Below are 918,819 nucleotides of genomic sequence, written 5' to 3'. Positions count from 1 at the left end.
AAGTTCGTCCACGACTTCGTCGCCGCCTGGACCAAGGTGATGAATCTGGACCGTTTTGACCTGGCGTAAAAGGACCGCTGTGTTCTGCTGGTGAAATGTAAAAGCGCCCCGAGTTGCAAGGCCGACTCGGGGTGTTTTTGTCTGATCCGTATTTTTACACCACATCTGCATCTGTAATGAAAATCCCGACACTCCGACAATAAAGCCCCTACAGGGCACCTTTCGCTGCGTGCCTGAGCAGGCAGTTGCATCGTCTGCAACGCCTGTTGCCTCTTTCCTGTTCAATTCGGAGTTCATATGGGCAAGCTTGCACTTTTCGTGGTTGGCTTTCTGGTGCTGGCCATTGGTATCGGGGCGTTAGGGACGATTTCGCCGCTGTAACAAACTCTGTACCACGCAAGGAGCTGTCATCTTTGCGTCATCAATCGAGTGGAAGATCGTCGCCAACGCGTTAGAGCGTTGCCCGATGAACCTGCAAGGACCACTCGATGAAAGGCGATACCTCCCTGTTTGCGGCCATTGACCTGGGGTCAAATGCGTTTCGCATGATGATCGGCCAACCGGTCAAACGGAACCGCCAATGGCAGATCGAGGAAGTTAAATCCTTGCGTGAGCCGGTTCGGCTGGCAGAGGGCCTGCATGGAGGCGCCCTCGACGAACTGGCACTGGATCGAGGCTGGCAAGCGCTGGCACGCTTTGGCAAAAAACTGCGTGGTTTCGAGCCAGGACGAGTACGTGCCGTCGCCACCAGCGCCGTGCGCGAAGCTGCCAACGCCAAGCTGTTCTTGAGTGATGCCCAGCGTCACCTGGGCTTTCCAATCGACGTCATCTCCGGCGAGGAAGAAGCACAGCTGGTGTACGCCGGCGTCAGTCATCGGATCCCCGATGCGGCCACCATGCGTTTGGTGGTCGACATCGGCGGCGGCTCCACAGAGCTGATTCTGGGCCAAGGCGACAAGGCGCTGCTGACCGAAAGTCTGACCATTGGCAGTGGGATCTGGAGCACGCGCTTCTTCCCTGACGGCAGGGTTACCGCTCAGTCCCTGCTCGACGCCGAGCGCACCGCCACGCTGCAATTTGAAAAAGTCGCGCGCCGCTATCGCTACCTGGGCTGGCAACAGGCAATCGGGTCGTCAGGCACTGCACGCATGTTGGCTAAAGTGCTCAGGGCCAATGCCTTGAACGACTGTGGTGAAGGCGGAATCACTTACCGCGGTTTGTTGCGCCTGTCAGTGCTGCTGCTCGAACAGGGCAACGTCAACACTGCTCGGCTGGGTGGCCTGCAACCTCATCGCCAGAGCGCTCTGCCCGGAGGCCTGGCAATCATGATGGCTGCATTCAAAGCCTTCGGAATCACCGAGATGATGCCTTCCGAGCCCGGTTTAAGGTTCGGCGTGCTGCATGGTTTGATGAACAAAGACTGATCGTCACCTCGACAGGCAACGTGACTAATAGCCCGTCATTTCCAGATAACCCCTGCCGCTCGAACTGCCGCTGAAGCGCACCGGCCCCTCCCAGTACGCAAAGCTGTTGCCCATCCAGGCGTTGTCTTGCAACGCTTCGACCTGCACATCCACGCCGTGCACGGGCACCTGCACGCGCCACCGGGTGGGCACTGAGGCGCCGTGCTGCTGACGTGTCCAGGTCAACTCCGTTAGCTGTATCTGCTCACCTTGCAAAGCCTGTGGCTCGCCCTGAGGGCTGATCCAGGTGCCCGCCCGATAGGGTTGGCCGTCTTTTTCGCGCACCCGAAACAGCATCAGCTTGGCGCCGCTGTCCAGATGCAGGGAAAACCAGTCCCAGCCCGTTTGCCCGGCGGCCAATGGCTGGCTGCTCCATTCGCGATCAAGCCAGGCATTGCCGGTAACCGAGAAGCGTTGGCCGTCGCGTTCGACCTCACCGCTGACCCGGTAGAACGGCTGACTGTAATAGTAGGAAGCCTGCCCCTTGCCGGACTTTTCACTGTAGCCCTGGTCACCATGAAGGACCGGCGCAAGACTGCTGGTGAGGTTCAAGCGATAGCCAAAACCCTCGCCACTGGCAGTCATCTGCAACTGATCAATGCTGCCCGAGCCCTGCAACGACCAATCATTGATCCAGGCCCTGAATGGCTGAGCCACGACGCCGGCCTGGCCGATACCGCCGCGCGCCAGCGTTTCGCTGGACTGATGACCGCCCGGGCCGGTCAGGGCCGCATGCCCCATCCATAGATTCGGACTGTTCCAGCCAAGGGTTTCCGGGCCATTGCGCAGGGCTGAACGGAACAGCGTCCATTGCACGCCCCAGTCTCGGCCTTGACTGTCCTTGAGGTTGGCAGTGACATACCACCACTCGATCCGAAAGCCCTCATGGGCGACGTGGTCCCGCGGAAATACCAGCGGATGATCGCGCGTCACCTGCGCGAATTCAGCCGCGTCCAGCCCCAGCCCGGCATAGCTTTTGGGCCCGTGTGCAGGCTGATCACAGCCCGCCAGCAGCAGTAGCATCGCCCACAACCAGACTTCAGGTTTCATCGCCAAACTGCCTCAACAACTCGCTCGGCTGGCGCCGCGCCAATTCCCACAATGGCCAGGCACTGGCCAGCAGACTGGTCAATAAGCCCAAAAGCCCCAACTGCAACAGCTGCCCGGGAAACAGATGCAGCGGCAAACGCCAACCAAACGCCTGCACGTTCACTTCCGCCACCAGGCACCAAGTGAGCAGCAACCCCAACGGCATTGCCAGCAGCACAGTCAGGCTACTGAGCATCAAGGTCTGCCCGAGCGACAGCCACACCAACTGGCTACGCGCTACACCCAGCGCCCAGAGCGGCGCCAGTTGGCCCAGGCGGCTCTGGTTCAGCGTCAACAAACTGATGAACAACGCGATGCCCGCGACACCCAGGGTCAGGCTGTTGAGTGCCGTAGTCGCGGCGAAGGTGCGACTGAAAACATCAGTCGACCAGCCCTTCAATGTCGCTTGCTCGACCACGCGGCTATCGTCCAGGGCAAAGCGCTGCTGCAGTTGCGCTTTGAGTGCTATCACCGACGCAGATGCCACACTCAGGCTCAAGCCACTGAGTCGCGCCTCGGGCCAATGCCTTCGCAGCCACTGGGCATTGACCAGCAAATGCCCCTTGGGATTGCCGTAGTCCGCATACACCGCCACTACACGCATCACTGGCCCTGGCTCGCCAGGCAACTGCAGACTATCGCCCAGTTTTACACCCAGGCGTCGCGCCAATTGCTCGCTGAGCATGACCCCACCACCGCTCGCCAACTGCTCCCAGGCTTGTGCGCTGCGCTCCAGCAACGGCCAGCGCATTCGATAGGCATCGTGGGCGAGGATGCCTTGCACCTGCACCGGCCAGCCCTGCAAGCGCAGTTCAATGCGCCAGCTTGGCAGTACATCGGTGACTGCTGGCTGTTGCACCAGCCAGGTATTGATCAGCAGGCCTTGTGCGGTATCACGCGGAGTTACGTAGAGATCCGCTGATAAACGCTGGTCAAGCCAGCCGGTGAATGTTTTGCGAAAGCCTTCGGTCATGCTGCCTACCCCGACACTGGCGGCCAACGCCAGCAGCAAGGCCATCAGCGCCAGACTCAACGCAGGTAACTGCTGACGGCTGTCGGCTATGAACCACTGTGACAACGGCCCGGTGCTGCCTATACGCGCCAACCCGGTCAGCAGGCTATCGAGCAAAGCTGGCAACAGCAGTGCTGCTGCCAGCAACAGGGCTGCGAGAAGAACCAAAGCACTGGGCAGGCTGTTTCCCCACTGCCAACAGCCCAGCGCGATCAACAGCAGCAATCCTGCAGCCAGCGCTTGGCGACGCAACCAGAGGCCATGGGCCATGCGCCATGCCTGCGGCTGGGCCAGGGCCAACAATGGCAAACGGGCTGCGCGCAGCACACTGCTCGCCCCGGCCAGCACAGCACCGAACACACTCACCAACACCCCGCCCAGCCACCACCAGGCCGGCAGGCTCAGTTGGCCGGCGACTTGCGCACCATACAAACCACCCAAGCTGGCAGCCACATCGGGCAGCAACAAACCCGCCAGCAGATACCCACTGGCGACTCCGGCCAAACCACCCAACACTGCAAAAACACCCAACTCCAAGGCAAGGCTGAACAACAGGGTTTTCAAACTGACGCCGCACGAACGCAGGTTGCGAATCAGGCCTCGGCGCTGTTCAAGTGCCAGGCCAATGGCGGCATGCGCTATGAACAGACCGACGACAAAGGCCAGCAGACCGAGCGCAGTGAGATTGAGGTGAAAACTATCGGTAAGGCGTTGCAGGTCACCATCGTCGCTGGCCTGCTGCAGTGTCAACTGACTGGCAATCGCTGCGGGCAAGGTTGGCACATCACCGTTGAGCAGTAACCGAGACAACTGTGCCGGTGCTTGCAGCAACGTTTGCGCGTGGCCGATATCTACCACCACGACCCCGGGCGCCAACTGTGCTTTCAGCACAAACGGTGGCAAGCGTTGACCGTCGCTGCCAAGCGCTTGATCCCCTTCTTTCAGGCCCAGTTGGTGCAGCGTATCCGGTCCAACCCAGGCTTGCCCGGGGGTGCCGATAAACGCCTGTAGGTCAAAGCCCTGTGCCTGGATTCCGGCAATAGCTGCGCCGGCCGGCAGACTCAACGGCTCGATACCCATCAAGCGCACACTCAGCGCTGACTCGCCCGCAAGACGTAAACGGCCCTCCAACACAGGCGCTACCCGCCAGCCAGCCAGACGTAGTTGCAGGTAGATCGATTGAGCGAAGCGATCCCCCATTCGCGCTACCAACTGTGCTTGCCCCAGACCGCTCAGCACGGCACTGGCCCGTGCATAATCGGCCTGGGCCTGACTGTTGAGCGCCTGTACGCCGGTCCACAGCGCTGTTGCCAACCACAAGCCGGTGAGGATGCTGAAAAACTGCAAACGATGGCGCCACCAGTGACTCAATAGCGCCTGTAAGGCGATGATCAATGGGCCTTTACCTCCTACTGTTCCCGTTGCACGGGCCTCATCGCAGCGCAAGCCCGCTGCTGCCTGCGGTGTATCAGTGCTCGTCGACTTGCACGCGTCCGGCCGACAGAACGCATCGTTGCTCGAGCCGTGCGGCCAAGCGACGGCTATGGGTCACCATCAGCACGCTGCTGCCTGCCTCGCCAACCAACTGCAACATCAAGTTCAGCACTTCATCGCTGCTGAGTTCATCCAGGCTACCGGTCGGCTCATCGGCCAGCACCCACGCCGGTCGCCCCGCCAGCGCCCGACCGATTGCCACACGCTGCTGCTGGCCACCCGACAACTGCTCCGGATAACGTTGCAGTAATGCACCAAGACCAAGACGCTCGGCCAGGTAATCCACCCATTGCTGCTCGAACCGGCCAGCCAAACGCGCCTGAAATGCCAGATTGGCGGCGACATTCAGGCTGCTGATCAAATTGAATTGCTGAAATACCAAGCCGATGCCCTCCCTCCGCCAACGGGCCAACGCCGACTCCGAGCGGTCATCGAGAGGCTCGCCGTCGATCAGGATGCGACCGCTGTCGGCGCGATCAAGACCCGCCAGCAAGTGCAGCAGGGTGCTTTTTCCGCTACCCGACTCGCCCATCAACGCCAGACTGCTCCCCCTCGCCAAACTCAAATCGACGCCCTGCAACACCGGCAAGGGTCCCTGGGCGGTGATGAATGCCTTGCACAGTTGTTCGACGACCAGCATCAATAGCCTACCCTTGACTGCTTGAACCCTTAGGAATAGCAGCGTTCGCATGCTTTGCCCATTCGCTGCCGCCCGATAGCTATTTATCCTAACCTTCATCCCAGACAGCCATTGCGGACGCCACCATGCCCAACCCTGAATCTGCACTCCAGCAAAGCTGGAGCGACAATGCCCGAATGTGGATCGAAGCCATCCGCAGCGGCACGATCGAAAGCCGTCGCCAGGTTACCGACCAGGCGATTCTGCTAGCGATCCTCGGACGTCAACCCGAGCGCGTGCTCGACCTTGGCTGCGGCGAAGGCTGGCTCCTGCGAACACTGGCTGAACGGGGCATTGCGGCGGTGGGCGTGGACGGTGAGCCTGCCTTGGTCGAAGCCGCACGATTGAGCGGCGCTGCGCATGTGCATCTGGCTCGCTACGAGGCCTTGGTCGAAGGCTGTGTGGATGTCGGCAACGACTACGACCTGATCTGCGCCAACTTTGCCCTGCTGCATCAGGACATCATCCCCCTGCTCGGCGCGATGAATGCCCTGCTCGCCCCTGGCGGCGCGCTGGTGATCCAGACCCTGCACCCCTGGAGCTGTGCAGCCGGCGACTATCAGGATGGCTGGCGGCAGGAGACGTTCACCGCGCTCGAAGGCCAATGGCAACCCATGCCCTGGTATTTTCGTACCTTATCCAGTTGGCTCAATGCGTTGGACATCGCCGGCTGGCGCCTGACCGCCCTGCAAGAGCCACAGCATCCACAAAGCGCCGTGCCGCAATCACTGTTGCTGGTGGCCGAGCAACAGCGCTGAGCGCTGCCCGCGAGGCCGGCTAGAGCGTGGTGCGCTGGCCCTGGCGGTCCAACTCGAACACCTTGTTGCTTTGCAGGCGTTCTTGCAGCCAGCGCTGCGCCTTGCCCATAGGCCTTTGTCGCGCCCAGAGCAGATCCACGCCCACCTGCCAATCGGTGTGGGGATAAGCATTCAGTTGCAGCTCTACCAATTCGCCGCGCTCCAGTTCGCGTTGAATCAATTGGCGTGGCAAGGTGGTCCACCCCAACCCTGCGCGCACCATTTCCAGCAACGCCAAGTAGCTCTCCGCTTGCCACAGCTGCGTGGAGCGCAGGTATTCACTGCTGGGCAGTTTGCTGGCGTGGGCACTGAATGCCAGACGCCGATGCACATGCAGATCATCGAAGGTCACGGTGGACAGTTGCGCCAACGGATGCCCGGGGTGACAGACATGCAGCATGATCAACTTGCCCAATTGCTGGAACGCCAGTTCCTTGGCATAGCCCGGTTGTGAAAAGGCGATGCCCAATGCGGCCTCGCCTTGAACCACAAGCTCGCTGACATCGCCATGGACCGGGTGGCGGATGATCAGATCAACATACGGGAAAGCCAGCTCGAACGCCTTGAGCACCGGCAGAATCGGACCATAGGGCGTCTCGATCGCCAGCGTCAGGCTCGGCTCCACAGTCTCGGACAAACAATCGGCATGCGCCTCAAGCGCCAGGCACCGCTCCAGTACCGCTTCAGCTTGAATCAGCAGTTTTTGCCCGCTAGCGGTCAGCCCCGGAATACGGCTGGTTCTATCGAACAGTTCGACACCCAGGTCCGTTTCCAGGTTGGCAATCGCCGCGCTGATCGTCGACTGGGTTTTTCCCAGCTTGCGTCCTGCGGCAGAGAAAGAGCCGCTTTTCACCGCTTCCACGAACATCAGCAATTGATCCAGAGAAAAACGCAATGTCCCGCTCCTTGCTTAGTAGATGCCACAGCCTGCAACGCTGTGTGCCTTTGTGCAAGGGTGTAACCGTCGATGCGGTCGATGGTTATTAACTTGTTTCATCGCCCACAACACTGAAATATGACCACGTCGTCGGTAGTTCCTGCTTCGAAAAACAATAAGCGCTGCACCTTCAGGAGACATGCGCCATGAGCAAAACACCGGTTCATCCAGTGGACGAAGTCTTGCCTCTGCGTCAGTTATTCACATTCGGTTTGCAACATGTACTGGTGATGTACGCCGGGGCGGTGGCGGTACCGCTGATTCTCGGCAGCGCGCTGGGGCTGACATCGGCGCAGGTCATCATGCTGATCAACGCCAACCTGCTGACGTCGGGCGTGGCGACCTTGATCCAGACCATCGGCTTTTGGAAGTTCGGCGCTCGCTTGCCCATGATCCAAGGCTGCTCGTTCATTGCCCTGGCACCCATGATCATGATCGGCAAGGAGTTCGGGCTCAGTCAGATTTTCGGTGCCGTGATCGCGGCGGGCGCCATTACTATCGCGCTGGCCCCCGTATTCAGTCGCTTGCTGCGCTTCTTTCCGCCGGTGGTAATCGGCAGCCTGATCACCATTATCGGTGTCTCGCTGATGCCTGCCGCGGCTATCTGGCTGGGCGGCGGTAACCCCGCTGCCGAAGACTTCGGCAACCCTGCCAATCTATTGCTGGGTCTGGCGACAGTCACTGTAACCCTGGTGATCTATGCCAAGTTCTCCGGCTTCATCGGCAACCTCAGTGTGCTCATCGGCTTGTTTGTCGGCAGTTTGATCGCCGCGGCGTTCGGCATGACCAACTTCAGCCGAGTGGGCGAAGCCGCCTGGTTCGAACTGAGTCCACCCATGGCCTTCGGCGCGCCGCAGTTCTCGCTGGTGCCAATCATGGTCATGACCCTGGCCATGTTGGTGATCATGGCCGAGACCACGGGCAACTGCTTGGCCATCGGTAAATTGACCGGCAAACCGACCACGCAGCAAACCCTGGGCAACGCGTTTCGTGCGGACGGCCTATCAACCATGCTCGGCGGCCTCTTCAATAGCTTTCCGTACAACGCGTTCACGCAAAACACCGGACTGATTGCTCTTTCCAACATCAAGAGCCGCTTCGTGGTGGCCGCTGCTGGAGCAATCATGGTGTTGATGGGCTTGTTCCCCAAGCTCGGCGCCTTGATTGCTGCAGTGCCCACCCCGGTGCTGGGTGGCTGCGCCATCGTGATGTTCGGCATGACCACGGTCGCCGGTATCCAGGAGCTGTCGCGGGTGAAGTTCGAAGGTACCCGCAACGGCATCATCGTGGCTGTTTCGGTCAGCGTCGGGGTGCTGCCGATGTCCTTCCCAGCCCTGTTCGAACACGCTAACGGCGCGCTCAAGCTGGTACTGGAGAGTGGCATTTTCCTCGGCGCGATAACTGCCATCGTGCTCAACGTACTGCTCAATAACGAAAAGAAAACCAACGACAGCGTCGCCGCCGAGATGGCCGAGTGACCCGTCCACCCTTTACTGCCAAGGAGTAAACCATGACCAGCATCACTCAGCTCAGCCCTGCTGGCGTTACCGAGATGGACCTGCAACTGCTGCGCCGCGCCATCGATTTGTCCACTGCGTCCCGGCAGCGCGGCCGCCACCCCTTCGCCGCCCTGGTGGCCGATCGCGATGGCAATGTGATTGCCGAAGCTGGCAACAACTCCATGCCTCCGGAAGGTGATCCGACTCAACACGCCGAACTGGTCGCGGCCGCCAACGCGGCCAAGCGGCTCGACCCTCAAGCACTGGCCAGTTGCACCTTGTACACCAGCGCCGAGCCTTGCTGCATGTGCGCCGGCGCGGTGTATTGGACAGGTATCGGCCGAGTGGTGTACGCCTTGTCCGAGCATGCCTTGCTCGGCTTGACGGGCGATCACCCGGAAAACCCGACTTTCTCACTGCCGTGTCGCGAAGTGTTCGCCAAAGGCCAACGCAAGGTCAGCGTGTTCGGCCCAATGCTTGAAGATGAAGCTGCCGCGCCGCACAAGGGCTTTTGGTCATGAATGGCGGAATCTCCATCCATGTCGTGGATGTCGCCAGCGGTTGCGTGGCACAAGGGCTGGAAGTACGCCTGGAGCGATTGGATGCAGCACGGCGTGAGCTGATCTGTGCCGGCCGTATCGGCAGTAATGGGCTGCTGGCTGAGCTAGCTGATCTCAGTGAGTGTTGCCCTGCAGGGGTATACGAGGTCAGCTTGCAGGTTGCCGACTTCTACCGGGCCCAGGGGACTGCGCTACCAGCGCAGCCGTTTCTGGATGAGCTGGTGTACCGCTTCGGCGTTGGCGAACCAACCCAGCACTACCATTTACCGTTCAAATTGACCGCCTGGGGCGTTTCCTGTTTTCGCGGTGGCGCCTGACGCTCGGCTCGACGCACGTTCGTGCGTCGAGCCTCGGCCTTGATCTTCAGGCATTCAGTTGCTGCAACAGCACTTGCAGCGGATGGCGCAGGGTGCGATCAGCCTGGCGCTTGACCTGGCTGCGGCACGAATAGCCGGTCGCCAATGCTTCACCTTCCTTATCCAACTTGCTGGCCCAGGACTGTTCGAAGATGGTCTTCGACGTTTGCTGATTGCGTGCCTCATGGCCGTAAGTGCCCGACATGCCGCAGCAACCGGTGGCCTCGGTGGACAGTTTCAGGCCCACGCGCGCAAACACCTGCTCCCACTGGCGCGTGCTGGCCGGTACGTTGGTCTTCTCGGTGCAGTGAGCCATGAGTCGGAAAGTACCCGTCGTTCTGCCTGGTTGCTCAGGCAGCACCTCCATCAGCCACTCCTGTGGCAACAGAACTTTCGGACACTCACCCAGGCCAGGAACCTTCAGGTACTCCTGGCGATACACCAGGGTCATCGCCGGGTCCAGGCCAACCAGCGGCACACCGCAATCTGCCAAGGCACTGAGCTGACGGGCGTTACGAATAGCCGCCTTGTTGAACGCGCCGAGAAAGCCCTGCACGTGCAGCGGCTTGCCGTTGGCGCTGTACGGCGCCAGGTAGATACGTTGACCAAGGCGGTAAGCCAGGTCGATGAAGGCGGCCAACACCGGCGTTTCGAAGTAGCGGGTGAAGGCATCCTGAACCAGGACGATACTGCGCTCGCGCTGCGCTGGAGTGAGCTCGCGCAGGGTCGGGATGCTGGCCATGCGCACGTTGCAACGGGTCAGCGTCGCTTGCAGGTTGTAGCGGCTGATCAAGGGACTGTCGAGCATGCCGACCTGCTGTTCCAGCAGTTTGCTCACCCACTTGGAGCCCATCACCGCGTTATACAAACCGGGGGCGTGGGCCAGGTATGGAATGCTGAACTCCAGTGAGCCGATCAGATAATCACGCAGGGGTCGCTGGTAGCGCCCGTGGTACAGCTCAAGAAAGCGCGAGCGGAATTCCGGCACATTGACCTTGATAGGGCATTGGCCAGCACAGGATTTGCACGCCAGGCAACCGGCCATGGCGTCGTAGACTTCATGGGAAAAATCCGCCTCGCCTTTGCTGCGCGAAAAATTATTGCGCAAGCGTGCTGGCAGGCCCTTGACCCAATCGAGCTTGCCCTGCGCAGTCGCCAGCACATCGATGTTGGCAGCGCCCTGCAGGCGCAGCCATTCACGGATCAGCGAAGCGCGACCCTTAGGTGAATGCTGGCGCTCACGGGTGGCCTTCCATGACGGGCACATGGCGTCGTTGGGATCATAGTTGTAGCAGGCGCCGTTGCCGTTGCAGTGCACGGCACTGCCAAAGCTTTGCCATACGCGCTCGTCGATCTGGCGGTCGAAGTCCCCTCGCAGCGGCGCCTCGTTGACCTTGATCAGGCCCTGGGCGCTATCGGGGGGTGTGCAAATCTTGCCGGGGTTGAGCTGGTTGTGCGGGTCGAACGCACCCTTGAGCGCTTGCAGCGACGGGTACAGTTCGCCGAAGTATTCCGGCACGTATTCCGAGCGCAAGCCTTTGCCGTGTTCACCCCAGAGCAGGCCGCCATAGCGCAGGGTCAAGGCGGCCACCGCATCGGAAATCGGCTTGACCAGCGCCGCCTGCGCCGGGTCCTTCATGTCCAGGGCCGGACGCACGTGCAGCACGCCGGCATCGACGTGGCCGAACATGCCATAGGCCAGGCCGTAACCGTCAAGCAAAGCACGGAACTCGGCAATGTAGTCCGCCAGTTGCTCCGGCGGCACCGCCGTGTCTTCCACGAACGGCTGCGGCCGCACTTCACCCTCGACGTTGCCGAGCAGACCCACCGAGCGCTTTCGCATGGTGTAGACCCGCGTCACCGCCTCGGCGCCCTCGGCCAGGGTGTGGCCCAGGCGTTCGACACCGGTGTCGGCCTGCAGGTGAGCGACGAAAGCCTGTACCCGGGCATTCACTTCCTGCGGGTCATCACCACAGAACTCGACCAGGTTGATCCCCAGGGTCGGGCGTTCGGCGTCAGCGGGGAAGTACTCGGCAACGCTGTGCCAGACGATGTCTTTCATCGCCAGCATGAGCACCTTGGAGTCCACCGTCTCGATCGACAATGGCTTGTGCGCCATCAACGCATTGGCGTCTCGCAAGGCGTCCATGAAACTGCTATAGCGGACGTTGACCAACACGGCGTACTTGGGAATTGGCAGCACATTGAGCTTGGCCTCGACCACATACCCGAGCGAGCCTTCCGCACCGCACAACACACTGTTGAGGTTGAAACGGCCCTGCTCATCGCGCAGGTGCGCCAGGTCGTAACCGGTCAGGCAGCGGTTGAGCTTGGGGAAGATCTGCTCGATCAGCTCGGCCTTGGTTTCCTGAATGGTGCGAGCCGTGCGATACACCTCGCCGGCACGGCCAGTTTCAGCACATGCCTGATCCAGTTCAGCCTCGTTCAAAGGCCGGGTATGCAGACGTTGGCCACCGAGCAGGACACTGTGCAACTCCAGCACGTGGTCACGGGTTTTGCCGTAGGTACAACTGCCCTGTCCGCTGGCATCGGTATTGATCATGCCGCCGACGGTGGCACGGTTGGAAGTGGAAAGCTCCGGCGCGAAGAACAGCCCATACGGTTTGAGCGCGGCATTGAGCTGGTCCTTGACCACCCCGGCCTGCACCCGTACCCAGCGCTCCTCGACATTGATTTCAAGAATGCTGTTCATGTGGCGCGACAGGTCGACCACAATGCCATCGGTCAGCGACTGACCGTTGGTGCCGGTACCGCCACCGCGAGGCGTGAGCTTGACCGCCTGGAAGCGCGGTTCGGCCATCAGCGCGGCAATACGCGCGACGTCATCGGCGTCCACAGGGAACACCGCCGCCTGCGGCAAGCGCTGGTAGATAGAGTTGTCCGTGGCCAGCACCGTGCGGGTCGCGTAGTCAGCACTGAGCTGGCCACGGAAACCGGCACTGCGCAGGGCTTCGAGGAAATCAGGGTAAAGAGTGGCCGGTGCGGTGCCGGTCAGTCGGGCGATCATCGGTGGATGGCCTCATTTATGTCAGGCTAATCGAGAATACTTGCTGAAACGGTATGGTCAGTACACCGCCAGGTAGTGGATGATGCCAATGATCCCGCAGCCTTGAGCCAGGCACAAACGGATATTCCCGCAGCCTTTGATGACTTTTACGAATGAATTACCGCAACCTCACCCCATCCATGTCTTTACTGCTGGCGTTCGAGGCCGCGGCGCGCTATGAAAGCTACACCCGCGCCGCCGTGGAGCTATCGCTGACCCAAAGCGCAGTCAGCCGCCAGGTCCAGGCGCTTGAGCAACACTTGGGCGTAACACTGTTCCGGCGCGAAGGCCGCACGGTAAAGCTCACCGACGTCGGGCGGCTGTACCAGCGTGAAATCAGCGAGGCCCTGGGCCGCGTCCGCAGTGCCACCCTGCACGCTATCGCCCACCAGGCAGGGGGTGGCAACCTGCGCCTGGCAACCCTGCCGACTTTCGGCTCGAAATGGTTGCTGCCACGGCTGCACGCGTTCTACCGGAACCATCCAGAAGTACTGGTACACATCAATTCACGCATTGAACCGGTGGACTTCGCCACCAGTGGTATCGACGCAGCTATCGTCGTCGCGACCAGTGATCTGCCCGGGCTGATTTGTCATCGTTTGCATGCAGAAGAGTTGATGGTGATCCTCTCGCCCACCCTGGCCGCCTCGCGGCCGACCTGGAGCCCGCAGGACATCAGCCAGCAAGTCCTGCTCAGTGTGGCCAACAACGCCAATGCCTGGGGCGAGTGGTTTACCCATCACGGCCTGACCCACCACGCCATGCGCCTTGGGCCGAGCTTTGAATTGACGTCGCATCTGATCCAGGCGGTGCGTGCCGATATCGGCATCGGCCTGGTGCCACGCATCCTCATTACCGAGGAACTGGCCGGGGGTGAACTGAGCAGTCCCGCCCTGCCCTTTGCCAGCGCGCGCAGCTATTACCTGGTATACCCGCCGCGCAACCAGGCGCTGCCAGCACTGCAAGCGTTCCGTAGTTGGCTCCTGGAAAAAGCAGGCAGGGAACTTAGCGACTGAGATCGAGCGCGACGCCGCAACGTCGCGCTCGTTGGCCCTTAATGCGGGGCGCGGGGAATGGTCTTGAGCAAGTCTTCAGGACTGATGTGCCCGACCACTTGCTGACTGCCCGGTTGCGGCAAATCGAAGATGTGACCCTTCATCTTGCCGATCACATGCATTTCGCAAGGCTTGCAGTCGAACTTCAACGTCAGCACCTCGTCACCGTGGATCAACTGCATCGGTGCAACCTTGGTGCGCACACCCGTTACGCCCTTGGCCTGCTTGGGGCACAAGTTGAAAGAGAAACGCAGGCAGTGCTTGGTGATCATCACCGGCACTTCGCCTTTCTCTTCGTGGGCCTCGTAAGCGGCGTCAATCAGCTTGACCCCGTGACGGTGATAGAAGTCGCGAGCCTTCTGGTTGTAGACGTTGGCCAAAAATGACAGGTGCGACTCCGGGTACACCGGCGGCGGATTGCTCTCTGCTTTGCGCCCACCCCGTGGATGCGCGGCAATGCGCGCAGCCGTAAGGGATTCGATGACTTCACGACGCAAGGCTTTAAGCTGCGAGTTGGGAATGAAGTATGCCTGTGGCGCATCCAGGTCGATGGCGGTGGCATGGTATTGAGTGGTACCCAACTGACCAAGCAGATCGTGCAGTTGCTCCAACGCCTGCTCCGGCTTGTTGGCGACCCCGAACGGGCCGTCAAGCGTAATGCTGGCGCTGACGCCCTCCTCGCTGGTGGCAGTCAATTGCAGGCTGCTTTCGGTCAAGCGCGCCGCCCACGCCAGGCCGATGCGACGCTCGGCAGAGGTTTTCTGCAGGGCTTGCTGCCAGTTGTGGTCCAGGTTGCGGCTCAACGGATGATTTGGCCGTAGCTGGTACATGCCCTTAGGCATTTCGTTGGGTTCGACACGATAGCGGTAGCGCTTCTCGCCGTCTTCATCGAACTCGCCTTTCGGCTCGGCGATGTTGGCGCGAAAGCCAACCACTTCACGTTTGACCAGCACATTGAGGCCGTCACCGTTGGACAGTGGCTCATGGGTGACGACTTGCATGTCACGCTTGCCGACTTTCTCCACCACGCCGACCGCCAAACCAGTGAAGGTTGGCGAGTCGAAGGCGCCGATATCGATCTTGCGCTCACTGACGAAGTAGTCGGTACTGCCACGGTGAAAGGTTTTATCCGGGTCGGGCACGAAGAAGTGCGCGGTGCGACCACTGGAGGCGCGCGCCAGGTCCGGGCGATCTTCAAGGACTTCGTCCAGGCGCTGACGGTAGTAGGCGGTGATGTTCTTCACATAGCCCATGTCCTTGTAACGCCCTTCGATCTTGAACGAGCGAACACCCGCCTCGACCAGAGCGCGGATGTTGGCGCTCTGGTTGTTGTCCTTCATCGACAGCAGGTGCTTCTCATAGGCAATAACACCGCCTTTTTCGTCCTTGAGGGTGTACGGCAGACGGCAGGCCTGAGAGCAGTCGCCACGGTTGGCACTGCGACCGGTCTGAGCGTGGGAAATGTTGCATTGCCCCGAGAAAGCTACACACAACGCGCCGTGGATGAAAAACTCGATGGCCGCATCGGTCTCGTCGGCAATCGCGCGAATTTCCTTGAGGTTCAGCTCTCGGGCCAGTACCAGTTGCGAGAAACCGGCCTGATCGAGAAATTTGGCCCGCGCCAGGGTACGGATATCCGTCTGGGTACTGGCGTGCAGCTCGATCGGTGGGATATCCAGTTCCATCACGCCCAGGTCCTGGACGATCAGCGCATCGACACCGGCATCGTACAACTGGTGGATCAGCTTGCGCGCCGGCTCCAGCTCGTTGTCGTGAAGGATGGTGTTGATGGTGGTGAACACCCGCGCGTGATAGCGGTGGGCAAACTCCACCAACTGGGCGATATCGCTGACCTCGTTGCAGGCGTTGTGGCGGGCGCCGAAGCTTGGGCCACCGAGGTACACGGCGTCGGCGCCATGCAAGATGGCCTCACGAGCGATGGCCACATCGCGGGCAGGGCTGAGCAGTTCGAGGTGATGCTTGGGTAAGGACATGTTTTTTTAGTCAGGCTTGGCACGGTCAAGGCGCGCATTGTAGCGCGAAACGTACGATGGGACCCCCTACCCTGCCGGATGGCACGGTTGAGGAGTCTGCATACGTGCCACTGACCTGGCGCACAAGCCCGCCGCGGTTCAAGCCTTGGCAGCCATCGCCGTCACTTCCACGCGCATACCCTCAACCGCCAGCGATGCCACGCCAACAGCGGCGCGTACCGGCCACGGTTTGGCGAAGAAACGTTGGTAGACGTCGTTGAAAGCGCCGCGATCAGCCATGTCGGTCAGGTAGATGGTCAGGTGCAACACCCGATCCATCGAGCTGCCAGCTCGCTCCAGGGCAACCTTGAGTGCTTGCAGGGTGCACTCACTCTGCAAGGTGATATCGCCCAATTCCAGGCTGCCATCGGCGCGCGTCGGAATCTGGGTGGAAACCAGCATGCCGCCAAAACCGGCAACATCACTGGAAATGGATTCCGGATCGGGGTCAGGCGTGAAGGTGATGTCGTGGTTTGCCATGTGAGAATTTCCTGCTGAATAAGTAATCGCTACGATGATGCAACAGTAACCAGCTGTTTTAAAAACAAATTTTTTGCTTGAGGACTTCACAGACGGCGCAAAAGTTGTTAAATTCGCGGCCATTCCTGCTACAGCAGCGAATGCAGCAATCTCTTCAAATGAGTGCCAGACACTCATCGCAACATCTACAGGGGCGTCGCCAAGCGGTAAGGCAGCAGGTTTTGATCCTGCCATGCGTTGGTTCGAATCCAGCCGCCCCTGCCATTTCCTTCTTCAAATCCAAAGCTATCTCACGCCTACTCCCGTCGAAAGCAAGCGCGCCTGCAGCACAACACTCAGCAATAGGCCGGGATTGACGCTGTTCAGCGCCAACCCCAACCTGCCGGTTACTTGCCGACTACCAGTGGCGGCGTGCGCGGCGGCACCACGCGCCTGGAACCGGTGGACTCGAATGCCGAAGCCAGGCGCAGCAGCGACGAATCGTCATAGGCACGCCCGGCGAAGGTCAGCCCGACGGGCATACCAATGTCCGCCATCACCCCCATCGGCACTGTTACCGTCGGCACGCCCAGGTGTCGGATAGCCAGGTTGCCATTGGCAACCCACACGCCGTTGCTCCAGGCTATATCGGCCGATGCCGGGTCGACATCGGAATTGGCCGGGGCAACGTCGGCGACCGTCGGAAACAGCACGGCATCGAGCTGGAGGCGATCCATCCACTCTTCAAGGTCGATACGACGGGTTGTCTCCAAACCACGCAAGCCATCAGGCACGGTGCCGATCTTATCCCAAGGCGTGATGCCCCGCTCCGCCATGCGCACGTACTCATCCATACCTGCAGCAAGATCGCCCTCGCGATTTGGCAAAGTACCCGGATCGTGAGGGAAAATCTTTGCACCCTCGACGTCGACCAGGCGGTTCAACTTAGGGTCGCCATTGGCCTGGAGAAAATCGTCAAACGCCCAGGCAGTCAGATCCCACAGCTCATGGTGCAGGAACTCCTTGGAAACCAGGCCACGATTGAACACTGTCGGCGCGCCGGGACGATCCCCTTCGCAATTGGAGACCAACGGAAAATCCACCTCGATCACCTCGGCGCCCGCCGCTTCCAGCGCCTTGCGGGCCTCCTCCCACAGTGCGATTACCGTCGGCCGAGTATTGATACGTTGACCTGTTGGTCCGCCGATACCCGGCGCTTCGCTGGTGCCCGCGTCGGGATCGGCATTGATGTACATACGCGGAATGCCCAGGCGCTTGCCGTTGAGCGATGCAGCATCGACGGCCAACTCCAAATACGAAGCCGGTCGCACCGACGCCACACTCGGAATCGGTACCCAAGGCTGCATCCGCCACAGATCACCACGGGTATCGGGGTCTTCGGCGACCACCACATCGAGTACTTCGAGCAGGTCGGTCATGGTTCGGGCAAAGGGCACGACCACGTCCATGGTGGGCGTCAGCGGCCAGTTGCCGCGCACCGAAATTACCCCGCGTGAAGGGGTGTAGGCACACAGGCCGTTGTTCGATGCAGGTCCGCGACCGCTCGACCAGGTTTCCTCAGCCAGCCCGAACGCTGCAAAGCTGGCAGCAGTGGCAGTGCCTGCGCCATTGGATGAGCCCGATGCGAAAGGCGCAGTGAGGTAGTCGGCGTTGTACGGGCTTTCAGCCCGGCCATACACCCCACGCTGCATACCGCCGTTGGCCATGGGCGGCATGTTGGTCTTGCCCAGGCAGATCGCCCCTGCGGCACGCAGGCGCTCAATGGTGAAGGCATCGCGATAGGCAACCAGTTCGGCAAAAGCCGGGCTTCCCGAGGCAGCGGTGAGCCCCTTCACCAGATAACTGTCTTTGGCTGTGTAAGGAATGCCATCGAGTGGCCCGAGGGATTCGCCCTTGGCCCGTCGCGCATCGGCTGCCCGCGCTTCATTGAGCGCTTCGGGGTTGCGTACCACCACTGCATTGAGCGCAGTCGTGGTTGCAGGGCCGTCATAGGCATCGATTCGGGCGAGGTATGCCTCAACCAATTCCACCGAGGTCGTGCTGCCGGATTCGAGCGCGGCGCGCAATTGCGCGATGGATACTTCAGTGACCTCGATCATGGGTTCACCTCCGATGGCTGGAGGTTGACGCCAGGACGTTCGCCATCACACTGAATACTGGGCACAGACACATCAATTCTCTCAAAACGGGTTTTCATATCGAGTCTCGTTGCACGCCATTACGCGATTCCGCGCATTGGCCACCATGAAAACCCGGCGTTGCTTTTAAAGCAACAGAGCAGCCGAAGGAACAGCCGGAGCAAAATGTACCAACTTGTTAATTAGCTTGCTAAGGGTATAATTCCGCCACTCCCCTCTTCGAGTTTTTTTCGACATGAAGCAAGCATCGCGCCCTGCTGGCGCCTCAACATTCATCCTTGCCGGCCTTGGCACCATCATCGCTGTGCTCGGTCTGGCGCTGGCCGCAGGTGGCGTGAAACTGCTCAGCTTGGGTGGCTCCTGGTACTTTCTGATCGGCGGCTTGGCAATGACCGGCGCCGGCTTGCTGGTCGCGCGCCGCAAACCAGTCGGCGCCTGGCTGTATGCCACCTTCCTTGTCGGCACGGCCATTTGGGCTCTGGCCGATGTCGGGCTGGAGTTCTGGCCGCTGTTCTCGCGCCTGTTCATGTTCGGCGCAATCGGCCTGGCAGTGGCGCTGGTCTACCCCATGCTGGCCCGCTCTGCAGGCGCAACACCCGGCCGCGGCGCTTATGCCATGGCAGGCGTCATGGCCGTGGCACTGGTGGTTGCAGCCGGCAATATGTTCGTCGCCCACCCCAGCGTCAGCCCAAGCGGCGACGGCCCCGGCTTGACCCCGGTCGACCCGGCCAAGGCGCAGAAGGATTGGGCGCATTACGGCAACACCGAAGGTGGCAGCCGCTTTGCCGCCCTTGACCAGATCAATCGCGACAACGTCAATGACTTGAAAGTGGCCTGGACCTATCACACCGGAGATGTCGCCATCAGTGACGGCAATGGCGCCGAAGACCAGCTCACCCCGTTGCAGGTCGGCAACAAGGTTTTCATCTGCACCCCTCACAACAACCTGATTGCCCTGGATGCCGACACCGGCAAAGAGCTGTGGAAGAATCAGATCAATGCCCAATCGGCGGTCTGGCAACGCTGCCGCGGCATGGCCTATTTCGATGCCAGCACACCAATCGTGCAACCTACCCAAGCCAACAGCTCGGCGATCATTGCCGCCAGCGTGCCGGCGGGCGCCAACTGCCAGCGACGACTGCTGACCAACACCATCGACGCCCGCCTGATCGCCGTTGACGCTGACACCGGCGAGTTCTGCCAGGGCTTCGGCAGCAACGGTCAGGTCGACCTCAAGGCCGGTCTCGGCAATGTCCCCGACAGCTACTATCAATTGTCATCTGCACCGCTGATGGCCGGTACCACCGTAGTTGTCGGTGGACGCGTCGCAGACAACGTGCAAACCGATATGCCAGGCGGCGTGATCCGAGGTTTCGATGTCATCAGCGGGCAAATGCGCTGGGCATTCGACCCGGGCAATCCCGAAGACCGTAACGCGCCAGACGCTGACAATACCTATGTTCGCAGCACGCCCAACAGCTGGGCGCCGATGTCCTACGACCCGGCGATGAACACTCTGTTCCTGCCGATGGGCAGCTCGTCTACCGACATCTATGGGGTCGAGCGTAGCGAGCTGAACCACAAGTACGGCGCTTCAATACTGGCACTGGACGCTACCAGCGGTGAAGAAAAGTGGGTGTACCAGACCGTGCACAACGATCTCTGGGATTTTGACCTGCCCATGCAACCGAGCCTGATCGACTTCACCAAGGCCGATGGCCAAACCGTGCCAGCGGTGGTGATCGGCACCAAGGCCGGGCAGATTTTTGTACTCGATCGCGCTACCGGCAAGCCGCTGACCCAGGTCGAAGAAGTCGCCGTCAAGCCGAGCAACATCCCCAACGAACCCTACTCGCCAACCCAGCCAAAATCGGTTGGCATGCCACAGATCGGAGCCCAACAACTGACCGAGTCGGACATGTGGGGCGCCACGCCGTACGATCAATTGCTGTGTCGCATCGACTTCAAGAAAATGCGCTACGACGGCCTCTATACCGCGCCGGGCACCGACCTGTCACTGAGTTTCCCAGGCTCGCTTGGAGGCATGAACTGGGGCAGTATTTCTACCGACCCGGTGCATGGCTTTATCTTCGTCAACGACATGCGCCTGGGCCTATGGATTCAGATGATTCCATCGCAGAACAAGGCTCAGGCCAGTTCCGGCGGCGAAGCACTTAACACCGGCATGGGCGCCGTGCCGCTCAAGGGTACGCCCTACGCGGTGAACAAGAACCGCTTCCTGTCAGTGGCCGGCATTCCTTGCCAGGCGCCGCCGTTCGGCACTCTGACTGCCATCGACATGAAAACCCAGAAAGTTGCCTGGCAGGTACCCGTAGGCACGGTCGAAGACACCGGCCCCCTGGGTATCCGTATGCACTTGCCGATCAAAGTTGGCCTGCCGACCCTTGGCGGCACCCTGTCGACTCAGGGCGGGCTGATATTCATTGCCGGCACTCAAGACTTCTATCTGCGCGCTTTCAACAGCGGCAACGGTGAAGAAATCTGGAAAGCCCGCCTGCCCGTCGGCAGCCAGGGTGGCCCGATGACCTACGTGTCGCCGAAAACCGGCAAGCAGTACATCGTGATTACCGCAGGTGGTGCCCGCCAGTCGACCGATCGCGGCGACTACGTCATGGCCTACGCCCTGCCGTAACCACGCCACTGCTGTATGGCGCGGCGCCTGGGTGCCGCGCCCCTGCCCTTGTCTTTTCTCGCGATTCTTTCAGATAGGTTGTGCATGTCCCGCGCTTTTCGCTTCTCTCGCCCTCGCCTGCTTACCGGCCCGCTATTGACCCTAACGTGCATCACCTTCCAACCCGCGCTGGCCAACGAGGCGGACCTGATGACCCGCAGCAGCCTCAGCGGTGACTGGGGTGGCCTGCGTCACCAACTGGACAGCCAAGGCATCAAATTCACTGGCGACTACAGTGGCGAGACTGCCTACATCGCCGAGGGTGGCCTGCATCGCTCCGCCAGGTACTCGCAAAACATCAAACTTGGCGTGCAATTCGATCTGGGCAAGCTGTATGGCCTGGATAACGGCGGCAAGCTGCAACTGACCATCAATGATCGCCGCGGCAACAGTGCTTCTGAAGACTTGGTAGGCAACCGTCTGCCTATCCAGGAAAACTTCGGTGGTCTCTATACCCGCCTGACCGAATTGAGTTACGAGCGCACCCTGTTCACCCCCGAGCTGAACGTCAAGCTGGGTTACATGGCCATGGGCAACGATCTGGGTGGCCTGGACAGCGGCATTCTCTGCAACTTCATGAACGCAGGTTTCTGCGGCCATCCGTTGAACATGTCCGGCGGTAGCGGCTGGACCAATTACCCCAACGCTCACCTCGGCGTGCGCCTGAAGTACGACCTGTCATCGACCTGGCAAGTGCGGGTCGCCGCGTTCAACGTTGATCCACAGAGCAACGGCAACTCCAGCCGCGCGTGGCACTTGGGACCCAAGCACACCACCGGCACTGTGCTGCCCCTAGAGCTGGTATACAAGCTGCAGGGCGAGTTGCCCGGTGAGTATAAGCTGGGCTACTACTACGACAGCTCCGACGCCAAGCGCATCGGCAGTGACAAGGAAGTCTCCGGTCGTGACGGCCATTACCTGCTGATCGACCAGGCCGTGTGGCATTCGCATACCTCGCCAGGGCGCAGCGTGCATGCCTTTGGTCAGTACTCGGCAGCGAGCACCGCCGCGTCCCCGTTCAGCACGTGGTATGGCGTCGGCCTGGTCTTGTACAAGCCTTTCGAAGGTCGCGCGCGAGACACCCTCGCTATTGGCTACGGCCGCGCCGTGCCCAATCCGCGCAGCCGCGACGTCCAGCAAGATGCCGCCGCCGCCAATGGCGAAAGCTTTCCCAACCTCAACAGCGCCGAACAACTGATCGAACTCAGCTACGGCTATCAGGCTACCCCCTGGCTGACGCTGCGCCCGGATGTGCAATACATCATCGAGCCTGGGGCATTTTCCGCAGAGAAAATCGACAACGCCTTGGTGGTGGGACTCCAAGTCAAAGCGAGTTTCTAAGCCTGCCCAAGTCGATTATGGTTCGAAAAGACAAGGCCCCGTCCATTTCTGGCGGGGCCTTGTTTTACCTACTGCCTAAAGTTCAAGCGCCGGTACCGGACCCGCGATTGGCGGTAGTCGTGGTACGCATCGAGGTCAGCAGGCAAATCGTGTTGATTTCATACTGCGCCGGTGCTGGCGACCGGTCAACGTCAAACCCTCTACCGTTTGTCAGACGATTTTGAGTACTACCATGGTCCAATCTATGACTGGCCGTTTCCCATCTGCACGGGATGTATTATCGTGGCTGCGTGCGCAATAAGAGACGCCTGTTCGTCAGGCATATGCAAATCGATTCGAGGGTGCCATGAGTAACGAAAGCATTAACTGGGACAAGCTGGGCTTCGACTACATCAAGACCGACAAGCGCTACCTGTCCTATTTCCGTAACGGCGAGTGGGACCAGGGCACCCTGACCGAAGACAACGTGCTGCACATCAGCGAAGGCTCAACTGCGCTGCATTACGGCCAGCAATGTTTCGAGGGTATGAAGGCCTACCGCTGCAAGGACGGTTCGATCAACCTGTTCCGCCCTGACCAGAACGCCCTGCGCATGCAGCGCAGCTGCGACCGCCTGTTGATGCCACAGGTACCGACCGAGCAATTCATCGAAGCGTGCAAACAGGTGGTAAAAGCCAACGAACGCTTCGTCCCGCCGCACGGCAAAGGCGCCCTGTACCTGCGTCCGTTCGTAATCGGTGTAGGCGACAACATTGGCGTGCGTACCGCCCCGGAATTCATTTTCTCGATCTTCGCCATTCCGGTCGGCTCCTATTTCAAAGGCGGCATGACCCCGCACAAATTCCTGATTTCCGACTACGACCGTGCCGCACCGCAAGGCACTGGTGCTGCCAAGGTTGGCGGTAACTATGCCGCCAGCCTGCAGCCCGGCTACAAAGCCAAGCAGGCCGGTTTTGCCGACTGCATCTACCTGGACCCACTGACCCACACCAAAATTGAAGAAGTCGGCTCAGCCAACTTCTTCGGGATCACCCCGGACAATAAGTTCATCACCCCGAAATCGCCGTCGGTATTGCCAGGCATCACTCGCCTGTCGCTGATGGAACTGGCCAAATCGCGTCTGGGCCTGGAAGTGATAGAAGGTGATGTGCTGATCGACAAGATCGGCCAGTTCAGCGAGGCCGGTGCCTGCGGTACTGCTGCGGTGATCACCCCGATCGGCGGCATCCAGTACAACGGCGAGCTGCATGTGTTCTACAGCGAAACCGAAGTCGGCCCGGTTACCCGCAAGCTCTACGATGAGCTGACCGGCATCCAGAGCGGCGACGTCGAAGCGCCAGCTGGCTGGATCGTCAAAGTAGCGTGACCTACAAACCCCGCCGATGGCGGGGTTTGTTTTTCTGCAGGCATGAGTTTATTCACGCTTGCAGTGCCTGATCCTCGCAGATGAATTTTTCTTTAACCCGGGCACCGCCTATTCTTTGGCACAATCAAGTCTCTACTCGCCGCCCAGGTACTAGCATGCCCCGCGTACTGACTATCGAAGACGACGCCGTGACCGCCCAGGAGATCGTCGCCGAGCTCACCAGCCATGGCCTGGAAGTGGATTGGGCCGATAACGGCCGTGAAGGCTTGGCCAAAGCCATAGCCGGTGGCTACGACCTGATCACGCTCGACCGCATGCTCCCCGAGCTGGACGGCCTGACCATCGTCACCACCCTGCGCAACCTGAAAATCGCCACGCCGATTCTGATGATCAGCGCACTGTCCGATGTCGATGAACGGGTGCGCGGCCTGCGTGCCGGTGGCGATGATTATCTGACCAAACCCTTTGCCTCGGATGAAATGGCTGCCCGCGTTGAAGTGCTGCTGCGGCGCAACAGCGTGCCCCTGGCGCAGACCCGCCTGCAGGTGGCCGACCTGCAACTGGACCTGATCAGCCATGAGGCCCGACGCGGGGAGCAGGCGCTGAACTTGCTCCCCACCGAGTACAAGCTACTGGAATTTCTCATGCGCCATGCAGGCCAGGTCATCACCCGGATGATGATCTTCGAAGAAGTCTGGGGCTATCACTTCGATCCCGGCACCAACCTGATTGACGTACACATCGGACGCTTGCGCAAAAAAATCGACGCGGCCGGTCAGACGCCCCTGATTCGAACCGTACGGGGCTCGGGCTATGCCATTGCCGAACCCGTCTAAGGGTTGGAGTTCCTCCACCAGTCGTCTGCTGGCGCTCTACAGTTTTTTGTTCGTGGCCTGGAGCAGCATCCTCATGGGGGTGCTGTATTTTGAGGTTTCCGGCTACCTGAACAAGCTCACTCGGCACTCGTTACAACAGCGCCAGCATTTGTTCGCGCACATGAGTGGCAAGCAACTGGACGACGCCTTGATCGCAAGCCAAGCCTTCGAAGAACGCAGCTTCGACGCCTACGGTTTGTTCGACGCACAGTTCAACCCATTGGCCGGACAGATCCGCCAGGTGCCGACCGACCTGGGGCTGGACGGCAAAATCCACGAGCTGAGCCGTTGTCTGGACGCCGATGATCCGCACCTACCTCGCGACAGTTGTGACGCCGTGGCCATCAAAGTGCGTGATGGCCGCTGGCTGGTGCTGGTACGCGACAACGGCTCGTTGTTTGTCGTGACCCGCATCATTCTTCATGCCCTGCTCTGGGGACTGTCACTGACGATCATCCCCGGGATTGCCGGCTGGTACCTGCTGCGCCGGCGACCGCTCAAACGTATTCGCGCCATTCAGGCGACTGCCGAACAGATCGTCGCAGGTGATCTTACCCAGCGCCTGCCACTGTCTCAGCGACGCGACGAACTGGACATGCTCGCAGCCATTGTCAACGCCATGCTCGATCGCATCGAACGCCTGATGCACGAGGTCAAGGGCGTATGTGACAACATCGCTCATGACCTGCGCACCCCGCTGACGCGCCTGCGTGCCCAGCTCTACCGGATACGCCAGCAGGCCGGGGACAATTCCGCGCAAGCCGACGCACTGGAGCAGGCGATTGGAGAAACCGACACCCTGATGGCGCGCTTTCGTGGCTTGCTGCGCATCAGCGAACTGGAAGACCGCCAGCGCCGGGCGGGATTTGTCGAGCTTGATCCGCGCGCCCTGTTGGTGGAAATGCACGACTTCTACCTGCCATTGGCAGAGGACGGCGAGATTCAGTTGAAGCTGGAACTGCCCGCACAGCTACCGTCGCTCAATGGTGACCGCGAGCTGTTGTTCGAGGCGCTGGCCAATTTATTGGGCAATGCGATCAAATTTACCCCTGCCGGCGGCGCTGTACGCATGCGTGCCCGCAATGAGGCCGGCGTGGTGAGCATCGAGGTGGAGGACAGCGGCCCGGGAATTCCCGAGAGCGAGCGCGAAGCAGTGTTAAAGCGCTTTTATCGTAGCGAAGAAGGTCATCGTCACCCAGGCTTCGGGCTGGGGTTGTCGGTGGTTGCGGCGATTGTCGACCTGCATGGCTTTGCGCTTGAGGTCGGGTCGAGTGAATTGGGCGGCGCGAGATTGGTGTTGCATTGCCGGACCGGGGTAATTCGTTAGAGCCATCGCGGGGCAAGCCCTGCTCCCACCGTGGGAGCGGGCTTGCCCCGCGAGTGTTCAGTCAGCCAGACGCCAGGTGGTAGCCCCTTTACTGTCTTCCAGCACCACGCCCATGGCGGTGATCTGGTCACGGATGCGGTCCGATTCTGCCCAGTTCTTGTCGGCACGCGCCTGCAGGCGCGCCTGGATCAACGCTTCGACCTCGGCGGCATCGACCTTGCCTTCGGCACCCGCGCGCAGGAAGTCGTCGGCCTCCAGTTGCAGTACACCCAACAAGCCTGCCAGCTCGCGAAGACGCGCAGCCAGACCGGCAGCCGCCTCAGGCTCGCTCTCGCGCAAGCGGTTGATCTCGCGCACCAGATCGAACAGCACCGCACAGGCTTCAGGCGTACCGAAGTCGTCGTTCATCGCCGCGGTGAAACGCTCGACGTAGGCTTCGCCACCCTTGGCTTGCACTCGCGGCAAGCCGCGCAATGCGTGGTAGAAGCGCTCCAGGGCGCCCTTGGACTCGCGCAGGCTGTCTTCGGAGTAGTTGATCGAGCTACGGTAGTGGCTCGACACCAGCAGGTAGCGGACCACCTCCGGGTGATATTTGTCGAGCACATCACGAATGGTGAAGAAGTTGTTCAAGGACTTGGACATCTTCTCGCCATTGATGCGAATCATGCCGCAGTGCATCCACGAATTGGCGTACTGCTTGCCGGTTGCAGCCTCGCTCTGGGCGATTTCGTTTTCGTGGTGCGGGAACTCCAGGTCGTTGCCACCGCCATGGATGTCGAAACTTTCACCCAGGCAGCAGGTGGACATCACCGAGCATTCGATATGCCAGCCAGGACGGCCTGGGCCCCACGGCGACTCCCAACTTGGCTCGCCCGGCTTGACGGCTTTCCACAGGACGAAGTCGAGCGGATCCTGCTTGGCTTCGTCCACTTCGATACGAGCACCAATACGCAAGTCTTCGATCTTCTTGCGTGACAACTTGCCGTAACCGACGAACTTGCCGACCCGGTAATACACATCACCGTTCGCCGCGGCGTAGGCAAAACCCTTGTCGATCAGGGTCTGGATCATCGCGTGCATGCCGGCGATATGGTCGGTGGCACGCGGCTCCTGATCTGGCGGCAAGATATTCAGGCGGCGCTCATCTTCGTGCATCGCATCTATCATGCGCGCCGTCAGGGCGTCGAACGACTCGCCGTTTTCATTGGCCCGGTTGATGATCTTGTCATCGATGTCGGTGATGTTGCGCACGTAGGTCAGGTCGTAGCCGCTGTAACGCAGCCAGCGCGTGACCAGGTCGAAGGCTACCATGCTGCGACCGTGGCCCAGGTGGCAGTAGTCGTACACGGTCATGCCGCAGACATACATGCGCACCTTGTTGCCATCGAGCGGCTTGAAAACTTCCTTGGTCTTGCTAAGCGTGTTGTAGATGTTAAGCACGAGCGTTCCTCAGCTGCCCCACGAATCGCGCAGGGTCACAGTCCGGTTGAATACCGGGCGACCCGGCTGGGAGTCTTTCAGGTCGGCGCAGAAATAGCCTTCGCGCTCGAACTGGAAGCGGTCTTCTGGCTGGGCCTGGCCCAGTGAAGGTTCCGCACGACAACCGGTGAGTACCTGCAGCGAATCGGAGTTGATATTGTCGAGGAAGCTGCCGCCGTCTTCGGTTTTCTCGGGATTGGCCGAGCGGAACAGACGGTCGTAAAGGCGCACTTCGCATTCGACGCTGGCTGCAGCCGGCACCCAGTGAATCACGCCCTTGACCTTGCGGCCTTCAGGGTTTTTACCCAGGGTGTCCGGGTCATAGGAGCAACGCAGCTCGACGATATTGCCATCAGCGTCCTTGATCGCCTCGTCGGCGCGAATCACGTAGCTGCCGCGCAGACGCACTTCGCCGGCTGGCTCCAGACGCTTGTAGCCCTTTGGCGGCTCTTCCATGAAGTCGTCGCGGTCGATGTAGATCTCGCGAGCGAACGGCAGCGCACGCACACCCATGTCTTCTTTAGGGTGACGCGGCAGTTCGAGGTTCTCGACCTGGCCCTGCGGATAGTTGGTGATAACCACCTTCAAGGGACGCAGCACGCACATGGCGCGTGGCGCGGTGCGATCAAGGTCGTCACGGATGCTGAATTCGAGCATCGACATGTCGACCACACCGTCGGAACGGTTGGTGCCGATCATTTCGCAGAAGTTGCGGATCGATGCCGGGGTATAGCCGCGACGGCGAAAGCCCGACAGCGTCGACATGCGTGGGTCGTCCCAACCGTTGACGTGCTGCTCATCAACCAATTGCTTGAGCTTGCGCTTGCTGGTGATGGTGTAGTTAAGGTTCAGGCGGCTGAATTCGTACTGGCGCGGCTTGGCCGGCACCGGCAAGTGGTCAAGGAACCACTCGTACAGCGGGCGATGACCTTCGAACTCCAGGGTGCAGATGGAGTGCGTGATGCCCTCGATAGCGTCCGACTGGCCATGGGTGAAGTCGTAGTTCGGGTAGATACACCACTTGTCACCGGTCTGGTGGTGATGAGCATGACGAATGCGGTACAGGATCGGGTCCCGCAGGTTCATGTTCGGCGAGGCCATGTCGATCTTGGCCCGCAGCACACGTTCACCGTCCTTGAACTCGCCGGCTTTCATGCGGGCGAACAAGTCCAGGTTCTCTTCGACGCTGCGCTCACGGAACGGGCTGTTCTTGCCGGGCTCGGTCAGGTTGCCACGGTATTCCTTGGCCTGCTCCGGGGTCAGGTCGCAGACGTAGGCATTGCCCGACTTGATCAGGTCCACGGCCCAGTCGTGCAACTGGTCGAAGTACTCGGAGGCGTAACGCACCGGGCCGGTCCACTGGAAGCCCAGCCACTGCACATCGCTCTGGATGGCATCGATGTACTCCTGGTCCTCTTTGGCCGGGTTGGTGTCATCGAAACGCAGGTGACAAGCCCCACCGAATTCCTGGGCCAGGCCGAAGTTCACACAAATCGACTTGGCATGGCCGATGTGCAGGTATCCGTTGGGCTCTGGTGGAAAACGGGTGACGATGCTGCTGTGCTTGCCCGAATCCAGGTCGGCCTGCACGATCGGACGCAGGAAGTTCGCAGGGATGGCGGGTGCGCCTTTGGCAGCGGCGTTAGGAGCGGTGTCGGCAGTGGGCTTGCTCATAGGATCCTTGAATACGGGTACACGGCCTGGGTAGGCCGACTGAATCAAAGCGCTTATCATAGCCGAAGCGGTCGAGCTGCCGACAGCTTCGGTCCGACAAACTGGCCCGATATTCGGCAGGCAATGCGAAAAAACTCCCGCGAACCACGTATCGCGGGCTGTAGACTGTGCGTCAGGTTTGTATCGCGATCCTGCGTAACCCCAATTCGAATGCCTTGAAAGAGCGAATTCCAGCATGTCCAAAGTCAAACTGAGCACCAACCACGGCGACATCGTCATTGAACTGAATGCCGAAAAAGCCCCGATCACCGTGGCCAACTTCATCGAATACGTAAATGCCGGTCACTACAGCAACACCGTATTCCACCGCGTAATCGGCAACTTCATGATCCAGGGTGGCGGTTTCGAGCCAGGCATGAAAGAAAAGAAAGACAAGCGTCCGAGCATCCAGAACGAAGCCGACAACGGCCTGAGCAACGACAAGTACACCATCGCCATGGCTCGTACCATGGAGCCGCATTCGGCGTCAGCACAGTTCTTCATCAACGTGACCGACAACAGTTTCCTCAACCACAGCGGCAAGAACGTGCAGGGCTGGGGTTATGCGGTATTCGGTAAAGTTACCGAAGGTACCGACGTTGTCGACAAGATCAAGGCTGTTTCCACCGGTTCCAAGTCTGGCCACCAGGACGTACCGGTCGAAGACGTGATCATCGAGAAAGCCGAGATCATTGAGTGATACTGCTGATCTCTGATCTGCACTTGCAAGAAGAACGCCCGGATATAACCCGGGCGTTTCTTGATCTGCTCGACGGCCGTGCGCGCCATGCCCAGGCGCTGTACATCCTCGGCGACTTCTTCGAGGCCTGGATCGGCGATGACGCCATGACGCCCTTCCAGACCAGTATTTGCCAGGCCCTGCGCGCCTTGAGCGACAGTGGTACCCAAGTCTACCTAATGCATGGCAACCGCGATTTCCTGATCGGCGAGGCCTTCTGCAAGGCTGCCGGCTGCACCCTGCTGAGCGACCCAAGTGTCGTGCAACTGGGCGGCGAGCCGGTGTTGTTGATGCACGGCGACAGCCTGTGCACCCTTGATCTGGCCTACATGAAAATGCGCCGTTACCTGCGCAACCCGGTAAGCCTATGGATTCTTCGGCACCTGCCGCTGAGCACCCGCCAGAAGCTGGCGCGCAAGCTGCGCAGTGAAAGCCGGGCGCAGACGCGAATGAAAGCCAACGACATAGTCGACGTGACGCCGGAAGAAGTTCCGCGGATCATGGCGCACTATGGCGTACGCACCCTGGTGCACGGCCACACCCACCGTCCGGCGATTCACAAACTGATGGTCGATGATCAACCGGCTCGGCGAATCGTGCTGGGCGATTGGGACCGCCAGGGTTGGGCACTGGAAGTGGATGAGCAAGGGTTTCAGTTGCAGCCGTTTGCTTTTCCTTGAGACTTGATCGCAGGGCAAGCCCTCTCCCACCCCTACGGCAGGAGCAGGCTTGTCCGGCGATTACTCAATGCCCCGCCGACGCCGGCCCTGCCTTGGCCGCAAACGGCGGCTTGGCCAGCCACACCAGTAAGATCAGCCCAGCAAACACCCAACCCATCATGGTGAAGTAATCCACCGTCGACATCATGTAAGCCTGACTGCTGAGCATTCGCTCCAACTGCGCAAAAGACTGTCCATTCACACCCCCGAGTTGATTGAGCGCTTCACGGGTGGCCGGCTCGTAGGTGCTGATGCTTTCGCTCAGGTAGGCGTGATGCTGGTCCGCGCGGCGAATCCACAACCAGGTCGTCAAGGATGCGGCGAAGCTGCCACCCAGGGTGCGCAGGAAGGTGGCTAGCCCGGAGCCGTCGGCGATCTGGTGCGGTGGCAAGTCCGACAACAGGATGCTCAAGGTCGGCATGAAGAACAGCGCCACGCCGATACCCATGAATAGCTGCACCAGGGCGATGTGCTGAAAGTCGACCTCATTGGTAAAGCCTGCTCGCATGAAACAACTGGTGCCGATGGCCAGGAACGCCAGGCCTGCCAGCAGGCGCAAGTCGATTCTGTGTGCATATTTACCGACGAACGGCGACATCAGTACCGGCAGCAATCCGATGGGCGCCACCGCCAGGCCAGCCCAGGTAGCGGTGTAGCCCATTTGTGTCTGCAACCACTGCGGCAGAATCAGGTTGATACCGAAAAAGCCCGCATAGCCTCCTACTAATACGATGGTGCCGATGCGAAAGTTGCGATGGACGAACAAGCGCAGATTGACCACCGGATGCTTATCGGTCAGTTCCCAGATGATAAAGATCGCCAGGAATACCACCGATATCAGACTGCCAACAATAATGAAATTGGACTCGAACCAGTCCAGGTCATTGCCCTTGTCCAGCACCACCTGCAAGGCACCGACACCGACGATCAGGGTCAGTAGGCCGATGTAGTCCATCGGCTGGCGCTGGGTCGACACCGGACGCGTGCGCATCTGCTGGCGTACGACTGCCGCAGCGAACAAGCCGATCGGAACGTTGATGAAGAAGATCCACGGCCAACTGTAACTATCGGTTATCCAACCGCCGAGGATCGGACCGGCGATCGGCGCCACGACCGTGACCATCGCCAGCAAGGCCAGGGCCATGCCGCGCTTGGCCGGCGGATAGACAGCGATCAACAATGTCTGGGTCATCGGATACAAAGGACCGGCAACGATCCCCTGCAAAACCCGGAAGCCCACCAACTCCGGCATCGACCGGGCGACACCACAGAGAAACGACGCCAGCACGAACAGCAAGGTGGCCCAGATAAACAGCTTCACTTCGCCGAAACGCCGGCTCAGCCAGCCGGTCAACGGCAAGGCAATGGCGTTACTCACCGCAAACGAGGTGATGACCCAGGTACCCTGCTCGGTGCTCACCCCCAAATTGCCGGAAATGGTCGGCAAGGCGACGTTGGCAATGGTGGTATCGAGCACCTGCATGAACGTTGCCAGCGACAGCCCGATGGTGGTCAGCAGCAGGCTCGGCGGGGTGAATGAAGCGGTGTTGCTCATCGCACGGCCGTCTTGCTGGAGCCTTCACTGTTTTCATGGATCAGCCGCGTGATCATGGCATCGGCTTCAATCAACTGGCGGTCATACACCTGAGTGGTAAACGATGCCTTTTGCGCAGGCACCTGGGCCAACACAGGGCCGCTCTGGTCATGCAGATCAACGCTAACCTGGGTCGAAAGACCGATACGCAGTGGATGGGCGGCCAGTTGTTCAGCATTGATATGAATACGCACGGGCACCCGCTGGACGATCTTGATCCAGTTGCCAGTGGCGTTCTGCGCTGGCAGCAACGCGAAGGCACTGCCGGTGCCGGCGCCGAGACTGTCGATGGTGCCGCTATACTTGACCTCGCTACCATACAAGTCAGCAACAATGTCTACCGGCTGACCGATGCGCATGTTGCGCAACTGGGTTTCCTTGAAGTTGGCGTCGATCCATAGCTGGTCCAGGGGAATCACCGCCATGGTTGCGGTACCGGGTTCCAAGCGCTGGCCCAATTGCACGGTGCGCTTGGCCACATAACCTGTAACCGGCGCCACCAGAGTGGTGCGTGCGGCAGCCAGGTAGGCCTGGCGCAACTCGGCAGCCGCGGCCATCACCTGTGGATGGGACGAAACCACGGTGTCATCAACCAGCGCAGTGGTGGTATTGAGCTGCTGCTTGGCATTGATCAGCGAACTTTGTGCCGAGGCCAGATCATCGCGGGCGTGAGACAGCTCTTCCAGGGAAATTGCCCCGCCCGCAGCAAGGGTCTTGCGTCGGTTGTAGTTTTCCTGGGCTTTGGTCTGTTCAGCCTGACGCGCCGCGACCTGAGCCCGCATGCCATCGACATTGCTGTACAACCCGCGCACCTGACGCACAGCACGGGCCAACTGCGCCTGCGCAGCTTGTAAACCCACTTCGGCATCACTGGGATCGAACTCAATCAGTACTTGGCCGGCATGAACCAGATCACCATCGTCGGCGCCGATGCTGACGACGGTACCAGTGATCAACGGCGTGATCTCCACAACGTTGCCGTTGACATAAGCATCGTCGGTTTCTTCATTCCATCGCCCGTAAAGCTCATGCCAGGCCCATACCGTGCTCCCGCCAAGCACGACCAGCAAGGCAAGGCCGAACAACCAGGTTTTGCGTTTTCGGGTGTTGTGGAGATCTTGCGCGCTGTTGGCGCTATCAGGCATGTCGCTCATTTCGCACCTACCCGCAGAGCTGTCAGGGTGTCGCCGGCTGCAAGCAATACTCTTGTCAGCAAGCCTTCAAGGGTTGCCAGTTCCGTTGCATCGAGCACGCCTACCAACTCATTCATTGCTGCTGCACCGATCTGCGGCAATTGGTCCGCCAGATTCTGCCCTTCCTCGCTCAAACCAAGACGCACTTGACGCCGGTCATCCGGGCAACGCCGACGCTCGATCAATTGCTTTTGTTCGAGACGATCGAGCATGCGCGTCATCGAACCGCTATCCAGAGAGAGATAACGGCACAGCTCGGCAGGGGTATCGACACCGTATTGGGAAACGATGATCAACACCTTGAACTGCGCGGCAGTGACGCCGAAGTCTTGCAGGTGGCTGTCGAGAATGCGGTCCTTGACCAGCGCGGCGCGCCCCAGGAGCAAGCCAATGGTGCAGGTCTGGAAGTTTTCGGGGGAGAAATGCTGCATGAAGGCATTACCTGCTTAGGCAGTTAGTAACATAATGTTACTGCCTAGACAGCTAGCGTCAAGCCATTAATTAGCCTGCTTACTATTTGCCTATAAAAAATCGCGGGGCAACTCAATGGCCGCACCGCGATGGTTTAAGCAGGAATACCACTATGGAAACGAAATTCTTCATCCGGGGTGGTGATCAATTCGGCTTCAACCTCTCTGACCTTCAGTACTACGCGCTCGACATCCGCCGCTTCACCGTATTGATGCGCCAGCTTGAGGTAACCCTGGTAATGCCGGGCTTCGCTGTTGAGCAGGCCGTGATAGAACTTGCCCAATTCTTCGTCCAGATGCGGCACCAACGCGGCAAAGCGCTCGCAGCTGCGCGCCTCGATAAATGCACCGACCACCAGCGTGTCGACCAGTTTCACCGGTTCGTGCGTGCGCACCACGCGACGCAACCCGGATGCATAGCGCCCGGCCGAAAGTGGACGCAGACCGATCTTGCGGCGCTTCATCAGCCGCAGGACTTGTTCATGATGCACCAGCTCTTCACGTGCCAGGCGCGACATCATGTTGATCAGGTCCAGGTGCGTGTTGTACTTGGCCATCAGGCTCAACGCCGTACTGGCGGCCTTGAACTCGCAGTTCTTGTGGTCGATCAACAGGGTTTCCTGATCGGCAAGGGCGGCCTGGACCCAGGCATCGGGAGTACGGCAACCAAGGAACGCATCAATTTCGGGAATAAGGTGCATAGGCTCACAAACAGGCAGGGCAACGACAAGAGCGGCGATTATACCGGCGGTGGAGGCGATCACCAGTGGACTATGCTTGATACATATCAGGCCCATCGCATTGAGTGCCGTCTATAGTCAGACAGCGGTGACCAATTCTGAAGGGAGTTCACGCTCATGCTAGAAGTACGCAGCATCCTGGTGGTACTCGATCCCGAGCACGCCCACAGCCGGGCCCTGACCCGGGCGAAACTGATCGCAGGCGTCACGGGTGCTCGTCTGCACTTGTTGATGTGCGATAAAAAACACGACCACAGCGCCTTGTTGAGCCTGTTGTGCAGCCAACTGCACGACGACGGCTACAACAATGTGACTTACGAACAAGCGTGGCATGACACCCTGCATGAATCGATCATCAGCGTACAACAAGCTGAAGGTTGCGAGCTGGTCATCAAGGAGCACCGGCCAGACAACCCCCTGAAAAAAGCCCTGCTCACCCCTTCCGACTGGAAACTGTTGCGCCAATGCCCGTGCGCGGTGCTGATGGTCAAGACCGAGCGGCCGTGGACCGGCGGGGTAATCCTCGCCGCCGTGGATGTCGGCAATCACGACGAACCGCATCGTCTACTGCATACGAGCATCATCAATCATGGCTACGAGATCGCCAGCCTGGCCAAGGGCGACCTGCATGTGATCAGCGCCCATCCGTCGCCGATGCTCTCGGCGGCCGACCCGGTGTATCAATTGAAAGAAACCATCGAGCAGCGCTATCGCGAAGAATGCACCGCCTTCCAAGCCGAATTCGACATCAAGGATGATCGCTTACATGTTGCCGAGGGCCCAGCCGATGTGCTGATTCCTTACACCGCGAAGAAGTACGATGCGGTGGTGACCGTGATCGGCACCGTGGCCCGTACGGGCATCTCCGGCGCATTGATAGGCAACACTGCCGAGGTTGTGCTCGATTCGCTGGAATGCGACGTGTTGGTACTCAAGAGCGATGAAGCAAAAGTCCACCTGACCGAGCTGGCGCGGGGCTGAGGCCTGGATCGTAGGGTTTGCCCCGCGCTATACGGATCGCGGGGCAAACGAATTTAACCCAGGGCATCCTTGAGAAAGCCTGGCGCGATATAGCGCTGGTAATGCGCTTCGGACAGCAAGAAGAATTCCCGATCAATGGCATCACGCAGTTCGGGCAATTCCCAGCCACGAAACTCCGGCAACAACACCATGCCATAGGCCTCCAGCTCGCGAATTACCCGCGCGCCGCGGGCGATCAACTGATAGGCCCAGCAGTATTCGGATTGATGTGGCACAAAGCGGATTTTGCGCTGCACCAGTTGCTGGCGCAGGCGCTCGGCATCAAAGACCTCAAGTTTGGCCACCATGACCTGTACCAGCAATTGCTCAAGACGCAGCCAGACCGCGCGCTTTTCATCTTCGTTATAGCCGTTCCAATTGATCACTTCATGATGAAAACGCTTGCAGCCACGACACACCAGATCCCCGTAAACCGTGGAACACAGGCCGACACAAGGCGTTTTAATTGACTGATTGGACATGAAAAAACCGACAGCTATGCGGTGGAACAGGCTGTCATGTTAGCCCTTTGTCTAACGGGGGTCACCCGCTAAAGTGATGAAGCGCGCCTTACCTTTATCAACTTTTTCCAGTAGAATTGCCCGGCCTTTTTAAGGCGCCAAATGTCCGTTAGAAGCTGTTTTCAAAGCGTCACGAGCACAGTTGATCCGGTAGAACGGCGTTGGCCTGGGATATTCGCCTGTCGCATATCCCTCGCCAGCCCTCATCAGCCTCCGTTCTACAGGCGTAAAACTTTGAAAGCAGCTTCTGTAAGGATTTCCTGCAACCCTGGCTACGCGGCCCAAGAAGCCGTATTGCGCACGGGTGCCGGAATTTCTGGATGAGCGTCCCGGACACCCATTTGGGACCACTGATGAGGGTAATAACTGTGCTTGAAGCCTACCGCAAACACATCGAAGAGCGTGCCGCCCAGGGTATCGTGCCCCAGCCGCTTAACGCCGAACAAACCGCAGGCCTGGTCGAGCTGCTGAAGAACCCTCCTGCTGGCGAAGAAGCAGTCCTCGTCGACCTGATCACCAATCGCGTTCCACCAGGAGTGGACGAAGCTGCCTACGTAAAGGCCGGCTTCCTCTCCGCTATCGCCAAAGGCGAAGCCACTTCCCCACTGATCGACAAGAAGCGTGCTGTCGAACTGCTGGGCACCATGCAGGGCGGCTACAACATCGCCACCATGGTCGAGCTGCTGGATGACGCTGAACTGGCCGCTGTTGCTGCCGAACAGCTCAAGCACACCCTGCTGATGTTCGACGCCTTCCACGACGTCGCCGAAAAAGCCAAGGCCGGTAACGTTCACGCCAAGGCCGTCATGGAATCCTGGGCTGCAGGCGAGTGGTTCACTGCCCGTCCGGCCATCGAAGACAAATACACCTTGACCGTTTTCAAGGTCCCTGGTGAAACCAACACCGACGACCTGTCCCCTGCCCCGGACGCCTGGTCGCGCCCTGACATCCCGCTGCACGCCCTGGCCATGCTGAAAATGGCCCGTGACGGCATCGAGCCTGAGCAACCAGGCGTTGTCGGCCCCCTCAAGCAGATCGAACAAGTCAAGGCCAAGGGCTTCCCGGTCGCCTACGTCGGTGACGTAGTGGGTACCGGTTCCTCGCGTAAATCCGCCACCAACTCGGTGCTGTGGTTCTTCGGCGACGACATCCCTTACGTGCCGAACAAGCGCGGCGGTGGTTTCTGCTTCGGCACCAAGATCGCCCCGATCTTCTACAACACCATGGAAGACGCCGGCGCTCTGCCAATCGAGTTCGACTGCACCAACCTGGGCATGGGCGACGTCATCGACGTCTACCCGTACAAGGGCGAAGTGCGTCGTCACGGCAGCGACGAGCTGGTCACCAACTTCCAGCTGAAAACCGAAGTACTGCTCGACGAAGTCCGCGCTGGCGGCCGTATCCCGCTGATCGTCGGCCGTGGCCTGACCGAGAAGGCGCGTGCCGAACTGGGCCTGGGCCCAACCGATCTGTTCAAACTGCCTGAAACCCCAGCCGACACCGGCAAGGGCTACAGCCTGGCACAGAAAATGGTCGGCAAGGCTTGCGGCCTGGCAGAAGGCAAAGGCGTTCGTCCTGGCACCTACTGCGAACCGAAGATGACCACCGTCGGCTCCCAGGACACCACTGGCCCGATGACCCGCGACGAGCTCAAAGACCTCGCCTGCCTGGGCTTCTCTGCTGACCTGGTCATGCAGTCGTTCTGCCACACTGCGGCCTATCCGAAGCCAATCGACGTCAACACCCACCACACCCTGCCGGATTTCATCCGCACCCGTGGCGGCGTGTCCCTGCGTCCTGGCGACGGCATCATCCACAGCTGGCTGAACCGCATGCTGCTGCCGGATACCGTCGGTACCGGTGGTGACTCGCACACCCGCTTCCCGATCGGCATTTCCTTCCCGGCCGGTTCCGGCCTGGTCGCCTTCGCCGCAGCCACCGGCGTCATGCCGCTGGACATGCCGGAGTCGGTACTGGTGCGCTTCAAGGGCAAACTGCAACCCGGCATCACCCTGCGCGACCTGGTTCACGCCATCCCTTACTACGCCATCCAGAAAGGCCTGCTGACCGTCGAGAAGAAGGGCAAGATCAACGCCTTCTCCGGCCGCATCCTGGAAATCGAAGGCCTGGACGAACTGACCGTCGAGCAAGCGTTCGAACTGTCCGACGCCTCGGCTGAGCGTTCTGCTGCCGGTTGCTCGATCAAGCTGCCAGAAAAGGCCATTGCCGAGTACCTGCAGTCGAACGTTACCCTGCTGCGCTGGATGATCAGCGAAGGCTACGGCGATGCCCGTACCCTGGAGCGTCGTGCTCAAGCGATGGAAGCCTGGTTGGCCAACCCAGTCCTGCTGGAAGCCGACAAGGACGCCGAATACGCCGAGATCATCGAGATCGACCTGGCCGACGTCAAAGAGCCTGTGCTCTGCGCGCCGAACGACCCGGACGATGCTCGCCTGCTGTCGAGCGTACAAGGCGAGAAGATCGACGAAGTGTTCATCGGTTCGTGCATGACCAACATCGGTCACTTCCGCGCTGCCGGCAAGTTGCTGGAGAAGGTCAAGGGTGGCATCCCTACCCGTCTGTGGCTGGCTCCGCCAACCAAGATGGACGCCCACCAGTTGACCGAAGAAGGCTACTACGGCATCTACGGCAAAGCCGGTGCACGCATGGAAATGCCAGGTTGCTCGCTGTGCATGGGTAACCAGGCACGCGTACAGACCGGTTCGACTGTGGTTTCCACTTCGACCCGTAACTTCCCGAACCGCCTGGGCGACGCCACTAACGTCTACCTGGCCTCGGCCGAACTGGCTGCTGTTGCCTCGATTCTGGGCAAGCTGCCAACCGTCGAAGAGTACATGGAATATGCGAAGAACATCGACAGCATGGCTGCCGACGTTTACCGCTACCTGAGCTTCGACCAGATCGCCGAGTTCCGTGAAGCTGCTGCGAGCGCCAACATCCCGGTCGTTCAAGCCTAAGCTGACTTAGCGTAAAAGAGCCCCGCCAATCGGCGGGGCTCTTTGTTTTTGGCTGTCCAACCCATACAATCGCGGCGCAAGTCGAGTCGTCGCACCGCAGCTCCCACAGACGCCTAAATCACAAACAGATCCACAAATCGATGCACAGCCGTCGCCTCAAGCACTTGCTGATTCTTGCACAAAGCAAAAATCTCATTCACCCGCTGCCCGGCAAAACGCGTTGCCAAGCTGGCTTTGAACTTCTCCTCCAACAACGGGATACCTTCGGCACGGCGCCGACGATGGCCTATCGGGTATTCCACCAGCACCTGCTCAGTGCTTGACCCATCATTAAAAAATACCTGCACGGCATTGGCGATCGAGCGCTTGTCGGCCTCCAGGTACTCACGCGTGAACCGAGGGTCTTCGACGATATCCATCTTCTAGCGCAAGCGATCGATGATGGGGTGCGCAGCATGGAATTCATCCTCGTACTGTTCGGCCACCAGATTGCCGAAGATCAGCGGCACGGCGGTCATGTACTGGATGCAGTGGTCGCGATCAGCGGCATTGGCCAGCTTGCCAACCTTGGAAATGATCCGTATCGCCGACTCATGCGTGGTGATCACAATCCGTTCGATCTCATGCAGGCGATTGCGTACCTGCGGATGAAGCGCTACGGCTGCTTCACAAGCGGTCTGGGCATGGAACTCGGCAGGGAAACTGATCTTGAACAGTACGTTTTCCATCACGTAGCTGGAGAAGGGTTGAGAGAAGCTGAAGGTGCGTTTGTCTTCAGGCTTGAGCGCCAGATCCTTATTGGTATGGCTGAACAATACATCATAGAAGCCCCACTGCGGGGCACTCAGTACACCAGGCACCCCCATTTCGCCGCGCAGGGCGATGTCCGCCAAGCGTACACCGCGACTTGAAGCATCCCCCGCCGCCCAGGACTTACGCGAGCCTGCATTGGGCGCATGACGGTAGGTGCGCAGCGCCTGGCCATCGACAAACGCATGGGACAATGCCGACAACAACTGCTCGCGGTCGGCGCCCATCAGCTTGGCGCACACAGCAGTAGACGCGACCTTGACCAGTAGCACGTGGTCCAGACCAACGCGATTGAACGAGTTTTCCAAGGCTATCACCCCCTGGATCTCGTGGGCCATGACCATGGCCTCAAGCACTACCCGCATGCTCAATGGCGCTTCGCCATTAGCCACACGCTTTTGCGATAGATGGTCTGCCACCGCAAGGATGCCACCGAGGTTGTCCGAGGGATGCCCCCATTCGGCGGCCAGCCAGGTGTCGTTGTAGTCGAGCCAGCGGACGATACAACCAATGTCCCAGGCTGCCTTGACTGGGTCCAGACGGTAGCAGGTGCCCGGTACTCGCGCACCGTACGGCACCACCGTGCCCTCCACCAACGGTCCCAAGTGCTTGGTGCATTCGGGGAAGCGCAACGCCAACAGGCCGCATCCCAGCGTATCCATCAGGCAATTGCGCGCCGTATCCAGCGCCTGCGCGGACTCGACCTTGTAGTTCAGGACATAGTCAGCAATGTCCTGCAGCACCCGGTCGTAGTCAGGGCGGTTATTCAGATCAACGTTGGCACTCATTTCACTTCTCTCTGTTGTAGGCAAACAGGGAGCCAAGCGCCGCTACTGATTAGAAGGCATCACCGGGTACGCGCACCCAACCCTCCATCAGTACCCGAGCACTACGGCTCATGATCGCTTTGGTGACGGTCCATTCACCATTCACCTGACGGGCTTCGGCGCCAACGCGCAAAGTGCCCGACGGATGACCGAAACGTACTGCACTGCGCTCACCGCCGCCGGCCGCGAGGTTGACCAGGGTGCCGGGAACCGCCGCTGCGGTGCCGATGGCCACGGCTGCCGTACCCATCATGGCGTGGTGCAACTTGCCCATGGATAGCGCACGTACCACTAGATCAACGTCTGTGGCTGCCACAGCTTTACCACTGGACGACTGGTAAGCCGTTGCTGGCGCGACAAATGCCACTTTAGGCGTGTGCTGGCGCTTGACAGCTTCGTCGACGTGCTTGATCAAGCCCATGCGCACCGCGCCATGGGCACGGATGGATTCAAAACGGGCCAAGGCTTGCGGGTCGCTGTTGATCGCGTCCTGCAGCTCGGTACCGGTGTAGCCGATCGCTTGGGCCTGAACAAAAATGGTCGGGATACCGGCGTTGATCAAAGTAACCTTGAGCGTGCCGATACCCGGCACCTCCAAGTCATCGATCAGGTTGCCGGTAGGGAACATCGAACCACCCTCGCCGTCCTCGTCCGCTGCCGGGTCCATGAACTCTAGTTGCACTTCTGCGGCCGGAAAGGTCACGCCATCGAGCTCGAAGTCGCCGGTCTCCTGCACTTCACCGTTGGTGATCGGGACATGAGCGATGATGGTCTTACCGATGTTGGCTTGCCAGATCCGCACGGTGGCGATGCCGTTTTGCGGCACACGACTGCTGTCGACCAGGCCAGCGCTGATCGCAAAAGAGCCGACGGCAGCCGATAGGTTGCCGCAGTTACCGCTCCAGTCAACGAACGCCTTGTCGATCGACACTTGCCCGAACAGGTAGTCGACATCGTGCTCGGCCTTGATGCTGCGCGAGAGAATCACGGTCTTGCTGGTGCTGGAAGTAGCACCCCCCATGCCGTCGATTTGCTTGCCGTAAGGGTCCGGGCTGCCGATTACTCTCAGCAACAACGCATCGCGTGACTCACCGGGAATCTGCGCACTCTCGGGCAGATCCTGAAGACGGAAGAACACACCTTTGCTGGTGCCGCCACGAATGTAAGTGGCGGGGATTTTCACTTGAGGAACATGTGCCATAGCTGTTGTCCTGTTGATGCTTTTGGGGAGCTATCACGAGACAAGCCCACCCCCATTGGAGCAGGCTTGTCCCGCGATCAGGCCTTACCTCAGGCTGTCGCTGATTCGAGGAAGTCCTGGGCAAAGCGCTGCAACACGCCACCCGCTTCGTAGATCGACACTTCTTCGGCGGTATCCAGACGGCATGTCACAGGCACGTCGAGGCGCTCGCCATTGCGACGGGTGATCACCAAGGTCAAGGTTGCCCGCGGCGTACGCTCACCGATGACGTCATAGGTTTCAGTGCCGTCGATTTCCAGGGTCTTGCGATTGACCCCCGGCTTGAACTCCAGCGGCAGCACACCCATGCCCACCAGGTTGGTGCGGTGGATACGTTCGAAGCCTTCGGCAACGATGGCCTCGACGCCCGCCAGACGCACACCTTTGGCCGCCCAGTCACGAGATGAGCCCTGGCCGTAGTCGGCACCGGCAACGATGATCAGCGGCTGCTTGCGCTCCATGTAGGTTTCGATGGCTTCCCACATGCGAGTGACCTTGCCTTCCGGCTCGATCCGCGCCAGCGAACCCTGTTTGACCTTACCGCCTTCCTGGACCATTTCGTTGAACAGTTTCGGGTTGGCGAAGGTTGCACGTTGTGCGGTCAGGTGGTCACCACGGTGGGTCGCGTAGGAGTTGAAGTCTTCTTCCGGCAAGCCCATCTTCGCCAAGTATTCACCGGCTGCGCTGTCGAGCATGATGGCGTTGGACGGCGACAGGTGATCGGTAGTGATGTTGTCCGGCAACACCGCCAACGGACGCATACCCTTGAGCGTACGCTCACCGGCCAGCGCACCTTCCCAGTACGGCGGACGACGGATGTAGGTGCTCATTGGGCGCCAGTCGTACAGTGGCTCGACCTTCGGACCACGATCTTCCTCGATGGCAAACATCGGTATGTACACCTGACGGAACTGATCCGGCTTCACCGAGGCACGGACCACCGCGTCGATTTCCTCGTCGCTCGGCCAGATGTCCTTGAGACGGATTTCCTTGCCATCAACCACCGCCAGGACGTCTTTTTCGATGTCGAAGCGAATGGTACCGGCAATGGCATAGGCCACCACCAGCGGCGGAGAAGCCAGGAAGGCTTGCTTGGCATAAGGATGGATACGGCCGTCGAAGTTGCGGTTACCCGAAAGCACAGCGGTGGCGTACAGGTCGCGGTCGATGATTTCCTGCTGGATAACCGGGTCCAGAGCGCCGGACATGCCGTTGCACGTGGTGCAGGCAAACGCCACGATGCCGAAACCGAGTTCTTCCAACTCCTGGTCAAGACCGGCTTCCTTGAGGTACAGGGCCACAGTTTTCGAGCCCGGAGCCAGGGACGACTTGACCCATGGCTTGCGCACCAGACCAAGCTTGTTGGCATTGCGCGCCAAGAGGCCTGCCGCGATCACGTTGCGCGGGTTACTGGTATTGGTGCAACTGGTAATGGCGGCGATGATTACCGCACCGTCCGGCATCTGTCCCGGCACTTCCTGCCATTCACCGGCAATACCCTTGCTTGCCAGCTCGCTGGTGGCGACGCGGGCGTGCGGGTTGGACGGGCCCGCCATGTTACGCACGACGCTGGACAGGTCGAAGCGCAGCACGCGCTCGTATTCGGCGTTGACCAGGCTGTCGGACCACAGGCCGGCGACCTTGGCGTAGGTCTCGACCAGCTTGACCTGCTCGTCTTCGCGGCCGGTCAGTTTGAGATAGTCGATGGTTTGCTGATCGATGGAGAACATCGCAGCGGTGGCGCCGTATTCCGGTGCCATGTTGGAGATGGTCGCACGATCACCCAGGGTCAAGGCGCGAGCACCTTCGCCGTAGAATTCCAAGTAGGCGCCAACGACTTTTGCCTTGCGCAGGAACTCGGTCAAGGCCAGCACTACGTCGGTCGCGGTGATGCCTGGCTGGGGCTTGCCGGACAGCTCGACGCCGACGATTTCCGGCAGGCGCATCCACGAGGCTCGGCCGAGCATGACGTTCTCGGCCTCCAGACCGCCAACACCGATGGCAATCACGCCCAAGGCATCGACGTGCGGAGTGTGGCTGTCAGTGCCGACACAGGTATCAGGGTACGCCACGCCACGTTCGGCATGGATCACCGGCGACATCTTCTCCAGGTTGATCTGGTGCATGATGCCGTTGCCTGGCTGGATCACATCGACGTTCTTGAACGCCTTTTTGGTCCAGTTGATGAAATGGAAACGGTCTTCGTTTCGACGATCTTCGATAGCGCGGTTCTTCTCGAACGCCTGTGGGTCGAAGCCGCCACATTCCACTGCCAACGAGTGGTCGACGATCAGTTGCACCGGCACCACTGGGTTGACCTTGGCCGGATCACCGCCGCCATCGGCGATGGCATCACGCAGACCAGCAAGGTCGACCAGCGCGGTCTGACCAAGAATATCGTGACAGACAACACGCGCAGGAAACCAAGGGAAGTCCAGGTCACGCTTGCGCTCGATCAGTTGGCTCAGTGACGCATTGAGGCTGGCCGGATCACAGCGGCGCACCAGGTTTTCTGCCAATACGCGAGAGGTGTAGGGAAGTTGATCATAGGCGCCGGGCTTGATCGCATCGACAGCCGAGCGAGCATCGAAATAATCCAGGCCAGTGCCCGGCAGGTTTTTGCGAAATTCAGTATTCATGGCACAGGGACTCAATCACGGTAAATTCAGTGGCTGGCAGGCCGTCTGCATGCCCGTGGGTGAGAGCTTGCTTGCCCGGCGACTGCGACCTCTCGGATAAGTCGCAATCGTGGGGCAAGCCCGCTCCTACCCGGCGCTGACAGGCTTACTGCCTCAGGCTCAGCGTTGTTCGATTGGCACGAACTTGCGCTGATCGACGCCGGTGTACTCGGCGCTCGGACGGATGATGCGGTTGTTGGCGCGCTGCTCGAACACGTGCGCTGCCCAGCCGGTCAGGCGCGAGCAGACGAAGATCGGGGTGAACAGCTTGGTTGGAATGCCCATGAAGTGATAGGCCGAGGCATGGTAGAAGTCGGCGTTGGGGAACAGCTTCTTCTGCTCCCACATGGTCTTGTCGATCGCCTCGGACACCGGATACAGCACAGTGTCACCGACTTCGTCAGCGAGCTTCTTCGACCAGCCCTTGATCACTTCGTTACGTGGGTCGGACTCTTTGTAGATGGCATGGCCAAAGCCCATGATCTTGTCTTTGCGCTCGAGCATCTGCAGCAGTTCGGCCACAGCGTCCTGCGGACTCTGGAAACGCTCGATCAGTTCCATTGCCGCTTCGTTCGCGCCACCATGCAGCGGGCCGCGCAACGAGCCAATGGCCGCCGTGATGCACGAGTACAAGTCAGACAGGGTGGAGGCGCACACACGGGCAGTGAACGTCGATGCGTTGAATTCGTGCTCGGCGTAAAGAATCAGCGAGACGTTCATCACCTTGACGTGCAGTTCGCTCGGCTTCTTGTCATGCAGCAGGTGCAGGAAGTGGCCACCGATGGTGTCTTCGTCGCTGGTGCAGTTGATACGCACGCCGTCATGGCTGAAGCGGTACCAGTAGCACATTACTGCCGGGAACAGTGCCAGCAGACGGTCGGTCTTGTCGCGCTGCTGCTCAAAAGTCAGTTCAGGCTCCAGAGTACCGAGCATCGAGCAACCGGTACGCATCACATCCATCGGATGGGCGTCAGCCGGGATACGCTCGAGCACTTCTTTGAGTGCTTGCGGCAGATCGCGCAGGGTTTTGAGCTTGCCTTTGTACTCGGCCAACTGAACCTTGCTCGGCAGCTCACCATACAGGAGCAGGTAGGCGACTTCTTCGAATTCGGCACCCGCGGCCAGGTCACGTACGTCGTAACCACGATAGGTCAGGCCGGCACCAGCCTGGCCCACGGTAGACAGTGCGGTTTGCCCGGCCACTTGACCACGCAGGCCGGCACCACTGAGTACTTTTGCTTCGGCCATGTCTTTCTCCGTTCTTGAAATTTTTATGGAATCTTGGCTAATCGCGGGTCAGGCCCGCAGCTACGGTTCAGTTCTTTTTCTGGGCGAACAGAGCGTCGAGGCTTTGCTCGAACGCGTGGTAGTTGATGGCGTCGTACAGCTCCATGCGGGTCTGCATGGTGTCGATCACATTCTTTTGAGTGCCATCGCGGCGCAGCGCGGTGTAGACATTCTCGGCCGCCTTGTTCATGGCGCGGAATGCCGACAGCGGGTAGAGCACCAGCGATACGTCGACCGAAGCAAGCTCTTCGGTGGTGTACAGAGGGGTCGCACCGAATTCGGTGATGTTCGCCAGGATCGGCGCTTTCACTCGATCAGCGAAGGTCTTGTACATGGCAAGTTCAGTAATGGCTTCCGGGAAGACCATGTCGGCACCGGCTTCAATGCAGGCCGCGGCACGGTCCAACGCAGCTTCCAGGCCTTCGACGGCCAGGGCGTCAGTACGCGCCATGATCACGAAGCTGTCGTCGGTACGGGCATCGACGGCGGCCTTGATGCGGTCGACCATCTCTTGCTGAGAGACGATTTCCTTGTTTGGACGGTGGCCACAGCGCTTGGCGCCAACCTGGTCCTCGATGTGGATGGCCGCCGCGCCGAACTTGATCATCGACTTGACGGTGCGCGCCACGTTGAATGCCGAATAACCGAAGCCGGTGTCCACGTCTACCAGCAGCGGCAGATCACATACATCGGTGATCCGGCGCACGTCGGTGAGCACGTCATCCAACCCGGTAATACCAAGATCCGGCAGGCCCAGGGAGCCGGCCGCTACACCGCCACCCGACAGGTAAATCGCCTTGAAGCCGGCTCGCTTGGCCAGCAACGCATGGTTGGCGTTGATCGCACCGACGACCTGCAGCGGGTGCTCGGCGGCGACAGCATCACGAAAACGCTGGCCGGGACTGCTTTTCTGACTCATGACTCACCTCGTGGGCTGGTAGCGTCCAGGTAATGACGCTCGATATTGCGTTTGGAGGCGCCGATGTGACGACGCATCAAGAGCTCGGCCAGTTCACCGTCACGGTCGGCGATGGCATCGAGAATCCGGTGGTGTTCAGCGAACGCCTGGTGTGGTCGATTGGGCGTGGCGGAGAACTGGATGCGGTACATACGCACGAGTTGATACAGCTCGCCACAGAGCATCTGCACCAAGGTGCGGTTGCCACTGCCCTGAATGATCCGGTAATGAAAATCGTAATCGCCTTCCTGCTGGTAGTAGCCCAGCCCAGCCTGGAAGGTGGCATCCCGCTCATGGGTGTCGAGCACCCGGCGCAGCTCGTCGATCTCGGCTACGCTCATACGCTCGGCAGCCAGGCGACAGGCCATGCCTTCCAGCGACTCGCGAATCTCGTACAGCTCGATCAGCTCGGCATGGCTTAGCGAAACCACCCGCGCACCGACATGAGGCACCCGCACCAACAGGCGCTGGCCTTCGAGGCGATGGATGGCCTCGCGCAGCGGGCCGCGGCTAATGCCGTAGGTGCGCGCCAGCTCTGGCTCGGAGATTTTGCTGCCAGGGGCGATCTCACCCTTGACAATGGCCGCCTGGATACGCCGGAAGACGTTTTCCGAGAGTGTTTCGGAATCCTCGGCTATTGCGCCAGGCGCTTGGGCTGTATCCAGCATATTGTCGACACCTCGTAAATCAATGAGGCCAAAACTAGCCAAATCCAGCGGCATAGTCAAAGACAAAATCAATATTGTCGACAATCGTCTAAGAACGAAACTCACCGCCCCTGCTGTTGTCAGAGTCCAGCCGCTGGCGCCAGCACACCAGCGTGATAGAATGCCGCGCCCCCACACAGGGCATGAATAGTGTGCTTGCCATCATTTTGTGGTGATGGCAGATAAACGAGGAAGCTTGCGCAGAACTGCCAGTGGCCTTGACCCAAACATCGCACAGCACCGCGCCAGGATTTATGAGACTTACGCCCCTCCCACTGTTGCTCAGCCTGTTTTTGTTGCCTGCCCTCGGCCAGGCCGCGGAAAAGACCGTGTACGGTCTTAATGAATACGCCCGTCTTGCCGATATCGACCTGGAGGTTGCCGCCAAGCTCGATACCGGTGCCAAGACCGCCTCGCTCAGCGCCCGCGACATAAAGCGCTTCAAGCGCAATGGCGAATCCTGGGTACGCTTCTACCTGGCAATTGACGCAGCCCACGCGCATCCGATAGAACGGCCTCTGGCCCGTGTCAGCAAGATCAAGCGACGTGCCGGCGATTACAACCCGGATGAAGGCAAGGCCTACACTGCCCGCCCGGTTATCGAAATGAACATCTGCATGGGGACGGCCAAACGCGTGATCGAAGTGAACCTGACCGACCGTAGTGCTTTCCAGTACCCGCTGCTGATTGGCTCCGAGGCGCTGAAGCACTTTGATGCACTGGTCGACCCAAGCCTTAAATACGCGGCCGGCAAACCTGCCTGCGCCCCTGACGCTCAAACCGCAGAGTAATCCCGATGCGCTCTCTTACCCTTCATCTGAAAGTCCTGATCACCGTACTGGTGCTGCTGGGCATCATTGTCACGGCCTACCAGATCTTCTTTCTCGGGATCCCGGTGACCGAAGACGAGACCGACGATCTGTGGAACATCGACGCCAAGGTCGAGTTCGTCGCCAACCCCAAGGACCCGGTCAAGGTACAGATGTTCGTGCCCCCGTTGAGCCATGACTATGTCAGCCTCAATGAGAGCTTCATTTCCAACAACTATGGCGTCAGCGTCAACCGTGTCGACGGCAACCGCAAGGTAACCTGGTCGGCCCGCCGCGCCAGCGGCAATCAGACCCTGTACTACCGCCTGGTGCTGACCAAGCGCTACAGCACCGAAAAAGCCAAGATCAAGGGCCCGACTTTCCGCGACAGCCTGGCCGTGGAAGGCCCGGAAAAAATCGCCGCCGAAGCATTGATGGCCCCCATTCGCCAGCACTCTGCCGACGTCGAGACCTTTGTCAGCGAGACCATCAAGCGGGTCAACAACCTCAATGACGATAACGTCAAGTTGCTGCTGGCAGGCGACACCTCGTCCCTGAACAAAGCCAAGGTCATCGACCTGCTGCTGTCGATCGCGCACGTCCCGGTCGAAAAAGTCCACACCATTCGCCTGGTGGCCGACCAACCGCAAACCCCTGAACTGTGGTTGCGCAGCTTCAATGGCACCGACTGGCTGTACTTCAATCCGGATACCGGCGAGCAAGGCCTACCAACCGACCGCCTGCTGTGGTGGACCGGTGATGACAATCTGATCACCGTCGATGGCGGCAAAAAAGCCAATGTCAGCTTCAGCCTGAACAACAGCGAGATGAACGCCATCCGCCTGGCCAAGCTGACTGATGAGAACACCGACGCCGACTTCCTCGAATACTCGCTCTACGGCCTGCCGCTGCAAACCCAGCAGACCTTCATGATCATGGTCATGATCCCGATCGGCGTTCTGGTGATCCTGGTGCTGCGCAACCTGATCGGCCTGCAGACCCTGGGAACCTTTACCCCGGTGCTGATCGCCCTGGCTTTCCGTGAAACGCAGTTGGGCTTCGGCATCATCCTGTTCACAGTGATTACCGCGCTCGGGCTGTCGCTACGCTCCTATCTGGAACACCTCAAGCTGCAAATGCTGCCGCGCCTGTCGGTGGTGTTGACCTTCGTCGTGGTGCTGATCGCCGCCATCAGCCTGTTCAGCCACAAGCTGGGCCTGGAGCGCGGCCTGTCTGTGGCGCTGTTCCCGATGGTGATCCTGACCATGACCATCGAGCGCCTGTCGATCACCTGGGAAGAGCGTGGTGGTGGCCATGCCATGAAAGTTGCCATCGGCACCCTGTTCGCCGCCTCGATTGCCCACCTGCTGATGAGCGTGCCGGAGCTTGTGTACTTCGTCTTCACCTTCCCGGCCGTACTGCTGATTCTGGTTGGCTTCATGCTGGCAATGGGTCGCTACCGCGGCTACCGCCTGACGGAGCTGGTACGTTTCAAAGCTTTCGTGAAGGCTGACGCCTGATGTTCGGTCTCTGGAAAACCTGGAAAGCCCTGGAGGCCCGGGGCATCATGGGTATCAATCGGCGCAATGCGGACTATGTCCTCAAGTACAACAAGCGCCACTTGTACCCGATTGTCGATGACAAGATCATCACCAAGGAGCGTGCGATCCAGGCCGGCATCCATGTGCCGGAAATGTACGGCATCATCTCGACCGAGAAAGAGATCGACAAACTTGGCGAAATCATCGGTGGGCGCAGCGACTTCGTGGTCAAGCCCGCCCAGGGCGCCGGCGGTGACGGCATCCTGGTGGTAGCCGATCGCTTCGAGGACCGCTATCGCACGGTGTCGGGCAAGATCATCAGCCACGAGGAAATCGAGCACCAGATTTCCAGCATCCTCACCGGCCTGTACTCCCTGGGCGGTCATCGCGACCGCGCCCTGATCGAGTACCGGGTCACCCCCGACCAGATCTTCAAGAGCATCAGCTACGAAGGTGTACCGGACATCCGCATCATCGTGCTGATGGGCTACCCGGTCATGGCCATGTTACGCCTGCCGACCCGCCAGTCGGGCGGCAAGGCCAACCTGCACCAGGGTGCCATCGGCGTGGGTGTCGACCTGGCTACGGGCGTGACCCTGCGGGGTACTTGGCTGAACAACATCATCAGCAAGCACCCGGACACCACCAACGCGGTGGACGGCGTGCAACTGCCGAACTGGGACGGCTTCATGAAGCTGGCCGCCGGTTGCTACGAGCTTTGCGGCCTGGGCTATATCGGTGTCGACATGGTACTCGACCAGGAAAAGGGCCCGTTGATTCTCGAACTCAACGCCCGTCCTGGCCTGAACATCCAGATCGCCAACGACTGCGGCCTGACCACGCGCACCCACGCGGTAGAAGCGCACCTGGAACAACTGGCCAAAGACGGTCGCCAGGAGTCTCCCGAGGAGCGTGTACGCTTCGCCCAGGAGCTCTTTGGCCACATACCGTCGAACTGAGTGCATCCATCCGCCGTGCGCCAACCGGCCCTGGTTGACGCACGTCGGGCACTTAAGGGCGTTCAACGCTAGGCGCCATACCTGCACGGGACTACAATCGCTCCCCCGCATTCTTAGCTGTTCACTTGCATGCCGACCTGTACGCTTCACCCCCTGCCCTACCTGGCCGACCCTGCGGCCTACTTTGCGCGCATCCGCCAGGCACCTGGCGCGGTACTGCTCGACAGCGCTCGACCGAACGCCGAACGCGGGCGCTTTGACCTGCTCAGCGCCTGGCCCGTGCAAACCCTGGCGCCCGCGCCAGACGAAGGCGGCAAGGCTTACCTGCAACGCCTGCGCATCAGCCTTGAACAACTGGGCCGGGCAGAGTTGCCAGACAACAGCGAACTACCCTTTGCCGGTGGCCTGATCGGCTACCTGAGCTATGACTTCGGACGACGCTTGGAGCAGCTACCCAGCCTTGCAGCCGACGACCTGGGCCTGGCCGATGCCTGCCTTGGGCTCTATGCCTGGGCCCTTATCAGCGATCATCTGCATGGGCGTACGCAATTGCTGTTCCACCCGCAGTTGGCCGAGGACGAGCGCCAGCGTCTGATCAGCCTGTTTGAATCCCCGGCACCGGCCGCCGAAGCGCAGTTCTCGCTAATGGCACCGATGCGCGGCGATATCAGCGCCGAGGCCTATCGCCAGTCCTTTGACCGGGTACAGGCATACATCCATGCGGGCGACTGCTACCAGATCAACCTCACGCAACGATTCCGTGCGCCGTGCCAGGGCGACCCCTGGCATGCCTATCAGGCCGTGCGCCGCGCCTGCCCTACGCCTTTCTCCGGTTTCCAACTGCTGGCCGATGGCAGCGCCCTGCTGAGTTTCTCGCCTGAACGTTTTATCCAGGTCAGCAATGGCCGGGTCGAAACCCGACCCATCAAGGGCACCCGCCCGCGCAGTGCGGATGCCGAGCAAGATGCACGCAACGGGGCTGAGCTACTGGCCAGCACCAAGGACCGCGCCGAAAACCTGATGATTGTCGATTTGCTGCGCAACGATCTGGGACGCACTTGCAAGATTGGCTCGGTGAAGGTACCTGAACTGTTCAGCCTGGAAAGCTACCCCAACGTGCATCACCTGGTCAGCAGCGTCACCGGCCAACTGGCCAGCGGCAAGGATGCGCTGGACCTGATCGCCGACAGCTTTCCTGGAGGCTCGATCACCGGGGCGCCAAAAATTCGCGCCATGCAGATCATCGATGAGCTCGAACCCAGCCGCAGGGCACTGTATTGCGGGTCATTGCTGTATGTGGACGTGCGCGGCGAGATGGACAGCTCCATCGCCATTCGCAGCTTGCTGGTCAAGGATGGACAGGTGAGCTGCTGGGGCGGTGGCGCAGTGGTCGCCGATTCGCAATGGCAGGCGGAATACGAAGAATCGATTACCAAAGTGAAGGTACTGCTCGATACGCTGCAAAGCCTGTAGCGAGCATCGCGGGGCAAGCGTGCGTCCACTCAGACGGTGGGAGCGCGCTTGCACCGCGGTCAGGCCGCTACAGACTCAACGACCGATTGGAAGCCTTGATGAACTCTTTCTTCAACGCCTCGAAATCATGCACCGCCGGAAACTGCGGGAACTCGCGAATCACATTCTCCGGTGCGTGGAACAGAATTCCGGCATCGGCTTCGCCCAGCATGGTGGTGTCGTTGTACGAATCGCCCGCGGCGATCACACGATAGTAAAGGCTCTTGAAGGCCAGCACCGACTGGCGCTTGGGGTCCTTCTGACGCAACTGGTAGCCAGTCACCCGGTCGGTTTCGTCGGTAAGCAGACGATGGCACAGCAAGGTCGGAAAGCCCAGCTGACGCATCAGCGGCTGGGAGAACTCGTAGAAAGTGTCGGAAAGGATCACCACCTGGAAGCGCTCGCGCAGCCAGTCGACGAATTCGATAGCGCCATCCAAAGGCTTGAGTGTGGCGATTACCGCCTGGATATCGGAAAGCTTCAGGCCATGCTCATCAAGAATGCGCAGGCGCTGCTTCATCAGCACGTCGTAATCGGGAATATCACGGGTGGTAGCCCGCAACGATTCGATTCCGGTTTTTTCCGCAAAGGCGATCCAGATCTCCGGGACCAATACGCCTTCCAGGTCGAGACAGGCAATTTCCACAACACACTCCTCGAACAACAGCAAAAATGGGAAGCGGCACTCTACATGCGCGGCGTCTGCCCGGGCAATTTTTGTTAACATTGCCTGATTACGAGCGCCAAGCGCCATTCAATAACCGGAAGCCGCCTGATGAGCCAACCCTTCGACGTCGCCGCCCTGGCCGCGACCTATGCCAACAAGTCGCCCCAAGACATCCTCAAGCTCGCCTTCGAGCACTTTGGCGATGATCTGTGGATCTCCTTCAGCGGCGCCGAAGATGTGGTGCTGGTGGACATGGCCTGGAAGCTGAACAAGAACGTCAAGGTGTTCAGCCTCGACACCGGCCGCCTGCATCCGGAAACGTATCGCTTCATTGATCAGGTGCGCGAACACTACAACCTGCCAATCGAAATCCTCTCCCCCGATCGCAGCAAGCTTGACCCTTTCGTCAAGGACAAAGGCCTGTTCAGCTTCTACAAGGATGGCCATGGCGAATGCTGCGGGATCCGCAAGATCGAACCGCTGCGGCGCAAGTTGAGCACCGTCAGCGCCTGGGCCACCGGTCAGCGCCGCGATCAGAGCCCGGGCACCCGCAGCCAAGTGGCGGCGTTGGAAATCGACGGCGCGTTTTCCACCCCCGAGCGTACCTTGTACAAATTCAACCCACTGGCGCAGATGAGTAGTGAAGAAGTCTGGGGCTATATCCGCATGCTTGAACTGCCTTACAACAGCCTGCATGAGCGCGGTTTCATCAGCATCGGCTGCGAGCCTTGCACCCGGCCCGTGCTGCCCAATCAGCATGAACGCGAAGGTCGCTGGTGGTGGGAAGAGTCCACTCAGAAGGAATGCGGGCTGCATGCCGGCAACCTGATCAGCAAGGGCTGATCGCCCTGCGCCAAAACAACCGGCTTCGGCCGGTTTTTTCATGCCCGCGAAAAAGTGCTTGTGTCGGCATCATAGTGTATTGCTACACTAATACACATGGACGCCATGACGCTGCACATCGAACCCAGCTCCCCCGACCCGATCTACCGCCAGATCGTCGGCCAGATCACTCGTCTGATCAGTGCCGGAGCCTGCCCGCCGGGTACCCGCCTGCCCTCGGTGCGCGAGGTGGCCGCCGCCCACGCAATCAATCCGATGACCGTCTCCAAGGCCTATGCCTTGCTCGAAGCCCAAGGCTTGCTGGAGCGCCATCGCGGCAAGGGCATGCAGGTTGCTGCAGACCTTCAGACCGCTACCCCGACCGCCACCCGCCTGCAAGCATTGCTACCTGCGCTGCAGGAACTGGCCCGCCAGGCACGCCAACTGGACTTGAGCCTCGATCAACTGGTCGAGGCACTCACACCTCTCATGAATGAAGCAACGCTTTCGAAGGACCGTAATGAATAACCTGCCCCTCGTGGTTGAAGCCCATGCCCTGAGCAAACGCTACAAGGATCACATGGCACTGGACGGCGTCTCGCTAAGCATCGCGCCTGGTACCGTTCTTGGCTTGCTGGGGCGCAATGGGGCGGGCAAAAGCACCCTGATCGAGTGCCTGCTGGGCCTGCGCCAGGCAAACAGCGGTCAGGCACGACTGTTTGGAAAACCCGCCACGCAAATCGACGATCATGACAAGGCCGCCTTGGGCTACGTGCCACAACTCACCGATAGCCTGCAATGGATGAAGGTTGGCGATGCTCTGGCGTTTTTTGCCACCCTGTACCCAACTTGGGACAATCCGTTGGCCGAACGCCTGCTGCAGCGTTGGAACCTCGACAGCAAGCGTCTGTTGCAGGAACTATCGCCTGGGCAACGCCAGCAAGTGGCAATCATCCGCGCCTTGGCGCCCCGCCCACGGTTATTGGTGCTGGATGAGCCAGCGGCTGCCCTGGACCCACTGGCTCGCCGCGAGCTATTGCGAGAAATTGTCGAGTTGGCAGGTGAACATGGCAGCACTGTGGTGTTTTCGACGCATATCATTTCCGATCTGGAGCGAGTCGCCTCTCACGTCGCCCTCATGCATCAGGGCAGGCTGCGCCTTTATGCTGAAGTCGATCAGCTCAAGGATCAGCTGCGCCGGGTGCGCTGGCCACAAGATGTACCCCTGCCCGCACAGCCGCTGCCGGGAGAGTCAGTCCGGCGCGCACTCGCTGAGGGTGGCTGGAGTCTGGTGCTGAACCTGAGCGACAGCGATGCCCTGTCAGCCCTGCCCAAACAGGCCAGCGTTCACAGTCTCAGCCTGGAAGACTTGTTTGTGGAGCTGACGGCATGAAGTCCGAAGCGCTCAAACCTGTATTTTTCGGCCCCAGAATAATGACCCTAAGCTTGTTGAGCTACGTGGCAATACTGGCAGTCGGCATGGTTATTTCGCATTCAGCCAGTAGCGAATCCCTGGCCTGGCCCTTTACCGTGGCGATGACTGCCGCGCTGTGGTGGCTGCTGCTGGGCCCGCGACTCTGCAACCTGACCGTCAACATGATCGCGCTGCAAGTGCCGGGCGTTCACCTCACGTTGCTGCGCGGTGTCGCTCTACACATGGCACTGAGTATTGGGCCGACGCTGGCCTTCCTGCTGCTATGGCCCCCTACTAACCACAATACGCTGCAACTCGCTGCCGCTCTCTGGCTAGGCTCGTGCTATGGCCTGTGGTTCATCAGCATGCCGTGGGCGCTGAACATCATCCCGATGGCGCTGCTCGGCCTTTACTGGCCAGTAGTGGCTGATCCCGTGCTGTGTACCCTGCTTGGGCTTTTGTTACTGGCATTGAGCGCGGCACTTTGGCACTGGCAGATTGTACGACCTCGAACACGCTTTCTCAGCCCTCTGGGCGTGGCGCTGGACGAACATCTTCTGAGCCTGTCCGGTTCGGCACGGGAGCGCTTTGCGCCAGTGGCCGGCATGTCGAGCCGTTCGACGACAACACCCAACCGCTTGAGCCAGGATCGAGTCGCGGTAATTCTTGGCCTTCAGACCATCAGGCAGACCTACGGAAAACGCCGACAGTACTGGACCTACTTGGCTTTTGCCTGCGCGTTAGCGTCTTTGTATGCATTTCAGGCCAATTTCAGCGGGGTTTACCTGTCGATGTGGGTCGCCGTCATTTTGATCTGGGTTCCGCTTCGCACCCTTCGCAATCTGACCGGCCTGCATGGCCAACATAGCGCGCCGCTGGCCGATTTGCTGTTGACACCCGGCCTACCGCCCCGTGAGCACCTGCAGGCAAGCGTGATGCGCCAACTGCGCGATCGGCTGCTGGAACAATTGACGCTGCTGACACTTGTGCTCATGGCCATGGCGGCATCGAACAACGACCCGGGGCTCCACCAGCCATTGCCTGCAATTACCTTCAGTTGTTTGATGTTCGTGGTGACGCTGGGCCTGGCCAGGCTGGCCTGGCGCGGCGCGCTCAGCCGTCGTCAACTGACCCTGGGAACGATAGCCGCGATGGTTGCCGTTTACGTTGGCACAATCTGGGTGAATATTTCCTGAGCCCTGCCCAGGCATGAAAAAACCGGCACGAAGGCCGGTTTTTTCATGCCTGGGCAGGCGTCAGTGCACGGGTAATTCGACATCGGCAAACAGCTCTTCGAGCTCTTGTTTGTTGTGGCACTGAATTGCCTTGGCCATGACTTCACGTGTCAGGTGCGGAGCAAACTTCTCGATGAAGTCGCACATGAATCCACGCAGGAAGGTGCCGCGACGGAAACCGATCTTGGTCACGCTGGATTCGAACAACTCGCTGGCATCGAGCACGACCAAATCGTTATCGAGCTTGGTATCGACTGCCATCTTGGCCACGATACCCACGCCCAGGCCCAGGCGTACGTAAGTTTTGATGACGTCGGCGTCAGCAGCGGTGAACACCACTTTTGGCGTCAGGCCGCGATGGCTGAAGGCCTCATCGAGCTTGGAACGACCGGTGAAACCAAACACATAGGTAACGATCGGGTATTCGGCCAGGGCTTCCAAGGTCAGCTTTGGCAGCTTGGTCAGCGGGTGTCCCTGCGGCACCACCACACAACGATTCCAGCGATAGCACGGCATCATCACCAGGTCACCGAACAGTTCCAGCGCTTCGGTGGCAATGGCGAAATCCACGGTGCCGTCGGCAGCCATCTCGGCAATCTGCATCGGTGAGCCCTGATGCATGTGCAGGGCCACTTCCGGGTATTGCTTGATGAAACTGCTGATCACGGGCGGCAGTGCATAACGCGCCTGCGTGTGGGTGGTTGCGATCGACAGCGTGCCCTTTTTCTCGTTGGAGAATTCCTGGGCAATCTGCTTGATGCTCTCGACTTTGCGCAGGATTTCACCTGCGGTGGTGATAATCCGCTCACCTGCCGGCGTCACCCGGGTCAGGTGCTTGCCGCTGCGCGCGAACACTTCAACGCCCAATTCGTCCTCGAGCAGGCGGATCTGCTTGCTGATGCCCGGCTGGGACGTATACAGGCTCTGCGCTGTCGCGGAGACGTTGAGGTCGTGGTGCGCCACTTCCCAGATGTAGCGCAATTGTTGAAGCTTCATATGTATCCCTCAAATCAGCTGGGCGTCACCGGCAGCAGCGACGATTTATAACTATATTAGTGGTTTGAAGAATAAATCTAGAACTATTTTAACAGTCTAGTAGGAATCCACCGACAAGGCTGCGTTATGCCTTCCGACGCCCCAAGTGCTGGGCCAAGGGCACCATGTACACCGGTACCGGCGACAACTGCAGCAAGCGCACAGCGGTGCGCCCCAAGGGAATATCGACCCCCGCCCCCTGGCTATGACTGCCAAAGATCAGTAAATCAACGTTCAAACGCTGAGCTTGCTCCAGAATCACTTGAGCAGGATCGCCCTGACGCACACGCACTGCCTTGATCAAGGCCAGATCTGCTTCTTCGCCCAATTCATCGCGAAAATTTTCCAGTACCTGCTGCTCGATATTGGCCATGACCGTGTTCACCCCTTGGCTGTGCAACTGATCCAGGGTGCGCTCGTCCAGGTAGCTTTGTAGCAGCGATTCAGCAAACTGCCCCATCGGTTCGACAGCATGGATGACATAGAGCTCTGCATTGAATGTACGCGCCAACGCCAGCGCGTGTTGCATGACAAAAGGCGCGTATACACCGAGGTCAGTGGCATACAGCATGGAACGGATCATTCGACCTCCTCGACTGCCGCGGGGGCAGAGCAAGCTTCAGCTTAGCAGCGCGCCGCCCACGCGCTGCTCCGTCCGGCGCTCGGCCCAAACGGCCTAGCCCAAGCTCGGTTCGTTGCTGATGCCATGAGGCACATGACCTGTTGCCACCACACTGCGCGCCCGCTCGCAGTGACCGGCCTGATCATCGAAGAACACATCGGCGGCGAAGGCTTCAAGGAACGCCGACTTGTCCAGGCCACCCAAAAACAGCGACTCGTCCAGGCGGATATCCCACTCGCGCAATGTCCGAATCACCCGCTCGTGGGCCGGTGCCGAGCGTGCCGTGACCAAGGCGGTACGAATCGGGCATGCGCCTTCTGGGAACTCCTTCTGCAGCAGGTTGAGTGCGGCGAGAAATGGCTTGAATGGACCACCGCGCAGCGGCTCGCGGGCCGATTGCCGCTCGCTGGCCTGAAAGGCCTCCAACCCACCCAACTGATAGACACGCTCGGATTCGTCGGAGAACAGCACGGCATCTCCGTCGAAGGCGATGCGCAACTCATCGCTGGCGGCTCGACGCGCACCTCCTGACAGGATGGTCGCTGCAGCGAACCCGGCGTCGAGGGCGCTGCGAACATCATCGGCATCGGTGGAAAGAAACAGGTGGCAACCAAAAGCCGCCAGATACGGATAGGGACTGCGCCCTCCAACAAAGGCTGCACGGTAGATACCCAGACCGTGGTGTTCAATTGAGTTGAAAACGCGCAGGCCCGTGTCGGCACTGTTGCGCGACACCAGAACGACTTCGACGCGAGGCTGGCCAAGATGAGCATTGAGCCCCAACAACTTCTGCACCAACGGAAAAGCATCACCGGGTTCCAGCACTTCGTCTTCGTGCTCGATCTGATACTGGCGGTAAGCCTCCACTCCTTGCGCCAGGTACAAACGGTGGCTCTCACTGAGGTCGAACAGCGCCCGCGAGGAGATCGCCACCACCAGTTTGTCGCCAAGACTCTTGCCCATGTGCTGTCCTCTGAACGCGCTAGTGCGCCGGCAGATTATGTCGATCGATGAAAGCCAATGCCTGATACAGGCTCTCTATACGCGGCAGGCTGCAGCCGGCTGCGCGTGCCTGCCTCAACGGCTCGGCGTAGATAGCCGCAAGTTCCAGGGGCCGCTGATGGGAAAAATCGTGGTACATACTGGGCCAGTAATCAGGCATCTGTTCAGTCATTGCGAACAGATGCTCAGCATAGCCTTCGGGCAACGCGTGACCACAGCTATGCGCCCCCTGCACGACCTCCGCCATCAACGCACGAATCAATTCCCGGCCCTGCTCGTCGGCCATCAGTGCCGAGGTACTGGCCCTGAGCAACACGGACAAGCCGTTGTAAGGCACATTCCACACCAGCTTCTGCCAACGCGCCTGGGCCAGATTCGCCATCGCCTGAGCCTCGATACCCGCTGCACGGAACAGCTCGGCACACGCCTCGACAACACCCTGACGTTCAGCAGCATTGACCTGTGGGCCACTGTGATAGCCCAAGTGCACAGCGCCGAAAGCCTGGTGACGAACGACCCCCGGCGCCTCTCGATTGGCGCAAACAAAGCACAGGCCACCAAGCAGGTGCAGGTCGCCAGGCAATAGCGGACGCAGGGACTCTTCTACTGCCAGACCGTTCTGCAGCAGCACGACCTTGCAATCGCTGGCTGCGGCCTTGGCGATCAGTGGCGCAAGCTCGGCGTTGCTGGTGGCCTTGGCGCCCACCAGCAACCAGTCGCACGCAGGCATATCCGCGGCGTCGGCGTAGGCCTGCAGCGGCATCTGTATTACCCCGTGTACCGCGCTTTCAACGCGCATGCCGTGAGCGCTGACCGCTGCGAATTCGCTACGCAGGAGAAAATGCACATCGAACCCGGCCCGGGCCAACATCACGCCGTAGAAACCGCCAATGGCACCGGTACCGAGGATGCCAATACGCGGACTGCTGGTGTTCATCCTGCCTCCTTCAACCGTTCATATTCTGTTCAATTTTTTTACACACAAATCAAGCGCTTTACGATCCTTCACTATACTCAGGCGAACAAGGTCAAAAAATCGACATGGAGTCGATCATGCGCGGATTCCTACCCCACCCGGACGATGTACCGGTCGAACTGTCCCTGCGGCCCTCGCCCAGCCTGTTCCGCCAGCGCTTGCACACTATCAGCCTGGGCGGTATCGCCTGCAATCATCCTCGCGCCTACCGACGCGGCATGGCTATCGAAATGATCATTCCCTCCCTGGGTGACTCGGCACGCTTTCCCGGCTACGTGGCCTGGTGCCAGAAGCAGCAGGACGGTTACCGAGTCGGCATTGCCTTCATCGATGAACAAGCCTTGTTCGGCGCCAGAATGAGCGAACAGGTTTGCCAGATACAGCACCTTTACCAACAGCACACCCGCGAACAAACCACCCCGCCCGACCTCGAAGCACTCGCTCAACAATGGGTCAGCCTGCACGCTGGCGAGTTCTCCGAAGCCAATCTGGAAGCCACCTACACCCGGCAGATTCTTGTTTAACGCGAAAAACCCCGCCCCTACGGGCTTTTACACGCAGGAAAGCAGGCTCTGCCCATTGTCGAGCCACCGTGTAACGCGCTAAGGTTCTGCTCCCCGCTGCGTACAATCTTGCTGCTCCGCCGCACGGGGATCGCTGGCGGCCGGCACCCGTGACCTGACGAGTAACACGATGGCTGATTTACCGATCGATGACCTAAACGTTGCCTCCAACGAGACCTTGATCACCCCAGATCAGCTCAAGAAGGAAATTCCCCTGAGCGCTGCGGCGCTCAAGACCGTAACTGCGGGCCGCGAAGTGGTGCGCAATATCCTCGATGGCAAGGATCACCGCCTGTTCGTGGTTATCGGCCCTTGCTCGATCCACGACATCAAGGCGGCGCATGAGTACGCCGAGCGCCTCAAGGTTCTCGCTGCTGAGGTGTCCGACACCTTGTACCTGGTCATGCGTGTGTACTTCGAAAAACCACGCACAACGGTCGGCTGGAAAGGCTTGATCAACGATCCTTACCTGGACGACTCGTTCAAGATCCAGGATGGCCTGCACATTGGTCGCCAACTGTTGCTGGACCTGGCAGAGATGGGCCTGCCCACTGCTACCGAGGCCCTTGACCCGATCTCCCCGCAATATCTGCAAGACTTGATCAGTTGGTCGGCGATCGGCGCACGCACCACCGAATCCCAGACTCACCGCGAAATGGCTTCGGGCCTGTCTTCGGCCGTAGGCTTCAAGAATGGCACCGATGGCGGCCTTACCGTCGCGATCAACGCCCTGCAGTCGGTCTCCAGCCCACATCGTTTCCTGGGTATCAACCAGGAAGGTGGCGTATCCATTGTTACCACCAAGGGCAACGCCTATGGTCACGTGGTATTGCGCGGTGGCAATGGCAAGCCGAACTACGATTCGGTCAGCGTCGCTCTGTGCGAACAAGCACTGGCCAAAGCCAAGATCAAACCCAACATCATGGTCGACTGCAGCCACGCCAATTCCAACAAGGACCCGGCACTGCAACCGCTGGTGATGGAGAACGTTGCCAACCAGATCCTCGAAGGCAACCAGTCGATTATCGGCCTGATGGTCGAGAGTCATCTGAACTGGGGCTGCCAGGCAATTCCGAAGGACCTCAACGACCTGCAGTACGGTGTATCGATCACCGACGCCTGCATCGACTGGGATGCCACCGAGAAAACCCTACGCAGCATGCATGCCAAGCTCAAGGACGTCCTGCCCAAGCGCGACCGCGCCTGACAGACACACACAAAAACGCCGGGCATTGCCCGGCGTTTTTGTGTGTGTGCGTTAAATGACAGCTGCGGCTGCCCTTCGCGATTCTCAGGCCTTGGTGGAGTGGCGCTGCTGACGCTCCATGTAGCGCTCAACATACGAGCATGACGGAATCACGGTGTAACCCATGTCTTCGGCATACTGCAGCGCCTTTTCGGTCAGCGCAGCAGCAATACCCCTGCCCCGCAACGCATTGGGAACAAAGGTGCGGTAAATATCCAGGGTTTGCTTACCCAAGTCCATGTAGGTCAGGTAAGCACGATGACCGTCCACATTGGTCTCGAACTGATGACCAGCCTGGTCATGGTGGATGGACAACGCCTCGCTCATCATTACTCCTCGCGGGTCTTGTAATCTGACCCTACCTTACCGATGTTTGTCCGGCGAAGGAACCTCTACGCCACCCCGTGCCCGTTTGGACAGCAAGAACAGCCTGGTCGTTCTCTGGTAAAAGAGCACGTACAAATAGTAGGCGCCCAAGGCCCGTATGCTCAAGGCATCTGGTCATAAATTTCATGTACTTCTAGCCAGTGGACCAGGCAGCGGGCAGCGGCCTGAACAGTTGCCGGATGTTGTAATGCTAAGACGTTTGATGACACTTAAAGTCACCGCTAGTTCAACAAAAAAACACACTTGCTACACTTGAATACAGCCGCTACGGCGGCGCCTTCACGGTTTTTTTTCAAAAACTGGGTAGGCCCCAGGACAGGCGTATTTTTTTGCAGTTCTTGCGCTCTGTCAGTTTACTTACTACAAGTAATGGGTACTATGTACACCGGCTAGTTTCTCTTTTCTGAGAGATGGCTATTTAATAGAAAGTCCTTGAAGGGGAACACGATGAACAACGTTCTGAAATTTTCTGCTCTGGCTCTGGCCGCAGTTCTGGCTACCGGTTGCAGCAGCGTATCCAAAGAAACCGAAGCTCGTCTGACCGCTACCGAAGACGCAGCTGCTCGTGCACAAGCTCGCGCTGACGAAGCCTACCGCAAAGCTGACGACGCTCTGGCTGCTGCTCAAAAAGCACAACAGACCGCTGACGAAGCTAACGAGCGCGCTCTGCGTATGCTGGACAAAGCCAGCCGTAAGTAATTATCCCTCGGGATTTTTATTTGGAGCCGACCCACTTGTGGGTCGGCTTTTTTATTGCCGACAAGAAAGTAAGCCGATAGAAACGACGAGGCCTGCACAATGGCAGGCCTCGGGTGCAAACTCTTGCAGGTTATTGCATGTCCAGCGGGACGCTTGTAACCATAGGCTGCTGACCTGTAGCGGGCACGGCAATTTCTACCGGCATGCCGTCTTCAGCAGCAACCACGTCGCGCACCATGTCCCAGTTCATGCGCAAATTGTTAGCCAGGTCTTCACGCTTGAGCAATGCGTTGATGACCGCCGTGTGCTTGTCGACTACCGATGGGTCGCCCTTGTCATCCAGCGGTGTGTGCGCCTCCAGATAGACCTTGCCAGCGCTGACGCCGAACTTGTATGGCTCGTTGATGATGCGCACCGCAACACCAACCGGTGCCATCTTGGCCAACTCCAGCACGTTGTTGTTGAACATGCGGAAGCAACCATGGCTGGTGCGCATGCCAATACCGAACTTCTTGTTCGAACCATGGATCAGGTAACCCGGCACGCCCAACGTAAACTTGAACGGACCTAGCGGGTTATCCGGGCCTGCCGGTACTACCGTAGGCAGGATGTCACCGTCTTCGGCGTGCTCCTTGCGGATAGACGCCGGTGGTGTCCAGGTCGGGTTCGGCGTTTTGGCCGTGACCTTGGTGTTGGCAATCGGCGAACCCCAGCCCTCACGACCAATACCCAACGGATAGGTATGCACCACGTTCTGCCCTTTGGGGTAGTAGTACATACGGTATTCGGCCAGGTTGATGACGATTCCTTCGCGCGGGCCCGGCGGCAGGATGAAGCGGGTTGGCAGGATAATCTCGGTGCCAGCGCCTGGCAGCCAAGGATCGACACCGGGGTTGGCGGCGATCATTTCCAGGTAGCCCAGGTCGTTGGCAGTGCCGATATCGGCGAAGGTGTCTTCGTACTTGGCTTTTATCACCTGAACCTGGCCAATGACGTCCTCGCCTGGAGGAGGCAAGGGAAACTCCAGCGCAGCAACGGGACCTGCCGCCAGCAGGGCGGCCAGGGACAGGCAACGGGTGACGGCGGGAAAGCGCGGCAACATCCGGGAAATCCTTCGCAAATTCATTGAGGTCAAGAGGGCGATTGTACACCGCCCCCGGCACAATCGGGAGTCATCCGGGACGCAGAAGGCGATGCAGGGGATGAAAGGCTGTTTCGAGCTATTACAGCTGCGGCCAGATCGGCCGGGTTCCACGACGCTGGGCATCGAGAATCGCCCGACACAACGAGCACAGGCGCTGATCGCGGTAGATCGCCCGCTCGACCGCAGACCAGCGCGGCTGCGCCGGCAGCAAGGTGCCGCACAGGGTGCGGTCGGCCGAACCTCCCAGCTCGAGCTGACGGGCCACCAGGTGGACGCGGATCTCCTGGCAGGCGAACAGGTCAAGCTGTTCGTCAGGCTCGATCAATTGATAGGCAAACAGGGACCAGGCGGGACGCGGCATCGGGGGCTCCAAATCGGGGGCGCCACATTAGCCGAAAGCCGGTCAGTATAAAAGCGTCAAAGCAGCGGTTTTAGCTGCGGCCAGGCATTTTCCAACAAACGGGCCTGGGCACTCTGCCCTGGATGAATGCCATCCGCCTGCATCAGTTCGGGCACTCCGCCCACGCCTTCGAGGAAAAATGGCACCAGGGGCACCTTTTTTTCACTCTGCAAGTCGGTGAAGACCTGCGCAAAGGCCTCGGTGTAGCGTTTGCCGTAATTAGGCGGCAAACGCATACCCAACAAGAGTACCTTGGCACCTGATTGGCGAGCGCTGTCGATCATCGAGGCAAGATTTTGTTGCAATTGTTTAGGCAACTGTCCACGCAAGCCATCGTTGCCCCCCAGCTCCAATACCACCAGCGTCGGCTTGTGCTCTGCAAGCAGCGCCGGCAGCCGCGCCTGGCCGCCTGCGCTGGTATCCCCGCTGATCGAAGCGTTGATCACTTTTGCATCAAAACCCTCGGATTTCAGGCGTTGTTCCAGCAAAGCAACCCAACCTTGGCGGGTATCCAGGCCGAAAGCGGCACTGATACTATCGCCAACAATCAGCACGGTACCCGCTGCTGCGCCCTGCGCCATGCACATCAAGGCCAGGCCAGCACTCAATAACCACACTCGCATCGGATTCTCCATGGGCCCCAGCATTCTCACTGCGCGGAACCTTAGCAAAGTGGTTCCCAGCGCGGAAGGCGACCTGACCATCCTGCACGAACTTTCACTGGAATTGAAACAAGGCGACAGCCTCGCCATCGTCGGAGCCTCGGGTTCGGGAAAATCGACACTACTGGGCCTGCTGGCTGGCCTGGACTTGCCCAGTGCCGGTTCCGTCACCCTCGCAGGGCAAGACCTCGGCCAACTGGACGAAGACCAACGGGCCCGGGTACGGGCCGAACATGTAGGGTTTGTGTTCCAGTCGTTCCAACTGCTCGACAGCCTCAATGCCTTGGAAAACGTCATGCTACCCCTGGAACTCGACGGTCGCCGCGATGCACGTGAGCATGCTCGCAGCCTGCTCGAACGGGTCGGCCTGGGCCAGCGCCTGAGCCATTCGCCGCGCCAGCTGTCCGGTGGCGAGCAGCAACGCGTTGCCATTGCCCGGGCCTTTGCCGCCGAACCTGCAGTCCTGTTCGCCGATGAACCCACCGGTAACCTCGACAGCCACACCGGCGAACGAATCAGTGACCTGCTGTTCGAGCTGAACAAGGAGCGTGGTACCACCTTGGTACTGGTCACCCATGACGAGCGGCTGGCCCAGCGCTGCCGTCGCCTGATCCGCCTGGACGCCGGCCATCTGGTCGCGCCGTTGGAGCCCTGATGGCCCGCCTGCCGTTGTTCCGTTTATTTGCCCTGGCCTTGCGTCAGCTCCTGCGCGACGCCCGTGCAGGTGAACTGCGGGTATTGTTTTTCGCTCTGCTGGTAGCAGTCGCCGCCAGTACAGCCATCGGCTACTTCGGTGCGCGCCTCAACGGCGCCATGCTGCTACGCGCCACCGAGTTTCTTGGCGCCGACCTGGTACTGCAAGGTAGCTCGCCAGCCCAGGCCGAACAGATAACCAGCGGCAAATCCGTAGGCCTGTCGCATGCTCAGGTTGTCGAATTTTCCAGCGTGATTGCCACCGACAACGGCATCCAGTTATCCAGCGTCAAGGCCGCCGACAACGCCTACCCCCTGCGCGGCGAGTTACGCAGCGCCGCCGAGCCCTATGCCAGCGAAATCAGCGGCGGCGGTCCCGCCCCTGGTGAAGCCTGGGTGGAGCCGCGTCTGCTGGCCGCGCTGAACCTGAACATCGGCGACACTATCGATGTTGGCATGAAAACCCTGCGCATGAGCCGGGTGCTGACTTTTGAACCTGACCGTGCTGGCAACTTCTACAGCCTGACGCCGCGCGTGTTGATCAACCTTGCCGACCTCGATGCCACGGGCGTGGTGCAACCAGGCAGTCGTGTCACTTACCGTGAACTCTGGCGCGGCGAGTCCGAGGCCTTGGCCAGTTACCGGAACAGTGTCAGCAAAACCCTGGCACCCAACCAGCGACTGCAAGACGCTCGCGACGGCAACCGGCAGATCGGCGGCGCGCTGGGCAAGGCCGAGCGCTATCTGAACATGGCCAGTCTGGTCGCGGTGCTGCTGGCCGGGGTAGCGGTGGCCTTGTCGGCCAGTCGCTTTGCCGCTCGTCGATTTGATGCCAGTGCCCTACTGCGCTGCCTGGGGCTGTCACGACGCCAGGCCCTGAGCCTGTTCTGTCTGCAATTGGCAATACTCGGAAGCCTCGCGGCCCTGGGGGGCGCTGTGCTTGGCTGGCTGGCCCAACTGGGTCTATTCAAGCTACTGCAAGGCTTGATGCCCGCACAAATTCCGCCCGGAGGCCTGGCGCCGGCATTGGCCGGAGTCGCCACTGGACTGGTCGCCTTGGCAGGCTTTGCCTTACCGCCTCTGGCTGCACTGGGCCGGGTACCGCCGCTGCGGGTGCTGCGCCGCGATCTGCTACCGGTTCCGCCGAGCAGTTGGCTGGTTTACGGTGCAGCGCTGTTGGCACTGGCCCTGATTATGTGGCGCTTGAGCCTGGACCTTTTGCTGACCTTCGCCTTGCTCGGTGGTGGCCTGGTCGCCGCAGTGCTACTGGGTGGCTTGTTATTGCTTGGGCTGCGCAGCCTTCGACGCCTGCTTGCCGGCGCGCCCTTGGCCTGGCGCCTGGGCCTGGGTCAACTGTTGCGCCACCCACTGGCAGCCGCCGGACAATCCCTGGCCTTCGGCCTGATCCTGCTGGCCATGGCGCTGATCGCACTGCTGCGCGCCGAATTGCTCGACACCTGGCAAAACCAGCTTCCCAAGGACGCGCCGAATTATTTCGCACTGAATATCCTGCCCGACGACAAGAATACTTTCGCTCAGCGCTTGCATGAGTTCACTACCCAGGCTGCCCCTCTCTTTCCCGTAATTCCGGGGCGCCTGACCGAAATCAACGGCCAGGCCGTGCAGCAAATCGTCAGCAAGGAATCCACCGGTGACCGCGCAGTGCAACGCGACCTGAGCCTGACCTGGGCAGCCGAGCTGCCACAGGGCAACGCCCTGAGCGAAGGCCAGTGGTGGCAGGCCAGCCCCGCTATCGACAGTGACCTTCCTGGGGTGTCGGTGGAAGCCGAACTGGCCCAGAGCCTGAAGCTGAAAATGGGCGACCAGCTCACGTTCAGTATTGGCGGCCAGCAACGCCAGGCAGTGGTCAGCAGCTTGCGCACGGTCAACTGGGACAGCTTCCAGCCCAACTTCTACATGATCTTCCAACCCGGCACCCTGCAAGACCTGCCCACTACCTACCTGACCAGTTTCTTCCTCGCGCCGGGTCATGATCAGCAGGTGGTAGCCCTGTCGCGGGCGTTCCCGGCAGTCACAATCCTGCAGGTTGATGCATTGCTCGAACAATTACGCAGCATTCTCGCCCAGGTCACGCTGGCGGTTGAGTATGTGCTGTTGTTCGTGCTTGCCGCAGGGCTGGCCGTGTTGTTTGCCGGACTGCAAGCCACGCTGGACGAGCGCATTCGCCAAGGTGCACTGCTGCGCGCCCTCGGTGCTGGGCGCAGCCTGTTGATCAAGGCGCGGCGTATCGAGTTCGGTCTACTGGGCGCAGCCAGCGGATTGTTGGCGGCGATCGGCTGCGAATTGATTACCCTGCTGCTATATCGCTACGCCTTCGACCTGAGCTGGAGCCCGCATCCATGGCTACTGCTGTTGCCAGTGATCGGTGCGCTGCTGATTGGCGGCGCCGGGGTATACGGCACTCGTCGCGCGCTCAATGCCAGTCCGTTGGCCGTGTTGCGCGAAGGGTGATCACTTCTCGTAATCGATGGCGTTGATCCACCAACACATTTCTCCGGAAGGGGTCTGGACCACGACTTCGTCGCCGACCTCTTTCTTCAACAATGCCCGGGCCATGGGCGAGTCAATCGAGATGTAGTCCATGCGCCCGTAAATCTCGTCATAGCCGACGATTCGAAAACGCTTGGTCTGGCCTTCTTCGTTCTCGATCTCGACCCAGGCGCCAAAAAACACCCGCCCCTCCTGCTCTGGCGAATACTCCACCACTCGCATGTCTTCCAGGCGCTTGCGCAGGTAGCGCACACGCCGGTCGATTTCTCGCAACAGTTTTTTGTTGTACTGGTAATCGGCGTTTTCACTACGGTCGCCCAGCGATGCCGCCCAGGTCACTTTCTGGGTGATATCCGGGCGCTTGACCCGCCATAGATGGTCCAGCTCCTGCTTCAGGGCTTCATGACCTTCCTTTGTGATGATTTGGGTGCTCAACGATTCTCTCGCTTGTAGGTGAAGGATCGACCCCGCACCGATGCTGCGGCGAAGTTCGGATTCAACCGCGGGTGATCAAGCCTTGCCGCGCAACGCGGGTCAGGTGAGCGATCACCTCGGCGGCGTCTTCGGCACTTGGCGACTGAATTACAGCCAAGTCGAAGCGGTCGCTGGCAAACTGGTCGAGGGAAGCGCGGGTATCGGCGAACTGGATCAAAAATGCAGTGGCGCTGCCTTTGCGGCGCGGCCAACCATCGAGAAAGCGAAGAAGTGTAGGCTGATGGCTACCGCCCAGCAGGATGCGCGGCACGCGAGTGGCCTGGCTAGCAGGCAGAGGGGTCAAACAGACACTGGTACGTGGACAACTCATGGAGTATTTCTCCGCCTCGCAGATCCCGCTGGGCTGCGGTGGGAGGCGTCACCGAACCAGCGCTTTAGCGGTATTTGGTGAAACCTTTTTGGTTCCTCCTGCGCCCCGCAAGTAGCTGTTTAAATCGGCGCAAGTCAGCATCCTAGAGAAGCTGCGGGCAGAATGTCAACCCGGATAAAGCGTCCCCAGTGATCTGCACGCATACGGACAGACGCCAATCACTTGCGCCGTTGTTGCTCAAGCGACAGCCGCTCGCGATCAAATGCCAGGAAATATTTGTTCACGCTGTTCACATAACTGACCGGCCCCATCCCCACCTGCTCCATGGCGATACGCTCGGTCTGGAAAAACCACTGGTTGCCGTTGAGCCCACGCCTGCGAGCTTCGGCACGCATGGCTTGAACCCGCTCCGGCCCCAGGTTGTAGGCAGCCAGGGTGAATGCCATGCGCTCACGCTCGTTGAGCTGGTTGCTGGAAAAGAACTTGCGCCGAATCAGTGCCATGTACCGCGCGCTGGCCTGCACATTACCGTCGACATTGCTGATATTGCTCACACCCACCCGCTGGGCCGCACTCGAGGTAATCTGCATCAACCCATGGGTTCCCCCGGCACCTCGGGCCGCGGGGTTCAACGAGGACTCCTTGAAGGCTACGGCAGCCAGGTTCAACCAATCGATATTCTGCTCGCTGGCATGGCGTTGCAACACTGGACGCAACGCTTCCAGGCGTTTGCGATCCTTGCGCGCCAGCGGGTTGTGAACCCGGTACAGGCGCCGGTAGATACGCTCAAAAGCCGCGTCCTGGTTCGCCGGTGGTCGATAGCCTTGGAGGAAGCGGTCAACACTGGCGTGCAGCATTACCGCATCGCGTCGCACATACCAGCGCATGGCCTCGGGAGCGGCTACCTGCACTTTGCGATCGATACGCAGCTTGGGCATGACCCTGGCCCAGCGTTCGGCAATCGGCTGTTCGACCACCGTTAGATGAAAAATGCCGGCTTGAACCATCTCGAGTACATCTTCCACCGCCAACGTAGGATCGACCCATTCGATTTTGATCGGCGGCAACTTGCGTAAGGCCAGCTTCTGGTTGATCTCATGCAAGGTATCTCCGGCGGCGCTGGCACTGGTCAGGGCCAAGGTTCGGCCAGACAACTGTTCGACCCGCTGGAAACTGCGCTCCCCCTTGCGTCCGACCAACACCATCTGAACGTTATCCACCACCGGATCGCTGGCGACCAACCCGCGTGTGGAAGTCGGATCGAGCAACTCGCCCGGCGCCGCTAAGTCGGCCTCACCACGCTGCAATGCAGCCAACAACTGCTCCTTGGCTCGGGGGATGATTTTCAGGCGAATTTCCTGACCATCGCGTGCGCGAGCGTTAAGGTAATGCTCCAAGGCACGCAGGCGATGGTATTCAACCCCCACCGACTCGCCTTTGACTTCACCGGAACTATTGCGACTCTGATTGACCAGTACCTTGAGCACCCGGCTGCTGCGAATCTGTGCAAGGTCTCGAACCTGGGTCTTGACCGTCGACTGTTGTGGCCCGGGCAAACGCGCACTCGCAGGCCCTGCCTGCAGCAGCCCTAGGCTAAGCACAATCAACAGAAACAGCGCTCGGGTCATCCGATGCAAGGTCCGCGCGTGTGGGGTTGGCGCCATAGTGTGCGGTCGTTCCATGACAATTGACCGCAAAAGACCACGACAACTCATTGAAGTTCTTCGATTTATCGAAATCCTTCGAGCTTTGCTATGCTGGCCGGCCACCGGCCTGAGGTAGCACCATGCAACTCATCGACATCGGCGTCAATCTGACCAACCCAAGTTTTGCCGACAAGCACCAAGCGATTCTCGATCGTGCCCAAGCCGCCGGTGTGGTGCAAATGCTGGTCACAGGCACCAGCCTTGAGGGTAGCGAGCAAGCGTTGGAACTGTGCCTGGCGCTGGATGAAAGCGGCCAGCGCTTGTTCAGCACCGCCGGGGTACACCCCCATGACGCCAGTAGCTGGAACGCTGCTAGCGCGCGCAACTTGCGCGCTTTGCTGGTGCAACCGCGCGTGCGTGCAGTGGGTGAATGCGGGCTCGACTTCAACCGTGACTTTTCGCCGCGCCCTCAACAAGAAAAAGCCCTGGAGGAGCAACTGGCCCTGGCGGCCGAACTGCAGATGCCGGTGTTTCTCCATGAGCGCGATGCCAGCGAGCGGCTGTTGGCAATCCTCAAAGACTATCGCGACCGCCTGCCCGCCGCGGTCGTGCACTGTTTCACCGGCGAACGCAGCGCCCTGTTCGGCTACCTGGATCTTGATCTGCACATAGGCATCACTGGCTGGATCTGCGATGAACGTCGCGGCACCCACTTGCACCCGTTGGTCAGCAGTATCCCCGAAGGCCGTCTGATGCTGGAGAGTGATGCCCCCTACCTGCTGCCACGCAGCCTGCGACCAAAGCCCAAGAGCGGCCGCAACGAACCGGCATTCCTCACGGAAGTATTGCGCGAAGTTGCGCTGCATCGTGGCGAAAGCCCCGAGCGACTTGCCGCTCATACTAGTGCTTGCGCCCGCAGTTTCTTTGGCTTGCCCGTGATTATTTGACGCATATCAACACACAACCTGTGCGCTGCGGCACAATGATGGCACCTTGCCAATAATGTTTGTTTCCGCTCAATCAGAGAAGACCTTCCATGGGTGCCTGGCTTAGCAATATCTCCTTGAAATACAAGTTCTGGGCCGTCAACGCAGTGGCCTTCGTAACGACGTTGTTCGTGGTGCTGTATGCCGTACATCTTGAGCAGCAGGCCCGGGCACAGGAAGCCCAGGCCAGAGCCGAATCGCAGGCCCAATTGCTGGCTGCCTGGCCTGCAGGCCAAGCCCTGCCGCACAACCCCTTGTGGTTGCAGTACGCCCCTGGACAAGCGCCGTCCTTTGCCGATGAAAACCTTGAGGCCCTGGCCAATGCCCAGGGTTGGGTAGAGCTGCACGGCCTGGCACTGACTGGCACCAACCCAGTGAGCGGCGCCCAGGTCATCAGCCGCGAAGGCCAACAGATCGCGGTCCTTGCGCCCTCCCCCAGCCTGCTACAGGTGTTTACCGACCGTTTCACCAATTACGCGATCTGCGTCCTGATCCTGATGCTGGCCATGCTCTGCGCCTCGCAGTTGCTGATCCGTTTCTTGCTCAGCCAGCTCAACACCCTCAAGGATGTGATGCTGCATGTGGAAAAGACCGGCGACCTCTCGGCGCGGGTCCCCTTGTCCTGCGGCGATGAAGTCGGCCAGATGGCCAGCGCATTCAATGCCATGCAGACCACCTACCACCGCGTGGTCAACACCGTTGCGCGTACGGCTGCACAGCTCGATTCAGGTGCTGCGCGCCTGGCCTCGAGCATGAACGATGTACGCCACGGGATGCTCGGGCAGCAGAGCGAAACCGATCAGGCCGCCACTGCTATCAACGAAATGACCGCCACCGTTTACCACATCGCCCAACACGCCGGTGCTACCCGGGACTTGTCGCAGACTGCCGACACGCTGGCTGGCAGTGGCCAGGAAGTGGTCAGCCGGGTGCAGACTTCGATCTCAGGATTGTCCAGCGGTGTACAGCAAACAGCCGAGATGATTCGCCAACTGGCCGAGGATAGCCAGAAGATCAATGGTGTAGTCAGCGTCATCCACAGCATTGCCGAACAGACCAACCTGCTGGCCCTCAACGCGGCTATCGAAGCCGCCCGCGCCGGAGACCTGGGCCGCGGCTTTGCCGTTGTCGCCGACGAAGTGCGCAACCTGGCCAAGCGCGTGCAGGCCTCCACCGACGAAATCACCACCATGGTTTCAGCGCTGCAGGCAGGCACCCGCGATGCCGTGGACTTCATGCAGGAAAGCTCATTCAAGGCTGACGATTGCGTGCAACAGGCTCAGGAGGCAGGGGCCGCCCTGGCCGAGATCACCAGCGCCGTGGCGCAGATGCGTGAAAGCAATACCCAGATTGCAGTCGCCGCCGAGCAACAAAGTCAGGTAGCAGAAGAAATGAATCGCGCGGTGGTGAGCATTCGTGACGTCACCGAAGAGACCGTGCAACAGACGGTCGATTCGGCCACCACCAGCAGCGAGCTGGCCACCCTCGCTGGCGAGCTCAACAAGGCCATTGGCCAACTAAAGCTATAAGCCTCATAGCTGGCGCTCATTGGCCCCCTTGCGGGGGCCGCACTATTCTTCAGGCATAACCCTGAGGATTTGCCCATGAGCAAACGCTTACCCAATCTGCACGCCTGGCAATGGCGCGGCTATCACCACAACCACCGCAACCCGACCAACCTGGTGCTGCATTTGATCGCCGTGCCGTTGTTCATCCTGGGTGTGCTGCTGGTGCTGTCCGGATTGTTCTCCCTGGACCTCGCGCAACTGGCCGTCGGCATTATCGCCTTGATCGCGGCCCTTGGCCTGCAACGCCAGGGCCATCGCCTCGAGAAACAACAGCCGGAGCCCTTCAGCAGCCGTAAGGATGCCGTCGGGCGACTGCTGGTCGAGCAGTTCATTACTTTTCCGCGCTTCGTCCTTAGCGGTGCATGGTGGCGCGCCTGGCGGGACCGCCATCGCCACTGAAGGTTTGCATGCAAGGCTCAGGCAAAGACGGTCACTGTCTGCCGGCTGATGGCCAGTAATTCGCCCTTGTCGGTCCACAGGGCCGACGCTGCATGGCCGTAACCATCGCGGGCATGTTCTGTTTGCACGCAGTATTTGCACCAGTCCAGGGTGGTCAGGCTCGGCACTGGCTGAACGAACTCGATGGTCCATGTCAGGGTGCTGCCTGCCGCTGGCCGTTTCAGGTGCGAGAGCAAGGTCGGTGGCCAGGCATCTACCAATGCCAGCAGGTGCGCTTCACTCAAGGTTTCGTCACCACCTTCGTCGCGCAACCTCACCCATCCGCCCATGCTGCGCGAGTGGTTGTTGCTGAAAGGAATACCGCCAATCGCCCAGCGCAGCGATACATGCTGCATGAACTCGGGAGTTATTCCCTTGATGTAAGGGAGTTCGGTCGCGGACTCGTCCACACTGCGCATTTCCACAGCAGGCAATGCTGCAACGTCGACCACTGACTCACGCCCGCCACCAAAACTGCCCTGCATCAGGGTGACTACCTGACCGTTCTGCATGGCACGGCCGAGCAGCGAACTGACTGCCTTGCCTTCGCGCAGCAGTTCCACCTCGAAACTGATCGGCACATCCGGCTCGGCGGGCCCGACAAAGGTGATAGCCAGGGAGCGCACTGGACGTCCAGGTGATGTCTTGGCACGCATGGTTTCGTATAGCAGTGCCGCCATCAAACCGCCAAAACAGGCACGCCCCTGCGCCCAGCTGGCAGGAATGGAGACTGCCTGGGGATGCAGACGGACTGTCTTGAGTAATTGCGAGAAATTCATGCCGACTTCATCCGTGGGAAAAATCCGATCTTAACCAGCACAGCCGGCAGCGACAGCCCGCATTTCGGCCATATAAGCGGCTTATCGCTGCTTAAGCACCACGAGTAAGCGTTCCAGCGTCACATCAGCCCGTTGTTCGGCGTCGTGCAACTGTGCCTGCCAGTGATCGACACAAGGCCTGAGGTCATGCTGCTGGTCGGCTTGCAACAGCCATTGCAAATGGTCATGCCAACTGCCCAAATCGCTTTGCGCGGCTTTGAGCAAGCGCCGCAGGCGGCGCCCGGCGTGCTCCAGTTGCGGATAGGCTTGCGCGCCATAGCGCACGCGCTTGATCAGCAGACGCAGACGGTGTCGATCGTGGGCCGGGTCCTGCAACGCCTCGCGGAGCTTGTCCCACTGTTTCTCCAGGCGCTTGTCGATACGCCGGTGCAAGCGGCGGATCAAACCCTCGCGCTCAGCTGCCCGCAGAAAAATCGGAAAGGCGTCGATAATTGCCAGCAAACGCCCCAACTCGGCACTCTCGGCAACGCTGGCAAAAGTTGCCTGACGATGCACCAGGCGCGTCTGTGCCGCCACCATCTGCTCGCGTTCGAGCAACTGCGCCGCAAGTACCTCGCGATCACGCAACGGCGTCGTCAGATTGCCCAGCGCTTTTGCCGCCCCTTCAAGCTGCTCGACGCCGGGCAGCTCACGCAATGGTCGCAGCAAGCTGCGCAAACGCCGAGTGGCGATGCGCAGGTCGTGCAACGCTTCGCCGTCGGTGTCAGCCGCCAGACGCGCCTGACAGCTGAGCAAACGAATCTGCAAGGCCAGTACCTGGGCAATCACATGGTCGAGCATGACCGACATGGTGTTCTCCTTAGTCAGCGACCCGCGCGCGATTCACGAATATAGAAACGGGCCTTTTCCGCCTTGTTGCTGCATCCTTCAAAGGCTTCGAACTGCTGCTGGGTCTTGGCTCCGGTCAACAATGACAACGCCTTGGAATAGCTGACTGTTCCGGCGAAACCTTCAGCCTTGGCCAGGTCCAGTTCCTTCCAGGCCGAATCCAACTGATTGGCGCAACTATCGCGATAGGCAGTCTTGCCAGCGCAGCCGGTCAGGACCAGAGCAATCAGAGGCAGGCAAATCCAGGCTTTCATCGGTAATACCTCAAAATAAATACACAAAGTGGCGTGTTCGACGACCAGAAAGAACAAAAGTGCCCTGCAAAGCGTAGCGCAGCGCTAATGACGATTGAAGCACAGACACGAAAGGGCGCATTGTTAGACCATCGACGCAGTCAAGCCGGGAACCATCATGAGTAAACGCGTGGCATTGGTACTGGGCTCGGGCGGAGCCCGAGGGTATGCGCATATCGGCGTGATCGAGGAGTTGGAACGACGGGGCTATGACATCGCCTGCGTGGCCGGCTGTTCGATGGGCGCGGTGATTGGCGGCATTTATGCTGCCGGCAAGCTGGATGAGTATCGCAACTGGATCGAAAGCCTGGATTACCTGGATGTGCTGCGTTTGGTGGATGTGAGCTTTCGCCTGGGCGCCATTCGCGGGGAAAAGGTGTTTGGCCAGATTCGCAAAATTGTCGGTGAAATTAACATCGAAGAGCTGCGCATTCCTTACACAGCAGTAGCTGCAGACCTCACCAACCAGCAGGAAATCTGGTTTCAGGAAGGCTGCCTGCATCAGGCCATGCGTGCTTCGGCAGCAATCCCCAGCCTGTTCACCCCGGTGGTGCAAGGTAACCGTATGTTGGTCGACGGCGGAATTCTCAACCCCTTGCCAATCATTCCGGTGGTTTCCAGCCACTGCGACATGATCATTGCGGTGAACCTCAACTCGACCAACCAGAAACAGTATCAATTGCCGGTGATCGAACGGCCGGCCGCCTTCAAGTTGCGGTTTGATAACCTGATCAGCTCTCTGGGCTCACACCTGCCGTTCCGACGCAAACAAGCTGAACAACTGATGCGCATCCAACAAGAGTTCGAGCCCCAGGCGGTGCATGTTCCCAACCCCTGGCTCAGTGATGCAGCCGATCCTGAAGCCCAGCAACCGGCTGCAGCGCCGGAAACGGACGGTGCACCGAAATCAGCGACGGGATCGTTCATCATCGACAACGTCGGCCCTGCTTCACTGCTGGACTTGATCAACCAGAGCTTCGAGGTCATGCAAACTTCGTTGGCGCAATACAAGATTGCCGGTTATCCACCGGATGTGTTGATCAACGTGCCCAAGCGGGTATGTCGCTTCTTCGAGTTTTACAAGGCGCCGGAGTTGATCGCCCTGGGGCGGGAGATTGCTCGCGATACGTTGGATAACTATGAGGCGGAGCGGCGCTGAGCGTAATCCATCCAATTCACTCAGGCCCCACCAACCGATACCCCACACCCGGCTCGGTGATGATAAAGCGCGGCGCTGTCGGATCATCACCTAGCTTTTGCCGCACATGCGCCACGACAATGCGCAGGTAATGACTGTCATCTACATGGGTAGGTCCCCAGATATCCTTGAGCAGTTGCTGCTGGGTGATCACCCGCCCAGGGTGCGTAGCCAGTTGCGCCACCAGTGCGTATTCCTTGCGAGTCAGGGCAACTTCAACCCCATCCAGGGTCACCTTGCGAAAGGCCAGGTCGACCGTCAGCGGACCAAAACTCGGTGCCACATCGGTGGCCGTGGCCTGCGGCGCCTGGCGCAAGAGTGCACGCACCCGTGCCAAAAACTCCTGGATGCCGAACGGTTTGGTCACGTAGTCGTTGGCTCCGTTATCCAGTGCCTCGACTTTCTGCACCTCACTGGCACGTACCGACAACACCAGAACCGGCACCGCACTCCATTCACGCAATTCGCGCAGTACCTGCTGGCCATCCATGTCGGGCAGGCCCAGATCCAGCACCACCAGGTCCGGCCGGGTGAGTGCCGCCTGGGCCAGGCCTTCGGCGCCGGTGGCGGCCTCCAGCACTTTATAGCCTTGAGAATTCAGGCTGATGCGCAAGAACTTGCGAATCTGTGGTTCATCGTCGATGACCAGAAGGGTTGCTATCTGGCTCATAAGGCTTCGCTTTCAGGCTCGGGCTGCGCGGGGAGCGGCAAGCATAAAGTGATGCAGGTGCCGTGGCCATCGATGCCCTCGCCCACCAGAATTCGCCCACCGTGCGCCCCGATCATGCCCTGGCAAATCGCCAGACCAAGACCCGTGCCTTGCCCGCCGCGATCCCCCCGCGCGGCGGTATAGAACATGTCGAAAATTTTCTCGCGATCCGCTGGCGGAATACCGGGCCCTTCGTCACTGACGGCAAAACTCAACTGTTCATCGTCAGCCGATACGCGCAACTGCAAGCGCCCATTGGTGGGCGAGAAACGCGCCGCGTTCTCCAGCACATTGACCAGCGCCTGCTCGATCAGGGCAGCATGGACAAACAGCAACGGCAAGCCATCCGGCACTTCAGTGGAAACCTGCAACGGTGTCAGTAGCACTCGCAAGCGGTTAAGGGCACTGCCGACAATGTCGGTTGGCGCCACCCAGTCGCGGGCCAGTTTCAATCCGCCATGTCCCAGGCGTGTCATATCCAGCAGGTTCTGGATGTAACGGTCCAGGCGCTCGGCTTCGTTGCGCGTACCTTCAAGCAACTCCTGGCGGTCGGCTGCAGGGATCGCTTCGCCCAGGGCCAGCAGGCTGTCAATGCTGCCGCGCATGGCGGTGAGCGGCGTGCGCAGGTCATGGGAAACCGAGGCCAGCAATGCGCTGCGCAATTGCTCTGTTTCACCGTGCAGGCGCGCGGCCTCAAGTTGTTCAGCCAGGCGTGCGCGGGCCAGGGCCTGGGCCAGAGGCTGGCTGAGCGCCTTGAGCAGGCGCCGGCGTTGCGGGGTAAGGCTCTGGCCCTGACGCGGACGCACACCGATCAGCGCCAGCGGCTGCTCTTCGACAGAAAGCGGCCACCACCACCAACGCCCATTGGGCAAGGTATCGCTGCCAAGGCCCGCGGCCTGATCATGCTGCCAGGCCCAATCGGCGGCAGCCCGCTCGTTATCGTTGAATTGCACGTTGCTGGCCGTGGCAACCTGCAGGCGTCCTTCGACATCCCGTTCAAGCAGGCACACCTGCAAATCGTTCCAGCCATCGAGGTGTTGCCCGGCGGCGTTGAACACGGCCTGTCGGTCAGTGGCGGCAGTCAGTTTGCGCGTCAGGTCGAGCAGTTGGTTGGTCTGCTCCTGGGTTTCACGCAGCGCCTGCAATTGCCGGCGCTGACGTGCGGCCAGGTTACCGGTGAGTGCTGCCATCAACAGGAAAAACAGCGACGTCAGCACGTCCTCTTCACGCTGGATGCTGAAGGAGAAGTTCGGCGGAATGAACAGAAAGTCGTAAGTCAGAAACGACATGACCGCACAGGCCAGGGCCGGACCCAGGCTGCTGCGCACCGCCACCAGCAACACCGCGGCAAGAAACACCAAGGAGATGTTGGGCAGTGCCAAAACCGTGGACACACCCCAGGCGATGCCTGCTGCCAGCAAGGTTGCAATCAGCGCCAACAGGTAATGACGCCAGACCCAGACCTTCTTAACCGCCGCACTTTGCGGCTCAGGCCGGTCGTCACGGTCGAGTACGTTGATTTCCAGGCCATGGGCTTCACGCAACAAGCGCGTGGCCACACCGGCACCGAACAACCGCCGCCGCAGGCGATCACGGGACTGGCCGACCAGTACCAGATTGGCGCGCCGTTCGAGGGCATGCTGGATCAATGTCCTGGCCACTTCGCCCGCGCGCAGCAGCACCACTTCACCGCCCAGGCGCTCCGCCAATTGCTGGGCTGCCTGCAAACGCTGGCGGGCTGCTTCGTCGCGCAGTTTGCCATTGTCGACATGCACCATGCTCCAGGGCAGGTGGCGGCGCTGGGCCACCCGGCAGGCATGGCGCACCAGGCGCTCGGCCTGGACATTACCATCGACCCCGACCAGCAAGCGACCGCGCAAAGAGGGTGCATCCTGGCCGAGCTGGCGATAACCGTGGGCAAGGTCGGCATCCACCTGTGCCGCTGCGGTCTGCATCGCCAACTCACGCAACGCCGTAAGGTTGGTCTGGCTGAAAAACGCATCGATTGCCGCCCTCGCCTGTTCGGGCACGTACACCTTGCCCTCGCGCAAACGCTCAAGCAATTCCCGTGGTGGCAGATCGATCAGAACCAATTCAAAGGCTTCCTGCAACACCCAGTCCGGCAGGGTTTCACGGACCTGCACGCCGGTAATACCGCGCACTTGGTCGTTGAGACTTTCAAGGTGCTGGACGTTGACCGTGGTGTAGACGTCTATGCCCGCAGCCAACAGCTCCTGCACATCCTGCCAGCGCTTGGCGTGGCGGCTGCCGGGGGCGTTGCTGTGGGCCAACTCGTCGACCAGCGCCAGTTGTGGCGAGGCCTTGAGCAAGCCATCGAGGTCCATCTCTTCCAACTGCACGCCGCGATACTCGCAACGCAGCAGGGGCTGCTGCGCCAACCCGGCAAGCAAGGATTCGGTTTCAGCGCGGCCATGGGTTTCAACTACCCCCGCCAGCACCTGCACACCTTGGCGTACCTGGGCATGGGCGGCCTGGAGCATGGCGTAGGTCTTGCCCACTCCCGGCGCGGCACCGAGGAACACCTTGAGCCTGCCGCGCCCTTCGCGCGGCAGCCCGGCCAACAACGCATCAGCGCGTTCGGAGTTGCTATCGCTCACTGCCTATCCTTACTTTGACGTCGGGGCCAGCCGTTCTAAGCTGGCATTCAGAGCCAGTACATTGACCACCGGTGGTCCGATCAATGGCTGCAGGGTGGACTGCTCGGCCAACGCTTGCAAGGCCTCGACACTGAGTTGACGCGCCGCTGCTACCCGCGGCAGTTGATAAGCGATGGCGGCGGGCGACAAGTGCGGGTCCAGGCCGCTGCCGGAGGTCGTCAGCAGATCCAGCGGCACCGCACCCTGCGCCGCTACATACAGCTGCGCAGCACGTTGATTGATGCGCTCGGCCAGCGCTGGATTGCTCGGTGCCAGGTTACTGGCGCCACTGGCGACCGTTGCATAATCGGCAGCAGAAGGTCGTGAGTGAAACCAGGCATCGCCCTCGAACGCCTGGGCAATCAACAGCGAGCCGCGCACATTGCCCTGGTCATCACGCAGCAGGCTGCCATTGGCCTGCTCGGGAAAGGCAACTTGTGCCACCCCGGTGACCACCAGCGGATACACCACTCCGGTGATCAGGGTCATCAGCAGAATCAGGCTCAAGGCCGGACGTACGTAAGTTGTCATGGTCGTCTCCCTGGTATCAGACCAGATGCAAAGCAGTGAGCAGCATGTCGATCAACTTGATCCCGGCAAACGGCACGATCAGCCCGCCCAACCCGTAGATCAGCAGGTTGCGGCGCAGCAGGTGTGCGGCACTGGCGGCTTGCACCCGTACCCCACGCAAGGCCAGCGGAATCAGTACCACGATGATCAAGGCGTTGAAGACAATCGCCGAAACGATCGCACTTTGCGGGCTGCTCAGTTGCATGAGGTTGAGCACACCCAATTGCGGATAAAGTGCCGCAAACAGTGCCGGCAGAATGGCGAAGTACTTGGCCACGTCGTTGGCAATGGAAAAGGTCGTCAGGGCACCACGAGTCACCAGCAACTCCTTGCCAACCTGAACCACGTCCAGCAGCTTGGTCGGATCGCTGTCCAGGTCAACCATGTTGGCAGCTTCGCGGGCCGCCTGGGTGCCGTCGTTCATGGCCATGCCGACATCGGCCTGCGCAAGCGCGGGGGCGTCATTGGCGCCGTCACCGCACATGGCAACCAGCCGCCCGTCGTTCTGCTCCTGGCGAATGCGCGCCAGTTTTTTCTCGGGCGTAGCTTCGGCGAGGACGTCATCGACACCTGCCTCGGCAGCAATTGCAGCCGCCGTCAGCGGGTTGTCCCCGGTAACCATCACGGTACGAATGCCCAGTTTGCGCAGTTCGGCAAAACGTTCGCGAATTCCCGGCTTGACCACATCCTTGAGGTGAATCGCGCCCAGCAGGTGCTTGTCGACACATACCAGCAACGGGGTACCGCCACTCTGGGCGATCTTGTCCACTTCACGCGACAAGGACGCGGGCATTTCCAGACGCTGCATACCAACGAACGCCAGCACCGAATCGACTGCGCCCTTGCGAAACCGTCGCTGCTGATAATCCACACCCGACAACCGGGTTTCAGCGCTGAACGCCACTGGCGTCAGTTGATTTGCACATGGCTCGGCAAAATCATGCGCCTGGCGCAGGAACTCGACGATCGACTTGCCCTCGGCGGTATCGTCCGCCAGCGACGCCAGCAAGGCGCCCTCGCCCAACTCCCTGGAAGTCACACCGGGAGCGGCGTGCAAGGCACTGCAACGACGATTGCCGAAGGTGATGGTGCCGGTCTTGTCGAGCATCAGCACATGTACGTCTCCGGCCGCTTCCACGGCGCGGCCAGAACGGGCGATAACATTGAGACGCACCAGGCGATCCATGCCGGCGATACCAATGGCCGACAACAGGCCACCGATGGTGGTGGGGATCAAGGTGACCAACAGCGCCACCAGAAACACCAGGGGGATACTGCCGCCGGCAAAATGGGCGAAGGGTTGCAGCGTGACCACCACGACCAGGAAAATCATGCTCAAACCGATCAGCAGGATATCCAGGGCAATTTCGTTGGGCGTCTTCTGGCGCCTGGCGCCTTCGACCAGGGCGATCATGCGGTCCAGGGTCGACTCGCCGGGGTTGCTGGTGATGCGGATCAGCAGCCAGTCGGAAACCAGGCGCGTGTTACCGGTTACCGCCGAACGATCACCACCAGACTCTCGAATCACTGGCGCCGACTCACCCGTGATCGCCGCTTCGTTCACCGCAGCAATGCCTTCGAGTACTTCACCGTCGCCGGGAATCATCTCGCCTGCCAACACCTTGACCACATCATCCTTGCGCAGGCTGCTCGCCGGCACCACCTCGAAACTGCGCGAGGCATTGCGCCGCCTGGCATTGAGACCTTGGCTACCGGCTTTGAGACTGTCGGCGCGCGCCTTGCCACGTCCCTCTGCCAGGGCTTCGGCAAAATTGGCAAACAACACGGTGAACCACAGCCACACGGCGATTTGCACCGCCACCGCCACAGGCACCTGGCTGTAGGGAACCAGGCACAGCAAGGTGGTGAATATCGCAGTCAACTCCACCACCAGCATTACGGGTGAGCGCTTGAGCTGACGTGGGTCGAGCTTGACGAAAGCCTGTACCAACGCCGGACGCCACAGTGCCGCAAAGGTAGTCGGCGGCATGGCGGCCGGAGCGGCTTTCACTTCAGGAATGGGCATATTCATCATTCGTTCCTCAGAAACCCAGGCTCAGGTGTTCGGTGACAGGGCCAAGGGCCAGGGCCGGCAGGAATGTCAGGCCACCCACCAATACGATGGTGACCACCAGCAACGTGGCGAACAACGGGCCATGAGTCGGAAAGCTGTTCTCACCCTGCGGCGCGGCTTTCTTCATCGCCAGGCTGCCCGCCAGCGCCAGCACTGGGAGGATGTAGCCGAAGCGGCCAATCAGCATGCCCAGGCCCAACATCAGGTTGTGGAAGGTGGTGTTGGCACCGAAGCCGGCGAACGCTGACCCGTTGTTGGCACTGGCCGAGGTGTAGGCGTAAAGCAACTGACTGAAACCATGCGCACCAGGATTGCTGATCGCGGCGGCAGGACCTGGCAGGCTCGCCGCCAAGGCTCCCAGCACCAGCACACCGACCGGCATTACCAGCAAGGTTGCCACCAGCAGTTGCACTTCTCGGGCCTGGAGTTTCTTGCCCAGATACTCCGGTGTGCGACCAATCATCAAGCCTGCCAGGAACACCGCGATCAACACATTGAGCAACATGCCGTAGAGCCCGGCACCGACGCCACCGAAGATCACTTCACCGACCATCATGTTGACCAACGCGACCATGCCGCTGACCGGGTTGAGACTGTCGTGCATGTTGTTCACCGAGCCGTTGGAGGCTGCGGTTGTAGTCACCGTCCAGAGCACACTGGCGGTGGTAGCAAAGCGGCTTTCCTTGCCTTCAAGCGGAGCAGTCTGCTCTACCTGCGGGTTGTTCAAGCTCGGATTGACCTGGTACTCCGACCACAGTGCAGTACCGCCACCGATCAGAAACAATGCCAACATGCAGGCAATGATTGCCTGGCTCTGACGCAGATCCTTGACGTAATGACCGAATGTGAACACCAACGCCGCGGGAATCAGGATGATCGAGGCCATCTCGAACAAGTTGCTCCAGGCCGTCGGGTTCTCGAAGGGGTGCGCGGAGTTGACGCCGAAGAAACCACCGCCATTGGTACCCAATTGCTTGATTGCAATTTGACTGGCCGCAGGGCCGAGCGGAACTGTCTGGTCAGCGCCTTGCAGGGTCAGGGCCTGGATGTAGTGACCGAAGGTTTGCGGCACGCCCTGCCATACCAGCAGCAACGCCAACAGCAGGCACAGCGGCAGCAAGCCGTAGAGCGTGGCACGGGTCATGTCGACCCAGAAGTTGCCCAGTGTCAGGGCCGAGCGCCGCGCAATACCACGGCACAACGCGACCAGCACGGCCAACCCCGTGGCAGCACTGACAAAGTTCTGCACCGTCAGCCCCATCATCTGGCTCAGGTAGCTGACCGAGGCTTCGCCACTGTAGGCCTGCCAATTGGTGTTGGTGACAAAGCTCACTGCGGTGTTGAACGCCAGTGACCATTCCTGGCCTGGCAAGTGTTGCGGGTTGAGCGGCAGGTAGCCCTGGAGCAGCAACACCGAAAAAACCAGAACGAAACCGGCCAGGTTGAATGCAAGCAAGGCCAGGGTGTACTGCTTCCAGCTTTGCTCGACCTGCATGTCGACCCCGGCCAATCGATAACATCCCCGCTCAAGCGGCCCCAGTACCGGGGACAGCCAGGTGCGCTGACCTTCCATCACCTTGTAGTAAAAACGCCCGAGCCAGGGCGCCGGGACCAGCACCAGCGCGAAGAACGCCAGCAGCAACGCGTAATCGTAACTGTGCATGGCGGCTCCTATCCCCGGTCGGCGCGCAGCAGCGCGACCATCAGGTAGATCATCAACGCCACTGCCAACAGCAGGGCCACCCCATCCAGAATGCTCATCGCAACTCTCCGTCCTTACGGCACTTCGCCGCTGACGGTCATTCTCGGTAGCGCTGCTGTAAAGGTGCGAGACCAGAGCCCTGGCCAGATCATAAAGAATGCGTAAAGAACGCTATCAGTGCCCCGCCAATGCCAGCCACTGTGGCGGCTGCACGTAGCCGGCGGCCCAGTCGATAACGGCTTCTGCCGGCATGGGCCGGGCAATACCATAGCCTTGGGCGACATCACAGCCCAGTCCCATCAACAGTTGCCCGTGCTCGATGGTCTCCAGACCCTCAGCGACCACCTCGCGCCCGAACGCCCTGGCCAGACCAATCACTGCCCGCGTCAGAGCAAGATCGTCATGGTCGTTGAGGATGTCACGAACAAAGGATTTATCGATCTTGATAGTACGCGTCGGCAGGCGCTTGAGATAACTCAGGGACGAATAGCCAGTACCGAAATCATCCAGAGAGAACTGCACACCCAGTCGCTGACAGGCCTCAAGACACTGGCTCACACGCTGAATATTCTCGATCGCCACCGATTCGACAATTTCCAGATCGAGCATCTGCGGCGCTACGGTGGGGTGACGCCCCAGCAATATTGTCAGGCGCTCGACAAAATCGCTGCGCTGAACGTGCCGCGCCGCGATGTTGATGCTCACCGGCCAAACGTGCCCGGCCTGCTGCCAGCGCTGCATTTGCGCCATGGCCTGGGTGATTACCCATTCGCCGATGTCGACAATCAGGTCCGTCTGCTCTATCAGTGGCAAAAAATCGGCCGGCGCGACCAAACCCTTGATCGGATGCTGCCAGCGCAGCAAGGCCTCGAAACCGAGAACCTGGCCGCTGCGCATGTTGACCTTGGGTTGGTAATGCAGGCAAAGCTCGCCCTTGATCAAGGCCTGACGCACCCGAGCCACGGTCTGGTGGGTAGCCTTGACCTCACGATCCAGCGACACATCGAACAAGTGGTAGCGATTACGTCCACTCTGCTTGGCGACATACAGCGCCTGATCGGCATGCCGTACCAGAGTGTCAGCGTCTTCGTTGTCGAGGGGAAACAGCGTCACCCCGATGCTGGCGCTGACACTCACCTCACGATCCTTGATCGAATACGGCGCTGCAACCGCCTTGAGAACTCGCTGCAAGGCCAGGTGCAATTGCCCGGAGTCCTGCACAGCACGCAAAATAAGCACGAACTCGTCACCCGAAAGGCGCGCTACTTCGTCGCCACCGCGCAAGATGCCCTTCAGGCGGTTGGCGACCTCGACCAGCAACAAGTCGCCGCAGGCATGGCCATAGCCATCATTGACCGCCTTGAAACCATCCAGATCGAGCATGCACACAGCCAGGGCGATGTCCTTGCTTCGGGAGAACTCCAGCGCCTGATTCAGCAAGTCCGAAAGGTATGCACGATTGGGCAGCCCGGTCAGCACGTCATGCCCCACCCGCCACTGCAGCGTATGCAGCAACTGGCGTTTCTCGGTCACGTCGAAGCGGATGGACACGTACTTGCGCACCCGGCCACTGGCAGGATCGATCAGCGGCACCATGGTGCTGTCGACCCAGTACAGCGAACCATCCTTGGCGCGGTTGCAGATTTCGCCCTTCCACATCCTGCCGGCAACCAGCGCAGTCCACATACCCTCGAAAAAAGCCGGGTCGTGCAGGCCGGAGTTGAGGATGCGGTGATTGGCCCCCAGCAGTTCATCGCGACTGTAGCCCGAGATACTGCAGAACTGCTCGTTGACGTAAGTGATCCTGCCACTCAAGTCGGTTTCGGAAAAAATCGCGGCTGCATCAACAGCCGTGCGGTAATTATCGTCCATGAAAATCTCGTACCAGTGGGTAAGCGATTGCAGCGCTCGACCAGCACTGATTCTTTAGTTCGAAGCAGCCGTCTACGCCGGGTGGTTAACGTAGACGGTTGGTAATAACCACACGAATTACATCACATTTCATGAGCAAATGTGACGAAATCAGCTGCGACCAAATGCTTATGGATTTAAACAACCAATTGATTTTCAACAAAAATTTACTGACCAAACAGTCAAATAGATAACACACCCCGACATTTAGGCCTAGTAAGCGCTGACGACCCTACGCGCTGAAGCACTCGAACCGGTCTGACCAGTTGTTGCTACCTTTCATCCAAAGACCTCTTGCAAAGCCCGAAAACCCGCGCATACACTAACTACGCACTGGACATACCGGTAAGACCACAATAATTAAGTCCTCCGCTCTTTCGCCCCTTCCAGGCATCGAAGCAAGGACACCGATCAGAGATCCCTCCCATGCTCAAATGGTGCTCGCGTTCGATCTTCCTCCAAGTAGTGCTCGGCCTGGTGCTAGGCGTCGCCTGTGGCCTCAGCTTTCCCGAAGTGTCCCTACAGTTGAAACCCTTGGGCGACGGCTTTATCAAGCTGATAAAAATGCTCATTGGACTGATCGTGTTCTGCGTTGTAGTCAGCGGTATTTCCGGTGCAGGCGACCTGAAGAAGGTTGGCCGCATCGGGCTTAAATCGGTCATCTATTTCGAGATCCTCACCACCATTGCCCTGGTCATCGGCCTGGTGTTTGCCTTTACCTCCGGAATCGGCAGTGGCGCCAACATCCACCTCGATCAACTCTCCACCGCTGAGGCTGGCAACCTGGCTGATCGCGGCCAGCACATCCACGGCACCGCGGCGTTTCTCATGGACCTGATCCCGACGTCGGTGATCGGTGCCTTCGCAGACAACAACATCCTGCAAGTGCTGCTGTTCTCGGTACTGTTCGGCAGCGCCTTGAACCTGGTAGGTGAAGCCGCCTCGGGCATCTCGCGACTGATCAACGAGCTGAGCCATGTGATCTTTCGCATCATGGGCATGATCGTGCGCCTGGCGCCGATCGGCGTGTTCGGTGCCATCGCGTTCACCACCAGCAAATATGGCCTCGAATCGCTGCAGCACCTGGGTGGCCTGGTCGCTTTGTTCTACCTGACCTGCACAGGTTTTGTGCTGCTGATTCTGGGTACCGTGATGCGCCTGTCGGGCCTGCGTATCCTGCCGTTCATCAAGTACCTGCGCGAAGAGTTGACCATTGTCCTGGGCACCGCATCCTCGGACGCCGTACTGCCGCAAATCATGCGCAAGCTGGAGCATCTGGGGATTGGCAATTCCACTGTCGGCCTGGTGATCCCGACCGGTTACTCCTTCAACCTTGATGGCTTCTCGATCTACCTGACGTTGGCTATTGTCTTTATTGCCAACGCTACCGGCACACCGCTGGCAATGACCGACCTGCTGACCATTTTGCTGGTATCGCTGATCACCTCCAAAGGTGCCCACGGTATTCCGGGCTCGGCGCTGGTAATTCTGGCGGCAACGCTAACGGCCATTCCTGCGATTCCGGTGGTGGGTCTGGTGCTGGTGCTGGCCGTGGACTGGTTCATGGGGATCGGCCGGGCGCTGACCAACCTGATCGGCAACTGCGTGGCCACCGTAGCCATCGGCCGTTGGGAAGGTGATATCGACATGGAGCGGGCCAATAATGTGCTGGCCGGTAAACAGGGTTTTGGTTTTGCCCAACGCAAGACACCCCACGCCCACCAACAAGAGTTCTGAGTGAAGTGGCCGGCGCCAAGGGTGCCGGCCACAGGAGCAAACCATGCAAGTGTTCTCATGGAGTGAACAGTGATTACTTCATCGACTGTAGTGAATTCGGTAGTGGAAAAACTTCGCCAAGCCCTGGCCCGAGGTCAATGGCGCTCCGGCGACATGCTTCCGGGCCAGCGCGAGTTGGCCGAACAATTGGGTATCAGCCGACCCAGCCTGCGAGAAGCGGTAACCGTCCTGGAGACCCTCGGTCTGGTGCGTTCGATGCCTGGTAAAGGCGTATTGGTGCTGGACGCCGAGCTGGCCGAAAGTGCCACACCACAGTCCGCGGTGGCAGAAGCCAGCCTGGAGGATGTCCTGCAACTGCGCTACACCCTGGAGCCGTTCATCGTCGGCCTGGTGGCCCAGTCTGTGAGCAGCAAGGAAATCGGCCAGCTACGCCTGACCCTGATGGACATGCGCGAAGCCCTCGACGCGCAAGACAGCGAAGCTGGGGTCAATGCCTACATCGCCTTCCATGAAGAGCTGTTCACCCTCACTGCCAACCCGATTTTCCAGAGTGTGGTGCAACAGACCAGCAATGCCCTCAAGCAAAGTGCTGCGGTGTTGCGCAACTCTCCTGAGCACCTGGCGGCGCGCCTGGAGGAAAACGAAGCAGTGGTACGCGCCATTCGCAACAAGAACAGCGCCCAGGCCAGCGCGCAAATGCGCCACCACATACTCCAGGAAGGTCGGCGCATGGGTATCGAACTGAATATCCCGGACGAACATCCGGTCATCTGACCCCAGGAGAGCATTGATGAACACCAGCGCCCAAGCGTCTGTGACCGCCCTGCCTGTCCTGCTTGCCCACGGCGAAGTGCGCCTGTCAGCCGAGCAGATCTATCCGCGCCTGTTCGATGCGATTCTTGAACAGCGCCTGGCACCGGGCAGTGCCTTGCCTGAACAGGCACTGGGTGAAGCGTTCGGCGTCAGCCGCACGGTGATTCGCCGGGTGTTGGGCCGCTTGTGCGATCAACAGGTAATCGTCCAGCGCCCCAGCCATACCGCCCGTCTGGCCGCGCCTGACCCACAACAGGCGCGACAAATCCTCAGCGCCCGACGCCTGGCCGAAACCACGTTGATCACCCTGGCGGCACAACGCTCGCGACCGGCCAAGATCCGCCAATTGCGCGAACTGGTCGCCCGTGAACGCCAGCACCATGAGCAAGGCCAGCGCTGCACGGCCATTCGCCTGGGCGGTGAATTCCACCTGAAACTGGCGGAGATCGCCAACAATGCCCCACTGACCCGCTTTCTCAATGGCTTGGTACCACAGACCTCATTGATCATCGCCCAATACGAAACGCGTCCCTGCAGTCACTGCGCCTGGCAAGAACATGCGGCCATCATCGATGCTCTGGAGCAGGGTGATGCCAGTGCTGCCCTGACCCTCATGCACGAGCATCTGGACCATATCGAAGCCAAACTCGATCTGCAGTCTGTGGTTGGCGACTGAAATGCGCACGCTGTTCGTCTATCCCCGGCTGCGGCTCGCGCCTGCACCTCGGCAACTGCCTATACTGAAAAATATTGAGAGATAATCCTGTCGCAAGGGGGTAGCGCTTGTGACCCCCCGTGCCCTTCTCTTTCTGTTGGTGATTCTGCTTGCACTAAGCGGTTGCGCCTCGCGACAAAAGCCCGTCGAACCTCCCCCGGTGCAACTGAGCCCTGCCACCTGGGAGCAGATCGACCGGGAAATCATCCAGGCCTCCCTGGCCAGTACCAGTTCAGTCAACGACTATGCCCGACGCTCCATGCGCGTATGGAGGGATCGCGTGCAGCAGTTCACCGAAAGCGAGTTCATTCCCTGGTTCACTGGTTACTGGACCCAGCAGTGGCTGACCATGAAAGTCGCTTGGTACAAAATGAACAGTGGCGATGGTAAAGACCCGCCAGAGAAGCGCCTGGCGCTTTATCTGCAAGAGCAGTATCACCGCCAGGTGCTCGACCAGGTCGCCAAGGAAATCGACCCCGAAGGGATTCGTGATCGCGCCATGGAACTGTATATCCAGCTACTGGGCCAGCAATTGCAGCAAATTGCCCAGCGTTATCGCGCACCGGCGCAGCAGTTTAATCTACGCCTGACGCGAATCCAGGCGATTAACCTCGGGCCGCCGGCCGCGCGCAATGCCTCGCTCTACCAGTTGCTTTTCAGCAAACCGCTTGCCGAGCAACCCGCTTATGCCGCCTTGGTCGGGCATATGCACAGTACAGTGCGCGCTGGCACCCAACGCTCGGATGTCGGCCTATCCTCGGTGGCCCAACAGGCCAGTGAAAAACTCGGCGCAACCCTGGCGCCGCGCGGTATCGCCAGCGCAGTGGCAACGGCGGTTGGCCGCGTTGCCGGCTCACTGATCTCAGTGGCCGCGGCGGGCTATGGCGTCATCACCCACAATCAGGAACAGCCCGCCATGATCGAGCAACTGCGGGTGATCCTCAATGTTGCGCTCAATGAGGAATGGCGAGAGCTGATGGACAACCGCAAGACTGGCGCCATGGCCGGGGTGTATTACTTGTCCGGCGAGATCGAGGAAGGCCTGCTCGGCACCCGGCGTATGGGCATTGAACCCGACAGCGGTTCGCTACGTATTGTGCTGCCGGCGCCGTAACCGGCCTCAAGCGACAGCGCGATTGTCATTTACCGCCTGAGCAGAGGTCGGCAGGCCAAAAATGCGATCGAACAGCCAGTTGTACACAAAGGTGTAGCAAGGAATCAGAATGATGAAAGCCAGGTCCACCAGGAAGGCTTCGACCAGACTCATGTCCAGCCACCAGGCAATCAGCGGGATCAGGTAAACCACTAATGTCAGCTGAAAACCGATGGCATGCGCCACGCGCCGGGCAACGCTGCGCCCACGCTTTACCTGACTGCTTTCCCAATACTCGAACAGCGTGTTGTAGATGAAGTTCCAGGCCATGGCGATGGTGGTGATCATCACCGCCAGCGGGCCGGTATTGCTTGGCGCCGTATCCGACAAATAGGCCAGGCCCAAGGTCGACATGCACAGGCCAATTGCTTCATAAGCGCTCACATAGACCAGTTTGCGTTTCACCCCTTGCACGTTACCACCTCAATTTCGTCATCAAACGCAGCCCATCCGGGTTGCAGAGGCGCGCAAGAGTGCGTCAATATTTCTGATAGAAAAAGTCAGCAGCTATCAATTTTACTGACAACAGGAAGTACCCTTTGAATTTCTCCAGTGACAACATCGAGCTTTTCCTTGCCGTACTTGATCGTGGCTCGTTCTCTGCCGCTGCGCGTGCCTTGGGCCGGGTGCCCTCGGCCATAAGCATGGCGATTGGCAACCTGGAGGCGGAATTGGGCTATCCGCTGTTCGAACGCACGCATCGAGAAACCCGTCCGACCGCCCTGGCCCAAGCCCTCGAACCCCATGCACGCATGATCGCTGGGCAACTGGAGCTGCTGCAGGTACATGCCCTTGAGCTGTCTCTGGGATTGGAGAGCACGCTGGCAATCAGCGTGGTCCCGGACATCGATCACCGTCCACTACTGACCGCGATCAAAGCCGTCAGCGAACGCTACCCATTACTGGACATCGAAATCCTCAACGCCCCACAGGAGCAGGCCCTACAGTTGCTGCAGCAGGGGCGAGTCAGTTTGTGCCTGGCTTTTGCCGGATTGACCGTCGATCCGCAGCAACGCTTCCAGAATATCGGCATGGAGTCATTGGTGGCAGTTATCTCGCCGCAGCACCCTGCCCTTGCGCACCACCCCCGGCAAATTGCCTACCTCGAAGACTTGGTCAATGTCCGGCAAATCCTGATAGCCAGCCACGATCTGCCGATCACCGATACACGCGCACTGATCGGCAAAGCCCAGTGGCGCACCGATAGTTTGAGCATGGCCTTGGAGATGGTAGAGGCGGGCCTGGGCTGGGGCGATTTTCCGTTGTCACGGGTTGCTCCGCTCCTCAAGGCCGGACGCTTGCTGCGCCTGGATTTCAACAACACCCGCAACGAACTGCAACTGCCCGTGCATGCCTTTTGGCGGCAAAGCCACCCCCTGCAGAAAGCGGCGCAAGAACTGGTCAGGATGCTCGGCGCATAAGGGTTTACCCGGCACCACTGGCAGAATAAACCTGACGTTCCCCTGCGGCATTCTGACTTTCAATTTTTCCAGACTGCGGCCGATAGCCTCATCGACAGGTACGAGCAACGCCAAAAGCACCGCTCGGCACTCCTCCTTACTGGCTAAAGGTCTCGCAACATGAACCTGAAATTTCGCCACAAGATCCTGCTGTGCGCCTGCGGCGTCGTGGTTCTGGCATTTGCTTTGTTCACCCTCTACAACGACTACCTGCAACGCAACACCATCCGGCAGAACATCGAGTCATCGGTCAAACAGGCCGGTGCATTGACCGCCAGCAGCGTGCAGAACTGGATGAGCGGCCGCATTCTGGTGCTTGAGAACCTGGCCCAGAACGTTGCCCATCAGGGTGCCAACGCCGACTTCGCCGGCCTTGTCGACCAGCGTTCGCTCACCAGCAACTTCCAGTTCACCTACGTGGGCCAGGCCAACGGTGTATTCACCCAGCGTCCGGACGCAAAAATGCCTGATGGCTACGACCCACGCCAGCGCCCTTGGTACACCGCTGCCGTGGCCGCCAACCAGCCTATGCTGACGCCACCCTACATGGCCGCAGTCGGTGGTTTGGTCGTAACGATTGCCATGCCGGTGAAAAGCAACGCCAGCGGTGAACTGCTCGGCGTAGTCGGCGGCGACCTGAGCCTGGCGAGTCTGGTCGATATCATCAACGCGGTGGACTTCGGTGGCATCGGCCACGCGTTCCTGGCTGATCGCAATGGCCAGGTTATCGTCAGCCCGAACAAAGACCAGGTGATGAAAAACCTCAAGGACATCTACCCTGGTAGCAACCTGCAAGTGGCACCAGGTATTCACGACGTGAACCTGGGCGGCGAAGCGCGAATCATCTCGTTCGCGCCGGTCAGCGGCCTGCCTTCCGCCGACTGGTACATCGGCCTGTCTATCGACAAGGACAAAGCCTACGTCGCCCTCAGCCAGTTCCGCACCTCTGCCATCATTGCCATGCTCATTGCCGTTGCCGCTATTGCTGGCCTGCTGAGCCTGCTGATTCCGGTGCTGATGCGTCCGCTGACCACCATGGGCCGCGCCATGAAGGACATCGCCCAAGGAGAAGGTGACCTGACCCGCCGCCTGGTAGTGGAAAACAAGGACGAATTCGGCGAACTGGCGGGTGCGTTCAACCAGTTCGTCGAGCGTATTCATGCCTCGATTGCCGAAGTATCCTCGGCCACCCGCCAGGTGCATGACCTTTCGGAGCGCGTGATGAGTGCGTCCAACGCCTCGATTGTCGGTTCCGAAGAACAAAGCATGCGCACCAACAGCGTGGCCGCTGCCATCAACGAGCTCGGTGCCGCTACCCAGGAAATCGCGCGCAACGCCGCCGATGCCTCGCAACACGCCAGCGGTGCCAGCGAACAAGCCAACGACGGTCGCCAGGTGGTGCAGGAAACCATCGCCGCGATGACCTCACTGTCGCAGAAAATCAGCGAATCCTGCGAACAGATCGAAACCCTCAATGCCAGCACCGACGACATCGGGCAGATTCTCGATGTGATCAAGGGTATCTCCCAGCAGACCAACCTGCTGGCCCTCAACGCGGCGATCGAAGCTGCCCGCGCTGGCGAAGCCGGCCGCGGTTTTGCCGTGGTCGCCGATGAGGTTCGCAACCTGGCCCACCGCACCCAGGAGTCGGCCGAAGAGATTCACAAAATGATCACCACCCTGCAGGTCGGTTCCCGCGAGGCGGTGCATAACATGAACGCCAGCCAGGTCTCGAGCGAGGAAAGCGTATCGGTTGCCAACCAGGCCGGTGAACGCCTGAGCAGCGTTACCCAGCGTATTGGCGAAATCGACGGCATGAACCAGTCGGTGGCCGCCGCGACCGAAGAGCAGACTGCCGTGGTCGAAAGCCTTAACCTGGACATCACCCAAATCAACGTGTTGAACCAGCAAGGCGTGGCCAACCTCAATGACACCCTGCTTCACTGCGATGCCCTGGCCCAACAGGCAGGTCGCCTCAAGCAACTGGTCGACAGCTTCAAAATTTAAAGCCAGCACCTGGCGAGGGCTTGCACAGCCCTCGCCAGGTGTCTGTCGCTACACCGCTACGGCGCGCTTGACCCTGCCCAGGCGTATCCAACCGATCAACACCGCCAGCATGACCACAAAGCCCAGGTAACCGAAGAGCGGATAAACCTGGCCGACCAGGCTGATGAAGCCGATCAGGCTACAGACAAACGCAGCCGCCCCTGCACCCACTGCCCCCACTTGAAAACTGCGAGTGCCTGCGGGCAACAGCCGCGCCAGAAACGAATAGAGCATGCCTACAGCGGTATTGACGATCATGCCGAAGATGATCACGCACATGATCACGCCAAGCGTTGGGGACAGCTCGCTGGCGATCGACAGCATCGGCATTGGCAAGTCGGCTACGGTATCCAGGCGCGCAAGCAGCCCGGCGCTCATTACCAGCATCAGTGCGCCCAGCCCTGCACCGCCGAGAATGCCGCCCCAAATAGCGGTTTTCTCCATACGTGCCGAGCCGCCAAGAATCGCCAGCATTGGCGCCCCGGCGACTACGTTGTAAGACACATAAAGGAAAGCCCCCAACAACCAATGGCTGGCACCTGCCTCCTGCTTGCTGGCGATCTGGTCCAGCGCGGTGAAACTCAAGTCGCGAGTGAGCACCGCGTACAGCGCGATCGCAGTGGCAGCCAGAATCAGGAAAGGCGTAACCGCACCAATCAGCACGATGACTTTTTGTACATCCAGGCACACCACCGCTACCACCAGCAGGGTGACCAGCACGCTGCCGGTCAGCGCCGGAATCCCAAACTGCTGCTCGAGCAAGGCGCCGCCCCCGGCGAGCATCACCACGGTGACCCCGAACATGAAGAAAGTAATCAGCAGATCGACGAACAGCCCCAGATAGCGGCCACAGATGGCATACACCACATCCTTGTGCGACGTGGCTTGCAGGCGATTACCCAACCCGGCCAGGGCCATACCGAGGAACGTGAACAGCGCTGCACTGACCAGCGTGCCGACCAATCCCCAGAGACCGAAGTTGACGAAAAACAGCAACAGTTCCCGCCCGGAGGCGAAACCTGCACCCACGATAACGCCAATAAAGGCGCCTGCAATTTTCAGCTGATCTTTCATCTCGAACCCTCTGGCATCTATGGCCCTGGCCGGGCCTTGTTGTTTTTTCCCAGTACCACGCAGGCAGGTGTGATCTCAGTCGTGGCCGATCCAGGCCTGCACTTCAATCTCCACATCGACCCCCAGGGCAAGCCCGGCGCTGACCGTCGAGCGCACGGGATAGCCATTGGCAAAGAAGCTTTTGTACACCTCGTTGAAGCCGGCGAAATGTGCCATGTCCGACAGCCATACCGTGGCCTTGATCACCTGATCAAAACCGACACCGCATTCGGCCAGGGTTTCACCAATACGCTCCAGCGTGGCCTGGGTCTGGGTCTGGATATCACCCTTGACCACCTCGCCTTGAGCATTCATGGGAATCTGGCCGGAGAGAAACAGAAAGCCGCCGACCTTTACCGCTTTAGAGAACGGGAATGGCAAGTGGCTGGGGATACGCTGGATAGTCGAGCTCATGGAAATGTCCTTGGATGATTAACGAAAACGGGCTGGCGACAAGCGTTGTGGCTCGACGCCCTCGCGGTGCAAGGCCGCAGGCAGGGGCTGACCGAGCAACAACGCACAGGCCAATTGCGAAACGCCCGCCGCCGACTGAATGCCATAGCCGCCCTGGGCGGCCAGCCAGAAAAACGCAGGATTGTGCGGGTCGGCGCCGATCACCAGATCGCCATCGGCCACGAATGAGCGCAGCCCGGCCCAGGTGTGGCTGGGGCGCCGGATAGTCAGGGTGGTCAAGGCTTCGATGTTGTAGATGCCGATTGCCACATCCAGTTCTTCAGGCACCACGTCCTGGGGTTCGACCGGATCGGCATTGGCAGGAGAACCGAGCAATTGCCCGGCGTCGGGTTTGAAATAGAAGCTCTCGTCCACCCCGATAACAGCCGGCCATTGCGCAAACTCATGCGCCTGCGGTCCTTCAAAGGTGAAGGCGCTGCGCCGGCACGGTTGCAGGCCAACGGTTGGCACGTCGCACAGCGTGGCAACCTGATCGGCCCAGGCGCCCGCGGCGTTGACCAACTGCCGAGCCTGGATAACGCTGCCGTCAGCCAGGTGCACGTGCCACAGACCGTCGGCAAAGCAGCCTGCTACCAGTTCGGCGTTGCAGCGCAACTCACCACCGGCCTGACGAAAGCCACGCAAAAAACCCTGATGCAGGGCATGCACGTCAAGGTCCATCGCCCCCGGCTCATGAATCGCACCCGCCAACGCGTCGCTGCGCAGGCTTGGCACCATTGCCAAGGCGGCCTCAGGATCAAGCAAGCGCACCTCGGTGCCGTTGGCCAGGTTCTGCGCATAGCTGCTCGCCAGCAACTCCCGCTGTTCGAGGCTGGCGACATACAGACAGCCGCGCGGCTCAAGCAAATGATGTTCACAGAAGCCTTCCGGCGGCGACTCATAGAACGCCCGGCTGGCACGCGTCAAGGCCTGGATCTGCGGGGTGCCATAGGCTTCCATGAACATCGCCGCCGAACGCCCGGTGGAGTGATAGCCCGGCTGCGCTTCACGCTCCAGCAACAGCACCCGCTGCTGGCCAGCCAGCCGGTAGCCCAGGGAAGCACCCGCTATACCGGCACCAATGATCACGCTGTCGAATAGTTGCGTCATAACCTTGCCATTGCCTGGTAAAGAATCCGAAATTATCACTTATGAGAATTCTAATATATGAGAATTTAGAAATACGCAAGCGGCCACGGTAAGATGCCCATCCGCGATGCCTGACCGAGATACTTGATGAGTGACCGCTCCCCTGCTGCTAACCGCCCCGGTGCACAGCCGCCGATTGACCGTACCGAAGTTGGTGCGCGCCTGCGCACGGTACGCAAAAGCCAGCAACTGACCCTCAAGCAATTATCGCAACGCTCCGGGGTGCCAGTATCGACCCTGTCGAAAATGGAACTGGCCCAGGTTTCAGTGAGCTACGAGAAACTCGCCGCGGCGGCGCGGGCTCTTAACGTCGACATCGCCCAGTTGTTCCGCTCCTCCGAAGCGGGTGATGTGCCAACCTCCACCACCGTGGTGGTTCACTCGCTGCCTACCGCTCCGGGCTACAGCACCGGAACATACGATTACCACCTGATCGCCGGCGAATTTCCCGAACGTTTAATGACCCCGATGTACGCGCGCATCATTGCCCGCGAACTTCAGCAGTTCGATGAATTCATTCGCCACCCTGGGCAGGAATTTGCCCTGGTACTCAGCGGTCGGGTCAGAATCGTATTCGAAACCGGAGAAGCCGTGAGCATCGGCGCACAAGAGACTGCTTACTTCAACAGCAACGTAGGCCACATCTACCTTTCCGAGAGCGAAGATGGCGGCGATGCGCAGGTGATGGTGGTCATGACCGACCGATAGCCCTTTCATCCCTTCGTCGTGATTACGGCTTGAGCTCGCCCCCAGCGGTTATAACCTAATAACGAACTAGTCTATTTGGCTATAAAAAAACCTTTATGCTGGCTCACATCCGATCACGGGCATGTTGGGCGTTTAGATAAATGATGGATGTAGGTTCTTTCGGCTTTACCATTGCAGGCCTCGTCGTAGGATTCATCGTCGGCATGACCGGCGTCGGCGGCGGCTCACTCATGACCCCCATCCTCCTTTGGTTCGGCATCAGCCCAGCCACCGCCGTGGGCACCGACCTGCTCTATGCCGCCATCACCAAAGCCAGCGGCGTCTGGGTGCATAGCAAACACAAAAACATCGACTGGAAAATCACCGGCTGGCTGACCTTGGGCAGCGTCCCTGCTGCAGCCGCCACCCTGTGGTTTCTCAGCACGCTGAACACCGACACCCAAGCCGCAAACGCCGTGATCAAACAAGGCCTGGCCGTGGTCCTGGTCCTCACCGCGCTGGCCATCCTGTTCAAAAGCAAACTGCAAGCCTTTGCCAGCAAACATGCCGGCGACCGCTATCACCTCAGCGGCACCAGCCTCAACCTGCTTACGGTGATCACCGGCGTGATTCTCGGTGTGATGGTCTCGCTGACCTCCATCGGCGCTGGTGCGCTGGGTACCGTGGCGTTGTTCCTGCTCTATCCCTACCTGGTCACCCGCCGCCTGGTCGGCACCGAAATCGCCCATGCCGTGCCCCTGACCCTGGTTGCAGGCCTGGGCCATGCCAGCATGGGCAATATGGACTGGTCGCTGCTGGGCTACCTGCTGCTAGGCTCACTGCCGGGCATCTACCTGGGCAGCCACCTGACCGGACGCATTTCCGACAGCGTCCTGCGCCCTTGCCTGGCCGGTATGCTGCTGATGATCGGATATAAACTGGCGTTTTGAACCGACAAACCAGCGATGCCGGTCAAAAGTAGGCATCGCTGGCCCTGGCCTGTCTGATTCGTTGATCTCGCGTCGCCGCCACCTGCTCGACCGACTGCAGTGAGCACGCCTGCTCCTTATAGCGATAACCGTCCTCTACGGGTCGAGCGACCGCTACCCCTCCTTTGGCCAACAGCGCCAGCCGTGTGCCAACCGGCAACCCGGACATCGCGCAGTCTTCAGGCCCGAGGTGAAAGGATGCATACACCAATGACTCGTGCAAAACCGACCGCAGCTTGCTGTTCACCACGTCGGAAAACACCAGAAGGATCACGGCGGTATAGATCACTCCGATCACACACGCTGCATGCAACCACTGACGTCGGTGCCAACCTGAGCCAGGAACGAAGAGGTTCCAGCAAATAGCGGTGGCGCGATTACGCCTCACTTGCTGCCTGAACACCGGCGCCGTCATACCGAACACCAAGGCGCCGATAAACATCGCCACGGGCAGTAGCAAACTCGTAGCCAAGTACCAGATGTAAACCAGATAAATGAATGTCAGGGTTTTCTGTGCACCGGGAAACTGCCCAGGCTCGATGCGCGTCTGCCCGAGGATGAAGGCGTCCGCTTCTGCGCTGGCGACCAGCCCCGCCGCTACCGTCAGCAATGCGGCCAGCACCGTCAACCAGCCCTTGTGCCGAGCATAGCGCTCTACCAGCCGCAGCAAGCGCACAGCCAATACGATCGACCCCAGGCTGAGCAGCGCAAACAGCCATTTCGCCAACGTCTTGTCGACAGTGCTGCCCAGCCACTGAAACATCATCATGACCTGCAAGACAATCGCACAGGTCATGACCAGCGCGGCCAGGTACTCATCGACGCCCCAGTCTTGCACACTGAAGTTCAGCTTCCAGCGAAAGTGACGGTTCTGGGTACGGATGAACAACGCCCGATGAATACTCCGATCCAACCAATAGACGCCCGCTGCAAAGAGCACATAGAGCGCGACATATCCCCACATCAGCCTCGGTTCCCCTTCCTGCCAGCGCAACGCGCCATAGCACACGAAGGGGTCATCCTAGATCAAAGCTGACCCGCCGTCTGAACGCAGTGACACCAACCTCAGGGCAATTTCGTATCGACAGATGTGCTGAAAGCGACTATCGATTGAACCTGTCCACCAAGGCATACATTTCATGCGCAGTCTGTTGCAACGCTCGACCGAGGGTAGCGGAGCTGGCGGCGATACCAACGTTCTGCTCCGACACCTGGGCAATGGTGGTGATTTGTCGACTAATGTCTTCGGCAACGTGCGCCTGTTGTTCGGAAGCGGCTGCCATCTGTTCTGTCATCTGATGGATACGCTCCACCGCCGTGCCGATACCGTCCAGGGCGTTTTGCGTGGCAATCACTTGATCGACCCCGGCGTGGGCCTCGTCACTGCCTTGACGAGCAATGTCCACCGCCTGATTAGCCGCGCTGTGCAATGACTGAATAATGCTCTGGATCGTCTCGGTTGACTCCTGGGTCTTGAATGCCAGGGCCCGCACTTCGTCGGCGACAACGGCGAAACCACGCCCCTGCTCGCCGGCCCTGGCTGCCTCGATCGCAGCGTTGAGAGCCAAAAGGTTGGTCTGGTCGGCGATCTGTCGAATCATGTTCGAGGCGATCTGGATCGACTGGGTTTCCCCGGCGAAGTGCTCTACCGACTGGCTGATCTGATTAACCGTCTGCTGCAAGGTCTCGATGACCAGGCGCGTCTTGCCTGCCTCCTGTGAACCAACCTGAGTCAGCTGGTTGACGTCCTCGGCTTCGCGGGCCGTGTCGTGAATATGGGTCGACACCTCGGCAATCGAGGCGGCCATCTGAGTCATGGCGGTGGCAGCCATGTCTGTTTCGTCACGCTGACGTTGCAGCGACACCTCTGACGCCTGGGCCAACTGGCCACTTTCGGCGGCCATGGTTTCGGTCTGATTGGCGTAGTCCCCCGAGCGACTCAGCGCAGTGCGACCTTTGGCCTGCTCGCTGATCAGCGCCATCATCAATTGCGCCAAAGGGCCCTGCTGATCGGTGTAGGTGCGGGCGATCAACTCGCTGTCGAAACTCTCGGCGGTCAAACGCCGGGCTTGTGCGAACTTATGCTGCATGCGCCAATGAGCCGCTATCTGCATACCGATAAAACCACAGACCAGCACCGCAATAGCCGCCCAGCTGTCCAGATAAACCACGGCGGCAATGGCCGGCACGCCCAGCGCAATCGGCGCCAGGCCATGCTCCAGTGCAGTTGCAGCAAAGCGCTTGATGTTCCAACTGCGTTTACCTGTACGCATGCGTTCATACAGCGCAGAGGCACGTTCGATATCGGCTCGCCGCGGCTTGACTCGCACCGATTCGTAACCCACCACAATCGCGCCATCGAGGATCGGGGTGACGTAGGCACTGACCCAATAGTGATCGCCGTTGCGGCAGCGATTCTTGACAATGCCCATCCAGCTTTTACCGTCCTTCAAATACGACCACATGTGAGCGAAGACTGATTCTGGCATGTCCGGGTGACGCACAATGTTATGCGCACTGCCAATCAGCTCCTCGCGACTGAAGCCGCTGATGGCCACGAATTCGTCGTTGCAATAAGTAAGGTTGCCGTGCAGGTCGGTGGCGGATATCAGCCGCTGTTCGTTCTGGAAAATGACTTCCTGCTGGGTGACCGGCAGATTGGTTCTCATACGCTGGTATCCGTTTGTGCTTGGATCAATTCAGGTGCAATTACCCTCATTGTAGGTATGGCCATTAGCCATTCCTCATCAATAGAGAGGACACTGCTATAACGATAAGGAATAGCGGGTTAGACAGCCTGTGCTTCATTCGCAGCCATCTGATTGGTCAAGGTCAGGCACTCTTTGAACAGCCTGGCGGCGGGGTCGAGATTGCGATTGGCAGCATAAAAGCAGCCGATACTGCCAAAGCTCATCGGCTTGCCCAGATCAAACGCCTTGAGCTTGCCGCCATGGGCCAACTGCTGAGCGGTTTGCAGGGAAAAGAAGCTGATCGTCTGCTGATCCTGGATCAATTCGTAGTTAGTCAGGGCAGCAACCGACTCGATGACGTTGACCGGCGGGCCAAGGTCGAGCTCTTCGAACAGGCGATCGACCGTGCGCCGCAGCAGGCCACTTCGCGGGGGCAGAATCCAGGGAAAAGGATGCAAGTCAGCCAGGCTCAGCGGTTGGCTGCTGCGATGTAATGGATGCTCGGCGCCGGCCACCACACACAACCCTTCTTCGCCCAACACATCTACCTTCAACCGCGTCTCGTACTCATGCCGGTGCCAATCATCGGGAATTCGACCCACGACAATATCCAGTTCACCGGCCAGCAAACTGGAGAACAATTGATCCATATGCCCGACACGCACGGTCACCAGTACACCGGGCGCACTCTCCTTGAGCAGCCGCAGCGTATGAGGCACCAGCAAAGCAGAGGAAGAAGTCAACGAGCCGACCATGACCTGCCCCGTGGTTCCGCTGTGGTAAGCGTTGACCTCATCGGTCAGGCTGCGTAGCTCAGTGAGCATCGCATGGGCCCGACGCACCACCACCCCTCCCAATTCAGTGGCGCGCACACCGCGGTTGCCTCGCACCAGCAAGGCCGCGCCGAGAAAAGCTTCCAGTTCATGAATGATCTTGGTGACAGCCGGCTGGGTAAGATTCAATGCCTGGGCAGCGCCGACCAGCGAGCCACTGCGCAGCACCTGGTCGAAGACCACCAATTGATAAAGTTTGAGTTTTCGGGCGACAGAAACAACGGTTGACTTCATGGGTAAAACCTAATGACTATCGAGCGTTATCCGCGACTTGAAACGGTGCTCGATATACTGGGCGGCTCCCTATTATTTTATTAACCCCCACACCGAAAACATCAAGGCGGTGTGGGCATCAGCACTTCCTTTCATTTCAATATAGAGGGGGTGCGAATGTAGAAATTGACCCAGATCATCGCTTTGAACGCGAAAAATATATATGCAAAGTGCTTATAAAAAACACAAAAATCATACACAATGGAATTCTCTGCGAATTTTAAATTCTAAAGTTTAATCCTGGAAATCAATATAATCGACACAGATATAAATAAATGGAATATCTGCGCTGTGGTTATTCAAAAAAACCAGACTACCAGCGTGTCAGGCGGCCCTCTGCGTAGCTCCTTGGCTAATGAAGGCCCGCCGCCTTGCAGGCCTCGACAAAGGTTGCGCCTGCTCGGTAACCTCGGGCGCCCTACTCGATGCGCCAACTCGGCCAGCAGGTACGGTATTTTCCAGAACACCAGCACGCGGTGGATATACCAGAATCGCAAAGGCCATGGGGTCATTCAATGGAGTAGGAAAAAATTCAGGATAAAATAATAAACCGTATAAAACGATAAGAACCGGGGCTATAAAAACTCGGCTTTGTCTTTACCTTTGTGTAATCCGAAAATCTTCAACTTAGCCGCGACAACCATGCCCCCTTAATCATTGCGAACAGAGCGAATGAGCAGTTTGAAATGCGCGATATGGCCGCCGCAATCATAGGCTTGTCCTTAAGCGCCATAAAGAATAAACGTATGGATCAGCCTGACGCCGATCCATACGCTGATATCGCTACGCCTTAGCCTGCGACGGGTGCACGCCAGTCATCGGAGCCAGAAGTGCCAGACACTTCGTGGGTCCAGGTGATTTTGCGGTAGGTGAAATGCACGTCTTCCAGATGAGTGAAGTGTGCGTTGGAAGGATCTTGACAGTTGTGCATGTAGTCTTTGATATCGACGATGATCGCGTCTTCCAGGAGGGTGGTGTAATAGTGCTCCTGGGTGCCGGCTGCCGAGGTACGGAACCACTGGATTTCGATTTTGGTCAGTCGCTCGCCGGAAGTCAGTGCCGCCAGCAGCAAAGGCGAAGCCTTGTCGAATACCTTGGTGATGACCACCGGCTTGTGTACACGCTGACCGGTTGGCTGGCCGGACTGCGGATCACGCGGAATGATCACTTCGTGCTGGAAACCCTGGACCATGACCTGGTCTTCGTGACCTTCCTGGTAGGTGTTACCAACAGAATCTGCGGTGAAGGCACCGGCGGTGATCAGGCCTTGTTTGGTACCCGTTACGGACATGTAGGCAGGTGTTGCCATTGTTGCTCTCCTTGCTGAAAAATGAAATTCCCAAGGGTGTATTTTCCACTGGGGACATCATTTACTTGCCAAGGATCGTGCCAAATTAGCCAAGAAGCCCAGAGAGCGGGCGTTTCATTGATGAAGCTTATTTACCAGACCTCTTTTCACCCGTAATTTAGGTAAAAAGTGCGCAACTTCTTGCGCACCAATGCGCAAGAAGTTGCGCAGTCGACTGTACGCCACGCAACACAAGGCCTGGAGCAGTACAGTCGCCGTTTTGTTCACGTTTTGGTGTGCAAAAAGTTGCGCATAAAGGCTTAGCGCCATCGCCGGAAAAGAACGGATTCTCACACTGCAAAATGCAACTAGAAAAGCGACGCTATTGGGCGTAGCGCAGAGGCAGCGCTGCGCGCATGTGCCCGACCGCAGAAACCCTGATTCCTGATAAACTGCCCACCTCGTTGTACACGCTCCGACTCACGTCACAGTCGCATCAATACAGAAACCGCTAATGCCCCTAGATACTGCTTTCGACCCTCAGCCGACGTTCGCAAGGGGCTTAATTCGCCCAGACAGAGCTTGAAAGGTGTTTAGAGAAACCTCTGCGTCGGCACAGTATCACGGCGCAATTGCCATCACCTTAGCCATCCGAATACAATCGCGATTAATTCTTATCCGCATCGTTATTTTGTAAAAGGAAGATCCGGGTGTCTCGCGCCTCGCTGCACGATGAAATGCACTGCCTCTATCGCGATCACGCCGGCTGGCTGCAAGGCTGGCTACGCAAACGCTTGGGCGATCGGCAGCGTGCGGAGGACATTTCCCATGACACCTTCGTCCGCTTGATCGCCTCCACCGTGGCCCATCCATTACGCGAGCCACGCTGCTTTCTGGCGACCGTGGCCAAGCGGGTGATGGTTGATCATCTGCGTCGGCGTAGCCTGGAGCAGGCCTATCTGGAAGCCCTGGCGCAGGAACCGGAACTGCAGGAGTGCTCGCCGGAAAAGCGCCTGCTAATGCTGGAAACCCTGCTGCAACTTGACGCCATGCTCGACGGCCTCGGCCTCAAGGTGCGCCAGGCGTTTCTGTTCGCGCAACTGGAAGGCCTGAGCTATGCCGAGATCGCCCAGCGTCTGGATGTTTCCGTCAGTTCGGTGACCAAGTACATAGCCAAGGCCACCGAGCAGTGCCTGCTGTTCGCCCTGGATGCCGAAGGGTGAACAATCCCGCCGAACAACGCCTGGCGCTGCGTGATGCTGCCCAATGGCATGCGCGCCTCGGCGCCGCGCCGGATTGCCGGAGCACCCAGCAGCAATGGCAGCTCTGGCACCAACAGAACACCTTGCACCAATGGGCCTGGCAGCGCCTGGAAAATCTACAGGCTGAATTCCACGGTCTGCCGGGGCCGTTGGCGCGTCGCGCCATGGGCGGGAGTGTGCAGGCGACTCGGCGCACGCTGCTCAAGGGCCTTGTACTCGGCCTGGGCGTTTCCGGCCTGGCCTGGACGGGCTATCGGCAGACGCCGATCTGGCTCGCCGATCAACGCACCGCCACCGGCGAGCGACGCAGCCTGACCCTGCCGGACGGCACCCGGCTGACCCTCAATACCGCCAGCGCGGTGGATATCCGTTTCGACGCCGAACAGCGGCTGATCATCCTGCGTGCAGGTGAGATTCTCGTCCAGACGGCCAAGGATTCGCGCCCGTTCAAGGTGCGCAGCGCCCATGGCGAGATGCGCTCCTTGGGCACGCGTTTCAACGTGCGTCAGTATGAAGATCGCACCGCACTCAGTGTGCTGGAGCATGCCGTTGCCGTGCGCAACGCCCCGGGTCGTGAAGAAGTCCGTGTCGAGAGCGGCATGGGGCTCGACTTCGCCGCTGGCGCATTGGCCGCCCCGCACCCTATCGATACCAATCAGAGCGCCTGGAGCCAAGGGCGCCTGGTGATCGATGACTGGCGTCTGGATCGCACCCTGGCCGAATTGCAGCGCTACCGTCCTGGTGTTATCACGTGTGCCGATGAGGTCGCCGGCCTGCGTCTGTCCGGCACCTACCCGCTGGACGATACCGATCGCGCCTTGACCGTCATCGCCCAGGCGCTGCCGGTGCGCATCGAAACCCGTACGCGCTACTGGGTGAGCATCAAAGCGCGCAAGTGAAAATATTTTTCATTATCGATTGTCGGTTTTCCAACCTCGCTCGACCTCTCCTGCAAACCGCCTTACCGGTATTTGAAGGAGCCATTATGTCGCATATCCATCAGCACACCAGAAAGCCTCTGGCCATCGCTATCCTCGGCGCCACCCTGGCCCTGCACGCTGGCTTTATCCAGCCGCTGTTGAGCGACGCCAGCAAGGTCCATGCCGAAGAAGCTGTAAAGGCCTATGCCATTGCTGCTGGCACCCTGGGCTCGGTGCTCAGCCGTTTCGCCAACGAGGCGGGTGTAGTGTTGTCGTTCGATGCTGCGTTGACTAATGGCAAGAGCAGTCAGGGACTGCAGGGCAACTACAGCGTGGAGCAGGGGTTCGCGCAATTGCTCATGGGCAGTGGCTTGCAAGTGGTGCCAAGCGCAGGCGGCAACTACAGTCTTCAACCCGCTGGTGATGCGCTCACTCTCGCCCCCAGCACCGTTTCCGCTCCAGCGAACCTTGAAAGCGCCTGGGATCCGGTAGACGGCTACATTGCCCGCCGTACCGCCACGGGAACCAAGACAGACACCTCAATGCTGGAAGCCCCCCAGGCCATCTCGGTGGTGACCCGCGAGCAAATGGAGGATATGGGTGTACAGCGCCTTGACCAGGCGCTGCGCTACACCTCGGGTGTTCGCTCCGACGGCGGCGGCGCCAGCAACGCCGCCGACAACATCTTCCTGCGTGGCTACGCCATCTCGCTCACATACCGCGATGGTCTGCGTCTGCGGCCACTGGGCTTCTTCGGCATGTTCAGCGAAGAGCCGTACGGCATCGAGCGCATCGAGGTGCTCAAGGGCCCGAGCTCGATCCTCTACGGCCAGGCGGAGCCGGGCGGCATGATCAACTCGATTTCCAAGCGTCCCACCGACTATGACCGTGGCGAGACCGGTGTTTCCGTGGGTAATGGCCACCGTCGCCAGGCCAAGTTCGACGTGAGCGGCGCGCTGAACGACGAAAAGACCCTGATGTACCGCCTGGTCGGTCTAGGCCGTGAGGCCGATGGCCTGTACGACCACACCGATGACGATCGCGGTTACATCGCACCCAGCTTCACCTGGCGCCCCAACGACCAGACCCGCCTGACCGTATTGGCGTCGTACCAGAAGAACAAGGGGCTGGCCCCGACCACCATTCCCTGGGCCGCCGTCAACGGCTCCAGCCCCTACGGCAAGGTACCCATGGGCCGCTTCGTCGGCGAGCCGGACTTCGACTTCGAGGAAGTTGAAAGCACCTCGCTTGGCTATGAGTTCAGCCATGAGTTCAACGAAACGTGGACCGTGCGCCAGAACGTGCGCTGGGCCGATTTCGACAATCAGGAGAATTACCTGGCACGTTCCTTCGGTGCCAGTGCGACCGGTCTGATCACCGGCCCCGACGGGGTTCCCGGCGCCTCAATCAACCGCGAGTGGCAGATCCGCCACGCCTACGGCAGCCACTTGGCACTGGACAACCAGTTGCAGGCTAGCTTCGATACAGGCCCGATTGCTCACACCGCGCTGTTTGGTATCGATTACAGCTGGAGCAAGTCGGTGCGAAACGAGCGCTGGGGCCGTGCCACGCCGATCAACGTGTTCGATCCGTCCTACGGCAGCCCGGTTGACACCTCGGTTAACACCAGTTGGGTCAACAACCTGCAGCGCACCACCCAGATTGGCTACTACTTTCAGGATCAGCTCAAATGGGATCGCTGGGTGCTGACCGTGGGCGGTCGCGAGGATCGTGCACGTATCCGCACCGAAAATCGCTTCACCGACAGCGAAACGGCCGATCAGGACTGGCATGACTTCACTGGCCGTGCAGGCCTGGTTTACCTGTTCGACAGTGGCTTCGCGCCGTACGTCAGCTATAGCGAGTCGTTCAACCCGGTGGTCGGCTCCACCGGCCCAGCTCGTGGCAGCAAGCCTTTCGAGCCAGAAACCGCCAAGCAGTATGAGGTGGGCGTGCGCTACCAGCCGCCAGGCACGGATACCCAGATCACCTTGTCGGCGTACGACCTGACCAAACAAAACACGGTCACTACCGATCCGAACGACCTATTCAACAGCATCCAGACCGGCGAGATTCGCTCGAAGGGGATAGAGCTGGAAGCCATCACCACCGTAATGGACGACCTGAAACTGATCGGCTCGCTGTCCTATAGCGACGTAAAAGTGACCAAGAGCAACGACGGCAACGAAGACAAGCGCCCATACAAGGCTCCTGCCAAACTGGCCTCACTGTGGGCTGACTACGCCATCCCGTTCGACCCGCTGCAGGGCCTGAGCATCGGTCTTGGCGTGCGCTACACTGGCTGGACCTTTGGCGACAGCATGAACACCTTCAAGGTGCCGTCCTACACCCTGTATGACGCCGCCGTGCGTTACGACCTTGGCAAGCTCGACCCGAGCCTGCGAGGGGCCCAGGCCGCCGTCAACGTCAATAACCTGACCAACAAGTACTACGTCGCCACATGCTTCTTCTACCAGGCGTGCAACCTGGGCGAAGAACGCAGCGTAGTCGCCGAACTCTCATACAAGTGGTAACCCCCTGCGTCACCGATCCCCTGCCTGACGCAGGAGGCTCCTTGCCAGATGATCGTTCCCACGCTCCGCGTCACTAATGTCCGGGGAAAATTACTCATAGCCGAAGGCTTCCCGTAGCAATCCAGCATTGCACTTGGTTGCGCCTTCGCTCACCTGCTTTGATGATCGCTGCGGGCCGCTCGAATGGACTGTATGAATCGCCCTTGGTTTCGTAGATACCTACAAGCCTTAATAATGAGGCCCATTAGGAGGTTGTAGTAGTTTAATAATTAGGACACCCATTTAGGCGAGAATGCGTGCCATAGGGTGCCTCCTACGAAAGGCCACTATGGGTCGCCAACTGCCGCTCATGAATGGCTGTCTTCGGCCCAAAGCTGCCAGCTATTGATCAGCCCTCTGTGCATTGACCACGATTTCGACGCTTGGTCGTTATTTCGCAACGCCATCGAAGTGTTAGGCTGGCGCTACGCCGGCATCACCAAATCTAGGTGATCCAACAGGAGTTTTAAGATGATCTGCAATGAGTGCGGAAAGGAACACGCCAGCGATGACATTGAGCTTGTTTTCCTGCGCCCAGACCCGGTAGCAACCCTCTCTGCTGAAATTAGGGCTGCTGGAGTGCAAGAGAGCAGCGATCTGTGCATTCTCAAGGCCGAACGATTCTTTGTCCGAGCCACACTACCTCTGCCGGTTTTGCAGCGTGATGAGCCCTATAGCATTGGGGTATGGGTCGAACTCATTCAGCCAGATTTTGAACGTATCTACGAGCTGTGGGATAACCCCGATCAGTCATCTGAACCACCGTTTGCCGTATCCCTTGCCAACGCCATTCCGACTTTTGGAGACACCAACGGCCTCCATGCTCAGTTGCAACTGACAGGGCCGACTACCAGGACCAAGGTATACCTGACCCTAAGCGATCATCCACTGGCAGTTGAGCAGACATCCGGAATTTCGATTCACAGAGCACATGAGTACAGTGTCCTAGCAAACGGATGACTACAACGTCTCGGCGTTTACAGCAGCACTTACTGATCGACCGGTTGAATCCACAACCCATAGCTGTCCTTCACGAAGGGCAGGAATTGGCCAAAAGCGGTCAAAAGCAATCATCCAACAATGTCGTCCCGGTCAACAGCTTCGGAGTGCTTAGCTACGCTCTAGGGCGTATATGCCATGACCAGCGTTGAAGTCGTAGCGTATCCGTTGAAGATCGGATGCGTGCGCCGCGATCGCTGTATGGCGCGTTTTTATTCAATCTGTGTCTAACATTCTCCTATTGACCGCCCTACCATCGGCCGCTCCGTCCAGGTGCATACGATGAAAGATATTCCCGGCAACATCGATTTTTCAGGCTTGACGGCCCGTCGGCTAGGGCCAAATGACTGTGAGATCATTTGTGTGCACCGTGAAACGATGTTCCTTGAGGCGGGAGGAGACCCATCGGAGTTGCGGGTGATGACTGAGCACTTCCGGCCCTGGTTGCACCAGCGCCTATTCGATGGCCGCTACTACGGTTTTGCGCTGATGGACATGGGGCAGCCTGTGGCGGCGATAGGTCTGATGAGTATCGACTGGCCACCTCATCCGTCCCATCCGGCCTTAGACCAGCGCGGCTATGTGCTAAATGTTTTCGTCGAACCTGTTTACCGGCGCCGGGGCCTGGCTTCAACCCTGATGAAGTTGGCAGAAGCCGAATTTGCGCAACGCGGAATGAGTTTTGCCGTGCTACACGCGACCAAGGCCGGCAAGCCGGTGTATGAAGGACTGGGCTGGGCGAATACATCTGAGATGGCGAAAACCGTTTCGTGATTTGACTGCCTATCTCAGAAGCCTGGTCGTGGATTTTAGCTGTTGATGAAAGGCTGCTTCGGGTCGGAAGCGGCCCATCCCTCAAGCGGCCCCTACCTCGTCCCCTCACTCCAGAATGCAGAATGTCCAGTGGCCAAGCCCCATGTGATGGATCGGACAGACTAGTCAAAAGCCGCCCCAAAACAAAGGGTTACAGGTCAAGCCCCGCTCCCCCGTACCAATGTTGTACCACCCTACCTGTAAGCATCATGCTATAGCCGTCCCCTTTCGACCTGGAGTCGATGGACTAGGCAACCAAAAGATGAAACTCGAGGCAGCTATACGACCGCAAGCGTCACTAAGGGGCACAAATACGGAGGCCCATCCTTAGGACAATCATTTGTGAGTACTCCAATTTCACTTGACGAGAAAATTCTTTACTTCCTATCTCTGAAAACCCCCACCTGAGATAGGCATTTCTTGCATTCACTGCAGACGCCATCACATCTAACCACACGTGTGTAAGTCCTAATTCATTCGCATGTTCCACTGCTGCGGACAGAAGGCGAAATCCCAGTCCCGACTTCTGGCTGCCAGGCAAAAGATAGATCCTTGAAATTTCCGCGCCGCGGCCTTCGTGCGTGATCGGATTTCTGGATTCGACCGTCATTGTTAAGAATCCCACCACGACCCCAGAAACCTCCGCGACCCAAAGCCTTGTGTCAGTTCGTCGTAGCAATATCAAAAATGCTGATGTGCTGAAGGTATCGAGCTGCTGGGCTAAGGCTACACAGTCGCTCCATAAGTAGTGATAGGCTGCTGCATAGGCAGCAGGACCAATCACACCTAACGCCTTTGCATCGTCCACACGCGCTCTGCGAATTTTTACCACTCCGTCCACTCCGGGGCCTCGCACAATTCAGATGGGTCGCCCGAGAGTTTACCCGCACAGTCATGCGCCCGCTTTTCTCGACTGCTGCCCGGCGTGCTGTGATTCGTTCGCTCTTCGCGAAGATTGTAGGGCCTGCCACGGGCAGGGATTTGTGGCAGACGACTCAAGAGAACAAGGGTGCTTGGAAGACTAGTCAGTCTTAAGGCACCCACCGTTGTGTGAGTGCGATGATCGGTCCGAGTGGAGCGAACGTGCCGCCGCCGATCTGTGCTGGCTGCGATAGCCCCCCTAACCTGCCCTTGAAGACCGCCCCACTCTCGGTATCAGCGTCAAATTCTAACCTTCAGTTCCCAACCTGGGGATTAACTTAGCGATCAGCGTTAGTTTATGACTTTCAATTCCTAACTTCGGGTTTAAGTTAGCATTCAGCGCTAGTTTCTGACTTTCAATTCCCAACCTCGGATCTAAGTTAGCATTGAGCGTTAGTTTCTGACTTTCAATTCCTAACCTCGGATTTAACTTAACCTCAAATCTCAATATTGGAATTTAAGTTTTTCCGATGTTTTTTTCGCGTCACCCCCATTGCACAAAAAAGCCAAAACCCTTGCAGGATAAGGCCTGCATGGAAGACCATGAAAAACCAAAGGTGTCCACGCGCAAAAAAAACACAATAAGTCGATGTTTTACTTATTGACGAATTTACCGGTCAAGCACTAACGTATTAAACAGATTCACCACCACTCAACACAGCATCGTCAATTCAGACGGCGCCGAACCATTGCGAGAAAAAAAACATGCTCAGCAAACTAATCTTAATCGCCATCATCGACGCCATTGGTCTTGCCCATTACATACTTGAGCTATACGCAGCAGGGCTACTCTGGTAACTAAAACAGCCCACCTAGCGAAGACGGAATCCACTTCATGACGACCAACTCACTGGTCACCTCGGCCTTTCCTTGGCGCTGGTTGGTGTTGCTGTAACGAATGTCCAGGTACTCGAAATGAAAGCCTTCGAAAGCACGTCGGATATCCAGGTGGTCGTTGATGCTGACCATCACCTTGCCCTTGCAGCGCCGCATAAACTCAGCCATGCGCTCGTAGTTCTCGAAGGGAAAATCGCCTCCATACCCAGCGGTCTGCCAGTAGGGTGGGTCCATGTAGTGGAAGGTGTGCGCTCGATCATAGCGCTCGGCACACTCCAACTATGAGAGGTTTTCGACATAGGTCCCGGCGAGCAGTTGCCAAGCAGCCGAGAGGTTCCTCGATTCGCAGCAGGTTGATGGCCGGACCGGTTGTGGCGGTACCGACCGTCTGCCCGGTTACCTTGCCGCCGAACGCATGCTGCTGCAGGTAGAAAAACCGGGCAGCGCGCTGGATGTCAACCGGCGAAGACCATGGGCGTCACTCATTACGTGGGGTTCCACGTCATACCCCCAAGCGGCCGGACCTTGGCGCCCTCTACTAAGTACCTGTCAATCATTTCCCGTACGCTATGACCTTTTCTATTGGCCCGCTCAATCGCACCAGGCTCAGACAACTCGGTTTCCCGTCGCTTCGACCATGCCTGGGCAGCCTGCTTACGGGCGAATGTCCGGTTCTCTTGGTAAACTAGCTTATCGTCACGATTGATACGAATCTGGACGGTGTAGCTGGTTGTGCCATCGACCTTTTTGCGTGCTCTGATCGTTGCCAAGTGAAATTGGTACACGTCGATTTTAGATTGGTACATTGCACCAAGCACTTGGTAAAAACGCCCCCCCGAACATCGATACAAAACACGTTGGACGAAATGCCTTTAGAAACCGCTGCAACCTCCGTAAATACTCGCCCTGAGCCATCCCGCCGCTTCAGCGTGGCGCCGATGATGGATTGGACCGATCGCCACTGCCGGTTCTTCCTGCGTCTGCTCTCGAGCAATGCATTGTTCTACACCGAGATGGTCACCACCGGTGCCTTGTTGCACGGCGATGCCGAACGCTTCCTGCGCCACGACGAAGCCGAACATCCCCTGGCCCTGCAATTGGGTGGCAGTGTGCCGGCCGATCTGGCGGCCTGCGCCAAGCTGGCGGAGGGTGCGGGCTACGATGAGGTCAATCTGAACGTCGGCTGCCCAAGCGACCGGGTGCAGAACAATATGATCGGTGCCTGCCTGATGGCGCATCCGGCGTTGGTGGGCGATTGCGTCAAGGCGATGCAGGATGCAGTGCAGATTCCTGTGACGGTCAAACACCGTATTGGGATCAATGGTCGCGACAGCTACGCGCAGCTCTGCGATTTCGTCGGCCAGGTACGGGATGCCGGATGCCGCAGCTTTACCGTGCATGCACGAATCGCGATTCTCGAAGGGTTGTCACCGAAGGAGAACCGCGAGATTCCACCGTTGCGCTATGACGTTGCCGCACAACTGAAGACGGATTTCCCAGAGCTGGAGATCATCCTCAACGGCGGCATCAAGACGCTCGCCGAGTGCCAGGAGCATTTGCAGACCTTCGACGGCGTGATGCTCGGGCGCGAGGCTTATCACAATCCTTATGTGCTGGCGCAGGTCGACCAGCAGTTGTTCGCCAGTCAGGCACCCGTGATCAGCCGCAGTGAGGCACTGGCCAGGTTGCGCCCGTACATCGCCGCGCATCTCGCTGCAGGCGGCGCCATGCATCATGTCACTCGTCATATCCTCGGCCTTGGCCAGGGCTTCCCAGGGGCACGCAAGTTCCGTCAGTTGCTCTCGGTCGATATCCACAAGAGCAACGACCCTCTGGCGCTGCTGGACCAGGCAGGCGAGCTGCTGCAAGGGCGTTAGTTCCGGAACCTGTGGGCGGTTGCAGACTCGAAGTGTTATCCCCTCGCCCCTCCTGCCAGCCAGTGCTTGAGCCGCTGGCAGCGCTCGGGTAATGTCGATCCATTGCACAGGACAGAGCACGCCCATGACCTCCAAGCTGGAACAACTCAAGCAGTTCACCACTGTGGTTGCCGACACTGGTGATATCGATGCCATCAGCCGCCTGAAGCCGGTCGATGCCACCACCAATCCTTCGCTGCTGCTCAAAGCTGCAGCCATGCCCGGTTACGCCGATCTGCTGAAAGATTCGGTGGAGCACAGCAAGGGTGATGTCGCCCGTGCCTGTGACGCCTTTGCCGTGGCCGTGGGTGCTGGCATTCTCAAGGTGATCCCCGGGCGTATCTCCACCGAGGTCGATGCGCGCCTGTCCTTCGATCAACCGGCATTGCTGGCCAAGGCCCGGCAGTTGATCGAACTCTACGAGCAAGCCGGGATCGGCCGCGACCGCGTACTGATCAAGCTGGCCTCCACCTGGGAAGGTATTCGGGCTGCCGAAGTACTGGAAAAGGAAGGCATCCAGACCAACCTCACCCTGCTGTTTTCCTTCGCCCAGGCCCAGGCCTGCGCCGATGCCGGGGTGTTCCTGATTTCACCGTTCGTGGGTCGCATCTACGACTGGTACAAAAAATCCACCGGCACTGACTACGTCGGCGCTGAGGATCCAGGCGTGCAGTCGGTTACACGCATCTACAACTACTACAAGAGCAACGGCTATGACACCGTGGTCATGGGTGCAAGCTTTCGCAACATTGGCCAGATCGAACAACTGGCCGGCTGCGACCGCTTGACCATAAGCCCAGAGCTGCTGCAGCAGCTGAGCGACGATCAAGGCGAACTGCCACGTATTCTCAAGCCAGGCAACGCCGGTGAGCCGCGCCAGCAACTCAACGAAGTGCAATTTCGCTGGGCATCCAACGAAGATGCGATGGCCACCGAAAAGCTCGCCGAAGGTATTCGTCAGTTCGCACGCGATCAAGAGAAGCTTGAGGCGTTGATGGCGGCAAAGGTTTGATACAAAGCCGGGTTTGATACTGAGCTGAAGAATGCTGAGTATCCTTGCCTTTTTGCGGCCTTGACGGCCTCATCGCGGGTCACGCCCGCTCCTGCACTGGAGCGGGCGTGACCCGCGATGCTTTTGATTTGTGCCCTTAGAGATGTTGATGCCTGATCCCTCCCCCTTGCCAGCAGTATTGGCTGGCCCTTTACTGCGCCGCCTGGAACCCACCCGTATGGTGTTCTGGCTGGTCGGTTCGCAAGAACTGAATCCTCGTTTGTCATTGAGCTGTGCAAACATCACCTCCACCCTGGAGTGCCAAGTCATTGCCATCGGCCAGCACGCGTTCGTGCACCTGATCGATATCCATCTCGACAGCGCCCTGCCCTACGATGTGCAAATCGACTATGACCTGCTCCTGAGCACAGACGACGGCTGCCAAGGCATCGCACAGTGGGCGCCACACCTGCTTTACAAAGGTGCCAGCCAGCCCAATTTCGTACTGCGCTCGCGCATTGATCAACTGCTTCACGGGTCTTGCCGCAAACCCCACTTCGCCGCTGCAGATGGCCTGCTGTGTGCTGATCGCTTGCTGATGGACTGTGTCGACCCCAACGCTCGCCCAGCGCTACTGATGATGAACGGCGACCAGGTCTACGCCGACGACGTCGCCGGCCCCATGTTGCGGGCCATCCATGTTCTGATCGAACGCCTGGGACTGTTCAACGAAAAGCTGCAAGGCGCAGTGGTCGAAAACAGCGCTGCGCTCTACAGACACCCGGCAAGCTACTATCATCGCGCCGACCTGCTGCCGGCGTTGGAAAGCAACGAAACTCTGCGTGAACGCTTCTTCGGCGGCACGCGCAAACCGATTTTTACCAGCAGTAACGCCGATAACCACTTGGTGACCTTCGCCGAAGTCATGGCCATGTACCTGCTGGTCTGGTCGCCGGTGCCCTGGACATTGATCGACGTGCAAATGCCGCCTGGGCTTACCGAGCCGCGCCAAGTGCGCTACCGAGCCGAGCAGCAACTGATAGAAGACTTCGTCGCCGGACTTGGCGGCGTAGCACGTGTGCTGGCGCACCTGCCCAGCCTGATGATCTTCGACGACCATGACATCACCGATGATTGGAACCTGTCAGCGCAATGGGAAGAGACCGCTTATGGTCATCCCTTCTCCAAACGCATCATCGGCAATGCCCTGCTTGCCTACCTTTTGTGCCAGGGCTGGGGCAATGATCCCGACAGCTGCCGTGAGCTGGTGAGCAAATGCCAGACGCTGAGTAGCAGTGCCCAAGCGGACCTGGAATTGGATTCGCCGCTGCAAGATACCCTTATCGATGAGCTGCTGCGCTTTCAAGGCTGGCAATTCGTGCTGCCGAGCAATCCACCCTTGTTGGTGCTCGATACCCGCACGCGGCGCTGGCGCAGTGAAAGCAACTTGAAGAAGCCATCGGGCCTGCTCGATTGGGAAGCCCTGTGCGAACTGCAGCAAGCGCTGCTCGATCATCCCTCGGCGATCATCGTCTCCCCGGCTCCGATCTTCGGCGTCAAACTGATAGAGACGGTGCAGCGGGTGTTCAGTTGGTTGGGCTATCCGCTATTGGTCGATGCGGAAAACTGGATGGCCCATCGTGGTTCGGCGCAAGTCATTCTGAATATCTTCCGCCACTCGCGAACCCCGGGGCACTACGTGATTCTATCGGGCGATGTGCATTATTCGTTCGTCTACGAAGTACTGATTCGCCACCGTCAGCGCAGCCCGCACTTGTGGCAGATCACCAGCAGTGGCATCAAGAACGAGTTTCCGCGGCGGCTTCTGGACATTTTCGACCGCCTCAATCGCTGGCTCTACGCCCCGCATTCCCCTCTGAACTGGTTCACCAAGCGCCGCCAGATGGAAGTGATACCGCGCACGCCCAACCACAGCAAAGCGGGCGAACGGCTGTGGAACAGCGCAGGCCTGGGCCAGGTGTTTTTCAACGAACAGGGTCAACCCCAGCAGATTTTCCAACTCAATGCCGATGGCTCGGCAGCGACAGAGTTTCCACCCAGAGTAACGGATTAACCAGTAGAAGCAGGCGCCCTGCGGCGCCTGCAGGCCAGATCAAGTGCGCTCGAGTGCGTTGACCAGGTCGTGGAAGGCTTCACGATTGGAGTCGTTCAGGCCCATGAGGATTTTATGCGCCTCAAGCACCTTGGAGCGCACCACATCTTCGCTCTGGTCTTGGGAAGGGAGGTCGGTCAGGCACTCTGGGCAAGGGATTGGCCGATCAACGATGTTGAACACCTGATCGAAGCCCATGGATTGCAGCAACCGCGAGATATCCGGGTTGGTGGTAACCACCGTCGGCAAGAGGCCGACCTTCTGCCGCGACAGGATCGAGAGCTTGGCCAGCAGCCCCAAGGTGGTGCTGTCGATACTTTCTGCTTCAGTCAGATCAATGACAATCGCCGAGAAATCCAGCGCCGTAAAGATCTTTTCAATAGTCGCATCCAGCGCCGAACACAAGGTAAGGCGCACTTCGCCGACGAACTTCAGAACGAACGTGCCGCTCTGTTCAGCGAACTGGATTCTTCCCATACTCATTGAAGGTTCCTGCTCAACACCAATAGGGCGATATCATCCGGCATCTCCCCAAGCGTAGCCAATCCGAATCGTTGGCGCAGCCCATCCAGGCTGCCCCCCGCGGCCTTTATTATTTCAGGCAAGGCCGCCTCTTTATCTTTGAGCGTCTTTCCAGGCAAAAGATCCAGAATGCCATCAGAGAGCAAGGTCAAGCTGAATGTCGGTGGCAATTCCAGAACATGATCCTGGTAAGTCGCCTCGTCGAACAACCCGACCGGCAACCCGCGACCTTCCAGGTAGCGGCACTGCTCCGGGGTGTAAAGCACCGGCAACGGCAGATGGCCGCCGATGCTGTAGGTCATCAGCCCGGTATCTTCATCGATCACACCACCGACCATGGTCACGTGCTTGCCCAGCTTGCAGTTGATCAGGCCGCGGTTGATGTGCCCAAGTACTTCCGACGGTTTGAAGTCGCGCAACCTGGAATTGCGCTTGAATTCGAACAACAGCCGGGTAGTCATGAATTTTAACAATACAGTGACGAACGCCGAGGAAGCCCCGTGACCGGAAACGTCTGCCAGGTAGAACGCAATACGGCGCTCATCGACGCGGAAATAATCGACAAAGTCGCCCGACAGGTACAAGGATGGAATGATCTGGTGCTCGAACGACAGCGCGTCAGCCACCCACGGACTTTCCGGCAGCATATTCATCTGCACTTGGCGCCCAGCGGTCTGGTCTTCCTGCAACAGGTGCAGGCTGGCCTCCAGTTCACGGTTGGCGGTTTCGAGCTTCTCCCGGTAACGCTGGTTTTCCAGCACCAGGCGAGCTCTATCCAGCGCACGGCGTACCGAGAGCTCCAGTACTGCGAGGTCTTCGAGGGGCTTGATCAGGTAGTCGGCTGCACCCAGGCGCAACGCCTCCACCGCGTCGTTCATCACTCCGGCGCCAGAAACGACGATCACCGGCAATTCAGGTGCGCGCTCGGTAACCTGGCGAATCAGCTCCAGACCGCCCATTTGCGGCATGCGCAGATCGCAGATCACTAGATCAGGCTGTTCCTTTTCGAAGACCTGGAGGCCCTGCTGGCCATTACACGCTTGCAGGACACTGAAACCACTGTCTTCAAGGTAGGCGGCGAGACTCGCACGTACGACGTCGTCGTCATCGATTATCAGCAGCGTTGCACTGGTATTCTGCATGTGGGCAAACGGCGCCAGAATTAGGTTGGCGTAGGTGGCTCGACAAGGCATGAGCACACGTACTGGATTCGCTTCTAGCCACTCTTATATGAGTTGTAGGACAAGACAGGCTGTCCGGCAACTAGCAGAGGTGCCCTCTAAGGCGCAGACGGTACTCCCATCCGCCGGGGGTTTCAAGGGTACGCCGATGCTCGCAGCTGCTCTTTGCTGGGTAAATTACCGGGAGTTATAAAAACGCCTGCAGCTGCAACACAATGGAAAGGACGGTGGAAAGCCGATGTAGGAGAAAAAGGCTTGCATGGTAGGAGCAGTCTTGCCCGCAATTGCGATTTTTCAGCTGAATCGCAACGCGAGGCAAGCTCGCTCCCCTGCGCCGATGAACGGGCCCAGAATCAGAAATCGTCTACAACTTCGCCGTCCTTGACCTTGAACTCACGGTTTTGTAGGTAGGCATTACGAATAAACACGTATTTGTCACCGCTGATCAGCTTTTCCGCCGACAGCAAGCTTGCGCGGGTATCGACAACATCGACGGCGATGGCAGTGTTTCGGGTCGGCACATGATCAACATAGCGGTACGGTTCGGTGTAGGTGTCCGGGTACTTGCCGATCGCATCACGAACCGTACTAGGGCCAAGCAGCGGCAGCATCACGTAAGGCCCGCTGGAGACACCCCAGTAACCGAGGGTCTGGCCAAAGTCCTCATCGTTGCGTTGCAGGCCCATTTTGGTGCCGACATCGAAGAAACCGGCCAACCCGAAGGTGGTGTTGATGATCAAGCGAGCAGTGTCGACGCCAGCAGCGTGAGGCTTGAACTGCAGCACGTTGTTGGCCAGGTTGGTGACATCGCCCAGGTTGAGGAACATGTTGTGGATACCATCTTCCAGAAACTGGGGAGTGACGGCCTGGTACCCTTTTGCCAGCGGCTTGAGGGCGTAGGTATCGACGGTATCGTTGAAGGTGAAGATCGGCCGGTTGATGCTCTCCCACGGGTCTTCTTCAGTAGCTGCCTGGGCTGCGCCCAATGGCGCCAGCAACAGGCCGGCGCAGACACAGGCCCGGGTCATCCGATCGATCACACCTGTACCGATCCTACGCATAGAGTTACTCCTCGACAGTCACTGCGCTGGACGTTATACGCCCTGCGCTAAAAAAGGAAACAAGTATAAAGGGTCTTCCACTGATAAACAGCTTGGCACAATTGAGGTCACGATTTTGTGAACAACTGTGTACCTGGTCGCCAAGGTGTAACACGTCGAGTGTAGCCTGCAGGCTATTTACAGGGACGTTGCCATGTCAGACTTTCCCGCAATTAACGCATTGCTTTTCGGTCTGCGCGACTGCCTCGTCGACAGCACTACGGTGCAACTGACGCCAGGCGCGCTGCAAACTCTCGACGGGTTGAAGCAGCAACAAATCCCCTGTGCCTGGATCGACGAGCTGACTGAAGCCGACGCCCTGCAGTTGTCCTCACCCTTGCCATCATGGCTCAAGGCCCAGCACCAGGCACCCGCGCCATGGCCTGCACCCGATGCCTGCTGGCACGCACTGATGACCCTCAAGGCCCATACCCTCGACGGCTGCGTGCTGGTCAGTGGCGACCCACGGCTGTTGCAATCGGGCCTTAATGCAGGCCTGTGGACAATCGGCGTGGCAAGCTGCAACTCACGGTGCCGGGCAGACAGCCTGCAATGGCAGGCGCTAAGCATCCAGGAGCAAGAACGCGAGCGCGGCAAGGCGACGTTACAATTGTTCGCACTGGGGGTGCATTCGGTGATCGGCCACCTCGAAGCCTTGAACGATTGCCTGAACGACATCACCCAGCGCCGTATCAAGGGCGAAAAGCCCTGACACAGAGCTGTTGATCAGGGTCATGCAAAGCGTCGCCCAGTGGATTACTCTAGTAGGCAAGGTATGGACCTTTCACCCACTACCGGGGTCCATGACTGTGCCTATTCATAGAGGGAGATCACCCATGCCTGCCCGCGAACTGCAAGAGCAACTCAACGAGCTGCGCGAGCAATTGGAGCAAAATCCACCGCTTTCAGAAGAAGAGCGCGAACACCTGCATGAGCTTATGCGCCAGATCGAGGCCAAACTTGAACTGGAAGCCGCCAGTCCCGACAACGATCTGGTCGACAGCGTCAATCTGGCAGTGGAAACCTTTGAAGCCAATCACCCCAGCCTGACCGGCATCCTGCGCCGCCTGGCCGTAAGCCTGCACAGTATGGGTATCTGACCCCACTCCGAAAAAAAAGCCCCGTTATCAAACGGGGCTTTTTTGTTACTGGCGAACCAACCGCACGTTCGGCAGCGTCACAGTTTCGGTGCTGCGGTAAGGGTTGATGTCCAGCCCACCACGACGAACATACCGGGCATAAACGGTGAGGAATTCGGGGTTGAGCAGGCGTTTCAGGTCCAGATAGATACGCTCAACGCATTGCTCATGGAAGTCAGCGTGTTGACGGAAGCTGATCAGGTAGGTCAGCAAGCTTGCAGGGTCCAGCGCCGCGCCGCGGTAATGCACGGTAACGCTGCCCCAATCGGGCTGACCGGTGACCGGGCAGTTGGATTTGAGCAGGTGGCTGTGCAGGGTTTCTTCGACAACGCGGCTGTTGTCACAACGCAGCAATTCCGGTTGCGGCTGCTCGTAATTGGTGATGCTGACTTCCAACTCATCGATACACCGGCCAGGCAAAGCAACCACGCCCTGCCCTTCGACTTCGGCCAAGCTTCGAACCTGCACGGACACCGGCTTGCCAGCGGCCGCCGAAAGGTCCTTTGCCAGGCACGCCTGCAAGGCTTGCGGCGTTTCGAAGACGGTCTGGTTCAGCGAGTTCAAGTACAGCTTGAACGACTTGGACTCGATGATGTTGGGTGAATCGGCGGGAATGGCGAATTCGCCAATAGCGACCACCGGCTTGCCCGAGGGCAGCAACCAGGACAACTCGAAGCAGTTCCAGAAATCCACCCCCTGCCAAGGCAGGGTCTGGGCCGTGACGCCCAGCTCGGCCCATTTGGCTGCCCGTGGGATCGGGAACAACAGCGAGGGTGTGTAGGTGGCGATGTATTCGCTGGACTTGCCCAGCGGGGAGTGTTCGGCGGCGGGGTGCATGGCTCAAACCTGAAGGACGAAATACGCCTAGTTTATCGGGTTTGTGCCATACGTTGGGCATTCGGCTGTTATTGACCGATAGTCAGCTCGCCAACCATGCCGGCCTGATAGTGGCCTGGCACATTGCAGGCGAACTCGATGGGGGTTGCCTGGGTAAAGGTCCAGGTCAGTTCACCGCGCTTGCCCGGATCGACCATGACCGTGTTCGGATCCTCATGCTTCATGCCGCCACCATGCTGCATACCGCCATGACCCATGGACGAATGATCCATCTGCCCCTGCATGGCGATCATTTCTTTCTGGTGCTTGGCATGCATGACTGCATCGCCAAGGCTGAACTCGTGCGCCACCGCTCCCTTGTTGATCAGCACGAAGCGCACCGTCTCTCCAGGCTTGACCTGCAAGCTGCGCGGCTCGTAGAACATATCGCCCATGACAATCTCCACAGTACGATCGGCCTTGGCGGCAGGAGCTGGTGCGCCGAAAACGTACGAAGGCGCAGGCGATGCCAATGCAGGCAGGCTGAATAGCGCCAGGGCGCCAGCGAAGTAAAGGTGTTTCATGTCGGGCCTACTCCAGGGTTGCGACGAATCAGGCTTCACTGTAAAAAATCGGCGCTGGCAGCTACCTGACAGAAAGATTACAACTTTGTCAGCTTGGCCACCCACGTTGCCGGGCACGGTATAACCACCTGGCACTCCTTCTCCAAGAGCCTCACGATGAAACTATTGATCGTCGAAGACCAGACCAAAACCGGCCAGTATCTGTGCCAAGGCCTCAGTGAAGCAGGCTTTGCCACGGAACTTGCCGCCGACGGCAATACCGGCCAGCACTTGGCCCTCACTGGCGACTATGACCTGCTGATTCTCGATGTGATGCTGCCCGGCCGAAATGGCTGGCAGATTCTTCAGGCAGTGCGTGCATCCGGCAATGAGGTTCCCGTCCTGTTCCTTACCGCTCGCGACGCTGTGGAAGACCGCGTGCATGGCCTGGAGCTGGGTGCCGACGATTACCTGGTCAAACCTTTTGCCTTCTCGGAACTGCTGGCACGGGTGCGCAGCCTGCTACGTCGCGGCAGCAGCCCCGCACAAGAAACCACCCTTGGGCTGGCCGACCTGCGCCTTGACCTGATACGTCGCCGAGTCGAGCGTAGCGGTCAGCGCATCGACTTGACCGCCAAGGAGTTTGCCCTGCTGGAATTGATGCTGCGCCGCCAGGGCGAGGTGCTGCCCAAGTCATTGATCGCCTCTCAGGTCTGGGACATGAACTTCGACAGCGATACCAACGTGATTGAAGTGGCGATTCGCCGATTGCGCCTGAAGATTGACGACAGTCATGAGCACAAGCTCATTCATACCGTGCGCGGCATGGGCTACGTGCTGGAAGAGCGAGCGGGCTGATGCGTAGATTGTCCCTGGGTGGCCGTCTGGCCCTGCTCTTCGCCGCTTGCACCGCGGCAGTATCGCTGACGGCCGGCGTGCTGTTCAGCCGTGCCAGTGAGCGTCACTTCATCGAGCTCGATCAGCAATTGCTCGAAAGTCGCCTGTCAGTACTGCGCCAGTTGCTTGAAGGCGTTGCCGACCCTGCCAGCCTGGCCTTGCGCCTGCCTGCCCTTGAATCCGAACTAAGCCACCAGACTGACCTTGCCGTGCGCGTACGTGGCAGCGATGGCCAAGTCTGGTTCGACAGCCAGGAAAAGCTTCCCGACTCTCCACGGGTGCCCGGGGTCAGCACGGTGCACAGCCCAAGCAGCGATTACCGCAGCCTGTGCGTCAATCTGAACAATGCTGACCCGCAGTCAGCGCAACTGACGCTGTTTCTCGACATCACCCATCACCAACACTTTCTCCAGCGCATGCAGCAACTGATCTGGCTCACCGTCGGCCTCTCGGCGTTGGCTACGGCGCTGCTCGGTGCCTGGGCGGCGCGCAGCGGCCTGCGCCCCTTGCGCCAGATGGGTGAGGTGGCGTCAAAAGTGTCGGCACGCTCGTTGACCACACGCCTGCCGGCGGAGCAGATGCCGGTAGAACTTGCAGAACTGGCACAAACCGTTAATGCCATGCTCGAGCGCCTGGACAATGCCTTTCAGCGCCTGTCGGCCTTCTCCGCCGACATCGCGCATGAACTGCGCACGCCACTGTCGAACCTGTTGACGCACACCCAGGTCACCCTCACGCGCCCACGGGGCCTGGAAGAGTATCGCGAAGCCTTGCACAGCAATCTGGAGGAATTGCAGTGGATGGCGCAGTTGGTGAATGACATGCTTTACCTCGCCAAGGCTGACCATGGCCTGCTAATGCCGAGCCGTCAGTACCTGGACCTGCATGATGAAGCCGACGCCTTGATCGAATACTACGCACCCCTGGCCGAAGACGCTGGAGTCACCTTGAGTCGCGAGGGTATGGCAAGCCTGGAAGGCGACCGTCACATGTTGCGCCGGGCCCTGTCCAACCTGCTCGATAACGCCCTGCGCTTTACCCCGCCCGCAGGGGAAATCCGCGTGAATATCCAGGTGCACGACCATCAGGTGCAGTTGCAGGTGGCCAACACGGGCGAACCTATCGATCCGTCACTGTTGCCGCGCTTGTTCGACCGTTTTTATCGGGCCGACCCAGCGCGTCGCGAAGGCAGTAGTGAGCATGCAGGCTTGGGACTGGCGATAACCCGCTCGATCGTACAGGCCCATGGAGGGAATATTCGGGCAGAGTCGGTGGGGGGATGGACGCGGTTTGTTATCAGCTTGCCAGCAGTGTGAAATCGCCGGTCACGCCCGCTCCCACCAATGCGTAGTGGAGCAGGCTTGAGCGGCGCTGATTGTTACTCGTAACGCAAGGCGTACGCTGGCTCAACCTGCGAGGCGCGGTAGGCAGGGTACAAGGTCGCAAGGAAGCTCATGATCAGACCAGCGCTGCAAATCAGCGCCACATCACCCCATTGCAGTTGCGATGGCAAGCTGCTGATGAAGTACACGTCGGAGGTAAAAATGTGCTGCCCGCTGACCCGCTCCAGCCAGCCGACAATCTGACTGACATTAAGCGCAGCGATCACCCCAAGCACACCGCCGATAAGAGTGCCGACAACGCCGATCAACGAACCCTGGACCATGAAAGTGCCCATGATCTGCGCAGGGGTCGCGCCAATGGTGCGCAGGATGGCAATGTCCGCACCCTTGTCGTTGACCACCATGATCAACGTGGCAATGATGTTGAACGCGGCCACGGCGATGATCATCAGCAGCAGAAGGCCAATCATGGTCTTCTCCATTTTCATCGCACTGAACAGACTGCCCTGAGTATGCGACCAGTCATCGGCACGGTAGGCCTCACCCAGGCTTGCGGCAATGGCCTTGGATACCTGCGGCGCGCTGTAGAGATCCTTGAGCTTTAGGCGCACGCCCTGCACCTGCCCCGGTTGCCAACGTTGCATCTGCGCGGCATCAGCCATGTGAATGTAAGCCATGGAGCCATCGAGCTCGGCACCCACCTTGAACACCCCGACCACGTTCAGGCGTTGCATACGCGGGGTGATGCCACCCGGCGCGCTGCTCACTTCCGGCACGATCAAGGTCAGTTTGTCACCGACGTTCAAGCGAAAACGTCGGGCGCTGATTTCACCAATCACTACGCCATACTCGCCCGGCTCCAGGGCCGCAAGGCTGCCTTGGACAATGTGCTGGCCGACGATCGAGACGTTGCCCTCTTCGGCCGGATCAATACCGCTGACCTGGATCGGTTGCATCGCGCCCTTGTAGGACAGCATGCCTTCCATCTCGGTCAACGGCGCGGCGGCAATCACTTGCGGATTTTTCAAGGCAGCGTCCGCCGCCGCGCGCCAGTCATCCAGGGGCTTCACCCCAAGGATGCTGGCGTGCGGAACCATTCCGAGGATCCGCGCACTCATTTCGCGCTGGAAGCCGTTCATCACCGACAACACCACGATCATCGCCAGCACGCCCAACGACAGGCCGATCATCGAGGTCATGGAAATGAACGAGATGAAATGGTTGCGGCGCTTGGCGCGGGTGTAGCGCGCGCCGATGAAAATAGACAAGGGTCTGAACATGAACGAAAGCACCCAGGTAAAGAAAAGGAACAGAGCACCCGACAACATTTGCGGGCGCCGTGCACGGCCAGGTCAGATCGCTACCAGATGTCCGTCTTCCAGACGCAGCACTCGATCCATCTGCCGCGCCAGATTCAGGTCATGGGTTACAACCAGGAAGGCGGTCTGCGACGAACTGCTCAGTTCCTGCATCAGGTCCTGGATACCTTGAGCGGTGTGATGGTCAAGGTTGCCGGTGGGCTCATCGAGCATCACCAAGCCAGGGCGGTTGACCAGGGCCCGGGCAATCGCCACGCGCTGCCGTTCACCACCCGACAGCTCGGCAGGCTTGTGGCTCAACCGATGGCCGAGACCTACACGCTTGAGCAATGCCTCGGCGCGCTCGCGCGCTTCGGGAATGGCAGTGCGGCCTATCAGCAATGGCATGCACACGTTCTCCAGCGCAGTGAACTCCGGCAGCAAGTGGTGAAACTGATAGACAAAGCCCAACGCGCGGTTACGCAACAGTCCACGGGCACGCTCACCCAGGGCCGAGAGCTCTTCACCGGCCAACCAGACGCTGCCTTCAGTAGGGGTATCGAGGCCACCCAAAAGGTTGAGCAAAGTACTTTTGCCCGACCCAGAACTGCCGACGATGGCCACCCGCTCACCGGGTTGCAACTCCAATTGCAAGCCGGATAACACCTGTACCGACTCCGGGCCTTCCTCGTAGGACTTGCCCAGGTTGCGGCAACTCAGCACTGCTTTATCACTCATGCCCAACTCACTCATAACGTAGCGCCTCCGCAGGCTGGGTGCGCGCCGCACGCCAGGCCGGATACAAGGTGGCGAGGAAACTCAGGACCAATGCCGCACCGCAGACCATCCATACGTCCTCGGCCATCACCTGGGACGGCAGGTAGTCGATGAAATAGACGTCGGCATTGAGAAACTTGTGTCCGATCAGGGTTTCGAGTCCGGATATCGCCGCACTGACATTCAGCGCAGCGGCAATACCTACCACGCCTCCAATCAAGGTACCGACCACACCGATCACTGTGCCCTGGACCATGAAGATGGCCATGATCTGCCCCGGGGTCGCACCCAGGGTACGCAAGATGGCAATGTCGCCCTTCTTGTCGTTGACCACCATCACCAGGGTGGAAATGATGTTGAACGCCGCCACTGCCACGATCAGCAACAGCAGTAAACCGATCATGGCCTTCTCCATGCGAATCGCCTGGTACAGGTTGCCATGGGTACGGGTCCAGTCACGGGCATAGAACTCCCGGTCGCCGAGCTTCTGGGCAATATCCCAGGTGGTGCGCGGCGCCTGGAACAGGTCATCGAACTTCAAGCGAAGGCCCTGCACCTGGTCCGCTTTCCAGCGATGCAGACGCGACAGGTCCGACAGGTTGGTCAGCCCCATATAGCCATCGATTTCGCCTGCGCCGACATGAAAGATGCCAACCACGATAAAGCGTTTCATGCGCGGGAACATGCCGGCCGGCGTCACGGTGACTTCCGGGGCCACGAAGGTCAGCTTGTCGCCGATGCCTGCGCCCAGCTTGGCTGCCGCCTTGTCGCCGATCATGATGCCGAACTCACCCGGCGCCAGGGCGTCGAGCTTACCTTCACGAATGAAGTTATCGATGATCGAGACCTGGCGCTCCTGGGCTGGATCAATACCATTGAGCAGCACTTTCTGCACTTTGCCCTCATGGGTCAGCAGACCCTGCATCTGGGTAAAGGGCGCTACCGCTACAACCTGCGGGTTCTGCTTTACTTGATTGGCAAGTGCAGGCCAGTCGCTAATCGGCTGGCCGGTTTCCAGTGTGGCATGGGGCACCATGCCCAATACCCGGGTGCGCATCTCGTGATCGAAACCGTTCATGACCGACAACACCACGATCATCACAACCACGCCCAGGGCGAGGCCGATCATCGAGGTCAGCGAAATGAACGAGACGAAGTGGTTGCGGCGTTTGGCACGTGTGTAACGCGTACCGATAAATACGAAAAGAGGTCTGAACATGTCGGGGCTTGTTCGGAGGAAAGAGGAACGTCCTTGTGGCGGGGCTTGAATAGCGGCTTTACACTCAGACCACCGCCGCTACCATGGGTTCGCCATGTCGACATTAGATGAAGAAGATCGCCGCGAATACTACCGTATCGAGGATCAGATCGCACTGGAAATTAGCCCACTGAGTGCCGCCGAAGCCCTTGGCCCAGACTTGTTGCAAGATGATTCACCACTCTTCAACCTGCTCAGCGAACTGCACCTGAGCGAATTCGAGTCCCAACATCTGCTGCGCCAGCTCAGTGACAAGGACCGCACCCTTGCGGCCTTTCTCAAAGCCCAGAACAAACGCATCGATCTGCTCAGCGCCGTTGTCGCACAAACACTGCTGGGGCAGATCAGCGCGCCACAAGCTGTGGTGCTGTCCGAAGGCGGCATCGAATTCAAGCAGGCCCAGCCAATTGCCGCAGGCACCCGGGTCGCGGTAAAGATGATCCTCATGCCCCAGGCCCTGGGCCTACTGCTGCGGGGCAAGGTCACCCACTGCGACCAGCAAGCTGACGGCCAATACGAAATCGGTAGCGAATTCGTTGATATCACCGACGCCCAACGACAATTACTGGCCCGCTATATCCTGCAGCGACAGGCGCAACAGCGACGCCAGGCATTGGACCAAAACACCTCTAGCGCTTCTTGAGTCTTACCTTTTTTTGAAGGAACAACCGTGACCCAGATTTATGGCCACCGTGGCGCCAAGGGCGAAGCCCCCGAAAACACCCTGACCAGTTTCCAGCAATGCCTCAAGCACGGCGTCCGTCGCTGCGAGCTGGACCTGCACCTTTCAGCGGACAATGAACTGATGGTGATTCACGACCCGACGCTCAAGCGCACCACCGGTCGGCGTGGCAAAGTATTCGAGCACCAGGCTGCCGACCTGGTCACTTACGATGCGCGCAAGGGCGGCCCGGGCTGGGTATCGGCAAGTCCTATTCCCCGCCTGGAAGAACTGTTCGAGAAGTGCGATTTCGAACACTGGCAGCTTGAGGTCAAGAGCGCCTCTCGCACGCGCGCTGTCACCACCGTGCTGGCGATTCGCGAACTGGCCCAACAGTTCGGCCTGCTCGACAAAGTCACCATCACATCAAGCTCACGGGAAGTGCTGGGCGCGGCCGCGGAGTTCACTCCGGATATTTCGCGCGGACTGGTCGCCGAATACGCCTGGCTCGACCCACTGAAAGTCGCTCAGAACTATGGCTGCAATTTGCTGGCACTGAACTGGACACTGTGCACCCCTGAGCGCCTGATCAAGGCCCAGCGCCAGGGTTTGCACGTGTCAGTGTGGACAGTCAACGAGCCGGCGCTGATGCGCAGGCTCGCCGACTTCGGCGTAGACAGCCTAATTACAGACTTTCCCGGTTTGGCCAGCGCCACCCTCGAGAATCGCTGAAATCGGTCTCCCCGGCCGGCTCAGGCCACCGGCCGGAGCCACTCAAAAAAGCCGGTTGAGGCCGTCGTAGGCAGCTACCCGATAGGCTTCGGCCATGGTCGGGTAGTTGAAGGTGGTGTTGACGAAGTACTTCAGGGTATTGCGCTCGCCCGGCTGATCCATGATCGCCTGACCGATGTGGACAATTTCCGAAGCCTGGTAACCGAAGCAATGCACGCCAAGGATTTCCAGCGTCTCGCGATGGAACAGAATTTTCAGCATGCCTTGAGGCTCACCAGCGATTTGCGCCCGCGCCATACCCTTGAAGAACGCCTTGCCCACTTCGTAAGGTACCTTGGCCTGGGTCAGCTCCTGCTCGTTCTTGCCGATCGAGCTGATTTCCGGAATGGTGTAGATACCGGTCGGTACGTCGTTGACGAAGCGCCAGCTGCCGTTATCGACAATGCTGCCCGCCGCCGAACGACCTTGGTCATGGGCAGCACTGGCGAGGCTCGGCCAACCGATCACGTCACCGGCACCGTAGATATTCGGCACGTGAGTGCGGTAGGTCTCGTCCACTTCAATCTGGCCACGGCTGTTGACCTTGATGCCGATGTTTTCCAGACCTAGCTTGTCGGTGTTGCCGGTACGGCCGTTGCACCAGAGCAAGGCGTCTGCCTTGATCTTCTTGCCAGACTTCAAGTGCAGGATCACGCCGTTGTCGACGCCCTCGACACGGTCATACTCTTCGTTGTGGCGAACAGTGATGTTGTTGTTGCTGAAGTGGTAGCTCAATGCCTGGGAGATTTCCGAATCGAGGAAGCTCAGCAATTGACCGCGGTTGTCCACCAGCTCCACCAGCACACCCAGGCCACTGAAGATCGAGGCGTATTCGCAACCGATCACACCGGCACCATAGACAATCAGCTTGCGCGGTGTGTGACCGAGGCTGAGGATGGTGTCGCTATCGTAGATACGCGGGTGATGGAAATCGATATCGGCCGGACGGTACGGACGCGAACCGGTGGCGATGATGATGTGCTTGGCGACCAGCTTCTCGACCACGCCATTGGCGCAAACCACTTCGATGGTCTGCTCATCAGCAAAGCTGCCAGTGCCGAAGAACACGTCGACACGGTTGCGCGCGTAGTACCCCGTGCGCGAGGTGACTTGCTTGGCAATCACCTTCTCGGCGCTTTTCAGTACGTCGGGGAACGAGAACCAGCGCGGCTCACCAATGGCCCGGAACATCGGGTTGGTGTTGAACTGCATGATCTGGCGCACCGAGTGACGCAGGGCCTTGGACGGGATGGTGCCCAGGTGGGTGCAGTTACCGCCGACCTGGCGACGGCTATCGACCATCGCCACCTTGCGTCCTGCTTTGGCAGCATTCATTGCCGCCCCTTCTCCTGCGGGGCCGGAACCCAGCACCACTACGTCGTAGTTGTAGACAGCCATGCGTACTCCTTCAGAACAGGCCCGTTCGCCACGCCGGCGATCGGGGCTAGATCATGTCGCCAGCGGCGCCATGAAAATTTCGAATGCAGTCTAATCAAGCTTGAGCGTCGCGCACATTAACCCTTGGTCGCGTCGTAGGCTAATTTTCTCTGCACTACATGTATTCATCGCGGGGCAAGCCCACCCAAAATTTGTGGGAGCGGGCTTGCCCCGCGATGCCTTTCAATTCTTAACCACTTGAGCAAAGGCGGGCGTGCTCCGAGAGACGAAACCATCGCCAACCCGGGTCACGAATACCGCAGCAATTTCGTGCTTCAAGGCAAAGTCCCAGCCCTGTTGCGGCCCAAGGATCAACAACAAGGTCGAGTAACCGTCAGCCTTCAACGCTGAACGAGCAAAAACCGTCACCGCCGCCAACTCATGCTGCACCGGTTTGCCTTGGCGCGCATCGAAGGTGTGCGAATAGCGTTGGCCATTCTCCTCGAAATAGTTGCGATAGTCACCGGAGGTCGAAACGCCATAGCCATCCACCGCCACTATTTGTTGGGCAATCTGGCGATCATCGCGGGGGAGTTCCAGCGCTACTTTCCAGTGGCTGCCATCGGGCTTTCGCCCCACGGCTTTGAGCTCGCCGGTCACTTCGACCAGCAAATCCGCGACCCCCAGGGCATCAAGGCGTTCAACCAGCAGGTCCACCGCATGACCTGCCGCGATACTATTGAAGTCGATCTGCACCGCCGCATCCTTGCACAGCTGCTCGCCCACTATGCGCAAATGCCCATGCCCGACGCGCTGCCGCGTGCTGGCCAACGCCTGTGCGTCCGGCACTTTCTCTCGCCGTGATTGCGGACCAAACCCCCACAGATCGAGTAACGGCTCCACGGTCAGGTCAAATGCACCATCACTCTGCTGCGACAGCTGCTCGCCAACGCGCACCAGCCCCAACACCTCTGCCGGCATCACCTGGCAGCTGTTGGCGGGCAAGCGATTGAAGGTCTCGGTCAACGAGTCGCTACGATAGGTGGAAAAGCGCTTGTCGATCCCCTCGAGTACGCTCTGCACTTCCTGCCTGACCCGTTCCGGTGTCGGCCCCTGAGCCGTGCGCACATACTGCACGGTGTAACTGCTACCCATGGTTGGCCCGCTGACGCGCTCGAGCGTATCGCCTTGCGAGCAACCGGCCAGGTTGATCAGTGCACTCACCAGCGCGTTCGCCAGCAACAGCTTACGCATTCATCCTCCTGGAAAATCAGGCAAAAAAAACGGGAACCCTAAGGTTCCCGTCTTTCACGACCAAGACAAGCTTAGCGTGGGAAAGCTGGCGGGTTTACACCGGCCATGTCTTCCATTACACGCACGACCTGGCAGCTGTAACCGAATTCGTTGTCGTACCAGACGTACAGGACAACGCGATTATCGTTGCAGATGGTAGCTTCGGCATCGACCACACCGGCGTGACGCGAGCCAACGAAGTCAGTGGAAACCACTTCCTGCGAGCTGACGTAGTCGATCTGCTTGTGCAGATCCGAGTGCATGGCCATCTGGCGCAGGTACTCGTTGATTTCTTCGCGGCTGGTGGCCTTTTCCAGGTTCAGGTTCAGGATGGCCATCGACACGTTCGGCGTTGGAACACGAATCGCGTTACCGGTCAGCTTGCCCTTGAGCACAGGCAACGCCTTGGCAGCTGCAGTGGCTGCACCCGTCTCGGTGATAACCATGTTCAGCGGCGCGGCGCGGCCACGACGGCTGCCCTTGTGGAAGTTGTCGATCAGGTTCTGGTCGTTGGTGAACGAGTGAACGGTTTCGACGTGGCCGTTGACGATGCCGTACTTGTCATTGACAGCTTTCAGCACCGGCACGATAGCGTTGGTGGTGCAGGAAGCGGCCGAGATGATCTTGTCGTCAGCGTTGATTTCACCGTGGTTGATACCGTGCACGATGTTCTTCAGTGCGCCTTTGCCAGGGGCAGTGAGGATTACGCGAGCAGCGCCAGGGCAAGCCAGGTGCTGGCCCAGGCCGTCGGCATCACGCCATACACCGGTGTTGTCGACGATCAGAGCGTTTTCGATGCCGTACTGGGTGTAGTCGACTTCGCTCGGGCTCTTGGCGTAGATAACCTGGATCAGGTTGCCGTTGGCGGTGATGGTGTTGTGTTCTTCATCGATGGTGATGGTGCCATCGAACGGGCCGTGAACCGAGTCACGACGCAACAGGCTGGCACGCTTGACCAGATCGTTTTCGGCGCCTTTGCGCACGACGATGGCACGCAGACGCAGACCGTCGCCACCACCGGTTTTTTCGATCAGGATGCGCGCCAGCAGACGGCCGATACGACCGAAGCCGTACAGCACGACGTCGGTGCCTTTGCGCGCCGAAGCATTCTGCTGGCCAACCACATCGGCCATTTCTTCACGCACGAACTGCTCGGCGCTGCGGCCGTTGCCTTCTTGCTTGAATTTGTTGGCCAGCTTGCCCAGGTCGACCGAAGCGGCACCCAGTTTCAGCTCACTCATGGCCTTGAGCAGCGGGAATGTCTCGTGGACAGAGAGTTCGGTTTCGTCGGTTTGGCGATGACGAGCAAAGCGATGCGCTTTGAGGATCGAGATCACCGAGCGGTTGATCAGGCTGCGGCCATAGATCGAGCTCACCACATTGTTATTGCGGTAGAGCTGACCGATAAGCGGGATCATCGCTTCTGCAAGTGCTTCACGATCAATCCACTCACCAAGACACTGGTCGGGCTTCTGAGTCACGGGAACCTTCCACATGTAGGGACAGAAAAAAGGGGCTACATTATGACGCCCCGCAGCCCATCGAGCAATGAGCGCCTGTCGCCGATGCGTCACTACATGGATTTAGCCTGCGCAAACCTGACAGCACGGGCTCGTCACCGGTACAATTGTCGTCTTTGTCGTAACGCTTGGAGCTCGACCTCCCGTGCCTGTACTGCGTCTACCGCACCTGCCGGCCACTGCCGGCAAACAAACCTGGGGCAATCTGCCGGGCGCTGCCCTGAGCCTGGCCATTGCCGAAGCTGCCAGCGCCGCCAAGCGCTTTACCCTGCTTCTGACCGCCGACAGCCAAACAGCTGACCGGCTCGAGCAGGAGTTGCGCTTTTTTGCGCCGGATCTGCCGGTATTGCCGTTCCCCGACTGGGAAACCCTGCCCTACGACCTGTTCTCGCCGCACCAGGACATCATCTCTCAGCGGATTGCCAGCCTGTACCGGCTGCCGGAGCTTGACCACGGCATTCTCGTGGTGCCGATCACCACTGCCCTGCACCGCCTGGCACCGACCCGCTTCCTGCTGGGTAGCAGCCTGGTGCTGGACATCGGCCAGAAGCTCGATGTCGAGCAAATGCGTACACGTCTGGAAGCCAGCGGTTACCGCTGTGTCGATACGGTGTACGAACACGGTGAATTCGCCGTGCGCGGCGCACTGATCGATCTGTTCCCAATGGGCAGCAAGCTGCCGTACCGGATCGATCTGTTCGACGACGAGATCGAGACCCTGCGGACCTTCGACCCGGAGACCCAGCGCTCCATCGACAAAGTGGAGTCGGTGCGCTTGTTGCCGGCGCGCGAGTTTCCGCTGCAAAAAGATGCCGTGACTCGCTTCAAGGCTCGCTTTCGTGAGCGCTTCGACGTCGACTTCCGCCGCTGCTCGATCTTCCAGGACCTGTCCAGCGGCATTACCCCTGCCGGTATCGAGTATTACCTGCCGCTGTTTTTCGATGACACCTCGACACTGTTCGACTACCTGCCCCAGGACACCCAGGTATTTTCCCTGCCCGGCGTCGAGCAGGCAGCCGAGCATTTCTGGAGCGATGTGCGCAACCGCTACGAGGAGCGGCGTATCGATCCGTCGCGCCCCCTGTTGCCACCGGCCGAATTGTTCCTGCCGGTAGAGGATTGTTTCGCCCGCCTGAAAAACTGGCCACGCGTTGTCGCCAGCCAGGATGACATCGACAGCGGCGTCGGTCGCGAGCGCTTCCCGGCACAAGCGCTGCCCAATCTTGCCATCGAAGCCAAGGCCCACCAGCCGTTGGCAGCGTTATCAGCGTTCCTCGACCAGTTCGCTGGCCGCGTGTTGTTCACTGCCGAGTCGGCAGGCCGTCGCGAAGTGCTGCTCGAACTCCTCGAGCGCCTGAAGCTGCGCCCGCAAACCGTCGACAGTTGGAGTGCATTTGTTGCCGGCAAAGAGCGCCTGGCAATTACCATCGCCCCGCTCGATGAAGGCCTGCTGCTGGAAGATCCAGCCATTGCCCTGGTCGCCGAAAGCCCGCTGTTCGGGCAACGGGTCATGCAGCGTCGACGCCGGGAAAAACGCAGCGACGGCAGCAACGATGCCGTCATCAAGAACCTCACCGAACTGCGCGAAGGCGCGCCAGTGGTGCACATCGATCACGGTGTGGGTCGCTACCTGGGCCTGGCGACCCTGGAAATCGACAATCAGGTCGCCGAATTTCTCACCCTGGAGTACGCCGAGGGCGCCAAACTCTACGTGCCGGTGGCCAACCTGCACCTGATCGCTCGTTACACCGGTAGCGATGACGCGCTGGCGCCGCTGCATCGGCTTGGCTCCGAAACCTGGCAAAAAGCCAAGCGCAAAGCGGCCGAACAGGTGCGCGACGTGGCCGCCGAGCTGCTCGACATTTATGCCCGCCGCGCCGCGCGCAAAGGGTATGCCTTCGCCGATCCGTCTGCCGACTACGCCACGTTCAGCGCCGGCTTTCCTTTCGAGGAAACCCCCGACCAGCAAAGCGCGATCGAAGCTGTGCGCGAGGACATGCTCGCGCCCAAGCCGATGGATCGCCTGGTGTGCGGCGATGTGGGCTTCGGCAAGACAGAAGTTGCCATGCGTGCCGCCTTCATCGCCGTGCACGGCGGTCGCCAGGTAGCAATCCTGGTACCGACTACCCTGCTCGCCCAACAGCACTACAACAGCTTCCGCGACCGCTTTGCCGACTGGCCTGTCACCGTGGAAGTAATGAGCCGCTTCAAGTCACCTAAAGAAATCGCCAGCGCCGTCGCCGATCTCGCCGAAGGCAAGATCGACATCGTCATCGGCACCCACAAGTTGCTGCAAGACGACGTCAAGATCAAAGACCTGGGCCTGGTGATCATCGACGAAGAGCACCGTTTTGGCGTACGCCAGAAAGAACAGCTCAAGGCGCTGCGCAGCGAGGTCGACATCCTCACCCTGACGGCTACACCGATCCCGCGTACGCTGAACATGGCCGTGGCCGGCATGCGCGACCTGTCGATCATCGCCACCCCGCCAGCTCGGCGGTTGTCGGTGCGTACCTTTGTCATGGAGCAGAACAAGAGCACCGTCAAAGAAGCACTGCTGCGCGAGCTGCTGCGCGGCGGCCAGGTCTACTATCTGCACAACGATGTGAAAAGCATCGAGAAGTGCGCCGCCGACCTCGCTGAACTGGTACCCGAGGCGCGCATTGGCATCGGTCACGGGCAGATGCGCGAACGCGAACTCGAACAGGTGATGAGCGACTTCTACCATAAGCGCTTCAACGTGTTGATTGCCTCGACCATTATCGAGACCGGTATCGACGTACCGAGCGCCAACACCATCATCATCGAGCGTGCCGACAAGTTCGGCCTGGCCCAGTTGCACCAGTTGCGTGGCCGGGTCGGACGCAGTCACCACCAGGCATACGCTTACCTGCTGACCCCGCCACGCCAGCAAATCACGCCAGATGCCGAGAAGCGCCTGGAGGCTATCGCCAATACCCAGGATTTGGGCGCAGGCTTCGTCCTTGCCACCAACGACCTGGAGATCCGTGGCGCCGGCGAGCTACTTGGCGAAGGCCAGAGCGGGCAAATCCAGGCGGTCGGTTTTACCCTGTACATGGAAATGCTCGAGCGCGCGGTCAAGGCCATCCGCAAGGGTACCCAGCCTAACCTCGACCAGCCGTTGGGCGGTGGCCCGGAAATCAATCTACGCCTACCCGCGCTGATTCCTGAAGATTACCTCCCAGATGTGCATGCGCGCCTGATTCTGTACAAGCGAATTGCCTCGGCGGTGGATGAGGACGGCCTCAAAGACCTGCAAGTGGAGATGATCGACCGTTTCGGGCTGCTACCCGAGCCAACCAAAAACCTGGTACGCCTGACCTTGCTCAAGCTGCAGGCAGAAAAGCTTGGCATCAAGAAAGTCGACGCCGGCCCTAACGGCGGCAAGATCGAATTCGAAGCCGAGACGCCGGTCGACCCAATGGCATTGATCAAGCTGATCCAGAGCCAGCCCAAGCGCTACAAGTTCGAAGGTGCCACCCAGTTCAAGTTCATGGTGCCGATGGAGCGCCCGGAAGAACGCTTCAACAACCTTGAGGCGCTATTCGAGCGCCTGACCCCACAATCTGCGTGAAGGAAGATCCATGCGTGCCATTCGCTGCCTGACCCTGCTACTGGTGCTATTCGCCCCAGCCGCATTTGCTGAAGGGGAGTATCAGGTTGAAATGATTCTGGTACGGCAAAACGCCGTGCCAGCGATTACCAGCCAGTTTGCCCCAGAAGACTGGAGTAACGGCGCCCAGGCCCTTGCCGAAGGCGACCTGCGCAAACCCGCAATGACCGATGAAGCAGCGAAGCTGACCGCGGACAGTCAATACACGGTGCTTTTGCACAAAGCCTGGAAACAGGATACCGGCATTGTTGCCATCACCGACGGCAAGGAACAATTCGGCCACTTCCCGATCGAGGGCAACCTGAGCCTTAAGGAAGATCGCTTCATCGCCGTCGATGCCAACGTCTGGGTCAATCAGTTCGACGGCAATGGCGCCGTCGTCCAGAGCGAACAGCTCAAGCAGAGCAACAGCACGGTAAAAAATGCAGAACTGACTTTTCTCGATGGCGGCCACCTGGCCGTGCTGCTCAAGGTTACTGCCAACAGGCCGGTGAGGATGCCCAGCCCAGCGCCGGAGTTGATGGAGCAATAACCAGATGCGGAGAGAACTGCGGCAACTGGTTGAAAATGACGACTGGACGTCAGCGTTCCGCTCACAGGTGCTGGAAAGAGGCGCCGAATATGCGGGGCAAGGCCGCGTAAAGCTGCTATCGCTGAAAGACACGAGGCTCACTTCAACCTGTCGCGGTTCCGCTGGCAATGTCTACACCCAGAGGATTGAATTGGATGAGCTCGAGAATGGGCCATTCCTGAAGACATTCTGCAGTTGCCCAGTAGGTTTGAATTGCAAGCATTGCGCTGCCGTCCTCTATTACGTGATGGACCTGCAAGAACCGGACGAAGCACCACAGCCAGGCGAAGTGTCGGGACTGAGCCCGCAACTGGAACACTGGATCGACAGGCTGGCCAAGGTTGAAGCAGGCGCCGACAAATCCTCGAAAGAGGATGGGCACATACTAATCTATGCGCTGTACTTGCCAGAAAGTGGCAAGGCCTGCATCACCCCATACAAATGCAACCGCCTGAAGGATGGCAGCCTCACCGAGCTCAAGCCGCTCTTGCACCCCGAAGAGCCTTTGCGCCTGAAGCCGCGATACCTGCGGGAGTGTGATGCGAAGTTCCTGCGCCTGATCGTTGCCAGTGCGCAAAGCGCCACATTCAACGGCACCGTAACGCTTGAGGGCGCCGATGGCGCGGCCCTGCTTGAACTGGCCCTGTCTACCGAACGATTGGTCCTCGCGCCGCGTCTCTCCCCTGTTACACGGGGAGCGCCGCTTAGCTGCGAGTTTCGCTGGGTCAAGCTGGATAACGGTTACTACAAGGGCTGCTGGTACAACCACGGCACATTGATCGAGCACGTTCTGGCCCTGCAGCCACTGTATTACCTAAACCAAGCCCAGGACCAGATTGGCAGCCTGAACCACGACTACGACGAAATCACTGCTTCATATCTCGCCTCCGCGCCGGTCATACCGGAAAGCCAGGTAGTACAATTCAGCCATCGGATTCAGACCCTCAATCGTCAGATCCCCACCCCCAGAACATTGAGCGAAAAGATCATCGAAGGCATTGCACCCATACCCCACCTTACCCTGGGCAGTCACGAGTTCAGCGCCTACGTGCCGCAATCAGGTCGCATGCAGCGCCAGCACCAGCACCGAGCCGCCTTGTCTTTTGTCTACGACGGCGTGCGCACCAGCGGCCGCCAGGCCAAAGACGTAACCAAACTCGACGGCAGCACTTGTCACCGCATCCAGCGCCAGACCGAAGCCGAAGGCAACATCCGCCAAACGTTGACGAAGTTGGGATTCAAGGTGGCTACACGACAGAGCAAAGCGTTGCCCGAAAGCGCTGGCGACTTGCTTGAATTGGCGTCCGAGGGTGCTTGGCTGCGCTTCATCCTCAATGATTTGCCGCTGTTGCGCGAACAAGGATGGGAGATCGAGTACACCGACGACTTCGCCTTCAACCTCGCCCAGGTGGATGACTGGTACGCACATATTGATGAAGCCGGTGGGCGAGACTGGTTCGACCTGGAACTGGGTATCGAGGTCAATGGCGAGCGCCTGAGCCTGTTGCCGATTCTTCTCAACGTACTGCGCAGTCATCCGGAACTGCTCAATCCCGCGCACTTGCAAAAGCGCCGAGACGATGAACAATTGCTGGTGCAGTTACCTGGCCCGCCAGGCAACGTACGCCGCAACCTGCAAGTGGCACTGCCTTATGGCCGACTCAAACCCGTACTGGCGACCCTAGGCGACTTCTACCTACGCGAACCAGGCGACACCAGCTTGCGCCTGCCCACCCTGGATGCTACCCGCCTCAATGCGCTGGAAGACCTGCCGCTAAGCTGGCAAGGCGGCGCCCAGGTACGCAACCTCGCCGAGCGCCTGCGTGATATCCGCCTTCAACCGGCGCCGGCCCCGAGCGGCCTCAATGCAACGCTGCGTACATACCAGCTTGAAGGCCTGAGCTGGATGCAGGCACTGCGCGAACTGGAAGTCGGCGGCATCCTTGCCGATGACATGGGCCTGGGCAAGACCCTGCAAACCCTCGCCCACCTACTCACCGAGAAAAACGCCGGACGCCTGACCCGCCCCGCCATGGTGGTGATGCCCACCAGCCTGATTCCCAACTGGCAGGACGAAGCCGCACGCTTCGCTCCCGGCCTACGAGTGCTTGCACTGCAAGGCGTCGGCCGACGCAAACACTTTGCCAACTTGCACGACTATGATTTGTTGCTTACAACTTACGCGTTGCTGCCCAAGGACATGGAGCACTTCAAGGATCTGAAGCTGCATGTACTGATTCTCGATGAAGCGCAGTACATCAAAAGTCCGAACAGCAAGGCGGCCCAAGCTGCGCGTCAACTTGAAGCACGCCAACGTCTGTGCTTGAGCGGCACCCCCCTGGAGAATCACCTGGGTGAGCTGTGGTCGCTGTTCCACTTTCTGCTGCCTGGCTGGCTGGGTGACGCCAAAGCATTCAATCGCGACTATCGCGTACCGATCGAGCGCCAGGGCAATGAGGAGCGCTTGCAGCACCTCAACGCCCGGATCAAGCCTTTCCTGCTCCGGCGCACCAAGGAACAAGTTGCCACGGAGCTGCCCGCCAAGACCGAAATGATTCATTGGGTCGACCTTAGCGACGCTCAACGCGATGTCTACGAGACCATGCGCCTGGCCATGGATCAAAAGGTACGCAACGAAATCACGCGCAAGGGTGTTGCCCGTAGCCAGATCATCATCCTTGAGGCATTGCTCAAACTACGCCAGGTCTGCTGTGACTTGCGCCTGATCAACAGCGAGGCCACAACCGCGCGCGGCGCCCATTCGGGCAAACTGGCCAGCCTGATGGAAATGCTTGAGGAGCTGCGCGCCGAAGGCCGGCGAGTGCTGCTGTTCTCGCAATTCACCAGCATGCTCAGGTTGATCGAGCAAGAGTTGCAGCAACGCAACATCGCCTACGCACTCCTGACCGGTGAGACCCGTGACCGTCGGGCGCCCGTACAAGATTTCCAAAGTGGGCAATTGCAGATATTTCTGATCAGCCTCAAGGCGGGTGGCGTTGGCCTGAATCTCACGGCGGCCGATACCGTCATTCACTACGACCCATGGTGGAATCCGGCAGCCGAGAACCAGGCCACCGACCGTGCCTATCGCATCGGCCAGGAAAAACCGGTGTTCGTCTACAAACTGATCACCCGCGGCACGGTGGAAGAAAAAATCCAGCAACTGCAGCAGGAGAAGTCGGCGCTTGCGGCCGGCGTGCTGGATGGGCGAACGGCGGGTGACTGGCGTTTGGCCGCAGAGGATATCGATGCCTTGTTTGCCCCACTGCCTGGCAAGCACAAGGGGTCTAAAACGGGCTGAATCCCCGCCGGGGCTAACGCCCACTGGCAATGTGTTTCCAGTGGGGCCTGCCCGGCGAGGTCAATCGACCAACTGAGCCTCTTTCAACGCCCCGAGCGCTTCCAGCCAGCGCGGCTGCTGACGATAGTCAGTACGTGCAAAACCCTGCCCGCGCATCTGCGCAATACGTGGCGAGGGCTTGACCTTCAACCGCTGCGCAGCGGTTAGCGCCAATTCAGCAGCTGCCCGGTCGTTGCACACCAGCCCCATGTCACAACCGGCAGTCAACGCAGCCTCGATACGGCTGGCAGCATCGCCGACGACATGCGCGCCTGCCATCGACAGGTCATCACTGAAGATCACCCCGTCAAAGCCCAGTTCACCGCGCAGGATGTCCTGCAGCCAACGCCGCGAGAAACCTGCGGGCTGGCTGTCGACGTGTGGATAGATCACATGCGCAGGCATCACCGCAGCCAGTTGGCCACTGAGGCGGGCAAAAGGCACCAGGTCGACAGCACGGATCTCTTCCAGACTGCGCTCGTCGGTGGGAATCGCAACATGGGAGTCCGCTTCAGCCCAACCATGGCCGGGGAAGTGCTTCCCACATGCGGCCATGCCTGCGGCGTTCATACCCCGAATGAATGCGCCGGCCAGGGCGGTTGCACGCAGCGGATCAGCTTCGAACGCGCGGCTGCCGACTACAGCACTGCGCTGATGATCAAGATCCAAAACCGGGGCAAAGCTCAAGTCCAAGCCTACAGCCAGCACTTCAGTGGCCATCAACCAGCCGCATTGCTCGGCCAGGTACTCGGCATTGTCATTGTCGGCCAGCGCACGCATGGCTGGCAGCCTTACAAAGCCCTGGCGCAGGCGCTGGACCCGTCCACCCTCCTGATCCACTGCCAGAATCAGGTCCGGGCGAACGGCACGGATCGAAGCCGCCAATTCGCGTACCTGGCGAGGGCATTCAATGTTGCGGGCAAAAATGATCAAGCCCGCCACTTCGGGCTGGCGCAAAAGCTGGCGATCTTCGGCGGTCAGCCAGGTACCGGCGATGTCCACCATCAGGGAGCCTTGCAGGCTGGCACTCATATTAGATCCTTCAGTTCAGGGGCGCGTCGACCCATTGAGGGCACGCAGCTTCTTCGATCTGCACTGCACAATGCACCGGCACCCGGTCAAACAGATGCAACAGGTCGGCATTGCGCAGGCGGACACAGCCATGGGACAACGGCACGCCTAAAGGTTCGCTGTCAGGCGTGCCGTGCAAATATATGTAACGTCGAAACGTATCGACCGACCCCAGGCGATTGAATCCAGGCTCGCAACCGCTGAGCCAGAGGATACGACTGAGAACCCAGTCACGGCCCGGATACTGCGCATGGAGCTGCGGCGTCCAGACTTCACCGCTCCAGCGTCGACCACGCAGCACTGCCCCTTGGGGCAAACCCGTTCCGATCTTTGCTCGCACCTGATGGCGGCCGCGCGGCGTACAACCAGAGCCATTGGCTTCTCCGGCGCCCTTCAGTGCAGTGGAAACGGGCAGACGCACGCGCAAGTGCCCCTGGTAGAACCCATAGAGGCATTGATCGGCAAGGGAAATGTGCAGTAAATCGAGACTGGGCATGGGCGCTAGCTTAGCCGATGCGGCTCGCCGCGCCCAGCCATGGCTCAGGCCTTGGCGGTAACTGCCGGGCTCGATGACTTGCTGCGTGGACGCAACTGCGCGGCAGCCATGGCTTCATCGGTGACGCCACTGTCTGCGCGCATACCGGCCGCAAGAAACGGCACCATCAAGCGCATGACCTGCTCGATCGAGGTGTTGATACCGAAATCGGTTTCAGCGATGGCGCGCAATGCTTTGATGCCGGACATACTGAAGGCTGCAGCGCCCAGCATGAAGTGCACACGCCAGAACAACTCGATAGGCGGAATACGTGGAGCCGCTTCGTTGACCAGCAGCATATAGCGGCGGAACACCTTGCCGTACATGTCTTCCAGGTAACGCCGCAGGTGACCCTGGCTCTGACTGAAAGCCAGGCCCAGCAAACGCATGAAAATCGACAGGTCGTTACCGCTGCGCGGCTGCACCACCATGGCCTGCTCTACCAGCATTTCCAGCAATTCTTCAAGGCTTGGCTTGTGCTCGGGACGAGCCTGGCGGCGCTCCAGCTCACGCTCCAGACTTGCGCAGAAAGGACCAAGGAAACGTGAGAAGACCGCCTGGATCAGGGCCTTCTTCGAACCGAAATGATAGTTCACCGCCGCCAGGTTGACGCCAGCCTTGCTGGTGATCAGCCGCAATGAGGTTTCGGCAAAACCTTTTTCCGCGAACAACTGCTCGGCAGCATCGAGAATGCGTTCTACGGTTTCCGACTGGGCCATGACTACTCCGCCTGACAAACACTTGTTTGAAACATACGTTTCAAACCGGTAATTTGTCAAGTCCATCCGGCCGCTTTGCGTCTATACGGTCACGTATTAAATCACAGCTGCAGGCCCCAGACTGCAAGGCATAAGCGCCATATTCCGCTTTTTCTCAAAGGTTGATGCTTGCAGCTTGCCACTCACTGTATATAATTACAGTCACTGTATAAAAAGACAGAGCGATCGAAATGCTAAAACTGACGCCACGCCAAGCTGAGATTCTGGCTTTTATCAAGCGCTGCCTGGAAGACAACGGCTTTCCGCCGACCCGTGCAGAAATCGCCCAGGAGCTGGGGTTCAAATCGCCCAACGCTGCCGAGGAGCACCTCAAGGCGCTGGCCCGCAAGGGCGCAATCGAGATGACTCCAGGCGCCTCGCGCGGCATCCGCATTCCCGGCCTCGAAACCAAGACCGAAGACAGCAGCCTGCCGATCATCGGTCGCGTTGCTGCGGGCGCGCCAATACTGGCCCAGCAACACATCGAAGAGTCCTGCAACATCAACCCGGCTTTCTTCCATCCGCGGGCCGACTATTTGCTGCGCGTTCACGGCATGAGCATGAAGGATGTCGGCATCATTGATGGTGACCTGCTTGCCGTGCACACCTGCCGCGAAGCTCGCAATGGTCAGATCGTGGTCGCCCGCCTGGGCGACGAAGTGACCGTCAAGCGTTTCCAGCGCGAAGGCAGCAAAGTCTGGCTAATTGCGGAAAACCCCGAGTTCGCCCCCATCGAAGTCAACCTGAAAGAGCAGGAGCTGGTGATCGAGGGCTTGAGTGTCGGCGTAATTCGTCGATAAAGGAGGCGTCATGCAGTTCCCCCCAGCGTCACAGAACGTACCGCAGCAAGTGCAACTGCCCTTGTTCGAAGCATTTCTGGCCCAGCCAGTGCTGCCCGGACTGAAAGCCGCCAAGCCTGCGTCGCACCCTGGCACAGCTCAGGTATTCAGCGAACTGTCCTTCCGTGGCGCTCTGGGTAGCTGCCAGAACCTGCTCGCACCCATGCTTCGCGATTTGAGCGAGTTGAGCGAAGAGCACGACGCTCGCTGGCTAACCTTGATCGCCCCACCGGCCAGCCTGACCCAGGCCTGGCTACGCGAAGCCGGACTGAATCGCGAGCGCATTCTGCTGCTGCAACCACGCGGCAACCAAAGTGCCTTGCAACTGGCTTGTGACGCCCTGCGCCTGGGCCGCAGCCACACCGTGGTCAGCTGGCTGAGCACCGTCAGCAGCAGCGCACGCATGCAATTGAGCAATGCCGCCCGCGCCGGAGATGCACAAAGCCTGAATATCCGCCTTGGCTGATATTCAGGCTCGGTAGTCTGGATATTGTCCGGCTTCCTCAGAACAAGGAAGCCATACCGCTCGATCAGTGCAGAACGCGCGACCCATCGTCTCGTTCGACTTCACCTTCGACCAGCTTGCCAGCCATCTGCACGCCAACACTGAGCATGGCTTTGGCCACCTCCACGTGCTGACCTTGCAAGAAGGCCTTGGCGTCCTCGGAGAAATCCAGGGTCACCAGGGAGCCCTCGTCCTCGGCGCGGCGCAGCTCGATCCGGCCATCAGGCAACTCGACAATTTCTAGAAAGGACGTTGGCATAAAGGGCTGTTCTCCACGAAAGGCCAGTATTGTACCAGCGAGCGCTTAAATCAGCACTCACTCAGGCCCTCACGAAAGCGAACGGTCAGGCCCTTGAGATTTTGCCGCCAACCCTCCAACTCCTCCCGAGATAGCGGCGCTTGCTCAGGCTCATCAAGGCTTACGGCTTGTATCAGAGGCTGGGTGACATCGGTTTTCGGCGCTTTTTTCGCGACCGGCGGTCGAAACAAATCGGCATAAGCGCTCAACAGTTGCGCGAGCCAGGTTTCGCGTTGCTCCGCCAATTCAACCAGCTCGGCCATCTCCGGAATAGCCACCGCTTCCAGCACGTCGCGAGTCAGCAACAACTCCGCACGCGCAGCCGCGGCTTGCGGTAGACGGTAGTAGCCGGCAATTTCATGGCAAAGGCCCAGAAGCGCGCCGTAGAGGTGAAACAACGCAGATTCGCGCTCAGCCTGAATCAACGCTTGAGCGTTCATTGCCCGGCTGTCCTGTGCCTTGCCCATAGCCTCGAGAGCCAGGCCTGCGAAGTAAATTTTCTGGTTGGTGCGCGTGTAAAGTTCCTGGGCCATCTGGGTGCCCTCCGAAAGGCTGCAAGGCGATTACTGAATTTACACTAATGCAGCCCCGAAATGCATCGCGGGGCCCTGCCCCGCGATTGGATCAATGGCGATTGATCAGCGCTTGTCTTCGACCTTCCAGGCCTTGCCGTCATAGAACGCACGCCAGCCTGTAGGCTTACCTTCAACCTCGGTCTGCACGTACTGCTCCTTGGTCTTGCGGCTATAGCGAATTACCGCTGGGCGTCCGTCAGGATCTTTCTTTGGCGCATCGCAAAGGAAGTGATACTTCGGATCGATCTCATCCTTATGCGGAATGATCTCGATTACCAGCGGTGCACGGGTCTCACGGTTTTTCGGGAACTGGCTGGCGGCCAGGAACAGTCCCGAAGCACCGTCACGCAGCACGTAAGTGTCATTGACCTTTTCGCACTTGAGCTCCGGCATTTTCACCGCGTCCATCTTCGGCGGCGCCGCTTCACCACTCTTGAGCAGCTTGCGGGTGTTTTTGCATTCAGCGTTGGTGCAGCCGAAGAACTTGCCAAAGCGGCCGGTCTTGAGCTGCATTTCGCTCCCGCACTTGTCGCACTCAAGGCTCGGGCCTTCATAGCCTTTGATGCGGTAGCTACCCTCTTCGATCTCGTAGCCGGTGCAATCAGGGTTGTTACCGCAGATGTGCAGCTTGTGCTTCTCGTCGAGCAGGTATGCGTCCATCGCGGTGGAGCAGATCGGGCAGCGGTGCTTGTTGAGCAATACCCGCGACTCGGACTCACCCTCGTCATCAGCAGCGATCTCATCACCCGGGACCAGGTTGACGGTGGCCTTGCACCGTTCTTTAGGCGGCAGGCTATACCCCGAGCAACCCAAGAACACGCCAGTGGAGGCCGTGCGAATCATCATCGGACGACCGCAATCCTTGCAGGGGATATTGGTCAGCGTCGGCTGATTGGCACGCATGCCCTTCTCAGCATCTTCGGCAAGCTTGAGCTTGTTGCTGAAGTCGCCATAGAACTCATCCAGCACATTCTTCCAGTCGCGCTCACCTTGAGCCACGTCATCGAGGTTTTCTTCCATACCGGCGGTAAAGCCGTAGTCCATCAGGTTCGAGAAGCTTTCGGACAGGCGCTCGGTGACGATGTCGCCCATTTTCTCGGAATAGAACCGACGGTTATGCAGGGTGACGTAGCCACGATCCTGGATGGTCGAGATGATCGCCGCATAGGTGGAAGGACGGCCGATACCCCGCTTTTCCATTTCCTTGACCAGGCTGGCTTCGGAGAAACGCGCAGGCGGCTTGGTGAAGTGCTGGCTTGGATCAAGCTGAATAAGCTTGAGCACTTCACCCTGATTCATCTCAGGCAGTACGTCATCATCGCCCGGCTTGGTCTGCTGTGGCAGCACGCGGGTGTAACCGTCGAACTTGAGAATACGGCCCTTGGCGCGCAGCTCGAAATCGCCAGCCATCACGCTGACGGTAGTCGACAGGTACTGCGCCGGTGGCATTTGGCAAGCCAGGAACTGACGCCAGATCAGCTCGTAGAGGCGCTCGGCATCACGCTCCATCCCCGCGAGTTTGCTCGGGTGGGTGTTGACGTCGGAAGGGCGAATCGCCTCGTGCGCCTCCTGGGCACCCTCTTTGCTGCTGTAGACAATCGGCGCTTCTGGCAGGTACTTCTTGCCGAATTCGCTCTCGATGTAACTACGCGCCATTTCCACCGCGTCGGCCGAAAGGTTGGTCGAGTCGGTACGCATATAGGTGATGTAGCCGGCTTCGTACAGACGCTGGGCCATCATCATGGTCTTCTTCACCCCGAAGCCCAGGCGATTGCTCGCCGCCTGCTGCAGGGTGGAGGTGATGAAAGGAGCAGACGGTTTGCTGCTGGTAGGACGGTCTTCACGCTTGGCGACGCTGTAGCTGGAAGCCTTGAGCTTCTCCAATGCCGCCATAGCCTGGGCTTCGTTGAGCGGTTTGAAAGCCTCGCCCTTCTCGCGCGCAACTTCGAAACGCACCTTGGCATCTTTGGCGGTTCCCAGGTCGGCATGCACTTCCCAGTATTCTTCAGGAATGAAGGCACGGATCTCACGCTCACGCTCGACCACAAGCTTTACCGCGACCGACTGCACGCGACCGGCTGACAGACCACGGGCGATCTTCTGCCACAGCAGTGGCGAAACCATGTAGCCCACTACGCGATCGAGGAAACGACGAGCCTGCTGGGCGTTGACCCGATCGATATCCAGCTCACCCGGCTGCGAGAACGCTTCCTGAATGGCCTTTTTGGTAATTTCGTTGAACACCACGCGCTTGTAGCGGCTGTCGTCACCACCGATGGCTTCGCGCAGGTGCCAGGCAATGGCTTCCCCCTCGCGATCCAAGTCGGTTGCGAGATAGATGGTGTCGGCATCCTTGGCCAGGCGACGCAGCTCTTCGATGACCTTTTCCTTGCCTGGAAGGATCTCGTACTTGGCTTTCCAGCCGTGGTCCGGATCAACCCCCATGCGTGCAACCAGCTGCTTGCGCGCCTTTTCTTTCGGCGACAGAGCCGGAGCCTCGCCCGCTGCGGCCTTGCCACGCTTGGCGGCAGGCTCTTTGCTGGCGCTGGCCGAACCGCTGGTGGGCAGGTCTCGGATATGGCCGATACTCGACTTCACCACGTACTGGCTGCCCAGATACTTGTTGATGGTCTTGGCCTTAGCCGGGGATTCCACAATGACCAGCGATTTGCCCATGGATCGGAAAATTCCTGAATACTGAAAATAAAAACACGGCAGGTACCTGACGCGGCACCGCTATATATAGTGGCAACAGAGTGAGGTCAAGCGCGAGGCGCTAGCCACCCTCGGCATCGGAGCGAGAAAACAGATCCTTTTCAGCCGTGACCAAAGCAAAGCGCGGCACATGCTCGCCGTCAACCTCGACCGACTCCATGAACATGGAAAGTGGCCGAACCCAAAGGCCGAATTCGCCGTACAGAGCTTGGTAGAACACGACCCATTCCTCGGTTTCGGAATGGCGCGCTGTACCGAACACACGATACTCAGGCCCCTTGTAATGCCGGTATACGCCTGGTTGTATCTGCATGTTGCTCACCCTCTTGAAAAAAAACTGCAAAAAACAAAAACCGGGGCACCAGGCCCCGGTTTCCACCCGCGAAACGCTTAAACGCGTTCGAAGACGGTAGTGATGCCTTGACCCAGGCCGACGCACATGGTCGAAACGCCGAAGGTCCCGCCATTCTGCTTCATGACGTTGAGCAGAGTGCCGGAAATCCGCGCACCAGAGCAACCGAAAGGATGACCCAGAGCGATTGCGCCGCCGTGCAGGTTAACCTTCTCATCCATCTTGTCGAGCACTTTCAGATCTTTCAGTACCGGAAGTGCCTGTGCAGCGAAGGCTTCGTTGAGCTCGAAGAAGTCGATATCAGCGATGCTCAGGCCCGCACGCTTGAGCGCTTTCTTGGTCGCCGGAACCGGACCGTAGCCCATGATCGCAGGATCGACACCGGCCACGGCCATGGAACGGATAACAGCCAGCGGCTGAATTCCGAGGTCCTGGGCACGCTGGGCCGACATCACGATCATGCAAGAAGCACCGTCGGTGATCTGCGATGAAGTACCGGCAGTCACGGTACCGCCTTTTGGATTGAATGCCGGCTTCAGTGCCGCCAGACTTTCCAGCGTGGTATCCGGGCGAATGGTTTCATCGTAGTCGAAGACTTTGAGGAAGCCATTTTCGTCATAGCCCTGCATCGGGATGATTTCGTCCTTGAACTTGCCTTCGACCGTTGCCTTGTGGGCGAGCTGGTGCGAACGCAGGCCGAACAGGTCCTGCTGCTCACGGGTAATACCGTGCATCTTGCCGAGCATTTCCGCGGTCAGGCCCATCATGCCCGAGGCCTTGGCGGCGTACAGCGACATGTGTGGGTTCGGGTCGACACCATGCATCATGCTGACGTGGCCCATATGCTCGACGCCACCGACGACGAAAACGTCACCGTTACCGGTCATGATCGCCTGTGCTGCAGTGTGCAGGGCGCTCATCGACGAACCGCACAGACGACTGACAGTCTGGCCCGCGGCAGTGTGCGGGATCTGGGTCATCAACGAGGCCATGCGGGCGATGTTCCAGCCCTGCTCCAGGGTCTGGTTGACGCAGCCCCAGATCACATCTTCGACCTCGTTCGGATCAACCTTGGTGTTGCGCTCCAGCACCTTGCTGATCAGGTGCGCGGACATGTCCTCGGCGCGGGTGTTGCGGTGCATGCCACCCTTGGAGCGGCCCATTGGTGTGCGACCGAAGTCGACAATCACCACGTCTCTTGGATTCAAGCTCATATTTTCTCTCGCTCTCTATCGTTGGGCGCTTAACCGAAAAAGCTCTGACCATTCTTGGCCATTTCACGCAGCTTCGCGGTGGGGTGATACAGCGGACCCAGATCGGCGTACTTGTCTGCCAGGGCAACGAATTCTGCTACGCCGATCGAATCGATATAGCGCAGTGCACCGCCACGGAACGGAGGGAAACCAATGCCGTAGACCAGACCCATGTCGGCTTCGGCCGCCGTTTCGACAATTCCGTCTTCCAGGCAACGAACCGTTTCCAGGCACAACGGGATCATCATCCAGTTGATGATGTCTTCGTCGGTGACTTCACGCTGCTCGTAGACGATTGGCTTGAGCACTTCGAGTACAGCCGCGTCGGCAACTTTCTTCGGCTTGCCGCGCTTGTCGGTTTCGTAGGCGTAGAAGCCCTTGCCATTCTTCTGGCCCAGGCGGTTGGCTTCGTAAAGCGCATCGATCGCCGAGCGACGGTCGTCCTTCATGCGGTCTGGGAAGCCTTCGGCCATTACGTCACGGCCGTGGTGACCGGTGTCGATGCCGACTACGTCCATCAGGTAGGCAGGGCCCATCGGCCAGCCGAATTTCTCCATGATCTTGTCGATGCGTACGAAATCGACACCGGCGCTGACCAGGCGGGCGAAACCACCGAAGTACGGGAACAGCACGCGATTGACCAAAAAGCCTGGGCAGTCATTGACCACGATGGGGTTCTTGCCCATTTTCTTGGCGTAGGCAACGGTGGTGGCAACTGCCACGTCGCTGGACTTCTCGCCACGAATAACCTCAACCAGCGGCATCATGTGTACCGGGTTGAAGAAGTGCATGCCGACAAAGTTCTCTGGACGTTTGAGCGCCTTGGCCAGCAGGTTGATGGAGATGGTCGAGGTGTTGGACGCCAGGATGGCATCTTCCTTCACCTGGCCTTCCACTTCAGCCAATACTGCTTGCTTGACCTTTGGGTTCTCGACCACGGCCTCGACGACGATGTCGACGTTGGCGAAATCGCCATACGACAGGGTCGGACGGATCGCATTGAGCGCTTCGGCCATTTTCGCTGGGGTCAGACGGCCTTTTTCAACGCGTTTGCCGAGCAGCTTGGACGCTTCGTTCAAGCCCAACTGGATGGCAGCCTCGTTGATATCCTTCATCAGGATCGGCGTGCCTTTGACCGCGGACTGGTAGGCAATGCCGCCACCCATGATACCGGCGCCGAGTACGGCGGCCTGCTTCACGTCGTGAGCGATTTCGTCATGGGCCTTGGCTTTGCGCTTGAGCTCCTGGTCGTTGAGGAACAGGCCGATCAGGCTTTCTGCAACCGAGGTCTTGGCCAACTTGGCAAAACCTGCCGCTTCAACTTCCAACGCTTTGTCACGCCCGAAGTTGGCAGCCTTCTGGATGCTCTTGATCGCTTCGACCGGTGCTGGGTAGTTCGGGCCAGCCTGGCCAGCGACGAAACCTTTGGCGGTTTCGAAAGACATCATCTGCTCAATGGCGTTGAGCTTGATTTTCTCGAGCTTTGGCTGACGCTTGGCCTTGTAATCGAACTCGCCACTGATGACGCGCTTGATCAGGTCGAGGGCCGCAGCCTGCAGCAGCTCGGGCGCAACCACGGCATCGACGGCACCGACTTTCAGCGCGTCTTCAGCACGGTTTTCCTTGCCAGCGGCAATCCACTCGATGGCGTTGTCGGCACCGATGATGCGCGGCAGGCGAACCGTACCGCCAAAACCTGGGTAGATACCCAGTTTGACTTCCGGCAAGCCGATTTTGGCGTTGCTGGACATGACGCGGTAGTCGGCTGCCAGGCACATTTCCAGACCGCCACCCAAGGCAATGCCATTGATGGCGACAACGGTCGGTACGGCCAGGTCTTCGAAATCGCTGAAAATGCGGTTTGCTTCCAGGTTGCCGGCGACCAGTTCGGCCTCGGGCAGCTTGAAGTTATCGACAAACTCGGTGATATCCGCGCCGACGATGAAAACGTCCTTGCCACTGCTGACAATGACGCCCTTGATCGATGCATCGGCCTTGAGGGTGTCTACGGCCTGACGCAATTCGTTCAGGGTTAGACGGTTGAACTTGTTGACGGACTCACCCTTGAGGTCGAACTTCAGTTCGACGATGCCGCTTTCAAGAGCCTTAACCGTGATGGCTTTACCTTCGTAAATCATCAACTGATCTCCACGATATGGAAGCTGAACTGTACACGCCAATCGCTGGTGAAAGACTCGGCGGGCCGTTGGCCGGTGTTTGCCGAATCCTTGCGCCAGGCACACCCGTCAGCGCGATAGTCGGGATTCTGTAAGAGCCTTCTGACAATACAAACGCTCAATTCATACGCCCGTTTGATTTGGGTATGCACACATTCAACGAAAAGAACGCCGTTGTCAAATACCCAAAAGCGGCGTGAAAACGCGACTTTGCGGTCATTTTTCTTTCGGCGCATGCAAACACCGACCTCGGTGATCGAGCCGTATTCATACCAGCGATAGTGGTCAAAGGCTTACACGCACAAACGCGCTGTCCACGCATTCGGGTGCAATCAACAAGCACAGAGAAAAAGCAGAAAGCGGCAAGCCCGCTACACTAGGTGGGAATCAACACTTACAACCGGCCTGCCTGGCCCGCCCGCCCGATGCGTACATCGGGCTTTTTATTGCGCGCGGTCAGGCGAGCGCTTTCAATACTGCAGCAATATCCTGCAATACAGCCGTTTCGCCGTGTTCTCCCCAGTACAGGGAAATCATTTGCGGGCCGGCTTCGACCTTGTAGACGTTGTCAGGCAGGCGGGAAAAATGCTCATTCAGCACAACATCAGCGCACGGCTCTCGCCATTGATTGAGCCAGGTACCGGGCGCAGTTTGCCAGTAGCTCCAACTGTCTACCCTGCCCTGACGGCGCGGCCGTACGTACTGCGCACAGGGGCTAGGCGGTTCCTTGGGCAGCCAGTGCGGCCACTGTTGCGCCGTCAATTGCATATTCAATCCCATGCGCCGGGCTTCCATGCGCAGCGCCATCCGGCCGCTCTGATTGCGCGAAGGACGCAGCCAGGCCAATGGACTCAAAATCAGCGCAAGGATTGACACCACCACCCAGACCGTCATATCTGTTGTTCCCATAAAGCTTTGCAAATGAGCTGGTTAGCCGAGGTTCTAAGCGATCAGCCTGAAACCGACCATACTTGAACTATTGCGATTGTCAGGAGAGCCTCTCATGCCCTACGAACACATACTGGTTGCCGTCGATCTGACCGAAGAATGTGACCCGGTCATCAAGCGCGCCATGAAACTCGCCGAGCCGACAGGTGCCAAGGTCTCTCTGGTGCATATCGTGGAACCAATGGCCATGGCCTTTGGTGGCGATGTACCGATGGACCTGTCACAACTGCAACAACAACAGTTCGACCAGGCCAAAGAGCGCATGGACCGCCTGTTCAACAAGTATCCGGACATCAATCGCGGCGACTCGCACCTGACTTATGGCCAACCTCGCCAGGAAATCCATCAACTGGCCAAAGACCAGAATTGCGACCTGATCGTGGTGGGCAGCCATGGCCGTCACGGCCTGGCGCTGCTGCTCGGTTCCACTGCCAACGACGTACTGCACGGCGCACCTTGCGATGTGCTCGCGGTGCGCCTGCTGAAAACCTCGTAACGCGGGAAGCCTGGCGCAGGCTGCGCCAGGCCCTCCTACTTAGCTGTCGAGCTCTGCCCAGCGTTCTACCAACACATCCAGTTCTGCCTGTAACTGCTCCAATTGGGCCAGCACCGCAGTGGTCTGATCGATTGGACGCTGATAGAAGGCCGGGCTGGAAATCTCTTCCTGCACGGCTGCCATCTTCTGCTCCAGCGCGTCGATCTGGCCAGGCAAGGCCTCGAGCTCGCGCTGCAGTTTGTAGCTGAGCTTCTTTTTCGGTGCTTCGGCAGCGGCGGCTGGTGCCGGCTCCGGTGCCACCGCTTCAACCACCGCAGTATTGAGCTCCGATTTGCCCGACTTGCTTTCGCTGACACCCAGTAACTTCGGCGAACCGCCTTGGCGAATCCAGTCCTGATAGCCGCCGACGTATTCGCGCACCTTGCCCTCACCTTCGAAGACCAGCGTGCTGGTGACCACGTTATCGAGGAAGGCCCGGTCGTGGCTGACCATCAGCACGGTGCCCTTGAATGCCGACAACACTTCTTCGAGCAATTCGAGGGTTTCTACGTCCAGGTCGTTGGTCGGTTCGTCGAGCACCAGCAAGTTGGCTGGCTTACTGAACAACTTGGCCAGCAGCAAGCGCGCGCGCTCGCCACCAGAAAGCGCCTTGACCGGGGTACGGGCACGCTGTGGGCTGAACAGGAAATCGCCGAGATAACTCAGGACGTGACGGTTCTGGCCATCGATTTCGATAAAATCGCGACCTTCGGACAGGTTGTCGATGACAGTCTTTTCCAGGTCCAGTTGATGGCGCAACTGATCGAAATAAGCCACCTCAAGACGGGTGCCGGACTCAACCGTGCCGCTGGTAGGCTCAAGATCGCCGAGCATCAGCTTGAGCAAGGTGGTTTTACCGGTACCGTTGGCGCCGAGTAGACCGATCCGGTCTTCACGCTGCAAGACCATGGAGAAGTCCTTGACCAACTGCGGACCACCTGGGTGGGCGAAGCTGACGTTCTCCAGCACCATGACCTGCTTGCCGGACTTTTCCGCAACATCGAGCAGAATATTCGCCTTGCCCGTACGCTCACGACGTTCGCTGCGCTCTACACGCAATGCCTTCAGGGCACGAACGCGCCCCTCGTTACGGGTGCGACGAGCCTTGATACCCTGGCGAATCCACACTTCTTCCTGAGCAAGCTTCTTGTCGAACAGGGCGTTGGCCGTTTCTTCAGCGGCCAGTGCAGCTTCTTTGTGCACCAGGAAGCTGGCGTAGTCGCCGTTCCAATCAATCAAGCCACCGCGATCCAGTTCAAGAATGCGCGTAGCCAGGTTCTGCAGGAAAGAACGGTCGTGGGTAATGAACAGTACGGCGCCACCAAAGCCACTCAGTGCTTCTTCAAGCCAGGCAATTGCGCCGATGTCCAGATGGTTGGTTGGTTCGTCGAGCAGCAGCAGATCGGGCTCGGACACCAGGGCCTGGGCCAACAGTACGCGACGACGCCAGCCGCCGGACAGCTCGGCCAGCGTTTTGTCGGCCGGCAGTTGCAAGCGGCTCAGGGTGCTGTCCACCAACTGCTGCAAGCGCCAGCCATCACGCGCTTCCAGATCGTGCTGGACGTGCATGAGCTTTTCCAGATCGGCATCGCTGTGGATGTTCTGGCTCAGGTGGTGGTACTCAGCGAGCAATGCACCGACACCGTCGAGGCCTTCGGCCACTACGTCGAATACCGTACGGCCGTCTGCCAGCGGCAGCTCTTGCGGCAACTCGCCAATCTTGAGGCCAGGGGCACGCCAGACATCGCCGTCGTCAGGCTTCTGATCGCCCTTGACCAGGCGCAGCATGCTCGACTTGCCAGTGCCGTTGCGGCCGATAATGCACACCCGCTCACCACGGGCGATCTGCCACGACACCTTGTCCAACAACGGCATGGCGCCGAACGCAAGGGACACATCGCTTAATTTGAGCAGGGTCATGATCTTCTCCAAAAACCGGGCGCGTATTCTACCCGACTTGGGCCTGGTTCACATTAAGCAGGCACGTGCGCTTACAGATCCGACGACAGACCGCCTGATTACAACTCGATACAAGCACAATGCTTTCATCCGCCCACGGCAAACGGCTAAGCTTAGGCAACGTAACCCCAACAGTGCTGGCTTCGCCGTCACTTTTCATGGTCAAACTGCCCGGAAGTCTCATGCGCAGCCGCCTGTTAAATCTAGTTTCCTGCCTGCTCCTCTCGGCCTCCGCGGCCAGCGTCGCCCAGGCCACCGACATCACCGTGCAGCGCCAGTATTACGACGAGGCCAAGCGCGCCCTGGCCAAAGGCGACAAAGGGCCGTACCTGCGCTACGCCCAGGCCCTGAGCGATTACCCGCTGACGCCCTACTTGGCCTACGACGAGCTGACCGCGCGGCTGAAATCCGCCAGTAACGCCGAGATTGAAAAATTCCTCGCCGCCCATGGCGACCTGCCCCAGGCCAACTGGATGAAACTGCGCTGGTTGCGCTGGCTGGCTGAGCGTGGCGAATGGGAAACCTTCAGCCGTTACTATGACCCGAAACTCAATTTCACCGAACTCGACTGTCTCAATGGCCAGCGCCAATTGATCCAGGGCCAGCGCGCCGAGGGCTACGCCAGCGCAGAAAAACTCTGGCTGGTGGGCAAATCCCAGCCTGCCGCCTGCGATGCCCTGTTCGAGCGCTGGGCAGCCGAAGGCCAGCTCAGTGAGCAAAAACGCTGGGAGCGCACCAAGCTTGCAGCCCAGGCCCGCAACTATGCGCTGGCCAACAGCCTGACCAAGACCCTCCCTACCCTGGCACCGCAAGGCCGCCTTCTGGTTGAGGTGGCACAGAAACCACAACTGCTGAACCAACCGGGTCGCTTCGTACCTGTCAACGAGGCCATGTCGGATGTGGTCAGCCTTGGCTTGCGTCGCCTGGCCCGCCAGGACCCACAGCGCGCCATGAGCCTGCTGGATGACTACGCCAGCCGCATGCACTTCTCGCGCGACGAAAAAGTCGCCATCGCCCGGGAAATCGGTTTGACCCTGGCCCGACGCTACGACCCGCGGGCCCTGGACTTGATGACCCGCTACGACCCCGAGTTGCGCGACAACACCGTCACCGAGTGGCGCCTGCGCCTGCTGTTGCGCCTGGGACGCTGGGAAGATGCCTATGAGCTGACCAAGCGCCTGCCGCAGGATCTTGCCTCGAGCAACCGCTGGCGCTATTGGCAAGCGCGCAGCCTTGAACTGGCGCAGCCACAGAACACGCAGATTCCCATGCTGTACAAAACCGTTGCCCGGGAGCGTGATTTCTATGGCTTCCTGGCTGCCGATCGGGCGAAAACCCCTTACCAGCTCAACAACAAACCCCTGGTGCTGAGCAAGGCCTTGATGAACAAGGTTCGCAACACTCCGGGCATCCGTCGCGCCCTGGAGTTTCATGCACGCGGCCAGATCGTTGATGGTCGACGTGAGTGGTACCACGTCAGTCGCCACTTCAATCGCGACGAAATGGTGGCTCAAGCGCGCCTGGCCTACGATATGCGCTGGTACTTCCCGGCGATTCGCACTATCAGCCAGGCCAAGTACTGGGATGACCTGGACATTCGCTTCCCAATGGCCCACCGCGACACGCTAGTGCGTGAAGCCAAGGTGCGTGGCCTGCATTCAAGTTGGGTATTCGCCATCACTCGCCAGGAAAGTGCATTCATGGAGGACGCCCGCTCCAGCGTGGGCGCCAGTGGCCTGATGCAATTGATGCCCGCTACCGCCAAGGAAACCGCGCGCAAGTTCAGCATCCCACTGGCTTCGCCGGCCCAGGTGTTCAATCCGGACAAAAACATCCAGCTTGGCGCGGCGTACCTGAGTCAAGTGCACAGTCAATTCAACGGTAACCGGGTCCTGGCTTCAGCCGCCTACAACGCGGGACCAGGTCGGGTACGGCAATGGCTGCGTGGCGCCGATCACCTGAGCTTTGATGTGTGGGTGGAATCGATTCCGTTCGATGAGACTCGCCAATATGTGCAGAACGTTCTGTCCTACTCGGTCATCTATGGCCAGAAGCTCAATTCGCCACAGCCGCTGGTGGATTGGCATGAGCGGTATTTCGACGATCAGTAAACGCGGCCCTTACACAGCGCGCTGCCTTGTATAACGCCGGCCTGACAACTGGCGTTATACAAAGCCCCCTCTTGCGACGGCTATTCCAGAACCGTCACCGGCATCCCCACCTCAAGCGTACCGCTACCATCGGCCACCAGGTTCTGGCCGAACAGCACATCCCCTTCTTTTTGCCGATAGGTCTTGAGTGTCGTCAGGGGTTCGCGGTCGGCGCTGCGCTCGCCTGTCTGCGGGTCAATGGTGGTCATGATGCAGCGCTCACAGGGCTTGAGCACGCGAAACTCCATGTCACCAATACGGATGCGCTTCCAGCCATCCTCGGCAAAGGCCTGCGCCCCCTCAACGACCAGGTTGGGACGAAAACGCGACATTTCCAGCGGACGGCCGACCTTCTGGATCAGATCATCCAGTGATGATTGGCCGATAAGCAGCAAGGGAAAGCCATCGGCAAAAGCCACTCGGTCGCTGTTGTCACCATAACCGCCAGGCAAAAAACGAGCGCGCTCTTCAGGTACATGGACCAGACGGATGTCCTTGCCAATGAATTCGCTCAGCCATTGTGCTGCCTCGTCCCCGGCATCCGGCACACGGAAGGTGTCTCGCCAGATCGTTACGCCGCGCAGGTCGCTGTCAGCCTGCGGCACCGGCACGGACAGCGCTGATCGTCCGGGCGCCTCAAGAGTGAGATCGCCATCAACGCTGTACAGGGCTGTTAACTGACTCATCTGCGGATACGCGCGCTGCGTCAGGAATCGCCCATTGTCACGCTCTACAAGCATCCAGCGACGATCACCACTCAATCCCAACAGGCCCAGCGAAGAAGATTGCAGCGCCTGGCCGCGCGCGGATTTAAGTGGATAACGGTAAAGCGCACTCAATTGCATCGACGACCTTCCTTCTGCCGGTTCAAAGCCGTAGCTTATACCGACTCAGGCCGTGGCTTCATCCAGCATCAGGCGCTGACGCACCACATCGACCAATTTATCGGGCTGGAACTTGGACAGGAAGTTGTCGCAGCCGACCTTCTTCACCATCGATTCGTTGAAGCTACCTGAGAGCGAGGTATGCAACACCACATGTAGCGGGCGCAAGCGGGCGTCGTTACGAATCTCGGTGGTCAGGCGGTAGCCGTCCATTTCTGGCATCTCGGCATCGGTGAAAATCATCAACAGCTTTTCACAGACGTCCTCTCCTGCATCCGCCCAACCCTTGAGCATGCGCAACGCTTTCAGGCCATCAGTGGCAACGTGCATTTTCACTCCCAACTGCGACAACGTATCGCGCAACTGCGCCAGCGCTACCGTGGAGTCATCCACCAATAGCACCTCACGACCTCGGGCTCGAGCCAGCACGGGGTCCTGGAGTTTGTCGCGTGAAACCTTGGCACTGTAGGGCACGATTTCAGCCAGCACTTTTTCCACGTCGATGATTTCCACCAACTGCTCATCAACCTTGCTGATGGCCGTCAGGTAATGCTGGCGACCGGCGCTGCTGGGTGGCGGCATGATCGCCTCCCAGTTCATGTTGACGATTCGGTCGACCCCACCTACTAAAAATGCCTGAACCGAACGGTTGTATTCGGTGACGATAATTGTGCTGCCCGGCCCCGGCTCCAACGGTCGCATGCCGATGGCCTGAGACAGGTCGATAACCGGTAGCGTCTGTCCGCGCAGATTGACCACGCCACAAACATAGGCGTGGCGTTGGGGCATCAAGGTCAGCTTAGGCATTTGCAGCACTTCCTGAACCTTGAACACGTTGATCGCAAACAACTGCCGGCCAGCCAGGCGGAACATCAGAATTTCCAGGCGGTTCTCACCTACCAACTGCGTTCTTTGGTCTACAGTGTCGAGAATGCCAGCCATTACAGAACCCCCAGGCTTGTTTCAATAAATGAATCCAATGGCTCTGTATCGGCCAGATAGGACTCAGCTTGACCCCTTGGCGAAAATGCTTCGCCAACCATTGATGTCACTTTAACATCATGCTTTACTGCTGAACGCCCCTCTCGTCGCTAACCTTCGCAAAAGGTCGCAAACGAATCACACCATCAGGGATTCCCCTAGTAGCAATCGGGCGAGACCTGATGTTCGCGATATCCAATAGCCATTAATGTGACGCCATTCTCATTGCATGAACGGAGTCAGGCTTTTGTCAGCGATCGCCTCATTGTGGCCAGCCCCTGCTCCAGCCCTTTGCGCTGGAGCCAAATGATGGCCAACGAATCACTGAACAGCGGCGCGCTCCAGGAGTTCCTGGTGGATGCCCAAGTGCTGCTGACCCAAGCCCAGGAGTGCTTGCATCATCTGGAACTGATCGACAACGATCCGGATGCCTGTCATTGCCTGAACGATACTCTGGCCTCACTGGTCAATCGCGCCCAGCGCCTGGGGTTGGTCGAAGTGGCCAGCTACTGCAGACAGCTGCAGCATTTGCTGGAAACCGCCCAGAACCCAGCGCAACTACCAGGAACCGCACTACCCGCCCTGACCGAGTGCCTGACCTTGCTGGCCTGGCAATTGGAGTTGGTGGATCCTCGTACCGGCCGCCTGGGCCTGGATATCGATGAGCAAGTCCTATTGCTGGATAACCTCGCCGCCGCACTGAACCCAGTGCTGGCCTGCGAATCCTGCAGCGCCAGCCAAGCCCCTTGCGACCATCCGTCGCACCTGCTTCATCCGACAATTAGGCATCCAAGTACGGATAACTAAACAGCATGACAGCCCCTGGCCAGTCGACGCGCCCGGAGAGCATATTAGCTTTGAACTTTACGCACAGACCGCCCCATTGCCGCCGCCACTTTGACAAGTATGACTTTAGTTCTACGGGGCAAAATTTGCGGCTAATAAAGTAGTGGCCAAATGCTAGGCTCGCGCCCCTGATAAATCCGGGTATCAGCCCGTAAAACCTGACGATTGTGACAGTCCCGAGAGTTCGCGACCATTTACACTTGAAGTGATACCATGCGCGCCAAAGACGACCAGACACCCCTGGTCGGACACGCCTTAGATGACTAAGTCACTTGGCGCAAGTATTTATCCAGGCCGTTTGGCGCCGACATACAAAGATATTGAAGGCACGACCAAAACGTCTCTAGCTTGCTACTTGCACGGCTTTCTACCGCGATATTTCAATGGCTTCATTTTTCTATGCTCTCAAGCCTAAATAGATCCAAGTTCTGGCCCCCCGGAGCCGCCCTTCTGCGCGGACTCACCACTGTCTTGTGCCTCACCTCGATCACCGCCAACCTGGTCCTGTATATTTACGCGCTACCAATCCCGCTTGGCGTTATCCTGCTGCACCTTGCTGCCATGCTGAGCATCGGTTGGCACCTTCAGCACTGGGCACGTTCAATTGCCATGCGCCCTGCCGAACTTGCTGACCGCCTGCTCAAAGTTCAGGAGAGTGAGCGCCAGCGCCTAAGCCGAGAGCTGCATGATGATATCGGCCAACTGCTGACCGCCGCCAAGCTTCAGGCCGACTTGCTGCAGCGCCTCGCACCCGGCGCGCTGCAGGAGCACTGCAGCACCTTGCGCAGCACCCTGGATGACACCCTGGATAACGTTCGCGACGTCTGCGCCACCCTCAATCCTCGCCAGTTGTCCAGCCTTGGGCTGGAGGCCAGCTTGCGCGCACACCTGGTACGCACCCTGGAAAACACCAACCTGCATTGGAGCCTGGAGTGCCGCCAGCGTCTTGGCGGCATTCCCGAAGAGATAGCCATTGCCGCCTTCCGAATCACCCAGGAAGCCGTCACCAATATTCTTCGCCATGCTGACGCACGCAATCTGATCATTTGCATCGAACGCCAGCCGGCGGGCCTTGCGCTGTCGATCCGTGACGACGGGCACGGCTTTCTGCCAGCCAGCAACCCCGCAGATGAAGGGCAGCGCGGCATGGCCGGCATGTACGAACGCGCGGCGCTTCTTGACGGCACGCTGACTGTCAGCAGCCAGCCCGGTAAAGGTACCCGCATCGACGCCCTGTTCCCCTGGCCGCCCCGCACCCTCGAACGCGCCGACACAAGTAGTGCCCCATGACCTGTAAGTTGTTGCTGATAGATGACCACTCGCTGATCCGTGCAGGCGTTCGCGCCTTGGTGTCTTATCTCCCTGGTTATACGGTGGTGGGCGAAGGCAATGATGGCAACCAGGTGGCTGAGTTGGTACTGCACCTGGACCCAGACATCATCCTGCTGGATATTTCCATGCGCACCACCAATGGCCTCGATGCCTTGACCCAACTGCGCGCCAATGGCTGCCGCAGCAAGGTCCTGATTCTGTCGATGCACACAGACCCCGAACTGATCATGCAGGCCCTGGAAAGCGGCGCCCACGGCTATCTACTCAAAGACACCACCGCCACCGAACTCGAACAAGCCCTGGCAGCGCTGCGTAACAATGAGCGCTACTTGAGCCCGGCGATTGCCCATACGGTGATCAATCGGGCCTTGTCACGCACGCACAAACCCAAGCCGCAGATGTCGGAAAATCACAACCTCACGGCCCGTCAATTGGAAATTTTGCGCTTGATTGTGCGCGGCAAATCAACCCGGGAAATTGCCCACGGGCTGGGCTTGAGCATCAAGACCGTGGAAACCCATCGCTCGCAGATCATGAAACGCCTGCATATCTATGACGTTGCCGGCCTGGTTCTATTTGCGGTGCGCGAACGAATCATCAGCCTTGATGACTGAGTAATGGCGAGTCAGGCGGCAAGTGCACCCGCAACGCGCCTGCCAGCGCTTCAAAACGCAAGCTGTCTCCCTGGAGCGGCTCGCCATCGAGATTGATATCCAGGCCTTGCGAACTCTTTATTTCAACCCACGGCAAGCGCGCGCGCACGAACAGGTTATCCAATCCCAGCCCATCGCTGAGCAGACTGCGCAACGTACCTACCATTTCCTGCGGCGCGGGCAAAATGCTGATATCCAGCAGCCCGTCGTCAACCTGCGCCTGCGGACACAGCACATGCCCACCACCGGCTTGACGACCATTGCCGATACCCAGCGCCAACAACTCGCCCTGCCATTGAAAGTCCGGCCCATGCAGCTCCACCGAAGCGGCACTGAGCTCACTGAAGCGCGACAAGCCGGTAAACAGGTAGGCTGCCGCACCTAGCACCTTTTTCAGGTCTTCGGAGGTATTGGCGGTTACCTGACTACCAAAGCCGCCGGTGGCCATGTTGAGAAATATCTGCTGCCCTACCTGGCCAAGGTCAATCGCCTGCGCCGGGGCATCCAGCAGCGCTAACGCCGCCTCGGGTTCCAACGGTATTCCCGCGGCACGGGCAAAATCATTGGCCGTTCCCAATGGCAATAGCACAAGACCAGCCTTTCCCTGGGCCCGCGCCATGGCTTCGGCGACATCGCGTAGCGTACCATCGCCACCGCCGGCCACGATATGACTGTAGCCCGCGGCCAGCGCCTCCTCGACCCAGCGGGCGGCATCACCGGCTTCCCACGTCAAACGCACATCCAGCGGCCAACCGCGCTCGCGCATCACGCTGACGGCAGCGCGCACCTGCTCGTTCGTTGCCTGTTTGCCATGCAAAATCAATAACGCCTTTTTTTGCGCCATTTCGCCTAATCCCCACGAAAGAAAACCCACTATCTGGACCTTATAGCCAACCTGTTTACTGCAATTTCATCGCGCTTTTTCCGAGATATTTGCCGAGCATTCACACAAATATCATTGAAACAGCGCGCGCCTGGGTGCATCATTCGACAAATATTTGGCCTTCACGGAAGATGCCGATACTAAAAGTCATTTTATTGACAATTTAAGTGAGCGCCTGCCAGGTCCGGATTCCCTTTAATGCACTGTAGTCTCAGTGCTCTGACACAAGGCTGTGAAATGAGCGTTCTAATCCCTTGCATCATCGCCGGCGGCGCCGGCACTCGACTTTGGCCTGTTTCCCGCGAAACCATGCCCAAGCCCTTTATGCGCTTGCCCGACGGCCAGAGCCTGCTGCAAAAGACCTTCGCTCGCGCCAGCGCCCTGCCGGATGTCGAACGGGTTTTGACCGTGACCAACCGGGAAGTCTATTTCCGCACCCAGGATGAATACCGCCAGCTGAACCATAACGGCATCGCACTGGACTTCATCCTCGAGCCCTTCGGCCGCAACACCGCCCCTGCGATTGCCGCTGCAGCCCTGCATTGCGCCGAACTGTACGGTGACAGCGCCCAACTGCTGATACTGCCGGCTGACCACTTGATCGGTGATCTCCCAGCGTTTGAACGCGCTGTCGCCGAAGCCCGCAACCTGGCTCGCGAAGGCTGGCTGACCACATTCGGCCTGGTGCCAGGTCACGCCGAAACCGGCTTTGGCTACATCGAGAAAGGCCAGGCCTTGAATGGCCAAGGCTACAAAGTCGAATGCTTTGTCGAGAAGCCTGATGCGGTCACCGCCCAAGGCTACCTGGATGGCGGCCAGCACCTGTGGAACGCGGGCATGTTCTGCATGCGCGTGGACGCGATTCTGGCCGAACTTGACCGCCACGTTCCCGACCTGCTCGCCAGCGTCCACCAGTGCCTGCAACAAAGCCCGCGCAAACAGGGCAAAAACGAATTGCAGCTGGAACTTGACCCGCAATCTTTCGAAAAAGTACCGGACATTTCCATCGACTATGCAGTCATGGAAACCTCGAGCCAGGTTGCCGTGCTGCCTGCCGACCTTGGCTGGAGCGACATCGGTTGCTGGGAGGCGGTGCGCGGGCTCAAGGAAGCCGATCACAACGGCAATCACTGCAACGGCGAAACCGTGCTGCATGATGTGACCAACTGCTACATCGACTCGCCACGCCGACTGGTCGGTGCCGTCGGCCTGGACAATCTGATTGTCATCGATACACCTGATGCCCTGCTGATCGCCGACGCCTCACGCAGCCAGGAAGTCAAAGTGATCGCCCAGCAGCTCAAGCACCAAGGTCATGATGCGTATCGCCTGCATCGCACGGTGAATCGCCCGTGGGGCATGTATACCGTGCTGGAAGAAGGCCCGCGCTTCAAGATCAAGCGTATCGTGGTGCGCCCCCAAGAGTCGCTGTCATTGCAGATGCACCACCATCGCAGCGAACACTGGATCGTGGTCAGCGGCATGGCTTGCGTGACCAATGGTGAGGACGAGTTCCTCCTCGACACCAACGAGTCGACGTTCATCAAACCCGGCCGAGTTCACCGCCTGACCAACCCTGGCGTGATCGATCTGGTCATGATCGAAGTGCAGAGTGGCGAATATATGGGCGAAGACGACATCGTGCGCTTTACTGATATCTATGGACGCGCCCCGGAGTCTGCCAGCAACTGACACCCAAGGCGCGTCCATTCCTATCTGCATGCCGTCACCCGCCCGGGTATAGAGGAAAGGGGTCATGCGCGTACTTTGGACACTGCCTTATCTGCCCTGGCCTACCACCAGCGGTGGCAAAACCCGGCAATACCACCTGCTGCGCAGTCTCGCGCAGCGGGGCCACCAGATCACCTTACTGGTGCAGTCCAAGATCCCGCCCAGCGAGGCAGCACGTCAGGCGCTCGAGCCACTGCTCGAACGCCTGATCGTATTGCCCAGGCGGCCATTGCACAGCCCATTGAACCTGTTGGCTGCGGTCTATGCCGGCTATCCCGTGCGCGCCAGTGTGAATGGCCTGGCGCCGCACCTTCGGCATCGTTTCGAGCAACTGCTGGAAGAACACTGGGATGTGATCCACATTGAGCACAGCTACAGCTTCCAGCCATTTGAAAAAGCACTGCAAGCTCGGCAACTGCCCTTTCTACTCAGCGAACACACCATCGAATCGGTATCTGGTGCGGCCTGTCATGACCGCCTGCCTTTATGGTTGCGACCATTCAACGCCTTCGACCGCTGGCGCTACCGGCGCTGGGAAAGTCGCGTATTGAGCCAGGCGCATGAGGTCGTCGCCGTCAGCCCCAGGGATGTCGAACATATCAGTCGCCTGACCGGCTACCCCGCGTCTCTGGTGATCAATGGCGTCGATTGCGCGCATTACCAGGATATCTACCCGTCTCATCACAGCCAGCGACTTTTGTTTGTCGGTAACTTTGAATACAGCGCCAGCCTCGAAGCCGTGGAATGGGCGCTTGAAGACATCCTCCCGCAAGTGTGGCAAAGCAATCCTGCCGTGCGCCTGGCCATAGTAGGACATGCCTTGCCCGACAGCTGGAAATCGCGCTGGAACGATCCGCGTATCGAGTGGATTGGCTACTTGCCTGACTTACGCGAACTGCAACGCCATTCGGCGATCTTCTTCGCCCCCCTGCGCTATGGCGGCGGCTCGAAAATCAAGGTACTCGAGGCCATGGCCGCAGGCCTGCCAGTGGTCACCACCGCCAAAGGGGTTTCCGGGCTACAAGTGACTCAGGGCGAGCACTATCTAGGCAGCGACGACAGTGATCAACTGGCCTTGATCATTACCCAACTGCTCAACCAGCCCTGGCGCATGCGCCAACTTTCCGAGGCGGCCCGCCAGTTCGTCAACGACCGTCACGATTGGAGCATTGCCGCCGCCCAGTTGGAAAACGTGCATGCCCGCCTGAGTCAGCGGGCACCCGTGTTTTCTCAAGCCAGCGCACTCAGCCGAGCAACTCACTCAGGGGAATGAACTGAACGGTGTCACCCTTGGCAGGTGCAGTGCCTTCGCGAACTTCGACAAGGCCCTCGGCCCAAGCGGCGCTGCGTAGTACGCCAGAGCTCTGGTTCCTGTAGATCAGCGCTTGACCCTGATCCAGTCGCGCGCGCAGGTATTCGCGACGCGAGCCAGCCGTGGGCCAGTCGAAACCTGCGAGCACCGCGAACTGTAACGGCGTCACGTCCTGCACGCCCTGGCGGCGCAACAGGTAGGGTCGAGTCAGCAGGCCAAAAGTCACCAGCGTCGAGGCCGGATTGCCAGGCAAACCAATGACCGGTACACCTTTGTAGTGGCCGAAGGTCAGCGGCTTGCCGGGCTTGATCGCCAACTTCCACAGTGCCAGTTCGCCTGCCTCACGCAAGGCCAGGCCCAGGTAGTCCGCCTCTCCCACCGAGACACCGCCGGTGGAAAGTATCAAATCGACTTCGCTCAACCCGGCCAGGCAGTCACGGGTCTTTTGCAGGTCATCGGCAAGAATCCCAGCATCGGTCACTTCGCAACCCAGGCGCTGCAGCCAACTGACCAGCAGGCGTCGGTTGCTGTTGTAGATCTGTCCTGGCCCCAACGGCAAACCCGGCTCGACCAGCTCATCTCCTGTGGACAGCACGGCAACCTTGATCTTGCGCACCACATTGACAGTGGCATAGCCAAGCGTTGCCGCCAAGCCAAGCTCAATCGGTCCCAGGCGCGTACCCGCTGCCAGCACCGACTCTCCGGCACGGGTTTCCTGCCCTTGCGGACGAATATTCTGGCCCTCGCGCAGCGATGCCGTGAATCGCACCCGTTGATCCTCCAGGACCTCGGCGTTTTCCTGCATCTCGACGCAGTCAGCCCCAGGCGGCACCGGTGCGCCGGTGAAAATCCGTGCGCAGGTTCCTGGCTGCAACGGCTCTGGAGCGTGACCTGCGAAGATCCGCTGACTGACAGGCAACGGTTCTCCCTGCCAATCGGCCAGGCGCAGCGCGTAACCGTCCATGGCACTGTTTGGCCAAGGCGGCAGATCCAGGGTCGCAACCAATTCGTTGGCGAGCACGCGTCCCTCGGCCTGCGCCAGCGCAAGCACTTCGGTTTCGACAATAGGGGCGGCTTGCGCCAGTGCCAGCAAGCGTGCCAAAGCATCTTCGACCGGCATCAGTGGCTTGTTCACAGGCACCTCAACCACGACTGGCGCAGGGCGCGGCCTGCTTGAGATGAGGCACGAAATTGCAAGGGCGGTGGCGAGCATCGAGCTGCTCGGCAAGGATGCCGTCCCAACCAGTGCGCACGGCATTGGTGGAGCCCGGCAAGCAACAGACCAGCGTACCGTTGGCCAACCCGGCCAAGGCGCGAGACTGAACGGTTGATGTGCCGATATCTGCCAGGGAAATATGCCGGAACAACTCACCAAAGCCATCGACTTGCTTGTCCAGTAAGCAGGCAACCGCTTCCGGCGTACTGTCGCGGCCGGTAAAACCAGTGCCGCCGGTGATCAGCACCACCTGCACCTGCTCATCGGCGATCCAGCTCGCGACCTGCGCACGGATCTTGTACAAATCGTCTTTGAGCAGTACGCGCGCCGCCAGGCCATGGCCGGCTTCGGTCAGGCGATCGACAAACACCTGCCCGGAAGTGTCGGTTTCCAGGGTACGGGTGTCACTGACCGTCAACACTGCAATGTTCAGTGGCACGAAAGGTACATCAGCCTTGGCTTTCATGGGGCCTTGATCCATTGATAGAGAGAATGGCGGTGTTATATCACAGCCCTGCCCGGCTCGCGCCCGCCCTCGACACTCGATTGCCGTGAATCAAAAGTCCTGCGCAATGACTATGCTGCAATCAGCAAGGAACTTGCGTCGGCACCATGCGTCTCAAGAACATTACGCACCATCCTTTACTGGAGAAACACAATGATTCAACGGACCCTTCCTGCATTTCTGCTCGCCCTCGGCCTAGGTACTCTGGCAGGTTGCGCTTCGCCAACGGTCATCACCCTGAACGACGGTCGCGAGATCCAGGCAGTCGACACACCGCAATATGACGATGAGTCGGGCTTCTATGAATTCGAACAACTTGATGGCAAGCGTACGCGCATCAACAAAGATCAGGTTCGTACCGTAAAAGATCTTTGAAGCCATAGCGCACTACAACGAGCCCGCCTTGCGCGGGCTTTTTTGTGTCCCGATTGCAACAAACCACCCTGGCCAGCATTGCACCCTGCTGCCGCGCCCAGCAGAATGCGCGCCTTTCGAACTTAGAGGTTGAAACACATGCGTAAGACTCTTGCCGCCCTGACACTTGGCCTGCTGTGCACTCAAGGCGCCATGGCTGGCGATGGCCAGACTGCCGTAGGTGGCGGCCTGGGCGGTGTTCTGGGCAACGTGGTTGGCCAGCAACTGGGTGGCAGCACAGGCGCCGCGATCGGTGCCGGTGTCGGTGGCGCCGCAGGCAGCGCCATGGGCGCAAAAAGTGGCAACAAGACCAAGGCGGCCATTGGTGGCGGCCTGGGTTCTGCTGGCGGCTCGCTGGTAGGCGGCAAGCTGGGCGGCAGCACCGGTTCGGCAATCGGCGCAGGCCTCGGTGGTGCGGCTGGCGGCGCCCTGGGCAACAACCTGGCCAATGACCATCGTAAAAAGCGTCATTGATCTCAGGCTGAACAAACCCAGCGCCGAAACGAAACAGCCCCCTGAATAGGGGGCTGTTTTTTCTACCGATGCAAACGTTACAGCGCAGGCTCAGCCTGAACGGCAGCAGTTTCTTCAGGCAGCACCGGAACGTACAGCAACTGCAGGCGCGAGCTGCTCCATTCACGGGTCTTGTTGGTCAACTCAAGATTATTGTTGAGCTTCTGGCCATAGGTCGGAACGATCTCCTTCAGTTTGGCCTGCCACTCAGGGTTCTTGATTCGATCCTTGAAGGTCTTCTCCAGCACGCTGAGCATGATCGGCGCAGCAGTCGAGGCGCCAGGCGATGCGCCAAGCAAGGCTGCGATAGTGCCATCCTGGGCGGCAACCACTTCGGTACCGAATTGCAGGACACCGCCGTGCACAGGGTCTTTCTTGATGACCTGGACGCGCTGGCCAGCTTGCAGCAACTTCCAGTCTTCGTTCTTGGCGTTCGGGAAGTACTCGCGCAGCGCCTCCATACGGTCATCGAAGCTGAGCATCAGCTGTCCCATCAGGTAAGTGCTCAGGTCAATGTTGTCGATACCGGCGTGAGTCATCGGCATGATGTTGTGCGTAGTCAGCGCAGCAAACATATCGAGCAACGAACCGTTCTTGAGGAACTTGGTCGAGAAGGTCGCGAACGGGCCGAACAGCAACACTTCCTTGCCGTCGATAACCCGCGTGTCCAGGTGTGGAACGGACATCGGCGGTGCACCCACCGAAGCCTTGCCGTACAGCTTGGCTTTGTGACGAGCAACGATAGCCTGATTATCGGTCATCAGGAACTGACCACCTACCGGGAAGCCTGCATAACCGTCAGCTTCCGGAATAGCGGACTTCTGCAGCAACTTCAGGGCGCCACCACCGGCACCGATAAAGACGAACTTGGCTTTGACGCTACGCTCTACACCCTTGTTGGCCAGGTCAGCGACGACCACGGTCCAGGTGTTGTCGGCGTTGCGGACGATGTCACGCACTTCATGCTGCACATGCAGCTTGACGTTGTCATGCTTGGTCAGCGAAGCGATCAACTGACGGGTAATTTCGCCAAAGTTGACGTCGGTGCCGATCGGCATGCGGGTCGCGGCAATCTTCTGGTCGGCAGCACGGCCTTCCATCACGATCGGCACCCATTTCTGGATCTGGGCGTGGTCCTCGGAATACTCCATGCCACGGAACAACGAGCTGTGCTGCAGGGCTTCATGGCGCTTCTTGAGGAACTCGACGTTCTTGTCGCCCCAGACGAAGCTCATGTGCGGCACGTTGTTGATGAACGACTTGGGGTTGCTCAATACGTTCTGCTCGACCTGATAGGCCCAGAACTGCTTGGATATCTCGAACTGCTCGTTGACCCCTACCGCCTTGCTGATGTCGATTTTGCCGTCGGCGCCTTCACTGGTGTAGTTCAGTTCGCAGAACGCGGAGTGACCAGTACCTGCGTTGTTCCAGGCGTTGGAGCTTTCTTCGGCAACTTTGTCCAGACGCTCGTAGATGTCGATCGACCAGGTAGGCTCCAGCTCATTGAGGTAAGTACCCAGGCTCGCGCTCATGATGCCGCCGCCGATCAGCAGGACATCGACGGTTTTTTCTGGCTCGCTGGGTTTGGAGCAACCAATGACGCTCAGGCATAGGAGCGCCAGCAGGATTTTTTTCATAATTCAATCCAATGAAGGTGGAGTAATTGGCAATGACCGTTGATTCCGTTGCGCACGCCCACATTCTTGTTATCGCTCGCACATACCAAAGCTTAGCGAGGCCTGGCGCTCTGGCGAGCGGCCGGGACACGCGGCAATGTGTTGTCGGCTGGGATTATTCGATGGATCGGAACCGGTCGTCACTCGGACGAACTGACATTGAAGCTTGCTGCCGCCTTTAAGCACAAATCAGGCCAACTCATGCAAGACTAACGACTAATAGCTAGGACGAGTCGTCGCACCCCATCTTTAACGGTTTTTCTGGCGACAATCCGCCACATTGCCACGCCCTGAAGCAGCTATGTGGCGGATTTCCCCCTGCCAATCAGGCGCTCAAACGGGCGGTAACCTCGCCGAGCTGACCTGATAGTCCGTGCAGGCGATGCCCGGCCTGCTCGGTGTGCTGCACCGCCTGCTGGTTGGCAGTGGCGATGCGGGTAATCTCCACCAGATTGCGAGAGATGTCTTCTGCCACACTGGTCTGCTCTTCGGCGGCGGTGGCAATCTGCCGATTCATGTCGCGAATGGCCTCCACCGCCTGGGTGATACGCTGGAGCATCTGCCCGGCACGCTGAACTTGTTCAGCCCCCTCTTCACTGCGCTGCTGCCCGCTCTCGATCGCCTTGACCGCCTCCAGGGCTCCGTTCTGCACAGCACCGATAATCTGGTTGATCTCGGCGATCGAAGCCGCAGTACGCTGGGCCAGACTCCGTACCTCATCCGCGACTACGGCAAAACCACGACCGGCCTCCCCCGCGCGCGCCGCCTCGATGGCGGCATTGAGCGCCAATAGATTGGTCTGCTCGGCAATCGCGCGAATCACCTCCAGGACCTTGCCGATCCGGGCGCTGTCAGCTTCCAGATGGCGAATCACCGCCGCTGTTCCGGTGATTTCCTGGTTTACGGCAGCAATGGTGTCGATGGTGGCCTGCATCACCTGTTCGCCCGCCTGGGCACTGTGATCGGCATCATCAGCGGCGCGTGCCGCTTCTGCGGCGTGGCGGGCAACTTCCTGGGCTGTGGCTGACATTTCATGCATGGCCGTGGCAACCTGATCAGTACGCTGGAACTGATCATCGGTCCCTAGCGCCATGCTGCCGGCAAGGGAGCGCAAATCACCACTCGCAGCTTCCAGTTCGCCGGCATTGTTTTGCAGCCGAGCAATGGTCTCGGCGAGAAAGTCACGCAAGGTATTGGCAGCCACCGCCAGACGGCCCAGTTCATCCTGGCGGTCACTGGCTACACGTGCCTCGAAGCGCCCCTGACTCAGTTGCGCGACATACTCGATCAGCGCCCGGATCGGCTCGATCAGGCTACGATTGATCAGCCACAGGCTGAACACCCCCACCACAAGTGCAGAGCCGAACATCACCAGCAGCCCCAGCCACACGATACGTTCGGCAGACGCATTGATGGCCTGGGCACGACCCTGGGCATCGCTGCGCAACTGGCTGACCAACTCGCTCATTTGCTCACTGGTCGCTCGATCCACACCTTTGACCGCCTGATCCCCGACCGCAGGGTCGGCACCTGCGGCCAAAAATGCCTGGCGCCCCTGAGCGTAGGCCTGGCCCAGTTGTCGGTGGCTCTGCTTGAGTTGCTCGGCACGCGCTTTGAGCGTGGCGTCGCTACTGCGGATCAACTGATCGAGAATACCCTGCACCTGCTGTTCGCGGGCCAGAAACTGCTGCCAGTACTTATCCAGTTCCGCCGGCTGCTTGCCACGCAGTAACACGTTCTTCCACTCTTGAACCTGCACCTTGAATTGCAGATTGGCCTCATCGATCAACTGCGAGGCCTGCAACGGCCCATCAATCAGTTGTCCGTAGCCACGCACACTGGAGGACAGCAATTGAAAGCAGACCAGAGCGATCATCAGTATCGCCAACAGGCTGCCAGCGAGTAATGCGAGGATTTGCACTCGGAGGGATTTACGCAACATCGGCAGGGTTCCGGAACAAGGAAATAGGAAGCGAGGCATCGCTGCATCAACCAGATAAAGACGTCCTTGTCCTCGTTCACTGGCAGCTGCTGCAGGCGAAAAAAAAAGCTGCCATCATCCGATAGCAGCCAAGTTCGAGCGTTACGCAACAGCTGTGATAGATAGTCTCAGGGGATTGCTACAAAAATGTGACAGTCCGCGAAACGCTGTCACATTTCCGTAACGGTGTTGAATTGCAACGCCGCCAGTCGCGCGTACAACGGGCTTTCAGCGATCAACTGGCGATGTGTGCCGATCGCCACCAGGCGCCCCTGGTCAATCACAGCGATACGATCGGCATGCTGTACCGTGGCTAGCCGATGGGCGATAACCAACGTGGTGCGCCCACGCATCAGCGTCGGCAGCGCTTGCTGAATAAGGTGCTCGCTTTGGGCGTCCAAGGCACTGGTGGCCTCATCGAGCAGCAAAATCGGTGCATCTACCAGCAACGCTCGAGCAATAGCCAGGCGCTGACGCTGGCCGCCTGACAATCCCAGCCCCGCGTCTCCCAGGTGAGTCTGGTAACCGTGGGGGAGTTGGAGAATGAATTCATGGGCGTGAGCGCTTCGGGCCGCCGCCTCGACCTGCTCAGCACTGGCATCGGCACGCCCGTAACGGATGTTGTCCTCGACCGTACCGAAGAACAATGCCGGGTTCTGTGCAACCAGGGCAAAATGCCGACGCAGGTCCAGGGGATCAAGCCGGTTCAACGCCTGGCCATCCAGGAGTATCTGCCCTTGCTGAGGGTCGTAGAAACGCAGCAACAAGTCGAACAACGTCGACTTGCCAGCCCCCGAAGGCCCAACCAGCGCCAGCGTCTCTCCTGGTTCGACAGTCAGGCTCAAGCCGTCGATAGCAGCAGGTGTGGGTCGTGACGGATAGGCAAAGCGCACCTCGCGCAACTCAAGCCGGCCCCTGACCCGCAACGCACTATGCTCCAAGCCTTCGGCCGGCGCGCTGATTTCATTTCGGGCGGCCAACAATTCGGCAATACGCTCAGCCGCACCCGCGGCACGCTGCAGCTCACCGATTACCTCGCTGAGCGTACCGAAGGCGCTGCCGACGATCAGGCTATAGAACACGAACGCCGCCAACTCGCCCCCGGAAATCCGCCCGGCGATGACATCCATGCCGCCAACCCAGAGCATTACCCCCACGGCCCCGAGCACCAGCACGATTACCAGAGTAATCAGCCAGGCCCGCTGCATGATGCGCTTGCGCGCGATGGCGAAGGCAGCTTCCACGGTCTGGCCGAAGCGCTGCTGATCGCTTGCCTGGTGGTTGTAGGCCTGCACGGTCTTGATCTGTCCAAGGGTTTCGGCAACGTAGCTACCGACATCGGCTACCCGGTCCTGGCTCTGACGCGACAGGCTGCGTACCCGTCGTCCGAAGATCAAGATCGGTGCCAGCACCAGCGGCAAGGCGACCACCACGATGCTGGTCAACTTGGGGTTGGTCACGAACAACAGAACAATGCCACCCAGTACCATCAAGGCATTGCGCAGAAACAAGGAAAGTGACGAGCCGATCACCGACTGCAGCAGGGTCGTGTCGGCAGTAAGGCGCGACTGAATTTCCGAGCTGCGATTACTCTCGAAAAAGCCTGGATGCAAATAGATCAGGTGATCGAACACTTGCTGACGAATGTCGGCCACACACCGTTCGCCGATCCACGACACCAGATAGAAGCGACTGAACGTCCCGATCGCCAGTGCCAATACCAGCAACAGGAAGAAACCGATGGATTGGTTGAGCAACTGCGGTGAGCGGGTCATGAAGCCCTGATCGACCAGTAAGCGTATGCCCTGGCCCATCGACAGCGTGATACCTGCTGTCACGATCAAGGCGAGCAACGCCAGCAGAACTTGTTTGCGATAAGGGCGAACAAAACGCCAACCCAATTGCAGCGCCTGGCGCTGGCGGGGTGAGAAGCGGTTGAGCATGGAGAGACCAACGATCAATTGTTTCTGCCAGCCTACACCTGACCGCTCGTCCCATGCCAAGGAACTCACAGGAATAAACAGTCGTCATTTAACAAACCAGTCTCGGCGCCCCTCTAGATGTCGCCGCTTAAGTGGTTAGACCGTTTCGTTCTAAGGCACCACTGGAGGTTTGTCCAACTTTCTGTTGGACTGGAGGGAGTCGTAGCGTGAAAACCGACGCAGCTGTCATAGTTCGGTCACTGCGCGACTCTAGTCTGAGCTGGCAATCTGATGAGGAGACAAAAATGAGCTTGCAACACAGCACCAACCAGCCCAAAAGCGCTCCAAACCCGCAAGCGCCGGTGGGCGGTTCGATCATCGGCCCAGATGGCAAAGAGATCATCATCACCGAAGAGATGGTCCAGCAGGCGTGCGAAAAGCTGGAACAAAGCCGCAAGGCACCCGCCAAGAAAGACTGAATCACCGAATTGTTCAACCCGGCCCGAGCGCCGGGTTTTTATTACCTGAAATTCAGGCCAGCACAGCGCCCAGGGCTCGAACCATCTGCGCCAAATGGGGGGCTTCGCCATGCAGACGCACCACCAGGCCTTCGATTTCACGGCGCGGCGGGTAGTGCTTGCGCAAGGCATCGAACGCACTCTTTTGCTCAAGCACATCACTGCTCAAGCTGCGACGAAAATCAGCGTCGTCACGGCGTGGGTCATACACCGCACGGCACAGGGTTGCCAGCGCCCAGGCAGGATCGGTTTCAGCCTGCAGGCCCACTTCTGCCAACCAGGACTGAGGCAGCAAGTCGGCCAGTTGCACTGAAGCCGGCTCACCACGCCAGGCACAAAAAGCCTGATAAATCTGTGCAGTGCCGCGTTGCTTGCCGTCCAAGCTGTAACCGGCAATGTGCGGCGTGGCCAATACACAAAGGTCAGCCAGCTCCAGATCGACCTGCGGCTCGCCCTCCCAGACGTCCAGTACCGCCAGCACATCTTCTCGCTGCAGCAATAGCTCGCGCAGCGCCGAATTGTCGATAACCGGGCCACGGCTGGCATTGATCAGCCAGGATCCCGGACGCAATGCCTGGAGTTGCTGCTCGCCGAGCAAATGCCAAGTCGCGTTCTCGCCACAACGGGTCAGCGGCGTATGCAAACTGATCACATCGCAACGCGCCAGAATGGTTTCCAGGCTGACATAATCACCACCCTCTCGGGCCTGGCGTGGCGGGTCGCACACCAATACCTGCCAACCCAAACCACGTAGCACCTCAACCAGGCGCCCTCCCACCTCACCGGCACCGACGACACCATAAGTACGCCCAGCCAGCTCGGCACCATCGAGTTCAGCCAACGTCAGCAGACTACCCAGCACATAATCGACCACACCTCGGGCGTTACAGCCCGGTGCACTGGACCACTGGATGCCAGTCTGAGCGAAGTAGTCCAGCGCCAGGTGGTCGGTACCAATGGTGCAGGTGCCGACGAAGCGAACCTTGCTGCCCTCAAGCAGCGCCTGATCGACGCGAGTCACCGAGCGCACCAGCAGGACATCGGCATCTTTTACACAGGCAGCATCGATTGCACGTCCCGGATAACGGCGAATTTCGCCGAATCCTGCAAAAAAGGCATCGAGCAGCGGAATATTCTCGTCGGCAACAATCAGCATGGCGCTCTCCTATCGGGGTGCGCAGTGTAGGCCCTTGCAGGGGCGCTAATCCAGTTACCGAAAGATTCCGCCGATGGATTTCCTGACCGGAATGTCAACGGGTACACTGGTCGGCTTTGCATCCTATTTTGCAGGACACCTGCCTTGTGACGCCCATGATCAGCGACGCTCTATCTCCTTCCTTATCCCGCGCTGCCCGGGTGCGCGTAGAACTGCGCAGCCTGTTGTTGCTGGCAACGCCGATTATCATTGCGCAACTGGCGACCACGGCCATGGGCTTCGTCGATGCGGTGATGGCCGGACGGGTGAGTCCGCGCGATCTTGCAGCCGTAGCATTGGGCAACTCGATCTGGATTCCGGTGTTCCTGCTCATGACCGGTATTCTGCTCGCCACCACGCCTAAGGTAGCCCAGCGTTTTGGTGCCGGGCAGCATGCTGAAATCGGTCCGCTGGTGCGCCAGGCGCTGTGGTTGGCGGTCACCGTCGGCCTGATTGCCAGCGCTTTGCTGATCTGTGCCGAGCCGGTCCTGCAAGTGATGAAAGTCGACCCGCAGCTGATCGAACCGAGTCTGGGCTACCTGCAAGGCATCGCCTTTGGTTTTCCCGGTATCGCACTCTATTACGTGCTGCGTTGCTACAGCGATGGCCTTGGCCATACCCGCCCGAGCATGGTCATTGGCTGCCTCGGCTTGTTGCTGAACATTCCGCTCAACTATGTGCTGATCTATGGTCACCTCGGCCTCCCGGCCATGGGCGGCGTTGGCTGTGGCTGGGCCAGCGGTATCGTCATGTGGTTCATGGCCCTGGCCATGGCTGCCTGGACCCGCTGGGCCCCGGCTTACGAAAAGAGTCGGGTACTGGTCAACTTCGAGCGCCCGCAATGGCCAGTCATCAAGCGCTTGACGGGCGTCGGACTGCCAATTGGCATCGCGGTGTTTGCCGAGTCGAGCATCTTCGCGGTAATTGCCCTACTGATCGGCAGCCTCGGCCCGACGGTGGTGGCTGGCCATCAGATCGCCCTGAACATCAGCTCCCTGCTGTTTATGATCCCGTACTCACTGGGCATGGCCGTGACGGTACGGGTCGGCCAGGCATTGGGCGCCGGGGCGCCGCATCAGGCACGCTTTGCCGCCCTCGTGGGACTGGCGGCGGCACTGGTCTTCGCCTGTTTCTCGGCCAGCCTGATCTTGCTGATGCGTGAGCCGATCGCTTCGATCTACACCCCTGACACGACGGTTATCCAGATTGCCGCCATGCTTATCGTGTACGCCGCGCTGTATCAGTTTTCCGATGCCATCCAGGTGATTGCAGCGGGCGCCTTGCGTGGCTATCAAGACACGCGAGTGACAATGATCCTTACCCTGTTCGCCTACTGGGGCATCGGCTTGCCGGTGGGCTACGTGCTCGGCCTGACCGATTACTGGGGCCCAGCCAGCGGTCCCAACGGTTTGTGGGAAGGGCTGATTGCCGGTTTGACGTGCGCAGCGGTGATGCTGTCCATTCGTCTGGCACGCAGCAGTAACAAACACATTCGCCGGGCGCATCGCGCTTAGTCGAGTTTCTTGCGGATCCAGTACAGGTAGGTGCCGGCATCTTCCTGTTGCTGGACCAGTTCATGGCCCAGGAACACGCAGAACTTGGGGATATCACGGCGCGTCGATGGATCGGTGGCGATAACTTTGAGCAAGCCGCCCGCGGCCAGGTCACGAACGTGCTGGTGCAACATCATTACCGGCTCAGGGCAGTTGAGGCCGGTGGCGTCGAGAACCGCGTCCGGGGTGAAATCAGTCATGTGCAACTCCAGAAACTGTTAACTGTGGGGTTCAGCGTGGTTTCAAATCCAGCCGACGCAAGTGGCAGGTTACCTCTTCGCGGTCGTGGTACAGCTGCTTGCAGCCGATTGAAACCTTGACCTTGCGCGCCTTGAAGCCTTCCTCGATGCGGTCGAGCAAGCGCCGCACTTCGGCATAACGCTGCTTCATCGGCAACTTGAGGTTGACCACCGCTTCGCGGCACAGACCTTCGCCCAACCAGGTCTCCAGCAACGCAGCACTGCGCGCCGGTTTTTCGACGATATCGCAGACCATCCAGTCCACAATCTGCTTGGGCTTGTAGGTAAAACCGTCGGCCATCAGGTGCTGCACCAGCCCGGTATCCATCAGACTTTCCGCCATCGGTCCGTTATCGATGGCGGTGACCAGCATGCCACGCTTGACCAATTGGTAGGTCCAGCCGCCGGGTGCCGCGCCCAGGTCTACGCCCGTCATGTCATCGGACAGTCGCGCCTCCCACTGGTCCCGAGGAATGAAATGATGCCAAGCCTCTTCCAGCTTGAGGGTCGAGCGGCTGGGCGCTTCACGAGGGAATTTCAGACGTGGGATACCCATTGGCCACATGGCCGAATTGTCTGCGGCGGCAATGCCTGCGAACACCCGTCGGCCGCTGACGAAGGTCAGCAACAAACGTGGTTTGCTGGCGTCTTCAACCAGGCGCCCGGCCTTGCTCAAGGCCTTGCGCAGGGGCACTTCGAACTTGCGGCAAAACGTCGAAAGCTCTTTTCCGTCGTTGGTGTCCATTACTTCCAGCCAAAGGCTGCCGCACTGCGGGTACTCGGCCAGAAAGTCGAGCAGCACACTGATTCGGTCGGTTTCCGGCAGCTCGATGAAACTGCCGCGCGCCCACTGACGGGGAAAGATCAGTTGGCCAAAGCGCAGCTCGCCCATCAGGCGCTCGGCCCCTTCAGCGTCGTTGCAGATGAACTCGGCACACGCGGTTTGCGGCTTGGCCTTGGCGTAACCGGGAACGTTCAGCCGGGCGGCATGTTCGGCGATTTCCGAACACACTTCACTTTCGAAGCCGGGCCGGCAGTGCATAAACAGGGTATTCATTCTCACTCCAGGACGGTTGGCAGCCAATCACTCCAACCCTGACCGAGCGCAATGTACTGCGCCGGCAAATGCACGAATGATAAAGGAAGTTCGGAACCTGCGACATGCCCCGCCGGTCCAGAACATGGTCAGGGGTGACAAACAGGTCTAACCTGACCGTTCAGCCAGGTCCGTGCCGTGCGGACCGTCATAGAGGCGGTGAACCGGCGACAGCAGGGAAGATTGCCGTTCACCGGCGCAGAAGGAGTTGGTAATGCCCTCGCTAGATAGCCTGAAAACGTTAAAGTCATTACCGGTCGCTGACCGCACTTACGCATACTTCAGTCTCACTGAAGCGACAAAGAGCCTCGGCGACCTGCAGCGCTTGCCGATGTCGCTGAAAGTGCTGCTGGAAAACCTGTTGCGCTGGGAAGATGGCAAAACCGTCACCCAGGCCGACCTCCGCGCCCTCGCCGACTGGCTCAAGGAGCGTCGTTCCGACCGAGAGATCCAGTACCGCCCGGCACGGGTGCTGATGCAGGACTTCACTGGTGTGCCGGCAGTGGTCGACCTGGCAGCCATGCGTGCGGCCATGGCCAAGGCCGGTGGCGATCCGCAACGAATCAACCCGCTGTCGCCGGTCGATCTGGTGATCGACCACTCGGTCATGGTGGACCGCTACGCCAGCCAAGAGGCGTTCGCCGAAAACGTCGACATCGAAATGCAGCGCAATGGCGAGCGTTACGCCTTCCTGCGCTGGGGTCAGAATGCCTTCGACAACTTCAGCGTGGTGCCGCCCGGCACCGGCATCTGTCACCAGGTCAACCTGGAGTACCTGGGACGAACCGTCTGGACCCGTGAAGAAGACGGCCGCACCTATGCCTTTCCCGACACCCTGGTCGGCACCGACTCGCACACCACCATGATCAATGGCCTGGGCGTGCTGGGCTGGGGCGTGGGCGGGATCGAGGCCGAGGCAGCCATGCTCGGTCAACCGGTCTCGATGCTGATTCCCGAGGTCATTGGCTTCAAACTCACCGGCAAACTGCGCGAAGGTATTACGGCTACCGACCTGGTGCTGACCGTTACCCAGATGCTGCGCAAAAAAGGTGTGGTCGGTAAGTTTGTCGAATTCTACGGCGATGGCCTGGCCGACCTGCCTCTGGCCGACCGTGCAACGATCGCCAACATGGCTCCCGAATACGGTGCCACCTGCGGCTTCTTCCCTGTCGACCAGGTGACACTCGACTACCTGCGCCTGTCCGGGCGGCCCAATGAAACGGTGCAACTGGTTGAGGCCTACTGCAAGGAACAAGGCCTGTGGCGCTTGCCAGGCCAGGAGCCGGCGTTCACCGACACCCTGGCGTTGGACATGCATGAAGTCGAAGCCAGTCTCGCCGGCCCCAAGCGCCCTCAGGACCGGGTTGCCCTGTCGCAGGTCAGCCAGGCTTTTGACGGGTTCCTCGGCTTGCAGCTACGTGCGTCGAACAAAGAAGTCGGGCGACTGGAGAGTGAAGGCGGCGGGGGCGTAGCCGTCGGCAATGCCGACCAGGCTGGCGAAGTCAGTTATGAACATGGCGGCCAGCATCATTTACTGCGCGACGGCGCCGTGGTAATCGCCGCGATCACCTCCTGCACCAACACCTCCAACCCCAGCGTCATGATGGCCGCCGGGCTGGTAGCGAAAAAGGCGATCGAAAAAGGCCTGCAGCGCAAACCCTGGGTCAAGAGCTCCCTGGCTCCTGGTTCCAAGGTAGTGACTGACTACTACAAGGCGGCCGGCCTCACACGCTACCTGGATGAACTGGGTTTTGACCTGGTGGGGTACGGTTGCACCACGTGCATTGGTAACTCCGGCCCGCTTGACGAAGTCATCGAGAAGGCCATTACCGGTGCCGACCTCACCGTCGCCTCGGTGTTGTCGGGCAACCGCAACTTTGAAGGCCGGGTGCATCCGCTGGTGAAAACCAATTGGTTGGCCTCTCCACCATTGGTGGTGGCCTACGCCCTGGCAGGAACCGTGCGTCTGGATTTGAGCACCGAAGCGCTGGGCACCGGCAGCGATGGCCAGCCGGTATACCTGCGCGACATCTGGCCGAGCCAACAGGAAATTGCCGACGCCGTTGCCAAGGTCGATACCGCCATGTTCCACAAGGAGTACGCCGAAGTTTTCGCGGGCGACGCCCAGTGGCAAGCGATTGAAGTACCGCAAGCCGCAACGTATGTCTGGCAGGAAGACTCGACCTACATCCAGCATCCACCGTTCTTCGATGAAATCACCGGACCCCTTCCGGTTATCGAGGACATCCATGGCGCGCGAGTCCTGGCGCTGCTCGGCGACTCGGTCACCACCGACCACATTTCCCCGGCCGGTAATATCAAAGTCGACAGCCCAGCGGGTCGCTACTTGCGCGACAAAGGCGTCGAACCACGCGATTTCAACTCCTACGGCTCTCGACGCGGTAACCATGAGGTGATGATGCGTGGCACCTTCGCCAACATCCGCATCCGCAACGAGATGCTTGGTGGCGAAGAAGGCGGCAATACGCTGTATGTGCCGACTGGCGAAAAAATGGCGATCTACGATGCAGCCATGCGCTACCAGGCAGAAGGCACTGCGCTGGTGGTTGTCGCCGGCCAGGAATATGGCACCGGCTCCAGTCGCGACTGGGCAGCCAAGGGTACCAACCTGCTGGGTATCAAGGCAGTACTGGCAGAAAGCTTCGAGCGAATCCATCGCTCGAATCTGGTGGGCATGGGCGTGCTGCCCTTGCAGTTCCTCAGCGGACAGACGCGCAAGAGCCTTGGCCTCGATGGCAGTGAACACATCGATATCCTTGGCCTGAGCAATGCGCGGATCCAGCCCCATATGCACCTGGAGGTGAAGATCACGCGTCAAGATGGCACTCAGGAGCAGATCAAGATGCTGTGCCGCATCGATACCCTCAACGAGGTGGAGTACTTCAAGGCAGGCGGCATCCTGCATTACGTGCTGCGGCAATTGATCGCATCCTGAAGCACCAGCCCGGCCCTTTGTGGCCGGGCCTTTGTTTGGTTACACACTGCTGAACGACAGCTTGTTGTAGGAGCGATACAACAAACAGGCGTGCCTTGAACGACACCAGTGGAGTCGAAGGCTTCACTTTTCGCCGCACAATGGAATCTACATGCCTGCCTCCCAATGGATCGGACTGGCCCTGCTGGGTCTTGGTTACGTCTACTCGCTCATTCATGGCAACCTGGGTTTACTCGCCCTGCCCACGCTGATCGCGTTGTTGTGCACAGGCTTGCTGGTCAACCGCGCGGCGCGCTGGCAACAAATAATCGGTCATGCCCTGTTCGTGCTCCTGGCACTGGGCCTGGCGTTGCACTGGCTGCCTGGATTCCAGGGCAGCAAGGTCATCGACAAAGCACTCTGGAGCGAAGGCGCGGTGCCCTTCACCATGTACCTGAATCTGGACAAGCCGCTTATTGGCTTTTGGTTGCTGCTAGCCTGCCCGTGGGTACTGGCAATGGGCGGCAAGCGCCTGCTGCCAAGCCTGGCGGCTACCCTACCGGCGGTGATTGCCGCCTGCCTGGGCGGCGCCTGGTTGGTGGGGATTATTACCTGGACACCGAAATGGCCAGAACAAGCCTGGCTGTGGATGCTCAACAATCTGCTGCTGGTCAGCCTGACCGAAGAGCTGCTGTTTCGCGGTTACATTCAGGGCGGCTTGCAACGTTTGCTCAAGAATCAGCACCTGGCACTGTTTTTTGCTGCCGGCCTGTTTGCACTGGCTCATCTTGGTGCCGGCTGGTTGTGGGTAGTGCTGGCGTTCGTGGCGGGTATCGGTTATGGCCTGGCGTATCGCTATGGAGGCCTGTTCGCTGCAATACTCTGCCATTTCGGCCTAAACCTCGCACATTTCGCCGGCTTTACCTACCCAATGCTAGCCCCGTCGTGAACCCACAGTCATTTACTGACGCGTGTAAAAATACATTCAACAATCACCCCATGTTGCCGATAACCTTCGAAAGCCTTGCGGATTGAACAGCTTATGCGTAACAACCAGCCAATAACTCAGCGCGAACGGACTTTCCCTGCTCAACAACGCTTGATCTCGACCACCAATGCCAAGGGTGTCATCACCTACTGCAACGATGCCTTCGTCGAAATCAGTGGTTTTTCCCGTGAGGAACTGATCCGCGCGCCCCATAACCTGGTGCGCCATCCAGACGTCCCGCCTGCGGTGTTCGCCCACATGTGGAACACGCTCAAACAAGGTCTGCCATGGATGGGCATCGTCAAGAACCGCTGCAAGAATGGCGACCATTACTGGGTCAACGCCTACGTCACCCCGGTGCTCGAGAACAACCAGGTGGTCGGCTACGAATCGGTGCGTATCAAACCGACCGCCGAGCAGATTCGTCGCGCCGAAGCGCTTTATCAGCGCATCAACCAAGGGCGCGCGGCGATTCCACGTCGCGACCGTTGGTTGCCGGTAGTGCAAGACTGGCTGCCCTTCATTCTGGTCAGCCAGGTCGGTTTCCTGATCGGCAACTGGCTCGGTCACTCCTGGGGCTTCGCCTTGGCGGCAGCACTGTCGGTGCCACTGGGGCTGCTGGGGTTGAGCTGGCAGCAGCGTGGACTCAAACGTCTGCTACGCCTGGCTGAACAAGCCACATCCGACCCGCTGATCGCGCAAATGTACACGGACAGTCGTGGCGTCCAGGCGCGCCTGGAAATGGCCATGCTCAGCCAGGATGCACGGATGAAAACCTGCCTGACGCGTCTGCAAGATACCGCAGAGCATCTCAACGAGCAGGCTCGGCAATCCGACACCCTGGCCCACAACAGCTCCTCGGGGCTGGAGCGCCAGCGAGTCGAAACCGAACAAGTCGCCGCTGCGGTCAACCAGATGGCAGCCACCACCCAGGAAGTGGCCAATCATGTGCAGCGTACGGCCGATGCGACTCAAGAAGCCAACCGCCTGACCAGCCGTGGCCGCAATATCGCTGGCGAAACGCGCGACGCCATCCAGCGCCTGTCGTCAGCTGTAGGTGAAACCGGCCTGACCGTGACTCAATTGGCCCGTGACAGTGACGAAATCGGCGGCGTGGTCGATGTCATCAAAGGCATCGCCGACCAAACCAACCTGCTGGCCCTCAACGCTGCGATCGAAGCGGCGCGTGCTGGCGAGATGGGGCGTGGGTTTGCCGTCGTGGCCGACGAAGTTCGTCAACTGGCACAACGCACCAGCGAATCGACCGGTCAGATCCACGGGCTGATTGCCAAGCTGCAACAAACCGCCAGCAATGCCGTACAGACCATGGAGGCGGGTCATCGCCAAGCCGAGGAAGGTGTCGCCCGGGTGATGGAAGCGGACCAGGCGCTGGTGGGCATAAGCGAAGCGGTGGCCAACATCACAGACATGACCACGCAGATCGCTGCTGCCACCGAAGAGCAGACTGCCGTAGCCGACGAGATCAGCCGCAATATCAGCACAATCGCCGAACTGGCAGATCAAACCTCCGAGCAGGCCCAGCACTCGGCGCTGCTCAGCGAAGAATTGAACCAGACGGCGACTACTCAATACTCGCTGGTCGAGCGCTTCAACCGCTGAAAAAACGGCGCGCCCACTGGTGGGTGCGCCGCTTCCCTGCCTACCAGTCGAGCGTCAGCCGACTTTCGAAATAACGTTCTTCACCACTTAGCGGATCGTTGAATCGCAAACTCCGCGCCAGTAGCTTCAACGGCTTGCTGTAGTCATCCTGCTCCTGCAGCACCTGCGGATAGAACGGATCGTTGCAAATACTCGCCCCAAGGGCCGTCATGTGCACGCGCAACTGGTGAGTCTTGCCGGTAATCGGCGACAGCGCATACCGCCAGAGCTCGCCATTCTTCTCCAGCACCCGTGCCAGGGTTTCGCTGTTGCTTTGCCCCTCGACTTCCTGCATGCGAAAGAATGGTTCGCCATTCACCATTCGGCTCTTGTGCACCCGTGGAAACTGCAGGTGCGCCAGTGCTGGCGCAATAGCCTGGTACTGCTTGTCGATCTGCCGATTGGGAAACAGCGATTGATAGGCTGAGCGGCTCTGCGGGTTCGCGGAGAACAACACCAGGCCGGCGGTGTGTCGATCAATACGGTGCAAAGGCACCAGGCTGGGGTTGTCGAGGCGCCGGATCAGCCGACGCAATAACGTGTGCTCGACATACTCGCCAGTCGGCGTGACCGGCAGAAAGTGCGGTTTGTCTGCCACTACGAGGTGCTCGTCGACGTGCAGGATCTGCTCCTGGAACGGAATCACTTTCTCGTTGGGTACTTCGCGAAAATAGTGGATACGCAGGCCTGGCTTGTAGGCCAATGTGGCACTGATGGGCTGCCCATGGGCATCGAGTACTCGCCCACGGGCGATACGATCCAGCCACTGTTCGCGTCCAATGGCCTTGAAGTGCTCGCTCAGGCAGTCAAGCACGGTGACCCAGTTGCCAGGCGGCAGGCAGACCGTACTGGCTTGGTGCTGGGCCGGATCGAAAGGGGCAATGGCCATGGGAACGCTCTTGACAGATTGACCGTGCATTATCCCGCAAGCCTGGCGCCTCAGCCAGTCTGGGTTGCAGCGGCCTCGGTGAATTCCTTGAGCCAACGCAGAACATCGACCGCTTCCCAGCGACCTGGGTCATAAAGTGCATACAGCAAACCCTGATAACCGACCACGTCAAGAGCGCGATGGTAGCCGGCGCGCTGGAACAACGCTTCGATCTCGGCAAAACAGGTATTGAAGTGCAGTTTGTTGAAGGGCGTCTTGCCCTCCAGCACCAGACCGTCGAGGCGCAACTCGAGCACCGCTTCGCTCACCCTGTCGATAGGCATGCGGTTAACGGTGTATTTCAGTTGTTCGACATTGACCATGGTTTGGATCCTCAGGGCAAACGCCACCCCTATACTGTATTTATATACAGCATATTCAGAGTTATCGGACACGTCAATCAGACCCGGCTCAGACCAGCCCCGGAAGGTAGCCAGACCCCTTGCGTATCGTCAGCAATTGCCGCCTTTGCAGGCCCTCGGCAAGACCAAGGTGCACCCACTGATCGAATTCAATAATCAATTGATCAAACATCAATGGACTGCCTGCCACACACCGCGCCAAGGTTGCAGGGCTCATGCCCGGCACGTTGATGTCTGCGGCAAGACCCTGCATATGCGCACTTTGGGGTGCCCCGCCGATGATGCGATTCAACTCGGTACTGCGGTAACCGCTGCTGACCAAAACCGGCTTTTCCACCAGCAGGCGTACTTGTTCCAGAAGCGCGCATAATCGGCGAAGGTTGTCGAGGGTTTCTACGCTGGGTGAATTATCGATACCCAAGCGCACAGCGCTTTGCGATGCCGTCATTTCGGCCAGGGTGAAATGCTCGCTGAGGTTCATGATCCACTCCTTGGTACACATAACAGCGTCCAAGGATTGGACCTCTACCCACGCGGCGGCGCACGAGAGGAATTCTCTCCGCAGGGCTAGCGCTTCAGCGCAGAAATGCCACCACTTGATCGGCATCGAACGGCCAGTTCAACTCGGCGCCGGTATCACAGCGGCGTAGCACCGGGATTTTCAGGCCGTATTGCTCGACCCAGAATTCGTTCTCGGCAATATCAACCAGCTCGACCAACAGGCCATGCTCGACGAAAGGCATCAACAAGGCTTCTGCCACTTCACACAGGTGACAACCCAGGGTGCCGTACAGTTGGCATTCAGGAAGCATGGACAAGTACCGGCAGATGGTTGAAAGGACCACTATTCTAGGTCTGCTAGCTGGAACCGTCGAGCACCCAGCGTGGCGCATGCAGCGCTGGCCGGCTGCTGATTCAGATCAGCGCGCACGCTTGCGCTATGGTGCAGACTTAATGGTTTTCATCGTTTTTCCACATGGAGTGTTTTGTGTTCGCCAACCTGTTGATCATTCTGGCTTCGTCGCTGGTCGTCATTGCCTTCTTCAGGCGCCTGAAGCTGCCGCCTGTACTGGGTTACCTCTGCGTTGGCCTGTTCGTCGGCCCTACGGCCCTGAACTGGGTCAACGAAAGCGAAGAACTGCCCGACCTGGCGGAAATGGGTGTGGTGTTCCTGCTGTTCTCCCTGGGCCTTGAATTCTCTCTGTCGAAAATGCTTGCCCTGCGCAAGGTGGTATTTGGCCTGGGCAGCCTGCAGGTGGCCTGCTCGGGGATCCTGCTGGCCGGGCTGCTGTTTTTACTCGACATGCCCGCCAACGCTGCACTGCTGCTAGGCGCGGGGCTGGCGTTGTCGTCGACGGCAATCGTCAGCAAGGAGCTGACCAGCCTGGGAGAGATTTTCAGCAGTCACGGGCAAAACGCAATCGGCGTGCTGCTGTTTCAAGATGTGGTGGCGGTACTGCTGTTGACGCTGGTCCCGGTGTTTGCGGGCCAAAGCGATCAAGCCTGGTACTGGGCCTTGCCGTTGACCCTGGGCAAAACCGTCATCCTGTTTATCGGCCTGTTGCTCGCCAGCCGGTGGATACTGCCGCGCCTGTTCCATGAAGTTGCCAGCTCTCATTCGGCCGAGTTGTTCGTACTGCTGGCTTTGGTGATAGTCCTGCTAACCGCCTGGCTGACCCATTTGCTCGGACTGTCACCGGCACTGGGGGCGTTTCTTGCCGGCATGCTGTTGGGCGAGAGCAACTACCGCCATCAGATCGAGGCAGATATCCGCCCCTTCCGCGACATTCTCCTGGGGCTGTTCTTCGTCAGTATCGGCATGCTCATCGACTTGCACCTGTTTGCCACCCATGGCCTGGAGATTCTCGCGCTGACCCTGGGCCTGCTAGTGGTCAAGGGCTGTGTGGTGGCGGCACTGGTGCGCATACGTGGCAGCGATGCTGAAACGGCCTGGCGCAGTGGCCTGGCTCTGGCACAAGGTGGCGAATTCTGCTTTGCACTCATGGCCCAGATGCAACAAACCCATCTACTCCCCGAGGCTATTGGCAATCTGCTGCTGGCAGCTACCTTCTGCTCGATGCTGGTCACGCCCCTGCTGCTGCGTGCAGCGCCAGGCCTTGCCGCCCGCCTGCACCGCAAGCCCAATGAAGAAGTTCACCTGGAGGAAATCGAGGCACAAAGCGCCTCGATGAGTGGGCACGTGCTGATCTGCGGCTATGGCCGAGTCGGGCAATCGATCGGACGTTTCCTGCGTCGGGAAAACATTCCCTTCATTGCGCTCGATGATGACCCTGTCAGGGTCCAGGAAGCTGCCGCTGGCGAAAGCTGCGTGCACTACGGTGACTCACGTCGTGGGGATCTGCTCAGCGCTATCGGCCTTGAGCGAGCACGCCTGCTGGTGATTGCAGTAGACAAGACCGATATCGCCATGAGCGTCCTTAAAGTGGCCCGCGAACGTCATCCCGACGTGCAGATACTGGTGCGCACCCGCGACGACAGTCAGCGTGAAGAGTTGAACGCTGCTGGCGCCACGGCCGTGGTGCCGGAGCTGCTCGAGTCGAGCCTGATGCTCGCCTCCCATGCACTGATCATGCTTGGACTGCCGATGGAGCATGTGCAAGCGCGAATCAATGAAGTGCGCCAGTCACGCTACCGTATGCTCCAGGCGTTCTATCATGGCGCACAAACCAGCCCGGTCGACAGCGAAGGGCTGCCCAAGGCCATGATGCACGCGGTCAATCTCGGTGCCGAAGCTTACGCCTGTGGACGCCCGCTGAGTGAACTGAACCTTGAACAGCTGGGCGTCGAATTGCAGGGGGTGCAACGCAATGGCGAAGAGCTGGCCGTAGATGCCCAGACGTGCCTGCATGCGGGTGATGCGGTGCTGCTCAGCGGCCCACAGCCTGCGCTCTCAGCCTGTGAGGCGCGACTGGTGGCCGGACGCTGATCAGTCCTGGCTGGTGGCGCCGATCTTGTGGATCGACAGGTCGGCGCCGTAGTACTCCTGCTCCTGGCTCAAACGCAGGCCAACCAGCAGTTTGATCATGCCATAAACGACAAAACCACCGGCCAGTGCCACCATCACCCCGGCCAGGCTGCCGATCAACTGGCTGATCAGACTGACGCCGCCCAGCCCACCGAGTGCAGTCTGGCCAAAAATGCCACAGGCGACACCACCCCATACCCCGCACAAGCCGTGCAGCGGCCAGACGCCCAATACATCGTCGATTTTCCAGGTGTTCTGCGCGGCAATGAAGCACCAGACAAACAAGGCGCCAGCAATCGCTCCGGTAGCCAGCGCTCCGACCGGATGCATCAGATCAGAACCGGCGCACACTGCTACCAGCCCAGCCAGTGGACCATTGTGCAGAAAGCCCGGGTCGTTGCGCCCGACCAGCAAGGCGGCCACGGTGCCACCCACCATCGCCATCAACGAATTGACCGCCACCAGACCGCTTACCCCTTGCAGGGTCTGGGCACTCATGACGTTGAAGCCGAACCAGCCGACAATCAGGATCCATGATCCCAGCGCCAGAAACGGGATGTTCGAGGGGGCAAACGCCACCAACTTGCCGTCACGGTAACGGCCATTGCGCGCCCCCAGCAGGAGCACGGCAGTCAATGCCAACCAGCCGCCCATGGCATGCACGACCACGGAGCCGGCAAAATCGTGGAAGCCGGCGCCAAATTGCTCTACCAGCCACTGCTGCGCACCAAAATTGCCGTTCCAGACAATGCCTTCGAAGAATGGATAAACGAAGGCGACAATCAGCGCCGTGGCGCACAGTTGCGGAGCAAAACGGGCACGCTCGGCGATGCCTCCAGAGATGATCGCCGGAATCGCCGCGGCAAATGTCAGCAGAAAGAAGAACTTCACCAGGCTGTAACCATGCTCGTGGCTGAGCACCGACGCCGGCTGCAGAAAACTCACACCATAGGAGATCCAGTAACCAACGAAGAAATACGCCAGAGTTGATATGGCGAAGTCACTGAGGATCTTGGACAAAGCGTTGACCTGGTTTTTGTGCCGCACAGTACCCACTTCGAGGAAGGCAAAGCCGGCGTGCATGGCCAGCACCATTACAGCGCCCAGCAGGATGAACAGCGTATTGGAGCCGTGGACCAGCGTGTCCACTGCACTTTGCAGGTTTTCCATAGAATCGGCAGGCCTTTCGAAAAAGCACCAAGACAGCGCGGAGTGACTCCTTTGTGCACCAGCCTGGATCAATGAAGCGCCTCCTCCCTGGGCAGATCCTGCTGATATCTGGAGTTTTTCCTTGGGTTTGTCGTGGATTGGGTTAAGGTTTACAGGACCGTTCAAGGCCTTCGCATGGACGAAGCGAAAGCCGCGGACCTGAGCGCCCCTTGGAACAGCAAAACCTGTACCAGCGTTTTACTCTGAACCTTCGCAAGTAAACGCCACTCGAAATAGCCACACACCCTTAAGGAGAGCCCCATGACCAGCAAATCGGCAAAGACTGCTCAAGACATACTGATGGCCGACTTCCAGGCTCTGGTTCGTGACACGGAAAAATTGCTGGAGCACTCCGCCACATTGGCTGGTGATCAGGCCGATGAGCTGCGCGAGCAGATTCATGACAGCCTGCTTCGCGCTCGCGAAACCCTGCAGCTTACCCAGGACTCGGTCCGTGAACGCAGCCAGGCTGCGCTGACGGCGACTGAAGATTATGTCCAGAGCAACCCATGGCAATCGATTGGTATCGCCGCCGGGGTGGGTTTCCTGATTGGTCTGTTGGCAAATCGGCGCTGAGGTTGGCTATGGAAAGTGAATCGATCAGCACCAGTGCAGCTTCAAGCAAGCGCCTGGGTGCCGCCGTACTTGGCCTGCTGCACGGTCATGTCGAGCTGTTCGGAATTGAACTGCAGGAGCAGAAAGCCCGAACCTTGAGCCTGCTGCTGTTTGCCGGCCTGGCCCTGGTGTTTGCCCTGCTGCTGCTGGTGGCTCTCTCGGGCCTGGTGCTAGTGCTGCTGTGGGACACTTATCGGTTGGCCGGGGTCATTGGCCTGTGTGTGTTCTACGGCCTGGCGGCGGTGTTTTGTGGACTGCGCTTGAAAGCTGCGGTGTTCGACGAATCATCGCCTTTCCACTCGACCCTCGAAGAACTTGCCAAGGACCGGGAGCGCCTACTGCCATGAGCCTGCCTGAGTTGCCGAAAACCACCGACCGCCGTGAACTGCGCAAAGCGTTGATCCGCTTGCGCCTGGAAATGCACCGCCAGGAAATCCGTCATGAGTCCGGACAATTGCTCACCCCCCTTACCCGCCTGCGCGCCATGGGTGACAACCTGCAGGGCGGCCTGGGTATAAAGCATGCGCCACTGTGGGGAATTGGCGCAGTGGTGGTACTCGGATTTCTTACCGGCAAAGGCGCAAAGGGCGGTGGTCTGATCCGAATGATTCGCTTGGGGAGCAGCTTGATACCGTTGCTCAAGTTGGCGATGCAGGGCGCCGCCAACAAGCGTTGAGCACCTCGCGAACTCATCCACTGAGCTGCCGGCGCTAGGCGCTGGGCAGTGAGGCGATCATTTGGTCGAAAGCCGCTACCGAGTATCGATTGTCAATGGATTGCACGTCAGGCATAAGGGCGGGAAAGTCGAAACGCACCCTGCCTGGCAGTGCCTTGTCGAGGGCTGAGTACCAGTCCATAAGTGCGGTTTGCAGACGTACGTGCAAGTCGAAATTTCTTCTTCGTCGACTGGTGTCTGCCTTGGCTCGTTCGCGTGCAAGCTGCGGATCGATCCGCCCGACAATGTAACAGTCAGCAAAGCCGATTCGCCCTTGCGCTACTGTTTCTCTGGTGGCCGCCAGTTCCAATAGCCAATCCTGTTCGCATGCTTCACCAATCTGCCAAAGAGTCCAGATGTAGTGGAGCTTTAACGGGTCGCTGTCACACAGCGCCCACCCATGGCTTTCTTCCGTTGCGAGTGTCGCCTGCCAGCGCTCTACATTCCGTTCGGACCAGAAAGCTGCCGCTGCTACCGGCTCACGTTGACGGTCCGGCACATTCCCGAAACGTCCATGCTCAGCAACGACATGCTCTGCTCCATGCTTCGTGCACCACGTGGTTTTCCCACTGGCACTGATACCCTCGACCACGACAATCATCCTGCTGGCTGCTCCACGCATTAGGTAAATCGTCCATAAGCCTACAGGCATCCGCTGACTGGCACTGATTAACTTGCAGGCACCACGCCGAAGCTGGAAGCTACAGGCTTGCCCCTGTATCGGAGAATCGGCCTTGGACTGGCACACCCTGCTCACCCGCGAACGTCTTGGCAAGACCCTGCACAGCCCTGAAGAGCTGGGCCGCAGCCCCTTTCACAAAGATCATGACCGGATCATCTTCTCCGGCGCGTTCCGCCGCCTGGGACGCAAGACCCAGGTGCATCCGGTATCGAGCAATGACCATATCCATACGCGCCTGACACATTCGCTGGAAGTCAGTTGTGTCGGCCGCTCACTGGGTATGCGCGTTGGCGAAACCCTGCGTGACAAGCTGCCGCAATGGTGCGAGCCGAGTGACCTGGGCATGGTCGTGCAATCGGCATGCCTTGCCCATGACATCGGCAATCCCCCCTTCGGCCACTCCGGCGAAGATGCTATCCGCCACTGGTTCCAGCAGGCCGCCGGGCGCGGCTGGCTGGATGACATGACGGACGCCGAACGCGCCGACTTTCTCAATTTCGAAGGCAATGCCCAAGGCTTTCGCGTGCTGACGCAATTGGAATACCACCAGTTCGATGGCGGCACCCGCCTGACCTACGCCACCCTCGGCACCTATCTCAAGTACCCCTGGACCGCCCGCCACGCTGACGCACTGGGCTATAAAAAGCACAAGTTCGGCTGCTATCAGAGCGAACTGCCTTTGCTTGAACAGATTGCCCGCAAGCTGGGCCTGCCACAGATCGAGGAGCAGCGCTGGGCGCGACATCCATTGGTGTATCTGATGGAAGCCGCCGATGACATCTGCTACGCCCTTATCGACCTCGAAGACGGCCTGGAAATGGAACTGCTCGATTACCCCGAGGTGGAGTCGCTATTGCTGAGCCTGGTGGGTGATGACCTACCAGAAACCTATCGGCAACTGGGCCCCGGCGATTCGCGCCGGCGTAAGTTGGCAATTCTGCGCGGCAAAGCCATCGAGCATTTGACCAATGCCGCCGCTCGGGCCTTTGTCGAACAACAGCAGACTCTGCTTTCTGGCCAGTTGCAGGGCGATCTTGTCGAACATATGCATGGCCCGGCCAAGCGCTGCGTTCTGCAAGCGAAGGACATGGCGCGCAAGAAAATCTTCCAGGACAAACGCAAGACCCTGCATGAAATCGGTGCCTATACCACGCTTGAGATCTTGCTCAATTCTTTCTGTGGCGCGGCGCTGGAGCAGCATGGGGGACGCACACCGTCATTCAAGAGCCGACGCGTACTTGACCTGCTTGGCAACAATGCTCCAAACCCTACGGCATCCCTACACAGTTCGTTCTTGCGCATGATCGATTTCATCGCCGGAATGACAGACAGTTATGCCAGCGAAATGGCACGAGAGATGACCGGCCGCTCCAGCCCGGTTTGACCCCGAGAGGAATAAGCCTGCTGTAAACGAAACGGTTCTCAGCAGGCTTGTTCTATCTGCGTTTTCCTGCAGGACAAAGACTACAAAGCGAACCGCCAACTAAACAAGTCGTTCAAAATGAAACAGAAAGTTACCAATAAACGCAATTACGGCAATAACACCACACAACTCTCGTAGGCCATTCCTGCATTAAAGGTAAGACATTTCCTATATAGCACTTACCAGCGTTTGAGTTCATGTGCGACCTGTTCTATCTGCGTTAAGGTGCCCGCCTACTCTTTGGCACCTTCATGGAAAGTTCAACATGCATTCTGTATTCATCATCGACGATCACCCGGTCATCCGCCTGGCGGTGCGCATGCTCCTGGAAAACGAAGGCTACAACGTGGTCGGAGAGTCGGACAATGGTGTAGACGCCATGCAAATGGTCCGCGAATGCCCGCCGGACCTGATAATTCTCGACATCAGCATTCCACGGCTGGATGGCCTGGAGGTGCTGTCGCGTTTTCACACCATGGCAATTCCACTGAAAATTCTCGTGCTCACGGCACAATCGCCAGCGTTGTTCGCCGTTCGCTGTATGCACTCCGGCGCCGCTGGATATGTGTGCAAACAAGAAGATCTGAGTGAACTGCTCAGCGCTATCAAAGCGGTACTGTCGGGTTACAACTATTTCCCCAGCCAGGCAATCAACAATCTCCGAACTCAGGGAGACGAGCTATGCGAACTGGATCTTTTCAAACAGGTCAATGATCGTGAGCTCATGGTATTGCAACTGTTTGCCCAGGGAAGGAGTAACAAGGAAATTGCCCAAGGCATGTTTCTCAGCAACAAAACTGTCAGCACTTACAAAAAGCGCTTGATGCAGAAGCTTAAAGTCAAATCGCTGGTCGAACTTATTGAAATGGCCAAACGCAATGCTCTGGTTTGAGTCAGGCCATGCCTAGCCGCGTAGTCTTCGTTTACTTGTGTCTGCTCATGGCTTGCCTATGTGTGGTATCGACGGCTGTCGCTGAGCAGATAGCGGCCGGCCACTACCGATTGCTCAGCCGCGGCCAGCCGTTGAACCTCAATCTGGCACTCAATGATGCACAGCGGCAGTGGATCGACAGCAAAGAACAATTGGTGCTGGGCACCTCGGCGGCGGATTACCCGCCATTCGACATAACCGCCAGCGGCCACGACTATGAAGGGCTGACTGCCGACATTGCCGGGATTCTGGGACAGGCCATTGGCTTGCGCATTCAGGTAAAACGTTTTGCCACCCGCCAGGATGCAGTGCAAGCCTTGATCCGTGGAGAGATAGACCTGCTCGGTAGCGCCAACGGCTTCGAGGCTGCTGCCCCGGGAGTGGCACTTTCCACGCCCTACGCAATTGATCAGCCGGTGCTGGTTACCCGCGAGGACGAAAGCCGCCCCCTTGATACCGGTTTGGCTGGCCTACGCCTGAGCATGGTGTATCACTACCTGCCACTGGCCGAGGTACGGGCCACTTATCCCAACGCCATAATCCAGACTTACCCGTCCTACCAGAACGCCCTCAATGCCGTTGCGTTCAACCAGGCCGATGTTTTTCTTGGCGATACCATTTCCACCCATTACCTGATCAAACAAGGTCACTTGCAGAACGTCAAGATGGCCAACTTCGGCAAACATGAACCGGTCGGCTTCAGCTTCGCTATACAGCAGAGCAATCTCACCTTGCTGCAACTGGTCAATGCAACACTCGATCACATACCCCTCGACACCCGCGAGAATTTGTTCAAACGCTGGAGCGCAGGCAGCGATGTGCTGCTGACAGATCGCAAACTACAACTTTCTCAGCGTGAAGAGCGATGGCTGAGCGAGCATCCAGTGGTTCGCGTGGTGGTCAATGAAACCGCAGCGCCGCTGACGTTTTTTGACAGCTCGGGGAATTTTCGCGGGATTGCCGCCGACCTTCTTGAACTGATTCGCTTGCGTACAGGCCTGCGCTTCGAGATACAACGCGCCAACGGCTTCAGCGAAATGATCGACCGCCTGAACAATGACCAGGCCGATATCATCGCCGCGATCAGCCATAGCAAGCATCGCGAAAACACCCTGGCCATCAGCCGACCCTACCTGGAAAATTCGTATGTGCTGATGACCCGCAAGGGCATCGACCAGCCCACGTCCCTGGAGCAACTCGCAAATAAACGTGTAGCCCTGGCGCGCAACAGCGCGCTGATCGACACGCTGCACGAACACATGGCCGAAGTGATCCAGACCGAAAGCACGGCCTATTCGACGTCACTGCTCGCCAACGGCCATGTCGACGCTGCCATTGTGCCGCTGATCGACGCCAACTTCAGTATGGCGAGCCAGGCCGGCATGGTCATTCGCGCATCGGTTGGCACGCTGCCGGCAACGTTTTCCATGGCGACCCCGCGCCATGCCCAGGAGCTAACCTCCATCCTGGACAAAGCGCTGCTGAGCATTGCACCTGAGGAGCTGGGCATTATCAACAACCGCTGGCGCGGCTACAGTGCCGAGAGTAACGCCTACTGGAACAAGTACCACCAACTGGTGCTGCAAGTCGTACTGGGCACCAGCCTGCTTCTGTTGCTTTCACTGGCCTGGAATGCGCGTATGCGCCGGCAGATCAAACAACGCGAGAGTGCCGAGCGCGCCCTGGGCGATCAACTGGAATTCATGCGCACGCTGGTCAACGGTACTCCCCATCCCATCTATGTGCGTGACCGCGAAGGCTTGCTGCAAAGCTGCAACGACAGTTACCTGGAGGCCGTCCAATTGCAGCGCAGTGAAGTGCTGGACATGCGCGTCGAAGATGGCGCCCTGGGCGACAGCTGCTATGCCAGCCAGATCCAGGCCGACTATCAGCAAGTGATGCGCGAGGGCGTGCCACTGGTTGTCGACCGCCCGCTATTGCTCAACGACAAGGCAATGACCATTTACCACTGGATCCTCCCCTACCGCGATTCGCTCGGCGAGATCCAGGGTATCATTGGTGGCTGGATCGATATCAGCGAGCGCCGCCAACTGATTCAGGACCTGAGCTTGGCCAAGCAACGTGCCGATGACGCCAGCCGCGCCAAAAGCACCTTTCTGGCAACCATCAGTCATGAAATCCGTACCCCCATGAATGCCATACTCGGCATGCTTGAGCTGGCGCTGGAAAAAGCTGGAGCGAGCCAACCGGACCGTCCGGCAATAGAAGTCGCCTACAGCTCGGCCAAGGACCTGCTGGCGCTGATCGGCGACATACTCGACATCGCCCGTATCGAGTCCGGGCACCTGACCCTGGCGCCGGAGCAAGTCAACCTTGCAGAGCTGGTCGAGTCTGTCCGGCGAGTGTTCGACGGTCTGGCTCGGCAGAAAAACCTGAGCCTGATGATCCGCATATCCCCCAACGCCCACACCAACGTCCAACTGGACCCGCTACGGTTCAAGCAAATACTTTCAAATCTGCTCAGTAATGCGATCAAATTCACCGAGCACGGGCAGATCATCATCGATCTAACCCTGGAGCCTGGCTCCGCGCCAGATATCGTCCAACTTGAGCTGAGGGTCAAGGACAGCGGCATCGGCATCCGCGAACAAGACCAACAACGCGTTTTCCTGCCCTTCGCCCAGGCCAACCCGGACAGTCAGCTGGCACGCAGTGGAACCGGCCTGGGCCTGGCTATCAGCCGCGACCTGTGCAGGCGTATGGGCGGTAGCCTGACATTGCACAGCGTGTTGGGCCAGGGCACCTGCGTGCACATCAGCATGCCTTTGACGCTCATGACCCATGCGCCCAGGGTGATCACCCCCACCTCCGAGTCCTGCATTGAGATTGCCGCGCTGAAAATACTGGTCGTCGATGATCACCCCGCCAATCTGTTGCTAATGACTCAACAGTTGACTCATCTGGGGCTGGCGTACGGCAGCGCCGACAACGGCCTGGAAGGCTTGCAACGTTGGCGCCGCGAGCCATTCGATGTGCTGGTCGTGGACTGCAATATGCCAGGCATCAACGGCTATCAATTTGCCCGAACGGTCCGAACTGAAGAAAGTGAAAGGCGATGGCCACGCTGCACCATTCTGGGCTATACCGCCAACGCTCAGCCTGAAGTCCGCCAACAGTGCCATCACGCCGGCATGGACGACTGCCTGCTCAAACCTATCAGCCTCAAGACCCTCAGTCAGCGCCTCGCCGGGATCGCCGTGCTGCCTGAACGCGAGCCCGCAGATGACTGTCGATTGTTCGATCTGCAAGGCCTGCGGCCATTGGTGGGCGACTGTCCTGCCGACTTGCAGGCGTTGCTCGAGCAACTTCTGGAAAGCCTGAGCCGGGATCGGGCCGCGATGGAGGCGCTTGATACGAACCTGCAATCGCATCAATTGAGAGGTGAGGCACACCGAGTTCTGGGTGCTGCACGCATCATTCAAGCCAATGCCTTGATCAATGCCTGCGAACAACTTGAAGCAGGCTGCAGCGCAGATGCATCGCCCGCCACGCTCAAGTTTCACCAGCAACAGGTGACAGCTGCGATGGCCATGCTGGAACAGGCGTTGGCGCAGCACTTGCAGCGCGGTGACCGCGCCACTACAGCAGCCAAGGCAAGCTGAAAGCAAACTGCCGACAACGGCGCTGGGCTGCAACGCAGCCCAGCAACCCAGTGCAAATTACCGCGACACGGATCAAGCCAACTCTTTACGCAGTTGGCGAGCAGCGGTGACCATGTGAACCAGAGCCGCCTCGGTTTCTGGCCAGCCACGGGTTTTCAGACCGCAATCCGGATTGACCCACAAGCGCTCGGCAGGAATACGCTTGGCGGCCTTGCGCAGCAAGTTGGCCATTTCCGAGGCGTCCGGCACGCGTGGCGAGTGGATGTCGTAGACCCCCGGACCGATTTCATTCGGGTAGGCGAAGGCCTCGAAAGCATCCAGCAACTCCATATCCGAACGCGATGTTTCAATGGTGATGACGTCGGCATCCATCGCAGCAATCGATGCAATGACATCGTTGAACTCGCTGTAACACATGTGCGTGTGGATCTGGGTTTGGTCACCGACACCGGAGGCACACAAACGGAAGGCCTCGGTCGCCCAATCCAGGTAATGCTGCCATTGTGCCTGGCGCAGCGGTAGTCCTTCACGGAATGCGGCTTCGTCGATCTGCACGATCTTGATCCCCGCCGCTTCGAGATCGACCACTTCATCGCGAATGGCCAACGCCAGTTGTCGTGCCTGCACTTCGCGAGAAACATCCTCGCGGGGGAACGACCACATCAGCATAGTTACCGGCCCGGTCAGCATGCCTTTCATGACTTTGTCGGTCAGACCTTGAGCATAGCGAATCCATTCTACAGTCATGGCTTTCGGACGGCTCAGGTCACCGAATATCACTGCAGGTTTCACACAGCGCGAACCGTAACTCTGGACCCAGCCAAAACGGGTGAACACATAGCCGTCCAGTTGCTCGGCAAAGTACTCGACCATGTCGTTACGCTCGGCTTCACCGTGCACCAGTACGTCCAGGCCCAAGCGTTCCTGCACTTCGACGGCATGACGAATCTCACTGTGCATTGCTTCGGTGTATTCGGCTTCGGTGAGCTTGCCTTGCTTGAACGACTGACGGGCCAGGCGAATCGCACCGGTTTGCGGGAACGAGCCAATGGTCGTGGTCGGAAACAGCGGCAGATCCAGGCCCGCACGCTGCTTGGCGATACGGGTGATAAACGACGACTGACGCTGGCTGTCCTTGCTGGTGATAGCAGCGACTCGCGCCTGAACAGCAGGCTTGTGGATACGCGAGGAAGCGGCGCGGCTGGCCTGCACTGCACAGCTTTGCGCCAGTGCTTGCACTACGGCTGGCGCTTGCGGCTCATTGACTGCCCTGGCCAGAACAGCGACTTCTTCGCACTTCTGTACAGCGAAGGCCAGCCAACTCTTGAGTTCGGCATCCAACAGGTCTTCACGCCCCAGATCCACCGGGCTGTGCAGCAAAGAACAAGAAGGTGCGATCCACAGACGCTCACCCAGACGCTCATTGGCGTGTTGCAGCACGGCCAGAGCTTTTTCCAGGTGGCAACGCCAGACGTTACGCCCGTTGACCACACCCAGCGACAGAACTTTGTAAGCGGGCAAACGATCGAGGATGGTTGGATACTGCTCGGGGGCGCGCACTAAATCAATGTGCAAACCGTCGACCGGCAGGTTAGCCGCCAGACCCAGGTTTTCTTCCAGGCCACCGAAATAAGTGGCGAGCAGTTTTTTCAGTGGATCACGCTGGATCTGGTTGTAGGCGCGTTCGAACGCATTTTTCCATTCCTGCGGCAGGTCCAGGACCAGAATGGGCTCATCGATCTGAACCCACTCAACGCCTTGGGCTGCCAGGCGCTGGAAAATCTGCCCATACAACGGCAACAGACGGTCAAGCAGTTCCAGTTTGTCGAAATGCGCACCTTTGGTTTTACCCAGCCACAGATAGGTCAGCGGACCGATTACCACGGGTTTGACGTTGTGGCCCAGCGCCTTGGCTTCGGCGACTTCTTCGAACAGTTGATCCCAGCCCAGCTGAAACCGCTGATCGGCACTGAACTCAGGTACCAGGTAGTGGTAGTTGGTATCGAACCACTTGGTCATTTCCTGGGCATGGGCACCGCCACAGCAACTGTCGCTGACGCCACGCGCCATGCCAAACAGAGTTTGCAGGGACGCTTTACCATCGTGAGGGCGGAATCGCTCCGGAATCACCCCGAACATCAAGGAGTGCGTCAGTACTTGATCGTACCAAGCGAAATCGCCGACGGGCAGCAACTCGATTCCAGCATCTTTCTGCAGTTGCCAGTGGGTTTTGCGCAACTCACTGCCAACAGCACGCAAGCCCGCCTCGCTCAGCTCACCTTTCCAGAAAGCCTCCTGGGCTTTCTTCAGTTCACGGTCGCGACCAATGCGCGGAAATCCCAGGGAATGAGCCAAGGCCATGACAAAAAACTCCGATGTGTTTGATGGGAGCCATTGTCGGCACTTGGCCTAGAGTGAGACAAACTCATTTAATTCTTGATCATCACAAATTTTACTCATCATCTCGCACAACAGATTCCGCCATCCGCACCGTCCTGATCGCTCGCTACAGACAAAACGTACAGCCAACAGGTGCTAAATCAGCAAGTGCATGTACAAGCAGGCAGCCGGGGGCTGAAGCTGGTAGACTGCGCCCGATATTTATTAAGAGGATTGTTTCATGGCCACTAACCGTTCCCGCCGTCTGCGCAAAAAGCTTTGTGTAGATGAGTTCCAGGAATTGGGCTTCGAGTTGAACCTGGGCTTCAAGGAAGATCTGACTGACGAAGCAATCGATGCCTTCCTCGACGCGTTCCTGACCGAGGCGATGGACGCCAACGGTCTGGATTATGTTGGTGGTGATGACTTTGGTCTGGTGTGCGCCGCCAAGCGTGGCTCGGTCACCGAAGAACAGCGCAGCGCCGTTGAAGCATGGCTCAAAGGTCGCGCTGAATTGACCAATATCGAAATCAGCCCGCTGATCGACGCATGGTACCCAGAAAATCCGGTCAATCCGGCTGTTTGATCTTCTGGTGTAATCAGGGCCATCCATCGTGATGGCCCTTTTTTTTGGTTCTTCACGAAATCCCGGGGGCATGATCTTTGGGCTGGGCTGGGATTTGAGGCTGTGAGCTTATCCATTCGATGCGGCGGCGCTGTTGGCCCCTTCCGCCCTTACGGCGGGTCCCTTTTGTCTTGGCAAAAGGAACCAAAACCGTGTGTCCCTGCATTCGGCCCTACGCTGCGCTCCGGGTCCCTTCGCTCCGGCATTGCTCCCGTCGGGACCGCACCGAAGGGCCGTCCTGGCCCTACGGTGCTCGCAGGCCATCCATGGCCTGCACCCGACTACGCAATACCTACACTCAACCTACCGAAGGGACAACCCGGATGGCAGGCGATAATGTGTCAACGATGTCTCCGTACACGTGTCCACCATGTGTCCGGTCCATACACCCCGACGAAAGTGGGTCGCCGTAAAAGCGAAGCCGGCCAGTAGTGCCACCCCAACAAACGGATATGTCCATCGCCATTCGAGCCACATTCCGGTGCTCACTCGCTAGCAGGCCCCGGTGCGTAGTTCCCGGAATTCCGTGAACAACCTTTTTTTTGCCCACAGCAAGCCAAATTAGCCGACTTACTTGCACAAAAGCCGACAAGCCACCCCTTGCCACTGCCCCATCGCCCAGCACCTTCGGGCATAATGCGCGCTATATTTTTTTATACCGGAGCTTTCATCTTTTCCCGCTCCGTTTTTTTCACCCCTCGCGCGCAGGGTTTTACTACATGATCAAATCTTTACGCCCTCTTCTGCTCGCCGGCCTGCTTTTGCCTATTGCGCTTCCCTCTCAGGCTGCGGCCGTAAACACCACGCTGCCCGCCAAAGTGCAGCAAGCGTTGAAAACCAACAAATTGCAGGACACGGCCCTGTCGCTGGTTATGATCCCGCTCAACGGCCCTGGTACACCCACCATGTTCAACGCCGATGTGTCGGTCAACCCAGCTTCAACCATGAAACTGGTCACCACCTATGCCGCCCTGGAACTGCTGGGCCCTACGCACCAATGGAAAACCGAGTTCTACAGTGACGGCCCCCTGCGCAACGGTGTCTTGCAGGGCAATCTCTACCTCAAAGGTGGCGGTGACCCGAAACTGAACATGGAAAAACTCTGGCTGCTGATGCGCGACCTGCGCGCCAATGGTGTACAGACCATCAGCGGCGATCTGGTGCTCGACCGCAGCCATTTCGTCCAGCCGGTGCTTCCCCAGTTCAATGACGACGGTGGCGACGAAAACAAACCGTTCCTGGTCAAGCCTGATTCGTTGCTGATCAACCTCAAGGCCCTGCGTTTTGTGGCCCGCAATGACGGCGGCAAAGTGCTGGTGTCGGTTGAACCCCCCATCGCCAACATCCGCATCGACAATCAGGTCAAGGCAGTCAACAGCAAGCAATGCTCCGGCAATGTCCGCTACAACCCGGTGACTCAGGCTGACGGCGTCACTGTCGTGGTCAGTGGCCAGTTGGGTGATGGTTGCAACTCGCAAACCTACTTGTCGCTGCTCGACCACCCTACCTACGCGGCAGGTGCAGTGCGCGCCATCTGGAGTGAGCTGGGTGGCACCATCCAAGGCCGCGACCGCATCGACAATGTACCCAAGAGCGCACGCTTGCTGGCCCGCGCCTTCTCGCCAGACTTGGTCGAGATCATCCGCGACATCAACAAATACAGTAACAACACCATGGCTCAACAGCTGTTCCTGAGCCTGGGCGCACAGTTTCGTACCGATGCCGACGGCGACGACGCCCGTGCAGCGCAGCGTGTGGTACGCCAGTGGCTGGCGAAAAAAGGCATCACGGCGCCGCACCTGATCATGGAAAATGGCTCGGGCTTGTCTCGTGCTGAGCGCGTCAGCACCCGGGAAATGGCTGCCCTGCTGCAAGCGGCATGGAAAAGCCCTTATGCCGCCGAGTTCATCAGCTCCATGCCACTGGTAGGCATGGATGGCACCATGCGCAAGCGTCTCAAGCGCACGGCCATGACCGGCGAAGCCCATATCAAGACCGGCACCCTGAACACCGTACGTGCGATTGCAGGCTTCAGCCGCGACAGCAACGGCAATACCTGGGCAGTGGCAGCGATCCTCAACGATCCAAAGCCCTGGGGTGCCTCTGCGGTACTCGATCAGGTCCTGCTGGACCTGTATCGCCAGCCAAAGCTGGTCAACAGCACTGCCGCTGTAGCGCCCTGACAGCCTAGGGCAGTTCTGCTTCGACGCGATCGCGGCCAGCCAGTTTGGCCGCGTACACGCCAGAGTCGGCGCGCAGCAGCAAGGCATCGGCGCCCTCCCCCGGGCGCCAGCCGGCAATGCCGAAACTGGCAGTGACCTGCCCGACGCCCTCTACCGCTACGCTACGTACACCCTGCCATAGTTCCATGGCCAGTGAGTACGCCTGGTCGGCACTACTGCCTGGGCATAGCACCATGAATTCTTCGCCGCCCAAACGGCAGAACACATCAGTGCGGCGCAGGCGCTGACTGATGCGCTGGCACAGACTGCGCAACACGTGGTCACCCACGGCATGGCCGAACTGGTCGTTGATCCGCTTGAAATGGTCGATGTCCAACATGATGATCGCCAGCTCCTGCTGATCGCGCTGGGCGCGCTCCAACTCCGACTTCAATCGTTCCTGAAAATAGCGACGGTTGTGGATACCTGTCAGTGAGTCAGTCACCGACAAGGCCCGCAGCTCTTCCTCGACACGCTTCAAATCGGAGATATCGGTCAAATAGCCGTGCCAGAGCGTGCTGCCATCAGCCTCCGGCTCGGGCGTTGCCTCGCCCCTGACCCAGCGCTGGCCGGCGATTGGCAACAACACTCGATACTCTTCTCGCCAAGGGGTCAATTGCTCTGCAGAACTGCGGATCGAAGTACGCACCCGTAACAGGTCGTCCGGATGAATGCGCTCGAACACCGCGGTAGCATCCTGACGCAGCAACGCCGGATCGATCTCGTAGATATCCCGCAAGCCTTCGCTGGCATAACTGAAGCAAGAGCTGCCATCGGCACGCAGACGAAACTGATAGATGCCCCCCGGCACTTCGGCACTGAGCTTGTCCAGCAAACGATCGCGCTCTGCCAAGGCTTCGTGCACGCGCTTGCGCTCAGTAACATCGATGCAGATTGCCAGGTGGCCAACCCACAACCCCTGCTCATCGAGCACTGCTGTTACCAGCATATTGGCCAGCAATTGGCTGCCGTCCTTGCGCACCAGCGTCCACTCTCCGGCTTCGCGACCATTTTCCGGAACGGTTTGCGCGAACATGGCCTGGGCGGGTGTGATCTCGCGCCCGTAGCGCTGGCTTAGATCCCGCGCCCGCTGCTGCAGCTCCTGAGGCGACACCAGTCCTTCAAGGGACAGATTGCCGACCGCTTCGCTGCTGCTGTAACCGAGCATGCGCTCGGCACCGGCATTGAAGGTCGTGACAACGCCACGCAAGTTGGTGGCAATGATCGCAACCTGCGTCGCGGCATTGAGCACACTGCTCAGCTGGTTATGGGTGTCACGCAAAGATTGCTCACTCACGCGCAGTTCATCGGTGCGCTGCTCCACCAGAGTCAGGGCACGTTGGCGCTGGCTGAACAGACTGAACAGCAAGGCGCTGAGCATCAAGCTGAGCAGCCCGCCAAGAAACACCACAGCGGTGACTGCCGAAGACCGGTTGGCCTGCATGAAGGCCAGGCTGGGGCGGATATCAAGTTGGTAGTCGTGATCGGCCAGGTGCAACAGATAGCTGGCCGCAAGCGACGATGAAGTGCCCGGGTTATCGGACTGGAACAGCACCTCTTGGCGGCCATCCGGCCCCGTGAGATCGCGAATCCGTACCACCAGATTGTCCTGGGCCGCGTTCGGCAGCCCCTCGGCCATCAGCTGACGCATACTGATCACCGCCATGACATAGCCCTTGGGCAACGGACCAGGGTCGACTGGCGCGAACACCGGCGTCACCATCAGCACCCCACGCGCATAGTCGGGCTCTACGTCGGTAAGGTTCAACGGCGCCGATACAGCCAGGGAGCCAGGCTTGGAGGCGCGCTGCAGCGTATCCTCTCGCAAGGCCTGCGACAGCAGGTCCAGGCCGAAGGGCTGGCGCGCAGGGCCTAAGGCCTGGGTAAACAGCACCGGGTAGTACAGTGGGCGCTGAGGCGATACTTGCAACTCACCCTCGTCGGTCAGTTGCTGAATTGAATACGGACGACCTAGCGTCTCGCTTGCCCGTCGTTCGAATTCATCACGAGCCGCCCCCGGTACGCGTGGCGCCCAGGAATAGGCCTGGGTGCGATGCAACAAGGGGCGTGCATAGCCATTGAATTCGTCGACGGTAATTTCGGTGGCATAGACAAAGAATCGGCGCAGGCCATCAAGGCGCTGCACCTGATCCTCGAAGCGCTCTTCGATACGACTGTAGCGCTCGCTGGCCAGCAATTGGAAGCGTTGCCGCAGCTGCTGCTGGTACAACTCGTAAGTTGCCAGCGCCAGCAAAGCGGTCAACAGACCGCCAGCCACCAATGCCACAAGGGCAACGAGCCAGGCGGATACTTCTTCGCTGACAAAGCCGAGCATCTTTGGACGAACGCCATGCATCGACATAGTAGATAACACTCATAACGCCAGCATGCAGCGTTTCCCAGGCCCTACCTCAGTTATAGCCATTCGCCACTAATGAAGCAATCCGGGGCCTGGGAGAAGTTTGCACTTAACGCGCTTGAATGCGCCACGCACGGTGAATCTTGCTGTTGCGCGCAAAATCCGGATCCAGCGTCTGCGCGGTGATTTCTTCTACGACATAGCGTTCGCCCAGATGTTCATCGAGCTGGAACTTGCGGAAGTTATTGGAGAAATACAACACGCCAGCAGGTGCCAGCCTGGCCACTGCCAGGTCGAGCAACTCGACATGGTCACGCTGGATATCGAACACACCTTCCATGCGCTTGGAGTTGGAGAACGTCGGTGGGTCGATGAAGATAAGGTCGTATTCGTCACGGCAGGCTTGCAGCCAGGCCATCACATCACCTTGTTCCAGGCGGTTCTTGTCAGAGAAACCATTGAGCGACAGGTTGCGCCGTGCCCAATCCAGATAGGTACGCGACAGGTCGACGCTGGTAGTGCTGCGGGCACCGCCCTTGGCCGCGTGTACAGTTGCGGTTGCGGTGTAGCAGAACAGGTTGAGGAAGCGTTTGCCTGCCGCTTCACGCTGGATACGCATGCGCATCGGACGATGATCGAGGAACAAGCCGGTATCCAGGTAATCCGTCAGGTTGACCAGCAACTTGACGCCACCTTCGTTGACCTCCAGGAACTGGCCCTGGGTGCTCTGGCGCTCGTACTGACGCGTGCCACTCTGCCGCTCGCGACGCTTGACCACCACTCGGCTCTGGTCGATGCCCAACGCCAGGGGAATTGCCGCCAGTGCATCGAACAGTCGGGCCTGGGCCTTCTCCGGGTCGATTGAACGAGGGGCAGCATACTCCTGAACGTGGACCCAGTCCTGGTACAGGTCGATAGCCAGCGCGTATTCAGGCATGTCGGCATCATACAAGCGGTAGCAACTGATTTGCTCGCGCTTGGCCCACTTGCCCAGTTGCTTGAGGTTTTTCTGCAGGCGGTTGGCAAACATCTGCCCGCCTTCGCTCAGGCGTGCCGGCTCGCTGGCAACTGCCGCAGGTGAACGCGCACCCTCATTACCCTGGGCATCGCGCTCAGGTTGCCGGCGCTCACCAGTGACGAACTGATCAGGCTGGACCTTGATCAAGAGCAATTTACACGGCAGCGCACCGTTCCAGAACGCGTACTGTTTATGACTGCGAATACCCATGCGTTTGCCCAGGTCCGGGGCACCGGTAAACACCGCGGCCTCCCAGTTCAAGCAGGACTGACGCAGACGCTCACCCAGGTTCTGGTAGAGGTACAGCAGGCTCGCTTCATCGCCCAAGCGCTCACCGTAGGGCGGGTTGCAAATGACCAGGCCCTTTTGGTTCTGGTCTGGACGCGGCTCGAAACTGCCCACTTCGCCCTGATAGATCTTCACCCAGTCGCTAAGCCCGGCGCGCTCAACGTTGTTGCGACCCGGCTGAATCAAGCGCGGATCGGCCTCGTAGCCACGAATCCACAATGGCGGACGCGCAAGGCCGGCCTGGGCGCGCGCCTGCGCTTCGTCATGCAACTTGCGCCACAGCGCAGGCACATGGCCAAGCCAGGCACTGAAGCCCCAGCGTTCACGCTTGAGGTTGGGGGCGATATCGGCAGCGATCATCGCGGCTTCGACCAGGAACGTACCGACACCACACATCGGGTCGGCCAGCGCTCCGCCTTCAGCGGCAATACGCGGCCAGCCAGCACGAATCAACACAGCAGCCGCCAGGTTTTCCTTCAGCGGCGCAGCGCCCTGCTGCAGGCGATAGCCACGCTGGTGCAGGCTGTGACCGGACAAGTCCAGGGACAAGATCGCCTCGCCACGGTCCAGTCGCAGGTGTACGCGCAGGTCCGGGTTGAGCTTGTCGACCGACGGACGCTCGCCATCGCGGGTACGCAACTTGTCGACAATCGCGTCCTTGACCTTCAGCGCGCCGAAATGAGTGTTGTCTATGCCCGAGCCATGGCCACTGAACTCCACCGCCAGCGAACCATTGGCCTCCAGGTGATCCTGCCATTCGACGTCGTGCACACCATCGTACAGATCGTCGGCATTCTTCATGTTGAAGCGCTTGAGTACCAGCAGCACACGGTTGCCCAGGCGCGACCAAAGGCACAGCCGGTAGGCGGTTTCCATGTCGGCCGAGCCGCGAATGGCCGAGGTGTGTTCGCGCACCTCTTCAAGGCCCAGACCGCGAGCTTCTTCGGCAAGCAGTCCTTCAAGACCTTTAGGGCAGGTTAGGTAGAGTTCGAAACGGTCCGACATGAGGTTTCCAGTGCTTTGAGCAATAAGTGGAGGGCAAGCGCATCGCCCTTCCGATGTTTAATCAAACGCCTTTCCAGCGAGCGTTCAAATGGCACCGCAACGTGTGCCGGGCCGCCCGAGCAATCATGCTTTTGCCAAAGCAGAAAGCCTTTGAGTGCCGGGCAGAATGAAAAATTCACGACTGTCAGGGTGAAATATGACCCTTCGTCGTATTGACTGCCTTGTTACAAATTATCACGCAGCCATGGCCAAGTGACTTCAATTCTTATCAAACCCTGATCATAGCGGGCTTTACGTTGAATCCCGCTTTGATGCATTTATTTACTTATCCTTTCACCCTATGAAAGGTTACGTCCTTATGACAAAACGATCATTCACACTGTGTCGCGCATTGGTTAGAACTCATCTCAGGTTGTCACCGCAACGGGGCAACACCTTCGCTCGCGACGCCGGCAGCGAGCGCAAAACCGGCAGAACGATTCTGCCCGGCCTCCTAGAGGCCGACGCGACATTACAGTCAACAAGTGAGGGCAACACCCTATGAGAAGACTTAAGCGTGATCCGTTGGAAAGAGCATTTTCACGTGGCTACCAATATGGGGTCACCGGCAAATCCCGCGAGCTTTGCCCCTTTACTCTACCGTCTGTACGCCAGGCATGGATCAATGGCTGGCGCGAAGGACGCGGCGACAATTGGGACGGTATGACCGGCACTGCGGGTATTCATAGACTCAACGAACTTCACGCCGTTGGCTAAACGAGGAACTGAATTCATTCACCATGCGCGCCCCATCCGGGCGGCGGGCTGAGGCCCAGGGGCCCCTTCATGGGGCCCTTTTTATGCCTGCGACCTAGCGCGGCAAGGCAGCGATTGCATCCACCGCTTCGCGAATCAATGCCGGTCCCTTGTAGATAAACCCTGAATAGATTTGTACCAGGCTGGCACCGGCAGCGATTTTCTGCGCCGCGTGCTTGCCCTCGGTAATCCCGCCCGCCGCGATGATCGGTAGCTTGCCACCCAGTTCAGCAGAAAGCACTTTGACGATATGCGTGCTCTTTTCCAGCACCGGCGCACCCGACAGGCCACCCGCCTCGTCACCGTAAGGAAGGCCTTCGACACCCTCGCGACCGAGCGTGGTGTTGGTGGCGATTACCGCATCCATTCCCGACTCGAGCAGTGCTGCTGCCACCTGTGCGGTCTCTTCGTCGCTCATGTCTGGCGCAATCTTGATTGCCAGCGGCACACGCTTGCCACGTTCACCGGCCAGTTGCTCACGGCGCTGGGCCAGCGCCTCTAGCAACTGCTTGAGCGAATCGCCGAACTGCAGGCTGCGCAATCCCGGTGTGTTCGGTGAACTGACGTTGACGGTGATGTAACTGGCGTGATCGTAGACCTTGTCCAAGCAGATCAGGTAGTCGTCCACCGCGCGCTCGACGGGGGTATCGAAGTTCTTGCCGATGTTGATACCCAACACACCGCGATACTTCGCAGCTTGCACGCGATTGAGCAAATGGTCGACGCCAAGGTTATTGAACCCCATGCGATTGATGATCGCCTCGGCTTGCGGCAAGCGAAACAGTCGTGGCTTGGGGTTGCCGGGCTGGGGACGGGGAGTGACGGTGCCGATCTCGACAAAACCGAAACCCAGCTGGGCAAAACCATCGATGGCCGCACCGTTCTTGTCCAGGCCTGCTGCCAACCCCACCGGGTTGGCGAACTCCAGTCCCATGACGGTAACCGGCAATGAAGCCGGGGCTTTGGTCAGCAGCCCGTTCAGGCCCAGGCGGCCACCGGCGCCGATCAGGTCCAGGGACAGGTCATGGGAAGTCTCCGGAGAGAGCTTGAACAACAGCTGGCGGGCCAGGGTATACATGGGCGGGCTTAGCTCGACGTGAGTGAGGGGGCGATTATATAGGTGGCGTCGCCCGGGGGACAGCGCAGCCTTGGCATATGCGTTGCTTTATTGACCTTACGCACCGGCCACGAAAGCGGCACGGCCTGACCTTCGATACAGGCGTGACACTGTGAATAACGAAATCCCCACAACTCCTCTGGCTTGGGTCAATGGCAGCGATGCGCCGGAAAAGCACAGCCTTAACATCGGTTTCATGGCCCTGAGCGACTGCGCATCAGTGGTGGTTGCGGCGACCCAAGGCTTCGCCCAACCTTATGGCCTGAGCCTGAACCTCAAGCGCCAAAGCTCCTGGGCCGGATTACGCGACAAGTTGGTCAGTGGCGAACTGGATGCAGCCCACAGCCTTTATGGGCTGATCTACGCCGTTCACCTGGGCATCGGCGGTACCAGCGCTACGGACATGGCGGTGCTGATGGGACTGAATCAGAACGCCCAGGGCATCAATCTGTCGGCAGAGCTGCAGCGCCAGGGCGTGACCCGTCCAGAGGCGCTGGAGCGTTTTGTGCACCAAAGCAGAACAAAACTTACCTTTGCCCAGACATTTCCCACTGGCACTCACGCCATGTGGCTGTATTACTGGCTCGCCAGCCAGGGTATCCACCCTTTGTCTGACGTCAACAGTGTGGTGGTACCACCGGCACAGATGCTTGCTCACCTGCGCGCCGGGCGCATCGACGGTTTTTGTGTCGGCGAACCGTGGTCAGCAGACGCCGTTGAGCAAGGCCAGGGCTTCACCTTGGCTACCAGCCAATCGATCTGGCCGAATCACCCGGAGAAAGTGCTGGGCTGCACGCGCGCGTTCGTCGAGCGGCACCCCAACACTGCCAGGGCGCTGATCAAGTCAATTCTGGCCGCCAGCCGTTTCATCGAGCAGAGTCCGCAGAATCGCCGCAGCGCAGCGCAATTGCTCAGCGATGCGGCCTACTTGAACACGCCTGTACAGGCCATCGAGCCACGCATGCTCGGTAACTATCACGACGGCCTCGGCAATCGCTGGCATGATCCCCATGCCTTGCGCCTGTACGATCAGGGCCGAGCCAACTTGCCGTACTTGTCCGACGGCATGTGGTTCATGACTCAGTTCCGTCGCTGGGGACTGTTGCGCGAAGACCCCGATTACCTTGCCGTAGCTGGCCAAGTGCAACAGTTGGCGCTGTACCGCGATGCGGCCACCGCCATTGGCGTGCCTTGCAGTGAACAGAATATGCGTCGCAGCCAGTTCAACGACGGTACCTATTGGGATGGCAGCGACCCGGCAGGCTATGCCCGCAGCTTTTCTCTTCACGCGCTGGCTGAAAAGCCTGACGCCCTCGCCCATCGCTGACAAGGGGACGCCACTATGCTGCGAATCCTATTGATCGACGATACAGCGAAAAAAGTTGGACGCTTGAAGACTGCCTTGGTTGAAGCAGGTTTCGAGGTCATTGAAGAGTCCGGCCTGACCATCGATTTGCCAGCACGCGTCGAAACGGTGCGACCCGATGTCGTGCTGATCGATACTGAATCACCGGGGCGTGACGTCATGGAGCAAGTGATCATAGTCAGCAGGGACCTTCCCCGGCCTATCGTCCTGTTCACCGACGAGCATGACCCGAATGTGATGCGCCAGGCGATCCAGGCGGGCGTCAGCGCCTATATCGTCGAAGGTATTCATGCGTCCCGCCTGCAGCCGATCCTGGATGTCGCGATGGCTCGATTCGAGAGCGACCAGGCGCTCAAAGCGCAGTTACAGGCACGTGACCAGCAGTTGGCCGAGCGCAAACGCATCGAATTGGCCAAGGGTTTGTTAATGAAGATGAAGGACTGCAACGAAGAGCAGGCCTACACCCTGATGCGCCGCCAGGCCATGAGCAAGCAGCAGAAGTTGATTCAGGTCGCTGAACAAATTATCGCAATGAGCGATTTGCTTGGCTGAGCCCTGGGCTGGGTCGGGCTAGCCCCCCACCGACCACAGCACGCAACACGCAACACGCAACACGCAACACGCTGGCCCAGTTTTTGCTGAATCAAACACAAAGGTAGCCAACGGCGGTTGCCCCTCCACGACAAAGACGTCGCATCCCCCTCGCAGCAGCGGGTCGGGAGGCGACGTCTTTTTCGTTTCTGCCCGCTGAGGGCGCGACCTGCAGTGCAACGTTCAACGAGGTGTTCGATGAATACAAGTTTCTGGAAGTCCGGGCATATCCCCACACTGTTCGCCGCCTTTTTATACTTCGACCTCAGCTTCATGGTCTGGTACCTGCTCGGCCCCATGGCAGTGCAAATAGCCACCGATCTGCAATTGACCACACAGCAGCGCGGCCTGATGGTCGCCACCCCGATCCTGGCAGGTGCGATCCTGCGCTTTGTCATGGGCATCCTGGTCGATCGACTGTCGCCAAAGACCGCTGGCCTGATTGGCCAGGTCATCGTCATCGTCGCCCTGTTCTGCGCCTGGAAGCTGGGGATCGATAGCTACGAACAGGCTTTGTTGCTCGGCGTATTTCTTGGCGTCGCTGGCGCCTCCTTCGCGGTCTCCCTGCCGCTGGCTTCGCAATGGTACCCAGCCCAACACCAAGGCAAAGCCATGGGTATTGCCGGTGCTGGCAACTCCGGCACGGTGTTCGCGGCCCTGTTGGCGCCAGTGCTGGCAGCCAGCTTCGGCTGGAATAACGTCTTCGGCTTTGCCGTGATTCCGCTGGTCATGACCCTGGTGCTGTTTGCGCTGCTGGCACGCAACGCCCCACAACGGCCCAAGCCTAAAGCCATGAACGATTACCTAAAAGCCCTAGGTGACCGTGACAGTTGGTGGTTCATGTTTTTCTACAGTGTCACCTTTGGCGGTTTCATCGGCCTGGCCAGCGCACTGCCTGGATACTTCAACGACCAATATGGCCTGAGCCCAGTCACTGCCGGCTATTACACCGCTGCCTGTGTATTTGCCGGCAGCCTCATGCGTCCATTGGGCGGCGCCCTGGCCGATCGCTTTGGCGGCATCCGCACCCTGCTGGCGATGTACTCCGTGGCAGCTGTGTGCATCGCCGCAGTAGGCTTCAACCTGCCCAGCTCGGTCGCAGCACTGGCGTTGTTCGTCAGCGCCATGCTCGGTCTTGGCGCGGGCAATGGCGCGGTGTTCCAACTGGTACCTCAACGTTTTCGTCAGGAAATAGGGGTAATGACCGGCCTGATCGGCATGGCCGGCGGTATTGGCGGCTTCGTGCTGGCTGCCGGCCTGGGTGCGATCAAACAGCACAGCGGCGACTACCAGCTGGGGCTTTGGCTGTTCGCCAGCCTCGGGGTACTGGCCTGGTTCGGCCTGCATGGTGTCAAGCAACGCTGGCGTACCACCTGGGGCTCGGCCGCAGTCACTGCGGCACGGGTCTGAGCCGTTGCCATGAGCCTGCAATTGAGCTTCGCCCAAGCCAGCGCTACCGGACCTCGGGATGAGAACCAGGATGCCCTGCGCCTGGTCACACCGAATCCGGAGCTGGCAGCCAGCAAAGGGTATCTGTTTGCCCTGGCCGACGGTGTCAGCCAATGTGCCGATGGTGGCTTGGCAGCGCGCGCAAGCCTGCAGGCACTGGCCCTGGACTATTACGCCACGCCACCGACCTGGGGTGTCGCCCAGGCGCTAGATCGCCTGCTGCTGGCGCAGAATCGCTGGCTGCGGGCCAATGGCGCTGGCCAGCCGTTGCTGACCACCCTCAGCGCCCTGGTGCTCAGGGGTCGAAGGTTCACCCTGGCCCATGTCGGCGACTGCCGGATCTATCGCTGGGCTGCCGGCCAGTTGCACCGCATCAGCGAGGATCACGTCTGGGATCAACCGGGTATGCAGCATGTACTCAAACGTGCAATGGGCCTCGATCAGCACTTGCAGGTCGACTACCTGGAGGGCGAGCTGCAGGTGGGTGAGTGCTTCGTTCTGCTCAGCGACGGCGTGTGGGCCAGCCTCAGCGAGTCACAGATCAGGGCCGTGTTGCGCGAACAGCTCGATCTGCAAGACGCCGCCCAGACCCTGGTCACCTCGGCGCACCTCAGCGGCAGCCAGGACAACGCCAGCGCGTTGCTGGTGCGCGTCGACCAATTGGGCGCGGTCACGCTCGGCGATTCGTTGGCGCAGTTGCAACAATGGCCGTTACCAACGGCTTTGCGCAGCGGCCAATCGATCGATGGCTGGACGATCGAGCAAGTGCTCGGTGAAAGCCGTCAGTCCCTGCTGTACCGGGTGCGCGACAAGCAGCAAGAAGCGTGGCTATTGAAAACCTTGCCTGCGCATCGCAAGGACGAACCCGGTGCCTTGCAAAGCCTGCTGCTTGAGGAATGGTTTCTACGCCGGGTGGCCGGGCGTTACGTCCCTGAAGTACACCCTGCCAGCCAACGCCAGCACCTGTACTACCTGATGCGTGAATACCCTGGGCAAACCCTGGCTCAACTTTTCAATCACGCAGGCCCCCTGCCCCTTGCCCAATGGCAAACATTGGCCCAGCAACTGCTCCAGGCAGTGGGCCTGCTGCACCGACGCAACATCCTGCACAGAGATATCAAGCCGGAGAACCTGCATATCGGCGACGACGGTCAACTGCGCTTGCTGGATTTTGGCCTGGCCTTCTGCCCTGGCCTTTCCGAAGACCGTGCCCACGAGCTGCCTGGCACCCCATCGTTTATCGCCCCGGAGGCCTTCGACGCCGAGCCACCCAATCCACAGCAAGACCTCTACAGCGTCGGCGTAACCCTGTTCTACCTGCTCACGGGTCACTACCCCTATGGAGAAATCGAAGCATTCCAACGCCCGCGCTTTGCTCAGCCAACCAGTGCTGCCCGCTATCGCCCAGATTTGCCCGAATGGCTGGAGCACAACTTGAACCAAGCGCTGGCAGCCGACCCGCAACAACGTTTCGAGACTGCCGAGCAGTGGTTGTTGCTGCTCGAACAAGGCGAACGCCAACACTTGAGCGTACGCCCACGACCGCTGCTTGAGCGCGAACCACTGAAGGTCTGGCGCGGCCTGGCCCTGTTTTCGCTGCTGCTCAACCTGATATTGCTGATCTGCCTGCTAAAAGGCTGAAAGCGCCCCTTGCCGATGAGGAAACCCTGATGGAAGCAAAAGTCTGGCTGATTGGTGCGGGCCCTGGTGACCCGGAGCTGTTAACCCTGAAGGCGGTTCGCGCCTTGAGCGAAGCCGACGTGGTACTGATTGACGACCTGGTCAATCCGTTGATCCTCGAACATTGCCCCAAGGCGCGGGTCATTGCCGTTGGCAAACGCGGCGGTTGTCGCTCCACCCCTCAGGATTTCATTCAACGCCTGATGCTGCGATACGCACGCCAGGGTCGCTGCGTGGCGCGGCTCAAGGGCGGTGATCCTTGCATCTTTGGCCGTGGCGGTGAGGAGGCGGCCTGGTTGCATGCCCACGGCATCGAAGCTGAACTGATCAATGGCATTACAGCCGGCCTTGCTGGAGCAACCCAGTGCGGAATTTCCCTGACCCTGCGCGGTGTGAGCCGTGGTGTAACCCTGGTGACTGCGCACACTCAAGATGACAGTCCGCTTAATTGGAAGGCACTGGCTCAGGGCGGCACCACCCTGGTGGTGTACATGGGCGTCAGCAAGCTCGAGGAGGTCCGCCAGGGCCTGTTGGCCGGCGGTCTTGCAGGCGAGACAGCCGTTGCAATGATCGAGAACGCATCGCTGCCGCAGCAACGCGAGCAACGCAGCACGCTCATGCAACTGTGCGAAGACGCCGCACAGTTCAAACTGCGCAGCCCGGCCATCCTGGTTATCGGCGACGTAGCCGGCCAAGCCGCATCCAGCAGCGCGCTGTTACAGATTCCGGCCTGAATCGCAGGCAAAGAAAAGCCCGGCCTAGGCCGGGCTTTTCTGTGAAGCGCTTACCAATTACTTGGCTTGGGCTTCTACTTGTGCTTCTACGCGACGGTTAACAGCGCGACCAGCGTCGGTTGCGTTGTCAGCAACCGGACGGGTTTCACCGTAGCCAACCGACTCAACACGGCTCGATTCTACGCCGTATTCGTTGGTCAGAACCTGCTTAACGGCGTTAGCACGACGCTCAGACAGCTTCTGGTTGTAAGCGTCAGGACCGACGGAGTCAGTGTGACCTTCAACAGTGGTGGTGGTCTGTGGGTACTGCTTCATGAAGTCAGCCAGGTTTTTGATATCGCCGTAGCTGTTTTGCTTCACAACCGACTTGTCGAAGTCGAACTTGACGTCCAGCTCAACACGTACGACTTCGGCAACAGCCGGGCAGCCGTCAGCGTCAACGGTAACGTTGGCTGGGGTGTCAGGGCACTTGTCAACGTTGTCGCAAACGCCGTCGTTGTCGCTGTCGGAGCATACTTCAGCAACTGGAGCAGGTGCTGGAGCAACTTTACCGCCGCTACCACCGAAGTTCAGACCCAGACCTACGGTCGGTGCCCACTCGGTGTTGCCGTTGTCGATGTTGTACTGAGCTTCAACGCCAGCACGGGCGAAGAACATATCAGTGATGTACCACTTGGCACCGGCGCCCAGGTTGGCGAAGGTAGAGTGGTCGCGACCGTTGTTGGTAGCCTGACCCAGGCTCTCGTGCGCGAAACCAGCGGAAACGTACGGACGCACTGCGTCACCTACGGTACCCAGGTGGTAGGTAGCGTCGAGCTTGGCCTTGGAACCTTTGATGTCTTTGTTGAAGACTTCACCACGAACGTTGTGAGTCTCGTTGTAGCCCAGGTCCAGGGACAGGTCGTCGGTCAGGAAGTAACCGAGACGAACACCAGGGTTGGTGCCGTCGTTTTTGAAATTGCGCTCGCTATCGTAGTACTGCTTGGTAACGTTACCTTCGATTTCAACCGCGCCTTGGCCTTGTGCCAGAGCGCCGAGCGAAGTGACGGCTACAAGAGAACCAATGGCCAAGCCCAAGGTGTTTTTCAATTTCATCCGTTAAATCCCCATCTGGTGATAGTTAAGCAGTCCCACCACAATCCGGGGGACAACTCGACGACAAGTCTAGCAGAACTTGCCGGTACGTTAGAGATATTTGCGCGCCACTAAGTTTCAGCAAGACCCGCAAATTTCTCACGTAGCTTGTCTAGCGCACGCTTGTACCGCATTTTCGTTGCGCTAAGGCCCATATGCATGATATCGGCGATCTCTTGAAATTCCAGCTCTGCGACAAATCGTAGCACCAGAATTTCACGGTCAATTGGATTCACATGCACTAGCCACTTATCTAACCCACCCTTCTCTTCGGGCTTTGGCGCTTTCTCTTCCGAGGCCTCCTCAAGTGGATCAAGACTCAAGGCATCCATCAGACGACGCTTGCGCCGCTCCTTTCGATACTGGGTGATGCATTCGTTATAGGTGATGCTGTAGAGCCATGTCTTGAACTTCGATTTACCCTCGAAGTTCTTCAGGCCATAGAGCACCTTGAGCATCACCTCCTGACAGACATCGTCAGCATCCCTATCGTTCCCCAAATAACGTGCACACACGTTAAAAAGAGTTCGCTGATAGCGCCGCATGAGTTCCTCATACGCGCGAGTAACATGGAAAAGCTCCTCATGCGAACGCGCCACCAACTCCTCATCAGTGAGCTCGCGGGGGTCGTAACGCATGGGCAGCGAGTGAACTTTATTCAAAACGAATCTGGCCGACAGTCAGGTCAATGTCGCCGCTTACCCCTGCCTGGGGTAATTTCGCGGCGGCATACATTAGCAGGATTTGCCCGGTTAGCGGCTATTGACCCGCTGTTCCAGGAGAATCCGGTTGGACAACGAAATCAGCTCGCCGTCATCGGTCAGCAGGGTCGTCTTGACCGTGCCGATCTCCTCGATTTGCCCTTCGACCTCTCCAACCTGCACGTGTTGGCCCACCTGGTAAAGCTCTCGCACATAGATTCCGGCCAGAATCTGTCCGGCAATTTCGCGACTGCCAAGGCCCATTGCCAGCGCAACGGCCAGACCAACGGTAATCAATCCAATGACAATTACGTGGTTAAGCAGGTCGGTTTTGACCTCGAGCTGGCTGATTGCCACTGAAATACTGATGATAATGACCAGGCCCTGGGCGATACGCCCAACACCTGCGGCGTAATCCAGACCAATACCTTCTGCGGCACCGCGCACCAAGCCATTGACCAGTTGTGCCAACAGTACGCCTGCCAGCAGCACCAACGCTGCGCCGAACACTTTCGGCAGGTACAAAGCCAGCATGTCCAGTGTTGCCGAAACTCGCTCAAGGCCCAGGGACTCCGCGGCCGAGACAAGGAAGATCAACAGCACGAACCAGTAGACGATTTTGCCGATCAAGGTCGAAATCGGCACCTGGATGCCAACCCGCTCAAGCATTTTGGTCAAACCGGTGCCGCCCATCAGGCGATCCAGGCCCAACTTGGCCAACAGTTTGGACAGCAAGGTGTCGAGCAGCTTGGCCACGACGAAACCCAGCAGCACTACAACCAGAGCACCAAACAGATTAGGGATGAAGTTCGCCACTTTGGTCCACAACGCGGTCATCGCGGCGAGCAAGCTCTGGGTCCAGAGATTAAGTTCCATATTCAGTCGGCCTTATCAGCTTTACGAGCAGTAGCATTCCGGCGGACCGGCGCAACATGCGCCGAACCATTGTTGACGGCGATCATCAGTGCCTGGCTCCAACGGCCAAGCAAACTGAACAGATCACCCGCGCCTACCTGGCGGTTGGCGGTTTTGAGGACGCGGCCAAGGCAGGCATCGTCGTCGCGGTCATTACCGGACGGTGAAGCCTTGAGCAGGTCTCGCAGGGATTCTTCAAACGGATCGTGCATGGGCACCTCGCGCAATATCAGTCAAAGACGAGGACGCTTGCGCATGGGTCACATGAACGCTGCGGGCAGTTTGTGACTGGATGTTCACCAAATTCATCGACTCACACCCAGCGCAGGCGGCGGAACAGCCACCATTGCCCTAGCGCGAGACCCAGTACCAGCAGGCTGGCAAAGAGGAAACCATACGGGCTCTGCGACCCCGGAATACCCCCGACGTTGATGCCCAGCAGGCCGGTGACGAAACTCATGGGCAGGAAAATGCAGGTGATGATGCCGAACCGGTACATGGTTCGGTTCATTCGTTCGGCACGACGACGGTCTTCACTTTCCAGCACCAGCGCTGCACGTTCGCGAGTCAGTTCCAGCTCTTCAAGGTAGCGAATCAAACTGTTGTTCAACTCGTTCCAGTAATCGGCGTCGTCTTCAGCGAACCAGCTCCACTTGTTGCGCGCAAGCTGCGCATACAACTCGCGCTGCGGTGCGAGAAAGCGCCGCAGACCCGCAGCGCGACGGCGAATCTGCTGCAAGGAACCCTGCTCTGGGGCATAACGGGCGTCGGCTTCGAGCTTCTCTTCTTCCAGATCGACCACTTCAGACAAGTCGCTGACCAACGCCTGGACCTTCTCCGTCAACAACTGCGCCATGCTCAACAACAGTTCGGAAGCGGTTTTCGGCCCGCGGCCGTCTGCCAGTTGCTGCAACACCTCGTCACTGGCGCGCAGAGGCCGCAGGCGCAGCGAGATCACGCGTTGCGCCTGGGCGAAAATACGCACGGAGACCATGTCTTCTGGCTCCGCCCCCGGATTGAGATTGACGCCGCGCAGAAACAACAACATCTGTTCCTCGGGCAGGGCCAGCAGCCGCGGGCGGGTGTTTTCTTCGAGGAGCAAATCGCAGGCAAACTCGCTCACCCCGCTGTCATGCCGCAGCCAGGTACGGGTTTGCGGATGACTACGGTCCCAGTGCAGCCAAAGGCTCTGCTCAGGCTGCAACTGCAGGTCGTTGAGTTCGGTTCGAGCTATCGAACGCGCACCGCCCTTGCCATCGAGCACCAGGGCATGAACCAGCCCCCATTGCGCGTTTTCTTCCTCGAACATTACTGCTCCACTTAGCGGTTCCAGCGTTTATTCCGGCATTTTCAACGGGCTTGGCGACACGATAACGCCATTGTTGTCAGCGTAGATGTACTCGCCCGGACGGAACGTCACCCCCGCAAAGCTCACTACGACATTGAGGTCACCAATGCCGCGCTTGTCGGTTTTCATTGGATGGCTGGCCAGGGCCTGCACGCCGACATCGGTCTGGGCGATGACATCCACGTCACGAATGCAACCGTAGATCACCAAACCTTCCCAGCCGTTCTTTGCCGCCTTTTCCGCGAGCATGTCGCCCAGCAGCGCCCGACGCAGCGATCCACCGCCGTCTACGACCAGCACCTTGCCCTTGCCATCATGGTCAACCTGCTCTTTGACCAGAGAGTTGTCCTCGAAGCATTTGATGGTAACGATTTGTCCACCAAAGGAGTCACGACCACCGAAGTTGCTGAACATCGGCTCCAGCACCTGTACCAGTTCCGGGTAGGCGTCGCACAAATCGGGCGTTAGGTAATGCATGGGTAACTCCTGTCGGTTGCCAAGACAATGGATATAGATGTCACAGTGTCATTGATGAGACGAGGTGCAGCGATGCGGCTTTAGTCATCTTAACGATAACCAGGCGCAGGCGAAACGCTTGGTACGCCTTCTTCGAGCACGGGCGATAGCGGATTGTGCAGCCAGCGCTGAACCAGCGGCCAGACTTGCACCTGGGCCGGCTTGCTGACCAGCATATCGACGTGACCAAAATTGTCGAAGCCTTCCTCACGCCCCAGACGGACAAACTGCTTGTGTTCGCAACCCAACTGCTCGAACAACTTGCGGCACGCCCACACCGGGTCCTGATAATCACCGGCAGCGGCGACAACCAGCGCAGGCACGTCTATCTCGGCAAGGCCGGCCCACCAGTCATTGTCTTTTTCGCCAAAGCGTCCGAACAGGCCAAACCAGCGCATGCTTTCCAGCGCTAGACCAATAGGCTCGTCCTCCGGCCCGCGCTTGAGCCTTGAACCGGAAATTTGCGCAAAGCGCTTGAGCAGCAGACGCCCGCCCCACTCCACTGGCGGAAATTTCAACGGCCAGTAGGTACGGCTGACCTGCGTGCCAAAAAACGCGGCACTCGCCACTTGCTCGGCCCCCAGATACTTGCCACCCAGAGCAGCGGCCAGAGTAGTGCCACCCAATGAATGGCCGACCCAGTGCGCAGCACGACCGCACTGCTCACTGACAAAGGCAGCGATTGCTGGCAAGTCATAGTGGGCATAGTCGGCGACGCGATTATGGCGATAGTTGCGATTGCGCAGCGACAGGCCATGACCGCGCATTTCCGGAATCCAGACATCGAAACCGGCGCGCGCCAAATAGGCGCCTAGGCCGATGCCTCGCGGCGAATACCAAAATCGTCGGTTGGAAAAACTGCCATGCAGCAGAATGACTGGCACACCACGTACTTCGGGCTGATCCGACAGTCCAAGACGGGTGACCGCCAGTTCAACGGTGCGATCGGGGCTGTTACCGGCCTTGATCCGGTAGACGTCTTCGCTCAGATCACCCCGTCGCTCGGCACTTAGCAAGGCCACGGGAAAAAGAGTACTGCTGCTTTGCATAGGTTTCTTGCACGAAAAAGGGCGGGAACCATCACTGGAACACGCCCTGGAATACGGTCGAAACCTTCACCGACCTCCGGCCAGGTGAAGGTTCCGGTTCAGCACATCAGTTCGCTGCCTGACCTTCAGCCAGGAAGAACCAGGTCTCAAGTACCGAGTCCGGGTTGAGCGAAACGCTCTCGATGCCCTGTTCCATCAGCCACTTGGCCAGATCCGGATGGTCGGATGGGCCCTGGCCGCAAATACCAATGTACTTGCCCGCCTTGTTACAGGCTTGAATGGCGTTGGCCAGCAGCTTCTTCACCGCAGGATTACGCTCGTCGAACAGGTGAGCGATGATGCCTGAGTCACGGTCCAGGCCCAGGGTCAGCTGAGTCAGGTCGTTGGAGCCGATGGAGAAGCCGTCGAAGTACTCAAGGAACTCTTCGGCGAGAATGGCATTGGACGGCAGCTCGCACATCATGATCACGCGCAAGCCGTTGTCGCCACGGGCCAGGCCATTTTCAGCAAGCAAGTCGACGACTTGGCTGGCTTCGCCCAGGGTACGCACGAACGGCACCATGATCTCGACGTTGGTCAGGCCCATTTCGTTGCGCACGCGCTTGAGTGCACGGCACTCGAGTTCGAAGCAGTCACGGAAGGTTTCGCTGATGTAGCGCGAGGCACCACGGAAGCCCAGCATCGGGTTTTCTTCTTCCGGCTCGTAGAGTTTACCGCCGATCAGGTTGGCGTATTCGTTGGACTTGAAGTCCGACAGACGCACGATGACCTTCTTCGGCCAGAACGCTGCAGCCAGGGTGCTGATGCCCTCGACGAGTTTCTCGACATAGAAGCCAACTGGATCGTTGTAGCCGGCAATGCGCTTGTCGACGCTTTCCTTCAATTCTGGCGGCAGGCCGGCGTAGTTCAGCAGCGCCTTGGGGTGCACGCCGATCATGCGGTTGATGATGAACTCCAGGCGCGCCAGGCCGACACCGGCGTTAGGCAACTGGGCAAAATCGAACGCGCGGTCCGGGTTGCCGACGTTCATCATGATCTTGAAGGGCAGATCAGGCATGGCATCGACCGAGTTCTTGCGAACGTCGAAGCCCAGTTCGCCCTCGAAGATGAAACCGGTGTCGCCTTCGGCGCAGGATACGGTCACGCCCTGGCCTTCCTGCAGCAGTTGGGTGGCATTACCACAACCCACTACAGCCGGAATACCCAGTTCACGGGCAATGATCGCAGCGTGGCAGGTACGGCCGCCACGGTTGGTAACGATGGCGCTGGCGCGCTTCATTACCGGCTCCCAGTCCGGGTCAGTCATGTCCGAGACCAGCACGTCGCCTGGCTGGACCTTATCCATCTCCGAGACGTCCTTGATGATACGGACCTTGCCGGCGCCGATACGCTGGCCAATGGCACGACCTTCAACCAGCACTGTGCCGGTTTCCTTGAGCAGATAGCGCTCCATGACGTTGGCTTGGGCGCGGCTCTTCACGGTTTCAGGACGCGCCTGAACGATGTACAGCTTGCCGTCATCACCGTCTTTGGCCCACTCGATGTCCATTGGGCACTGGTAATGTTTCTCGATGATCATCGCCTGCTTGGCCAGTTCGCTGACTTCAGCGTCGCTCAGGCAGAAACGGGTACGGTCGGCCTTGTCGACATCAACGGTCTTGACCGAGCGGCCAGCCTTGGCTTCTTCGCCATAGACCATCTTGATGGCCTTGCTGCCCAGGTTACGGCGCAGGATAGCGGGACGGCCAGCCTCCAGCGTGCCCTTGTGGACGTAGAATTCGTCCGGGTTTACCGCGCCTTGCACCACGGTTTCGCCCAAGCCGTAGGCGCCAGTGATGAAGACCACGTCACGGAAGCCCGACTCGGTGTCGAGGGTGAACATGACCCCGGCAGTTCCGGTTTCCGAACGCACCATGCGCTGCACACCCGCCGACAGCGCTACCAGCTTGTGATCGAAGCCCTGGTGAACACGGTAGGAAATGGCGCGGTCGTTGAACAGAGAAGCAAATACTTCCTTGGCAGCGCGGATGACGTTCTCGACGCCTCGGATGTTCAGGAACGTTTCCTGTTGGCCGGCGAACGAGGCGTCTGGCAAGTCTTCGGCGGTAGCCGAGGAACGTACGGCCACAGCCATGTTCGGGTTGCCCTGGGACATCTGGGCAAACGCGCTGCGAATTTCTTCGTTCAGACGCTCGGGAAACTCGGCTTCCATGATCCACTGGCGGATCTGGGCACCGGTTCTGGCCAGGGCGTTGACGTCATCGACGTCCAGCGCATCGAGCGCGGCGTGAATCTGTGCATTGAGCCCACTCTGCTCGAGAAAATCACGGTACGCCTGAGCCGTAGTGGCAAAGCCGCCGGGGACCGATACACCGGCGCCCGCGAGGTTACTGATCATCTCGCCGAGGGATGCGTTCTTGCCCCCCACGTGCTCCACATCATGGACGCCGAGCTTATCGAGGGAAACTACGTACTCTACCAAGGTGATCTCTCCACTAACTGTGTTGGAAAAGCTCAGGTCGCCCGCCTGCCTACTCTGGCTTGACTGGGCGCTTGTGGCCTGGACCTGGAAAATAAGTGAGAATGCCGAACGCGATGTTCGGTAAACCGAACCTATCATATCCAAGAATTGTCATCAGCTTAAGGCCCAAGGCGCAAATGAAACGATCTGCTTTCTTTATCTCCGATGGCACCGGCATTACTGCCGAGACGCTGGGACAAAGTCTTCTCGCGCAATTCGATACCATTCCGTTCAATAAATTCACACGCCCGTACATCGACAGCGTGGAAAAAGCGCGGGTGATGGTACAACAAATCAACAGCGCCGCAGAAAAGGATGGTGTTCGGCCGATCATCTTCGACACGATCGTCAATCAGGATATCCGTGAGGTCCTGGCGACCTCAAATGGCTTCATGATCGATATCTTCTCGACCTTCCTGGCCCCGCTGGAGCAGGAGTTGACAGCGCATTCTTCCTACTCGGTGGGCAAGTCGCACTCCATTGGCGGCAACTCCAACTACATGGAGCGTATCGAGGCGGTCAACTTCGCGCTGGACAACGACGATGGCGCCCGAACGCATTACTACGACAAGGCGGACTTGATCCTGGTAGGGGTTTCGCGCTGCGGCAAAACGCCGACTTGCCTGTACATGGCCATGCAATTTGGCATCCGTGCGGCCAACTATCCGTTGACCGAGGACGACATGGAGCGCCTGCAACTGCCCCAGGCCTTGAAAAACCATCAGCACAAACTGTTCGGCCTGACCATCGACCCGGACCGGTTGACCGCCATTCGTCATGAGCGCAAACCTAACAGTCGCTATGCCAGCTTCGCCCAGTGCGAGTTCGAGGTGCGTGAGGTGGAGAATCTGTTCCGCCGCGAAAACATTCCGAACATCAACTCTACGCATTTTTCGGTTGAAGAGATTGCGGCGAAGATTCTGGTCGAGAAAGGTGTGGAGCGGCGGTTCAAGTAAGGGTGGCACACGTGGCGATGGGCATATCCATTTGATGCCGTGGCGCTACTGGAGCCACCCCCAAACAAATCGCAAAACCATCAAACAAAAAAAGCCCCGACAAATGCCGGGGCTTCTTCATTTCAGCGCAACGTCAGGAAGGCACTACCGCCGCCTGCCCGCTCATGGCCAGATCCACCAGTTCGCGGTTCGCCACCGCGTACATGGCGTAATCAGTCCCCGTGGCAGCCCGCAACTCGTCAAGCATGGCACGCCAGCGATTGACCATCACACGGTGCTGATCCAGCCACAGATTGACCCGGGCATCCATATCTTCCGGAGCATCAGCCATCTGCAATACCGAAATGGTGATCGCCCGCTGCTGCAGGTCGATATCATCGCGGAACGCCTCGCGAGCCAGGGCCTGCCAGTTGTTCTCCACCGCCAGGTTACTGATTTCCTGCAAGTACCAGGTCAGATCCAGCGCACTGCCAACCGCAAAGAACGCCTTGGCCACTTCAACCGGATCCTGACCGGTAACATCGGATGCCTCGATAATCGGCAGCAACGTGTACAGGTGCGTTGTACCGGCAACCATCCGCGCCAGCAACTCCGGCACACCCGCATCGACGAAGCCCTGGTAACGGGTCATCCAACGCTCACGGGTCGGCCCTTCGAGCAACTCATCGAGCTTAAGACCCAAGGCTGCGATTTTCGGCCCAAAGTGTGCTACGTCGCGCCCAGCGTCCTGCTCGTTGCGACGGCTACGCAGGAACCAACGGGTGGCCCGACGCCCAAGACGCATCAGTTCGTCCATCAGGGTCAACTGGATTTCAGCAGGCACTTGATAGTCCAGCGCCTCGATCTGACGGAACCAATGCGGCAGGTGGAAGATATCCCGCACAATCACGTACGCACCCGCGACATTCGCCGGGCTCATGCCGGTGGACTCTTTCAGACGCTGAACGAAGGTGATGCCCATGTTGTTGACCAGATCGTTGGCGATCTGGGTGCTGACGATTTCACGCTTGAGACGATGACGACGCATCGCCTCGGCGAATTTGCTCACCAGCGACGGCGGGAACGCGGTTTCCATGTCGCGAGTCAGATAATCGTCATCCGGCACCAAGGATTTGAGCAGCGCTTCCTTGAGGTCGATCTTGCTGTAGGAGATCAGTACCGACAGCTCGGCACGGGTCAGGCCCTGATTGGCCGCCAGACGCTCAGCCAGTTGCTCCTCGGTTGGCAGGAACTCGATGGCACGATCCAGCTTGCCACGACTTTCCAGATCAGCCATCAGGCGCTTGTATTCGGCAATGCGCTCACGGGCACGACGAGCAGCCAGGGACAACGCCTGCGTCTGCTTGTAGTTGTTACCCAGCACCAGACCCGCCACTTCGTCGGTCATACTGCCGAGCAACTGGTTACGCTGCTTCTCGGTCATATCGCCGGCCTGCACAACCTCGTTGAGCAGAATCTTGATATTGACCTCGTGGTCGGAGCAGTCCACACCACCGGCGTTGTCGATGAAGTCGGTGTTGGTGGCGCCACCATTGAGACCGAACTCGACACGACCCAATTGAGTCATGCCCAGGTTGCCGCCCTCGCCCACTACCTTGCAGCGCAGCTCGTTGCCATCGACCCGCAGGGCGTCGTTGGCCTTGTCGCCGACGTCGGCGTGGCTTTCTTCACTGGACTTGACGTAGGTACCGATACCGCCGTTCCAGAGCAGGTCTACCGGTGCCTTGAGCAAGGCATTGAGCAGCTCGGTCGGGGTCAGTTTGTCGGCCTCGATGGCGAAACGCTCTTTCATTTGCGGGGTGATCGCAATGCTTTTCGCACTACGCGGGAAGATCCCGCCACCTTCGGACATGATGCTGGTGTCGTAGTCGCTCCAGGCTGAACGCGGCAGATCGAACAGACGTTTGCGCTCGGCAAAGCTGCTGGCCGGCTCAGGGTTCGGGTCGATAAAGATGTGCAGGTGGTTGAAGGCGGCCACCAACTGCAGCTTCTCGGACATCAGCAAGCCGTTGCCGAACACGTCACCGGCCATGTCGCCGACACCTACCACAGTGATCGGATCTTCCTGGACGTTAATACCGCGCTCACGGAAGTGGCGCTGCACGCCTACCCAGGCACCACGGGCGGTGATACCCATTTTCTTGTGGTCGTAACCTGCAGAACCACCGGAGGCGAATGCATCGCCAAGCCAGAAGCCGTAATCGATGGCAATGCCGTTGGCGATATCGGAGAAGGTCGCGGTGCCTTTGTCGGCAGCCACTACCAGGTAAGGATCGTCATCGTCGTGACGTACAACGTTGACCGGCGGAATCAGTGCGCCGTCCTTGAGGTTGTCAGTGATATCCAGCAAGCCGGAAATGAAGATCCGGTAGCAGGCGATACCTTCAGCCTGAATGTCGTCGCGACTGCCACCCAGTGGCAGACGACGTGGCAGGAAGCCACCTTTGGCGCCGACCGGTACGATGACCGAGTTCTTCACCTGCTGGGCTTTTACCAGCCCCAGCACTTCGGTGCGGAAGTCTTCCTCTCGGTCCGACCAGCGCAGACCACCACGGGCCACGTTGCCAAAACGCAGGTGCACACCTTCCACCCGTGGCGAGTAGACAAAAATTTCGAACTTGGGTACCGGCTTGGGCAGTTCCGGAATCAGTTTGGGGTTGAATTTGAAGCTGAAGTACGACTTGTTCTGGCCCTGGGCGTCCGTCTGGTAGAAGTTGGTACGCAAGGTGGCTTTGATCAGGTCCAGGTAGCGACGCAGGATGCGGTCTTCGTTGAGCACCTGCACATCATCCAGTGCCGACAGAATGGCCTGTTCCAGACGTTGTTGCTTGTCGTCGAGGTCGTCGCCACTCAGCTTGCGGGCCAGGTAGAAGCGGGTCTTGAACAGCCGAGTCAACTCGCGCGCGATGTCGGTGTGGTTGTTCAGGGTGCTGGCGATGTACCCGAGGTCAAAGCCCAGGCGGATCTGCTTGAGGTAGCGGGCATAAGCACGCAGAAGTGCCACATCGCGCCATGGCAGGCCGGCCGTCAGCACCAGGCGGTTGAAGGCATCGTTTTCGGCATCACCTTGGACAATATGGACAAAGGCGTCCTGCAGGGTGTCATTGAGCTGCTGAATATCCAGATCCAGGCCTTCGCTGTAGGTGAAGGCAAAATCGTGAATCCAGAACTCGCGACCATTGGCATGGCGCAGGTGATACGGGAACTCGCCAAGCACGCGCAAGCCGAGGTTTTCCAGGATCGGCAGCACGTCCGACAGCGCCAGCGGCGTATCGGCGTGGTACAGCTTGCAGTGCAACTGGCGCTCACCGAGCTGGGTCAGGGGCTGGTAGAAGCTCATCACCAGCGGTTTGCGCTCGGACAGGTTCAGCAGGTGCTGCATGTCGACCACAGCCGAATGCGCAGCGAAACGCTCGCGATAACCGGCCGGGAAACCTTTCGGGAAGTCAGCCAGGACGTTGGTGCCTTGGGCTTCACCAAAGCTTTCGACGGTCAGGCTGGCATAGTCGTCCTGCCACGAACGGCAGGCTTGGATCACTTCGTTTTCCAACTGCTGCGGGTCGATGTCGATACGGTTTTTCGGATCAACGCGCAAGATCAGTTGCACCCGCGCCAGCACCGACTCCGAGAAGAAGGTCCAGAACTCGCAATCGCTGGCTTTCAAGCGATCCATCAATACTTGCTGGATCTTCTGCCGCACTTCGGTGGAGTAGATGTCCCGCGGGACGTAGGCCAGGCAGTAGCAGAAACGGCCGTACGGATCCTTGCGCAGGAACACGCGAATCTTGTTGCGTTCCTGGATTTGCACGATCGACATCACGGTGGTGAACATCTCATCCACCGGCGTCTGGAACAGATCGTCGCGCGGCAACACCTCCAACACCTGAGCCAGCTCCTTGCCCAGGTGAGCCTTGGGATCGAAACCGGAGCGGCGCTCGACTTCTGCCACCTTGCCACGGATATACGGGATCGAACGCACGCTCTCGCCGTACACCGAAGAGGTGTACAGGCCCATGAAGCGGCATTCCTTGATGACTTTGCCGTCGGCGTCCAGTTGGCGGATCGAAACGTAGTCGGGGTAAGCCGGACGGTGTACGCGGCTTGGGTAGGCAGCCTTGGCAAAAGACAGCAGCAACGGTTCGTTAAGGTAGTTGACCGCGTAATCTTCGATGCGCAGGTCTTCAGCGGTGAGACCGGCGCGCAACAAGCGGGTCAGGCCCAGGAATGACTGCTCGTCATAAACCAGTTGACCGCCCTGGGCGTCAGCGCGGACGACGAACTCTTCATATCCGAGGAAGGTGAAGTGATTGCCCAGCAGCCACTCCAGGAAGTCCTTGACCTCGGCCTTCTCAGCCTGGGCCGGGGCGTAGGCCGTCTGCTCGACCAGCGCCAGCAAATCACGCAGCTTGGCCTTCATGGGTTCGAAATCGGCTACAGCGACACGCACCTCGGCCAGTACCTGTTCCAACTCGCGAGTCAACACATTGAGTTCGGCGGCATTGGCGCAGCGGTCGATTTCCAGGTACATCAGCGATTCTTGCGAGACGCCTTCGCCGTGAGTGCCCTTGGGAAGAATTTCCAGCAGCTCGCCCTTGGCCCCGCGACGGGTGCTCAGGACAGTGGTTTGCAGGGTATGGATGCTATAGCCGCGACGGTTGAGCTCGGTGCGTACCGAGTCGACCAAGAAAGGCAGGTCATGGTGCAGGACTTCGACCGCTGTGTGGGTCGACTGCCAACCGTGACGTTCGTAGTCAGGGTTGTAAACGTGAACCTGCGGCTGGGCAGCGTCGAAGCGCTCAATGATACGCCAGGCAGAGAGGGTGCAACCGGCCAGGTCCGACATGCGACGCTGGGTGAGTTCGTCAAGAGAGATGATGCCGAAGAACTGTTCGGCGAACAACGCCACTTGTGGCAGTGCCTGTTCGCTGATGTGCTGCGCCAGGGCCGCTTTCAGTTGATGCTGGAAGTCGGCTTTGCTGGCTGCGGTGAAAAACGCCATCTGTGGTACTCCGCTGGGCTTGTTTTTGAGTGAAGCGTCGCGCACGTCCGCCATCTACGGATCAACGATAGCCAACCCGTAGCAGGAAGACGGTAAAACCATAAGAACAGGCGCAAAACGCGACTCATTGGTCACATTTACCAATTCCGCGGATGGGCATCTGCAAAAACGACTGCTTCAACGAGCTGTGTCTTTACGGGTGACCATCGACAGCGCAGCTTAACGAGTGCTCGCCCGCCCCTGCTTGCAGCGCTGCGACATATTCGGTCATTGAGGTGCAACTGCACGTTTATACACAGGCCGAAGACTGTCAGAATCGTCTTCCAACTTATTGATCGAGCCGCCCATGCAACTGACCACCGCCCTGCTCTTCGCCACCCCCTGCGATGATGAAGAAGACAACATGGCCACTCTGTGCTGCCACAGTGACAAGGGCCAGATGTTCCTGATGACCCGCTACCCGGACGAAGACACGGTGGACATCACCCTGGACGACGAGCCCTGCACCATCGACGGCTTGAAAGTCACACTCAGTGCCAAGCGCCTGTTGATCGAAGTAGCCCCCGGCGATGTCGATGTCTTCAATGGTGATGATCATCTGGAAATCAGCCTGAGCAGCGACGGCACAGACCTTGCCGAGGTTGAAGAAACCCTGCGCAACATACTCGACGGCACCGGCACCTACGTCAGCGAGCTGTAATAGCGACGACGATTTCTTGACAAGAAACCGCCTCGAAGGCATTGTCTGACAACCTGATTAATGAGCAATACCCCATGCTTGAGCTTCAGCGCCCCGATACGCTGGTAGAACGCGTCGTCGGTGCCATCCGTGCAGAGATCGATTCCGGGCGGCTGGCCGCCGAATCGCGCCTGCCCACCGAACAGCAACTGGCCGAGCAACTGAACGTCAGTCGCTCGGTGGTGCGCGAAGCAGTGGCCCAGCTCAAGGCCGATGGTGTATTGATCGCCCGCCGTGGCCTGGGGTCGTACATATCGCAAACCCCAACCGGTACCGTTTTCCGCTTCCCTTCCGCTCAAGGCCGCAGCCCGGACCTGGTGCAGATGTTCGAAGTGCGCTTGTGGATCGAGACCCAGGCCGCCTCGGTTGCCGCCCAGCGCCGTGATGCTGTCGACCTCGCTCGCATGAACAAAGCCTTGCAGGAAATGCTCGATAAACGCAGTGACTTTGCTGCAGCGGCTGCCGCCGACGTCGAGTTTCACCGCGCCATCGCCGAAGCCAGCAAAAACGATTACTTCGTGGCTTTCCACGACTTTCTTCGTGGCCAACTCGCTGCCGCCCGCAAGACCGCCTGGGAAAACTCGGCCGCCCATTCGGTAGGGGGCTCGGCCGATGCCAACCGCGAGCACCAGGCGCTGTACCAGGCCATTGCCGATGGCGACCGTGACACCGCTGCCGCGTGCGCCGAGGCTCACCTGCGTGCCTCGGCAAAACGTCTGAAGCTGGAACTACCCAACATCAATTGAAATTTGCACCGTGCCGTAGATAGCGGGCGCTGGCTGACAGCGCCTTTTGTTTGACCTACTTAGTCTGACAACCTGATAAGCAGACTCTCTGATAAGAACAAGCCAAGGTGACACCTGCATGATTTACGACTATTGCATCATCGGCGGCGGCATCGTTGGCCTCGCCACCGCCATGGCGCTACTCGAACGCCAGCCCGGCGCTTCCCTGCTGATCCTGGAAAAAGAAGCCAGCCTTGCCAGGCACCAGACCGGTCACAACAGCGGCGTTATTCATGCTGGCATTTACTATGCGCCAGGCAGTCTCAAGGCTGATTTGTGCAAGCGCGGTGCCGAGGCCACCAAGGCGTTCTGCACCGAGCACAAGATCAAGTTCGATGTCTGCGGCAAACTGCTGGTGGCCTCCACGCCGCTGGAAGTGCAACGTATGCAAGCCCTGTATGAGCGCTCACAGCAGAACGGCCTGAAGGTCGAGCGCCTGGACGCTGCCGAGTTGCAACGTCGCGAACCGAACATCGTCGGTCTGGGCGGACTGTTTCTCGACGCCACCGGCATCGTTGACTACAAGCAGGTGTGCCAGGCCATGGCCGGCGTAATCCAGGCCGCGGGGGGCGAAATACACCTGTCAACGACAGTGCGCGCAATTGTCGAAAGCACTGACAGCGTCACCATCAGCAGCGACGACAAAGCCTGGCGCACCCGCCAGTTGGTGGCCTGCGCCGGCCTGCAGTCGGATCGCCTGGCGGCACTGGCCGGGGTCAAGATCGATCATCAGATCATCCCGTTTCGTGGCGAATACTTCCGTTTGCCGGCCAGCAAGAACGACATCGTCAATCATTTGATCTATCCGATTCCCGATCCGGAGCTGCCGTTCCTCGGCGTGCACCTGACCCGCATGATCGACGGCAGCGTCACCGTTGGCCCCAACGCGGTATTGGGCCTGGGCCGGGAGAACTACAACAAGTTCTCGATCAACTGGCGCGACGTCGCCGAGTACGCACGCTTCCCCGGCTTCTGGAAAACCATCTGGGCCAACCTCGGCTCCGGCACTACCGAGATGAAAAACTCCCTGTTCAAGGGCGGCTACCTTGAGCAATGCCGCAAATATTGCCCATCCCTGAACATTGAAGACCTGCTCCCCTATGAGGCCGGCATCCGCGCCCAGGCGGTAATGCGCGACGGCACCCTGGTCCATGACTTTCTGTTCGCCGAGACGCCGCGCATGGTGCATGTCTGCAATGCCCCCTCGCCTGCCGCAACCTCGGCGATCCCGATCGGCCAGATGATCGCCGAGAGGATCTTCAAAAGTCGCTGAAATCCGCTTTAGAACCCGCTTTAGATCATAACTACAAAGACAAAAAGGAACTCGCTGATGACGGTACATGAGGCAGCTGCGGCTGCGACAGAAACCCCGGAACAGAACAAGAAGCGCCTGCGCAAGGTGGCCGCTGCCACTATCTTCGGCTCGATGCTGGAGTGGTATGACTTCTACCTGTACGCCACCATGGCGGCGATTGTCTTCTCGAAGGTTTTCTTCGATCCAAGCAATCCTGCCGTGGCCTCGCTGCTGGCTTTCTCCACCTTTGCCATCGGTTTTATCGCCCGGCCTTTCGGCGGCATCCTGTTCGGCTACCTGGGTGACCGTTTCGGGCGCAAGCAGGTGCTGGTCATCACCTTCTGCCTGATGGGCGTGTGCACCATGTTGATCGGTTTGATCCCAAGCTATGCCTCCATCGGCATCTGGGCCCCGATCATTCTGGTCCTGGTTCGTATTATCCAGGGCCTGGGTGCTGGTGCCGAACTTTCCGCCGCAGCAGTCACCTCCTATGAACACGCCAGTGAAGGCAAGCGCGGAAGCCAGGGTGCCTGGCCGGCCCTGGGCCTGAACCTGGGCTTGTTGCTGTCGTCGCTGACGGTGTATGTGCTTACCATGAACGGCAACGACTTCCTGCTCTCCGGCGGCTGGCGCATCCCGTTCATCTGCAGCATCGTACTGGTCGCGGTCGGCCTGTGGGTTCGCCGCAGCATTCCGGAAACCCCGGACTTCAAAGAACTGGACAAAAGCAAGGACAAAGTCCAGGTATCACCGCTCAAGCTGCTGTTCAAAAATGACCTCAAAGGCTTGGCGGTGGTGTTCTTCGTCGCCATTGGCTACAACGCCCTGAGCTACATTTTCAAAACCTTCTCGCTCGCCTACCTGACCCAGTACAAGGGTGTCGAAGCCCATGTCACTTCGCTTTCGGTCACGATCGCCAGTCTGGTGGCTATCGTCGCCGTGCCATGTTTCGGCTGGCTGTGCGACAAGTGGAGCAGCAAGACCGTACTGATGCTCGGCGGGATGCTTTCGATGCTGTTCGCCTACCCGTTCCTGGCCCTGCTCAATACCGGTGAACCGATGATGATCTACCTGGCTATCGCGATCGGTACCGGCATCCTTGCGCCGATGATGTTTGCGCCTCAGGGCTCGTTCCTCAGTCGTCAGTTCCCTACCCAGACTCGCTCCTCGGGCTTCGGCACCGGCCGCGAGATTGGCACCGCAGTGGCCGGCGGCCTGGCGCCGCTTGGTGGCCTGGCGCTGGTGGCCAGCTCCGCCACGCACTCTACCGATGGTGTAGCGGTGATCCTGGCTGTAGCTGCGGTACTGGTAGTGGTATTCGCCTTCTGTGACCAGGGCCGCAAGCACTCCAGCTTCAAGAACTGAGCAATACCCCTGTGGAGATCTCCGCGGCGGACCGCAATGCAGATTCAGCCTTTTTTGACTGCGCTGTGGTCCTTCGAGGAGAAATCCGCTCGTACAGGCCGGGCAAGACCTGGTTTTGCACAAATTTACGCGACGCCGTTAGTCGCCAGGGCCCCGGATGGATTAAAGTATCAGCCCCCGCCCGGGCGCTTTTTGCGACACGCCCTGGCTTTTGTCCAGGAACCTTCAACGATGGAACACCGTGAGGCGCTGATCGCGCTGCGCACTTTTCTTTCCACCCAGATCCTTGGCCAGGAAAAGCTCGTCGAGCGCCTGCTCATCGTGCTGCTAGCCGACGGCCACATGCTCGTCGAAGGCGCTCCTGGCCTGGCCAAGACCAAGGCCATCAAGGAATTGGCAGAAGGCGTTGAAGCCCAGTTCCACCGTATCCAGTTCACCCCCGACCTGCTCCCGGCGGACATCACCGGTACCGAAATCTATCGCCCGGAAACCGGCAGTTTCGTCTTCCAGCAAGGCCCGATTTTCCACAACCTGGTACTGGCAGACGAGATCAACCGCGCCCCAGCCAAGGTCCAGTCGGCATTGCTCGAAGCCATGGCCGAACGCCAGGTCAGTGTTGGCCGCAGCACTTACGAGTTGTCGCCGTTGTTTCTGGTAATGGCCACGCAAAACCCCATCGAGCAGGAAGGCACCTACCCGCTGCCTGAAGCCCAGCTCGACCGTTTCCTCATGCATGTGAAAATCGGCTTCCCGGATGCCTCCGTGGAACGCCGGATTCTCCAGCAGGCTCGCGGCGAAGCGCTCAATGGCGAAACCAAGCCAGAGCGACGGGTCAGCCAACAGGCGATTTTTGCAGCCCGTAAGGAAATTCTCGGCCTGTACATGGCCGATGCGGTAGAGGAATACCTGGTGCAACTGGTCATGGCCACGCGCACCCCGGGCAAGTTCGACCTGGAACTGGCTGACTGGATTGCCTATGGCGCCAGCCCACGCGGCTCCATCGCCCTGGATCGCTGCGCGCGTGCGCATGCCTGGCTGGCCGGTCGCGACTTCGTCAGCCCTGAAGATATTCAGGCAGTGCTGTTCGATGTATTGCGTCATCGCATCATTCTTTCCTTCGAGGCCGAGGCCGCTGGAATCGATCAAGACCGAGTGATCCAGCGAATCCTCGACGTCGTAGCCGTCGCCTGAACCCATGCCCGAACATTTGTTGGCCGCGCCCGGAATCCGTATCAGCCTCGCTGAGCTGATCGAGATGCGTCATCGTGTGCGAGAGGTGCAACTGTTTTCGCGCCCAGGCCAGCGCAGCCCGCTGGTGGGCCTGCACCATTCCAAGCTGCGTGGACGCGGTGTCGATTTCGATCAGGTACGGGTCTATCAAGCCGGCGACGACGTGCGCAATATCGACTGGCGAGTCACCGCACGTACCCAGGAGCCCCACACCAAGCTCTTTCATGAAGAACGCGAACGGCCGATTTTCATTCTGGTCGAGCAAAGCCAACGGCTGTTCTTCGGTTCGGGGCTGATGTTCAAGTCGGTGCTCGCCGCCCAGGCGGCCGCCCTGATTGGCTGGGCCGCCCTGGGTCACAACGATCGCATTGGCGGACTGGTGTTCGGTGACAACGAGCACTACGAGATCAAGCCACGGCGCAGCAAGCAAAGCTTATTGCAACTGCTCAACCGCCTGGCTCGGGTCAACCAGTCCCTGCATACCGAAGCCCAACCCCAGGCCGACAGCCTGGGCCTGGCTCTGCGTCGCGCCCGAGAAGTCCTGCGTCCAGGCAGCCTGGCCATTATCATCTGCGACGAGCGGGCTTTGAGCCCGGCGGTAGAGCAGCAATTGAGCCTACTGTCGCGCCACTGCGACTTGCTCCTGCTGCCGTTATCGGACCCCCTCGACCACGCCCTGCCCGCCGCCGGACTCCTGCGTTTCGCCCAACACGGCGCGCAACTGGAACTCGACACCCTCGACCCGACCCTGCGTCGCAGCTACCGTCAACAGAGCGAGGCACGAATCGAGCGCTGGGAATTGCTGGCGCAAAAACTGCGGGTGGTGCTGATGCCGTTGAGCACACAAAGCGAAATGATCGAGCAATTGCGCGAGTACCTCAACGCGCAACGACCGGGGAAAGGCCAGTGAACCCACTGGACCAACTGCAGCCACTGATTGCCCCGCCACCCATTGGCTGGTGGCCATTGGCGCCTGGCTGGTGGGTACTGCTGGCGCTGCTGCCGCTGATCGGTTGGGGCATGTGGCGGCTGCGTCACTGGCGGCCAGGTAGAAAGCCCATGGCCCGCGCAGAAATGCCCCTGGACCCGGTTCGCATCGAAGCACTGGCTGAGCTTGCGCGCCTCCCCAAACCCTACGACGGACAGCCGGCCGGCGCCTGGTTGCAGCAAATCAACGCCCTGCTCAAACGCCTGTGCCGCAATCACTACCCCGGCAGCCACAGCCACACCCTCAACGGTCGCCAGTGGCTGGCCTTTCTCGACAACCGTTGCCCGGCGGCCGGTCTGACCCGCTGGATGGTGTTGGTCGAGGGGGCATACAAGCCTGAATGCAAACTTGATGACAAGGCCATCGCCGGCCTCAACCAAGCCGTCGAAACCTGGATTCGCAAACATGTTTGAACTGGCCTGGCCGTGGGTTTTCGTCCTCTTGCCGCTGCCTTGGCTGGCGCGCTTGCTGCTGCCGGCTGCCGACAGCGGCGAGCCGGTGCTCAAAGTCAGTTTCCTCAATGAGCTGGAAGGCCTGGCCGGCCGTCGCGCCCGCCTGAATCTGCCGACCTGGCGCCAACAGGCGCCGTTTGTGCTGGTGTGGCTACTGTTACTGTTGGCCGCAGCCCGCCCGCAGTGGCTGGGCGAACCGCTGCCGGTAGCGGCCAGCGGTCGCGACCTGTTGGTGGCCGTGGATGTTTCCGGTTCCATGGACTTCCCAGACATGCAGTGGCAGGACGACGAGGTCAGCCGCCTGACACTGGTAAAGGCCTTGCTCGGCGACTTTCTCGAAGCGCGTCAGGGCGATCGCGTCGGCCTGATCTTGTTCGGCAGCCAAGCTTACCTGCAAGCACCACTGACGTTCGACAGACACACCGTGCGCACCTTCCTCGATGAAGCACAGGTTGGCATCGCCGGCAAAAACACCGCCATTGGCGATGCTATTGGTCTTGCACTCAAGCGTTTGCGTCAACGCCCGGCACAGAGCCGCGTACTGGTGCTGGTCACCGACGGGGCCAACAACGGTGGGCAGATCCATCCGCTGACGGCGGCGCGCCTGGCAGCCCAGGAAAACGTGAAAATCTACACCATCGGCATTGGTGCCGATCCGGAAGAAACCGGCACCGCCGGTTTACTCGGGCTCAACCCGAGCCTGGACCTGGATGAAGCCTCACTCAAGGAAATTGCCAACCTTACCGGGGGCAGCTACTTCCGTGCCCATGATGGCGAGGAGTTGCTGGCCATTGATGAAGCCCTGGACCAGCTTGAACCCGTCGCCCAGCAGCCGACCCAGGCGCGCACGGCCCACGCCCTGTACAGTTGGCCGCTGGCCCTGGCGCTATTGCTCAGCGTACTGCTGGTAATCCAGGAACAATGGCCGGACAACAGGTTGCATCGTCTGCTGCGCCGGCCGAATTTTCTGGTCCCGCATCCGCAGTGGCGTGAACGACTGGCGCGCCTGCGCCTGAGGAGACGCCGATGATCGAGCTTTGGCCGCAATGGCTGCGTCCTGCCTGGCTGATTGTCCTGCCGCTGCTCGCCTGGTTGCTGTTCAAGCTCTGGCACCGGCAAAAGCGCGCCGGGCGCTGGCAGATGATTCTGCCCCCCAGCTTCCACGCGGTGCTCCTGGGCGGCGGCAACGGTCGCAACAGCAAGTTGCCGTGGATAGCCTTGGGGCTGGCCTGGTTGATCACGGTACTGGCGCTGGTCGGCCCCAGTTGGCAACGCCTGGAAGAAACCCGCCAGCGCCCGGCCGACCCGCTGGTGGTCCTGCTCGAACTGACGCCGCAAATGCTCGCCGAGGATGTTGCGCCCAACCGCCTGGAGCAGGCCCGACGCAAAATCCTCGATCTGCTGGAGCATCGCCGCGACAGCCAGACGGCAATCATCGTCTATGCCGGTAGCGCTCATACCCTGGTTCCGCTGTCGGACGACCTTGCCACCAGCCGCAACTTGCTCGAAGCCCTTACCCCCTCGATCATGCCCCAATCCGGCCAGCGCGCGGACCTTGCCGTACGTAAAGGACTCGCCCTGCTGGCGCAAGCCGGCCTCGGCCAGGGACGCCTGTTGCTGGTAGGCTCATCCTTGAGCCCACAGGAGCGTGAGGGCATCAACCAGACCCTCGGGCGCCAGGGCCCCAGCCTGCTGATGCTCGGCATCGGTACCGCCCAAGGCGCGCCCGTAAAGCAGGCCAATGGCGAATTCCTCAAGGACGACCAGGGTGGCATCCTCATGCCGCGCCTGGACAGCGCCAGCCTCCGGGCATTTGTCGCCAGTACCGGTGGCCGCTACCGCAACGCCCGCATCGACGACCTCGATCTGCGCGGGCTACGTCTGTTCGAAAACCCGAAAAGCCAGCGCGATGACGGTCAGACCCTGCAATTGGACAGTTGGGCCGACCAGGGCTACTGGCTGCTGCTGCCCCTGTTGCTGCTGGCCGCCTGCGCCGGTCGCCGCGGCTGGCTGTTCTGCCTGCCACTGCTGCTGGTACTCCCGCAACCGAGCTATGCCTTCGAATTCAGTGACCTGTGGCTACGTCCCGACCAGCAGGGGCAGAGGCTCCTTGAGCAACGCCGACCCAACGACGCCGCTCAACGCTTTGAGGACCGTCAATGGAAGGGCCTGGCCCTCTATGAAGCGGGTGACTACGAGGGTGCCGCGCGCCTGTTCGCCCAAGGCAACAGTGCGGCTGACCATTTCAATCGCGGCAATGCACTGGCTCGCAGCGGGGAACTTGAAGCGGCACTGGATGCCTATGAACAGGCGCTGGAGCGGCAACCGGAATTGCAACCGGCGTTGAGCAACAAAGCCCTGGTCGAACAACTGCTGCAACAGCGTCAAGCCGAGCAGCCGGCACGAACGCCTGAACAAAGCCAGCAGAGCGACCCCAGCGCGCAAACCAACACCAGCAGCACGCAGAACAACCAGGACCCGGCCAGCGAACAACCGTCGCAACAGCCCAGTGAAACCAGCAAGGATGAAAGCAACCCCAGCGAACAGGCGCAGAATGTGTCCGGCGAAGGCGACGACGAAGAGACTACTCGGCCCCCCCAGCGCCCACTCGACAGCACCCTGGATGCTGAACAGCGTCAGGCACTGGAACAATGGCTACGACAGATTCCGGACAACCCGGCAGAATTGCTGCGGCGTAAATTCTGGTACGAACAGCAACAACATCAGGAATCCCATCGATGAGTCGCCTCTGTTTTCTGCTACTCAGCCTCATTTTCAGCCTGCAGATTCAAGCCGCAACGCTGCTTGCCAGCGTTGATCGCGCGCGTCTGAATGCCGGCGAAACGCTCGAGCTGACCCTGCAGACCCAAGACGTGACCCAGTTTGGCAAACCGGACCTGACACCGTTGAATGCCGACTTCGAAGTCCGCGATACCCGCCAGGTCAACAGCCTCAACAGCCTTGATGATCAGAGCGCCGCCGGGACTCGCTGGATCATCACCCTGCTACCGCGAAAAAGCGGCAGTATGGAAATTCCTGCTCTGCAAATAGGCGAACTGCACAGCGAGCCGATCAGTCTGCAAGTGCTGACTCAGGAAGCCAACAACGAGAACCACGGCCCGGTATTCATCGATGCCAGCCTCGACCAACCTGAAGTCTACGTACAAGCGCAAGCGGTACTGACCCTGAGCATCTACCACTCGGTGCCGCTGTACGACGACAGCAGCTTGAGCCCGCTGCAAATCGCCAACGCCAAAGTCGAACCGCTGGGCGAATCGCGTACGTTCGAAAAACAGATCGATGGCGTGCGCCATGGTGTGATCGAAATGCGCTATGCAGTCTATCCCCAGCAAAGCGGCGACCTCACCATTCCGACCCTGGTGTTCAGCGCTACCGCTGCCCAAAACGATGCTGAGCAAGAGCTCAACGCGCCCAGGGTCGGCAAGCACGTTCAGGTCAGTTCCACGCCCCTGGTGCTGACCGTCAACCCGATCCCGGCTGACTACCCGGCCAATGCGCCCTGGCTGCCGACCAGCAACCTCAGCCTCGAAGAGCACTGGAGCCCTGATCCTGCGCAACAACAGACTCAGATCGGCGACTCGCTGACGCGCACCGTGACCGTGCAAGCCGAAGGTCTTTCCAGCGCGCAGTTACCCCCCTTGCCGGCCATCGAAGTCACCGGCCTGCGCCGCTACCCTGACCAGCCGCAATTGCGCAATCAGGTTACCGACCGAGGCTTGCTGGGGATTCGTGAAGAACGGGAAGCCCTGGTCCCGACCCACAGCGGCAGCCTGGAACTGCCCGCCCAGGAGGTGTACTGGTGGAACACCCGTGAAGATCACCTGGAGCACAGCAGCCTGCCAGCGCGCAGCCTGCAAATTCAGGACAACCCGGCCCTGAGCGCCGACAAGCCGACCAATATCGATCCGGTCAGAGTGACCACACGCCCACTCTGGCCTTGGCAATTGAGTACCCTTTTATTCGCCCTGACCACGCTGCTCGGCTTTGTCCTATGGTGGCGCGCCCGTTCACAACCGGCGGTTCTGCGCGCTGCCCAGACCGGCCCGAGCCCACGCACCCTGCTCGATGACCTCAAGCGCGCATGCCAGGCCAATGATCCTCAGGCCACCCGCCAGGCCCTGGACGCCTGGGCTCGCCAGCAACCGGAAACCCTGGCGGAGATGGCCGCCCGTTTCATACCGTTGTCCGACGCCTTGGACGGCCTCAATGGTGCCCTCTACAGCGAAAGCGGGCAGTATTGGCAAGGTGATGAACTCTGGCGTGCCATCGGCACCATCCCGGCGGCTGAACAGATCCAGCCGACTGCGAACGAAAACGGCAGCCTGCCGCCGTTGTACCCCAAATAACCCAAAGGCGTGACGCCCCAAGCGTTGCGCCAGTAATCTGCGGAACCCTTCATGCGTCTGTTTCACACCTCCGACTGGCACCTGGGACAAGCCCTGCATGGCCAGGAACGCGACTTCGAACACGGCTGTTTCCTTGACTGGTTGCTTGGCCAACTCAAACTGCGCCAACCGGATGCGCTGCTGATCGCGGGCGACATTTTCGACACGGTCAACCCGCCGGTCAAAGCCCAGGAACGGCTCTACGACTTTATCGTCCAGGCCCACGAGCAGCAGCCGAAGTTGAATATCGTGATGATTGCCGGCAACCACGACTCCGGCTCGCGCATCGAGCTGCCGGCGCCGCTGATGCGACGCCTGCGCACCCATGCTCTGGGCCGTGTGCAGTGGCTTGACGATGGCGTTCTGGACAGTGATCGCCTGCTGATCCCACTGACCAACGCCCGTGGCAAAGTGGCAGCCTGGTGCCTGGCGCTGCCCTTTCTGCGACCCGCTGAAGTCACTGGCGCGCACCTGGGCGATGACTACCTGCGCGGTATCGCCCAGGTGCATGAGCGTCTGATCGAAGCCGCGCTGGAACGGCGCAAGCCGGGCCAGGCGCTGATCGCGATCAGCCATGCACACATGGCCGGTGGCTCGGTCTCGGAGGACTCCGAACGCAGCCTGATCATCGGCAATGCCGAAGCCCTGCCCGCCAGTCTGTTCAGCAAGGACATCAGCTACGTCGCGCTCGGCCACCTGCACAAGCCCCAGCGGGTCAATCGCGAAGAACGCATCCGCTACAGCGGTTCACCCATTCCGTTGTCGTTTTCCGAAATCGCCTATCAGCACCAGATTCTCGAGATCGAACTTGAAGGCAGCCAACTGCTCAGCGTCGACTCAAGGTTGATACCTCGTGCCGTTCACCTGCAGCGACTGGGGCCGGCCCCCCTGGCAGAGATACTCGAACAACTGGCCGAACTGCCGGTGGTTGACTTGCTGGATGACCCGCAGCGCCAGCCCTGGCTGGAAGTACGCGTGCGCCTGGACGAGCCGCAGCCGGATCTGCGCCAGCAACTGGAAAGCGCCCTGCACGGCAAGGCGGTGCGTCTTGTACGTATTGGTGCTGAATACGCGGGGAACCACAGCGGTGAAGAAATCGACGCCCAAACCCTGGTGGAGCTTGGGCAGATGACGCCGCAGGAACTGTTCAGTCGGGCCTGGGCTCAGGCTTATGGCAACCCGGTGGACGAACAGACCCTGGCCGACTTCGCCCTGTTGTTACAGGACGTTCAGCAACAGGAGGAGCAGCCATGAAAATTCTTGCCATTCGCCTGAAGAACCTGGCTTCCCTGGCGGGCCCGTGCGAAATCGACTTTACCGCCGAGCCGCTGGCCAGCGCCGGCCTGTTCGCCATTACCGGCCCCACCGGCGCCGGCAAGAGCACCCTGCTCGATGCCTTGTGTCTGGCCCTGTTTGGCTCGGTACCGCGCCTGAACAATATCGGTCGCGAAACCAAGCTGCCGGAAATCGACAGTGACATTCTCACCAGCGATCCCCGCACCCTGTTGCGTCGCGGGACAGGCAGCGGTTTTGCCGAAGTCGATTTCGTCGGCATCGACGGCCGACGCTACCGAGCGCGTTGGGAAGCCAACCGCGCCCGTGACAGAGCCAATGGCAAGCTGCAAGGCAGCCGACAAAGCCTGCACGACCTGGACAGCGAGCAACTGCTGAGCAACCAGAGCAAAGGCGAATACAAGCAATTGATCGAAGCGTGCCTGGGCCTTAACTTCGAACAGTTCACCCGCGCCGTGATGCTGGCCCAAAGCGAATTCAGCGCCTTCCTCAAAGCCGATGACAAAGATCGCAGCGAATTGCTGGAAAAGCTCACCAATACAGCAGTCTACAGCCAGTTGGGACGCCGTGCCTTCAGCAAGAACAAAGAAGCCGAAGAAGCCCATAAGGCATTGAAGGACCAAGCCGCTGGGGTCATGCCGATGGCTGCCGAGGCGCGCGCCGATCTCGACCTGCGCTACGGCCAGGCCCTGGAACGCCTGAAAGGCGAACAGTCGCAACTGCGTCAGCTCGAGCTGCAACGCGCATGGCTGGATGAATTGCAGCTCCTGCAAAACCAGGTGCACACCAGCACCGATCAACTGCACAGCGCTCAACAACACAGCGCAAGTCTGCAGAGCGAACGCCTGAATCTGGCACGCCTTGAGCAGCTTGCCCCGCAGCGTCACCAGTTCTCCCGCCAGCAGGCATTGAGCCAACAGCTCGCGCCTCTGGCAGCCAGCATCAGCAGTGCAAGCCAACAGCATGGCGAGCTACAGGCACGTCAGCAACAACTGCACAGCGAACAACTGAGCGCCCAGCAGGCTCTCAGCCAGGCCTTGGCCGAACACACAGAAAGTGCTCCCCTGCTGCGCCAGGCCTTTACCGAACAGAACACCCTGGCGCGCGTGCTGGAGGAACTTGGCAACTGCCAATCACTCAAGCAGCAGGCAGACCAAGCGAGCAGCGATGGCCAGCAGCAGTTGCAGCACCTGACCGAACAGCAGCGCCTGACCCAGGAGCGCCTCGGTCAGATCAGCGAACAACTCGAGCACAGCGTCTCCCTTGCCAGCCTGGGAGACGCCTGGAACGCCTATCGCGATCGTCTGCAGCAACTGATGCAGTTGGGCAACCGCTTGAACCAGGGCCGCGCCGAGTTGCCCGCGCTACAGGACCGGGTCAATCAGAGCAGCGCAGCGCTTGAGCAACAACGAGCCGCCATCGCCTTGCTCTACCATGAAGCGCAAGCTGAACCCGAAGCATTGGCAGAGCAGATCGGCCTGCTGGGCGAACTGCTGCAGAAAAATCGCCAGCAGCAGCGCGAGGTCGACGAACTCAACCATCTGTGGCGTCAGCAGCAGGATCTCGAGCAGCGCCTCACCGCCCTGCGCGAGCGCCAGCAGGCGGCCCTGAAGCAGCGTGAACAATTGATCAGCGCTGGCCTCGACGCCAAGAGCCGGCTGACGACTGCCGAACAATCCCTCACGGTCACCCGGCAGCTGCTGGAACGTCAGCGACTGGCCCGCAGCCAGAGCGTCGAAGACCTCCGTGCCCAGCTTGAAAACGACCAGCCGTGCCCGGTATGTGGCAGCCAGGAGCATCCCTATCATCAGCCCGAAGCCCTGTTGCAGAGCCTCGGCCGATACGATCAGGATGAAGAACGCAACGCCCAGAACGCGGTCGATGAGCTGAAAAAGCAACTGGACGAGTTGCGCACCCAGTTGGGCGGCATCAATGGCCAGGTCAAGGAATACCTACACCAGCAGGAGCAATTGGGCGAGCAACTGCAAGGCCTGGACCCCAAGCTGCAGGCGCACTCACTGTACAGCGTGCTGTCCGATCAGGAACCCGACCAGCGCTCGAACTGGCTGGACCTGCAATCACGTCGCCTGAGTGACGATATCAGCCGCGACGAACAGCGCCAGAGCACCCTGCTGACCCTGCAAAAAGACGCTGCACGGCTGCAACACCAGATGCAGGCCGCTAAAGATGCCGACCAACAGGCCCAGCAGCATCTGCAGCAACAGCAGCAAGCCCTGGGCGCCGATCAAGAGCGTCTGGAGCAGGAGCTGGCAAGCTTTGCCACGCTGTTACCCGCTGACACCCTCGACGAACTGCGCCGTGAACCGGCAGCAGCCTTCCTGCGTCTGGACCAACAACTGGCCCAGCGCCTGGAACTGCTGCAACGGCAAAAAGACGAGCAGGAGGAATACAGCGAGCGTCAGCAAACCTTGGACAAAGCTCAACTCCAGCAACAGGCACGAGCGCAAAAGCAGCAAGAGCTTCAGGCGCAATTCGCCGCGTTCGAGCGTCAACAACAACAGAGTCAAGCCAGCCTGAGCGGCCTGCTCGGTGAGCAACCGAGTGCAGAACACTGGCAGCAGCACCTGGAACAGTCTGTCGAGCAGGCGCGCGAGCAAGTCACCCAGGCGGGCCAACAATTGCAGCAAACCCAGGCGCAACTGATCGAACTGACCGCCGAACTGAAAGCCAAGGGCGAGCGTTTAAGCGCCCTGGAGCAAGAGCATGCCGAGGTTCGTGGGCAAATCGAGCAATGGCGCCAACAGCACCCAGAGCTGGACGACAGCGGCCTGGAACAACTGCTGGCCATGGATGATCAAGCCGTCAGTCAGCTTCGCCAGGGTTTGCAGGACAGCGAAAAGGCCCTGGAGCAAGCGCAGATCCTGCTCACCGAACGCCAGCAGCGCCTGGAACAGCACCAAGCCCTGGCCACGCTGGAAATTCCCGCCGAAGAACTGCAACAAGCCCTGCTCACGCTGCAAGAACAACTGTCTGCCAGCGAGCAGGTTTGCGCCGAACTGCGTGCCGAGCAGGCCGACGACCAGCGTCGTCAGGTGGCCAACCAGGCCTTGGCCGAGCGCCTGGCCCAGGCCTACAGCGAGTGGCAACGCTGGGCGCGACTCAACGCCCTGATCGGCTCAGCTACCGGCGACACCTTCCGCAAGATTGCCCAAGGCTACAACCTCGACCTACTGGTACACCACGCCAATGCCCAACTGCGCCAACTGGCACGGCGCTATCGCCTCAAGCGCGGCGGCAGTCTGCTCGGACTGTTGGTGCTGGATACCGAAATGGGTGATGAACTGCGCTCAGTCCACTCGTTATCCGGCGGCGAAACCTTCCTGGTGTCGCTGGCCCTGGCACTGGGCCTGGCATCGATGGCTTCGAGCACATTGCGCATCGAATCGCTGTTCATCGACGAAGGCTTCGGCAGCCTTGACCCGGAGTCGCTGCAATTGGCGATGGATGCCCTTGATGGCTTGCAGGCCCAAGGCCGCAAAGTGGCGGTAATTTCCCACGTGCAGGAAATGCACGAACGCATTCCGGTTCAGATTCAAGTACGTCGCCAGGGCAATGGCTTGAGTACCGTGGAGGTCAGCGGATGATTCTTTACTCATTCCGCCGTTGCCCCTGGGCCATGCGTGCCCGCCTGGCGCTTCACTACAGCGAATGCCCGGTGGAAACTCGTGAAGTCAGCCTCAAGGCCAAGCCGGCAGAGTTGCTTGAGCTTTCGCCCAAAGGCACGGTGCCGGTATTGAGCACGGGTGAGCAGGTGCTCGATGAAAGCCTGGATATCATGCGCTGGGCCTTGGCCTGGAATGACCCCCAAGATTGGCTACTGCACGCCGATCCACAGGCGGCGCAAGCAGCCGAGGCGCTGATTGCGCGTAACGACCGGGACTTCAAGGTACAAGTCAATCTGTACAAATACGCTGAGCGCTACCCGCAGCATTCTCGCGAGCACTATCGTCAACAGGCCGAGGTCTGGCTTGCGGAACTTGAAACGCTTTTAAGCCAGCGCCCGTACCTGCTCGCCGACCACCCCAGTCTCGCCGATGCAGCGTTACTGCCGCTAATGCGCCAGTTCGCCGGGGTCGAGCCGCATTGGTTCGCCAGTGCCCCCTACCCTCACCTGCGCGCCTGGCTACAGGACTGGCTGGACTCGGCACTGTTCAAGGCCATCATGGCGCGATGAGATGTGTGCGACCACCTGGTATTTCTACTCGTTGACTCAAGGCAGAGGCGCCTTGTGGTCGAGCGCGGCGTAGAAGTTGGCACTTTGTTGCAGGTACTTCTGGGTGTAGCTGAGGGTTGAGGATTTACGCTCGCTGATTTCAACCTGGGCGTGTGCAGGCAACACAACCGAAGCAGAAATGGCGGAAGCCGCGATGACAGGGAAAAGATTGAAATTCATGGCGCTGATCTCGAAGTCTGTGGTTTGAAATGGCCGTTGCAGGCCGTGGTTCAAACTTACGCCGCTGACGCGGCGCACAGAAATTCATTGCAGCAGTAGCCACTATCAAGGCTATCGATAGTCAATCGATGAACTTCAGATCCGAGGGCGCGCTCTGGGGCAGCTTCTGCAGGGTTTCTCCCAACATGCCGCTGCGCGGGTCGCGGCGTATCACCACAATCTCGTTACTCTTCTGATTGGCGGCCAGAAGAAACTTGCCCGTCGGATCCAGGGCGAATTCCCGCGGGTGATCCCCCTCGACGCTGCGACGCTGCACTTGCATCAGCTTGCCGGTGTCCTCATCGACGGCGAAGACCAGAAGTTCGTTGGCCGTACCCCGATTGCTGACATACAGAAAGCGTCCGTCAGCCGAAAGGTGCAAGGCACCGGCAGCCTTGGCAGAGGCATCATTCTGTTCGGTCAATGGCAAGCGCTGGCGTTCGATCAACTTGCCGTCGTTGTGCTCGAAGACCACTACCTGCGCGCTCATTTCCAGAGTCAGGTAAGCCTGTTTGCCATCGCTGCTGAACAGCAGATGACGTGGGCCGCTGCCGGGCGGCAGATCGATCGACGGCGGGTTGGCTGGGCTCAACGGATGTTTCGGACTGGCGCCGTCGTAGCGATAGATGAACACCTTGTCGGCGCCCAGGTCGCTGGCAAACACGAAATGCCCGTCTGGGGAGGGCACCACGCTATGCACATGCGGCCCGGCCTGGCGCTGCGGGTTTGCACCGCTGGCCTTGTGTCGGTCCTGCTGTACCGAGGCGGACAACTTCCCATCCTTGGCTACCGGTAATACGCTCAGGCTTCCACCAGGATCTGGCTGTACACCATAGTTGGCAACCAACAGATAACGCTGGTCATGGCTGAGGCTGGCATGGGTCGGCTCATCGCCGCCGCTGCTGATCTGGTTGAGCGGTTTCAGACCACCGTCTTTGCTGATGGCGAAACTGCTGGCCTGGCCCTTGCCAGCGCCATTTTCGTTAACGGCGAACAACAGGCGATTGTCGACCGACAACGTCAACCACGACGGATTCTCACTTTTGAGCACCTGCAACGGCTTGGCGTCGATCTGGCCACTTTCGCTATTGAATGCGTAGCGGTAGATCCCTTCGCTGGAGCCATCGGTGTAACTACCTACCAGCAGTTGCGCGCCGTGGGCGTTGACCAACACACTCATGGCACTAGCTAGCAGCAGGGTCGTCAGCTGGCGTTTCATCGTCATCCTCGTCCGGGGCGCGAAAGGCACTCATACAGACTAGTCGATGCTCGGCGGTGTCGGCAGCCAGCAACCAATCCTCGCCCTGCGCACGGGCGGCGGCGATTTGCTCAGGGGAGAAAGACCACTTCTTCAGGGCGCGGCCGTCCATGCACTCGATCTGCAGACCGCTGTCGTCGAAGGTGAAGTCGAAAGCATGCAAACCATCGATCAAGAGCATGTCGCAGGTTTGCAGGACTTGGGAAAGGGTTGTCATTTTGCACAGTATCGTCAGGTAAAAATGCATGATACCTGAAAGCATAGCGAGGCAAGTCCAGTCGACTTGCCTCGCTTGTCGATGCGCTTAGTGCGCGAAGATCGAGTTGCTGGCCTTGCCGGCCATTTTTTCTGGTTTGATCAGGAAGCGCGCCAGCGCTGGCAACAGCCACAGCGCCCCAAACATGTTCCACAGCAGCATGAAGGTCAGCATCAGGCCCATGTCGGCCTGGAACTTGATCGCCGAGAAAATCCAGGTGCACACGCCGATTGCCAGACACAGACCGGTGAACAGCACCGCCTTGCCAGTCGACTTGAGGGTCTGGTAGTAGGCTTCCTGCAATGGCAGCCCGGCACGCAGGAAGCTTTCCAGGCGACTGTAGATATAGATGCCGTAGTCGACACCAATCCCCACACCCAGCGCCACTACCGGCAAGGTTGCCACCTTCACGCCAATCCCCATGAAGGCCATCAACGCATTACCCAGCACCGAGGTCAGTACCAACGGCAGGACGATGCACAGGGTCGCAGCGAACGAGCGGAAGGTGATCATGCACATCACCGCCACGCAAATGTACACGAGGATCAGAATGGTCAGTTCCGCCGATTTGATCACTTCGTTGGTGGCCGCCTCGATGCCTGCGTTACCGGCCGCCAGGAGGAACTCCAGGCCCTCCTTGTTGTGGGTGTCGGCGAACTCCTGCACGGCTTTTACTGCACGATCCAGCGTCTCGGCCTTGTGGTCGTTGAGGAACACCAGCACCGGTGCTAGCGAGCAGTCGGCGTTGTACAGGCCATCTGCACGGGAAATCGAGCTATTGAGTACATCCGGGTTACGCGACAGGCTTTCCCATTTCAGGTTGCCTTCGTTCATACCCTTGATCATCTGCTTGGACACAGTGACCAGGGAAATTGCCGACTGCACGCCCGGGGTGTTCTCCATCTTCCACATCAACTCGTCGATCGGCGCCATGGTCGAGTAGATCGAGCACCCCTCGGTCGGGGTCTTGACCATTACCACCAACACATCCGAACTGGTCGAGTAGTTATCGATGATAAAGCTGTTGTCCTTGTTGTAGCGCGAGTCCGGACGCAGTTCCGGTGCGCCCTGGTCAAGGTCGCCGATCTTCAGATTCTGGCTGTACCACAGGCCACCACCGAAGGCCAGAAGGGCCAGGACGATGGACACCGGTGCAACTTTGGCGCTGGCGAAGTTCGACAGCAGGCGCCAGAACGGATGCTCACGAGTCGCGTCCTTTTTGCTGCGCTCAATGGCCTTCTTGCTGATACCGACATAGGAAATCGCCACCGGCAGCAGAATCAGGTTGGTGAACACGATTACCGCGACACCGATGGAGGCGCCAATGGCCAGTTCCCGGATCACGCCAATGTCGATGATCAGCAAGGTGATGAAACCCACTGCATCGGCAAGAATCGCGATCATCCCCGGCAGGAACAATTGCCGGAACGTACGGCGTGCAGCCGTCAGGGCGTTATCGGCATCACTCGATTGCAAGGCGATACCGTTGATCTTCTGCACACCGTGGGAAATACCGATAGCGAAGATCAGGAACGGCACCAGCATCGAATAGGGATCGAGCCCGAAGCCCACCGCATGCATCAGCCCCAGTTGCCAGACCACGGCGACCAGCGTCGTGATCAATACGGCAATGGTGCTGCGGATACACCAGGTGAACCAGTACAGCAGCACCCAAGTGATTACCAGGGCAATGCCAAAGAACATCACCACCATCAGCAGGCCATCGATCAGGTCACCGACCTTTTTGGCAAAACCGACAATGTGCACTTTGACATTGGGATTTTGAGCCTGGAACTTGTCGCGGATCTTCTCTTCCAACTGGTGGGAGAACTGCTGGTAGTCGAGCTTGATCAACTTGCTCTGGTCTTGCGGGTCTGGATAAGACTCCAGCAACGGCACGTCGATAATGCTCGACTTGAAGTTGTTGCCAACCAAGCGTCCGACCTGTCCGGACTTGAGTACGTTATTACGCAGTTGCTCCAGGCTATCAGCCGAACCGTCGTAGGTGTTGGGGATGACCTCGCCGCCGGCGAAACCTTCCTCGGTTACCTCGGTCCAGCGAACACTCGGGCTCCATAGCGACTTGAGCCCGGAACGGTCAACGCCGGGAATGTAGAAGACCTCGTCGTGAATCTGGCGCAAGGTCTCCATATAGTCCTTGCTGAAGATATCGCCATCTGTGGCTTCCACCGAGATGCGCACGGTGTTGCCCAGGTTGGCCAGGTCATTGCGGTGTTCGAGCATCTTCTCGATGAAAGGATGCTCGAGCGGAATCATTTTCTCGAAACTGGTCGATGGACGAATCTGCGTGGCCTGCCAGAACAGGAACACACTGACCAGCAGGCAGATCAGAATCACCACCGGGCGGTTGTTGAAGATCAGACGCTCGAGCAGCGTCGCCTTATCCTGATGGTGTTGCTGCTGATTCATGTTGAACTGCTCCTGCTGAGTCATGGCTGCACCCCTTCGGCGCCTTGGGCCGAGGCCAGATGCACACCACCCTGGCCAACCAGCACCAGGCCACCGCCGTTCTTGCCCGTGACGCCCGCCAGGGCGATACGATCGGAACGGTTGAAAACGCTAAAGGTCTGGCCGTCGTCAGTGCTGCGCAGGACGCTACCGCCATTGCCCACGAGTACCAGGCTGCCATCATCGAGAAGCGTAGCGCTTGCCAGGCCAAATTCGAGAGCACCGCGCGCGCCTTGCAGTTCGATCTTTTGCCAGTTGTCGCCGAAATCCGTGGAACGGTAGAGGTTGCCGCGCAAGCCGTAGGCCAGCAACGTACGTGGCTGAGCGGTTCCGATCACACCGAACAGTGAGCCTTCATAAGGGCCCTCGAGCTTCTGCCAGGTCTGGCCGTCATCACCGGAGCGGAACATCGTGCCTTGTTCACCGACAATGAACAGGCCAGCGTCCTTCACTTGAGCGATGCCGTTGAGATGCAGTTGATCTTCGTTGTCCAGGCGCTCAGCCACATCGTTCCATTGCTTGCCACCGTCGGTGGTTTCCAGCAACGCACCGTAGGCGCCCACGGCAAAGCCGTTGTCGCGGTCTTTGAACCAGACATCGAGCAACGGTGCTTCGCGCTTCAGGTCTTCAAATTGCTTGGTCCAGGTGACGCCGCCATCAGCGCTGACCAGAACCTGCGCGTCATGGCCAACAGCCCAGCCGTGTTTGTCGTCGACAAAATACACAGCAGTCAGCAGTTGCCGGGTCGGCACCTTGGATTGGGTCCAGGATTTGCCCTGGTCATCGGAGAAGAGAATATGGCCGCGATCGCCAACCGCGATCAAGCGAGCACCTGCGCGGGTCACGTCCAGCAACAGGCTCTTTTCGGCCTTGGCCGATTCAGTGGAGTAAACCGGCGCTGCAGACGTTGCCGCTTCGACGGTATTGGCCCACAGCCCCATTGCCAGCACCAGCGCAGCGCTGGCGGCCAACGTCCATGGGCGCGCGTGCAATGCGCCACCGGTACCTGCCATATATGGCTCGGTCATAGATCTGTTCCCCGATTATTGTTATTTGGGTCAATCTATTTGCAGGCACTGCCAAAAACCGTGTTCCAGAGCCCCGCAATAGCTGGGAGCCATCCTATCGGGGTTTGTGAAGGGCTGACAACGAACGGGACGTTATGTTTTGTTAAGCGGGGTACAACAAGCAGATAGATCAAAATCAAAAGCAGGCTCAAGTGTTTACCTGGTCACGTCCGCATAGCGGCCGTGACCAGGTAAACCCGCTTGTTTCACAAGGCGGTCAAGCCAGGCTTTTGCTGACCACTTCATAGACATCACTGGACAGCGAACCCGAGGCGAGGATGCGTTCGAGCTCTGACTTCATCAGGGCCTGACGGGCACTTTCGTACTTGCGCCAGCGGGTCAGCGGCGCCAACTGACGCGAGGCAATCTGCGGGTTGAGCGCATTGAGCTCGATCACCAGGTCCGCCAGGAAACGGTAGCCGGAGCCATCAGCGGCGTGGAAGTTGATCAGGTTCTGCCCGGCAAAGGCGCCGATCAAGGCACGAACCTTGTTCGGGTTCTTCAAGGTGAAGGCTGGGTGCTGCATCAGTGCCTTGACCCGCGCCAGACCACCCGGCAGGGTGCTGCCCGCCTGTACGCTGAACCATTGGTCCATGACCAGTGGGTTGTCCTTGAAGGTCTCAGCGAAGACCTCCAGCGCCTTGGCCCGCTCGGTTTCGAATGGCGAGTTGACCAGCACGGCCAACGCCGTCAGGCGTTCGGTCATGTTGTCACAAGCGTCGAACTGCTCCAGGGTCGCAGCCAGTACTTCTGGCTTGCCACTGAGCATCAGGTACGACAACGCAATGTTCTGCAGGCTGCGACGGGCGAAATGTTCGGCCGCGGCGACATACTCGGTGGTGCGCGAGACCCCGCGGTTTGCCTGATAACGTGCATACAACGCGTCGAACAGCTGATCGGCGATCTGCTTGCGCGCGAACTCACGGGCCGCATGAATGGCATCGACATCCGCCACTTCGCTGATTTCAGTGAGGTACGCCTCGCTCGGCAGCGAGAGCATCTCGGCGACCATGGCCTGGTCCAGTTGCTCGTTGGCCAACACTGTGCCCAAGGCGGTGAGCAGACGCTGGTCGAGTACCAGGGCTGCGCCCTGCTGATGCTGGGCAATCAGTTCCTGAAGCACCTGCACCGACAATTGCTGACCCGCTTCCCAGCGGTTGAAGCCGTCGCTGTCATGCTGCATGAGGAACATCAGCTGATCGCGGTCGTAGGGGAAGCTCAGCTTCACCGGTGCGCTGAAACCACGCAACAGCGACGGCAGCGGCTTGGCCGCGATATCGACGAAGGTAAACGTCTGCTCAGCCTCGGTCACCGACAATACCCGCGAGGTGCCGACGGCAGCCGCTTCACCTTGCAGGCGCAGTTCGATGTCGTTGCCCTGGGCGTCGAGCAGGCCCAGCTCAACCGGAATCACGAATGGTTGCTTCTCGACCTTGTCCGGAGTTGCCGGGTAGCTCTGACGGAAGGTCAGGCTGTAGGTCTGTGCGGCGCTGTCGTAGGACTCGCTGACCGCCAGCCGCGGCGTACCTGCCTGCGTGTACCAGCGCTTGAATTGGGTCAGGTCGACGCCGTTGGCATCTTCCATGGCTTTGATGAAGTCGTCGCAGGTCACTGCCTGGCCGTCATGGCGCTCAAAGTACAGATCACTGCCCTTGCGGAAACCTTCGGCACCCAGCAGCGTGCGCACCATACGCACCACTTCCGAGCCCTTTTCGTAAACCGTCAGGGTGTAGAAGTTGGAGATTTCGATGAAGCTTTCCGGGCGCACGGCGTGAGCCATGGGACCGGCATCTTCGGCAAACTGGTGGGTACGCAGGTAGGCCACATCTTCGATGCGCTTTACCGTACGTGAGTTCATGTCGGCACTGAACTCCGAATCACGGAACACCGTGAAGCCTTCCTTGAGCGACAATTGGAACCAGTCGCGACAGGTCACCCGGTTGCCCGACCAGTTGTGGAAGTACTCGTGGGCGACCACCGCCTCGACTCGCTGGTGCGCGGCGTCGGTAGCGGTTTCGGCACGGGCCAGCACGCAACTGGAGTTGAAAATGTTCAGGCCCTTGTTTTCCATCGCCCCCATGTTGAAGTCGTTGACCGCAACAATCATGAAGATGTCCAGGTCGTACTCGCGACCGTAGACTTCTTCGTCCCAGCGCATGGATTTTTTCAGGCTGGTCATGGCGTGCTGGCACTTGTCGATGTTTTCCGGCTCGACATAAATGCGCAGGGTCACGTCGCGACCCGACTGACGGGTGAACGTGTCTTCGACACACCACAGGTCACCCGCCACCAGCGCAAACAGGTAGGCCGGTTTCATGAACGGATCTTCCCAAGTTGCCCAGTGCCGGCCATCCTCCTGCGGACCGCTGCCCACCGGGTTGCCGTTGGACAGCAGCACCGGGTAGCGATGCTGCTCGGCAATCACCGTGGTGGTGAACTTGCTCATCACGTCCGGGCGATCGAGGTAGTAGGTAATCTTGCGAAAACCCTCGGCCTCGCACTGGGTGCAGAACATGCTGCCGGATTTGTACAGGCCTTCGAGCGCCGTGTTGCTCTCCGGGTGGATCTTTACGCTAGTGTCCAACTTGAAGCTGGCAGCGTTGGGCTGCAGCGTCAGGTGGCTGTCATCGAGCTGGTAATCAGCCGCTTGCAAGGCGTGGTCATCCATGGAAAAAGCCAGCAACTCAAGTTGCTGACCATCGAGCACCAGCGGCGGCAAACCGGCCCCGCGAGCGGGGTTGCGGCGCATGACCAACTGCGCGTGAACCAGGGTGTGGTCCTCGAACAGTTCGAAGGTCAGGTGCGTCTCGTCAATCAGGTAGTCGGGGGCCTGATAGTCCTTGAGGTAGATCACTTGCGGCTGTTCGGTACGCATGTGGCGGTCCTTTTACTGATGCACGGCGAGCTGATACGCCGTGTATTTGCGAATATTGATCACACCGGTATCGAAGATCAGGTACTGGCCCTTGATGCCCAGCAGCGTGCCCTCAGCCACGGGGTTCTTGTCCAGATTGAAGCTGACGATCTTGCTTGGATAAGCCTCGACCGGGTAGCGAATTTCCACCACCTCGGCATCACTCAACGGTTGCACGGCCTGTAAGCCGAACCGCTCCTGCAGTGTGCTCAGGCCTTCTGCGCAGCTGTCGAACAACTGATCGCGGATCGCCAGCAGGTCTACCGCCACGGCATCGCCCTTGAGCAGTGCCCGCCAGTTGGTGCGATCTGCAACCTGGCTACGGAACAGGTCCTCGACCAGCCCCGACTGCTGGCGGGTGGCGACCCGCACGATGGGCAAGGCCTGGCTTGCACCTTGGTCGAGCCACCGCGTCGGCAACTGGGTGGCACGGGTAATGCCGACCTTGATGCCGGAGGAGTTGGCCAGGTACACCACATGATCGGTCATGCAGAACTGCTCGCCCCATGAGGGCTCGCGGCAGGTGCCTTGATCGTAGTGGCATTTTTCCGGGGCCATGATGCACACATCGCACTGGGCCAGCTTGGTCATGCACGGGTAGCAGTAGCCCTGGCTGAAGCTGGTCTTGGTCTTGCGACCGCAGTGGTTGCAATGAATGGCACCGAGGTATTCCAGGCGCAGGGTCTTGCCGATCAGCGGATTGACCGGCACTTCCTGCTCACCCAGACGAAAAGCGTACTGCACCACAGGCGCGTCGAGACGCGCCGACATTTTACTGATGGAGCCGCGGCCAAGTTCGATCAATGGATCGCATCCGACTTGAACAGGATGTTCTCGACTGGCGCCGACTTCGACCCGCATTCCTGCGCGCCCATGTAGCCGGTGCGCTGATCTTCAGGCAAATTCTGCATTTCCCAGGCAATCACCGCTTGCAGCGACAGTTCTTTCTGCTCGGTGGTGAGCTTGCGCCCGTCCGCCCATTTGCCCAGTTCCACGGCCTGTTTCAGGCTCGCGTAGATTTCCGGGGTGATGTTTTCGATCATTTGCGCAAAAGTGGACATAGCGTCTCCCAAATCAAGCCGTAAGTTTACGCCGGGCCAGCGCCCCGCCCAAGAGCCCGCTGAGGCAACCGACCAACAACCCGCCGACATGGGCGGCGTTGGCAATCTGGCCAAAGCCCAGCAAGCTGACCAGTCCGGACAAGCACAACAGCAGCCAGACCAGCATCATTACCAGCACTCCGCGCGGCATCCTGTACACCGGGTTCGGCGCCAGCCACTGGTACAACCAGATATGCCCGAGCAAGCCATAAAGCACCCCGGACAGGCCACCAAACAGGCTCGGGCCACCGAACAGGTATTGACCAATGTTCGATACCAGGCTGAACAACAGGGTGAGACTCAGCAACGCCCAGAATCCCTGGCGCAGCTCGATACGTCGCCCCAACTCCCAATACCACAAGGCATTCATGGCCAGGTGGAGGATGCCGAAATGCACCAGCATCGGCGTAAACAACCGCCACCACTGGCCATCGGCGAGGCTTGTAGCCAACGGGATGAAGTACAGGTAATCACCCTGTACGCGAAAATCGAGAAAGGTCAGCCAGCTCAAGGTGGCGAAGTTGTCACCAAGGCCGGTCAGTCCGGCAACGATCAAACACAGCAAAAGTATCCCGGCGGTAGCCTTGCTGGCGCGCAACTGCTCGGCAAGCCGCGGCCTTGGTGGTGGCGCCAAGGCGGCATCGGCAGGCAGTTGGAAGTCAGCGTCGCCCAGAGGAAAGCGCTGGTACAACTCGCGCACATCTTCGGCAAGGTTTTCCGCCACCCACAGCACCTGCTCGCCACCTTCCTCGCTGACCCGATGTGGCACCTGCAGGCGCCGCAACAGGCCGACAAAGCCGCTCAGGTCGATGTTCAACGGCATCCGTAACACCACCACTGCACTCATTGACTGGCCTCCGGCCGATCGACATCGACCCAGACGAATTTGCGTGGGTCGATTCGAGTTTCATCATCAAGACGGTAGGCGACCAATTTGCCGTACAACACCGCGCTGTAATCCAGGCAGGCCAGGTTCGAACGAATCGGTGCCGGCTTGCCGCTGCGCCAGTAGTGGCCGACGAACAGCATCGGTTCGTCTTCACCGTAGCGCAGCAAGGCATTCTTCTGCGTGTGGCTCAACGGCGTGCTAGCCACTTTTTCGGGCAAGGCATCAGGCTGGAACACAATATCACCGTAGGTCTGCGGGTCTTCCTCCCAGAACTTGGTACGGAAGAAGGCTCGGGTCAGGCCGTCACCGCCGGTCAGGGTCAGACCATCCGGCAGGCGCATGTCGGTGCCGCGCAGCAAGCGGTTGCAGACCGTCGCCGCAAAGCTTTCAGGCTCGGCAGAAGCCTGGATGAAATGCTCGTCGATACAGCCATCGGGATGATGCTTGCGCAACGGTTCGATCAGCCGCGGGTCCCAGCAGGCATGGACCAGACGGAAGCGCCCGGCATCGAGAAACAGCGGTAGCTCGTAGAACCATTCGAGAAAATCGTGCCAATCGCCCGGATGCTGTTCGAACTGGGTCAGGGTTTCATAGATCAGGCGACCGTGGCGCGGGGTATGCTCGCGCACGAACTGCTTGCCACTTTCAGGCAAGGCCGGGGTATTCCAGCCCAGGGCGTTGTACTCATGATTGCCCATGATGCAACGAGCCTGGCCGGCATCGACCATGTCGTGGACGATATGCAACGCCTCGCGGATCCGCGGACCGCGGTCGATGATATCGCCCAGAAACAGTGCCTGGCGCTGAGCATGACGCCAGACCCCGCCCTGGCGTTTGTAACCCAAGGCATCGAGCAGGCGTTCCAGGGTATGCGCACAGCCGTGCACGTCACCAATCAGATCGTAACTACGGGCTGGATCGAGCATCACTCGCCTCCACCACCCAGGCGGCTGCCCCAGCCGAGCTTGGTCCGGCAGACCTCGTAATAATTATGATCGAGCGGATGAATCAAGCGCAGCTTCTGCGGTTTCTTGTTCACCGTAATGGTGTCGCCCGGTGCACAGGTGAAGTGGTTCTGGCCGTCACAGGAGATTTGCGGGTAGATCTGCAGATCCTTGGACACCACGATCTTCAGCTCGCTATTGCCATCGACCACGATCGGTCGCCCAGACAAGGTGTGCGGATACATCGGCACGATGACGATGGCGTCGAGTTTGGGGTGCATGATCGGCCCACCCGCCGACAAGGCGTAGGCGGTCGAGCCGGTCGGGGTGGCAACGATCAGGCCGTCGGCCTTCTGACTGCAGACAAACTGGCCATCGATGTAGATTTCGAATTCGATCATCCGCGTCGATTTGCCCGGATGCAGCACCACATCATTGAGCGCGTCGCCCTGGCCAATGGCTTCGGCGTGACGCCGAACCTCCGCCTGGAGCAGAAAGCGATTCTCCACCAGATAATGACCGTCGAGGACCTCGGCGACTTTTACTTCCAGCTCGTCGGGACGGATATCGGTCAGAAACCCGAGACTGCCGCGGTTGATGCCCAGCACCGGCGTGTTGTGCTTGGCCAGGGCCCGGGCCGCACCAAGCAGACTGCCGTCCCCGCCGACCACGATGACCAGGTCGCAGACCTCACCCAGCAACTTGCGCGAAGAGGTCTGCAGGCCGTGGCCCGGCAGTACTTCGGCGATGGTGTCCTCGAGGATGACGTGCAGATGCCGTTGCAGCAGGAATTTTTTCAGTCGGCGAACAGTATCGAGCACCTGGGAGCTACCAAGGCGGCCAATGATACCGATATTGCGAAATTGCTCCATGTGGCTCCTGCTAGGCACTACGGCGGGTAAAAAGGCGAATTGGCCAAAGAGTTCAATTATGGGCGAAAGCGCCAGCTGGCAGCAAACGCCGGAGAAAAACACCAAGGCCGGAGGCTTAACGACTATGCTCGCTGGATGAACCCTTTCCCCGGCCTGATCGACTTGCCTCGCCAGTTGCGCCAGTCTGCAGTACGCGACTTGGCCTGGACCCTGCTCGCGCCTCCTCTGCTGGTTGAAACGCCTTGGCCGCAACGCCATCCGCTGGCTGCCAGCGACTGGGTCCAGCATCCTGAGCGGTTGCAGCAGTGGCTACAAGCCCTGGATGGCGACAGTAGCACCCTGAGCCAATGGCTAGCCCAGGGCACCACTCGCCGTCTGGGCCTGTACTACGAACGACTTTGGCAGTTTGCCTTGCAGCAGGCGCCAGGCGTGGAGTTGATTGCGGCGAACCTGCCGATCCGCACCGCCGGCCACACCTTGGGCGAGTTGGATATCCTTTTGCGTGACGCGCAAGGGGTGCACCACCTGGAACTGGCGATCAAACTCTATCTGGGGCCAGCAATAGCTAATGGCAAGGACCCGGCGCACTGGCTGGGGCCGGGTTGCCACGACCGCCTGGATCGCAAGCTTGCCCATCTGAGCGACCATCAATTGCCGATTTCCGCCCGCGCTGAAAGTCGCGAAGCGCTGGCGGCACTGGATATCGGGGAGTTCAGCGCTCAACTGTGGCTAGCGGGCTATCTGTTCTACCCATGGCCGGGAGAACACATCGCCCCACCCCAGGGCGCTCATCCCCAGCACTTGCGCGGACAGTGGCTGCACCGGCGCGACTGGCCGGCGTTTGTCGAACAAAGCCCGCCCGGATTCTGGCAGCCCCTACCCCGCCATGCCTGGCTCGCGCCCGCGCGCTGCACCGATGAAGCGTGCTGGAGCCCGCAACGGTTGAATACCTGGTTCCAGGCGCTTGATCCCTCGGCACCTGCGCAACTGCTGGTGCGTTTTGTGCAAAGGTCAGACGATCACTGGGAGGAAGCGTCGCGCGTGTTTGTTGTTGGCGATGGCTGGCCGAACGAAGCCTGCACTTAACCCGGCGATAGATTGCCCCCCCTAACCCAAGCTCAACCGCAGCGCCAACGCCGCCAACGTCAGCAACAACACTGGTAGCGTCAGCACGATGCCGACCTTGAAGTAGTACCCCCAGCCAATTTTCACCCCCTTGCTCTCCAGCACATGCAACCACAACAAGGTCGCCAGGCTGCCAATGGGGGTGATTTTCGGGCCCAGGTCGCTGCCGATCACGTTGGCGTAAATCATCGCTTCCTTGACCACGCCAGTGGCCGAGCTTGCATCGATGGACAAGGCGCCAATAAGCACCGTCGGCAAGTTGTTCATGATCGACGACAGCAACGCTGCCAACAGTCCCGTGCCCATGGCCGCGCCCCACACGCCGCCAGCAGCAAAGCCATCCAGCCAACCGGCCAGGGCGTCGGTCAAGCCAGCGTTGCGCAAGCCATAGACGACAAGGTACATCCCCAGGGAAAACACCACGATGTGCCAAGGCGCTTCTTTCAGCACTTTGCGCGTCGAGATCTTGTGTCCGCGTGCGGCGACCAGCAGCAATACCAGCGCACACACCGCTGAAATTGCACTGATGGGAATTCCCAGCGGTTCAAGGGCAAAGCAGCCGATCAACAAGATCGCCAGCACCAGCCAACCAGCAACAAACGTCGCGGGGTCCTGAATCACGCTGCGCGGTCGATCCAACTGCAGAGGGTCATAGTTGACCGGAATATCGCGGCGAAAATACCACAGCAATACCACCAGGGTTGCCACCACGCTGACCAGGTTCACCGGCACCATGACCGCGGCATAACGGTTGAAGCCAATACCGAAGAAGTCCGCTGACACGATATTGACCAGGTTCGACACGACCAGCGGCAAGCTTGCCGTATCGGCGATAAACCCTGCAGCCATCACAAATGCCAGGGTCGCTGCCGGGCTGAAACGAAGTGCCAGCAGCATGGCAACCACGATTGGGGTAAGAATCAATGCGGCGCCATCGTTGGCGAACAAGGCCGACACCAACGCGCCAAGCAAGACGATAAAACAGAACAGCCTCCTGCCACTGCCTCGACCCCAACGTGCAACATGCAGGGCCGCCCAGGCAAAGAAACCGGCGGCGTCGAGCAACAGGCTGATGATGATCAGCGCAACGAAAGTACCCGTGGCGTTCCAGATAATCTGCCAGACCACCGGGATATCACTCCAGTGCACCACACCACTGAGCAGTGCCAGCAACGCGCCACCCGTAGCACTCCAGCCAACGCCCAGGCCTCTGGGTTGCCAGATCACCAGGGTAATGGTCAGCAGAAAAATCAACGACGCCATGAGCATGGGAGAAACCAGGATCGCGAAGGGAAGAAACGCCGGATTCTAGCGACAGATCAATAATCCGATAGCAATTTTTTGTTGCAATTGACGAGTAATCCACTTGTCAGCGATTACAGTGACGTCACTGCGTCTAGAAGAACGCGGATTTAGACCTGATCACGAGGAATGACCATGACCCTGAAAACCCCCGTAGCCCGCTATGGTGGCCTGTCGATTGCCTTGCACTGGTTGATGCTGGTGCTGTTGGCCGCCGTCTATGCCCTGATCGAACTGCGCGGAATGTTCCCCAAGGACAGCGTCGAGCGCAACTTGATGAAAGACTTGCACTTCATGCTTGGCCTGACGGTATTCGTACTGGTGTGGCTGCGTCTGGCGCTGCGCCTGAGCCGCCCGACACCACCGATTGTCCCGGCCCCTCCGGCATGGCAGACCGGCCTTGCGCACTTGATGCACCTGGCCCTGTACTTGTTGATGATTGGCCTGCCAATTGCCGGCTGGTTGATTCTCAGTGCAGCAAACAAACCCATTCCGTTCTATGGCTTCGAATTGCCCGCGCTGATTGCGCCAGATCCGGACATGGCTAAATTCATCAAGGGCTGGCACGAGCGCATTGGCAGTTGGGGCTACTGGCTGATCGGACTGCATGCTCTGGCTGGCCTCTATCATCACTATGTGCAGCGAGATAACACCCTGATTCGCATGCTGCCGCGCAACAACTAGGCAAAGCCGCGGCGGCCTTGCAGGCCGCCGCTGTGCAGGAAGATAAGCCGTGTGCCTGACGCAAAAGCACCTGTTTCAACCTGCTCACGCAACGCCAGCAGGGCCTTACCGGTGTAAAGCGGCTCCAGTGGCACACCGGACTGCGCTTGGCTGGCGGCGATAAACCCCAGCAATGCCTCATCGACCTTGGCGAAACCACCACGACAGGTGTCATACAGTCGATAACCGCTCGTCCCGGCCAGGGCTTCGACCTGCGCAGGCACACCGTGGTCCCATGGAACTGCCAAGGCACCATGAACCTGATGAGCCCCGCGCTCGGCCAGCACCAGCCCTGCCAAGGTCGTACCGGTACCCGCCGCCAGCCACCAGCCGTCATAGTCCAGCCAACCGATGTTCGCCAGTTGGGCCTGCGCCTGTTCAACGATCAAGGCGCAGCCTTTGACCCCAAGCGCCCCTGCTCCGCCTTCGGGAACGCAATGCCAACCCGGGTATTGTGCCTGCCAAGGCTGCCAGAATTGCGCGTGATGACGAGCTCGGTATCCTGCATATCCAAGCCAATGCAACTGCATACCGAAATCTTGCAGGTCGCGTACCGTGGGCGTGGCTTGTGGATGACCGCGCAACAGGCCAGCAGTGGCGAAGCCGAAGCGTTTACCGGCAGCAGCCAAGGCGTGAAGGTGATTCGAATGCGCACCGCCAAGGCTGATCACACCTGCGGCTCCGGCGTTTTCAGCCAGTCGCAAGTGCTCAACAAGCTTGAACCACTTGTTGCCACTGATCAGCGGGTCAATAAGATCCAGGCGCAGCACCGCCAGCTCAACGCCGAACGGCAGCAGCCAGTCCAATTGAAGTCGTTGCAGAGGCGCATGGGGAAGAACATCAAAGCCAGTCATGTACAGATCGCTGCCACAAGGATGTAGCAGTCTAACAGCGCGACGGGACAGACACCCCGACGCGCGCAAAGCTTTAAGCTTAGAGCTCAGCCGCCAGACGTGAACCCTGGTTGATCGCCCGCTTGGCATCCAGCTCGGCGGCCACGTCGGCGCCGCCAATCAAATGCACCGACTGCCCGGCAGCCTGCAGGCCATCGTACAACTCACGCAGCGGGTCTTGCCCGGCACAGATGACCACATTATCAACTGGCAGAAGTTGCGGCTCCCCCTCACCAATACGGATATGCAGACCGGCATCATCGATGCTCAGGTATTCGACACTGTTGAGCATCTGAACCTGCTTGTTCTTCAAGCCGGTGCGGTGAATCCAGCCTGTGGTCTTGCCCAGGCCGTCGCCGACCTTGGTTTTCTTGCGCTGCAGGAGGAATACCTGACGCGCCGGAGCATGCGGCTCGGCTTTGATACCAGCCACACCACCACGCGCATTCAAGGCGGTGTCGATCCCCCATTCTTTCCAGAATGCCTCGCGATCCTGACTGGTGGCCACACCTTGGTGAACCAAGTACTCGCTGACATCGAAGCCAATGCCGCCAGCGCCGATCACCGCCACCTTCTGGCCCACCGGCTTGCGCTCAAGCAGGACGTCCAGATAACTCAGCACTTTGCTGTGCTCGATCCCCGCAATGGCAGGCAAGCGCGGTGCGATACCGGTCGCCAGAATGATCTCGTCATAGCCAGCGCTTGCCAGCTGCTCGACATCGACACGGGTGTTGAGGCACACCTCCACACCGGTAGTCTGCAGCTTGCGCTTGAAGTAGCGCAGGGTTTCGTAGAACTCTTCCTTGCCCGGTACACGCTTGGCTACATTGAACTGGCCACCGATCTCACTGGCCGAATCGAACAACGTCACCTGATGGCCGCGCTCGGCCGCCACGGTGGCCGCAGCAAGCCCGGCCGGGCCGGCGCCGACGACAGCGATCTGCTTGACCTGAGTGACAGGCAGATAATTGAGCTCGGTTTCATGACAGGCACGTGGGTTGACCAGGCAACTGGTCAACTTGCCGCCAAAGGTGTGATCCAGACAGGCCTGATTACAACCGATGCAAGTGTTGATCTCGTCACCACGGCCGGCCGCCGCCTTGTTGACGAATTCAGGGTCGGCGAGGAACGGACGCGCCATCGACACCATGTCGGCATCGCCTTCGGCGAGAATCTGTTCGGCCACTTCCGGGGTATTGATGCGGTTGGTGGTGATCAACGGGATCTGTACCGCGCCGCGCAATTTGGCCGTAACTTTGCTGAAAGCGGCCCGCGGAACCTTGGTGGCGATGGTTGGGATTCGCGCTTCGTGCCAGCCGATGCCGGTGTTGATGATGGTTGCACCCGCCTTCTCGATCGCTTGGGCCAATTGCACGATCTCTTCCCAATTGCTGCCACCCTCGATGAGGTCGAGCATCGACAGACGGAAGATGATGATGAAGTTCGGACCGACAGCCTCGCGCACACGGCTGACGATCTCCACCGCCAGGCGCATGCGGTTTTCGTAGCTGCCGCCCCAACGGTCGGTACGCTGGTTGGTGTGGGCGGCGAGGAACTGGTTAATGAAGTAACCTTCCGAACCCATGATTTCGACACCATCGTATTCGGCGCTTTGCGCCAGCAACGAGCAATTGACGAAATCCTGGATCTGCTTTTCGATGCCCTCTTCATCCAGCTCGCGGGGCTTGAACGGATTGATCGGCGCCTGAATGGCGCTTGGCGCCACCGACTTGGGGCTGTAGGCGTAACGACCGGCATGAAGGATCTGCATGCAGATCTTACCACCCGCCTCATGCACGGCCTGAGTGACGATACGGTGCTTTTCAGCTTCTTCCGGGGTGCTCAGTTTGGCAGCGCCGGAGTACACCCCGCCTTCCACGTTCGGGCCAATTCCACCGGTAACCATCAAGCCGACACCGCCACGGGCGCGCTCGGCGAAGTAGGCCGCCATGCGCTCGAAGCCACCTGGCTTTTCCTCCAGGCCGGTGTGCATGGAGCCCATCAGGGTCCGGTTGCGCAAGGTGGTAAAACCCAGGTCCAGCGGGGCGAGCAAATGCGGGTAACGAGCGGCGGCCATAGTGAACTCCACAACAGGCGTAATCACAGGATGCGGGCACCTCGCCAAGGCTGGCGGGGCCCGTCAGTTATCTGAGGCCGACATTAAAGAGCACGGGCACAAGGCTCAATGACCGAAAGTGACAAGTTATTGATCCTACTGCACCCGAGGTCTACCCTAGAGGCCGAATCCCTCGTCGGCGCTGTGCTGTTTCATGCGAAAACTTCTGTTGAGCGCCCTGGCGCTGATTGTTATTGCCGCACTCTGTGGCTACGGGTTCTGGACCGAGCGACGGCCGACCGGCCATTACCTGTCGGACCTGCGCATTGACCTGGTCATGAGCGAAGGCGTCCCCACCGAGCACGGCAACCTGCTGGGCGTAGAGCCGCAGCTGTTCCCCAGCGACTATCAGAACCTGCAACGCCTGCAGCGCAAACTCTCCGCCTACCTTGAGCAGGCTCGTGCGCGAGGGCTGATTAACGCCCGCACTATCGTCATCCTGCCGGAACATATCGGCACCTGGCTCTGGGCCCGCGGGGAGAAAAACGAGCTGTACCAGGTCACTGACCGCCGTGAAGCCTGGAAGTGGCTGGAACTGAGCAACCCGGTCCGTTACGGCCTGGCCATGCTTGGCGCCGAAGGAGACGACCGTCGCTCTGATGCTCACTTGCGCATGAAGGCCCAGCAAATGGCCAGCGACTACCAGCAGGTTTTCGGTAACCTGGCCAAAGAGTTCGGCGTGACCCTGGTGGCAGGCTCGATTATCTTGCCATCGCCCTATGTCGAGCAGGGTACCCTGCACGTCGGTTCTGGCGCGCTGTACAACAGCAGCCTGGTATTCGCCGGCGACGGTTCGGTGCTCGGCCAGCCCCTGCGCCAACAACACCCCGACAGTGAAGTACGCCGCTACATCAGCAGTGGCATCGACCAGCCACCGCAAGTATTGCAGACCCCGGCCGGACGCCTGGGCGTGCTGATCGGCAGCGATAGCTGGTACCCGAGCAATCAACAACAATTGGCCAACCAGTCGGCGCAGATCCTTGCCAATCCCGCCTTCCTCGGCGGCAAGGGCAGTTGGAATGGGCCCTGGCGCGGCAACCGCCACCAGCCGTTGGCGGCTTCACTGCCGATCAAGCCTGGAGAAATCAGTGAAGCCCAGGCCTGGCAACAGCTGACCCGCAGCGCCAACCCCAGCGGCATGAGCAGCATGAGCGTGTTTCTGCACGGACGGTTCTGGGACGTCGTAGCCGAAGGCCAGGGCTTTGCCAACCACGCCGGACTCAACCTGCAAAGCAGCAGCGCCAACGGCGCTCGCATGCTTAATCTGTGGTTGTAGTGCGGCATGAATCGGCCACGGATGCGCCTGGGGGATCTGTCTGTCGGATTCATCCAGAGCCTCAGCGAAACCCTGCAGCAACGCGGCATCGACCCTACAGCGCTGCTGCAGCGCTACGGGCTGGACCAAGCGCGCCTGGCTGAAGCCGGGGCCCGCTTGTCGATTCCGCGTTACATGCACCTGGGTCACGCGGCCATCGAACTGACCGGGGAACCGGCCCTGGGCCTGCATATGGGCCGAATCAGTCGTTTGAACCAGGCGGGCCTCGCCGGGGTTACCGCCGCCCAGGCGCCGACGGTAGGCGAGGCGGCGCGCACACTGCTGCGCTTCGAACCGCTGTATGCGGCCAACTATCGCGGTCACTCAAGCTTTCATGAAGACAGCAGCGGCGCCTGGCTGCGGTTTTATTCCATCAGCCCCTACAACGCTTACAACCGTTTTGTGGTGGACTCCTTGCTGTCTGGCTGGCTGACCCAGCTGTCGAGCCTTGCCGGGGTGAACCTTGTAGCCGATCGCGTGGAGATTGAGTTCGACGCTCCGGTCTATGCCGACCATTACCAGGCCTTGAGCAGCAGTCCGATACAGTTTTGCGCCCCCACCAATCAACTACACCTCAACCGCACAAGCCTTGCACTGCGCAATCCTGCACACTGCCCCAGCACCTGGCAGCATCTATTGAAGTTGTGTGAAGCGGAACTGGAGCAACGCACGCGTATCCGCAGCTTGAGCGAACGCATCGCCCATTTGCTGGGACCATTGCTAAATGGCGGTCGGGAACCGGATCTGGAAGAAGTGGCGCAGCACCTGCAACTGCCTACCTGGACATTGCGACGCAAGCTGGCCGAGGAAGGCACTCAGTTTCGCGCAATCCTCAATGACACCCGTCGCGATCTGGCCATGACCTACATTCGCGACACCGAACTGGCCTTTGGCGAGATAGCTTATCTGCTCGGGTTTGCTTCGGCTGAAGCTTTTCAACGTGCATTCAAGCGCTGGAACAGCATGACCCCGGGAGAATTTCGCCGCAGCCAGCGGCGCACCGGCTGATGCTACAGCTCGGTGGCATCTTCGGCAGGCTCAAGCGGGTCAAGCTCAAAGGCGCGGTATTCGAGTAGTTCTTCTTGATAGTCGTCCATCATCTGCTCCGTCGTTTTCATTCATTTCATAGATTCGTCATCGAGCCTAAAGTGCCGCGATGAAAGAAAAATGACAATGACGCTTATCAACACAACGTAGCAGCAGATGGAAAAATTATCCTTGCCTACGGCGCAACCTGTTCAGGGCTGCCTGCAGGTGCTTGTGGCGCCGTGGTCGAGGCAGGTTCGGTAGCGGTCGGCGCTGGCGTCGATGGTTCAACATTGATCGGCGCAGCTTCGACAGGGGGTGGTACCGGCTGCGAGCCGCTGCTGTCATCGACCACCGGAGCCGGTGCAGCCTCGACGACCGGTACGGCCACTGCCGGCGCTGGCTCGACAACTGCAGGGGTTGCCACTGGCGCTGTGGTTTCGACCGGTGCCAGGGCCGCTGGCGCAGCCACAGGAACGCTCTCAGGTACACCCAACACGGGCGCGGGCTTCTCAACCGGCTTTTTCAGCGAAACTTTTTTCTTCTGCTCTTTGGGCAGGAAACTTTCGACTAGCGCGAAATACCGCTCATAAAACTTGGCCGAGGTGACCGTTTCGCTGGCGACCTTGACCATCGAGTCGTCCGTGGAGCCGATCGGCATCGACAGCGAGCCCAGCACCCCTACCCCGACACTTGCCGAGGTATTGGATTTTTTCAGCGCGTAGCGGTCCTGCAGGGCGTTGGCGAACATGGTCGAACGCTGCTCGTCACCGCTGTCGCGGGCACAGACCACATTGAAACTTATCTGCAGATGCGATTCGCCGGTCTGCTGGAAGCTTTTGTTGCCGTTGACCTGCCCGGCATCGCTGCTGGTGATGATGTAGCCCTGGCTGAGCAAGGCGCGGCGGGCAGCCTCGCAGGTACCCGCTTCGCTCACTGCGAAGCTGCGCGAATAGGTTCCCGAATCGTCGAAATTTTCGTGTTCGTAGATGGCAGCTTTCTTCGAAGAACAGCCTGAAATACCCGCCAGCACCAGGGCCAGCCCAAGCGCACTGAAGACGGTTGACTGTGACATTGCAAATCCTGAGTAAAACGATCGGCGCCTATTGTGCAACACATCGGCAGATCTACGAAACCGCAGGCAGACGATCTCCCTGGAAAATTAATTCTGCCCTTGTCGCAAAAATGCACGCCCACAAAAAAAGCGACCCGTAGGTCGCTTTCTTTGATGCTTCAATATGGCGCAGCGGACGGGACTCGAACCCGCGACCCCCGGCGTGACAGGCCGGTATTCTAACCGACTGAACTACCGCTGCGTGTCGTGCTGACCTGGATCGCGAAACTGGCGCTGATCTCAGGCACAAAAAAAGCGAACCTTAGGTCGCTCTCTTCGTTACTTCGAGGAGTTCAAGGGCCTCGAAGAAATATGGCGCAGCGGACGGGACTCGAACCCGCGACCCCCGGCGTGACAGGCCGGTATTCTAACCGACTGAACTACCGCTGCGTATCATACAAGCGTTAGCTTGCTTGAAACTGGGATCTGGCCTGAAGGCTTCGGTGCCTTCGGACCTCAAACCGGTCGTTAAACCGATCTGGAGAAAAGTGGCGCAGCGGACGGGACTCGAACCCGCGACCCCCGGCGTGACAGGCCGGTATTCTAACCGACTGAACTACCGCTGCGCATATGGACTTGCGTCCTGTTCCTCTCTGGTAACACTCTCGTTGGAAAGTGTCGGGCCAGGAACATCTCAGGAAGTGGTGGGTGATGACGGGATCGAACCGCCGACCCTCTGCTTGTAAGGCAGATGCTCTCCCGGCTGAGCTAATCACCCGTGTGCTTCGCTGAGGTGGCGAAATTTACGCAGGTATCGATGCTAAGTCAATACCCCTGTTGAAGTTTTTTTCAAAAAGGGCAAAAAAGCAGTGTTACTTGTAGATCATCTTCTTGGTCATACCGCCGTCGACCACGAACTCCTGGCCAGTGACAAAGCCGGCATTGCGCGACAACAACCAGGCAACCATGGCTGCAACGTCTTCTACCGTCCCTACCCTGCCCGCCGGGTGCTGAGCATGATCTTCTTCACTCAGCGGCTCGGCACGACGCTCCGAGGGGTCGCGTGCGTCGATCCAGCCGGGGCTTACAGCATTGACGCGAATTTCAGGCCCCAGGCTCATCGCCAGGGCATGGGTCAGCGCCAGCAGGCCACCCTTGCTGGCCGCGTAAGCTTCGGTGTCGGGCTCCGATTGCGCAGCACGGGTAGACGCCAGGTTGACGATTGCACCGCCGTGGGCACGCAAATACGGCGCACAGTGCTTGGCCAATAGCATCGGACCACCCAGATTGACCGCCAGCACCCGGTTCCAGTGCGCAAGGCTCAGGGTTTCCAGGGTGGTGTTGTGCGGATCGGCAATGGCGGCATTGCACACCAGAGCGTCGAGACGACCAAACTGGCCAAGTACTTCAGCCACTGTGACCTTCACCTGAGTCTCGTCGGCGACATCCATGCCGATGAACCAGGCGTTGTCTCCCAGAACCTTGGCCGCCTTGGCGCCGCGTACCCGATCCAGGTCGGTAAGCACCACCTGCCAGCCCTCGGCGATCAGCCAGGCAGTAATGCCCAGGCCGATGCCGCGTGCCGCACCGGTCACCAGGGCGACGCGACCGTTATGGTTGCTGTCGCCCGCTGACCAGTCGATCACAGCGCTTCCAGACCGCGGGCCAGATCGGCCTTGAGGTCGGCTACATCTTCCAGGCCCACAGCCACGCGAATCAGGCTGTCGCGGATACCGGCGGCCTCTCGCTCCTGCGGCGACAAACGGCCGTGGGACGTGGTACCCGGATGAGTGATGGTGGTCTTGCTGTCACCAAGGTTGGCGGTGATCGAGATCAGGCGCGTGGCATCGATGAAGCGCCAGGCGCCCTCTTTGCCACCCTTGACCTCAAAGCTGACCACCGCCCCAAAGCCGCTCATCTGGCTTTTCGCCAGAACATGCTGTGGATGGCTCTGCAGCCCCGCGTAGTGAACCTTTTCGATACCGTCCTGCTGTTCCAGCCATTCAGCCAGAATCTGCGCGCTGGCACAGTGGGCGCGCATACGCAAATTGAGCGTTTCCAGGCCCTTGAGGAAGATCCAGGCGTTGAACGGACTCAACGATGGCCCCGCAGTGCGCAAAAAGCCCACGACCTCTTTCATCTGCTCGCTTCGCCCGGCAACCACACCGCCCATGCAACGGCCTTGGCCATCGATGAACTTGGTGGCCGAATGCACGACGATATCGGCACCCAGCTTCAGCGGTTGCTGCAAGGCCGGTGTGCTGAAGCAGTTGTCGACCACCAGTTGAGCACCTTTGGCGTGGGCGATTTCGGCCAGTGCCGCAATATCCACAAGCTCGGCCAGCGGATTGGACGGCGACTCGACGAACAACAGCTTGGTATTGGCCTTGATTGCCGCATCCCAGCCGGCCAGATCCGCCAGCGGTACGTAATCGACCTGCACGCCAAAGCGCTTGAAATACTTCTCGAACAGGCTGATGGTCGAGCCGAATACGCTCTGCGAGACCAGGATATGGTCGCCAGCGCTGCACAAGGCCATTACCGTGGACAGGATCGCCGACATACCGGTGGACGTCGCCACTGCTTGCTCAGCGCCTTCCAGAGCAGCCATGCGCTCTTCGAACGCACGTACGGTGGGGTTGGTGTAGCGTGAATAGACGTTACCTGGAACCTCGCCGGCGAACCGTGCAGCGGCATCGGCCGCTGTACGGAACACGTAGCTGGAGGTGAAGAACAGCGGATCGCTGTGCTCACCTTCCGGCGTGCGATGCTGGCCGGCGCGTACCGCCAGCGTATCGAAAGCGACCCCTTCGAGGTCGCTGTCCAGGCGTCCGGCATCCCATTCCTGTGTCATGCCGCCACTCCTAAATCAATTATTGTAGAGGTCGATGATCGCGCTGACCGCCTGGTTCTTGACCTTGGAGGCGTCGTTACGCGCCTGCTCGATCTTTTCCAGGTAGGCCTCGTCAATGTCGCCGGTCACATACTTGCCGTCGAACACTGCGCAGTCGAAATGCTCAATCTTGATCTTGCCACCACCCACGGATTCGATGAGGTCCGGCAGGTCCTGGTAGACCAGCCAGTCGGCGCCGATCAGCTCGGCCACATCTTCAGTGCTGCGATTGTGCGCGATCAGTTCATGAGCGCTCGGCATGTCGATGCCGTAGACGTTGGGGAAACGCACCGCTGGCGCTGCCGAGCAGAAGTAAACGTTCTTCGCTCCGGCTTCGCGGGCCATCTGGATGATCTGCTTGCAGGTGGTGCCGCGGACAATCGAGTCATCCACCAGCATCACGTTCTTGCCGCGGAATTCCAGCTCGATGGCGTTGAGCTTCTGGCGCACCGATTTCTTGCGCGCGGCCTGGCCGGGCATGATGAAGGTACGGCCGATGTAGCGGTTCTTGACGAAACCTTCACGGAACTTGACGCCCAGGTGGTTGGCCAGCTCGAGAGCGGCGGTACGGCTGGTGTCGGGAATCGGGATGACCACGTCGATATCATGTTCCGGACGCTCACGCAGGATCTTCTCGGCAAGTTTTTCGCCCATGCGCAGGCGTGCCTTGTAGACCGAGACGCCGTCGATGATCGAGTCAGGGCGAGCCAGGTAAACGTGCTCGAAGATGCACGGTGACAATTGCGGGTTGGTTGCGCACTGACGGGTGTGCAGCTTGCCTTCTTCGGTGATGTAAACCGCTTCGCCCGGGGCCAGGTCGCGGATCAGGGTGAAACCGAGCACGTCCAGCGAAACGCTTTCGGAGGCGATCATGTACTCGACGCCTTCGTCGGTATGACGCTGGCCGAAAACGATTGGACGGATACCGTTAGGGTCACGGAAACCAACGATGCCGTAACCGGTAATCATCGCCACCACCGCGTAGCCGCCAACGCAACGGTTGTGCACATCGGTCACGGCGGCGAATACGTCTTCTTCGGTCGGCTGCAGCTTGCCGCGCACCGCCAGCTCATGAGCGAAGACATTGAGCAAGACTTCGGAGTCGGAGTTGGTATTGACGTGACGCAGATCGGACTCGTAGATCTCCTTGGCCAACTGTTCAACGTTGGTCAGGTTACCGTTGTGCGCCAGAGTGATGCCGTACGGCGAGTTGACGTAGAACGGCTGGGCCTCGGCTGAGGTCGAGCTGCCCGCAGTCGGGTAGCGCACATGGCCAATGCCCATGTGGCCGACCAGGCGCTGCATATGGCGCTGTTGAAATACGTCACGGACCAGGCCGTTGTCCTTGCGCAGGAATAACCGGCCATCATGACTGGTCACAATACCGGCAGCGTCCTGGCCGCGGTGCTGGAGGACGGTTAGCGCGTCATACAGCGCCTGATTGACGTTCGACTTACCGACGATACCGACGATGCCACACATGCGACGCAACCCCTACTTAATGAAACTGGACTGAGCAGCTCTCAAGGCGTTTTTGGCCCCAGGAGCTGTTCCTTGAACGGAAGATCAGCCGGTGCGCTGATCCCGCTGGCTAGCCACTGACTGGTGAACCCCAGGATGAGGTTTTTCGACCAGTCAGCTACCAATAGAAATTGTGGTATCAGGCGAGAATCCTGCCACCACTGATCTTGTTGTACTGGCCCCAGGCTCAACAGCCCGACGGCCACCACCACCAGCAAGGCCCCACGGGCGGCACCGAATGCCATGCCCAGGAAGCGGTCGGTCCCGGAAAGCCCGGTGACGCGAATCAGCTCGCCGATGAGAAAATTGATCATGGCCCCCACCAGCAGGGTGGCGACGAAAAGAATGGCGCATCCCGCGATGACCCGGGCCGAAGGCGTCTGGATGTAAGACTCCAGGTACTGCGACAGCGAGCCACCGAACATCCAGGCTACAGCGCCGGCAATGATCCAGGTAAGCAGCGACAAGGCCTCTTTGACAAAGCCGCGCTTGAGACTGATAAGCGAAGAAATGGCGATGATCGCGAAAATCGCCCAGTCGACCCAGGTAAATGCCACAGTGTTGCCTGCAAACGGATAAGGCGGCGCATTTTACCAGAGCAACGGGCTGTCGGTAAGCAGTGATTTGCCGCCCGGCGCGGGCCGGGCGACGAACACTCAGCTGCGCTCGGGCTGGAAGCGCACGACAATGCCGTTGAGCTTCTGCTGGCGGCTGATCACATCCCGCAGACGCTCGGCCTCGGCACGCTCGATCAACGGTCCGACGTACACCCGGTTCATGCCACCGGCAGAACGAATGTAGGCGTTATAACCCTGGCTGCGCAGAGTTTTCTGCAGGTTGTCGGCCCCAGCCCGATTGGACAGACTGGCCAATTGCACCGACCAACTGACTGGCAGGCCATTGGCGTCGATCTTGCCTGCCGCAGGCTTGGCCGCAGTGGCCACGGCAGGTGCCGGCTGGGCTTGTGGCTTGGCCGCTGGCGGCGGTGTCACAGGCTTGGCCGCTACAGCCGGAGCGGGAGCTGGCACGGGCTCAGGCACAACGCTCGGCGCAGGGGCGATAGGTGCGCTCGGGGTCTGGGCTGGCGCCGTGGACTCATCGACAATCACCGGGTTTTCTTCTGGCAGTACCTTGGGCTCCGGCACCTGCACCGGTTCGACCTGCACCTGGGGCATGCTTGGCGCTGCGGGTGCGTCAGGGGCCTGGACCCGCACCTGGCGCATCTCGTCTTCCCGGGAAAACAACATCGGCAGGAAAATCACCGCCAATGCCACCAGCACCAGCGCCCCCACCATCCGTTGCTTGACCACTTTATCCAGCAATGCCATTTGCTTCTTCCTCCGTGGTCTGCCGATCCAGCCACTGTAGGGCCTCGCCGACACAGAAAAACGATCCGAACAGGAGAATTTCATCTTCTGCCGTTGCCAGCGCACACTGCCCGTCGAGAGCTTGCGCCACGCTGGAATAAGACGCCACCTCGGCACCGAGGTTCGCCAGGGTTACTTCGAGCTCGCCTGCCGACCGACTGCGAGCCGTATCCAGAGGCGCAACCGCCCAACGCTGAACCGCACCCAACATCGGTTGCACCACGCCGTCCAGATCCTTGTCGACGAGAAGACCGAACACGGCCAGACGCTTGCCCGCCACCGGCCTTGCAGCCAGGCGCTGCGCCAGGTACTCGGCTGCATGGGGGTTATGGCCGACATCCATGAGGATAGTCAACGCCTTGCCTTGCCAGCGAAATGCGCGACGATCCAGACGACCGACCATGCGCGTGGATTGCAACACCGCGGCGATCTGCCCGGCATCCCAAGGCAGATCCATCAGCAGGTAGGCTTGCAGCGCCAGCGCTGCGTTTTCCATTGGCAGGTCAAGCAATGGCAGGTCGTGCAGCTCGACCTGCTGGCCACGGCTGTCCACGCCCCGCCACTGCCAATACCGATCGGTGCTGGCCAGGTCAAAATCTCGACCGCGCAGCAGGAAGGGGCAACCAAGCTCACGGGCCTTGTCGAGCAGTGGCTGTGGCGGATTCAGATCACCACACAGCGCAGGCTTGCCCTGACGGAAAATACCGGCTTTTTCAAATGCCACCGACTCGCGGGTATCGCCCAGGTAATCGGTATGGTCGACACCAATGCTGGTAACCAGCGCCACATCGGCATCGACGATATTGACGGTATCCAGCCGCCCGCCCAAGCCGACTTCAAGCACCACGGCATCCAGAGCCGACTGCTTGAACAGCCAGAAGGCCGCCAGGGTTCCGGCCTCGAAATAGGTCAGCGACGTTTCACCGCGAGCGGCTTCAACAGCAGCAAACGCATCACACAGTTGCTGATCGCCGGCCTCACGGCCGTCGATCAGCACACGCTCGTTGTAGCGCAGCAGGTGTGGCGAGCTATAGACCCCGACCTTGAGGCCCTGGGCCCGCAACAACGCCGCCACGAAGGCGCAGGTCGAGCCCTTGCCATTGGTGCCGGTCACGGTGACGACCCGTGGCGCCGGCTTGTCCAGCCCGAGCCTGGCCGCAACCTGTTGCGAACGCGCCAGGCCCATATCGATGGCCGAGGGGTGCAACTGCTCGAGATAGGCGAGCCAGTCGCCAAGGGTACGTTGGGTCATACGTTGGCAGGCACCGGTGGTACGACGATCGGTTCAAGCACTGGCTCGACGAACTTCGGCGTCGGCAGGCCCATCATTTGTGCGAGCAGATTACCCAGGCGATGACGCAATTCCTGACGCGGAATGATCATGTCGATTGCGCCGTGCTCCAGGAGGAACTCGCTGCGCTGGAAGCCTTCTGGCAGTTTTTCTCGCACGGTCTGCTCGATGACACGAGGACCTGCGAAGCCGATCAGCGCCTTGGGTTCACCGACAATAACGTCACCCAGCATTGCCAGACTTGCCGAAACACCGCCGTAGACGGGATCAGTCAACACCGAGATGAATGGAATTCCCTCTTCGCGCAAGCGTGCAAGCACTGCGGAGGTCTTGGCCATCTGCATCAGCGAGATCAGCGCTTCCTGCATACGGGCGCCACCGGAGGCCGAGAAGCACACCATTGGGCAGCGGTTTTCCAGAGCATAGTTGGCAGCGCGAACAAAGCGCTCACCGACGATGGCCCCCATCGAACCACCCATGAACGAGAACTCGAAGGCGCTGACGACAACGGGCATGCCCAGCAAGGTACCGCTCATGGAGATCAGCGCGTCTTTTTCGCCCGTTTGCTTCTGTGCAGCGGTCAGGCGGTCCTTGTACTTCTTGCCATCACGGAATTTCAGGCGGTCGACCGGCTCCAGGTCGGCGCCCAGCTCGGCACGACCTTCGGCATCAAGGAAAATATCGATACGCGCACGGGCGCCGATGCGCATGTGGTGGTTGCACTTAGGGCAAACATCCAGGGTCTTTTCCAGCTCCGGGCGATACAGGACCGCTTCGCAGGACGGGCACTTGTGCCACAACCCTTCCGGCACGGAACTCTTCTTCACCTCGGAACGCATGATCGAAGGGATCAGTTTGTCTACTAACCAGTTGCTCATGCTTTCTTTCTCCAGTAACGACGACCGACAGGCTTTGGCTGTCAGGTTCGCGCGTATGCCCTTGAGCTCAATTCATGTATGAAGCGATGATGGGCCGGCTCCGGCGCCCCACATACAGCGAGGTGCCCTGATACCGCTCCATCGCCAACCTGTAAGGGCGACGCCAACGGCGACACCCGGCAATTTCGACCGGCCCATGGGCGCGATCAGGCAGCAATTGGCTGCGAAAGCTATGGACGATGGCGCACGGCCAGCCGTCACATCGACAACGGCAGACGTTTTCACGCCTGCTTCACCGCCTTGATAAAAGCCTCGATCAAGGCGCTGTCCTTGATGCCCTTGGCCTGTTCCACTCCGCCACTGACATCTACCGCATAAGGGCGCACCTGAGCGATGGCACTGGCAACGTTGTGCGGCGACAAACCACCGGCAAGAATAATCGGCTTGCTCAGTTTTTCCGGCACCAGCGACCAGTCGAACGCCTCACCCGTGCCGCCCGGCACACCAGCGACGTAGGTGTCGAGAAGAATCCCGCTGGCACCGCTGTACAGCTTGCAGGCCGCTTCGAGGTCGTCACCGGGACGCACGCGCAAGGCCTTGATCCACGGCCTGTTATGACCGGCACAATCAGCCGGGGTTTCATCCCCATGAAATTGCAGCAAATCCAATGGTACCGCTTCGAGGATTTCGGTCAGTTCACAGCGACTGACGTTGACGAACAGGCCCACGGTGGTCACGAACGGTGGCAAGGCGGCAATAATTGCCCGCGCCTGCTGCACATCTACCGCGCGCGGGCTCTTGGCATAAAACACCAGGCCTATGGCATCGGCGCCAGCCTCAGCCGCCGCCAACGCATCTTCAATGCGAGTAATACCACAGATTTTGCTGCGAACTGCGCTCATGACCTGTGAACCCTGGCTGATCTGGAAGGCTCCGGATCTTAGCAAATGGCTAGTGGGTCGTCAGCCGCCAGCGTTTCGTAACCGGTGAGAAAGTGTGGGCCAATGTAACGCTCGGGCAACTGAAACTCATCGTGGTACTCCACTTGCACCAGGTACAAGCCGAACGGATGAGCAGTAACTCCCCCGGTGCGCCGCTCACGGCTTTCCAGGACTTCTTTGGCCCACTCCACCGGACGCTCACCAGCACCGATCGTCATCAACACGCCAGCGATGTTACGCACCATATGGTGAAGGAAGGCGCTGGCGCGAATATCCAGGACAATCATCTTGCCGTGACGGCTAACCCGCAGGTGGTGGATGTTCTTGATCGGCGACTTGGCCTGGCATTGACCGGCGCGAAAGGCACTGAAGTCATGGGTACCTACCAGATAGTCGGCAGCCAGGGCCATGCGCTCGACATCCAGCGGACGGTGGTTCCAGGTCACTTCCTGACCCATGTGCGCCGGGCGAATCTGGTCGTTGTAAATCACATAGCGATAGCGCCGGGCTATGGCCTTGAAGCGAGCATGAAAATTGGCCGGCATCTCTTTTGCCCACGCCACGCTGATGTCATGAGGCAAGTTGATATTGGCGCCCATTGTCCAGGCTTTCATGCTGCGCACGACCTGTGTGTCGAAATGCACGACCTGCCCGCAGGCGTGGACCCCGGCGTCGGTACGCCCGGCACACAGCAGGGTAACGGGCGAATCGGCAACTTTGGACAGGGCTTCTTCCAGGGTCTGCTGGACACTCGGCACACCATCGGCCTGACGCTGCCAACCACGGTAGCGCGAGCCTTTGTATTCAACACCCAGGGCAATACGGGAGAAGCCTTCGGCCGCCGATTCAGCAACCGTGTTATCAATGATTTCCAAGAAGATACAGCCTGTCGATTAAGCAGATGGCGGGAATTATAACGACAACGGCAGCCTCGAGGGCTGCCGTTGGACGTGCAAGGGCAAGACTCAGACCAGACGCGACAGCATCTCCTCCGCTTCCCCCTTCTGGGCATCATTGCCCTCCTTGCGTACTTCATCAAGAATGTCACGGGCGCCATCATGGTCGCCCATGTCGATGTATGCGCGCGCCAGGTCGAGCTTGGTGGCTGCCTCATCGGCCCCACCGAGGTAGTCGAACTCGAGATCGTCGCCCAGATCGTCACTCATGGCGTCTTCAGCCGTAAAATGCGGCTCGATCGACGGTTGCTCCAAGCTCTGGGACAACTTGTCGAGCTCGGCGTTGACGTCATCCAGCTCGGAAGCAAAGCTCTTGGCCGCGGCCGAGTCGTCATCCAGAGACAGCGAAAGATCGAAATCTTCCGGCAGGTCCAGTTCGCTCAGCGAATCGAACTCCGGCATGGTTTCGTCGAAGGCAGCCAACTCGGCAGCAATATCAACGGGCTCGCTTTGCGGCAGCGCGGCAATCGGATCGGCAGCGACGTCGAGATCGAAATCAGCCAAATCGTCGAGCGTCACCGGAGCAGGCTCAACCAGCGGCTCGTCAAATGCCGGCTCAATGACTACCGGTTCGATTACAGGCTCGGGTGCAACGTCCACTTCGATTTCGCCTGCCGACTCGCCAAGTTGCAGGGGCTCGGTCAGCTCCAGACCGTGCAGGTCGTCTTCCAGGCTCAGGTCAAAAGCGCTGTCCAGCTCCTGGTCGACAATCGCTTCAGGCTCGGGCTCGATGACCGGCTCTGGCTGCGCCTGCGGCTCATCTTGCAGCAACGCCTGGACATATTGGGCGTCCATTTGCGCCGCCAGCGCGGCCGCGCCGATACCACCCGCTGCCGCCAGCGCAACCATAGCTGGGAAGCGGCTTTTCAGCGCTTCGACATCCGCGTGGTTCTGGCCGTTGGCAATCAGTTGACGCTCATGACCAACGAAGGCATCACGATCACCCTGACGTGCATACACCTCCATCAACTTCAGGCGCAAATCGCTGCGCCCCGGCGCTGCTGCGACGGCAGGTTCCAGAAGGTCGGCGGCGTGGTTCAAGCGGCCCCGGGCGATACTCAATTCCACCTCGTCGAGCAAGGCGTCGCCGCTTGGGACGGGTGCGGGGGCAGCTTCAGCAGCGGGCGCCACCAGCGGCGCAGCCATAGGTTGCGGTTGAACAGGTGCTTCGACGGGTTTTGCTGCGGCCGCGCTGGATGCCACGCCAGAAGCTTCAGCCGCGCTGGCAGCTGCGGCAGAGGCTGCCACCACCGCTGGCGCCAGGGTAACGCTAGGCGCTGGCACTTCCAGGCCCTCGAAGCTGCTCGGCGGCAAGTCGAGGTCCGGGTTGCGCTCACTCTCTTCAGCCAGTGCACGCGCCATGCGCAAGTGTTTTTCCGCCTCCTGGTCAGCCTTGCGCTTACGCGCCAGCAGCAACAGCAACAGCAGCAGTACCAACAACGCAGAGGCGCCGATCAACGCGAGCATGGTCGGGTTGCCAAGCACGTCGTCGAGGGTGCTGCTCGGAGCAGCCTCTTCGGTGGCAGGGGTGGAAGCGTCCAGCGGTGCGGTATCGACCGCAGCAGGCGCTGGAGCAACGACCGGCTCACCCGATGCTGATTGCAACTGGGCCGCTATGGCAGGCTGCGCCGGGGTGCCGGTGGCCGGTTCCTGGCCAGCTGCACCCTGGGCTTCGAGCCTGGCCAATTGATCATTTTTCAAGGCAATCAAACGCTCCAGCTTGTCCAGCTGGCTCTGCAGATCGCTCATACGGCTTTTCAGTTCAGTATTGTCACGCCGCGAGGTGTCGAGACTCTCTTGCGCCAGCGCAAGCTTATCGCTGACCGCCTTACCGTCACTGGCTGCCGCTTTGCTACCCGGCGCTACCAGACGCAGATTGTCCTGATTGGCAATTCGCGCCGGCGCCGCCTCGGCAGCGGTGCGGCGAGTGGCGTCGAGCTGTCGGGCACGCGGCCCCAGTCGTCGCCCTTCCCGCCAAGCGGCGTACTGCTCTGCAACTTCGGCTACCGCCTGGCCTTGAGGAATACTCATGACCTGTTGCTGATCGGGCAAGCGCAAGACCTGACCGGTTTTGAGTAAGTTGATATTGCCGTTGATAAAGGCATCGGGGTTCAACGCCTGGATTGCCAGCATTGTCTGCTGTACCGAGCCGCCCTGACGGGCTTTCGATGCAATCTCCCACAATGTGTCACGACGTACCGTGGTGTAGTTGCCTGGCGCGCTTACCGCCGGACTGATCGCCGATTCAGGCTTGGCACCCGGCAGGGCAGCCTGGTTGACCAGGACACTGTAATCGCGCAACAGGCGGCCACTGGGCCACATCACCTGGACCAGGAATTTGACCATCGGCGCCGGCAACGCCTGACTTGAAGTCACCCGCAAGACACTCTTGCCGTTGGGGTTGATCACCGGGGTGAAAATCAGGTCATTGAGGTAGGTCGGACGTTCAATCCCGGCCTTGGCAAACTCTTCAGGCGGCGCCAGGCTCGGGGCCATCTCGGCGGCGGTGAGGTCGCGAACATCGAGCAGTTCGATTTCGGCATCCAGCGGCTGATTCTGCGCCGACTTGAGGGTCAGCTCACCCAAACCGAGGGCATGCGCCATACCGGACGACAGCGCCGACGCCGCGGCTATTGCTAAGACCAGTTTGCGAATTCGAAGCATGACCTCTTCCTTTGAATGAACCGTCCCCGGCAACCGAGCAATTTCTCGGTAAAAATTAGCTGCAAGTATCTTTTACACAACATGTTTTATCAACAATTGCGCCAATTGCACGGCGTTCAAGGCCGCGCCCTTGCGCACATTGTCGGTGGTCAACCAGAGGTTGAGCTGCTCGACCTCGTCGATTCCACCGCGTACTCGTCCAACATAGACCACGTCCTGCCCAACCGCGTCACCTACCGGAGTGGGATAGTCACCCTCCTCGACCAGTTCTATGCTGTCAGCCGCCTCAAGCGCGGCGTTGACCGCGGCCAGATCAACCACTTTGCGGCTTTGTACCGAGACACTGTAGCTATCGCCGAAAAACACCGGGACTTGAATGCAACTGACGGAAATCTTCAGCGCCGGCAAGCCCAGCACTTCGCGCAACTCAGCGACCAGTCGGCGCTCGAGCGCGCCATGCCCATCGGTATCGTTTGCGCCGACCTGCGCCAACAGGTTGAAGGCCATTTGTCGATCGAAGAAACGCGGTTCCAGCGGACGCGCGTTAAGCAGCTCTGCGGTCTGGCGGGCCAACTCGTTTACCGCTTCACGGCCTTGGGCCGACACGGCCAGGCATGCTGTTACGTTGATGCGCTCGATATCGAGCAAGCCCTTCAACGGCGCCAGGGCTACCGACAAGGCCACTGCTGCAGCGCTTGGGCTGCTCACCTGCACTGGTTGAGTGAGCTTTTCGAGCCGAGCGCCATTGGCCTCCGGAACCAGCGCCGGCGCCGCCTCGGCCGACAAGCCACCTGACAGATCAATCACGGCACAACCGGCGGCCTGGGCTCGCGGGGCAAAGCTGCGGGTAACGGCGGGGCCGGCAGCGAAAAACACCAGCTTGACCTTGGTGAAGTCAAAACTGTCGACTTCACGGACTCGCAGGCTTTTGCTGCGAAACATCACACCGCTGCCGGCCGATTCATTGCTGGCCAGCAAGTGCAGGGTACCCACTGGAAAATCCTGCTCTTCAAGAATTTGCACAAGGGTTTCACCCACAGTACCGGTGGCACCGATAACGGCAATATCAATAGGCTGGCTCATGGGAAAATCCTCTGCTGGAACGGCGGGAGCGGCACTTTACACCACAATCGCACAGCAAGCCCGCTCCTGCCGGTTCTATTGATAGCAACAAAAAAGCCCGCGCTGTCACCAGCACGGGCCTTCGCTACCGCCGGCGTCAGATCAACGCTCCAGCAGAATCCGCAGCATGCGACGCAGCGGCTCGGCCGCGCCCCACAGCAACTGGTCGCCGACAGTAAAGGCACCCAGGTACTGCGAACCCATGTTCAGCTTGCGCAGACGTCCCACCGGAATGTTCAACGTACCGGTGACATTGGTCGGGCTGAGTTCCTGCATGCTGATCTCACGCTGGTTAGGCACCAGTTTGACCCATGGGTTGTGCTGGCTGATCATGCCTTCGATATCGGCGATCGGCACATCTTTGTTCAGCTTGATGGTCAGCGCCTGGCTGTGGCAACGCATTGCACCGATGCGCACGCAGATGCCGTCAACCGGGATCGGGCTCTTGAAGCGACCGAGAATCTTGTTGGTCTCGGCCTGAGCTTTCCACTCTTCACGGCTTTGACCGTTAGGCAGTTCCTTGTCGATCCAGGGGATCAGGCTGCCCGCCAGCGGAACACCGAAGTTTTCCGTCGGGTAGGCTTCGCTGCGCATGGCTTCGGCGACCTTGCGGTCGATGTCGAGGATTGCGCTGGCCGGATTGGCCAGATCATCCGCCACGGCCGCGTGAGTGGCGCCCATCTGACGGATCAGCTCGCGCATGTTCTGTGCACCAGCACCGGACGCTGCCTGGTAGGTCATGGCACTCATCCACTCGACCAGGCCTGCCTCGAACAGGCCGCCCAAGCCCATCAGCATCAAGCTGACGGTGCAGTTGCCACCAATGTAGTTCTTGGTGCCAGCGTCGAGTTGCTGATCGATCACCTTGCGGTTGACCGGATCCAGAACAATGACCGCGTCATCCTGCATGCGCAGGCTGGAGGCGGCATCGATCCAGTAGCCCTGCCAGCCGGCTTCGCGCAGCTTGGGGAATACTTCGCTGGTGTAGTCGCCACCCTGACAGGTCAGGATTACATCGAGGGTCTTGAGCTCTTCAATGCTGTATGCGTCCTTGAGCGGAGCAATGTCCTTGCCCACAGCCGGACCCTGTCCACCTACGTTGGAAGTGGTGAAGAACACCGGCTCGATGAGATCGAAATCCTGCTCTTCCAGCATCCGCTGCATGAGCACGGAACCGACCATACCGCGCCAACCGATCAGACCTACACGTTTCATCGCAACTACACCTTTGCTAAAAAGTGGGCCGCTGCTTCACAAGGAAAAACAGCAGCGGGCCCGAGAGATTACAGATTCCGCAGCGCTGCGACTACTGCGTCGCCCATTTCCTGCGTACCTACCTTGCTGCAACCGGCCGACCAGATGTCGCCCGTGCGCAGCCCCTTATCCAGCACCTGACTGACAGCCGTTTCAATTGCCTGGGCTGCCGCCTGTTGATTGAAGCTGTAACGCAACATCATCGACACCGACAAAATGGTTGCCAGAGGGTTGGCGATGCCTTGTCCGGCGATATCTGGCGCAGAGCCGTGGCACGGCTCGTACATGCCTTTGTTGTTGGCATCCAGGGACGCTGAAGGCAGCATGCCAATGGAGCCGGTGAGCATGGAAGCTTCATCCGACAGGATGTCACCAAACATGTTATCGGTAACCATTACGTCGAACTGCTTGGGTGCGCGTACCAATTGCATGGCGGCGTTATCGACGTACATGTGGCTGAGTTCCACATCCGCGTAATCCTTGGCCACTTCTTCGACGATTTCGCGCCACAACTGGCTGGAGGCCAGGACGTTGGCCTTGTCCACCGAGCAGAGTTTCTTGCCGCGCACGCGGGCCATGTCGAAACCGACACGGGCAATACGGCGGATTTCACTTTCGCTGTAAGGCAGGGTGTCGTAGGACTGACGCTCACCGCCTTCCAGCTCGCGGGTGCCACGTGGTGCGCCGAAGTAGATACCGCCAGTCAGCTCGCGAACGATGAGGATGTCCAGGCCGGCAACGATCTCTGGCTTGAGCGAAGAAGCGTCGGCCAGCTGTGGATACAGTATGGCGGGGCGCAGGTTGGCGAACAGCCCCAACTGCGAACGGATCTTCAACAGGCCGCGCTCAGGGCGAATATCACGCTCGATCTTGTCCCATTTCGGCCCACCCACGGCACCGAGCAATACCGCGTCGGCCTGGCGCGCACGCTCCAGGGTCTCATCGGCCAGCGGCACGCCGTGCTTGTCGATGGCAGCGCCACCGATCACGTCATGGGACAGGCTGAAACCAAGCTGGAACTTATCGTTGGCCAGCTCCAGTACCTTGACCGCCTCGGCCATGATTTCCGGACCGATACCATCACCAGGGAGAATCAGAATCTGCTTGCTCATGGGTTCCTCTTGTTCGAATCAAGCGACACGCCGTACTGGCCTGTCGGAAATAAATCAGCGCTCTGCCCACAGCACCAGCACATCGGTGCTGAACGAGCCGTCGGCTTCAATCTGGTAATACTGCCGTACTTCTTCGCCCATCGCCTGCTGCAAATGGCGTATTGCGTCACGCATCACTTGTGGGGTGCGCATGCGCTCGACCCACGAGCTGTACTCAAGACGCAAACGCTGGCGCGTGTGGCTGCGCGCAGACAACCCGGCCTCACTGATTTGCTGCAGCCACTGCGCCGCCGAATAATCGCGCACATGGCTGGTATCACGCAGGACCTCGACGCTTTGCAGATACGTGTCGAGCAACGGGCTGCCTGGCGAAATCACATCGATGAAGGCCGCCACGCCACCTGGCTTGAGTACCCGGCGCACTTCGCGCAGGGCCAACCCCAGGTCGCTCCAGTGGTGCGCCGAATAGCGGCTGAAGACGTAATCGAAGCTGGCATCGGCAAACGGCAGGCGTTCGGCAACACCGCACTCGGTGACGATATTTTCCAAGCGCCGCTCGACAGCGGTCGCCGCGACCACATCGAGCATTTGCTGTGACAGGTCGTAGGCCACCACTTCACGCACCAGCGGGGCTACGTGAAAACTCACATGCCCGGCCCCACACCCCAAATCCAGCAAGCGCGCGCGACCTTGCCCGGCGAGCTCCGCCTGCAACAAGGCAAACTCGCTGCCCTGAGCGTGCACCGCACTGCTCAGGTAGGCATTGGCCTGCTCGCCGAACTGGCGCTGGACAACATCGGTATGGGTGGTGCTGGTCATGTGCATCTCCTTGAACCCCCACAGCAATCCTTGTGGGGGTGGGCTTGGCCGGCAGTGGATCAATCAAACGTCACGAAACAACCACGGCTGACTGGCGCGGTGCTTGGCTTCGAAAGCGGCAATGGCATCGGCATCCTGCAAGGTCAAACCGATGTCATCCAAACCGTTCAACAGGCAGTGCTTGCGAAACGCATCGACTTCAAAGCTCAGTACCTTGCCGTCAGGACGGGTGACGGTTTGTGCCTGCAAGTCGATGGTCAGTTGATAGCCAGGATCGGCTTCCACCTGTTTGAACAACTCATCCACTTCCTCATCGCTGAGAATGATTGGCAACAGACCGTTCTTGAAGCTGTTGTTGAAGAAAATGTCGGCATAGCTCGGCGCAATGATGCTGCGGAAACCGTACTCTTCAAGGGCCCACGGCGCGTGCTCGCGGCTCGAACCACAACCGAAGTTCTCACGGGCAAGCAATACGCTGGCACCCTGGTAGCGTTCATGGTTGAGAACGAAGTCCGGGTTTTGTGGACGCTTGCTGTTGTCCTGATAGGGCTGCCCCACATCCAGGTAACGCCATTCATCGAACAGGTTCGGGCCGAAGCCGGTGCGCTTGATCGATTTCAAGAACTGCTTGGGAATAATCTGGTCGGTGTCAACGTTGGCACGGTCCAAAGGCGCGACAAGGCCAGTGTGCTGGGTAAAAGCTTTCATGCTGCGCTCCCTTGAATCAACTCGCGTACGTCTACAAAACGACCGGTTACCGCGGCGGCGGCAGCCATCGCAGGGCTCACCAGATGGGTACGTCCACCCGCGCCCTGACGGCCTTCGAAGTTACGGTTGGAGGTGGAAGCACAATGCTCGCCGCTCTCCAGGCGGTCCGGGTTCATTGCCAGGCACATGGAGCAACCCGGCTCACGCCATTCGAAACCGGCTTCGAGGAAAATCTTGTCCAGGCCTTCTTTCTCGGCCTGGGCTTTGACCAGGCCCGAGCCAGGTACGACGATGGCTTGCTTGACCGTCGAGGCAACCTTGCGGCCTTTGGCTATTTCGGCAGCAGCGCGCAGATCTTCGATCCGCGAGTTGGTGCATGAACCAATGAAGACGCGATCCAACTGGATGTCGGTGATCGCCTGATTGGCACTCAACCCCATGTACTTCAAGGCGCGCTCGATCGAGCCACGCTTGACCAGATCGGCCTCGGCAGCCGGATCGGGAACGCGCTGATCGACCGCCAGGACCATTTCCGGCGAAGTACCCCAGCTGACTTGCGGCTTGATCTGCGCAGCGTCCAACTCAATCACCGTATCGAACACGGCATCGGCATCGGAAACCAGGTCTTTCCAGGCGGCGACAGCCTGATCCCATTGCTCGCCTTTTGGCGCATAGGGACGACCTTTGACGTAGGCGACAGTTTTTTCGTCGGTCGCAACCAGACCAACACGGGCACCGGCCTCGATGGACATGTTGCAAATGGTCATGCGGCCTTCGACGGACAGGTCGCGAATCGCGCTACCGGCAAATTCCATCGCGTGACCGTTGCCACCGGCGGTGCCGATCTTGCCAATCACCGCCAGCACGATGTCTTTGGCAGTCACGCCAAATGGCAGCTGGCCTTCAACCCGCACCAGCATGTTCTTCATCTTTTTCGCAACCAGGCACTGGGTAGCGAGCACATGCTCGACTTCCGAGGTGCCGATGCCATGGGCCAGCGCGCCAAAGGCACCGTGAGTGGAAGTATGCGAGTCGCCGCAGACCACGGTCATGCCTGGCAAGGTTGCGCCCTGCTCCGGGCCAATGACGTGAACGATGCCCTGACGCACATCATTCATCTTGAATTCGGTGATGCCATACTCGTCGCAGTTTTCGTCGAGGGTCTGTACCTGAAGGCGCGAGACTTGGTCGACGATAGCGTCGATACCACCCTTGCGCTCAGGGGTGGTCGGCACGTTGTGATCAGGCGTGGCGATGTTGGCATCGATGCGCCAAGGTTTGCGTTGGGCCAACCGCAGGCCTTCGAAGGCCTGCGGCGACGTCACTTCGTGAATGATGTGACGGTCGATGTAGATCAGCGCCGAACCATCGTCGCGCTGTTTGACCAAATGCGAATCCCAGAGCTTGTCGTAGAGCGTTTTGCCGGCCATCAGACGTTTCCTCATCAGCGTCTTTCTATGCCAATAACCACTTGGCTTGTACGGACGATGCTATGAGGTTAGATTGAATAACTCAAATTCATAATTTTTATAGTTTGGATAACCAAAAGGAATCCGAGTTTTGGACCTGGCTAACCTCAATGCCTTCATTGCCATTGCTGAAACCGGCAGCTTCTCCGGCGCGGGCGAACGCCTGCACCTGACGCAGCCGGCAATCAGCAAACGCATTGCCGGGCTTGAGCAACAACTGGATGTGCGCTTGTTCGATCGCTTGGGTCGCGAGGTCAACCTGACCGAAGCCGGGCGCGCCCTGCTCCCGCGCGCCTACCAGATCCTCAATGTACTGGACGACACACGCCGGGCCTTGACCAACCTCACCGGTGAGGTCAGCGGGCGGCTGACCCTGGCCACCAGTCACCATATCGGCCTGCACCGCCTGCCCCCCTTGTTGCGGGCCTTTACGCGGCAATATCCGGCAGTGGCTTTGGATATCCAGTTTCTCGACTCGGAAGTGGCATACGAAGAGATTCTCCATGGTCGCGCCGAAATCGCGGTGATCACGCTGGCCCCAGAGCCCCACCACCTGGTTCGCGCGGTGCCGGTGTGGGACGACCCGCTGGATTTCGTCGCCGCTCCCGAACATCCACTGGCCCGAAACAATGCGGTCAAGCTGGCAGACATTGCCCACCTTCCGGCGGTATTTCCCGGCGGCAACACCTTTACCCACCATATTGTCCAGCGCCTGTTCGAAGCCCAGGGGCTCACGCCCAACATCGCCATGAGCACCAACTACCTGGAGACCATAAAAATGATGGTTTCCATTGGCCTGGCGTGGAGTGTGCTGCCGCGTACTATGCTCGACGAGCAAGTCGCGCCTATCGCTTTACCGGGCATACAGCTAACGCGCCAACTAGGCTACATTCTGCACACTGAGCGAACGCTATCGAATGCGGCGAAAGCCTTTATGGCCCTGCTCGACGGCCATGCAGGCAACGCTGAATCCGGGTAACAACCGCTCAGAATGACACTCAAGGACGTGCCACCGCCAAAGGTCTGGTCTCGATGCCCAAATCAGCAAACCGCTTTCCGCGTCTGCCACGCATCCATGCGGCAGACCCCCAGGCGTTGGAGCAGACCTGGGAAAATGCACCGCAACTACTGGCGGCGTTGAATGGCGCGCGCCTGGGCGCCTGGTTCTGGGATGTCGAGACAGGCCAGATCAGTTGGTCGCGCGGCACCCAGGCATTGTTTGGCTTCGACCCTCAGCAACCCTTGCCCAATGACCTGGACTATCTCGATCTGTTGCCAGTGGAGGACCGTGCCCGCACGCTGCAAGCCTTCAATGCGGTTATCAATGGCGAGCCGGTCGAGCAAGCCCTGCGCCACCGCATTCGCTGGCCAGACGGCAGCATGCACTGGCTGGAGATCAATGGCAGTCTGGCCAAGGACAAGCACGGACGCCCACAGATGATTGGCGTGATCCGCGAGATAACCCGCCAGCGTGAGCGCGAAACCGCGCTGATCAATTCGGAAAAGCGCTTTGCCACTCTGTTTCACCTAAGTCCGAACGTGGTGCTACTGACCCGCCGATCCGACGGCCTGATTTATGAGGTCAACCAGCATTTCGAGCAAACGCTCGGCTGGTCAGGCGCTCAAGTTATCAACCGGACCACCATCGAAATCGGCCTGTGGGCCAACCCTCAGCAACGCCAAAGCGTGCTTGAAGCGACACGCAACAGCCATGGCCCGGCAACCCTGGAAGTACAGTTCTGCGCCAGCAACGGCAAGATCCATGACGGCATCCTCAGCACTCAGAGCATCGAGCTTCAAGGCACGGTGTACCTGCTCAGCACCTTCGTCGACACCAGTGAACGCAAACGTGGCGAGCAGGCCCTCAAAGACAGCCAGGAGCGCCTGGACCTGGCCCTGGATTCAGCCCAGATGGGCACCTGGGACTGGCACATTCCCAGCGGCATGCTCTATGGCTCGGCACGTGCTGCCGAGCTGCACGGTCTGGACCCTGAGCCGTTCCATGAGTCCTTCGACGCATTCTTCGAAGGTGTGCCGGAGCAAGAGCGCAATACCATGCGCAAGGCCTATCGCAGCCTTCGCGAAGGACCGGCCGGCAACTACCAAATCACCTACCGGATCCAGCTGGAAAACGGCACCTCGCGCTATATCGAAAGCCGTGCGCGCTTGTACCGCGACCCGCAGGGCAATCCGTTGCGCATGGCCGGCACCCTGCTCGACATCACCGACCAGGTAGAGCGCGAACAACGCCTGACCAGCTCGGAGGAAAAGTTCGCCAGCCTGTTCCAGGCCAGCCCCGACCCCATCTGCGTGACACGCCAAGACAGCGGCCAGTTCATCGAAATCAACCCTGCGTTTACCCAGACCTTTGGCTGGAATGCCGCCGATGTGATCAACCATACCGCCGAGGAAATCGGCTTGTGGGCGGAATCGGCCGAGCGCGCACGGCGTATCGAACAGGTCATTCGTGACGAGGCCCTGAACAATGTCGCGGTGGTGATCAACCATAAAGACGGGCAGCCGCTGACCTGCGTGATTTCCAGTCGCTTGATCACGGTCGACGAACAGCCCTGCAGCGTCACCACGCTGCGTGACATTACCCAGCAGCAACGGGCCGAGGCTGCACTCAAGGCCAGCGAGGAAAAGTTCGCCAAGGCATTTCACTCCAGCCCCGACGCCATCACCATTACCGAGCTCGAAAGCGGTCGTTATCTCGAAGTCAACGACGGATTCTGCCGGCTGACCGGCTACAGCACCCAAGAAGTGATCGGACGCTCCGTGTACGACATTGGCATCTGGGCAGACGAAAAGCAGCGTGCCGTGTTGATTGCCGAGTTCCAGGAAAAAGGTCGGGTACACCACCGGGAAATGCTCGGGCGTCACAAGGGTGGAGACATCCTCACCGTCGAGGTTTCGATCGAACCGATTACCCTCAACGAAACGCAGTGCCTGCTACTGACCGCCCGCGATGTCAGCCAGCTCAAGAATGCCCAGGCGCAGATCCGTCACCTTGCCTACCATGATCCGCTGACCAACTTGCCCAACCGCGCGTTGCTGATGGACCGTCTTAGCCAGCAGATCGCCCTGCTCAAGCGTCACAATTTGCGCGGTGCACTGTTGTTCCTCGATCTCGACCACTTCAAGCACATCAACGACTCCCTTGGTCATCCAGTGGGTGACACGGTGCTGAAAATCATCACCGCGCGCCTGGAAGCCAGCGTACGCCTGGAGGACACCGTGGCACGTCTGGGCGGCGACGAATTCGTGGTGCTGCTCAGCGGTCTGGAAGGCAGTCGCGACGAGGTTACGGACAAAGTCCGCGAACTGGCAGATACCCTGCGGGAATTACTGGCCGAGCCCATGTTCCTGGATGGTCAACGCCTCCAGGTGACCCCCAGTATCGGCGTGGCGCTGATTCCCGATCACGGCTCGACCCCGGCCGACCTGCTCAAACGCGCCGACATTGCCCTGTATCGCGCCAAGGACTCCGGGCGCAACACCACCCAGTTGTTCCATGCCACCATGCAAAAGGCTGCCAGTGAGCGCTTGCGCATGGAAAGCGACCTGCGCCTGGCACTGGCCCGCGGCGAACTGACCCTGCATTTCCAGCCTCAGGTCGATGCCCGTGACAATCGCATTGTCGGCGCCGAAGTATTGCTTCGCTGGCATCACCCGCAACTGGGTCAACAGCCGCCGTCGCAGTTCATCCAGGTGCTGGAAGAAAGCGGCCTGATTCTCGAGGTGGGAAGCTGGATACTCGACGAAGCCTGCGATGCTTGCGCGGGCATGTTGCGTGACCGCTTGATCGACGCCGAAGACTTCAGCCTGTGCGTGAACATCAGCCCTCGCCAGTTTCGCCAGAATGACTTTGTCGAGCGAGTCCTGCGCAGCCTCGACGACTTCGGGCTGCCCTACAAAATGCTCAAGCTGGAGATCACCGAAGGTATCGTTATCCAGAACCTGGAAGACACGATCAACAAGATGCGCGAGCTCAAGCGCTACGGGGTGAGCTTTGCCATGGATGATTTCGGTACTGGGTACTCGTCACTGACCTACCTCAAGCGCCTGCCGGTAGACGCACTGAAGATCGACCAGTCGTTCGTGCGCGACGCCCCACAGGACCCCAACGATGCAGAAATCGTCCGGGCCATCGTGGCCATGGCGCGCAGCTTGGATCTGGCGGTGATTGCCGAAGGCGTGGAGCAGTCGGAGCAGTTGGAGTTTCTGGAACGCCAGGGATGCTTTTTGTATCAGGGGTATTTGCACAGCCGGCCACTGCCACTGAGTGAATTTCGCAGCTTGCTGCTAGAGGCGCCTGCAGACAGTTGACTCGCCCGTACGGCGACCCGCTTTTGTCTGGTTCTTCACGAAATCCCGGGGGCATGATCTTTGGGCTGGGCTGGGATTTGAGGCTGTGAGCTTATCCATTCAATGCGGCGGCGCTGTTGGCCCCTTCCGCCCTTACGGCAGGTCCCTTTTGTCTTGGCAAAAGGAACCAAAACCGTGTGTCCCTGCATTCGGCCCTACGCTGCGCTCCGGGTCCCTTCGCTCCGGCATTGCTCCCGTCGGGACCGCACCGAAGGGCCGTCCTGGCCCTACGGTGCTCGCAGGCCATCCATGGCCTGCACCCGACTACGCAATACCTACACTCAGCCTACTGAAGGGACGATCCAGGGTGTCTGGGCTGGCGATGTACGAAGAGCCAGATCAAAAGCAAAAGCAAAAGCTGCACACCAGCACCTCGCTGTTGCCGTTGCCGCTGCTGTGCTTCTCCCTACACAAATCGTGCAGACGCCACAAATCGTCCCTTCAGCAGGCCGAATGGAACCCTTGCGTAGTGGGGCGACGGCCATGGATGGCCGGCGAGCGCCGCAGGGCCAGGACGGCCCTTCGGCGCGGTCCCCGCGGGAGCAAGGGTGGAATGAGGGAACCCGGAGCGCAGCGTAGGGCCGGATGCAGGGACAGGGGGTTTTGCCCACTTTTGCCCCGACAAAAGTGGGTCGCCGTAAGGGCGAAACCAGCCAATAGCGCCACTGCATCAAATGGATATGCCCATCGCCACTCGAGCCACATTCCGGTACTCACTCGCGGTCGGCCAACTGTGTAGTCGGTGACCCATACAGCCAGGTGCTGATCCATTGACGTGGGCGGTTTGGAGTCACCTTTGCGCCCTTACGGCGCATTCCTTTTGTCTTGGTGTATAGACCGGACACATGGTAGACACGTGTACGGAGACATGGTGGACACTTTCGGCACGATTTCTAGCCGGGATTTCGTGAACCATAAAAAAGGGCACCCGAAGGTGCCCCTTGTTGCAGTGCCGCACTCAGTTCAGTGCAGGCTGGCTATCGCCGTTGATCGGGATGCGCTTGGCCTTGGCCTCTTCCGGTACGATGCGCAGCAGGTCGATGCTGAGCAGGCCGTTGGACAGTCCGGCAGCCTTGACCTCTATGTGGTCGGCCAGGCGGAAGGACAACTTGAACGCCCGCTGGGCAATGCCCTGATGCAAGTAGGTAACGCTTTCGGTGTTGCTGTCACGCTTGCCGCCAGTGACGGTCAGGACGCCTTTTTCCACTTGCAGGTCGAGGTCCTGCTCCTGGAAACCTGCTGCAGCAACAACAATTCGATAGTGGTCTTCGCCATGTTTTTCAACGTTGTAGGGTGGGTAGCTGCTACCCGCCTCGTTACGCGCCGCAGATTCGAACAGGTCGTTGAAACGGTCGAAGCCTACGGAATGACGGAACAGTGGAGCCAGAGAAAAAGCAGTAGTCATGGTACATCTCCTGAAAATCAGCGAGGTTGTTTAGTCCCGCGACCCGACTTCGGCATCGCGTACTCCTTAGATAAGGACCCTCGCCTGCTTTTCAAGCAACCCGACAAAAATTTTTTTCAGGCCGCCTCACTGACCGGCACACCTATCAACTGCCCAACCCGATCGCAGTCGGTTTCGCGGCGAAGTTCAGTGAACAATGCCACGGCCTCCGGGTAAGTACGGGTCAGCATGGCCACCCATTGCTTCAAGCGCCCAGGCGCCTGGCGCGGTGTCATTTGTGCCCGGGCCTGGCCCCAGAAGTCCTGGATCAGCGGTAGCAGGCTTTGCCAGTCCATCGGCACGAACGCCACGCCGTCGCGCTCTGCCGCAATCTGCCGGGCCAGATCCGGCCTGGATACCAAACCACGACCGAGCATGATGTCTTCGACACCACTGACTTCACGGCAGCGCCGCCAGTCTTCAAGGGTCCAGACCTCGCCATTGGCGTACACCGGCACCTTGACCACGTCCTGAACCTTGGCGACCCATTCCCAGTGCGCTGGTGGCTTGTAGCCGTCGACCTTGGTGCGCGCGTGCACCACCAACTGTTCGGCGCCTCCTTCGGCAAGCGCGAGCGCGCAGTCCAGGGCAACGTCAGGGCTGTCGAAGCCAAGACGCATCTTGGCGGTTACCGGAATATGCGCAGGAACCGCACGGCGCACTTCGCGCAGGATGGCGTGGAGCAGCTCCGGCTCCTTGAGCAGCACCGCCCCACCCCGGGATTTGTTCACCGTCTTGGCTGGGCAACCAAAGTTGAGGTCGATTACCGGCGCCCCTAGCTCACAGGCCAGAACCGCGTTTTCCGCCAGACAGACGGGATCGGAGCCAAGCAGCTGTACACGCAAGGGGACCCCAGCCGCCGTCTGCGCGCCCTGGCTCAGCTCGGGGGCGAGCTTGGCGAAGGTGGCAGCAGGCAACAGCCGGTCGCAAACGCGAATGAACTCGGTGACACACCAGTCGATACCGCCCACTTGGGTCAGTACGTCGCGAAGAATGTTGTCGACCAGCCCCTCCATCGGGGCCAGGGCAATTTGCATGGATTGCTACTCGGGCGAAAAAGGCCGGCAGTCTAACAAAATCCGCGTACTACAGCGCTCCGGTCATCAGCGCCGGGCCATAGCCATCGATGAACTCGCCGGGCATACGCTTGGGCCGCCCTGTGGATAACTCGATACAGACGAAGGTGGTTTGCGCGCGCAGCAAGGTGGTGCCGTCGCTGGGCCGTACCAGCTGGAAGCGCCGGGTCATTTTCAAGCGCTGATCCCAGTCAACGATCCAGGTGGCCAATTGCAACTCGTCGTCTTCATACGCCGCTGCCAGGTAATCGATCTCGTGGCGTACAACCGCCATGGCCCGGTCCAGACGCCGGTATTCGGCCAGGTCCAGGCCCAGGCGCTGTGAATGCCGCCAGGCACAACGCTCCAGCCACGTAACGTAGACCGCATTATTGGCGTGGCCGAGGCCATCGATATCGTCGGCAGCGACGCGCAGATCGATTATGAACGGTGTTGCCAGATCCCAACTCATGCCCGCTCCAGCTCTGTGATGAACGGGCAGAGTGTAACGGATGCTCAAGCCGATTGCCGTTCCAGCACCCGATCAGCCGCCAACAAAGCCATTACGCCCTCGATCAGTCGCGGATCGGAGAGCACCCGCTGATGGCCACCGTCAGGCAGCATGAGTAAACGACTGTCGAACCACGCCTGGTGAATCAGCCGAGCTTCGCTGGCCGGTATCAGGCTGTCATCTTCGGCATGCACGATCAGCGCGGGAATTTCCAACTGGTAACCACTGACATCCAGGCGCGAGACCGGTATGCCTACATCCCGCTCGACCTGCCGGACAAACGCTGCCCGGGCCCGGGCCGGCATGCCCAAATGGTTGGCAAAATTGCGCAGCACGCCAAGGAATCGAGCCGGAGCGGCAACACTGACCGCCCTGTCGGCGCGCAACCCCCACTGCAGGGCGAGCATCACGCTGGAACCGCCCATGGAGTGCCCTATCACTGCCTTCAAGGGTGGCAGCTCTGCCGCCGCCTCAAGCAACGCCCGAGCGAACAGCACTACATGCGCCTGATGCCCCGGTGAATGACCGTGGGCGGGGCCCTCCAGAGCCACTGCGGTGTAGCCGGCCTGCACCAGTGTCTCGACCAGATGTGCGAACTGGGTTGGGCGCCCTTCCCAACCGTGTATCAACAACACTGTCGGTCCCTGCCCCCACCGCAGTGCCGACAGGCCGAATCGCAGGGTAATACGCTCGGCACTCGCCAGCAGTGGTAGCTCCCAGGCGCGTGGCGGTAAATTGCGCGGGGTCATGAACGCGCGGCGCATCTTACCGGCAATGTGCTCCGGTGCCAGCCGTCCAACGGTGCCGTTGACGCTACGAATCCAGCTCAAGGTATTCATCGTTTCGCTCCGGTTGTTGTCGCTCGATCAGACCACCGCCGACTTGGCGGCACGCAAGATACGGTCGGACAGCTCATCTGTGCCCAAGGCACGGGCCAGGGCCAGGCCTCCGACCATCAACGCCAGGTCAGCGAGCACCTTGTCGGCTTCCTCGGGGCTGCCAGCAAGATTTGCCATCATCAACTCAATGTGTTCGGCCAGCACTTGGCGAAAAGCGTCCGGCAGGCGTGCCATTTCGCCCAGCGCGGTCGGGAGCGGGCAGGCGCGCTCAGTGGCATCCCGGTGTTTGCGCGACAGGTAGAACGCTGCCACCAGAGCCCGGCGCTGTTCGCCGCTCATGGCCGGGTCTACCTCGGCAAGCAGGGCACGGCGCTCCGACAACAATTGACTGAAGGCTTCGAGCATCAGTGCATCCTTGCTATCGAAGTGAGCGTAAAAGCCCCCTACGGTCAGCCCTGCGGCCCCCATCACCTGATTGACGCTCGGCTCGGCCGGCCCCTGCTGAATCAGCGCACTGCAGGCGGCATCAAGAATCCGTTCGCGGGTTTTCGCCTTTTTTTCGTTCATGGCTCGCCTCCAAATATTATGTTGATAATATTATTCACATAATATTTTTCTGCAAGCGATTTCGCCGAACACGTGTGGTGAGCTGAAGGAAAGAGGGAGGGGAAACTTTTTTCGAGGAAAAAACAAAAGGCTCATTCAATAATCGAATGAGCCTTGAAATCCCACAAAGTGGGTAAAATGGCGTCCCCTAGGGGACTCGAACCCCTGTTACCGCCGTGAAAGGGCGGTGTCCTAGGCCACTAGACGAAGGGGACTTGTAACCTTCGTACAGATCCGTTTTCACGAATCCTGGCAAAATTGGTGGAGCTAAGCGGGATCGAACCGCTGACCTCCTGCATGCCATGCAGGCGCTCTCCCAGCTGAGCTATAGCCCCAGATTTCTAGCCTCTCGGCCCAGCGACTCTTTCGATATCGCTTGTGTAAAACTGGCGTCCCCTAGGGGACTCGAACCCCTGTTACCGCCGTGAAAGGGCGGTGTCCTAGGCCACTAGACGAAGGGGACGAACCTTCTTACCTTTACAACCCGGCTGCTGCAGCCCGGTTGACTTCGCAGTCAGTGTAGCTAACTACGAATCGGAATTTGGTGGAGCTAAGCGGGATCGAACCGCTGACCTCCTGCATGCCATGCAGGCGCTCTCCCAGCTGAGCTATAGCCCCACTATGTCGCTTTGAACTGAATCGCTTGGCTGGGTGCTTCGCGCTTCGTTTCGTTCATCGCTGTGGACGGGGCGCATATTAAGTTCGGAATACAGAGCTGTCAAATTTATTTTCAACAAAACTCAAAAAAAATTTCCGAGATAACAAACACTTACCGTCCAAAGCGTGGAACAACCCCGGTTTTACGGGATTGCAGGCCCATTCGCGCAGACTGTCAGGCGATCGTAGCCAACAGCTTTTCCCATTCCTTGTTCTCTTTCTTCGACACACCACCCAGCAAGTCCAGCGCCTGGCGCAGGCGATAGCGCGTCAGGTCCGGCCCAAGGATTTCCATGGCATCGAGCACCGACACCGAACTGGCCTGGCCACTGATCGCGGCGAACATCAGCGGCATAGCATCGCGCAGCTTCAGCTCAAGGGCTTCGACCACTGCCTGAATGCAACCGGTGATACGGTCTTTTTCCCACTGACGCAGGCCTTCCAGCTTCCACAGGATCAACTGGATAACCTGACGAACCTGATCAGTCGAAAGCTTCTTGTGCTCGAACAGTTTGGCATCGAGCTTCAGCGCGCCTTCAAAGAAGAAGCCACCCAGCGGAGCGATCTGGCTGAAGGTTTCTACCCTGCCCTGCACATGCGGGGCGATTTTCATCATGTAGTCACTATTGAACGCCCACTTCTGAACCCGTGCGGCAAACTCTTCGACTGGCAGCTCACGCAACCATTGACCGTTGAGCCAGGACAGCTTCTCGATGTCAAAAATCGGCCCACCCAGGGAAACCCGCGACAGGTCGAAATGCTCGACCATTTCGTCCAGGGAGAATTTTTCCCGCTCGTCGGGCATCGACCAGCCCATGCGTCCCAGATAGTTGAGCATGGCTTCAGGCATAAAACCCATGCGCTCGTAGAACGTCACCGAAGTCGGGTTCTTGCGCTTGGACAGCTTGCTCTTGTCAGGGTTACGCAGCAGCGGCATGTAGCACAGGGTTGGCTGTTCCCAACCAAAGTACTCATACAGCTTGATCAACTTGGGTGCCGATGGCAGCCACTCTTCGCCACGCAGGACGTGGGTGATACCCATCAGGTGGTCGTCGACCACGTTGGCCAGGAAGTATGTCGGCAGGCCGTCGGTCTTCATCAGCACCTGCATGTCCATGCGGTCCCATGGAATCTCGACATCGCCACGCAGCATGTCCGGCACCGCGCAGACACCTTCGGTCGGTACTTTCATGCGGATTACGTGCGGCTCGCCAGCGGCCAGGCGACGCTGTACTTCTTCAGCCGACAACAGCAAGGCACGGCCGTCGTAGCGTGGAGTCTCGCCACGGGCCATTTGCTCGGCACGCATCTGGTCCAGTTCTTCTGCCGTACAGAAGCATGGGAACGCGTGCCCCATGTCGACCAGTTGCTGGGCGTACTGCTTGTAGATATCACCGCGCTCGCTCTGGCGGTACGGGCCATGCGGGCCACCGACATCCGGACCTTCGCTCCATTCGATGCCGAGCCAGCGCAGGGCATCGAAGATCTGCTGTTCGGACTCACGGGTCGAACGCAACTGGTCGGTATCTTCAATACGCAAGATGAACTCGCCGCCGTGCTGCTTGGCAAAGCAGTAGTTGAACAGGGCGATATAAGCGGTGCCTACGTGGGGATCGCCAGTAGGCGAAGGCGCGATACGCGTGCGAACGGTGGTCATGGGAGTCTCGGACTAGAGGTGAATCAAAGGCAGGATGTTAACAGGGAGCAGGCACTGGGCTCCAGCAATGGGCGTGATCGGCACTTGTGGCAATGGATCCAAACACGGTTAAATTTGCTTACATTTTTGGAACGATAGTACCCATGCCCGCCCAACTCAAACGCCGTCTGCTGGTTTTCCTGACACTGATCTTACTCATCGCCCTCGCCTTTCTTGCCCACTGGTACTTCAAGGGACGCTTCTACGAAAGCACCGACAACGCCTATGTTCAGGGCGAGATTACCCGGGTATCCAGCCAGCTCAGCGCTCGCATCGACGAAGTGCTGGTGCAGGACAACCAGCATGTAGCCAAGGGCGATCTGCTGGTGCGCCTTGAGCCGGATGATTTCCGCCTGGCGGTGGAACGCGCACGCGCGGCCCTCGACACCCGTGAAGCTGAACGTATACAAGCTGAAAGCCGCCTGACCCAGCAATCCAGCCTGATTGCTGCAGGCCAGGCTCAAGTCGCCGCCAACCAGGCAACCCTGGGCCGCGCCGCGCTTGATCTCAACCGTGCCCAGGCCTTGCGCAAGCCCGGTTTCGTTTCCGAGGAGCGGGTAACCACGCTGTCCGCAGAAAGCAACGTCGCCCGCTCACAGGTGAGCAAGGCCCAGGCCGACCTGCAAGGCCAGCGCCAGCAGATCAACGCCCTGACTGCGGAAATCAAGCGCCTCGATGCACAAATCGCCAACGCCCGCGCCGACCTGGCCCAGGCACAATTGAACCTGAAGCGCAGCGAGATTCACGCGCCGATCAGCGGCATGATCGGCCAGCGTGCCGCGCGTAACGGCCAAGTGGTACAAGCCGGTGCCTACCTGCTGTCGATCGTTCCGGACGAGGCCATCTGGATTCAGGCCAACTTCAAGGAAACCCAAATTGGTCACATGCAGCCCGGACAAAAAGCCGAACTGCTGTTCGACAGCTACCCTGATTCCCCGATCGAAGCGCGAGTCGACAGTCTGTTTGCAGCCTCTGGCGCTCAGTTCAGCCTGCTGCCGCCCGACAATGCCACCGGCAACTTCACCAAAGTGGTCCAGCGCATTCCAGTGAAGTTGACTTTCGCTACCGACAACCCGCTGCAGGGCAGGATTCGTCCAGGCATGTCGGTTACCGCAACCGTGGATATCCGGGATAGCGCCGACAATGGCCGGTGATTCGCTGATCCGTCCCGTCGGCGAGCCCAGCCGACGCGACTGGATCGCCGTGATGAGCGTGATGCTCGGCGCCTTCATGGCGGTACTGGACATCCAGATCACCAACTCCTCGCTCAAGGATATTCAGGGCGCCCTCTCAGCCACCCTGGAAGAAGGCTCGTGGATCTCCACCTCCTACCTGGTAGCGGAGATCATCATGATCCCGCTGACGGCCTGGCTGGTGCAGTTACTGTCGGCACGCCGCCTGGCGGTATGGGTGTCGCTGGGCTTTCTGGTGTCGTCGTTGCTGTGCTCGATGGCCTGGAACCTCGAGAGCATGATTATCTTCCGTGCCATGCAAGGCTTCACCGGCGGCGCACTGATCCCCCTGGCGTTCACCCTGACCCTGATCAAGCTGCCCGAACACCATCGCGCCAAGGGCATGGCCATGTTTGCCATGACCGCCACGTTCGCGCCATCCATCGGCCCGACCCTGGGTGGCTGGCTGACCGAGAACTGGGGTTGGGAATACATCTTCTACATCAACATCCCGCCAGGGCTGCTGATGATTGGCGGCCTGATGTATGGCCTGGAAAAGAAAGAAGCGCACTGGGAACTGCTCAAAAGCACAGACTATGCCGGCATCGTCACCCTTGGCGTCGGCCTGGGCTGCCTGCAGGTGTTTCTGGAAGAAGGTCATCGCAAGGATTGGCTGGAGTCGAGCCTGATCGTCGGTCTCGGCAGCATCGCCCTGACCAGCCTGATCACCTTCGTAATCGTGCAGTTTTCCAAGCCCAACCCGCTGATCAATCTGCGCATCCTCGGCAACCGCAATTTCGGCCTGTCGAGTATTGCCAGCCTGGGTATGGGGGTGGGCTTGTATGGTTCGATCTACTTGCTGCCGCTGTACCTGGCGCAAATCCAGAACTACAACGCCCTACAGATCGGCGAAGTGATCATGTGGATGGGCATCCCCCAGCTGTTCCTGATACCGCTGGTACCGCAGTTGATGAAAGTGATCTCGCCGAAAATTCTCTGCACCGTGGGTTTTGGCTTGTTTGGCCTGGCCAGTTTCAGCTCCGGGGTACTCAACCCTGACTTTGCTGGCGAGCAGTTCAACCATATCCAGATCATTCGTGCCCTTGGCCAACCGATGATCATGGTGACCATCTCATTGATCGCCACCAGTTACATCCTGCCCCAGGATGCAGGCTCGGCTTCCAGCCTGTTCAACATCCTGCGCAACCTCGGCGGCGCGATTGGCATTGCCTTGTTGGCGACACTGCTGGATGCACGGACCAAGGTGTACTTCGATTACTTGCGTGAAGCCCTGGTACCAAGTAATCCGCACGTAGCGGAGCGCCTGGCACTGCTGTCCGAGCGCCTGGGCAGCGACACCGCAGCGCTTGGCAAACTGAGTGAGATCACCCACCAGCAAGCCATGATCATGGCCTACAACGATGCCTTCCACTTTGTGGGAATCGGGCTTGCGATCAGCATGTTCGCAGTGCTGATGACGCGCAAACTGCCGCAGGGGCTGAAGGCTGGGGAAGCGCATTGAGCGTATCGCGGGGCCAGAGCCCCGCGATAGCGCCGTCAGGCGGTGATCATGCGCTCGCGTAGCGCGGCAATCTCGTCGCGCATCTGCGCTGCGGCCTCGAACTCCAGGTCGCGCGCCAACTGATACATCTTCTCTTCCAGGGCCTTGATGCGCTTGGCAATCTCACCAGGGGTGCGCAGTTCGGCTTCGTAGCGCGCGCTCTCTTCGGCCGCCTTGGCCATGCCCTTGCGCTTCTTGCTGCGCGAACCTGGCACGCTGGCGCCTTCCATGATGTCGGTGACATCCTTGACCACGCCCTTGGGCACGATGCCATTGGCTTGGTTGAACGCAATCTGCTTATCACGACGGCGCTCGGTTTCGCCGATAGCCCGCTCCATGGAGCCGGTCATTCTGTCGGCGTAGAGAATCGCCCGACCATTGAGGTTTCGCGCCGCACGGCCAATCGTCTGGATCAAGGAGCGCTCGGAGCGCAGGAAGCCCTCCTTGTCGGCATCCAGCACGGCTACCAGCGACACCTCCGGCATATCCAGGCCCTCGCGCAACAGGTTGATCCCGACCAGCACGTCGAACGTCCCCAAGCGCAGATCGCGAATAATCTCGACGCGCTCGACAGTGTCGATGTCCGAGTGCAGGTAGCGTACCCGGACGTCGTGATCGGCAAGGTAATCCGTCAAGTCTTCGGCCATGCGCTTGGTCAGCGTCGTCACCAGCACACGCTCTTCCAGCGCCACGCGCTTACGGATTTCCGAAAGCAGGTCATCGACCTGAGTCGTTGCCGGGCGCACCTCGATCTGGGGGTCCACCAGGCCGGTCGGACGCACCACTTGCTCCACGACCCGCCCCGCATGTTCAGCCTCATAAGGCCCAGGAGTGGCGGAAACGAAAATAGTCTGCGGACTCACACTTTCCCACTCGTCGAAACGCATCGGCCGGTTGTCCAGCGCCGAAGGCAAGCGGAAGCCGTACTCCACCAGGGTTTCTTTACGCGAACGGTCCCCCTTGTACATCGCCCCTACCTGCGGAACGCTGACGTGGGACTCGTCGATGACCAGCAGCGCATCGGCAGGCAAATAATCGTAGAGCGTCGGTGGTGGCGCTCCGGCCGGACGACCAGAGAGGTAGCGCGAGTAGTTTTCGATGCCATTGCAGTAACCAAGCTCGAGGATCATTTCCAAGTCGAAGCGCGTACGCTGCTCCAGACGCTGAGCCTCGACCAGCTTGTTGGCCTTGTGCAGATACTCAAGGCGTTGCTGCAGCTCTTCCTTGATGCCCTCGACTGCTTCGAGCAAAGTTTCCCGCGGGGTTACGTAGTGGCTCTTGGGATAAAAGGTGAAGCGCGGCAACTTGCGGATCACCTCACCGGTCAGCGGGTCGAACGCGGCAATATTCTCGACCTCATCATCGAACAGTTCGATGCGGATGGCTTCCAGGTCCGATTCAGCCGGGAATATATCGATCACATCACCACGCACCCGGAAAGTCGCGCGGGCAAAGTCCATCTCGTTGCGGGTGTACTGCAGGTCGGCCAGGCGGCGCAGCAAGGCGCGCTGATCGAGTTTGTCACCACGATCAACGTGCAAGACCATCTTCAAGTAGGTTTCCGGGCTACCCAAGCCATAGATACAGGACACCGTGGTGACGATAATCGCATCACGACGCTCCAACAGCGCCTTTGTCGCCGACAGACGCATTTGTTCGATGTGATCGTTTATCGACGCATCTTTCTCGATGAAGGTGTCCGAGGAAGGCACATAGGCTTCGGGCTGGTAGTAGTCATAGTAGGAAACGAAGTATTCCACCGCGTTGTTTGGAAAGAACGCCTTGAACTCGCCATACAACTGCGCCGCCAGGGTCTTGTTCGGCGCCAATACCAGGGTGGGTCGCTGCACTCGAGCAATGACGTTGGCAATACTGAATGTCTTGCCCGAACCGGTCACGCCGAGCAGCGTCTGGTGCGCAAGGCCTGCCTCGATACCCTCGACCATCAAGCGAATGGCTTCAGGCTGGTCGCCTGCCGGCTGGAAACGGGTAACGAGCTGAAACTCGGACATGACAAACCTCTGTGTTATCGCGACGTATTCATCGCAGGCGCGGACAACTGTATCTATAAACAGTATTTATACCCAAATAGTGGTCGTGAGCGCCAGTTTCAACGCAATGTCATGGGTATTTCTGATTATGGACCGGTCAATTCGACTAACGGTCGAAAAATATTCTGCGAAACAACAGTAAAAGCTGCGTCAACCTGTCGCCGTGACCGATGGGTATCACTATACTGACTCCCCGTTTGTGCACCGCTCTAGTGCATCCGACTGGAGCGTGCGACCCCTATCACTCTCCATTCAGAGCCAAGGTAATAATGAGCCTGTTTTCCGCTGTCGAGCTGGCACCACGCGACCCCATTCTGGGCCTCAACGAAGCTTTCAACGCCGATACCCGTAGCAACAAGGTCAACTTGGGTGTTGGTGTGTACTGCAACGAAGAAGGGCGTATCCCACTGCTGCGCGCAGTGATCGAAGCCGAAACCCAGCGTGCTGCGCAGCACGCTTCCCGCGGTTACTTGCCGATCGATGGCATCGTCGCTTACGACCAGGCCGTGCAGAAGCTGCTGTTCGGCGCAGAGTCGCCGCTGCTCGCCGCAGGCCGGGTTATCACCACCCAAGCTGTCGGCGGTACCGGCGCGCTGAAAATTGGTGCCGACTTCCTCAAGCAACTGTCGCCCAACGCCGTCGTTGCAATCAGCGACCCAAGCTGGGAAAACCACCGCGCCCTGTTCGAAACCGCCGGTTTTCCGGTACAGAACTATCGCTACTACGACGCCGCCACCCACGACGTCAACCGCAGCGGTATGCTCGAAGACCTCAACGCCCTACCGTCGGGCTCGATCATTGTGCTGCACGCCTGCTGCCACAACCCGACCGGGGTCGACCTCAGTGCAGACGACTGGAACAACGTTCTGGACGTCGTCAAAGCCAAGGGCCACATTCCGTTCCTGGACATGGCTTATCAGGGCTTCGGTGACGGTATCGCCAAAGACGCCGCTGCAGTACGCCTGTTCGCCGAGTCGGGCCTGAACTTCTTCGTCTCCAGCTCGTTCTCGAAGTCGTTCTCGCTGTATGGCGAACGCGTCGGTGCACTGTCCATCGTCACCGATTCGAAAGAAGAAAGCACCCGCGTGCTGTCGCAAGTCAAACGCGTAATTCGCACCAACTACTCCAACCCACCGACCCACGGCGCGAGCATCGTTGCTGCCGTGCTCAACAGCCCTGAGCTGCGCGACATGTGGGAAACCGAGTTGGGCGAAATGCGCCAGCGTATCCGTGGCATGCGCAATCAGATGGTCGATCTCCTCAGCGCCAAGGCAGACTTCAGCTTCGTCGGTCGCCAGCGCGGCATGTTCTCCTACTCGGGCCTCAGCATTGAGCAAGTCGCCCGCCTGAAGAACGAATTCGGCATCTATGCACTGGATACCGGCCGTATCTGCGTTGCTTCGCTCAACCAGAACAACATCGAAGTCGTGACCAACGCGATCATCGAAGTTCTGTAAGCATGAATTGCCAAGGGGAGGCTTGACTTCCCCTTAGCAATCAGTAAGATACGCCACAGATTCCGCGATAGCTCAGTCGGTAGAGCAAATGACTGTTAATCATTGGGTCCCAGGTTCGAGTCCTGGTCGCGGAGCCAAACACCTGAAAAACCTCCAGTTGCGCTAAGCACTGGAGGTTTTTTCGTTTTGGGCAGGCTCATGCTCATGAGCCCGCCCCGCCCGTGGTATCAGCTACGGCCAATGGGGTAAAACACCCCACCACTCCATACCCCCAGCCATTCCTGCCCGTCGATCTGCTTCGGCACAGCCAGTTCCACCAACTGATAAAACACGTTGCGATGAATCAACGCTTCCAGATTCTGGCGCATGTGCACATAAGGCGACGGCTCCTGGGTTTGCGCATCGATCTCAAAACGCAACGGGTGCTCGGGCCCTGCCTCCACCTGATCTTCGACATTGCTGGTGAACTTCAGTACCTGCTGCTCTCCCGCCCCCTGCACATCCAGGGCCACCGCCACGAAGGGCACGTCATCGACCTGAATGCCGACCTTCTCCACCGGCGTGACCAGAAAGTAGTCATCGCCATCGCGGCGGATAATGGTAGAGAACAGCTTGACCATCGGCTTGCGCCCGATCGGCGTACCCAGGTAATACCAGGTGCCGTCACGGGCGATGCGCATATCGATATCACCACAGAAGTCCGGATTCCACAGATGCACCGGCGGCAAGCCCTTTTCGTCCTTTGGAATTTGCGCCAGTAGATCAATGGCCTTACCGGTATCCGTCATCACCTGCTCCTTAACGACTCATGCCTAAAAGGCTACGAGCGTAATCCTCAAGGGGTGGGCCGAGCAAATCTTCTGGCTTGTTGTCATGGAACGTCAGCAATCCGCCACGCGTGTTGATGCGCGTGGTGTCGATCAGGTACCGAGTACTGGTTTCAATCAGCATCAACTGCACCACGCCGGTATCCACACCCAGGCGGTCGACCGCTTGTTCGTCGTACCACTCGTCGCCATTGCCAATGCGATCGTCAGTGCGCGCGAAGCGGGCATAAAGCAGGTAATGGGCACCTACCCCGCGCGCCTCAACCAAGGCCTGCTCCAGCCCCAAGGGGCCTTGAGCGCGACGGACCATGGGGAAGTACTCGATAAAGCCCTTGAACGCCTCCTCGGCCACGACGTTGGGCCGTGGATAGGGACCCTTGCCTGGCGGGACGAATGCACCCTGGCCAATGTAAATGAATGAATCCGGCTGCAGGCGCACCGACAGCGAACGACGGGTGTCGCTATGATCGAGCAAACCAGCATCGCTCATGTGATAACGGACGCCCTCGCCCATATCGCTGACATTCATGCAGCCACCCAGCGCGATGAGCGCGAGCAGCACAACCAGGCTACGCATCTATCCTCCAATGGCCGGTGACGGAAAACCGGCGAATGGCCGACAGATGCAGCTTTTGCGCCAGTCTTAGCCGCCGATGATTTTCATCACCGTCGCCCCACCGGAAAACGCCAGCGCCTGCTTGTCACCCAGGGCCTTGAGCAGCAACCCTTGCAAGGCCGGCAACGCCTGATGGCGCGGTTTATCGAGCAGGTCGCCGACATAGTGACGGTTGTTCGAGGAGAGGCAGCCATGCAACCAGCCGGTGGAAGACAGGCGCAAGCGCGAACAGGTGCGACAGAAAGGCACGCTTTCGTTAGCGATGACGCCAAAGTAGCCGCGCCCGGGAATTTGATAGCGCAATGCGGTGGCATCGACCGGTGCATTGGCCTGCAGGTATTCGTAACGCTCGGCAATTAACTGCAGCAGGTGATCGAGGCCGACAAATTGCTGCAGGAATGCATTGCTGTCGCGCGCCAGGTGACCCATGCGCATCAACTCGATAAAGCGCAACTCGTAACCGCGATCAAGGCAGTAATCCAGCAGCGGCACGACCTGATCGAAGTTCTGCCCGCGCAAAGGCACCATGTTGACCTTGATTTTCATCCCGGCCGCACTCGCCTGCTGCATACCGTCGAGTACCGTTGCAAGGTCTCCACCGCGAGCGATGCGACGAAAGGCGTCGGGATCGAGCGTATCGAGGGAAACATTCAAACGCCGTATGCCCACCTCTCGCAGCAGGGGCAACTTGCGCGAGAGCAACTGACCATTGGTGGTCAAACTGATTTCATCCAGGCCAAGACCTGCGACCGAGGTCAGAAAGGATTCGAGCTTTGGGCTGACCAGCGGTTCGCCCCCGGTGACGCGCAAACGTTCGATACCAGCGGCTTCGATCAGATAGGCAACGCCTCGGGCCATGGCCTCGGCAGATAACTCGTCCTGAGCCGCCACCAGACGCTTGCCGTCGGGTACGCAATAGGTGCAGGCATAATTGCAGGCAGCAGTCAGGCTGACACGCAAGTTGCGAAAACGCCTGCCTTGGCGATCGACGATCATTGAGGTGACTCCGGCATGGATGAATCGGGCCTGCAAAACCTGACTCAAAAATCAGGTTTTTGCAAGCCTCTTGCAAGAGTATAGGCCTCAAGCCTCATCGCAAGCGGGCTTGCGCCCGAAGCAAGGCGTCAGTTGCCAGCAGGATCCGGGTCGCGCTTGCGCTTGTTGCCCATGCGCACACCGATGTCCATCAGGAACTGGAAGAAACCTTCCTGATCTTCCAGAACATTACTCCAGAACGGCGAGTGATACAGCGCTACGGCGCCATGTACCAGCGCCCAGGCGGCGCAATAATGGAAGTACGGCGGCACGTCTTCGAGCTTGCCTTCGCTGATACGCCCCTTGATGAGCAAGGTCAGACGCTCGAAGTTGGAGGCACGGATCTTGTGCAACTCTTCGACCATCTCAGGCACCTGGTTGCCCTTGACCACCTTTTCTTCGAGACGATCGAACAAGCGATAGCGTTGCGGATCGCGCATACGGAATTCGAAGTAGGCACGCGACAGGGCTTCCTTGTCGCGATCAACATCGGCAGAGTGCAACAGTTCGTTCAAATCGCGCTCGTAGTCGAGCATCAGGCGCAGGTAGATCTCCGCCTTGGATTTGAAATGCTTGTAGATCGTGCCTTTGCCGATACCGACTGCATCAGCGATCATCTCGACGGTGACACTGTCTTCACCCTGTTCGAGAAACAGCTTTAGCGCGGTATCGAGAATCTCTTGCTCACGGCGACGAAACTCACGGACCTTACGAGGTTCTTTCTGCATAAGAAGGACTGGATCAAAATCGAAGCCGGTTATTATGCCTAACTTGCGCCAAAATGCACGGATCATCCAACCATGTCTATGTTTCTTGATGAATTTGCACAGGCTCCGGGCCTTCGCTACCTGAATCATGCCGCGGTCGCACCTTGGCCCAAAAGGGCCAGCCAGGCGGTCTCACGCTTCGCTGACGAAAACGTTTTCCTCGGTGCCAGGGACTATCCCCAGTGGATGGTCATGGAGCAACGCCTGCGAGAACGCCTGATGCGCCTGACCAACGCGCCATCGATCGACGACATCGCCTTGGTCAAGAACACTTCCGAAGCACTCTCGTTCGTGGCCTTCGGTCTCCAGTGGCAGGTAGGCGACCAGATCGTCATCAGCGATGAAGAATTCCCTTCCAATCGCATCGTCTGGGAAGCCTTGGCCGACCAAGGCGTGCACGTGATTCAGGTAAGCCTCAAGGGACAAGACCCGGAGGCCGACCTGCTCGCCGCATGCGGCGACCGGGTGCGCTTGCTGGCCATCAGTGCGGTGCAATTTGCCAGCGGCCTGCGCCTGGACCTGGTCCGACTTGGCCAAGGCTGCCGCGAACGCAAGGTGCTGTTCTGCATCGACGCCATCCAGCAGTTGGGTGCCCTGCCCTTCGACGTCCAGGCCTATCAGTGCGACTTCGCCATGGCCGATGGTCACAAATGGATGCTTGGCCCTGAAGGCCTTGGGGTTTTCTATTGCCGCGAGGACATTCGCCCGCAGCTCAAACTGAGCGAGTACGGCTGGCACATGCTTGAGCATATGGGGGACTACACCCGCAGTGACTGGAAGCCCGCTCATAGCGCCCGCCGCTTCGAATGTGGCAGCCCGAACATGCTCGGCGCGGCCGCGCTGGATGCCAGTTTGTCACTGCTGGAAGAAATCGGCATGCAGCAGGTGTCCGCGCTCGTGGCAGAGCGAGTGCAATGGCTCTACGAAGGGCTGTCTGCCATTCCCGGCGTACGCTTGCACAGTCCGCAAGACCCACAACGCCGCTCTGGCATTGTGTCGTTCAGCATTGCCGGAAAGGATAACGCCAAGGTTTATCAGCAACTCAATCAGGAACAGGTGGTGTGCATTCCTCGCGGGCCTGGCGTGCGTTTTTCCCCGCATTTCTATACCACTAAACAGATAATCGACGAAACTTTGCTAATCGTGCGCCAGATTGCAGAGCGATGAGCGATCAGCAGCGGTGGGCGTATTCCAAATCTGTTTAAAAAACGAGCAACCACCGCTGGCAGCCAGCCAATCCTGGCCAATACTTCAGGTGTTGGCGCGACGCATCCCCCCAAGTGGCGCGCCGATAAAGGTGCTCAGGGACCGCGTACCTTTGTTTTACTCCTAATGGTCTTAACCCGGATTCACCCCCCAGAACCCGGGTTTTTTTTGCCTGTCGTTCAGCCTTGCCAGCCGCTCAGCTCACCCGCGCGAGGGGGAACAAACGCTTGAAGTTCGCCGTGGTCTGCTCAGCCAACTGCTCATAGCGCTCCCCGCGCACCATCGCCACGAACTCTGCCACTTCGCGCACATACTGCGGAAGGTTCGCTTTGCCGCGATAGGGAATGGGCGCCAGGTAAGGTGAGTCGGTTTCCACCAACAGGCGGTCGACCGGCACCTGGCGGGCGACATCGCGCAAGGCATCGGCGTTGCGGAAGGTGACGATACCGGACAGCGAGATGTAATAGCCCAGGTCCAGCGCGGCCTTGGCCATATCCCAGTCTTCGGTGAAGCAATGCAGGACACCCGCCTGGCTCAAGTCCGCTTCCCGCAGCAGGGCCAGCGTGTCTGCGCGCGCTGCACGGGTATGAATGATGACTGGCTTGCCGGTCGCCTGCGCGGCCTGCAGGTGCAAGCGAAACGAGTCCTGCTGAACCTGGGCAGCTTCAGGCTCATAGTGATAGTCCAACCCGGTTTCGCCGATGGCCACTACATGGGGGTGTTCCAGCTCCTTGAGCAGCCAGTCGAGCGGCGGCGCGCCATCCGGCGTCAAGTCCAGAGGATGGATACCCACCGAGCAGTCCACGTCGCTGTAGCGCTCGCTCAGGTCCTTGACAGCCTGGGCGTTGTCGGCACTGACGCCGATGCACAAAAAGTGACCGACGCCGCGCGCACGGGCAGCATCCAGGGCCGCGTCAAGCGAGCCTTGGTGGGCAGTTAGATCGAGACGATCGAGGTGGCAATGGGAATCTACAAGCATGGGCACATCACAACACTAAAAAAATTAAGGGGCCGTGCGACTCAACGCTGGCCGGGCAACATGGCCCAGGACGCCAGTAAAGCCTCAAGCAAAAGCACGCGGTTGAGGTTGGCCTTGGCCAGGACTTTCTGACGCTGGGCAAGGATCCAGTCCTGCATTTCCAGAACCTTGTTCTGGCCACTCTTCTGCGCCAGGTACTGAACCACCTTGCGCATGTCATTCAAGCCTAAACCTTCCTCGTCCTCGGTCAACTGATAGCGCAGAACCAGGTTGGACCAGTCGCAGAACCAGTCGAACAGTTGCAACAACGGAATGCTGCTCCAGGCCTCGGCCAGTTGACTGGGGGACTGTTGCTGCTTGAGCAGCTTCTTCACGCCATCAACCACCAGCGCACGCTGCTCTCGTACACCCTGAGCCTGCAGACTGACCGCCGCCAGGGGCGAACCTGCAGCTAGGCTTAGCAACTCAAGGCGTTCCTGCTCATCGCACTCAGGCAATGCCGTGTTCAGCCACGCCAGACTTTGCCCGGCATCAGGCAACGGGCAGGCCTGCTGCACGCAACGACTCTTGATGGTTGGCAGCAATCGGCTGGGCTGGTGGCTGACCAGGAGCAAAATGGTGCTGCCCGACGGCTCTTCCAGGCTCTTGAGCAAGGCGTTGGCAGCATTGATGTTCATCGCCTCGACCGGCTCGATCAACACCACCTTGCGCCCACCCAACTGCGCGGTCTGAACCACAAAGGACACCAAGTCACGCACCTGATCGACCTTGATGGGCTTGTCAGCCTCCTCCGGCTGCAACACATAGTTGTCCGGGTGGCTGCCGGCTGCGAGCAACAGGCACGATTTGCACTGCCCACATGCCTCCAGGCCGGCGGGTCGCTGACACAGCAACAGCGCCATCAGGCGCTCAGCCAGGGCGCGCTTGCCAATGCCTTGTGGCCCATGCAACAGATAAGCGTGAGCATGCTGGGTTCGCCCAGCCAGTTGCTGCCACAGGGCCTGCTGCCAAGGGTAGGCTTCAGCCACGGCAACGTTCCAGTATCTGCGGCATCAAGGCATCAAGCGCCTGCTGCACCTGAACCAGTGACTGCGCGGCATCAATCAGCTTGTACTGTTGCGGGGTTGCCTGGGCGCGCGCCAGATAGGCCTGACGCACAGCCTCGAAGAAAGCCTGGCCTTCCTGTTCGAAGCGATCCAGACGACCACGGGCCGCCGCCCTGGAGAGACCGATTTCCACCGGCAGATCGAACACCAGGGTCAAGTCGGGGCGCAGTGCACCTTGAACAAAATTCTCAAGCGTGGCGATACGCTCCAGCGACAAGCCACGACCACCGCCCTGGTAGGCGTAGGTCGCATCAGTGAAGCGATCACAGAGCACGATGGCGCCACGCGCCAAGGCCGGACGAATCACTTCTGCCAGATGCTGGGCACGGGCGGCAAACACCAGAAGCAGTTCGGTGTCGGCGTTCATTTTTTCGTCGCTAGGGGCCAGCAGCAATTCGCGAATTCGCTCGGCCAGCGGCGTGCCACCCGGCTCACGGGTCAACACTACATCCAGGCCCTGGGCACGCAGGCGCTCGGCCAGGTATTCGCGGTTGGTGCTTTTGCCTGCCCCTTCGGGACCTTCCAGGGTGATAAACAAGCCGGTCACAGGCAGTCCTTACGATTGATCATTGCGGTGAGGTCTCAGGGGCAGGTGCCGACGGCTCAGGCTCCGGCTCAGGATTGGCCTCAGTGGGTTCCTGGGTCTTTGGTTCGACCTCAGGCTCGGATTCGATCACAGGTGCCGGGCTGGAACGGTAATCAGCACGACGCTTGATCTGGTACTCGCGAACCGCCGAATTGTGGGCATCCAGGTCGTCGGAGAAAACATGGCTACCATCGCCACGAGCGACAAAGTACAAGCTGGTGCCCGGCGCCGGATTCAATGCAGCATGGATGGCCTCACGCCCGACCATGGCGATCGGCGTCGGCGGCAGGCCAGCATTGGTGTAGGTGTTGTACGGCGTCGGCTGGCGCAGATCGGCACGGGTAATCTTGCCATTGTAGCGCTCGCCCATGCCGTAGATTACCGTCGGGTCAGTCTGCAGCAGCATGCCCAGGCGCATGCGGCGCACGAACACCCCGGCTATCTGACCGCGCTCTTGCGGTACGCCAGTTTCCTTCTCTACCAGCGAAGCCATGATCAACGCCTGATAAGGATCACGATAGGGTAAGTCAGCGGCCCGCTCCGCCCACTCCTTGGCCAATACTTCATCGAGACGTGCGTAGGCCTGCTGGAGGAACTCTACGTCGGACATGCCCCGTACAAAACGGTAGGTGTCCGGAAAAAAGCGCCCTTCCGGAAAAACCCCGGGGTGACCGAGCTTATCCATCACCTCGGCATCGCTGAGGCCGTCGAGTGTCTGTTTGATTTTTTCGTGCTTGGCCAACGCCGAGCGAACCTGGCGGAAATTCCAGCCCTCGACCAAGGTCAGGCTGTACTGCACGACATCGCCACGGCGCCAGACCTCGAACAGGTCGCGCACGGTCATGCCGGGTGTCATACGGTACTCGCCGGTATGCAACGGCACCCCAACCATATTGAAACGCCAGTACAGGCGCAGCCAGAAGGCGTCATCCAGCAGGCCTTGGCTTTCCATGCGGTAGAACATGCGATTGGGGTTGGTACCGGTAGGCACGTCAAGCAGTTGCTCCTGACTGACGTGCAGGGTCTGCTCAAGCGCCGAGTTCACTTTCCAGGCCGAAAACCCCAGGACCAGGCCTGCCAGGATCAATCCGGTCTCCAGCAGCACCAAGAATTTACGTCTCACGAATCAATTATCCAGTAGCGTACGGGCAATGGCCTGCAGTTTACGGGTGAGCGGACCCGGCGACCAGTTCAGCGATACAAATGCACACACAGGCCAGATCCCGTAGACGCTGTTGCAAAGAAACACTTCATCGGCCTGCTCCAGGTCCTGCAGGGTTAAATCGGTAATGCGTACCGGGATCGCAGCCAATGCAGCCTGCTCAAGCAAGGCGGCGCGCATCACTCCCGCCACGCCACAACGGCTCAGATCAGGCGTCAGCAGTTCACCGTTACGGACCAGGAAAAGATTGCTGTAGACCCCTTCCACCAACCGCCCCGACGTATCGCGCATCAAGCCTTCGGCGTACTCGGCACCTTGCCACTCGGCACGTGCCAGCACCTGCTCGAGGCGATTGAGATGCTTGAGGCCGGCCAAAAGCGGTTGCTCTGCAAGACGAGTGGTGCAGGCAAACAGCCGAACACCCTGTTCGGCATGCTGGGCAGGGTATGCGGGTAACGGACTACCCTGAAGGATGCGTCGTGGTTGCGCCCCCACAGCAGACGCGTAGCCGCGCTGGCTGTCACCCCGAACGAGCATGAATTTGAGCACGCCATCACCGAGCAAGCTGGCATAGCGGCTCAACTCTTCGCGAATCAGCGCGTGATCGGCGCTGATTGCCAGGCGCTGGCAACCCAGCGCGAGACGTTGAAGATGATGGTCGAGCAACGATGGCCGCCCGGCCCTGACGGCAATGGTCTCGAACAGACCATCGCCGTAGGCCAACGCACGACTTTGCAGATTGACTGCATCTGCCGGCAGACCATCGATCCAGCTGTGCATCAATCGGCGAACCGGCGGAACACCAGCGAGCCATTGGTACCGCCAAAACCGAAGGAGTTGGACAGCACGATATCGATCGGCATGTTGCGCGCCTCGTGCGGCACGAAATCCAGATCACAACCGGCGTCCGGCTCATCGAGGTTGATCGTCGGCGGCGCCACCTGTCCATTGATAGACAGCACACTGAAAATTGCCTCTACCGCACCGGCCGCGCCCAGCAGGTGGCCAGTCATTGACTTGGTCGAGCTGACGGCCAACTTGTAGGCATGATCGCCAAACACTGTCTTGAGTGCCGACGACTCAGCCAGGTCACCGGCTGGCGTGGAGGTACCATGAGCGTTGACGTAGTTCACCTGATCAGGGTTCAGGCCGGCATCTCGCAGAGCGTTGACCATGCAACGCGCCGCACCGCTGCCATCTTCTGGCGGTGAAGTCATGTGATAGGCGTCACCACTCATGCCAAAACCAACCAGCTCGGCATAGATGGTTGCCCCACGCGCCTTGGCGTGCTCAAGCTCTTCAAGCACCAGAGCACCAGCACCGTCGGCGAGGACAAAACCATCCCGGCCCTTGTCCCACGGACGGCTTGCGCGCGTCGGGTCGTCATTGCGGGTCGACAGCGCACGCGAGGCACCAAAGCCGCCCATGCCCAGACCGCAGGCCGCCATTTCCGCGCCGCCGGCAATCATCACGTCGGCTTCACCGAAAGCGATGTTGCGCGCCGCCATACCGATACAGTGGGTACCCGTGGTGCAGGCCGTTGAAATGGCGTAGTTAGGTCCCTGTACACCCAGGTGGATCGACAGGAAACCGGAAATCATGTTGATGATCGAACCCGGCACGAAGAACGGCGAAATGCGCCGAGGGCCTTGCTCGTGCAGAGTCCGGCTGGTTTCTTCGATATTGGTCAGGCCACCGATACCTGAGCCCATGGCTACGCCAATGCGCTCACGGTTGGCGTCGGTCACTTCCAGGCCGGCGTTGCGCACTGCCTGAAAACCGGCTGCCAGGCCGTACTGTATGAACAGATCGAGCTTGCGGGCTTCCTTGACCGACAGGTACTGCTCAACCTCGAAGCCCTTTACCGAGCCGCCAAAACGGGTGGAGTAGGCAGTCAGGTCCGTATGTTCAATCAGACCTATGCCACTGCGGCCAGCCAGAATGCCCTGCCAACTGCTCGGCACATCCGTGCCCAGTGGCGACAGCATACCCATACCGGTGACCACGACGCGTCTACGCGACACAGCACTCTCCTTATTCAATTGACTTCATCTCTTGTAAAGAAAAAACCGCACGCCGGCGAAGGCAGTGCGGTTTTTCCATGACAAGAAGCGACGACTACAACGTCTTAAGCCTGGTGGCTGGTGACGTAGTCGATAGCAGCTTGAACAGTAGTGATCTTCTCAGCTTCTTCGTCAGGGATTTCGGTCTCGAATTCCTCTTCCAGAGCCATCACCAGCTCAACGGTGTCAAGGGAATCGGCACCCAGATCTTCAACGAAGGAAGCGGTGTTCACAACTTCTTCTTCTTTAACGCCCAGTTGCTCGGCGACGATTTTCTTGACGCGTTCTTCGATGGTGCTCATACCTTGTTTTCACTCCTAATGGACATATGTCAGGCGGCTGGCCGGTGTGTAAGTGTATAGAAAGACGTCTGCTTTTCAAGCGCAACACGCCTCGCCAGACCACACCTGCCAACCGACTAGAATCTGGTTGCAGCTTTATAACGGATTTTAGACAGCTCGTATGACATTTTTTTGAAGCAATCCGTCACATTAGATTTACATGTACATGCCGCCGTTGACCGGAATGGTCGCGCCAGTCACGTAGCCTGCGCCTTCAGAGGCCAGGAAAGCCACCACATTGGCGATCTCCTGAGCCTGGCCCAGACGCCCCAGGGGAATCTGAGTCTGCAGTGCTTCGCGCTGAGCTTCTGGAAGTTCGCGGGTCATGTCGGTATCAATGAAACCGGGAGTCACCGAGTTCACAGTAATCGAGCGCGAGCCCACTTCACGGGCCAGCGCACGGCTGAAACCTTCCAGGCCAGCCTTGGCTGCCGCATAGTTTACCTGCCCGGCGTTGCCCATGGCACCCACTACCGAACCGATGCTGATGATACGACCCCAGCGCGCCTTGGTCATGCCACGCAGGACGCCCTTGGACAGACGGTAGAGACTGTTGAGGTTGGTGTCGATGACATCGAACCACTCGTCGTCCTTCATGCGCATCATCAGGTTGTCGCGGGTGATACCGGCGTTGTTGACCAAAATGGCCGGCGCACCGAACTGCTCCTGGATCTTGGCCAGGGTAGCGGTGACAGACTCGTCGCTGGTCACGTTCAATTCCAGGCCGGTACCGTTGATGCCGTGCTCCTTGAGGGTCGCAGCGATGCGCTCGGCGCCCGATGCGGAGGTGGCAGTACCGATTACGGTAGCGCCAAGACGGCCCAGTTCCAGGGCGATAGCCTGGCCAATACCACGGCTGGCGCCGGTAACCAGGGCAACTTTACCTTGCAGGCTCATGCAAGCTTCTCCTAAATCAGGCCAGCGCCGCGCGGGTGGCGGCGACAGCATCCGGGGTGTTGAGGTTGTAGGTGGTCACGCCGTCGGCGCAACGCTTGTTCAGGCCAGCCAGGACCTTGCCTGGGCCGCACTCGACTAGCTGTACCGCACCGTTGGCGGCCAAGGTCTGCACACACTCGACCCAACGCACCGGCTTGTACAGCTGCTCCAGCAGGTCACGCTTGAGCGTATCGAGATCGGCAGCTACGGCGGCGCTAACGTTCTGTACAACAGGAATTTGCGGGACCTGCCAGTCAATGGCATTGACGCTCTCGGCGAAACGCTCGGCAGCCGGGCGCATCAGCTCGCAGTGCGATGGAACGCTCACCGGCAATGGCAGTGCACGCTTGGCGCCCTTGGCCTTGCACGCTTCCATGGCGCGTTCGACTGCTGCCTTGGCCCCGGCAATTACCACCTGCCCCGGCGAGTTGAAGTTGACTGCGCTGACCACTTCGCCCTGAGCCGCTTCGGCACAAATGGCGACGACGTCAGCGTCGTCCAGGCCGAGAATCGCAGCCATGGCACCCTGCCCGGCCGGAACGGCCTCCTGCATGAGCTCGCCACGGCGCTTGACCAGCTTCACGGCGTCGCCAAGGCTCAGGCTGCCAGCAGCAACTAGAGCGCTGTACTCGCCCAGGCTGTGGCCGGAAACGAAAGCAGGGCGCGCACCACCTTCGGCCAACCACAAGCGCCACAGCGCAGTGGAAGCAGTAAGAATGGCCGGCTGGGTTTTGTCGGTTTGGTTGAGTTGCTCTTCCGGACCGTTCTGGGTCAGTGCCCAGAGGTCATAGCCCAGAGCCTCGGAGGCCTCGCGGAAGGTATCAATGACCAGCGGATACTGGGCGCCCAGCTCGGCAAGCATACCGAGGGACTGCGAACCTTGACCGGGAAAGACGAATGCGAGGGATGCAGACATTGAACAAGCCCCTAATGATCTTGTCGTCGGAAATTAAGCGCCCAGCAATCGACTGAGCGCAAGAAACTGAAAACTTGGATGGTAACGAAGACCAAGCGGTCACATTTAACCACTTCCCAAGCCATATGCCTAAAGCAACAAGTCTTCCAAACGGCCATGCAGACGCTGCGGAAGGTTCTCCTGAATCTCGATCAAAGCACGTTGGATAGCACTCTGAAAGCCCTGCACACCTGCAGAACCATGACTCTTGATAACGATCCCCTGCAGCCCTAGAAAGCTTGCGCCATTATGTCGCGCCGGCGCCAGATCGGCCTGCAGACGCTTGAGCAGCGGCATTGCCACAGCACCAGCAAGACGCGCGCCGATACCGCCCTTGAACAAGGCCTCGATGCGCGAGGCGATCATCGTCGCCAGACCTTCACTGGATTTGAGCAGGATGTTACCAACGAACCCGTCGCAGACCACCACATCCGCTTCGCCGCGATACAGGCCATCACCTTCGACAAAGCCTATGTAGTTAAGCCCGCGGGCATTCTGCAGCATGCTGGCGGCGAGCTTGACTTGCTGATTACCCTTGATGTCTTCGGTGCCGACATTGAGCAACGCCACGCGTGGCCGGGAAATACCCAAAGCCTGCGCAGCCACGGAGCCCATGACAGCGAACTGAAAAAGATTGTCCGCACTGCAATCAACATTGGCACCCAGGTCGAGCAACTGACAGTAGCCCGTCTGCGTAGGAATGGCCGCGACCATGGCCGGGCGATCGATACCTGGGAGGGTCTTGAGCACGTAACGCGACAGCGCCATCAGCGCACCCGTGTTACCTGCACTGACGCAGGCCTGAACCTTGCCATCACGCAATAATTCCAACGCCACACGCATGGACGAATCTGGTTTTCCGCGCAACGCCTGGGACGGCCGCTCATCCATGCCGATCACTTCGCTAGCTGCAACAATTTGCAGGCGCGCGCGATCCGCTGCCGACTGGCCAGCAATGAGATCTTCAAGGAGAGAGGGTTGACCGACAAGGGTCAGGTGTAACGAGGGAGTAGCCGATAGACAAGCAATACTTGCCTGAACAATGCTGCGGGGACCGAAGTCCCCGCCCATTGCGTCAATCGCGATGATCTGAGCGGACAAGGATTACTCGTCAGCGCCCTTGTCGATCACTTTACGACCACGGTATACGCCTTCTGGCGATACGTGGTGACGCAGGTGTACTTCACCAGTGGTTTTCTCTACGGACAGAGCGTTTTCCGAGAGAGCATCGTGCGAACGACGCATGTCACGGGCAGAGCGGGATTTTTTGTTCTGCTGAACAGCCATAATTGATTAACTCCTAAACGTTTGGGTCACGCTTTAACTGCGCCAATACACTGAACGGGTTGGACCGTGTTACCTCGTCCTTGCTCGGTTCGGGCTCATCGGCGCCCGCCGGCTGCTGGCATTCTTCCGGATGATGAGCAGGCACGATGGGCAAGGCAAGCAAAAGCTCTTCCTCGACCAAGGCCTGCAGATCCAAAGGATCTTCGCCCAGTTCCAGCACGTCATAACCTTTCGGCAACGACTGGGTATTCGCACCCTCCTTCACCACAGCGTAAGTACTTTCGCTGTGGATCGGCAGGGTGACCAGCTCAAGACAACGCTGGCAAACCATTTTGACCTCGACGCTCAGTTCGGTGTGGATAACCACAGCCTTCTGCTCGTCTCGCTCAAAATCGAATTTAGCCTGCACCGTACCGACATTGTCGGAAAGCGGGTCGCAGAGTCTCTCCAAATCGGCGAGCTGCAGCGTTCCTTCGAGAGAAACACCACGATCGGCCAATTTGCGCGGGTCAACGTGAGGTGGAATCGGGTCATTCAACATAGGCGCAGCATTCTAGGGATGCCCCCCGCCCCTGTCAAAGGAAATTCGGTTCCGTTCAGCATGTTAGAATCGTTTCACCTGCCCAGGAGTTTACCATGCTGCCTTTATTACTGGCTTCCAGCTCACCGTACCGGCGTGAATTGCTTGAACGCTTGCGCCTCCCTTTCAGCTGGGCGTCCCCTGATATCGACGAACAGCGCCTGCCCGACGAGCCCGCCGCAGACCTAGTGAAGCGCCTGGCCCGGGAAAAAGCCATGGCCCTTGCCACCAGCCATCCCGACCACCTGATCATCGGCTCCGACCAGGTTGCCGTGCTCGGCGAACAAATACTTGGTAAGCCACACACCTTCGAGCGGGCCTGCGAGCAATTACTGGCCGCCAGCGGTAACCATGTCACCTTTCTCACCGGCCTGGCGCTTCTCAACAGCAAGACCGGCGACTGCCAGGTCGACTGCATCCCCTTCACCGTCAATATGCGCGAACTGGACCTGGCCCGCATCGAGCGCTATTTGCGCGCCGAAGAGCCCTACGACTGCGCTGGCAGCTTCAAGGCCGAGGGCTTGGGCGTCAGCCTGTTCCAGAGCACCCATGGCGTAGACGCCACCAGCCTGGTGGGCCTGCCACTGATCCGTCTGGTAGACATGCTGTTGAGCGAAGGCGCCTGCCTCCCCTGACTCGCTGCATGTCGTACAAGTCGCACAATATAAAAAGCCGGCACCAAGGCCGGCTTTTCACTCAATGCGCCTCAGCGCAACGATGGCCCCTGAAAGCCCATCCACATTGCCAGGCGCTCGGCAATGCTGGTGCCCAGGCGCTTGGAGAAACGGTCGAAGGGTGACTCTTCAACCGTGAAGTCGACCAACTCCTTTTCACCCACCACCTCACGCGCCACGTAACTGGCACTCCCCAGCCCATCAACCAGCCCCAGCGCCACGGCTTGCTCGCCAGACCAGATCAGGCCACTGAACAGCTCAGGGTGTTCCTTGTCCTTCAAGCGCTCACCACGGCCCTGCTTGACGCTGGCAATGAACTGCTTGTGCGTGGTTTCCAGCACACCCTGCCAGAACGCGGTTTCCTCGGGCTTTTGCGGCTGGAACGGATCGAGAAACGCCTTGTGCTCGCCCGCCGTATAGGTGCGCCGTTCGACACCGAGCTTCTCCATGGTACCGACAAAACCGTACCCAGCCGCAGTAACACCAATGGAACCGACCAGACTGGCCTTGTCGGCGTAGATCTGATCTGCAGCGCTGGCAATGTAATACGCGCCGGAAGCCCCCAGATCACTGATCACCGCATACAGTTTGATATCCGGATACTCAGCCCGCAGACGACGAATTTCGTCATAGATGTAGCCCGACTGCACAGGACTGCCGCCTGGACTATTGATACTCAGAATGACCGCCTTGGTCTTCGCGTCCTTGAAGGCTTCGCGCAAGCCACCCACGATATTGTCGGCACTGGCAGGCTCCTGATCGGCAATCACGCCGCGCACCTCAACCACCGCAGTGTGATTGACGCTGCGTGAAGCGGCTTTGTCCATGCTCGTCAGCGGGCTGAACAAGGCCAGAATGCCAAACAGGTAGGCAAAGGTCAGCAACTTGAAAAAGATGCCCCAACGCCGCGCCCGGCGCTGCTCCTGCACCCCCGCCAGAAGGGTTTTTTCCAACAGCTTCCAGCTTTTCTGATCTTCGCCGCTTTCGGCGCTTGGCGCCTTCCATTCGTCAGCCATGCTCACCTACCTTGGAATTGCTGCCGCAGGCGACCGGCTCAGCCAGGCCTGCAAATGTGAAAAGTGATCAATACAGACCTGCGGCCCGAATGCGCCCAGCGCTTGCGGCGACATGGCGCCATAGCCAACGGCCACCGAATGCATGCCGGCGTTGCTCGCCATCAACAAATCAAAGGCCGAATCGCCAACCATCAGCGCACGACCCGGCTCGACCTGGCAATGCAGCAGTATTTCCTCGAGCATCTGTGGATGAGGCTTGCCACGGGTCTCATCGGCAGCGCGGGTGATATCGAAATAATCCTGCCAACCATTGGCCCGCAACACCCGATCCAACCCGCGTCGAGCCTTGCCCGTCGCTACCGCCAGACGGTAGCCCTGGAGACGAAATGACTCCAACGATTCCACCACACCTTCGAACAGGGGCGACGGCTGCTGATCAAGAGTCATGTAGACATCAGCATAGTGCTGCCGAAACACCGCCACCTGATCGTCACTCAAGTGCGGATACAAGGTGCTGATGGCTTCAGGCAGCGCCAGGCCGATAATGCCCTTGACGGCGTCATCAGCGCAGACTGCATGTCCGGCACGCCCGGCAGCCACATGCATTGCCTCGACGATACGCCCGATTGAATCAGCCAGGGTGCCGTCCCAATCGAAGATCAGCAGATCGTAATCACGCCGCACTCAAGCGCTCCACAGTCTTGGACCACATTTCATCAACCGGCGCCTCGAGCTTGAGCTCACCACCGTCAGGCAGTGGCACGGTCAGCGCATAGGCGTGCAGAAACAGGCGCTTGCCACCCAGGTCGCGGATTTCTCGACTGAAGTCTTCATCACCATATTTGCTGTCACCGGCAATGCAATGACCGGCATGCAGGGCATGAACACGGATCTGGTGAGTACGCCCCGTGATCGGGCGCGCCTCGACAATGGTGGCGAATTCACCGAAACGACGCAGGACGCGGAACAGCGTGAGCGCCTCCTTGCCCTCGTCATTGACCTCGACCATGCGCTCGCCGGAACGCAGGTTGCTCTTGAGCAAGGGCGCATTAACTTGTTTCTTCGCCGTGGCCCAATGGCCGCGGACCAGGGCCATGTAGCGCTTATCGACGCCATCACCGCGCAACGCCGCATGCAAGTGGCGCAACATGCTGCGTTTCTTGGCGATCATCAGCAGGCCCGAGGTGTCGCGATCCAGACGATGGACCAGCTCCAGCTCCTTGGCATCTGGGCGCATCTGACGAAAGGCTTCGATCACACCAAAATTGAGGCCGCTACCGCCGTGCACGGCGATACCTGCGGGTTTGTTCAATACGATCAAGGCCTTGTCTTCGTAGACAATCGCTGCCTCCAGGCGCTGAAGCAAGCCCTGGGCCACCGGTACAGGCTCATCGCGCTCAGGCAGACGAACGGGCGGTACGCGCACGATATCGCCAGCCTGCAACTTGTACTCAGGCTTGATCCGCCCCTTGTTCACACGCACTTCGCCTTTACGCAAAATACGGTAAATCAAGGTCTTGGGCACACCTTTGAGCGCAGTGATGAGGAAGTTATCGATTCGTTGCCCGGCAAGTTCCGGGGCGACCTCTATCAGCTGGACGCCGGAGGTCGGAGGGGTGTTAGTCGTCATTTGCCAATCATAACAATTTTTTATGGATTTGAAGCACTTAATGATTGCTGCTATAGTCGCGAACGCCGCCAAAAGCGGCTGGCCAGCGGACTCACGGCTTTTAGCCGGCCCTGACCGACGCAAAATCTCGAGGACGCGAGGCCGTCCGACGGGGCTTTTGCCAGTTTACAGAGTTGCCTGGAATCGCCACCAGCGCCGTGCAGAGAAGACCGATAAAAAACGACAAGAGCGGTGTTTTGCCCTCCCCCATGTTTTTTTCGATGCCACTCTGTCAGTGCCGTCAGTTTCACGCAGTCATGGTGAAAGCTTCGGAAATACCAGCCTTGAACATACAAAGGCGCGGGCTCCCGTATGGAGCTGGCGAAAATGCAACCCGTTGCGGATTCAGCGCGCGGCAGCACCCGAATTATCAGGGATACGTGTAGGGTGGAGATGCACAACCGTCGGACCGTGTAGTACTGCGTTCAGTCCATAGGCCTCCTGGCCTGGCGACCGGACCCGGTCTTGATCAAGATGCCCCCGGGGCGTCCACGGCCGAAGGCTGATTCCTCCTCCTGTCTGAGTGCATTTGACACCACAGCAAGCAGGACGCGTCGTCGCGACTTCGGCAGTACTGGGTTACCAGTCTGGCTCGACAGTCGCTGGACACGGGGGTGGCCCGCCACCCCTTGCGCACCTGACACCGACCGTGAGAAGTCGTGTGTGCCGAACGCCGTTTCCGGCAGCCCGGAAACCGACGGTATTACATGAAAAGAATGCTGATTAACGCGACTCAACCTGAAGAGTTGCGTGTAGCTCTGGTAGACGGCCAACGTCTCTACGACCTGGACATCGAGTCTGGTGCGCGCGAGCAAAAGAAGGCCAACATCTACAAAGGCCGGATCACCCGGATCGAACCTAGCCTGGAAGCCGCCTTCGTCGACTTCGGCTCCGAACGTCACGGCTTTCTGCCGCTGAAGGAAATCTCCCGCGAATACTTCAAGAAGTCCCCGGAAGGCCGGGTGAACATCAAGGAAGTACTCAGCGAAGGCCAGGAAGTCATCGTCCAGGTCGAGAAGGAAGAGCGCGGCAACAAAGGCGCAGCCCTGACCACCTTCATCAGCCTCGCCGGTCGCTACCTGGTACTGATGCCAAACAACCCGCGTGCCGGTGGCATTTCCCGCCGTATCGAAGGTGAAGAGCGCAATGAATTGCGCGAAGCCCTGAACGGCCTGGTTGCCCCTGCCGACATGGGTCTGATCGTACGTACTGCTGGCCTTGGCCGCAGCAGCGAAGAAATGCAATGGGACCTGGACTACCTGCTGCAACTGTGGACTGCCATCAAAGAGGCCTCCCAGGACCGCGCTGCGCCTTTCCTGATCTACCAGGAAAGCAACGTCATCATCCGCGCCATTCGCGACTACCTGCGCCAGGACATCGGCGAAGTGCTGATCGACAGCATCGACGCCCAGGAAGAAGCCCTGACGTTCATCCGCCAGGTGATGCCGCAGTACGCCAGCAAGATCAAGCTGTACGAAGACAGCGTCCCGCTGTTCAATCGCTTCCAGATCGAAAGTCAGATCGAAACTGCCTTCCAACGCGTGGTCGAACTGCCGTCTGGCGGCTCGATCGTTATCGACCCAACCGAAGCACTGGTGTCCATCGACATCAACTCGGCACGCGCCACCAAAGGTAGCGACATCGAGGAAACCGCACTGCAGACCAACCTGGAAGCGGCTGAAGAAATCGCCCGCCAGCTGCGCCTGCGTGATATCGGTGGCCTGATCGTCATCGACTTCATCGACATGACCCCAGCCAAGAACCAGCGCGCCGTCGAAGAAAAGGTCCGCGAATGCCTGGAAGCCGACCGCGCCCGCGTACAAGTCGGCCGCATTTCGCGCTTTGGCCTGCTGGAGATGTCTCGTCAGCGTCTGCGCCCTTCCCTCGGCGAAAGCAGCGGTATCGTTTGCCCACGCTGCAGCGGTACCGGCATCATCCGTGACGTCGAATCGCTGTCGCTGGCTATCCTGCGCCTGATCGAAGAAGAAGCCCTGAAAGACCGCACCGCCGAAGTTCGCGCCCAAGTGCCGATTCCAGTTGCAGCCTTCCTGCTCAACGAAAAACGCAACTCGATCACCAAGATCGAACTGCGCACCCGCGCTCGCATCGTCATTCTGCCGAACGACCATCTGGAAACCCCACACTTCGAAGTGCAGCGTCTGCGCGACGACAGCCCGGAAGCCCAGAGCAGCCAATCCAGCTACGAAATCGCCGCAACCGAGACCGAAGAGGCTCAGCCAACTGCCGCGACTCGCACCCTGGTTCGCCAGGAAGCTGCGGTCAAGACCGCTCCAGCGCGTGCCAATGCACCGGTTCCGACCGCTCCAGAGCAACCTGCCGCTCCGGCCCACGTCGCGCCTGAACCAAGCCTGTTCAAAGGCCTGGTCAAGTCGCTGGTCAGCCTGTTCGCCGGCAAGGACGAACCTGCTGCAGCGCCTGTAGTTGCCGAGAAGCCGACCACCGAGCGCCCACAGCGCAACGAAGAACGCCGTAACGGTCGCCAGCAGAGCCGCAACCGCAACGGCCGTCGCGATGAAGAGCGCAAGCCACGCGAAGAGCGCGCACCGCGTGAAGAGCGTCAACCACGCGAAGCGCGTGAAGAAACCCAGGCCCGCGAAGAGCGCGCACCACGTCAACCTCGCGAAGAACGCCAGCCTCGCGCCCCGCGTGAAGATCGCCGTACTCGCGAAGAACGCCCGGTCCGCGAACTGCGCGAAGCACTCGACACCGCTACCCCGGCAGTGCGCGAAGAGCGCCCTGAGCGTGCTCCACGTGAAGAGCGCCAGCCGCGTGAAGAACGCGCACCCCGCGAAGAACGTACGCCTCGTGAAGAGCGCGCGCCTCGCGAAGAACGTGCCCCGCGTGAAGAGCGTCAACCACGCCCACCACGTGAAGAACGCCAGCCAAGCCCGGCTATCGAAACCGCTGAAGCGGCTGAAGAGCAACTGCCTAACGAAGAACTGCTGCAGGACGACAACCAGGAAGGCACCGAGGGCGAACGCCCACGTCGCCGCTCCCGTGGCCAGCGTCGCCGCAGCAACCGTCGTGAGCGCCAGCGTGACGCCAATGGAAATGTGCTTGAAGGCTCCGAAGACGGCGCTGAAGAAGGCAACGAGCCTACCGGGGCCGAACTGGCAGCCGGCCTGGCCGTTACCGCTGCAGTTGCAACCAGCAACATCAGCGCTGATGCCGAAGCCCAGGCCAACGTCCAGGCAGAGCGCGCGACTGCTGCCGTTGAAGAAGCAGCTCCAGTGATTGCCCCAGCAACCACTGAGGTCGTTCCTGCAGAAACGGTTGAAGCGGTCGAGCCAGCAGCAATCGAACCGGTTGTGGTTGAAGCACCGAAACCAGTTGTAGCCGAGCAAGCAAGCATTGCTCCAGTTGTTGAGCAACCGGTCAGCGAGCCTGTGGCAGTCGTTGAGCCACGCGTTGAGCCGGTTGTCGAAGCGGTTGCCGAGCAAGCAGTTGAAGCGCCGGTTGAAGTTGCTGTTGTGGCAGAGCCCGCTGTCGAAGCACCACGCGCGCCAGAAGTTGTTCAGGCGCCTGTAGTCGAAGCTGAAGCAGCCCAACCAGTCGCCAGCGAACCAGCACCTGCTGTTGAGGAATCTACCCCTGCTGCCGAGCCAGTGGTGGTCGAAGCCCCGGTGATGCTGCCAAACGGCCGCGCACCAAACGATCCTCGCGAAGTACGTCGCCGCAAGCGTGAAGCTGAAGCAGCCGCCGCAGCCGCAGCCGCCAAGGCAGCAGAAGTCGAGCAGCAACCTGAAGCGCTGGACACTGCAGAAGAGCAAAAACCGCTCGTCTGAGCTGCGCTGAAATGAAAAGCCCCGCCAGGTAACTGGCGGGGCTTTTTATTGCCGCTATGAATGCAATCGACAGGGCTTTGTTACAACAGATTCGGCTCCATCTCGAGCGTGACGCCAAATCGCTCGAAGATATCTGCCTGGATTTTCTGCGCTAACTGATGCAGTTGCAGGCCACTGGCCTGACCGTAGTTGACCAGAACCAGAGACTGCAACCGGTGCACCCCGGCATCACCTTCACGAAACCCCTTCCAACCAGCTTGCTCGATCAGCCAGCCCGCAGCCAACTTGATCTGGCCATCAGCCTGTGGATAAGCCACCAGGTCCGGATGCTGCACACGGATCGCATCAGCCAGCACCGCAGTTACGATCGGATTTTTGAAAAAGCTCCCGGCGTTGCCCAGCTCTGCAGGGTCCGGTAGTTTTTCGCGGCGAATGGCGCAAATCGCATCGCTGATGTTCTGCGCCGTCGGGTGACTGACACCCTGCTCGCTCAGGCGTTGACGCACCGGACCGTAATCCAGATGAGCCTGCATGACTCGACTCAAGGCAAAACGAACACGCAGGATCAACCAGCGCCCGGGATTACGCTTGAATACGCTGTCCCGATAGGCAAAGGCGCACTCTTGCAGGCTGAAATCGCGCAGCTCGCCGGTCTGGCGATCCAACGCGGTCAGCCCGGCGAACACATCCTTGATCTCAACGCCGTAGGCACCGATATTCTGCATCGGTGCTGCACCGACGGTCCCAGGAATCAAGCTGAGGTTTTCCAGCCCGGAAAAACCCTGGGCCAGCGTCCACTGCACAAACTGATGCCAAGGCTCACCCGCCTCGGCCTCGACCACCACGCGCTCATCATCGGCAAGAATCCGCACACCGCGACTGACCATGCGCAGCACCAATGCCGGTACATCAGCGGTCAACAGCAAATTGCTGCCGCCCCCAATAACCAGCACCGGCACGTCCTGCGCCGCTGCCTGGGCCAGCGCCTGACGCACATCGTCGTCGTTGTGCGCTTCGGTGAAAAAGCGGGCTTTCACCTCGATACCGAAGGTGTTGTAAGGCTTGAGCGAAACCTGCTCCTGCCACTGCCTACTCATAGACGTCCTTTGAGTTCGATGACCAGTTTGCGGCACGCCTCTTCAATCAGGTCCAGCACCTGCTCGAATCCTTGCTCACCACCGTAATAAGGATCTGGCACCTCTTGCAGCGCGCTGTCGTAGCGCCGCAGGAACAAGTCGAGCTCCGCTTTCGCGCCAGCAGGCTGCATGGCCCGCAGGTTGCCAAGATTGCTCTCGTCCATTGCCAGAATCAGGTCGTACTCGGCGAAATGCCCAACCCGAACCTGCTGTGCTCGCTGCTGCGACAAATCATAACCGCGCAACTGCGCGGCACGACAGGTACGGCTGTCCGGTTGCTTGCCGACATGCCAGTCGCCGGTGCCGGCCGATGCCACTTCGATCAGCTCACTCAGACCTTCGACCTGAAGTTGGTGACGCAGGACACCCTCCGCCGTGGGCGAACGGCAAATGTTGCCCAGGCACACAAAAAGAACCCGCATCAAGCCTCCAGAATGCGCCTGACGCGCTCCAGATCTTGTGGTGTATCAACGCCCACAGGTGGCGCCTCGATTGCATCAGCCACATGAATGCGCACGCCATGCCAAAGTGCACGCAATTGCTCAAGCGACTCGGTGCGCTCCAACCAGCATGGCCCCCAACTGACAAAGTCATGGAGAAAGCCTGCACGGTAGGCATACATCCCAATATGGCGACGGTAAGGTACACCTTCGGGCAAGGTATCCTGGCCGCTGGCGAACACATCTCGCGCCCAAGGCAATGGCGCCCGGCTGAAGGTCAAGGCCAGGCCATTGCAGTCACTGACAACCTTGACGGCGTTGGGATTGAAAACCGCAGTGACGTCATCGATCGGTTCGGCCAAGGTGGCAATACCCGCCTCTGGATGCGCCGCGAGGTTTGCTGCCACCTGATCGATGATGATCGGTGGAATCAACGGCTCATCACCCTGGACATTGACCACAATAGCGTCAGCAGGCAAACCCAGCTTGGCCGCAACTTCAGCCAGGCGATCAGTACCGGAGTCATGATCCTCACGGGTCATCAGCACCTGCGCGCCGAAGGCTTCGCAGGCCTGATAAATACCGGCGTCATCAGTGGCAATCACTACACGGCTGGCGCTGCTTTTACACGCCTGTTCCCAGACGTGCTGGATCATCGGCTTACCGGCGATGGGCAGCAAAGGCTTGCCCGGCAGGCGTGTAGAGGCCAGCCGGGCGGGGATCACGACAGTGTAGGCCGGGGTCATTTATCCAGGCGCTCATCATCGGTCAGGGTGCGCGCTTCGCTTTCCAGCATGACCGGAATACCGTCGCGGATTGGATACGCCAGGCCTGCGCCTTTGCTGATCAATTCGGTTTTATCGGCACTGAGCTTGAGCGGGCCTTTGGTGATTGGGCAAGCCAGGATGTCGAGCAATTTGGTGTCCATGGGTATTCCTCAGGCCAGTGGCCGGAAAAAGAAACGAATCAGGAGTGCCGCGAGCCGGGTAACAAGCGATCAAGCTGAGCATCGAACCACACCCGGAAGGTCGGTGAAGGCACAGCATCGACCGCAAGGTACCACCAGTCGTCAGCAGCGAAGGCGCGGCATTTGACCGCGTCCTTCTCGGTCATGATCAGCGGGAGTGCAGGCGCAAAGCTCAAGGCTTGGGCGCTGTACTCCGCATGATCGGCAAAAGGGTGTGGCACAGGTCGCCAGTTTAGCCCCTGCAGGGTATTGAAGAAACGTTGCGGATTACCAATACCGGCCACCGCATGCACAGCCTGGCCTGCAGCGAAGTGATCCAGGCCTTTACGCTCACCGCTGCGCAAGTTGACCAGCGCCGTGGGCTGCAAGACAAAGGCAAAGCCGTCGTCGCGATCGGCGGTGGCCCCGTTGTAGAGCACTGCATCGACCTCTTGCAAACGCTCCACCGGTTCACGCAGCGGTCCGGCGGGCAAACAGCGCCGATTGCCCAGGCCTCGGGCGGCGTCGATCAACACCAGTTCCAGGTCACGGGCCAAGCGGTAATGCTGCATGCCGTCGTCACAGAGAATCAGGTCCAGCGACTCGCTGGCCAACAACGCCTGAACCGCGCGCGCGCGGTCGGGGTCGATCATCAAAGGCACGCCGCTACGCTGCACAATCAACAGCGGCTCGTCGCCAGCTTCGGCAGCATTGTGCTCGGCACGTACGCGCCAAGGCAGTTGCGCAGGTTTGGCGCCATAACCACGACTGACCACACCTACGCGCAACCCTTGCTGACGGCAATGGTCGATCAGCCACAGGATCATCGGCGTCTTGCCGGTGCCGCCAATGGTGATATTGCCCACCACGATAACCGGCACCGACGCACGATAACTGGGGCTATCCCCTGCGAGAAAACGCGCCCGCTTGCGCATCACTACACGCCGGTACAACGACTCCAGCGGACGCAGCAAGGCAAGTGCGGGATGTCCGGCATACCAGGCATCGAGCAAACGGTCGGTTAACGCCATCAAGGTGTCCCCTGAGCAGCCTCGACCGTGGTCATGCGCAATTGGCTGAAACCGAGTTTGCCGGCCGCATCCATGGCAGTGACCACCGCCTGGTGCGGGGTCTTGCCGTCGGCACTGATCGACAACGGCAGCTTGGTATCGCCTGCAGATTCTTTCTGCAGGGCCTCGGTCAGGGTCGCCAGGTCGCTCTTGGGCAGCAGGTTGTTATTCACCGAATACACACCGTCGGCGCTGATGGTGATATCCAAGTGCTTGACCTCGTCGTCGGGCGCAGGCGCGCCACTGACCGACTCAGGCAACTCGACCCGCAACTGGGTTTCGCGGGTAAACGTAGTCGTCACCACAAAAAACAGCAGCAGGATGAACACCACGTCAATCAGCGATGCCAAGTTGATATCCACGGTCTCCCGGGCCTTGCGCCGAAATTTCACGCCTTGCCCTCGGCCAGGTCGACATCACGGTCGCCCTGCACCACTTCGACCAACTTGATGGCTTCTTGCTCCATGCCGACAACCAACTCGTCGATACGACGCTGCAGGAAGCGATGGAAGAACACCGACGGGATACCGACCATCAAGCCTGCAGCGGTGGTGATCAGCGCCTTGGAGATACCGCCCGCCAGCACTGCAGCATTGGTGGTCATGCCGGTACCCATGAATGCACTGAAAATGTCGATCATGCCCAGCACTGTACCGAGCAAGCCGAGCAGCGGCGCCATCGCCGCAATGGTGCCCAAGGCATTGATGTAGCGCTCCAGCTCGTGAATGACTCGAGCCGCCGCCTCTTCGATGCACTCTTTCATGATTTCGCGACCATGCCGGGAGTTCGCCAGGCCAGCAGCCAGGATCTCGCCCAGCGGGGAGTCGGCACGCAGGGCCTTGAGCTTGTCACTGGTGAGCTGTTTGTCTTTTATCCACAGCCACACCTGACCCAGCAAGTGAGGTGGGGTAACCCGGCTGGCGCGCAGGGTCCAGAGACGCTCGGCGACGATAGCCATGGCAGCGATGGAACTCAGAATGATCGGCAGCATCATCCAACCACCGGACTTGACCAATTCCCACACAGTTAGCATCCCCTTGAAAAAGTCCGCCACTTTACCATAGGACCCTTGGAGGCTCATCTGCCGAAGGTCGTCAACTCGAATCGCGCCAGAATCGCCGCTGGCTACGCTGTTTCAGCGGTTCGCCAAACGTCCCCAGGCGCAAGCGCAGGGCGCCATGCAGGGCACTGTCGAATACTTCGATGCCGCTTGTCCGGTAGCGCTGCATCACCGATGCGTGCGGATGGCCAAATGCGTTGTAACGACCTCTGGAGATCAACACGCCACGAGGCGACGTCGCCGTCAGCAATGCCTGGCTCGAAGATGTGCGACTGCCATGGTGCGGCGCCTGCAGCCAGTCAATACGGCTCGCCTGCCAGTCTTCGAGCCAGGCCTGTTCGCCAGCAGCGTCAATGTCGCCAGTGAGCAGCAACCTCTCGCCCGCCGCCTCGACCAACAATACGCAAGATGCCTGATTACTGTCGCCTGCGCCCTGCCATTGCCAGAGCGAAAAACTCACGCCATCCCACTGCCAACGCTCACCACTGACACAGGGCTGCGCCTGCAACGCTTCAGCGTGCTTGGCAGCTTCGCCGCTAAGCACTCGCTGCACCTGCAAACCAGCCTTGAGCGCCAACGCACCACCGGCATGATCGGCGTCGGCATGGCTGAGCAGCATCAAGTCGATTTTCGCTACTCCCATTTTGCGCAAGGCAGGCAAAACCACACGCTCACCAAGATCGGAATCACCGACCACAGGCCCGGCGTCGTAAAGCATTGCGTGCTGTCGGGTCCGCAACACCAACGCCAAACCCTGTCCGACGTCCAGTTGCCAAACTTCCAATTGCCCTTCAGGCACTCGTTCTCGAGGTGCGAACACCGCCAGCATCACCAGCGGCCAGCCCAGAACCCGCATTGGCAGGCCCGCGGGCAACAACAGCGACACCGCCCCCAGACACATCAACAACCACAGCGGCCACGGCAGAGCTTCAGGTATCCATGCCGGCTGCACGTGCGCCAATAACCCAAGCAAGCGGAACAACCCATCGAGTAAGCCACCGGCGAGCCAGATCAAGCCCTGCCCCACCACCGGCACTGGTAATAAAACAGTGCCTAGCAGCGCCAACGGCAGTACCGCCAGACTGATCCAGGGCACGGCGAAAAGATTGGCCAACGGCGCTGTGAGACTGACCGGCAGCCCCAGCGCGATCAACACAGGCAAGAGCCCAAGAGCAATCAACCACTGCGCCCGCCCCCACGCTCGCCATGCACTCCAGGCCCCCAAACGGCCACTGAAGGTAAGAATCAACACCGCCACCGCCGCAAAAGACAACCAGAAGCCCGGGAGAAGACTAGCCAGAGGCTCCCACAGCAGTACGGCGTTGAACGCCAACAACCAAGGCACCCACATGCCTAGATGGCGATAGCGCAAACGCCAAAGCAACACCACTGCCAGCATCATGCACGCTCGCTGCACCGGCACTTGAAAGCCTGCCAGAAGGCCATAACCCAACGCCGTCACAAACGCCGCCGCGCACGCCCAAGGTAACCAGGGCAAGGCCTGCGGCCACCAACCCAGGCGCGCCAACAGGGCGATCAATGCGTAGACCAGCCCCGCCAACAGGCCAATATGCTGTCCGGAAATGACCAGCAAGTGCACGGTGCCGGTGGCCTGCAGTGTTTGCCAGCTTTCGCGCGCCAAGCCTGCACCGTCGCCCAGCACCAACGCTATCAGCTCCCCTTCACGCCCCTGCGCATCGGCCTGCAATAACCGCTGACGAACATCGCTGCGCCAGGCCCGCTGGGCGGGAGCCAGCAACTCGCCAGCCTTGACGCTGCCTGTGCCGCCTATGCGCCGGGCCAGCAAGGTTGCCTCCCGATCAGGCCCGTGGGGATTGAGCAAACCATGGGGACGTTTGAGGGTGACCGCCAGCCGCCAGCGCTCACCACTGCTGATCTCAGGCCCGGCAAACCAGCTCAACTGCAGACGCGATGGCAATACAGCGCGCCGGGATTGCGCCGCCTGAAGTTCGAAACGTGTTGATCGGCCATCTTGCGACGGCAAACCAACAACGGTGCCTTCCAACCACAGAGTGCGACCGTCGAGTTCGCAAGCAAGGCGATCATCCAGCGCCTGCTGTGCCGACAGACAAGCCCAACACAAACCCAAGAAAAACAGTCCCAGCGGATACGTTCGCCATGCCAGGCAAACAACGGCGGTCAGGGCCATTACAAGCAGCCACCCGACCGATGGCAAAACGGGTAGAACACTCAGGCATAGAAGGCCCAGTGCCAGCGCCAACATCCCTGTGCGCATGCGTCGAAGCTCCAGAATAAACCCACACCCACAGGCTTAGATCAGCGCAGCCAAGCACTCACTCAATAATTGTCACAAAGTCTGTAATGGGGGGCTTTTAGATTCCGTGCATACTTGCCACTTCACCCAGTCGAGAGCCTACATGCCGCGTCGCCTCTTTAAACGCTACATGCCCGATCCGACCAGCATCAGGGAACATAAATCCTTACGCTTTCTCGGCCGGCTGTTGCACGACCCGAACCTTTGGCACCTGAATCGACATTCGGTTGCCCGGGCAATGGCTGTCGGCCTGTTCGCGGCGTTCATTCCCGTGCCCATGCAGATGTTGCTGGCCGCGAGCCTGGCGATCCTGGTGCGTGGCAACATGCCGATTGCTGTCAGCCTGGTCTGGCTGACCAACCCGTTCACCATGCCGCCGGTGTTCTATTGCACCTACCAGATGGGAGCCTGGCTCATGCAGGTTCCAGCCAGGACCCTGCCGGATGAACTCACCTTCGAATGGATCACCGGCCAGCTGTCGACCCTGTGGCAGCCATTCCTGCTTGGCTCGGTGGTCTGCGGCCTGCTGCTCGGCGCCCTGGCTTACTGCCTGACCATGCTCTACTGGCGCTGGTGGGTAGGCCGGCAGTGGCGCCGGCGCAAACAGAAGGTATCAGGTACGCATTCCACGCCCACTGACCAGTAAGCGCACACAGCCTAAATACAACACGGCAGTGGCAGCGAGCATGAAGCTGATAGCCACCCCGATACGAATGTCCGAAACACCCAGGATGCCGTAGCGGAACGAGTTGACCATGTGCAGCACCGGGTTGGCCATCGATACGGTCTGCCAGAATGGCGGCAGCAGGTTGATCGAATAGAACACGCCCCCCAGGTAGGTCAGCGGCGTCAGGACGAAAGTCGGAATGATCGAAATATCGTCGAAGTTGCGCGCAAACACTGCGTTGATAAAACCCAGCAACGAGAAGATGGTCGCGGTCAGCACCACCACCAGAATGGTCACACCCAGGTGATGCACCTGCAGGTGGGTGAAAAACAGCGAAAGCATGGTGACGATCACCCCCACCGCCAGCCCGCGCAAGACACCCCCCAGGGTGTAGCCGATCAAAATAGTGTGGGGCGAGACAGGCGAAACCATCAGTTCTTCGATCGAGCGCTGGAACTTGCTGCCGAAGAAGCTCGACACCACATTACCGTAGGAGTTAGTGATCACCGACATCATGATCAATCCCGGCACGATGTACTCCATGTAGGTGAAACCACCCATATCGCCGATCTGCCGGCCGATCAGGTTGCCGAAGATCACAAAGTACAAAACCATGGTAATTGCCGGGGGCAGCAGGGTCTGTGGCCATATCCGGGTAAACCGACGCACTTCGCGATAGACGATAGTATTCAGGGCGACCAGATTGGCGCTCAATTCCGAACTCATACCGCCACCTTCGCCAGGTTTTTTTCCACCAGGGACACGAACAACTCCTCGAGACGGTTGGTCTTGTTGCGCAGGCTCTGCACTTCGATATTCTGCAAGGCCAACTGGCTGAACAACGCCGTGATGCCCACATCCTTGTCCACTTGCACTTCCAGCGTGTGCGGGCTTATCAGCCGGCACGGGTAACCGGCCAGGTTCGGTGCCTGGGACAAGTCATGCTTGAGATCGAGCAGGAAGGTTTCCACATGCAGCTTGCCGAGCAATGCGCGCATGCTGGTGTTTTCGACAATGGTGCCGTGGTCGATGATGCCAATATGTCGGCAAAGCTGCTCGGCTTCTTCCAGGTAGTGGGTGGTCAGAATGATCGTGATGCCCTGCTGATTCAGCTCGGTGAGAAAACTCCACATCGAGCGGCGCAGTTCAATATCCACACCTGCCGTCGGCTCGTCGAGAATCAACAGCCTTGGCTCATGCATCAGCGCCCGGGCGATCATCAGCCGGCGCTTCATACCACCCGACAACGAACGCGACGGCACATCGCGCTTATCCCAGAGACCTAACTGCGTCAGATACTTCTCGGCGCGCTCCTTGGCCACCTTGGCGTTAATGCCGTAGTACCCCGCCTGGGTCACGACAATATCGAAGGTTTTTTCGAACTGATTGAAGTTGAACTCCTGCGGCACGACACCAATGCTGCGCTTGAGCGCTGCGGGCTGTCGATCGAGGTCGTTGCCGAAAATGCTCACCGTACCGCTGGTTTTATTGACCAGGGTCGAGAGAATACCAATGGTGGTGGACTTCCCGGCGCCATTGGGGCCGAGCAAGGCGAAGAAATCACCTTCGGCGACATCCAGGTCAATGCCCTTGAGGGCCTGGAAACCGTTGCCGTAGGTTTTGGTTAGCTGCCTTATGGACAGAGCAGAACTCATAGCGGATCGCGTACCAGTTTGAAGGGTTCAAGACGCGACCGGACAGGCCGGCCGCAGTGAATATGGCCATGGTGCTTGTCCAGGCCATACAAGTACAGTCATGTGTATCGATAATAACTATCAGCTTGACCGCTGGATTCAGGTCAATGCCGTCATGACCGCCGCCTGGAAGGCCGGGCGCGCCTGTAAACGTTCGTACCAGGCGCGCAAATGGCGCATTTCGGGGCGCTCGATGGGCATTTCGAACCAGGCGTAGGCAAAGCAGCCCAGCGGGATATCGCCCATGCCCAACTCGCTACCGGACAAGTAAGGTTGGCGAGCCAGGGCTTGATCGGCAATGGACAGCATTTGTGCGCAGGTTTTGTGCGCCGCGTTGATCGCCACCCAGTCCTGCTGCTCGGCGGGCGTTCGCAGAATCCCCCAGAACAGAGGCCGGAAGGGCACGGCTAGCGATGACGTGGTCCAGTCCATCCATTTGTCTGCCTCGGCACGCTGGCGCGCGTCATCCACATACCAGCCAGATTCGGCACCATAGCGCGCCGACAGATACCGCACGATGGCATTGGACTCCCACAGCACCAGCCCGTCATCTTCGATCATAGGCACCAGGCCATTGGGATTGAGCGCCCGGTACTGGGGCTCGTTGACCAACCCAAAAGCCCCACCGGCATCTACCGACTCATACTCCAGCCCCAACTCTTCAGCGCACCACAGTACTTTCCTGACATTGGTCGAATTCTTCCGGCCCCAGATCTTGAGCATGACGACGTCCTGATGAATGTGCGGCCGTTCAGTCTACCGCAGACATCAGCTATGACAATTGCCCCACTCCCTCAGCGAACTCCAGCAGCCACGACCTGTCACTGTTCTGACAAGCCGATTGTCGGATGCGGTCTAAGCTCTGATGGTTCGCGCAATGCCTTTTTTGTTTCATGGAGGAATGGACATGTTGCTGTTGTGGTTAGTGATTCTGGTGATCGGCGCCGCCTACATGGCCCACCGTCGCATCGCCGCGGTGCCTGCACTGGCAATCCTTGCAGCGTATGTGCTGCTGATGGGTATTTTCAGCCATGCGCCTGGCTGGCTGCTAGCAATTCTGTGGTTGGTGTTGGCAGCCAAAGCCGCGCTGGTACTGCTCCCAGACCTGCGCCGCCGGGTTTTCAGCGGGCCCTTGTTCGGATGGTTCAAGCGCACCCTGCCCCCTATGTCGCAAACCGAGCGCGAAGCCATCGATGCGGGTACCGTATGGTGGGATGGTGAACTGTTCAGCGGCCGCCCGAACTGGAATACCCTGCTCGATTACGCCAAGTCTGAGCTGACCGAAGAAGAACAAGCCTTCATCGATGGCCCCACCGAAGAACTCTGCGCCATGGTCAGCGACTGGCAGATCGGCCAGGACCTGGACCTACCGCCAGCGGCCTGGGAGCACATCAAGTCCCATGGCTTCTTTGCCCTGATCATCCCCAAAGAGTATGGCGGCAAAGGCTTCTCGGCCCACGCTCACTCACAGGTGGCGATGAAACTGGCGACCCGCAGTGGCGACCTGGCATCGACGGTCATGGTTCCCAATTCCCTCGGCCCGGCTGAATTGCTGCTGCACTACGGCACTGACGAGCAGCGTCAGCACTACCTGCCGCGCCTGGCCCGTGGCGAAGAAATCCCCTGCTTTGCCCTGACCGGGCCACTGGCCGGTTCCGACGCCGGCGCCATGCCCGATACCGGTGTCATCTGCAAAGGCCAATGGCAAGGCGAAGAAGTCATCGGCCTGCGCCTTAATTGGGAAAAGCGCTATATCACCCTCGGCCCTGTAGCCACTTTGCTGGGCCTGGCGTTCAAGGCCTACGATCCGGAACACTTGCTCGGCGAGGAAGAAGAGCTGGGTATCAGCCTGGCCCTGATCCCTACCGACACCCCCGGCGTCGAGATAGGCCAACGCCACTTGCCTCTGGGCGCTGCCTTCATGAACGGGCCCAACAGCGGCAAGGATGTGTTTATCCCGTTGGAGTTTCTCATCGGTGGTCAAAGCATGCTCGGCAAAGGCTGGATGATGCTGATGAATTGCCTGTCGGTGGGCCGCTCGATCTCACTGCCGGCAGTGGGTACCGGAGCAGCCAAATATACCAGCCTGGTCACCGGCCAATATGCGCGGGTGCGCGAACAGTTCAACGTACCGCTGGCGGCCTTTGAAGGTATTCAGGAATCACTGGCGCGAATCGGTGGCAATGCCTTTCTGATGGACAGCGCGCGCCTGCTCACTGCCAAGGCCGTGGACTTGGGCGAAAAACCTTCGGTGCTTTCCGCAGTGCTCAAATACCACCTGACCGAGCGTGGCCGCGAATGTATCCAGCACGCCATGGATGTGCACGGTGGCAAGGGCATCATCATGGGGCCGAAAAACTACCTGGGGCGCAACTGGCAAGGTGCGCCAATATTCATCACTGTCGAAGGCGCCAATATCCTCTCGCGCAACCTGATGATCTTTGGCCAGGGTGCCATTCGCTGCCACCCTTTCGTGCTCAAGGAAATGGCCCTGGCTGGGCGCGAAGACCACCAGCAGGCACTCAAGGAGTTCGATCAGTTGCTTATGCAGCACATCGGCTTCGCGATCGGCAACGCCGCCAGCACATTGGTCCTTGGGTTGGGCCTGGGCCATTTCGAAAGGGTTCCGGGTGATGCCCTCAGCCAAGGCTACTTCCGTGCACTCAATCGCCAGGCCGCAGCGTTCGCCATGCTTGCCGACATGAGCATGATGTTGCTCGGTGGCGAGCTTAAGCGCCGTGAACGCCTCTCGGCCCGCCTAGGAGATGTACTGAGCAATCTTTACCTGAGCTCTGCCGCGCTCAAGCGCTATCACGACCTGGGGTCGCCCGAGCATTTGCAGCCACTGCTGCGCTGGGCCATGGAAGAGAGCCTGGGCCAGGCTGAAAAGGCCCTGGACCGTCTGCTCGACAACTTCCCCAATCGCTTCCTTGGCTGCGCCTTGCGTATTGTGGTGTTTCCCTTCGGCCGCAGGCATACCGGCCCGAGCGATGCCCTGGATGCAGAAGTGGCCGCCTTGATCGGACGACCGAAGGGCGACCCGGCGCTCGAGGAACTGCTTGCTGGCTGCTACCGTCCGATGGATACCAACGACCCGGTCGGCGCCCTGCAGCAAGCCTGCACCTTGCTCGAAGAATGCGCCCCTGTGCATAAAAAACTGCATCAGGCAGTCAAGGAGGGCAAGGTCAGCCCCGCACCCGGTGAGTCGACAATCGATGCAGCCCTGCGCGCTGGTGTACTTCAAGCCACTGAAGCGCAAACACTGCACGCTGCCGAAGCAGCGCGACGCACCGTGATCGATGTCGATGCTTTCAGCAAGGAGGCACTCCTGCCTACCCCCGGCAAAATTCGTTAACGGCCGGGACATCGGGCGCCGGGGGCCGTATACTCCCGCGCCCGTTTTGCTCAAGAGGATCGCCAGCATGGCTACCGATCGCCTGGAATATCATCTCGCCCTGCTTACCCACCTGCGCACCATCCTGGCTGCCTTGGGCGAAGCCGAGCAAGTGCCGGAAGAAAGTCACGCGCTGTTTCTCGAGCGCTTCGATGACCTGATGCTGCAACTGCCGGTTGACCCGGAAAGCACCTACCTGGGTCAGGACCTGATTTGCCAGATTATCCAACGCTACCCACAAGTTGCCCACTTGGTGCCGCGCGATCTGTTGTGGTTTTTCGGCGGTGACTGCCTGCACTACATGCCTGATGAAGAGCAGATGATCTACCAGACCCTGGAAGAGCGCCGCTATGAAGCCGAGCAGAATGACGAGCCGTTCGACTGGAACCAGGAAAAACAGCTGTTGAGCATGTCCGACGACGACAGCAAGCACTGATCCGCACAGGCGGCAGGATTGAAAAGTTCTGCCGCTTCAGTCAGCCAACATAATTCCAGACGAAAAAAAACGCCGTTCAAACGAACGGCGTTTTTCTGTTTGGAGCGGGAAACGAGACTCGAACTCGCGACCCCGACCTTGGCAAGGTCGTGCTCTACCAACTGAGCTATTCCCGCAAATTTTGTAGCTGCCGATTTAACTCGGCGAGAAAAAAGGCAAACAGCCCTTTTACTCATCACTACAGCGTTGTCAAACGCTGGAGCGCCATATTTGGAGCGGGAAACGAGACTCGAACTCGCGACCCCGACCTTGGCAAGGTCGTGCTCTACCAACTGAGCTATTCCCGCAAAATGGCGTCCCCTAGGGGACTCGAACCCCTGTTACCGCCGTGAAAGGGCGGTGTCCTAGGCCACTAGACGAAGGGGACACACTACAACATTCACTTCCTGCCACGCTGCACTGAGTGCTTTACGCTGCAAGTGGCGCGCATTTTAGGGATGCTGCGAAAGGCCGTCAACTCCTTTATATAAATTTATTTAAATCAATGACTTCGCAGCAGTAAAGGCAAGGAAACCATTCCCATCTGCCCTTGCCTTCCTGCTGACTTCTGGACCCGGTCAACTCAACCGAATACCGGGATAGAGCGGCCCAAGCTGCGCCTCCCACCCCTCACCGCCGCCACTCATGTCCTTGAAAGCGGCCTGGTTTCGAGGAAACGGATTCCAGATCAAACGTTGGTCAATTGCCCAGTACCTGCCGCCCGGGAAACCGACCTGGGCAATTCCTCCACCCGGTCCGTATTGGTTGTAGATTTCACGCAATTGCGCCAAATTCAAACGACTGTCCCATCCAACAATGTACTGCGCCGCAGCCAGGAGATTCATCCTGCGCACATTCTGCACCGTCACGCTGTAACCTGCGGACTGCCCCGAGCTGTCCCGCACAGTAATGACTGCCGATCCGTTTGCGCGCGATAGCACGGTGCCGTTGCTATCTACACTGGCTACGTTCGGATTGCTCGAGGAGTAAACGAGCGGCGGTGAGCCCCCAGAGGCCCTGCGTTGCCGGGAAGTATTGGCAGGTCGCGAGCTTGGCCCGTTGCCGTTATCTGCCCGTACGTAGATCACCCCGTTCAATACCATGGCGCTGGTATCGATTTGCAACGGTGGACGTGAGTCGACGATTACTCGCCAAGCGTTGGAAACAGGCTGGTCGCCGTAAAGGCCCTTGGCGGTGAAATCATGCTGCGCGGCAGACAAACCTGACATCGAGGCCTGCCAACTACCATTCGTGCCAACTGTCACTGTTTGCTTCTGCGCCCCATTATCCAGAATCTGTAGTTGCTGACCATCTTGTGCGGTGCCATATAAGGTCACGGTTGTTTCATAGGTGCGGCCGCCATTGGCAATCGAGGCACCTTTACTGTCCTGAGCACGATCGATAACCGGCGTTACACCCTGACGAACCTCGAAGGTACGCACAGAAGACTCCTGGCGACTTCCATAAAGCGCTACAGCCTTGACCCTGTAACGTTTGACCGTCAAACCCCTCATTGTCAGAGACCAGATGCCACTACTGTTGACCGTCGCGACTCCCTTCGTTACCTCGCCATCGAATATTTCGACCCGCTGCTGGATGCTCGCGTGACCAGACAAGGTAACACTCGAGTCAAAAGTAGAACCGCCCTCAACCACTTCGCCTTTGTGGTCTTTCACACTCATGATGGTCGGTGCGATGTCCGCTACCACCGTGAATGTGCGACTGCTCGACTCCTGGCCATTGCCGTACAGCGCCCTGACTTTGAATCGGTATTGGCGTAGCGCCAAGTTCGCTATCGAATAGGTCCAGTCGCCGTTGGCATCCACCGTCAACGTAGCCAGCGAGCTTGTTCCTTCGAATAATTCAACTTTCTGACCAAGGCTAGCCTTGCCCGATAAAACGACCGAGGTATCAACCGTGGTTCCCGCCTCGGCGACCTCACCGCGCGAATCCTTTACACTCGTAATGCTTGGCTTGATATCAGCAAAAACGGTAAACGTTCTCTGGGCCGACTCCTCGCCATTGCCATACAGGGCCTTGGCTCTGATGCTATAGATTTTTTGCGTCAACCCCGTCAGCTGCAGCGTCCAGCTTCCGTCACTGGCAACCCGTGAAACACCTTTAGACGTCGCTCCATCAAAAATTTCGACCTGTTCATTGGCACTGGCTTTGCCCACCAGCTTGACAGTGCTATCGGTCGTCGCACCGCCGTCGGCGACCTCTCCTTTTGAATCGCTGATACTTTCGACGGTAGGAAACACATAGTCGACTACACGAAATGTACGCGCTTTCGATTCTGCGCCACTGCCGTAGCGAGCTTTCGCCTTGATGACATAGGTTTTGACCGACAGGTCCGTGAGCAACAATGTCCAGTTACCGAGAGCATCAGAAGGAGCCGTATTGAGCGACTCCACGCCGTCGAACAGTTCAACAACCTGGTCGATACTGGCCTTGCCGGCTACTGTCACCCGCGTATCAACCGTGGTCTGCCCCTCGGCCAGCTCCCCCCTGGAGTCCGTCACCCGGGTAATGGTTGGGTCAACCTCTGCCACCACCTGAAAAGTGCGCTCCTCGGATACCTGCTGATCTCCGTACCAAGCCTTGGCTTTGACGCGGTAGGTTCCAATCTGGAGCGCGGTTTTCGGCAGTCGCCAGTCGCCCTCTTCATCAACGGTCACCCTGCCCCAGGAAACGCCACCTTCGAATAGTTCGATCTCCAAACCCGCGCTGGCATTGCCTACCAAGGTAACCGCCGTATCGACCGTGGAACCCCCATTGGCAATATCCCCCGTGCCATCCAATACCTGAGTGATGACCGGAGCAATATCAGCCACTACCGTGAAACTCCACACCTCAGATTCGCCGCCACCGCCGTACAACGCTTTGGCCCTGACGTTATAGCGCCGGGGCACCAGGTCCAGGAATGGAAATCTCCACGCGCCTTGCTCATCAGCGCCCGCTCGACCTATTGCCTCACTTTCGTCGAAAAGCTCTACCCCCATAGACGCTCGTGCCGTGCCTGTCAGCGTAACTTTGGTGTCGACTGTAATGCCGCCGTTGGCCACCGTCCCCCAGGAGTCCGCAACCTCGCTGATAACAACAGGTATCGGCGTACCGATATACAGTTCGAGCACCTTGGAGAGTTGAACCTGATCACCTCGCTTGAGCGAGTACAGGGCATTGATGACAGTGCCACGCGATACTTCGATCAAGGAAGCGGGTATGCGAAAACTCACCGGCCGCTCTTTAGACGCCTCGGTGATGGGCACCCAATCGCTGGCCGTGCCATTGGCGTAAATGCTCTGCCAATAATAGGTAAGTGTGTCCCCAGCCTGAGTGCCAGTGTATTCGACGCGCAACGTCACACCATTAGGAACCGCCATCTCTGGGTCGAGCACGTCGCCATCAGCCTCCGGCACGATCGGAGCAGGCAGCTCCTGCCGTAAATGGAGCACCCGAAAGTAGCTGCGCGCAGATTCACGCACGTCATAGACGACGGCCTGATCGTTGGAAACTCGGTAGAACAACTGCAAGGTGCCGCTGTCCAGTTCAGCAATGTGCGCCGCCTCCACCACCACTTCCAGGGGCTTGCCAACCAAGTTTTCGCTGACAAGTATCTCCTGTTCATGCAAGTAGACGCTGCCATCTGCACGCGTACCCAGCCATACTAGGTTAACTACATCCCCGCTGGACATGCCTGGATAAGGCCCGACCTGCACCCAGGCATACTCGAGCCGACTGTCGAGCTGGCCTTCTACAGCTTGCAGGATCAGCGGTGCAGGCAGCTGTGACAGCTCTCCAATAACTCTGGCAAATGCACGCTTGGACGACTGCGGTGGTTCACCCGTGGTTTTTCTCAGCACATAAGAAGCATCGGCAGTGCCGGAAGCAATGGCACGAACATCAGCGTTGGGGACTTTGAGTTCGAGTACCGAGGGCAAACTGCTGACCACCACCGACTCGGTATGAACAAGGGGAACGCCTATCATTGGCGTGCCAATCCAGGTGAACTCGATGGTATCGCCGAGGGCGAATGGTTCACCATCCATCCAGACCTGCACGGTGACGGGATTCGCTTCCAAAGCAATCAGATCGATCTGCCCATTGAACGCTTCCTTGATAATGGGCGGATCCAGACGCCAGGCACCGGCATCTACCTTAAGCTCAGTCGCACGCGACCAGTCCGATGAGTAGTTCCACACTTCATCGAAAACCTCATAGAACAACGCCAGCCCATTGCTGTCCCCGGCGGCCAATATCGCAGCCTGGTCGACTAGAATTTCCACCGGCTCGTCTCCGGCCGCTTCAGCCTCACTGATCAGACGCGCAAGTCGCACACTTCCCCATCGCAGCACTACTGTGTCGCGGGCAGCCCGATCCGGGTAGTTTCCGATGCTTACCGGAACCCCCTGGGCTGCCCACTCAGCATCAACGCCGTTGTCGACAACGTCTTGAGGCACCTGCGGACGCAGTAGCTCGGAATGCCCTGGCAAGTGAGGTTCCTTATCCACTCCAGCCGGTAGATTGAGCTTGATTCGCAAGCGCAATGGCACCGAATCCTCAGGCACAGTGCTGCCGCGGCGAAGTAGTTGGAAATGGATGTTCTCCATCCATTCAGGCTGAAACAACTCTTTGGGTAGATAGAAAAAGAGCCGCTCCCCGAGATCCGCCAGTTCCACGAACAACTCAAGCCTTTGCTCACCTTCGACCCATACCGTAATCCGGTCCCCTACCTGCATGTCCAGATAAGGATCGATAAGCGTCAGTACGCCGCCAGGGTCGCTTTCAACAACAGCAATATTGACACCGGCATCACCCTGCTCGACCGGCGTGATCATGCCGGCGATATACAACGGGCGCGGAGCCAGAACGTCCAGATCCCCTCTTCGAAGAGGGAAAAGACGGGCACTGAAAGTGTTCATTGAAAATCCTTTCTTGACATGACTGATGTGCGCTGAAGCAGCGAGATGGCCTGACTCGGCTTGAATTACTTAGCCGAAACAGTTTTGAGCATTGCCGTGCCGATAGCTCGCTGAGCGCTCAGAGCCCGACCCCGGGTTGTCGGCGATGCATAATAGGAAACGAACCCATCCAATTCGTGTCGATGAGCCGAGTTATCCCCACCGCCTATTTTTGAACCCCAGGCCACCACCCTTCCATCGGATGTCAAGGCCACAAACCCCCCGGCATTGCTATATACGGCCTGTACATTGACAAGTTCACTACGGACCGGTCCGATATCAGCACCTGATCTGGGTTCGCCCCAAGCCAACACTGTTCCGTTACGGCGTAATACGGCGAAGGCGCTCATGGAACCCGTTATTTGGACGGCATCGCTTATATTGGCCACCTCCGGTGACACTGTGCCCTCCGCATGATCGCCCCAGGCAACCACCCTGCCGCCAGCCCGTACAGCCGCAAAAGCACGGGTGGTAGCAGCTACATCGACAATGTCTGTCATGGAAGCAATGTTGCCCGGTAAGCGCCCAGCAAAGCCACTGTAGCCCCAGACCAATAAGTGCCCGCTTGCCCGCTTCGCCACAAACGCCGCCTGATTACCACAGCAAAGTTCGACGATGTCGGTTGGTACTTCCCCAGGCGATCCCCCAAAGGAGTTCCCCCACGTAAATAGTTCGCCATTACCACGCAACGCAGCAATGGCGAAGCGATTAGCTTTAACGTCAACGAAATTATTCAGTGCGGCGACTTCACCCGGGACCACTCCTCCTGAATCCCATAGCCCCCAGGCAACCAAACGCCCATCGCCAAGCAATCCAGCAAACGTACCTCCTCCCCCTCCTACCAGCTTGATGATGTCGTCCCGATTAGCAATATCATCAGGCACAGTTGCGCCCCAACCGATGTTGTCGCCCGCCCAAGCCCTTACCCCTGAACGTTTCAAGCCCGCGATTGCCATACCTGAGGCAACCGTCTGGATAAAACCGGTGGGCGAAATACTGCCCATATCGCCCCCAAAACTCCCACGTCCCCAAGCCACTACAGTCCCTTCGACCCGCCGTGCGGCACAAGCGCGGGCAGAGCAACTGACTTCAACGAAGTCGCTAAGCTCTTTAACATGGTCTGGAACAACACCACCGGTATCGGGATGCCCCCAAGCACGGAGACTACCGTCATCTCGAAGCGCGACGAAAGCAGACTCACCCGGCGAAGTGCTATTAATATCGCCATTACCAAAAACATTGGCAGGGTTGACCATCACCTGGTCATCAGCGGTACGCACTTGCAGCAACAACTGCGGTTCGGTGTCCCGCCAACGAGTGGACAGCGTCCACCGCTCATCCGTGGTGTATTTCCACTCGGCCTGCAGCGGAAGGTTGGTCTCGGCATCGAAGGCATGCAGATAACTAGGAGAGGTATGTGAATGGCAATTGCTGCGGTTGCGCCGAGCGCCCAAGACTTTCAACCGCCCCTTCCCAACCTTGACGCGTATATCAAACACGGCAATCGGTGAAGATTCCTCAACTTCTCTACCGCCACGCTGCACGTGATACTGCAATTCAATGCTGCTGTTCTCATTGGCTTTGACTACTGCATAGGGCAAATTGAAATGCTGCTCACCCACCTCAGTCACCCGATGCGTCTGTTCATCTGCAACTTTCCCACTGAGCACAACCCTGACGCTGTCGCCTACCGCCAGCTCAGCTGCGCTGGCGATCACTACCGTTGCACCACCAGGTACACCACCAGGGTCGATCACCCCCTCAGCATCTGCTTCAGCGACCGCTGGCGCCGGCAATTGCACCTGTCGCTCTCCAATGTGCAGCCTCAGTACATCGGAGTTGCTGACACGCCCATCGGCGCGCTGCACCCAATACGAAGCCTTGACGGTGCCACCCTGGTTGTCCTTGACCTTATCCAGCGAGATCGCCAAAGCAAATTCGGAACGACCTATGTTATTGGCGTTGATTCTGATTGAATCTTCATCGTTGCCGGTCGCGGATCCCTGCCAGGAGAAATACAACGTGTCGCCAATGGCAATGCCGGTATAAGACTTCACATATAAAGTGGTGCCGTTTGGTGGCAAGTTTCCTGGATCAAGTACATCGCCGGTGGCATCTTTGACAATCGGCGCTGGCAATTCAGCTCTGGGCTGACCGATATTGAATCGGGCCGTAGTCAGTGACTTTCGCACTGTTCCCTGATCGTTGATAAGTTCATAATAAAGCTCGAGCCCACCGCCCTCGATGGCTTGTAGGTGCTTGCCTTCGACATGAAACTCGATGGGCAGCTTGGCGCTCGCTTCACCGTTGGTTATGTCGTGAGGCATTAGTTCCGGGAAGTACACGCTGTCATCTGGCCTGGTGCCGTACCATTGCAGATTGAGGACCTGGCCCGCGGCCATGGACTCGTCCCAAGGCACTTCAATGGTCGTGAATGGCAACAGGGGGTCCAGACTGCCCTGTTCGGCATCTTTGGCAATCGGTGCGGCCAGTTGCGTTGGTTCACCAACAATGGTTACGAATTGCCCCCTGGCGTGTTGCACCGACCCGTCCGACTTCACTAGCCTGTACTTGAAAGCACCTTGAGTCTTGGCCAAGCGTCGCACGTCGCTATTGGCGACTGCGATTTCATAGACATGCGGCAGGTTGTCGATGGCCTGCGGCGGATAGTCGATGTCGACCGCGACACCCTCGGCAGTAGTGCCCGCCAACGTGACAATGATTTCATCGCCGTGCTCAAAATCGGGAGGCAGGGCAATCACCTGGAGTGTCACTGGCGCAAGGCCCAGCGCGTCGAGGTCCAACGTGTTGTTTCTGGCTTCCTTAACGATCCCGGCATTCAACCTCGAATTGCCAGTGTCTACGACCACCCGAATTTCGGCGCTCCAATCTTCAGACTTGTTGTCCACCAGATCATAGATTTCGAACGCGACTGCCAGGCCGTCATTACCTGAGTCCCCCGCTGCCAGAATGGTCGTTTCGTCCACCGTTATTTCAATGGCACTACCCACCTCACTCTCGGTGACAGTATGAAAGACGAACTGGCCACCCCACGTCAGTCGAATCTCATCGTATTCGGCCATGAAGGGGTAAGGTTCAATCGTGGCCACTACCCCTTTGGCGGCGGCCTCCTTGTCAACACCATCCTTGATGATCTGCGCCGGTAAGCTCAGCTTCAATTCAGAATGGCCTGGCAAACTGCCGTTCTGGTCTTGCCCGCCCGGGCGGTCGAGCTTGACCAGTACCTCGGTCACGGCAGAATCCTCCGGCACTTGGCCCACACGCGTGACCCGATAATTGATGGTCGTACGACCATCGGTAATCCGATTGGACGGAATGAACAGCGTTTGCCGCGCACCGACCTCATCCGCGCCAACGGTTTTACGCGTGATCTCAGTGCCTGCCAACAGCACAGCGACACTATCGCCTCGCCCCATCTGCGGCCAGGCTGGAACGTAGACCTGCAGCCCCTCGCGCGGAAAGTTCTCGCGCGCGGCAGCTATATTGATGCCCCACTCACCACTCGGAACCGGCCCGGTCTTACCTGGAACTTCCAGCTCGACCAATAATCGAGGCGCCGCCAACATCGGCGAACTTTGTTCCGTGTTTGATTCACTATCTTCGAATAACGATGGCATGGGCCCTTCCTCGATCAGTCAGTTAGCGTCATTGAATACCTGAAGAGGACTAGTTCCAACTGGCATTTTTGTTAGGTGCCTGTAGAAACTACGCAACCTGTAGTTCATTCCAAAACATGTGTCTACTGACAAAATTAACAGGTAGGCAAAGCAGTGGGAAACTTCGACACTTGCTATTACGCCCGACTCAAAGTAGCGCATGACCTACGTGCCTTTTGCGGTGATTGTGAGCGCACTGTTTGATGAGTTTTCCTACAGACCTTTCTGACAAGGATCGATTAAATAGTTCCACTCCGCTCTGCCTCCGACTGCAGCCAACAGGATTATGACTATGCCAAGTAACAGCTCATTAGCACCGCCCTTCCCAATCAAATCAGCGCTATTTATTTTTATACCGTTGTTCCTCGTTACGTCATTGGCCAGCGCAGCCGTTATCGACAATGGCGACGACCTGGTCATCGATGAGTCGACTCCTGTGGATGGCTATACCGTACTCAACAGCAGCTCCTTGACCGTCAATGGTGCGACCACCCGAACCCTGAGCATCAACTCGGGCTCCACCCTCGAGTTCAATGGCGGAGCCATCGCAGGCGGGGTATTCGATGGATTAAGCGTGACCAACAGCACGGCCACGGTGAATAACGCCAATATCAGCGCCGACTCATCCGGCTTGTCGGTAAATCGCCAGATCGGTTCCACCACAGGCTCCCAGGTAACGGTAAACGACAGCAACATCGTTGGCGGTTTTGTTGGGGCACAGGTCACGGGGGGCAGCACCCTGCAATTGAGCAATACGTCAATTACCGGCCGCGACCTCGGCAGCAGTGGCATCAACATTCTTGGTGGAGAAGTGATCGCGGTCGGCAGCCAAATCAGTGGAGATGTCAGCGGTATCCTGCTGGCAAGCGACCCTGAAAATCTCACGTCGCCAACGCTGGTACTGGATAACGCTGAGGTCACTGGCCGTACAGGTCCTGCACTGTTGATCGAAGAAGGCGTCAATGCCACGATCGAAATACACAACGGTACCAAGCTAGTCGGCCAAGACAACGTAGCGCTGCTGGTCCGCGATGCCTCCACCGCCACAGTCGCTCTTCGCCGCAGTGATCTGAGTAGCGATGTTCAGGTCAATGGCAACAGCACTGCCAACCTTGCACTGGATCAAACGCGCTGGAACGGTAACTTCGAAGTGGAGGCCGGCAGTACCGGGTCACTGTCGCTCGAAAATCAGTCGGCCTTCACCGGTCGATTGGTGAATGTCGAACAACTGAGCATTAGCGATCAGTCAAGTTTCAACATGACAGAAACAACTCAGCTGGGCACCTTGACGATGAACGGCGGCCTGGTAAATATGGGTTCAGGCAAGAACTTCTACACCCTCGACGTCGCCACCCTCAGCGGCGCTGGGGTGTTCGCGATGAATGTGGATTTCAGCACCAATGAGCATGATGTGCTCAATGTCGGTCAGGCGACAGGCAGCCATCAGTTGCAGATCACCGACTCCGGTACAGACCCTCTTGCTCCTGAGCAGTTGACCGTTGTTCGCACCGACGCAGGCGATGCAAACTTCAGCCTGGCTAACGGCAGACCCGTAGCGGTCGGCGCCTGGGCGTACGAACTGTCGTCCGCGGCCAACGGTGCTGGTGGCACCGACTGGTACCTCGATCCGGAAAAGCGCACTGTTAGCCCGGGTACCCGCACGGTGATGGCCTTGTTCAATACCGCCCCAACGGTCTGGTATGGCGAGCTGACTTCCCTGCGTAGTCGTATGGGAGAGTTGCGCTTCAACGGGGGGCAGCCCGGCTTGTGGATGCGTAGCTACGGCAATAAATACAACGTCGCCGATGCCAGCGGTACCGGTTATCAGCAGAATCAGCATGGTCTATCGTTGGGTGCCGATGGGCGCCTACCCTGGGGTGACGGGCAATGGCTAGCGGGGGGGCTGGTTGGCTACAGCAAGTCGGATCTGGACCTCAACGAAGGCACCTCTGGCAGCATCGACAGCTACTACATTGGTGCATACACCACCTGGCTGGATGCCGACTCCGGCTACTACTTCGACGGGCTGATCAAGCTCAATCGCTTCCAGAACCGCGCCAAGGTGGCGATCAATGATGGCACCCACAGCAAAGGCGATTACGACAACTTCGCGACCGGCATGTCGCTGGAGCTCGGACGCCACGTGCAACTGTCCGACGGCTATTTCATCGAACCTTTCACGCAATGGTCGGCGGTGACCATTGAAGGTAAGGACATTAACCTGGACAACGGCCTCGAAGCCGACGGCGAGCGCACTCATTCGTTGCTCGGCAAAGCGGGGATGACCGCCGGCCGTACGTTCGAACTTGCCAATGGCGGCAAACTGCAACCCTACCTACGGGGTGCCTGGGCGCATGAGTTCGCCAAAGGCAACACAGTGAAGGTCAACAACAATCGCTTCAACAATGACTTGTCCGGCTCACGTGGCGAGCTCGGGGCCGGGTTGGCTTTGGGATTGAATAACGGTCTACAGGTACACCTCGACCTGGAGTACGCCAATGGCGAGCATATTGAGCAGCCTTATGGCGTAAACATAGGTTTGCGGTACAGCTTTTAACTCGCCCGCGAACGGCAATAAAAAAAGGGAAGCATCAAATGCTTCCCTTTTTCGTATCAACCTACTTGGAACTAGGGGCGTGATCGTGAGGCGGGAATTTCACAGTAGAAACCACCGGGGCGCAGCAGCTCGATAATAACCAAGTGCTTAGGAGAGTCGACAGTCACTCCGCCGAGAGCCACGGTGTAATGAATGCTGCCGTAAGCCTGGCGGGTTTCCTTCAAAGCAGTCTCATATGGCAATGTGACCGTGAAGCCACTCGCAGCCTCCTCAGCTGACGGTGTATAGGTGAAAGAATCGTCCGTCCCATCGATAGGCACTGTACCCGACTCATCCGACCAACCTTGATATAAAAATGTCATTTCATTACCAGCCAGCCGATCATCACTGGGAACGGCGATTTCCGCCACCAAGGCACCGGCCTCGACGCGTAATGATGGGCAGTTGAGAATTTCCTCGGGTGGGAACGACAGGTCAAGGTTCTGGAAACTGGGTTGCGGCAAGACAATAGGCACGCCTTCGACGTTGACAACCCTCGCAGCAGAACTCAATACGTTATCGTTGAGCGCGTGGCCTACGATGTAGTGGGCAGGGATGTCACCATTACCCGCTGCATCGATAATGTCCCAAGGTAGGTCGAAGGGAATCTGAAAAGTCGGGGCTTCGTCGCCCTGAACCTCATAACGGGCACCCGGCACTACCTCGCCGTTCCAGTAGAGTTGTACATACTCGCCTTTGGCAGGCGCGTCATAGATGAGGATTGTTACCTCCACGTCCTGGTCGCGATCAGCTGCTTTTAATTGACCTTCGGGAGATACCGCCCCTTTGACCGACGGGAGGTTCAAACCAGGATGCACCACTGCCGGAGGATCGACAGGATCCGGCCCTGGGGTGCGCAGATCCACCTTGAAATCAGCACTGCCCGGACCGTCGAACGAGTTGCCCCCGCGAGTAATGCGGTAGGTGACTGACGACGCTTTTTCCCCCAGATTCCCTCCGAACACCAACGAATACGGAAGCAGAATACTGGCACCACTCTGTGGCATCTGCTGAGGTGCGTGATCGATACCGTCGAAGGTGACAATGACCAAATCCCTGGAAAACCAATTGCTGTAGGGGGCGATGTTGACCCGCACACCATCGACAACATCGGCATAATCAATCAACCCATCACTTGCCAACGGAACCGTCGGTGGGGCCAATCCAGCAGGCGGTGCAGTAAGCTCGACATTGAACCTCTTGTATTCAGAATTTGGACCCGCATTTCCCTTGCGATCCACGAGTTTGTAAAAGAGTGACTTCTCCCCCTCCTCCCCAAGCATTGACTCAAGCAGATCAAAGGTTATCGGATCGGCAAGATTTGCCCGGGTAACCTCGCCGACCTTACTGGCCAGGGGAATCGAAGGGCCGTACCACACCTCGACTACATCGCCGATCTTGGCATCCACATAGCCGCCATCTACCGTTACAAGTACTTTTCCACCATTGGCATCCAAGTACGCCCGGGTAATTCCACTCGCCTCGACCTCCGCGGGCAATGATACAGGCGCACCGCCGACGTTATTGTTGGGCGCCGTCTTGTCAATATTAATTGTCATGGGTGCCGACTGACTGATATTGCCTCGAATATTGACAACATAGTGCAACAGGAATGAGCCTTCCGTGCGAGTGGCAGAAGCAGGAAGTACCATCGTCACTGGGAAGTTTGTAATAGGTGTTGTGAACGCGTACGGTGTACCGATGGGGTCCCCCTGCCAATGCAAAGTAATATTACCCGGCCTGCCATTTCCTCCCTGCTCGAATTGAGGGATATCGATTTTCAGATCCTTCCCTTGATAATCTGTATGAAGCTGGTTAGGCGCATCATCACTCGTATCAGCTAACAGGGGGTTTGCCGTATTGAATATCGGATCATCCAAATTAGCGAATGTGTTCATCCTCAACGCCCGACTGTGGATGCGAGCCTGTTGTGCAGTTATATTTTCATTCTTGCCCATATCGCCAACCTCTTCATTGATAAGTGCAGCCGAAAGACGTCACGACATAGCGAGCGACGTCATGTTTTAATATGAAAACTGTAGGGTCTTACTTAAACGATGGTCGACAGCATCCCAATCGTTATTTACCGGTCTTTGTCGGGGCCACAAATGTCGCCGCTGGGCATTTTGCGAGTAACGCTCACCAACTCACGTGCTGACCGTCCAAATCCACCGTCTGCTTTAATCAAGTTATAACTGGCCGTCGCCGAAGCATTATCGATCAGCGGTTCGATATGCGTGCTGTAAGGCAGGACCACGACGTCAAAACCGTCCTTGGCATCGCCCAAACTCAACACCCGTGAAATAACCAGCTGTGTGCTGGGGATGGGCCCGTTGCCTCCCAGGCTTTTAAAACCTTGCCAGGTCACTTCGACGAGATCGCCTTGGGCGAAATTTTCATCGCCGGCCACATGAATGGTGACCCCCGTCCATAACGCCGGGACCGTACCGCAATTGAGGTAACCATGAAGATCGGCATGGGGAAACACCGGAGTCGGCAGGCCCACGATCGGTACGATAACCACCGAAACAGCGGTGGCTAATGCCTGCTGCTGGTTAACTCCGTTATTGGTGACGTAATAAACCGGCAGGGCGACGTTATTCTTGTCCTGCTCGACAATGCGCCAGGGCACAAGCAAGTCCAACTGCTTGCCCGCAACGTCGCCAGGCTGGACGTCGTAACGCGCTGCTGGCTCCACTACCGCCCCCCAAAACACTTCGAGGTACTCCCCTGGCTGCGGATCCTCGAACAAGGTCAGCAACACGTGCGCATCGAGCCCTTCATCTTGAGCGGTGAGTTGATTGGGGCGTCCTAACACACCTCGGACCTCGACCAGGGCCAGCGTCGGATTCAGCAATGCCGGGGCATTGGCATGGTCTTGTCCGGCGATGGTGAAATCGAACGACACCAAGGTGCTGGGAGAAGGTTGTGAATACGAAGCCCCATAGCGAATTCTATAGCTGACCTGCACCCTGTCAGGACCCAAGCCGTCGCCGATCAGCTTCCTCCACGGCACATAGACGACCAACGGAAAAGCACTCGGGTCAACTGGGAACTCGAGAAGCTCCTGACTACCCCATGACAGCACCACAAAGTGATTGGGTAGCGCATTATCATAAGCATCAATTTCGACGGTCACGCCCCCCTGGCCGTCGGCCCCGTCTCGCGCATGCTGACGGTCGATGAACCCCCGCACCGACAATGGAACCCGTGGCGCCGGCAAATTGGATGGCGCTGGAACCAGATCGACCTGAATCGGCGCGACGTAGGAAAGTGGGCTCTCATTCCCCGCCAAATCATATAACCGATAGGAGAGAAACCGCCTACCGGCACCGCCCGCACGCACCGCCTCTTCGGCTACAGGCAAAGGCAAATACTTGGCATCGATATCCGCCTGAGTGAATGTGCGCGCACCCAACTCAACCGTGTCATCGGGTAAAGGATCGAGCTCAGACCAATAGAACACCGCCCGATCCAAGGCCTGCAGGCCAAGGTAGGGCGGAACCCTGGCAACAACCTCTCCGTGCTCAATCAGATAATCATCGGTAATAACGCCGACCAAGTCGTCCGGAAATTGCGCAGCCGAGGGCCTTTGATTTTCATTGGGAGGCAACCGATCCACAGTGATGCGTTTGATAAAAGAATCGGTAGTATTGCCGAGTCGCGTAACCCGGTAGGACAGCGAGAAGCTACCCTGTAGCAGTAGATTTGCGGGAACATGCAACGCCTTGTCCCCCGGCGCGATTGGGGGCATCAGCGTTTGGCTGTCAATGGGGTAAAAAGCAGCACCTTCCGGGCGCCAGCCAAGCTCAAGCACATCAGCAACGCCAGGCCTGGTCGAGAAGTCCCATTCCGGCACCACTACCTCCAACGGCAGATCGAGCGCGGAACGAGCGACGATCCCCTCTGGATTATCGTTCCCTGCTTCATCTTTGACGACCGCCGGAACCCGAGGGATCGGAAGATTCTCATCAGTAAACAAGGCGAGATGAAGTGTTGACGACTTACCCATTAAAAATCCCCAGGCGATACAGAACATGAACAATGGTTGATAGCCACTGATGCTCATTGAAACTGCTAGAGGGAACTTTGGATACTGATAGAAATGACAGGTGCGTCGGTCGAGATTTCCGATACGCACGTTTGCTGGTAAGAAATTCCAGGCACAAAAAAAGAGGCCATAGGCCTCTTTTTTGATCGGTTTGCACCGATGGAATCTGGAGCGGGAAACGAGACTCGAACTCGCGACCCCGACCTTGGCAAGGTCGTGCTCTACCAACTGAGCTATTCCCGCAATGGCGTCCCCTAGGGGACTCGAACCCCTGTTACCGCCGTGAAAGGGCGGTGTCCTAGGCCACTAGACGAAGGGGACACACTACAACATTCACTCCCCGCCGCGTTTCGCTGTTCGCTTTACGCTGCAAGTGGCGCGCATTCTAGGGATGCTTTGCCAACCCGTCAACCCCTATGTATAAATTTATTTAAATCAATGACTTCCCTGCGCCTCTCAAGGCTTCGTCGGCATCGGCACGCCTGGACCTTGACGTTTATTTTTTGGCACCCCGCCAGGGCGGAAACCCAAGCCCTACGGTGGTTTATATACAAAATGCCATCACTGCACCCCCAACACCCGCCAAACAGCTCTATCCGCCCAAAAGCGAAGCCACTACACTCGAATGGTAAATCATCCTGTATGAGGCGTTAACGGTGACACCACTTATGATCACCCTGCTTATAGTTGCGGGGATCGCGTTATTGATCGTGATCGGCTACCTCAACAATGTAGTCGAGAACAACAAGCTTGAGCGTGCCCGGCTGAAAATAGAACTGGCCGACCGCTTGCGCCGCTGTGGCGAGATCACCGAAACCTTTCCCGGCCAGTTGATGAGCCCGGCATTGAAACTGCTGTTGACCCGCCTCGAACTGAACATCAACCAGCGCCAGCTGGCCCTGGATAAAAACAGCCGCGATATCCGCGCGCGCATCGCCGAACTGGAAGGCCTGATCGCACAAGGTGAATCGCTGCCGGTGAACAATCCGCCGGCCCCTATCCAGACCGAAGCGCGGGCCAAGGATGTACGCTTTCTTTTAGAAGGTATGCACAACCAGATCACCCGTGCAGCTCAGGAAGGTTTTCTGCCCACCAACGAAGCCAAGTACTGGGTCAAGGAAATACGCCACATTCTGGTGCTGTTGCATATCGAGTTTTTCAATAACCTGGGCCAACAAGCCCTGCAGCAGAACCAGCCTGGGCATGCGCGCCTGGCCTTCGAACGCGGCGTTCAGTACCTGCGCAAGCAACAGGACCCGGCGGTGTACCGCGAGCAACTCGAGTACATGGAAAAACTGCTAGCCCGGGCGAATGCCCAGGTCCTGAGCCAGCTTGAACCTGCCGAAGACGAAGTCAACGAGCTGACTGAAGGCCTGAAGACCGATACAACTGAAGACTGGAAGAAAAAAGTCATCTACGACTGATGGCTGCGCGGGAGCCGGAATGCCAATTGCCAGGCACGCCTGCTCCCACTGCAGAGGCCTACTTCAGCAATCGGTCAGGCGCAGGAAGATCGCCGCCAAGCGCTCCAACCCCGCCTGATCCGCTGTGCCGAAACGCGCAAGCCTGGGGCTGTCCAAGTCCAGCACGCCAATCAAGCGCCCTTCCTTTACCAACGGAATCACCAGTTCGCTGTTCGATGCGCTGTCGCAGGCAATATGCCCGGGGAACGCATGCACATCTTCAACGCGCTGGGTTTCCCGACTGGCCGCCGCCGCGCCGCACACACCTCGACCAAACGGGATACGCACGCAGGCAACCTGGCCCTGGAACGGCCCCAGCACCAGCTCTTCGTTGCGGTTGAGGTAAAAGCCTGCCCAGTTCAAGTCTTCAACTTGACTGTAGAGAAAAGCCGAAAACTGCGCGGCATTGGCAATGAAATCACGCTCATCGGCAAACAAGGCTTCCAGCTGCGCAGCCAGCAAGCCATAGCCTTCCAGACCTGCGCCAGAGGCGTTGAGGTCGATCATCTTTTCTGCTCCAACAATTGCAGTCCAACCCAGTAGCGAGCGAACTGATAGGCACAACGGCCGTTACGGTTACCGCGACTGGTTGCCCAGCGCACGGCGAGAATGTCCAGCTCTTCACTTCGCTGCCAAGTCAGCCCGGCACTGGCAGCCAGTTGGCCGATCCAGTGCTCGACAACATTGAGAAAGTGTTCCTGGGTGAAGGGATAGAACGACAACCACAGTCCAAAACGGTCGGACAAGGCGATCTTGTCCTCCACCGCCTCGTTGGGGTGCAGTTCACCGTCGATCATTTTCCAGTTTTCGTTATCACTCTGTTTTTCCGGCACCAGGTGCCGACGGTTCGAGGTTGCGTACAACAGCACGTTGTCAGGCGCCTGTTCCAGCGAGCCATCGAGGACACTCTTGAGCACCCGGTAGTCGCCCTCCCCGGCCTCGAACGAGAGGTCGTCGCAAAACAGCACAAAACGCTGGGGCACCTTGCTCAATTGCTCGACTACGCGCGGCAGGTCTGCCAGGTTATCGCGCTCGATTTCAATCAGGCGCAAGCCTGCCTTGGCATGCTCAGCCAACAAAGCACGCACCAGCGACGACTTGCCGGTGCCGCGCGCCCCCCAGAGCAGCGCATGGTTGGCGGGCATGCCATCAAGGAACTGGCGCGTGTTGCGTCCCAGTTGCTCCCGTTGTTGATCCACACCGATAAGGTCAGACAGGCGCATGTCGAGATTGACGTCCAGCGGCAGCAAGTAGCCACTGCGACCGTCACGCTGCCAGCGTGCGGCCAGGCACTGACTCCAGTCGATCTGCTGGCGCAGTGCGGGCAATAGCGGTTCAAGGCGGGCCAGCACGGTTTCGGCGCGCTCCAGGAACGAATTCAAACGAGAGTCCACAGCGATTCCTCAAGATAGATGCTAGGTCAACGGCATTGCTGAATGTGTGACAGAACGTGCCAGTTGCCGGGGCTGATCGGCTATGCTTGCGCAGCGCACGGAATGTGAAACTGGCTCGGGTCTCATGGATATCAAGTTCACCAATCGCCTGTCCTTCAAGCAAGCCCGGCTGACGGTCCTGGTCGGCTTCATCCTGGGTACATTGCTTAGTCTCATCCAGATTGGTATCGATTATGCCAGCGAAGACGCCTCCATCAACCGTGAGATGCAAGCGCTGCTACAAATCAGTCACAACCCGGCCTCACGCATCGCCTACAACATCGACGCGGAACTGGCGCAGGAGCTGGCCGGTGGCCTGCTGCAATCTCCGGCGATTATCCGCGCGCGCCTGATCGACAACAACGACACGGTGCTGGCCGACGTCCAGCGTCCACGCGAAAAAAGCAGCTACCGGTTTATCAGCGACTTTCTGTTCGGCGAGAACCGGCAGTTCGAGCACCCGCTGTTTCTGAGCAGTATGCCGACTGAAAACCTCGGCACCCTTTACCTGGAAGTCGACACCTTCGCCTTCGGCAACCACTTCCTCAAGCGCGCCGAGATCACCCTGCTCAATGGCTTCATACGCAGCCTGGTGCTAACCCTGATTCTCATGGCATTGTTCTACTTCATGCTGACCAAGCCCCTGGTTCGCATCATCAGTGCCCTCGCTAACCGCGATTCACGACAACCGGAACAATCCAAACTGTCTTTCCCACCGGGCCATGAGCAGGATGAGATCGGGGTACTGGTCAAAGTCGCCAACCAGCAGTTTGTCAGCATGGCGACCGAAATCCAGCAACGGCGCAATGCGGAAAACCGCTTGACCACTTACCTCAATGAGCTGGAAGACGCTGTTTCGGCCCGCACCAATGAGCTCAAGACCAGCAACGCGCGCTTGAGCCAGACTAATGACGAACTCGATGCAGCACGGCGGCGCGCCCTGGACATGGCTCAGGCACGAGCGGCCTTTCTGGCCAACATGAGCCACGAGATTCGCACCCCCCTCAATGGCCTGCTGGGCATGATCGCCCTGTCGCTGGACAGCCCGCTCAATGCCGAGCAGCGTCAGCAACTATCGATTGCCCACGACTCAGGCAAAGTCCTGGTAGAACTGCTCAATGACATTCTTGACCTGTCCAAATTCGATGCCGGCCAACTGGAACTCGAACGCATCCCCTTCGACCTTGGCGCCATGGTTGAAGACACGGCCAACCTGCTGTCCCAGAACGCCGCCCCCAGCGTCGAACTGACTTGCCTGATCGACCCACAGTTTCCCGCCATGGTAGTGGGCGACCCCACCCGGGTACGGCAAATTATCAGCAACCTGCTGTCCAACGCGCTCAAGTTCACCCGCTTCGGGCGTGTCGATGTACGCCTGCGCGCCCACCCAGGGGGGGTACGCCTGGACGTCTGCGACACAGGTATCGGTATACCCCACGAAGCCCAGGCGCGAATCTTCCAGCCCTTTATCCAGGCCGGTGCAGGTATCACCCGCCAGTATGGCGGCACCGGCCTGGGCCTGGCCTTGACCAATAATCTCTGCGAAGCCATGCAGGGCCGCTTGAGCATCAACTCGCAGGCCGGCTTCGGCAGCCAGTTCAGCGCTGAACTCCCCCTGCTCTGCCACTCTCCGGCAGTACCGGCAGCCCCCCTGCACGGCAAAGTGGCCATCCTCACCAACCCTGGTAGCGGACTGGCCGAGTTGCTGCAAATGTTATTACCTGGCTGGGGACTGGACCATCGACGCTATGAACACGCCGAAGCGATTGGCGAGCCCCCTCCCGACCTGTTGATTACCGACGACCTCGACAGCCTGCTCGACCTGCGTCCAAAGATCGCGGCACCGATTCTGTTGGTAACCGCCTATGGCAACTTTCTGCCCAGCGACCAGGCTGCGCAACTGGCGCCATTGCAACAACTGGCGCGACCGCTGGCACGCAATGCCCTGTACCAGATTCTGCGCCGCACACTTCATGGTACCGACAGCGCTCACGCCAGCGCACAGAACAGCACCTCGCAGAGCGAGCGCCGCGCGCGCATTCTGCTGGTGGAAGACAATCCGGTTAATCAGCTGGTGGCCAAGGGCATGCTAGTCAAGCTGGGCTGCGAAGTGAGTATTTCCGCCAACGGCGCCCAGGCCCTGGAGCAGTTGGAGCACAGCGCTTTTGACATGGTGCTGATGGATTGCAATATGCCGGTCATGGACGGCTACGAGGCGAGCCGCAGAATCCGTCAGAGCGGACGTTGGCCGAACCTGCCTATCGTCGCCCTGACGGCCAATGCCATGCCCGAGGAACGTGAGCGCTGCCGCGCCGCAGGCATGAATGACTATCTGGCCAAGCCCTTCCGTCGTGAAGAGCTATTGGCCTTGATCGATCACTGGGCGCCGCTGGTGACTATTTGAGCATTTTCTCGATCGACGCACTCAACGCTTCCGGCTTGGTACTCGGCGCGTAACGTGTGACATTGCCCGTGCTCGACTCGACAAGAAACTTGGTGAAGTTCCATTTGATGTTTTGCGATCCGAACAACCCGGGGGCGCGTTTTTTCAGTTCGGTGAACAAGGGATGAGCGCTACCGCCATTGACGTCGATCTTGCGAAACAGCGGAAAGCTGACACCAAAATTCATTTCGCAGAACTGCGCGATTTCCCTGGCGTCTCCCGGCTCCTGTTTGCCGAACTGGTTGCAGGGAAAACCCAGCACCACGAGACCGCGCTCGCGATAACGCTGCCACAGCTGTTCCAGGCCCTTGTACTGTGGGGTAAAGCCGCACTGGCTGGCAGTATTGACCACCAACAGCGCTTTACCCTGGAAGTCCGCCAGGGTCTTTTGCTCACCTGCCAGAGTGATGCAAGGAATACTCAACAATGCGTCGGCCATGACCCTACTCCTTTGTTAGCGTGGAACCAGGTCCAGGCAGACCGAGTTGATGCAGTAGCGCAGACCGGTTGGCGGTGGCCCATCGGGAAACACATGCCCCAAATGGGCATCGCACTGTGCACAGGTGACTTCGGTGCGGATCATCCCATGGGAGATGTCACGAATCTCGATCATCGCACTGTCCTCGATCGGCTCGTAGAAGCTTGGCCAGCCACAACCGGAGTCGAACTTGGCCTTGGAATCGAACAAGGGCGCATTGCAGCAAATGCAGTGGTAGACACCCTCGGTCTTGGTGCCGTTGTATTTACCGCTGAACGGCCGTTCGGTGCCTTTCAAGCGGCAGACGTTGTACTGCTCGGGATCGAGCATGGCACGCCATTGCTCCGCAGTTTTCTCTATCTTTTCCATATGCAGGCCTCGGCAGACTAAAAACCCCGCGTTGCGTCTTTTCCCCAACGCGGTCGGCACGTATATTATTGCGCCTCATCAGACATCAGTCTGGCACCCGCGTTACACGCTTTTCAAACGATTTCACAGCGCAGTGCGCGGCGATCTTTTCTAATCGGGATCACATCATGCAGGTCAGCAAATCGAACAAGCTCGCCAATGTCTGCTATGACATTCGCGGCCCGGTGCTCAAGCACGCCAAACGCCTGGAAGAGGAAGGTCATCGCATCCTCAAGCTGAACATCGGCAACCCTGCGCCGTTTGGATTCGAAGCGCCGGACGAAATCCTCCAGGATGTCATCCGCAACCTGCCGACTGCCCAGGGCTACAGCGACTCCAAGGGCCTGTTCAGCGCGCGCAAGGCGGTGATGCAGTACTACCAGCAAAAGCAGGTCGAAGGTGTCGGCATCGAAGACATCTACCTGGGCAACGGCGTATCCGAATTGATCGTGATGTCGATGCAAGCGCTGCTCAACAACGGCGACGAAGTGCTGATTCCGGCACCTGACTACCCGCTGTGGACTGCTGCAGTCAGCCTGGCGGGCGGCAATCCAGTGCACTACCTGTGCGACGAGCAAGCCGACTGGTTCCCGGACCTTGACGACATCAAGGCCAAGATCACCTCCAACACCAAAGCCCTGGTGATCATCAACCCGAACAACCCAACGGGCGCGGTGTACTCGCGCGAGTTACTGCTGGGCATGCTGGAACTGGCCCGCCAGCACAACCTGGTGGTGTTCTCCGACGAGATCTACGACAAGATCCTCTACGACGAAGCCGTGCATATCTGTACCGCCTCGCTAGCACCAGACCTGCTTTGCCTGACCTTCAACGGTTTGTCCAAGTCCTACCGCGTTGCGGGCTTCCGTTCCGGCTGGGTGGCCATTTCCGGCCCCAAGCAGCACGCTCAGAGCTACATCGAAGGCATCGACATGCTGGCCAACATGCGCCTGTGTGCCAACGTGCCGAGCCAGCACGCCATTCAGACCGCCCTGGGCGGCTACCAGAGCATCAATGATCTGGTCCTGCCGCCGGGTCGTCTGCTTGAGCAACGCAACCGCACCTGGGAGTTGCTCAATGACATCCCCGGCGTCAGTTGCGTCAAACCAATGGGCGCGCTCTATGCGTTCCCGCGCATCGACCCGAAAGTCTGCCCGATTCACAACGACGAAAAATTCGTCCTAGACCTGCTGCTCTCGGAAAAACTGTTGATTGTCCAGGGCACCGCTTTCAACTGGCCATGGCCCGATCACTTCCGAGTGGTCACCCTGCCGCGCGTCGATGACCTGGAACAGGCCATTGGCCGTATCGGAAACTTCTTGAAGACATATCAGCAATAACCGATAAAGCTTTGCAAAAGGCCTGCATCCTTGTTGATGCAGGCCTTACAGGCTGATTCTCCCTTCTGTAAGACCTGATGATCTCGCGTGCGGAATGATGGAATTCGACTGTAATACAAAGAAGTACACAGTTTGAAATAGTCGCCCGGTTGAATCACTCGAGCCCGCACCTTATATACCCCCGCATACGTGACACTTTTATCCGTCAGGAGAACGTAACAACCATGATGCGCATCTTACTGTTTGTAGCCACCAACCTTGCGGTTGTGCTGATTGCCAGCATCACCTTGAGCCTGTTTGGCTTCAATGGGTTCATGGCGGCAAACGGGGTTGACCTCAAGCTCGATCAGCTGCTGATTTTCTGCGCCGTGTTCGGTTTTGCCGGCTCGCTGATTTCGCTGTTCATCTCCAAGTGGATGGCGAAGATGAGCACGGGCACCCAGATCATCAGTCAGCCGCGCACCCGCCATGAACAATGGCTGCTGCAGACCGTCGAAGAACTGTCCCGCGAAGCCGGCATCAAAATGCCTGAAGTAGGTATCTTCCCGGCCTATGAGGCCAATGCCTTTGCCACTGGCTGGAACCGCAACGACGCACTGGTTGCTGTCAGCCAGGGCCTGCTCGAGCGCTTCTCGCCTGACGAAGTACGTGCAGTCCTGGCTCACGAAATCGGCCACGTGGCCAATGGCGACATGGTCACCCTCGCGCTGATACAAGGTGTGGTCAACACCTTCGTGATGTTCTTCGCCCGCATCATCGGCAACTTTGTCGACAAGGTGATTTTCAAGAACGAAGAAGGCCAAGGCATCGCCTACTACATCGCGACCATCGTTGCCGAGCTGATTCTGGGCATCCTCGCCAGCATGATCGTCATGTGGTTCTCGCGTAAACGCGAATACCGTGCTGACGAAGCTGGTGCACGCTTGGCCGGTACCGGCGCGATGATTGGCGCTCTGCAGCGCCTGCGTTCGGAACAAGGGGTACCGGTGCATATGCCCGACACCTTGAACGCCTTCGGCATCAACGGCGGCCTCAAGCAGGGCCTGGCTGGCTTGCTGATGAGCCACCCACCGCTGGAAGATCGCATCGAAGCTCTGCGCCGTCGCGGTTAAGGGACAGCGCAAGAAACAAGGGCGGCCTCAGGGCCGCCCTTTTTTATGGTTGTTCACGGAATTCCGGGAACTACGCACCGGGCCTGCTAGCGGGCGAGCACCGGAATGTGGCTCGAGTGGCGATGGGCATATCCGTTTGATGTGGTGGCACCACTGGCTGGTTTCGCCTTTACGGCGACCCACTTTTGTCGGGGCAAAAGTGGGCAAAACCCGTTGTCCCTGCATCCGGCCCTACGCTGCGCTCCGGGTCCCCTCATTCCACCCTTGCTCCCGCGGGGACCGCGCCGAAGGGCCGTCCTGGCCCTGCGGCGCTCGCCGGCCATCCATGGCCGTCGCCCCACTACGCAAGGGTTCCATTCGGCCTACTGAAGGGACGATTTGTGGCGTCTGCACGATTTGTGTAGGGAGAAGCAAAGCAACGGCACCGGCAACAGCGAGGCGCTGGATCGTCCCTTCAGTAGGCTGAGTGTAGGTATTGCGTAGTCGGGTGCAGGCCATGGATGGCCTGCGAGCACCGTAGGGCCAGGACGGCCCTTCGGTGCGGTCCCGACGGGAGCGATGCCGGAGCGAGGGGACCCGGAGCGCAGCGTAGGGCCGAATGCAGGGACACACGGTTTTGGTTCCTTTTGCCAAGACAAAAGGGACCCGCCGTAAGGGCGGAAGGGGCCAACAGCGGCGCCGCATTGAATGGATAAGCTCACAGACTCAAATCCCAGCCCAGCCCAGCCCAGCCCAGCCCAGCCCAGCCCAGCCCAGCCCCGAGATCATGCCCTGGGATTTCGTGAAGGACCTTTTTTATATCAGCGTTGCAACTGATAGACCCGCTCCAACAAGCGCGTGGCGCCAGCCTGTTGGAATTTCGGACTCTCGGCCAGCACATCATGCGATACCCGCTCACGCGGCTGCCAGGCGGCGAACAGCGCCTGCACTTCGTCATCGACGACAGCAAACGGCGGCCCGTCGATCTGCGACTGGTCGTAGTCCAGGGTGATCAACAAGCCCTTCACCGGTGGCGCAAGCAGGGTCTGCAAATGCTCGACATAAAGCACGCGCATAGGCGCGGGCAACGCGATCAGTGCAGCTCGATCGTACAAAGCAGCACACGCGCCGACGTCTTCAGCGCGTAAGGCGAAGAAATCACCGCAGCGAATTTCAATGGCGTCGCAGCGAAAAACCTTGAACGGACCTTGCTGAGTGATCTGGGGCTGCAACTGATGCTCAGCGAAAAAATCCTCCACCGCACGCTCCGACAGCTCCACCCCAAGCACCTGCAGGCCCTGCCCTGCCAACCAGAGCATGTCCAGGCTCTTGCCACACAGCGGCACCAGCACGCGCGCTCCAGGCGCCACCGCCAATGTCGGCCAGTACTGTTGCAGGTGACCGTTGACCTGAGACTGGTGAAAGCCAATCTGATTATTGTTCCAACGTGAAAGCCAAAACGCTGCCTGCATGCCTCACCTCGATAAATTCGATCAAATACTGCGAAAACTTATATTAGATTTAGATCAATGCTTTGCCCGAAGATGAGCACATCTTAACGTCCGGAGCACCCTGATGCTGCCCAGCCTGTTCATTTCCCATGGCTCGCCCATGCTCGCCCTGGAGCCAGGTGCCAGTGGCCCTGCCTTGAAACGCCTGGCTGCTGCATTAAAACGACCCAAAGCAATCGTGGTGGTCTCAGCACATTGGGAAAGCCGGGAGTTGCTGGTATCCAGCAGCCCCACCCCGCAAACCTGGCACGACTTCGGCGGCTTCCCCGCCGCACTGTATGCCGTGCAGTACCCTGCCCCCGGCGACCCGGCCCTGGCTCAACGGGTAACAGAACTGCTCTGCGCGGCCGGCATGCCAACGCGCCTCGACCCCCAACGCCCCTTCGACCATGGCACCTGGGTTCCTCTGTCGCTGATGTATCCCCACGCAGATATTCCGGTGGTACAGGTTTCCCTTCCCACCCAGCTTGGGCCGAAGTTTCAGGAACTGGTGGGCAGCGCGCTGGCGAGCTTGCGTGATGACGACGTTCTGCTGATCGGCTCCGGAAGCATCACCCACAACCTGGGCGAACTGGACTGGCGCGCAGGTCCGCAAAGCATTGAACCCTGGGCGCTGGCGTTTCGGGACTGGATGATTGAAAAACTGCAGGCAGATGACACCCAGGCCTTGCATGATTACCGGCACCTGGCGCCCTTTGCCATGCGCAATCACCCTAGCGATGAGCATTTATTGCCCCTGTACTTCGCTCGAGGTGCAGGCACGGAATTCGCCATCGTCCACCAGGGCTTCACCCTCGGGGCGCTGGGCATGGACATCTATCGCTTCGATTGAAATAGCCTGGGCAAAAAAAATCCCCAACTCAGTCGGGGATTTTTTTGTGCTCGCGGATCAGTCTTCGCGATAACGGCGCAGCTTCAGCTGCTTACCGGCAACGCGAGTGTCCTTGAGCTTGGCCAGCAGACGCTCCAGACCCTCTTCCGGCAGTTCAACCAGGCTGAAGCTATCACGCACCTGAATGCGGCCGATTGCTTCGCGGGCCAGGCCGCCTTCGTTGAGGATGGCGCCGAGCAGGTTCTTGGCAGCGATGCCATCACGCGCACCCAGCGCGGTACGGCAGCGTGCACGGCCTTCGCCCAGCGGCATTGGCGCACGACGCTCACGCTCGCCACGGTCTGGACGATCGCCAGAGCGCTCACGCGGAGCGGAGGTCGGAACCAGCGGTTGCTCCTTCTCGACAGCTTCCAGGGTCAGGGCCTGACCGTTGGTAGCCTTGCGCAGCAGCGCTGCGGCCAGGGCACGCGGGCTGCAACCGATGTCGGCAGTCAGGCGATCGAGCAGATCACCATGGGTCGACTCGGCGTCGGCAACCAGTGGCGCCAGGCTGTTGGTCAGCTTCTTGATGCGAGCATCGAGAACGGCCTGGGCATTTGGCAGACGAACTTCTGCAACCTTCTGACCAGTGACACGCTCGATCACCTGCAGCATACGACGCTCACGCGGCGTTACCAGCAACAGTGCACGACCTTCGCGACCGGCACGACCGGTACGGCCGATACGGTGAACGTAGGACTCTGGATCGTACGGCATGTCAACGTTGAACACGTGAGTGATGCGCGGCACGTCCAGACCACGAGCGGCAACGTCGGTAGCAACGACGATGTCCAGGCGACCATCCTTGAGCGAGTCGATAACGCGCTCACGCTGGTTCTGGGCAATGTCACCATTCAACGCAGCAGCCTTGTAGCCTTTGGCTTCCAGGGCGCTAGCCAGGTCCAGGGTGGCTTGCTTGGTACGCACGAAGGCGATCAGTGCGTCGAACTCTTCCACTTCCAGCAGACGCAGGACAGCGGAGACCTTCTGGTCAGCGTGGACCATCAGGTGAGCCTGCTCGATGGCAGTCACGGTCTGGGTTTTGGTCTGGATCTTGACGTGCTTCGGATCACGCAGGTGACGTTCGGCAATTGCACGGATGGAGGCCGGCAGGGTTGCGGAGAACAGTACGGTCTGGCGGGTTTCCGGCATGGCCTTGAAGATGACTTCGAGGTCATCCATGAAGCCCAGCTTGAGCATTTCGTCAGCTTCGTCGAGCACCAGGTGATTGACGGTTGCCAGGACTTTCTCGTCGCGACGCAGGTGGTCGCACAGACGGCCAGGGGTGGCAACGACGATTTGCGCGCCATTGCGAATTGCTTTCAGCTGTGGGCCCATTGGGGCACCACCGTATACGGCCACCACGGTAACGCCAGGCATCTGCTTGGAGTAGGTTTCAAAAGCGGTGGCTACTTGCAGCGCCAACTCACGGGTTGGCGCCAGGATCAGGGCTTGCGGCTCGCGCTTGCTCGGGTCGATGCGGTGCAGGATTGGCAGAGCGAAAGCGGCAGTTTTGCCGGTACCTGTCTGCGCCTGACCGATCATGTCATGACCGGCAAGAATAATCGGGATCGATTGCTGCTGAATGGCCGATGGCTCTTCGTAGCCAGTAGCCACAACGGCGGCAACAATACTTGGATGAAGATCGAGAGCGGCGAAGCCGCCGGTTTCCTGGGTCATGGGTCTGCCTCTAAGTGCATCCGCAAAGACCCATGCTCCAAAGCTGCGCATGCCTTGTAAGACCCGAAAGTCACCCTGGCAGCTTTGTCGGCGGGGATTTGCGAAAACGATTGAAGAAAAAAAAGGAACGTCAGGGAGCGTCCGCAGGGCGGACGCGCAGCCGAAGCTGGCTTCGGAAATGCACTACCTAAACGAGGTCTGGTAAAAGACCGGCGCGTACTATACCTGAATTCCAAAATCGCGGGAGATTTTTTTATTCCAACGCGCCTGTCCCAAGCCACGCTACGGCGGGCCTGGGGCGATAGGCTTGCAAATGGCTGAAACGTTTTTCCTGCGCCCGCTGCACCAGGCGTCTCACGTAGCCGGGCGGATCGCTGCGATCAAGGCATCCAGCGAGTAGCCAAGACGCGGGGCCAGGGCTGCGGCGCGAGCCTGGAGCCCGGCCATGTCCAGTTCCTGGTCGAGGTCGGCTGGAACGATGATAATCACATTGCCCTCCTTGACCGGCAGCTCCCAATAGTGACGATGATAAAGCCCACGCAGCAATGCGGCGCCCAGTGGCTTGCCATCATCGCCAGCCCACTGGTTGATCACCAGCCAACCATCAGGATTCAAGCGCTTCTGGCAGTCTTCGAGGAAACGCCACGCCAGATGGGCCACACCCGGCCCATGATCGGTATACAAGTCGACGAAAATCAAGTCGGCAGACTCGGCAGAACCCAGCAACTCCATGGCATCGCCAATACGGATATACAGGCGCGGATCATCATCCAGGCCCAGATACTCGATGGCCAGGCGCGGCACATCGGGACGCAGCTCAATGGCCTCGACGTCTTCCAGCGGCAGGAACTTGAGGCAGGCCTGGGTCAAGGTTCCGGCGCCCAAACCAAGAAACAGCGCGCTTTCGGGCTCGGCGTGACACAGCGCGGCGATGAACATGGCGCGGGTGTAGTCGTATTCCAGCCAGCTCGGATCGGCGGTAAACACGCAGCTCTGCTCGATGGCTTCACCGAATTCGAGAAACCGATAGTCCTCGACCTCCAGGACGCTGATGGTGCCGTATTGGTCCTGCACCTGGGCCAGCACCCGCTCCACCCGTTCCACTGTCATGCTGTCTCCCGGCTTACGCCGCTGCTTCGAGCAAAACGGCCATTGTCCGTCAATGGCGCCAGTGCAACAAGGCGTGCCGCAACTGTTAACATGGCAGGCAGCCCCTTTCCGACCTGACCGAGCCCGTGATGAATCAACCCTGGAGCCCTGACAGCTGGCGCGCCCTGCCGATCCAGCAGCAACCTTCCTACCCTGATGCCGAGCACCTGCTCAAGGTCGAACAGACCCTGGCAAGTTACCCGCCGCTGGTATTCGCCGGTGAAGCCAGGGAACTGCGCCGACAGTTTGCCGAAGTCACCCAGGGCCGCGCGTTTCTTCTGCAGGGCGGCGATTGTGCAGAAAGCTTCGCCGAGTTCTCGGCGGCCAAAATCCGCGACACCTTCAAGGTGCTGCTGCAAATGGCGATCGTCATGACGTTTGCCGCCGGCTGCCCGGTGGTCAAGGTCGGGCGCATGGCCGGGCAGTTTGCCAAACCGCGCTCGGCAAATGATGAGACCGTTGCCGGGGTGACTCTGCCGGCCTACCGTGGCGATATCATCAATGGTATCGGCTTCGACGAAAAAAGCCGGGTACCCGACCCGGAACGCCTGCTCCAGGCCTATCACCAGTCCACCGCCAGCCTGAACCTGTTGCGCGCCTTTGCCCAAGGTGGTTTTGCCGATCTGCACCAGGTGCACAAGTGGAACCTGGACTTCATTGCCAACTCGGCACTGGCAGAAAAGTACAGTCAATTGGCTGACCGTATCGACGAAACCCTGGCCTTCATGCGTGCCTGTGGCATGGACAGTTCACCGCAATTGCGTGAAACCAGCTTTTTTACCGCCCATGAAGCGTTGCTGTTGAATTACGAGGAAGCCTTCGTACGTCGTGACAGCCTGACCAACGACTACTACGACTGCTCGGCGCATATGCTTTGGATCGGCGACCGCACGCGCCAACTCGACGGTGCACATGTGGAGTTTTTGCGCGGGGTGAACAACCCTATCGGGGTCAAGGTCGGCCCGAGCATGAATACCGAGGAGTTGATCCGCCTGATTGATGTGCTCAACCCGGACAATGACCCCGGCCGCCTCAATCTGATCGTACGCATGGGTGCCAGCAAGGTCGGTGAGCACTTGCCGGCACTGATTCGCAGCGTCGAGCGCGAAGGACGCAAAGTGCTGTGGAGCTCCGACCCGATGCACGGCAATACCATCAAGGCCAGCAGCGGCTACAAAACCCGCGATTTCGCGCAGATCCTCAGCGAGGTCAAGCAGTTCTTCCAGGTGCACCAGGCCGAGGGTAGCCATGCCGGTGGCATTCACATTGAAATGACCGGACAGAACGTCACCGAGTGCATCGGTGGCGCCCGCCCCATTACCGAAGACGCCCTGTCAGATCGCTACCATACCCATTGCGATCCGCGCATGAACGCCGACCAGTCCCTGGAACTGGCCTTCCTGATCGCCGAGACTCTCAAACAAGTCCGACGCTGAAGGTGCTGTGGGCCAGTGCCGGGCGCAACCGCCCGGCACTGGCTCGAGGACAATTCAGCTGCAAGCGGCTCAAGCCCAGCCACCTCGCCATGTTCCACAGGCTGTCAGCCAGCGCTTGCACCCCAGCATCGTCCAGGCCCTGGACTTCCTCGTGCACCGCATGGATCGCCAGGCAGTCGCCAGCCCGATCTGCGCGCAAATCCACACGCGCGGCGATCCGTTCATGATGTAGAAACGGCAGAACGTAGTAGCCGTAGACACGCTTGTGCGCCGGGGTGTAAATCTCCAGCCGATAACGAAAATCGAACAGGCGCTCGGTACGCCCCCGCTCCCAGACCAACGAATCGAAGGGTGACAGCAATGCGCTGCAGGCAACTTTACCCGGCAGCCGCACAGCGCCAAGGCAATAGGCTGCCTGGTTCCAACCTTGCACGGCACAGACTTGCAACTGCCCCTGCTCCACCAATTCGGCAATGCGATCACGGCTATCTGCCGGGCTGAGTCGATAGTAGTCGCGCAGGTCTTTTTCGGTCGCCACGCCCAAGGCAGTGGCCGCTTGCAGGAGCAGCCCGCGCTGTGCCTGCGCTTCGTCGAGCAATGGTTGCTGCAGCAATGCCGCTGGCAGCACCCGCTCAGGCAGATCGTACAAACGCTCAAAACCCCGTCGCCCGGCAACGGTCACCAGGCCTGCAGCAAACAACCATTCCAGCGCATGCTTTTCTGCGCTCCAGTCCCACCAGGGTCCGGCACGCACCTCACGGGTGGACAGGCTACCGGCAGCCAAAGCGCCCTGAGCGGTGACTGCAGCCAGAACACGGGCAATGGTTGGCTGCTGCTCACGACCGAAACGTGCCAACTGCTGGTAGATACCCTGTCCTTGACGCGCACGGTCCATGCGCCAACGGAGCATGGGATACAACGCCAGCGGCAGCAACGAAGCTTCGTGGCCCCAGTATTCAAACAGTTTGCGCTGGCGCCGCTGGCCCCAGGCAATCTGGTCAAGCAGCGCCTGTGGATAACTGCCCAGTCGCGAAAATATCGGTAGGTAATGCGAACGCACCAAGGCGTTCACCGAGTCGATCTGCACCACACCCAGGCGCTCCATCAGCCGTTGCAGATGCGCGGCACTCACCTGTGAGCGCGGGGTGCGCCCAGCAAAGCCCTGGGCCGCCAAGGCCAGGCGGCGCGCCTGCGCCAGCGAAAAGGATTGTGTGGTGGGCATGCCCGACTCCTTCTGAACAAGCCCACTTAAGGTAGTAGTGACGCCTGCCGGACGCGACTCATTTTTTTAACGGGTCGTCCCAGAATGGCCGCTCCACCTCTTGCAGCACATCAACCCGGCTCATGCCGATATCGTGCAGTGCGGCATCACTCAGGCGCGCCAGTTCCATCCGTTGCCGGTGCAACTGCCGCCAGCGCGCCAACTGTTGAATGACAGCCTCAATGGCATGGCTGAAGCCGCCATGAGCAAAGCGCGGATGCATCAGGACATGTGCTTTCTGACCTTTCATCGTCTTACCCTCCGTGTGGGATGACGACAGTGTCAGCGCAGGCCTAAGATCAATCCAACGAATGTTTCTTATGCAATACATCTAGGAGATTGATGCCTTGTCCCAGTATCAGAGTATCGACTCCGACGTCCTGCGCACCTTCGTCGCCATCGCTGAACACGGTGGTTTCACTCGCGCTGGCGAAGTGGTGAACCGCACTCAGTCGGCCGTCAGCATGCAGATGAAACGCCTGGAAGAAGACATCATCCAGCGCCAGCTGTTCGAACGTGACGGCCGCCAGGTACGCCTGACCGCCGAAGGCCAGGTACTGCTTGGCTACGCCCGGCGCATCCTCAAACTCCATGGTGAAGTGTTCAACACCCTGCGCATGCCACACATGGTCGGCATGGTGCGCATTGGCACGCCGGATGACTATGCCATGCGTTTTCTGCCCGGCATTCTTTCCAGCTTTGCCCAGGCCTATCCACTGATCCAGGTCGAGGTTCATTGCGAAAGCTCGCGCCAGCTGATGCAGCGCCAGGACCTGGACATGACCATCATCACCTGCGAGCCCGGCCATGAAGTCGGTCAATTACTGCGCCGCGAGCCTGCGGTGTGGGTTCAGGCCCAGGGCTTCTGCCCGCACGAACACAATCCGCTGCCGCTGGCCGTTTTCAATACTGACTGCTGCTGCCGAACTTGGGCCTGCAACGCGCTGGATACGATCGAAAAGGAATACCGGATCGCCTACACCAGCGCCAGCACCCCGGCAATCATGGCGGTGGTCAGCGCTGGCCTTGCGGTCACGGCACAATTGCAGAGCCTGATTACCAGCGATTTGCGCGTGATAGGCGAAGCGCAGGGCCTGCCGGTCTTGCCGACTGCCAGTATCATGCTGCTGCGCAACAACAGCAGCCAGTCACAGATGACCGACTGCATGGCCGACTACATCGTTGAAGGCTTCAGATCTTGAACGCCAGCATCACCGCGCAGACCACCAGGAAGCCACAGAACAGTGAGCGCAGGACTTTTTCGGGCAGCGCGTGAGCCAGCTTTACCCCCCAACTGATGCTCAACAGCCCACCCACTGCCAGCGGGATCCCCATGCTCCACTGCACATGCTGGTGAATACCGTAGGTCAGCAGGGTTACGGCAGTACTGGGCGCCGCCAGCGCCAGTGAGAGCCCTTGGGCAACCACCTGTGTGGTACCGAACACACTGGTCAACACAGGGGTGGCAACTACCGCCCCACCGACACCAAACAAACCGCCAAGCACTCCAGCGCCTGCGCCCAGCACACCGAGCCAGGGCCATGGATAGCGCAGTTCAGTGGAAGGCTGTGTCTGGCGCATGAACATGCGCGCCAGGTTCCAGGCAGCCAAGGCAACCAGGAACATGACAAAGGCAAAACGCATGGACTGTGCGTCGACGTCCACAGCCCAGATCGAACCTAGCCAGGCAAAAACAAAGCTGGCAACTGCCAATGGCAACGCGTGGCGCATCTCGATCCGGTTGCGCTGGTGATAGCGCCACAGCGCCAGCAGCACGTTCGGCACCACCATCACCAAGGCCGTACCTTGCGCCAGTTGCTGGTCGAGCCCGAACAACACTCCCAGCGCCGGAATTGCGATAAGCCCGCCACCAATGCCAAACAGTCCTCCGACCGTGCCCAGTGCAGCGCCCAGCGCTATATACATCACCCACTCAATCATTACGCCTCACCACAATTGCAGTTTCATTAACCCAGTGGCGGCATGCTACCGACCTGATGCTAGCGGGGAAACGCATAGCAACGCACAATGGCTATGCACATTACGCAAAAGCAGATCCACACGATATGAACCCCGATGCACTCACCGAGCAACTCGGCCTGTTTCTCGATGTACTGGAGAGCGGGAGCTTTTCAGCGACTGCCCGTCGCCATCCGCTGACCCCTTCGGCCGTGGCAAGACGCATCGACTCTCTGGAAAACGCCCTCGGCAGCCGCCTGTTCATACGCAGCACCCACGCTGTACGCCCTACTCCAGCAGGTAATGCGTTTGCCGAGCGAGCCCGACGCATCGTCGAAGAGCTGCGCCTGGCGCGTGCCGAAGCGGTGTCGCTGAGCAACGCCCCGGAAGGCTTGATTCGGGTCGATGCCCCCGCGGCATTCGGGCGCCGCCATTTGGCGCCCGCTATCGCTGATTTTCTCGTGGCCTACCCAGGCCTCGATGTTCAACTGCGCCTGATCGACAGTTTTGTAGACCTGCATGGCTCGCATCTGGGTGAGGTCGACTTGGTGTTGCGTGCCGGTCCCTTGGCAGATACCCGCCTGGTTGCGACACCGCTGGCGTACATGGTGCGCATCGCCTGCGCGAGCCCGGCCTATCTGGCTGCCCGCGGGGTTCCTGCCAGCCCCGCAGAACTGCCCGGGCACGACGGCCTGGACTGGGACGGCCTGGCCCCGCCCTTCGCCTGGCGTTTTGCCGTCGATGGACAACTGCGCCTGTCCCGACCTACACGCATGCGCATGAGCGCCAACAACGCCGAGACCCTGCTATTCGGGGCATTGGCAGGCCTTGGCATTGCCCATTTACCCACGTGGCTGATCAGCGAATACCTGCTGCGTGGTGAATTGCTGCCGCTGTTTTGTGAAAGCGGCCTGCCTGCCGCCGAGTCCAGCGGCATTTATGCCCTGCGCCTGGAACACGAAACGAACTCTCGTAGCCGTTTGTTGCTCGAATTTCTCAAGAGCCGCTTCAGCCCCGTCCCGCCCTGGGACCTGGCGCTGCAAAGTGAGCTGCGCGGGTAGTCAGCGCGCTAATTACCCGCGTGATAAATTCCAAGGATCTAACGAGTTAAAGGATGCGCATGAACGCCGACCCTAAAGCACCTGAACCCTGCCAAGAACTGTTGCTCGATAACCAGGTGTGCTTTGCCTTGCATTCGACTTCGCTGCTTATGACCAAGGTCTACAAGCCACTGTTACAGAAGCTTGGGCTGACTTATCCACAGTACCTGGTGATGCTGGTGCTTTGGGAAGAAGAGGGTCTGACCGTCGGTGAAATCAGCCAGCGCTTGCTCACCGATCCTGGTTCGCTCACACCGCTGCTCAAACGCCTGGAAGCTGAGGGCCTGCTCAAGCGTACGCGCAGCCGCGAAGATGAACGCGTGGTGCTGGTGCACTTGCTCGACCCCGGACGTGCCCTGCAAGCACAGGCAAAGGCGGTTCCCCAGTGCATCCTGGCCGCCAGTGGTGAGAGCATCGAGCGCTTGCAACAATTGCAGGCCGACTTGCTGGAATTGCGTGCCAACCTGCAAAAAAGCCTCTGAACGCTAAGCTGTGAGTGACCACTTGTAAGCTGGTCCAAAAATTATCTTGCGCACTAAATAATCGTGCGCTAATTTAATTTCCGTCCCCACTCAGCGCCACGGCGCACCTTTGAAAACGAGGCTCAAGATGCAAAAGGTCACTCCGCTTTACATTGCCGAAGCCAAGTCCACCGGCGGTCGCGACGGCAGCTCGCGCTCCAGCGACGGCAAACTCGAAGTCAAGCTGAGCACTCCCAAGGAGTTGGGCGGTGCGGGTGGTGAAGGCACCAATCCAGAGCAACTGTTCGCCGCCGGCTACTCGGCCTGCTTTATCGGTGCCCTGAAGTTCGTCGCCAGCCAGCAAAAAAAGGCGCTGCCAAACGATAGCTCGATTACCGCCAAGGTCGGCATCGGCCAGATCCCAGGTGGTTTTGGCCTGGACATCGACCTGCATATCGCGTTGCCAGGCTTGCAACAAGCAGATGCGCAAGCGCTGGTAGATGCCGCCCACCAGGTGTGCCCCTACTCGAACGCCACTCGCGGCAACGTTGATGTACGCCTGCACGTCACGGTCTGAAGATAAAACCCAGGCGTAAAAAAACCCGGCCGAGGCCGGGTTCTTTATTCGCGCAGACGCCAGGTTTAAACCTTGGCGCGGCCCTTGTAGGAGCCACCTTCGCGGGTATCGATCTCGATCATGTCGCCGATTTCGATGAAGTCGGCAACGCTCAGTTCGGTACCGTTCTTCAGTTTGGCAGGCTTCATGACCTTGCCCGAAGTGTCGCCGCGAGCGGAACCTTCGGTGTAGTCAACCTGACGGACGATGGTGGTCGGCAGGTCAACCGAAACCAGACGCTCTTCGAAGAACACCGCTTCGCAGACGTCGGTCATGCCTTCTTCGATGAACGGCAGAACACCTTCGATGTCTTCGGCGTTCAGCTCGTACATGGTGTAGTCGGTGGTGTCCATGAACGTGTAGGTGTCGCCGTTGATGAAGGACAGGGTCGCTTCTTTACGGTCGAGGATCACGTCGTCCAGCTTGTCGTCGGCACTGTAGACAGTTTCAGTCTTGTAGCCGGTCAGCAGGTTCTTCAGCTTGGTTTTCATGATCGCGCTGTTACGGCCCGATTTGGTGAATTCAGCTTTCTGAACCAGCCAAGGGTCGTTGTCGATACGGATCACGGTACCGGGTTTCAGCTCTTTACCAGTTTTCATTTGCTAGTTATCCGAATTTGGATGGATTTACAAAAATCGAGGCCGCATATCATAGCGAATTTCGGTAAAACTGTACCAGCGTCGTAGCGAGGTCCGGCTGAGCGGCCTGATTGACGCTCCAGCGCCGGGCATGCTGGTCGAGCTCATCCCAGTGTTCAAGCACCTGTTTCCACGGCTGCGCCATATCGCTGTCCATGTTCCAGGCTCGCCATACATCCACAATCGCGGTTTTCGCTGGCGAGGAAAGCCCCTCGACGTAGTGATCCAGAAACGCCTCGAGCTTTTCCCAGTGGGCGTATTCTTCTTGAACGTAGATGTGCCATAGCAGAGGACGCCCCGCCCATTGCGCGCGTACAAACGAGTCTTCACCGCGCACGGCATTGAAGTCGCAGCACCACAGCAATTGATCGTATTCGTCCTGGCTGACAAACGGCAGGATCTGCACGGTCAAGGCACCCCGGGTTGCCACGCTACCCACCGCCAGCTCATCCACCCCCAGCCAGGCCTTCACGTCGCCCAGCACCCGCCCTTCAGGTACCAGCAGATGGTTGGCACGGCTATCGGCAGCCAATGCGTCAAGCCAACTGGCCAGGCTCGAATTTTCGTAGGCAAATAGTGAAATCAGGCGGGCGCCGTCGACTGCAGTTACATTCAGATGCTGGAGAAACGCCTGGCGCGCGGAGGGATCCTGCTCGAATGCCTGGCGCCGCGCCAACAAAGTGGCCTCACGCAACAAACCGCCGGTTTTTGCGCTAAAGCCCGGAAAGAAAAACACCTTGCGCAAGCCATTGGGCTGAGGGGAAGGCAAACCATGACACCCTTCTACCCAGCTTTCGGCACTCAGGTATTCCAGGTTCAGCCACAACGGTGGACGAGGACAGGCGGCCATGGCCTGCACATAGGCAGCCGGCAACTGACAAGCAAAGGCGCCAATGACGACATCGGCTACTGCCGTGTCCTGCCATTCTGGCAGCCAATGACAAACCTCGACACCGCTATGCCATTGACGGGAGGCCTGGGCATCCGCCTCGGGACAGATTCGCGCGAAGGCATTCAAGTCGTCGACCCACAAGCGCACCGACAGCCCCTGCTCGGCCACCAATTGCCGGGCCAGACGCCAGGTCACGCCGATGTCGCCGAAGTTATCGACAACACAACAGAATATGTCCCAGTCAGCTTTCATCGCTGGCCCCTTTGAAAAAGCGCCGATTGTCCGGGTAAATCATCGCAGACAAAAGCGCACCACGGAAAAAACCCGTCGCGGCATGCCACAATGAGCACTTGAGCCATGGCCAGGAGGCCACCATGCCCCGCCCGCGCGAACTTAAGATCACCCTGAAACCTGTGCAACTGATCGTGTGTATTGCCTTGGGCCTATGGCTCGCAGCGGTCGCCATCACGTTGAGCTTTTACCTGGCTTCGCGCTTGATACCGGACACCGTCCAACCGTTGAGCCAGCTTGTAGTTCCTCCCGCAAGTACGCTCGCCCCTGGTACGGCGCCGCAACAGCAGAACCAGATGTTCGAACAGTACAAGCAGATCCTGCGCAACCAAGAGGTGCAACAGGCCGAAGACCGGGCTGAAGGCAGCCTGCGTAACCTGTCCAATCCCAAGTGTCAGTTCTGGCTCCAACAAAACCGCACCGCACCGACCGAAAAGAGCCGCGCGCTCGTCCTGGAATTTTGCAACTGAGACCATGAACAAAGCCGAACTATTGCAGCGCATCATCGACACTTTGACCTTCGACCTGGACGTCGCCCAGCGCGCGGCTCAGACCGCCTATGAAACGGCCACAGCCGAAGAGAACATTGCCGAGAACAAGTACGACACCCTCGGCTTGGAAGCCTCCTACCTGGCAACCGGACAGGCCCGGCGCATGGAAGAGATTCGCCAGGCGCGAGCGGCGTACCAGCAATTGATGTTGCGTGATTACGACCCGGCACGTGGTATTCAAATCAGCAATCTGGTGAGCCTTGAGGCCGAAAACGGCAGTTGCCAGCACTTGTTCATAGGGCCCGAAGGCGCCGGATTGAAAATTGGCCAGGGCGAGCAGTTGGTGACCGTGATAACGCCCCGCTCGCCCTTGGGACAAAACCTGATGGGTAAGCATGAAGACGACGAAGTCAGCCTCACTCTGGCGGGTAAACAGCAGTGTTTTGTGGTGGTGAATGTCAGCTGATTACGGCCAGCAGGCTGGAAGCATCAAAGCAGTGCGCTAAACCGCTGGGCCAACCCTTGTGCAGCAAATTGCTCGATAATGAAATCGACAAACGCCCGCGTCTTGCCCGGCAGCAATTTGTGCTCGGCGTAATACAAACAAATGCTGCCGTCGTCCACATACCATTGCGGCAACACCCGAACCAAGCTGCCTGCCTGCAGGTACGGCAGCGCAAACGGCATGCTCACCAGAGCCACCCCCAAGCCCTGCTGCGCCACCGCACAGGCTGCTTCTGAATCGCTCATGGTCATGCGCTGGCGAATGCCCAGTGGCACCTGTTCCTGCTGGCGATTGGTCAACGGCCAGGAACGCACCCGCCCGGTTTGCGGCGAGCGTATGAGGATACCGTCCAGAGCTTGCAGATCGGCCGGCTGGCGTATCGTCGGGTGTTGCGCAAGGAAAGCCGGGGCCGCGACCAGAATCCGGTGAGCGGGTGTCAGTTTGCGCGCTACAACCCCCTGCGGCAGATCAAAACCGCCGCCAATTGCAGCATCGAAGCCCTGGCCGATAAGGTCAATCTGGCGGTTGTCAAAATGCCAGTCGGGACTGATTGCCGGATAACGCTGAATAAACTCGGCCAGCAACGGCACGATATACAAGCGCCCAAACACAGTGCCCATGCTGACTTTCAAGGTGCCGGCCGGTTGACCTTCAGCACTGGCAAGGTTGGCCACGGCATACTGGATTGTCTGGAAACTGCTGGCCACCTCCCGTAAAAAGCGCTGCCCGGCCTCGGTAAGAGTCAAGCGCCGGGTACTGCGCTGGAACAGCCTCACGCCCAGGCGCGCCTCCAGCCGGGCAACGTTCTTGCCCACCGCAGCGGGCGTCAGGCTCAGCCGCCGGGCCGCCTCGGCAAAGCTGCCAACCTCAGCGCTACGCACAAAGCACTCGATACTGCTGAAAGACTCCACGGCTTCTATTCCATACTTTTGGTTTACATAGACTATAGCGATTACCGGCTACTCAGAGGGTAATCTGCCGCCGATACTGAGCCCCATCCAAGGCATCCCGCCTTGTTCTTTCGGGAGCAGCTCATGTCGACTCAAACTCGCCTCAACGGCAAAGTAGCCCTTATCCAGGGTGGCTCACGGGGTATCGGCGCGGCGATTGTCAAACGCCTGGCCGCCGAAGGTGCCAGTGTCGCCTTCACCTACGCCAATGCCACGGCACAGGCGCAAGCGCTGCAACACAGCATCATTGCCGATGGTGGCAAGGCCTTGGCGATTCAAGCCGACAGCGCCGATGCCAAAGCAGTGCAACTGGCGGTGGCGCAAACCGTCGAGACGTTCGGTCGGTTGGACATTCTGGTCAACAACGCCGGCGTGCTGGCAGTCGCACCTTTGCTTGAGTTCGACCTGGAAGATTTCGACCGCACGTTGGCAGTCAATGTGCGCAGTGTTTTTGTCGCCAGTCAGGCGGCTGCCCGGCACATGGGCCAGGGCGGGCGCATCATCAATATCGGCAGCACCAATGCCGAGCGCATGCCATTTGCCGGCGGCGGTCCCTACGCCATGAGCAAGTCTGCCCTGGTAGGCCTGACCCGCGGCCTGGCTCGAGACCTTGGCCCGCTGGGAATCACCATCAACAACGTGCAGCCCGGGCCCGTCGATACCGAAATGAATCCGGCCACTGGCGAGTTCGCCGAGAGCCTGATGGGCTACATGGCCGTGGGTCGGTACGGCACAGTCGAAGAAATCGCCAGCTTCGTTGCCTATCTGGCCAGCCCTGAAGCGGCCTACATCACCGGTGCCAGCCTGACTGTCGATGGCGGCTTCGCGGCCTGAGCCCTTCAGACGCCCTCGCGGCTCGCCAGGCTTTGCTCGATCATATCGACGAACGCCCGGGCAGCCGGCGTGGGGTTGGACGACCAGATTGCATAAAGATGGCGCTTTGGCGCATCACGTACCGCTACCGTCGCTACATCGCTGAAGCCACTGGCGATGCGCTCCGGCACCAAACCAATGGCCAATTCGCGCTGAACGAACTTTTCCACCAGGCGAATGTTGGTCACTTCAAACTGCACGCGGTGGGTCAGGCGCGCCGCGGCGAAGGCTTCATCGGTTTGTCTGCGAGCGCTGCTGCCGGCGGGAAAATCCACCAGCGGCACGTCTTGCAGATCAGACAGCGACAACCGTTCAAGCGCGGCCAATGGATGGGCAAGCGGCAGCACTGCCACCAGTTCCTCTTCAGCGAGCAAGCGGTACTCGACACCTTGCGGAGGCTCCCCCGGCCATATGCCGATAAACCCCACATCCAATCGCCGCTCGCGGACATCGGCAAGCAGTTGCTCGCTCTTGGCCATCAGCCAACGGATATCCACTTGCGGGTATTGCCGATGAAAGCCTGCGAGCAAATCAACCAGGTCCAGTTCTGTCAGCGAAGTGATCTCGCCGATCGACAATTGTCCGCGTACCTCGCCGCAGGCAGCCGCCACATCCTCGGCAATTCGCCGGGTCGCTTCCAGTGCAGGGCGGGCGCTGCGCACAAAGGCTTCACCGGCAGGCGTCAGGCGCACCCGTCGCGAGCTACGCTCAAACAGGCTGACACCGAGGCTTTCCTCAAGCCGGGCAATCTGATGACTCAAGGCCGACTGCACCACATGGCACTGCTGCGCGGCGCGGGTGAAACTGCCGGTATCGACCACCGCCAGCGCATACTCGATCTGCTTCAAGTTCATAGAACGATCTATTTTCAAGATGGATAGAATGAAAACGATACATTGGCGTCATGCTAGCGTATTTCCGATAATCTCATTTCCTAACTGCCACTGATCGAGACGGTCCATGACCACCTCCACGACCCCTTTGAGCCGCGGCCTCATCCTACTGATGGCAACCGCCACCGGTCTGGCCGTAGCCAGCAACTACTATGCACAGCCGCTGCTGCACAGTATCGCCGAGCATTTCGGCCTGACCACCGCCAGCGCCGGCGCCATCGTTATCGCTGCGCAGCTGAGCTATGGCGCAGGACTTCTGCTTCTCGCCCCTCTGGGCGACCTGTTCGAGCAGCGGCGGTTGATCGTCAGCATGATCGCCATCAGCACCCTGGGCCTGTTGATAAGTGCCTTTTCACCGAATCTGATCTGGCTATTGCTGGGCACGACATTGACCGGTCTGTTTTCAGTGGTGGCCCAGATCCTGGTACCCATGGCCGCCGGCTTGAGCGAACCGAACCAACGCGGCCGGGCGGTTGGGACGCTGATGAGCGGCTTGCTGCTCGGTATTTTGCTCGCCCGCACAGCGGCCGGATTCATGGCTGAATTAGGCGGCTGGCGCAGCATTTACCTGCTGGCGGCCGCCTTGATGGCTGTCTGTGCCATTGCCTTGGCGCGCGCCCTGCCTGAACGCCACCAACATGCCGGGTTGAGTTATCCAGCGCTGATCGGTTCGGTGTTTCGCCTGTTCGTCGATGAACCGGTTTTACGCCTGCGCTCGTTGCTCGGGCTGCTCAGCTTCAGCCTGTTTGCCTTGTTCTGGACACCACTGGCATTCCTGCTGTCAGCCGAACCCTACCAGTACACCGACGCCGTCATAGGATTGTTCGGCCTGGCCGGTGCAGCCGGTGCGCTGGCGGCCAACTGGGCCGGGCGTCTGGCTGACCGTGGAAAAGGCGCGCTGGGCACCACGGTCGGATTACTCGCCCTGCTGCTTTCATGGATACCCCTTGGGTTTGCCCAATCGTCTCTGCTGGCGCTGCTGATCGGCGTCCTTTTGCTGGATCTGGCGGTGCAACTGGTACACGTCAGCAATCAAAATGCTGTGATTGCCCTGCGCCCAGAAGCACGTAATCGCCTGAATGCCGGCTACATCACCTGCTATTTCATCGGTGGTGCGCTGGGCTCGTTGCTCGGCACCCAGTTGTTCCAGAGCTATGGCTGGAACGGCATCGTCCTTTGCGGGCTGGCGATCGGCAGCCTGGCCTTGCTGGTCTGGGCCCTGGCAGAACGCCAACGTAGCCTGCGGGCACGGACGGCTTGAGCCGCTACCCAGCGCATCAAGCCTGCTAAGATGCGCCCCCGCCTGCCGGCGCAATGCCGGCAGGCCTGACACCCAGCAGTCAACCGAAGTTACGCCGCGCAACAGCGAACAAAAGCTGGCGGCGCGTTTGCTGCCTGCTTTCAAGGAGCTTCTTGCATGACCCTGCTGCGCCCTCGCCTACCCCTGAGCCTGCTCGGTTTGAGTTTGGCCCTGCCCGCGTGTCCAAGCCTGGCCCAGGAGAGCATCACCCTGGCACCGCTGCAGGTGTCTGAGGCCTACAGCGAGGGCTATCAGGTACAGGAGGCCTCGGTTAGCGGTTTTGCCCCGGCGTCCCTGCTCGACACCCCAGCGTCAGTGGCGGTATTCAGCGAGCAATTGTTGGCGGACCGGCAGGTACGAAAGCTCAGCGAAGTGCTGCAGAGCGATGCATCGGTGGGCGAAAGCTACGCACCGATCGGCTACTACGAAAACTTCAACGTGCGCGGCTTCGAGCTCAATGCTGCCAGCAGCTACAAGATCAATGGCCAGACCATTGCCGGTGAGCAGAATGTAGCCCTGGAGAACAAACAGCAGGTTGAGTTACTCAAGGGGCTGTCCGGCCTGCAAAGCGGCGTTGCCGAGCCCGGCGGGCTGATCAACTACGTGACCAAGCGCCCCGAAAACGTCCGTTCGCTAACCGTATCGAGCAACGATGATGGCGAGCGCTATATCGCCACCGACCTGGGCGGCTGGTTCGGCAGTGAGCGTCAATTCGGCCTGCGCGCCAACCTGGCACACGAAGACATCCGCTCCTATGTCGACCATGCCGACGGCAAACGCGACTTTGCCGCGCTGGCCTTCGACTGGCAGATCAACCCCGACGCCGTGCTGCAACTCGATGCTGAATACCAGCAGCGCGAACAACGCTCGGTGCCGGGCTATCAACTGCTGGGCGGCACCAGCCTGCCGCACGATATTGACCCTCACGACCGCCTGGCCTACCAGCGCTGGGCCAAGCCGGTGACCATTGACTCCCTGAACCTGGGTGGGCGTTTCGAGTATCGCTTTAACGATACCTGGAGTGGCACGCTCAGCGCCTCACGCAGCAAAGTGGTGATCGATGATTACAGCGCCTTCGCCTGGGGATCGAGCGAGGGCGCCTACTTCAGCGGCGCCGGCGACTACGACATTTATGACTATCGCAGCCCCGACGACACCCGCCGTACCGACGAAGCGCAGGCAGCGCTCAATGGTCGTTTCGACTCCATGGGGTTAGCCCACGAGTTGACTGTCGGCGCCAGTGCGCAACGCCGCACCCTCGACCAACGCCCCTACTTCAACGAATGGCTCGGCAGCGGCAATATTTATCAGCCAACACCCGTGCTGCCACCGTCCAACAAAACCGTTGGCTCCAGCACGCGCCGCCTGGACAGTCGCCAATACGGCCTGTTTGCCAGCGACCGAATCAGCTTCAACGAACACTGGCAGACCGTGCTCGGCGCGCGCCTGGTGCGGCTGGACGAGAAAACCTTCGATGAAGACGGCACCCCTGGTCGCCATACCCGCGACTACCAACTCCTGCCCAATGCTGCCGTGATCTACAAGCCGCGCCCGGATATCAGCCTGTATAGCAGCTACAGCAAAGGCATCTCATCCGGAGGCACAGCGCCTTGGTTCGCCACCAACATCGCCGAAATTCTCGCTCCCACCCTTTCGCACCAACTGGAAGTCGGCATCAAGCGTGACTGGCAGCGCTTGAGCTTGAGTGCGGCCTTGTTCCAACTGCGCCAGGCCTATCAGTATTCCCGCCCGGACGGCGCAGGCCACTTCACCTACGTGCAACAAGGCCAGCAAAAGAACATCGGCCTGGAACTGGGCGCCAGCGGCTGGGTCACCGAGCGCCTGCAGATCAATGCCAGCGCTGCCGCCATCCGCGCCCGGGTGAAGAACAGTGGCACCGCTGACTATGAAGATCACCAGGTGATCAACGTACCCAACTTCCGCGCCGCATTGCAGGCCGACTACAGCCTGCCGATTTCCGGCCTGGCCTTGTTGGGCGGGGCGCGCTACAGCGCCAGCAAGTACGCCAATCAGGCGGGATCAGTGCAAGTGGGCAGCTATGCCGTGTTCGACCTCGGCAGCCGCTATACGACAAAGATAGGTGGCTACGACACAACGCTGCGGCTGATGGTCGATAACGTTTTCGACAAGCGCTACTGGCGTGACGCCGGTGAATACCTGGGCGATGCCTACCTGTTTCAAGGCGCACCGAGAACTGCGCGCCTCTCGGCGTCGGTGAACTTCTAACCATCCACTGCCGCTGGGGGCAAACTGTCGGTAGACGCGGGCTTTCCACGCGACCGGCAGCGCCGCGGCTGCGGCCTCATGGCGGCGTGCAAATGCAAAAAGCCCCCGACCTTTGCAGATCGGGGGCTCTTTTAAATGTGGCGGTGAAGAAGGGATTCGAACCCTTGATACAGTTTCCTGTATACACACTTTCCAGGCGTGCTCCTTCAGCCACTCGGACACTTCACCGTTTCTCTTCAAGCTGTTCAGCCTGTCGAGGCGCGCTAATGTAGTCGAAAGAGGGTTTGATGGCAAAGCTTTTTTTCAGAATTTTCATATATTTAAGCTGATCCAGCGAAATAGCGCGGCGCGCAGGGCAAAGTCGCCAATCTCTGGAGTGCTTCGGCAGCCCTCAGGCACCTGCACAGCGAATTATCCCCAGCCTGCACGGCAAAGCAGCCAAACGCTGACCGGTCAGTCAGTCACAGCGCTTTACCTCGCCGTCCAGCCTGAGTAACGTCTGCCCCACTCTCCCTTTAGGAACTGTGTCATGAGTGAGCTGATTACCTACCACCTCGAAGACGGCAATGCGACCCTGACCCTGAACAACGGCAAGGTCAATGCCATTTCTCCAGCCGTGATTGCCGCCTTCAACGCGGCGCTGGACCAAGCGGTGCAGGATCGTGCAGTGGTAATCATCACTGGCCAGCCGGGCATTCTTTCCGGTGGCTATGACCTCAAGGTCATGACCAGCGGCCCGAAAGAAGCCGTCAGCCTGGTCACCGCAGGTTCGACCCTGGCGCGTCGCATGCTCGCGCATCCGTTTCCGATCATTGTTGCCTGCCCAGGCCATGCCGTGGCGAAGGGTGCATTCCTGCTGCTTTCGGCCGATTACCGGATTGGCGTCGAAGGTCCGTTCAGCATTGGCCTCAACGAAGTACAGATCGGCATGACCATGCACCACGCCGGTATCGAACTGGCCCGTGATCGCCTGCGCCGCTCGGCCTTCCATCGCTCGGTGATCAACGCCGAAATGTTCGACCCGGCAAGCGCCGTGGATGCCGGCTTCCTCGACAAAGTGGTGGCGGCCGAGCAACTGCAGGACGCCGCACTGGCTGCTGCGCGGCAGTTGAAGAAGATCAACATGAACGCGCACAAACACACCAAGCTCAAAGTGCGTAAAGCGCTGCTCGAGGCGCTGGATGACGCGATCATCCGTGACCAGGAACATTTGGCCTGACCCCTACCAAGGCCTGATTGCTTTTGTTTACAAATCAGGCCCCTACGACCGCATTGAGCGTTTGCCCACGCAAGTGCACACCCGTACACTGCGCCGCGTTTGCCAATTGCGAGTCGTAAAATGCTTTTTCTTACACGCATGCTCTTGTTGGGGCTGCATTTTGTTGTGATCGGCGTGGTCGGTGTATTGATTGGCCTGTGCCGGCCATTCAATCCGGACAACAGCCGAATTTTCGCCCGTCTCTACGGCCTGCCAGCCACCTGGCTGATGCGCCTGGATGTAAAGGCGGAGGTCGGCCCGTTGTTCGACCAGCCTCCCGGCTGTGTGATCGTTGCCAACCACCAATCCAACCATGACTTGTTCGTGCTGGGGCATGTGGTGCCGCCACGTACCGTGTGCATCGGCAAAAAGAGCCTGAAGTGGGTTCCGCTGTTCGGTCAACTGTTCTGGCTGGGCGGCAATGTGCTGATCGATCGCGGCAACGCCTACCATGCGCGGCGCGCCATGCAGACCACTACGCGCACCTTGCGTGAAGATGACACCTCGATCTGGGTGTTTCCCGAAGGCACCCGCAATGCTGGCGAGCAGTTGATACCATTCAAGAAAGGCGCCTTCCACATGGCCGTGGAAGCCGGCGTGCCGATCGTGCCGGTGTGCGTCAGTCGCTACGCCTACCGACTGAACCTGAACAGCTGGCGGCGCAGCAAAGTTATCATCCGCTCCCTGCCCCCGATTCCCACCAGCGGCCTGACCCAACAGGATGTACCTGCTCTGGCTGAACAATGCCGCATGCAGATGCAACGCTGCATCGATCTGATGGAAGTGGAATTGCATCAGGCCTGAACGGTTGCTCAATTCTGCGGGGCAGACCAAGCTACTGGCACGGTCATCAGAATAAGCGAGCTACCATGGGACGCGTCGTTGCGGCGGCGGTATACAGCGCCGGCAGAAAAGTCACCAATATCAGTATCGATGAAGGCAGCCTGTGGGCCAGCAAGCCTGGCCACTTCGTCTGGATAGGGCTGGAAGAACCCAACGCCCAGGAACTCGCCAACCTGCAATGCCAGTTCAACCTGCATGAACTGGCCATTGAAGATGCCTTGGAAAAGCACAGCCGGCCAAAGCTGGAAACCTTTGGCGACGCACTGTTCATCGTCACTTATTCACCCGTACGCCACGAAGGCAAACTGGAATTCATCGAAACCCACATCTTTGCCGGTAATGGCTACATCATTACCTGCCGCAACGGTCACTCCAAATCCTATGCCCTGGTCCGCCAGCGCTGCGAGGCACGACCATTGCTGCTAGAGCATGGCGAAGACTTCGTGTTGTATGCCCTGCTCGACTTTGTCACCGAAAACTATCAACCGGTCAGCGAAGCCATTCATGGCGAAATCGAAGAGCTGGAACAGAGCGTGCTCAGCAATTCGCTCCAGGAAGATGATATCCGCCGCCTGCACAGCCTGCGTCGTGACCTGTTGCGTCTGCGCCGCTACGTGGCACCGATGGTGGAGATCAGTGAAGAACTGCAACGCCTGGCCTTCCCGTTCATCGACAAGAACATGCGCCCGTATTTTCGCGATGTGCAGATTCACGTCACCCGGCAGATGGAAGACCTGACCGGGATTCGCGACATTGCCAGCCAGACCATCGAGATCGGCATGCTGCTGGAGTCATCACGCCAAAGCATCGTGCAACGCAAGTTCGCCGCCTGGGCGGCGATCCTGGCATTTCCCACCGCCGTGGCAGGTATCTACGGGATGAACTTCCAGAACATGCCGGAGCTTAGCTGGCATTACGGCTACTTTGCCGTACTGGGCGGAATCGTCGTGGGGTGCACGGCGCTATTTGCCAGCTTCAAGCGCTCAGGCTGGCTTTAGCCAGTTGTTGGTGCGCAACGAAGCGCAGCATCCATTCGCCGACCAAGCCACCCTGGTGCTCTTGCGTCAGGCTGGCCACCGCTTTCTGGTAGACCTCCTGGCCCAGGCTCTGCTGGCGCAGGTCCAGCAGCGCCCGCGAATAGTCGTGGACGAACTCCGGATGGCCCTGGAAGCACAGCACCTGATCAGCGATATGGTAGGCCGCATACGGACAGAAATCGCTGGAAGCGATAACCGTGGCGTTGGCCGGCAATTCAGTGACCTGGTCCTGATGGCTGATCAGCAAGGTCAGCTCGGAGACGGTCGGGTCCATCCAGGGGGCCTTGCCCGCCAACTGATAGCGATGCACACCCAGGCCCCAACCTTGGGCTGAGCGTGCAGTCTTACCGCCCAGCACCAATGCCAGCACCTGATGCCCGAAACACACACCCAGCAACTTGTCGCCCCGGTTATAGCGCGCGAGCAAATAAGCCTTCAGGGTTTCAATCCACGGATCGGTGCCGAAAGAGTCGGCTTTGCTACCCGTTACAAGGTACGCGTCAAACACTTGGTCATCGGCGGGATAGTCGCCATTCATCACGTTGAACACGTCAAACTCGGCCGCAATCGGCTGACTTGCGAACAACTGCTCGAACATCCGTCCGTAGCCCTGATATTGATCGACCAACTCGGGTCGCAGGACGTCGGTTTCCAGGATGCAGATGCGTAGCGACATAAAAATAGTCCTGAACGACAAAGGCGGGATTGCCCCCTAAAGCCTGCCCCGAATAAGGCTTGTAAGCAAGTATGATGCGCTGACGAACGGTCATTTTTAACGCACCTGGGTGCAGAACCTTTGCAAGCGTCTAGCAGGGGGATAGTTACTAGATGGCATAAGGCCTCATAGCAAAATATTCAGGGCTAGCTATATATAAATACGAAAGCGTTCTAAAACATGGGTGACGTTGACCCTAAGGTTAGAGGTATACCCAATAACAGAGGTTCGCGTCTGGACGTCAAACCGCATTAACCATGTTTGCCGGATCGACGACAAGGAAGCCACTGGGCACTCAGGAATAACAACAAGAAGGCGGTCAGCCATGTTCAAACAACATAAAGTACGTCAAGCCGGGCTCATTTTATTCGCCACCACCTTACTGCTGATTGTGCCGAACCTGTCACGCCTGTTCGGTTGAACGGCACTATGGCTCTCTACAGCCCTGCGCGGGTACTCTGCCAGCCCTGACCTGCTGGAGCGTACCCATGCGCCATTACCTGATCCTTTGCCTATTGCTGCTCGGCTTGCCCGTGCAGGCGGCCGAACTCGTGCTGGAGCTGGCAAAAGGCAGCCAGCACTGGCAAACCGCACAGTTGCTGGCCCACCCCAAAGCCGAGGACATTCAGGTCGACAACGACGTCTCCTACAAAAAAACAATGCATTACCGCGCCGTACCTCTGGCGGTCTTGCTTGAAGGCATCGCGCCGGAGGATCACCTTCAGGCCGTGGCCGATGATGGCTTTGCCGCAGAGATGCCAGCAGCCCCCTTACTCAAGAACGGCCCAGCCCGGGCCTGGCTTGCGGTTGAAGACCCGGCCAAACCCTGGCCTGCACTGGGCGCAGGCAAACACAGCGCCGGCCCGTTCTACCTGGTATGGACCAACCCGCAAGCAGGCGGCATCAGCCCTGAGCAATGGCCCTTCCAGGTTGCCAGCATTCGGCGCCTGGCACCCGTTGCGCAACGTTTCCCGGCCTTGCTACCGGATGCTCGACTGGCCAGCGACGACGCTATCAACCGTGGTTTTGCCCTGTTCCAGAAAAACTGCCTGGCCTGTCACCGCCTAAATGGCGCTGGCGACGCACAGTTCGGTCCGGACCTGAACCTGCCGCACAACCCTACCGAATACTTCCAGCCAGCCTTCCTGCGCAGTTACATTCGCGATCCGCAAAGCCTGCGACGCTGGCCACAGGCAAAAATGCCCGGTTTCAGTGCTGACGTGCTCAGCGATCCGCAGCTCGATGACCTGCTTGCCTACCTTACGCACATGGCCTCGCGCAAACAGCCGTGAGGCTTATTGCTGTTGAGCGCTCAGGCCGGGCAGCACCAGAACCTTGGCGTGCATCTGCTCGAAACCGCCACCACGACGCATGCCTCGAACCGGACAGGCATCGAGGTAGTCCAGGCCAACCGCAAGCTTGAGATGGCGCTCGGGCCTGGCCAGTTGATTGGTGACATCGAAGCTGTACCAGGCACCGTCCAGCCAGGCTTCAGCCCAGGCATGGCTGGCCATTTCCTGGTTTTGACTGTCAAACAGGTAACCCGACACATATCGCGCCGGCACGCCCAGGCTGCGCACGCAGGCAAGAAAGGCGTGAGTGTGGTCCTGGCAGACACCAGCGCCTGCGGCAAACGCCTGGGCGGCGCTGGTATCGACTGCGGTGCTGCCGGGGCGGTAGGCCATGTGCTGGTTAAGGGCACCCATCAATTCGATCAACGCCGAACGATCACGTCGTTTGCGGCAAAGTTGGCTGGCGAAAGCACGCAAGGCTTCGTCAGGCTCGGTCAGGCGGGTAAAGCGCAGAAAGGGCAACGGTGATTGCGCATCATGTTCGGTTTCACAGGTTTCATCGATTTCCACCAGACCACGCGCACTGATAAACAGATCCGAATGCGGCTCTTCCAGGCTCAACACATGGAGGATATTGCCGAACGGATCTCGCTGCGCCCGCACCGGCCGTGGCAAGTCCAATTGCCAGCTCAATACGTGCTGACGGTCACTGTCACTGGGCGTCAAGCGTAGGTACTGGATGCTGGTGCGCACCTGATCTTCATAGTGGTACGCGGTTTCGTGACTAATGGTCAGTCTCATACGGCCTCCAGGTAAGCGCTTTGGATGGCATTGCCCAACTGACGTACCAGCGGAATGTACTGGGTCAGCCAGGGGTGCAAGCCTTCGGCGAGAATTTCATCGATGCCGGTGTAGCGCAGCCGCGCATCCACCTCGGCGGCCAGGCGCTGAGCCGCACGACCATTGCTGCCCGGCAAACTGGCCAGGATCAGATCGATTTCCTCAGTACAGGCCCGCAGTGAGCGCGGCACATCGGCGCGCAACAGCAACAGCTCAGCCACATGGCGGGCTGCCGGTGCGTCGCGATAAATCTCGGTGTAGGCCTCGAATGAAGACAGCGCCCGCAACAAGGCACTCCACTGGTAATAACCACGGGCCGAGCTGTCACTGACTGCCTCGGCTTCATCGCCGAGCATTTCGTAGCGGGCATCGAGCAGGCGCAAAGTGTTGTCGGCACGCTCGATGAAGGTGCCCAGGCGAATGAATCGGAAGGCATCGTTGCGCATGATGGTGCCGTAGGTTGCACCACGAAACAGGTGCGAGCGTTCCTTTATCCACTCACAAAAGCGGCTCAAGCCGTAGCGGCCCAGGCCTTGCTCAGCAATACCGCGAATCTCCAGCCAGGTGGCGTTGATGTTTTCCCACATGTCAGCGGTTATCCGCCCGCGTACCGCATGGGCGCTGGCGCGGGCCGCCCCCAGACAGCTGTAGATACTTGCCGGGTTATCTGGGTCCAGGGCAAAAAAGTGCAACAAGCGCTCGGCATGCAACTGCCCGTGACGCTCAAGATAATCATCCAGGGTGCCAGTGATCAGCAGTGGCATGGCCACTTCTTCCAGGCCGTCGCCGCGACCGTCCTGCGGCATCAGCGACAGGGAGTAACTGACATCGAGCATCCGTGCGAGGTTTTCCGCTCGCTCCAGGTAGCGCGACATCCAGTACAAATCTGAGGCAGTTCTACTCAACATGGCTTAATCCTCGACCACCCAGGTGTCCTTGGTACCGCCGCCCTGAGACGAGTTGACCACCAGCGAGCCTTCACGCAGCGCCACCCGCGTCAGGCCGCCGGGCACCACCCGGGTTTCGCGGCCAGACAGTACAAACGGGCGTAAATCGATGTGTCGAGGGGCGATGCCGTTTTCAACAAAGGTCGGACAGGTGGACAGCGACAGGGTTGGCTGGGCGATATAGGCCGCAGGGCGCGCCTTGATCCTGGCGGCAAACGCTTCGATTTCGGCCCGCGTCGCCGCCGGCCCCACCAGCATGCCGTAGCCACCCGAGCCCTGGGTTTCCTTGACCACCAGCTCAGGCAGGTGCGCCAGCACATGGGACAGCTCTGCGGGTTTGCGGCACTGCCAGGTCGGGACGTTCTTGAGGATCGGCTCCTCATCCAGATAGAAACGAATCATGTCGGTGACATAGGGATAGACCGATTTATCGTCGGCCACCCCAGTGCCGATGGCGTTGGCCAACACCACGTTGCCGCAGCGATAGGCCGAAAGCAGCCCTGGCACGCCGAGCAGCGAATCAGGATTGAACGCCAGGGGATCGAGGAAAGCATCATCCAGGCGCCGATAGATCACATCCACCGCCTTGGGGCCATCGGTGGTGCGCATGAACACGCGCTCATCGCGCACGAACAAGTCGGCACCTTCCACCAGTTCGACGCCCATCTCCCGCGCCAGGAAGGCGTGCTCGAAAAAAGCACTATTGAAGCGCCCAGGGGTCAGCACGACCACGCTGGGGTCATCCAGGGGGCTGGCGCTTTTCAGGGTGTCGAGCAACAGATTGGGGTAGTGGTCGATAGGCGCGATGCGCTGGGCGGCGAACAGCTCAGGGAACAACCGCATCATCATCTTGCGGTCTTCGAGCATGTAGCTGACGCCGCTAGGGGTACGCAAATTATCTTCGAGCACGTAATAGCTGCCATCGCCATCACGGACCAGATCGATACCCGAAATGTGCGAGTAGATATCGCGGTGCAGGTCCAGCCCCTGCATAGCCAATTGGTACTGATCGTTGGCCAGCACCTGCTCTGCGGGAACGATTCCAGCGCGGATAATGCGCTGGTCGTGGTAAAGGTCGGCCAGGAACAGGTTCAGGGCCTTGACCCGTTGAATGCAGCCACGCTCGACCATGCGCCATTCGCTGGCCGGAATACTGCGTGGAATGGTGTCGAACGGAATCAGGCGCTCGGTACCCTGCTCGTCGCCATAAAGGGTGAAGGTAATACCGGCGCGATGGAACAGCAGATCGGCTTCGCGCCGACGCTGCGCCAGCAATTCCGGCGGGGTGTCGGCCAACCAGCGGGCGAACTCCCGGTAATGAGGACGGACCAGGCCGTCAGCGCTATACATCTCATCGTAAAAGGTGCGGATCATGCCGAACTCCTTGTCACCCGTGCACCCAGGCCATCGCAAGCCTCGTGCCAGCGGCATTAATCCTTTAATTTCAACAGGTTGTATTTTGAATAAAGAACGGTTGCACCAGATGCGTGCAACCGTTCGATCACGTTGGTAGGCGACGCTTCATTGCGAAGCGTTGTCAGGCCAGCTGGCGTTCCTGTTTCACGCCCCAGCCTTCGATTTCACCATCCAGGGGAGCTATCAACGCTTCGAAGTCCTGTTCGAATTCGTCAATGCCGCCATAGGTGGCGTACATCACCTTGCTTAACTCCAAATGCCAGGCGCCATCGTCACGCTCATGGATCTGAGCGCTGAGCGACTCCCCACGAAACTGTCCTGCTGCCCGTCGTGCCCGTGCCTCATCGGGAAAAACCGCGTAGAACTCAATGGGATGAATCTGGGCGAAGTTAAAGCCACCCTCTTTCATCTGACGCAGCACTGTGCTGCTGATGTCCTCGTATTGGCTGCTCATGAATCGTCCTCCTAACTACCGATGGATAGACTTTCAGTGCAAAACGCACCTGCCCGCGACACAAATCGTGCGGGGGCAATTCGAGCTGATGCATGACGTGGATCGGCAAGTCCGGGCAGCCAAAAAAACGGCCCGACCTTGATTGCAGCGTAGCGCGAAGTTGCCAAGCGCGCCAACTAGAGGGCTCAAGGCGCCTCGCTAATCGACGTTATCTCCACCCCACTCTGCTCTTTCAGCCATTTGGCAGTGGGCATGGAGGCGCGATCCTGGAAATCATTGAGGTCCAGCTCATCCATGACCGGATACAGATGGGCGCGTATCAGCCGCGCCGCCTCCTCGATACCAGGTTCCTGCTCGGACATGAATGGCAGCGAGGTGCGCTCGCCCTTCTGGTCAACAAAGGTAATGACCCATGCTTTCATTGGACTCTCCTCTGCATCGACACTCCAGGTAAATCTGCCTACTTCACGTTGACCGCGTCGAGTGAAAAAAATTTTAGACAAAGGTTCCAGCGGCCATAAAAAAAGAGGCCCGAAGACCCCTTTCTTAGTGCGGCACGGACAATGTGTTACTCAGGTGTACCGTGGACAACGCCTGCAGTGTTATCCAGCAAGCTCTTGGTGGCTGTCTGGATAAACGACTCAAGCTTGTGGGTCAGGTCCTGTTGATCCGGGCTTTCGATCAGTTCGGCCTTGAAATTTGCCCCCAGCTCATAGCGATACATGCGCGGTGACATGTCCTTGGATTCGATGAGGATACGATCCCCCTTCACCAGGCCAACAATCTGCTCGCTGCCCGAAGGCTTGATCATGCCGAAGCCCTGATCGCCAGCCGGCAGGTTGAGCAAGTCACGGCCCCAGCATTGGTGACGGGTTTCACCACCCAGGCGGCCCATGATGGTCGGCACGATGTCGATCTGCGTGCCGACGGTGTGGTTGACCGCACCGAACTTTTCCTGGATGCCCGGCGCAATCAGCAGCAGCGGCACGTTGAAGCGGCCCAGATCCAGCTCGGTCACTTGCTGGTGGTTGCCAAAACCATGGTCACCCACAATCACGAACAGGGTCTCGTTGAAGTACGGCTCTTTGCGTGCCTTCTCGAAGAACTGACCCAGGGCCCAGTCCGAGTAACGCATTGCAGTCAGGTGCTGATCCAGGCGCCCCTGGCCGGTGACGGGCTCCACCGGCAATTGCGCAGGCAACGCGTACGGCGTGTGGTTGGACAGGGTCTGCAGCAATGCATAGAACGGCTTCTTGCCGTAGTTTTTGGCCAGCTCTTCGGCGCCACGGTCGAACATGTCCTGGTCGGACACACCCCAGGTAGGGTCGGAGAACACCGGATTGACGAAATCATTGCGACCAATAAACGTGGTCATGCCCTGATTGCCGAAGAACCCCGACTGGTTGTCCCAGGCGAAATCGCCGTTGTAGACATACACGTCGTCGTAATCACGCGCACTGAGCAGCGCTGGCAGGCCAGACAGCTTGTGACCGCCTTCGGGCGTCTGCATCAGGTATTCGAACCCTGGCAGGTTCGGGTAACAGGCCATGGTGGCGAACATACCCTGGTGGGTATGGGTGCCGTTGGAGAAGAAGCGGTCGAACAACAGCCCTTCTTTGGCCAGCTTGTCGAAGTACGGGGTGATGTTGTTCGGGCTGCCCAGCGCGCCAACCGAGTGGCCGGCGAAGCTTTCCATGAGGATCACCACAACGTTCTTGATCGGCAGGGTGTTGGCGGTTGGTGGGGTGAAATCACGGCGCACGGCTGCGCTGTCGGCATCGACCAGCTTGTCGTTGTCGGTCAGCAGCATGTCACGCACCGTCTGGGTTGCCAGGGTTTGCTCGATGGTTGATTTCCAGACATTGGCGCGGTCTTCACCGAAACGGCTCTTGGCCGCATCGATCAAGGTCAGGGTGCCATTGAGGCCCAACTGATTGACGAAGTTCGAATCGGTGGTGAAGGCATCCCCCCAACGCATGGGTGGGCCCTGACGCAGCGTGCCGCGCGCGGCGATTACCGCCACCAGCAGGATCATGAAGAACACCACACCACGCACATACCATGGCGCAACGGCGCGCGTGTTTGCGGTTTGATTCTGATAGGCGCCACGCGGACGGGTCAGGCGGTCGATGCCTTTGAACAGCAAGCTCAGCAACCAGGTACCAAAGGCCCAGGCCAACAGGTAGCGCACCACCGGGAAGCCGTACCAGAGCATACTCAGTACGGTTTTCGGATCTTCCTTCACATACTGGAACACCAGGCCGTTCAGGCGTTGATGGAACTCGCGATAGAAGTCCAGCTCCATCAGGCCGAGGAACATGACAATGCTCGAGGCCAGGGTCAGCCAGATCCGGAACAGACCGCGGGCAGCCATGGCCCGGGCACTGAGAACGGCCAACAGCAGTGGAATGCTCAGATAAACGACAACCCGCAGGTCAAACCGCAGGCCATTGAGGAAACCCTCGGCCACGGTCGACATCGGTGTGTCACCGATCATGTCGCTGTTATAGATCAGCAGAGCCAGGCGCACCAGGCTGAGCATGACCATGATCACCAGGCCACACAGCAAGGTGTAGGCCAGGTGCGATGTTAGCGTCGGTTGCAGCGGGCGCGACGCAGCCCGCTGATCACTCAAGGCGTCCGTGTTAGCCATGGATTGGAAGATCCCTAGGATTCAGATTCAAAGAAGGCAAAAAAAGCGAATCGGCAAATGTGCACTAAACCCAAGTCCAATGCACGGCCATTCGGCGAACGGATAATTGCGCGCGCGAATTCTCCATAATCGAATGTGAAAATTTCGTTGAGTGACACGCCGGGTAACGACTTGCGGTAAGGTAGCGAGTACTTCATCGCCCAGGCGTCATGCCATGTATTACCGCTATCAGCCCAGCCCGCTTGGCCCACTCTTGCTCGCGGGGGACGAACAGGGCCTGCATCTGATTCACATGGATGCTGCCCAGCCATGGGCGCTTTCAAGTGCCTGGCAACCCGCGCATAGCCAGCTCGATGCGGTAAGCCGTCAGTTGGACGAATACTTCGCCGGCAAACGAGAAGCGTTCGATGTACAGCTGGCACCCATGGGTACTGCTTTTCAGCGAGAAGTGTGGCAAGCCTTGCAGCGCATCCCTTACGGCACGACCTGCAGCTATGCAACCCTTGCTCAGCGAATCGGCCGGCCCCGCGCCATCCGCGCCGTCGGTACCGCCAATGGCGCCAACCCCATCTCGATCATCGTGCCCTGCCATCGCGTGATTGGCAGCAATGGCACCCTGACCGGCTATGCCGGTGGCGTGGAGCGCAAGCAGCAATTGCTCGAGCTTGAAGGGGCGTGGCTCATCTGATTCTGCAGTGCCCCGCTGCCACTGGGGAGGGGGCATCTCTGCAAGTCTATCGTGGGGAAAACCCACTGCTGCCGCCGCGCGGCCCGGCAATGGCCCAGATGATCAGGCCGAGCACCGGCAGCAACAGTATCAACAGGATCCAGAGGATTTTTGCGCCCAAACCCGCGCCACTCTTGAGCACGTTGATGATCGCCCAGATATCCAGTGCCAGGATTATCAGGCCCACCAGGCCATTGAATGTAGATCCCATGCTCTTGCTCCTTTGGTCGAGACTGCCCAAAGGATAGCTGGCTATGACGCCCATAGACGCTAATGGTTGGCTGCCAGGCATCGGCACTGGTTAAACTTGGGGCATTGACCCGTTTCAGTGAGGTATCTATGCCATCAGCCCACAGCTCCAGCAGCCCCGCCCCGGCGTCACTCTGGAATGCCTGGCTGCAGCAGGCGCAGTCCAGCCCCTGGCTGAGCGCAGGGTTGGGTTTGAGCCTGCTGGTTGTGCTTGGCTTGCTGATAGCCAGTGCCTGGAACGCCGTACACGGCGATCACCAGGAAAACCTGCACATGGCCATGCTCGGCGGCCTGGCAGGCTTTGCCGCCACCGCCCTGGGAGCGATGATGGCGGTGGTACTGCGCGAAGTCAGCACCCGCAATCAGGATGTGATGCTCGGCTTCGCCGCCGGCATGATGCTCGCCGCCAGCTCGTTTTCATTGATTCTGCCGGGCCTGGATGCGGCACGAGAAATTACCGGCAATGGTCCCTACGCGGCGTTGACGGTGGTGGTCGGCATGGGGCTCGGGGTGTTGCTGATGCTTGGCCTGGACCGCTTCACCCCGCACGAACACGAAAGCACGGGGCCTTGCGGCCCGCAGGCCGATCGGATCAACCGGGTATGGCTGTTTGTGCTGGCAATCACCCTGCACAACTTGCCTGAAGGCATGGCCATTGGTGTCAGCTTCGCTACGGGTGATTTGAATGTGGGCCTGCCGCTTACCAGCGCCATCGCCATTCAGGACATCCCCGAAGGCCTGGCGGTGGCGCTGGCCTTGCGCGCCACAGGGCTTTCAACCCTCAAGGCCGCATTGGTGGCAGTCGGTTCCGGCCTGATGGAGCCGATTGGTGCAGTGATCGGCCTGGGTATTTCCACCGGGTTTGCCATTGCCTACCCCGTGAGCATGGGCCTGGCAGCCGGCGCGATGATCTTTGTGGTGTCCCACGAAGTCATTCCGGAAACCCACCGCAATGGCCACCAGACCTCGGCGACCCTTGGCTTGATGGGCGGCTTCGCGGTAATGATGTTCCTCGATACCGCCCTGGGTTAAACGTGTACAGCCACCCGCAGCGCTTCCAGTGATGGCGCTGCGGCAATACCGACTTCGGCGCACAGTTCGAGCACCCGCGGCAGGTCATTGGCGCCGACCAGCACCAACTGCAGTTCATCATCCAGTAACTGACTGAAGTTCATCAGCACATAGCCGCCGGCTTCTTTGTTCATCGCCCCCATTTGCACCTGGATCCGGTTGAGCGCGGTCAAGGGTTCGACCTTAGCCAATTGCTTGGGCTTGAGGTTGAAGGCCACGCTCTTGTCGAAAGAATCGACAATCTGCGCGAACAGGTCCTGGTAGCTATCGGCCTGGAACAGCACGGTGTCTGGCAAGCTGCCAACGACCATCCACTCTCCGAGTGGGATCGGAAAGCTGTCGTCGTAGTTGATATCTGGATTGTTGGCGAGGAAGGCTTGTGGGTCGGCATAGGCCTGGGACGCTTCTTCGGCAATGCGCTCGATATCGTCTTCGCGCATGCAGCCGGCGCTGATTTTGCCGATGAGTTCGACCAGTTGGGTTTTCATGAAGGGGCCCTGCGACGCTGAAAAAAGTCGCCAAGGATAGCCGCAAAAGGCCCCTGGGGGTTAGCCGGCCAGCGCTTGCAACTGCGCGGTAGTATCAACAGCGCCCATTGCCAACGCAGCGCCGAGCGCGGTAACGCCCTTGGCATCCTGGCGCTGGGCATCGGCGCCCTTGCTCAACAGGTAATCGACAATCGCGGTGCGGTTGAACATGGCCGCCATCATCAACGCGGTGCGACCATCAGTAGACGCCGAGTCCACCGCAACGCCTTGCTCTACCAGCAGCGTCACCATCGCCAGGTCACCTTTGAATGCTGCACCGGCCATGGGCAGCTGACCATTGTCATTGGCGATTTGCGCATCGGCGCCGTGCTGCAGCAGCACGGTTACCGCATCCAGATGCCCGTGGTAGCAAGCGAGCATCAGCAAGGTGTCGCCCTTGTGGTTGCGCAGGTTGGCAGGCAGGCCTTTGTCGAGCAGACGCCCAAGCATCTCGGCATCGCCCTGGCGTGCCCGGTCGAACACCTGCTCGGCGAATGCGGCAGCCTCGTCATCATTCATGGGCGTAGGGCTGCGTTGATCAGACATGGGGAACCTCCTGGCTTACGGAAAGCCCAAGTATTTGTCAGTAACGCCGCGAGGTCCACTGTGGATAACGCATGGTGCCGACAGAGCCAATCTATTGGCAAAGGGATCTTGCAAAATGCACTGTGCAAATTGCACGACCTTGCACAATGCATGAGGCGCCCGCCCGTATTTATATTTAAGTAGTTGATTTATATAGATTTTATTTCAATAAAAACCTGGCACAGTCGCTGCAACCATCACTCCATGTCTGCCACTAACAGCCAGGAGTCGATATGGACCTCATCCAGGAAAAATTTGCCTCGGTTTTCCCCGCCTACACCGTGGTCACCCAAGCGCGGCCTGACGGCGGCATTCTGCTGACCTTGCGCGCCGCAGATGGCAAGCAGGTAAAGCGCTCGATTTCGTATGGACAACTGCACTGCGCTGAACAGCTGACGTGGGCGATCAGTGCGATTCGCCGCGACCTGGCCGAACAAGCCAGTGAGTTGCCGATGATTTCTCGGCTGCAGAGCCAACAGCGGTTCGCCCTGCCGACTTACCGCTAAGCCTTGACACCCCCCTTCACAAACAAGGCCAACCCCAACAGGACGTCGGGGTTGGCCTTGTTTGTGAAAACCTGTCTAGCAGCCGCTACCCGTCCTACCGATCAATCATCAAGGCGTGGATAACGCTCGGCAATCGGGTCGCCGGTGAAATCTACAGCTTGCCCTTCTGGGGCGTTGGACAGGCGAATGGCAACGAATCGCGGTTCATCACCCATATCGACCCACAGCCTGGTGCCAGCCGGCACGCCGATCAAATCGCCCTTCTCGCACAGCACTGCGTAGATGTAATCGTCAATGCGCAGGCTGAACAGCCCGCGTCCGGCAGCAAAAAAGCGCAGCTGGTCTTCCTTGCACGTATGCTCATTGCGCAAAGCGCCATCCACTTCACGGATTACATCGACATGGGCGTACCCGCGTTCGGCCAGCAATGTGTCGATGCTCGACCGGTAGGCTTCGATGATGTGTTGATCGCCAGCACCGGGCTGGATCGCAGAGTCAGCTTGCCAACGCTCGAAACGCACAGCGTGCTCAGCCAGCGTGGCAGCGATGTCCTCAAGGTGGGTCAGCACCTTGTTGGGGATGTCCGGGGTGGACTGGTGGTAAACGGTCAGGCTGCTCATTAAAGGCGCTTCCTATGTCTGGGCATCTTTCATCTGGGTCGCAATGATAACGGCTGCGGCCAGGGCTGCGATGCTGGCAATACTAAAGGTGGTAGTTGCACCCAACAGGTTCCAGCTGTAGCCGGAATACAGAGCGCCCAAGGCTCCGCCGGTGCCGGCCAAGGCTGCGTACAGGGCCTGGCCCTGCCCTTGCTGACGCGCAGCAAAACTACGCTGCACAAAAGCGATGGCCGCGGCGTGGAAGCTGCCGAAGGTGGCGGCATGCAGCACCTGGGCAAACAACAGCACGGCCAGGTGCTCAGCATAATTGCCCAGGAGCAGCCAACGCAGGGCCGCCAGGATGAAACTGGCCATCAGCACCCGGCGCAGCGATACCCGCGCCAGAATCCAGCTCATGCCGAGGAACATCAGCACTTCGGCCACCACGCCCAGCGCCCAGAGCATACCGATTATCCCGCGGCTGAAGCCGAGTTGCTCCAGGTGCAGGGTGAGAAAGGTGTAATAGGGACCATGGCTGAGCTGCATCAGCGCCACACAAACATAGAAGGCGGCCACGCCAGGGCGGGTCAACTGCTTGAGAAAACCACCCTGGCTTCGCTCATTCTGCCCCGGTGGCTGGGCGTTCGGCACCCAGAAGCTGGCGAGCACGATACCGGCCATGATGACCACCAACGCCTGCGGATACACATCCAGGCTCAAGCTATCGAACAGTCGCCCAAGGCCGACCACGGTCAGAATGAAACCAATCGAACCCCACAGCCGAATCTGGCTGTAGCGCGACGTCTGACCCTGCAAGTGCGCCAGGGTGATGACCTCGAACTGCGGCAACACCGCGTGCCAGAAGAACGCGTGCAAGGCCATGACCAGCGCAAGCCAGGCATAGCTTTTGGCAAAAAAGATCAGTGAGAAGCTCAACAGTGTGAACAGCGCGCCAAGGCGCACGATCAACAGGCGTTGACCGCTGCGATCACCCAACCAGCCCCATAGATTGGGCGCGATACAGCGCATCAGCATGGGGATGGCAACCAATTCGCCGATGCGCGCGCTGGAAAAACCCAGGTGATGAAAGTACAGCGCCAGAAACGGCGCTGTAGACCCGAGCAAGGCAAAGTAGAACAGGTAAAAGCTGGACAGCCGCCAGTAGGGAATCGGCGCCACGGCTCAACACGCCGCAGCGCGCATGCCAAAAGCCTGCATTACAGCTGGCCCAGTACCGGCGTGGTCACCCGAACATCGGCGTTCTGGCCGCGATGACGCAGCAGGTGATCCATCAGCACAATGGCCATCATCGCTTCAGCGATTGGCGTGGCGCGGATGCCGACGCACGGATCGTGGCGACCTTTGGTGATCACTTCGACCGGGTTGCCATCGACATCAATCGAGCGACCTGGGGTGGTGATACTTGAAGTGGGCTTCAAGGCCAGGTGGGCAACGATCGGCTGACCGGAGGAGATTCCGCCGAGAATGCCACCGGCATTGTTGCTGAGAAAACCTTCAGGGGTCATCTCGTCACGATGCTCGGTACCACGCTGGGCAACGCTGGCGAAACCTGCACCAATCTCCACACCCTTGACCGCATTGATGCTCATCAAGGCGTGGGCAAGCTCGGCGTCCAGGCGGTCGAAGATCGGCTCGCCCAGGCCTGGCATGACACCTTCGGCGACGACCGTGATTTTTGCGCCAACCGAATCCTGGTCACGGCGCAGTTGGTCCATGTACGCCTCCAGCTCCGGGACTTTGTCTGGGTCGGGGCTGAAAAAGGCATTTTGCTCGACCGAGTCCCAGGTTTTGAACGGAATCTCGATCGGTCCCAGTTGGCTCATGTAGCCACGGATGCGAATGCCCTGGCTGGCCAGGTACTTTTTGGCAATGGCACCGGCGGCCACACGCATGGCGGTTTCACGCGCCGAACTGCGACCACCGCCACGGTAATCGCGCTCACCGTATTTATGGTGATAGGTGTAGTCGGCATGGGCCGGGCGGAAAAGATCCTTGATCGCCGAATAGTCCTTGGACTTCTGGTCGGTGTTACGGATCAGCAGGCCGATCGAGCAGCCTGTAGTGCGCCCTTCGAAAACCCCGGAAAGGATTTCGACTTCATCGGCTTCCTGACGCTGGGTAGTATGGCGACTGGTGCCGGGTTTGCGCCGGTCGAGGTCGTGCTGCAGGTCAGCCAGGGAAATTTCCAGGCCCGGCGGACAGCCGTCGACAATGGCGACCAACGCCGGACCATGGCTTTCGCCAGCGGTGGTGACAGTGAACAGCTTGCCGTAGGTATTGCCGGACATGCAGGACGCTCCGCGAATCAGCCTGATTTTAACAAGGCCGCCAGTATACGCAGGCTAACCCGTGAGTTCATCCCTGACAGCGAACCTTCTGCCCGCACTTGGGTCCAAAATCCATCTCCTCGATAGTGGCCTGATGATGCTGCGTGTTTTTGTGGTATTTGCCCTGCTGTTCAGCGGCCTGGTGCACGCTGCTGCCCCCACCGTGCTGCAACGCCCGATCAGCCTCGATACCGGCAGCGGCATGCTTTATGGCAGCCTACTATTGCCGCGCACCGAGCAACCGCCACCGGTGGTGCTGATTATTCCGGGGTCCGGGCCTACCGATCGCAATGGCAACAGCCCCGACGGTGCCCACACCGATAACCTCAGGCAACTGGCGCTGGTACTGGCGAAAAACCGCATCGCCAGTGTGCGCTACGACAAACGTGGCGTAGCCGCCAGCCGCCCAGCCACACCCGATGAACGCAACCTCAGCGTCGAACGCTACGTCGCCGATGCTATAGCCTGGAGCCGTGCGCTCAAGGCTGATCCACGTTTTGGCCAGTTGATTCTGCTGGGCCACAGTGAAGGCGCGCTGATCGCCAGCTTGGCTGCCGAGGCAAGCGATGCCAGCGCCGTGATCAGCGTGGCCGGCAGTGGCCGGCCTATCGATGAGGTGTTCCGCGCGCAGCTCGCCGACCAGGTTCCGGCCCCCTACCGCCAACGTGTGGGACAAATACTGGACAGTCTCAAGGCCGGACACCCCGCCGCCGACGTACCGCTGCCCTTGCAGGACGTGTTGCGCCCCAGCGTCCAGCCCTACCTGATTTCGTTGTTTCGCCAAGACCCCGCGGCCGCATTCGCCAGCGTGAAAGTCCCCGCCCTGATCATTCAAGGCACCCACGATGTGCAGGTCGATGTGAGCAACGCCGAACGGCTCAAGGCCGCCAAGCCGGATGCCGAACTGGCGTTGATCCAGGGCATGAATCATATGCTGAGGATCGCCCCTCAGGCGGCCAGCGAGCAGCGCGAAAGCTACCTGAACCCTAAACTGCCGCAAGCCAGCGAGCTGGGCACCCGCGTGGTCGATTTTATCCACAGGCTGCCCGCCGCTTGAACGAACTTCACGGAAATTCAGCCTCCAGTCCCGCACGATTCTGCCGATAAGCCGATGCTGGCATCGTGATTATGTCCAGCTTGCTGTGCATAAGAGGATTGCCGTGATGACTGAAGCCGCCCCCCAGGACGCCCCGGAAACCGCCGAGGCCGCGCCGGAACCCGCCCCGCTGCCGTGGGCCGAGGTGACTGCGGAACATTTCCAGCTGCTGCGCCTGGCGCCGCTGCCTACCGACCGCAACAGCGGCGCGCGCCCATTGCGCTTTGTCCAGTACGGCTATGCCGAACGGCACAACAAGGAGACCAGCCTGCTGCGCATGGTCATCCAGTTGCCAGGGCAGAAAGTGCGCAAGGAGCAGAACTGCCTGGATATCTGGGTGGATCATCAAGAGAAGCGCGTCCATGTCGGCCCCGACAGCGGCTTGCAACTTGAACCCTTGAACCGCGGCCTGGGTGGCTTCCTGCTGTCCCAGGCAATTGCCTGGGCGCAACGCAAGTGGTCGCACTACCGCGTTGACGGGGCCGCACTGGCAAGCAAGGACGCGCTCAATGAAGACACCCGCCAGCGTCGAGATCGGATGCTGAACAGGCATGGCCTGGAGGTTGAGTACGCCGACGCCCAGCATCTAAAGGGACGCTACGTCGAGGTGCAGGTCGGCGAACTGAAAGGCGGCTGGAACAACGAGAAGGTGCAACGGGTTGAAATACTCGATGCTGCGCACATGCTGCAGCAAGCCGAACAGACCCTGCAGGAAAAAGACGCCCAGCTTCGCGAGCGCGACGAGCGTGTCAGCAAGTACCGCCGTGAAGACAGCGGGCTACGTTTCACCATTACTTGCCTGGTGGCCTTTGCGGTGTTTCAGGCCGGGTTGTTGATCTGGATTGCGACGCACTGAATACATCGCGGGGCTCGCCCCGCGATGAAGTCCTCGCTTAAACCCTCGCAGCAAACAATTGCTGATGCTGGCGGCACTGCTGCGCCGTCAGCATGAACACGCCGTGCCCGCCACGCTCGAATTCCAGCCAGGCAAAGTCCACTTCCGGGTACAACGCTTCGACGTGAACCTGGCTGTTGCCGACCTCGACAATCAGCAGCCCTTTATCGGTGAGGTGATCCGCCGCCTCGGCGAGCATGCGGCGCACCAGGTCCAGACCGTCGTTGCCACAGGCCAGGCCCAGCTCCGGCTCGTGATGGTATTCATCCGGCATGTCGGCAAAATCCTCGGCGTCGACATAGGGCGGATTGGACAGGATCAGATCGAAGCGTTGACCCGGCAAGCCGCCGAAACCGTCACCTTGAACGGTGTAGACGCGCTCTTCCAGACCGTGACGCTCGATGTTCTGATTAGCCACTTCCAGCGCTTCGAACGACAGGTCGGCCAGCACCACTTCGGCTTGCGGGAATACCTCGGCGCTGACAATGCCGATACAACCTGAACCGGTACACAGGTCGAGAATGCGCGCAGGCTCGCTGGCCAGCCACGGTTCGAAGCGTTTCTCGATCAACTCGCCGATGGGTGAACGCGGGATCAGCACACGTTCATCGACAATGAAGGACAAACCACAGAACCACGCCTCGCCCAACAGATAAGCGGTAGGCACGCGGTCTTCGATACGGCGTTTGAGCAGGCGCTGTAGATTGACCAGCTCGTCGTCTTCAAGCTGGCAATCGAGGTAGCTGTCGGCAACCTCCCAAGGCAAATGTACCGAGCCCAGCACCAGAAGCCGGGCTTCATCCCAGGCGTTGTCGGCCCCATGGCCGAAAAACAGGTCATGCTCATGGAAACGGCTGACAGCCCAACGGATATGATCGCGCAGGGTGCGCAGGCGAGAAGTGATCACAACAGACTCCTTGAAAGACGACCTGCAATTCTAACAGCCCGGTCACAGAAAAGGTCGCTGAAAACGGCGTGTAAGCGATTCGCTGACATGGCTGCAGGCCACTAACCACGCTGCTTGTGCGCGAAGCGATTCACATAAGTGCTCAGGCAGGGGACAATAGGTTGAAAAGCCCTATCCAAAGGAGCCCTTGATGTCTGTTCCAATGACGATGTTCCACCTCAGCGGCCGTGGCTATCCGCCCGCCAAGCTGAGCAATGCCAGCCTGCTCATTATCGACGCGCAAAAAGAGTACCTCAGCGGTCCTCTGGGACTGTCGGGCATGGACGAAGCTGTGAAGAACATCGCTAAAATGCTCGAGGCTGCCCGCAAAGCCGGTCGCCCGATCATCCATGTGCGCCACCTGGGTACTGTCGGTGGCATGTTCGACCCACAGGGACCACGCGGCGAGTTCATCCCGGGCCTTGAGCCCCAAGGCGATGAGGTGATCATCGAGAAGCGCATGCCCAACGCCTTCAAGAACACCACGCTGCATGAAACCCTGCAGAAGTACGGCCACCTGGACCTGATTGTCTGCGGTTTCATGAGTCACTCCAGCGTCAGCACCACCGTACGCCGTGCCAAGGACTATGGTTATCGTTGCACCCTGATCGAGGATGCCTGCGCCACCCGCGACCTGCCGTTCAAGGATGGTGTGATTCCCGCTGCGCAAATCCAGCAAAGCGAGATGGCGATCATGGCCGACAACTTCGCTTGCGTGGCGCCAACCAGCAGCCTGATCTGATCAGCCGCCTGGCGGGCTCACGGAACCACCTTGCGGCAGTTCGGTCAAAAACCGGATATCCACAGAGGAAATTGGCATGAAGTTGTCCAACGGTTTCGATGCCAAGCGCTTGCGCCAGCGTGAACCCAGCAATTGGGGGGCGCGCATGGCGGCTGCGTTTTCGGCACTGTTGGCCACCCTCGGCGTCCTGCTGGCCATGGCTGGCGCCGCCAGCCTGCTGGGTAACGTCCCGGCACTGGCCGAGCTTAACGCCAGCCGTGCAGGTGCCGCCGTGGTACTTGCCGGTGGCCTGTTGCTGTTGTACCTGGGTGTGTTGTTCTGGCGACGCAGCCGTCTGCGCCTGCGCCGCAGCCGCGAACTGAACTTGTCGCCCCACCTGATGAAGAAACACGATTGACTGCAACCTGAGGAAGAGTCGCGTAAACTGCGCCGCCCAGGCGGAGGCTTACATGCAAGACGACGATTTTTCCCTGTTCAAAAGCGAGATGCGCGGCGTCAAGCCGATCAAGCATGATCGCGCCGAAGTCGGTAAACCCAAGGCTGATCGCAAGCAGTTGGCGGGCCTGCGCCAGGCTGCCACCGTGCGCAGCAACCAGGGTGTAGTCGACGGCCTGTCGGATCAGTTTGTCATCGACGTCGGCCCCGAAGACGACCTGCACTGGAGCCGTGATGGCGTTCAGGAAAGCCAGATGCGCAAGCTCAAGGCCGGTCAGATAGGCTTCGAAGGCAGCCTCGACCTGCATGGCATGAACGTGGAAAAAGCCCGTGAAACCCTCTGGGCGTTTCTCGCCGAGGCGACCCGCTTCGAAGTACGTTGTGTGCGGGTCACCCACGGCAAGGCGGTACGCCTGGATGGCAAGAAGCCGATGATCAAGAGCCACGTCAACACCTGGCTGCGCCAACACCCGCAGGTACTGGGTTTTACCTCGTGCCAGGCCCGCCATGGCGGCACCGGTGCAGTCTATGTAATGCTCAAACGAACCATGCTCGAAGGCCGTGACGAGTAACGCCGTGCTTGCGACCATGCTGTTAGGTGCCCCAGAAGGCGGCGAGTACCAGCGCCAGGGCTGCCGCGGCACCAATGGTTCGGGCGCTGATCACGCCGCCTCCAGAAACAGCACGCGCTCAGCTTCCCGGCGCCGGACGCGATCTGGCAGCACCTTGCCACCCGCCTTGTCCGGCGCGGAAACTGCTCGGCGGCTCCCGCATAGTCGCCGGCGTTGAGCCTGCGCAGCAGCGTCGACGACTCGAGATTGGCCGCACCGAGGTTGTAGGTGAAGCTGACAAAGGCATCTCCCTGGTTACCAGTCACCGGCACCTTCACCAGGTACTCGACTTCCGCTTCGAAGCGCTGCACGTTGTTGAGTAGCATCAGCTCGGCCTGCTCTTTGGTGATCGACATGCCGGCCTTCACTCCTCGAGTGGCGCCATAGCCGATGGTCCAAACGCCGACGACATCCCGATACGCGAGCAGCCGCAGGCCTTCGAAGGACTTGATGAGGCTCAGGCCTCGTTGCGATGTACGCATTCACTTTTCTCCAGGCAAAAAATGCCCGCGCAATGGCGCGGTTTTGTCAATTGTCATCCGTCGCCGACTCGAGATTAGCGCGCTCGCTCTTCTACTATCGTATGGCTGTGACTTATGGCCATCAGGTATGATTATCGGCTTCTCGAGAGCTCAGGCACTCGATACATCTGAACACAACATTGGAAATAACTGTTAAGTGAGCAAAGAACAATATTTACCGGGTATAGACGGGCTTAGAGCAGTTGCGGTATTACTTGTACTATTCTTCCACGCCGGTTTCTCCACCTTTAGCGGCGGATACGTGGGGGTAGATGTATTTTTTGTTATCAGCGGATTTCTAATTACTCGATTAATCGTTAGAGAGTACGAAAACTCTGGAGAATTCAACTTCAGAAACTTCTACTACAAACGAGCCCAGCGATTACTCCCCGCACTACTAACTACAGTTTCAATAACTTTAGTATTAGCGGTTATTTTTTTTACACCACAACACCTTAGAAGGTTTGGGGCCGAAGCCATCTTTTCAACCCTATCCTTATCAAATTTCTTTTTCCTAAGTGAAAGTGGGTACTTCAACACATCATCCGATTTCAAACCACTTCTTCACACATGGTCACTAAGCATTGAAGAGCAGTTTTACTTATTTTGGCCTACTGCCTTAATCGTGGCCATGAAATCCGGCAAAAAGCATCGCGCCCTGTTTCTACTGTGCGCTATATTCGCAATCAGCCTTGCACTAAACTTTTCTTTCAGCGATGGGCGAAGCGCTCTTACTAAGCCCTTCGGTAAGATTATTACTAATTGGTTGTCCGACGGGGCAGCGACCCTGTATTTTTTCTCCCCAATGCGATTATTCGAATTTAGCATCGGCGGGATGCTAGTCTTCTTGCGGGCACCAAATTTCAATAGATGGCTCTACGAGGCGGCGCTGGCAAGCGGTGTAGCCCTAATAATATATTCTGCAATATTCTTTGATCAAAACACATTATTTCCCTCATACAATGCGTTACTCCCGTGCATTGGCGCAGCATTAGTAATTTTCTCATGCCAGTCTGCGCCACTTACTGGATCTTTGATAGGAAGCAAGCCCATAGTGTTCATTGGGCTAATCAGCTATTCGGTGTATTTAGTACATTGGCCTATTTTCGTATTTACAAAATACTGGCTGATGCGCGATCTCGTCACAACCGAAAAATCCGCCCTATGCTTCGCATCCATTGCCTTGGGATACGCGCTTTATCGCTTTATTGAAACCCCTTATAGATACAGCTCAAGCCCTAAAGCACGAACAAAATTTGTCATGACGTGTGCGGTACTGGCTTCATTTGTACTTTTACCTGCCGCTAATATGCTGGCATCTGACGGTTGGAAGTGGAGAGTAAAACCCACTGGTATTGCGATGGAAGAGCAACTAGCAAACTCAAAGCAATTCCACATAGATCAATACGGTGGTGCTGGATACCCTTACAAAGGTTGGATACATAAGAACAATTTAGAGAAAGCTGACATTATTTTAATTGGCGACAGCCATGCAAGACACTATGCGAAAGGTCTTGATGAAGTAATCGGAAAGCCGTTAAACAAAAATATTTATATATCTTCGATTAGCTGCATCTTGCTGCCCGACCTAACAAGAACGACCCCCGGCTTTGACTGGAACAAAAACTGTCAGCACTATCTAAATGATGCAATTAAAGTAATTAAAGAAAGCCCAGCAAACTCACTTGTAATCATCTCGCACAACTGGTTATTTCAACTATACAATGCAGGACTAATAAGCACAAATGAAAAGCTTAAATTCAAAAACCAGGCAGAGGCTTATCATTTTGCCTCCGACAAAATAAAAGAATTGTCATCGAAGCTTACCGATAGAAAAATCCTTGTGATTGGAGATATTCCAGGCTCTGGCGTGAATGATCTAATAGGTTGTTTCTCAAGACCTTACTTTTTTAGAAAAGATTGCAACACCATAACATCAGTAGATCAACGGTCTATAAAGTCGGCGATTGGGAACAGCATCATGGCTAACGACCTTAACGGCATTAAAAACCTCACTTACGTGTCACCACAAGGTATTTTGTGCAAAAATGGCAAGTGCAAATCAATAATTAATGGTTCAGTAATGTACAGCGATGGCGAACACTTATCCAAAGCAGGATCCATAGTAGTAATCCAAGCACTTTTCAAAAAAATATCCAACGAACTAAATAGAGATATAACATTGAAAAACTACAACAGTGACGACATTGGATTCGCACTGTAGAGGGAAGGTAAGTATTCCTTATAGTCGAGCGACACAACATACTCCAACGCGAGTAGGATTGAGTCGCTTGGTCAAGTCCAGAGCATCTCACTGCGGCGGCCGTAAAAAATTTTCTACGGCCTTCTGCCTAGAGGCCGAAAGGGTAACCTTTGTACAATTTTTGCCCACTAATTACTTTATCCATTAAGCTAAGCGATTTCCCGCGATTGATGACGTAAGCCTAGATGCTCGGCCAGTCGATGGTGCGGGGTAACCCGGTCGATCCGGTACCCGAATCAACGCGATGCGGTATTTCTTCCAAGCCTTAAGCTCGGCAGCTTCAGCTTCCGTGGCGTCCTCGAGATCGACAGCGTCCTGCAGCGGGTCAATGGCTAAGTCAGCTACGGCGCGACGCGCTGCAATCTCGGCGACAACCTGCGCAAGATGTTATTCGGCAGCTGCCGTGACTTTCATTTCCAGGGTGATCACTTGCGACCAATCGATAATGCCGTTCACAGCTGGCTGCTGCTCTGTGGCCAGATCGAGACCAGGAAGTTGCACTGGTCCATCAACGGGACTGTGAATGTCGACGGGGAACCGGGCAAAGCCAGGCGCATCCGCTGCGTGCGGAAGAGCAAGCATTAAGTTCAGCTTGCCTTTGATGCGCTCCACGGCCTGGGTAATCGATTCCGTACCGATTGCCTCCACCGGAATGGATGCACCGTCTACCGCTTTCTTGACGGAAGCTACAAACGCTACTTCACGAACTGTTCTGGATCTACGGCATGGCCGGAGGATTGCGGAAAGGGTTGCCCATTGCAAAGGAAATACAGAGAGGAGCCCGAAACACCAGGTACCAACTTTTCCCTCCTCCTCGAACAGAACAACACCCCTACACCAGCCCAAGCCCAAGCCCAAGCTCGCTGGTATGACGAGAGGTATTCGCTGTGATGGCCATGACGACTAATACCCAATCCATTACGGCAACAGAGCTGACTCCCAACTACTACCAGTCAGACTTTGTGCCCGAGAAAAAAATGGCCAAACTGGTCGGCACCACCGCACGTGCCCTTCAGGGAAAACGGGCCAAGGGACGCGTGGAACACCGCCAGAGCCGCAGAAGGCACCCTCAGTCAGCTTTCATGTTCCCGCCGACCAAGAACTTTGAGTTCGTCCAGCAGGCCAGTGTGACCGACAAACACTTCCAGGCCGCGCTGGGCGAACTGAACATTCGCGCCCGTCGGCAATACAACTGCCGACACACATACGCTACTATGTGCCTCATGGCGGGTATGAACCCCGCATTTATTGCCAATCAGCTGGGTCATAGCGTGCAAATGCTACTGTCGACGTATGCCCGGTGGATCAACTCCAGCACAGACTGGAACGAGCTCGGGAAGCTTGAAAGCAAGTTGATTGGTACAAAATCGGTACAGACTGAAACAGTACCTCTCTGAAACCCTTATGGAATCAGCCCCTGTGACACTGGAACAGAACTACACCGCTATCCTCGGCCAAATCGGCGAGGACGTCTCCCGCGAGGGCCTGCTCGACACGCCCAAGCGGGCAGCGAAGGCCATGCAGTACCTTTGCCGCGGTTATGAACAAACCCTGGAAGAAGTGACCAACGGCGCTTTGTTCAGCTCCGACAACAGTGAAATGGTCCTGGTCAAGGACATCGAGCTGTACTCGCTGTGCGAACACCATATGCTGCCATTCATCGGCAAGGCGCACGTCGCCTACATTCCCGATGGCAAAGTCCTGGGCTTGTCCAAGGTTGCACGGATCGTCGACATGTACGCACGTCGCCTGCAGATCCAGGAAAACCTCAGCCGCCAGGTTGCCGAGGCGATCCAGAAAGTTACCGGCGCCCTGGGCGTAGCAGTGGTCATCGAAGCCAAGCACATGTGCATGATGATGCGCGGTGTGGAGAAACAGAATTCGACGATGATTACTTCGGTGATGCTCGGCGAGTTCCGCGAAAATGCCGCGACTCGTAGCGAGTTTCTCAGCCTGATCAAGTAATCGGGCCTGCTTGCAAGCCGATCCTTGGGGGTCGGCTTTTTTCATTCTGAGGAGTTGTCATGATCGTCAAAGCACTGCGCGTCGGCCTCGGCCAATTGATTGTCTTCGGCGACTGGGTCAGCCGCCCGGCCAAGCTCAAGCGCGATCCGACTGCCCAGGCACTGGTTGAACAGCAAGCCAAGGGCCTTAGCCTGTACCAGTTTCACGCCTGCCCTTTCTGCGTGAAAACCCGTCGCACCCTGCACCGCCTCAACGTGCCGGTTGCCCTGCGCGATGCGAAGAACAACGAACAGGATCGCCAGACCCTGCTCAACGAAGGCGGCAAAATCAAAGTCCCGTGCCTGCGCATCGAGGAAGACGGCAAGACCACCTGGATGTACGAATCCAAGGTGATCATCGATTACCTCAACAAGCGTTTTTCCGCCATTTGAGGCAATCGAGCAAGCTGTGGGAGCGCTGCGTTTAGCCGAGCATCGTCACGTGCCGTGGATGACTGGCGACGCGCTCCAGCCAGGCCTGAATACCCGGATACGCGTCCAGATCAAAGCCCCCCTGCTGGGCTACATGGGTGTAGGCGTAGAGCGCGACATCGGCAATCGAATAGCGGTCACCGACCAGATACGGCGTTAGCTGCAGCTGCTTTTCCATTACCCGCAGGGCTTTGTAGCCGCCCTTGTGCAAGGTTTTGTATTCCTCAAGGCGCTCTTGCGGCAGCCCCAGGTAAAACTGGATGAAACGCGCCACGGCAATATACGGCTCATGGCTGTACTGCTCGAAAAACTGCCATTGCAGCACCTGAGTGCGCAAGCGCGGTTCGGTGGGCAGGTATTCGCTGCCGTCGGCCAGAAAGTTGAGGATCGCGTTGGACTCCCACAGGTAGGTGCCGTCTTCCAGCACCAACACCGGCACTTTGCCGTTGGGGTTCATTTCGAGAAATTCCGGGGTTTCCGTTTCACCCTTGAGGATATCCACCGCGTGCCACTCGTACGGCAGATCAAGCAGATGCAGCATCAATTTGACCTTGTAGCAATTGCCCGACTGGTAATCACCGTAGACCTTGTACATCACTCCCCCCGTTCGATGGCTCATCCTGCTCGCCGCCCATAGTTGGCGACTGTACGGCTAAATGCAATGCCTGCTGTATGACAAAGCTCAGAGAGCTGCGCGTTAGTCTGCAAAATCTGCTTACACCTAGCACAAGGACTGCACCATGCCCGATGCCTCTTCCGCGCAATTGCGCCCATTGGCTGACACCTCGCCCTCTGCCGTGGTCGCAGGCTTCATTGCCATGCTTACCGGTTACACCAGCTCCCTGGTGCTGATGTTTCAGGCTGGACAGGCAGCCGGTTTGACCACTGCGCAAATTTCTTCGTGGATCTGGGCGTTGTCCATCGGCATGGCCGTGTGCAGCATTGGCCTGTCGCTGCGCTATCGCACGCCGGTGACAGTTGCCTGGTCGACGCCGGGCGCCGCACTGCTGATCACCAGCCTGGGGGGCGTGAGCTACGGCGAAGCAATCGGCGCCTATATCACCTGCGCTGTGCTGGTGGTGATCTGCGGGCTTACCGGCAGCTTCGAGCGCCTGGTCAAACGCATTCCCGCGTCTTTGGCGTCTGCCTTGCTGGCCGGCATTTTGTTCAAGATCGGCAGTGAAATCTTCATCGCCGCCCAACACCGCACGGCTCTGGTGCTGGGCATGTTCTTCAGTTATCTGATTATCAAACGCTTGTCGCCGCGCTATGCCGTGCTTGCTGCGTTGCTGGTAGGCACGGCGCTATCCGGCGCCATGGGACTGCTGGACTTCAGCGGCTTCAGCCTGGAAGTGGCAACGCCCGTATGGACAACACCCAGCTTCTCCCTGGCGGCCACCATCAGTATCGGTATACCGCTGTTCGTGGTCGCCATGACGTCGCAAAATATGCCAGGGGTGGCAGTGCTGCGCGCCGACGGCTATCAAGTACCAGCCTCGCCGCTGATCTCGGTGACAGGCCTGGCCTCGCTGGTGCTCGCGCCCTTTGGTTCGCACGGTATCAACCTCGCCGCTATCAGTGCTGCGATCTGCACCGGCCCGCATGCACACGAAGACCCGAACAAGCGCTACACCGCTGCGGTTTGGTGCGGGATTTTCTACGGCATTGCCGGCGTCTTCGGCGCCACCCTGGCGGCCCTGTTCGCCGCCCTGCCCAAGGAGTTGGTGCTGTCGATAGCCGCCCTCGCTTTGTTCGGCTCGATCATGAACGGCCTGACGGTGGCGATGAACGAAGCCAAGGAGCGTGAAGCTGCGTTGATTACCTTCATGGTGACCGCTTCGGGCTTTACCCTGTTCTCGATTGGCTCGGCGTTCTGGGGGATAGTCGCGGGGGTGTTGACCCTGATGATTCTCAACTGGCGCAAAGGCATTTAGCGAAACCAACTCCGGTCCTAACGCGTGCGCTGGAAGAATGCCTGGGCACGCTGATCCTGGGCGTAGGCGACATTGATCCGCAGCCAGTCACTGGCAGCCCCCTGCGGATCAAACGCACTGCCCGGCGCCACTAACACCGAACACGCCAATGCCAACTGGTTGAGCGCAGCGAAATCCCAACCGGGACGGCGCGCCCATACGAACATGCCACCGTAAGGCTCGGTGAACACTTCCCAGCCACAGGCCTCCAACTGCCCCAGGGCCTTGGCCATATGTTGTGCCAGGCGCGGGCGCAGGCGTGCGACGCTTTTGCGGTAGCTGCCGCTGGCCAACATCTGCGCCACTACTTGCTCGGTGAAGCGTGAAGTACCAAGACCGGCGACCATCTTCAGTTCAGCCAGGCGCGCTATCAGCGCCGGCTTGGCCACCAGATAGCCACAGCGCAGAGAACTGCTCAGGGTCTTGGAGAAACTGGCGAGGTAAATGACCCGCTGTTCGGCATCCAAGGTGGCCAGCCGCGTGACCGCGCCATCCTGGAAGTCGGCATAGATATCATCCTCGATGATCTGCACATCATGTTCCCGGGCAAGCTCGAGCAGGCGATAAGCAACTTTCGGCGTCAAGCTACTGCCGGTGGGATTGTGATACAGGCTGTTGATGTACAGGCATCGAGGGCGATGACGCTTGAGCAAGTCCCCCAGTACCTGCAGGTCCGGGCCGCTGGGCGTACGCGGCACCTCCAGCATTTCCACCTGGTGGTGGCGCAGCAGGTTGTACAGGTTGTAGTAGCCGGGGCTCTCTACCAGCACCTTGTCACCTGGCTTGAGCAGCGTACGCACAAGCAGATCCAAGGCATGACTGGCGCCTTGGGTGGTAAGGATTTGCTGGGGACTGACCTGGATACCGATCTGCCCCAAACCTTTATGCAGCTGGCTACGCAAACTGGCCAGGCCCAAGGGAGGACAGTAATCGAGCAGGTCCTCGATAGGCCCACGGCTGACGTGGCGTACCGCCTGGGCAATTGCATCGGTGGCCCGCCAACTGTCGGGCACCCAGCCGCAACACAGCTTGAGCAGATCGGAGCGCTCTTCGCTGAACTGCTGCCAACGGCTGTCGAACGCTTCATCGCGTACGGGATGGTCAACAACGGGTTCACTGCGCCGAAGCTCGGCGACGAAGAAGCCGGCACCATGCCTGGCCTCCAACAGCCCCGTCGCAACCAGACGGTCGTAAGCTTCAATCACACACGACTGGCTGATCCCCTGCTCTTTCGCCAATTGACGAATCGAGGGCAATCGAGTACCGGGGCGCAGACGCTGCTGCTCGATCCACTGCAACAACTGTTCAGCCAACTGCTGTACCAACGGGGAGGACGATTGGCGATCGAGCGTCAGATTCATGGGCGAAGTGTTCGTTGATTTTGTCCAAACAGTTAACCACAAATCCCCCGCCAGTGTGCCTTGTGAGGCCCTGTTGATCGCCGGATAGTCGCGGCATCAACAAGGAGCCTTCCATGCCCACTCACCGTTCGCCGGCGCTACTCGCCTTCGCCCTGTGCCTGATTACTTTCGCCGTTAATCTGCAAGCACCGCTCTATAGCGCCTACGCCGAGCTTTCCGGCAAGGGCGCCGCCGCCACGGCTGTGGCCTTTTCGGCCTATGTCGCAGGTGTGGTGCCAGTGCTGTTGCTACTCGGCGGCCTTGCCGACCGGGTAGGAAGGCGTCCATTGATTATGCTTGCGCTGATGGTATCGATGCTCGCCACGGTGCTGATGCTACTGGCCCCTACCCTGAACACCTTGGCCCTCGCGCGCCTGCTTCTGGGGATAGGCACCGCGCTGGCGTCTGCGACCGCGACGGCCTACATGAGTGAGTTGATGCAAGAGGCTGACAGCCAACACCCCGCCACTTGGGTGACGGCAAGCACGTCGCTGGGGTTCGGCCTGGGCGCGGCACTGACCAGCCTGTTCTTGCTGCGTGGCCCCACCGTGGCGCCCTACAGCTTCTATCTGCATCTGATACTGGCCGCCCTGGCACTGCTGGCCGTGTGCAGGCTGCCAGATCAACGTCGAGATACACACTGCGCCTGGTTGCGCCTGCCCTGTTATCCCGCAGGCAGCCTGCCCTATGGCCTGGCCATCCTGCTGGCCTGGGCCTGTGTTGGCCTGGTGATCGCCTTGTTACCTTCGATCCTCAAGCAGCATGATTTGGCCAACTGGTCGGGATTCTCGACCTTCTGCGTCATCAGTTGTGGCTTGCTGTTCCAGCCCTTGGCTCGGCGCATGCCACCGGCCAAGGCCACCCTGCTCGGCCTGATCGTGTTGCCGTGCAGCTATGCGCTACTGGCCTGGGGCGCCGACAGCGGGCATTTGCTGGCCGTACTGCTGGGCACCGTGGCCGCCAGCAGTGCCTGCTACGGCTTTATCTATCTGGGGGGATTATCAGCGGTGAACGTGCTGGCAGGTGTTGAGAAAACCCGCGCCAGCGCCGGTTTCTTTCTTCTCGCTTACCTGGGCTTCAGCCTGCCGGTGATTTTCACCGGGCTAGTGGCCGATCACCTTGGGCCTAGAATTGCCCTGCTGGTGTTTGGGGCAGCATTACTGCTGGGTTGTGCGTTGGTGGGTGTTCGACTGCTGATTCAGGAACAGGGGCAAGAACGGCAAGCCGTTGTCCCGTGACGCGTTATTCGGGCCAGATGAACTGGCCCACTACGCAGGCAAGCCGCTCAAATCGCCGTCGCCCCACCATCCACCGCCAAGGCCTGACCGGTGGTGAACGCAGCCCCATCGCTGCACAGGTACAACACCGCGCTGGCGATCTCCTCAACCTTGCCGATACGCCCCACCGGGTGCATGGCTGCAGCAAACTCTGCCTTGCGCGGGTCGGCCTCATAGGCGCGGCGGAACATATCGGTATCGATGACCGCCGGGCACACGGCATTTACGCGGATTTTCTTCTTGGCATACTCGATAGCCGCCGATTTGGTCAGGCCAATGACGGCATGCTTGGAGGCACTGTAGATACTCATCTTCGGCGCGGCACCCAGGCCGGCGACCGACGCAGTGTTAACGATAGCGCCACCGCCCTGGGCCAGCAGCAGCGGCAACTGGTACTTCATGCACAGCCACACACCTTTGACGTTTACGCCCATGATGGCGTCAAACTCAGCTTCGCTGCCATCCGCCAGACGCCCTTGCTCAATCTCGATACCGGCATTGTTGAAGGCATAGTCGAGACGACCGTAAGCCTCGAGCGTAGTGGCCATCAAATGCTGCACATCGGCTTCGCGGGTAACGTTGCAGGATACGAACAGCGCTTGTGCACCCGTCGCCCGGATCAACTCGACCGTGCCCTCCCCACCGACTGCGTCCAGATCCGCTACCACCACCTTCAAACCCTGGGCGGCAAACGCCAAGGCTGTCGCCCGCCCGATACCTGCCGCACCGCCGGTCACCAAGGCGACCTGGCCGGAAAAAGTCATGCTCATCGCTAGCTCCCGCAACATAGTGAGGTGATGCCCGGAGTCTATGCAGACGAGCTCATGGTTGGGCAGCATCATCAGAACGCCAGTTGAAGGGGTATCGGCTTGGGTGATTATCAGCACACTGACGAATCAGCGTTGTGTATCGTGGTGTATTCGCTGCACGGGTAAACCTTGCCGGAACCTGCGCCAGGGTCTATCAACAACCTTTGCCCATTCTTTGAGAGCCCAGCCATGACCACCCAGACCAACCGCCGCTTTCTGCTCGCCAAACGCCCGATCGGAGCGGTCAGCCGGGACGACTTCACCTTCGAGCAAACGCCGGTCAGTGAACCCGGCGAAGGCCAGGTGCTGGTGAAAAACCTTTACCTGTCCCTCGACCCTGCCATGCGCGGCTGGATGAACGAGGGCAAGTCCTACATTCCACCGGTGGGCCTGGGCCAGGTCATGCGCGCGCTGGGTGTCGGCGAAGTTATCGCGTCCAAGCATCCCGGCTTTGCCGTAGGCGACCACATCAATGGTGCCCTGGGTGTGCAGGATTATTTCGTCGGCGAACCTCAGGGCTTTCACAAAATTGACCCAACACTGGCCCCTCTGCCCCGCTACCTCTCGGCCCTGGGCATGACCGGCATGACTGCCTACTTCGCCCTGCTCGACGTTGGCGCACCGAAAGAAGGCGAAACCGTGGTGCTCTCCGGCGCTGCCGGCGCGGTGGGCAGCATTGCCGGACAAATCGCCAAGACCAAAGGTTGCCGGGTAGTGGGCATTGCCGGTGGCGCAGAAAAATGCCAGTACCTGAAGGACGAACTGGGCTTTGACGGCGTTATCGACTACAAGGCCGAAGACGTGCTTGAAGGCCTTAAACGCGAATGCCCGAAAGGCGTCGACGTTTACTTCGACAACGTCGGCGGCGACATTCTGGATGCTGTACTCAGCCGTTTGAATTTCAAGGCGCGGGTAGTGATCTGCGGTGCTATCAGTCAGTACAACAACAAACAGGCGGTAAAAGGCCCGGCCAACTACCTGTCACTGTTGGTGAACCGTGCGCGCATGGAAGGTTTTGTAGTGATGGACCACGCTGCCAACTATGGCAAGGCGGCACAGGAGATTGCCGGCTGGTTGGCAACCGGCAAACTGAAGAGCAAGGAGGATGTGGTCGAAGGGCTGGAAACCTTCCCCGAGACGCTGTTGAAGCTGTTCAGCGGGGAAAATTTCGGCAAGCTGGTACTTAAGCCCTGATTTCTGCGACCACTGCCGCCAGCGCCTGGGCCGGATCGGCGGCCTGGCTGATCGGGCGACCGATCACCAGGTAGTCGGAACCGGCATCCAGCGCCTGTCGCGGGGTCAGGATACGGCGCTGGTCGTCTTGAGCACTGCCAGCGGGGCGAATACCCGGGGTTACCAATTGCAGTGACGGATGGGCCGCTTTCAGCGCCGGGGCTTCCAGTGCCGAACACACCAAACCGTCCATCCCGGCCTTCTCAGCCAAGGCAGCCAGGCGCAGCACCTGCTCTTGCGGTTCGATATCCAGACCGATACCGGCCAGGTCTTCACGCTCCATGCTGGTCAGCACCGTCACACCGATCAGCAGCGGTTGTGGACCAGAGCGCTGGGCCAGCACTTCACGACAGGCCGACATCATGCGCAGGCCGCCGGAGCAATGGACGTTGACCATCCACACACCCATTTCCGCAGCCGCTTTAACCGCCATCGCCGTGGTGTTGGGGATATCGTGGAATTTGAGATCGAGGAACACCTCGAAGCCCTTCTCTACCAGGGTTTCGACAATGCCTGAAGCGCTGCTGGTGAACAGCTCCTTGCCGACTTTTACCCGACACAGGGAAGGATCGAGTTGATCCGCCAGTTTCAGGGCGGCGTCACGGGTAGGGAAATCCAGGGCGACAATGATGGGCGTCTGGCAGGCGGACATGGGCTGGGTCTCTTGGCAAGTCTTGAACGGCGCGCATTGTAAACGAAGCAGCGGCCTGTGGGGGGCCGATGATCGCGAATTGGCCCGCCAGGAAGCAGCCCTCTATAATTGAACCAATAAATGATCCATTGGCTCCAAATCGTTGAGCACAATGAACGTTACTGCTCAAAGGAGGACTACATGCCCTGGTATGCCTGGTTAATACTAGTACTGGCGCTAGGTTCCATCGTCGGCGGCCTGATGCTGCTGCGTGATACCGCGAAAAAGCTGCCTCTGACCGAAGAGCAGCTTAAGCGTGTGCATGAGCGTAATGCTGAGATGGATGCTAAGGATGCGCAGGATCGATAACTCCGATAGTGACTACTCGGGTTCGCGCATAACGTGTCACGTGCGGTGGCAGCGCTTCACACGCCTTAAAAAAAGCCCACGGGTCCGCCACATCGGATGACGACGGTAAGATCACAGGCTGACTCTCGACACCTTCAACCCCAGCCCCCTCCCCTGGCAGGAGCAAGTTTGCCCTGGGATAAAGCCACAACAGCCGCCCAATACCCAAGGCAAACCCGCCCACTTAAATCAGCTTTACGGGTATCACTGGCTAACCGTGAGCCTATCGCGATTACGATCCAGCAACGCCTTGCCGATCCCCTTGATCTCCAGCAGCTCATCCACCGAAGCGAACGCACCATGCTGGTCACGGTAAGCAACGATTGCCTCGGCCTTGGTTTTACCGATACCCATCAGGGTGGACTGTAGCGTTGGTGCGTCGGCGGTGTTCAAGTCCAGCTGTGGGGAGGTTTGCTGGGTAGCTACTACGGGGATCGGGTTTTTTGTTGGATCAGAGGCTGGGGCTGCACTGAGTGTGAAGGAGACGCTGGCGAAGAGTGGGAGCAGAAGGTAGGACAAAACGGTGTTGCGCATGAGGTAAGACTCCTAGGTGATTGCAAAGGCAGCTTTTCCTTGGCTGCCTTTGAAACCTAGAACGCTTGGCGGAGGAGTCAAACCAAAAAATGTGGAGAAAACATTACCAAATCAGACAGTAACTGAACGCGACCAACAATTCAGCCCCATTACTAATAGCATTGGGGTCCCGAATCTTCAGGGCTCGGAGCGAAGCTGCTGATACACCCAATCGACAATCTCGCCATCAGGTGAGTAGCCGCTGACAGTTTCTCTCAACAGCTGCCGCACACGGGTGAAATCATCTTCAGACACTGCTTTTAACAAATCGGCTAAACGATCCTTAAGGATGTCCCAAGTCAGATAATCCTCACTAGCAGTCATGATCATAGGATGCCGAGTGGGTGAAACATTGTCACCAATCAGAAGCTCTTCATAAAGCTTTTCACCTGGCCTCAGCCCCGTAAATTCGATGGCAATATCACCATGTGGATTTCGTTCCGATCTCACGCTCAAGCCTGAGAGATGAATCATTTTTTCCGCTAGCGTTGCAATCCGAACAGGTTCGCCCATATCCAAAACGAATACATCGCCGCCCTGCCCCATGGACCCAGCCTGAATCACCAATTGCGCAGCTTCGGGAATTGTCATGAAGTAACGAGTGATTTTGGGGTGAGTGACCGTTAAAGGCCCACCGGCTTTGATCTGCTTATGGAACAGCGGAATCACCGAACCGGACGAACCCAGCACATTGCCGAAACGCACCATGGTAAACCGAGTCTTGTTTACCCGGGCAACGTTGGCCGAGTCACCGAATAAAACCGGGGCAAGTTCTCGACTCAATGCCTGTAAGGTCATTTCTGCTAGACGCTTGGTGCTGCCCATCACATTGGTTGGGCGTACTGCCTTATCTGTGGAAATCAGCACGAAGTTGGCAACATTTGCCTGTAAGGCTGCCTGCGCCGTACTCATGGTGCCAATGACATTGTTCAACACACCTTCGGAGATGTTGTGCTCTACCATGGGAACGTGCTTGTACGCTGCCGCGTGATAAACAGTACTCACACGCCACATACTCATGGTGTCGTATAGGTGTTTTTGATTGCGGATAGAGCCAAGGAAAGGGAGCAGACGAACCGATAGCGACTCTCGCTTGATTCGTTGTTCGAGCTCACTAGAAATGTTGTAAAGATTGAACTCGCTGTGCTCGAACAAAAGCAATATTGTCGGTTTGAGCGAAAGAATTTGACGACAAAGTTCCGACCCAATTGAGCCCCCTGCCCCTGTCACCATTACAACTTGCCCAGTGATGCAGTGCGCCAAAAGATCGCTTTGTGCGGGAACTGCATCACGACCAAGTAGGTCCGCAATGTCTACTTCTTGGATATCGTCTACTTTGACGCGACCGCTGGCAAGATCCATAAAGCTTGGGACACTACGTACATGCAGTGGGAAATTTTCAAGGAAACCAAGAATTTCACGTCGCCGCGCTCGACTGGCAGAAGGGATAGCAAGAAGCACCTCCTCCGCTCCCGTCAAGTCGATCATACGCTGAATATCCTGGCCCCTAAAAACCTGTAAACCAGCAATCGAGCGATCAGCGACACTTTCGTCATCATCAATGAAGGCGACAGGACGCATAACCCGATCCATTCGCAGAGCTGCTAACAGCTGGTTCCCAGCTGCGCCGGAACCGTAAATAGCAACTTTAGGCAAGCCATTTTCACGACTAGTGAATGGTACATGCTGTTTAGCGGCGTACCAGTCTCCAAGAAAGTACTGACGCATAATAAGGCGCAAACCGCCTATCATGACCAGACTCAACCACCAATAGTTGAAAATGATCGAACGAGGTACAACTGTCTTGTGATTGCTATACCAATACACCACTAACGCCAGGATCAGAGCGGACAGGCTGACGGCCTTGACGATAGCAATCAACGCATCGTTGCCGAAGTAACGCATCACTGCTCGGTACATACCAAAACGAATGAAAATCGGGATAGCTACCACCGACGCCGACGCGAACAACCAGAGGTGCCCCACCAAAGGATTGCTCATCTCGTCATAGCCCAGGCGTACGACAAACGCCAGCCAAAGCGCTAACCACACCAGCGCCACATCAGTGACGACCTGGAGCGCGCGCTTGTAACGACGCGGCAACCCGAGCATGCGCTTTCTTAATTTATCCATATCCCCTCTGTATGTCCTCTACCTTCACTCCACAACTGGAGTAGAACATTCCCGTTATCTGTATGTAGTTTATGGAGGGTGGAGCCACCGTTCAGCGGCTTTCGGCTTGGCCAGCCCTGAACCTGAAAGCTAAATAGATCAACGGTAAATAAGCAACAAACAGTCCAAGCCATCCTGCTACCGCCTCAAGCGCCACAGAGACTGCTAGCGGTATCAACCAGACAACATTGATCATCATAACCGCCAACGTAACAGGTAGGTGCCTTCCGTATTGCCGAGAGGCGAACTGGTAGGCATGACTTCGATGCGCCTCGTACACCTTTTCGCCTCTCAGGAGTCGACGGAACAAAGTCACGGTAGCATCTACGATGAAAATCCCCAGAAGAATCAACCATGCAAAAAGCAAATTGGAATTAACCCACGCGGCTTGCAACGACAAAATTCCCAGTGCAATGCCAAGAAATCCACTGCCAGCATCCCCCATGAATATCCGTGCAGGCGGGAAATTCCACAACAGGAAGCCCAAAGTGGCACACGCCAGAGCGAGCGGCCCCCAGATGTGCATCGGTTGACCTATCAAGACGTACAGCAACGCGCCTCCAAGACAAACACAAAGCGCTTCGACGCTAGCCAAACCATCGATACCGTCCATGAAATTGTATAGGTTGAGCAACCAGACCAAATAGAAGACCGCCAAAACATGGCCAAACCATCCTAGCTCCAGACTAACCCCAAAAAACATAACGGGAGGAAAGCCGCCTAGACAGAAGAGAACCCAAGTTGACGCTGCGAAATGCCCTAACAGCCGCCAGCGTGCAGCAATGTGTCCATGGTCATCCAAAAACCCGAGGATCGCGATCCCGGCTCCCGCTCCAAGCAACGCCCAGGCTTCGTTCCAGCCCAACGCTCCGACACTCGCCATAATCGGAACCGCCAACAAAAAACTGGCGACGATAGCAACACCACCTCCACGAGGCGTAGGTACAGAGTGCGAGCTCCTAGCGTTAGGAATGTCGATTATGCTACGTGCCAGTGCGTAACGACGCAAAAGTCCCGTCAAAACCCAAGCCAACAGGATCAGTGCGGGCAGTATCAACCAGAGCATCATGTTCTTCGGCTTTCCAGATATTGACGAGCAGTAGTGTTCAGGGCTTGGTCGACACTCACCGGGGGAGTCCACTCAAGCATGCTTCGAGTTTTAGATATATCCACTTGCAAAGTCCCGCAAAGTCGAGCGGCTATTGCAGGTCGCCCGAACAGACGCGCAATAAAGGTGAGCGCAATTACTGGAAAGGGGACCAAGAATGCCTTCCCTCCGAGCGCTCGAGCCGTAAGACGCAGCAACTCGGGTGTGGATAAGTCTTCGTCATCACTTACCAAAAAAATCTGGTTAATCGCGGCAGGATGGTCAAGACAGGTCTTAATCAAATCCACCAAATTCTCTAATGCGACCATGCTGCGCTTGTTGTGGACATTCGCTAACGGAAGAGGAAGTCCATTTTGCAACCACTTCATCATCGAATAGAAGTTAGCTTTGACCCCCGGCCCGTACACTAACACAGGGCGAATGATTGTTACGGCCATCCCGCTTTCGGATGCCAAAGCACGTAGTGATTGCTCGGCCTCAAGTTTCGAAATTCCGTACGGATCCACCGGCGATGGCATTTCGTCAGCTGTATAAGGCAGGCGATTATCCGTCCCTTCGCCATTGACTTTAATAGAACTGATAAAGATGAAACGCTGGACACCGGCCGCCGCGGCACGGCGTGCCAAATTCAAGGTACCCTCGACATTTACCTTACGAAACTCGCTTAGCGGGTCTGCGGCCTGGTCATTCATAACGTGAACCCGGGCGGCGCAATGGACAATTGCTTCGATTCCCTCCAAAGACCCCAGCGTAGTGCCTGCCTCCAAACTGCCGAGCAAGAATGGTTCTACGTTCTCAGGAAAATTCGCTTTAACGTTCCTCACCCCGGCGAGAACCTGTAAGGAGGAATCACGTGAAAAATTATCTACGACACTGCTACCAACGAATCCTGTCGCACCGGTAACAAGCACTCTGCGCTGCTTCAAACATTGTTCTCCAACGTCCGATAAATATCCAAATGCTGCTCGACAATGCTCTCGATAGCAAATGCCCGCTCCGCTAAGGCGCGCCCGGCCTGCCCCATGCTTCGCCGAAGCGCGGGATCTTCCAGCAAGCGCTGAATTGCATTAGCGAGAGCCACTGCGTCACGTACCGGAACAAGTAACCCCGATTTCCCGGCATCTATCGCATCCCTACAACCAGGTACATCAGTGGTGACAACTGCGCGACCACTGGCCGCTGCTTCTACCAATACCTTGGGCAGTCCTTCCCGATAGGAAGGAAGGACGACTATGTGCGAATGCGTAAAAACCATGGCCATGTCAGAACGATAACCTAGACACTCGACCAAGCCCTCTTTTTGCCAACGGACTATATCCTCTGCGTGGATACTGGTCGGATTCCCTGGATCGGGGTCTCCAACTAATTGGAAACGTGCCTCGACGCCGCGCTCAACGAGCAAACGGGCCGCTTCGATGAACTCCACAACGCCTTTGTCACGAAGTAACCGGGCAGCGAGGGTTATCACTGGAACTCCCGGTTCTTCCGGAGAAAACTGATACTGAGTTAGGTCCACACCTGAGCCACGAATGAGTACACTCTTCTGTGGAGTAATTGCTCCGATCGCAGCCAATGCTTGGCGATCATCAGGGTTTTGAAATACTGCTCGAAGGTTTCGCTTGCCCAGTGCCAGCCTGTACATTATCCCGATAATAGAACGCAGCACGACTGCCTTGCGCCCCTTTGCCATGAACACAAAGCCAAGACCAGAAATAGCCGCTAGAACACCTTTCACAGGTGAAAATCGCGCAGCAATCCCCCCGTACAAAACGGGCTTGATCGTTACAAGATGCAGTACGTCTGGCCGCAAGCGCCAGCAAAGAGACCAAAGTGACACCAAGACCTTCATCTCACCGAAAGGGTTTTTGCCACTGCGTGACAGCGACAACTCATGATGGTAAAAGCCGCGGCTACTAATACCACTCACCGATGGTCCCGCCTGGGTAGCTACATGCACTTCGTATCCACCCTGTCTGGCCGCCTCTGCAATCGGCAAACGGTGGGAAAGAAAGAATGCCGCATCATTCACCACTATCAGTAAAACCGGTTTCATGCCATTCCCATCACTACTGAAATAAATTCCATTCTTCTTTCCCAGCAAATCTGTATGCAGTGAACCTACATTAATGAATCATACAGTGCACGAAAGCGCTGAGAGGCACGTTCCAGCGTGAACTCGTCGAAAATACGGGCCTTACCATGCTCCGCCAGTTTCGCACGGGCTTCTTGAGAGAGCTTTACCATCTGCTCCAAGCCTTCTGCAAGTGCCTCCGAGTCCTGTGGTGGAACAACAATGCCGTTCCCACCAAGCAGAATCGCAGCATCGCCAACATCCGTAGCGACGCAGGGCACTCCGACAGCCATTGCCTCTCCTAATACGTTAGGGAAACCTTCCGTCCTGGAGTGAAGACAATAGATATCCATCGATATCAGACAGGCGGGCACGTCATTCCTTTCACCCATCAATATATAGCGATCTGAGCATCCTGTGGAATCAAGTAGACCTTTCAGTATCTGATTGTCGTCTTCGAGCCCCCTCCCTACCATCATGAAGCGCAGTGTTGGGTAGCGTTTTGCCAGAACCCCCGTGGCAGCGATGAAGTTTGCTTGGTCCTTAACGGGATTAAAACGCCCCAGACTGCCAATGACAATCTGCCCCTCAGCAATGGAAAAGCTTCTGCGAATTGCATCACGTTGCTCGCCAGTTGCGGCTAAGCGGTTGAGATCGAAACCGTTGGGAATGACCTCCATTCGACTACTGTCATAGCCGATTTGAACGTGAGCAATCCTCGAGGCCTCCGCTGCACAAATTATCTTGGCTGGCAAGCAGCTGGAAAGGTAAGCGCATAACTTCCGAATCAACTGCGTCGAACGCTTCCCCCCCTTGCCTAGGTCGGTCGTGCGAATGCCCCAAATCACATTTCGCACGCCTGCAGCGCGGGCGGCCAAGCCCCCCAACAAATCTGCGTGATACATCCAAGTCTGCACGATATCCGGACGCCGTTGGCGAACTGTGCGATACAAAATTCCCAATGTCTTGGGAATACCCAGTAAATTCCGCATCCCAACACTACTTACAGAAATGCCCTGCGCCTGCAATTGCGGACCGATTACCCCAATATCGGTTAGCGATATGACCGAGTGCTCATACTCTGGACACTTGAGCTGCGATTCGATCAGTCGCTTGAGCATGAGCTCCGCGCCACCAACATTAAGGCCCACAATTACATGCAGAATTTTCAAAATCATTGCTCCTGCAACCAGGCCTGGAACATCAGAATGCTCCACAATTGCCTCGACCGGTCACACTTACCAGTCAGGTGTTGTTGCCAGAGCTTCCTTATCGGTCCTGGATGGAAGTAACCTTGTTGAACTAGCAGTGCTGGATCAAGGAGTGACTCTGCCCATTCGCGCAACGGACCTTTCAACCAACTACCCAAAGGAATGGAAAAACCTTTTTTCGGGCGCTCAATCAACTCCCTAGGTACGTGTCGATAGAGCAATTCGCGCAAGATCCATTTACCCTTACCATCACGGATTTTCATACTTAAAGGCAACCGCCAAGCGAACTCGACAACCCGATGATCCAACAGAGGAACACGGGTTTCCAAACTATTAGCCATAGCTGCCCGATCTACTTTTACCAGGATGTCATCTGTCATGTAGGTTTGCGAATCTACTGCCATCATCCAGTGTTCAAAACTATCAATTTTAGGCCAAGCTTCTGGCTGATTGAACAGGGTGTACGGTTCGATAGCACCAATTACAACATCATTGGGATAATGCCAGTGACTGAGTAGCTTTTGATAAAATGACTCCCGTGTTGGAGCATCAAGAACATCTAATAGTTTGTGAGCCTTATTGGGCAGAGGTAATTTGTTAGATAATTTGCTAACTACACTTCGTACGTTGAACGGCACAGTAGCAATGTTCTTCCAAACTCTCGGCGCAAATTGATATGGGTTATAACCACCAAAAAGCTCGTCACCCGCATCGCCACTTAAGGCTACTGTCACATACTGCTTGGCAAGCTTACTTACTAGAAAAGTTGGAATCTGTGAGCTGTCGGCAAATGGTTCGCAATAAATCTGCGCCAAGCGAGGAATAACATCTAAGGCCTCAGCGGCCCCTACATAATACTCCGTGTGATCAGTCTTCAAGTGGCTAGCGACATTTTTAGCATGCTCGGCTTCATTGAAACCGGGCTCATTAAAGCCGATGGTGAAAGTGCGGATCGGCTGCGAACTTTGCTGCTGCATCAACGCAACAATCAAGCTACTATCAATACCGCCACTCAAAAAAGCTCCCAAAGGGACATCCGCTAACATTTGTCCTGCAACCGAATTACTTAGCACATCACCTAAAGCTGAAATAGCATCAGCATCTTCAAAACCAAGGAGATTGTCTTGACCGCCTTCAATAATGGCGTTGACATCCCAGTAGCACTTCATATTTTCGTTTCCCGGTTCAGACCCTGGGGAAAACTGAATATAATTAGCTGGAGGAAGCTTATTAATCCCGGAATAAATACTATATGGTGCAGGGATGTAATTATGCCGTAAAAGCAATGCTAAAGAATTGCGATCAATCACACCCGAAAAAGAAGGATGAGCCTTAAGAGATTTTAACTCCGAGCCAAATAACAACACACCGTTCTGCCATCCCCAGTAAAGAGGCTTTTCCCCCAATCTATCTCTTGCTAACGTTAGTAATTTTCTCTCCCTATCCCATAGGGCCACTGCGAACATCCCTACAGCAGAACGGAGCGTTTTCTCAACCCCCCAGGCCTCAAAGCATACAAGTAAAGTTTCAGTATCGGAATGACCTTTCCATACGTGACATACACCATCCTTCTCTAAGGCACTCCTGAGTTCCAGATGATTATATATCTCACCATTAAAAGAAATCACATAGTTCTGGCAAGGAGAAATCATAGGTTGCGCGCCAGCAGAAGATCTATCAATAATAGATAGTCTTCTATGAACCATACCTACCTCAGCATCAAACCAAATGCCTTCAGCATCAGGCCCTCGATGAGATATTTTTTCACCCATAGAGCGCAAAATACTTTGAGATAGCCCCATAACTTTATTAGTAAAAAAACCGGAAAATCCGCACATAACCACTGAGCCCTATTGAAAACGCCTGAAAGTCAGTATTCGAAAAACCATTAAGAAGAAGAATAAAATTATATACACCAAACACCATTGAACAAACAAAGCCGGATCTGAGTTGACGTAAGCGAATGGTATATATATTGAAAATACTGCAAGCGAGGCGACTAAGAAACTAGATACTTTGCCTTCCACGGTGGTTGAGTTCACTATAAGCCGGTCCACAAACCGTAAAAAGAAGCCTGCAAAGCACCCACCCAACAAAACAAGAAAAACACCGCCATTGTACAGAAACAAAGCCACCGGCCCGGGAGGTATTTCACTATCCCAGACCCCAGTTATATTATAAGTATTATAATAGGAAATTGAGTCCACACCAGACACCCCCAATAATTTCAAAGGCTTCAACATCCATATAAAAAAATCACTATAGAAACGATCACCCAACAAGTCATCTCTTACGACTGGGAATAATGACAAAAATTGATGAGAAAACTCCACAAGTACAAAATCTGCTTTTTCAAAAAAACTGGGGCCATCAGATACAGATTCAAAACCACCAGCAGTTAGAAGCATCAGTAAAACCTTACCGTATACCACAACAAATGCAAAAACAGGCAAAAGCAGACATAAAGACAATATGGGTAGCCGCCCCCGGACTAAAATGAAAACAAAGATCAAACCTATAAAAATATTCAAAAGCCCTCCCCTCCCTGCATCGAGGAAAGCCTTAAGAAGAACGACTGAAACAACCGCAAGAAAAACACAAAACCTCGTTAGCCCTCCGTACGTAATAAAGCGTGCAAAACAAAAAAACACTACAAGTTCAAGATAATACGAAAACATCTTAAATACCGCACCGAGATAGTTTTTATTTTCATCGGTGCCACTTCTTATCCGTGAAGCATTGGACAAAACATAGTCAATACCACCATAAGAAACTATAAACATATACAAAAAAAACAGTGAAATCAAAAACAAACAAAGAACAAACCGCCCCTCTCTAAACCGATGATTAACGGAAATGAAGACTTTATGCCTACCTGCCCCCAACATAAAGAAGCCAGTAAAAAATGAAAGCACAAATAACAACACAATAAAACACAGCAGTGAAAAAACATCAATCACTGAGCGGATATCAGACTTAAAATAAGGATGAACCCCCACTGAGAAGTTATACATCATAAAGGGGGAAACCACGTAAGATAAGATCAGCAAGCAAGCCAAATAACTAGGCAAATAGCTACTGCGTGATTTAAGCAAATCAAAGACAATAATACTTGCCAGCAACATGAATGATATGGCAATACATAACAATATGATCAAATCAAACAAGGCCACCCCCACTCATTTTGTCAATTTTTCAGATAGAAACCCAAGAATTTGAGACTTTCTATCCTTGCCTTTTTCAAAATTCAATAAATTATTTGCGTTCTTGAAACGGTACTCATCTAACGTACAAATTATCTTTGCCGGAACTCCACCGATTACTACATTCGGGGGAAAGGAACCCTTAACCACGCTACCAGCCGCAATTACAGTGTTATCAGCCACATCCGCACCAAGCAGTAGAACTGTAGACATTCCTATAAAAACATTATTGCCAATAGTAATGGGGGCGAAAACTGAGCAATTAGAATAAACCTCGTCAAATAAAAGTCCCTGAGCAATCATCGGAACCTGAATCCCACCATCATGTGTAATAAACTTAACGTCATCAGTAATTAGACAATCATTCCCAATCTTTACCAAATATGGCTCAGAGCCAAAATGTTGACTCCCTACAAACTTTGTTCCTTCACCGACATGGAGACCATTAGAAAACGCTGCATACAAATTTGACTTTCGCCTCACACGATCAACGACTCTAAATATAAAACTCAAAGCTGCGAATAGCATTTCTCACTCCTGTTATATCAAACAGCTGGAATTCGGAAAATTTTGCGAAAGCCTAATGATTTAAGAAAAACGTAAATAGACCTTAAAGACCGGCATTTCATCCACAAGCTAAATGACTTAAAAAAAGTTCTACGGAAATTTTTTAAATCAGCAATGCTACATACCAATGCATTGGCTCCGATTTCGGCTGAATAGCAAGGATACTTTTCGAGGAAATACTCAAGATGCTTTAAGTAATATGACTTAGTCATGCCGGATTTAGTAATACCGACGCCCACTCTATACACACCAAGAAACTCATTTATTATAAACGCAAATCCGTCAGCCACCTGTTCCACATCATTAAAAAAATCCAACAAAGGCAGTGAGGTTCGTTCCTCTCCTTGAACACTTCGCCTATACATTTTTGAGCTATGGCACGCCAAAGAACCAATCGTAAGAATATCCGCCCGATTGAATTTAGATTTTCCTATTTTGAGTGTATCAAGTAAATCTTGGCATTCGTTATCACCACGCCTTAGAATCATCCTGTGAAAAACAACATTCACATCCGGATAGCCATCTAAGATATCATTTGATCGTTGCAACTTCCCAGGAAGCGCAACATCATCTCCATCCATATGGCATATATAATCACCACGCGCCTTACTATGCACAAAGTAGTAGTTATTGGCCCCGCCTTGATTAGTGCCATGAAGAACCGGGATAACAATATCAGGATACCTTGCAGAATAATCTCTGATTATATCTGCTGTCCCATCAGTAGATGCATCATCTGAGACAATGATTTCGAACTTGAAATCTGTTACCTGCGTGACAAGGCTTTCAAGGCACTCTGCGATGTAACCCTTTTGATTATATGAGACGATGCACACAGATACCTTAACACCAGAACCACTAGAAATTTCTTTCAGCATTAGGAGCACCTCCCGATCCTTTGCAAAACAACCACCAATTTACTTCTAATATCTTTAAACGTGGCAAGCATGGAAACCATCAACATCAACGAAGCACCCATTAGGAAAAATAAACTTGTAACACGATTCTCCAATGACATATAGGATTCTACATAAAATATGAAAAATCCTAACACTATACTAGGCATTAAGGTTTTACCGATATCATCTGTCAGCCAAGTCATGTGGAGTCCCGGTACAATTTTTTTATGGATGTAACCTACCCAACATACGAAAAAAACCAAGTTAAGTCCAAGCCACACATAACCAGCACCTATTCCGCCGTACTTAATGGAAGCCACAACGACTAAGGGAATCAAGAAAACCAGCAAAACACCGTTACCAATCAAGTGGTATCGTAAATTTCCTTTCGCATACTGCAAATAATAGGAGAATGCAGATAGAACCAAGAAGCCATTACCCAAGGAATAAAGCCTTAGAACTGGGGCCACACTGTCGGAATATTCAGCATTACCTGTCCAAACGTATACAATCTGATCTGCACATGAAGCAAAAACGATAACTACGACCCCTGCAACACCTGCAACCATTCGGGTATACTTTCTATATAAATCAATCATTTCCTCATATTTTGAGGAAGCATTTAACTTAGCTAAGCGCGGCATTAACGCATTACTAATAGGCCCACTAATAACCATTATACCGCTGGCCATTAACACAGCCATTGAAAAGTAGCCATACTCGTCTAAAGGTAGAATTCCAGAGAGCACCATTTTATCAGTTTGCGTTACCATTACCCAAACCGACGCGGTAAATGCAATACTTAGTGAGAATTTTAGAATATTTTTTACTGGCTTAAATGACCACCCCACCGCTTCTGGAAAACTCTTTGCCTTTGGTAGCACTTTTGAGCAAGCATAAAAAAGTCCAGAAACTTCCAAGACAGCCACAGCGAGTTGATGATAAAAGAACACCTCAATTGAATAACCATAAAACGACATACTGATGAATACAGCCACAAAACGAAGAGTGGCGATACAGATGTTGAAAATACTAAGCCAAAAAAATTGTTCTGCCCCTGTAATCACCCCACGATACAGCCCCCCACACCATCTAAGAGCGACAAGGACCGCTATAATCTTGAGTGAGGAACCAACTTCATTCGCGCTAAGATTGTTTACATTTAGCCAATAGCCCGCAATTTCATTTGATGACAAAAGCAATCCACCCGCACCAACAAAAGCCACGAATAGAAAAATCACACTTAACGCACGAAATAACCGTAAAAAATATATTGGTTCCAACGCCCCGGCTTTATATCTTGCTGTCTCTCGACTGATAGTAGGAGTTAACCCCATATCCAACAACATAAACCAGGACTGAAGCATAGTAAAAAAACCGATAAGCCCATATGCTTCTGCCCCCATGAACTTTACATAAAGTGGCAGTATAAGTATGCCGATCAAGGTGACATAAAGCTGGCTTACATAATTTGCCGCAATATTCTTATTAAGAGTAGACATACCAAGGATACCAATTTTTCTCTTGCGGCCAATTACAGCAAATACAGAAAAACACATACATGACTCGCGTTACTACTCAACTTCTAGCTTTATACTTACAAATACCTTCTTGCCATCCTCCTCAAAGTAGTACGCATTCTTATAATCACCATGAGTCAGCGCCCTGAGCAGATCAATGTGGCTTCTCAAGGTTCCAACATCACTCAAATTGATTTTGCATAAAGCCTTGAAGTCAGCGATTGAATTGTAGTTCCCCTCATCCATACTAACAGTCTCTTTTTCATCGCCTGAGAGAATACTAACCAGTTCTTCGGAAAGTATTTTTTTCTCAAGTCCTATGACCCTGTTATATACATCTAGCGAAGTATCCCAGGAGTTTATCGAAGCTTCTCTCTGCGCAATCACTGCTCCATGGTCGACCTCCTCGTCCATATAATGAAAAGTTGCACCTATAGGCAGCCCGTTAATTATTGAAAAAACCTGAGGAAACCAACCTCTGTTAAATGGATTGAGGCCAGGATGTAGATTAATACAACGAACTTTCCTTACCAAATCACCAGGAAAGATTTGCTTACAGTGGATAGAAAAAACAAATCTATATTTTCTCACCACCTCACTTACAGCGTTGCCACACTTCAAATTTAAAGGTAATGCTCCGAAATCAGCAAGGGTTTCCGGGGCACTGTTGATGGAACTATATGCATAATCAACTGTAACCTCCAATCCTGGATTATCTGCAATGACCTTTTTGAAATAGCGCGCCATCTCAATATTATCCGAAACAACCAGAACCTTTATCATACGCACTCCTTTATTATATTAACTATCTCCACAACAACGCCTTCTTCAAGCGTAGAGTATATCGGCAAGCACAGAACCCTATCAGAGATGTAACTTGCCACCGGCAAATTATCTCTATGGGCTGAATGCAAACCTCTGTACATAGGAAAGTCTGTTATTAATGGATAAAAGTAACGCCGCGCATTGATATTATGCGATTTTAGCTTTTCATAAAGCTCATCCCTGCTTAAACCGTAATCGTTTCCAACAATGATAGGGAAATATGAATAATTATTTATAATATTAGGCGCTGAATCAACAAGCTTTATACCTTTAATCTGTCCCAATCCCTCTCGATAGACACTATCCAACTTAAGTCTATGTGCGATAGCCTTATCTATATACTGCAACTGGAGTAGACCGAACGCTGCATTTATTTCACTCATTTTACCATTGATACCAGGAGCAACCACCGTTACCTCATCGGTGATTCCAAAGTTCTTGAGCTGATCTATCCTCTTCTTAGTTTTAAGGTCCGGGCAAACGATAGCCCCTCCTTCGAACGTGTTAAAAACTTTTGTAGCATGAAAACTAAGCACACTTAAATCACCGTAGCGCAACAAGCTACCAGAGTCATCTTTTACGCCAAAAGCATGCGCCGCATCGTAAATCACCCGCAAATTATAATTATCCGCAATGCGTTGAATCGCCTTTACGTCACAAGGATTACCATAGCAATGCACCGGCATAATAGCAGTCGTTTGCGGGGTGATAGCAGCCTCAATTTTATCAGGGTCTAAATTTAAAGTTTTCGGGTCAATATCCGCGAAAACCGGCTTAATTCCATTCCATAGTAATGAATGCGCGGTCGCAACAAAAGAGTACGGCGTCGTAATTACCTCTCCTGTTATCCGCAATGATTGTAGGGCCGTTAATAAAGCTATAGTTCCATTATTGAATAGTGCAACATGCTCGACGCCAAGATACTCACACAGGGCCTGCTCCAATTTCTGATGCATCGGACCACCGTTGGTCAGCGTCTTCGTCTCCCAGATCTGTTCCAGATAAGGAATGAATTCTTCCAACGGAGGTAGGTAAGGTTGTGTTACGAAAACTGGCTTGTCACTCATATCAACTCCTCAGTCAGTGACAACAGATACTGACCATAGCTATTCTTACTCAGCGATTTTGCAATTCGTAGAATATCGTCTGCGCGTAGCCAACCATTATTGAAGGCAATCTCTTCTAGGCACGCTACTTTGTAACTTTGGCGTTTCTCGATGGTTTCCACGAAATGCCCAGCTTCGAGCAAACTTTCGTGGGTCCCTGTGTCAAGCCAAGCGAAACCGCGCCCCAGCAACTCAACATTGAGCGTGCCAAGTTCCAGATAGGTCTGATTAATACTGGTAATTTCTAACTCACCCCGAGAAGAGGGGCGAACATTTTTTGCTATGCTGACAACATTGTTGTCGTAAAAATACAACCCCGTTACAGCAAAGTGGGACTTGGGTTTGAGGGGTTTTTCTTCTATTGAGACAACCCTCTTTTGAGAGTCAAACTCAACGACTCCAAAGCGCTCGGGATCCTTTACTTGGTAACCAAAAACCGTCGCACCATTTATTCGCTGGGCTGCCTGGCGCAACATCGGGGTAAAACCATGCCCATAAAAAATGTTGTCACCAAGAACTAAGCAAACGGAGTCATCGCCAATGAACTCTTCGCCTATGAGAAAAGCCTGCGCAAGCCCATCCGGGCTCGGCTGTATAGCATAGTGAAGATGAATGCCAAAATCACTACCATCGCCTAACAAGCGCTGGTACCCCCCAATATCTTCAGGCGTACTAATCAGCAAAATATCTCGGATACCCGCTAGCATCAGGACCGACAGCGGGTAGTAGATCATTGGCTTGTCATAGATCGGCAACAGTTGTTTAGATACCCCTTTAGTAATGGGGTACAGACGCGTGCCGGAACCTCCAGCCAGTACAATACCTTTCATGAAGTAGCTGCTCCTTGGCCCAAAGCGCCCAAGCGCTCACGTTGATAACTGCCATCCTGGACACGTTGGCACCATGCTAGGTTGCACAAATACCACTCAACGGTCTTGCGAATGCCAGACCCAAAAGTTTCCGCAGGGGTCCAACCCAGCGCCTGCTGAATCTTGGTCGCGTCAATTGCATAGCGAAGATCGTGACCTGGTCGGTCCGGCACGTGGGTAATAAGCTCGCTGTAACTTCCAAGATGCTGGGCCGAAGGGTTTTGATCGGTCGGACTTAGCTCATCCAGTAACGCACACAAGGTACGCACTACATCAATGTTGCGGCGCTCATTATGGCCGCCGATGTTATAGGTTTCACCTACTTCACCATGACTAATTACAGTGTACAAGGCGCGCGCATGGTCCTCGACATATAACCAATCACGCACTTGATCGCCCTTCCCGTAAACCGGTAGTGGCTTACCCTCAAGCGCGTTCAATATCATGAGTGGGATGAGCTTTTCGGGAAAATGGTAAGGGCCGTAGTTGTTTGAGCAATTGGTGATTAGCACGGGAAAACCGTAAGTACGGTGCCAAGCTCGGACAAGATGGTCGGAACTGGCTTTACTTGCGGAATAAGGTGAACTGGGTGCGTAGGAGGTCGTTTCATAGAAAAAGTCCTCCGGCCCCTCAAGATCGCCATAAACTTCATCCGTAGATACATGGTGGAAGCGAAAAGATTCTTTACGCTCCTTATTCAGCCCTTGCCAATATCCCCGCGCGGCTTCGAGCAGAGTATAGGTACCAATGATATTCGTTTCTATGAACGCCGCCGGCCCATCAATGGAGCGGTCAACATGAGATTCGGCAGCCAAATGCATAATGGCATCGGGCTGATGGCGCTGCAAAACACTGTCCAAACCAATGCGATCACAGATATCCACCCGCTCGAAACAGTAACGTTCGCTATCAGCCACATTGATCAAAGAGTCAAGATTACCTGCGTAGGTTAGCTTGTCGAGGTTGACAACAGTGTCAACAGTATTGGACAGGATATGGCGGATCACCGCAGATCCGATAAAGCCTGCACCGCCAGTGACGAGAATTTTCATGCGTTAGTACTAATCCGATTCAATCTTTCAGGCCCCGGTAGGGGAAGGTTGGACAAAGGGCTTGGCGCTCCAGAGATGACGCATGATTATTTCAAGAAGCGAATGTACCAAGGCATCACTTGGGCAATACCAGCAGCGATGTCGAACTGAGGTTCATACCCCAGCAATCGATGCGCCTTACTGATATCCGCCTGTGAGTGACGCACATCACCAGCACGGAAGTCCCGGTATACCGGGTCACTCGTGTAGTTCACGCCATTTAGGTTCAACGTTTGACGCAATGCGCTGAATAGTTGATTGAGGTCGGTACGGCCACTAACGGCCACGTTATAGACTTGGTCCAATGCTTCATCATCGGTCGCAGTCGCCGCCAGTAAGTTTGCTTGCACTGTATTCTCTATGTAGCAAAAATCGCGGCTCGTCTGACCATCACCGTTAATAAACACTTCTTCACCGTTGATCATGGCAGCAGTCCACTTGGGAATTACTGCCGCGTAAGCTCCATTAGGATCTTGACGCTTGCCAAAGACGTTGAAATAGCGCAATCCAATGGTTTTGAAACCATAGGTACGCGCAAAAACTTCGGCATAAAGCTCATTTACAAGTTTAGTAACAGCATAGGGCGAAAGTGGCTTACCAATAGTATCTTCTACCTTCGGCAATCCTGGATGATCTCCATATGTCGAACTGCTTGCGGCATAGGTGAAGCTTTTAACCCCCGCGTCACGTGCAGCAACCAACATATTTAAAAAACCATCTATATTGGTGCTATTAGTTGTGATCGGGTCATTTATTGAGCGTGGAACTGAGCCCAATGCTGCTTGATGCAGCACATAATCCACTTCTGCACATGCCTTGTGGCAGTCTTCAAGGTTACGGATATCACCCTGAATGAAGTTAAAAGCCGACCATTGCTGAGGCGACACCAGCGACTTTACTTCGTCAAGATTACGCTGATGCCCAGTGGCAAAGTTGTCCAGACCGACCACTCGTTGATCAAGCTTGAGCAAAGTTTCCAACAGGTTGGAGCCAATGAAGCCAGCTACACCGGTGATCAACCAAGTTCGAGGGGCACGAGGTAGGGTGTCGACAATGGCTTGGTAAGCATTCATGAAGGAATCACCACAATGGAAAGAGAAGACTGGAGGCACAAAGTGCCTCCAGGGATGTATTACAGGCGTAGATCGGAAGCTTCTGCTGACAGAAGGTACTTCAAGTCGTATAGCACATGCTCTGCTTTTCCGAGCGCACGGATATTTTCAACCCCCATATCCTTGAACTGCTGGTGAGCAACAGCCAGGATCACACCATCGTAGGCTGCGGGCTGAGGCGTCTGCACAGGAGTGATTGCGTACTCATGCTGAGCTTCTTGCACACTGACCCATGGATCATGAACATCTACTTGAATGTTGTACTCCTGAAGCTCCTTGACGATATCCACGACCTTGGTATTGCGCAGGTCTGGGCAGTTCTCCTTGAAGGTCAACCCCATGATCAACACTCGCGCACCATCAACATGGATACGTCGCTTGACCATTTCCTTGACCAACTGGGAGACGACGTACGCACCCATGCTATCGTTCAGACGACGGCCCGCCAGAATAATTTCCGGGTGATAGCCGATACTCTGCGCCTTATGGGTAAGGTAGTAAGGATCGACGCCAATGCAGTGTCCACCAACAAGACCTGGGCGGAACGGAAGGAAATTCCACTTCGTCCCTGCAGCCTGCAGCACCGCTTCAGTATCGATGCCCATCTTGTTGAAAATTAGGGCCAGCTCATTGATCAATGCAATGTTCAGGTCGCGCTGGGTGTTTTCAATCACTTTGGCAGCCTCGGCTACCTTTATACTGCTGGCCTTGTGCGTACCGGCGATAATAATTTCACGATACAAAGCGTCAACTAGGTCAGCTACTTCTGGAGTAGAGCCCGATGTTACTTTTTTGATGGTGGTGACACGGTGCTCTTTATCCCCAGGGTTAATACGTTCCGGGCTATAGCCTGCATAGAAGTCCTGGTTGAATATCAGACCGGAAACCTTCTCCAGAACCGGAACACAGTCCTCTTCAGTTGCACCCGGATAAACCGTCGACTCGTAAATTACGATGTCGCCTACCTTCAGCACCTTACCAATGGTTTCGGAAGCTTTCACCAAGGGTGTGAGGTCGGGCTGCTTGTACTCATCAATAGGTGTTGGCACGGTCACAATGAAGACATTGCAGTCACGCAAATCATCAAGGTTCGCGCTGTACTTCAAGCCTTTGGCTTGTAGTAACTCCTCATCGCTGACTTCAAGCGTGGCATCGTGCCCGTCATTCAGGGCATCGATTCGCCCCTGATTGATATCAAACCCGATAACGCTACGCTGCTTGCCAAACTCCACGGCCAGCGGCAAGCCAACGTAGCCAAGTCCAATCACCGCGAGTTTGATGTCTTTCAATGAGAACATGAGTTATTCCAAGATAGTCACGAAATTTTTTTGCTTGGGATGGTACGTCGATCGTTCAAATCTGAATCGGCCGCCCCTCGACCGTATGTACCTAGTCATCGATTAATCGAGGCAACCAGGAGCTATAGCAGCACGCGGAAGGCGCCTGTCAGGCCCCGTCATGGCAGCCACTGGCCACATATTTCCGTTTATGAGTGACCTAAGCAGCTGCCACCGCTATGGATGCCCCGAGTTTACCTCAGGTATTCATCCATCCCTAATCGTACCTTTCCGCCTAGAATTTGGTCATACCGGGTGTCGCCTAGGACGGCCACATAAGAGTTACTCAGGTCTAGCGTCACAGACGAAGATATCACCAGCGTAAGTTTCTACTCATCTCATAACCAGGGGAGAGGTAACCTCAGCCTCGATTTTCTTTGGCAGTGAGTTGATTGAAACATGAGCCAGCTCTCGACGCCGCTTTTTGAAAGCGGAACGTAACAGCACGATAATGCATCCAACCCCGCCACCCAAGATCAAGGCCAACACAACTAACAGAGATTTGTTCGGCTTGACAGGGCTGAGTGGCTCAACGGCCAAGCGGTCAATACTGACCAAACGCAAACCGCTCATGTCGGTGGAAATATTCACTAACCGAGTTCGCTCCGCCTTGAGGGATTCGATCCCTTTGACAAACAGCTCTTCATTTTGTCGCTGCTGTAACGCCTGGACCTGTCGATTGTTGCTTAATAACAAAAGTTCTCGGCGTATTTGAGCGATCCGTGGATCAACGAAGTCATCCGATGTACGCTTGCGCAGCGCCTGCTGTTCGGCTTCGAGAGCGTCCGTCCCAAGGAAGTAAAGCGGCACTTGCTGGTTATTAACCTCGGTAATGACATTACCTGTGGCTTCGACTTCGCTCCGCCCCATAGCCGATGGCGTAGTGGGCTTTTTCAGGCCAAGGGACTTAGCGATAGAAATCGCCTCGTTCAACTGCGCGATTCGATCCTCGCGACGCAGCTTGAGTTGCACCCGCAGCGCCTTAAGCTCGTCACTTAACTGGGCTCGCTTGAGGTGATCAGACTCAAGCAATCCAGCGATTTGCCCTTCCTTTGCCGAGTCGTATTTAACACGGGCCGCCACCAGTTGAGCATCCACCTCTTTGATACGGTTGCCAATGATGACCTGGAGATCTTCGGCTATCTGCCGACGTTCACCTTCGATCGCATACTGCACCAGACCGTTGAGAGCTTCCTTTCCGTTTAGCCCTTTGGGATAACGCATCTCAAGCCCGATGAAAGAAGTCAACAGATCAGTTTTCTTGGGATCAGGCTGTACTAGCTTTAGTGCGCTGCGGTTGAAGACCTCAAAGGCTTGTTCTGGCTCACCTCCGGGCCTACTAAATACCGTCTGCAGCTCAGCATTCGAACGGAAGTAGCCTAAGCGTGTTTCATAAGAGTCGAGGGCTGCTCCCACACGAATTAGAGCCTTGCTTGGTGATAATGAATAAACCTTGGACCGATTGAGTTCATCGAGGTCATTCAAAGCGACCGGCCGGAGAATCGTACTGACCTCGTACTCTGGGGTGACTGAGAAGGCATAGATAGCTGCTATACCAGCGAACAGCGACGCCACAGCCGTAATCAGTACTTTTTGCCGCCAAAGCGATTGAAGAATAGCCAGAACATCTATCTCATCGCGAGGTACAACCGGGGGGGTAGGAGAAATACTAGTCACACCAATGCCTGCCATTCAGAGAGAAATGCATCCTCATGACAGGGGTAGCATAATTGCCATCATCGTCTCATCCTGAGCATCAACAACTAGCAGAACCATCCCTGTCCAATGAAAACGAACAGCCATCATTGTGACAGCAAATGCAGAAATTCTCCATCACCCACCTAGGATAACGATTCTCACTCATCAAACGGTCGGGGTACGACGCAAACGATTAATCCACACATGCCTCATTAGGCCGATCAAAACGCCTAACGCTACACCAGCGAACGCCCCCATCACCATTATGATCATCTTTCTTGGCTTAACTGGCTTGTCAGGTAGCTCAATTGCTCCATCCTGACGATAAACTTCGATGACATCGGGCTCAATTTCCAAAGAGCGGTAAAAAGCCACCGCCTCCTCGCGCTGCCTCAATTTTGGAATAAAAGGATCATCTGAGGTTCGGTTACGCAAATTCTCGATTTCGGCACGCAATGCCTTGCTGCCCCGCATGTAGGTGAGAGAGCCATCCATACCAGCAGAAACCTCACTGGAGAGGCCATTCGAAATGATGGGCGGTTTCTCCAAACCTATAGAATCAGCAACCCTCAAAGCTTCTGCTAGTTGAACAATCTGGTCTTCTCGCTGTTTACGTGTGCTCTCGCGCGCGGCCTTGATCTGTTGCTCCAAGTTATTGGCCTTGATCATGGCATCGCCACGAACATCCCGAGTCACTTCACGCTTGGCGTGCTCACCGGCCATTTGTACGTATTGCACCACCCACTTCGCCGCTTGCTCCGCGACCGGGAGGTTAGCCATGACATAGTAACGATTCGGGGTTTCTTTGCTGGTTACAGCCACCGTCAACACACCATTCATCCGACCGTACAAATCATCCTGCGATCCTTTTCGCTGCTCCTCCGGCAAGCTGGGCAGATACACCTTCCGAAAGAACTCCCTCTTCAAAGATTCAGACTGCAAATTCCGCAGATACGCATCATAAACATCCTTAACCGACAACATCGCCAACCCGCTGTCGCCACCACGCCCGTAGTTAAGCTGGGATATGTTGCTCTGTGAGGGCGGCTGCACGACGACTTTCGCCTCGTAGATAGGCGTAGCCAGCAACGCATACGCCACCGCACCACCCGTCACAATTGCTGCAGTCAGAATGATCAGCAGCTTCTGCCTCCACAATCCCCCCAGCAACTCAAACAGATCAATTTCATCGTCACCACGGCGCTCAGGTTCATTGCGCATTTATTCTAATTTTCCTTGGGTCCGTCTATCTGTATTCGTACGTGAGGAGCGCGATCGTTGGGCCTCAACTGGCCTCATCAACATAGAGCCAGACGGCTATCACCCTCCTCGCTCTGTAGCGTAGCGGCATTTTGCCAACCTGCTCGCGACTTCTTCGAATTGCTGGTGCTCTCACCATATTGGGAGCATTAATCTGTAGTAGAACCCCAAAAAGCGCAATAAGTTCAATCGCTTCCGACCACCAACCAGCCCAACTGCCAAGCGGTCAGTCGATGCCGGGGATCGTCACCTTCACCTCTCGTCCCGCGTCAGCAAAACGTCGCACAAGCGCATCGCTCAATGCACGCTTCGCCCTGCCCTCACCATGCACCAACACTATTTCACTTGGTGGTTGTTCCATGCCGATCGCAAATTCGACCAGTCCCGCCTGATCCGCATGGCCGGAATAGCCTTCCAGGGTGATGACCTTTGCCCGCACTTCGTACATTTGGGCATCAAGATCGATTTGAACGAAACCGGACGCGCCTTCGCTTGCCTGGATGACTGCTCCTGGGGTGCCTTTGACCTGATGCCCGACGAACACTACTTCATGGCGGGGATCACCCAACATGGCCTTGAGGTAGTTGACGATGCGACCACCCGAGCACATGCCGTTGCCGGCGATGACGATGGCTGGGCGGCCGGTGCTTTTGAGGTAGTTGACGACTTGTTGGTGTTTGGCGTGGGTGTCGATGCTGATGAGCTGTCGAAATCCCAATGGCGCTCGGCCTTCGCTGAGGCGTAGTCGGGCTTCGTCATTCCAGTACTGGTGCAGGTCACGATAAGCCTGGGTAATGCGTTGAGCCAAGGGGGAGTCGAGGATGATCGGCAGTTGGGACCAGTCGATGGACTGGATCAGGTCGGCTTCGCTGCCACCCTGGTTGTCGTCGGTTTTCAGCAATGCTTTGCGGTGGAGTATGTCTTCGATTTCATACAGCAGCTCCTGGGTTCGGCCCAGGCTGAACGCCGGAATCATGATGGTGCCCTGGTCCGCCAGTGCTCTATCGATGGCAGCTTCAAGGCGTTGCTGGCGCTGCATGCGATCAGGATGCAGGCGGTCACCGTAGGTGCTTTCAAGTACCAGGATGTCGGCACGATCTGGCGGCTGGACGCTGCGCAGCAGCGGATTGCATGGCGCTCCCAGGTCTCCAGAGAAAACGACGCGAGTGTCTTTTTCGGCACTCGCAGACTGGACTTCGCACTCAACGTAGGAGGAGCCCAGCAAGTGGCCTGCACGCTGTAGGCGGATTCGACATTTGACGTTGTCGCGGTCTACCACTGAATGCCACTGGCCATAAGGCAGAGGCACGATGAGCTTTTGGATGCGCTCTATGTAGCGCGTCACTTGAGCCGGCTCGTTGGTGATGCCAAGTTTGAAGGCGTCTTCCAGCACAAGCGGCAGTAGCCGGGCTGAGGGATCGCTACACAGTATCGGGCCGTTGAAACCTGCCGCTAACAAGGCAGGGATGCGGCCGACATGATCGAGGTGAACATGGGTGACTACCAGCGCCTCGATACCACGAACATCGAAGCCCAGGTGCTGTTCGGTATCTTGTGCGTCAGCCCCTTGCTCGAGGCCGCAATCCACCAACAGACTGCAGTGATCATCCAGGTGGAGCTGATGGCAGGAGCCAGTGACGCCGCGGGTGGCGCCATGATGCGAAAGGGTTGGATAGCCCCTCATGGGAGGTATGCTCCAGGCTGATAAAGAGGGCCGCTATAGTCCCATACCCTCCTCAGCACCAAACTCGGACGAATCGCGCTCCCCTCTAGGAAAAGTCCGATTATCACGCAAGGCCTCCTTAGGAGGTTGCTCGCAACCGACGCCTACTACGCAGCACGCCATAAGCCCCGAGCAATGGGCCTATCGCCAGTCCGACCAGCAACGCGGCAACCACAGGAACTGCGACGGGCATTTCCGGGGCTGACCAACCAAACAGGACCAAGGCAACGGTCTGCTGGTTTTCCAGTACGAAAAACAGCACCAGTAACGCTAGCGCCAGAACAAACAGTACCGCCAAGGCGCGCTTGAGATTACGCATCACTCGCCCCCTGGCATCCAGTCTGCACCTTGTTCTTCTTCATTGACGCGATCGCGTAGTTCTTTGCCAGGCTTGAAGTGCGGCACGAATTTGCCGTCAAGACTGACCGACTGCCCCGTCTTTGGATTGCGGCCTACCCGTGGCGCGCGGTAGTGCAAGGAGAAGCTGCCAAAGCCACGGATCTCGATACGATCTCCGGTCGCCAGGCACTGGGACATCTGTTCAAGCATGGTCTTGATGGCCAGCTCCACATCCTTGGATGAGAGCAGCCCTTGATGGGTGACAATACGTTCGATCAGCTCCGACTTCGTCATATTTTTCCCTTCTTTATCAAGCAGCTAGATCATTGCTTCATTGTTTTTAGCATGACCTGAAGGTTTTGAACAGGGTGGTTATTGACTTAATCGAAGAAACTTGTATCGCACCCCTCAAAGAGGAATCTGGGGATTTTGTCTGAGTCAGCGGGCGCAAGGGTTACAGCGTCTTTCGAGGTACGCATTCGCGGATTAGCAAGGTTGCTCTCTTGTGCGCTGTAAATGCAGCCAGGCATAAAAAAAGGGCGACCCGAAGGTCGCCCTTTTTTGATCCAAGCAGAACTTAGTTCTGTTTGGCCATTGCCTGACGCAGCAGCGCGGCCATGGTGGTATCAGCAGCTTCCGGAGCAGTTTCTTTCAGGCTCTGGATGGCTTCTTTCTCTTCAGCGTCGTCTTTCGACTTGATGGAGAGGCTGATTACGCGGCTCTTGCGGTCAACGCTGATGATCTTGGCTTCGATCTCTTCGCCTTCCTTCAGAACGTTACGCGCGTCTTCAACGCGGTCACGGCTGATTTCGGAAGCTTTCAGAGTAGCTTCGATGTCGTCGGCCAGGGTGATGATGGCGCCTTTGGCGTCAACTTCTTTTACAACACCCTTAACGATTGCACCCTTGTCGTTCGTTTGAACGTACTCGGAGAACGGATCGCTTTCCAGCTGCTTGATGCCCAGCGAGATGCGCTCACGCTCTGGATCAACAGACAGGATGACGGTGTCCAACTCGTCGCCCTTCTTGAAGCGACGTACGGCTTCTTCGCCGACTTCGTTCCAGGAGATGTCCGACAGGTGAACCAGGCCGTCGATGCCGCCGTCCAGACCAATGAAGATACCGAAATCGGTGATCGACTTGATGGTGCCGGAGATCTTGTCGCCCTTGTTGAACTGGCCAGAGAAGTCTTCCCATGGGTTCGACTTGCACTGTTTGATGCCCAGGGAGATACGACGACGCTCTTCGTCGATGTCCAGAACCATAACTTCCACTTCGTCGCCGACTTGTACGACTTTCGAAGGGTGGATGTTTTTGTTGGTCCAGTCCATTTCGGAAACGTGCACCAGACCTTCCACGCCTTCTTCCAGCTCTGCGAAGCAGCCGTAGTCGGTCAGGTTGGTAACACGCGCCATTACGCGAGTGCTTTCTGGGTAACGAGCTTTGATAGCAACCCATGGGTCTTCACCCAGTTGCTTCAGGCCCAGGGATACACGGTTACGCTCACGATCGTACTTCAGAACCTTGACATCGATCTCGTCGCCAACGTTGACGATTTCCGATGGGTGCTTGATACGCTTCCAGGCCATGTCGGTGATGTGCAGCAAGCCATCAACGCCGCCCAGGTCAACGAATGCGCCGTAGTCGGTGAGGTTCTTGACGATACCTTTGACCTGCTGGCCTTCCTGCAGCGATTCCAGCAGAGCTTCGCGCTCGGCGCTGTTTTCGGCTTCCAGGACACTGCGACGGGAAACGACAACGTTGTTGCGCTTCTGGTCCAGCTTGATGACCTTGAATTCCAGCTCTTTGCCTTCGAGGTGGGTGGTGTCGCGCACTGGGCGGACATCAACCAGGGAGCCCGGCAGGAACGCACGGATACCGTTAACGTCGACAGTGAAGCCGCCTTTAACTTTACCGTTGATAACGCCCTTGACCACTTCTTCGGCGGCGAAAGCTGCTTCCAGAACAATCCAGCACTCGGCGCGCTTGGCTTTTTCACGGGACAGTTTGGTTTCGCCAAAGCCGTCTTCGACCGCGTCCAGCGCAACGTGAACTTCGTCACCGACCTTGATGGTCAGCTCGCCAGCTTCGTTGTAGAACTGCTCGAGCGGGATGACGCCCTCGGACTTCAGGCCAGCGTGTACGGTAACCCAGTCGCCGTCGATGTCGACAACGATACCGGTGATGATCGCACCCGGCTGAAGATTGAGGGTTTTCAGGCTTTCTTCAAAGAGTTCTGCAAAGCTTTCGCTCATTTTAATTCCTGTAAATTAGGGCGAAACATACGCCCATCAGCCACATTCCAGACAATGTGGGTTTCGTTCATATAAAGGAAAGCGGACAGGACGTTGACTGGTGCCCCTGCCTGCTTACCTGGTCATCAGGCGATATCGCGAAGTGCGATTTCACTCTTGATGCGTTGCAACACCTGCTCGATGGACAACTCCGTGGAATCCAGCTGTATCGCGTCGGCCGCCGGTTTGAGCGGGGCCACTGCGCGCTGGGTGTCACGCTCATCGCGCGCACGAATCTCATCTAGCAGACTCGACAGACTAACATCTTCGCCTTTGCCCTTCAACTGCAAGTAACGTCGACGGGCACGCTCCTCGGCGCTGGCGGTCAGAAAAACCTTCAAGGGCGCATCGGGGAACACCACCGTACCCATGTCGCGACCGTCGGCGATCAGCCCCGGCGCTTCCTGGAACGCGCGCTGACGCTGCAACAATGCATCACGCACCGCAGGTAGCGAGGCGACCATCGAGGCCCCGGCACCGACGGTTTCGGTACGAATCACATTGCTGACATCCTCACCCTCGAGAATGATCTGCTGCAATTTGCCTGGCTCGGCGGCAATAAACTGCACATCCAGGTGTGCAGCCAACTTGACCAGCAACTCTTCATTGGTCAGGTCAACGCCATGATTGGTGGCAGCGAACGCCAACAGGCGATAAAGCGCACCCGAGTCCAGCAGTTTCCAGTTCAGCTCACGCGCCAGAAGACCGGCAACGGTACCTTTACCCGAGCCACTTGGACCGTCGATGGTGATAACTGGCGCTACGCTCACGGCTTGCCCTCTTCTGCAACACGGATCCCGACTTCAGCACACAGCGACAGGAAGTTGGGGAACGAAGTAGCAACGTTTGCACAATCATGAATACGAATTGGCGCAGTGGCACGCAGCGAAGCAACACTGAAGGCCATGGCAATACGGTGGTCGCCGTGCCCGTGCACTTCACCGCCGCCAATCGGACCACCCTCAATGATGATACCGTCCGGCGTCGGCTCGCACTTCACACCCAGGGTCAGCAGGCCATCAGCCATGACCTGGATGCGGTCGGATTCCTTGACCCGCAGCTCTTCGGCGCCGCGCAGTACGGTGCGCCCTTCAGCACACGCCGCGGCTACGAACAGCACCGGGAATTCGTCGATAGCCAATGGCACCAGGTGCTCTGGAATCTCGATACCCTTGAGTTTAGCGCCGCGTACGCGCAGGTCTGCGACCGGCTCACCGCCTACTTCACGCTGGTTTTCCAGGGTGATGCTACCGCCCATCAGGTTGAGGATATCAATCACACCAGTACGGGTCGGGTTGATACCCACGTGCTCGAGCACCAGCTCCGAACCTTCGGCAATCGACGCGGCGACCAGGAAGAACGCTGCCGAGGAGATGTCAGCCGGCACTTCGATGTGGGTCGCAGTGAGCTTGCCGCCTGCTTCCAGGGAGGCAGTCGGGCCATCGACCTCAACCGTGTAGCCGAAGCCGCGCAGCATACGCTCGGTGTGGTCACGGGTAGGTGCAGGCTCGGTGATGGTTGTCTTGCCTTCGGCGTACAGGCCGGCCAGCAGCAGGCAGGATTTCACCTGAGCACTGGCCATTGGCAGGGTGTAGGTCAGCGCCTTGAGCTTGTGACCGCCACGAATGGTCATCGGTGGACGACCTTCTGCTGCAGTCTCGATCACCGCACCCATTTCCCGCAAAGGATTGGCAACACGGTTCATCGGACGCTTGGACAGTGACGCATCGCCGGTCAGCACGGTGTCGAAAGGTTGCGCGGCCAGCAAGCCTGAGAGCAGGCGCATGGATGTGCCGGAGTTACCCAGGTAGATCGGGCCCGGCGGCGGCTTCAGGCCATTGAGGCCGACGCCGTGAATGGTCACTCGACCATGGTGCGGGCCTTCAATGACTACGCCCATGTCGCGGAACGCCTGCAGGGTCGCCAGCGCGTCTTCACCCTCAAGGAAGCCTTCGACTTCAGTGGTGCCTTCGGCCAGGGAGCCCAGCATGATCGAGCGATGGGAAATCGATTTGTCGCCTGGTACGCGAATTCGGCCAGACAGTTGGCCACCAGGTTTTGCCAGGAAAATCAGGTCGTTGGAGTTCATAGCGTCCACATAGGCCCGGCGGGCCAGGATTTTACTGAAATGCTCGCGGGCAACCCGGGCGCGCGTGAAGACGCCCAGCAATTGATGCCCATCCCCTGCATCGACCGCGTCGCGCAAGGCGTCGAGGTCGCTGCGAAATGTATCGAGTGTGCGCAGAACAGCTTCGCGGTTGGCGAGAAATATGTCGTGCCACATAACCGGGTCGCTTCCGGCGATTCTTGTGAAATCGCGGAAACCTCCGGCAGCGTAACGGAAGATATCCAGGTTTTCATTGCGTTTGGCCAGCGAATCGACCAAACCAAAGGCCAGCAGGTGCGGCAGGTGGCTGGTCGCCGCCAGTACTTCATCGTGGCGCTCGACCTGCATGTGCTCGACGTCGGCGTCCAGCGCACGCCAGAGCCGATCGACCAGCGCCAGGGCTTCTGGTGCGGTTTCAGCCAGCGGCGTAAGAATGACCTTGTGGCGGCGGAACAGCGCAGCATTGGAGGCCTCTACCCCGCTTTGCTCGGAGCCGGCAATCGGGTGCCCGGGCACGAAGCAAGGCAGACGTCCACCCAAGGCCTCACGCGCAGCACGCACCACATTACCCTTGGCGCTGCCGACATCTGTCAGCACCGCCTGCCCAAGATCAAGCTGCGCCAGGCGCGCCAGAAGTTTTTCCATGGCCAGGATCGGCACCGCCAACTGAATGACATCGGCACCGACGCAGGCAACAGCCAGGTCTTCTTCGCAGCGGTCGACCACACCCAGCTCCACCGCCACTTTTCGCGACTGCGGATCCAGGTCGACACCGACCACTTCGCGGCACAAGCCGCTTTCGCGCAGCCCTTTGGCGAACGAGCCACCAATGAGCCCGAGACCGACCACTACCAAGCGGCCGATAAGCGGCCCGGCTTTGTTTACCACGACTTCAACCACGGGGCAGGACCCTATTCAAATCTGCGTGCACGCCACTCATTACTTCAAAGTACCGCTTTTGGATAGGAACCCAAGACCTTGAGCGCCACGGCCTCCTGGCTGATCTGCTCCAGCACGGCCTTGATCAGCGGATCACGGTGGTGACCGATGAAGTCGATGAAAAACACGTAGGTCCATTTACCACTGCGCGACGGACGGGTTTCGATACGCGTGAGGTCGATGCCGTTCTCGTGGAACGGTACCAACAACTCGTGCAAGGCGCCCGGCTTGTTGCTCATGGAGACGATGATCGAGGTCTTGTCGTCGCCGGTAGGTGGCACTTCCTGGCTGCCGATCATCAGGAACCGCGTGGAGTTGTCCGGGCGGTCCTCGATTTTTTCGGCCAGGCGGGTCAAGCCATACAGACCTGCAGCCATGTCGCCAGCAATGGCAGCCGAGTTCCACTCACCCTTGACCCGCTTGGCAGCTTCGGCGTTGCTCGCTACCGCTACGCGTTCGACGTTCGGGTAGTGGGCGTCCAGCCACTTGCGGCACTGGGCCAGCGACTGGGCGTGGGAGTAGATACGACTGATACTGTCGGTCTTGGTGTTTTCACCCACCAGCAGGTGATGGTGAATCCGCAGCTCAACTTCGCCACAGATGACCATGTCATGCTCAAGGAAGCTGTCCAGGGTGTGGTTGACGGCACCTTCGGTGGAGTTTTCCACCGGCACCACACCAAAGTTGACGGCACCGGCCGCCACTTCGCGGAACACTTCGTCGATAGCAGCCATCGGCTTGCTGATGACCGCGTGACCGAAGTGTTTCATCGCCGCGGCCTGGGTGAAGGTACCCTCAGGCCCCAGGTAGGCAACCTTCAGCGGTTGCTCCAGAGCCAGGCACGAGGACATGATCTCCCGGAACAAACGGGCCATTTCTTCGTTACCCAGGGGCCCCTGGTTACGGTCCATGACGCGCTTGAGCACCTGGGCTTCACGCTCCGGGCGGTAGAAGATCGGCTCTTCACCGGCAGGCAGTGCTGCCATCTTGACCCGAGCCACTTCCTGGGCACAGCGGGCACGGTCACTGATCAGCTCGAGAATTTTCTCATCGAGGCTGTCAATGCGCACCCGCAGCGCCTTGAGTTCCTGCTCAGACATCAAGCGTGCTCCTTCTCGAATTCAGCCATGTAGCCTACCAGCGCTTCGACCGCGTCCAGGCCCAGGGCGTTGTAGATGGAGGCACGCATGCCGCCCACCGAACGGTGACCCTTGAGGTTGAGCAAGCCACGGGCGTCGGCACCGGCCAGGAAAGCCTTGTCCAGGCGCTCGTCAGCCAGACGGAACGGCACGTTCATCCAGGAACGGGCGTTGGCACTGATCGGGTTGCTGTAGAACTCGCTGCTGTCGATAAAGCCGTACAGGCGATCTTTCTTGGCCCGATTGCGCTTCTCCATGGCTTCAACGCCGCCTTGCTCCTTGAGCCACTCGAAGACCAGGCCCGAGAGGTACCAGGAATAGGTCGCCGGGGTGTTGTACATCGAGCCGTTGTCGGCGGCGACCTTGTAGTCGAGCATGGTCGGGCAACTGCTGCGGGCGCGACCGAGCAGGTCTTCGCGGACAATTACAACGACCAGGCCGCTTGGGCCAATGTTTTTCTGTGCGCCGGCGTAGATAAGACCGAAATCGGAAACATCGACCGGACGGGAAAGGATGTCCGAGGACATGTCGACGACCAGCGGTACGTCACCGGTCTGCGGCACCCAGTCGAACTCCAGACCACCGATGGTCTCGTTCGAGGCGTAATGCACGTAGGCGGCACCCGGCGTCAGGTTCCACTCGTTCTGACCAGGGATGTTCAGGTAGTCGTAGGGTTTGGCGCTGGCAGCAACGTTGATGTTGCCGAAGCGACGGGCTTCTTCAATGGCTTTTTTCGACCAGATACCGGTTTCGATATAGTCGGCAGTGCCATTTTCAGGCAGCAGGTTCAAGGGGATTTCGGCGAACTGCTGGCTCGCACCGCCCTGCAGGAACAGCACTTTATAGTTGGTGGGAATGGACATCAGGTCGCGCAGATCCTGCTCGGCCTTTTCGGCAATGGCCACGTAGTCGTCGCTACGGTGACTCATTTCCATCACTGACAGACCCTTGCCATTCCAATCCAGCATTTCGGCCTGGGCGCGCTGCAGAACAGCATCGGGAAGCGCAGCAGGGCCTGCGCAGAAGTTAAAGGCTCGTTTGCTCACATCCACTCTCGCTCTGCTCATGATGTCCGGGGAGCGGGCCGTGCGTTGCAAACCTGCAGCGCTACGGCCACCCCACCTGGATTACGCTACTGTTGGTTATTCCTGCGGCGCCTCTTCGTCGCCAGCGGCGGCGGCCTCTGGTGCTTCAACGGCGTCAGTATCTTCTTCGTAGTCTTCGTCACCTTCCTCTTCGGATGGCTCCTGGACACGTTCCAGACCTACCAGGGTCTCGTCGCTGGCCAGCTTGATCAGGGTGACACCCTGGGTGTTACGACCCAAGCTGGAAACCTCACCAACGCGGGTACGGACCAAGGTGCCCTGGTCGGAAATCAGCATGATTTCTTCGCCTTCCTGCACCTGCACCGCACCGACCAGACGGCCGTTACGCTCGTTGCTGACCATGGCAATAACGCCTTGACCGCCACGCTTGTACTCGGGGAACTCGCCGATTTCGGTACGCTTGCCAAAACCACGTTCGGAGGCGGTGAGGATCTGGCTGCCCTCCTCCGGAATGATCATGGAGATCAGCTTCTGGCCTTCGGCCAGACGCATGCCGCGTACACCACGGGCGGTACGGCCCATGGCCCGAACATCGGACTCTTTGAAACGGGTGACCTTGCCAGCGTCGGAGAACAGCATGACTTCGCGCTCGCCATCGGTGATGGCGGCAGAAATCAGTACGTCACCTTCGTCCAGCTCCAGGGCGATCAGACCGACGCTACGCTGACGGCTGAACGACTCCAGCGGGGTCTTCTTCACGGTACCGTTGGCGGTCGCCATGAAGATGAAGTGACCTTCGGTGTATTCCTCGACCGGCAACATGGTCGAGATGTACTCGCCTTCGTCCAGCGGCAGCAGGTTGACCAGAGGTCGACCGCGCGCAGCACGGGAGGCTTCCGGAATTTCGTAAGTCTTGAGCCAGTACACCTTGCCCTTGCTGGAGAACAGCAACAACGTGGTGTGGCTGTTGGCTACCAGCAGGTGCGAGATGTAGTCCTCGTCCTTGACGCCAGTGGCCGACTTGCCTTTGCCGCCACGACGCTGAGCCTGATAGGCCGCCAGCGGTTGGGTCTTGGCGTAGCCGCCGTGGGAGATGGTCACGACCCGGTCTTCTTCCGGAATCATGTCGCCCAGGGTCAGGTCGAGGCGCGCATCGAGAATTTCGGTACGGCGCACGTCGCCGTATTCGGCACGGATCAGTTCCAGCTCTTCGCGGATCACTTCCATCAGGCGCTCAGCGCTGCTGAGGATGCGAATCAGCTCGCCGATCTGGTTGAGGATTTCCTGATACTCGGCCAGCAGCTTCTCGTGCTCGAGGCCGGTCAGGCGGTGCAGACGCAGGTCAAGAATGGCCTGGGCCTGTTCTGGCGAGAGGAAATACTTGCCATCACGCAGGCCGTATTGCTCATCGAGGTTTTCCGGACGGCAGGAATCGGCGCCTGCACGCTCGACCATGATCTGTACGGCACTCGATTCCCACGGTGTGCTGATCAGCGCTTCTTTGGCTTCCGACGGCGTCGGCGAAGCCTTGATCAGGGCGATGACCGGATCGATGTTGGACAAGGCTACCGCCTGGCCTTCAAGGATATGGCCACGCTCACGCGCCTTGCGCAGTTCGAACACGGTACGGCGAGTAACGACTTCGCGACGGTGACGAACGAATGCTTCGAGCAGGTCCTTGAGGTTCAGTACCCGTGGGCGGCCATCGATCAGCGCGACCACGTTGATACCGAAAACGCTCTGCAGCTGGGTCTGGGCGTAGAGGTTATTGAGAATAACCTCTGGCACTTCGCCACGACGCAGCTCGATGACGATACGCATACCGTCCTTGTCGGACTCGTCGCGCAGCTCGGTGATGCCTTCGAGTTTCTTTTCCTTGACCAGCTCGGCGATCTTCTCGATCAGACGCGCCTTGTTCAGCTGATACGGCAGCTCGGTAACGACGATCTGCTGACGGCCACCGACCTTGTCGATGTCCTCGACCATCGAGCGTGCACGCATGTAGATGCGCCCACGACCAGTGCGATAGGCCTCGATGATGCCCTGGCGACCGTTGATGATTGCTGCGGTCGGAAAGTCAGGACCCGGGATGAACTGCATCAGTTCATCAATGGAGATTTCCGGATTGTCGATCAGCGCCAGGCAACCGTCGATGACTTCACCGAGGTTGTGCGGCGGGATGTTGGTTGCCATGCCCACGGCAATACCGCTGGAACCGTTGACCAGCAGGTTGGGGATCTTGGTCGGCATGACCGCCGGGATCAGCTCGGTGCCGTCGTAGTTGGGCACCCAATCGACGGTTTCCTTGTGCAGGTCGGCCAGCAGCTCATGGGCCAGCTTGGTCATGCGCACTTCGGTGTATCGCATGGCCGCGGCATTGTCGCCGTCCACCGAACCGAAGTTGCCCTGGCCGTCGACCAGCAGGTACCGCAGCGAGAATGGCTGCGCCATACGTACGATGGTGTCGTATACAGCCGTATCACCATGCGGGTGGTACTTACCGATCACGTCACCGACCACACGGGCGGATTTCTTGTACGGTTTGTTCCAGTCGTTACCCAGTTCGCTCATCGCATACAGAACGCGGCGATGCACGGGCTTCAAGCCATCACGCGCATCGGGCAGTGCACGCCCGACAATGACGCTCATCGCGTAGTCGAGGTAGGACTGTCTCAGTTCGTCTTCGATATTGACCGGGAGGATTTCTTTGGCCAGTTCGCCCATGAGAAGCCTGATTCCTTTTTCTGGTGAAACCTCGTCACATCCATATGGGACGAACGAAGCTCGCCGCTGCAAAGTGACTCTTTGCAGCGACTTACGACAAATCAACGAGTTAAGCCATGGATCTGCGCAGTAAAGACAGCCTCATAAGGCTGCCTTGGAAACCGTCGGATGTTACCACAATCGCCCAGACGGTGGGAGTAGGCTGCGGCACTACTACCCTACTGCTCGTCAGTAACGCCCGCCAGGCCGTACCAGCAGGCCGCAAGCGCAGACAAACACTCAATGCAAGCGCTTGCGACACATCAGTTGCGCCATCTTTACCGTGTCCGGACGTTCGACAATACCTTTCTCGGTGACAATGACATCGATCAGGTCCGCCGGGGTTACATCGAATACCGGATTGAACGCATCGACCTCGGCGCCCACGCGCGTGCCGGCAACCTCCATCAGCTCGCTGGCATCACGCTCTTCGAGGAGGATGTCTTCACCGCTGTCCAGGTTCAGGTCGATGCTCGAACTTGATGCAACCACCATGAAGCGCACGCCGTGGTGCATGGCATTGACTGCCAACTGATAAGTACCGATCTTGCTGGCCACGTCGCCATTGGCACTAATGCGCTCGGCACCGACAACAACCCAGGTGATACCCTTGGTTTTCATCAAGTGGGCGGCAGCGGCATCGGCATTGACGGTCAAGGGAATGCCATCGTTGGCCAACTCCCAGGCTGTCAGCCGCGAACCTTGCAGCCATGGCCGGGTTTCGTCGACATACACCCGTTCAACCATGCCCTCCAGATAAGCTGCACGAATGACCCCCAAGGCCGTGCCGAAACCGCCGGTTGCCAGCGCGCCGGCATTGCCGTGGGTAAGCACCGCCTGCTCGTTGCCCTGATGCTTGCGAATCAGCTCGGCGCCCAACTGGGCCATAGTCAGGTTTGCTTCTCGATCGCTGTCGTGGATGGCAATGGCTTCAGCCTCCATGATGGCCGCCACATCCTCACCTTCCTTGATTCGCAGCAGACGCTCGCGCATGCGATTGAGCGACCAGAACAGGTTGGCGCCGGTTGGACGCGAATGCAGCAGGGTCTCGAAGTCTTCCTCCAGGGCCATTTCCCAATCGTCGCCCTCAGCCAGGCGCTGGCGCACGGCCATGGCCAGGCCATAGGCCGCACAAATGCCGATGGCAGGCGCACCGCGCACTCGCATCGACGCAATGGCTTGCGCCACCTGGGCTGCATCGGAACAGGCTTGCCAGCGCTCTTCAGCTGGCAGAACGCACTGGTCGAGCAAGTACAAGATGCCATCACGCCAATCGATGGCGTTCACCTTCTCTGCTGCCAGTAGTCGATCGCGCATGCCTCACCCCGTCATTCGGACATCAAAAGCGCACGATTATAGCGAGCCCCAGGCGCAGACGCTCGGGTATACTTCGCCCTCAGCCCATGTGTCCCAGGAAAATCCTGCCATGCCCAAACCCGCTACACCGCTCGACCTGTTGCTCCTGCCGACCTGGCTGGTGCCTGTCGAACCTGCCGGGGTGGTATTGAAGGATCATGGCCTGGGTATCCGTGATGGCCACATTGTTTTCATCGGCACCCGCGCCGAAGCCGAGCGCTTTGTCGCCAGCGAAACCCGCGAGCTGCCAGGCTGCCTGCTCAGCCCCGGGCTGATCAACGCCCACGGCCATGCCGCCATGACCCTGTTTCGCGGCCTGGCCGACGACCTGCCGCTGATGACCTGGCTCGAAGAACACATCTGGCCGGCCGAAGGCCGCTGGGTGGATGAAGCATTCGTGCGTGATGGCACCGACCTGGCGATCGCCGAGCAGATCAAAGGTGGCGTTACCTGTTTTTCCGACATGTACTTTTTTCCCAAGGTCGCCAGTGAACGGGTACACAACAGTGGTATCCGTGCGCAAATCGCCGTACCGCTGCTCGACTTCGCGATACCAGGCGCACGCACCGCCGAAGACGGCCTGCATCAGGCGGTCGAACTGTTCGGCGACCTGCGCTACCACCCACGCATAACCGTGGCCATGGGCCCGCATGCCCCGTACACGGTGAGCGACGAAAACCTGGAAAAAATCCGCGTCATCGCCGAAGAACTCGACGCGCCGATACACATGCACATCCACGAAACCGCGTTTGAGGTGGAGCAATCGCTGGCCACCCGCAACGAGCGCCCGCTGGCCCGCCTGGCGCGCCTGGGTCTGCTCGGCCCGCGCCTGCAGGCTGTGCACATGACTCAGATCAGCGACGACGACCTGGCCCTGCTGGTAGAAAGCAACACCAGTGTGGTGCATTGCCCGGAATCCAACCTCAAGCTGGCCAGTGGTTTCTGCCCCGTGGAGCGTTTGTGGCAAGCGGGTGTCAATCTAGCTGTGGGTACCGATGGTGCGGCCAGCAACAACGACCTCGACCTGCTCGGTGAAACCCGCACCGCCGCCTTGCTGGCCAAGGCAGTGGCCGGCTCGGCTGCTGCCCTGGATGCACACCGGGCCTTGCGTATGGCCACCCTCAATGGGGCGCGGGCGCTGGGCCTGGAAGCAGTGACAGGTTCGCTGGAAGTGGGCAAGGCTGCCGACCTGGTCGCATTCGATCTGTCGGGATTGGCCCAGCAACCACTCTATGAGCCGGTTTCACAACTGATCTACACCAGCAATCGTGACTGCGTGAAGCATGTCTGGGTTGCTGGTCAACAATTGCTCGATGAGCGCCGCCTGACCCGCATGGACGAGCAGGCCCTGCATGCCGCCGCCTGCGCCTGGGGCCAGCGGATCGGCGAGCGTAGCGAATAACCGGCCGGCCGCTGAGGCTGCCAGCCCGTGACACCTTTAATCAAAGTTTCAGAGGAGCGCTCCATGAGCAACGTCGACCACGCAGAAATCGCTAAATTCGAAGCCCTGGCCCATCGCTGGTGGGACCGTGAAAGCGAATTCAAGCCCCTGCACGACATCAACCCACTGCGGGTCAACTGGATTGACGAACGGGTCAAGCTGGCCGGTAAGAAGGTTCTCGACGTCGGTTGCGGCGGCGGCATCCTCAGCGAGGCCATGGCTCAGCGCGGCGCCACTGTCATGGGTATCGACATGGGTGAAGCACCATTGGCCGTGGCACGCCTGCATCAGCTCGAGTCCGGCGTAGAGGTGGAATACCGCCAGACCACCGCCGAGGCGCTGGCCGAAGAAATGCCCGGGCAGTTCGACGTGGTGACCTGCCTTGAGATGCTCGAGCACGTGCCTGATCCCTCCTCGGTGATCCGTGCCTGCTACCGCATGGTCAAGCCCGGCGGCCAGGTGTTCTTCTCGACCATCAACCGCAACCCCAAGGCTTACCTGTTCGCGATCATCGGCGCTGAATACATCATGAAGCTGCTGCCGCGCGGTACCCACGACTTCAAGAAGTTCATCCGCCCTTCCGAGCTCGGCGCCTGGAGCCGTGAAGCCGGCCTGAACGTCAAGGACATCATCGGCCTGACCTACAACCCGTTGACCAAGCACTACAAGCTGGCCAACGATGTCGACGTCAACTACATGATCCAGACCCTGCGCGAGGAATGAGCATGCGCCTGAGAGCAGTACTTTTCGACATGGACGGCACCCTGCTCGACACGGCGCCGGACTTTATCGCCATCTGCCAGGCGATGCTCGCCGAACGTGGCCTGCCGGCAATCGACGACCAGCGCATCCGCGACGTGGTCTCCGGCGGTGCCAAGGCGATGGTAGCGGTTACCTTCAACCTTGACCCAGAAGCACCGGAATTCGAAGCCCTGCGCCTGGAGTTCCTCGAGCGCTACCAACAAGGTTGTGCGGTTCACAGCAAACTCTACGACGGCATGGCTGAATTGCTCGCCGACATCGAGAAAGGCAACCTGCTGTGGGGCGTGGTCACTAACAAGCCGGTGCGTTTCGCCGAGCCGATCATGCAGCAGCTAGGGCTGGCCGAACGCTCGGCCCTGCTAATTTGCCCCGATCACGTGAAGAACAGCAAGCCAGACCCCGAGCCGCTGATCCTTGCCTGCAAAACCTTGAACCTGGACCCGGCCAGCGTGCTGTTTGTCGGTGATGACCTGCGCGACATCGAGTCTGGTCGTGATGCCGGCACCCGCACCGCAGCGGTGCGCTATGGCTACATTCACCCGGACGACAACCCCAACAACTGGGGTGCGGATGTTGTGGTCGATCATCCGCTGGAGCTGCGCAAGGTGCTCGATAGCGCACTCTGCGGCTGCTGATTTGGTCACGCGGGCAAGCCCCCACAGGCTGGTAGTCTCCCCTGTGGGAGCGGGCTTGCCCGCGATGAAACGTCCCACTTCCCACGAGGTAACCCCATGTTCGAATATTCCGCCCGCCCCGACCTGCTGCAAGGCCGGACCATCATGGTCACCGGCGCTGGTCGTGGAATCGGTGCAGCTGCGGCCAAGGCCTACGCTGCCCACGGCGCGACCGTACTGTTGCTGGGCAAGACCGAAGGCAACCTGAGCCAGGTCTACGATGAGATCGAAGCGGCCGGCCACCCCAAGCCTGCGGTGATTCCATTCAACCTGGAAACCGCACTGCCGCATCAGTACGACGAACTGGCAGCGATGATTGAAAGCGAGTTCGGCCACATCGATGGCTTGCTGCACAACGCCTCGATCATTGGCCCGCGCACGCCGCTGGAGCAGTTGTCTGGCGATAACTTCATGCGCGTCATGCAAGTCAACGTCAACGCCATGTTCATGCTCACCAGCACCCTGCTGCCGCTGCTCAAGCTGTCTAAGGATGCATCGGTGATCTTCACTTCCAGCAGCGTCGGGCGCAAAGGCCGGGCCTACTGGGGCGCCTACGGTGTGTCGAAGTTCGCCACCGAAGGGTTGATGCAAACCCTCGCCGACGAACTGGAAAACGTGGCCCCGGTTCGCGCCAACAGCATCAACCCAGGCGCCACCCGCACCAGCATGCGTGCCCAGGCTTACCCGGGCGAGAACCCGGAGAACAACCCGTTGCCTGAGCAAATCATGCCGGTCTACCTGTACTTGATGGGCCCGGACAGCACTGGCGTCAACGGCCAGGCGTTCAACGCCCAGTAAGCTCAGCTCTCTACCAGTTCCGCCTGAACCCGGGCGGGCTGGTGCTGTTCCAGTTGCATGCAGCGCTCCAGAAACAAGAACATGTAGTCGTAGCTCTTGCACACCGCCCGCCGCAGCTCGGTCTGCAGCGCCTGGGTTGGATGATTGCCCGCCAGGGTGCAGACGATTTCCAGTGCTTCCCATGGGTGGGCGTCATCGTACTGGGCATGCATCTTCAGCCACTTCATGGCGCGCTTGCGACCCTCCTCGGGGAAGCCCTGGGCATAAACGCCGGTAGAGCACACCACCGCCGACCATTCGCCCGTCGCACCTTCGATTGCATAGTTGGTCGCCGCCACCGCCACCACCAGCGAATCGGCTGCACAGGTGTGCCAGCACCAATCGCTCAATGCGTTGAGCTCAGCCGGCACTTCCTGGGCCTGCAGGTCTTCCAGGCTAACGCCATGGGCCTGGCTCCAGTACAGCCAGTAATCGGCATGATTGAGCTCGACACGAATGTTGCGCATCAACCAGCGACGCGCCATGTCTTCGCCGGGATGGCGGGCGTAGCGGGTCTTGGTCAGGTTCTTGGCCATGTACAGGGAAAACTGCTCGACTACCGGCCAGCCGCCAATCAGGTACTGGCGCATGGTGCGGGCGCTGAGCCGGCCATCTCGCATACGCTGGTAAAGTTCGTGTTCGACTACCCGACGCTTGCTCTCATGACAGTCTTTGATCAACTGCTGGGCCCAGAGCGGGTAACTGGTGGGGTCCATCAATGGACCGGTACGGACAAACGCGTCAATCACTTTTAGCTCCTTGTTCCTTGTGATTATTCGTGCAGATTTCAGCGAAAAGTCCCTGGTGCCTTGAACAACAAAGGCCTTGCTGCAATCCGTTGGCGCTGCAAGCTGTCGCAGGTAAACGCCTGCGGTCGCTCGATCAGGTAGCCCTGGGCGTAGTCGACACCTATTTCCTGCAGGGCCTGCTCAATCAACGGCGTTTCGACGAACTCGGCAATGGTGCGTTTGCCCATGACATGGCCGATATGATTGATGACCTCAACCATAGCTCGATTGACCGGATCATCGAGCATGTCCTTGACGAAACTGCCGTCAATTTTCAGGAAATCCACGGGCAGATGCTTTAAATAGGCGAACGACGACATTCCGGCGCAGAAGTCATCCAGCGAGAATCGGCAACCAAGGCTCTTCAACTCGTTGATAAAGCGTATGGCACTGCCCAGATTGGCAATGGCGCTGGTTTCGGTAATCTCGAAACAGATCATTTGCGGCGGAATGCCATATTCCCCGAACAGCCGGCGCAGGTACTCGAGGAATTTGTCATCGCCGATACTGCTACCGGACAAATTGATCGCACACATGGCCAGCGGGCCATCACCGCGCTCATCCAGGCACTGGCGAATCACCTCGAAAACATTGCGCACCACCCAACGATCCAGCGCAGTCATCAAACCGTAGCGCTCGGCGGCTGGAATGAAACTGTCGGGCAGGATGATGCGCCCGTTTTCATCCTGCAGGCGCAGGAGAATTTCGATGTGCCCTGCCCCGTCATGCTCCCCAAGGGCCGCGATTTCCTGGGCGTACAGGCAAAAGCGGTTTTCTTCCAGCGCCACATGCAGCCGCTGAATCCAGGCCATTTCGCCAAAACGCATGGACAGCTCGCTGTCGTCAGCGTGATACACCTGCACCCGATTGCGGCCCTTCTCCTTGGCCATGTAGCACGCCATATCCGCGGCACGCAGGGAGGCCTCAAGGGTGACAGGTGCCTGGGATACATGCACCAGCCCGATACTCACGGTGGTCATGAACGGGCGGTTCTTCCAGACAAAATGCAGGTTCTGAACGGCCTGGCGCAGGCTTTCAGCAATGCGCTCAGCCTGCTCATGCCCACAATTCTCAAGAAGAATACCGAACTCATCACCGCCCAGGCGCGCCAGGGTATCGCCTTCGCGCAATCCCGCCTGCAGCACGGCACAGATGTGCCTAAGCAGTTCGTCACCAGCAGCATGCCCACAGGTGTCGTTGACCAGCTTGAACTGGTCAAGATCGAGGAACATCAGCGCATGCCGCGCCGGTTTACGCGCCAGGGCGTTGAGTGCCTGCTCCAGGCGATACTCGAATTCGCGGCGGTTGGCGAGGCCGGTCAGTGCGTCATGGGTCGCCTGCCAGGACAGGTTGGCGATGTACTGACGCTCCTGGGTCATGTCATGCAGAACCAGCACGGTGCCGCTTATCTGCCCTTCAGCCATGATCGGTGCCCCCACCAGGGTCACCGAGACGGTACTGCCATCAAGGCGCTGGATCAGCTTGGTATGCTCGGTGCCGCCGCTGAAGTCTCCACCAAGAATGCGCTCAACCAATGTCAGGCTGTTTTTCTCGGCGCTCTCGTCGAGCAGGCTGAACAGCGCCGCCAGGGGCAAGCCCTGGGCCTGGGCCGCATGCCAGTGGGTCAATTGCTCGGCCGCAGGGTTCATGTAAGCGATGCAGCCTTCAACATCGGTGGTGATCACGCCGTCGCCAATCGACTCCAAGGTAATCTGCGCCCGCTCCTTTTCTACCTCCAAGGCGTTGGCAAAGGCTTGTCGTTGGGCCAGCAACTTGCTTGAGCGCATCCATGCCAAGGCAATCAGAAACAAGGCGGTGGCCAGGTTGGTCACCAGCAGTACCCGCAGCAGTACACGGGAACCTTCGCCCAAAGCATCACTGAACGCTCGGGCCGCAGGCGTTACACCATCGTTGATCGTGGCGATGCGCGCCTTCCATTCGGCCACATCGCTGGCGGTGGCGGTGTTACTGCGAAAGCCGTCCTGCATCTGTTGAGCGACATCGTTGAGCTGCTTCAGAAAGCTATCGCCCACCGACCACAGCTCAATGGCCTTTTCCAGGTAACTGACCTGGCGAAAGTTCAAGTACAACCAGATAAGACTGGAGACATCATCGGGGTGATTGCCGCCCTGCAAAATACCGCGTCGCGCCGCGTCCAGATCCGGTTCGGGCAGATCCAGGGCAGCACGCAGGTCATGTCCGCCCTGCGGCACGGCGAAGGCAGTCTGATACTTTGCGAAAACCGCTTCGTCGCGATTGTCGGCATACAGGTTGAGGTAATAGATGGCGTCCTTTTGTCCCTTGGACCAAAGGCTCTCCCCTGCTACATAGCCACGTACTGCCGACAAGGCGTAGAGACTGATCCCCCCCAGTAATGCCTGAAACAACACCACGGCGACAAATGGCCAAATGATGCCGAACAAGTTCGGGGCTTCGAGAGTCCTTTTTCGCTTCATGAGGTCCCTTGCACACAGAGCCGGATGAATCTTTATCTTATAAAGGCACAGCCTAGGCTATTTGCTGGCAATACTGGAGAGCTTTTCTCCTTTACACGCAGTTTAAGCTCAACTCTGCTGCAGATGACCATACAGCTTGGCATACAAGCCGCCATCAGCGATCAACTGCTGATGATCGCCATCCTCGGCCACATGCCCTCCATCAAAAACCAATACCCGGTCTGCCTGCTTCACTGCTGACAGACGATGGGCAATGATCAACGTAGTGCGCGCACTGAGAAAGCGTGCAAGCGCCTGGTGCAGGTTGTATTCGGTCGCCGCATCGAGGGCCGAGGTCGCTTCGTCGAGGATGACCACCTTGGGCTCGGCCAGCACCATGCGTGCGATTGCCAGGCGCTGGCGCTGGCCACCCGACAGGCGCACGCCCGAGCGGCCCACCACGGTGTCCAGACCACGGGGTAGCGCGGCGATGGTGGATTCCAACTGGGCAATAGCCAGCGCCTGCCAGCAGGCTTCGTCGCTGCAGTCTCGCCCCATGGTCAGGTTGGCACGCACGGTGTCGTTGAACAGCGACGGATGCTGCAGCACCACAGCGACATGCTCGCGCAAGGTTTCCAGGCCGATGTCCTGCAGGGTCGAACCACCGAAGCGAATGGTACCGGCCTGCGGGCTATAGAGGCCAAGCAGCAACTGCACCAAGGTGCTCTTGCCGCCACCACTGGCCCCGACGATGGCAACTTTTTCACCCGGGGCAATGGACAGGTTCAACTGATCGAGAACCGGTTCGTCGGCATAGGCAAAGCGCAAGCCCTGCACTTCGATACCGACGGTGTCACGCCCCCTGAATGGATCGACGCCACCTGGGTATTGCGGCTCGTCGGCACGCGCCAGCAACTCGTTGAGCCGGCTCAATGCGCCGCCTGCAGCGTAGTAGGCGTATTGCAAGTTCAGCAACTGCTCGACCGGGCCAATCATGAACCACAGGTAGCTGAACACTGCCAGCATCTGCCCGATCGACAGGTCGGAAAACAGCACCGTGAGCATCGCTGCCGCGCGGAAAATATCGATGCCGAATTGAAACAACAGACCACTGGCGCGGCCGCTGGCATCACTCTTCCACTGCGACGCTACCGCATAATTACGCACTTCCTGGGCACGCAAGCCCAGACGCCCGAGGAAATAGCCCTGACGGTTGCTGGCCCGAATTTCCTGGATGGCATCCAGGGTTTCGGTCAGCGCCTGGGTGAAGCGTGAAGTACTGTCGTTCTCAAGCTTCTTCAGGTGCTTGACCCGCTTACCCAACTGCACCGTGGCAAAAATGACCAAGGGATTGAACAGCAGAATCAACAGCGCCAGCTTCCAGTGCATCCACATCAAGATCGCCGCGGTGCCGGTAAGGGTCAGCATGGCGACCAGGAAGCGGCTGAGGGTTTCACCGACGAACTTGTCCAGGGTATCCAGGTCAGTGACCAGATGAGTGGTCACGGTGCCGCTGCCCAGGCTTTCGTACTCTTTGAGGGAAATTCGTTTGAGACGCTCGATCAGGCGAATACGCAGGCGGTAGACAATATCCTTGGCAAGGCCCGCGAACAGCTTGGCCTGGACCACGTTGAAGGCCAGTGCGGCGCACCGCAGGCACAGCGTGAGCACCAGCATCAAACCGATGTAACCTGCCGCTACCTGCCAGCTGCCCGGCAGGAACTGATTCATCCACTTGAGCGCGGCATCACCATGCCCGAGCAATACTTCATCGACCAGCAACGGTAACAACAGCGGGATAGGAACGCTGCACAGCGCCGCCAGTACCGCGACACCGTTGGCAATCCACAGGGCTTTTTTATGCTGCAACGCCAGACGGCGAATTTCCGCCCAGCTCAGCCGATCGGCAACGGCTGGCGCCGGCCCCGGCACAGGGTCGGGTGACCCGGGGACATCAAGCACAGGCAGCCTGCTGCAGCCAGCGGCCGAGCAGCGGACTGAGGGATTCAAGCGGCTGATACCCATTGGTCAACAGCGCCAACTGACCGTTACGTTCCGCCAGCAAGGTTGGAAACCCGGCGATGCCCAGATCCTGCACCCAGGTGATATCGGAGGCCGTGGCCGAACGCACGTCAGCACTGGCAAAGCGCTCGGCAAACAGCCCGCGCTCGTAGCCGGCCTTTTCAGCCAGCTCCACCAGTTTCGGCGCAAGGGTGACGTCTTCACCACCTTGGTAGAACGCCTGCTGGATAGCCGCGAGCAATATCCAGGTGCGCTCCACGTCCAGGCCGCGCGCCGCCACCAATGCCCGACAGGCGGGCTCGGTGTCGTAGACGAAACCTTCCGGCATCGCACCTTCGAGGGTAAAGGGCTGACCGGTGGCGGTATTAACAGCCTGCCAATGATCAAGAATGTAGCCGCGAGTCGATGCGTCCAGTGCACTGCTGCCGGTACGCAAGCCGCCTGGCACCAGGTGGGTTTCGACACCGACGTCACGGGCCTGGGCGATCAAGGCCTGCGCGACGGGTGCAAAGCCCCAGCACCAGGAGCACATCGGGTCCATCACATAGAGCAGGCGTGCGGACATCTATCAGGCCTCGGCGGCTTTGCGGTAGTTGTGACCGATTGGGTGCGGCATGTTGCGAGCCTTGGCCAATTCGATCTGCTTCTGCCGGTCAACGGCGCTGCGGCGGGTCTTTTCGCTCAAGCTGTCCCAGCAATGCGGGCAGCTGATACCTGGCGAATAATGCTCGGACGCACGCTCTTCGACGCTGATCGGTGTACGGCAGGCATGGCATTGGTCGTAGTCGCCCTCGCTCAGGTCGTGACGCACAGTGACCCGGTTGTCGAACACGAAGCAGTCGCCCTGCCAGCGGGTTTCTTCCTGCGGTACCTCTTCGAGGTATTTCAGGATGCCGCCTTTAAGATGATAGACCTCTTCGAAACCTTCACCGAGCATGTAGCTGGAGGCTTTTTCGCAACGAATGCCGCCGGTGCAGAACATGGCCACTTTCTTGTGGCGCGACGGGTCGAAGTTGGCCTTGATGTAGTCCGGGAACTCACGAAAGGTGGTGGTTTTCGGATCGATTGCACCATCAAAGGTGCCGATGGCCACTTCGTAGTCATTACGGGTGTCGATGAGCAGTACTTCCGGGTCGCTGATCAGCGCATTCCAGTCCTTGGGCTCAACATAAGTGCCAACCTTGTGGTTCGGGTCTACGCCCGGCACACCCAGGGTAACGATCTCTTTCTTGAGTTTGACCTTGGTGCGATAGAACGGCTGTTCATCGCAATAGGATTCCTTATGGTCGATATCCTCGAGCCGTGCGTCGCTGCGCAGCCAGGTCAACAGGCCATCGATCCCTTCGCGGGTGCCCGACACGGTGCCGTTGATGCCTTCTTCGGCCAGCAGCAAGGTGCCCTTGACGTCGTTGCTCAACATGGTTTCGAGCAGCGGTTCGCGCAGTTCGATGTAATCTTTCAGGGTGACGAACTTGTACAGCGCCGCCACGACGATAGCTTGGGTCATGCAATGAATCTCCAGGTGGTCACCCTCGTAAAGGGCGGACCGGATGACAAAAAAAACGCGCCGTCGAGCGGCGCGTTGCACATTCTAGCAAAAACCTGACGATGAAATCAGTGTTTGCTACCACCTGCGCAGGTGGGTGAAGCGGGTGCTGCACCGACCTTCTGCCATTCCTCAGGGGTATAGGTATGCAGGGCCAAGGCATGCACCTGGCCCATCAACTCGCCGAGGGTGGCGTAGACCTTCTGGTGGCGCTTCACGCTGTTCAGGCCAGTGAACTGTTCGCTGACCAGTACAGCTTTGTAATGGGTTTCCTGCCCACGGCTGTGCATATGGCTTTCATCGAGCACCGACAGGTGCTGAGGCGCCAGCGCGGCCAGGCTCTGTTCAATCTTTTGCTGCATGGACATGGCGGGCTCCGCGTATTACTTCTTCGCTGGCGCGGCGGCCTTGCCAGCGTTCGGGTCAAGTTCCTTGGTCATATCAGCCAACAGCTTGTTGACCACCGGCACTGCACTTTCCAGCTTTTGCTGGGTCAGTTGCGCCGATTGCTGGGTGACCTGAGGCATTTTTTCCAGGACTTTCTTGCCCAGCGGCGACTGGTAGAAGGCTACCAGGTCTTTCAGCTCGCTTTCGCTGAAGGTGCTGGTGTACAGCTTGACCATGTCGGGTTTGAGCTTGTTCCAGCCGATGGCCTGGTCCAGCGCGGCGTTGGCCTTGGCCTGGTAGCTGTCGAGCACGGACTTTTTCGAAGCAGGCGCCTTGGTCTGCTCGAAACGTTGGGCAAACATCTGCTGCACCTGCATATAGACCGGGGTGCCCAGCTTGTCAGCGTGCGCCATCATGAGGAATTTTTCGGCACTGGCGTTGTGGCTAGCGGTATCGGCAAGCACCTGGCCGCTGGCGCAGACCAGCGCAACAGCAGTGCAAAGGGCGCGAAGACGGGTCATCGTAATTCCTTCATTAGGACAGAAGAGGTAGTACCCCAGAGTAGAGCATTCTGCGCCGACTCGGGCGCAGCACTCAAGTGGGTCGACGAGCGATGGAACCGCTGCGACTAAAAGGGACCTAAACTGCGAATTCAGACCACAAGGGAGTGAGTGCAGTATGAGCCGTATCGAAACTGACAGCCTGGGGCAGGTCGAAGTTCCTGAGCAGGCCTACTGGGGAGCCCAGACACAACGCTCGATGATCAACTTCGCCATCGGCAAGGAGCGCATGCCAATCGCTGTCCTGCATGCGCTGGCGATGATCAAAAAGGCTGCTGCACGGGTCAATAACCGCAACGGAGACCTGCCGGCCGATATTTCCCGTCTGATCGAACAAGCGGCCGATGAAGTGCTCGATGGCCAGTTGGACGATCAGTTTCCACTCGTCGTCTGGCAGACAGGCAGTGGCACGCAAAGCAACATGAACGTTAATGAAGTTATCGCCGGGCGCGCCAACGAACTGGCCGGCAAAGGGCGCGGCGGCAAGATTCCGGTTCACCCCAACGATCATGTCAATCGCTCGCAAAGCTCCAACGACTGCTTTCCAACGGCCATGCACATTGCCGCGGCGCAGGCTGTTCAGCACCATCTGCTGCCAGCGATCACCGAATTGTCCTCAGGCCTGGCCGAACTCTCGGCACGTCATCTGCACCTGGTCAAGACCGGTCGCACGCACATGATGGATGCCACCCCGATCACGTTTGGCCAGGAAGTATCGGCCTATGTCGCTCAGCTCGATTACGCCCAGCGCGCAATCCGTGCCGCGCTGCCTGCCGTGTGCGAGCTGGCCCAGGGAGGTACCGCGGTCGGCACCGGCCTCAACGCCCCACATGGTTTTGCCGAAGCTATCGCCGCAGAGTTGGCCGCCCTCTCCGGCCTGCCCTTCGTGACGGCGCCGAACAAGTTTGCCGCCCTGGCCGGGCATGAGCCGCTGACCACCTTGGCCGGTGGCTTGAAGACCCTGGCGGTGGCCTTGATGAAAATCGCCAATGACCTGCGCCTGTTGAGTTCAGGCCCGCGTGCCGGCCTTGCCGAAGTGCGCCTGCCGGCCAACGAACCGGGCAGTTCGATCATGCCTGGCAAGGTCAATCCGACGCAGTGCGAGGCGCTGTCGATGCTCGCCTGCCAGGTGCTGGGCAACGACACGGCGATTGGCTTTGCCGCAAGCCAGGGGCACTTGCAGTTGAACGTATTCAAGCCGGTCATCATTCACAACCTGCTGCAATCGATCGAGCTGCTCGCCGACGGCTGCCGCAACTTCCAGCAGCACTGCGTGGCCGGCATCGAACCCGATGCCGAACAAATGGCAGCGCACCTGGAACGCGGGCTGATGCTGGTCACCGCGCTCAATCCGCACATCGGCTACGACAAGGCGGCGGAGATAGCCAAGAAGGCCTACAGCGAAGGCACCACCCTGCGCGATGCGGCCCTGAGCCTGGGCTACCTGAGTAACGAACAGTTCGATCAATGGGTACGCCCGCAAGACATGCTCGAACCGGGTAAAAAAGGCTGAATCAGCGGGCCAGGCGCACTCGCCTGGCCCGCCAGCCGGCAAGCAGCGACGGCCCCAGCGCGGTCAGCACCGAGCCCACTACCACCACCATTGCACCGATATATCCCAGCGTGTTGATCTGCTCGGCGTGCACATAGTTCGGCCAGAACCAGGCCGCCAGCGCCACGGCGACAAACGTCACCAGCGGCGTCAGCGCCAGGGTGGCACTGACCTTGGACGCTTCCCAGTGCGCAAGCGCTTCGGCGAAAGCGCCATAGGCAACCAAGGTATTGAGGCAGCAGGCGAGCAATAGCCAGCCTTGCAGCGGGTTCAGTTGCAAGGCTTCTAGCGGATGCACCCACGGCGTGAGGAGCACCGCGCAGCACAGGTAGATGACCATCATCACCTGCATCGAATTCCACACCGTCAACAATTGCTTCTGACTCAGGGCGTAGAACACCCAAATGGTGGTAGCCAGGATAATAGTCAGTACACCGGTGGTGTAGACACTCAGGGACGTCAGCAGCTCTTCCAGGCGTTGGTTGAAGAACAGGCCAAACCCCATCAGTAGAATCAACAGGCCCACACCCTGACCCAGACTGAAGCGTTCCTTGAATAAGATCACACTGGCCACCAGCAGCAGCACCGGACCAAGCTGCACCACCAATTGCGCGGTGCCCGGGCTGAGCAGGTTGAGTCCCATCAGGTACAGCACGTAGTTGCCGACCAGGCCACCCGTGGCCAGCGCTACCAGCCCCCAGCCTTTGCGCCCAAGACGATTGAACGACGGCAGGCGCTTGCTGGCCGCCAGCCAGGCAAACAACAGGCCGCCGGACACCAACAGGCGAAACCAGGTGACAGTGACCGGGTCCATCACCTGCAACACTTGTTTGAGCTTGATCGGCAGGATGCCCCAGAGCAAGGCGGTCAGCAGTGAAAGTGACAGACCGTAGACCCAGCGTCCGGAAGAAATGTGCATAACAGCCTCAATAGCCCTGTGTGGCGGAAGCCTGAATTCTACGGATTGGCTGTGGGGGCCGACAGGTACAATTGCAGAAAAGATTTCAGCACTTCATTCCCCGAGCGACTGCTATTTCTTGTCTTTTTTGAACGCTGCCTCCAGGGCATTGTTGATGGTGCGCAACACTTTAACCCGCGCCCAGCGCTTGTCATTGGCTTCAACCAATGTCCATGGCGCGATTTCGGTACTGGTGCGGTCTACCATGTCGCCGACAGCTTCCGCGTATTGCCCCCACTTTTCGCGATTGCGCCAGTCTTCCTCGGTGATTTTGAAACGCTTGAACGGAATCTTTTCACGCTCCTGGAAACGCTCGAGCTGGGTCTGTTCGTCAATCGACAGCCAGAACTTGACCAGCACTACACCGGCATCGGTCAGTTGCTCTTCAAAGTCGTTGATTTCGCCGTAGGCACGCATCCAGTCGGCCTGGCTGCAGAAGCCTTCGATGCGCTCGACCAACACGCGGCCGTACCAGGAGCGGTCGAACACGGTGAATTTGCCGCGCGCCGGCACATGGCGCCAGAACCGCCACAGGTAAGGTTGTGCGCGTTCCTCTTCGGATGGCGCCGCAATCGGCACGATACGGTACTGCCGTGGGTCCAGTGCCGCGGCGACGCGACGAATGGCGCCGCCCTTGCCCACTGCATCATTGCCCTCGAACACCGCCACCAGGGCGTGGCGACGCATATGCTTGTCGCGCAGCAAACCCGCCAGCCGCGCTTGTTCAGTGATCAACTGCTCCTGGTACTCGCTTTTGTCCAGGCGCAGGGTCATGTCCAGGCTGCCCAGCAAGCTGCGCTGATCGATGCTCTGGCCCAGCGGAGCGACGTTGGGGCGATGAATCGGTGCATGCTGGACCTTGAGTGCGGCCTGCAAGCCTTCAAGCAGAATGCGCCCGACTGCCAGGCTGCGGTAATGCGGGTCAACACCTTCAATGATATGCCAGGGCGCGTAATCACGGCTGGTCTGGCGCAAGACCCGTTCACCGAAACGTACAAATCGATCATAGGTTTGTGACTGCTGCCAATCCAGCGGGCTGATGCGCCAACTGTGCAATGGATCATCCTTGAGCGCCTTGAGCCGGGCTTTCATCTGTTTTTTCGACAAGTGAAACCAGAACTTGAAGATCAACGCCCCTTCGTCACAGAGCATTTCCTCCAGGCGCTCGGCGCCGCGGATGGCCTGGTCGAGCACGGCATCCTTGAAATGCCCATGGACTCGCCCCTGCAGCATCTGGCTGTACCAGTTGCCGAAAAACACCCCCATTCGACCTTTTGCGGGCAATGCGCGCCAGTAGCGCCAGGCCGGTGGCCGCGCCAGTTCTTCGTCAGTCTGTTGGTCGAACGTACGCACTTCAATCAGGCGCGGGTCCATCCACTCGTTGAGCAGCTTCACCGTTTCGCCCTTGCCAGCGCCTTCAATACCGTTGATCAATACAATCACCGGGAAACGCGCCTGCTGTTTGAGTTCGAACTGTGCCTCCAACAACGCTTCGCGAAGTGCGGGCACTTCGGCGTCGTAGGTCTCTTTATCGATGGCGTGACCAATTTCAGCGGATTCGAACATACCAGGCTCCCTACATGGATAAGCAAGACTAGCGGATCGAGGCCCTCTTTGTCTGGCAAACAAAGATTGCTCCAGGTCAGGCCAACAGTGTCGTGTCGATCAGCTAAAATGCCGTTCTAGCCTGACCTGAGCCGACCATGACTGAAGTAACCCAATACGCCCAGATCGACTGGGACGAGCAGGGCCGCCCCCATTCGCGCCAGTTCGATGACATTTATTTCTCCAAGGACCAGAGCCTGGAGGAAACCCGTCATGTGTTCATCGACCAGAACGACTTGCGCCAGCGTTTCAGCACGATGGCGCCGGAACAGTGCCTGGTGATAGGTGAAACCGGCTTTGGCACGGGACTGAATTTCTTCTGTGCCTGGCAACTGTTCAACGAATGCGCAAACGCCGATGCCCGCCTGCATTTCATCAGCGTGGAAAAGTACCCGCTCAGTCATGCTGACCTCGCTCGTGCCTTGGCCCTGTGGCCGGAGCTGGCGCCCTTCAGCGCTGCGCTGCTGGCGCAGTACGTGGCGGTGCATGATGGCTTCCAGACCTTCGTCTTCGATCAGGGCCGAGTGCGGTTGACCCTGATGATTGGTGATGCCCTGGAGCAACTGCCACAACTCGATGCCGAGGTCGACGCCTGGTTCCTCGACGGCTTCGCCCCGGCGAAGAATCCGCAGATGTGGACACCGGAACTGTTCACTCAAATTGGCCGCCTCTGCGCTGCCAACGCCACCCTCGGCACGTTCACCAGCACCGGTTGGGTGCGCCGCGGCCTGATTGCCGTAGGCTTTGAGATGAAGCGCATCCCGGGTATCGGCAAGAAGTGGGAAGTACTGCGTGGGGTCTTTCGCGGCACTCCAGAGACCCAGGACAACCCGGCAACCGTCGCCCCCTGGTTCGCCCGCCCTCCTGCCTTGACTGGCCCGCGTCAAGCGCTGGTTATCGGCGCCGGCCTTGCCGGGTGTGCCAGCGCCGCCAGCCTTGCCGCACGGGGCTGGCAGGTCAGCGTGCTGGAACGCCATGCGACCGTGGCTGCAGAAGCCTCGGGCAATCCACAAGGGGTGCTCTACCTCAAGCTTTCGGCCCATGGCACAGCACTGTCACGTCTGATTCTGAGTGGCTTCGGTTACACCAGACGCCTGCTGCAATGCCTGCAGCGAGGACAGGATTGGGACGCCTGCGGTGTACTGCAACTGGCTTTCGACAGCAAGGAAGAGCAACGCCAGGAAACCCTGGCCAACGCCTTCGACCCGCAACTGCTGCAGCGCCTGAGTCGCGAGCAAGCGCAGGCTGTGGCCGGCGTAGCCCTGGCCAGTGGCGGATTGTTCTACCCGCAGGCGGGGTGGGCGCATCCGCCGGCGTTGTGCCAGGCGCAATTGCAGCACCCCAATATCACCTTGCTGACCCACCACCAGGTGATGCAACTGCGAAAAGTCGATGGCCTGTGGCAGGCCTGGGAGAGCGAGAAATTCCTCGCCAGTGCACCGGTGGTGGTGCTGGCCACTGCCGCCGAAATCCAGCGCTTCGAACCTTGCGCCGGCCTGCCGCTCAAGCGCATACGCGGGCAGATCACCCGCTTGCCAGCTACCGCCCGAAGCCAGACCTTGAACACCGTGGTATGCGCCGACGGCTACGTTGCACCGTCACGAGGCGGCGAGCACACCCTGGGCGCCAGCTTCGACTTCCATAGCATCGACACGACCCCCACCGTCGAAGAGCACATCGGTAACCTGCACCTGCTCGATGAAATCTCCAGCGACCTCGCCGAACGCCTCGACACCCACCAAATCGACCCACACACCCTGCAGGGACGCGCAGCCTTCCGCTGTACCAGCCCAGACTATCTACCAATCGTCGGTCCGCTGGCCGATCGACAAACGTTCGACCAGCAATACGCCGTCCTGGCCAAGGATGCCCGTCAGGTGCCAGAGACGCCCTGCCCCTGGATCGAAGGCTTGTACATCAACAGCGGCCACGGCTCGCGTGGAATCATCACCGCGCCACTGTCCGGCGAAATGATCGCCGCCTGGATCGACAACGCACCACTGCCAGTCCCGCGCGACGTAGCCGAAGCCTGCCACCCCAACCGCTTCATGCTGCGCGAGTTGATTCGCGGAAAAAAAACAGCGCCAACCCCCAAGCCCTGAGCTAGAAGTACTGCAAGCGGCACCTCCCGCTTGCAGTCTTGCAGCTCAAAGCTCGTCGCTACCGGATATAACCAATCGTTCTAAAACTCTCGCCAGCCCGCTCGGTCAGTTTCAATGTGCCCGCGTTTTGGGCACCTTCCCCAACGGCAAAACCGGTAAGGACTTATGTGCGGATTAGCTGGAGAGTTTCGTTTCACCCCTGTTGCCCATCCACCACGCCCGGCGGACCTCGCCGCGGTCGAGCGAATGACCCATCACCTGGCGCCTCGCGGGCCGGATGCCTGGGGCTTTCATAGCCAGGGCCCGATTGCGCTGGGCCATCGTCGGCTGAAAATCATGGATCTGTCCGACGGCTCGGCGCAGCCCATGGTCGATAGTCAGTTAGGTTTATCGCTGGCCTTCAACGGCGCCATCTACAACTTCCCTGAACTGCGCAGCGAGCTTGAAGAGCTCGGTTACGGGTTCTATTCGGACGGCGACACCGAGGTATTGCTCAAGGGCTACCATGCCTGGGGCGCCGATTTGCTGCCGCGCCTGAACGGCATGTTTGCCCTGGCGATCTGGGAGCGCGACACCCAACACCTGTTTCTTGCCCGCGACCGTCTCGGCGTCAAGCCGCTATACCTGTCGCGCAACGGCGAGCGTCTGCGCTTCGCCTCAAGCCTGCCGGCCTTGTTGAAAGGCGGTGACATCAACCCGATGCTCGACCCGGTAGCGCTCAACCATTACCTGAATTTCCATGCGGTGGTGCCTGCACCGCGCACCCTGCTGGCCAATGTGCAAAAGCTCGCGCCAGCCACCTGGATGCGTATCGATGCCCAAGGCCGTGTGGAACAGCAGGTATGGTGGCAGCTGCAGTATGGCCCGCGCACCGACGAGCTGGACCTGAGCCTGGAAGACTGGCGTGACCGCGTACTCGACAGCACCCGCGAAGCCGTGGCGATTCGTCAGCGGGCAGCCGTCGATGTCGGCGTCCTGCTGTCCGGTGGCGTTGATTCGAGCATGCTGGTCGGGCTGCTGCGCGAAGTGGGCGTGGAAGACTTGTCGACCTTTTCCATCGGCTTCGAAGATGCCGGTGGCGAGCGCGGCGACGAATTCCAATACTCGGACCTGATCGCACGCCATTACGGCACACGCCATCATCAGTTACGTATCGACGAGCGAGAAATCATCGAGCAACTACCGGCTGCATTCCGCGCCATGAGCGAGCCGATGGTCAGCCACGACTGTATCGCCTTTTACCTGCTGTCACGGGAGGTAGCCAAACACTGCAAAGTGGTGCAAAGCGGCCAGGGCGCTGACGAGTTGTTCGCCGGTTATCACTGGTACCCGCAGGTCGATGGTGCATCGAACCCTTATGCCGCCTACCGCGACGCCTTTTTCGACCGCAGCTTTGCCGACTACGCCGAGACGGTTCAACAGCCGTGGCGACTCGAGCATGACGCTGCCGGCGACTTTGTCCGCCATCACTTCGCTCAACCCGGCGCCAGCGACGCCGTGGACAAGGCCCTGCGTCTGGACAGCACAGTGATGCTGGTCGATGACCCGGTCAAACGCGTCGACAACATGACCATGGCCTGGGGTCTGGAGGCTCGCACGCCGTTTCTCGATTACCGCCTGGTGGAACTGTCGGCGCGCATCCCGGCACGCTTCAAACTGCCCGATGGAGGCAAGCAGGTGCTCAAGGAAGCGGCACGCCTGGTGATCCCCAGCGAAGTCATCGATCGCAAGAAAGGCTACTTCCCGGTACCGGGCCTCAAGCATTTGCAAGGTGCCACGCTGGACTGGGTGCGCGAACTGTTGCTCGACCCAAGCCAGGATCGCGGCCTGTTCGAACCGGCCGCCCTGGACCGCCTGCTCAGCGACCCTCACGGCCAATTGACGCCGCTGCGCGGTTCGAAGCTCTGGCAACTGGCGGCTTTGAACCTGTGGCTCAGCGAACAAGGAATCTGATCGATGAAAGCCCACGCTTCACCTTATGGTCAGCGCCTGGTTCGCGGCCAGGTACCGTCCTACGAGCGTCTGCAGGCGCAACTGGCTGGCGATGGCAGCGATCCTCACGACCAACCGCGTTCGCTGCATTGCGGCTGGGGGCGCTTGCTGATCGGTCACACCTATCCCGACCCGCAAAGCCTTGCCTGCGCGTTGCAGGATGAGCGTGCCGGCGAACGCGATATCGCCTTGTATGTGGCGGCGCCGCAACAAGTCTTGGCCCAAGCGCCCCAGCAGTTGTTCCTCGACCCCTCCGACACGCTACGCCTGTGGTTCACTGACTACCGTCCGGCGCAGCGGGTGTTTCGTGGCTTTCGTATCCGCCGTGCGCAGAACGACAGTGACTGGCAAGCCATCAACGCCCTGTATCTGGCGCGCAATATGCTGCCGGTCGATCCGGCGCTGCTCACCCCGCGCCACCTCGGCGGCCCGGTGTACTGGTTGGCCGAAGATGAAGATACGGGCGCGGTGATCGGCAGCGTGATGGGCTTGAATCATCACAAGGCTTTTGCCGATCCCGAGCACGGCAGCAGCCTCTGGTGCCTGGCGGTCGACCCACATTGCACCCGGCCTGGGGTGGGCGAAGTGCTGGTGCGGCACTTGATCGAGCATTTCATGAGTCGCGGCTTGAGTTGCCTCGACCTTTCGGTGTTGCACGACAACCGCCAGGCCAAGCGGCTGTATGCGAAATTGGGCTTTCGCACCCTGCCGACCTTCGCGATAAAACGCAAAAACGGCATCAACCAGACCTTGTTCCTCGGACCGAGCCCGGAGACAGGGCTCAATCCATACGCTCGCATCATTGTCGAGGAAGCCTACCGACGCGGCATCGAGGTACAGGTGGATGACGCCGACAGCGGTCTGTTCACGCTCAGCCTAGGTGGTAGGCGGGTACGCTGCCGCGAGTCGTTGAGCGACCTCACCAGCGCCGTGAGCATGACCCTGTGCCAGGACAAGAGCCTGACCCACAAGGTCCTGAAGAGCGCTGGCCTGCAATTGCCGGCACAGCAACTGGCTGGCAACGCTGACGACAACTTGGCCTTTCTCGAAGACCACGGCGCGGTGGTGGTCAAGCCCCTGGATGGCGAGCAAGGCCAGGGGGTGGCCGTCAACCTCACCAGCCTCGAAGAAATCAGTCAGGCGGTGGAAAACGCCCGGCGCTTCGACAGTCGTGTGTTGCTGGAAAGCTTCCACGAAGGCCTGGATCTGCGCATCGTGGTCATTGGCTTTGAGGTGGTGGCTGCCGCCATTCGCCATCCTGCGCACATTGTCGGCGACGGCCAACATGCAGTCGGCGCGCTGATAGAAGCCCAGAGCCGACGCCGCCAGAGCGCTACCGGCGGCGAGAGCCGTATCCCGCTCGACGATGAAACCCAGCGCACCCTGCACGCGGCCGGGGTCGACTACGACACGGTATTGCCTGCCGGCCAGCGCCTGGCGGTACGACGCACTGCCAATCTGCACACCGGCGGTTGCCTGGAGGACGTCACCGAGCGCCTGCACCCGACCCTGGCCGACGCGGCGATCCGCGCCGCGCGCGCCCTGGACATTGCGGTCGTCGGCCTCGACCTGATGGTCACCGCCGCCGACCAGCCCGACCACGTTTTCATCGAAGCCAACGAACGCGCCGGACTGGCTAACCACGAGCCACAACCCACTGCCGAACGCTTCGTCGACCTGCTGTTTCCACACAGCCGGCCGGCACCCTGAGCACAGGAGGATACATGGCTGAACAGCTACCGGAACCTGACCTCAATTACCTGCAAAAAGTCTTGTTGGAGATGCTCGCCATCCCCAGCCCCACCGGTTTTACCGACACCATCGTGCGCTATGTTGCCGAGCGCCTGGAAGAACTCGGTATCCCCTTCGAACTGACCCGCCGCGGTACCATTCGCGCAACCCTGAAAGGTCGCAAGAGCTCGCCGGACCGCGCCGTCTCAGCGCATCTGGACACCATCGGCGCCAGCGTGCGGGCGATCCAGGACAATGGCAGGCTGTCGCTGGCACCGGTAGGCTGCTGGTCGAGCCGCTTCGCCGAAGGCAGCCGCGTCAGCGTCTTCACCGACAACGGGGTACTGCGGGGCAGCGTGTTGCCGCTGATGGCCAGCGGACACGCCTTCAACACCGCCATCGACCAGATGCCAGTGAGTTGGGAGCATGTTGAATTGCGCCTGGATGCCTACTGCGCCACCCGTGCCGATTGCCAGACCCTGGGGATCGACATCGGCGACTTCGTGGCCTTCGATCCATTGCCGGAATTTACCGAAAGCGGCCATATCAGTGCCCGTCACCTGGACGACAAGGCCGGCGTCGCAGCACTGCTGGCGTCACTCAAGGCCATCGTCGACAGCGGCGCACAACCCTTGATCGACTGCCATCCGCTGTTCACCATCACCGAGGAAACCGGCTCAGGCGCGGCGGCTGCCTTGCCCTGGGACGTCAGCGAATTCGTCGGTATCGACATTGCGCCTGTCGCCCCCGGTCAACACTCCAGCGAGCATGCCGTGAGCGTCGCCATGCAGGACTCGGCGGGGCCCTATGACTATCACTTGTCACGGCATTTGCTCAAACTTGCCCGCGACAACGAACTGCCTGCGCGCCGCGACCTGTTTCGCTACTACTTCAGCGATGCCCACTCGGCAATTACCGCAGGCCACGATATTCGCACTGCGTTATTGGCTTTTGGTTGCGATGCCACCCACGGTTACGAACGAACGCATATCGACAGCCTGGCTGCCCTGAGCCGGTTACTGACCGCCTACCTGCTCAGTCCGCCGGTGTTCGCCAGCGATTCGCACGCCACCGGCAGTTCCCTGGAAAGCTTCAGCCACCAGTTGGAACACGACACCCAGATGGAAAGTGACACGCGCGTGCCGGCAGTCGACAGTCTGGTAGGCAACAAGGGTTAGCGCCTACACAGTACGGGCAGGTTTGGCGTAGCATGCGGGCTTATTTCGCCAAACCTGCGCTGATTATGCTGATTCCCTACGACCAACTGGAAGCCGAAACCCTCACCCGCCTGATCGAGGACTTCGTCACGCGCGACGGCACCGACAACGGTGACGACACGCCGCTGGAAACCCGCGTGTTGCGCGTACGCCAAGCGCTGGCGAAGAAACAGGCGTTTATCCTCTTCGATCTGGAAAGCCAGCAATGCCAGCTGTTAGCCAAGCACGACGTGCCCAAGGAATTGTTCGACTGATCAACTCGGGTTCTTGGCTACCTTTTCGGCTATTCGTCGGTAGATCTCGGCGCGGTGCACTTCGATTTCACGGGGTGCACTGATACCAAAGCGCACCACATTGCCCTCCACCGACAGCACCTTGACCTTGATTTTCTCGTCAATAGTGATGACTTCGCCAACTTCGCGGCCTATTACCAACATGCTCCGATCCTCCACTAAGCTGAGAATTCGGAGACTGCACGGGGTGTCAGAGCGCTTCAATACTCCGCTGGTCAAATAGACCGATCCCACTAAATCTGGCGATAACTCCTACAGATTTTCGACGTCTGAGCCAGCTCAGGCACTCTGCAACCGTGGCCCCAGCACGATGATGCTTGCGCCCAGCACACACAGCAACGCACCGATCCAGTCGCTACCCAAGGGCCGCGCCCGCTCGACCAGCGCCAGCCAGAGCAATGAAGTGACGATATAGATCCCACCGTAGGCGGCGTAGGCGCGCCCGGCATAGGCCGCTTCGACGCGCGTCAGAATCAGCGCGAACAGGGTCAGGCTCAAAAGCGCTGGCGCAATCCACCAGCCGCTTTTGCCTAATCGCAGCCACATGTAAAAGGCGTAGCAACCGGCGATTTCAAAAACCGCCGCCAGAAAAAACAACACGTAATTGATCACACCGGGAATCCCGCGCCAACTGAACAGGGCCCTAGGATAGCCGATCAGGTCCCGCGCCAGTGGCATGCACCCCGCCTGTATTACACCGCGTGCTTGGCTTTGGCGCGCATTTTTTCTGCCATGACGGCCATCTCGTCATAGATCAGTTGCGGGTTGCGCTGCTTGAGCTTCCAGGCTTCGCGTCCCTGCTCGTGAGGCAGAATCAGGAACTGGCCCTGAGCAACCTGCTGGTAGATGTACTCGGCGATATCGGCGGCGGTAATCGGCGAACTTTCAAGCAGCTTGCCGACTTGCGCCTTCATCGCCGGGGTCGGGCCCCGGAACGAGTCCAGCAGGTTGGTCTGGAAGAACGACGGACACACCACGTGCACGGCGACTTGCTGCTGGCGTAGCTCAATCAACAGGCTTTCCGAAAGCGCCAGCACACCCGCCTTGGCCACGTTGTAGTTGCTCATGGCCGGCCCCTGCATCAACGCCGCCATCGAGGCAATATTGATGATCCGGCCTTTGCTGCGTTCGAGCATCGGTAGAAATGCCTTGCAGCCCTTGACCACGCCCATCAGGTTGATCGACAGCTGCCACTCCCAATCCTCCAGCGACAACTCAGCAAAGAAGCCACCGGCAGCAACACCTGCGTTGTTGACGATGACGTCGATACCGCCAAACTTTTCCTCGCAGGCCTGGGCCAGTGCAGTCAGTTGGCTGTAGTCGCGCACATCGCAGCGCTGCACGAAACCCTGGCCGCCCGCCTGGCTGACCAATACCAGGGTTTCCTTGAGGCCAGCCTCGTTGACATCCGCCAACGCCAGTTGCCAGCCCTCGCGCGCCCAACGTAGCGCGATCTCCCGACCCAGGCCCGAGCCTGCGCCAGTAATCATCATGCGATTTTGCATAGACGGATGCCTTGTACCGTTCTGAAAGTTAGCGCCAGTGTAGCGAAGGCATGGGCAGCCCCCACGCTCTATCAGGATGCTGAATGGCACAGGCAAACAGCGATGAAAGCAGAATTAAACTTTTCGCTGCGCACAGGAGTCGGAATTAACAAGCGGGCATGAAACCCATGACCGATTAGATGGATTGTACCGATACGCCTACTCCCTCAAGTCAAACAAGGAAATTGCCATGGGCACCATTCTCATCATCATTCTGATACTGCTGCTGATCGGTGGTTTACCCGTCTTCCCGCACTCCAGAAGTTGGGGCTATGGCCCGTCCGGTATCATCGGTACGGTTCTTATTATTCTGTTGATCCTATTGCTACTAGGCAAAATCTAGACACAGCAAAAAGCCGCACGCCAACGCAGTACACAGACTGCAGTAACGTGCGGCTTGAGGTGTTCAGTTGGTGATTAATAAGGCAGCCCCTGAACCCAGGGGCTGCCTTGTTACTTAGTGCGAGACTGCACCGCTGGCACCCAAGCCAGTCTGTGAACGAACAAACTGTGGGAAGAACAACGCACGTTCCTCGTCAGCTGCCTTGGACTTGTCAGTGATCGAGAAGAACCAGATCCCTGCGAAGGCAATCAGCATCGAGAACAGTGCGGGGTACTCGTACGGGTAGATCGCTTTCTCGTGACCGAGGATTTGCACCCAGATGGTTGGGCCGAGAATCATCAGTGCCACGGCGCTGATCAGACCCAACCAGCCACCGATCATGGCGCCACGGGTGGTCAGTTTTTTCCAGTACATCGAGAGCAGCAGTACCGGGAAGTTGCAGCTGGCAGCAATCGAGAACGCCAGGCCGACCATGAAGGCAATGTTCTGGCTTTCGAAAAGAATACCCAGGCCGATCGCCAGAATTGCCAGGGCAATGGTGGTGATTTTCGAGACACGGATTTCATCTTTCTCGTTCGCCTTGCCCTTCTTGATCACGCTGGCGTACAGGTCATGGGACACCGCGGAAGCACCGGCCAGGGTCAGGCCGGCCACTACTGCCAGAATGGTCGCGAAGGCAACCGCCGAAATGAAGCCGAGGAACACGCTGCCACCGACGGCGTCAGCCAGGTGCACCGCTGCCATGTTGTTGCCGCCGATCAGGGCGCCAGCGGCGTCCTTGAAGTCCGGGTTGGTGCTGACCAGCAGAATCGCGCCGAAGCCGATGATAAAGGTCAGGATGTAGAAGTAACCGATGAAACCAGTCGCGTAGAGAACGCTCTTGCGTGCTTCCTTGGCATCGCTGACGGTGAAGAAGCGCATCAGGATGTGCGGCAAGCCAGCGGTACCGAACATCAGTGCCAGACCGAGCGAGAACGCCGAAATAGGATCTTTGACCAATCCGCCAGGGCTCATGATTGCTTCACCTTTAGGGTGAACATCAATGGCTTGGGAGAACAGGGCGTTGAAGTCGAAGTTGACGTGTTTCATTACCATCAGCGCCATGAAGCTGGCACCGGAGAGCAACAGTACGGCCTTGATGATCTGCACCCAGGTGGTGGCCAGCATGCCGCCGAACAGCACGTACATGCACATCAGGATACCGACCAGAATCACTGCGACATGGTAGTCCAGACCGAACAGCAGCTGGATCAGCTTGCCAGCACCCACCATTTGCGCGATCAGGTAGAACGCCACCACCACCAGCGAGCCTGAGGCCGACAGGGTGCGGATTTCTTTCTGGCCAAGGCGATACGAGGCGACGTCGGCAAAGGTGTATTTACCGAGGTTACGCAGGCGCTCGGCAATCAGGAAGAGAATGATCGGCCAGCCGACCAGAAAGCCGATCGAGTAGATCAGGCCATCGTAGCCAGAGGTGAACACCAGGGCGGAAATACCCAGGAAGGAGGCTGCCGACATGTAGTCACCGGCAATCGCCAGGCCGTTCTGGAAACCGGTGATACGGCCGCCGGCTGCGTAGTAGTCGGAGGCAGAGTTGTTGCGCTTGGAAGCCCAGTAGGTGATGCACAGCGTTGCACCGACGAAGGCGACGAACATGAGGATCGCAGCCATGTTCAAAGGTTGCTTGTGCACCTCGCCGGTAAGGGCGTCGGCGGCCCAGACGGCAGGTGCGAAAACGCCGAAGGCCAGAGTTGCCAGAAGACGCCGGATCATTGCTGTGCCTCCTTGAGAATCGCTTTGTTCATCTCGTCGAACTCGCCGTTGGCGCGACGCACATAGATCGCCGTCAGCACGAATGCCGAAAGGATCAGGCCAACACCGAGGGGGATTCCCCAGGTAATCGAAGAGTCAGGGCTGAGCTTGGCACCCAATACATGCGGGCCATAAGCGATCAACAGGATGAAAGCGGAGTAGAGACCGAGCATGATCGCCGAGAGAATCCAGGCGAAACGTTCGCGTTTTGACACCAGCTCCTTGAACCGCGGGCTGTTTTGTATCGAGAGATAAATGCTGTCGTTCATTGTTTTTGTCCTCGCAGCACAGATTAGGTAGTACCCGCTCCACTTTATGCTGCCTTTGGACGCACTCCAGACGACCTTAGTCTTAGATGCAAAACTGTTTTACCGATTCGGTAATAGCCAGGAACGACAAGGACCGCAGCACTGTTGTCAGTGCTGCGGCCCTGGAGGGTGCGCGATAGAGGCTTCAGGCTATTATTTGGCGATCCATTCCGCGACGCGTTCGGGGTGTTTGGCCACCCATTCCTTGGCTGCAGCTTCAGGCTTTGCGCCCTCTTGAATGGCCAACATGACCTCGCCGATTTCATCCTTGGACTGCCACTGGAACTTCTTCAGGAAGGCCGCGACTTCGGGCGCCTTCTTATCCAGGTCTTTACTGCCGATGCTGTTGACCGTTTCAGCGGCGCCATAAACGCCTTTCGGATCGTCGAGGAACTTGAGTTTCCACTTGGCAAACATCCAGTGCGGCACCCAACCGGTGACGGCGATGGATTGCTGCTTGGCATAGGCGCGGCCCAGTTCGGCGGTCATCGCTGCGCCGGAGCTGGCCTGCAGTTTGTAGCCGGTCAGGTCGTAGTCCTTGATCGCCTGATCGGTCTTGAGCATCACCCCCGAGCCTGCATCGATGCCGACGATTTTGTGTTTGAAGCTGTCGTCAGTCTTCAGATCGGCCAGCGATTGTGCCTTGACGTACTCGGGGACGATCAGGCCGATCTTGGCGTCTTTGAAGTTGGGGCCGTAGTCGACAACGTTATCTTTGTTCTTGGTCCAGTAATCACCATGGGTGACCGGCAACCAGGCCGAGAGCATGGCGTCGAGCTTCCCGGTGGCAACACCCTGCCACATGATGCCGGTGGCGACGGCCTGCAGTTTGACGTCATAACCGAGCTTCTGCCTGATCACTTCGGCAGCCACGTTGGTGGTGGCGACACTGTCAGACCACCCATCGACGTAGCCGATGCTCACTTCCTTGGCCGACGCGTGTGCAGCGCCAATGGCCATTACCAGGGCTGTGCCCACCCCCAGGAGTCGTCGCATTTTCATCAAAGCTTCCCCTCGTCACGTCACGGAAGTTGCATCATCAACCGCTACCGCCCTCTGACCTGCTCTGGCAACGACCTTTAGGCATCGAGAAGCGACATCACATCGCCAGCAACTAGTGCCGTTACATGAAGCAACATGCAGCCTGGCCAAGTTTTCCGCCCAAGGCTTTAGCCCGGCTCATTTGCAGGTACTATTGGCGGCTTTGCTCCCTGACGGTCCGATCCATGTCCCCGACTGCCCGCTTCCCCTTGTTGCCGTATCTATTCGCCTGCCTGCTTGGCCTGTTTGCATTGGCAGGCCTCTGGTATGGACTGGGCCAGCCGGTGGTCCTGCCGGATGCCGCCAGTGCCTCGCACAAATTGCAGTGCGCCTCCTACACCCCGTTCGACAAGGACCAATCGCCGTTCGACCAGCCATTCAAACTGCGCCCGGCGCGCATGGACGCCGACCTGGCATTGCTTTCCCAGCGCTTCGAATGCATTCGCACCTATTCGATGACGGGGCTGGAGGCCATTCCCGAGCTTGCTCGCAAGCATGGCTTGAAAGTCATGCTCGGCGCCTGGATCAACGCCAATCCGGTCGATACGCAAAAAGAGGTCAACGCCCTGATTGCCTCGGCCAACGCCAACCCGGATGTGGTCAAAGCAGTAATCGTCGGCAACGAAGCCCTGCTGCGCAAGGAAGTGACCGGCCCGCAATTGGCTGCATTGATCAAACAGGTGAAAAGCCAGGTCAGTGTGCCGGTGACGTATGCCGACGTCTGGGAGTTCTGGCTGCAGCATCCGGAAATCGCCCCCACCGTAGACTTTCTCACCATCCACCTGCTGCCTTACTGGGAAGATGATCCCAAGGGCATCGACGATGCCCTGGTGCACGTCGGTGAGATTCGCCAGGTGTTCGGCAACCGCTTTGCGCCCAAGGATATCGTCATCGGTGAAACCGGATGGCCCAGTGAGGGTCGCCAACGCGAAACCGCATTGCCTAGCCGGGTGAATGAAGCGCGGTTCATTCGCGGTTTCGTCACCATGGCCGAACAGAACGGCTGGCATTACAACCTGATCGAAGCCTTCGACCAACCCTGGAAACGTGCCAGCGAAGGCGCGGTAGGGGGTTACTGGGGCCTGTACGATGCAGACCGCCAGGACAAGGGCATTCTCGAAGGCCCGGTGAGCAATCTGCTGTTCTGGCCTCAATGGTTGATCGCAGGCGTACTGGTGTTTGCTGCCACTCTGCTGCTGGCCGGTCGTGTACGCGGCACCCGCGCAGCCTTGTTGCTGCCGATACTGGCAGCCCTTGGTGCCGCGAGCCTTGGTCTTTGGGGTGAGCTGGTACGAATCAACAGCCGCTTTGTTGGCGAATGGATCTGGGCGGTGTTGCTGGCGGGGTTGAACCTGCTTGTCCTGGCCCACGCGGCGCTGGCGCTGGCGCAACGTGACGGATGGCGCGAGCGGCTCTTTGTCTGGCTTGAGGCGCGCGCTGGCTGGTGGCTGCTGGCGGCAGGTTTTGCTGCGGCGGTGAGCATGCTGGCGCTGGTGTTTGACCCGCGCTATCGCAGCTTCCCGAGCGCTGCATTGATTCTGCCGGCGGTGGTCTACCTGCTGCGTCCGGTGCGCGGACCGCGGGCAGAAATAGCCTTGCTGGCCTTTATTGTTGGCGCAGGTATCGCCCCGCAACTGTACCGTGAAGGTTTGAGCAACCAGCAGGCGCTGGTATGGGCGGGCGTCAGTGTGCTGATGGTAGCGGCGTTGTGGCGCAGTCTACGGGCTCGTGTTCAGGGATAACGCAAGGTTGGGAGAGCGCGTCTTTTGAGGCCGCTCTTGCCCGCGATGGGACTGCTATGCAGTCCTTCGCGGCTGAATCGGCTCCCACGAGGGAGAATTCTTCATTAGCGCGAGCGGCGCACCAGGCGCAATCCTGCCAGTACCACTGCAAACACCGCGATGCTGGCGGTGTACAAAACCAGCGCCGGAATCCCGAAGACCAAGGCCAGTACCGCCAGGCACCAACCCGCTCGGGCAGGCAGCACTTGTGCCAGTAACGCAAGACCGAGCGCGGTCCAGGCGATAACCCGAAAGTGAATCATCAACCCCAAAGTAGAGCGTGCCTGGCATTCCCACAGTTGCGCCTGCTCGGCACAGATACCCACCCATTGGGCATCTTCCATCAGCACATAACGCACCCCGTAACTGGCCGCTAGCCACAAGGGCACAAATAGCAACAATAGGATCAGCGGCAAACGGCGAGACATGCAATGCTCCGGAATCTTCGAATTCGGCGCCCAGCATAATGGTCCGAGCCGTCTATGCAAGGCAAAAGCGCCAAGCTCGGCTACTTTGAACTGAAGATAAATGGAACCAATTGTTGCCGCACTACAGATGAAAGCGGCAACATCTGGGACGATAAATGCCGGAGCGCCAGGCAACTTTGCCAGGGACATCATGGTCCTAGCCTGCGTTACGCAATTTGCAGTTGCCTTTTTTGGGGATCCGTCATGCTTCGATTACTACGCCTCGCTGCCCTCGCGGGCGGCATTTTCCTGAGTGCGTCCGCTTCGGCACAAGATATCGATGCCGCCAGTTACGGCTATCCGCTGACCAATCCGTTTGAAGCGACCATCGCCACCACGCCCCCGGACCTACGTCCGGAATTGCCCACCGACGATGATATCTCTCAATCCGACTACAGCCTGAATCTGCGTCCGGAGCGTGCCTTCACCCTCCCCGATAATTTCTGGGCAGTGAAGAAACTCAAGTACCGCCTGGCTAGACAAGACCACCCGGCCCCCCTGATATTTCTCATTGCCGGTACAGGCGCACCCTACTCCAGCAGTATCAACGAATACCTCAAGCGGCTTTTTTACAAAGCCGGTTACCACGTGGTGCAGTTGTCCTCGCCAACCAGCTTCGACTTCATCACCTCGGCGTCGCGCTACGCCACGCCGGGCATTAGCCAGGACGATGCCGAAGACCTCTACCGGGTCATGCAAGCTGTGCGCGCCCAACATCCGCGATTGCCGGTGACCGAGTACTACCTCAGTGGTTACAGCCTGGGGGCACTGGATGCCGCGTTCGTCAGTCACCTGGATGAAACCCGACGCAGCTTCAACTTCAAGCGCGTGCTGCTGCTCAACCCACCTGTCAATCTGTACACCTCGATCAGCAACCTCGACAAGATGGTGCAAACCGAGGTCAAGGGCGTCAGCACCAGCACCACCTTCTATGAACTGGTACTGAGCAAGCTCACCCGCTACTTCCAGCAGAAAGGCTACATCGACCTCAACGACGCCCTGCTCTATGACTTCCAGCAATCGCGGCAACATCTGAGCAACGAACAGATGGCAATGCTCATCGGCACCTCGTTTCGCTTCTCTGCCGCCGACATCGCCTTCACCTCCGATCTGATCAATCGTCGCGGGCTGATCATTCCGCCCAAGTATCCGATTACCGAGGGCAGTAGCCTCACGCCGTTTTTCAAGCGTGCGCTGCAATGTGACTTCGACTGCTACCTGACCGACCAGGTCATTCCCATGTGGCGCGCACGCACCGATGGCGGCAGCTTGTTGCAACTGGTCGATCAGGTCAGCCTCTATGCGCTCCAGGACTACCTGCAAAAAAGCCCGAAAATAGCCGTGATGCACAACGCTGATGACGTCATTCTCGGCCCCGGCGACATTGGCTTTTTGCGCAAGACCTTTGGCGATCGCTTGACCCTTTACCCCCACGGCGGCCATTGCGGCAACCTCAACTACCGCGTCAACAGCGACGCCATGCTGGAGTTTTTCCGTGGTTAAACACCTATTGATTGCCACCGCACTGTTTGCCAGCGCCCTGGCCCAGGCTGATGAAGTCGCGCCGCGTGCCAGCGTGGTCGAAGCCGATGGCTTCACCGAGCCACTCAAGGAATTGAAATTCAACCCGGGGCTGGACCAGCGAGAGTTCGAACGCTCTACCCTGGCGGCACTCAACGTCTACGACCCGCTGGAGTCGATGAACCGGCGGATATACCACTTCAACTATCGCTTCGATCAGTGGGTGTTCCTGCCAGTAGTCGATGGCTATCGCTACATCACCCCAAGCTTTGTGCGCACCGGGGTCAGCAACTTCTTCAGCAACCTGAGCGATGTGCCCAACTTGCTCAACAGCCTGCTGCAGTTCAAGGGCCAGCGCTCAATGGAGATCACCGCACGCTTGCTGCTCAATACCACCATCGGCGTTGGCGGGCTGTGGGACCCGGCAACGAAAATGGGCTTGCCCTACCAAGGCGAAGACTTCGGTCAGACCCTGGGTTTCTACGGCGTGCCGGACGGTCCTTACTTGATGTTGCCAATCCTGGGCCCTTCGAACTTGCGTGACACCAGCGGGCTGGTGGTCGATTACAGCGCTGAGAACTGGATCAATTACCTCAATGTCGCCGAAGTCAGCAGCAACCATCCAGAAGTGTGGATTTTGCGCGCGATCGACAAGCGCTACACCACCAACTTCCGCTATGGGCAACTGAACTCGCCATTCGAGTATGAAAAAGTCCGCTACGTGTACACCGCAGCGCGTCATCTACAAATCGCCGAGTAATCCTGCTCAGCCAGCGGCCTGGGGCAAGCCGAGGAAGTTGCACAACTCCCGACGCTTGGCCAGGGCATCGCGACGCCCCAGCTCGATCAGCTCACTGCAGTAGCCCGCCTCGAACAACAGGTAGCTGAGCACACCGGCACCGCTGGTTTTCGTCGCCCCCGGGCCACGCAGAAACAGGCGCAGCGCCGCAGGTAGCTCGCGTCGATGGCGTGCAGCGATTTCATCCAGCGGCTGACTCGGGGCCACCACCAATACATCGACTGGCGCCAGGCCAAGGCGACGGCGTTCCAGGTGCTCGGGCATCAGGTGGCTGAGGTGGTTCAGGCGCTGCAACAGCTCAATGTCGTCCTCCAGGCTGTCGATGAAGGTGCTGTTGAGCATATGCCCGCCGATCTGCGCCAGGCTCGGTTGCTGACCGCTGAACACCCGCGCCCGCGACTCACCCTCCAGCGGCCGCTGAGGGTTGCCGCTGACCCCGACCACCAGCACGCGGCTGGCCCCCAGGTGCAGCGCCGGGCTGATGGGCGCCGATTGGCGAACCGCACCGTCACCAAAGTATTCCTCGCCCAACTTGACTGGCGCAAACAACAGCGGAATGGCTGAGCTGGCCAGCAAGTGTTCGACGCTCAAGCGCGTCGGCAAGCCGATGCGACGGTGGCGCAGCCAGGGATCGATCGCGCCCTTGCCCTGAAAGAAGGTGACAGCCTGACCCGACTCATAACCGAAGGCTGTGACCGCCACCGCATGCAGGTGCTGCTGTTCGAGCGCCTGGGCGATACCGTTGATGTCCAGGTGTTCGTTGAGCAACTGACGCAACGGCGAACTGTCCAGCAGCGCCACCGGCACCGGCGCGCCCAGGCCGAGAAGGCTATGCCCGACAAAGCGGCTAGCCTGGCGAATGACCCCGGGCCAATCGCTGCGCAGTACCTGGTGACTGCGAAAACCCTGCCAGAAACTGGTCAGGCGGCGGATGGCATCGGCAAAATGCATGGCGCCACTGGCCAGGGTCACAGCGTTGATTGCCCCGGCGGATGTACCGACGATCACGGGAAACGGATTGCCAGCATTGGCAGGCAGAAGATCGGCGATCCCGGCCAGCACACCCACCTGGTAGGCGGCGCGGGCGCCACCGCCGGAGAGGATCAATCCTGTGATCGGTTGTGCTGACATGGTGTCTCTCAAGAAAAATATCGGCCCGCGAATGGCTTCAACGCCGCTTGTCGTAGAGCTTCGGCGCCCCCGGCGGCCGTGACTTGAAACGTCGGTGAGCCCACAGGTACTGCTCGGGGCATTCGCGCAGAGCACTTTCGATCCACTGGTTGATGCGCAGGCAATCGGCCTCTTCAGTCTCGCCGGGGAAGTCCGCCAGCGGTGGATGAATCACCAGCCGGTAACCGCTGCCATCAGCCAGGCGCTGCTGAGTGAAGGGAATCACCCGGGCCTTGCCCAGACGGGCAAATTTGGTGGTCGCCGTGACCGTCGCCGCCTCGATACCGAACAACGGCACGAACAGGCTTTGCTTGGCGCCATAATCCTGGTCGGGTGCGTACCAGATTGCGCGTCCGGCGCGCAGCAGCTTGAGCATGCCGCGCACGTCCTCGCGCTCTACGGCAAGCGAGTCGAGGTTGTGCCGCTCGCGGCCGCGCCGCTGAATGAAGTCGAACACAGGGTTGCCGTGCTCGCGGTACATACCGTCGATGGTGTGTTCCTGGCCAAGCAGGGCTGCGCCGATTTCCAGGGTGGTGAAATGCAAGGCCATCAGAATGGCCCCTTGGCCTTCACGCTGGGCAGCCTGCAAATGCTCCAATCCTTCAATATGGGCCAGGCGTGCCAAGCGGGCTTTTGGCCACCACCAGCTCATGGCCATTTCGAAGAAGGCGATGCCGGTGGAGGCAAAATTTTCCTTGAGCAGACGCTTGCGCTCGACGGACGGTAGTTCCGGGAAACACAGCTCCAGATTGCGCGCAGCAATATACCGACGCTCACCGGCCACCCGATACATCAAGGCACCCAAAGCGCGCCCGATAACCAGCAAAACCCGGTACGGCAGCTGCACGATCAGCCACAACAGGCCCAGGCCCAACCATAGCGGCCAGAAACGCGGGTGGAGAAAATAACGACGAAAACGCGGGCGATCCATTAAAGATTCCGGAATGACAATGGCCGTGCATTCTACAACGGTTCGGCACGGGTTGCGGCTAACCGGCGTTCTCGTTATAAGTCAGGGCACTTTTTCGCAACAAGCCGTCCAATGCAGACCATGAGCCAAACCCAAACGTCAGACCAAGACCCCGTGTTCCAGCTCAAGGGCAGCATGCTTGCCATTACTGTGCTTGAGCTCGCCCGGAACAACCTCGAAAGCCTCAACCGGCAGTTGGCGGCCAAGGTCGCCCAGGCGCCCAATTTTTTCAGCAACACGCCGCTGGTGCTGGCCCTGGACAAACTTCCGGCAAGCGAAGGCGCAGTTGATCTGCCAGGGCTGATGCGCGTCTGCCGCCATCATGGCCTGCGTACCCTGGCCATCCGTGCCAGCCGCATCGAAGACATCGCCGCGGCGATTGCCATCGACCTGCCGGTGCTGCCGCCGTCAGGCGCTCGCGAACGTGCAGTCGAACCGGAGCCTGAGGTCAAGCCTGCTCCGGCGCCACCACCGCCCCCCGCGCCTGCCCCGGAGCCTGCGATCAAGCCGACCAAGATCATCACCACGCCGGTACGTGGCGGTCAGCAGATCTACGCCCAGGGTGGCGATTTGATAGTAGTGTCGTCGGTCAGCCCGGGCGCGGAACTTCTCGCCGATGGCAACATCCATGTGTACGGTGCAATGCGTGGCCGTGCACTGGCCGGGATCAAGGGCAATACCCGTGCGCGCATTTTCTGCCAGCAGCTGACCGCCGAAATGGTCTCGATCGCCGGACAGTACAAGGTCTCCGAAGACTTGCGCCGCGATCCGCTATGGGGGGCCGGTGTGCAGATCAGCCTGTCTGGTGACGTGTTGAACATCACCCGTCTTTAACGGATACTTGCCGCCATTTTCTGCGCAACTTTTTTCGATGTTGCCGTTTTTTTTGTATTTTTGGGACTCGACGTCCTTTTTCATTAGGGGTGAAGCACCTTGGCCAAGATTCTCGTGGTTACATCCGGCAAGGGTGGTGTGGGTAAGACCACCACCAGCGCCGCTATTGGTACCGGCCTCGCACTGCGTGGCCACAAGACAGTCATCGTCGACTTCGACGTCGGCCTGCGTAACCTCGACCTGATCATGGGCTGCGAGCGCCGCGTGGTGTACGACTTCGTCAACGTGGTAAACGGCGAAGCCAACCTGCAACAGGCGCTGATCAAGGATAAACGCCTTGAGAACCTCTATGTCCTGGCCGCCAGCCAGACCCGTGACAAAGATGCGCTGACCCAGGAAGGCGTTGAAAAGGTCCTGATGCAGCTCAAGGAAGACTTCGAATACGTGGTCTGCGACTCCCCGGCCGGTATCGAGAAAGGTGCCCACCTGGCGATGTACTTCGCCGACGAGGCCATCGTCGTGACCAACCCGGAAGTCTCCTCCGTACGTGACTCGGACCGCATGCTAGGCCTGCTGGCGAGCAAATCGCGCCGCGCCGAACGCGAAGAAGATCCGATCAAAGAACACCTGCTGATCACCCGCTACCATCCAGAGCGCGTGAGCCAGGGCGAAATGCTTGGCGTTGAAGACGTCAAGGAAATCCTCTCGGTTGCCCTGTTGGGCGTGATTCCGGAATCCCAGGCGGTGCTCAAGGCATCCAACCAGGGTGTCCCGGTCATCCTCGACGACCAGAGCGATGCAGGCCAGGCGTACAGCGATACTGTCGACCGCCTGTTGGGCAAAAATGTGGAACATCGGTTCCTTGATGTTAAGAAGAAGGGATTCTTCGAGCGCCTGTTTGGAGGCAACTAACCAATGAACCTTTTTGACTTCTTTCGTGCCAGCAAAAAAGTAAGCACCGCCTCGGTCGCGAAAGAGCGTCTACAGATCATCGTGGCGCACGAGCGCGGTCAGCGCAGTACTCCGGACTACTTGCCAGCCTTGCAGAAGGAACTGGTGGAGGTAATCCGCAAATACGTCAACATCGGCTCCGATGATGTGCATGTCGCTCTGGAAAATCAGGGCAGCTGCTCAATCCTGGAACTCAACATCACCCTGCCCGATCGTTGATCGGCGCTTACGGGTAACCTGCCACGGCGATGGCTGGTGCTTGTGTAGAAGCGGGCTTGCCCCGCGATAGCGATGTAACTGAACAATCGCAATCGCAAGGCAAGCCCGTTTACACATAGGCGTCAGTCGCCGCCGTTGGCGTTTGCAGAGAACACGCAATGCCGCTGTCCAATGTTCAAGTCCTCTTCGAAGACGCTGCCATCCTGGTGATAAACAAGCCGACCTTGCTGTTGTCGGTGCCTGGGCGCGCCGACGACAACAAGGATTGCCTGATCACTCGCCTGCAGGAAAACGGCTATCCCGATGCCCTGATTGTCCATCGTCTGGATTGGGAAACCTCGGGCATCATCCTCCTGGCCCGCGACGCCGATAGCCATCGCGAGCTGTCCCGGCAGTTTCATGACCGTGAAACCGAGAAGGCCTACACCGCCCTGTGCTGGGGTCAGCCGGAGCTCGACAGCGGCAGTATCGATCTGCCGCTGCGCTACGATCCGCCGACCAAGCCACGGCATGTGGTCGACCACGAACAAGGCAAGCATGCCCTGACCTTCTGGCGCATTGTCGAACGCTGTGGCGATCATTGCCGCGTGGAACTGACGCCGATCACCGGGCGTTCGCATCAGTTGCGCGTACACATGCTTTCGATTGGCCACCCGCTGCTCGGTGACCGCCTGTACGCCTACCCCGAAGCCCTCGCTGCCCATGAGCGCCTGTGCCTGCACGCGAGCATGCTCAGCTTTACCCACCCGGTTTCCGGGGAGCGCCTGCGCTTCGAGTGCCCGGCCCCGTTCTAATACAGCGCACCGCGGCGCCAGCCCGCCTCCAGACCGTTTGGGAGCGGGCTTGCGCCACGACAGGCACGCCACAAATCCGCCGCCAAGTACGTTAAACTCGCGCCACTGCTGTCTGGAGTGACCTATGCGCGAAGCACTGAATCAAGGCCTGATCGACTTTCTCAAGGCCTCCCCCACCCCCTTTCATGCCACCGCGGCCTTGGCCCAGCGCCTTGAAGCTGCCGGTTACCAGCGCCTGGACGAGCGCGATAGCTGGGCTACCGTGGCCGGCGGTCGTTATTACCTGACCCGCAACGATTCTTCGATTATCGCCTTCAAGCTCGGTCGTCACTCGCCGCTGCTCGACGGCATTCGCCTGGTGGGTGCGCACACCGACAGCCCGTGCCTGCGGGTCAAGCCACAACCCGAACTGCAGCGCCACGGCTTCTGGCAGTTGGGCGTGGAAGTCTACGGTGGCGCCCTGCTCGCGCCCTGGTTCGACCGCGACCTGTCCCTGGCCGGACGCGTAACGTTCCGGCGCGACGGCAAGGTCGAAAGTCAGTTGGTTGACTTCAAGCTGCCGATTGCAGTCATTCCAAACCTGGCGATCCACCTCAATCGCACCGCCAACGAAGGCTGGGCGATCAACCCGCAGACCGAACTGCCACCGATCCTGGCCCAGGTTGCAGGCGACGAGCGCGTCGACTTCCGCGCCCTGCTCACCGACCAACTGGCCCGCGAGCATGATCTGAACGCCGATGTGGTGCTGGACTACGAGCTGAGTTTCTACGACACCCAGAGCGCAGCCCTGGTTGGCCTGCACGGTGAGTTCATCGCCGGTGCGCGCCTGGACAACCTGTTGTCCTGCTACGCCGGCTTGCAGGCTTTGCTCAACGCCGACAGCGAGGAAACTTGCGTACTGGTGTGCAACGACCATGAAGAAGTCGGCTCCTGCTCGGCCTGCGGCGCCGATGGCCCGATGCTGGAACAGACCCTGCGCCGCCTGATGCCCGATGGCGACGACTTCGTGCGCGCCATCCAGCGCTCGCTGCTGGTCTCGGCCGACAACGCTCACGGCGTCCACCCCAACTATGCCGACAAGCACGATGGCAACCATGGCCCGAAACTCAATGCCGGCCCGGTCATCAAGGTCAACAACAACCAGCGCTACGCGACCAACAGCGAGACCGCGGGTTTCTTCCGCCATTTGTGCATGGCCGAAGAGGTGCCGGTGCAAAGTTTTGTCGTGCGCAGCGACATGGGGTGTGGCTCGACCATCGGCCCGATCACCGCCAGCCACCTGGGTGTACGTACCGTGGATATCGGCTTGCCGACCTTTGCCATGCACTCGATTCGTGAACTCTGCGGCAGTCAGGACCTGGCCCATCTGGTAAAGGTACTCACTGCTTTCTACCGCAGTCGCGACCTTCCATAGCGTTGCAGCGCACGTCGTTTTGCGGCGACCTTGTTTTGTCGCATCCGTGTCGCCGCCAAGGCCGACACCCACACGAACCCGGACAACCGGGTTCGTGCCCCATCACTGACCTCAATCACCCCTTGTGCCGGTGTTTCCCGCTATCCTTGAACATAAATTCGAATTCAAGGACCTTGCCGCATGTCAGCTTTTCAATCCCTGTTCCTTCCCGTTATGGCCGGCCTGATCATGCTGACCGTGGGCTTCAACTTCCGCGACCGTAATTTTGGCGTGGTGATGATGTGGATCGGCACCCTCGGCATGATTGGCATCATGTGCTGGAAGATCCTCGAGAAACTCAACTGACAAATACACTACACTCGGGCGATTGATCGTTTTGAGGTTGATTGTCCGGTGCCTGCCTTTTTCCGCGTATTAGCTTTATTCCTGGCGTTATTCACCTTAGTCCCAGCCTATGCTGCCGGCCTGCCGAGCATGCTCGGTGGCAGCAAGGCCCAGCCAGAGGCAACCGAGCCGCTGGGCCAGTCCCTGGATGAGGTGATCAAGACCCTGGAAAACGACCAGCAGCGCACCAAGCTGCTGGCCGATTTGAAGAAGCTGCGCGACAGCACCAAACAAGCCCAACCCAATGCCGAGCAAGGGGTGCTGGGCCTGATCGGCACCACTTTCGCCGAGCTGGAAAAACAGTTCAGTGGCGATGCCAGTCCGCTCACGCGCTGGAGCCGGGAACTTGAACTGGCACAAATCGAATTCGACGCACGCCTGGTGCCCCTGCACGAATGGCCGCCGATTCTGTTCGGCTTTGCAGCCATCATTGCCCTCTGGAGCTTGCTGGCCTACGCCCTCAACTGGGTCAGCCATCAGGTACGCCTGCGCTTTGGCCTGAGCGAGGAACTGCCGCAGCATCCTCGCACTTGGGACCTGGTGCGCTTTGCCTTGCGCAAGCTCGGACCGTGGCTGGTGGCCTTGGTCATCACCGTGTACCTGAGCTTCGTTCTGCCCTCATCGCTGGGCAAGTCGATGGCGATGGTACTGGCCTACGCCCTGGTGATCGGCACCTGCTTCTCGGCCATCTGTGTCATCGCCTTTTCCCTGCTCGATGGTCCGCACCGCCATCGCGCCTTGCATATCCTCCGTCACCAGGCCTTTCGCCCCCTGTGGCTGATCGGCAGCTTCGCCGCCTTTGGCGAGGCGATGAATGACCCACGCATGGCCGGTACCCTGGGCGATCATCTGGCCCATACCCTGGCCACCCTGGCCAATGTGCTCGCCGGGCTATCCACCGGGTTGTTCATCCTGCGTTTTCGTCGACCCATCGCCCACCTCATTCGCAACCAACCGCTGTCCCGGCGCCTTACCCGCCGCGCCTTGAGCGACACCATCGAAATTCTCGGCACCTTCTGGTATCTGCCTGCCCTGGTGCTGGTAGCGATCTCACTGATTGCCACCTTTATCTCTGCCGGGGACACCAGTACAGCCTTGCGTCAGTCGTTGATGTGCACAGTGCTGCTGATCCTGTGCATGGTCATCAATGGCCTGGTACGCCGCCACGGCCTCAAGCCGCAACGTGCCAATCGCCGCCAGGCGGTGTACAGCGAACGCTTGCGCAACTTCGGCTACACCTTGGTGCACATGGGTATCTGGCTGGTGTTCATCGAGCTGGGGCTGCGCGTCTGGGGTTTCTCCCTGATCGCGTTCACTGAAGGCGAAGGCCACGAAGTGGCAGTTCGGCTACTGGGTCTGGCCGGTACCCTGATCGCCGCCTGGCTGGTCTGGATTCTCGCCGACACCGCCGTTCACCATGCCCTGACCCGCTCGCGCAAAGGCCTGGCCAATACCCGCGCGCAAACCATGATGCCGCTGATCCGCAACGTGTTGTTCGTGGCCATTTTCATCATTGCGGTGATCGTTGCCCTGGCCAACATGGGCATGAACGTCACACCACTGCTGGCCGGTGCCGGTGTCATCGGCCTGGCCATCGGCTTCGGTGCCCAGTCGTTGGTCGCCGACCTCATTACCGGTTTGTTCATCATTATCGAGGACTCCCTGGCCATCGATGACTACGTCGATGTCGGCGGTCACCTGGGCACGGTCGAGGGCCTGACTATTCGCACGGTGCGCCTGCGCGACATCGACGGGATCGTCCATACCATCCCGTTCAGTGAAATCAAGAGCATCAAGAACTACTCCCGCGAGTTCGGCTACGCGATTTTTCGCGTGGCCATCCCGCACAGCATGAACATCGACCAGGCCATTAGCCTGATTCGCGACGTCGGCCAGAAGATGCGCAACGATCCGTTGATGCGTCGCAATATCTGGTCACCGCTGGAGCTGCAAGGGGTCGAGAGCTTCGAGTCGGGCTCGGCCATTCTGCGCGCACGCTTCAAAACCGCGCCGATCAAACAATGGGAAGTTTCACGGGCGTTCAACCTGGCGCTCAAGCGCCAACTCGACGAAGCAGGCCTGGACCTGGCCACGCCGCGCCTGAGCGTACAGGTGATCACCAGCGATGCCAGCACGCCATTCAACGATGGCGATAGCAAGTCTTAACCGGCTTCGGCCTTGATGCGAATGGCATCGTGGCGCCAATACTCCAGGTCACAGTCGATCAGCCTGCCGTGCTGATCACTGTTGACCCGGGTAATGTGCAGCCCGGGGTTACCCACCGACACCTTAAGCGCAGTGGCTGCCGCCGAGGGCAAGGCCGTCGGCAGGATCTCGAACGCCACCCGCCCATACGCGATACCGTAGTGACGGGCATAAAGTTCGGTCAACGACTGGCTGAGGTCGTGATCGAGAATGCCCGGAAAGTACTCCGGGTTAAGGTAGTGCTCGGCATACAGCACGGCACGATCGTCGATTCGCCGTAGCCGACAAATCTGGATAACACTGGACAGCGGCGCCAGTTGCAGACGCGCGCAGACCATCGCGGCTGCAGGCAGCAAGCGCGCCGACAACAATTGTGTGTGCGCTTCGCGGCCCTGCTCGCGGACCATGGCATGGAAGTGGCTGCGCTGGATCAGGTCATACGTCAGTCGTTCAGGTGCAACGAACCAGCCACGCCTTTCCTCCCGATAAATCAACCCGCGTGCCTCCAACTGCACCAGCGCCTCGCGCAGGGTAATGCGCGTGGTGTCGAACACTTCACTGAGCTTGCGCTCGGCCGGCAGTTTGCAGCCGGGCGACAGCAGACCATGCTCGATCTGCTCCTGCAGGGCATGACAGATGGCTGTTACTGCACGGGGCGGCAGTGGCGTCATCGAAGGTTACCTATCTGGACTAGTCCAGCGCTGGCAGCGCACACAATTGGCGCCTTCAGGGCTATGAGAATAGAGCAAGCCTAGGCACCACAGATGAATCTCAGATGACAGCCAAGGTGGTCTACGCTTGATTTTCAGGGGCACAGACCCTGAGCAGGCGCGGCTGCGGACATTAAATTGTCATGCAACAGGCCTACCTTGGCTCGGGTATTGCTGACCTAGACCAACCGAATCGCAACAACGTCCAACAACACATTTCGCGTTTTGCACGGCACCCATCAAGGAGCTTCGGATGAAACAGCTTTTTCTGGCCTCACTGCTCGGCTCGACCATCGCCCTGTGTACCACGGCCATGGCCGCCGGGACCGACCTCAAGGCCCTCGAGGACGCCGCCCGCAAGGAAGGCGCCGTCAATAGCGTGGGCATGCCCGACGCCTGGGCCAACTGGAAAGGTACCTGGGAGGACCTGGCGAAAAAGTACGGCCTCAAGCACATGGACACCGACATGAGTTCGGCTCAGGAAGTGGCCAAGTTCGATGCGGAAAAAGACAATGCCAGCGCAGACATTGGTGATGTCGGGGCCGCGTTCGGGCCGATAGCGGTGGCCAAGGGCGTGACCCAGCCGTACAAGCCCAGCACCTGGGAACAGATCCCGGACTGGGCCAAGGATAAAGATGGCCATTGGGCCCTGGCCTATACCGGCTCCATTGCCTTCATTATCAACAAGCAACTGGTCAAAGCCGAAGACATGCCCAAAACCTGGCATGACCTGGAAAAAGGCAAATACAAAGTCGCCATCGGTGACGTGAGCACCGCGGCCCAGGCGGCCAACGGGGTACTGGCCGCTGCCATCGCCTACAAGGGTGATGAGAAGAACATCGAGCCAGGCTTGCAGTTGTTCACCAAGCTGGCCCAGCAGAAGCGCTTGTCGCTGGCCAACCCGACCATCCAGACCCTGGAGAAGGGTGAGATCGAAGTCGGCGTGGTCTGGGACTTCAACGGCCTGAGCTATCGCCAGCAGATCGACCCGACACGTTTCGAGGTGCTGATTCCGTCTGATGGCTCGGTGATTTCCGGCTATACCACCATCATCAACAAATACGCCAAGCATCCGAACGCCGCCAAGCTGACCCGTGAGTACATCTTCAGCGATGCCGGACAGATCAACCTGGCGCAAGGCCACGCCCGGCCAATCCGCGCCGAGCATCTGAAGCTACCCGCTGAGGTCCAGGCCAAACTGCTGCCGAACGAGCAGTACAAGTCTGTGCAGCCAATCAAGGACGCTGCTGCTTGGGAAGCGACCTCCAAGAAGCTGCCGCAGATGTGGCAGGAGCAAGTGATTATCGAGATGGAGTGAAGATATTCGCGAGGCAAGCCTGCTCCCACCAGGATCCGCCTGTGGGAACGGGCTTGCCCCGCGATAAGCCCCCTGCTACCGCGGAGAAGCCATGAAACACAACGTCATCCTGGTCCTGCTCGATGGTCTGAACTACCAGGTAGCCCACCACGCCATGGGTCACCTGCACGCCTATGTCGAGGCTGACCGCGCCGCCTTGTATCGGGTCGAATGCGAACTGCCAGCCCTGTCGCGGCCACTGTACGAATGCATCCTCACCGGCGTAGCGCCAATCGACAGCGGCATCGTGCATAACAACGTCACCCGCCTGTCGCAGCAACGCAGCATCTTCCACTACGCCCGCGAAGCCGGCCTGGGCACTGCGGCGGCGGCCTATCACTGGGTCAGCGAGCTGTACAACCGCTCACCGTTCGATCCGCTGCGCGATCGTCACACCCATTCGCCCAAGCTGCCCATCCAGCACGGGCTGTTCTACTACGCCGACCACTACCCGGACTCGCATCTGTTCGCCGATGCCGAATACCTGCGCCGCCGCCACGCACCGAACTTTCTCCTCGCCCATCCGATGAGCATCGATGACGCCGGCCACCGCCACGGCCTGGACAGCAGCCAGTATCGCAACAGTGCGCGCAGTGCCGACATTCTTCTGGCCGACTACCTGCACACATGGCTGCAGGAGGGTTATCAGGTGCTGGTGACTGCCGACCACGGCATGAACAACGACCGCTCGCACAACGGCCTGCTGGTCGAGGAACGCGAGGTCCCACTGTTCGTGTTTGGCGAAGCGTTCAGCCTTGATCCGGCGGCCAAGCCGTTGCAGACCGAATTGTGCGGCACCATTTGCGAGTTACTGGGTGTCGCGCATGACAAGCCTGTGTGCCGGGAGCTGCTCAAGTGAATTCGATCAAACGCGGCCGATGGCTGGCGATGCTTTTCCTCCTGCCTTTTGCGCTGTTCTTCATCATTTTCCAAATCGCCCCCTTGGCCTGGGTCGCGATTCACAGCCTGCAGGCAGAGAGTGGCTGGGGCCTGGCCAATTTCAGCAAGATCTTCGACTCGCGCTTCTACCGCCAGGCCATCCAGCACAGCCTGGAGATCAGCTTCTGGTCGAGCGTATTCGGCATTGTCATTGCCGTTCTCGGTAGTTATTCCTTGCGCAAGGTCGATTCACGCCTGCGCGATTTCGTCAACGCATTCGCCAATATGACCAGCAACTTTTCCGGGGTGCCGCTGGCCTTCGCCTTCATCATTCTGCTGGGTTTCAACGGCGCGCTGACCTTGCTGCTGAAGCAGGCCGGCATCATCGAAGACTTCAACCTCTATTCGAAAACCGGGCTGATCATTCTCTACACCTACTTCCAGATCCCGTTGGGTGTATTGCTGCTTTACCCTGCCTTTGATGCGCTGCGCGAAGACTGGCGAGAGTCGGCGCAACTGCTCGGTGCCAGCACCTGGCAATACTGGCGGCATATCGGCTTGCCGGTGCTGACGCCCGCGCTGCTGGGCACCTTTGTGATCCTTCTGGCCAATGCCCTGGGTGCCTATGCCACGGTCTATGCCTTGACCACCGGCAACTTCAACGTATTGCCGATTCGCATCGCCGCGCTGGTGGCCGGCGACATCTCACTGGATCCGAATCTGGCCAGCGCCCTGGCGATGATCCTGGTCGGGTTGATGACCTTGGTGACCATTGTCCATCAATGGCTGCTGAAGAGGAGCTACCATGTCGCGCGCTGAACCGGGCACCCACCCGCTCTACCATCGCCTGATGGTCTACCTGCTGTTCATCATTCTCCTGCTACCGCTGGCCGGCACCCTGCTCTACTCGCTGGCCACCAGTTGGTCGGCGAGCCTGTTGCCCAGCGGTCTTACCTTCGAGTGGTACCTGGCGCTGTGGAGCGACCCGCGGTTTCTTGCGGCCTTCGGGCAATCGTTGCTGGTCTGCGTCGGGGCGCTGGTGTTGTCGGTGCTGCTGATCCTGCCGCTGCTGTTCGTGGTGCACTACCACTTTCCGCGCCTTGATGCGCTGATGAACATCCTTATCCTGCTGCCCTTCGCCGTGCCACCGGTCGTGTCTTCAGTAGGTTTGTTGCAGCTGTACGGTTCAGGGCCCATGGCCATGGTCGGTACGCCGTGGATTCTGATCGGCTGTTATTTCACCGTGGCCTTGCCGTTCATGTATCGGGCAATTACCAACAACCTGCAGGCCATCAATCTGCGCGACTTGATGGACGCCGCCCAACTGCTGGGAGCAAGCACGTTCCAGGCTGCGTTCCTGGTGGTGTTGCCAAACCTGCGCAAGGGTCTGCTGGTGGCCTTGCTGTTGTCGTTCTCGTTCCTGTTTGGCGAGTTCGTCTTTGCCAACTTGTTGGTGGGCACCCGTTACGAAACCCTGCAGGTGTACCTGAACAACATGCGTAACAGCAGTGGTCACTTCAACAGTGCCCTGGTGATTTCCTATTTCCTCTTCGTGCTGGTGCTGACCTGGATCGCCAACCACCTGAACAAGGACAAGTCCTGATATGAGCTTTGTCAGCGTACAGAATCTGCAAAAAAGTTATGGTGGCAACCCGGTGTTCAACGACATCAACTGCCAGATCCAACGCGGTGAATTCGTCACCCTGCTCGGCCCCTCCGGCTGTGGTAAATCCACCCTGCTGCGTTGCATTGCCGGGCTGACAGCGGTCGACAGCGGCAAAATCCTCCTCGACGGCAATGATCTGGTACCCGTGAGCCCACAAAAACGTGGAATCGGCATGGTGTTCCAGAGCTATGCCCTGTTTCCTAATATGACCGTGGAGCAAAACGTCGCCTTCGGCCTGCGCATGCAAAAGGTCAATGCCGATGAAACCCGCACGCGGGTGCGTGAGGCGTTGCAATTGGTAGAGCTGCAGGACTTCGCCAGCCGCTATCCACATCAGTTGTCCGGCGGTCAATGCCAGCGCGTCGCCCTCGCCCGCTCACTGGTCACCCGCCCGCGCCTGCTGTTGCTCGACGAGCCCCTGTCGGCTTTGGATGCGCGAATTCGCAAGCATCTGCGCGAGCAGATACGCCAGATCCAGCGCGAGCTGGGCCTGACGACAATCTTCGTCACCCATGACCAGGAAGAAGCGCTGATTCTTTCGGACCGTATCTTTCTGATGAATCAGGGCCGTATCGTTCAGAGCGGCGATGCCGAAACTCTCTACACCGCGCCCGTGGATGTGTTCGCGGCCGGCTTTATCGGTAACTACAACCTGTTGGACGCGCAGAGCGCCAGCCGCTTGCTGCAACGCCCCGTGGACAGCCGCCTGGCGATCCGCCCGGAAGCTATCGCCCTGAGCCTTAGCGGTGAGCTGGAAGGCCTGGTACGCGGCCACAGCCTGCTTGGCAATGTGATCCGCTACCGCGTGGAGGCCCGCGGAGTAGAATTGATGGTCGATGTGCTCAACCGCTCGTCCGCCGATCTGCACCCCGACGGCCAGCGGGTATCCTTGTTGATCGATCCCACCGCCCTGCGCGAAGTCGCGTGAGGGTTGCACAGGAGCTTTTCTGAATATGGCACTAGCGATTTTCGATCTGGATGAAACCCTGATCCACGGCGACTGCGCCTCGTTGTGGAGCGAACAGATGGCCCGCCTTGGCTGGGTCGATGGCGAATCCTTCCTGCGCCGCGACAAGGAACTGATGGACGCCTACGGCAAGGGACACCTGGCCATGGAAGACTACATGGCGTTCAGCCTCGAGCCCTTGATCGGGCGTACCCCGGAAGAAGTCGATCACCTGGTGGGACCCTGGGTTGAAGACTTTATCGAGCCGATCATCTTCAGCGACGCCACCCGAACCATCGCCGAACATCGCAAGGCCGGTGACCGCATCCTGGTGATCTCGGCCTCGGGCACCCATTTGGTGGGGCCGATTGCCGCGCGCCTGGGCATTGATGAGTACCTGGGGATCAATCTGAGCGTGCAAAACGGGGTGTATACCGGCAGCACCAGCGGTGTTCTGACCTACCGTGAAGGCAAGATCACTCGTTTGCTGGAATGGCTGGATCAGGAAGAGGAAAACCTTGAAGGCGCGAGCTTCTACTCGGACTCGCGCAATGACCTGCCACTGCTGGTGAAGGTCGATTACCCGCATGTGGTCAACCCGGACCCGGTGCTGCGCGAGCATGCCGAAACCAACAATTGGCCGATTCACGCCTGGACTTGATCGACGTCGTCGCGGGGTAATCCCGCTCCCACTGCTGTGGGAGCGGGATTACCCCGCGAACTGGGTTACGCCAGGCTCTCGTCGATCACCAGCACCAGCTTGCCCGACACTTGATTGCTGGCAAGTTCGGCAAACGCCGCTTCGGCGTCCTTGATCGGGAAGGCCTTGGCCAGTTGTGGCTTGAGCCGCCCTTCAGTGAACAGTGGCCACACTTGCTGACCCAGATCGCTGAGCAGTTCCGCCTTGAATTGATCGTCGCGCGTGCGCAGCGTCGATCCGGTCACTTGCACACGCTTGACCAGCAATTGCGCCAGATCCAGCTCGGCCTTGCGCCCGCCCATCAAACCAATGATCACCCAGCGTCCATCCCGGGCCAGCAGTTTGAGGTTCAGCTCGGCGTAGTTGGCCCCGACCGGGTCAAGAATCACATCGAACGGCCCGAAATCACTCAGGCTGTTCAGGTCATCACCGCGCACCACCCCGGCGCTGGCCCCCAGCGCTTCGCAGTAGGCCAGGCGCTCGGCCGAACCGACGCTCACCCAGCACGGGCTACCGAAGGCTTTGCACAGTTGAATAGCGGCCGAGCCGACGCCACTGGCGCCCGCATGCAACAACACCTTCTCGCCCGGTTTGAGTCCAGCCAACTGGAACAGATTGAGCCAGGCAGTGGCGTACACCTCGGGAATCGCCGCGGCTTCGTGCAGGCTCAAACCTTCCGGCACCGGCAGCACATGACGGGCATCCACCACCACTTCTTCAGCCATGCCGCCGCCCGCCAGCAGCGCACAGACGCGGTCACCGACCTGCCAGGACGAACCTGCGCCCACTTCAGTGATCACCCCCGAGCATTCCAGGCCAAGAAATTCACTGGCCCCAGGGGGTGGTGGATAAAGCCCTGCACGTTGCAGCAGATCGGCACGATTGAGGCCAGCAGCAGCCACACGAATTCGTACTTGACCGATATCGCAAGCTGGACTTGTCGTCGCAACCCACTCCACATGTCCGTCAACGCCTTGCAATGCCTTCACAGTGCCTCCATAGTTGAGTCATGACTGAGCCTGGGTGCTGTAGCCCCGGGCTTTTTGCATTATGCGTCCGGTTCTTATGGAACCGGCGAATTCAAAGACGGCCTAATATGCGTGATCAATTGTCCCTACGTCGAATCAGCATGAAGCATTTTTTACCAAGCACCACCCTCGCACTGTTGATCGGACTGGGCAGTTTGCCGTTTACGGGCAATGCATTGGCTGCCAACAGCTGGGATAAACTCCAGCCTGATCGCGATGAAGTCGTCGCCAGCCTCAACGTGGTCGAGCTGCTCAAGCGCCACCACTACAGCAAGCCGCCGCTCAATGACGCGCGCTCAGTCATCATCTACGACAGCTACATCAAGCTGCTCGATCCTGCGCGCAGCTACTTCCTGGCCAGTGATATCGCCGAGTTCGACAAGTGGAAGACACAGTTCGACGACTTCCTCAAAAGCGGCAACCTGGACCCTGGCTTTACCATCTACAAGCGCTACCTGAACCGCGTCAAGTCGCGCCTGGACTTCGCCTTGGCCGAGCTGAACAAGGGCGTCGAGAACTTCGACTTCAACACCAAGGAAACGCTGCTGGTCGACCGCAAGGACGCCCCGTGGATCAAAAGCCAGGCAGAACTCGACGACCTGTGGCGCAAACGTGTCAAAGATGAAGTCCTGCGCCTGAAGATCGCCGGCAAAGAGCCAAAGGCCATCCAGGAACTGCTGACCAAGCGCTACAAGAATCAGCTTTCGCGTCTGGACCAGACCCGCGCCGAAGATATCTTCCAGACCTACATCAACACCTTTGCGCAGTCCTACGACCCGCACACCAACTACCTGTCGCCCGACAGCGCGGAAAACTTCGATATCAACATGAGCCTGTCGCTCGAAGGTATCGGTGCCGTGCTGCAAAGCGACAACGACCAGGTCAAGATCGTGCGCCTGGTGCCTGCCGGCCCTGCCGCCAAGACCAAGCAGGTCGCTCCGGCCGACAAGATCATTGGTGTCGCCCAGGGTGACAAGGAAATGGTCGACGTGATCGGCTGGCGCCTGGATGAAGTGGTCAAGCTGATTCGTGGTCCGAAAGGTTCGGTGGTACGCCTGGAAGTGATTCCAGCGAGCAACGCCCCGAACGACCAGACCACCAAAATCGTGCCAATTACCCGTGAAGCGGTGAAACTTGAAGAGCAGGCAGCGAAAAAATCGGTGCTCAAGCTCAAGCAGGACGGGCGCGACTACAAGCTCGGCATCATCGAGATTCCGGCCTTCTACCTGGACTTCAAGGCCTTCCGGGCGGGCGATCCAGAGTACAAGAGCACCACGCGTGACGTGAAAAAACTGCTCACCGAATTGCAGAAGGAAAAAGTCGACGGCGTGGTCATCGACCTGCGCAACAACGGCGGAGGCTCTCTGCAGGAAGCGACCGAACTGACTAGCCTGTTCATCGACAAAGGCCCGACGGTGCTGGTACGCAACGCCGATGGTCGCGTCGATGTGCTTGAAGATGAAAACCCCGGTGCCTTCTACAAAGGTCCGCTGGCGCTGGTGGTCAACCGCCTGTCCGCCTCGGCGTCGGAGATTTTCGCCGGTGCCATGCAGGACTACCACCGCGCCCTGATCCTGGGTGGCCAAACCTTCGGTAAAGGCACGGTGCAGACTATCCAGCCGCTCAACCACGGCGAGCTGAAACTGACCTTGGCCAAGTTCTACCGGGTTTCCGGGCAAAGTACCCAGCATCAGGGTGTACTGCCGGACATCGACTACCCGTCGATCATCGACACCAAGGAAATTGGCGAAAGCGCCCTGCCAGAAGCCATGCCGTGGGACACCATCCGCCCTGCGATCAAACCTGCGGTCGACCCGTTCAAGCCGTTCCTGGCCCAGCTCAAGGCACGCCACGACAGCCGCACCGCCAAGGACCCGGAGTTTGTCTATATCCGAGACCGCCTGGCGCTGACGCAAAAGTTGATGAACGAGAAAACCGTCAGCCTCAATGAAGCTGAACGCCGTGCCCAGCATGCCGATATCGAAAGCAAGCAACTGGCGCTGGAAAACACCCGACGCAAGGCCAAGGGCGAAGAGCCGCTCAAGGAACTGAAGAAGGAAGACGAAGACGCGCTGCCAGCGGAGCCGGACGATACCAAACCGGAAGACGACGCCTACCTCGCGGAGTCGGGACGTATCTTGCTCGACTACCTGGGCTTGAACTCGGCAGTGGCGAAAAACAACCCGTAAAACGGTGATGGCAAAATAATGTGACTGTGCCTCCATTGCGTCATTAAACAGTCACGATTCTGTCGTGAAATAAGGGACTGAGCGCCACTGGCCTCAGTCCCTTTTTTTCAAGGTAGTACCGCCATGACCGTGACCGAACAGCTCAGCGCGTTGAGCACCATTCTTGCTCAAGGCGGCTTGCACAGCCTGTTCCAGCCGATTGTCTGCCTGTCCGAGCGGCGTATCCTCGGCTACGAAGCCTTGAGCCGTGGCCCGTCCAACAGCCCGTTGCACTCCCCCATCAACCTGTTTGGCGTCGCGCGCCAGGCCGGTCGACTGACCGAGCTGGAAGTGGCCTGCCGGGAAAGCGCCTGCCGACGCTTCAGTCAGCAGCAACTGGATGGCAAGCTGTTCCTCAACGTGTCTCCTGAGTCCTTGCTGGAGCCTCAGTATCAGTCTGGGCGCACCTTGAAAATGCTTCACGAGCTGGGTTTATCGCCAAGCCGGGTGGTCATCGAGCTCACCGAACAAACGCCCACCGACGATTTCCAGCTGCTGTTCAATGCCCTGCACCACTATCGTGACATGGGGTTTTCGATTGCCCTGGATGACTTGGGCGCCGGCTATTCAAGCCTGCGCTTGTGGTCGGAACTCCGTCCGGACTACGTCAAGATCGATCGTCACTTCATCGATGGTATTCACCTGGACACGGTCAAACGCGAGTTCATCGGTTCCATTCTGCAAATCGCCCGAGCATCGCGAGCGCAAGTGATCGCCGAAGGCATCGAGCTTGCCGAAGAGCTCAAGGTATTGACCGAAATGGGCGTCGACCTTGTTCAGGGCTACCTGCTCGGCCGTCCCCAGGAACAGCCATCGCGAGATATCCAGCACATGCTGGCCAGCCCTGACCGGCAAATGCAGCCCCTGAGCGAAGACAGCGGCAACCTGGCGGCCCTGCTCAACGAGCAGCCTGCGGTGCCGCAGGGCACCTCCACCGCGCAGGTGTTGGACCTGTTTCGGCGTCAGGCCAACCTCAATTCGCTGGCAGTGCTCAATGAACACCGTCAACCCTGCGGTATCGTCCACCGTCATTCGTTGTCCGATGCCTTGCTCAAACCCTTTGCCACCGACCTGTTTGCCCGCAAGCCGATCAGCAGGCTGATGAGCGACGACTTTCTGGCCGTGGAGTTGACCCAGTCGCTGCAACAGGTCAGTCGCTTGCTCACCAGCCGAGCACGCCAGCGCATTGAAGAAGACTTCATCATTATTCATAACGGCCGCTACTTGGGCCTGGGTCGGGTAATCGATGTGCTCAAGTTGATCACCGAACAAAAAATCCAGCAGGCGCGTTACGCCAATCCCCTGACCCTGTTGCCTGGCAACGTACCGATCCAGCAGTGCCTGACTCGCCTGCTGCAACAGCAGCGCGAGGCAACAATCTGCTATGTGGATATCGACAGTTTCAAACCTTTCAATGACATCTACGGTTATGCCCGTGGCGACGAGGTCTTGCTGTGCCTGGCCCAGTGCCTGAATGAACGGGTAGATCCCAACCACGACTTCGTCGGTCACATTGGCGGTGACGATTTCATGCTGGTTCTGGGTTCTGCCGACTGGGAGCGCAGGCTGCAACTGCTGCTCGAAGACTTCCAGCGCCAGTGCCGGCGCTTCTACCGCCCCGAACACGCGCAGGCCGGGTGTTTCATCGCCCCCAATCGGCAAGGGCAGCGTCAGGAGTTCGCGCTGTTGTCATTGTCGATCGGCGTGGTGCACCTGCGCCCGGAGGCATGCGCCGACCTCGATGCCGGGCAGCTCGCCGAACTGGCATCACAGGCCAAGCACCAGGCCAAGGAACTGTGCGGGCACAGCCTGTACCTGATCGATACCGTGGGTACGGATCAGGCTTCTTCTTTTTCCGGATAGCTGTATTCGAACACGCGCACCACTTCCGAGGCATGCCAGGAAGCAGCGGCCATTCCGTCAGATGGGCCGGTAAAGCGTCCGAGGCGCTCCACACACTCGAAAAAGCCGGTACGTGGCAAGCGGCTGGCACCCTGGCTGATCACCAGCGAGCTGCGCAGTGGCTGTTCGGCACGGGCATCGAGTGCCGCCAGATGCTCCAGCGCCGCGGTCAGGGTTTGCATGGCAGGGCTGGGCAGTTGCAGGCGTTCAAGTAACGCACGATAGGTCAGCAGGTGGCGTTGGCGGCGAGCCAGATCCAGCTCATCGAGCAGGCCATCCCAGTGCTGACGGCTGATCCGTACGCCGCTCACGTCGGCTCGCTCCATCCAGGTACACCTAGCTCCCACGCCAGGCTACGACGAATCGCGGCATCGGGGTGGCGCTCGCCGCTCTCGATCAAAGCCAGGTACACCGGGCTGATACCAACGCTGCGAGCCAGTTGCTCGGCGGCCAGTCCCTTGCCTTCACGCAAACGCCCCAGCTCGCTGAAACACGGCAAGCTGCTGGTTTCTTGAGAGGTAGCATGCGCATCTTCAACAACCGTCGACTCCAACTGGCCTGCTGCCTTGAGCAGTGCCTGGTACTGCTCCCAAGGTACAACCGCATATTCGGGTTGACCGTCCCGGCTGATGACCTGAATACCCATTGCAACCCCCTTGTAGGATTACGAGATGTAATTTGTAGGCATAATCCTTATGCCAATTATATTACCAGCCCACAAGGGTGTGCAGCGTACTGATGAAATTAGCCTTTGGTCTGCTCCAGGCGTAGCGCTTCAGGGGTATCGGGCAGGCGTTCGACAACCCGCAGTTTTTCCGGCGCCTGACGCTTGCGCCAGGCGCTGAACGCCGCCAGCTCATCGGATACAGCCTTCATTACCCAGGCCAGGACGGCGATATCATCCAGCATGCCAACCCCCAGCAACCAGTCGGGAATGGCATCCAGCGGGCTTACGAAGTACAGCAACCCGGCGACGACGGTAACCAGCGCCTTGGTGCTGATCGAGCGGTATTCACCGCGCCACCAGGCCAGGCACAGCGCCTGCATCAAGCGCACGTCTTCGCGCAGCTTGCCCAGCCGTGGGCCTTTGCGCGCCACGGCGAAAATCAACGCTGGCAGACGGCCACGGCTGAGCAATCGCTCGGCCAAGGGCAGAAAGCGGGCGAAATTCCACGGAGCTTTCATACGTCCTCCATCCCCACCGGGGAAATGTTATCCACAATTATTGTGGATAACCTTGTGAACAGAGCCACTTTTGGAGCTCAGGGCGCCCGTCCGGCAAGGGCCGGGCTTAAATCGGGCGTTTTTTACACACCTGTTTCAATTGCGCAAACGTTTTGCCAATCCTGCACCTTTTACACATGGGGTGCAGCTTTTCAGACCGTCTGAGCCCTACAGCGTTCGTATCGATTACACAAACAACAACGCCCCGTAGAGACGGGGCGTTGTCGGTACTGCAAGCGAATTTACTCGGCTGCAGGATCAGCTGGCGCCTCGGCGTCAGGCTTGGCCTGGTCCTTGATGCCCAGCAGTTCCAGTTCGAATACCAGAACCGAATTGGCCGGGATCATCGGGCTTGGGCTTTGTGCGCCGTAAGCCAGGTCCGACGGAATGAACAGCTTGTACTTCTCACCAACGTGCATCAGTTGCAGGCCTTCGACCCAACCCGGGATCACGCCGCTTACTGGCAGGTCGATCGGGCTGCCGCGCTCGACCGAACTGTCGAATACCTTGCCGTCGATCAGCTTGCCTTCGTAGTGAACAGTGACTACGTCGGTAGGCTTGGGCTGAGCGCCGTCGGCCTTCTTGACCACTTCGTACTGCAGGCCCGAAGCAGTGGTGACGACACCGGCTTTCTTGCCGTTTTCATCAAGGAACTTCTTGCCAGCGGCAGCCGATTCTTCGCTCATCTTGACCAGGCGCTCTTCAGCGCGCTTCTGCAAGGCAGCAAAGGCTTCGACCAGTTCTTCGTCCTTGATTTTCTGTTCTTTCTTGCCGACAGCATCTTCGATGCCTTGAGCGACAGCTTTAGAATCAAGGTCGTCCATGCCTTCCTGAGCCAGGCTTTTGCCCATGTTCAGGCCAATACCGTAGGAGGCTTTCTGTGCCGGAGTCTTGAGCTCGACGCTGGTCTGCGAATCGCAACCCGCCAGGACCAGACTAACCAGGGCAACCGCAGCCGCCAACCGATGCTGTTTCATGCTATTTCCTTGTTCATGCGCCAATAGGGCAATCGAGTAAAGCCGCGAGCTTATCAGGCGGCCACGACCAATGGCTACCGGCATGAGAGCAAGAAAAGCCGGATAAGTTCAGCCAAGTAAATCCATCTTCATACAAAGCTGCAGCCAGTGGCCAGTATTGACGGGGCCACGCACTTGGGCAACTTCTTCCAGCAGGTTTTGTAGCTGTTTGTAAGATTGCCAGGATTTCACGGGTAGCTGCCATCGCGGTACTGCCCTGCCACTTCGCGCAGCACTTCGCACAGCCAGCGCGTGGGCAAGCTCAACGGCAAAGCGGCATTGCTACAGATGCCTACCGAGCCGCCCGGCTCTTGTACGCCAAGGTCCAGCTCGCACAACTCACCGCGCCCCAGGTCGATGCGCACCGCATCCCTGGGTGCGACCCACACCGCGTCACTGCTTTGCACGTAACGCCGGCTCAAGGCGGGCGAAAGGGTTTCCAGGCGCTGGGCCGGCTGCTCGATGGCGCACTGGATAAACAAGCTGTCGGCATGCTTGCGAATAGTGGTGCCGGCCAGCGGTAGCACCAATGGGTAACGCCCCAGTTGGCTGCGCTCGACGGGCTGGCGCGCAAGCAACGGATGAGCCGGACGCACCACCAGTGACATCGACTCGCTGTACAGATGTTCGAACGATAGGCCCTGGATCTGCGGACTGTCGGTCATGCGTCCGATCACCAGGTCAAGCTCGCCGACATGCAGTTGCGCCAGCAGGTGCGCGCTGGGCCCGGTGGCGACACTGACCACCAGGGCCTGATGACGCTGATGCAGGCGGCACAGCACCTCTGGCATCAGCAGGCTTTCCACCGTCGACAGTACACCGACCTTGACCTGTGGTGGCGCATGTTCTTCGCCACGCAAGCTACTCACGCCTTCGCGCAAGGCCTGCACACTGGGCCCTGCGTAGCGCATGAAGCGCACCCCGGCAGAGGTCAGTTCGACGCCCTGCTTGCTGCGCTCGAACAGGCGGGTCTGCAAAAGCGCTTCAAGCTCCTTGAGGGTCTTGGAAATCGCCGGCTGACTGATCGCCATGGCGTCAGCAGCCTTGGCGAAACTGCCCTGACGAGCGATTTCGAGAAAGCACAACAGGTGGCGGAACTTGATTCGGGTGTCGAGGTTCATCCGCGAAGTTTATCGAGGCCCTGACCCGTCTGCGACTGCTTTCGCCGGATGAACCTGTTGTTACTACATTCCGATCTCTACCTGGTCACCGCGAATCCGCACCGGCCATACTTGCAGCCCCTGCTGTGCATCCTCCAGGCAGTGGCCATCGCGGAGGCTGAAATGCTGTTTGTACAAGGGCGCTGCCACCACCAACTCGCCCTTGATGTGTCCGATCAGGCCGCGACCGATCACATTGGCACCTGACTTGGGGTCGTGGTTGTCGATGGCAAATACCGGGGTTTGCTCCTCAGGCAGGTAGAACAACGCCACCTGCCGGCCTTCGAACCAGACAACCACGCCCGATTGCGCAACCAGGTCCTGGCGTTTGCACACCGTTTGCCAGTCTTGGGTTTGCAGGTTTACAGCAGCATTGGACAGACTCATCACAGCACCTCTTCAGTGGTCGGGATCAAGTGAAGCTCTGCGGCGGCAATGGGGCGGCGTTGACCACGCTCACGAACAAAGTGCACGCCGGGATCTGGGCGATGGTCATTGACGAAAGTGCGAAAGCGCTTGAGCTTCTCGGGATCCTTGAGAGCATTGGCCCATTCACATTCGTAGCGATCGACCACTAACTGCATCTGAGCTTCCAGCTCGGCAGCCAGGCCTAGTGAATCTTCGATAATGACCTGTTTCAGATAGTTCAAGCCGCCTTCCAGGCTCTCGCGCCAGACCGACGTGCGCTGCAATTTGTCGGCGGTGCGGATGTAGAACATCAGCACCCGGTCGATGAGGCGGATCAGCCCGGCATCATCCAGATCAGTGGCGAACAGCTCGGCATGCCGCGGACGCATGCCGCCATTGCCGCAGATGTACAGGTTCCAGCCCTTCTCGGTGGCGATTACACCAATATCCTTGCTCTGCGCCTCGGCACATTCACGGGTGCAGCCAGAAACCGCGAACTTGAGTTTGTGCGGCGAGCGCAGGCCCTTGTAGCGGTCCTCCAGAAGCAAGGCCATCTTCACGCTGTCCTGCACGCCGTAGCGACACCAGGTGCTGCCGACACAGGATTTCACCGTGCGCGTGGACTTGCCGTAGGCGTGGCCGGTTTCGAAGCCGGCTTCGATCAGCTCACCCCAGATCGCCGGCAACTCGTGCAATTGCGCGCCAAAAAGATCGATGCGCTGGCCACCGGTAATCTTGGTGTAGAGGTCGTACTTTTTCGCCACCTCACCGATGACGATGAGCTTGTCCGGGGTAATTTCACCGCCAGGAATTCGCGGCACAACCGAATAGGTACCATTCTTTTGCATGTTGGCCATGAAGGTGTCGTTGGTGTCCTGCAACGGCACCAGCGATGCGTCCATGATGGGCTGGTTCCAGCACGATGCGAGGATGGAGCCGACCGTGGGCTTGCAAATGTCGCAACCGACATGGCCGCGACCATGCTTGGCGAGCATTTCGTCAAAACTGAGGATGCCCTCAACGCGCACCAGGGCATACAACTCCTGGCGCGTGTAGGCAAAGTGTTCGCATAGGCTCTTGTCGACACTGACACCCCGGGCAATCAGCTCGTGCTCGAAGACCTGCTTGAGCAATGCCGCGCAACCACCGCAACCGGTACACGCCTTGGTCTGTTGCTTGAGGGCAGCCAGTTCGCCACAACCCTTGTCGATGGCGCTGCAGATCGCGCCTTTGCTGACGTTGTGGCAGGAGCAGATGGTCGCAGTGTCCGGCAGGGCATCGGCACCGAGGGTCAGCGCCCCGGAGACTTGCGGCAGAATCAAGGCCGCAGGATCAGCCGGCAGGGCAATTGCGTTCTGCACGTATTGCAGCAAGGTGTCGTAATAGCTGTTGTCGCCTACCAGTACCGCGCCCAGCACGCGTTTGCCCGAGGCATCCACCACCAGACGGCGGTACGCCGAGTTGGCTTCGTCGATGAAACGGTAGCTACGCGCCCCGGGTGTCGCACCATGGGCATCGCCGATTGAACCGACGTCAACCCCGAGCAACTTGAGCTTGGTCGACATGTCGGCACCGTTGAAGCGTGCGGCCGCATCCCCCATCAGCGTCGCCGCAACGTTACGCGCCATGCTGTAGCCCGGTGCTACGAGACCGAACACGCTGCCGTTCCACGATGCGCATTCGCCAATGGCAAAAATCCGCGGGTCGCTGCTGCGACAGTCGCTGTCGATCACCACGCCACCGCGTGCGGCAATCTCCAAACCGCTGTTGCGCCCCAGGGCATCCTGCGGGCGGATACCGGCGGAAAACACGATCAGGTCGGTTTCCAGGAATTCGCCACCCTCGAAGTTCATCCGGTAGCGATAATCTTCACCGGTTACCACCGCTTGCGTGCCACGCGAGACATGCACACCGACGCCAAGTGCCTCGATCTGCGCCCGCAGGGCTGCGCCACCTTCGCTGTCCAACTGCACCGGCATCAAGCGTGGTGCAAACTCGACCACATGCGCTTCGAGCCCCAATGACTTCAGGGCATTGGCAGCTTCAAGCCCCAACAAGCCACCGCCGACCACCACACCGCGCCGTGCATTGGCAGCTGCCGCGCGGATGCCATCAAGGTCATCGAGGGTGCGGTAGACCAGACGCGACGCCCCTTCGCAGCCGACGACTGGCGGAACGAAAGGGTATGAACCGGTGGCCAGGATCAATTGATCATAGGGGTAGCGACCAGCCGACGTCAGCACTTCACAGCGGTCGCGGTCGATCTCCAGCACGGCTTCACCCAAATGCAGGCTGACGCCGCTGTCGGCGTACAGGCTCGCAGCACCCAGGGCTAAGGCTTCAGCGTCGCTGCCACTGAAATACTCGGACAAGTGAACACGGTCGTAGGCACGCTGGCGCTCCTCACCGAACACCCGCACCTCGAAACGGCTCAAGGCATTGCGCTCAATCAGTTGCTCAACGCAGTGATGCCCGACCATGCCGTTGCCGACGATGATCAACTTTTGCCGCTGGACGATAGTTTCTGCATTCATACCCGATCCTCACTCAAGGCCATTCACGGTGGCTGTGCTGCTGGGGCTAGCCCGGAAAAACAAAAAGGCGCCTGGAGCCGAAGCTCCAGGCGCCTTTGCCTGGTCGTTTTATGTAGTTCAGGGTGCAGATCGCCATTGACCCGCCAGAACGTTGTAACAGAGCAGCAGCACAGAGCGTGCCAACTGCCGAAGTCCCTGAAACCGCGGCCTGCGGTTACGACAAAGCGCACTTCCCGACCCAGCCTGGTGCAGCCCTCCCTCTTATGGGGCGCTCAATACACATCGCGCAGATAGCGCTTGTTGCGACTCATCTCTGCGACGTAGGCATCAGCCTGATCGACGTTCATCGCGCCATGCTTGGCAATCACCTGCTTGAGCGCCGCATCGACGTCACGGGCCATGCGCTCGGCATCACCACAGACATAAAAGTGCCCCCCTTCCTCCAACCAGCGCCAAAGCTCAGCGCCTTGTTCGAGCATGCGTTGCTGCACATAGATTTTTTCCGGCTGATCGCGGGAGAACGCGGTGTCCAGCCGATGCAAATGCCCTTCGCGCTGCCAGGTCTGTAACTCGTCCCGGTAGTAAAAATCACTGGCAGCCTTTTGCTCGCCGAACAGCAACCAGTTGCGCCCCTTGGCCCCCTCGGCCTGACGCTCCTGCAAAAACGCTCGAAACGGTGCGACCCCAGTACCGGGACCGACCATGATCACCGGCGCGGAGTTGTCCTTGGGCAAACGAAAATGGGCCGTCGGTTGGGTGAAAATGGCCACCTCGGCTTGCGTGGCGCGATCGGCCAAATAGGTGGAGCAAACACCTTTGCGCTGGCCGTAGCGAACGGTAGAGAGGGTCAGATGAACCTGGTCCGAATGCAGCTTGGGGCTCGAACTGATCGAGTACAGCCGGGGCTGCAAGGGTTTGAGCAGGCTCAACCAGGTTTCCTGGTCCCATTGCGGCTGGAAGGCATGCACCAGGTCGATCAGTTGTTTGCCCCACAGCCACGCTTTGAGGGCCGCCTTGTTCTGCGGCTTGAGCATATCGGTCAGCATTGAGTCGCCGCTATGTCGGGCGATGGCCTCAAGGATTGCCGGGGTAATGCGGGCAATTTCCAGGTGCTCGCTCAAGGCGCTGAACAACGCCATGTCGGCCTTGCCTTTAAGGCTGACAGGGCTGGCTCCCTCAAGCCCCGCCGCCGTCAGCAACTCATCCACCAGCGCCGGGCAGTTGCGCGGCCACACGCCCAAGGCATCACCCGCCTGATAGCGCATTTCGCTACCGGCCAAATCGAAGATTATCTGCCGTGTTTCCTTGCCCGCTCCTGGACTGTTCAGCAAGCGGTTGCCCACCAATCTGGTCGGCAACGGATTGTGCTTGTTGAAACCCGAGGTCGCCGGCGCTGGCATAGGCAGAGCAAGCAGCGGCGCCTGCTGGCCGAGCTTGCTGAGCAAGGCCTGCAGCCATTGCCCGGCGGGCTCGCTGAAGTCACCCTCGCAATCGACGCGTGCCAGCAGGCGCTGGCCGCCCACCTCGGACAAGCGCTGGTCCAGCTTGCGACCAAAGCCACAAAACTGCTCGTAGCTGGAATCGCCCAGGGCCAATACCGCATAGGGCAGCCCGGCACAGCGTTGCGAATGCTCGCCATGCAGGTCCTGCCAAAAACCGGCGCCTGAATCTGGCGCATCGCCGTCACCAAAGGTGCTGGCGATCAACAGCAGACTTGCGGGGCTATCGAGTTGCGCCAGCGCTACATCTTCCATGCAGCTCAACTGCACCGCCAGCCCCACTTCGCGCAAGCGCGCTGCGCACTGTTCAGCAAGGGCCTGGCCGTTGCCGGTTTGCGAGGCCCAGAGCAACAAATGCTGGTCTTGCATCGAAACAGGCGGTTGCTCAATTTCAACTGCCTTTATGCGCTCACCTGCTACCCGGCTTAACGCCACTGCGCAGTATTTGAAAGCAGGTTGCAGCGAGTCAGGATCAACGGCGTCACTGGTCAGTGCGTTAATTGCCAGGTTTTCACCGTAGACATCGTTCCAATGAAAGGGGGCAAAGCAATTGCCCGGCAGCACCCGCGTGGTGATTCGTGCCGGTAATACTGCCCGACCCCGTCGAGAACGTATTTGCACCTGGTCTTTTTCAGCGATCCCCAAGCGCGTGGCATCTTCCGGATGAATTTCCACAAAGGGGCCTGGATCAAGCTTGTTCAGTGCGCCAACCTTGCCGGTCTTGGTCAGCGTGTGCCATTGATGCTGGACCCGGCCGGTATTGAGCACCAGGGCAAACTCATCATCCGGCAACTCGGCAGCAGGCAGGCACGGACGCGCAAAAAAGCGCGCCTTGGCGCTGCTGGTGGGAAAGGCAATGCTCGGCGTATGCCCTTGAACATCGCGGTACAGCGTCTGGCTGATGCCGTCGTTGCGATAGCGCAGCGGGCTGCGCGTGTCTGTGCGCCCGGGTTCGCACGGCCACTGCCGAGGCGCCTGGCGCAACGCGGTATAGCTGATCCCACGCACGTCGTAGCCCGTCGCGGGATTCCAGGCGCGGCGGATCTCATCGAATACAGCCTCGGCATTTTCGTAGCTGAAGGCCTCGGCGTACCCCATGGCACAAGCAACTCGGGCGATGATTTGCCAGTCTGGCAAGCTGTCACCCGCAGGCTCTACGGCCTTGTTCATCAACGTCAGGTTGCGCTCGGAGTTGATCATCACCCCTTCGCCTTCGGCCCAAAGCGTCGCGGGCAAAAGGATATCGGCGTAGCGGTTGGTTTCGGTATCGAGAAAGGCATCCTGGGTGATCACCAGCGCTGCCTTGCGCAATCCATCGATCACCTGTTGGCGATTGGCAACGCTGGCCACCGGGTTGCTGCAGATGATCCAGCACGCCTTGATCTGCCCTGCAGCCAATTGCTCGAACAACGCCACGGTGCCATCCCCTGCTTCACTGCGCAGGCTACCGGCAGGCACTTGCCAGAGCTGTTCGACAAAGGCCCGATCACTGTCGATCAAGGCCGAACGCTGACCGGGCAGGCCTGCGCCCATGTAGCCCATCTCGCGCCCCCCCATCGCGTTAGGCTGGCCGGTCAGGGAGAACGGCCCGCTACCCGGCCGACAGATCGCCCCGGTGGCCAGGTGCAGATTGCACAAGGCGTTGGTCTGCCAGGTGCCATGAATGCTCTGGTTCAGGCCCATGGTCCAGCAACTCATCCACTCCGGCGCCTGGCCGATCCAGTCGGCGGCCTGGCGAATGTCCGCCTCGGCAAGCCCGGTTATGGCCGCGACGCGCTCGGGGGTGTAATCCTCGAGAAAATCCGCCATGGCCGCCCAGCCTTCGGTGTAGCGCTCGATGAAGGCATGGTCACAGTGGCCCTTGTGCCTGAGTAGATACAGCAGGCCATTAAGCAGCGCCAGATCGGTGCCCGGCTTGATCTGCAGGAACAGATCGGCCTTGTCGGCGGTCGCACTGCGCCGCGGGTCGACAACAATCAGTCGAGCCCCAGCCTTGAGCCGATCAAGCAGACGCAGAAAAAGAATCGGATGACAGTCGGCCATGTTCGCGCCGATGACGAAGAAGACTTCGGCGCGATCGATGTCCTGGTAGCTGCCCGGTGGTCCGTCGGCGCCCAGTGATTGCTTGTAGCCACTGCTGGCGCTGGCCATGCACAGGCGCGAGTTGGACTCGATGTGTCGGCTGCGGATAAAACCTTTGGCCAGTTTGTTGATCAGGTATTGGGCCTCCAGCGACATCTGCCCGGAGACATAGAACGCCAGGGCGTCCGGTCCGTGCGCGTCGATGATTGCGCGCAAACGCAGCGCCGCCTGCTCGATGGCGACATCGATGGGGGTCTGCACCGGATCGCGCTGGCGTTCATTGCGCACAAAGGCGTGCTCCATGCGACCTGAATCGCACAGCGGCAGATGCGCGGTCAGCCCTTTGGTGCACAAGCGCCCGAAATTGCTCGGATGCTGCTTGTCACCACTGATCTTGGTTACCCGGTTGCCCTCAACCGACATGACAATGCCACACCCAACCCCACAATAAGGGCAAACGCTACGCACACTGGTGCTGCTCATCTGCCGACCTCCTGCTTGCGCAAACAAAAAGGCGCCCTGCTGCCCCGGCTCGAAAAAACAAGCAGGGCAACACGGCGCCTTTGTCGTGAACGGGGCAATCTGCGTTGATTGCCGAATGCTCAAGCTAAAGCAAGGGTCGCGCCAGAACCGCAGGCGCCGCATGAGCCCGCGATTTGCTCAAGCGCGCAGCGCAACTTTTGCACTGCCTTGGGTATGCGCGCACCAACTCGGCCCATGCTGGCACGGAGAAAGCAATGGCGTACCAGCGTGCTGGTGGCGTCTGGGAAAATTCCAGGCACAAAAAAAGCGACCCTAAGGTCGCTTTCTTTGTTGCTTCAGGGTGTTCAGTGGGCCCTGAAGCTAAATATGGCGCAGCGGACGGGACTCGAACCCGCGACCCCCGGCGTGACAGGCCGGTATTCTAACCGACTGAACTACCGCTGCGCTATACACTGAGTGGTGGGTGATGACGGGATCGAACCGCCGACCCTCTGCTTGTAAGGCAGATGCTCTCCCGGCTGAGCTAATCACCCTTCGTCTCGGTGTGGCGCGCATTCTACGGAGCACCGAACACTCTGGCAAGCACTTTTTTAAAAAAATTTTTCAGGCGTTCCAAAGACTTAGCGCGGGGTTGGCCTTGGGTGCCTGCTCGGAGAATAATGCCCGCCTATGTATTAAGGAGAGCTTCACCCCATGTGGTTCAAAAACCTGCTGACCTACCGCCTGACCCAGGATGTCCCGTTCGATCCCGAAGCACTGGAAACCGCTCTGGCCAGCAAGCCGGCGCGCCCTTGCGCCAGCCAGGAGTTGACCACTTATGGCTTCGTCGCCCCATTCGGCAAAGGCGAAGATGCTCCACTGGTTCACGTCAGCGGTGACTTCCTGCTGATCGCTGCGCGCAAGGAAGAGCGTATTCTTCCAGGCAGCGTGGTACGTGATGCGGTGAAAGAGAAGATCGACGAGATCGAAGCTGAACAAATGCGCAAGGTCTATAAGAAGGAGCGCGACCAGATCAAGGACGAGATCATCCAGGCTTTCTTGCCACGTGCCTTTATTCGCCGCTCGATGATCTTCGCTGCCATCGCCCCCAAGCAGGGCCTGATCCTGGTCAACTCGGCCAGCGCCAAACGTGCCGAAGACCTGCTCTCGACCTTGCGTGAAGTCATGGGCTCGCTGCCCGTGCGCCCGGTAACCGTAAAAATTGCCCCGAGCGCAACCATGACCGATTGGGTCAAGACCCAACAAGCAGCGCCTGACTTCTATGTACTGGACGAATGCGAACTGCGTGACACCCATGAAGACGGTGGCATCGTGCGCTGCAAGCGTCAGGATCTGACCAGCGACGAAATCCAGCTGCACTTGGGTACCGGCAAGGTAGTGACCCAGCTGTCACTGGCCTGGCAGGACAAACTGTCGTTCGTACTCGACGACAAGATGGTCATCAAACGCCTGCGCTTCGAAGAACTGCTGCAAGACCAGGCCGAAGAAGACGGCGGCGAAGAAGCCCTGGGCCAGCTCGACGCCAGCTTTACCCTGATGATGCTGACCTTTGGCGATTTCCTGCCGGCGCTGTTCGAGGCATTGGGCGGCGAAGACATTCCGCAGGGCATATAAGCCTAAAGCTTCAAGCACCAAGTGAAGGCATGTCCTGCGTATTCCATGCCTTTACTTGAAGCTTGAAACTTGCAGCCTTAAGCTGCCGAACGGTGAGGACGACCTCACGACGCAACGCGTGACCATTACGGGGACGGCCCCATCATTCGATGGAGATACTGCATGTCCTGGATCATTCTGTTTTTCGCCGGCCTGTTTGAAGTTGGCTGGGCTGTCGGCCTCAAGTACACCGACGGTTTCACTCGCCCTTTGCCCACCGTGCTGACTGTCGCTGCCATGCTGGTCAGCCTCGGCTTGCTCGGGTTGGCAATGAAGGAGCTGCCGCTGGGCACCGCGTATGCGATCTGGACCGGGGTTGGTGCGATCGGCACGGTGATCGCCGGAATCATCCTGTTCGGCGAGTCCATGGCGTTCATGCGCCTGGCCAGTGTTGCCCTTATTGTCGCAGGTCTGGTCGGCCTCAAGGTCAGCGCCAGCTGACCTTGAGCTCGCCTGTTAGCGCACGTCGCCACGCAACTGGCTGACCCGCTCGCGCAACAAGGCCGGTTCTGCTGTCTCTACCGGGATGGCAGCACCGGCTACCAGGGTCACCCGCGACCATAAGCGGTGAAAAAAGCCCTTGGCCGGATCACGGCTGAAGAAACTTCCCCACAAACCCTGCAAGGCCATCGGTATCACCGGTACCGGTGTCTGCTCGATGATTCGGCTCAAGCCACCCTTGAATTCATCAATCTCGCCATCGCTGGTCAGCTTGCCCTCGGGAAAAATACACACCAGCTCGCCTTCAGCCAGGTAGGCGGCAATCTGCTTGAACGCCTGCTCATAGATTTCTGCGTCTTCGTTGCGTCCGGCAATAGGGATGGCGCCTGCGGTGCGAAAAATAAAGTTGAGTACCGGTAGTTGGAAGATCTTGTAGTACATGACAAAGCGAATCGGCCGACGCACTGCGCCACCTATCAACAACGCATCAACAAACGACACATGATTGCACACCAGCAGTGCCGCTCCTTCCTCCGGAATTTGTTGCAGGTCTCGATGCTCGACCCGGTACATGGAATGGCTGAGTAACCAAATCATGAAGCGCATGGTGAACTCAGGAACAATCCGGAAGATGTAGGCGTTGACGCCGATGTTGAGCAGCGACACCACCAGGAACAGCTGGGGAATGGTCATCTCCACCAGGCTCAGCAGCACGATGGTGACAATTGCCGACACCACCATGAACAACGCATTGAGAATGTTGTTCGCAGCGATCACGCGGGAGCGCTCATTCACCGCGGTACGCGATTGGATCAAGGCATACAGGGGCACGATATAGAACCCACCAAATACTCCCAGGCCCACAATCGACAGCAGTATCCACCAGGCCTGAGTCATCCCCAGAAGCGTCAACCAGTCATAAGGCGTCGCTGCTGTGGGCACATCCCCGGAATGCCACCACCAGAGCAAACCAAACAGGGTCAGGCCAAAGGAGCCAAAGGGCACCAGGCCGATTTCCACCTTGTGACCGCTGAGGCGTTCGCACAGCAGTGAACCCAGGGCGATGCCGACGGAAAACAGGGTCAGCACCAAGGTGACCACGGTTTCGTCACCGTGCAACCAATCCTTGGCGTAGGCCGGAATCTGCGTGAGGTAGATGGCCCCGACAAACCAGAACCAGGAGTTGCCGACAATCGAGCGAGACACTGCTGGTGTCTGCCCCAGTCCCAGGCGCAAGGTGGCCCAGGACTGCGTGAAAATGTTCCAGTCCAGCTTCATCTGCGGCGACGCTGCACTGGCCCGTGGAATCCACTGGCTGGACAGATAACCGAGCACAGCCACCGCGACCACCGCCGTGGCGACCACAGGCGCATAGTGACTGCTGGACATCATGACCCCAGCGCCGATGGTACCGGCCAGAATCGCCAGGAAGGTGCCCATCTCCACCAGGCCATTGCCGCCCACCAACTCCTGCTCTCGCAGGGCCTGGGGCAGGATCGAGTATTTGACCGGCCCGAACAGTGCCGAATGGGTACCCATGGCGAACAGCGCCAGGAGCATCAGCGCCAGATGGTTGGTGAGAAAGCCGATGGCGCCCACTGCCATGATGCCGATTTCGGCCAGCTTGATCAGTCGAATCAAGGCGTCCTTGGGATACTTCTCGCCAAACTGCCCGGCCAGGGCGGAGAACAGGAAAAACGGCAGAATGAACAGCAAGGCGCAGAGGTTGATCCAGATCGAGCGGTCACCCTCGATGGCCAACTTGTAGAGAATGGCCAGGATCAACGATTGCTTGAACAGGTTGTCGTTGAAGGCCCCGAGCGACTGGGTAATGAAGAATGGCAGAAATCGCTTTTTGCCAAGAAGACTGAATTGCGAAGTTTGACTCATCGTCCGTGTACCTGAGTGGGGCTTTGTCATTGGAGGCACGCAACCCGCACAAAGCCACAACCACCCAGGTAATTACAACCTACTTATGTAAGCTGACAATGCACGGCGAGGCGAACAACTCACCACGCCAGGCGCCGCGCAAGGTCAGACTGAAGACCATCAACCACAAGCCGACCAGCGCGACCACCAACACCAGCCCCATGTGTTGGAAGAACGCCAGTCCCAACCAGGCACCGAGTTTGAGGGTGGCCAGGCTGTAGACACCCAGCGGGAAAGTGAAGCCCCACCAGCCCAGATTGAACGGCATGCCATGGCGCATGTAGCGCCAAGTGATCAGCACCGCTGTGAGCAACCACCACAAGCCTGCGCCCCATAGCACGATCCCGGCGATCAAGCCCAGGCCTTGAGCGATCTCCCCCAGATTGCCAAAGCCGTTGGCGGCAAATATCGCGGGTGCATCAGCCCCCAGTAGCAACATGCCCAGGGCGCCGGTACCGATAGGGCCGAGTGCCAGCCAGCTGGACGCCGCCATGTTGGCAGCAGGTAATTTGTGCAAGGCCATGCGCAGCATGAGAATGGTCAGAATGCTGAAGGCCACTGGCAGCGATACCGCCCACATCACATAACTGGTCACCAGCACCTGAAACTGGCTGTGGGCATCGACCAGGTGCGGCGCCAACTGACCGCCACTGGCAGCAGCAACCTCCGCGGCGACTACTGGCAGCAGCCAGACAGCGGTCATCTGATCGATGCTGTGCTCCTGGCGGGTGAACATCAGGTAAGGAATCGATACCCCGCAGAGCAGCGCTAGGCCAACATCGAACCACCACATCGCCTCGATCCAGGGCACGATCCCTTCGCCCCAGCGATCAATGCCAAATAGCAGGCATCCATTGAGGATGGTCGCCAGGCCCATCGGAATAGTGCCGAAGAACATCGACACCGTTGAATGAGCAAAAATCTGTCGCGCCTCATCGAAGAACATGACCCAACGTGCGACGTACAAGCCGCTGAACAGTAAAAACAGGGCAATGGTCAGCCACCACAGCGCCTGCGCCAGACTCTGCAGATTGCTCATACCTATTTGCATGAGAGCCAGGGACAACACCCCGGTGCCCATGGTTGCAGCGAACCAGTTGGGGGTGAACTGACGGATAACCTCACGGGGATGCGCCAGGTGGCGCAGGGGTCTGAGGGGCGAAGCGTTGTGTTGCAAGCACGGCATGATCGAGGTCTCCTGTTGGTCGGTGACGCAAGATCATCCTAGGACGAAAAATAATATCTATAAAATGGGTATTTTATCTATCTGTTATCTATTTTACAGATGTATAAATCCTCTGTTCAGGCGTTGTTCACCGAGCGTATGCTTCACCGTTGTCGGCTTATCGCAGTAACAACAAGGACGTGAAAATGCTCGCCGCCGCAAGACGCTACAGCCCACAGGTGCGCCTGTTGCTGGCCACCACCTTTGTATTGACCCTAGCCCGTGCAATCACCCTGCCCTATCTGGTGGTCTACCTCGCGCAGAACTTTTCCCTGGATATCAGCGGCATCGGCTTGATGATTGGCGGCGCGTTGATTGTTGCGTCGCTGTTGAGTCTGTATGGCGGCTACCTCATCGATACCCTGCGCAGCTATACGGTGATCATCGCCTCGACCCTGGTGTTCACCGGGGCTTTCATTGCCGCAGTGGTCAGCCGTGAATTGAGTCTGTTCTTCATTAGTCTGGTCCTGATCAACCTGGCATTGGCGGTTGTCGACATTGCCGCCAAGGCTGGATTCTGTGCATTGTTACCGCTGGATGAGCGCTCCGAGGTGTTCTCGATCAAATACACCTTGAGCAACGTCGCTTACGCAGTTGGGCCATTCGTTGGCGTCGCGCTGATTCTGCTCGATGATCACCTGCCTTTTCTGGTATCTGCCCTGTTGGGCCTGGTCATGTGCCTGGTCTATCGGCGCTGGGGCGAGCGCTCGGCGCGGGCAAATCTGGATAACGGCCCGCAGGCGGGTTTTCTCAGTGTGGGTGGGCAACTGCTCAAAGACCGCCGGCTGATCTGCTTTACCCTCGGCGGCGCGCTCAGCGCCGTGGTGTTCGGCCAATTCACCGCTTACCTGTCGCAGTACCTGGTGGTCACCAGCAGTGCCAGCGAAGCGGCCCGGTATATCAGCTACCTGGTAGCCACCAACGCGGTCACCGTCATCGCCCTGCAATACGTGATCGGCCGACGTATCAGTAGCCGCCAGTTGATGCCCTGGCTGCTTGCCGGCATGGCATTGTTCCTGGCTGGGCTACTCGGTTTTTCCCTGGCCCAGTCGCTGCTGGCCTGGTGCCTGGCAATGCTGGTATTCACCCTGGGAGAAATCATCGTGATCCCGGCGGAATACATGTTTATCGACAGCATTGCTCCTGAGCACCTGCGCGGGGTTTATTACGGTGCACAAAACCTGTCCAACCTGGGTGCTGCCCTGGGCCCGGTAATTTGCGGATTCGCTCTTGCTCACCTGGTGCCCGTGGCCACGTTCTACCTGCTGATTGGCTCCGTGTGTCTGGCGGCGCTGTTCTATTACCTGGGCGCCAGAGGAAACACCGGCGCGACAGCTTGAATTGACGCAAGGCCAGATCGCGGTGGGCATTTCAATCTGCTTTTTCATCTTGAGCTTGGCCCACCCGCCCCGACAACCCTATTGACCACGTTATCAGCGAACCTGCGACGCTCTGCCACTGCTACCATCGTCGGCGCTGACGAAGCGTCTACGGCGTGCCAGACTGATTAATCGAGATTCGCCGTTACGCCGACGGCTCTAGCATATTTTTGTTTCGGAGTAGTCATGTCGCTGTCCAGTGGGCTGATCGCCGTGGTCGCCCTGGCCTATATGGCCATCATGTTCGCTATCGCATTCTATGGTGACCGCCGTAAAACGCCGTTGCCACCGCGCCTGCGCGCCTGGGTGTACAGCTTGTCGCTGGCGGTGTACTGCACCAGCTGGACGTTCTTCGGCGCGGTCGGCCAATCCGCCGAACAACTCTGGGCCTTCCTGCCCATCTACCTGGGACCTGTGCTGTTGCTGCTGTTTGCACCCTGGGTGCTGCAGAAAATGGTGCTAATCAGCAAACAGGAAAACATTACCTCGATCGCTGACTTCATCGCCGCCCGCTACGGCAAGTCGCAGTCACTGGCGGTGGTGGTGGCGCTGATCTGCCTGGTGGGCGTACTGCCGTACATTGCCTTGCAACTCAAAGGTATTGTGCTTGGCGTGAACCTGTTGATCGGCGCCAGCGCCGACGCCACCGGCAGCCGCGTGCAAGACACTGCATTGGTGGTCTCGCTGGTACTGGCACTGTTCTCCATCGTGTTCGGTACCCGCAGCCTGGATGTCACCGAACACCACCGCGGCATGGTCCTGGCCATCGCCTTCGAATCGATGGTCAAACTGCTGGCATTCCTGGCCGTCGGTATCTTCGTTACTTTCTACCTGTATGACGGTTTCGACGACCTGTTCAGCCAAGCGAAATTGGCGCCGCGCCTGGAAGGATTCTGGAACGAAACCGTCAATTGGCCCTCGATGGTGGTCCAGACCGGGGTGGCGATGATGGCGATCATCTGCCTGCCGCGACAGTTCCACGTCACCGTGGTCGAAAACATTGAACCGCAGGATCTGCGCCTGGCGCGCTGGGTATTCCCGACGTACCTGATTCTTGCGGCGCTGTTCGTGGTGCCTATTGCCCTGGCCGGACAAATGCTCCTGCCAGGAGTCATACCCGACTCGTTCGTCATCAGCCTGCCGTTGGCCGAAGCACATCCGACCCTGGCGCTGCTGGCGTTCATCGGCGGTGCCTCTGCCGCCACCGGTATGGTTATCGTCGAAGCCGTGGCCCTGTCGACCATGGTGTCCAACGACATGCTGCTGCCGTGGTTGCTGCGGCGCAACAACGCCGAGCGTCCATTCGAAGTGTTCCGTCACTGGATGCTGTCGGTACGCCGGGTGACCATTGTCGCCATCCTCCTGCTGGCCTATGTCAGCTATCGACTGCTCGGCTCCACGGCCAGCCTGGCCACCATCGGCCAGGTCGCCTTTGCCGCAGTAACCCAGCTGACGCCAGCAATGCTCGGTGCCCTGTACTGGAAACAGGCCAACCGCCGGGGCGTGTTCGCAGGCTTGGCAGCGGGGATTTTCCTCTGGTTCTATACCCTGGTCCTGCCGATCGCCGCCCATAGCGTAGGCTGGTCACTGGACCTGTTTCCTGGCCTGGCCTGGCTGCATGGCAACCCGTTGAACCTGCCGATCACGCCGCTAACCCAAGGTGTCGTGTTGTCGCTGGCGGGTAACTTCACGCTGTTTGCCTGGGTCTCGATCCTGTCGCGCACCCGCGTTTCCGAACACTGGCAGGCCGGCCGCTTCATTGGTCAGCAAACCAGTGCCCGCCCCAACAGTCGCTCGCTGCTGGCGGTGCAAATTGACGACCTGCTGCACCTTGCCGCGCGTTTTGTCGGTGAAGAACGCGCGCGCCAGAGCTTCATCCGTTTTGCCTACCGCCAGGGCAAGGGTTTCAACCCCAACCAGAATGCCGACGGTGACTGGATCGAGCATACCGAACGCCTGCTGGCGGGCGTGCTGGGGGCGTCCTCGACCCGAGCCGTGGTCAAGGCGGCCATCGAAGGCCGTGATATGCAGCTTGAGGATGTCGTGCGCATCGCCGACGAAGCCTCGGAAGTCCTGCAGTTCAACCGCGCACTGCTGCAAGGCGCCATCGAAAACATCAGCCAGGGCATCAGCGTGGTCGATCAGAACCTGCTGCTGGTAGCCTGGAATCGCCGGTATCTGGAGCTGTTCAACTACCCGGACGGCCTTATCAGTGTCGGCAGACCGATTGCCGATATCATCCGCTATAACGCCGAGCGCGGTCTTTGCGGGCCGGGTGAAGCCCAGGTTCACGTAGCCCGCCGCCTGCACTGGATGCGTCAGGGCCGCGCGCATACCTCGGAGCGGCTGTTTCCCAACGGTCGCGTCATCGAGCTGATCGGCAATCCAATGCCTGGCGGCGGCTTTGTCATGAGTTTCACCGACATCACCCCGTTCCGCGAAGCCGAGCAAGCGCTCAAGGATGCCAACGAAGGCCTTGAGCAACGGGTCACCGAGCGCACCCAGGAGCTCTCGCAATTGAACCAGGCGCTGACCGAGGCCAAGAGTCATGCCGAGTCCGCCAACCAGTCGAAAACCCGGTTCCTGGCTGCCGTAAGCCATGACCTGATGCAGCCATTGAACGCTGCACGGTTGTTCTCCGCCGCCCTCTCCCATCAAGGCGACGGGCTCTCAGCGGACGCCCAGCAGTTGGTCCAGCATCTGGACAGCTCGTTGCGCTCGGCAGAAGAATTGATCAGTGATCTGCTCGACATTTCGCGCCTGGAAAACGGCAAGATCAATCCCGATCCCAAGCCGTTCGCCCTTAACGAACTGTTCGACACCCTGGGCGCCGAATTCAAGGTCCTGGCCCAGCAACAAGGCCTGGACTTTCGCGTGCGTGGCAGCCGCCTACGGGTGCACAGCGACATGAAGTTGCTGCGGCGCATCCTGCAAAACTTCCTTACCAACGCCTTCCGCTATGGCAAGGGCCCGATTCTGCTGGGGGTGCGTCGCAACGCCGGCAAGTTGTGGTTGGAAGTCTGGGACCGTGGCCCCGGAATTGCCGACGACAAGCTGCAAGTGATTTTCGAAGAGTTCAAGCGCCTGGACAGTCATCAGACGCGCGCGGAAAAAGGCCTGGGTCTGGGGCTGGCCATTGCCGACGGCCTGTGCCGCGTACTTGGCCATAGCCTGGAAGTACGCTCCTGGCCCGGTAAGGGCAGTGTCTTCCGGGTCAGTGTGCCCCTGGCGACAACACCTGCCGCTGTGGTCAGCGCGCCGACCGAGCAAGCCGGACAGCCCCTGGCCGGCTTGCAGGTGCTGTGCGTGGACAACGAAGACAGCATTCTGATCGGTATGAACAGCCTGCTCAGCCGCTGGGGCTGCCAGGTCTGGACAGCCCGCAACAGGAATGAATGCCAAGCACTCCTGGAAGAGGGCCTGCGCCCGCACCTGGTCCTGGTCGACTATCACCTGGACGAAGGCGATACCGGCACAGAGTTGATGGCCTGGTTACGCAAAAGCCTTGGCGAACCCGTTCCCGGTGTGGTGATCAGCGCCGACGGTCGCAGTGAAACCGTCGCGCAAGTGCATGCTGCAGGCCTTGACTACCTGGCCAAGCCGGTCAAGCCAGCCGCGTTGCGCGCCCTGCTCAATCGGCACCTGAGTCTGGTCCAGTAAGGGCACTGGCGGCCAACGGGTCGCCTTCGCTCATGGCCCGCTCCAGCAAATCTGCCGGCAGGCTTTTGCTCGCTCGCGCGCCCAGCAATTTAAGCTGCTCGCTACGGCTGATCAGGTTGCCACGCCCCTCACAGAGTTTGTTGCGCGCCGCGCTGTAGGCCTTATCTACCTGTTGCAAGCGACTGCCGAGTTCGTCCAGATCCTGGATGAACAGCACAAACTTGTCGTACAGCCAGCCGGCACGCTCGGCAATCTCCCGCGCGTTCTGGCTTTGGCGCTCCTGCTTCCACAGGCTGTCGATCACCCTCAAGGTGGCCAACAGTGTGGTTGGACTGACAATCACAATCTGGCGGTCGAAGGCTTCCTGAAACAGATTCGGTTCGGCCTGCAGCGCAGCGGAGAATGCCGCCTCGATTGGCACGAAGAGCAAGACGAAATCCAGGCTATGCAAGCCTTCCAGGCGGTTGTAGTCCTTGCCGGACAAGCCTTTGACATGATTGCGCAACGACAGCACATGCTGCTTGAGCGCGGCCTGGGCGATGTCGCTGTCATCCGCGGCAACATATTGCTGATAGGCCGTCAGGCTGACCTTGGAATCGACCACAACCTGTTTGTCGCCAGGCAGCATGATCAACACGTCGGGCTGAAAACGCTCACCGTCGGCGCTCTTCAGATTGACCTGGGTCTGGTATTCACGGCCCTTCTCCAGTCCGGCATGCTCAAGCACGCGCTCCAGAATCAACTCGCCCCAATTGCCTTGAGTCTTCTGGCCTTTCAACGCCTGGGTCAGGTTGGTCGCCTCGTCACTGAGGCGCAGGTTCAGCTGTTGCAGGCGCTCCAGTTCCTTGGCCAGGGAGAATCGCTCGCGCGCTTCCTGCTGGTAGCTGTCCTCGACGCGCTTTTCGAACGCCTGGATACGCTCTTTCAACGGATCGAGCAATTGTCCAAGGTGCTGGTGGCTGGTTTGAGCGAAACGTTGCTCACGTTCGTCGAAGATCTTCGTCGCCATCTCGGCGAACTGCGCCCGCAGCTCATCGCGAGAGCCCTGAAGGTCGTTGAGACGCTGCTGGTGGCTTTCCTGCTGCTCACGCAGTTCAGCAGCCAGGGCCGCACTGTGCGCGTCCAGGCGGCGTAACTCTGCCTCTCGGGCGTTACGTTCGATCTGCCAGGCATGACTGGCGTCGCGAGCGTTGTCACGCTCGATCTGCAGCAACTCCAGTTCACGGGCTTGAGCAGCAAGCGTCGCCTGCTTGGCGGCATTGGCCTGGCTCAGGTCACTGATTTCGTCGCGGCAGGCATCAAGTTGAGCGAGCAAACCTTCCTGGGCCAACTGTGCGCTGCTCAGGCGCTCCTCCAACAGCGCCGCCTGCGCTTCGCGCGCGGCCTGACGCCGTTGCTGCTGGAACAGCCAGCCCAGACACGGCACAGTGGCCGCTACGACACCCAGTACGATGCTGGTCAAATCCAACGCCATTGCCACCCGAACACTCCCACCTGAAATCAGCGCCTGAGCTTACCAGCCTTGCCGCTGCGCCGCGTCAGGCATCGGGCAATTGCTTGAGCAAGCGCCTGGCTTCCTGCGACCCCTGGGACGAAGCCTGCTCCAGCCAGTAGCGTGCCTGTTCGAGTTCATTGTGCTGCGGTAGCGCACACAGACGACCGAATTCAAGCTGGGCACGCCGGTCACCCGCTCGAGCGGCCTGGCGCAGCAGGTCGTGGCCGATACGCCGGTCGCGGGCATTGCCACAATCGCGACAAAGCATCTGCCCAAGTCGACTTTGCGCAACGACCACACCCTGGCGTGCCGGCTGCTTCAGCAAGCGCCCAGCAAAATGCTTGACGTTCGGATTGTCACCCAGGCGCGGATTGTCGAGCAGCCACAAGGCAACCTTCAAGGAGAAGCGCTTTGGCTCAGGGACAGGCGGGGGAACTGAAGAAATTGCAGGAATTTTAGCGCGAAACTTCATAACGACAGCGAAGGCAACTCGAGAGGCGCGCCACTCTACTCCATTTTTCCGAGAATGACCCGAGCCTCACGGATACTTTTTACAAAATATTTCCATGTTGAGTTATTGACCGTGGACAACGCTTTTTCAGCTGGCGGATGCCTGCGAACAGATTGTCAGACAGATCGGAAAAACCTAGCACGCCCGTCCTAGAGCAAGCGCTCGGGACAATCCACAGAAGCTGTGGATAACTCGGTGGACAACCCCCTCCAAGGGGCCGCAAACCCCCATGAAACGGGGCTTTGGCTCAAACTGTCGATTTTTTCACCAGCTAAAATTAGTGTTTTTTTTCATTGACTTAAGTGTTCAGCCAAGTCATTGGCAGTCTCCCCCCCTGCGGTTGCAAAGCTGTGACAGCTGCTGCCTCAAGTGTGTACAACCACCGTACAGAAACGCACTTCCCCGCACGAAATTGGCACGTTCGCGGCGTTTCGCCCGTTACACAGGCCTTCACAGCGCGGTCAAAACACGAGATACTGGCCGGCTCCCCGAATGAAAAGCCAGGCATGCTTGCCTAGGCACGGCAATTGCTGTATTCTTGCCGCCGTTAGTACCAAGCTGAAAGTCAATTCTGGCCAAAGCAGTCCTTACAGGTCCACTTCACCCTGAAGCCGCACCTGTTGAAACAAGGACCGGCCCACTTGATGGTTCCCAGGTAAACCACTTATTACTCTGACCGAACCAACCTGCAGATTGATCAGGATCTTCACCCCGTGGCATAGAACCTCGACCCGGTGTGTTGCCTGCCCTCTGACGTACCTACCAGTCAGCCCCAGCGCCACATTATAAATGCGCCCAAAACTGGCTGCTCTGTTCCAGTCAGGTTCTTCGCCCCGACTAAATCCCGGCGTTACTGGAACGTTTTAAGTGTGCACGGATCGAAACCGTGTCTATTGCAGGAACATCTAATAACTATGACTAACTCTATCCATACTCAGGCTGCCATTCGCACCCTATCCCAGGCATTTGCGCCACTGAACTGCTTGATCATGGCATCGCGCAAAGGTGGCTTCAGTTTCACCCTGGTCAACGAGCACGGCATTGCCCGTCACAGCGAGCGTCTGTACCCCGAGCAGTACAGCCAGTCCGAACCGCTTCAGGCGGTCATCGAGCGTACCCGTCAGGCCTTGGTGGCCTGATTCACGCTTCGCTAGCAGCAGCTCAAGCCCCGCCCTCTCGCGGGGCTTTTTTATAACTCGTTACGGAATCCCGGCGACTACAACCCCTGACTGGACTGCTTGGGGATTGAGACTGCGAGCTAATCCACAACCTGATCTTGATCTTGATCTTGATCTGGATCTGGATCTTGATCTTCATGCACGTCAGCTCAGGCGCCGTGGAGTGCGACTTCAGCAGGCCGAGTGGAGGTGCCTGTAGGGGCGGTGCGCAGCACCTTCGGCGTTAGCCGAAGACGCGAGACGTAGACTTGGCGAAGCAAGTCGTAGGCCGCGTGGCCCTGGAAGGTGCCGTAGCGAGGGGACCCGAAGCGCAGCGTAGGGCCGTATGCAGGAGCAAGCGGTTTTGGTTCCTTTTGCCAAGACAAAAGGGACCCGCCGTAAGGGCGGAAGGGGCCGACAGCGGCGCCGCACTGAACGGATAAGCCTCAAATCCCAGTCCCGCCCAGTCCACTCCCAGAATCACCCACCAGGGATAACTCGAAGAACCCTTTTTATGCCCATAGCAAGCGAAGCGCTAATCACCACACGGCATATGATTTATAACCAAAAGCTGAAAATGTTTTAAAAACAGGCCTTTACACCGCGAATATGACACTACACTTCAACTCAAGCGGCCATCACCGCTTCCGGCGGGCCTGTCCGACTCACCAGCTGCCAAGCTCCAGTGTCCGCCGGCCAAAACAATGTTCGAGGGTGTTATGGGTATCGCCGCGAGCGAGTTAAGCGAATTTGTCATCCGCCCGACCCTGATTTACCTGGGCCGACACTGCGCAAGCGCTGAAGCATTGTTGCTGGGTGTTGCCGCCAGCCAATCCGCCCTCGGCTCCGCGCTACACGATCGACGCGGCCACGGCCTCTACCGTATCGGCGAAATGCGCCACCAAAGCGTCTGGGATCAGTTCCTCGCCCGTGACCCCGAACTGGCCAGCCTGGTCCGCGGCCTGGCCAGCCAGCACGCCTTCCTCAGCGGCCCGCACCTGGAGCTGACGGTCAACCTTCGCTACGCCACAGCCATTGCCTGGATGCTCATCGAGGAACAAGCCCCCACACTTCCTGCTGCCGACGACCTCTTGGGTCTGGCACGAATTTGGCGCCAAACATTTCACCCTCAAGGACGCCTGCGCGACTTTACCTGCGCTTGGCAAAACTGCGTCGCCCCCGTGACCCTCCAAGCCTGCTAGCAATCACCAATTTCCATATTCAGAAAAATCTCACGAATTTGGTCGGATTGTCCTACAAAACCGCTCTATCTCCTGCGATACGGCGCTATAGCGCTGCGGGCCAAATGTTGGTAATTTTCGCCCCGGAGATATCAAGGAGTTCTAATAATGAAAAAAGTAATGCTCAAAACCTCTCTTGGCCTGGCCGTCACGCTCGCTTCGACCCAACTGTTCGCGAGTGGCTTTGCCCTCAACGAACAAAGCGTCAGCGGTATGGGCACAGGCTTTGCGGGGCGTTCCTCATCTGCCGATGATGCCAGCACTGTATTCGGCAACCCTGCCGGTATGTCGCGCCTCAAGCGCGAACAAGTCACCGTTGGTGGCGCAGCCATTATTGCCAAAACCGACATCAAGAATGGCCAAGGCACCTTCGGTGGTAGCAACGACGGCGACATGGTGCCGTTTGTCGGCGTCCCTATGGGGTTCTACGTCAAACCTATCGATGAGCACTGGGCTTTCGGTATAGGTATGTACGTACCTTTCGGCCTGGTCACCGATTATGAAAGCGGTTTTGCCGGCCGTTACTTCGGCAGCAAGAGCGAAGTTCAAGTCGTGACCCTGCAGCCGACTATCAGCTATGCCTTCAACGACAAGGTGTCGATTGGTTTCGGTCCAACCATCAACCGCATTGATGGCACTCTGGAATCCGCTGCACTGAACCGCTTTACTCCGGGCAGCAATGACGGCAAGGTCAAGATCTCGGGTGATGACACCGCCATCGGTTACAACATCGGTGTGCTGGTTCAAGCAACTGACAGCACTCGCGTGGGTCTGACCTACCACTCGATGGTCGACTACAAACTCGAAGGTGACACCAAGATCAGCGGCCCTGGTTTCGGCCCACTGAGCGGCAGCAAGTTCGACGCCTCGCTGAAGATCAAGACTCCGGAATCCGTCGACTTCTCGGTTACCCACGAACTGGATGCCAACTGGACCCTCTATGCCGGTAGCACCTGGACCCGCTGGAGCCGCCTGGAAGCCATCACCGTCAACAACAAAGGCGTTCCTGGCCCACTCGCCCCAGCAATTGGCCAGATCAGCGAAGAGCAGAATTGGCATGACACCTGGGCGCACGCCATTGGTGCAGCCTACAAGCTGAACAAGGAATGGACCCTGCGCGCCGGTTTCTCGGTTGACCAGTCGCCAACCAACAACCACGACCGCTCGCCACGCATCCCAACTGGCGATCGTAAAGTGTTCAGTCTGGGTGCCGGTTACAACCCAACAGACGACATGACGATCGACCTGGCCTATTCCTACCTGTGGGAAGAGGACACCAAGGTTGATCTGAGCAGTCCAACCAAAGGCTCCTACAGCGGCAAATATGAAAACAGTGCTCACGGTCTGGGTGCCTCCCTCACCTACCGCTTCTGATTTCAGCTCGCTGAAAAAGCCGCCTTCGGGCGGTTTTTTTATGCCCTCGTATCAGACGACGAAAGGTTGCCTAAACGCTCCTGGAGAAAATCCATAAACACCCGCACCTTGGGTGTCATGGCAAAACGATCGGCGACACACAGATAGATATCCATCGGTTCCGCCTGCACATAAACCTGATCAGGTTGTGAATACTCGAAAAGCGCAACCAACTGCCCGCTCTCGATCAACGGTCGGGCGACGAAGTCTGCAAGACGAGCGATTCCGCCATGGTTGATGGCCATCTGGGTAAGCACGTCGATATCGTCACTGATCAGCACATCACCGAACTCAGCGTCGAAACGCAGGCCATCGCGGACAAATCTCCAACGCAAGAATCGACCGTCTACCGGATAACGAAACACCAGGCAGCGGTGCTGCTTGAGTTCCTCCGGCGCACCTGGCCAGCCGGCCTGGGCGAGATAAACTGGTGAGGCGCAGCAAATAAAAGGGACTCGGGTAATGTGGCGCGCCAGCAAGCCATCCTCCAACTGCGGGGTGATACGAATACTGACATCCACGCCTTCCTGAGCATGATTGACGCGCCTGTCATTCGTAACCAGTTCAATCGAAAGCTGCGGGTAGCGAGCACTGAACTCAGGAATCAACGGCGCCACGGCATGACGACCAAAAGCCGAAGTCGAAGCAATGCACAAACGCCCCTTGGGCTCACTGTCAGGCGTGGTGATCGCTAGATAGGCCTGTTCAAGATCGCGCTCGATGTGCTTGACCTTGTCGTAATACAACGCGCCCTCTGGCGTCAACGCCATACTACGGGTAGTACGCGACAACAGCCGGACCTGCAGATGGTCCTCCAGGCGCGCAACGTTCTGGCTCACTGCTGCCGCACTCAACCCCAGGGTCCGGGCGCCCCCGGCAATGCTGCCTGCTTCGACAACTTTGATAAAACTTTTAATCGAGCCCAGCAGGTTCATGCAGATCAATCCGGCATTCGTAAGGTTTTCTTTATAAAGACCTAAGCCCGCCTCGTCTACCTGCGCTCAAGGGCGCTTGCTAGTCTGCGACCTCGAAATTCAACCAGGAGTCTTCATGACAACACAGAAGGTCGGCCTCGGCCGACGTAAGCTTGGCGTGCGCGCCACCCCTTACGTATTTGCATTCTATATGTCAGCCATCATGGCCTTTTTGATGTGCTTCGTGATCACGGCAGCCACCACCGGCATCGACGCCAATTACCTGAACCATGTATTCAAGGCTTATCAGCTTGCGATGCCGGTCGCTTTTGCCTGCGTTCTGGTGGTGCGTCCGGTTGTGCTCAAACTGGTAGCCTGGACCGTTCATCCCAGCCAGTGAGTGGCAATTCACGGCTGTGAAGCGATGGCCTTCTCGATAGCCGCCGTGAACTCGGGATCATTAGGTTTGGTCAGGCTGGAAAAACTGGCGACGACCTTGCCTTGGCGATCGACCACGTATTTGTAGAAATTCCACTTCGGTGCACTGCTCTGCTCGGCCAGCTCCTTGAACAGCGCTGTCGCATCGCTGCCGCGTACTGGCTGCGGCTTGGTCATGGTGAAGGTAACGCCGTAGTTGGCGTAACAAACCTTGGCGGTCTTTTCCAGGTCGGCGTCTTCCTGCTTGAAGTCATTGGACGGTACGCCAAGCATTTCCAGGCCTTGCTCGTGGTAGGTCTTGTAAACGCTTTCAAGCCCTTCGAACTGCGGTGCAAAGCCGCAGTAGCTGGCGGTATTGATCACCACCAGCGGCTTGCCGGCAAAGCGTTCGCACAAGTCGATCTGCTCTTTGCCGCGCAGCTCCGGCAAGCTGCCTTGCTTCTCAAGCAGCGCCGGACACCCGGCCGCCTGCGCCGTTGCCGCAGCCATGAGGGTAAACAGCGGAACCAACATCCAGCGTGCGCGCATTGTCGTCTCTCCTTTGATCAAGCCTTGTAGCTTGCAGGATACGCTCAGCACACGCCCATGCCCAACTGCATCAACGCCAAGCCACCTTCGTGCCAACCCCACCAGATCAGGGCCAACAGCAGTAGCGCGGCCAAGGCCAGGCCCCCGCGCAAGGCAAGGCGACTCATGCCGCTTGTGCCTGCAAGCGCGCCACGGGCCGCTCACGCACCGGCCAGTTGAGCGCCGCGGCGATCAGGCTGAGCACGATCGATATCTGCCAGACCAAGTCATAGTTACCCGTTTTGTCATACACCACCCCGCCAAGCCACCCACCAAGGAATGCCCCCAACTGATGGAACAGGAAGACAATGCCTCCAAGCATGGACAAGTTACGCACTCCAAACAACGTAGCTACGGTGCCATTGGTCAAGGGTACCGTCGACAACCACAGCAAGCCCATGGCGATGCCAAACAGGTAGGCACTGAACTGAGTGACCGGTGCCCAGAGGAACAGCACAATGACCACGGCACGTAGCAGATACAGCGCCGCCAGCAAGCGCGGCTTGGACATACGCCCACCCAGCCAGCCGGCAGTATAGGTCCCGACGATATTGAACAGCCCTACCAGCGCCAGCACCGTAGTGCCAATGGTGGCGGGTAAATGCTGGTCGACCAGGTAAGCCGGAATATGCACACCGATGAACACCACCTGGAAACCACAGACGAAAAAGCCCAGCGCCAGCAACCAGAAGCCGGAATGCGAGCAAGCCTCACGCAACGCCTGGCCAAGACTTTGCTCGACACCGTGACTGGGCAGCGGCCGATCTTTCAACAAGCCCACCAACGGCACAATGAACGCTACCAGCAAGCCCAGCACCAACAAGGTTGCCGACCAGCCAAGCCAGCCAATCAGGCCAAGGGTTCCGGGCAGCATGGCAAATTGGCCGAACGAACCGGCGGCACTGGCGATGCCCATGGCCATGCTGCGTTTCTCGGCGGGTACGGCACGACCGACTACACCCAGGATTACTGAAAACGAAGTACCGGAAAGACCGATGCCGATCAACAGGCCAGCACTGAGCGACAAGGTCAGAGCCGAATCCGACATCCCCATCAACACCAAACCGACGGCATAGAGAATGCCGCCGACCATCACGACTTTTGCCGCACCCAAACGGTCAGCCAGAGCCCCTGCAAAAGGTTGCGCCAGCCCCCAAATCAGATTCTGCAAGGCAATGGCAAAGGCAAAAACCTCCCGTCCCCAGCCAAAATCTGCACTCATAGGCGCCAGGAACAAACCGAAGCCGTGCCGCACCCCCAGCGAGAGGGCCAGAATCAACGCAGCCCCCAGGAGAATCCAACCACTGGTTCGCCATACCGATGTCATTATTGTTTTCTCCACAACGCTGCAAGGTTACGCGGGTATATACCCGCTTTAAGTCGAAAAAAATTCAGGCAAGTAGCTCAAGCAGACGTACCAGTTCATCGCGTTGCCCTACTCCCAAGGTCTCGATCATGCGCGCCTGGGCCTTCTCCCAAGCCGGCTCGGCCGACTGCAAACAGGCCTGTCCCTGGTCAGTGAGCAGCACTAGGCGATTACGCAGATCCCGACCTTCCGTCAATGCCACCAGTCCTTCAGCCTCCAGCACTCGCAAGTTGCGTCCCAGGGTGCTGCGGTCCAGGCCCATGGCATCGGCCAGCGTTGAAATGCTCGGCTGATCAAGACGACGCAAATGGCGCAATAGCGAAAACTGCGCGACATTGACCCCGAAGCCTTCAAGCGCTTCGTCATAATGTCGACTGACCCCACGGGCAGCACGACGCAGATGGGTACAGATGCATTCACTGGTCAACATGCTTACGTGTATATACCCGCGTTAATCTCACCGCAAGTGTTTCTTCCAACTGAGGCTATGGCTGCAAGCGCTCGCGAATCGGTTCGAACTCGGCCGTGGCCTGACGCTTCAACGGGTCTGGAAGTTGCTGCTCTATGGCCTGCCAGTAAGCCCAGGGCACTTTGGCGCTACCCAGTTCGTAATCCATGCCATCCCAGCTGTCTTCACGAAAGCTGTAGAAAGCCCAATGCAGTTTTGCTCGATCAAAGCGACCAAGCACGTCTTCAAGGTATTGCCGACACCCCGCCAGTCGCCGCATGCAACCAAACTCGCCGGCCACCAGGCGACTGGCCGGCACTTGCTGTGCTTGCGCCCATTGCCAAGGCTTTTGCAGGTACGCCTCAACCCTGGCGCTGTCCCAGTTCTGGGTCTGCCCGGCAAAGGGGACCGACCCTGGATAAGCATAAGGCTTCGCCCGAGCCAGGTTAGGTGCGCTCGTGGCGTGATAGGGCTCATACATATGGAAGCTGTACAGCACTCGCTGATCCGCCAACGCTTGCGGCCAATAGGCAAAGGCATCAGCCGCTGCGTACCAACCGGCATCGACCATTACCGGGGTTAACGGGTCGACTTCACGAATGGCTGTGATGATATGCCGATACAACGCCGGCAGATCACGGGCGCTACCCTGCTGTTGCTGATACCAGGCACGCATGGCGGCAGGTGGCGCGTGCTCGGCCAGCCCGCCCATTTTTTCAGGCGCAGGCTCGTTGATGAGGTTGTAGGCAGCGACTGCCGGATGATCCTTGAGTTGCGTGGCCAGGTCGCGCCAGAAGTCAGCGGATTGATCCCACCAGACTTTGTCCTGCCAGAGTCGGTCGTCAAAGCGATCGCTGTTGTTCTGCGCCCAACGCATACCGGGCAACGACAGCGGCGCGATAACCACCTTGAGTCCGGCAGCATGGGCAGCATCGAGGACCTTGCGCAGTTGCGTAAGATCTGCCCCTGCCAGACCTTTGTAGCCGTCCGCATCACCCAACAAGAAGTCGCGATTTGCCGGCTGCCATTTGTCATAAGACAAACGCACCCAAGTGGCCCCGTAGTCTCTGAGCGCCTGGAAATATGGCAGGTCAGGCGGCAGTCGGTTGAAACTGTTGCCGCCGTGGCGGGGGGTATCCCAGAAGTCGATCAAGTCTGCAGCCTTGGCGCTGGCGACAAAACAACACAGCGCCACCAGCATGCTTTTCAACAGTCCTCGCATATGCCACCTCCATGCCCCAGAAGCGGGCGAGCATACGCCTGAATACGACCCGGAAAATGGCTCCCTGATTACAAGCGATTACAGGGTCAAACAGAGCAGAACCGCCAACTCCAGCAATTCCAGGAGGGCGCCGGCAGTGTCACCGGTAGTCCCGCCTAAGCGCCGAATCATCACTCGACGAAACCAGAAAAAGGCTATGCCTACGACGACCAATACGTACAAACCTTGCAGACCTGCGATACACACACACAGGACACAACTGGCAAAGAGCACCCATGCCCCACTTCGTCGTGGCAGATGATCGGCCAAGGCCTGGCCTATCCCTCCGGCCCGAACATAAGGGGTGCAGAGAAACAGCCCCAACAAGGACGCACGCCCCAGCACAGGCGCCAATATCAGCAACACACCTTGCTCACGCTCCACCAGCACCAGCACCGCGCAAAACTTGAGCAACAGCACCAACACCAGCGTCACCACCGCAATGGGGCCGCTGCGCGGGTCCTTCATGATTTCCAGAGTGCGTTCGCGATCACCGAAACCACCGAGCCAGGCATCAGCGCTGTCAGCCAGACCATCCAGATGCAGGCCGCCACTGAGCACTACCCAGGCGCTCAGCAGCACGGCCGCATGCAATAGCACCGGGCTGCCTTCGAGCAACGCGTGCAAGCCCCAGAGCAATACCCCGAACAGCAACCCCACAAGTGGATAGAACAGCACCGAGCGGCCCATCTGCGCGGGTGTCGGCATGCCCGACAGGCGCACCGGCAAACTGCTGAGGAACTGCAAGGCAATCCAGAATCCCAGCATTTCAGTGCACTTCCCGCAGAGTACCGTCGACCAACAGCTCAAGACGGTACAAGGCGCCGTGGCCGACCTCGACCTGCAACAACTGCTCACGGGGAAGCCCCCTGGCACGTGCCAGCAGCAAACGCATCACGCCCCCATGGGTAACCAGCAACACATGCTTGTCGGCATGCTCACGACGCAAATCGGCAATAGCTGCCAACACACGGCTGGCGAAGTCGATGACAGCCTCGCCACCAGGCGGGGTATAGGCATAGGGATCTGACCAGAACTGACCCAACTGTTGCTCATGGGTAACCATCAAGTCCGCGGCGCTACGCCCTTCCCACTCACCGAAATGCAGCTCTTGCAATCCAGGCGCCAATTGCACTGGCAAGCACCGTTGCTCGCCGAGCATTTGAGCAAAACGCGCGCAGCGCTGCAGGGGTGAGCTGACCACGACCTGCCAGGGGCCAGCACTGGCGACGGCCGCCTGCATCTGCTCCCAGCCCTTGGCTGTCAACGCATCATCCAGGCTGCCGCGCAGGCCGCCGCCCAGCTCGGTTTCGCCGTGACGCAGCAGGTCGATAATCATGCTGGCCGGTCTGCCACGGCTGCTTCAGCGAAGGTCGCCATTTGCCCGTGCAGATCACAGGCCAGGCGCAACACGGGAACCGCCAGTGCCGCGCCACTCGCTTCTCCAAGGCGCAAGCCAAGCTCCAGTACCGGCTCACCCTTCAGTTCCGCCAGCACGCGACGATGTCCAGGTTCGGCGCCACAGTGGCCGAACAACAGCCAGTCCCGACACGCGGGATTGATTCGTACCGCCACCATTGCGGCAACGGTACAGATGAAGCCATCAATGAGCACCGCGACCCCAGCTTGGGCGCAGCCCAGATAAGCGCCCACCAATGCCGCGATTTCGAAGCCGCCAAAACAGAACAACTGCTGCAAAGGGTCATCGGACAGTTGCCCATGCACCTTCAGTGCGCGCTCGATCACCTGCGCCTTGTGCGCAACGCCAGCAGCGTCCAGTCCGGTACCGGGACCACTGAGGTCGCTGGCCGGGCATTTGAGCAAGGCGCACGCCAGGGCACTGGCGGCGGTGGTATTGCCGATACCCATCTCACCACCGATAAACAGCTGGGCGCCGCTGGCAGCTGCTCGCAGCGCGCTATCACGGCCACCTTGCATGGCTTGCAGCCCCTGCGCCCGACTCATCGCCGCCGCCTTGGCAAAATTCGCCGTGCCTGGCCCCACGCGCAAGTGGCGTACACCCGGCAGGTTCAGGTCAGGATCGATTGTGCCCAGGTCTACCACTTCCAGTTGAGCATTCAACTGACGGGCCAGCACGCTGATCGCCGCACCACCGCCGACAAAGTTTTGCAGCATCTGCCCGGTAACCGCTTGGGGATACGCCGAGATACCTTCGGCAACCACCCCATGATCACCGGCAAAGATGCTGATACTGACATTATCAAGGCGTGGCTTGAGCTGCCCTTGCAGGCCGGCCAGTTGCACCGCAAGCAGTTCCAGGCGTCCGAGGGAGCCGGCCGGCTTGGTCAATTGCTGCTGACGCGCCAAAGCCTGATCGCAGGCAGCCTGATCAACGGCACGGCAGGCATCAAGCCACCAGGTCTGACTCATGGTGCAGTTCCTTTCAAAGTAAGGGGAAGGCCGGCAACGCTAAGCACCACCCGCTGGCAGCGTTCGGCAATCGCCTGGTGCAGCCAGCCGGCTTCATCGACATAGCGCCGGGTCAGTTCGCCCATCGGCACGACACCAAGGCCAGTTTCGTTGCTGACCAGAATGATTTCACCCGGAAGCTCAGCCAGGCACTCCAGCAAGGCGCAGCGTTCGGCGAGCAGACGCTGCGGGTTGTCCAGCATCAGCAGGTTGGTCAGCCACAACGTCAGGCAATCGACCAACAGGCAGTGCTCGGCGCTGGCATTGGCGCGCAGCACCTGGGCCAGGGCCAGGGGTTCTTCGATGAGCCCCCAACTGTCTGGCCGGCGCTCACGGTGCAATTGCACCCGGGCATTCATTTCACCGTCCAGCGGCTCGCTGGTGGCAATGTAAATCACTGCCAGGCCACTGCGTTCGGCCAGTTGTTCGGCCAAGCGGCTCTTCCCTGAACGGGCACCGCCAAGAATCAGGTTGAGCATGTCAGTTCAGTCCGCACAGTTGACGCAGGCGTGGGGTATCCAGATGTTGCTCGACCAAGTCAGCCAAGCGCTCGATGTCGCGTTCGCGCAATGCCTGGTAATCCACGTGCTCGACCTCGTGCAAGCCCGCCCAGCGCAACAATGCCGCGCACGATTGCGGGCTCTCGAACAGGCCATGCAGATAGGTCGCCAAAACCTGGCCATCGGCGCTGATAGCACCATCGCTGCGGCCATCGGCCAGCAACACGGCCGGATGTTCAAGCGCTGCACCGCGGGTTACACCGGCATGAATTTCATAACCGCTGATTGGCGCTTGCTCCAGTTGCAAGGTGCCAGCCACGTTGCGCAATTGCTTTTCTGCTTCGAGCACCGTGACAAAATCGAGCAAGCCCAATCCGTCACTGCTGCCGGCCTGCCCTTCCAGCCCCAGTGGATCGTCCACGCGCTGGCCGAGCATCTGTAGCCCGCCGCAAATACCCAGGATCTTGCCGCCATAACGCAGATGGCGACTGATCGCCTGGTCCCAGCCTCGGCTGCGCAATTGCGCCAGATCGCCGCGCACACTTTTGGAGCCTGGCAGGATGATCAGGTCGGCGGGTGGAATGGGCTCACCGGGACCGATGAACTGCAGGTCGACTTGCGGATGCAGGCGCAACGGGTCGAAGTCGGTGTGATTGCTGATGCGCGGCAGTACCGGCACGATCACTTTCAGCGCCCGCGCCGTCTTCTCGCCCTGGCGCTGGTCGATACCGTCTTCAGCCTCCAGGTGCAAATCCATCACATAGGGCAACACCCCCAGCACCGGCTTGCCGGTACGTGCTTCGAGCCAGTCCAGGCCGGGCTGCAGCAAGGCGATGTCGCCGCGAAAACGGTTAATGACAAAACCTTCGACCCGCGCCTGCTCCGTGGCCGACAACAGCTCCAAGGTGCCCACCAGGTGAGCGAAAACACCGCCGCGGTTGATATCGGCAATCAGGATAACCGGGCAGTCCACCGCTTCGGCAAAACCCATGTTGGCGATATCGCCGGCACGCAGATTGATTTCCGCTGGCGAGCCAGCACCTTCCACCATCACCATCGGATACTGCGCACTCAATCGTTGGTGAGACTCGAGTACCGCCTGCATGGCGATAACCTTGTAGTCGTGATAAGCCACCGCATTCATGCTGGTAACCGCACGCCCGTGAACGATCACCTGCGCCCCGGTATCACTGTTGGGCTTGAGCAGCACCGGATTCATGTCGGTGTGTGGAGCCAGGCCAGCAGCTTGCGCCTGAACAGCCTGGGCGCGGCCGATTTCGCCACCGTCGGCAGTCACCGCACTGTTGAGCGCCATGTTCTGTGGTTTGAAAGGCACCACCGCCACGCCCTGGCGCAACAGCCAGCGGCACAGCGCGGTCACCAGGGTGCTTTTGCCGGCATCGGAGGTGGTGCCCTGCACCATCAAGGTACTCATGCGTGCTCCTTGCGGTATTCATTGAGCGTCTGCGCCAAGCGCTGAAAGTCTGCCTCTGTGGCGGGCAGACCCAGTCGCAGGCTAGGCGGCTGGGAGAACAGGCGCAGCAAAATACCGCGCTGCGCCATGAATTCATGCAACTGCGCCGCGTTGTCGATAAGCAGATACTGGAACAGGTCACAGCCGCCAGCCGGGATGAAACCTGCCGTCATCAGCATGTTTGCCAAGCGCTGACTGGCCACCGCACAGCGGCTGATCTGACCCTGGTGCGCAGCACTGTCGAGCAGACAGGCCTGACCGAGAATGCGGGTCGGCCCGCTAATGGTCCACGGCCCCAGAAGTTCAGCCAGACGCTGCAGGAGCGCTGTCTCAGCCAACACAAAGCCCAGACGCACGCCGGCAAGACCGAAGAACTTGCCAAAGGAGCGCAACACGATAAGACCGGCTTGCTCAGCCTCGGCGCCAATACTGTGTTGCGGCGTGTTGTCCATGAACGCTTCATCGACCAACAACCAACCGCCACGCCGGGCCAGACGGGCATGCCATTCCAGCAACATCTCAGCCTTGAACAAACAGCCGGTAGGGTTGTTCGGGTTGACCACCACCAGCACATCGAGGCTGTCGAGAAGGCTGTCCACTTGCTCGCCCTGCACTTCCAGGACCTGATGGCCGGCACGACGCCAGGCCTCGGCATGCTCGGCATAGCACGGCGAGAGTACCCCCACCCTGCTGCGCCCGCGCAGTTGCGGCAAGGCCTGGATCGCAGCCTGCGAGCCCGCTACCGGCAGTACCTGGCGGACTCGATAGTAATCGGCCGCTGCCTGCTCCAGACCATCTTCGGTTTCCGGCAGACGTGCCCAGGCGCGCAGCGGAATGTCTGGAATGGCATAGGCCCAAGGCGCGATACCACTGGACAAGTCCAGCCATTGCTCGCGAGGGATGCCGTAGTGCTGCACTGCGCGCTGCAGACGACCACCGTGTTCAAGCATAGAATTCGGCTCCCAGGCACAACAGTAGCAGCCATAACCATACGCCTTGGCAAACCAGGCGCCAGCCACGATCGATCGCATCAGCATCAGCCACCGGGCCTTCGCCCAGTTGCGCACGCTCATGCAGCTCACCGTGATACACCGCCGGGCCGCCCAGCTCCACGCCGAGAGCACCAGCACCGGCGGCCATGACCGGGCCGGCATTGGGGCTGTCCCACAACGGTGCCTGACGGCGCCAGCACGAAAGGGCCAGACGGGTCTTGCCCAGCAATGCGTAGGTCAGCGCCACCAGCCGAGCAGGAATATAGTTGAGCAGGTCATCGATACGTGCGGCCGCCCAGCCAAAGCGCTCGAAGCGCTCGTTGCGATAGCCCCACATGGCGTCGAGGGTGTTGCTCAAGCGATAGAGCACTACGCCTGGCGCTCCTGCGACGACAAACCAGAACAACGCGGCAAACACCGCATCACTGCCATTTTCCAGCACCGACTCGGTCGCTGCACGCGCCACCGCGGTTTCGTCCAGCTCGCGGGTTTCGCGGCTGACCAGAAAGCCCACGCGACGGCGCGCTTCATCAAGATCGGCATTGCGCAACGCGTCTGCCACCGGCGTGACGTGCTCACCGAGGCTGCGCAGCCCCAAGGCACAGTACAGCGCCAACACCTCCACCAACCAGCCGATATAGGGCAGCCAGGACAGCAGAGTGGCCAACAGGGTCAAAGGAATCACCGCCAGGAACCACGCAGTGACCCCATGGCTGCGCCATCCACGGCCCGCCGCATTGAAGCGCTGCTCCAGGCGTTTGGCCAAGCGACCAAACGCAACCAGCGGATGTCGACGCTGAGGCTCGCCCAACAACGCATCCAGCGCCACCCCGGCTACGGTCAGCAACGCCACGCTCATCAAGACTCTCCCCACTGATTTTCAAACAACATTTCGCTCAACGGCCGCGCCGTGGTCCAGCCTTCGAGCACCAACATCGGTGCCGGGTAGAACGCCTGGACCGGGCCGAGGCAGAGAATCGCCAGCGGTTTAGCCCCGGCCGGCATAACCAGCAGTTCGGCCAGGGCCTGGGGTTCGAACAGCGACACCCACCCCATGCCCAGCCCTTCGGCGCGCGCGGCCAGCCAGAGGTTCTGGATTGCGCAGGACAGTGAAGCCAGGTCCATCTCCGGCAACGTGCGACGACCGAAAATGTGCTTCTCGCGATCATCCATCAAGGCCGCTACCAACAGTTCGGCGCAGTCGTTAATACCTTCGACCTTGAGCTGCATGAACGCGTCGGAGCGCTCACCCAGTGCTTCGGCGGTGCGCACGCGCTCCGTTTCCACCAGGCCCTGGATGCGCTGACGCAGCTCGCGGTCAGTGATACGAATAAAGCGCCAGGGCTGCATCAGGCCGACGCTGGGTGCCTGATGGGCTGCCTGGAGCAGACGCCCGAGCAGTGCGGGCGCTACCTCACCCTGGATGAAGTGACGCATGTCGCGGCGTTCGCCGATGACTCGATAGACCGCTGCGCGCTCGGCGTCGGTGAAGGCATGGTCGCTCATGGTTTCAATAATGCTGCCGCAGCCAGAGGATTGGAGGCGAAATAGAAGTGCACATAGGAGGCCGTCAGCCGACCACTGCGATAGACCGCTTCAGCACCGCGCCCGCCGTTGGGGCTCATACCCCGGGCAATGGGCTGCAGCGAGGTAGTGGTCAGCGAGTGATGGTAGGTGTGCCCCCGCAAGGTGCCCTCGGGCAACTCGACCGCTTGCAGGGCCAGTGCCGCAAGGCGCTTCTGCATCACCGCTTCGCCCTCCAGCAGGCCAAGTAGCTCGGCACGCTCACCGGCCACATCGGTCAGGGCATCGAGCAGATAAAGCATGCCGCCGCATTCAGCGAGCACAGGCTTGCCGGCCTGATGATGGCTGCGAATCGCCGCGAGCATCGAGGTGTTCGCGGCCAACGCCTGGTGGTGCAGCTCCGGATAGCCGCCAGGCAAGTAAAGGCTGTCAGCCGGCGGCAGGGTTTGCTCATGCAGTGGCGAAAAGAATCTCAGCTCTGCCCCCATGGCCCGCAATAGATCGAGGTTGGCACCATAGGTGAACGCAAATGCTTCATCACGGGCCACGGCGATGGTCAGTCCTTCAAGCAAAGGTTCGATGGCCTGTGCGCTCGGCGCCGCAAAAGCCACTGCTGGCGGTAGCGACGACTCACAACTGGCCGCCAGGGCTGCTGCTGCGGCGTCGAGGCGAGCGTCCAGATCATTGAGCTCACTGGCCTGGACCAGGCCCAGGTGCCGACTTGGCAACTCAATGCCGGTTTCCCGCGACAGCCCGCCATACCAGCGCAACCCTTCAGTCAGGCTACCCTCGAGCAATTGCGCGTGGCGCAGCGTGCCGACACGGTTGGCCAGCACACCAGCAAAGGGTAAATCCGCTTGATAGCGAGCCAGCCCCAGCGCCAGGGCACCAAAGGTTTGAGCCATCGCCGTGCCGTCGATAACTGCCAACACCGGCACGGCAAAATGACGGGCCAGGTCGGCACTCGAAGGCGTGCCGTCGAACAGCCCCATGACGCCTTCGATCAGAATCAGGTCGGCATCGCCTGCAGCCTCCCAGAGCAGCCGCCGGCTTTCCTGCTCACCGACCATCCACAGATCCAGTTGATACACCGGTGCACCACTGGCTCGCTCCAGAATCATCGGATCGAGAAAGTCCGGACCGCACTTGAACACGCGGACCTTGCGCCCTTGATTGCGGTGCAGTCGCGCCAGGGCGGCGGTCACGGTGGTCTTGCCCTGGCCGGAGGCCGGGGCAGCAATCAGTACCGCCGGGCAGTGACGCGTGTCACTCATAGTTCAACGCCCTTCTGAGCACGAATGCCTGCCTGGAAAGCATGCTTGATCATGCCCATCTCGGTGACGGTGTCAGCCAACTCGATCATTTCATCCTTGGCACCGCGCCCCGTGACAATCACGTGTTGCATTGGCGGACGCGCCTGCAGGTCGCTGAGCACCTGTTCCAGATCGAGGTAGCCATGCTTGAGGGCAATGTTCAGCTCATCGAGCACGACGAAAGTGATCGCAGGGTCCTGCAGCAATTGACGGGAAACCGCCCAGGCGGCTTCGGCCGCGGCGATGTCGCGCTGGCGATCCTGGGTTTCCCAGGTGAAACCCTCGCCCATCACGTGATAGCGCACCTGCTCGGGGAAGCGACGGAAGAACAACTCTTCACCGGTGCTGTTGCGGCCCTTGATGAACTGCACCACGCCGCATTGCATGCCGTGGCCCATGGCCCGGGCAAGCATGCCGAAGGCCGAACTGCTCTTGCCTTTGCCGTTGCCACTGAGCACCAGGAGCAAACCGCATTCGTTCGGCGAGTTGGCAATACGCTCGTCGATTACTGCCTTCTTGCGCAGCATACGTGCCAGGTGGCGTTCGTCACGCTCGGTGGATTCAGTCATCGAAGTCTCCGCAAACCACTGTCAACCGTTGCACGACGATCCCTGCAGCGCAGCGCTGCACGAACTTCGAAGTAAAGACCAGGCGACAGATGAATGGATATGGCAGACGGAGCAATTGCGCGGGGCTGCGGCACAGGCCGAAGAGTACGCGCATCACCCTCCGTGATGCCGTTGGCTGTAACAGGCCGGTCTCCGGGCTCGTGAGTGGGTTCGAATACCCAGGATCGCGCGCCTTCCCGGGCTCGATTACCCAGTGGCCGTGCGCGGCCTTGACTCACTTACCGTTGCGGGGGCAGCGCCGGACTCGCACGCGTTTGCGCACCCACCGGCTTCCCTGTTTCACCCTGCCAGGCCATCGCCCACAGAGCACCTGAAACAAGTCGCGAAGGTTAGAGGGTTGCACCCGGAGCGTCAATGAAAGGCGCAGTACCGGCGTGGGTCAATGGCGCCTGCTTGGTCTTGTGCCAACGTACCCGCAGTGATATCAAATAGCCATGTCTTGGCTATGCTCAATTACAACAGCTACAAGGAGAGCGACATGCAAGGTCTGATCATCAATAACGCGCGCCTGGAATTCCTGCGCCCTGCCCTGGAACGCTGGGTAGCCTGCATTGACCGTTTCAATCAGGTGCTGGGCGACGCGCAGGCACCGTACTGGCATGGCGCCCAAGCCAACCTGAGCCTGCTTTCTACCGCCGCCTGGCAAGCGGAGCTTGTGACCTTGCAACACCACCAGAGCAAAAAGCAGCGTGACGAAGGTGAGCGGGAGGCGCGCTGCGACCTGTACATCGCCAGTCAGGACGAAGCCGCCTACCTGCAAGCCAGCCAACGCTGGCCATGCATCGGCCGCCTGGACCTGAACAACGCCCTGCAGGAAAGCGTCGCCGCCGCCCGCTACGTAGCAGCCCCCAGCCAGCTGAAAATCGCAGCCCTGTTTGCCAGCCCCTGGAAAGCCGGGCAGCACGCCAGCCCTGAAGAACTCCAGGACCTGGTCGAGGACCTGCAGAAACATACCGCCTGTGCCATCGCCTGGTACTTCCCCTACGCCTACCGCAAGCTGCACAACGAAGCCGGACACTATCATCCCGGCATTGCCCTGCTGCTCAAGCAGGCGTAGTTGAAGGAACCTCTGCCCGGCTGACCGCCTCTACTTTTTACAGTGGTCAACTTTGCAAGGGGAATGACATGGGCATGCACAGGATTGCGTTGCTATTGGCGGTTGCCGCCGGCTTGAGTGGCTGCGGGGAAACCGCTCGCTTGGAGGTCAGCGACGGTTTCGGACCCTCACCGCAGTTACCCGAACCGAACAAAACCCTGATCCCTACCGTCAACGTCGCCCCGGCCATCGGCTGGCCCCAGGGCGCCAAGCCAGTAGCAGCGGCTGGCACTCAGGTGGCAGCCTTTGCCGAAGGCCTGGATCATCCGCGCTGGCTGTATGTACTGCCCAATGGCGATGTGCTGGTTGCTGAAACCAATGCCCCACCCAAGCCTGAAGATGGCAAAGGCATTCGCGGCTGGATCATGGGCAAGGCCATGAGCCGCGCCGGTGCCGGAGTGCCGAGCGCCAATCGCATCAGCCTGCTGCGTGACAGTGACCATGATGGCGTAGCCGAAACGCGCACGACCTTTATCGAAAACCTCAATTCGCCGTTTGGCATGGCGCTGGTTGGCAACGACTTTTATGTGGCCGACACCGATCGCCTGCTGCGTTTCAACTACCAGCCCGGCGCCACCTCGATCCAGGGCCCCGGCACCCTGGTAGCCGTTCTACCCGGCGGCCCCTTGAATCATCACTGGACCAAAAACGTGATTGCCAGCCGCGACGGCACGAAACTCTATGTAACCGTCGGCTCCAACAGCAATGTCGGCGAAAACGGCCTGGAAAAGGAAAAAGGCCGCGCAGCGATCTGGGAAGTCGACCCCGCCAGCGGCAAGCAACGCCTGTTCGCATCCGGCCTGCGCAACCCCAACGGCATGGCGTGGGAACCCCACAGCGGGCAGCTGTGGACGGCAGTCAATGAGCGTGACGAGATCGGCAGCGACCTGGTGCCCGATTACATCACGTCGGTCAAGGACGGTGGTTTTTATGGCTGGCCGTACAGTTACTACGGCCAGAATATCGACAAAAGGGTCAGCCCCCAGGATCCACAACGGGTCGCCCAGGCTATCGCCCCGGACTACGCCGTCGGCCCGCACACCGCCTCACTGGGCCTGACCTTCGCTGAACCCGGCGTGCTGCCACCGCCTTTCGAAAACGGCGCCTTCATCGGCCAGCACGGCTCCTGGAACCGCAAACCGCACAGCGGCTACAAAGTGATCTTCGTGCCATTCAGCACTGCCGGCAAACCGGCGGGCAAACCCATCGACCTGCTCAGCGGCTTTCTCAGTGACGAAGGCAAGGCCATGGGCCGGCCGGTGGGTGTAATCAATGATCAGCGTGGCGGCTTGCTGGTAGCCGATGATGTGGGCAACAAGATCTGGCGAGTGAGCAAAGCCCAGTAGCCTTCAACTGGCAGCGAGCCCCGCGATCGGCGGCAAAGAGGCCGCGCCTGGCTACAAACGCTTACGGCAGAGTGTCAGACCATCGCCTATCGGCAGCATCGACAGGTCGACGCGCAGATCATTTTTCAGCGCCAGGTTCAGTGCCTGGATCGCGCGCGTATCGTCACTGTCCGCCTGCTCCTGTAAAACCCGCCCACTCCACAGGGTGTTGTCGAACACGACCAGACCGCCCGTGCGCAGCAAGCGCAGCGCCTCCTCCAGGTACAGCGGGTAATTGGCCTTGTCGGCATCGATGAAGATCAGGTCATAGCGCTCATCTGGCAAGGTGGCCAGGGTTTGCAAGGCCGGCCCCAAGCGCATCTCGATACGCTCGGCCACTGCAGCTTCGCGCCAGTAATGCCAGGCAATGTCGTTGTAGGTGCCCGGCAGGTCACAGCACAGTAATTGCCCATGGTCCATCGCCTGAGCCATGCACAAGGCGCTGTAGCCGGTGAACGTTCCGACCTCGATCACCCGTTGTGCGCCGATCAACCGCACCAGCAATGCCAGTAATTGGCCCTGCTCTGGTGCTACTTGCCATCGCGCTTCGGGCAATGCCTGGGTTTCTACGCGCAAGCGTGCCAGCAACGGCGTCTCGCGTACGGACACCGCTTGCAGGTAGTGGTAGAGAGCATCATCGAGGTAGAGCGTTTGCGCAGTCATCGCTTACCTCGACAGGTCAGGGGTTGCGGGCCAGGTGAGCAGGCACAATGACCCGCTTGGCATTCAGGTACGCCTTGTTCCAGTAGCTGTTGGACAGGTAGTCCAGGCGCACCGTGCCACCAGCGGAGGGGGCGTGAACGAAGCGGCCTTCGCCGACGTAGATGCCAGCATGGCTGACCTGAGCGCCGCCACTGGTGGCAAAGAACACCAGATCTCCGGACTGCAGGGCGCCGCGCTCGATGCTTGGCCCACGGATACCGATCATTTCGCGCGTGGTACGCGGCAGTGCAATGCCTGCAGCATCACGATAGACGTAGCCAATCAGGCCGCTGCAGTCAAAACCGGCATCCGGCGTGTTGCCGCCCCAGCGATAAGGCGTACCGACCAGGCCCAGGGCGCGGAACAGAACATCTTCGGCAACGGGGGAGAAATACACTTGAGGGGCCATGACAACGGGCTCGACCACTTTAGGGGCCGGAGCATGGCTAGAGCAGGCACCGAGCAGTGCCAGCAGGGAAAATAGAGCGAAGCGCGCCTTCATCGCCATGATCAGAACATCCTGTCTGAGGCCGTCCGGCGTTAGGCCGGAAATAGTTGAGAATTTAGATTAGACGCTTTCTGTAAATACGCACGGCGACGAGCTTTTCAGCTACGTCGCCGTGATACCGCAACGGTTCATGATCAGTTGCGCGAGATGGTGGTCGCGGTCGGTGCCATGGCCAAGGCGCGCTTGGCTTCAATGAAGGTCTTGCTCCAGTAGCGATCACCGAGCTTGTCGATACGTACACCACCGCTGCGGCGGCTGCTGGAGTGAATGAACTGGTCATCCCCCAGGTAGATCCCGGCATGGCTTACACGACCGCGACCGTTGGTGCTGAAGAACAGCAGGTCACCCGGCTTGAGGTTGTTACGTGCAACCAGCGGGGCCTTCACGTTGATCATTTCGCGGGTAGAGCGCGGCAGGTTCACGCCGGCTTCTTCGCGGAACAGGTAACCGATGAAACCGCTGCAATCAAAACCGGTGTTCTCGGAGGTGCCGCCAAAACGGTAACGGGTACCGATCAGGGACATACCACGCTCAAGAATGTTGTCTGCCAGGGCTGGCAGCTGGTATGGCTTGCTGCTGGCGAAGTCTTGCAGCTCTTCTTCAGTCGCCATTTCTTCTTCGAATACCGAAGAGAGGGAGGACTGGCTGGAAAGCTGGGCGCTAACCGGTTGCTCAACCTGCTGCTGCGAAACAGGGCTATGCGCTGCGCAGCCGAAAAGCAGGGTCACAAGTGCGAGGGGCACGAGGGGTGCGAAGCGCTTTAGCATGGGCACGACCGTGTCTGGAATTTAAAGAGGGGGAAACTATGCCTTCTATCGGGTCGATTTGCAAATTCAATCGAAAAAAATGTGACTTTTATGTGCCGAGGCTCTAGACCCTGCCTTACCAGCCCAAGGTTTCTTTCAAAAACGGGATGGTGAGCTTGCGTTGAGCCTGCAACGAGGCCTGATCCAGACGCTCGAGCAAGTCGAAAAGCGCACTCATGCTGCGGGTGCCGCGGGTGAGAATGAAGTGCCCGACCTCATCGGTGAGGTGCAAGCCACGCCGTGAGGCACGCAGTTGCAGGGCGCGCAGTTTGTCTTCGTCGGACAACGCACGCATCTGGAAGATCAGCGCCAGGGTCAGGCGCGACTTGAGGTCTGCCAGCTTGATCGGCAGTTCGCGAGGCGAACTGGAGGCTGCCAGCAACAACCGCCGACCACTATCGCGCAGGCGGTTGAACAAGTGGAACATGGCCTCTTCCCACTCTGGCTTGCCGGCAATGACATGCAGGTCGTCGAGGCACACCAGTTCGTATTGTTCGAGGTTGTCCAGTAGCTCGACACCGCGGTCGAGCAGTTGTGCCAGCGGCAAGTATACGGCGGGTTCGCCCAGTTGCTCGAAGCGCAGGCAGGCCGCCTGGAGCAAATGGGTGCGCCCCACGCCCTGCTTGCCCCAGAGATAAATCAGGCTTTCGGTCCAGCCGGCGTCGGCTTCGCAGAGTCGCTCAACGTAGCCCAATGCTGCGGCGTTGGCACCCGGGTAATAGTTGATGAAGGTGGCGTCGTCACGCAGACGCACACCCAAGGGCAACTGGATCGGTTTCATGCTGGCTGGGCAGTTCCGAAGAACCACAAGGGGCCTTTTGTGAAAAGTCTGCAAAGTTTATACCCGTGGCGCCGGTCGCACAATCAGCGCGGACCACAAGTAAAATCAAAGGCTTGCATCGACGCCTGATAATCGATGAAAGCCCTTGGCCATTAAGCTAGAGCTCCGGGTCGATCTCGCCCGCATACATGTCCGACTCTTTATAGAGATCATGGACATGGCGCAGCAACACCATGATTACCGCGGCCATCGGCAACGCCAACAGCACCCCGGTAAATCCGAACAGTTCACCGCCGGCCAGAATGGCGAAAATCACCGCCACTGGGTGCAGGCCGATACGGTCGCCCACCAGCAGCGGCGTCAGGACCATGCCTTCCAGCGCCTGGCCGACCATGAAGACCGCAGCGATGCCCATCAGCGGATAAGGATCACCGCCAAACTGGAACAAGCCGGCAATCATTGCCGCGCCGATGCCGATGATGAAACCCATGTACGGCACGATCGCTGCCAGCCCCGCCAGCAAGCCAATCAACAGGCCCAGTTCAAGGCCGACCAACATCAGGCCAGAAGCGTAGATGATGCCCAACGCCAGCATCACCAGCAGTTGACCGCGAACGAAAGCGCCCAGCACTTCATGGCACTCCGCGGCCAGTGCCACCACCCTTTCCTCACGCTGGCGCGGCAACAGTCGGCGGATCTTGGCCATCATCAAGTCCCAGTCGCGTAGCAGATAGAAGCTCACCACCGGAATCAGCACCAGATTGGCCAACCAGCCCAGCAACGCCAGGCCTGACGCCGTGGCCTGGGACAGAATGACCCCGACGATGTCGGTGGTCTGCCCCATATGGCCACTAATGGCAGCCTTGATCTTGTCGAACTTCCAGAACCCGTCGGCCAGCCCCAGTCGCGTCTGCACCCAGGGCAGCGCGTCATGCTGCAGCCAGTCGAGCATTTGCGGCGCCAGCTCGTAGAGTCGTATCAATTGTTTGGCCAGCATCGGCACCAACACCAGCAACAACAACGTCAGCAGCAAGGTAAACAGGGTAAAGACCAGTACCACGCCCCAGGTGCGGGACATTCCGGCACGCTCCAGGCGATCGACCAGCGGGTCCGCCAGGTAGGCGAGCATGATGCCTACCAGAAAAGGCGAAAGGATCGGGTGCAGCCAGTACAACAAGGCTGCGCACAGCAGCGCTACGCCCAGCCAGACCCAGCGACGCATATCAGTCATGGACAACCTCGGTACTACCAGCGAAAACGCAGGCCATTGAACGGTTTAGGGGCAGCGGCCTGAGCTGCTGCCGGATTAGCCGCAGTGGCTTGAGTGGCTGGATCGGCAACTGGCGCTTGTACCGGCGCCTCGGCGGGCAGCTCCTGGAGCTTGGCCAGACCGAGCTGGGCACGCAACTGATCGCTGTTGCCGGTCACCTGGTAAGTAAGGGTATCGCCGTCGACCTGATTGAGGCGTGCACCATAGGGCTCCAGCACCCGGCCCAGCTCGGCATAGCGAGCCAGGTTCATCCCCTGGACCTGCACTTGCATATCGCTGCTGGCACCGGGGCGGGCGACAAAACGCGGCGCCAGGCGATTGCTCACCGCAAGCATTACGGCATCTGCCAATGCAGCCTGATCGGCGCCCTCGACCTTGCCCTGTTCGCGCTGGTCCCCCAACCACAGGCGCCAGATGCCCTGCCATTTGCCATCGGCCTCGCTGGCATGAACGGCCAGCAGCGCATCAGCGCCATAACGTTCGGATGCATCGCGCAGTGGCGCAGGATCGGCACCTTCAAGATTCTTGGCCGTTGCCACCAATTGTTCATTGAGGTCCGCCAACGGCAGACGCAATGGCAGGCCGCGGTGCTGGGCCGCACGGCGCAACGGCTCGGCACTGCCCTGGCCATCGCCGACCAGGCTTGAGCCTTCAACGCTGTCATTCAGCCACCAGCCGAGGATCGAGGGGCGGTTGTTGCCCCACAGTGCCAGACCCGCCTGACGCAAGGTACGCTCGGTGGTACCCGGATCGAAATCCACCAGTACGGTCTCCGGTGGCCCAGCTTCGAAACCGAACTGACTGATGATTTGTTGCGGATCCTTGCGCAACCCGGCCAAGGCCGGACTCTGTGGTGCCTTGGGGTCGCCCGTCAGGCGCAACACGAGGGTGTCCAGGGCTTTGCTTGTAGCTTGGGCGCGGGCTTCGGCGCCCTGGCCATCGACCGGCTCGCGGACCTGATAAAGGCTAGAGACGGTTTCGGCCTGGGCCGAGCATGCAAACAAGGCAAGACAGCCAATGGTCAGGTAATTACGCAAACGCATGGAGGATTCCTGTCCTGGTAATAAAGAAGCGATGCTTATAGAAGAACGTGGCTATGACCGCAGCACCGTGCAAAACATTCAGCCACTGCGCCCGATTTCATCGAATAGCCTTTGCTATACCTTATACAGCCTGCGCCCTGGCAACCAGTCGGACACGGTTAAAGACGATTTTTTTAGCTGATCTGGGCCCTGCCCGTCGGCCTGAGGATGGCCGCTACGGGGCAACCCTGATAAAATCGCGCGCCTTCGCAGACCGGCGACGGTCAGGTAGCAGGATTACCCTGCGCTATGCCTGGCAGGTCACGGTCGATTCCCCTGAATCCCTCCCCCCTAAAGGCCTGGATCATGAGCAAGCAACCCTCCCTGAGCTACAAGGACGCCGGTGTAGACATCGACGCCGGTGAAGCATTGGTCGAACGCATCAAAGGCGTTGCCAAGCGCACGGCGCGCCCGGAAGTCATGGGCGGCCTGGGCGGCTTTGGCGCCCTCTGCGAGATCCCGGCTGGCTACAAACAGCCGGTTCTGGTCTCCGGCACCGATGGCGTGGGCACTAAACTGCGCCTGGCCCTGAACCTGAACAAGCACGACAGCATCGGCCAGGACCTGGTCGCCATGTGCGTCAACGACCTGGTCGTTTGCGGTGCAGAGCCGCTGTTCTTCCTCGACTACTACGCCACCGGCAAGCTGAACGTTGACGTTGCTGCCACCGTGGTAACCGGCATCGGCGCTGGCTGCGAACTGGCAGGCTGCTCCTTGGTTGGCGGTGAAACCGCAGAAATGCCTGGCATGTACGAAGGCGAAGATTACGACCTGGCTGGTTTCTGTGTCGGCGTAGTGGAAAAAGCCGAAATCATCGACGGCTCCAAGGTTGCCGCTGGCGACGCACTGATCGCCCTGCCGTCTTCCGGCCCGCACTCCAACGGTTACTCGCTGATCCGCAAGATCATCGAAGTATCGGGTGCCGATATCGAAAACATCCAGCTCGACGGCCAACCGCTGACCGAACTGCTGATGGCGCCGACCCGCATCTACGTCAAGCCGCTGCTCAAGCTGATCAAAGATACCGGCGCAGTCAAGGCCATGGCCCACATCACCGGTGGCGGCCTGCTCGATAACATCCCACGCGTGCTGCCCAAAGGCGCCCAGGCCGTTGTTGACGTCGCCAGCTGGGCACGCCCAGCGGTGTTCGACTGGCTGCAGGAAAAAGGCAACGTCGACGAGCACGAAATGCACCGCGTCCTCAACTGCGGCGTTGGCATGGTCATCTGCGTAGCCCAGGACCAGGTCGAAACCGCCCTGAACGTTCTGCGTGAAGCTGGCGAGCAGCCATGGGTTATCGGCCAGATCGGCGTTGCCGCCGAAGGCGCTGCCCAGGTCGAGCTGAAGAACGTCAAGGCGCACTGATGCCAAGCAAGACTTGTGACGTTGTGGTGCTGCTGTCTGGCACCGGCAGTAACCTGCAAGCCTTGATCGACAGCGTTCGCACCGGCGATAGCCCGGTGCGAATCCGCGCGGTCATTTCCAATCGTGCCGATGCTTATGGCCTGCAGCGCGCCCGCGATGCAGGTATCGATACCGCCGTGCTCGACCACAAGGCCTTTGACGGTCGCGAGGCATTCGACACGGCCCTGGTCGAACTGATCGATGGCTACCAGCCGCAGTTGGTGGTACTGGCCGGTTTCATGCGCATCCTCAGCGCAGGATTCGTACGCCATTATCACGGCCGCCTGCTGAACATCCATCCATCGCTATTGCCCAAGTACAAAGGTCTGCACACCCATCAGCGCGCCCTCGAGGCCGGTGACGGCGAGCATGGCTGCAGCGTGCATTTCGTTACCGAGGAACTCGATGGCGGGCCGCTGGTCGTACAGGCAGTAATACCGGTAGAGTTGGACGACACACCGGAAAGCCTGGCGCAAAGGGTTCACCGCCAGGAACATCAGATTTACCCGCTGGCGGTGCGCTGGTTTGCCGAAGGTCGTTTGCGCCTGGGCGAGCACGGTGCTCTACTGGATGGCCAGCCCCTGGCGGCCAGCGGCCACTTGATTCGACCCTAGGAGATAATATGCGTCGCGCCCTGCTCTTCGCACTTGCCGTGCTCGCACTGCCACTTCAGGCAGCCGATCTGAAGCCATTCTCGGCCAGCTACACCGCCGACTGGAAACAGCTGCCAATGAGCGGCACCGCTGAACGCAGCCTGGAAAAGAACGCCAACGGTACCTGGAGCCTCAACTTCAAGGCATCGATGATGATCGCCAGCCTGACCGAGCAAAGTACCCTGCGCCTGGACAAGGACACGCTGCTGCCACAGACCTACCACTTCGAACGTGGCGGCCTGGGCAAAGCCAAGAAGGTCGACCTCGACTTCGACTGGAACAGCAAGCTCATTACCGGCTCCGACCGTGGTGATGCAGTCAAGCTGCCGCTTAACCGCGGCGTACTGGACAAGTCCACCTACCAACTGGCCTTGCAACACGATGTGGCCGCCGGCAAGAAGAGCGTCAGCTACCAAGTGGTCGATGGCGACGAGATCGACACCTATGACTTCCGCGTCCTGGGTACCGAAAAAGTCACCACCAAGACCGGTCAGGTCGAAGCCATCAAGGTCGAGCGCGTACGCGATCCAAGCCAGAGCAAGCGCATCACCGAGCTGTGGTTTGCCAAAGACTGGGATTACCTGCTGGTACAACTACGCCAGGTCGAGACCGACGGTAAAGAGTACGTAATCGTGCTGCAGGACGGTACGGTTGACGGCAAGGCGGTCAAGGGCAACTGATTTATCGCCCTGCTGCTGGTTACGCTGAAACCCCGCCCGGTGCGGGGTTTCTTTTTTTTACGCGAGCGATTAGACGCCTGCATGAAAGATGTTTCATGCGCCAAGCATTTACGTAGCCAGCTAACAAACTCTATAAAAGAGACCTGCGACAAGGTGCCGCAGGTAACTGAATCGGAGTTTGCAGATGACTGTCAAAGTAACTGAGCACGACGACAACAGAATGTCCTACGAAGTCCTGGCTGCGGGTGTACGCATCTGGGATGTGCACCAACAAGGCGAACTGGTAGGCATGTTCCATACCGAGCATGAAGCCCATAACTATCGAATCGAACTGGAATGCCTGGAGGCCAGGCGGCAGCAGGAATAGCCTGCAGAAAGAACAAACCCCGCCAAGGCGGGGTTTGTCGTGTTTACCACATTAGATCATCAGGGATCACATAGGCTGCGTAAGGATCATCGGCATCCGGCTCGTCGACCTGAGTGTTGAGCAGGACAATACGCTTGGGATCGCGCTCCTGGATCTTCAGTGCCGCTTCGCGCGGGATAACCTCGTACCCCCCACCATGGGCAACGATGGCCAGTGAGCCGCTGCTCAGCTTGCTGCGCATCAGGGCATTGACCGACAGCCGCTTGACCTTCTTGTCGTCGACGAAGTTGTAGTAGTCCTCGGTGGTCAACTTAGGCAGGCGCGACACCTCGATCAATTGCTTGACCTGGGCGGCACGGGCCTTCTGCTCGGCTTTCTCCTGCTGCTGGCGGTTCAGTTCCTGGTCGCGCTTGGCTTTCTCGGCCATGGCTTCCTTGGCCAGCCGCTGCTGGGTATCGTCAACTTCGACCTGGCCCTTATGCTCCAGGCGCTTCTGTTTTTTCTGCTCTTTACTGACCTGCTTGACCTGCTTCTGGTTAACCAGACCGGCTTTGAGCAATTGGTCACGAAGGGAAAGGCTCATCGTTCACTCACTTATGTGCGTCTACTCAGCCGCAGCTGGGCAGGTTCTTTTCCTGACGTTTGGCTTCGCCCCAAAGCGCATCCATGTCTTCTAGGGTGCAATCTTCAATCGGACGCCCACTGTCGCGCAATGCCTGCTCGATAAAACGGAAACGTCGTTCAAACTTTTGATTCGCGCCGCGCAAGGCGTTTTCCGGGTCGACTTTCAAATGCCGGGCCAGATTGACCGTGGCAAACAGCAGGTCACCGAGTTCATCGGCCAACGCCTCGCTGTCATTGTCGGCCATCGCTTGCAGCACTTCGTCGAGTTCTTCTCGAACCTTGTCCAGCACCGGCAAAGGATCGGGCCAATCGAAGCCGACCTGGGCCGTACGCTTTTGCAGCTTGGCGGCCCGGGACAACGCTGGCAAGGCGGCCGGCACATCGTCAAGCAACGACAGCTGTTCGGGAACGCCTTTTTCGGCGCGCTCCTGAGCCTTGATCTGCTCCCAGCGCTGCTTGACCTCGGCCTCGTCGAGCTTTGGCGTATCCAATGACGCGTACAGCTCGCCGGTGGGAAACACGTGAGGGTGACGACGGATAAGCTTGCGGGTAATGCTGTCGATTACCCCGGCAAATTCGAATCGCCCTTCTTCACGGGCCAACTGGCTGTAATAGACGACCTGGAACAGCAGGTCGCCCAACTCCCCCTGCAAGTGCTCGAAATCGCCGCGCTCGATCGCGTCGGCCACTTCATAGGCTTCTTCCAGGGTATAGGGAATGATGGTCGCGTAGGTCTGCTTCAAATCCCATGGGCAACCGTGCTGCGGGTCACGCAGTCGGGCCATGAGGTGAAGCAGGTCGTCTAGGGTATACATCGGTGCTCTCTGCTGGGGCCTTCGCGAGGCTAGCCCGCCCCCACACTGCGGGGCGGGCTGCGCGATGACAGTCTCAAGGCGTACGGTTACGCCGCGTCTCGATGATGTTCGGCAACTGCGAGATCCGCCCCAGCAGGCGCCCAAGGGCATCCAGGCCAGGAATCTCGATAGTCAGCGACATCAGCGCCGTGTTGTCTTCCTTGTTCGAGCGGGTGTTGACCGCCAGAACGTTAATTCGCTCGTTGAGCAATACCTGGGAGACATCTCGCAGCAAGCCTGGGCGGTCGTAGGCACGAATGATGATATCCACCGGATAGGTTTGCACCGGTACCGGCCCCCAGCTTACCTGGATAATCCGCTCCGGTTCACGCCCGGCCAGTTGCAGCACCGAGGCGCAATCCTGACGGTGGATGGTTACACCACGGCCTACGGTGATGTAGCCGACAATCGCGTCTCCCGGCAATGGCTGGCAGCAACCGGCCATTTGCGTGAGCAGGTTGCCGACGCCCTGGATCTGGATATCGCCGCGCTTGCCCGGCTTGTAGCCGGTGGCTTTGCGTGGCACCAACTCGATATGCCCGCTGCGCTCCGGTTCCACCAGTTGCTGCGCCGCGTTGACCAGATGCGCCAGACGCAAATCGCCAGCCCCGAGCGACGCGAACATGTCCTCGGCGGCCTTGAGATTGGCTTTTTCCGCCAACCGTTCGAAGTCCACCTGCGGCAGTCCCAAACGGTTGAGCTCGCGCTCGAGCAGGGTTTTACCGGCCGCGACGTTCTGGTCACGCGCCTGTAGCTTGAACCAGTGGACGATCTTGGCCCGCGCCCGCGAGGTGGTGACGTAACCCAGGTTGGAGTTCAACCAGTCGCGGCTCGGATTGCCGTGCTTGCTGGTGATGATCTCGACCTGCTCGCCAGTCTGCAGGCTGTAGTTGAGCGGCACGATCCGCCCATTGATTTTCGCGCCACGGCAGTTGTGACCGATCTCGGTATGCACCCGGTAGGCGAAATCCAGCGGCGTAGCACCTTTGGGCAGGTCGATGGCGTGCCCGTCCGGGGTAAAGACATACACCCGGTCCGGTTCGATATCCACCCGCAACTGCTCGGCCAGGCCGCCGATGTCGCCCAATTCTTCGTGCCACTCCAACACCTGACGCAACCAGGAAATTTTCTCCTCGTAATGGTTGGAGCTGGATTTGACATCGGTACCCTTGTAACGCCAGTGCGCACACACGCCGAGTTCGGCTTCCTCGTGCATGGCATGGGTTCGGATCTGGACTTCAAGCACCTTGCCTTCAGGACCAATAACGGCAGTGTGCAGCGAGCGGTAGCCGTTTTCCTTGGGGTTGGCGATGTAGTCATCGAACTCTTTGGGGATGTGCCGCCATAGGGTATGCACGATCCCCAACGCGGTGTAGCAGTCGCGCATTTCCGGAACCAGTACACGCACCGCTCGCACGTCGTAGATCTGGCTGAACTCCAGGCCTTTGCGCTGCATTTTGCGCCAGATCGAATAGATGTGCTTGGCTCGGCCGCTGATATCGGCCTTGACCCCGGTGGCCAGCAGTTCGTTCTGCAGCTGGTTCATCACATCGCTGATGAAGCGTTCACGGTCCAGGCGCCGCTCATGCAACAGTTTGGCGATCTGCTTGTATTGATCGGGCTCCAGGTAGCGGAAGGACAGGTCCTCCAACTCCCACTTGATATGACCGATACCCAGGCGGTGCGCCAGGGGCGCGTAGATATCGAAAACTTCGCGGGCGACACGGTTGCGCTTCTCGTCGTCAGCACCCTTGACCGCGCGAATTGCACAGGTACGTTCGGCCAGCTTGATCAGCGCCACGCGCACGTCATCGACCATGGCCACGAGCATTTTGCGCAGGTTCTCGACTTGCGCTTGCGAACCCAGTACCAGCGATTGACGTGGGCTGAGACTGGCGCTGATAGCGGCCATGCGCAGCACGCCGTCGATGAGCTTGGACACCACTGGACCAAAACGCTGACCGACTTCGGCCAGGGTCACCTTGCCTTCACGCACGGCACGGTAGATAACCGCAGCGACCAGGGAGTCCTGGTCGAGCTTGAGGTCGGCAAGGATTTCGGCAATTTCCAGGCCGGCCTGGAAACTCGAGGTTCCGTCAGCCCAGGAATGCTTGGCCGGGTTGCCCTTTTTCTCGATTTCCTGAGCGAACTCGCAAGCCTCTTTAAGCGCTTCACGGTCCAGCGCCAGGTCGACGCTCACCACATGATCCAGCCATGCTTCGAGATTGATACTGCCGTCGGTGTTGACCGGCTGGTGTACTCTCACCTGTACCATCTTTGTTTACCTTTCCCTACAGCGCATTCACGATGCGCTTGAAATCACTGGTGCTGCCCCTGCCGGACCCGAGGTGCAGCGCCTGACGCGCCAGTCCCGCTAGCCCGCTTCGAATAACGCCATGGCTTCGACATGCGCCGTCTGAGGAAACATGTCGAGAATCCCGGCACATTTTAACCGGTAACCCTGCCTGACCAGCTCGAGCGTGTCGCGGGCCAGGGTTGCCGGATTGCACGATACATATACAAGACGCTTCGCACCGAGGTCTGCGATTTTTCGCACCACCTCGAAAGCACCGTCTCGCGGTGGATCCAAGAGTACCGCAGAAAAGCCCCCAGCGGCCCAGCCAGAGGCGGACAATGGCTGCGATAAATCGGCCTGAAAAAACTGCACATTATGCAAATTGTTGCTTCGTGCATTAGCCGCTGCTCGCTCGACCATTGCCTGTACACCTTCCACTGCCACCACTTCACGTGCCTGCCGAGCCAGCGGCAGGGCGAAATTGCCCAGGCCGCAGAACAAATCCAGCACCCGCTCGTCAGCCTTTGGCGCCAGCCATTGCAGCGCCTGCTCGATCATCGCGGTGTTGACCTCGGCATTCACCTGCACGAAATCTCCAGGCCGGTAGGCAAGCTCGAGATTCCAGGGTGCCAGGGTAAAGCCGAGGGTCTGACCTGCCTCGACAGCCGAAGGTTCACCCTCGCCTTGTAACCATAGCTGTACACCTGCCTCATTGCAGAATGCCTGCAAGCGCGCCTGGTCGCCCTCAGCCAGTGCAGCGGTATGGCGCACCAGCAAGGCCAACGCCGTGCCACTGAACAATTCGACATGCCCAATCACCTGCGCCTTGCTCAGACTCTGCAAGAGCATTGGCAGGTGACGCATGATCGACTGCAAGGGTTGTACCAGTACCGGGCACTCTTCGATGGCGACGATGTCCTGGCTGGCCTCGGCACGAAAGCCGACGTCAAGCTTCTTCGCCTTGACGTCCCAACGCACCGCAACGCGCGCCCGACGCCGGTAACCGAACTCAGGTCCGGTCAACGGCGCGACCCATTGCTCGGGTACCACACCGGCCACCCGCTGCAACTGCTCAGCGAGCAAGCGCTGCTTGATGTTCAACTGATCAGCGTGGGCCAAGTGCTGCAGGTTGCAGCCGCCACACCGATCGAAATGCTTGCACGGCGCTTCGCGGCGGTCCGGGCTGGCATTGAAAACACGCTCCAGGCGTGCCTCGACGACCTTGCCATGGGTATTGAGGACCCGGGCCTCAACCTCTTCTTCGGCAAGCGCACCACTGACAAACCAGGTACGCCCCTCGAAAAAGGCGATGCCACGGCCATCCCCCGCCAGGCGCTCAATGCGCAGGCGTTGCTTTTTTCCCGTAGGAATCTGTGGTGCACGGCTGCCGCCGGTCGGCTGGAAGCGCAGACCGCTGTTGCGTTTACTTTTGGACATCAGTTCGCCGCGTCGAAAATGCCGGTCGACAGGTAACGGTCGCCACGGTCACAAATAATCGCCACGATCACGGCGTTTTCCAGTTCACGCGACAGGCGCAACATCGCCGCCACTGCACCACCCGAGGACACGCCGCAGAAAATGCCCTCTTCTCGCGCCAGCCGACGCGTCGTTTCTTCTGCTTCGACCTGCGCCATGTCGACCACGCGATCAACGCGATCGGACTGGTAGATTTTCGGCAGGTATTCTTGCGGCCAGCGGCGGATGCCCGGAATCGCCGAGCCTTCCATCGGCTGCAAGCCAACGATTTGCACGGCCGGGTTCTGCTCCTTGAGGTAACGCGAGCAGCCCATGATGGTGCCGGTGGTACCCATGGAACTGACGAAATGAGTAATGCTGCCCTGGGTCTGCTGCCAGATCTCGGGCCCTGTGCTGACATAGTGCGCTTCTGGATTGTCACCGTTGCCGAACTGGTCCAGCACCAGGCCACGGCCATCGGCCTGCAGACGGTCGGCAAGGTCGCGGGCGCCTTCCATGCCTTCTTCCTTGCTGACCAGAATCAACTCGGCACCATAGGCGGTCATCGCTGCCTTGCGCTCGGCACTGGAGTTGTCGGGCATGATCAGGATCATCTTGTAACCCTTGATCGCCGCCGCCATGGCCAAGGCGATGCCGGTATTACCCGAGGTCGCTTCGATCAACGTATCGCCTGGCTTGATCTGCCCACGCAGTTCGGCTCGGGTGATCATCGATAGCGCGGGTCGGTCCTTGACCGAACCTGCCGGGTTATTACCTTCAAGCTTGAGCAGGAGGGTGTTGCTGGTTTCACCGGCAATGCGCTGCAGGCGGACCAGAGGCGTGTTGCCGACGCAATCGGCGATGGTTGGGTACTGCAAGGTCATGGCGTAGTTCGCAATCCAGACTGCGGGGGCGCCTATCATACCGGCAAAAGTGCCCTGTCCATATCACGCAATGTACTGGGCTTATGCCGGAAAGCTATAAACTTCAGGCTGAGGCGGGGAGCTGGAAGTTCAGGCGCAGGCCTTGGCCTGTGTTCTGCGCCCATAGGCGTCCGCCCTGGCGCACGACTGCGTTGCGCGCAATGCTCAGGCCCAGGCCGAAGCCGCCGTCTCCAGGGCGCGAGCCATCCAGGCGGGCGAAGGGGGCGAAGATCCGTTCAAGTTCGCCCTCGGCCACACCGCCACCCTGGTCTTCCAGCCACAGCAGCCAGTGCTCGCCCTGGCGCTGACCACCCAGGCGAATCACACCATTGGCCGGCGAGTGGCGGATGGCATTGCGCAGAATGTTTTCCAAGGCTTGGGCCAGGCTATTGAGGTTGCCCTGCACCCAGCACGCGGGACCAACATCGCAACGTAATTGCGATGACGGCCACGTGCTTTCGAAGCAGGCGTCTTCGGCGAGCATTTCCCACAGCGCCTGGATCTGGATCGGCTCCTTGCTCATCGGCGCGCGCTCGGTATCGAGCCAGGCCAACTGCAGGGCGTCTTCGACCAGGCGCTGCATGCAATCGACCTCGCGCCCCAGGCGCTCACGCAGTTGCCCGGCATCGGTTTCACCTTCGCAGGCCACGCGCAGGCGGCTCAGCGGGGTGCGCAACTCATGGGAAAGGTCGCGCAACAGCTGCTGTTGCAACGCGACGGTGCCTTGCAGCCGCTCGGCCATGTCATCGAATGCGCGCCCCAGCTCACCCAGTTCGTCCTGACGACTGGTGGTGCTGCTGGCGACCCGCGCCGACAAACGATCCGCCCGCCAGGCATTGGCCTGCTCACGCAACTGGATCAACGGCATGATCAACATGCGATACAGCCCGACGCACAGCAGCAGGGTGAACAGTCCGGGGATCACGCCATTGGTGATGAACTGCCAGAACAGGCGGTATTGGCCGGGCATCAGGCGCTCTGGCAACTCCACTACCAGCAACCCTCGTTCCGGGTGCTGCACAAACGGTACACGCATCCATGGCAGGCCGATTACCCGTCGGCTCACGGGCCAATCGATGCCACGTAAAAAGGTTATCTTGCGGCTTTGCTCAGACAGCAGCGGTGTGCTGCTCAACGACTGCAAATCCTCGCCCAGCACTGCCATCCAGGTATCTTCCCTGTCGGCCATCTCGGCCAGCCATGCATCCACCCCAGCCTGGCCGCCCTGCTCCCAGGCTTGCTCGGCCTCGGCGGCATAGCCGGTCAAGGTGGCACGAGCGTCATCGGAGAGAAAGGCATTCTGGGTTTCCATATGACGGCCCCAGCTCATGCTCAGACCGATCATCAGCAGGCAAAAGCCGATCAGAAGAATGGCCAGTTTCCAGAACAACGAGTGGCGATTGGGCAATTCAGTTGACCTCTGCCGCACTGAGCACATAACCCTTGCCCCACACAGTGCGCACTTCACGCTCCTGGTAACCGATGGCCTTGAGCTTTCGGCGGATCTGGCTGACATGCATGTCCAGGCTGCGATCATGCCGGGAATAGCCACGCTGCAGCACCTGCTGATAGAGGAAGGCCTTGCTCAGCACTTCCTCATGGCTGCGGTGCAAAGTGTCGAGCAGGCGGTATTCACTGAGGGTCAGGCCCGCCCAACGATCGTCGCAGCACACATCGCAGGTCTGCTCGTCGAACTGTAGCGCCCCGACCTGCGGGGTGGGAGCTGGCTGCTGGCGACGGCGTTCCAGAGCAACGCGGCGCAGGATCGCTTCAATTCGTACCTGCAACTCAACCATGCTGAACGGCTTGGGCAGGTAATCATCAGCACCCCGCTGAAAACCACTGATGCGATCCGCTTCTGCGCCCAGGGCCGACATCATGATGACCGGCGTCGAACTTTTTTCACGCAACTTGGCCAACACATCCAGGCCGTTCAGACCTGGAAGCAGAATGTCCATCAGAACGACATCAAAACGCGACGCGCGCGCAGCATCCAAACCATCCAGGCCATTCTTGCACCAGGTGACCTTGAAGCCGCCACGCTGCAGTTCTTCGTGCAAATGGGCACCGAGGACCGGATCGTCCTCGATGGCAAGAATGCTGGACTCGCTAATAGCTACGGGATTCATTGGCTGCTGCTAGTAATTCTCAATTGCGCGATTATTGAGCAATTGTCTTGCACAGGCAACCCGCAACTGCTGGTTGATTTGAGGTGGGCGAATTGCCCAGAGTCAAAAGTAGATACAAATGGGTGCAATGCGCGAGAAGGCGCGGTACTTTTCCGTCTTGCCCGCACAACGTGTGCTGAGGGCGGCTACAGCACTTGCCAGGCACAGGAGAGTTGCGTGCTGAATCGTTTGGGAATTCGCAGCCGCGTGTTGCTGTTAGCTTTATTGCCGGCTGGGCTGATGGCCTTGGTGCTGGGCAGTTATTTCACCTGGCTGCAGCAGAACGAGCTGCAGTCCCAACTGTTGCAGCGCGGCAAAATGATTGCCGAGCACCTCGCGCCGCTGGTCGCCCCAGCTCTGGTTCGTCACGACCCGGCGCAACTGGAGCGTATTGCTGCCCAGGCGCTGGAACAACCGGATGTACGTGCGGTGGCTTTCCGCGATCCGGGCCGCAACAACCTTGCCCATGCCGGCCCCTCCATGCTCAATCAAGCGCCTTCCGGCGGCGGCACACAAATGCTCGAGCGTTCGGGTAAAGATGCAACCCGCTACCTGCTTCCCGTCTTCGGTCATCATCGCGACCTGGCCGGTGATCGCATTCCCAGCGAAGCTGATCGGCTGCTGGGCTGGGTAGAAATCGAACTGTCCCACGATGGCACCCTGCTGCGCGGCTACCGCAGCCTGTTCACCAGCCTGTTGCTGATTTTCTTCGGCATGCTCGCCACTGCCTTGCTGGCGCTGCGCATGAGCCGCGCAATCAATGGCCCCATCAGCGAGATCAAGCACGCTGTCACCCAACTCAAGGACGGCAACCTGGAAGAGCGCCTGCCGGTGATGGGCAGTTATGAGATGGACGAGCTGGCCTCGGGTATCAACCGCATGGCCGAAACCCTGCAAAACGCGCATGAAGAGTTGCAACACAGTATCGACCAGGCAACCGAAGACGTTCGACAGAACCTGGAAACCATCGAGATCCAGAACATCGAACTGGACATGGCCCGTAAAGAGGCCCTGGAAGCCAGCCGGATCAAGTCCGAGTTCCTTGCCAACATGAGTCACGAGATCCGCACCCCGCTCAATGGCATTCTTGGTTTTACCCACCTGCTGCAAAAAAGCGAGTTGACGCCGCGTCAACACGACTATCTGGGCACCATCGAGAAGTCTGCCGGCAACCTGCTCGGCATCATCAACGAGATCCTCGACTTCTCCAAGATCGAAGCAGGAAAGCTGGTGCTCGACAGCATACCGTTCAACCTGCGCGACCTGATCCAGGACACCCTGACCATTCTGGCCCCGGCCGCGCATGCCAAGCAGTTGGAGCTGGTCAGCCTGGTGTACCGCGACACCCCCTTGTCATTGGTGGGCGACCCACTGCGCCTCAAGCAGATCCTGACCAACCTGGTCAGCAACGCCATCAAGTTCACCCGCGAAGGCACCATTGTTACCCGGGCCATGCTCGAAGAAGAGCACGAAGACAGCGTGCAACTGCGGATCAGTGTCCAGGACACTGGGATTGGCCTGACCAATCAGGACGTCCGCGCCTTGTTCCAGGCCTTCAGCCAGGCCGACAACTCCCTGTCGCGCCAGCCGGGAGGCACCGGCCTGGGGCTGGTGATTGCCAAGCGCCTGATCGAACAGATGGGCGGTGAAATCGGAGTCGACAGCACCCCAGGCGAAGGTTCGCAATTCTGGGTCAGCCTGCGTCTGCCCAAGGCCCGCGACGATGCCGAGGACTTGCCGCTGCAATCGCTGGTGGACCGTCGGGTGGCGATAGTCGACGCCCACGAACTGGCGCTGCAGGCCCTGGAACATCAACTGGAAGATTGCGGCCTGCGCGTTACCGCCTTCAACTCCATTGACCCACTGCTGCACGCAGTAGCAGCCGCACGGATGGCCGGCGAACCCTTTACCCTGGCGGTCATGGGCGTAAACCTGGACAGCGTTTCTCCTGAGCGCCTGGGGCAGTACGTGCAACAACTGGAGCGCCTGGACTGCCAGGCGCTGGTGCTGTGTCCAACCACCGAGCAGGCGCTTTACCACCCTTATCTGCCCAACGCCCACGGCCAACTCCAAGCCAAGCCTGCTTGCACGCGCAAATTGCGCCGGGCCCTGCTGGACCTGGTGCAGCCACGGCGCATCAACAGTGAAGCCAAAACCAGCAGCGACCAGCCATCACCAAAAGTGCTCTGCGTCGACGACAACCCGGCCAACCTTCTGCTGGTGCAAACCTTGCTCGAGGATCTAGGCGCCGAAGTGCTGGCGGTCGACAGCGGCTACGCGGCAGTGCAGGCGGTTCAGGATGAACGCTTCGACCTGGTGCTGATGGATGTGCAAATGCCGGGCATGGATGGTCGCGAATGCACCGAACAGATACGCCAGTGGGAGATCAGCCAAGGTGGAGCGCCACTGCCTATCGTCGCCCTCACCGCCCACGCCATGGCCAACGAAAAGCGTGCGCTGCTGCACAGCGGGATGGACGACTACCTGACCAAACCGATCAGCGAGCGCCAACTGGCCCAGGTGGTGCTCAAGTGGACCGGCTTGAACCTCAGCGCGCCAAACCACGAGCGCACACCGGAGCGCATGGCCAACAGCAGCGAACTCAAGGTTCTCGACCCCGAAGAAGGCTTACGTCTGGCCGCGGGCAAGCCGGACCTGGCCGCCGACATGCTGGCCATGTTGCTGGCATCCCTGGAGGCCGACCGCGAGGCTATTCGCATCGCCCGTGAAGCGGCGGATCGCAACGGCATGATCGAGCGCGTGCACCGTCTCAATGGCGCTTCGCGCTATTGCGGCGTGCCACAGTTGCGCGCAGCCTGCCAACGCAGTGAAACCTTGCTCAAACAGAATGACCCCGAAGCCCCGCGAGCCTTGGACGAACTGGACCGGGCTATCCTGCGGCTGACCGCCCAGGCACGCCTGAGCGCCTGATCCAAAGCAAGTTCAACACTGGCGCCCGCGGTTAGACTTGTTCGCAATCGACTCAGGATGACTCCATGCGCGTATTGTTTTTCAGTAGCCAGACCTACGACCAGGACAGTTTTACCAGTGCTGCGGCACGCCACGGCCTGGACCTGCACTTTCAACCGGCGCGCCTGACTGAAGACACCGCAGCCCTGGCCAACGGCCATGAAGTGGTGTGCGCTTTCATCAATGACGATTTGAACGCCGACGTGCTCAAGCGCCTCGCCGACGGCGGCACTCGCCTGATCGCCCTGCGTTCGGCCGGCTACAACCATGTCGACCTGGCCGCAGCCAAACGCCTGGGCCTGGCAGTGGTACGGGTCCCGGCCTACTCACCGCACGCCGTGGCGGAACATGCCGTCGCCCTGATCCTGGCGCTGAACCGCCGCCTGCACCGCGCCTACAACCGCACCCGCGAAGGCAACTTCAGCCTTCACGGGCTGACCGGCTTCGATCTGCATGGCAAAACGGTCGGCGTGGTCGGCACTGGTCAGATTGGTGCCACCTTCGCACGCATCATGGCCGGCTTCGGCTGCAAGCTGCTGGCGTATGACCCCTACCCCAACCCTGAGTTGCTGGCGTTGGGCGCCACCTATCTTGAGCTGCCGGAGTTGTTGCGCCAGGCGCAGATCATCAGCCTGCATTGCCCTTTGACCGAACAGACGCGTCACCTGATCAACCCACAAAGCCTTGCCCAGTTGCAGCCGGGGGCCATGTTGATCAACACCGGTCGCGGCGCGTTGATTGACACACCAGCGCTGATCGAGGCGTTGAAAGACGGTCAACTGGGCTATCTGGGCCTGGACGTCTACGAAGAGGAGGCCCAGTTGTTTTTCGAGGACCGCTCCGACCTGCCATTGCAGGACGATGTGTTGGCGCGCTTGCTGACCTTCCCCAACGTAATCGTCACCGCCCACCAGGCGTTCCTCACCCGCGAAGCACTGGCAGCCATTGCCACAACTACGCTGGACAACATTACCCGCTGGGCGGCAGGCAATCCGCAGAACTTGGTCGAGGGTTGATGCTAGGATACGCGGCAGATTTGGAGGACCCATGGTCGAACACGATTTCCGCTACACCCTGTTTAATCCGCAGTACACCCTGATCGAATGCCGCGCCCTGGTGCCGGGTCGCTACCAAGTGACCGGCAATGGTGGTTCGATCAAGAAAAACGACGTGCTGTTGGTCACCCTCAAGGGCAGCAAGGACTTGTCCATGCGCCTGACCGTGGAAACCGTACGCCACTTGATCAACCCGACCGGCCAATGGGTCGCGGTTGCCAGTGGCCCGGTGTTCGGCGAACTGGCGATCCACACCTGGGAAGTCAATTGCGACAGTTGCCAGGCCAACCTCAGCTTCGAGTTCGCGGTAGACGCCAAGCTTGGCAATAAAGCCTTGCAGCCAGCCGCCAGTGCACGCATCGCCGAGCTTGGCTGGAGCAGCCGTGGCGACAAGCACCTGTGCCCGACATGCAAGGAGACGGCCCAGTGAAAAACCTGCTGCTCGCGGCACTGACCGGCACAGCGCTGCTGGGCTGCGCTGCCGAGCCGATGAAGCTGGAGCAGGAGCGTAGCTACCTGCTGGAATGGATTGGCGAGCGCCCACTGATGGACTACAGCCACCTGACCCTGACCCTGGCCAGCGATGGCCGGGCGTATGGCAATGGCGGTTGCAACCACTGGTTCGCGCCCTACCAGCTCGACGGCGACAAAATCACCTTCGGCAAAGTCGGCAGCACCCGCAAAATGTGCGCACCGGCTTTGATGGAACAGGAAAAGCGCTTCCTCCAGGCTCTGGAGACCGTGCAGCGCTGGGACATCTCGCCAATCGAACAAGTACGCTTCTGGCCTACTGAAGGCAAGCCACTGCGCTTTTGGCCTGAAGAGGGTTGACGGTAGCTGCGAGCGTTAAGCTGCAAGCCTCAAGCAAAAGCAGGTGGTGCACATCCTGCTCTTCCTTGCAGCTTGCAGCTTGCAGCTTCAGCTCTCCTTGAGCGCTTTGATCTTTGCGTTCAGTCCTTCCAGTGTCTGCTCGCCCATCAACTGCTCGCGTACCTTGCCTTTGTCATCGATGATGTAGGTGACAGGCAACGCTTCGCTACGTGGCAGTTCATAACGTTCAGCCGGGTCCTGGGCCAAGACGGTGAAGCCGATATTCAGGGCCTCGGTGGCCTTTTTCAGATCATCGCCTTGCAGGCCGTCGAAGTTGACGCCCACAACCTTGATGCCTTGCGCCTGCCATTGCTTGGCGGCAGCATTGAGTTCGGGGATTTCAGTACGGCATGGCCCGCACCATTCCGCCCAGTAATTGAGCACCAGCCAGTGCCCGTCGATCTGCTCGGCTTTCACGGTCTGGCCGTTCTGGTCCAGGCCATAATCTGCACCGCAACCGCTGAGCAACAAACTCGCGGTGATGGCCAGTGCTGCTGCCAAACGCCTTGTCATGGGTCAATCCTTCTCGAAGATTCAAGCAAAATGCGAAGTCGCTGCGGTTAGAATAGCTGCCACACCCTGCTGGATGCGACCCGAACATGACTGACCTGACGCTTTATCACAATCCACGCTGCTCGAAGTCTCGCGCAGCCCTGGAACTTCTCGAAGCCCGTGGCCTGGCACCCACCGTGGTCCGCTACCTGGAAACCCCACCCGATGCAGCGACCCTCACGACCCTGCTCGGCAAGTTGGATATAGATGCGCGTCAACTGCTGCGCAGCGGTGAAGACGAGTACAAGATGCTCAACCTGGCTGACCCAGCCTTGAGCGATGCGCAACTGATAGACGCCATGGTCAAGCACCCGAAACTGATCGAGCGCCCTATTCTGGTTGCCGGTGACAAAGCGGTTATTGGCCGTCCTCCGGAGAAGGTTCTGGAGATCCTGCCGTGAGCGCACCTTACATCCTGATCCTGTTCTACAGCCGCCACGGCTCGACAAGTGAAATGGCCCGGCAGATAGCCCGCGGTGTCGAAATGGTAGGCCTGGAAGCACGGATTCGTACCGTTCCGGCGATTTCCACCGAATGTGAAGCGGTGGCCCCAGACATTCCGGTCGCCGGCGCGCTGTACGCCACCCTTGACGATCTGCGCCACTGTTCGGGCCTGGCCCTGGGTAGCCCGACACGCTTCGGCAACATGGCTGCGCCACTGAAGTACTTCATCGATGGCACCAGCAGCCTGTGGCTCAGTGGAGGTCTGGTCGGCAAACCGGCAGCGGCGTTCACCTCCACCGCCAGCCTGCATGGCGGCCAGGAGTCGACCCTACTGTCGATGCTGCTGCCGTTGATGCACCACGGCATGCTGATCATGGGGCTGCCCTACAGCGAGTCGGCGTTGCTGGAAACCCGCGGTGGCGGCACCCCTTATGGCGCCAGCCATCACGCCGGGGCAGACGGCAAACGCGACCTGGATGCTGACGAAATCGCCCTATGCCGCGCCTTGGGCCAACGCCTGGCCAGCACTGCCAAACTGCTGGAGAACAGCCGTGGCTAAAAAGCCCAAGGTACTGCCCTCTATCGACTGGTTGATGCCGCGCCTGCGGCTAGTCCGCGCATTGAGCCTGGCAAGCTTTTTTGGCCTGATTGCGCTGCTGACGATCAACAACCTGTTGTTCGCCGACCTGCATGGCGCCCGTACCGGCGTGATCCTGGCGGTAGAATTGGTGCCGCTGGCGTTGTTGCTACCGGGCATGCTACTGGGCAACGCCCGCGCTCATGCCTGGACCTGCTTTGTGGTCAACCTGTACTTCATCAAAGGGGTACTGGCTGCATTTGACCCGGCACGGGCACTGTTCGGCTGGCTGGAAGTGGCAATCAGCCTGGCGCTGTTCATCAGTGCCTTGCTGTATGTGCGCTGGCGCTTCCAGTATGACCGGCGCCTGGCCGGTGAAGGATCGAACTGATCGCGGCGCAAGCTCGCTCTACCGGGTGGCTAAGCCGGCATCACCCGGCAGGCCCCTCAATGATTGACGGTGTGCGCGAGCATCACCGACAACTGACACAACGGCCGGCCGCTTTCAGCGTGCCACTGATTGAAAGCAGCCTGGACCAACGCCAGGTCGCGCTGGCTGGTCGGTGGCTTGTCGATGATGTCCTGGGCGATCAGCGCTGCGCTCATGTCATTGGTCGGAATGAACGTATCCTTGCCCACCATGCGCAGGAAGCGCGGTGCCGACAACCCACCCATCTGGTTGCCATGCTTGGCCAGGTACTTCCATAAGCCGACTATATCGGTGACCGGCCAATCGGCGATCAGGGCACCAAAGCTACCCCGCTCCTTTTCCACGTCGAGCATCATCTGCGCATTGCGCGGCACGCTCTTGAGCTTGCCCAGGTGGCGAATGATGCGCGTGTCCTGCATCAGCCGCTCCAGGTGCTCGGCGCCCATCAACACGACCTTGTGCGGATCGAAGCCAAAGAACACCTGCTCGAAAGCCGGCCACTTGGAATCCACCAGGCTGTGCTTGAGCCCGGCGCGAAACACCCGCAACGCCAAGGTCGACAGATAACGATCGGCGCTGATCGCACGCAGCTGCTCTGCGCTCCTGGCCTGGGGCAGATGGGCTTCCAGGGCCGCCGCGGAGCCGAAGCGATTCAGGCAGTACTCATGCAACCATTGGTAATCGCGCATGCCGGTCAGATGTTCATCACGTCGACAAAGCGCGGGGTGGCGGTTTCGTCGATCTTCAGGTTGACGAAGTCGAACAGGTTACGGTCAGCCAGTTGCGACGGCACGACATTCTGCAAGCCACGGAAGATGCTCTCGGTACGGCCCGGTGTTTTACGCTCCCACTCCACCAGCATGTCCTTCACGACCTGCCGCTGCAGGTTTTCCTGCGAACCGCAGAGGTTGCACGGAATGATCGGGAACTCCTTCAGGTCCGAATACGCCTGGATGTCTTTCTCGCTGCAATAGGCAAGCGGGCGGATCACCACGTTACGACCGTCGTCGGCGCGCAACTTCGGCGGCATGGCCTTGAGGGTGCCGTTGAAGAACATATTGAGGAAAAACGTTTCGACAATGTCGTCACGGTGGTGACCAAGAGCCATCTTGGTTGCACCGATCTCGTCGGCAAAGGTGTACAGGGTGCCGCGACGCAGGCGCGAGCACAGCGAGCAGGTGGTCTTGCCTTCCGGTACCAGCTCCTTGACCACCGAATAGGTGTCTTTCTCGACGATGTGATACTCGACGCCCAAGGTCTTGAGGTAAGCCGGCAGCACGTGCTCAGGGAAGCCTGGTTGCTTCTGGTCCATGTTCACCGCGACGATCTCGAACTTGATCGGCGCCACTTTCTGCAGGTACAGCAGAACATCGAGCATGGTGTAGCTGTCTTTGCCGCCGGACAGGCAGACCATGACCTTGTCACCATCTTCAATCATGTTGAAGTCGGTAATGGCTTCGCCAGCGAGACGACGCAGGCGTTTTTGCAGTTTGTTCTGGTTGACCGAAAGGGTGCCCATAGCGCTTGAAATCCGCGAGGTGTGACAAAAGCGGCATATTTTACGCACAAACCGTCGGCAGGCGTAGGCCCATCCGATAAAGACTGCAAGGTGATTAGCCGTGGCGCTTACAGCGCAATTTGCTCTAAAAAGCCGGCTTTGCGGGGCGTACTCCTTCCTATACTGCGACATAAGGCCACACATCATAGGTGACCTCGATCCTCTGGCCCCCATCACTTGGGGTCACAAGCGCTCCGCTGGGGGGCGATGGTAACGACGGAAGGAGTGACTGGCATGATCCATCACGTACTGGGGCTGTTTACCCATCCTGACCAAGAATGGAAAGAGATCCGTGGCGAGGAAGAAAGCATCAGCCACATGTACCTGACCCACACACTCATCCTGGCGGCGATTCCCGCCATCTCGGCATTTATCGGTACTACCCAGGTCGGCTGGGTCATTGGCGATCGCGCCCCGGTCATGCTGACCCAGGAAAGCGCGTTATGGATGACCATCATGTCGTACCTGGCAATGCTTGCCGGTGTCGCGGTAATGGGCGCCTTCATTCACTGGATGGCGCGCACCTACGATGCCAACCCAAGCATGGCCCGCTGCATCGCGTTTGCCACTTATACCGCAACGCCGCTGTTCGTCGGCGGCCTGGCGGCGCTCTACCCCCACTTGTGGTTGGGGATGGTCGTCGGCACGGCAGCCGTGTGCTACACGGTTTATCTGCTCTATGTCGGCCTGCCGACCTTCATGAACATACCTTCGGATGAAGGTTTCCTGTTCTCGAGCTCGGTATTGGCGGTCGGCCTGGTGGTGCTGGTAGCCATCATGGCCTTCACCGTGATTGTCTGGGGACTTGGCGTGGGGCCTGTCTATACCAACTAGCATCCATTATTAGAAAATCAGCAACATAGGCGCAGTAACCTTCAGGCCGCCGCAAGGCGGCCTGAAGCTGTGCGCTGACAGGTGGCTCGGCAGCGCCGTGGCGGTTGCGGCATAATTGCCGGCCAGGAGTGTTCCCCGATATGCCCGAGCAGCTCAAATCCCGCGTAGAAACCTGCTACCAGCAAGCCGAAAATTTTTTCAAGCGCCCTTTCCCCCGCCCTGAAGTGAGCTTCAAGCTGCGTGGGCAAAAGGCTGGCGTCGCCCATTTGCATGAAAACCTGCTGCGATTCAATTTGCAGTTGTACCGCGAAAACAGCGATGACTTCCTCAAGCAGACCGTGGCCCACGAAGTCGCGCATCTGGTTGCCCACCAGCTGTTTGGTGATCGAATCCAGCCGCATGGCGAGGAATGGCAGCTAATCATGCGTGGCGTTTACGAACTGCCACCCAACCGCTGCCACACCTATGAAGTCAAACGTCGCACAGTGACGCGTTACATCTACCGCTGCCCTTGCGTCGGTAGTGACTTTCCCTTCTCGGCCCAGCGCCACAGCCTGGTACGTCAGGGGCGGCGCTACCTGTGCAGACGCTGCCGCAACACCTTGGTGTACAGCGGCGAGACGCGCGTCGAGTAACGCCCTGCCCGGTCAGGTTTCAACCAGGCACAAAAAAACCCATCCGAAGATGGGTTTTTTCATGGCTCAGCCAATGGCTTAGCGAGCAGGACCCTCGGCTACGCCCAGGTCGTCCATCGGACGGGTATCCACCAACGGCGAACCACCGGAAGCAAGCTCTGCGTGCAGCTTGTCTTCGTCCAGCTCCTTGACCCACTTGGCCACCACCACGGTCGCAACAGCGTTACCAATCAGGTTGGTCAGGGCACGGGCTTCGGACATGAAGCGGTCGATACCCAGGATCAGCGCCAGGCCCGCAACCGGCAAGTGGCCCACTGCCGACAGGGTGGCCGCCAGCACGATGAAGCCCGAACCGGTGACGCCGGCAGCGCCTTTGGACGCAACCAGCAGCACCAGCAGCAAGGTGATCTGGTGGGTGATATCCATGGTGGTATCGGTGGCTTGGGCGATGAACACCGCAGCCATGGTCAGGTAGATAGAAGTACCGTCCAGGTTGAACGAGTAGCCCGTTGGAATCACCAGGCCTACCACGGACTTCTTCGCACCCAGGCGTTCCATCTTGGTCAGCATGCGTGGCAGGGCCGACTCGGACGACGAGGTACCCAGCACGATCATCAGCTCTTCACGGATGTAGCGGATCAGCTTGAGAACGCTGAAGCCGTGTGCACGAGCGATACCACCCAGTACCACCAGAATGAACAGTACGCACGTGGCATAGAAGCAGGCCATCAGGTAGCCCAACTGCACCAGCGAACCTACGCCGTACTGGCCGATGGTGAAGGCCATGGCACCGAAAGCACCGACCGGTGCCAGCTTCATGATCATGTTGATGATGTTGAACATGACATGGGCAAAGCGATCGATCATGTCCAGCAGCGGCTTGCCGTAGGCACCCAGGCGATGCAGGGCAAAACCGAAGATCACCGAGAACATCAGCACTTGCAGGATGTCGCCGTTGGCGAAAGCGCCGACCACGGTGTTTGGAATGATGTTGAGCAGGAAGCCGATCGTGGTCTGCTGCGCGCCGGCAGCGGCATAGGCGGCCACACTGCTGGCGTTCAAGGTGCTGACATCGATGTGCATGCCGGCGCCCGGCTGGACAACGTTGACCACCACCAGACCGATGATCAGGGCGATAGTGGAAACAACTTCGAAGTAGAGCAGCGCGTAGCCACCGGTCTTGCCAACCGACTTCATGCTCTGCATGCCAGCGATACCGCTGACCACGGTGCAGAAGATGATCGGGGCGATGACCATTTTGATCAGTTTGACGAAGCCGTCACCCAGGGGTTTGAGGGCAACGCCGGTTTCAGGGTAGTAGTGACCCAGCAGGATACCGATGGTGATGGCTACCAACACCTGGATATACAGCGATTTGTACAGTGGCTGACGCGTCGTCATGGCTATTTCCTCAAGTGTACCGCCCCGATCCTTCCCAGGACGCGTGGGGTACCTAAAGCGCGAACCCTCCTGCACTGGAGGGATTTGTTGTGTCGAGCTGCCTGGCAGAACTCTGTCAGGTCAATAGCAAGCCCGATGCCAAGGTGCGCTTTATGAGTGCAAACCCAGTGTTTACGCGGGTTTCGTGCACAACGAGGATGCAAGGGTGCCGAGCGACTTGGCGGATTTCCGCCCGACACCTTTTGCAAAACCTTAAGGATGGCGGTAATCCGCCCAGAGGAAATGGCGATTCAGTCCAGGGAAAAGCGGATACGAAAGGCGGCGCCGCCGAGCTCGGAGTCGTCCAGGGTGAGGCTGGCGTCATAGCTCTCGATGATGTCCTTGACCACCGCCAGACCAATACCCTGCCCCGGATTCTGCCGATCCAGGCGTTCGCCGCGCTGCAGAATGCGCTCACGCTGATCAGGCGGCACGCCCGGACCGTCATCCTCGATACACAACTCGATCATCGAAGGATCGCTGCGCAGGCTGATGCGGATCTGGCTCAGGCACAGGCGGTAGGCGTTTTCCAGCAGGTTGCCAAGCAGTTCGAGCAATGCTCCTTGCTCCATCGGCACGACAGCCTGCTCGGGCACATCAAGGGTGATGTTCACCTGTTTGTCGCGGTACACCTTGGCCAGCGTGCTGCACAGGCTTTCGAGCAACGGTTGCAGCGCTACCTGATAACGGACCAGGCCACTCTTGCGCAGGCTGGCGCGTTGCAACTGGTAGTCGATCTGCTGGCTCATGCGCTCGATCTGACTTTGCAGAATCCGCGACTGCTCACGGTCTTCACGACGCTGGCCCATGCTTTCACTTACCCCTTGCAACACCGCCAACGGGGTTTTCAGGCTATGGGCCAGGTCGTCCAGGGAATCACGGTAGCGTTGGCGCTGGTCACGCTCACTGCGCAACAGGCGGTTCAATGAACCGGTCAAACGCAACAACTCACGAGGATGCTCGCCGCTGAGCCCATCGCGGGCACCGGACTCGACATCATCAAGCTCGTGACTCAACTGGCGCAACGAGCGCAAGCCCCAGGTCAAACCCGCCCAGAGCAACACCAGCAAGGCCAGCAGCGCCGCACCAAACCCCAGGTACAGGCGTTCGCGCAGACCGTCGAGGGTATGCTGGTATTCGCGCACCGGCTGTAATGCAACGATGCTGAACGCTGCCGTCTTGCCACCGAGCAGCTTGACTTCGACGTCATAGACAAAGAACTCCTCGCCGTCGGCCTGGCGGATGCGCGCAAACTCGTTGCCGCGCCCGTCATAGCGTGGGGTGTAGTTGATGTTTTCATCGGCCGTAGCCCGGGACCGCCAGACCAGATTGCCCTGGCGATCATAGATGTAGCCGAGCAAACGGCTGTCGGGCAGGTTGTATTTTTCATCCGGCAGCAAGTCCGGCATCTGCAACTGGTTGTGCTCGATGCGCGCTGCCGATATCAAGGTAGTAACATCCGAGGCCAGGCGCTTTTCGATCGACTCCTGCAATGCCAGGCTGAACGTCTTCTGCAGGGCCGGCAGCAAGGCGAGCATGAACAACAGCGCCAGCAGCGCAGCCGCCAGCATCAGGCGCACCCGTAACGAACGGATCATCGGCAACGCTCAGTGAACAGGTAGCCCAAGCCACGGACGGTATCGATCGGCTTGAAGCCGTTGTCACCCTCAAGTTTGCGACGCAACCGCCCCACCAGCACTTCGATCACATTTGGATCGCGCTCGTCGTCATCGGGATACAGCTGCTCCATCAGGCGATCCTTGGCCACCACTTGCTGATGATGGCGCATCAGGTATTCCAGGATACGGTACTCGTAGGCTGTCAGCGCCAGCGGCTGCTCATCCAGCGTCGCCTGTTTGCGATTGAGGTCCAGCACCAGGGGGCCGGCTGCGATGGTCGACTGGGTAAAGCCGCTTGAACGACGGAGCAAGGCGTTGAGCCGCGCCTCGAGTTCTTCGAACTGGAAAGGCTTGACGACATAATCGTCGGCGCCTGCCGCCAGGCCTTCGACTTTGTCTTGCCAGTTGCCCCGCGCGGTAAGAATCAGAATGGGAAAGCCCTTGCCCTGGGAGCGCAACTGGCGAATGAGGTCCAGCCCACTCATGCCCGGAAGGCCCAGGTCGATCACCGCCAGGTCATGGTTGAACTGCGCGGCTTGATACAAGGCTTCCTCGGCGTCGGCCACGGCTTCAACCACATGCCCACTCTCGGTCAAGCGGCTGTACAAGTGATGCCGCAACAGCGCTTCGTCCTCCACCACCAGCAGTTTCATAGGTTCCTCCCTACCCTTTCCTTAGTTCGTCACGCAGGCCTGGCCCCGTGCAGAATAACAGCGAACCGGCCATGCGCTTGCAGGCCGGTTCGAGCAATCCCTGGCGTGGGTCAGAACAAGTAGTTGGCCGAAAGGTAGGTTTGCGCGCTGCTGTCCAGGCGCAGGGTACCGACTTTCGGGCCGCCATGTTCGGCAAGCTCGGTGCTGGCATTGCTGCGCAGGTAACGGTAGCCCAGTTCAACCGATGCATTGTCGGAAACCTGCTGCAGCACGCCGGCTTGCAGGCCGATGGCATACCCGGTGTCGGTGTCGCGGCTGTAGCCGGAAGACTCCTGGCTGAGTTTGGTCAGGCCAGCGCTGGCACCGCCGAACAGCTTGGTGCTGGTGCCCAGTGGGTAGAACATGTCGTAGCTGCCCAAGAGGTTTTCCTGGCGCACCTTCAAGCCGCTGTGGTCGTTGGAAACGTTGTCGTAGGTGAGGTAGTAGCGACCCTGGTCGTTCATCTGGCCGACGCGTACGCCCCAGGTGCCGTCCTTGCTGATGATGCCGTCGGTGTTCAAGTGCTCGGTGTTGCTGCTGAGCAAACCGGATTTTTTGATTTTGTCGCTGGTCTGGCCGTAAGTGACACCGGCGAAAGTAGTGTCGGCTGCCTGGACTGCAGCGCTGGCGCTGAAAAAGGCTGCGGCGAGGAACAGAGTGTTGAGCGCTTTCATGAGAGTTACTCCTGGCGGTGTGCCGTTCAAGTGATGGCGCTAGGTTAAGAAACCCCTCCTGAACCGCTGCTGAACCCTGCCTGAACCTAGGCTGAACGACTCCCGTAGAATGAAAATACCCACGCCTCACACCGGGGTGCTCCCCCTGCACATCACTGGCAAGCGCTTGATCGCCGCGGCACAATAGCGGCCATGAACCGACTGCCCTCCTGTTGCACCGCTTTGCACCACCACTGGCCCTTGCCGCAGACAATTACCGGGGCAGAGCTGGTCAGCTGTGCCTTTGACCCTAGCTTGCTCGCCAGCGACGACTTCGCTCGCGCCGGCATCGAGCAGACGCCCAGCCTGCAACGTTCGGTCGCCAAGCGCCAGGCGGAGTACCTGGCTGGGCGGGTATGCGCCCGGGCTGCCCTGCAGCGCCTGGATGGTCGTCTGTATGTCCCCGGTACCCACGAGGATCGCTCCCCGATCTGGCCCGCCGGCATCAGTGGCTCGATCACCCACGGCAAAGGCTGGGCGGCGGCCGTGGTCGCGCGCAACAGCGACTGCCAGGGCATTGGACTGGATCAGGAAACCTTGCTCAGCCATGAACGCGCAGAGCGCCTGGCCCGGGAGATTCTTACCGAGGCCGAGCAGCAAAGAATGGATAGCGCGCAGACCGGACTCAGCGTGACCCTGACGTTTTCCCTCAAGGAAAGCCTGTTCAAGGCCCTCTACCCTCTCGTGCAACAGCGCTTTTATTTCGAGCATGCCGAGGTGCTGGAATGGTCCGCTGACGGCCACGCACGCTTGCGCTTGCTCACTGACTTATCGCCGCAGTGGCACAGCGGCCGCGAACTTGCGGGACAGTTCTGTTTGCAGGATGACCAGTTGCTGACCCTGGTCAGCGTCTGAGGTTCAGGCAAGCAACGGGCAGTGCTGACAGTGGCCGACCCAATCCACCTTGTAGCTAAGGCAGCAGGTGCGACGCTGGCGTTTACCTGAAGCACTCAGGCCCACCGACGCATACAGCGGACTGTCGGCGCAGGTGAGCAAACGGGCCAAGTCGCCAACGTCCGATTCGACACCCTGCAATGCCTGATCCAGGCAATCGCCCGCGTTACCCCAGAGCACCGCCGGGGCAACCGCCCCCAAAGTCGCCAGACGCGACACCAGCGGTTGCAGGTGCTGTTGCAGCAGTGCATCCCGTCCTGCGCAATGCGCTGCGCTCCCCGTCAGCATGGTGGGCAGCCCACGAGCGTCCAGGATTACTTCGGTGGCAGCGAACACTGGCAATGATGCGCCGCCCAGCAGCAACTGCCAGACCGTTGCAAAGTAGTACTTGGACCACTGCGATACCAACACTGGCCGCTGGACTGGCATCAGTTCCGGGCCATACAGTTCAAGCAGCAGTGCGTCGAAACGAGACGCTTCGAGCACCTTGTCCAGCGGTTGGGCAGCACTCATTCCTGGCCCTGACTACGCGGCCAGGTCAAGCTGAACCGGGCGCCCCCCAGTTGCTCACTATTACCCACCGAAGCCCGTCCGTTATGCCAATAGATAATCCGCCGCACGATTGACAAGCCCAGACCGTGCCCGCCTGAAGCCCGGGTTCGGCTGTCATCGAGTCGGGTGAAGGGCGTGAAGATGCGATCCCAGACTTCCTCTGGAACACCCGGGCCGTCATCCTCGACATCGATTCGGCAACGCTGCGTTCCCAACTGATAACTGAGGCTGACCTGGGACTCTGCGTGACGCATGGCATTGCTCACCAGGTTCTGTACGGCCCGTTGCAAATAGCGCGGCTCGGCTTCGACCCATGCCCCCTGCCCCTGCGCCTCTTGCTCATCGCCCAGGCACACGCCGCGCACAACCTTGACGTCGCTGCGCAGAGGCGCCAGCTCGGCTATTACCTGCTCGAACAGCGCATCCAGGTTGACCCGCTGAAAGTTCAGGGCCGGGGCGCCCTGCTCGAGGCGGGCGTAGGTGAGCATCTCGTCAACCAGCTTGTCGAGTTCCTGGATGTCCCCGTCCATGCCGCTCAAGTACTTTTCCCGCGCCTCGTCGTCGCGGGCGCTGGCGATCATTTCCAGACCAAAGCGCAACCGTGCCACAGGCGTGCGCAACTCATGGGAAACAGCGCGTACCAGCTCCCGCTGGATGGCCAGCGAACGCTGCAGGTGTTCGGCCATGCCATTGAAAGCTGCGGCCAGGCGCCCGACAGAGTCGGCATCATCGGCAGCCACACGGGTAGACAAGCTGCCTTGGGCGATGCGCGTGGCGGCAGTCTCAAGATCGGAAAGGCGTCGCTCCAACTGTCGCACCAATAAATAGACGATCAAACCAATCAGGCACAGCCCAAGCACCGCAATCAACGCCAGCAACTGCGGCGGATAAGGGTTCATCTGATACAGCGGGCCAATCTCCAGCACCCAGGGCGTACCGACCATGCCGGCAACTACGCGGATCGAGTCGCCATCCTTGCCCAGCGCCATCACCGTGTCGCCTTCATCGACACGTCGACGCTGGTCGTCGTCCATGTCCGTCTGCTCGATACGACGCAGGCTCAAGTCGAAGCCGAAACCTTTGTCTTGCTTGATCTGCGCCAGGCGCCGGGGCTGCTCACCAATGGGATAGCGCACCAGTTCATCGGCAAGCAGGTAGATCGTCGCTCGCGCCAACTGCTCGCTGATCTGCTCGACCTCGCCCACCAGCAGCAGGTCCTGCGTGCCGACCTGGCGCATGACCCTGGCCGCATGCGGGCCGGTCTTCTCTACCAGCACCTGGCCGCGATTCAACTTGCTGCGCTGGCTGCCATCCAGACCTGCGGCAGACGACGACTGCAGGTCCAGCGGAATGCCCAGCAAGCGCTCCCAGATCAGCAGATTGCGCTTGCGCTCCACTTCACCAAGCGGCGCCAGGTTGTCGGCCATCAAGGTGAAGGTGCCGTGGGCCAGACGCTCACGGTACTGACCGGCTCGAACCTCGTTGAGCAAGTGCACACTCAGCACCCCAAGCACCGCGACCAGCACCAGGGCGGCGAGCATACCGCCATAGATACGCAGGAAAATCGAATTCATCGCGGCTGGCCCATCGCCTCTGCCGCCTCGCGCACAAACAGGTAGCCCTTGCTGCGAATGGTCTTGATCATTCGCGGGTGCTCAGGGTCGTCACCGATTTTGGGGCGGATTCTGGAAATACGCACATCGATGGAGCGATCCTGGCCGTCATACCCGACGCCACGCAACGAGGTGAAAATTTCTTCCCGGGACAACGTGCGCCCGGCGTTGCTGACCAACAGCCAGAGCAAATCGAATTCCGCGCTGGTCAGCTCGATACCGTTGTCCTGCAGCCAGGCCTCGCGCAGCACGTTATCGACCCGCAGCGGCCCGAACTGCAGACACTGCACCGGCTCGTTCTCGGCAGGCTCGGCGCGACGCAGCAACGCGTTGATGCGCGCCAGCAACAAGCGCGGCCGAACCGGCTTGCAGACGTAGTCGTCGGCGCCCAGGTCCAGGCCTTGAACCTGGTCCAGGTCGTCGCTGCGAGCAGTGAGCATGAGAATTGGCCCGGAAAATTGCTGGCGAACCTTGCGGCAGATGCTCAGGCCGTCTTCGCCGGGCAGCATCAGGTCGAGAATCACCAGGTCCGGTTGCTCGGCGATTATCCGCGCCGCGGCCTTGGCGCCATCACCTTCAACCTCGACTTCAAAGCCGTTGGCCTGCAGGTACTCGCGTGTCAGGTCAGCCAACCGCTGGTCATCCTCGACAATCAATACCTGGCTGCGCTGCTGCTCCACGGTCCACCTCGACAGCTCGTTGTTATGAACTTGTTGTTATGTGCCTTGGGTACTGGCGTCCCAAAAAGGCATGATCGGCACCGGATACTACGGAAGGCACCGACGCCTGCCAACCGCCGCGTTGGTCGCTCGGAAGTGCCCGGAAATTGTGGTAGGGTGCGCGCCCTAAAATTTGTACCGGGATAACGACAGCCGGTTAAAAAAAGGGTGACGAGCGGCCATCTGGCGCTAAGACGCGGCCTACAAGGCTTTAGGCAAAATCACTCACAAACTACGCACAAGTTATCCACAGAGCATGACCTTGCAATACCCCTTGGACCGCATTATCTTGTATCCCCATCGAAACAAAACACTACATCTTGGGTTTTGAAGCGATTCCCAAGCACAAGTCAAGCAAAGAACTCAAGCCCTGATGCAGTGCTTTTTTGCTTGAACTTAAAACGTAATCAGTAGCCAAACCGCTCCGGCGCAGGCGTCCGTTGCAAACCCTTGGAGGGTGTTGTTTCGGGTACGGGTGTTGCAAGCCATAGGCACACCTTACAGCAACAGTTTTGAGCGAGACTCAAAACCTTTGACTTCGGCCAGGGAGCGGCAAGTAATTGCCCCTTATTTCCTGATCTGTCCCGAAGTGAGTATGCCCGACCTGTTCGGCATGCCGGAGCGTCGTGTTCCTGCGTGTCATCAGGGTCGGTTGTTGGGCTTTCGGACGGAACGGTTGGCGCTTACAAAGCGCCTAAATAAACATAGAGAATGTGGAGACACCCATGCAAACCGACACAACTCGCGAGAACCCGCAGGCCAAGGCGCCGCAGGCTGCCGATTCGAACCAGGATCTGGCTGCTACCGCCCCAGGCCAACTGCGTGTGATCAAGCGCAATGGCACTGTCGTCGCCTACACCGACGACAAGATCACCGTGGCTATCACCAAGGCGTTCCTTGCAGTTGAAGGTGGCACCGCTGCTGCCTCGTCGCGTATCCATGACACCGTTGCCCGTCTGACCGAACAGGTCACTGCTACGTTCAAACGCCGCATGCCCTCGGGCGGCACCATCCACATCGAAGAAATCCAGGACCAGGTAGAACTGGCCCTGATGCGTGCCGGCGAGCAGAAAGTTGCCCGCGACTACGTGATCTACCGCGATCAGCGCGCCAAAGAGCGTGCTACCCGTAGCCACGCCGAAGACAGCACCGTTCAGCCGCACCCAAGCATCCGTATCACCCTGGCTGACGGCAGCCTGGCGCCGCTGGACATGAACCGTCTGAACACCATCATCTCCGAGGCCTGCGAAGGTCTGGCCGAAGTCGATGGCGACCTTATCCAGCGCGAAACGCTGAAGAACCTCTACGACGGCGTGGCCATCAAGGACGTCAACACCGCCCTGGTAATGACCGCCCGTACCCTGGTCGAGCGCGAGCCGAACTACTCGTTCGTCACCGCCCGCCTGCTGATGGACACCCTGCGTGCCGAAGGCCTGGGTTTCCTCGGCGTTGCCGACAGCGCTACTCACCACGAAATGGCCAACCTGTACGCCAAGGCCCTGCCGGCCTACATTGCCAAAGGCGTCGAGTTCGAGCTGCTCAATCCGGCCCTGGCCGACTTCGACCTGGAACAACTGGGCAAGGCGATCAACCACGAGCGCGACCAGCAGTTCACCTACCTGGGCCTGCAGACCCTGTACGATCGTTACTTCATCCACAAGGATGGCGTACGTTTCGAGCTGCCTCAGGTGTTCTTCATGCGTGTGGCCATGGGCCTGGCGCTGGAAGAGAAAAACAAAGAAGCCCGTGCCATCGAGTTCTACAACCTGTTGTCGTCCTTCGACTACATGGCTTCGACCCCGACCCTGTTCAACGCTGGCACCCAGCGTCCTCAGCTGTCGAGCTGCTACCTGACTACCGTGCCGGACGACCTCTCGGGCATCTACCATGCGATCCACGACAACGCCATGCTGTCGAAATTCGCCGGTGGCCTGGGCAACGACTGGACCCCTGTGCGTGCACTGGGCTCCTATATCAAGGGCACCAACGGTAAATCCCAGGGCGTCGTTCCGTTCCTGAAAGTGGTCAACGACACAGCTGTTGCGGTAAACCAGGGCGGCAAGCGCAAAGGCGCTGTCTGTGCCTACCTGGAAACCTGGCACCTGGACATCGAAGAATTCATCGAACTGCGCAAGAACACCGGTGATGATCGTCGTCGTACCCACGACATGAACACCGCCAACTGGATCCCTGACCTGTTCATGAAGCGCGTCTTCGATGACGGCAAATGGACCCTGTTCTCGCCAAACGAAGTACCCGACCTGCACGATCTGACCGGCAAGGCCTTCGAAGAGCGCTACGAGTACTACGAAGCCCTGACCGAATACAACAAGATCAAGGTATTCAAGACCATTCAGGCCAAAGACCTGTGGCGCAAGATGCTCTCGATGCTGTTCGAAACCGGCCACCCATGGTTGACCTTCAAGGACCCATGCAACCTGCGTTCGCCACAGCAGCACGTGGGCGTGGTCCACAGCTCGAACCTGTGCACCGAAATCACCTTGAACACCAACAAGGACGAAATCGCCGTCTGCAACCTGGGCTCGATCAACCTGCCGAACCACATCGTCGACGGCAAGCTCGACACCGCCAAGCTGCAACGTACCGTGAACACGGCCGTGCGCATGCTCGACAACGTGATCGACATCAACTACTACTCGGTGCCGCAAGCGCGTAACTCGAACCTCAAGCACCGTCCAGTGGGCCTGGGCATCATGGGCTTCCAGGACGCGCTGTACCTGCAGCACATTGCCTACGGTTCCGACGCTGCCGTCGAGTTCGCCGACAAGTCGATGGAAGCGGTCAGCTACTTCGCGATCCAGGCATCCTGCGACCTGGCCGACGAGCGCGGCTCGTACGAGACTTTCCAGGGCTCGCTGTGGTCCAAAGGCGTCCTGCCGCTGGATTCGCAACAGATCCTGATCGAAGCCCGTGGCCAGAAGTACATCGACGTCGACCTGAACGAAACCCTGGACTGGGCACCGGTACGGGCGCGTGTTCAGAAAGGTATTCGTAACTCGAACATCATGGCCATTGCGCCGACCGCGACCATCGCCAACATTACCGGCGTATCGCAGTCGATCGAGCCGACCTACCAGAACCTGTACGTGAAATCGAACCTGTCGGGCGAGTTCACCGTGATCAACCCGTATCTGGTTCGCGACCTCAAGGCCCGCGGTCTGTGGGACTCGGTCATGATCAACGACCTGAAGTACTACGATGGTTCGGTACAGCAGATCGAGCGCATTCCACAGGAACTCAAAGACCTGTACGCCACGGCGTTCGAAGTGGAAACCAAGTGGATCGTCGACGCCGCCAGCCGCCGTCAGAAGTGGATCGACCAGGCTCAATCGCTGAACCTGTACATCGCCGGTGCTTCGGGCAAGAAACTGGACGTCACCTACCGCATGGCCTGGTACCGTGGTCTGAAAACCACCTACTACCTCCGTGCCCTGGCTGCGACCAGCACCGAGAAGTCGACCATCAACACCGGCAAGCTCAACGCGGTATCCAGCGGTGGTGACAGCGCCCCGATCCAGGCAGCCGGTCCTGCACCAGTGCCAAAGGCTTGCGCTATCGACGAGCCGGATTGCGAAGCCTGCCAGTAACGCCACACCCCCTGTGGGAGCGGGCTCACCCCGCGAAAGCGGCCAAAGTCACTCCCACAGCAGCCTAATGGAAGGTCAGGGACAACCCTGACCTTCTCCGAGGAGCCAAGCTCCCGGAAGCATTCCAAGTTTTTGCGTGCACAGCAGTACTCAACCGCAAGCAACGCAACCAAGATCCACCGGCCATACTGAACATGGCCCTCAAGCAGGAGACCCACCATGCTGAGCTGGGACGAATTCGACAAAGACGAAGGCGAAGAAGCCGCCAAAGGCGCAACCGCCACTCAAGCTGCTGCCGCAGGCATCGACAAGCTCGATAACGCTGGCGGTGTTGCCGCGTTGGAAGCCCGCGCCGTGACTGCCGATGACTCGGAAGCCGTCAAGCGTGCCAAGGCTGCCCTGGACCAACTCGACATCGCCGAAGGCCTGGCTGAGCTGGAAGGCTCCGCTGCCCGTGTTGCGGTTGACGAAAAGCGCATGATCAACTGCCGCGCCGACCTCAACCAACTGGTGCCATTCAAGTACGACTGGGCCTGGCAGAAGTACCTGGACGGTTGCGCCAACCACTGGATGCCGCAAGAGGTCAACATGACCGCGGACATCGCCCTGTGGAAAAACCCGGAAGGCCTGACCGACGACGAGCGTCGCATCGTCATGCGTAACCTGGGCTTCTTCTCCACGGCCGATTCCCTGGTTGCCAACAACCTGGCGCTGGCCGTGTACCGCCTGATCACCAACCCCGAATGCCGCCAGTACATCCTGCGCCAGGCGTTCGAAGAGGCGATCCACACCCACGCCTACCAGTACTGCATCGAGTCGCTGGGCATGGATGAAGGCGAGATCTTCAACATGTACCACGAGATCCCGTCGGTTGCGAAGAAAGCCGCCTGGGGCCTGAGCTACACCCGCGCGATCTCCGACCCGGAATTCAACACCGGTACCGTCGAAACCGACAAAGAACTGCTGCGCAACCTGATCGCCTACTACTGCGTTCTGGAAGGCATCTTCTTCTACTGCGGCTTCACTCAGATCCTGTCCATGGGTCGTCGCAACAAGATGACTGGCGTTGCCGAGCAGTTCCAGTACATCCTGCGTGATGAGTCCATGCACTTGAACTTCGGTATCGACGTGATCAACCAGATCAAGATCGAAAACCCACACCTGTGGGATGCCGAAATGAAAGAAGAAGCCTCGCAAATGATCCTGCAAGGCACCCAGTTGGAAATCGAATACGCTCGCGACACCATGCCGCGCGGCGTACTGGGCATGAACGCAGCGATGATGGAGGACTACCTCAAGTTCATCGCTAACCGTCGCCTGTCGCAGATCGGTTTGAAAGAAGAATACCCAGGTACCACCAACCCGTTCCCATGGATGAGCGAGATCATGGACTTGAAGAAAGAGAAGAACTTCTTCGAGACTCGGGTTATCGAGTATCAAACAGGTGGGGCGTTGAGCTGGGATTGATGCCTTGCTCCCCAGGTGCAGATGAGCAGTTGAACGCTGTTCGGCGTTAACTGAACCGCTAGACCTGAAGCCACCAAAGCCACCTCAGCACTGCATGCTGAGGTGGCTTTTTTTTGCTTATTCACGGTAGGCCAACTGCGTAGTCGGTGACACATACAGCCAGGTGCTGATCCATTGGCATGGGCGGTTTGGAGTCACCTTTGCGCCCTTACGGCGCATCCCTTTTGTCTTGGCAAAAGGAATCAAAACCGTATGTCCCTGCATTCGGCCCTGCGCTGCGCTCCGGGTCCCTTCGCTCCGGCATTGCTCCCGTCGGGACCGCACCGAAGGGCCGTCCTGGCCCTACGGTGCTCGCAGGCCATCCATGGCCTGCACCCGACTACGCAATACCTACACTCAGCCTACTGAAGGGACGATCCAGGTGTCTGGGCTGGCGATGTACGAAGCGCCAGATCAACATCAAAAGCTGAACACCAGCGCGGCGCTGGTGCTGTTGCTGTTGCCGTGCTTCTACTTACACAAATCGTGCAGACGCCACAAATCGTCCCTTCAGTAGGCCGAATGGAGCCCTTGCGGAGTGGGGCGACGGCCATGGATGGCCGGCGAGCGCCGCAGGGCCAGGACGGCCCTTCGGCGCGGTCCCCACTGGAGCAAGGGTGGAATGAGGGAACCCGGAGCGCAGCGTAGGGCCGAATGCAGGGACACACGGTTTTGCCCACTTTTGCCTCGACAAAAGTGGGTCGCCGTAAAGGCGAAACCAGCCAGTAGTGCCATCCCATCAAACGGATATGCCCATCGACACTTGAGCCACATTCCGGCGCGTCATCGTTGACACATACAGCCAGGTGCTGATCCATTGGCGCGGGGCGGTTTCGAGTCAGCGTAGGGCCGGCAGCGGTGCCACATTAATGGATAAGCTCGCAGCCTCACTCCCCCAACCAACTTAACCAGAGGGTAACTCGGCCAGTCAGGCACTGCCCTTGGCCTGCTGTTCCAGGTGCAGCTGCAACTGCGGATCGATCTGTAGCGCGCCGGCCAGTTCGTCCAGATAGGCCCGCTCCGCTTCCTGCTGGTCATCCACCAGCATCACGCTGGCCAGGTACATTTCCGCGGCCATGGCCGGGTCCTGGGCTGATTGGGCGACTTCGGCAGCATCGAGCGGCTTGCTGACTTCAACATCCAACCATTGCTGCAATTGCGGGTCGTTGGTGTGGCGTTTGATTTCTGCGTAGATCAACTGTTCTTCCTGCTTGTCGATGCGACCGTCCGCCTTGGCCGCAGCAATCAGTGCACGCAGGATCGCATGGCTGTGATCTTCGGCCTCAGGCCCGGATAATTGATCGACCGTGCGCACCATCTGTTGCGGGGCTGTCGCCTGGCTGCGCTGCCAGCTTTGATAGGCCTGGAAGGCCATCATGCCCAACGAGGCCAAGGCCGCGTAATTGGTACCGCCCCCGGAACGCCCCTGGCCATAGCCGCCACCATTGTTACTGGCACTACTGCCACCTAATAGACCGCCGAGCAAACCACCGAGGCCGCCACCACCAGCGCCTCCACTGCCGCCGAGCAGCCCGCCCAGCAAACCTCCCAGTCCGCCCATTGGGTCTTGCGACGACATGCCGCCGCCCCCTTGTTGCGCCTGCGAGCCCTGCCCGGACCGGAGTAATTGTTCGAGTAGATCACTGGTGTTCATGGCACCGCCCTCCTTTGGTAGTTGTTGCCCAGACAACAAACGATAGCCCCCTCAAGGCAACCCACCACGACCGTCTGGCTGACGGCCGAGCAGGCCCTGCCTTGTTTATATCCGCCCAGCATCAAGGAATCTCGGCGCAGAACTGTTCGATGCTGCCCTCTTCCGGGCCAGTGCTGAGAACCACCGAGTAACCATGGCCACTCAACGTGCCAATGGGTGTGGGCACGGTCCTGGAAAAATCCCAGCCGGTGCTGCTGCGGTTGACCATGACGATGTCATTCAATGAATAAGCCGGTTGCGCCGCGCGGCTGGTGCAGGAGCCCTTGTAGATATAGGTATACAGGCGAACCTGGTGCAAGCTGCGGTATACACCGCTGACATGGAAGCTAAGGTCGGTTGCATTGCCGCGTGGCACCATCGTGACGTAGCCGATTTCGCCAGCGTTATGCCCTACGGGCTTGAGATCAATCTGGACGAAGTCGGCCTTGCGATTTTCATAGCCAGCGCAGCCCATCATCACAACAGCGACAGCCGAAGCCAGCCAGCACATGCGCGTCAGGTCTTTCATGATTGCTCATTCGCAGAAGTGAGTACCCAGTATAGACCTGCCCCCGGTCAGCCTGCCTACCGCACGACAACAACATAGTTAACCAAAACCGAAAGCCGGATTAATCAGTTCAGGGTATCTATTCGCTTCAAACTATCGCTACTCTAGCCGCGCACAAAAAAACAACAAAACCCAATTAAAGCACCCTCGCACTACATCCCTGCCCATCTCTTGCGACCCACAACAATTACGAGGACAACAATGTCCCGTGGAGATAGCAAATGCCTAACACCCGTGTTGATTCAGCACAGCCGTCCTTGCTCGAAACACGCACTATCGACCACATACCCGAATCGGAAAGGCACGGCAGCCTCTTCAGCCAGTTCACCTTGTGGTTAGGCTGTAATTTACAGATTACTGCTTTGCTCACCGGCTCCCTCGCTGTTGTATTAGGCGGTGATGTATTTTGGTCATTGATTGGTTTATTGGTCGGGCAAATATTTGGTGGGGCGGTGATGGCCCTGCATGCTGCACAAGGACCGAAACTGGGTCTTCCGCAAATGATTTCCAGCCGTGTGCAGTTTGGTGTATACGGCGCAACTATCCCTATTATTCTAGTGGCCCTGATGTATTTGGGCTTTAACGCGACTGGAGCGATTCTATCCGGGCAGGCTGTTTCGCAATTGGCCGGTGTCAGTAACAGCAGCGGCATTCTGATCTTTGCCGGTTTGACGATGCTGATGACCATCATGGGCTATCGCTTCATTCACATCGCCGGCCGTGCCGCGAGTGTCGTCGGCGTTATTGCGTTCTGCTATCTCTTTGCCCGGCTGACCCTCACCAATGATATCGGCCAATTGCTAGCGATTCGTCATTTCGACTGGGGTAGCTTTCTCCTCGCCGTGTCGCTCGCCGCGTCCTGGCAGATTGCCTATGGCCCCTATGTGGCGGACTATTCGCGCTACCTGCCAAGCAAGACCTCCTCGATCAAGACCATTCTCGCCGTTGGGCTTGGTTCGGTTATCGGGGCGCAGATCTCGATGGTACTCGGGGTGTTCGCCGCGGCTCTGGCAGGCGCGAACTTCGCCGGCCATGAAGTCTCTGTAATCGTCGGGCTGGGAAGCACCGGAGCGGCCGCCGCCCTGATCTATTTCAGCATCGCTTTCGGCAAACTCACGATCTCGACCCTGAACGCCTACGGCAGCTTCATGTGCGCCGCTACGGTTATCAGTGGCTTTCGCGGGCATGTTGCAATCAGCCAACGCCAACGCATTGTTTTCGTATTGTGCATTGTCGGCGCATCGACCGCTGTTGCGCTGCTGGGTGAGGACTCTTTCATCGGCGTTTTCAAATCGTTCATCTTGTTCTTGCTGGCATTCTTCACGCCTTGGAGCGCTATCAATCTTGTCGATTTCTACTTCGTCAATAAAGAGCGATACAACTTGAACGCGCTGTTCGATCCCAATGGCCAATATGGCCGATGGAATACACTGGGCATCAGCACTTACGTAATTGGCGTCCTGATTCAAATGCCTTTTATTTCAACCAGCCTCTATACCGGCGCACTGGTTGAAAAAATGAATGGCGTCGATATCTCTTGGATCATTGGCTTGATAATACCCGGGGTTATGTATTACTTCCTGGCTAAGAGATCCACAGCAGCCGTTTCATCCCCCGTACAACACAGCCTGTAAATAGCATTGGGTTCAAACCCGCGCAGCTCACCCCCTGCATACGTTCTCGGGGTGAGCGTTCACCCGGCAATCACTTAATTTTTTTGAAAAGCTGACTTTCGATGTTGGCGATTTATCAACTCGCCCGCTGTTCGTACGCTAAGCCTGGAACATCCAAAAATAATAACAAGGTTTTTATCTATGCCCTCACCTTTCCCCGGTTTCACGCCCTGGCTGCACCTGCCCTTTTCCACTCCTGAACGATAAAGACAATGAGTCGACCGTCACCCCGGTTCGACGAGGAGATCTGCTATGAGCAATAACAACCCGCAACCCGTTGATGCTGCACTGGTGCCACGTTTCGCCGGCATTCCGACCTTCATGCGCCTGCCCGTGTTCGAAGACCCCGCGCAAGTCCGTATCGGCCTGGTCGGTGTACCGTGGGACGGCGGCACCACTAACCGTGCCGGGGCTCGGCACGGGCCGCGGGAAGTGCGCAATATGTCCAGCCTGATGCGTAAGGTTCACCATGTCAGCCGCATTGCGCCCTACGACCTGACCCGCGTCGGCGACCTGGGCGACGCGCCGGTTAACCCGATCGACCTGCTCGACTCCTTGAAGCAGATCGAAGGTTTCTTCAGCAAACTGCATCAGGCCGGGGTGATTCCGCTGTCGGTGGGCGGCGACCACCTTGTCACTTTGCCGATCTTTCGCGCACTGGCACGCCACCGTCCCATCGGCATGGTGCATTTCGACGCGCACTCCGACACCAACGACCGCTACTTCGGCGACAACCCCTACACCCACGGCACGCCCTTTCGTCGCGCCATCGAAGAAGGCCTGCTCGACCCCCGGCGCACGGTACAAATCGGTATTCGCGGTTCGATTTACTCCGCAGACGATGAAGCCTTCGCAGAAGAATGCGGCATTCGCGTCATCCACATGGAAGAGTTCTGCGACCTTGGCGTCGAGGGCACGCTGGCAGAAGTACGCCGTGTGGTGGGCCAGGACCCCACCTACATCAGCTTTGATGTCGACGTGCTCGACCCGGCGTTTGCACCGGGTACCGGTACCCCTGAAATCGGCGGGATGACCACCCTGCAGGCGCAGCAAATGGTTCGTGGTTTGCGTGGACTGAACCTGGTCGGCGCCGATGTGGTGGAAGTCTCCCCGCCTTTTGATTTGGGCGGTGCCACAGCATTGGTTGGCGCGACCATGATGTTCGAGCTCCTCTGCATCCTTGCCGATGCTTTGGCTGAACGCAGCTAAGTCGAGGAGAAGCCAGCATGAGCTTCAGCGACTTCATAGGTTACGACCGCAAGGGTGAGGTTCGGGAAATCGATACCACCCTGTCCAAAGGCCGGCTCAGCACGCTGAATGTCTGCGCCAATACCCTGGCTTTCAACGGACCGGCATGGGTAGGGGTATCGTCGATGCCGCTGCTGTACACCCTGTCGGGAGAACTGGCGCCACTGTCGATTCTGGCGGCTTATTTCTTCCCGATGATGGTGATTGCCTTCAGTCTTATCTATCTGGTGCGACGTGCGCCAGCGGCAGGCGGGGTGTTTGTCTTCAGCAAGCGCTACTTGTCGCCCGGGGCCGCGACCATCCTCGGCTGGGCCTACGTAATCATGTGCTTCAGTGTCACAGCGATGTGTGCACTGGTGGGCGCGCAGTACACCCAAAGCCTGCTAGGGCTCAACGGCTCGCCGTACACCGGGCAACTGGTGGCCAGCGTGCTGATCGTGGTGTTCATGGTCCTCAACCTGCGCGGGGTGGAAGCGACCGCAAAAGTCGCTATCTGCCTCCTGGCGCTGGAGCTGGCCGTACTCCTGGGCCTTGGGCTGGCTGGCATCATCGACCCGCAGGTGCCTGGCGCCGGCGTGTTGAACTCCTACATGCCGTCATCGCTCGACAGCTTCTGGACCGCAATCGGACCGGGCATGTTGTTTGGCATGTGGATGCTTGCCCAATTCGACTCCTCGATCAATTTCATCGAGGAAGCGAAGACGCCCGTGCGCACCATCCAGCGCTCGTTTCTGCTGACCCTGACAGCCATGCTGGTGATCTACTCGATCGCCGCCATTGGCTGGAAGATGGCCGTGCCTGCAAGCACGCTGGCAGGCATGTTCGCCGACAGCGCTCAGGCGATTGGCAGTATTGCCCAGCTGTACTTGCCCTCGTGGCTACTGTGGTTGCCCACCCTGGTCATCATCACCTCCGCATGCAATTGCTTGAACATCTCGCTGAATGCCGGGGTTCGTGCCGGCTATCGCATGAGCCACGAGGGTGAGTTGCCTTCGACCCTGGAAAAACTCAACTCGCGACGCGTGCCGGCGCGCCTCACCCTGATCGGCACCTTGTGCGCACTGGCGATGATCTGGGCAAAACCGATCAGCGAACTGCAGTGGTACTACGACGTGGTGTCGATCACCATGATGATCTCCTACAGCACCATGCTCCTGTGCTTCATCTTCGCCACCTTTCGTGAGCAACAACGGACCAAGGCACTTGCCATGTCGGGCCTGCCCGCCCTGGCCCTGCTGACCCTGGCCTACATCGCCTACACCGCAGGGGCCCAACCTGCAGACCCTGCCTATCTCTATCACGTCTGGTACTGCGGCGCGGTGATCATCGCCAGTGGCGCAGCCGTGCTTGTCTACAACCGCATGCGCCGCAAGGCGCTGTCGCAGAGGATCGTTTCCCCATGATCATGTGGCCTGATCGCAAACGCTTTGCCGTCACCTTGAGTTTCGACCTGGATGCAGAAACCGCGTGGGATTCCTCCAGCCTCGAGGGCCGTCGCCTGACACTCCTTTCAATGGGCGCATACGGGCGCCGGGTTGGCGTGCCGAGGATTCTCGAGCTGCTGGAGCGCTATGAAATACGCGCACAGTTCTATGTGCCGGCAGTGGTAGCGGAAAGAGACCCGAACGTGGTTCGCGGTATCGCCGAGGCCGGCCATAGCATTGGCTGCCACGGCTATTTCCATGAGCGGGTAGACGAACAAACGCCGGAACAGAACCTGCAGATTCTCAAAGACAGCAAAGCGGTGCTGGAGCGCACTATCGGGCGCGAAGTGCATCACTACCGCGCTCCTGTCTGGGAGATCACGCCGGATGTGATCGAGGCGCTGGTCGAGCTTGGTTTCAGAAGTGACAGCAGCCTGATGGGTGACGACCGTCCGTATCTGGTCGGGGGTGCTCCCGGGCAACTTCTCGAGCTTCCGGTCAGTTGGGCGCTCGATGACTGGGAGCAGTTCGCCTACTCCGCCGAGCCTGCGGTGGGTGGAGTAATCGAAGCACCAGACAAAGCCTTGAGCCTGTGGACCGCAGAGCTCGAAGGCATGCGGGCCTACGGCGGACATTTCATTCTTACCATGCACCCGCAGTTGATTGGCAGGCCTTCACGACTGCTGATGCTGGAACGCTTGATCCAGCTGATCAAACAGAACGACGACGCCTGGTGGTGCACACCCGATGACGTCTACGAGCAGGTGCGCCGAGGCGCGCTCGAACTCCCCGTCCACCCTTACTGAAAGGTTGACCCATGAATGTTCTGGTAACTGGCTCCAACGGGTTTCTTGGGCAAGAAGTCGTGCTGCAATTGCTCAAGCAAGGGCACAGCGTCACGGGCTACGACCGTAGCCTGGTATGTGCCATCGAGGCGTCCGGCTTTCACTATCGGCAAGGCGATCTTCTGGACCTGGCCAGCCTGATCGAAACCTGCAGGTTGCAGCGTTTTGACGCGGTTATTCATACCGCCGCTATCTCGCACCCGGTAGATTCTCGCCGCATTCCACTGCAAACCGTGCTGACCAACGCCCTGGGCACCACCCATGTGCTGGAAGCCGCCAGGCTTTGCGAAATTCCCCGGGTAGTGAACCTCAGCTCTGAATGTGCCTACGGACATAACCAGGCGCTTGGCGTTATCGATGAAACAGCACCGCTGAATCCAACGACCCCTTACGGCTGCACCAAGGCGTTCACCGAAAAACTTGGCCAGGTCTACACCGACCTTTATCAGGTCAGTGTCGTTTCGCTTCGCCCCGGCTGGATCTACGGACCAGGACAATTCATGCAGTGCTACCTCAAGGAGTTGCTGCGCGCAGCCATCGATGGGCAGTCGCTCATGGAGCCCTGCGGCGGTGATTATCGACTGCAGTACGTGCATGTCGCCGATGTGGCTGCAGCCTGCCTGTTGGCAGCCTGTGTCGATGAGCAGCGACTCAAGCAACGGGTTTTCAACGTTACTGCAGGCGAGCAAGAGCGTTATGCCGACGTGGCCAACCGTGTGCGGCAGCTCTATCCCAACGCAGCCATCCATATTGGCCCGGGCACCCTCGAGGTGCTGGATGAGAACGCGCGTTTCGACATCACGGCCGCTTGTGAGCAGTTGGGGTATCGCCCCGAATTTCTGCTGAGTGACGGTCTGGCTAGTTACGCACGCTGGTTGGAAAACCACCCCTACTGAAGTGGAGCTGATCGATGAAATCGTATCTTGTGACAGGTGCTGCCAATGGTATCGGTCGTGCTATCGCGCTGGCGCTGGCCGAACCGGGGGACAGCGCAATACTGAACGACCTGACGTTCAGCCACGAACTTGAGTCATTGGTACAGGAACTGGAGCAAAAGGGTGTCAGCGTGCAAATCGCCCTGGGCGATGTTTCAGCCCAAGCGACGGTACAGCAGGCCTTCAGCGGCGTGCAGCGTCTGGACGTGCTGGTGAACAACGCCGGCATTCTCAATGAAGCGCCGATCACGCAAATGTCGTTCGAGCAGTGGGACAAAATGCTGCGCGTGCATTTGTACGGGACCTTCCTGTTCTCCCAGCAAGCTGCGCGCCTGATGACCCGCCAAGGCAGCGGTGCCATCGTCAACATCGCCTCCGACCTTGGCCAGCTTGGCTGCGCCAACCTTTGCCATTATTCCGCAGCCAAAGGTGGAATCATCGCCTTTACCAAGGCATTGGCGAGGGAGTTGGCACCGCAAGGTGTGCGGGTGAACGCGGTGGCCCCAGGTGGAACCCTCACCCCGATGGTCGAGCGCCTGGGGCCGGCCTGTATCAAAGAGGAAGCGGCGCGCTATCCTTTGCAACGGCTTGGCAGCGCACAGGAGATTGCCAATAGCGTTGTATTCTTGGCCTCCAACAACGCAAGCTTCACCACAGGCCAGGTGTTGGGTGTGAATGGCGGTGGGGTGATGAATGGCTGAGCGCTCGAACGCTTTAAGGGACGCTATACCACCACGTTAGAAATGCCTGAAAAAAGAGGAAGCCATGCTCGGAAATCTGAACGACGTAGATCTGCGGATGTTGCGCACCTTCTGCACCATTGTCGAAGCCGGCGGTTTTACCGCTGCTCAAGTTCGTCTGAACATGAGTCTGCCGCGATTGAGTGTGGTTATCCGCGACCTCGAGATTCGCGTCGGCTACTCGCTGTGCAAGCGCGGCAAGTCAGGTTTCCAGCTCACCGACGAGGGCATGGCGACTTACACCGCAGCGCAGGAACTGTTCGCTGACATCGAACGCTTTCGGCAGAAAACCGTGGCGGTCAACGGGCGCTCCCAGGAGCATTTGCAACTGGGCACCGTCGACAGCCTGGCAACGATGCCTAACAGCCCTCTACCCTGTGCAATTGCGCGTTTTCGTAAAAGTAACCCCAGAGTGCGCCTGCAGTTGCATGTAATGCGCCCGGATGAACTGGAACAAGCAGTGCTGGAGGAACGCTTGCACCTGGCAATAGGTGCCTTCCATCATCGCCTGTCGGGACTGGACTACAAGCCGCTGTTCGATGAGGAACAGAACCTTTACTGCAGTGCCGAGCATCCCTTTTTCAATCGCCCTGACGAGTCGTTGACCATTGACGAAATCAGCGCCTCGGACTACGTGGATCGCGGCTACGTTGCCGAAAATCGCCGCCCCTACGAGCTGCACTTTCGCAACATGATCAGCGCCTTTTCAATGGAGGCCATCGCCCTTCTGCTGTTTTCGGGTAGCTACATTGGCTATCTGCCCACCCACTATGCGCAAACCTGGGTTGAGCAGGGACGGTTGCGGCCCATTCTTGCGGATCGGCTTTCCTATATCTCATCCTTCCACTGCATTACCCGCCAAGGCCTTCAGATCCAGACGGGCTTGGCCGGCTTTCTGGCCGCGCTGATGATAGATAGCAGCCAGGCCGCGACGGAATAAGGCCATCCTGGGGCATGCCCGCGGGTGAGGCTGGAGGGTCAATTTTTAGTTTCGGAAATTGCCTACAGCTGAGCATTTGACCGGGGGTCATCGCCGTTTTACCGTAAGGATTGGCGCCTAAGAAACGCCTCACGTAGCGGCTAGCCCGCTCCCGACAGATGCGGCATTTTTTTGCCTGTGGTCTACTGCTGCGCGCAAAATACTCTGATATGTCGGGAGTGGACTAATACAAGACCCGTAAGGGAAATACGTCCGGCCTTCTGCGTGGGGTTTCTTAGCTCCCGACACCCAGCCTTTAGTAAGGCTGTAATCACGCAGGGGTTTTGTATATGCCTACCGACGTGCGCACTCTGCTTCAGCGCTCTATCGGAGGTCAGCTGTGACTGACCATCATGAACCGATACTGTTCTACCGCCACAACCGCCCTCTACATGTCCTCTGGCTCGAATCCCAGGCATGGTTCTGCGCCCTTGAGCTGGGTCGAATGACAGGCCATTTTTTCGACCAACACTGCATCCGCAAGCTCGACCCCGACCAACATCGCAAAGTGCAGCTGCTGCGCTACGGCCAGTACCAAGCGACGGTCATGATTAGCGAATCCGGGGCCTATACCCTGCTTGCTCATCATTACATCCCGGAAAATCGCCACCTGCGGCACTGGCTAACCCATGAAGTGGTAGCGGTACTGCGTGATGGACGTGAGCCTGAGAAGACCGATTTGCCGCGGCTGGGGTTGATGCGCTGGCCGGGAGGGGCTACCGCGAGCTTGTTGTACTGGCAAAGCGAGCCTTGGATACGCTTACGCGACGTGCCCGTGGTGCTAAAAGTAGAGGGGCCTATTGTGTTACCGGTGAAACGCAAATCAAGTTGGCGCGAATGTGCACAACGAGCGCTGCGGCTGCATAGGTTTGGGGATTGAGCCAAGTCCCCCATTAGCTGTTTCTGCACAAGTAGTTACGCCCACCGGTACCTATTGATCTCTGCAGGTTTGCGCCGCATAAAACATGCTAAACCATCCTTGAACGCTTCCATCCCACGCAAGGAGCAGTGCATGAAAGAAAGCGGTTGGCGACGCTGGTTGCCCGGACTACAGGTGCTACGGTCGTATCACTTCGCGGACTTGCCCAAGGACCTGCTCGCCGGCTTGGTGCTGACGACCATGTTGGTTCCGGTGGGTATCGCCTATGCCGAAGCCTCCGGGGTACCGGGCATCTACGGGCTGTACGCCAGTATCGTGCCACTGCTGGCCTACGCCCTGTTCGGGCCAAGCCGCATTCTGGTGATAGGACCTGACTCGGCATTGGCGGCGATTATCCTCGCCGTGGTGCTGCCGCTTTCCGGTGGTGACCCCATGCGCGCCATCGCCCTTGCCAGCGCCATGGCACTGGTGTCGGGGCTTGTGTGTATCGGCGCCGGTCTTCTGCGTTTGGGCTTTATCACTGAGCTGTTGTCCAAGCCCATTCGCTACGGCTACATGAACGGCATCGCCTTCACCGTGCTGATCAGCCAGACACCAAAATTGTTCGGCATCTCCGTGGAGAGCACCGGGCCGCTGCGTGACATGCTGGATCTCGGCGAGGCGCTGCTGGCAGGTCAGGCCAATTGGGCCGGCTTTGCCATAGGTGCCGCAACGCTGGCGTTGATTCTGCTGCTTGCCCGCTTCAAGCGCCTGCCCGGCATTCTCATTGCTGTGGTGGCCGCGACCCTGGTGGTCGGCAGCCTTGGGCTCGATGCCACCGATGGCGTGAAGGTGTTGGGCTCCATGCCCCAAGGTTTACCCAGCTTTTCTGTGCCCTGGCTTCAGGCCTCGGACCTCACCACCGTGCTGATCGGCGGTTTCGCCGTTGCCCTGGTGTCTTTTGCCGACACCAGTGTGTTGTCACGTACATACGCTGCCAAGACCCGCACACCTGTCGATCCGAATCAGGAAATGGTCGGCCTGGGTATCGCTAACCTCGCAACCGGGCTGTTCCAGGGTTTTCCCATCAGCAGCAGTTCTTCGCGCACACCGGTTGCCGAGGCGGCCGGCTCACGCACCCAGCTTACCGGCGTATTCGGCGCCATTGGCGTGGCGCTGTTGCTGCTGTTTGCGCCCAACCTGTTGCAACACCTGCCCAACAGCGCCCTCGCAGCCGTGGTGATCGCCGCCGCCATCGGCCTTTTCGAGTTCAAGGATTTGAAGCGGATCTATCGGATTCAGCGCTGGGAGTTCTGGCTTTCGATCACCTGCTTTGTCGGCGTCGTGGTGTTAGGGGCGGTTCCGGGCATCGGGCTGGCGGTGGTCGTCGCGGTCATCGAGTTTCTCTGGGATGGCTGGCGCCCGCACTACACTGTGCTCGGCCGGGTGGATGGGATTCGCGGCTTTCACGATATTTCGCGCTACCCCAGAGCCCGCCTGGTGCCCGGTTTGGTGCTGTTTCGCTGGGATGCGCCGCTGTTTTTTGCCAACGCCGAACTGTTTCAAAAGTGCGTGCTGGAAGCCATCGCCAAATCCCCTACCGAGGTTCGCCGGGTAGTGGTGGCCGCAGAGCCGGTGACCAGCGTGGATGTCACCTCGGCGGATATGCTGGTGGAGTTGGAGCAGGTATTGCGCGCGGCAAACATCGAGTTGCGCTTTGCCGAAATGAAAGACCCGGTCAAAGACAAACTCCTGCGTCTGGAGGTGCTGGAGCATATTGGCACCGACATCTTTCAGCCAACGGTCGGGGCGGCCGTGGATACTTACCTCGAAGAGCATGGGGTGGACTGGACGCCATAAAATTTTGCCCTGGGCATTGTCCCTTTTTCAATCTGGATCGGCATAGCAATCGATAATGATTTCCACTTCGGTGGAGTTGCATCGAGACTGCATAGGATCCCCGATTGATGTTCCGTCATCACCTCCCCCTCCCGTCTTTGCTGTGTGCTTCATTGTTGCTCGCTGTAGTGCCTGCGGTGCAGGCCGAAGAACCTGGGCGCAGCGCCGAACAAACCGCTGAAAAACGCTATTTTTCGCTGCCGGCCGGGCCATTGGGCCTGAGCCTTGCTCGTTTTGCCGAGCACGCAGATATCCGCCTGGCGTTCGACGCGCGTCTGGTCGACAAGCTGCAGGCGCAACCATTGGAGGGCAACTTCAGCCCGATGTCCGGCTTGCAGTTGCTGCTGGCGGGCACTGGCTTGACCTACGAAGCGGTCGATGGGGGTTACCTGATCAAGGCCCAAAAAGGGTTGTCGCAAGACAGCGTGCGCCTGCCCAGCACTGCCGTGACCGGCCCGCAAATGGCGGAGGAAAACCGCTTTGCTCATCCCTTCCGGCTCACTTCGGAGCAAATCGAACACCGGCCCCAGGCCAATAGCAACCTTACTGATCTGCTGCGCAGTCACCCGGTGGTGCAGTTCTCCAACAGTAGCCAGAACGGTTTGAGCCAAGGGGAAATCAAGCCCGACTCGATCTCTATCCACGGTTCACGTCCCTATCAGGGCTTGTTCAGCCTCGATGGCATGCGCATGAACAACGATCTGGATCCGGTCGATGCTGGCAACGGCGTTACCATGGCCTCAGGCACGTCGAGCGAACAGGGGTTCTACCTGGACAGCCGCCTGATCGATAGCCTGGAAGTTCACGACTCGAACATTTCTGCCCGCTACAGTGGCTTTACCGGCGGTGTGGTAGAGGCGACATCGCGCAGTTGGCGCGGCGGTCAGGCGGGCCAATTGTACTACCGCCACACCGACGCCGACTGGAACAAAACCTTCACCGACGACAGCCTGGATTTCGACAGTTCCCACAACAGCATGTCGCACCCCTCGCGCTTCCAGCCCAGCTACCAGAAAAGTGACTACGGCTTCTGGGGCGAAACCCAACTGGCGGAGAACCTCGGCGTAGTGGTCAGCGCTTCGCGCCGGGACTCGAAGATCCCTATGCGCGACCTGGGCGGGCCGGGATTCGATATCGATGGCGATACACTCGTTGGCTTCAATCACCCGGCAAGCAACCGCCTGCAACGGCGCCAGTCCGACAACCTGTCGAGCAAATTCAGTTGGTACGCGACCCCGGAAACCACCGTGCATTGGACGGTGCTGTACTCCGGTTACGAGGAACAGATGTTCCAGAACACGGTGGCCAACTCCGGCTACCAGAACAGCCACGACGGCCTGGCCAGTATCCTCAAGCTCGAACATATGACCTCGCTAGGGCAGATGGAGCTCAATGCCAGCTACCGGCACTTGACCGATATTCGCGACAGCGACACTGACTATCGAGTATCCCTGATCGATTCCAGCGATTGGCGTAATCCCGTTACGTACAACTACGGTGGCCCCGGCAGCCTGAATAGTTACCAGGACACTGTGGAGCTGTCCGGGCAGTTTGCCTTCGACCGCATCTTCGCTGCTGGCCTGGGACATCGTTTCACCCTCGGTGCTGGCGTCAACCAAGTGGATGCCGAGTTCGAGCGTGAGGAAACCTACTACGCGGCCAATTTCGACGCGTACGGCGAATACATCAACCTGCGTCAGATCGATGCCTTCTTTGCCGGCTCAGCAAGCACCCGCTACACCAGCTACCACCTGTTCGCCGAGGACGAGATGGATTGGGGACGCCTGACCGTTCGACCAGGCCTGCGCATGGATCGCGACGACTTCATCGGCAGCAACAATCTGGCGCCGCGTTTGTCGGTGTCCCTGGACGCGTTTGGCAACGGCGCTACGGTGCTCAAGGCTGGCGCCAACCGTTACTACGGCAGTTCCATGCTCACCTACGCCCTGTACGGTGCACAGAACGGTGGCCTCAAACACTGTTACTTCGATTGCTTCCCGCTGATCGACAACGGCGACGGCACCTGGGACGCAACGCCAGATTATGAAGGCCTGGACAACCTGAAGACGCCTTACAGCGATGAGCTGATGCTCGGCCTGGATCAGCGCTGGGGCAACAGTTTGTGGGCCGTGCAGTACGTCAATCGCAAGCACCGCGATGAAGTGCGCAGTCGCCCCAAGTACCCGGACAGCCGCGCCAGCAACGAGCGCAGCATCAAGGAATTCGTCAACGACAGCAAGACCGACAGCGACAACGTCTACCTCAGCGTCAGCATGCTCGAGCCTTGGCGTGCCCTGCATGCAGAACACCGTTTCAGCGCCGCATTGGCCTGGCAGCGCACCCGCAGTGACACCGCTCTGGAGCTGGGCTATAGCGACATTGATATGACCATGAAGCTGGACCCAAGCCAGGTTTGGTACGAAGGCAAAGTGATCAATGCCAAGGACCTGCCAGCCAGCGACTTCAACGCCCCCTGGAAGCTCAACGTAGATTGGCAGGCCGATTGGCAGGCTTACGGCATCACCCTGTTCAACCGGGTGACCTGGGAAAGCAGCCGCGATCAGGTGTACAAGCACGACACCGGCGTAGACGGCTATTACCCGCTGCCTGACAGTGATCTGCGCGTACGTAAATACAGCTCGGCGCGAATCGGTTCGCTGTGGCGTTGGGACACCAACGTGCAATGGAAGCCGGCCTTTGCCCACGGTCTGGGCTTCAACGCCCAGGTCAACAACGTGCTCAACAACAAAAACCAGAGCGACACCATGTCGTGGAACGGCGGCACCTACAAGATCTATCAGCCTGGCCGTCAGGTGTGGTTGGGCATGACTTACGACTTCTGAGCCGTCGCGGCCTTACGGGGCCGCCTCCTTCTTCTGAGGAGCGGCCCAGACCGGGCCGTGGATCTTGATGACAAGACTTCGACAATTCTGGGCCATCACCGGCCCTTTCTGGCGCTCGCGTTCAGCATTGCCCGCCTGGTTTTTACTGGCCACAGTGATCGCGCTGACGCTGCTTGGCGTGTGGTTCAGCGTGCGCATGAACCAGTGGAATGGCGACTTCTACAACGCCTTGCAAGCACTCAACGGCGAGGCGCTTTATCCCTTGCTGTACAGCTTTGTGGGGCTGGTTGCAGCAATGATTCTGGTCGTGGTGTATGCCGACTACCTGCGCAAGCACCTGCATATTCGCTGGCGAACCTGGCTGACAGAACATTTGTGCAACCGCTGGCTTTCTGCAGACGGCCAACACTATCGCCTGCAGCTACAAGACCGCGAGCCGGACAACCCCGACCAGCGCATCGCCGATGATGTGCGGCTGATGGTCGAGCATTCGCTCAAGTTGCTGCTGTCGTTCATCCGTTCGCTGGTTACGCTGGTTTCGTTCGTCAGCATTCTCTGGACCTTGTCGGGTGCTTTCACATTCAGCCTTGCAGGAGAGACGTACCGCCTGCCGGGCTACATGGTCTGGACCTGCTTGGCCTATACCCTGGCCGGGATTGCCGTGACCCATTGGATCGGCGGCGCGCTGCAAGGTCTGAACGTCGGCCAGCAACACCGTGAGGCGGACTATCGCAGCGCCCTGATCTTTCGCCGTCGCCACGCCGATGCGATCGCAGGGCATCACGGCCAGGAACAGGATCGCGAAGCCTTGCGTTCGCGCTTCGCTGAAGTGATCAGTAACTGGTACCGCCTGATGCGCGCAGAACGAAACCTGGCGTTTTTTACCGTCGGCTATCAACAAGCCACCCTGCTGGCGCCGTTCTTCTTTGCCTTGCCCAAATTTTTATCAGGCGAACTACAGCTGGGCGGGTTAATGCGTATTCAGTCGGCCTTCGGTCAAGTTGCTGGCGCGTTGAGCTGGTTTATCTACGCCTATCGCGACATTGCCGCGTGGGCGGCGTGTGTCGAGCGCTTGCATGGCTTTGTGGTAATCCTGGATGCACCGTTGCACGCGCCGTTGGCCGCCTGCAAACCTTCAGGCAATGCACTGCTGGAAGCCGAGCTGTCGGTCCAGCACAGCGATGGCTCCCCGTTGCTGCCCGCACTGACCCTGCGTCTGCAGCCCGGCACCCTGACCTTGCTGAGCGGACCATCGGGGATGGGGAAATCAACCTTGCTGCGAACCTTGGCCGGGTTCTGGCCACACGTTCAAGGCCGATGGCTTACGCAGGCTGCGGTGTTCTGGATGCCTCAGGACCCGTACCTGGGAGACGGAACACTGGCCGAGTTGCTGACGTATCCGCGCCTGACGGGGTCGTTCTGCGACAGCCAATTGCACTGGGCGCTGAATGAGGTGGGCATGGGCCACTGGGGTGATCAGTTGGCGCACCGAGCTGACTGGTATCAGCGCTTGTCCGGTGGTGAACGCCAGCGCCTGTTGATCGCCCGCCTGCTACTTAACCGCCCTGCTTTGTTGCTGCTCGACGAAACCCTCTCGGCGCTCGATCCACCTGCCGCCAGCGCACTGCTGGAAGTGCTGCGCCGGCACCTGCACAGCAGCGCCATCCTACTGGTCAGCCATCAGCCTCATCTGGCGCTTCAAGCCGACCACGTCATCGACTTGAACACCCCGACTTACCCCTGCGAGGAACACTTTGCTCATGAACGCTAGACCCCTTCTGACGCTGTGTACGCTGCTGTTGCTGACAGCCTGTGGTGCAGCGGTTGCGCCGCAGCCCGCGACGCCTGTGCCGAACGAGCCACGCGCTGAGCTACCCACGCGGCCTGAACTACGCGACTACCACCTGGCCAACGGCATGCGAGTGATGTTAGTACCGCGCGAGTCCGATGGCATGGAGCTGCGCCTGTTGGTAGGCAGCGGTTCACTGCAGGAAAGCCCGCAACAGCGCGGGTTGGCGCACTTTGTCGAGCACATGGCATTCAAAGGTAGCCAACACTTTCCGGGCAAAGCCGGCCTGGCCGCACTGGAACGCTTGGGCATCAGCCTGGGACCGGACATCAACGCCGCCACCAGCTTCAACAGCACCTTGTACAAAATCTCCCTGGCCGAGGATGCTCCTGAGCACGCAGACTTGGCGCTGCGCCTGATGGCTGATTGGGCGGCGTACCTGAGTTTCGACCCGGCAGCGTTCGAAGCCGAGCGAGAAGTAATCGTCGAAGAGTGGCGGCTGCGCCAAGGCGTGGGGCAACGCATCAATCAGCGTCTCGATGACTTGCTCTACCAGGATAGCGATTACCAGGGCCGCAACCCCATCGGCGATCTGGACGTCATTCGTCATGCGCCCCTTGCGCAGGCACAGGCGTACTACCGCGACTGGTACCAACCCCAGCGCATGACCTTGCTGCTGGTCGGGCGCTTTGACGATGCACAACTACGTGGCCGCATCGAAGCATTGTTCGGCCTCCAACCGCGCGGAACTGCAGCACCGTCCAGCACCGCACAGTTTCGTGGCGCGAAGGCTTTGCGCGTGGCGTCGGTGTTCGATGCCGAACAGGGACAGCGTCTGGTGCAATTGATATTGCAGCGAAACCTGCCGGCCGCGCTGGACAGCCAGAATGGGCAATGGCGTGATCTGATCGACGCCCTGTGGTTGAGCGTACTCGACGAACGCCTGGACCTTCTGGTCGAGCAAGGGTCGTTCAGCCAGGCAGGGGTTGCCGAGCGAGCCATATTGCTGGACGCCCGCCGTGGTCAATACCGGATCGTGCTACACCCGCGTGACAATAACTACGCTCAAGCCAGCGAGCAGCTGTTCACCGAACTGCAACGCATGGCCACTCAACCGGTCACTGCGCAGGAGTTGGACGCCGCCAAGCAGCGCCTGGCGGAAAAACTGGATAACCAGGCTAGCGGCCAACAGCGTTATACCAATCAGGTGCTGGCCGACACCATGGCCCAGGCCGTGGAATTCCAGATGCCGCTGTATGACAAGCGTCAGCAACTGCAAATTACCCAGGCCTGGCTACCGAAGATCACCGCCTTGCACCTACAGGCAGCGGTCAGCGAGCTATTGGCTGAGGCATCCCCGCGTCTGGCGCTGGTAGGCCCCAAGAGCGACGCCAAGCAGCACAACGACCAGCACTGGGCGACATTATGGCAGAAAGCTCTGGCTAGCCAGCCTGGGGCCTTTCCTTACGCTGCGCGGATGCAACAACTGCAACTTGCCACGCCGGCGCCAGGAAGCTTGACCGACCTGTCGCCATTGAAAGCAGTCGATGCACTGCAGTGGCGCCTGAGCAACGGGCTGCGGGTGATCGTCAAGGCTGATCCATCCCTGCAGGACAATGTACGCCTGGAATTGCGCCAGTACGGGGGGACATCTGTTGAGCCCGCCGATCAGGCTGGTCTCTCCAACTGGTCGACCAGCCTGGCGGAGCGCAGTGGTTACGGTGAGTACTCGGCATTGCAACTGGCGCGACTGGGCCAGGCCAGCCAGGTGCAACTGAAGCCGTTCAGCGAAAGCCTGTTTCACGGTATGCGCGGCACGGCACCTGCGGATCAGTTGGAAACCCTGTTCAAACTCCTGCGCCTGAAACTCTCGGCGCCACGTTTCGACAGTGAACGTCTGGAAGAAATGCGCCAACGTTACATCACCAGCCTCGACAGCTTGCCGGCGGAACGACGCTTTATGGATGCCATCAATCGCACCGCGTACAGCAACGGCGAGCGCTTGGTCAACGATGCCCAGGGACCGTGGCGCACCTTCCAGGCCGAGCAGCTGCGCGAGGCATACAGCGAGCTGTTCGCCGTGCGTCAAGGAATGACCTTGGTGATCAGCGGTCCGGTGGACAGGGAGCGCGTCCAGCAGCTTTCTCGAACCTGGCTGGCCAGCTTGCCTGCAGTCGCCGGCCCGGCTGTACTTTGGCGCGACAGGGGGGTGCAGCCATTGCAGCAGAGCATGCACCACACATACCCGTGGTCCAGCAGCCCGAAAACGATGGTCAATCTGCTCTATAGCAATTCTGCGCAGTGGAGCGACCTGGATGTCCAGGCATTGGCTGTGGTCGACAAAGTGGCCAACCAGCGATTGCGTCAGGCCATTCGTGAAGAAGCATCCGGGGTTTATGCCATCGGTTTCAGCCAACTGCTTACGCGCTTGCCATCGTCCTACTACCTGGCCCGGCTGAACTTCACTGCCGCCCCCGAACGCGCCGAATCGTTGACCGCACAAGCACAGAAGGTAGTGAGCCAACTGGCCGAGCACGGCATCAGTCAGAACGAACTGGACCAGGCCCGGCAGGCCCAGCTCAACGAGATGACGCAGCAACGTCGTAGCGCCGCCTACTGGACCGAAGCCCTGGTCCAGGTGGCCATGGTAGATGACGACTTCAACAGCCTGGCCGATGCGCCGCAACGTCTGCGCGAGCTGGAGCTTTCCCACGTCAATGCACTTTGTCGGGCGCTGCTGGGGCGCAATCCCAAGTTGTTCGTGCTGGCCCCAGCCAGCGCCACCCTTCAGGCTGCGGGAACCACCGTCGCCCAGTAACGGGTGCGGTATTGCACTTTTACCGGCAAAACCTGGCCGAGCGTGGCCAGGATCTGCTCGGGATGGCGCAGATCGAAGGCACCGGAAACACGCAACGCTGCGACTTGCGGGTCGCAGTGCAGCCGCCCGCTACGGTAACGGTCCAGCTCACGAGTAAAGGATGCCAAGGACATGCCGTCACTGATCAACAAGCCACGGGTCCAGGCGTCGGAGGCAACCGGCAAATCTTCGCGGCGCGTCTCCTGCGTTGAAATCACTAATTGCTGGCCGCCGACAAGCTGTTGCTCCTTGTTGCCGACGTTGATGCGTAACTGACCCTGGTAGACACACACACGTGGCGACTCACCCTCCAGCGCACGAACCGAGAAACGTGCCTGCTCAGCCCACACTCGCGCCTCTGGCAATTGCACCTGTGTAGGACCGGCCACCACCTGGCGCGAGTCGACCATGATCTCGCCTTTGAGCAAGGCAATCCGTGTGCCCTTCCCGCCACTGTCTACATCCAGCGCTGTAGCGGTGTTCAGGGTCAATTGCAGATGATTGCCCAACTCCAGATTGCGCAACTCACCGGTAGTGGTGCGATAGCCCGCACTCAGCTCCGGCCATGCCTGGCGCTGTCCACTGTAGGCAAGTGCCCCCGCTCCGCCGAGCAACAGGCAAAGCTTACCGACGAAGGCGCGCCGTGAAGTATGCGCAGGGGTTGCTCGCAAGGAATGCAGCAGTAAACGACCCTGGGTACCTGACAGTCGCTGGCCTAGCGTCTCGACGCGTTGCCAGGCCTGACGATTCTGGCCGCTGGCCGCAAGCCATTCCTGCCAGGAGCGATAGCGAGGGTCGCCCTGTTGAGCTTCACGCAATTCAATGAGCCAGTTCAGCGCCTCGCTCAGGCTTTGCGGATCGTCGCGCAGCGCACTCATGCCTCCAGCTCCAATTCCAGTTCCAGGCAGCGCAGCAGCGCGGTGTGCATGTACTTTTTGATAGAGCTGACCGTAACGCCGAGACGTTCAGCGGCTTCAGCGTATTTGAGACCGTCGACCTGACAGAGCAGGAAGGCCTGGCGCACCTTGGTCGGCAAACTGTTCAACATGCGATCCAGTTCATACAGCGACTGCAGAATCGAGCAGGTCAGCTCAGGCGAAGCCGCCAGTGCCTCGGGCATCTGCTGCATGGTGATCAAGTACGCACGCTCAAGTTCCTTGCGGCGCACCTTGTCGACCATCAGGCCGTGGGCAATGGTCCTGAGAAACGCCCGAGGCTCTCGCACCTCCTCAAGGTTCTTGTGCAACACCTTGACGAAGATGTCATGCGCCAGGTCGGCGGCGTCGCTCGAACACCCCAGACGCTGCTGCAACCATCCCTTGAGCCAGCCGCAGTGATCCTGATAGAGGCTGACGACAACATCCTTGGTATGCATGATCAATTAGACATAAGGAATAATCGCTAATGATAATCATTATTTACAAGGATTGAAACGCCGAACTGCAGCGTAGTGACGACAACGTCGCATCCGCTGCCAACTATGCGAAAATACCGGGGCTTATGTTCATATGTGTGGAGATGTACAGTTTTGGTAATGCACTATTCAACCAGCAACGACTCGGTCGCTTGCGGTCGCAACGGCAATAACCTCAGCAGCACTTCTGAAACCGACAAAGTCGATTGCAAGTCGTGCCAACGTTCTCTGGTCAAAGCGCAAGAGGCGCCGGCCAAGACAGCAACCCCCTCATTGGCCGAGCTGCGCAAACAGCGCCAAGCCAGCCAAGTGCAAAAGGCTGCAGCGAGCGCGTTCTGCTTCAAGGCCAACTGGCGTGTACGCCTGGCCGCACAGCCCGATCGCTGCCGCCTGCCTCGCGGCGTAGCGCCACAGGCTTTTGTGTAAGCATACAGATGTCCAAGACCACCCTACGGGGTGGTTTTTTTTGCCATCGATTTGCTGGAAGGGATGGTATCGCCGGGCACGCTCGCTACCACAGCGGCGAGGTGTGCGATGCCGGAAAAGACAAAACCCCTACCTGCATGTGCAGATAGGGGTTTCGGAATTTAATCTTGACGATGACCTACTCTCACATGGGGAAACCCCACACTACCATCGGCGATGCATCGTTTCACTACTGAGTTCGGGATGGGATCAGGTGGTTCCAATGCTCTATGGTCGTCAAGAAATTCTGTTGCCAGAAGGTCTTGTTCAGACACTCCAGCGAATCGGGTATGTGATGTTTGTGAGTTGCAAACTTTCGGTTTGTTTCGTCTTCACAACACCGCAATCTGGTCGTTCGACGCAAATTGCTTGGGTGTTATATGGTCAAGCCTCACGGGCAATTAGTATTGGTTAGCTCAACGCCTCACAGCGCTTACACACCCAACCTATCAACGTCGTAGTCTTCGACGGCCCTTCAGGGAGCTCAAGGCTCCAGTGAGATCTCATCTTGAGGCAAGTTTCCCGCTTAGATGCTTTCAGCGGTTATCTCTCCCGAACATAGCTACCCGGCAATGCCACTGGCGTGACAACCGGAACACCAGAGGTTCGTCCACTCCGGTCCTCTCGTACTAGGAGCAGCCCCTCTCAAATCTCAAACGTCCACGGCAGATAGGGACCGAACTGTCTCACGACGTTCTAAACCCAGCTCGCGTACCACTTTAAATGGCGAACAGCCATACCCTTGGGACCGGCTTCAGCCCCAGGATGTGATGAGCCGACATCGAGGTGCCAAACACCGCCGTCGATATGAACTCTTGGGCGGTATCAGCCTGTTATCCCCGGAGTACCTTTTATCCGTTGAGCGATGGCCCTTCCATACAGAACCACCGGATCACTAAGACCTACTTTCGTACCTGCTCGACGTGTCTGTCTCGCAGTCAAGCGCGCTTTTGCCTTTATACTCTACGACCGATTTCCGACCGGTCTGAGCGCACCTTCGTACTCCTCCGTTACTCTTTAGGAGGAGACCGCCCCAGTCAAACTACCCACCATACACTGTCCTCGATCCGGATGACGGACCTGAGTTAGAACCTCAAAGTTGCCAGGGTGGTATTTCAAGATTGGCTCCACGCGAACTGGCGTCCACGCTTCAAAGCCTCCCACCTATCCTACACAAGCAAATTCAAAGTCCAGTGCAAAGCTATAGTAAAGGTTCACGGGGTCTTTCCGTCTAGCCGCGGATACACTGCATCTTCACAGCGATTTCAATTTCACTGAGTCTCGGGTGGAGACAGCGCCGCCATCGTTACGCCATTCGTGCAGGTCGGAACTTACCCGACAAGGAATTTCGCTACCTTAGGACCGTTATAGTTACGGCCGCCGTTTACCGGGGCTTCGATCAAGAGCTTCGCGTTAGCTAACCCCATCAATTAACCTTCCGGCACCGGGCAGGCGTCACACCCTATACGTCCACTTTCGTGTTTGCAGAGTGCTGTGTTTTTAATAAACAGTCGCAGCGGCCTGGTATCTTCGACCGGCATGAGCTTACGGAGCAAGTCCTTCACCCTCACCGGCGCACCTTCTCCCGAAGTTACGGTGCCATTTTGCCTAGTTCCTTCACCCGAGTTCTCTCAAGCGCCTTGGTATTCTCTACCCAACCACCTGTGTCGGTTTGGGGTACGGTTCCTAGTTATCTGAAGCTTAGAAGCTTTTCTTGGAAGCATGGCATCAACCACTTCGTCGCCTAAAGGCAACTCGTCATCAGCTCTCGGCCTTAAGATCCCGGATTTACCTAAGATCTCAGCCTACCACCTTAAACTTGGACAACCAACGCCAAGCTGGCCTAGCCTTCTCCGTCCCTCCATCGCAATAACTAGAAGTACAGGAATATTAACCTGTTTTCCATCGACTACGCTTTTCAGCCTCGCCTTAGGGACCGACTAACCCTGCGTCGATTAACGTTGCGCAGGAAACCTTGGTCTTTCGGCGTGGGAGTTTTTCACTCCCATTGTCGTTACTCATGTCAGCATTCGCACTTCTGATACCTCCAGCAAGCTTCTCAACTCACCTTCACAGGCTTACAGAACGCTCCTCTACCGCGTCACCTAAGTGACACCCGTAGCTTCGGTGTATGGTTTGAGCCCCGTTACATCTTCCGCGCAGGCCGACTCGACTAGTGAGCTATTACGCTTTCTTTAAAGGGTGGCTGCTTCTAAGCCAACCTCCTAGCTGTCTAAGCCTTCCCACATCGTTTCCCACTTAACCATAACTTTGGGACCTTAGCTGACGGTCTGGGTTGTTTCCCTTTTCACGACGGACGTTAGCACCCGCCGTGTGTCTCCCATGCTCGGCACTTGTAGGTATTCGGAGTTTGCATCGGTTTGGTAAGTCGGGATGACCCCCTAGCCGAAACAGTGCTCTACCCCCTACAGTGATACATGAGGCGCTACCTAAATAGCTTTCGAGGAGAACCAGCTATCTCCGAGCTTGATTAGCCTTTCACTCCGATCCACAGGTCATCCGCTAACTTTTCAACGGTAGTCGGTTCGGTCCTCCAGTCAGTGTTACCTAACCTTCAACCTGCCCATGGATAGATCGCCCGGTTTCGGGTCTATACCCAGCGACTAAACGCGCTATTAACACTCGCTTTCGCTACGCCTCCCCTATTCGGTTAAGCTCGCCACTGAATATAAGTCGCTGACCCATTATACAAAAGGTACGCAGTCACCTAACAAAGTAGGCTCCCACTGCTTGTACGCATACGGTTTCAGGATCTATTTCACTCCCCTCTCCGGGGTTCTTTTCGCCTTTCCCTCACGGTACTGGTTCACTATCGGTCAGTCAGTAGTATTTAGCCTTGGAGGATGGTCCCCCCATATTCAGACAAAGTTTCTCGTGCTCCGTCCTACTCGATTTCATGACTAAGAGATTTTCGCGTACAGGGCTATCACCCACTATGGCCGCACTTTCCAGAGCGTTCCGCTAATCTCAAAGCCACTTAAGGGCTAGTCCCCGTTCGCTCGCCACTACTAAGGGAATCTCGGTTGATTTCTTTTCCTCAGGGTACTTAGATGTTTCAGTTCCCCTGGTTCGCCTCTTGCACCTATGTATTCAGTACAAGATACCCAGCTTATGCTGGGTGGGTTCCCCCATTCAGAGATCTCCGGATCAAAGTCTGTTTGCCGACTCCCCGAAGCTTATCGCAGGCTACCACGTCTTTCATCGCCTCTGACTGCCAAGGCATCCACCGTATGCGCTTCTTCACTTGACCATATAACCCCAAGCAATCTGGTTATACTGTGAAGACGACATTCGCCGAAAATTCGCAAAACTCTTAAGAGTCACTCACAAATTTTACCTTAGCCTGAACAACACCAGTGAAAGTGCCATCCAGTCTATCTTTCTATCACATACCCAAATTTTTAAAGAACGATTCTGAAAAAGTTCAGAAATCAATATTCGACACGAATATTCATTTCTAAGCTTTACGAAGCAGAATTAATGGTGGAGCCAAGCGGGATCGAACCGCTGACCTCCTGCGTGCAAGGCAGGCGCTCTCCCAGCTGAGCTATGGCCCCATAACAAAATTGGTGGGTCTGGGCAGATTCGAACTGCCGACCTCACCCTTATCAGGGGTGCGCTCTAACCAACTGAGCTACAGACCCAATTTCGAGCGCGTAACTGTTAGCTTTGAGCTACCAGCTTGGAGCTTAAAGCTGCTTCTATCGTCTTCTTCAATGAATCAAGCAATTCGTGTGGGAGCTTATGAAACAGCTGATGTCGTCGATTAAGGAGGTGATCCAGCCGCAGGTTCCCCTACGGCTACCTTGTTACGACTTCACCCCAGTCATGAATCACACCGTGGTAACCGTCCCCCCGAAGGTTAGACTAGCTACTTCTGGTGCAACCCACTCCCATGGTGTGACGGGCGGTGTGTACAAGGCCCGGGAACGTATTCACCGCGACATTCTGATTCGCGATTACTAGCGATTCCGACTTCACGCAGTCGAGTTGCAGACTGCGATCCGGACTACGATCGGTTTTGTGAGATTAGCTCCACCTCGCGGCTTGGCAACCCTCTGTACCGACCATTGTAGCACGTGTGTAGCCCAGGCCGTAAGGGCCATGATGACTTGACGTCATCCCCACCTTCCTCCGGTTTGTCACCGGCAGTCTCCTTAGAGTGCCCACCATTACGTGCTGGTAACTAAGGACAAGGGTTGCGCTCGTTACGGGACTTAACCCAACATCTCACGACACGAGCTGACGACAGCCATGCAGCACCTGTCTCAATGTTCCCGAAGGCACCAATCCATCTCTGGAAAGTTCATTGGATGTCAAGGCCTGGTAAGGTTCTTCGCGTTGCTTCGAATTAAACCACATGCTCCACCGCTTGTGCGGGCCCCCGTCAATTCATTTGAGTTTTAACCTTGCGGCCGTACTCCCCAGGCGGTCAACTTAATGCGTTAGCTGCGCCACTAAAATCTCAAGGATTCCAACGGCTAGTTGACATCGTTTACGGCGTGGACTACCAGGGTATCTAATCCTGTTTGCTCCCCACGCTTTCGCACCTCAGTGTCAGTATGAGCCCAGGTGGTCGCCTTCGCCACTGGTGTTCCTTCCTATATCTACGCATTTCACCGCTACACAGGAAATTCCACCACCCTCTGCCCTACTCTAGCTCGCCAGTTTTGGATGCAGTTCCCAGGTTGAGCCCGGGGATTTCACATCCAACTTAACGAACCACCTACGCGCGCTTTACGCCCAGTAATTCCGATTAACGCTTGCACCCTCTGTATTACCGCGGCTGCTGGCACAGAGTTAGCCGGTGCTTATTCTGTCGGTAACGTCAAAACACTAACGTATTAGGTTAATGCCCTTCCTCCCAACTTAAAGTGCTTTACAATCCGAAGACCTTCTTCACACACGCGGCATGGCTGGATCAGGCTTTCGCCCATTGTCCAATATTCCCCACTGCTGCCTCCCGTAGGAGTCTGGACCGTGTCTCAGTTCCAGTGTGACTGATCATCCTCTCAGACCAGTTACGGATCGTCGCCTTGGTGAGCCATTACCTCACCAACTAGCTAATCCGACCTAGGCTCATCTGATAGCGCAAGGCCCGAAGGTCCCCTGCTTTCTCCCGTAGGACGTATGCGGTATTAGCGTTCCTTTCGAAACGTTGTCCCCCACTACCAGGCAGATTCCTAGGTATTACTCACCCGTCCGCCGCTGAATCAAGGAGCAAGCTCCCGTCATCCGCTCGACTTGCATGTGTTAGGCCTGCCGCCAGCGTTCAATCTGAGCCATGATCAAACTCTTCAGTTCAATACTGCTTGGGTTTTGAGAAAACCCTAAACTTGGCTCAGCAATCTCAAATGACTAATTCGAAGCCTTTCGACTTCTCGTGCAGTCACTTGTGATGCTGATAATCTTTCTGACTATCAGTCTGAGTCACAAGCACCCACACGAATTGCTTGATTCGATTGTTAAAGAGCGTTGGCTGAAGTCTTTCGCTTCAACCGAGGCGCGCATTCTACGCTTTCCTCAAAGTGTGTCAAGCGTTTATTTTGAAGTTTTTCAGAATTTCTCTTTCAACTTCAACCGCTTAACTCGCTGCGATCTCTCGTCAGCGGGAGGCGAATTCTACAGCGTTTCAATTCGCTGTCAACCACCTTTTTCACCGCTGCCGATCTTTCGACCGAAGCCCTTCCAGCCCTACCTGAAACATCTAACTCATTGAATATCAAGGAGTTTTCAGTTCCGACTACGCCAGAAGTGGGGCGAATTATAGAGAGATCCGCAGGGGCGTCAAGGACTTATTACAACTTTGTTTCCGAAAGCTATATATAGGTACATCAATACAGGAAACCCGAATGTTCGAACCCTACTTGCAGCGCTGGCACCTGATCGTCGATGGTGCCCCGTTACTCACCCACAGCAGCCACCTATTGCCAGTGCGCTATCGCAATCAGCCTGCAATACTCAAAGTTGCCTGTGTGGCCGAAGAAGTACGCGGTGCCTTCCTCATGAAGTGGTGGAACGGCCAAGGATCGGCGAAGGTCTTGGCCCATGCCAACAACGCATTGTTGCTGACCCGAGCACAAGGCCCGAACTCCTTGGTCGCTTACGCAGAAAATGGGCAGGACGAACGAGCCACGAGGCTTCTGTGCCAGACGATCGAGCGCTTGCATGCTCATCAGGGAAAGCCCGACTTCCCCCTTGTTGACCTGCACACCTGGTTTCAAGGATTGAGGGACGCGGCGCAGCTCCATGGCCACTTATATGTACGCAGTGCGCAGATCGCCGACGGCCTGCTGGCAAGCCCGCAAGAGGAGCGTGTCCTGCACGGTGATATCCATCACGGCAATGTCCTCGACTTCGGCCCTGACGGCTGGTTGGCCATCGATCCCAAATGCCTTTACGGCGAACGGACCTTCGACTACGCCAACCTGTTCTGTAATCCCTCCCCCGGTGTAGCGAGCCAAGTGCAGCATTTCAACAGTCGACTGCAGATTGTCTGCAAGTTCGCCAAGCTGCCACGCCAACGCCTGCTGCAGTGGGTAGTGGCCTGGTGCGGTTTGTCAGCTGCCTGGTTCCAGGAGGACAACATGCAGACGCAAGTCGAGCAACGCCTGGAGTTGGCGCAACTTGCACTCAATCTATTGGAGGCAGGCAACTAAACAGCATCGGCGACGCTCTGTAGAAGATGCCCCCATGCGAGACACTGCCATGAGCGAATCCGAGAGCAGCAAGACACCAGGCCTGTCGGCGGATGAAGAACAGGAAGTCAGTCAGCACCAGCCACCTCGTGCAGCTGTTTTGCACGAGATCATCCGCTACCAGGGTGATCAGGAGCTTGAGCGCACCCTTGCAGCCTTATGGTGGTCGGCACTGGCTGCAGGACTAAGCATGGGGCTATCGATGATGGCCATGGGGCTTTTCTACGCGCGACTTCCGGAGGGCGATAGCAGCCAGGTCATTGCCAGCCTGGGTTATAGCGCAGGTTTTCTCGCGGTGATTCTGGCCCGCCAACAACTGTTCACCGAAAACACCATCACCGCCGTGCTTCCCGTGATGACCGAACCGACTCTGCGCAAACTCGGTCAACTCTTGCGCCTATGGTCGGTGGTGCTGCTCGGCAATCTCGCCGGCACCATTCTGGTGGCTTACATCATGCTGCACTTGCCTATCTTCGACAGTAAGACCGATGAAGCCTTTCTTGAGATAGGTCGCAAGGTGATGGAGAACGATCTACGTCAGATGTTCGCCAAAGGCATCATCTCCGGCTGGATGATCGCCACCATGGTCTGGATGATCCCCTCCATGGAGCACGCCAAAATCTGGATCATCCTGGTGATTACCTACCTCATGGCGCTGGGCGACTTCACCCATATCGTCGTCGGTTCAGTGGAGGTGTCCTACCTGGCTTGGGCCGGCGAGGTCAGTTGGCAGGACTTCTGGCTGGATTTCGCCGCGCCGACATTAATAGGCAACATTATTGGCGGCAGCTTCATCTTCGCCCTGATAAGCCATGCTCAGGTGCGCAGCGACAGCGGCAAGCCACCCTCGCAACTACCAGCACTGGACAAGGAAATAGCGCGTAATCACCCATCGAAATAACGCGCGCCCTACAAGTCCTTCATGGCCATGACCCGCTCGCCAGCCTTGAGTGGTTGGCGCAACGGTTTGGGCAACCACCAGGCCGGGCCGCTGTGAGGCTGGTCAAGACTGATCCGCTCCCCCATCTGCGGGGTACTGAGCGGCACTTGCGCCGCATTGGCCAAGGCCAGGATGCGGTCGAACGGTTCATGCCAGCTATGAACCGAAAGATCGAAGGTTCCGTTGTGCACCGGCAACAGCCAGCGCCCGCGCAAATCCTGGTGAGCCTGCAGGCTTTGCTCAGGCTGCATGTGTACGTTGGGCCATTCAAGGTTGTAGGCACCGGTTTCTATCAGCGTCACATCGAACGGACCGTACTGGTCGCCGATTTGTTTGAAGCCTTCAAAGTATCCAGTGTCGCCGCTGAAAAACAGGCGCAGGTTTTCTTCCACAATGACCCAGGAAGCCCATAACGTGCTGTTGCTGTCGAACAGCCCTCGTCCAGAAAAATGCTGGGCTGGGGTCGCGACAAACCGAATGCCCTCAATCTGTGTTTCCTGCCACCAGTCCAGTTGCTTGACCTTGGCTGCGGGTACCCCCCACTCAATCAACAGGTCGCCCACCCCCATCGGTGCAAGAAAATGCTCGGTCTTGTCCGCCAGTTGCCGTATGGCCTGCTCATCAAGATGGTCATAGTGGTCATGCGAAAGAATCACCGCGGTCAGCGGAGGTAGCTCAGCAAGCTTGAGTGGCGGCTGGTGAAAGCGCTGCGGACCCGCCCACTGCACCGGTGAGGCGCGTTCAGCGAACACCGGGTCGGTAATGAAGAAGTGATCACGCAGTTTCAGCAATACAGTGGAATGCCCCAGGCGCCACAGACTTCGGTCCGGGGCCTCGAGCAGTTGCTGACGACTCAACGGCTGAACCGGGATCTCAACGTTTGGCCGGGTTTCGGGCGGTTTGCCAAGAAACAGGAACTTGAAGCCTATGCGCAGTTTTTTCAGCACGCTGTCCTGAGGAAGTTGGCGCAGGTTGTGATACCGCCCATCCTCATGCGGCGCCGGGTCACCGGCCTTTGCGATCAAAGGGATCATGAGCAGAAGCACTCCGAGGATAAGGGCTGGTTTCATATTACCCCAGGGTGGCTGGATCAACTGTGAATTGGCTTGTAAGGCCATTTTTCAGTTGCCGCAGATTGTTCAACAATATTCACCTGTTTTATGCGATAAACGGCGTCCCGGAATAGACCAGCAACCATGATGGACAACAGAAGCGGCAAGGGACTTTCATTTGTAAGAAGGATATACCTGCCGCGTATTATTGGCCTGGGCATCGGCATGCTCAGTGTCATGGCCGGCATTTCGACCCTGGACCTGCCCGTTTGGGCCTGGGGCTTGTTGCTATTCAACGGCCTGGTCTGGCCACACCTCGCTTTTCGGATTGCCCGACGCGCTGCGGTGCCCTATCACGCCGAGTACCGCAATCTACTGCTCGACTCATTGATGGGCGGGTTCTGGACGGCCGCCGTGCAGTTCAATCCGCTTCTCAGTGTGACCATTCTGGCGATGATGACGATGAACAACTTCGCCGCCGGCGGCCAGCGCTTGTTCCTCAAGGGCCTGGCTGCTCAATGCCTCGGCGCGGGGCTGGCCATTGCTCTGTTTGGTCCTGGCTTGCAATTGCAGACGTCTTCCCTACAAATCTACGCGTGCCTGCCCATGCTTACTCTCTATCCGATGGCGGTAGGATGGGTCTGCTACAGCCTGGCCATGAAGCTCTCGGAACATAAACGTCGGCTCAGTGCACTGAGTCGCACCGACAGTCTGACGGGCCTGCTCAATCATGGATCGTGGAAGGATCTGCTGCAGCTCAAGTTTCAGGTATGTCAGCAACAGCACTGCCAAGCGGTGATTGCGCTGATCGATATCGACCACTTCAAGTCCATAAACGACACTTACGGGCACGTTGTCGGCGACTGTGTGTTAAGCCAACTCAGCAACGAACTCAAACGTAACTTACGTGAAGATGACTTGGCGGGCCGTTATGGCGGCGATGAGTTCTGCCTGATACTCCCCAACACCAATATGGAACAAGCCAGCCTGGCCATGGAGCGCCTGCGCGAGCGCGTCGGCAGTTACCGTAATCCGCAGCTACCTGAACTGCGGATCAGTCTGAGCATCGGCCTGGCGACCTGCCACCAGGGGCTGGCAGACGCCGAAGCCTGGCTCAATGAGGCCGACAGAGCCCTGTATACAGCCAAGAGAAGCGGCCGCAACCAGGTTACTATTTCCCAACAGGATGTCACCACACTGAAGCTTGCCTAGGCTGACCGCCCATCCCTTTTGGCTCAGGCTTTCAGGCGTCGCTGCGCAGCAATCTCCGGTAGGTCCTGACGTCGCAGGTAAACCCGCAAGGGCTCGCTGACATTGAGTCTTTCGTCAACATTCTGCGCCAGGAGAATCTCGATGAGTGCACGACTCAACGTCATGACTTCACCCTCGCCTTGCTTCCAGACAAATTCGTTACTGGGGATGATGCTGTCATCAGCTACGTCCATACCGAACGAGTCTTCACTGAAACGCACGATGTGCTTGCCGAGCTTACGGTGAAATCCGACAAAACCCTTGAGCTGGTCGGCGGCGGCACAGATGTCCTGTGATGTGATGTGCATGTCAAACCTCACTGAAGCATCCTCGGGATGCAGGGCGAATGGGATTGGCACGCTGGGCAATGTTGGTCGCTTTCTAACGGAACGACTCGGTGCCCAAGGTTAATGGAAAACCCTGGCAGATGGGTATGGTTTTTCTTTCTGTTCAGTGTTCGCCGTTGGCCGGGTCCAGTCGAGGCTCGAGCAATGCTGACAACCAATCCATGAATGCGCGCAGTCTCGGTGGCACATGCTGCTGCCTGGCATACAGCAACGACACCGGCATTGGCGGCGGAACAAAATCCTCCAGTAACGCCAGCAATTGCCCACTTTGCAGATACTCCCGCAGCCCTGCCCCGGGCGCCTGAATCAGACCAAGACCGGCAAGACAGGCACTTTCATAGGCCTCGGTACTGTTGACGGTAACGGATCCGGCCATGGGTTGTACCTGCAAGGCCCCACCTTGCAGATATTCAAAACCCGGGCCTCGGCTACCCAGGTTCTTCACATAATGAATCAGTTGGTGATGATGCAGGTCTGCCAGGGTTTTCGGCATTCCATAGCGCTGCAGATAGCGCGGACTGGCGCAGTTGATCTGCGCCAGAGAGCCCAAAGGCCGGGCGCTCAAGTCCAAGTCACTCAAGGTGCCAATCCGCACCACGCAATCAAATCCTTCGCGCAACAGGTCGACCTGCCGATCTGTGCAACTGATCTCCAGCTCAATACCAGGATGACAATCAAGAAACTGCCCAAGGTTGGGCAGGATGATTCGCCGTGCCATCAAAGTTGGCAAATCAATCCGCAAACGTCCTGTCAGCGCAGCCTTCTCGCTGTGGAACAGCCCTTCGATCTCATCCATGCGCGATAGCAGGTCTTTGCTACGCTCGTACAGATGCAGGCCATCCTGGGTTGCCTGGACCCGCCGCGTGGTGCGGTTGAGCAGCCGCGTTCCCAGCAAGGTTTCCAAGGCTCGGACCTGTTCGGAAACCGTTGATCGCGGTAACCCCAGGCTCTCTCCAGCCAAGGTGAAACTGGACAGCTCACTAACGCGGACAAACGTGCGCAACAACTCCAGCTTGTTCATGATTTCGGGCTCGATTGTTCGCCAGTGCCGATCAGTATTTCCGATTTCAGCGGATTTATCAGCAGTCAGGCGACCAATAGACTTTCCATGACTTCCCGTCTTTTCGAGGTACAGCGCATGAATCGGAAAATCGCTTTGATCACCGGCGCCAGCCGCGGCCTGGGCAAAAATACTGCCGTGCATCTGGCCGCTCAAGGTATCGACATTATTGGCACCTATAACAGCAAGACAGAGGATGCCCAAGCGCTGGTACGAACCTTGGAACAACAGGGTGTGCGTGCAGCCATGCTGCAACTGGATGTCAGCGACAGTGCACGTTTTCCAGATTTCGCCGTACAAGTGCAGCAGACGCTCACTTCAGTTTTTGGCCGCGAGCAATTGGATTTCTTGGTAAATAATGCCGGCATCGGCATCAATGCGCGATTCGATGAGACCAGCGAGGCGCAGTTCGACCAGCTGTGCAATATTCAGCTCAAAGGCCCATTTTTCCTCACCCAACGTTTGCTGCCGCTGATTGCCGACCAAGGCCGAATCGTCAATATTTCTACCGGTCTGACTCGTTTCGCACTGCCCGGATACGCAGCCTACGCTGCGATGAAAGGCGCCATGGAAGTCTTGACCCGTTACCAGGCCAAAGAACTGGGAGCACGAGGTATACGCGTCAATATCCTTGCCCCTGGTGCTATCGAGACTGACTTTGGTGGCGGTGTGGTACGCGACAATGCCGACGTTAACGACTTCATTGCCAGTAACACGGCGCTGGGTCGGGTTGGCTTGCCTGATGATATCGGTGCGGCGGTGGCCTTGTTGCTCGGCGATGGTGGCGGTTGGATCAGTGGGCAGCGCCTGGAGGTGTCCGGGGGCATGTTCCTTTAATCGATCTGCACGCCACCAAGGGCTTGGTGCAGTTGTTTGAGAACCGGCAACTGCAAGGCCTGTACGGCAAAACACAGTCCGATCCGGCGCGTCAGGGTCGACTCCTGCCAGGGGCGCCAGTGCAGACCGCGATGGCAATCGACCAGCGACTGCGGCAACAGCGCCGCGCCCAATCCCGCAGCGACCATGGGTACCGCCTGCTGCAAGGAGCCCGCATGCCCGACTTGCTCCAGATTGCCATAGAACCCAAGCAGGCGTTGATGGGCAAAGTGCTCCGGGCAGGAGATCCACTGCTCGACCTGAGTGCTGCCCGTTGCCATGGCCAACACGTAGGGCTCTTCCCAAAGGGCCAGAAACAACTCGTCTTCACAGCACAGCGCTTCAACACCAAGACGGGCATCTCCAGCGCAGCCGTCGAGCAAGGTCAGTTGCACTGCCGGTACAGCCTGACAGGCCATCCGGACAAACGCCTCGACATGACTGGAGGCGATGTCCGCCTCCACACCCAGTTGCAACGGCAGTCGCCTCTGCCCTTCGCGAAACCACCGACTCAGGGCCTGGGCTTCGGCCACCAATCGTTGCGCTTGCGGGTACAACTGCCGGGCCTGCTCACTCACCTCGACACCACGTGCCTGACGCAAGAACAGCGCGACCCCCAATTGTTCCTCGAGCTGGCGGATGGTCACCGACAAGGTCGGCTGGGCGACGCACAAACGTTGTGCCGCCGCGGTGATATTGCGCTCCTCAAATACGGCAAGAAACGCTTTTAGATGGCGAATATCCATAGGTAATTCCGATGCCAGCCAGAGAAACAAGCTGTTTTTCAGCATCCATGCAAGCTAATACACTTGAGTCATATAAATTGATTATGCCTAAGAGGTCGTCATGAGCAAACCACTGATCGTTATCACCGGCGCCAGTTCGGGCATTGGCGAAGCTGTTGCGCGCCTGTTCTCTCAAGCGGGCCACCCCCTCTTGTTACTGGCCCGACGACTGGAGCGACTGCAGGCACTGGCATTGCCCAATTGTTTGAGTCGAGCGGTGGATGTCAGTGACCGCGACGCTTTTCTTGCTGCGGTGAAAGAGGCCGAGGCACTGTACGGCCCAGCCGATGCACTGATCAACAATGCCGGCGTGATGTTGCTGGGCCAAATGCACGAACAGGACCCGAGCCAGTGGGACCAGATGCTCGAGGTTAACGTCAAGGGCCTGCTCAATGGTATTCATGCCCTGATAAGTGGCATGATCGAACGCCGCCACGGAACAATCATCAATGTCAGCTCGGTTGCTGGGCGCAAGACTTTTCCCAACCACGTGGCTTACGTGGGCACCAAGTTCGCGGTGCATGGAATTTCCGAAAATTTGCGCGAAGAAGTCGCCGCCCACAACGTGCGAGTGGTAACCATCGCACCGGGTGCGGTAGAAACAGAGTTGCTGGGCCACACCACTGACGCGGGTATAAAGGACGGCTACCAGGCCTGGAAAGCGGAAATGGGCGGCCAGGTGCTGAGTGCCGAAGATGTGGCAGAGGCGATTGCCTATGCCTACCAGCAACCTCAGCATGTGTGTATTCGCGAAATCGTTCTCGCCGCTACTCGCCAGCAGCCTTGATCAACGCTGCAACTGATCTTCGCGAACCTGTACGCTTGCTGTCATACCTGCACTGAGTGTCACACCCTCGGGAATATGGTCCAGCTTGATTCGCACTGGAATGCGCTGGGCCAGGCGCACCCAATTGAATGTCGGTTCTACTTCGGCCAGCAATTGGCTGTCAGGGTTGGCATTGCGGTCGGTGATACCACGGCTGATGCTTTCGACATGGCCCTGCATCGGCTCACCGGCACTCATGAGCCAGACCTTGACGGGGTCTGCGACACGAATACGTGGCAACTTGGTTTCTTCGAAATAAGCCTGAACATAAAAAGTCGAATCATCGATCAAGGCCATCACCGGCTGCCCGGCATTGACATAGTTGCCTTCGGCCAAGCGCAAGTTGGTGATGTGGCCATCGCGCGGTGCCTTGAGCTGACTGCGGGCCAGGTTGATGGCCGCTGCCTTGACATCAGCCTGGGCCTGGCGCAGTTCACCACGGGCCACTGCAGCATTGATCTGGGCATTTTCGCGGAGCTCGGCGCTGATTGCCTGCGGCCCCAGCGCTGCGCGGCGGGAAGCTTCATGTTCACGCAGGCGCAACTGCTGCTGGCGGGTTTCGGCCACTGCGTTGGCTTTATCCAGAGCGGCCTCGAAGCGGTCACGGTCGATCGACATGAGTAAATCACCTGCCTTGACCTGCTGGTTGTCATGCACCTTGAGTTCGCGCACCCAACCTGAAACATCCGGGGCAATAATCACTACGTCGGCGCGGATCTTGGCATCGCGGGTCCAGGGGGTAAGCATGTAGTACTGCCAAAGCTTCCAGCCGGCCAAAATAGCCACGGCTACCAGGCACAGGGTTACTGCTATACGTACCAATGCACGCATGACGACTCTCCTTACAAAGGCCCCAGCCCGAGGGTTATCAGGGTCAGTACACACACGAACAACGCACAATCGAACAGCGCTTCGTGCCATACCCAGCGCCCCAGAGGGGTTAGGCGCAACAACAAGCGCACCACACCGGTGAGTACCAGTGCCAGCACCACATAAATCAGAAACGGGCTGAGCAGAACACCGCCCAGTGCCCACTCACGCAAGCCCATGAATTTCCTCCTGCCGACGACACCATTTACTCCAGCTGCGTTGCAACTGCAGCACTGCGCCGACTGCCAGGCGCAAGGGATCGCTGGCGGGCTGAGTCTGCAAGGCATCAATAAACGCAGCGCTCGCCGCATCCAGGCGTTTGCCTCGGCCCGGTGCCGGGCCGCGAGCCAGTACGTTCTCCAGTTGTTGCATGTACTCGCGCTCAGCGGTTACCAAAGGCAGCTGTGCCACCGCTAGACAATGGCGCAGATGCAACAGTTCGTCGCCGATATCCAGGCCATGCACCCCATCATCCCAGCGAGCGCGCTCATACTCGGGCAAGGCCGAGTAATGCCGCGCCAGTTGCAACAAACGATCGGCCATGCGGCCACCGAACCAGGTATCGGCACCGCGCAGTTCGCGGCGGGTCAACCGCACCAGATCGCTCTGGGTTGCAGCACGCAGACGACGACCGTGCCAGGCCGGATTGCGCAACACCAACAACTTGAACGCCAGCACCGCTGCACCGACGCCGATCAGCATGGCCTGGGCGCTGTTAAGGAAGGTTGCCACTTCAAAGCTCATGGCATTGAGTGGTGCCACCAATACAATGAAGTGCAGGCAGTAAGAGGTCGCCGTGGCACCGATGCGTGGATTGGCCATACCCAAGGCACCAAAGAACAGGGGCACACCCATGGCCATGCACAACATGGCAAAACCGCTCCACTGCGGCAGAAGAATCTGCCCGGCAACAAATGCCACAGGTATCGCCAGCACAATCCCGCGCATAAAGCTCATGCCGATCTGCGCACCGTTTTCACGACTGGCGAACAGGCTGCACACCACACAGGTCAGTACCATGCCTCCGGGAGCGGCCGTCCAGCCGGTAGCCAGCCAGAAACTGGCCATGGCTAAAAATGCCAGGGCACTGCGTGACCCGAACAGAAGCGCCAGGGGCAAGTCACGATGCGAGGCGAGACTATCGGGTAGGTCCGGCGGCGCTTTACCCTCCTCCACGGCCCGTAACGCGAGTGTTGCGGCCATGGCGTTATCCAACAGCAAGGTCAGCCGCGCCAGGCAATAATGTTCTGCCGGGCTGATGCGTTCATCGTGCGCGGCATCCCAGATTCGTTGACGCAACAGCAGCAAGCCAGCCTGGTCCGGGGTGGCCAGGGCATCGTGCACTTGATCAAGCCAGGGCTGCAAAGACTGCGCCTGTGGCTCGTCCAGTTGCTGCCACTGACGGCGCACCGAACGGGCGATGCGCAAAAGAATAAGCAGTTTCTGACTCAGACCGCGGATAGCCCTGGCCCGCTGGCGGCCAAGCGGCCCTTCGAACCAGGCATGCTCGCGCTGGGAATCGACCGCGACGATGCGCCCAAGAATGTCCAGCAAGCCTTTACGTGCCTGGGCTTCACCGGTCAAGGTTGCACTCGCCGCTTGCAGTCCGCTACTCCAGGCCTGTCGCGCCTGTCCGCCTAGCTGCTGCTCGACCCGCATAGGCCAGAGCAAGGCGCTGGTCACCGTGGCGCAGACAATCCCCAGACAGATTTCGGTACATCGGGCCACCGCCTGATCGAATACCGCCAACGGATGATTGATCGCCGGCAAGGCGATAATCGCGACGGTGTATCCCGCCAGCACAAATGAGTAAGCCCAGGCACTGCGCAACATGGTCGAGCAGGCGGTACACAAGGCCAGCCAGAGTGCCAAGGCGAAAAGAAACAACCAGGGGGTCTGGGCAAACAGGCCAATGAATAGCACCGACATCACAGTGCCAACCAAGGTCCCGATCAGACGCGCCAAGCCTTTCTGCAAGACCATGCCAGACAATGGCTGGGCGACAATAAATGCGGTCATCAGCGCCCAGGCAGGTTGCTCCAGTCCCCAACGCAAGGCAAGCCAGAGGGCCAAGCCACCCCCCAGGAGTGTCTTGATGGCAAATTGGACGGCGGGCTTATTCGGCGCAAACAGCGCCTGCAAAGTGATGGGCACGGGGCGAACCTTGGCTGACTGTTTTGTAAAGATAGACAGGATGGGATAAGTAGCTCAGACACAGATTATTAGCTAGCTAACTAATAAAAGTCCAGTGTCAGCTGAAAGGTTTCTTGCGGACAAAAAAATGGGCGACCGAAGTCGCCCTAAATGCCTTGCGTGCTCATTTTCCAGAAGAATCAGCGCTGCTTGCGCTTGTTCGAATCCTTCCAGATGAAAATTCCGAATCCGACGAAGAACATCAGCATGAGGCCGACGGTAATTACTCCAGCGATAACCACATTATCGAAGAACATCTCGGCCTCCATTTGCCTGCCCCGTTGATGTGCCTAAGGTAGCCAATGGATCGCGAAAGGAAATTGACCGAGGTCAATGGCGCCCAGAGACGGGCGCGCGAGGCGGGCGCAGGCTTGACCTGCATCAAGTTTTCAACGTTTCTTGGGTTTGCCCTTGGGCTTTTTCTTGGCCTTGGCCAACGGCATGGCCTGCTCGAATGCCTGGCGCACTTCGTTCAGGCGCTTGTCATTGAGGTCGTGAACACGTCGGGCGCGCTCGGCGCCAAGGTCTATCAGATTGTCATCTTGGCTCATGGTCAGACTCAGAAAGCGAACTGCGATCCAGCAATAATGAAGGCTGTTGTCTGATCTGACCAGTCGCAGTCTGAACGTCAGACTTCAATATCCACCAACAGCCCCTGGCGTGAGGGCGTATCCATCAGCGGTGCGACGGGAACAGTATTGTCGGCATTGGTTTCTTCACCTGGCAGCGCCAGGTAATGATCTTCGTCCTGGGTTGATTGGCGTCGGCCTTGATGGCGACGCTGTTCTTCACGCAACAACAACGCCGACTTTTCCGGGTCACGGTGCTTCAGATCGATCGCCCCTTCGCTGGAAGCAGGTTGCGTAGGCACCACCGGCTTGATGTCAGGCGTCGGCTTGACCGGGTCCAGTTGCGAGGTAACGGGGGCAGCGCTAAGCGGAATAATGGGCGGCAGCATGGGCAAGGTCTCCTGTCGCCAATGTGTCGGCTGGCCTGCAGCGGCCTTGAGCCGGGATTATTGTATTTAGGCGTCACATCACAGATGCCACCGACAAAGTATAGCGACGGCAGTTTTTGTCGCTGAAATTGCTAGACTCTTTGGTCTGTACAGTCCTATCCGTTAAGATAGTCGGCTTTTCAAGGCGGGAGTCAGGCAGTATGGCGCAGCAGTATCAACCGGGGCAACGCTGGATCAGCGACAGCGAAGCCGAGCTAGGTTTAGGGACCGTTCTGGCACAGGACGGCCGCTTGTTGACCGTGCTCTACCCGGCAACTGGCGACACTCGCCAGTACTCCTTGCGCAATGCGCCCCTGACTCGGGTGCGCTTCTCGCCCGGTGACCAGATCACCCATTTCGAAGGTTGGAAGCTGACCGTACGCGAAGTCGATGATGTCGACGGTCTGCTGGTCTATCACGGTCTCGATGGACAGAACCAGGCCTGCACCCTGCCAGAAACCCAACTGTCGAACTTCATTCAGTTCCGACTGGCCAGCGACCGACTGTTCGCCGGCCAGATCGATCCGTTGTCGTGGTTCTCGCTGCGCTACAACACCCTGGAACATACCAGCCGCCAGTTGCAGTCTTCACTGTGGGGTCTGGGGGGCACACGTGCCCAACCCATCGCCCACCAGTTGCACATTGCTCGCGAAGTTGCCGACCGGATTGCCCCGCGGGTACTGCTGGCCGATGAAGTGGGCCTGGGCAAGACCATCGAAGCGGGCCTGGTGATTCATCGCCAGCTGCTCTCCGGTCGTGCCAGCCGTGTATTGATCCTGGTTCCGGAGAACCTGCAGCACCAGTGGCTGGTGGAAATGCGCCGGCGCTTCAACCTGCAGGTGGCCTTGTTCGACGCCGAACGCTTTATCGAAAGTGATGCCAGCAACCCGTTCGAGGACGCCCAGTTGGCGCTCGTTGCCCTGGAGTGGCTCACCGAAGACGAAAAAGCCCAGGACGCGTTGTTCGCCGCTGGCTGGGACCTGTTGGTAGTCGACGAGGCGCACCACCTGGTCTGGCACGAAGACCAGGTCAGTCCTGAATATGCCCTGGTCGAGCAGTTGGCCGAAGTCATTCCCGGTGTTCTGCTGTTGACTGCAACCCCCGAGCAACTGGGACAGGACAGCCATTTTGCCCGTCTGCGCCTGCTCGATCCAAACCGTTTCCATGACCTGGTGGCCTTCCGCGCCGAGAGCGAAAACTACCGCCCGGTGGCCGAAGCAGTACAGGAGTTGCTGGACGAAGGTCGGTTGTCGGCCAAGGCTCACGCCACCATCGAAGGTTTCCTCGGTGCCGAAGGCGAAGCACTGCTGGCGGCGGTCAGCGATGGCGATACCCAGGCCAGCGCCCGACTGATTCGCGAACTGCTCGACCGTCACGGCACAGGTCGCGTGCTGTTCCGTAACACCCGCGCCGCCGTTCAGGGCTTCCCAGAACGCAATCTGCATCCCTATGCATTGTCGAACCCCGACCAATACATGGAACTGCCGCTGGGCGAGCATGCCGAGTTGTACCCCGAGGTGGCGTTCCAATCCCAGGCCGATACCGACGAAGAAGAACGCTGGTGGCGCTTCGATCCACGGGTCGACTGGCTGATCGACACCCTGAAAATGCTCAAGCGGGTCAAGGTCCTGGTGATCTGCGCCCACGCCGAAACCGCCATGGACCTGGAAGACGCCCTGCGCGTTCGATCCGGTATTCCGGCCACGGTTTTCCATGAAGGCATGAGCATTCTGGAACGCGACCGCGCCGCCGCCTACTTTGCTGATGAAGAGTTCGGTGCCCAGGTGCTGATCTGTTCGGAAATCGGCAGTGAGGGTCGCAACTTCCAGTTCGCCCATCACCTGGTGCTGTTCGATCTGCCAGCCCATCCTGACCTGCTCGAGCAGCGTATTGGCCGTCTCGACCGTATCGGTCAGAAGCACACCATCGAGCTGCATGTTCCATATTTGCAGGACAGCCCGCAGGAGCGTCTGTTCCAGTGGTATAACCAAGCCCTGAATGCCTTCCTGGCCACCTGCCCGACTGGCAACGCCTTGCAGCACCAGTTCGGCCCTCGCCTGCTGCCGCTGCTTGAAAGCGGTGATGACGACGAGTGGCAAGCGCTGGTCGACGAAGCCTGTGCCGAGCGCCAGCGCCTGGAAGCCGAATTGCACAGCGGTCGCGACCGCCTGCTCGAACTCAACTCCGGGGGCGCCGGCGAAGGCCAGGCACTGGTCGAAGCGATCCTTGAGCAGGACGATCAATTTACCCTGCCGATCTATATGGAGACCCTGTTCGACGCTTTCGGCATCGACAGCGAAGACCATTCGGAAAACGCCTTGATCCTCAAGCCGAGCGAAAAAATGCTCGACGCCAGCTTCCCACTGGGCGACGACGAAGGTGTCACTATCACCTACGACCGCAACCAGGCCCTGTCTCGCGAAGACATGCAGTTCATCACCTGGGAGCACCCTATGGTGCAGGGTGGCATGGACTTGGTGCTGTCTGGCTCGATGGGCAACACCGCGGTGGCGTTGATCAAGAACAAGGCGCTCAAGCCAGGCACTGTTTTGCTCGAGCTGCTGTATGTCAGTGAAGTGGTTGCGCCACGTGCGCTGCAGCTCGGCCGTTACCTGCCACCTGCTGCACTACGCTGCCTGCTCGACACCAACGGCAACGACTTGGCCTCCCGTGTTTCGTTCGAGACCCTCAACGATCAGCTCGAGAGCGTGCCAAAAGCCAGCGCCAACAAGTTCATCCAGGCCCAACGCGATGTGCTGACGCCGCGGATCAACAGTGGTGAAGCCAAGATCATGCCGCGTCATGCCGAGCGGGTTGCTGAGGCCCAGCGCCGTCTGGCTGCGGAAACCGATGAAGAGCTGGCGCGTCTGACTGCTCTGCAAGCCGTCAACCCAAGCGTGCGCGACAGCGAAATCGAAACACTGCGCAAGCAGCGTGAACAAGGCCTGGCGATGCTTGAAAAAGCGGCCTTGCGCTTGGAGGCGATTCGGGTATTGGTCGCAGGCTGATTCCGTTGCTTTAATCGCGGGGCAACCCGTTCCCACTGGTAACTCATTGGGAGCGGCTTGCCCCGCGATGCTTTAGACCCCTTCGCTATTAATCCAATGCCCAAATCGTAGAAATCAAAGTGCCATTAATCAGGATGGGTTAATGCTCTCTTTCTATACTCCCCCAGAACAGTCTCCAGACAGGCTTTTGGGGGACGAGTGAACACTCGACAAAGAGGCAAGCTATGGAGTGGCTGGGACTACAGATGCTCGCCGATCTTCCGGCAACCGGACAGATCATTCTGGAGTGCAACTACAATCCTTACCTTTTGGTTCTGGCTTTTCTGGTCGCGGGTGCGGGCTGCTTTGCCACATTAAGCATGGCTGAGCGCCTCAACCATGTTGAGCAGCCTGCCGCCCAACGGCAATGGCGCCTTCTAGGCGCTTGTTGCCTGGCCGGAAGTGTCTGGGCCTTGCACTTCATCAACATGCTGGCGCTACAGGCGCCGGTTGAAGTCCAATTCGACTTTGCCCTCACCGGTTTGTCCTTGATTATCATGTTGTTTGCCGCATGGCTGGCAATGAACACCCTGGGCTATCGCGACTTACGCCCTCGCCATTTCCTCCAGGCTGCCATCTGTATTGGCCTGGGCATCGCCGCCATGCACTACATTGGCATGGCGGCCATGCACTCCAACGCCCAGCAGTTTTATCGGCCGGATATGTTCGCCGCATCGATTGCAATTGCAATCGTCACCAGCCTGCTGGCATTGCTGCTGGCCCGATACTTCCGCTACGGCAGCGGTACGCTTCATCAGCTACTCAAGTACGGGGCAAGCCTGTTGATGGCCGGCGGCATCTTTGCCACCCATTTCAGCGGTATGTGGGCGATGACCTTGATCATCCCCGCTGACTCGGCCGTGGCGCTGCCCAATGCTGACAACAACTTGCAATTGAGCCTGACCATCGCCTTCATCACTCTGCTGATCAGCGCCAGTAGTATCAGTGCAGCCCTTTCAGACCAGAAACTACAAAGCAAAGAGCACGACCTACGCCGGGTGAATGTGTTGCTCAGCCAACTGGATCAGGCGCGCGTATCCTTGCAGCAAGCCGCTCATTACGATGCCCTGACCAACCTGATCAACCGCCGTGGATTCAATCAAGTGTTTGCCGAACGCCTGGTCGAACAGACCGTCAACGAGGGCATGCTGGCGGTGATGTTTCTCGACATCGACCATTTCAAACGCATCAATGACAGCCTCGGCCACGATGCTGGCGATGAACTACTCAAGGTTATTGCTGGCTATATCAAGGCGGCAACTCGCAGCCAGGATGTGGTAGCCCGGTTCGGTGGCGACGAGTTCTGCATACTGATCGCCCTGAACAGCAGAGAAGAAGCCCGACATCTGGCACAACGCATCATGTTGAAGATGAAAGAGCCGATCGACCTGGCCGGACGGCGTATGGTGATGACCACCAGTATCGGGATCAGCATCTTCCCGGACGACGGCCGCACCAGCGAAGAGCTGCTCAAGAATGCCGATCTGGCGCTTTATCAGTCCAAGGGCTGCGGGCGCAACAGCCTTAATTTTTTCAACAACAGTCTCAAGACCCGCGCGACGCTAGAACTGCAACTGGAGGAAGAGTTGCGCTCAGCGCTGTTCGAGGAGCAGGGCCTGCGTATTCACTACCAGCCTATTTTCGATCTGCATACCGGCCAGGTGGCCAAGCTCGAGGCCTTGGTACGTTGGCAACATCCACAACACGGCTTGCTCTGTCCGGACCGGTTCATTGGTATCGCCGAAGCCAACGGCTTGATCACCGAACTTGACCTCTGGGTATTGCGTCATGCCTGCAAGGACCTGGCACTGTTAAGTCGCCATGGATACAAAGGGCTGAAGGTAACGGTAAATTGCTCGGCCTTGACCCTGGGCCATGAGGAACTGGCTGAAGAGGTCGAAAGCGCCTTGCAGCAAGCCGGACTTCCAGCCTGCCAGCTGGAACTTGAAGTCACCGAGAACGCGCTGATGGGCAATATTCAAAGCACCATCGCCCTGCTCAAGGATATCCGCGCATTGGGTGTTTCGTTGTCAATCGACGACTTCGGCACTGGCTACTCATCGTTGGCCTATCTCAAGCGTCTGCCACTGGACACCCTGAAGATCGATCGCTCGTTCATTCAGGATGTACCGCGCTGCCGACAGGACATGGAAATTGTCCAGGCGATCATCATCATGGCTCACACCCTGCACCTACAAGTCATCACCGAGGGGGTGGAATCCATCGAGCAGTATCAGTTTCTTGCCCAACAGAGCTGCGATTTCGTCCAAGGCTACTTGCTAAGCCGCCCCGTCCCCTTGAGTAAACTGCGTACCATCCTCAATCAGCTCAACCAGCGCAATGAGCAGTCTCTGGTCAGTTTCAATCCTTACGTCGGTACAGATCGATCAGCGTCGCCGGATCTTTTTGCAAATAACCCTGGCTACCGTGCAAGCGCATCAGCTGCGCGGCCAGGCCACTGAGAGGCGTTGCCGAGCCCTGTTCACGGGAGAATTTCACTGCCGTATCCAGATCCTTGAGCAAGGTGCGCACATGCCACTTGACTGGCTCGAAGCTGCTCTGAGCCATCTGGGGGGCCAGAATCTGTAGAGGCTTGGAGTCGGCGAAACCGCCCGCCAGAGCCTCGGCGATCAAACTGGCATCGACGCCAGACTGCTCGGCGAGGGCAACGACTTCGGCGATCACCAACGCGTTACAAGCGACAATCATCTGATTGCAGGCCTTGGTCACTTGCCCTGCGCCCACTGCCCCCATGTGCGTGACTCGCTGCCCCAGAGTCAGCAATACCGGCCGCACCCGCTCAAGGTCCGCAGCATCGCCACCGACCATGATTGCCAGACTGCCAGCCTGCGCCCCAACGGTGCCGCCAGAGACAGGGGCATCAAGCCAACTCATGCCACTCAACGCGGCAAGCTCGGCGGCCATTTCACGCGTTGCTGTCGGTTCCAGGCTGGAAAAATCCACCAGTAATTGTCCGGCCTTAGCGCCCTTGGCAACGCCCTCTGGCCCGAACACCACTTCACGCACCACCGCCGTATCGGCCAGGCACAACAGCACCAGATCTGCCGACCGACATAGCTCTGCCGGCGTGGCCACTACTCGGGCACCGGCCTCGGCCAATGCCGCGCATTTGTCCGCCGAACGATTCCAGACCGTTAGCGGGTAACCCGCAGCCAACAAGCGCCGACACATCGGCAACCCCATCAGACCGATTCCGGCAAACCCCAATGAAGGACGTGCAGTGCTCATGAACATCTCCAGACAAATTAAAGAAGTTGAACGTTTGGACGATTCAGTCTGCAGGCAAGGGAAAAAACAACCCCTGGATCTGTAGGGTATTCCCCTATCGCCCACGCTGAATGCGCACTGATAAAGTCGCGAAACTCGTCCAGTGATGGCTTTATGACATCCACTAGAACAGCCACCCACCTTCAGGCAAATGGCGCAAAATGACCTCCAAGACTACTTCTGCCAACGCGGTTTCCGAGCTGACCTCACCGCTTCCCGCGCTCAGCGCTACCGGGTCCAAGGAATTCTATAACCCGCGTGCGCTTAACCCGCAGCAGTACCTTTATTTCACCGAGCCCGACATTCAGCGCATTCTCGACAACCTGGACGGATTGCGCGATCTGGTGTTTCCACCGAGCATTCATGTCGAGGACGAAAGCCAGCTGCGCCTGGATCAGCAATTCCCATCGGTATGCCTGATTGGCCTGGGCAGGTGCGGCTCGAACATCGCTCTTGATGTCGCCGAACTTGTATACAACGCCCGCACCTTTTATCTCAATGAATTCAACAACGAAGACCGCGTGGGTAACGAGCCCAATTACAGCCCGGCACGCTGGATTCGCAACAATCTGCGCCTTGTACAGAACAAAGGCAGCAAGCCGGTGTTCCTTGTCGAACCCCTGGTAATGCTGGGCGATCTGGACAAAGACATCGCCGGACGCATTCGCTTCTCGCGCAAGGGTGAAAAAAGCGGCTTCATTCGCGACTACAGCAAGATGAAAATCATGGACCTTTCGGAAGTCCATGCCGGGGGCGCTGGTAATGCTCCGATCCTGGGCCAGTACCTGGCCAAGATCATCCTCAATAAGGAAACCCACCGTTTTTCCAGCGCCGACTGGAAGCTGATCCATTCCTATCTGATCGATTCCTGCGGGATCAAGGCCAACCAGTCACGGTTGTACTTCTACATCTTCAGTGCTGGCGGCGGAACCGGTTCGGGCATGGCGTCGGAGTTCGGACTGGCGCAGCAGTACTCCTACATGAATAAGACATTCGACACCAAGCCCGCCGACGAAAACGACGGCAAAAGTGGGCATTCGTTTGTCTTCGAGCCCATCTTCACCAGCGGTATCTGCGTCCTGCCGAATATTTCGGACCACCGCAGTGAGATGTCAGAAGCCCTGCATATCAACGCCGGACGTCTTCTTTGCAAATATCTGTCCGAAGAATGGGATTTTTCCTATAACTTCGACAACGAAGACAGCAGCGAAGCCAGCGTGATGGGGCGTATCCGCCCCTGGAACGCAATGATGCTGATCTCCAATGACATCATGCGTTACGCCGAAGAGAATGATGACGGCAACATCCAGAACATTGATGTCAATGCCATGGAAAAGCATGCCAACCAATACATTTCCCAGCAGATCTTCAATATTCTGACCGCCCAGGCGGTAACCACCGACTACGACCAGAACTACTTCCGTCGCGCCGGCATCGACATCGGTGAAACCATCCGCCTGGATGCCAACGACCTGTTCATGAGCCTGGCCGGTCCCGTGGCCATCGCCTATGCAGAGTCCGTGGTCCCGGAACAGCCCTCCCCGAGCTCGGATAAATTCAAGGTATTCGAGAAAGAACAGGCACGGCTGAACATCGATGACTTGTTCTTCCGCTCCATCGACCTGCCGCACTTCAACAAAGTGACCCAGGCCATCGAGGGCATCAGCCTGCTGCCAATCGAGTCCAAGCGCTATCGTGCAGCGCTGGAGCAATACAAGGCTTCTGGCTATGACGCCGCGGCGCTGCATGACCTGCACTTCTTCAAGAATTGCTCTTCGGTCGTGTCGATCGTTTCGCTGCCCAAGGACTACAAGCTCTCGTACATGGACCTGAACCGGCTCAAGACCCACCTCAACAGCTTGTTCCCCAACACCACATTGAAGCGCTATGCCCTGGTGATCGGCGCATCGGCGAACCTCTCGCTGACCACCCTGATAGCCAAGAGCCCATGCTTGTCGGATGATTTCCTGACCTTGATCGTGGCCTTCATCAAGCGTTGCTTTGCGCGTAACCCATACCGCTTCGACGACACCCTGGATAACGCCATCCTCGAGTTCATCACCAGCGAAACGTTCGATGAGGGAAGGATTGACGACTTGCTCAACGAATTCGAGAATCCGGCGAAAATCCTCGATACCAACTGGTACGCAATCAAGCCGATGTACGAGAAAAAGTACCGCGAGCTGATCAACGACAAGAGCAAGTTTGTCTCGATCAATGACATTCGCCTGTCACGGGAATGCGTGAAGAAAGCGGTTAAATACCTGCGCGAAATCTTCCGTCATCGCATCGGCAAGACGCGGGTCATCTCGCTTAACAGCCATACTGGAAAAGTGGATCACTGATTCAGCGTTCTGTTTTGCTGCGCGGGCATGCCCGCTCCTACCGGACACACATTTGTCGGCGGTAGTGAGCGGGCTTGCCTGGCGATGGTCGCAAAGTGCTTCCAGCGGGTTGTTACCGTTAACGTTAAGCACACTCAACTGTTACCAACAGCCACCCTGCCTGAACGCCCCTGCGCACCAAAATCTCCCCACTGCTCGTTTTCACGCACCAATCTGGAGCGTGCTCAGGTTAATTTCTTCTCTTGAATCACGATGAACGGCGATACCACCACTGCCCATATCTCTGGATCGCGGCTCTGAAGGTCTAGCGCCTGCTCGGTAGACACCGGGCCTACAGTGCCAGCATTGCGCCATGTAGCGAAGGTTTCGCTGCGGTTTTCGGCCATTGCCTGTGCAACTTCGATCAGGTCCAGGCTGGGCGCGACCCAAATCAGGTCACCCTTGGCCCAGAAACGCTCCAGGGCTTTCCACTCGATTACTGCGGTCTCGCCAAGCAGTTTGGCATAGAGGGTGCTTGGTTGATCAGTCATGGGTTCCTGCCAGAAATAATTCGACTACGGTAAGAGGTCGGTATTTTTGCAGAAAAACCCGGTTTCAAATAAGTAATTGATCGAAAAGGACTTGAAAGCAAAGGATGGCCGCGCCAATTCGAGCATGACCAGGCCGCTTTCTTGTAAGTTTCTGTCAATTAAGCGACACGCGCCGAATTTGCCCCAGCTGGGCTGCTTTTCAAGCGACAAAGCAGCGCTCTACACTGTACCGGTACAGTTGCCAGGGTAAATTCGGAGCCATCCGGTCCTAAGCTCTGGCCGCAGGACTATAAAAATTACAACAGAATGAGTGGAGCACTATGAGTAAGGCTACTAAGCAGATTTCCAAGCTGTTTGCCGCAATGGTACTGGCCGGGGTTGCCAGTCATTCGTTTGCAGCCGATACCATCAAGATCGGCATCGCCGGCCCGAAAACCGGCCCGGTTACTCAGTACGGCGACATGCAGTTCGTGGGTGCTAAACAAGCCATCAAGGACATCAACGCCAAGGGCGGCATCGACGGCAAGATGCTTGAAGCCAAGGAATACGATGACGCTTGCGATCCGAAACAAGCCGTAGCGGTCGCCAACAAAGTGGTCAACGATGGCGTCAAGTTCGTGGTCGGCCACCTGTGCTCCAGCTCCACCCAGCCTGCTTCCGATATCTATGAAGACGAAGGCGTGATCATGATCACCCCAGCGGCCACCAGCCCGGAAATCACCTCTCGTGGTTACAAGCTGATCTTCCGCACCATCGGCCTGGACAGCGCCCAGGGCCCTGCTGCCGGTAACTACATTGCCGACCACGTCAAACCAAAAGTGGTTGCCGTGCTGCACGACAAACAGCAATACGGTGAAGGCATTGCCACCGCGGTTAAACAGACCCTGGAAGGCAAAGGCACCAAGGTAGCCGTCTTCGAAGGCCTGAACGCGGGTGACAAAGACTTCTCCTCGATCATCCAGAAGCTCAAGCAAGCCAACGTCGACTTCGTCTACTACGGCGGCTACCACCCAGAGCTGGGCCTGATTCTGCGCCAAGCTCAGGAAAAAGGCCTGAAAGCCAAGTTCATGGGCCCAGAAGGTGTTGGCAACGACTCCATCTCGCAAATCGCCCAGGGCGCTTCCGAAGGCCTGCTGGTTACCCTGCCGAAGTCCTTCGACGCTGCGCCTGAGAACAAGGCCATCGTTGACGCGATCAAAGCCGACGGCAAAGATCCAAGCGGCCCATTCGTGTTCCCGGCCTACTCCGCCGTCCAACTGATTGCCGATGGCATCAAGGCCGCCGGTACCAGCGACGACGCCGAGAAAGTGGCTGCAGAGATCCACAAAGGCACCTTCAAGACCCCGACTGGCGACCTGTCGTACGACGACAAGGGTGACCTGAAAGACTTCAAATTCGTGGTCTACGAATGGCATTTCGGCAAACCTAAAACCGAAGTTTCCCCTCAGTAATCCCGTCTGACTACATGACTACAAGCCCACTGTGCGAGCAGTGGGCTTTGTTTTACGAGGTTCATGGGCCTGATTCCCGCGATCCGGGAGCAGGTTCACCTGAAAATCTTAAAACCGTCACCAGCGGTTCTCTGGCAGTGCCCGTGTCGAAGTGGCTCAAGTCCACAAGACCGCGCCGGGATTTCCCACCAGTGAAATGCGTATCGGGTTTTTAGGAGCGCTGTAATGCCTGAGATCTATCACTTCTTCCAACAGCTGGTTAATGGTCTGACCATTGGCAGCACCTATGCCTTGATAGCCATTGGCTACACAATGGTTTACGGCATCATTGGAATGATCAACTTCGCCCATGGCGAGGTCTACATGATCGGTTCCTACGTGGCGTTCATTGCCCTCGCCGGGCTGGCCATGATGGGAATCCATTCACTGCCGATATTGATGACCGTCGCCTTTGTCGCCACGATCTTCGTAACCAGTGCCTATGGCTACAGTATCGAACGGGTCGCCTACCGCCCTTTGCGTAACAGCAATCGGTTGATCCCGCTGATTTCTGCCATTGGTATGTCGATTTTCCTGCAAAACACCGTATTGCTATCCCAGGACTCCAAGGACAAGTCCATCCCCAACCTGATCCCGGGGAGCATCTCCTTCGGCCCAGGCGGCGCAGAGGAAGTGCTGATCTCCTACATGCAGATCCTGGTTTTCGTTGTCACCCTGGTGGCCATGACCGGTTTGACCCTGTTCATCTCCCGCTCTCGCCTGGGTCGCGCTTGTCGCGCCTGTGCCGAAGACATCAAGATGGCCAACCTGTTGGGTATCAACACCAACAACATCATCGCCCTGACGTTCGTCATCGGTGCTGCGCTGGCGGCTGTGGCCGCGGTATTGCTGAGCATGCAGTACGGCGTGATCAACCCCAACGCCGGCTTCCTGGTGGGCTTGAAAGCCTTCACCGCGGCCGTGCTGGGTGGCATCGGCAGTATTCCGGGGGCCATGCTCGGTGGCCTGGTGCTGGGTGTGGCCGAAGCGTTTGGCGCCGACATATTCGGCGACCAGTACAAGGACGTGGTGGCATTCGGTCTCTTGGTTCTCGTGCTGTTGTTCCGTCCGACCGGCATCCTCGGCCGTCCGGAGGTTGAAAAAGTATGAACAAAAATCTTAAACAGGCATTTTTCAGTGCCTTGCTGGTCTGGGCCGTGGCCTTCCCGGTGCTGGGCCTGAAGCTCAGCATCGACGGCATCAACCTGATTGTTCACAGCCAAGGACCGTTCACCATTACCGTGATTGCGGTGTGTTCGGTGCTGATGTTCCTGCGTGTGCTGTTCGACAAGCAATGGAGCGCGGTAACCAGTCGGCGTTCGGATCGCAAGTTGATCTCGCCAGCCATGAGCAACTTCCTGACTCTGCCCAAGACCCAACGCTGGGTAATCATGGGCCTGATCGTGGTTGCGCTGGTCTGGCCGTTCTTCGGTTCGCGCGGTGCGGTCGACATTGCCACCCTGATCCTGATCTACGTTTTGTTGGGCCTGGGCCTTAACATCGTGGTTGGTCTGGCTGGCCTGCTCGACCTCGGCTATGTCGGCTTCTATGCCGTCGGTGCCTATACCTACGCCCTGCTGTCGCACTACTTTGGCTGGAGCTTCTGGATCTGCCTGCCGATTGCCGGCTTGATGGCGGCCACGTTCGGCTTCCTGCTCGGTTTCCCGGTATTACGCCTACGTGGCGACTACCTGGCGATCGTGACGCTTGGCTTCGGCGAGATCATTCGCTTGTTCCTGCGTAACCTGACCGGTCTCACCGGCGGCCCCAACGGCATCAGCAACATCGAGAAGCCGACCTTCTTCGGTCTGAGTTTCGAACGTCGCGCCGCCGAAGGCATGCAGACTTTCCACGAGTACTTCGGCTTGCCGTACAACTCGATCAATAAGGTGATCTTCCTCTACCTGGTTGCGTTGTTGTTGGCGCTGCTGGCCCTGTTCGTAATCAACCGGCTGCTGCGCATGCCGATCGGTCGGGCCTGGGAAGCACTGCGTGAAGACGAGATTGCCTGCCGTGCGCTGGGGCTGAACCCCACCATCATCAAGCTTTCCGCATTCACCCTGGGTGCTTGCTTCGCGGGCTTCGCCGGTAGCTTCTTTGCCGCGCGCCAAGGCCTGGTGACGCCCGAGTCGTTCACCTTCATCGAGTCGGCCATCATCCTCGCTATCGTGGTGTTGGGCGGTATGGGGTCGCAGTTGGGCGTGATTCTCGCGGCCATCGTGATGATTCTGCTGCCAGAATTGATGCGTGAGTTCAGCGAATACCGCATGTTGATGTTCGGTGCGCTGATGGTGCTGATGATGATCTGGCGTCCGCAAGGCCTGCTGCCTATGCAACGCCCACACATGGAGCTGCGCCGATGAGCCGCGAAATTCTGCAAGTCAGCGGCCTGAGCATGCGCTTCGGCGGCTTGTTGGCGGTTAACGGCGTAGCCCTGACCGTCAAGGAAAAACAGGTCGTGGCACTGATCGGCCCCAACGGGGCCGGCAAGACCACGGTGTTCAACTGCCTGACGGGTTTCTACAAGCCTAGTGCTGGCACCATTTTGCTCGACGGCCAGCCGATCCAGGGTCTGGCCGGTCATGAAATCGCCCGCAAGGGCGTAGTGCGCACGTTTCAGAACGTGCGCCTGTTCAAGGACATGACCGCGCTGGAAAACCTGCTGATTGCTCAGCACCGGCATTTGAACACCAACTTTTTTGCTGGTCTGTTCAAAACCCCGGCGTTTCGCCGCAGCGAACACGAAGCCAAGGATTTCGCTCAGTATTGGCTGGAAAAGGTCAACCTCACCGAGTTCGCCAACCGTACCGCCGGTACCTTGGCTTATGGCCAGCAGCGACGCCTGGAGATCGCACGTTGCATGATGACCCGCCCGCGGATCCTCATGCTCGACGAACCAGCGGCCGGCCTGAACCCGAAAGAGACCGAAGATCTGAAGGCGCTGATCAGCATTCTGCGCGAAGAGCACAACGTCACCGTTCTGCTGATCGAGCACGACATGAAGCTGGTCATGAGCATTTCCGACCATATTGTCGTAATCAACCAGGGCACTCCCCTGGCCGACGGTACGCCGGATCAGATCCGCGACAACCCTGAAGTGATTAAAGCCTACCTGGGGGAAGCGTAAATGCTGCAGTTCGAAAACGTTTCCACCTTCTACGGCAAGATCCAGGCACTGCACAGCGTCAACGTCGAGATTCGCCAAGGCGAGATCGTTACCCTGATCGGTGCCAACGGTGCCGGCAAGTCGACGCTGCTGATGACCCTTTGCGGTTCTCCGCAAGCCCACAGCGGTAGCATCAAGTACCTGGGCGAAGAGCTGGTGGGCCAGCCGTCCTCGCACATCATGCGCAAGAGCATTGCCGTGGTGCCCGAAGGTCGTCGGGTATTTGCCCGCCTGACCGTCGAGGAAAACCTGGCCATGGGTGGCTTCTTTACCAACAAGGGCGACTATCAGGAGCAAATGGACAAGGTCTTGCACCTGTTCCCGCGTCTGAAGGAGCGCTTTTCTCAGCGCGGCGGCACCATGTCTGGCGGCGAGCAACAAATGCTCGCCATTGGACGGGCACTGATGAGCAAACCCAAACTGCTGTTGCTGGACGAGCCATCGCTAGGCCTGGCACCCATCATCATCCAGCAGATCTTCGATATTATCGAACAACTGCGCAAGGATGGCGTGACGGTGTTCCTGGTTGAGCAGAACGCCAACCAAGCCTTGAAAGTCGCCGACCGCGCTTATGTATTGGAGAACGGTCGCGTGGTGATGCAGGGCACCGGGGAAGCGCTGCTGACCGATCCGAAGGTGCGTGACGCTTACCTGGGCGGTTGATCTGCCTCAGCAAGTGAGAAAAGGCCTTCGGGCCTTTTTTCATGCGCAGGCTTTGTACCGCCAAGGGCGCTCATGCGGGCGAAAGCCTTGTGATCGCCCTTGAGCCTGCGTAACGTGACGGCACCTTTCGGTAGAGACCCTGGAGTTTGCTCGATGCGTGCCGCCCCTTCGTTGTTGCTTGTCGCCTTGTTACCGCTGTTCGCGGGCTGCCAGATGCTGGCGGAAAAACCCCAGGCATCCTCAGCCGGCATGATACGCATGCAGGGTGAACTCAGCGCCAAAGGTGGTCAGCTGCTGTTCAAGCCTTGCGCGGAAAATCGTCACTTTGTCGTATTCGATGCCGGGAACACGGGCCTGCTACAAGAAGCTGCAGCACTTGCCGACGAGCCAGGTACTCTGTTCGCAGATGTCGGCGCAAACCTTTCTGCCAGCCAGAAAGAAGGCAACGATGGGCAATTGAATGTGCAACGCCTGTACCGGGTCGAACACTCCAGTAGCGCCTGCAGCGACCCGAACTTCAAACGCCTGACCGTGCGTGCACATGGCAATGAGCCTGACTGGGACCTCAAGGCCGGGAGCAAAGGGATGGTGTTGACCCGCCCAGGACAACCGGAGCTGGCCGTCCCTTACCTTGAAGAACAATTGCCCGATGGCCGCTTCAGCCTCAGCACCGAAGCCAATGGCCAACGTGTGGACCTCTGGATCGCACCGCAACGCTGCGTCGACACAATGAGTGGGGCGGTGCGCCACCTCAGTGCCGAACTTCGGGTAAACGGCCAGACCATGCGTGGATGCGCTTACTACGGCGGCTCCCGTAACGACTGATCATCGGCGTCTGCGTTTATCCTGCCTGCTTATGCGGCGAACAGCTTATACTTGGCGGTTTGTGTAAAGCCGACGGCCGTTCATGGCCGCGATACTGGACCCTGCCATGTTACGAATCACCGAACTGAAGCTGCCGCTTGATCATCCTGATGAAGCCCTGCGCGAGGCCATTGTGCAACGCCTGGGCATCAGCGATGAACAATTGCTGGACTTCACCCTGTTCAAGCGCAGTTATGACGCCCGCAAGAAGAACAGCGAAATGCTGTTCATCTACACCATCGACCTGACTGCCAGCAACGAATCTGAACTGCTGAAAAAATTCGCCGACGATCACAACGTCAACGTCGCGCCGGATGTCAGTTACAAGGTCGTTGGCCACGCTCCTGCCGACCTGCAGGAACGCCCCATTGTTGTCGGCTTTGGCCCCTGCGGTATTTTCGCCGGCCTGCTGCTGGCGCAGATGGGTTTCAAGCCGATCATCCTCGAGCGCGGCAAGGAAGTGCGCCAGCGCACCAAGGACACCTGGGGCCTGTGGCGCAAGAGCGAACTCAATCCTGAGTCGAACGTACAATTCGGTGAGGGCGGTGCCGGTACGTTCTCTGATGGCAAACTCTACAGTCAGATCAAAGATCCGCAGCACCACGGTCGCAAGGTGCTGAACGAGTTCGTCAAGGCCGGAGCTCCGGATGAAATCCTCTACGTCAACAAACCCCACATCGGTACCTTCCGCCTGACCGGTATGGTCGAGAACATGCGCCACGAGATCCACGCGCTTGGCGGCGAAGTGCGCTTCGAACAGAAGGTTACCGATCTGCTGATGGATGACGGTCAACTCAATGGCGTTGTCCTGGCCAGCGGTGAACAACTGCATTCCCGGCATGTCATTTTGGCCCTGGGCCACAGCGCCCGTGATACGTTCCGCATGCTGCATGCCCGCGGCGTATTCATGGAGGCCAAGCCGTTTTCCATCGGTTTCCGGATCGAACACCCGCAATCGTTGATCGACCAGGCGCGCCTGGGCAAGTACGCCGGGCACCCGAAACTCGGTGCAGCAGATTACAAACTGGTGCACCACGCCAAGAACGGACGCTCGGTCTACAGTTTCTGCATGTGCCCTGGCGGCACTGTGGTTGCGGCCACCAGCGAACCAGGCCGGGTCGTCACCAATGGCATGAGCCAGTACTCGCGTAACGAGCGCAACGCCAACTCAGGCATCGTCGTCGGCATCACGCCAGAGCAGGATTATCCCGGTGGCCCGCTGGCAGGTATCGAGCTGCAAGAGAAACTGGAGTCGCTCGCCTACGTACTGGGCGGTAGCAACTACCAGGCGCCAGCCCAGTTGGTAGGTGACTTCGTCGCGGGCAAGCCCTCCACTGCCCTGGGCAGTGTCGAGCCTTCGTACAAACCTGGGGTCAACCTTGGCGATCTGGCGCCAAGCCTGCCTGACTTTGCTATCGAAGCTATTCGTGAAGCCTTGCCGGCATTCGATCGCCAGATCAAAGGCTACAACCTCCATGACGCCGTGCTGACCGGGATTGAAACCCGTACTTCTTCGCCGCTGCGCATCACCCGCGATGCCAGCATGCAAAGCCTCAACCTCAAGGGCCTGTTCCCGGCCGGTGAAGGCGCTGGCTATGCCGGTGGGATTCTGTCTGCGGGCGTCGACGGTATTCGTATCGCCGAAGCCGTGGCGCGGAGCATGCTAGGACTGGAAGCCTGATGTAGCTGACACGGGGCAAGTCGCGTCGACTTGCCCCGCGATGTGTTTCAGATCCCTGCGCGCAGCACTGATGCCGGCAGCGGATGCCCCTCCTCGACACAGGCCTTGACCGTCTCGATCAACGCTTGCAACTGGTAGCCCTGCCCTAGCAGCCAATCCTGGTCGTAATAGCTGGTCGCATAGCGATCACCGCCATCGCAAAGAATCGCCACGATCGACCCTGCCTCCCCGGCTGCGCGCATCTGCTGTGCTGCCATCAGTGCACCGATCAAATTGGTGCCACTGGAAGCGCCTACCCGACGGCCCAAGCGCTCAGCCAGGTAATGCATGGCAGCCAGGGACAATGCATCCGGCACTTTGACCATAGCGTCGATCACTTGCGCCAGAAATGACGCCTCGACCCGTGGGCGGCCAATCCCCTCGATTCGCGATCCACAGTCCAGGCGCAACGTGCGGTCGCCGGTCTGATAGCTGTCGAAGAACACTGAGCGTTCGGCATCGGCACAGAGCACGCGTGTTGTGTGCTGGCGATAGCGAACATAACGGCCCAGGGTAGCGGTCGTTCCGCCCGTTCCCGGGCTTGAGATCAGCCAGGTCGGTTCCGGGTGCCGCTCAAACCGCATCTGGGTAAAGATCGACTCGGCAATATTGTTGTTCGCTCGCCAGTCGGTCGCGCGCTCGGCATAGGTGAACTGGTCCATGAAATGACCGCCGGTTTCACCCGCCAGGCGCTCGGACTCGGCATAGAGTTGGGTAGGATCCTCCACCAGATGACTCCGTCCCCCGTAGAACGCAATTTGCGCGATCTTCTCTTGAGAGGTACTGGCAGGCACCACGGCAATGAACGGTACACCGAGCAGACGCGCAAAATAGGCTTCGGAGATTGCCGTCGAACCGCTGGAAGCCTCGATGACCGGTGCTCCCGGACGCAGCCAGCCATTACACAGGGCATACAGAAACAATGACCGCGCCAATCGATGCTTGAGACTGCCCGTGGGATGGCTGGATTCGTCCTTGAAGTACAGTTCAACGTCGGGGAAGCCCGGTAGAGGCAAAGGGATCAGATGCGTGTCAGCGCTGCGTTGAAAGTCGGCCTCGATGATGCGGATAGCTTCACGTGCCCACTGGCGGTGATCGTTCATGGTCCAGTCCCGGAAAATAGCTGTTCAGATGAGCATGTTAAGAAAGTCCCTACATCTATGACAGGTACAGCCAGGCAAAATAATCTAGGCCGACTGCTAGGCTGCTCAAGCCAGAGACGGTCAAATCTTATAACAAAAAAGAATATAATTTTTGTTTTAATGCATATCCTCACAGGGTAGGGTGTGCCCCTGTTCAGAACCCTCAGGATGGAGAGCGCCCTTGCTGCGTAGCACTTTCACACGTTTTTTTCAGTTGGAAGCTGCCAGCGGTCTATTACTGATTGCTGCAGCCGCCCTGGCCTTGATCATCAACAACTCGCCCTTGTCGTATCTGTACAACGGCCTGCTTGATGTGCCCGTGGTCGCCCAGATCGGCGCCCTGAAAATCGCCAAGCCCCTGCTGCTGTGGATCAACGACGGATTGATGGCCCTGTTTTTCCTGCTGGTTGGCCTGGAGGTCAAACGCGAGGTCATCGACGGCCACCTGTCCAAGCCTTCGCAAATTGTCCTGCCCGGTGCAGCGGCAATTGGCGGCATGGTCATTCCGGCACTGATCTACTGGTTCCTGAACAAGGACGACCCTGCTGCCGTTGCCGGCTGGGCCATCCCAACCGCCACCGACATCGCCTTTGCCCTGGGTGTGCTGGCTCTGCTGGGCAAGCGTGTGCCCGTGTCGCTCAAGCTGTTCCTGATGACCTTGGCAATCATCGATGACCTGGGCGCAATCATTGTCATTGCCCTGTTCTATTCCGGTGAACTGTCCAGTCTGTCGCTGATGCTCGCCGGGGCCTGCCTGCTTGCATTGATCGCCATGAATCGTCTGGGCGTGGTCAAGCTCGGCCCGTACATGGTCATCGGCCTGATCCTCTGGGTGTGCGTACTCAAGAGTGGTGTCCATGCCACCCTGGCAGGGGTGACCCTGGCCCTGTGTATTCCGTTGCGCACACGTAATGCCGAAGCCTCGCCGTTGCTGAGCCTCGAGCATGCCCTGCACCCCTGGGTGGCCTACGGTATCCTGCCCTTGTTCGCCTTCGCCAATGCTGGAGTCTCGCTGGCGGGAGTGACACTGGAAAGCTTCACCCACTACGTACCGATGGGCATTGCTGCCGGCTTGCTGATCGGCAAGACCGTGGGGGTATTCGGACTCACCTGGATCGCAGTCAAACTTGGCTTCGCGGCACTGCCAAGCGGTGCCAATTGGGGCCAGGTGCTGGGGGTTGCCATTCTGTGTGGCATTGGCTTTACCATGAGCCTGTTCGTCGGCTCGCTGGCATTCGTTCCGGGTAGCAGCGACTACGCTGGTATGGATCGCATGGGTATCCTCACCGGCTCCATTCTGGCTGCGCTGATCGGTTATACGGTCACTGCCTTGGCGAGCCGCAAGGCAGCCACTGCCTGATTAAGCCCTGGCACTAAAAAACCCGACCGGCACTGCCGAGTCGGGTTTTTTTATGGGCTACCAACGTCTCAGTGTGAAACTCGGCTAGTGCCATCAACGGTCATGATACGAACACGATCACCCACGCGGAAAATCTCGTTTTCCTGGACGGCCTGCACATAGGCGCGCATGCTGCCGTCGTCTTCACGAACAGTAATTTCTACACCCTGAGTACGGGTGAGCCCTTCTTCAGCAGCGGAACCTGCCAGACCACCGGCCACCGCACCAATGACCGCGGCAACGATGCTGCCACGGCCGCCCCCGATGGCACTGCCCGCTACACCACCGACAACGGCGCCAGCGCCACCACCGATCGGGGTCTTGGTACCCTCGATTTTCACTGGACGCAACGACTCGATGGTTCCCATGCGTACGGTTTGCACCCGGCGAGCTTCGTCGCGAGAGTAGGAGTCGCCGGTCAGGCTGGAAGCACAGCCCGTAAGCAGAAGCGACATCGTGGTGAAGCTGGCAGCCAGCAAAACAGATTTACGCATAGGATAATCTCCGAAAGACAGGTGTTCATTAGACTCCGCGCATTGACGACTGTCACGACTGATGCGGAGTAAAATTGATTCCATTCAGCTTCCATACAGCCTGTGTCATCGATGCAGTCTGAAAACGTTAAACGCAAGGATAGACATGGATTACTTCATCGTCGTCATTACGACTGTGGCAGGACTGTACTTTCACTGGTGGTTGTATGTACGAATCCGCCGCTGGATGGACCGGGACCTGGCGCTCTCAATGGCAGGAACGGACGACAGCAAAAAAGCCTATATGCTTGAATGTCTGGACAACGCCAAAGCACAAAAGGTCAAACGTGCAGACCTGGCGGCCTGGCTGGAACGCGAGGCCGCCGGTTACCGGGGAGATTAAGGCGCCAGGCGCTCGCGCAACCAAGCGTCTTGTTGCAGACGATAATTGAGCCGGTCATGCAAACGACTGGCTCGACCCTGCCAGAATTCGATACGTTCTGGCAGCAAGCGATAGCCACCCCAATGTTCAGGACAGTGCGGCTGCGTGTCGCTGAATCGCTTCTCGGTGGCTTTTACCAGACCTTCGAGTTCGGCACGATCTGCAATCACTCGGCTCTGCGGTGACGCCCAGGCGCCAAGGCGGCTGCCCAGCGGACGAACCTGGTAATAATCATCTGATTCCTGGGCACTGACTTTAACCACCTTGCCCTCGATCCGTACCTGACGCTCAAGCGCTGGCCAGAAAAAGGTCATGGCCGCACGGGGATTGGCCTGCAGCTGTTGCCCTTTGGCGCTGTCGTAATTGGTGAAAAAGGTAAAGCCCTTGTCATCCAAACCCTTGAGCAACAGGATCCGGCAATGTGGCTGGCCGTCGGCATCTACCGTAGCCAGGGTCATGGCATTGGCTTCTACCGGTGGTTGCTCGGTTTTTACCGCGTCATCGAACCATTGATGAAACAACGCAAAAGGCTCGACCGGGGCCTGGGCTTCTGCCAGGCCATCCCGGGTATAGTCGCGGCGCATATCTGCCAGGGTTTGAGTCATTGCTGCGTTCCTTGACGATCAGTTGGTCTTCGCAGGGCTGGTATTGGCGGCCACTTTCTTGGCAGCAGGCGCTGGCTTCTTGGCCGGGGCTTTGGCTGCAGGAGCTTTCTTTTTTGCCGTTGTGGCTTTGGCTGGAGCGGCTTTCTTGGTGACGCTGGCCTTTTTCACCGGCGCCTTGGCAGCAGGTTTTACCGCTGCCTTGACCGGGGCCTTGGCATCTTGCACGGCAACCAGCTCAGCTGGGCTCGGCGTAGGTTGCTTGTACTTGGCAACCAGAGCGATCATGGTGTTCTGTGGCGTCAGGACCATTTCTACTCGACGGTTAAGCGAACGACCTTCCACGCTGTCGTTGGCTGCGCGCGGCATTTCCGAACCCATGCCACGCAAACTCAAACGATCACGCTCAAGACCGCTGAGGCGAAAGATTGCGGCAACGGACTGGGCACGCTCTTGGCTGAGCTTCTGGTTACCGACCGCGGCACCGCTGGTATCGGCATGCCCGAGCACCAGTACTGCCGTCTGCTTGTCGGTTTCAACCGCCTTGGCCACCCGGGTAATAGGGCCGAGCGTAACAGGCAAAAGCATGGCCGGGCGGTCTGGGTTGTAGGAGCTGTCTACCGGCACAGTCACTACCAGCACATCTTCGCGGCGCTCAAGCTCGAACTTACTGTCTTTGATGGCTTCGCGCAGACGCGGCTCATAGCTGTCCAACCAGGCTTGAGTGGCCTTGTGGTCAATTTTCGGCACAGCTGCGGTCTTGGACTTGTCACTGTCGCCGAACGGCCACCACCAACGACTGCTTTGCGACTTGGCATCTGCCTTGGCAACTTTTGCGGCGACCACTTCCTTCACTTCCTGGTTGGCAACCTTGTCCGAACCGAAGGGCCACCAGTCGATCCCGCTGTCTGCTGTGCCTTGTTGAGAGTGCTGTGCGCAACCGGTCATAGCCAGACACAGGGCGATAGCTAAGGTTTTATGTGAAGACATCAGTGATACACCATGAAAATGAAAGAGATTCTACCAATGCGAACAGCATTGGAATTCAGAATAGTCAAAGGGTTCAGGCTACACCGCGGTTAACCGATCAAAGGCACGCTGCCAGGACCCGCACCAGTTTTTGCGCACGCGGATCCATCAACACATAGGGGCCAAGGGTATTGGTGACAAAACCAAAGGACACATCGTACTCCGGATCGGCAAAGCCAACCGATCCTCCCGCTCCTGGGTGACCAAAGGCCTTGCTGCCCAGACCAAAGGTAGCGTTCGCCACTGTCGGCTGGTCGAGCATGCAACCCAGGCCAAAGCGGGTCTGGGTCAAGAGGGTTTTGTCCTGGCCCAGACTGTGTTCGCGGGTCAGTTCATCCAACAGTTCCGACTCCAACAGGCTGCCATCAAGCACGCCTGCATAAAAACCGGCAAGGCTGCGGGCATTACCGTGGCCGTTGGCAGCCGGCTGTTGCATCCGTCGCCATTCGGGCTTGTTGGTGCTGGTGAGCATGCCAGGCGGATTGGTAAATGCGCGGGTGGACAGGGCCTGTGGCTCGCGCATCGTTACCTGGAGCAGACGCTGGGCGGCTTCGTCCCCCATGTTGCCCTTGCCGCGGGCAAGATGCGCGACCCGAGGAAAATCCTCGTCAGCCATGCCTAGGTGAAAATCCAGACCCAACGGGCGTGCAGTACGGGCAACAATCGACTCGCCTGGACTGCGACCGTCAGCACGACGAATCAACTCACCAATCAACCACCCATAAGTGATAGCCGCGTAGCCGTGCGCCGTACCGGGTGTCCACCACGGAGCTTCGGCTGCCAGCGCCTGCACCATGGTTGGCCAATCATAAAACGCTTCTGCGGGCATCAGTTCGCGCAGCGCAGGCAGGCCGGCACGATGGCTGAGCAACTGGCGCAGGGTGATTGCCTGTTTGTCGGCCTGGGCAAACTCCGGCCAGTAACGCGCAACAGGGACATCGAGGTTCAGCTTGCCCTCGCCCACCAATTGCAAGGCAGTCACAGCCGTAAACATCTTGGTGCAGGAGAACAGGTTGACGATAGTGTCGCTGTGCCAGGCCTCGGCGCCATCCTTGTCGGCGGTACCCGACCACAGATCAACCACGGTCTCGCCACCAACCTGAATACACAGTGCGGCACCGCGCTCCTGGGGATCGTCGAAAAGCGCGGCAAAAGCTTCGCGCACGGCTTCAAACTTAAGCTCGTAATGACCTTGAATCTGCACCCAGCCGCTCCCCGCACTCATCGCAATCGAAAATGGCGTGCATTGTTTCAGCCTCTGAGGGTTTTGGGAACAGACAGCGGTCTGGCGGCCATGGCAACACCCCTGCGCCAGACCGCCTCTGGCCTACTGAGCCTTTGCGGCCTTCTCGGCTATTGGCGCCTTGGCAATCTGCTCTTGTGCTTGCAAGTTGCTCTTGCGCACGCTGTCGACAAAACCCTGGAACGGTACATCGGTTATTCCCACAAGCCCGAAGTGACCATTTTCCCCATCCAGCAAGCGACCGCTGGCCGGCTGATCCAGATATTGGAACCAGTGCACACCGACAATCGAGGGCTCGCTCAATGCCGCCTTGACGAAAGCGTCGTAGGCCGGGCCTCGACCTTCTTCCCTGGCGACCTCCATCGGCCCAGGCCAGAACGGGCCACGATCACGCGACCCAAACTGAAACTCCGACACCAGTACCGGTTTGTCCAGTGCGTTGAGCTGACTGAAGTCGTATCCGTCCTGCGGCTTGGGTGTGTAGAAGTTGAAGCTCAGCACATCGCAGAATTCAGCGCAGGCTGCCACCGCCTCCGGCGTGCTCACCGCAAAGCGACCGCCAAGCAGCAGATGATTGGGCGCATGCCATTTGAGCGAGTCAGAAATGGTTTTGAAGTAGGTTTGCGCAAAGACCTTCTGAAAATGCTTGAAGTCGGCCTCGATTTCCGGATGCTCCGCGCTAGGCAGCGGTGGCTCGAAACCAGGGTCTTCCATCAGTTCCCAGGCCGGCAAATCGATACCCCAGGCCTTGGACAACCCCGCCTGGTTACGGTATTTGTCACGCAATTGTTTGAGGAAGGCACGTTTGGCCGGTACATCAGTGGTCAAGCGCAAGGTGCCGTAGGCCAGGGCGTAACGTGCCTTGGGATCGTCTCCCGGTGCGGCCCAGGCCAGTTCGTTGTCGGCAAAATAGCCGATCAACCAAGGATCGCCCCGGTGATCACGCGCAGCGATGGCCACAGCACGCTCGGTGGCCATGGCAAAGCGTGGGTCGAAGGGATCGGGCATGCGCCCCCACCAGTCGACACCAGTGCTGATGCTGGTGTAGTCCCCGCCAATGGACAGCGGCAAGGTGTAAGGCAAGCGATTGGCCTGTCCCAACGCCGGATCGCTCCAATTGCCCAAGGTGTTGAAACCCCAGGCCTGCAGCCGGTCGAGGGTATGTCCCTGCCAGCGCTGATGGTCGAGCGCTGGTGCAGGGCACTCTACCGCCGCAGCGGCACTGGTCGCGGCGGCCGGGGTGCAGGCTTTGCCATGACTGCGCTCCAGGTTGGCAGCATAAAAATCGAACCAGCGTCCCTGATTGAAGTTACGGCCGCTGGACGAGCCGTTACCATCGTTGTTGTTGCCCTCGCCGAAGAACTGCGCCAGCGGTTCGCCGGCTTGTGGGAGTGCGCTGAACATCGCCTCACGCCCGGCCACATAGGTACGGCCACCGTCCGCGGCAACTGTGTTGACCCCAAGCGAGTAGAACGGGTGACCTTCAGGGGTGACCAAGTACCAGCGGCCGTCACGTTTTTCGGTACGGAAGAAGCCTTTGGCATCGAAGCTCGGGCCGCTGCTCACGCCACCGAACTTGTCCCGTGGTAATTGGCTACGCTCGGCCAGCCAGCCTTTGAGGTGCTGTTGCTCACGCGCCGCGCCTGCCTTGAGTTGGTCGTCATTGACGATTTTCTCCGGCCAACGGCTACGGGTGGACTGGCCATATGCGTCGATCAACCCGGTATATACGGCCTTCTGCAACTGATCGTCATCCTGGATGCCTACGCGCTCGATCAGCAGGCTCTGGGCAACATTGGGCTTATTCATCGATAAGCTCACCGATACCACCTGTTTCAAGTCCAGCTCGCCGCTGCTACTGGTGAGTATCCAGCGCTGCCCCTCGTGGGTCCAGGGCATGGGTGGCCCGGCGCGCATACCCTGGCTCGATGGCGAAGAGGCCACGAGTGGCACCAGCACGGTCTGCGCCGGGCCGGCCGGAAGATCAATGCGACTGGTCAGGGTTTGACCGTTGCTGCTCAACACCGTGACATCCACGGTCAGCGGCCAGTCCATACCGCTCTGCAGGCGCAGGGTCAGGGCTGTGGCTGCTGACCAATCCCAAGCACCCGTTTGCGGGCTCAGGCGCAGCGTTGGCCGCTGCACCGGGTTGAACACCACGCGACGCAATACCTCGCCCTCAGCCGTCTGCTCTGCATTGTATTGCGGCAAGCTGGCATCTTCGGTTACCACATTGACCACCGCGGCCGGGCGCACGAAGCTGAACAGCGTCTGTTGTCCGGCCAGCAGCGAAGAGCTGAACAACAGTGCGAAGACAGCAGGCAAGGTACGACGAATCATAGGGCTGAAACTCTCCTTTAGGGCCCATGCGGGCCTTGAACTGAGTCATAGACAACGCCCCGAAGCATAGATCCCCGGGGGTTTAGGAAATTTCCCGTCGAAACGGTGGCAGTGCGTTGAGAATAGCCTTGCCATAGCGCTGGGTGACGACACGTCGATCCAGCAGGGTGATGGTGCCGCGATCTTGTTCGGTTCGCAGCAGGCGCCCGCAGGCCTGAATCAGGCGCAACGAGGCGTCCGGTACGGCGATCTCCATGAATGGGTTGCCGCCACGAGCCTCGATCCATTCGGCCAAAGCCGCTTCGACCGGGTCATCGGGAACCGCGAAGGGGATTTTGGCGATGACCACGTGCTCGCAGTAGGCCCCGGGCAAATCGACGCCTTCGGCAAAGCTCGCCAGGCCGAACAATACGCTGGCGTCTCCGCCATCGACCCGTGCCTTGTGCTTGTTCAAGGTTTCCTGCTTGGACAAGTTGCCCTGAATGAACACCTGCTTGCGCCAATCCCGATCCAGTCCATCGAATACGTCCTGCATTTGCTTGCGCGAGGAAAACAGCACCAGCGAGCCCCGCGAACCCTCGACCAGGTCCGGCAGATCGCGAATGATAGCCGCTGTGTGGGCCACGGCATCCCTAGGGTCGGCACGCAAGTCTGGCACGCGCAGCACACCCGCATCGACATGATGGAATGGACTGGGGACAACACTGGTCACCGCGGTCTTGGGCAGGCCGGCACGCATGCGGAAACGATCGAACTTACCCAATGCGGTCAGCGTTGCCGAGGTAACCAGCGCACCATGGGCAACGCTCCACAAGTTACGGCGCAACATTTCGGCCGCCAGGATCGGGCTGGCATTGACCTCGATGTCGAACAATGCCCCGCTTTCTGCCAGGGTCAGCCAGCGAGCCATGGGCGGGCTGTCTTCCGGATCTTCAGCAGTGAAGGCCGTCCACAACTCCCAATTGCCCTGGGCGCGCATCAGCAGGCTGCCGAACAGTGGGTACCATTCTTCAGCTTGATGACTGGCGATGCCGATGCTCTTTTCAGCGTCCATGCCCTCCTTGAGCAACTCGGTCAGACGAGTGAACAGATCGGTCAGGCGTGAAAAACCCTTTTTCAGTTCAATGCCCATTTCGCGCATATGCTCGGGCACCACGCCGGCGACGAAGCGATGCCGAGGCCGCTCGCGGCCTTCCATGTCTTCGCCGGGGCGGAAGTCGGCCACCTGCTCGCAAGCGCTGAACATGAATTGCTGTTGCGCCTTGATCTCGCGGGCCAGCTCAGGCACTTGCTCGATCAATTTGCCCAGATCACCCGGCAATGGGTGCTGAGCCAACAGTTTGGTCAGGTTCTTGGCGGTTTGTTCAAGCCAGTCGGCGGTAGAACGCAGGCGGGTGTAATGGGCAAAATGACCAATAGCCTTGTCGGGCAGGTGATGGCCTTCGTCGAACACATAAATGGTATCTCGCGGATCAGGCAGTACCGCTCCACCGCCCAACGCCAGATCCGCCAGGACCATGTCGTGGTTGGTGACAATCACATCGACCTTGCCCATGCCTTCACGCGCTTTATAGAAAGTGCACTGGCCAAAGTTCGGGCAATGGCGGCCGGTACACTGGCTATGGTCAGTTGTCAGGCGCGCCCAGTCCTGGTCTTCCAGGGCCTGGGGCCAACTGTCTCGGTCACCATCCCAGCGATTACCGGCAAGTTTTTCGATCATGCTGGTGAACAGCTTCTGGCTGACCTCGTCCACCTCGATCTTGAAACCATCTTCCTCGAACAGTTGGGCGGTAGCCGATTGCGCGTGGCCTTCCTGTAACAGCATGTCGAGCTTGGACAGACACAGGTAGCGGCCGCGCCCCTTGGCCAAGGCAAAGCTGAAGTTCAGCCCGCTATTGCGCATCAGATCGGGCAGGTCCTTGAAAACGATCTGCTCTTGCAAGGCGACTGTCGCGGTGGCGATTACCAGGCGCTTGCCAGCAGCCTTGGCTGCGGGAATGGAGGCCAGGCTGTAGGCGACCGTCTTGCCGGTACCCGTACCGGCCTCGACCGCCACCACAGCGGGCTCACCGGCACGTCGACCTTCATCGTCGCATTCGATATCGCCAAGTACCTTGGCGACTTCGGCGATCATCAGGCGCTGGCCGTAGCGTGGCTTGAGGCTCTTGGCTTCGAGAAAACGCGAATAGGCGCCCTGAATCGTGGTTTTGAGTTCGTTGCTGATCATGGTGTCGGGGCGCCCGAAGGGCTGGATAAATTTTCAGTGTTTCGATTGGGTCGCTATCATACCCCGCTATTGCCCCTTGCGCCGAATGGAGATCCTGATGACTGCCTTTTCCCTTCCTTATAGCCTGCACGTTCTGGCCGCCCTGGTCTGGGTCGGTGGGATGTTCTTCGCCTGGCTGATCCTGCGCCCAGCGGCGGTTTCAGCCCTGCAGGGTCCCGAGCGCCTACGCCTGTGGGTGGAAGTGTTTCAGCGTTTTTTTGGATGGGTCTGGGTGGCGATCGCAGCGCTGGCGATCAGTGGCGTAGGTATGTTGCACATGCGCTTTGGTGGATTTGACGCAGCCCCGCGCTACGTGCAGGTGATGATGGGCGGCTCGATTGTGATGATCGCGCTGTTCATTCGCGTCAACACATTGCTGTTCCCGGAACTGCGCAAGGCGGTGCAGGCGCAGGACTGGCCAGCCGGTGCGCTGGTACTGGGAAAAATTCGTCGCTTGGTGGGTATCAACCTGTTGGTCGGAATTGCGGTAGTGCTGGTGGCGACTACACGTCTGGCGATATGACGTTGTCTGTGTGATGGGCTGCGCAGCCCATCACACAGACAATCGCAAGCGTGATCTACAGGCGCTGCAGAATCAGCTCGCCGGCATTGCCGGCCAACCCTGGCTGGCCTGCCGTTCCTGGCTTACCGGGTGCCCCTGCAGCCGTGCGATATACCAGGCAACCTTTGCTCGCCCCACCAGCCCCTGCCTTGCCAGCAGCACCGGCCAGGCCTGGCGCGCCGCCATCGAGCTGGACCTTTATGCGCTCTGCTGGAAAATCCGCGGGCAATGCCAGGCGCACGCGACCACCTGCGGCGCCATCATGGCCATTACCACCGTTGTCGCCATTGGCCCCACGACTTGCCTGCCCCCAGGTGCAGCCACCAGGCTTGCCATTGGCACCATCAAGCCCGACGAACCCCGGCGCACCGGTCCCACCGCGAGCATCGATTGCCAGCGATGAAGCCTGCACGGCATGCAACTGCAGATCCAGGTCGCGCCCGGCCATCGCCGCACGTTCATAGGTACCGGGAGCACCGCGTGCCGCAATCTGGCTGCCCTCACCCAACTGCGCCCGCGCCACTTCGAGCCGCAGGGTGCTTTGCGCAGGAGCGACGGCGATGCGTGCTTCCTGGCCCAAATGCAGGTCGTCCACTTTCAGCTCGACCAGGCTGGCCGGCAGTAACAGCGTCGCCGCATCAGCCACTTCCAGGCGTTGCAGGTGGACAACACTGGACTTGTTCGGCAAACGTAATACCGAATGCGGTGCAACACTGATCGACTCAGCCAGAACCAAAGGGCTGAACAGCGCTGCAAGTAAAACCAACTTACGCATGGGGCGTCTCCTGACGTGGCGCCGGAATCGAAAGGACATGAAAGATACCGACCAGCAGGATCTGCAAGCGGTCAAACCAGCGGTGGCTACGCCCGCGCAGGCGGCCATTGAAAAAAAGTACTTCCAGCAGGTGCAAACCAAGCAGCGCCGCGCCAGCCAGACCGATCAAACGATTGAAGGGGTATTCCTGGGGAATAAGCAGATTCACCAGCACAACCCACCAGAACACCACCGTCAAAGCCTTGCCCAGCGCCAGAAAGCCTTTCATATGCGCCCCTGCTGTTATTGTTCGTAGGCGATGCCAATTACTTAGCATCGCCTACCACAGTAACCACTGGCAGGGCTCGACACCAGAGGCTCGATCAATTGAGATGCAGTTCTACCCGACGGTTCTGCGCCCGTCCGGCTTCGGTTTCATTATCAGCAATCGGCTCGCTCTCGCCACGGCCTTGACTGGTTAGCTTGGACGGCGCCACGCCTTGGCCGATCAGGTACTCGGCAACGCTGTTGGCGCGCTGCTCGGAAAGCGTCTGGTTATAGGCGTCGGAGCCTTGGCTATCGGTGTGGCCGATGACCTTGATGCTAACCACACTGGGCGCGTTGAGTTTGTCGACCAGGGCTTGCAGTTGGCCATGGGCGCCGGTGGTCAGTTCGGCGGAGTTGTAGGCAAACATCACCGAACCCTGATCATTGAGGGTGATGATTTCAGGCTCTGCCGCCTTGTCGGCAACCGGATACTGCGGCAACGGGCAACCTGTATGGCTTACCGGCGTATTAGCCGGCGTATCCGGGCAACGATCACGGCGATCGAAGACCCCATCGTCATCCTCATCGCCATCCTGGGCATAGCAGATCAGTCCGCCAGCAATTACCCCGGCAGCACCGGCACCGGCCGCCCAGGCAGAACTTTCGATAGCCCCCAGTCCCCCACCCACTAAACCACCGAGCAGGCTGCAGATTGGCCAGGTCCTTTGATTGAGTGGTGCGCTGCCATCGCTGTGGGTGGCGCAACCGGAGAGCAGGCTTGCAGCCACCAACACTGGCACTGCGGCCTTGGAAAAAACACTCATGGGAATAGCTCCTGTGTCACCGGCGTCTACCGGTCACACAGGAGTAAAGACTGGCCTGCAACACTTCTCAAGGCGCATGTCGTTTGCGTGTTACCGCTCGATGCGAATCTCGACGCGGCGGTTCATTGCGCGACCTTCTGCGGTGGCATTGTCTGCTTCCGGCCGGGACTCACCAGCGCCCTGGACCGAAACGAAGCTGGCTTGCGGCACGCCGCTGCTAACCAGGTAGTCGGTTACCGACTGGGCACGCTGCTCGGAAAGTTTCTGGTTATAGGCATCACGGCCGACACTATCGGTGTGACCGGTTACGCTCAACCGGGCGGTAGGTGCCTCATTTTTCAGGCGCGTCGCGATGGTATTGAGACGCTCCTTGTCCGCTGCGGTCAGCCTGGCAGAATCGAACTCGAAGCGAACATCGCGAATAACGATGACCTCTTCCTTGACCACCACCACTTCTTCAACCACAGCAGGTTCAGGTGGGCAGCCGTTGGCATCGACTTGCACACCACGTGGAGTACCTGGGCACTTATCGCGACTGTCTGGTACACCATCACCGTCTTCATCGCCATCGCCGTGGGCCCAGCAATAGCCAGCCGCCATGCCGGCGCCAAGCAACGCACCCCAGCCAGCCCAGCTTGAACTTTCTATAGCGCCCAATGCGGCGCCGCCTACGCCCCCGACGGCAGCACACTTCGGCCAGTCGGTTTTTTGCAGACCTGCGCAACCAGTCAACACGCTGGTTAGCAGAACCAGAGGTAATGCTGTGCGTACTATGCTCATTTTGTTGCATCTCCTAGGGGGAATCGGTTTAAACCGATGCTCTGGGAGTAAAGACCGCACAAACCATCTCCGCCAGCAATAAGCCATGACGCGGCCGTCAGCCACTATGCCTGACGGCCGCGGACCGTTAGTCTTGACGCATCTGACCGAGGATTCCCGATGATTGACGGATTTTCCCAACGTACACCTCAGCAAGCACTGGCAGCGTTGCTTGAACGCCATCCACCGCAACGCCTGTTGCTGGTTGGCACGCGTTTTCCGGCTTTGGAAGCCTTCATCCAGGCACACCCGCATGTGGAGATTGCCCAGGCCACACCGGGCCTTCTGCCTAAGGAGCTGGCAGCCCAGCGCTTTGACCTCGCCCTGCTGGTCGATTGCCTTGAGCATTTGCCCAAACGCGATGGTCTGCAGTTACTGGGGGGTATCCGCAACCTAAACGCCAGTCGCGTAGCCGTGCTGGCCGACATGAAGGCCTGCGGCTGGCAGGAAACTGATTTCTTCGCTCTGGCGATGCAGGTCAATGAAAAGTTTCAACGTGACGATCAGGTTCTGAGCCTGTTCACCTATGATCTACGTGAATACAAACAGGTCCCGGACTGGCTCAACGCCAAGTTCTGGGCCAACCCGCAAAATTTTGGCAAGTACTGGTGGTGAAACAATGAGTGTCTCGGTTTGTCCCTGCGGCAGCGGTAACGTGCTCGACGCCTGTTGCGGACACTATCACGCCGGGCATCCGGCGCCCGATGCACAGGCCTTGATGCGATCGCGCTACAGCGCCTATGTATTGGGACTGATCGATTATCTGATCAATACCACCTTGCCTGCCCAGCAAGCGGGCCTTGACCGCGCCGCGATTGCCGCGTGGAGCGCACAAAGCACCTGGCTGGGCCTTGAGGTAGAGAGCGCCGAAGTATTCGGAGGCCAACCCGAGCACGCTTTCGTCACCTTCACCGCTCGCTGGCATGACCATGACGGCGAACATAGCCATCGCGAGCGCTCAGCCTTCGTGCAAAACGGCGGACAGTGGTACTTCATCGATCCGACGGTAGGACTCAAGGCCGGTCGTAACGACGCCTGCCCTTGCGCCAGCGGGCAGAAATTCAAGAAATGTTGCGCCAGTTACATAGGGGGCTAAGTTCGATGATCCGTCTGTTGCTGTTCAGCTTTCTGCTACTGCAACTGACGGGCTGCGCCAGTTGGTTCGGCGGTGACTACCGGGATCCCGAAGTCCACCTGGTGAAGGTCGAAGCGGTCAAGGTGCGCCTCCTGGAGCAAGAGTTCGTCCTGCATGTGCGGGTCGACAATCCCAACGATGGGCGCCTGTTCATTCGCAATCTTACCTATGCCGTGCGCCTGAATGACCTGCTTTTGGTCGAGGGCGAATCCAGCCTGTGGCGCAGTGTGGGGGGGCATGCCCGGCGCACCTTCAAGATTCCGGTGCGTACCAATCTTTGGCAGCAGGTCAAACCCCTGGCCAAAATGCTCAAGAAGACCGATGGCCCATTGCGTTACCGTCTAGATGGCGAACTCAACAGTGGAATAATCTTCACCCGCGAAATGCACTTGTCGCGCAGTGGTGAGATAATTCCCGGCGATCTTTTACCGGAGTAACCCGCAATGACCCAACAACCCCATGTCCATGGCCCAGACTGCAACCACGATCATGATCATCACGACCATGATCACGGCCATGTTCACGGTCCAAACTGCAATCACGGTCATCAGGAGCCGGTGCGCAACGCCTTGAAAGACGTTGGCCGCAACGATCCGTGCCCATGCGGCAGCAACAAGAAGTTCAAGAAGTGCCACGGAGCCTGATAGTGGCCTTTGAGCAGCCCGAAAAATAAAGGCTGCGCCCCGCTTGCATGGCGTGGTCGGGCTCACTAACGTAGCGCCTTTTAGACGCCACGCCCTGCAGGAGCCCGATCATGGCCGCGCCAGCCTCCCCCTCTTTTTCACCCCGGTTCGGCGTAGCCGCTGCGATGCTGGCCTTAACTGCCCTGAGCGGCTGCCAAGTGGGCGGCTATCGCGATAGCGTGCCACCAACCAGCGGTGTCCAACCGCTGAAAGGACTGGCCCAAAACGTATCCGTGCGACGCAATGCCCAAGGCATGCCACTGATCGAAAGCAGCAATTTCCACGATGCCCTGTTCGCCTTGGGTTATGTGCACGCGGGTGACCGCATTGGTCAGATGGTCAGCATGCGTTTGTTGGCGCAAGGCCGACTGACCGAAATAGCCGGCCCTGAGGTTCTGGAAGTCGACCGCTTGATGCGCGCGGCAAACCTGAAGAAGACTGCCAACCAGCTCTATGCCGATGCCTCGCCACGTCTTAAGCGCTTTTTCGAAGTCTATGCCCGTGGCGTCAACGCCTATATGTTCCGCTACCGCGACAAACTGCCAGCGCCACTGGCACAAACGGGATACCGTGCGGAGTATTGGAAACCTGAAGACTCGGCGCTGATCTTCTGTCTGTACAACTTCAGCCAGTCGGTCAATCTACAAGAAGAGCTGGCCGCCCTGACCTTGGCACAGAAGGTCGGCAACGACAAACTGCCGTGGCTGTTGCCAAGCTATCCTGACGAACCCCTGCCGACAGCCGAGGCCGACAAACTTAAAGGCCTCAACCTCGGTAGCCAACTGGCCTGGCTGGCGCCGCTCAATGCTGCCAGTGAACAATTGGCCGCGCTCAATTTGCTCGGAACTGCCGGCTCCAGCAATTGGGCCATAGCGCCACCACGCAGCCGTAGCGGCAAGAGCTTGCTGGCCAGCGACAACCTGGGTGCCTGGGCCATGACCCCGGTGCAGATCCGATCACCCAAGTACCAGGCCGCCGGGGTTTCGATTGCGGGCTTGCCGCTGCTGCTCGCGGGGTACAACGGTAAGCTGGCCTGGAGTGCCAGCGCCGTCATGGCCGACAATCAGGACCTGTATTTCGAACGGCTCAAGCGTGAAGGCAGCCGTCTGCTGTACCAGGCCGACGGCAAATGGCTCCCAGCCTTGGCGCGTAACGAAACCTTCTTCATCAGGGGCCAGCGCCCCCAGCGCGAGACCCTCTACGACACCCGCCACGGCACTTTGCTCGGACAAGCGCAGAACACAAGCCTGGGCTTGGCCTTGCAACTGCCCCAGCTCAAGGGTGACCAGAGCCTGGACGCCTTCTTCAACCTGTCGCGAGCGCAGAACGTCGAGCGGGCTTTCGATAACACCCGCGAAATCGGTGCAGCGGCCTTGAACTTCGTCTTCGCCGACGCAAGCAATATCGGCTGGCAGGTCAGCGGGCGTTTTCCCAACCGTCGCGAGGGTCAGGGGCTGCTGCCTTCACCGGGCTGGGATGGGCGCTATGACTGGGATGGCTATGCCGACCCCATGCTCCATCCTTACGATCAGGACCCGCAACAAGGTTGGCTGGGCAATGCCAATCAGCGCAGCGTCCCCAAAGGCTACGGGATGCAGCTTTCCAACAGCTGGTATTACCCTGAGCGCGCCGAACGCCTGGGACAACTGGCCGCCAATGGCAAGCACGACAGCCGCAGCCTGATCACCATGCAAAATGACCAGACCACGCTGTTTGCCGGCAAGCTCAAGCAAATGTTCGAAGCGCCAGGCATGGCCCAGCCCTTGAAAAAGGCAATCGATGCCTTACCAACTGATCAGCGCAGCAAGGCGCGCGAGGCCTACACCCGCTTGATGGCCTTCGACGGCAGGCTGAGCACCACCTCCGCGGACGCTGCGCTGTACGAACTGTTTCTGCAGGAAAGCGCGAAAGCGACCTTCCTCGATGAGCTCGGTCCGGAAAATTCGGCGACCTGGCAGGCCTTCGTCACCAACGCACGGTTGTCCTATTCAGCCCAGGCGGACCATTTGCTGGGTCGTGAAGACAGCCCGTTCTGGGATGACCTGCGCACGGCGAACAAAGAAGACAAACCGGCGATCCTTGCCCGCAGCCTAGCCGCGGCCATCAGCGCCGGCGAGACCCAACTGGGCGGCGACCGTCGCGCCTGGCAATGGGGCAAGCTGCACCAGTACCGCTGGCCTGCGCCAACCTTCCATGGCCTCGGTGACGCGATCAGCCGCAGCCCTCAGGCCACAGGTGGCGATCACAGTACCTTGAACCTGGCGCCATATGCCTGGGGCAGGGATTTCAATGCCCAGTTGCCCCCCTCCCTGCGCATGGTGGTGGACTTCGGCCAGAGCGAACCTTTGCAGTTGCAGAGCAGCAGCGGCCAGTCCGGCAACCCGGCCAGCCCACACATTGCCGATGGTCTGGATGCCTGGTTCAAGGGGCGTTACATGACCCTGCCGCTGCAATCGCAGAACTTCGATCGCGCCTACGGCAGCAAACGCCTGACCCTGGTACCGGGCAAATAACCTACCAATACCCGCAGCCGGTGCAATGCCGGCTGCGCTGATCCATATCAACTGCCCTTGCCAACAATTGCTTTACAACGAAACCAGGACAAGTTTCGTCCCCAGCACTGCCTGATGAACCATAAAAACGATTGCACACCTGCGTTCGAGCTCCCAAACCAGGTGACTAAAGGAATATGCAATGGCATCCGTACTCTCCCGTTTGGCCCTGTGCGCCACGACGCTCCTGCTGCTACCCGCCCTTCACGCCGCCGAGCCAGAAACCCCAGCGCCCGAGCCGCCTGACAACACGCTGCTCGAACGTGGCAAATACGTTGCTCAACTGGGCGACTGCATCGCTTGTCACACCGCCCCGGATGGCCCGCTCATGGCCGGCGGGCTACAACTACAGACGCCCATGGGCACAATTTATTCGAGCAACATCACCCCGGACCCAGAAACCGGGATCGGTCGCTACAGTTTCGAGCAGTTCGACAAAGCCATGCGTGAAGGAGTGAGTGCCGATGGCACCCATCTCTACCCGGCAATGCCCTACCCCTCCTATGCAAAAATGACCGAAGAGGATATGCGGGCGCTGTATGCCTACCTGATGCAGGCAGTAGCACCCATCAGTCAGGCCAACCAGGCCGCCGATATGAGCTGGCCGTTCAATATGCGCTGGGGGTTGGCGTTCTGGAATTGGGCCTTTGTCGACGACCAGCCGTTCGAGCCCGATCCTGACCGCTCGCCGCTCATCAATCGAGGCGCCTACCTGGTACAGGGCCTTGGCCACTGTGGCGCTTGCCATACACCGCGCGGCATTGCCTTCCAGGAAAAGGCCATGAGCGATTCAGGCAGCAGCGGCAAGCACTTCCTTGCCGGGGAAACCGTGGAGCACTGGCGAGCGCTGAGCCTGCGCAACTTGTGGACGGTGCCCGATACGGTGCAATTGCTCAAGACCGGACAAAACCGTTTCGCCACGGTTTCCGGAAACATGGCCGATGTGATTCACCACAGCACCCAACACTTCAGCGACGCGGACCTCACAGCCATTGCCAGCTACCTGAAGTCGTTGCCACCCGGTGAAAACGACTTGCCGATGCCAGCCGTCGCCCTGGCACCGACCTCCGCCCCCGCCGATCTGTTCAGCAGCCGTGGCGGGCTGGGTTACACCCAGTTCTGCAGCGATTGCCACCGTACCGACGGCGCTGGCGTGCCGGGCATGTTTCCGCCATTGGCGGGCAACCCGAGCATTGCCTCCAGCGACCCGACTTCGCTTTTGCACATCACGCTGACCGGCTGGAAAACTGCGCAGACCGCCACTCATTCGCGGGTCTATACCATGCCCGGGTTTGCCCGACTGTCGGATCAGGAGATCGCCGAGATCCTCAGTTTCGTACGCAATCGTTGGGGCAACCAAGGTTCTGCAGTTTCCCCGGAACAAGTGAAAAAGCTACGTGGCCAGCTCAATCCACAAACAACCGATTCAACAGCGTTCGAGACCCCGCGCTTGGCCGATCTGCTGGCTGCACCAAATGCCGACCAGGTTGTTCGTGGTATGCGACTACACCTGCAGACCAAGGAATTGCTGCCGGACAATGTCGGCAATGCACTGAACTGCACCAGTTGTCATCTCAACGCCGGCACCGTGGCTGACGGTTCGCCCTTTGTCGGGGTTTCCGCATTTTTCCCTGGCTATGCACCGCGGGCCGGAAAAATCATCACGCTGGAAGAACGCATCAACGGCTGCTTCCGACGCTCGATGAATGGCAAGCCAATTCCCCCGCAATCGGCCGATATGCAGGCCATGGTCGCCTATTTCGATTGGATGAAAAACAATACGCAACCCGGGGACAAGGTAGCTGGACGGGGGGTTGGCAAGATAGACCCGGCAATCAAGCCCGATCTGGCCAACGGCGAGCAGGTTTACGCCAAACAGTGCGCCGTGTGCCATGGCACCAACGGCGAGGGATTGGCGCGCGAAGATGGCAGCATGGTCTTTCCACCGCTCTGGGGTGAGCAGTCCTTCAACATCGGTGCCGGCATGGCGCGCACCTATACCGCCGCAGCCTTCGTCAAACGCAATATGCCCATCGGCTTTCATGAGCGCTTCCCGCTTGGCCAGGGAGGCTTGAGTGACCAGGAAGCAGTGGACGTTGCGGCGTGGTTCTCGCAGCAGCCGCGACCGGACTTCCCGGACAAGGTCAAAGATTGGCCAAACGGCGGCAAACCGGTCGACGCCAGGTACTGACGTTCTCGGCAGCAAGCCCCTCCAGTGGGGTGGGGCTTGTCCTGCGACAAGTGCCGAAGGCCTGCATGATCAGCAAGTTTATGCTTATATCATCATGCCGCCGGCGCTGACTGGCTCCTCCCGGACCGACTCACTAAGACTGACATGCACCACTCGACCCACGACATTCTGGCACCGGTTCCTGGTATCGCCCGCCAGATCCACAGCTTTCACTTCGGCCCCCGTGGTGCCGGCAAAATCTACATCCAAGCCTCGCTGCACGCTGATGAACTGCCGGGCATGCTGGTGGCCTGGCATCTCAAACAACGCTTGAGTGAGCTCGAATCCCAGGGCCTGCTGCAGCGTGAAATCGTTCTGGTGCCGATTGCCAATCCAGTGGGCCTGGAACAGGTATTGCTGGATGTACCACTGGGACGCTTCGAGTTGCAGAGTGGCGAGAACTTCAACCGCAACTTTGTCGATCTGAGCGACTCCATCGGTGATCAGATCGAAGCCCATCTGACTCAAGATCCTGAGCATAACGTTGCGTTGATTCGCGAATGCCTGCGCCGCCTACTGGACGCCCAGCCTGCGCATACACCGCTGCAATCGCAACGGTTGACGTTGCAGCGACTGGCTTGCGATGCAGAAATGGTGCTGGACTTACATTGCGATTTCGATGCAGTCGTCCATTTGTACACCACCCCGGAAGCCTGGCCGCAAGTCGAGCCGCTGTCGCGCTATCTAGGCGCCCAGGCCAGCCTGTTGGCTACCGACTCCGGCGGCCAGTCGTTCGACGAGTGTTTCACCCTGGTCTGGTGGCAACTGCAGCAACGCTTCGGCAAGCAATTCCCGATACCGCAGGGCAGCTTTTCAGTCACCGTCGAGTTGCGCGGCCAGGGGGATGTCAGCCACCCGCTGGCAGAGAAGGATTGCGCGGCGATTCTGGCCTATCTAAAGCGTTATGGGGCGATAGCCGGTGAGCCCACAAGCCTGCCAGGCCTGAGCTATGCCGCCACGCCACTGGCGGGGGTAGAGCCGGTAGCCACTCCACTAGGGGGATTGTTGGTGTTCCACGCACAACCTGGCCAGTACCTGGAGGCAGGACAGTTGATAGCGCAGGTCATCGACCCACTCAATGATCGGGTAACACCGGTACGCAATGTGCAGCCGGGACTGCTCTACGCCCGCTCTCTGCGCCGCATGGCGACCAGTGGCATGGTCATCGCCCATGTGGCGGGCAACCAGGCCTACCGCAGCGGTTACCTGTTATCGCCGTGACGTTTTGTTGGGCGCAGCGGACCTAGGCTACTGGCGCGGGAGGCGCTTCGTCTGGAAGCGTCGGCTCGCCCGGCTCCATTGGCTGATTTTCGCCGGGTTGCGGCTGGTCAGGCGTATCCGGATCGGGCTGGCCAGGCACACCGCCCGCTTGCACGCTATGCGGATGCGGATGGGCCAGCAGCGACCAGGCCATTACACCGATGTGATTTGGCTGCAACACGGCCAGCTTGGCACTGATGGTCGGGTCGAGTTTCATGGGCAACTCCTTGGCGTGATAACGCTCGCCAGGCCTGTTGCCTGGCGAAACAGTTCACCTAATAGGAGTCTGCCAGAGAAAAACAATTCCCTGATTTTATCGGATCAAGTGCGTGGCAGGGTGACACCGCGTTGCCCCTGGTACTTGCCGCCGCGATCCTTGTACGAGACTTCGCACTCTTCATCGGACTCCAGGAACAGCATCTGCGCCACACCCTCATTGGCGTAGATTTTCGCCGGCAAGGTCGTGGTGTTGGAGAACTCGAGTGTCACGTGACCTTCCCACTCGGGCTCGAGCGGGGTGACGTTGACGATGATCCCGCAACGGGCGTAAGTGCTCTTGCCCAGGCAGATAGTCAGCACATTACGTGGAATACGGAAGTACTCCACGGTGCGGGCCAAGGCAAAGGAGTTCGGCGGAATGATGCAGACGTCACTTTTGACGTCGACAAAGCTGCCGGCATCGAAATTTTTCGGATCGACGGTCGCCGAATTGATGTTGGTGAAGACCTTGAACTCGTCGGCGCAGCGCACATCGTAGCCGTAGCTGGAGACACCGAAGGAGATCAGGCGGTTGTCGCTCTCACCGCGCACCTGGCGCTCGACGAACGGCTCGATCATGCCGTGTTCCTGCGCCATGCGGCGAATCCACTTGTCCGATTTGATGCTCATGGCGGGTGTCCTGAAGTAACGAGGTGAAGAAATTCTGTGGCGCATCTTACCGGGCCTGGCGCCTGGTTCAAAGTTCCGTGCAGTGTCAGAGGTCGAATCCCCCGTGCGCTGGGGCTTTCAGCGGGGCGGACAGCACCGTCAGTCATGATTTGCGCGAAAGCTTAACAAGACCATTGGCACGTTCTGGAAAAAGGGTTAAGGTGACGCCACTGTGCTGCACGTGTCACTGAGAATATCTACCTGATGCAAGATCTCGATCAACCCATCTTCATGATTTTTCTGCCTCTTTGCACTCAGTCTCGACCAGGGCAATTCCTGAGTCGTAGTTAACTTCGTCCAAGGAGACAGACAATGTCCAATCGCCAAACCGGTACCGTTAAGTGGTTCAACGATGAAAAAGGCTTCGGCTTCATCACCCCACAATCCGGTGACGACCTGTTCGTACACTTCAAAGCCATCAAGGCTGACGGCTTCAAGAGCCTGAAAGAAGGCCAAGCGGTCTCTTTCATCGCTACCCGCGGTCAGAAAGGCATGCAGGCTGAAGAAGTAGAAGTTATCTAACTTCCGCTTTACAGCTTGAAAGAACCCCGCCCTTAACAGGCGGGGTTTTTTTATGCCTGCGATTCATCCTGTCGCCACATGGAATATTCACCCACTACGCCAGCGCGGCAGCCCATCACAGGCCACCGCCAGCACCCATTACAGCGCCCGGTACAATCTTATCAATCTTCGCTGATGGTGATGTTCGGCATCGCGGGTGCTGCGGCTTCCTGCAACACAATGCGCGCACCCACCTGACGAGCCAGCTCCTGGTAAACCATGGCGATCTGGCTTTCCGGCTCGGCAATGGCCGTCGGCTTGCCACTGTCGGCCTGCTCCCGAATCAGCATCGACAGCGGCAGCGAAGCCAGAAGCTCCACTCCATATTGCTCAGCCAGCTTCTCACCACCACCCTCACCAAACAGATGTTCGGCATGGCCACAATTGGAACAGATATGCACGGCCATGTTCTCGACCACACCCAACACCGGAATATTGACCTTGCGGAACATTTCCACGCCTTTCTTGGCATCGATCAGGGCGAGGTCTTGCGGGGTGGTAACGATCACCGAGCCTGCAACCGGAACCTTCTGCGCCAGCGTCAGCTGAATGTCACCGGTGCCTGGCGGCATGTCGATCACCAGATAATCGAGATTGTCCCAGGCTGTCTGCGTTACCAGTTGCAGCAATGCCCCAGAAACCATCGGCCCACGCCAGACCATCGGCGTGTTGTCGTCGGTCAGAAACGCCATGGACATAACTTCGACGCCATGAGCCTTGAGCGGAACAAACCACTTCTGGTCGCGGATCTGGGGACGGGTGCGCTCAGGAATGCCAAACATCACACCCTGGCTGGGGCCATAGATGTCGGCATCGAGGATACCCACCCGAGCCCCTTCGCGGGCCAGCGCCAGGGCGAGGTTGGCGGCGGTGGTGGACTTGCCCACCCCACCCTTGCCGGAGGCAACGGCAATGATGTTCTTGACGTTGGCCAGTCCCGGAATCTGCGCCTGGGCTTTATGCTCGGCAATCACACAGTTGATCTCAACCTGTGCCGAGACGACTCCGTCGATCCCTTCGATGGCGGTTTGCAGGACTTGCGCCCACCCGTTTTTGAACAGGCCGGCAGCATAGCCCAGTTGCAACTGGACATTGACCCGCTCACCCTGGATATCGATCGCTTGCACACAGCCGGCACTGACCGGGTCCTGGTTCAAATAAGGATCGGTGTATTGGCGAAGAACGGCTTCGACGGCTGCGCGAGTGACGGCACTCATGGAGACTCCCGTTATAAAGACTGAGTAAAACAGACCGCTATGCTAACCCGCTAAACATCTACAGATACGTCCATGGGGTGAAATAAATTTCCCGGCGTTTTATAGTGGCCGATCACCGTTTCATCTCAAGTAGCCAAAAAAGTAGCCGAGCCCCATGTCCGAGCAACGTAAGATTCTCGTAACCAGCGCCCTACCCTATGCCAACGGGTCGATCCACCTTGGTCACATGCTCGAGTACATCCAGACAGACATGTGGGTGCGCTTCCAGAAGCACCGTGGCAACCAGTGCACTTATGTCTGCGCCGACGATGCGCATGGTTCTGCAATCATGCTGCGTGCTGAAAAGGAAGGGATTACTCCTGAGCAATTGATTGCGGCCGTCCAGGCTGAGCACGCCGGGGACTTTGCCGACTTCCTGGTGGATTTCGACAACTTCCATTCGACCCACGCCGAAGAAAACCGCGAACTGTCGAACCAGATCTACCTCAAGCTGCGTGATGCCGGGCACATCGCTACTCGGTCGATTACTCAGTACTTCGACCCGGACAAGAAAATGTTCCTGGCCGACCGTTTCATCAAGGGTACCTGCCCCAAGTGCGCCACTGAAGACCAGTACGGCGACAACTGTGAAAAATGCGGTGCCACCTATGCCCCGACCGAACTGAAGAACCCCAAGTCGGCCATCTCCGGTGCCACTCCGGTTCTCAAGGATTCCCAGCACTTCTTCTTCAAGCTACCCGATTTCCAGGCAATGCTCGAACAGTGGACTCGCAGCGGTACGCTGCAAGACGCTGTCGCCAACAAGATCGCCGAGTGGCTGGATGCCGGCCTGCAGGAATGGGATATCTCCCGTGACGCGCCCTATTTCGGTTTTGAAATTCCGGGCGAGCCAGGCAAATACTTCTATGTATGGCTGGATGCCCCCATCGGCTACATGGCCAGCTTCAAGAACCTTTGCGCCCGTCGTCCAGAGCTGGACTTCGATGCGTACTGGAACAAGGACTCTACCGCCGAGCTGTACCATTTCATCGGCAAGGACATCGTCAATTTCCACGCGTTGTTCTGGCCCGCCATGCTCGAAGGTGCAGGGTTGCGTAAGCCGACCGGGATCAACGTGCACGGCTACCTGACCGTCAACGGCTCAAAAATGTCCAAATCCCGCGGCACCTTCATCAAGGCCCGTACCTACCTGGATCACCTGGCACCGGAATACCTGCGTTACTACTACGCCTCCAAGCTGGGCCGTGGCGTCGATGACCTGGACCTGAACCTCGAAGACTTCGTGCAGAAGGTCAACTCCGACCTGGTCGGCAAAGTCGTCAACATTGCCAGCCGTTGCGCAGGGTTCATTCAAAAGGGTAATGATGGCGTGATGGTCGAGGGCGATGCCGCGCCTGAGCTCACCGAAGCCTTCCTGGCCGCAGCGCCAAGCATTGCCGAGGCTTATGAAGCACGCGATTTCGCTCGCGCCATGCGCGAAATCATGGGTCTGGCTGACCGCGCCAACGCCTGGATCGCTGACAAGGCACCGTGGTCGCTGGCCAAGCAGGAAGGCAAGCAGGACGAAGTTCAGGCCATCTGCGCCCAGGGCATCAACCTGTTCCGCCAACTGGTCATCTTCCTCAAGCCGGTATTGCCAGTGCTGGCTGCCGATGCAGAGGCGTTTCTCAACGTTGCCCCGCTGACCTGGGACGACCACCTGACGCGCCTGGACAACCATCAGTTGAATCCATTCAAAGCGCTGATGAGCCGTATCGACCCAGCCAAGGTAGAAGCCATGACTGCCGCCAGCAAGGAAGACCTGGCCGCCAGCCAGACATCCGTAGCGACTGGCAACGGCGAACTGAGCAAAGACCCGTTGTCGGCAGAGATCGACTTCGACACCTTCGCTGCAGTCGACCTGCGCGTGGCCCTGATCCTCAAGGCTGAAGCCGTCGAAGGTGCCGACAAGCTCTTGCGCCTGACCCTGGACATCGGTGACGAACAACGCAACGTCTTCTCGGGCATCAAGTCGGCCTATCCAGACCCCGCCAAGCTCGAAGGGCGCTTGACCATGATGATCGCCAACCTCAAGCCGCGCAAAATGCGTTTTGGCGTTTCCGAAGGCATGGTCATGGCTGCAGGCCCTGGCGGCGAAGAAATCTACCTGCTCAGCCCTGATAGCGGTGCCAAGCCGGGCCAGCGCATCAAGTAAGCAAGTCCCCCAGCCCCGGACGAATAAGTCCGGGGCGTTCTATTCCTCGCGTCATTGCCGGATAATGGCGAACAGCCCCCGGCATTGTGCATCTCCATGAGCGAATTCATTCTGGCCCTGATCAGCGCCGCGCTGGTCAACAACCTGATCCTGCATCAGGGACTGGCCATCGACCCTGCGCTTCGATTATCGGCTGACCAATCGCGTCGTCGACTCCACGCCCTGGGACTGGCCACGCTGGTGTTGCTGGTACTTACCAGCAATATTGGGCAACTGCTGTATCGCTACGTCCTGCAACCCTTGCAGTTGGGTTACCTTCACGTTTTCATCCTGCTCCCCCTTTGCGTACTGCTGATCGAGCCTCTGCTGGCCGGACTGTCCCGCACACTGCCGAAACTACCCTTCAGGGGACTAATGCCGCTACTGCTGGGCAATGTGGCACTGCTAGGCTTGGGCCTGCAGTTGATCCAAGGCGACTATGGCGCGCTGCAGACCCTCGCTTGGAGCCTGGGTGGTGGGCTGGGATTCTGGCTAGCCTTGAGTTTGTTCGCCGACCTGCGTGAACGCAGTGACAACGACTCCATTGCACCAAGCTTTCGCGGCCTGCCGGTGGAGCTGATCGGAGCGGGCGTAATGGCCTTGGCGTTTCTCGGTTTCAACGGATTATTTACCTCATGAGTCTGATTCAACGCATCGACGCCTTACTCCCGCAGACCCAATGCGGCAAGTGTGGCCATCCTGGGTGCCTGCCTTATGCACAGGGCATGGCCGAGGGCGAGGCGATCAACAAGTGTCCGCCTGGTGGCAGCGAAACCATTGCCGCGTTAGCCAAGCTTCTTCAGGTGCCGATCACCGCTCTGGATCCTGAACGCGGCAGTGCCCCGCCCCAGGTCGCCTATATCCGCGAGGCGGAATGCATCGGTTGCACCAAATGCATACAGGCCTGCCCAGTAGACGCCATTGTCGGTGCAGCAAAGTTGATGCACACCGTTATCCGCACCGAGTGCACCGGCTGCGACTTGTGCGTGGCTCCCTGCCCGGTTGACTGCATCGACCTGCTTCCCTTGAGCATAGACAGCGGCATCATCGCGGTTGTCGGCGGCATGGCTCACGACCCTCAGGCGCTGGCGGCACGCAACAGCAAGCGTAACCACGCCCGGCGCCGCTTTGAGCTGCGCAACAGTCGCTTGCAAGGCGAAGAAGAACGAAAACAAGCCGAGCGCGCCGCTCGCACTCGACCTGCCGCCCCCAGCACCAGCGCTGCACAGAACAGCACCAGCGATGACCCGATCAAAGCAGCCATCGAACGTGTCAAGGCGCAGAAAGCCGCCGCTGCTGATGCGGCGTTGAAAAAAGCCAAGATTGCGGCGGCAATGAGCCGAGCGCAGTTGAACAAGGCCAGAACTGCCTTCGGTGAGGCGCCGAGCGAAGCACAATTGACCCAATTAACGGAGTTGGAGCTGGAGGCCGAACAAGCCCAGGCGACATTAATGGCTTTGCTGGCGGTTACCTCCCATGCCAGTCACTGATATCAGCGAGCGCCTGCGCAGCACCATGATGCTGGTGCTGCTGGCATGCCTGCCCGGGGTGCTGACGCTGCTTTGGCAGCATGGCTGGGGCACGCTGTTCAATTTGATCCTGTGTACAGCCAGTGCACTCGCCAGCGAAGCATTGCTGCTGAAGCTGCAACAGCGACCGGTGCTGATCGCGCTCAACGACGGTAGCGCATTGGTCAGCGCGACCCTGCTTGCAGTCGCCTTGCCCGCATACGCCCCCTGGTGGGTGCCGGTCGTCGCTAGTGCCAGTGCCATTGCCCTGGGCAAACATCTGTACGGCGGCGTCGGCAAGAACCCCTTCAACCCCGCCATGCTCGGCTATGCAGTGGTGCTACTGACCTTTCCTCAACACATGACCCAATGGCCGGGCGCGCAGTTGCTCGACGCAGCGACAAGCCTGCAGCATGTATTCGGCCTGAGCGGCAACGCACAAGCCGATGCCTGGAGCCAAGCCACGATACTTGATGGCTTGCGCAACAATCGCAGCCTGACCATGGACGAACTGTTCAACAGCCACGCAGGATTCGGCCAACTAGGCGGCAGAGGCAGCGAATGGGTCAACCTTGCCTTTTTGCTTGGGGGCTTGCTGTTGCTGCAACGCAAGGTCTTCAGCTGGCAGGCCCCAGTGGGCTTGCTGGCAAGTCTATTTATTGTCAGTCTGCTTTGCTGGAACGGAACAGGCTCGGACTCCAATGGATCTCCGCTGCTCCACCTGTTCAGCGGCTCGACCATGCTCGCGGCGTTTTTTATCGCCACCGAACCGGTTTCCGGACCCAGGTCCCCGCAAGCCCGCCTGCTGTTTGGTATTGGCATGGGGATTCTGATCTATTTGATTCGCACCTGGGGTAGTTACCCAGACGGCACGGCGTTCGCGGTGCTATTGATGAACCTGTGTGTACCGGCACTTGAGCGCTGGGCCGATCGGCGCAATGCGGTGACCCCGTGAACAGTTCTTCGATTCGTACAGCCGCGATGCTGGCGCTGGTTGCTGCAGCAAGCCTTGGCAGCAGCATGCTCTGGCAACACTTCAGCGCATCCGATGTAAGCAAAGCCGAACAGAAACTCAAAGCGCAAACCTGGCTCAGTGTTCTGCCAGAGGAAACCTACGACAACCAGCCTTTGCAGCTCCCACTGGTATTGAGTAGCCCCTCCCTGGAGCACAGCCAGCTATTGGCAGGCTATCGTGCCACGCTTGGCGCAAAGCTCAGCGCCGTGGTACTGCACAGCCAGGTCCAAGGTTACGCCGGCAAACTCGAGTTGTTGATCGCTATCGATCCTCAGGGACGTCTTATTGCCAGCAAGGTAATTCGCCAGCAGGAAACCCCTGGTCTTGGCGGTAAGTTGGTCGAACCGGGCAACCAATGGCTACAAGGCTTCAACGGTGCCAATCGCCATAGCACTGCCGACGCCGCATGGGCACTCAAACGCGACCATGGGCAATTCGATCAGTTGGCAGGTGCTACGGTGACCTCACGTGCAGTGATTCACGCAATTCATGACGCCCTACGCTACTTCGACGAACATCGTCCGCAGTTGCTGGAGGAAGGGCGCGATGAGTAAACATTGGTTGACCGCGGTGAGCCTGGCACCGTTGCTGGGCGCCACGCAGACGCTGCTCAACGCCTGCGCGATCGCAGGCCTGAGTGTATTGCTGATCGCCTTGCATCAAGTAGCCATGGGTGCGTTGCGACGCGCGCTAAAAGACCGCAGCAGATTGCTGGCGAGCGTGTTGTTGGCAGCCACACTCGTTACCTGCCTGGACCTGAGCCTGCGTGCCTGGGCCTTGCCTTTACACCAGGCATTGACCCCCTATCCAATGTTGATCGCCGTACAATGCCTGGTATTCGAGCACGCGCGCACCGACAGACAGCACTGGCGGCAAACGGCCAGGTTGCTCGGTGGATTCATCCTCCTCTGTACAGCCCTGGGAGCTACTCGGGAGTTGGCTGGATGGGCTGGATTACGTCTGGCGACGCTGCTACCCGGTGCACTTTTTCTGTTGGGCTTGTTACTGGCCCTGTACAACAGGGCTTGCCTGTCGCGAGCCCCCTTACGTCGTCAAGGAAAGCGTTGACCCCATGAATGCTGCCAAACGCCTGGAAATATTTCGCAGGCTGCATGAAGACAACCCGGAACCCAAGACAGAGCTGGCCTATTCCTCACCCTTCGAGTTGCTGATTGCAGTGATTCTTTCAGCCCAGGCTACCGATGTCAGTGTGAACAAGGCGACGGCCAAGCTCTATCCAGTGGCCAACACCCCGGAGGCTATTTATGCCCTGGGTGTCGATGGGCTTTCGCAGTACATCAAGACCATCGGCCTGTACAACAGTAAGGCTCGCAATGTAATCGAGACCTGTCGCTTGCTGGTGGAACAACACGGCAGCCAGGTGCCGCAAACCCGCGAGGCACTTGAAGCGTTACCCGGGGTCGGTCGCAAGACCGCCAACGTAGTGCTCAACACCGCATTCAGGCAACTGGCGATGGCGGTGGACACGCACATCTTCCGCGTCAGTAACCGCACCGGCATTGCGCCAGGCAAGACCGTGCTTGAGGTTGAGAAGGCGCTGATGAAATTTGTGCCTAAAGCTTACCTGCTCGATGCTCATCACTGGTTGATTCTGCACGGACGCTACGTATGCCTGGCGCGCAAGCCCCGCTGTGGCAGTTGCCGAATAGAAGATCTGTGTGAATACAAGCAGAAAACCTCCGACGATTGAGGCGATAGTGAGAATGGTGCTCACTCGATTGAAAAAATCTTTTTTACCCGCTCATGAAATCTCGCTATAAGGTGCGCAAATGGCCTTTAGGCTTGGAGTGACATATGAGCACCGTTAAAGAAGACCTGGATGTAGATGAAGAAGTCTCTTCTGTTGAGTCAGACGATGTGGAACCGACTGTCGAAGTAGCGAAAATCAACCTCAGCAAGCGCCGTACCATTGATAACCTGCTGGAAGAACGTCGCCTGCAGAAACAGTTGGCTGATTATGATTTTGACCTCTAACGATCCGATATTAAATTGCCATTAACTCCAGGCAGTTCAACAGTAGATGCTGCGACAAAGCCTCCTTCATGGAGGCTTTGTCACGCTTGATACCGTCAAAGCAAGCCGTTGCGCTGTGCCAACTCGATCAGATCAACCAGTGATCGTGCGTTTAGTTTCAGCAGCAGGCGAGTCTTGTAGGTGCTGACTGTCTTGTTGCTCAAGAACATGCCATCTGCAATTTCCTTGTTCGTCTTACCTCGCGCCAGTTGCTGCAGCACCATCATTTCTCGCCCAGACAGGCGCTCGACCATGTCTGCCTCACTCGCCCCTCCCAGGTTGGTGCGCACCGAATGCAAGGCCTGGTTCGGAAAGTAGCTATAGCCAGAGAGCACCGCCTTGATTGCACTGAGCAGCTCAGTCAGGTCCTGCTGCTTGCAGACGTAACCAGCAGCACCTGCCTGCATGCAGCGCATCGAAAAATGTCCTGGCGCCTGTGAGGTCAGTACCAGAACTTTGGCTCCCGGGCAGGTGATGGTAAGTCGGGCAATGACTTCAAGTCCGTCAAGCTTGGGAATACCGATATCAAGAATGACAATATCCGGATCATGTTCCCGTGCCAGCTGTAATGCGTCCACGCCATTATCCGTCTCCGCGATGACTTCATAACCATGCCGTTCCATCAGCATACGTACCGCCAGGCGAATGACCGGATGATCATCCACGATCAGCACTTTATTCATGGGCAGATCCAATTGTTCGCTATTCGATTTTTTTTGAGCTCGCACAATAGCCTAGTCACAAGACATATTGTATTGCGACACCCGCGAGCAAATGCACACAAAGATAAAACCTACGCCTAATGAGGATTAGTCCTACAAAATACTTAAACCTAGGCACTCGATGCTTTTCCAGCAGTGCCTCTTGGAGATACAAAAGCAAACGTCACAGCTCAAAATAGCACTTGGACAAGTAAATATCTTCGGTCTCAAACCCTTTAGACGTGCAGGAAATTTCCTTTAAATTGGATCGATATGTTCCGCACACTTCAAGTAAAAGAAAAGCCGGGCAATAAGTACCCACCCAGAAACCCGACCGAGTGCCAGGCCGCTTAACTTCCCGAAAACATACAACTCGACTGGAAATGCCAAGGACGAGGAAAGCACTATGAGCAATGCCGAGCCTAGAAGCCCATTGACCATCATTGCAATATTCGCCGGAATTATCGAAGCATCGGCACTTGCCTCATTACCTTTTCTGAGTGAAGAAAGCCAAACGACCTACACCTGGTTTCTAGTGGGCTTCCCATTTTTTCTTACTGTTCTTTTCTTTCTAACGCTGAACTTCAACTACAAATCCCTCTACTTGCCTTCCAATACCGATGCCGGGCCTTCCCTCCCACCCCATCTCTCAACAGATTCTGCTTTGGCCATAGATGCATCGATAGGCGACCCGATCGTGCCGTCGATGCAAGTGCAAATGGATGAGATATCTAATGAGGCCCAGGAAGATGCCGATACACAATTTGTTCGACGGAGCGAAAAATCACCGCAATGTGTACAGGCACGGGTAACCATTACCTTGAGTGGAGCGCGGGCCAATCAACTGTTCGAACACTTTGCGACCCACGCACTTAAACAGGTGCAATTTCAAGGCAGCACATGGACGCTCTACAACATGGAAACAGGAACTCGCACAACCCTTACAACTCAATCATTCGACAGATAAAAAAAAACCCCGGGCATGCCCGGGGTTTTCTTTCAAATAGCCATTCAGATTAACGAACGGCCTTTGTTTGCAGCAATACGCATGCGCAACGCGTTGAGCTTGATGAAGCCTGCCGCATCTGCCTGATTGTAAGCGCCACCGTCTTCTTCGAAGGTTGCGATATTGGCATCGAACAGGGAGTCGTCAGACTGACGGCCAGTGACAATCACGTTGCCCTTGTACAGCTTCAGGCGAACAACACCATTCACGTTTACCTGGGAAGCGTCGATCATCTGTTGCAGCATCAGACGCTCCGGGCTCCACCAGTAGCCGGTGTAGATCAGGCTGGCATACTTGACCATCAGTTCGTCTTTCAAGTGAGCGACTTCACGGTCCAGGGTAATCGACTCGATTGCCCGGTGCGCGCGCAGCATGATGGTGCCGCCTGGGGTTTCGTAGCAGCCACGGGACTTCATGCCGACATAGCGGTTCTCGACGATGTCCAGACGACCGATACCGTTTTCGCCACCAATGCGGTTTAGCGTAGCAAGCACAGTGGCTGGCGTCATTTCAACGCCATCGAGGGCGACGATGTCACCGTTGCGGTAGGTCAGTTCGATATAGGTAGGAACGTCAGGCGCGGCTTCCGGCGACTTGGTCCACTTCCACATGTCTTCTTCGTGTTCGGTCCAGGTATCCTCCAGCACGCCACCCTCGTAGGAGATGTGCAGCAGGTTGGCGTCCATCGAATAAGGCGATTTCTTCTTGCCGTGACGCTCGATTGGAATGCCGTGCTTCTCGGCATAATCCATGAGCTTCTCGCGGGACAGCAGGTCCCACTCACGCCAAGGAGCGATGACTTTAACGCCTGGCTTGAGTGCATAGGCGCCCAGTTCGAAACGTACCTGGTCATTACCTTTGCCGGTAGCACCATGGGAGATGGCATCGGCGCCGGTTTCGTTGGCGATTTCGATCAGGCGCTTGGCGATCAGCGGACGAGCGATGGAGGTACCCAGCAGGTACTCTCCTTCGTAAACGGTGTTGGCACGAAACATCGGGTATACGAAGTCACGCACAAACTCTTCGCGCAGGTCATCGATGTAGATTTCTTTCACGCCCATCGCCTGAGCCTTGGCGCGGGCCGGTTCGACCTCCTCGCCCTGCCCCAGGTCGGCAGTGAAAGTCACCACTTCACAGTTGTAGGTATCCTGCAGCCACTTGAGAATCACCGAAGTATCAAGGCCGCCGGAATACGCCAGTACGACCTTTTTTACGTCCGCCATGCCATCACTCCACGGGGTTGTACGGAAAACCGTCGATTCTACCGACCTTGCAGAATAATTTACAGTGGGGCGACAGCTTGTGACGACAAAGCGACAGGAACTGTCGAGAGCGCGACGGACGGTCGCAGCTCAAGACTTGGCTGAAGGTTTGCCAGGGTCAATTTGTGCTGCCGGGTTGACGCGAGGCTCAGCGGCTTTTTCGGCAGCGGTCTCAACCGCTGTCACGCGATCGAGCTGAATGTTCACCCGGCGATTGCGCGCACGGTTGGCAGCTGAATTGTTGGCCGCCAGCGGATAGCGCTCACCATGAAAGCGTACCCTGATCTGGTCTTCAGCGATGCCATGCGCCTTGAAATATTCCATCACTGCCAGGGCGCGGCGCCGGGACAGGTCGCGGTTGGTCAGACGGTTGCCACTGTTATCGGAGTGCCCATCGATTTCGATCCGGTTGACCGTAGGGTCGGCCTTGAGGAACGCCAGGATAATGTCCAGGCGTGCTTTGGCACTGGCATCCAGTTCAATACCGCCCCCGGGAAAACCTACCCGTGCCTGACGAACCTGGTCATAGTTCATCGGTAACAGCTTGGCTGTACAAAGCTGGTAGTCACCGTACGCCTTGCTGAATTTCACCGGCAACAAGCGGACCTCCATCGCCCGTCCGGCTTCGCCTGCATGGTTGCGAACCACGGTGCTGCGTCCGTCGAGCAGACCGTTGATCAGACGGCTGGCCTGGCCCTGGGTACTGGTAAACAGCACGCCGCTGCGCGCCATGCGTACCGATCCCAGGTTGATATCGCCGCGCCCCGGCTGCCACGGCGCCGCAGCAGCGAGCAACGCAGCTGAGCCGCTACCCAATACATTGCTGCTTGAGCGCAATTGAAAAGTGGCTTGCTCACCGGCACGGCGCACGAACTCACCGCTGCCGAAATCGGCAACCGGTTGTACCAGACGGCATTCGAACTGATCACCTTCGACCTTCCACTCAATATTCTCCAGACGAGTCTGGAAAGTGAGTGCCGTCGCAGGCAAGCAGGCAAACACACTGAGCAGGGCTAGATAACGCTGGCGCACGGGCGGCTCCACAGATTTTCACGGTCTACCCGCAGGCTATCGGTCAAGCGCGGCAAAACTTGATAGCGAGTGCTCACCCCCCGCTTTTCCGGTAGCATTCACCCTGAGTACGACCCGCCTGGAATCCCCAATGTCCGACCGCCTGACCCTCCTGCGTCCCGATGACTGGCACATCCATCTTCGCGATGGTGCTGTGCTGCCCCACACCGTTGGCGATGTTGCGCGCACCTTTGCTCGCGCAATCATCATGCCCAACCTGGTCCCGCCAGTGCGCGATGCTGCCGAAGCCGGCGCCTATCGTGAGCGCATTCTGGCCGCTCGCCCGGCCGGTAGCAGCTTTGAACCGCTGATGGTGCTGTACCTGACCGATCGCACCCAACCCGAGGAAGTCCGCGCAGCCAAGGCCACCGGTTTCGTGCATGCGGCCAAGCTCTACCCGGCTGGCGCCACGACCAACTCCGATTCTGGTGTCACCAGCATCGACAACATCTTCCCCGTACTCGAAGCCATGGCCGAAGTCGGCATGCCGCTGCTGGTACACGGTGAAGTAACGCGTAGCGAGATCGATGTGTTCGACCGCGAGAAGCTGTTCATCGACGAGCATCTGCGTCGCGTCGTCGAGCGCTTCCCGACCCTGAAAGTGGTGTTCGAACACATTACTACCCGTGAAGCTGTGCAGTTCGTCAACGAGGCCCCGGCCAACGTCGGCGCGACGATCACCGCCCAGCACCTACTGTATAACCGCAACCACATGCTGGTTGGCGGGATTCGGCCGCACTTCTACTGCCTGCCGATCCTCAAGCGCAACACCCATCAGGTGGCCTTGCTGGACGCAGCTACCAGCGGCAGCAGCAAATTCTTCCTCGGCACCGATTCGGCACCCCACGCCCGTCACGCCAAGGAAGCTGCCTGCGGCTGTGCCGGCTGCTACACCGCCTATGCGGCGATCGAGATGTACGCCGAAGCGTTCGAACAACGCAATGCGCTGGACAAACTCGAAGGTTTTGCCAGCAAACACGGCCCTGACTTCTATGGCCTGGCGCGCAATACCGACACCATTACTCTGGTCCGCGAAAGCTGGACCGCCCCAAGCAGCTTGCCGTTCGGCGAGCAGACTGTTATCCCGCTGCGCGCCGGTGAGCAACTGCGCTGGCGCCTGCTGGAGGAAACTGCGTGAGTGAAGATCTGTACGACGACCAGGACGGTCCAATCGGTGGCCCTCGCCACCCAATGGCAGAACGCTTTCGCGGCTACCTGCCTGTAGTAGTGGACGTGGAAACCGGTGGCTTCAATTGCGCCACCGATGCCCTGCTGGAAATCGCAGCGGTGACCATCGGCATGGATGAAAAAGGCTTCCTGTTCCCGGAACACACCTATTTCTTCCGTGTCGAGCCTTTCGAAGGCGCCAACATTGAACAGGCGGCGCTGGAGTTCACCGGTATCAAGCTAGATCACCCACTGCGCATGGCTGTGGGCGAGGAGTCGGCCCTGACCGATATCTTCCGCGGCGTACGCAAGGCACTGAAGGCCAATGGCTGCAAACGGGCAATCCTGGTTGGCCACAACAGCAGCTTCGACCTTGGTTTCCTCAACGCAGCCGTTGCGCGCAACGACATGAAACGCAACCCGTTTCATCCGTTCTCCAGCTTCGACACTGCAACCCTCGCTGGCCTTGCCTATGGTCAGACAGTGCTGGCCCGCGCCTGCCAGAGTGCCGACATCGACTTTGACGGTCGTGAAGCCCACTCAGCTCGTTACGACACCGAAAAAACCGCCGAACTGTTCTGCGGTATCGTCAACCGCTGGAAAGAAATGGGCGGCTGGCACGACTTCAACGACTGATGCCCGCGTCTGCAGGCCATAAAAAAACCGGCCATATAGGCCGGTTTTTTTGTGGCTCGCTTTTACAGCTTGCCGGCGTTTTCGCTCAGGTAAGCAGCAACGCCTTCTGGCGATGCGGTCATGCCTTTGTCGCCTTTTTTCCAGTTTGCCGGGCAAACTTCGCCGTGCTCTTCGTGGAATTGCAGAGCATCGACCAGACGCAGCAGCTCGTCCATGTTACGACCCAGTGGCAGGTCGTTGATGATCTGCGAACGAACTACGCCTTTGTCGTCGATCAGGAACGCGCCACGGAAGGCTACGCCGCCTTCGGATTCAACGTCATAGGCCTTGGCGATGTCGTGCTTCATGTCAGCAGCCATGATGTATTGCACCTGACCAATGCCGCCGGCATTGATCGGGGTGTTACGCCAGGCGTTGTGTGTGAAGTGCGAGTCGATCGAAACGGCGATCACTTCAACATTGCGGTCACGGAAATCAGCCATGCGATGATCCAGAGCGATCAGCTCGGACGGGCAGACGAAGGTGAAGTCCAGAGGGTAGAAGAACACCAGGCCGTACTTGCCCTTGATGGCCGAGGCCAGGTTGAAGCTGTCGACGATTTCGCCATTGCCCAGAACGGCTGGAACGGTGAAGTCCGGGGCAGTTTTGCCAACGAGTACGCTCATTAGATATCTCCTGATGGTTTGAAACACGCTGTGCAAGCCGGCATTAGCCAGCTGACAGTGCAAAGGCCGGCCATGATACACCGCCTTGCGCTACGCGCCGAATTTCAAGCAGCGATCTCCTCCCACCGTGCCATTGGTCGCTCTTGCTCACGGATCGGCGAATTGTGCTTTGACAAGCATTCTCATTAACATTAAGCTTCTTCGCATTGAGCCTTTACCAGTGATGGTCTGCCCTATGTATGTGTGTCTTTGTGTTGGTGTAACCGACGGACAGATCCGCGATGCGATCTATGAAGGATGCTGCAGCTACAAGGAAGTCCGAAATGCCACTAACGTGGCCAGCCAGTGCGGCAAATGTGCGTGCCTGGCCAAGCAGGTTGTGCGTGAAACCCTGACTGATTTGCAATTGAGCCAGGCTGCACTGCCCTACCCTGTAGAATTTACTGCAGCGTAAAACACCCTATTCCAAGAACCGGACCTAGTGTCCGGTTTTTTTATGCCTGTAATTCAATAAGTTAGGCTTAAAACGCGGAACACAAACATTCTTATTCCGATTAATTTTTATTTATTATTCAATAACTTAGGTTTGACAGTCGTAGTTACCGGGCTCAAACTCTTGCTTATAGGCACACTTATAGGGCGGGACCCCATCATGAAAGGCGACGTTAGCGTCATCCAGCATCTCAACAAGATCCTCGGAAACGAGCTGGTCGCAATCAACCAATATTTCCTGCATGCGCGTATGTACGAAGACTGGGGTCTGGAAAAGCTCGGCAAGCACGAGTACAAGGAATCCATCGACGAAATGAAACACGCTGACAAACTGATCAAGCGTATTTTGTTTTTGGAAGGCATCCCCAACGTTCAGGACCTGGGCAAGCTGTTGATCGGCGAGCACACCAAGGAAATGCTTGAGTGCGACCTGAAGATCGAGCAAAAAGGCCTGATCGACCTCAAGGCAGCTATCGCTCATTGTGAAACGGTCGGTGACTTCGGTAGCCGTGAGATGCTCGAAGACATCCTCGAATCTGAAGAAGAGCACATCGACTGGCTGGAAACCCAACTGAGCCTGATCGACAAAGTCGGTCTGGAAAACTACCTGCAGTCGCAGATGGGCGAATAACCTCTTTGTTTCAGGCCCAACAAAAAGCCCCGCATTGCGGGGCTTTTTGTTGCGCGAAGACCTGACTCAGGCCTTGGCAGCCTCAGCCTTGGCTGCAGCATCCTTGATCAGGGTCTGCAGTTCGCCGTTGGCAAACATTTCAGCCATGATGTCGGAGCCGCCAACCAGCTCACCGCCAACCCACAATTGTGGGAAGGTCGGCCAGTTGGCGTATTTTGGCAGGTTGGCGCGAATTTCCGGATTCTGCAGGATATCCACGTAAGCGAACTTCTCACCGCAACCCATCACGGCTTGTGCGGCCTTGGCCGAAAAGCCGCACTGCGGGGCATTCGGCGAGCCTTTCATGTAAAGCAGGATGGTGTTGTTAGCAATCTGCTCTTTGATTGTTTCAATGATATCCATGAAGCACCTCGCGGCTGAACTTTCCGACCTGGTTGTCGGCACGGTGTCGCATTGTATCGGAAAGCCGAGCGCGACGCTCGGCTCACCGACATCAGGCGGCAACCACCTGCACAGGCACACCATTGAGCGCCGCATTGCCCGACACCGCATCGTATTGATGCTCATCAGTCAGGTCGTTGGCGCTGGCGCCAGGCTGGCCCTGGGCAACGTCCATTCGCACCCCCGGACGAGCATGACCAAAGCCATGGGGCAGACTGGCCACCCCCGGCATCATGTCACAGCTGGCCTGCACCTCGACTTCCACTTCCCCGACCCGCGAGCTGATGCGCACCCGCTGGCCATCCTGTAACTGGCGGCTGGCGAGATCATCCGGGTGCATCAGCAACTGATGGCGCGGCTTGCCTTTTACCAAGCGATGGAAGTTGTGCATCCAGGAGTTGTTACTGCGTACATGGCGACGACCAATCAACAGCAGTTGACCTGGAGCCAACGGCTGTTGCCGGGCTAAGCGCTGCAAATCCTGCAGAATTACCTCGGGTGCCGCCTGCAGCCGTTGGTTAGCAGTCTTCAAGCGCAAGCCAAGGTTGGGTTGTAACGGCCCCAGGTCGACTCCGTGCGGATGCTGCTCCAGGCCCTGCAGCGACAACTTGAACGCGGATGCATCGCCATAGCGACCCTGGCGCAAACCAATATCGATCATTTGCGCCGGAGACACGGTCGGCTTCAGCGGCTTATCACTGATAGCAGAGAAGGCCTTGGCCAGGCCGACGAAGATCTCCCAGTCATGCAAGGCGCCCTCCGGTTTAGGCAGGACGGCCCGATTGAAACGACTGACGTTGCGAACCGCCAGCAAGTTGAAGGTGGCATCGTAATGATCGTTCTCCAACGCTGAAGTCGAGGGCAGGATCAAATCGGCGTAGCGCGTGGTCTCGTTGATGTACAGGTCGATACTGAGCATGAACTCGAGGCCATCCAATGCCCGCTCCAGCTGTCGGCCATTGGGCGTAGACAGCACCGGATTGCCAGCCACTGTCACCAGCGCCCTGACCTGCCCTTCGCCTTCGACCAGCATCTCTTCAGCCAACGCCGCCACCGGCAGCTCCCCGGCGTACTCGGGCAATCCCGAGACGCGGCTTTGCCAGACGTTGAAATGCCCACCCGAAGTCGTCGCCACCAGATCCACCGCAGGTTCGGTACACAGTGCACCTCCGACCCGGTCGAGGTTGCCGCTGACCAGGTTGATCAATTGCACCAGCCAATGGCACAAGGTTCCGAAGGACTGGGTAGATACCCCCATGCGCCCATAACAGACCGCTTTATCCGCGGCAGCAAAGTCGCGCGCCAACTGCCGAATCACCTGGGCATCGACACCGCACAAGGGGCTCATGGCCTCAGCATTGAAGGGCGCCAACGCCGCCTCTACCGTTTCCAGGCCATCCACCGGCAATGCCGAGGCGCGGGTCAGCCCTTCAGCAAACAATGTGTTGAGCAGGCCGCTGAGCAACGCGGCATCACCGCCCGGACGGATGAACAGATGCTGATCGGCAATGGCGGCCGTTTCGCTGCGCCGCGGATCGACCACCACCAGCTTGCCGCCACGGGCCTGAATAGCCTTGAGGCGCTTCTCGACGTCCGGTACGGTCATGATGCTGCCATTGGATGCCAGCGGGTTGCCACCCAGGATTAGCATGAACTCTGTGTTGTCGATGTCAGGAATGGGCAGCAGCAAGCCGTGGCCATACATCAGATAGCTGGTGAGGTGTTGTGGCAACTGGTCCACTGAGGTGGCGGAAAAGCGATTGCGGGTCTTGAGCTGGCCGAGGAAGTAATTGCTATGAGTCATCAAGCCATAGTTGTGCACGCTCGGGTTGCCTTGATAGACCGCCACCGCATTCTGACCATGTGCCTGTTGGACCGCCCAAAGCCTGCTTGCGGCCAGCTCGAAGGCCTCTTCCCAACTGATTGCCTGCCAACTGTCACCCACTCGCTTATGGGGCGCACGCAGTCGGTCCGGATCGTTCTGGATGTCCTGCAGGGCCACCGCCTTGGGGCAGATGTGGCCGCGGCTGAAGCGGTCCTGATGATCACCCTTGATCGAAGTGATGCGCGGGGCGGCATCGGGCTCATGGGTGACTTCCACGGTCAAGCCGCAGATGGCTTCACACAGATGACAGGCACGGTGATGCAAGGTCTTGTTCATGGCCACCTCTTGCTCGGGGGTCTGGGATGAAGATGACTATGAGCCCGGCCTTGCCTGCGCACCAGTGAGGTTTGTCGCGTGAATCTTCGCCCATCAGGCGCAGCGATTCGCCCCGCAGCCAGCAAGCGAGTTTGCCAAGGCGCTGGCAGGCAGTGTAAAACCCTGTGTAACGTATAAAAAAAGCTTCTATCCAATGGGTTACGACACTACCTAAGACATCGGTGACGAAACCCCCTCTTGGTATGGCGCGACATTTAATTATAGTATTGCGTCTTCCCCTAATTCGTCGCCCCGTGCGGCTTTCGCCGCAGGTCACTTCCGTTGTTTCAGAAAACCGGTATGACTGATCTGCGGTCTGTTGCAAAAAGGTAGTCAAAAATGAGCGCTAGGCACTTTCTCTCCCTGATGGATTTCACACCCGAAGAACTGCTCAGTGTGATCCGTCGAGGTATCGAGCTGAAGGACCTGCGTAACCGCGGCGTACTGTTCGAACCGTTGAAAAACCGCGTACTGGGAATGATCTTCGAAAAGTCCTCGACCCGTACTCGCCTGTCGTTCGAAGCCGGTATGATCCAGCTCGGCGGCCAGGCCATCTTCCTGTCGCCACGGGACACCCAACTGGGCCGTGGTGAACCGATCGGCGACTGCGCCATCGTCATGTCGCGCATGTTGGATGCGGTGATGATCCGCACCTTCGCCCATAGCACCCTGACCGAATTTGCGGCAAATTCCCGCGTTCCGGTCATCAACGGTCTGTCCGACGATTTGCACCCATGCCAGTTGCTGGCCGACATGCAAACCTTCCTCGAGCACCGTGGCTCGATCCAGGGCAAAACAGTGGCCTGGATCGGTGATGGCAACAACATGTGCAACAGCTATATAGAAGCGGCCATCCAGTTCGACTTCCAGCTGCGCATCGCCTGCCCGGCCGAGTTCGAACCCAATCCGCAGTTCCTGGCCCAGGCCGGTGGCCGCGTACAGATCTTCCGCGAACCGAAGGAAGCCGTACAGGGTGCCCATCTGGTGAGCACCGATGTCTGGACTTCCATGGGGCAGGAGGAGGAAACTGCACGCCGTCTGGCTTTGTTCGCGCCTTACCAGGTAACTCGCGAACTGCTCGACCTGGCAGCACCCGATGCCCTGTTCATGCACTGCTTGCCCGCCCACCGTGGCGAGGAAATCAGTATGGACCTGCTCGACGACCCCCGTTCGGTCGCCTGGGACCAGGCTGAAAACCGCTTGCATGCACAGAAGGCGCTTCTCGAATTTCTTGTTGAACCGGCCTATCACCACGCATGAGTCAACCTTTACTGCTTAACCTGCGCGAGCTCGCCTGTGGCTATGGCGAGCAGCGCATCGTCCAGAACCTCAACCTGCACCTGAATGCCGGCGACATTGGTTGCCTGCTGGGCTCCTCAGGCTGCGGCAAGACCACTACCCTGCGCGCCATCGCCGGTTTCGAACCGGTACACGAAGGTGAAATCCAGTTGGGTGGCGAGGTTATCTCCAAAGCCGGTTTTACCCTGGCACCGGAGAAACGCCGAATAGGCATGGTGTTTCAGGACTACGCGCTATTTCCACACCTGACCGTCGCCGAGAACATCGCCTTCGGTATTGCCAAGCATCCGCAACAGCGCCAGGTGATTGAAGAAATGCTCGAGCTGGTCAAGCTCGGCGGCCTTGGCAAACGCTATCCTCACGAGCTTTCCGGGGGCCAGCAGCAACGGGTTGCCCTTGCCCGCGCACTGGCACCCGAGCCACAACTGCTGCTGCTCGACGAGCCGTTCTCCAACCTCGATGTGGAGCTGCGCCGCCGCCTCAGCCATGAAGTTCGCGAGATTCTCAAAAGCCGTGGCACCAGCGCAATTCTGGTAACTCACGATCAGGAAGAAGCGTTCGCCGTGAGCGATCATGTCGGCGTCTTCAAGGAAGGCCGCCTGGAGCAGTGGGACACGCCATACAACCTCTACCACGAACCGTTGACCCCATTCGTCGCCAGCTTCATTGGCCAGGGCTATTTCATTCGTGGCCAGTTGACCAGTCCGGAATCGGTGCATACCGAGCTCGGTGAACTGCATGGCAACCGCGCCTACAACCTGACACCGGGAAGTGCCGTGGACGTGCTGTTGCGCCCCGACGACATCATTCACGCCCCGCATAGCGAGCTGAAGGCGCTGATCGTTGGCAAAAGCTTCCTCGGCGCATCCACCCTGTATCGACTGCAACTGCCCACCGGCAGCCAACTCGAAGCAATCTTCCCGAGCCACAACGATCATCAGGTTGGTAGCGATGTGGGAATTGAAGTGGCAGCGGACCACTTGGTGGTGTTTGCCGTGCCGGGCAGTGTCGCAGCGCAACTGCCGGCACTCGAGAACGGTGTTCGCCGCTATAGCTCGGCGGTTTGATCGACGACCTCATCGCGGGGCAAGCCCCGCGATGTTGTTAGAGCATCAAGGTTCCACTGGCCACACGCCTTGCGTGCCCGCCAATCTTCACACGATCCCCTTCCAAGCGACAGAACAAGGCCCCGCCCCGGCTCGAACACTGAAACGCTCGTAGCTCGGTCTTGCCCAGTCGATTCGCCCAGTACGGCGTCAAGCTACAGTGCGTCGAGCCCGTTACCGGGTCCTCGGGGATGCCTATTCCCGGGGCAAAGTAACGCGAAACAAAATCGTGGTCGATGCCCGGCGCCGTGACAATCACCCCGAGCCCCGGGAGTTGTGCCAAAGCGGCCATGTCCGGGGTGCAGGCCCGCAACACTTGCTCAGACTCGACCACCACCAACAGCTCCGCAGTTTTCCATACTTCCAACACTGGGCACCCCAGCGCCTCGGCCACCGGCACATTCTCGACCAATGGCTGCGGATCGCTACGTGGGAAATCCAGCAGCAGGCGCTCGCCCTCACGGGTGACACCCAAGGGGCCGGATCGGCTTTGAAACTGCAGCCGCTCACTGGGTTCTTTATAGACGTCGAACAACACATGGGCACTGGCCAAGGTTGCATGACCGCACAACGGCACTTCAGTGGTGGGCGTAAACCAGCGAATCTGCCAGCCTTCGGCGCGGGGAACGACGAACGCTGTCTCGGCCAGGTTATGTTCGGCGGCGATCTGCTGCATCAGCTCATCGGTGAGCCAGCTATCAAGGCGATAGACCATGGCCGGGTTACCAGCGAAGGGACGGTCGCTGAAAGCATCGACCTGATGGAATTCAAGCTGCATGGAACGACTCTCTCTGTGTGGCGGGCCGCAGAGCATGCCCTGTCGGTGCTGGCGGCCGACAGAGACAGAATCGTCCGATTTCGAGCATACAGATTTCAGCCGCGGGCAACGGCCGCGAATTTTGCCTGAGTGTGCTCGGCTAGCACCGCAGCCGCCAACTCCACCTCCAGGCCTCGGCGCCCGGCACTGACGAAAATTGTTTCAAAGGATTGAGCCGATTCGTCGATGAACGTGCGCAATCGCTTCTTTTGCCCCAGCGGGCTGATGCCACCGAGCAGGTAGCCTGTGGAACGTTGAGCGGCCGCGGGATCAGCCATTTCGCACTTCTTGACGCCCGCCGCATGCGCCAGGCCCTTCAGATCCAGACTACCGACGACGGGGACAACGGCCACCAACAACTCCCCCTTTTCACTGCTCGCCAACAAGGTCTTGAACACTCGTACCGGCTCAAGACTCAGCTTCTCGGCTGCTTCAAGGCCGTAGGACGCTGCTTTGGGATCGTGTTCATAGCTGTGGATTGTGTGTTCGGCACGAACTTTTTTCAGCAGATCCAGAGCGGGGGTCATGCGCGACTCCAAACAAATAGTTGAGTACTTTTCCGCCAGCTACTTTAGGGCAAAACCTGCGCATCATCCAACGCCCCTTAATGTCGCCAATAGTCAGATTATGAACGACGGTTCACTTTCGACCTTTGACATAAGCGTTTCTTGTCTATATTTTTTCGATTCTGAATATAGCTATGCCCCGATAAGGTGCATTTCCTGCCGCTGCCTGACTGAAATGGGGATTTCTGTCGGGTTTTTGTCGAGCGCTCACAGCGCCTCACAACAACAAGAACCGAGGTAACGAATGACGACTGCTCAGCGACAACCAACACTTTCAAGTCAGTGCATGGCCGAATTCCTCGGCACCGCGCTGCTGATCTTCTTCGGCACCGGCTGCGTCGCCGCGCTCAAGGTCGCGGGCGCCAGTTTCGGGTTATGGGAAATAAGCATCATCTGGGGCGTCGGCGTAAGCATGGCGATCTACCTGACTGCCGGGGTTTCCGGCGCGCATTTGAACCCTGCGGTGAGTATTGCCCTGTGGCTGTTCGCAGGCTTCGAAAAGCACAAGCTGCCCTTCTACATCATTGCCCAGATCGCCGGCGCCTTTTGTGGCGCCGCGTTGGTTTACACGCTCTACAGCAATCTTTTCTTCGATTTCGAACAAGCGCATCAAATGATCCGTGGCAGCCAAGCCAGCTTGGAACTTGCCTCGGTATTCTCGACCTACCCACACCCGTCACTGTCCACGACTCAAGCCTTTCTGGTCGAAATGATCATTACCGCGGTGTTGATGGCAGTGATCATGGCCCTGACCGACGACAACAACGGCCTGCCACGAGGCGCCCTGGCGCCACTGTTGATCGGACTGCTGATTGCCGTGATCGGCAGCGCAATGGGTCCCCTGACCGGTTTTGCCATGAACCCTGCTCGTGACCTTGGGCCCAAACTGATGGCATTCCTCGCTGGATGGGGCGAAATCGCCTTTACTGGCGGTCGTGACATTCCCTATTTCCTGATTCCGATTTTTGCGCCGATCATAGGAGCGATCCTTGGAGCCGCCCTGTATCGCGGCGTCATCGCCCGTAACCTACCGGTTGCCGAGAGCGACAACGCCCAGACCGACGCCAACCCTCAGGGCAAGACCCAGGCATCTTGATGCCGGATCGGCGAGCCCGGCTCGCGCTGCTCTGATAACCACCCTATTGAGTGCAAGGCCACCGACATGACAGACACCCACAACAAGAACTACATCATTGCCCTGGACCAGGGCACGACGAGTTCCCGGGCCATCATTTTCGACCGCGATGCCAACGTGGTAGGCACCTCGCAGCGTGAGTTCGCACAGCATTACCCGCAAGCCGGCTGGGTCGAGCACGACCCCATGGAAATTTTCGCCACGCAGAGCGCGACCATGGTCGAAGCGCTGGCCCAGGCTGGCCTGAGCCATGACCAGGTAGCCGCCATCGGCATCACCAACCAGCGTGAAACCACCGTGGTGTGGGACAAGGAAACCGGTCGGCCGGTGTACAACGCCATTGTCTGGCAATGCCGTCGCAGTACCGAGATCTGCGAACAGCTCAAGCGTGACGGGCTGCAGGAATACATCCGGGAAACCACTGGTCTGGTCACCGACCCGTACTTCTCCGGCACCAAGCTCAAGTGGATACTCGATAACGTCGAAGGCGCCCGCGAGCGCGCCGAGCGTGGCGAGCTGTTGTTCGGCACGGTCGACAGCTGGCTGATCTGGAAATTCTCCGGCGGCAAAGTGCATGTCACTGACTACACCAATGCCTCGCGCACCATGCTCTTCAACATCCATACCCTGCAATGGGATGAGAAGATGCTCGAAGTGCTGAACATCCCTCGGCAGATGCTTCCGCAAGTTTGCAGCTCGTCGGAAGTTTATGGCCGCACCAAGAGCGGCATTGCGATTGCCGGTATTGCGGGCGATCAGCAAGCGGCGTTGTTTGGACAAATGTGCGTGGAACCCGGCCAGGCCAAGAATACCTATGGCACCGGCTGCTTCCTGCTGATGAACACAGGCGACAAGGCGGTAAAATCCTCCCACGGCCTGCTGACTACCATCGCTTGCGGTCCACGTGGCGAAGTGGCCTACGCACTTGAAGGCGCTGTGTTCAACGGCGGTTCCACTGTGCAGTGGTTGCGTGACGAGCTGAAGATCGTCAATGACGCCCATGACACCGAATACTTTGCCAGCAAGGTCAAAGACAGCAACGGCGTCTATCTGGTGCCCGCCTTCACTGGCCTGGGCGCGCCCTACTGGGACCCTTACGCCCGTGGCGCATTGTTCGGCCTGACCCGCGGCGTGAAAGTCGATCACATCATCCGTGCCGCGCTGGAATCGATCGCCTACCAGACCCGCGACGTTCTCGATGCCATGCAGCAAGACTGCGGCGAGCGCCTGAGCGAACTGCGTGTGGACGGCGGTGCAGTGGCCAACAACTTCCTCATGCAGTTCCAGGCCGACATTCTCGGCACCTGCGTCGAACGTCCGCAAATGCGTGAAACCACAGCCCTGGGCGCTGCCTACCTGGCCGGTCTGGCCTGCGGATTCTGGAGCAGCCTGGATGAGCTACGCGGCAAAGCGATCATCGAGCGCGAGTTCAGCCCACAGCTGGATGAAGCGCAGAAAGAAAATCTGTATGCCGGTTGGCTCAAAGCTGTAGATCGTACCCGTGACTGGGAACCGCATGAGGAATAGCCGCTAGCTGCAAGCTGGAGCTACAAGCTGCAAGGGCAAGCTGATCATCTTGTGGCTTGCAGCTTGTAGCTTGAGCTGCTTTCATGGCGCAATTTGCCCGGCAGCCGCAAAGGACCGCCCATGAACCTCCCTCCACGCCAACAACAAATCCTCGAACTGGTCCGCGAGCGCGGCTATGTCAGTATCGAGGAAATGGCGCAGTTGTTTGTCGTTACCCCGCAAACCATCCGCCGTGATATCAACCAACTCGCCGAAGTGAATCTGCTGCGCCGTTACCACGGGGGCGCCGCTTACGACTCGAGCATCGAGAACACCGCTTACGCCATGCGCGCAGACCAGATGCGCGACGAAAAGCAGCGAATTGCCGAAGCTATCGCGGCCCAGATTCCTGACCACGCCTCATTGTTCATCAATATCGGCACGACGACCGAGTCGATCGCCCGTGCCCTGCTCAATCACAACCATCTGAAAATCATCACCAACAACCTGCACGTCGCCTCCATCCTCAGTGCCAAGGATGACTTCGAGGTGCTTCTGGCAGGTGGCAATGTCCGCCGTGACGGCGGCGTGGTTGGCCAGGCCAGTGTCGACTTCATCAATCAGTTCAAGGTCGACTTCGCTCTGGTAGGTATCAGTGGGATCGACGAGGACGGCAGCCTGCTGGATTTCGATTATCAGGAAGTACGGGTTTCCCAAGCGATCATTGCCAACGCCCGCCAGGTCATCCTCGCGGCCGACTCAAGCAAGTTCGGCCGCAACGCCATGGTGCGTTTGGGATCGATCAGCCTGATCGATTGCCTGGTCACCGATCACGCCCCTGTTCCAGCCCTCACCCAACTGCTCAACCAGCACAAGATCCGTCTGGAAGTGGTCTGAAAGCGCAGCTGCCACCGCTTGGGTGGCAGCGCACATGTTCGTAAATTTTCATTTATCTGTAATCTGATCAGTATTTTCTATTGAAAGCGACTGGCATGCGGCATTTCGTTGCGCTACTATTTTCGAAAATGAACATTGATGTTCAGAATCGATACTAGAGTTCTTGAGGAAGCCGCCCGTGCCGCAATCCAGCTTGTCATCGCCCCCCCTTGCCGACATCTATGACCTCGCCGTAATTGGCGGCGGCATCAACGGCGTCGGCATTGCCGCCGACGCGGCCGGGCGCGGGCTGTCGGTTTTTCTCTGCGAGAAAGACGACCTGGCAAGCCATACCTCGTCGGCCAGCAGCAAGCTGATTCACGGCGGCTTGCGTTATCTGGAACACTACGAGTTTCGCTTGGTGCGTGAAGCGCTGGCCGAGCGTGAGGTACTGCTGGCCAAAGCCCCGCATATCGTCAAGCCGATGCGCTTTGTGCTCCCGCATCGCCCGCACTTGCGACCCGCATGGATGATTCGTGCTGGCTTGTTCCTGTACGACAACCTGGGTAAACGCAAACAGCTCGGTGCTTCCCGCAGCCTGCGCTTTGGCCCCGGCAACCCGCTCAAGCCGGCAATCACCCGCGGCTTCGAGTACGCCGACTGCGCGGTTGATGACGCGCGACTGGTCGTGCTCAACGCCATGGCAGCCCGTGAAAACGGTGCCGATATCCGCACGCGCACCCGTTGCATCAGCGCTCAACGCGTTGATGGCGTATGGAACGTGGTGCTGGAACACGCCGATGGCAGCCAGAAATCGATTCGCGCCCGCGCGCTGGTCAATGCCGCCGGTCCATGGGTTGCAAAGTTCATTCAGGACGACCTCAAGCTCGACGCGCCTTATGGCATTCGCCTGATTCAAGGCAGCCACCTGATCGTACCGAGACTGTACGAAGGTGAGCACGCCTACATTCTGCAGAACGAAGACCAGCGCATCGTGTTCGCCATCCCGTATTTGGAGCGCTTCACCCTGATTGGCACAACCGATCGCGAATACACCGGTGATCCGGCCGAGGTCACGATTACCGAAGGCGAGACGGACTACCTGCTCAAGGTGGTAAACGAGCATTTCAATCATCAACTCAGCCGTGCAGACATCCTCCACACCTACGCGGGCGTACGTCCGTTGTGCAACGACGAATCCGACAACCCATCAGCTGTGACCCGTGACTACACCCTGGCGCTGTCCTCAAGCACCGGTGAAGCACCTCTGCTTTCGGTGTTTGGCGGCAAGCTGACCACCTACCGCAAGCTGGCTGAATCGGCCATGGGCCAACTCGCGCCTTTCTTCACCCAGATGCGTGGAAGCTGGACCGCCAGCGCCACGCTACCGGGAGGCGAAGACATGACCACCCCGCAAGCCCTCAGCGACGCCATCCTCGCCCGTTGCGGCTGGCTGCCAGCGGAAATCGCCAAGCGCTGGGCGCTCACCTACGGCACGCGGGTCTGGCGCCTGCTCGAAGGGGTTGACGGCCCCGTGGACCTGGGTGAAGCCATCGGCGGCGGCCTGTTCACTCGCGAAGTGGATTACCTGTGCAGTGAAGAATGGGCAGTCAGCGCTGACGATATCTTGTGGCGTCGGAGCAAACTGGGCTTGTTCACCAGCGCAGGGGAGCAACAGGCACTGCGCGATTACTTGCAACGCCTGGAATTGAATCGAGCACGCGCTCAAGCGGCCTGAAGTCAGCAAAGCATCGCGGGGCAAGCCCACTTCCCCTGAGTTCCGGGGGGAGCGGGCTGGCCCCGCGCCTCATTCGGCTTTCCGAACATTGCCACTCAAAGCATTCGGACATCCGGACAAGGCAGCCCGCCCCACGCTCGTCATAAAAGATTAATCCCTCGCTTTTACAGGCCCTTGTGATCGAAATCACGGCTTGGCACGACTCATGCTCTACACTCAGTACCCGAATGCGCAACGCTTCATTGCAGTGTTCGCTGAACGAAAGAGCCCGCCAACGGCTCCATAAAAAAAACAACGTCGAGGAAATTTTGATGCGTATCGTTCCCCACCTGTTGGGCGCAGCTATCACAGCTGCTTTGATCAGCACGCCAGTTGCAGCCGCCGAGCTGACCGGCACCCTGAAAAAAATCAACGACTCGGGCACCATTACTCTGGGGCACCGCGACGCTTCTATCCCGTTCTCTTACATCGCCGACGCATCGGGTAAACCCGTCGGTTACTCCCATGACATTCAGTTGGCTATCGTCGAGGCCCTGAAAAAGGACCTGAACAAGCCGGACTTGAAGGTCAAGTACAACCTCGTCACCTCCCAGACCCGTATTCCACTGGTTCAGAACGGTACCGTTGACGTCGAGTGTGGTTCGACCACCAACAACGTCGAACGCCAGCAGCAAGTGGCGTTCTCGGTCGGTATCTTCGAAGTCGGTACTCGTCTGCTGACCAAGGCCGAAGACGGCAAGCCGGAAAACGCCAAGTACAAGGACTTCCCTGACCTGGCGGGCAAAAACGTGGTAACGACCGCGGGCACCACTTCCGAGCGCATCCTCAAGTCGATGAACGCCGACAAGCAGATGAAAATGAACGTCATCTCGGCCAAGGACCATGGCGAGTCCTTCCAGATGCTCGAGTCTGGCCGCGCCGTTGCTTTCATGATGGATGACGCGCTGCTGGCAGGCGAAATGGCCAAGGCCAAGAATCCAAAGGGCTGGGCAATCGTCGGCACCCCTCAGTCCTATGAAATCTACGGCTGTATGGTTCGCAAAGACGACGCACCGTTCAAGGAAGCCGTCGACAAGGCCATCGTGGCCCTCTACAAGTCGGGCGAGATCAACAAGATCTACGACAAATGGTTCAATCAGCCAGTCCCACCAAAGGGCCTGAATCTGCAGTTCCCGATGAGCGACGAGCTCAAGGCACTGATCGCCAATCCTACCGACAAAGCTGCAGACGAAAAGAAGTCCTGATCCCCAGCTAGTTAGTGTCTAACCTTTCATCCGAGGGTGCCTTGCACCCTCGGATGCTCGAAGGTGCCCGTGAAACAACCGATCTGAGGGGAGATCCCGATGAATTACAACTGGGACTGGGGCGTATTCTTCAAGTCCACTGGCGTGGGCAGCGAGACCTATCTGGACTGGTACATCACCGGTCTGGGCTGGACCATCGCCATTGCCGTCGCCGCCTGGATTATCGCGCTGTCGCTGGGCTCTGTGCTCGGTGTCATGCGTACTGTGCCGAACCGTCTGGTGTCGGGTATCGCCACGTGCTACGTGGAACTGTTTCGTAACGTACCGCTGCTGGTGCAGCTGTTCATCTGGTACTTTCTGGTGCCAGACCTGCTGCCGGAAGGTCTGCAGGAATGGTTCAAGCAAGACCTTAATCCGACCACTTCGGCGCTCATCAGCGTAGTGATCTGCCTGGGCCTGTTCACCGCGGCGCGTGTTTGCGAACAAGTGCGCACCGGTATCCAGGCGCTGCCACGCGGCCAGGAAGCCGCCGCCCGCGCCATGGGTTTCAGGCTGCCGCAGATTTACTGGAACGTACTGCTGCCGCAAGCCTACCGGATCATCATTCCGCCGCTCACCTCAGAATTTCTGAACGTCTTCAAGAACTCCTCGGTGGCCTCGCTGATCGGCCTGATGGAGTTGTTGGCGCAAACCAAACAGACCGCCGAGTTCTCGGCCAACCTGTTTGAAGCCTTCACCCTGGCGACACTGATCTACTTCACCCTGAACATGAGCCTGATGCTGCTGATGCGCATGATCGAGAAGAAGGTCTCGGTACCCGGCTTGATTTCCGTGGGGGGCAAATAATGGACTTCAGTGGAATCATTCCGGCCCTGCCAGGGCTGTGGAACGGCATGGTCATGACCCTGCAACTGATGGTCATGGGCGTGATCGGTGGTATCGCGCTGGGCACCGTTCTGGCCTTGATGCGGCTGTCTTCGAGCAAGCTGCTGGCCAATGTTGCCGGTGCTTACGTCAACTACTTCCGCTCCATCCCATTGCTGTTGGTGATCACCTGGTTCTACCTGGCAGTGCCTTTTGTACTGCGCTGGATCACCGGTGAAGACACGCCAATTGGCGCATTCACCTCCTGCGTCGTGGCATTCATGATGTTCGAGGCAGCGTACTTCTGCGAAATCGTCCGGGCGGGCGTGCAGTCGATCTCCAAAGGTCAAATGGGCGCAGCCCAGGCCTTGGGCATGACCTACGGCCAGACCATGCGCCTGATAATTCTGCCCCAGGCGTTTCGCAAGATGACGCCGCTGCTGCTGCAGCAGAGCATCATCCTGTTCCAGGACACCTCGCTGGTCTACACCGTCGGTTTGGTCGACTTCCTCAACGCGGCACGTGCCAACGGCGACATCATCGGACGCTCCAACGAGTTCCTGGTGTTCGCGGGTGTTGTCTACTTTGTCATCAGCTTCTCCGCTTCCTACCTGGTCAAGCGTCTGCAGAAAAGGATAACCGTATGATCTCCATCAAGAACGTCAACAAATGGTACGGCGACTTCCAGGTTCTGACCGACTGTAATACCGAGGTCAAGAAAGGCGAAGTGGTTGTAGTCTGCGGTCCTTCGGGCTCGGGCAAGTCAACCCTGATCAAATGCGTCAACGCCCTGGAGCCTTTTCAGAAGGGTGACATCGTCGTCGACGGCACCTCGATTGCCGACCCCAAGACCAACCTGCCCAAACTGCGCTCGCGCGTTGGTATGGTGTTCCAGCACTTCGAGCTGTTCCCGCACCTGACCATCACCGAAAACCTGACCATTGCCCAGCGTAAGGTACTGGGTCGCAGCGAAGCGGAAGCAACCAAGAAGGGCCTGGCCCTGCTCGACCGCGTAGGCCTGAGTGCCCACGCTAAAAAGCACCCTGGGCAACTCTCCGGCGGCCAACAGCAACGGGTAGCCATTGCCCGGGCTCTGTCGATGGACCCGATCGTCATGCTGTTCGACGAACCAACGTCGGCACTGGACCCGGAAATGGTCAATGAAGTGCTCGACGTAATGGTCGAGCTGGCTCACGAAGGCATGACCATGATGTGCGTAACCCACGAGATGGGCTTTGCCCGCAAGGTTGCCAATCGGGTGATTTTCATGGACCAGGGCAAGATTATCGAGGACTGCCAGAAGGAAGCCTTCTTTGGCGACCCGACAGCACGCCACGAGCGTACCCAACACTTCCTCAGCAAAATCCTGCAACACTGAGGTGATGGCCCGCACCCTGTGCCGACGCAAGACGGACACAGGGTGCTGGTCGTACTAAGGCCACTGTGATGAAATGCGACCCTACGCTCTTTCGCCCAGCCAAGCCTGACCTTGCCGTGAAACCCCGCCTGATCCGACAACTGCTGATTCCGCCCTTGATCATCCTGCTGATGATCGGCCTGGGCATGGCTGGCTTCCTGATCAGCGAGCACAACGGCATTCGTAGCTTGAGCGAATCCGGCGAGCGCCAGCTTGAGCTGCACGCACGCGGCGTCGAAAGCGAAATCAGCAAATACACCTATCTGCCGAGCCTGCTGGAGCTGGAAAACAGCGTTTCCAGCTTGCTGACCGAGCCCGATGGCGATTATCGCCAGACAGTCAACGAATACCTCGAAGGTCTCAATCGGCGTAGTCGCAGTCGGGCGATCTTTGTGCTCGATACCACCGGCCGGGTCCAGGCCACCAGCAACTGGCGCGATGTCGACAGTTTCCTCGGTGAGGATCTGTCCTTCCGTGCCTATTTCCAGCAAGCCGTACGCGGCCAGCCTGGACGCTTCTACGGGATTGGCAGTACCACCGGTGAACCAGGCTACTATCTCGCCCACGGGCTGGAAGAACACGGCAAGATCATTGGCGTCGCAGTGATCAAGGTTCGCCTTGAAAACATGGAAGAGCGTTGGCAACGGGCGCGCCTGGAAGCCTTCGTCAGTGACGAAAACGGCATCATTATTCTTTCCAGCGATCCGGCCCGGCGCCTCAAGTCCGTGCGCCCGCTGACCCCGGAAATCAAGGAACGCCTGGCCCGCAGCCTGCAGTATTACTGGTGGCCACTCAATGAACTGCAGCCTTTGTCGCGCGAAACCTTGGCTGACGGCATCGAAAAACTCAGCTTTCCGGCCAACGCCGAGCTCGACGATGGCCATCGCGAAGTAGCTTTCCTGGCCCAGACCCGTCGGTTGAACGACACCCCCTGGCATTTCACCTTGCTTACTCCGCTGCAGGACCTGCGCCGCGAATCGATCATCCAGGGTGTACTGGTAGCAGTGGCCTTTGCCTTGTTGACCATTGTCTTGATTGCCTGGAACGAACGGCGCAAGGTTATCGCCACACGCCTTGCCGCACGGGAGGCGCTGGAGGAAGCCAACAGCCAGCTGGAGCGCAAGATCACTGAGCGCACTGCTGACCTGCGCGCCAGCAACGACCGTCTCAAGGGGCAGATTCGTGAGCGGCGCCAGGCCGAACAAACCTTGCGTCATGCCCAGGACGAGTTGGTCCAGGCCGGAAAGCTCGCGGCCATCGGCCAGATGTCCACCAGCATTGCCCATGAGTTGAACCAGCCATTGGCAGCGCTGCGTACACTGTCAGGTAATACTGTGCGCTTTCTGGAGCGTGGTGCCCTGGAAACCGCCAGTACCAACCTGCTCACCATGAACGATCTGATCGACCGCATGGGACGCATTACCGCCAGCCTGCGCTCGTTTGCCCGACGTGGCGAAGACAGCGGTCAGGCTTCGCTGGGCAAGGCAGTGGACGCCAGCCTGCAGGTGCTTGGCAACCGCATTGCCGGCTGCCACCTGAAGCTGCACAGCCAGTTCGACGACCACACGTTGGCTATCGATCAGACTCGCCTGGAGCAGATTCTGGTCAACCTGATTGGCAACGCACTGGACGCCATGGCCGCCCAGCCCAAACCAGAGCTGTGGCTCGAAGGCGAGTTGCAGGGCGACAAGTATCGCCTGCGGGTACGCGACAACGGTCATGGCATCGACGACGAAACCCGCAAGCACCTGTTCGAACCATTTTTCACCACCAAGCCGGGAGAGCATGGTCTGGGCCTGGGTCTGACCCTGTCCGCCAGCCTCGCCGCCGCTGCCAAAGGTAGCCTGAGTGTCGAGCACCCTGCCAATGGCGGCACGGCGTTCGTGCTTGCGCTGCCATTGGTCAATGCCCCTACAGAATCTGTCGAGCCCCTATGAATCAAGCGCCTCTTACCGTCCTGATCGTCGAAGACGACCCGCATGTGCTGCTCGGCTGCCAGCAGGCGCTGGCGCTGGAAGATATCGCCTGTGAAGGCGTCGGCAGTGCCGAAGAAGCCTTGCAACGCATCGGTGATGATTTCGCCGGCATCGTGGTCAGCGACATCCGCCTGCCCGGCATCGATGGCCTGGAACTGCTGAATCGCCTCAAGGCCCGGGACGCCAGCCTGCCCGTGGTACTGATCACCGGACACGGCGACATCGACATGGCTGTCGGAGCGATGCGCAATGGCGCCTACGATTTCATGGAAAAGCCCTTCGCGCCGGAGCGCCTGGTCGAAGTGGTCCGCCGCGCCTTGGAACAGCGTGGGTTGTCGCGCGAAGTTTTCGCCTTGCGTCGGCAGTTGGCTGAACAAAGTACCCTGGAAGGCCGGATCATCGGTCGCTCCCCCGCCATGCAGAACCTGCGTGATTTGATCGCCAACGTCGCCGACACCTCTGCCAACGTCCTGATCGAAGGTGAGACCGGTACCGGCAAGGAGCTGGTCGCCCGCTGCCTGCACGACTTCAGCCGCCGCCAGGGTCAACCTTTCGTTGCCCTGAACTGTGGGGGGTTACCGGAAAACCTGTTCGAAAGCGAGATATTTGGCCATGAGGCCAACGCCTTCACCGGAGCAGGCAAACGCCGTATCGGCAAGATCGAGCACGCCAATGGCGGCACGTTGTTTCTCGACGAAGTCGAAAGCATGCCGATCAACTTGCAGATCAAACTGCTGCGGGTATTGCAGGAGCGTACCTTGGAGCGTCTGGGCTCGAACCAGAGCATTCCTGTCGATTGCCGGGTCATTGCTGCCACTAAATCCGATCTCGATGCCTTGGGCCAAAGCGGACAGTTTCGTAGCGACCTGTACTATCGCCTCAACGTCGTAACCCTGGAATTGCCACCGCTGCGCGAGCGTCGGGAAGATATCCTGCAATTATTCGAACACTTTCTGCAGTTGTCGTCATTGCGCTTCGATCGAGAAATCCCGCAGTTGGACAGCCAGACCTTGTCGCGCCTGATGGCCCACGACTGGCCGGGCAACGTGCGGGAGCTGCGCAACGTTGCCGAACGTTACGCCCTGGGTTTGCCAGCCTTCAAGAAAGCCGGCGCCAACAGCAACCAGGGCTTGGGGTTCGCCGAAGCGGTCGAGGCTTTTGAACGCAACCTGCTCAGTGACGCCTTGCAACGCACTGGCGGCAACCTTAGTCAGGCCAGCCAGGAACTGGGCATGGCCAAGACCACCCTGTTCGATAAAGTCAAAAAGTACGGTTTGGGTTGACTGGCCCATTAACGAGATAAAACGTGGACTTGATACTCAAAGCTTGCCTGGGCGCCGCAGTGGTGGTGATTCTTGCCGCCTTGGCGAAAACCCGTAATTACTACATTGCCGGGCTGGTTCCGTTGTTCCCGACCTTTGCCCTGATCGCCCACTACATTGTCGGCAAGGGCCGCTCGCTGGAAGACCTGAAAACCACCATCCTCTTCGGCATGTGGTCGATCATTCCTTACTTCGTCTACCTGGCAGCGCTGTATGTGCTAGTGGATCGCATGCGCCTGGAGCTGTCGTTGGCGCTCGCGGCGGTGGCCTGGCTTGTGGCTGCGACGGTGCTGGTCGGTGTCTGGGTAAGGTTGCACTGAACCTGCCGATGCTCAAAACACCGCCAGGTGCGCATCCGTCAGCCGCTGTGTTTTCAGGTAGGGCAATATCGCGCCCAACAAAGGCGCCTTGAACGGCTCCTGAAAACGATGGGCAAGCCCGGGAATCAGGCGCAATTGGCTGCCGCGAATATGCGCCGCCAGATGCACTCCATGCATGACCGGCAACAGCGGGTCTGCGGTGCCGTGCACCACCAGCGTCGGCAGGCGTAAATCATCCAGTAGCTCGACCCGACTGGGCTCGGCAAGAATCGCCATGATCTGACGCTTGCCGCCTTCAGGATTGAAGGCACGGTCATAGGATTGCGCCGCCTGCTGCAACAGCGCCTGGCGATCATCCTCAACCTGTGGACTACCCAAGGCTGCGAGCAAATCCGCTTGCTGCTCGATGGCCACCTCACGCGTGGGCGCCTCGCGCCTTGCCAGCAGTTGCACCAAGGCTGGGCTCGGTAAAGGCAAGCCCAGGGCGCCAGAGCTGGACATGATCAAGGTCAGGCTTTCGACCCGTTGCGGTGACAGCGCTGCCAGGTGCTGAGCAATCATCCCGCCCATGCTCACGCCAATTACGTGGAAACGCTCCACGTGCAGCGAGTCCATCAGGCCCAAACCGTCTTCAGCCATATCGGTGAGCGAGTACGGCGCTGCAACGGAAAGCCCCAGCTTGTAACGCAGCAACTGATAGGTCAGATTGGCGCTGGACGGAGCCTGGCGCCACTGCGTCAGGCCAACATCACGGTTGTCATAGCGAATGACCCGAAAGCCCTGCTCGCACAACGCAACCACCACTTCATCGGGCCAGTGGATCAACTGGCCGCCCAGTCCCATTACCAATAGCAATACCGGATCCGATTCCCGACCAATGCTTTGATAGGCCAGGCTCAGTGTCGGCAATTGCGCGTACTGGGTGGCCACATCGACGTCGCAACGGGACGTCGCAAACGCTGGTAAAGCGCCTACCAGCGCCAGAAATAATAAAAATGCCCGCATGAAAGAAACACCAGAATGCAAATCCCCAGTAGAGCGAGAGTCTGATGACTTTCATGCGGGCGCGCTGCCACAGAACCGTGACCGTTTAATGACAGGCGCTGAACGGTCCAATGCCCACCCGATGATCGAAAGCTCGACACATGCACCATCATGAGACAAACTCATGCAGTCTAATTCAGTCACAAAATTTATTCATGGAGCCGCTGGTGCTGGAAATTCGCCACCTCAAAACCATGCACGCCCTGCGCGAGGCCGACAGTCTGGTCGAAGCTGCCGAGCGCCTGCATTTGACCCAGTCCGCGTTGTCCCATCAGTTCAAGGAACTGGAAGAGCGCTTGGGCATGCAACTGTTCATGCGCAAGACCAAACCGATTCGCTTCACCAGCGCCGGGCTGCGCCTGCTGCAACTGGCTGACGCCACCCTGCCGCTGTTGCGTGGTGCTGAACGTGACATCGCGCGGCTGGCCGGAGGCACAGCCGGGCGCCTGCACATGGCCATTGAATGCCACAGCTGTTTTCAGTGGCTGATGCCAACTATCGACCAGTTCCGCGACGCCTGGCCCGAAGTCGAGTTGGACCTTGCCTCAGGCTTTGCCTTTGCCCCACTGCCGGCACTGGCCCGCGGTGATCTGGACCTGGTAGTGACGTCCGACCCCGTGGAGCTGCCAGGACTCACTTATGTCCCGTTGTTCACCTACGAAGCCATGCTCGCTGTCGCCAATCAGCACCCCTTGGCCGGCAAGCCCTACATTGTTGCGCAAGACCTGGCCTGTGAGACCTTGATCACCTATCCGGTAGAGCGTGACCGCCTGGACATCTTCACCCGCTTCCTGGAACCCGCCGATGTGGAGCCTGCGCAAGTGCGCACGGCTGAGCTGACGGTGATGATGATGCAACTGGTGGCCAGCGGTCGCGGTGTCTGCGGCATGCCGCACTGGGCCCTGCACGAGTACAGTTCGCGCGGCTATGTGAAAGGCAAGCGCCTGGGTGACAAGGGCTTGTTCGCCACGCTGTATGCAGCAGTGCGCACCGACATGCTCGACGCGCCCTACATGCGCGACTTCCTGCTCACGGCGAAGGACACATCGTTCTCAACCCTTGATGGCGTCAGCGCAGTCCGCTAGGCCTCAGGCCAGTTTGCGCTGCTCCTGCACCAGGCGCAGCGCCAGGCCCGCAAGCACAAAGCCCATTACATAGCGTTGCACCATCAGCCACAGCGGATACCGCACGAACCAGGCAGACAAACCGGCGGCGAACACAGCAATCAGCAAATTTACCGTGAAACTCACGGTGATCTGAGTCAGCCCCAAGGTCAGGCTTTGGACCATGAGCGAGCCATGTTCCGGGGAGATGAACTGCGGCAGGATCGACAGGTAGAACATCGCTACCTTGGGGTTGAGCAGACTGGTCAGAAAACCCATCATCATCAGCTTTACCGGCGAATCCGGGGTCAACTCACGTGCCTCGAACGGTGAACGTGCGCCAGGCTTCACCGCTTGCCATGCCATCCACAGTAAATAAGCAGCACCTGCCCATTTGAGCAAGTCGTATCCCAACGGCACGGCCATGAACAACGCAGTCAGGCCCACCGCGGCTGCCGTCATATGTACCAGAAAACCTGCCACTACCCCTACCAGCGAAGTTATCCCCGCCAATCTCCCTTGGCAGATAGAACGTGAAATCAGATAGATCATGTTCGGCCCAGGGGTGAGGACCATCAACAGGGCGGCACCGGTGAACAGTAGCCATTCGTGAACGGGGATCATAGGCATTCCTTTGCAAATGGGCGCTTAGCCAGGCTGGCTGGTCATGGTGCGGTACAGGGGCAAAATCAGGTCTCGGGTCAACGGCGCCAATTCGAGGCTCAGTTGCTTGCGTGCAGAAATCCAGACCACCTCTTCAATCTCGGCAGCAGGCTCGACAGGCATTGAAGTATGCACCTGGAACAGCTCGGCCTGAACTTCAAAACCCGGTTCGTTGGCCGCTGCTGCGCGGAACTGCCCGAGCGGATGGGCGTCCTGGGGGTCGATCTGCAACCCCAGCTCTTCGAACAGTTCACGTGCCAGGGCCACGACCGGCTGTTCGTCGCCCTCGATTTTGCCGCCGGGCTGCATGAAGGCCTGGGTGCCGCGTTTGCGCACCAGCAGGGTTCGGCCTTGTGGGTCGAGAAGGAGCGCAGCGGCAATGCGGATGATTTTGCTCATGGGAGACTCGTGTTTCACAAAGCAGGCAAGGATCACATGCGCGAGGCGTCGTTACAATCCAGTCGCGGGGAAACCCCCTAACGGCGAATGTCCGTCTGACGAACGTAGCTTGCAACACTGCGCCAATAGCCGCATATACCCTTCATGAACCTACCCGCCTTGAACCACCCGGAACTGGACGCTTTCCACCCCGCCGTGCGTGCGTGGTTCCAGCGACGCTTTGCTACCGTGACTGCGGCCCAGGCTCGAGCCTGGCCATTGATTCGCCGCGGCCATTCGTTGCTGGTGGCTGCACCCACCGGTTCAGGCAAGACGCTCACGGCCTTTCTGGCGATTCTCAATGAACTGTTCGAGCAGGGATTGGCCAGCGGCCATTTGCCTGATCAAACCCAGGTTATCTATGTCTCACCACTGAAGGCGCTGTCCAACGATATCCAGATCAACTTGCAAGCACCGCTGGCAGGTATCAATGAAGCTCTGGTCGAACAAGGCGCCGAGCCACTGGCGATTCGCACCGCAGTGCGCAGCGGGGATACTTCGCAGAAAGAACGCACCGCCATGCGCCGCCAGGCACCTCATATTCTGGTGACCACCCCTGAATCCCTTTATGTACTGCTCGGGTCCGAATCTGGACGCCAGGGCCTTGCCCATGTACACACGGTAATCGTCGACGAAATTCATGCCTTGGCTGGAAACAAGCGTGGCAGCCATCTGGCCCTGAGCCTGGAGCGGCTGCAGGCCTTGTGTGGCAAACCGCTGCGCAGGATCGGGCTGTCCGCCACGCAGCGTCCGGTGCAACGGGTGGCCGAGTTTCTGGTGGGTAAAGACCGCTCCTGCGCCATTGTCGATATCGGCCACGCCCGTACTCGCGACCTGGCACTGGAGGTGCCTCCCGTGCCACTGGGCGCGGTTATGGCCACCGATGTCTGGGGCCTGGTCTACGACCGTCTGGCGAGTCTTGCCCGCGAGCACCGCACCACCCTGGTGTTCGTCAACACTCGGCGCTTGGCCGAACGCGTGACCCGGCACTTGAGCGAACGTCTGGGCGCCGAAGCCGTAGCCGCGCACCACGGTAGTCTGGCCAAGGAATATCGCCTGGAGGCCGAACAGCGCCTCAAGCGCGGCGAACTACAGGTGCTGGTTGCCACCGCTTCGCTGGAGCTGGGGATCGACATCGGTGAAGTCGAACTGGTGTGTCAGATTGGTTCGCCAGGGTCGATTGCAGCCTTTTTGCAGCGGGTCGGACGTGCTGGACACCAGGTCGAGGGTACCCCCAAGGGCCGCCTGTTTGCGCTCTCGCGCGACGACCTGATCGAATGTGCAGCGTTGCTCGATAGCGTACGCCGCGGTGAGTTGGACCTGCTGCAAATCCCTCGGGCGCCATTGGATGTACTGGCCCAGCAGATCGTTGCCGAAGTCAGCTGCCAGCCATGGCAGGAGCAGGCGTTGTATGACTGCCTGCGCCAGGCCATGCCCTATGCCGACCTGGACCTGGCGCACTATCAGGCGCTCTTGCGCATGCTCGGTGAGGGCTTCAATGGCCGCCAAGGTATCCGTAGCGCCTACTTGCATCGCGATGCCGTCAACAACAGTCTGCGCGCACGACGAGGCAGCCAACTGACCGCGTTAACCAGCGGCGGCACCATTCCTGACAACGCCGATTATGCGGTCCTACTTGAACCTCAGGGGCTGAACATCGGCAGCGTCAACGAAGACTTTGCCGTGGAGAGTATCGCCGGTGACATCTTCCAACTGGGCAACACTTCCTACCGTATCCTGCGGGTGGAAGCCGGCAAGGTTCGGGTTGAAGATGCCCGGGGCCTGCCGCCGAGCATTCCTTTCTGGCTTGGCGAAGCACCGGGACGCAGCGACGAACTGTCATTCGCCGTCGCTCGTCTGCAGGGCGAAATTGATCAGCGCTTGCGTACCTCAGCGGGGCATTTGCCAGACATTCTCGCCTGGTTGCAGGATGAAATTGGCCTGGCCCCGGACAGTGCCGAGCAATTGCTCGATTATCTGGCCAGCACCTGGAAGGTTTTGGGCGCATTGCCTTCGCAACAGACGCTGATCATGGAGCGTTTTTTCGACGAGTCCGGTGGCACCCAACTGATCATCCATACGCCCTTCGGCAGCAGGATCAATCGTGCCTGGGGCCTGGCGCTGCGCAAACGCTTTTGCCGAACCTTCAATTTCGAACTGCAAGCCGCCGCCAGCGAAGATGCCATCGTGCTGTCGCTGTCGGCGAGCCATAGCTTTGCCCTCGACGAGGTGTGGCGCTACCTGCCAAGCAACAACGCCGAGTCGATCCTGATTCAGGCGCTGCTCGATGCACCGCTGTTTGGCGTACGTTGGCGCTGGAACGCAGGCGTGGCGCTGGCACTGCCACGCTTTGTCGGCGGACGAAAAGTGGCACCGCAGATACAGCGGATGAAAAGCGAAGACCTGATCGCCGCAGTGTTTCCCGATCAGATCGCCTGCCTGGAAAACATCGCAGGCGAACGGCAGATCCCTGATCACCCGCTGGTTGAACAGACACTCGACGACTGTTTGCATCAAGCCATGGACAGTGAAGGCTGGATAGCGTTGTTGCGGCGCATCGAGCAAGGACAGATCAATCTGATCAGCCGTGACCTACCGGCCCCGTCACCCTTGGCCTCGGCGATTCTCAATGCACGCCCCTATACCTTTCTCGATGATGCACCTTTGGAGGAACGTCGTACTCAGGCGGTGCACAGTCGACGCTGGAGTGATGTGCAAGGCAGTGATGACTTGGGTGCCCTGGATCCCGAAGCCATTACGGCGGTACAGAGCGAAGCCTGGCCTGCGCCTACCGGTTGCGATGAAATGCATGAAGCGCTGATGAGCCTGGGCTGTATCAACCAGCATGAAGCATCGGTCAATCCACAATGGCTGACCTGGCTTGAGCAGCTACAGCAGACAGGACGAGCCTGCTGCCTGCAACTGGAAGGCGGCCACACCCTTTGGCTGGCTCGCGAACGGCTGGTTATGTTACGTGCCATCTACCCCCGCGCATCGTTGACCCCTGCCCTCGAGGCCCTGCCTGGTTTCGACCAGCCCATCGACAGTGACGCGGCGCTGGTGGAAATGCTGCGGGCCCGCTTGAGCGGTTTCGGGCCGCTGACGCTGGAGCAGATCAGCGTGCCGTTACAGCTGCCTGTCAGTGGTCTGGCGCAGGCTTTGGCACGTCTTGAGGGCGAAGGCTATGTAATGCGCGGCTATTTCTGTCCTGGTCAACAAAACCTGCAATGGTGCGAGCGGCACCTGTTGGCACGCATACACCGCTACACCGTCAAGCGCCTGCGACGAGAAATCGAGCCCGTCAGCCTGCAGGATTTCATGCGCTTTCTATTCGATTGGCAGCACGTTTCGTCGACCCATCGCCTGCAAGGTCCTGCCGCACTCAGCGAAGCACTCGAGCGGCTCGAAGGCTATCCCGCGGCCGCCTCAGCCTGGGAAAGCGATTTGCTCCCCAGCCGGATCAAGGACTACAGTCCACGCTGGCTGGACGAATCCTGTCGGGCCGGCAAACATGTCTGGGCGCGCCTGGCTCCGGGAGCCGCCAGCACCACTCTGCGCAGTACACCACTGCTGCTGTTGCCTCGCCCGCAACTGAACCTGTGGCGTAGTTTCAGTCCTGTCCTGGATAGCGACGGCCTGAGCCTGCGCGCGCAGCGGGTGCACACCGCTTTGGGCGAACACGGTGCACTATTTTTCGACGAACTGCTCAGCGATGCCCATTTGCTTCCCAGTGAACTGGAAACGGCCCTGCAAGAGTTGGTGGCGGCGGGGCTGGTCAGTGCCGACAGCTTCGCCGGCCTGCGCGCACTGATCACTCCGGCCAGCAAACGTCAGGGGCGCAGTCATCGGCGTGGTCGCGGGGCGCTGTTCGGTGGCATGGAAGACGCTGGACGCTGGGCCTTGCTACGCAAGGTGCACGTTTCGAACAACGCTGATGAGCGCCTGGAGCATATCGCCCGTACCTTGCTGCGCCGCTACGGCGTGATCTGCTGGCGACTGCTGGAGCGCGAGGCCGACTGGTTACCCAACTGGCGCGAACTGCTGCGTTGTTACCATCGACTGGAAGCCCGCGGCGAAATTCGCGGTGGGCGCTTCATCGCGGGCCTGGCGGGCGAGCAATTCGCTTTGCCCGAAGCCGTAGCGTTGATGCGGGCCGCTCGTAGGCGACCACTGGATGACAGCCTGGTCGCCATCAGTGCCAGTGACCCGTTGAACTTGCTCGGTACCCTGCTCCCTGGGAACAAAGTGCCCGCCGTAAGCGGCAACCGTCTGCTGTACCGCGACGGCCTGCCCGCCGCCACTCTGATCGCAGGAAAAATGCAGATAATCGCTGATGTGCAACCGGCCCAGCAGGGTGAACTTCGGGACCGCTTGATCCGTGATCCGCGACACCAGAACGGATAACGCCGGCGAGAATGATTTTCACTACAAACGTCACACCGCAAACGTTCATGTTCATGGGCTAGCGCCGGTGCAACCAACCGGGCTATGGTCGGGGTTTGCCCAGGCCCTGAGCCTGACCGCGCCATAGCAAGGAACCCGTATGAGCCTGTCACTTCTCAGCCGCTACGCCTTTTTCGCCGCTTGTGTGTTGTTCACCCTGGTAAGCCTGCCTTTTCTGCATCACGAGTGGCTTTGGCCATTCACGCTGACCACCGCCGTACTCAGCCTTATCGGCCTGTTCGATCTACTGCAAAGCCGCCACGCGGTACGACGCAACTACCCGATTCTGGGCAACATCCGTTACCTGGTCGAAGGTATTCGTCCGGAAATTCGCCAATACCTGCTGGAAGCCGACAGCGATGCCCTACCCTTCTCCAGGGCGCAGCGTTCGCTGGTTTACTCCCGCGCCAAAAGCGAATCATCCGACAAGCCTTTCGGCACCCTGATCGACGTCTATCAGTCCGGTTTCGAGTTCATCGGCCATTCCATGCGCCCGGCGCCGCTGAGCGATCCCGCAGCTTTCCGGGTGATTGTCGGTGGCCCACAGTGCACTCAACCTTACTCCGCCTCGGTCTTCAATATCTCGGCCATGAGCTTTGGCTCACTCAGCGCCAACGCCATTCGCGCCTTGAACCAGGGGGCCAAGCTGGGCAATTTTGCCCATGACACCGGTGAAGGCAGCATCAGCCCCTATCACCGCGAACATGGCGGCGATCTGACCTGGGAGTTGGGCAGCGGCTATTTCGGCTGCCGCACTGCGGAGGGGCGCTTCGACCCGGAACGTTTCGCCGAACAAGCGCGCAACCCGCAGGTGCGCATGATCGAGATCAAGTTGAGCCAGGGGGCCAAGCCCGGCCATGGCGGCATTCTGCCCAAGCATAAGGTCACACGCGAAATTGCCGAGACGCGCGGAGTAATGATGGGCGAAGACTGCATTTCACCCTCGCGCCACAGCGCCTTTTCCACACCGATCGAGATGATGCAGTTCATCGCCCAGTTGCGCGAGTTGTCAGGCGGCAAACCGGTTGGCTTCAAGTTCTGCCTGGGTCACCCGTGGGAGTTCATGGGCATCGCCAAAGCCATGCTGCAAACCGGCATCCTGCCTGACTTCATCGTCATCGATGGCAAGGAAGGCGGCACCGGCGCAGCGCCAGTGGAGTTCACCGACCATATTGGCGTGCCCCTGCGTGAAGGCCTGCTGTTCGTGCACAACACCCTGGTAGGGCTGAACTTGCGTGACAAGATCAAACTGGGCGCCAGTGGCAAGATCGTCAGTGCCTTCGACATCGCCAGCGTGCTGGCTATTGGTGCCGACTGGGCCAACTCGGCTCGGGGCTTCATGTTCGCAATCGGCTGCATCCAGTCGCAGAGCTGCCATACCAATAAATGCCCCACTGGCGTCGCCACCCAGGATGCCCTGCGCCAGCGCGCACTGGTGGTGCCGGACAAGGCCCAGCGAGTCTTCAGTTTCCACCTGAGCACCCTCAAGGCGCTGGCCGAAATGCTCGCCGCAGCGGGCCTTGATCATCCCTCGCAACTTGAAGCCAAGCATCTGGTCCGGCGCGTCTCGGCCACCGAGATCAAGCTTTTCTCGCAGCTGCATGTATTTCTCAAACCAGGCGAACTGCTCAGCGGAGAGGTCAATGGCGAGTTCTATTCGCGCATGTGGCAAATGGCTCAAGCGGAGAGTTTCGAGCCCCGCAGCGATCTGGCAGCTTGAGTGAACCCTCTAGGCATGTAACGAGAAGTAGAGAATTCCGGCAATTATCGCTTGAGGTAATTGCCGGCATCGCTGGCCATGCTTGCGCCGCCGATCGATCTGGACCGACGGCGCGGAACCGCGACCTGTGGGCATCCATCTCTATTGAAACACCCTCGCCAAGGCTTTGCTCATGAACAACGGTCGCGACCATCGCATCGACTTCTTTCGCGGGTTAGCACTGATTTTCATTTTCTGGGATCACATTCCTGGCAATCCCCTGGCCAACCTGACCGTGCGCAATATTGGTTTGAGCGACGCGGCAGAAATTTTCGTGTTTCTGGCTGGATACGCAGCGGTGCTCGCTTATGGAAAAATAGCCCTGCGTGACGGCTGGTTGGTCGCCTGTGTGCGCATGCTGCGGCGGGCCTGGGTGCTTTATATAGTGCACATCTTCCTGCTCGTGCTGCTGATGGGCATCGTTTTTGTGGCCAACAATCATGTCCAGACTCGCGACATGATTGAGGAAATGGGCCTCTACTATTTCCTCAGTAACCCCCAGCAGGCACTGGTGGATGAACTGTTACTGCGCTTCAAACCCAACCTGATGGACCCTTTGCCGCTGTACATTCTGCTCCTGCTTGGGCTGCCCCTGGTATTGCCAGCGATGCTGCGCAAAATAGAAATTGTCATCGGGCTCTCTACCGCGCTGTATTTACTCGCGCCGATGTTTCAATGGAACCTGGCAGCCCAGGAAGGTGGTGTGTGGTTCTTCAATCCATTGGCTTGGCAACTTCTATTCATTCTAGGTGGCGCCGCGGCCTTACATAACCAGCACCAGCAACCTGCCAAGTTGAGTCCAGTATGGCGACAGCCGCTGTTCATGATTGCGGCTACTTACCTGGCGGTCTGCGCAGTGATTGCCCTGTCCTGGCGCTGGCCGGGGGTTCACGACGCGGTGATGCCAAGGCTACTGGTCGAATGGCTTTACCCGATCAGCAAGACCAACCTGTCCCCCGCCCGTCTCCTGCATTTCCTGGCCCTGGCCTATTGCACGGCCAAACTGCTGCCACAAGGCGAATGGATACACTCCTGGTTGGCCAGGCAAAGTTGTCGAATGGGGCGTTATTCACTGGAAGTGTTCTGCGTGGGCGTGTTGCTCGCGCCCTTGGCAGACATGGGCAATGCCTTGGCAGGCGATCACTGGTCGATGCAAGTGCTGACTGCACTGCTGGGAGTGGGCTTGATGGTATTGCTGCCGGCCTGGCTTGATCTGAACAAGCGCTTGAACCAGCCGATACAAGTACCGGCCTGAAGCCCGCTCCCTACAGGAGCGGGCTTGCTCCGCGATTTCGTTACATCACGACGCAGAACGCGCCAACTGAACGTTGTCAGCTTTTGGCGCCAGTTTGAAGGCGTAGTAGAGCACCGTCAGCATCACCAGGAACGCTGGGCCAATGTACAGTGCCACGCGGGTCTCCTCGAAGTAGGCCATCAGGCCAACCACAAGAATGAGGAACGCCAAGGCCAGGTAGGAGCTCAGCGGCCACAGCCACATACGGTATTTCAACGCGGCACGTTCGGCAGTGCTCAAGCCAGCACGGAATTTCAACTGTGCCAACAGGATCATTACCCAGGTCCAGATTGCCCCGAAGGTTGCAATGGCAGTTACCCAGACAAAGACTTTTTCCGGTACCAAGTAATTGGCCAGAACGCCCAGCAGCAAGGCAGCGATGGACAACAGCAAGGCATTACGCGGCACGCCATTGCTCGAGGTACGGGCAAAAGTCGCCGGAGCCTGACCGTTTTGCGCCAGGCTGTAGAGCATGCGCCCGGTGCTGAAGATACCGCCGTTGCACGACGACAACGCAGCGGTAATCACCACGAAGTTGATGATACCGGCAGCCGTCTTGATGCCCAGACGTTCGAAAGTCATGACGAACGGGCTGCCCTGGCTGCCGATTTCGTTCCATGGGTAGATCGACAGGATCACGAACAGTGCGCCGACATAGAACAGCAAAATGCGCCAGAACACCGAGCCGATGGCCTGGGGAATGGTCTTTTGCGGGTTGCGTGCTTCACCGGCGGTCAGGCCGATCATTTCTACGCCCAGGTAGGCGAACATCACCATCTGCAACGACATCAGCACGCCGGTCACGCCATTTGGCATGAAACCGCCGTTGCTCCAGAGGTTGGAGACACCCACTGCCACACCTTCATTGCCGAAACCGAAAGCAATGACGCCAATGCCGCCCAGAACCATGGCAATAATGGTGACGATCTTGATCAGGGCAAACCAGAACTCGAACTCGCCGAAAGCCTTGACTGCAATCAGGTTGATTGCGCCCATGCTGCCCAACGCCGCCAAGGCCCAGATCCAGCGCGGTACGTCAGGGAACCAGATGCCCATATAGATGGCGACTGCGGTGATCTCTGCCACGCACGTTACCAGCCACAGGAACCAGTAGTTCCAGCCAGTCAGAAAGCCCGCCAACGGGCCAAGGTAGTCTTGAGCATAACGGCTGAAAGAGCCTGCGACCGGATTGTGTACGGCCATTTCACCGAGGGCACGCATGATCACCAGGATCGCAAGACCACCGATGATGTAAGACAGCATGATTGCCGGTCCGGCCATTTCAATGGCTTTGGCCGACCCCAGGAACAGGCCGACACCGATACAGGCGCCCAGCGCCATCAGGCGAATATGTCGCTCGCCGAGTTCTCGCTTGAGTGGGCCGCCCTGAGCGGTCTCACCGTGAGAAGGATGGTTGCCGACTGGCATAGAAATACAACCTCATTTTGTTATTGGATATAGACCGTTCGTGCTGGCGTGGTACCACCGATAGGCTAGGTACGCTGCCTTGCCGGGCACCACCTTGTGAGCGGTCCCGTCCGCAAACATGCAAGCTGTCGGCGAAGCGAAAGGGGCGAGCAGTATAGAAAGGCCCCTACAGGGCATTTCACTATAAAAAGCGTGATATTCGGAAAGAACTCTCGGCAAAGACCGCCTTCACAGAGGGGCATTCCCCGTGTTTTCTCCATGCACTCAAAAAGGGCGGCTAACATAGCACCAAAAGAGGGCATTACAACCTCCACCAAAGGCGCAATTCCTGCTGAGGTTTTGGAAAAGACCTACAACGTTTACAAATTTTTCACCATATCCGCTCACCGTCTAAGCTTCAGGCAAGCAATACGAAAATACGTAGCCGGGCTGAAAACTATGGGCGCATTGTGGCAATCGGAACCAAAGAGTAAGGAAACTCCCACTGAACCTCTTGAAGAATCGCCATTGCCGAAAAGCCCTCGCCAACGTCGTTTATGGTGGCGGCTGTTCTGGGTAGTGTTGCTGCTCGCCCTGATCGCACTGGGTCTTGCCGTCGCCAACGAAATGCACACCTCTCGCCTGCAATCACGCGAACTGAGTCAACTCGCGTCGACCTTGACCTACTCGCTGCAGCCTGGACCGAGCGACGCGATCATTTACCCTGGTGACGGACCGTTCGACAAACGCCTGGGCTATAGCGCATTGGGAGACTTCCTTCCGCGACTACTCAAGCGCGACTATGTGATCAGCGAACAAGTGCACTTCTCCCCCGCCTTAATGAACTACACAGAGCACGGTTTCTTCGTGCCCTATAAAGAGAAGATCCAGACTGGCCTTTCGATTACCGACTGCAAAGGCGATGTGCTGTACCAATATCACTACCCGCAGTATCTCTATCCAGACTTCGACTCCATCCCTTCAGTGATCGTCAACAGCCTGCTATTCATCGAAAACCGCGACCTGCTCGACCCTGACGACCCCAATGCCAACCCAGCAGTGGATTGGCCGCGTTTTGCCAAGGCGGCATACAGTCAGGTGGCCAAATACCTGGCCCTGCCCGGCCAGTCCGCCGGTGGCAGCACCCTGGCCACCCAGCTGGAAAAATACCGGCATTCGCCAGACGGTCTCACCGTCTCGGGCGGCGAGAAAATCCGCCAGATGATTTCAGCCAGCGTGCGTGCCTACCAGGGCGGCCCGCAAACCATAGAAGCGCGCCAACGCATTGTGCGTGACTACCTCAACAGCGTTCCGCTTTCAGCCGTTCCCGGCCACGGCGAAGTGCATGGCATGGCCGAGGGCCTGAGGGTCTGGTACGGCGCGGATTTCGCTCAGGTCAATCAGGCCCTGGCGGCAACCGAGACCGATCCTGCGAGCATGGCCGCACGCGGCCTGGCATTGCGCCAAGTGCTGTCATTGATGATTGCCCAGCGCCGTCCTTCGCATTTTCTGTCGAAAGGGCGAAATGAACTGGCCGAATTGACCGATAGTCACATCCGCGTTCTGGCGGCCAGCAACGTTATCGATCGCCCCCTCGCTGACGCCGCGCTGGCAAGCAAAGCGATCTATCGCGACTGGGTAGCCCAACCGACCATCCAGCCCATCGTTACCAACAAGGGCATCAGTGTGGCCCGCAGTCGCCTGTCCCTGGCGTTGGCTCGCCCCCTGTACGATCTTGACCGCCTCGACCTGTCTGCCACCAGCACCTTGCAATCGGACTTGCAGGGACAAGTCAGCCAATACCTGAAGGATCTGGCCGACCCGGCCATTGCCGAGAAGCTCGGCCTGTTTGGCGAGCGCTTGTTGACCCCGACCAGCACAACCCAGGTGCGCTACAGCTTCACCTTGCTCGAACGCACCGCCAATGGCTCACGGGTGCGGGTGCAAACCGACAGCACCGACCAACCCTTCGACATAAACGAGGGCAGCAAGCTGGAACTGGGCTCCACCGCCAAGTTGCGTGTGCTTACCAGCTATCTGGAGATCATCGCGGAACTGCATGACAAATACGCAGCCACTGCATCGGCGGACCTGAAGAAAGTCGAGGTCGCCGAGTTGGATTTCATCACCCGCTGGGCCATCGACTACCTGATTCAGAACAAGGACCGTAACATCACTGCAATGTTGGATGCGGCCCTCAACCGCAAGTACTCCGCCAGCCCGGGTGAGGCGTTCTTTACCGGCGGTGGCATGCACGTGTTCAACAACTTTCGCAAGGAGGACAACAGCCGCATCCCGACACTCAAGGACGCCCTTCGCGAATCGATCAACTTGCCATTCATCCGCTTGATGCGTGATCTGGTGCGCTACAGCACCTATCAGACACCAGGCAGCAGTATCAAACTGCTCAAAGATGATGCCGAACCTCGCCGCCAGGAATACCTGGCTCGTTTCGCCGACAAGGAAGGCACCGACTACCTGCGCAGGTTCTGGAAAAAGTACCAACGCAAATCCTCGCAACAGCGTCTGGACACGTTTCTCGACAGCCTGCGAATTACGCCCATCCGCCTCGCTGCCGTCCACCGCTACCTGTTTCCGGAGGCCGACCAGGCCACCTTCAACGCCTTCGTCCGCGCCCACCTGAAAAAGGAGCTGCAGGAAACCAAGCGCGCACCGACCAAGCAGGACACAGTAACCGACAAGCGCCTGGACGATATGTACTACGCGTATGGCCCTGGCAAATTCGACCTGCCTGACCAAGGTTTTGTCGCCAAGGTCCACCCGCTGGACCTGTGGTTGCTGGGCTACCTGTTGAACAACCCCACGGCCAGCTTTCAGGATGCCGTGCAGGCCAGTCAGTTCGAGCGTCAAGAAGTCTACGGTTGGTTGTTCAAAAGTCGCCACAAGGGCGCTCGCGACAGCCGCATTCGTACCCTGGTCGAGATCGAGGCCTTTCTCGATATTCATCGCCGCTGGAAACGCGTCGGTTATCCCTTCGACCATCTGGTCCCTTCGCTCGCTACCGCCATCGGCAGTTCCGGCGATCGTCCGGCTGCACTGGCAGAGCTGATCGGGATCATTCAGAACGATGGCATCCGTTTGCCGACACTGCGCATCGATACCCTGCACTTCGCCGCCGATACGCCGTATGAAACCCGCCTGGCAGGTGATCCGGACCTAGGCCAGCGCGTATTGTCGGTGGAAGTTGCACAGGCGTTGCGCGGCGCCCTGTCACAAGTGGTCGATGCCGGTACAGCACGACGGGTATCCGGAAGTTTCAAGCTCAACGATGGCACGCCAATGGTCATGGGAGGCAAAACCGGCACCGGAGACAACCGTCTCGAAAGCTGGGGCGCGGGGGGGCGACTACTGGGGTCCAAGGCGATCAACCGCACCGCAACCTTTGTGTTTTTTCTTGGCGACAACCACTTCGGTACCCTCACCGCCTTCGTACCCGGGCGTGCTGCCGAATCCTTCAAGTTCACCTCGGCCCTGCCGGTGCAGGTGCTCAAAGGTATGGCCCCGATCCTCACGCCCTACTTGCAACCCGGTAGCCATACCCTGTGTAAAGCGCCGCAAGTGGCGCAAAAGTAGCGCTTTGCAACCTACGCCCAGGCTCAGCAACGTGCCCGGGCGTTGACTGGTTCGGCACGACTGCTCATCACTTCAACGCCCATTATGAGAAATATTCTCAATCTCATGCTTGCAATAAGATATATCTTGAGTAGTATCTAAAGATATATCTAACGCAAACGGAGATTTCCATGCGTGACCATCACACCCACCGTGACCACGGCGACCGCCATGACGGTCAGGAGCGTCGGCACAGCCGCGAGCGTGGCGACCGCGGCCCACGGGTCTTCGCTCCGGGCGACCTGAAACTGCTCCTGCTGTCGATGCTTACTGAACAGCCCCGCCACGGTTACGACCTGATCCGCCAGATCGAAAGCCTATTCGGCGGCAACTACAGCCCGAGCCCGGGCGTTATCTATCCAACCCTTACTTTTCTTGAAGAAAGCGAACTGATCGTCGGTCAGGTGCAAGGCAGCAAGAAGCTCTACAGCGTCACCCCGGCAGGTGTGCAATCGCTGGCCGAGCAAGCCATAGCGCTGGACGGCGTGCGCATGCGCATTGAAGTCAGCAAGCGCTCCCTATGCGGACACGATCGCCCCCAGGAAATTCACGAAGCAGTACACAACCTGCGCCATGCCCTGCAGATGCACAGTGGCCGCTGGAGTCCGGAAGAAATCGAGCGAGTGCGTAGTTTGCTCAACAACACCGCCAAAGCCATCGTCGCAGGACCGCCTGCGACTGTTACGGAGAACCCGCAATGAGTGTCAGCGAAAACCACGCGATCCATCGCGTGAACCATGAGATCAAACAGCGTCGCCTCGACGTGCTGCGCGTTACTGATTTAACCCCACGCATGCGCCGCATAACCTTGGGTGGGCCGCAGTTACAAGGGTTCACCAGCGTTGGCAGCGACGATCACGTCAAACTGATGTTCGCCTGTTCGCCAGCAGAACAAGCTGCGCTGGACAACCTCGATTTCAGTCGCGAGGGCGTGCGTCCAACCATGCGTGAGTACACCCCGCGACGCATCGATCTGGACGCCGGTGAGCTGGATATCGATTTTGTTCTGCACGGCGACGGCCCTGCCTCGACTTGGGCTGCCCAGGCCGAAGTCGGCCAGGTCCTGAACATTGCCGGGCCACGCAGTTCGATGGTGGTACCGGATATCTTCGACAGTTATCTGCTGATCGGCGACGAAACAGCGATCCCGGCCATTGCTCGACGGCTGGAAGAGTTACCCGCCACCCGTAAGGTGCTTGCGATCATCGAAATCGAAGATGCCGAAGAACAACAGCCGCTGCAAACTCAAGCACAGCTGGACGTGATCTGGGTTGAACGCCACCAGCAGAGTTTGCTGGAGGTGCTGCAGGAACTGAGCCTTCCCCAAGGTCAGTTGTACGCCTGGGTCGCGCTGGAAAAAGCACTGACGCGTAAAGCCAAGCGCTTGTTGATCGACGACAAAGGGCTCAAGGACGATCAGGTAAAGGCTGCCGCCTATTGGCGACTGGACCCTACCGACAACGATTGACAGGCACCATCAGGGTTGCGTCCTGGCTTTGGCCAGGCGCCCGCCCTGCCAGCGATCCAGGCCTATAACCAGCAGACCAATGACGATAAAGCCGACAAGAATCGCCAATGCATTGAGCAGCACCTGGCCATAACCAAGCTTGACCACATCAAAGAAAGGATAGGGATAAGCCCCGATCGACTGCCCGCGCAACAGCGCATAGGCAAAATACCCCACCGGATACAACAACCAGGCACCCAGGTGCTTGAGCCGAAGGCTGCCCTTTTCTACGCAGCACCACCAGTAGATGACAAACACCACGGGCATGACATCGTGCAATAACTCATCGGCGAGCCACTGCCAGCCTTGCGGATACCACAGGTGGCGCAGCAAAAGACTGTAGGCAAGCCCGACCAGCACGATACTGGCAGTTACACCGGAACTGACTGCAGGGGCGAGAAAAAAATCTCGCGCGCGACCAGGCTTGCCGAACGCAGCATGGCTCAGCACCACTGCCACCAGGGTATTGCTCAATACCGTGAAGTAACTGAAATACGTGATCAGGCCGCCGATCAGGCTTGCCTGTTCATCCCAGCGCGCCAGCAGTACCAAGTACAGCTGGATCGCCAACGCGCTCCAACCGAGGATGGCTGCCAGGCCGACAAAGACCTCGCGCCAAATCATGCTGTTAACGGCGACCGCGCTGCAACTTCACGTACAACCGCTCGACTTTCTCCCGGGCCCAAGGTGTGCGGCGCAGAAACGTCAGGCTCGACTTGATGCTTGGGTCGCTCTTGAAGCAGCGAATGTCGATGCGCTCGGCCAACCCTTCCCATTGGTAATGCTCCACCAGCGCGGTAAGGATTTGCTCCAGGGTTACACCATGCAGTGGATTGGGGGTGGCTGTGGTCATGCCTGTACTCCAGCGAATCAAAGGTGCGCACCTTAGCCCAGGGGTGAGCTGACTACAAACATTCTAGTGCAGGCTCGCTTGCTTCAGCGCCAGGCGATGAAAAGCTACGTCGTAGAGCACACCCCGGCATAAAAATCCCTCAGCGAAAATGACAAAGGGAATGTTATATTGTATCAATACTAAAACACTGCCCAGGAAACTCGCTGACCATGCGTCGCTTGCCGCTTCGACACTCCCCCCTTACCGCCGCCCTCTTACTGGCTTCACCATTGAGCCAGGCCGTGGAGCTTGACCCTCAACTCATTACAGCCAACCCATTGGGCAACAGCACCTTGGCCGCCCCCAGTACGGTGCTCGAAGGTGACGAACTGACCCTGCAACAGAAAGGCAGCCTCGGCCAGACCCTGAGCAATCAGCCCGGCATCGCCTCGACCTGGTTCGGACCCGCCGCCAGCCGCCCGGTAATTCGTGGTTTGGATGGCGACCGCATTCGTATTTTGCGCAACGGCGTAGGCGCCCTGGACGCCTCATCCCTTTCCTACGACCACGCCGTACCGCTGGACCCCGCGACCGTGGAGCGCATCGAAATCGTGCGTGGCCCGGCCGCCCTGCTCTACGGGGGTAACGCCATTGGCGGGGTCGTGAACAGCTTCGATAACCGCATCCCCACCTCTCCCATCGACGGTATCCACGGTGCCGGGGAGTTACGTTATGGCGGTGCCGACACCACCCGCAGCAGCGCCGGCAAGCTGGAAGCAGGCGATGGACGCTTTGCCTTGCACGTGGATGCCAATAGTCGGCAGTTCAACGACCTGCGCATTCCCGGCTACGCGCGCAGTTCCAAGGTTCGCGATGCCGATGACCCAGGTAGCCGACATAAACTCGACAACAGCGACGGCCGCCAGGACGGTGGCGCTATCGGGGGCGCCTACCATTGGGACCATGGCTACACCGGCCTGTCGTACAGTCGTTACGACTCCAACTATGGTTCGGTGGCGGAGCCGGGCGTGCGCCTGGACATGCAACAGGATCACTACGGCTTCGCTTCAGAGCTGCGTGATCTTGATGGCCCTTTCAGTTCAGTGAAATTCGATGCCGGCTACACCGATTACCAACACCGCGAGCTGGAAGGCGGTGAGGTTCATACCACGTTCAAGAACAAAGGATACGAAGCTCGGGTAGAAGCCCGGCATCAGCCTTTGGGACCCGTAGAAGGCGTGATCGGGGCTCAAGTCAGTCGTAACGAGTTTTCCGCCCTCGGCGAAGAAGCCTTTGTGCCGCAGACCGACACCAACAGCGTTGCACTGTTCATGCTCGAGCAATGGCAAGCCACCGAGCGCCTGAACCTGAGCCTGGGTGGACGCCTGGAGCACACGCGGGTGGATCCCGACAGCCAGGGCAGCGAACGCTTCGCCCATGCCGACAGCGCCAGCAGCTTCACCGCCGCCAGCCTGTCGTCCGGTGCGGTTTATGAGTTGACGCCCATCTGGTCGCTGGCAGCGACGTTGGGTTATACCGAACGTGCACCGACGTTCTACGAGCTGTACGCCAACGGCGCTCACGTCGCTACGGGTACCTATGAGGTCGGCGATCCAGACCTGGGCAAAGAAAAAGCGATTTCCAGTGACCTGGCCTTACGTTTCGACAATGGCGTGCACAAAGGCAGCGTCGGGGTTTTCTACAGTCATTTCCGCAACTACATCGGCCTGCTGGCGAGTGGCAACATGCGTGAAGGTCACGACCACGATCATGGTGATCATGACCATGACCACGATCACGACCACGCCGCTGACGTTCCCGAGTACCTGTACAAAGGCGTACGCGCCCGCTTCTATGGCATCGAGGCCCAGGACCGTTGGCAACTGGCCGAAAATCACTTGGGCAGCTTTGCCTTGGAGCTATCCGGCGACTACACCCGGGCCAAAAACCTAGACACCGGAGAAGACCTGCCACGCATCGCCCCACTGCGCTTGAACAGCGGTCTGGTGTGGGATCTGAACCGCTGGCAGGCACGGGTTGACGTGCAGCATGCCAGCGCCCAGCACCGTAAACCAGCCAACGAAACCAGCACCGATGGCTACACCACGTTGGGGGCCAGTCTGGGCTATCGTTTCGACGTCGGCCAAAGCCAATGGCTGGCATTTGTTCGCGGCGAAAATCTCACCGATCAGACCGTGCGTTACGCAAGCTCGATCCTGCGCGACATCGCACCTGCACCCGGCCGCAGTGTTGAAGTAGGCTTGCGCACCGCCTTCTGATGACCGCCGTTGCCGGACTGTTACCAATCCGGCAACGGTGCCTCTTGGTGAATTGACTTTTTTTCTTACACATTCATCTATATCCTCCCCGCCTCACGCTGAACCGGTTCAGTTTATCCCCTACTACCCTATCGCCGCCGATCTCCACGGTAGGGTGTATCTGTCGTTTTTTCTATAATCAAAAGATAGCGCTATCTCATGCCTCAGATTCAACGTTTTCGCATTTCTCCCAACACCCGAGCGCGGCTTTCGGGTCTGGTCATTGCCAGCTTGGCCCCCTGCACTCAGGCCGCAGCGATGTTCGCCAGCGACTCACCATGGATGCTTGGCGATTGGGACGGCAACCGCACGGAGCTTGCCGAGCGCGGCTATGACTTCACCCTGGGCTACACCGGCGAAACAGGCGCAAACCTTCACGGCGGTTATGACGATGACGCAAGCGCTCGCTACAGCGGGCAGTTCACCCTGGGCACGCACCTGGATTTGCAGAAAATTTTCGGCTGGCAGGACAGCGAGTTCCAATTGACCGTTACCCAGCGTCATGGCGACAACATCAGCAACGACCGCATCAATGATCCGCGGGTCGGCGGCTTCACGTCTGCGCAGGAGGTGTGGGGACGCGGCCAAACCTGGCGTCTGACCCAGATGTGGATCAAGCAGAAATATTTCGACGGTGCCCTGGATGTGAAATTCGGCCGCTTCGGTCAGGGCGAAGATTTCAACAGCTTTCCCTGCGACTTCCAGAACCTGGCCTTCTGTGGCTCTCAGGTGGGTAACTGGGCCGGCGACATCTGGTACAACTGGCCGGTCAGCCAGTGGGCCTTGCGGGTCAAATACAACCTCACGCCCGAACTTTACGCACAGATCGGTGCCTACGAACAGAACCCGTCGAACCTGGACCGCAACAACGGCTTCAAGCTCAGTGGCAGCGGTACTCAAGGGGCCGTAATGCCGGTCGAACTGGTATGGACGCCGGCAATCGGCAGTCTGCCAGGGGAATATCGCGCGGGTTACTACTACAGTAATGCCAAGGCAACTGATGTCTACAAGGACAGCAACGACCAGCCAGCAGCACTGAGCGGTCAGGCTTACCGCAGCAGTTCGAGCAAGCACGGCTTCTGGCTGGGTGCCCAGCAGCAGTTGACGTCGCTGGCCTCCGACCATTCCCGTGGCCTGAGCGTGTTTGCCAATGCCACGCTGCATGACAAGAAGACCAACGCCATCGACAACTACGTTTCAGCAGGTGTGGTGTACAAGGGGCCCTTCGATGCCCGCGCCAAGGACGACATCGGTTTCGCCCTGGCCCGTGTGCACGTCAACCCTGCCTACCGCAAGAACGCCAAGGCGCTGAACCAGGCCAATGCTGTCAGCGACTACAACGACCCCCTGTTTCGCCCGATCCAGGATACCGAGTACAGCGCCGAGCTGTACTACGGCATTCACCTGGCCGACTGGCTGACCGTACGCCCGAACCTGCAGTACATCCGTCACCCTGGTGGTGTTAGCCAGGTCGACGACGCGCTGATCGGCGGGATCAAACTTCAGAGCAGTTTTTAATCGCCCTTTCCCTTTAACGGAGAACACAAGATGAGCACAGAAGGTGCCTTGAGTAGAACCCGCTGGCTGCCGCGCCTTATCGGCGTGCTGTTGCTGCTGATGGGCCTGGCCCTACTGGCGGGCGGCATCAAATTGAGCCAACTCGGCGGCTCTTTGTATTACCTGATTGCCGGTATCGGTTTTGCCCTGTCCGGCATTCTGCTGCTGGCCCTGCGTCGGCATGCCCTGGGGCTGTACGGTGCAGTGCTGCTCGGCAGTACCTTGTGGGCGTTGTGGGAAGTGGGTCTGGATTGGTGGCAACTGGTGCCACGTCTGGCGCTGTGGTTCGCTTTGGGGGTAGTCCTGCTGCTGCCATGGGCCCGCCGACCGCTGCTCGGCAACCCGTCGAAAATCAACCCGGCCCTGTTGAGCCTGGCAGTTGTCCTGTCGGGCGCCACCGCCGTGGCCAGCCAGTTTACCCATCCGGGCGAAATCAAGGGCAAGCTGGGTCGCGACAGCACAGGCTTGAGCAGCACCGCGCCGCAAATACCCGATGGTGAATGGCAGGCGTACGGCCGCACCGAGTTCGGCGATCGCTATTCTCCGTTGCGCCAGATCACCCCCGACAACGTGCATAAGCTGGAGGAAGCCTGGCGCATCCGCACCGGTGATCTGCCAACCGACAACGACCCGGTGGAGCTGACCAACCAGAACACGCCACTCAAGGTCAACGGCATGCTCTACGCCTGCACTGCGCACAGCAAGGTACTGGCCCTGGACCCGGACACCGGCGCTGAAATCTGGCGTTTCGACCCGAAAATCAAGAGCCCGACGGGCTTCAAGGGCTTCGCTCACATGACCTGCCGTGGTGTCTCGTATTATGACGAGAACAACTACGTCAATGTTGACGGCAGCCCTGCGCCGAAGATCTCCGATGCTGGCCAGGTTGTCGCCCGCACCTGTCCACGCCGTCTTTACCTGCCTACCGCAGATGCTCGCCTGATTGCCCTTAACGCTGACACCGGTAAAGTCTGCGAAGGCTTCGGCAACCAGGGGGTCATCGATTTGACCACTGGCATCGGCCCGTTCACTGCCGGTGGTTACTATTCCACGTCGCCTGCGGCGATCACCCGCGAACTGGTGATCATTGGCGGCCATGTAACCGATAACGAGTCGACCAACGAGCCATCCGGAGTGATCCGCGCCTACGATGTGCACGATGGGCGCCTGGTATGGAACTGGGACAGCAACAACCCGGATGAAACCGCGCCCCTGGCCGCGGGCAAAACCTACAGCCGCAACTCGGCGAACATGTGGTCGCTGGCCAGTGTCGACGAGAAGCTGGGCATGGTTTTCCTTCCCCTGGGCAACCAGACACCTGACCAGTGGGGCGCTGATCGCACCCCCGGTGCAGAAAAGTTCAGCGCCGGTATCGTTGCCTTGGACCTGGCCAACGGCAAGGTGCGCTGGAACTACCAGTTCACCCACCACGACCTGTGGGACATGGACGTTGGCAGTCAGCCGACCCTGCTCGATCTAAAGACCGCAGACGGGGTAAAACCGGCATTGATCGCGCCTACCAAACAGGGCAGCCTGTACGTGCTGGACCGTCGTGACGGTACACCGATCGTACCGATCCACGAGATCCCGGCCCCTCAAGGTGCGGTAGAGGGTGACCACACCGCGCCGACACAGGCTCGCTCGGAGCTCAACCTGCTTGGCCCGGACCTGACCGAACAAGCCATGTGGGGTGCCAGCCCGTTCGACCAGATGCTGTGCCGCATCCAGTTCCGTGAACTGCGCTACGAAGGTCAGTACACCCCGCCATCGATCCAGGGCAGTCTGGTCTATCCGGGCAACGTTGGCGTGTTCAACTGGGGCAGCGTCTCGGTCGACCCCGTGCGCCAATTGCTGTTCACCTCGCCGAATTACATGGCATTTGTGTCGAAGATGGTGCCGCGTGAGCAAGTCGCTGCCGGCAGCAAGCGCGAGAGCGAAACCAGCGGCGTGCAGCCCAACACCGGTGCCCCATACGCGGTCATCATGCACCCGTTCATGTCGCCACTGGGCGTACCTTGCCAGGCACCAGCCTGGGGCTACATCGCCGGTATCGATTTGACGACCAACCAAGTGGTGTGGAAGCACAAGAACGGCACCAGCCGTGACAGCTCGCCGATTCCGATTGGCCTACCCATTGGCGTGCCAAGCATGGGCGGTTCCATCGTCACCGCCGGCGGTGTGGGTTTCCTAAGCGGCACCCTGGACCAGTACCTGCGCGCCTATGACACCAACACCGGCAAGGAATTGTGGAGCTCGCGTCTGCCAGCAGGCGGCCAGGCCACGCCAATGACCTACACCGGCAAGGACGGCAAGCAATATGTGCTGGTGACCGCCGGTGGCCACGGCTCGCTGGGCACCAAAATGGGTGACTACGTAATTGCTTACAAATTGGCTGAATAGGCCCTAGCTACAAGCGACAAGCGACAAGCGACAAGCTGCAAGCTGCAAGTCCCGCAATCCCATCTTGCAGCTTGTAGCTTGAAGCTTGGAGCCTAAGTCCCCATCTAAGCACCATAGCCATTTTCGCAGGTGCCCCATGAGTGATCAGCAGGATCTACCGGAACAACTCGAGGATTACGCCAAACTCGAGCATCCTGAAGCCTCCGCTAAAACAGGCCACAACCTCGCCCTGCCCGACCAGCAACTGCCGGAAAGGGTTTACGTCATCCCGATTCACAACCGCCCGTTCTTCCCCGCGCAGGTACTGCCGGTAATTGTCAACGAAGAACCTTGGGCGGAAACACTCGATCTGGTCTCCAAGACCCCCCATCACTCCCTGGCCCTGTTCTATATGGACACGCCGCCAGAAGATCACCGCCACTTCGATACGTCAGCGTTGCCGCTTTACGGCACCTTGGTAAAAGTCCATCACGCCAGCCGCGAAAACGGCAAGCTGCAGTTCGTCGCCCAGGGCCTGACCCGGGTGCGTATCCGTACCTGGCTCAAACATCATCGCCCGCCCTACCTGGTCGAGGTCGAGTATCCGCGTCAACCCAGCGAACCGACCGACGAGGTAAAAGCCTACGGCATGGCCCTGATCAATGCGATCAAGGAGCTGCTACCCCTCAATCCGCTGTACAGCGAAGAGCTGAAAAACTACCTCAACCGCTTCAGTCCCAACGATCCGTCGCCGTTGACCGACTTTGCTGCGGCACTGACTTCGGCTACCGGCAACCAATTGCAGGAAGTGCTCGATTGCGTACCCATGCTCAAGCGCATGGAGAAGGTCTTGCCGATGCTGCGCAAGGAGGTCGAAGTTGCTCATTTGCAGAACGAGATTTCTGCAGAAGTAAACCGCCAGATCGGCGAGCATCAACGCGAGTTTTTCCTCAAGGAGCAACTCAAGGTAATCCAGCAAGAGCTGGGGCTGACCAAGGATGATCGCAGCGCGGACCTGGAGCAATTCGAGCAGCGCTTGCAAGGCAAGACATTGTCGGCAGCCACAAAAAAACGTATTGATGAAGAGATGGGCAAGCTGGCGATTCTGGAGACAGGTTCACCCGAGTACGCGGTCACCCGTAATTACCTGGACTGGGCGACCGCGTTGCCATGGGGTGTCTATAGCAAGGACAAACTTGACCTCAAGCACGCACGAAAAGTGCTCGACCAGCACCATGCCGGACTCGACGATATCAAGGATCGGATCCTGGAGTTCCTCGCCATCGGTGCCTGGAAAGGCGAAATCAGCGGTTCTATCGTTCTGCTGGTCGGCCCACCTGGTGTGGGTAAAACCAGTGTCGGCAAGTCCATTGCGCAATCCCTGGGGCGACCGTTCTATCGTTTCAGTGTTGGTGGCATGCGCGATGAGGCAGAAATCAAAGGGCACCGACGCACCTACATCGGCGCGCAACCGGGCAAGCTGGTCCAGGCGCTGAAAGACGTCGAGGTCATGAACCCTGTGATCATGCTCGATGAAATCGACAAGATGGGGCAAAGCTACCAAGGTGATCCCGCTTCAGCCTTGTTGGAAACCCTCGACCCCGAACAGAACGTCGACTTCCTCGACCACTATCTGGACCTGCGTCTGGACCTGTCGAAAGTGTTGTTCGTGTGCACGGCCAACACGCTGGACTCGATTCCCGGTCCGCTGCTGGACCGCATGGAAGTCATTCGTCTATCGGGTTATATCACTGAGGAAAAACTAGCCATTGCCAAACGCCACTTGTGGCCCAAACAGCTGCAAAAAGCCGGTGTCGCCAAGACCAGCTTGAGTATTACTGATAGTGCGCTGCGCACTGTCATTGAGGGCTACGCTCGCGAGGCAGGGGTCCGCCAACTGGAAAAGCAGCTCGGCAAATTGGTGCGTAAAGCGGTGATGCAACTGCTGGACAACCCGCAAGCCAAGATCAAGATCGGCCCCAAGGATTTGGAAGCCTCTCTGGGCAAGCCCGTGTTTCGCAGTGAGCAAGTGCTGTCGGGCAAAGGTGTGATTACGGGCCTCGCCTGGACCAGCATGGGTGGCGCTACGCTGCCGATCGAAGCTACCCGTATTCATACCCTCAACCGCGGCTTCAAGCTGACCGGGCAGCTAGGCGATGTGATGAAGGAGTCGGCCGAAATTGCCTACAGCTATGTCAGCGCCAACCTCAAACAGTACGGCGGTGACCCGACCTTTTTCAATGAAGCGTTCATCCATCTTCACGTACCGGAAGGCGCCACTCCAAAGGATGGACCGAGCGCAGGCATAACAATGGCCAGCGCTCTGTTATCCCTGGCCCGAGATCAGTCCCCGAAAAAGGCAGTGGCCATGACCGGCGAACTCACCTTGACCGGGCAAGTGCTACCCATTGGCGGGGTGCGTGAGAAAGTCATTGCAGCACGCCGGCAGAAAATTTTCGAATTGATCCTGCCGGAGGCCAACCGAGGTGATTTCGAAGAATTGCCGGATTACCTCAAGGAAGGCTTGAGCGTGCATTTCGCCAGACGCTTCAGTGAGGTGGCCAAGGTGTTGTTCGAGTGATTGAACGCTGCAAGCCATCAGCGCGGGCGTAAAAGCCCGCGTCATCGGTTGGCGGAGTTAAAGGTGTTTACGAAACTCGGCAACGACAAATTGTGCATAAGCCCTCAACCCGAAAGCCACAGCTTCCAGCCCTTGGGCACTATCGACATCAGCGACCTTTACCCCACGCAATCGGGTGTGTGCAGCATCCAGCTGAATGCAGATCTGCTTGTTTTCATCCAACCACTGCTGACGGATCTCGCCTAACGACAAATATCGATCAAGCGCCTCCAGATAACCCTGCAACTGCCTGGAACGAGATACCAAGTCAGCTTGATCGGCCTTTAGTTCCTTGATTTGTGCCACCAATGCTCGTCGTTGCTCCTGCAACTGCGAATAACGCATGCCTTCCTCTAAGCCGCCGACAAGCTTGCCAATAGCCTCCAGTGCTCTCTCTACGGCGGCTAAAGCCGCAGCCGGTGTCGTGCCCATGCTGACCAGTTCCTTGACCTGATCGACCGTTGGTAGCTTTCCCTCAAACAATGTATCCAAACCGTTGGATTCAAATACGTCGATTGCATTCTCCAGTTCGCCGAGATCATTTTGCTTACTACTTAAGCTGTCGGCACAAAGTTGCTCATCTCTCGTGGCCCGTGCCTGTGCCGCCTGGTAGCCGCTTACATCGCGGCTCGCATCAAATACAGGGAGGCTCTCGACCGTTTTCACGGCGGCTACGGCACCGTCCTGTAACATCCCCAACTTCCTGCAGATATTACTCACGGAAACAGTGATCTCCCCGATGAAAAAATCCTTTTCTTCCGCGTCACCTGCCTCCCGGAGCTTACCTGTCAATTTAGATAAATTTTCCGACTCGATACTTATTACGAGTGTTTCAGCATTGCTTGCAAACCCCTCGACAGCCGTCGTGATAGCGTTGTAATGACGCTCGATCGAGCTATGTAGCATGGGCAGAAAACTAAAGGTACTCTCCTTCCAGAACGCAGCGTAGGCCGATCTTGCAGCGAGGAATTTTTCCATGTCGGGGTTGGCCAATGAAGCGTTCAGCGAAACGACATTATCACTCATAAAAATAGTTCCTTTATTTAATCGAAGCCGCGTCATCGAATACGCCATTCATATGCCTGGCGAAACTTCCTATCCCCTTCCATTGATCAACGAAGTTGCCAAAGAACAAAGCAAATTTGTACAGCTGCTGGTTGGACTCCACGCGATTCAGATGGGTAATCGAGGCGTCGATGTATTTACCGATCATGTCCCAGGCAGAGTGCAGATGAGAAGAAGCCGTCAGTACATCACGTAGCCGTGTTTCCAGTTGACCCATCTGCGTATTGAGTTCTTCCAGAAGGCCCTCGAGCCTGATGGCAGCTTTCAACTTTTGGCTAGTTTCCGCCCGCTCCGCCTGGCGAGCGTTGCGCTCCTTACGAACTTTTTCCGCTTTTGAACCATAGATTGAACCCGTTATAACCGCACCCAACGGTCCTGCCGCCAGTCCCGCAAGGGCTGCCTTCACATAATGGTCATACTCGCTACCAAGGCGTTTGATCTCGTTATCGAGGCTTACCAAATCCTCGCGTAGTTGTTCGATTTTCCCGCTGCTCTGGCGGCGCTTGAGGGCGTGAAGCTTGCGAATGACCAATGGCGCCAAGACTTCCCGCGCCACATCGCGAAACTCTTTGGTCTGTCCGCCTACAACAGTGACATTCTCTGCGAACTGCGCCACATCTTTTCGCAGGACGTCCATGAAACCGACAAGATCTTTCACCGTGCCCTTATCTATCAACGTGAGCTCGACAGGCTCATCGAAGCTGATGCTTTCCCACCTATCCCTCGATTTGCCAATGGCCACGGTTTTTTCCAGCGTTTTCAGTATGTATTGGCCTGTGCTGTCGATGCTGCTGGCGCTGGAGGCCAATTGAAAACCAAGGGCCTTGCTAATATCCGCCAACTCGACCCAGCTGCGTCCGTGCTGCTGCAATTGCTTATGCAAGTCACACATACTGGACGGCATTAACTCCGCTTCACTGATTGTCGAGTATCCCAACCACTCAATCACGGCATCAGTGGTGCCTGGCAGGCTGAATACATGGTTGGCATATTGATTGAGGGTGATAATGTGTTCCCGCGTCAGGGTGAGCCCGCCGTCATTGGGACCATCGCGCTCTGCCATACCCTGGATGAGGTTAGCGGGCAGGCGTTCAGCCTCTGCCTGCAATTGGTCGAAATTTTTTTCTGCACTGTCCATAGTTACGCCCCTGGTGATAGGCCATGTGGCCTGGGACTTGAAACTATTACTGATGAGTACTGCCGAGCAGAGGGCAGCTTTTCCCGAATGCCAATACTGGCCCGAACGAATGGATCGTCGATGAAAATCAACTGCAAATTACTCGTCCTTGGCTTGCCCCTGCTGATGGCCGCATGCGCTCAGACGCCAGGCAAGCACGATAACCTGGTATTGGAAAAAGCCAGCCAATGCCCCGTGCACCTGGAGATCAACCAGACGCTCACCCTCACCCTGCCGAGCAATCCCAGCACCGGCTACCGCTGGTTGCTGCAGAACCCTGCTTCCGGGATATTGAGAAGCTTGGGCCCCGAGGTCTACAGTCATCCGGAAGATGCAGGGGTGGTAGGAAGCGCGGGGCAATCGGTATGGCGCTTTCAGACGCAAGCCGCAGGCGAAGGTCATCTGATATTGGTTTATCAACAACCTTGGGCCCCTGAAGTGCGCCCGGTGCAGACCTTTGATTGTGCTATCAACGTGAAGTAACTGCGCTGGTCAGCCAGGCCATGCATCGCCTGGCAAGTTTGGCTAAAATGCCCGCCTTTTACCGCCTAATGCCTGGATTGTCCTTGTGAGCAAAGAACCTGACCGCCTATTCGCCCAGCCGCTTGGCCAGGTACCCGACTTCGCCTTCAACGAAGACGTGGTGCGCGTGTTCCCGGACATGATCAAGCGCTCAGTACCGGGTTACCCGACCATTGTCGAGAACCTTGGGGTGTTGGCTGCACAATTCGCTCAGCCGAACACAGCCTTGTATGACCTGGGCAGCTCGCTGGGTGCCGTGACCCAGGCACTGCGCCGGCATGTACGTAGCGACGGCTGTCGGGTTATAGCAATAGACAACTCCGCCGCCATGGTAGAGCGCTGCCGCCAATACCTCACGGCCCAGGACTCGATGTTCCAGGAACTGTTGCCGGTAGACGTAGTCGAGGGAGACATTCTCGCGCTCGAGTTCCAGCCTGCTTCGGTGGTGGCAATGAACTTCACCTTGCAGTTCATTGCACCAGAGCAGCGCCTGGAACTGCTTGCTCGTATCCGTGCTTCGCTGCTACCAGGCGGCGCACTGATTCTTTCCGAAAAATTGCGCTTTGACGATGCCCAAGAGCACGCCCTGCTCACCGACCTGCATGTTGCATTCAAGCGTGCCAATGGCTACAGCGAACTGGAAATAGCCCAGAAACGCAGCGCCATTGAGAACGTGATGAAGCCTGACAGTTTTGAAGAACACCGTCAGCGCTTGTTGGCAGCCGGTTTCTCCAAAGTAGTACCCTGGTTCCAATGCCTTAATTTTGCCTCGTTGATTGCCCTGCCATGATTGATCTATCCCCGTTGGTCCGCCGTTTGGCGGGTACTCCCCTCGCACAATGGTCGCAAGGCCTGCAAGCACAGCTGGACGCCAAGATGGACAAGGGCCATGGCGACCTGGAGCGCTGGCAGAATGCCCTGGATGCGCTTCCGGCGTTGCAGCCAAGCACAGTGGACTTGCTCAACGGTCTGAACCTGGATTGCGAGTGCGACCAGGACACTCGCGACCGTATGCGCCAGGCCCTTATGGGGTTATCGCCCTGGCGCAAAGGGCCGTTTGACCTGTTCGGTGTACATGTAGACACCGAGTGGCGTTCGGACTGGAAATGGTCGCGCGTTGCTCCGCATCTGGATCTCAAGGGCAAACGAATTCTGGATGTCGGCTGCGGCAATGGTTATTACCAGTGGCGCATGCTCGGCGCCGGCGCCGACAGTGTGATTGGCGTCGACCCCAACTGGCTGTTCTTCTGCCAGTTCCAGGCCGTGCAGCGGTATCTGCCCGACCTTCCTGCCTGGCACTTGCCTTTCGCGCTGGAAGATCTGCCAGCCAATCTGGAAGGCTTCGATACCGTATTTTCCATGGGTGTGTTCTATCACCGTCGCTCCCCCATCGAACACCTGCTGGCGCTCAAGGACTGCCTGGTAAAAGGCGGCGAGTTGGTGCTGGAAACACTGGTGATCGAAGGCGATGAGAATCAGGTCCTCGTGCCCGAAGACCGTTACGCGCAGATGCGCAATGTCTGGTTTTTACCTTCAGTTCCAGCCTTGGAACGCTGGTTGCGCCGCGCCGGCTTCAGCGATGTACGCTGCGTGGATGTGAGCGTCACCAGCGTTGAAGAACAGCGCAGTACCGAGTGGATGCGTTATCAGTCGCTCAGCGACTTCCTCGACCCAGCCGACCACAGCCGTACTGTTGAAGGCCTGCCCGCGCCGCGTCGCGCAGTGCTGGTGGCGCGTAAATAAAAAAAGGCGCCCACAAGGGCGCCTAATATTCACCTTTTTCCAAAGGAGCTGGGGAGCTTCGAAGGTGAATGGAGCTACTCTTTGGCCACTTGCTGCTGAGCGTTCTCGCGCTTCTGCGCAGCGAATTTGGCGATCGCCTGATCCTTGTCGCCGTGGATCTGCTCCTGGCTCAGACGGAATTTTTCCCAGAACTGTTTCGAACGTTCTGCGCCGCCTTCGGCCAGTGCGGCGCCACTGCCCAAGGCCAGAACAGCCATCAGCGCATATTTGATCAGGCTCATGTTGCTCACCTCGTGATTGAATTTCAGTACGGTTCAATCTTACGAAAGGCAAGCTAACAACAAGGTGAGGCGCAAATTACAGTGTTGAAAGAAACCAGCCCGGGTGGTGGCGAGCTAGCGCCCCAGTAAAACTGTCGAAAATTACAATTCTGTAATTCAGCCGAAATCCAGCAAAAGATGGCTTAGTATCCGCCGTTCGATGCCCGCCCTTGACCCTGCAGCTACTTCAGGGTTGAAAATCACGTCCTTTCTCACCGTCGAGTCATTTCATGCGCTTATTGATCATCGAGGACGAGCTTCGTACCGCCGATTACTTGCAACAGGGTTTGAGTGAAAACGGCTATATCGTCGATTGCGCCCACACCGGAACCGACGGCTTGCACATGGCCCGCCAGCACGCCTACGACCTGATCATCCTCGACGTCAACCTGCCTGAGCTCGATGGCTGGTCTGTGTTGAAGCAGCTTCGCGCCGACGCCAGCACCCGAATCATGATGTTGACGGCACATGGTCGCCTATCTGATCGCGTCAAAGGCCTGGACCTGGGGGCCGACGATTATTTACTCAAGCCCTTCGAGTTCCCCGAACTGCTCGCGCGAATTCGCAGCCTGTTGCGACGTAACGATCAGAGCCTGCAACCCAGCACTTTGAAAGTCGCCGACCTGGAACTTGATCCGGGTCGCCACCGCGCTTACCGCAACGGACAGCGTATCGATCTGACGGCCAAAGAGTTCGCGTTGTTGCATTTATTGATGCGTCAAAGCGGCGAGGTGCTGTCTCGCACACAGATCATTTCATTGGTCTGGGACATGAATTTCGATTGCGACACCAATGTCGTCGAAGTCTCGATTCGCCGCTTGCGAGCCAAGATCGATGATCCCTTCGAGGACAAACTGATCCATACCCTGCGAGGCGTCGGCTATGTACTCGAGGCGCGCGAATGAAGCCGGCCAGGCTGTCCCTGCGCCTGGGCATGAGTGTCAGCCTGATGGGCGCTGCGTTGGTGTTGCTGTTGGCGTGCCTGGCTGTGCTCGCCCTGGACCACGAACTGGATAGTCGGGCACGCAAAAGCCTGGCCGCAAAAATGACCCAGATAGAGCATGGCCTGAGCATCGATCTGAAGGCCGGCGACCTGCAAACCTCGGCCCACCCCTTACTGGATGTAGTGATGGGACATGACAACCTGAGTCTGAGTGTAATCGCCCTGACCGGTCGCCACTCGGCCTTGCTCACGCTGGGGCCGGGGTTGGATGCCCAAGCGCTGATGCAGATTCCTATCCACCCCCACCTGAACTTCAACCAATGGCGCGACAGCAATGACAATCATCTGCTGACAGCCTCGCGCCTGATGCGTCTCAATGATGGGACGCAAGTGCATGTGCTGCTGACGGTCAATTTGGCCGACGACCATAGCCTGTTGCTGGCCTATTTGCGCTCGACCCTGTTTGCCTTGCCGCTACTAGTACTTCTGATTGGCTTTGGCGCCTGGATAGTGGTGCAGCGAGGCCTTGTCCCACTGCGCCGCTTCCGCCAGATCGCCGAGCAAGTGTCGGCCCAGCAATTGGCGCTACGCCTGCCAGTGAAGGACTTGCCCCATGAACTCAGCGAATTGGCCAGCACCATGAACATCATGCTTGATCGACTGGATGGAGGCGTGCAGCAGCTTTCACAGTTCTCGGACGATCTGGCCCATGAGCTGCGCACCCCCATCGGTAACCTCATGGGCAAGGCTCAGGTCACCCTGGCCCGTGAGCGTCCTATCGAGCAATACAAGGACGTACTGGAAGCCAGCATCGAGGAACTGACCCGTCTGAACCGCATCATCAATGACATGCTGTTTCTCGCCCAGGTCAGCCAGCCTGATAGTCAAATTCCGCTAAAAGCGGTCTGCCTGGCCGATGAAGCCAAGCGCGTCAGTGAGTTGTTCGAGTTCAGCAGTGAACAGAAGGATGTCAGTGTGCAGGTGCATGGCTGGGGCACGATTATGGCTGATCGCCTGATGGTGCAACGGGCGCTTTCGAACGTGTTGAGCAACGCCATCCGCCATAGCCCACAGGGGCAACGCGTTGAAATTGGGATTGAGCGGCACGGTGACGAAGTATGCATGTGGGTCGAAAACCGCGGACCGGGTATTGAGCCGGCGCATCTAGCACATTTATTCGAGCGCTTTTACCGCGTCGGCTCCGGACGTTCTCGCCTTGAGGGTGGCACCGGGTTGGGCCTGGCGATCGTGAAGTCGATCATGCTCGCGCATGGGGGCCGAGTTGAGGTGAGCAGTGAACTCAATGGTATGACTCGATTCAGCCTGATTTTTCCGGGTGCGCAAGCAGGTTGAAATGCTGCCCCGGTGCAAACCGGCTTGCTGCGCAATCTGGCGCAAGCGGCAGCCAATCCAGCGTACTCGATGCATCAGGCATATCCGACACCGAACGGCTCGCGGGTGTCGGTATGCTTTCACAGGTCAGCAAACTGGCCGCCTTTACATCCGCTGTGCACTATCAGTGGCGGCTAGCTGCCATGATCAGCGCTTTCATCTCCGCGACTGCCGACTTGAACCCAACAAACAGAGCATGTGCGACCAGCGCATGGCCAATGTTCAACTCGTTGATGCCCTTGATCGCAGCAACGGCTTCAACGTTGTGGTAATGCAAGCCATGACCGGCGTTGACGATCAGGCCCTGGCTCAAGCCAAACGCCACGCCATCGGCAACGCGCTTGAGCTCCTCGGCGACTTCAGTCGGCGTTTGGGCATCAGCATAGCGACCGGTGTGCAATTCAATGGCAGGCGCGCCTACACGGCGCGAGGCTTCGATCTGGCGCTCATCGGCGTCGATGAACAGCGAGACTTCCGAGCCCATGCGTGACAGGCGCTCAACTGCGGCTTTGATCCTTGCTTCTTGACCCGCCACGTCCAGGCCACCCTCGGTGGTCAACTCCTGACGAGTCTCTGGAACCAGGCAGATGTGTGCCGGACGGATGCGCTCAGCGAATACCATCATTTCTTCGGTGACGCCCATTTCGAAGTTCATGCGCGTCTGCAGCACGTCCTTGAGCACCAATACGTCGCGCTCCTGGATATGCCGCCGGTCTTCGCGCAGGTGCACGGTGATGCCGTCTGCACCGGCCTCCTCGGCGTCCAGCGCGGCTTTGACCGGATCGGGATAACGCGTACCACGCGCCTGGCGCAGGGTCGCCACGTGGTCGATGTTCACGCCGAGGAGCATGCGGTTGCTTTGAGTCACGAAAAGGCTCTCCTGATGATTTAGCCTGACAGCATACGTCGTGCTCAGCGCTTGCGAAACAGTTCCCGACTGACCAGCGGCTTTGTCCCCAAATGTACGGCCAGAGCCTGACGCATCAAGCGCTTGGCTGCGTTCAAGGCGCCGGGAACATCCCAGGCAGCTTCAGCCATGGCCATAAGCGCCTCGCCACGGAACAAACCAGGTTGCTGCAGGTAGACCCGCTCAAGCCCTGCATCCACTTGCAGACGGTACAAGCCATCACTGAGCAACGGCTCACCATTGATGTCCTGATCCAGGGCGAAGGCATAACCCAACTCATCCAGCAGACGCCATTCGAAAGCTCGCAGCAGAGGCTCCAGCGGGCGCCCGGCAGCCAGCGCTGGAAGGGTCGCGGCATAATGCGCGAACAAGGCAGGATGCGGGTCTTCGGCTGGCAACAGGCGAATCAACAACTCGTTGAGGTAAAGACCACTGAACAGGGCATCGCCACTGAGCCAAGCGGCCACGCCGACGCTATCCAGGCGGCCGACGGTCTTCAGCTCGCCGCGTCCACGAAACTCGACTTCAAGCGGCACGAACGGCCGGGCCTGACTGCCAGCCTTACCCCGAGCACGACGCAGCACTGCGCGCAGACGCCCTTGCGGGGTGAGGAAGTCCACCAACGCACTGGTCTCACGGTAGGCTCGGCTGTGCAGCACGTAGGCCGGTTGGCCGTCTGGCAGTTGCATGCGTACGCTTCAGGAAGAATGTGACCCGACAGCGGCTGCTGCCGGGTCTGATGCGATCAGAGGTCGCCGTAGCCCAGCGAACGCAGGGCGCGCTCGTCGTCGGACCATCCACCTTTGACCTTGACCCAGAGGTTGAGCATGACTTTGGCGTCGAACAACACTTCCATGTCCTTGCGCGCCTCCGAACCGATGCGCTTGATGCGCTCACCCTTGTCGCCAATGATGATCTTTTTCTGGCCATCGCGCTCGACCAGGATCAGCGCATGGATATGCAGGATCTTGCCTTGTTGCTTGAACTCTTCGATTTCCACCGTGATCTGGTACGGCAGTTCGGCGCCCAACTGGCGCATGATTTTTTCACGCACCAGTTCAGCAGCAAGGAAGCGGCTGCTACGGTCAGTAATCTGATCTTCCGGGAAGAAGTGATCATTTTCCGGCAAGTGCTTGGCGATCAAGCCTTCCAACGCTTCAAGATTATGACCTTGCTGCGCGGAAATCGGCACGATTTCGGCGTTCGGCAGTTGTTCCTGCAACCATTGCAAGTGAGGGATCAATTCAGCTTTTTCTTCGATCCGGTCGGTCTTGTTGATCGCCAGGATCACCGGCCCCTGCACGTACTGCACGCGCTCGAGCACCAATTGGTCTTCGTCGGTCCATTTGGTACGGTCGACGACAAAAATCACCACATCGACATCTTTCAAGGCTGCCGATGCAGTTTTGTTCATGTAGCGGTTGAGCGCCTTTTCGTTGCTCTTGTGCATACCCGGGGTATCGACGTAGATCGCCTGGATATCACCTTCGGTCTTGATTCCCAGCATGTTGTGCCGAGTGGTCTGAGGCTTGCGCGAGGTGATCGCCAACTTCTGACCGAGAATGTGATTGAGCAGCGTCGACTTGCCAACGTTCGGACGCCCAACAATAGCGACATAGCCGCAGCGGGTGGTGTTTGTATCAGTCATTGCCATTCTCCACGCCCAGGGCGATCAGTGCTGCGGCAGCCGCCACTTGCTCGGCGATACGCCGGCTAACACCTTGCCCTCGGCTTTTTTCGGTCAAAAGGGTCACTTCGCATTCGACGAAAAACGTCCGGCAATGGGGCTCACCTTGAATATCCACCACTTCGTATCGCGGCAGTTCGCAGGCCCGCGACTGCAAGAACTCCTGCAGTCGGGTTTTCGGGTCCTTGTTGGTATCGACCAGGGTCAGGCTCTCGAACTCACCGGTCAACCAGGCCAGAACGCGCTCGCGGGCGGTCTGCATGTCCGAATCCAGGTAGATTGCACCGATCAACGCCTCAAGGGCATCAGCCAGGATCGATTCGCGGCGAAAGCCTCCGCTTTTCAATTCACCGGAGCCCAGCCGCAGGTACTCACCCAAGTCAAAACCCCGAGCCAGAACAGCTAGGGTTTCACCCTTGACCAATCGCGCTCGCAAGCGCGACAACTGGCCTTCACGCGCTTGGGGGAAGCGCTCGAACAGCGCCTCACCCGCAACGAAGTTCAGTATCGCATCGCCGAGAAACTCGAGACGCTCATTGTTGCGCCCGGCAAAACTGCGGTGCGTCAGGGCCAGCAGCATCAGCTCCTGGTTCTTGAAGGTATAACCGAGCTGGCGCTCGAGGCGGCTCAAAGGAACGCTCACAGTGTACCCACGCGCAGTTCGTGGTCGATATTCAACGCTTTGTTCAAATCAACATCCTGAAAGACTATTTGGCTCATGCCCACTGGCTCGATTGGTACGGGAGGATCAGCAGATCCCCATGAACACAGCCTATGCCAGAAATGCATTCGGCGCTGTCTGAGGACAGCGCCGTTGTGGTGTTACTTGATCAGACCTACCCGCGAAAGATTCGGGAAGTGGCTGAGTTTTGGCTCTGGCCAGCTCATCCAGACGGCGAAGGCCTTGCCGACGATATTCTGGTCGGGGACCATGCCGTGCAGCGCCTTGGGAATATTGGGATCATCCCAGTAGCGGCTGTCGTTGGAGTTGTCGCGGTTATCGCCCATCATGAAGTAGTGGCCAGCCGGGACTGTCCACTGCTGATCAGGCGGCATACGGTAGCGGCTCATCTCCTTGCGGATCAGGTGCTCGGCCTCGCCCAGCTTTTCCTTGTACAGCTCAGCGCTGCCCAAGGTGCCTGGTTCGGTGCCTACCAATCGCTCGGCGATTGGCTGACCGTTGACGAACAGCTTCTTGTCGCTGGTGTAGCGGATCTGGTCGCCCGGCAAGCCAACTACACGCTTGATGTAGTTGACGTTCGGATCGCTCGGATAGCGAAACACCATTACATCGCCACGCTGCGGGTCACCCACCTCGATGACCTTCTTGTCGATCACTGGCAGACGAATCCCATAGGAGAACTTGTTCACCAGGATGAAATCGCCCACTTCCAGGGTCGGCTTCATCGATCCCGAAGGGATCTGAAAAGGCTCGACCAGGAACGAACGCAGCACCAGGACGATGAACAGAACCGGGAAGAACGACTTGCCGTACTCAATCAGCAACGGCTCCTTGTTCAATTGCTCGACCACTGCCATTTCTGGCTGGCTGACGCTGCCCTGATAGTTGGCGATCGCCGAACGCCGGCGCGGAGCCAGGAACAGCAGATCGACCAGGGCCAACAGACCGCAGACGGCAACGGCGATGACTAGCAACAGCGGGAAATTTAGCGACATAGGACCTAATTATTCCAACCTGAGCACGGCAAGGAAGGCTTCTTGTGGGATTTCCACGTTGCCGACCTGTTTCATGCGTTTCTTACCGGCCTTCTGCTTTTCCAACAGCTTGCGCTTACGGCTTACGTCACCACCGTAGCATTTGGCCAGTACGTTCTTTCTGAGCGCCTTGACAGTGGTTCGCGCCACAATCTGCCCGCCAATGGCGGCCTGGATTGCCACGTCGAACATCTGCCGAGGAATCAGTTCCTTCATCTTCTCTGTCAATGCGCGGCCCTTGTAGTGCGCATTGTCGCGGTGCACGATCAACGCCAGGGCGTCGACCTTGTCACCGTTGATCAGTACATCGAGCTTGACCAGGTTAGCCGACTGGTAGCGGTCGAAATGGTAGTCCAGCGAAGCATAGCCGCGACTGGTGGACTTCAAGCGGTCGAAGAAGTCCAGTACCACTTCGTTCATCGGCAGGTCGTAGCGCACTTGCACCTGCGAGCCGAGGAACTGCATGTCGCGCTGCACCCCACGCTTCTCGATACACAGGGTAATGACGTTGCCCAGGTGCTCTTGAGGCACAAGGATGGTCGCAGCTACGATCGGCTCACGGAAATCCTCTACCGAAGACACATCTGGCAGCTTCGATGGGTTATCAACGTAAATGGTTTCGCCAGTCTTGAGCTTGACCTCGAAGATTACGCTCGGCGCAGTGGTGATCAGGTCCAGGTCGTACTCGCGCTCCAGGCGCTCCTGGATGATTTCCATGTGCAGCATGCCCAGGAAGCCGCATCGGAAACCGAAGCCCAGTGCATCGGAGCTTTCAGGCAGGTATTGCAGCGACGAGTCGTTCAGGGTCAGCTTTTGCAGCGCATCACGAAAATCTTCGAAATCTTCGGAGCTGACCGGGAACAGGCCGGCATATACCTGAGGTTGAATACGTTTGAAACCTGGGAGAACTTCGACATCGGGAGTAGAACTCAAGGTCAGGGTGTCACCTACCGGCGCCCCGCCAATGTCCTTGATACTCGCAATGATGAAACCCACTTCACCGGCCTTCAGGTCAGCGGTGGCGGTGTGCTTCGGATTGAACACGCCCACGCTGTCGACCAGGTGCACCTTGCCGGTGGACTTCACCAGGATCTTGTCGCCTTTCTTCACTCGCCCGTGGCGCACACGCACCAGGGACACAACGCCCAGGTAGTTGTCGAACCAGGAGTCGATGATCAGCGCCTGCAGTGGTGCTTCGATATCGCCGGTAGGCGCGGGAATGGTTTGCACCAGTCGCTCCAGCACCTCGTCCACACCCATGCCGCTCTTGGCACTGCAGGCCACGGCGTCGGTTGCGTCAATGCCGATGATCTTCTCGATCTCGTCCTTGACCTTGTCCGGATCAGCCTGCGGCAGGTCCATCTTGTTCAGCACCGGCATGACCTCAAGGCCCTGCTCGATGGCGGTGTAGCAGTTGGCAACCGACTGGGCTTCAACCCCCTGGCCGGCGTCGACGACCAGCAACGCGCCTTCGCACGCAGCCAGGGAACGGCTCACTTCATAGGTGAAGTCGACGTGGCCTGGGGTGTCAATGAAGTTCAACTGATAGGTTTTTCCGTCCTGCGCCTTGTAATGCAGGGTGACGCTATGGGCCTTGATGGTAATACCGCGCTCACGCTCCAGGTCCATGGAATCGAGTACCTGGGCTTCCATTTCACGCGCGGAAAGGCCACCGCACATTTGAATGAAACGGTCGGCCAGCGTCGACTTGCCATGGTCAATGTGGGCGATGATGGAGAAATTGCGGATATGACTCAAATCACTCACGGGTCAACACTCAATAAGGCTGCGGGCCGGACGCCCACCGAAAAATAGCCGGGAATTGTACCTGAAGCTGAAAGGTTATGGGAGATTCCATATTGCCTAATCGCGGGGCAAGCTCGCGCCCCACGGCTCGATGGCAACTCGGCAACAGCCGGTTTGCCGACGAGAAATACCCGGCCAAACAAAAAAGGGCGGCCTAAGCCGCCCTCTTCCACTCAACCCGCCTTACTCAGCCAGCTTGAAGGTGATGAAGCTTGCCCGACCTTGACGCAGTACGCGCATGGACACGGAACGGTTCTTAGGCAGCTCCTTGGCAATTTCAGTGAACTGCTTGGCCGAAAGAATCGCCTGGTTGTTCAGGTGACTGATGACATCGCCCGGACGCAGGCCAATCATGGCCGCTGGACCGTCCTGGACTTCCTTGATGACTACGCCACCCTTGAGTTCCAGGGTTTTCTTCTGCTCGGCAGTCAGATCGGCTACCGAAACACCGAGACGATTACTGCTGCGCTCAACGCCACCGTTGGCACTGGCGGTAATCTCGGCGTCATCTTCAGGCAGCGCACCCACGGTGATATCCAGGCTTTGGCGCTTACCGTTGCGAATAATGTCGAGCTTGGCCTTGGCACCATCTTTCAGGCTGCCAACCAGGTGTGGCAAGTCAGCCGACATGACGATCGGCTGACCGTTCATGGTCAGGATCACGTCACCGACCTGCAGGCCACCCTTGGCTGCCGGACCCTCTTCCAGAACCTGGGCAACCAGGGCGCCAGCGGGCTTGTCCAGGCCGAAGGACTCAGCCAGGTCTTTGTTGACCTCCTGGATCACCACACCGAGCCAGCCGCGGCTGACCTTGCCGTCTTTCTTCAACTGGTTGGATACATCAATTGCCACGTCGATCGGAATGGCGAACGACAGGCCCATGAAACCACCCGAACGGGTGAAGATCTGCGAGTTGATACCCACCACCTCACCGTTCATGTTGAACAGCGGGCCCCCAGAGTTGCCCGGGTTGATCGCCACATCGGTCTGGATGAACGGCACATACGTGTCGTTAGGCAAGGTACGCCCCTTGGCGCTGACGATACCCTTGGTCACCGAGTGATCGAATCCGAAAGGCGAGCCGATGGCCAGCACCCATTCGCCCACCTTGAGCCTCTCGGAGTCGCCCAGCTTGACGGTTGGCAGGTTTTTGCCTTCAACCTTGAGCAATGCCACGTCGGTACGTGGGTCAGTGCCGACCAGTTTGGCTTGCAGCTCACTGCGATCGGAAAGACGGACGATGATTTCGTCGGCGTCGGCCACCACATGGTTATTGGTCAGCACGTAACCGTCACTGGAAATAATGAAGCCCGAACCCAGCGACTGCGCTTCACGCTGGCGATCACCACGCGGTGAACGCGGCTGCTGTGGCATGTTGCGCTCGAAAAACTCGCGGAACATCGGCGGCAGGCCTTCGAGATCCGGCATCTGGCCAGCTGCGTACTTGCGATCCGGCAGTTTCTGTTTGGTACTGATGTTGACCACCGCAGGTGAGGCCTGCTCCACCAGGGTCGTGAAGTCCGGAAGGGCTTCGGCCTGGGCAGCGGTGGCCACCTGACCGAGCATAAGCACGGCGGCGAACAACGATAGGTAGGTTTTCAAGCGTGGTATTGACATACGGCTCCCGTCACATCGAGCGTGGTTAGCAGTAGGGCCCTGCAGAAGCAGGAAAGGCCAGACCCCGAAAGGCCTGACCTATAGATAAATTCTGAGTTTTTTGCAAACTGCAAAGCTTGCCAATCATGTCAGCCAAGCAATCCTCGACCGGTGAGCACTGTACTTGCTGATCATTTTTTGGCCTGGGTGTCCTGAGGTCGTATCGACAACGCAATCCGCTCGGCGGTGCCAATCGGAATTTCGCCCACAACTGTCACCATCATCTCACCAGTAGGCGTGGTCAAGCGTCGCGACACTGCCACGGTAGGGCCCAATTGGGTACGGATATCCGCTGCAGAACCGCCATTCAAGGCTTCGACAAACACCGAGAAACGCGCCAGACCATCATCGAACATCAAGCTGCTGACAGCGCCTTTACCTTCAGGGTCTTTGCGCAAGGCACTGTCGATGAGCTCGAAGCCTGGCGGCAACCAATCCCAGCGCCATCCCGCGGCAGGCTGTACAGCCTGCGCAGCAACCTGCGCTACAGGTTTGCATTGTTCACCTGCCTTGAGCTGGTCATCGGTCGGCGCGTCCCGAGTGTCCAGCCGGGTGAACTGGAAGCGCTCAAGCAAACGCCCCTTGTCATCAAGCATCAATGACTTGAGTGGCAGCCCGGTCTGTTTGTCCAGGTGCAATTCAAACCCATATCGATGTTGATCACGCGGGCTCAGCGAGACGATGACCGCCTCACGCCCCGCCACTCGTGACTTGCCAGAGACCCCAAGGTCATACCAGCTCATCAACTTGAGAGGATCAAGCACTCGCGCCGTTGACTCCGGTGCATTGGTGACACCTGACACCAGGGAGCCACTTACGCACTGGGTATGCCCATCGACACGCACGACTTCCTGGGCCGAGCCATCGAGCTGAAGCAACCGCTCGCTGACCTTGCCGTCCTGGACACGATGCCAGATGTCGTGGGTGGAGAAGCTGCCGTTACGCTCGTAAACGAAAGTACCCTGATAGCTCTGCTGTTGCTCTGCCTGCGCCAGCTTTTTCAGCCAGTCGCCCGCCTCCGGGGAGGAGTTCGCCGCATGGGCCGGCAGAATCAGCCAGCCACCCAGCAACAGCGGTATGAGAGGTAGCGCGCGCATGATCCTCCTTACTTAACGGTTTTCCAGGCTGGCAGCGCGAGCATACGGCAGAGCGCTCTCGGTACCCTTCAGGGCTGCTTCCTGAGCATGCTGACGCAGATAGCCGGGCAGACGCTGGTCATGCCAGCCGGATTGCCCTTGCAGCACGCCATTGGCCATTGGGCCAGGCTGTTCTGCACTTTCACTATAGCCTGCCAGTACGGCGGGGCCTTGAACTTGTGGCGCGATCAGGCCTTGCTGAGCGGGTTGCTGGGCAGCCAACTGAGCACCGCTGATGTCATCCTGGTTATACAGGCGCACACCTGCCAGCACGGCGACGGTAACCGAGGCGGCTACAGCCAGGCGAGTCAGGCTGCGCCAAGGACCACGATTGGCCTTGACCGGTACATCTTCATCAGCCAGCGCTGCCGAGACGGCGGCGGCGATATCCAACTGTGGCAGCACCAGCTCCTTGTGCATGGCCGCACGCGCAACCTGGTAACGCGACCAAGTGGCACGGGTTTCAGCATCGTCGACGGCGTTCAACACCCGACGTAACTCAAGTTCATCCGCTTCGTTATCCATCACCGCGGACAGCGATTCCTGCAAAGCTTCACGACTCATGGCGGTTCCTCTCTTGGCTGTCGCCGCTGTCTCAGGTTTCCTGCAACAAGGGCTGCAGGGCTTTGTCTATGGCCTCCCGAGCGCGGAAAATTCGAGAGCGCACGGTGCCAACCGGACACTGCATGACGCTGGCAATGTCCTCGTAACTCAGACCATCAAATTCACGTAAAGTTAACGCCGTACGCAAATCTTCTGGCAGTTGCTGAATGGTCCGATGGACGGTGCCTTCGATCTCATCTCGCAACAACGCACGCTCGGGGGACTCCAGATCCTTGAGGCCATGATCGCCGTCGTAAAATTCCGCATCCTCGGAACTCACATCGCTGTCTGGTGGACGCCTACCGCGTGACACCAGATAGTTCTTTGCCGTGTTGATGGCAATGCGGTACAGCCAGGTATAAAAAGCACTGTCCCCGCGAAAATTTCCAAGCGCCCGGTAAGCCTTGATGAAAGCTTCCTGCGCCACATCCTGGGCTTCATGGGTGTCGTGTACAAAACGCACGATCAACCCGAGAATCTTGTGCTGATACTTCAGCACCAACAGATCAAACGCTCGCCTGTCGCCACGCTGCACGCGCTCGACAAGCTGCTGATCCTCTTCCTGGGTTAGCATGAACACTCCTCAATGAACTTGAGGGAGCGTTGCGAGAAGCATCGTTCAGGCTTGCAACCATAGACTCGGGCTTTTCGCAAAAGTTCTCCCCTCCAAGCAAGTTTCCTGCGGCCCTTGGTCGGCCCGCACGAAAAACGCGGCACGGACACGGCCGGCTGCGTCGATAATCGGGTTTCGAATACGCCAACAGTACCTTAATTATGGGCTACTGCCATGCGTCGCCACGGCATTGTGGTGTGCGGACAACCTTCTATGGATATCCACACAACGTGGAAAGTTCCCACAAAAAGCTGCCAGCACCTCGCAAGCGCCATTGGAAATCTGGGCACCGAGGCTGATATAAAGACAGCCGGTCCAGATTAACGATAGTTTCACAATGCCATAAGCGCCTGACTATTGTGCCGATCCCCCCCTTCAGATACTAGTGTCCTGACATGAGCCAACAACTCCAACATGATGTCCTCGTGATCGGCAGCGGTGCCGCCGGCCTGAGCCTGGCGCTGAACCTTCCCGGGCACCTGCGCGTTGCCGTGCTGAGCAAGGGCGATCTCGCCAACGGTTCGACCTACTGGGCCCAAGGCGGGGTTGCCGCGGTACTGGACGACACCGACACAGTCCAGTCCCACGTCGAAGATACCCTCAATGCCGGTGGTGGCTTGTGCCACGAAGATGCCGTGCGCTTCACTGTCGAGCACAGCCGCGAAGCGATCCAGTGGCTGATCGACCAAGGCGTACCTTTTACTCGCGACGAACACGCCAGCGTTGACGATGGTGGCTTCGAGTTCCATCTGACCCGCGAAGGTGGCCACAGCCACCGGCGCATCATCCACGCCGCCGATGCCACCGGCGCGGCGATTTTCACCACGTTACTGGCGCAGGCAAAGCAAAGACCCAACATAGAGCTGCTGGAGCAGCGCGTTGCGGTTGACCTGATCACCGAGCGACGCCTTGGCCAGGACGGTGATCGCTGCCTGGGTGCCTATGTGCTGAATCGCAACACGGGGGAGGTCGACACATTTGGCGCACGCTTCACGGTGCTCGCGACCGGCGGTGCCGCCAAAGTCTATCTGTACACCAGCAACCCGGACGGAGCCTGTGGCGACGGTATCGCCATGGCCTGGCGCGCGGGTTGCCGGGTGGCAAACCTTGAGTTCAATCAGTTTCATCCCACCTGCCTTTATCACCCGCAGGCCAAGAGTTTCCTGGTGACCGAAGCCCTTCGCGGTGAAGGGGCGCTGCTGCGGCTGCCCAATGGCGAGCGCTTCATGCCCCGCTTCGACCCGCGCGAAGAGTTGGCGCCACGCGATATCGTCGCTCGCGCCATCGACCACGAAATGAAGCGCCTGGGCGTGGATTGCGTCTACCTCGACATCAGCCACAAACCCGAAGACTTCATCAAAAGCCACTTCCCTACTGTCTATGAGCGCTGCCTGACCTTCGGCATCGATATCACCCGCCAACCGATCCCTGTGGTGCCTGCCGCCCATTACACCTGTGGTGGCGTGATGGTGGACGAACGCGGCCATACCGATGTCCCCGGCCTCTACGCCATCGGCGAAACCAGTTTCACTGGGCTGCATGGCGCCAACCGCATGGCCAGCAATTCACTGCTCGAATGCTTCGTTTATGGGCGCGCCGCTGCCAATGACATTGAAGCCCACCTGGAGCAGGTGAACATGCCTCGGCAATTGCCCGGCTGGGACGCCAGCCAGGTCACCGACTCGGATGAGGACGTGATCATTGCGCACAACTGGGACGAGCTGCGGCGCTTCATGTGGGACTATGTGGGAATTGTGCGAACCAGCAAGCGCCTGCAACGCGCAGAACATCGGGTGCGTCTGCTGCTCGACGAAATCGACGAGTTCTACAGCAACTACAAGGTAAGCCGTGACCTAATCGAGCTTCGCAACCTGGCCCAGGTGGCCGAGTTGATGATTCACTGCGCCATGCAGCGCAAGGAAAGCCGAGGTCTGCATTACACCCTGGACTACCCAGGCATGCTCGACGAAGCACGCGACACTATTCTGCAGCCACCCACCTACGACGACTGAATTTCAGGCGCACGCGCAGGCGTCGGTGTTGCACCGGCTCCAGCGCGTCATAGGTAATGCACAGTCCCTGGCTCCAGCGCCGACCCGCAGGGCGATAACGCAGAACGATCAAACCCGGCAAGGCCAGGCTATCGGGACGTAACTGCACTTTTTGCCAACCCTGGGCTCGACTGAAAAGGTGCCAGCCGTCACGGTCGCATCGCAACCCGCTAACGGCCTGAGGGTGATTCAGCAAGATTCGTCTCGGGATGGTCCAACCGGCGTGCAACAGACACAAGATACTGCCGCCAACCTGTTGCCACCACGGAACTTCCAGCAGGCTTAAGCCGAGCAAGGCCAGCAACAAGCTGACCAGGTAGGCCGCCAGCAGGCCTTTTGAGCCGTACCAGCGACACTCGAAGCGCTCACTTGGGCTGGACACGATCCAGGATGATGCGAACCATGCGCTGCAGCTCTGGATCTTCGGACTCGCTGCGCTCCATGAACCAGCCGAACATATCCTGGTCTTCACAGCTGAGCAGGCGCTTGTACAGGTCACGATCTTCCTGGCTCAAGGTCGGATAAACCTCGGCACTGAAAGGCACCAGCAATACGTCCAGCTCGAGCATGCCGCGTCGGCTGTGCCAAAAGAGCCGATTGAGTTCAGTTTGTTCGACCATGGAGCCCTCCTAAAATAGGCCGCCAGTATACAGAGCCAGCGCCCGGGAAACACGAGACGTTGGTCCGGACATGTGAGCAAATAATCACAGAGGCGTACCCTCAACTACCTATTTTGCCAACAGCGCTCTATCATGGCCCCCAGTCTTATTACCTTGCGATGACTCATGGCCGATTCCGCTTTTTTCTGCACGCTATCCCACGAAGGCATCCTCGCCGTCCGCGGCTCGGACGCCGGCAAGTTCCTGCAAGGCCAACTGACCTGCAACATCAACTACCTCAACGACAGTACCAGCAGTCTGGGTGCGCGTTGCATGGTCAAGGGCCGAATGCAGTCGAGCTTTCGCATCCTTCCCGACGCCGACGGCTTTCTGCTGGCCATGGCTCGTGAGCTGCTTGAGCCGCAACTTGCCGACCTGAAAAAGTATGCAGTGTTCTCCAAAGCCAAACTGACCGATGACAGCGACGCCTGGGTTCGCTTCGGATTGCAGGAGGGTGAATCGGCCCTGCACGATCTGGGCATCGAAGTACCTGCGCAGATTGATGGCATCACCCGGCATAACGGGCTGATTGCCATTGCCGTGTCAATCGGCCGCATCGAGCTATGGGTACCCGCCGAACAAGCACGGCAGGTACAAGAGCAGTTAGCTGCAAAGCTTTCGCAGGCTACGCTGAACGACTGGCTGCTGGGGCAGATTCGTGCAGGGATTGGCCAGGTCATGGCCCAGACTCGCGAGCTGTTCATTCCGCAGATGATCAACCTGCAGGCCGTCGGCGGCGTCAGCTTCAAGAAAGGCTGCTATACCGGTCAGGAAATCGTCGCCCGCATGCAATACCTGGGCAAGCTCAAGCGGCGCCAATACCGGGTAGCCTTGGCAGGCGAGAACGTGCCAGAGCCCGGTACCGAGATTTTCTCGCCGACCCACGGCTCTTCGGTAGGTGAAGTGGTGCTTGCGGCACGCAGCGCAGACGGTATCGAGCTCCTGGCGGTGCTGACCGCCGATGCTGTGCAAGACAACAACCTGCACCTGGGAAGCCCGGACGGCCCGGATCTGAACCTGCTGTCCCTGCCCTACGAGCTGGATCGCGACCGCGAAATCCAACGCTGAGTCGGCCTCGCCCCGACGGTAGAACGCCGGGGCCCTTTTGAATTGCGTTAGAGAGTCACCATGAACAAGCTGGCCGAGACGGTCCAGGCCCAGTTGCTGGCCGCCATCGACAATGATGACCTGGTGTTGCCGACCTTACCCGAGGTCGCCTTGAGCATCCGCGAGGCCGCCGAAGACAGCGAGATCAGCGTCAGTGCCCTGAGTAAAGTCATCGGCCGCGACACTGCCCTGACTGCGCGCCTGATCAAGGTAGTGAACAGCCCGCTGCTGCGCGCCACGGTCGAAGTGACCGACTTGCAGACGGCCATTACCCGCCTCGGCATCAACTACAGCTGCAACCTGGCCGTCGGCCTGGTGATCGAGCAGATCTTCCACGCCCGTTCTGAGGTGGTGGAAAGGAAAATGCGCGAAATATGGGCCAGTAGTTTGGAGGTGGCGGGTATCAGCTACGAACTCTGCTTGCGTTACACCCAACTCAAGCCTGACCAGGGCGCCCTCGCCGGCCTGGTTCACCAGATCGGTGTACTGCCTATCCTGATCTATGCCGAAGAGCACAATGAGCTGCTCTCTGACCCGGTATGCCTGAACTATGTCATCGACCAGATCCATCCGGCACTCGGCGACAAGATTCTGAGCAGTTGGGAATTTCCCGAACAACTGGTGAAACTACCTGGACAGGTGCTCAATCTGGATCGCGGTAGCGATCGGGTCGACTACGTTGACATTGTCCAGATTGCCCGGGCGCTGAGCGCTGGCCCCGGCAAGTCCCGCCCCTTGGCAGCCCTTCCGGCCTACCGTCATCTGGGGCTGCCCACCGGCACCGAACTTGTGGCCGGCGAGTTGCTCCAGGCCCGGGCCATGTTTCGTTAATCGCCGATAAAACTGACTCGCACTTTCAACCCGCCCCGTTCGCCATCGTGCAGGCTGATCTTCGCCAGATGCGCGCGGCAGATTTCTCCGACAATCGCCAGGCCCAGGCCGGTCCCTTGCGCATTGCGGCGATAGAAGCGCTCGAACACCCGTTCACGCTCATCCTCCGGAATGCCCGGGCCATCGTCCTCGACTTCCAGCACCCCCGGCGCGTAGACCCGCAAGATGACATTGCCGCCCTTGGGTGTGTGGGCCAAGGCATTGTCTACCAGGTTGCTGAGCAATTCATTGAGTAGCGTAGGCTCGCCACGGACATGCACCGGGGCCTCAGCCTCCAATGCCAACGCCACTCCACGGGCGTAGGCCAGTGGCGCCATGGCCATCCCCAGTTCCCGTGCCAGTTGACTGAGGTCAAGCAGTTGCGCGCCACCTTCGGCAATCGCTCGCGCACCGTTTTCCACTCGCGCCAACGACAGCAACTGGTTGGCCAGGTGGGTCAGCCGGTCTGTGCCCTGGACCGCTGACTCCAGAGTATCGCGCCAGACCTGAGGCTCATTAGAGCGCAGGCCCAACTCGACCCGGGCCTTGAGGGCCGCAAGGGGGGTGCGCAGCTCATGAGCGGCCTCGGCAATAAACTGCGCCTGACGCTCGAACTGCTCGCGTAGCCGCTCGGTAAAGTGGTTCAAGGCGCGCACCAGTGGGCTAAGCTCACGCTGCACCTCGACCAGCGGCAGGGCCCGCAGGTCGTCGGGCTGACGCTCTTCGACGGCACCACGCAAGCGCTCCAACGGGCGCAATGCAGCGCTCACCGCGAACCACACCAGCATCAGTGCGCCCAGAGCCAGCATGCCCAGACGCAACAAGGTATCGGCCATCAGGCTGCGGGCCATGCGCACCCGCGCTTCTTCGGTTTCGGCCACACGAATTTCGGCCATGCCATTCATGTTCGGCTCACTGACGGCCTTGAGCAGACTCACCACGCGCACATCCTGGCCCAAGTAGCGCGCATTGTAGAACCGCGCCAGCGCTGGGTAATCATCGGTGCGCGGCGTGCCTGGTGGTGGCGCGGGGAGGTTTTCGTAGCCGGAAATAAGGCGTTGATGAATATCGTTGACTTGGTAGTAGATGCGTCCGGCGCTGTCGTACGCAAAGGTATCCAAGGCCACATAGGGCACATCGGCGCTGAGCGTGCCGTCGCGCTGGGACAGGCCGGCAGCGATGGTGCGCGCCGACGCCAACAGGGTTCGGTCATAGGCAGTGTCGGCCGCTTCGCGTCCGTTCCAATAGGCACTGAGCCCACTGGCGAGCATCAACACCACCAGCAGCAGGGCCAGGTTCCACACCAAGCGCCCGCGCAGACTGCCACTGTCACGCATCGCGGTGCTCGAGCAGGTAACCGAGCCCCCTGAAAGTGACGATGACCACGGCATGACCGTCAAGCTTCTTGCGCAGACGATGGATGTAAATCTCGATCGCATCGGCGCTGGCTTCCTCATCCAGGCCGAACACCTGGGCGGCCAACTGCTCTTTGCTCATCACCCGCCCAGGACGTGCGATCAAGGCTTCGAGCACCGCCTGCTCGCGGGAGGTCAGGGTCAGCAAATCGTCATCGAGGGTAAAGCGCCGGGTATCGAGGTCATAGACCAGCGGCCCGCAGCGTTGCTGGCGCTCGCCACCGAGTACGCTACGACGCAGCAAGGCCTTGACCCGCGCTTCAAGCTCGGTGAGCTCGAACGGCTTGGCCAGGTAGTCATCGGCACCCAGGTTCAAGCCATGAACCCGATCCTTGACGTCACTGCGTGCCGTCAACATCAACACCGGTACGGTCTTGCCACGTGCGCGCAAGCGCGCAAGCACCTCGAAGCCGTCCATGCGCGGCAGCCCGACATCGAGCACCGCCACTGCATATTCCTCGCTGGCCAGCGCCAGGTCGGCAGCCACGCCATCATGCAGCACATCCACTGTCAGCCCCGTGCTCTTGAGAGCCTGAGCCACGCTCTCCGCTAGCTGCAGATGGTCTTCTACAAGCAGCACACGCATTGTTTTTTCTCCTGTCAGGTCCAGGTCAATGGCGCGGAGTGTACAGCCGACTGCTCGCCTGTGAAGCCTTCGTAACGATGAAAAGCAGTTGAAAGGTTAGTGAAAGGTTCAGCCCCTAGCATCCTCTCACGGCTCACTCTGCTTGCCGTACAACCGAACCTTGAAGTTCGAACTAATAAGAACAAAAACGGAGTTACTCGACGATGCTGTCCATGCAGCCACAGGCCTATGTGCCTACCCGCCGCTTGCCTACCCGCCAGTCCGCCGTTATCAGCGCCCTCGCCCTTGCCGGCGTTGCGCCAATGAGTCAAGCCGCCTTCTTCGATGGCAGCAAGGCGACCTTCGAAACCCGCAACATGTATTTCAATCGCGACTTTCGCGATGGCACCAGCGCTCAACAGTCCAAGCGTGATGAGTGGGCTCAGGGCTTCATGCTCAACTTCGAGTCCGGCTACACCGATGGCACTGTAGGCTTTGGCCTGGATGCCCTTGGTATGCTCGGCATCAAGCTCGACTCCAGTCCCGACCGCACAGGCAGCGGTTTGCTGCCCACCCACGACAGCGGTCGCGCAGCCGATGAATACTCCAAGCTTGGCCTGACCGGCAAGGTCAAGATTTCGGCCACCGAGCTCAAAGTCGGCACCTTGATGCCAGAACTGCCGACCCTGCAGCCAAACAACGGTCGTATCCTGCCGCAAACCTTCGAAGGCGGGTTGCTGACCTCCGGTGAAATCAAGAACCTGACGTTTACTGGCGGCCGCCTGGAAAAAGCCAAGGATCGCGACAGCACCGACAATCAGGACATCGCCCTGAACAACAAGAACAGTCGCTTTCTAGGCACTGTTGCCGGCAACCACTTCGACATGGCCGGCCTGGATTACAAGTTCACCGACAAGATTACCGGTAGCTACCATTGGGCTCAGCTCGACGATGTCTACCGCCAGCACTTCGTCGGCATGCTCGCCAGTCAGCCTTGGGGGCCGGGCACGTTTGGCGCCGACCTGCGCATGGCCTTCAGTGATGACCAAGGTCAGGCCCGCGGCGGCGAGATCGACAACACTGCGCTCAACGGCATGCTCAGCTACAGCCTTCTGGGCCACAAGCTCAGTGCCGGCTACCAGCACCTGTCAGGCGATACCGCCTTCCCTTACGTCGATGGCGCTGATCCGTACCTGGTCAACTTCGTTCAGATCAACGACTTTGCCGGCGCCGACGAGCGCTCCTGGCAAGCTCGCTACGACTACGACTTCGCCAAACTGGGTATCCCTGGCCTGACCTTCATGACCCGCTACATCAGCGGCGATAATGTCAGCCTGGCCGATGGCGGCGAGGGCAAGGAATGGGAACGCAATACCGAATTCAAGTATGTGGTGCAAAGTGGCGCCCTGAAAAACGTCGCCGTGCGCCTGCGCAACGCCACCTTCCGCTCGAACTTCGCCCGTGATGCGGATGAAGTTCGACTGCTGGTGAGTTACAGCCTTGCGCTGTGGTAATCCCCGATAACAATAACGCTCACGGAGATCGACGATGACCTTTTCACTGCGCCGCATTGCCCTCGCCACGGCCTGCTTGATGCTCGCCGGCCAAGCCATGGCAGCCGAACCGAAACGCCCGGAATGTATCGCCCCCGCCTCACCCGGCGGTGGTTTCGACCTGACCTGCAAGTTGGTGCAAAGCGCCCTGGTCAACGAGAAAATTCTCAGCAAACCCATGCGCGTCACCTACATGCCCGGCGGTGTCGGCGCGGTCGCCTACAACGCAGTGGTTGCCCAGCGCCCGGCGGATGCCGGTACCCTGGTGGCCTGGTCCAGCGGTTCGCTACTCAATCTGGCGCAAGGCAAATTCGGCCGCTTCGACGAAAATGCCGTGCGCTGGCTGGCGGCGGTCGGCACCAGCTATGGCGCCATCGCGGTGAAAAACGACTCGCCCTACAAAACCCTGGATGACCTGGTTGCGGCGCTGAAAAAAGATCCAAGCAAAGTGGTGATCGGTTCAGGCGGTACCGTCGGCAGCCAGGACTGGATGCAAACAGCGCTGATCGCCAAAGCCGCAGGTATCAACCCGCGCGATCTTCGTTATGTCGCCCTTGAAGGCGGCGGCGAAATTGCCACGGCACTGTTGGGTGGGCACATCCAGGTCGGCAGTACCGACATCTCCGACTCCATGCCGCATATCCAGAGTGGTGACATGCGCCTGTTGGCAGTGTTCGCCGAGACCCGGCTGGACGAGCCGGAAATGAAGAACATTCCTACCGCCAAGGAGCAAGGCTACGACATCGTCTGGCCGGTGGTGCGCGGTTTCTATCTGGGGCCAAAAGTCACTGATGAAGAGTACGACTGGTGGAAAGCCTCGTTCGACAAACTGCTGGCCTCCGAAGAGTTCGCCAAGCTGCGTGACCAGCGCGAACTCTTCCCTTTCGCCATGACCGGCGCCGAGTTGGACACCTATGTAAAAAAACAGGTGGCTGACTACAAGGCCCTGGCCAAGGAATTCGGGCTGATCCAGTAAGGCCGTCATTCCCTCGTTGGAGCGGGTTCATCCATGAAGGGCTGCCCCTGCGGCCCTGACGGGAAAGGCGTTGCCTTTTGCCTTTGAAAACGGCGCCCCAACAAAATCGATGACTGTTTGTGAACCTCATTGAGGACAGGCGACATGATCCTGCAACGTGTCTTCGCCCTGATTCTGCTGGCGCTATGCGCCGTCCTGGCCGTGATGGCCTGGCCCTATCAGGCGGCTTTTTCCTACGAACCGGTCGGCCCCCGCGCCTACCCGTTACTGATGCTCGGTTTGATGGCGCTGGGGCTTATGTACCTGGCCTTTCGACCAACACCCATTGTGCACAAAGACGACGAGCCAGAACTGGACCGCGAGACCCTCAACAAGATTGCCCTGTGTGTGGGCCTGCTGCTGGTCTTCGCTGCCACGTTCGAGCCACTCGGTTTCATTCTCAGCGGCGTGCTGATTGGCGTACCGATGGCCCGTCTCTATGGCGGGCGATGGCTACCCAGCGTGGTAATCATCGGCCTTATGACGATCGCCCTGTACTGGTTGTTCGACCGAGTCATGGATGTCCCTCTGCCCCTGGGCTTACTCGACGTTCTGGAGAATTGACATGGATACTCTCAGCTATCTGGGCCAAGGCTTCGGCGTCGCCCTGAGTCCCTACAACTTGGTTACGGCCTTGTCCGGCACCTTGATCGGCACCGTGGTTGGCCTGTTGCCGGGCCTGGGCCCGATCAATGGCGTGGCCTTGTTGATTCCGATCGCATTTGCCCTCGGCCTGCCACCGGAATCAGCACTGATTCTGCTGGCCGCTGTGTACTTGGGTTGCGAATACGGCGGACGCATCAGCTCGATCCTGCTCAACATCCCCGGTGAAGCGTCGACCGTGATGACCACCCTCGACGGCTACCCCATGGCGCGCCAGGGCCTGGCCGGCGTGGCACTGTCGCTGTCGGCCTGGAGCTCGTTCATCGGCGCGTTCATCGCCACGTGCGGCATGGTGCTGTTTGCCCCCTTGCTGGCGAAATGGGCGATCGCCTTTGGACCCGCGGAATACTTTGTACTGATGGTGTTTGCCATTGTCTGTTTGGGTGGCATGGCCGGTGATCGTCCGCTCAAGACCTTCATCGCGGCATTGATTGGTCTGTTCCTGTCCAGCGTCGGCATCGATGCCAACAGTGGCGTCTACCGATTCACCGGCGACAGCGTCCACCTGGCTGACGGCATTCAATTTGTCGTGTTGGTACTGGGTCTGTTCTCCATCAGCGAAATCCTGCTGCTGCTGGAAAAAACCCATCACGGCCATGAAGCAGTGAAAGCCACCGGACGCATGTTGTTCAACTTCAAGGAAGCAGCGTCGGTATTCGTGGTCAATATTCGCTGCGGCGTGCTCGGTTTCATCATGGGTGTATTGCCCGGTGCCGGTGCGACCCTGGCCAGTGCTGTTGCCTATATGACCGAGAAGCGCATCGCCGGTGCCAGCGGTACTTTTGGCAAAGGCGACAAGCGTGGCCTGGCGGCTCCAGAAACCGCCATCGGTGCTTCATGCTGCGGCGCCCTGGTCCCCATGCTGACCCTCGGCGTCCCCGGCTCTGGCACCACCGCGGTGATGATCGGCGCCTTGACCCTGTACAACATCACCCCCGGACCAATGCTGTTCGCCCAGCAACCTGACATTGTCTGGGGCCTGATCGCTTCACTGTTCATCGCCAACATCATGCTGGTGATCCTCAACATTCCGATGATCCGCATTTTCACCCGCATTCTTGCGGTGCCGAACTGGGCCCTGGTGCCAATCATCGCGATCATTACCGCGATCGGCGTCTACGCCGTGCATGCGACCACCTTCGACCTGTTCCTGATGATCGGCATCGGTATCTTCGGTTACATCCTGCGCAAGCTGGATTTCCCGCTGTCGCCGATCTTGCTGGGCTTCATTCTCGGTGGATTGATGGAGCAGAACCTGCGCCGTGCCCTGTCGATTTCCAATGGTGCCCTGGACATTCTCTGGTCCAGCCCGATCAGCATGAGTGTATGGGCGCTGACCATTACCATGATGCTTCTGCCACTGCTGCGTATCTGGCGCAAGCGCAGCATCCAGCGTCGTGCTCTGGCTGATGTCTAATGGGCCGTTGAAATTGTATTGGGCGACTGGACTGGTTGGCCTGGTTGGCGGCTACATCGCCAGCCAGGTTGGCTGGCCGCTGCCATGGATGGTCGGTTCGCTGTTGGCGATCATCCTGGTGCGCTGCCTGACCCCCTGGCAGTTGAGCGAAATACCCGGCGGGCGCAAATGCGGCCAATGGATTATCGGCATCGGTATCGGCCTGCATTTTACCCCGGCTGTAATCGAACAGGTGGCGAGCAATTTCGGCCTGATCTTTTGCGGTGCATTGATCACCAGTGTGTCCAGCGTGGTCGGCATCTGGCTGTTGCGCCGCACCGGCGAAGACCGCGCCACGGCGTTCTTTTCCAGCATGCCGGGCGGCTCGGGAGAAATGGTCAACCTCGGTGCGCGCAATGGCGCGGTACTCAGCCAGGTGGCGGCGGCACAAAGCTTGCGTGTGCTGGCCGTGGTGTTGTGTGTACCGGCGCTGTTCAAGTACCTGCTTGGTGACGGTGTGGTGCTAACCCATGCCGGTAGTGTCAGTTGGGGCTGGCTGGCACTGATCTGCCCTTTGGGGATTGTTGCAGCATGGCTATGGCAGCGCTTGAAACAGCCCAACCCCTGGTTGTTCGGACCACTGCTGGTGGCTGCCATTGCCAGCGTCGGCGCCAACCTGCAGATCGCGCTCCCCGACGGTGCCAGTCAGATTGGTCAATGGCTGATCGGCAGTGGACTGGGTTGTCATTTCAACCGAGCCTTCTTTCGCCGTGCGCCCTCATTCCTTGGACGCACGCTGATTGCTACCGCCCTGAGCATGCTGATCGCCGCTGTTGCAGCCTGGGTGTTGAGCCAATTGACCCAGTTGGACCTGCGCTCGTTGACCCTGGGGATGATGCCCGGTGGCATTGCGGAAATGAGCCTGACCGCCGAAACGCTGCAGCTTTCTGTCCCTCTGGTGACCGCGCTACAGGTGATGCGCTTACTGTTTGTGCTGTTTCTGGCCGAGCCGCTGTTTCGCCATTGGATCGGCGAGCACTCCACAGCCGGGCCAGACAGTAAAAAAGGAAGCTAAGGCTTCCTTTTATACTTACAACGGCGGCAACGCCCATTGCACTGGCGTCAGGCCATGTTGTTCGAGGAACTTGTTGGTACGGCTGAAATGCCCGCAACCAAGGAACCCGCGGTAAGCAGACAACGGCGACGGGTGCACTGACTTGAGCACCAGGTGCTTGGTGCCATCGATCAATTTCTGTTTGCTCTGCGCATGCGCGCCCCAGAGTAGGAACACGGTATTGGGCTGGTGCTCGCTGACCAGCTCAATGATGCGATCAGTGAAAAACTCCCAGCCTTTTTTGGCGTGGGAGGCAGCATTGGCGCGCTCCACGGTCATGGTGGTGTTGAGCAGCAATACGCCCTGATTCGCCCAATGCTGCAGGCACCCGTGCTTGGGGATCTCGATGTTGAGGTCGCGGTGCAACTCTTTATAGATATTGACCAGCGAGGGCGGCGTGGCAGTACCCGGCTGCACCGAAAAACACAGGCCATGCGCCTGTCCCGGACCGTGATAGGGATCCTGGCCGAGGATTACCACCTTCACTTGGTCCAGTGGGGTTGAATTCAGTGCATTGAAAATCAACGGACCCGGCGGATAGATTTCCTTGCCTGCCGCATGCTCCGCGCGCAAAAACTCACGCAGTTGGTGCATATAGGGTTGCTCGAATTCGGCACGCAGCGCTTCTTTCCAGCTGGGTTCAAGTTTGATGCGATCGTCGTCAGTCATGGGGCCATCCGTAAACAATGGCGCGACACTAGGAAAGCTGCCCGCGCTTGTCAATCGATCCGACCGGCGACCAGCAGTTTCGCCGACACCGACCATACTTGTCCGGATAAAACCAATGAGGTCGCCCATGGCAGTTCAGTGCGAAGAACTCACCGGCGTCGATGGCGCACGAATCGGCATCGCCACTCTGGATGCAGAGAAGGCGCTCAATGCCTTGTCATTGCCGATGATCGAAGTGCTCGATCAGCAACTGGCGCAATGGGCGGACAACCCGGAAATTGTCTGTGTGTTGTTGCGCGGCGCAGGCACCAAGGCGTTTTGCGCCGGTGGTGATGTTCGCAGCTTGATGCAGGCCTGTCGCGACCAGCCGGGGACTGTTCCGACCCTGGCAGCGAACTTCTTCGAAGCAGAATATCGCTTGGACTATCGCCTGCACACGTATCCCAAACCCGTGCTGTGCTGGGGGCATGGCCACGTGCTGGGTGGCGGCATGGGCCTGCTGCAAGGCGCCAACGTGCGCATCGTGACACCGAGCAGCCGCTTGGCCATGCCCGAAATCAGTATCGGCTTGTACCCGGATGTAGGTGCCAGCTGGTTTCTTGCCCGCCTACCCGGAAAACTCGGCCTGTTCCTCGGCATGACCGGGGTTGGCCTCAATGCCCGCGACGCCTTGGACCTGGGCCTGGCAGATCGATTGCTGGGGGACAATCAGCAGAAGGAACTGATCGATGACCTGCTCCAATTGAACTGGCAAGAACAGACTGCTCTGCAATTGAACAGCCTGCTCAAGGCCCAGGAGCACAGAGCCCAGGCTGAGATGCCACAAGCCCAGTGGCTGCCTCGACGCCAGCAGATCGACGCACTGCTCGACGTCGCTGACCCGGTCTGTGCCTGGCGGGCCATTGCCACGCTGCGGGGCCATGACGACCCGCTTCTGGCAAAAGCTGCACAAACCATGCTCGAAGGGTGCCCGCTGACCGCCCACCTGGTCTGGCAGCAGATTCAGCGAGCACGCTATCTGTCACTGGCGCAGGTATTCCAGATGGAATACAGCATGAGTCTCAATTGTTGTCGCCACCCTGAGTTCGCCGAAGGCGTGCGCGCCCGGCTGGTCGACAAGGATCAGCAGCCACGCTGGCACTGGGCGGACATTGCCAAGGTGCCAGCGGCGGTCGTCAATGCGCACTTCTCTAAAGTTTGGGAAGGCCGCCACCCTTTGGCGGACCTTGTCTGAACAACCTAGCGGTGCCAGTTGCCATGGGCTCGACCATCACGGTCACGCTCATGCCGTGAAGCCCCCTGGCGATAACGATCATGCCCACGACCTGGATAAGGCTTGTAGTAGTGATCCGGTGCCGGGCGGTAATACTGCGGCGGCGAGCGATAATAATGGGACGGTGGCCGGTAATGCCGAGGGGGCGGCGAGTAGTAACGCTGCTGCGGCACCACATAGTAGCCACGGTTGGACGGGTAGGAAGGCCGGTAATAGCCAGGATAGCCATATCGGTCGGCGGTATAGACGTCAGTGCGATGGTAGTAGCCATTACCTCCATAAGGGACACAAGCGGCGGTCAGCGAACTCAGCACGGCAATAAGCAAAAGTCGGCGATACATAGCGGCCTCCCGGACCGCGAAACTGCCCATTCCAGCGGCGCTGGTCGGCGTCGATCGGCAAGCGTTCATCGACACGAATTAAGACCATCAAAAGAAGCGCCGGTGCTCCCGTAGAAATAATTTGAAACAACGCCAATACCCTTGATAATTGTCCAGTTATTTTCCAGCGGTGCCACTAGAATGAACGGCATTGGCCTACATCAAGGGATTGTAAATTGCCTCGCTCCGCCTTGTTTTCGCAGCGCTCGCTAATTCTGACCTTGCTGTTACTGCTCGGCAGCGGTTTTTTAGCCACGTCGCTGCTGAGCTATTTCGCTTCACGCAGCGCGATTCGCGACAGCATCGTCAACACTGAATTGCCGCTGACTTCAGATACTGTCTATTCGGAAATCCAGAAGGATCTGGTAAGACCGATCCTGATTTCCTCGATGATGGCTCACGACACCTTCCTGCGAGACTGGACGTTGGCCGGTGAGCAAGACCAAGCGCAAATCTCCCGCTATCTCAACGAAGTCATGACCCAGTATCACGCCTACACCGCATTCTTCGTCTCCAGCGCTACCGACAACTACTATCAGGCGCAAAAAGGCGTCCTGAAAAAGATCGATCCGCAGGAGCCCCGCGACGTCTGGTACTACCGGGTGAAGGAAATGCCCACACCCTACGAAATCAACGTTGACCTGGACATGGCCAATCAGGACAAACTTACTGTCTTCATCAATTATCGAGTACTGGACTACAACGGTAACTTCATTGGGGCAGTCGGCGTCGGCCTCACGGTCGAAGCTGTGGTGCGGCTTATCGACGACTACCAGCAGCGTTATCAACGCCAGGTATATTTCGTCGACCCGCAAGGCCTGGTGGTGTTGACCGGTTCCAAAGGCGGTGCCCATGGCGCCCGAACGGGTCAGTCGCTCAATGAACTGGACGGCTTGCATGAACTGCTCAAGCAGATGCCTACACCCGTGGGCGGTAGCCATGAGTACACCAGTCGCAACGGCAATAGCCATTTCCTCAATGTGCGCCTGGTACCGGAGTTGAATTGGTACCTGTTCGTAGACAAACGCGAAGACGGTGCTCTGGATAACATACGCCAGACGCTGTACCTGAACCTCGCGATCTGCGCCATTATTGGCTTGGTGGTATTGTCCTTGCTCAATGCCATGGTCAAGCGTCATCAGGACAATATCGAAACCCTGGCCACTCGCGACAGCCTCACCGGCCTGCCCAACCGCCGCGGCTTCGATCTTCTAGCCGCGCAGGCACTCAGTGAAACGCATCGTGACAGCAAGGCATTGGTGGCATTGTTGATCGATCTTGACCACTTCAAAATCCTCAACGACACCCATGGCCACCTCGCTGGCGATGAAGTATTGCGCCAGTTTGCCCAGGTACTGGAAAACTGCTTGCGCCAGGTCGATATTATTTGTCGCTGGGGTGGCGAAGAATTCATCGTGTTGCTCAAGGATACCGACGCCACCCATGCCCAAGAGGTCGCCGAAAAGATTCGCCTGCACTGCGAACAACGGGAGTTCAGGTTCGCCGACAAAGTGATCCGTTTGACGACCAGTATTGGCTTGAGCAACTTGCAGCCTGAGGACACCTTGCACAGTGTGATCGCTCGCGCCGATCATGCGCTGTACCGCGCCAAGCAAAGTGGACGCAACCGCGTCTGCGTGGAAATATTCAGGTCCGACTATGAATGACCCTAAATGCTGCCCTGCCTGCGGGGCCAGCAACCGCTGCAGCCTCGCCGATCCCCGTACGGCAACCGAAACCTGCTGGTGCTACAGCGTAAGCATTGCCCCGGAAATAATCGAAGCGTTGCCTGCTGACCAACGCAACACAGCCTGCTTGTGTCCCGCTTGCGCACAGGTACTGGATCAACTGGAAGCAGCCAAGGCATCGCTCGCCAGTTAAACTGCAACGCCCAGCACCTGTGCCTTGTATGCGTCTTGATCGATTTCTCAGCAACCTGCCCTGCTTCAATCGCCAGCAAGTCCGCGTGCTGCTGGCGCAGCGACGGGTGCGCGTAGACGGTTGCTGTGTAACTGACCCACATCTGGAAGTGCGCGAATTCAGCCGCATAGAGGTCGATGAGCAGTTGCTCCAGGATGCACAGCCTGCACGCTACCTGATGTTGCATAAACCCCAGGGCTGCGTCAGCGCAACCCAGGACCCTGAGCACCGAACCGTGCTGGACTTGCTCAATGAATCAGACAAGCACACGTTGCACATCGCCGGGCGCCTGGACTTCAACACCACCGGCCTGATGTTGTTGACCAATGATGGTCAATGGTCACGGCGCCTGACCCAGCCGCAAACCAAGCTACCGAAAATCTACTATGTCGAGACAGAACAAGTCATCGAACAGCACTACATCGAAAAATTCAACCAAGGCTTTTACTTCGCCTTTGAGGGCCTCACCACCCTGCCCGCGGAACTGACCCTGCTCGGCCCGCGCAGTGCGCGATTGAGCATCGTCGAAGGCCGCTACCACCAGGTCAAGCGCATGTTCGGTTACTTCGACAACAAGGTACTGCGCCTGCATCGGGAGTCCATGGGCCCGCTGAGTCTGGACCGCGGATTACGCCCAGGCGAATACCGGGCGCTCTATCCCGAAGAAATCCTCGCAATCTGAAGCAACGACCGCTTAGCGGAAAGATTTCATCAATTGCCCCAAAGGCACTTGCGGGTTACCCCTGTGCCTGCTTGAATCCAATCGTCGGTCTGCATGTGACCAATCAGTCACAGTCGCAGTCCAAGACGCCCTTTTGCTGGCGACCAATGCCTCGAAGCACTGGAGTCCGGCAGATTGCCCACCTAAAACAATACCCGTCGACCAGCGTATCGGATCGACAAGGGCCCTCGGTTTCTCTTCAAGGCGCATGCCTACCTGTCATAAAGAACGCGCATTCTTGCATGTGCGAACACCCTTTTTGCGCCAGGAGTCGACGAGATGAGGCCAGAAATTGCTGTGCTTGATATACAAGGTCAGTATCGGGTTTACACGGAGTTCTATCGCGCAGATGCCGCTGAAAAGACGATCATCCTGATCAATGGCTCGTTGGCCACGACGGCCTCGTTTGCCCAGACGGTTCGTAGTCTGCACCCGCAATTCAACGTGGTTCTCTATGACCAGCCCTATGCCGGGAAATCCAAGATCCACAACCGTCACGAGCGGCTGCTGACCAAGGAAACCGAAGGACAGATACTGCTGGAATTGATCGATCACTTCGCTGCCGATCACGTGATGTCGTTTTCCTGGGGCGGTGCCTGCACACTGCTAGCTCTGGCACACAAACCGCGGCGCATCGAGAAGGCCGTCGTCAGTTCGTTCTCACCGGTCATCAACGAGCCAATGCGCGACTACCTCGAGCGGGGTTGCCATTACCTCAGCGCCTGCGACCGTTACCAGGTAGGCAATCTGGTCAACGACACCATCGGCAAATACCTGCCCTCGCTGTTCAAGCGCTTCAACTACCGGCACGTGAGCAGCCTGGACAACCACGAATATGCGCAGATGCATTTTCACATCAACCAGGTGCTCGAAAACGACTTGGACAATGCCCTACGCTGCGCACGTGTAATCGACATTCCGGTGCTGTTCGTGAATGGTGAGTGGGACGAGTACACCACCATCGACGATGCACGGCAGTTCAGCCAGCATGTGCGCAACAGCCACTTCAGCGAGATCCGAGCGACAGGACATTTCCTCGACATGGAGCACAAGGCAGCCTGCAACGATACCCGCGATGCATTACTGGGCTTTCTCAAGCCGGCAGTACGAGAATCGCGTGTGCGTTATCAGCACGCTCAGGATCACCATGCCCTGGCGATCTGAACAACAGCGTTGGCGGTAGCACAGCCTCTTGCATCAGTGGCAACGGCCAAAAAGAAGATGCAGGATCTCGTGCTACCGGCCACCGTCCAGTTTTTTTGCAGGGCAACACTTCAAACTTCATCGTGATTCTGGTAAAAAGTCAGCCCTGAAAGCGGGTGTCGTATAATGGCATTACTCCAGCTTCCCAAGCTGATAACGAGGGTTCGATTCCCTTCACCCGCTCCAGCTTTGTCCAGGTGTTCAATTTCTTTTCTGTAACAGCATTCTTTGCCGTTAACCGTAACAGAATCAACGGAAACACCATTAGCGTCTCTCCCCTCTTGCTCTCGTCATTTCAGACCCTGCTCTGAAAGAAACACTTGATCTGAGCCCGTGTCTGCGCAAGTCAGTCCGAAATGACCGTATCTCCCTATGGGCTAAAAAGACCCTTGGCGTTTTAATTTTCTGGCGTTCGACCCCTGTCTGTTGAACTCGCCAGCACATAGAAATCATGCATGTTCAGGAGTTGTTGGTGATTCAAGGATTGCGCGGTGAGTAAGATCAAGTTCGATGTAGATGCTGTGTACTGCATATCGCTTAAAGAACGGACCGACAGACGTGAGTTGTTCAGGAAAACCCTGGGTTGCCTACTTCATAACCCGGTAATATTCCATGTCGTCGAAAGAAACCAAGACCCTGTAAAAGGTTGTTACGAATCTCACCAAGCGCTGGCAAAGAAAGCGCTGGACGAAGGATTAAACCGAGTACTGATCTTTGAAGATGATGTTAAGCCCTACGAATTGAAGGCAACACCGATTCGTTGGATCAATCGCTTCATCCGCACTCGAAACTTCCAGGCGCTGCACTTGGGCTACAGCATGGGCAGAACATGGTTGACCTGGTTCCCCTACATTGCCCGAGGCAAGGTTGTAGCACTGCATGCCTACATTCTTTCCCGCGAGGGATGTCAGGTGCTGGCCAACACGCCTTACGACGGCACGCCTGTGGATGTGGTGTTCAAAAAGCAGATCAAACAACATTGCGCGTTTCCGATGCTGTTTCGCCAACACGCTGGATCGGACGTTGGCAGTGATATCGAAGCGGTCGTACGCAATGAAGATGACTGGTGGCAACGCAACTGGGACAAACACCGGCGATCACCGGTTAAAAACTTCTGGCGCACGATGCTTCGCCTGAACTTCTAGTCCTGACACGCACGCTTATCAACAGGCGCCCTGGGTTCGAGTAGGCCGCCGACCTGGGTTGACTCGAACGCCAGCGCAAGACCAGCACAACCTTTTGATCTGGCACCAGCTTTGGATCGTGCAATGCGCTTTAATTAGAGCGTTTGCGTATTCTTCAGCCTTGTTGCGAAACACTCTAAAGGACTGTTCATGCTGCTCTCACGCTGGCTCCCAGGCCTGTCCAATCTTTTGCACTATCGCCGCGAATGGTTCCATGCCGACCTGCAAGCTGGATTGTCGGTGGCAGCCATCCAGATTCCGATCGCCATCGCCTATGCACAGATCGTCGGCTTGCCACCGCAATACGGGTTGTACGCCTGTATTCTGCCGATGATGGTCTATGCCTTGGTGGGCAGTTCAAGGCAATTGATGGTCGGCCCGGATGCAGCGACCTGCGCCATGATCGCAGGCGCCATTGCCCCGCTGGCGATGGGTGATCCCGCCCGGCTGGCGCAGTTGTCGGTGATCATCACCCTGCTGGTTGGACTGATGTTGATCGGCGCGGGCGTGGCACGTGCCGGTTTTATTGCCAGTTTCTTCTCGCGCCCGATTCTGATCGGTTACCTGAACGGTATTGGCCTTAGCCTGTTGGCAGGGCAGTTGGGCAAGGTCCTGGGCTTTCAGATAGAAGGCAATGGTTTCATCCTCAGCCTGATCAACTTGATCGAGCGCCTGGGAGAAATCCGCTGGTTGACGCTCACTATCGGCATGGCAGGCCTGGCGCTGCTGATCTGGTTGCCGCGTCGCTACCCGCGCCTGCCTGCTGCCTTGGTCACGGTAATTATCGCCACAGCAGTGGTCGGCGTGTTTGGCCTGGATCGTTTCGGTGTGGCTATTCTCGGCCCGGTACCCGCAGGCATCCCGGAGCTGACCTGGCCTCAAACCAACCTGGAGGAGATGAAAAGCCTGATGCGCGACGCCTTGGGTATCGCCACGGTGAGTTTCTGCAGCGCAATGCTCACGGCCCGCAGCTTCGCGGCTCGGCACGGTTATGCGATCAATGCCAACCATGAGTTCCTGGCACTGGGAGTGACCAACATCGCCGCGGGTGTTTCCCAGGGTTTCGCCATCAGCGGTGCCGACTCGCGTACGGCGGTCAACGACATGGTCGGGGGCAAAAGCCAACTGGTGGGTATTATTGCTGCCTTGGTTATCGCCCTGATTCTGTTGTTTTTCACCGCACCGATGGCCTGGATTCCACAAGCAGCGCTAGGCGCCGTACTGCTGATGGCCGGCTGGGGCCTGATCGATGTGAAGTCCCTGGGCAAGATCTACAAGCTCAGCCGTTTCGAGTTCTGGCTGTGTGTGCTGACAACCGTTGGGGTGCTGGGGCTCGGCGTACTGCCGGGTATCATCTTTGCCGTAACCCTGGCGATCCTGCGCCTGCTCTACAGCATCTACCAGCCGACCGATGCGGTGCTGGGCTGGATGCCCGGCGTCGAAGGTCAGGTGGATATCCGTCAGCACAAGGAAGCCCGCACAGTGAAGGGGCTGGTGGTGTATCGCTTCGATGACGCGATCCTGTTCTTCAATGCCGACTACTTCAAGATGCGCCTGCTCGACGCAGTGCAGCAGGAAAATGAGCCTCGGGCAGTGCTATTCGACGCCGAAGCGGTCAGTTCGATCGACGTCAGCGGCATATCAGCATTGCGCGAGGTGCGTGACACTTTGCAAGCGCGTGGCATCCACTTTGGCATCGCCCGAGCGCGCGGTCAGTTTCTACGCATGCTGGTGCGCTCGGGCATTGCTCGAGAAATGGAAAAAGGCATGCTTTTCGGGTCAGTGCGCTCGGGCATCCGCGCCTACCGCCTGTGGCGCAACCGCACGCGCAAAGGTGCCGTATCGGCACCGACCTGAGCCGCAGGGCCGCAGCCTTAGCGCTGCGGCATCAGCCCCGGCAGAGCATGCATCAAGGCATTGACGGCAAAGCCGATGAACATCAGCCCGCAAGCCCGGGTGATCCACAGTTCGTAGCGGGTATAGAGCGTGCGCACATGGCGCGCGCCAACCACCGCGATAAGGATTACGTAGGCCAGCAGGCCACCGACAAAGCTCAGTGCGATGAGCATTGGCAGCATCGACCAGTCCAATGCTTCGGCGCGGCTGGAGAGCAAGGCGGTGAAGGTTGCAACTGCCACCGGGTAGGCCTTGGGATTGGTCAGGCCGAACACCACACCATGCCAGAACGGCTTGCGTACAGGACCGCGCTCACCGTCAGCGCTGCCAGGACGGCTGCGCAACGCGCGCCAACCCAGCCAGAACAGATACAGACCGCTGAGCAGGCCAAGAATATCGAACACCGAACTGCCAATCTGACGGGCCCCGACAATAGCGACCAGCGCCGTGCTGCACCACAGCACATCGCCGAGCAGGTGACCGCAGAGAAAGCCCGCACCGGCCTTGCGGCCGCGCGCAGCGCCAATGCCCAGCACCGCCAGCACACCCGGACCCGGGGTGATGCCATAGATAAAACCAGAAGCCATTACGGCAAACAGCAGCGAAAAGGTCATTGGCAAAGGGTTCCGAGCGAACACGCAAAACGCGCAGTCTACGGTAGCTATTGGATCCAGACCAGATCCTCAATAGCCTTGTTCGTCGAGTATTTGCACTTCGTTCAGGGCTGCCGGGCGCGAGAAGTGGCGCAACAAATTGCCGCTGCGATTGGTGAAGATTCCATCCACCCCAGCAGCCATGACCTTGGCGAAGTCCACTTCTTCGTCAACGGTGTAGACATGCACCAATAGTTGCTTGTCATGGCTAAGACGGTTCATCCACGGCTGCGCCAGGTCGGCGTAACTCTGCGCACCTCCGGCCGAGCGCGCCGCCGATGGGCCGACACCAATGGCACCCGTCGCTTTGGCGTAATCAAGCCAGCGTTCGAACTCAGCCTGGCTCTCGGGCTGTTGTCGGGCGTAGAACGCCGCCTTGTCGGATTCACCCGATTGAGCGAAGGTCTGCTTGGATGCCGGCTCGATACCGCCGTCGCCGATCCATAACAACAACACCCTGGGCACCTGTGGCATCTCCTGTTGCAGTAACGCCAGACTGCTGCGGTCAAAGCTCTGCAGCACCACCCGCCCCGGTTGCTCGAGCCAGCCGCGTGCCTGCAGGCGGGCCTTGAGCTGGGCCTCGATGCCGGGAAACAACCGCGGTTTCTTGGTTTCGATATAGAGCCCGGGCTGCTTGCGCGGATCGCCTTCGGCGATATCTATGACCTCATCGAGCGTCTGGATCTTCAAGCCCACGAAACGGCTCCGAGCACGTTCGGGATAGGCTTTGTTGAACCAACTGCCGACATCGAGCAACTTCAATTCAGCTAGGGTAAAAGCGCTGACCGGGCTGTTTTTGCGCTCGGGAAAACGCTGCGCAACATCACTGGTGCGCAGCAGCGTATCGTCATGCACAGCAACCAACACGCCGTCGCGACTGCGTTGCAGATCCAACTCCAGGTAATCGGCCCCCAGTTCACGCGCCAACAGATAGGCCGGCGCCGTGGACTCCGGCGCATCGAACGAGGCGCCGCGATGGGCAATCACTGCCGGGTGAGCAATGCCCTGTAGATGCGCCAGTGCCTTGCCCTGTCCGGCATCGCTCAAGCCAGCGAGCGGCAACAGCGCCAGGCAGCAATAGCGGCGAATCCCTTCAAGCAACATAGTCGTACCTCAATTGTGCAGCGCATCCAGCATAGTCGCCGACGCTGATGACAAGCCGGTTGCATGCTAAAGTCGCGCCGATTGCCGCCACATCATAGAGATGCCGAATGTCCCACACCAACCTCGATGCCAGCCTTCACTCCTGGCCGGAACTGATTGCCAGCCATCCTTGCAGCGGTCTGCTCCTGGGCAACGGCGCCAGTCGAGCATTGTGGCGACCTTTCACCTATTTCTCCCTGTTCGAAGAAGCCCAGCGGGTGCGGCACAAACCGCTCGGCCTGACTGATCAGGCGTTGTTCAAATCCCTCGGTACCGAGCTGTTCGAGCCGGTACTCAGTGCGTTGAACACCACCGTACGTGTTAATGCGGCCCTGGCGGTCAGTTCATCAGCGCCTTTGAATCGCTACTACGCGATCAAGGAAGCACTGATTCACGCGGTACGTAGCGTCCACCTCCCCTGGCGCCTGCTGCCGCAATCGACGCTGCAGGTGATCAACAGCGAGCTGCGTAACTACCAGAGCGTCTACTCGAGCAACTACGACTTGCTGTGCCACTGGGCCGCCAGTCAGACGCCGGACGCATTCCAGCAGCTGTTCAATGAAGAGGGCGTTTTCGATATCCGCCACACCCGCAGACCGGGGACACGCCTGCTCTATCTACACGGTGGCCTGCATCTGCTCAAGCAACAGGACGGCAGCACTCGCCAGCGCAGCGCCAGCGATAGTCAGCTGCTCGATGGCTTTGCGGTCAATACCCCGGGTGACGTACCACTGTTCGTCAATGAAGGCAGCAGCGATGACAAGCTCAAGGCCATCAGCAGTTGCGACTACCTCACTTGGTGCCTGGGCGAACTTGCCGGCCATCAAGGTGGCCTGTGCCTGTTCGGCCAGCATCTGGACGGCAGCGACCGCCACTTGCTGCACGCTATCAAAGAGGCGCACCCGGCGTATCTGGCGATCGCCATCCGCCCCTTGAGCGAGGCCTCGATCATCAGCCAGAAGCAGCACTACACCCAGCGCTTTGCCGACACGGCAGACCTGCCGCTGTACTTCTTCGACGCCAGCAGCCACCCCCTGGGCGCGCCGGAGCTTGAAATTCCGGTTCCGCTGGTCACGCGCAAGCGGCGCTGACGGCATGATGATTTCGCCATGGCAAATCACAATAATTATCGCTAACATTCGCAGCTTTCTTCTTCGCTCCATCCTGGAAAGCTTGCATGCAACGCCCCAAACCGGACTCGCTGGGCCACGATACGTGCCGCGGGTTTTATGCTGACATCCTGCATTTCCTGCGCAAGCGCATGGATAACGCCAGCGATGCCGCCGACATGACACAGGATGTGTTCGCCCAGTGGCTGGGCTATCGTGATCGGTCGCGGGTAGAGCAGCCACGAGCCTTTCTGTTCCAGGTCGCGCGCAACCTGCTCAACGATCACTGGCGCCGCCAACGTGTTCGTCACGCCGTGCTGGATGAACAATCTCAGGCCGATGACGTCACTACCTTGGACACTCGCAATGACCCGCTGAACCATGCCCAGCAGCAACAACGCCTGGAGCAATTGAAACGTGTTCTCGCCGAGCTCTCGCCGCGCCGCCGCGAAGCCCTTATGCTGCACCGTTTCGAAGGTCTGACGCAGGCACAGATCGGGGAGCGCATGGGCATCTCCGTGAGCATGGTAGAAAAACACATTGCCGCTGCACTGCTGCATTGCAAACAACGCCTGGACAGTGACGACGGCATGGAGCAGCCAGAATGACTACAACCCCAGAAATCGATAAGCGTTCGGTCGATGCCCAGGCGGCCAGCTGGTTCACACGCAACCGCAACAAGCCATCGAGAGCCGTGCGCAAAGAGTTCGAGCAGTGGATGCAGACGCCCGAACATGCCCGAGCCTACACCCAGTTCGTCCAGCTCTGGGATGATTTGGCTGCACTCAAAACCCTAAACCAACCCGTGCCTCTGCCTACTCGCAAGGTCAGAAATTGGCGCCCGGGACTGGCGGTGGCCGCAGCCGTGTTTTGCGCGCTGCTGGCGGGCAACCTGGGACTGCCAAACCATCACTATGCCCAGACGGTAGCGGTCTACAACGAACAGCCGCAGACCCTCGAACTGCCTGATGGCAGCCAATTGAGCGTCAATGCGCACACCCACGTGCGCATTGATTTCGATGGCGACCGGCGCCTGATTCATCTGGACAAGGGCCAGTTCTACATCGATGTTGCCGCCGACAAGGAACGGCCATTGTTTGTCGATGCCGGTAGTGCTCGTGTGCGGGTAGTGGGTACCGGTTTCGACCTGCGCCGCAGTCGACATGAACTGGTGGTAAGCGTCTCCCACGGTCAGGTCGCCCTGGAAACGCCCGGAGAGAAGCAAGCACCGGCATTGCTCGGTGCCCGCCAACGCGCCACCTACAACCTGGCCCGTGGCAGCGTCAGTTGGCAGACCCTGAGCAATGAAGAGGTGGCCGACTGGCGCGGTGGTCATGTGACGTTTCGCGATCGCGAACTGAGCAGCCTGATCGATGAACTTTCACTCTATCGCTCCGCTGAGATCCTGCTCGCCGACCCTGCGTTGGGCCGCTACAGGGTCTCCGGTAACCTGGATGTCGAAGACCCCGATGCATTGCTCAATGCCCTGCCCGCCTTGCTCCCCGTCAAGGCCGTCACCCTCGCCGACGGCCGCGTGCGCATCGAGCGCAAATAAAAACTGAGAATATTTTTCATTCGCATATGAGGGTTTCAAGCGCCGCCACGTCTTCCTCCCGTCTGCGTAGTCACTGCAGGCCTTTTTGGCATCTGTTGCCGTACTGGGGGATTTCATGTTGCGTGCGTTTCGTCCACTTTCACCGCTGTCTGCCCGTCCATCGCTGTTGGCAGCCTGCCTGGCCCTGAGCCTCCAGGCGCAGGCCGCTCCGGTCGAGCTGCAGCTGCCGGCACAATCACTGGCGGTGTCGTTGAGCCAGTTGGCCCAGCAGGCAAAGGTGCAATTGCTGTTTGACGAAGCCCTGCTGCGCAGCGTGCAAGCCCCTGCCATTAACGGCACTTACGAAGCCCAGGCGGCCATCGACGTGTTGCTGCGCAACAGTCGCTTCGCCGTGGTCAAGGTCGGAAACACTTATGTGGTGCGACTGCGCGACGATGATCCGACAGCAGACAACGGCATCCAACTGGGCGCGCTCAGCATTGTTGGCGATGGCCAGCAGGTTGACCCCAGCACCGTTGGCCGCTCGACCCTGACCCAGGAGGATATCGACCGCTACCAGCCCAGCAACATTCCCAGCGTGCTATCGACCCTGCCCGGGGTGAACATGGGTGGATCGGCCAAACCAGGTGGCCAGACCATCAATATCTGGGGCCTGGGCGACGCCGAAGACGTACCCATGACTGTCGATGGGGCTACCAAAAGCGGCTTTGAGCGCTACCAGCAGGGCACCATCTTCATCGAGCCGGAGCTGATCAAGAACATCGAAGTGGAGAAAGGCCCGCACTCGATCTTCACCGGTAACGGCGGCTTCGGCGGCAGTGTCAACATGATCACCAAAGATGCCCCCGATTTGCTGCAGGAAGGGCGCAACAGCGGCGCCATGCTCAAATACGGCTATGCCAGTAACGATCACCAGCAGGTCTACAGCTCGGCCTTGTTCGGGCGCACCGAAGATGGCCGCATGGATGCACTGGTGTACCTGACCAAGCGAGATGGTGGCGACATGAAGCTGGCCGGTACCCTACCGGATCCCGACAACGACTACCCAATCAACCCCCAACGCCTGCCCAACAGTGCCCTGGATCTGGACGGCGGGCTGCTCAAGTTCAACATGCACTTGACTGACGAACACACCTTGGGCTTTTCCTGGTCGCGTTCTCAGAGCGAGCGCTGGGCGCCTTTCTCCTCCACCGCCTACCCTACTCCGCCGACCCAGAGTGACATCGACAGGTTCGGCTACGACAACGCCCTCAAGCGCTACCTGGCCAATCGCACCACCACCGATACCACTTGGTCGACCACCTATAAGTACCAGCCGATCAACAACCCGCTGATTGATCTGCAAGTGAAGTATTCGGTATCTGATACCAAGCAAACCGACGAGCGCGATGCCACCGCGTTTTTCCAGCCGTCCACCGGCGGGCGCAAGATGGACACCGAATACACCGACCAGATGCTCGATGTACGCAACGTCAGCCTGTTTGCCACAGGCCCCCTGGAACATGCATTCACTTCGGGCTTGCAGGTACGTCGCCACGAACGTGACACGCAAATGTGGATGCCCGGCGCAAAATACGACACCCCGCTGTACAACAACGGCCACTACCAGCCCAATTTCATGCCGAGCGGTAGCGTCGACAGCCAGGGCTACTTCATCCAGGACGCAATCACCCTGGGGGACGTCACTGTGACCCCCTCTCTGCGCTACGACCATGTTGCCAACAAGGGCAAGGAAAACGACGCGCCGTTCTACAACAACCCGAAATTGGGCCACGACTACAGCGAAAAAACCTACAGCGGTTGGTCGCCACGCCTGTCGATTTTCTGGAAGATCAACGAACACACGGCCTTTTTTGCCGACTACAGCAAAACATGGCGGGCCCCGGTACTCGATGAGCAGTATGAAATCCAGGGTCTGGGCAGCCGTACCGCTTCCAGCCGTAACCTTGACCCGGAACGCATGACCGCCCTGCGCGCCGGTAACATCACCAATCTGTCGAATGTATTCACCGATCAAGACATGGTGCTGATCCGTACCACCTTGTTCCGCAACGAGATCGACGACGAGATTTTCAAAGCCACCGGCATTGGCTGCCCGCAGCAACTGGTCAACGGCGAAAGCATCTCCAAGGCCTGCGGCAAAGGCTTGATGTCCAACTACCGCAACATCAAAAGTGTGACGATCAAAGGTTTCGAGGTTGAAAGCTTCTACGACTCCACCTACCTCTTTGGCTCGCTGTCGTACTCGTGGATCACCGGTCGCCATGAAGGTGCCTACACCAACCCTTGGGGGCCGGATGTTTGGGCCAAAGACATTCCGGCGCCAAAATGGATCACTACCCTGGGCGTGAAGATCCCCAACTGGGATGCCAAGGTGGGCTGGCAGGCACAGTTCATCCGCAAAACCGACCGCCTGCCCAGCGACAATTACCGCGAAGGTCCGGGCAGCTCCCTGGGTGACCGCTACTACGATCATTATGCCAACGACGATTACCAGCTCCACGGTCTGTTCGCCAATTGGAAGCCCCAGCAGCCATACCTCAAGGGCACCGAAGTCAACCTGACCATCGACAACCTGTTCAACCAGGATTACCGCGCTGAACTCAGCGGCGCCTACGCCTACAGCCAGGGTCGCAACGCCAAGGTGAGCATCACCCGCTTCTTCTGATCGACAGCAAACTGTACGGATGAACTTGTGACCAACTGTAACCGGATCATCCGTGCCGACTGTGGCTCAATGACGGGACTCATCTGTCACAGGCTTTCGTTATGTCCAGCCGCGAAAACACCGGGATGGCCCTTGGGCTGCTCGGTGTCATCATTTTCAGTCTGACCCTGCCCATGACGCGAATCGTCGTACAGGAAGTGCATCCTTTGCTCAACGGTCTGGGTCGCGCCTTGCTGGCGGCCATTCCGGCCGCGGCCTTGCTGCTTTGGCGGCGAGAGAAATGGCCAAGCTGGCGGCAGATAAAGGGACTTAGCTTGGTAGCGCTGGGCGTTATCCTTGGTTTTCCGGTTTTTTCTGCCTGGGCCATGCAGACAGTGCCAGCGTCCCACGGCGCGTTGGTCAACGGTCTGCAACCGCTGTGCGTGGCTATCTATGCTGCCTGGCTGTCCCACGAGCGCCCGTCGAAAGCCTTCTGGGCCTGTGCCGCCCTGGGCAGCGCACTGGTGCTGGCATACGCGATGATCATGGGCGCCGGACAGATCCAGGCGGGCGATTTACTGATGCTGGCGGCCATCGCCGTGGGTGGCCTGGGCTATGCCGAAGGTGGACGGCTGGCGCGGGAGATGGGTGGCTGGCAGGTGATCTGCTGGGCGTTGGTGCTATCGAGCCCGCTGTTGATCGGCCCTGTTGTGTACCTGGCTTTACAGCATCAGGGACCGGTGAGTGCCAAGGCCTGGTGGGCATTTGGCTACGTGTCGCTGTTTTCGCAGTTCATTGGTTTCTTTGCCTGGTACGCGGGACTGGCGATGGGCGGGATCGCCCGCGTCAGCCAGATCCAGTTGCTGCAGATCTTCTTCACCATCGCCTTTTCGGCGCTGTTCTTCGGCGAGCACGTAGAGCCGATCACCTGGGTGTTTGCTGCAGGCGTGATCGCTACCGTAGTCCTGGGGCGCAAGACCCAGGTGCATCCAGCGCCCGTGCGAGCCTGATCACCGGGCAAGCCCGCTCCCATAGAATGGGAGCGGATCGATCTTCAGGCTGCGATCAGGCCATCAGCGCGCAACAAGGTCTCCAGGCAGTGCTCCTGAACGCCGTAGAACGCCTTCAACTGCTGGATTTTTTCCAGCAAGGCAGTTGGATTCTGCGGCGCCTGACGCTTCACCGCCAGGATCATCTTGTTCTTGTTGGTGTGTTCCAGCGAGATGAACTCGAACACCTTGGTTTCATAGCCACAGGCTTCCAGATACAAGGCACGCAAGCTGTCGGTGAGCATTTCTGCCTGCTGCCCCAGGTGCAATCCGTACTGCAGCATCGGTTTGAGCAGGCCCGGGCTGTGCATCTGCGGACGAATCTGTTTATGACAGCACGGCGAACACATGATGATGGCCGCACCGCAGCGAATTCCGGTGTGAATCGCATAGTCGGTAGCGATATCGCAGGCATGCAGAGCAATCATCACTTCGATGGCGCTGGGCACTACGCTGCGCACATCCCCACACTCGAACACCAGTCCCGGATGCTCCAGACGCGCAGCGGCGGCGTTGCACAGGTCAACCATGTCCTGGCGCAACTCGACCCCCGTTACCTGGGCTTCGCGCTGCAAGGTGTTGCGCAGGTAATCGTGGATAGCGAAGGTCAAATAGCCCTTGCCCGAGCCGAAGTCGGCAACGCGCAGCGGCTGATCGACAGCCAGCGGCGCTGAGTTCAACGCATGGGAAAACACTTCGATGAACTTGTTGATCTGCTTCCACTTGCGTGACATGGCCGGGATCAAGGCGTACTGCTTGTCGGTCACGCCCAGGTCATGCAGAAACGGCCGGCTCAGTTCCAGATAGCGCTTTTTCTCCCGGTCGTGTTCACCGGCAGACGCCTCGCGTTCTTGCTGGACAGCCTTGCGGTGCAGCATCGGTTTGCCCTTCTTGCTGAACTCAAGCTGTGCTTCATCACTGAGACTCGACAGGTGCGCATTGCGAAATGATGCGGGCAACAACTCTGCCACCAGCGCCAGGGCTTCCTGGTTCGGCACGTTACGGGTGATATCGCGGGTCTGGTAGCGGTAGACCAAGGACAGGCACGCCTGGCCCTTCACTGTAAGCGGCTTGGCAATGATCCGTTGCAAGGCTTCTTCAGTACCGACGTGGCGCGCCAGCACCAGCTTGATCAGGGCATTTTGTTCCAGACTGGTGGCGAGCAGGCTCAGAAATTGCGCACGTGCATCCGGCGCGGCCTGGGCGGTGAAGGAATCGGACATCAGGGGTGGGTGCCTCGGATTGCGGAAGGAGCGGCTAGGCGCAGTGCCGGCATTTTACGTGGATGACCGGCCTGCGCACAGCTTTTGTCGATCAGCGTTTACAGATCACCCGAGCACGACCAAGCGGTTTGGCAGTTCGTTGCGCGCATGGGTCACTGGCACATGGCTGGCCAGCAACTCGCCGCAAGCCTCGATACAGCCGACAAAGCCCTGCACGGTCTGGCCTTGACGAACCTGTTCGGTAAAGCGCTGGACGATGCCCTCCCATACCTGGTTGTCCAAGTGCCTGGAAATGCCTTCATCGACGAGGATTTCCACATAACGCTCGGCCTCACTGACGAATATCAGCACCCCGGTACCACCCACCGTATGGTGCAACTGCTGCTCCAGAAACTGTCGTCTGGCAAGGTTCGAGGCGCGCCAGTGGCGCACCGAACGGGGAATCAATCGGGTCGTCACACCAGGTAGCCGAAACAGCAGACACAAGACAATAAACGTCAGCCATTGCGCGATCAGCAGACCGTTGACGCTCAACCAACCGCCCAGATAATAAACTGCGCCAGGTACCAGCAAGGCCAGCAAGCTGGCCCAGAGCAGCGGAATATAGGCGTAGTCGTCAGCACGGGCTGCCAGGACCGTGACCAGTTCGGCATCGGTATGCCGTTCGACTTGGGCAATCGCTTCGGCTACCTGTCGCTGTTCATGTTCAGTGAGCAATGTCATGCGCGGGCTATCTCTTTGATTACTGTTCTACCAACCACCGGAGGAACCTCCACCACCGAAGCCACCGCCGCCGCCACTGAAGCCCCCTCCACCACCACGTCCACCACCAAAACCGCCGTAGCCGCCACCAAAACCACCGCCCATACCGCCACGGCCACCGCGCCCGCCACCGCCCAGCCCCAAGGACTGCGCGGCAAAGACCAGGATAATCATCAGCACGAACAAGCCAACGGCCCAGGCCGGCGCTTGCTCCTCAGCGCTACCTTGAGCGCGCGACGGTTCGGCCAAAGGGTTGCCACCCAACACCTGGAGAATCGCAGCTGTGCCCTGGACAATGCCCAGGCTGAACTCGCCACGGCGAAACGCTGGCGTGATGATGCCGTTGATAATCACCGAAGCCTGGGCATCGGTCAGACGCTCCTCAAGACCGTAGCCAACTTCGATGCGCAGCTTGCGCTGCGCCGGGGCGACGATCAACAGGGCGCCGTTGTCCTTGCCCTTCTGGCCGATGCCCCAATGGCGTCCGAGCTGGTAGCCGAAATCCTCGATGGGCAACCCTTGCAGATCCTTGACAGTGACAACCACCACCTGCTCGCCAGTCGCCTGTTCGTGGGCAGTGAGCATCCGTTCGAGCTGCGCGCGGCTGCCGCCATCGAGCAAGCCGGCGTTGTCCACAACACGGCCCGTCAAGGCCGGAAAACTTGGCTCGGCGCGCAACGGCGTGACAATCAGCAGCGCCAGCAGCAGCCCCCATTGCAGCAGACGCATCAGAATTTCACTTCAGGTGCTTTGTCGGCATCAGTGGCGGTGGCTTCGAAGTTCTCTCGCAGCGGCAGGCTGCTGTACATCACACTGTGCCACAGGCGCCCGGGAAAGGTGCGGATCTCGGTGTTATAGCGCTGCACCGCGGCAATGAAATCCTTGCGCGCGACGGCAATGCGGTTTTCCGTGCCTTCAAGCTGCGACTGCAGGGCCAGAAAGTTCTGGTTCGATTTCAGGTCCGGATAGCGTTCCGACACCACCATCAAGCGGCTGAGCGCACCGGTCAGTTGCGCCTGTGCCTGCTGGAATTGTTGCAGCTTCTGCGGATCGTCCAAGGTGCTGGCATCAACCTGGATCGAAGTGGCCTTGGCACGCGCTTCGATGACCGCGGTCAGGGTTTCCTGTTCCTGCTTGGCATAGCCTTTGACGGTTTCCACCAGATTGGGGATCAGGTCCGCGCGGCGCTGGTACTGGTTCTGCACCTGGGCCCAGGCAGCCTTTACCTGCTCGTCATAGTTGGGAATGTTGTTGATCCCGCAACCGGCCAGAATGCTGCTGAGTACCAGCAACAGCCATACCTTTGCGCCCTTGAACTGTATTGCCTGCATAGTTGCCTTACTCCTTGATCAGCGTGTACGTGTGTACTTGAGGCATAATCGATCACCGCCGCTGGATCGTGACGGCCCAATCGGCTAAAAGATGCCCAGCAAACTACAACAATAGCCGCTTCCCCAACTTCGGCTGGGCAGTATCACCGTGAATACTGCCATGAGCCTTGAGAAAAGAACTTAATGAATAAGCTGTGTTTGCTGGGCCTCCTTGTCAGCCTGGCCAGTCAGTCGGCCCTTGCCGACACATCTGCCGATCCGCTGAAGAACAAACAAGTATTCATCGCCGACCTCATGGGCCAGATGACCCTGGACGAGAAGATCGGCCAATTACGCTTGATCAGCATCGGCCCGGAGATGCCCCGGGAAATGATCCGCAAGGAAATCGCCGCAGGCCGCATTGGCGGAACCTTCAACTCGATCACCCGTGCCGAGAACCGTCCGATGCAGGACGCGGCAGGTCGCAGCCGCCTGAAGATCCCGATGTTCTTCGCCTATGACGTGATCCATGGCCATCGCACGATTTTCCCGATCAGCCTGGCCCTGGCGTCGAGCTGGGACATGGATGCAATCGCCAAGGTTGGCCGGGTTTCCGCCCTTGAAGCCGCCTCCGACGGTATCGACATGACCTTCGCGCCCATGGTCGATATCGCCCGCGACCCGCGCTGGGGCCGCACCAGTGAAGGTTTTGGCGAAGACACTTATCTGGTCTCACGCATTTCCAAGGTAATGGTCGAGTCATTCCAGGGCAAGAGCCCGGCCGAGCCCACCAGCCTGATGGCTGCCGTCAAGCATTTTGCCCTGTACGGCGCGGTGGAAGGCGGACGCGACTACAACACCGTCGACATGAGCCCGACGAAGATGTTCAACGAATACCTGCCGCCTTACCGCGCCGCCATCGATGCAGGCGCTGGCGGGGTGATGGTTGCCCTGAACTCGATCAACGGCGTACCAGCCACCTCCAATACCTGGCTGATGCAGGACCTGCTGCGCAAGGACTGGGGATTTAAAGGCGTAACCGTCAGTGACCACGGAGCCATCACCGAACTGGTTCGCCACGGCGTGGCCAGCGATGGCCGTGAGGCTGCAAAGCTTGCGATCAAGGCCGGCATCGACCTGAGCATGAACGACTCGTTGTACGGCGAGGAACTGGCCAGCCTGCTCAAGGCGGGTGAAATCGATCAGGCCGACATCGACAATGCCGTGCGTGAAGTACTGGGCGCCAAATATGACATGGGCCTGTTCGCCGACCCTTACCGACGCATTGGCAAGGCCAGTGAAGACCCGGCCGACACCTACGCCGACAACCGCCTGCACCGCGCCGAAGCGCGTGATGTAGCACGTCGCAGCCTGGTGTTGCTGGAAAACCACGAGCAAACCTTGCCACTGAAAAAAGCTGGCACCATTGCCCTGGTCGGTCCGCTGGCGGACGCGCCCATCGACATGATGGGCAGTTGGGCCGCAGCCGGTCGCCCGCATCAGTCGGTGACGGTGCGCGAAGGCATGCGTCAGGTGCTCGGTGACAAAGCCAAGGTGATCTACGCCAAAGGCTCCAACATCACCCACGACAAAGCCATTCTCGACTACCTGAACTTCCTCAACTTCGATGCTCCGGAAATCGTCGACGACCCACGTCCGGCCGCCGTGCTGATCGACGAGGCCGTCAAGGCAGCCAAACAGTCCGATGTCGTGGTGGCCGTGGTCGGTGAGTCCCGTGGCATGTCCCACGAGTCGTCGAGCCGTACCACGCTGGAAATTCCCGCGGCTCAGCGCGAGCTGATCAAGGCCCTTAAAGCCACCGGCAAGCCTCTGGTACTGGTGCTGATGAACGGCCGCCCACTGTCGCTGGCCTGGGAACGTGAACAGGCCGATGCCATTCTCGAAACCTGGTTCAGCGGCACCGAAGGTGGCAACGCAATTGCCGACGTTCTGTTCGGTGACTACAACCCGTCGGGCAAGTTGGCGATTACCTTCCCGCGCTCTGTCGGCCAGATCCCGATGTACTACAACCATCTGAGCATCGGTCGGCCGTTTACCCCGGGCAAGCCTGGTAACTACACCTCGCAGTACTTCGAAGAACCCAATGGTCCGCTTTACCCTTTCGGCTACGGCCTGAGCTACAGCGACTTCAGCCTGTCGGCGCTGACGCTGTCGAGCAAGACCCTGGAAAAGGGTCAGTCCCTCGAAGCCAGCATACGTGTGAAAAACACCGGCAAGCGTGACGGCGAAACCGTGGTGCAGTTGTATGTGCAAGACGTTGCCGCGTCCATGAGCCGCCCGGTGAAGGAGTTGAAGAACTTCCAGAAGCTCATGCTCAAAGCAGGTGAAGAACGTACTGTACGCTTCCAGATCAGCGAACAAGACCTCAAGTTCTACAACAGCCAACTGCAATGGGCAGCGGAACCCGGCGATTTCAATGTCCAGGTCGGCCTGGACTCGCAAACCGTACAGCAGCAGCGTTTCAAACTGCTGTAAGCCGCCGCCAAGCACCAAGGGAAGGCCAGGAGGCCTTCTCAATCTGCCGGGATTCGCACCATGCCCTACTCGTACCGCGCCCTGCGTTTGGGCCTGATCGTTTTTTTCATCCTTGCCGGCATGCTCCTCACTGCAGGCTGGGCGATGCACCATGCCAAGCGTCAGTCGATGGTCGAAGATGCCGGGCGCGCCAGCCAGCAATTGGGCTTGTACGCCACGTCGCTGCATACCTTGATCGAACGCTACCGTGCCCTGCCCGCAGTCCTCGCCCTTGACCCGGAATTGATCAACGCACTCGCAGGCCCGGTCAACGAACAGGTTCAGGATGCCCTCAATCGCAAGCTTGAACGCATCAATGGCGCCGCCAACTCCTCGACCCTGGAGTTGCTCGACCGAACCGGCCTTGCCGTGGCTGCCAGCAACTGGCGCTTGCCCAGCACCTACGTCGGCTCCAATTACGGTTTTCGTCCGTACTTCCAACAAACCCGTAGCCACGGCAGTGGACGTTTCTATGCCATTGGCGTGACCAGCGGCGTCCCCGGTTATTTCCTTTCCAGCGCGGTGCAGGATGAAAACAAGCGTTTTCTCGGCGCCATGGTGGTGAAACTGGAATTTCCGGAACTGGAACGCGAATGGCGCCAAGGCAACGACATTCTGCTGGTCAGTGATGCTCGCGGGATCATCTTCATTGCCAACCAGGACGGCTGGCGCTACCGCCACCTTGGTCCACTGAGCAGCGCTGACCGTGCCGAACTTGCCGCTACCCGTCAGTACGACAAGCAACAACTGGTGCCGTTGCAGCATCAGGTGCTCAACCGCTTTGGTGACAACAGCCAATTGATGCGGGTCCAGGGTCCTGAAGGCAACACCGAATACATTTGGGAGAGTTTGCCTTTGCAGGCCGAGGGCTGGACCTTGCACCTGCTGCGCAAGCCACAGGTCAGCGACGATGGCCGCAATGCTGCACTCGCTGCTGCAGCGGTGTGGCTGAGCCTGGTATTCGCGCTGCTGTTCATCAGCCAGCGTTTGCGCCTGGCACGCCTGCGCCAGCGCAGCCGTGAAGAACTCAAGCGCCTGGTCGAAGAGCGTACCCGCGAGCTGCGTACAGCCCAAGAGGGGTTGGTGCAATCCGCCAAATTGGCCGCCTTGGGCCAGATGTCGGCGGCCCTGGCGCACGAAATCAATCAACCGCTGACCACTCAACGCATGCAACTGGCCACCCTGCGCCTGCTGCTCGACAACCAGCGTTTCGATGAGGCGCGCCTGGCGCTGGAGCCGCTGGAGCAAATGCTCAAGCGCATGGCTGCACTTACCGGTCACCTGAAAACCTTCGCCCGCAACAGCCCCAGCGGCCTGCGCGAGCGCCTGGACCTGGCCACCGTGGTTGATCAGGCTCTACAGTTGCTGGATGCACGGATTCGCGCCGAACAGGTCGAAGTGGCTCAGTACCTGGCCCGCCCGGCCTGGATACGCGGCGATGCCATTCGTCTGGAGCAAGTACTGATCAACCTGCTGCGCAATGCCCTGGACGCCATGGCCGGTAAAAGCTACAAACGCCTGGAGATCCGTATCGAAGCCGTGGCCGAACATTGGCGACTGAGCGTGCTCGACAGTGGCGGGGGTATATCCGCCGAGCACCTGAGCAGTGTCTTCGACCCGTTTTTCACCACCAAACCTGTGGGTGACGGACTGGGCCTGGGCCTGGCGATTTCCTATGGCATCATTCATGAGGCCGGCGGCCGCCTGGAGGTAGACAATCAACCTGGCGGCGCCTGTTTCAGTTTTACTCTGCCTTACGATCTGGAGCCTTGATGTTCAATTCGGTAATGGTTGTCGATGATGAAGCCAGTATCCGCACTGCAGTCGAGCAGTGGCTGAGTCTGTCCGGTTTCGACGTACAACTGTTCAGCCGCGCCGACGACTGCCTGAAGCAACTGCCCGAACACTTTCCAGGGGTGATTCTCAGTGATGTGCGCATGCCTGGAATGGACGGCCTGCAATTGCTCGATCAGCTTCAGGCACGTGATGCCGACCTGCCAGTGATCCTTTTGACCGGGCACGGCGATGTGCCCATGGCGGTCGAGGCCATCCGCAATGGCGCTTACGATTTTCTGGAAAAGCCGTTCAGTCCGGAAAGCCTGTTGGGCAGCCTGCGCCGGGCGTTGGAGAAACGCCAATTGGTCCTGGAGAATCGCCGCCTGCATGAACAGGCCGACCTCAAGGCACGTCTTGAGCTTAACCTTCTGGGAATGTCGCACGGCATGCAGCAGTTGCGCAGACAAGTGCTGGACCTGGCCAGTCTGCCAGTCAACGTACTGATTCGTGGCGAAACCGGTAGTGGCAAGGAGCAGGTCGCGCGCTGTCTGCACGACTTCGGCCCGCGAGCCGACAAACCGTTCGTCGCACTCAACTGCGCCGCCATTCCCGAAGCATTGTTCGAGGCTGAACTGTTCGGGCATGAAAGCGGTGCCTTCACCGGAGCGCAGGGCAAGCGCATCGGCAAGCTGGAATATGCCAATGGCGGCACGGTGTTTCTCGACGAAATCGAGAGCATGCCTCTGGCCCAGCAAGCCAAGCTGTTGCGTGTACTGCAAGAGCAGAAGCTGGAACGCTTGGGCGCCAACCAGAGCATCACTGTCGACTTGCGCATCATCGCCGCGACAAAGCCGGACCTGCTCGAAGAAGCGCGCGCCGGACGTTTTCGCGAGGACCTGGCGTACCGTCTGAATGTGGCGGAACTGCGCCTGGCACCGCTACGCGAGCGGCGCGAAGACATCCCCCTGCTGTTCGAGCACTTTGCCCGTCTGGCCGGCGAGCGCATGGGCCGCAGTGCGCCAGCCTTGAGCGGCGCTCATTTGGGCCAACTGCTCAGCCACGCCTGGCCCGGCAACGTTCGCGAACTGGCCAACGCTGCCGAGCGTCATGCCCTTGGTCTGGGTGAACCAGACATTGCCGCGGTCGAATCCGGGCAGTCACTCGCGGCCCAGCAGGAAGCGTTCGAGGCGCAGTGCCTGCGTGCAGCCCTGAGCCGGCACAAAGGCGAGATCAAAGCGGTCATGGAAGAGCTGCAACTGCCGCGCCGCACGCTTAACGAAAAGATGCAGCGTCATGGCTTGATGCGCGAAGACTTCCTTTAGACAGCCCCCGATAAGCGGAATCTTGCCTAGCACCAAGGCTGACATGGGCGGATTTCCGCTCATCAACACGCTCAAACCCTTCTAGGCCGGCCCTTCAGAACCTGGCACAGCTCCTGCTATAGCCCTGTCAGGTTGCGTTTCGGCGCGCTCCACAAAAATAACGATGAAGGTCCCCTAGATGGATAACTCCACCACCCTGCCAGCCGGGGCGGCCATTGCGCCCGCCACGGAAAAAACTACCCGCAGTCGCCTGAAATCCATTTTCAGTGGTTCGATCGGCAACATGGTCGAATGGTACGACTGGTACGTCTACGCCGCGTTTTCCCTGTACTTCGCCAAAGCCTTCTTCCCTGCCGGGGACTCTACCGCCCAGCTTCTCAATACCGCCGCAATCTTCGCGGTCGGCTTTTTGATGCGCCCAATCGGCGGTTGGCTGATGGGCATCTACGCCGACCGCAAGGGACGCAAGGCCGCACTGATGGCCTCGGTATTGCTGATGTGCGCAGGCTCGCTGGTAATCGCCCTGACGCCTGGTTACGAAACCATCGGTGTAGCCGCCCCAGTCCTGCTGGTGGTAGCGCGCTTGATGCAGGGCTTGTCAGTGGGTGGCGAATACGGCACCTCGGCCACCTACCTCAGTGAGATGGCGACCAAAGATCGTCGTGGCTTCTTCTCCAGCTTCCAGTACGTCACCTTGATCTCGGGCCAGCTCATCGCTCTGGCGGTGCTGATCGTCCTGCAGCAAACGCTGACCACCGAGCAACTGTATGCCTGGGGCTGGCGTGTACCGTTCGTGATCGGCGCCCTGTGCGCGGTCGTGGCCCTGTACCTGCGTCGTGGCATGGAAGAAACCGCCTCCTTCACCAAGAAGGAAAAGTCCAAGGAAAGCCTGATGCGCACATTGATGCGTCATCCGAAGGAACTGGCCACCGTGGTCGGCCTGACCATGGGCGGTACTCTGGCCTTCTACACCTACACCACCTACATGCAGAAGTACCTGGTGAATACGGTGGGCATGAGCATCTCCGACTCCACCACCATCTCGGCCGCCACACTGTTCCTGTTCATGTGCCTGCAACCGATCGTTGGCAGCCTGTCCGACAAAATCGGTCGTCGTCCGATCCTGATCGCCTTCGGTGTACTGGGCACCCTGTGCACTGTGCCGATCCTGACCACGCTGCACACCATCCAGACTTGGTGGGGCGCGTTCTTCCTGATCATGGCAGCACTGATCATCGTCAGTGGCTACACCTCGATCAACGCGGTGGTCAAAGCTGAACTATTCCCAACCGAAATCCGCGCCCTGGGTGTCGGCCTGCCTTACGCACTGACCGTGTCGATCTTCGGCGGCACCGCTGAATACATCGCACTGTGGTTCAAGGCCCAGGGCATGGAGTCCGGTTTCTACTGGTACGTGACCGCTTGTATCGCCTGTTCGTTGCTGGTGTACGTGTTCATGAAAGACACCCGCAAGCATTCGCGGATCACCACCGACTGAGGCTTGGCCTGATGCAGCGCGAAGGGGCGTCCAGCAGTGGACGCCCCTTTTTTATGTTTAACGCCGCATTAATCCGCGGTTGAGAGGGTGTTCATCACCGGCGCCACCATCCCACTCATTGAGTTAGAGAGATGTAACGTCGCCATACACATCGAATAACTTGATTTTTTAGCGCTATTTTTTGCGCTTTTTAATCAATTTAATCAGCGTAGCATTGAACACATAGAAACAAACAACCTCTCACCACCTCGGAGCAACGACCATGAAAACCAAACTGATCCTCACCCTGGCCTTCTCGGTACTGGCTGCCAACGCTTTTGCAGAAGACGGTTTTGATCGCACCAATGGCCACAACTTCAGTGCGGTACAAACCCAGTCGGCGGGATACGCAGAAGACGGATTCGATCGTACCGGCGCAGCCAAATTCGCCGAAGACGGCTTTGATCGCACCGGTGCTGCCAAGTTTGCCGAAGATGGTTTTGACCGTACTGGCGCGGCCAGATTTGCCGAAGACGGCTTTGATCGCACCCAGGCTCACCGCATCAGCTAACCCTGATGCGCTGCAATCAGCCCGGCTTCGGCCGGGCTTAATCGTTTTCAGTCGGACAAAGCCTTGGCACACTAGACGCTTTCACCAAGGGAAGGCCGCAAGGCCAGCGCAGATGTACTACTACGAACCCGCAAACGGCCACGGCCTGCCTCACGATCCGTTCAACGCCATCGTCGGCCCCCGCCCCATCGGCTGGATTTCATCCCAGGATGAGCAAGGTCGCTTGAACCTGGCGCCGTACAGCTTCTTCAATGCCTTCAACTACATTCCGCCCATCATCGGTTTCTCCAGTGTCGGGCGCAAAGACAGCCTGAACAATATCGAGAAAACCGGCGAATTCGCCTGGAACCTGGCGACGCGACCACTGGCCGAAGCCATGAACCAGAGCTGTGCGGCGGTGGCGGCCGACGTCGATGAGTTTGCCTTGAGCGGCCTTACACCGGTTGCCTCGAAGGTCATCGCTGTACCGCGGGTACAGGAAAGTCCGGTGTCCTTCGAATGCAAGGTGACACAGATCATTCAGCTGCAGCGAGCAGACCAGATGCTGGTGCCCAGTTGGTTGATTCTGGGCGAAGTGGTGGCGGTGCATATTGCCGAACACCTGCTCAAGGACGGCATCTACGACACCGCTGCCGCCGAGCCAATCCTGCGTGGAGGTGGCCCTGCTGATTACTTCGAGTTGGGTAACTTGTTCAAGATGGCCCGCCCGCAGGTCAACGGCTGAGTTACCAGACCAGATCGGCGTCGTCACTGACGTCTTGCAGGCGTTCAAGCTCGGAGCAGGCAGCCTCGTCAGCGGCCATGGCTGTCTTGAACGTCTGCCCTTCGAGCACTTTATGAAACCGCGGCGCCCCCGTGGCGCCCAGGCCTTTCACGGCGATCGCAGCGCAGTACCCCTCATCGCCGCGAACAGCTGCCGATACTGCTTCGAACTGCGCAAACTCTTTACGTGCCATGTGTTTCACATCCACATCGATTACTTGAAAGCGTCATTCTAACCCGCAGACGGTTCCCCAAAGGTATGCAGGTCCAGACTGGCGACCACCTGGGCTTGAACCAGTTCACCAAACAGGTCCAATGTGGGCGAAGCAAAATAGCCGCTCATCGCCTGCTGATCACGCCACAGGCCGCTGAGCAACCACAGATCAGCGTCCGCTTGTGACTGTTGCAGGTTGAAGTGCAGGCAGCCAGGGCACTCCCGGGACGGTTCGAGCAATTGGCGCAAGCGCTCGCCCAGTTCCACGGAGCGACCGCTGCTGGCACGGATAAAAGCAAGATGGGTGACCGGTTGCGGCAAGGTCATGGGTATTTCTCCTAGAGCAGCCCGTTGTTACTGTCAGGCTGCCAAGACTAGGAGATGCATCGCGTGCGCCGTTAGGCCATTCCTGTCACCGGCTTGCCTGATCCTGCGCGCGGCAGGATCAGGCAAGCCAACGACAGCATTCGGCTAGCGTCGCTGCTTGCACATACCTATGCTGCTCAAGTCCTTTTCTGGAAGTACCGCGATGTCTACACCTGCCTCTGATCGCCCAATACTCGATCCGGCCCTGGAACTACAGCGCCAGGAACTGGCGGACCTGGTTCGCCGTCATGCGCCGCGCAGCGTCAGTGGTGAATCGGCCATCGAAGACTTGTTCCTGGTGCAATACGAAGAAAGCGTACGCTCCATGCCGACCCTGGCGCAGCCGGCCTTGTGCATTCTTGCCCACGGCAGCAAGGAAATCTGCCTGGGAGACGAGCGCTACCTCTACGATCCGTTGAATTACATGGTGTTGTCGGTGGCACTGCCAATCAGCGGTGTATTGCTGGAGGCCAGCCCCGAGAATCCCAGCCTTGGGGTGCGCATGAACATCGACCCGGCGCAGATCAATAACCTGATTGCCGAGGCCGGCCCCATGGGTGTTCCGGCATTGCCTTCGGGGCGTGGACTGTACGTCGAGCGCACCGATCCATTACTGCTCGATGCCTTGCTGCGCCTGATACGCCTGCTCGATACGCCAAAAGACATACCGGTGTTGGCGCCACTGATCCAGCGGGAAATTCTCTATCGCCTGCTGCGCGGTCCGCAGGGTTATCGCCTGTATGAAATAGCCATGTCCAGCAGCCAGACCCACCGCGTGTGCCAAGCGATTGAATGGCTTAACCAGCACTTCGATCGTCCGCTGCGCATCGATGATCTGGCCCGTGAGGTGAACCTCAGCAGCTCTACCCTGCATCACCGCTTCAAGGCCGTCACCTCCATGAGCCCTCTGCAGTACCAGAAGCAACTGCGCCTGCAGGAGGCTCGTCGGCTGATGCTCAACGACGGCCTGGAAGCGGCGGTGGCCGGGTATCGAGTGGGCTATGAAAGTCCGTCGCAGTTCAGCCGGGAGTACAGCCGCTTGTACGGCGCCCCGCCTGTACGGGATTTGGCGCGTTTGCGAAGTGCACTTTAGGAGTGCAGTGCCCCAGTCGGTGGTAGCCAGCGTCCTGTAGAGACCGGACACATCGCTGACACGTGTGCGCAGACATGGTTGACGCATTATGGGCCGCGGTCAGGTTTATTCACGCCAGTGGATCGGCGTCTGGCTGTATGTGTCATTGACTACACAGTTGGCCGACCGCAGGTGAGCACCGGAATGTGGCTCGAGTGGCGATGGGCATATCCGTTTGATGCAGCGGCGCAACTGGCTGGTTTCGCCTTTACGGCGACCCACTTTTGTCGGGGCAAAAGTGGGCAAAACCCCTTGTCCCTGCATCCGGCCCTACGCTGCGCTTCGGGTTCCCTCATTCCACCCTTGCTCCCGTGGGGACCGCGCCGAAGGGCCGTCCTGGCCCTGCGGCGCTCGCCGGCCATCCATGGCCGTCGCCCCACTACGCAAGGGTTCCATTCGGACTACTGAAGGGACGATTTGTGGCGTCTGCACGATTTGTGTAGGTAGAAGCACAGCAATGGCAATGGCAATGGCAATGGCAATGGCAATGGCAATGGCAATGAACCTGAGTAAAGTTGAAACCGACCTTGCCGGCGATAGGTGGACCGACCTACACCGCTCGGAGCACGTGCTTGATTTCCTGAAAGGCGCTCAATCCCCAAGGCCCAAGCTCCCGCCCGATGCTGCTTTGTTTGTAGCCACCCCAAGCGGTCTGCGGGAATATCACTTGCGGCGCGTTGATCCACACCAAGCCAGCCTCAAGCGCGTTGGCCACCCGCTCGGCAGCGATCAAGTCGCTGCTGACCACACTGGCCACCAGCCCAAACTCGCTGTCGTTGGCCAGTGCCACAGCTTGGGCTTCGTCGGCCACCGAACGTACACAAAGCACCGGACCGAAGATTTCCTCGCACCACAGCGCACTGTCCAAGGGCACATCGGTGAACACGGTGGGGCTTATGTAGTACCCGCTCGACAGCGTTGATGGCCGCGCGCCACCGCACAGCAGTCGCGCGCCGGCCTCCAGGCCTGCAGCGATATGTTGCTGCACGCGCCGGTATTGCGCCTGGTTGACCAGTGCACCCATTTCACTTTCGCCCGTGAACGGGTCGCCGACTCGAATGGCCTCTGCCCGACATTTCAGACGAGCGACAAAGTCCGGGTACAAGGCCTCAGCAACCAATACGCGACTGGTGGCCGAACACATTTGCCCGGCATTGAAGAAACCGCCCAAACACGCCAGCTCAACAGCCAGATCAAGATTAGCCGCCTCAAGCACCAGCAACGATGACTTGCCACCCAGTTCCAGGCTAACGCCCTTGACGGTTTCCGCGGCGCGCTGCATCACTTGGACCCCCACCGCATTGCTGCCGGTAAAGGACACCTTGGCGATACGCGGGTCCGCCGCCAAGGCTGCACCGACGTCGACTCCGGTGCCACAGACCAGGTTGAACACGCCAGCAGGCAAGCCTGCCTGGGCAATCACGTTGGCCAGTTCAAGCTCCGCCAACGGCGTAACCTCCGAAGGCTTGAGCACCACGCAGCAGCCAGCCGCCAATGCCGGGGCCAGTTTCCAGGCGGTAGTCACCATGGGGAAGTTCCAGGGCACGATCAAGCCGAGCACACCGCACGGCTCGCGCCGTAACCGCGCAACAAAATCCTCGCTCGGCAGTGCCACTGGGCAGTCCTGCCCGGCATCGAGTTGATCGGCAAGCTCGGCGTAGTAGCGGAACGTTGCAATGACATCGTCGACGTCGATGTGTGCTTCGGCGAGCGGCTTGCCATTGTTGCTGGCCTGGAGGAACACCAGGCGCTCACGACTCGCCTCGACACCCTCGGCAATCGTGCGCAGTACCACCGCACGCTCGCTTGCGCATGTTTTCGACCACTCTGCGAATGCAGCTCGAGCTGCCAGGGTCGCACGCGCTACCGCCGCGCCATCGCCGCCCGCCACTTCAGCCAATTGCTGCTCGTTGCTGGGGTTGATCACCGCCAGCGGCTGGCGCCCAAGCTCCCAGACACCGTTGATGTAGACCCCTGGAGTTTTGATCATGCCGGCACCACCTGCATCCAGCGGTTCTGATCGATTTCGATCAGGCTCGGTCCCTTGCGGTCACTCGCCTGGCGCAACGCCTCACGCAGTTGCTCGACATCGTTCACAGCCTGGGCGGCACAGCCTAGAGCCTTGGCCACACCGATGAAGTCTGGGGTATGAATATCCACGCCCACTGGCTCGATGGCGCGGTTGACCATGTACTTCTTGATTTCCTCGTAGCCCTGGTTGTTCCACAGCAAGACAATCAGCGGCACCTGCGCTTCGGTTGCGCTGGCCAATTCCGGCAAGGTGAACTGCAAACCGCCATCACCGATCAGGCAAATGACTGGCGCCCGGTTCTCAATGGCTTCGGCACTGCCCAGCCACGCGCCCATGGCTGCCGGCAAAGCGTAGCCCAGCGTGCCGTAGCCGGTTGAGGCATTGAACCAGCGCCGTGGATGATCCATGTCCAGGGTCAGGTTTCCGGTGTAGACCGGTTGAGTCGAATCGCCCACCAACACGGCATTGGGCAAGGTTTCGAGCAGGGTCTTGAGCATGCGGGTCTGGCTGTGCATTGGCGCATCCCAATCAGCCAACAGCCGCTCACGCAAACGTGCCGCGCGGCCGGCGCCCCACTGCGCAGCGCGCACCGGCGTCGGCTGATCGGCCAACGCTACGAGTAGCGCCTGGGTAGCGACTGTAGCGTCGGCGACCAACGCAAGCTCTGGCGGGTAGTTGCGTACCGTCTGGTCCGGATCGATGTCGATTCGCAGCAAACGGCCAGGGATCTCGAAGCCACCTTTGAAGGTCACGTCATAGTCGGTTTCGGCGAGCTCGGTGCCAATCGCTAGCACCACATCCGCCTCGGCTACCAACTCACGGGTTGCCACCAGCGACTGGGTCGAACCGATCTGCAGCGGGTGGTTGGAGGGCAGCACACCCTTGGCGTTGATCGTCAGCGCCACCGGCGCCTGCAGATATTCAGCCAGGCGCGTCAGCTCCCCGCTGGCATCGATGGCACCGCCACCGGCAAGAATCAGCGGGCGTCGTGCACTGGCCAAGAGTGTCGCCATCTGCGTCACGGCTGCCGGGGCAGCACCGGCACGGGCGATGTGCACAGGCGTACTGTTCAACAGGTGATCAGCGTCTTCAACCAGGACATCCAATGGAATCTCGATATGCACCGGGCGCGGGCGCCCCCCCTCGAACACCGCAAAGGCACGGGCCAACACCATCGGCAGATCATCGGCACTCATCAAGGTATGCGAAAAGCCCGCAACACCCGCGACCAGACTGCCCTGGGCCGGCAATTCATGCAGCTTGCCGCGCCCGCCTCCCAACTGGTTGCGCGACTGCACGCTGGAAATCACCAGCATCGGAATCGAGTCGGCATAGGCCTGGCCCATCGCGGTGGTGATGTTGGTCATTCCCGGACCGGTAATGATGAAGCAGACACCCGGCTTGCCACGAGTGCGCGCGTAGCCATCAGCCATGAAGCCTGCGCCCTGCTCGTGACGCGGGGTGATGTGTCGGATAGAAGAACGTGCCAGCCCACGGTAGAGCTCCACGGTATGCACGCCGGGAATTCCAAAGACATGGTCCACACCATAGCCTTCAAGGAGTTTTACCAGTACTTCACCGCAAGTCGCCATGTTCGTATGCCTGTTGTTGTGCCGAAAACAGGCTTCATTGGACCGCTGGCTGGCTACCGGCACAATGCAAAAAAGCTCATACTAGCCATGTCCAAAGATCATGGCTGAGTACTGATGAAACGCCTGCCGCCGTTGCCCGCCCTGCATACTTTTCTGGTCACTGCCCAGTGCTGCAACTTCACCCGCGCAGCGCAACTGCTGCACATTACCCAAGGGGCAGTGAGCCGGCAGATCGCAGGCCTGGAAGATCATCTTGGCTACGCCCTGTTCCTGCGCCAGGCCCGAGGCTTGAGCCTGACCCGCGAAGGTCATGACTGGTTGCCACGGGTGCAACAGGTTTTCGCCTTGATCGAAGAAGGTGTTCAGCAAGTGGGGGCACGCAGCACCACCTTGCAGATCAAGGCGCCCACCTGCGTCATGCGCTGGCTGCTGCCGCGCTTGATGGAATGGCAAGCGCTACGCCCGGATGTGCCGGTTGAGCTGACCACCACCGTGCAACATGGTGTGGATTTTCGCCGCGAAGTGTTCGATGCGGCAGTGGTGTACGGCACCGCGCCCAATCATGGCCTGCAAACCCTCAAGCTGTTCGATGAACAACTCACACCTGTGTGCGCGCCGCAATTGCTCGCCGGGCCTTTACCCTTGCAGCAATTGGCGGACCTTGAACACCACATGCTGCTGCACCCGACACGTGACCAGCGTGACTGGCACACTTGGCTCGCAGCAGCAGGTGCAAATCTGTCCCGACAAGGCAAAGTCCAGCATTTCGAAACCTTGGACATGGCCATGTCCATGGCCTCACAGGGGACTGGCGTAGCGATCGGCGATTGGTCGCTGATCGCTGATGATCTGACTTGTGGCCGGCTGGTTACGCCGTTCCCGCTCAAGGTCGCTACCGGTCAGGCCTACTACCTGGTGCGACCACAAGGTTCGACGTCGACAGCCTTGCTGGAACTGCTCGACTGGTTGCGCGAGCAGTCCCAGGCCCGCACGCCTCAGTAACCGACGGTGAAGCGCTGGCGCGAGTGAGCGGACTTTTCCACTTCATCGAGCATGGCGATGGCGTAGTCGGCAAAGCTGATCCAGCTTTTACCGTCGGCAGCGATCAGCAGATGATCCTTGCCGGCACGATAGTGGCCGGTTCGCGCTGCTTCGACGAACTCGGCCGATGGCGAAAGGAACGTCCAGTCCAGCTCTTTTTCCTGACGCAGGGTATCGAGGTAGTGCCCACCGGCCGTGGCTTCGGCCTTGTACGCTTCGGGAAAATCCGGACTGTCGATAACCTTGTGGCCCGAGGGCAGCAACAGGCTACCTGCCCCACCCACTACCAACAGCCGTTTGACCCCGACCTTTTTCACCGGTTCGATAATGGCCTGTGGCTTGATGCCGGAAAAATGCGCAGCACTGAGAACCACGTCCTGGCCAACCAGGGCCCGCTCCAATGCAGCCGCGTCACTGATGTCCAGGGCTAGGGTGGTCACCCCTTCACGCCCCTGCAAGCGGGCCGGATTGCGTGCGATAGCGGTAACGCTATGCCCCCGTCGCAGGGCCTCTTCCAGCAATTGACTACCGGCACGGCCCGTTGCACCAATGATTGCAATCTTGCTCATGGAAAATCTCCAGTCAGAGTTGAATGTCACTTACCACTTCATTTCGCCCTTGGCGACCTTGGCGCCAAGCTCCAACGAACTTTCTTCACCCAGACCCGGGTAGCGTTTTTTCATCGCAGCGATCAGCTCTGCGGCGTTACCGGCCTTGGCGGCTTCCTCATCGAAGGCACGGATGTAGTCAGCGGTAAAGTTCACTGCTTCAAGCGACTTCCCTGGCTGGCCCAAGTAATGACCAGGCACCACGACCTGCGGCTTGAGCATCTGGATGCGCTGAAGTGTGGTAAGCCAATCCTTGTGGGACTGCGCCGATTGGGTGTCAGCCATCCACACATGCAGGTTGTCTGCGACTACGACCCCACCGACCACCGCCTTGATCGAAGGAATCCAGACAAAACTGCGATCCGCTTGCGGGCCATCCAGGCCAAGCACTTGCAAAGGCTGGCCTTCCAACGTCAGCTCATTGCCTTCAAGCACTTGCGGCACGACCAACCGTGCAGGTTTGTCGGTACCCATCTGCGGTCCCCAGTACGCCAGTTTGGCGTCCATGGTGTGTTGGATATGCGCCACAGTGGCCGCGGAAGCGACGACCTTGGCCTGCGGATAGGCATCGGTGAGCGTCTGCAAGCCGAAGTAGTAATCCGGATCACCATGGCTGATATAGATCGTGGTGAGGTTTTTACCACTGGCGCGAAGCTTGGCCAGAACCTGTTCGGCTTGGGCCTTGCCGAACTGGGCATCGACCAGAATAGCGTCATGTTTGGCGCTGACGATTACCGAGCTGACCGGAAACAGTGCACCCGTGCCTGGGTTGTAGACGTCCAGGTGCAGCAGCGGCTCGGCGGCATGGCTCTGGGCCAGGACGCCGAAGGTGACACAGGCCACCAGCAACCCACGCAAGGAGAATGAACGACGCATCGAGGCAGATCCTGTAAGTAAAGGCAGTGGGCAACAGCTTAGTTGCACAAACCAACACAAAAAATGCGATGCTTGGACATAGTTTGTTTCTAAAACCGGGCAAATCATGGATCGTTTGAACGCAATGCGGGTCTTCGTCAGTGTCGTGGATCTGGGCAGCCAATCGGCGGCTGCCGATCACCTGGACCTGTCACGCCCGGTTGTCTCTCGCTACCTGGCAGAGCTTGAGGACTGGGTGGGTGCGCGCTTGATGCAACGCACGACCCGGCGCTTGAGCCTGACTGCCGCCGGCCAGGAAACCTTGCCGCGCTGCCGCCAGATGCTGGAATTGGCTGGCGACCTGCAAGCAGCCGTCAGCACTCCGGACGAAGCGCCACGCGGTGAATTGCGCATCAGCGTCAGCACCTCGTTTGGCCAGGCACAATTGATGGACGCTGTGGCCGAATACGTCAAACGCTATCCAGGCGTAAAGATCGACCTGCAAATGCTCGATCGCACCGTCAATCTGGTGGATGAGCGCATCGATCTGGCGATCCGCACCAGCAACGACCTGGACCCCAACCTGATCGCTCGGCGCCTGACGGTGTGCCGCTCGGTCATCTGCGCATCCCCCGCCTACTTGCGCAGCAACCCCACGCCCTTGCAGGTACAGGATCTGAGTCAGCACAACTGCCTCACCCACTCCTACTTCGGCCGCAGCCTCTGGCACTTCGAAGTACGCGGCGAAGCCGTCGCGGTACCAGTACAGGGTAATATCAGCGCCAATGAAGCGATGACCTTGCAACGTGCGGCACTGGCCGGCGTCGGCATTGCCATGCTGCCCACCTACCAGGCCGCAGCCGCCTTGCGCAGCGGTGAACTGATGCGCCTGCTGCCCCACGCCCGCCCGCGTGAACTCAACCTCAATGCGGTCTACACCTCACGCAAGCACATGCCTGCAACGCTGCGCAGCATGCTCGACTTCCTCGCCGAGCGTTTTACCGCCGAACCACAATGGGACCGAGACCTGCCCTGATACAGGCAGCCCAGGCAAAGCTGGCCTATGCTTTAGGTAGCACTTGTGTGCGGATGAAAAGAGGTGAGCATCATGACCCTCAAGTCCAGAAGATGCGCTGTCATTTGCGCCATCGCCGCGGTGCTGGGGCTCTATGCCGCAGCCGCTTTCAGGGTCGAACAGGCCCGCCACCAGCCGTATTCGGCAGCCAGTTGCAGCCTGGCCCATTGCGTCCCCCACACCGCCACCTTGAGCGCGCTCAGATAGCCCTCGGCACAAAAGGTCAATAGCTGCATGTGCTTCGCGGCAGACGCTTAGCAAGCTATCTAGTACACTGGGTAGCACTTGCTCCCGCAGCTCAAGCCTGGGGGATAACTCTGCCTTTCGAGCTGGCCTGTGACGCAACTCAATACCCCGCAACCGGTCCTGCGCAGCGTGCTGGTAGCGCTGATGCTGGCGATTTTCCTGGGTGCGCTGGACCAGACTATCGTCGCCGTGTCGATGCCGGCGATCTCCGCTCAATTCAATGATGTCAGCCTGCTTGCCTGGGTGATTTCCGGCTATATGGTTGCCATGACCGTGGCTGTGCCGATCTACGGCAAGCTGGGTGATCTATATGGCAGGCGCCGGATGATTCTCACCGGTACCGCGCTGTTTACCCTCGCATCGCTGTTATGTGCCCTGGCCCAGAATATGGAGCAGCTGGTGCTGGCGCGGGTACTCCAGGGTATCGGTGCAGGTGGCATGGTCTCGGTGAGCCAGGCGATCATCGGCGACTTCGTGCCACCCCGAGAACGGGGCCGCTATCAGGGTTACTTCAGCAGCATGTACGCGCTGGCCAGCGTTCTCGGCCCGGTCCTGGGTGGTTATTTGACCGAATATTTGTCGTGGCGCTGGGTATTCTGGTTGAACCTGCCGCTGGGACTGACGGCATGGTGGGTGACCCGCCGCGCGCTGCGAACCCTGGCGGTGCCGCAGCGCCAGGTTCAGGTCGATTACATGGGGGCTGCGTTGCTGATCTTCGGGCTGAGCAGCTTATTACTGGGTATTACTCTGATCGGCCAGGGTCAATCCTGGTACTCACCAGCAGTCAGCGCTCTGTTGCTCTGCGCCCTCATCGGGTTGCTGGTTTTCGTCCTTCATGAGCGCCGCACGCCGGAGCCGCTGCTGCCACTGAAACTGTTCGCCAACCGGGTCGCGACCCTGTGTTGGTGCACCCTCTTCTTCACCAGTTTCCAGGCCATTTCCCTGACGATGTTGATGCCCTTGCGTTATCAGAGCATCACCGGTGCGGGCGCCGACAGCGCCGCATTGCACCTGCTGCCCTTGGCTATCGGCCTGCCAATCGGTGCCTACTGCGGTGGACGCCTGACCAGTTTTACTGGTCGCTACAAACCGCAGATTCTGGGTGGCGCGCTGCTCATGCCGTTTGCCATCGTCGGCATGGCCTTCACTGCACCAGAAGCCGTCTGGCTCAGCGGTCTGTTCATGATACTGACCGGAATTGCATCAGGCCTACAGTTCCCAACCTCGCTGGTTGCGGCTCAAAGCGCAGTAGAACCAAAGGATATTGGCGTAGCGACCAGCACCAGCAACCTGTTCCGCTCCCTGGGGGGAGCAATGGGGGTTGCGTGCATGTCGGCGCTGCTGCTGGCGATGCTGCAACAGGGAGGCCTGAACCTCGCCGGTGACGCACTGCTCGGAAGCCTTAAAACCGCAGGCCCGAGTATGCCCCTGCAGACCGAATTGCTGCTCACATTCCGTCAACTGTTGCTTGGCAATGCGGCAGTCTCCCTACTCGGATTAACCGCCGCGCTAGCTTTGCCTGACAGACAATTACGCGGCCGCATGTAGGGCTTTATGAAGTAGACCGCAACAATTGATCACAAACCTTCACAAAGTCTTATTTGCGCAACGAGGGGCTCAAGCGCAGCATATCCAGCCCGGTATCGACCCATAGCTCGGCGTCACCCAGCAAGTCGAAGCTTTCCGGTAGCAGCAGCCAGCGGCGTATCAAGCCATCTATATAGGCATAGATCGCCAACGCAGCGCGTTCCGGGTTCATATCCGCGGGTAATTGCCCACGCCTGACTGCATTGCCCAGTGATAAGGCGATGTTGGCATGACATTCAAAAGTCGACGTCTGCCGTTGCTGGCGGATTTCGCACATATCATCGGTAAATTCACATTTATGATGGAGAATTTCGTTGATACGGCGAGTTTTCGGGTCGAGCACCATCTGATGCATCAATTGCACGAGAAGCTTGCGCATGCAGCCCAGAGGATCAACCTCATCTTCGCTTTCACTGGCCCGGGCCAAGGCGTCCAGAGGCTCGTGCAGGCTTTCGAGCATAGCTTCGACCAGTTCTGCCTTGTCGTTGAAATGCCAATAGATAGCACCGCGCGTCACCCCAGCCAACTTGGCGATGTCGGCGAGTGTGGTACGCGCTACCCCGCGCTTGTAGAAGGCTTTTTCCGCAGCTTCGAGAATTTGCGCGCGGGTTTCCTGAGCTTCCTCTTTGGTTCGACGGACCATGGCATCACCACCTCATCAAGACCCAGATACGTCTGCAGGAACCTGGGAGCTGCGCCGGATCAACCTCTGTTGGGCGTTACCGGAGTATTAATTTCAAGGCTTGCGACAGCCACTGGCATCACGCGCAAGGTATTTACAAACAACCATGAATGTAAGTATATTCCTTAGCAAGCTATTAATCCATATAGACAAATTTATTTCATAGCGCCCCCTTTCCATTATTCTTGAGCGTCTTCAGCTCTTGCGACCCGAGGATCTTCATGCAATTCAAGCCAGCTGTTACCGCTCTGGTATCCGCCGTCGCCCTGGCAACACTGCTCAGCGGCTGTAAAAAGGAAGAGGCTGCGCCTGTCGCGCAAGTTCCTCAGGTCGGCATCGTTACGCTCCAGACTCAAGCCTATACCCTGACCTCCGACCTGCCGGGGCGCACCACTGCGTACCGCATCGCCGAAGTTCGTCCACAGGTCAACGGCATCATTCTCAAACGCCTGTTCAAAGAAGGCAGCGAGGTCAAGGAAGGCCAGCAGCTGTACCAGATCGACCCTTCGGTGTACGAAGCGACCCTGGCCAGCGCCCAAGCCAACTTGCAATCAAGCCGTTCGCTGTCCGAGCGCTACAAGCAACTGGTCGCCGAACAAGCGGTGAGCCGTCAGGAATACGACGACGCGCAAGCCAAACGTTTGCAAGCTGAAGCGGCACTGCGCAGCGCCCAGATCGACTTGCGCTACACCAAGGTCCTGGCACCGCTGAGCGGGCGTATTGGCCGTTCCTCGGTGACCGAAGGTGCGCTGGTCAACAATGGTCAGGCTGACGCGATGGCCGTGATCCAGCAACTCGATCCGATCTACGTCGACGTCACCCAATCCTCGGCCGAGCTGCTCAAGCTGCGCCGCGAGCTGGAAAGCGGCCAGTTGCAGAAAATTGGCGACAACGCGGCCAAGGTCACCCTGACCCTGGAAGACGGCAGCACCTACCGCCAGGAAGGTCGCCTGGAGTTCTCGGAAGTCTCAGTCGACCCAACCACCGGCTCAGTGACGTTGCGTGCCGTATTCCCGAACCCTGAGCACAACCTGCTGCCGGGCATGTTCGTTCATGCGCGCCTGAAGGCCGGGGTCAACGCTCAAGCCATCCTCGCGCCACAACAGGGTGTAACCCGCGACCTCAAGGGCCAGCCAACCGCCCTGGTTGTCAACAAGGAAAACAAGGTTGAGCTGCGTCAGCTTGAAGCCAGCCGTACCGTTGGTAGCGACTGGCTGATCGCCAAAGGCCTGAACGCCGGCGACCGCCTGATCACCGAAGGCTTGCAGTTCGTCAAGCCGGGCGATGAGGTCAAGGTCAGCGAAGCGACCAACGTCAAGCCTGCCCAGCCAACCCAGGCCAATGCAACGACTGCAGGGGCCAAAGGGGAGTAAACCATGTCGAGATTTTTTATCGATCGCCCGATCTTTGCCTGGGTGATCGCTTTGGTGATCATGCTGGTCGGTGCGTTGGCGATCCTGAAGTTGCCAATCAACCAGTACCCCAGCATCGCCCCACCGGCTGTGGCGATCTCCGTGACCTACCCGGGTGCTTCGGCACAAACCGTGCAGGACACCGTGGTTCAGGTTATCGAGCAGCAGCTCAACGGTATCGACAACCTGCGGTATGTATCGTCGGAAAGTAACTCCGACGGCACCATGACCATTACCGCGACCTTCGAACAGGGGACCAACTCCGATACCGCTCAGGTTCAGGTACAGAACAAGCTGAACCTGGCAACGCCACTGCTGCCGCAAGAGGTTCAGCAGCAAGGTATCCGTGTGACCAAGGCAGTGAAGAACTTCCTTCTGGTAATCGGTCTGGTATCTGAAGACGGCAGCATGACCAAGGACGACTTGGCCAACTACATCGTCTCCAACATGCAGGACCCGATCTCGCGAACCGCCGGTGTCGGTGACTTCCAGGTGTTCGGTGCTCAGTACGCAATGCGTATCTGGCTGGATCCGGCCAAGCTGAACAAGTACCAGTTGACCCCGGTCGACGTACGCACCGCGGTATCGGCGCAGAACGTCCAGATTTCCTCTGGTCAGCTTGGCGGCCTGCCGGCCCTGCCGGGTACTCAGCTCAACGCCACCATCATCGGCAAGACGCGTCTGCAGACTGCCGAGCAGTTTGAAAACATCCTGCTCAAGGTCAACCGCGACGGCTCGCAAGTGCGTCTGAAAGACGTAGCTGAAGTCGGTCTTGGCGGTGAGAACTACGCCGTCAGCGCCCAGTTCAACGGCAAGCCGGCCTCGGGTCTGGCGGTCAAGCTGGCAACCGGCGCCAACGCCCTGGATACTGCCAAGGCCCTGCGCAAGACCATCAGCGACCTGGAACCGTTCTTCCCGGAAGGCATGAAGGCGGTATTCCCGTATGACACCACGCCAGTGGTGACCGAATCGATCAGCGGGGTAATCCATACCCTGATCGAAGCGATCGTGCTGGTGTTCCTGGTGATGTACCTGTTCCTGCAGAACTTCCGCGCCACCATCATCACAACCATGACCGTGCCCGTGGTACTGCTCGGCACCTTCGGCATCCTTGCTGCCGCAGGCTTCAGTATCAACACCCTGACCATGTTCGGCATGGTGCTCGCTATCGGCTTGCTGGTGGACGATGCCATTGTTGTGGTGGAGAACGTCGAACGGGTAATGGCCGAGGAAGGCCTGTCACCCAAGGAAGCGACGAAAAAGTCCATGGGCCAGATCCAGGGGGCCCTGGTCGGTATCGCCATGGTGCTTTCCGCTGTATTGCTGCCGATGGCGTTCTTCAGTGGTTCTACCGGGGTAATCTACAAGCAGTTCTCGATCACCATCGTCTCTGCGATGGGACTCTCGGTGCTGGTTGCCTTGATCTTCACCCCAGCGCTGTGCGCGACCATGCTCAAACCAATCGCCAAGGGTGGGCATCATGTCGCCAAGCGCGGCTTCTTCGGCTGGTTCAACCGCAACTTTGACCGCAGCGTAGAGAGCTATGAACGTGGCGTAGGCAACATCCTGCGAAACAAAGCGCCGTACCTGCTGGCCTACCTGCTGATCATGGTCGGCATGATCTGGCTGTTCACCCGTATCCCGACGGCTTTCCTTCCCGAGGAAGACCAAGGCGTACTGTTTGCCCAGGTCCAAACGCCGGCGGGCTCCAGTGCCGAGCGGACCCAGGTGGTGATCGACGAAATGCGCGCTTACCTGCTGGACAAGGAAGCCGATACCGTTGCCTCGGTGTTCACTGTGAACGGCTTCAACTTTGCCGGTCGCGGCCAAAGCTCCGGCATGGCCTTCATCATGCTCAAGCCATGGGAAGAGCGCTCCGCCGAGAACAACGTGTTCAATCTGGCGACCCGCGCCCAGCAGCACTTCTTCACCTTCCGCGATGCCATGGTGTTCGCCTTTGCCCCGCCTGCGGTGCTTGAGCTGGGTAACGCCACCGGTTTCGACGTGTTCCTTCAGGACCGTGCCGGTGTCGGCCACGAAAAACTGATGGAAGCGCGCAACCAGTTCCTCGGCATGGCAGCGCAAAGCAAGATTCTCTCTGCTGTGCGTCCAAACGGCCTGAACGATGAACCGCAGTACCAGTTGACCGTCGACGACGAACGCGCCAGCGCTTTGGGCGTGACCATTGCCGAGATCAACAACACCCTGTCGATTGCCTTGGGTGCGAGTTACGTCAACGACTTCATCGACCGCGGTCGGGTCAAGAAGGTCTACATCCAGGGTGAGTCCGCATCGCGCATGAGCCCAGAAGATCTGCAGAAGTGGTATGTGCGCAATGCCGTTGGCGAGATGGTGCCGTTCTCCTCCTTCGCCAAGGGTGAATGGATCTACGGCCCACCGAAACTTGCGCGCTACAACGGTGTAGAGGCGATGGAAATTCTCGGTGCCCCGGCCCCTGGCTACAGTACCGGTGAAGCCATGCTTGAAGTTGAGCGCATTGCCGCCCAGTTGCCAAAAGGCATCGGTTACTCCTGGACCGGCCTGTCGTACGAGGAACGCCTCTCGGGCTCCCAGGCGCCGGCCTTGTATGCGCTGTCGCTGCTGATGGTGTTCCTGTGTCTGGCAGCGCTGTATGAAAGCTGGTCGATTCCGATCGCGGTCATGCTCGTAGTACCCCTGGGGGTCATTGGTGCGCTGCTGGCCACCAGCCTGCGCGGTCTGTCCAACGACGTGTACTTCCAGGTGGGTCTATTGACCACCATCGGTCTGGCAGCGAAGAACGCGATTCTGATCGTGGAGTTCGCCAAGGAACTGCATGAGCAGGGTCGAAGCCTTACCGATGCAGCGATCGAAGCCTGCCGGATGCGTCTGCGGCCGATCATCATGACCTCGCTGGCGTTCATTCTCGGCGTGGTACCGTTGGCTATCTCCACCGGTGCAGGCTCGGGCAGCCAGCACGCTATCGGTACCGGGGTAATCGGCGGGATGCTGACGGCCACCGTACTGGCGATCTTCTGGGTACCGCTGTTCTTTGTAATGGTGTCGTCGATGTTCAGCAGCAAGAAACCTGAAGAAGACGCCAAACCTGAAACTCCACGCTACGAGGCTGGGCAATGAGTAAGTCCCTTTTGTCCCTGGCGGTAACCGCTTTCATACTTGGCGGCTGCTCGCTGATCCCTGATTACCAGACCCCGGAATCGCCGGTGGCCGCGCAGTGGCCGCAAGGCCCTGCGTATTCACCGACCGAGTCGGCGAATGTCTCGGCCGCCGAGCAGGGCTGGCGTCAGTTTTTCAATGACCCGGCACTGCAGCAGCTGATCCAGACCTCGCTGGTCAACAACCGTGACCTCAAGGTTGCGGCGCTGAACATCGATGCCTACCGGGCCCAGTACCGTATCCAGCGCGCCGACCTGTTTCCGGCAGTCAGCGCCAATGGCAGCGGCAGCCGCCAGCGCATGCCCGGCAACATGACGCAGACTGGCGATTCGGAAATCACCAGTTCATATTCGGCCACGCTCGGTGTAAGCGCCTATGAACTCGACCTGTTCGGTCGGGTTCGCAGCCTCACTGAACAGCAACTGGAAATCTACCTGTCCAGTGAAGAGGCTCGCCGCTCCACCCAGATCGCTCTGGTTGCCAGCGTCGCCAATGCCTATTTCACCTGGCAGGCCGACCAGGCTTTGCTGAAGCTGACCGAAGAAACCCTCAAGACCTATGAGCAAAGCTACGCACTGACCCTGCGCAGCAATGAAGTCGGTGTAGCGTCAGCCCTGGACCTGAGCCAGGCAAGGACGTCGGTCGAAGGCGCCCGGGTCAAGCTGGCCCAGTACCAACGCCTGGTCGCCCAGGATGCGAACAGCCTGGCAGTCCTGATCGGTACCGGCCTGCCCGTCGACCTGCCAGCAGCACAAAACCTGGACAGCGACCTGTTGGCCGAAGTGCCAGCGGGCTTGCCGTCCGACCTGCTGCAACGTCGTCCGGACATCCAGGAAGCCGAACACCTGCTCAAGGCCGCCAATGCCAACATCGGCGCCGCCCGTGCAGCGTTCTTCCCGAGTATCAGCCTGACCGCCAATGCCGGTACCCTGAGTCCGGACATGGACGGCTTGTTCAAGGGCGGCTCCGGAACCTGGCTGTTCCAGCCGCAGATCAATCTGCCGATCTTCAACGCCGGTGCCTTGCGTGCCAGCCTCGACTACTCGAAGATCCAGAAAGACATCAACATCGCCAAGTACGAGAAAACCATCCAGACCGCTTTCCAGGAAGTGTCTGATGGTCTCGCGGCGCGCCGTACCTTCAACGATCAGTTGCAGGCCCAGCGCGATCTGGTCGCCGCCAACCAGGACTACTACCGTCTGGCTGAGCGTCGCTACCGTATCGGTGTCGACAGCAACCTGACCTTCCTCGATGCACAGCGCCAGCTTTTCAACACCCAACAGGCGTTGATCAGTGATCGTCTGTCGCAACTGATCAGTGAGGTCAACCTGTACAAGGCCCTTGGTGGCGGCTGGAACGAGCAGACCGTTCAGGCCCAGCAGCACGCTGCGATCGACTCGTCGAAAAGCTGAATACCTGTTGCGTAATCAAGCCCACCCCAGCGGTGGGCTTTTTTATGGTTCTTCACGGAGTTCCGGGAAGAACCTTTTTATGCCCGCTGCCCCCCTGCACCTACGGTGAGTTTGCCGGACGATCCTTACGCCCCGCGAAGGGTGCGGCTACGCTGCCCCGCGACACCCACCGGTACATCGCCCTGCAAGGTCACCCGGCGCACTACACGGTTCTGGTTGCCGTAGTCATCCACCGCGTAATGCTGGGTAGCGCGGTTGTCCCAGATCGCCACATCACCCGCCTGCCAGCGCCAGCGTACGGTGTTCTCCAAACGCGTGACATGGCTTTGCAGCAGGTTGAACAGGTGTGTGGAATCAAACTGCGAATAGCCTTTCAGGCGTTTGACGAAGTGACCAAGCAGCAAGTGCCTTTCGCCGCTGACTGGGTGTACGCGCACCACCGGGTGCTCGGTTTCGTAGACGGTTGAGGTGAAAATACGACGATAGCTTTCCTGCTGTTCAAGCGTGACATTCGGCTTGGCCGCTGCGTAATCGTATTCGTTACTGTGCACTGCCCACAGTTGATCGGCCAGGGCTTTGAGTTCATCGGGAAGGTCTTGATAAGCGCTAGCAGTGTTGGCCCACACCGTGTCGCCACCTGCTTGCGGCGCGACCACCGAACGCAGGATCGACGCCTTGGGATAGGCATCGACGAAGGTTACATCGGTGTGCCATGAATTGGCCCTGCGCTCGCTGTCCAGTTCCAGGAGAAAGCGCGTGCCTTCACGTACCGGCACCGTAGGGTGTGCAATCGGCTCGCCAAGTAAATGGGCAAAGGCTTCCTGGCCCTGATCGTCGAGATGATGCTGAGCGCGAAAGAAGATCACCTTGTGTTCCACCAACGCGGCCTGAATCGCGTCGATCAGCGCGGGTTCAAGATCAGCGCTCAACTGCACCCCGCGAATCTCGGCGCCGATGCGTCCGGCCACCGGATGAATATCCAACACAGGGTTGATGGCTGCTACGGCGTGTGCGGCATTGCTCATGGTACGACCCTCATCTGGCTGCTCTCGGAAAAATCCCGGCAAAACACTTGCGCTATCTATATGCAAATAAGCTCTAACAGATATTCAATTGCTTCATTTACGGAATAAGAGCTTGCATTTAAAACCTGAGACTTCGTGGCGGCAAATACCTTCGCCGTATTTTTGGAATGCCGGGAAAGCATATGGATCTTCGCCAACTGCGTTACTTCATCGCCCTTACTGAACACCGCAGTTTTGTCCGCGCGGCCGATGCCATGGGCATCACTCAACCCGCCTTCAGCCGCAGCATCCAAGGCCTGGAACACGAGTTTGGCTGTGTGCTGGTTGACCGCGGCAACAAGGACTTGCGTCCCACGCCCGAAGGCCAGGTGGTACTGCAGCACGCTTTGCGACTGGTCCAGGGTGCTGCGCAATTGAGTTGTGAAGTGCTGCAGATGACCAAACTCGATGCTGGCGAGTTGCACTTCGGCTGCGGGCCGGCACCGGCGGTGAATTTGGTGCCTCAGGCATTGGCCCGGTTTCTCCATGCCCACCCAAAAGTACAAACCCGCCTTGAGGTAGACAACTGGGAGAAACTCAGTCGCGCGCTGAATCGAGAGGAAATCGAATTTTTCATTGCCGATATCCGCCAGTTCGAGGCTGACCCGAACTTCCAGACCTTGCCATTGAGCGCCCGTCGCGGCCTGTTTTTCTGCCGCCCTGGGCACCCATTGCTGGCCAAGGACAGCGTGTCGACCAACGATATGTTCGATTACCCGTTGGCCACCACGCTGATTCCGCCAGGAGTGCGCAAGCTGCTGGCCAACCTCAGCGGCAAGACAGACTTTACCCCGCAATTGCTCACCGAGCACTTGCCGACCCTGGTGAGACGAGTGCTCGACAGCGATGCCATCGGCATCGGCACCGAGGAAGCCTTTGCCGAGGACATCCAGCAAGGCCGCCTGGTACGTCTGCACTGGCGCAACCTGCCGGCCAACCTCGACAGCCTCAATGCCCGCTGCGGCATTGTCAGCCGCAGCGGTTATCGCCTGTCGCCAGCGGCGCGGGCAATGATCGACACCTTGATCAGCCTCGATCAGCAGCCTGCGCTACAGGGACTGGCCGGATAGCCTGGGGGGCCAGCCACTGGCTCACCTGGAATGGCTTGCGGATCAGGCGCTGGGCAGCGGCGAGATCGACAGAGGCTTGAAGCTGGTCGAGAAAGGGTTGATCAAGGCTGGAGCGGAAGGTGAATTCGAGCGTTTCGTCCTGCAAGTCACGTTGCAGGATCACCGGCGGATAGCTCGCCAGCCCCGAGACCAGCTCAATATAGGCCTGTTTGTTGCTCTCATCGCTCAACCACTGCACCGCCTGCTGCTGGGCCGCGAGCAGGCGCTGAACCAGTTGCGGGTGAGCATCGACGAAGGCACCGGAACCCACCAGCACGGCCTGGATGCTGCCCGCTCCACCCAGGTCCCTGGTGTTGAGCGGCAGCTCGGCAAGCCCGCGCTCCTGCAGCGCGGTCAAGCCAGACAGGCCCCAGGTTGCGTCTATTTGCCTGGCCGCCAAGGCGGCAACCGATGCATTGAAATCAAGATTGATGATCTTCAAGTCCTTTTCGCTCAGGCCCTGACTAGCCAGGGCAGCATCGAAGGACAACTGGCTGGCGGTACCACGGAAAATCGCCACGCGCTTGCCCTTGAGGTCCTGCAAGGTCTTGATGCCACTGCCCGGTGAAACGCCCAGGTAGTGCTTGATGCCGCGCCCAGTAGAAGCCAGCAAGCGCGTGTCGACGCCATTGGCCTTGCCGATGATCGCAGCCAGGTCGCCCAGGTAAGCGAAGTCGACCTGGCCATTGGCAAAGGCTTCGTTGATGACCGGCCCTGCTCCCTTGAAGTAGTTCCACTGGATCTTGATGCCGTCGGCAGCGAAAGCTTTTTCCAGCAATTCCTGGGTGCGCAGCACATCGGTGATTCCGCCTCCAGAGTGCTGGGGACCGGCACTCAGATCGGGTACGGCAATGCGTATTTCGCGGACCTCAACGGCCTGCGCCAGTGGCGGTAGCCAACCCACCACCGCAGCCAGGGCGGGAGCGGCAAACAAACTGAAAACACGACTAATCGACAGGTTCATGGCGGACGACTCCTTGTAGTGATGCGTCCACGCTACGCACAACTGCAAAGATCAAATAAATACTAATAAATTACATTTTAATAACTTAATAACATAAACAAGCACTGCCGGGCCTTACCTTGGCCATGCATGACAGACAAAAAAAATATGCCTTCAAGGCATTGGACCTGCGCATTTTGGCCTGCTTTAAATGTTCTCTTATCACCTATTCGAATTTATTTTTTAAAAAATATACCCGAAAGGAATATGAACATAGCCAGTCCACGGAGATCCGCCCATGGCCCGAGCATCACTTTCCAGTCTATCCCTGCCTGCACCGGCGACACGTATGCGTGTTTTCGGCGCCGTGTACTGGGCGCGTCTGCAGGCCTGGTATCTACCGTTGGGTCTGGCTGCACTGTGGTGGCTGGCCAGTCGCAACCTGTGGATGAGTGAGCAAATTTTGCCAGCTCCGAGCCTGGTCTGGCACAGCGCCCGGGAACTGGCTCACGGTGAGTTGTGGGCGCATCTGAGTATCAGCCTGCAGCGGCTGCTGATCGGTCTGCTGGCAGGGGTCAGCTGCGGGGCACTACTGGGCGCGTGGCTGGGTTTCAGCCGTCGTGCCGAGCGCTTGATACTGCCGACGTTCAATGCCCTGGCGCAGATCCCGACGCTGGCCTGGGTGCCGTTGTTCATGGTGCTGTTCGGCATTGGCGAGTTGCTTAAGCTGGTCGTGCTGGTCAAGGCGATCATCGTGCCGGTGACCCTGCATACCTTGGTAGGCGTGCGTGACGCGCAACCACGCCTGCGCGAAGCGGCTGCGGTACTCAAACTTCCACGCCGGTTATTGATCACCCGGTTGATCCTGCCCGCAGCGTTGCCGGCTTTTCTCGCCGGGGTACGCCTGGCGCTCGCCACCGGCTGGTCTTCGCTGTTGGCCGTTGAGCTGCTCGCCTCCAGCGAGGGCATCGGCTATTTGATGGTGTGGGCGCGGCAATTGTTCATGCTCGACATCGTTTTTGTCTGCATCGCAGTTATCGGCCTGATTGGTTTTGTCATGGACCGTGGCCTCGGCTGGCTGGATCGGCGCCTGGTGTATTGGCCGCATCCACCCGGCGCCGAACTGCGGGTCCAACCTCTACAGGGCAGAGAACGCTTGCAGGCGTTGTTGTTGCCACTGGCGCTACTGCTCATCTGGCAGTTGGCCAATCAGTGGCAATGGGTCGACAGCAACATTCTGGTGGCACCGCAGCAGGTGCTGAGCACGGCCTGGAACGGTGTCGTGGACGGCACCCTCAGCGCCGCCCTGGCGGTGAGTGTCGGGCGCGCCCTGTCCGGCTTGCTGCTCGGTGGCGGCCTCGGTTTTGCCCTGGGCCTGTGGTTGGGTTTGTCGCACCGCGCCGAACGCCTGCTCGGGCCCAGCCTTGCCGGCCTGCGGCAGATCGCGATCTTCGCCTGGGTGCCATTGCTCACCGCCTGGTTCGGTCTTGGAGAGCTGGCCAAATGGGTATTTGTCGGCCTGGCAGCGTTCTTTCCCTTGTTCATCGCCACCCAGCGCAGCGTTGCCAACCGCTCACCACAACTGGATGAAGCGGCGCGGGTGCTGCATCTGAATTTGCCGCAACGGCTGATGCGCCTGGTGCTGCCGGGGGCGGCACCGGGGATCTTCGCCGGTCTGCGCGTGGGCCTGATTTATGCCTGGCTGGGCACCATCGGTGCCGAGTACTTCATGCCCTCCGGTGGCGGTATCGGCAGCCTGATGATCGGCGCCCAGCAACTGCTGCGCATGGACCTGATCATGGCCGGCATGCTTCTGGTCGGCCTCACCGGCGCGCTGTTAGGCGCTCTCGGTCAATACATCGAATCGCGCGCCACGCGCTGGAGACGAGCATGAATGCCATTGCCCACGCTTTAGTCAGTTTCAATCAGGTCGGTAAACACTTCGCCGTAGCAGGTGGAGAGCTTGAGGCCATCCGAGATTTCAACCTGCAGATCGCCGACGGCGAGTTCGTGGCCATTGTCGGCGCCAGCGGCTGCGGAAAGTCCACTTTGCTGCGTCTGCTGATCGGCCTGGACGACGATTATCAGGGGCAGATCCTGATCGACGGCCAGGCGCTTAACGGCATAGGCAGCGAGCGCGGCATCGTGTTTCAGGAGCATCGATTGTTCCCTTGGCTGACGGTGCGCGAAAACATTGCCCTGGGCCTGGTCAATCACTCCCTGACGCGCCCTGAACGCGAGCAACGGATCGCTGAGTACATTGCCCTGGTCGGCTTGCAGGACTTCAGCCAGGCCTATCCGCACCAACTCTCCGGGGGGATGGCCCAACGCGTGGCTATCGCCCGTGGCCTGGTTGCCAGCCCGCGCATCCTGCTGCTCGATGAACCTTTCGGCGCCCTTGATGCGCTGACCCGACAACAGATGCAGGAAGAGCTGTTGGCGATCCGCGAACGCTCCCGCGTCACCACCTTGCTGGTCACCCACGATGTCGAAGAAGCGCTGTTCCTGGCCGACCGGGTAGTGGTTCTGGAGCCACGCCCGGGGCGCATCAAGCGCATCAACAGCGTCGACCTGCCTCACCCACGTCAACGATCCAGTTATGAATTTCATCGTCTGCGCGAAGCGCTGCTGCATGAACTGACGGCCGACGACCGTTACTTGCCGCCCGCCCCCATACACATCCACAACCTGCCGCTTTCCTACCTAGCCTATTGAGAACCAACCATGAGCCAACGCCCCAACTTTCTGGTCATCGTTGCCGATGATCTGGGATTCTCCGACCTCGGCGCCTTCGGCGGCGAGATCGCCACACCGAATCTGGACTCCCTGGCCACTGCCGGCCTGCGCCTGACCGACTTCCACACAGCGCCAACCTGTTCGCCCACCCGCTCGATGCTGCTTACCGGTACCGACCACCATATTGCCGGTATTGGCACTATGGCCGAAGCCCTGACCCCAGAGCTGATCGGTAAACCGGGCTATGAGGGCTATCTCAATGATCGAGTGGTTGCCCTGCCGGAGCTGCTGCGCGAAGCGGGCTATCAGACGCTGATGAGTGGCAAGTGGCACCTGGGCCTCAAAGCCGAGCTGGCACCCCATGCTCGTGGTTTCGAGCGTTCCTTCGCGCTGCTGCCGGGTGCCGCCAACCACTACGGTTTCGAGCCCACCTACGATGAGCAAACGCCGCGCCTGCTCAAATCCACCCCGGCGCTGTATATCGAGGACCAGACCTTCATCGAGCAATTGCCGGAAGACTTCTATTCCTCCGACGCCTTTGGCGACAAATTGCTGCACTACCTCAAGGAACGCGATCAGAGCCGACCTTTCTTCGCCTACCTGCCCTTCTCCGCTCCGCACTGGCCATTGCAGGCGCCCGCCGAAGTGGTTGCCCGCTACAAAGGCCGCTACGATGCAGGTCCTGCGGTACTGCGCCAGGAACGCCTGGATAAACTACGTCAACTCGGTCTGATCAAGGCCGACACCCGCGCCCACCCGGTGGACGATCACTGGGAGAAGCTCAGCGATGAGCAACGCCAACGCTCGGCGCGGTCCATGGAGGTCTACGCGGCGATGGTCGAGCGCATGGACTGGAACATTGGCCGAGTACTGGATTACCTGCGCAATCAGGGGCAGTTGGACAACACCCTGGTGTTGTTCATGTCCGACAACGGCGCCGAAGGCGCGCTGCTGGAAGCCTTCCCCAAATTCGGTCCGCATCTGGCCAGCTATCTGGATCAGCATTACGACAACAGCCTGGAAAACATCGGCCGCGCCAACTCCTATGTCTGGTACGGCCCTCAATGGGCGCAGGCGGCGACCGCTCCTTCGCGCTTGTACAAGGCCTTTACCAGCGAAGGTGGAATCCGCGTTCCTGCGCTGGTGCACTACCCGGCGCTGTCACGCCAGGGACAAATCAGCCATCAGTTCAGCACGGTGATGGACATCACGCCGACCCTGCTCGACCTCGCCGGCGTTCGTCATCCCGGTACGCGCTGGCACAGTCGTGATGTCGCGGCACTGCGCGGCAAGTCGTGGCTCGGCTATCTGTCTGGTGAAACCGAACAGATACACGACGAACACACCGTCACCGGCTGGGAGCTATTCGGCCGTCGGGCGATCCGCCAAGGCCAGTGGAAAGCCGTGTACATCCCTGGACCGGTGGGGCCGGCCACCTGGCAGTTGTACGACCTGAGCAACGACCCAGGAGAGATCGACGACCTGGCCCTGGCACAACCTGCCAAGCTCGAGGCGCTGCTTGCGCAGTGGCAGAAGTATGTTGAGGAAACCGGCGTGATCCTTAGCGAATCACCGTTCCAACCGGATTAGCCAAGGCCTGCAGACGGGCGGGATCGAGAATCTCGATCTCGCCATACCCCAGCCGTAGCGCCCCGTCCTGTTGCAATGACTTGAGAATCTGATTGGTGGTCTGGCGCGACAGCGACAGCATCAACGCCAGTTGCTCTTGTGAAAGCTGCAATACCCGTCGGCTATCATTCATTTCACCGTAACCGGCGGCGATCTGCAGCAGCCGATGGGCCACGCGCGGTGCGGCAGCCAACAGGCTTTGCTGCTCCAGTGCGACAAACACCAGGCGCAACTTCTGGCTCATCAGCAAGGCAAAATCGCGCCAATACCCAGGTTGCTGCGCCAGCAAGGCAAGCAGCGCCGCCTGCGGTATCCAGAGCAGATTCACCCCGCCTTCAGCCTGGGCATCATGGGTGCGCGGCTGACCGTCGAACAGGCTTATTTCCCCAAACCACTGCGGTGCTTCCACCAAGGTCAACAGGGCCTCCTTGCCCTCGCTGCTGACCGCGCCCACGCGCATGCTGCCAGACAGCACCGCGTATAACCCGCACGGTGCATCACCGCGCTGGAACAGCACCTGCCCCGGAGCCAGCGCTCGCAGGCGGGCCGACCGCAGCAGGCTATCCTGAAGGGATAAGGGCAGGTGCTTGAACCAGTGGCCTTGGATCATGCACTGGTGCCACGTGGGATCGGTGCTCATAACGCCTCGAAGGTCAACTCTGTCGGCTAGGCGACAGACAGCCGGAATAGGTACAGGGCATGCTCATTTCACCCTTCAGGAGGAACAATAATGAAAAACCTCGTTGAATACCTCAGTCAGTATGCTGCCTACCACCGTGACCCGCGCAACATTGCCACCCATTTCGTCGGCATCCCGATGATCGTGGTCGCCGTGACAGTGCTGCTGTCGCGGCCTGGCCTGGACATCGCGGGCATGTGGCTGTCGCCCGCCTTGCTGGTGGCCTTGCTGACAGCCTGGTTCTACCTGCGCCTGGATCAACAGTTCGGTCTGATCATGGCGTTGCTGCTGGGCTTGTGCCTGTGGGCTGGTCAGGCGCTGGCGCTGCAAAGCACCCTGGTCTGGTTGAGTGCCGGGCTGGGATTGTTTGTCCTCGGCTGGATAATCCAGTTTGTCGGGCACTACTATGAAGGCCGCAAGCCGGCATTCGTGGATGATCTCAGCGGCCTGATCGTCGGGCCATTGTTCGTGGTCGCCGAGCTGGCATTTCTGCTGGGAATGCGGCCGGAGTTGAAACAGGCCATCGAAAACAATGCCGGGCCGGTGGCGCTGATGCCTGGCCGGTAGGAGCGGGTTTGCCCCGCTCCGGTGGGATGTGTGAGCGTTACTCGGCTCGCGACTCGACGCCCAGTTCATCCCACACTGACTCAGCCAGGTGGAACGTCGCGTTGGCCGCAGGAATACCGCAGTAGATTGCGCTCTGCATCAGCACTTCCTTGATCTCCTCGCGGGTAACGCCATTGCTGGCGGCGGCGCGCAGGTGCAGCTTGAGCTCATCATTGCGGTTCATGCCGATCAGCATGGCAATGGTGATCAGGCTGCGGGTGTGCCGTGGCAGACCCGGGCGTGTCCAGATATCCCCCCAGGCGTGGCGAGTGATCATTTCCTGGAACTCGCCGTTGAAGTCCGTTAGGTTGTTCAGGCTGCGATCGACATGGGCGTCGCCAAGCACCGCACGACGCACCTTCATGCCTTCTTCATAGCGTTGTTTTTCGTCCACCAAATGCTCCTCAGCGGGCCAGCAGAAAATCGATTACCCGACGGCTGAACGGCTCGCCGACTTCGACATTGGACAAGTGCGCAGCATGGAACTCGGCGTACTCGGCGCCCTGCACGTTCTCTTGGATGAACAACCCGCCCGCAGGCGGTGTGACCGCATCATGGCTGCCGGAGATCACCAGCAACGGTACGTTGATCTCACCCAGTTGATCACGGAAGTCGGCATCACGTACCGCCCCGCAGTTGGCCGCATACCCTAGCGGTGAGGTGGCGGCGAGCATGTCGGTGATGCGCTTGGCCTGATCGGGATTGCTCGATGAATAGGCGGGCGTGAACCAGCGCTCGATAGAGGCATCACGCAAGCCGACCATGGCTTGCTTGCCGTCGCGCAAGACCATTTCGATGCGCGGATTCCAGGTGTCCGGCGAGCCGATCTTGGCCGCCGTGTTGCAGACGATCAAGCGGTCAAGGCGCTCGCCAGCATTGATCCCCAGCCATTGTCCGATCAAACCGCCCATGGACAAGCCGCAGAAATGCGCACGGTCGATGTTCAAGGCATCGAGCAGCGCCAGTACATCCTGGCCCAGTTGCTCGATGCTATAAGGTCCTTCGGTTATCAGCGAGCCACCATGACCACGGGTGTCATAACGCAATACGCGAAAATGCGCGGCCAAGGCCGGAACCTGGGTATCCCACATATGCAGGTCGGTGCCCAGGGAGTTGGACAACACCAACACCGGCGCGCCCTCGGGACCCTCGAGTTGATAATGTAGTGCGCCATCGGCGAGTTGTACCTGTGCCACTGCAGCCTCCTTCAAGCATTGAAACGGTGATGTTCGGCCAACGCTCGCTCGACCCAGGCACGTGCCTGGCCGAGGTAGTGGGCCGGATCGAGCAGGCGATCAAGTTCGTCCGCACCAAGTTCTGCGCTCACCTGTGGATCGTCGCCGAGCACGGCGCGCAGGTGGCGCTGTTCAGCTACTGCACGTTTGCAGCAGGTTTCCAGCAAATGGTGAGCGGTATCGCGCCCCAGGCGTTGCGCCAGCACGATACTGACTGCCTCGGCCAGCACCAGCCCCTGGGTCAGGTCGAGGTTCTGGCGCATGCGCGCTGCATCCACTTGCAACCCATCGGCAATGATCTGTGCCTGGCGCAATGCCCCCGAGACCAGGCAGCAGATGTCCGGCAGGGTTTCCCATTCGGCATGCCACAAACCCAGGCTGCGTTCGTGCTCCTGTGGCATGGCGGCAAACAGTGTGGACACCAGGCCCGGCACCCGCGTTGCAGCACCAATGAGCACTGCAGCCCCCACCGGGTTACGTTTATGCGGCATGGTCGAGGAACCACCTTTGCCCGGCGCCGACGGCTCGAACACCTCGGCCGCTTCGGTCTGCATCAGCAGGCTGATGTCGCGCCCCATCTTGCCCAGGCTACCGGCAATCAGGCCGAGCACCGAGGCGAACTCGACCAGACGATCGCGCTGGGTGTGCCACGGCTGCTCCGGTAGCTGCAGACCCAACTGACGAGCCAGTTCCTCGGCTACCGGCAAAGCCTTGTCGCCAAGCGCCGCCAAGGTGCCGGAAGCACCACCGAACTGCACCGTGAGCAAACGAGGCTTGAGCTCCTGCAGGCGCTGACGATGACGGGTCAAGGCCCCCAGCCAACCGGCGATTTTCATGCCCAGGGTAACCGGCGTTGCATGTTGCAACCAGGTGCGTCCGGCCAGGGGCGTGTCGGCATGCGTCGCGGCCTGCAACGCCAGGGATTCGCCAAGGTGCAGCAGGTCTCGCTCGATCAGCGTCAGCGCCTGACGCAGTTGCAGGACCAATCCGCTGTCCATTGCATCCTGACTGGTGGCGCCCAGGTGCACATAGCGTTCGGCTTCGGCGACATCGGCGGCGATGACCTTGCCCAGCGCCTTGACCAACGGAATTGCCGAGTTACCGGCCGTAGCAATGGCCTCGGCCAACGCGACGAAATCATAGCGCCCGGCCTGACAGGCAGCCTCGATCGGTGCCACCGCCAGCGGGGGAATCACCCCTACAGCCGCCTCGGCGCGGGCCAGGGCAGCTTCGAAGTCGAGCATGCCCTGCACTCGTCCCTGATCGGAAAACACCTCACGCATGTCAGTTGCGGTGAAGTAGGCATCGAACAGCTGATTGCCCGGTCGCGGGTTCATCTACAAGTCCTTCAACAGGTCAATGGTCGTGGTGCAGATAGGCGGCCTGCTTCGGCAGGCGCAGGCTGAACAGAAAGGCAATGGCCATCATGACGGTAACGTACCAGTAAAAGGTATTTTCCATCCCGATCGACTTGAGCCCCAATGCCACATATTCAGCGGAACCGCCAAACATTGCATTGGCCACGGCGTAAGCCAGGCCCACGCCCAGGGCACGCACCTGCGGCGGGAACATCTCGGCTTTGACCAGCCCACTGATCGAGGTATAGAAACTGACGATGCACAGCGCCAAGGTGATCAATACGAACGCCAGCAACGGACTGGTGACCGTCTTCAGGGCCATCAAGATCGGTACCGTAAACAAGGTACCCAAGGCGCCGAACAGCAACATCGAATTGCGCCGGCCAATGCGGTCCGAGAGCATGCCGAACAACGGCTGCATACACATATACAAGAACAGCACCCCGGTCATGATGAAGCTCGCGGTCTTGGCGCTCATGCCTGCGGTGTTCACCAAATACTTCTGCATGTAGGTGGTGAAGGTGTAGAAAATCAACGAACCACCAGCGGTGTAGCCGAGCACGGTGATAAAGGCTGCCGCATGGTTGCGAAACAACCCGGAAATACTGCCAGCCTCTTTGTCGTTTCGGGTTTCAGCGCTGCTGGTTTCTTCCAGCGAGCGACGCAGGAACAACGAAATCACCGCAGCGACGGCGCCCACCACGAATGGAATCCGCCAGCCCCAGGCACGCAGCTCATCCTCGCTGAGCAGCTGTTGGAGGATGACCACCACCAGCACCGCCAGCAACTGGCCGCCGATCAGGGTCACGTATTGGAACGAGGCAAAGAAGCCGCGCTGACCGCGAAGGGCCACTTCACTCATGTAAGTGGCAGTGGTGCCATATTCACCGCCTACCGACAGGCCTTGAAACAGCCGCGCCAGCAACAACAGCGCCGGTGCCCAGGCGCCAATCGAGGCGTAGGTCGGCAAACAGGCAATGACCAAGGAACCGGCGCACATCATCAGCACCGAGATCATCATAGAATTCTTGCGGCCGTGGCGGTCAGCCACCCTGCCGAACAGCCAGCCACCAATGGGGCGCATCAGAAACCCGGCAGCAAACACCCCTGCGGTGTTGAGCAACTGCACGGTTGGGTCGTCGGAAGGAAAAAAGGCCGGGGCAAAATAGATCGCGCAGAAGGCATAGACATAAAAGTCGAACCATTCCACCAAATTGCCCGAGGAGGCGCCGACGATGGCGAAAATACGCTTGCTGCGCTCTTCACCCGTGTAATAGGTAGAAGTCATGGCATTTCACTCTTGGAGGGTTACTGAAGTCTAGACACAATCAGTAACACCTCGTTCCACGAACAATCCCCCGCCAGAGCGCCCCTGCTTGGAGGATGCCCTTACGGAGGATTGAATTACACCCGCTCGATAGCCAAAGCCAAGCCCTGACCCACGCCTACACACATAGTCGCCAGGCCTTTGCGTCCGCCGCTTTTCTCCAACTGATGCATGGCCGTGAGGATCAAGCGCGCGCCACTCATACCCAGCGGGTGCCCCAGGGCAATCGCGCCGCCATTAGGATTGACCTGTGGCGCATCATCGGCCAGCCCCAGTTCACGCAGCACGGCCAAGCCTTGGCTGGCGAAGGCTTCGTTCAGCTCAATCACATCGAAATCACTGACCGCCACACCGAGACGCTCGGTCAGTTTGCGCACCGCGGGCACCGGACCAATGCCCATCACGCGCGGGGCGACGCCCGCACTGGCCATACCCAATATCCGCGCACGCGGGGTCAGGCCGTGCTTTTTCACCGCCTCAGCCGACGCCAACAACAGCGCGGCGGCGCCGTCGTTGACCCCAGAAGCGTTGCCGGCAGTGACGGTTTTGTCTGGGCCGTTGACCGGTTTGAGGCGGGTCAGAGCCTCGAGGGTCGTGTCGGCTCGAGGATGCTCGTCCTGCTCAACCAACGTTTCGCCCTTTTTGTGGGCGATATGCACAGCGACGATTTCTTCGGCAAAGTAGCCTGCGGCCTGGGCGGCAGCGGTTCGCTGCTGGCTGCGCAAGGCGAAGGCGTCCTGGTCGGCACGCGACACTTGGTAATCATCGGCGACGTTGTCAGCCGTCTGAGGCATGGCATCGACGCCATACTGGGCCTTCATCAACGGATTGATGAAACGCCAGCCAATGGTGGTGTCTTCCAGCTTCATGTTGCGCGAGTAAGCACTGTCGGCCTTACCCATGACAAACGGAGCGCGTGACATCGACTCGACGCCCCCGGCAATCGCCAACTCCATTTCGCCGCTGGCAATGGCACGAAATGCCGTGCCGACCGCGTCCATGCCCGAGGCGCAAAGACGGTTGAGGGTGACCCCGGGTACGCTGTCCGGCAGGCCGGCCAGTAATAGCGCCATTCGCGCAACGTTGCGGTTGTCTTCACCGGCCTGGTTGGCGCAGCCGAGGAACACTTCGTCGACCTGATCCCAATGCACCTGCGGGTTGCGCTCGATCAATGCCTTGATCGGTACGGCTGCCAGGTCATCGGCACGTACACCGGCCAGGGCGCCGCCGAAACGGCCAATGGGGGTGCGAATGGCGTCGCAGATAAATACTTCACGCATCATGCTTCTCCTGGCGCTTGGCCATGAGCGGCCGCGGTACGCGCTTCCAGGTCACGCAAGGCGCTGAGCTCGACTTCAGTCGGTTCGGCGGTGATCTGGACGTTATCGGCAAAACGAATAGCCCAGCCAGTGGCTGCAATAACTTGCTCACGGGTCACGCCAGGGTGGATCGCGGTCACGACGAACTCATGGGTATCCGCTTCCGGTTCCATGATGCACAGGTCGGTGATGATTCCCACCGGCCCGTCGCCCGGCAGCCCCAGACGCTTGCGGGAATCGCCACCTTCGCCGTGGCCGACCGAGGTAATGAAGTCGAGCTTGTCGACGAAGGCACGGTTGGACTGTTTGAGGATGATCAGCACCTGTTTGGCGGAGCCGGCAATCTCCGGCGCGCCACCGGCACCTGGCAAGCGCACCTTAGGCTGATGGTAATCACCGACTACCGTGGTATTGATGTTGCCGAAGCGGTCCACTTGAGCTGCGCCCAGAAAGCCCACATCGATACGCCCACCCTGCAACCAGTAACGGAAGATTTCGCCGGTCGGCACCACAGTGTCGGCAGTTTCGGCCAACTCACCGTCACCAATCGAGAGCGGCAGGACACTGGGTTTGGCGCCAATCGGACCGGATTCATAGATCAGTACCACATCCGGAGAAGACGTCAGCCGCGCCAGGTTGGCAGCCTTGGACGGCAGGCCAATGCCCACGAAGCACACGGCACCATTGCGCAGACGACGGGCTGCGGCGACGGTCATCATTTCATTGGTGGAGTAGCTCATTGTGCAGCCTCCGAAGCGCTGGCCAGTTTTGCCTTGAATTCATTGAAATCGGCGGTGCCGCGAATGTATTCGTCGATCCAGGCGGTGAAGACCTCGCGATTGCGCGCAATCGGATCCCAGGCCTGGTAGAAACGATTGTCTCGCTCGTAATAGCCATGCGCGTAGGATGGGTGCGCACCACCAGGCACCAGACAGACCGCCGAAAGTGCCCAGGTAGGCAGCACACAGGCGTTCATCGGCGCCTTGAGGTCATCGACAATTTCTTCGACAGTGACGATGCAACGCTTGGCCGCCAGTGCTGCCTCTTTCTGTACACCAAGGATGCCCCAGAGCAGCACGTTGCCTTTGCGGTCGGCCTTCTGTGCGTGAATCACGGTGACATCCGGGCGAACCGAAGGAACGGCGGCAAGCACTTCACCGGTAAACGGGCAGGTCACGCTCTTGATCAGCGGGTTGACCTTGGGCAGATCGGAGCCGGCATAAGCGCGCAACACAGCAAAAGGCAGGCCCGAGGCACCGGCAACATAGGCGTTGGCCAGGTCGGCATGGCTGTGCTCTTCGATTTCCATCGCCTGCGGCCATTGCTTTTCGACGGCATCGCGCAAACGGTGCAACGAGCCGACACCGGGGTTGCCACCCCAGGAGAAAATCAGTTTGCGAGCACAGCCGGCGCCGATCAGTTGATCGTAAATCAAGTCAGGAGTCATACGTACCAGGGTCAGATCTTTCTTGCCCTGACGAATGATTTCATGCCCAGCGGCAGTCGGAATCAAATGCGTAAAGCCTTCGAGGGCGACACTGTCACCGTCATGGACGAATTGCTTCACGGCGTCGTGGAGCGAGAGAATTTCAGCCATTGCAGACTCCTGGATATGCTGAGTCGAGGTCGGTGTGCAAGGCGCCTGGCGCGGCGCCGGTAGGTCTTCAGATTAAGACGGGGCTGGGGCCGGTACAATCCGATAATCGACTAACTGTTCGATTATCGAACCAATTGTTACCCTGCTAAACAATCTCGCAGCAGCAGTCCGCCACTCAAGTTGCGTCAGCGTGGCTGACCATGCCCTTGATAATCACTGCCAGGGTGGCGAGTGCCGCCGGGATCACCAGCGCGGTGAGCACCTGTTCGAAATTCCAGCCCAATCCCAGCAGGGTCGCGCCCATCCAGGCACCGAGAATGGCGCCGAAACGACCGATGCCAAGCATCCATGACACGCCCGTGGCGCGGCCTTGGGTCGGATAGAAACGCGCGGCCAGCGAAGGCATTGCCGATTGCGCACCGTTGACGCACATACCGGCGATCAACACCAGCGTCGCCAACACGGTGATGTTGCCAAGGCTCTGCCCCACCGCGTAGGCAAACACCCCTGCAAGCAGATAGAAAGTGCCGATAACCTTGTGCGGGTTAAAGCGGTCCATGGCCCAACCCACGACTACCGCGCTGAGCACCCCGCCGAACTGGAACAAGGCACCAATAAATGCTGCCTGCTCCATGCTCGCGCCACTGTCGCGCATTAGCGTTGGCAACCAACTGGTGAGCAGGTAGACAATCACCAGGCCCATGAAATACGTCAGCCACAACAATAAGGTGCCGGCGCTATAAGTGCCGGAGAAAATCACCGCAAGGACATTGCGAGCTTTCACCGAGTTCTGTTCCGGCACGCTGAAACTCGATGCCTGGCCGACAATGGCCGGATCGATCGGCGTCAGGGTCTTGCGAACCTTATCGGTACCACGGTTGCGCACCACCAGAAAGCGCGCAGACTCTGGCAACCAGAACACCAGGACCACGGCCAGCAACAGCGGCAGAAGGCCACCGATCAGCAGCAAACTATGCCAGCCGAATGCCGGAATCAGCTTGGCCGAAATGAATCCACCGCCGGCCATGCCCAGGTTGAAACCACAGAACATACTGGTGACCAACAGCGACTTGTGTCGTTCCGGGGTGTATTCGGAAAGCAGTGTGGTGGCGTTGGGCATACCGGCGCCAAGCCCCAGGCCGGTGAGAAACCGCAGCACCAGCAATTGATCGACATTGGTGCTGTAGGCCGATGCCAGGCTGAAAGCGCCGAACACCACCACTGCGCCCACCAGCACCCCCTTGCGCCCAAAGCGGTCGGCCAGGGGGCCCGAGCCCAGCGCGCCGAAAACCATACCAATCAGCGCCGCGCTCATGACCGGGCCCAGGCTGGCGCGGTCGATACCCCAATCCTGGGACAGCGCCGGGGCAATAAAGCCCATGGCTGCGGTATCCAGACCATCGAGAAAAACAATAAGGAAGCACAGAATCACCACGCGCCATTGGTAGCGCGACAGGGGTTGTGTATTGATGAAAGACTGCACATCAAGGCAGTTTCCGACAGCAGCTTGTGGACTGTTCATTATTTTTATCCAGTAGAAGCGCGCAAATGTGCGGGTGCGCGCGTGATCGCCACAGCCGATCGGGACAGACCGATCGGTGTGCGAAGGACATTAATAACAGGCCGAAAGCGACGCAATTCGGTAAACGCAACACTGTGCGTTTATCGAACAGGAACGTGCGGTGTCAGGCAAACAACTGGGTACTCAAGTCGCGACTGGCGGCGATCATGATCGGCAAGAAGCGCTGCTCGAGTTCGGTACGGCTGACTCGACCGGCATGGGTACTGACGTTCAGCGCCGCCAGCACCTGCCCGGATGCATCGTAGACCGGTACGGCTATCGAACGCAGGCCTTGCTCCAACTCCTGGTCAACCACACACCAGCCCTGCTGACGGACCTGCTGCAAACACTCAAGCAGCGCCGCCGGATCATGAATGGTACGACTGGTCTTGGCCTGCAGGTCGGCATGCTCCAGGTATTCATGCAGCGTTGCGTCATCCAGCGCCGCCAAGAGAATGCGGCCCATGGACGTGCAATAGGCCGGCAGACGCCCCCCGACCGAGAGGTCCACTGAAATCAAGCGCTGCACCGTAGCCGAGCGAGCTATATAAAGGATGTCGTCGCCTTCGAGCGTGGCCATGTTGCAGGCCTCGTGCAATTGATCACTCATTCGATCCAGATACGGCTGGGCCGACACCGCCAATGGTGTGGAGGACAGATACGCGTGACCAAGGGTCAAGACTTTGGGCAGGAGTGAATAGGTACGTCCATCAGTAGTGGCGTAGCCCAGTTTGATCAAGGTATGCAGGCAACGGCGCACCGCAGCACGTGGAATTTCTGTGCGGTGGCTGATCTGCGCGATGGTCAAATGACGCTTGCGCTCCTGGAACGCCTGAACCACCGCCAGCCCACGGGCCAGCGAGGTCATGAAATCCGGATCGCCGGTAAACGCCTGTATGCGCTTTGCCGGCGAGGCAACGATGGGCGGTGCTAGAGACGCAAACGAACTGCGTACCTCATCGTTCAATCCAGGCGCTTTGGGCGGGGTTTCTTCTGTCATGGTTCATCTCGACAACACGGTCAGTGGTGCGATTATCGAACCATCGACCGATAATCGCAATTGACCGCCACCCTCAATTGCTTATACCTTTCTACCGCCACCATGTGGCTTCTTGGAGAGACTGGTCAGGTACCCACCGTAGAAGTCCCAGGCACGGCCTTGCCCACGAAGCGAGGCCGTTTTTCCTTCCCCTGGTCGTGACGGCAGTCTGTTAACAGGCGCTGAAGAACTTTCGCTGGCAGCAAGCCTTTAAGCGAAATGACACAGCTATTTAACAAACCCGCAACAAATGCCGGTCTTTGTTGTCACTACTGAAACAACAGAGTTACACGGCGATAGAACTTGCTTGCTATAATCAAGTTCCACGCCTGGGTCGACAGCTAGTTGCAGGTTCCATTCTGCGCTGACCTGATGGCCTATCAGGTGTGGCCTTGATGCAAGTCCACATGTTTGAAAACTCTGCTATATGCATAGACTTGCCTATTCACAACTACTGTTGCTGCGACAGTAATCACGCTCTGGCTGCGTAGCCGTGTGCACGGTGTGCTTTAACAAAGCCCCGCATGCGTTAACGCCAGAGTTTATTCATAACCAACAGGTAGCACTGTGACGAAAGACGAACTGCGCGCGGAACTTGAGCGCCAGGAGCAACGTTACAAGGAAGTTTATGGCGGGGAAGTCACCACCTACGCCGCACAACCCGACCCAGAGCGCAAGCCTTGGCGCAAACGTGCAAGTATTCTGGACCAGGCGTTTGCCCAGGAACTGCAGAAGATCGAAAAAGAGCTCAAGCCTGACGAGCCATAGCAGCTGTCGCGCTTACCGCCTGCTTCAAGCAGGCGGATTGCGGGTGTCTGACGGCGGTCCCTGAAGGCAGACCATTACAGCATGTGCAGAAGGCGGAAATGGAATTTCACAAATTTCATACGACCGTTTGAATCTTTAATGCCAGCAAAAATATTACGTAAACCCTTATATTTTCTCGATTTTTACCGAATTTAGCGGTCATTTACCGGGGGTTTTCCGCCACATAGTTGTCTGGAAAAGCGCCAAAACGGCCAAGACCGGTCAGCGGCGGGTGCATCGATTAACCGGGATTTCTGGCATAATCGCGCCCCCTTATGACCGGGTCAGAAAACCTTCATGATCGATTTATTCAGCGGACTTGATGCTTGGGTACTGGTGAGCTTGCTGCTCGCTTTGACCTTCGTACTCGCCTTCGAGTTCATCAATGGCTTTCATGACACCGCTAACGCGGTAGCTACAGTCATTTATACCAAAGCCATGCCCCCGCACCTGGCGGTGTTCTTTTCTGGGGTGTTCAACTTCCTTGGTGTGCTGCTCGGCGGTGTCGGGGTGGCCTATGCCATCGTCCACCTGTTGCCGGTGGAGCTGCTGATCAACGTTAACACCGGTCATGGATTGGCCATGGTTTTCTCTTTGCTCGCCGCCGCCATTGCCTGGAACCTGGGCACCTGGTACTTCGGTATTCCGGCTTCCAGCTCCCACACCCTGATTGGCTCGATCCTCGGCGTTGGCCTGGCCAACGCCCTGATCAGCGACATCCCGTTGGGTGATGGGGTCAACTGGCAGAAGGCTATCGATATCGGCATGTCCCTGGTACTCTCGCCCCTGGCCGGTTTCGCCGTGGCTGCGCTGGTTCTGCTCGGGCTGAAATGGTGGCGTCCACTGTCGAAGATGCACAAGACGCCAGAACAACGTCGCAAGCTCGACGACAAGAAGCACCCCCCCTTCTGGAACCGCCTGGTCCTGGTGATTTCCGCCATGGCCGTGAGCTTCGTGCACGGTTCCAACGATGGTCAGAAAGGTATCGGCCTGATCATGCTGGTACTGATCGGTATCGTGCCAGCCCAGTTCGTTCTCGACCTGAACAGCACTACCTACCAGATCGAGCGTACTCGCGACGCTACCCTGCACCTTAACCAGTTCTACCAGCGCAACCAGGCTACCCTGGGTGAATTCCTGGCACTGGGCAAGGCACAGACGGGCGATCTGCCGGAGCAGTTCAGTTGCAACCCGCAGCAGACCGAGCCAACTATCAATGCCCTGCTCGACTCGCTAAAAGGCGTAACCGAGTACCGTTCGCTGTCGCCGGAAAAACGCGTTGAAGTACGTCGTTACCTCCTCTGCCTGGACGACACGGCCAAGAAAGTTGGCAAGCTGCCGGGCCTGCAAGCGCGTGAAAAGGCTGACCTGGACAAGCTACGCAAAGACCTGACGGCCACTACCGAGTACGCCCCGTTCTGGGTGATCCTCGCGGTTGCCCTGGCCCTGGGCCTGGGTACCATGGTTGGCTGGAAGCGTGTCGTACTGACCATCGGTGAGAAAATCGGCAAGCAGGGCATGACTTACGCCCAGGGCATGTCGGCACAAATCACCGCTGCCTGCGCCATCGGCATGGCCAACATTTTCAGCCTGCCGGTATCGACCACCCATGTCTTGTCCTCGGGCGTAGCCGGTACCATGGTCGCAAACAAAAGCGGCCTGCAAGGTGGCACCGTCAAGACCATCCTGCTGGCCTGGGTCCTGACCCTGCCTGCAACCGTGGCCCTGTCGGCTGGCCTGTTCTGGTTGGCGACCAAGTACATCGTCTGAACGAGCTTGCATTGAAAAAGGCGCCTTGGGCGCCTTTTTCGTATTTGCAACCCGGCGAAACTCCCTCGCCAGTCAACCATGCCCCCAGCCTAGATGGGCGACAAGTTGCACAGGCTAGCGACGCTTGCTGCCCCCTAGTAACGACCCCATCAAGCCTCGCACCAACTGGCGCCCGAACTGATTGGCTGCCTGGCGCACCGCCGACTTGATCGCTTGTCCGGCCGCGCTCTGCAAAAACTCTCCGGCCTTGTCGGCAAAACTCTCCTCGGCGGCAACTGGCGCCTGTTCGGGCACCGCGGCACCACCTTTGCGAGCCGTGAGCATTTCGTAGGCTGATTCGCGATCCACCGGCTTGTCATAGTGCCCGGCCAACGGCGAGGCCTTGATCAGTGCAGCGCGCTCAGAGTCGCTCAAAGGCCCCATCCGCGATTGTGGCGGGGCAATCAACACGCGCTGGACCATGCCCGGTGTGCCCTTCTCCTGCAAAGTACCCACCAAGGCCTCACCGATCCCAAGTTCAGTCAACACACTCAAGGTGTCGATATCAGGGTTGGGACGAAAGCCTTCAGCCACGGCTTTCAAGGACTTCTGCTCCTTGGCAGTGAAAGCGCGCAGCCCGTGCTGAACCCGCAAACCCAACTGGGCCAGAACATCGTCTGGCAAATCACTTGGCGACTGAGTGACGAAGTACACCCCCACACCTTTGGAGCGAATCAGACGAACCACTTGCTCCAGGCGATCCTGCAACGCCTTGGGCGTGCCATTGAAGAGCAGGTGCGCTTCGTCGAAAAACAGCGCCAGCAAAGGCTTGTCGGCATCGCCGCGCTCAGGAAGCTGCTCGAACAGCTCAGCCAGAAGCCATAACAAGAATGTCGCATAGACCTTCGGCGCCTCGTGAACCAGGCGGCTGGCGTCGAGCAGGTGAATACGTCCACGACCGTCGGCATCAGGGCGCAGCAGATCCTCCAATTGCAACGCCGGCTCACCAAACAAGGCCTCGGCACCTTGTTGCTCCAGGGTAGCCAAACGCCGCAACAGCGCCTGACTGGAGCCGGTTGTCATCAGAGCGCTGTCATCACCCAGCAACTGCGGGTTGTCCTTGAGGTGCGCAAGAAGTGCCTTGAGGTCCTTGATGTCGAGCAGCAGCAGACCTTCGCGATCAGCCACCTTGAATGCTGCATAAAGTGCTGCCTGCTGGCTGTCGGTCAGTTCCAACAGGTTCCCCAGCAACAACGGCCCCATCTCACTGAGGGTGGTACGCAAGGGGTGGCCAGTCTGCCCATGAATATCCCAGAGGCTGACGGGGTAAGCCTGCGCCCGATACTCGAGCCACGGCATTGTGGCAATGCGCTCTGCCACTTTGCCCTGGGGGTTGCCGATGGCGCCCAAGCCACACAGGTCACCTTTGACGTCGGCGGCGAACACAGCGACTCCAGCATCGCTGAACGCCTCGGCCATATGTTGCAAGGTCACCGTCTTACCTGTGCCGGTAGCGCCGGCAACCAGGCCGTGACGGTTGGCCAGACGCATAGCTTGAGCTACCGGTTGACCGGCCGGATCGGCACCAAGAATGAACTGCGAAAAGTCAGGCATGTTTTTTCACCCTCTATTTAAGCTTTGGCTCGAATCGGCCGATATCTCATTAGCGATAGACCATCAGAAAGACAGGATAAGCCCGACAAGGAAAGGGGACCTGCACTGCTTTCAAACTGTTCTTTGTGCGAACGACCCGGATAACAAACCTTAGCGGACAAACTCGTTATGAATAAAAACCTCCGATTCAGCCACAAGATCCTTCTGGCCGCTTCTTTGATCGTCATGATCGCTTTCACACTCTTCACTTTGTACAACGATTACCTACAGCGCAATGCAATTCGAGAGGATCTGGAACGTTATCTGGCAGAGATGGGCGATACCACCTCAACCAATATTAAGAACCTGTTCGATGGGCGTATTTTGCTCGTACAAAACGTGGCACAGAACATTGCTGCGTTTCCCGGTGCAGAGAATGTTGGCACCTTGCTCGGCCAACAAGCGCTGGTCTCAAGCTTTCTGACTGTCTATCTGGGTGACGTCAACGGTGGCTTCACCATTCGCCCTCAAACCAAAATGCCGGATGGCTACGATCCACGTGTGCGTCCCTGGTACAAAGACGGCATGGCTGCCAATGGCCCAATCCTCACTGAACCCTATATTGATGTCAGCACCGGCAAAATGGTTATTTCTGTCGTGGCCACTGCCGCGCGCAACGTCGGGGTCGTCGGCGGCGACCTGGCACTTGATGGTCTCACCGAAATCATCAACTCGCTGAACTTTGGCGGCATGGGCTATGCCTTCCTGGTCAACGACCAAGGCAAGATTCTGGTTCACCCAGACAAGAACCTGGTGATGAAGTCGCTTTCAGACCTGTTCCCGCAGAATACCCCACGCCTGACCAAGGACCTCAGCGAGGTGCAGATCAACGGCCAGACCCGCTTGTTGACCTTCGCCCCGGTCAAAGGCCTGCCGTCTGCCAACTGGTACATCGGCCTGTCCGTCGAAAAAGACAAAGCCTACGCAATGCTCAGCACATTCCGCACTTCAGCGGTGATCGCCACGCTGGTTGCAGTGGTCATCATCATCGGCCTGCTCGGCCTGTTGATTCGGGTGTTGTTGCAACCATTGCATACCATGACCCGGGCCATGGAAGACATCGCCGAAGGCGAAGGTGATCTGACCAAACGCCTGACCCTGCACAGCCAGGACGAATTCGGCATCCTCGGCACTGCTTTCAACCGCTTTGTAGAGCGTATTCATACCTCGATCCGCGAAGTGTCTTCGGCCACCGAACAGGTCAACGAAGTGGCACTGCGCGTGGTCAGCGCCTCGAACTCCTCGATGGTCAACTCCGACGAGCAATCCAATCGGACGAACAGCGTCGCTGCCGCAATCAACCAGCTTGGCGCCGCTGCCCAGGAAATCGCCCACAACGCCGCCCAGGCCTCGCAGCAAGCAAGTTCGGCGCGTCATCTGGCCGAAGAGGGCCAGCAGGTGGTCGATCGCAGTATTGCCGCGATGAACCGCCTGTCGGATTTGATCTGCACCTCCAGTTCGCACATCGAGACGCTCAACAGCAAGACCGTGAATATCGGCCAGATCCTCGAAGTGATCACCAGCATCTCCCAGCAGACCAACCTGCTCGCACTCAACGCTGCAATCGAAGCTGCCCGGGCGGGTGAAGCCGGTCGAGGTTTCGCCGTGGTCGCCGATGAGGTGCGCAACCTCGCCCACCGTACCCAGGAGTCTGCGCAACAAGTACAGAACATGATCGAGGAGCTGCAAGTGGGAGCCCGCGAGTCGGTCGACACCATGGGCCAGAGCCAGCGCCACAGCCAGGACAGCGTCGAAATCGCCAATCAGGCCGGTGAGCGCCTGGGCAGCGTCACCCTGCGCATCGGCGAGATCGACGGCATGAACCAATCAGTGGCTACCGCTACCGAAGAGCAAACTGCCGTGGTCGATTCGATCAACATGGACATCAACGAGATCAACATGCTCAACCAGGAAGGCGTGGAAAACCTGCAGTCGACCCTGCGCGCTTGTGCCGACCTCGAGCAACAGGCCACGCGCCTGAAACATCTGGTCGGCAGTTTCCGCATCTGAATGTCCTCGGGCAGCGGCGCACGCCGCTGCCCCTCCCCTCGCAGCGCGATCGAACAAACTATCCTTCATAGAGGTCCACCTTTAGGTACGTCACCGGGCAGCAACCCCCGATGACACACCCTGGAGACGATCTTGGAGGGATGCTGATCGTGCACATCGCTGACATCACCATGTTCTACGCCCCGGCCAGTGGCGGGGTGCGGACTTATCTTGATGCCAAACATCGCCGCCTGGACCACACCCCCGGTGTCCGTCACAGCCTGTTGATCCCCGGTGCCAGCCCCCAGCATGCCAATGGTATCTATCAGGTCCCGGCCCCCGCCCTGCCATTCGGAAACGGCTACCGCTTTCCCCTGCGCCTGGCACCCTGGCGCAACATTCTCCAGGACCTGCAACCGGACCTGATTGAAGTCGGTGACCCTTACCTCACTGCCTGGGCCGCACTGGATGCGCGGCGCCAGCTCGACGTACCGGTGATCGGCTTCTACCACTCGGACCTACCGCTGTTGGTCAGCAACCGCATGGGCAACTGGTTCACCCCCAATGTCGAGGCCTATGTCAGCAAGCTGTATGGCAACTTCGACCGGGTCTTGGCCCCCAGCCTGGTAATGGCCAACAAACTTCGCGGCCTGGGCGTGGGCAATGTTCATGTCCAGCGCCTGGGCGTAGACCTTGCCACCTTCAATCCAGAGCACCGCGACGACGATCTGCGCCGCCAACTGCACATCGCTGACAACACCCACTTATTGGTGTTTGCCGGCCGTGGCTCGCGGGAAAAGAACCTTCCTGTACTGCTGGATTGCATGAAACGCCTCGGCAGGCACTACCACTTGCTGTTGGTAGGCTCGCACATGCCTTCCAACGTGCCGGCCAACGTCAGCGTCATCGACCACTTCTGTCCGGCCCACGAAGTCGGTCGCTTGCTGGCCAGTGCCGATGCCCTGGTCCATGCTGGCGACCAGGAAACTTTCGGCCTGGTCATACTCGAAGCCATGGCCAGCGCAATCCCGGTAATTGCGGTGGCCGCAGGCGCATTCAGGGAGATTGTCGACGACCGTTTTGGTCGGTTGTGTACCCCCAACGATGGCCAGGCCATGGCCAAGGCAGTGCGTGAAGTCTTCGAAGAGGGTGCGGTGCAGCTCGGCCAGCAGGCGCGTCGCCACGTCGAGCAACACTACGCCTGGGACAGCGTGGTCAATGGCTTGCTGGCCCACTACCGCGCCGTTCTGGGCCATGAGCTGCAGGTACGAACCCATGCTTGAGCCCGCTGCAAACCAAGGCGGGCAGAGTCTGCTGCTGGTGCTGCATGACGTAGCACCACACACCTGGCCGGACTACCAACCGTTCGTAGAGGCCGTGGACGCCTTAGGCGATATCCCCATGACATGGCTGGTGGTTCCTGACTTCCACCAGCGCGATCCGCTGGCACGCTCCAGTCGCTTGCGACGCGTGCTAGACCTGCGCCTGCGCCGTGGCGACGAGCTCGTGCTGCACGGTTTCTACCATGCTGACGACAGCCCAGCGCCCCGCTCGGTGCGAGACTATTTCATGCGGCGGATATACACACACGAAGGTGAGTTCTACAGCCTGGACCAGGCTGCGGCACTCGAACGTCTGGAGGCCGGCATGGACGTGTTCCGCCAATTCGACTGGCCTCTGGCAGGCTTTGTCGCGCCGGCCTGGCTAATGAGCGAAGGCACCCGCCAGGCATTGCGCAGACTGCCCTTGCAGTACACCAGCGACCCGCGTTATTTGTATCGCTTGCCAGCATTCACCCCTATCAAGGCCCCTGGCCTAGTGTGGAGCGCGCGCAGTGCCTGGCGTCGCGGCCTATCCAAGGTTGCCTGCGACCTGCACGCCTGGCACTTGCAGCAGGCACCGGTGATACGCCTGGGCTTGCACCCGGTGGATATGCGCCACAGCTTCTCCCGCCACTACTGGCTGCAAACCTTGCAGCACTTGATGCGACAGGGCCGCACGCCGCTGACCAAATCCGCCTGGCTCTCCAGCAGGCCGGCCAGGTGAACCGCCTGCTCTGGTTGCTCCTGGCCCTGGTCATGGCGCTGCTGGTGCCAACCTTGCTGGGCGGTAGCGATCTACTGATACGCCTGCGCAGCTTCGCCCCGAGCCTGATGCTCGGTCTGCTGGGTATGATTCTCGTGTGCTGGATCATCAATGCCATGCGCTTGCGTCTGCTCCTGGGAAGTCAGGGCGAAAAACTGGGGCGGATACGTAGCCTGGGAGTAATCATGGCCACCGAGTTCGCCATCTGTACCACCCCCGGTGGCAGCGGCGGTCCTCTGGCTTTGATGGCGCTATTGGCGCAGGATCGCATCAGGCCTGCGCGTAGCGGCGCCGTATTCGCCGCCGACCAGATCAATGACCTGGTCTTTTTTCTCTGCGCCATGCTCGCAATCGCTGGGTATTCCGTATTTCACAGCATCAGTCGCAACCTGGAGGGGCTGCTCGCCAGCAGCGCCGCACTGATGGTCGCGGTACTGGCTGGGGTTGTTCTGGTTCTGGGATACCGACGTCCAATGCTGCGCTTGAGCGGCCGCCTGCTAAGAAAACTCAAGGTATCAACCTCGCGTCGACGTCGCTGGACCTGCAAGATACTGCACTTTTTTCGCGCGTTGGCCGACACCTGGCGCCTGCCAAAGCGAACGCTGGCACTGGTGTTCGCCCTGACCTGCGTACACTGGGGATTGCGTTACAGCGTGCTGTATCTGGCCTTGCGCGGGCTTGGGGTGGACCTGCAATGGATGCTGAGTTTTCTGGTCCAGATGCTCTCGCTAAGCGCCGGCCAGTTCAGCCTGTTGCCAGGCGGTGCCGGTGCCGCAGAACTGACCTCGGCAGCCTTGTTGACCCCGCTGGTAGGCAAATCTACAGCGGCGGCTGCAATTCTGATCTGGCGGGTGGTGACGTATTACTTCTACTTGCTGGCCGGTGGCCCGGTATTCCTGTGCCTGCTGGGCAGACCCTTGCTGGCGCGCTGGCGCTTCAATCAGGCTCGGGCACGTCGTTAGCCGATTGCTTCTCCCAGAGTTCGGCGGCACCGGGAAAATCGGTGCCGTCTTCACTGTCCAGGGCTTCTGGATCGTAACGGCTCGAACAGCCCTCGCCGAGAACTGGCGGGGCCTTGGAGGTTGCCTTGTCGAACGGATCGGCCATCTTGCAACCTCCATCGAACGCGTTAGTTGAAAACCACCGTTTTATTACCGTGAACCAGTACGCGGTCTTCCAGGTGATAGCGCAAACCGCGGGCCAGCACCATCTTCTCGACGTCACGACCGAATCGGACCATGTCCTCGATGCTGTCGCTGTGGCTGACGCGTACGACGTCTTGCTCGATGATCGGACCGGCATCCAGCTCTTCGGTTACATAGTGGCAAGTAGCACCAATCAGTTTCACACCACGCAACGAGGCTTGGTGATAAGGCTTGGCACCGACGAACGATGGCAGGAAGCTGTGGTGAATGTTGATCACCTGCTGGGCATACTCCTGGCACAGTTGCGGCGGCAGAATCTGCATGTAACGCGCCAGCACCACAACATCCGCAGCGTGTTCCTTGACCAGACGCGAAACTTCAGCAAACGCAGGTTGCTTGTCCTGCGGGTCTACCGGGACGTGGAAAAACGGAATGCCATGCCATTCGACCATGCTACGCAGGTCGTTATGGTTGGAAATCACGCAAGGAATATCGCAATCCAGTTCCTTTGCATGCCAACGGTGCAGCAAGTCCGCCAGGCAATGAGACTCGCGGCTGGCCATCAACACCACGCGCTTCTTCTGATCGGTGTCGGTTATACGCCAGACCATCGAGAATTCTTCGGCAATGGGTGCAAACGCTTCGCGAAACGCCTCGATGCCAAATGGCAGCGTTTGTGCGCGAATTTCATGACGCATGAAGAACCAACCGCTCTGCTCATCGGAGTGATGGCTCGCTTCGTTGATCCAGCCGTTATAGGACGCCAGGAAATTACTGACTTTGGCGACGATGCCAACGCGGTCGGGGCAAGCAATCACCAGCCGGTAGGTTTGCATGAAAGGGGCTCCAGATACTTCGCAAAGGCGCTCATTCTAACGATTGCCCGGAAAAACTGCAGTAGAGAATGTGTCCAACCCGTCGCCTTTATCTGCAGCGCCCGAGGCTGGCGGAAGCAGCGCACCGAACGGTGTGGCGACAAGTTGAGTGTTATCTGCAAGTCTTAGTTTGTAAATTTTTCTTAATACAAATTATTGGATTGATTTAAGCACCTGCGCATTTATTACCAAGTTAAATGTTTACTTGGCAGTACGCTCTGACTATTATTGGACCACTGTCTCCCTGATTTCCCTATTTCCAAGGATCCTCAAATGTCCCTGATCAACGAATACCGCGCTACAGAAGAAGCCATCAAAGAACTGCAAGCGCGTCTGGCAAACCTGTCGAACGACGACAAGCTGAAGAAAGAGCTGGAGTTCGAAGGCAAACTGCGCACTCTGATGGGTGAGTATCAGAAGTCGCTGCGCGATATCATTGCGCTGCTCGACCCAGAAGCAAAATCGGTAAAAGTACCTCGTGGCGCTGTTAAAACCACCGGTACCAAGCGCGCGCGCAAGGTCAAGCAATACAAAAACCCGCACAACGGTGAAGTCATCGAAACCAAAGGCGGCAACCACAAAACCCTGAAAGAGTGGAAAGCCAAGTGGGGTGGCGATGTGGTTGAAGGCTGGGCGACCTTGCTGGGTTAATTGCCAGTCGCTGCAACCTCATTTGCACTGACATAAAAAAACGCCAGCTAGCTGGCGTTTTTTTCATCCCGATGTTTACAACCCAAACTGCAATTTCAGCGTTTGGACGTGCGCCCGCCACTGCCCGAGCAGCTCGCGCTGAGCTGCATCAGCCTTGCCCCAGCAGGCCTCTAACGCCTGTTCAAAATCCCCAACCGTATTCGGTGCGCCCCACTGTGGGTCGCTCAAACGCTGCTTGCAGAACAGCTGCCAGCGCTGCAATTCTTCATCGCTCAAGGTCTCGATAAAATTGCGCGCCCGATAGCGAAACAACAACTCCGGCAGTCGTTCATCATCAAACATCCAGTGCCCCTGCCCTAACTGCTTTGGCTCGGCATTGCGCACTTGCTCGCACAGGCGCCTGTCACGGTCACCAATAAATCCGTCATACAGTTGCTGCTCGGGATCTTCGCACGGGGCAAATGCTTCCTCACGATAAAGATTCTGTAACTTATCTTGCCACCGCGCCTCAGCCGCTATCAGACTGGATGCCCGCGCTTGGAATAAGGACATATCCAGTTCCAGGCGTTGCTTATCTTGCTCTCGCAATACATTGAGCGGCGCAACAACCGGACATCGGTTGATGTGTACTAACTTCAACGGCACCGGTAATTGTCCCTGCGCCAAATCTTCACGTCGCGTGTATAAACGCTGGCGCAGTGATTCGCCATCCTCCTCCAACAAGGGCTGAGGGTCCATGCCCAGGTCACAGACAATCAAGGCATTGCGATTACGCGGATGCCAGGCAAGCGGCAGGACAACTCCAAGGTAATTACGTGCCGCAGAAAAACGCCCGGAAATATGTACCAACGGCTGCAGCAAGCGGATCTGGTCCAACACTTTCTGTTTACTGCGCAATTGAAACAACCAGTCATACAGCTTTGGTTGTTTCTCTCGGATCAACCGCGCCAGCGCAATGGTAGCGCGCACATCGCTCAGTGCCTCGTGAGCCTGGCCATGATCGATACCATTGGCGGCGGTGAGCAATTCCAGACGCAAGCTGACACGCCCCTCTTGCTCGGGCCAGACGATGCCATCGGGTCGCAACGCATAAGCGGCACGTACCACATCGATCAGGTCCCAACGGCTGTTCCCGCCCTGCCATTCGCGGGCATACGGATCAAAGAAATTGCGGTACAGGCTGTAGCGCGTCACTTCGTCATCGAAACGCAAGCTGTTATAGCCGGCACCACACGTGCCGGGGCGGGAAAGCTCGGCATGCACACGTGTCATGAACTCGGCTTCGCTCAAACCGCGACTGGCCAGGTGCGCAGGCGTGATACCGGTCACAAGACAAGCCGCCGGATGCGGCAGAATGTCGTCACTGGGCTGGCAGTAGAAATTGATTGGCGCGTCTATCTCGTTGAGGTCGAGATCGGTGCGAACACCGGCCACTTGCAGCGGCCGGTCATTGCGCGGATTGATACCGGTGGTTTCGTAGTCGTGCCAGAAAATGCTGGTGCTCACAGGGTCGTCCTGAACATAGGGTCGACCAGAGTCTAGGGCTACTCTCTTGCCACGGCCAGCATCAGGCGGAAGCCCCTAACGGGTAGAAGCTGAAATAGTTGCGCAGGGCGCGCACCAGCTTGGCGTATTCGTCGGGCGCCTGCAGCAGCATGAAGCCGGAATCGTAGTGACCGGGGGTCTCGTCTTCATGGCACCACAGACAACTGGCGGTCAGGTTGATCAAGTGGACCCCACCGCTGCGGCCGATCACTTTCAGTTGCAACTCGAAATCCGGACCGACCAGCATAGGTAACTGGCTGATCAGCATCAGGCCGTCCTCGGACACGTTACCCAGATAGCCGATGGGCTGATCGGTAAAACGGTTGAAGACTTTGAGGAAATAAGGGAGCTGGTGACGCTCGATGCGGCGCTCGTCGAACATGATCGCAATCGCTGTCGGAGACCCTTTAGCAGGGCCGCGCTAGTGCTACTGATGTGTGTAAGGTTCAGTCATAAGATTAGCGCAACCTGACCCTGGCGTCACAATCGCCCAGCGCACTTTGGTATTAACGCCAAGGCGTAGTGGCCAGCGGTCGGGCCGTTGCGGTCTCGGCGCTGCGAAAGTGCCCCAGTTGCTCCAGCGTCTGCAAACGGGCGCGGGCGCGATAGGCGTATTCGTTCTGCGGATAACGGGCAATAAGGTACTGATAGGTCTGTGCGGCATCGACATACAGCTTCTGGCGTTCCAGGCATTGGCCGCGCAGCATTGACACTTCTGGATGAATGAATGGGCGAGCGCGGCTGGTCCGGTCTACTTGCGACAACTCAAGCATGACCTGCTCGCAATTGCCGCGATCATAGGCACGGTAGGCGTTGTTCAGATGATGGTCCATCGACCAACGGGTGCAGCCGACGACACTGGTCGCCAAGGCAATAACGATCAAGGCTCGCATGGGGAATCTCCTGTATTGCACAGTTTATCGACCTCTAACGAAAAATCTGTAGCAGCAAGGCCTGTTGCTGTCCTCGTTGCATACCCTTACGCCATCGCGCCACCCACCACAACACCGTTCAAACGCCCCCCTGCCAACGGGCAAGGTAGTGCAAAGGAACAATGACTACAGCGAAATTCCAGAGTAGCCTTTCGCTGCGCTTCACTATAGGAGTCTGTGCATGACCATCCGCCGTACCAAAATCGTCGCCACCCTAGGCCCCGCCAGCAACTCACCGGAAGTTATCGAACAACTGATCCTTGCCGGTCTGGATGTGGCTCGCCTGAACTTCTCCCATGGCACGCCCGATGAGCACAAGGCTCGCGCTCGCCTGATTCGCGAGATTGCGGCACGCCTGGGCCGCCACGTGGCACTGCTCGGCGACCTGCAAGGTCCGAAGATTCGTATCGCCAAATTCACCAACAAGCGCATCGAACTGAAAGTCGGTGATCGCTTTACGTTCTCTACCGCTCACCCGCTGACAGACGGTACCCAGGATATCGTCGGTATCGACTACCCGGACCTGGTCAAAGACTGCGGCGTCGGTGACGAGTTGCTGCTCGATGATGGTCGCGTGGTTATGCGCGTCGAAACCGCCACCAGCGATGCCCTGCACTGCTCGGTGCTGATCGGTGGCCCGCTGTCCGACCACAAAGGCATCAACCGCAGAGGGGGTGGCCTGACCGCCCCGGCCCTGACGGAAAAAGACAAGGCCGACATCAAGCTGGCAGCCGAAATGGACCTGGACTACCTGGCCGTTTCCTTCCCGCGTGATGCCAGCGACATGGAATACGCCCGTCGCCTGCGTGACGAGTCTGGCGGTAGCGCCTGGCTGGTAGCCAAGATCGAACGCGCCGAAGCGGTCGCCGACGACGAAACCCTCGACGGCCTGATCGCTGCCAGTGACGCAGTGATGGTTGCGCGTGGTGACCTGGGTGTGGAAATCGGCGACGCCGAGCTGATCGCTATCCAGAAGAAAATCATCCAGCACGCCCGGCGCAACAACAAAGCCGTCATCGTTGCGACACAGATGATGGAGTCGATGATCCAGAACCCGATGCCGACCCGTGCTGAAGTGTCCGACGTGGCGAACGCCGTGCTCGACAACACCGACGCGGTGATGCTCTCGGCCGAGAGTGCCGCTGGCGCCTACCCGATCGAAGCGGTCCAGGCCATGGCGCGCATCTGCCAGGGTGCTGAAAAGCATCCGACCAGCCAGAAGTCCAGCCACCGTCTGCATACCCGCTTCGAGCGCTGCGACGAAAGCATCGCCCTGGCGGCCATGTACACGGCCAACCACTTCCCGGGCGTCAAGGCGATCATCGCCCTCACCGAAAGTGGCTACACCCCGCTGATCATGTCGCGCCTGCGTTCCTCGGTGCCGATCTTCGCCCTGTCGCCACACCGCGCCACCCAGGCTCGCGCCTCGATGTTCCGCGGTGTCTACCCGATTGCTTTCGATCCAGCTGCCCTGGCACCGGAGAAAGTCAGTCAGGCAGCGGTCGATGAGCTGCTCAAGCGTGGTCTGGTGGAGCCCGGTGACTGGGTAATCCTGACCAAAGGCGACAGCTACCACACCATTGGTGGCACCAACGGCATGAAGATCCTGCATGTTGGTGATTCGCTGGTCTGATTCTGCCTGGTAACAGAAAAACCGCAGCCTGTGCTGCGGTTTTTTATGCATGTCCGATAAAGATATCGGCAAACAGCTGATTGCGCGGCAACCCTGCCAAAAACAGTCGTCGGGAAAACTGCTCGACGCTGGCGGGAGAACCGCAGGCCAAGGCAATGGTCTGGCGTGATTGCAAACGTATCGATGCCAGCGCCTGGGGCACATCTTGCGCAGTGAGCAACTCCACTTGCAGTTGCGGGTGGTCGTTGGCCAACTCAGCCAAGGCGCTTGCTTGATAATGCTCCTCGCCATCATGGGCCAGGTGCAGCAGACGAATCGGCCCGTGGTGTTCCTGTCGCAGGGCTTCGCGCAAAATGCCCCACAACGGCGCCAAGCCGGTCCCTGCAGCCAACAGCCAGAGCGGACGCTCCTGCCAGTCCGGGTCGTAGTGCAACGCACCGCCGCGTAACTCACCTAACCGCAAGGCGTCCCCAACCTGTAGTTGGCGCGCTGCGTCACAAAACGCACCGGGCTGACGACAATCCAGATGAAACTCCAAAAAGCGCTCTTCATCGGGCAGGCTGGCCAATGAGTAAGGCCGAGCTACGCCGTTGGCACTCCACAACACCAGGTGCTGACCTGCCCGGTAGCGCAACGCCCGCTCCGCTTGCAGACGCAGGCGCAACACCGTCGGGCTCAACCAATCGTGCGCTATCAGCGTTGCGCCGATACCATCTTGATGCGGATCGAACAGGGCAACCTGCAAATCCTCTTCAACCCGACATTGACAGGACAGGCGCCAACCCAAGCGGTGCTGCTCCGCGCTCAAGGCATCGGGCCGGGCGTCCTGCGGCTGGCCTTGCAGGCAGCGCACCAGGCACGCATGGCAACTACCAGCGCGACAACTGTACGGCACCGAAAAACCTGCAGTGTTGAGTGCATCGAGCAGATTGCTGCCCGGCGCCACCGTCCACTGCTGCTCATCCACCCGCAATTCAGGCATCAATGGTCTCCCAGACCTCAAGGCAGTCAGTTTATGCATAAACAGGCGTTACGCAAAAACGATGCCTGGCGGTTACCGACCTTCGTCAGACCACTGATACGTGAACCAATGGCCGATGCGCGCTATACTGCCGCGCCTTTTTGCGCCGCCAGTCAGACCGTCGGCGCGCCGTGAAAGGTCGTTTCGACACCTCGGCCTGTCCGCGTCGGAATACCTTATTGAATGTTCCCGTCTTTAAGAGGAGCGCGCTGCATGACCGTGATCAAGCAAGACGACCTGATTCAGAGCGTTGCCGACGCCCTGCAGTTCATTTCGTATTACCACCCCGTTGACTTCATTCAGGCCATGCATGAGGCCTATCTGCGTGAAGAGTCGCCTGCTGCGCGTGACTCCATCGCGCAGATCCTGATCAACTCGCGCATGTGCGCCACGGGTCACCGCCCGATCTGCCAGGACACCGGTATTGTCACCGTGTTCGTGCGCGTTGGTATGGATGTGCGCTGGGATGGCGCCACCATGAGCCTGGACGACATGATCAACGAAGGCGTGCGTCGCGCCTACAACCTGCCGGAAAACGTCCTGCGTGCCTCGATCCTTGCCGACCCGGCAGGCGCTCGCAAGAACACCAAGGACAACACCCCTGCGGTCATCCACTACTCCATCGTTCCGGGTAACACCGTAGAAGTGGATGTGGCAGCCAAAGGCGGCGGCTCCGAGAACAAGTCGAAAATGGCCATGCTCAACCCGTCCGACTCGATCGTCGACTGGGTGCTCAAGACCGTTCCGACCATGGGTGCTGGCTGGTGCCCGCCGGGTATGCTCGGCATCGGCATCGGCGGTACCGCCGAGAAGGCCGCAGTGATGGCCAAGGAAGTGTTGATGGAATCCATCGACATTCACGAGCTCAAGGCCCGTGGTCCGCAAAACCGTATCGAAGAGATCCGCCTGGAGCTGTTCGAGAAAGTTAACCAGCTGGGCATCGGTGCCCAGGGTCTGGGCGGTCTTACCACCGTGCTCGACGTCAAGATCATGGATTACCCAACCCATGCCGCGTCCCTGCCGGTTTGCATGATCCCCAACTGCGCAGCGACCCGTCACGCCCACTTCGTGCTCGACGGTTCCGGCCCGGCTGATCTTGAGGCGCCATCGCTGGATGCCTACCCGGAAATCGTCTGGGAAGCTGGCCCGTCGGCCCGCCGTGTCAACCTCGACACCCTGACGCCGGAAGAGGTGCAAAGCTGGAAGCCGGGCGAGACCATCCTGCTCAACGGCAAGATGCTCACCGGTCGTGACGCTGCACACAAACGCATGGTTGAAATGCTCAACCGTGGCGAAGAGCTGCCGGTCGACCTCAAGGGTCGTTTCATCTACTACGTGGGCCCGGTTGATCCGGTACGCGAAGAAGTGGTTGGCCCTGCCGGCCCAACTACCGCTACGCGGATGGACAAGTTCACGCGCCAGATTCTTGAGCAAACCGGCCTGCTGGGCATGATCGGCAAGTCCGAGCGTGGCCCTACCGCCATCGAAGCGATCAAGGACAACAAAGCCGTTTACTTGATGGCTGTCGGTGGTGCCGCTTACTTGGTGGCCCAGGCGATCAAGAAGTCCAAGGTACTGGCATTCGCCGAACTGGGAATGGAAGCGATCTACGAGTTCGACGTCAAGGACATGCCCGTTACCGTTGCGGTCGACAGCAATGGTGAGTCGGTGCACATCACCGGGCCTGCACTGTGGCAAAGCAAAATCGCCGAAAGTCTGGCGGTAGAGGTGAAGTGATTCACTTCTTGCGTTGAAATAGCCCGGCACATGCCGGGCTTTTTTATTTTCGCTACCTCCAAGTTATCTTTAAAGCGTCTTGACACCTAGTATTTTTGCTAGGTGACACGATTTAAAGCCCACGTTAGTGTCCGGCTTACCGAGAACGTTTCGCCCGGTTTAAAATTCACCGGGTTAATTACGCCGATCCAGCAAGTTAACCACCAACCGGTCCAACCACCCCCATACCCTCTGCTGCAAGCGCTTCCACAACGGCCGCGCATGCCAATGGGCGAAATCAATACACAGGCTTTGCGCAAAGTCACGCTCGAAACTCGCTGCTACCGCAGCCGTCAGCGGCGGATCAAGTGCCTCGACATTGGCCTCGAGATTGAATCGCAGATTCCAATGATCGAAGTTGCACGAGCCGATACTCACCCAGTCGTCCACCAGCACCATTTTCAGGTGCAAGAAGCACGGCTGGTATTCGTAGATTTTCACCCCTGCACGTAACAATCTCGGGTAATAACGATGGCCGGCATAACGCACCGACGGATGATCGGTACGTGGGCCGGTCAATAGCAGCCGCACATCGATACCGTTAGCGGCAGCCCGTCGCAGGGAGCGACGTACTTTCCATGTCGGCAAGAAGTAGGGCGTAGCCAGCCAGATACGCTTTTGACCGCTGTTCAATGCACGCACCAGCGATTGCAGAATGTCCCGATGCTGGCGGGCATCGGCATAAGCTACGCGGCCCATACCCTCGCCACGATCAGGCACATGGGGCAGGCGCGGCAGGCCGAAGTGCGTGGGTGGTCGCCAGGCCGTGCGGCGCAGGTTGGCGCGCCATTGGCGATCGAAGAGCATTTGCCAGTCGGCCACCAACGGCCCCTGCATCTGCACCATCACCTCATGCCACTCGCTGGTATCTTGTTCCGGCACCCAGAATTGATCTGTAACACCGGTACCGCCAACAACCGCCCAGGATTGATCGACCAGCAGCAATTTTCGGTGATCCCGGTAGAGATTGCGCACGCCCCGGCGCCAGCTCAGACGGTTATACCAGCGTAACTCGACCCCCGCCGCAATCAGGCGCTTACGCAAGTTCAAGGTGAAGGCCAGCGCCCCATAGTCATCGAACAGGCAACGCACTTGCACGCCGCGTTCAGCCGCCTGGATCAACGCCTGGACCATGGTCTCGGCGCATGCACCCGCCTCCACCAGGTACAGTTCCAGATCGACCTGCTGCTCAGCCCGCACGATGGCTGTAAGCATGCGCGGAAAAAACGCAGGGCCGTCGATCAATAATTCGAACCGGTTGCCATCTCGCCAAGGGAAGACCGGTCCGGCCATGTCAGCGCGCCGTGAAGATCAGAACCGCGTTGACCGGCACCGACGGGCTGATGGATGTGAGCCCCGCCAGCTTGCGCAGCGTCTCTACGCCTGGGAGCAAATCGAAGTCTTCGGCGCGTAGCATCAATGGTTCCAGGGTCACCACCTGAAAGCGCCGCTCGTCCAGGCGTGTGGCCAACAACAAGGCGTTGTAACTGTGCTCCTTTCCATGCAGCTCGACCGTCAATGGCATGCGCAACTCGACCTGAGCGCCATTGGCCAGGTCGTTGATCGGACGCAAATCGATCTGGGCCCTGACCTTGGCTTCCGGGAAGCGCGCATAGTCGAACAGATCCTTGCGCATGCGCTCATCACGCAGTGGCACGCCACTATTGTTGGAGTCCATCTCGATCATCAGCTCGGCGGCGCCCTTACGGTCGACTTTGCCGTGTAAAACCAAAAAGCGGTGGACTTCGGCGGTATCGCCATTTTTGCTGGAGATAAAGGACAGGCGCGACGACTCGCCATCCAGGTGCCAATTGGCATTGGCGGAGAGGCTCACGGCAGCAAGCAGGGCAAGTAGCAGACGAGGCAAAGAGAACATGAGAGATCCTGTAACACTGAGGCCGTCAACATTACCCGGCTGCCCTCACGGCAGCAAGCTGCAGCCTTCGCGGGTGCCCCGCCACAATGCACGACGTTCAACCCCGAGCCCCACTGCAGTGACCTGGCGAGCCTGAGTGTTTTCCACAAGACGGCTCAAGGGCAGATATTGGCGCACGTAGGCCTGGCAGTAAGGCGTATCGAAACCCATGACGAACCGACAAGAACAGTACTCCTTGGCAGAATAGGCGCTGAGAATCCCGGGAAAATCCGCCAAGGCCTGGCGTTCGTGCCATCCCCAGGCCCCAACGAGCAACACAAGCACCAGCGACACGCGCTTCATGGTTGCCCCTCGACCTGTGCCGCCAGCACCCGCTTGAGCAATTCGTTGTGCTGAAAGCGGCCATCGCGATCATCGGCGTAACGCACCACGATCATCTGCTTCTGCGGTAGCACATACAGCGCCTGGCCCCAATGGCCCAAGGCCGCGAAGGTATCGGCCGGCGCATCCGGCCAAGGCCGCCCGCCACCGGCTAGCGGCTGATTGAGCCACCAGTGTCCGCCAGGGTTGGCTTCTCCGGGTTCGGCGACTGCCTTGTCGAACAGCTTGCGATTGAAGGCAACCCAGTCCTGGGGCACAACCTGCTGCGCGTGCCAGCGGCCGTTTCGCAGCATCAGCAAGCCGATCCGCGCCAGGTCGCGTGCATTCATATACAGATAGGATGAGCCCACAAATGTGCCACTGGTGTCTTTTTCCCACACGGCGGATTCGATTCCCAATGGCGTGAACAGGGCATCCCAGGGGTACGCGGCGTAATCTCCGGGCGGTAGCATTGCACGCAAGGCCGCTGCCAACAGATTGCTATCACCACTGGAGTAGAGAAAGCGTTGGCCTGGCGTTTCGGCCGCGGGTCGAGCGGCAGTGAAGGCGGCCATATCACCGCGCCCGCGGGTGTAGAGCATGGCCACCACCGATGAATGCAACGGGGCGTATTCGTAGTTTTCCTGCCAATTCAGACCACTGGCCCAATGCAGCAGATCCTCCAGGCGAACGTGAGGGTGAGACTGCATCGGAGGATAAAAGCCGGCCACTGGGTCGTTGAGGTGAAAACGGCCCTCACCGTATGCAACGCCCAGCACAGCGGCCAATACACTTTTGCTGATGGACCAAGTCAGGTGCGGGGTATTGGCGGTAGTTGGCGCAGCATAGTGCTCGTAGACAATGCGCCCATCCTTGATTACCAACAAAGCATCGGTGCGCACACCTTCACGACGGCTGTCGTCACGGTCGGCAAACGCATAGGCTTGAACCTCTCGCCAGTCCGTAGTGCTGGAGTCATCCGCCACGCGCCAGTCAGGGCTGGGCCAGACTTCCTCGGCAAGCGCCTGGAAGCTGGTGAGAAACAGGCTGAGCGACACAGCCAACAGCGCTTTGTACATGCGGTGTCACTCAAGGTCAGGGTCTTCTCAGACTAGCCTGTCTTCATGACAATCCGGCGCTGGCCCAGGCTTTGGCCAGGCGCTTGGCACGCGCGGCACTGGCGATTTCCAGCAACCCCTGGTCGCGTTGCCATAACGCAGCCCACTCCCCCGTCGATTGGTACAAGGCCCGGTTGATCTCATCCTTGAGCGCAGCGAATTGGGCGAACAATCCACCCAGCAGCAAATGGCATGCAGTGGAGTCTGCGCATTGACGGCTACCCTCGGCGCAGCCACCCAGCAGACCGATCAGTCGTAATTGCAAGGCTTGCGGCCATCCACTGTCTTGCCCCACGCCATAAAGCCAGGCGCACAGGGCGCTGAGCACATAGAGGTCTTCAAGGGTGCGGAAGGGTTTGACATAAGCGTCCCAGCCGTCCCCCGCCAAGCGCTCACACAAGGCTTGATCCAGGTGCAGGCGGGCATGCCCCACTTCCGGCATCAAGGGCAAAGCGGGCAGCGGCTCAAGGCGCACGCCCGGCTCACCCGGATAGACCACTGCCAGGCTCACTTGCGGTGATTCGCCAGAGACCTCGCTGCGTGCAGCGACCAGCAGCCACTCGGCGTCCAGCCCGGCAGTGACGAAGTCCTTGCTGCCGCTCAGACGCAGATCATCCAGGCGTACCTGCATATCCGCCGGCCGTACGCTGCGTCGCTCGCTGGCACACAAGGCACCAAGGCTCGCCGGGGCGCTTGGCCAAAGCACCCGCAAGGCCGCCTGGTAACCGAGCAGAAAGGCCAGTCCCGGGGTTGGCATGGCCCGCGCGCCCAGCACGGCCAATTCAAACGGACTGACCGCCCCCAGTCGCCCCAGCAAACTGCTGTAGCTGTCAGCCAGACTGTCCGAAAAATGATGTCGTTGCGGGTCGTTGAGTCGTTGCAGCCAGGTCATTGGAGCGCTCCTCGAGGGCTGTCATACAAGCATCACCAAAGGTTCATGGGGGTGACACTGCGTCTACCTAGGCTGAGCTTGCACAACAAAGCCGACCGGCCGCAACCCATGGCTGGCTTATGGAGACTCGTAATGACTCGGATCGCTCGCACTAGCGACAACAGCACTGAACGCCGTCTACAAGCCGAACGCCTGGTCGGGCCAACGGCCCTGCAGGAAGCACAAACGCTTCGTTTCAACGTTTTCAGCGGTGAATTCAACGCCAAGCTCAAGGGTGCCGAGTTGGGCCTGGACATCGATGACTACGACATTCATTGCCGCCACATCGGTGTGCGCGATCTCATCAGCGGTCGTTTGGTTGCCACCACTCGCTTGCTCGACCACCAGGCGGCCAACAGCCTGGGGCGCTTCTACAGCGAAGAAGAATTCAGCCTGCATGGTCTTGGCCACCTGCAAGGCCCCATACTGGAACTCGGTCGCACCTGCGTCGACCCTGCCTACCGCAACGGCGGCACCATCGCCGTGCTCTGGGCCGAGTTGGCAGAAGTGCTCAATGAGGGTCGCTACAGCTACCTGATGGGCTGCGCCAGCATTCCCATGCAGGACGGCGGTGTGCAAGCCCACGCGATCATGCAGCGCCTGCGCGAACGCCACCTGTGCACTGAAAACCTGCGCGCCGAACCGAAGAATCCGCTGCCAAGCCTGGCACTACACGGCAACGTCATCGCCGAAATGCCACCGCTGCTCAAGGCCTACATGCGCCTGGGGGCGAAGATTTGCGGCGAGCCCTGCTGGGATGAAGACTTCCAGGTCGCCGATGTTTTCATCCTGCTAAAACGCGACGAGCTATGCCCGCGCTATGCCCGCCACTTCAAGGCGGCGGTGTGATGCAGCGCTTGCGCGTACTCGCACGCGTTCTGCGGGTGCTGCTGGTGGTAATGTTCGGTTTAGGCATGGCTGCGTTATTCACCTTCTACGAACAGCTGCGCATCCCGGCCTCGGCTGAACGCCGCCAGCGCTGGTCACAACTGTTCATGCGTAAGCTGAGTAATGCCCTGCCCTTCAAGGTTCGCGTGCTCGGCCAATTGCCGCAACAACCCATGCTCTGGGTCAGCAACCATGTGTCCTGGACCGACATCCCCCTGCTTGGCATGCTCACCCCGCTGTCATTTCTGTCCAAGGCAGAAGTTCGCACCTGGCCAGTAGCAGGTTGGCTGGCGCTCAAGGCCGGGACCCTGTTCATCCGTCGCGGTGGCAGTGACAGCCAGTTGTTGCGCAGCCAAATCAGCCAGCATCTGCAACACGCCTGCGCGTTGTTGATGTTCCCGGAAGGCACCACCACGGATGGTCGCAGCCTACGCACCTTCCATGGCCGCCTGTTAGCCAGTGCCATCGACACTCAGGTACCCCTGCAACCGGTGGCGTTGCGTTACCTTCGCGATGGCCAGGTCGATCCAATCGCCCCGTTCGTTGGCGATGATGATCTGCTTTCGCACCTGATGCGCTTGTTCAAGCATGAATGCGCAGAAGTGGAAATCCACCTGCTAAAGCCGATACCCAGTAGCGGTGAAGAACGGGCAGCGCTGGCGTTCAAGGCGCAGCAGGCTATTCAAACCGCATTGTTTGGTACGAACCAGCCGGCGGTCCAGACACAACGTCGGGCCAAGGCGGCCTAACGCTGAAACAGGGCCTTGCCGGCGAAGGCTTGTAACTCGGGGTAAAAGCTGCGGAAGTCTTCCATCAGCGGTGCGTACAGCGCGTCAACCTCTTCCAGCGCCCCGTCCATGCCCTCCGGGCGCGACAGGCGCCGGGCGATACCGCGAAACACCTGCTCCAACACTGCAAAATCACGGTATGAGCCCAGCCAATCGTCCGCCGCCATGTACGGTGCGATCTGTGCCAGCCGTCCGGGTAAGTCCGCTTGCGCTGCCAACACTTGATAGACGTTGCCGGTAAATTGCTCCAGCGGCTGCTCGGCATAGTCCTGCCAGTGCAACGCCAGACAATGATCGAAAAACACATCAAGGATGATCCCGGCATAGCGTCGCCGTTCCCGGGGAAAGCGCGCGAGCGACTGCAGTACCAAGGGATGACTATCGGTGAATACATCAATCTGCCGATGCAAGCGAATAGCCGCTTCCAAGGAAACAGAAAAGCGCCCGGCCAGCGGCCCTTTGACAAAATCGCCATAGAGACTGCCGAGCAACTGCTCGGGCTGCTGGCCGCCCAGATGTAGGTGTGCGAGATAGTTCATGCGCGCAGTTTAGCACCTGTGCCGGCCATATCGTTATAACCCGATATAGCGATTCAAGCTGAGCTAAGAACCTCTTCATATTTGTATATCGCGAAATATCGATTTATATTTCGCCTCATCGCGATATACCGCTACACAACCACGAGCCCAACCATGCCTCTCGATCTCGACGAAATAATAAAAGCCCTGGCCCACCCAGTACGGCGAGAAATCCTCAACTGGCTGAAAGACCCCGACGCGCAATTTCCTGACCAGCACCACAGCACCGAACACGGTGTCTGCGCCGGTCAAATCGACCAACGCTGCGGCCTGTCGCAGTCAACCGTCTCGGCCCACCTGGCCACCTTGCAGCGTGCCGGCCTTATCAGCAGCCAGAAGATCGGCCAGTGGCATTTTTTCAAGCGCAACGAGGAAACCATCCAGGCGTTCCTCAAGCAGATGAGCAATGAGCTCTGACAAGGACCTTGCAATGCCCCTTTCATTAATAATCCTGGCGCTCAGCGCCTTCGCCATTGGTACCACCGAGTTCGTGATCATGGGTCTGCTGCCTGATGTTGCAGCAGACCTGGGCGTGACGATTCCCGGCGCAGGCTGGCTGGTCACCGGCTACGCATTAGGCGTGGCTATCGGCGCGCCATTCATGGCCCTGGCCACCTCGCGGCTACCGCGCAAAGCTGCGTTGATCGCCCTGATGGGCGTGTTCATCGTCGGCAACCTGCTGTGTGCGGTGGCCAGCGACTACAACCTGCTGATGTTCGCCCGGGTGGTCACCGCCCTGTGTCACGGCGCCTTCTTCGGTATCGGTTCGGTGGTGGCAGCCAGCCTGGTACCAGCCAATCGTCGCGCCTCGGCGGTGGCACTGATGTTCACGGGTTTAACCCTGGCCAACGTGCTTGGCGTGCCGCTGGGCACTGCCCTGGGTCAGGAGTACGGCTGGCGCTCAACGTTTTGGGCAGTGACGGTGATCGGCGTGATTGCCTTGATCGGCCTGATCCGCTTCCTGCCGTTTCGCCATGACGAAGAAAAGCTCGACATGCGTGCCGAACTGGCCGCCCTCAAGGGCGCGGGTATCTGGTTGTCGTTGTCGATGACCGTACTCTTCTCGGCCTCGATGTTTGCCCTGTTCACCTATGTCGCACCACTGCTGGGTGATGTCACCGGCGTGTCGCCGCGCGGCGTGACCTGGACCCTGCTGTTGATTGGTGTTGGCCTGACCCTGGGCAACATTGTCGGAGGCAAGTTGGCGGACAAGCGCCTCGCCGCCACCCTGGTTGGCGTGTTCGCCAGCATGGCCGTGATCTCCACTGTACTGAGCTGGACCAGCTCTGCGTTGATCCCCGCGGAAATCACCTTGTTCCTCTGGGCCACAGCTGCCTTCGCCGCCGTACCTGCACTGCAGGTCAACGTGGTGACCTTCGGCAAGGCTGCCCCCAACCTTGTATCGACCCTGAACATTGGCGCATTCAACCTGGGCAACGCCCTCGGTGCCTGGGTTGGCGGCACGGTCATCGCACAAGGACTGGGCCTTACCCGCGTCCCCCTGGCAGCCGCTGCACTGGCAGTACTCGCCCTCATCGTCACCCTGATCACTTTCAGCCAGCGCGGCGGCAAAACCGAACTGGCACCTGCTACTCATTAATCAGTCTTGAGGTACCTATGACGACTATTTTCGACCCGATCACCCTCGGCGACCTTGAGCTGCCGAACCGCATCATCATGGCCCCGCTGACCCGTTGCCGCGCCGACCAAGGCCGAGTGCCGAATGCGCTGATGGCCGAGTACTACGTACAACGCGCCAGCGCCGGCCTGATTCTGAGCGAAGCCACTTCGGTAACACCGATGGGTGTCGGTTATCCAGACACCCCTGGCATCTGGTCCAGCGATCAGGTACGCGGCTGGACCAACGTGACCAAAGCCATCCACGCTGTTGGCGGACGGATCTACCTGCAACTGTGGCATGTGGGGCGCATCTCGCACCCGCTCTACCTCAATGGCGAAGCCCCGGTAGCACCGAGCGCAATCCAGCCCAAAGGCCACGTCAGCCTGGTGCGTCCGATGGCCGACTTCCCGACCCCACGGGCCCTGGAAACCGAGGAAATTGCCGATATCGTCGAGGCGTATCGCACCGGCGCCGAGAACGCCAAGGCTGCAGGTTTTGATGGCGTGGAAGTACATGCCGCCAATGGCTACCTGCTCGATCAATTCCTGCAGAGCAGCACCAATCTGCGCAGCGACCAATACGGTGGTTCCCTGGAAAACCGTGCGCGCCTGCTGTTGGAAGTGACTGATGCCTTGATCGAGGTATGGGGCGCGCAACGGGTCGGTGTTCATCTGTCCCCACGTGCCGACCTGCACGACATGGGCGATGCCAATCGCGCAGAAACCTTCACCTACGTTGCCCGTGAGCTGGGCAAGCGCAAAATTGCCTTCATCTGCTCACGAGAAAAAGAAGGCGACGACAGCATCGGACCATTGATCAAGGAAGCGTTCGGCGGTCCTTACATCGTCAACGAGCGTTTCACCAAAGCCAGCGCCAACGCATCATTGGCCAGCGGTCGAGCCGATGCAGTTGCCTTCGGCGTCCCGTTCATTGCCAACCCTGACCTGCCGGCGCGACTGGCGGCGGATGCCCCCTTGAACGAAGCGCACCCGGAAACCTTCTACGCCAAAGGTCCGGTGGGTTACATCGACTATCCACGGATGTAACTCAGGTTTTACCACCACTGCGCAGCAGATCACGCACTACGCCCCACCGGCTAAGGCCGAGCGTTGATCTGCTGCTGCAGGTTCTGTACCTGACTCTGCAAAGTCGTAATGCTGCGACTCATCTGACGTCGGAACGCATCAAACTCGGCAACCGAAGCTCCCGCCGCTACAGGCGTTGCCGGACGGTTGTCCTGCTCGCTGCGCAGCACCAACAAATCCTGCTCCAGACGCTCGATAGCAGCATTCGGATTGCCCTGCTTCTTCAAGGCCGCAATATCGGCAGTGAGGCTTTTGATCTGGGTATCGAGCTTGCCGCCATCAACTTGCGCCGCCTTCAAGACAGCCAACTCGGCATTCACCGCCTTGAGCTGTGCCTGCAACTCTTCCTGCAACTTGGCCGTGGCCGCTGCCGAAGCCGTTTGCTGCAAAGTGGCCTGGGCCAGCACTTGCTCGAGGCGCTTGCTCAAATCGCCGGCTTGGCCAGCGACACCCTGTTGCTGCTGTTTCTGTTCGAGCAGATTGGCTTGCAGTTGCTTGATCTGCAGCTTCAACGCCTCGCTGCCGCTGTTGACACTGGTCTCACTGGCATCGACCTTGCCACTGATCACCTGCAGCCGCCCTGCCGCTTCTTCGCTGATACGGGCAAAGCTTTCCTGGGTCGCAATCAATTGCTGTTCCATCAACGAGATCTGCTGGAAACTCCACCAGCCAAGCCCCGCCAATGCAATCACCGATGCCCCCAGCAATGCCCACAATGGCCCGGTGCTTGCCGCCCGTGGAGCTTTACGCGCGCCAGCTACAATCGGACCGCGGTCTGGCGGCAGACTGTCGAAGTCATCGTCGTCGCGCAACTGGGCACGCAGCGTCGGAACATTGTCGAAATTTTCTTGAGCATCGTTACGCATGGGAGCCTTCAACCGCCGTAATAGCAAATAGGCACTAGTATAAACCGCTTACACGGCGCACTGATCGACCACAAACCCACCTGCGGGTTCACCGATGGGACTGTTGCGCCTTCCACCAGCCACAAAACTCATCCAAGGCGGTCCACAAACTGACGGTGGGTCGGTAGTCCAGCAACTGCCGGGCGCGGGTGATATCCAAGGTGAAGTCCTTGCTCATCACCTGCATCCCCAGGCGCGACAGGGTCGGCTGTGGGCGGCCTGGCCAGAGCATGCAAGCCCCCTCATTCAACGCGGCCAAGCTGTAGGCCAGGCCATAGGAGCGATAGCGGGTGACTTGTGGCAAATGCATCTGGCGCATCACGTAGTTGACCACATCCCACACGGGCAGTGGATGACCATTACTGATGTTGTACGCCTGGCCCAGGGCCTGTTCATCGGCGAACAAAGCGCTGAGCAGCGCTTCGTTGAGATTCTGCACACTGGTGAAATCGACCTTGTTCAGGCCGTTTCCGATGATGGCCAGGCGGCGTTTGCGCTGCATCTGCAACAGCCGCGGGAAAATACTGACATCACCCGCCCCGGTAACGAAACGTGGCCGCAGCGCCATTACTTCCAGGCCAAACTCCTGCGCCCCGAACACTTTCTGCTCCGCCAGGTACTTGGTGGCCCCATAGTGATCATGGAAGCGCCGCGGCACCTGCTCTTCATTGATATTCAACTGCGAGCGGCCGTTGAAGTAGATCGACGGTGACGACAAGTGCACCAGGCGCCGCACCTGTTCCTTGAGACAAGCCTCGACCACGTTCTCGGTGACTACCACGTTGCCCTGGTAGAAGTCCTGGTAGCGGCCCCAGTTACCCACCGCCCCGGCACAATGCACCACCGCATCGACGCCTTGGCACAGGCGTCGCGCCAGATCGGCATCGCCCAAATCGCCGGGAGTGAACTGAGCCCCGCGGCGCACCAGGTGTTCGACGCCTTCGGCACGCCGGCCGTTGACCCGAACATCAAGACCCTGCTCCAGGGCAAAGCGCGCAAAGCGCCCGCCGATAAAGCCGCTTGCGCCGGTGACCAGAATTCGCATGTACCACTCCGCCTAACCAATTTTCAGATGCTGCTGACGCTACCCGTGCCTACAAGGGCACCAGCCATTGCCTTGCGGTCTGTCGCAAGTGCTCGGTCAATTGCCCGAGCAGTTGCCCGCCGTTGCGCCAATGATGCCAGTACAACGGCACATCGATGGGTTTATCCGCCGAAATTTCTACCAGACGCCCACTGGCCAACTGCTCACGGACCTGCAGTTCGGGCACGAGTCCCCATCCCAGCCCCGCCTCGGTCATGCGCAAGAAACCTTCCGAAGAAGGACACAAGTGATGCATGAAGCCATCCTGGCTGCCCAAGGTAGCCAGGTAGCGGTGCTGAAGAAAATCATCCGGCCCGAAGACCAGCGCCGGGGTGCGCGGTAAGCGCTTGGCGTCGAAGCCTTCGGCAAAATAGCGCGCCATGAAGGCCGGACTGGCCAGCGCACGATAGCGCATGGCCCCCAGCAGAATACTGCGTGCACCCGCGACCGGCCGCTCACTGCCACACAAGCAGGCGGCCACTTCACCGGCACGCATGCGCTTGAGACCGACTTCCTGATCCTCCACCACCAGATCCAGCAACACCTGCTGGTCGGCACAAAAAGCCCCCACCGCACTCGCCCACCAAGTGGCCAGGCTGTCGGCGTTCAGTGCGATGCGCAAGCGCTCCGGCATGCCCTCCTCGTTAAGCGCTGGCACCTGGCTTTGCAGGTCACGCTCCAGCAAGCGCACCTGCTGCACATGGTTGAGTAACTGCCGGCCGACATCGGTTGGGCTCGGAGGGTTGGCGCGGATCAGCACCGGTTGCCCGACGCGCGCCTCCAGCAGTTTGATGCGCTGCGAGATCGCCGATTGCGACAAGCCCAGCACCTGCGCTGCGCGCTCGAAACCGGCCTGCTCGATGACTGCTGCGAGGGCCGAGAGCAATTTGTAATCGAACATTATTTTTCCTAATGCCGGATCAGCTTTATTTGTTTTTCTTATACAGACCTTGACCGCAAAATGGCCAGCATCTTCTTTCCGATTTCCGTGCCGGCCGCCTGCCGGTGCTTGTGGAGCGCTTCCTATGTGGCAAAGCTACCTGAACGGCCTGTTGGTCGCCTTCGGCCTGATCATGGCGATCGGCACCCAGAATGCCTTCGTCCTGGCCCAGAGTCTGCGCCGTGAACATCATTTGCCGGTGGCGGCGCTGTGTGTGCTGTGCGACGCCTTGCTGGTTGCCGCTGGGGTCTTCGGCCTCGCAACGGTGCTGGCACAAAACCCGACCTTGCTGGCGGTGGCGCGCTGGGGTGGCGCCGTTTTCCTGATCTGGTACGGCAGCAAGGCATTGCTGCGCGCTTGCTCGAAACAAAGCCTGCAACAAGAAGAAGGCCAGGGTCTGCGATCGCGCCGGGCGGTGCTGCTCAGCGCCTTGGCCGTCACCCTGCTCAACCCCCACGTTTATCTGGACACAGTGTTGCTGATCGGCTCCCTTGGCGCGCAACAGACTGTGCCTGGCGCCTACGTGGCGGGTGCGGCCAGTGCTTCGCTGCTGTGGTTCTTCACCCTGGCCCTGGGCGCCGCCTGGCTTGCCCCATGGCTGGCTCGCCCAGGCACCTGGCGGCTGCTGGACTTGATGGTCGCGGTGATGATGTTCGCGGTCGCGGCCCAGTTGATCTTCGCCTGATTGCCGCTCGTCTGCCGGGTTCGAAGGCTCTGGAACCTCTTTCCCCTACACTTGTTGCGTGGTTAAGCACAGGGCCGGGTGCTATGATCCAGCCCTTGCGTCGCAAAGAGTACAAACTCCCCGACGCACACCGGCCGCCCGTGATCGGCCTTGCGCTCACCGCATCAGACCTGATTAGGAGAATCACCATGGCTTTTGAATTGCCGCCGCTGCCTTATGCACACGACGCTCTGCAGCCGCACATTTCCAAGGAAACCTTGGAGTTCCACCACGACAAGCACCACAACACCTATGTCGTGAACCTGAACAACTTGGTCCCAGGCACCGAGTTCGAAGGCAAAACCCTGGAAGAGATCGTCAAGTCTTCCTCGGGCGGTATCTTCAACAACGCCGCTCAGGTCTGGAACCACACCTTCTACTGGAACTGCCTGGCGCCAAACGCTGGTGGCCAACCTACCGGTGCGCTGGCTGAAGCCATCAACGCTGCATTCGGCTCCTTCGACAAGTTCAAGGAAGAGTTCACCAAGACTTCCGTCGGCACCTTCGGTTCCGGTTGGGGCTGGCTGGTGAAAAAGGCTGACGGTTCCCTGGCTCTGGCCAGCACCATCGGCGCCGGCTGCCCGCTGACCAGCGGTGATACCCCACTGCTGACTTGCGACGTCTGGGAACATGCCTACTACATCGACTACCGCAACCTGCGTCCCAAGTATGTCGAGGCATTCTGGAACCTGGTCAACTGGAAGTTCGTTGCTGAGCAGTTCGAAGGCAAGACCTTCACCGCTTAAGCGAACGCAGTGAAAAAAACCCGGCTTGTCCGGGTTTTTTTTCGACTTAGAGACAGCGACTGGCTCTTGCTCCATGCTGATACCGCGCTAACATCAACTCTTGGAAAGTTCACTTTCAGTATTAAAGTCGCAAGGCCGGGCATCCGATAAAGAGATTGCAGGAAACACTTCGCCTTTAGCGTGAAGGTTGTGACAACGGCCGATAGTGGATTGCCAAAATTGATGGCAAAATGATGTCATGCGCATGGATTAAGGAAACCCCATTGAAGCTGGAACTTAAAAACAGCTTATCGGTCAAGTTGCTCAGGGTCGTACTGCTCTCGGCACTGGTGGTTGGTGTCGTTCTCAGTTGTGCGCAGATCGTCTTCGACGCCTACAAGACGCGTCAGGCAGTGGCCAACGATGCCCAGCGAATTCTCGACATGTTTCGCGACCCATCCACCCAGGCGGTCTATAGCCTGGACAAGGAAATGGGCATGCAGGTAATGGAGGGGTTGTTCCAGGACGAATCCGTGCGCATGGCTTCCATTGGCCATCCCAATGAGACCATGCTCGCCGAGAAAAACCGCCCCCTGCAGGAGTCGTCCTCGCGCTGGTTGACCGACCTGATTCTCGGACAGGAGCGCACGTTCACCACGCAACTGGTCGGCCGTGGCCCCTACAGCGAATATTATGGCGACTTGAGCATTACCCTCGACACGGCCGCCTATGGCGCGGGCTTCCTGGTCAATTCGGTCATCATCTTCATATCCGGCGTGCTTCGCGCCCTGGCCATGGGCCTGGTGCTGTATCTGGTGTATCACTGGATGTTGACCAAGCCCCTGTCAAAAATCATCGAGCACCTTACCCAGATCAATCCCGACCGCCCCAGCCAGCACCAGTTACCGCTGATCAAGGGGCACGAGCGCAACGAACTGGGTGTATGGGTCAATACCGCAAACCAGCTTCTGGCCTCGATCGAGCGCAATACACATTTGCGCCACGAGGCCGAGAACAGCCTGTTGCGCATGGCCCAGTACGACTTTCTCACCGGCCTGCCCAACCGCCAGCAACTTCAACAGCAACTGGACAAGATCCTCGTCGACGCCGGGCGCCTGCAACGCCGGGTCGCCGTGTTGTGTGTTGGCCTGGATGACTTCAAAGGTATCAATGAGCAATTCAGCTATCAGACTGGGGACCAGCTGCTGTTGGCCCTGGCTGATCGCCTGCGCGCCCACAGCGGTCGTCTTGGTGCCCTCGCACGCTTGGGTGGCGACCAGTTTGCTCTGGTCCAGGCTGACATAGAGCAGCCCTACGAAGCCGCCGAACTGGCGCAAAGCATTCTCGATGACCTGGAGGCGCCCTTCGCCCTCGACCATCAGGAAATCCGCCTGCGGGCAACGATCGGTATCACCTTGTTCCCGGAAGACGGCGACAGCACCGAAAAACTGCTGCAAAAAGCCGAGCAGACCATGACCCTGGCCAAGACTCGCTCGCGCAATCGCTACCAGTTCTACATCGCCAGCGTCGACAGCGAAATGCGCCGTCGCCGGGAGCTGGAAAAAGACCTGCGCGAAGCCCTGCCGCGCAATCAACTGTACCTGGTCTACCAGCCACAGATCAGCTACCGCGATCATCGTGTGGTCGGTGTCGAGGCCCTGCTGCGCTGGCAGCATCCGGAGTTGGGCTTAGTGCCCCCGGACCAGTTCATTCCCTTGGCGGAACAGAACGGCAACATCATCACCATTGGCGAGTGGATACTCGATCAGGCGTGCCGGCAATTGCGCGAATGGCACGATCAAGGCTTCAGCGAATTGCGCATGGCGGTCAACCTCTCGACTGTGCAACTGCACCACAACGAGCTGCCGCGAGTGGTCAACAACCTGCTGCAAATCTATCGCCTGCCGCCACGCAGCCTGGAACTGGAGGTTACGGAAACCGGCCTGATGGAAGACATCAGCACCGCCGCCCAACACTTGCTGAGCCTGCGGCGCTCCGGCGCACTGATCGCCATTGACGACTTTGGTACCGGCTACTCTTCGCTCAGCTACCTGAAATCACTGCCGCTGGACAAGATCAAGATCGACAAGAGCTTCGTCCAGGACCTGTTCGATGACGACGATGATGCCACCATCGTTCGCGCCATCATTCAATTGGGCAAGAGCCTGGGCATGCAGGTTATCGCCGAAGGTGTCGAAACTGCCGAGCAAGAGGCCTACATCATTGCCCAGGGCTGTCATGAAGGTCAGGGCTACCACTACAGCAAGCCGCTGCCAGCGAGGGAGTTGACGGCCTTCCTGCGCCAAGCGCAGCGCAATCAAGTTTCGATTCTCTAAACCCCTGAAGACATTGAGCGAACAGGCAGATACACGCATTTGAATATTTACGTGGCTGCCTCTTTACACAAAATGCAAATCTTTCGCATTATGTTGCAGTTTTGCGTACCTCGGTACGCCTGTCCAACCTCTCGACGCAGGAATTCACCATGATTCGTATGCCTCTGGCCACCGCCAGTCTGTTGGCCATTGCCATCTCTCTCGCCGGTTGTGGCGACGACAAGGACAAGGCCGCCGCACCGCAAGCCCAAGCCCCGGCCCCATCTGCCGCCGCCGCTACCGCAGGTGCCGTCGACGAGGCCGCTGCCAAGGCTGTGGTCAAGCACTACGCCGACATCGTTCACGCCGTCTACAGCGACTCGCTGAGCACCGCCAAAACCCTGCAGACCGCTATCGACGCTTTCCTCGCCACGCCTAACGATGAAACCCTCAAGGCTGCCAAAGCTGCCTGGGTCGCTTCTCGCGTGCCTTACCTGCAGAGCGAAGTATTCCGTTTCGGTAACACCATCATCGACGACTGGGAAGGCCAAGTTAACGCCTGGCCTCTGGACGAAGGCCTGATCGACTACGTCGACGCCAGCTACGAGCACGCACTGGGCAACCCAGGCGCTTCGGCCAATATCATCGCCAACACCGAGATTCAGGTCGGCGAAGACAAGATCGACGTGAAGGAAATCACCCCAGAAAAACTGGCCAGTCTGAATGAACTGGGCGGTTCCGAAGCCAACGTCGCTACCGGCTACCACGCCATCGAATTCCTCCTCTGGGGCCAGGACCTGAACGGCACCGGCCCAGGCGCCGGTGCTCGTCCAGCCTCTGACTACCTGGAAGGCGCAGGCGCCACTGGCGGTCACAACGAGCGTCGCCGTGCCTACCTCAAGGCCGTGACTCAACTGCTGGTCAGCGACCTGGAAGAAATGGTCGGCAACTGGGCACCGAACGTTGCCACCAACTACCGCGCCACGCTGGAGGCAGAGCCTGTCACCGACGGCCTGCGCAAAATGCTGTTCGGCATGGGTAGCTTGTCGCTGGGTGAACTGGCCGGCGAGCGCATGAAGGTTTCCCTGGAAGCCAATTCGCCTGAGGACGAGCACGACTGCTTCAGCGACAACACCCACTACTCGCACTTCTACGACGCCAAGGGTATCCGTAACGTCTACCTGGGCGAGTACACTCGCGCCGATGGCACCAAGCTGACCGGCCCTAGCCTGTCGTCGCTGGTAGCCAAAATCGACCCCGCCACCGACACCACGCTGAAGGCCGACCTGGAAGCGACCGAAGCGAAAATCCAGGTAATTGTCGATCACGCCCTCAAAGGCGAGCACTACGATCAACTGATCGCTGCCGACAACACCGCCGGCAACCAGATCGTACGCGACGCAATCGCCTCCCTGGTCAAGCAGACCGGCGCAATCGAACAAGCCGCTGGCAAGCTGGGCATCACCAACCTCAACCCAGACACCGCTGATCACGAATTCTGATCAAGCGGCTGGACCTGAAAAAGCGACCCGCTCGGGTCGCTTTTTCGTTTCCGTTCCCCTACGGCTGCCCCCCCACCAAGCGGGTAACAACTGCGATGGTGCATTGCGCGCCCCGATAAACAAAGACAGATTTCATCAAGCTAACGCAAATCCCTCTTATTCCATGTTCCTGAGCCTGCTAAGCTTGCACGCCGGTTTTTTAGCTCAAGCTCAGGATTCTTGATGTCTTCGTCGCTGCTCCGTCTCAGCCCCCTGCTTCTGGCCATGACTCTGGCCGGCTGCGACGACGCCCCGCGTTTTACCCAGGCTGAACCCGGCGAGGCCTTTGCCGGTGGCAAAACCACCGTCAACAAGCGCGACCAGAATGCCTACTCGATGCCCTCGGCCAACCTGGCGCCAAGCCGACGCCTGGACTTCAGTGTTGGCAACAGTTTCTTTCGCAACCCTTGGGTGATCGCTCCGGCGACCACCACCGCCCGCGATGGACTCGGCCCGTTGTTCAACTCCAATGCTTGTCAGAACTGCCACATCAAGGACGGTCGCGGCCATCCGCCTGGCCCTTCAGCCAAGCATGCAGTGTCGATGCTCGTGCGCCTGTCGATCCCTGACCAGCCGCAGTACGCCAAAGTCATCGAGCAACTGGGGATTGTTCCCGAACCGGTCTATGGCGGCCAACTCCAGGACATGGCCGTACCAGGCGTTGCCCCCGAGGGCAAAGTACGCGTTCAATACACACCCGTACCCGTCGTGTTCAAGGACGGTAGCCGTGTCGAGTTGCGTCAGCCGCAGCTACAGATCACCCAGCTCGGCTACGGCCCCATGCACCCTGATACACGCTTTTCTGCCCGGGTCGCCCCGCCCATGATTGGCTTGGGCCTCCTCGAAGCCATACCCGAAGCAGCGATCCTGGCCAATGCCGATCCCGAAGATCGCAACGGAGACGGTATCCGTGGCCGCGCCAACCAGGTCTGGGACGATGCCCAGGGCAAAACGGTCCTGGGTCGCTTTGGCTGGAAGGCCGGACAACCCAATATCAACCAGCAAAACGTGCACGCCGCGTCCGGCGACATGGGCCTGACTACCAGCCTGCGGCCGATGGATGACTGCACCCCGAGCCAGGTCGACTGCCTGAAGGCCCCCAATGGCAACGGTGCCAATGGCGAACCTGAAATCAGTGACAACATTCTTCGCCTGATCCTGTTCTACACCCGCAACCTGGCGGTACCTGCGCGTCAGGACGTCGACTCGCCTCAAGTGCTTGCCGGGAAAAACCTGTTCCATCAGGCTGGCTGCCAAAGTTGCCATACCCCAAGTTTTACCACCGCTGCCGATGCCGCCGAACCCGAGCTGGCCAACCAACTCATTCGCCCTTACAGCGATTTGCTGTTGCACGACATGGGCCCTGGTCTTGCCGACAACCGCAGCGAGTTTGCCGCCAGCGGCCAGGACTGGCGCACGCCACCGCTGTGGGGCATTGGCCTGACCGAAACGGTCAGTGGCCATACCCAGTTTCTTCATGATGGTCGTGCCCGCAATTTGCTCGAAGCCGTGCTGTGGCACGGCGGCGAAGCGGAAGCGGCCAAGCAGCATGTATTGACCTTCAATGCCGAGCAACGCACCGCGTTGCTGGCGTTCCTGAATTCACTTTAAGACCAAGGAGCCGGGCATGTTCCGACCTAAACTGTTGTTCACCAGCCTCGCCGCTCTTGCCTTGGGCGCCTGCTCGCCGCAGGACCCTCAAGCCGTGACATCTGCGGCCATTGCCAAGCAAGTGATCTTGCCGACCTACAGCCGCTGGGTAGAAGCTGACCGTCAACTGGCTGTCAGCGCCCTGGCTTACTGTGAAGGCAAGTCGGACCTTGCCACGGCACGCGCCGACTTTCTGCACGCGCAAAAAGCCTGGGCCGAGCTGCAACCGCTGTTGATCGGCCCATTGGCCGAAGGCAACCGCGCCTGGCAAGTACAGTTCTGGCCCGACAAGAAAAACCTGGTCGGTCGTCAGGTCGAGCAACTGGTGGGCGCCGACAAGCCGGTCGATGCTGCAAGCCTTGCCAAGTCCAGCGTGGTAGTGCGCGGCCTGTCCGCCTACGAGTACATTCTGTTCGACAGCAAGCCAGACATCGCCAGCGCCGAACAGAAGGCCCGCTATTGCCCGTTGCTGGTCGCCATTGGTGAACATCAGAAAGCCCTGGCCGAAGAGATTCTCAAAGGCTGGAACAACACCGACGGCATGCTCGCGCAGATGACCAAGTTCCCCAACCAGCGTTACGCCGACTCCCATGAAGCCATCGCTGATGTGCTGCGTGCGCAGGTTACCGCACTGGATTCGTTGAAGAAAAAACTCGGCGCGCCCATGGGCCGCCTGAGCAAAGGCATTCCTCAGCCTTTGCAGGCAGAAGCCTGGCGCAGCCATTCCTCGCTCAAAAGCCTGGAAGCCAGCCTGAGCGCTGCACAAACCGTGTGGGTAGGTGTCGACAACCAGGGGCTGCGCGGCTTGCTGGGCAAGGACCAGAAAGCCCTGGCCGATAAGATCGACGCGGCCTACGCCAACGCAGTGAAACTGCTGAACGGCGCACAGAAGCCGCTGGGCGAACTGCTTGAAGACGAAGCCGGTCGCCAGCAACTCAACGATATCTATGACAGCCTCAACGTCGTCCACCGCCTGCATGAAGGCGAGTTGGCCAAGGCGCTGGGCATTCAGCTGGGCTTCAATGCCAACGACGGTGACTGATCATGTTGCGACGCCAGGCTCTGAAAATCGGTAGCGTCCTGCTCAGCGCCATCACGCTGGGCGGTTGGACCCTGTTTCGCGGCAAGGACAACGGCCCACTGTTGCTTTCGGCGCGCGACGACGCTGACGGCAAGCACTATGCCGTCGGTTATCGCCTCGATGGTACGCAGGTGTTCGCCACCGAGGTCGGCCAGCGTTGCCACGACATCATCAATCACCCCGAGCAGCCAATTGCCCTGTTTGTCGCCCGGCGCCCCGGCACAGAAAGCTACCTGATCGACCTGCGCGATGGCCGCTTGCTGCAAACCATCGCTTCGCAGCCGAACCGGCACTTCTACGGCCACGCCGTTATCCACAAGAGCGGCGAATGGCTGTATGCAACCGAGAACGACACCACCGATCCAGGTCGTGGCGTGCTCGGGGTCTACCGCTTTGACGGTGAGCGCCTGCACCACAGTGGTGAACTCTCCACGCACGGCATCGGCCCCCACCAAGTGTCGTGGATGCCAGACGGCGAAACCCTGGTGGTCGCCAATGGGGGGATTCGCACCGAGGCTGAAAGCCGCGTAGAGATGAATCTGGATGCCATGCAGCCAAGCCTGGTGCTGATGCAGCGCGACGGCACCCTGCTGAGTAAAGAAGTGCTGTCGCAACAGATGAACAGTGTGCGCCACCTGGCGATTGCCAATGACGGCACCATCGTCGCGGGCCAGCAGTTCATGGGCTCAGGCGAGGAAACGGCTGAATTGCTGGCGATCAAACGACCGGGGCAGGCGTTTCAGGCTTTTGCCGTACCGGAGCAGCAACTGCAATCAATGGCCAACTACACTGCCAGCGTGGCTATTCACAGTGAGCTGCGCTTGGTCGCCTTGACAGCGCCTCGGGCCAATCGCCTGTTCATCTGGGACCTGGATACCGCCCAGGTTCGCCTGGACGCCCCGATGCCAGACTGCGCAGGTGTTGGCGCGGTGGCCGACGGTTTCGTCGTAACCTCGGGTCAGGGCCGTTGCCGTCTGTATGATTGCCGCAAGAGCGAGCTGATCGGCCAACCCTTGCAGCTACCTTCCGGGCTCTGGGACAACCACTTGCACCTGGCCTGATCGGCCTTACTGTCATTGGGCCTGGAACACAGGGTTCCCAGGCCAGGTCAAATGCGTAATATTCGGCTACATCGCACGTGGGCAGGATCGCCCGTTGTCGTGCCAAACGAACAATAATTCGTATCCAAGGAACTGGACTATGCTGCGCCGCCGCATGCTCATCATGTTAGGTGTTGTTCTGTTACTCGTGCTGGTTCTTGGAAGCTACAAGGCATTCTCCATCTATCAGCAGGTCCAGATGTTCTCGGCCCCCAAGCCACCGATCAGCGTGGCGGCGACCGAGTCCAGCGAGCGCGCCTGGCAAAACCGCCTGCCCGCTGTTGGCAGCCTCACCGCCCTGCAAGGCGTCGACTTGAGCCTGGAAACCGCAGGCACGGTCAAGAAACTGCAATTTGAATCCGGGCAGAAAGTCAGCAAAGGCCAACCCCTGCTGGAATTGGACAGCGACGTTGAAACCGCGCTGCTTGGCACCGCCCAGGCCGACCTGGGCCTGGCCCAGGTGGACTTCAATCGCGGTAGCCAACTGGTCGGTAGCCAGGCTATTTCTCGCGGAGAATTCGACCGCCTGAGTGCACAGTACAAGCGCAACAAGGCCGTGGTCGACCAGCTCAAGGCTGCGCTGGCAAAAAAGAGCATCAGCGCCCCCTTCAGCGGCACCATCGGCATTCGCCAAGTGGATATCGGCGCCTACCTGGCCAGCGGTACCGTAATTGCCACCCTGCAGGACTTGAGCAGCCTGTATGTCGACTTCTTCGTCGCCGAGCAGGCCATTCCCAAACTGAGCATTGGCCAGCAAGTGCTGGTCAGCGTTGCCGCTTATCCTCAGCAAACCTTCCCCGGCACAATCAGTGCAATCAACCCCAAAGTCGAAGACAGCACACGCAACGTACAAGTTCGCGCCACCCTGGCCAATCCAGAGGGCAAACTGTTGCCTGGCATGTTCAGCAGCCTGCAGGTGTTGCTGCCCAATCCGCAGCCACGGGTGGTGGTGCCGGAAAGCGCGGTGACCTACACCCTTTATGGCAACTCGGTGTATGTAGCCGTCGCGAAGAAGAACGAGGAAGGCCAGGTGCAGAAAAATGCCGAAGGCCAACCCGAACTGGTCGCCGAGCGGCGCTTCGTCGAAACCGGCGAACGTCGCGATGGCCTGGTGGTGGTCATCAAGGGCCTGGAAGCTGGGGAGCAGGTGGTGACCGCCGGACAACTGAAACTGACCCAAGGCGCCTCCATCACGATCAGCCCGGACAAGACCCTGCAATCCGCGCCCACCACCCCATCACGGATCAACTGATCGAGGAGGCATCATGGCTTTTACCGATCCGTTCATCCGGCGTCCGGTGTTGGCCAGCGTGGTCAGCCTATTGATCGTGCTGCTGGGCTTTCAGGCATGGAGCAAACTGCCGATCCGGCAGTACCCGCAAATGGAAAACGCGCTGATCACGGTCACTACCGCCTATCCCGGGGCCAACGCCGAAACCATCCAGGGCTATATCACCCAACCCATGCAGCAAAGCCTGGCCAGTGCCGAGGGCATTGACTACATGACCTCGGTGAGTCGGCAAAATTTCTCGGTCATCTCCATCTACGCGCGCATTGGCGCTGACAGCGACCGCCTGTTCACCGAATTGCTGGCCAAGGCCAACGAGGTAAAGAACAAACTGCCTCAGGACGCAGAAGACCCGGTACTGAGCAAGGAAGCCGCCGACGCTTCGGCGCTGATGTACATCAGTTTCTACAGCAGCGAGTTGAGCAATCCGCAGATCACCGATTACCTGTCGCGGGTGATTCAGCCCAAGCTGGCTACCCTACCCGGTATGGCCGAGGCGGAAATCCTCGGCAACCAGTTGTTTGCCATGCGCCTGTGGATCGATCCGGTAAAACTGGCAGGTTACGGCCTGAGCGCCAATGAAGTAACCGATGCCGTACGACGCTACAACTTTCTCTCGGCTGCCGGCGAGGTCAAGGGCGAATACGTGGTGACCAGCATCAATGCCACCACCGAACTGAAAACCGCCGAGGCCTTCGCCAGCATTCCGCTCAAGACCAGCGGCGACAGTCGGGTACTGCTCGGCGACGTGGCGCGCGTCGAGATGGGCGCGGAAAACTACGACACTGTCAGCTCCTTCGATGGCACGCCTTCGGTATACATCGGTATCAAGGCCACCCCCGGGGCCAACCCGCTGGATGTGATCAAGGAAGTACGCAAGTTGATGCCGGAGCTGGAAAGCCAGCTACCACCCAACCTCAAGGCGTCCATCGCCTACGACGCCACTCTGTTCATCCAGGCATCGATCGATGAGGTAGTGAAAACCCTGGTCGAAGCGGTGCTGATCGTCATCGTCGTGGTGTTTCTGTTTCTCGGCGCCTTGCGTTCGGTATTGATTCCGGTCATTACCATTCCCTTGTCGATGATCGGCGTGCTGTTCTTCATGCAGCTGATGGGTTACTCGCTGAATCTACTGACCTTACTGGCAATGGTGCTGGCTATTGGTTTGGTGGTGGACGATGCCATTGTCGTGGTGGAAAACATCCATCGGCACATCGAAGAGGGCAAGACACCGTTCGATGCAGCCCTGGAGGGCGCCAGGGAAATCGCCATGCCGGTGGTGTCGATGACCATCACCCTGGCGGCGGTGTACGCCCCCATCGGCTTTCTGGAAGGCCTTACCGGGGCGCTGTTCAAGGAATTCGCCCTGACCCTCGCCGGTGCGGTGGTAATTTCCGGCATTGTTGCCCTGACACTGTCGCCAATGATGTGCGCCATGCTCCTGCGCCACGAACAAAACCCCAGCGGCCTGGCACACCGCCTCGACAAGCTGTTCGAAGGTCTCAAGGTGCGCTATCAGAAGCTCCTGCATGCCACCCTCAACACTCGGCCTGTGGTGCTGGTTTTCGCGGTCATCGTACTGTGCCTGATTCCAGTGTTCCTGATGTTTACCAAGAACGAGCTGGCCCCGGATGAAGATCAAGGCGTGATTTTCATGATGGCCACCGCACCGCAGCCCACCAACCTCGACTACCTGAACGCCTACACCGATGAGTTCATCGAAATCTTCAAGGCCTTCCCCGAGTACTATTCCTCGTTCCAGATCAACGGCTTCAACGGTGTGCAGTCGGGCATCGGCGGGTTCCTGCTCAAACCCTGGAACGAGCGCAGTCGTACCCAAATGGAACTGTTGCCACTGGTGCAAAGCAAACTTGAGGGCATTGCCGGCCTGCAGATCTTTGGTTTCAACCTGCCCTCCTTGCCTGGCACCGGTGAAGGCCTGCCATTCCAGTTCGTGATCAATACCGCCAACGACTACGAGTCGTTGCTGGAGGTGGCCGAACGGGTCAAGGCGCGCGCCCAGGATTCAGGCAAGTTTGCCTTCCTCGACATTGACCTGGCCTTTGACAAGCCGGAGGTCGTCGTTGAAATCGATCGGGCCAAGGCCGCGCAAATGGGGGTGTCCATGGATGCCCTGGGCGGCACCCTGGCGACGTTGCTGGGCGAAGCGGAGATCAACCGCTTTACCATCGATGGTCGCAGCTACAAGGTGATCGCCCAGGTCGAACGCCCCTATCGGGACAATCCCGACTGGCTGAGTAATTACTACGTAAAAAGCCAGCAAGGCCAGATGTTGCCGTTATCGACCCTGATTACCATCAACGACCGTGCGCGGCCCCGCCAGCTCAACCAGTTCCAGCAACTCAACTCGGCGATCATCCAGGGTTTCCCCATGGTCAGCATGGGGGAGGCATTGGAGACCGTGCGCAACATTGCCCGCGAAGAAGCCCCGCAAGGCTACGCCGTGGACTACGCCGGTGCCGCACGGCAATTCGTCCAGGAAGGTAGCGCGCTATGGGTGACATTTGGCTTGGCGCTGGCAATCATCTTTCTGGTGTTGGCAGCGCAGTTCGAGAGTTTCCGCGATCCATTGGTGATCCTGGTCACCGTACCCTTGTCGATCTGCGGGGCCCTGATTCCACTGTTCCTCGGCATCTCGAGCATGAACATCTACACCCAGGTCGGTTTGGTGACGCTCATCGGCTTGATCAGCAAACACGGAATTCTGGTCGTCGAATTTGCCAACCAGTTACGTGATAGCAAGGGGCTTACTGTCCGGGAGGCAGTGGAGGAAGCGGCTGCAATTCGCTTGCGGCCAGTCTTGATGACCACGGCGGCGATGGTTTTCGGCATGTTCCCGTTGATTCTGGCCGGCGGTGCGGGCGCGGTGAGTCGTTTCGACATCGGTATTGTCATCGCCACCGGCATGTCAGTGGGCACCCTGTTTACCCTGTTCGTACTACCGTGTGTCTACACCCTGCTGGCACGAGCGGATAAACCTCAACTCGTCCCGACCAATTCTCACGCCAGCCTGCCTCACGATCCGCAGTAACTAATCATGGGTAGCGCCTCATGGATAGCGCCTCATGGGTAGCGGCGAGGCAGGCGGGCGATAAGCACCCTCCGTCAGCTTTGTGGGCGTAAGCCTTGGCTCATTCCAAACAGAAAAAGTAGCAGGTCATGATCAGGACTGGCAGTTACCTGACTCTTGACCACCCGCGGTAGCGGACACTGCTCGGGAGCGGCATGGCTGAATACCACGGGGCCAGGTTCCTCCCAGGCCGCCACAGCAGCAGTGGCCACCCCGAGGGCTCCCACCAGAAACAAACCTCGAGCTATTTCTAGTTTCATTACTCTAAACCTTTGACTGCGCTGCCAAACGCCGTTTTGTAAAAGTAGAGTAGCTTTCGCCATTCTGCGTCATTGAATGACGAATGGCGGCGCAGTTGCTTTAGGTCATTGGCCGCTGCGCGATGGCAACTGATACGTCGCCGGCATTTCTCGAGGTCGAGCAGCGCCACTTCGGCGCGGGCCTCATCGCCTTCACCTATCACCTTGATGAACACATGCTTGCCGTACAGGCAGCCGTGTTGCCAATGACCGCGGTGCATACGGGCCAGGTTCTGTGCCAGGTCCGCCAGCATGCGTTCATGCAACGCCTCGCTGTAACGTTCGCGCGCGCCACTGGCGTACCAGCTGTCGCTATCCTCGAAACCGTCCAGCGCCTTGCTGACCAGCAATGCGCGCCATTGATTCTGCGCATCACGTTCGACGCCGCAATAAACGACATGCGGTACGCGCACGCCCAACTGCTCGAAGCTGTTGATTGCATCGTACTCGCGCAATACCGTCGGGCGGCCGAATGGGTGCATCAGGCTGCGGTAGATATGACCAATCTGGCGTTTGGAATACAGCATTTGGCCATTTTCATCGTTGAGCCGCTGCACACCGCTTTCCCCACCACGGCGCTGATTCGGCTCTTCCACCCATTCGCCCTGTTGCTGCCAGAAATGGTCAAACCGATTTGCCGCCGTTGGTTCTGAACGCCCTACCGCCATGCCTCACTACCCCTTACGTAATACATAAACTCGCCACATGGCATAGAACGGTAAAAAGTCCAAACGTTCCTGGATCCGGAACCCAGCGGCCTGGAACTCTTCTTCGACCGTGGCAACCGGTAACACAAAGCGATTCTGATAACTGCCCTTTCCGGTTTCAGCGTAACGATCCTGCTCGAGCTTTTTACGCCGCCAAGCCTTGAAATTGCCGTCAACCCACAGCGACAAGATTACGCTATCGCGGGTAACACGTTGAAATTCCGAGAGAATTGTTTTCCGATGAGCAGCATCACCAATGTGGTGCATCAGGCGCATGCAGAAAATACTGTCGACCGAGTTGTCCGGCAAATCGATCGCGAAAGCTGAAGTTTGCAAGGTCCGTACCCGCTCGACTATATGCGCAGGTTGCGACTTCGTGGCGGTCTCGAGCATTGCTTCGGAGTTGTCTGCGCCGATGATCACGCGATTGGGCTTTTCTGCTAGCAAGGGCCAGAAGCGGCCCGCGCCACAAGGAAGGTCGAGCACCAACCCTGGCTCACCAACCAGGGCCAGCGCGCGACGGGCCAATTGTTCATCCCGCTGGTGAGACAAGCGCCGAGCCAGGCCATCCTGATGCTTGAGAAAGTACTCCTGGGCGTGCTGCTGGTCGTACTTCTCGGAAAACTCGAGTTTGATGGGGCTACGCATGGTGCATCTCCTGACTCCAATGCCGCCCACCTTAAGCAGGCAAGCGTCAGTGCCAGGTTATGCCGGTGTGAAAAATTCGTTAGCGGTAGCGATAAACGCTACAGAACATTTCACGCATCTTCGAGGGGGCGTTCCGGGCCACGGCTCAGATCCACGTGAAAACAGCAACCATGGGGCTCCATCGCAGTCAGGCTCACCGTCCAGTTCTGGTCATCACAAATTCGTTGTACCAGCGACAGCCCAAGGCCAAGGCCCTCTCCTCGCCGCTCATCACCACGAACAAAAGGACGGAACATGGCCTCACGCTGTTCTTCCGGGATTCCCACGCCACTGTCCTCAACCCTGAACCCATCCGGTTCCAGAATCAGGCGAATGAACCCGTAGTCGGTGTAATGCGCGGCATTACGCAACAAGTTGCCCATGACCGCTTGCAGGAACGTGGCGTTGTACAGTGTGGGTAATCCCGCCTTGGCATCGTAATGCAGCGTCAATCCTTTCTGCTCGATGGTGTCGCGCCAGACGCCAACCAGGTCATCCGCCACTTCCTTGATACTCGCCTGCGATGCCACGGCGCCTTCGTCTCGCTGGGCACGGGCCAGCATCAAGAAGGTTTTTACCAACTCCTGCATTTCTTCGGTGGCGCGGGCGATCCGCTCAACCTGGGAGCGCGCGCGGGTATCGATATTGGGGTTGACCAGCAATAGCTCGCACGAGCTGGCCAGCACCATCAACGGTGTACGCAACTCGTGGCTGACATCACTGGTGAACAACCGCTCGCGCGTCAAGGCGTCGCGCAGACGGCCAAGGGTGTCGTCAAAGGCGACGGCCAATTGCCCGACTTCGTCAGCCGCATAATCCGGCGCCAGCGGCGGGGCCAGGCCCAGCAACTGATCGCGGTGTCGCACCTGATGCGCCAGGCGAATGACCGGCGCCATGACCCGTCGCGCCAGTACCCAGCCCAGAAATACGGCCAGCACCAGGCTCAGGACAAAGCCCACCACCACAACAGCGAACAGCACGCGCTCACGCTCTTCGAAATCGCTCTGGTCCTGCAGCAGTACATAACGCCGTCCATCCACGATCTCGACCATGGCGTGATAAGACAATTGCTCGCGGAACACTTCGTGAAAGCCCTGGCTCAGGTGGCGCAAGTCCTTGGGCATCTCGAAATCATCGCGCCCGCCACTGTAATAAAACAACTGGTCCGGACGCGGCCTGTGGCTCCAGTCGTTGACACTGTCCATACGCAACAAACGCTGCAGGTCACCACCGAGCACCGCCGAGATGAGACGTTCCTCAACCAGATGCACGGTGGCAACGATACCGAATGCGAAGGCGCCAGCCACCAGCGCACTCATCAAGGCAAAGGCAATGATGATCCGCTGGGCAAGGCTTTGTTTAAACTCCATCACGGCCCTCGGCCAAGCGGTAACCGACGCCATGCACGGTGTGCAACAACGGGCGCTCGAAAGGCTTGTCGATGACTTGGCGTAGTTGGTGTACGTGGCTGCGCAAGCTGTCGCTGTCAGGGCAATCATCGCCCCACAACGCTTCTTCCAACACCTCGCGACGCAGCACATGCGGGCTCTTCTGCATCAATACCGCCAACAGCTTCAAGCCAACCGGATTGAGCTTGAGCAGTTTGCTGTCGCGGGTAACCTCCAGGGTATCCAGATCGTAGATCAGGTCACTGACCTGCAAGGTACGTCGACCGCCACCCTGGGCGCGGCGCAGTACCGCTTCGATACGGGCTGCCAGCTCCGACAACGCGAAGGGCTTGAGCAGGTAGTCATCGGCGCCGGAGCGAAAGCCCTGCAAGCGGTCATCGAGCTGATCGCGAGCGGTGAGCATGATCACCGGCGTATCGCGACGAGCGTCTTCACGCAGGCGCTTGCACAGGGTGTAGCCATCAATGCCCGGGAGCATGATGTCGAGCACGATCAAGTCATAGTGTTCTGTGGCTGCCAGGTGCAAACCCGACAGTCCATCCTGGGCACAATCCACCGTGTAACCTTTCAAACCCAGGTAATCGGCCAGATTGGCGAGGATATCGCGGTTGTCTTCAACCAATAGAATTCGCATGGAGCTTCTCCCGTCCGGGGCATTTGCCTGCTTGGCAGGCGCAGCTTACGGCCATCAGCCACGCTCGGCTAGGTGGCCGAGACTTTATTGCAAGCTAACGATTTTTTCACTTTGTCTTCACGGACAAGTTATAGCCTCTCCTCGAGAATTGCCGGTCCGGATTGTCCCCTCGACCTGCCTGGACCTGCCATGCCCCTACCTGCCGCATCTCGCCCGCTCAATATGTGGATCGCCCTTGGGGTTCCCGTTGTCATTGCCCTGACCCTTGTTTTGCTGGAGCTGACCTCCATGGACATGGACCTGGCCAAACTGGCATTCGATCCAATAGCAGGTCAGTTTGTAGGGCGCCACAGCTACTTTCTCGAAGACATCCTGCATGACCGCGCCAAACAGGCAGTCATCCTTCTTAGCCTGGGCGCCATCATTGCTTTCATCTCAAGCTTCTTTTGGTCACGTCTTAAAGGCTGGCGTCGAGAGTTGGGCTATCTGGTGCTGGCGATGGCCTTGTCGACCAGTTTTGTCACGCCGGTCAAAGCGGTGACCGCGGTGCAATGCCCATGGAGCCTGAAGGAGTTCGGCGGCAAGGAAACCTACAGCGAACTGCTCAGCCCCCGTCCTGCCACCGACAAACCTGGGCGTTGCTGGCCAGGCGGGCATGCAGCAACGGGCTTCACCCTGTTTGCCCTGTTCTTCGCCCTGCGCGACCGCCGCCCGCGCCTGGCCCGCGCAGCGTTGCTGTTCGCCTTTGGCTTGGGCACGGTCTTCTCGATTGGACGCATGCTGCAGGGCGCACACTTCTTCTCGCACAACGTGTGGACCGCGGTGTTCTGCTGGCTGATCAGTCTGGGCTGCTATTACTGGGTGCTGTATCGAAAACCGGCGTCGGTCGCTGTGGGCGCAGCGCAGCGACAACGCGACATGACCCGTGATAGCGCCAATTCAGCCACCCCCTGATTGGCGACAGCGCCTACCTCACAACGGGCAGCGACAAATCGCAAGTCTGTAGGCGTTTTCTGTCGGACTATTCTGAATCATACTTCCGGTGCCGTTGCCTTGTTGTGCCAGGCCCTTCCTGGGCCTAGGCTGCTGTCGTCGTTGGAAAATCCAACGATCGGATTTAGCAGTCCGGCTCAATACTCGATGTCGACGGCACAACGCTATATGGCGGTTGTACGTGGGGCGCCTTCGGGTGCGCCGGGGTTCCTCGAGTATCCGGTCTGCTAACCCGCGTACAGCTGCCACCTCCGTTTAGCAGCGAAGCGTGGTGGCTTCATAACTCGAGGCCAACTATGAAAAAGCTCGTCCCTGATCCCCCCGATCTATCCACCGCAAGCACTGCCAACACGCCATTCGGCACCAACGGCATGTTCAACGTCCGCGAAGGCATTCCCGCCGAAGAAGCGCTGCTTCACGCTTGCCAGCTACTGCGATGCGCCGAGGCCACGGTCAGCGATGCACTCGATCACCTCTCCCTCAACGACCGCGCTATCGTTTCCGGCGCAGGCCAGCACGTAGAAGCTGCTCGGGCATTGATCGATGCAGTGCTTGATGGGCTTGGCGTGCACCGTATTTTCTCTCATCGATAGCTGGGCGGCTGGCTGGAAGCACGGGAACAAGTCCGCTCCTAGCGGATGGTTCACTGCCAGTGGAGCATGTTCGCTACGCGCCAAAAAGGTTGATCGCGGAATTCCGTGAACTACGCACCGGGCCTGCTTGCGGGTGAGCACCGGAATGTGGCTCGTGTGTCGATGGGCATATCCGTTTGATATGGTGGCACCACTGGCTGGTTTCGCCTTTACGGCGACCCACTTTTGTCGGGGCAAAAGTGGGCATGGGCCTGTCCCTGCATTCGGCCCTACGCTGCGCTCCGGGTTCCCTCATTCCACCCTTGCTCCCGTGGGGACCGCGCCGAAGGGCCGTCCTGGCCCTGCGGCGCTCGCCGGCCATCCATGGCCGTCGCCCCACTCCGCAAGGGCTCCATTCGGCCTGCTGAAGGGACGATTTGTGGCGTCTGCACGATTTGTGCAGGGAGAAGCACAGCAACAGCAACAGCAAGGCGAGGCGAGGCGAGGCGCTGGTGATCAGCTTTTGATGTTGATCTGGCGCTTCTTACATCGTCAGCCCAGACACCCTGGATCGTCCCTTCAGTAGGCTGAGTGTAGGTATTGCGTAGTCGGGTGCAGGCCATGGATGGCCTGCGAGCACCGTAGGGCCAGGACGGCCCTTCGGTGCGGTCCCGACGGGAGCAATGCCGGAGCGAAGGGACCCGGAGCGCAGCGTAGGGCCGAATGCAGGGACACACGGTTTTGGTTCCTTTTGCCAAGACAAAAGGGACCCGCCGTAAGGGCGGAAGGGGCCAACAGCGGCGCCGCATTGAATGGATAAGCTCACAGACTCAAATCCCAGCCCCGCCCCGCCCCGCCCCGCCCCGCCCCAAGATCATACCCTCGGAATTTCGTGAACCAAAAAAAAAGCCCCGCATTAAGCGGGGCTCTTTTCGTAGCGAGGTAAGGCTGGCTTACATCATGCCGCCCATGCCGCCCATACCACCCATGCCGCCCATGTCTGGCATACCGCCGCCAGCAGAGGCTTCAACAGGAGCATCGGCAACCATGGCTTCAGTAGTGATCATCAGACCACCGATCGAAGCGGCAGCTTGCAGCGCCGAACGAGTTACCTTGGCTGGGTCCAGGATGCCCATTTCGATCATGTCGCCGTACTCACCGGTAGCAGCGTTGTAACCGAAGTTACCCGAACCTTGCTTGACCTTGTCGACAACTACGCTTGGCTCGTCGCCGGCGTTGGCAACGATCTGACGCAGTGGGGACTCAACAGCGCGACGCAGCAGTTGGATACCAACGTTCTGGTCTTCGTTGTCGCCTTTAAGGTCAGCAATGGCTTGCAGCGAGCGAACCAGCGCAACACCACCGCCAGGTACCACGCCTTCCTCAACGGCTGCACGGGTAGCGTGCAGGGCGTCTTCAACGCGGGCCTTCTTCTCTTTCATCTCAACTTCGGTGCCAGCACCGACCTTGATCACGGCAACACCGCCAGCCAGCTTGGCCAGACGCTCTTGCAGTTTTTCACGGTCGTAGTCCGAAGAGGTTTCTTCGATCTGGGCACGGATCTGCTTGACGCGTGCTTCGATGTCCGATTCCTGGCCAGCACCGTCGATGATGGTGGTGTTTTCCTTGGACAGGGTTACGCGCTTGGCGTTGCCCAGGTGCTCCAGGGTAGCCGATTCCAGGCTCAGGCCGATTTCTTCGGAAATCACGGTACCGCCAGTCAGGACGGCGATGTCCTGCAGCATGGCTTTGCGGCGGTCGCCGAAGCCTGGTGCCTTGACTGCAGCAACCTTGACGATGCCGCGCATGTTGTTGACTACCAGGGTAGCCAGCGCTTCGCCTTCAACGTCTTCAGCCACGATCAGCAGCGGACGGCCGGCCTTGGCAACAGCTTCCAGAACTGGCAGCAGTTCACGGATGTTGGAGATTTTCTTGTCAACCAGCAGCAGCAGAGGGCCATCCAGCTCGGCGACCATGGTGTCTGGCTTGTTGACGAAGTAAGGAGACAGATAGCCGCGGTCAAACTGCATGCCTTCAACGACAGACAGTTCGTTTTCCAGGCCCGAGCCTTCTTCAACGGTGATCACGCCTTCTTTACCGACTTTTTCCATGGCTTCGGCAATGATGTCGCCGATGGAGTTGTCGGAGTTGGCAGAGATGGTACCTACCTGAGCGATGGCCTTGGAGTCGGCGCAAGGCTTGGACAGGGTCTTCAGTTCTTTAACGATAGCGATGGTAGCTTTGTCGATACCGCGCTTGAGGTCCATCGGGTTCATGCCGGCAGCAACGGCTTTCAGGCCTTCGCTGACGATGGCTTGAGCCAGAACGGTGGCGGTGGTGGTGCCGTCACCCGCTTCGTCGTTGGCCTTGGAGGCAACGTCTTTGAGCAACTGGGCGCCCATGTTCTCGAAAGCGTCTTTGAGTTCGATTTCTTTGGCAACCGAAACACCGTCTTTGGTGATGGTTGGCGCGCCGAAGCTCTTGGCCAGAACAACGTTACGGCCTTTTGGGCCCAGGGTCGCTTTTACAGCGTCAGCCAGAACGTTGACACCAACGAGCATTTTCTTGCGGGCGGAGTCGCCGAATTTTACGTCTTTAGCAGCCATGATCGTTTAATCCTTGAATACTTTGGAGTAACGGGAAACCAGCGGAATCAGCCTTCGATAACAGCGAGAATTTCGTTCTCAGCCATTACCAGCAGGTCTTCGCCGTCAACTTTCACAGTGTTGCTGCCCGAGTAAGGGCCGAAAACCACCTTGTCACCCACTTTCACGGCCAGCGCACGCACTTCACCGTTGTCCAGGATGCGACCGGTACCTACAGCGACGATTTCGCCACGGTTAGGTTTTTCAGCGGCCGAACCTGGCAGAACGATACCGCCAGCGGTTTTCGATTCTTCTTCGCTGCGACGGATAACGACGCGGTCATGCAGAGGACGAAGCTTCATTGTCGATCTCTCCTAATTGTGGTTTTCATCGGCCGGTGTCGACACCGGCAGGTTGATGCTTGCGGCGTAGCCGCTCGTAGCTCGCAGTGCGAACCACCCATGTTATGTCCGGGGCAGATCCCCAGAAACCTTGCGGTAACCCCTACATGAGGTCGCCAAGATCAATTACAAGGCTTGTACATGAAATATTTTGCATTCCAAGCCTCTACAGCAGAACGGCCCCATCAGGGGCCGTTCGGACAAACGTTTGCAGGCTTACAAATCGCGTGGATCGCGGGGCTCACGAGAATCACGATGCTCGTACTCACCCTCGATCACATTCGGTTGACGCGGGTGCGCACCGGGGCCCGGACGGCTTACGAATGGCTCGTCACCAAAGGCACGCTGACGCATTGCCTGGGCTTCGGCGCGCTCACGCATCTTGCGCGCCAGCAGGCGGCGGGTAAACGGCAGCAGAAACACCAGGCCGATCACGTCGCTGATAAAACCAGGCAACAGCAGCAGGCCGCCGCCCAACGCGAGCATCAAACCGTGAAACATGTCTTCGGCTGGCAGTTCTCCGCGCTGCAGGCTCTCACGGGCACGCAGGGCGGTAGCAAGGCCTGCCACCCGCACGACCAGCACACCCAGGGCGGAGCCCGCGATAATCAGCAGCAGCGCCGGGAAGAAGCCGATCGCGGTGCTGACCTTGAAGAACACATACAGCTCCAGCACCGGAAAAATCAGAAACAGCAATAGAAAAGCACGCATCAACGGTTCCTCTGCGCAAGAAGTCCTTGCAGTTAACCTTTAATGGTTGCGAGCAACGGCTTTTTCAAGCCTCGGCACGTTCACGGGCCGGCCATTGATCCGCGCGGGCCAGAAAAACCAGCGCTTCGCGCACTTGTATCGGCGTATTGCAAGGTACCGCGAACGGCAGCCAGTGTACGCCCTGTCCGATACGCAGGTGCATGCCTTCGCTGTCGATCCCGACCATCTGCGCTGGCGTTTCGCGCGGCAGGCCGCTGAGCTGGACGTAATGTTCTATGGCGCTGGCATGATCGCTGTTCATGTGCTCGATCATGCTCAGCTCGGCCTTGCCCGCAAATGGATTGGCCAGGCTCAGGTGATCCACCCAGTGAATGGCACCAAAGCCGCCGATGTAGCGGTGGCGCACTGGCTCGAGCACCCAGAAGTCAAAGTCATGGGCCTTGTGGTAGTTGGCCGATTCGGGGAAATAGCGATAGTAGCGCTCGGCAGCAGCTTCGACGGCCGCTGGATCTTCAATCCTGCGCGCTTGCGCCAGAACCGTCAGGCGGCCGACCGCTTGCACATCCTCGGCATCGCGCTCCCCCACCAGCAAGGAGCACTTGGGGTCTTTCTGCAGGTTATGGGTGTGTTGGGCAATGCGGCTGATCAGTATCAGCGGATTACCCTGTGCATCAAGGCAATACGGCACTACCGAACCGAAGGGAAAGCCAGGCATCGACTTGGAATGGGTCGAGAGGACGCCTCGGTATTCCTTGAGCAGCAATTCCCGGGCTTGTTGTGCGACTTTTGCGCTCACGGTGTAACTCCCGATTCGATAATGTTCTGAGGGCGGGCCGCAGGTGCGATGCGGTCCTTTGGATAACCGTCAAAATAATCATTATCGCCGGGAGTTGCCAGCAGACTTACCAGGCCACACCAAAGCCTGCGGTATAGCGGGTCTTGTCCAGGTCGCTGTCACGGGTACCACTGATGACGTCTTTCTCGGCCTTGAGGTTGAGCGACGCCCATTCGGTGACCTTGTAACGCAGGCCAACCTCGGCATCCAACGCATAGTTGGCCACGCCATCGAGCGGCTTGCCGACTTCGCCGTTGGTGAAGAACTCGACACGCTTGCCAATCAGGTAGCGGTTGTAGTCCCACTTCATGGCCAGGGAATAGAAGTTGTCCTTGCCGCCATCGGCATATTCATAGTCGGTGCGGTTGACCAGCGAGCCCAGGGAGAAAGCGCCCAACTCGTCATCCCAGAACTGGTAACCAGGGCCGGTACCCACGGTACGCTGGCGGGCCAGGTCTTCGATGTGATCACGCTTGTACTCCAGACGCCCCTGCCAGAACCACTTTTCGGTTATGAAGCGGTCGAGTGCGTATTCGGCGCTCCAGTTGTTGGTGGTGGTAACGTCGTCCTTGCTTTCGCGGTTGTATTCACCTTCCGCTTGATGACGCCAGCGGCCGTGGCGTGCGGTGGTCTTGAAGTCGATGTCGTAATCATCGCTATCGGACTCGGCCCGCTTGTAGTCCATGGCCAGGTCGACATTGCCCTTCCACGACAGATCCTCAAGCACAGGCTTGGGTTTCATGATCTGCTGAATACTGGCCAGTTCGACAGTCTTCGGCGCCTCACCATTGGCCAGGATCACCTTGCCATCTTCGGCAGCAGTCAACGACTTGGCTTTCTCGCCAGTGTAAGCATCCTGTTTGACCAGCAGTTCCTGATCGCTTTCCAGCGTCTTGACCTGTTTCCAGTCCAGGGCGATGGAGCCACCGTACTCGGTTTGCAGCAACAGCTTGCCACCATCAAAGACACTGATCTTGCCGCTGAGCCGGTCACCGTTTTTCATCCAGACGGTATCAGCGACCGCCGGCGAACAGGCGGCAACAACAGCGAGGGACAACAAGACTCTAGAAAACATAAGCAATAACGGGCTCTGATTGGCAAAAAGTCGGGCATTATCCAGATACCCGCCTATAGAGCAAGGACAGACCGACCTGATGCAGATGAGTTCAATTAGTGATTGCCCGATAAGCGGGCCAGTTTCTGCGCCAATGCCTGTGAGGGCGCGATGAAGCAGCCCTCTGGTGATCCATCGGAAGATGCCCAGGCCCGACGAATGGCGCTCTACTTGGTGCTTGGGCAAGTGCCCGCGGGCAAGGTGGTCAGCTATGGACAACTTGCCGAATGGGCCGGCCTTGGTCGCGCCGCACGCTGGGTTGGGCGCACCTTGAGCCAATTGCCAGCCGATACCCAGTTGCCTTGGCACAGAGTCCTTGGCGCCGGTGGGCGCTTGAGCCTGGCATTGGGTACACCTTCTGGCGACGAACAACGCGCTCGGCTACGAGCAGAAGGCGTCATTCTGCACAATAATCGTGTGGATATGTTACGCCATGGCTGGCGCCCGATGGAGCACAGCGGTTAGAGTGCGCGCTTTGTTTTCGTAAACTTGAGGCAGATGTTGGCCCATGCCCCGTAAAACCTGGCGCGCTGCGCTCGCTGCCTATGCCAGCCCGTCTACCCTGGTGCTGTTGCTGCTCGGCTTTGCCGCCGGCTTGCCCTACATGCTGGTGTTTTCAACCCTATCGGTATGGCTGCGCGAGGCTGGGGTGGCCCGCGAAACCATTGGATATGCCAGCCTGATTGGCTTGGCCTATGCCTTTAAATGGGTCTGGTCGCCGCTGCTCGACCAATGGCGCCTGCCCTTGCTCGGCAAGCTGGGCCGACGCCGCTCCTGGCTGGTGTTGTCTCAGATCCTGGTGGTTATCGGCCTGGTAGGCATGGGTTTCTGTGATCCGCAAAAGCACTTGTCCTGGCTGATTGCCCTGGCCGTACTGGTCGCCTTCGCTTCTGCCACACAAGATATCGCTGTCGACGCCTATCGTCTGGAAATTGCTGACGATCAGCGCCAGGCTGCCCTGGCCGCCAGTTACATGGCCGGTTACCGGGTCGCAGCGTTGCTCGCCACGGCCGGTGCTTTGTTCTTTGCCGAAGGCTTTGGCTCAACCGGTTTCAGTTACCTGCACAGTGCCTGGACCGGAACCTACGTACTGTTCGGCGTACTCATGCTGCCCGCGGTGATCACCACCTTGCTGATGCGCGAGCCGCCCGTCCCGCTTCGCACCCAATTGTCGGCCGCCCGCTACGGGCTGGTGCACCAGTTGGTGTCAGTGTTCGTGCTGATCATTCTGTTGGTTTCGGTACCTGCAACCTTCACTCAGCTGTACAACACCGACTTCGCCAGCGTGCTGTTCGACGGTATGAGCATGCTCGATCTGCTGCTCGAAGACCGAGCCTTCCTGCGGGCGATCCTGTACATCACCTTGACCACGCTATGCCTGTCGTCCATGGGCCGCCGCGGCCTGGCCCCGGTACTGACGCCGGTCAATGACTTCATTCTTCGCTACCGTTGGCAGGCACTGCTGCTGCTCGGGCTGATCGCGACCTATCGGATGTCCGATACGGTGATGGGCGTGATGGCCAACGTTTTCTACATCGACCAGGGTTTCACCAAGGATCAGATTGCCAGTGTCAGCAAGATCTTCGGCCTGATCATGACGTTGGTCGGTGCCGGGATGGGCGGATTGCTGATTGTGCGTTTCGGCATTTTGCCGATTCTGTTCATTGGCGGCGTAGCGTCGGCGGCGACCAATATCCTGTTCCTGATGCTGGCTGACATGGGCCCCAACTTGCAGATGCTGGTGGTGACCATTTCCCTCGACAACTTCAGCTCAGGCTTGGCCACATCGGCTTTCGTTGCCTACCTGTCGAGCCTGACCAACCTGAAGTTCTCGGCCACCCAATACGCCCTGCTGAGCTCGATCATGCTGCTGTTGCCGCGCCTGATCGGCGGCTACTCCGGCGTTATGGTAGAGAAGTTCGGTTACCACGACTTCTTCCTGATCACCGCGCTGCTCGGTGTGCCCACCTTGATCCTGATCGCCCTGCACTGGCATCAGGAGCAAGGTCGCGGCAAACAGCTACCCGTCGACAGTACTGCGGCCGAACAACGCCCCTGACCGCCCCTGAGGCTGTTGCCGGGGTTACCCCGGCACAGCTTCGGAAGGTACGCTGGATGCGTTCAGAACGATCTTCAGCGGCCATAGCGCCAGCAACCCGGCCAGCCCGGCGGCCATGGCGAAACTCAGCAAGCTGGCACCAGCCCCCATCATCGCCAACAAGGCACCACCCACACCCAACAGAGCAATGGTGATCATCCCGAGCATTGCCGACACCAACCCTTTGCTCTGCTCGCTGGAAAAAAGCGTCATGCGGTACAACACCGCGTTGGCGATACCCAGGCCCAGGGCATACACCGACATGCCCGCTACCAGGGCGGCGACACTTGGCACCAGCCAGGTACCGAGCATCATCGCGAACAACCCCAACAGGAATGGCCAGAGCGCACCGCGAATCAAGGTAGTGAGTGCATAGCGATCGGCAATGCGATTGATCACCAGGTTGCCGAGAATCAGGCCACCGAACACAGGCAACTGCCACAAGGCGTAATGCAGGGTACTCAAACCTTCATCGTGGATCAGCAGCACCGGCGAAAGTCCGATCCAGCCGATCAGTGGCAAGCCAATCAGTCCCAAGGCTGCGCTGCCAGCAACAAAACGTCGGTTGCCAAGCAGTTGGGCGTAACCGGCCAACAAGGTTTTCAGGTGAATCGGCTGGAACGCCAGGCGCGTACCATCGCTGCGTGCTACCCCCAAGGTCTCGGGCATGAACCGGTACAACGCCAGCCACGCCACTACAGCGCTGGCACCAAAGATGACGAACAACCAGCGCCAGGACACCCACTCCAGCAACAAGGTGCCCACCAAAGGCCCAAGTAACGGCGAGAGCAGCGCGATATTGGCCAACAAGGCCATCATCCGCACCGCGTCCGCCTCGCTGAATGCTTCGTTCAAGGCCGGGTAACTGACCGTCACCACGAAGCCCAGGCCAATCCCCTGCAACAGTCGCAGCAGGTTGAAAAGCTCGATGCTCTGCACCCAGAAAGTAGCCAGGCACGTCGCACCAAAAATGGCACAACCAACCAGCAACATCGGCCTGCGGCCATAACGATCCGCCAGCGGGCCGATCAGCCATTGCAGCAGCACACCGCCGAGCAAGTACAAATTGAGTGCGTGAGGAATGAACGCCGGGCTGGCATTCAGATCACTGACCACAACCGGCATGGCTGGCATCACCACATCGCTGGCAACGTAGGTCAGCAACTCGAACAGCGCCAGGGTCATGGCGAACCAGAACGCTCGCAATGGGGTGATATGGATCAAGGGGGTAAGCATGATAAGACCGGACAAACAGAAGTAAGCCAGCCTATATGCCAGAAACACCGAAACGCAGAAAGCGCGAAGACGTGAACAAGTGTAATCCCGGGACCGGCCCGCTCCCACAGGGGATCCTGTGGCAGCGGGCCCGCCCCGCGATCGAGCCGCTGCTTACTGCACAGCCGCTTCCTGCACTACACGGATAACCCGCTGCGGAAAGGGAATGTCGATACCCTCTTCCTTCAGGCGGTCACGTGCATGCTCGTTGAGCATGAACATCACATCCCAGTAGTCAGCCGTGTTGACCCAAACCCGCAAAGACAAGGTGATCGAACTATCGCCTAGCAGCGAGACCACCGCCTGCGGAGCCGGATCCTGGTGGATACGTGGATCCTTGGCCAGGTCCAGGAGCACCTGACGGGCTTTCTGCAGGTCGGCTTCGTAATCGACACCTACATCGAAGACTACCTTGCGGGTAGGCTGGCGGTTGGTGTTGGTGATGATGCCGTTGGACAGGCTGCCGTTAGGCAAAATCACTGTCTTGTTGTCGCCAGTACGCAGCACGGTGTGGAAAATCTGGATGCTGTCGACAGTACCGGCAACGCCCTGGGCTTCGATCCAGTCACCCAGGCGGAATGGACGGAACAGCAGAATCAGCACGCCGCCGGCGAAGTTCGCCAGGCTGCCTTGCAAGGCCAGGCCGATGGCCAGACCCGCGGCACCGATCGCGGCGACGAACGAGGTGGTCTCGATGCCGATCATCGAGGCAACGCTGACCACCAGCAGAATTTTCAGAATGATGTTCGCCAGGCTGCTGATGAAGCCTTGCAGCGCCAGGTCGGCATTGCGCAGCGCCAGCAATCTGCCCAGGCGATAGGTCACCTTGTTGATCACCCACCAGCCAATGGCAAGGGTCAGCAGCGCCAGCAACAGGCGGCTACCGTACTCCATAATCAACGGAACCCACGTTTGCGACGTTTTAACCAGCTGATCGACTTCAGCACTCAAATCCATAATGTTCTCCTGATGCCGAGGGGGCAAAAGCTGTAAAAATCGCGCCGCAATCGTTTCAGCGGCAACAGGAACCTCGGACGCCAAAACAGCGCCAAGGTTCCAAGGCCGCGCAATCAGTCGCGGAAGTTGTTGAACTGCAGTGGCATGCCGAATTCCTTGGCCCGCAAAGCGGCGATGGCTTCCTGCAGGTCGTCACGCTTCTTGCCGGTCACACGTACCTGCTCACCCTGGATGGCCGCCTGGACCTTGAGCTTGGCATCCTTGATGTGGGCGACGATTTTCTTCGCCAGCTCCTTGTCGATACCTTCCTTGAGGGTGGCTTCCTGCTTCATCACCTTGCCGGACGCGTAGGCATCCTTCACTTCCAGGCACTGAACGTCGATCTTGCGCTTGACCAGGGCCAGCTTGAGGATCTCGATCATCGCTTCCAGCTGGAACTCGGCTTCTGCAGTCAGGGTGATGGCCAGATCCTTTTCCTTGAATTCGAAGCTACCCTTGCCCTTGAGGTCATAACGGCGATCCAGATCCTTGACCGCGTTTTCCACTGCGTTGGTGACTTCGTGTTTGTCCAGTTCCGATACCACGTCGAACGACGGCATACCTTCTCTCCAAAAAAATAAACGCACGCTCTCGGCTCTATTGAAAGAGGGCGATGGAGCGCGCAGGGTTTGACGGTTAAAATACCGGCTCATTATAACGGTTGCGAAACGCTGATGAGCAGCACCTGGCATATTCTCGGCGCCGGCAGTCTGGGCAGCCTCTGGGCGTGTCGACTGGCCCGTGCAGGCAAAGCGGTCCGCCTGATCCTACGTGATTGCGCACGTCTTGAAGCCTATCAAGCGACCGGGGGCCTGACCCTGATCGAAAAAGGCCAGGCGCAACTGCATGCAATCCCGGCGCAAACCGTGCAGGACGCCACGCCGATCCACCGACTGCTGGTCGCCTGCAAGGCCTATGATGCCGAACAGGCGGTCGCGCAACTGGCGCCCCGGCTGGTCCATGGCGCCGAACTGATCTTGTTGCAGAACGGCCTCGGCAGCCAGGATGCGGTCGCCAATCAGGCTCCGCACGCCCGCTGTATTTTCGCCTCAAGCACCGAAGGCGCCTTCCGCGAGGCGGACTGGCAGGTGAACTTCGCCGGTCACGGCTTCAACTGGCTGGGCGACCAGGCCAACCCACTGACGCCTGAATGGCTCGCTGACCTCGACGATGCGGCAATTCCCCACCAATGGACGCCAGACATCCTCACCCGCCTGTGGCGCAAGCTGGCGCTCAACTGCGCGATCAATCCGCTGACCGTGTTGCATGACTGCCGCAACGGCGGCCTACAGGAGCACCACTGTGAAGTGGCGACCCTCTGCGCCGAGCTCGCCGAACTGCTACGGTGTTGCGGCCAGACCGAAGCGGCGCAGGGCCTCAACGAGGAAGTGGAACGGGTGATCAAGGCGACCGCAGCCAACTACTCTTCCATGTACCAGGACGTGCGACAGGGCCGCCGTACCGAAATTCATTACTTGCTTGGTCACGCTTGCCGCGTTGCCAGCCGGCATCACCTTGAGCTGCCGCACCTGGAACGCCTCTACCGACGCCTGCTCGAACACTTGAGCGCACGTGGTTTGCCCTGCGACTGAGCACAGCGTTACCCTGCCCTTCACCTTCACACCGGGATCCCGCTCACACATGACATTGCGCGAACGCCTGGAAAACCTGCCGGTCGGGCAAAAATTGCTGGCCGCCCTACTGGTGCTGTTGATCACCATTTTGCTGGTGGCCAACCTGACTTTCATCAGTGCCGCCTACTGGATTTCCCAGGAAAGCATGGCTCCCCAGGCACTGCAGACCATCGGTCGCCTGGTGGCCAACCCGCAACTGGCCTCGCAAGCGGCTGATTCGCCCGAGAACGCCCAGGCCCTGCTCAAGGAACTCGACAGCTATACCCCATTGCGTGCCGCAGCGGTGTACGGCAGCGACGGCAAGCTGCTGGCGCAACTGCAGCATGGCGAACTGTTGCCCCTGCCCACGCGCTTTCGGCATATCGAGAACTGGCGGCTCACCGAGTTTCGCAATACCCAGCTCACCAAGCTGACGCGTCCGGGGGCGCCTCCCGGCTACCTGTTGATGGTGGCTAGCAGCGAACTGCCCATGGCCTTCTACACCGGCATTCTTACCGCCAGCCTGGGGATCCTGGTGTTCAGTATCCTGCTGTGGATGATCATTGCCCGGCAAATCAAGCGCCTGATCACCCAGCCGATCAACTCGCTGGAACAACTGTCTCGTCAGGTGACCCGCGAAGAAAACTACTCCCTGCGCGCCCGGCGCGGCAATGACGACGAAATCGGCAGTCTGGCGGAGGCGTTCAACACCATGCTCTCGCGTATTGAGGCGCGCGAGCAGCAGCTCAAGCGGGCCCGCGACGAGTTCCAGGATGCCTACGACCAGGCTCAGGGCCTGGCCGAGGAAACCCGTCACACGAACCGCAAATTGGAGCTTGAGGTTCAGGTACGCAGCAAGATCGAGAAGAAGCTCACGGGTTTTCAGAACTACCTCAACAGCATCATCGACTCCATGCCCTCGGCACTGATCGCCCTCGACGAGCAGCTTTACGTCACCCAGTGGAACCAGGAAGCCAGTGCGCTTTCCGGAACGCCGTTGGACGAAGCGTTGAACCAGCCGATCTTCCTTGCCTTCGAGCCCCTCAAGCCGTTCCTGCCGCAGTTGAAGGAAAGCGTCGAGAAGCATCGGGTGGCGAAGATCGAACGAGTGACCTGGACCAGGGGCGAAGACGCTCGCCACTACGCGTTGACGTTCTATCCATTGATGGGCGGTGGTGGACGCGGCGTGGTGATTCGTATCGACGACATCACCCAGCGCCTGTCGCTTGAAGAAATGATGGTGCAGTCGGAGAAAATGCTCTCGGTCGGCGGCCTGGCCGCAGGCATGGCCCATGAGATCAACAATCCGCTGGGCGCAATTTTGCATAACGTTCAGAACATCCGCCGTCGCCTGTCGCCGGACCTGGCGAAAAACCAGGAGCAAGCGGGTGAAATCGGCATAGATCTGCCCGTGGTCAACCGCTACCTGGAGAGTCGTGAAGTACCGCAGTTGCTCGACGGCATTCAGCAGGCCGGGGCCCGCGCCGCCAAGATCGTCACCCACATGCTCAGTTTCAGTCGCCGCAGCAACCGACAACTGGCACCCTGCGACTTACCGGCCCTTATCGACCAGGCGGTAGAAATTGCTGGCAATGACTTCGACCTGACCATTGGCTTCGATTTCAAGGGACAAGCGATTGTCCGTCAGTTCGATCCCAATCTGGGCCCGGTACCCTGCACTGCCAACGAATTGGAACAAGTGCTGCTCAATCTTCTGAAAAACGCGGCCCAGGCCATCCACCTGCGCGAAGACGACAGCGAACCGGGACGGATCATCCTGCGCACGCGACTCAATCCCCCTTGGGCAGAGATCCAGGTCGAAGACAACGGTGTCGGCATGCCAGAGGCCGTGCGCAAACGGACCTTCGAGCCCTTTTTCACCACCAAGGAAATTGGTCAGGGCACGGGGCTGGGCTTGTCAGTGTCGTACTTCATCATCACCAACAATCACAAAGGCCAGATGGAGGTGCAATCCGCACCGGGTCAAGGCACCTGCTTTACCTTGCGCCTACCATTGGCTGGCAGTCTGCCGACAGTGGCCGAACCACACAAATTGGAGACATGAACATGGGTTTTCGGTTGTCGAAGATCTACACCCGTACCGGCGACAAGGGCGAAACAGGTCTCGGTGACGGCCGTCGGGTGCCCAAGGATCATCCCCGTATCGAGGCGATCGGCGAAGTCGACAGTCTTAACAGCCAACTCGGCGTGTTGCTCGCCGGACTGGCCGAACACGGGCTGGACGAAGTGACAGCGGTATTGGCCCCCTGCCAACACCGCTTGTTCGACCTGGGTGGCGAGTTGGCAATGCCCAGCTATCAGGCGCTCAATAGCGCCGAGGTCGAACGCCTGGAAGCGGCTATCGATCGCTGGAACGAAGAGCTGGGACCACTGGAAAACTTCATTTTGCCCAGCGGCTCGGCATTGATTGCCCAAGCCCATGTATGCCGCAGCCTGGCGCGTAGCGCCGAACGCCGCTGCCAACAGTTGAACAGCGTCGAACCGTTGGCCGGGGTTGGCCTGGCATACATCAATCGGTTGTCGGATTTGCTGTTTGTGGCGGCGCGCCTGATCGGGCGCCGCCAAGGTGTGGCCGAAGTGCTTTGGCAGGCTGCAGCGAAACCCTGAAGCGTTCATCACCGCAGCCCTTGATTCAGGCCTCAGGCCAGAACGCGCGAATGCCTGCTACACCTTGAGCACCATGCTGCCAGGCCTTCTCCCGCTCGGCAGCACCTACACCACCAAGCAGATACACAGGCTTATTGAAGCCGTCGATCAGTTGCTGTGCCTGCTCCCAGCCAAGCGGCTGGGCATCGGGATGCGTCTGGGTCGCCTGCACCGGTGACAAGGTGACGAAATCCACCCCCATCTGCTCGGCCAGCGCCATTTCCTCGGCGTTATGACACGATGCCGCCAGCCAACGTTCTTTCGGAAACGGACGGCCTTTGCTGGCGTACTTGCGTAGTTGTTCCGAGGTCAGGTGCCAGCCTGCTGAGGGGAAGTCACCCAGCCATTCCAACGGCCCTTTGAGCATCAGTTGCGCCTTGCCCGCACACAGGCCTACTGCGTCGACGGCCACATCACGGTACTTGGGGTCGTACATGTTCGGTGCGCGCAACTGGACCAGTTTGATCCCACCAGCGATGGCTTTCTGAATACCGCGCAACATCTGCGGCACTTCCAGGCCTTCCGGGGTAATGAGGTATTCAGCCGGCAAGCGCGCAGCTGCAACGATCGGCCGGTTGGCTTCAGGAAAATCGTATTGCGCCAATTCGCGGGCCGACACCCAAAGCAGGGGCTGCCCTTCAGCACCATGGGGCTCACCGGTAAAACCTGTGACCTCCCAGACATCAAGCAATACCTGCTTGTCGCTGTAGTCGTGGCTGACCTTGATCAGCGGTCGCGCAGCGCTGACGACGATGCCCAGTTCCTCGTTCAGCTCACGGGCCAGCGCCAGTTCGACAGCCTCGCCCTCCTCGACCTTGCCGCCTGGGAACTCCCACAAACCGCCTTGATGTTGGCTATCGGCGCGACGGGCAATGAGAATACGACCGTCGCCACCGCGAATCACCGCCGCTGCTACATGTATACGTTTCACCCTTCACGCTCCGCCAGGCCAGCCTTTTGCCAGGCCTGAAAGGCCGGCCACTGGTAGATGGTTTCGATATAACTTGCCGCTTCTGCCGGCACATCTGCCCGGTAGGTGCGTAACCGCACGGCAATCGGGGCAAAGAAGGCATCCGCCAACGATGGCTGGCCAAACAGGAAGGGACCGCTCTCTTTGCTGGCAAGACGGCATTCAGACCAGAGGGCGACGATGCGATCGATGTCCACCTGGACGTCCAGCGGAACATGCTCCAGCGCTTCGTCCCGGGACAGGTCGAAAGGCATGTTGCCACGCAAGGCGAAAAAGCCACTGTGCATCTGCGCGCAGGCCGACCGCGCCTGGGCACGGGCGCCCACATCCGTCGGCCACAGATTGGCCTGCGGGTGACGCTCGGCCAAGTACTCGGCAATCGCCAGGGAGTCGGCGATGATGCCGTGCTCGCACTTGAGCAACGGTACCTTGGCGGTAGGGGAATACTCCAACAGGCGCGTACGGGTGTCGGGCTGGTTGAGTTTGATCAGGGTTTCTTCATAGGTTGCGCCGGCCAGCTCAAGGGCCAGGGCGGCGCGCAGCGACCAGGAAGAGTACAGCTTGTCGCCGATGATCAGGTGGTAATTCATGTTCGGCTCCATCGAGGGGACTGTCGCGGAGCGAGCCCGCTCCCACGGTGGGAGCGGGCTTGACCCGCGATCAAGTCAAGTACGGTATTCGGCGTTGATCTTCACATACTCGTGGGACAGGTCGGTGGTCCAGATGGTTTCGCTGCACTGGCCACGGCCCAGCTCGATGCGAATGGTGATTTCTTCCTGGGCCATCACTGCAGAACCCTGCGCCTCAGTGTAGGTCGTGGCGCGACCACCTTTACTGGCAATGCACACATCACCCAAGTACACATCGATCAGGCTAACGTCCAGCTCCGGCACCCCGGCACGCCCCACGGCAGCAAGGATGCGGCCCCAGTTCGGATCGGAGGCGAACAACGCGGTCTTGATCAATGGCGAGTGCGCCACAGCGTAGCCCACATCCAGGCATTCCTGATGGTTGCCGCCGCCGTTGACCTGGACAGTCACGAACTTGGTAGCACCTTCGCCGTCACGGACGATGGCTTGAGCCACCTCCATGCACACTTCGAACACCGCCTTTTTCAGCGCCTCGAACAGTGGGCCACGGGCTTCGGTGACTTGGGCAACATCAGCCTTGCCGGTGGCAATCAACATGCAGCAATCGTTGGTCGAGGTATCGCCATCGATGGTGATGCGGTTGAACGACTTGTTAGCGCCATCGAGCATCAGATCCTTGAGCACCTGGGGCGCGACCTTGGCATCGGTGGCGATGTAACCGAGCATGGTGGCCATGTTCGGACGAATCATCCCGGCGCCTTTGCTGATACCGGTTACGGTGATGGTTACACCGTCGTGCTGGAACTGGCGGCTGGCACCCTTTGGCAAGGTGTCAGTGGTCATGATGCCTGTGGCGGCTTCAGCCCAGTTGTTTTCCGACAGATCATCCAGGGCAGCCTGCAGGGCGCCTTCGATTTTCTCGACCGGCAGTGGCTCGCCGATAACACCTGTAGAAAACGGCAACACCGCGCTGGCATCGACACCGGTCAGCTCAGCCAGCTTGGCGCACGTACGCTCGGCGGCGGCCAGGCCCGGCGCGCCGGTACCAGCGTTGGCATTGCCGGTGTTGGTCAGTAAGTAGCGCACGCTGCCTTGCACGCGCTGCTTGGCCAGGATAACGGGTGCGGCACAAAAGGCGTTGAGGGTGAACACCCCTGCCACACTGGAACCTTCGGCGCAGCGCATGACCACGACGTCCTTGCGCCCCGGGCGCTTGATACCTGCAGAGGCGATACCCAGTTCAAAGCCTGGAACCGGGTGCAACGTTGGCAAAGGACCAAGACCAACAGCCATGTAAGCGCTCCTAGAAAAAGTACACCGGGCCAGATGCCGGTGCTTGAGATGGAACAACGCCGCGACGGCAAGGTACCAGTCGCGGCGTAGTGTTCGTGAATCAGCAGACTGCCGGGTAGAAGACTTTAGTTGATCTGGCCGTGGCAGTGCTTGAACTTCTTGCCCGAACCACACCAGCACAGCTCGTTGCGACCCAACTTCTGATCGTTACGCACCGGAGCCGCGGCGACGGCGACTTCAGCGCCCTCCTCCTGCTCCTCGGCTTGCTCCAGGCCAGGGGCTGCAGCGTGCTGGAACTGCATGCGCGCGGCCAGTTCTTCTGCCTCGCGACGCAGGCGAGCTTCTTCTTCGGCGGGATCTTCGCGGCGTACCTGAACGTGCGAGAGCACGCGGATAGTGTCGCGCTTGATCGACTCGAGCAGTTCCTGGAACAGGTTGAACGACTCGCGCTTGTACTCCTGCTTCGGGTTCTTCTGCGCATAACCACGCAGGTGAATACCGTGACGCAGGTGATCCATGGTCGACAGGTGGTCTTTCCACAGGTCGTCCAGGACACGCAACAGAATCTGCTTCTCGAAGGTACGCAAGGCTTCGGCGCTTGCCTGCTCTTCCTTCTCGTTGTACGCCGCCATCAGCTCGTTCATGAGCTTCTCGCGCAGGGTTTCTTCGTACAGGTGATCGTCTTCGTCGAGCCATTGCTGGATCGGTAGCTTCACCCCGAAATCGCTGGCCAACGCCGCTTCCAGGCCTGCCACGTCCCACTGCTCTGGCAGCGATTGCGGCGGGATGTGCTGGGCAACGGTAGCGTCGAGCACTTCCTGACGGAAGTCAGCGATGGTGTCACCGATATTGTCAGCTGCCAGCAGGCTGTTACGCATGTGGTAGATAACTTTACGTTGCTCGTTGGCCACGTCGTCGAATTCAAGCAGTTGCTTACGAATGTCGAAGTTGCGGCCCTCGACCTTGCGTTGGGCTTTTTCGATGGCATTGGTAACCATGCGATGCTCGATGGCCTCGCCCGATTGCATGCCCAGGGCCTTCATGAAGTTCTTCACCCGATCAGAAGCGAAGATGCGCATCAGGCTGTCTTCCAGCGACAGGTAGAAACGGCTGGAACCCGGGTCACCCTGACGGCCGGCACGACCACGCAGTTGGTTGTCGATACGACGGGACTCGTGACGCTCGGAAGCGATCACATGTAGGCCACCCGACTCGATCACCTGCTGGTGACGCTTCTGCCAGTCGGCCTTGACCTGTGCGATCTGCTCCGGCGTCGGGTTCTCCATTGCTGCGACTTCCACTTCCCAGTTACCGCCCAGGAGGATGTCGGTACCACGACCAGCCATGTTGGTCGCGATAGTCAGTGCACCCGGGCGACCGGCCTGGGCGATGATCTCGGCTTCTTTCTCGTGGTACTTGGCGTTCAGTACCTTGTGATCGATGCCTTCCTTCTGGAGCAGGTTGGACATGTGCTCGGAAGTTTCGATGGTAGCAGTACCTACCAGCACCGGGCGCCCCTGGGCCATGCTTTCCTTGATGTCGGCAATGATTGCGGCGTACTTCTCTTCCGCAGTCAGGTACACCAGGTCGTTGTAGTCCTTACGCGCCAACGGCTTGTTCGGCGGAATGACCATCACGTTGAGGTTGTAGATCTGGGCGAACTCGAAGGCCTCGGTATCAGCTGTACCGGTCATACCGGACAACTTGTTGTAGAGACGGAAGTAGTTCTGGAAGGTGGTCGAAGCCAGGGTCTGGCTTTCCGCCTGAATGTTCAGGTTTTCCTTCGCTTCGATCGCCTGGTGCAGGCCTTCGGACAAGCGACGACCCGGCATGGTACGACCGGTGTGCTCGTCGATCAGCAGGATCTGGCCGTCCTGGACGATGTACTCGACGTTGCGATGGAACAACTTGTGTGCGCGCAGGCCGGCATAGACATGCGTCAACAGGCCCAGGTTGTGCGCCGAGTAGAGGCTCTCGCCTTCGGCCAGTAGACCGACTTGAGCGAGCATCTCTTCGATGAACTGGTGGCCCGCTTCGTTGAGTTCAACCTGACGGCTCTTCTCATCGATCTTGTAATGGCCTTCCTGGGTAACTTCGCCCTCGACTTCCTCGATGTGCTGCTTGAGGCGCGGGATCAGCTTGTTGATTTCGACGTACATCTTGGAGCTGTCTTCGGCCTGGCCGGAGATGATCAGCGGGGTCCGCGCTTCGTCGATCAGGATGGAGTCGACTTCGTCGATCACGGCGAAATTCAGCTCGCGCTGGAATTTCTCTTCCATGCTGAACGCCATGTTGTCGCGCAGGTAGTCGAAACCGAATTCGTTGTTGGTGCCGTAAGTGATATCGGCAGCATAGGCAGCGCGCTTCTCTTCCGGCGGCTGGAACGGCGTGACGACGCCAACAGTCAGACCGAGGAATTCATACAGTGGGCGCATCCAGTTGGCGTCACGGCGTGCCAGGTAGTCGTTGACCGTAACCACGTGCACGCCCTTGCCGGACAATGCGTTGAGGTATACGCCCAGGGTTGCGACCAAGGTCTTGCCTTCACCGGTACGCATTTCTGCGATAGTGCCTTCGTGCAAAGCCATGCCGCCGATCAGCTGGACATCGAAGTGGCGCATGCCCATGACCCGCTTGCCGGCCTCACGCGCGACAGCGAAGGCCTCTGGCAGCAATTGGTCCAGGGTCTCGCCTTTGGCCAGGCGCTCTTTGAACTCTGCGGTTTTTCCACGCAGTTGTTCATCGGAGAGGGCCACCATCTTCTCTTCGAAGGCATTGACGGACTGCACCGCCTTGAGCAGGCGCTTGACCTCACGCTCGTTCTTGCTTCCAAAAAGTTTTTTTAACAAAGGCGCAAACATATCGACAGGATCTTCCACACATAGGGATGGAGGGCGGCCCCGTGAGTCGCCCGTGCAGCCCTTATGGCCGCATGCGAACGAGCATTCTACCCGGAAACGACGGTGAGGAAAGTGGCGGATTTCCACAATGCTGGCACAGCGCTTTGACGGGGCTTTTTTACAATAAGGCCTTTTTTCACAACTTCAACCCATCAGCCACATGAAGTTTTGTCGCAGGCACCCGGTCGAGGCGCAAGACGGGGGATCTGATAAGATGCCGGTACTGTAACTTCAGGTGTCCCTTCATGGCTTTTCGTCCCCTGCCGGCCCGCGCGCCCGCCGCTTTACTACGCGAAGCCCGGCCACTCAAAGCCTTGTTCAACCAGGCCCAGCGCCTGGCGCACTTGCAGCAACTGCTAGACAGCCAGCTGCAGCCCGCTGCGCGCGAACATTGCCATATCGCTTCATGGCGCGAAGGTACGCTGCTGCTGATCGTTACCGATGGCCATTGGGCCACTCGCTTGCGCTACCAGCAAAAGCGCTTGCAACGCCAGTTACAGACGCTCGATGTATTCGCTAGCCTGACGCGGATAGTGTTCAAGGTTCAGCCGCCGACCACCCAGAGCCGGGCAGCTACGCACACGGCCGATCTTTCCACGCGCGCCGCCGAAAGCATTCAAGCCACCGCTGACGGCATCAGTGATCCAAAGCTGCGCGCAGCCCTGGAGCGCCTGGCCAGCCATGCGCGGGACAAGGACGCCTGAGGCACGGCGCAGGAGCAGGATGACCCGCAATAGTAAAAAAGGTTCTTCACGAAACCCCGGGGAGTATGATCTTGGGGCTGGGCTTTGAGGCTGCGAGCTTATCCATTCAATGCGGCGCCGCTGTTGGCCCCTTCCGCCCTTACGGCGGGTCCCTTTTGTCTTGGCAAAAGGAACCAAAACCGTGTGTCCCTGCATCCGGCCCTGCGCTGCGCTCCGGGTCCCTTCGCTCCGGCATTGCTCCCGTCGGGACCGCACCGAAGGGCCGTCCTGGCCCTACGGTGCTCGCAGGCCATCCATGGCCTGCGCCCGACTACGCAATACCTACACTCAGCCTACTGAAGGGACGATCCAGGGTGTCTGGGCTGGCGATGTACGAAGAGCCAGATCAAAAGCAAAAGCTGCACACCAGCACCTCGCTGTTGCCGTTGCCGTTGCCGTTGCCGCTGCTGTGCTTCTACCTACACAAATCGTGCAGACGCCACAAATCGTCCCTTCAGTAGGCCGAATGGAACCCTTGCGTAGTGGGGCGACGGCCATGGATGGCCGGCGAGTGCCGCAGGGCCAGGACGGCCCTTCGGCGCGGTCCCCGCGGGAGCAAGGGTGGAATGAGGGAACCCGGAGCGCAGCGTAGGGCCGGATGCAGGGACAGGGGGTTTTGCCCACTTTTGCCCCGACAAAAGTGGGTCGCCGTAAAGGCGAAACCAGCCAGTGGTGCCACTGCATCAAATGGATATGCCCATCGACACTCGAGCCCCATTTGGTAATCACCCGCGGTGCGCATTGAATGGATAAGCACGCAGCCTCGAACCCCTACCAACCTAACCAGCGGGTGTAGTTCCCGGAATGCCATGAAGATAAAAAAAAAGGCCACCCGAAGGTGGCCTGATTCACTAGAGAGAGTGTTCGAACTTACACTGCCGCAACTGGACGCATGTAAGAGATCGGTGCCGTACTGGCATCTTCGAAGGTCACCACTTCCCAGGCATCTGTTTCCTCGATCAGCTTGCGCAGCAGCTGGTTGTTCAGCGCGTGTCCGGACTTGTAGCCCTTGAACTCGCCGATCAGGCTGTTGCCCAGCAGGTAGAGGTCGCCGATGGCGTCGAGGATCTTGTGCTTGACGAATTCGTCTTCATAACGAAGGCCGTCTTCATTGAGCACGCCGTCCTTGTCGACCACGATGGCATTTTCCACACTGCCGCCGAGCGCGAGGTTGTGCTTGCGCAGGTACTCGATATCGCTCATGAACCCGAAGGTCCGGGCGCGACTGACTTCCTTCACGAATGAGGTGCTGGAAAAGTCCACGCTGGCACTTTGAGTTCTGTTACGGAACACCGGGTGATCGAAATCGATCTCGAAACTCACTTTGAATCCGTCGAATGGCAGGAAAGTGGCGCGTTTGTCGCCGTCTTCCACTGTTACTTCGCGCAGGATACGAATGAATTTCTTGGCTGCGTCCTGTTCTTCCAGGCCGGCAGATTGAATCAGGAATACAAAGGGTCCAGCGCTACCGTCCATAATCGGCACTTCGGACGCGGAGAGCTCGACGTAGGCGTTATCGATGCCCAGGCCAGCCATGGCCGAGAGCAAGTGCTCAACCGTGTCTACCTTGGTATCACCGTTTACCAATGTCGTGGACATTGTGGTCTCGCCGACATTCGCCGCGCGGGCAGGAATTTCCACCACGGGGTCGAGATCGGCACGGCGAAATACGATGCCGGTATCCACAGGAGCAGGTTTGAGGGTCAGGTAAACCTTTTCCCCAGAGTGCAGGCCGACACCTGTGGCACGGATAATATTCTTCAGGGTGCGTTGTTTAATCATGGCATTGGCCGCTTCAGCGCAAATTGCGAACTGGTATCAACAAAGGCTGAGGATAATACCAGACCCGGCCTTTGCTGAATACCAATCACCCTTATACCCCTGATAAATTTCATTAATCAGCCTGACGACGCAGGAAAGCTGGAATATCCAGGTAATCCAGATCGTCTTGCGGATTGAGCTTGGCAGCAGCGGCTGCACCGGCATGCGCCTGGTTGCGCATCACGGTCGGGCGCTCCAGGTCACGGTAGTTGACCGACGATTGTTCCTGACGAACCGGCGCCGGAGCAGCAGTCTGCATGGCAGCGGTTTGCAGGGTATTGTCGATGACCTTGACCGGCTTCTCGATTTTCGCACCCAGCCCCGTGGCGACCACGGTTACGTGCAGCTCATCGCGCATGTCCGGATCGATAACGGTACCGACCTTGACCATGGCGTGATCGGAAGCGAAGGCTTCGATGATGCTACCAACGTCCGAGTATTCACCCAACGACAGGTCAGGACCTGCAGTGATGTTGACCAGGATGCCGCGAGCGCCCTGCAGGTTGACGTCTTCGAGCAGCGGGTTGCGGATGGCCGCTTCCGTCGCTTCACGCGCACGGTTAGGACCGCTGGCGCAGCCAGTGCCCATCATCGCCATGCCCATTTCGCTCATCACGGTACGGACGTCAGCGAAGTCGACGTTGATCATGCCTGGGCGCTTGATGATGTCGGAGATACCGCGAACGGCACCCGCCAGTACGTCGTCAGCCTTGGCAAAAGCGGACAGCAGGCTTGCGTCCTTGCCCAGGATGGTCAGCAGCTTCTCGTTCGGAATGGTGATCAGCGAGTCAACGCTGTCTGCCAGTGCACGGATGCCTTCATCGGCAATCTGCATGCGCTTGCGGCCTTCGAACGGGAACGGACGGGTCACCACCGCAACGGTGAGAATACCCAGTTCCTTGGCCACTTCGGCGATGATCGGCGCAGCACCGGTACCGGTACCGCCGCCCATGCCAGTGGTGATGAACACCATGTTGGTGCCCTGCAGTACTTCGGCGATGCGCTCACGGTCTTCCAGCGCGGCCTGACGACCGACTTCCGGATTAGCACCAGCACCAAGTCCCTTGGTGACACCAGTACCCAGTTGCAAAATGGTGCGCGCGCCGATGTTTTTCAGCGCTTGAGCATCAGTGTTGGCGCAGATGAACTCAACGCCTTCGATGCTGCTCTTGACCATGTGATTGACGGCGTTGCCACCGCCGCCACCGACACCGATCACTTTGATGACCGGGCTTTGCGGGACGTTGTCTACGAGCTCGAACATTTTCCCTCTCCTTACAGTTCTCTAGTTTTTGCGCCTACTACTACTGCTTTGAAACTTTAAAAGTTGCCTTTGACCCAGCGTGTAAAACGTTCCAACGCTGGTGCCTTTGGTTCATCGCCATAGTTGTTGCTGCTGGTACCGGTAAGGCTCACGCCGTCGGACTGCTTTTGCAGGCCGTAGGTCAGTAGGCCCACACCAGTGGAATAAATCGGGTTGCGCACCACGTCGCTCAGACCCCGAACGCTATGCGGCACGCCCAGGCGCACCGGCATGTGGAAAATTTCTTCGGCCAGTTCCACCGCACCTTCCATCTTCGCGGTGCCGCCGGTCAGAACGATGCCCGCAGGCACCAGGTCTTCGTAGCCGCTACGACGCAGTTCGGCCTGGATCAGGGTGAAAAGCTCGTCGTAACGCGGCTCGACCACTTCGGCCAGCGCCTGGCGCGAAAGCTCGCGCGGCGGACGGTCACCGACGCTCGGCACCTTGATGGTTTCACCGGCACCGGCCAGCTTGGCCAGCGCGCAGGCATAACGGATTTTGATCTCTTCGGCGTACTGGGTTGGCGTACGCAGCGCCATTGCGATGTCGTTGGTCACCTGGTCGCCGGCAATCGGGATCACAGCGGTGTGACGAATCGCGCCTTCGGTGAAGATGGCGATGTCAGTGGTACCGCCACCGATATCCACCAGGCACACGCCCAGTTCTTTCTCGTCATCGGTCAGCACCGAATAGGCCGAAGCCAGTTGTTCGAGAATGATGTCGTCGATTTCCAGGCCACAGCGGCGCACACACTTTTCAATGTTCTGCGCGGCATTAACGGCACAGGTGACGACGTGGACCTTGGCTTCCAAGCGCACACCCGACATCCCCAGCGGCTCGCGCACGCCTTCCTGGTTGTCGATCACGTAGTCCTGCGGCAGGGTGTGCAGAACTCGCTGATCGGCAGGAATGGCCACGGCCTGGGCGGCGTCAAGGACACGCTCAAGGTCGGCCGAACTGACTTCACGGTCGCGGATTGCAACGATGCCGTGAGAGTTCAGGCTGCGGATGTGGTTACCGGCAACACCAACGAACGCCGAGTGAATTCGGCAGCCCGCCATCAGTTGGGCTTCTTCCACTGCCCGCTGGATCGACTGCACGGTCGACTCGATATTGACGACCACGCCCTTCTTCAGACCACGCGAAGGATGGGTACCGATACCAACGATTTCCAGGGTGCCGTCAGCCGCGACTTCGCCTACCAGCGCCACCACCTTGGAGGTGCCGATATCCAGCCCGACGATCATTTTGCCGCTATGCGCATTTGCCATGGTCCTGCCTCTCTCTAATTCTTCGCAACGGCGGGTTGGGCCGTCGTCGGTGCAATCGGTTCCCGCCAGCCAACAGCAAGGCCATTGGCATAACGCAGATCGATGCGGGCGATGTTCGTGATCTGTTCTTTTAGTGTCTTGTCGTAAATGGCAATGAAACGGCGCATTTTTTCTACCAGATGATCGCGCCCCAACAGCAGTTCGACCCCGGGTCCGGCGCTACCGGCGCCAGTGGTCAGGAACCAACTGCCGCGTTCGCGCACTTCCAGCCGGGCAATCGAAAAGCCCATCGGCCGCAACATCTGGCTCAGTACCTGATATTGCTGCATCACTTGTTGCTGCGCCCGCTGCGGCCCGACCAGCTGCGGCAGGTGCTCATAGTTGGCAAGTTCGCGCGGCGTGAAGGCCTGGCCCTGGTTATTGAGCAAGGCCTCTTCACCCCAACGCGCTACCGGCAACTGTTCTTCCAGGCGAATCACCACCTCGTCGGGCCACACCCGGCGTACCTCGGCATGGGCGATCCAGGGCATCTTTTCCAGCTCTGCACGCATGCTGGTCAGGTCGACAGTGAAAAAGCTCGCCGCCACATACGGGGCGATTCGCTGTTGCACAGCCTGCTGACTGATGTAGCTGAGGTCCCCCTGCACGGCGATCTTGGTGATCGGCCGGTCGGCATACGGCATCAGGCGCTGCGCACCCTCATAAGCACCGAAACCTGCGGCGACCAGCAATACCGGCCACAGCAGCCGCTTGAAGATGCTGAAATTGGCCTTTGGCAGGCGCGCCGACAGTGGCTCCTTGGCCACCATCCGGCTGGCACCACGCGGCACCGGCTTGCTGCGGCCGGTGGCGGGTTGCTGATGACGTAACATCGCGCCTTGCATGGGCTTAACCTCGCGCCTCTACGCTGGCCGCCAGGATCGCCAGCACCAATTGCTGGAAGTCCAGACCGGCCGCACGTGCCGCCATGGGGACCAGGCTGTGATCTGTCATGCCTGGTGCGGTGTTCACTTCGAGCAGCCAGAAACGCCCCTGCTCGTCCTGCATGACGTCCAGCCGTCCCCAGCCAGCAATACCAACGGCATCACAGGCGCGGGCGGTCAGGTCGATCAGTTCTTGTTCCTTTTCCGCGCTCAGGCCACAAGGAATCCGGTACTGGGTATCGGAAGCCAGGTACTTGGCGTCGTAGTCGTAAAAGGTGTGTGGCGTACCCAACGCGATGGGCGGCAATACCTGCCCACGCAGGGTCGCGATCGTGAACTCCGGACCTTGAATCCATTGTTCAACCAACACTTGCGAGTCGTAGGTGGCGGCGTCTTTCCAAGCGGCGATCAATGTCTCGACGCTGGTCACTTTCGCCATACCGATACTGGAACCTTCATGGGCCGGTTTGACGATCAAAGGGAAGCCCAGTTCCGTGCCCGCAGAAATACAGTCAGCTTCGCTGCTCAGTACTGCATGGCGTGGGGTGGGAATACCCAGGCTCTGCCAAACCTGCTTGGTGCGCAGTTTGTCCATCGCCAATGCCGAAGCGAGGATTCCGCTACCGGTGTAGGGAATACCCAGGCACTCGAGCAAGCCCTGCATGCTGCCGTCTTCACCGCCTCGGCCGTGAAGAATGATGAAGGCGCGATCGATCTTTTCGTTCTGCAGACGGCTGAGCAGGTCGTCACCGACATCAATGGCAACTACATCGACGCCAGCGCTGGTCAGCGCTTCGATCACGGCGGCGCCGGACTTGAGCGAAACCTCACGCTCGGCGCTCTTGCCACCATAAAGAACAGCCACGCGACCGAAGTCTTTCACCGCGAGGGTCGAATGCAGTTTGTCGTATGCGTTAGCAGTCATTTCGACTTCCCCTGACTGGCAACAGCACCAGCGAACAACGGACTTTTAAGAAGTTGCGGAGCCAGGCCACCGATATCACCGGCGCCTTGGCACAGCAGGATGTCGCCCGCACGCAGCAGCGGCTTGACCAGCGGCGCCAACTCGACGCCACGCTCGATATAGATAGGGTCGAGCTGGCCGCGCTGACGGATGCTATGGCACAACTGACGGCTGTCGGCACCGGGAATCGGCTCTTCGCCGGCCGGGTAGACTTCCATCAGCAGCAACACGTTGGCATCAGCCAGAACCTGGACGAAATCGTCATACAGGTCTCGGGTACGGCTGAAACGGTGCGGCTGGTAAACCATCACCAGGCGCCGCTCCGGCCAGCCACCGCGTACAGCCTTGATCACTGCGGCAACTTCGGTCGGGTGGTGACCGTAGTCATCGACCAGCATCACGCTGCCACCGTCCACCGGCAGATCGCCGTAGACCTGGAAGCGTCGCCCTACCCCTTGGAACCCGGACAGCCCTTGAACAATGGCCTCATCACTGATGCCTTCGTCAGTGGCAATGGCGATGGTCGCCAGGGCGTTGAGCACATTGTGGTTGCCCGGCATGTTGACCGACACATCCAACGGCTCGCGGTCACGGCGCAGCACGGTGAAGTGGGTCTGCATGCCCGACTGACGCACATTGATGGCACGCACGTCGGCTTCTTCGCTGAAGCCGTAGGTAACTGCCGGGCGCTTGACCAGCGGCAGAATTTCGCGCACCACCGAATCGTCCAGGCACATCACTGCCAGACCGTAGAACGGCAGGTTGTGGAGAAACTCGACAAATGTTTTCTTGAGCTTGTTGAAGTCACCTTCATAGGTCGCCATGTGATCGGCGTCGATGTTGGTAACCACGGCCACCAGCGGCTGCAGGTGCAGGAAGCTGGCATCGCTCTCGTCGGCTTCGGCAATCAGATAACGGCTGGTGCCGAGCTGGGCATTGGTACCCGCTGCATTCAGGCGACCACCGATAACAAATGTCGGGTCCAGGCCGCCAGCGGCAAATACCGAAGCCAGCAGGCTGGTAGTGGTGGTCTTGCCGTGGGTACCGGCGACGGCGATGCCGTGACGGTAACGCATCAGCTCGGCCAGCATTTCGGCACGCGGTACGACCGGGATACGCCGTTCAAGTGCAGTGGCGACTTCCGGGTTGGCCGGATTGATGGCACTGGAAACGACCAGTACATCGGCACTGGCAGCGTTCTCGGCGCGGTGGCCGATGAAAATCTGGGCACCAAAGGACTCCAGGCGCTCGGTGACCGCCGAGGTCTTGAGGTCCGAACCCGATACCTGGTAACCCAGGTTCAGCAATACTTCCGCGATACCGCACATACCCACGCCGCCGATACCGACGAAGTGGATGCGACGAATACGGCGCATTTCTGGGTGAGGCATGGCTTTTTGCGCTTCAACCATGGGCCACCTCCAGACAGATATCAACCACGGTGCGGGTGGCCGCAGGTTTTGCCAGGCGCCGGGCAGTGGCGGCCATGGTGGAGAGTTTTTCCGGTTGCATCAGCACCTCGTTCAGGCGTTCAGCGAGTTGCGCTGCGCCAGTTGTCGCTTGTGGCATCAGGAAGGCAGCGCCTTCACGGGCCAGATAATGGGCGTTGTGGGTCTGGTGATCGTCGATGGCGTGGGGCAATGGCACCAGCATCGAGGGCAAGCCGGCCGCAGCCAGCTCACTGACGGTCAGCGCGCCTGCGCGGCAGACCACCAGATCGGCCCAGGCGTAAGCCTTGGCCATGTCCTTGATAAACGGCTCTACTTGAGCCTCGACTCCGGCCTCGCGATAACGCTCGGCGGTAATCTGGTCGTGTTGCTTGCCAGCCTGGTGGAACACCTCGGGACGAATGTCCGCGGGCACCTGGGCCAGGGCTTGGGGCAACAGTTTGTTCAGCGGTTCGGCGCCAAGGCTTCCACCCAGCACCAGCAAGCGTGGCCGCCGCGCACCCAAAGGTTCGCGTGCGGTTTCCATGAACAGTTCGCTACGCACCGGATTGCCGGTGGTACGCAATTTTTCCGAAGCAGCAAAGGTTCCAGGAAAAGCTTCGCAGACTCGGCCGGCCAACGGCACCAGCAACCGATTGGCGGTACCGGCACGGGCATTCTGCTCGTGAACCACGACAGGCACGCCGCACAGCCGGGCGGCGACGCCGCCAGGGCCGGTCACATAGCCGCCAAAACCGATCACGCACACCGGCCTGAGCTGACGAATGATGCGTCGGGCCTGCAGCACCGCCTTGACCAGGGTGAACGGCGCCTTGAGCAAGGACAACTTGCCCTTGCCACGCAGGCCGGTGACCTGGATCAGGTGCAGTTGCAACCCTGCCTGAGGAACCAACTCGTTCTCGATACCACGGGGAGTACCGAGCCAATGCACGGTATAACCGCGCGCTTGAAATTCGCGGGCGCAAGCCAGGGCCGGGAACACATGGCCCCCAGTGCCTCCCGCCATGATCAGAATATTTTTGCCGTCAGCGGCCATGATTCGGCTCCTCGGCAAAGTCACTTTCATCAAATTCGTGCTCTTCACTGCCCAGGTGGGTTCGACTCTCCCACTCGATCCGCAGTAACAGCCCAACACAGGCGCAACAGATCACCAACGAGCTACCGCCATAACTGAGGAACGGCAAGGTCAGCCCCTTGGTCGGCAGCAAACCAACGTTCACGCCGATGTTGATCAAGAACTGACCAATCCACAGGAACGCCAAGCCAAAGGCCATATAGGCAGCGAAGTACTGCTTGGCTTTTTCAGCCCACAGCCCGATGTACAAAGCGCGCACGGTTACGAATACAAACAGCGCAACGGTAACCAGCGAACCAACGACGCCCAGCTCTTCAGCCAGCACCGAAAACACAAAGTCTGTGTGTGCTTCAGGCAGGTAGAACTGCTTCTGCACGCTGTTACCAAGACCGACGCCAAGCCATTCGCCACGGCCAAAAGCGATCAACGCCTGGGTCAACTGATAGCCCGAACCGAACTGGTCGGACCAGGGGTCGGTAAAGGTGATCAAACGTGCCATCCGGTAAGGCTGGGCCTGGACCAGGACAAACACTGCCCCCACCGCCAGCACCACCATCAAGCTGAAACGGAACAATCCGACACCGCCGAGGAACAGCATCGCCGCAGCCGCGCCCATCATCACCACGGTGGCGCCGAAGTCCGGCTCCATCAGCAGCAGGCCCGCCATTGGTAGCAACACGATGAACGGCTTGAAGAAGCCCATCCAGCTTTCGCGCACCTCGGTTTGACGGCGTACCAGGTAACCGGCCAGGTAGATCACCACAAAGACCTTGGCGATTTCCGACGGCTGTACGTTGAAGAAACTGAAACCGATCCAGCGCATCGAACCGTTCACTTCTCGACCAATGCCAGGCACCAATACCAGCACCAGCAGTGCGAAAGCGCCGACCAGCATGGTGAAGCCCATCTTCTGCCAGGTGGCAATCGGCACCATCATGGTAACGATGCAGGCGAAAACTCCGATGGCCACGTAAACAAGGTGGCGGAACATGTGATAAAGCGGGTTGCCCGACTGCGCAGCAGCCACTTCCGAAGAAGCGGAGGTGATCATCACCAGGCCAAGGCCAAGCAGCGCCAGGCAACCGGCGAGCATGGCGAAATCGAGATCGATACCACGACCGCTGATCAGCGGTGACGGATAGGGCTTGATCATGCCGAAGATCATGCCAGCCCTCCTACGGCCTGGGCGAACAGGCGCCCACGCTCTTCGAAGTTCTTGAACATGTCGAGGCTGGCGCATGCCGGCGAAAGCAGCACAGCATCACCCGGTTGAGCCAGTTCGGCCGATCGTTGCACAGCTTCATCCAGCGTCTTGACTCGGATCAGCGGCACGTCGTCACCCAGCGCCTGGGCCAGCAGTTCGGCGTCACGCCCGAGCAGCACCACGGCACGGCAGTGAGCGGCTACAGGCGCTCGAAGCGCACTGAAGTCGGCGCCTTTGCCGTCGCCGCCGGCAACCAGCACCAGCTTGCCGTCGATATCTGCGCCCAGACCTTCAATGGCTGCCAGCGCGGCACCGACGTTGGTGGCTTTGGAGTCGTCGTACCAGCTCACGCCTTGGCGCTCCCGCAGCCATTGGCAGCGATGAGCAAGGCCGGCGAAGCTGCGCAGGCTCGCCAGCATGGCATCGAACGGCAAGCCCACGGCATGACCCAGGGCCAGTGCCGCCAGGGCATTGGACTGGTTATGTGCACCGCGAATCTTCAGTTCACGCACCGGCATCAGGTTCTGGAACTCGAATGCCAGGTATTTCTCGCCGTTCTCTTCACGCAGGCCGAACGCCTTGAAATCAGGCGTATTCAAACCAAAGGTCCAGCAAGGTTGGCCTTCGGTCAGTAGCGGACGGCTCAGGGCATCCTGGCGGTTGACCACTACTTGCCGGGCGCCACGAAAAATCCGGTGTTTGGCCAGATGGTAGGCCGGCAGACCGCTGTAGCGGTCCATGTGGTCTTCGCTGACATTGAGCACCGTGGCGACTTCAGCGTTGAGTTGATCGGTGGTTTCCAGCTGGAAACTCGACAGCTCCATCACGTACAACTCGACGTCGTCGCTGAGCAGGTCCAGCGCTGGGGTACCCAGGTTGCCACCGACCGCCACACGTTTGCCCGCGGCAACCGCCATTTCGCCAACCAGGGTCGTCACCGTGCTTTTGGCATTGGAACCGCTGATCGCGATGATCGGCGCCTTGGCGTTGCGCGCAAACAGTTCAATGTCGCCGGACAGCTTCACGCCACGGGCAGCCGCTTGCTGCAGCGCCGGGGTAGCCAGGGCCAGGCCTGGGCTGACATAGAGCTCGTCGGCGCGGCAGAGAAAGTCTACATCCAGTTCACCGCAGCGTACTTCCACCTGCGGGTAATCCCGGCGCAGGGTTTCCAGTTCCGGTGGTTGCTCACGGGTGTCGGCGACCGCAAAGGCAATGCCCCGGTTCGCCAGGAAGCGAACCAGGGACATGCCGCTCTTGCCGAGGCCGACAACGATGCGGAAGTGGTCAGAAGCGATCAGTGACACGCGTTTCTACCTCAGTTTCAGGGTGGCAAGGCCGATCAGCACCAGAATCACGGTGATAATCCAGAAACGGACGATCACCCGAGGCTCGGGCCAACCCTTGAGTTCAAAGTGGTGATGGATCGGGGCCATGCGAAACACACGCTTGCCGGTCAACTTGAAGGAGGCCACCTGGATCACCACCGAAAGGGTTTCCATGACGAACACACCGCCCATGATGAACAGCACGATTTCCTGACGCACGATGACGGCGATAGTGCCCAGCGCCGCGCCCAGTGCCAAAGCACCTACGTCGCCCATGAACACCTGCGCGGGGTAGGTGTTGAACCACAGAAAGCCCAGGCCGGCACCGATCAGCGCGCCGCAGAAGACAATCAGCTCACCCGCACCCGGCACATAGGGAATCAACAGGTATTCAGCGAATTTCACGTTACCTGACAGGTAGCAGAAGATCCCCAGGGCGCCGCCAACCATGACCGTTGGCATGATTGCCAGGCCATCGAGGCCATCGGTAAGGTTCACCGCATTGCTCGAACCTACAATTACGAAATACGTCAGCACCACGAAGCCGATACCCAGCGGGATGGTGACATCTTTGAGCATCGGCACGATCAGTGTGGTTTCGACACTGCTTGGAGCCGTCGTATAAAGAAAGATCGCTGCACCCAGGCCAAACACCGACTGCCAGAAATACTTCCAGCGGCTCGGTAGGCCGCGCGAGTTTTTCTCGATGACCTTGCGGTAATCGTCGACCCAGCCAATCGCACCGAACAACAGGGTGACAATCAGCACGACCCAGACATAACGGTTGGTCAGATCGGCCCACAGCAAGGTGCTGATGCCGATGGCCGAGAGAATCAGCGCACCGCCCATGGTCGGGGTGCCGGACTTGGACAGGTGGGATTGCGGACCGTCGTTACGAACCGCTTGACCGATCTGGCGAATCTGCAGGGTACGAATCATCCAAGGGCCCAACCATAGGGCCAGCGACAACGCGGTCAGTACACCCAGGATCCCGCGCAAGGACAGGTACTGAAAGACCGCGAAGCCTTTGTAGAACTGTTGCAGATACTCAGCCAGCAGTAGCAGCATTAATGTTTCTCCCCGCTGGAACCGCACAAAGCCACCACGACGTTCTCCATCGCAGCGCTGCGCGAACCCTTGATCAAAATAGTGGTATTAGTGGCCTGTTCGGCGCGAACTGCGTCGATCAGGTCAGCTTGAGTAGCGAAATGTCGGGCATCGGTGCCGAACGCTGCTACTGCATGAGCCATGTTCAGGCCCACCGCATAGAGTGCCGAAACCTTGTCTTTGGCGTACTCGCCTACCTGCCGATGCCCTTCCTCAGCCCATTGGCCTAATTCGCCGATATCCCCGAGCACCAGAACGGTGCGGCCGGAAAAGCCGGCGAGTATATCAACGGCAGCGCACATAGAGGTGGGGTTTGCGTTATAGGTGTCATCGATCACGCGTACGCCGTTGGCAGCCATCTGCACCACAGTGCGGCCCTTGACCGGCTGCACATTGTTCAAGCCCTGGACGATACCGTTCAGCGTCAGACCAAAGGCATGCGCGGCGGCGGCGGCAGCCAGTGCGTTGGCAACGTTGTGGGTTCCCAACAGATTGAGCTGAACGCGTGCCACGCCTAGTGGGCTATGCAGATCGAAAGACGGGCAACCGCGTTCATCCTGAGCGAGATTCGCGGCATGAAAATCCGCGCTGGCGTTGTTCAAGGCGAAGGACAGTACGCGACGATTCCCGGTGCGTTGCTTCCAGATGCCGAACGCCTTGTCATCAAGGTTCAATACCGCCACGCCATCCTGGCCCAGACCTTCGAGGATTTCTCCCTTGGCTTCGACAATTTTCTCCGGACCACCGAACTCGCCCACATGAGCGGTTCCGGCGTTGTTGATCAGGGCTACCTGCGGCTTGGTCAAGCCCACGGTGTAGGCGATCTCGCCAATACGCGAAGCGCCCAACTCAATCACTGCCGCCGTATGTTCCGCGGCAATTTCGAGCAGCGTCAACGGGGCGCCGAGGTCATTGTTGAGGTTGCCACGGGTGGCCAGGACCGGACCGCGGGTGCGCAGAATGCTGGCGAGCATTTCTTTGACCGTGGTCTTGCCACTGGAGCCGGTAATCGCGGCGACAGGTTTGTCGAATGCACTACGGTTCAGTGCGCCCAATTGACCCAGGGCCAGACGGCAGTCGGCAACCAGCAATTGCGGCAGACTGCTGCCGGGCACTTCACGCTCGACCAGAGCAGCAACGGCGCCCTTGGCCTGCACTTCATTAAGATAGTCATGACCGTCAAAGCGCGGTCCTGCCAGCGCAACGAACAGTTGCCCGGCAACGATTGCGCGACTGTCGATGCTGACGCCGGTAAAGGTCGCATCGGCACTGACCAGACGGCCCTGCAGGGACGTGGTCAGTTGGCTGAGGGTCAAGGGCTTAAGCATTGGCTGCCCCCCATGCGGCGAGCGCCTTCTCGGCCTCGACCAGGTCGGAAAAGTCGTGACGCTGGCCGTTGATTTCCTGATAGTCCTCATGTCCTTTGCCGGCCAGGACGATGACATCGTCAACGCCGGCGCTGGCAATGAATTGAGCAATGGCTGCGCCACGACCGGCAACGAACTCGACGGTTTCAGCCTTGGCAAAGCCAGGACGAATGTCGGTAAAAATCTGCTGCGGATCTTCGCTACGAGGGTTGTCGTCGGTCACCAGCACACGATCAGCCAGACGTTCGGCAACCTCAGCCATCAACGGACGCTTGCCGCGATCACGGTCGCCACCGCAACCGAACAGGCAGAGCAATTGGCCTTTGACGTGTGGACGCAGGGCTTGAAGTACCTGCTCCAGGGCATCCGGGGTATGCGCATAGTCAACCACTACCAGCGGCTTGCTACCACCACCCAGGCGCTGCATGCGGCCAATCGGCCCCTCCAACTTGGGAGTGACCTGGAGGATTTCATCCAACGCATAATCGAGCGCCAGCAAGGTTCCAACCGCTGCCAGCATGTTACTCAGGTTAAAGCGACCAAGCAGACGGCTGCGCAGCGTGCGCTCACCCTGCGCGGTGACAATGACCGCACGTACACCGTCATCGTCGAAATGCGCTTCGCGGCAGTACAACGAAGCGGCGCTATCTTTCAAGCTGTAGCTGATCAGTCGCGATCCGACGTGTTCACGGGCCAGGCGACGACCAAAATCATCATCCAGGTTGACCACTCGGCAACGCAGGTCAGGCCAGGCGAACAAACGCGCCTTGGCATTTTCATAAGCCTGCATGCTGCCATGGTAATCGAGGTGATCGCGAGACAGGTTGGTCATCACCGCAATATCGAATGCCAGGGCCGCAACCCGACCTTGCTCCAGGGCGTGGGAGGAAACCTCCATCGCAACGGCTTTCGCCCCAGCTTTCTTCAGATCGTTAAGAGTCGCCTGCACGGCAATCGGATCCGGGGTGGTCAATCGGCCGCTTTGCAGCTCGCCGTAAAAACCGGTACCCAGCGTGCCGATCAGGCCGCAGCGCTGACCCAGGGCGTCCAGTGCCTGAGCTACCAGTTGGGTAACGCTGGTCTTGCCGTTGGTACCGGTGACACCCACCAGATTGAGCTGACGGCTCGGCTCGCCATAAAAACGCCCAGCGATATCCGACAACTGGGCAATCAGGCCCTTGACCGGAATCAGCGGCGCATCAGTGATCGGCAGCACCGTGGCGTTTTCAGCTTCATAGGCCACTGCTGCCGCACCGCGCTTGAGCGCATCGGCAATATGCTCGCGACCATCGACCAGGGCGCCTGGCACAGCCAGGAACAGATCGCCTGGACGAATGTTACGGCTGTCCAGCGTCAGCTCACGAATCAATGGATCGCGACTGGCCTGGGCGAAAAGTTTGCTCAATGGCATCGTCATTAACCGCGCCCTCCCTTGGCGGGCGCAGCATCGACCTGCTGCTGTGGAATTGCCGCCGGCAGGTTGTCCGGCGGAATGTTCATCAGGCGCAACGTGCCGGACATGACTTTGCTGAATACCGGGGCCGAAACCAGGCCACCGAAGTAACCGCCCTTGCTGGGCTCGTCGATGACCACGACCACGGCATAGCGTGGATCGCTCATCGGCCCGAAGCCGGCGAACAGCGAACGATAGGAGTTCTCGGTGTAGCCTTTGGAGCCGATGGTGGCCTTACGCGCCGTACCACTCTTGCCCCCTACGTGATAGAACGGCACCTGGGCACGGAACACGCCACGCGGCGCTTCGATTACCTGCTGGACCATGCCCTGGATGGTCTTGGCCACTTCCACCGGCACCACTTGCGTGGACTCCGGGGTCTTGTCGACCTTGAGGATGCTCAACGGCACCATTTTGCCGTCGTTGGCCAGTGCGGCGTAGGCGTGCACCAACTGCAGCGCCGTCACCGACAGACCGTAGCCGTAGGACAAGGTTGCGGTTTCGGCTTTGCGCCACTCACGATGGTTCGGCAAGTTACCGACCCGCTCACCCGGGAAGCCCAGGCCGGTGTACTGGCCCAGCCCCAACTGCGACATCACCCGATAGATCGATTCGCCACCAATATCGAAGGCGATCTTGCTCATGCCGACGTTACTGGAATTGATCAGAATGCCGGTCAGGTCGAGGATCGGGCCCTCGCTCCGCGATACGTCACGAATGGTGTAGCGGCCGAGCTGCAAGGTACCTGGATACACTTCAACCTTGTCGGTCGGCTTCCAGCGTCCGCTCTGCAACGCAGCACTCATGGACAACGGTTTTACCGTGGAGCCAGGCTCGAACACGTCGATGATCGCCCGGTTGCGCATGGCTGCCGGGAACATGCTGCGGCGGTTGTTCGGGTTGTAGGTGGGCTGGTTGACCATCGCCAGCACTTCACCCGTCTTCACATCCAGAATCACCAGGCTGCCGGCCTTGGCTTCCTGCTCGGCAATTGCATTGCGCAGTTCGCGGGTGGCCAGGTACTGCAGGCGCAGGTCGATGGACAACGCCAAGGTCTTTCCGGCCTTGGCGTTTTTGGTAACTTGAATGTCTTTGATCAGCCGGCCGCGCCGGTCCTTGATCACTTGCCGCTTGCCGGGCACGCCGGCCAGCCACTCATCGTAGGCCAACTCGACCCCTTCGCGGCCATGATCATCGAGGTCGGTAAAACCGACCATGTGTGCGGCGACATCGCCAGCCGGGTAGAAACGACGAAATTCCTCGATGCCATAGACACCAGGAACTTTCAGATCAAGCACCAACTGGCCCTGCTCCGGCGTCAGCCCCCGAACCAGGTAGATGAACTCTTTATTGGCCTGTTGCTCCAGCCGCTGGGCCAACTGTTGCGGGCTCTGTTTGAGCGCGGCCGCCAGGGCTGGCCAACGCTCTTTGGACGCCTGCATTTCCTTGGGGTTGGCCCACAAGGTGGTGACTGGAGTACTGACCGCCAGCGGTTCGCCATTGCGGTCAGTGATTAGACCGCGGTGCGCAGGAATCGGGATATGACGCAGGCTGCGCGCGTCGCCCTGCCCCTTGAGGAAGTCACGATCGACGACCTGCAGGTCGATAATACGCCAGGCAATCGCGCCGACCATGACTGCCAGCAATGCGATGACTACGCGAAAGCGCCACGGGTAGAGTGCCCCTTCCAACTTCATCATGGCGCCACCATCCGCACTTCGTTGGCGGCCGGGATGCGCATCTGCAACTGTTCGCTAGCCAGGTTTTCAATGCGGCTATGCGCCGTCCAGGTGCTTTGCTCAAGGATCAACCGACCCCACTCAGCCTGAGCCTTGTCTCGCTCGCTGAGTTCGCCATACAGCGTGTTGAGTAACTGACGATTCCAGTGCGCGCTGTACGACACCGCCACCGAAGAAACGAGCACGGCAATAAACAGCAGAAGCATCAGGAAGCTTCCGCCTGGCAAAGGCTTGGCGAACAAGCGACTCACCGCAGCTTCTCGGCAACGCGCATCACAGCGCTGCGCGAACGAGGGTTGGCTTTGAGCTCGGCTTCGGAGGCAAACTGCGCTTTGCCGTGCACTTTGATTCGAGGCTCGAAATGCTTGTGCTGCACGGGCAGGTTGCGCGGCAGATTGTCGGCCTCGCCCTTGACCAGCTTGCGCATGAACAGCTTGACGATACGGTCTTCCAGGGAGTGGAAGCTGATCACCACCAGGCGACCACCCACTTCCAGTGCCTCGAGCGCCGCTTCAAGGCCTGTCTCAAGATCACCCAATTCATTGTTGACATGGATGCGCAACCCCTGGAAAGCACGGGTTGCAGGATTCTTACCTTTTTCCCAGGCAGGGTTGGCCACTTTCAGCACTTCGGCAAGGTCAGCCGTGCGCGTAAACGGCTGGAGCTCCCGACGCTCCACTACCGCACGAGCCATGCGCCCAGAAAAGCGCTCTTCGCCGTATTCCTTGAATACACGGGCGATTTCCTCGACCGGCGCGGTCGCGATGAACTCGGCGGCACTGATGCCGCGGCTCGGATCCATACGCATGTCCAGCGGACCGTCATTGAGAAAGCTGAAACCGCGCTCAGGATCATCAAGCTGAGGCGAGGAGACGCCCAGGTCCATCAGTACACCGCTTACCTTCCCGGCCAGACCGCGCTGCGCGACCTCATCAGCCAGCTCGGCAAAACTACGCTGCACAATGACAAAGCGGCCGTCTTCGGCCGCCAGCGCTTGCCCGGTGGCAATCGCTTGAGGATCTTTGTCAAAACCGAGCAACCTTCCTTGCGGCCCGAGCTTGCTGAGTATCAGCCGGCTATGCCCGCCACGACCAAAGGTGCCATCCAGATAGCAGCCATCGGCGCGTACGGCGAGAGCCTCGACGGCTTCGTCAAGCAGTACGGTGATGTGGTTAAAGCCGCTATCTATAGTCACAGGATCAAATCACGCAGTTCTTCAGGCATGGCGCCCGGTTGTTGAATAGCTGCAAGATCGGCTGCCGAAACTGCGTTCCAGGCATCCTCATCCCACAGTTGAAATTTGTTCAGTTGCCCCACCAGCATCGCTTTCTTGTCGAGCTTGGCGTATTCGCGCAAACGCGGAGGCACCAGGAAACGACCACTGCCATCAAGCTCCAGATCCACCGCATTACCGATCAGCAAACGCTGCAGGCGACGGTTCTCTTCTCGCAATGACGGCAAGGCGCGCAACTTGGCTTCAATCAGCTCCCACTCATCGAGGGGATACACACACAAGCAAGGATCAACAGCGTCGATGGTCACGATCAATTGCCCGGAACTACGCGAATCGAGCTCGTCACGGTACCGGCTCGGCATTGCGAGACGGCCCTTAGCGTCGAGGTTGATGGCGTTGGCTCCGCGAAACACGGCTGCGATTCCCCACTTGTTAGCTTTATTGTGATCAGAAAACCCACTTCATGCCACTTTCTGCCACTTGCGCACACTATAGGAATCCGCCTACCACACCGTCAAGGCGCGCCTACAAGGAAATCCCTTACAGATCGGAGATTTAGCGCGTTACAAGAAGATGAAGGTACAAAATGGGGAGTTTTCTGACAGAGAAAATCAAATTCACTTAGGCACATAGCGTGCAAAGTTAAAGTGATTTATTAAGAGTAAGATTTTTTTGGTATTACTGAGACACATCTGCTATCGATTCAAGCAGGGGAGGAAGAGGTGGAGAGTCGATCTGTAAGCCGGGTTCTGTCGAGGACAGTCATTCCTCTACGACGGCCATCACTGGACGTCTTTAGCAACCTACCCGGTTCCAACGCGGGCCGCGCCATATGGAACCCTATTTGGTCTTGCTCCGAGTGGGGTTTACCTAGCCACGAACTGTTGCCAGTCGTGCGGTGCGCTCTTACCGCACCTTTTCACCCTTACCGGCACCGAAGTGCTTAGGCGGTTATTTTCTGTGGCACTTTCCGTAGGCTCACGCCCCCCAGGTGTTACCTGGCACTCCGCCCTATGGAGCCCGGACTTTCCTCCCCCCTCTTTTGCGGAACAAAAGAAGGCAGCGACTGTCCGATCGACTCTCCGCCGCAAAGGTTAACGGCTGAGACGCCCAAGAACAAGCGATAAAACAAATAGTAGCATCAAGCCATCAACTGTCTTTTTGTTTTTCCAGGGCCACCTGATACAGCACGTTCTTGCGCACACCAGTGATTTCCGCCGCC

General features: G+C 58.9%; 806 protein-coding genes, 21 tRNA genes, 3 rRNA genes, 1 other RNA gene, 10 pseudogenes and 1 riboswitch (2 of these 842 only partly in view). Of the genes and pseudogenes, 364 read left to right on the top strand and 477 right to left on the bottom strand.

The genetic code is table 11. From position 1 onward, the window contains the following. Both katG and D3Z90_RS09115 read left to right on the top strand, forming a co-directional pair. A protein-coding gene (gene katG, locus D3Z90_RS09120) for a catalase/peroxidase HPI (protein ID WP_136475428.1) crosses the window boundary here: on the top strand, positions 1-69 show its end. 2,190 nt of this gene lie to the left of the window's left edge; 69 of the gene's 2,259 nt are visible here — the last part of the coding sequence; its start codon lies off the left edge, out of view; the stop codon is at positions 67-69. Between the two features lie 419 nt (positions 70-488). Further along, positions 489-1,424, top strand: a complete 936-nt coding sequence (locus tag D3Z90_RS09115; RefSeq protein WP_136475427.1) for a Ppx/GppA family phosphatase — start codon at positions 489-491, stop codon at positions 1,422-1,424. Between the two features lie 24 nt (positions 1,425-1,448). Here the strand turns inward: D3Z90_RS09115 and D3Z90_RS09110 are convergent, their stop codons facing one another. The 3 genes from D3Z90_RS09110 to D3Z90_RS09100 form a co-directional block, all read right to left on the bottom strand. Next, on the bottom strand, positions 1,449-2,513 hold the full coding sequence (locus D3Z90_RS09110) for a lipocalin-like domain-containing protein (protein ID WP_136475426.1): 1,065 nt from the start codon (positions 2,511-2,513) through the stop codon (positions 1,449-1,451). Further along, on the bottom strand, positions 2,503-4,959 hold the full coding sequence (locus D3Z90_RS09105) for an FtsX-like permease family protein (protein WP_136475425.1): 2,457 nt from the start codon (positions 4,957-4,959) through the stop codon (positions 2,503-2,505). The genes D3Z90_RS09110 and D3Z90_RS09105 overlap by 11 nt, the downstream gene beginning before the upstream one ends. Positions 4,960-5,032: 73 nt before the next feature. Then, positions 5,033-5,698, bottom strand: coding sequence for an ABC transporter ATP-binding protein (locus D3Z90_RS09100; RefSeq protein WP_136475424.1), 666 nt, complete (start codon positions 5,696-5,698; stop codon positions 5,033-5,035). Between the two features lie 125 nt (positions 5,699-5,823). Between D3Z90_RS09100 and D3Z90_RS09095 the strand changes: the two genes are divergently transcribed. Beyond that, a complete protein-coding gene (locus D3Z90_RS09095; RefSeq protein WP_136475423.1) occupies positions 5,824-6,495 on the top strand; it encodes a bifunctional 2-polyprenyl-6-hydroxyphenol methylase/3-demethylubiquinol 3-O-methyltransferase UbiG in 672 nt (223 codons plus the stop codon). Positions 6,496-6,514: 19 nt separating this feature from the next. Here D3Z90_RS09095 and D3Z90_RS09090 read toward each other — a convergent pair whose 3' ends face one another. After that, the gene (locus D3Z90_RS09090; RefSeq protein WP_136475422.1) at positions 6,515-7,429 is read right to left on the bottom strand and encodes a LysR family transcriptional regulator; all 915 of its coding nucleotides are present in this window, start codon (positions 7,427-7,429) and stop codon (positions 6,515-6,517) included. Positions 7,430-7,617: 188 nt separating this feature from the next. Between D3Z90_RS09090 and D3Z90_RS09085 the strand changes: the two genes are divergently transcribed. The 3 genes from D3Z90_RS09085 to D3Z90_RS09075 are packed head-to-tail and all read left to right on the top strand — an operon-like array spanning position 7,618 to position 9,847. Beyond that, positions 7,618-8,949, top strand: coding sequence for a nucleobase:cation symporter-2 family protein (locus D3Z90_RS09085; RefSeq protein WP_136475421.1), 1,332 nt, complete (start codon positions 7,618-7,620; stop codon positions 8,947-8,949). A 32-nt stretch (positions 8,950-8,981) separates the two neighbouring features. Beyond that, a complete protein-coding gene (locus tag D3Z90_RS09080) occupies positions 8,982-9,491 on the top strand; it encodes a nucleoside deaminase (protein ID WP_136475420.1) in 510 nt (169 codons plus the stop codon). Further along, entirely contained in the window at positions 9,488-9,847 is a 360-nt protein-coding gene (locus D3Z90_RS09075; RefSeq protein WP_136475419.1) for a hydroxyisourate hydrolase, read from the top strand. Before D3Z90_RS09080 ends, D3Z90_RS09075 begins: the two co-directional genes overlap by 4 nt. A 46-nt stretch (positions 9,848-9,893) precedes the next feature. Here the strand turns inward: D3Z90_RS09075 and D3Z90_RS09070 are convergent, their stop codons facing one another. Further along, positions 9,894-12,914, bottom strand: coding sequence for an FAD-binding and (Fe-S)-binding domain-containing protein (locus D3Z90_RS09070; protein ID WP_136475418.1), 3,021 nt, complete (start codon positions 12,912-12,914; stop codon positions 9,894-9,896). A gap of 152 nt (positions 12,915-13,066) precedes the next feature. Here D3Z90_RS09070 and D3Z90_RS09065 point away from each other — a divergent pair, with 152 nt between their 5' ends. Then, the gene (locus tag D3Z90_RS09065; RefSeq protein ID WP_136475417.1) at positions 13,067-13,969 is read left to right on the top strand and encodes a LysR substrate-binding domain-containing protein; all 903 of its coding nucleotides are present in this window, start codon (positions 13,067-13,069) and stop codon (positions 13,967-13,969) included. Between the two features lie 38 nt (positions 13,970-14,007). Here D3Z90_RS09065 and D3Z90_RS09060 read toward each other — a convergent pair whose 3' ends face one another. Next, positions 14,008-16,002, bottom strand: a complete 1,995-nt coding sequence (locus D3Z90_RS09060) for a U32 family peptidase (RefSeq protein ID WP_136475416.1) — start codon at positions 16,000-16,002, stop codon at positions 14,008-14,010. Between the two features lie 138 nt (positions 16,003-16,140). Then, positions 16,141-16,521, bottom strand: a complete 381-nt coding sequence (locus D3Z90_RS26770; RefSeq protein WP_168198446.1) for a RidA family protein — start codon at positions 16,519-16,521, stop codon at positions 16,141-16,143. Between the two features lie 189 nt (positions 16,522-16,710). Here D3Z90_RS26770 and D3Z90_RS09050 point away from each other — a divergent pair. Then, a tRNA-Gln gene (locus tag D3Z90_RS09050) sits at positions 16,711-16,785 on the top strand. A gap of 122 nt (positions 16,786-16,907) precedes the next feature. Here D3Z90_RS09050 and D3Z90_RS09045 read toward each other — a convergent pair. Beyond that, the gene (locus tag D3Z90_RS09045; protein WP_136475415.1) at positions 16,908-18,620 is read right to left on the bottom strand and encodes an amidase; all 1,713 of its coding nucleotides are present in this window, start codon (positions 18,618-18,620) and stop codon (positions 16,908-16,910) included. Between the two features lie 274 nt (positions 18,621-18,894). On the opposite strand from D3Z90_RS09045, the gene D3Z90_RS09040 reads away from it, so the two are divergent. The 5 genes from D3Z90_RS09040 to D3Z90_RS09020 all read left to right on the top strand — a co-directional run bounded on the left by D3Z90_RS09040 (position 18,895) and on the right by D3Z90_RS09020 (position 26,260). Further along, positions 18,895-21,312 (top strand): glucose/quinate/shikimate family membrane-bound PQQ-dependent dehydrogenase, encoded by a 2,418-nt coding sequence (locus D3Z90_RS09040; protein WP_136475414.1) that lies wholly within the window; start codon positions 18,895-18,897, stop codon positions 21,310-21,312. Positions 21,313-21,396: 84 nt separating this feature from the next. Then, positions 21,397-22,692 carry a carbohydrate porin gene (locus tag D3Z90_RS09035; RefSeq protein WP_136475413.1) on the top strand — a complete coding sequence of 432 codons (1,296 nt, stop codon included), beginning with the start codon at positions 21,397-21,399 and terminating at the stop codon, positions 22,690-22,692. Positions 22,693-23,038: 346 nt separating this feature from the next. Further along, positions 23,039-24,058: a branched-chain amino acid aminotransferase gene (locus D3Z90_RS09030; protein WP_136475412.1), complete on the top strand. Its 1,020-nt coding sequence runs from the start codon at positions 23,039-23,041 to the stop codon at positions 24,056-24,058. 155 nt (positions 24,059-24,213) lie between these two features. Next, positions 24,214-24,894: a response regulator transcription factor gene (locus D3Z90_RS09025; RefSeq protein ID WP_136475411.1), complete on the top strand. Its 681-nt coding sequence runs from the start codon at positions 24,214-24,216 to the stop codon at positions 24,892-24,894. Continuing rightward, a complete protein-coding gene (locus tag D3Z90_RS09020; RefSeq protein WP_136475410.1) occupies positions 24,872-26,260 on the top strand; it encodes a HAMP domain-containing sensor histidine kinase in 1,389 nt (462 codons plus the stop codon). Before D3Z90_RS09025 ends, D3Z90_RS09020 begins: the two co-directional genes overlap by 23 nt. A 57-nt stretch (positions 26,261-26,317) precedes the next feature. On the opposite strand, the gene cysS is transcribed toward D3Z90_RS09020, so the two are convergent. Together cysS and D3Z90_RS09010 are read right to left on the bottom strand one after the other, a co-directional pair. After that, a complete protein-coding gene (cysS, locus tag D3Z90_RS09015; protein ID WP_136475409.1) occupies positions 26,318-27,700 on the bottom strand; it encodes a cysteine--tRNA ligase in 1,383 nt (460 codons plus the stop codon). A 9-nt stretch (positions 27,701-27,709) separates the two neighbouring features. Beyond that, on the bottom strand, positions 27,710-29,413 hold the full coding sequence (locus D3Z90_RS09010; RefSeq protein ID WP_136475408.1) for a glutamine--tRNA ligase/YqeY domain fusion protein: 1,704 nt from the start codon (positions 29,411-29,413) through the stop codon (positions 27,710-27,712). 235 nt (positions 29,414-29,648) lie between these two features. On the opposite strand from D3Z90_RS09010, the gene D3Z90_RS09005 reads away from it, so the two are divergent. Together D3Z90_RS09005 and lpxH are read left to right on the top strand one after the other, a co-directional pair. Continuing rightward, positions 29,649-30,152 carry a peptidylprolyl isomerase gene (locus D3Z90_RS09005; RefSeq protein WP_136475407.1) on the top strand — a complete coding sequence of 168 codons (504 nt, stop codon included), beginning with the start codon at positions 29,649-29,651 and terminating at the stop codon, positions 30,150-30,152. Then, positions 30,149-30,871, top strand: a complete 723-nt coding sequence (gene lpxH, locus D3Z90_RS09000) for a UDP-2,3-diacylglucosamine diphosphatase (RefSeq protein ID WP_136475406.1) — start codon at positions 30,149-30,151, stop codon at positions 30,869-30,871. Before D3Z90_RS09005 ends, lpxH begins: the two co-directional genes overlap by 4 nt. Before the next feature lie 64 nt (positions 30,872-30,935). Here the strand turns inward: lpxH and D3Z90_RS08995 are convergent, their stop codons facing one another. The 4 genes from D3Z90_RS08995 to D3Z90_RS08980 form a co-directional block, all read right to left on the bottom strand. Next, positions 30,936-32,465 carry a DHA2 family efflux MFS transporter permease subunit gene (locus D3Z90_RS08995; protein WP_136475405.1) on the bottom strand — a complete coding sequence of 510 codons (1,530 nt, stop codon included), beginning with the start codon at positions 32,463-32,465 and terminating at the stop codon, positions 30,936-30,938. Then, the gene (locus D3Z90_RS08990; protein WP_136475404.1) at positions 32,462-33,658 is read right to left on the bottom strand and encodes an HlyD family efflux transporter periplasmic adaptor subunit; all 1,197 of its coding nucleotides are present in this window, start codon (positions 33,656-33,658) and stop codon (positions 32,462-32,464) included. The genes D3Z90_RS08995 and D3Z90_RS08990 overlap by 4 nt, the downstream gene beginning before the upstream one ends. Then, the gene (locus tag D3Z90_RS08985; RefSeq protein WP_136475403.1) at positions 33,655-34,128 is read right to left on the bottom strand and encodes a MarR family winged helix-turn-helix transcriptional regulator; all 474 of its coding nucleotides are present in this window, start codon (positions 34,126-34,128) and stop codon (positions 33,655-33,657) included. The genes D3Z90_RS08990 and D3Z90_RS08985 overlap by 4 nt, the downstream gene beginning before the upstream one ends. A 134-nt stretch (positions 34,129-34,262) precedes the next feature. Beyond that, a complete protein-coding gene (locus D3Z90_RS08980) occupies positions 34,263-34,868 on the bottom strand; it encodes a tRNA-(ms[2]io[6]A)-hydroxylase (RefSeq protein ID WP_136475402.1) in 606 nt (201 codons plus the stop codon). Between the two features lie 156 nt (positions 34,869-35,024). Between D3Z90_RS08980 and D3Z90_RS08975 the strand changes: the two genes are divergently transcribed. Then, positions 35,025-35,888 (top strand): universal stress protein, encoded by an 864-nt coding sequence (locus D3Z90_RS08975; RefSeq protein WP_136475401.1) that lies wholly within the window; start codon positions 35,025-35,027, stop codon positions 35,886-35,888. A 53-nt stretch (positions 35,889-35,941) separates the two neighbouring features. Here the strand turns inward: D3Z90_RS08975 and D3Z90_RS08970 are convergent, their stop codons facing one another. Then, positions 35,942-36,409, bottom strand: coding sequence for a DUF1289 domain-containing protein (locus tag D3Z90_RS08970; protein WP_136475400.1), 468 nt, complete (start codon positions 36,407-36,409; stop codon positions 35,942-35,944). A gap of 407 nt (positions 36,410-36,816) precedes the next feature. On the opposite strand from D3Z90_RS08970, the gene acnB reads away from it, so the two are divergent. Beyond that, the gene (gene acnB, locus D3Z90_RS08965; RefSeq protein WP_136478903.1) at positions 36,817-39,426 is read left to right on the top strand and encodes a bifunctional aconitate hydratase 2/2-methylisocitrate dehydratase; all 2,610 of its coding nucleotides are present in this window, start codon (positions 36,817-36,819) and stop codon (positions 39,424-39,426) included. Positions 39,427-39,539: 113 nt separating this feature from the next. Here acnB and prpD read toward each other — a convergent pair. The 6 genes and pseudogenes from prpD to D3Z90_RS08935 all read right to left on the bottom strand — a co-directional run bounded on the left by prpD (position 39,540) and on the right by D3Z90_RS08935 (position 47,894). After that, positions 39,540-41,024: pseudogene (gene prpD, locus D3Z90_RS08960) on the bottom strand (2-methylcitrate dehydratase). Between the two features lie 49 nt (positions 41,025-41,073). Then, positions 41,074-42,264: a 2-methylaconitate cis-trans isomerase PrpF gene (gene prpF, locus D3Z90_RS08955; protein ID WP_136475399.1), complete on the bottom strand. Its 1,191-nt coding sequence runs from the start codon at positions 42,262-42,264 to the stop codon at positions 41,074-41,076. A gap of 89 nt (positions 42,265-42,353) precedes the next feature. Next, positions 42,354-44,942, bottom strand: coding sequence for a Fe/S-dependent 2-methylisocitrate dehydratase AcnD (gene acnD, locus D3Z90_RS08950; RefSeq protein ID WP_136475398.1), 2,589 nt, complete (start codon positions 44,940-44,942; stop codon positions 42,354-42,356). A 159-nt stretch (positions 44,943-45,101) separates the two neighbouring features. Continuing rightward, entirely contained in the window at positions 45,102-46,229 is a 1,128-nt protein-coding gene (gene prpC, locus D3Z90_RS08945; protein WP_136475397.1) for a 2-methylcitrate synthase, read from the bottom strand. Positions 46,230-46,296: 67 nt separating this feature from the next. Further along, positions 46,297-47,187 (bottom strand): methylisocitrate lyase, encoded by an 891-nt coding sequence (gene prpB / locus D3Z90_RS08940; RefSeq protein ID WP_136475396.1) that lies wholly within the window; start codon positions 47,185-47,187, stop codon positions 46,297-46,299. Next, positions 47,184-47,894 (bottom strand): GntR family transcriptional regulator, encoded by a 711-nt coding sequence (locus D3Z90_RS08935; protein ID WP_136475395.1) that lies wholly within the window; start codon positions 47,892-47,894, stop codon positions 47,184-47,186. The genes prpB and D3Z90_RS08935 overlap by 4 nt, the downstream gene beginning before the upstream one ends. A gap of 293 nt (positions 47,895-48,187) precedes the next feature. On the opposite strand from D3Z90_RS08935, the gene D3Z90_RS08930 reads away from it, so the two are divergent. The 4 genes from D3Z90_RS08930 (at position 48,188) to pabB (ending at position 52,715) form a co-directional block, all read left to right on the top strand. Beyond that, on the top strand, positions 48,188-48,724 hold the full coding sequence (locus D3Z90_RS08930) for an ATP-dependent zinc protease (RefSeq protein ID WP_136475394.1): 537 nt from the start codon (positions 48,188-48,190) through the stop codon (positions 48,722-48,724). A 5-nt stretch (positions 48,725-48,729) separates the two neighbouring features. Continuing rightward, the gene (locus D3Z90_RS08925) at positions 48,730-50,262 is read left to right on the top strand and encodes an inactive transglutaminase family protein (protein WP_136475393.1); all 1,533 of its coding nucleotides are present in this window, start codon (positions 48,730-48,732) and stop codon (positions 50,260-50,262) included. Next, on the top strand, positions 50,262-51,242 hold the full coding sequence (locus D3Z90_RS08920; RefSeq protein WP_136475392.1) for an alpha-L-glutamate ligase-like protein: 981 nt from the start codon (positions 50,262-50,264) through the stop codon (positions 51,240-51,242). Before D3Z90_RS08925 ends, D3Z90_RS08920 begins: the two co-directional genes overlap by 1 nt. A 129-nt stretch (positions 51,243-51,371) precedes the next feature. Then, complete coding sequence (pabB, locus tag D3Z90_RS08915; protein ID WP_136475391.1) at positions 51,372-52,715, top strand: aminodeoxychorismate synthase component I; 1,344 nt, start codon at positions 51,372-51,374, stop codon at positions 52,713-52,715. Positions 52,716-52,782: 67 nt separating this feature from the next. Here the strand turns inward: pabB and thrH are convergent, their stop codons facing one another. Then, positions 52,783-53,400 (bottom strand): bifunctional phosphoserine phosphatase/homoserine phosphotransferase ThrH, encoded by a 618-nt coding sequence (gene thrH / locus D3Z90_RS08910; protein WP_136475390.1) that lies wholly within the window; start codon positions 53,398-53,400, stop codon positions 52,783-52,785. Positions 53,401-53,529: 129 nt separating this feature from the next. Between thrH and D3Z90_RS08905 the strand changes: the two genes are divergently transcribed. The 4 genes from D3Z90_RS08905 to D3Z90_RS08890 all read left to right on the top strand — a co-directional run bounded on the left by D3Z90_RS08905 (position 53,530) and on the right by D3Z90_RS08890 (position 56,853). Further along, on the top strand, positions 53,530-54,264 hold the full coding sequence (locus D3Z90_RS08905; RefSeq protein WP_136475389.1) for a phosphoadenylyl-sulfate reductase: 735 nt from the start codon (positions 53,530-53,532) through the stop codon (positions 54,262-54,264). A 105-nt stretch (positions 54,265-54,369) separates the two neighbouring features. Beyond that, entirely contained in the window at positions 54,370-54,771 is a 402-nt protein-coding gene (locus D3Z90_RS08900; protein WP_256658337.1) for a GntR family transcriptional regulator, read from the top strand. Beyond that, entirely contained in the window at positions 54,764-55,636 is an 873-nt protein-coding gene (locus tag D3Z90_RS08895; RefSeq protein WP_136475387.1) for an ABC transporter ATP-binding protein, read from the top strand. Before D3Z90_RS08900 ends, D3Z90_RS08895 begins: the two co-directional genes overlap by 8 nt. Continuing rightward, complete coding sequence (locus D3Z90_RS08890) at positions 55,633-56,853, top strand: hypothetical protein (protein WP_136475386.1); 1,221 nt, start codon at positions 55,633-55,635, stop codon at positions 56,851-56,853. The genes D3Z90_RS08895 and D3Z90_RS08890 overlap by 4 nt, the downstream gene beginning before the upstream one ends. Before the next feature lie 60 nt (positions 56,854-56,913). Here the strand turns inward: D3Z90_RS08890 and cysB are convergent, their stop codons facing one another. The 4 genes from cysB to D3Z90_RS08870 all read right to left on the bottom strand — a co-directional run bounded on the left by cysB (position 56,914) and on the right by D3Z90_RS08870 (position 60,488). Further along, positions 56,914-57,888 (bottom strand): HTH-type transcriptional regulator CysB, encoded by a 975-nt coding sequence (gene cysB / locus D3Z90_RS08885; protein ID WP_038609205.1) that lies wholly within the window; start codon positions 57,886-57,888, stop codon positions 56,914-56,916. A gap of 124 nt (positions 57,889-58,012) precedes the next feature. After that, positions 58,013-58,510 carry a universal stress protein gene (locus tag D3Z90_RS08880; protein WP_136475385.1) on the bottom strand — a complete coding sequence of 166 codons (498 nt, stop codon included), beginning with the start codon at positions 58,508-58,510 and terminating at the stop codon, positions 58,013-58,015. A 93-nt stretch (positions 58,511-58,603) separates the two neighbouring features. Then, complete coding sequence (locus tag D3Z90_RS08875; RefSeq protein ID WP_136475384.1) at positions 58,604-59,512, bottom strand: 5'-nucleotidase; 909 nt, start codon at positions 59,510-59,512, stop codon at positions 58,604-58,606. A gap of 19 nt (positions 59,513-59,531) precedes the next feature. Continuing rightward, on the bottom strand, positions 59,532-60,488 hold the full coding sequence (locus D3Z90_RS08870; RefSeq protein WP_136475383.1) for a putative 2-dehydropantoate 2-reductase: 957 nt from the start codon (positions 60,486-60,488) through the stop codon (positions 59,532-59,534). Between the two features lie 116 nt (positions 60,489-60,604). Between D3Z90_RS08870 and D3Z90_RS08865 the strand changes: the two genes are divergently transcribed. Then, positions 60,605-61,051: a PilZ domain-containing protein gene (locus tag D3Z90_RS08865; protein WP_136475382.1), complete on the top strand. Its 447-nt coding sequence runs from the start codon at positions 60,605-60,607 to the stop codon at positions 61,049-61,051. A gap of 169 nt (positions 61,052-61,220) precedes the next feature. Further along, the gene (locus D3Z90_RS08860; RefSeq protein ID WP_136475381.1) at positions 61,221-62,297 is read left to right on the top strand and encodes a 3-deoxy-7-phosphoheptulonate synthase; all 1,077 of its coding nucleotides are present in this window, start codon (positions 61,221-61,223) and stop codon (positions 62,295-62,297) included. Between the two features lie 84 nt (positions 62,298-62,381). Here the strand turns inward: D3Z90_RS08860 and D3Z90_RS08855 are convergent, their stop codons facing one another. Beyond that, positions 62,382-62,663: a GNAT family N-acetyltransferase gene (locus tag D3Z90_RS08855; RefSeq protein WP_136475380.1), complete on the bottom strand. Its 282-nt coding sequence runs from the start codon at positions 62,661-62,663 to the stop codon at positions 62,382-62,384. A 507-nt stretch (positions 62,664-63,170) separates the two neighbouring features. Between D3Z90_RS08855 and oprI the strand changes: the two genes are divergently transcribed. Continuing rightward, complete coding sequence (gene oprI / locus D3Z90_RS08850) at positions 63,171-63,422, top strand: outer membrane lipoprotei OprI (protein WP_003259780.1); 252 nt, start codon at positions 63,171-63,173, stop codon at positions 63,420-63,422. A gap of 130 nt (positions 63,423-63,552) precedes the next feature. Here the strand turns inward: oprI and D3Z90_RS08845 are convergent, their stop codons facing one another. From D3Z90_RS08845 to D3Z90_RS08835, 3 genes are all read right to left on the bottom strand, one after another. Beyond that, complete coding sequence (locus tag D3Z90_RS08845) at positions 63,553-64,524, bottom strand: L,D-transpeptidase family protein (protein WP_136475379.1); 972 nt, start codon at positions 64,522-64,524, stop codon at positions 63,553-63,555. 121 nt (positions 64,525-64,645) lie between these two features. Then, entirely contained in the window at positions 64,646-64,927 is a 282-nt protein-coding gene (locus D3Z90_RS08840) for a hypothetical protein (RefSeq protein ID WP_136475378.1), read from the bottom strand. 56 nt (positions 64,928-64,983) lie between these two features. Further along, positions 64,984-65,589, bottom strand: a complete 606-nt coding sequence (locus D3Z90_RS08835) for an arylesterase (RefSeq protein ID WP_136475377.1) — start codon at positions 65,587-65,589, stop codon at positions 64,984-64,986. A 10-nt stretch (positions 65,590-65,599) separates the two neighbouring features. Here D3Z90_RS08835 and D3Z90_RS08830 point away from each other — a divergent pair, with 10 nt between their 5' ends. Next, complete coding sequence (locus D3Z90_RS08830) at positions 65,600-66,283, top strand: ABC transporter ATP-binding protein (RefSeq protein ID WP_136475376.1); 684 nt, start codon at positions 65,600-65,602, stop codon at positions 66,281-66,283. After that, positions 66,283-68,793, top strand: a complete 2,511-nt coding sequence (locus D3Z90_RS08825) for an ABC transporter permease (protein WP_136475375.1) — start codon at positions 66,283-66,285, stop codon at positions 68,791-68,793. The genes D3Z90_RS08830 and D3Z90_RS08825 overlap by 1 nt, the downstream gene beginning before the upstream one ends. Here the strand turns inward: D3Z90_RS08825 and greB are convergent, their stop codons facing one another. The 3 genes from greB to D3Z90_RS08810 form a co-directional block, all read right to left on the bottom strand. After that, on the bottom strand, positions 68,794-69,267 hold the full coding sequence (gene greB, locus D3Z90_RS08820; RefSeq protein WP_136475374.1) for a transcription elongation factor GreB: 474 nt from the start codon (positions 69,265-69,267) through the stop codon (positions 68,794-68,796). Between the two features lie 61 nt (positions 69,268-69,328). Next, a complete protein-coding gene (locus D3Z90_RS08815; RefSeq protein ID WP_136475373.1) occupies positions 69,329-69,637 on the bottom strand; it encodes a hypothetical protein in 309 nt (102 codons plus the stop codon). Between the two features lie 218 nt (positions 69,638-69,855). After that, on the bottom strand, positions 69,856-71,265 hold the full coding sequence (locus D3Z90_RS08810; protein ID WP_136478902.1) for a transglycosylase SLT domain-containing protein: 1,410 nt from the start codon (positions 71,263-71,265) through the stop codon (positions 69,856-69,858). Between the two features lie 158 nt (positions 71,266-71,423). On the opposite strand from D3Z90_RS08810, the gene D3Z90_RS08805 reads away from it, so the two are divergent. The 3 genes from D3Z90_RS08805 to D3Z90_RS08795 all read left to right on the top strand — a co-directional run bounded on the left by D3Z90_RS08805 (position 71,424) and on the right by D3Z90_RS08795 (position 74,236). Then, positions 71,424-72,230, top strand: coding sequence for a TatD family hydrolase (locus tag D3Z90_RS08805; protein WP_136475372.1), 807 nt, complete (start codon positions 71,424-71,426; stop codon positions 72,228-72,230). A gap of 89 nt (positions 72,231-72,319) precedes the next feature. Continuing rightward, on the top strand, positions 72,320-73,798 hold the full coding sequence (locus tag D3Z90_RS08800; protein ID WP_136475371.1) for a methyl-accepting chemotaxis protein: 1,479 nt from the start codon (positions 72,320-72,322) through the stop codon (positions 73,796-73,798). 75 nt (positions 73,799-73,873) lie between these two features. Next, positions 73,874-74,236, top strand: a complete 363-nt coding sequence (locus D3Z90_RS08795; protein WP_136475370.1) for an Mpo1-like protein — start codon at positions 73,874-73,876, stop codon at positions 74,234-74,236. Positions 74,237-74,253: 17 nt separating this feature from the next. On the opposite strand, the gene D3Z90_RS08790 is transcribed toward D3Z90_RS08795, so the two are convergent. The 3 genes from D3Z90_RS08790 to D3Z90_RS08780 all read right to left on the bottom strand — a co-directional run bounded on the left by D3Z90_RS08790 (position 74,254) and on the right by D3Z90_RS08780 (position 76,196). Continuing rightward, positions 74,254-75,054: an acyl-CoA thioesterase II gene (locus D3Z90_RS08790; protein WP_136475369.1), complete on the bottom strand. Its 801-nt coding sequence runs from the start codon at positions 75,052-75,054 to the stop codon at positions 74,254-74,256. A gap of 81 nt (positions 75,055-75,135) precedes the next feature. Next, positions 75,136-75,903 (bottom strand): CHAD domain-containing protein, encoded by a 768-nt coding sequence (locus D3Z90_RS08785; RefSeq protein ID WP_136475368.1) that lies wholly within the window; start codon positions 75,901-75,903, stop codon positions 75,136-75,138. Between the two features lie 14 nt (positions 75,904-75,917). Beyond that, positions 75,918-76,196, bottom strand: a complete 279-nt coding sequence (locus D3Z90_RS08780; protein ID WP_136475367.1) for a hypothetical protein — start codon at positions 76,194-76,196, stop codon at positions 75,918-75,920. 157 nt (positions 76,197-76,353) lie between these two features. Here D3Z90_RS08780 and D3Z90_RS08775 point away from each other — a divergent pair, with 157 nt between their 5' ends. Beyond that, positions 76,354-77,394, top strand: coding sequence for a patatin-like phospholipase family protein (locus D3Z90_RS08775; RefSeq protein WP_136475366.1), 1,041 nt, complete (start codon positions 76,354-76,356; stop codon positions 77,392-77,394). Positions 77,395-77,410: 16 nt separating this feature from the next. On the opposite strand, the gene D3Z90_RS08770 is transcribed toward D3Z90_RS08775, so the two are convergent. From D3Z90_RS08770 to D3Z90_RS08740, 7 genes are all read right to left on the bottom strand, one after another. Continuing rightward, positions 77,411-78,103 (bottom strand): response regulator, encoded by a 693-nt coding sequence (locus tag D3Z90_RS08770; RefSeq protein WP_136475365.1) that lies wholly within the window; start codon positions 78,101-78,103, stop codon positions 77,411-77,413. Further along, the gene (locus D3Z90_RS08765) at positions 78,100-80,760 is read right to left on the bottom strand and encodes a sensor histidine kinase KdpD (protein WP_136475364.1); all 2,661 of its coding nucleotides are present in this window, start codon (positions 80,758-80,760) and stop codon (positions 78,100-78,102) included. Before D3Z90_RS08765 ends, D3Z90_RS08770 begins: the two co-directional genes overlap by 4 nt. 9 nt (positions 80,761-80,769) lie before the next feature. Then, complete coding sequence (gene kdpC / locus D3Z90_RS08760) at positions 80,770-81,330, bottom strand: potassium-transporting ATPase subunit KdpC (protein WP_136475363.1); 561 nt, start codon at positions 81,328-81,330, stop codon at positions 80,770-80,772. A gap of 16 nt (positions 81,331-81,346) precedes the next feature. After that, on the bottom strand, positions 81,347-83,401 hold the full coding sequence (gene kdpB, locus D3Z90_RS08755) for a potassium-transporting ATPase subunit KdpB (RefSeq protein WP_136475362.1): 2,055 nt from the start codon (positions 83,399-83,401) through the stop codon (positions 81,347-81,349). A 10-nt stretch (positions 83,402-83,411) separates the two neighbouring features. Then, positions 83,412-85,106: a potassium-transporting ATPase subunit KdpA gene (gene kdpA, locus D3Z90_RS08750; protein WP_136475361.1), complete on the bottom strand. Its 1,695-nt coding sequence runs from the start codon at positions 85,104-85,106 to the stop codon at positions 83,412-83,414. 8 nt (positions 85,107-85,114) lie between these two features. Next, positions 85,115-85,204: a K(+)-transporting ATPase subunit F gene (gene kdpF, locus D3Z90_RS08745; RefSeq protein ID WP_136475360.1), complete on the bottom strand. Its 90-nt coding sequence runs from the start codon at positions 85,202-85,204 to the stop codon at positions 85,115-85,117. A gap of 115 nt (positions 85,205-85,319) precedes the next feature. Beyond that, positions 85,320-87,017 (bottom strand): bifunctional diguanylate cyclase/phosphodiesterase, encoded by a 1,698-nt coding sequence (locus tag D3Z90_RS08740; RefSeq protein WP_136475359.1) that lies wholly within the window; start codon positions 87,015-87,017, stop codon positions 85,320-85,322. Positions 87,018-87,482: 465 nt separating this feature from the next. Between D3Z90_RS08740 and D3Z90_RS08735 the strand changes: the two genes are divergently transcribed. The 4 genes from D3Z90_RS08735 to D3Z90_RS08720 all read left to right on the top strand — a co-directional run bounded on the left by D3Z90_RS08735 (position 87,483) and on the right by D3Z90_RS08720 (position 91,435). Next, complete coding sequence (locus D3Z90_RS08735) at positions 87,483-88,793, top strand: C4-dicarboxylate transporter DctA (protein WP_136475358.1); 1,311 nt, start codon at positions 87,483-87,485, stop codon at positions 88,791-88,793. A 69-nt stretch (positions 88,794-88,862) separates the two neighbouring features. Beyond that, positions 88,863-89,567: a FadR/GntR family transcriptional regulator gene (locus tag D3Z90_RS08730; protein WP_136475357.1), complete on the top strand. Its 705-nt coding sequence runs from the start codon at positions 88,863-88,865 to the stop codon at positions 89,565-89,567. Between the two features lie 16 nt (positions 89,568-89,583). Further along, on the top strand, positions 89,584-90,282 hold the full coding sequence (locus D3Z90_RS08725) for a GntR family transcriptional regulator (RefSeq protein ID WP_136475356.1): 699 nt from the start codon (positions 89,584-89,586) through the stop codon (positions 90,280-90,282). A 109-nt stretch (positions 90,283-90,391) separates the two neighbouring features. Further along, positions 90,392-91,435, top strand: coding sequence for a hypothetical protein (locus D3Z90_RS08720; protein ID WP_256658336.1), 1,044 nt, complete (start codon positions 90,392-90,394; stop codon positions 91,433-91,435). A gap of 6 nt (positions 91,436-91,441) precedes the next feature. On the opposite strand, the gene D3Z90_RS08715 is transcribed toward D3Z90_RS08720, so the two are convergent. Beyond that, the gene (locus tag D3Z90_RS08715; protein ID WP_136475355.1) at positions 91,442-91,888 is read right to left on the bottom strand and encodes a PACE efflux transporter; all 447 of its coding nucleotides are present in this window, start codon (positions 91,886-91,888) and stop codon (positions 91,442-91,444) included. 125 nt (positions 91,889-92,013) lie between these two features. Here D3Z90_RS08715 and D3Z90_RS08710 point away from each other — a divergent pair, with 125 nt between their 5' ends. The 3 genes and pseudogenes from D3Z90_RS08710 to D3Z90_RS27320 all read left to right on the top strand — a co-directional run bounded on the left by D3Z90_RS08710 (position 92,014) and on the right by D3Z90_RS27320 (position 94,941). Continuing rightward, positions 92,014-92,895 carry a LysR family transcriptional regulator gene (locus D3Z90_RS08710; RefSeq protein WP_136475354.1) on the top strand — a complete coding sequence of 294 codons (882 nt, stop codon included), beginning with the start codon at positions 92,014-92,016 and terminating at the stop codon, positions 92,893-92,895. A gap of 159 nt (positions 92,896-93,054) precedes the next feature. Then, positions 93,055-94,086: pseudogene (locus D3Z90_RS27325) on the top strand (cache domain-containing protein); the annotation flags it as partial. Between the two features lie 69 nt (positions 94,087-94,155). Next, positions 94,156-94,941 (top strand): methyl-accepting chemotaxis protein, encoded by a 786-nt coding sequence (locus tag D3Z90_RS27320; protein WP_371922314.1) that lies wholly within the window; start codon positions 94,156-94,158, stop codon positions 94,939-94,941. A gap of 48 nt (positions 94,942-94,989) precedes the next feature. On the opposite strand, the gene D3Z90_RS08700 is transcribed toward D3Z90_RS27320, so the two are convergent. The 3 genes from D3Z90_RS08700 to D3Z90_RS08690 form a co-directional block, all read right to left on the bottom strand. Next, complete coding sequence (locus tag D3Z90_RS08700) at positions 94,990-96,054, bottom strand: hypothetical protein (protein ID WP_136475352.1); 1,065 nt, start codon at positions 96,052-96,054, stop codon at positions 94,990-94,992. Between the two features lie 75 nt (positions 96,055-96,129). Then, positions 96,130-96,507 carry a RidA family protein gene (locus D3Z90_RS08695; RefSeq protein WP_136475351.1) on the bottom strand — a complete coding sequence of 126 codons (378 nt, stop codon included), beginning with the start codon at positions 96,505-96,507 and terminating at the stop codon, positions 96,130-96,132. An 18-nt stretch (positions 96,508-96,525) separates the two neighbouring features. Beyond that, positions 96,526-97,656: an FAD-binding oxidoreductase gene (locus tag D3Z90_RS08690; protein WP_136475350.1), complete on the bottom strand. Its 1,131-nt coding sequence runs from the start codon at positions 97,654-97,656 to the stop codon at positions 96,526-96,528. Between the two features lie 126 nt (positions 97,657-97,782). Between D3Z90_RS08690 and D3Z90_RS08685 the strand changes: the two genes are divergently transcribed. Then, a complete protein-coding gene (locus tag D3Z90_RS08685; RefSeq protein WP_136475349.1) occupies positions 97,783-98,403 on the top strand; it encodes a helix-turn-helix domain-containing protein in 621 nt (206 codons plus the stop codon). A 143-nt stretch (positions 98,404-98,546) separates the two neighbouring features. Beyond that, the gene (locus tag D3Z90_RS08680; protein ID WP_136478901.1) at positions 98,547-99,332 is read left to right on the top strand and encodes a sulfite exporter TauE/SafE family protein; all 786 of its coding nucleotides are present in this window, start codon (positions 98,547-98,549) and stop codon (positions 99,330-99,332) included. A gap of 22 nt (positions 99,333-99,354) precedes the next feature. On the opposite strand, the gene D3Z90_RS08675 is transcribed toward D3Z90_RS08680, so the two are convergent. From D3Z90_RS08675 to D3Z90_RS08660, 5 genes and pseudogenes are all read right to left on the bottom strand, one after another. Next, positions 99,355-100,335: a hypothetical protein gene (locus D3Z90_RS08675; RefSeq protein ID WP_136475348.1), complete on the bottom strand. Its 981-nt coding sequence runs from the start codon at positions 100,333-100,335 to the stop codon at positions 99,355-99,357. Between the two features lie 139 nt (positions 100,336-100,474). After that, positions 100,475-101,422: pseudogene (locus D3Z90_RS27315) on the bottom strand (methyl-accepting chemotaxis protein); the annotation flags it as partial. Positions 101,423-101,734: 312 nt separating this feature from the next. Further along, a pseudogene (locus D3Z90_RS27310) lies at positions 101,735-102,040 on the bottom strand (PAS domain-containing protein); the annotation flags it as partial. A 119-nt stretch (positions 102,041-102,159) separates the two neighbouring features. Further along, positions 102,160-103,128 carry a LysR substrate-binding domain-containing protein gene (locus D3Z90_RS08665; protein WP_136475346.1) on the bottom strand — a complete coding sequence of 323 codons (969 nt, stop codon included), beginning with the start codon at positions 103,126-103,128 and terminating at the stop codon, positions 102,160-102,162. 829 nt (positions 103,129-103,957) lie between these two features. Further along, positions 103,958-104,476 carry an Hcp family type VI secretion system effector gene (locus D3Z90_RS08660; RefSeq protein ID WP_136475345.1) on the bottom strand — a complete coding sequence of 173 codons (519 nt, stop codon included), beginning with the start codon at positions 104,474-104,476 and terminating at the stop codon, positions 103,958-103,960. Positions 104,477-105,192: 716 nt separating this feature from the next. On the opposite strand from D3Z90_RS08660, the gene D3Z90_RS08655 reads away from it, so the two are divergent. The 5 genes from D3Z90_RS08655 (at position 105,193) to D3Z90_RS08635 (ending at position 110,983) form a co-directional block, all read left to right on the top strand. Beyond that, positions 105,193-105,678, top strand: a complete 486-nt coding sequence (locus D3Z90_RS08655) for a sigma-70 family RNA polymerase sigma factor (protein WP_136478900.1) — start codon at positions 105,193-105,195, stop codon at positions 105,676-105,678. Continuing rightward, positions 105,675-106,616 carry a FecR domain-containing protein gene (locus D3Z90_RS08650; RefSeq protein ID WP_136475344.1) on the top strand — a complete coding sequence of 314 codons (942 nt, stop codon included), beginning with the start codon at positions 105,675-105,677 and terminating at the stop codon, positions 106,614-106,616. Before D3Z90_RS08655 ends, D3Z90_RS08650 begins: the two co-directional genes overlap by 4 nt. Before the next feature lie 86 nt (positions 106,617-106,702). Beyond that, positions 106,703-109,171 carry a TonB-dependent siderophore receptor gene (locus tag D3Z90_RS08645; protein ID WP_136475343.1) on the top strand — a complete coding sequence of 823 codons (2,469 nt, stop codon included), beginning with the start codon at positions 106,703-106,705 and terminating at the stop codon, positions 109,169-109,171. A 510-nt stretch (positions 109,172-109,681) separates the two neighbouring features. Then, on the top strand, positions 109,682-110,170 hold the full coding sequence (locus D3Z90_RS08640; protein ID WP_136475342.1) for a DUF2199 domain-containing protein: 489 nt from the start codon (positions 109,682-109,684) through the stop codon (positions 110,168-110,170). 321 nt (positions 110,171-110,491) lie between these two features. Next, a complete protein-coding gene (locus D3Z90_RS08635; protein ID WP_136475341.1) occupies positions 110,492-110,983 on the top strand; it encodes a GNAT family N-acetyltransferase in 492 nt (163 codons plus the stop codon). A 337-nt stretch (positions 110,984-111,320) separates the two neighbouring features. Here D3Z90_RS08635 and D3Z90_RS08630 read toward each other — a convergent pair whose 3' ends face one another. The 3 genes and pseudogenes from D3Z90_RS08630 to D3Z90_RS27000 all read right to left on the bottom strand — a co-directional run. After that, a complete protein-coding gene (locus tag D3Z90_RS08630) occupies positions 111,321-111,830 on the bottom strand; it encodes a GNAT family N-acetyltransferase (protein WP_218571420.1) in 510 nt (169 codons plus the stop codon). A gap of 911 nt (positions 111,831-112,741) precedes the next feature. Next, positions 112,742-113,237 (bottom strand): annotated as a pseudogene (locus D3Z90_RS08625) (DNA adenine methylase); the annotation flags it as partial. 52 nt (positions 113,238-113,289) lie between these two features. Next, a pseudogene (locus D3Z90_RS27000) lies at positions 113,290-113,586 on the bottom strand (site-specific integrase); the annotation flags it as partial. 60 nt (positions 113,587-113,646) lie between these two features. On the opposite strand from D3Z90_RS27000, the gene dusA reads away from it, so the two are divergent. The 3 genes from dusA to D3Z90_RS08605 all read left to right on the top strand — a co-directional run bounded on the left by dusA (position 113,647) and on the right by D3Z90_RS08605 (position 117,761). After that, complete coding sequence (gene dusA, locus D3Z90_RS08615; RefSeq protein WP_136475339.1) at positions 113,647-114,657, top strand: tRNA dihydrouridine(20/20a) synthase DusA; 1,011 nt, start codon at positions 113,647-113,649, stop codon at positions 114,655-114,657. 124 nt (positions 114,658-114,781) lie between these two features. Beyond that, on the top strand, positions 114,782-115,708 hold the full coding sequence (gene tal, locus D3Z90_RS08610) for a transaldolase (RefSeq protein ID WP_136475338.1): 927 nt from the start codon (positions 114,782-114,784) through the stop codon (positions 115,706-115,708). Between the two features lie 148 nt (positions 115,709-115,856). Beyond that, complete coding sequence (locus D3Z90_RS08605; protein WP_136475337.1) at positions 115,857-117,761, top strand: alkaline phosphatase D family protein; 1,905 nt, start codon at positions 115,857-115,859, stop codon at positions 117,759-117,761. Positions 117,762-117,800: 39 nt separating this feature from the next. Here D3Z90_RS08605 and rssC read toward each other — a convergent pair whose 3' ends face one another. The 3 genes from rssC to D3Z90_RS08590 form a co-directional block, all read right to left on the bottom strand. Further along, positions 117,801-118,283, bottom strand: coding sequence for an anti-sigma factor antagonist RssC (rssC, locus tag D3Z90_RS08600; protein WP_136475336.1), 483 nt, complete (start codon positions 118,281-118,283; stop codon positions 117,801-117,803). Continuing rightward, positions 118,280-119,464 carry a two-component system response regulator RssB gene (gene rssB / locus D3Z90_RS08595; protein ID WP_136478899.1) on the bottom strand — a complete coding sequence of 395 codons (1,185 nt, stop codon included), beginning with the start codon at positions 119,462-119,464 and terminating at the stop codon, positions 118,280-118,282. The genes rssC and rssB overlap by 4 nt, the downstream gene beginning before the upstream one ends. A gap of 392 nt (positions 119,465-119,856) precedes the next feature. Next, on the bottom strand, positions 119,857-120,564 hold the full coding sequence (locus tag D3Z90_RS08590; protein ID WP_136475335.1) for a VacJ family lipoprotein: 708 nt from the start codon (positions 120,562-120,564) through the stop codon (positions 119,857-119,859). Positions 120,565-120,757: 193 nt separating this feature from the next. On the opposite strand from D3Z90_RS08590, the gene D3Z90_RS08585 reads away from it, so the two are divergent. Together D3Z90_RS08585 and D3Z90_RS08580 are read left to right on the top strand one after the other, a co-directional pair. Beyond that, on the top strand, positions 120,758-121,315 hold the full coding sequence (locus D3Z90_RS08585; protein ID WP_136475334.1) for a phosphonoacetaldehyde phosphonohydrolase-related protein: 558 nt from the start codon (positions 120,758-120,760) through the stop codon (positions 121,313-121,315). A gap of 124 nt (positions 121,316-121,439) precedes the next feature. Beyond that, the gene (locus D3Z90_RS08580) at positions 121,440-121,703 is read left to right on the top strand and encodes a DUF4404 family protein (protein WP_136475333.1); all 264 of its coding nucleotides are present in this window, start codon (positions 121,440-121,442) and stop codon (positions 121,701-121,703) included. A gap of 45 nt (positions 121,704-121,748) precedes the next feature. On the opposite strand, the gene queF is transcribed toward D3Z90_RS08580, so the two are convergent. After that, positions 121,749-122,579 carry an NADPH-dependent 7-cyano-7-deazaguanine reductase QueF gene (gene queF / locus D3Z90_RS08575; protein WP_136475332.1) on the bottom strand — a complete coding sequence of 277 codons (831 nt, stop codon included), beginning with the start codon at positions 122,577-122,579 and terminating at the stop codon, positions 121,749-121,751. 68 nt (positions 122,580-122,647) lie between these two features. Beyond that, on the bottom strand, positions 122,648-123,142 hold the full coding sequence (locus tag D3Z90_RS08570) for a plastocyanin/azurin family copper-binding protein (protein ID WP_136475331.1): 495 nt from the start codon (positions 123,140-123,142) through the stop codon (positions 122,648-122,650). Between the two features lie 156 nt (positions 123,143-123,298). Between D3Z90_RS08570 and D3Z90_RS08565 the strand changes: the two genes are divergently transcribed. Further along, positions 123,299-123,979: a heavy metal response regulator transcription factor gene (locus D3Z90_RS08565; RefSeq protein ID WP_136475330.1), complete on the top strand. Its 681-nt coding sequence runs from the start codon at positions 123,299-123,301 to the stop codon at positions 123,977-123,979. Beyond that, positions 123,976-125,334 (top strand): heavy metal sensor histidine kinase, encoded by a 1,359-nt coding sequence (locus D3Z90_RS08560; RefSeq protein WP_136475329.1) that lies wholly within the window; start codon positions 123,976-123,978, stop codon positions 125,332-125,334. Before D3Z90_RS08565 ends, D3Z90_RS08560 begins: the two co-directional genes overlap by 4 nt. 62 nt (positions 125,335-125,396) lie before the next feature. On the opposite strand, the gene D3Z90_RS08555 is transcribed toward D3Z90_RS08560, so the two are convergent. The 3 genes from D3Z90_RS08555 to D3Z90_RS08545 form a co-directional block, all read right to left on the bottom strand. Next, complete coding sequence (locus tag D3Z90_RS08555; RefSeq protein WP_136475328.1) at positions 125,397-126,641, bottom strand: lipoprotein-releasing ABC transporter permease subunit; 1,245 nt, start codon at positions 126,639-126,641, stop codon at positions 125,397-125,399. Positions 126,642-126,713: 72 nt separating this feature from the next. Further along, complete coding sequence (gene lolD / locus D3Z90_RS08550; protein WP_178084175.1) at positions 126,714-127,397, bottom strand: lipoprotein-releasing ABC transporter ATP-binding protein LolD; 684 nt, start codon at positions 127,395-127,397, stop codon at positions 126,714-126,716. Between the two features lie 7 nt (positions 127,398-127,404). Continuing rightward, on the bottom strand, positions 127,405-128,655 hold the full coding sequence (locus D3Z90_RS08545; protein ID WP_136475326.1) for a lipoprotein-releasing ABC transporter permease subunit: 1,251 nt from the start codon (positions 128,653-128,655) through the stop codon (positions 127,405-127,407). A gap of 94 nt (positions 128,656-128,749) precedes the next feature. Here D3Z90_RS08545 and D3Z90_RS08540 point away from each other — a divergent pair, with 94 nt between their 5' ends. After that, positions 128,750-129,337, top strand: a complete 588-nt coding sequence (locus D3Z90_RS08540; RefSeq protein ID WP_136475325.1) for a PilZ domain-containing protein — start codon at positions 128,750-128,752, stop codon at positions 129,335-129,337. Positions 129,338-129,364: 27 nt separating this feature from the next. Further along, a complete protein-coding gene (locus D3Z90_RS08535; protein WP_136475324.1) occupies positions 129,365-130,087 on the top strand; it encodes a glycerophosphodiester phosphodiesterase in 723 nt (240 codons plus the stop codon). Positions 130,088-130,129: 42 nt separating this feature from the next. Here D3Z90_RS08535 and sthA read toward each other — a convergent pair whose 3' ends face one another. From sthA to D3Z90_RS08520, 3 genes are all read right to left on the bottom strand, one after another. After that, the gene (sthA, locus tag D3Z90_RS08530; protein WP_136475323.1) at positions 130,130-131,524 is read right to left on the bottom strand and encodes a Si-specific NAD(P)(+) transhydrogenase; all 1,395 of its coding nucleotides are present in this window, start codon (positions 131,522-131,524) and stop codon (positions 130,130-130,132) included. A 222-nt stretch (positions 131,525-131,746) separates the two neighbouring features. After that, positions 131,747-132,742 carry an FAD:protein FMN transferase gene (locus D3Z90_RS08525; protein ID WP_136478898.1) on the bottom strand — a complete coding sequence of 332 codons (996 nt, stop codon included), beginning with the start codon at positions 132,740-132,742 and terminating at the stop codon, positions 131,747-131,749. A gap of 86 nt (positions 132,743-132,828) precedes the next feature. Then, positions 132,829-134,292 (bottom strand): glyceraldehyde-3-phosphate dehydrogenase, encoded by a 1,464-nt coding sequence (locus D3Z90_RS08520; RefSeq protein WP_136475322.1) that lies wholly within the window; start codon positions 134,290-134,292, stop codon positions 132,829-132,831. Between the two features lie 169 nt (positions 134,293-134,461). Here D3Z90_RS08520 and mfd point away from each other — a divergent pair, with 169 nt between their 5' ends. Genes mfd through D3Z90_RS08505 form a run of 3 tightly spaced genes read left to right on the top strand, consistent with a single transcriptional unit; the run spans position 134,462 to position 141,822 of the window. Next, a complete protein-coding gene (gene mfd, locus D3Z90_RS08515) occupies positions 134,462-137,911 on the top strand; it encodes a transcription-repair coupling factor (protein WP_136475321.1) in 3,450 nt (1,149 codons plus the stop codon). Positions 137,912-137,921: 10 nt separating this feature from the next. Next, a complete protein-coding gene (locus tag D3Z90_RS08510; protein ID WP_136475320.1) occupies positions 137,922-138,482 on the top strand; it encodes a CsiV family protein in 561 nt (186 codons plus the stop codon). Between the two features lie 4 nt (positions 138,483-138,486). Beyond that, positions 138,487-141,822: a DEAD/DEAH box helicase gene (locus tag D3Z90_RS08505; protein WP_136475319.1), complete on the top strand. Its 3,336-nt coding sequence runs from the start codon at positions 138,487-138,489 to the stop codon at positions 141,820-141,822. Between the two features lie 60 nt (positions 141,823-141,882). On the opposite strand, the gene nagZ is transcribed toward D3Z90_RS08505, so the two are convergent. From nagZ to D3Z90_RS08490, 3 genes are read right to left on the bottom strand one after another with little or no spacing between them, the layout of a single operon-like run. Then, a complete protein-coding gene (nagZ, locus tag D3Z90_RS08500) occupies positions 141,883-142,881 on the bottom strand; it encodes a beta-N-acetylhexosaminidase (RefSeq protein ID WP_178084208.1) in 999 nt (332 codons plus the stop codon). Positions 142,882-142,903: 22 nt separating this feature from the next. Then, complete coding sequence (locus D3Z90_RS08495; protein WP_136475317.1) at positions 142,904-143,428, bottom strand: L,D-transpeptidase; 525 nt, start codon at positions 143,426-143,428, stop codon at positions 142,904-142,906. 44 nt (positions 143,429-143,472) lie between these two features. Beyond that, entirely contained in the window at positions 143,473-144,186 is a 714-nt protein-coding gene (locus D3Z90_RS08490; protein ID WP_136475316.1) for a TetR/AcrR family transcriptional regulator, read from the bottom strand. A 230-nt stretch (positions 144,187-144,416) separates the two neighbouring features. Between D3Z90_RS08490 and lexA the strand changes: the two genes are divergently transcribed. Both lexA and sulA read left to right on the top strand, forming a co-directional pair. After that, on the top strand, positions 144,417-145,025 hold the full coding sequence (gene lexA, locus D3Z90_RS08485; RefSeq protein WP_136475315.1) for a transcriptional repressor LexA: 609 nt from the start codon (positions 144,417-144,419) through the stop codon (positions 145,023-145,025). Positions 145,026-145,035: 10 nt separating this feature from the next. Continuing rightward, positions 145,036-145,530: an SOS-induced cell division inhibitor SulA gene (gene sulA / locus D3Z90_RS08480; RefSeq protein WP_136475314.1), complete on the top strand. Its 495-nt coding sequence runs from the start codon at positions 145,036-145,038 to the stop codon at positions 145,528-145,530. Between the two features lie 64 nt (positions 145,531-145,594). On the opposite strand, the gene D3Z90_RS08475 is transcribed toward sulA, so the two are convergent. The 8 genes from D3Z90_RS08475 to D3Z90_RS08440 all read right to left on the bottom strand — a co-directional run bounded on the left by D3Z90_RS08475 (position 145,595) and on the right by D3Z90_RS08440 (position 153,833). Further along, the gene (locus D3Z90_RS08475; RefSeq protein WP_136475313.1) at positions 145,595-145,828 is read right to left on the bottom strand and encodes a hypothetical protein; all 234 of its coding nucleotides are present in this window, start codon (positions 145,826-145,828) and stop codon (positions 145,595-145,597) included. A gap of 50 nt (positions 145,829-145,878) precedes the next feature. Further along, complete coding sequence (locus D3Z90_RS08470; protein WP_136475312.1) at positions 145,879-146,400, bottom strand: DUF6586 family protein; 522 nt, start codon at positions 146,398-146,400, stop codon at positions 145,879-145,881. Positions 146,401-146,505: 105 nt separating this feature from the next. Then, positions 146,506-149,118, bottom strand: coding sequence for a type I DNA topoisomerase (gene topA / locus D3Z90_RS08465; RefSeq protein ID WP_136475311.1), 2,613 nt, complete (start codon positions 149,116-149,118; stop codon positions 146,506-146,508). A 100-nt stretch (positions 149,119-149,218) separates the two neighbouring features. Beyond that, positions 149,219-149,470, bottom strand: coding sequence for a DUF1653 domain-containing protein (locus D3Z90_RS08460; RefSeq protein WP_136475310.1), 252 nt, complete (start codon positions 149,468-149,470; stop codon positions 149,219-149,221). Between the two features lie 77 nt (positions 149,471-149,547). After that, the gene (gene fadA / locus D3Z90_RS08455) at positions 149,548-150,723 is read right to left on the bottom strand and encodes an acetyl-CoA C-acyltransferase FadA (RefSeq protein WP_136475309.1); all 1,176 of its coding nucleotides are present in this window, start codon (positions 150,721-150,723) and stop codon (positions 149,548-149,550) included. A gap of 29 nt (positions 150,724-150,752) precedes the next feature. Continuing rightward, complete coding sequence (gene fadB, locus D3Z90_RS08450; RefSeq protein ID WP_136475308.1) at positions 150,753-152,900, bottom strand: fatty acid oxidation complex subunit alpha FadB; 2,148 nt, start codon at positions 152,898-152,900, stop codon at positions 150,753-150,755. After that, positions 152,900-153,175, bottom strand: coding sequence for a hypothetical protein (locus D3Z90_RS26920; RefSeq protein ID WP_203476728.1), 276 nt, complete (start codon positions 153,173-153,175; stop codon positions 152,900-152,902). Before D3Z90_RS26920 ends, fadB begins: the two co-directional genes overlap by 1 nt. A gap of 220 nt (positions 153,176-153,395) precedes the next feature. Then, entirely contained in the window at positions 153,396-153,833 is a 438-nt protein-coding gene (locus D3Z90_RS08440; RefSeq protein ID WP_136475307.1) for a hypothetical protein, read from the bottom strand. Positions 153,834-153,942: 109 nt separating this feature from the next. Between D3Z90_RS08440 and D3Z90_RS08435 the strand changes: the two genes are divergently transcribed. Further along, positions 153,943-154,383 (top strand): universal stress protein, encoded by a 441-nt coding sequence (locus D3Z90_RS08435; RefSeq protein ID WP_136475306.1) that lies wholly within the window; start codon positions 153,943-153,945, stop codon positions 154,381-154,383. Positions 154,384-154,422: 39 nt separating this feature from the next. Here D3Z90_RS08435 and D3Z90_RS08430 read toward each other — a convergent pair whose 3' ends face one another. Next, positions 154,423-156,342 (bottom strand): ATP-binding cassette domain-containing protein, encoded by a 1,920-nt coding sequence (locus tag D3Z90_RS08430; RefSeq protein WP_136475305.1) that lies wholly within the window; start codon positions 156,340-156,342, stop codon positions 154,423-154,425. A 221-nt stretch (positions 156,343-156,563) separates the two neighbouring features. On the opposite strand from D3Z90_RS08430, the gene D3Z90_RS08425 reads away from it, so the two are divergent. Then, positions 156,564-158,492 (top strand): transglycosylase SLT domain-containing protein, encoded by a 1,929-nt coding sequence (locus D3Z90_RS08425; RefSeq protein WP_136475304.1) that lies wholly within the window; start codon positions 156,564-156,566, stop codon positions 158,490-158,492. An 80-nt stretch (positions 158,493-158,572) separates the two neighbouring features. Here D3Z90_RS08425 and D3Z90_RS08420 read toward each other — a convergent pair whose 3' ends face one another. Together D3Z90_RS08420 and D3Z90_RS08415 are read right to left on the bottom strand one after the other, a co-directional pair. Continuing rightward, complete coding sequence (locus D3Z90_RS08420; protein ID WP_136475303.1) at positions 158,573-159,376, bottom strand: MOSC domain-containing protein; 804 nt, start codon at positions 159,374-159,376, stop codon at positions 158,573-158,575. 45 nt (positions 159,377-159,421) lie between these two features. Continuing rightward, complete coding sequence (locus D3Z90_RS08415) at positions 159,422-160,357, bottom strand: chemotaxis protein CheV (RefSeq protein WP_136475302.1); 936 nt, start codon at positions 160,355-160,357, stop codon at positions 159,422-159,424. Positions 160,358-160,705: 348 nt separating this feature from the next. On the opposite strand from D3Z90_RS08415, the gene D3Z90_RS08410 reads away from it, so the two are divergent. The 3 genes from D3Z90_RS08410 (at position 160,706) to D3Z90_RS08400 (ending at position 163,188) form a co-directional block, all read left to right on the top strand. Continuing rightward, a complete protein-coding gene (locus D3Z90_RS08410; protein ID WP_136475301.1) occupies positions 160,706-161,203 on the top strand; it encodes a histidine kinase in 498 nt (165 codons plus the stop codon). 438 nt (positions 161,204-161,641) lie between these two features. Further along, complete coding sequence (locus D3Z90_RS08405; RefSeq protein ID WP_136475300.1) at positions 161,642-162,532, top strand: sensor histidine kinase; 891 nt, start codon at positions 161,642-161,644, stop codon at positions 162,530-162,532. Continuing rightward, positions 162,529-163,188 carry a response regulator transcription factor gene (locus tag D3Z90_RS08400; RefSeq protein ID WP_136475299.1) on the top strand — a complete coding sequence of 220 codons (660 nt, stop codon included), beginning with the start codon at positions 162,529-162,531 and terminating at the stop codon, positions 163,186-163,188. Before D3Z90_RS08405 ends, D3Z90_RS08400 begins: the two co-directional genes overlap by 4 nt. Here D3Z90_RS08400 and yegS read toward each other — a convergent pair. Next, positions 163,172-164,071, bottom strand: a complete 900-nt coding sequence (gene yegS, locus D3Z90_RS08395) for a lipid kinase YegS (protein WP_136475298.1) — start codon at positions 164,069-164,071, stop codon at positions 163,172-163,174. The two genes, D3Z90_RS08400 and yegS, sit on opposite strands and share 17 nt — an antisense overlap. A gap of 276 nt (positions 164,072-164,347) precedes the next feature. Between yegS and D3Z90_RS08390 the strand changes: the two genes are divergently transcribed. After that, on the top strand, positions 164,348-165,802 hold the full coding sequence (locus D3Z90_RS08390; RefSeq protein ID WP_136475297.1) for a mannose-1-phosphate guanylyltransferase/mannose-6-phosphate isomerase: 1,455 nt from the start codon (positions 164,348-164,350) through the stop codon (positions 165,800-165,802). A 64-nt stretch (positions 165,803-165,866) separates the two neighbouring features. Continuing rightward, positions 165,867-167,114, top strand: coding sequence for a glycosyltransferase family 4 protein (locus D3Z90_RS08385; RefSeq protein ID WP_136475296.1), 1,248 nt, complete (start codon positions 165,867-165,869; stop codon positions 167,112-167,114). On the opposite strand, the gene glp is transcribed toward D3Z90_RS08385, so the two are convergent. Both glp and moaB read right to left on the bottom strand, forming a co-directional pair. Further along, positions 167,086-168,273, bottom strand: a complete 1,188-nt coding sequence (glp, locus tag D3Z90_RS08380; RefSeq protein ID WP_256658369.1) for a gephyrin-like molybdotransferase Glp — start codon at positions 168,271-168,273, stop codon at positions 167,086-167,088. The genes D3Z90_RS08385 and glp overlap by 29 nt on opposite strands. A 22-nt stretch (positions 168,274-168,295) precedes the next feature. Beyond that, entirely contained in the window at positions 168,296-168,835 is a 540-nt protein-coding gene (gene moaB, locus D3Z90_RS08375; protein WP_136475294.1) for a molybdenum cofactor biosynthesis protein B, read from the bottom strand. A 192-nt stretch (positions 168,836-169,027) separates the two neighbouring features. Between moaB and D3Z90_RS08370 the strand changes: the two genes are divergently transcribed. Both D3Z90_RS08370 and D3Z90_RS08365 read left to right on the top strand, forming a co-directional pair. After that, entirely contained in the window at positions 169,028-169,249 is a 222-nt protein-coding gene (locus D3Z90_RS08370) for a YgdI/YgdR family lipoprotein (RefSeq protein ID WP_136475293.1), read from the top strand. 138 nt (positions 169,250-169,387) lie between these two features. Next, a complete protein-coding gene (locus D3Z90_RS08365; protein ID WP_136475292.1) occupies positions 169,388-169,762 on the top strand; it encodes a glycine zipper domain-containing protein in 375 nt (124 codons plus the stop codon). 77 nt (positions 169,763-169,839) lie between these two features. On the opposite strand, the gene mqo is transcribed toward D3Z90_RS08365, so the two are convergent. The 4 genes and pseudogenes from mqo to D3Z90_RS08350 all read right to left on the bottom strand — a co-directional run bounded on the left by mqo (position 169,840) and on the right by D3Z90_RS08350 (position 175,401). Further along, positions 169,840-171,438 carry a malate dehydrogenase (quinone) gene (gene mqo / locus D3Z90_RS08360; protein ID WP_136475291.1) on the bottom strand — a complete coding sequence of 533 codons (1,599 nt, stop codon included), beginning with the start codon at positions 171,436-171,438 and terminating at the stop codon, positions 169,840-169,842. Between the two features lie 364 nt (positions 171,439-171,802). Further along, positions 171,803-172,507, bottom strand: coding sequence for a methyl-accepting chemotaxis protein (locus D3Z90_RS27305; RefSeq protein WP_371922313.1), 705 nt, complete (start codon positions 172,505-172,507; stop codon positions 171,803-171,805). A gap of 228 nt (positions 172,508-172,735) precedes the next feature. Further along, positions 172,736-172,846: pseudogene (locus D3Z90_RS27300) on the bottom strand (hypothetical protein); the annotation flags it as partial. A 782-nt stretch (positions 172,847-173,628) separates the two neighbouring features. Next, positions 173,629-175,401, bottom strand: a complete 1,773-nt coding sequence (locus tag D3Z90_RS08350; RefSeq protein WP_136478896.1) for an ABC transporter transmembrane domain-containing protein — start codon at positions 175,399-175,401, stop codon at positions 173,629-173,631. Positions 175,402-175,685: 284 nt separating this feature from the next. On the opposite strand from D3Z90_RS08350, the gene D3Z90_RS26765 reads away from it, so the two are divergent. After that, a complete protein-coding gene (locus tag D3Z90_RS26765; protein WP_168198444.1) occupies positions 175,686-175,859 on the top strand; it encodes a PA1571 family protein in 174 nt (57 codons plus the stop codon). Between the two features lie 52 nt (positions 175,860-175,911). Here D3Z90_RS26765 and pdxB read toward each other — a convergent pair whose 3' ends face one another. After that, positions 175,912-177,054: a 4-phosphoerythronate dehydrogenase PdxB gene (gene pdxB, locus D3Z90_RS08345; RefSeq protein WP_136475289.1), complete on the bottom strand. Its 1,143-nt coding sequence runs from the start codon at positions 177,052-177,054 to the stop codon at positions 175,912-175,914. A 155-nt stretch (positions 177,055-177,209) separates the two neighbouring features. On the opposite strand from pdxB, the gene D3Z90_RS08340 reads away from it, so the two are divergent. Then, positions 177,210-178,607 (top strand): MATE family efflux transporter, encoded by a 1,398-nt coding sequence (locus D3Z90_RS08340; protein WP_136475288.1) that lies wholly within the window; start codon positions 177,210-177,212, stop codon positions 178,605-178,607. Here D3Z90_RS08340 and tusA read toward each other — a convergent pair. Together tusA and rlmM are read right to left on the bottom strand one after the other, a co-directional pair. Beyond that, positions 178,604-178,846, bottom strand: a complete 243-nt coding sequence (gene tusA, locus D3Z90_RS08335) for a sulfurtransferase TusA (RefSeq protein ID WP_133211128.1) — start codon at positions 178,844-178,846, stop codon at positions 178,604-178,606. The two genes, D3Z90_RS08340 and tusA, sit on opposite strands and share 4 nt — an antisense overlap. A 31-nt stretch (positions 178,847-178,877) precedes the next feature. Continuing rightward, positions 178,878-179,942 (bottom strand): 23S rRNA (cytidine(2498)-2'-O)-methyltransferase RlmM, encoded by a 1,065-nt coding sequence (rlmM, locus tag D3Z90_RS08330; protein ID WP_136475287.1) that lies wholly within the window; start codon positions 179,940-179,942, stop codon positions 178,878-178,880. A 253-nt stretch (positions 179,943-180,195) separates the two neighbouring features. Here rlmM and acnA point away from each other — a divergent pair, with 253 nt between their 5' ends. From acnA to D3Z90_RS08315, 3 genes are all read left to right on the top strand, one after another. Beyond that, a complete protein-coding gene (acnA, locus tag D3Z90_RS08325; protein ID WP_136475286.1) occupies positions 180,196-182,937 on the top strand; it encodes an aconitate hydratase AcnA in 2,742 nt (913 codons plus the stop codon). A 151-nt stretch (positions 182,938-183,088) separates the two neighbouring features. Then, positions 183,089-183,865, top strand: a complete 777-nt coding sequence (locus D3Z90_RS08320) for a CPBP family intramembrane glutamic endopeptidase (RefSeq protein WP_136475285.1) — start codon at positions 183,089-183,091, stop codon at positions 183,863-183,865. Between the two features lie 93 nt (positions 183,866-183,958). Next, positions 183,959-185,524: a PAS domain-containing methyl-accepting chemotaxis protein gene (locus D3Z90_RS08315; RefSeq protein ID WP_136475284.1), complete on the top strand. Its 1,566-nt coding sequence runs from the start codon at positions 183,959-183,961 to the stop codon at positions 185,522-185,524. Between the two features lie 40 nt (positions 185,525-185,564). Here the strand turns inward: D3Z90_RS08315 and D3Z90_RS08310 are convergent, their stop codons facing one another. The 4 genes from D3Z90_RS08310 to D3Z90_RS08295 form a co-directional block, all read right to left on the bottom strand. After that, positions 185,565-186,452 (bottom strand): pseudouridine synthase, encoded by an 888-nt coding sequence (locus D3Z90_RS08310; protein ID WP_136475283.1) that lies wholly within the window; start codon positions 186,450-186,452, stop codon positions 185,565-185,567. Positions 186,453-186,502: 50 nt separating this feature from the next. Further along, the gene (locus tag D3Z90_RS08305) at positions 186,503-186,814 is read right to left on the bottom strand and encodes a transcriptional regulator (RefSeq protein ID WP_136475282.1); all 312 of its coding nucleotides are present in this window, start codon (positions 186,812-186,814) and stop codon (positions 186,503-186,505) included. Between the two features lie 88 nt (positions 186,815-186,902). Next, positions 186,903-187,334, bottom strand: coding sequence for a D-Ala-D-Ala carboxypeptidase family metallohydrolase (locus tag D3Z90_RS08300; protein ID WP_136475281.1), 432 nt, complete (start codon positions 187,332-187,334; stop codon positions 186,903-186,905). A 94-nt stretch (positions 187,335-187,428) separates the two neighbouring features. Next, the gene (locus tag D3Z90_RS08295) at positions 187,429-187,665 is read right to left on the bottom strand and encodes a glutaredoxin family protein (RefSeq protein WP_136475280.1); all 237 of its coding nucleotides are present in this window, start codon (positions 187,663-187,665) and stop codon (positions 187,429-187,431) included. A 176-nt stretch (positions 187,666-187,841) separates the two neighbouring features. On the opposite strand from D3Z90_RS08295, the gene D3Z90_RS08290 reads away from it, so the two are divergent. Beyond that, positions 187,842-189,800 (top strand): monovalent cation:proton antiporter family protein, encoded by a 1,959-nt coding sequence (locus D3Z90_RS08290; protein WP_136475279.1) that lies wholly within the window; start codon positions 187,842-187,844, stop codon positions 189,798-189,800. On the opposite strand, the gene D3Z90_RS08285 is transcribed toward D3Z90_RS08290, so the two are convergent. Beyond that, positions 189,801-191,009, bottom strand: a complete 1,209-nt coding sequence (locus D3Z90_RS08285) for an ammonium transporter (protein WP_136475278.1) — start codon at positions 191,007-191,009, stop codon at positions 189,801-189,803. It abuts the gene before it with no gap. A gap of 300 nt (positions 191,010-191,309) precedes the next feature. Here D3Z90_RS08285 and D3Z90_RS08280 point away from each other — a divergent pair, with 300 nt between their 5' ends. From D3Z90_RS08280 to D3Z90_RS08270, 3 genes are read left to right on the top strand one after another with little or no spacing between them, the layout of a single operon-like run. Next, complete coding sequence (locus D3Z90_RS08280) at positions 191,310-191,624, top strand: YqjD family protein (RefSeq protein WP_136475277.1); 315 nt, start codon at positions 191,310-191,312, stop codon at positions 191,622-191,624. Positions 191,625-191,632: 8 nt separating this feature from the next. Beyond that, entirely contained in the window at positions 191,633-192,010 is a 378-nt protein-coding gene (locus D3Z90_RS08275) for a phage holin family protein (RefSeq protein ID WP_136475276.1), read from the top strand. Then, the gene (locus tag D3Z90_RS08270; protein ID WP_136475275.1) at positions 192,007-192,339 is read left to right on the top strand and encodes a hypothetical protein; all 333 of its coding nucleotides are present in this window, start codon (positions 192,007-192,009) and stop codon (positions 192,337-192,339) included. The genes D3Z90_RS08275 and D3Z90_RS08270 overlap by 4 nt, the downstream gene beginning before the upstream one ends. Before the next feature lie 34 nt (positions 192,340-192,373). Here the strand turns inward: D3Z90_RS08270 and D3Z90_RS08265 are convergent, their stop codons facing one another. Next, positions 192,374-192,979, bottom strand: a complete 606-nt coding sequence (locus tag D3Z90_RS08265) for an ATP-binding protein (RefSeq protein WP_136475274.1) — start codon at positions 192,977-192,979, stop codon at positions 192,374-192,376. Positions 192,980-193,112: 133 nt separating this feature from the next. Between D3Z90_RS08265 and D3Z90_RS08260 the strand changes: the two genes are divergently transcribed. The 3 genes from D3Z90_RS08260 to D3Z90_RS08250 all read left to right on the top strand — a co-directional run bounded on the left by D3Z90_RS08260 (position 193,113) and on the right by D3Z90_RS08250 (position 199,037). Further along, positions 193,113-194,444 (top strand): deoxyguanosinetriphosphate triphosphohydrolase, encoded by a 1,332-nt coding sequence (locus tag D3Z90_RS08260; RefSeq protein WP_136475273.1) that lies wholly within the window; start codon positions 193,113-193,115, stop codon positions 194,442-194,444. Positions 194,445-194,748: 304 nt separating this feature from the next. Further along, a complete protein-coding gene (locus D3Z90_RS08255; RefSeq protein WP_136475272.1) occupies positions 194,749-195,375 on the top strand; it encodes a response regulator transcription factor in 627 nt (208 codons plus the stop codon). Positions 195,376-195,383: 8 nt separating this feature from the next. Next, positions 195,384-199,037, top strand: coding sequence for a transporter substrate-binding domain-containing protein (locus D3Z90_RS08250; RefSeq protein WP_136475271.1), 3,654 nt, complete (start codon positions 195,384-195,386; stop codon positions 199,035-199,037). 72 nt (positions 199,038-199,109) lie between these two features. On the opposite strand, the gene metE is transcribed toward D3Z90_RS08250, so the two are convergent. Then, complete coding sequence (gene metE / locus D3Z90_RS08245; RefSeq protein WP_136475270.1) at positions 199,110-201,398, bottom strand: 5-methyltetrahydropteroyltriglutamate--homocysteine S-methyltransferase; 2,289 nt, start codon at positions 201,396-201,398, stop codon at positions 199,110-199,112. A gap of 259 nt (positions 201,399-201,657) precedes the next feature. On the opposite strand from metE, the gene D3Z90_RS08240 reads away from it, so the two are divergent. Further along, on the top strand, positions 201,658-202,002 hold the full coding sequence (locus D3Z90_RS08240; RefSeq protein WP_136475269.1) for a YggL family protein: 345 nt from the start codon (positions 201,658-201,660) through the stop codon (positions 202,000-202,002). A 758-nt stretch (positions 202,003-202,760) separates the two neighbouring features. Beyond that, the gene (gene dacB, locus D3Z90_RS08235) at positions 202,761-204,224 is read left to right on the top strand and encodes a D-alanyl-D-alanine carboxypeptidase/D-alanyl-D-alanine-endopeptidase (protein WP_136475268.1); all 1,464 of its coding nucleotides are present in this window, start codon (positions 202,761-202,763) and stop codon (positions 204,222-204,224) included. Positions 204,225-204,228: 4 nt separating this feature from the next. On the opposite strand, the gene D3Z90_RS08230 is transcribed toward dacB, so the two are convergent. Together D3Z90_RS08230 and rlmKL are read right to left on the bottom strand one after the other, a co-directional pair. Then, positions 204,229-206,625: a diguanylate cyclase gene (locus tag D3Z90_RS08230; protein WP_136475267.1), complete on the bottom strand. Its 2,397-nt coding sequence runs from the start codon at positions 206,623-206,625 to the stop codon at positions 204,229-204,231. Between the two features lie 106 nt (positions 206,626-206,731). Next, the gene (rlmKL, locus tag D3Z90_RS08225; protein WP_136475266.1) at positions 206,732-208,933 is read right to left on the bottom strand and encodes a bifunctional 23S rRNA (guanine(2069)-N(7))-methyltransferase RlmK/23S rRNA (guanine(2445)-N(2))-methyltransferase RlmL; all 2,202 of its coding nucleotides are present in this window, start codon (positions 208,931-208,933) and stop codon (positions 206,732-206,734) included. A gap of 540 nt (positions 208,934-209,473) precedes the next feature. On the opposite strand from rlmKL, the gene rmf reads away from it, so the two are divergent. Further along, positions 209,474-209,689, top strand: a complete 216-nt coding sequence (rmf, locus tag D3Z90_RS08220) for a ribosome modulation factor (RefSeq protein WP_010223328.1) — start codon at positions 209,474-209,476, stop codon at positions 209,687-209,689. Between the two features lie 94 nt (positions 209,690-209,783). Here the strand turns inward: rmf and D3Z90_RS08215 are convergent, their stop codons facing one another. Beyond that, positions 209,784-210,806: a quinone-dependent dihydroorotate dehydrogenase gene (locus D3Z90_RS08215; RefSeq protein ID WP_136475265.1), complete on the bottom strand. Its 1,023-nt coding sequence runs from the start codon at positions 210,804-210,806 to the stop codon at positions 209,784-209,786. 151 nt (positions 210,807-210,957) lie between these two features. Here D3Z90_RS08215 and D3Z90_RS08210 point away from each other — a divergent pair, with 151 nt between their 5' ends. The 5 genes from D3Z90_RS08210 to cobA all read left to right on the top strand — a co-directional run bounded on the left by D3Z90_RS08210 (position 210,958) and on the right by cobA (position 216,665). Then, positions 210,958-212,172 carry a CmpA/NrtA family ABC transporter substrate-binding protein gene (locus tag D3Z90_RS08210; protein ID WP_136475264.1) on the top strand — a complete coding sequence of 405 codons (1,215 nt, stop codon included), beginning with the start codon at positions 210,958-210,960 and terminating at the stop codon, positions 212,170-212,172. A 15-nt stretch (positions 212,173-212,187) separates the two neighbouring features. After that, on the top strand, positions 212,188-212,763 hold the full coding sequence (locus D3Z90_RS08205; RefSeq protein ID WP_136475263.1) for an ANTAR domain-containing response regulator: 576 nt from the start codon (positions 212,188-212,190) through the stop codon (positions 212,761-212,763). 237 nt (positions 212,764-213,000) lie between these two features. Further along, positions 213,001-214,212, top strand: a complete 1,212-nt coding sequence (locus tag D3Z90_RS08200; RefSeq protein ID WP_136475262.1) for a NarK/NasA family nitrate transporter — start codon at positions 213,001-213,003, stop codon at positions 214,210-214,212. A 9-nt stretch (positions 214,213-214,221) separates the two neighbouring features. After that, positions 214,222-215,892 (top strand): bifunctional protein-serine/threonine kinase/phosphatase, encoded by a 1,671-nt coding sequence (locus D3Z90_RS08195; RefSeq protein ID WP_136475261.1) that lies wholly within the window; start codon positions 214,222-214,224, stop codon positions 215,890-215,892. 29 nt (positions 215,893-215,921) lie between these two features. Beyond that, entirely contained in the window at positions 215,922-216,665 is a 744-nt protein-coding gene (gene cobA, locus D3Z90_RS08190; RefSeq protein WP_136475260.1) for a uroporphyrinogen-III C-methyltransferase, read from the top strand. A gap of 57 nt (positions 216,666-216,722) precedes the next feature. Here the strand turns inward: cobA and D3Z90_RS08185 are convergent, their stop codons facing one another. From D3Z90_RS08185 to ppsA, 8 genes are all read right to left on the bottom strand, one after another. After that, the gene (locus D3Z90_RS08185) at positions 216,723-217,760 is read right to left on the bottom strand and encodes an OmpA family protein (RefSeq protein WP_136475259.1); all 1,038 of its coding nucleotides are present in this window, start codon (positions 217,758-217,760) and stop codon (positions 216,723-216,725) included. A gap of 110 nt (positions 217,761-217,870) precedes the next feature. Next, on the bottom strand, positions 217,871-218,437 hold the full coding sequence (gene sigX / locus D3Z90_RS08180) for an RNA polymerase sigma factor SigX (protein WP_036990388.1): 567 nt from the start codon (positions 218,435-218,437) through the stop codon (positions 217,871-217,873). 114 nt (positions 218,438-218,551) lie between these two features. After that, positions 218,552-219,376, bottom strand: coding sequence for a mechanosensitive ion channel domain-containing protein (locus D3Z90_RS08175; protein ID WP_136475258.1), 825 nt, complete (start codon positions 219,374-219,376; stop codon positions 218,552-218,554). 2 nt (positions 219,377-219,378) lie between these two features. Further along, a complete protein-coding gene (locus D3Z90_RS08170; protein ID WP_371922260.1) occupies positions 219,379-219,633 on the bottom strand; it encodes a CrfX protein in 255 nt (84 codons plus the stop codon). Between the two features lie 95 nt (positions 219,634-219,728). Continuing rightward, positions 219,729-220,724: a zinc transporter ZntB gene (locus D3Z90_RS08165; protein WP_136475256.1), complete on the bottom strand. Its 996-nt coding sequence runs from the start codon at positions 220,722-220,724 to the stop codon at positions 219,729-219,731. A gap of 27 nt (positions 220,725-220,751) precedes the next feature. Continuing rightward, positions 220,752-221,240, bottom strand: coding sequence for a ribonuclease E activity regulator RraA (gene rraA / locus D3Z90_RS08160; RefSeq protein ID WP_136475255.1), 489 nt, complete (start codon positions 221,238-221,240; stop codon positions 220,752-220,754). 89 nt (positions 221,241-221,329) lie between these two features. After that, the gene (locus D3Z90_RS08155) at positions 221,330-222,328 is read right to left on the bottom strand and encodes an alpha/beta fold hydrolase (protein WP_136475254.1); all 999 of its coding nucleotides are present in this window, start codon (positions 222,326-222,328) and stop codon (positions 221,330-221,332) included. A 106-nt stretch (positions 222,329-222,434) separates the two neighbouring features. Continuing rightward, positions 222,435-224,810, bottom strand: a complete 2,376-nt coding sequence (gene ppsA, locus D3Z90_RS08150) for a phosphoenolpyruvate synthase (RefSeq protein WP_136475253.1) — start codon at positions 224,808-224,810, stop codon at positions 222,435-222,437. A gap of 176 nt (positions 224,811-224,986) precedes the next feature. Here ppsA and D3Z90_RS08145 point away from each other — a divergent pair, with 176 nt between their 5' ends. Continuing rightward, a complete protein-coding gene (locus D3Z90_RS08145) occupies positions 224,987-225,805 on the top strand; it encodes a pyruvate, water dikinase regulatory protein (RefSeq protein WP_136475252.1) in 819 nt (272 codons plus the stop codon). Positions 225,806-225,938: 133 nt separating this feature from the next. Here the strand turns inward: D3Z90_RS08145 and D3Z90_RS08140 are convergent, their stop codons facing one another. Beyond that, complete coding sequence (locus D3Z90_RS08140; protein ID WP_136475251.1) at positions 225,939-230,804, bottom strand: NAD-glutamate dehydrogenase; 4,866 nt, start codon at positions 230,802-230,804, stop codon at positions 225,939-225,941. 346 nt (positions 230,805-231,150) lie between these two features. Between D3Z90_RS08140 and D3Z90_RS08135 the strand changes: the two genes are divergently transcribed. From D3Z90_RS08135 to D3Z90_RS08075, 13 genes are all read left to right on the top strand, one after another. Further along, positions 231,151-231,504 (top strand): hypothetical protein, encoded by a 354-nt coding sequence (locus D3Z90_RS08135; protein ID WP_136475250.1) that lies wholly within the window; start codon positions 231,151-231,153, stop codon positions 231,502-231,504. A gap of 74 nt (positions 231,505-231,578) precedes the next feature. After that, positions 231,579-232,289, top strand: a complete 711-nt coding sequence (locus tag D3Z90_RS08130) for a FadR/GntR family transcriptional regulator (RefSeq protein WP_136475249.1) — start codon at positions 231,579-231,581, stop codon at positions 232,287-232,289. A gap of 118 nt (positions 232,290-232,407) precedes the next feature. Next, on the top strand, positions 232,408-233,601 hold the full coding sequence (lhgO, locus tag D3Z90_RS08125) for an L-2-hydroxyglutarate oxidase (RefSeq protein ID WP_136475248.1): 1,194 nt from the start codon (positions 232,408-232,410) through the stop codon (positions 233,599-233,601). A gap of 57 nt (positions 233,602-233,658) precedes the next feature. Beyond that, complete coding sequence (locus tag D3Z90_RS08120) at positions 233,659-234,987, top strand: MFS transporter (protein WP_136475247.1); 1,329 nt, start codon at positions 233,659-233,661, stop codon at positions 234,985-234,987. A 231-nt stretch (positions 234,988-235,218) separates the two neighbouring features. Beyond that, positions 235,219-236,178: a MoxR family ATPase gene (locus tag D3Z90_RS08115; RefSeq protein WP_136475246.1), complete on the top strand. Its 960-nt coding sequence runs from the start codon at positions 235,219-235,221 to the stop codon at positions 236,176-236,178. 4 nt (positions 236,179-236,182) lie between these two features. After that, entirely contained in the window at positions 236,183-237,127 is a 945-nt protein-coding gene (locus tag D3Z90_RS08110; protein WP_136475245.1) for a DUF58 domain-containing protein, read from the top strand. Next, the gene (locus D3Z90_RS08105; protein ID WP_136475244.1) at positions 237,124-237,618 is read left to right on the top strand and encodes a DUF4381 domain-containing protein; all 495 of its coding nucleotides are present in this window, start codon (positions 237,124-237,126) and stop codon (positions 237,616-237,618) included. Before D3Z90_RS08110 ends, D3Z90_RS08105 begins: the two co-directional genes overlap by 4 nt. Then, a complete protein-coding gene (locus D3Z90_RS08100) occupies positions 237,611-238,687 on the top strand; it encodes a VWA domain-containing protein (protein WP_136475243.1) in 1,077 nt (358 codons plus the stop codon). The genes D3Z90_RS08105 and D3Z90_RS08100 overlap by 8 nt, the downstream gene beginning before the upstream one ends. Further along, complete coding sequence (locus D3Z90_RS08095) at positions 238,684-240,399, top strand: VWA domain-containing protein (protein ID WP_136475242.1); 1,716 nt, start codon at positions 238,684-238,686, stop codon at positions 240,397-240,399. Before D3Z90_RS08100 ends, D3Z90_RS08095 begins: the two co-directional genes overlap by 4 nt. Next, a complete protein-coding gene (locus D3Z90_RS08090) occupies positions 240,396-242,024 on the top strand; it encodes a BatD family protein (RefSeq protein ID WP_136475241.1) in 1,629 nt (542 codons plus the stop codon). Before D3Z90_RS08095 ends, D3Z90_RS08090 begins: the two co-directional genes overlap by 4 nt. 51 nt (positions 242,025-242,075) lie before the next feature. After that, complete coding sequence (locus tag D3Z90_RS08085) at positions 242,076-243,317, top strand: exonuclease SbcCD subunit D C-terminal domain-containing protein (protein WP_136475240.1); 1,242 nt, start codon at positions 242,076-242,078, stop codon at positions 243,315-243,317. Beyond that, positions 243,314-246,961 (top strand): AAA family ATPase, encoded by a 3,648-nt coding sequence (locus D3Z90_RS08080; protein WP_136475239.1) that lies wholly within the window; start codon positions 243,314-243,316, stop codon positions 246,959-246,961. The genes D3Z90_RS08085 and D3Z90_RS08080 overlap by 4 nt, the downstream gene beginning before the upstream one ends. Next, the gene (locus D3Z90_RS08075) at positions 246,958-247,551 is read left to right on the top strand and encodes a glutathione S-transferase (RefSeq protein WP_136475238.1); all 594 of its coding nucleotides are present in this window, start codon (positions 246,958-246,960) and stop codon (positions 247,549-247,551) included. The genes D3Z90_RS08080 and D3Z90_RS08075 overlap by 4 nt, the downstream gene beginning before the upstream one ends. A gap of 36 nt (positions 247,552-247,587) precedes the next feature. Here the strand turns inward: D3Z90_RS08075 and D3Z90_RS08070 are convergent, their stop codons facing one another. The 11 genes from D3Z90_RS08070 to D3Z90_RS08020 all read right to left on the bottom strand — a co-directional run bounded on the left by D3Z90_RS08070 (position 247,588) and on the right by D3Z90_RS08020 (position 259,578). After that, a complete protein-coding gene (locus D3Z90_RS08070) occupies positions 247,588-247,770 on the bottom strand; it encodes a hypothetical protein (protein ID WP_136475237.1) in 183 nt (60 codons plus the stop codon). A gap of 121 nt (positions 247,771-247,891) precedes the next feature. Continuing rightward, on the bottom strand, positions 247,892-249,028 hold the full coding sequence (locus tag D3Z90_RS08065; protein ID WP_136475236.1) for a lactonase family protein: 1,137 nt from the start codon (positions 249,026-249,028) through the stop codon (positions 247,892-247,894). Continuing rightward, entirely contained in the window at positions 248,994-249,284 is a 291-nt protein-coding gene (locus D3Z90_RS08060; RefSeq protein ID WP_136475235.1) for a DUF5629 family protein, read from the bottom strand. The genes D3Z90_RS08065 and D3Z90_RS08060 overlap by 35 nt, the downstream gene beginning before the upstream one ends. An 87-nt stretch (positions 249,285-249,371) precedes the next feature. Then, positions 249,372-251,753: an RND family transporter gene (locus D3Z90_RS08055; protein ID WP_136478895.1), complete on the bottom strand. Its 2,382-nt coding sequence runs from the start codon at positions 251,751-251,753 to the stop codon at positions 249,372-249,374. 20 nt (positions 251,754-251,773) lie between these two features. After that, the gene (locus D3Z90_RS08050; RefSeq protein ID WP_136475234.1) at positions 251,774-252,820 is read right to left on the bottom strand and encodes a YCF48-related protein; all 1,047 of its coding nucleotides are present in this window, start codon (positions 252,818-252,820) and stop codon (positions 251,774-251,776) included. Between the two features lie 256 nt (positions 252,821-253,076). Further along, complete coding sequence (gene pepN / locus D3Z90_RS08045) at positions 253,077-255,734, bottom strand: aminopeptidase N (protein WP_136475233.1); 2,658 nt, start codon at positions 255,732-255,734, stop codon at positions 253,077-253,079. A 12-nt stretch (positions 255,735-255,746) separates the two neighbouring features. Continuing rightward, on the bottom strand, positions 255,747-256,577 hold the full coding sequence (locus tag D3Z90_RS08040) for a DUF2797 domain-containing protein (protein ID WP_136475232.1): 831 nt from the start codon (positions 256,575-256,577) through the stop codon (positions 255,747-255,749). Continuing rightward, entirely contained in the window at positions 256,574-256,834 is a 261-nt protein-coding gene (locus D3Z90_RS08035; RefSeq protein WP_136475231.1) for a YeaC family protein, read from the bottom strand. Before D3Z90_RS08035 ends, D3Z90_RS08040 begins: the two co-directional genes overlap by 4 nt. Positions 256,835-256,847: 13 nt before the next feature. Next, positions 256,848-257,720, bottom strand: a complete 873-nt coding sequence (locus D3Z90_RS08030) for a rhomboid family intramembrane serine protease (protein ID WP_136475230.1) — start codon at positions 257,718-257,720, stop codon at positions 256,848-256,850. Further along, positions 257,717-258,691 (bottom strand): metallophosphoesterase, encoded by a 975-nt coding sequence (locus D3Z90_RS08025; RefSeq protein WP_178084174.1) that lies wholly within the window; start codon positions 258,689-258,691, stop codon positions 257,717-257,719. The genes D3Z90_RS08030 and D3Z90_RS08025 overlap by 4 nt, the downstream gene beginning before the upstream one ends. After that, the gene (locus D3Z90_RS08020; RefSeq protein ID WP_136475228.1) at positions 258,688-259,578 is read right to left on the bottom strand and encodes an NAD(+) kinase; all 891 of its coding nucleotides are present in this window, start codon (positions 259,576-259,578) and stop codon (positions 258,688-258,690) included. Before D3Z90_RS08020 ends, D3Z90_RS08025 begins: the two co-directional genes overlap by 4 nt. A 135-nt stretch (positions 259,579-259,713) precedes the next feature. On the opposite strand from D3Z90_RS08020, the gene D3Z90_RS08015 reads away from it, so the two are divergent. Continuing rightward, positions 259,714-260,664: a DUF1853 family protein gene (locus D3Z90_RS08015; RefSeq protein WP_136475227.1), complete on the top strand. Its 951-nt coding sequence runs from the start codon at positions 259,714-259,716 to the stop codon at positions 260,662-260,664. A gap of 21 nt (positions 260,665-260,685) precedes the next feature. Here the strand turns inward: D3Z90_RS08015 and D3Z90_RS08010 are convergent, their stop codons facing one another. Then, on the bottom strand, positions 260,686-261,972 hold the full coding sequence (locus D3Z90_RS08010) for an arsenic transporter (protein ID WP_136475226.1): 1,287 nt from the start codon (positions 261,970-261,972) through the stop codon (positions 260,686-260,688). Positions 261,973-262,140: 168 nt separating this feature from the next. Here D3Z90_RS08010 and D3Z90_RS08005 point away from each other — a divergent pair, with 168 nt between their 5' ends. Then, complete coding sequence (locus D3Z90_RS08005) at positions 262,141-262,689, top strand: cytochrome b (protein WP_136475225.1); 549 nt, start codon at positions 262,141-262,143, stop codon at positions 262,687-262,689. On the opposite strand, the gene D3Z90_RS08000 is transcribed toward D3Z90_RS08005, so the two are convergent. Together D3Z90_RS08000 and D3Z90_RS07995 are read right to left on the bottom strand one after the other, a co-directional pair. Next, positions 262,686-263,582 (bottom strand): 1-aminocyclopropane-1-carboxylate deaminase/D-cysteine desulfhydrase, encoded by an 897-nt coding sequence (locus tag D3Z90_RS08000; protein ID WP_136475224.1) that lies wholly within the window; start codon positions 263,580-263,582, stop codon positions 262,686-262,688. The two genes, D3Z90_RS08005 and D3Z90_RS08000, sit on opposite strands and share 4 nt — an antisense overlap. Before the next feature lie 79 nt (positions 263,583-263,661). Further along, positions 263,662-265,698 (bottom strand): NADPH-dependent 2,4-dienoyl-CoA reductase, encoded by a 2,037-nt coding sequence (locus D3Z90_RS07995; protein ID WP_136475223.1) that lies wholly within the window; start codon positions 265,696-265,698, stop codon positions 263,662-263,664. 193 nt (positions 265,699-265,891) lie between these two features. Here D3Z90_RS07995 and D3Z90_RS07990 point away from each other — a divergent pair, with 193 nt between their 5' ends. Continuing rightward, positions 265,892-267,013, top strand: a complete 1,122-nt coding sequence (locus D3Z90_RS07990; RefSeq protein ID WP_136475222.1) for a carbon-nitrogen hydrolase family protein — start codon at positions 265,892-265,894, stop codon at positions 267,011-267,013. A gap of 6 nt (positions 267,014-267,019) precedes the next feature. After that, entirely contained in the window at positions 267,020-268,060 is a 1,041-nt protein-coding gene (locus D3Z90_RS07985) for an AraC family transcriptional regulator (RefSeq protein ID WP_136475221.1), read from the top strand. A 214-nt stretch (positions 268,061-268,274) separates the two neighbouring features. On the opposite strand, the gene D3Z90_RS07980 is transcribed toward D3Z90_RS07985, so the two are convergent. From D3Z90_RS07980 to leuC, 21 genes are all read right to left on the bottom strand, one after another. Then, the gene (locus D3Z90_RS07980) at positions 268,275-269,153 is read right to left on the bottom strand and encodes a DUF2242 domain-containing protein (RefSeq protein WP_136475220.1); all 879 of its coding nucleotides are present in this window, start codon (positions 269,151-269,153) and stop codon (positions 268,275-268,277) included. A gap of 164 nt (positions 269,154-269,317) precedes the next feature. Further along, a tRNA-Asp gene (locus D3Z90_RS07975) sits at positions 269,318-269,394 on the bottom strand. 111 nt (positions 269,395-269,505) lie between these two features. Next, positions 269,506-269,582, bottom strand: a tRNA-Asp gene (locus D3Z90_RS07970). A 99-nt stretch (positions 269,583-269,681) separates the two neighbouring features. After that, positions 269,682-269,758: transfer RNA gene (locus D3Z90_RS07965), tRNA-Asp, on the bottom strand. A 76-nt stretch (positions 269,759-269,834) separates the two neighbouring features. Beyond that, positions 269,835-269,910, bottom strand: a tRNA-Val gene (locus D3Z90_RS07960). Positions 269,911-270,004: 94 nt separating this feature from the next. Next, complete coding sequence (locus tag D3Z90_RS07955; RefSeq protein ID WP_136475219.1) at positions 270,005-270,778, bottom strand: SDR family oxidoreductase; 774 nt, start codon at positions 270,776-270,778, stop codon at positions 270,005-270,007. Then, complete coding sequence (locus tag D3Z90_RS07950) at positions 270,775-271,986, bottom strand: O-succinylhomoserine sulfhydrylase (RefSeq protein ID WP_136475218.1); 1,212 nt, start codon at positions 271,984-271,986, stop codon at positions 270,775-270,777. Before D3Z90_RS07950 ends, D3Z90_RS07955 begins: the two co-directional genes overlap by 4 nt. 15 nt (positions 271,987-272,001) lie before the next feature. Beyond that, the gene (gene purF / locus D3Z90_RS07945; protein ID WP_136475217.1) at positions 272,002-273,507 is read right to left on the bottom strand and encodes an amidophosphoribosyltransferase; all 1,506 of its coding nucleotides are present in this window, start codon (positions 273,505-273,507) and stop codon (positions 272,002-272,004) included. 41 nt (positions 273,508-273,548) lie between these two features. Beyond that, positions 273,549-274,103 carry a CvpA family protein gene (locus D3Z90_RS07940; RefSeq protein ID WP_136475216.1) on the bottom strand — a complete coding sequence of 185 codons (555 nt, stop codon included), beginning with the start codon at positions 274,101-274,103 and terminating at the stop codon, positions 273,549-273,551. A 99-nt stretch (positions 274,104-274,202) separates the two neighbouring features. Continuing rightward, positions 274,203-274,874: an SPOR domain-containing protein gene (locus D3Z90_RS07935; protein WP_136475215.1), complete on the bottom strand. Its 672-nt coding sequence runs from the start codon at positions 274,872-274,874 to the stop codon at positions 274,203-274,205. After that, on the bottom strand, positions 274,858-276,165 hold the full coding sequence (gene folC, locus D3Z90_RS07930; protein ID WP_136475214.1) for a bifunctional tetrahydrofolate synthase/dihydrofolate synthase: 1,308 nt from the start codon (positions 276,163-276,165) through the stop codon (positions 274,858-274,860). The genes D3Z90_RS07935 and folC overlap by 17 nt, the downstream gene beginning before the upstream one ends. Next, complete coding sequence (gene accD / locus D3Z90_RS07925; protein ID WP_136475213.1) at positions 276,162-277,082, bottom strand: acetyl-CoA carboxylase, carboxyltransferase subunit beta; 921 nt, start codon at positions 277,080-277,082, stop codon at positions 276,162-276,164. Before accD ends, folC begins: the two co-directional genes overlap by 4 nt. 281 nt (positions 277,083-277,363) lie before the next feature. Continuing rightward, on the bottom strand, positions 277,364-277,984 hold the full coding sequence (locus tag D3Z90_RS07920) for a phosphoribosylanthranilate isomerase (RefSeq protein ID WP_136475212.1): 621 nt from the start codon (positions 277,982-277,984) through the stop codon (positions 277,364-277,366). A 38-nt stretch (positions 277,985-278,022) separates the two neighbouring features. Next, a complete protein-coding gene (gene truA / locus D3Z90_RS07915; RefSeq protein ID WP_136475211.1) occupies positions 278,023-278,898 on the bottom strand; it encodes a tRNA pseudouridine(38-40) synthase TruA in 876 nt (291 codons plus the stop codon). Between the two features lie 90 nt (positions 278,899-278,988). After that, the gene (locus D3Z90_RS07910) at positions 278,989-281,643 is read right to left on the bottom strand and encodes a FimV/HubP family polar landmark protein (protein WP_136475210.1); all 2,655 of its coding nucleotides are present in this window, start codon (positions 281,641-281,643) and stop codon (positions 278,989-278,991) included. A 72-nt stretch (positions 281,644-281,715) separates the two neighbouring features. Then, a complete protein-coding gene (locus D3Z90_RS07905) occupies positions 281,716-282,726 on the bottom strand; it encodes an aspartate-semialdehyde dehydrogenase (protein WP_136475209.1) in 1,011 nt (336 codons plus the stop codon). A 141-nt stretch (positions 282,727-282,867) separates the two neighbouring features. Beyond that, positions 282,868-283,980 carry an aspartate-semialdehyde dehydrogenase gene (gene asd / locus D3Z90_RS07900; RefSeq protein ID WP_128326044.1) on the bottom strand — a complete coding sequence of 371 codons (1,113 nt, stop codon included), beginning with the start codon at positions 283,978-283,980 and terminating at the stop codon, positions 282,868-282,870. Positions 283,981-284,048: 68 nt separating this feature from the next. Next, positions 284,049-285,131, bottom strand: coding sequence for a 3-isopropylmalate dehydrogenase (leuB, locus tag D3Z90_RS07895; protein WP_136475208.1), 1,083 nt, complete (start codon positions 285,129-285,131; stop codon positions 284,049-284,051). A 54-nt stretch (positions 285,132-285,185) separates the two neighbouring features. Further along, a complete protein-coding gene (locus D3Z90_RS07890) occupies positions 285,186-285,950 on the bottom strand; it encodes a class I SAM-dependent methyltransferase (RefSeq protein ID WP_136475207.1) in 765 nt (254 codons plus the stop codon). Between the two features lie 63 nt (positions 285,951-286,013). Then, the gene (gene leuD, locus D3Z90_RS07885) at positions 286,014-286,658 is read right to left on the bottom strand and encodes a 3-isopropylmalate dehydratase small subunit (protein ID WP_136475206.1); all 645 of its coding nucleotides are present in this window, start codon (positions 286,656-286,658) and stop codon (positions 286,014-286,016) included. Continuing rightward, the gene (gene leuC, locus D3Z90_RS07880) at positions 286,655-288,088 is read right to left on the bottom strand and encodes a 3-isopropylmalate dehydratase large subunit (protein WP_136475205.1); all 1,434 of its coding nucleotides are present in this window, start codon (positions 288,086-288,088) and stop codon (positions 286,655-286,657) included. The genes leuD and leuC overlap by 4 nt, the downstream gene beginning before the upstream one ends. Before the next feature lie 130 nt (positions 288,089-288,218). Between leuC and D3Z90_RS07875 the strand changes: the two genes are divergently transcribed. Then, on the top strand, positions 288,219-289,106 hold the full coding sequence (locus tag D3Z90_RS07875; protein WP_136475204.1) for a LysR family transcriptional regulator: 888 nt from the start codon (positions 288,219-288,221) through the stop codon (positions 289,104-289,106). A 53-nt stretch (positions 289,107-289,159) separates the two neighbouring features. Further along, positions 289,160-292,456: a PAS domain S-box protein gene (locus D3Z90_RS07870; protein ID WP_136475203.1), complete on the top strand. Its 3,297-nt coding sequence runs from the start codon at positions 289,160-289,162 to the stop codon at positions 292,454-292,456. Between the two features lie 997 nt (positions 292,457-293,453). Here D3Z90_RS07870 and D3Z90_RS07865 read toward each other — a convergent pair. The 10 genes from D3Z90_RS07865 to gltX all read right to left on the bottom strand — a co-directional run bounded on the left by D3Z90_RS07865 (position 293,454) and on the right by gltX (position 299,264). Then, positions 293,454-293,900, bottom strand: a complete 447-nt coding sequence (locus D3Z90_RS07865) for an Hsp20 family protein (protein ID WP_136475202.1) — start codon at positions 293,898-293,900, stop codon at positions 293,454-293,456. A gap of 116 nt (positions 293,901-294,016) precedes the next feature. After that, positions 294,017-294,976 (bottom strand): tRNA-dihydrouridine synthase, encoded by a 960-nt coding sequence (locus tag D3Z90_RS07860; RefSeq protein WP_136475201.1) that lies wholly within the window; start codon positions 294,974-294,976, stop codon positions 294,017-294,019. Between the two features lie 49 nt (positions 294,977-295,025). Continuing rightward, positions 295,026-295,466, bottom strand: coding sequence for a thioesterase family protein (locus tag D3Z90_RS07855; protein ID WP_136475200.1), 441 nt, complete (start codon positions 295,464-295,466; stop codon positions 295,026-295,028). Positions 295,467-295,510: 44 nt separating this feature from the next. Next, positions 295,511-296,344 (bottom strand): alpha/beta fold hydrolase, encoded by an 834-nt coding sequence (locus D3Z90_RS07850; RefSeq protein ID WP_136475199.1) that lies wholly within the window; start codon positions 296,342-296,344, stop codon positions 295,511-295,513. A 27-nt stretch (positions 296,345-296,371) separates the two neighbouring features. Further along, on the bottom strand, positions 296,372-296,911 hold the full coding sequence (locus tag D3Z90_RS07845) for a TetR/AcrR family transcriptional regulator (protein WP_136475198.1): 540 nt from the start codon (positions 296,909-296,911) through the stop codon (positions 296,372-296,374). Positions 296,912-297,089: 178 nt separating this feature from the next. Further along, positions 297,090-297,165, bottom strand: a tRNA-Glu gene (locus D3Z90_RS07840). A gap of 44 nt (positions 297,166-297,209) precedes the next feature. Then, positions 297,210-297,285: transfer RNA gene (locus D3Z90_RS07835), tRNA-Ala, on the bottom strand. Positions 297,286-297,337: 52 nt separating this feature from the next. Further along, positions 297,338-297,413, bottom strand: a tRNA-Glu gene (locus tag D3Z90_RS07830). 79 nt (positions 297,414-297,492) lie between these two features. Further along, a tRNA-Ala gene (locus tag D3Z90_RS07825) sits at positions 297,493-297,568 on the bottom strand. A 214-nt stretch (positions 297,569-297,782) separates the two neighbouring features. Next, positions 297,783-299,264: a glutamate--tRNA ligase gene (gene gltX, locus D3Z90_RS07820; RefSeq protein WP_136475197.1), complete on the bottom strand. Its 1,482-nt coding sequence runs from the start codon at positions 299,262-299,264 to the stop codon at positions 297,783-297,785. A 143-nt stretch (positions 299,265-299,407) separates the two neighbouring features. On the opposite strand from gltX, the gene D3Z90_RS07815 reads away from it, so the two are divergent. Together D3Z90_RS07815 and D3Z90_RS07810 are read left to right on the top strand one after the other, a co-directional pair. Further along, complete coding sequence (locus tag D3Z90_RS07815) at positions 299,408-300,457, top strand: HlyD family secretion protein (protein WP_136475196.1); 1,050 nt, start codon at positions 299,408-299,410, stop codon at positions 300,455-300,457. Between the two features lie 49 nt (positions 300,458-300,506). Beyond that, positions 300,507-301,997, top strand: coding sequence for an MDR family MFS transporter (locus tag D3Z90_RS07810; protein WP_178084206.1), 1,491 nt, complete (start codon positions 300,507-300,509; stop codon positions 301,995-301,997). 35 nt (positions 301,998-302,032) lie between these two features. On the opposite strand, the gene uvrB is transcribed toward D3Z90_RS07810, so the two are convergent. After that, positions 302,033-304,048, bottom strand: coding sequence for an excinuclease ABC subunit UvrB (uvrB, locus tag D3Z90_RS07805; protein WP_136475194.1), 2,016 nt, complete (start codon positions 304,046-304,048; stop codon positions 302,033-302,035). A 308-nt stretch (positions 304,049-304,356) separates the two neighbouring features. On the opposite strand from uvrB, the gene D3Z90_RS07800 reads away from it, so the two are divergent. Continuing rightward, complete coding sequence (locus tag D3Z90_RS07800; RefSeq protein WP_136475193.1) at positions 304,357-305,544, top strand: amino acid aminotransferase; 1,188 nt, start codon at positions 304,357-304,359, stop codon at positions 305,542-305,544. A gap of 61 nt (positions 305,545-305,605) precedes the next feature. After that, a tRNA-Asn gene (locus tag D3Z90_RS07795) sits at positions 305,606-305,681 on the top strand. A gap of 90 nt (positions 305,682-305,771) precedes the next feature. On the opposite strand, the gene D3Z90_RS07790 is transcribed toward D3Z90_RS07795, so the two are convergent. The 4 genes from D3Z90_RS07790 to D3Z90_RS07775 form a co-directional block, all read right to left on the bottom strand. Beyond that, entirely contained in the window at positions 305,772-306,332 is a 561-nt protein-coding gene (locus D3Z90_RS07790) for a DUF1285 domain-containing protein (RefSeq protein WP_136475192.1), read from the bottom strand. Between the two features lie 10 nt (positions 306,333-306,342). Further along, on the bottom strand, positions 306,343-306,948 hold the full coding sequence (locus D3Z90_RS07785; protein WP_136475191.1) for a DUF4823 domain-containing protein: 606 nt from the start codon (positions 306,946-306,948) through the stop codon (positions 306,343-306,345). 66 nt (positions 306,949-307,014) lie between these two features. After that, positions 307,015-307,983, bottom strand: a complete 969-nt coding sequence (locus D3Z90_RS07780; protein WP_136475190.1) for a GTP 3',8-cyclase MoaA — start codon at positions 307,981-307,983, stop codon at positions 307,015-307,017. 128 nt (positions 307,984-308,111) lie between these two features. After that, positions 308,112-308,750, bottom strand: a complete 639-nt coding sequence (locus D3Z90_RS07775) for a TetR/AcrR family transcriptional regulator (protein ID WP_136475189.1) — start codon at positions 308,748-308,750, stop codon at positions 308,112-308,114. Between the two features lie 72 nt (positions 308,751-308,822). On the opposite strand from D3Z90_RS07775, the gene D3Z90_RS07770 reads away from it, so the two are divergent. Further along, positions 308,823-309,956, top strand: a complete 1,134-nt coding sequence (locus tag D3Z90_RS07770; protein ID WP_136475188.1) for an aminotransferase class V-fold PLP-dependent enzyme — start codon at positions 308,823-308,825, stop codon at positions 309,954-309,956. Positions 309,957-310,191: 235 nt separating this feature from the next. Here D3Z90_RS07770 and D3Z90_RS07765 read toward each other — a convergent pair whose 3' ends face one another. The 12 genes from D3Z90_RS07765 to D3Z90_RS07710 form a co-directional block, all read right to left on the bottom strand. Beyond that, entirely contained in the window at positions 310,192-310,974 is a 783-nt protein-coding gene (locus tag D3Z90_RS07765) for a TatD family hydrolase (protein WP_136475187.1), read from the bottom strand. Between the two features lie 41 nt (positions 310,975-311,015). Next, complete coding sequence (locus D3Z90_RS07760; RefSeq protein ID WP_136475186.1) at positions 311,016-312,002, bottom strand: DNA polymerase III subunit delta'; 987 nt, start codon at positions 312,000-312,002, stop codon at positions 311,016-311,018. Continuing rightward, entirely contained in the window at positions 311,995-312,627 is a 633-nt protein-coding gene (gene tmk / locus D3Z90_RS07755) for a dTMP kinase (protein WP_136475185.1), read from the bottom strand. Before tmk ends, D3Z90_RS07760 begins: the two co-directional genes overlap by 8 nt. 19 nt (positions 312,628-312,646) lie before the next feature. Beyond that, positions 312,647-313,789: an endolytic transglycosylase MltG gene (gene mltG / locus D3Z90_RS07750; RefSeq protein WP_136475184.1), complete on the bottom strand. Its 1,143-nt coding sequence runs from the start codon at positions 313,787-313,789 to the stop codon at positions 312,647-312,649. A gap of 3 nt (positions 313,790-313,792) precedes the next feature. Further along, positions 313,793-314,608, bottom strand: coding sequence for an aminodeoxychorismate lyase (pabC, locus tag D3Z90_RS07745; protein WP_136475183.1), 816 nt, complete (start codon positions 314,606-314,608; stop codon positions 313,793-313,795). Continuing rightward, entirely contained in the window at positions 314,608-315,852 is a 1,245-nt protein-coding gene (fabF, locus tag D3Z90_RS07740; RefSeq protein WP_136475182.1) for a beta-ketoacyl-ACP synthase II, read from the bottom strand. Before fabF ends, pabC begins: the two co-directional genes overlap by 1 nt. Before the next feature lie 104 nt (positions 315,853-315,956). Beyond that, positions 315,957-316,193, bottom strand: coding sequence for an acyl carrier protein (gene acpP / locus D3Z90_RS07735; protein ID WP_003175607.1), 237 nt, complete (start codon positions 316,191-316,193; stop codon positions 315,957-315,959). A gap of 195 nt (positions 316,194-316,388) precedes the next feature. After that, on the bottom strand, positions 316,389-317,129 hold the full coding sequence (gene fabG / locus D3Z90_RS07730; RefSeq protein ID WP_136475181.1) for a 3-oxoacyl-ACP reductase FabG: 741 nt from the start codon (positions 317,127-317,129) through the stop codon (positions 316,389-316,391). A 16-nt stretch (positions 317,130-317,145) separates the two neighbouring features. Beyond that, positions 317,146-318,084, bottom strand: coding sequence for an ACP S-malonyltransferase (fabD, locus tag D3Z90_RS07725; RefSeq protein WP_136475180.1), 939 nt, complete (start codon positions 318,082-318,084; stop codon positions 317,146-317,148). 129 nt (positions 318,085-318,213) lie between these two features. Beyond that, a complete protein-coding gene (plsX, locus tag D3Z90_RS07720) occupies positions 318,214-319,224 on the bottom strand; it encodes a phosphate acyltransferase PlsX (protein ID WP_136475179.1) in 1,011 nt (336 codons plus the stop codon). Between the two features lie 3 nt (positions 319,225-319,227). Beyond that, positions 319,228-319,410, bottom strand: coding sequence for a 50S ribosomal protein L32 (gene rpmF / locus D3Z90_RS07715; protein ID WP_010223221.1), 183 nt, complete (start codon positions 319,408-319,410; stop codon positions 319,228-319,230). Between the two features lie 13 nt (positions 319,411-319,423). Further along, positions 319,424-319,951 carry a YceD family protein gene (locus D3Z90_RS07710; protein ID WP_136475178.1) on the bottom strand — a complete coding sequence of 176 codons (528 nt, stop codon included), beginning with the start codon at positions 319,949-319,951 and terminating at the stop codon, positions 319,424-319,426. A 95-nt stretch (positions 319,952-320,046) separates the two neighbouring features. Between D3Z90_RS07710 and D3Z90_RS07705 the strand changes: the two genes are divergently transcribed. Next, a complete protein-coding gene (locus tag D3Z90_RS07705) occupies positions 320,047-320,625 on the top strand; it encodes a nucleoside triphosphate pyrophosphatase (RefSeq protein WP_136475177.1) in 579 nt (192 codons plus the stop codon). Positions 320,626-320,696: 71 nt separating this feature from the next. Here D3Z90_RS07705 and D3Z90_RS07700 read toward each other — a convergent pair whose 3' ends face one another. The 3 genes from D3Z90_RS07700 to rluC are packed head-to-tail and all read right to left on the bottom strand — an operon-like array spanning position 320,697 to position 323,310. After that, positions 320,697-321,680, bottom strand: coding sequence for a S49 family peptidase (locus D3Z90_RS07700; protein WP_136475176.1), 984 nt, complete (start codon positions 321,678-321,680; stop codon positions 320,697-320,699). Between the two features lie 6 nt (positions 321,681-321,686). Then, positions 321,687-322,364 carry an HAD family hydrolase gene (locus D3Z90_RS07695; protein ID WP_136475175.1) on the bottom strand — a complete coding sequence of 226 codons (678 nt, stop codon included), beginning with the start codon at positions 322,362-322,364 and terminating at the stop codon, positions 321,687-321,689. Continuing rightward, entirely contained in the window at positions 322,354-323,310 is a 957-nt protein-coding gene (gene rluC / locus D3Z90_RS07690; protein WP_136475174.1) for a 23S rRNA pseudouridine(955/2504/2580) synthase RluC, read from the bottom strand. Before rluC ends, D3Z90_RS07695 begins: the two co-directional genes overlap by 11 nt. A gap of 746 nt (positions 323,311-324,056) precedes the next feature. Between rluC and rne the strand changes: the two genes are divergently transcribed. Beyond that, complete coding sequence (gene rne / locus D3Z90_RS07680) at positions 324,057-327,155, top strand: ribonuclease E (protein ID WP_136475173.1); 3,099 nt, start codon at positions 324,057-324,059, stop codon at positions 327,153-327,155. 80 nt (positions 327,156-327,235) lie between these two features. On the opposite strand, the gene murB is transcribed toward rne, so the two are convergent. The 8 genes from murB to D3Z90_RS07640 form a co-directional block, all read right to left on the bottom strand. Further along, positions 327,236-328,252: a UDP-N-acetylmuramate dehydrogenase gene (murB, locus tag D3Z90_RS07675; RefSeq protein ID WP_136475172.1), complete on the bottom strand. Its 1,017-nt coding sequence runs from the start codon at positions 328,250-328,252 to the stop codon at positions 327,236-327,238. Further along, complete coding sequence (locus D3Z90_RS07670; protein WP_136475171.1) at positions 328,249-328,713, bottom strand: low molecular weight protein-tyrosine-phosphatase; 465 nt, start codon at positions 328,711-328,713, stop codon at positions 328,249-328,251. The genes murB and D3Z90_RS07670 overlap by 4 nt, the downstream gene beginning before the upstream one ends. After that, positions 328,713-329,477, bottom strand: a complete 765-nt coding sequence (gene kdsB, locus D3Z90_RS07665) for a 3-deoxy-manno-octulosonate cytidylyltransferase (RefSeq protein ID WP_136475170.1) — start codon at positions 329,475-329,477, stop codon at positions 328,713-328,715. The genes D3Z90_RS07670 and kdsB overlap by 1 nt, the downstream gene beginning before the upstream one ends. Then, a complete protein-coding gene (locus tag D3Z90_RS07660) occupies positions 329,474-329,659 on the bottom strand; it encodes a Trm112 family protein (RefSeq protein WP_003247142.1) in 186 nt (61 codons plus the stop codon). The genes kdsB and D3Z90_RS07660 overlap by 4 nt, the downstream gene beginning before the upstream one ends. Positions 329,660-329,697: 38 nt before the next feature. Continuing rightward, positions 329,698-330,708, bottom strand: coding sequence for a tetraacyldisaccharide 4'-kinase (lpxK, locus tag D3Z90_RS07655; RefSeq protein ID WP_136475169.1), 1,011 nt, complete (start codon positions 330,706-330,708; stop codon positions 329,698-329,700). Continuing rightward, a complete protein-coding gene (locus D3Z90_RS07650; RefSeq protein ID WP_136475168.1) occupies positions 330,708-331,139 on the bottom strand; it encodes a biopolymer transporter ExbD in 432 nt (143 codons plus the stop codon). Before D3Z90_RS07650 ends, lpxK begins: the two co-directional genes overlap by 1 nt. Continuing rightward, positions 331,136-331,771, bottom strand: a complete 636-nt coding sequence (locus D3Z90_RS07645) for a MotA/TolQ/ExbB proton channel family protein (RefSeq protein WP_038608555.1) — start codon at positions 331,769-331,771, stop codon at positions 331,136-331,138. Before D3Z90_RS07645 ends, D3Z90_RS07650 begins: the two co-directional genes overlap by 4 nt. Positions 331,772-331,841: 70 nt before the next feature. Beyond that, the gene (locus D3Z90_RS07640; protein ID WP_136475167.1) at positions 331,842-334,064 is read right to left on the bottom strand and encodes a DNA internalization-related competence protein ComEC/Rec2; all 2,223 of its coding nucleotides are present in this window, start codon (positions 334,062-334,064) and stop codon (positions 331,842-331,844) included. 142 nt (positions 334,065-334,206) lie between these two features. Between D3Z90_RS07640 and D3Z90_RS07635 the strand changes: the two genes are divergently transcribed. Then, a complete protein-coding gene (locus tag D3Z90_RS07635; protein WP_136475166.1) occupies positions 334,207-334,749 on the top strand; it encodes a DUF2062 domain-containing protein in 543 nt (180 codons plus the stop codon). Here the strand turns inward: D3Z90_RS07635 and D3Z90_RS07630 are convergent. From D3Z90_RS07630 to D3Z90_RS07620, 3 genes are all read right to left on the bottom strand, one after another. Further along, positions 334,717-335,496, bottom strand: a complete 780-nt coding sequence (locus tag D3Z90_RS07630; protein ID WP_136475165.1) for an ABC transporter permease — start codon at positions 335,494-335,496, stop codon at positions 334,717-334,719. The two genes, D3Z90_RS07635 and D3Z90_RS07630, sit on opposite strands and share 33 nt — an antisense overlap. Next, a complete protein-coding gene (locus D3Z90_RS07625; RefSeq protein WP_136475164.1) occupies positions 335,493-336,425 on the bottom strand; it encodes an ABC transporter ATP-binding protein in 933 nt (310 codons plus the stop codon). Before D3Z90_RS07625 ends, D3Z90_RS07630 begins: the two co-directional genes overlap by 4 nt. Positions 336,426-336,563: 138 nt before the next feature. Beyond that, positions 336,564-337,187 (bottom strand): glutathione S-transferase family protein, encoded by a 624-nt coding sequence (locus tag D3Z90_RS07620; RefSeq protein WP_136475163.1) that lies wholly within the window; start codon positions 337,185-337,187, stop codon positions 336,564-336,566. A 184-nt stretch (positions 337,188-337,371) separates the two neighbouring features. Between D3Z90_RS07620 and D3Z90_RS07615 the strand changes: the two genes are divergently transcribed. Together D3Z90_RS07615 and D3Z90_RS07610 are read left to right on the top strand one after the other, a co-directional pair. After that, on the top strand, positions 337,372-339,819 hold the full coding sequence (locus D3Z90_RS07615) for an acyl-CoA dehydrogenase (protein WP_136475162.1): 2,448 nt from the start codon (positions 337,372-337,374) through the stop codon (positions 339,817-339,819). Between the two features lie 67 nt (positions 339,820-339,886). Then, positions 339,887-340,294 (top strand): PA2817 family protein, encoded by a 408-nt coding sequence (locus tag D3Z90_RS07610; protein ID WP_136475161.1) that lies wholly within the window; start codon positions 339,887-339,889, stop codon positions 340,292-340,294. A gap of 100 nt (positions 340,295-340,394) precedes the next feature. On the opposite strand, the gene D3Z90_RS07605 is transcribed toward D3Z90_RS07610, so the two are convergent. The 5 genes from D3Z90_RS07605 to D3Z90_RS07585 all read right to left on the bottom strand — a co-directional run bounded on the left by D3Z90_RS07605 (position 340,395) and on the right by D3Z90_RS07585 (position 348,932). Further along, positions 340,395-340,470 (bottom strand) — tRNA-Gly (locus D3Z90_RS07605). A 95-nt stretch (positions 340,471-340,565) separates the two neighbouring features. Next, a tRNA-Gly gene (locus tag D3Z90_RS07600) sits at positions 340,566-340,641 on the bottom strand. A 4-nt stretch (positions 340,642-340,645) separates the two neighbouring features. Then, positions 340,646-340,721, bottom strand: a tRNA-Glu gene (locus tag D3Z90_RS07595). Between the two features lie 190 nt (positions 340,722-340,911). Further along, positions 340,912-345,255 carry a hypothetical protein gene (locus D3Z90_RS07590; protein WP_136475160.1) on the bottom strand — a complete coding sequence of 1,448 codons (4,344 nt, stop codon included), beginning with the start codon at positions 345,253-345,255 and terminating at the stop codon, positions 340,912-340,914. 65 nt (positions 345,256-345,320) lie between these two features. Then, a complete protein-coding gene (locus D3Z90_RS07585; RefSeq protein WP_136475159.1) occupies positions 345,321-348,932 on the bottom strand; it encodes a hypothetical protein in 3,612 nt (1,203 codons plus the stop codon). A gap of 415 nt (positions 348,933-349,347) precedes the next feature. Between D3Z90_RS07585 and D3Z90_RS07580 the strand changes: the two genes are divergently transcribed. Next, positions 349,348-351,528, top strand: a complete 2,181-nt coding sequence (locus D3Z90_RS07580; protein WP_256658334.1) for an autotransporter outer membrane beta-barrel domain-containing protein — start codon at positions 349,348-349,350, stop codon at positions 351,526-351,528. 71 nt (positions 351,529-351,599) lie between these two features. Here D3Z90_RS07580 and D3Z90_RS07575 read toward each other — a convergent pair whose 3' ends face one another. The 4 genes from D3Z90_RS07575 to D3Z90_RS07560 all read right to left on the bottom strand — a co-directional run bounded on the left by D3Z90_RS07575 (position 351,600) and on the right by D3Z90_RS07560 (position 355,939). Beyond that, positions 351,600-353,525 carry a hypothetical protein gene (locus tag D3Z90_RS07575; RefSeq protein WP_136475157.1) on the bottom strand — a complete coding sequence of 642 codons (1,926 nt, stop codon included), beginning with the start codon at positions 353,523-353,525 and terminating at the stop codon, positions 351,600-351,602. Positions 353,526-353,650: 125 nt separating this feature from the next. Then, positions 353,651-355,636, bottom strand: a complete 1,986-nt coding sequence (locus tag D3Z90_RS07570) for a hypothetical protein (RefSeq protein WP_136475156.1) — start codon at positions 355,634-355,636, stop codon at positions 353,651-353,653. Between the two features lie 149 nt (positions 355,637-355,785). Then, a tRNA-Gly gene (locus D3Z90_RS07565) sits at positions 355,786-355,861 on the bottom strand. Between the two features lie 2 nt (positions 355,862-355,863). Continuing rightward, positions 355,864-355,939, bottom strand: a tRNA-Glu gene (locus tag D3Z90_RS07560). 335 nt (positions 355,940-356,274) lie between these two features. On the opposite strand from D3Z90_RS07560, the gene D3Z90_RS07555 reads away from it, so the two are divergent. After that, positions 356,275-357,042 (top strand): hypothetical protein, encoded by a 768-nt coding sequence (locus tag D3Z90_RS07555; protein ID WP_136475155.1) that lies wholly within the window; start codon positions 356,275-356,277, stop codon positions 357,040-357,042. A gap of 63 nt (positions 357,043-357,105) precedes the next feature. On the opposite strand, the gene D3Z90_RS07550 is transcribed toward D3Z90_RS07555, so the two are convergent. Both D3Z90_RS07550 and D3Z90_RS07545 read right to left on the bottom strand, forming a co-directional pair. Beyond that, positions 357,106-357,588, bottom strand: a complete 483-nt coding sequence (locus tag D3Z90_RS07550) for a GAF domain-containing protein (protein ID WP_136475154.1) — start codon at positions 357,586-357,588, stop codon at positions 357,106-357,108. Continuing rightward, positions 357,585-358,475, bottom strand: a complete 891-nt coding sequence (locus tag D3Z90_RS07545) for an ATP-binding protein (RefSeq protein ID WP_136475153.1) — start codon at positions 358,473-358,475, stop codon at positions 357,585-357,587. Before D3Z90_RS07545 ends, D3Z90_RS07550 begins: the two co-directional genes overlap by 4 nt. Positions 358,476-358,557: 82 nt before the next feature. Here D3Z90_RS07545 and D3Z90_RS07540 point away from each other — a divergent pair, with 82 nt between their 5' ends. Then, positions 358,558-360,918 (top strand): response regulator, encoded by a 2,361-nt coding sequence (locus D3Z90_RS07540; protein WP_136475152.1) that lies wholly within the window; start codon positions 358,558-358,560, stop codon positions 360,916-360,918. On the opposite strand, the gene D3Z90_RS07535 is transcribed toward D3Z90_RS07540, so the two are convergent. After that, positions 360,911-361,396 carry a glutathione peroxidase gene (locus D3Z90_RS07535; RefSeq protein ID WP_136475151.1) on the bottom strand — a complete coding sequence of 162 codons (486 nt, stop codon included), beginning with the start codon at positions 361,394-361,396 and terminating at the stop codon, positions 360,911-360,913. The genes D3Z90_RS07540 and D3Z90_RS07535 overlap by 8 nt on opposite strands. Before the next feature lie 15 nt (positions 361,397-361,411). Further along, positions 361,412-361,804: a peptide-methionine (R)-S-oxide reductase MsrB gene (gene msrB / locus D3Z90_RS07530; protein WP_136475150.1), complete on the bottom strand. Its 393-nt coding sequence runs from the start codon at positions 361,802-361,804 to the stop codon at positions 361,412-361,414. A 167-nt stretch (positions 361,805-361,971) separates the two neighbouring features. Here msrB and D3Z90_RS07525 point away from each other — a divergent pair, with 167 nt between their 5' ends. Together D3Z90_RS07525 and htpX are read left to right on the top strand one after the other, a co-directional pair. Beyond that, on the top strand, positions 361,972-363,183 hold the full coding sequence (locus tag D3Z90_RS07525; protein WP_136475149.1) for a pyridoxal phosphate-dependent aminotransferase: 1,212 nt from the start codon (positions 361,972-361,974) through the stop codon (positions 363,181-363,183). 224 nt (positions 363,184-363,407) lie between these two features. Further along, on the top strand, positions 363,408-364,295 hold the full coding sequence (gene htpX, locus D3Z90_RS07520) for a protease HtpX (RefSeq protein WP_045187091.1): 888 nt from the start codon (positions 363,408-363,410) through the stop codon (positions 364,293-364,295). Positions 364,296-365,095: 800 nt separating this feature from the next. On the opposite strand, the gene D3Z90_RS07515 is transcribed toward htpX, so the two are convergent. Then, entirely contained in the window at positions 365,096-365,746 is a 651-nt protein-coding gene (locus tag D3Z90_RS07515) for a thiopurine S-methyltransferase (RefSeq protein ID WP_136475148.1), read from the bottom strand. Positions 365,747-365,849: 103 nt separating this feature from the next. Here D3Z90_RS07515 and D3Z90_RS07510 point away from each other — a divergent pair, with 103 nt between their 5' ends. Continuing rightward, entirely contained in the window at positions 365,850-366,617 is a 768-nt protein-coding gene (locus D3Z90_RS07510; protein WP_136475147.1) for a class III extradiol ring-cleavage dioxygenase, read from the top strand. Between the two features lie 57 nt (positions 366,618-366,674). Here D3Z90_RS07510 and D3Z90_RS07505 read toward each other — a convergent pair. Further along, positions 366,675-368,370: pseudogene (locus D3Z90_RS07505) on the bottom strand (DEAD/DEAH box helicase). Between the two features lie 320 nt (positions 368,371-368,690). Further along, positions 368,691-369,446, bottom strand: coding sequence for a spermidine synthase (locus D3Z90_RS07500; RefSeq protein ID WP_136475145.1), 756 nt, complete (start codon positions 369,444-369,446; stop codon positions 368,691-368,693). Between the two features lie 128 nt (positions 369,447-369,574). On the opposite strand from D3Z90_RS07500, the gene D3Z90_RS07495 reads away from it, so the two are divergent. After that, the gene (locus tag D3Z90_RS07495) at positions 369,575-370,921 is read left to right on the top strand and encodes a class II 3-deoxy-7-phosphoheptulonate synthase (RefSeq protein WP_136475144.1); all 1,347 of its coding nucleotides are present in this window, start codon (positions 369,575-369,577) and stop codon (positions 370,919-370,921) included. Here D3Z90_RS07495 and D3Z90_RS07490 read toward each other — a convergent pair. Together D3Z90_RS07490 and D3Z90_RS07485 are read right to left on the bottom strand one after the other, a co-directional pair. After that, positions 370,902-372,143 (bottom strand): winged helix-turn-helix domain-containing protein, encoded by a 1,242-nt coding sequence (locus D3Z90_RS07490; RefSeq protein ID WP_136475143.1) that lies wholly within the window; start codon positions 372,141-372,143, stop codon positions 370,902-370,904. The two genes, D3Z90_RS07495 and D3Z90_RS07490, sit on opposite strands and share 20 nt — an antisense overlap. 58 nt (positions 372,144-372,201) lie before the next feature. After that, positions 372,202-372,432: a DUF1127 domain-containing protein gene (locus tag D3Z90_RS07485; RefSeq protein ID WP_256658333.1), complete on the bottom strand. Its 231-nt coding sequence runs from the start codon at positions 372,430-372,432 to the stop codon at positions 372,202-372,204. A 97-nt stretch (positions 372,433-372,529) separates the two neighbouring features. Here D3Z90_RS07485 and D3Z90_RS07480 point away from each other — a divergent pair, with 97 nt between their 5' ends. After that, positions 372,530-373,384, top strand: coding sequence for a LysR family transcriptional regulator (locus tag D3Z90_RS07480; RefSeq protein ID WP_136475141.1), 855 nt, complete (start codon positions 372,530-372,532; stop codon positions 373,382-373,384). Here the strand turns inward: D3Z90_RS07480 and D3Z90_RS07475 are convergent. Further along, complete coding sequence (locus D3Z90_RS07475) at positions 373,374-374,123, bottom strand: sulfite exporter TauE/SafE family protein (protein ID WP_136475140.1); 750 nt, start codon at positions 374,121-374,123, stop codon at positions 373,374-373,376. The two genes, D3Z90_RS07480 and D3Z90_RS07475, sit on opposite strands and share 11 nt — an antisense overlap. Positions 374,124-374,248: 125 nt before the next feature. Between D3Z90_RS07475 and D3Z90_RS07470 the strand changes: the two genes are divergently transcribed. The 3 genes from D3Z90_RS07470 to D3Z90_RS07460 all read left to right on the top strand — a co-directional run bounded on the left by D3Z90_RS07470 (position 374,249) and on the right by D3Z90_RS07460 (position 376,279). Continuing rightward, complete coding sequence (locus tag D3Z90_RS07470; protein ID WP_136475139.1) at positions 374,249-375,202, top strand: LysR family transcriptional regulator; 954 nt, start codon at positions 374,249-374,251, stop codon at positions 375,200-375,202. Between the two features lie 59 nt (positions 375,203-375,261). Further along, positions 375,262-375,723: a MarR family winged helix-turn-helix transcriptional regulator gene (locus D3Z90_RS07465; RefSeq protein WP_136475138.1), complete on the top strand. Its 462-nt coding sequence runs from the start codon at positions 375,262-375,264 to the stop codon at positions 375,721-375,723. A gap of 127 nt (positions 375,724-375,850) precedes the next feature. After that, positions 375,851-376,279, top strand: a complete 429-nt coding sequence (locus tag D3Z90_RS07460; RefSeq protein ID WP_136475137.1) for an organic hydroperoxide resistance protein — start codon at positions 375,851-375,853, stop codon at positions 376,277-376,279. A 65-nt stretch (positions 376,280-376,344) separates the two neighbouring features. On the opposite strand, the gene D3Z90_RS07455 is transcribed toward D3Z90_RS07460, so the two are convergent. Both D3Z90_RS07455 and earP read right to left on the bottom strand, forming a co-directional pair. Continuing rightward, positions 376,345-376,917, bottom strand: coding sequence for an elongation factor P (locus D3Z90_RS07455; protein WP_136475136.1), 573 nt, complete (start codon positions 376,915-376,917; stop codon positions 376,345-376,347). Positions 376,918-376,966: 49 nt separating this feature from the next. Beyond that, positions 376,967-378,100 carry an elongation factor P maturation arginine rhamnosyltransferase EarP gene (earP, locus tag D3Z90_RS07450; RefSeq protein WP_136475135.1) on the bottom strand — a complete coding sequence of 378 codons (1,134 nt, stop codon included), beginning with the start codon at positions 378,098-378,100 and terminating at the stop codon, positions 376,967-376,969. A 122-nt stretch (positions 378,101-378,222) separates the two neighbouring features. Between earP and D3Z90_RS07445 the strand changes: the two genes are divergently transcribed. After that, the gene (locus D3Z90_RS07445) at positions 378,223-378,609 is read left to right on the top strand and encodes a hypothetical protein (RefSeq protein WP_136475134.1); all 387 of its coding nucleotides are present in this window, start codon (positions 378,223-378,225) and stop codon (positions 378,607-378,609) included. A 4-nt stretch (positions 378,610-378,613) separates the two neighbouring features. Continuing rightward, the gene (locus D3Z90_RS07440; RefSeq protein ID WP_136475133.1) at positions 378,614-379,096 is read left to right on the top strand and encodes a GreA/GreB family elongation factor; all 483 of its coding nucleotides are present in this window, start codon (positions 378,614-378,616) and stop codon (positions 379,094-379,096) included. Positions 379,097-379,119: 23 nt separating this feature from the next. Here the strand turns inward: D3Z90_RS07440 and D3Z90_RS07435 are convergent, their stop codons facing one another. Beyond that, on the bottom strand, positions 379,120-380,046 hold the full coding sequence (locus tag D3Z90_RS07435) for a LysR family transcriptional regulator (RefSeq protein WP_136475132.1): 927 nt from the start codon (positions 380,044-380,046) through the stop codon (positions 379,120-379,122). Between the two features lie 123 nt (positions 380,047-380,169). Between D3Z90_RS07435 and D3Z90_RS07430 the strand changes: the two genes are divergently transcribed. Further along, positions 380,170-380,919: a 3-oxoacyl-ACP reductase family protein gene (locus D3Z90_RS07430; RefSeq protein ID WP_136475131.1), complete on the top strand. Its 750-nt coding sequence runs from the start codon at positions 380,170-380,172 to the stop codon at positions 380,917-380,919. Between the two features lie 5 nt (positions 380,920-380,924). Here D3Z90_RS07430 and D3Z90_RS07425 read toward each other — a convergent pair whose 3' ends face one another. Beyond that, a complete protein-coding gene (locus tag D3Z90_RS07425; protein ID WP_136475130.1) occupies positions 380,925-381,812 on the bottom strand; it encodes a LysR family transcriptional regulator in 888 nt (295 codons plus the stop codon). Positions 381,813-381,918: 106 nt separating this feature from the next. On the opposite strand from D3Z90_RS07425, the gene D3Z90_RS07420 reads away from it, so the two are divergent. Together D3Z90_RS07420 and D3Z90_RS07415 are read left to right on the top strand one after the other, a co-directional pair. Then, entirely contained in the window at positions 381,919-383,112 is a 1,194-nt protein-coding gene (locus D3Z90_RS07420; protein WP_136475129.1) for an MFS transporter, read from the top strand. A gap of 156 nt (positions 383,113-383,268) precedes the next feature. Next, positions 383,269-385,398: a TonB-dependent siderophore receptor gene (locus D3Z90_RS07415; RefSeq protein WP_136475128.1), complete on the top strand. Its 2,130-nt coding sequence runs from the start codon at positions 383,269-383,271 to the stop codon at positions 385,396-385,398. A gap of 138 nt (positions 385,399-385,536) precedes the next feature. Here D3Z90_RS07415 and D3Z90_RS07410 read toward each other — a convergent pair. After that, a tRNA-Ser gene (locus D3Z90_RS07410) sits at positions 385,537-385,626 on the bottom strand. 301 nt (positions 385,627-385,927) lie between these two features. On the opposite strand from D3Z90_RS07410, the gene D3Z90_RS07405 reads away from it, so the two are divergent. From D3Z90_RS07405 to D3Z90_RS07395, 3 genes are all read left to right on the top strand, one after another. Continuing rightward, positions 385,928-386,617: a crotonase/enoyl-CoA hydratase family protein gene (locus tag D3Z90_RS07405; protein WP_136475127.1), complete on the top strand. Its 690-nt coding sequence runs from the start codon at positions 385,928-385,930 to the stop codon at positions 386,615-386,617. Between the two features lie 120 nt (positions 386,618-386,737). Continuing rightward, positions 386,738-387,460 carry a 1-acyl-sn-glycerol-3-phosphate acyltransferase gene (locus tag D3Z90_RS07400; RefSeq protein WP_136475126.1) on the top strand — a complete coding sequence of 241 codons (723 nt, stop codon included), beginning with the start codon at positions 386,738-386,740 and terminating at the stop codon, positions 387,458-387,460. A 65-nt stretch (positions 387,461-387,525) separates the two neighbouring features. Then, complete coding sequence (locus tag D3Z90_RS07395; protein ID WP_136475125.1) at positions 387,526-388,497, top strand: magnesium and cobalt transport protein CorA; 972 nt, start codon at positions 387,526-387,528, stop codon at positions 388,495-388,497. Here the strand turns inward: D3Z90_RS07395 and D3Z90_RS07390 are convergent. Then, entirely contained in the window at positions 388,475-389,212 is a 738-nt protein-coding gene (locus D3Z90_RS07390) for an amidotransferase (RefSeq protein WP_136475124.1), read from the bottom strand. The genes D3Z90_RS07395 and D3Z90_RS07390 overlap by 23 nt on opposite strands. A 527-nt stretch (positions 389,213-389,739) precedes the next feature. Here D3Z90_RS07390 and D3Z90_RS07385 point away from each other — a divergent pair. After that, positions 389,740-390,543, top strand: a complete 804-nt coding sequence (locus tag D3Z90_RS07385; RefSeq protein WP_136475123.1) for a cytochrome c — start codon at positions 389,740-389,742, stop codon at positions 390,541-390,543. A 3-nt stretch (positions 390,544-390,546) separates the two neighbouring features. Here the strand turns inward: D3Z90_RS07385 and D3Z90_RS07380 are convergent, their stop codons facing one another. The 6 genes from D3Z90_RS07380 to D3Z90_RS07355 form a co-directional block, all read right to left on the bottom strand. Beyond that, positions 390,547-391,344 carry a transglutaminase family protein gene (locus D3Z90_RS07380; protein ID WP_136475122.1) on the bottom strand — a complete coding sequence of 266 codons (798 nt, stop codon included), beginning with the start codon at positions 391,342-391,344 and terminating at the stop codon, positions 390,547-390,549. Next, on the bottom strand, positions 391,341-392,291 hold the full coding sequence (locus tag D3Z90_RS07375; RefSeq protein WP_136475121.1) for an alpha-E domain-containing protein: 951 nt from the start codon (positions 392,289-392,291) through the stop codon (positions 391,341-391,343). The genes D3Z90_RS07380 and D3Z90_RS07375 overlap by 4 nt, the downstream gene beginning before the upstream one ends. Before the next feature lie 3 nt (positions 392,292-392,294). Next, positions 392,295-393,704 carry a circularly permuted type 2 ATP-grasp protein gene (locus D3Z90_RS07370; protein ID WP_136475120.1) on the bottom strand — a complete coding sequence of 470 codons (1,410 nt, stop codon included), beginning with the start codon at positions 393,702-393,704 and terminating at the stop codon, positions 392,295-392,297. Between the two features lie 163 nt (positions 393,705-393,867). Next, the gene (locus tag D3Z90_RS07365; protein ID WP_136475119.1) at positions 393,868-394,200 is read right to left on the bottom strand and encodes a ribonuclease E inhibitor RraB; all 333 of its coding nucleotides are present in this window, start codon (positions 394,198-394,200) and stop codon (positions 393,868-393,870) included. Positions 394,201-394,385: 185 nt separating this feature from the next. Then, entirely contained in the window at positions 394,386-394,622 is a 237-nt protein-coding gene (locus D3Z90_RS07360; protein ID WP_136475118.1) for a hypothetical protein, read from the bottom strand. Positions 394,623-394,768: 146 nt separating this feature from the next. After that, the gene (locus D3Z90_RS07355; RefSeq protein ID WP_136475117.1) at positions 394,769-396,853 is read right to left on the bottom strand and encodes an LTA synthase family protein; all 2,085 of its coding nucleotides are present in this window, start codon (positions 396,851-396,853) and stop codon (positions 394,769-394,771) included. 214 nt (positions 396,854-397,067) lie between these two features. On the opposite strand from D3Z90_RS07355, the gene D3Z90_RS07350 reads away from it, so the two are divergent. Next, positions 397,068-397,541, top strand: coding sequence for a methylated-DNA--[protein]-cysteine S-methyltransferase (locus D3Z90_RS07350; RefSeq protein WP_136475116.1), 474 nt, complete (start codon positions 397,068-397,070; stop codon positions 397,539-397,541). Positions 397,542-397,587: 46 nt separating this feature from the next. Here the strand turns inward: D3Z90_RS07350 and D3Z90_RS07345 are convergent, their stop codons facing one another. After that, positions 397,588-397,791, bottom strand: a complete 204-nt coding sequence (locus tag D3Z90_RS07345; RefSeq protein WP_136475115.1) for a PLDc N-terminal domain-containing protein — start codon at positions 397,789-397,791, stop codon at positions 397,588-397,590. A 128-nt stretch (positions 397,792-397,919) separates the two neighbouring features. On the opposite strand from D3Z90_RS07345, the gene D3Z90_RS07340 reads away from it, so the two are divergent. Continuing rightward, on the top strand, positions 397,920-398,861 hold the full coding sequence (locus tag D3Z90_RS07340) for a ZIP family metal transporter (RefSeq protein ID WP_136475114.1): 942 nt from the start codon (positions 397,920-397,922) through the stop codon (positions 398,859-398,861). On the opposite strand, the gene D3Z90_RS07335 is transcribed toward D3Z90_RS07340, so the two are convergent. Both D3Z90_RS07335 and D3Z90_RS07330 read right to left on the bottom strand, forming a co-directional pair. Next, positions 398,858-399,388 carry a hypothetical protein gene (locus D3Z90_RS07335; protein WP_136475113.1) on the bottom strand — a complete coding sequence of 177 codons (531 nt, stop codon included), beginning with the start codon at positions 399,386-399,388 and terminating at the stop codon, positions 398,858-398,860. The genes D3Z90_RS07340 and D3Z90_RS07335 overlap by 4 nt on opposite strands. A gap of 60 nt (positions 399,389-399,448) precedes the next feature. Continuing rightward, on the bottom strand, positions 399,449-399,973 hold the full coding sequence (locus D3Z90_RS07330) for an ankyrin repeat domain-containing protein (RefSeq protein ID WP_136475112.1): 525 nt from the start codon (positions 399,971-399,973) through the stop codon (positions 399,449-399,451). A gap of 272 nt (positions 399,974-400,245) precedes the next feature. Here D3Z90_RS07330 and D3Z90_RS07325 point away from each other — a divergent pair, with 272 nt between their 5' ends. Beyond that, the gene (locus D3Z90_RS07325; RefSeq protein ID WP_136475111.1) at positions 400,246-400,518 is read left to right on the top strand and encodes a DUF3509 domain-containing protein; all 273 of its coding nucleotides are present in this window, start codon (positions 400,246-400,248) and stop codon (positions 400,516-400,518) included. 101 nt (positions 400,519-400,619) lie between these two features. Here the strand turns inward: D3Z90_RS07325 and D3Z90_RS07320 are convergent, their stop codons facing one another. Genes D3Z90_RS07320 through aroC form a run of 3 tightly spaced genes read right to left on the bottom strand, consistent with a single transcriptional unit; the run spans position 400,620 to position 403,426 of the window. After that, a complete protein-coding gene (locus tag D3Z90_RS07320; RefSeq protein WP_136475110.1) occupies positions 400,620-401,138 on the bottom strand; it encodes an acireductone dioxygenase in 519 nt (172 codons plus the stop codon). Positions 401,139-401,150: 12 nt separating this feature from the next. Next, on the bottom strand, positions 401,151-402,296 hold the full coding sequence (locus tag D3Z90_RS07315; RefSeq protein WP_136475109.1) for an MFS transporter: 1,146 nt from the start codon (positions 402,294-402,296) through the stop codon (positions 401,151-401,153). Positions 402,297-402,334: 38 nt separating this feature from the next. Next, on the bottom strand, positions 402,335-403,426 hold the full coding sequence (gene aroC / locus D3Z90_RS07310; protein ID WP_136475108.1) for a chorismate synthase: 1,092 nt from the start codon (positions 403,424-403,426) through the stop codon (positions 402,335-402,337). Between the two features lie 133 nt (positions 403,427-403,559). Between aroC and D3Z90_RS07305 the strand changes: the two genes are divergently transcribed. Both D3Z90_RS07305 and D3Z90_RS07300 read left to right on the top strand, forming a co-directional pair. Further along, positions 403,560-404,522, top strand: coding sequence for an alpha/beta hydrolase (locus tag D3Z90_RS07305; RefSeq protein ID WP_136475107.1), 963 nt, complete (start codon positions 403,560-403,562; stop codon positions 404,520-404,522). Between the two features lie 106 nt (positions 404,523-404,628). Then, positions 404,629-405,417 (top strand): hypothetical protein, encoded by a 789-nt coding sequence (locus D3Z90_RS07300; RefSeq protein ID WP_136475106.1) that lies wholly within the window; start codon positions 404,629-404,631, stop codon positions 405,415-405,417. Between the two features lie 37 nt (positions 405,418-405,454). On the opposite strand, the gene prmB is transcribed toward D3Z90_RS07300, so the two are convergent. Beyond that, a complete protein-coding gene (gene prmB / locus D3Z90_RS07295) occupies positions 405,455-406,363 on the bottom strand; it encodes a 50S ribosomal protein L3 N(5)-glutamine methyltransferase (protein WP_136475105.1) in 909 nt (302 codons plus the stop codon). 190 nt (positions 406,364-406,553) lie between these two features. Here prmB and D3Z90_RS07290 point away from each other — a divergent pair, with 190 nt between their 5' ends. The 3 genes from D3Z90_RS07290 to D3Z90_RS07280 all read left to right on the top strand — a co-directional run bounded on the left by D3Z90_RS07290 (position 406,554) and on the right by D3Z90_RS07280 (position 408,151). After that, positions 406,554-407,144, top strand: coding sequence for a cysteine hydrolase family protein (locus tag D3Z90_RS07290; protein ID WP_136475104.1), 591 nt, complete (start codon positions 406,554-406,556; stop codon positions 407,142-407,144). A 76-nt stretch (positions 407,145-407,220) separates the two neighbouring features. Then, complete coding sequence (locus tag D3Z90_RS07285) at positions 407,221-407,541, top strand: hypothetical protein (protein ID WP_136475103.1); 321 nt, start codon at positions 407,221-407,223, stop codon at positions 407,539-407,541. A gap of 52 nt (positions 407,542-407,593) precedes the next feature. Beyond that, positions 407,594-408,151: a Smr/MutS family protein gene (locus tag D3Z90_RS07280; RefSeq protein WP_136475102.1), complete on the top strand. Its 558-nt coding sequence runs from the start codon at positions 407,594-407,596 to the stop codon at positions 408,149-408,151. Here the strand turns inward: D3Z90_RS07280 and D3Z90_RS07270 are convergent. Beyond that, complete coding sequence (locus D3Z90_RS07270; protein WP_256658332.1) at positions 408,106-408,672, bottom strand: lysozyme; 567 nt, start codon at positions 408,670-408,672, stop codon at positions 408,106-408,108. The genes D3Z90_RS07280 and D3Z90_RS07270 overlap by 46 nt on opposite strands. Before the next feature lie 196 nt (positions 408,673-408,868). Between D3Z90_RS07270 and D3Z90_RS07265 the strand changes: the two genes are divergently transcribed. Then, positions 408,869-410,935: an acyltransferase family protein gene (locus D3Z90_RS07265; protein ID WP_136475101.1), complete on the top strand. Its 2,067-nt coding sequence runs from the start codon at positions 408,869-408,871 to the stop codon at positions 410,933-410,935. A 183-nt stretch (positions 410,936-411,118) separates the two neighbouring features. Here D3Z90_RS07265 and D3Z90_RS07260 read toward each other — a convergent pair whose 3' ends face one another. Next, positions 411,119-411,295: a tail fiber assembly protein gene (locus D3Z90_RS07260; protein ID WP_371922312.1), complete on the bottom strand. Its 177-nt coding sequence runs from the start codon at positions 411,293-411,295 to the stop codon at positions 411,119-411,121. Positions 411,296-411,361: 66 nt separating this feature from the next. After that, positions 411,362-411,586 carry a hypothetical protein gene (locus D3Z90_RS07255; RefSeq protein WP_218571419.1) on the bottom strand — a complete coding sequence of 75 codons (225 nt, stop codon included), beginning with the start codon at positions 411,584-411,586 and terminating at the stop codon, positions 411,362-411,364. 278 nt (positions 411,587-411,864) lie between these two features. Between D3Z90_RS07255 and D3Z90_RS27295 the strand changes: the two genes are divergently transcribed. From D3Z90_RS27295 to D3Z90_RS07240, 3 genes are read left to right on the top strand one after another with little or no spacing between them, the layout of a single operon-like run. Further along, the gene (locus D3Z90_RS27295) at positions 411,865-412,371 is read left to right on the top strand and encodes a hypothetical protein (protein ID WP_371922257.1); all 507 of its coding nucleotides are present in this window, start codon (positions 411,865-411,867) and stop codon (positions 412,369-412,371) included. Between the two features lie 22 nt (positions 412,372-412,393). Continuing rightward, entirely contained in the window at positions 412,394-412,939 is a 546-nt protein-coding gene (gene folE, locus D3Z90_RS07245) for a GTP cyclohydrolase I FolE (protein ID WP_136475099.1), read from the top strand. A 59-nt stretch (positions 412,940-412,998) separates the two neighbouring features. Next, positions 412,999-413,370 carry a glutathione S-transferase N-terminal domain-containing protein gene (locus tag D3Z90_RS07240; protein ID WP_136475098.1) on the top strand — a complete coding sequence of 124 codons (372 nt, stop codon included), beginning with the start codon at positions 412,999-413,001 and terminating at the stop codon, positions 413,368-413,370. A gap of 31 nt (positions 413,371-413,401) precedes the next feature. Here D3Z90_RS07240 and D3Z90_RS07235 read toward each other — a convergent pair whose 3' ends face one another. Next, complete coding sequence (locus tag D3Z90_RS07235; RefSeq protein WP_136478892.1) at positions 413,402-414,004, bottom strand: glutathione S-transferase family protein; 603 nt, start codon at positions 414,002-414,004, stop codon at positions 413,402-413,404. Between the two features lie 145 nt (positions 414,005-414,149). On the opposite strand from D3Z90_RS07235, the gene D3Z90_RS07230 reads away from it, so the two are divergent. After that, a complete protein-coding gene (locus D3Z90_RS07230; protein WP_136475097.1) occupies positions 414,150-415,343 on the top strand; it encodes a benzoate/H(+) symporter BenE family transporter in 1,194 nt (397 codons plus the stop codon). A 17-nt stretch (positions 415,344-415,360) separates the two neighbouring features. Here D3Z90_RS07230 and D3Z90_RS07225 read toward each other — a convergent pair whose 3' ends face one another. Beyond that, positions 415,361-416,743 (bottom strand): PLP-dependent aminotransferase family protein, encoded by a 1,383-nt coding sequence (locus tag D3Z90_RS07225; protein WP_136475096.1) that lies wholly within the window; start codon positions 416,741-416,743, stop codon positions 415,361-415,363. A gap of 113 nt (positions 416,744-416,856) precedes the next feature. Here D3Z90_RS07225 and D3Z90_RS07220 point away from each other — a divergent pair, with 113 nt between their 5' ends. Beyond that, positions 416,857-418,020 carry an MFS transporter gene (locus D3Z90_RS07220; RefSeq protein ID WP_136475095.1) on the top strand — a complete coding sequence of 388 codons (1,164 nt, stop codon included), beginning with the start codon at positions 416,857-416,859 and terminating at the stop codon, positions 418,018-418,020. 47 nt (positions 418,021-418,067) lie between these two features. Here D3Z90_RS07220 and D3Z90_RS07215 read toward each other — a convergent pair whose 3' ends face one another. Then, a complete protein-coding gene (locus D3Z90_RS07215; protein WP_136475094.1) occupies positions 418,068-418,829 on the bottom strand; it encodes an SDR family oxidoreductase in 762 nt (253 codons plus the stop codon). Between the two features lie 228 nt (positions 418,830-419,057). Between D3Z90_RS07215 and D3Z90_RS07210 the strand changes: the two genes are divergently transcribed. After that, complete coding sequence (locus D3Z90_RS07210) at positions 419,058-420,062, top strand: NADP-dependent oxidoreductase (protein WP_136475093.1); 1,005 nt, start codon at positions 419,058-419,060, stop codon at positions 420,060-420,062. On the opposite strand, the gene pyrF is transcribed toward D3Z90_RS07210, so the two are convergent. Further along, entirely contained in the window at positions 420,052-420,753 is a 702-nt protein-coding gene (pyrF, locus tag D3Z90_RS07205; protein WP_136475092.1) for an orotidine-5'-phosphate decarboxylase, read from the bottom strand. The two genes, D3Z90_RS07210 and pyrF, sit on opposite strands and share 11 nt — an antisense overlap. A 180-nt stretch (positions 420,754-420,933) precedes the next feature. Between pyrF and D3Z90_RS07200 the strand changes: the two genes are divergently transcribed. Further along, on the top strand, positions 420,934-421,101 hold the full coding sequence (locus D3Z90_RS07200) for a DUF2897 family protein (RefSeq protein ID WP_136475091.1): 168 nt from the start codon (positions 420,934-420,936) through the stop codon (positions 421,099-421,101). Between the two features lie 243 nt (positions 421,102-421,344). Here the strand turns inward: D3Z90_RS07200 and D3Z90_RS07195 are convergent, their stop codons facing one another. The 29 genes from D3Z90_RS07195 to mtnA form a co-directional block, all read right to left on the bottom strand. Continuing rightward, positions 421,345-421,674, bottom strand: a complete 330-nt coding sequence (locus D3Z90_RS07195) for a helix-hairpin-helix domain-containing protein (protein WP_136475090.1) — start codon at positions 421,672-421,674, stop codon at positions 421,345-421,347. 177 nt (positions 421,675-421,851) lie between these two features. Continuing rightward, the gene (locus tag D3Z90_RS07190; protein ID WP_136475089.1) at positions 421,852-423,846 is read right to left on the bottom strand and encodes a nucleoside-diphosphate sugar epimerase/dehydratase; all 1,995 of its coding nucleotides are present in this window, start codon (positions 423,844-423,846) and stop codon (positions 421,852-421,854) included. Between the two features lie 91 nt (positions 423,847-423,937). After that, on the bottom strand, positions 423,938-424,954 hold the full coding sequence (locus tag D3Z90_RS07185) for a glycosyltransferase family 4 protein (RefSeq protein ID WP_136475088.1): 1,017 nt from the start codon (positions 424,952-424,954) through the stop codon (positions 423,938-423,940). After that, positions 424,951-425,919: an SDR family oxidoreductase gene (locus D3Z90_RS07180; protein WP_136475087.1), complete on the bottom strand. Its 969-nt coding sequence runs from the start codon at positions 425,917-425,919 to the stop codon at positions 424,951-424,953. The genes D3Z90_RS07185 and D3Z90_RS07180 overlap by 4 nt, the downstream gene beginning before the upstream one ends. After that, positions 425,916-427,046 (bottom strand): glycosyltransferase family 4 protein, encoded by a 1,131-nt coding sequence (locus D3Z90_RS07175; protein WP_136475086.1) that lies wholly within the window; start codon positions 427,044-427,046, stop codon positions 425,916-425,918. The genes D3Z90_RS07180 and D3Z90_RS07175 overlap by 4 nt, the downstream gene beginning before the upstream one ends. A gap of 65 nt (positions 427,047-427,111) precedes the next feature. Next, positions 427,112-428,242, bottom strand: a complete 1,131-nt coding sequence (locus tag D3Z90_RS07170; protein ID WP_136475085.1) for a glycosyltransferase — start codon at positions 428,240-428,242, stop codon at positions 427,112-427,114. Next, positions 428,239-430,113: an asparagine synthase (glutamine-hydrolyzing) gene (gene asnB / locus D3Z90_RS07165; RefSeq protein ID WP_136475084.1), complete on the bottom strand. Its 1,875-nt coding sequence runs from the start codon at positions 430,111-430,113 to the stop codon at positions 428,239-428,241. Before asnB ends, D3Z90_RS07170 begins: the two co-directional genes overlap by 4 nt. A gap of 12 nt (positions 430,114-430,125) precedes the next feature. After that, positions 430,126-431,442, bottom strand: a complete 1,317-nt coding sequence (locus D3Z90_RS07160) for an O-antigen polymerase (RefSeq protein WP_136475083.1) — start codon at positions 431,440-431,442, stop codon at positions 430,126-430,128. 12 nt (positions 431,443-431,454) lie between these two features. Next, positions 431,455-432,006 carry an acyltransferase gene (locus D3Z90_RS07155; RefSeq protein ID WP_136475082.1) on the bottom strand — a complete coding sequence of 184 codons (552 nt, stop codon included), beginning with the start codon at positions 432,004-432,006 and terminating at the stop codon, positions 431,455-431,457. A gap of 17 nt (positions 432,007-432,023) precedes the next feature. Next, positions 432,024-432,923: a glycosyltransferase family 2 protein gene (locus D3Z90_RS07150; protein WP_136475081.1), complete on the bottom strand. Its 900-nt coding sequence runs from the start codon at positions 432,921-432,923 to the stop codon at positions 432,024-432,026. Continuing rightward, entirely contained in the window at positions 432,923-434,503 is a 1,581-nt protein-coding gene (locus D3Z90_RS07145) for an oligosaccharide flippase family protein (protein WP_256658331.1), read from the bottom strand. Before D3Z90_RS07145 ends, D3Z90_RS07150 begins: the two co-directional genes overlap by 1 nt. A 15-nt stretch (positions 434,504-434,518) precedes the next feature. Continuing rightward, positions 434,519-435,247, bottom strand: a complete 729-nt coding sequence (locus D3Z90_RS07140; RefSeq protein WP_136475080.1) for a dTDP-4-amino-4,6-dideoxyglucose formyltransferase — start codon at positions 435,245-435,247, stop codon at positions 434,519-434,521. Further along, on the bottom strand, positions 435,244-436,356 hold the full coding sequence (locus D3Z90_RS07135) for a DegT/DnrJ/EryC1/StrS aminotransferase family protein (RefSeq protein ID WP_136475079.1): 1,113 nt from the start codon (positions 436,354-436,356) through the stop codon (positions 435,244-435,246). Before D3Z90_RS07135 ends, D3Z90_RS07140 begins: the two co-directional genes overlap by 4 nt. Beyond that, on the bottom strand, positions 436,353-437,225 hold the full coding sequence (rfbA, locus tag D3Z90_RS07130) for a glucose-1-phosphate thymidylyltransferase RfbA (RefSeq protein ID WP_136475078.1): 873 nt from the start codon (positions 437,223-437,225) through the stop codon (positions 436,353-436,355). Before rfbA ends, D3Z90_RS07135 begins: the two co-directional genes overlap by 4 nt. Next, positions 437,222-438,316 (bottom strand): dTDP-glucose 4,6-dehydratase, encoded by a 1,095-nt coding sequence (gene rfbB, locus D3Z90_RS07125; protein WP_136475077.1) that lies wholly within the window; start codon positions 438,314-438,316, stop codon positions 437,222-437,224. The genes rfbA and rfbB overlap by 4 nt, the downstream gene beginning before the upstream one ends. 86 nt (positions 438,317-438,402) lie before the next feature. Next, positions 438,403-439,428, bottom strand: a complete 1,026-nt coding sequence (locus D3Z90_RS07120) for an NAD-dependent epimerase/dehydratase family protein (RefSeq protein WP_136475076.1) — start codon at positions 439,426-439,428, stop codon at positions 438,403-438,405. 59 nt (positions 439,429-439,487) lie between these two features. Next, positions 439,488-440,765, bottom strand: a complete 1,278-nt coding sequence (gene tviB / locus D3Z90_RS07115) for a Vi polysaccharide biosynthesis UDP-N-acetylglucosamine C-6 dehydrogenase TviB (protein WP_136475075.1) — start codon at positions 440,763-440,765, stop codon at positions 439,488-439,490. 372 nt (positions 440,766-441,137) lie between these two features. Continuing rightward, positions 441,138-442,481, bottom strand: coding sequence for a Wzz/FepE/Etk N-terminal domain-containing protein (locus D3Z90_RS07110; RefSeq protein WP_256658330.1), 1,344 nt, complete (start codon positions 442,479-442,481; stop codon positions 441,138-441,140). 186 nt (positions 442,482-442,667) lie between these two features. After that, entirely contained in the window at positions 442,668-443,723 is a 1,056-nt protein-coding gene (locus tag D3Z90_RS07105; RefSeq protein ID WP_136475074.1) for an LPS O-antigen chain length determinant protein WzzB, read from the bottom strand. A 265-nt stretch (positions 443,724-443,988) separates the two neighbouring features. Further along, positions 443,989-445,446, bottom strand: coding sequence for an MBL fold metallo-hydrolase RNA specificity domain-containing protein (locus D3Z90_RS07100; protein WP_136475073.1), 1,458 nt, complete (start codon positions 445,444-445,446; stop codon positions 443,989-443,991). A gap of 118 nt (positions 445,447-445,564) precedes the next feature. Further along, the gene (locus tag D3Z90_RS07095) at positions 445,565-445,804 is read right to left on the bottom strand and encodes a LapA family protein (protein WP_136475072.1); all 240 of its coding nucleotides are present in this window, start codon (positions 445,802-445,804) and stop codon (positions 445,565-445,567) included. Beyond that, complete coding sequence (gene ihfB / locus D3Z90_RS07090; RefSeq protein WP_136475071.1) at positions 445,804-446,118, bottom strand: integration host factor subunit beta; 315 nt, start codon at positions 446,116-446,118, stop codon at positions 445,804-445,806. Before ihfB ends, D3Z90_RS07095 begins: the two co-directional genes overlap by 1 nt. Before the next feature lie 283 nt (positions 446,119-446,401). Then, positions 446,402-448,078, bottom strand: coding sequence for a 30S ribosomal protein S1 (gene rpsA, locus D3Z90_RS07085; RefSeq protein WP_136475070.1), 1,677 nt, complete (start codon positions 448,076-448,078; stop codon positions 446,402-446,404). Positions 448,079-448,203: 125 nt separating this feature from the next. Continuing rightward, on the bottom strand, positions 448,204-448,887 hold the full coding sequence (gene cmk / locus D3Z90_RS07080; protein WP_136475069.1) for a (d)CMP kinase: 684 nt from the start codon (positions 448,885-448,887) through the stop codon (positions 448,204-448,206). Continuing rightward, entirely contained in the window at positions 448,884-451,124 is a 2,241-nt protein-coding gene (locus D3Z90_RS07075) for a bifunctional prephenate dehydrogenase/3-phosphoshikimate 1-carboxyvinyltransferase (RefSeq protein ID WP_136475068.1), read from the bottom strand. The genes cmk and D3Z90_RS07075 overlap by 4 nt, the downstream gene beginning before the upstream one ends. Before the next feature lie 44 nt (positions 451,125-451,168). Continuing rightward, positions 451,169-452,263 carry a prephenate dehydratase gene (gene pheA / locus D3Z90_RS07070; RefSeq protein WP_136475067.1) on the bottom strand — a complete coding sequence of 365 codons (1,095 nt, stop codon included), beginning with the start codon at positions 452,261-452,263 and terminating at the stop codon, positions 451,169-451,171. Next, positions 452,263-453,348, bottom strand: coding sequence for a 3-phosphoserine/phosphohydroxythreonine transaminase (gene serC / locus D3Z90_RS07065; protein WP_136475066.1), 1,086 nt, complete (start codon positions 453,346-453,348; stop codon positions 452,263-452,265). The genes pheA and serC overlap by 1 nt, the downstream gene beginning before the upstream one ends. Positions 453,349-453,444: 96 nt before the next feature. Continuing rightward, the gene (gyrA, locus tag D3Z90_RS07060; protein WP_136475065.1) at positions 453,445-456,072 is read right to left on the bottom strand and encodes a DNA gyrase subunit A; all 2,628 of its coding nucleotides are present in this window, start codon (positions 456,070-456,072) and stop codon (positions 453,445-453,447) included. A gap of 279 nt (positions 456,073-456,351) precedes the next feature. Further along, positions 456,352-457,428 carry an S-methyl-5-thioribose-1-phosphate isomerase gene (gene mtnA / locus D3Z90_RS07055; RefSeq protein WP_136475064.1) on the bottom strand — a complete coding sequence of 359 codons (1,077 nt, stop codon included), beginning with the start codon at positions 457,426-457,428 and terminating at the stop codon, positions 456,352-456,354. Positions 457,429-457,537: 109 nt separating this feature from the next. On the opposite strand from mtnA, the gene D3Z90_RS07050 reads away from it, so the two are divergent. The 4 genes from D3Z90_RS07050 to D3Z90_RS07035 all read left to right on the top strand — a co-directional run bounded on the left by D3Z90_RS07050 (position 457,538) and on the right by D3Z90_RS07035 (position 461,142). Continuing rightward, on the top strand, positions 457,538-458,869 hold the full coding sequence (locus D3Z90_RS07050; protein ID WP_136475063.1) for a TRZ/ATZ family hydrolase: 1,332 nt from the start codon (positions 457,538-457,540) through the stop codon (positions 458,867-458,869). Between the two features lie 63 nt (positions 458,870-458,932). Then, positions 458,933-459,631 carry a bifunctional 2-polyprenyl-6-hydroxyphenol methylase/3-demethylubiquinol 3-O-methyltransferase UbiG gene (ubiG, locus tag D3Z90_RS07045; RefSeq protein WP_136475062.1) on the top strand — a complete coding sequence of 233 codons (699 nt, stop codon included), beginning with the start codon at positions 458,933-458,935 and terminating at the stop codon, positions 459,629-459,631. 2 nt (positions 459,632-459,633) lie between these two features. After that, complete coding sequence (gene mupP / locus D3Z90_RS07040; protein WP_136475061.1) at positions 459,634-460,305, top strand: N-acetylmuramic acid 6-phosphate phosphatase MupP; 672 nt, start codon at positions 459,634-459,636, stop codon at positions 460,303-460,305. Between the two features lie 96 nt (positions 460,306-460,401). After that, entirely contained in the window at positions 460,402-461,142 is a 741-nt protein-coding gene (locus D3Z90_RS07035; RefSeq protein ID WP_136475060.1) for a YciK family oxidoreductase, read from the top strand. A gap of 2 nt (positions 461,143-461,144) precedes the next feature. Here D3Z90_RS07035 and D3Z90_RS07030 read toward each other — a convergent pair whose 3' ends face one another. The 7 genes from D3Z90_RS07030 to D3Z90_RS07000 form a co-directional block, all read right to left on the bottom strand. After that, a complete protein-coding gene (locus tag D3Z90_RS07030; RefSeq protein WP_371922311.1) occupies positions 461,145-461,897 on the bottom strand; it encodes a TenA family transcriptional regulator in 753 nt (250 codons plus the stop codon). Between the two features lie 71 nt (positions 461,898-461,968). Beyond that, positions 461,969-464,425: an EAL domain-containing protein gene (locus tag D3Z90_RS07025; protein WP_136475058.1), complete on the bottom strand. Its 2,457-nt coding sequence runs from the start codon at positions 464,423-464,425 to the stop codon at positions 461,969-461,971. Positions 464,426-464,533: 108 nt separating this feature from the next. Then, entirely contained in the window at positions 464,534-466,366 is a 1,833-nt protein-coding gene (locus tag D3Z90_RS07020) for an ABC transporter ATP-binding protein (protein ID WP_136475057.1), read from the bottom strand. Further along, positions 466,359-466,991 (bottom strand): DsbA family protein, encoded by a 633-nt coding sequence (locus D3Z90_RS07015; RefSeq protein ID WP_136475056.1) that lies wholly within the window; start codon positions 466,989-466,991, stop codon positions 466,359-466,361. Before D3Z90_RS07015 ends, D3Z90_RS07020 begins: the two co-directional genes overlap by 8 nt. Before the next feature lie 3 nt (positions 466,992-466,994). Continuing rightward, entirely contained in the window at positions 466,995-467,933 is a 939-nt protein-coding gene (locus tag D3Z90_RS07010) for a rhodanese-related sulfurtransferase (protein ID WP_136475055.1), read from the bottom strand. Between the two features lie 107 nt (positions 467,934-468,040). Beyond that, positions 468,041-468,340: a BolA family transcriptional regulator gene (locus tag D3Z90_RS07005; RefSeq protein ID WP_136475054.1), complete on the bottom strand. Its 300-nt coding sequence runs from the start codon at positions 468,338-468,340 to the stop codon at positions 468,041-468,043. A gap of 15 nt (positions 468,341-468,355) precedes the next feature. Then, a complete protein-coding gene (locus tag D3Z90_RS07000) occupies positions 468,356-468,880 on the bottom strand; it encodes a DUF2059 domain-containing protein (protein ID WP_038608281.1) in 525 nt (174 codons plus the stop codon). 157 nt (positions 468,881-469,037) lie between these two features. On the opposite strand from D3Z90_RS07000, the gene D3Z90_RS06995 reads away from it, so the two are divergent. Further along, positions 469,038-470,432, top strand: a complete 1,395-nt coding sequence (locus tag D3Z90_RS06995; RefSeq protein ID WP_136475053.1) for a class II fumarate hydratase — start codon at positions 469,038-469,040, stop codon at positions 470,430-470,432. A gap of 1 nt (position 470,433) precedes the next feature. On the opposite strand, the gene D3Z90_RS06990 is transcribed toward D3Z90_RS06995, so the two are convergent. Together D3Z90_RS06990 and pap are read right to left on the bottom strand one after the other, a co-directional pair. Next, entirely contained in the window at positions 470,434-471,390 is a 957-nt protein-coding gene (locus D3Z90_RS06990; protein WP_136475052.1) for a DMT family transporter, read from the bottom strand. Positions 471,391-471,501: 111 nt separating this feature from the next. Beyond that, entirely contained in the window at positions 471,502-472,995 is a 1,494-nt protein-coding gene (gene pap, locus D3Z90_RS06985) for a polyphosphate:AMP phosphotransferase (RefSeq protein WP_136475051.1), read from the bottom strand. A gap of 137 nt (positions 472,996-473,132) precedes the next feature. Between pap and mnmC the strand changes: the two genes are divergently transcribed. The 5 genes from mnmC (at position 473,133) to D3Z90_RS06960 (ending at position 480,330) form a co-directional block, all read left to right on the top strand. Beyond that, the gene (gene mnmC, locus D3Z90_RS06980; RefSeq protein ID WP_136475050.1) at positions 473,133-475,136 is read left to right on the top strand and encodes a bifunctional tRNA (5-methylaminomethyl-2-thiouridine)(34)-methyltransferase MnmD/FAD-dependent 5-carboxymethylaminomethyl-2-thiouridine(34) oxidoreductase MnmC; all 2,004 of its coding nucleotides are present in this window, start codon (positions 473,133-473,135) and stop codon (positions 475,134-475,136) included. A 165-nt stretch (positions 475,137-475,301) separates the two neighbouring features. After that, positions 475,302-477,089, top strand: coding sequence for an N-acetylglutaminylglutamine amidotransferase (locus D3Z90_RS06975; protein WP_136475049.1), 1,788 nt, complete (start codon positions 475,302-475,304; stop codon positions 477,087-477,089). 3 nt (positions 477,090-477,092) lie between these two features. Then, positions 477,093-478,838, top strand: a complete 1,746-nt coding sequence (gene ngg, locus D3Z90_RS06970) for an N-acetylglutaminylglutamine synthetase (RefSeq protein WP_136475048.1) — start codon at positions 477,093-477,095, stop codon at positions 478,836-478,838. Between the two features lie 14 nt (positions 478,839-478,852). Then, positions 478,853-480,037, top strand: a complete 1,185-nt coding sequence (locus D3Z90_RS06965) for an osmoprotectant NAGGN system M42 family peptidase (protein ID WP_136475047.1) — start codon at positions 478,853-478,855, stop codon at positions 480,035-480,037. A 65-nt stretch (positions 480,038-480,102) separates the two neighbouring features. Next, positions 480,103-480,330 carry a YheU family protein gene (locus D3Z90_RS06960; RefSeq protein ID WP_107025990.1) on the top strand — a complete coding sequence of 76 codons (228 nt, stop codon included), beginning with the start codon at positions 480,103-480,105 and terminating at the stop codon, positions 480,328-480,330. Here D3Z90_RS06960 and csrA read toward each other — a convergent pair whose 3' ends face one another. From csrA to D3Z90_RS06945, 3 genes are all read right to left on the bottom strand, one after another. After that, positions 480,331-480,513, bottom strand: coding sequence for a carbon storage regulator CsrA (csrA, locus tag D3Z90_RS06955; RefSeq protein WP_136475046.1), 183 nt, complete (start codon positions 480,511-480,513; stop codon positions 480,331-480,333). Positions 480,514-480,648: 135 nt separating this feature from the next. After that, positions 480,649-480,981 carry a YnfA family protein gene (locus D3Z90_RS06950; protein WP_136478889.1) on the bottom strand — a complete coding sequence of 111 codons (333 nt, stop codon included), beginning with the start codon at positions 480,979-480,981 and terminating at the stop codon, positions 480,649-480,651. Between the two features lie 80 nt (positions 480,982-481,061). Continuing rightward, complete coding sequence (locus D3Z90_RS06945; protein WP_136475045.1) at positions 481,062-481,874, bottom strand: SDR family oxidoreductase; 813 nt, start codon at positions 481,872-481,874, stop codon at positions 481,062-481,064. Positions 481,875-482,097: 223 nt separating this feature from the next. Between D3Z90_RS06945 and D3Z90_RS06940 the strand changes: the two genes are divergently transcribed. Next, on the top strand, positions 482,098-482,256 hold the full coding sequence (locus tag D3Z90_RS06940) for a DUF3309 family protein (protein WP_136478888.1): 159 nt from the start codon (positions 482,098-482,100) through the stop codon (positions 482,254-482,256). A 114-nt stretch (positions 482,257-482,370) separates the two neighbouring features. On the opposite strand, the gene D3Z90_RS06935 is transcribed toward D3Z90_RS06940, so the two are convergent. From D3Z90_RS06935 to D3Z90_RS06925, 3 genes are all read right to left on the bottom strand, one after another. Beyond that, the gene (locus D3Z90_RS06935; RefSeq protein WP_136475044.1) at positions 482,371-484,029 is read right to left on the bottom strand and encodes a cation acetate symporter; all 1,659 of its coding nucleotides are present in this window, start codon (positions 484,027-484,029) and stop codon (positions 482,371-482,373) included. Beyond that, entirely contained in the window at positions 484,026-484,337 is a 312-nt protein-coding gene (locus D3Z90_RS06930; protein WP_107025985.1) for a DUF485 domain-containing protein, read from the bottom strand. The genes D3Z90_RS06935 and D3Z90_RS06930 overlap by 4 nt, the downstream gene beginning before the upstream one ends. A 192-nt stretch (positions 484,338-484,529) precedes the next feature. Next, positions 484,530-485,378, bottom strand: a complete 849-nt coding sequence (locus D3Z90_RS06925) for a glycine betaine ABC transporter substrate-binding protein (RefSeq protein ID WP_136475043.1) — start codon at positions 485,376-485,378, stop codon at positions 484,530-484,532. Between the two features lie 224 nt (positions 485,379-485,602). Between D3Z90_RS06925 and D3Z90_RS06920 the strand changes: the two genes are divergently transcribed. Further along, the gene (locus tag D3Z90_RS06920; protein WP_136475042.1) at positions 485,603-487,159 is read left to right on the top strand and encodes a beta (1-6) glucans synthase; all 1,557 of its coding nucleotides are present in this window, start codon (positions 485,603-485,605) and stop codon (positions 487,157-487,159) included. 104 nt (positions 487,160-487,263) lie between these two features. Here D3Z90_RS06920 and D3Z90_RS06915 read toward each other — a convergent pair whose 3' ends face one another. Then, positions 487,264-487,626, bottom strand: coding sequence for a hypothetical protein (locus D3Z90_RS06915; RefSeq protein WP_136475041.1), 363 nt, complete (start codon positions 487,624-487,626; stop codon positions 487,264-487,266). Positions 487,627-487,869: 243 nt separating this feature from the next. Between D3Z90_RS06915 and D3Z90_RS06910 the strand changes: the two genes are divergently transcribed. Continuing rightward, entirely contained in the window at positions 487,870-489,168 is a 1,299-nt protein-coding gene (locus tag D3Z90_RS06910) for a serine/threonine protein kinase (RefSeq protein ID WP_136475040.1), read from the top strand. After that, the gene (locus tag D3Z90_RS06905) at positions 489,161-489,946 is read left to right on the top strand and encodes a VacJ family lipoprotein (protein ID WP_136475039.1); all 786 of its coding nucleotides are present in this window, start codon (positions 489,161-489,163) and stop codon (positions 489,944-489,946) included. Before D3Z90_RS06910 ends, D3Z90_RS06905 begins: the two co-directional genes overlap by 8 nt. 6 nt (positions 489,947-489,952) lie before the next feature. Here D3Z90_RS06905 and D3Z90_RS06900 read toward each other — a convergent pair whose 3' ends face one another. Together D3Z90_RS06900 and D3Z90_RS06895 are read right to left on the bottom strand one after the other, a co-directional pair. Then, on the bottom strand, positions 489,953-491,116 hold the full coding sequence (locus tag D3Z90_RS06900; protein WP_136475038.1) for a patatin-like phospholipase family protein: 1,164 nt from the start codon (positions 491,114-491,116) through the stop codon (positions 489,953-489,955). 37 nt (positions 491,117-491,153) lie between these two features. Next, on the bottom strand, positions 491,154-492,086 hold the full coding sequence (locus D3Z90_RS06895) for a lipid A biosynthesis lauroyl acyltransferase (RefSeq protein ID WP_136475037.1): 933 nt from the start codon (positions 492,084-492,086) through the stop codon (positions 491,154-491,156). A 111-nt stretch (positions 492,087-492,197) separates the two neighbouring features. On the opposite strand from D3Z90_RS06895, the gene minC reads away from it, so the two are divergent. From minC to D3Z90_RS06865, 7 genes are all read left to right on the top strand, one after another. After that, the gene (gene minC / locus D3Z90_RS06890) at positions 492,198-492,959 is read left to right on the top strand and encodes a septum site-determining protein MinC (RefSeq protein WP_371922256.1); all 762 of its coding nucleotides are present in this window, start codon (positions 492,198-492,200) and stop codon (positions 492,957-492,959) included. Between the two features lie 99 nt (positions 492,960-493,058). Further along, positions 493,059-493,871, top strand: a complete 813-nt coding sequence (gene minD / locus D3Z90_RS06885; RefSeq protein ID WP_136475035.1) for a septum site-determining protein MinD — start codon at positions 493,059-493,061, stop codon at positions 493,869-493,871. 3 nt (positions 493,872-493,874) lie between these two features. Continuing rightward, complete coding sequence (gene minE, locus D3Z90_RS06880; protein ID WP_007898843.1) at positions 493,875-494,129, top strand: cell division topological specificity factor MinE; 255 nt, start codon at positions 493,875-493,877, stop codon at positions 494,127-494,129. A 158-nt stretch (positions 494,130-494,287) separates the two neighbouring features. Next, the gene (locus D3Z90_RS06875; RefSeq protein ID WP_136475034.1) at positions 494,288-494,923 is read left to right on the top strand and encodes an RluA family pseudouridine synthase; all 636 of its coding nucleotides are present in this window, start codon (positions 494,288-494,290) and stop codon (positions 494,921-494,923) included. A 124-nt stretch (positions 494,924-495,047) separates the two neighbouring features. Then, positions 495,048-496,337, top strand: a complete 1,290-nt coding sequence (locus D3Z90_RS06870) for a M18 family aminopeptidase (RefSeq protein WP_136475033.1) — start codon at positions 495,048-495,050, stop codon at positions 496,335-496,337. Positions 496,338-496,517: 180 nt separating this feature from the next. Beyond that, on the top strand, positions 496,518-496,682 hold the full coding sequence (locus D3Z90_RS26760; protein WP_168198441.1) for a hypothetical protein: 165 nt from the start codon (positions 496,518-496,520) through the stop codon (positions 496,680-496,682). A 48-nt stretch (positions 496,683-496,730) separates the two neighbouring features. After that, entirely contained in the window at positions 496,731-498,887 is a 2,157-nt protein-coding gene (locus tag D3Z90_RS06865) for a mechanosensitive ion channel family protein (RefSeq protein WP_136475032.1), read from the top strand. On the opposite strand, the gene phnR is transcribed toward D3Z90_RS06865, so the two are convergent. Next, complete coding sequence (gene phnR / locus D3Z90_RS06860) at positions 498,884-499,597, bottom strand: phosphonate utilization transcriptional regulator PhnR (RefSeq protein ID WP_136475031.1); 714 nt, start codon at positions 499,595-499,597, stop codon at positions 498,884-498,886. The genes D3Z90_RS06865 and phnR overlap by 4 nt on opposite strands. Positions 499,598-499,889: 292 nt before the next feature. On the opposite strand from phnR, the gene D3Z90_RS06855 reads away from it, so the two are divergent. From D3Z90_RS06855 to D3Z90_RS06830, 6 genes are all read left to right on the top strand, one after another. Next, positions 499,890-500,954: an ABC transporter substrate-binding protein gene (locus tag D3Z90_RS06855; RefSeq protein ID WP_136475030.1), complete on the top strand. Its 1,065-nt coding sequence runs from the start codon at positions 499,890-499,892 to the stop codon at positions 500,952-500,954. Between the two features lie 91 nt (positions 500,955-501,045). Then, complete coding sequence (locus D3Z90_RS06850) at positions 501,046-501,852, top strand: alkaline phosphatase family protein (RefSeq protein WP_136475029.1); 807 nt, start codon at positions 501,046-501,048, stop codon at positions 501,850-501,852. A 5-nt stretch (positions 501,853-501,857) separates the two neighbouring features. Beyond that, complete coding sequence (locus D3Z90_RS06845) at positions 501,858-502,691, top strand: ABC transporter permease subunit (RefSeq protein WP_168198512.1); 834 nt, start codon at positions 501,858-501,860, stop codon at positions 502,689-502,691. Further along, positions 502,678-503,475, top strand: coding sequence for an ABC transporter permease (locus D3Z90_RS06840; RefSeq protein ID WP_136475028.1), 798 nt, complete (start codon positions 502,678-502,680; stop codon positions 503,473-503,475). The genes D3Z90_RS06845 and D3Z90_RS06840 overlap by 14 nt, the downstream gene beginning before the upstream one ends. Position 503,476: 1 nt before the next feature. After that, complete coding sequence (locus D3Z90_RS06835; protein ID WP_136475027.1) at positions 503,477-504,466, top strand: ABC transporter ATP-binding protein; 990 nt, start codon at positions 503,477-503,479, stop codon at positions 504,464-504,466. Between the two features lie 25 nt (positions 504,467-504,491). Further along, positions 504,492-505,145, top strand: a complete 654-nt coding sequence (locus D3Z90_RS06830) for an HAD family phosphatase (protein WP_136475026.1) — start codon at positions 504,492-504,494, stop codon at positions 505,143-505,145. A 65-nt stretch (positions 505,146-505,210) separates the two neighbouring features. Here D3Z90_RS06830 and D3Z90_RS06825 read toward each other — a convergent pair whose 3' ends face one another. Continuing rightward, positions 505,211-506,173: an NAD(P)H-quinone oxidoreductase gene (locus D3Z90_RS06825; protein ID WP_136475025.1), complete on the bottom strand. Its 963-nt coding sequence runs from the start codon at positions 506,171-506,173 to the stop codon at positions 505,211-505,213. A gap of 140 nt (positions 506,174-506,313) precedes the next feature. On the opposite strand from D3Z90_RS06825, the gene D3Z90_RS06820 reads away from it, so the two are divergent. Both D3Z90_RS06820 and D3Z90_RS06815 read left to right on the top strand, forming a co-directional pair. After that, positions 506,314-508,401: a carboxy terminal-processing peptidase gene (locus D3Z90_RS06820; RefSeq protein ID WP_168198440.1), complete on the top strand. Its 2,088-nt coding sequence runs from the start codon at positions 506,314-506,316 to the stop codon at positions 508,399-508,401. A 123-nt stretch (positions 508,402-508,524) separates the two neighbouring features. Then, positions 508,525-510,303: a bifunctional diguanylate cyclase/phosphodiesterase gene (locus tag D3Z90_RS06815; RefSeq protein WP_136475023.1), complete on the top strand. Its 1,779-nt coding sequence runs from the start codon at positions 508,525-508,527 to the stop codon at positions 510,301-510,303. Here the strand turns inward: D3Z90_RS06815 and D3Z90_RS06810 are convergent. The 10 genes from D3Z90_RS06810 to D3Z90_RS06765 form a co-directional block, all read right to left on the bottom strand. Further along, entirely contained in the window at positions 510,279-510,668 is a 390-nt protein-coding gene (locus tag D3Z90_RS06810) for a hypothetical protein (protein WP_136475022.1), read from the bottom strand. The genes D3Z90_RS06815 and D3Z90_RS06810 overlap by 25 nt on opposite strands. Then, positions 510,650-510,988 (bottom strand): helix-turn-helix domain-containing protein, encoded by a 339-nt coding sequence (locus D3Z90_RS06805; RefSeq protein ID WP_136475021.1) that lies wholly within the window; start codon positions 510,986-510,988, stop codon positions 510,650-510,652. The genes D3Z90_RS06810 and D3Z90_RS06805 overlap by 19 nt, the downstream gene beginning before the upstream one ends. 98 nt (positions 510,989-511,086) lie before the next feature. Further along, entirely contained in the window at positions 511,087-511,527 is a 441-nt protein-coding gene (locus tag D3Z90_RS06800) for a YkvA family protein (RefSeq protein ID WP_136475020.1), read from the bottom strand. 281 nt (positions 511,528-511,808) lie between these two features. Then, on the bottom strand, positions 511,809-512,543 hold the full coding sequence (locus D3Z90_RS06795) for an FKBP-type peptidyl-prolyl cis-trans isomerase (protein WP_136475019.1): 735 nt from the start codon (positions 512,541-512,543) through the stop codon (positions 511,809-511,811). A gap of 227 nt (positions 512,544-512,770) precedes the next feature. After that, entirely contained in the window at positions 512,771-513,703 is a 933-nt protein-coding gene (gene pcaQ / locus D3Z90_RS06790) for a pca operon transcription factor PcaQ (protein WP_136475018.1), read from the bottom strand. A gap of 63 nt (positions 513,704-513,766) precedes the next feature. Then, positions 513,767-514,129: a nitrite reductase small subunit NirD gene (gene nirD / locus D3Z90_RS06785; RefSeq protein WP_136475017.1), complete on the bottom strand. Its 363-nt coding sequence runs from the start codon at positions 514,127-514,129 to the stop codon at positions 513,767-513,769. Then, positions 514,129-516,684: a nitrite reductase large subunit NirB gene (gene nirB / locus D3Z90_RS06780; protein ID WP_136475016.1), complete on the bottom strand. Its 2,556-nt coding sequence runs from the start codon at positions 516,682-516,684 to the stop codon at positions 514,129-514,131. The genes nirD and nirB overlap by 1 nt, the downstream gene beginning before the upstream one ends. Before the next feature lie 272 nt (positions 516,685-516,956). Then, positions 516,957-520,748 carry a bifunctional nitrate reductase/sulfite reductase flavoprotein subunit alpha gene (locus D3Z90_RS06775; protein WP_136475015.1) on the bottom strand — a complete coding sequence of 1,264 codons (3,792 nt, stop codon included), beginning with the start codon at positions 520,746-520,748 and terminating at the stop codon, positions 516,957-516,959. A gap of 367 nt (positions 520,749-521,115) precedes the next feature. Further along, positions 521,116-521,192 (bottom strand) — tRNA-Asp (locus tag D3Z90_RS06770). Positions 521,193-521,205: 13 nt separating this feature from the next. Next, positions 521,206-521,281 (bottom strand) — tRNA-Val (locus D3Z90_RS06765). A 160-nt stretch (positions 521,282-521,441) separates the two neighbouring features. Here D3Z90_RS06765 and rdgC point away from each other — a divergent pair. Together rdgC and sugE are read left to right on the top strand one after the other, a co-directional pair. Further along, on the top strand, positions 521,442-522,362 hold the full coding sequence (gene rdgC, locus D3Z90_RS06760) for a recombination-associated protein RdgC (RefSeq protein ID WP_136475014.1): 921 nt from the start codon (positions 521,442-521,444) through the stop codon (positions 522,360-522,362). 162 nt (positions 522,363-522,524) lie between these two features. Continuing rightward, positions 522,525-522,842 (top strand): quaternary ammonium compound efflux SMR transporter SugE, encoded by a 318-nt coding sequence (gene sugE / locus D3Z90_RS06755; protein ID WP_136475013.1) that lies wholly within the window; start codon positions 522,525-522,527, stop codon positions 522,840-522,842. A 15-nt stretch (positions 522,843-522,857) separates the two neighbouring features. Here the strand turns inward: sugE and D3Z90_RS06750 are convergent, their stop codons facing one another. Both D3Z90_RS06750 and D3Z90_RS06745 read right to left on the bottom strand, forming a co-directional pair. Next, positions 522,858-524,732 (bottom strand): MFS transporter, encoded by a 1,875-nt coding sequence (locus D3Z90_RS06750; RefSeq protein ID WP_136475012.1) that lies wholly within the window; start codon positions 524,730-524,732, stop codon positions 522,858-522,860. Between the two features lie 79 nt (positions 524,733-524,811). Continuing rightward, on the bottom strand, positions 524,812-525,957 hold the full coding sequence (locus tag D3Z90_RS06745; RefSeq protein ID WP_136475011.1) for a TDT family transporter: 1,146 nt from the start codon (positions 525,955-525,957) through the stop codon (positions 524,812-524,814). 185 nt (positions 525,958-526,142) lie between these two features. Here D3Z90_RS06745 and D3Z90_RS06740 point away from each other — a divergent pair, with 185 nt between their 5' ends. Continuing rightward, positions 526,143-527,336: an MFS transporter gene (locus D3Z90_RS06740; protein WP_136475010.1), complete on the top strand. Its 1,194-nt coding sequence runs from the start codon at positions 526,143-526,145 to the stop codon at positions 527,334-527,336. Between the two features lie 225 nt (positions 527,337-527,561). Further along, the gene (locus tag D3Z90_RS06735; RefSeq protein ID WP_136475009.1) at positions 527,562-531,035 is read left to right on the top strand and encodes a NahK/ErcS family hybrid sensor histidine kinase/response regulator; all 3,474 of its coding nucleotides are present in this window, start codon (positions 527,562-527,564) and stop codon (positions 531,033-531,035) included. On the opposite strand, the gene rmuC is transcribed toward D3Z90_RS06735, so the two are convergent. Both rmuC and D3Z90_RS06725 read right to left on the bottom strand, forming a co-directional pair. Further along, the gene (gene rmuC / locus D3Z90_RS06730) at positions 531,007-532,395 is read right to left on the bottom strand and encodes a DNA recombination protein RmuC (protein WP_168198511.1); all 1,389 of its coding nucleotides are present in this window, start codon (positions 532,393-532,395) and stop codon (positions 531,007-531,009) included. The two genes, D3Z90_RS06735 and rmuC, sit on opposite strands and share 29 nt — an antisense overlap. 178 nt (positions 532,396-532,573) lie before the next feature. After that, on the bottom strand, positions 532,574-533,002 hold the full coding sequence (locus D3Z90_RS06725) for a tetratricopeptide repeat protein (protein WP_136475008.1): 429 nt from the start codon (positions 533,000-533,002) through the stop codon (positions 532,574-532,576). A gap of 953 nt (positions 533,003-533,955) precedes the next feature. Here D3Z90_RS06725 and D3Z90_RS06720 point away from each other — a divergent pair. The 3 genes from D3Z90_RS06720 to D3Z90_RS06710 all read left to right on the top strand — a co-directional run bounded on the left by D3Z90_RS06720 (position 533,956) and on the right by D3Z90_RS06710 (position 536,813). After that, positions 533,956-534,180: a hypothetical protein gene (locus D3Z90_RS06720; protein ID WP_136475007.1), complete on the top strand. Its 225-nt coding sequence runs from the start codon at positions 533,956-533,958 to the stop codon at positions 534,178-534,180. Positions 534,181-534,917: 737 nt separating this feature from the next. Further along, positions 534,918-535,400 carry a hypothetical protein gene (locus tag D3Z90_RS06715; protein WP_136478885.1) on the top strand — a complete coding sequence of 161 codons (483 nt, stop codon included), beginning with the start codon at positions 534,918-534,920 and terminating at the stop codon, positions 535,398-535,400. A gap of 147 nt (positions 535,401-535,547) precedes the next feature. Then, entirely contained in the window at positions 535,548-536,813 is a 1,266-nt protein-coding gene (locus D3Z90_RS06710) for an OmpP1/FadL family transporter (protein WP_136475006.1), read from the top strand. 38 nt (positions 536,814-536,851) lie between these two features. Here the strand turns inward: D3Z90_RS06710 and D3Z90_RS06705 are convergent, their stop codons facing one another. Continuing rightward, positions 536,852-537,787, bottom strand: a complete 936-nt coding sequence (locus tag D3Z90_RS06705; RefSeq protein WP_136475005.1) for a LysR family transcriptional regulator — start codon at positions 537,785-537,787, stop codon at positions 536,852-536,854. Positions 537,788-537,902: 115 nt separating this feature from the next. Here D3Z90_RS06705 and D3Z90_RS06700 point away from each other — a divergent pair, with 115 nt between their 5' ends. Next, positions 537,903-538,166 (top strand): DUF2798 domain-containing protein, encoded by a 264-nt coding sequence (locus D3Z90_RS06700; protein WP_136475004.1) that lies wholly within the window; start codon positions 537,903-537,905, stop codon positions 538,164-538,166. 8 nt (positions 538,167-538,174) lie between these two features. On the opposite strand, the gene D3Z90_RS06695 is transcribed toward D3Z90_RS06700, so the two are convergent. The 15 genes from D3Z90_RS06695 to cobO form a co-directional block, all read right to left on the bottom strand. Beyond that, positions 538,175-538,732 (bottom strand): glutathione peroxidase, encoded by a 558-nt coding sequence (locus tag D3Z90_RS06695; protein ID WP_136475003.1) that lies wholly within the window; start codon positions 538,730-538,732, stop codon positions 538,175-538,177. 44 nt (positions 538,733-538,776) lie between these two features. Next, positions 538,777-538,899: a hypothetical protein gene (locus D3Z90_RS26995; protein WP_256658329.1), complete on the bottom strand. Its 123-nt coding sequence runs from the start codon at positions 538,897-538,899 to the stop codon at positions 538,777-538,779. After that, positions 538,896-540,098 carry an MFS transporter gene (locus D3Z90_RS06690; protein ID WP_136475002.1) on the bottom strand — a complete coding sequence of 401 codons (1,203 nt, stop codon included), beginning with the start codon at positions 540,096-540,098 and terminating at the stop codon, positions 538,896-538,898. The genes D3Z90_RS26995 and D3Z90_RS06690 overlap by 4 nt, the downstream gene beginning before the upstream one ends. A 64-nt stretch (positions 540,099-540,162) precedes the next feature. Further along, complete coding sequence (locus D3Z90_RS06685) at positions 540,163-540,567, bottom strand: MarR family winged helix-turn-helix transcriptional regulator (protein ID WP_136475001.1); 405 nt, start codon at positions 540,565-540,567, stop codon at positions 540,163-540,165. A 55-nt stretch (positions 540,568-540,622) separates the two neighbouring features. Beyond that, positions 540,623-541,786, bottom strand: coding sequence for a glycoside hydrolase family 5 protein (locus D3Z90_RS06680; RefSeq protein ID WP_256658368.1), 1,164 nt, complete (start codon positions 541,784-541,786; stop codon positions 540,623-540,625). 99 nt (positions 541,787-541,885) lie between these two features. After that, positions 541,886-542,614 carry an adenosylcobinamide-GDP ribazoletransferase gene (locus tag D3Z90_RS06675; protein WP_136474999.1) on the bottom strand — a complete coding sequence of 243 codons (729 nt, stop codon included), beginning with the start codon at positions 542,612-542,614 and terminating at the stop codon, positions 541,886-541,888. Between the two features lies 1 nt (position 542,615). Beyond that, the gene (cobC, locus tag D3Z90_RS06670; protein ID WP_136474998.1) at positions 542,616-543,185 is read right to left on the bottom strand and encodes an alpha-ribazole phosphatase family protein; all 570 of its coding nucleotides are present in this window, start codon (positions 543,183-543,185) and stop codon (positions 542,616-542,618) included. Next, positions 543,182-544,237: a nicotinate-nucleotide--dimethylbenzimidazole phosphoribosyltransferase gene (cobT, locus tag D3Z90_RS06665; protein WP_136474997.1), complete on the bottom strand. Its 1,056-nt coding sequence runs from the start codon at positions 544,235-544,237 to the stop codon at positions 543,182-543,184. The genes cobC and cobT overlap by 4 nt, the downstream gene beginning before the upstream one ends. Further along, positions 544,234-544,755 (bottom strand): bifunctional adenosylcobinamide kinase/adenosylcobinamide-phosphate guanylyltransferase, encoded by a 522-nt coding sequence (cobU, locus tag D3Z90_RS06660; protein ID WP_136474996.1) that lies wholly within the window; start codon positions 544,753-544,755, stop codon positions 544,234-544,236. The genes cobT and cobU overlap by 4 nt, the downstream gene beginning before the upstream one ends. A 1-nt stretch (position 544,756) precedes the next feature. Continuing rightward, complete coding sequence (locus tag D3Z90_RS06655) at positions 544,757-546,211, bottom strand: cobyric acid synthase (RefSeq protein WP_136474995.1); 1,455 nt, start codon at positions 546,209-546,211, stop codon at positions 544,757-544,759. Beyond that, the gene (gene cobD / locus D3Z90_RS06650; RefSeq protein ID WP_136474994.1) at positions 546,208-547,200 is read right to left on the bottom strand and encodes a threonine-phosphate decarboxylase CobD; all 993 of its coding nucleotides are present in this window, start codon (positions 547,198-547,200) and stop codon (positions 546,208-546,210) included. Before cobD ends, D3Z90_RS06655 begins: the two co-directional genes overlap by 4 nt. Continuing rightward, a complete protein-coding gene (cbiB, locus tag D3Z90_RS06645; protein WP_136474993.1) occupies positions 547,193-548,101 on the bottom strand; it encodes an adenosylcobinamide-phosphate synthase CbiB in 909 nt (302 codons plus the stop codon). Before cbiB ends, cobD begins: the two co-directional genes overlap by 8 nt. Beyond that, positions 548,101-548,748, bottom strand: coding sequence for a 5,6-dimethylbenzimidazole synthase (bluB, locus tag D3Z90_RS06640; RefSeq protein WP_136474992.1), 648 nt, complete (start codon positions 548,746-548,748; stop codon positions 548,101-548,103). Before bluB ends, cbiB begins: the two co-directional genes overlap by 1 nt. Continuing rightward, positions 548,745-550,040, bottom strand: coding sequence for a cobyrinate a,c-diamide synthase (locus D3Z90_RS06635; protein WP_136474991.1), 1,296 nt, complete (start codon positions 550,038-550,040; stop codon positions 548,745-548,747). The genes bluB and D3Z90_RS06635 overlap by 4 nt, the downstream gene beginning before the upstream one ends. Beyond that, positions 550,037-550,648 (bottom strand): cob(I)yrinic acid a,c-diamide adenosyltransferase, encoded by a 612-nt coding sequence (gene cobO, locus D3Z90_RS06630; protein WP_136474990.1) that lies wholly within the window; start codon positions 550,646-550,648, stop codon positions 550,037-550,039. Before cobO ends, D3Z90_RS06635 begins: the two co-directional genes overlap by 4 nt. A gap of 165 nt (positions 550,649-550,813) precedes the next feature. Then, a riboswitch (cobalamin riboswitch) is annotated at positions 550,814-551,037 on the bottom strand. A gap of 149 nt (positions 551,038-551,186) precedes the next feature. Between cobO and D3Z90_RS06625 the strand changes: the two genes are divergently transcribed. Together D3Z90_RS06625 and D3Z90_RS06620 are read left to right on the top strand one after the other, a co-directional pair. Next, positions 551,187-551,765, top strand: coding sequence for a hypothetical protein (locus tag D3Z90_RS06625; protein ID WP_136474989.1), 579 nt, complete (start codon positions 551,187-551,189; stop codon positions 551,763-551,765). A 68-nt stretch (positions 551,766-551,833) separates the two neighbouring features. After that, positions 551,834-553,150: a sorbosone dehydrogenase family protein gene (locus D3Z90_RS06620; protein ID WP_136474988.1), complete on the top strand. Its 1,317-nt coding sequence runs from the start codon at positions 551,834-551,836 to the stop codon at positions 553,148-553,150. 51 nt (positions 553,151-553,201) lie between these two features. On the opposite strand, the gene D3Z90_RS06615 is transcribed toward D3Z90_RS06620, so the two are convergent. The 6 genes from D3Z90_RS06615 to D3Z90_RS06590 form a co-directional block, all read right to left on the bottom strand. Next, on the bottom strand, positions 553,202-553,852 hold the full coding sequence (locus D3Z90_RS06615) for an O-methyltransferase (RefSeq protein WP_136474987.1): 651 nt from the start codon (positions 553,850-553,852) through the stop codon (positions 553,202-553,204). Between the two features lie 16 nt (positions 553,853-553,868). Continuing rightward, on the bottom strand, positions 553,869-554,399 hold the full coding sequence (locus D3Z90_RS06610) for a C40 family peptidase (protein ID WP_136474986.1): 531 nt from the start codon (positions 554,397-554,399) through the stop codon (positions 553,869-553,871). A 134-nt stretch (positions 554,400-554,533) separates the two neighbouring features. Next, positions 554,534-555,166 (bottom strand): C40 family peptidase, encoded by a 633-nt coding sequence (locus D3Z90_RS06605; RefSeq protein ID WP_136474985.1) that lies wholly within the window; start codon positions 555,164-555,166, stop codon positions 554,534-554,536. A 115-nt stretch (positions 555,167-555,281) separates the two neighbouring features. Next, entirely contained in the window at positions 555,282-555,986 is a 705-nt protein-coding gene (gene hda / locus D3Z90_RS06600; protein WP_010220358.1) for a DnaA regulatory inactivator Hda, read from the bottom strand. A gap of 157 nt (positions 555,987-556,143) precedes the next feature. Continuing rightward, the gene (locus D3Z90_RS06595) at positions 556,144-557,217 is read right to left on the bottom strand and encodes an AI-2E family transporter (RefSeq protein WP_136474984.1); all 1,074 of its coding nucleotides are present in this window, start codon (positions 557,215-557,217) and stop codon (positions 556,144-556,146) included. A gap of 14 nt (positions 557,218-557,231) precedes the next feature. Beyond that, on the bottom strand, positions 557,232-558,299 hold the full coding sequence (locus tag D3Z90_RS06590; protein WP_136474983.1) for a DUF2066 domain-containing protein: 1,068 nt from the start codon (positions 558,297-558,299) through the stop codon (positions 557,232-557,234). 345 nt (positions 558,300-558,644) lie between these two features. Here D3Z90_RS06590 and purM point away from each other — a divergent pair, with 345 nt between their 5' ends. From purM to D3Z90_RS06570, 4 genes are all read left to right on the top strand, one after another. Beyond that, positions 558,645-559,703, top strand: a complete 1,059-nt coding sequence (gene purM / locus D3Z90_RS06585) for a phosphoribosylformylglycinamidine cyclo-ligase (RefSeq protein ID WP_136474982.1) — start codon at positions 558,645-558,647, stop codon at positions 559,701-559,703. Next, positions 559,703-560,356 (top strand): phosphoribosylglycinamide formyltransferase, encoded by a 654-nt coding sequence (purN, locus tag D3Z90_RS06580; RefSeq protein ID WP_136474981.1) that lies wholly within the window; start codon positions 559,703-559,705, stop codon positions 560,354-560,356. Before purM ends, purN begins: the two co-directional genes overlap by 1 nt. 8 nt (positions 560,357-560,364) lie before the next feature. Beyond that, entirely contained in the window at positions 560,365-561,075 is a 711-nt protein-coding gene (locus tag D3Z90_RS06575; protein WP_136474980.1) for a DUF3108 domain-containing protein, read from the top strand. A 184-nt stretch (positions 561,076-561,259) separates the two neighbouring features. Then, positions 561,260-561,442 (top strand): hypothetical protein, encoded by a 183-nt coding sequence (locus D3Z90_RS06570; RefSeq protein ID WP_136474979.1) that lies wholly within the window; start codon positions 561,260-561,262, stop codon positions 561,440-561,442. Between the two features lie 43 nt (positions 561,443-561,485). Here D3Z90_RS06570 and D3Z90_RS06565 read toward each other — a convergent pair whose 3' ends face one another. The 7 genes from D3Z90_RS06565 to D3Z90_RS06535 form a co-directional block, all read right to left on the bottom strand. Then, positions 561,486-562,025, bottom strand: a complete 540-nt coding sequence (locus D3Z90_RS06565; RefSeq protein ID WP_136474978.1) for a DUF2058 domain-containing protein — start codon at positions 562,023-562,025, stop codon at positions 561,486-561,488. Positions 562,026-562,050: 25 nt separating this feature from the next. Beyond that, complete coding sequence (gene mazG, locus D3Z90_RS06560; RefSeq protein WP_136474977.1) at positions 562,051-562,881, bottom strand: nucleoside triphosphate pyrophosphohydrolase; 831 nt, start codon at positions 562,879-562,881, stop codon at positions 562,051-562,053. Positions 562,882-562,954: 73 nt separating this feature from the next. Beyond that, positions 562,955-565,195, bottom strand: a complete 2,241-nt coding sequence (gene relA, locus D3Z90_RS06555; protein ID WP_136474976.1) for a GTP diphosphokinase — start codon at positions 565,193-565,195, stop codon at positions 562,955-562,957. Positions 565,196-565,294: 99 nt separating this feature from the next. Beyond that, the gene (gene rlmD / locus D3Z90_RS06550) at positions 565,295-566,653 is read right to left on the bottom strand and encodes a 23S rRNA (uracil(1939)-C(5))-methyltransferase RlmD (protein ID WP_136474975.1); all 1,359 of its coding nucleotides are present in this window, start codon (positions 566,651-566,653) and stop codon (positions 565,295-565,297) included. Further along, positions 566,653-567,555, bottom strand: a complete 903-nt coding sequence (cysM, locus tag D3Z90_RS06545) for a cysteine synthase CysM (protein ID WP_168198439.1) — start codon at positions 567,553-567,555, stop codon at positions 566,653-566,655. Before cysM ends, rlmD begins: the two co-directional genes overlap by 1 nt. A gap of 103 nt (positions 567,556-567,658) precedes the next feature. Then, on the bottom strand, positions 567,659-569,032 hold the full coding sequence (locus D3Z90_RS06540; protein WP_136474973.1) for a cell wall metabolism sensor histidine kinase WalK: 1,374 nt from the start codon (positions 569,030-569,032) through the stop codon (positions 567,659-567,661). After that, on the bottom strand, positions 569,004-569,723 hold the full coding sequence (locus tag D3Z90_RS06535) for a response regulator transcription factor (RefSeq protein WP_136474972.1): 720 nt from the start codon (positions 569,721-569,723) through the stop codon (positions 569,004-569,006). The genes D3Z90_RS06540 and D3Z90_RS06535 overlap by 29 nt, the downstream gene beginning before the upstream one ends. Positions 569,724-569,939: 216 nt before the next feature. Between D3Z90_RS06535 and D3Z90_RS06530 the strand changes: the two genes are divergently transcribed. From D3Z90_RS06530 to D3Z90_RS06515, 4 genes are all read left to right on the top strand, one after another. Beyond that, entirely contained in the window at positions 569,940-572,693 is a 2,754-nt protein-coding gene (locus D3Z90_RS06530) for a response regulator (protein WP_136474971.1), read from the top strand. A gap of 65 nt (positions 572,694-572,758) precedes the next feature. Further along, the gene (locus tag D3Z90_RS06525; protein ID WP_136474970.1) at positions 572,759-573,748 is read left to right on the top strand and encodes a 2-hydroxyacid dehydrogenase; all 990 of its coding nucleotides are present in this window, start codon (positions 572,759-572,761) and stop codon (positions 573,746-573,748) included. Between the two features lie 31 nt (positions 573,749-573,779). After that, positions 573,780-574,217 carry a hypothetical protein gene (locus tag D3Z90_RS06520; protein WP_136474969.1) on the top strand — a complete coding sequence of 146 codons (438 nt, stop codon included), beginning with the start codon at positions 573,780-573,782 and terminating at the stop codon, positions 574,215-574,217. Then, complete coding sequence (locus D3Z90_RS06515; RefSeq protein WP_371922255.1) at positions 574,214-574,618, top strand: META domain-containing protein; 405 nt, start codon at positions 574,214-574,216, stop codon at positions 574,616-574,618. The genes D3Z90_RS06520 and D3Z90_RS06515 overlap by 4 nt, the downstream gene beginning before the upstream one ends. 87 nt (positions 574,619-574,705) lie before the next feature. Here the strand turns inward: D3Z90_RS06515 and D3Z90_RS06510 are convergent, their stop codons facing one another. Further along, the gene (locus D3Z90_RS06510; protein WP_136474967.1) at positions 574,706-575,170 is read right to left on the bottom strand and encodes a TlpA disulfide reductase family protein; all 465 of its coding nucleotides are present in this window, start codon (positions 575,168-575,170) and stop codon (positions 574,706-574,708) included. Between the two features lie 86 nt (positions 575,171-575,256). Between D3Z90_RS06510 and arsC the strand changes: the two genes are divergently transcribed. From arsC to D3Z90_RS06495, 3 genes are read left to right on the top strand one after another with little or no spacing between them, the layout of a single operon-like run. Next, positions 575,257-575,610, top strand: coding sequence for an arsenate reductase (glutaredoxin) (gene arsC, locus D3Z90_RS06505; RefSeq protein WP_136474966.1), 354 nt, complete (start codon positions 575,257-575,259; stop codon positions 575,608-575,610). Beyond that, entirely contained in the window at positions 575,607-576,212 is a 606-nt protein-coding gene (gene wrbA, locus D3Z90_RS06500) for an NAD(P)H:quinone oxidoreductase (protein WP_136474965.1), read from the top strand. Before arsC ends, wrbA begins: the two co-directional genes overlap by 4 nt. Further along, the gene (locus D3Z90_RS06495; RefSeq protein ID WP_136474964.1) at positions 576,205-576,621 is read left to right on the top strand and encodes a DUF2069 domain-containing protein; all 417 of its coding nucleotides are present in this window, start codon (positions 576,205-576,207) and stop codon (positions 576,619-576,621) included. Before wrbA ends, D3Z90_RS06495 begins: the two co-directional genes overlap by 8 nt. A gap of 56 nt (positions 576,622-576,677) precedes the next feature. On the opposite strand, the gene D3Z90_RS06490 is transcribed toward D3Z90_RS06495, so the two are convergent. Next, positions 576,678-577,349, bottom strand: coding sequence for a DNA-3-methyladenine glycosylase I (locus D3Z90_RS06490; RefSeq protein ID WP_136474963.1), 672 nt, complete (start codon positions 577,347-577,349; stop codon positions 576,678-576,680). Positions 577,350-577,354: 5 nt separating this feature from the next. Then, positions 577,355-578,179 carry a tRNA 2-thiocytidine(32) synthetase TtcA gene (ttcA, locus tag D3Z90_RS06485; protein ID WP_136474962.1) on the bottom strand — a complete coding sequence of 275 codons (825 nt, stop codon included), beginning with the start codon at positions 578,177-578,179 and terminating at the stop codon, positions 577,355-577,357. 273 nt (positions 578,180-578,452) lie between these two features. On the opposite strand from ttcA, the gene D3Z90_RS06480 reads away from it, so the two are divergent. Together D3Z90_RS06480 and D3Z90_RS06475 are read left to right on the top strand one after the other, a co-directional pair. Continuing rightward, positions 578,453-579,052 (top strand): Yip1 family protein, encoded by a 600-nt coding sequence (locus D3Z90_RS06480; RefSeq protein ID WP_136474961.1) that lies wholly within the window; start codon positions 578,453-578,455, stop codon positions 579,050-579,052. Between the two features lie 140 nt (positions 579,053-579,192). Next, complete coding sequence (locus D3Z90_RS06475; RefSeq protein WP_136474960.1) at positions 579,193-579,687, top strand: SprT family zinc-dependent metalloprotease; 495 nt, start codon at positions 579,193-579,195, stop codon at positions 579,685-579,687. 78 nt (positions 579,688-579,765) lie between these two features. Here D3Z90_RS06475 and D3Z90_RS06470 read toward each other — a convergent pair whose 3' ends face one another. The 4 genes from D3Z90_RS06470 to D3Z90_RS06455 form a co-directional block, all read right to left on the bottom strand. Then, positions 579,766-581,088 (bottom strand): dicarboxylate/amino acid:cation symporter, encoded by a 1,323-nt coding sequence (locus D3Z90_RS06470; RefSeq protein ID WP_136474959.1) that lies wholly within the window; start codon positions 581,086-581,088, stop codon positions 579,766-579,768. Positions 581,089-581,378: 290 nt separating this feature from the next. Then, on the bottom strand, positions 581,379-582,725 hold the full coding sequence (locus D3Z90_RS06465; RefSeq protein ID WP_136474958.1) for an ATP-binding protein: 1,347 nt from the start codon (positions 582,723-582,725) through the stop codon (positions 581,379-581,381). Beyond that, complete coding sequence (locus D3Z90_RS06460) at positions 582,722-583,399, bottom strand: response regulator (protein ID WP_136474957.1); 678 nt, start codon at positions 583,397-583,399, stop codon at positions 582,722-582,724. The genes D3Z90_RS06465 and D3Z90_RS06460 overlap by 4 nt, the downstream gene beginning before the upstream one ends. A 110-nt stretch (positions 583,400-583,509) precedes the next feature. Further along, the gene (locus D3Z90_RS06455; protein WP_136474956.1) at positions 583,510-584,112 is read right to left on the bottom strand and encodes an outer membrane beta-barrel protein; all 603 of its coding nucleotides are present in this window, start codon (positions 584,110-584,112) and stop codon (positions 583,510-583,512) included. Positions 584,113-584,304: 192 nt separating this feature from the next. Between D3Z90_RS06455 and D3Z90_RS06450 the strand changes: the two genes are divergently transcribed. Next, positions 584,305-585,006: a 4'-phosphopantetheinyl transferase gene (locus tag D3Z90_RS06450; RefSeq protein WP_136474955.1), complete on the top strand. Its 702-nt coding sequence runs from the start codon at positions 584,305-584,307 to the stop codon at positions 585,004-585,006. Positions 585,007-585,009: 3 nt separating this feature from the next. On the opposite strand, the gene fhuF is transcribed toward D3Z90_RS06450, so the two are convergent. From fhuF to D3Z90_RS06435, 3 genes are read right to left on the bottom strand one after another with little or no spacing between them, the layout of a single operon-like run. Then, positions 585,010-585,558, bottom strand: coding sequence for a siderophore-iron reductase FhuF (gene fhuF, locus D3Z90_RS06445; protein WP_136474954.1), 549 nt, complete (start codon positions 585,556-585,558; stop codon positions 585,010-585,012). Continuing rightward, the gene (locus D3Z90_RS06440; RefSeq protein WP_136474953.1) at positions 585,555-587,171 is read right to left on the bottom strand and encodes an ATP-binding protein; all 1,617 of its coding nucleotides are present in this window, start codon (positions 587,169-587,171) and stop codon (positions 585,555-585,557) included. The genes fhuF and D3Z90_RS06440 overlap by 4 nt, the downstream gene beginning before the upstream one ends. After that, a complete protein-coding gene (locus D3Z90_RS06435; RefSeq protein ID WP_136474952.1) occupies positions 587,168-587,890 on the bottom strand; it encodes a response regulator transcription factor in 723 nt (240 codons plus the stop codon). Before D3Z90_RS06435 ends, D3Z90_RS06440 begins: the two co-directional genes overlap by 4 nt. A 764-nt stretch (positions 587,891-588,654) precedes the next feature. Here D3Z90_RS06435 and D3Z90_RS06430 point away from each other — a divergent pair. Then, a complete protein-coding gene (locus tag D3Z90_RS06430; RefSeq protein ID WP_136474951.1) occupies positions 588,655-591,537 on the top strand; it encodes a ribonucleoside-diphosphate reductase subunit alpha in 2,883 nt (960 codons plus the stop codon). 219 nt (positions 591,538-591,756) lie between these two features. Next, on the top strand, positions 591,757-593,004 hold the full coding sequence (locus tag D3Z90_RS06425; RefSeq protein ID WP_045187463.1) for a ribonucleotide-diphosphate reductase subunit beta: 1,248 nt from the start codon (positions 591,757-591,759) through the stop codon (positions 593,002-593,004). 967 nt (positions 593,005-593,971) lie between these two features. Here D3Z90_RS06425 and D3Z90_RS06420 read toward each other — a convergent pair. Both D3Z90_RS06420 and D3Z90_RS06415 read right to left on the bottom strand, forming a co-directional pair. Then, on the bottom strand, positions 593,972-594,697 hold the full coding sequence (locus D3Z90_RS06420) for a tellurite resistance TerB family protein (protein ID WP_136474950.1): 726 nt from the start codon (positions 594,695-594,697) through the stop codon (positions 593,972-593,974). Positions 594,698-594,818: 121 nt separating this feature from the next. Beyond that, entirely contained in the window at positions 594,819-595,265 is a 447-nt protein-coding gene (locus D3Z90_RS06415; protein ID WP_136474949.1) for a hypothetical protein, read from the bottom strand. A 260-nt stretch (positions 595,266-595,525) separates the two neighbouring features. Between D3Z90_RS06415 and D3Z90_RS06410 the strand changes: the two genes are divergently transcribed. From D3Z90_RS06410 to D3Z90_RS06355, 12 genes are all read left to right on the top strand, one after another. Further along, positions 595,526-596,938, top strand: coding sequence for a cytosine permease (locus D3Z90_RS06410; RefSeq protein ID WP_136474948.1), 1,413 nt, complete (start codon positions 595,526-595,528; stop codon positions 596,936-596,938). Positions 596,939-597,229: 291 nt separating this feature from the next. Beyond that, complete coding sequence (gene speB, locus D3Z90_RS06405; protein WP_136474947.1) at positions 597,230-598,186, top strand: agmatinase; 957 nt, start codon at positions 597,230-597,232, stop codon at positions 598,184-598,186. A 17-nt stretch (positions 598,187-598,203) separates the two neighbouring features. Continuing rightward, entirely contained in the window at positions 598,204-599,628 is a 1,425-nt protein-coding gene (locus D3Z90_RS06400) for an APC family permease (RefSeq protein ID WP_136474946.1), read from the top strand. Next, a complete protein-coding gene (locus D3Z90_RS06395; RefSeq protein ID WP_136474945.1) occupies positions 599,625-600,455 on the top strand; it encodes a polysaccharide deacetylase in 831 nt (276 codons plus the stop codon). The genes D3Z90_RS06400 and D3Z90_RS06395 overlap by 4 nt, the downstream gene beginning before the upstream one ends. Before the next feature lie 11 nt (positions 600,456-600,466). Then, positions 600,467-601,390, top strand: a complete 924-nt coding sequence (locus D3Z90_RS06390) for an NAD(P)-dependent oxidoreductase (protein ID WP_136474944.1) — start codon at positions 600,467-600,469, stop codon at positions 601,388-601,390. A gap of 14 nt (positions 601,391-601,404) precedes the next feature. Next, positions 601,405-602,130 (top strand): SDR family NAD(P)-dependent oxidoreductase, encoded by a 726-nt coding sequence (locus D3Z90_RS06385; RefSeq protein WP_136474943.1) that lies wholly within the window; start codon positions 601,405-601,407, stop codon positions 602,128-602,130. A gap of 64 nt (positions 602,131-602,194) precedes the next feature. Next, positions 602,195-603,109: a LysR family transcriptional regulator gene (locus tag D3Z90_RS06380; protein ID WP_136474942.1), complete on the top strand. Its 915-nt coding sequence runs from the start codon at positions 602,195-602,197 to the stop codon at positions 603,107-603,109. A gap of 379 nt (positions 603,110-603,488) precedes the next feature. Continuing rightward, on the top strand, positions 603,489-604,028 hold the full coding sequence (locus D3Z90_RS06375; protein ID WP_136474941.1) for a Bro-N domain-containing protein: 540 nt from the start codon (positions 603,489-603,491) through the stop codon (positions 604,026-604,028). A 132-nt stretch (positions 604,029-604,160) separates the two neighbouring features. Next, positions 604,161-605,867, top strand: a complete 1,707-nt coding sequence (locus D3Z90_RS06370) for a SulP family inorganic anion transporter (RefSeq protein WP_136474940.1) — start codon at positions 604,161-604,163, stop codon at positions 605,865-605,867. A gap of 107 nt (positions 605,868-605,974) precedes the next feature. Next, positions 605,975-608,749 carry a TonB-dependent receptor gene (locus D3Z90_RS06365; protein WP_136474939.1) on the top strand — a complete coding sequence of 925 codons (2,775 nt, stop codon included), beginning with the start codon at positions 605,975-605,977 and terminating at the stop codon, positions 608,747-608,749. Between the two features lie 67 nt (positions 608,750-608,816). Continuing rightward, a complete protein-coding gene (locus D3Z90_RS06360; protein WP_136474938.1) occupies positions 608,817-610,520 on the top strand; it encodes an ABC transporter ATP-binding protein/permease in 1,704 nt (567 codons plus the stop codon). Further along, the gene (locus D3Z90_RS06355; protein ID WP_136474937.1) at positions 610,510-613,356 is read left to right on the top strand and encodes a pitrilysin family protein; all 2,847 of its coding nucleotides are present in this window, start codon (positions 610,510-610,512) and stop codon (positions 613,354-613,356) included. Before D3Z90_RS06360 ends, D3Z90_RS06355 begins: the two co-directional genes overlap by 11 nt. Here the strand turns inward: D3Z90_RS06355 and D3Z90_RS06350 are convergent. Together D3Z90_RS06350 and D3Z90_RS06345 are read right to left on the bottom strand one after the other, a co-directional pair. Further along, positions 613,326-614,273 carry a FecR domain-containing protein gene (locus D3Z90_RS06350; RefSeq protein ID WP_136474936.1) on the bottom strand — a complete coding sequence of 316 codons (948 nt, stop codon included), beginning with the start codon at positions 614,271-614,273 and terminating at the stop codon, positions 613,326-613,328. The two genes, D3Z90_RS06355 and D3Z90_RS06350, sit on opposite strands and share 31 nt — an antisense overlap. Then, positions 614,270-614,770: a sigma-70 family RNA polymerase sigma factor gene (locus D3Z90_RS06345; protein WP_136474935.1), complete on the bottom strand. Its 501-nt coding sequence runs from the start codon at positions 614,768-614,770 to the stop codon at positions 614,270-614,272. The genes D3Z90_RS06350 and D3Z90_RS06345 overlap by 4 nt, the downstream gene beginning before the upstream one ends. 159 nt (positions 614,771-614,929) lie before the next feature. Here D3Z90_RS06345 and D3Z90_RS06340 point away from each other — a divergent pair, with 159 nt between their 5' ends. Then, a complete protein-coding gene (locus tag D3Z90_RS06340) occupies positions 614,930-615,235 on the top strand; it encodes a hypothetical protein (RefSeq protein ID WP_136474934.1) in 306 nt (101 codons plus the stop codon). 165 nt (positions 615,236-615,400) lie between these two features. Here the strand turns inward: D3Z90_RS06340 and rrf are convergent. From rrf to D3Z90_RS06315, 5 genes are all read right to left on the bottom strand, one after another. After that, a 5S ribosomal RNA gene (gene rrf, locus D3Z90_RS06335) occupies positions 615,401-615,516 on the bottom strand. A 138-nt stretch (positions 615,517-615,654) separates the two neighbouring features. Continuing rightward, a 23S ribosomal RNA gene (locus D3Z90_RS06330) occupies positions 615,655-618,545 on the bottom strand. 231 nt (positions 618,546-618,776) lie between these two features. Further along, positions 618,777-618,852, bottom strand: a tRNA-Ala gene (locus D3Z90_RS06325). Positions 618,853-618,862: 10 nt separating this feature from the next. Beyond that, positions 618,863-618,939: transfer RNA gene (locus D3Z90_RS06320), tRNA-Ile, on the bottom strand. Between the two features lie 123 nt (positions 618,940-619,062). Beyond that, positions 619,063-620,599: ribosomal RNA gene (locus D3Z90_RS06315) — 16S ribosomal RNA — on the bottom strand. The 16S, 23S and 5S rRNA genes sit together here with 2 tRNA genes alongside, the layout of an rRNA operon. A gap of 548 nt (positions 620,600-621,147) precedes the next feature. On the opposite strand from D3Z90_RS06315, the gene D3Z90_RS06310 reads away from it, so the two are divergent. Next, positions 621,148-621,954, top strand: coding sequence for an aminoglycoside phosphotransferase family protein (locus tag D3Z90_RS06310; protein ID WP_136474933.1), 807 nt, complete (start codon positions 621,148-621,150; stop codon positions 621,952-621,954). Positions 621,955-622,003: 49 nt separating this feature from the next. Then, complete coding sequence (locus D3Z90_RS06305; RefSeq protein WP_136474932.1) at positions 622,004-622,894, top strand: formate/nitrite transporter family protein; 891 nt, start codon at positions 622,004-622,006, stop codon at positions 622,892-622,894. An 8-nt stretch (positions 622,895-622,902) separates the two neighbouring features. On the opposite strand, the gene D3Z90_RS06300 is transcribed toward D3Z90_RS06305, so the two are convergent. Beyond that, the gene (locus D3Z90_RS06300; protein WP_136474931.1) at positions 622,903-624,003 is read right to left on the bottom strand and encodes an MBL fold metallo-hydrolase; all 1,101 of its coding nucleotides are present in this window, start codon (positions 624,001-624,003) and stop codon (positions 622,903-622,905) included. Positions 624,004-624,129: 126 nt separating this feature from the next. On the opposite strand from D3Z90_RS06300, the gene D3Z90_RS06295 reads away from it, so the two are divergent. Further along, the gene (locus D3Z90_RS06295) at positions 624,130-625,197 is read left to right on the top strand and encodes a diguanylate cyclase (RefSeq protein ID WP_136474930.1); all 1,068 of its coding nucleotides are present in this window, start codon (positions 624,130-624,132) and stop codon (positions 625,195-625,197) included. 23 nt (positions 625,198-625,220) lie between these two features. Here D3Z90_RS06295 and D3Z90_RS06290 read toward each other — a convergent pair whose 3' ends face one another. Together D3Z90_RS06290 and D3Z90_RS06285 are read right to left on the bottom strand one after the other, a co-directional pair. Then, positions 625,221-625,544, bottom strand: coding sequence for a DUF2025 family protein (locus D3Z90_RS06290; protein WP_136474929.1), 324 nt, complete (start codon positions 625,542-625,544; stop codon positions 625,221-625,223). Between the two features lie 142 nt (positions 625,545-625,686). Then, positions 625,687-626,604 (bottom strand): LysR family transcriptional regulator, encoded by a 918-nt coding sequence (locus tag D3Z90_RS06285; RefSeq protein WP_136474928.1) that lies wholly within the window; start codon positions 626,602-626,604, stop codon positions 625,687-625,689. Between the two features lie 117 nt (positions 626,605-626,721). Between D3Z90_RS06285 and D3Z90_RS06280 the strand changes: the two genes are divergently transcribed. Then, complete coding sequence (locus D3Z90_RS06280) at positions 626,722-627,480, top strand: SDR family NAD(P)-dependent oxidoreductase (RefSeq protein ID WP_136474927.1); 759 nt, start codon at positions 626,722-626,724, stop codon at positions 627,478-627,480. On the opposite strand, the gene D3Z90_RS06275 is transcribed toward D3Z90_RS06280, so the two are convergent. Continuing rightward, positions 627,477-628,265: a LysR family transcriptional regulator gene (locus tag D3Z90_RS06275; protein WP_136474926.1), complete on the bottom strand. Its 789-nt coding sequence runs from the start codon at positions 628,263-628,265 to the stop codon at positions 627,477-627,479. The two genes, D3Z90_RS06280 and D3Z90_RS06275, sit on opposite strands and share 4 nt — an antisense overlap. 100 nt (positions 628,266-628,365) lie before the next feature. Here D3Z90_RS06275 and D3Z90_RS06270 point away from each other — a divergent pair, with 100 nt between their 5' ends. Beyond that, positions 628,366-629,091, top strand: coding sequence for an SDR family oxidoreductase (locus tag D3Z90_RS06270; protein ID WP_136474925.1), 726 nt, complete (start codon positions 628,366-628,368; stop codon positions 629,089-629,091). Here D3Z90_RS06270 and D3Z90_RS06265 read toward each other — a convergent pair whose 3' ends face one another. The 6 genes from D3Z90_RS06265 to D3Z90_RS06250 form a co-directional block, all read right to left on the bottom strand. Continuing rightward, positions 629,092-629,961, bottom strand: a complete 870-nt coding sequence (locus D3Z90_RS06265) for an HlyD family secretion protein (protein WP_136474924.1) — start codon at positions 629,959-629,961, stop codon at positions 629,092-629,094. Between the two features lie 11 nt (positions 629,962-629,972). Further along, positions 629,973-630,179 carry a DUF1656 domain-containing protein gene (locus D3Z90_RS06260; RefSeq protein ID WP_136474923.1) on the bottom strand — a complete coding sequence of 69 codons (207 nt, stop codon included), beginning with the start codon at positions 630,177-630,179 and terminating at the stop codon, positions 629,973-629,975. Beyond that, positions 630,166-632,154, bottom strand: coding sequence for an FUSC family protein (locus D3Z90_RS06255; protein WP_136474922.1), 1,989 nt, complete (start codon positions 632,152-632,154; stop codon positions 630,166-630,168). The genes D3Z90_RS06260 and D3Z90_RS06255 overlap by 14 nt, the downstream gene beginning before the upstream one ends. A 179-nt stretch (positions 632,155-632,333) precedes the next feature. Next, the gene (gene ccoM / locus D3Z90_RS27225) at positions 632,334-632,450 is read right to left on the bottom strand and encodes a cytochrome c oxidase subunit CcoM (protein ID WP_305956107.1); all 117 of its coding nucleotides are present in this window, start codon (positions 632,448-632,450) and stop codon (positions 632,334-632,336) included. 132 nt (positions 632,451-632,582) lie between these two features. Next, the gene (locus D3Z90_RS26755; protein ID WP_168198438.1) at positions 632,583-632,744 is read right to left on the bottom strand and encodes a hypothetical protein; all 162 of its coding nucleotides are present in this window, start codon (positions 632,742-632,744) and stop codon (positions 632,583-632,585) included. Positions 632,745-632,821: 77 nt separating this feature from the next. Further along, the gene (locus tag D3Z90_RS06250) at positions 632,822-633,151 is read right to left on the bottom strand and encodes an aspartate-semialdehyde dehydrogenase (RefSeq protein WP_136474921.1); all 330 of its coding nucleotides are present in this window, start codon (positions 633,149-633,151) and stop codon (positions 632,822-632,824) included. Between the two features lie 200 nt (positions 633,152-633,351). Here D3Z90_RS06250 and rapA point away from each other — a divergent pair, with 200 nt between their 5' ends. Both rapA and D3Z90_RS06240 read left to right on the top strand, forming a co-directional pair. Beyond that, positions 633,352-636,198 (top strand): RNA polymerase-associated protein RapA, encoded by a 2,847-nt coding sequence (gene rapA / locus D3Z90_RS06245; RefSeq protein WP_136474920.1) that lies wholly within the window; start codon positions 633,352-633,354, stop codon positions 636,196-636,198. 224 nt (positions 636,199-636,422) lie between these two features. Then, positions 636,423-638,699: a bifunctional diguanylate cyclase/phosphodiesterase gene (locus D3Z90_RS06240; protein WP_136474919.1), complete on the top strand. Its 2,277-nt coding sequence runs from the start codon at positions 636,423-636,425 to the stop codon at positions 638,697-638,699. Here the strand turns inward: D3Z90_RS06240 and D3Z90_RS06235 are convergent. Next, positions 638,599-639,486 (bottom strand): NAD(P)-dependent oxidoreductase, encoded by an 888-nt coding sequence (locus D3Z90_RS06235; protein WP_136474918.1) that lies wholly within the window; start codon positions 639,484-639,486, stop codon positions 638,599-638,601. The two genes, D3Z90_RS06240 and D3Z90_RS06235, sit on opposite strands and share 101 nt — an antisense overlap. A 200-nt stretch (positions 639,487-639,686) precedes the next feature. Between D3Z90_RS06235 and D3Z90_RS06230 the strand changes: the two genes are divergently transcribed. Further along, the gene (locus D3Z90_RS06230; protein ID WP_136474917.1) at positions 639,687-641,870 is read left to right on the top strand and encodes a hypothetical protein; all 2,184 of its coding nucleotides are present in this window, start codon (positions 639,687-639,689) and stop codon (positions 641,868-641,870) included. Positions 641,871-642,094: 224 nt separating this feature from the next. Here D3Z90_RS06230 and D3Z90_RS06225 read toward each other — a convergent pair whose 3' ends face one another. Continuing rightward, the gene (locus D3Z90_RS06225; protein ID WP_136474916.1) at positions 642,095-642,400 is read right to left on the bottom strand and encodes a DUF2288 domain-containing protein; all 306 of its coding nucleotides are present in this window, start codon (positions 642,398-642,400) and stop codon (positions 642,095-642,097) included. A gap of 320 nt (positions 642,401-642,720) precedes the next feature. Between D3Z90_RS06225 and D3Z90_RS06220 the strand changes: the two genes are divergently transcribed. The 7 genes from D3Z90_RS06220 to D3Z90_RS06185 all read left to right on the top strand — a co-directional run bounded on the left by D3Z90_RS06220 (position 642,721) and on the right by D3Z90_RS06185 (position 650,264). Next, positions 642,721-643,851, top strand: coding sequence for a branched-chain amino acid ABC transporter substrate-binding protein (locus D3Z90_RS06220; RefSeq protein WP_136474915.1), 1,131 nt, complete (start codon positions 642,721-642,723; stop codon positions 643,849-643,851). 225 nt (positions 643,852-644,076) lie between these two features. Next, positions 644,077-645,000, top strand: coding sequence for a high-affinity branched-chain amino acid ABC transporter permease LivH (gene livH, locus D3Z90_RS06210; protein WP_128324136.1), 924 nt, complete (start codon positions 644,077-644,079; stop codon positions 644,998-645,000). Further along, positions 644,997-646,253, top strand: coding sequence for a high-affinity branched-chain amino acid ABC transporter permease LivM (locus D3Z90_RS06205; protein WP_136474913.1), 1,257 nt, complete (start codon positions 644,997-644,999; stop codon positions 646,251-646,253). Before livH ends, D3Z90_RS06205 begins: the two co-directional genes overlap by 4 nt. Then, positions 646,250-647,017 carry a high-affinity branched-chain amino acid ABC transporter ATP-binding protein LivG gene (livG, locus tag D3Z90_RS06200; RefSeq protein ID WP_136474912.1) on the top strand — a complete coding sequence of 256 codons (768 nt, stop codon included), beginning with the start codon at positions 646,250-646,252 and terminating at the stop codon, positions 647,015-647,017. Before D3Z90_RS06205 ends, livG begins: the two co-directional genes overlap by 4 nt. After that, the gene (locus tag D3Z90_RS06195) at positions 647,018-647,719 is read left to right on the top strand and encodes an ABC transporter ATP-binding protein (RefSeq protein WP_136474911.1); all 702 of its coding nucleotides are present in this window, start codon (positions 647,018-647,020) and stop codon (positions 647,717-647,719) included. 153 nt (positions 647,720-647,872) lie between these two features. Next, on the top strand, positions 647,873-648,544 hold the full coding sequence (locus D3Z90_RS06190) for a COG3650 family protein (protein WP_136474910.1): 672 nt from the start codon (positions 647,873-647,875) through the stop codon (positions 648,542-648,544). A gap of 106 nt (positions 648,545-648,650) precedes the next feature. Next, positions 648,651-650,264, top strand: coding sequence for an NAD(P)/FAD-dependent oxidoreductase (locus tag D3Z90_RS06185; protein ID WP_136474909.1), 1,614 nt, complete (start codon positions 648,651-648,653; stop codon positions 650,262-650,264). Between the two features lie 47 nt (positions 650,265-650,311). On the opposite strand, the gene D3Z90_RS06180 is transcribed toward D3Z90_RS06185, so the two are convergent. Beyond that, positions 650,312-651,406, bottom strand: a complete 1,095-nt coding sequence (locus tag D3Z90_RS06180) for a PLP-dependent cysteine synthase family protein (protein WP_136474908.1) — start codon at positions 651,404-651,406, stop codon at positions 650,312-650,314. A 220-nt stretch (positions 651,407-651,626) separates the two neighbouring features. Here D3Z90_RS06180 and nhaA point away from each other — a divergent pair, with 220 nt between their 5' ends. Continuing rightward, entirely contained in the window at positions 651,627-652,805 is a 1,179-nt protein-coding gene (gene nhaA, locus D3Z90_RS06175; RefSeq protein ID WP_136474907.1) for a Na+/H+ antiporter NhaA, read from the top strand. A gap of 68 nt (positions 652,806-652,873) precedes the next feature. Here the strand turns inward: nhaA and D3Z90_RS06170 are convergent, their stop codons facing one another. Further along, positions 652,874-653,338 (bottom strand): glycine zipper 2TM domain-containing protein, encoded by a 465-nt coding sequence (locus D3Z90_RS06170; protein ID WP_136474906.1) that lies wholly within the window; start codon positions 653,336-653,338, stop codon positions 652,874-652,876. 145 nt (positions 653,339-653,483) lie between these two features. Between D3Z90_RS06170 and D3Z90_RS06165 the strand changes: the two genes are divergently transcribed. Further along, a complete protein-coding gene (locus tag D3Z90_RS06165) occupies positions 653,484-653,720 on the top strand; it encodes a hypothetical protein (protein WP_136474905.1) in 237 nt (78 codons plus the stop codon). Here the strand turns inward: D3Z90_RS06165 and pdxH are convergent. From pdxH to dinG, 5 genes are all read right to left on the bottom strand, one after another. Further along, positions 653,717-654,364, bottom strand: coding sequence for a pyridoxamine 5'-phosphate oxidase (gene pdxH / locus D3Z90_RS06160; RefSeq protein WP_136474904.1), 648 nt, complete (start codon positions 654,362-654,364; stop codon positions 653,717-653,719). The two genes, D3Z90_RS06165 and pdxH, sit on opposite strands and share 4 nt — an antisense overlap. Before the next feature lie 18 nt (positions 654,365-654,382). After that, on the bottom strand, positions 654,383-655,351 hold the full coding sequence (locus D3Z90_RS06155) for an OmpA family protein (RefSeq protein ID WP_136474903.1): 969 nt from the start codon (positions 655,349-655,351) through the stop codon (positions 654,383-654,385). A 97-nt stretch (positions 655,352-655,448) separates the two neighbouring features. Further along, the gene (locus tag D3Z90_RS06150) at positions 655,449-656,594 is read right to left on the bottom strand and encodes a serine hydrolase domain-containing protein (protein ID WP_136474902.1); all 1,146 of its coding nucleotides are present in this window, start codon (positions 656,592-656,594) and stop codon (positions 655,449-655,451) included. Positions 656,595-656,717: 123 nt separating this feature from the next. Beyond that, positions 656,718-658,973: a beta-galactosidase gene (locus tag D3Z90_RS06145; protein WP_136474901.1), complete on the bottom strand. Its 2,256-nt coding sequence runs from the start codon at positions 658,971-658,973 to the stop codon at positions 656,718-656,720. A gap of 82 nt (positions 658,974-659,055) precedes the next feature. Next, a complete protein-coding gene (gene dinG / locus D3Z90_RS06140; RefSeq protein ID WP_136474900.1) occupies positions 659,056-661,200 on the bottom strand; it encodes an ATP-dependent DNA helicase DinG in 2,145 nt (714 codons plus the stop codon). Positions 661,201-661,297: 97 nt separating this feature from the next. On the opposite strand from dinG, the gene D3Z90_RS06135 reads away from it, so the two are divergent. Then, positions 661,298-661,762 carry a CopD family protein gene (locus tag D3Z90_RS06135; protein WP_136474899.1) on the top strand — a complete coding sequence of 155 codons (465 nt, stop codon included), beginning with the start codon at positions 661,298-661,300 and terminating at the stop codon, positions 661,760-661,762. 55 nt (positions 661,763-661,817) lie between these two features. Here the strand turns inward: D3Z90_RS06135 and D3Z90_RS06130 are convergent, their stop codons facing one another. The 4 genes from D3Z90_RS06130 to D3Z90_RS06115 all read right to left on the bottom strand — a co-directional run bounded on the left by D3Z90_RS06130 (position 661,818) and on the right by D3Z90_RS06115 (position 664,426). Then, a complete protein-coding gene (locus D3Z90_RS06130; protein ID WP_136474898.1) occupies positions 661,818-662,576 on the bottom strand; it encodes a collagen-like protein in 759 nt (252 codons plus the stop codon). Continuing rightward, positions 662,569-662,844: a DUF1145 domain-containing protein gene (locus tag D3Z90_RS06125; protein ID WP_136474897.1), complete on the bottom strand. Its 276-nt coding sequence runs from the start codon at positions 662,842-662,844 to the stop codon at positions 662,569-662,571. Before D3Z90_RS06125 ends, D3Z90_RS06130 begins: the two co-directional genes overlap by 8 nt. Before the next feature lie 94 nt (positions 662,845-662,938). After that, positions 662,939-663,646: an OmpA family protein gene (locus D3Z90_RS06120; protein WP_136474896.1), complete on the bottom strand. Its 708-nt coding sequence runs from the start codon at positions 663,644-663,646 to the stop codon at positions 662,939-662,941. A gap of 90 nt (positions 663,647-663,736) precedes the next feature. Beyond that, a complete protein-coding gene (locus D3Z90_RS06115; protein WP_136474895.1) occupies positions 663,737-664,426 on the bottom strand; it encodes an OmpA family protein in 690 nt (229 codons plus the stop codon). A gap of 159 nt (positions 664,427-664,585) precedes the next feature. On the opposite strand from D3Z90_RS06115, the gene D3Z90_RS06110 reads away from it, so the two are divergent. From D3Z90_RS06110 to D3Z90_RS06080, 7 genes are all read left to right on the top strand, one after another. Continuing rightward, positions 664,586-665,080, top strand: a complete 495-nt coding sequence (locus tag D3Z90_RS06110; RefSeq protein WP_136474894.1) for a DUF6231 family protein — start codon at positions 664,586-664,588, stop codon at positions 665,078-665,080. A gap of 4 nt (positions 665,081-665,084) precedes the next feature. After that, positions 665,085-665,561 carry a YchJ family protein gene (locus D3Z90_RS06105; RefSeq protein WP_136474893.1) on the top strand — a complete coding sequence of 159 codons (477 nt, stop codon included), beginning with the start codon at positions 665,085-665,087 and terminating at the stop codon, positions 665,559-665,561. A gap of 5 nt (positions 665,562-665,566) precedes the next feature. Beyond that, complete coding sequence (locus D3Z90_RS06100) at positions 665,567-666,037, top strand: LEA type 2 family protein (RefSeq protein WP_256658328.1); 471 nt, start codon at positions 665,567-665,569, stop codon at positions 666,035-666,037. A 6-nt stretch (positions 666,038-666,043) separates the two neighbouring features. Beyond that, positions 666,044-666,244, top strand: coding sequence for an SEC-C metal-binding domain-containing protein (locus D3Z90_RS06095; RefSeq protein WP_136474891.1), 201 nt, complete (start codon positions 666,044-666,046; stop codon positions 666,242-666,244). 110 nt (positions 666,245-666,354) lie between these two features. Further along, positions 666,355-668,796: a penicillin acylase family protein gene (locus tag D3Z90_RS06090; protein WP_136474890.1), complete on the top strand. Its 2,442-nt coding sequence runs from the start codon at positions 666,355-666,357 to the stop codon at positions 668,794-668,796. Positions 668,797-668,977: 181 nt separating this feature from the next. Continuing rightward, entirely contained in the window at positions 668,978-671,026 is a 2,049-nt protein-coding gene (locus D3Z90_RS06085) for a c-type cytochrome (RefSeq protein ID WP_136474889.1), read from the top strand. A gap of 144 nt (positions 671,027-671,170) precedes the next feature. Then, entirely contained in the window at positions 671,171-672,286 is a 1,116-nt protein-coding gene (locus D3Z90_RS06080; RefSeq protein ID WP_136474888.1) for a succinylglutamate desuccinylase/aspartoacylase family protein, read from the top strand. A 22-nt stretch (positions 672,287-672,308) separates the two neighbouring features. Here D3Z90_RS06080 and D3Z90_RS06075 read toward each other — a convergent pair whose 3' ends face one another. Beyond that, on the bottom strand, positions 672,309-672,542 hold the full coding sequence (locus D3Z90_RS06075; protein WP_136474887.1) for a hypothetical protein: 234 nt from the start codon (positions 672,540-672,542) through the stop codon (positions 672,309-672,311). A 104-nt stretch (positions 672,543-672,646) separates the two neighbouring features. Next, positions 672,647-673,213, bottom strand: a complete 567-nt coding sequence (gene dcd, locus D3Z90_RS06070; protein WP_028943496.1) for a dCTP deaminase — start codon at positions 673,211-673,213, stop codon at positions 672,647-672,649. A gap of 351 nt (positions 673,214-673,564) precedes the next feature. Between dcd and D3Z90_RS06065 the strand changes: the two genes are divergently transcribed. Beyond that, a complete protein-coding gene (locus D3Z90_RS06065) occupies positions 673,565-673,774 on the top strand; it encodes a cold-shock protein (RefSeq protein ID WP_010221054.1) in 210 nt (69 codons plus the stop codon). Between the two features lie 161 nt (positions 673,775-673,935). Here the strand turns inward: D3Z90_RS06065 and apbC are convergent, their stop codons facing one another. Beyond that, positions 673,936-675,030, bottom strand: a complete 1,095-nt coding sequence (gene apbC, locus D3Z90_RS06060; protein ID WP_136474886.1) for an iron-sulfur cluster carrier protein ApbC — start codon at positions 675,028-675,030, stop codon at positions 673,936-673,938. A 154-nt stretch (positions 675,031-675,184) separates the two neighbouring features. Here apbC and metG point away from each other — a divergent pair, with 154 nt between their 5' ends. The 8 genes and pseudogenes from metG (at position 675,185) to D3Z90_RS06020 (ending at position 681,781) form a co-directional block, all read left to right on the top strand. Then, complete coding sequence (gene metG / locus D3Z90_RS06055; RefSeq protein ID WP_136474885.1) at positions 675,185-677,224, top strand: methionine--tRNA ligase; 2,040 nt, start codon at positions 675,185-675,187, stop codon at positions 677,222-677,224. Positions 677,225-677,320: 96 nt separating this feature from the next. Beyond that, positions 677,321-677,902, top strand: a complete 582-nt coding sequence (locus tag D3Z90_RS06050) for an Rnf-Nqr domain containing protein (RefSeq protein ID WP_136474884.1) — start codon at positions 677,321-677,323, stop codon at positions 677,900-677,902. Next, positions 677,899-678,723 (top strand): annotated as a pseudogene (gene rsxB / locus D3Z90_RS06045) (electron transport complex subunit RsxB); the annotation flags it as partial. The gene D3Z90_RS06050 and the pseudogene rsxB, both read left to right, overlap by 4 nt. Before the next feature lie 16 nt (positions 678,724-678,739). Then, on the top strand, positions 678,740-679,726 hold the full coding sequence (locus D3Z90_RS06040; RefSeq protein WP_136474882.1) for an RnfABCDGE type electron transport complex subunit D: 987 nt from the start codon (positions 678,740-678,742) through the stop codon (positions 679,724-679,726). Between the two features lie 26 nt (positions 679,727-679,752). Beyond that, positions 679,753-680,340, top strand: a complete 588-nt coding sequence (locus D3Z90_RS06035) for an RnfABCDGE type electron transport complex subunit G (RefSeq protein WP_136478884.1) — start codon at positions 679,753-679,755, stop codon at positions 680,338-680,340. Continuing rightward, positions 680,333-680,854: an Rnf-Nqr domain containing protein gene (locus tag D3Z90_RS06030; protein ID WP_136474881.1), complete on the top strand. Its 522-nt coding sequence runs from the start codon at positions 680,333-680,335 to the stop codon at positions 680,852-680,854. Before D3Z90_RS06035 ends, D3Z90_RS06030 begins: the two co-directional genes overlap by 8 nt. Before the next feature lie 4 nt (positions 680,855-680,858). Beyond that, a complete protein-coding gene (gene nth, locus D3Z90_RS06025; protein ID WP_136474880.1) occupies positions 680,859-681,497 on the top strand; it encodes an endonuclease III in 639 nt (212 codons plus the stop codon). 104 nt (positions 681,498-681,601) lie between these two features. Next, positions 681,602-681,781 carry a PA3496 family putative envelope integrity protein gene (locus D3Z90_RS06020; protein ID WP_136474879.1) on the top strand — a complete coding sequence of 60 codons (180 nt, stop codon included), beginning with the start codon at positions 681,602-681,604 and terminating at the stop codon, positions 681,779-681,781. 95 nt (positions 681,782-681,876) lie between these two features. Here the strand turns inward: D3Z90_RS06020 and D3Z90_RS06015 are convergent, their stop codons facing one another. Further along, positions 681,877-682,503, bottom strand: coding sequence for a response regulator transcription factor (locus D3Z90_RS06015; RefSeq protein ID WP_136474878.1), 627 nt, complete (start codon positions 682,501-682,503; stop codon positions 681,877-681,879). Positions 682,504-682,927: 424 nt separating this feature from the next. On the opposite strand from D3Z90_RS06015, the gene D3Z90_RS27290 reads away from it, so the two are divergent. After that, entirely contained in the window at positions 682,928-683,488 is a 561-nt protein-coding gene (locus D3Z90_RS27290) for a hypothetical protein (protein WP_371922254.1), read from the top strand. Positions 683,489-683,532: 44 nt separating this feature from the next. Here D3Z90_RS27290 and D3Z90_RS06005 read toward each other — a convergent pair whose 3' ends face one another. Then, positions 683,533-684,750, bottom strand: a complete 1,218-nt coding sequence (locus tag D3Z90_RS06005; protein WP_136474877.1) for an argininosuccinate synthase — start codon at positions 684,748-684,750, stop codon at positions 683,533-683,535. A 129-nt stretch (positions 684,751-684,879) separates the two neighbouring features. Continuing rightward, a complete protein-coding gene (locus tag D3Z90_RS06000; protein ID WP_136474876.1) occupies positions 684,880-685,821 on the bottom strand; it encodes an OmpA family protein in 942 nt (313 codons plus the stop codon). Positions 685,822-685,951: 130 nt separating this feature from the next. On the opposite strand from D3Z90_RS06000, the gene pyrC reads away from it, so the two are divergent. Beyond that, a complete protein-coding gene (pyrC, locus tag D3Z90_RS05995; RefSeq protein WP_136474875.1) occupies positions 685,952-686,998 on the top strand; it encodes a dihydroorotase in 1,047 nt (348 codons plus the stop codon). After that, positions 686,995-687,663, top strand: coding sequence for a ribonuclease T (gene rnt, locus D3Z90_RS05990; RefSeq protein ID WP_136474874.1), 669 nt, complete (start codon positions 686,995-686,997; stop codon positions 687,661-687,663). The genes pyrC and rnt overlap by 4 nt, the downstream gene beginning before the upstream one ends. Before the next feature lie 62 nt (positions 687,664-687,725). On the opposite strand, the gene D3Z90_RS05985 is transcribed toward rnt, so the two are convergent. After that, the gene (locus tag D3Z90_RS05985; protein WP_136474873.1) at positions 687,726-688,328 is read right to left on the bottom strand and encodes a peroxiredoxin; all 603 of its coding nucleotides are present in this window, start codon (positions 688,326-688,328) and stop codon (positions 687,726-687,728) included. Positions 688,329-688,563: 235 nt separating this feature from the next. On the opposite strand from D3Z90_RS05985, the gene D3Z90_RS05980 reads away from it, so the two are divergent. Together D3Z90_RS05980 and bfr are read left to right on the top strand one after the other, a co-directional pair. Then, positions 688,564-688,782 (top strand): bacterioferritin-associated ferredoxin, encoded by a 219-nt coding sequence (locus tag D3Z90_RS05980; protein WP_136474872.1) that lies wholly within the window; start codon positions 688,564-688,566, stop codon positions 688,780-688,782. 198 nt (positions 688,783-688,980) lie between these two features. Continuing rightward, positions 688,981-689,451, top strand: a complete 471-nt coding sequence (gene bfr / locus D3Z90_RS05975; RefSeq protein WP_116548853.1) for a bacterioferritin — start codon at positions 688,981-688,983, stop codon at positions 689,449-689,451. 66 nt (positions 689,452-689,517) lie between these two features. Here bfr and grxD read toward each other — a convergent pair whose 3' ends face one another. Both grxD and D3Z90_RS05965 read right to left on the bottom strand, forming a co-directional pair. Continuing rightward, complete coding sequence (gene grxD, locus D3Z90_RS05970) at positions 689,518-689,853, bottom strand: Grx4 family monothiol glutaredoxin (protein WP_038999109.1); 336 nt, start codon at positions 689,851-689,853, stop codon at positions 689,518-689,520. 91 nt (positions 689,854-689,944) lie between these two features. After that, positions 689,945-692,053 carry a molybdopterin oxidoreductase family protein gene (locus D3Z90_RS05965; protein WP_136474871.1) on the bottom strand — a complete coding sequence of 703 codons (2,109 nt, stop codon included), beginning with the start codon at positions 692,051-692,053 and terminating at the stop codon, positions 689,945-689,947. Between the two features lie 378 nt (positions 692,054-692,431). Between D3Z90_RS05965 and argF the strand changes: the two genes are divergently transcribed. Both argF and D3Z90_RS05955 read left to right on the top strand, forming a co-directional pair. Then, positions 692,432-693,352 (top strand): ornithine carbamoyltransferase, encoded by a 921-nt coding sequence (gene argF, locus D3Z90_RS05960; RefSeq protein WP_136474870.1) that lies wholly within the window; start codon positions 692,432-692,434, stop codon positions 693,350-693,352. Continuing rightward, positions 693,349-694,458, top strand: a complete 1,110-nt coding sequence (locus D3Z90_RS05955) for an ABC transporter ATP-binding protein (protein ID WP_136474869.1) — start codon at positions 693,349-693,351, stop codon at positions 694,456-694,458. Before argF ends, D3Z90_RS05955 begins: the two co-directional genes overlap by 4 nt. Before the next feature lie 37 nt (positions 694,459-694,495). Here D3Z90_RS05955 and D3Z90_RS05950 read toward each other — a convergent pair whose 3' ends face one another. Beyond that, positions 694,496-695,275, bottom strand: coding sequence for a PhzF family phenazine biosynthesis protein (locus tag D3Z90_RS05950; RefSeq protein WP_136474868.1), 780 nt, complete (start codon positions 695,273-695,275; stop codon positions 694,496-694,498). A 95-nt stretch (positions 695,276-695,370) separates the two neighbouring features. Next, on the bottom strand, positions 695,371-695,841 hold the full coding sequence (gene ybaK / locus D3Z90_RS05945; RefSeq protein WP_136474867.1) for a Cys-tRNA(Pro) deacylase: 471 nt from the start codon (positions 695,839-695,841) through the stop codon (positions 695,371-695,373). Positions 695,842-696,124: 283 nt separating this feature from the next. Between ybaK and D3Z90_RS05940 the strand changes: the two genes are divergently transcribed. The 11 genes from D3Z90_RS05940 (at position 696,125) to D3Z90_RS05890 (ending at position 708,278) form a co-directional block, all read left to right on the top strand. After that, entirely contained in the window at positions 696,125-696,976 is an 852-nt protein-coding gene (locus tag D3Z90_RS05940; RefSeq protein WP_136474866.1) for an MIP/aquaporin family protein, read from the top strand. A 66-nt stretch (positions 696,977-697,042) separates the two neighbouring features. After that, entirely contained in the window at positions 697,043-698,542 is a 1,500-nt protein-coding gene (gene glpK, locus D3Z90_RS05935; RefSeq protein ID WP_136474865.1) for a glycerol kinase GlpK, read from the top strand. Between the two features lie 120 nt (positions 698,543-698,662). Next, complete coding sequence (locus D3Z90_RS05930; RefSeq protein ID WP_136474864.1) at positions 698,663-699,418, top strand: DeoR/GlpR family transcriptional regulator; 756 nt, start codon at positions 698,663-698,665, stop codon at positions 699,416-699,418. Positions 699,419-699,596: 178 nt separating this feature from the next. Further along, entirely contained in the window at positions 699,597-701,135 is a 1,539-nt protein-coding gene (gene glpD / locus D3Z90_RS05925; RefSeq protein ID WP_136474863.1) for a glycerol-3-phosphate dehydrogenase, read from the top strand. Between the two features lie 311 nt (positions 701,136-701,446). Next, complete coding sequence (locus tag D3Z90_RS05920; protein ID WP_136474862.1) at positions 701,447-702,379, top strand: glutamate/aspartate ABC transporter substrate-binding protein; 933 nt, start codon at positions 701,447-701,449, stop codon at positions 702,377-702,379. Between the two features lie 99 nt (positions 702,380-702,478). Continuing rightward, positions 702,479-703,225: an amino acid ABC transporter permease gene (locus tag D3Z90_RS05915; RefSeq protein WP_136474861.1), complete on the top strand. Its 747-nt coding sequence runs from the start codon at positions 702,479-702,481 to the stop codon at positions 703,223-703,225. Continuing rightward, positions 703,222-703,890 carry an amino acid ABC transporter permease gene (locus tag D3Z90_RS05910; protein ID WP_168198510.1) on the top strand — a complete coding sequence of 223 codons (669 nt, stop codon included), beginning with the start codon at positions 703,222-703,224 and terminating at the stop codon, positions 703,888-703,890. Before D3Z90_RS05915 ends, D3Z90_RS05910 begins: the two co-directional genes overlap by 4 nt. Continuing rightward, complete coding sequence (locus D3Z90_RS05905; RefSeq protein ID WP_136474859.1) at positions 703,887-704,621, top strand: amino acid ABC transporter ATP-binding protein; 735 nt, start codon at positions 703,887-703,889, stop codon at positions 704,619-704,621. Before D3Z90_RS05910 ends, D3Z90_RS05905 begins: the two co-directional genes overlap by 4 nt. A 68-nt stretch (positions 704,622-704,689) precedes the next feature. Then, positions 704,690-706,597 (top strand): ATP-binding protein, encoded by a 1,908-nt coding sequence (locus D3Z90_RS05900; protein ID WP_136474858.1) that lies wholly within the window; start codon positions 704,690-704,692, stop codon positions 706,595-706,597. Further along, positions 706,594-707,919 (top strand): sigma-54 dependent transcriptional regulator, encoded by a 1,326-nt coding sequence (locus D3Z90_RS05895; RefSeq protein WP_136474857.1) that lies wholly within the window; start codon positions 706,594-706,596, stop codon positions 707,917-707,919. The genes D3Z90_RS05900 and D3Z90_RS05895 overlap by 4 nt, the downstream gene beginning before the upstream one ends. Before the next feature lie 32 nt (positions 707,920-707,951). Continuing rightward, positions 707,952-708,278, top strand: coding sequence for a GlpM family protein (locus tag D3Z90_RS05890; RefSeq protein WP_168198509.1), 327 nt, complete (start codon positions 707,952-707,954; stop codon positions 708,276-708,278). Between the two features lie 12 nt (positions 708,279-708,290). On the opposite strand, the gene D3Z90_RS05885 is transcribed toward D3Z90_RS05890, so the two are convergent. Continuing rightward, positions 708,291-709,283 (bottom strand): alpha/beta fold hydrolase, encoded by a 993-nt coding sequence (locus D3Z90_RS05885; protein ID WP_136474855.1) that lies wholly within the window; start codon positions 709,281-709,283, stop codon positions 708,291-708,293. 206 nt (positions 709,284-709,489) lie between these two features. Between D3Z90_RS05885 and metR the strand changes: the two genes are divergently transcribed. Beyond that, positions 709,490-710,407: a transcriptional regulator MetR gene (gene metR, locus D3Z90_RS05880; RefSeq protein WP_136474854.1), complete on the top strand. Its 918-nt coding sequence runs from the start codon at positions 709,490-709,492 to the stop codon at positions 710,405-710,407. Positions 710,408-710,410: 3 nt separating this feature from the next. On the opposite strand, the gene D3Z90_RS05875 is transcribed toward metR, so the two are convergent. Both D3Z90_RS05875 and D3Z90_RS05870 read right to left on the bottom strand, forming a co-directional pair. Next, positions 710,411-711,049: a LysE family translocator gene (locus D3Z90_RS05875; protein ID WP_136474853.1), complete on the bottom strand. Its 639-nt coding sequence runs from the start codon at positions 711,047-711,049 to the stop codon at positions 710,411-710,413. 24 nt (positions 711,050-711,073) lie between these two features. Further along, the gene (locus D3Z90_RS05870; protein ID WP_136474852.1) at positions 711,074-711,487 is read right to left on the bottom strand and encodes an NUDIX domain-containing protein; all 414 of its coding nucleotides are present in this window, start codon (positions 711,485-711,487) and stop codon (positions 711,074-711,076) included. A 144-nt stretch (positions 711,488-711,631) separates the two neighbouring features. On the opposite strand from D3Z90_RS05870, the gene D3Z90_RS05865 reads away from it, so the two are divergent. The 3 genes from D3Z90_RS05865 (at position 711,632) to D3Z90_RS05855 (ending at position 718,983) form a co-directional block, all read left to right on the top strand. Further along, a complete protein-coding gene (locus D3Z90_RS05865; protein ID WP_136474851.1) occupies positions 711,632-715,930 on the top strand; it encodes a DEAD/DEAH box helicase in 4,299 nt (1,432 codons plus the stop codon). A 139-nt stretch (positions 715,931-716,069) separates the two neighbouring features. Next, positions 716,070-717,689, top strand: coding sequence for an FMN-binding glutamate synthase family protein (locus D3Z90_RS05860; protein WP_136474850.1), 1,620 nt, complete (start codon positions 716,070-716,072; stop codon positions 717,687-717,689). A 172-nt stretch (positions 717,690-717,861) separates the two neighbouring features. Beyond that, the gene (locus tag D3Z90_RS05855) at positions 717,862-718,983 is read left to right on the top strand and encodes an OpgC domain-containing protein (RefSeq protein WP_136474849.1); all 1,122 of its coding nucleotides are present in this window, start codon (positions 717,862-717,864) and stop codon (positions 718,981-718,983) included. Between the two features lie 45 nt (positions 718,984-719,028). Here D3Z90_RS05855 and D3Z90_RS05850 read toward each other — a convergent pair whose 3' ends face one another. Continuing rightward, positions 719,029-720,450, bottom strand: coding sequence for an amino acid permease (locus D3Z90_RS05850; RefSeq protein WP_136474848.1), 1,422 nt, complete (start codon positions 720,448-720,450; stop codon positions 719,029-719,031). Positions 720,451-720,888: 438 nt separating this feature from the next. On the opposite strand from D3Z90_RS05850, the gene D3Z90_RS05845 reads away from it, so the two are divergent. The 3 genes from D3Z90_RS05845 to D3Z90_RS05835 all read left to right on the top strand — a co-directional run bounded on the left by D3Z90_RS05845 (position 720,889) and on the right by D3Z90_RS05835 (position 725,530). Beyond that, positions 720,889-724,023, top strand: coding sequence for a transglycosylase domain-containing protein (locus D3Z90_RS05845; RefSeq protein ID WP_136474847.1), 3,135 nt, complete (start codon positions 720,889-720,891; stop codon positions 724,021-724,023). Between the two features lie 170 nt (positions 724,024-724,193). Beyond that, a complete protein-coding gene (locus D3Z90_RS05840; RefSeq protein ID WP_136474846.1) occupies positions 724,194-724,763 on the top strand; it encodes a PadR family transcriptional regulator in 570 nt (189 codons plus the stop codon). Further along, positions 724,760-725,530, top strand: a complete 771-nt coding sequence (locus tag D3Z90_RS05835) for a siderophore-interacting protein (protein ID WP_136474845.1) — start codon at positions 724,760-724,762, stop codon at positions 725,528-725,530. Before D3Z90_RS05840 ends, D3Z90_RS05835 begins: the two co-directional genes overlap by 4 nt. Before the next feature lie 9 nt (positions 725,531-725,539). Here the strand turns inward: D3Z90_RS05835 and D3Z90_RS05830 are convergent, their stop codons facing one another. Together D3Z90_RS05830 and D3Z90_RS05825 are read right to left on the bottom strand one after the other, a co-directional pair. Then, positions 725,540-726,193 (bottom strand): Pr6Pr family membrane protein, encoded by a 654-nt coding sequence (locus D3Z90_RS05830; protein ID WP_136474844.1) that lies wholly within the window; start codon positions 726,191-726,193, stop codon positions 725,540-725,542. A 4-nt stretch (positions 726,194-726,197) separates the two neighbouring features. Then, the gene (locus tag D3Z90_RS05825) at positions 726,198-726,422 is read right to left on the bottom strand and encodes a VF530 family DNA-binding protein (protein ID WP_136474843.1); all 225 of its coding nucleotides are present in this window, start codon (positions 726,420-726,422) and stop codon (positions 726,198-726,200) included. 209 nt (positions 726,423-726,631) lie between these two features. Here D3Z90_RS05825 and D3Z90_RS05820 point away from each other — a divergent pair, with 209 nt between their 5' ends. The 4 genes from D3Z90_RS05820 (at position 726,632) to lon (ending at position 735,236) form a co-directional block, all read left to right on the top strand. Then, positions 726,632-728,680, top strand: a complete 2,049-nt coding sequence (locus tag D3Z90_RS05820; protein ID WP_136474842.1) for a TonB-dependent receptor — start codon at positions 726,632-726,634, stop codon at positions 728,678-728,680. Between the two features lie 198 nt (positions 728,681-728,878). Next, on the top strand, positions 728,879-730,237 hold the full coding sequence (locus D3Z90_RS05815) for a carbohydrate porin (RefSeq protein WP_136474841.1): 1,359 nt from the start codon (positions 728,879-728,881) through the stop codon (positions 730,235-730,237). Between the two features lie 30 nt (positions 730,238-730,267). Next, positions 730,268-732,676, top strand: coding sequence for a glucose/quinate/shikimate family membrane-bound PQQ-dependent dehydrogenase (locus D3Z90_RS05810; protein ID WP_136474840.1), 2,409 nt, complete (start codon positions 730,268-730,270; stop codon positions 732,674-732,676). A 136-nt stretch (positions 732,677-732,812) separates the two neighbouring features. Further along, complete coding sequence (gene lon, locus D3Z90_RS05805) at positions 732,813-735,236, top strand: endopeptidase La (protein WP_136474839.1); 2,424 nt, start codon at positions 732,813-732,815, stop codon at positions 735,234-735,236. 57 nt (positions 735,237-735,293) lie between these two features. On the opposite strand, the gene D3Z90_RS05800 is transcribed toward lon, so the two are convergent. After that, complete coding sequence (locus D3Z90_RS05800; RefSeq protein WP_136474838.1) at positions 735,294-736,301, bottom strand: alpha-xenorhabdolysin family binary toxin subunit B; 1,008 nt, start codon at positions 736,299-736,301, stop codon at positions 735,294-735,296. A gap of 13 nt (positions 736,302-736,314) precedes the next feature. Next, positions 736,315-737,478, bottom strand: a complete 1,164-nt coding sequence (locus D3Z90_RS05795; RefSeq protein WP_136474837.1) for an alpha-xenorhabdolysin family binary toxin subunit A — start codon at positions 737,476-737,478, stop codon at positions 736,315-736,317. A gap of 120 nt (positions 737,479-737,598) precedes the next feature. Here D3Z90_RS05795 and D3Z90_RS05790 point away from each other — a divergent pair, with 120 nt between their 5' ends. The 3 genes from D3Z90_RS05790 (at position 737,599) to cmoB (ending at position 739,782) form a co-directional block, all read left to right on the top strand. Beyond that, entirely contained in the window at positions 737,599-738,000 is a 402-nt protein-coding gene (locus D3Z90_RS05790; protein WP_136474836.1) for a protease inhibitor I42 family protein, read from the top strand. Positions 738,001-738,085: 85 nt separating this feature from the next. Then, positions 738,086-738,829, top strand: coding sequence for a carboxy-S-adenosyl-L-methionine synthase CmoA (cmoA, locus tag D3Z90_RS05785; RefSeq protein WP_136474835.1), 744 nt, complete (start codon positions 738,086-738,088; stop codon positions 738,827-738,829). Beyond that, positions 738,826-739,782, top strand: coding sequence for a tRNA 5-methoxyuridine(34)/uridine 5-oxyacetic acid(34) synthase CmoB (cmoB, locus tag D3Z90_RS05780; RefSeq protein ID WP_136474834.1), 957 nt, complete (start codon positions 738,826-738,828; stop codon positions 739,780-739,782). The genes cmoA and cmoB overlap by 4 nt, the downstream gene beginning before the upstream one ends. Positions 739,783-739,856: 74 nt before the next feature. On the opposite strand, the gene D3Z90_RS05775 is transcribed toward cmoB, so the two are convergent. Continuing rightward, positions 739,857-740,063 carry a hypothetical protein gene (locus tag D3Z90_RS05775; protein WP_136474833.1) on the bottom strand — a complete coding sequence of 69 codons (207 nt, stop codon included), beginning with the start codon at positions 740,061-740,063 and terminating at the stop codon, positions 739,857-739,859. Between the two features lie 269 nt (positions 740,064-740,332). Here D3Z90_RS05775 and D3Z90_RS05770 point away from each other — a divergent pair, with 269 nt between their 5' ends. Next, the gene (locus tag D3Z90_RS05770; RefSeq protein ID WP_136474832.1) at positions 740,333-741,007 is read left to right on the top strand and encodes a heavy metal response regulator transcription factor; all 675 of its coding nucleotides are present in this window, start codon (positions 740,333-740,335) and stop codon (positions 741,005-741,007) included. Further along, on the top strand, positions 741,004-742,398 hold the full coding sequence (locus D3Z90_RS05765) for a heavy metal sensor histidine kinase (protein ID WP_136474831.1): 1,395 nt from the start codon (positions 741,004-741,006) through the stop codon (positions 742,396-742,398). The genes D3Z90_RS05770 and D3Z90_RS05765 overlap by 4 nt, the downstream gene beginning before the upstream one ends. 163 nt (positions 742,399-742,561) lie before the next feature. Here D3Z90_RS05765 and pdxJ read toward each other — a convergent pair whose 3' ends face one another. The 10 genes from pdxJ to rpoE form a co-directional block, all read right to left on the bottom strand. Then, the gene (gene pdxJ, locus D3Z90_RS05760; RefSeq protein WP_371922310.1) at positions 742,562-743,287 is read right to left on the bottom strand and encodes a pyridoxine 5'-phosphate synthase; all 726 of its coding nucleotides are present in this window, start codon (positions 743,285-743,287) and stop codon (positions 742,562-742,564) included. Between the two features lie 62 nt (positions 743,288-743,349). Beyond that, positions 743,350-744,033 carry a DNA repair protein RecO gene (gene recO, locus D3Z90_RS05755; RefSeq protein WP_136474829.1) on the bottom strand — a complete coding sequence of 228 codons (684 nt, stop codon included), beginning with the start codon at positions 744,031-744,033 and terminating at the stop codon, positions 743,350-743,352. A gap of 56 nt (positions 744,034-744,089) precedes the next feature. Beyond that, complete coding sequence (gene era, locus D3Z90_RS05750; protein WP_038607646.1) at positions 744,090-744,992, bottom strand: GTPase Era; 903 nt, start codon at positions 744,990-744,992, stop codon at positions 744,090-744,092. Beyond that, entirely contained in the window at positions 744,985-745,674 is a 690-nt protein-coding gene (gene rnc / locus D3Z90_RS05745; RefSeq protein ID WP_136474828.1) for a ribonuclease III, read from the bottom strand. The genes era and rnc overlap by 8 nt, the downstream gene beginning before the upstream one ends. A 179-nt stretch (positions 745,675-745,853) precedes the next feature. Then, complete coding sequence (gene lepB / locus D3Z90_RS05740) at positions 745,854-746,708, bottom strand: signal peptidase I (RefSeq protein WP_136474827.1); 855 nt, start codon at positions 746,706-746,708, stop codon at positions 745,854-745,856. Positions 746,709-746,717: 9 nt separating this feature from the next. After that, the gene (lepA, locus tag D3Z90_RS05735; protein ID WP_136474826.1) at positions 746,718-748,514 is read right to left on the bottom strand and encodes a translation elongation factor 4; all 1,797 of its coding nucleotides are present in this window, start codon (positions 748,512-748,514) and stop codon (positions 746,718-746,720) included. Between the two features lie 222 nt (positions 748,515-748,736). After that, positions 748,737-750,119 (bottom strand): DegQ family serine endoprotease, encoded by a 1,383-nt coding sequence (locus D3Z90_RS05730; protein ID WP_371922309.1) that lies wholly within the window; start codon positions 750,117-750,119, stop codon positions 748,737-748,739. Between the two features lie 221 nt (positions 750,120-750,340). Continuing rightward, entirely contained in the window at positions 750,341-751,306 is a 966-nt protein-coding gene (locus D3Z90_RS05725) for a MucB/RseB C-terminal domain-containing protein (protein ID WP_136474824.1), read from the bottom strand. 12 nt (positions 751,307-751,318) lie between these two features. Further along, positions 751,319-751,909 carry an RseA family anti-sigma factor gene (locus D3Z90_RS05720; protein WP_136474823.1) on the bottom strand — a complete coding sequence of 197 codons (591 nt, stop codon included), beginning with the start codon at positions 751,907-751,909 and terminating at the stop codon, positions 751,319-751,321. Positions 751,910-751,940: 31 nt separating this feature from the next. After that, positions 751,941-752,522, bottom strand: a complete 582-nt coding sequence (gene rpoE / locus D3Z90_RS05715) for an RNA polymerase sigma factor RpoE (RefSeq protein WP_010220971.1) — start codon at positions 752,520-752,522, stop codon at positions 751,941-751,943. 434 nt (positions 752,523-752,956) lie between these two features. Here rpoE and nadB point away from each other — a divergent pair, with 434 nt between their 5' ends. After that, a complete protein-coding gene (gene nadB, locus D3Z90_RS05710; RefSeq protein ID WP_136474822.1) occupies positions 752,957-754,573 on the top strand; it encodes an L-aspartate oxidase in 1,617 nt (538 codons plus the stop codon). On the opposite strand, the gene D3Z90_RS05705 is transcribed toward nadB, so the two are convergent. After that, positions 754,542-754,994: a protein YgfX gene (locus tag D3Z90_RS05705; RefSeq protein ID WP_136474821.1), complete on the bottom strand. Its 453-nt coding sequence runs from the start codon at positions 754,992-754,994 to the stop codon at positions 754,542-754,544. The two genes, nadB and D3Z90_RS05705, sit on opposite strands and share 32 nt — an antisense overlap. Beyond that, entirely contained in the window at positions 754,978-755,232 is a 255-nt protein-coding gene (locus D3Z90_RS05700) for a succinate dehydrogenase assembly factor 2 (RefSeq protein WP_136474820.1), read from the bottom strand. The genes D3Z90_RS05705 and D3Z90_RS05700 overlap by 17 nt, the downstream gene beginning before the upstream one ends. 165 nt (positions 755,233-755,397) lie before the next feature. Here D3Z90_RS05700 and D3Z90_RS05695 point away from each other — a divergent pair, with 165 nt between their 5' ends. Both D3Z90_RS05695 and D3Z90_RS05690 read left to right on the top strand, forming a co-directional pair. Then, the gene (locus D3Z90_RS05695) at positions 755,398-756,339 is read left to right on the top strand and encodes a folate-binding protein YgfZ (protein ID WP_136474819.1); all 942 of its coding nucleotides are present in this window, start codon (positions 755,398-755,400) and stop codon (positions 756,337-756,339) included. Positions 756,340-756,399: 60 nt separating this feature from the next. Continuing rightward, positions 756,400-757,209, top strand: coding sequence for an HDOD domain-containing protein (locus tag D3Z90_RS05690; protein ID WP_136474818.1), 810 nt, complete (start codon positions 756,400-756,402; stop codon positions 757,207-757,209). Here D3Z90_RS05690 and D3Z90_RS05685 read toward each other — a convergent pair. Continuing rightward, positions 757,206-758,585 (bottom strand): sensor histidine kinase, encoded by a 1,380-nt coding sequence (locus D3Z90_RS05685; RefSeq protein ID WP_136474817.1) that lies wholly within the window; start codon positions 758,583-758,585, stop codon positions 757,206-757,208. The two genes, D3Z90_RS05690 and D3Z90_RS05685, sit on opposite strands and share 4 nt — an antisense overlap. Continuing rightward, positions 758,578-759,249 (bottom strand): response regulator, encoded by a 672-nt coding sequence (locus D3Z90_RS05680; RefSeq protein ID WP_136474816.1) that lies wholly within the window; start codon positions 759,247-759,249, stop codon positions 758,578-758,580. Before D3Z90_RS05680 ends, D3Z90_RS05685 begins: the two co-directional genes overlap by 8 nt. 203 nt (positions 759,250-759,452) lie before the next feature. On the opposite strand from D3Z90_RS05680, the gene D3Z90_RS05675 reads away from it, so the two are divergent. From D3Z90_RS05675 to D3Z90_RS05655, 5 genes are all read left to right on the top strand, one after another. Further along, entirely contained in the window at positions 759,453-760,742 is a 1,290-nt protein-coding gene (locus tag D3Z90_RS05675; protein ID WP_136474815.1) for an OprD family porin, read from the top strand. 34 nt (positions 760,743-760,776) lie between these two features. Continuing rightward, a complete protein-coding gene (locus tag D3Z90_RS05670; RefSeq protein WP_136474814.1) occupies positions 760,777-761,757 on the top strand; it encodes a tripartite tricarboxylate transporter substrate binding protein in 981 nt (326 codons plus the stop codon). Between the two features lie 144 nt (positions 761,758-761,901). After that, complete coding sequence (locus D3Z90_RS05665; RefSeq protein WP_136474813.1) at positions 761,902-762,360, top strand: tripartite tricarboxylate transporter TctB family protein; 459 nt, start codon at positions 761,902-761,904, stop codon at positions 762,358-762,360. Position 762,361: 1 nt separating this feature from the next. Beyond that, positions 762,362-763,876, top strand: coding sequence for a tripartite tricarboxylate transporter permease (locus D3Z90_RS05660; protein ID WP_136474812.1), 1,515 nt, complete (start codon positions 762,362-762,364; stop codon positions 763,874-763,876). Then, entirely contained in the window at positions 763,869-764,930 is a 1,062-nt protein-coding gene (locus D3Z90_RS05655) for an AbrB family transcriptional regulator (RefSeq protein ID WP_136474811.1), read from the top strand. Before D3Z90_RS05660 ends, D3Z90_RS05655 begins: the two co-directional genes overlap by 8 nt. Positions 764,931-764,945: 15 nt before the next feature. Here D3Z90_RS05655 and ung read toward each other — a convergent pair whose 3' ends face one another. Then, on the bottom strand, positions 764,946-765,638 hold the full coding sequence (gene ung / locus D3Z90_RS05650; protein WP_136474810.1) for a uracil-DNA glycosylase: 693 nt from the start codon (positions 765,636-765,638) through the stop codon (positions 764,946-764,948). A 127-nt stretch (positions 765,639-765,765) separates the two neighbouring features. On the opposite strand from ung, the gene D3Z90_RS05645 reads away from it, so the two are divergent. Next, the gene (locus tag D3Z90_RS05645; RefSeq protein ID WP_136474809.1) at positions 765,766-766,872 is read left to right on the top strand and encodes an enoyl-CoA hydratase/isomerase family protein; all 1,107 of its coding nucleotides are present in this window, start codon (positions 765,766-765,768) and stop codon (positions 766,870-766,872) included. A gap of 5 nt (positions 766,873-766,877) precedes the next feature. Here D3Z90_RS05645 and D3Z90_RS05640 read toward each other — a convergent pair whose 3' ends face one another. Beyond that, entirely contained in the window at positions 766,878-767,252 is a 375-nt protein-coding gene (locus tag D3Z90_RS05640; RefSeq protein ID WP_136474808.1) for a hypothetical protein, read from the bottom strand. Positions 767,253-767,467: 215 nt separating this feature from the next. On the opposite strand from D3Z90_RS05640, the gene D3Z90_RS05635 reads away from it, so the two are divergent. From D3Z90_RS05635 to D3Z90_RS05605, 7 genes are all read left to right on the top strand, one after another. Further along, a complete protein-coding gene (locus tag D3Z90_RS05635) occupies positions 767,468-768,958 on the top strand; it encodes a sensor domain-containing diguanylate cyclase (protein ID WP_136474807.1) in 1,491 nt (496 codons plus the stop codon). Then, entirely contained in the window at positions 768,951-769,172 is a 222-nt protein-coding gene (locus D3Z90_RS05630; protein WP_136474806.1) for a cysteine-rich CWC family protein, read from the top strand. Before D3Z90_RS05635 ends, D3Z90_RS05630 begins: the two co-directional genes overlap by 8 nt. Positions 769,173-769,200: 28 nt before the next feature. Then, a complete protein-coding gene (locus D3Z90_RS05625) occupies positions 769,201-769,893 on the top strand; it encodes a pseudouridine synthase (protein WP_136474805.1) in 693 nt (230 codons plus the stop codon). Positions 769,894-770,211: 318 nt separating this feature from the next. Beyond that, positions 770,212-771,096 (top strand): alpha/beta fold hydrolase, encoded by an 885-nt coding sequence (locus D3Z90_RS05620; protein ID WP_136474804.1) that lies wholly within the window; start codon positions 770,212-770,214, stop codon positions 771,094-771,096. 151 nt (positions 771,097-771,247) lie between these two features. Further along, positions 771,248-771,321, top strand: a tRNA-Gly gene (locus tag D3Z90_RS05615). Between the two features lie 305 nt (positions 771,322-771,626). After that, entirely contained in the window at positions 771,627-772,280 is a 654-nt protein-coding gene (locus D3Z90_RS05610) for a glycosyltransferase family 25 protein (RefSeq protein WP_136474803.1), read from the top strand. Positions 772,281-772,469: 189 nt separating this feature from the next. Further along, complete coding sequence (locus D3Z90_RS05605) at positions 772,470-774,176, top strand: SulP family inorganic anion transporter (protein WP_136474802.1); 1,707 nt, start codon at positions 772,470-772,472, stop codon at positions 774,174-774,176. A 17-nt stretch (positions 774,177-774,193) separates the two neighbouring features. On the opposite strand, the gene D3Z90_RS05600 is transcribed toward D3Z90_RS05605, so the two are convergent. Both D3Z90_RS05600 and D3Z90_RS05595 read right to left on the bottom strand, forming a co-directional pair. Continuing rightward, positions 774,194-774,829: a LysE family translocator gene (locus tag D3Z90_RS05600; RefSeq protein ID WP_136474801.1), complete on the bottom strand. Its 636-nt coding sequence runs from the start codon at positions 774,827-774,829 to the stop codon at positions 774,194-774,196. A gap of 69 nt (positions 774,830-774,898) precedes the next feature. Beyond that, positions 774,899-775,972 (bottom strand): glycerophosphodiester phosphodiesterase, encoded by a 1,074-nt coding sequence (locus D3Z90_RS05595; protein ID WP_136474800.1) that lies wholly within the window; start codon positions 775,970-775,972, stop codon positions 774,899-774,901. A 107-nt stretch (positions 775,973-776,079) separates the two neighbouring features. On the opposite strand from D3Z90_RS05595, the gene D3Z90_RS05590 reads away from it, so the two are divergent. From D3Z90_RS05590 to D3Z90_RS05570, 5 genes are all read left to right on the top strand, one after another. Beyond that, a complete protein-coding gene (locus D3Z90_RS05590) occupies positions 776,080-777,102 on the top strand; it encodes a DUF4917 family protein (RefSeq protein WP_136474799.1) in 1,023 nt (340 codons plus the stop codon). Positions 777,103-777,188: 86 nt separating this feature from the next. Beyond that, positions 777,189-777,728 carry an RNA polymerase sigma factor gene (locus tag D3Z90_RS05585; RefSeq protein WP_136474798.1) on the top strand — a complete coding sequence of 180 codons (540 nt, stop codon included), beginning with the start codon at positions 777,189-777,191 and terminating at the stop codon, positions 777,726-777,728. Beyond that, a complete protein-coding gene (locus D3Z90_RS05580; protein WP_136474797.1) occupies positions 777,725-778,675 on the top strand; it encodes a FecR domain-containing protein in 951 nt (316 codons plus the stop codon). The genes D3Z90_RS05585 and D3Z90_RS05580 overlap by 4 nt, the downstream gene beginning before the upstream one ends. Before the next feature lie 115 nt (positions 778,676-778,790). Continuing rightward, positions 778,791-781,343, top strand: coding sequence for a TonB-dependent receptor (locus tag D3Z90_RS05575; RefSeq protein ID WP_136474796.1), 2,553 nt, complete (start codon positions 778,791-778,793; stop codon positions 781,341-781,343). Between the two features lie 101 nt (positions 781,344-781,444). Then, on the top strand, positions 781,445-782,332 hold the full coding sequence (locus D3Z90_RS05570) for a DMT family transporter (protein ID WP_136474795.1): 888 nt from the start codon (positions 781,445-781,447) through the stop codon (positions 782,330-782,332). Between the two features lie 44 nt (positions 782,333-782,376). Here D3Z90_RS05570 and D3Z90_RS05565 read toward each other — a convergent pair whose 3' ends face one another. From D3Z90_RS05565 to D3Z90_RS05550, 4 genes are all read right to left on the bottom strand, one after another. Then, positions 782,377-783,594, bottom strand: a complete 1,218-nt coding sequence (locus D3Z90_RS05565; protein WP_136474794.1) for an SAM-dependent methyltransferase — start codon at positions 783,592-783,594, stop codon at positions 782,377-782,379. Positions 783,595-783,699: 105 nt separating this feature from the next. Continuing rightward, positions 783,700-784,317: a TPM domain-containing protein gene (locus tag D3Z90_RS05560; protein WP_136474793.1), complete on the bottom strand. Its 618-nt coding sequence runs from the start codon at positions 784,315-784,317 to the stop codon at positions 783,700-783,702. A 27-nt stretch (positions 784,318-784,344) separates the two neighbouring features. Continuing rightward, positions 784,345-785,085 (bottom strand): YgcG family protein, encoded by a 741-nt coding sequence (locus D3Z90_RS05555; protein ID WP_136474792.1) that lies wholly within the window; start codon positions 785,083-785,085, stop codon positions 784,345-784,347. Then, on the bottom strand, positions 785,085-785,687 hold the full coding sequence (locus D3Z90_RS05550; protein ID WP_136474791.1) for a LemA family protein: 603 nt from the start codon (positions 785,685-785,687) through the stop codon (positions 785,085-785,087). Before D3Z90_RS05550 ends, D3Z90_RS05555 begins: the two co-directional genes overlap by 1 nt. Before the next feature lie 183 nt (positions 785,688-785,870). Between D3Z90_RS05550 and bglX the strand changes: the two genes are divergently transcribed. The 6 genes from bglX (at position 785,871) to D3Z90_RS05520 (ending at position 794,071) form a co-directional block, all read left to right on the top strand. Beyond that, a complete protein-coding gene (gene bglX, locus D3Z90_RS05545) occupies positions 785,871-788,162 on the top strand; it encodes a beta-glucosidase BglX (protein ID WP_136474790.1) in 2,292 nt (763 codons plus the stop codon). 60 nt (positions 788,163-788,222) lie between these two features. Further along, the gene (locus tag D3Z90_RS05540; protein WP_136474789.1) at positions 788,223-789,974 is read left to right on the top strand and encodes an ATP-binding protein; all 1,752 of its coding nucleotides are present in this window, start codon (positions 788,223-788,225) and stop codon (positions 789,972-789,974) included. Further along, entirely contained in the window at positions 789,974-791,299 is a 1,326-nt protein-coding gene (locus D3Z90_RS05535; RefSeq protein WP_136474788.1) for a sigma-54 dependent transcriptional regulator, read from the top strand. Before D3Z90_RS05540 ends, D3Z90_RS05535 begins: the two co-directional genes overlap by 1 nt. 178 nt (positions 791,300-791,477) lie before the next feature. Next, the gene (locus tag D3Z90_RS05530) at positions 791,478-792,797 is read left to right on the top strand and encodes an MFS transporter (RefSeq protein WP_136474787.1); all 1,320 of its coding nucleotides are present in this window, start codon (positions 791,478-791,480) and stop codon (positions 792,795-792,797) included. 262 nt (positions 792,798-793,059) lie between these two features. Then, a complete protein-coding gene (locus D3Z90_RS05525) occupies positions 793,060-793,347 on the top strand; it encodes a hypothetical protein (protein WP_136474786.1) in 288 nt (95 codons plus the stop codon). A 112-nt stretch (positions 793,348-793,459) separates the two neighbouring features. After that, positions 793,460-794,071, top strand: coding sequence for a flavin reductase family protein (locus D3Z90_RS05520; protein ID WP_136474785.1), 612 nt, complete (start codon positions 793,460-793,462; stop codon positions 794,069-794,071). A gap of 1 nt (position 794,072) precedes the next feature. On the opposite strand, the gene D3Z90_RS05515 is transcribed toward D3Z90_RS05520, so the two are convergent. After that, positions 794,073-794,303 carry a hypothetical protein gene (locus tag D3Z90_RS05515; RefSeq protein WP_136474784.1) on the bottom strand — a complete coding sequence of 77 codons (231 nt, stop codon included), beginning with the start codon at positions 794,301-794,303 and terminating at the stop codon, positions 794,073-794,075. Positions 794,304-794,341: 38 nt separating this feature from the next. Continuing rightward, positions 794,342-794,650 (bottom strand): antibiotic biosynthesis monooxygenase family protein, encoded by a 309-nt coding sequence (locus tag D3Z90_RS05510; RefSeq protein ID WP_136474783.1) that lies wholly within the window; start codon positions 794,648-794,650, stop codon positions 794,342-794,344. Positions 794,651-794,852: 202 nt separating this feature from the next. Between D3Z90_RS05510 and D3Z90_RS05505 the strand changes: the two genes are divergently transcribed. After that, a complete protein-coding gene (locus D3Z90_RS05505) occupies positions 794,853-795,782 on the top strand; it encodes an AraC family transcriptional regulator (RefSeq protein ID WP_136474782.1) in 930 nt (309 codons plus the stop codon). A 589-nt stretch (positions 795,783-796,371) separates the two neighbouring features. Here the strand turns inward: D3Z90_RS05505 and D3Z90_RS05500 are convergent. After that, on the bottom strand, positions 796,372-797,811 hold the full coding sequence (locus D3Z90_RS05500) for an aldehyde dehydrogenase family protein (protein WP_136474781.1): 1,440 nt from the start codon (positions 797,809-797,811) through the stop codon (positions 796,372-796,374). Beyond that, positions 797,808-799,445 carry a 5-guanidino-2-oxopentanoate decarboxylase gene (locus tag D3Z90_RS05495; RefSeq protein WP_136474780.1) on the bottom strand — a complete coding sequence of 546 codons (1,638 nt, stop codon included), beginning with the start codon at positions 799,443-799,445 and terminating at the stop codon, positions 797,808-797,810. The genes D3Z90_RS05500 and D3Z90_RS05495 overlap by 4 nt, the downstream gene beginning before the upstream one ends. A gap of 114 nt (positions 799,446-799,559) precedes the next feature. Between D3Z90_RS05495 and D3Z90_RS05490 the strand changes: the two genes are divergently transcribed. Continuing rightward, positions 799,560-800,447, top strand: a complete 888-nt coding sequence (locus D3Z90_RS05490; RefSeq protein ID WP_136474779.1) for a LysR substrate-binding domain-containing protein — start codon at positions 799,560-799,562, stop codon at positions 800,445-800,447. Here D3Z90_RS05490 and D3Z90_RS05485 read toward each other — a convergent pair. Together D3Z90_RS05485 and D3Z90_RS05480 are read right to left on the bottom strand one after the other, a co-directional pair. Further along, positions 800,441-801,055, bottom strand: coding sequence for an NAD(P)-dependent oxidoreductase (locus D3Z90_RS05485; protein WP_136474778.1), 615 nt, complete (start codon positions 801,053-801,055; stop codon positions 800,441-800,443). The genes D3Z90_RS05490 and D3Z90_RS05485 overlap by 7 nt on opposite strands. A gap of 30 nt (positions 801,056-801,085) precedes the next feature. After that, positions 801,086-801,970 (bottom strand): MBL fold metallo-hydrolase, encoded by an 885-nt coding sequence (locus D3Z90_RS05480; protein ID WP_136474777.1) that lies wholly within the window; start codon positions 801,968-801,970, stop codon positions 801,086-801,088. A gap of 106 nt (positions 801,971-802,076) precedes the next feature. Between D3Z90_RS05480 and D3Z90_RS05475 the strand changes: the two genes are divergently transcribed. Beyond that, positions 802,077-802,985 carry a LysR family transcriptional regulator gene (locus D3Z90_RS05475; protein WP_136474776.1) on the top strand — a complete coding sequence of 303 codons (909 nt, stop codon included), beginning with the start codon at positions 802,077-802,079 and terminating at the stop codon, positions 802,983-802,985. 131 nt (positions 802,986-803,116) lie between these two features. Here D3Z90_RS05475 and D3Z90_RS26750 read toward each other — a convergent pair whose 3' ends face one another. Continuing rightward, positions 803,117-803,260: a hypothetical protein gene (locus D3Z90_RS26750; protein WP_168198437.1), complete on the bottom strand. Its 144-nt coding sequence runs from the start codon at positions 803,258-803,260 to the stop codon at positions 803,117-803,119. Positions 803,261-803,360: 100 nt separating this feature from the next. Between D3Z90_RS26750 and D3Z90_RS05470 the strand changes: the two genes are divergently transcribed. Then, on the top strand, positions 803,361-804,818 hold the full coding sequence (locus D3Z90_RS05470; protein ID WP_256658326.1) for an MDR family MFS transporter: 1,458 nt from the start codon (positions 803,361-803,363) through the stop codon (positions 804,816-804,818). A gap of 49 nt (positions 804,819-804,867) precedes the next feature. On the opposite strand, the gene D3Z90_RS05465 is transcribed toward D3Z90_RS05470, so the two are convergent. Beyond that, the gene (locus D3Z90_RS05465; protein ID WP_136474775.1) at positions 804,868-805,500 is read right to left on the bottom strand and encodes a TetR family transcriptional regulator; all 633 of its coding nucleotides are present in this window, start codon (positions 805,498-805,500) and stop codon (positions 804,868-804,870) included. Positions 805,501-805,760: 260 nt separating this feature from the next. Here D3Z90_RS05465 and D3Z90_RS05460 point away from each other — a divergent pair, with 260 nt between their 5' ends. From D3Z90_RS05460 to D3Z90_RS05450, 3 genes are read left to right on the top strand one after another with little or no spacing between them, the layout of a single operon-like run. After that, on the top strand, positions 805,761-806,912 hold the full coding sequence (locus D3Z90_RS05460) for an efflux RND transporter periplasmic adaptor subunit (RefSeq protein ID WP_136474774.1): 1,152 nt from the start codon (positions 805,761-805,763) through the stop codon (positions 806,910-806,912). Between the two features lie 3 nt (positions 806,913-806,915). After that, positions 806,916-810,068 (top strand): efflux RND transporter permease subunit, encoded by a 3,153-nt coding sequence (locus D3Z90_RS05455; protein WP_136474773.1) that lies wholly within the window; start codon positions 806,916-806,918, stop codon positions 810,066-810,068. Continuing rightward, positions 810,065-811,519 (top strand): AdeC/AdeK/OprM family multidrug efflux complex outer membrane factor, encoded by a 1,455-nt coding sequence (locus D3Z90_RS05450; protein ID WP_136474772.1) that lies wholly within the window; start codon positions 810,065-810,067, stop codon positions 811,517-811,519. The genes D3Z90_RS05455 and D3Z90_RS05450 overlap by 4 nt, the downstream gene beginning before the upstream one ends. Before the next feature lie 125 nt (positions 811,520-811,644). Here the strand turns inward: D3Z90_RS05450 and D3Z90_RS05445 are convergent, their stop codons facing one another. After that, positions 811,645-812,544 (bottom strand): TauD/TfdA family dioxygenase, encoded by a 900-nt coding sequence (locus D3Z90_RS05445; protein WP_136474771.1) that lies wholly within the window; start codon positions 812,542-812,544, stop codon positions 811,645-811,647. Positions 812,545-812,726: 182 nt separating this feature from the next. Here D3Z90_RS05445 and D3Z90_RS05440 point away from each other — a divergent pair, with 182 nt between their 5' ends. After that, entirely contained in the window at positions 812,727-813,653 is a 927-nt protein-coding gene (locus tag D3Z90_RS05440; RefSeq protein ID WP_136474770.1) for a LysR family transcriptional regulator, read from the top strand. On the opposite strand, the gene D3Z90_RS05435 is transcribed toward D3Z90_RS05440, so the two are convergent. Then, positions 813,610-814,656, bottom strand: coding sequence for an ABC transporter substrate-binding protein (locus tag D3Z90_RS05435; RefSeq protein ID WP_136474769.1), 1,047 nt, complete (start codon positions 814,654-814,656; stop codon positions 813,610-813,612). The two genes, D3Z90_RS05440 and D3Z90_RS05435, sit on opposite strands and share 44 nt — an antisense overlap. 277 nt (positions 814,657-814,933) lie before the next feature. On the opposite strand from D3Z90_RS05435, the gene D3Z90_RS05430 reads away from it, so the two are divergent. The 3 genes from D3Z90_RS05430 to D3Z90_RS05420 are packed head-to-tail and all read left to right on the top strand — an operon-like array spanning position 814,934 to position 818,961. After that, entirely contained in the window at positions 814,934-816,529 is a 1,596-nt protein-coding gene (locus D3Z90_RS05430; RefSeq protein WP_136474768.1) for an ABC transporter permease, read from the top strand. Further along, positions 816,526-817,350: an ABC transporter ATP-binding protein gene (locus D3Z90_RS05425; RefSeq protein ID WP_136474767.1), complete on the top strand. Its 825-nt coding sequence runs from the start codon at positions 816,526-816,528 to the stop codon at positions 817,348-817,350. Before D3Z90_RS05430 ends, D3Z90_RS05425 begins: the two co-directional genes overlap by 4 nt. 9 nt (positions 817,351-817,359) lie before the next feature. Then, entirely contained in the window at positions 817,360-818,961 is a 1,602-nt protein-coding gene (locus D3Z90_RS05420; protein ID WP_136474766.1) for an arylsulfatase, read from the top strand. Here D3Z90_RS05420 and D3Z90_RS05415 read toward each other — a convergent pair. Then, positions 818,933-819,640, bottom strand: a complete 708-nt coding sequence (locus D3Z90_RS05415) for a Crp/Fnr family transcriptional regulator (protein WP_136474765.1) — start codon at positions 819,638-819,640, stop codon at positions 818,933-818,935. The two genes, D3Z90_RS05420 and D3Z90_RS05415, sit on opposite strands and share 29 nt — an antisense overlap. Positions 819,641-819,730: 90 nt before the next feature. Here D3Z90_RS05415 and D3Z90_RS05410 point away from each other — a divergent pair, with 90 nt between their 5' ends. Next, positions 819,731-820,246 carry a DUF962 domain-containing protein gene (locus tag D3Z90_RS05410; protein WP_136474764.1) on the top strand — a complete coding sequence of 172 codons (516 nt, stop codon included), beginning with the start codon at positions 819,731-819,733 and terminating at the stop codon, positions 820,244-820,246. A gap of 37 nt (positions 820,247-820,283) precedes the next feature. On the opposite strand, the gene pcaC is transcribed toward D3Z90_RS05410, so the two are convergent. From pcaC to pcaR, 9 genes are all read right to left on the bottom strand, one after another. Then, positions 820,284-820,679: a 4-carboxymuconolactone decarboxylase gene (gene pcaC / locus D3Z90_RS05405; RefSeq protein WP_136474763.1), complete on the bottom strand. Its 396-nt coding sequence runs from the start codon at positions 820,677-820,679 to the stop codon at positions 820,284-820,286. 10 nt (positions 820,680-820,689) lie between these two features. Then, positions 820,690-821,481 (bottom strand): 3-oxoadipate enol-lactonase, encoded by a 792-nt coding sequence (gene pcaD / locus D3Z90_RS05400; protein ID WP_136474762.1) that lies wholly within the window; start codon positions 821,479-821,481, stop codon positions 820,690-820,692. An 11-nt stretch (positions 821,482-821,492) separates the two neighbouring features. Next, positions 821,493-822,857: a 3-carboxy-cis,cis-muconate cycloisomerase gene (locus D3Z90_RS05395; protein WP_136474761.1), complete on the bottom strand. Its 1,365-nt coding sequence runs from the start codon at positions 822,855-822,857 to the stop codon at positions 821,493-821,495. Between the two features lie 19 nt (positions 822,858-822,876). Continuing rightward, complete coding sequence (locus D3Z90_RS05390; protein WP_136474760.1) at positions 822,877-824,166, bottom strand: MFS family transporter; 1,290 nt, start codon at positions 824,164-824,166, stop codon at positions 822,877-822,879. A 116-nt stretch (positions 824,167-824,282) separates the two neighbouring features. Beyond that, positions 824,283-825,488 (bottom strand): 3-oxoadipyl-CoA thiolase, encoded by a 1,206-nt coding sequence (gene pcaF, locus D3Z90_RS05385; protein WP_178084172.1) that lies wholly within the window; start codon positions 825,486-825,488, stop codon positions 824,283-824,285. After that, positions 825,485-826,264, bottom strand: a complete 780-nt coding sequence (locus D3Z90_RS05380) for a CoA-transferase subunit beta (protein WP_136474758.1) — start codon at positions 826,262-826,264, stop codon at positions 825,485-825,487. Before D3Z90_RS05380 ends, pcaF begins: the two co-directional genes overlap by 4 nt. Then, complete coding sequence (locus D3Z90_RS05375; RefSeq protein WP_136474757.1) at positions 826,261-827,121, bottom strand: CoA transferase subunit A; 861 nt, start codon at positions 827,119-827,121, stop codon at positions 826,261-826,263. The genes D3Z90_RS05380 and D3Z90_RS05375 overlap by 4 nt, the downstream gene beginning before the upstream one ends. Before the next feature lie 175 nt (positions 827,122-827,296). Continuing rightward, a complete protein-coding gene (locus D3Z90_RS05370; protein WP_136474756.1) occupies positions 827,297-828,643 on the bottom strand; it encodes an MFS transporter in 1,347 nt (448 codons plus the stop codon). A gap of 163 nt (positions 828,644-828,806) precedes the next feature. Beyond that, positions 828,807-829,682: a pca regulon transcriptional regulator PcaR gene (gene pcaR, locus D3Z90_RS05365; protein ID WP_178084171.1), complete on the bottom strand. Its 876-nt coding sequence runs from the start codon at positions 829,680-829,682 to the stop codon at positions 828,807-828,809. Between the two features lie 606 nt (positions 829,683-830,288). On the opposite strand from pcaR, the gene D3Z90_RS05360 reads away from it, so the two are divergent. Together D3Z90_RS05360 and D3Z90_RS05355 are read left to right on the top strand one after the other, a co-directional pair. Continuing rightward, the gene (locus D3Z90_RS05360) at positions 830,289-830,489 is read left to right on the top strand and encodes a hypothetical protein (protein ID WP_136474755.1); all 201 of its coding nucleotides are present in this window, start codon (positions 830,289-830,291) and stop codon (positions 830,487-830,489) included. A 336-nt stretch (positions 830,490-830,825) separates the two neighbouring features. After that, positions 830,826-832,298, top strand: a complete 1,473-nt coding sequence (locus tag D3Z90_RS05355) for an inorganic phosphate transporter (RefSeq protein ID WP_136474754.1) — start codon at positions 830,826-830,828, stop codon at positions 832,296-832,298. A 114-nt stretch (positions 832,299-832,412) separates the two neighbouring features. Here the strand turns inward: D3Z90_RS05355 and D3Z90_RS05350 are convergent, their stop codons facing one another. Further along, positions 832,413-833,891 (bottom strand): helicase HerA-like domain-containing protein, encoded by a 1,479-nt coding sequence (locus tag D3Z90_RS05350; protein ID WP_136474753.1) that lies wholly within the window; start codon positions 833,889-833,891, stop codon positions 832,413-832,415. Between the two features lie 168 nt (positions 833,892-834,059). On the opposite strand from D3Z90_RS05350, the pseudogene D3Z90_RS27285 reads away from it, so the two are divergent. The 5 genes and pseudogenes from D3Z90_RS27285 to D3Z90_RS05330 all read left to right on the top strand — a co-directional run. After that, positions 834,060-835,082 (top strand): annotated as a pseudogene (locus D3Z90_RS27285) (cache domain-containing protein); the annotation flags it as partial. A gap of 93 nt (positions 835,083-835,175) precedes the next feature. Beyond that, entirely contained in the window at positions 835,176-835,940 is a 765-nt protein-coding gene (locus D3Z90_RS27280; RefSeq protein WP_371922308.1) for a methyl-accepting chemotaxis protein, read from the top strand. Between the two features lie 140 nt (positions 835,941-836,080). After that, positions 836,081-837,202: a glycosyltransferase family 1 protein gene (locus D3Z90_RS05340; RefSeq protein WP_136478881.1), complete on the top strand. Its 1,122-nt coding sequence runs from the start codon at positions 836,081-836,083 to the stop codon at positions 837,200-837,202. Further along, the gene (locus D3Z90_RS05335; protein ID WP_136474751.1) at positions 837,195-837,965 is read left to right on the top strand and encodes a DUF2334 domain-containing protein; all 771 of its coding nucleotides are present in this window, start codon (positions 837,195-837,197) and stop codon (positions 837,963-837,965) included. Before D3Z90_RS05340 ends, D3Z90_RS05335 begins: the two co-directional genes overlap by 8 nt. Next, positions 837,962-838,966 carry a lysylphosphatidylglycerol synthase transmembrane domain-containing protein gene (locus D3Z90_RS05330; protein WP_136474750.1) on the top strand — a complete coding sequence of 335 codons (1,005 nt, stop codon included), beginning with the start codon at positions 837,962-837,964 and terminating at the stop codon, positions 838,964-838,966. The genes D3Z90_RS05335 and D3Z90_RS05330 overlap by 4 nt, the downstream gene beginning before the upstream one ends. Here D3Z90_RS05330 and D3Z90_RS26745 read toward each other — a convergent pair. Both D3Z90_RS26745 and purU read right to left on the bottom strand, forming a co-directional pair. After that, the gene (locus D3Z90_RS26745; RefSeq protein WP_168198436.1) at positions 838,941-839,111 is read right to left on the bottom strand and encodes a hypothetical protein; all 171 of its coding nucleotides are present in this window, start codon (positions 839,109-839,111) and stop codon (positions 838,941-838,943) included. The genes D3Z90_RS05330 and D3Z90_RS26745 overlap by 26 nt on opposite strands. Positions 839,112-839,133: 22 nt before the next feature. After that, positions 839,134-839,985, bottom strand: coding sequence for a formyltetrahydrofolate deformylase (purU, locus tag D3Z90_RS05325; protein ID WP_136474749.1), 852 nt, complete (start codon positions 839,983-839,985; stop codon positions 839,134-839,136). Between the two features lie 312 nt (positions 839,986-840,297). Here purU and mvaT point away from each other — a divergent pair, with 312 nt between their 5' ends. Continuing rightward, the gene (mvaT, locus tag D3Z90_RS05320; RefSeq protein WP_136474748.1) at positions 840,298-840,675 is read left to right on the top strand and encodes a histone-like nucleoid-structuring protein MvaT; all 378 of its coding nucleotides are present in this window, start codon (positions 840,298-840,300) and stop codon (positions 840,673-840,675) included. Between the two features lie 75 nt (positions 840,676-840,750). Here the strand turns inward: mvaT and sbcB are convergent, their stop codons facing one another. The 3 genes from sbcB to D3Z90_RS05305 all read right to left on the bottom strand — a co-directional run bounded on the left by sbcB (position 840,751) and on the right by D3Z90_RS05305 (position 843,113). Next, the gene (sbcB, locus tag D3Z90_RS05315) at positions 840,751-842,181 is read right to left on the bottom strand and encodes an exodeoxyribonuclease I (RefSeq protein WP_136474747.1); all 1,431 of its coding nucleotides are present in this window, start codon (positions 842,179-842,181) and stop codon (positions 840,751-840,753) included. A gap of 61 nt (positions 842,182-842,242) precedes the next feature. Next, a complete protein-coding gene (locus D3Z90_RS05310) occupies positions 842,243-842,602 on the bottom strand; it encodes a PilZ domain-containing protein (protein ID WP_136474746.1) in 360 nt (119 codons plus the stop codon). Between the two features lie 124 nt (positions 842,603-842,726). Then, the gene (locus D3Z90_RS05305) at positions 842,727-843,113 is read right to left on the bottom strand and encodes a tol-pal system YbgF family protein (protein ID WP_136474745.1); all 387 of its coding nucleotides are present in this window, start codon (positions 843,111-843,113) and stop codon (positions 842,727-842,729) included. Positions 843,114-843,333: 220 nt separating this feature from the next. Between D3Z90_RS05305 and pyk the strand changes: the two genes are divergently transcribed. Next, positions 843,334-844,785, top strand: coding sequence for a pyruvate kinase (pyk, locus tag D3Z90_RS05300; protein ID WP_136474744.1), 1,452 nt, complete (start codon positions 843,334-843,336; stop codon positions 844,783-844,785). Positions 844,786-844,828: 43 nt separating this feature from the next. On the opposite strand, the gene D3Z90_RS05295 is transcribed toward pyk, so the two are convergent. Further along, positions 844,829-845,767 (bottom strand): iron-sulfur-binding ferredoxin reductase, encoded by a 939-nt coding sequence (locus D3Z90_RS05295; protein ID WP_136474743.1) that lies wholly within the window; start codon positions 845,765-845,767, stop codon positions 844,829-844,831. A 252-nt stretch (positions 845,768-846,019) separates the two neighbouring features. Between D3Z90_RS05295 and D3Z90_RS05290 the strand changes: the two genes are divergently transcribed. Then, positions 846,020-847,543, top strand: a complete 1,524-nt coding sequence (locus D3Z90_RS05290; RefSeq protein ID WP_136474742.1) for a fumarate hydratase — start codon at positions 846,020-846,022, stop codon at positions 847,541-847,543. Positions 847,544-847,717: 174 nt separating this feature from the next. Here the strand turns inward: D3Z90_RS05290 and D3Z90_RS05285 are convergent, their stop codons facing one another. The 5 genes from D3Z90_RS05285 to D3Z90_RS05265 are packed head-to-tail and all read right to left on the bottom strand — an operon-like array spanning position 847,718 to position 851,828. Beyond that, a complete protein-coding gene (locus D3Z90_RS05285) occupies positions 847,718-848,875 on the bottom strand; it encodes a phosphatidylserine/phosphatidylglycerophosphate/cardiolipin synthase family protein (protein ID WP_136474741.1) in 1,158 nt (385 codons plus the stop codon). 1 nt (position 848,876) lies between these two features. Continuing rightward, on the bottom strand, positions 848,877-849,458 hold the full coding sequence (locus D3Z90_RS05280; protein ID WP_136474740.1) for a YceI family protein: 582 nt from the start codon (positions 849,456-849,458) through the stop codon (positions 848,877-848,879). Between the two features lie 45 nt (positions 849,459-849,503). Next, positions 849,504-849,800: an amidase gene (locus D3Z90_RS05275; RefSeq protein ID WP_136474739.1), complete on the bottom strand. Its 297-nt coding sequence runs from the start codon at positions 849,798-849,800 to the stop codon at positions 849,504-849,506. Further along, a complete protein-coding gene (locus D3Z90_RS05270) occupies positions 849,797-850,897 on the bottom strand; it encodes a serine hydrolase (RefSeq protein ID WP_136474738.1) in 1,101 nt (366 codons plus the stop codon). The genes D3Z90_RS05275 and D3Z90_RS05270 overlap by 4 nt, the downstream gene beginning before the upstream one ends. Before the next feature lie 43 nt (positions 850,898-850,940). Next, positions 850,941-851,828: an acyl-CoA dehydrogenase gene (locus D3Z90_RS05265; protein WP_136474737.1), complete on the bottom strand. Its 888-nt coding sequence runs from the start codon at positions 851,826-851,828 to the stop codon at positions 850,941-850,943. Positions 851,829-851,960: 132 nt separating this feature from the next. On the opposite strand from D3Z90_RS05265, the gene olsB reads away from it, so the two are divergent. Both olsB and D3Z90_RS05255 read left to right on the top strand, forming a co-directional pair. After that, entirely contained in the window at positions 851,961-852,716 is a 756-nt protein-coding gene (gene olsB, locus D3Z90_RS05260; RefSeq protein ID WP_136474736.1) for an L-ornithine N(alpha)-acyltransferase, read from the top strand. Then, a complete protein-coding gene (locus tag D3Z90_RS05255; protein WP_136474735.1) occupies positions 852,716-853,504 on the top strand; it encodes a 1-acyl-sn-glycerol-3-phosphate acyltransferase in 789 nt (262 codons plus the stop codon). Before olsB ends, D3Z90_RS05255 begins: the two co-directional genes overlap by 1 nt. On the opposite strand, the gene D3Z90_RS05250 is transcribed toward D3Z90_RS05255, so the two are convergent. Continuing rightward, entirely contained in the window at positions 853,501-854,082 is a 582-nt protein-coding gene (locus tag D3Z90_RS05250) for an ACP phosphodiesterase (RefSeq protein WP_136474734.1), read from the bottom strand. The genes D3Z90_RS05255 and D3Z90_RS05250 overlap by 4 nt on opposite strands. Before the next feature lie 153 nt (positions 854,083-854,235). Between D3Z90_RS05250 and D3Z90_RS05245 the strand changes: the two genes are divergently transcribed. Genes D3Z90_RS05245 through D3Z90_RS05235 form a run of 3 tightly spaced genes read left to right on the top strand, consistent with a single transcriptional unit; the run spans position 854,236 to position 856,788 of the window. Then, positions 854,236-854,538, top strand: a complete 303-nt coding sequence (locus D3Z90_RS05245; protein ID WP_136474733.1) for a helix-turn-helix transcriptional regulator — start codon at positions 854,236-854,238, stop codon at positions 854,536-854,538. A gap of 13 nt (positions 854,539-854,551) precedes the next feature. Next, complete coding sequence (locus D3Z90_RS05240; protein ID WP_136474732.1) at positions 854,552-855,721, top strand: MFS transporter; 1,170 nt, start codon at positions 854,552-854,554, stop codon at positions 855,719-855,721. A 17-nt stretch (positions 855,722-855,738) separates the two neighbouring features. After that, complete coding sequence (locus tag D3Z90_RS05235) at positions 855,739-856,788, top strand: alkene reductase (RefSeq protein WP_136474731.1); 1,050 nt, start codon at positions 855,739-855,741, stop codon at positions 856,786-856,788. 50 nt (positions 856,789-856,838) lie between these two features. Here D3Z90_RS05235 and D3Z90_RS05230 read toward each other — a convergent pair whose 3' ends face one another. The 3 genes from D3Z90_RS05230 to D3Z90_RS05220 form a co-directional block, all read right to left on the bottom strand. After that, positions 856,839-857,693: an ATPase gene (locus D3Z90_RS05230; RefSeq protein ID WP_136474730.1), complete on the bottom strand. Its 855-nt coding sequence runs from the start codon at positions 857,691-857,693 to the stop codon at positions 856,839-856,841. Positions 857,694-857,781: 88 nt separating this feature from the next. Further along, positions 857,782-858,777 carry an NAD(P)-dependent oxidoreductase gene (locus D3Z90_RS05225; protein ID WP_136474729.1) on the bottom strand — a complete coding sequence of 332 codons (996 nt, stop codon included), beginning with the start codon at positions 858,775-858,777 and terminating at the stop codon, positions 857,782-857,784. A gap of 49 nt (positions 858,778-858,826) precedes the next feature. Beyond that, complete coding sequence (locus D3Z90_RS05220; RefSeq protein WP_136474728.1) at positions 858,827-859,717, bottom strand: LysR family transcriptional regulator ArgP; 891 nt, start codon at positions 859,715-859,717, stop codon at positions 858,827-858,829. Between the two features lie 124 nt (positions 859,718-859,841). Here D3Z90_RS05220 and D3Z90_RS05215 point away from each other — a divergent pair, with 124 nt between their 5' ends. From D3Z90_RS05215 to D3Z90_RS05175, 9 genes are all read left to right on the top strand, one after another. After that, the gene (locus D3Z90_RS05215) at positions 859,842-860,441 is read left to right on the top strand and encodes a LysE/ArgO family amino acid transporter (protein ID WP_136474727.1); all 600 of its coding nucleotides are present in this window, start codon (positions 859,842-859,844) and stop codon (positions 860,439-860,441) included. Between the two features lie 188 nt (positions 860,442-860,629). Then, on the top strand, positions 860,630-861,226 hold the full coding sequence (locus tag D3Z90_RS05210; protein WP_136474726.1) for a superoxide dismutase: 597 nt from the start codon (positions 860,630-860,632) through the stop codon (positions 861,224-861,226). 263 nt (positions 861,227-861,489) lie between these two features. Continuing rightward, entirely contained in the window at positions 861,490-863,541 is a 2,052-nt protein-coding gene (locus tag D3Z90_RS05205; protein WP_136474725.1) for a bifunctional diguanylate cyclase/phosphodiesterase, read from the top strand. Between the two features lie 149 nt (positions 863,542-863,690). Then, positions 863,691-865,022: an imelysin family protein gene (locus D3Z90_RS05200; protein ID WP_136474724.1), complete on the top strand. Its 1,332-nt coding sequence runs from the start codon at positions 863,691-863,693 to the stop codon at positions 865,020-865,022. A gap of 222 nt (positions 865,023-865,244) precedes the next feature. Next, complete coding sequence (locus D3Z90_RS05195; protein ID WP_136474723.1) at positions 865,245-866,672, top strand: di-heme oxidoredictase family protein; 1,428 nt, start codon at positions 865,245-865,247, stop codon at positions 866,670-866,672. A 16-nt stretch (positions 866,673-866,688) separates the two neighbouring features. After that, the gene (locus D3Z90_RS05190; RefSeq protein ID WP_136474722.1) at positions 866,689-867,753 is read left to right on the top strand and encodes an imelysin family protein; all 1,065 of its coding nucleotides are present in this window, start codon (positions 866,689-866,691) and stop codon (positions 867,751-867,753) included. A 2-nt stretch (positions 867,754-867,755) separates the two neighbouring features. Further along, a complete protein-coding gene (locus D3Z90_RS05185; RefSeq protein ID WP_136474721.1) occupies positions 867,756-868,853 on the top strand; it encodes a DUF1513 domain-containing protein in 1,098 nt (365 codons plus the stop codon). A 139-nt stretch (positions 868,854-868,992) separates the two neighbouring features. Beyond that, positions 868,993-870,144 carry an efflux RND transporter periplasmic adaptor subunit gene (locus D3Z90_RS05180; protein ID WP_136474720.1) on the top strand — a complete coding sequence of 384 codons (1,152 nt, stop codon included), beginning with the start codon at positions 868,993-868,995 and terminating at the stop codon, positions 870,142-870,144. A gap of 13 nt (positions 870,145-870,157) precedes the next feature. Then, positions 870,158-873,232: a multidrug efflux RND transporter permease subunit gene (locus D3Z90_RS05175; protein ID WP_136474719.1), complete on the top strand. Its 3,075-nt coding sequence runs from the start codon at positions 870,158-870,160 to the stop codon at positions 873,230-873,232. 74 nt (positions 873,233-873,306) lie between these two features. Here D3Z90_RS05175 and D3Z90_RS05170 read toward each other — a convergent pair whose 3' ends face one another. The 5 genes from D3Z90_RS05170 to colR all read right to left on the bottom strand — a co-directional run bounded on the left by D3Z90_RS05170 (position 873,307) and on the right by colR (position 877,007). Then, positions 873,307-873,531 (bottom strand): hypothetical protein, encoded by a 225-nt coding sequence (locus D3Z90_RS05170; RefSeq protein WP_136474718.1) that lies wholly within the window; start codon positions 873,529-873,531, stop codon positions 873,307-873,309. Beyond that, positions 873,531-874,238: a lipopolysaccharide kinase InaA family protein gene (locus D3Z90_RS05165; protein WP_136474717.1), complete on the bottom strand. Its 708-nt coding sequence runs from the start codon at positions 874,236-874,238 to the stop codon at positions 873,531-873,533. The genes D3Z90_RS05170 and D3Z90_RS05165 overlap by 1 nt, the downstream gene beginning before the upstream one ends. Positions 874,239-874,244: 6 nt before the next feature. Further along, positions 874,245-874,925, bottom strand: a complete 681-nt coding sequence (locus D3Z90_RS05160) for a class I SAM-dependent methyltransferase (protein ID WP_136474716.1) — start codon at positions 874,923-874,925, stop codon at positions 874,245-874,247. Between the two features lie 110 nt (positions 874,926-875,035). Next, complete coding sequence (locus D3Z90_RS05155; RefSeq protein ID WP_136474715.1) at positions 875,036-876,334, bottom strand: HAMP domain-containing sensor histidine kinase; 1,299 nt, start codon at positions 876,332-876,334, stop codon at positions 875,036-875,038. Then, positions 876,324-877,007: a two-component system response regulator ColR gene (gene colR / locus D3Z90_RS05150; protein WP_136474714.1), complete on the bottom strand. Its 684-nt coding sequence runs from the start codon at positions 877,005-877,007 to the stop codon at positions 876,324-876,326. Before colR ends, D3Z90_RS05155 begins: the two co-directional genes overlap by 11 nt. 189 nt (positions 877,008-877,196) lie before the next feature. Here colR and D3Z90_RS05145 point away from each other — a divergent pair, with 189 nt between their 5' ends. Then, the gene (locus D3Z90_RS05145; RefSeq protein ID WP_136474713.1) at positions 877,197-877,961 is read left to right on the top strand and encodes a phosphatase PAP2 family protein; all 765 of its coding nucleotides are present in this window, start codon (positions 877,197-877,199) and stop codon (positions 877,959-877,961) included. A gap of 335 nt (positions 877,962-878,296) precedes the next feature. Then, positions 878,297-878,593 (top strand): DUF6124 family protein, encoded by a 297-nt coding sequence (locus D3Z90_RS05140; protein ID WP_136474712.1) that lies wholly within the window; start codon positions 878,297-878,299, stop codon positions 878,591-878,593. 932 nt (positions 878,594-879,525) lie between these two features. Here D3Z90_RS05140 and groL read toward each other — a convergent pair. From groL to D3Z90_RS05115, 5 genes are all read right to left on the bottom strand, one after another. Next, entirely contained in the window at positions 879,526-881,178 is a 1,653-nt protein-coding gene (groL, locus tag D3Z90_RS05135; protein ID WP_136474711.1) for a chaperonin GroEL, read from the bottom strand. 47 nt (positions 881,179-881,225) lie between these two features. Continuing rightward, entirely contained in the window at positions 881,226-881,519 is a 294-nt protein-coding gene (locus tag D3Z90_RS05130) for a co-chaperone GroES (protein WP_009050540.1), read from the bottom strand. A gap of 255 nt (positions 881,520-881,774) precedes the next feature. Further along, positions 881,775-882,269: an FxsA family protein gene (locus D3Z90_RS05125; RefSeq protein WP_136474710.1), complete on the bottom strand. Its 495-nt coding sequence runs from the start codon at positions 882,267-882,269 to the stop codon at positions 881,775-881,777. A 64-nt stretch (positions 882,270-882,333) separates the two neighbouring features. Further along, entirely contained in the window at positions 882,334-883,065 is a 732-nt protein-coding gene (locus tag D3Z90_RS05120) for a HugZ family protein (RefSeq protein ID WP_136474709.1), read from the bottom strand. 106 nt (positions 883,066-883,171) lie between these two features. Beyond that, positions 883,172-884,179, bottom strand: coding sequence for a DUF481 domain-containing protein (locus D3Z90_RS05115; protein WP_136474708.1), 1,008 nt, complete (start codon positions 884,177-884,179; stop codon positions 883,172-883,174). A gap of 150 nt (positions 884,180-884,329) precedes the next feature. On the opposite strand from D3Z90_RS05115, the gene D3Z90_RS05110 reads away from it, so the two are divergent. Together D3Z90_RS05110 and D3Z90_RS05105 are read left to right on the top strand one after the other, a co-directional pair. Continuing rightward, positions 884,330-884,683, top strand: a complete 354-nt coding sequence (locus tag D3Z90_RS05110; protein WP_136474707.1) for an MGMT family protein — start codon at positions 884,330-884,332, stop codon at positions 884,681-884,683. Between the two features lie 43 nt (positions 884,684-884,726). Beyond that, positions 884,727-886,277: an AmpG family muropeptide MFS transporter gene (locus tag D3Z90_RS05105; protein ID WP_136474706.1), complete on the top strand. Its 1,551-nt coding sequence runs from the start codon at positions 884,727-884,729 to the stop codon at positions 886,275-886,277. 24 nt (positions 886,278-886,301) lie between these two features. Here the strand turns inward: D3Z90_RS05105 and D3Z90_RS05100 are convergent, their stop codons facing one another. From D3Z90_RS05100 to D3Z90_RS05090, 3 genes are all read right to left on the bottom strand, one after another. Then, on the bottom strand, positions 886,302-887,552 hold the full coding sequence (locus D3Z90_RS05100; protein WP_136474705.1) for an MFS transporter: 1,251 nt from the start codon (positions 887,550-887,552) through the stop codon (positions 886,302-886,304). Positions 887,553-887,705: 153 nt separating this feature from the next. Next, entirely contained in the window at positions 887,706-888,485 is a 780-nt protein-coding gene (locus D3Z90_RS05095; RefSeq protein WP_371922307.1) for a mechanosensitive ion channel family protein, read from the bottom strand. A gap of 176 nt (positions 888,486-888,661) precedes the next feature. Further along, a complete protein-coding gene (locus D3Z90_RS05090; protein WP_136474703.1) occupies positions 888,662-889,147 on the bottom strand; it encodes a YajQ family cyclic di-GMP-binding protein in 486 nt (161 codons plus the stop codon). A gap of 114 nt (positions 889,148-889,261) precedes the next feature. On the opposite strand from D3Z90_RS05090, the gene D3Z90_RS05085 reads away from it, so the two are divergent. Genes D3Z90_RS05085 through D3Z90_RS05075 form a run of 3 tightly spaced genes read left to right on the top strand, consistent with a single transcriptional unit; the run spans position 889,262 to position 892,828 of the window. After that, positions 889,262-890,179 carry a putative 2-dehydropantoate 2-reductase gene (locus tag D3Z90_RS05085; RefSeq protein ID WP_136474702.1) on the top strand — a complete coding sequence of 306 codons (918 nt, stop codon included), beginning with the start codon at positions 889,262-889,264 and terminating at the stop codon, positions 890,177-890,179. Positions 890,180-890,228: 49 nt separating this feature from the next. Beyond that, entirely contained in the window at positions 890,229-892,265 is a 2,037-nt protein-coding gene (locus D3Z90_RS05080) for an ATP-binding protein (RefSeq protein WP_136474701.1), read from the top strand. A gap of 2 nt (positions 892,266-892,267) precedes the next feature. Then, positions 892,268-892,828: a cob(I)yrinic acid a,c-diamide adenosyltransferase gene (locus tag D3Z90_RS05075; protein WP_136474700.1), complete on the top strand. Its 561-nt coding sequence runs from the start codon at positions 892,268-892,270 to the stop codon at positions 892,826-892,828. Positions 892,829-892,853: 25 nt separating this feature from the next. Here the strand turns inward: D3Z90_RS05075 and D3Z90_RS05070 are convergent, their stop codons facing one another. The 4 genes from D3Z90_RS05070 to secA form a co-directional block, all read right to left on the bottom strand. Then, a complete protein-coding gene (locus D3Z90_RS05070; protein WP_136474699.1) occupies positions 892,854-893,798 on the bottom strand; it encodes a Nudix family hydrolase in 945 nt (314 codons plus the stop codon). Next, on the bottom strand, positions 893,795-894,427 hold the full coding sequence (locus tag D3Z90_RS05065) for a glutathione S-transferase (protein ID WP_136474698.1): 633 nt from the start codon (positions 894,425-894,427) through the stop codon (positions 893,795-893,797). The genes D3Z90_RS05070 and D3Z90_RS05065 overlap by 4 nt, the downstream gene beginning before the upstream one ends. A gap of 75 nt (positions 894,428-894,502) precedes the next feature. Continuing rightward, positions 894,503-895,720, bottom strand: coding sequence for a bifunctional glutamate N-acetyltransferase/amino-acid acetyltransferase ArgJ (gene argJ / locus D3Z90_RS05060; protein WP_136474697.1), 1,218 nt, complete (start codon positions 895,718-895,720; stop codon positions 894,503-894,505). Positions 895,721-895,845: 125 nt separating this feature from the next. Next, positions 895,846-898,581, bottom strand: a complete 2,736-nt coding sequence (gene secA, locus D3Z90_RS05055; RefSeq protein ID WP_136474696.1) for a preprotein translocase subunit SecA — start codon at positions 898,579-898,581, stop codon at positions 895,846-895,848. 284 nt (positions 898,582-898,865) lie between these two features. On the opposite strand from secA, the gene D3Z90_RS05050 reads away from it, so the two are divergent. Further along, on the top strand, positions 898,866-899,324 hold the full coding sequence (locus tag D3Z90_RS05050; protein ID WP_136474695.1) for a DciA family protein: 459 nt from the start codon (positions 898,866-898,868) through the stop codon (positions 899,322-899,324). A gap of 909 nt (positions 899,325-900,233) precedes the next feature. Here the strand turns inward: D3Z90_RS05050 and lpxC are convergent. The 18 genes from lpxC to rsmI form a co-directional block, all read right to left on the bottom strand. After that, the gene (lpxC, locus tag D3Z90_RS05045) at positions 900,234-901,145 is read right to left on the bottom strand and encodes a UDP-3-O-acyl-N-acetylglucosamine deacetylase (protein WP_028943297.1); all 912 of its coding nucleotides are present in this window, start codon (positions 901,143-901,145) and stop codon (positions 900,234-900,236) included. A gap of 112 nt (positions 901,146-901,257) precedes the next feature. Next, positions 901,258-902,448: a cell division protein FtsZ gene (gene ftsZ, locus D3Z90_RS05040; RefSeq protein ID WP_136474694.1), complete on the bottom strand. Its 1,191-nt coding sequence runs from the start codon at positions 902,446-902,448 to the stop codon at positions 901,258-901,260. Positions 902,449-902,504: 56 nt separating this feature from the next. Next, positions 902,505-903,758 (bottom strand): cell division protein FtsA, encoded by a 1,254-nt coding sequence (ftsA, locus tag D3Z90_RS05035; protein ID WP_136474693.1) that lies wholly within the window; start codon positions 903,756-903,758, stop codon positions 902,505-902,507. Positions 903,759-903,772: 14 nt separating this feature from the next. Continuing rightward, complete coding sequence (locus D3Z90_RS05030) at positions 903,773-904,642, bottom strand: cell division protein FtsQ/DivIB (protein WP_136474692.1); 870 nt, start codon at positions 904,640-904,642, stop codon at positions 903,773-903,775. 4 nt (positions 904,643-904,646) lie between these two features. Next, complete coding sequence (locus D3Z90_RS05025) at positions 904,647-905,606, bottom strand: D-alanine--D-alanine ligase (RefSeq protein ID WP_136474691.1); 960 nt, start codon at positions 905,604-905,606, stop codon at positions 904,647-904,649. Further along, the gene (murC, locus tag D3Z90_RS05020) at positions 905,603-907,057 is read right to left on the bottom strand and encodes a UDP-N-acetylmuramate--L-alanine ligase (RefSeq protein ID WP_136474690.1); all 1,455 of its coding nucleotides are present in this window, start codon (positions 907,055-907,057) and stop codon (positions 905,603-905,605) included. Before murC ends, D3Z90_RS05025 begins: the two co-directional genes overlap by 4 nt. Continuing rightward, the gene (gene murG, locus D3Z90_RS05015; protein ID WP_136474689.1) at positions 907,050-908,129 is read right to left on the bottom strand and encodes an undecaprenyldiphospho-muramoylpentapeptide beta-N-acetylglucosaminyltransferase; all 1,080 of its coding nucleotides are present in this window, start codon (positions 908,127-908,129) and stop codon (positions 907,050-907,052) included. The genes murC and murG overlap by 8 nt, the downstream gene beginning before the upstream one ends. Next, entirely contained in the window at positions 908,119-909,333 is a 1,215-nt protein-coding gene (gene ftsW / locus D3Z90_RS05010) for a putative lipid II flippase FtsW (protein WP_136474688.1), read from the bottom strand. The genes murG and ftsW overlap by 11 nt, the downstream gene beginning before the upstream one ends. Further along, positions 909,330-910,676, bottom strand: a complete 1,347-nt coding sequence (gene murD / locus D3Z90_RS05005; RefSeq protein WP_136474687.1) for a UDP-N-acetylmuramoyl-L-alanine--D-glutamate ligase — start codon at positions 910,674-910,676, stop codon at positions 909,330-909,332. Before murD ends, ftsW begins: the two co-directional genes overlap by 4 nt. A gap of 6 nt (positions 910,677-910,682) precedes the next feature. Next, positions 910,683-911,765: a phospho-N-acetylmuramoyl-pentapeptide-transferase gene (gene mraY / locus D3Z90_RS05000; RefSeq protein WP_136474686.1), complete on the bottom strand. Its 1,083-nt coding sequence runs from the start codon at positions 911,763-911,765 to the stop codon at positions 910,683-910,685. Then, positions 911,765-913,132, bottom strand: a complete 1,368-nt coding sequence (murF, locus tag D3Z90_RS04995) for a UDP-N-acetylmuramoyl-tripeptide--D-alanyl-D-alanine ligase (protein WP_136474685.1) — start codon at positions 913,130-913,132, stop codon at positions 911,765-911,767. The genes mraY and murF overlap by 1 nt, the downstream gene beginning before the upstream one ends. Continuing rightward, positions 913,125-914,588: a UDP-N-acetylmuramoyl-L-alanyl-D-glutamate--2,6-diaminopimelate ligase gene (locus D3Z90_RS04990; RefSeq protein WP_136474684.1), complete on the bottom strand. Its 1,464-nt coding sequence runs from the start codon at positions 914,586-914,588 to the stop codon at positions 913,125-913,127. The genes murF and D3Z90_RS04990 overlap by 8 nt, the downstream gene beginning before the upstream one ends. Further along, a complete protein-coding gene (locus tag D3Z90_RS04985) occupies positions 914,588-916,321 on the bottom strand; it encodes a penicillin-binding protein 2 (RefSeq protein WP_168198508.1) in 1,734 nt (577 codons plus the stop codon). The genes D3Z90_RS04990 and D3Z90_RS04985 overlap by 1 nt, the downstream gene beginning before the upstream one ends. Further along, entirely contained in the window at positions 916,321-916,614 is a 294-nt protein-coding gene (gene ftsL, locus D3Z90_RS04980; protein WP_136474682.1) for a cell division protein FtsL, read from the bottom strand. The genes D3Z90_RS04985 and ftsL overlap by 1 nt, the downstream gene beginning before the upstream one ends. Beyond that, positions 916,611-917,558 carry a 16S rRNA (cytosine(1402)-N(4))-methyltransferase RsmH gene (gene rsmH / locus D3Z90_RS04975; protein ID WP_136474681.1) on the bottom strand — a complete coding sequence of 316 codons (948 nt, stop codon included), beginning with the start codon at positions 917,556-917,558 and terminating at the stop codon, positions 916,611-916,613. The genes ftsL and rsmH overlap by 4 nt, the downstream gene beginning before the upstream one ends. Further along, on the bottom strand, positions 917,555-918,010 hold the full coding sequence (gene mraZ, locus D3Z90_RS04970; protein WP_136474680.1) for a division/cell wall cluster transcriptional repressor MraZ: 456 nt from the start codon (positions 918,008-918,010) through the stop codon (positions 917,555-917,557). The genes rsmH and mraZ overlap by 4 nt, the downstream gene beginning before the upstream one ends. Positions 918,011-918,319: 309 nt before the next feature. Then, positions 918,320-918,679, bottom strand: an RNA gene (gene rnpB / locus D3Z90_RS04965) — RNase P RNA component class A. Positions 918,680-918,746: 67 nt separating this feature from the next. Continuing rightward, a protein-coding gene (gene rsmI, locus D3Z90_RS04960; protein WP_136474679.1) for a 16S rRNA (cytidine(1402)-2'-O)-methyltransferase crosses the window boundary here: on the bottom strand, positions 918,747-918,819 show its final stretch. Its footprint extends 836 nt past the window's final position; the window shows 73 of its 909 coding nt (coding positions 837-909); the start codon falls outside the window, past its right edge; its stop codon occupies positions 918,747-918,749.

The sequence above is a fragment of the Pseudomonas sp. DG56-2 genome (assembly GCF_004803755.1).
Lineage (GTDB): Bacteria > Pseudomonadota > Gammaproteobacteria > Pseudomonadales > Pseudomonadaceae > Aquipseudomonas > Aquipseudomonas auratipiscis.
Note: the sequence above shows the minus strand (reverse complement) of the source record. Positions and strands in the feature narration are given on the sequence as shown.

Excerpts from the sequence above, each read along its gene's own strand:
- phnR (WP_136475031.1), bottom strand. The coding sequence starts at position 499,597 with ATGACGCCACTGCCGCCCCGTGCAGTAACAGCCATCTGTCATGCCCTG.
- D3Z90_RS06685 (WP_136475001.1), bottom strand. The coding sequence starts at position 540,567 with ATGTTGACCAGTGAATGCATCTGTACCCATCTGCGTCGTGCTGCCCGT.
- D3Z90_RS26745 (WP_168198436.1), bottom strand. The coding sequence starts at position 839,111 with ATGGCCGATCCGTTCGACAAGGCAACCTCCAAGGCCCCGCCAGTTCTC.
- D3Z90_RS07495 (WP_136475144.1), top strand. The coding sequence starts at position 369,575 with ATGAATCAACCCTGGAGCCCTGACAGCTGGCGCGCCCTGCCGATCCAG.
- D3Z90_RS05200 (WP_136474724.1), top strand. The coding sequence starts at position 863,691 with ATGATTCGTATGCCTCTGGCCACCGCCAGTCTGTTGGCCATTGCCATC.
- D3Z90_RS08640 (WP_136475342.1), top strand. The coding sequence starts at position 109,682 with ATGATCTGCAATGAGTGCGGAAAGGAACACGCCAGCGATGACATTGAG.
- pheA (WP_136475067.1), bottom strand. The coding sequence starts at position 452,263 with ATGTCTGAGCAGGAACTCAAGGCGCTGCGGGTGCGCATTGACAGCCTC.
- D3Z90_RS05240 (WP_136474732.1), top strand. The coding sequence starts at position 854,552 with ATGCCCCTTTCATTAATAATCCTGGCGCTCAGCGCCTTCGCCATTGGT.
- pepN (WP_136475233.1), bottom strand. The coding sequence starts at position 255,734 with ATGCGTACCGAACAGCCGCAAGTGATCTACCTCAAGGACTATCAGGCC.
- accD (WP_136475213.1), bottom strand. The coding sequence starts at position 277,082 with ATGAGCAACTGGTTAGTAGACAAACTGATCCCTTCGATCATGCGTTCC.
- murG (WP_136474689.1), bottom strand. The coding sequence starts at position 908,129 with ATGGCCGCTGACGGCAAAAATATTCTGATCATGGCGGGAGGCACTGGG.
- D3Z90_RS05180 (WP_136474720.1), top strand. The coding sequence starts at position 868,993 with ATGCTGCGCCGCCGCATGCTCATCATGTTAGGTGTTGTTCTGTTACTC.
- ybaK (WP_136474867.1), bottom strand. The coding sequence starts at position 695,841 with ATGACCCCCGCTCTGGATCTGCTGAAAAAAGTTCGTGCCGAACACACA.
- D3Z90_RS27320 (WP_371922314.1), top strand. The coding sequence starts at position 94,156 with ATGAGTGCGTCCAACGCCTCGATTGTCGGTTCCGAAGAACAAAGCATG.
- D3Z90_RS08250 (WP_136475271.1), top strand. The coding sequence starts at position 195,384 with ATGCCTAGCCGCGTAGTCTTCGTTTACTTGTGTCTGCTCATGGCTTGC.
- ftsZ (WP_136474694.1), bottom strand. The coding sequence starts at position 902,448 with ATGTTCGAGCTCGTAGACAACGTCCCGCAAAGCCCGGTCATCAAAGTG.
- D3Z90_RS05500 (WP_136474781.1), bottom strand. The coding sequence starts at position 797,811 with ATGATCAAAACTCCAGGGGTCTACATCAACGGTGTCTGGGAGCTTGGG.
- D3Z90_RS08135 (WP_136475250.1), top strand. The coding sequence starts at position 231,151 with ATGCAACTGACCACCGCCCTGCTCTTCGCCACCCCCTGCGATGATGAA.
- D3Z90_RS06745 (WP_136475011.1), bottom strand. The coding sequence starts at position 525,957 with ATGCCGTGCTTGCAACACAACGCTTCGCCCCTCAGACCCCTGCGCCAC.
- D3Z90_RS06850 (WP_136475029.1), top strand. The coding sequence starts at position 501,046 with ATGAAACACAACGTCATCCTGGTCCTGCTCGATGGTCTGAACTACCAG.
- D3Z90_RS06440 (WP_136474953.1), bottom strand. The coding sequence starts at position 587,171 with ATGAATTCGATTTTCCTGCGTATCTATGGCGGTATGCTCGCCGCCCTG.
- rssB (WP_136478899.1), bottom strand. The coding sequence starts at position 119,464 with ATGCAGAATACCAGTGCAACGCTGCTGATAATCGATGACGACGACGTC.
- D3Z90_RS09065 (WP_136475417.1), top strand. The coding sequence starts at position 13,067 with ATGAATTACCGCAACCTCACCCCATCCATGTCTTTACTGCTGGCGTTC.
- sthA (WP_136475323.1), bottom strand. The coding sequence starts at position 131,524 with ATGGCTGTCTACAACTACGACGTAGTGGTGCTGGGTTCCGGCCCCGCA.
- D3Z90_RS06510 (WP_136474967.1), bottom strand. The coding sequence starts at position 575,170 with ATGACAAGGCGTTTGGCAGCAGCACTGGCCATCACCGCGAGTTTGTTG.
- D3Z90_RS08665 (WP_136475346.1), bottom strand. The coding sequence starts at position 103,128 with ATGAAGTCAACCGTTGTTTCTGTCGCCCGAAAACTCAAACTTTATCAA.
- D3Z90_RS09100 (WP_136475424.1), bottom strand. The coding sequence starts at position 5,698 with ATGCTGGTCGTCGAACAACTGTGCAAGGCATTCATCACCGCCCAGGGA.
- fabG (WP_136475181.1), bottom strand. The coding sequence starts at position 317,129 with ATGAGCCTGCAAGGTAAAGTTGCCCTGGTTACCGGCGCCAGCCGTGGT.
- D3Z90_RS05605 (WP_136474802.1), top strand. The coding sequence starts at position 772,470 with ATGCTGCTCTCACGCTGGCTCCCAGGCCTGTCCAATCTTTTGCACTAT.
- D3Z90_RS06295 (WP_136474930.1), top strand. The coding sequence starts at position 624,130 with ATGATGGACAACAGAAGCGGCAAGGGACTTTCATTTGTAAGAAGGATA.
- D3Z90_RS08655 (WP_136478900.1), top strand. The coding sequence starts at position 105,193 with ATGCACTGCCTCTATCGCGATCACGCCGGCTGGCTGCAAGGCTGGCTA.
- D3Z90_RS06395 (WP_136474945.1), top strand. The coding sequence starts at position 599,625 with ATGATCATGTGGCCTGATCGCAAACGCTTTGCCGTCACCTTGAGTTTC.
- D3Z90_RS07390 (WP_136475124.1), bottom strand. The coding sequence starts at position 389,212 with ATGTCGCTACGCATCTGCATCCTGGAAACCGACGTCCTGCGACCCGAG.
- tal (WP_136475338.1), top strand. The coding sequence starts at position 114,782 with ATGACCTCCAAGCTGGAACAACTCAAGCAGTTCACCACTGTGGTTGCC.
- D3Z90_RS08365 (WP_136475292.1), top strand. The coding sequence starts at position 169,388 with ATGCGTAAGACTCTTGCCGCCCTGACACTTGGCCTGCTGTGCACTCAA.
- D3Z90_RS05730 (WP_371922309.1), bottom strand. The coding sequence starts at position 750,119 with ATGCTCGGTCAGGTGGCCACCGCTGCCCAGGCCGAAGCCCTTCCGGAC.
- D3Z90_RS05955 (WP_136474869.1), top strand. The coding sequence starts at position 693,349 with ATGAGTCAACCTTTACTGCTTAACCTGCGCGAGCTCGCCTGTGGCTAT.
- D3Z90_RS05860 (WP_136474850.1), top strand. The coding sequence starts at position 716,070 with ATGAGCCTGTCACTTCTCAGCCGCTACGCCTTTTTCGCCGCTTGTGTG.
- D3Z90_RS07200 (WP_136475091.1), top strand. The coding sequence starts at position 420,934 with ATGCCCTGGTATGCCTGGTTAATACTAGTACTGGCGCTAGGTTCCATC.
- D3Z90_RS05460 (WP_136474774.1), top strand. The coding sequence starts at position 805,761 with ATGCAATTCAAGCCAGCTGTTACCGCTCTGGTATCCGCCGTCGCCCTG.
- D3Z90_RS07765 (WP_136475187.1), bottom strand. The coding sequence starts at position 310,974 with ATGCTTGTAGATTCCCATTGCCACCTCGATCGTCTCGATCTAACTGCC.
- D3Z90_RS06835 (WP_136475027.1), top strand. The coding sequence starts at position 503,477 with ATGAGCTTTGTCAGCGTACAGAATCTGCAAAAAAGTTATGGTGGCAAC.
- D3Z90_RS06895 (WP_136475037.1), bottom strand. The coding sequence starts at position 492,086 with ATGGATCGCCCGCGTTTTCGTCGTTATTTTCTCCACCCGCGTTTCTGG.
- cbiB (WP_136474993.1), bottom strand. The coding sequence starts at position 548,101 with ATGAGCGTGGCGTTGCTGACCGTAGCCGGGGTGGCGCTGGATGCGTTG.
- D3Z90_RS06135 (WP_136474899.1), top strand. The coding sequence starts at position 661,298 with ATGACTGCCTTTTCCCTTCCTTATAGCCTGCACGTTCTGGCCGCCCTG.
- D3Z90_RS08895 (WP_136475387.1), top strand. The coding sequence starts at position 54,764 with ATGAATAACCTGCCCCTCGTGGTTGAAGCCCATGCCCTGAGCAAACGC.
- D3Z90_RS08185 (WP_136475259.1), bottom strand. The coding sequence starts at position 217,760 with ATGAAATTGAAAAACACCTTGGGCTTGGCCATTGGTTCTCTTGTAGCC.
- purF (WP_136475217.1), bottom strand. The coding sequence starts at position 273,507 with ATGTGTGGCATCGTCGGTATCGTCGGTAAGTCGAACGTCAATCAGGCG.
- D3Z90_RS08570 (WP_136475331.1), bottom strand. The coding sequence starts at position 123,142 with ATGAAACACCTTTACTTCGCTGGCGCCCTGGCGCTATTCAGCCTGCCT.
- D3Z90_RS26750 (WP_168198437.1), bottom strand. The coding sequence starts at position 803,260 with ATGCAGCTATTGACCTTTTGTGCCGAGGGCTATCTGAGCGCGCTCAAG.
- D3Z90_RS08460 (WP_136475310.1), bottom strand. The coding sequence starts at position 149,470 with ATGCAGATACAACCAGGCGTATACCGGCATTACAAGGGGCCTGAGTAT.
- D3Z90_RS07705 (WP_136475177.1), top strand. The coding sequence starts at position 320,047 with ATGCTGCCTTTATTACTGGCTTCCAGCTCACCGTACCGGCGTGAATTG.
- D3Z90_RS06410 (WP_136474948.1), top strand. The coding sequence starts at position 595,526 with ATGCCTAACACCCGTGTTGATTCAGCACAGCCGTCCTTGCTCGAAACA.
- D3Z90_RS07920 (WP_136475212.1), bottom strand. The coding sequence starts at position 277,984 with ATGAGCGCAGTTCGCAGCAAAATCTGTGGTATTACTCGCATTGAAGAT.
- D3Z90_RS08475 (WP_136475313.1), bottom strand. The coding sequence starts at position 145,828 with ATGCCAACGTCCTTTCTAGAAATTGTCGAGTTGCCTGATGGCCGGATC.
- D3Z90_RS05245 (WP_136474733.1), top strand. The coding sequence starts at position 854,236 with ATGCCTCTCGATCTCGACGAAATAATAAAAGCCCTGGCCCACCCAGTA.
- D3Z90_RS07950 (WP_136475218.1), bottom strand. The coding sequence starts at position 271,986 with ATGACACAGGAATGGGATGCCGGACGCCTGGACAGCGACCTCGAAGGG.
- D3Z90_RS08805 (WP_136475372.1), top strand. The coding sequence starts at position 71,424 with ATGCAACTCATCGACATCGGCGTCAATCTGACCAACCCAAGTTTTGCC.
- D3Z90_RS06605 (WP_136474985.1), bottom strand. The coding sequence starts at position 555,166 with ATGCTAAAGCGCTTCGCACCCCTCGTGCCCCTCGCACTTGTGACCCTG.
- D3Z90_RS07195 (WP_136475090.1), bottom strand. The coding sequence starts at position 421,674 with ATGCGCAACACCGTTTTGTCCTACCTTCTGCTCCCACTCTTCGCCAGC.
- D3Z90_RS05665 (WP_136474813.1), top strand. The coding sequence starts at position 761,902 with ATGATCCTGCAACGTGTCTTCGCCCTGATTCTGCTGGCGCTATGCGCC.
- D3Z90_RS05255 (WP_136474735.1), top strand. The coding sequence starts at position 852,716 with ATGCAGCGCTTGCGCGTACTCGCACGCGTTCTGCGGGTGCTGCTGGTG.
- D3Z90_RS05270 (WP_136474738.1), bottom strand. The coding sequence starts at position 850,897 with ATGTACAAAGCGCTGTTGGCTGTGTCGCTCAGCCTGTTTCTCACCAGC.
- D3Z90_RS05640 (WP_136474808.1), bottom strand. The coding sequence starts at position 767,252 with ATGTATCGCCGACTTTTGCTTATTGCCGTGCTGAGTTCGCTGACCGCC.
- D3Z90_RS07220 (WP_136475095.1), top strand. The coding sequence starts at position 416,857 with ATGCCCACTCACCGTTCGCCGGCGCTACTCGCCTTCGCCCTGTGCCTG.
- D3Z90_RS06575 (WP_136474980.1), top strand. The coding sequence starts at position 560,365 with ATGCGTCGCGCCCTGCTCTTCGCACTTGCCGTGCTCGCACTGCCACTT.
- D3Z90_RS06470 (WP_136474959.1), bottom strand. The coding sequence starts at position 581,088 with ATGACGACGCGTCAGCCACTGTACAAATCGCTGTATATCCAGGTGTTG.
- D3Z90_RS06490 (WP_136474963.1), bottom strand. The coding sequence starts at position 577,349 with ATGCGCGATTACCAATGGTTGCATGAGTACTGCCTGAATCGCTTCGGC.
- D3Z90_RS06690 (WP_136475002.1), bottom strand. The coding sequence starts at position 540,098 with ATGACATCGGTATGGCGAACCAGTGGTTGGATTCTCCTGGGGGCTGCG.
- D3Z90_RS08520 (WP_136475322.1), bottom strand. The coding sequence starts at position 134,292 with ATGTGGAAGGTTCCCGTGACTCAGAAGCCCGACCAGTGTCTTGGTGAG.
- sugE (WP_136475013.1), top strand. The coding sequence starts at position 522,525 with ATGTCCTGGATCATTCTGTTTTTCGCCGGCCTGTTTGAAGTTGGCTGG.
- D3Z90_RS08255 (WP_136475272.1), top strand. The coding sequence starts at position 194,749 with ATGCATTCTGTATTCATCATCGACGATCACCCGGTCATCCGCCTGGCG.
- D3Z90_RS09045 (WP_136475415.1), bottom strand. The coding sequence starts at position 18,620 with ATGATCGAGGTCACTGAAGTATCCATCGCGCAATTGCGCGCCGCGCTC.
- D3Z90_RS05655 (WP_136474811.1), top strand. The coding sequence starts at position 763,869 with ATGTCTAATGGGCCGTTGAAATTGTATTGGGCGACTGGACTGGTTGGC.
- speB (WP_136474947.1), top strand. The coding sequence starts at position 597,230 with ATGAGCAATAACAACCCGCAACCCGTTGATGCTGCACTGGTGCCACGT.
- D3Z90_RS06275 (WP_136474926.1), bottom strand. The coding sequence starts at position 628,265 with ATGGATATTCGCCATCTAAAAGCGTTTCTTGCCGTATTTGAGGAGCGC.
- D3Z90_RS05285 (WP_136474741.1), bottom strand. The coding sequence starts at position 848,875 with ATGGCCGGACCGGTCTTCCCTTGGCGAGATGGCAACCGGTTCGAATTA.
- D3Z90_RS08875 (WP_136475384.1), bottom strand. The coding sequence starts at position 59,512 with ATGGGCAAGAGTCTTGGCGACAAACTGGTGGTGGCGATCTCCTCGCGG.
- D3Z90_RS08425 (WP_136475304.1), top strand. The coding sequence starts at position 156,564 with ATGCGCAGCCGCCTGTTAAATCTAGTTTCCTGCCTGCTCCTCTCGGCC.
- D3Z90_RS07175 (WP_136475086.1), bottom strand. The coding sequence starts at position 427,046 with ATGAAACCGGTTTTACTGATAGTGGTGAATGATGCGGCATTCTTTCTT.
- hda (WP_010220358.1), bottom strand. The coding sequence starts at position 555,986 with ATGAAACCGATCCAGTTGCCCTTGGGTGTGCGTCTGCGTGACGACGCC.
- D3Z90_RS26760 (WP_168198441.1), top strand. The coding sequence starts at position 496,518 with ATGTCAGCTTTTCAATCCCTGTTCCTTCCCGTTATGGCCGGCCTGATC.
- D3Z90_RS07325 (WP_136475111.1), top strand. The coding sequence starts at position 400,246 with ATGGACCTCATCCAGGAAAAATTTGCCTCGGTTTTCCCCGCCTACACC.
- pyrF (WP_136475092.1), bottom strand. The coding sequence starts at position 420,753 with ATGTCCGCCTGCCAGACGCCCATCATTGTCGCCCTGGATTTCCCTACC.
- D3Z90_RS08725 (WP_136475356.1), top strand. The coding sequence starts at position 89,584 with ATGAACACCAGCGCCCAAGCGTCTGTGACCGCCCTGCCTGTCCTGCTT.
- purU (WP_136474749.1), bottom strand. The coding sequence starts at position 839,985 with ATGCAAACCTACCGGCTGGTGATTGCTTGCCCCGACCGCGTTGGCATC.
- D3Z90_RS07370 (WP_136475120.1), bottom strand. The coding sequence starts at position 393,704 with ATGATCCGCACCTTTTACGATGAGATGTATAGCGCTGACGGCCTGGTC.
- minE (WP_007898843.1), top strand. The coding sequence starts at position 493,875 with ATGAACCTTTTTGACTTCTTTCGTGCCAGCAAAAAAGTAAGCACCGCC.
- pdxJ (WP_371922310.1), bottom strand. The coding sequence starts at position 743,287 with ATGCTCCTCGGCGTGAACATCGACCACGTGGCGACCCTGCGCCAGGCG.
- D3Z90_RS08175 (WP_136475258.1), bottom strand. The coding sequence starts at position 219,376 with ATGGAACTTAATCTCTGGACCCAGAGCTTGCTCGCCGCGATGACCGCG.
- D3Z90_RS05915 (WP_136474861.1), top strand. The coding sequence starts at position 702,479 with ATGAATTACAACTGGGACTGGGGCGTATTCTTCAAGTCCACTGGCGTG.
- D3Z90_RS05425 (WP_136474767.1), top strand. The coding sequence starts at position 816,526 with ATGAATGCCATTGCCCACGCTTTAGTCAGTTTCAATCAGGTCGGTAAA.
- D3Z90_RS07910 (WP_136475210.1), bottom strand. The coding sequence starts at position 281,643 with ATGCTTCGAATTCGCAAACTGGTCTTAGCAATAGCCGCGGCGTCGGCG.
- sulA (WP_136475314.1), top strand. The coding sequence starts at position 145,036 with ATGCAGTTCCCCCCAGCGTCACAGAACGTACCGCAGCAAGTGCAACTG.
- mqo (WP_136475291.1), bottom strand. The coding sequence starts at position 171,438 with ATGAAAAAAATCCTGCTGGCGCTCCTATGCCTGAGCGTCATTGGTTGC.
- D3Z90_RS08700 (WP_136475352.1), bottom strand. The coding sequence starts at position 96,054 with ATGAAAGATCAGCTGAAAATTGCAGGCGCCTTTATTGGCGTTATCGTG.
- D3Z90_RS06565 (WP_136474978.1), bottom strand. The coding sequence starts at position 562,025 with ATGAGCCTTTCCCTTCGTGACCAATTGCTCAAAGCCGGTCTGGTTAAC.
- D3Z90_RS06090 (WP_136474890.1), top strand. The coding sequence starts at position 666,355 with ATGGCCGCGCCAGCCTCCCCCTCTTTTTCACCCCGGTTCGGCGTAGCC.
- D3Z90_RS08415 (WP_136475302.1), bottom strand. The coding sequence starts at position 160,357 with ATGGCTGGCATTCTCGACACTGTAGACCAAAGAACGCAGTTGGTAGGT.
- cobO (WP_136474990.1), bottom strand. The coding sequence starts at position 550,648 with ATGACTGAATCCACCGAGCGTGACGAACGCCACCTGGCACGTATGCTG.
- D3Z90_RS05590 (WP_136474799.1), top strand. The coding sequence starts at position 776,080 with ATGTCCCACACCAACCTCGATGCCAGCCTTCACTCCTGGCCGGAACTG.
- D3Z90_RS07140 (WP_136475080.1), bottom strand. The coding sequence starts at position 435,247 with ATGATAAAGGTTCTGGTTGTTTCGGATAATATTGAGATGGCGCGCTAT.
- rdgC (WP_136475014.1), top strand. The coding sequence starts at position 521,442 with ATGTGGTTCAAAAACCTGCTGACCTACCGCCTGACCCAGGATGTCCCG.
- D3Z90_RS06455 (WP_136474956.1), bottom strand. The coding sequence starts at position 584,112 with ATGAAAGCGCTCAACACTCTGTTCCTCGCCGCAGCCTTTTTCAGCGCC.
- secA (WP_136474696.1), bottom strand. The coding sequence starts at position 898,581 with ATGTTTGCGCCTTTGTTAAAAAAACTTTTTGGAAGCAAGAACGAGCGT.
- D3Z90_RS06675 (WP_136474999.1), bottom strand. The coding sequence starts at position 542,614 with ATGCTGGGATTCTGGATTGCCTTGCAGTTCCTCAGCAGTTTGCCGGTG.
- ubiG (WP_136475062.1), top strand. The coding sequence starts at position 458,933 with ATGAGCAACGTCGACCACGCAGAAATCGCTAAATTCGAAGCCCTGGCC.
- D3Z90_RS07300 (WP_136475106.1), top strand. The coding sequence starts at position 404,629 with ATGACTGAAGCCGCCCCCCAGGACGCCCCGGAAACCGCCGAGGCCGCG.
- D3Z90_RS05505 (WP_136474782.1), top strand. The coding sequence starts at position 794,853 with ATGTCTACACCTGCCTCTGATCGCCCAATACTCGATCCGGCCCTGGAA.
- lepB (WP_136474827.1), bottom strand. The coding sequence starts at position 746,708 with ATGTCGCTAAATTTCCCGCTGTTGCTAGTCATCGCCGTTGCCGTCTGC.
- D3Z90_RS08280 (WP_136475277.1), top strand. The coding sequence starts at position 191,310 with ATGACCAGCAAATCGGCAAAGACTGCTCAAGACATACTGATGGCCGAC.
- D3Z90_RS05985 (WP_136474873.1), bottom strand. The coding sequence starts at position 688,328 with ATGAGCGTACTCGTTGGCAAAACTGCCCCGGACTTCACCGTTCCAGCC.
- lpxC (WP_028943297.1), bottom strand. The coding sequence starts at position 901,145 with ATGATTAAACAACGCACCCTGAAGAATATTATCCGTGCCACAGGTGTC.
- D3Z90_RS05530 (WP_136474787.1), top strand. The coding sequence starts at position 791,478 with ATGGATAACTCCACCACCCTGCCAGCCGGGGCGGCCATTGCGCCCGCC.
- D3Z90_RS04985 (WP_168198508.1), bottom strand. The coding sequence starts at position 916,321 with ATGAAGTTGGAAGGGGCACTCTACCCGTGGCGCTTTCGCGTAGTCATC.
- D3Z90_RS05845 (WP_136474847.1), top strand. The coding sequence starts at position 720,889 with ATGGGCGCATTGTGGCAATCGGAACCAAAGAGTAAGGAAACTCCCACT.
- D3Z90_RS05490 (WP_136474779.1), top strand. The coding sequence starts at position 799,560 with ATGAAACGCCTGCCGCCGTTGCCCGCCCTGCATACTTTTCTGGTCACT.
- D3Z90_RS06115 (WP_136474895.1), bottom strand. The coding sequence starts at position 664,426 with ATGAGCATAGTACGCACAGCATTACCTCTGGTTCTGCTAACCAGCGTG.
- D3Z90_RS06270 (WP_136474925.1), top strand. The coding sequence starts at position 628,366 with ATGAGCAAACCACTGATCGTTATCACCGGCGCCAGTTCGGGCATTGGC.
- kdpB (WP_136475362.1), bottom strand. The coding sequence starts at position 83,401 with ATGAATATGCCCATTCCTGAAGTGAAAGCCGCTCCGGCCGCCATGCCG.
- D3Z90_RS04990 (WP_136474684.1), bottom strand. The coding sequence starts at position 914,588 with ATGACGATGCCATTGAGCAAACTTTTCGCCCAGGCCAGTCGCGATCCA.
- D3Z90_RS05305 (WP_136474745.1), bottom strand. The coding sequence starts at position 843,113 with ATGCGAGCCTTGATCGTTATTGCCTTGGCGACCAGTGTCGTCGGCTGC.
- rfbA (WP_136475078.1), bottom strand. The coding sequence starts at position 437,225 with ATGAAAGGTATTGTACTGGCTGGAGGTTCCGGCACGCGTCTGTACCCC.
- D3Z90_RS06910 (WP_136475040.1), top strand. The coding sequence starts at position 487,870 with ATGCTTCGATTACTACGCCTCGCTGCCCTCGCGGGCGGCATTTTCCTG.
- D3Z90_RS05770 (WP_136474832.1), top strand. The coding sequence starts at position 740,333 with ATGCGCTTATTGATCATCGAGGACGAGCTTCGTACCGCCGATTACTTG.
- rpsA (WP_136475070.1), bottom strand. The coding sequence starts at position 448,078 with ATGAGCGAAAGCTTTGCAGAACTCTTTGAAGAAAGCCTGAAAACCCTC.
- D3Z90_RS08905 (WP_136475389.1), top strand. The coding sequence starts at position 53,530 with ATGAGCCAACCCTTCGACGTCGCCGCCCTGGCCGCGACCTATGCCAAC.
- kdpC (WP_136475363.1), bottom strand. The coding sequence starts at position 81,330 with ATGACAACTTACGTACGTCCGGCCTTGAGCCTGATTCTGCTGATGACC.
- D3Z90_RS06300 (WP_136474931.1), bottom strand. The coding sequence starts at position 624,003 with ATGAAACCAGCCCTTATCCTCGGAGTGCTTCTGCTCATGATCCCTTTG.
- D3Z90_RS07235 (WP_136478892.1), bottom strand. The coding sequence starts at position 414,004 with ATGTACAAGGTCTACGGTGATTACCAGTCGGGCAATTGCTACAAGGTC.
- D3Z90_RS09095 (WP_136475423.1), top strand. The coding sequence starts at position 5,824 with ATGCCCAACCCTGAATCTGCACTCCAGCAAAGCTGGAGCGACAATGCC.
- prpB (WP_136475396.1), bottom strand. The coding sequence starts at position 47,187 with ATGAGTCAGAAAAGCAGTCCCGGCCAGCGTTTTCGTGATGCTGTCGCC.
- D3Z90_RS05480 (WP_136474777.1), bottom strand. The coding sequence starts at position 801,970 with ATGCGTCGTTCATTCTCCTTGCGTGGGTTGCTGGTGGCCTGTGTCACC.
- D3Z90_RS05095 (WP_371922307.1), bottom strand. The coding sequence starts at position 888,485 with ATGGAGTACGGTAGCCGCCTGTTGCTGGCGCTGCTGACCCTTGCCATT.
- D3Z90_RS05280 (WP_136474740.1), bottom strand. The coding sequence starts at position 849,458 with ATGTTCTCTTTGCCTCGTCTGCTACTTGCCCTGCTTGCTGCCGTGAGC.
- fabD (WP_136475180.1), bottom strand. The coding sequence starts at position 318,084 with ATGTCTGCATCCCTCGCATTCGTCTTTCCCGGTCAAGGTTCGCAGTCC.
- D3Z90_RS05140 (WP_136474712.1), top strand. The coding sequence starts at position 878,297 with ATGAAAAAGCTCGTCCCTGATCCCCCCGATCTATCCACCGCAAGCACT.
- prpF (WP_136475399.1), bottom strand. The coding sequence starts at position 42,264 with ATGGCACATGTTCCTCAAGTGAAAATCCCCGCCACTTACATTCGTGGC.
- D3Z90_RS06095 (WP_136474891.1), top strand. The coding sequence starts at position 666,044 with ATGACCCAACAACCCCATGTCCATGGCCCAGACTGCAACCACGATCAT.
- D3Z90_RS07095 (WP_136475072.1), bottom strand. The coding sequence starts at position 445,804 with ATGCGTAATCTCAAGCGCGCCTTGGCGGTACTGTTTGTTCTGGCGCTA.
- D3Z90_RS05855 (WP_136474849.1), top strand. The coding sequence starts at position 717,862 with ATGAACAACGGTCGCGACCATCGCATCGACTTCTTTCGCGGGTTAGCA.
- olsB (WP_136474736.1), top strand. The coding sequence starts at position 851,961 with ATGACTCGGATCGCTCGCACTAGCGACAACAGCACTGAACGCCGTCTA.
- D3Z90_RS09080 (WP_136475420.1), top strand. The coding sequence starts at position 8,982 with ATGACCAGCATCACTCAGCTCAGCCCTGCTGGCGTTACCGAGATGGAC.
- D3Z90_RS09025 (WP_136475411.1), top strand. The coding sequence starts at position 24,214 with ATGCCCCGCGTACTGACTATCGAAGACGACGCCGTGACCGCCCAGGAG.
- D3Z90_RS06065 (WP_010221054.1), top strand. The coding sequence starts at position 673,565 with ATGTCCAATCGCCAAACCGGTACCGTTAAGTGGTTCAACGATGAAAAA.
- D3Z90_RS06345 (WP_136474935.1), bottom strand. The coding sequence starts at position 614,770 with ATGCATACCAAGGATGTTGTCGTCAGCCTCTATCAGGATCACTGCGGC.
- D3Z90_RS05115 (WP_136474708.1), bottom strand. The coding sequence starts at position 884,179 with ATGTTTTCTAGAGTCTTGTTGTCCCTCGCTGTTGTTGCCGCCTGTTCG.
- recO (WP_136474829.1), bottom strand. The coding sequence starts at position 744,033 with ATGCAACTGCCAGACGGCCAACCGGCCTACGTGCTGCACAGCCGAGCC.
- D3Z90_RS07210 (WP_136475093.1), top strand. The coding sequence starts at position 419,058 with ATGACCACCCAGACCAACCGCCGCTTTCTGCTCGCCAAACGCCCGATC.
- D3Z90_RS07770 (WP_136475188.1), top strand. The coding sequence starts at position 308,823 with ATGTCTATGTTTCTTGATGAATTTGCACAGGCTCCGGGCCTTCGCTAC.
- D3Z90_RS06715 (WP_136478885.1), top strand. The coding sequence starts at position 534,918 with ATGGGTATCGCCGCGAGCGAGTTAAGCGAATTTGTCATCCGCCCGACC.
- D3Z90_RS08800 (WP_136475371.1), top strand. The coding sequence starts at position 72,320 with ATGGGTGCCTGGCTTAGCAATATCTCCTTGAAATACAAGTTCTGGGCC.
- D3Z90_RS05720 (WP_136474823.1), bottom strand. The coding sequence starts at position 751,909 with ATGAGTCGTGAAGCTTTGCAGGAATCGCTGTCCGCGGTGATGGATAAC.
- D3Z90_RS05475 (WP_136474776.1), top strand. The coding sequence starts at position 802,077 with ATGGATCGTTTGAACGCAATGCGGGTCTTCGTCAGTGTCGTGGATCTG.
- D3Z90_RS08470 (WP_136475312.1), bottom strand. The coding sequence starts at position 146,400 with ATGGCCCAGGAACTTTACACGCGCACCAACCAGAAAATTTACTTCGCA.
- D3Z90_RS05495 (WP_136474780.1), bottom strand. The coding sequence starts at position 799,445 with ATGGCGACTTGCGGTGAAGTACTGGTAAAACTCCTTGAAGGCTATGGT.
- D3Z90_RS05950 (WP_136474868.1), bottom strand. The coding sequence starts at position 695,275 with ATGCAGCTTGAATTCCATCAGGTCGATGCTTTCAGCGACCGTCCCTTC.
- D3Z90_RS06620 (WP_136474988.1), top strand. The coding sequence starts at position 551,834 with ATGGGCATGCACAGGATTGCGTTGCTATTGGCGGTTGCCGCCGGCTTG.
- D3Z90_RS06205 (WP_136474913.1), top strand. The coding sequence starts at position 644,997 with ATGAACAAAAATCTTAAACAGGCATTTTTCAGTGCCTTGCTGGTCTGG.
- pabC (WP_136475183.1), bottom strand. The coding sequence starts at position 314,608 with ATGCACAGCTGGATCGATGGTCTGCCGGCAGATGCAGTCAATCTGCAA.
- asnB (WP_136475084.1), bottom strand. The coding sequence starts at position 430,113 with ATGTGCGGATTTTCCGGTTTTTTTACTAATAAAGTTATGGGGCTATCT.
- D3Z90_RS07465 (WP_136475138.1), top strand. The coding sequence starts at position 375,262 with ATGAACGCCGACCCTAAAGCACCTGAACCCTGCCAAGAACTGTTGCTC.
- D3Z90_RS05675 (WP_136474815.1), top strand. The coding sequence starts at position 759,453 with ATGCTGTCCATGCAGCCACAGGCCTATGTGCCTACCCGCCGCTTGCCT.
- D3Z90_RS08585 (WP_136475334.1), top strand. The coding sequence starts at position 120,758 with ATGTCAGACTTTCCCGCAATTAACGCATTGCTTTTCGGTCTGCGCGAC.
- mnmC (WP_136475050.1), top strand. The coding sequence starts at position 473,133 with ATGACTGAAGTAACCCAATACGCCCAGATCGACTGGGACGAGCAGGGC.
- kdsB (WP_136475170.1), bottom strand. The coding sequence starts at position 329,477 with ATGACCCCGGCCTACACTGTCGTGATCCCCGCCCGGCTGGCCTCTACA.
- D3Z90_RS07015 (WP_136475056.1), bottom strand. The coding sequence starts at position 466,991 with ATGTCCGCACGCCTGCTCTATGTGATGGACCCGATGTGCTCCTGGTGC.
- D3Z90_RS06230 (WP_136474917.1), top strand. The coding sequence starts at position 639,687 with ATGACCTCCAAGACTACTTCTGCCAACGCGGTTTCCGAGCTGACCTCA.
- D3Z90_RS06480 (WP_136474961.1), top strand. The coding sequence starts at position 578,453 with ATGATCCATCACGTACTGGGGCTGTTTACCCATCCTGACCAAGAATGG.
- D3Z90_RS08095 (WP_136475242.1), top strand. The coding sequence starts at position 238,684 with ATGATCGAGCTTTGGCCGCAATGGCTGCGTCCTGCCTGGCTGATTGTC.
- D3Z90_RS08930 (WP_136475394.1), top strand. The coding sequence starts at position 48,188 with ATGAGACTTACGCCCCTCCCACTGTTGCTCAGCCTGTTTTTGTTGCCT.
- D3Z90_RS05850 (WP_136474848.1), bottom strand. The coding sequence starts at position 720,450 with ATGCCAGTCGGCAACCATCCTTCTCACGGTGAGACCGCTCAGGGCGGC.
- D3Z90_RS06400 (WP_136474946.1), top strand. The coding sequence starts at position 598,204 with ATGAGCTTCAGCGACTTCATAGGTTACGACCGCAAGGGTGAGGTTCGG.
- D3Z90_RS06695 (WP_136475003.1), bottom strand. The coding sequence starts at position 538,732 with ATGCGCGCACGCTGGATGTTGGTTCCGCTGTTTACCCTCATGGCTGCG.
- D3Z90_RS08015 (WP_136475227.1), top strand. The coding sequence starts at position 259,714 with ATGAACCCTTTCCCCGGCCTGATCGACTTGCCTCGCCAGTTGCGCCAG.
- D3Z90_RS05215 (WP_136474727.1), top strand. The coding sequence starts at position 859,842 with ATGTGGCAAAGCTACCTGAACGGCCTGTTGGTCGCCTTCGGCCTGATC.
- D3Z90_RS08855 (WP_136475380.1), bottom strand. The coding sequence starts at position 62,663 with ATGAGCGAGGCGTTGTCCATCCACCATGACCAGGCTGGTCATCAGTTC.
- D3Z90_RS08605 (WP_136475337.1), top strand. The coding sequence starts at position 115,857 with ATGCCTGATCCCTCCCCCTTGCCAGCAGTATTGGCTGGCCCTTTACTG.
- D3Z90_RS05080 (WP_136474701.1), top strand. The coding sequence starts at position 890,229 with ATGACATTGCGCGAACGCCTGGAAAACCTGCCGGTCGGGCAAAAATTG.
- D3Z90_RS05685 (WP_136474817.1), bottom strand. The coding sequence starts at position 758,585 with ATGCGTGACAGTGGCAGTCTGCGCGGGCGCTTGGTGTGGAACCTGGCC.
- D3Z90_RS07285 (WP_136475103.1), top strand. The coding sequence starts at position 407,221 with ATGAAGTTGTCCAACGGTTTCGATGCCAAGCGCTTGCGCCAGCGTGAA.
- D3Z90_RS05275 (WP_136474739.1), bottom strand. The coding sequence starts at position 849,800 with ATGAAGCGCGTGTCGCTGGTGCTTGTGTTGCTCGTTGGGGCCTGGGGA.
- D3Z90_RS07400 (WP_136475126.1), top strand. The coding sequence starts at position 386,738 with ATGCTTTTTCTTACACGCATGCTCTTGTTGGGGCTGCATTTTGTTGTG.
- D3Z90_RS06430 (WP_136474951.1), top strand. The coding sequence starts at position 588,655 with ATGCAAACCGACACAACTCGCGAGAACCCGCAGGCCAAGGCGCCGCAG.
- cobT (WP_136474997.1), bottom strand. The coding sequence starts at position 544,237 with ATGAGTCAGACCTGGTGGCTTGATGCCTGCCGTGCCGTTGATCAGGCT.
- D3Z90_RS06525 (WP_136474970.1), top strand. The coding sequence starts at position 572,759 with ATGCGCGTATTGTTTTTCAGTAGCCAGACCTACGACCAGGACAGTTTT.
- D3Z90_RS08070 (WP_136475237.1), bottom strand. The coding sequence starts at position 247,770 with ATGAATTTCAATCTTTTCCCTGTCATCGCGGCTTCCGCCATTTCTGCT.
- earP (WP_136475135.1), bottom strand. The coding sequence starts at position 378,100 with ATGAAAGCTGACTGGGACATATTCTGTTGTGTTGTCGATAACTTCGGC.
- D3Z90_RS08030 (WP_136475230.1), bottom strand. The coding sequence starts at position 257,720 with ATGAGTGCAGTGGTGGTGTTACGGATGCCGTTGAACATCGACCTGAGC.
- D3Z90_RS26765 (WP_168198444.1), top strand. The coding sequence starts at position 175,686 with ATGAGCTTGCAACACAGCACCAACCAGCCCAAAAGCGCTCCAAACCCG.
- D3Z90_RS06915 (WP_136475041.1), bottom strand. The coding sequence starts at position 487,626 with ATGTCTCGCCGTTTGCCGCTGATCCTATTGTTGCTATTTGTGCCCTTG.
- D3Z90_RS07330 (WP_136475112.1), bottom strand. The coding sequence starts at position 399,973 with ATGTCTGATCAACGCAGCCCTACGCCCATGAATGATGACGAGGCTGCC.
- D3Z90_RS07870 (WP_136475203.1), top strand. The coding sequence starts at position 289,160 with ATGCCCAAATCAGCAAACCGCTTTCCGCGTCTGCCACGCATCCATGCG.
- fadA (WP_136475309.1), bottom strand. The coding sequence starts at position 150,723 with ATGAGCTTGAATCCAAGAGACGTGGTGATTGTCGACTTCGGTCGCACA.
- cysM (WP_168198439.1), bottom strand. The coding sequence starts at position 567,555 with ATGACCTTGCAGTACCCAACCATCGCCGATTGCGTCGGCAACACGCCT.
- D3Z90_RS05465 (WP_136474775.1), bottom strand. The coding sequence starts at position 805,500 with ATGGTCCGTCGAACCAAAGAGGAAGCTCAGGAAACCCGCGCGCAAATT.
- D3Z90_RS08075 (WP_136475238.1), top strand. The coding sequence starts at position 246,958 with ATGATTCTTTACTCATTCCGCCGTTGCCCCTGGGCCATGCGTGCCCGC.
- D3Z90_RS05225 (WP_136474729.1), bottom strand. The coding sequence starts at position 858,777 with ATGCGAATTCTGGTCACCGGCGCAAGCGGCTTTATCGGCGGGCGCTTT.
- D3Z90_RS06975 (WP_136475049.1), top strand. The coding sequence starts at position 475,302 with ATGTGCGGATTAGCTGGAGAGTTTCGTTTCACCCCTGTTGCCCATCCA.
- ung (WP_136474810.1), bottom strand. The coding sequence starts at position 765,638 with ATGACTGACGACGATCGCATCAAACTTGAACCCAGCTGGAAAGAAGCG.
- ngg (WP_136475048.1), top strand. The coding sequence starts at position 477,093 with ATGAAAGCCCACGCTTCACCTTATGGTCAGCGCCTGGTTCGCGGCCAG.
- D3Z90_RS27295 (WP_371922257.1), top strand. The coding sequence starts at position 411,865 with ATGGCCATGACGACTAATACCCAATCCATTACGGCAACAGAGCTGACT.
- D3Z90_RS06130 (WP_136474898.1), bottom strand. The coding sequence starts at position 662,576 with ATGCGTAAGTTGGTTTTACTTGCAGCGCTGTTCAGCCCTTTGGTTCTG.
- D3Z90_RS06720 (WP_136475007.1), top strand. The coding sequence starts at position 533,956 with ATGACTAACTCTATCCATACTCAGGCTGCCATTCGCACCCTATCCCAG.
- D3Z90_RS06740 (WP_136475010.1), top strand. The coding sequence starts at position 526,143 with ATGCTCGCCGCCGCAAGACGCTACAGCCCACAGGTGCGCCTGTTGCTG.
- D3Z90_RS05195 (WP_136474723.1), top strand. The coding sequence starts at position 865,245 with ATGTCTTCGTCGCTGCTCCGTCTCAGCCCCCTGCTTCTGGCCATGACT.
- D3Z90_RS07155 (WP_136475082.1), bottom strand. The coding sequence starts at position 432,006 with ATGCTATTCGCAGCTTTGAGTTTTATATTTAGAGTCGTTGATCGTGTG.
- D3Z90_RS07350 (WP_136475116.1), top strand. The coding sequence starts at position 397,068 with ATGTATTACCGCTATCAGCCCAGCCCGCTTGGCCCACTCTTGCTCGCG.
- D3Z90_RS07445 (WP_136475134.1), top strand. The coding sequence starts at position 378,223 with ATGCCCCGCCCGCGCGAACTTAAGATCACCCTGAAACCTGTGCAACTG.
- D3Z90_RS05380 (WP_136474758.1), bottom strand. The coding sequence starts at position 826,264 with ATGAGCTACTCCACCAATGAAATGATGACCGTCGCCGCAGCCCGTCGT.
- D3Z90_RS06535 (WP_136474972.1), bottom strand. The coding sequence starts at position 569,723 with ATGAATCCCGTAGCTATTAGCGAGTCCAGCATTCTTGCCATCGAGGAC.
- D3Z90_RS07865 (WP_136475202.1), bottom strand. The coding sequence starts at position 293,900 with ATGACTACTGCTTTTTCTCTGGCTCCACTGTTCCGTCATTCCGTAGGC.
- D3Z90_RS07670 (WP_136475171.1), bottom strand. The coding sequence starts at position 328,713 with ATGCGGGTTCTTTTTGTGTGCCTGGGCAACATTTGCCGTTCGCCCACG.
- D3Z90_RS05865 (WP_136474851.1), top strand. The coding sequence starts at position 711,632 with ATGAACCTACCCGCCTTGAACCACCCGGAACTGGACGCTTTCCACCCC.
- D3Z90_RS05075 (WP_136474700.1), top strand. The coding sequence starts at position 892,268 with ATGGGTTTTCGGTTGTCGAAGATCTACACCCGTACCGGCGACAAGGGC.
- D3Z90_RS08145 (WP_136475252.1), top strand. The coding sequence starts at position 224,987 with ATGAAACGATCTGCTTTCTTTATCTCCGATGGCACCGGCATTACTGCC.
- D3Z90_RS05895 (WP_136474857.1), top strand. The coding sequence starts at position 706,594 with ATGAATCAAGCGCCTCTTACCGTCCTGATCGTCGAAGACGACCCGCAT.
- D3Z90_RS05510 (WP_136474783.1), bottom strand. The coding sequence starts at position 794,650 with ATGACCTTGCCGCAACCGGTCACCCATCTTGCTTTTATCCGTGCCAGC.
- pdxH (WP_136474904.1), bottom strand. The coding sequence starts at position 654,364 with ATGACTCAAACCCTGGCAGATATGCGCCGCGACTATACCCGGGATGGC.
- lpxK (WP_136475169.1), bottom strand. The coding sequence starts at position 330,708 with ATGGCGTTAACCGACCGTTTGCTCGATGCCTGGTATGCCGGACATCCC.
- D3Z90_RS06710 (WP_136475006.1), top strand. The coding sequence starts at position 535,548 with ATGAAAAAAGTAATGCTCAAAACCTCTCTTGGCCTGGCCGTCACGCTC.
- D3Z90_RS06030 (WP_136474881.1), top strand. The coding sequence starts at position 680,333 with ATGAGTAAACATTGGTTGACCGCGGTGAGCCTGGCACCGTTGCTGGGC.
- D3Z90_RS08980 (WP_136475402.1), bottom strand. The coding sequence starts at position 34,868 with ATGCACCTTATTCCCGAAATTGATGCGTTCCTTGGTTGCCGTACTCCC.
- D3Z90_RS05210 (WP_136474726.1), top strand. The coding sequence starts at position 860,630 with ATGGCTTTTGAATTGCCGCCGCTGCCTTATGCACACGACGCTCTGCAG.
- D3Z90_RS07425 (WP_136475130.1), bottom strand. The coding sequence starts at position 381,812 with ATGAACTTGAAGCAGATCGAGTATGCGCTGGCGGTGGTCGATACCGGC.
- D3Z90_RS08775 (WP_136475366.1), top strand. The coding sequence starts at position 76,354 with ATGAGTAAACGCGTGGCATTGGTACTGGGCTCGGGCGGAGCCCGAGGG.
- D3Z90_RS06775 (WP_136475015.1), bottom strand. The coding sequence starts at position 520,748 with ATGAGCAGCACCAGTGTGCGTAGCGTTTGCCCTTATTGTGGGGTTGGG.
- D3Z90_RS08975 (WP_136475401.1), top strand. The coding sequence starts at position 35,025 with ATGCTAGAAGTACGCAGCATCCTGGTGGTACTCGATCCCGAGCACGCC.
- D3Z90_RS06120 (WP_136474896.1), bottom strand. The coding sequence starts at position 663,646 with ATGAGTGTTTTTTCCAAGGCCGCAGTGCCAGTGTTGGTGGCTGCAAGC.
- D3Z90_RS08350 (WP_136478896.1), bottom strand. The coding sequence starts at position 175,401 with ATGCTCAACCGCTTCTCACCCCGCCAGCGCCAGGCGCTGCAATTGGGT.
- D3Z90_RS08085 (WP_136475240.1), top strand. The coding sequence starts at position 242,076 with ATGCGTCTGTTTCACACCTCCGACTGGCACCTGGGACAAGCCCTGCAT.
- D3Z90_RS06250 (WP_136474921.1), bottom strand. The coding sequence starts at position 633,151 with ATGCTGCCGCCCATTATTCCGCTTAGCGCTGCCCCCGTTACCTCGCAA.
- D3Z90_RS07475 (WP_136475140.1), bottom strand. The coding sequence starts at position 374,123 with ATGATTGAGTGGGTGATGTATATAGCGCTGGGCGCTGCACTGGGCACG.
- D3Z90_RS06870 (WP_136475033.1), top strand. The coding sequence starts at position 495,048 with ATGCGCGAAGCACTGAATCAAGGCCTGATCGACTTTCTCAAGGCCTCC.
- D3Z90_RS08680 (WP_136478901.1), top strand. The coding sequence starts at position 98,547 with ATGGATGTAGGTTCTTTCGGCTTTACCATTGCAGGCCTCGTCGTAGGA.
- D3Z90_RS08540 (WP_136475325.1), top strand. The coding sequence starts at position 128,750 with ATGTCGACATTAGATGAAGAAGATCGCCGCGAATACTACCGTATCGAG.
- D3Z90_RS06195 (WP_136474911.1), top strand. The coding sequence starts at position 647,018 with ATGCTGCAGTTCGAAAACGTTTCCACCTTCTACGGCAAGATCCAGGCA.
- rraA (WP_136475255.1), bottom strand. The coding sequence starts at position 221,240 with ATGCATTACCTAACGCCCGATTTGTGCGACGCCTACCCGGAACTGGTA.
- D3Z90_RS08835 (WP_136475377.1), bottom strand. The coding sequence starts at position 65,589 with ATGCGAGTGTGGTTATTGAGTGCTGGCCTGGCCTTGATGTGCATGGCG.
- D3Z90_RS06900 (WP_136475038.1), bottom strand. The coding sequence starts at position 491,116 with ATGTCAGCACAACCGATCACAGGATTGATCCTCTCCGGCGGTGGCGCC.
- D3Z90_RS06750 (WP_136475012.1), bottom strand. The coding sequence starts at position 524,732 with ATGAGTCAAACTTCGCAATTCAGTCTTCTTGGCAAAAAGCGATTTCTG.
- D3Z90_RS06360 (WP_136474938.1), top strand. The coding sequence starts at position 608,817 with ATGACAAGACTTCGACAATTCTGGGCCATCACCGGCCCTTTCTGGCGC.
- D3Z90_RS05565 (WP_136474794.1), bottom strand. The coding sequence starts at position 783,594 with ATGTCCGATTCCTTCACCGCCCAGGCCGCGCCGGATGCACGTGCGCAA.
- D3Z90_RS07460 (WP_136475137.1), top strand. The coding sequence starts at position 375,851 with ATGCAAAAGGTCACTCCGCTTTACATTGCCGAAGCCAAGTCCACCGGC.
- D3Z90_RS07105 (WP_136475074.1), bottom strand. The coding sequence starts at position 443,723 with ATGCGCAATGAACCTGAGCGCCGTGGTGACGATGAAATTGATCTGTTT.
- D3Z90_RS06680 (WP_256658368.1), bottom strand. The coding sequence starts at position 541,786 with ATGCTGGTGGCGCTGTGTTGTTTTGTCGCCAGCGCCAAGGCTGCAGAC.
- D3Z90_RS07415 (WP_136475128.1), top strand. The coding sequence starts at position 383,269 with ATGACCCTGCTGCGCCCTCGCCTACCCCTGAGCCTGCTCGGTTTGAGT.
- D3Z90_RS05155 (WP_136474715.1), bottom strand. The coding sequence starts at position 876,334 with ATGGAGTTTAAACAAAGCCTTGCCCAGCGGATCATCATTGCCTTTGCC.
- D3Z90_RS06100 (WP_256658328.1), top strand. The coding sequence starts at position 665,567 with ATGATCCGTCTGTTGCTGTTCAGCTTTCTGCTACTGCAACTGACGGGC.
- D3Z90_RS26995 (WP_256658329.1), bottom strand. The coding sequence starts at position 538,899 with ATGAGTCGCCTTGCCTTGCGCGGGGGCCTGGCCTTGGCCGCGCTACTG.
- nth (WP_136474880.1), top strand. The coding sequence starts at position 680,859 with ATGAATGCTGCCAAACGCCTGGAAATATTTCGCAGGCTGCATGAAGAC.
- D3Z90_RS06610 (WP_136474986.1), bottom strand. The coding sequence starts at position 554,399 with ATGGCGATGAAGGCGCGCTTCGCTCTATTTTCCCTGCTGGCACTGCTC.
- D3Z90_RS07640 (WP_136475167.1), bottom strand. The coding sequence starts at position 334,064 with ATGCGCACAGGGATGTTGGCGCTGGCACTGGGCCTTCTATGCCTGAGT.
- D3Z90_RS07290 (WP_136475104.1), top strand. The coding sequence starts at position 406,554 with ATGTCTGTTCCAATGACGATGTTCCACCTCAGCGGCCGTGGCTATCCG.
- D3Z90_RS08995 (WP_136475405.1), bottom strand. The coding sequence starts at position 32,465 with ATGAGCAACACCGCTTCATTCACCCCGCCGAGCCTGCTGCTGACCACC.
- D3Z90_RS06855 (WP_136475030.1), top strand. The coding sequence starts at position 499,890 with ATGAAACAGCTTTTTCTGGCCTCACTGCTCGGCTCGACCATCGCCCTG.
- D3Z90_RS08315 (WP_136475284.1), top strand. The coding sequence starts at position 183,959 with ATGCGTAACAACCAGCCAATAACTCAGCGCGAACGGACTTTCCCTGCT.
- D3Z90_RS08055 (WP_136478895.1), bottom strand. The coding sequence starts at position 251,753 with ATGAATCAGCAGCAACACCATCAGGATAAGGCGACGCTGCTCGAGCGT.
- D3Z90_RS06840 (WP_136475028.1), top strand. The coding sequence starts at position 502,678 with ATGTCGCGCGCTGAACCGGGCACCCACCCGCTCTACCATCGCCTGATG.
- D3Z90_RS06595 (WP_136474984.1), bottom strand. The coding sequence starts at position 557,217 with ATGACTGATATGCGTCGCTGGGTCTGGCTGGGCGTAGCGCTGCTGTGC.
- D3Z90_RS05085 (WP_136474702.1), top strand. The coding sequence starts at position 889,262 with ATGAGCAGCACCTGGCATATTCTCGGCGCCGGCAGTCTGGGCAGCCTC.
- D3Z90_RS05310 (WP_136474746.1), bottom strand. The coding sequence starts at position 842,602 with ATGTTCGACGAGCGCCGCATCGAGCGTCACCAGCTCCCTTATTTCCTC.
- D3Z90_RS05810 (WP_136474840.1), top strand. The coding sequence starts at position 730,268 with ATGAGCACAGAAGGTGCCTTGAGTAGAACCCGCTGGCTGCCGCGCCTT.
- rne (WP_136475173.1), top strand. The coding sequence starts at position 324,057 with ATGAAAAGAATGCTGATTAACGCGACTCAACCTGAAGAGTTGCGTGTA.
- D3Z90_RS05415 (WP_136474765.1), bottom strand. The coding sequence starts at position 819,640 with ATGAGCACCGATCCCACGTGGCACCAGTGCATGATCCAAGGCCACTGG.
- lolD (WP_178084175.1), bottom strand. The coding sequence starts at position 127,397 with ATGAGTGATAAAGCAGTGCTGAGTTGCCGCAACCTGGGCAAGTCCTAC.
- D3Z90_RS08690 (WP_136475350.1), bottom strand. The coding sequence starts at position 97,656 with ATGACGCAACTATTCGACAGCGTGATCATTGGTGCCGGTATAGCGGGT.
- D3Z90_RS06290 (WP_136474929.1), bottom strand. The coding sequence starts at position 625,544 with ATGCACATCACATCACAGGACATCTGTGCCGCCGCCGACCAGCTCAAG.
- D3Z90_RS08435 (WP_136475306.1), top strand. The coding sequence starts at position 153,943 with ATGCCCTACGAACACATACTGGTTGCCGTCGATCTGACCGAAGAATGT.
- D3Z90_RS06475 (WP_136474960.1), top strand. The coding sequence starts at position 579,193 with ATGCCCGAGCAGCTCAAATCCCGCGTAGAAACCTGCTACCAGCAAGCC.
- D3Z90_RS07905 (WP_136475209.1), bottom strand. The coding sequence starts at position 282,726 with ATGAGCCAGCCTATTGATATTGCCGTTATCGGTGCCACCGGTACTGTG.
- nirD (WP_136475017.1), bottom strand. The coding sequence starts at position 514,129 with ATGAGTCTGTCCAATGCTGCTGTAAACCTGCAAACCCAAGACTGGCAA.
- D3Z90_RS07440 (WP_136475133.1), top strand. The coding sequence starts at position 378,614 with ATGAACAAAGCCGAACTATTGCAGCGCATCATCGACACTTTGACCTTC.
- D3Z90_RS06925 (WP_136475043.1), bottom strand. The coding sequence starts at position 485,378 with ATGAAAATGCGACGACTCCTGGGGGTGGGCACAGCCCTGGTAATGGCC.
- D3Z90_RS07170 (WP_136475085.1), bottom strand. The coding sequence starts at position 428,242 with ATGATTTTGAAAATTCTGCATGTAATTGTGGGCCTTAATGTTGGTGGC.
- D3Z90_RS07620 (WP_136475163.1), bottom strand. The coding sequence starts at position 337,187 with ATGCTCAAGATCTGGGGCCGGAAGAATTCGACCAATGTCAGGAAAGTA.
- arsC (WP_136474966.1), top strand. The coding sequence starts at position 575,257 with ATGACTGACCTGACGCTTTATCACAATCCACGCTGCTCGAAGTCTCGC.
- D3Z90_RS05145 (WP_136474713.1), top strand. The coding sequence starts at position 877,197 with ATGCCCCTACCTGCCGCATCTCGCCCGCTCAATATGTGGATCGCCCTT.
- htpX (WP_045187091.1), top strand. The coding sequence starts at position 363,408 with ATGATGCGCATCTTACTGTTTGTAGCCACCAACCTTGCGGTTGTGCTG.
- sigX (WP_036990388.1), bottom strand. The coding sequence starts at position 218,437 with ATGCGTTACGACCCCCGCGAGCTCACTGATGAGGAGTTGGTGGCGCGT.
- D3Z90_RS08675 (WP_136475348.1), bottom strand. The coding sequence starts at position 100,335 with ATGTGGGGATATGTCGCGCTCTATGTGCTCTTTGCAGCGGGCGTCTAT.
- D3Z90_RS08925 (WP_136475393.1), top strand. The coding sequence starts at position 48,730 with ATGCGCTCTCTTACCCTTCATCTGAAAGTCCTGATCACCGTACTGGTG.
- D3Z90_RS05790 (WP_136474836.1), top strand. The coding sequence starts at position 737,599 with ATGAAAATCAACTGCAAATTACTCGTCCTTGGCTTGCCCCTGCTGATG.
- D3Z90_RS05700 (WP_136474820.1), bottom strand. The coding sequence starts at position 755,232 with ATGGTCGAACAAACTGAACTCAATCGGCTCTTTTGGCACAGCCGACGC.
- D3Z90_RS05235 (WP_136474731.1), top strand. The coding sequence starts at position 855,739 with ATGACGACTATTTTCGACCCGATCACCCTCGGCGACCTTGAGCTGCCG.
- D3Z90_RS06420 (WP_136474950.1), bottom strand. The coding sequence starts at position 594,697 with ATGAACACCAGTGATCTACTCGAACAATTACTCCGGTCCGGGCAGGGC.
- fhuF (WP_136474954.1), bottom strand. The coding sequence starts at position 585,558 with ATGAGTGCTGCCCAACCGCTGGACAAGGTGCTCGAAGCGTCTCGTTTC.
- D3Z90_RS08090 (WP_136475241.1), top strand. The coding sequence starts at position 240,396 with ATGAGTCGCCTCTGTTTTCTGCTACTCAGCCTCATTTTCAGCCTGCAG.
- D3Z90_RS08300 (WP_136475281.1), bottom strand. The coding sequence starts at position 187,334 with ATGAACCTCAGCGAGCATTTCACCCTGGCCGAAATGACGGCATCGCAA.
- rluC (WP_136475174.1), bottom strand. The coding sequence starts at position 323,310 with ATGACGACTAACACCCCTCCGACCTCCGGCGTCCAGCTGATAGAGGTC.
- D3Z90_RS08420 (WP_136475303.1), bottom strand. The coding sequence starts at position 159,376 with ATGCAATTGAGTGCGCTTTACCGTTATCCACTTAAATCCGCGCGCGGC.
- D3Z90_RS06385 (WP_136474943.1), top strand. The coding sequence starts at position 601,405 with ATGAAATCGTATCTTGTGACAGGTGCTGCCAATGGTATCGGTCGTGCT.
- D3Z90_RS07855 (WP_136475200.1), bottom strand. The coding sequence starts at position 295,466 with ATGAGTTGGGATCTGGCAACACCGTTCATAATCGATCTGCGCGTCGCT.
- D3Z90_RS07405 (WP_136475127.1), top strand. The coding sequence starts at position 385,928 with ATGAGTGAGCTGATTACCTACCACCTCGAAGACGGCAATGCGACCCTG.
- dinG (WP_136474900.1), bottom strand. The coding sequence starts at position 661,200 with ATGATCAGCAACGAACTCAAAACCACGATTCAGGGCGCCTATTCGCGT.
- D3Z90_RS05435 (WP_136474769.1), bottom strand. The coding sequence starts at position 814,656 with ATGAACCTGTCGATTAGTCGTGTTTTCAGTTTGTTTGCCGCTCCCGCC.
- D3Z90_RS06105 (WP_136474893.1), top strand. The coding sequence starts at position 665,085 with ATGAGTGTCTCGGTTTGTCCCTGCGGCAGCGGTAACGTGCTCGACGCC.
- D3Z90_RS05555 (WP_136474792.1), bottom strand. The coding sequence starts at position 785,085 with ATGCGTCTGCTGCAATGGGGGCTGCTGCTGGCGCTGCTGATTGTCACG.
- tviB (WP_136475075.1), bottom strand. The coding sequence starts at position 440,765 with ATGTTCTCATTGAAAGACATCAAACTCGCGGTGATTGGACTTGGCTAC.
- D3Z90_RS06805 (WP_136475021.1), bottom strand. The coding sequence starts at position 510,988 with ATGGGTATTCAGGTCATCAGCCGGGACGGTCAACCCGAATATGCGGTT.
- bfr (WP_116548853.1), top strand. The coding sequence starts at position 688,981 with ATGAAAGGCGACGTTAGCGTCATCCAGCATCTCAACAAGATCCTCGGA.
- D3Z90_RS09060 (WP_136475416.1), bottom strand. The coding sequence starts at position 16,002 with ATGTCCTTACCCAAGCATCACCTCGAACTGCTCAGCCCTGCCCGCGAT.
- D3Z90_RS06350 (WP_136474936.1), bottom strand. The coding sequence starts at position 614,273 with ATGAGTGCGCTGCGCGACGATCCGCAAAGCCTGAGCGAGGCGCTGAAC.
- D3Z90_RS05965 (WP_136474871.1), bottom strand. The coding sequence starts at position 692,053 with ATGAACAAGACCTTGCATCACCGTGCCTGTCATCTGTGTGAAGCCATC.
- lhgO (WP_136475248.1), top strand. The coding sequence starts at position 232,408 with ATGATTTACGACTATTGCATCATCGGCGGCGGCATCGTTGGCCTCGCC.
- D3Z90_RS06930 (WP_107025985.1), bottom strand. The coding sequence starts at position 484,337 with ATGAACGACAGCATTTATCTCTCGATACAAAACAGCCCGCGGTTCAAG.
- D3Z90_RS07980 (WP_136475220.1), bottom strand. The coding sequence starts at position 269,153 with ATGTCACAGTCAACCGTCTTCAGTGCGCTTGGGCTGGCCCTGGTGCTG.
- D3Z90_RS07345 (WP_136475115.1), bottom strand. The coding sequence starts at position 397,791 with ATGGGATCTACATTCAATGGCCTGGTGGGCCTGATAATCCTGGCACTG.
- D3Z90_RS07470 (WP_136475139.1), top strand. The coding sequence starts at position 374,249 with ATGAACCCCGATGCACTCACCGAGCAACTCGGCCTGTTTCTCGATGTA.
- pcaR (WP_178084171.1), bottom strand. The coding sequence starts at position 829,682 with ATGACAGAAGAAACCCCGCCCAAAGCGCCTGGATTGAACGATGAGGTA.
- cobD (WP_136474994.1), bottom strand. The coding sequence starts at position 547,200 with ATGCTTGAACACGGTGGTCGTCTGCAGCGCGCAGTGCAGCACTACGGC.
- D3Z90_RS07365 (WP_136475119.1), bottom strand. The coding sequence starts at position 394,200 with ATGAGCAGCCAATACGAGGACATCAGCAGCACAGTGCTGCGTCAGATG.
- leuC (WP_136475205.1), bottom strand. The coding sequence starts at position 288,088 with ATGGCCGGCAAAACGCTCTACGACAAGCTCTGGGATTCGCATTTGGTC.
- D3Z90_RS05695 (WP_136474819.1), top strand. The coding sequence starts at position 755,398 with ATGGCCGATTCCGCTTTTTTCTGCACGCTATCCCACGAAGGCATCCTC.
- D3Z90_RS06310 (WP_136474933.1), top strand. The coding sequence starts at position 621,148 with ATGTTCGAACCCTACTTGCAGCGCTGGCACCTGATCGTCGATGGTGCC.
- D3Z90_RS05355 (WP_136474754.1), top strand. The coding sequence starts at position 830,826 with ATGATCGATTTATTCAGCGGACTTGATGCTTGGGTACTGGTGAGCTTG.
- folC (WP_136475214.1), bottom strand. The coding sequence starts at position 276,165 with ATGACCCAACGTACCCTTGGCGACTGGCTCGCCTATCTCGAGCAGTTG.
- D3Z90_RS05030 (WP_136474692.1), bottom strand. The coding sequence starts at position 904,642 with ATGCAAGGCGCGATGTTACGTCATCAGCAACCCGCCACCGGCCGCAGC.
- D3Z90_RS07815 (WP_136475196.1), top strand. The coding sequence starts at position 299,408 with ATGCCCGCCCAACTCAAACGCCGTCTGCTGGTTTTCCTGACACTGATC.
- D3Z90_RS07280 (WP_136475102.1), top strand. The coding sequence starts at position 407,594 with ATGCAAGACGACGATTTTTCCCTGTTCAAAAGCGAGATGCGCGGCGTC.
- D3Z90_RS06110 (WP_136474894.1), top strand. The coding sequence starts at position 664,586 with ATGATTGACGGATTTTCCCAACGTACACCTCAGCAAGCACTGGCAGCG.
- D3Z90_RS09030 (WP_136475412.1), top strand. The coding sequence starts at position 23,039 with ATGAGTAACGAAAGCATTAACTGGGACAAGCTGGGCTTCGACTACATC.
- D3Z90_RS08580 (WP_136475333.1), top strand. The coding sequence starts at position 121,440 with ATGCCTGCCCGCGAACTGCAAGAGCAACTCAACGAGCTGCGCGAGCAA.
- D3Z90_RS07660 (WP_003247142.1), bottom strand. The coding sequence starts at position 329,659 with ATGGACACCAAATTGCTCGACATCCTGGCTTGCCCAATCACCAAAGGC.
- rapA (WP_136474920.1), top strand. The coding sequence starts at position 633,352 with ATGGCGCAGCAGTATCAACCGGGGCAACGCTGGATCAGCGACAGCGAA.
- D3Z90_RS05690 (WP_136474818.1), top strand. The coding sequence starts at position 756,400 with ATGAACAAGCTGGCCGAGACGGTCCAGGCCCAGTTGCTGGCCGCCATC.
- D3Z90_RS05980 (WP_136474872.1), top strand. The coding sequence starts at position 688,564 with ATGTATGTGTGTCTTTGTGTTGGTGTAACCGACGGACAGATCCGCGAT.
- D3Z90_RS08740 (WP_136475359.1), bottom strand. The coding sequence starts at position 87,017 with ATGGACGATAATTACCGCACGGCTGTTGATGCAGCCGCGATTTTTTCC.
- D3Z90_RS07995 (WP_136475223.1), bottom strand. The coding sequence starts at position 265,698 with ATGGCCGCCGCTCGTTACCCGCATTTGCTCGCCCCGCTGGACCTGGGT.
- D3Z90_RS06280 (WP_136474927.1), top strand. The coding sequence starts at position 626,722 with ATGAATCGGAAAATCGCTTTGATCACCGGCGCCAGCCGCGGCCTGGGC.
- D3Z90_RS09020 (WP_136475410.1), top strand. The coding sequence starts at position 24,872 with ATGCCATTGCCGAACCCGTCTAAGGGTTGGAGTTCCTCCACCAGTCGT.
- D3Z90_RS06795 (WP_136475019.1), bottom strand. The coding sequence starts at position 512,543 with ATGAAACAGCATCGGTTGGCGGCTGCGGTTGCCCTGGTTAGTCTGGTC.
- msrB (WP_136475150.1), bottom strand. The coding sequence starts at position 361,804 with ATGGAAAAGATAGAGAAAACTGCGGAGCAATGGCGTGCCATGCTCGAT.
- cmoB (WP_136474834.1), top strand. The coding sequence starts at position 738,826 with ATGATTGATCTATCCCCGTTGGTCCGCCGTTTGGCGGGTACTCCCCTC.
- D3Z90_RS08050 (WP_136475234.1), bottom strand. The coding sequence starts at position 252,820 with ATGACCGAGCCATATATGGCAGGTACCGGTGGCGCATTGCACGCGCGC.
- D3Z90_RS06935 (WP_136475044.1), bottom strand. The coding sequence starts at position 484,029 with ATGATCCGGCGTCTTCTGGCAACTCTGGCCTTCGGCGTTTTCGCACCT.
- D3Z90_RS07540 (WP_136475152.1), top strand. The coding sequence starts at position 358,558 with ATGCTTGCGCAGCGCACGGAATGTGAAACTGGCTCGGGTCTCATGGAT.
- D3Z90_RS06080 (WP_136474888.1), top strand. The coding sequence starts at position 671,171 with ATGCACCACTCGACCCACGACATTCTGGCACCGGTTCCTGGTATCGCC.
- D3Z90_RS07585 (WP_136475159.1), bottom strand. The coding sequence starts at position 348,932 with ATGCCATCGTTATTCGAAGATAGTGAATCAAACACGGAACAAAGTTCG.
- acpP (WP_003175607.1), bottom strand. The coding sequence starts at position 316,193 with ATGAGCACCATCGAAGAACGCGTCAAGAAAATCGTCGCCGAGCAACTG.
- D3Z90_RS08390 (WP_136475297.1), top strand. The coding sequence starts at position 164,348 with ATGAGCGTTCTAATCCCTTGCATCATCGCCGGCGGCGCCGGCACTCGA.
- D3Z90_RS08785 (WP_136475368.1), bottom strand. The coding sequence starts at position 75,903 with ATGTCGGTCATGCTCGACCATGTGATTGCCCAGGTACTGGCCTTGCAG.
- D3Z90_RS07100 (WP_136475073.1), bottom strand. The coding sequence starts at position 445,446 with ATGAGGGGCTATCCAACCCTTTCGCATCATGGCGCCACCCGCGGCGTC.
- D3Z90_RS07485 (WP_256658333.1), bottom strand. The coding sequence starts at position 372,432 with ATGAAAGGTCAGAAAGCACATGTCCTGATGCATCCGCGCTTTGCTCAT.
- D3Z90_RS08120 (WP_136475247.1), top strand. The coding sequence starts at position 233,659 with ATGACGGTACATGAGGCAGCTGCGGCTGCGACAGAAACCCCGGAACAG.
- D3Z90_RS07185 (WP_136475088.1), bottom strand. The coding sequence starts at position 424,954 with ATGATGCTCTGGTTGATACTGCCCGCACTGATCCTGTTGGCTTGGGTT.
- D3Z90_RS08270 (WP_136475275.1), top strand. The coding sequence starts at position 192,007 with ATGAGCCTGCCTGAGTTGCCGAAAACCACCGACCGCCGTGAACTGCGC.
- D3Z90_RS05430 (WP_136474768.1), top strand. The coding sequence starts at position 814,934 with ATGGCCCGAGCATCACTTTCCAGTCTATCCCTGCCTGCACCGGCGACA.
- D3Z90_RS08320 (WP_136475285.1), top strand. The coding sequence starts at position 183,089 with ATGCCTGCCTCCCAATGGATCGGACTGGCCCTGCTGGGTCTTGGTTAC.
- D3Z90_RS05230 (WP_136474730.1), bottom strand. The coding sequence starts at position 857,693 with ATGCGTAACGATGCTCAAGAAAATTTCGACAATGTTCCGACGCTGCGT.
- acnA (WP_136475286.1), top strand. The coding sequence starts at position 180,196 with ATGCCCTCGCTAGATAGCCTGAAAACGTTAAAGTCATTACCGGTCGCT.
- D3Z90_RS06190 (WP_136474910.1), top strand. The coding sequence starts at position 647,873 with ATGCGTGCCGCCCCTTCGTTGTTGCTTGTCGCCTTGTTACCGCTGTTC.
- D3Z90_RS05390 (WP_136474760.1), bottom strand. The coding sequence starts at position 824,166 with ATGACTTCTACCTATTACACGGGTGAAGAGCGCAGCAAGCGTATTTTC.
- D3Z90_RS08870 (WP_136475383.1), bottom strand. The coding sequence starts at position 60,488 with ATGAACACCAGCAGTCCGCGTATTGGCATCCTCGGTACCGGTGCCATT.
- D3Z90_RS06460 (WP_136474957.1), bottom strand. The coding sequence starts at position 583,399 with ATGAAACTGCTGGTGGTGGAGGACGAAGCGCTGTTGCGGCATCACTTG.
- D3Z90_RS07380 (WP_136475122.1), bottom strand. The coding sequence starts at position 391,344 with ATGAGACTGACCATTAGTCACGAAACCGCGTACCACTATGAAGATCAG.
- gyrA (WP_136475065.1), bottom strand. The coding sequence starts at position 456,072 with ATGGGCGAACTGGCCAAAGAAATCCTCCCGGTCAATATCGAAGACGAA.
- D3Z90_RS05570 (WP_136474795.1), top strand. The coding sequence starts at position 781,445 with ATGTCCAGCCGCGAAAACACCGGGATGGCCCTTGGGCTGCTCGGTGTC.
- D3Z90_RS06700 (WP_136475004.1), top strand. The coding sequence starts at position 537,903 with ATGACAACACAGAAGGTCGGCCTCGGCCGACGTAAGCTTGGCGTGCGC.
- D3Z90_RS06155 (WP_136474903.1), bottom strand. The coding sequence starts at position 655,351 with ATGTCTTCACATAAAACCTTAGCTATCGCCCTGTGTCTGGCTATGACC.
- D3Z90_RS05185 (WP_136474721.1), top strand. The coding sequence starts at position 867,756 with ATGTTGCGACGCCAGGCTCTGAAAATCGGTAGCGTCCTGCTCAGCGCC.
- grxD (WP_038999109.1), bottom strand. The coding sequence starts at position 689,853 with ATGGATATCATTGAAACAATCAAAGAGCAGATTGCTAACAACACCATC.
- D3Z90_RS06260 (WP_136474923.1), bottom strand. The coding sequence starts at position 630,179 with ATGGGCTTGCGTGAGTGGGCACTGGGCGGTGTTCTGCTCAGCCCGTTT.
- D3Z90_RS05595 (WP_136474800.1), bottom strand. The coding sequence starts at position 775,972 with ATGTTGCTTGAAGGGATTCGCCGCTATTGCTGCCTGGCGCTGTTGCCG.
- D3Z90_RS07490 (WP_136475143.1), bottom strand. The coding sequence starts at position 372,143 with ATGCCCACCACACAATCCTTTTCGCTGGCGCAGGCGCGCCGCCTGGCC.
- D3Z90_RS06995 (WP_136475053.1), top strand. The coding sequence starts at position 469,038 with ATGAGCCGTATCGAAACTGACAGCCTGGGGCAGGTCGAAGTTCCTGAG.
- D3Z90_RS07780 (WP_136475190.1), bottom strand. The coding sequence starts at position 307,983 with ATGATCGTCGATCGCCAAGGCAGGCGTTTTCGCAACTTGCGTGTCAGC.
- argJ (WP_136474697.1), bottom strand. The coding sequence starts at position 895,720 with ATGGCTGTTGGTCTTGGTCCTTTGCCAACGTTGCACCCGGTTCCAGGC.
- D3Z90_RS07240 (WP_136475098.1), top strand. The coding sequence starts at position 412,999 with ATGATCGTCAAAGCACTGCGCGTCGGCCTCGGCCAATTGATTGTCTTC.
- D3Z90_RS08410 (WP_136475301.1), top strand. The coding sequence starts at position 160,706 with ATGGCCAACGAATCACTGAACAGCGGCGCGCTCCAGGAGTTCCTGGTG.
- D3Z90_RS05455 (WP_136474773.1), top strand. The coding sequence starts at position 806,916 with ATGTCGAGATTTTTTATCGATCGCCCGATCTTTGCCTGGGTGATCGCT.
- bluB (WP_136474992.1), bottom strand. The coding sequence starts at position 548,748 with ATGAGCGACCATGCCTTCACCGACGCCGAGCGCGCAGCGGTCTATCGA.
- D3Z90_RS05625 (WP_136474805.1), top strand. The coding sequence starts at position 769,201 with ATGCGTCTTGATCGATTTCTCAGCAACCTGCCCTGCTTCAATCGCCAG.
- D3Z90_RS06355 (WP_136474937.1), top strand. The coding sequence starts at position 610,510 with ATGAACGCTAGACCCCTTCTGACGCTGTGTACGCTGCTGTTGCTGACA.
- ftsA (WP_136474693.1), bottom strand. The coding sequence starts at position 903,758 with ATGGCAAATGCGCATAGCGGCAAAATGATCGTCGGGCTGGATATCGGC.
- D3Z90_RS05050 (WP_136474695.1), top strand. The coding sequence starts at position 898,866 with ATGGCTTTTCGTCCCCTGCCGGCCCGCGCGCCCGCCGCTTTACTACGC.
- D3Z90_RS08440 (WP_136475307.1), bottom strand. The coding sequence starts at position 153,833 with ATGACGGTCTGGGTGGTGGTGTCAATCCTTGCGCTGATTTTGAGTCCA.
- D3Z90_RS07375 (WP_136475121.1), bottom strand. The coding sequence starts at position 392,291 with ATGTTGAGTAGAACTGCCTCAGATTTGTACTGGATGTCGCGCTACCTG.
- D3Z90_RS05525 (WP_136474786.1), top strand. The coding sequence starts at position 793,060 with ATGAAAACCAAACTGATCCTCACCCTGGCCTTCTCGGTACTGGCTGCC.
- D3Z90_RS05670 (WP_136474814.1), top strand. The coding sequence starts at position 760,777 with ATGACCTTTTCACTGCGCCGCATTGCCCTCGCCACGGCCTGCTTGATG.
- D3Z90_RS05825 (WP_136474843.1), bottom strand. The coding sequence starts at position 726,422 with ATGACCACAGCCACCCCCAATCCACTGCATGGTGTAACCCTGGAGCAA.
- D3Z90_RS05420 (WP_136474766.1), top strand. The coding sequence starts at position 817,360 with ATGAGCCAACGCCCCAACTTTCTGGTCATCGTTGCCGATGATCTGGGA.
- D3Z90_RS06165 (WP_136474905.1), top strand. The coding sequence starts at position 653,484 with ATGGATTACTTCATCGTCGTCATTACGACTGTGGCAGGACTGTACTTT.
- D3Z90_RS07000 (WP_038608281.1), bottom strand. The coding sequence starts at position 468,880 with ATGACCCGTCTTCGCGCCCTTTGCACTGCTGTTGCGCTGGTCTGCGCC.
- purN (WP_136474981.1), top strand. The coding sequence starts at position 559,703 with ATGCCAAGCAAGACTTGTGACGTTGTGGTGCTGCTGTCTGGCACCGGC.
- D3Z90_RS07005 (WP_136475054.1), bottom strand. The coding sequence starts at position 468,340 with ATGTCCATGCAGCAAAAGATTGAACAGAGCCTGGCCGCGCTGGCGCCT.
- D3Z90_RS05885 (WP_136474855.1), bottom strand. The coding sequence starts at position 709,283 with ATGCGGGCATTTTTATTATTTCTGGCGCTGGTAGGCGCTTTACCAGCG.
- mazG (WP_136474977.1), bottom strand. The coding sequence starts at position 562,881 with ATGTATACCCTAGACGACCTGCTTCACCTCATGGCCCGACTGCGTGAC.
- D3Z90_RS07360 (WP_136475118.1), bottom strand. The coding sequence starts at position 394,622 with ATGAAAGCATGGGTCATTACCTTTGTTGACCAGAAGGGCGAGCGCACC.
- gltX (WP_136475197.1), bottom strand. The coding sequence starts at position 299,264 with ATGACCACCGTTCGCACGCGTATCGCGCCTTCGCCTACTGGCGATCCC.
- D3Z90_RS08080 (WP_136475239.1), top strand. The coding sequence starts at position 243,314 with ATGAAAATTCTTGCCATTCGCCTGAAGAACCTGGCTTCCCTGGCGGGC.
- D3Z90_RS05370 (WP_136474756.1), bottom strand. The coding sequence starts at position 828,643 with ATGAACAGTCCACAAGCTGCTGTCGGAAACTGCCTTGATGTGCAGTCT.
- D3Z90_RS05905 (WP_136474859.1), top strand. The coding sequence starts at position 703,887 with ATGATCTCCATCAAGAACGTCAACAAATGGTACGGCGACTTCCAGGTT.
- D3Z90_RS06145 (WP_136474901.1), bottom strand. The coding sequence starts at position 658,973 with ATGATTCGTCGTACCTTGCCTGCTGTCTTCGCACTGTTGTTCAGCTCT.
- D3Z90_RS08295 (WP_136475280.1), bottom strand. The coding sequence starts at position 187,665 with ATGCTTCCTGAATGCCAACTGTACGGCACCCTGGGTTGTCACCTGTGT.
- D3Z90_RS06390 (WP_136474944.1), top strand. The coding sequence starts at position 600,467 with ATGAATGTTCTGGTAACTGGCTCCAACGGGTTTCTTGGGCAAGAAGTC.
- prpC (WP_136475397.1), bottom strand. The coding sequence starts at position 46,229 with ATGGCCGAAGCAAAAGTACTCAGTGGTGCCGGCCTGCGTGGTCAAGTG.
- groL (WP_136474711.1), bottom strand. The coding sequence starts at position 881,178 with ATGGCTGCTAAAGACGTAAAATTCGGCGACTCCGCCCGCAAGAAAATG.
- glp (WP_256658369.1), bottom strand. The coding sequence starts at position 168,273 with ATGCCGGTCGAAGATGCTTTGGCACGCTTGCTGGCACTGGCGCAAGCC.
- D3Z90_RS07025 (WP_136475058.1), bottom strand. The coding sequence starts at position 464,425 with ATGAAGCGAAAAAGGACTCTCGAAGCCCCGAACTTGTTCGGCATCATT.
- D3Z90_RS09010 (WP_136475408.1), bottom strand. The coding sequence starts at position 29,413 with ATGAGCAAGCCCACTGCCGACACCGCTCCTAACGCCGCTGCCAAAGGC.
- D3Z90_RS07510 (WP_136475147.1), top strand. The coding sequence starts at position 365,850 with ATGCTGCCCAGCCTGTTCATTTCCCATGGCTCGCCCATGCTCGCCCTG.
- D3Z90_RS06225 (WP_136474916.1), bottom strand. The coding sequence starts at position 642,400 with ATGACTGATCAACCAAGCACCCTCTATGCCAAACTGCTTGGCGAGACC.
- mvaT (WP_136474748.1), top strand. The coding sequence starts at position 840,298 with ATGTCCCTGATCAACGAATACCGCGCTACAGAAGAAGCCATCAAAGAA.
- D3Z90_RS08635 (WP_136475341.1), top strand. The coding sequence starts at position 110,492 with ATGAAAGATATTCCCGGCAACATCGATTTTTCAGGCTTGACGGCCCGT.
- oprI (WP_003259780.1), top strand. The coding sequence starts at position 63,171 with ATGAACAACGTTCTGAAATTTTCTGCTCTGGCTCTGGCCGCAGTTCTG.
- D3Z90_RS08685 (WP_136475349.1), top strand. The coding sequence starts at position 97,783 with ATGAGTGACCGCTCCCCTGCTGCTAACCGCCCCGGTGCACAGCCGCCG.
- D3Z90_RS08860 (WP_136475381.1), top strand. The coding sequence starts at position 61,221 with ATGGCTGATTTACCGATCGATGACCTAAACGTTGCCTCCAACGAGACC.
- D3Z90_RS08195 (WP_136475261.1), top strand. The coding sequence starts at position 214,222 with ATGAGCCTGCAATTGAGCTTCGCCCAAGCCAGCGCTACCGGACCTCGG.
- D3Z90_RS05160 (WP_136474716.1), bottom strand. The coding sequence starts at position 874,925 with ATGCGTAGCCCCATCAAACTCGAGTTTTCCGAGAAGTACGACCAGCAG.
- D3Z90_RS08490 (WP_136475316.1), bottom strand. The coding sequence starts at position 144,186 with ATGGCCCAGTCGGAAACCGTAGAACGCATTCTCGATGCTGCCGAGCAG.
- D3Z90_RS09110 (WP_136475426.1), bottom strand. The coding sequence starts at position 2,513 with ATGAAACCTGAAGTCTGGTTGTGGGCGATGCTACTGCTGCTGGCGGGC.
- murC (WP_136474690.1), bottom strand. The coding sequence starts at position 907,057 with ATGGTTGAAGCGCAAAAAGCCATGCCTCACCCAGAAATGCGCCGTATT.
- D3Z90_RS08565 (WP_136475330.1), top strand. The coding sequence starts at position 123,299 with ATGAAACTATTGATCGTCGAAGACCAGACCAAAACCGGCCAGTATCTG.
- D3Z90_RS07385 (WP_136475123.1), top strand. The coding sequence starts at position 389,740 with ATGCGCCATTACCTGATCCTTTGCCTATTGCTGCTCGGCTTGCCCGTG.
- D3Z90_RS07590 (WP_136475160.1), bottom strand. The coding sequence starts at position 345,255 with ATGAACACTTTCAGTGCCCGTCTTTTCCCTCTTCGAAGAGGGGATCTG.
- D3Z90_RS08825 (WP_136475375.1), top strand. The coding sequence starts at position 66,283 with ATGGCCCGCCTGCCGTTGTTCCGTTTATTTGCCCTGGCCTTGCGTCAG.
- D3Z90_RS26755 (WP_168198438.1), bottom strand. The coding sequence starts at position 632,744 with ATGAGCCAAGATGACAATCTGATAGACCTTGGCGCCGAGCGCGCCCGA.
- D3Z90_RS06050 (WP_136474884.1), top strand. The coding sequence starts at position 677,321 with ATGAGCGAATTCATTCTGGCCCTGATCAGCGCCGCGCTGGTCAACAAC.
- D3Z90_RS08100 (WP_136475243.1), top strand. The coding sequence starts at position 237,611 with ATGTTTGAACTGGCCTGGCCGTGGGTTTTCGTCCTCTTGCCGCTGCCT.
- D3Z90_RS08970 (WP_136475400.1), bottom strand. The coding sequence starts at position 36,409 with ATGTCCAATCAGTCAATTAAAACGCCTTGTGTCGGCCTGTGTTCCACG.
- D3Z90_RS06705 (WP_136475005.1), bottom strand. The coding sequence starts at position 537,787 with ATGAACCTGCTGGGCTCGATTAAAAGTTTTATCAAAGTTGTCGAAGCA.
- D3Z90_RS08790 (WP_136475369.1), bottom strand. The coding sequence starts at position 75,054 with ATGAATTTCTCGCAATTACTCAAGACAGTCCGTCTGCATCCCCAGGCA.
- D3Z90_RS08505 (WP_136475319.1), top strand. The coding sequence starts at position 138,487 with ATGCGGAGAGAACTGCGGCAACTGGTTGAAAATGACGACTGGACGTCA.
- uvrB (WP_136475194.1), bottom strand. The coding sequence starts at position 304,048 with ATGTCCGAGTTTCAGCTCGTTACCCGTTTCCAGCCGGCAGGCGACCAG.
- D3Z90_RS06540 (WP_136474973.1), bottom strand. The coding sequence starts at position 569,032 with ATGTGCTCAGTGCGGCAGAGGTCAACTGAATTGCCCAATCGCCACTCG.
- D3Z90_RS08920 (WP_136475392.1), top strand. The coding sequence starts at position 50,262 with ATGTTCGGTCTCTGGAAAACCTGGAAAGCCCTGGAGGCCCGGGGCATC.
- D3Z90_RS08810 (WP_136478902.1), bottom strand. The coding sequence starts at position 71,265 with ATGACCCGAGCGCTGTTTCTGTTGATTGTGCTTAGCCTAGGGCTGCTG.
- D3Z90_RS06125 (WP_136474897.1), bottom strand. The coding sequence starts at position 662,844 with ATGAAAGGCTTTCTGGCGCTGGGCAAGGCTTTGACGGTGGTGTTCTGG.
- D3Z90_RS06380 (WP_136474942.1), top strand. The coding sequence starts at position 602,195 with ATGCTCGGAAATCTGAACGACGTAGATCTGCGGATGTTGCGCACCTTC.
- dcd (WP_028943496.1), bottom strand. The coding sequence starts at position 673,213 with ATGAGCATCAAATCGGACAAGTGGATTCGCCGCATGGCGCAGGAACAC.
- D3Z90_RS05630 (WP_136474806.1), top strand. The coding sequence starts at position 768,951 with ATGAATGACCCTAAATGCTGCCCTGCCTGCGGGGCCAGCAACCGCTGC.
- D3Z90_RS06655 (WP_136474995.1), bottom strand. The coding sequence starts at position 546,211 with ATGAGTACCTTGATGGTGCAGGGCACCACCTCCGATGCCGGCAAAAGC.
- D3Z90_RS08285 (WP_136475278.1), bottom strand. The coding sequence starts at position 191,009 with ATGGAAAACCTGCAAAGTGCAGTGGACACGCTGGTCCACGGCTCCAAT.
- pyrC (WP_136474875.1), top strand. The coding sequence starts at position 685,952 with ATGTCCGACCGCCTGACCCTCCTGCGTCCCGATGACTGGCACATCCAT.
- D3Z90_RS07420 (WP_136475129.1), top strand. The coding sequence starts at position 381,919 with ATGACCACCTCCACGACCCCTTTGAGCCGCGGCCTCATCCTACTGATG.
- D3Z90_RS08370 (WP_136475293.1), top strand. The coding sequence starts at position 169,028 with ATGATTCAACGGACCCTTCCTGCATTTCTGCTCGCCCTCGGCCTAGGT.
- murB (WP_136475172.1), bottom strand. The coding sequence starts at position 328,252 with ATGAGTAGGCAGTGGCAGGAGCAGGTTTCGCTCAAGCCTTACAACACC.
- D3Z90_RS08845 (WP_136475379.1), bottom strand. The coding sequence starts at position 64,524 with ATGTTGCCGCGCTTTCCCGCCGTCACCCGTTGCCTGTCCCTGGCCGCC.
- D3Z90_RS05725 (WP_136474824.1), bottom strand. The coding sequence starts at position 751,306 with ATGCGCGCGCTACCTCTCATACCGCTGTTGCTGGGTGGCTGGCTGATT.
- D3Z90_RS06990 (WP_136475052.1), bottom strand. The coding sequence starts at position 471,390 with ATGCACATTTCTTCCGGACGCTGGGTCTACGGTCTGTCACTTTCACTG.
- nadB (WP_136474822.1), top strand. The coding sequence starts at position 752,957 with ATGAGCCAACAACTCCAACATGATGTCCTCGTGATCGGCAGCGGTGCC.
- D3Z90_RS06425 (WP_045187463.1), top strand. The coding sequence starts at position 591,757 with ATGCTGAGCTGGGACGAATTCGACAAAGACGAAGGCGAAGAAGCCGCC.
- D3Z90_RS08165 (WP_136475256.1), bottom strand. The coding sequence starts at position 220,724 with ATGTTCGAGGAAGAAAACGCGCAATGGGGGCTGGTTCATGCCCTGGTG.
- D3Z90_RS08555 (WP_136475328.1), bottom strand. The coding sequence starts at position 126,641 with ATGTTCAGACCCTTGTCTATTTTCATCGGCGCGCGCTACACCCGCGCC.
- D3Z90_RS05440 (WP_136474770.1), top strand. The coding sequence starts at position 812,727 with ATGGATCTTCGCCAACTGCGTTACTTCATCGCCCTTACTGAACACCGC.
- D3Z90_RS07525 (WP_136475149.1), top strand. The coding sequence starts at position 361,972 with ATGCAGGTCAGCAAATCGAACAAGCTCGCCAATGTCTGCTATGACATT.
- D3Z90_RS05335 (WP_136474751.1), top strand. The coding sequence starts at position 837,195 with ATGCTTGAGCCCGCTGCAAACCAAGGCGGGCAGAGTCTGCTGCTGGTG.
- D3Z90_RS05520 (WP_136474785.1), top strand. The coding sequence starts at position 793,460 with ATGTACTACTACGAACCCGCAAACGGCCACGGCCTGCCTCACGATCCG.
- relA (WP_136474976.1), bottom strand. The coding sequence starts at position 565,195 with ATGGTACAGGTGAGAGTACACCAGCCGGTCAACACCGACGGCAGTATC.
- rssC (WP_136475336.1), bottom strand. The coding sequence starts at position 118,283 with ATGAGTATGGGAAGAATCCAGTTCGCTGAACAGAGCGGCACGTTCGTT.
- D3Z90_RS05250 (WP_136474734.1), bottom strand. The coding sequence starts at position 854,082 with ATGAACTATCTCGCACACCTACATCTGGGCGGCCAGCAGCCCGAGCAG.
- D3Z90_RS05170 (WP_136474718.1), bottom strand. The coding sequence starts at position 873,531 with ATGAAACTAGAAATAGCTCGAGGTTTGTTTCTGGTGGGAGCCCTCGGG.
- D3Z90_RS07335 (WP_136475113.1), bottom strand. The coding sequence starts at position 399,388 with ATGAAAACCCAACTGGTCGAACTCATCGGCAAAATCAGCGCCGGCTGC.
- D3Z90_RS06570 (WP_136474979.1), top strand. The coding sequence starts at position 561,260 with ATGACTGTCAAAGTAACTGAGCACGACGACAACAGAATGTCCTACGAA.
- D3Z90_RS08310 (WP_136475283.1), bottom strand. The coding sequence starts at position 186,452 with ATGGCCATTGCCCCTTTCGATCCGGCCCAGCACCAAGCCAGTACGGTC.
- leuB (WP_136475208.1), bottom strand. The coding sequence starts at position 285,131 with ATGAGCAAGCAGATTCTGATTCTCCCTGGTGATGGTATCGGTCCGGAA.
- ccoM (WP_305956107.1), bottom strand. The coding sequence starts at position 632,450 with ATGTTCTTCGATAATGTGGTTATCGCTGGAGTAATTACCGTCGGCCTC.
- D3Z90_RS07535 (WP_136475151.1), bottom strand. The coding sequence starts at position 361,396 with ATGGCCGACGCATTGTTGAGTATTCCTTGCATCACTCTGGCAGGTGAG.
- pdxB (WP_136475289.1), bottom strand. The coding sequence starts at position 177,054 with ATGCTGATTGTTGCCGACGAGAATATTCCGCTGCTCGATGCCTTTTTT.
- D3Z90_RS08880 (WP_136475385.1), bottom strand. The coding sequence starts at position 58,510 with ATGATCCGTTCCATGCTGTATGCCACTGACCTCGGTGTATACGCGCCT.
- queF (WP_136475332.1), bottom strand. The coding sequence starts at position 122,579 with ATGCACCCCGCCGCCGAACACTCCCCGCTGGGCAAGTCCAGCGAATAC.
- topA (WP_136475311.1), bottom strand. The coding sequence starts at position 149,118 with ATGGGCAAATCGCTGGTCATTGTGGAATCCCCGGCTAAGGCCAAGACC.
- D3Z90_RS08000 (WP_136475224.1), bottom strand. The coding sequence starts at position 263,582 with ATGACTGGCTTTGATGTTCTTCCCCATGCGCCTCTGCAACGACTTCAA.
- D3Z90_RS05930 (WP_136474864.1), top strand. The coding sequence starts at position 698,663 with ATGAACCTCCCTCCACGCCAACAACAAATCCTCGAACTGGTCCGCGAG.
- D3Z90_RS08890 (WP_136475386.1), top strand. The coding sequence starts at position 55,633 with ATGAAGTCCGAAGCGCTCAAACCTGTATTTTTCGGCCCCAGAATAATG.
- D3Z90_RS08985 (WP_136475403.1), bottom strand. The coding sequence starts at position 34,128 with ATGCAGCATTTCTCCCCCGAAAACTTCCAGACCTGCACCATTGGCTTG.
- D3Z90_RS08065 (WP_136475236.1), bottom strand. The coding sequence starts at position 249,028 with ATGAAACGCCAGCTGACGACCCTGCTGCTAGCTAGTGCCATGAGTGTG.
- D3Z90_RS08035 (WP_136475231.1), bottom strand. The coding sequence starts at position 256,834 with ATGTCCACTTTTGCGCAAATGATCGAAAACATCACCCCGGAAATCTAC.
- tusA (WP_133211128.1), bottom strand. The coding sequence starts at position 178,846 with ATGACTGATTTCACCCCGGACGCGGTTCTCGACGCCACCGGCCTCAAC.
- D3Z90_RS05680 (WP_136474816.1), bottom strand. The coding sequence starts at position 759,249 with ATGCGTGTGCTGCTTGTAGAAGACCATCTGCAGCTAGCGGAGAGCGTG.
- D3Z90_RS07340 (WP_136475114.1), top strand. The coding sequence starts at position 397,920 with ATGCCATCAGCCCACAGCTCCAGCAGCCCCGCCCCGGCGTCACTCTGG.
- acnD (WP_136475398.1), bottom strand. The coding sequence starts at position 44,942 with ATGAATACTGAATTTCGCAAAAACCTGCCGGGCACTGGCCTGGATTAT.
- D3Z90_RS08545 (WP_136475326.1), bottom strand. The coding sequence starts at position 128,655 with ATGTTCAGACCTCTTTTCGTATTTATCGGTACGCGTTACACACGTGCC.
- D3Z90_RS06520 (WP_136474969.1), top strand. The coding sequence starts at position 573,780 with ATGGTCGAACACGATTTCCGCTACACCCTGTTTAATCCGCAGTACACC.
- D3Z90_RS07320 (WP_136475110.1), bottom strand. The coding sequence starts at position 401,138 with ATGAGCAGCCTGACCGTTTACCACCAGTCCACCCCGGACATCCCCAAC.
- colR (WP_136474714.1), bottom strand. The coding sequence starts at position 877,007 with ATGCGAATTCTATTGGTTGAAGACAACCGCGATATCCTCGCCAATCTG.
- D3Z90_RS08815 (WP_136475373.1), bottom strand. The coding sequence starts at position 69,637 with ATGAGTTGTCCACGTACCAGTGTCTGTTTGACCCCTCTGCCTGCTAGC.
- D3Z90_RS06365 (WP_136474939.1), top strand. The coding sequence starts at position 605,975 with ATGTTCCGTCATCACCTCCCCCTCCCGTCTTTGCTGTGTGCTTCATTG.
- D3Z90_RS06635 (WP_136474991.1), bottom strand. The coding sequence starts at position 550,040 with ATGAGTGACACGCGTCACTGCCCGGCGGTACTGATTGCTGCCCCGGCC.
- D3Z90_RS07635 (WP_136475166.1), top strand. The coding sequence starts at position 334,207 with ATGCCGCGTCGCCTCTTTAAACGCTACATGCCCGATCCGACCAGCATC.
- D3Z90_RS05800 (WP_136474838.1), bottom strand. The coding sequence starts at position 736,301 with ATGAGTGATAATGTCGTTTCGCTGAACGCTTCATTGGCCAACCCCGAC.
- D3Z90_RS06735 (WP_136475009.1), top strand. The coding sequence starts at position 527,562 with ATGTCGCTGTCCAGTGGGCTGATCGCCGTGGTCGCCCTGGCCTATATG.
- D3Z90_RS08305 (WP_136475282.1), bottom strand. The coding sequence starts at position 186,814 with ATGGTCAATGTCGAACAACTGAAATACACCGTTAACCGCATGCCTATC.
- D3Z90_RS08405 (WP_136475300.1), top strand. The coding sequence starts at position 161,642 with ATGCTCTCAAGCCTAAATAGATCCAAGTTCTGGCCCCCCGGAGCCGCC.
- D3Z90_RS06035 (WP_136478884.1), top strand. The coding sequence starts at position 679,753 with ATGCTGGCGCTGGTTGCTGCAGCAAGCCTTGGCAGCAGCATGCTCTGG.
- D3Z90_RS08215 (WP_136475265.1), bottom strand. The coding sequence starts at position 210,806 with ATGTATACCCTGGCCCGCCAGCTGTTGTTCAAGCTCTCTCCGGAGACT.
- D3Z90_RS27280 (WP_371922308.1), top strand. The coding sequence starts at position 835,176 with ATGGTCAACTCCGACGAGCAATCCAATCGGACGAACAGCGTCGCTGCC.
- D3Z90_RS05550 (WP_136474791.1), bottom strand. The coding sequence starts at position 785,687 with ATGCAGGCAATACAGTTCAAGGGCGCAAAGGTATGGCTGTTGCTGGTA.
- D3Z90_RS08240 (WP_136475269.1), top strand. The coding sequence starts at position 201,658 with ATGGCCACTAACCGTTCCCGCCGTCTGCGCAAAAAGCTTTGTGTAGAT.
- leuD (WP_136475206.1), bottom strand. The coding sequence starts at position 286,658 with ATGAAAGCTTTTACCCAGCACACTGGCCTTGTCGCGCCTTTGGACCGT.
- D3Z90_RS06415 (WP_136474949.1), bottom strand. The coding sequence starts at position 595,265 with ATGAAAGACCTGACGCGCATGTGCTGGCTGGCTTCGGCTGTCGCTGTT.
- D3Z90_RS06960 (WP_107025990.1), top strand. The coding sequence starts at position 480,103 with ATGCTGATTCCCTACGACCAACTGGAAGCCGAAACCCTCACCCGCCTG.
- D3Z90_RS08590 (WP_136475335.1), bottom strand. The coding sequence starts at position 120,564 with ATGCGTAGGATCGGTACAGGTGTGATCGATCGGATGACCCGGGCCTGT.
- D3Z90_RS06305 (WP_136474932.1), top strand. The coding sequence starts at position 622,004 with ATGAGCGAATCCGAGAGCAGCAAGACACCAGGCCTGTCGGCGGATGAA.
- D3Z90_RS09070 (WP_136475418.1), bottom strand. The coding sequence starts at position 12,914 with ATGATCGCCCGACTGACCGGCACCGCACCGGCCACTCTTTACCCTGAT.
- D3Z90_RS08900 (WP_256658337.1), top strand. The coding sequence starts at position 54,370 with ATGACGCTGCACATCGAACCCAGCTCCCCCGACCCGATCTACCGCCAG.
- D3Z90_RS06040 (WP_136474882.1), top strand. The coding sequence starts at position 678,740 with ATGCCAGTCACTGATATCAGCGAGCGCCTGCGCAGCACCATGATGCTG.
- D3Z90_RS08865 (WP_136475382.1), top strand. The coding sequence starts at position 60,605 with ATGCGCGGATTCCTACCCCACCCGGACGATGTACCGGTCGAACTGTCC.
- D3Z90_RS08510 (WP_136475320.1), top strand. The coding sequence starts at position 137,922 with ATGCGTGCCATTCGCTGCCTGACCCTGCTACTGGTGCTATTCGCCCCA.
- D3Z90_RS07630 (WP_136475165.1), bottom strand. The coding sequence starts at position 335,496 with ATGAGTTCGGAATTGAGCGCCAATCTGGTCGCCCTGAATACTATCGTC.
- D3Z90_RS07850 (WP_136475199.1), bottom strand. The coding sequence starts at position 296,344 with ATGAATACCTTGAGCTGGATTCGTAGCGTCAACGGCACCGTTGGACGG.
- D3Z90_RS06005 (WP_136474877.1), bottom strand. The coding sequence starts at position 684,750 with ATGGCGGACGTAAAAAAGGTCGTACTGGCGTATTCCGGCGGCCTTGAT.
- D3Z90_RS06370 (WP_136474940.1), top strand. The coding sequence starts at position 604,161 with ATGAAAGAAAGCGGTTGGCGACGCTGGTTGCCCGGACTACAGGTGCTA.
- D3Z90_RS08935 (WP_136475395.1), bottom strand. The coding sequence starts at position 47,894 with ATGCTGGATACAGCCCAAGCGCCTGGCGCAATAGCCGAGGATTCCGAA.
- metG (WP_136474885.1), top strand. The coding sequence starts at position 675,185 with ATGTCCGAGCAACGTAAGATTCTCGTAACCAGCGCCCTACCCTATGCC.
- D3Z90_RS07050 (WP_136475063.1), top strand. The coding sequence starts at position 457,538 with ATGCCCAAACCCGCTACACCGCTCGACCTGTTGCTCCTGCCGACCTGG.
- D3Z90_RS08385 (WP_136475296.1), top strand. The coding sequence starts at position 165,867 with ATGCGCGTACTTTGGACACTGCCTTATCTGCCCTGGCCTACCACCAGC.
- D3Z90_RS08495 (WP_136475317.1), bottom strand. The coding sequence starts at position 143,428 with ATGCCCAGTCTCGATTTACTGCACATTTCCCTTGCCGATCAATGCCTC.
- lexA (WP_136475315.1), top strand. The coding sequence starts at position 144,417 with ATGCTAAAACTGACGCCACGCCAAGCTGAGATTCTGGCTTTTATCAAG.
- D3Z90_RS05105 (WP_136474706.1), top strand. The coding sequence starts at position 884,727 with ATGCCCCGTAAAACCTGGCGCGCTGCGCTCGCTGCCTATGCCAGCCCG.
- D3Z90_RS08200 (WP_136475262.1), top strand. The coding sequence starts at position 213,001 with ATGAATACAAGTTTCTGGAAGTCCGGGCATATCCCCACACTGTTCGCC.
- D3Z90_RS09115 (WP_136475427.1), top strand. The coding sequence starts at position 489 with ATGAAAGGCGATACCTCCCTGTTTGCGGCCATTGACCTGGGGTCAAAT.
- D3Z90_RS08060 (WP_136475235.1), bottom strand. The coding sequence starts at position 249,284 with ATGACAACCCTTTCCCAAGTCCTGCAAACCTGCGACATGCTCTTGATC.
- D3Z90_RS07455 (WP_136475136.1), bottom strand. The coding sequence starts at position 376,917 with ATGAAAACTGGTAAAGAGCTGAAACCCGGTACCGTGATCCGTATCGAC.
- D3Z90_RS05100 (WP_136474705.1), bottom strand. The coding sequence starts at position 887,552 with ATGCTTACCCCCTTGATCCATATCACCCCATTGCGAGCGTTCTGGTTC.
- D3Z90_RS07990 (WP_136475222.1), top strand. The coding sequence starts at position 265,892 with ATGCGAAAACTTCTGTTGAGCGCCCTGGCGCTGATTGTTATTGCCGCA.
- D3Z90_RS05340 (WP_136478881.1), top strand. The coding sequence starts at position 836,081 with ATGCTGATCGTGCACATCGCTGACATCACCATGTTCTACGCCCCGGCC.
- D3Z90_RS05875 (WP_136474853.1), bottom strand. The coding sequence starts at position 711,049 with ATGATCCCCGTTCACGAATGGCTACTGTTCACCGGTGCCGCCCTGTTG.
- D3Z90_RS05485 (WP_136474778.1), bottom strand. The coding sequence starts at position 801,055 with ATGAGCAAGATTGCAATCATTGGTGCAACGGGCCGTGCCGGTAGTCAA.
- D3Z90_RS06340 (WP_136474934.1), top strand. The coding sequence starts at position 614,930 with ATGCACTATTCAACCAGCAACGACTCGGTCGCTTGCGGTCGCAACGGC.
- D3Z90_RS06875 (WP_136475034.1), top strand. The coding sequence starts at position 494,288 with ATGCCGCTGTCCAATGTTCAAGTCCTCTTCGAAGACGCTGCCATCCTG.
- rlmD (WP_136474975.1), bottom strand. The coding sequence starts at position 566,653 with ATGTCCAAAAGTAAACGCAACAGCGGTCTGCGCTTCCAGCCGACCGGC.
- argF (WP_136474870.1), top strand. The coding sequence starts at position 692,432 with ATGAGCGCTAGGCACTTTCTCTCCCTGATGGATTTCACACCCGAAGAA.
- D3Z90_RS05445 (WP_136474771.1), bottom strand. The coding sequence starts at position 812,544 with ATGAGCAATGCCGCACACGCCGTAGCAGCCATCAACCCTGTGTTGGAT.
- rpmF (WP_010223221.1), bottom strand. The coding sequence starts at position 319,410 with ATGGCTGTTCAGCAGAACAAAAAATCCCGCTCTGCCCGTGACATGCGT.
- mtnA (WP_136475064.1), bottom strand. The coding sequence starts at position 457,428 with ATGCGCGATCGACTACTGGCAGCAGAGAAGGTGAACGCCATCGATTGG.
- D3Z90_RS07710 (WP_136475178.1), bottom strand. The coding sequence starts at position 319,951 with ATGTTGAATGACCCGATTCCACCTCACGTTGACCCGCGCAAATTGGCC.
- D3Z90_RS07395 (WP_136475125.1), top strand. The coding sequence starts at position 387,526 with ATGGGACGCGTCGTTGCGGCGGCGGTATACAGCGCCGGCAGAAAAGTC.
- D3Z90_RS06285 (WP_136474928.1), bottom strand. The coding sequence starts at position 626,604 with ATGAACAAGCTGGAGTTGTTGCGCACGTTTGTCCGCGTTAGTGAGCTG.
- D3Z90_RS05065 (WP_136474698.1), bottom strand. The coding sequence starts at position 894,427 with ATGAATTACCACCTGATCATCGGCGACAAGCTGTACTCTTCCTGGTCG.
- D3Z90_RS08660 (WP_136475345.1), bottom strand. The coding sequence starts at position 104,476 with ATGGCAACACCTGCCTACATGTCCGTAACGGGTACCAAACAAGGCCTG.
- D3Z90_RS08400 (WP_136475299.1), top strand. The coding sequence starts at position 162,529 with ATGACCTGTAAGTTGTTGCTGATAGATGACCACTCGCTGATCCGTGCA.
- D3Z90_RS06450 (WP_136474955.1), top strand. The coding sequence starts at position 584,305 with ATGAACCGACTGCCCTCCTGTTGCACCGCTTTGCACCACCACTGGCCC.
- D3Z90_RS07270 (WP_256658332.1), bottom strand. The coding sequence starts at position 408,672 with ATGCGTACATCGCAACGAGGCCTGAGCCTCATCAAGTCCTTCGAAGGC.
- glpK (WP_136474865.1), top strand. The coding sequence starts at position 697,043 with ATGACAGACACCCACAACAAGAACTACATCATTGCCCTGGACCAGGGC.
- D3Z90_RS05450 (WP_136474772.1), top strand. The coding sequence starts at position 810,065 with ATGAGTAAGTCCCTTTTGTCCCTGGCGGTAACCGCTTTCATACTTGGC.
- D3Z90_RS08780 (WP_136475367.1), bottom strand. The coding sequence starts at position 76,196 with ATGAAAGCCTGGATTTGCCTGCCTCTGATTGCTCTGGTCCTGACCGGC.
- cysB (WP_038609205.1), bottom strand. The coding sequence starts at position 57,888 with ATGAAGCTTCAACAATTGCGCTACATCTGGGAAGTGGCGCACCACGAC.
- D3Z90_RS07550 (WP_136475154.1), bottom strand. The coding sequence starts at position 357,588 with ATGATCGACCTCAACGCCTCTGGCGCAGGTCTGGAAGGCTATGGCTTG.
- D3Z90_RS05410 (WP_136474764.1), top strand. The coding sequence starts at position 819,731 with ATGAAAAACCTCGTTGAATACCTCAGTCAGTATGCTGCCTACCACCGT.
- D3Z90_RS07615 (WP_136475162.1), top strand. The coding sequence starts at position 337,372 with ATGTTGCTGTTGTGGTTAGTGATTCTGGTGATCGGCGCCGCCTACATG.
- D3Z90_RS05835 (WP_136474845.1), top strand. The coding sequence starts at position 724,760 with ATGAGTGTCAGCGAAAACCACGCGATCCATCGCGTGAACCATGAGATC.
- D3Z90_RS05775 (WP_136474833.1), bottom strand. The coding sequence starts at position 740,063 with ATGAGCCTGATCAAATATGCGCTGATGGCTGTTCTGGCCTTGGGCAGT.
- D3Z90_RS06920 (WP_136475042.1), top strand. The coding sequence starts at position 485,603 with ATGTCCCCGACTGCCCGCTTCCCCTTGTTGCCGTATCTATTCGCCTGC.
- D3Z90_RS27290 (WP_371922254.1), top strand. The coding sequence starts at position 682,928 with ATGAGCAATGCCGAGCCTAGAAGCCCATTGACCATCATTGCAATATTC.
- D3Z90_RS09040 (WP_136475414.1), top strand. The coding sequence starts at position 18,895 with ATGAAGCAAGCATCGCGCCCTGCTGGCGCCTCAACATTCATCCTTGCC.
- D3Z90_RS05535 (WP_136474788.1), top strand. The coding sequence starts at position 789,974 with ATGTTCAATTCGGTAATGGTTGTCGATGATGAAGCCAGTATCCGCACT.
- D3Z90_RS05940 (WP_136474866.1), top strand. The coding sequence starts at position 696,125 with ATGACGACTGCTCAGCGACAACCAACACTTTCAAGTCAGTGCATGGCC.
- D3Z90_RS06465 (WP_136474958.1), bottom strand. The coding sequence starts at position 582,725 with ATGATCCGTTCGTTACGGGTGCGCCTGATGCTGGCGGCTGCGCTGCTG.
- D3Z90_RS08265 (WP_136475274.1), bottom strand. The coding sequence starts at position 192,979 with ATGATTGTCGTGGTCGAGGGTATCAGTGCCAGTGGGAAAACCACGTGG.
- csrA (WP_136475046.1), bottom strand. The coding sequence starts at position 480,513 with ATGTTGGTAATAGGCCGCGAAGTTGGCGAAGTCATCACTATTGACGAG.
- pcaF (WP_178084172.1), bottom strand. The coding sequence starts at position 825,488 with ATGATGCGTGAAGTATTTATCTGCGACGCCATTCGCACCCCCATTGGC.
- D3Z90_RS06075 (WP_136474887.1), bottom strand. The coding sequence starts at position 672,542 with ATGAAACTCGACCCGACCATCAGTGCCAAGCTGGCCGTGTTGCAGCCA.
- D3Z90_RS05220 (WP_136474728.1), bottom strand. The coding sequence starts at position 859,717 with ATGTTCGATTACAAATTGCTCTCGGCCCTCGCAGCAGTCATCGAGCAG.
- mupP (WP_136475061.1), top strand. The coding sequence starts at position 459,634 with ATGCGCCTGAGAGCAGTACTTTTCGACATGGACGGCACCCTGCTCGAC.
- D3Z90_RS26920 (WP_203476728.1), bottom strand. The coding sequence starts at position 153,175 with ATGCGCCGAAAGAAAAATGACCGCAAAGTCGCGTTTTCACGCCGCTTT.
- ftsW (WP_136474688.1), bottom strand. The coding sequence starts at position 909,333 with ATGATCTTCGGCATGATCAAGCCCTATCCGTCACCGCTGATCAGCGGT.
- kdpF (WP_136475360.1), bottom strand. The coding sequence starts at position 85,204 with ATGAGCATTCTGGATGGGGTGGCCCTGCTGTTGGCAGTGGCGTTGATG.
- D3Z90_RS07800 (WP_136475193.1), top strand. The coding sequence starts at position 304,357 with ATGAGCCTGTTTTCCGCTGTCGAGCTGGCACCACGCGACCCCATTCTG.
- D3Z90_RS05165 (WP_136474717.1), bottom strand. The coding sequence starts at position 874,238 with ATGGCGGTAGGGCGTTCAGAACCAACGGCGGCAAATCGGTTTGACCAT.
- D3Z90_RS05110 (WP_136474707.1), top strand. The coding sequence starts at position 884,330 with ATGAAGCAGCCCTCTGGTGATCCATCGGAAGATGCCCAGGCCCGACGA.
- D3Z90_RS05585 (WP_136474798.1), top strand. The coding sequence starts at position 777,189 with ATGCAACGCCCCAAACCGGACTCGCTGGGCCACGATACGTGCCGCGGG.
- D3Z90_RS07890 (WP_136475207.1), bottom strand. The coding sequence starts at position 285,950 with ATGACCAGCACCACCCATACCGATGTTGTCCAGCGCCAGTTCGGCGAG.
- purM (WP_136474982.1), top strand. The coding sequence starts at position 558,645 with ATGAGCAAGCAACCCTCCCTGAGCTACAAGGACGCCGGTGTAGACATC.
- D3Z90_RS05580 (WP_136474797.1), top strand. The coding sequence starts at position 777,725 with ATGACTACAACCCCAGAAATCGATAAGCGTTCGGTCGATGCCCAGGCG.
- rfbB (WP_136475077.1), bottom strand. The coding sequence starts at position 438,316 with ATGAAAATTCTCGTCACTGGCGGTGCAGGCTTTATCGGATCTGCGGTG.
- D3Z90_RS09075 (WP_136475419.1), top strand. The coding sequence starts at position 9,488 with ATGAATGGCGGAATCTCCATCCATGTCGTGGATGTCGCCAGCGGTTGC.
- ihfB (WP_136475071.1), bottom strand. The coding sequence starts at position 446,118 with ATGACGAAGTCGGAGCTGATCGAACGTATTGTCACCCATCAAGGGCTG.
- nirB (WP_136475016.1), bottom strand. The coding sequence starts at position 516,684 with ATGAATGCAGAAACTATCGTCCAGCGGCAAAAGTTGATCATCGTCGGC.
- D3Z90_RS07230 (WP_136475097.1), top strand. The coding sequence starts at position 414,150 with ATGCCCGATGCCTCTTCCGCGCAATTGCGCCCATTGGCTGACACCTCG.
- fadB (WP_136475308.1), bottom strand. The coding sequence starts at position 152,900 with ATGATTTACGAAGGTAAAGCCATCACGGTTAAGGCTCTTGAAAGCGGC.
- D3Z90_RS05025 (WP_136474691.1), bottom strand. The coding sequence starts at position 905,606 with ATGACTGCTAACGCATACGACAAACTGCATTCGACCCTCGCGGTGAAA.
- livG (WP_136474912.1), top strand. The coding sequence starts at position 646,250 with ATGAGCCGCGAAATTCTGCAAGTCAGCGGCCTGAGCATGCGCTTCGGC.
- D3Z90_RS05840 (WP_136474846.1), top strand. The coding sequence starts at position 724,194 with ATGCGTGACCATCACACCCACCGTGACCACGGCGACCGCCATGACGGT.
- D3Z90_RS06265 (WP_136474924.1), bottom strand. The coding sequence starts at position 629,961 with ATGCGTGCATTGGTACGTATAGCAGTAACCCTGTGCCTGGTAGCCGTG.
- D3Z90_RS05395 (WP_136474761.1), bottom strand. The coding sequence starts at position 822,857 with ATGAACCCGCGACCGGGCAATCAGCTGTTCGATGCCTACTTCACCGCA.
- D3Z90_RS05900 (WP_136474858.1), top strand. The coding sequence starts at position 704,690 with ATGAAATGCGACCCTACGCTCTTTCGCCCAGCCAAGCCTGACCTTGCC.
- aroC (WP_136475108.1), bottom strand. The coding sequence starts at position 403,426 with ATGTCCGGCAATACCTACGGCAAGCTGTTCACTGTCACCACCGCTGGC.
- D3Z90_RS06725 (WP_136475008.1), bottom strand. The coding sequence starts at position 533,002 with ATGAAGTTTCGCGCTAAAATTCCTGCAATTTCTTCAGTTCCCCCGCCT.
- D3Z90_RS07150 (WP_136475081.1), bottom strand. The coding sequence starts at position 432,923 with ATGCTGAAAGAAATTTCTAGTGGTTCTGGTGTTAAGGTATCTGTGTGC.
- D3Z90_RS06185 (WP_136474909.1), top strand. The coding sequence starts at position 648,651 with ATGTTACGAATCACCGAACTGAAGCTGCCGCTTGATCATCCTGATGAA.
- livH (WP_128324136.1), top strand. The coding sequence starts at position 644,077 with ATGCCTGAGATCTATCACTTCTTCCAACAGCTGGTTAATGGTCTGACC.
- D3Z90_RS07610 (WP_136475161.1), top strand. The coding sequence starts at position 339,887 with ATGGCTACCGATCGCCTGGAATATCATCTCGCCCTGCTTACCCACCTG.
- D3Z90_RS05265 (WP_136474737.1), bottom strand. The coding sequence starts at position 851,828 with ATGACCTGGCTGCAACGACTCAACGACCCGCAACGACATCATTTTTCG.
- D3Z90_RS05175 (WP_136474719.1), top strand. The coding sequence starts at position 870,158 with ATGGCTTTTACCGATCCGTTCATCCGGCGTCCGGTGTTGGCCAGCGTG.
- D3Z90_RS07785 (WP_136475191.1), bottom strand. The coding sequence starts at position 306,948 with ATGCGTAGCCTGGTTGTGCTGCTCGCGCTCATCGCGCTGGGTGGCTGC.
- dusA (WP_136475339.1), top strand. The coding sequence starts at position 113,647 with ATGCCTTTAGAAACCGCTGCAACCTCCGTAAATACTCGCCCTGAGCCA.
- cobA (WP_136475260.1), top strand. The coding sequence starts at position 215,922 with ATGGAAGCAAAAGTCTGGCTGATTGGTGCGGGCCCTGGTGACCCGGAG.
- D3Z90_RS05190 (WP_136474722.1), top strand. The coding sequence starts at position 866,689 with ATGTTCCGACCTAAACTGTTGTTCACCAGCCTCGCCGCTCTTGCCTTG.
- D3Z90_RS05660 (WP_136474812.1), top strand. The coding sequence starts at position 762,362 with ATGGATACTCTCAGCTATCTGGGCCAAGGCTTCGGCGTCGCCCTGAGT.
- moaB (WP_136475294.1), bottom strand. The coding sequence starts at position 168,835 with ATGAAAGCCAAGGCTGATGTACCTTTCGTGCCACTGAACATTGCAGTG.
- D3Z90_RS05515 (WP_136474784.1), bottom strand. The coding sequence starts at position 794,303 with ATGGCACGTAAAGAGTTTGCGCAGTTCGAAGCAGTATCGGCAGCTGTT.
- D3Z90_RS05830 (WP_136474844.1), bottom strand. The coding sequence starts at position 726,193 with ATGATTTGGCGCGAGGTCTTTGTCGGCCTGGCAGCCATCCTCGGTTGG.
- D3Z90_RS06085 (WP_136474889.1), top strand. The coding sequence starts at position 668,978 with ATGGCATCCGTACTCTCCCGTTTGGCCCTGTGCGCCACGACGCTCCTG.
- D3Z90_RS08735 (WP_136475358.1), top strand. The coding sequence starts at position 87,483 with ATGCTCAAATGGTGCTCGCGTTCGATCTTCCTCCAAGTAGTGCTCGGC.
- D3Z90_RS08340 (WP_136475288.1), top strand. The coding sequence starts at position 177,210 with ATGATCAGCGACGCTCTATCTCCTTCCTTATCCCGCGCTGCCCGGGTG.
- ttcA (WP_136474962.1), bottom strand. The coding sequence starts at position 578,179 with ATGGGCACCCTTTCGGTCAACCAGAACAAACTGCAAAAACGCCTGCGT.
- D3Z90_RS08130 (WP_136475249.1), top strand. The coding sequence starts at position 231,579 with ATGCTTGAGCTTCAGCGCCCCGATACGCTGGTAGAACGCGTCGTCGGT.
- D3Z90_RS05815 (WP_136474841.1), top strand. The coding sequence starts at position 728,879 with ATGCCTCAGATTCAACGTTTTCGCATTTCTCCCAACACCCGAGCGCGG.
- pap (WP_136475051.1), bottom strand. The coding sequence starts at position 472,995 with ATGTTCGAATCCGCTGAAATTGGTCACGCCATCGATAAAGAGACCTAC.
- D3Z90_RS07010 (WP_136475055.1), bottom strand. The coding sequence starts at position 467,933 with ATGACCCAAGCTATCGTCGTGGCGGCGCTGTACAAGTTCGTCACCCTG.
- D3Z90_RS07120 (WP_136475076.1), bottom strand. The coding sequence starts at position 439,428 with ATGAATGCTTACCAAGCCATTGTCGACACCCTACCTCGTGCCCCTCGA.
- D3Z90_RS08430 (WP_136475305.1), bottom strand. The coding sequence starts at position 156,342 with ATGACCCTGCTCAAATTAAGCGATGTGTCCCTTGCGTTCGGCGCCATG.
- D3Z90_RS06800 (WP_136475020.1), bottom strand. The coding sequence starts at position 511,527 with ATGAAAGCTCCGTGGAATTTCGCCCGCTTTCTGCCCTTGGCCGAGCGA.
- yegS (WP_136475298.1), bottom strand. The coding sequence starts at position 164,071 with ATGGCGCAAAAAAAGGCGTTATTGATTTTGCATGGCAAACAGGCAACG.
- pcaQ (WP_136475018.1), bottom strand. The coding sequence starts at position 513,703 with ATGAACCTCGACACCCGAATCAAGTTCCGCCACCTGTTGTGCTTTCTC.
- D3Z90_RS05290 (WP_136474742.1), top strand. The coding sequence starts at position 846,020 with ATGACCGTGATCAAGCAAGACGACCTGATTCAGAGCGTTGCCGACGCC.
- cobC (WP_136474998.1), bottom strand. The coding sequence starts at position 543,185 with ATGATTATCGACCTGCTGCGTCACGGCGAAACCGAGCTGGGCGGCGGC.
- D3Z90_RS06625 (WP_136474989.1), top strand. The coding sequence starts at position 551,187 with ATGCAAGGTCTGATCATCAATAACGCGCGCCTGGAATTCCTGCGCCCT.
- D3Z90_RS07355 (WP_136475117.1), bottom strand. The coding sequence starts at position 396,853 with ATGGCTAACACGGACGCCTTGAGTGATCAGCGGGCTGCGTCGCGCCCG.
- D3Z90_RS06830 (WP_136475026.1), top strand. The coding sequence starts at position 504,492 with ATGGCACTAGCGATTTTCGATCTGGATGAAACCCTGATCCACGGCGAC.
- D3Z90_RS05540 (WP_136474789.1), top strand. The coding sequence starts at position 788,223 with ATGCCCTACTCGTACCGCGCCCTGCGTTTGGGCCTGATCGTTTTTTTC.
- D3Z90_RS05130 (WP_009050540.1), bottom strand. The coding sequence starts at position 881,519 with ATGAAGCTTCGTCCTCTGCATGACCGCGTCGTTATCCGTCGCAGCGAA.
- D3Z90_RS08230 (WP_136475267.1), bottom strand. The coding sequence starts at position 206,625 with ATGTCGATGCATGGCGTTCGTCCAAAGATGCTCGGCTTTGTCAGCGAA.
- D3Z90_RS26770 (WP_168198446.1), bottom strand. The coding sequence starts at position 16,521 with ATGGCAAACCACGACATCACCTTCACGCCTGACCCCGATCCGGAATCC.
- D3Z90_RS06180 (WP_136474908.1), bottom strand. The coding sequence starts at position 651,406 with ATGAACGATCACCGCCAGTGGGCACGTGAAGCTATCCGCATCATCGAG.
- D3Z90_RS07225 (WP_136475096.1), bottom strand. The coding sequence starts at position 416,743 with ATGAATCTGACGCTCGATCGCCAATCGTCCTCCCCGTTGGTACAGCAG.
- apbC (WP_136474886.1), bottom strand. The coding sequence starts at position 675,030 with ATGAGTGCCGTCACTCGCGCAGCCGTCGAAGCCGTTCTTCGCCAATAC.
- D3Z90_RS08020 (WP_136475228.1), bottom strand. The coding sequence starts at position 259,578 with ATGGAGCAATTTCGCAATATCGGTATCATTGGCCGCCTTGGTAGCTCC.
- D3Z90_RS07575 (WP_136475157.1), bottom strand. The coding sequence starts at position 353,525 with ATGGGCAAGAATGAAAATATAACTGCACAACAGGCTCGCATCCACAGT.
- D3Z90_RS06815 (WP_136475023.1), top strand. The coding sequence starts at position 508,525 with ATGACCGTGACCGAACAGCTCAGCGCGTTGAGCACCATTCTTGCTCAA.
- kdpA (WP_136475361.1), bottom strand. The coding sequence starts at position 85,106 with ATGCACAGTTACGATTACGCGTTGCTGCTGGCGTTCTTCGCGCTGGTG.
- D3Z90_RS06240 (WP_136474919.1), top strand. The coding sequence starts at position 636,423 with ATGGAGTGGCTGGGACTACAGATGCTCGCCGATCTTCCGGCAACCGGA.
- D3Z90_RS09005 (WP_136475407.1), top strand. The coding sequence starts at position 29,649 with ATGTCCAAAGTCAAACTGAGCACCAACCACGGCGACATCGTCATTGAA.
- rmf (WP_010223328.1), top strand. The coding sequence starts at position 209,474 with ATGAGAAGACTTAAGCGTGATCCGTTGGAAAGAGCATTTTCACGTGGC.
- D3Z90_RS06590 (WP_136474983.1), bottom strand. The coding sequence starts at position 558,299 with ATGCGTTTGCGTAATTACCTGACCATTGGCTGTCTTGCCTTGTTTGCA.
- D3Z90_RS08115 (WP_136475246.1), top strand. The coding sequence starts at position 235,219 with ATGGAACACCGTGAGGCGCTGATCGCGCTGCGCACTTTTCTTTCCACC.
- D3Z90_RS07190 (WP_136475089.1), bottom strand. The coding sequence starts at position 423,846 with ATGGATAAATTAAGAAAGCGCATGCTCGGGTTGCCGCGTCGTTACAAG.
- metE (WP_136475270.1), bottom strand. The coding sequence starts at position 201,398 with ATGGCCTTGGCTCATTCCCTGGGATTTCCGCGCATTGGTCGCGACCGT.
- D3Z90_RS08770 (WP_136475365.1), bottom strand. The coding sequence starts at position 78,103 with ATGAGCCAGATAGCAACCCTTCTGGTCATCGACGATGAACCACAGATT.
- D3Z90_RS06810 (WP_136475022.1), bottom strand. The coding sequence starts at position 510,668 with ATGGAGCGAGCCGACGTGAGCGGCGTACGGATCAGCCGTCAGCACTGG.
- D3Z90_RS06220 (WP_136474915.1), top strand. The coding sequence starts at position 642,721 with ATGAGTAAGGCTACTAAGCAGATTTCCAAGCTGTTTGCCGCAATGGTA.
- D3Z90_RS07030 (WP_371922311.1), bottom strand. The coding sequence starts at position 461,897 with ATGGACCCCACCAGTTACCCGCTCTGGGCCCAGCAGTTGATCAAAGAC.
- D3Z90_RS06615 (WP_136474987.1), bottom strand. The coding sequence starts at position 553,852 with ATGACTGCGCAAACGCTCTACCTCGATGATGCTCTCTACCACTACCTG.
- D3Z90_RS05795 (WP_136474837.1), bottom strand. The coding sequence starts at position 737,478 with ATGGACAGTGCAGAAAAAAATTTCGACCAATTGCAGGCAGAGGCTGAA.
- D3Z90_RS05600 (WP_136474801.1), bottom strand. The coding sequence starts at position 774,829 with ATGACCTTTTCGCTGCTGTTTGCCGTAATGGCTTCTGGTTTTATCTAT.
- D3Z90_RS08275 (WP_136475276.1), top strand. The coding sequence starts at position 191,633 with ATGGAAAGTGAATCGATCAGCACCAGTGCAGCTTCAAGCAAGCGCCTG.
- D3Z90_RS08795 (WP_136475370.1), top strand. The coding sequence starts at position 73,874 with ATGAGCAAACGCTTACCCAATCTGCACGCCTGGCAATGGCGCGGCTAT.
- D3Z90_RS08205 (WP_136475263.1), top strand. The coding sequence starts at position 212,188 with ATGCTGCGAATCCTATTGATCGACGATACAGCGAAAAAAGTTGGACGC.
- D3Z90_RS05125 (WP_136474710.1), bottom strand. The coding sequence starts at position 882,269 with ATGCGTGCTTTTCTATTGCTGTTTCTGATTTTTCCGGTGCTGGAGCTG.
- D3Z90_RS06820 (WP_168198440.1), top strand. The coding sequence starts at position 506,314 with ATGAAGCATTTTTTACCAAGCACCACCCTCGCACTGTTGATCGGACTG.
- bglX (WP_136474790.1), top strand. The coding sequence starts at position 785,871 with ATGAATAAGCTGTGTTTGCTGGGCCTCCTTGTCAGCCTGGCCAGTCAG.
- D3Z90_RS08010 (WP_136475226.1), bottom strand. The coding sequence starts at position 261,972 with ATGCTCATGGCGTCGTTGATTTTTCTGCTGACCATTACCCTGGTGATC.
- D3Z90_RS05820 (WP_136474842.1), top strand. The coding sequence starts at position 726,632 with ATGCGTCGCTTGCCGCTTCGACACTCCCCCCTTACCGCCGCCCTCTTA.
- D3Z90_RS05350 (WP_136474753.1), bottom strand. The coding sequence starts at position 833,891 with ATGCCTGACTTTTCGCAGTTCATTCTTGGTGCCGATCCGGCCGGTCAA.
- murF (WP_136474685.1), bottom strand. The coding sequence starts at position 913,132 with ATGCTTAAGCCCTTGACCCTCAGCCAACTGACCACGTCCCTGCAGGGC.
- D3Z90_RS06015 (WP_136474878.1), bottom strand. The coding sequence starts at position 682,503 with ATGAATAAAGTGCTGATCGTGGATGATCATCCGGTCATTCGCCTGGCG.
- D3Z90_RS08830 (WP_136475376.1), top strand. The coding sequence starts at position 65,600 with ATGGGCCCCAGCATTCTCACTGCGCGGAACCTTAGCAAAGTGGTTCCC.
- D3Z90_RS05870 (WP_136474852.1), bottom strand. The coding sequence starts at position 711,487 with ATGAGCAAAATCATCCGCATTGCCGCTGCGCTCCTTCTCGACCCACAA.
- D3Z90_RS07215 (WP_136475094.1), bottom strand. The coding sequence starts at position 418,829 with ATGAGCATGACTTTTTCCGGCCAGGTCGCCTTGGTGACCGGCGGTGCG.
- rpoE (WP_010220971.1), bottom strand. The coding sequence starts at position 752,522 with ATGCTAACCCAGGAAGAGGATCAGCAGCTTGTCGAGCGCGTGCAGCGT.
- D3Z90_RS07515 (WP_136475148.1), bottom strand. The coding sequence starts at position 365,746 with ATGCAGGCAGCGTTTTGGCTTTCACGTTGGAACAATAATCAGATTGGC.
- D3Z90_RS07985 (WP_136475221.1), top strand. The coding sequence starts at position 267,020 with ATGAATCGGCCACGGATGCGCCTGGGGGATCTGTCTGTCGGATTCATC.
- D3Z90_RS07860 (WP_136475201.1), bottom strand. The coding sequence starts at position 294,976 with ATGCAAATTGCCCTGGCCCCGATGGAGGGGCTGGTCGACAACATTCTT.
- D3Z90_RS07135 (WP_136475079.1), bottom strand. The coding sequence starts at position 436,356 with ATGAGTGACAAGCCAGTTTTCGTAACACAACCTTACCTACCTCCGTTG.
- cobU (WP_136474996.1), bottom strand. The coding sequence starts at position 544,755 with ATGCTCAACCTGATTCTTGGCGGTGCCCGTTCAGGGAAGAGCCGCTTG.
- D3Z90_RS08005 (WP_136475225.1), top strand. The coding sequence starts at position 262,141 with ATGACCCTGAAAACCCCCGTAGCCCGCTATGGTGGCCTGTCGATTGCC.
- D3Z90_RS09085 (WP_136475421.1), top strand. The coding sequence starts at position 7,618 with ATGAGCAAAACACCGGTTCATCCAGTGGACGAAGTCTTGCCTCTGCGT.
- pabB (WP_136475391.1), top strand. The coding sequence starts at position 51,372 with ATGCCGACCTGTACGCTTCACCCCCTGCCCTACCTGGCCGACCCTGCG.
- D3Z90_RS08840 (WP_136475378.1), bottom strand. The coding sequence starts at position 64,927 with ATGCCGCGTCCCGCCTGGTCCCTGTTTGCCTATCAATTGATCGAGCCT.
- D3Z90_RS08155 (WP_136475254.1), bottom strand. The coding sequence starts at position 222,328 with ATGCAAAGCAGCAGTACTCTTTTTCCCGTGGCCTTGCTAAGTGCCGAG.
- D3Z90_RS05920 (WP_136474862.1), top strand. The coding sequence starts at position 701,447 with ATGCGTATCGTTCCCCACCTGTTGGGCGCAGCTATCACAGCTGCTTTG.
- rlmKL (WP_136475266.1), bottom strand. The coding sequence starts at position 208,933 with ATGTCGGACCGTTTCGAACTCTACCTAACCTGCCCTAAAGGTCTTGAA.
- D3Z90_RS07305 (WP_136475107.1), top strand. The coding sequence starts at position 403,560 with ATGATGCTGCGTGTTTTTGTGGTATTTGCCCTGCTGTTCAGCGGCCTG.
- D3Z90_RS06945 (WP_136475045.1), bottom strand. The coding sequence starts at position 481,874 with ATGCAAAATCGCATGATGATTACTGGCGCAGGCTCGGGCCTGGGTCGG.
- D3Z90_RS07935 (WP_136475215.1), bottom strand. The coding sequence starts at position 274,874 with ATGGCATTGCTGGATAAAGTGGTCAAGCAACGGATGGTGGGGGCGCTG.
- D3Z90_RS07145 (WP_256658331.1), bottom strand. The coding sequence starts at position 434,503 with ATGTGTTTTTCTGTATTTGCTGTAATTGGCCGCAAGAGAAAAATTGGT.
- D3Z90_RS07700 (WP_136475176.1), bottom strand. The coding sequence starts at position 321,680 with ATGGCTGACGAATGGAAGGCGCCAAGCGCCGAAAGCGGCGAAGATCAG.
- D3Z90_RS05560 (WP_136474793.1), bottom strand. The coding sequence starts at position 784,317 with ATGACATTGCTCACTGAACATGAACAGCGACAGGTAGCCGAAGCGATT.
- minC (WP_371922256.1), top strand. The coding sequence starts at position 492,198 with ATGCAGACCATGAGCCAAACCCAAACGTCAGACCAAGACCCCGTGTTC.
- D3Z90_RS07845 (WP_136475198.1), bottom strand. The coding sequence starts at position 296,911 with ATGAACGAAAAAAAGGCGAAAACCCGCGAACGGATTCTTGATGCCGCC.
- D3Z90_RS08140 (WP_136475251.1), bottom strand. The coding sequence starts at position 230,804 with ATGGCGTTTTTCACCGCAGCCAGCAAAGCCGACTTCCAGCATCAACTG.
- lon (WP_136474839.1), top strand. The coding sequence starts at position 732,813 with ATGAGTGATCAGCAGGATCTACCGGAACAACTCGAGGATTACGCCAAA.
- D3Z90_RS05375 (WP_136474757.1), bottom strand. The coding sequence starts at position 827,121 with ATGGCTGAAATTCTCTCGCTCCACGACGCCGTGAAGCAATTCGTCCAT.
- D3Z90_RS05765 (WP_136474831.1), top strand. The coding sequence starts at position 741,004 with ATGAAGCCGGCCAGGCTGTCCCTGCGCCTGGGCATGAGTGTCAGCCTG.
- D3Z90_RS27305 (WP_371922313.1), bottom strand. The coding sequence starts at position 172,507 with ATGTCAGCCACAGCCCAGGAAGTTGCCCGCCACGCCGCAGAAGCGGCA.
- dacB (WP_136475268.1), top strand. The coding sequence starts at position 202,761 with ATGATCAAATCTTTACGCCCTCTTCTGCTCGCCGGCCTGCTTTTGCCT.
- D3Z90_RS07430 (WP_136475131.1), top strand. The coding sequence starts at position 380,170 with ATGTCGACTCAAACTCGCCTCAACGGCAAAGTAGCCCTTATCCAGGGT.
- D3Z90_RS08110 (WP_136475245.1), top strand. The coding sequence starts at position 236,183 with ATGCCCGAACATTTGTTGGCCGCGCCCGGAATCCGTATCAGCCTCGCT.
- rlmM (WP_136475287.1), bottom strand. The coding sequence starts at position 179,942 with ATGAATACCCTGTTTATGCACTGCCGGCCCGGCTTCGAAAGTGAAGTG.
- D3Z90_RS07775 (WP_136475189.1), bottom strand. The coding sequence starts at position 308,750 with ATGCAGAAAGAACCTCGTAAGGTCCGTGAGTTTCGTCGCCGTGAGCAA.
- D3Z90_RS09035 (WP_136475413.1), top strand. The coding sequence starts at position 21,397 with ATGTCCCGCGCTTTTCGCTTCTCTCGCCCTCGCCTGCTTACCGGCCCG.
- D3Z90_RS05575 (WP_136474796.1), top strand. The coding sequence starts at position 778,791 with ATGTTGCGTGCGTTTCGTCCACTTTCACCGCTGTCTGCCCGTCCATCG.
- D3Z90_RS07035 (WP_136475060.1), top strand. The coding sequence starts at position 460,402 with ATGTTCGAATATTCCGCCCGCCCCGACCTGCTGCAAGGCCGGACCATC.
- D3Z90_RS05645 (WP_136474809.1), top strand. The coding sequence starts at position 765,766 with ATGGCAGTTCAGTGCGAAGAACTCACCGGCGTCGATGGCGCACGAATC.
- D3Z90_RS05620 (WP_136474804.1), top strand. The coding sequence starts at position 770,212 with ATGAGGCCAGAAATTGCTGTGCTTGATATACAAGGTCAGTATCGGGTT.
- D3Z90_RS06965 (WP_136475047.1), top strand. The coding sequence starts at position 478,853 with ATGGCTGAACAGCTACCGGAACCTGACCTCAATTACCTGCAAAAAGTC.
- pyk (WP_136474744.1), top strand. The coding sequence starts at position 843,334 with ATGACCATCCGCCGTACCAAAATCGTCGCCACCCTAGGCCCCGCCAGC.
- D3Z90_RS08695 (WP_136475351.1), bottom strand. The coding sequence starts at position 96,507 with ATGAGCTCGACTATCCAGCGTATCCCCAGCCACTTGCCATTCCCGTTC.
- D3Z90_RS06170 (WP_136474906.1), bottom strand. The coding sequence starts at position 653,338 with ATGCGTAAATCTGTTTTGCTGGCTGCCAGCTTCACCACGATGTCGCTT.
- D3Z90_RS05090 (WP_136474703.1), bottom strand. The coding sequence starts at position 889,147 with ATGCCGTCGTTCGACGTGGTATCGGAACTGGACAAACACGAAGTCACC.
- mraY (WP_136474686.1), bottom strand. The coding sequence starts at position 911,765 with ATGCTGCTACTGCTGGCTGAGTATCTGCAACAGTTCTACAAAGGCTTC.
- D3Z90_RS07500 (WP_136475145.1), bottom strand. The coding sequence starts at position 369,446 with ATGACAGTGGAACGGGTGGAGCGGGTGCTGGCCCAGGTGCAGGACCAA.
- D3Z90_RS08645 (WP_136475343.1), top strand. The coding sequence starts at position 106,703 with ATGTCGCATATCCATCAGCACACCAGAAAGCCTCTGGCCATCGCTATC.
- era (WP_038607646.1), bottom strand. The coding sequence starts at position 744,992 with ATGACTGATACAAACACCACCCGCTGCGGCTATGTCGCTATTGTTGGG.
- D3Z90_RS06235 (WP_136474918.1), bottom strand. The coding sequence starts at position 639,486 with ATGAGCACTGCACGTCCTTCATTGGGGTTTGCCGGAATCGGTCTGATG.
- D3Z90_RS08990 (WP_136475404.1), bottom strand. The coding sequence starts at position 33,658 with ATGAGCGACATGCCTGATAGCGCCAACAGCGCGCAAGATCTCCACAAC.
- D3Z90_RS05295 (WP_136474743.1), bottom strand. The coding sequence starts at position 845,767 with ATGCCTGAATTGCGGGTGGATGAGCAGCAGTGGACGGTGGCGCCGGGC.
- D3Z90_RS06020 (WP_136474879.1), top strand. The coding sequence starts at position 681,602 with ATGAGCACCGTTAAAGAAGACCTGGATGTAGATGAAGAAGTCTCTTCT.
- D3Z90_RS07790 (WP_136475192.1), bottom strand. The coding sequence starts at position 306,332 with ATGACGGATACCGGTAAGGCCATTGATCTACTGGCGCAAATTCCAAAG.
- D3Z90_RS07570 (WP_136475156.1), bottom strand. The coding sequence starts at position 355,636 with ATGAGCATCAGTGGCTATCAACCATTGTTCATGTTCTGTATCGCCTGG.
- D3Z90_RS07625 (WP_136475164.1), bottom strand. The coding sequence starts at position 336,425 with ATGAGTTCTGCTCTGTCCATAAGGCAGCTAACCAAAACCTACGGCAAC.
- asd (WP_128326044.1), bottom strand. The coding sequence starts at position 283,980 with ATGAAACGTGTAGGTCTGATCGGTTGGCGCGGTATGGTCGGTTCCGTG.